Annotated in this window: 757 protein-coding genes, 2 tRNA genes, 27 pseudogenes and 2 riboswitches (1 of these 788 cut by a window edge); of the genes and pseudogenes, 411 read left to right on the top strand and 375 right to left on the bottom strand. The window is 71.2% G+C overall.

All coding sequences use genetic code 11. From position 1 onward, the window contains the following. The 7 genes and pseudogenes from HEP85_RS05150 to HEP85_RS05120 all read left to right on the top strand — a co-directional run. Window positions 1-1229: the 3' portion of a TOMM precursor leader peptide-binding protein gene (locus HEP85_RS05150; protein WP_369658107.1), read on the top strand. It extends 583 nt beyond the left edge of the window; 1229 of the gene's 1812 nt are visible here — the last part of the coding sequence; the start codon falls outside the window, past its left edge; its stop codon occupies window positions 1227-1229. Between the two features lie 83 nt (window positions 1230-1312). After that, window positions 1313-2902 carry a nitroreductase family protein gene (locus HEP85_RS05145; RefSeq protein WP_369657605.1) on the top strand — a complete coding sequence of 530 codons (1590 nt, stop codon included), beginning with the start codon at window positions 1313-1315 and terminating at the stop codon, window positions 2900-2902. Window positions 2903-3008: 106 nt separating this feature from the next. Then, window positions 3009-5789 carry a lantibiotic dehydratase gene (locus tag HEP85_RS05140; protein WP_369657604.1) on the top strand — a complete coding sequence of 927 codons (2781 nt, stop codon included), beginning with the start codon at window positions 3009-3011 and terminating at the stop codon, window positions 5787-5789. Then, on the top strand, window positions 5786-6979 hold the full coding sequence (locus HEP85_RS05135; protein WP_168526583.1) for a lantibiotic dehydratase C-terminal domain-containing protein: 1194 nt from the start codon (window positions 5786-5788) through the stop codon (window positions 6977-6979). Before HEP85_RS05140 ends, HEP85_RS05135 begins: the two co-directional genes overlap by 4 nt. A 1577-nt stretch (window positions 6980-8556) precedes the next feature. Beyond that, window positions 8557-9447, top strand: a complete 891-nt coding sequence (locus HEP85_RS05130) for an ABC transporter ATP-binding protein (RefSeq protein ID WP_168533357.1) — start codon at window positions 8557-8559, stop codon at window positions 9445-9447. Further along, window positions 9444-10196 carry an ABC transporter permease gene (locus HEP85_RS05125; protein ID WP_168526580.1) on the top strand — a complete coding sequence of 251 codons (753 nt, stop codon included), beginning with the start codon at window positions 9444-9446 and terminating at the stop codon, window positions 10194-10196. Before HEP85_RS05130 ends, HEP85_RS05125 begins: the two co-directional genes overlap by 4 nt. Beyond that, window positions 10193-12200 (top strand): annotated as a pseudogene (locus tag HEP85_RS05120) (TOMM precursor leader peptide-binding protein). The gene HEP85_RS05125 and the pseudogene HEP85_RS05120 overlap by 4 nt, the downstream one beginning before the upstream one ends. Before the next feature lie 154 nt (window positions 12201-12354). Here the strand turns inward: HEP85_RS05120 and HEP85_RS05115 are convergent. Then, window positions 12355-12528: a thiazolylpeptide-type bacteriocin gene (locus HEP85_RS05115; protein WP_031179489.1), complete on the bottom strand. Its 174-nt coding sequence runs from the start codon at window positions 12526-12528 to the stop codon at window positions 12355-12357. Between the two features lie 359 nt (window positions 12529-12887). Between HEP85_RS05115 and HEP85_RS05110 the strand changes: the two genes are divergently transcribed. Next, the gene (locus HEP85_RS05110) at window positions 12888-14234 is read left to right on the top strand and encodes an amidohydrolase (RefSeq protein ID WP_329525588.1); all 1347 of its coding nucleotides are present in this window, start codon (window positions 12888-12890) and stop codon (window positions 14232-14234) included. Between the two features lie 188 nt (window positions 14235-14422). Here the strand turns inward: HEP85_RS05110 and HEP85_RS05105 are convergent, their stop codons facing one another. The 3 genes from HEP85_RS05105 to HEP85_RS05095 all read right to left on the bottom strand — a co-directional run bounded on the left by HEP85_RS05105 (window position 14423) and on the right by HEP85_RS05095 (window position 17192). Next, a complete protein-coding gene (locus HEP85_RS05105) occupies window positions 14423-15631 on the bottom strand; it encodes a PP2C family protein-serine/threonine phosphatase (RefSeq protein ID WP_248002451.1) in 1209 nt (402 codons plus the stop codon). Between the two features lie 213 nt (window positions 15632-15844). After that, complete coding sequence (locus HEP85_RS05100) at window positions 15845-16702, bottom strand: MBL fold metallo-hydrolase (RefSeq protein ID WP_168526578.1); 858 nt, start codon at window positions 16700-16702, stop codon at window positions 15845-15847. Window positions 16703-16724: 22 nt separating this feature from the next. Beyond that, complete coding sequence (locus tag HEP85_RS05095) at window positions 16725-17192, bottom strand: helix-turn-helix domain-containing protein (RefSeq protein WP_168526576.1); 468 nt, start codon at window positions 17190-17192, stop codon at window positions 16725-16727. Between the two features lie 307 nt (window positions 17193-17499). Here HEP85_RS05095 and HEP85_RS05090 point away from each other — a divergent pair, with 307 nt between their 5' ends. From HEP85_RS05090 to HEP85_RS05050, 9 genes are all read left to right on the top strand, one after another. Beyond that, window positions 17500-17925 carry a nuclear transport factor 2 family protein gene (locus HEP85_RS05090; RefSeq protein WP_168526574.1) on the top strand — a complete coding sequence of 142 codons (426 nt, stop codon included), beginning with the start codon at window positions 17500-17502 and terminating at the stop codon, window positions 17923-17925. 197 nt (window positions 17926-18122) lie between these two features. Then, window positions 18123-18833: a flavin reductase family protein gene (locus HEP85_RS05085; RefSeq protein ID WP_168526572.1), complete on the top strand. Its 711-nt coding sequence runs from the start codon at window positions 18123-18125 to the stop codon at window positions 18831-18833. A gap of 152 nt (window positions 18834-18985) precedes the next feature. Further along, a complete protein-coding gene (locus tag HEP85_RS05080) occupies window positions 18986-19387 on the top strand; it encodes a tautomerase family protein (RefSeq protein ID WP_168526570.1) in 402 nt (133 codons plus the stop codon). Window positions 19388-19637: 250 nt separating this feature from the next. After that, a complete protein-coding gene (locus HEP85_RS05075) occupies window positions 19638-20462 on the top strand; it encodes an alpha/beta fold hydrolase (RefSeq protein ID WP_168526568.1) in 825 nt (274 codons plus the stop codon). 62 nt (window positions 20463-20524) lie between these two features. Then, the gene (locus HEP85_RS05070; RefSeq protein ID WP_168526567.1) at window positions 20525-21418 is read left to right on the top strand and encodes an alpha/beta hydrolase; all 894 of its coding nucleotides are present in this window, start codon (window positions 20525-20527) and stop codon (window positions 21416-21418) included. Window positions 21419-21653: 235 nt separating this feature from the next. Further along, window positions 21654-21833 (top strand): hypothetical protein, encoded by a 180-nt coding sequence (locus HEP85_RS05065; RefSeq protein ID WP_168526565.1) that lies wholly within the window; start codon window positions 21654-21656, stop codon window positions 21831-21833. A 368-nt stretch (window positions 21834-22201) separates the two neighbouring features. After that, the gene (locus tag HEP85_RS05060) at window positions 22202-23434 is read left to right on the top strand and encodes a hypothetical protein (RefSeq protein ID WP_168526563.1); all 1233 of its coding nucleotides are present in this window, start codon (window positions 22202-22204) and stop codon (window positions 23432-23434) included. 110 nt (window positions 23435-23544) lie between these two features. Then, complete coding sequence (locus tag HEP85_RS05055) at window positions 23545-24441, top strand: cupin domain-containing protein (protein ID WP_168526561.1); 897 nt, start codon at window positions 23545-23547, stop codon at window positions 24439-24441. 239 nt (window positions 24442-24680) lie between these two features. Continuing rightward, entirely contained in the window at window positions 24681-25556 is an 876-nt protein-coding gene (locus HEP85_RS05050; protein ID WP_369657603.1) for a hypothetical protein, read from the top strand. Window positions 25557-25629: 73 nt separating this feature from the next. Here HEP85_RS05050 and HEP85_RS05045 read toward each other — a convergent pair whose 3' ends face one another. The 14 genes from HEP85_RS05045 to HEP85_RS04980 form a co-directional block, all read right to left on the bottom strand. Further along, window positions 25630-26220 (bottom strand): GNAT family N-acetyltransferase, encoded by a 591-nt coding sequence (locus HEP85_RS05045; RefSeq protein ID WP_168526557.1) that lies wholly within the window; start codon window positions 26218-26220, stop codon window positions 25630-25632. 294 nt (window positions 26221-26514) lie between these two features. Continuing rightward, the gene (locus HEP85_RS05040; protein WP_168526555.1) at window positions 26515-27096 is read right to left on the bottom strand and encodes an acyl-CoA thioester hydrolase/BAAT C-terminal domain-containing protein; all 582 of its coding nucleotides are present in this window, start codon (window positions 27094-27096) and stop codon (window positions 26515-26517) included. 224 nt (window positions 27097-27320) lie between these two features. Then, window positions 27321-27983, bottom strand: coding sequence for a hypothetical protein (locus HEP85_RS05035; RefSeq protein WP_168533351.1), 663 nt, complete (start codon window positions 27981-27983; stop codon window positions 27321-27323). Between the two features lie 245 nt (window positions 27984-28228). Then, window positions 28229-29800, bottom strand: a complete 1572-nt coding sequence (locus tag HEP85_RS05030; RefSeq protein ID WP_369657602.1) for a class I tRNA ligase family protein — start codon at window positions 29798-29800, stop codon at window positions 28229-28231. A gap of 9 nt (window positions 29801-29809) precedes the next feature. Continuing rightward, window positions 29810-31138 (bottom strand): HAD-IA family hydrolase, encoded by a 1329-nt coding sequence (locus tag HEP85_RS05025; protein ID WP_168526551.1) that lies wholly within the window; start codon window positions 31136-31138, stop codon window positions 29810-29812. Next, window positions 31135-32388: a hypothetical protein gene (locus HEP85_RS05020; RefSeq protein WP_168526549.1), complete on the bottom strand. Its 1254-nt coding sequence runs from the start codon at window positions 32386-32388 to the stop codon at window positions 31135-31137. Before HEP85_RS05020 ends, HEP85_RS05025 begins: the two co-directional genes overlap by 4 nt. Next, a complete protein-coding gene (locus HEP85_RS05015; RefSeq protein WP_248001840.1) occupies window positions 32385-33713 on the bottom strand; it encodes an aspartate aminotransferase family protein in 1329 nt (442 codons plus the stop codon). The genes HEP85_RS05020 and HEP85_RS05015 overlap by 4 nt, the downstream gene beginning before the upstream one ends. A 212-nt stretch (window positions 33714-33925) precedes the next feature. Beyond that, window positions 33926-34738: a hypothetical protein gene (locus HEP85_RS05010; protein WP_168526547.1), complete on the bottom strand. Its 813-nt coding sequence runs from the start codon at window positions 34736-34738 to the stop codon at window positions 33926-33928. A 32-nt stretch (window positions 34739-34770) separates the two neighbouring features. After that, window positions 34771-35586, bottom strand: coding sequence for an ABC transporter permease (locus HEP85_RS05005; RefSeq protein ID WP_168526545.1), 816 nt, complete (start codon window positions 35584-35586; stop codon window positions 34771-34773). Window positions 35587-35592: 6 nt separating this feature from the next. Continuing rightward, a complete protein-coding gene (locus tag HEP85_RS05000; protein WP_168526543.1) occupies window positions 35593-36366 on the bottom strand; it encodes an ABC transporter permease in 774 nt (257 codons plus the stop codon). Continuing rightward, a complete protein-coding gene (locus tag HEP85_RS04995; protein WP_168526541.1) occupies window positions 36363-37334 on the bottom strand; it encodes an ABC transporter ATP-binding protein in 972 nt (323 codons plus the stop codon). The genes HEP85_RS05000 and HEP85_RS04995 overlap by 4 nt, the downstream gene beginning before the upstream one ends. Then, complete coding sequence (locus tag HEP85_RS04990; RefSeq protein WP_168526539.1) at window positions 37331-38404, bottom strand: hypothetical protein; 1074 nt, start codon at window positions 38402-38404, stop codon at window positions 37331-37333. The genes HEP85_RS04995 and HEP85_RS04990 overlap by 4 nt, the downstream gene beginning before the upstream one ends. Next, complete coding sequence (locus HEP85_RS04985; protein WP_369657601.1) at window positions 38401-39222, bottom strand: hypothetical protein; 822 nt, start codon at window positions 39220-39222, stop codon at window positions 38401-38403. Before HEP85_RS04985 ends, HEP85_RS04990 begins: the two co-directional genes overlap by 4 nt. Then, window positions 39222-40463 carry a pitrilysin family protein gene (locus HEP85_RS04980; RefSeq protein WP_168526533.1) on the bottom strand — a complete coding sequence of 414 codons (1242 nt, stop codon included), beginning with the start codon at window positions 40461-40463 and terminating at the stop codon, window positions 39222-39224. The genes HEP85_RS04985 and HEP85_RS04980 overlap by 1 nt, the downstream gene beginning before the upstream one ends. A 403-nt stretch (window positions 40464-40866) precedes the next feature. Here HEP85_RS04980 and HEP85_RS04975 point away from each other — a divergent pair, with 403 nt between their 5' ends. Beyond that, the gene (locus tag HEP85_RS04975) at window positions 40867-41058 is read left to right on the top strand and encodes a hypothetical protein (RefSeq protein WP_168526531.1); all 192 of its coding nucleotides are present in this window, start codon (window positions 40867-40869) and stop codon (window positions 41056-41058) included. 127 nt (window positions 41059-41185) lie between these two features. Here the strand turns inward: HEP85_RS04975 and HEP85_RS04970 are convergent, their stop codons facing one another. Then, entirely contained in the window at window positions 41186-44314 is a 3129-nt protein-coding gene (locus HEP85_RS04970; RefSeq protein ID WP_168526529.1) for a BTAD domain-containing putative transcriptional regulator, read from the bottom strand. A 263-nt stretch (window positions 44315-44577) separates the two neighbouring features. On the opposite strand from HEP85_RS04970, the gene HEP85_RS04965 reads away from it, so the two are divergent. From HEP85_RS04965 to HEP85_RS04955, 3 genes are all read left to right on the top strand, one after another. Next, window positions 44578-44853, top strand: a complete 276-nt coding sequence (locus HEP85_RS04965) for a hypothetical protein (RefSeq protein ID WP_168526527.1) — start codon at window positions 44578-44580, stop codon at window positions 44851-44853. Window positions 44854-44966: 113 nt separating this feature from the next. Next, entirely contained in the window at window positions 44967-45131 is a 165-nt protein-coding gene (locus HEP85_RS04960; protein WP_168526525.1) for a hypothetical protein, read from the top strand. A gap of 306 nt (window positions 45132-45437) precedes the next feature. Then, the gene (locus HEP85_RS04955; RefSeq protein WP_168526523.1) at window positions 45438-47519 is read left to right on the top strand and encodes a glycosyl hydrolase family 28-related protein; all 2082 of its coding nucleotides are present in this window, start codon (window positions 45438-45440) and stop codon (window positions 47517-47519) included. A 117-nt stretch (window positions 47520-47636) separates the two neighbouring features. On the opposite strand, the gene dhaK (HEP85_RS04950) is transcribed toward HEP85_RS04955, so the two are convergent. The 5 genes from dhaK (HEP85_RS04950) to HEP85_RS04930 form a co-directional block, all read right to left on the bottom strand. Continuing rightward, on the bottom strand, window positions 47637-48632 hold the full coding sequence (gene dhaK / locus HEP85_RS04950) for a dihydroxyacetone kinase subunit DhaK (protein ID WP_168526521.1): 996 nt from the start codon (window positions 48630-48632) through the stop codon (window positions 47637-47639). 72 nt (window positions 48633-48704) lie between these two features. After that, a complete protein-coding gene (gene dhaL, locus HEP85_RS04945) occupies window positions 48705-49361 on the bottom strand; it encodes a dihydroxyacetone kinase subunit DhaL (protein ID WP_168526519.1) in 657 nt (218 codons plus the stop codon). A 28-nt stretch (window positions 49362-49389) separates the two neighbouring features. After that, complete coding sequence (locus HEP85_RS04940) at window positions 49390-50253, bottom strand: HAD-IA family hydrolase (protein WP_168526517.1); 864 nt, start codon at window positions 50251-50253, stop codon at window positions 49390-49392. 4 nt (window positions 50254-50257) lie between these two features. Next, window positions 50258-51112, bottom strand: a complete 855-nt coding sequence (locus tag HEP85_RS04935; protein WP_211117843.1) for a class II fructose-bisphosphate aldolase — start codon at window positions 51110-51112, stop codon at window positions 50258-50260. 221 nt (window positions 51113-51333) lie between these two features. After that, complete coding sequence (locus HEP85_RS04930; protein WP_168526513.1) at window positions 51334-52428, bottom strand: NADH:flavin oxidoreductase/NADH oxidase; 1095 nt, start codon at window positions 52426-52428, stop codon at window positions 51334-51336. A 459-nt stretch (window positions 52429-52887) separates the two neighbouring features. Between HEP85_RS04930 and HEP85_RS04925 the strand changes: the two genes are divergently transcribed. Next, the gene (locus HEP85_RS04925) at window positions 52888-53706 is read left to right on the top strand and encodes a DUF2637 domain-containing protein (RefSeq protein ID WP_168526511.1); all 819 of its coding nucleotides are present in this window, start codon (window positions 52888-52890) and stop codon (window positions 53704-53706) included. Between the two features lie 362 nt (window positions 53707-54068). On the opposite strand, the gene HEP85_RS04920 is transcribed toward HEP85_RS04925, so the two are convergent. Further along, window positions 54069-55520, bottom strand: coding sequence for an aldehyde dehydrogenase (locus tag HEP85_RS04920; protein ID WP_365219305.1), 1452 nt, complete (start codon window positions 55518-55520; stop codon window positions 54069-54071). Between the two features lie 35 nt (window positions 55521-55555). After that, window positions 55556-55795, bottom strand: coding sequence for a hypothetical protein (locus tag HEP85_RS04915; protein ID WP_211117841.1), 240 nt, complete (start codon window positions 55793-55795; stop codon window positions 55556-55558). A gap of 421 nt (window positions 55796-56216) precedes the next feature. Here HEP85_RS04915 and HEP85_RS04910 point away from each other — a divergent pair. After that, window positions 56217-57034, top strand: a pseudogene (locus HEP85_RS04910) (DUF899 domain-containing protein). 48 nt (window positions 57035-57082) lie between these two features. Here HEP85_RS04910 and kdpB (HEP85_RS04905) read toward each other — a convergent pair. From kdpB (HEP85_RS04905) to HEP85_RS04870, 8 genes are all read right to left on the bottom strand, one after another. Then, window positions 57083-59230 carry a potassium-transporting ATPase subunit KdpB gene (kdpB, locus tag HEP85_RS04905; protein ID WP_168526507.1) on the bottom strand — a complete coding sequence of 716 codons (2148 nt, stop codon included), beginning with the start codon at window positions 59228-59230 and terminating at the stop codon, window positions 57083-57085. A 378-nt stretch (window positions 59231-59608) separates the two neighbouring features. After that, window positions 59609-61258 carry a potassium-transporting ATPase subunit KdpA gene (gene kdpA / locus HEP85_RS04900; RefSeq protein ID WP_168526503.1) on the bottom strand — a complete coding sequence of 550 codons (1650 nt, stop codon included), beginning with the start codon at window positions 61256-61258 and terminating at the stop codon, window positions 59609-59611. A 2-nt stretch (window positions 61259-61260) separates the two neighbouring features. Further along, a complete protein-coding gene (locus HEP85_RS04895; protein WP_168526501.1) occupies window positions 61261-62121 on the bottom strand; it encodes a potassium-transporting ATPase subunit C in 861 nt (286 codons plus the stop codon). A 2-nt stretch (window positions 62122-62123) separates the two neighbouring features. Further along, window positions 62124-64202: a potassium-transporting ATPase subunit KdpB gene (kdpB, locus tag HEP85_RS04890; protein ID WP_248002450.1), complete on the bottom strand. Its 2079-nt coding sequence runs from the start codon at window positions 64200-64202 to the stop codon at window positions 62124-62126. A gap of 123 nt (window positions 64203-64325) precedes the next feature. Continuing rightward, window positions 64326-64448, bottom strand: coding sequence for a hypothetical protein (locus tag HEP85_RS04885; protein WP_282189833.1), 123 nt, complete (start codon window positions 64446-64448; stop codon window positions 64326-64328). A gap of 120 nt (window positions 64449-64568) precedes the next feature. Continuing rightward, the gene (gene lysA / locus HEP85_RS04880; RefSeq protein ID WP_369657600.1) at window positions 64569-65984 is read right to left on the bottom strand and encodes a diaminopimelate decarboxylase; all 1416 of its coding nucleotides are present in this window, start codon (window positions 65982-65984) and stop codon (window positions 64569-64571) included. A 9-nt stretch (window positions 65985-65993) separates the two neighbouring features. Further along, window positions 65994-66407 carry an SAV_915 family protein gene (locus HEP85_RS04875; protein WP_168526495.1) on the bottom strand — a complete coding sequence of 138 codons (414 nt, stop codon included), beginning with the start codon at window positions 66405-66407 and terminating at the stop codon, window positions 65994-65996. Between the two features lie 238 nt (window positions 66408-66645). Further along, window positions 66646-67233, bottom strand: coding sequence for a TetR family transcriptional regulator (locus tag HEP85_RS04870; RefSeq protein ID WP_329285426.1), 588 nt, complete (start codon window positions 67231-67233; stop codon window positions 66646-66648). A 345-nt stretch (window positions 67234-67578) separates the two neighbouring features. Between HEP85_RS04870 and HEP85_RS04865 the strand changes: the two genes are divergently transcribed. Further along, a complete protein-coding gene (locus tag HEP85_RS04865) occupies window positions 67579-68250 on the top strand; it encodes a hypothetical protein (protein ID WP_248001839.1) in 672 nt (223 codons plus the stop codon). Window positions 68251-68366: 116 nt separating this feature from the next. On the opposite strand, the gene HEP85_RS04860 is transcribed toward HEP85_RS04865, so the two are convergent. From HEP85_RS04860 to HEP85_RS04850, 3 genes are all read right to left on the bottom strand, one after another. Then, entirely contained in the window at window positions 68367-69407 is a 1041-nt protein-coding gene (locus tag HEP85_RS04860) for an NAD(P)-dependent alcohol dehydrogenase (protein WP_369657599.1), read from the bottom strand. Window positions 69408-69596: 189 nt separating this feature from the next. After that, a complete protein-coding gene (locus HEP85_RS04855; RefSeq protein ID WP_369657598.1) occupies window positions 69597-70709 on the bottom strand; it encodes an aminotransferase class V-fold PLP-dependent enzyme in 1113 nt (370 codons plus the stop codon). Between the two features lie 406 nt (window positions 70710-71115). Then, window positions 71116-72828 carry an MFS transporter gene (locus HEP85_RS04850; RefSeq protein WP_168526491.1) on the bottom strand — a complete coding sequence of 571 codons (1713 nt, stop codon included), beginning with the start codon at window positions 72826-72828 and terminating at the stop codon, window positions 71116-71118. A gap of 272 nt (window positions 72829-73100) precedes the next feature. Here HEP85_RS04850 and HEP85_RS04845 point away from each other — a divergent pair, with 272 nt between their 5' ends. From HEP85_RS04845 to HEP85_RS04825, 5 genes and pseudogenes are all read left to right on the top strand, one after another. Next, the gene (locus HEP85_RS04845; protein ID WP_168526489.1) at window positions 73101-73913 is read left to right on the top strand and encodes a TetR/AcrR family transcriptional regulator; all 813 of its coding nucleotides are present in this window, start codon (window positions 73101-73103) and stop codon (window positions 73911-73913) included. Window positions 73914-74391: 478 nt separating this feature from the next. Next, complete coding sequence (locus HEP85_RS04840; protein ID WP_248001836.1) at window positions 74392-76266, top strand: FHA domain-containing protein; 1875 nt, start codon at window positions 74392-74394, stop codon at window positions 76264-76266. Window positions 76267-76510: 244 nt separating this feature from the next. Then, window positions 76511-77332 carry a L,D-transpeptidase family protein gene (locus tag HEP85_RS04835; RefSeq protein ID WP_248001835.1) on the top strand — a complete coding sequence of 274 codons (822 nt, stop codon included), beginning with the start codon at window positions 76511-76513 and terminating at the stop codon, window positions 77330-77332. 27 nt (window positions 77333-77359) lie between these two features. Then, window positions 77360-77683 (top strand): annotated as a pseudogene (locus tag HEP85_RS04830) (heme-binding protein); the annotation flags it as partial. A 265-nt stretch (window positions 77684-77948) separates the two neighbouring features. Beyond that, window positions 77949-79079: a metallophosphoesterase gene (locus tag HEP85_RS04825; protein WP_248002449.1), complete on the top strand. Its 1131-nt coding sequence runs from the start codon at window positions 77949-77951 to the stop codon at window positions 79077-79079. 99 nt (window positions 79080-79178) lie between these two features. Here the strand turns inward: HEP85_RS04825 and HEP85_RS04820 are convergent, their stop codons facing one another. Beyond that, entirely contained in the window at window positions 79179-81647 is a 2469-nt protein-coding gene (locus tag HEP85_RS04820) for a lamin tail domain-containing protein (protein WP_168526483.1), read from the bottom strand. Between the two features lie 1156 nt (window positions 81648-82803). Between HEP85_RS04820 and lanKC the strand changes: the two genes are divergently transcribed. From lanKC to HEP85_RS04800, 4 genes are all read left to right on the top strand, one after another. After that, the gene (gene lanKC, locus HEP85_RS04815) at window positions 82804-85419 is read left to right on the top strand and encodes a class III lanthionine synthetase LanKC (protein ID WP_369657597.1); all 2616 of its coding nucleotides are present in this window, start codon (window positions 82804-82806) and stop codon (window positions 85417-85419) included. Window positions 85420-85654: 235 nt separating this feature from the next. After that, window positions 85655-85780 (top strand): SapB/AmfS family lanthipeptide, encoded by a 126-nt coding sequence (locus HEP85_RS04810; protein WP_148014162.1) that lies wholly within the window; start codon window positions 85655-85657, stop codon window positions 85778-85780. Window positions 85781-85883: 103 nt separating this feature from the next. After that, window positions 85884-87728 carry an ABC transporter transmembrane domain-containing protein gene (locus HEP85_RS04805; protein ID WP_369657596.1) on the top strand — a complete coding sequence of 615 codons (1845 nt, stop codon included), beginning with the start codon at window positions 85884-85886 and terminating at the stop codon, window positions 87726-87728. Next, on the top strand, window positions 87721-89685 hold the full coding sequence (locus HEP85_RS04800) for an ATP-binding cassette domain-containing protein (protein ID WP_369657595.1): 1965 nt from the start codon (window positions 87721-87723) through the stop codon (window positions 89683-89685). The genes HEP85_RS04805 and HEP85_RS04800 overlap by 8 nt, the downstream gene beginning before the upstream one ends. A gap of 205 nt (window positions 89686-89890) precedes the next feature. On the opposite strand, the gene HEP85_RS04795 is transcribed toward HEP85_RS04800, so the two are convergent. The 4 genes and pseudogenes from HEP85_RS04795 to HEP85_RS04780 all read right to left on the bottom strand — a co-directional run bounded on the left by HEP85_RS04795 (window position 89891) and on the right by HEP85_RS04780 (window position 93785). Further along, window positions 89891-90577 carry an SDR family oxidoreductase gene (locus HEP85_RS04795; protein ID WP_168526477.1) on the bottom strand — a complete coding sequence of 229 codons (687 nt, stop codon included), beginning with the start codon at window positions 90575-90577 and terminating at the stop codon, window positions 89891-89893. A 130-nt stretch (window positions 90578-90707) separates the two neighbouring features. Then, window positions 90708-91589, bottom strand: coding sequence for a glyoxalase III HchA (gene hchA, locus HEP85_RS04790; protein ID WP_168526475.1), 882 nt, complete (start codon window positions 91587-91589; stop codon window positions 90708-90710). Window positions 91590-91851: 262 nt separating this feature from the next. After that, a pseudogene (locus HEP85_RS04785) lies at window positions 91852-92960 on the bottom strand (winged helix DNA-binding domain-containing protein). Window positions 92961-93206: 246 nt separating this feature from the next. Then, window positions 93207-93785, bottom strand: coding sequence for a DinB family protein (locus HEP85_RS04780; RefSeq protein ID WP_168533339.1), 579 nt, complete (start codon window positions 93783-93785; stop codon window positions 93207-93209). Between the two features lie 101 nt (window positions 93786-93886). Between HEP85_RS04780 and HEP85_RS04775 the strand changes: the two are divergent. After that, window positions 93887-94916, top strand: a pseudogene (locus tag HEP85_RS04775) (helix-turn-helix transcriptional regulator). Between the two features lie 96 nt (window positions 94917-95012). Here HEP85_RS04775 and HEP85_RS04770 read toward each other — a convergent pair. After that, on the bottom strand, window positions 95013-97619 hold the full coding sequence (locus HEP85_RS04770; RefSeq protein ID WP_369657594.1) for a SpoIIE family protein phosphatase: 2607 nt from the start codon (window positions 97617-97619) through the stop codon (window positions 95013-95015). Then, window positions 97580-97978, bottom strand: coding sequence for a hypothetical protein (locus HEP85_RS04765; RefSeq protein WP_248001832.1), 399 nt, complete (start codon window positions 97976-97978; stop codon window positions 97580-97582). The genes HEP85_RS04770 and HEP85_RS04765 overlap by 40 nt, the downstream gene beginning before the upstream one ends. A gap of 306 nt (window positions 97979-98284) precedes the next feature. Between HEP85_RS04765 and HEP85_RS04760 the strand changes: the two genes are divergently transcribed. Then, a complete protein-coding gene (locus HEP85_RS04760; RefSeq protein WP_168526471.1) occupies window positions 98285-98542 on the top strand; it encodes a hypothetical protein in 258 nt (85 codons plus the stop codon). A gap of 94 nt (window positions 98543-98636) precedes the next feature. Here the strand turns inward: HEP85_RS04760 and HEP85_RS04755 are convergent, their stop codons facing one another. Beyond that, entirely contained in the window at window positions 98637-99479 is an 843-nt protein-coding gene (locus tag HEP85_RS04755; RefSeq protein ID WP_168526469.1) for an SDR family NAD(P)-dependent oxidoreductase, read from the bottom strand. 137 nt (window positions 99480-99616) lie between these two features. Beyond that, on the bottom strand, window positions 99617-99961 hold the full coding sequence (locus HEP85_RS04750) for a nuclear transport factor 2 family protein (protein ID WP_168526467.1): 345 nt from the start codon (window positions 99959-99961) through the stop codon (window positions 99617-99619). A gap of 154 nt (window positions 99962-100115) precedes the next feature. Between HEP85_RS04750 and HEP85_RS04745 the strand changes: the two genes are divergently transcribed. Further along, on the top strand, window positions 100116-100610 hold the full coding sequence (locus tag HEP85_RS04745; protein ID WP_168526465.1) for a helix-turn-helix domain-containing protein: 495 nt from the start codon (window positions 100116-100118) through the stop codon (window positions 100608-100610). A 42-nt stretch (window positions 100611-100652) separates the two neighbouring features. On the opposite strand, the gene HEP85_RS04740 is transcribed toward HEP85_RS04745, so the two are convergent. Beyond that, on the bottom strand, window positions 100653-101759 hold the full coding sequence (locus HEP85_RS04740; RefSeq protein ID WP_168526463.1) for a DNA alkylation repair protein: 1107 nt from the start codon (window positions 101757-101759) through the stop codon (window positions 100653-100655). A 229-nt stretch (window positions 101760-101988) separates the two neighbouring features. After that, entirely contained in the window at window positions 101989-102342 is a 354-nt protein-coding gene (locus HEP85_RS04735) for a VOC family protein (RefSeq protein ID WP_168526461.1), read from the bottom strand. Between the two features lie 504 nt (window positions 102343-102846). Here HEP85_RS04735 and HEP85_RS04730 point away from each other — a divergent pair. The 5 genes from HEP85_RS04730 to sbnA all read left to right on the top strand — a co-directional run bounded on the left by HEP85_RS04730 (window position 102847) and on the right by sbnA (window position 111974). After that, window positions 102847-105444, top strand: coding sequence for a Pls/PosA family non-ribosomal peptide synthetase (locus HEP85_RS04730; RefSeq protein WP_369657593.1), 2598 nt, complete (start codon window positions 102847-102849; stop codon window positions 105442-105444). Window positions 105445-105457: 13 nt separating this feature from the next. Then, window positions 105458-108736 (top strand): amino acid adenylation domain-containing protein, encoded by a 3279-nt coding sequence (locus HEP85_RS04725; protein WP_369657592.1) that lies wholly within the window; start codon window positions 105458-105460, stop codon window positions 108734-108736. 75 nt (window positions 108737-108811) lie between these two features. Beyond that, the gene (locus tag HEP85_RS04720; RefSeq protein WP_168526459.1) at window positions 108812-109816 is read left to right on the top strand and encodes a TauD/TfdA family dioxygenase; all 1005 of its coding nucleotides are present in this window, start codon (window positions 108812-108814) and stop codon (window positions 109814-109816) included. Further along, entirely contained in the window at window positions 109813-110892 is a 1080-nt protein-coding gene (sbnB, locus tag HEP85_RS04715) for a 2,3-diaminopropionate biosynthesis protein SbnB (protein WP_168526457.1), read from the top strand. Before HEP85_RS04720 ends, sbnB begins: the two co-directional genes overlap by 4 nt. Window positions 110893-110930: 38 nt before the next feature. Next, window positions 110931-111974 (top strand): 2,3-diaminopropionate biosynthesis protein SbnA, encoded by a 1044-nt coding sequence (gene sbnA / locus HEP85_RS04710; protein ID WP_168526455.1) that lies wholly within the window; start codon window positions 110931-110933, stop codon window positions 111972-111974. Between the two features lie 106 nt (window positions 111975-112080). Here the strand turns inward: sbnA and HEP85_RS04705 are convergent, their stop codons facing one another. Next, the gene (locus HEP85_RS04705; protein ID WP_168526453.1) at window positions 112081-112785 is read right to left on the bottom strand and encodes a GAF and ANTAR domain-containing protein; all 705 of its coding nucleotides are present in this window, start codon (window positions 112783-112785) and stop codon (window positions 112081-112083) included. A 244-nt stretch (window positions 112786-113029) separates the two neighbouring features. On the opposite strand from HEP85_RS04705, the gene HEP85_RS04700 reads away from it, so the two are divergent. The 4 genes from HEP85_RS04700 to HEP85_RS04685 all read left to right on the top strand — a co-directional run bounded on the left by HEP85_RS04700 (window position 113030) and on the right by HEP85_RS04685 (window position 114879). After that, entirely contained in the window at window positions 113030-113290 is a 261-nt protein-coding gene (locus HEP85_RS04700; RefSeq protein ID WP_148011700.1) for a WhiB family transcriptional regulator, read from the top strand. Between the two features lie 114 nt (window positions 113291-113404). Beyond that, the gene (locus HEP85_RS04695; RefSeq protein WP_168533337.1) at window positions 113405-113839 is read left to right on the top strand and encodes an ATP-binding protein; all 435 of its coding nucleotides are present in this window, start codon (window positions 113405-113407) and stop codon (window positions 113837-113839) included. A 166-nt stretch (window positions 113840-114005) separates the two neighbouring features. Continuing rightward, window positions 114006-114356 (top strand): hypothetical protein, encoded by a 351-nt coding sequence (locus tag HEP85_RS04690; RefSeq protein WP_168526451.1) that lies wholly within the window; start codon window positions 114006-114008, stop codon window positions 114354-114356. A 184-nt stretch (window positions 114357-114540) separates the two neighbouring features. Then, window positions 114541-114879: a hypothetical protein gene (locus tag HEP85_RS04685; RefSeq protein WP_168526449.1), complete on the top strand. Its 339-nt coding sequence runs from the start codon at window positions 114541-114543 to the stop codon at window positions 114877-114879. Between the two features lie 15 nt (window positions 114880-114894). On the opposite strand, the gene HEP85_RS04680 is transcribed toward HEP85_RS04685, so the two are convergent. The 5 genes from HEP85_RS04680 to HEP85_RS04660 form a co-directional block, all read right to left on the bottom strand. Beyond that, the gene (locus tag HEP85_RS04680) at window positions 114895-115416 is read right to left on the bottom strand and encodes a DUF6328 family protein (protein WP_168526447.1); all 522 of its coding nucleotides are present in this window, start codon (window positions 115414-115416) and stop codon (window positions 114895-114897) included. 120 nt (window positions 115417-115536) lie between these two features. Next, the gene (locus tag HEP85_RS04675) at window positions 115537-115992 is read right to left on the bottom strand and encodes an ATP-binding protein (protein WP_248001831.1); all 456 of its coding nucleotides are present in this window, start codon (window positions 115990-115992) and stop codon (window positions 115537-115539) included. 73 nt (window positions 115993-116065) lie between these two features. Next, window positions 116066-116239, bottom strand: a complete 174-nt coding sequence (locus tag HEP85_RS04670; RefSeq protein WP_168526445.1) for a CsbD family protein — start codon at window positions 116237-116239, stop codon at window positions 116066-116068. A 115-nt stretch (window positions 116240-116354) separates the two neighbouring features. Further along, entirely contained in the window at window positions 116355-119459 is a 3105-nt protein-coding gene (locus HEP85_RS04665; RefSeq protein WP_369657591.1) for a poly(A) polymerase, read from the bottom strand. After that, a complete protein-coding gene (locus tag HEP85_RS04660) occupies window positions 119459-121261 on the bottom strand; it encodes an RNA ligase family protein (RefSeq protein ID WP_369658106.1) in 1803 nt (600 codons plus the stop codon). The genes HEP85_RS04665 and HEP85_RS04660 overlap by 1 nt, the downstream gene beginning before the upstream one ends. A gap of 302 nt (window positions 121262-121563) precedes the next feature. On the opposite strand from HEP85_RS04660, the gene HEP85_RS04655 reads away from it, so the two are divergent. The 3 genes from HEP85_RS04655 to HEP85_RS04645 all read left to right on the top strand — a co-directional run bounded on the left by HEP85_RS04655 (window position 121564) and on the right by HEP85_RS04645 (window position 123798). Beyond that, the gene (locus tag HEP85_RS04655; RefSeq protein WP_168526440.1) at window positions 121564-121929 is read left to right on the top strand and encodes a GtrA family protein; all 366 of its coding nucleotides are present in this window, start codon (window positions 121564-121566) and stop codon (window positions 121927-121929) included. 99 nt (window positions 121930-122028) lie between these two features. After that, window positions 122029-122448 carry an SseB family protein gene (locus HEP85_RS04650; protein WP_168526438.1) on the top strand — a complete coding sequence of 140 codons (420 nt, stop codon included), beginning with the start codon at window positions 122029-122031 and terminating at the stop codon, window positions 122446-122448. A 237-nt stretch (window positions 122449-122685) separates the two neighbouring features. Next, entirely contained in the window at window positions 122686-123798 is a 1113-nt protein-coding gene (locus tag HEP85_RS04645) for a hypothetical protein (protein ID WP_168526436.1), read from the top strand. 56 nt (window positions 123799-123854) lie between these two features. Here the strand turns inward: HEP85_RS04645 and HEP85_RS04640 are convergent, their stop codons facing one another. Both HEP85_RS04640 and HEP85_RS04635 read right to left on the bottom strand, forming a co-directional pair. Next, window positions 123855-124250: a MarR family winged helix-turn-helix transcriptional regulator gene (locus HEP85_RS04640; protein WP_168526434.1), complete on the bottom strand. Its 396-nt coding sequence runs from the start codon at window positions 124248-124250 to the stop codon at window positions 123855-123857. A gap of 83 nt (window positions 124251-124333) precedes the next feature. Beyond that, window positions 124334-124687, bottom strand: a complete 354-nt coding sequence (locus tag HEP85_RS04635; protein ID WP_168526432.1) for a VOC family protein — start codon at window positions 124685-124687, stop codon at window positions 124334-124336. A 243-nt stretch (window positions 124688-124930) separates the two neighbouring features. Between HEP85_RS04635 and HEP85_RS04630 the strand changes: the two genes are divergently transcribed. From HEP85_RS04630 to HEP85_RS04595, 8 genes are all read left to right on the top strand, one after another. Continuing rightward, window positions 124931-125917 (top strand): SMP-30/gluconolactonase/LRE family protein, encoded by a 987-nt coding sequence (locus HEP85_RS04630; RefSeq protein ID WP_168526430.1) that lies wholly within the window; start codon window positions 124931-124933, stop codon window positions 125915-125917. Between the two features lie 178 nt (window positions 125918-126095). After that, on the top strand, window positions 126096-126572 hold the full coding sequence (gene crcB / locus HEP85_RS04625; protein WP_168526428.1) for a fluoride efflux transporter CrcB: 477 nt from the start codon (window positions 126096-126098) through the stop codon (window positions 126570-126572). Next, window positions 126569-126943 (top strand): DUF190 domain-containing protein, encoded by a 375-nt coding sequence (locus HEP85_RS04620; RefSeq protein WP_168526426.1) that lies wholly within the window; start codon window positions 126569-126571, stop codon window positions 126941-126943. Before crcB (HEP85_RS04625) ends, HEP85_RS04620 begins: the two co-directional genes overlap by 4 nt. Window positions 126944-126945: 2 nt before the next feature. Next, on the top strand, window positions 126946-127320 hold the full coding sequence (crcB, locus tag HEP85_RS04615) for a fluoride efflux transporter CrcB (RefSeq protein WP_168526424.1): 375 nt from the start codon (window positions 126946-126948) through the stop codon (window positions 127318-127320). Window positions 127321-127391: 71 nt separating this feature from the next. Beyond that, the gene (locus HEP85_RS04610; RefSeq protein WP_168526422.1) at window positions 127392-128228 is read left to right on the top strand and encodes an undecaprenyl-diphosphate phosphatase; all 837 of its coding nucleotides are present in this window, start codon (window positions 127392-127394) and stop codon (window positions 128226-128228) included. 281 nt (window positions 128229-128509) lie between these two features. Then, window positions 128510-129451, top strand: coding sequence for a glutaminase (locus HEP85_RS04605; protein ID WP_168526420.1), 942 nt, complete (start codon window positions 128510-128512; stop codon window positions 129449-129451). Window positions 129452-129621: 170 nt separating this feature from the next. Further along, entirely contained in the window at window positions 129622-131031 is a 1410-nt protein-coding gene (mptB, locus tag HEP85_RS04600) for a polyprenol phosphomannose-dependent alpha 1,6 mannosyltransferase MptB (protein ID WP_329525520.1), read from the top strand. Further along, on the top strand, window positions 131028-132416 hold the full coding sequence (locus HEP85_RS04595; RefSeq protein WP_369657590.1) for a glycosyltransferase 87 family protein: 1389 nt from the start codon (window positions 131028-131030) through the stop codon (window positions 132414-132416). The genes mptB and HEP85_RS04595 overlap by 4 nt, the downstream gene beginning before the upstream one ends. 11 nt (window positions 132417-132427) lie before the next feature. On the opposite strand, the pseudogene HEP85_RS04590 reads toward HEP85_RS04595, so the two are convergent. The 3 genes and pseudogenes from HEP85_RS04590 to HEP85_RS04580 form a co-directional block, all read right to left on the bottom strand. Continuing rightward, a pseudogene (locus HEP85_RS04590) lies at window positions 132428-133324 on the bottom strand (D-alanyl-D-alanine carboxypeptidase family protein); the annotation flags it as partial. Between the two features lie 99 nt (window positions 133325-133423). Continuing rightward, window positions 133424-134566 (bottom strand): transcription termination factor Rho, encoded by a 1143-nt coding sequence (rho, locus tag HEP85_RS04585; protein ID WP_168526416.1) that lies wholly within the window; start codon window positions 134564-134566, stop codon window positions 133424-133426. 303 nt (window positions 134567-134869) lie between these two features. After that, complete coding sequence (locus HEP85_RS04580; protein ID WP_168533333.1) at window positions 134870-135712, bottom strand: bifunctional 2-polyprenyl-6-hydroxyphenol methylase/3-demethylubiquinol 3-O-methyltransferase UbiG; 843 nt, start codon at window positions 135710-135712, stop codon at window positions 134870-134872. A gap of 270 nt (window positions 135713-135982) precedes the next feature. On the opposite strand from HEP85_RS04580, the gene HEP85_RS04575 reads away from it, so the two are divergent. From HEP85_RS04575 to HEP85_RS04560, 4 genes are all read left to right on the top strand, one after another. Continuing rightward, entirely contained in the window at window positions 135983-137236 is a 1254-nt protein-coding gene (locus tag HEP85_RS04575) for a cytochrome P450 (RefSeq protein ID WP_168526414.1), read from the top strand. A gap of 156 nt (window positions 137237-137392) precedes the next feature. After that, complete coding sequence (locus HEP85_RS04570) at window positions 137393-138142, top strand: nuclear transport factor 2 family protein (protein WP_168526412.1); 750 nt, start codon at window positions 137393-137395, stop codon at window positions 138140-138142. Further along, entirely contained in the window at window positions 138139-138480 is a 342-nt protein-coding gene (locus tag HEP85_RS04565; protein WP_168526410.1) for a YciI family protein, read from the top strand. The genes HEP85_RS04570 and HEP85_RS04565 overlap by 4 nt, the downstream gene beginning before the upstream one ends. Then, window positions 138477-139742 (top strand): RNA polymerase sigma factor, encoded by a 1266-nt coding sequence (locus HEP85_RS04560; RefSeq protein WP_168526408.1) that lies wholly within the window; start codon window positions 138477-138479, stop codon window positions 139740-139742. Before HEP85_RS04565 ends, HEP85_RS04560 begins: the two co-directional genes overlap by 4 nt. Before the next feature lie 71 nt (window positions 139743-139813). Here the strand turns inward: HEP85_RS04560 and HEP85_RS04555 are convergent, their stop codons facing one another. Together HEP85_RS04555 and HEP85_RS04550 are read right to left on the bottom strand one after the other, a co-directional pair. Further along, complete coding sequence (locus HEP85_RS04555) at window positions 139814-141403, bottom strand: alpha-amylase family glycosyl hydrolase (protein WP_168526406.1); 1590 nt, start codon at window positions 141401-141403, stop codon at window positions 139814-139816. A gap of 77 nt (window positions 141404-141480) precedes the next feature. Continuing rightward, window positions 141481-142446, bottom strand: a complete 966-nt coding sequence (locus HEP85_RS04550) for a GlxA family transcriptional regulator (protein ID WP_168526404.1) — start codon at window positions 142444-142446, stop codon at window positions 141481-141483. Between the two features lie 139 nt (window positions 142447-142585). Between HEP85_RS04550 and HEP85_RS04545 the strand changes: the two genes are divergently transcribed. After that, window positions 142586-143224, top strand: coding sequence for an HD domain-containing protein (locus HEP85_RS04545; protein WP_168526402.1), 639 nt, complete (start codon window positions 142586-142588; stop codon window positions 143222-143224). Window positions 143225-143330: 106 nt separating this feature from the next. Beyond that, the gene (locus HEP85_RS04540) at window positions 143331-144251 is read left to right on the top strand and encodes an NADP-dependent oxidoreductase (RefSeq protein ID WP_168526400.1); all 921 of its coding nucleotides are present in this window, start codon (window positions 143331-143333) and stop codon (window positions 144249-144251) included. A 63-nt stretch (window positions 144252-144314) separates the two neighbouring features. Here the strand turns inward: HEP85_RS04540 and HEP85_RS04535 are convergent, their stop codons facing one another. Then, on the bottom strand, window positions 144315-145715 hold the full coding sequence (locus tag HEP85_RS04535) for a HAMP domain-containing sensor histidine kinase (RefSeq protein WP_168526398.1): 1401 nt from the start codon (window positions 145713-145715) through the stop codon (window positions 144315-144317). Further along, complete coding sequence (locus HEP85_RS04530; protein ID WP_168526396.1) at window positions 145712-146398, bottom strand: response regulator transcription factor; 687 nt, start codon at window positions 146396-146398, stop codon at window positions 145712-145714. The genes HEP85_RS04535 and HEP85_RS04530 overlap by 4 nt, the downstream gene beginning before the upstream one ends. A 286-nt stretch (window positions 146399-146684) precedes the next feature. Here HEP85_RS04530 and HEP85_RS04525 point away from each other — a divergent pair, with 286 nt between their 5' ends. Further along, window positions 146685-148928 carry an MMPL family transporter gene (locus HEP85_RS04525; RefSeq protein ID WP_369657589.1) on the top strand — a complete coding sequence of 748 codons (2244 nt, stop codon included), beginning with the start codon at window positions 146685-146687 and terminating at the stop codon, window positions 148926-148928. After that, the gene (locus HEP85_RS04520; RefSeq protein WP_168526392.1) at window positions 148925-149623 is read left to right on the top strand and encodes a DUF2993 domain-containing protein; all 699 of its coding nucleotides are present in this window, start codon (window positions 148925-148927) and stop codon (window positions 149621-149623) included. Before HEP85_RS04525 ends, HEP85_RS04520 begins: the two co-directional genes overlap by 4 nt. Window positions 149624-149762: 139 nt before the next feature. Here the strand turns inward: HEP85_RS04520 and HEP85_RS04515 are convergent, their stop codons facing one another. Together HEP85_RS04515 and HEP85_RS04510 are read right to left on the bottom strand one after the other, a co-directional pair. Beyond that, window positions 149763-150533: a GntR family transcriptional regulator gene (locus HEP85_RS04515; RefSeq protein WP_329285329.1), complete on the bottom strand. Its 771-nt coding sequence runs from the start codon at window positions 150531-150533 to the stop codon at window positions 149763-149765. 144 nt (window positions 150534-150677) lie between these two features. Further along, the gene (locus HEP85_RS04510; protein WP_168526390.1) at window positions 150678-151844 is read right to left on the bottom strand and encodes a serine hydrolase domain-containing protein; all 1167 of its coding nucleotides are present in this window, start codon (window positions 151842-151844) and stop codon (window positions 150678-150680) included. Window positions 151845-152083: 239 nt separating this feature from the next. On the opposite strand from HEP85_RS04510, the gene HEP85_RS04505 reads away from it, so the two are divergent. Further along, a complete protein-coding gene (locus HEP85_RS04505; RefSeq protein ID WP_248002447.1) occupies window positions 152084-153115 on the top strand; it encodes a phosphatidylinositol-specific phospholipase C domain-containing protein in 1032 nt (343 codons plus the stop codon). Between the two features lie 7 nt (window positions 153116-153122). Here the strand turns inward: HEP85_RS04505 and HEP85_RS04500 are convergent, their stop codons facing one another. Then, window positions 153123-154088, bottom strand: a complete 966-nt coding sequence (locus HEP85_RS04500) for an acetylxylan esterase (RefSeq protein ID WP_168526386.1) — start codon at window positions 154086-154088, stop codon at window positions 153123-153125. A gap of 165 nt (window positions 154089-154253) precedes the next feature. After that, entirely contained in the window at window positions 154254-154835 is a 582-nt protein-coding gene (locus tag HEP85_RS04495; RefSeq protein WP_168526384.1) for a hypothetical protein, read from the bottom strand. Between the two features lie 233 nt (window positions 154836-155068). On the opposite strand from HEP85_RS04495, the gene HEP85_RS04490 reads away from it, so the two are divergent. Then, window positions 155069-155962, top strand: a complete 894-nt coding sequence (locus tag HEP85_RS04490; RefSeq protein ID WP_329525509.1) for a universal stress protein — start codon at window positions 155069-155071, stop codon at window positions 155960-155962. A gap of 130 nt (window positions 155963-156092) precedes the next feature. Here the strand turns inward: HEP85_RS04490 and HEP85_RS04485 are convergent, their stop codons facing one another. Beyond that, window positions 156093-156812, bottom strand: coding sequence for a ferredoxin reductase (locus HEP85_RS04485; RefSeq protein ID WP_168533331.1), 720 nt, complete (start codon window positions 156810-156812; stop codon window positions 156093-156095). Window positions 156813-156900: 88 nt separating this feature from the next. After that, window positions 156901-157506 carry a sulfite oxidase-like oxidoreductase gene (locus tag HEP85_RS04480; RefSeq protein WP_168526382.1) on the bottom strand — a complete coding sequence of 202 codons (606 nt, stop codon included), beginning with the start codon at window positions 157504-157506 and terminating at the stop codon, window positions 156901-156903. A gap of 260 nt (window positions 157507-157766) precedes the next feature. Here HEP85_RS04480 and HEP85_RS04475 point away from each other — a divergent pair, with 260 nt between their 5' ends. Both HEP85_RS04475 and HEP85_RS04470 read left to right on the top strand, forming a co-directional pair. Then, window positions 157767-158687, top strand: a complete 921-nt coding sequence (locus HEP85_RS04475) for an NADP-dependent oxidoreductase (RefSeq protein WP_329285313.1) — start codon at window positions 157767-157769, stop codon at window positions 158685-158687. Next, entirely contained in the window at window positions 158684-159415 is a 732-nt protein-coding gene (locus HEP85_RS04470) for a GNAT family N-acetyltransferase (protein ID WP_168526379.1), read from the top strand. Before HEP85_RS04475 ends, HEP85_RS04470 begins: the two co-directional genes overlap by 4 nt. A gap of 97 nt (window positions 159416-159512) precedes the next feature. Here HEP85_RS04470 and HEP85_RS04465 read toward each other — a convergent pair whose 3' ends face one another. Then, the gene (locus HEP85_RS04465; RefSeq protein ID WP_168526377.1) at window positions 159513-159998 is read right to left on the bottom strand and encodes a MarR family winged helix-turn-helix transcriptional regulator; all 486 of its coding nucleotides are present in this window, start codon (window positions 159996-159998) and stop codon (window positions 159513-159515) included. Window positions 159999-160138: 140 nt separating this feature from the next. Between HEP85_RS04465 and HEP85_RS04460 the strand changes: the two genes are divergently transcribed. Together HEP85_RS04460 and HEP85_RS04455 are read left to right on the top strand one after the other, a co-directional pair. Beyond that, complete coding sequence (locus HEP85_RS04460; RefSeq protein WP_248002446.1) at window positions 160139-161179, top strand: hypothetical protein; 1041 nt, start codon at window positions 160139-160141, stop codon at window positions 161177-161179. A gap of 177 nt (window positions 161180-161356) precedes the next feature. Beyond that, the gene (locus HEP85_RS04455) at window positions 161357-162130 is read left to right on the top strand and encodes a putative protein N(5)-glutamine methyltransferase (protein ID WP_168526375.1); all 774 of its coding nucleotides are present in this window, start codon (window positions 161357-161359) and stop codon (window positions 162128-162130) included. 60 nt (window positions 162131-162190) lie between these two features. Here HEP85_RS04455 and HEP85_RS04450 read toward each other — a convergent pair whose 3' ends face one another. Beyond that, window positions 162191-162442 carry a hypothetical protein gene (locus tag HEP85_RS04450; protein ID WP_369657588.1) on the bottom strand — a complete coding sequence of 84 codons (252 nt, stop codon included), beginning with the start codon at window positions 162440-162442 and terminating at the stop codon, window positions 162191-162193. A 71-nt stretch (window positions 162443-162513) separates the two neighbouring features. On the opposite strand from HEP85_RS04450, the gene HEP85_RS04445 reads away from it, so the two are divergent. Continuing rightward, entirely contained in the window at window positions 162514-164529 is a 2016-nt protein-coding gene (locus HEP85_RS04445) for an NADPH-dependent 2,4-dienoyl-CoA reductase (RefSeq protein ID WP_168526373.1), read from the top strand. Between the two features lie 61 nt (window positions 164530-164590). Then, the gene (locus HEP85_RS04440) at window positions 164591-165205 is read left to right on the top strand and encodes a PadR family transcriptional regulator (protein ID WP_168526371.1); all 615 of its coding nucleotides are present in this window, start codon (window positions 164591-164593) and stop codon (window positions 165203-165205) included. 87 nt (window positions 165206-165292) lie between these two features. Here the strand turns inward: HEP85_RS04440 and HEP85_RS04435 are convergent, their stop codons facing one another. Together HEP85_RS04435 and HEP85_RS04430 are read right to left on the bottom strand one after the other, a co-directional pair. After that, window positions 165293-165919: a hypothetical protein gene (locus tag HEP85_RS04435; protein WP_168526369.1), complete on the bottom strand. Its 627-nt coding sequence runs from the start codon at window positions 165917-165919 to the stop codon at window positions 165293-165295. Window positions 165920-166160: 241 nt separating this feature from the next. Next, the gene (locus tag HEP85_RS04430; protein WP_248001829.1) at window positions 166161-167129 is read right to left on the bottom strand and encodes a fibronectin type III domain-containing protein; all 969 of its coding nucleotides are present in this window, start codon (window positions 167127-167129) and stop codon (window positions 166161-166163) included. Between the two features lie 400 nt (window positions 167130-167529). Here HEP85_RS04430 and HEP85_RS04425 point away from each other — a divergent pair, with 400 nt between their 5' ends. Then, a complete protein-coding gene (locus HEP85_RS04425; protein WP_168533325.1) occupies window positions 167530-168219 on the top strand; it encodes a glycoside hydrolase family 75 protein in 690 nt (229 codons plus the stop codon). A gap of 226 nt (window positions 168220-168445) precedes the next feature. Here the strand turns inward: HEP85_RS04425 and HEP85_RS04420 are convergent, their stop codons facing one another. The 3 genes from HEP85_RS04420 to dhaK (HEP85_RS04410) form a co-directional block, all read right to left on the bottom strand. After that, window positions 168446-168871 carry a PTS fructose transporter subunit IIA gene (locus HEP85_RS04420; protein WP_329285297.1) on the bottom strand — a complete coding sequence of 142 codons (426 nt, stop codon included), beginning with the start codon at window positions 168869-168871 and terminating at the stop codon, window positions 168446-168448. Continuing rightward, window positions 168864-169463: a dihydroxyacetone kinase subunit DhaL gene (gene dhaL, locus HEP85_RS04415; protein WP_168526367.1), complete on the bottom strand. Its 600-nt coding sequence runs from the start codon at window positions 169461-169463 to the stop codon at window positions 168864-168866. The genes HEP85_RS04420 and dhaL (HEP85_RS04415) overlap by 8 nt, the downstream gene beginning before the upstream one ends. Before the next feature lie 154 nt (window positions 169464-169617). Next, window positions 169618-170610, bottom strand: coding sequence for a dihydroxyacetone kinase subunit DhaK (gene dhaK / locus HEP85_RS04410; protein ID WP_168526365.1), 993 nt, complete (start codon window positions 170608-170610; stop codon window positions 169618-169620). 250 nt (window positions 170611-170860) lie between these two features. On the opposite strand from dhaK (HEP85_RS04410), the gene HEP85_RS04405 reads away from it, so the two are divergent. Continuing rightward, window positions 170861-171649: a polysaccharide deacetylase family protein gene (locus HEP85_RS04405; RefSeq protein ID WP_168526363.1), complete on the top strand. Its 789-nt coding sequence runs from the start codon at window positions 170861-170863 to the stop codon at window positions 171647-171649. Window positions 171650-171665: 16 nt separating this feature from the next. On the opposite strand, the gene HEP85_RS04400 is transcribed toward HEP85_RS04405, so the two are convergent. After that, window positions 171666-172856 (bottom strand): acyl-CoA dehydrogenase family protein, encoded by a 1191-nt coding sequence (locus tag HEP85_RS04400; protein ID WP_168526361.1) that lies wholly within the window; start codon window positions 172854-172856, stop codon window positions 171666-171668. A gap of 76 nt (window positions 172857-172932) precedes the next feature. Here HEP85_RS04400 and HEP85_RS04395 point away from each other — a divergent pair, with 76 nt between their 5' ends. Further along, window positions 172933-174081, top strand: a complete 1149-nt coding sequence (locus HEP85_RS04395; protein WP_329285287.1) for a CaiB/BaiF CoA-transferase family protein — start codon at window positions 172933-172935, stop codon at window positions 174079-174081. On the opposite strand, the gene HEP85_RS04390 is transcribed toward HEP85_RS04395, so the two are convergent. After that, the gene (locus tag HEP85_RS04390) at window positions 174073-174645 is read right to left on the bottom strand and encodes a TetR/AcrR family transcriptional regulator (protein ID WP_266696681.1); all 573 of its coding nucleotides are present in this window, start codon (window positions 174643-174645) and stop codon (window positions 174073-174075) included. The genes HEP85_RS04395 and HEP85_RS04390 overlap by 9 nt on opposite strands. Window positions 174646-174878: 233 nt before the next feature. Here HEP85_RS04390 and HEP85_RS04385 point away from each other — a divergent pair, with 233 nt between their 5' ends. After that, window positions 174879-175475 carry a GNAT family N-acetyltransferase gene (locus tag HEP85_RS04385; protein WP_168526359.1) on the top strand — a complete coding sequence of 199 codons (597 nt, stop codon included), beginning with the start codon at window positions 174879-174881 and terminating at the stop codon, window positions 175473-175475. Between the two features lie 136 nt (window positions 175476-175611). On the opposite strand, the gene HEP85_RS04380 is transcribed toward HEP85_RS04385, so the two are convergent. Then, complete coding sequence (locus HEP85_RS04380; protein ID WP_168526357.1) at window positions 175612-176178, bottom strand: PadR family transcriptional regulator; 567 nt, start codon at window positions 176176-176178, stop codon at window positions 175612-175614. A gap of 86 nt (window positions 176179-176264) precedes the next feature. Between HEP85_RS04380 and HEP85_RS04375 the strand changes: the two genes are divergently transcribed. Together HEP85_RS04375 and HEP85_RS04370 are read left to right on the top strand one after the other, a co-directional pair. Then, on the top strand, window positions 176265-176666 hold the full coding sequence (locus tag HEP85_RS04375; RefSeq protein WP_168526355.1) for a nuclear transport factor 2 family protein: 402 nt from the start codon (window positions 176265-176267) through the stop codon (window positions 176664-176666). 148 nt (window positions 176667-176814) lie between these two features. Continuing rightward, a complete protein-coding gene (locus HEP85_RS04370) occupies window positions 176815-177165 on the top strand; it encodes a four-helix bundle copper-binding protein (protein WP_168533323.1) in 351 nt (116 codons plus the stop codon). Here HEP85_RS04370 and HEP85_RS04365 read toward each other — a convergent pair. After that, entirely contained in the window at window positions 177154-177753 is a 600-nt protein-coding gene (locus HEP85_RS04365) for a histidine phosphatase family protein (RefSeq protein ID WP_356012284.1), read from the bottom strand. The genes HEP85_RS04370 and HEP85_RS04365 overlap by 12 nt on opposite strands. Before the next feature lie 144 nt (window positions 177754-177897). Beyond that, window positions 177898-178041: riboswitch (cobalamin riboswitch) on the top strand. A 36-nt stretch (window positions 178042-178077) separates the two neighbouring features. Between HEP85_RS04365 and HEP85_RS04360 the strand changes: the two genes are divergently transcribed. Together HEP85_RS04360 and HEP85_RS04355 are read left to right on the top strand one after the other, a co-directional pair. Next, window positions 178078-178299: a CbtB-domain containing protein gene (locus tag HEP85_RS04360; RefSeq protein ID WP_168526353.1), complete on the top strand. Its 222-nt coding sequence runs from the start codon at window positions 178078-178080 to the stop codon at window positions 178297-178299. A 125-nt stretch (window positions 178300-178424) separates the two neighbouring features. Further along, window positions 178425-179615 (top strand): acyl-CoA dehydrogenase family protein, encoded by a 1191-nt coding sequence (locus HEP85_RS04355; protein WP_168526351.1) that lies wholly within the window; start codon window positions 178425-178427, stop codon window positions 179613-179615. Window positions 179616-179640: 25 nt separating this feature from the next. Here HEP85_RS04355 and HEP85_RS04350 read toward each other — a convergent pair whose 3' ends face one another. Next, window positions 179641-180129: a hypothetical protein gene (locus tag HEP85_RS04350; RefSeq protein WP_248001828.1), complete on the bottom strand. Its 489-nt coding sequence runs from the start codon at window positions 180127-180129 to the stop codon at window positions 179641-179643. 425 nt (window positions 180130-180554) lie between these two features. Here HEP85_RS04350 and HEP85_RS04345 point away from each other — a divergent pair, with 425 nt between their 5' ends. The 4 genes from HEP85_RS04345 (at window position 180555) to HEP85_RS04330 (ending at window position 187247) form a co-directional block, all read left to right on the top strand. Next, a complete protein-coding gene (locus HEP85_RS04345) occupies window positions 180555-182867 on the top strand; it encodes a tetratricopeptide repeat protein (protein WP_369657587.1) in 2313 nt (770 codons plus the stop codon). Window positions 182868-182958: 91 nt separating this feature from the next. Further along, on the top strand, window positions 182959-184527 hold the full coding sequence (locus tag HEP85_RS04340) for an NAD(P)/FAD-dependent oxidoreductase (RefSeq protein ID WP_168526349.1): 1569 nt from the start codon (window positions 182959-182961) through the stop codon (window positions 184525-184527). A 54-nt stretch (window positions 184528-184581) separates the two neighbouring features. Further along, the gene (locus HEP85_RS04335) at window positions 184582-185694 is read left to right on the top strand and encodes a nitronate monooxygenase family protein (protein ID WP_168526347.1); all 1113 of its coding nucleotides are present in this window, start codon (window positions 184582-184584) and stop codon (window positions 185692-185694) included. After that, window positions 185691-187247, top strand: coding sequence for an acyl-CoA synthetase (locus HEP85_RS04330; protein ID WP_168526345.1), 1557 nt, complete (start codon window positions 185691-185693; stop codon window positions 187245-187247). Before HEP85_RS04335 ends, HEP85_RS04330 begins: the two co-directional genes overlap by 4 nt. A 236-nt stretch (window positions 187248-187483) precedes the next feature. Here the strand turns inward: HEP85_RS04330 and HEP85_RS04325 are convergent, their stop codons facing one another. Beyond that, the gene (locus HEP85_RS04325; RefSeq protein ID WP_168526344.1) at window positions 187484-188389 is read right to left on the bottom strand and encodes a S41 family peptidase; all 906 of its coding nucleotides are present in this window, start codon (window positions 188387-188389) and stop codon (window positions 187484-187486) included. A gap of 57 nt (window positions 188390-188446) precedes the next feature. On the opposite strand from HEP85_RS04325, the gene HEP85_RS04320 reads away from it, so the two are divergent. Further along, window positions 188447-188989, top strand: coding sequence for a transcriptional regulator (locus HEP85_RS04320; protein WP_168526342.1), 543 nt, complete (start codon window positions 188447-188449; stop codon window positions 188987-188989). Window positions 188990-189016: 27 nt separating this feature from the next. Here HEP85_RS04320 and HEP85_RS04315 read toward each other — a convergent pair. After that, window positions 189017-189463: pseudogene (locus HEP85_RS04315) on the bottom strand (penicillin acylase family protein); the annotation flags it as partial. A 142-nt stretch (window positions 189464-189605) separates the two neighbouring features. Here HEP85_RS04315 and HEP85_RS04310 point away from each other — a divergent pair. Beyond that, window positions 189606-191108 carry an acyl-CoA synthetase gene (locus HEP85_RS04310; protein WP_168526340.1) on the top strand — a complete coding sequence of 501 codons (1503 nt, stop codon included), beginning with the start codon at window positions 189606-189608 and terminating at the stop codon, window positions 191106-191108. Window positions 191109-191192: 84 nt separating this feature from the next. On the opposite strand, the gene paaK is transcribed toward HEP85_RS04310, so the two are convergent. Next, window positions 191193-192497 (bottom strand): phenylacetate--CoA ligase PaaK, encoded by a 1305-nt coding sequence (gene paaK / locus HEP85_RS04305; protein WP_168526338.1) that lies wholly within the window; start codon window positions 192495-192497, stop codon window positions 191193-191195. A 171-nt stretch (window positions 192498-192668) separates the two neighbouring features. Beyond that, window positions 192669-194342 (bottom strand): acyl-CoA synthetase, encoded by a 1674-nt coding sequence (locus HEP85_RS04300; protein ID WP_168526337.1) that lies wholly within the window; start codon window positions 194340-194342, stop codon window positions 192669-192671. Window positions 194343-194519: 177 nt separating this feature from the next. Here HEP85_RS04300 and HEP85_RS04295 point away from each other — a divergent pair, with 177 nt between their 5' ends. From HEP85_RS04295 to HEP85_RS04275, 5 genes are all read left to right on the top strand, one after another. Further along, the gene (locus tag HEP85_RS04295; RefSeq protein ID WP_168526335.1) at window positions 194520-195320 is read left to right on the top strand and encodes a crotonase/enoyl-CoA hydratase family protein; all 801 of its coding nucleotides are present in this window, start codon (window positions 194520-194522) and stop codon (window positions 195318-195320) included. Between the two features lie 50 nt (window positions 195321-195370). After that, window positions 195371-196312: an OB-fold domain-containing protein gene (locus HEP85_RS04290; RefSeq protein ID WP_365768467.1), complete on the top strand. Its 942-nt coding sequence runs from the start codon at window positions 195371-195373 to the stop codon at window positions 196310-196312. After that, entirely contained in the window at window positions 196313-197368 is a 1056-nt protein-coding gene (locus HEP85_RS04285) for a thiolase domain-containing protein (protein ID WP_168526331.1), read from the top strand. Then, window positions 197365-198531 (top strand): thiolase domain-containing protein, encoded by a 1167-nt coding sequence (locus HEP85_RS04280; RefSeq protein WP_168526328.1) that lies wholly within the window; start codon window positions 197365-197367, stop codon window positions 198529-198531. Before HEP85_RS04285 ends, HEP85_RS04280 begins: the two co-directional genes overlap by 4 nt. Window positions 198532-198614: 83 nt before the next feature. Continuing rightward, complete coding sequence (locus HEP85_RS04275; protein ID WP_168526326.1) at window positions 198615-198857, top strand: DUF397 domain-containing protein; 243 nt, start codon at window positions 198615-198617, stop codon at window positions 198855-198857. Window positions 198858-199008: 151 nt separating this feature from the next. Here HEP85_RS04275 and HEP85_RS04270 read toward each other — a convergent pair whose 3' ends face one another. The 8 genes from HEP85_RS04270 to HEP85_RS04235 all read right to left on the bottom strand — a co-directional run bounded on the left by HEP85_RS04270 (window position 199009) and on the right by HEP85_RS04235 (window position 207587). Further along, a complete protein-coding gene (locus HEP85_RS04270; RefSeq protein ID WP_168526324.1) occupies window positions 199009-199899 on the bottom strand; it encodes a DUF6282 family protein in 891 nt (296 codons plus the stop codon). Then, complete coding sequence (locus HEP85_RS04265; RefSeq protein ID WP_168526322.1) at window positions 199886-200584, bottom strand: RraA family protein; 699 nt, start codon at window positions 200582-200584, stop codon at window positions 199886-199888. Before HEP85_RS04265 ends, HEP85_RS04270 begins: the two co-directional genes overlap by 14 nt. Then, complete coding sequence (locus HEP85_RS04260) at window positions 200581-202800, bottom strand: isocitrate/isopropylmalate family dehydrogenase (RefSeq protein ID WP_168526320.1); 2220 nt, start codon at window positions 202798-202800, stop codon at window positions 200581-200583. The genes HEP85_RS04265 and HEP85_RS04260 overlap by 4 nt, the downstream gene beginning before the upstream one ends. Next, window positions 202797-203648, bottom strand: coding sequence for an alpha/beta hydrolase (locus HEP85_RS04255; protein WP_168526318.1), 852 nt, complete (start codon window positions 203646-203648; stop codon window positions 202797-202799). Before HEP85_RS04255 ends, HEP85_RS04260 begins: the two co-directional genes overlap by 4 nt. Then, complete coding sequence (locus HEP85_RS04250) at window positions 203645-204577, bottom strand: 3-hydroxy-3-methylglutaryl-CoA lyase (protein ID WP_168526316.1); 933 nt, start codon at window positions 204575-204577, stop codon at window positions 203645-203647. The genes HEP85_RS04255 and HEP85_RS04250 overlap by 4 nt, the downstream gene beginning before the upstream one ends. 297 nt (window positions 204578-204874) lie before the next feature. Further along, the gene (locus HEP85_RS04245; RefSeq protein ID WP_168526314.1) at window positions 204875-205777 is read right to left on the bottom strand and encodes a LysR family transcriptional regulator; all 903 of its coding nucleotides are present in this window, start codon (window positions 205775-205777) and stop codon (window positions 204875-204877) included. Window positions 205778-205959: 182 nt separating this feature from the next. Further along, entirely contained in the window at window positions 205960-207243 is a 1284-nt protein-coding gene (locus tag HEP85_RS04240; RefSeq protein WP_365219594.1) for a multidrug effflux MFS transporter, read from the bottom strand. A gap of 146 nt (window positions 207244-207389) precedes the next feature. Next, window positions 207390-207587 carry a 4-oxalocrotonate tautomerase family protein gene (locus HEP85_RS04235; RefSeq protein ID WP_168533319.1) on the bottom strand — a complete coding sequence of 66 codons (198 nt, stop codon included), beginning with the start codon at window positions 207585-207587 and terminating at the stop codon, window positions 207390-207392. Between the two features lie 486 nt (window positions 207588-208073). Between HEP85_RS04235 and HEP85_RS04230 the strand changes: the two genes are divergently transcribed. Continuing rightward, entirely contained in the window at window positions 208074-210965 is a 2892-nt protein-coding gene (locus HEP85_RS04230; protein ID WP_369657586.1) for an AAA family ATPase, read from the top strand. A 58-nt stretch (window positions 210966-211023) separates the two neighbouring features. After that, entirely contained in the window at window positions 211024-211521 is a 498-nt protein-coding gene (locus HEP85_RS04225; protein WP_168526312.1) for a hypothetical protein, read from the top strand. A 36-nt stretch (window positions 211522-211557) separates the two neighbouring features. Here HEP85_RS04225 and HEP85_RS04220 read toward each other — a convergent pair whose 3' ends face one another. From HEP85_RS04220 to HEP85_RS04210, 3 genes are all read right to left on the bottom strand, one after another. Beyond that, window positions 211558-212577, bottom strand: coding sequence for an LLM class flavin-dependent oxidoreductase (locus HEP85_RS04220; RefSeq protein WP_168526310.1), 1020 nt, complete (start codon window positions 212575-212577; stop codon window positions 211558-211560). A 181-nt stretch (window positions 212578-212758) separates the two neighbouring features. Further along, window positions 212759-214738: an N-acetylmuramoyl-L-alanine amidase gene (locus tag HEP85_RS04215; RefSeq protein WP_168526308.1), complete on the bottom strand. Its 1980-nt coding sequence runs from the start codon at window positions 214736-214738 to the stop codon at window positions 212759-212761. Between the two features lie 496 nt (window positions 214739-215234). After that, entirely contained in the window at window positions 215235-216374 is a 1140-nt protein-coding gene (locus HEP85_RS04210) for an aminoglycoside phosphotransferase family protein (protein WP_168526306.1), read from the bottom strand. A 232-nt stretch (window positions 216375-216606) separates the two neighbouring features. On the opposite strand from HEP85_RS04210, the gene HEP85_RS04205 reads away from it, so the two are divergent. Continuing rightward, window positions 216607-218106, top strand: a complete 1500-nt coding sequence (locus tag HEP85_RS04205) for a hypothetical protein (protein ID WP_168526304.1) — start codon at window positions 216607-216609, stop codon at window positions 218104-218106. Between the two features lie 99 nt (window positions 218107-218205). Here HEP85_RS04205 and HEP85_RS04200 read toward each other — a convergent pair whose 3' ends face one another. Both HEP85_RS04200 and HEP85_RS04195 read right to left on the bottom strand, forming a co-directional pair. Further along, a complete protein-coding gene (locus HEP85_RS04200) occupies window positions 218206-219618 on the bottom strand; it encodes a PP2C family protein-serine/threonine phosphatase (protein WP_369657585.1) in 1413 nt (470 codons plus the stop codon). Window positions 219619-219912: 294 nt separating this feature from the next. Continuing rightward, the gene (locus HEP85_RS04195; RefSeq protein ID WP_168526300.1) at window positions 219913-220593 is read right to left on the bottom strand and encodes a TetR/AcrR family transcriptional regulator; all 681 of its coding nucleotides are present in this window, start codon (window positions 220591-220593) and stop codon (window positions 219913-219915) included. Between the two features lie 134 nt (window positions 220594-220727). On the opposite strand from HEP85_RS04195, the gene HEP85_RS04190 reads away from it, so the two are divergent. Both HEP85_RS04190 and HEP85_RS04185 read left to right on the top strand, forming a co-directional pair. Next, window positions 220728-221792 (top strand): medium chain dehydrogenase/reductase family protein, encoded by a 1065-nt coding sequence (locus tag HEP85_RS04190; protein WP_369657584.1) that lies wholly within the window; start codon window positions 220728-220730, stop codon window positions 221790-221792. Window positions 221793-221982: 190 nt separating this feature from the next. Further along, window positions 221983-223965, top strand: a complete 1983-nt coding sequence (locus HEP85_RS04185; protein WP_369657583.1) for a phosphocholine-specific phospholipase C — start codon at window positions 221983-221985, stop codon at window positions 223963-223965. Here the strand turns inward: HEP85_RS04185 and HEP85_RS04180 are convergent, their stop codons facing one another. The 3 genes from HEP85_RS04180 to HEP85_RS04170 form a co-directional block, all read right to left on the bottom strand. Then, window positions 223966-224979 carry a Gfo/Idh/MocA family oxidoreductase gene (locus tag HEP85_RS04180; RefSeq protein WP_329285210.1) on the bottom strand — a complete coding sequence of 338 codons (1014 nt, stop codon included), beginning with the start codon at window positions 224977-224979 and terminating at the stop codon, window positions 223966-223968. A gap of 51 nt (window positions 224980-225030) precedes the next feature. Continuing rightward, a complete protein-coding gene (locus tag HEP85_RS04175) occupies window positions 225031-226125 on the bottom strand; it encodes a chemotaxis protein (RefSeq protein ID WP_168526296.1) in 1095 nt (364 codons plus the stop codon). 307 nt (window positions 226126-226432) lie between these two features. Next, window positions 226433-228001, bottom strand: coding sequence for an FMN-binding glutamate synthase family protein (locus HEP85_RS04170; RefSeq protein ID WP_168533317.1), 1569 nt, complete (start codon window positions 227999-228001; stop codon window positions 226433-226435). A 345-nt stretch (window positions 228002-228346) separates the two neighbouring features. Between HEP85_RS04170 and asnB the strand changes: the two genes are divergently transcribed. After that, window positions 228347-230188 (top strand): asparagine synthase (glutamine-hydrolyzing), encoded by a 1842-nt coding sequence (gene asnB / locus HEP85_RS04165; protein WP_168526294.1) that lies wholly within the window; start codon window positions 228347-228349, stop codon window positions 230186-230188. Here asnB and HEP85_RS04160 read toward each other — a convergent pair. After that, the gene (locus HEP85_RS04160; RefSeq protein ID WP_168526292.1) at window positions 230181-230708 is read right to left on the bottom strand and encodes a DUF4232 domain-containing protein; all 528 of its coding nucleotides are present in this window, start codon (window positions 230706-230708) and stop codon (window positions 230181-230183) included. The two genes, asnB and HEP85_RS04160, sit on opposite strands and share 8 nt — an antisense overlap. Window positions 230709-230858: 150 nt before the next feature. Further along, window positions 230859-232439: an alpha/beta hydrolase gene (locus HEP85_RS04155; RefSeq protein ID WP_168526290.1), complete on the bottom strand. Its 1581-nt coding sequence runs from the start codon at window positions 232437-232439 to the stop codon at window positions 230859-230861. Between the two features lie 329 nt (window positions 232440-232768). Here HEP85_RS04155 and HEP85_RS04150 point away from each other — a divergent pair, with 329 nt between their 5' ends. Both HEP85_RS04150 and HEP85_RS04145 read left to right on the top strand, forming a co-directional pair. Next, entirely contained in the window at window positions 232769-233509 is a 741-nt protein-coding gene (locus HEP85_RS04150) for a chaplin (RefSeq protein WP_369657582.1), read from the top strand. 286 nt (window positions 233510-233795) lie between these two features. Further along, window positions 233796-234650: a GNAT family N-acetyltransferase gene (locus tag HEP85_RS04145; protein ID WP_168526288.1), complete on the top strand. Its 855-nt coding sequence runs from the start codon at window positions 233796-233798 to the stop codon at window positions 234648-234650. A 285-nt stretch (window positions 234651-234935) separates the two neighbouring features. On the opposite strand, the gene HEP85_RS04140 is transcribed toward HEP85_RS04145, so the two are convergent. Then, window positions 234936-235685: an MBL fold metallo-hydrolase gene (locus tag HEP85_RS04140; RefSeq protein ID WP_168526286.1), complete on the bottom strand. Its 750-nt coding sequence runs from the start codon at window positions 235683-235685 to the stop codon at window positions 234936-234938. Window positions 235686-236179: 494 nt separating this feature from the next. Here HEP85_RS04140 and HEP85_RS04135 point away from each other — a divergent pair, with 494 nt between their 5' ends. Both HEP85_RS04135 and HEP85_RS04130 read left to right on the top strand, forming a co-directional pair. After that, window positions 236180-236953: a GNAT family N-acetyltransferase gene (locus HEP85_RS04135; protein WP_168526284.1), complete on the top strand. Its 774-nt coding sequence runs from the start codon at window positions 236180-236182 to the stop codon at window positions 236951-236953. A gap of 72 nt (window positions 236954-237025) precedes the next feature. After that, complete coding sequence (locus HEP85_RS04130) at window positions 237026-237172, top strand: hypothetical protein (protein ID WP_168526282.1); 147 nt, start codon at window positions 237026-237028, stop codon at window positions 237170-237172. Window positions 237173-237226: 54 nt separating this feature from the next. Here the strand turns inward: HEP85_RS04130 and HEP85_RS04125 are convergent, their stop codons facing one another. Next, window positions 237227-238108, bottom strand: coding sequence for a GNAT family N-acetyltransferase (locus HEP85_RS04125; RefSeq protein WP_168526280.1), 882 nt, complete (start codon window positions 238106-238108; stop codon window positions 237227-237229). A gap of 129 nt (window positions 238109-238237) precedes the next feature. Beyond that, window positions 238238-238501: a GlsB/YeaQ/YmgE family stress response membrane protein gene (locus HEP85_RS04120; protein ID WP_168526278.1), complete on the bottom strand. Its 264-nt coding sequence runs from the start codon at window positions 238499-238501 to the stop codon at window positions 238238-238240. A gap of 234 nt (window positions 238502-238735) precedes the next feature. Here HEP85_RS04120 and HEP85_RS04115 point away from each other — a divergent pair, with 234 nt between their 5' ends. Continuing rightward, window positions 238736-240181 (top strand): hydrolase, encoded by a 1446-nt coding sequence (locus tag HEP85_RS04115; RefSeq protein WP_168526276.1) that lies wholly within the window; start codon window positions 238736-238738, stop codon window positions 240179-240181. 56 nt (window positions 240182-240237) lie between these two features. Here HEP85_RS04115 and HEP85_RS04110 read toward each other — a convergent pair whose 3' ends face one another. After that, window positions 240238-242967, bottom strand: a complete 2730-nt coding sequence (locus HEP85_RS04110) for an exo-beta-D-glucosaminidase (protein ID WP_211117829.1) — start codon at window positions 242965-242967, stop codon at window positions 240238-240240. 157 nt (window positions 242968-243124) lie between these two features. Then, a complete protein-coding gene (locus HEP85_RS04105) occupies window positions 243125-244324 on the bottom strand; it encodes an ROK family transcriptional regulator (protein ID WP_248001827.1) in 1200 nt (399 codons plus the stop codon). A 183-nt stretch (window positions 244325-244507) separates the two neighbouring features. Between HEP85_RS04105 and HEP85_RS04100 the strand changes: the two genes are divergently transcribed. Further along, on the top strand, window positions 244508-245962 hold the full coding sequence (locus HEP85_RS04100; RefSeq protein ID WP_329525470.1) for an APC family permease: 1455 nt from the start codon (window positions 244508-244510) through the stop codon (window positions 245960-245962). A gap of 74 nt (window positions 245963-246036) precedes the next feature. Here the strand turns inward: HEP85_RS04100 and HEP85_RS04095 are convergent, their stop codons facing one another. Next, window positions 246037-246612 (bottom strand): GNAT family N-acetyltransferase, encoded by a 576-nt coding sequence (locus HEP85_RS04095; protein WP_168533311.1) that lies wholly within the window; start codon window positions 246610-246612, stop codon window positions 246037-246039. Between the two features lie 172 nt (window positions 246613-246784). On the opposite strand from HEP85_RS04095, the gene HEP85_RS04090 reads away from it, so the two are divergent. The 3 genes from HEP85_RS04090 to HEP85_RS04080 all read left to right on the top strand — a co-directional run bounded on the left by HEP85_RS04090 (window position 246785) and on the right by HEP85_RS04080 (window position 248520). Next, window positions 246785-246982 carry a hypothetical protein gene (locus HEP85_RS04090; protein ID WP_168526274.1) on the top strand — a complete coding sequence of 66 codons (198 nt, stop codon included), beginning with the start codon at window positions 246785-246787 and terminating at the stop codon, window positions 246980-246982. Next, window positions 246975-248192 carry a M23 family metallopeptidase gene (locus tag HEP85_RS04085; RefSeq protein ID WP_369657581.1) on the top strand — a complete coding sequence of 406 codons (1218 nt, stop codon included), beginning with the start codon at window positions 246975-246977 and terminating at the stop codon, window positions 248190-248192. The genes HEP85_RS04090 and HEP85_RS04085 overlap by 8 nt, the downstream gene beginning before the upstream one ends. 142 nt (window positions 248193-248334) lie before the next feature. Continuing rightward, complete coding sequence (locus HEP85_RS04080) at window positions 248335-248520, top strand: hypothetical protein (protein WP_168526272.1); 186 nt, start codon at window positions 248335-248337, stop codon at window positions 248518-248520. On the opposite strand, the gene HEP85_RS04075 is transcribed toward HEP85_RS04080, so the two are convergent. The 4 genes from HEP85_RS04075 to HEP85_RS04060 all read right to left on the bottom strand — a co-directional run bounded on the left by HEP85_RS04075 (window position 248511) and on the right by HEP85_RS04060 (window position 254061). After that, window positions 248511-249170 (bottom strand): MSMEG_1061 family FMN-dependent PPOX-type flavoprotein, encoded by a 660-nt coding sequence (locus HEP85_RS04075; protein ID WP_168526270.1) that lies wholly within the window; start codon window positions 249168-249170, stop codon window positions 248511-248513. The genes HEP85_RS04080 and HEP85_RS04075 overlap by 10 nt on opposite strands. Before the next feature lie 215 nt (window positions 249171-249385). Further along, the gene (locus tag HEP85_RS04070) at window positions 249386-250732 is read right to left on the bottom strand and encodes an aminoglycoside phosphotransferase family protein (RefSeq protein ID WP_168526268.1); all 1347 of its coding nucleotides are present in this window, start codon (window positions 250730-250732) and stop codon (window positions 249386-249388) included. 507 nt (window positions 250733-251239) lie between these two features. Continuing rightward, window positions 251240-252238: a hypothetical protein gene (locus HEP85_RS04065; RefSeq protein WP_168526266.1), complete on the bottom strand. Its 999-nt coding sequence runs from the start codon at window positions 252236-252238 to the stop codon at window positions 251240-251242. A gap of 29 nt (window positions 252239-252267) precedes the next feature. Next, entirely contained in the window at window positions 252268-254061 is a 1794-nt protein-coding gene (locus HEP85_RS04060) for an Hsp70 family protein (protein WP_168526264.1), read from the bottom strand. Between the two features lie 149 nt (window positions 254062-254210). Between HEP85_RS04060 and HEP85_RS04055 the strand changes: the two genes are divergently transcribed. From HEP85_RS04055 to HEP85_RS04045, 3 genes are all read left to right on the top strand, one after another. After that, the gene (locus HEP85_RS04055; RefSeq protein ID WP_369657580.1) at window positions 254211-255995 is read left to right on the top strand and encodes a helix-turn-helix domain-containing protein; all 1785 of its coding nucleotides are present in this window, start codon (window positions 254211-254213) and stop codon (window positions 255993-255995) included. Between the two features lie 453 nt (window positions 255996-256448). Continuing rightward, window positions 256449-257009 carry an ATP-binding protein gene (locus HEP85_RS04050; RefSeq protein ID WP_211117827.1) on the top strand — a complete coding sequence of 187 codons (561 nt, stop codon included), beginning with the start codon at window positions 256449-256451 and terminating at the stop codon, window positions 257007-257009. Further along, entirely contained in the window at window positions 256978-257610 is a 633-nt protein-coding gene (locus tag HEP85_RS04045; protein WP_348772369.1) for a hypothetical protein, read from the top strand. The genes HEP85_RS04050 and HEP85_RS04045 overlap by 32 nt, the downstream gene beginning before the upstream one ends. A gap of 136 nt (window positions 257611-257746) precedes the next feature. On the opposite strand, the gene HEP85_RS04040 is transcribed toward HEP85_RS04045, so the two are convergent. Next, window positions 257747-258187, bottom strand: coding sequence for an SPW repeat protein (locus HEP85_RS04040; RefSeq protein ID WP_168526257.1), 441 nt, complete (start codon window positions 258185-258187; stop codon window positions 257747-257749). Window positions 258188-258574: 387 nt separating this feature from the next. Between HEP85_RS04040 and HEP85_RS04035 the strand changes: the two genes are divergently transcribed. From HEP85_RS04035 to HEP85_RS04010, 6 genes and pseudogenes are all read left to right on the top strand, one after another. Then, window positions 258575-259018, top strand: coding sequence for a hydrolase (locus tag HEP85_RS04035; protein WP_248001826.1), 444 nt, complete (start codon window positions 258575-258577; stop codon window positions 259016-259018). 399 nt (window positions 259019-259417) lie between these two features. Continuing rightward, window positions 259418-260657 (top strand): annotated as a pseudogene (locus HEP85_RS04030) (NAD(P)/FAD-dependent oxidoreductase). Beyond that, entirely contained in the window at window positions 260654-261535 is an 882-nt protein-coding gene (locus HEP85_RS04025; protein ID WP_168526253.1) for a DUF1365 domain-containing protein, read from the top strand. The pseudogene HEP85_RS04030 and the gene HEP85_RS04025 overlap by 4 nt, the downstream one beginning before the upstream one ends. After that, window positions 261532-262800 (top strand): cyclopropane-fatty-acyl-phospholipid synthase family protein, encoded by a 1269-nt coding sequence (locus tag HEP85_RS04020; protein ID WP_168526252.1) that lies wholly within the window; start codon window positions 261532-261534, stop codon window positions 262798-262800. The genes HEP85_RS04025 and HEP85_RS04020 overlap by 4 nt, the downstream gene beginning before the upstream one ends. Window positions 262801-262805: 5 nt before the next feature. Next, the gene (locus HEP85_RS04015) at window positions 262806-264116 is read left to right on the top strand and encodes a cyclopropane-fatty-acyl-phospholipid synthase family protein (RefSeq protein ID WP_168533303.1); all 1311 of its coding nucleotides are present in this window, start codon (window positions 262806-262808) and stop codon (window positions 264114-264116) included. Next, on the top strand, window positions 264113-264919 hold the full coding sequence (locus tag HEP85_RS04010; RefSeq protein WP_168526250.1) for a DUF1295 domain-containing protein: 807 nt from the start codon (window positions 264113-264115) through the stop codon (window positions 264917-264919). The genes HEP85_RS04015 and HEP85_RS04010 overlap by 4 nt, the downstream gene beginning before the upstream one ends. Before the next feature lie 116 nt (window positions 264920-265035). Here the strand turns inward: HEP85_RS04010 and HEP85_RS04005 are convergent, their stop codons facing one another. From HEP85_RS04005 to HEP85_RS03995, 3 genes are all read right to left on the bottom strand, one after another. Beyond that, window positions 265036-265833, bottom strand: coding sequence for an anti-sigma factor (locus tag HEP85_RS04005; protein WP_369657579.1), 798 nt, complete (start codon window positions 265831-265833; stop codon window positions 265036-265038). After that, window positions 265830-266414: a sigma-70 family RNA polymerase sigma factor gene (locus tag HEP85_RS04000; protein ID WP_168526248.1), complete on the bottom strand. Its 585-nt coding sequence runs from the start codon at window positions 266412-266414 to the stop codon at window positions 265830-265832. The genes HEP85_RS04005 and HEP85_RS04000 overlap by 4 nt, the downstream gene beginning before the upstream one ends. 157 nt (window positions 266415-266571) lie before the next feature. Further along, on the bottom strand, window positions 266572-267177 hold the full coding sequence (locus tag HEP85_RS03995; RefSeq protein WP_168526246.1) for a sigma-70 family RNA polymerase sigma factor: 606 nt from the start codon (window positions 267175-267177) through the stop codon (window positions 266572-266574). 127 nt (window positions 267178-267304) lie between these two features. Between HEP85_RS03995 and HEP85_RS03990 the strand changes: the two genes are divergently transcribed. Next, window positions 267305-268333 carry a MerR family transcriptional regulator gene (locus tag HEP85_RS03990; protein ID WP_329285150.1) on the top strand — a complete coding sequence of 343 codons (1029 nt, stop codon included), beginning with the start codon at window positions 267305-267307 and terminating at the stop codon, window positions 268331-268333. Between the two features lie 28 nt (window positions 268334-268361). Here HEP85_RS03990 and HEP85_RS03985 read toward each other — a convergent pair whose 3' ends face one another. The 3 genes from HEP85_RS03985 to HEP85_RS03975 form a co-directional block, all read right to left on the bottom strand. After that, window positions 268362-269084 (bottom strand): DUF4142 domain-containing protein, encoded by a 723-nt coding sequence (locus tag HEP85_RS03985; protein ID WP_211117825.1) that lies wholly within the window; start codon window positions 269082-269084, stop codon window positions 268362-268364. A 162-nt stretch (window positions 269085-269246) separates the two neighbouring features. Continuing rightward, entirely contained in the window at window positions 269247-270620 is a 1374-nt protein-coding gene (locus HEP85_RS03980; RefSeq protein WP_168526244.1) for a deoxyribodipyrimidine photo-lyase, read from the bottom strand. A gap of 174 nt (window positions 270621-270794) precedes the next feature. Further along, window positions 270795-272324 (bottom strand): SDR family oxidoreductase, encoded by a 1530-nt coding sequence (locus HEP85_RS03975; protein ID WP_168526242.1) that lies wholly within the window; start codon window positions 272322-272324, stop codon window positions 270795-270797. Between the two features lie 380 nt (window positions 272325-272704). Between HEP85_RS03975 and HEP85_RS03970 the strand changes: the two genes are divergently transcribed. Further along, entirely contained in the window at window positions 272705-272872 is a 168-nt protein-coding gene (locus HEP85_RS03970; protein WP_168526240.1) for a hypothetical protein, read from the top strand. Between the two features lie 94 nt (window positions 272873-272966). On the opposite strand, the gene HEP85_RS03965 is transcribed toward HEP85_RS03970, so the two are convergent. Both HEP85_RS03965 and HEP85_RS03960 read right to left on the bottom strand, forming a co-directional pair. Beyond that, window positions 272967-274949 (bottom strand): hypothetical protein, encoded by a 1983-nt coding sequence (locus HEP85_RS03965; protein WP_369657578.1) that lies wholly within the window; start codon window positions 274947-274949, stop codon window positions 272967-272969. A gap of 123 nt (window positions 274950-275072) precedes the next feature. Beyond that, window positions 275073-275999, bottom strand: a complete 927-nt coding sequence (locus tag HEP85_RS03960; protein ID WP_211117823.1) for a LysR family transcriptional regulator — start codon at window positions 275997-275999, stop codon at window positions 275073-275075. Between the two features lie 137 nt (window positions 276000-276136). On the opposite strand from HEP85_RS03960, the gene HEP85_RS03955 reads away from it, so the two are divergent. The 5 genes from HEP85_RS03955 to HEP85_RS03935 all read left to right on the top strand — a co-directional run bounded on the left by HEP85_RS03955 (window position 276137) and on the right by HEP85_RS03935 (window position 280508). Continuing rightward, window positions 276137-276220 carry a putative leader peptide gene (locus HEP85_RS03955; RefSeq protein WP_356012339.1) on the top strand — a complete coding sequence of 28 codons (84 nt, stop codon included), beginning with the start codon at window positions 276137-276139 and terminating at the stop codon, window positions 276218-276220. Between the two features lie 174 nt (window positions 276221-276394). Continuing rightward, window positions 276395-277519, top strand: a complete 1125-nt coding sequence (gene sfnG / locus HEP85_RS03950; RefSeq protein WP_168526236.1) for a dimethylsulfone monooxygenase SfnG — start codon at window positions 276395-276397, stop codon at window positions 277517-277519. A gap of 34 nt (window positions 277520-277553) precedes the next feature. Next, complete coding sequence (gene ssuE, locus HEP85_RS03945; RefSeq protein ID WP_168526234.1) at window positions 277554-278108, top strand: NADPH-dependent FMN reductase; 555 nt, start codon at window positions 277554-277556, stop codon at window positions 278106-278108. Between the two features lie 70 nt (window positions 278109-278178). After that, a complete protein-coding gene (locus tag HEP85_RS03940; RefSeq protein WP_248002444.1) occupies window positions 278179-279351 on the top strand; it encodes an SfnB family sulfur acquisition oxidoreductase in 1173 nt (390 codons plus the stop codon). A 14-nt stretch (window positions 279352-279365) separates the two neighbouring features. After that, complete coding sequence (locus tag HEP85_RS03935; protein ID WP_168526232.1) at window positions 279366-280508, top strand: LLM class flavin-dependent oxidoreductase; 1143 nt, start codon at window positions 279366-279368, stop codon at window positions 280506-280508. A 376-nt stretch (window positions 280509-280884) separates the two neighbouring features. On the opposite strand, the gene HEP85_RS03930 is transcribed toward HEP85_RS03935, so the two are convergent. Next, window positions 280885-281952 (bottom strand): acyl-CoA dehydrogenase family protein, encoded by a 1068-nt coding sequence (locus HEP85_RS03930; RefSeq protein WP_369657577.1) that lies wholly within the window; start codon window positions 281950-281952, stop codon window positions 280885-280887. Window positions 281953-282064: 112 nt separating this feature from the next. On the opposite strand from HEP85_RS03930, the gene HEP85_RS03925 reads away from it, so the two are divergent. The 6 genes from HEP85_RS03925 to HEP85_RS03900 all read left to right on the top strand — a co-directional run bounded on the left by HEP85_RS03925 (window position 282065) and on the right by HEP85_RS03900 (window position 287466). Further along, a complete protein-coding gene (locus HEP85_RS03925) occupies window positions 282065-282412 on the top strand; it encodes a YciI family protein (protein WP_168526230.1) in 348 nt (115 codons plus the stop codon). Beyond that, on the top strand, window positions 282412-283602 hold the full coding sequence (locus HEP85_RS03920) for an RNA polymerase sigma factor (protein WP_168526229.1): 1191 nt from the start codon (window positions 282412-282414) through the stop codon (window positions 283600-283602). The genes HEP85_RS03925 and HEP85_RS03920 overlap by 1 nt, the downstream gene beginning before the upstream one ends. Before the next feature lie 103 nt (window positions 283603-283705). Next, window positions 283706-284320, top strand: coding sequence for a TetR/AcrR family transcriptional regulator (locus HEP85_RS03915; RefSeq protein WP_211117821.1), 615 nt, complete (start codon window positions 283706-283708; stop codon window positions 284318-284320). Between the two features lie 210 nt (window positions 284321-284530). After that, a complete protein-coding gene (locus HEP85_RS03910) occupies window positions 284531-285853 on the top strand; it encodes an aldehyde dehydrogenase family protein (protein WP_168526227.1) in 1323 nt (440 codons plus the stop codon). 130 nt (window positions 285854-285983) lie between these two features. Continuing rightward, a complete protein-coding gene (locus tag HEP85_RS03905) occupies window positions 285984-286382 on the top strand; it encodes a nuclear transport factor 2 family protein (RefSeq protein WP_168526225.1) in 399 nt (132 codons plus the stop codon). 160 nt (window positions 286383-286542) lie between these two features. Beyond that, the gene (locus HEP85_RS03900; RefSeq protein ID WP_168526223.1) at window positions 286543-287466 is read left to right on the top strand and encodes an aldo/keto reductase; all 924 of its coding nucleotides are present in this window, start codon (window positions 286543-286545) and stop codon (window positions 287464-287466) included. A 105-nt stretch (window positions 287467-287571) separates the two neighbouring features. On the opposite strand, the gene HEP85_RS03895 is transcribed toward HEP85_RS03900, so the two are convergent. The 3 genes from HEP85_RS03895 to HEP85_RS03885 all read right to left on the bottom strand — a co-directional run bounded on the left by HEP85_RS03895 (window position 287572) and on the right by HEP85_RS03885 (window position 290138). Beyond that, complete coding sequence (locus HEP85_RS03895) at window positions 287572-288282, bottom strand: dienelactone hydrolase family protein (RefSeq protein ID WP_168526221.1); 711 nt, start codon at window positions 288280-288282, stop codon at window positions 287572-287574. A 73-nt stretch (window positions 288283-288355) separates the two neighbouring features. Then, window positions 288356-289408 (bottom strand): bile acid:sodium symporter, encoded by a 1053-nt coding sequence (locus HEP85_RS03890; RefSeq protein WP_168526219.1) that lies wholly within the window; start codon window positions 289406-289408, stop codon window positions 288356-288358. Then, the gene (locus tag HEP85_RS03885; RefSeq protein ID WP_348772367.1) at window positions 289362-290138 is read right to left on the bottom strand and encodes a phosphatase PAP2 family protein; all 777 of its coding nucleotides are present in this window, start codon (window positions 290136-290138) and stop codon (window positions 289362-289364) included. The genes HEP85_RS03890 and HEP85_RS03885 overlap by 47 nt, the downstream gene beginning before the upstream one ends. Window positions 290139-290422: 284 nt before the next feature. On the opposite strand from HEP85_RS03885, the gene HEP85_RS03880 reads away from it, so the two are divergent. Both HEP85_RS03880 and HEP85_RS03875 read left to right on the top strand, forming a co-directional pair. Next, a complete protein-coding gene (locus tag HEP85_RS03880) occupies window positions 290423-290815 on the top strand; it encodes a VOC family protein (RefSeq protein ID WP_168526217.1) in 393 nt (130 codons plus the stop codon). Between the two features lie 60 nt (window positions 290816-290875). Beyond that, entirely contained in the window at window positions 290876-291946 is a 1071-nt protein-coding gene (locus tag HEP85_RS03875) for an adenosine deaminase (RefSeq protein WP_168526215.1), read from the top strand. On the opposite strand, the gene HEP85_RS03870 is transcribed toward HEP85_RS03875, so the two are convergent. From HEP85_RS03870 to HEP85_RS03860, 3 genes are all read right to left on the bottom strand, one after another. Then, complete coding sequence (locus tag HEP85_RS03870) at window positions 291928-292443, bottom strand: DinB family protein (protein WP_168526213.1); 516 nt, start codon at window positions 292441-292443, stop codon at window positions 291928-291930. The two genes, HEP85_RS03875 and HEP85_RS03870, sit on opposite strands and share 19 nt — an antisense overlap. Window positions 292444-292609: 166 nt before the next feature. Further along, window positions 292610-293449 carry a DUF1206 domain-containing protein gene (locus HEP85_RS03865; protein WP_168526211.1) on the bottom strand — a complete coding sequence of 280 codons (840 nt, stop codon included), beginning with the start codon at window positions 293447-293449 and terminating at the stop codon, window positions 292610-292612. Window positions 293450-293725: 276 nt separating this feature from the next. Further along, complete coding sequence (locus HEP85_RS03860) at window positions 293726-294619, bottom strand: LysR family transcriptional regulator (protein ID WP_329285117.1); 894 nt, start codon at window positions 294617-294619, stop codon at window positions 293726-293728. A 127-nt stretch (window positions 294620-294746) separates the two neighbouring features. Between HEP85_RS03860 and mgrA the strand changes: the two genes are divergently transcribed. Further along, on the top strand, window positions 294747-295736 hold the full coding sequence (gene mgrA / locus HEP85_RS03855; protein ID WP_168526209.1) for an L-glyceraldehyde 3-phosphate reductase: 990 nt from the start codon (window positions 294747-294749) through the stop codon (window positions 295734-295736). A gap of 33 nt (window positions 295737-295769) precedes the next feature. Here the strand turns inward: mgrA and HEP85_RS03850 are convergent, their stop codons facing one another. Beyond that, window positions 295770-296762, bottom strand: a complete 993-nt coding sequence (locus tag HEP85_RS03850) for an oxidoreductase (RefSeq protein WP_168526207.1) — start codon at window positions 296760-296762, stop codon at window positions 295770-295772. A gap of 100 nt (window positions 296763-296862) precedes the next feature. Between HEP85_RS03850 and HEP85_RS03845 the strand changes: the two genes are divergently transcribed. Next, a complete protein-coding gene (locus HEP85_RS03845) occupies window positions 296863-297792 on the top strand; it encodes an AraC family transcriptional regulator (protein WP_168526205.1) in 930 nt (309 codons plus the stop codon). On the opposite strand, the gene HEP85_RS03840 is transcribed toward HEP85_RS03845, so the two are convergent. Continuing rightward, a complete protein-coding gene (locus HEP85_RS03840; RefSeq protein WP_168526203.1) occupies window positions 297782-298078 on the bottom strand; it encodes a DUF1905 domain-containing protein in 297 nt (98 codons plus the stop codon). The two genes, HEP85_RS03845 and HEP85_RS03840, sit on opposite strands and share 11 nt — an antisense overlap. A gap of 98 nt (window positions 298079-298176) precedes the next feature. Continuing rightward, window positions 298177-298554, bottom strand: a complete 378-nt coding sequence (locus HEP85_RS03835; RefSeq protein ID WP_168526201.1) for a nuclear transport factor 2 family protein — start codon at window positions 298552-298554, stop codon at window positions 298177-298179. 394 nt (window positions 298555-298948) lie between these two features. On the opposite strand from HEP85_RS03835, the gene HEP85_RS03830 reads away from it, so the two are divergent. Further along, window positions 298949-299359 carry a hypothetical protein gene (locus HEP85_RS03830; protein ID WP_168526199.1) on the top strand — a complete coding sequence of 137 codons (411 nt, stop codon included), beginning with the start codon at window positions 298949-298951 and terminating at the stop codon, window positions 299357-299359. A gap of 131 nt (window positions 299360-299490) precedes the next feature. On the opposite strand, the gene HEP85_RS03825 is transcribed toward HEP85_RS03830, so the two are convergent. From HEP85_RS03825 to HEP85_RS03810, 4 genes are all read right to left on the bottom strand, one after another. Then, window positions 299491-299754: a PRC-barrel domain-containing protein gene (locus HEP85_RS03825; RefSeq protein WP_369657576.1), complete on the bottom strand. Its 264-nt coding sequence runs from the start codon at window positions 299752-299754 to the stop codon at window positions 299491-299493. A 193-nt stretch (window positions 299755-299947) separates the two neighbouring features. Next, window positions 299948-300526: a PRC-barrel domain-containing protein gene (locus tag HEP85_RS03820; RefSeq protein ID WP_168526195.1), complete on the bottom strand. Its 579-nt coding sequence runs from the start codon at window positions 300524-300526 to the stop codon at window positions 299948-299950. Further along, on the bottom strand, window positions 300523-300669 hold the full coding sequence (locus tag HEP85_RS03815; RefSeq protein ID WP_168526194.1) for a hypothetical protein: 147 nt from the start codon (window positions 300667-300669) through the stop codon (window positions 300523-300525). The genes HEP85_RS03820 and HEP85_RS03815 overlap by 4 nt, the downstream gene beginning before the upstream one ends. 142 nt (window positions 300670-300811) lie before the next feature. After that, on the bottom strand, window positions 300812-301996 hold the full coding sequence (locus HEP85_RS03810) for a PP2C family protein-serine/threonine phosphatase (RefSeq protein WP_248001825.1): 1185 nt from the start codon (window positions 301994-301996) through the stop codon (window positions 300812-300814). Between the two features lie 148 nt (window positions 301997-302144). On the opposite strand from HEP85_RS03810, the gene HEP85_RS03805 reads away from it, so the two are divergent. Both HEP85_RS03805 and HEP85_RS03800 read left to right on the top strand, forming a co-directional pair. Beyond that, complete coding sequence (locus HEP85_RS03805) at window positions 302145-302657, top strand: MarR family winged helix-turn-helix transcriptional regulator (RefSeq protein ID WP_168526192.1); 513 nt, start codon at window positions 302145-302147, stop codon at window positions 302655-302657. 140 nt (window positions 302658-302797) lie between these two features. Then, complete coding sequence (locus HEP85_RS03800) at window positions 302798-303259, top strand: STAS domain-containing protein (RefSeq protein ID WP_348772366.1); 462 nt, start codon at window positions 302798-302800, stop codon at window positions 303257-303259. A gap of 7 nt (window positions 303260-303266) precedes the next feature. Here HEP85_RS03800 and HEP85_RS03795 read toward each other — a convergent pair whose 3' ends face one another. Then, window positions 303267-303761: a MarR family transcriptional regulator gene (locus tag HEP85_RS03795; RefSeq protein ID WP_329285101.1), complete on the bottom strand. Its 495-nt coding sequence runs from the start codon at window positions 303759-303761 to the stop codon at window positions 303267-303269. A gap of 270 nt (window positions 303762-304031) precedes the next feature. Between HEP85_RS03795 and HEP85_RS03790 the strand changes: the two genes are divergently transcribed. The 6 genes and pseudogenes from HEP85_RS03790 to HEP85_RS03765 all read left to right on the top strand — a co-directional run. Next, a complete protein-coding gene (locus tag HEP85_RS03790; RefSeq protein WP_168526188.1) occupies window positions 304032-304484 on the top strand; it encodes an ATP-binding protein in 453 nt (150 codons plus the stop codon). A gap of 206 nt (window positions 304485-304690) precedes the next feature. Then, the gene (locus HEP85_RS03785; protein WP_348772365.1) at window positions 304691-305878 is read left to right on the top strand and encodes a fused response regulator/phosphatase; all 1188 of its coding nucleotides are present in this window, start codon (window positions 304691-304693) and stop codon (window positions 305876-305878) included. Beyond that, entirely contained in the window at window positions 305875-307521 is a 1647-nt protein-coding gene (locus HEP85_RS03780) for a CHASE3 domain-containing protein (RefSeq protein WP_168526184.1), read from the top strand. The genes HEP85_RS03785 and HEP85_RS03780 overlap by 4 nt, the downstream gene beginning before the upstream one ends. Next, on the top strand, window positions 307518-307961 hold the full coding sequence (locus tag HEP85_RS03775; RefSeq protein WP_168526182.1) for a response regulator: 444 nt from the start codon (window positions 307518-307520) through the stop codon (window positions 307959-307961). The genes HEP85_RS03780 and HEP85_RS03775 overlap by 4 nt, the downstream gene beginning before the upstream one ends. A gap of 113 nt (window positions 307962-308074) precedes the next feature. After that, complete coding sequence (locus HEP85_RS03770) at window positions 308075-309520, top strand: diacylglycerol kinase family protein (protein ID WP_369657575.1); 1446 nt, start codon at window positions 308075-308077, stop codon at window positions 309518-309520. 229 nt (window positions 309521-309749) lie between these two features. Then, window positions 309750-309944, top strand: a pseudogene (locus HEP85_RS03765) (DUF664 domain-containing protein); the annotation flags it as partial. Window positions 309945-309954: 10 nt separating this feature from the next. On the opposite strand, the gene HEP85_RS03760 reads toward HEP85_RS03765, so the two are convergent. Then, window positions 309955-310734 carry a class I SAM-dependent methyltransferase gene (locus HEP85_RS03760; protein ID WP_168526178.1) on the bottom strand — a complete coding sequence of 260 codons (780 nt, stop codon included), beginning with the start codon at window positions 310732-310734 and terminating at the stop codon, window positions 309955-309957. Window positions 310735-310995: 261 nt separating this feature from the next. Here HEP85_RS03760 and HEP85_RS03755 point away from each other — a divergent pair, with 261 nt between their 5' ends. Continuing rightward, window positions 310996-311481, top strand: a complete 486-nt coding sequence (locus tag HEP85_RS03755; protein ID WP_168526176.1) for a RodZ family helix-turn-helix domain-containing protein — start codon at window positions 310996-310998, stop codon at window positions 311479-311481. Window positions 311482-311510: 29 nt separating this feature from the next. On the opposite strand, the gene HEP85_RS03750 is transcribed toward HEP85_RS03755, so the two are convergent. The 3 genes from HEP85_RS03750 to HEP85_RS03740 form a co-directional block, all read right to left on the bottom strand. Next, window positions 311511-312113 carry a ClpP family protease gene (locus HEP85_RS03750; RefSeq protein WP_168526174.1) on the bottom strand — a complete coding sequence of 201 codons (603 nt, stop codon included), beginning with the start codon at window positions 312111-312113 and terminating at the stop codon, window positions 311511-311513. A gap of 1 nt (window position 312114) precedes the next feature. Beyond that, on the bottom strand, window positions 312115-312768 hold the full coding sequence (locus HEP85_RS03745) for an ATP-dependent Clp protease proteolytic subunit (protein WP_168526172.1): 654 nt from the start codon (window positions 312766-312768) through the stop codon (window positions 312115-312117). 69 nt (window positions 312769-312837) lie between these two features. Then, window positions 312838-314064, bottom strand: coding sequence for an epoxide hydrolase family protein (locus HEP85_RS03740; RefSeq protein WP_168526170.1), 1227 nt, complete (start codon window positions 314062-314064; stop codon window positions 312838-312840). Window positions 314065-314306: 242 nt separating this feature from the next. On the opposite strand from HEP85_RS03740, the gene HEP85_RS03735 reads away from it, so the two are divergent. Together HEP85_RS03735 and HEP85_RS03730 are read left to right on the top strand one after the other, a co-directional pair. Then, a complete protein-coding gene (locus tag HEP85_RS03735) occupies window positions 314307-314789 on the top strand; it encodes a VOC family protein (RefSeq protein WP_365219475.1) in 483 nt (160 codons plus the stop codon). Window positions 314790-314949: 160 nt separating this feature from the next. Further along, complete coding sequence (locus tag HEP85_RS03730) at window positions 314950-315345, top strand: nitroreductase/quinone reductase family protein (protein ID WP_168526169.1); 396 nt, start codon at window positions 314950-314952, stop codon at window positions 315343-315345. 83 nt (window positions 315346-315428) lie between these two features. On the opposite strand, the gene HEP85_RS03725 is transcribed toward HEP85_RS03730, so the two are convergent. Then, window positions 315429-316445, bottom strand: coding sequence for a zinc-binding alcohol dehydrogenase family protein (locus tag HEP85_RS03725; RefSeq protein ID WP_369658105.1), 1017 nt, complete (start codon window positions 316443-316445; stop codon window positions 315429-315431). A 164-nt stretch (window positions 316446-316609) separates the two neighbouring features. Between HEP85_RS03725 and HEP85_RS03720 the strand changes: the two genes are divergently transcribed. Next, a complete protein-coding gene (locus tag HEP85_RS03720; protein WP_168526166.1) occupies window positions 316610-317407 on the top strand; it encodes a VOC family protein in 798 nt (265 codons plus the stop codon). A 110-nt stretch (window positions 317408-317517) separates the two neighbouring features. Next, a complete protein-coding gene (locus tag HEP85_RS03715) occupies window positions 317518-317967 on the top strand; it encodes a hypothetical protein (protein WP_211117819.1) in 450 nt (149 codons plus the stop codon). A 44-nt stretch (window positions 317968-318011) separates the two neighbouring features. On the opposite strand, the gene HEP85_RS03710 is transcribed toward HEP85_RS03715, so the two are convergent. Further along, on the bottom strand, window positions 318012-318836 hold the full coding sequence (locus tag HEP85_RS03710) for a LysR family transcriptional regulator (RefSeq protein ID WP_168526164.1): 825 nt from the start codon (window positions 318834-318836) through the stop codon (window positions 318012-318014). Between the two features lie 147 nt (window positions 318837-318983). Between HEP85_RS03710 and HEP85_RS03705 the strand changes: the two genes are divergently transcribed. From HEP85_RS03705 to HEP85_RS03690, 4 genes are all read left to right on the top strand, one after another. Beyond that, complete coding sequence (locus HEP85_RS03705; RefSeq protein ID WP_329285076.1) at window positions 318984-319703, top strand: SDR family oxidoreductase; 720 nt, start codon at window positions 318984-318986, stop codon at window positions 319701-319703. A 756-nt stretch (window positions 319704-320459) separates the two neighbouring features. Then, window positions 320460-321347 (top strand): glycoside hydrolase family 19 protein, encoded by an 888-nt coding sequence (locus tag HEP85_RS03700; RefSeq protein ID WP_168526162.1) that lies wholly within the window; start codon window positions 320460-320462, stop codon window positions 321345-321347. A 368-nt stretch (window positions 321348-321715) separates the two neighbouring features. Then, window positions 321716-322732, top strand: coding sequence for a helix-turn-helix transcriptional regulator (locus HEP85_RS03695; protein ID WP_168526160.1), 1017 nt, complete (start codon window positions 321716-321718; stop codon window positions 322730-322732). A gap of 19 nt (window positions 322733-322751) precedes the next feature. After that, window positions 322752-323480 (top strand): ribonuclease H, encoded by a 729-nt coding sequence (locus tag HEP85_RS03690; protein WP_168526158.1) that lies wholly within the window; start codon window positions 322752-322754, stop codon window positions 323478-323480. Window positions 323481-323756: 276 nt separating this feature from the next. Here the strand turns inward: HEP85_RS03690 and HEP85_RS03685 are convergent, their stop codons facing one another. Further along, complete coding sequence (locus HEP85_RS03685) at window positions 323757-324581, bottom strand: tyrosinase family protein (protein WP_168526156.1); 825 nt, start codon at window positions 324579-324581, stop codon at window positions 323757-323759. Window positions 324582-324665: 84 nt separating this feature from the next. Beyond that, window positions 324666-325037, bottom strand: coding sequence for a tyrosinase family oxidase copper chaperone (locus tag HEP85_RS03680; protein ID WP_168526154.1), 372 nt, complete (start codon window positions 325035-325037; stop codon window positions 324666-324668). Between the two features lie 347 nt (window positions 325038-325384). On the opposite strand from HEP85_RS03680, the gene HEP85_RS03675 reads away from it, so the two are divergent. The 3 genes from HEP85_RS03675 to HEP85_RS03665 all read left to right on the top strand — a co-directional run bounded on the left by HEP85_RS03675 (window position 325385) and on the right by HEP85_RS03665 (window position 328730). Next, entirely contained in the window at window positions 325385-326587 is a 1203-nt protein-coding gene (locus HEP85_RS03675) for an FAD-dependent monooxygenase (RefSeq protein ID WP_211117817.1), read from the top strand. Window positions 326588-326688: 101 nt separating this feature from the next. Next, the gene (locus tag HEP85_RS03670; RefSeq protein ID WP_168526152.1) at window positions 326689-328134 is read left to right on the top strand and encodes an MFS transporter; all 1446 of its coding nucleotides are present in this window, start codon (window positions 326689-326691) and stop codon (window positions 328132-328134) included. Continuing rightward, window positions 328131-328730 (top strand): TetR family transcriptional regulator, encoded by a 600-nt coding sequence (locus HEP85_RS03665; protein WP_168526149.1) that lies wholly within the window; start codon window positions 328131-328133, stop codon window positions 328728-328730. Before HEP85_RS03670 ends, HEP85_RS03665 begins: the two co-directional genes overlap by 4 nt. Window positions 328731-328803: 73 nt before the next feature. Here the strand turns inward: HEP85_RS03665 and HEP85_RS03660 are convergent, their stop codons facing one another. Next, on the bottom strand, window positions 328804-329430 hold the full coding sequence (locus HEP85_RS03660; protein WP_168526147.1) for an alpha-ketoglutarate-dependent dioxygenase AlkB: 627 nt from the start codon (window positions 329428-329430) through the stop codon (window positions 328804-328806). 439 nt (window positions 329431-329869) lie between these two features. On the opposite strand from HEP85_RS03660, the gene HEP85_RS03655 reads away from it, so the two are divergent. From HEP85_RS03655 to HEP85_RS03645, 3 genes are all read left to right on the top strand, one after another. Then, window positions 329870-330943, top strand: a complete 1074-nt coding sequence (locus HEP85_RS03655) for a tetratricopeptide repeat protein (protein ID WP_168533285.1) — start codon at window positions 329870-329872, stop codon at window positions 330941-330943. Beyond that, window positions 330940-331992: a polyprenyl synthetase family protein gene (locus HEP85_RS03650; protein WP_365219458.1), complete on the top strand. Its 1053-nt coding sequence runs from the start codon at window positions 330940-330942 to the stop codon at window positions 331990-331992. The genes HEP85_RS03655 and HEP85_RS03650 overlap by 4 nt, the downstream gene beginning before the upstream one ends. A 333-nt stretch (window positions 331993-332325) precedes the next feature. Further along, window positions 332326-334107 carry a M4 family metallopeptidase gene (locus HEP85_RS03645; RefSeq protein WP_211117815.1) on the top strand — a complete coding sequence of 594 codons (1782 nt, stop codon included), beginning with the start codon at window positions 332326-332328 and terminating at the stop codon, window positions 334105-334107. Window positions 334108-334161: 54 nt separating this feature from the next. Here the strand turns inward: HEP85_RS03645 and HEP85_RS03640 are convergent, their stop codons facing one another. Further along, window positions 334162-334839, bottom strand: coding sequence for an AIM24 family protein (locus HEP85_RS03640; RefSeq protein WP_168526145.1), 678 nt, complete (start codon window positions 334837-334839; stop codon window positions 334162-334164). 114 nt (window positions 334840-334953) lie between these two features. Beyond that, window positions 334954-335517 (bottom strand): NAD(P)H-dependent oxidoreductase, encoded by a 564-nt coding sequence (locus tag HEP85_RS03635; RefSeq protein WP_168526143.1) that lies wholly within the window; start codon window positions 335515-335517, stop codon window positions 334954-334956. Window positions 335518-335645: 128 nt separating this feature from the next. Here HEP85_RS03635 and HEP85_RS03630 point away from each other — a divergent pair, with 128 nt between their 5' ends. After that, on the top strand, window positions 335646-336311 hold the full coding sequence (locus HEP85_RS03630; RefSeq protein WP_168526141.1) for a TetR/AcrR family transcriptional regulator: 666 nt from the start codon (window positions 335646-335648) through the stop codon (window positions 336309-336311). Between the two features lie 92 nt (window positions 336312-336403). Beyond that, window positions 336404-337523 (top strand): annotated as a pseudogene (locus HEP85_RS03625) (sulfite oxidase). A gap of 49 nt (window positions 337524-337572) precedes the next feature. Here the strand turns inward: HEP85_RS03625 and HEP85_RS03620 are convergent. Continuing rightward, window positions 337573-338736: a glycoside hydrolase family 64 protein gene (locus HEP85_RS03620; protein ID WP_248002441.1), complete on the bottom strand. Its 1164-nt coding sequence runs from the start codon at window positions 338734-338736 to the stop codon at window positions 337573-337575. Between the two features lie 311 nt (window positions 338737-339047). On the opposite strand from HEP85_RS03620, the gene HEP85_RS03615 reads away from it, so the two are divergent. After that, a complete protein-coding gene (locus tag HEP85_RS03615; RefSeq protein WP_168526135.1) occupies window positions 339048-339686 on the top strand; it encodes a hypothetical protein in 639 nt (212 codons plus the stop codon). 138 nt (window positions 339687-339824) lie between these two features. Here HEP85_RS03615 and HEP85_RS03610 read toward each other — a convergent pair whose 3' ends face one another. After that, window positions 339825-341933, bottom strand: coding sequence for an alpha-galactosidase (locus tag HEP85_RS03610; RefSeq protein WP_369657574.1), 2109 nt, complete (start codon window positions 341931-341933; stop codon window positions 339825-339827). A 182-nt stretch (window positions 341934-342115) separates the two neighbouring features. Between HEP85_RS03610 and HEP85_RS03605 the strand changes: the two genes are divergently transcribed. From HEP85_RS03605 to HEP85_RS03575, 7 genes are all read left to right on the top strand, one after another. Beyond that, a complete protein-coding gene (locus HEP85_RS03605; protein ID WP_168526133.1) occupies window positions 342116-343294 on the top strand; it encodes an ROK family transcriptional regulator in 1179 nt (392 codons plus the stop codon). Window positions 343295-343463: 169 nt separating this feature from the next. Next, on the top strand, window positions 343464-344777 hold the full coding sequence (locus tag HEP85_RS03600) for an ABC transporter substrate-binding protein (RefSeq protein ID WP_168526131.1): 1314 nt from the start codon (window positions 343464-343466) through the stop codon (window positions 344775-344777). Window positions 344778-344803: 26 nt separating this feature from the next. Continuing rightward, window positions 344804-345778: a carbohydrate ABC transporter permease gene (locus tag HEP85_RS03595; protein WP_168526129.1), complete on the top strand. Its 975-nt coding sequence runs from the start codon at window positions 344804-344806 to the stop codon at window positions 345776-345778. Beyond that, complete coding sequence (locus HEP85_RS03590; protein ID WP_248001822.1) at window positions 345775-346695, top strand: carbohydrate ABC transporter permease; 921 nt, start codon at window positions 345775-345777, stop codon at window positions 346693-346695. The genes HEP85_RS03595 and HEP85_RS03590 overlap by 4 nt, the downstream gene beginning before the upstream one ends. 39 nt (window positions 346696-346734) lie before the next feature. Beyond that, window positions 346735-348558: a carbohydrate-binding protein gene (locus HEP85_RS03585; protein WP_168526127.1), complete on the top strand. Its 1824-nt coding sequence runs from the start codon at window positions 346735-346737 to the stop codon at window positions 348556-348558. 146 nt (window positions 348559-348704) lie between these two features. After that, window positions 348705-351122: a glycoside hydrolase N-terminal domain-containing protein gene (locus HEP85_RS03580; RefSeq protein WP_168526125.1), complete on the top strand. Its 2418-nt coding sequence runs from the start codon at window positions 348705-348707 to the stop codon at window positions 351120-351122. Continuing rightward, on the top strand, window positions 351119-352390 hold the full coding sequence (locus HEP85_RS03575) for an SGNH/GDSL hydrolase family protein (RefSeq protein WP_168526123.1): 1272 nt from the start codon (window positions 351119-351121) through the stop codon (window positions 352388-352390). The genes HEP85_RS03580 and HEP85_RS03575 overlap by 4 nt, the downstream gene beginning before the upstream one ends. A gap of 21 nt (window positions 352391-352411) precedes the next feature. Here the strand turns inward: HEP85_RS03575 and HEP85_RS03570 are convergent, their stop codons facing one another. Continuing rightward, the gene (locus HEP85_RS03570) at window positions 352412-354220 is read right to left on the bottom strand and encodes a coagulation factor 5/8 type domain-containing protein (protein WP_168526122.1); all 1809 of its coding nucleotides are present in this window, start codon (window positions 354218-354220) and stop codon (window positions 352412-352414) included. A 431-nt stretch (window positions 354221-354651) separates the two neighbouring features. Here HEP85_RS03570 and HEP85_RS03565 point away from each other — a divergent pair, with 431 nt between their 5' ends. The 4 genes from HEP85_RS03565 to HEP85_RS03550 all read left to right on the top strand — a co-directional run bounded on the left by HEP85_RS03565 (window position 354652) and on the right by HEP85_RS03550 (window position 359763). Beyond that, entirely contained in the window at window positions 354652-355746 is a 1095-nt protein-coding gene (locus HEP85_RS03565; RefSeq protein ID WP_168526120.1) for a DUF1996 domain-containing protein, read from the top strand. 120 nt (window positions 355747-355866) lie between these two features. Further along, window positions 355867-357615 carry a discoidin domain-containing protein gene (locus tag HEP85_RS03560; protein ID WP_369657573.1) on the top strand — a complete coding sequence of 583 codons (1749 nt, stop codon included), beginning with the start codon at window positions 355867-355869 and terminating at the stop codon, window positions 357613-357615. Window positions 357616-357677: 62 nt separating this feature from the next. Continuing rightward, window positions 357678-358718, top strand: a complete 1041-nt coding sequence (locus HEP85_RS03555; RefSeq protein ID WP_168526118.1) for a LacI family DNA-binding transcriptional regulator — start codon at window positions 357678-357680, stop codon at window positions 358716-358718. A 166-nt stretch (window positions 358719-358884) separates the two neighbouring features. Further along, window positions 358885-359763 carry a universal stress protein gene (locus HEP85_RS03550; RefSeq protein WP_356012333.1) on the top strand — a complete coding sequence of 293 codons (879 nt, stop codon included), beginning with the start codon at window positions 358885-358887 and terminating at the stop codon, window positions 359761-359763. Window positions 359764-359879: 116 nt separating this feature from the next. Here HEP85_RS03550 and HEP85_RS03545 read toward each other — a convergent pair whose 3' ends face one another. Next, window positions 359880-360233 (bottom strand): hypothetical protein, encoded by a 354-nt coding sequence (locus HEP85_RS03545; protein WP_168526116.1) that lies wholly within the window; start codon window positions 360231-360233, stop codon window positions 359880-359882. Window positions 360234-360341: 108 nt separating this feature from the next. Here HEP85_RS03545 and HEP85_RS03540 point away from each other — a divergent pair, with 108 nt between their 5' ends. Next, window positions 360342-361007 (top strand): NUDIX domain-containing protein, encoded by a 666-nt coding sequence (locus HEP85_RS03540; protein WP_168533279.1) that lies wholly within the window; start codon window positions 360342-360344, stop codon window positions 361005-361007. Window positions 361008-361079: 72 nt separating this feature from the next. Beyond that, window positions 361080-362066, top strand: coding sequence for an aldo/keto reductase (locus tag HEP85_RS03535; protein WP_168526114.1), 987 nt, complete (start codon window positions 361080-361082; stop codon window positions 362064-362066). 93 nt (window positions 362067-362159) lie between these two features. On the opposite strand, the gene HEP85_RS03530 is transcribed toward HEP85_RS03535, so the two are convergent. Together HEP85_RS03530 and HEP85_RS03525 are read right to left on the bottom strand one after the other, a co-directional pair. Beyond that, complete coding sequence (locus HEP85_RS03530) at window positions 362160-364706, bottom strand: SpoIIE family protein phosphatase (RefSeq protein ID WP_168526112.1); 2547 nt, start codon at window positions 364704-364706, stop codon at window positions 362160-362162. 294 nt (window positions 364707-365000) lie between these two features. Next, window positions 365001-365918 (bottom strand): LysR family transcriptional regulator ArgP, encoded by a 918-nt coding sequence (locus tag HEP85_RS03525; protein ID WP_168533277.1) that lies wholly within the window; start codon window positions 365916-365918, stop codon window positions 365001-365003. A gap of 69 nt (window positions 365919-365987) precedes the next feature. On the opposite strand from HEP85_RS03525, the gene HEP85_RS03520 reads away from it, so the two are divergent. Together HEP85_RS03520 and HEP85_RS03515 are read left to right on the top strand one after the other, a co-directional pair. After that, window positions 365988-366599, top strand: coding sequence for a LysE/ArgO family amino acid transporter (locus tag HEP85_RS03520; RefSeq protein ID WP_168526110.1), 612 nt, complete (start codon window positions 365988-365990; stop codon window positions 366597-366599). 116 nt (window positions 366600-366715) lie between these two features. Further along, window positions 366716-368068 carry an MFS transporter gene (locus HEP85_RS03515; protein WP_168526108.1) on the top strand — a complete coding sequence of 451 codons (1353 nt, stop codon included), beginning with the start codon at window positions 366716-366718 and terminating at the stop codon, window positions 368066-368068. A gap of 104 nt (window positions 368069-368172) precedes the next feature. On the opposite strand, the gene HEP85_RS03510 is transcribed toward HEP85_RS03515, so the two are convergent. After that, window positions 368173-369078 (bottom strand): Gfo/Idh/MocA family protein, encoded by a 906-nt coding sequence (locus tag HEP85_RS03510; RefSeq protein ID WP_248001821.1) that lies wholly within the window; start codon window positions 369076-369078, stop codon window positions 368173-368175. Between the two features lie 236 nt (window positions 369079-369314). Here HEP85_RS03510 and HEP85_RS03505 point away from each other — a divergent pair, with 236 nt between their 5' ends. The 4 genes from HEP85_RS03505 (at window position 369315) to HEP85_RS03490 (ending at window position 373103) form a co-directional block, all read left to right on the top strand. Next, entirely contained in the window at window positions 369315-369770 is a 456-nt protein-coding gene (locus tag HEP85_RS03505) for a MarR family winged helix-turn-helix transcriptional regulator (protein ID WP_168526107.1), read from the top strand. Further along, complete coding sequence (locus tag HEP85_RS03500) at window positions 369767-370732, top strand: ABC transporter ATP-binding protein (RefSeq protein ID WP_168526105.1); 966 nt, start codon at window positions 369767-369769, stop codon at window positions 370730-370732. The genes HEP85_RS03505 and HEP85_RS03500 overlap by 4 nt, the downstream gene beginning before the upstream one ends. Beyond that, window positions 370692-371552: an ABC transporter permease gene (locus HEP85_RS03495; protein ID WP_168526103.1), complete on the top strand. Its 861-nt coding sequence runs from the start codon at window positions 370692-370694 to the stop codon at window positions 371550-371552. Before HEP85_RS03500 ends, HEP85_RS03495 begins: the two co-directional genes overlap by 41 nt. 126 nt (window positions 371553-371678) lie before the next feature. Beyond that, window positions 371679-373103 carry a M1 family metallopeptidase gene (locus HEP85_RS03490; RefSeq protein WP_369657572.1) on the top strand — a complete coding sequence of 475 codons (1425 nt, stop codon included), beginning with the start codon at window positions 371679-371681 and terminating at the stop codon, window positions 373101-373103. An 86-nt stretch (window positions 373104-373189) separates the two neighbouring features. Here HEP85_RS03490 and glgB read toward each other — a convergent pair. From glgB to HEP85_RS03465, 5 genes and pseudogenes are all read right to left on the bottom strand, one after another. Further along, window positions 373190-375244 (bottom strand): annotated as a pseudogene (glgB, locus tag HEP85_RS03485) (1,4-alpha-glucan branching enzyme). A 188-nt stretch (window positions 375245-375432) separates the two neighbouring features. Beyond that, entirely contained in the window at window positions 375433-376806 is a 1374-nt protein-coding gene (locus HEP85_RS03480; RefSeq protein WP_329525403.1) for a phosphotransferase, read from the bottom strand. A gap of 46 nt (window positions 376807-376852) precedes the next feature. After that, entirely contained in the window at window positions 376853-378574 is a 1722-nt protein-coding gene (treS, locus tag HEP85_RS03475) for a maltose alpha-D-glucosyltransferase (RefSeq protein WP_168526099.1), read from the bottom strand. Beyond that, a complete protein-coding gene (locus HEP85_RS03470) occupies window positions 378571-380589 on the bottom strand; it encodes an alpha-1,4-glucan--maltose-1-phosphate maltosyltransferase (protein ID WP_168526097.1) in 2019 nt (672 codons plus the stop codon). The genes treS and HEP85_RS03470 overlap by 4 nt, the downstream gene beginning before the upstream one ends. A 62-nt stretch (window positions 380590-380651) precedes the next feature. Next, window positions 380652-381020, bottom strand: a complete 369-nt coding sequence (locus tag HEP85_RS03465; RefSeq protein WP_168526095.1) for a DUF5133 domain-containing protein — start codon at window positions 381018-381020, stop codon at window positions 380652-380654. Between the two features lie 316 nt (window positions 381021-381336). Between HEP85_RS03465 and HEP85_RS03460 the strand changes: the two genes are divergently transcribed. The 3 genes from HEP85_RS03460 (at window position 381337) to HEP85_RS03450 (ending at window position 385499) form a co-directional block, all read left to right on the top strand. Next, window positions 381337-381852 (top strand): pep a2, encoded by a 516-nt coding sequence (locus HEP85_RS03460; RefSeq protein ID WP_168526093.1) that lies wholly within the window; start codon window positions 381337-381339, stop codon window positions 381850-381852. 4 nt (window positions 381853-381856) lie between these two features. Further along, window positions 381857-383992 (top strand): glycogen debranching protein GlgX, encoded by a 2136-nt coding sequence (glgX, locus tag HEP85_RS03455; protein WP_168526091.1) that lies wholly within the window; start codon window positions 381857-381859, stop codon window positions 383990-383992. Window positions 383993-384101: 109 nt separating this feature from the next. Next, window positions 384102-385499, top strand: a complete 1398-nt coding sequence (locus HEP85_RS03450; RefSeq protein WP_168526089.1) for an FAD-binding oxidoreductase — start codon at window positions 384102-384104, stop codon at window positions 385497-385499. A gap of 101 nt (window positions 385500-385600) precedes the next feature. Here the strand turns inward: HEP85_RS03450 and HEP85_RS03445 are convergent, their stop codons facing one another. Continuing rightward, window positions 385601-386125: a hypothetical protein gene (locus HEP85_RS03445; protein WP_168526087.1), complete on the bottom strand. Its 525-nt coding sequence runs from the start codon at window positions 386123-386125 to the stop codon at window positions 385601-385603. Window positions 386126-386542: 417 nt separating this feature from the next. Here HEP85_RS03445 and HEP85_RS03440 point away from each other — a divergent pair. Beyond that, window positions 386543-386770, top strand: a pseudogene (locus HEP85_RS03440) (hypothetical protein); the annotation flags it as partial. A 36-nt stretch (window positions 386771-386806) separates the two neighbouring features. Here HEP85_RS03440 and HEP85_RS03435 read toward each other — a convergent pair. Then, on the bottom strand, window positions 386807-388180 hold the full coding sequence (locus HEP85_RS03435) for an FAD-dependent oxidoreductase (RefSeq protein WP_369657571.1): 1374 nt from the start codon (window positions 388178-388180) through the stop codon (window positions 386807-386809). Window positions 388181-388465: 285 nt separating this feature from the next. Between HEP85_RS03435 and HEP85_RS03430 the strand changes: the two genes are divergently transcribed. Further along, entirely contained in the window at window positions 388466-388648 is a 183-nt protein-coding gene (locus tag HEP85_RS03430; protein ID WP_168526083.1) for an ATP-binding protein, read from the top strand. An 828-nt stretch (window positions 388649-389476) separates the two neighbouring features. On the opposite strand, the gene HEP85_RS03425 is transcribed toward HEP85_RS03430, so the two are convergent. From HEP85_RS03425 to HEP85_RS03410, 4 genes are all read right to left on the bottom strand, one after another. Then, window positions 389477-390511 (bottom strand): C40 family peptidase, encoded by a 1035-nt coding sequence (locus HEP85_RS03425; protein WP_168526079.1) that lies wholly within the window; start codon window positions 390509-390511, stop codon window positions 389477-389479. 363 nt (window positions 390512-390874) lie between these two features. Continuing rightward, window positions 390875-391123, bottom strand: coding sequence for a hypothetical protein (locus tag HEP85_RS03420; RefSeq protein ID WP_248001819.1), 249 nt, complete (start codon window positions 391121-391123; stop codon window positions 390875-390877). A gap of 71 nt (window positions 391124-391194) precedes the next feature. Beyond that, window positions 391195-391602, bottom strand: coding sequence for a hypothetical protein (locus tag HEP85_RS03415; RefSeq protein ID WP_168526077.1), 408 nt, complete (start codon window positions 391600-391602; stop codon window positions 391195-391197). A 252-nt stretch (window positions 391603-391854) separates the two neighbouring features. After that, window positions 391855-393222: a PP2C family protein-serine/threonine phosphatase gene (locus HEP85_RS03410; protein ID WP_168526075.1), complete on the bottom strand. Its 1368-nt coding sequence runs from the start codon at window positions 393220-393222 to the stop codon at window positions 391855-391857. Window positions 393223-393990: 768 nt separating this feature from the next. Here HEP85_RS03410 and HEP85_RS03405 point away from each other — a divergent pair. Together HEP85_RS03405 and HEP85_RS03400 are read left to right on the top strand one after the other, a co-directional pair. After that, complete coding sequence (locus HEP85_RS03405; protein WP_168526073.1) at window positions 393991-395499, top strand: CoA-acylating methylmalonate-semialdehyde dehydrogenase; 1509 nt, start codon at window positions 393991-393993, stop codon at window positions 395497-395499. 281 nt (window positions 395500-395780) lie between these two features. After that, the gene (locus tag HEP85_RS03400; protein WP_168526071.1) at window positions 395781-396299 is read left to right on the top strand and encodes a hypothetical protein; all 519 of its coding nucleotides are present in this window, start codon (window positions 395781-395783) and stop codon (window positions 396297-396299) included. Between the two features lie 69 nt (window positions 396300-396368). On the opposite strand, the gene HEP85_RS03395 is transcribed toward HEP85_RS03400, so the two are convergent. The 3 genes from HEP85_RS03395 to HEP85_RS03385 all read right to left on the bottom strand — a co-directional run bounded on the left by HEP85_RS03395 (window position 396369) and on the right by HEP85_RS03385 (window position 399445). Continuing rightward, window positions 396369-397607, bottom strand: a complete 1239-nt coding sequence (locus HEP85_RS03395) for an MFS transporter (protein WP_248001818.1) — start codon at window positions 397605-397607, stop codon at window positions 396369-396371. Between the two features lie 227 nt (window positions 397608-397834). Then, window positions 397835-398704 carry a LysR family transcriptional regulator gene (locus HEP85_RS03390; protein WP_168526069.1) on the bottom strand — a complete coding sequence of 290 codons (870 nt, stop codon included), beginning with the start codon at window positions 398702-398704 and terminating at the stop codon, window positions 397835-397837. 102 nt (window positions 398705-398806) lie between these two features. After that, window positions 398807-399445, bottom strand: a complete 639-nt coding sequence (locus HEP85_RS03385) for a sulfite oxidase-like oxidoreductase (RefSeq protein WP_168526067.1) — start codon at window positions 399443-399445, stop codon at window positions 398807-398809. Window positions 399446-399694: 249 nt separating this feature from the next. On the opposite strand from HEP85_RS03385, the gene HEP85_RS03380 reads away from it, so the two are divergent. After that, window positions 399695-400054 (top strand): DUF6204 family protein, encoded by a 360-nt coding sequence (locus tag HEP85_RS03380; RefSeq protein ID WP_168526065.1) that lies wholly within the window; start codon window positions 399695-399697, stop codon window positions 400052-400054. A gap of 236 nt (window positions 400055-400290) precedes the next feature. Further along, complete coding sequence (locus HEP85_RS03375) at window positions 400291-401283, top strand: aldo/keto reductase family protein (protein ID WP_168526063.1); 993 nt, start codon at window positions 400291-400293, stop codon at window positions 401281-401283. A 69-nt stretch (window positions 401284-401352) separates the two neighbouring features. Here HEP85_RS03375 and HEP85_RS03370 read toward each other — a convergent pair whose 3' ends face one another. Next, window positions 401353-402042: a type 1 glutamine amidotransferase domain-containing protein gene (locus HEP85_RS03370; RefSeq protein ID WP_168526061.1), complete on the bottom strand. Its 690-nt coding sequence runs from the start codon at window positions 402040-402042 to the stop codon at window positions 401353-401355. A 483-nt stretch (window positions 402043-402525) separates the two neighbouring features. Then, window positions 402526-404250, bottom strand: coding sequence for an MOSC domain-containing protein (locus tag HEP85_RS03365; RefSeq protein ID WP_369657570.1), 1725 nt, complete (start codon window positions 404248-404250; stop codon window positions 402526-402528). Window positions 404251-404519: 269 nt separating this feature from the next. On the opposite strand from HEP85_RS03365, the gene HEP85_RS03360 reads away from it, so the two are divergent. Both HEP85_RS03360 and HEP85_RS03355 read left to right on the top strand, forming a co-directional pair. Then, window positions 404520-405389 carry an alpha/beta fold hydrolase gene (locus tag HEP85_RS03360; RefSeq protein WP_168526059.1) on the top strand — a complete coding sequence of 290 codons (870 nt, stop codon included), beginning with the start codon at window positions 404520-404522 and terminating at the stop codon, window positions 405387-405389. 106 nt (window positions 405390-405495) lie between these two features. Beyond that, window positions 405496-406356 carry a DUF427 domain-containing protein gene (locus HEP85_RS03355; RefSeq protein ID WP_168526057.1) on the top strand — a complete coding sequence of 287 codons (861 nt, stop codon included), beginning with the start codon at window positions 405496-405498 and terminating at the stop codon, window positions 406354-406356. Between the two features lie 97 nt (window positions 406357-406453). Here the strand turns inward: HEP85_RS03355 and HEP85_RS03350 are convergent, their stop codons facing one another. From HEP85_RS03350 to argG, 4 genes are all read right to left on the bottom strand, one after another. Beyond that, a complete protein-coding gene (locus HEP85_RS03350) occupies window positions 406454-407794 on the bottom strand; it encodes a VWA-like domain-containing protein (protein WP_168533271.1) in 1341 nt (446 codons plus the stop codon). After that, complete coding sequence (locus tag HEP85_RS03345; RefSeq protein WP_369657569.1) at window positions 407791-408972, bottom strand: AAA family ATPase; 1182 nt, start codon at window positions 408970-408972, stop codon at window positions 407791-407793. The genes HEP85_RS03350 and HEP85_RS03345 overlap by 4 nt, the downstream gene beginning before the upstream one ends. Window positions 408973-409202: 230 nt before the next feature. Further along, window positions 409203-410606 (bottom strand): hypothetical protein, encoded by a 1404-nt coding sequence (locus tag HEP85_RS03340; RefSeq protein ID WP_369657568.1) that lies wholly within the window; start codon window positions 410604-410606, stop codon window positions 409203-409205. Between the two features lie 239 nt (window positions 410607-410845). Further along, on the bottom strand, window positions 410846-412288 hold the full coding sequence (argG, locus tag HEP85_RS03335; protein WP_168526055.1) for an argininosuccinate synthase: 1443 nt from the start codon (window positions 412286-412288) through the stop codon (window positions 410846-410848). A gap of 203 nt (window positions 412289-412491) precedes the next feature. Between argG and HEP85_RS03330 the strand changes: the two genes are divergently transcribed. The 6 genes from HEP85_RS03330 (at window position 412492) to HEP85_RS03305 (ending at window position 418268) form a co-directional block, all read left to right on the top strand. Then, a complete protein-coding gene (locus HEP85_RS03330) occupies window positions 412492-413139 on the top strand; it encodes an HD domain-containing protein (RefSeq protein WP_168526053.1) in 648 nt (215 codons plus the stop codon). Continuing rightward, on the top strand, window positions 413127-414143 hold the full coding sequence (locus HEP85_RS03325; RefSeq protein ID WP_211117811.1) for a GlxA family transcriptional regulator: 1017 nt from the start codon (window positions 413127-413129) through the stop codon (window positions 414141-414143). The genes HEP85_RS03330 and HEP85_RS03325 overlap by 13 nt, the downstream gene beginning before the upstream one ends. 213 nt (window positions 414144-414356) lie before the next feature. Further along, window positions 414357-414767: an ester cyclase gene (locus HEP85_RS03320; RefSeq protein WP_168526051.1), complete on the top strand. Its 411-nt coding sequence runs from the start codon at window positions 414357-414359 to the stop codon at window positions 414765-414767. 149 nt (window positions 414768-414916) lie between these two features. Continuing rightward, entirely contained in the window at window positions 414917-416614 is a 1698-nt protein-coding gene (locus HEP85_RS03315; protein WP_168526049.1) for a SpoIIE family protein phosphatase, read from the top strand. 266 nt (window positions 416615-416880) lie between these two features. Then, window positions 416881-417660 carry a carbonic anhydrase gene (locus HEP85_RS03310; RefSeq protein ID WP_329284949.1) on the top strand — a complete coding sequence of 260 codons (780 nt, stop codon included), beginning with the start codon at window positions 416881-416883 and terminating at the stop codon, window positions 417658-417660. Between the two features lie 404 nt (window positions 417661-418064). Next, window positions 418065-418268 carry a cold-shock protein gene (locus HEP85_RS03305; protein WP_148009846.1) on the top strand — a complete coding sequence of 68 codons (204 nt, stop codon included), beginning with the start codon at window positions 418065-418067 and terminating at the stop codon, window positions 418266-418268. A gap of 571 nt (window positions 418269-418839) precedes the next feature. On the opposite strand, the gene HEP85_RS03300 is transcribed toward HEP85_RS03305, so the two are convergent. Next, window positions 418840-419334: a PaaI family thioesterase gene (locus HEP85_RS03300; protein WP_168526045.1), complete on the bottom strand. Its 495-nt coding sequence runs from the start codon at window positions 419332-419334 to the stop codon at window positions 418840-418842. Window positions 419335-419425: 91 nt separating this feature from the next. Here HEP85_RS03300 and HEP85_RS03295 point away from each other — a divergent pair, with 91 nt between their 5' ends. Beyond that, complete coding sequence (locus HEP85_RS03295) at window positions 419426-419893, top strand: helix-turn-helix domain-containing protein (protein WP_168526043.1); 468 nt, start codon at window positions 419426-419428, stop codon at window positions 419891-419893. 110 nt (window positions 419894-420003) lie between these two features. On the opposite strand, the gene HEP85_RS03290 is transcribed toward HEP85_RS03295, so the two are convergent. Beyond that, the gene (locus HEP85_RS03290; protein WP_168526041.1) at window positions 420004-420432 is read right to left on the bottom strand and encodes an ATP-binding protein; all 429 of its coding nucleotides are present in this window, start codon (window positions 420430-420432) and stop codon (window positions 420004-420006) included. Window positions 420433-420704: 272 nt separating this feature from the next. Beyond that, window positions 420705-420884 (bottom strand): DUF6480 family protein, encoded by a 180-nt coding sequence (locus HEP85_RS03285; RefSeq protein ID WP_168526039.1) that lies wholly within the window; start codon window positions 420882-420884, stop codon window positions 420705-420707. A gap of 117 nt (window positions 420885-421001) precedes the next feature. On the opposite strand from HEP85_RS03285, the gene HEP85_RS03280 reads away from it, so the two are divergent. From HEP85_RS03280 to HEP85_RS03270, 3 genes are read left to right on the top strand one after another with little or no spacing between them, the layout of a single operon-like run. Beyond that, window positions 421002-421448 carry a MarR family winged helix-turn-helix transcriptional regulator gene (locus tag HEP85_RS03280; RefSeq protein ID WP_168526037.1) on the top strand — a complete coding sequence of 149 codons (447 nt, stop codon included), beginning with the start codon at window positions 421002-421004 and terminating at the stop codon, window positions 421446-421448. Then, window positions 421441-422871: an MFS transporter gene (locus HEP85_RS03275; RefSeq protein ID WP_168526035.1), complete on the top strand. Its 1431-nt coding sequence runs from the start codon at window positions 421441-421443 to the stop codon at window positions 422869-422871. Before HEP85_RS03280 ends, HEP85_RS03275 begins: the two co-directional genes overlap by 8 nt. A gap of 43 nt (window positions 422872-422914) precedes the next feature. Next, entirely contained in the window at window positions 422915-423472 is a 558-nt protein-coding gene (locus HEP85_RS03270) for a cysteine hydrolase (protein ID WP_168526033.1), read from the top strand. A gap of 97 nt (window positions 423473-423569) precedes the next feature. Here HEP85_RS03270 and metE read toward each other — a convergent pair whose 3' ends face one another. From metE to HEP85_RS03250, 4 genes are all read right to left on the bottom strand, one after another. After that, window positions 423570-425894, bottom strand: coding sequence for a 5-methyltetrahydropteroyltriglutamate--homocysteine S-methyltransferase (gene metE, locus HEP85_RS03265; RefSeq protein WP_168526031.1), 2325 nt, complete (start codon window positions 425892-425894; stop codon window positions 423570-423572). 162 nt (window positions 425895-426056) lie between these two features. Beyond that, a riboswitch (cobalamin riboswitch) is annotated at window positions 426057-426278 on the bottom strand. A gap of 180 nt (window positions 426279-426458) precedes the next feature. Continuing rightward, on the bottom strand, window positions 426459-427445 hold the full coding sequence (gene meaB / locus HEP85_RS03260; protein ID WP_168526029.1) for a methylmalonyl Co-A mutase-associated GTPase MeaB: 987 nt from the start codon (window positions 427443-427445) through the stop codon (window positions 426459-426461). A gap of 5 nt (window positions 427446-427450) precedes the next feature. Beyond that, window positions 427451-429622: a methylmalonyl-CoA mutase gene (scpA, locus tag HEP85_RS03255; protein ID WP_168526027.1), complete on the bottom strand. Its 2172-nt coding sequence runs from the start codon at window positions 429620-429622 to the stop codon at window positions 427451-427453. Further along, a complete protein-coding gene (locus tag HEP85_RS03250) occupies window positions 429622-431436 on the bottom strand; it encodes a methylmalonyl-CoA mutase subunit beta (protein WP_168526025.1) in 1815 nt (604 codons plus the stop codon). Before HEP85_RS03250 ends, scpA begins: the two co-directional genes overlap by 1 nt. 473 nt (window positions 431437-431909) lie before the next feature. Here HEP85_RS03250 and HEP85_RS03245 point away from each other — a divergent pair, with 473 nt between their 5' ends. From HEP85_RS03245 to HEP85_RS03235, 3 genes are all read left to right on the top strand, one after another. Next, window positions 431910-432224, top strand: coding sequence for a DUF6400 family protein (locus HEP85_RS03245; RefSeq protein WP_168526023.1), 315 nt, complete (start codon window positions 431910-431912; stop codon window positions 432222-432224). Continuing rightward, complete coding sequence (locus HEP85_RS03240; protein WP_168526021.1) at window positions 432211-432468, top strand: hypothetical protein; 258 nt, start codon at window positions 432211-432213, stop codon at window positions 432466-432468. Before HEP85_RS03245 ends, HEP85_RS03240 begins: the two co-directional genes overlap by 14 nt. Before the next feature lie 350 nt (window positions 432469-432818). After that, complete coding sequence (locus HEP85_RS03235; RefSeq protein WP_168526019.1) at window positions 432819-435206, top strand: excinuclease ABC subunit UvrA; 2388 nt, start codon at window positions 432819-432821, stop codon at window positions 435204-435206. Between the two features lie 106 nt (window positions 435207-435312). On the opposite strand, the gene HEP85_RS03230 is transcribed toward HEP85_RS03235, so the two are convergent. Continuing rightward, window positions 435313-436614, bottom strand: a complete 1302-nt coding sequence (locus HEP85_RS03230; protein ID WP_211117809.1) for an LCP family protein — start codon at window positions 436612-436614, stop codon at window positions 435313-435315. A gap of 336 nt (window positions 436615-436950) precedes the next feature. Between HEP85_RS03230 and HEP85_RS03225 the strand changes: the two genes are divergently transcribed. Together HEP85_RS03225 and HEP85_RS03220 are read left to right on the top strand one after the other, a co-directional pair. Next, window positions 436951-437526 (top strand): TerD family protein, encoded by a 576-nt coding sequence (locus tag HEP85_RS03225; protein ID WP_168526017.1) that lies wholly within the window; start codon window positions 436951-436953, stop codon window positions 437524-437526. 362 nt (window positions 437527-437888) lie between these two features. Then, window positions 437889-438569 (top strand): CAP domain-containing protein, encoded by a 681-nt coding sequence (locus tag HEP85_RS03220; protein ID WP_168526015.1) that lies wholly within the window; start codon window positions 437889-437891, stop codon window positions 438567-438569. Between the two features lie 174 nt (window positions 438570-438743). On the opposite strand, the gene HEP85_RS03215 is transcribed toward HEP85_RS03220, so the two are convergent. Together HEP85_RS03215 and HEP85_RS03210 are read right to left on the bottom strand one after the other, a co-directional pair. Further along, window positions 438744-439181 carry a hypothetical protein gene (locus HEP85_RS03215; RefSeq protein WP_369658104.1) on the bottom strand — a complete coding sequence of 146 codons (438 nt, stop codon included), beginning with the start codon at window positions 439179-439181 and terminating at the stop codon, window positions 438744-438746. Window positions 439182-439495: 314 nt separating this feature from the next. Beyond that, complete coding sequence (locus HEP85_RS03210; RefSeq protein WP_168526011.1) at window positions 439496-442702, bottom strand: alpha-L-rhamnosidase; 3207 nt, start codon at window positions 442700-442702, stop codon at window positions 439496-439498. Between the two features lie 300 nt (window positions 442703-443002). On the opposite strand from HEP85_RS03210, the gene HEP85_RS03205 reads away from it, so the two are divergent. Then, window positions 443003-443263: a hypothetical protein gene (locus HEP85_RS03205; RefSeq protein ID WP_168526009.1), complete on the top strand. Its 261-nt coding sequence runs from the start codon at window positions 443003-443005 to the stop codon at window positions 443261-443263. 388 nt (window positions 443264-443651) lie between these two features. Here HEP85_RS03205 and HEP85_RS03200 read toward each other — a convergent pair whose 3' ends face one another. Next, window positions 443652-444149 carry a peptidylprolyl isomerase gene (locus HEP85_RS03200; protein WP_168526007.1) on the bottom strand — a complete coding sequence of 166 codons (498 nt, stop codon included), beginning with the start codon at window positions 444147-444149 and terminating at the stop codon, window positions 443652-443654. 189 nt (window positions 444150-444338) lie between these two features. Between HEP85_RS03200 and HEP85_RS03195 the strand changes: the two genes are divergently transcribed. The 5 genes from HEP85_RS03195 (at window position 444339) to HEP85_RS03175 (ending at window position 448561) form a co-directional block, all read left to right on the top strand. Next, the gene (locus tag HEP85_RS03195) at window positions 444339-444581 is read left to right on the top strand and encodes a DUF5302 domain-containing protein (protein ID WP_168526005.1); all 243 of its coding nucleotides are present in this window, start codon (window positions 444339-444341) and stop codon (window positions 444579-444581) included. Window positions 444582-445378: 797 nt separating this feature from the next. Then, the gene (locus HEP85_RS03190) at window positions 445379-446503 is read left to right on the top strand and encodes a PP2C family protein-serine/threonine phosphatase (RefSeq protein ID WP_168526003.1); all 1125 of its coding nucleotides are present in this window, start codon (window positions 445379-445381) and stop codon (window positions 446501-446503) included. Window positions 446504-446847: 344 nt separating this feature from the next. Continuing rightward, window positions 446848-447717 carry a serine hydrolase gene (locus tag HEP85_RS03185; protein ID WP_168533265.1) on the top strand — a complete coding sequence of 290 codons (870 nt, stop codon included), beginning with the start codon at window positions 446848-446850 and terminating at the stop codon, window positions 447715-447717. Window positions 447718-447911: 194 nt separating this feature from the next. Next, complete coding sequence (locus HEP85_RS03180; protein ID WP_168526001.1) at window positions 447912-448136, top strand: hypothetical protein; 225 nt, start codon at window positions 447912-447914, stop codon at window positions 448134-448136. A 296-nt stretch (window positions 448137-448432) separates the two neighbouring features. Further along, the gene (locus HEP85_RS03175) at window positions 448433-448561 is read left to right on the top strand and encodes a hypothetical protein (protein WP_282189829.1); all 129 of its coding nucleotides are present in this window, start codon (window positions 448433-448435) and stop codon (window positions 448559-448561) included. A 28-nt stretch (window positions 448562-448589) separates the two neighbouring features. Here HEP85_RS03175 and HEP85_RS03170 read toward each other — a convergent pair whose 3' ends face one another. Further along, a complete protein-coding gene (locus tag HEP85_RS03170) occupies window positions 448590-449063 on the bottom strand; it encodes a hypothetical protein (RefSeq protein ID WP_248001815.1) in 474 nt (157 codons plus the stop codon). A gap of 65 nt (window positions 449064-449128) precedes the next feature. After that, window positions 449129-449563, bottom strand: a complete 435-nt coding sequence (locus tag HEP85_RS03165; RefSeq protein WP_248001814.1) for an ATP-binding protein — start codon at window positions 449561-449563, stop codon at window positions 449129-449131. 355 nt (window positions 449564-449918) lie between these two features. On the opposite strand from HEP85_RS03165, the gene HEP85_RS03160 reads away from it, so the two are divergent. Together HEP85_RS03160 and HEP85_RS03155 are read left to right on the top strand one after the other, a co-directional pair. Next, on the top strand, window positions 449919-450149 hold the full coding sequence (locus HEP85_RS03160) for a DUF397 domain-containing protein (protein ID WP_168525996.1): 231 nt from the start codon (window positions 449919-449921) through the stop codon (window positions 450147-450149). 99 nt (window positions 450150-450248) lie between these two features. Next, window positions 450249-451169, top strand: coding sequence for a helix-turn-helix transcriptional regulator (locus tag HEP85_RS03155; RefSeq protein ID WP_168525994.1), 921 nt, complete (start codon window positions 450249-450251; stop codon window positions 451167-451169). Between the two features lie 56 nt (window positions 451170-451225). Here the strand turns inward: HEP85_RS03155 and HEP85_RS03150 are convergent, their stop codons facing one another. Beyond that, window positions 451226-452044: an SAM-dependent methyltransferase gene (locus HEP85_RS03150; protein WP_168525993.1), complete on the bottom strand. Its 819-nt coding sequence runs from the start codon at window positions 452042-452044 to the stop codon at window positions 451226-451228. 469 nt (window positions 452045-452513) lie between these two features. On the opposite strand from HEP85_RS03150, the gene HEP85_RS03145 reads away from it, so the two are divergent. Then, entirely contained in the window at window positions 452514-453125 is a 612-nt protein-coding gene (locus HEP85_RS03145) for a flavin reductase family protein (protein ID WP_168525991.1), read from the top strand. 72 nt (window positions 453126-453197) lie between these two features. Here the strand turns inward: HEP85_RS03145 and HEP85_RS03140 are convergent, their stop codons facing one another. Continuing rightward, window positions 453198-453887, bottom strand: a complete 690-nt coding sequence (locus HEP85_RS03140) for a TetR/AcrR family transcriptional regulator (RefSeq protein ID WP_168525989.1) — start codon at window positions 453885-453887, stop codon at window positions 453198-453200. A 728-nt stretch (window positions 453888-454615) separates the two neighbouring features. On the opposite strand from HEP85_RS03140, the gene HEP85_RS03135 reads away from it, so the two are divergent. Then, entirely contained in the window at window positions 454616-455749 is a 1134-nt protein-coding gene (locus HEP85_RS03135; protein ID WP_168525987.1) for an ABC transporter permease, read from the top strand. A 59-nt stretch (window positions 455750-455808) separates the two neighbouring features. On the opposite strand, the gene HEP85_RS03130 is transcribed toward HEP85_RS03135, so the two are convergent. Together HEP85_RS03130 and HEP85_RS03125 are read right to left on the bottom strand one after the other, a co-directional pair. After that, window positions 455809-456075: a hypothetical protein gene (locus HEP85_RS03130; protein WP_168525985.1), complete on the bottom strand. Its 267-nt coding sequence runs from the start codon at window positions 456073-456075 to the stop codon at window positions 455809-455811. Window positions 456076-456552: 477 nt separating this feature from the next. After that, window positions 456553-457290 carry an acetoacetate decarboxylase gene (locus HEP85_RS03125; RefSeq protein WP_168525983.1) on the bottom strand — a complete coding sequence of 246 codons (738 nt, stop codon included), beginning with the start codon at window positions 457288-457290 and terminating at the stop codon, window positions 456553-456555. Between the two features lie 170 nt (window positions 457291-457460). On the opposite strand from HEP85_RS03125, the gene HEP85_RS03120 reads away from it, so the two are divergent. Next, window positions 457461-458330: a 3-hydroxyacyl-CoA dehydrogenase family protein gene (locus HEP85_RS03120; protein WP_369657567.1), complete on the top strand. Its 870-nt coding sequence runs from the start codon at window positions 457461-457463 to the stop codon at window positions 458328-458330. A gap of 89 nt (window positions 458331-458419) precedes the next feature. Further along, the gene (locus HEP85_RS03115) at window positions 458420-459052 is read left to right on the top strand and encodes a TetR/AcrR family transcriptional regulator (protein WP_168525982.1); all 633 of its coding nucleotides are present in this window, start codon (window positions 458420-458422) and stop codon (window positions 459050-459052) included. 165 nt (window positions 459053-459217) lie between these two features. Here the strand turns inward: HEP85_RS03115 and HEP85_RS03110 are convergent, their stop codons facing one another. Continuing rightward, window positions 459218-460270 (bottom strand): Lrp/AsnC family transcriptional regulator, encoded by a 1053-nt coding sequence (locus HEP85_RS03110; protein WP_168525980.1) that lies wholly within the window; start codon window positions 460268-460270, stop codon window positions 459218-459220. A 184-nt stretch (window positions 460271-460454) separates the two neighbouring features. On the opposite strand from HEP85_RS03110, the gene HEP85_RS03105 reads away from it, so the two are divergent. Next, the gene (locus HEP85_RS03105) at window positions 460455-461930 is read left to right on the top strand and encodes an MFS transporter (RefSeq protein ID WP_369657566.1); all 1476 of its coding nucleotides are present in this window, start codon (window positions 460455-460457) and stop codon (window positions 461928-461930) included. 22 nt (window positions 461931-461952) lie between these two features. On the opposite strand, the gene HEP85_RS03100 is transcribed toward HEP85_RS03105, so the two are convergent. The 5 genes from HEP85_RS03100 to HEP85_RS03080 form a co-directional block, all read right to left on the bottom strand. Then, window positions 461953-462786, bottom strand: coding sequence for a ribonuclease BN (locus tag HEP85_RS03100; protein WP_248001810.1), 834 nt, complete (start codon window positions 462784-462786; stop codon window positions 461953-461955). Window positions 462787-463167: 381 nt separating this feature from the next. Continuing rightward, on the bottom strand, window positions 463168-465441 hold the full coding sequence (gene secD, locus HEP85_RS03095; protein WP_168525978.1) for a protein translocase subunit SecD: 2274 nt from the start codon (window positions 465439-465441) through the stop codon (window positions 463168-463170). 76 nt (window positions 465442-465517) lie between these two features. After that, window positions 465518-466150: a hypothetical protein gene (locus tag HEP85_RS03090; protein WP_369657565.1), complete on the bottom strand. Its 633-nt coding sequence runs from the start codon at window positions 466148-466150 to the stop codon at window positions 465518-465520. A 51-nt stretch (window positions 466151-466201) separates the two neighbouring features. Further along, complete coding sequence (locus tag HEP85_RS03085) at window positions 466202-466861, bottom strand: response regulator transcription factor (RefSeq protein WP_248002440.1); 660 nt, start codon at window positions 466859-466861, stop codon at window positions 466202-466204. 2 nt (window positions 466862-466863) lie between these two features. After that, window positions 466864-467817, bottom strand: coding sequence for a sensor histidine kinase (locus HEP85_RS03080; RefSeq protein WP_168525974.1), 954 nt, complete (start codon window positions 467815-467817; stop codon window positions 466864-466866). Between the two features lie 295 nt (window positions 467818-468112). On the opposite strand from HEP85_RS03080, the gene HEP85_RS03075 reads away from it, so the two are divergent. From HEP85_RS03075 to HEP85_RS03050, 6 genes are all read left to right on the top strand, one after another. Next, entirely contained in the window at window positions 468113-468439 is a 327-nt protein-coding gene (locus tag HEP85_RS03075) for a TraR/DksA C4-type zinc finger protein (RefSeq protein WP_168525972.1), read from the top strand. Between the two features lie 52 nt (window positions 468440-468491). After that, complete coding sequence (locus tag HEP85_RS03070) at window positions 468492-468866, top strand: hypothetical protein (RefSeq protein ID WP_168525970.1); 375 nt, start codon at window positions 468492-468494, stop codon at window positions 468864-468866. 89 nt (window positions 468867-468955) lie between these two features. Next, entirely contained in the window at window positions 468956-469690 is a 735-nt protein-coding gene (locus HEP85_RS03065; RefSeq protein WP_168525968.1) for a rod shape-determining protein, read from the top strand. Window positions 469691-470086: 396 nt separating this feature from the next. Continuing rightward, the gene (locus HEP85_RS03060; protein WP_248002439.1) at window positions 470087-471976 is read left to right on the top strand and encodes an NAD-binding lipoprotein; all 1890 of its coding nucleotides are present in this window, start codon (window positions 470087-470089) and stop codon (window positions 471974-471976) included. A 123-nt stretch (window positions 471977-472099) separates the two neighbouring features. After that, a complete protein-coding gene (locus HEP85_RS03055; RefSeq protein ID WP_168525965.1) occupies window positions 472100-472645 on the top strand; it encodes a TetR/AcrR family transcriptional regulator in 546 nt (181 codons plus the stop codon). Window positions 472646-472843: 198 nt separating this feature from the next. Next, the gene (locus tag HEP85_RS03050; protein ID WP_248001809.1) at window positions 472844-474400 is read left to right on the top strand and encodes a hypothetical protein; all 1557 of its coding nucleotides are present in this window, start codon (window positions 472844-472846) and stop codon (window positions 474398-474400) included. Window positions 474401-474469: 69 nt separating this feature from the next. Here HEP85_RS03050 and HEP85_RS03045 read toward each other — a convergent pair whose 3' ends face one another. From HEP85_RS03045 to HEP85_RS03035, 3 genes are all read right to left on the bottom strand, one after another. Then, window positions 474470-476077 (bottom strand): cation acetate symporter, encoded by a 1608-nt coding sequence (locus HEP85_RS03045; protein ID WP_168525964.1) that lies wholly within the window; start codon window positions 476075-476077, stop codon window positions 474470-474472. Further along, a complete protein-coding gene (locus HEP85_RS03040; RefSeq protein WP_168525962.1) occupies window positions 476074-476514 on the bottom strand; it encodes a DUF485 domain-containing protein in 441 nt (146 codons plus the stop codon). Before HEP85_RS03040 ends, HEP85_RS03045 begins: the two co-directional genes overlap by 4 nt. Before the next feature lie 378 nt (window positions 476515-476892). Beyond that, window positions 476893-477561, bottom strand: a complete 669-nt coding sequence (locus tag HEP85_RS03035) for a hypothetical protein (RefSeq protein ID WP_248001808.1) — start codon at window positions 477559-477561, stop codon at window positions 476893-476895. Window positions 477562-477919: 358 nt separating this feature from the next. Here HEP85_RS03035 and HEP85_RS03030 point away from each other — a divergent pair, with 358 nt between their 5' ends. Together HEP85_RS03030 and HEP85_RS03025 are read left to right on the top strand one after the other, a co-directional pair. Then, window positions 477920-478249 carry a hypothetical protein gene (locus HEP85_RS03030; protein WP_168525960.1) on the top strand — a complete coding sequence of 110 codons (330 nt, stop codon included), beginning with the start codon at window positions 477920-477922 and terminating at the stop codon, window positions 478247-478249. Window positions 478250-478729: 480 nt separating this feature from the next. Beyond that, window positions 478730-479218 carry a hypothetical protein gene (locus HEP85_RS03025; RefSeq protein ID WP_329284877.1) on the top strand — a complete coding sequence of 163 codons (489 nt, stop codon included), beginning with the start codon at window positions 478730-478732 and terminating at the stop codon, window positions 479216-479218. A gap of 17 nt (window positions 479219-479235) precedes the next feature. Here the strand turns inward: HEP85_RS03025 and HEP85_RS03020 are convergent, their stop codons facing one another. Next, window positions 479236-480120: a histidine phosphatase family protein gene (locus HEP85_RS03020; RefSeq protein ID WP_168525958.1), complete on the bottom strand. Its 885-nt coding sequence runs from the start codon at window positions 480118-480120 to the stop codon at window positions 479236-479238. 11 nt (window positions 480121-480131) lie between these two features. After that, window positions 480132-480479, bottom strand: coding sequence for a hypothetical protein (locus tag HEP85_RS03015; protein ID WP_168525956.1), 348 nt, complete (start codon window positions 480477-480479; stop codon window positions 480132-480134). 137 nt (window positions 480480-480616) lie between these two features. On the opposite strand from HEP85_RS03015, the gene HEP85_RS03010 reads away from it, so the two are divergent. The 3 genes from HEP85_RS03010 to HEP85_RS03000 all read left to right on the top strand — a co-directional run bounded on the left by HEP85_RS03010 (window position 480617) and on the right by HEP85_RS03000 (window position 482649). After that, complete coding sequence (locus HEP85_RS03010; protein ID WP_168525954.1) at window positions 480617-481282, top strand: response regulator transcription factor; 666 nt, start codon at window positions 480617-480619, stop codon at window positions 481280-481282. After that, the gene (locus HEP85_RS03005; RefSeq protein WP_168525952.1) at window positions 481279-482382 is read left to right on the top strand and encodes a sensor histidine kinase; all 1104 of its coding nucleotides are present in this window, start codon (window positions 481279-481281) and stop codon (window positions 482380-482382) included. Before HEP85_RS03010 ends, HEP85_RS03005 begins: the two co-directional genes overlap by 4 nt. A gap of 111 nt (window positions 482383-482493) precedes the next feature. Continuing rightward, window positions 482494-482649, top strand: a complete 156-nt coding sequence (locus tag HEP85_RS03000) for a DUF6131 family protein (protein WP_168525950.1) — start codon at window positions 482494-482496, stop codon at window positions 482647-482649. A gap of 88 nt (window positions 482650-482737) precedes the next feature. Here the strand turns inward: HEP85_RS03000 and HEP85_RS02995 are convergent, their stop codons facing one another. The 5 genes from HEP85_RS02995 to HEP85_RS02975 all read right to left on the bottom strand — a co-directional run bounded on the left by HEP85_RS02995 (window position 482738) and on the right by HEP85_RS02975 (window position 488822). Then, entirely contained in the window at window positions 482738-483109 is a 372-nt protein-coding gene (locus tag HEP85_RS02995) for a low affinity iron permease family protein (RefSeq protein ID WP_329525352.1), read from the bottom strand. Between the two features lie 164 nt (window positions 483110-483273). Next, window positions 483274-483450 carry a CsbD family protein gene (locus HEP85_RS02990; RefSeq protein WP_168533253.1) on the bottom strand — a complete coding sequence of 59 codons (177 nt, stop codon included), beginning with the start codon at window positions 483448-483450 and terminating at the stop codon, window positions 483274-483276. A gap of 420 nt (window positions 483451-483870) precedes the next feature. Continuing rightward, a complete protein-coding gene (locus HEP85_RS02985) occupies window positions 483871-485163 on the bottom strand; it encodes an RICIN domain-containing protein (protein WP_168525948.1) in 1293 nt (430 codons plus the stop codon). A gap of 26 nt (window positions 485164-485189) precedes the next feature. Then, window positions 485190-487406: an RICIN domain-containing protein gene (locus HEP85_RS02980; protein ID WP_168525946.1), complete on the bottom strand. Its 2217-nt coding sequence runs from the start codon at window positions 487404-487406 to the stop codon at window positions 485190-485192. 33 nt (window positions 487407-487439) lie between these two features. Further along, window positions 487440-488822 carry a lectin gene (locus tag HEP85_RS02975; RefSeq protein ID WP_168525944.1) on the bottom strand — a complete coding sequence of 461 codons (1383 nt, stop codon included), beginning with the start codon at window positions 488820-488822 and terminating at the stop codon, window positions 487440-487442. A gap of 740 nt (window positions 488823-489562) precedes the next feature. Here HEP85_RS02975 and HEP85_RS02970 point away from each other — a divergent pair. The 6 genes from HEP85_RS02970 (at window position 489563) to HEP85_RS02945 (ending at window position 495303) form a co-directional block, all read left to right on the top strand. Continuing rightward, entirely contained in the window at window positions 489563-490615 is a 1053-nt protein-coding gene (locus HEP85_RS02970; RefSeq protein ID WP_168525942.1) for a beta-ketoacyl-ACP synthase III, read from the top strand. 88 nt (window positions 490616-490703) lie between these two features. After that, window positions 490704-490952, top strand: coding sequence for an acyl carrier protein (locus HEP85_RS02965; RefSeq protein WP_168525940.1), 249 nt, complete (start codon window positions 490704-490706; stop codon window positions 490950-490952). Next, window positions 490949-492181 (top strand): beta-ketoacyl-[acyl-carrier-protein] synthase family protein, encoded by a 1233-nt coding sequence (locus tag HEP85_RS02960; protein WP_365221422.1) that lies wholly within the window; start codon window positions 490949-490951, stop codon window positions 492179-492181. Before HEP85_RS02965 ends, HEP85_RS02960 begins: the two co-directional genes overlap by 4 nt. Before the next feature lie 41 nt (window positions 492182-492222). Beyond that, window positions 492223-493218, top strand: coding sequence for a 3-oxoacyl-ACP synthase III family protein (locus HEP85_RS02955; RefSeq protein ID WP_168525938.1), 996 nt, complete (start codon window positions 492223-492225; stop codon window positions 493216-493218). A gap of 64 nt (window positions 493219-493282) precedes the next feature. After that, window positions 493283-494062 (top strand): ferredoxin, encoded by a 780-nt coding sequence (locus HEP85_RS02950; RefSeq protein ID WP_168525936.1) that lies wholly within the window; start codon window positions 493283-493285, stop codon window positions 494060-494062. A 26-nt stretch (window positions 494063-494088) separates the two neighbouring features. After that, on the top strand, window positions 494089-495303 hold the full coding sequence (locus HEP85_RS02945) for a cytochrome P450 (RefSeq protein ID WP_168525934.1): 1215 nt from the start codon (window positions 494089-494091) through the stop codon (window positions 495301-495303). An 88-nt stretch (window positions 495304-495391) separates the two neighbouring features. On the opposite strand, the gene HEP85_RS02940 is transcribed toward HEP85_RS02945, so the two are convergent. After that, complete coding sequence (locus HEP85_RS02940; protein WP_168533251.1) at window positions 495392-496291, bottom strand: NAD(P)-dependent oxidoreductase; 900 nt, start codon at window positions 496289-496291, stop codon at window positions 495392-495394. A 188-nt stretch (window positions 496292-496479) separates the two neighbouring features. Between HEP85_RS02940 and HEP85_RS02935 the strand changes: the two genes are divergently transcribed. Next, window positions 496480-497076, top strand: coding sequence for a TetR/AcrR family transcriptional regulator (locus HEP85_RS02935; RefSeq protein WP_168525932.1), 597 nt, complete (start codon window positions 496480-496482; stop codon window positions 497074-497076). A gap of 163 nt (window positions 497077-497239) precedes the next feature. Here HEP85_RS02935 and HEP85_RS02930 read toward each other — a convergent pair whose 3' ends face one another. Together HEP85_RS02930 and HEP85_RS02925 are read right to left on the bottom strand one after the other, a co-directional pair. Next, entirely contained in the window at window positions 497240-497668 is a 429-nt protein-coding gene (locus tag HEP85_RS02930; protein WP_168525930.1) for a DUF6086 family protein, read from the bottom strand. Between the two features lie 117 nt (window positions 497669-497785). Next, the gene (locus tag HEP85_RS02925; protein ID WP_168525928.1) at window positions 497786-498691 is read right to left on the bottom strand and encodes an AraC family transcriptional regulator; all 906 of its coding nucleotides are present in this window, start codon (window positions 498689-498691) and stop codon (window positions 497786-497788) included. Between the two features lie 191 nt (window positions 498692-498882). Here HEP85_RS02925 and HEP85_RS02920 point away from each other — a divergent pair, with 191 nt between their 5' ends. The 3 genes from HEP85_RS02920 (at window position 498883) to HEP85_RS02910 (ending at window position 500904) form a co-directional block, all read left to right on the top strand. Then, the gene (locus HEP85_RS02920; protein WP_168525926.1) at window positions 498883-499200 is read left to right on the top strand and encodes a putative quinol monooxygenase; all 318 of its coding nucleotides are present in this window, start codon (window positions 498883-498885) and stop codon (window positions 499198-499200) included. A gap of 138 nt (window positions 499201-499338) precedes the next feature. Next, entirely contained in the window at window positions 499339-500313 is a 975-nt protein-coding gene (locus tag HEP85_RS02915) for an alpha/beta hydrolase (RefSeq protein WP_168525924.1), read from the top strand. A gap of 159 nt (window positions 500314-500472) precedes the next feature. Beyond that, the gene (locus HEP85_RS02910) at window positions 500473-500904 is read left to right on the top strand and encodes a universal stress protein (RefSeq protein ID WP_168525922.1); all 432 of its coding nucleotides are present in this window, start codon (window positions 500473-500475) and stop codon (window positions 500902-500904) included. 198 nt (window positions 500905-501102) lie between these two features. Here HEP85_RS02910 and HEP85_RS02905 read toward each other — a convergent pair whose 3' ends face one another. Next, a complete protein-coding gene (locus tag HEP85_RS02905) occupies window positions 501103-501237 on the bottom strand; it encodes a hypothetical protein (protein ID WP_282189828.1) in 135 nt (44 codons plus the stop codon). Window positions 501238-501303: 66 nt separating this feature from the next. Between HEP85_RS02905 and HEP85_RS02900 the strand changes: the two genes are divergently transcribed. The 5 genes from HEP85_RS02900 (at window position 501304) to HEP85_RS02880 (ending at window position 506558) form a co-directional block, all read left to right on the top strand. Then, window positions 501304-502308: a TIGR03885 family FMN-dependent LLM class oxidoreductase gene (locus HEP85_RS02900; RefSeq protein ID WP_168525920.1), complete on the top strand. Its 1005-nt coding sequence runs from the start codon at window positions 501304-501306 to the stop codon at window positions 502306-502308. Continuing rightward, complete coding sequence (locus tag HEP85_RS02895) at window positions 502299-503999, top strand: alpha-amylase family protein (RefSeq protein ID WP_168525918.1); 1701 nt, start codon at window positions 502299-502301, stop codon at window positions 503997-503999. Before HEP85_RS02900 ends, HEP85_RS02895 begins: the two co-directional genes overlap by 10 nt. A 143-nt stretch (window positions 504000-504142) precedes the next feature. After that, the gene (locus HEP85_RS02890) at window positions 504143-505030 is read left to right on the top strand and encodes an NAD-dependent protein deacetylase (protein WP_168525916.1); all 888 of its coding nucleotides are present in this window, start codon (window positions 504143-504145) and stop codon (window positions 505028-505030) included. A 374-nt stretch (window positions 505031-505404) separates the two neighbouring features. Next, window positions 505405-505899 carry a sigma-70 family RNA polymerase sigma factor gene (locus HEP85_RS02885; RefSeq protein ID WP_211117807.1) on the top strand — a complete coding sequence of 165 codons (495 nt, stop codon included), beginning with the start codon at window positions 505405-505407 and terminating at the stop codon, window positions 505897-505899. Then, window positions 505896-506558, top strand: coding sequence for a hypothetical protein (locus HEP85_RS02880; RefSeq protein ID WP_168525912.1), 663 nt, complete (start codon window positions 505896-505898; stop codon window positions 506556-506558). The genes HEP85_RS02885 and HEP85_RS02880 overlap by 4 nt, the downstream gene beginning before the upstream one ends. Window positions 506559-506639: 81 nt before the next feature. Here the strand turns inward: HEP85_RS02880 and HEP85_RS02875 are convergent, their stop codons facing one another. Together HEP85_RS02875 and HEP85_RS02870 are read right to left on the bottom strand one after the other, a co-directional pair. Then, window positions 506640-511100 (bottom strand): AAA family ATPase, encoded by a 4461-nt coding sequence (locus tag HEP85_RS02875; RefSeq protein ID WP_369657564.1) that lies wholly within the window; start codon window positions 511098-511100, stop codon window positions 506640-506642. Next, window positions 511097-511528 (bottom strand): hypothetical protein, encoded by a 432-nt coding sequence (locus HEP85_RS02870; protein WP_168525906.1) that lies wholly within the window; start codon window positions 511526-511528, stop codon window positions 511097-511099. Before HEP85_RS02870 ends, HEP85_RS02875 begins: the two co-directional genes overlap by 4 nt. A gap of 422 nt (window positions 511529-511950) precedes the next feature. Between HEP85_RS02870 and HEP85_RS02865 the strand changes: the two genes are divergently transcribed. Next, the gene (locus HEP85_RS02865; protein ID WP_369657563.1) at window positions 511951-518949 is read left to right on the top strand and encodes a glycoside hydrolase domain-containing protein; all 6999 of its coding nucleotides are present in this window, start codon (window positions 511951-511953) and stop codon (window positions 518947-518949) included. Between the two features lie 347 nt (window positions 518950-519296). Here HEP85_RS02865 and HEP85_RS02860 read toward each other — a convergent pair whose 3' ends face one another. From HEP85_RS02860 to HEP85_RS02845, 4 genes are all read right to left on the bottom strand, one after another. Next, window positions 519297-520175, bottom strand: a complete 879-nt coding sequence (locus HEP85_RS02860) for an ABC transporter substrate-binding protein (RefSeq protein WP_168525904.1) — start codon at window positions 520173-520175, stop codon at window positions 519297-519299. Between the two features lie 192 nt (window positions 520176-520367). Continuing rightward, complete coding sequence (locus HEP85_RS02855; protein WP_168525902.1) at window positions 520368-521132, bottom strand: SDR family NAD(P)-dependent oxidoreductase; 765 nt, start codon at window positions 521130-521132, stop codon at window positions 520368-520370. Next, window positions 521129-521812, bottom strand: coding sequence for a TetR/AcrR family transcriptional regulator (locus HEP85_RS02850; protein WP_369657562.1), 684 nt, complete (start codon window positions 521810-521812; stop codon window positions 521129-521131). The genes HEP85_RS02855 and HEP85_RS02850 overlap by 4 nt, the downstream gene beginning before the upstream one ends. A gap of 178 nt (window positions 521813-521990) precedes the next feature. Further along, window positions 521991-524165, bottom strand: coding sequence for a SpoIIE family protein phosphatase (locus HEP85_RS02845; protein WP_329284837.1), 2175 nt, complete (start codon window positions 524163-524165; stop codon window positions 521991-521993). Between the two features lie 856 nt (window positions 524166-525021). On the opposite strand from HEP85_RS02845, the gene HEP85_RS02840 reads away from it, so the two are divergent. From HEP85_RS02840 to HEP85_RS02825, 4 genes are all read left to right on the top strand, one after another. Next, a complete protein-coding gene (locus HEP85_RS02840; protein ID WP_168525901.1) occupies window positions 525022-526155 on the top strand; it encodes a maleylacetate reductase in 1134 nt (377 codons plus the stop codon). After that, complete coding sequence (locus HEP85_RS02835; protein ID WP_168525899.1) at window positions 526148-527017, top strand: dioxygenase; 870 nt, start codon at window positions 526148-526150, stop codon at window positions 527015-527017. Before HEP85_RS02840 ends, HEP85_RS02835 begins: the two co-directional genes overlap by 8 nt. A 354-nt stretch (window positions 527018-527371) precedes the next feature. Then, window positions 527372-527842: a flavin reductase family protein gene (locus HEP85_RS02830; RefSeq protein WP_168525897.1), complete on the top strand. Its 471-nt coding sequence runs from the start codon at window positions 527372-527374 to the stop codon at window positions 527840-527842. Window positions 527843-528076: 234 nt separating this feature from the next. Beyond that, on the top strand, window positions 528077-530296 hold the full coding sequence (locus HEP85_RS02825) for a LuxR C-terminal-related transcriptional regulator (RefSeq protein ID WP_329525338.1): 2220 nt from the start codon (window positions 528077-528079) through the stop codon (window positions 530294-530296). Between the two features lie 196 nt (window positions 530297-530492). Here the strand turns inward: HEP85_RS02825 and HEP85_RS02820 are convergent, their stop codons facing one another. Further along, on the bottom strand, window positions 530493-532022 hold the full coding sequence (locus HEP85_RS02820) for a 4-hydroxyphenylacetate 3-hydroxylase family protein (RefSeq protein ID WP_168525893.1): 1530 nt from the start codon (window positions 532020-532022) through the stop codon (window positions 530493-530495). Window positions 532023-532181: 159 nt separating this feature from the next. On the opposite strand from HEP85_RS02820, the gene HEP85_RS02815 reads away from it, so the two are divergent. The 5 genes from HEP85_RS02815 to rph all read left to right on the top strand — a co-directional run bounded on the left by HEP85_RS02815 (window position 532182) and on the right by rph (window position 540251). After that, the gene (locus tag HEP85_RS02815; RefSeq protein ID WP_369657561.1) at window positions 532182-535034 is read left to right on the top strand and encodes an AAA family ATPase; all 2853 of its coding nucleotides are present in this window, start codon (window positions 532182-532184) and stop codon (window positions 535032-535034) included. 331 nt (window positions 535035-535365) lie between these two features. Continuing rightward, window positions 535366-535764: a hypothetical protein gene (locus HEP85_RS02810; RefSeq protein WP_168525889.1), complete on the top strand. Its 399-nt coding sequence runs from the start codon at window positions 535366-535368 to the stop codon at window positions 535762-535764. Window positions 535765-535774: 10 nt separating this feature from the next. Further along, window positions 535775-536365: a malonic semialdehyde reductase gene (locus HEP85_RS02805; RefSeq protein WP_168525887.1), complete on the top strand. Its 591-nt coding sequence runs from the start codon at window positions 535775-535777 to the stop codon at window positions 536363-536365. 198 nt (window positions 536366-536563) lie between these two features. Then, on the top strand, window positions 536564-537208 hold the full coding sequence (locus HEP85_RS02800; protein WP_168525885.1) for a dihydrofolate reductase family protein: 645 nt from the start codon (window positions 536564-536566) through the stop codon (window positions 537206-537208). Window positions 537209-537653: 445 nt separating this feature from the next. Further along, entirely contained in the window at window positions 537654-540251 is a 2598-nt protein-coding gene (gene rph, locus HEP85_RS02795) for a rifamycin-inactivating phosphotransferase (RefSeq protein ID WP_168533245.1), read from the top strand. Between the two features lie 31 nt (window positions 540252-540282). Here the strand turns inward: rph and HEP85_RS02790 are convergent, their stop codons facing one another. The 3 genes from HEP85_RS02790 to HEP85_RS02780 all read right to left on the bottom strand — a co-directional run bounded on the left by HEP85_RS02790 (window position 540283) and on the right by HEP85_RS02780 (window position 543288). Beyond that, window positions 540283-541017, bottom strand: a complete 735-nt coding sequence (locus HEP85_RS02790) for a L,D-transpeptidase family protein (RefSeq protein WP_168533243.1) — start codon at window positions 541015-541017, stop codon at window positions 540283-540285. 416 nt (window positions 541018-541433) lie between these two features. Continuing rightward, window positions 541434-542669, bottom strand: a complete 1236-nt coding sequence (locus tag HEP85_RS02785; RefSeq protein WP_168525883.1) for a CU044_5270 family protein — start codon at window positions 542667-542669, stop codon at window positions 541434-541436. Between the two features lies 1 nt (window position 542670). Continuing rightward, the gene (locus HEP85_RS02780) at window positions 542671-543288 is read right to left on the bottom strand and encodes an RNA polymerase sigma factor (protein ID WP_168525882.1); all 618 of its coding nucleotides are present in this window, start codon (window positions 543286-543288) and stop codon (window positions 542671-542673) included. A 671-nt stretch (window positions 543289-543959) separates the two neighbouring features. Between HEP85_RS02780 and HEP85_RS02775 the strand changes: the two genes are divergently transcribed. Then, a complete protein-coding gene (locus HEP85_RS02775) occupies window positions 543960-547202 on the top strand; it encodes a family 78 glycoside hydrolase catalytic domain (RefSeq protein ID WP_211117800.1) in 3243 nt (1080 codons plus the stop codon). Window positions 547203-547265: 63 nt separating this feature from the next. On the opposite strand, the gene HEP85_RS02770 is transcribed toward HEP85_RS02775, so the two are convergent. The 3 genes from HEP85_RS02770 to HEP85_RS02760 form a co-directional block, all read right to left on the bottom strand. Further along, window positions 547266-548138, bottom strand: a complete 873-nt coding sequence (locus HEP85_RS02770) for a class I SAM-dependent methyltransferase (protein ID WP_168525880.1) — start codon at window positions 548136-548138, stop codon at window positions 547266-547268. Window positions 548139-548276: 138 nt separating this feature from the next. Continuing rightward, complete coding sequence (locus HEP85_RS02765; RefSeq protein ID WP_211117798.1) at window positions 548277-548846, bottom strand: helix-turn-helix domain-containing protein; 570 nt, start codon at window positions 548844-548846, stop codon at window positions 548277-548279. 146 nt (window positions 548847-548992) lie between these two features. Beyond that, window positions 548993-553147, bottom strand: coding sequence for a carboxypeptidase regulatory-like domain-containing protein (locus HEP85_RS02760; protein WP_348772363.1), 4155 nt, complete (start codon window positions 553145-553147; stop codon window positions 548993-548995). A gap of 447 nt (window positions 553148-553594) precedes the next feature. On the opposite strand from HEP85_RS02760, the gene HEP85_RS02755 reads away from it, so the two are divergent. Then, entirely contained in the window at window positions 553595-557854 is a 4260-nt protein-coding gene (locus tag HEP85_RS02755) for a carboxypeptidase regulatory-like domain-containing protein (protein WP_369657560.1), read from the top strand. Window positions 557855-557938: 84 nt separating this feature from the next. Here HEP85_RS02755 and HEP85_RS02750 read toward each other — a convergent pair whose 3' ends face one another. Beyond that, window positions 557939-558979, bottom strand: coding sequence for a LuxR family transcriptional regulator (locus HEP85_RS02750; RefSeq protein WP_168525872.1), 1041 nt, complete (start codon window positions 558977-558979; stop codon window positions 557939-557941). A 30-nt stretch (window positions 558980-559009) separates the two neighbouring features. Between HEP85_RS02750 and HEP85_RS02745 the strand changes: the two genes are divergently transcribed. From HEP85_RS02745 to HEP85_RS02725, 5 genes are all read left to right on the top strand, one after another. Beyond that, window positions 559010-559252: a hypothetical protein gene (locus tag HEP85_RS02745; protein WP_168524940.1), complete on the top strand. Its 243-nt coding sequence runs from the start codon at window positions 559010-559012 to the stop codon at window positions 559250-559252. 48 nt (window positions 559253-559300) lie between these two features. After that, window positions 559301-562072 carry an AAA family ATPase gene (locus tag HEP85_RS02740; protein WP_168525870.1) on the top strand — a complete coding sequence of 924 codons (2772 nt, stop codon included), beginning with the start codon at window positions 559301-559303 and terminating at the stop codon, window positions 562070-562072. Between the two features lie 507 nt (window positions 562073-562579). Continuing rightward, window positions 562580-564262: an acetolactate synthase AlsS gene (alsS, locus tag HEP85_RS02735; RefSeq protein WP_369657559.1), complete on the top strand. Its 1683-nt coding sequence runs from the start codon at window positions 562580-562582 to the stop codon at window positions 564260-564262. A 315-nt stretch (window positions 564263-564577) separates the two neighbouring features. After that, entirely contained in the window at window positions 564578-565831 is a 1254-nt protein-coding gene (locus tag HEP85_RS02730) for a PP2C family protein-serine/threonine phosphatase (RefSeq protein ID WP_168525868.1), read from the top strand. A gap of 656 nt (window positions 565832-566487) precedes the next feature. Then, window positions 566488-569262: a lectin gene (locus HEP85_RS02725; RefSeq protein WP_168525866.1), complete on the top strand. Its 2775-nt coding sequence runs from the start codon at window positions 566488-566490 to the stop codon at window positions 569260-569262. 121 nt (window positions 569263-569383) lie between these two features. On the opposite strand, the gene HEP85_RS02720 is transcribed toward HEP85_RS02725, so the two are convergent. The 3 genes from HEP85_RS02720 to HEP85_RS02710 form a co-directional block, all read right to left on the bottom strand. Further along, window positions 569384-570982, bottom strand: a complete 1599-nt coding sequence (locus HEP85_RS02720; RefSeq protein WP_168525864.1) for an NAD(P)/FAD-dependent oxidoreductase — start codon at window positions 570980-570982, stop codon at window positions 569384-569386. 310 nt (window positions 570983-571292) lie between these two features. After that, entirely contained in the window at window positions 571293-572849 is a 1557-nt protein-coding gene (locus HEP85_RS02715; RefSeq protein WP_365770211.1) for an ATP-binding SpoIIE family protein phosphatase, read from the bottom strand. A 44-nt stretch (window positions 572850-572893) separates the two neighbouring features. Continuing rightward, window positions 572894-574159: a PP2C family protein-serine/threonine phosphatase gene (locus HEP85_RS02710; RefSeq protein WP_168525860.1), complete on the bottom strand. Its 1266-nt coding sequence runs from the start codon at window positions 574157-574159 to the stop codon at window positions 572894-572896. A gap of 225 nt (window positions 574160-574384) precedes the next feature. On the opposite strand from HEP85_RS02710, the gene HEP85_RS02705 reads away from it, so the two are divergent. The 3 genes from HEP85_RS02705 to HEP85_RS02695 all read left to right on the top strand — a co-directional run bounded on the left by HEP85_RS02705 (window position 574385) and on the right by HEP85_RS02695 (window position 577566). Beyond that, on the top strand, window positions 574385-575050 hold the full coding sequence (locus HEP85_RS02705) for a response regulator transcription factor (protein WP_168525858.1): 666 nt from the start codon (window positions 574385-574387) through the stop codon (window positions 575048-575050). Continuing rightward, complete coding sequence (locus HEP85_RS02700; RefSeq protein ID WP_168525856.1) at window positions 575047-576078, top strand: sensor histidine kinase; 1032 nt, start codon at window positions 575047-575049, stop codon at window positions 576076-576078. The genes HEP85_RS02705 and HEP85_RS02700 overlap by 4 nt, the downstream gene beginning before the upstream one ends. Window positions 576079-576360: 282 nt before the next feature. Next, window positions 576361-577566: a beta-propeller fold lactonase family protein gene (locus HEP85_RS02695; protein ID WP_168525854.1), complete on the top strand. Its 1206-nt coding sequence runs from the start codon at window positions 576361-576363 to the stop codon at window positions 577564-577566. Window positions 577567-577629: 63 nt separating this feature from the next. On the opposite strand, the gene HEP85_RS02690 is transcribed toward HEP85_RS02695, so the two are convergent. Further along, window positions 577630-578172, bottom strand: a complete 543-nt coding sequence (locus HEP85_RS02690; protein WP_282189901.1) for a DoxX family protein — start codon at window positions 578170-578172, stop codon at window positions 577630-577632. Between the two features lie 476 nt (window positions 578173-578648). Between HEP85_RS02690 and HEP85_RS02685 the strand changes: the two genes are divergently transcribed. Beyond that, the gene (locus HEP85_RS02685; protein ID WP_168525850.1) at window positions 578649-579362 is read left to right on the top strand and encodes a family 16 glycosylhydrolase; all 714 of its coding nucleotides are present in this window, start codon (window positions 578649-578651) and stop codon (window positions 579360-579362) included. Window positions 579363-579404: 42 nt separating this feature from the next. Here HEP85_RS02685 and HEP85_RS02680 read toward each other — a convergent pair whose 3' ends face one another. Further along, window positions 579405-580928 (bottom strand): SpoIIE family protein phosphatase, encoded by a 1524-nt coding sequence (locus HEP85_RS02680; protein WP_168525848.1) that lies wholly within the window; start codon window positions 580926-580928, stop codon window positions 579405-579407. A 548-nt stretch (window positions 580929-581476) separates the two neighbouring features. On the opposite strand from HEP85_RS02680, the gene HEP85_RS02675 reads away from it, so the two are divergent. After that, on the top strand, window positions 581477-583939 hold the full coding sequence (locus HEP85_RS02675; RefSeq protein ID WP_168525846.1) for a SpoIIE family protein phosphatase: 2463 nt from the start codon (window positions 581477-581479) through the stop codon (window positions 583937-583939). 136 nt (window positions 583940-584075) lie between these two features. Here HEP85_RS02675 and HEP85_RS02670 read toward each other — a convergent pair. Further along, window positions 584076-584929: pseudogene (locus tag HEP85_RS02670) on the bottom strand (LysR family transcriptional regulator). Between the two features lie 95 nt (window positions 584930-585024). Between HEP85_RS02670 and HEP85_RS02665 the strand changes: the two are divergent. From HEP85_RS02665 to HEP85_RS02650, 4 genes are all read left to right on the top strand, one after another. Further along, window positions 585025-585756 carry an SDR family oxidoreductase gene (locus HEP85_RS02665; protein ID WP_168525842.1) on the top strand — a complete coding sequence of 244 codons (732 nt, stop codon included), beginning with the start codon at window positions 585025-585027 and terminating at the stop codon, window positions 585754-585756. A gap of 384 nt (window positions 585757-586140) precedes the next feature. Then, complete coding sequence (locus HEP85_RS02660) at window positions 586141-586938, top strand: SAM-dependent methyltransferase (protein WP_168525840.1); 798 nt, start codon at window positions 586141-586143, stop codon at window positions 586936-586938. Between the two features lie 236 nt (window positions 586939-587174). Continuing rightward, window positions 587175-588824, top strand: a complete 1650-nt coding sequence (locus tag HEP85_RS02655) for a sigma-70 family RNA polymerase sigma factor (RefSeq protein WP_168525838.1) — start codon at window positions 587175-587177, stop codon at window positions 588822-588824. A gap of 605 nt (window positions 588825-589429) precedes the next feature. Continuing rightward, window positions 589430-589918 carry a hypothetical protein gene (locus HEP85_RS02650; protein WP_168525836.1) on the top strand — a complete coding sequence of 163 codons (489 nt, stop codon included), beginning with the start codon at window positions 589430-589432 and terminating at the stop codon, window positions 589916-589918. Window positions 589919-590119: 201 nt separating this feature from the next. Here the strand turns inward: HEP85_RS02650 and HEP85_RS02645 are convergent. From HEP85_RS02645 to HEP85_RS02630, 4 genes and pseudogenes are all read right to left on the bottom strand, one after another. After that, window positions 590120-591443 (bottom strand): annotated as a pseudogene (locus tag HEP85_RS02645) (GAF domain-containing SpoIIE family protein phosphatase). Between the two features lie 114 nt (window positions 591444-591557). Continuing rightward, window positions 591558-591917: an anti-sigma factor antagonist gene (locus HEP85_RS02640; protein ID WP_168525834.1), complete on the bottom strand. Its 360-nt coding sequence runs from the start codon at window positions 591915-591917 to the stop codon at window positions 591558-591560. Window positions 591918-592055: 138 nt separating this feature from the next. Next, window positions 592056-593435, bottom strand: coding sequence for a hypothetical protein (locus HEP85_RS02635; RefSeq protein ID WP_369657558.1), 1380 nt, complete (start codon window positions 593433-593435; stop codon window positions 592056-592058). After that, complete coding sequence (locus HEP85_RS02630; RefSeq protein ID WP_168533235.1) at window positions 593432-594658, bottom strand: bifunctional glycosyltransferase family 2/GtrA family protein; 1227 nt, start codon at window positions 594656-594658, stop codon at window positions 593432-593434. The genes HEP85_RS02635 and HEP85_RS02630 overlap by 4 nt, the downstream gene beginning before the upstream one ends. A gap of 385 nt (window positions 594659-595043) precedes the next feature. Between HEP85_RS02630 and HEP85_RS02625 the strand changes: the two genes are divergently transcribed. Further along, window positions 595044-595430, top strand: a complete 387-nt coding sequence (locus tag HEP85_RS02625) for a hypothetical protein (RefSeq protein WP_369657557.1) — start codon at window positions 595044-595046, stop codon at window positions 595428-595430. Window positions 595431-595443: 13 nt separating this feature from the next. Here the strand turns inward: HEP85_RS02625 and HEP85_RS02620 are convergent, their stop codons facing one another. Continuing rightward, window positions 595444-595950, bottom strand: a complete 507-nt coding sequence (locus tag HEP85_RS02620; RefSeq protein WP_168525830.1) for a SigE family RNA polymerase sigma factor — start codon at window positions 595948-595950, stop codon at window positions 595444-595446. Between the two features lie 204 nt (window positions 595951-596154). Between HEP85_RS02620 and HEP85_RS02615 the strand changes: the two genes are divergently transcribed. After that, window positions 596155-596607 (top strand): Rrf2 family transcriptional regulator, encoded by a 453-nt coding sequence (locus HEP85_RS02615; RefSeq protein WP_168525828.1) that lies wholly within the window; start codon window positions 596155-596157, stop codon window positions 596605-596607. Window positions 596608-596649: 42 nt separating this feature from the next. Here HEP85_RS02615 and HEP85_RS02610 read toward each other — a convergent pair whose 3' ends face one another. Further along, window positions 596650-597258: a TetR/AcrR family transcriptional regulator gene (locus tag HEP85_RS02610; RefSeq protein WP_329525313.1), complete on the bottom strand. Its 609-nt coding sequence runs from the start codon at window positions 597256-597258 to the stop codon at window positions 596650-596652. Between the two features lie 200 nt (window positions 597259-597458). Beyond that, window positions 597459-597908 carry a nuclear transport factor 2 family protein gene (locus HEP85_RS02605; RefSeq protein WP_168525823.1) on the bottom strand — a complete coding sequence of 150 codons (450 nt, stop codon included), beginning with the start codon at window positions 597906-597908 and terminating at the stop codon, window positions 597459-597461. 638 nt (window positions 597909-598546) lie between these two features. On the opposite strand from HEP85_RS02605, the gene HEP85_RS02600 reads away from it, so the two are divergent. The 3 genes from HEP85_RS02600 (at window position 598547) to HEP85_RS02590 (ending at window position 601655) form a co-directional block, all read left to right on the top strand. Then, window positions 598547-599005 (top strand): nuclear transport factor 2 family protein, encoded by a 459-nt coding sequence (locus tag HEP85_RS02600; RefSeq protein ID WP_168525821.1) that lies wholly within the window; start codon window positions 598547-598549, stop codon window positions 599003-599005. Window positions 599006-599288: 283 nt separating this feature from the next. Beyond that, entirely contained in the window at window positions 599289-600359 is a 1071-nt protein-coding gene (locus HEP85_RS02595) for an alkene reductase (RefSeq protein ID WP_168525819.1), read from the top strand. A 150-nt stretch (window positions 600360-600509) separates the two neighbouring features. Next, window positions 600510-601655: an MFS transporter gene (locus tag HEP85_RS02590; RefSeq protein ID WP_168525817.1), complete on the top strand. Its 1146-nt coding sequence runs from the start codon at window positions 600510-600512 to the stop codon at window positions 601653-601655. Between the two features lie 178 nt (window positions 601656-601833). Here HEP85_RS02590 and HEP85_RS02585 read toward each other — a convergent pair whose 3' ends face one another. The 6 genes from HEP85_RS02585 to HEP85_RS02560 form a co-directional block, all read right to left on the bottom strand. Then, window positions 601834-602265 carry an Rrf2 family transcriptional regulator gene (locus tag HEP85_RS02585; RefSeq protein ID WP_168525815.1) on the bottom strand — a complete coding sequence of 144 codons (432 nt, stop codon included), beginning with the start codon at window positions 602263-602265 and terminating at the stop codon, window positions 601834-601836. A gap of 1023 nt (window positions 602266-603288) precedes the next feature. After that, window positions 603289-604038, bottom strand: a complete 750-nt coding sequence (locus tag HEP85_RS02580) for an SDR family NAD(P)-dependent oxidoreductase (RefSeq protein WP_168525813.1) — start codon at window positions 604036-604038, stop codon at window positions 603289-603291. A gap of 130 nt (window positions 604039-604168) precedes the next feature. Further along, on the bottom strand, window positions 604169-605665 hold the full coding sequence (locus HEP85_RS02575) for a monooxygenase (protein ID WP_248001802.1): 1497 nt from the start codon (window positions 605663-605665) through the stop codon (window positions 604169-604171). Between the two features lie 69 nt (window positions 605666-605734). Continuing rightward, window positions 605735-606217 (bottom strand): (2Fe-2S)-binding protein, encoded by a 483-nt coding sequence (locus tag HEP85_RS02570; RefSeq protein ID WP_168525811.1) that lies wholly within the window; start codon window positions 606215-606217, stop codon window positions 605735-605737. After that, entirely contained in the window at window positions 606217-607146 is a 930-nt protein-coding gene (locus tag HEP85_RS02565; RefSeq protein ID WP_168525809.1) for a xanthine dehydrogenase family protein subunit M, read from the bottom strand. Before HEP85_RS02565 ends, HEP85_RS02570 begins: the two co-directional genes overlap by 1 nt. Continuing rightward, a complete protein-coding gene (locus HEP85_RS02560) occupies window positions 607143-609455 on the bottom strand; it encodes a xanthine dehydrogenase family protein molybdopterin-binding subunit (RefSeq protein ID WP_365225092.1) in 2313 nt (770 codons plus the stop codon). Before HEP85_RS02560 ends, HEP85_RS02565 begins: the two co-directional genes overlap by 4 nt. Window positions 609456-609879: 424 nt before the next feature. Here HEP85_RS02560 and HEP85_RS02555 point away from each other — a divergent pair, with 424 nt between their 5' ends. From HEP85_RS02555 to HEP85_RS02530, 6 genes are all read left to right on the top strand, one after another. Beyond that, window positions 609880-610842, top strand: coding sequence for an NAD(P)-dependent oxidoreductase (locus HEP85_RS02555; protein WP_168525805.1), 963 nt, complete (start codon window positions 609880-609882; stop codon window positions 610840-610842). Window positions 610843-611191: 349 nt separating this feature from the next. Further along, entirely contained in the window at window positions 611192-612019 is an 828-nt protein-coding gene (locus HEP85_RS02550; RefSeq protein WP_168525803.1) for an alpha/beta fold hydrolase, read from the top strand. Window positions 612020-612129: 110 nt separating this feature from the next. Further along, the gene (locus HEP85_RS02545) at window positions 612130-612291 is read left to right on the top strand and encodes a hydrophobic protein (RefSeq protein WP_168525801.1); all 162 of its coding nucleotides are present in this window, start codon (window positions 612130-612132) and stop codon (window positions 612289-612291) included. 288 nt (window positions 612292-612579) lie between these two features. Further along, window positions 612580-612951 (top strand): PRC-barrel domain-containing protein, encoded by a 372-nt coding sequence (locus tag HEP85_RS02540; RefSeq protein ID WP_168525799.1) that lies wholly within the window; start codon window positions 612580-612582, stop codon window positions 612949-612951. Window positions 612952-613077: 126 nt separating this feature from the next. After that, complete coding sequence (locus HEP85_RS02535) at window positions 613078-614661, top strand: FMN-binding glutamate synthase family protein (protein ID WP_168525797.1); 1584 nt, start codon at window positions 613078-613080, stop codon at window positions 614659-614661. 75 nt (window positions 614662-614736) lie between these two features. Then, complete coding sequence (locus HEP85_RS02530; protein ID WP_168525796.1) at window positions 614737-616464, top strand: thiamine pyrophosphate-dependent enzyme; 1728 nt, start codon at window positions 614737-614739, stop codon at window positions 616462-616464. 122 nt (window positions 616465-616586) lie between these two features. Here the strand turns inward: HEP85_RS02530 and HEP85_RS02525 are convergent, their stop codons facing one another. After that, a complete protein-coding gene (locus HEP85_RS02525; protein ID WP_329525304.1) occupies window positions 616587-617003 on the bottom strand; it encodes an STAS domain-containing protein in 417 nt (138 codons plus the stop codon). Window positions 617004-617175: 172 nt separating this feature from the next. On the opposite strand from HEP85_RS02525, the gene HEP85_RS02520 reads away from it, so the two are divergent. The 3 genes from HEP85_RS02520 to tkt all read left to right on the top strand — a co-directional run bounded on the left by HEP85_RS02520 (window position 617176) and on the right by tkt (window position 620592). Further along, complete coding sequence (locus HEP85_RS02520) at window positions 617176-617550, top strand: MarR family transcriptional regulator (protein ID WP_168525794.1); 375 nt, start codon at window positions 617176-617178, stop codon at window positions 617548-617550. A 133-nt stretch (window positions 617551-617683) separates the two neighbouring features. Continuing rightward, the gene (locus tag HEP85_RS02515; protein ID WP_329284731.1) at window positions 617684-618025 is read left to right on the top strand and encodes an ANTAR domain-containing protein; all 342 of its coding nucleotides are present in this window, start codon (window positions 617684-617686) and stop codon (window positions 618023-618025) included. 332 nt (window positions 618026-618357) lie between these two features. Beyond that, complete coding sequence (tkt, locus tag HEP85_RS02510; protein WP_168525792.1) at window positions 618358-620592, top strand: transketolase; 2235 nt, start codon at window positions 618358-618360, stop codon at window positions 620590-620592. A 152-nt stretch (window positions 620593-620744) separates the two neighbouring features. On the opposite strand, the gene HEP85_RS02505 is transcribed toward tkt, so the two are convergent. Beyond that, window positions 620745-621689 carry an alpha/beta fold hydrolase gene (locus tag HEP85_RS02505; protein WP_168525790.1) on the bottom strand — a complete coding sequence of 315 codons (945 nt, stop codon included), beginning with the start codon at window positions 621687-621689 and terminating at the stop codon, window positions 620745-620747. Window positions 621690-622014: 325 nt separating this feature from the next. Between HEP85_RS02505 and HEP85_RS02500 the strand changes: the two genes are divergently transcribed. Both HEP85_RS02500 and msrA read left to right on the top strand, forming a co-directional pair. After that, window positions 622015-622623, top strand: a complete 609-nt coding sequence (locus HEP85_RS02500; protein WP_168525788.1) for a TetR/AcrR family transcriptional regulator — start codon at window positions 622015-622017, stop codon at window positions 622621-622623. A gap of 217 nt (window positions 622624-622840) precedes the next feature. Next, window positions 622841-623353 carry a peptide-methionine (S)-S-oxide reductase MsrA gene (gene msrA / locus HEP85_RS02495; protein ID WP_329284725.1) on the top strand — a complete coding sequence of 171 codons (513 nt, stop codon included), beginning with the start codon at window positions 622841-622843 and terminating at the stop codon, window positions 623351-623353. Window positions 623354-623430: 77 nt separating this feature from the next. Here msrA and HEP85_RS02490 read toward each other — a convergent pair whose 3' ends face one another. Together HEP85_RS02490 and HEP85_RS02485 are read right to left on the bottom strand one after the other, a co-directional pair. Next, the gene (locus HEP85_RS02490; protein ID WP_168525786.1) at window positions 623431-624612 is read right to left on the bottom strand and encodes a N(5)-(carboxyethyl)ornithine synthase; all 1182 of its coding nucleotides are present in this window, start codon (window positions 624610-624612) and stop codon (window positions 623431-623433) included. Window positions 624613-624775: 163 nt separating this feature from the next. Next, window positions 624776-625048: a hypothetical protein gene (locus tag HEP85_RS02485; protein ID WP_168525783.1), complete on the bottom strand. Its 273-nt coding sequence runs from the start codon at window positions 625046-625048 to the stop codon at window positions 624776-624778. A 489-nt stretch (window positions 625049-625537) separates the two neighbouring features. On the opposite strand from HEP85_RS02485, the gene HEP85_RS02480 reads away from it, so the two are divergent. Then, window positions 625538-625957: an SRPBCC family protein gene (locus HEP85_RS02480; RefSeq protein WP_168525781.1), complete on the top strand. Its 420-nt coding sequence runs from the start codon at window positions 625538-625540 to the stop codon at window positions 625955-625957. 252 nt (window positions 625958-626209) lie between these two features. Next, window positions 626210-627004: an SDR family NAD(P)-dependent oxidoreductase gene (locus HEP85_RS02475; protein WP_168525779.1), complete on the top strand. Its 795-nt coding sequence runs from the start codon at window positions 626210-626212 to the stop codon at window positions 627002-627004. Between the two features lie 221 nt (window positions 627005-627225). Here the strand turns inward: HEP85_RS02475 and HEP85_RS02470 are convergent, their stop codons facing one another. After that, window positions 627226-628047, bottom strand: a complete 822-nt coding sequence (locus tag HEP85_RS02470; protein ID WP_168525777.1) for an SAM-dependent methyltransferase — start codon at window positions 628045-628047, stop codon at window positions 627226-627228. 74 nt (window positions 628048-628121) lie between these two features. On the opposite strand from HEP85_RS02470, the gene HEP85_RS02465 reads away from it, so the two are divergent. Next, window positions 628122-629543: a PP2C family protein-serine/threonine phosphatase gene (locus tag HEP85_RS02465; protein WP_168525775.1), complete on the top strand. Its 1422-nt coding sequence runs from the start codon at window positions 628122-628124 to the stop codon at window positions 629541-629543. Window positions 629544-630019: 476 nt separating this feature from the next. Here HEP85_RS02465 and HEP85_RS02460 read toward each other — a convergent pair whose 3' ends face one another. Beyond that, complete coding sequence (locus tag HEP85_RS02460) at window positions 630020-632593, bottom strand: SpoIIE family protein phosphatase (RefSeq protein WP_369657556.1); 2574 nt, start codon at window positions 632591-632593, stop codon at window positions 630020-630022. A 182-nt stretch (window positions 632594-632775) separates the two neighbouring features. Here HEP85_RS02460 and HEP85_RS02455 point away from each other — a divergent pair, with 182 nt between their 5' ends. The 3 genes from HEP85_RS02455 (at window position 632776) to HEP85_RS02445 (ending at window position 637376) form a co-directional block, all read left to right on the top strand. After that, on the top strand, window positions 632776-635634 hold the full coding sequence (locus tag HEP85_RS02455) for a SpoIIE family protein phosphatase (protein ID WP_369657555.1): 2859 nt from the start codon (window positions 632776-632778) through the stop codon (window positions 635632-635634). Between the two features lie 147 nt (window positions 635635-635781). After that, entirely contained in the window at window positions 635782-636780 is a 999-nt protein-coding gene (locus HEP85_RS02450) for a nitronate monooxygenase family protein (protein WP_168525769.1), read from the top strand. Window positions 636781-637025: 245 nt separating this feature from the next. Continuing rightward, on the top strand, window positions 637026-637376 hold the full coding sequence (locus HEP85_RS02445) for a VOC family protein (protein ID WP_168525767.1): 351 nt from the start codon (window positions 637026-637028) through the stop codon (window positions 637374-637376). Window positions 637377-637628: 252 nt separating this feature from the next. Here HEP85_RS02445 and HEP85_RS02440 read toward each other — a convergent pair whose 3' ends face one another. From HEP85_RS02440 to HEP85_RS02430, 3 genes are all read right to left on the bottom strand, one after another. Beyond that, window positions 637629-639278, bottom strand: coding sequence for an alkaline phosphatase (locus HEP85_RS02440; RefSeq protein WP_168525765.1), 1650 nt, complete (start codon window positions 639276-639278; stop codon window positions 637629-637631). 518 nt (window positions 639279-639796) lie between these two features. Beyond that, entirely contained in the window at window positions 639797-641440 is a 1644-nt protein-coding gene (locus HEP85_RS02435) for a peptidoglycan-binding protein (RefSeq protein ID WP_168525763.1), read from the bottom strand. Between the two features lie 421 nt (window positions 641441-641861). Continuing rightward, window positions 641862-642308, bottom strand: a complete 447-nt coding sequence (locus HEP85_RS02430; RefSeq protein ID WP_329284700.1) for a peptidoglycan-binding protein — start codon at window positions 642306-642308, stop codon at window positions 641862-641864. A 261-nt stretch (window positions 642309-642569) separates the two neighbouring features. Here HEP85_RS02430 and HEP85_RS02425 point away from each other — a divergent pair, with 261 nt between their 5' ends. Next, window positions 642570-643442: a peptidoglycan-binding protein gene (locus HEP85_RS02425; protein WP_168525754.1), complete on the top strand. Its 873-nt coding sequence runs from the start codon at window positions 642570-642572 to the stop codon at window positions 643440-643442. Further along, on the top strand, window positions 643439-644395 hold the full coding sequence (locus tag HEP85_RS02420; RefSeq protein ID WP_168525752.1) for an XRE family transcriptional regulator: 957 nt from the start codon (window positions 643439-643441) through the stop codon (window positions 644393-644395). The genes HEP85_RS02425 and HEP85_RS02420 overlap by 4 nt, the downstream gene beginning before the upstream one ends. A 221-nt stretch (window positions 644396-644616) precedes the next feature. Here the strand turns inward: HEP85_RS02420 and HEP85_RS02415 are convergent, their stop codons facing one another. The 4 genes from HEP85_RS02415 to HEP85_RS02400 all read right to left on the bottom strand — a co-directional run bounded on the left by HEP85_RS02415 (window position 644617) and on the right by HEP85_RS02400 (window position 649255). Further along, the gene (locus HEP85_RS02415; RefSeq protein ID WP_168525750.1) at window positions 644617-645483 is read right to left on the bottom strand and encodes a carbohydrate ABC transporter permease; all 867 of its coding nucleotides are present in this window, start codon (window positions 645481-645483) and stop codon (window positions 644617-644619) included. Between the two features lie 11 nt (window positions 645484-645494). Then, window positions 645495-646442 (bottom strand): carbohydrate ABC transporter permease, encoded by a 948-nt coding sequence (locus tag HEP85_RS02410; protein WP_168525748.1) that lies wholly within the window; start codon window positions 646440-646442, stop codon window positions 645495-645497. A 12-nt stretch (window positions 646443-646454) separates the two neighbouring features. Then, on the bottom strand, window positions 646455-647798 hold the full coding sequence (locus tag HEP85_RS02405) for an extracellular solute-binding protein (RefSeq protein ID WP_248001801.1): 1344 nt from the start codon (window positions 647796-647798) through the stop codon (window positions 646455-646457). Window positions 647799-648190: 392 nt separating this feature from the next. Beyond that, complete coding sequence (locus tag HEP85_RS02400; protein ID WP_248001800.1) at window positions 648191-649255, bottom strand: LacI family DNA-binding transcriptional regulator; 1065 nt, start codon at window positions 649253-649255, stop codon at window positions 648191-648193. A gap of 215 nt (window positions 649256-649470) precedes the next feature. Between HEP85_RS02400 and HEP85_RS02395 the strand changes: the two genes are divergently transcribed. After that, entirely contained in the window at window positions 649471-651324 is a 1854-nt protein-coding gene (locus HEP85_RS02395) for a glycoside hydrolase family 2 protein (RefSeq protein ID WP_168525746.1), read from the top strand. A 168-nt stretch (window positions 651325-651492) separates the two neighbouring features. Here HEP85_RS02395 and HEP85_RS02390 read toward each other — a convergent pair whose 3' ends face one another. The 5 genes from HEP85_RS02390 to HEP85_RS02370 all read right to left on the bottom strand — a co-directional run bounded on the left by HEP85_RS02390 (window position 651493) and on the right by HEP85_RS02370 (window position 657353). Further along, window positions 651493-652371, bottom strand: coding sequence for a geranyl diphosphate 2-C-methyltransferase (locus HEP85_RS02390; protein ID WP_168525744.1), 879 nt, complete (start codon window positions 652369-652371; stop codon window positions 651493-651495). A 15-nt stretch (window positions 652372-652386) separates the two neighbouring features. After that, window positions 652387-653640, bottom strand: coding sequence for a family 2 encapsulin nanocompartment cargo protein terpene cyclase (locus HEP85_RS02385; RefSeq protein WP_369657554.1), 1254 nt, complete (start codon window positions 653638-653640; stop codon window positions 652387-652389). A 69-nt stretch (window positions 653641-653709) separates the two neighbouring features. Continuing rightward, window positions 653710-655122, bottom strand: coding sequence for a family 2B encapsulin nanocompartment shell protein (locus HEP85_RS02380; protein WP_168525742.1), 1413 nt, complete (start codon window positions 655120-655122; stop codon window positions 653710-653712). A gap of 673 nt (window positions 655123-655795) precedes the next feature. Then, on the bottom strand, window positions 655796-655948 hold the full coding sequence (locus tag HEP85_RS02375; RefSeq protein WP_168525740.1) for a hypothetical protein: 153 nt from the start codon (window positions 655946-655948) through the stop codon (window positions 655796-655798). Window positions 655949-656084: 136 nt separating this feature from the next. Beyond that, window positions 656085-657353: a cytochrome P450 gene (locus HEP85_RS02370; RefSeq protein WP_168525738.1), complete on the bottom strand. Its 1269-nt coding sequence runs from the start codon at window positions 657351-657353 to the stop codon at window positions 656085-656087. A 222-nt stretch (window positions 657354-657575) separates the two neighbouring features. Here HEP85_RS02370 and HEP85_RS02365 point away from each other — a divergent pair, with 222 nt between their 5' ends. The 6 genes and pseudogenes from HEP85_RS02365 to HEP85_RS02340 form a co-directional block, all read left to right on the top strand. After that, window positions 657576-659273, top strand: a complete 1698-nt coding sequence (locus tag HEP85_RS02365) for an FAD-dependent monooxygenase (protein ID WP_168525736.1) — start codon at window positions 657576-657578, stop codon at window positions 659271-659273. Window positions 659274-659318: 45 nt separating this feature from the next. After that, window positions 659319-660302, top strand: coding sequence for an amidohydrolase family protein (locus HEP85_RS02360; protein ID WP_369657553.1), 984 nt, complete (start codon window positions 659319-659321; stop codon window positions 660300-660302). Window positions 660303-661327: 1025 nt separating this feature from the next. Beyond that, complete coding sequence (locus tag HEP85_RS02355) at window positions 661328-662557, top strand: histidine kinase (protein ID WP_168533222.1); 1230 nt, start codon at window positions 661328-661330, stop codon at window positions 662555-662557. 157 nt (window positions 662558-662714) lie between these two features. Then, window positions 662715-663869 (top strand): aromatic acid exporter family protein, encoded by a 1155-nt coding sequence (locus tag HEP85_RS02350; protein WP_168525730.1) that lies wholly within the window; start codon window positions 662715-662717, stop codon window positions 663867-663869. A 359-nt stretch (window positions 663870-664228) separates the two neighbouring features. Beyond that, a complete protein-coding gene (locus tag HEP85_RS02345; RefSeq protein ID WP_168525728.1) occupies window positions 664229-666049 on the top strand; it encodes an ABC transporter ATP-binding protein in 1821 nt (606 codons plus the stop codon). A 340-nt stretch (window positions 666050-666389) separates the two neighbouring features. Then, a pseudogene (locus tag HEP85_RS02340) lies at window positions 666390-666692 on the top strand (alkene reductase); the annotation flags it as partial. Between the two features lie 31 nt (window positions 666693-666723). Here the strand turns inward: HEP85_RS02340 and HEP85_RS02335 are convergent. The 7 genes from HEP85_RS02335 to HEP85_RS02305 form a co-directional block, all read right to left on the bottom strand. After that, complete coding sequence (locus HEP85_RS02335; protein WP_168525726.1) at window positions 666724-667728, bottom strand: MerR family transcriptional regulator; 1005 nt, start codon at window positions 667726-667728, stop codon at window positions 666724-666726. A 3-nt stretch (window positions 667729-667731) separates the two neighbouring features. After that, the gene (locus tag HEP85_RS02330) at window positions 667732-668403 is read right to left on the bottom strand and encodes a HEAT repeat domain-containing protein (protein ID WP_168525724.1); all 672 of its coding nucleotides are present in this window, start codon (window positions 668401-668403) and stop codon (window positions 667732-667734) included. A gap of 239 nt (window positions 668404-668642) precedes the next feature. Continuing rightward, on the bottom strand, window positions 668643-669620 hold the full coding sequence (locus tag HEP85_RS02325; RefSeq protein ID WP_168525722.1) for an aldo/keto reductase: 978 nt from the start codon (window positions 669618-669620) through the stop codon (window positions 668643-668645). A gap of 208 nt (window positions 669621-669828) precedes the next feature. Beyond that, window positions 669829-670719 carry an LLM class F420-dependent oxidoreductase gene (locus HEP85_RS02320; protein WP_168525720.1) on the bottom strand — a complete coding sequence of 297 codons (891 nt, stop codon included), beginning with the start codon at window positions 670717-670719 and terminating at the stop codon, window positions 669829-669831. Window positions 670720-671014: 295 nt separating this feature from the next. Further along, on the bottom strand, window positions 671015-674770 hold the full coding sequence (locus HEP85_RS02315) for a S8 family serine peptidase (RefSeq protein ID WP_365221809.1): 3756 nt from the start codon (window positions 674768-674770) through the stop codon (window positions 671015-671017). A 285-nt stretch (window positions 674771-675055) separates the two neighbouring features. Beyond that, entirely contained in the window at window positions 675056-676054 is a 999-nt protein-coding gene (locus HEP85_RS02310) for a LuxR family transcriptional regulator (protein WP_168525718.1), read from the bottom strand. A gap of 119 nt (window positions 676055-676173) precedes the next feature. Further along, window positions 676174-677130 (bottom strand): RNA polymerase sigma-70 factor, encoded by a 957-nt coding sequence (locus tag HEP85_RS02305; RefSeq protein WP_168525716.1) that lies wholly within the window; start codon window positions 677128-677130, stop codon window positions 676174-676176. Window positions 677131-677305: 175 nt separating this feature from the next. On the opposite strand from HEP85_RS02305, the gene HEP85_RS02300 reads away from it, so the two are divergent. Then, window positions 677306-677791, top strand: a complete 486-nt coding sequence (locus HEP85_RS02300) for a carboxymuconolactone decarboxylase family protein (RefSeq protein ID WP_168525714.1) — start codon at window positions 677306-677308, stop codon at window positions 677789-677791. A 120-nt stretch (window positions 677792-677911) separates the two neighbouring features. On the opposite strand, the gene HEP85_RS02295 is transcribed toward HEP85_RS02300, so the two are convergent. Further along, the gene (locus HEP85_RS02295; RefSeq protein ID WP_168525712.1) at window positions 677912-679267 is read right to left on the bottom strand and encodes a beta-1,3-glucanase family protein; all 1356 of its coding nucleotides are present in this window, start codon (window positions 679265-679267) and stop codon (window positions 677912-677914) included. 648 nt (window positions 679268-679915) lie between these two features. Between HEP85_RS02295 and HEP85_RS02290 the strand changes: the two genes are divergently transcribed. The 8 genes from HEP85_RS02290 to HEP85_RS02255 all read left to right on the top strand — a co-directional run bounded on the left by HEP85_RS02290 (window position 679916) and on the right by HEP85_RS02255 (window position 689379). Further along, window positions 679916-680935, top strand: a complete 1020-nt coding sequence (locus HEP85_RS02290; RefSeq protein WP_168525710.1) for a LacI family DNA-binding transcriptional regulator — start codon at window positions 679916-679918, stop codon at window positions 680933-680935. Window positions 680936-681005: 70 nt separating this feature from the next. Continuing rightward, window positions 681006-682292 (top strand): extracellular solute-binding protein, encoded by a 1287-nt coding sequence (locus HEP85_RS02285; protein WP_168525708.1) that lies wholly within the window; start codon window positions 681006-681008, stop codon window positions 682290-682292. Window positions 682293-682301: 9 nt separating this feature from the next. Beyond that, window positions 682302-683201: a carbohydrate ABC transporter permease gene (locus tag HEP85_RS02280; RefSeq protein WP_168525706.1), complete on the top strand. Its 900-nt coding sequence runs from the start codon at window positions 682302-682304 to the stop codon at window positions 683199-683201. A gap of 4 nt (window positions 683202-683205) precedes the next feature. Then, a complete protein-coding gene (locus HEP85_RS02275) occupies window positions 683206-684114 on the top strand; it encodes a carbohydrate ABC transporter permease (protein ID WP_168525704.1) in 909 nt (302 codons plus the stop codon). A 59-nt stretch (window positions 684115-684173) separates the two neighbouring features. Then, window positions 684174-685199, top strand: a complete 1026-nt coding sequence (locus HEP85_RS02270) for a glycosidase (protein ID WP_211118192.1) — start codon at window positions 684174-684176, stop codon at window positions 685197-685199. Next, window positions 685196-686404 carry a Gfo/Idh/MocA family protein gene (locus HEP85_RS02265; protein WP_168525702.1) on the top strand — a complete coding sequence of 403 codons (1209 nt, stop codon included), beginning with the start codon at window positions 685196-685198 and terminating at the stop codon, window positions 686402-686404. Before HEP85_RS02270 ends, HEP85_RS02265 begins: the two co-directional genes overlap by 4 nt. Further along, entirely contained in the window at window positions 686401-688017 is a 1617-nt protein-coding gene (locus HEP85_RS02260; protein ID WP_168525700.1) for a glycoside hydrolase family 13 protein, read from the top strand. Before HEP85_RS02265 ends, HEP85_RS02260 begins: the two co-directional genes overlap by 4 nt. Before the next feature lie 213 nt (window positions 688018-688230). Further along, a complete protein-coding gene (locus HEP85_RS02255; RefSeq protein WP_168525698.1) occupies window positions 688231-689379 on the top strand; it encodes a chitinase in 1149 nt (382 codons plus the stop codon). Window positions 689380-689466: 87 nt separating this feature from the next. On the opposite strand, the gene HEP85_RS02250 is transcribed toward HEP85_RS02255, so the two are convergent. From HEP85_RS02250 to selD, 3 genes are all read right to left on the bottom strand, one after another. Further along, window positions 689467-690318 carry an alpha/beta fold hydrolase gene (locus HEP85_RS02250; RefSeq protein WP_168525696.1) on the bottom strand — a complete coding sequence of 284 codons (852 nt, stop codon included), beginning with the start codon at window positions 690316-690318 and terminating at the stop codon, window positions 689467-689469. A 279-nt stretch (window positions 690319-690597) separates the two neighbouring features. After that, the gene (locus HEP85_RS02245; protein ID WP_168525694.1) at window positions 690598-691032 is read right to left on the bottom strand and encodes an ASCH domain-containing protein; all 435 of its coding nucleotides are present in this window, start codon (window positions 691030-691032) and stop codon (window positions 690598-690600) included. A 78-nt stretch (window positions 691033-691110) separates the two neighbouring features. After that, entirely contained in the window at window positions 691111-692148 is a 1038-nt protein-coding gene (gene selD, locus HEP85_RS02240; RefSeq protein ID WP_168525692.1) for a selenide, water dikinase SelD, read from the bottom strand. A gap of 115 nt (window positions 692149-692263) precedes the next feature. Here selD and HEP85_RS02235 point away from each other — a divergent pair. Further along, window positions 692264-692356 (top strand) — tRNA-Sec (locus HEP85_RS02235). Between the two features lie 80 nt (window positions 692357-692436). On the opposite strand, the pseudogene HEP85_RS02230 reads toward HEP85_RS02235, so the two are convergent. The 6 genes and pseudogenes from HEP85_RS02230 to HEP85_RS02205 form a co-directional block, all read right to left on the bottom strand. After that, window positions 692437-694161, bottom strand: a pseudogene (locus HEP85_RS02230) (SelB C-terminal domain-containing protein); the annotation flags it as partial. A gap of 2 nt (window positions 694162-694163) precedes the next feature. Next, window positions 694164-695528: an L-seryl-tRNA(Sec) selenium transferase gene (selA, locus tag HEP85_RS02225; protein WP_168525690.1), complete on the bottom strand. Its 1365-nt coding sequence runs from the start codon at window positions 695526-695528 to the stop codon at window positions 694164-694166. A gap of 168 nt (window positions 695529-695696) precedes the next feature. Next, window positions 695697-696731, bottom strand: a complete 1035-nt coding sequence (gene nrfD / locus HEP85_RS02220) for an NrfD/PsrC family molybdoenzyme membrane anchor subunit (protein ID WP_329284650.1) — start codon at window positions 696729-696731, stop codon at window positions 695697-695699. Beyond that, complete coding sequence (locus HEP85_RS02215; RefSeq protein ID WP_168525689.1) at window positions 696728-697747, bottom strand: 4Fe-4S dicluster domain-containing protein; 1020 nt, start codon at window positions 697745-697747, stop codon at window positions 696728-696730. The genes nrfD and HEP85_RS02215 overlap by 4 nt, the downstream gene beginning before the upstream one ends. Further along, window positions 697744-701037, bottom strand: a complete 3294-nt coding sequence (gene fdh, locus HEP85_RS02210; RefSeq protein WP_248001794.1) for a formate dehydrogenase — start codon at window positions 701035-701037, stop codon at window positions 697744-697746. Before fdh ends, HEP85_RS02215 begins: the two co-directional genes overlap by 4 nt. Window positions 701038-701079: 42 nt before the next feature. Further along, window positions 701080-702318 carry a cysteine desulfurase family protein gene (locus HEP85_RS02205; protein ID WP_168525685.1) on the bottom strand — a complete coding sequence of 413 codons (1239 nt, stop codon included), beginning with the start codon at window positions 702316-702318 and terminating at the stop codon, window positions 701080-701082. Window positions 702319-702518: 200 nt separating this feature from the next. Between HEP85_RS02205 and HEP85_RS02200 the strand changes: the two genes are divergently transcribed. Further along, window positions 702519-703322, top strand: a complete 804-nt coding sequence (locus HEP85_RS02200) for a GNAT family N-acetyltransferase (RefSeq protein WP_168525683.1) — start codon at window positions 702519-702521, stop codon at window positions 703320-703322. 228 nt (window positions 703323-703550) lie between these two features. Beyond that, window positions 703551-705200, top strand: coding sequence for a phosphodiester glycosidase family protein (locus HEP85_RS02195; protein ID WP_248001793.1), 1650 nt, complete (start codon window positions 703551-703553; stop codon window positions 705198-705200). A 162-nt stretch (window positions 705201-705362) separates the two neighbouring features. Here the strand turns inward: HEP85_RS02195 and HEP85_RS02190 are convergent, their stop codons facing one another. Next, window positions 705363-705731 carry a DUF488 domain-containing protein gene (locus tag HEP85_RS02190; RefSeq protein WP_168525681.1) on the bottom strand — a complete coding sequence of 123 codons (369 nt, stop codon included), beginning with the start codon at window positions 705729-705731 and terminating at the stop codon, window positions 705363-705365. Between the two features lie 426 nt (window positions 705732-706157). Between HEP85_RS02190 and HEP85_RS02185 the strand changes: the two genes are divergently transcribed. Then, a complete protein-coding gene (locus HEP85_RS02185) occupies window positions 706158-706478 on the top strand; it encodes a WhiB family transcriptional regulator (RefSeq protein ID WP_329284637.1) in 321 nt (106 codons plus the stop codon). A gap of 323 nt (window positions 706479-706801) precedes the next feature. Here the strand turns inward: HEP85_RS02185 and HEP85_RS02180 are convergent, their stop codons facing one another. Then, entirely contained in the window at window positions 706802-707584 is a 783-nt protein-coding gene (locus tag HEP85_RS02180) for an SDR family NAD(P)-dependent oxidoreductase (protein ID WP_168525677.1), read from the bottom strand. Between the two features lie 86 nt (window positions 707585-707670). Between HEP85_RS02180 and HEP85_RS02175 the strand changes: the two genes are divergently transcribed. The 5 genes from HEP85_RS02175 (at window position 707671) to HEP85_RS02155 (ending at window position 712303) form a co-directional block, all read left to right on the top strand. Beyond that, window positions 707671-708528: a helix-turn-helix transcriptional regulator gene (locus HEP85_RS02175; protein WP_168525675.1), complete on the top strand. Its 858-nt coding sequence runs from the start codon at window positions 707671-707673 to the stop codon at window positions 708526-708528. Window positions 708529-708810: 282 nt separating this feature from the next. Beyond that, window positions 708811-709479 (top strand): DUF4097 family beta strand repeat-containing protein, encoded by a 669-nt coding sequence (locus tag HEP85_RS02170; RefSeq protein WP_168525673.1) that lies wholly within the window; start codon window positions 708811-708813, stop codon window positions 709477-709479. A gap of 44 nt (window positions 709480-709523) precedes the next feature. Continuing rightward, window positions 709524-710504 (top strand): ATP-binding cassette domain-containing protein, encoded by a 981-nt coding sequence (locus HEP85_RS02165; RefSeq protein ID WP_168525671.1) that lies wholly within the window; start codon window positions 709524-709526, stop codon window positions 710502-710504. Continuing rightward, complete coding sequence (locus HEP85_RS02160) at window positions 710501-711280, top strand: ABC transporter permease (RefSeq protein WP_168525669.1); 780 nt, start codon at window positions 710501-710503, stop codon at window positions 711278-711280. Before HEP85_RS02165 ends, HEP85_RS02160 begins: the two co-directional genes overlap by 4 nt. A 234-nt stretch (window positions 711281-711514) precedes the next feature. Further along, a complete protein-coding gene (locus HEP85_RS02155) occupies window positions 711515-712303 on the top strand; it encodes an SAM-dependent methyltransferase (RefSeq protein ID WP_168525667.1) in 789 nt (262 codons plus the stop codon). Between the two features lie 248 nt (window positions 712304-712551). Here HEP85_RS02155 and HEP85_RS02150 read toward each other — a convergent pair whose 3' ends face one another. Genes HEP85_RS02150 through HEP85_RS02140 form a run of 3 tightly spaced genes read right to left on the bottom strand, consistent with a single transcriptional unit; the run spans window position 712552 to window position 714834 of the window. Beyond that, entirely contained in the window at window positions 712552-712932 is a 381-nt protein-coding gene (locus HEP85_RS02150) for a RidA family protein (protein WP_168525665.1), read from the bottom strand. After that, window positions 712929-714056 carry a mandelate racemase/muconate lactonizing enzyme family protein gene (locus tag HEP85_RS02145; RefSeq protein WP_168525663.1) on the bottom strand — a complete coding sequence of 376 codons (1128 nt, stop codon included), beginning with the start codon at window positions 714054-714056 and terminating at the stop codon, window positions 712929-712931. Before HEP85_RS02145 ends, HEP85_RS02150 begins: the two co-directional genes overlap by 4 nt. After that, window positions 714043-714834, bottom strand: coding sequence for a creatininase family protein (locus tag HEP85_RS02140; protein WP_369657552.1), 792 nt, complete (start codon window positions 714832-714834; stop codon window positions 714043-714045). The genes HEP85_RS02145 and HEP85_RS02140 overlap by 14 nt, the downstream gene beginning before the upstream one ends. Before the next feature lie 116 nt (window positions 714835-714950). On the opposite strand from HEP85_RS02140, the gene HEP85_RS02135 reads away from it, so the two are divergent. Further along, a complete protein-coding gene (locus HEP85_RS02135; protein WP_168533212.1) occupies window positions 714951-715835 on the top strand; it encodes an ROK family protein in 885 nt (294 codons plus the stop codon). Here the strand turns inward: HEP85_RS02135 and HEP85_RS02130 are convergent. From HEP85_RS02130 to HEP85_RS02110, 5 genes are read right to left on the bottom strand one after another with little or no spacing between them, the layout of a single operon-like run. Then, complete coding sequence (locus tag HEP85_RS02130; protein ID WP_329284623.1) at window positions 715832-716644, bottom strand: ATP-binding cassette domain-containing protein; 813 nt, start codon at window positions 716642-716644, stop codon at window positions 715832-715834. The genes HEP85_RS02135 and HEP85_RS02130 overlap by 4 nt on opposite strands. Continuing rightward, the gene (locus tag HEP85_RS02125) at window positions 716641-717483 is read right to left on the bottom strand and encodes an ABC transporter ATP-binding protein (RefSeq protein WP_168525659.1); all 843 of its coding nucleotides are present in this window, start codon (window positions 717481-717483) and stop codon (window positions 716641-716643) included. The genes HEP85_RS02130 and HEP85_RS02125 overlap by 4 nt, the downstream gene beginning before the upstream one ends. Then, a complete protein-coding gene (locus HEP85_RS02120) occupies window positions 717480-718388 on the bottom strand; it encodes an ABC transporter permease (protein ID WP_168525657.1) in 909 nt (302 codons plus the stop codon). Before HEP85_RS02120 ends, HEP85_RS02125 begins: the two co-directional genes overlap by 4 nt. Then, on the bottom strand, window positions 718385-719395 hold the full coding sequence (locus HEP85_RS02115; RefSeq protein WP_168525655.1) for an ABC transporter permease: 1011 nt from the start codon (window positions 719393-719395) through the stop codon (window positions 718385-718387). Before HEP85_RS02115 ends, HEP85_RS02120 begins: the two co-directional genes overlap by 4 nt. Next, complete coding sequence (locus HEP85_RS02110) at window positions 719392-720963, bottom strand: ABC transporter substrate-binding protein (RefSeq protein WP_168525653.1); 1572 nt, start codon at window positions 720961-720963, stop codon at window positions 719392-719394. Before HEP85_RS02110 ends, HEP85_RS02115 begins: the two co-directional genes overlap by 4 nt. Before the next feature lie 54 nt (window positions 720964-721017). On the opposite strand from HEP85_RS02110, the gene HEP85_RS02105 reads away from it, so the two are divergent. Beyond that, on the top strand, window positions 721018-721851 hold the full coding sequence (locus HEP85_RS02105; protein ID WP_168525651.1) for an IclR family transcriptional regulator: 834 nt from the start codon (window positions 721018-721020) through the stop codon (window positions 721849-721851). Continuing rightward, window positions 721848-722876, top strand: coding sequence for a serine hydrolase (locus tag HEP85_RS02100; RefSeq protein WP_168525649.1), 1029 nt, complete (start codon window positions 721848-721850; stop codon window positions 722874-722876). Before HEP85_RS02105 ends, HEP85_RS02100 begins: the two co-directional genes overlap by 4 nt. Before the next feature lie 203 nt (window positions 722877-723079). Here HEP85_RS02100 and HEP85_RS02095 read toward each other — a convergent pair whose 3' ends face one another. The 4 genes from HEP85_RS02095 to HEP85_RS02080 all read right to left on the bottom strand — a co-directional run bounded on the left by HEP85_RS02095 (window position 723080) and on the right by HEP85_RS02080 (window position 730103). Continuing rightward, window positions 723080-726007, bottom strand: coding sequence for an FAD-binding and (Fe-S)-binding domain-containing protein (locus HEP85_RS02095; RefSeq protein ID WP_168525647.1), 2928 nt, complete (start codon window positions 726005-726007; stop codon window positions 723080-723082). A gap of 147 nt (window positions 726008-726154) precedes the next feature. After that, window positions 726155-727330, bottom strand: a complete 1176-nt coding sequence (locus HEP85_RS02090; RefSeq protein ID WP_329525261.1) for an anhydro-N-acetylmuramic acid kinase — start codon at window positions 727328-727330, stop codon at window positions 726155-726157. Between the two features lie 115 nt (window positions 727331-727445). Further along, a complete protein-coding gene (locus tag HEP85_RS02085) occupies window positions 727446-729014 on the bottom strand; it encodes a sodium:solute symporter (RefSeq protein ID WP_168525645.1) in 1569 nt (522 codons plus the stop codon). Between the two features lie 111 nt (window positions 729015-729125). Further along, window positions 729126-730103 carry a BadF/BadG/BcrA/BcrD ATPase family protein gene (locus tag HEP85_RS02080; RefSeq protein ID WP_365221763.1) on the bottom strand — a complete coding sequence of 326 codons (978 nt, stop codon included), beginning with the start codon at window positions 730101-730103 and terminating at the stop codon, window positions 729126-729128. A gap of 201 nt (window positions 730104-730304) precedes the next feature. Here HEP85_RS02080 and HEP85_RS02075 point away from each other — a divergent pair, with 201 nt between their 5' ends. Both HEP85_RS02075 and murQ read left to right on the top strand, forming a co-directional pair. Further along, entirely contained in the window at window positions 730305-731339 is a 1035-nt protein-coding gene (locus tag HEP85_RS02075; RefSeq protein WP_168525643.1) for a MurR/RpiR family transcriptional regulator, read from the top strand. Window positions 731340-731529: 190 nt separating this feature from the next. Further along, on the top strand, window positions 731530-732423 hold the full coding sequence (gene murQ / locus HEP85_RS02070) for an N-acetylmuramic acid 6-phosphate etherase (protein WP_168525641.1): 894 nt from the start codon (window positions 731530-731532) through the stop codon (window positions 732421-732423). 145 nt (window positions 732424-732568) lie between these two features. Here murQ and HEP85_RS02065 read toward each other — a convergent pair whose 3' ends face one another. Together HEP85_RS02065 and HEP85_RS02060 are read right to left on the bottom strand one after the other, a co-directional pair. After that, on the bottom strand, window positions 732569-733309 hold the full coding sequence (locus HEP85_RS02065; RefSeq protein WP_168525639.1) for an SDR family oxidoreductase: 741 nt from the start codon (window positions 733307-733309) through the stop codon (window positions 732569-732571). 80 nt (window positions 733310-733389) lie between these two features. Beyond that, a complete protein-coding gene (locus tag HEP85_RS02060) occupies window positions 733390-733707 on the bottom strand; it encodes an Atu4866 domain-containing protein (protein ID WP_168525637.1) in 318 nt (105 codons plus the stop codon). 167 nt (window positions 733708-733874) lie between these two features. On the opposite strand from HEP85_RS02060, the gene HEP85_RS02055 reads away from it, so the two are divergent. The 3 genes from HEP85_RS02055 to htpG all read left to right on the top strand — a co-directional run bounded on the left by HEP85_RS02055 (window position 733875) and on the right by htpG (window position 737950). After that, window positions 733875-734774: a helix-turn-helix transcriptional regulator gene (locus HEP85_RS02055; RefSeq protein WP_168525635.1), complete on the top strand. Its 900-nt coding sequence runs from the start codon at window positions 733875-733877 to the stop codon at window positions 734772-734774. Between the two features lie 134 nt (window positions 734775-734908). Then, on the top strand, window positions 734909-735790 hold the full coding sequence (locus HEP85_RS02050; protein WP_168525633.1) for a helix-turn-helix transcriptional regulator: 882 nt from the start codon (window positions 734909-734911) through the stop codon (window positions 735788-735790). A 222-nt stretch (window positions 735791-736012) separates the two neighbouring features. Beyond that, complete coding sequence (htpG, locus tag HEP85_RS02045; protein WP_168525631.1) at window positions 736013-737950, top strand: molecular chaperone HtpG; 1938 nt, start codon at window positions 736013-736015, stop codon at window positions 737948-737950. Window positions 737951-738004: 54 nt separating this feature from the next. Here the strand turns inward: htpG and HEP85_RS02040 are convergent. Further along, a tRNA-Met gene (locus HEP85_RS02040) sits at window positions 738005-738078 on the bottom strand. Between the two features lie 153 nt (window positions 738079-738231). Beyond that, complete coding sequence (locus HEP85_RS02035) at window positions 738232-739731, bottom strand: FAD-dependent monooxygenase (protein ID WP_248001791.1); 1500 nt, start codon at window positions 739729-739731, stop codon at window positions 738232-738234. Window positions 739732-739819: 88 nt separating this feature from the next. Between HEP85_RS02035 and HEP85_RS02030 the strand changes: the two genes are divergently transcribed. Then, on the top strand, window positions 739820-740461 hold the full coding sequence (locus tag HEP85_RS02030; RefSeq protein ID WP_211117788.1) for a TetR/AcrR family transcriptional regulator: 642 nt from the start codon (window positions 739820-739822) through the stop codon (window positions 740459-740461). A gap of 132 nt (window positions 740462-740593) precedes the next feature. Here the strand turns inward: HEP85_RS02030 and HEP85_RS02025 are convergent, their stop codons facing one another. Continuing rightward, window positions 740594-741328 carry a TetR/AcrR family transcriptional regulator gene (locus HEP85_RS02025; RefSeq protein WP_168525625.1) on the bottom strand — a complete coding sequence of 245 codons (735 nt, stop codon included), beginning with the start codon at window positions 741326-741328 and terminating at the stop codon, window positions 740594-740596. Window positions 741329-741473: 145 nt separating this feature from the next. On the opposite strand from HEP85_RS02025, the gene HEP85_RS02020 reads away from it, so the two are divergent. From HEP85_RS02020 to HEP85_RS02010, 3 genes are all read left to right on the top strand, one after another. Beyond that, entirely contained in the window at window positions 741474-742631 is a 1158-nt protein-coding gene (locus tag HEP85_RS02020) for an NAD(P)/FAD-dependent oxidoreductase (RefSeq protein ID WP_168525623.1), read from the top strand. Between the two features lie 205 nt (window positions 742632-742836). Continuing rightward, window positions 742837-744354 (top strand): MFS transporter, encoded by a 1518-nt coding sequence (locus HEP85_RS02015; protein ID WP_168525622.1) that lies wholly within the window; start codon window positions 742837-742839, stop codon window positions 744352-744354. Window positions 744355-744536: 182 nt separating this feature from the next. Further along, window positions 744537-745364, top strand: coding sequence for an aldo/keto reductase (locus tag HEP85_RS02010; RefSeq protein ID WP_168525620.1), 828 nt, complete (start codon window positions 744537-744539; stop codon window positions 745362-745364). Window positions 745365-745486: 122 nt separating this feature from the next. Here HEP85_RS02010 and HEP85_RS02005 read toward each other — a convergent pair whose 3' ends face one another. Together HEP85_RS02005 and HEP85_RS02000 are read right to left on the bottom strand one after the other, a co-directional pair. Continuing rightward, window positions 745487-747160: an esterase-like activity of phytase family protein gene (locus HEP85_RS02005; protein WP_211117786.1), complete on the bottom strand. Its 1674-nt coding sequence runs from the start codon at window positions 747158-747160 to the stop codon at window positions 745487-745489. Window positions 747161-747529: 369 nt separating this feature from the next. Beyond that, window positions 747530-748483 (bottom strand): NADP-dependent oxidoreductase, encoded by a 954-nt coding sequence (locus HEP85_RS02000; protein WP_168525618.1) that lies wholly within the window; start codon window positions 748481-748483, stop codon window positions 747530-747532. Between HEP85_RS02000 and HEP85_RS01995 the strand changes: the two are divergent. Both HEP85_RS01995 and HEP85_RS01990 read left to right on the top strand, forming a co-directional pair. Continuing rightward, window positions 748473-748703 (top strand): annotated as a pseudogene (locus tag HEP85_RS01995) (hypothetical protein); the annotation flags it as partial. The gene HEP85_RS02000 and the pseudogene HEP85_RS01995 sit on opposite strands and share 11 nt — an antisense overlap. 265 nt (window positions 748704-748968) lie before the next feature. After that, window positions 748969-749139 carry a hypothetical protein gene (locus HEP85_RS01990; protein WP_348772498.1) on the top strand — a complete coding sequence of 57 codons (171 nt, stop codon included), beginning with the start codon at window positions 748969-748971 and terminating at the stop codon, window positions 749137-749139. A gap of 202 nt (window positions 749140-749341) precedes the next feature. On the opposite strand, the gene HEP85_RS01985 is transcribed toward HEP85_RS01990, so the two are convergent. Both HEP85_RS01985 and HEP85_RS01980 read right to left on the bottom strand, forming a co-directional pair. After that, window positions 749342-749557, bottom strand: a complete 216-nt coding sequence (locus HEP85_RS01985; protein WP_168525616.1) for a hypothetical protein — start codon at window positions 749555-749557, stop codon at window positions 749342-749344. Between the two features lie 169 nt (window positions 749558-749726). Beyond that, complete coding sequence (locus tag HEP85_RS01980; protein WP_168525614.1) at window positions 749727-750596, bottom strand: UbiA family prenyltransferase; 870 nt, start codon at window positions 750594-750596, stop codon at window positions 749727-749729. A gap of 292 nt (window positions 750597-750888) precedes the next feature. Here HEP85_RS01980 and HEP85_RS01975 point away from each other — a divergent pair, with 292 nt between their 5' ends. From HEP85_RS01975 to HEP85_RS01965, 3 genes are read left to right on the top strand one after another with little or no spacing between them, the layout of a single operon-like run. Further along, window positions 750889-751947: a type III polyketide synthase gene (locus tag HEP85_RS01975; RefSeq protein WP_168525612.1), complete on the top strand. Its 1059-nt coding sequence runs from the start codon at window positions 750889-750891 to the stop codon at window positions 751945-751947. Between the two features lie 42 nt (window positions 751948-751989). Continuing rightward, entirely contained in the window at window positions 751990-752535 is a 546-nt protein-coding gene (locus tag HEP85_RS01970) for an isoprenylcysteine carboxyl methyltransferase family protein (RefSeq protein WP_168525610.1), read from the top strand. Beyond that, window positions 752532-753545, top strand: a complete 1014-nt coding sequence (locus HEP85_RS01965; protein WP_168525608.1) for an NAD(P)/FAD-dependent oxidoreductase — start codon at window positions 752532-752534, stop codon at window positions 753543-753545. Before HEP85_RS01970 ends, HEP85_RS01965 begins: the two co-directional genes overlap by 4 nt. A 74-nt stretch (window positions 753546-753619) precedes the next feature. Here HEP85_RS01965 and HEP85_RS01960 read toward each other — a convergent pair whose 3' ends face one another. Next, window positions 753620-754171 carry an Asp23/Gls24 family envelope stress response protein gene (locus HEP85_RS01960; RefSeq protein ID WP_369658103.1) on the bottom strand — a complete coding sequence of 184 codons (552 nt, stop codon included), beginning with the start codon at window positions 754169-754171 and terminating at the stop codon, window positions 753620-753622. 303 nt (window positions 754172-754474) lie between these two features. On the opposite strand from HEP85_RS01960, the gene HEP85_RS01955 reads away from it, so the two are divergent. Next, window positions 754475-754828: a hypothetical protein gene (locus tag HEP85_RS01955; RefSeq protein WP_168525604.1), complete on the top strand. Its 354-nt coding sequence runs from the start codon at window positions 754475-754477 to the stop codon at window positions 754826-754828. A gap of 106 nt (window positions 754829-754934) precedes the next feature. On the opposite strand, the gene HEP85_RS01950 is transcribed toward HEP85_RS01955, so the two are convergent. Together HEP85_RS01950 and HEP85_RS01945 are read right to left on the bottom strand one after the other, a co-directional pair. Beyond that, a complete protein-coding gene (locus HEP85_RS01950; protein ID WP_168525602.1) occupies window positions 754935-755192 on the bottom strand; it encodes a hypothetical protein in 258 nt (85 codons plus the stop codon). Window positions 755193-755351: 159 nt separating this feature from the next. Further along, window positions 755352-755855 carry an SPW repeat protein gene (locus HEP85_RS01945; RefSeq protein WP_211117784.1) on the bottom strand — a complete coding sequence of 168 codons (504 nt, stop codon included), beginning with the start codon at window positions 755853-755855 and terminating at the stop codon, window positions 755352-755354. A 216-nt stretch (window positions 755856-756071) separates the two neighbouring features. Between HEP85_RS01945 and HEP85_RS01940 the strand changes: the two genes are divergently transcribed. Both HEP85_RS01940 and HEP85_RS01935 read left to right on the top strand, forming a co-directional pair. Further along, window positions 756072-756881 (top strand): alpha/beta fold hydrolase, encoded by an 810-nt coding sequence (locus HEP85_RS01940; RefSeq protein ID WP_168525600.1) that lies wholly within the window; start codon window positions 756072-756074, stop codon window positions 756879-756881. Continuing rightward, window positions 756878-758146 (top strand): PP2C family protein-serine/threonine phosphatase, encoded by a 1269-nt coding sequence (locus tag HEP85_RS01935; protein WP_168525598.1) that lies wholly within the window; start codon window positions 756878-756880, stop codon window positions 758144-758146. The genes HEP85_RS01940 and HEP85_RS01935 overlap by 4 nt, the downstream gene beginning before the upstream one ends. A gap of 87 nt (window positions 758147-758233) precedes the next feature. On the opposite strand, the gene HEP85_RS01930 is transcribed toward HEP85_RS01935, so the two are convergent. From HEP85_RS01930 to HEP85_RS01910, 5 genes are all read right to left on the bottom strand, one after another. Then, window positions 758234-759418, bottom strand: coding sequence for an RNA polymerase sigma factor (locus HEP85_RS01930; RefSeq protein WP_369658102.1), 1185 nt, complete (start codon window positions 759416-759418; stop codon window positions 758234-758236). Between the two features lie 8 nt (window positions 759419-759426). After that, complete coding sequence (locus tag HEP85_RS01925; protein WP_168525596.1) at window positions 759427-759834, bottom strand: YciI family protein; 408 nt, start codon at window positions 759832-759834, stop codon at window positions 759427-759429. A 295-nt stretch (window positions 759835-760129) separates the two neighbouring features. Beyond that, window positions 760130-761035, bottom strand: a complete 906-nt coding sequence (locus HEP85_RS01920) for an alpha/beta fold hydrolase (RefSeq protein WP_168525594.1) — start codon at window positions 761033-761035, stop codon at window positions 760130-760132. Window positions 761036-761120: 85 nt separating this feature from the next. Further along, window positions 761121-762089, bottom strand: coding sequence for an RNA polymerase sigma factor (locus HEP85_RS01915; RefSeq protein WP_168525592.1), 969 nt, complete (start codon window positions 762087-762089; stop codon window positions 761121-761123). A 212-nt stretch (window positions 762090-762301) separates the two neighbouring features. Further along, entirely contained in the window at window positions 762302-762919 is a 618-nt protein-coding gene (locus HEP85_RS01910; RefSeq protein WP_168525590.1) for a TOPRIM nucleotidyl transferase/hydrolase domain-containing protein, read from the bottom strand. 405 nt (window positions 762920-763324) lie between these two features. Here HEP85_RS01910 and HEP85_RS01905 point away from each other — a divergent pair, with 405 nt between their 5' ends. Beyond that, a complete protein-coding gene (locus tag HEP85_RS01905; protein ID WP_168525588.1) occupies window positions 763325-766528 on the top strand; it encodes a TIM-barrel domain-containing protein in 3204 nt (1067 codons plus the stop codon). A gap of 282 nt (window positions 766529-766810) precedes the next feature. Next, the gene (locus HEP85_RS01900) at window positions 766811-767554 is read left to right on the top strand and encodes a phosphotransferase family protein (RefSeq protein ID WP_168525586.1); all 744 of its coding nucleotides are present in this window, start codon (window positions 766811-766813) and stop codon (window positions 767552-767554) included. A 227-nt stretch (window positions 767555-767781) separates the two neighbouring features. Here the strand turns inward: HEP85_RS01900 and HEP85_RS01895 are convergent, their stop codons facing one another. Further along, window positions 767782-768744 (bottom strand): SDR family NAD(P)-dependent oxidoreductase, encoded by a 963-nt coding sequence (locus HEP85_RS01895; protein ID WP_248001789.1) that lies wholly within the window; start codon window positions 768742-768744, stop codon window positions 767782-767784. Between the two features lie 220 nt (window positions 768745-768964). Here HEP85_RS01895 and HEP85_RS01890 point away from each other — a divergent pair, with 220 nt between their 5' ends. Continuing rightward, window positions 768965-769333 carry a hypothetical protein gene (locus tag HEP85_RS01890; RefSeq protein ID WP_168525582.1) on the top strand — a complete coding sequence of 123 codons (369 nt, stop codon included), beginning with the start codon at window positions 768965-768967 and terminating at the stop codon, window positions 769331-769333. A gap of 241 nt (window positions 769334-769574) precedes the next feature. Here the strand turns inward: HEP85_RS01890 and HEP85_RS01885 are convergent, their stop codons facing one another. Continuing rightward, a complete protein-coding gene (locus HEP85_RS01885) occupies window positions 769575-770339 on the bottom strand; it encodes an SDR family NAD(P)-dependent oxidoreductase (RefSeq protein ID WP_168525580.1) in 765 nt (254 codons plus the stop codon). 399 nt (window positions 770340-770738) lie between these two features. Here HEP85_RS01885 and HEP85_RS01880 point away from each other — a divergent pair, with 399 nt between their 5' ends. After that, window positions 770739-771320 carry a TetR/AcrR family transcriptional regulator gene (locus HEP85_RS01880; protein WP_168525578.1) on the top strand — a complete coding sequence of 194 codons (582 nt, stop codon included), beginning with the start codon at window positions 770739-770741 and terminating at the stop codon, window positions 771318-771320. A gap of 235 nt (window positions 771321-771555) precedes the next feature. Here HEP85_RS01880 and HEP85_RS01875 read toward each other — a convergent pair whose 3' ends face one another. Beyond that, complete coding sequence (locus HEP85_RS01875; RefSeq protein WP_168525576.1) at window positions 771556-773727, bottom strand: TerD family protein; 2172 nt, start codon at window positions 773725-773727, stop codon at window positions 771556-771558. A 130-nt stretch (window positions 773728-773857) separates the two neighbouring features. Next, a complete protein-coding gene (locus HEP85_RS01870) occupies window positions 773858-774211 on the bottom strand; it encodes a hypothetical protein (RefSeq protein ID WP_168525574.1) in 354 nt (117 codons plus the stop codon). A 301-nt stretch (window positions 774212-774512) separates the two neighbouring features. Between HEP85_RS01870 and HEP85_RS01865 the strand changes: the two genes are divergently transcribed. Continuing rightward, window positions 774513-774728: a hypothetical protein gene (locus HEP85_RS01865; RefSeq protein ID WP_168525572.1), complete on the top strand. Its 216-nt coding sequence runs from the start codon at window positions 774513-774515 to the stop codon at window positions 774726-774728. 67 nt (window positions 774729-774795) lie between these two features. Here the strand turns inward: HEP85_RS01865 and HEP85_RS01860 are convergent, their stop codons facing one another. From HEP85_RS01860 to HEP85_RS01850, 3 genes are all read right to left on the bottom strand, one after another. Beyond that, window positions 774796-775050, bottom strand: a complete 255-nt coding sequence (locus HEP85_RS01860; protein WP_168525570.1) for a hypothetical protein — start codon at window positions 775048-775050, stop codon at window positions 774796-774798. A 203-nt stretch (window positions 775051-775253) separates the two neighbouring features. Continuing rightward, window positions 775254-777725: a SpoIIE family protein phosphatase gene (locus HEP85_RS01855; RefSeq protein WP_248001788.1), complete on the bottom strand. Its 2472-nt coding sequence runs from the start codon at window positions 777723-777725 to the stop codon at window positions 775254-775256. A 16-nt stretch (window positions 777726-777741) separates the two neighbouring features. Continuing rightward, on the bottom strand, window positions 777742-778467 hold the full coding sequence (locus tag HEP85_RS01850) for a TetR/AcrR family transcriptional regulator (protein ID WP_329284544.1): 726 nt from the start codon (window positions 778465-778467) through the stop codon (window positions 777742-777744). Between the two features lie 175 nt (window positions 778468-778642). On the opposite strand from HEP85_RS01850, the gene HEP85_RS01845 reads away from it, so the two are divergent. Further along, entirely contained in the window at window positions 778643-778879 is a 237-nt protein-coding gene (locus HEP85_RS01845) for a hypothetical protein (RefSeq protein ID WP_168525568.1), read from the top strand. A 77-nt stretch (window positions 778880-778956) separates the two neighbouring features. Beyond that, window positions 778957-780405, top strand: coding sequence for an NAD(P)/FAD-dependent oxidoreductase (locus HEP85_RS01840; protein WP_168525566.1), 1449 nt, complete (start codon window positions 778957-778959; stop codon window positions 780403-780405). On the opposite strand, the gene HEP85_RS01835 is transcribed toward HEP85_RS01840, so the two are convergent. Beyond that, a complete protein-coding gene (locus tag HEP85_RS01835) occupies window positions 780362-780880 on the bottom strand; it encodes an MFS transporter (RefSeq protein ID WP_248001787.1) in 519 nt (172 codons plus the stop codon). The two genes, HEP85_RS01840 and HEP85_RS01835, sit on opposite strands and share 44 nt — an antisense overlap. 331 nt (window positions 780881-781211) lie before the next feature. After that, window positions 781212-781799 (bottom strand): TetR/AcrR family transcriptional regulator, encoded by a 588-nt coding sequence (locus HEP85_RS01830; protein ID WP_168525564.1) that lies wholly within the window; start codon window positions 781797-781799, stop codon window positions 781212-781214. Window positions 781800-782185: 386 nt separating this feature from the next. On the opposite strand from HEP85_RS01830, the gene HEP85_RS01825 reads away from it, so the two are divergent. Next, complete coding sequence (locus tag HEP85_RS01825; protein WP_168525562.1) at window positions 782186-782584, top strand: nuclear transport factor 2 family protein; 399 nt, start codon at window positions 782186-782188, stop codon at window positions 782582-782584. A 118-nt stretch (window positions 782585-782702) separates the two neighbouring features. Continuing rightward, entirely contained in the window at window positions 782703-783152 is a 450-nt protein-coding gene (locus tag HEP85_RS01820; RefSeq protein WP_168525560.1) for a nuclear transport factor 2 family protein, read from the top strand. A 94-nt stretch (window positions 783153-783246) separates the two neighbouring features. On the opposite strand, the gene HEP85_RS01815 is transcribed toward HEP85_RS01820, so the two are convergent. Next, window positions 783247-784122 carry an alpha/beta fold hydrolase gene (locus HEP85_RS01815; protein WP_168525558.1) on the bottom strand — a complete coding sequence of 292 codons (876 nt, stop codon included), beginning with the start codon at window positions 784120-784122 and terminating at the stop codon, window positions 783247-783249. 384 nt (window positions 784123-784506) lie between these two features. Further along, window positions 784507-785136, bottom strand: a complete 630-nt coding sequence (locus HEP85_RS01810) for a TetR/AcrR family transcriptional regulator (protein WP_168525556.1) — start codon at window positions 785134-785136, stop codon at window positions 784507-784509. A gap of 73 nt (window positions 785137-785209) precedes the next feature. Here HEP85_RS01810 and HEP85_RS01805 point away from each other — a divergent pair, with 73 nt between their 5' ends. The 6 genes from HEP85_RS01805 to HEP85_RS01780 all read left to right on the top strand — a co-directional run bounded on the left by HEP85_RS01805 (window position 785210) and on the right by HEP85_RS01780 (window position 790294). Continuing rightward, complete coding sequence (locus HEP85_RS01805) at window positions 785210-785920, top strand: hemerythrin domain-containing protein (protein ID WP_248001785.1); 711 nt, start codon at window positions 785210-785212, stop codon at window positions 785918-785920. 59 nt (window positions 785921-785979) lie between these two features. Next, window positions 785980-786894: a hypothetical protein gene (locus HEP85_RS01800; protein ID WP_369657551.1), complete on the top strand. Its 915-nt coding sequence runs from the start codon at window positions 785980-785982 to the stop codon at window positions 786892-786894. Window positions 786895-786987: 93 nt separating this feature from the next. Further along, entirely contained in the window at window positions 786988-787416 is a 429-nt protein-coding gene (locus tag HEP85_RS01795) for a VOC family protein (protein WP_168525552.1), read from the top strand. Between the two features lie 261 nt (window positions 787417-787677). Continuing rightward, complete coding sequence (locus tag HEP85_RS01790) at window positions 787678-788103, top strand: SRPBCC family protein (RefSeq protein WP_168525550.1); 426 nt, start codon at window positions 787678-787680, stop codon at window positions 788101-788103. A gap of 302 nt (window positions 788104-788405) precedes the next feature. Then, window positions 788406-789269, top strand: a complete 864-nt coding sequence (locus HEP85_RS01785) for a haloalkane dehalogenase (RefSeq protein WP_168525548.1) — start codon at window positions 788406-788408, stop codon at window positions 789267-789269. A gap of 152 nt (window positions 789270-789421) precedes the next feature. Continuing rightward, on the top strand, window positions 789422-790294 hold the full coding sequence (locus HEP85_RS01780) for a hypothetical protein (protein ID WP_248001784.1): 873 nt from the start codon (window positions 789422-789424) through the stop codon (window positions 790292-790294). A gap of 158 nt (window positions 790295-790452) precedes the next feature. Here HEP85_RS01780 and HEP85_RS01775 read toward each other — a convergent pair whose 3' ends face one another. Then, window positions 790453-792183: a RecQ family ATP-dependent DNA helicase gene (locus HEP85_RS01775; RefSeq protein ID WP_168525546.1), complete on the bottom strand. Its 1731-nt coding sequence runs from the start codon at window positions 792181-792183 to the stop codon at window positions 790453-790455. 263 nt (window positions 792184-792446) lie between these two features. On the opposite strand from HEP85_RS01775, the gene HEP85_RS01770 reads away from it, so the two are divergent. Beyond that, window positions 792447-792695 carry a hypothetical protein gene (locus HEP85_RS01770; RefSeq protein ID WP_211117779.1) on the top strand — a complete coding sequence of 83 codons (249 nt, stop codon included), beginning with the start codon at window positions 792447-792449 and terminating at the stop codon, window positions 792693-792695. 25 nt (window positions 792696-792720) lie between these two features. Here the strand turns inward: HEP85_RS01770 and HEP85_RS01765 are convergent, their stop codons facing one another. The 4 genes from HEP85_RS01765 to HEP85_RS01750 all read right to left on the bottom strand — a co-directional run bounded on the left by HEP85_RS01765 (window position 792721) and on the right by HEP85_RS01750 (window position 797142). Further along, on the bottom strand, window positions 792721-794919 hold the full coding sequence (locus HEP85_RS01765) for an acyltransferase family protein (protein ID WP_168525544.1): 2199 nt from the start codon (window positions 794917-794919) through the stop codon (window positions 792721-792723). Window positions 794920-795233: 314 nt separating this feature from the next. Further along, window positions 795234-795827, bottom strand: coding sequence for a TetR family transcriptional regulator (locus HEP85_RS01760; RefSeq protein ID WP_168525542.1), 594 nt, complete (start codon window positions 795825-795827; stop codon window positions 795234-795236). A gap of 86 nt (window positions 795828-795913) precedes the next feature. Continuing rightward, window positions 795914-796204 (bottom strand): hypothetical protein, encoded by a 291-nt coding sequence (locus tag HEP85_RS01755; RefSeq protein ID WP_369657550.1) that lies wholly within the window; start codon window positions 796202-796204, stop codon window positions 795914-795916. Between the two features lie 770 nt (window positions 796205-796974). Next, window positions 796975-797142: an AsnC family protein gene (locus HEP85_RS01750; RefSeq protein WP_168525540.1), complete on the bottom strand. Its 168-nt coding sequence runs from the start codon at window positions 797140-797142 to the stop codon at window positions 796975-796977. Between the two features lie 108 nt (window positions 797143-797250). On the opposite strand from HEP85_RS01750, the gene HEP85_RS01745 reads away from it, so the two are divergent. The 3 genes from HEP85_RS01745 (at window position 797251) to HEP85_RS01735 (ending at window position 801069) form a co-directional block, all read left to right on the top strand. Then, a complete protein-coding gene (locus tag HEP85_RS01745) occupies window positions 797251-798411 on the top strand; it encodes an alpha-hydroxy-acid oxidizing protein (protein WP_168525538.1) in 1161 nt (386 codons plus the stop codon). 247 nt (window positions 798412-798658) lie between these two features. After that, window positions 798659-800269: a benzoylformate decarboxylase gene (mdlC, locus tag HEP85_RS01740; RefSeq protein WP_168525536.1), complete on the top strand. Its 1611-nt coding sequence runs from the start codon at window positions 798659-798661 to the stop codon at window positions 800267-800269. Between the two features lie 38 nt (window positions 800270-800307). Further along, the gene (locus tag HEP85_RS01735) at window positions 800308-801069 is read left to right on the top strand and encodes an SDR family oxidoreductase (RefSeq protein ID WP_168525534.1); all 762 of its coding nucleotides are present in this window, start codon (window positions 800308-800310) and stop codon (window positions 801067-801069) included. A gap of 221 nt (window positions 801070-801290) precedes the next feature. Here HEP85_RS01735 and HEP85_RS01730 read toward each other — a convergent pair whose 3' ends face one another. Then, window positions 801291-801893: a DUF4232 domain-containing protein gene (locus tag HEP85_RS01730; RefSeq protein ID WP_168525532.1), complete on the bottom strand. Its 603-nt coding sequence runs from the start codon at window positions 801891-801893 to the stop codon at window positions 801291-801293. Between the two features lie 1008 nt (window positions 801894-802901). Here HEP85_RS01730 and HEP85_RS01725 point away from each other — a divergent pair. Then, window positions 802902-804467, top strand: a complete 1566-nt coding sequence (locus HEP85_RS01725) for an alpha-L-arabinofuranosidase B (protein ID WP_168525530.1) — start codon at window positions 802902-802904, stop codon at window positions 804465-804467. Window positions 804468-804520: 53 nt separating this feature from the next. On the opposite strand, the gene HEP85_RS01720 is transcribed toward HEP85_RS01725, so the two are convergent. Continuing rightward, on the bottom strand, window positions 804521-806473 hold the full coding sequence (locus HEP85_RS01720; protein WP_168525528.1) for a LamG-like jellyroll fold domain-containing protein: 1953 nt from the start codon (window positions 806471-806473) through the stop codon (window positions 804521-804523). Between the two features lie 328 nt (window positions 806474-806801). Between HEP85_RS01720 and HEP85_RS01715 the strand changes: the two genes are divergently transcribed. The 6 genes from HEP85_RS01715 (at window position 806802) to HEP85_RS01690 (ending at window position 813901) form a co-directional block, all read left to right on the top strand. Then, window positions 806802-807788: an NAD(P)H-dependent flavin oxidoreductase gene (locus HEP85_RS01715; protein WP_369657549.1), complete on the top strand. Its 987-nt coding sequence runs from the start codon at window positions 806802-806804 to the stop codon at window positions 807786-807788. 405 nt (window positions 807789-808193) lie between these two features. Beyond that, entirely contained in the window at window positions 808194-808484 is a 291-nt protein-coding gene (locus tag HEP85_RS01710) for a hypothetical protein (protein WP_168525526.1), read from the top strand. Beyond that, window positions 808481-808828, top strand: coding sequence for a cupin domain-containing protein (locus HEP85_RS01705; protein WP_168525524.1), 348 nt, complete (start codon window positions 808481-808483; stop codon window positions 808826-808828). The genes HEP85_RS01710 and HEP85_RS01705 overlap by 4 nt, the downstream gene beginning before the upstream one ends. A gap of 393 nt (window positions 808829-809221) precedes the next feature. Next, window positions 809222-810115, top strand: a complete 894-nt coding sequence (locus HEP85_RS01700) for an alpha/beta hydrolase (RefSeq protein ID WP_329529276.1) — start codon at window positions 809222-809224, stop codon at window positions 810113-810115. 465 nt (window positions 810116-810580) lie between these two features. After that, window positions 810581-812365, top strand: coding sequence for a LuxR C-terminal-related transcriptional regulator (locus HEP85_RS01695; protein WP_365768823.1), 1785 nt, complete (start codon window positions 810581-810583; stop codon window positions 812363-812365). A gap of 120 nt (window positions 812366-812485) precedes the next feature. Beyond that, the gene (locus HEP85_RS01690; protein WP_329284497.1) at window positions 812486-813901 is read left to right on the top strand and encodes a helix-turn-helix domain-containing protein; all 1416 of its coding nucleotides are present in this window, start codon (window positions 812486-812488) and stop codon (window positions 813899-813901) included. Between the two features lie 77 nt (window positions 813902-813978). Here HEP85_RS01690 and HEP85_RS01685 read toward each other — a convergent pair whose 3' ends face one another. Then, window positions 813979-814323, bottom strand: a complete 345-nt coding sequence (locus HEP85_RS01685) for a cytochrome C oxidase subunit I (protein WP_248001781.1) — start codon at window positions 814321-814323, stop codon at window positions 813979-813981. Between the two features lie 62 nt (window positions 814324-814385). Continuing rightward, window positions 814386-816047 (bottom strand): annotated as a pseudogene (ctaD, locus tag HEP85_RS01680) (cytochrome c oxidase subunit I); the annotation flags it as partial. Window positions 816048-816326: 279 nt separating this feature from the next. Between ctaD and HEP85_RS01675 the strand changes: the two are divergent. The 4 genes from HEP85_RS01675 (at window position 816327) to HEP85_RS01660 (ending at window position 825183) form a co-directional block, all read left to right on the top strand. Beyond that, window positions 816327-816815, top strand: a complete 489-nt coding sequence (locus HEP85_RS01675) for a hypothetical protein (RefSeq protein ID WP_168525520.1) — start codon at window positions 816327-816329, stop codon at window positions 816813-816815. A gap of 627 nt (window positions 816816-817442) precedes the next feature. Then, window positions 817443-819545 (top strand): SpoIIE family protein phosphatase, encoded by a 2103-nt coding sequence (locus HEP85_RS01670; protein WP_168525518.1) that lies wholly within the window; start codon window positions 817443-817445, stop codon window positions 819543-819545. 714 nt (window positions 819546-820259) lie between these two features. Then, window positions 820260-824534 carry a discoidin domain-containing protein gene (locus HEP85_RS01665; RefSeq protein ID WP_168525516.1) on the top strand — a complete coding sequence of 1425 codons (4275 nt, stop codon included), beginning with the start codon at window positions 820260-820262 and terminating at the stop codon, window positions 824532-824534. 259 nt (window positions 824535-824793) lie between these two features. Further along, window positions 824794-825183: a PASTA domain-containing protein gene (locus HEP85_RS01660; protein WP_168525514.1), complete on the top strand. Its 390-nt coding sequence runs from the start codon at window positions 824794-824796 to the stop codon at window positions 825181-825183. A gap of 36 nt (window positions 825184-825219) precedes the next feature. On the opposite strand, the gene HEP85_RS01655 is transcribed toward HEP85_RS01660, so the two are convergent. Together HEP85_RS01655 and HEP85_RS01650 are read right to left on the bottom strand one after the other, a co-directional pair. Continuing rightward, window positions 825220-825459: a hypothetical protein gene (locus tag HEP85_RS01655; RefSeq protein WP_168525512.1), complete on the bottom strand. Its 240-nt coding sequence runs from the start codon at window positions 825457-825459 to the stop codon at window positions 825220-825222. 164 nt (window positions 825460-825623) lie between these two features. After that, window positions 825624-826139: a hypothetical protein gene (locus HEP85_RS01650; protein WP_248002431.1), complete on the bottom strand. Its 516-nt coding sequence runs from the start codon at window positions 826137-826139 to the stop codon at window positions 825624-825626. 114 nt (window positions 826140-826253) lie between these two features. Between HEP85_RS01650 and HEP85_RS01645 the strand changes: the two are divergent. Continuing rightward, window positions 826254-827276: pseudogene (locus tag HEP85_RS01645) on the top strand (aldo/keto reductase). Window positions 827277-827439: 163 nt separating this feature from the next. Here HEP85_RS01645 and HEP85_RS01640 read toward each other — a convergent pair. The 10 genes and pseudogenes from HEP85_RS01640 to dxs all read right to left on the bottom strand — a co-directional run bounded on the left by HEP85_RS01640 (window position 827440) and on the right by dxs (window position 840476). Next, window positions 827440-828720: an MFS transporter gene (locus HEP85_RS01640; RefSeq protein WP_168525507.1), complete on the bottom strand. Its 1281-nt coding sequence runs from the start codon at window positions 828718-828720 to the stop codon at window positions 827440-827442. 290 nt (window positions 828721-829010) lie between these two features. Continuing rightward, window positions 829011-829529 carry a GNAT family N-acetyltransferase gene (locus HEP85_RS01635; RefSeq protein ID WP_168525505.1) on the bottom strand — a complete coding sequence of 173 codons (519 nt, stop codon included), beginning with the start codon at window positions 829527-829529 and terminating at the stop codon, window positions 829011-829013. Then, window positions 829517-829842 (bottom strand): annotated as a pseudogene (locus HEP85_RS01630) (hypothetical protein); the annotation flags it as partial. The gene HEP85_RS01635 and the pseudogene HEP85_RS01630, both read right to left, overlap by 13 nt. Window positions 829843-830167: 325 nt before the next feature. Further along, window positions 830168-831136 carry a non-homologous end-joining DNA ligase gene (ligD, locus tag HEP85_RS01625; RefSeq protein WP_168525503.1) on the bottom strand — a complete coding sequence of 323 codons (969 nt, stop codon included), beginning with the start codon at window positions 831134-831136 and terminating at the stop codon, window positions 830168-830170. 382 nt (window positions 831137-831518) lie between these two features. Further along, window positions 831519-832724, bottom strand: coding sequence for a cytochrome P450 (locus HEP85_RS01620; protein WP_168525501.1), 1206 nt, complete (start codon window positions 832722-832724; stop codon window positions 831519-831521). A 418-nt stretch (window positions 832725-833142) separates the two neighbouring features. Next, a complete protein-coding gene (locus HEP85_RS01615) occupies window positions 833143-834228 on the bottom strand; it encodes a hypothetical protein (RefSeq protein WP_168525499.1) in 1086 nt (361 codons plus the stop codon). Window positions 834229-834613: 385 nt separating this feature from the next. Next, window positions 834614-835612: a type I glyceraldehyde-3-phosphate dehydrogenase gene (gap, locus tag HEP85_RS01610; RefSeq protein WP_369657548.1), complete on the bottom strand. Its 999-nt coding sequence runs from the start codon at window positions 835610-835612 to the stop codon at window positions 834614-834616. A gap of 105 nt (window positions 835613-835717) precedes the next feature. Beyond that, window positions 835718-836674, bottom strand: coding sequence for a GlxA family transcriptional regulator (locus HEP85_RS01605; RefSeq protein WP_168525497.1), 957 nt, complete (start codon window positions 836672-836674; stop codon window positions 835718-835720). Window positions 836675-836778: 104 nt separating this feature from the next. Continuing rightward, on the bottom strand, window positions 836779-838230 hold the full coding sequence (locus HEP85_RS01600) for a DUF488 family protein (RefSeq protein WP_168525495.1): 1452 nt from the start codon (window positions 838228-838230) through the stop codon (window positions 836779-836781). 353 nt (window positions 838231-838583) lie between these two features. Continuing rightward, window positions 838584-840476 (bottom strand): 1-deoxy-D-xylulose-5-phosphate synthase, encoded by a 1893-nt coding sequence (gene dxs, locus HEP85_RS01595; RefSeq protein WP_168525493.1) that lies wholly within the window; start codon window positions 840474-840476, stop codon window positions 838584-838586. Between the two features lie 371 nt (window positions 840477-840847). Between dxs and HEP85_RS01590 the strand changes: the two genes are divergently transcribed. Both HEP85_RS01590 and lexA read left to right on the top strand, forming a co-directional pair. Continuing rightward, the gene (locus HEP85_RS01590) at window positions 840848-841270 is read left to right on the top strand and encodes a MarR family winged helix-turn-helix transcriptional regulator (RefSeq protein ID WP_168525491.1); all 423 of its coding nucleotides are present in this window, start codon (window positions 840848-840850) and stop codon (window positions 841268-841270) included. Window positions 841271-841609: 339 nt separating this feature from the next. Then, the gene (gene lexA, locus HEP85_RS01585; RefSeq protein ID WP_168525489.1) at window positions 841610-842281 is read left to right on the top strand and encodes a transcriptional repressor LexA; all 672 of its coding nucleotides are present in this window, start codon (window positions 841610-841612) and stop codon (window positions 842279-842281) included. Window positions 842282-842524: 243 nt separating this feature from the next. Here the strand turns inward: lexA and HEP85_RS01580 are convergent, their stop codons facing one another. Continuing rightward, complete coding sequence (locus tag HEP85_RS01580) at window positions 842525-843451, bottom strand: AraC family transcriptional regulator (RefSeq protein WP_168525487.1); 927 nt, start codon at window positions 843449-843451, stop codon at window positions 842525-842527. A 140-nt stretch (window positions 843452-843591) separates the two neighbouring features. Between HEP85_RS01580 and HEP85_RS01575 the strand changes: the two genes are divergently transcribed. The 3 genes from HEP85_RS01575 (at window position 843592) to HEP85_RS01565 (ending at window position 845954) form a co-directional block, all read left to right on the top strand. After that, the gene (locus HEP85_RS01575) at window positions 843592-844188 is read left to right on the top strand and encodes a non-oxidative hydroxyarylic acid decarboxylases subunit B (protein ID WP_168525485.1); all 597 of its coding nucleotides are present in this window, start codon (window positions 843592-843594) and stop codon (window positions 844186-844188) included. Window positions 844189-844220: 32 nt separating this feature from the next. Next, entirely contained in the window at window positions 844221-845645 is a 1425-nt protein-coding gene (locus HEP85_RS01570) for a non-oxidative hydroxyarylic acid decarboxylases subunit C (RefSeq protein WP_168525483.1), read from the top strand. Window positions 845646-845711: 66 nt separating this feature from the next. Then, window positions 845712-845954, top strand: coding sequence for a non-oxidative hydroxyarylic acid decarboxylases subunit D (locus HEP85_RS01565; protein ID WP_168525481.1), 243 nt, complete (start codon window positions 845712-845714; stop codon window positions 845952-845954). A 7-nt stretch (window positions 845955-845961) separates the two neighbouring features. Here the strand turns inward: HEP85_RS01565 and HEP85_RS01560 are convergent, their stop codons facing one another. From HEP85_RS01560 to HEP85_RS01550, 3 genes are all read right to left on the bottom strand, one after another. Next, window positions 845962-846927: an NAD(P)-dependent oxidoreductase gene (locus HEP85_RS01560; protein ID WP_348772361.1), complete on the bottom strand. Its 966-nt coding sequence runs from the start codon at window positions 846925-846927 to the stop codon at window positions 845962-845964. A 131-nt stretch (window positions 846928-847058) separates the two neighbouring features. Further along, window positions 847059-847631, bottom strand: a complete 573-nt coding sequence (locus HEP85_RS01555; RefSeq protein ID WP_168525477.1) for a dihydrofolate reductase family protein — start codon at window positions 847629-847631, stop codon at window positions 847059-847061. Window positions 847632-847681: 50 nt separating this feature from the next. Then, window positions 847682-848107, bottom strand: a complete 426-nt coding sequence (locus HEP85_RS01550; RefSeq protein WP_168525475.1) for a hypothetical protein — start codon at window positions 848105-848107, stop codon at window positions 847682-847684. Between HEP85_RS01550 and HEP85_RS01545 the strand changes: the two genes are divergently transcribed. Then, window positions 848106-848651: a hypothetical protein gene (locus tag HEP85_RS01545; RefSeq protein WP_168525473.1), complete on the top strand. Its 546-nt coding sequence runs from the start codon at window positions 848106-848108 to the stop codon at window positions 848649-848651. The genes HEP85_RS01550 and HEP85_RS01545 overlap by 2 nt on opposite strands. A 263-nt stretch (window positions 848652-848914) precedes the next feature. Here the strand turns inward: HEP85_RS01545 and HEP85_RS01540 are convergent, their stop codons facing one another. After that, window positions 848915-849100 (bottom strand): transposase, encoded by a 186-nt coding sequence (locus tag HEP85_RS01540; protein ID WP_369658101.1) that lies wholly within the window; start codon window positions 849098-849100, stop codon window positions 848915-848917. A gap of 126 nt (window positions 849101-849226) precedes the next feature. Here HEP85_RS01540 and HEP85_RS01535 point away from each other — a divergent pair, with 126 nt between their 5' ends. After that, on the top strand, window positions 849227-849634 hold the full coding sequence (locus HEP85_RS01535; protein ID WP_248001780.1) for a contact-dependent growth inhibition system immunity protein: 408 nt from the start codon (window positions 849227-849229) through the stop codon (window positions 849632-849634). A gap of 124 nt (window positions 849635-849758) precedes the next feature. Here HEP85_RS01535 and HEP85_RS01530 read toward each other — a convergent pair. Further along, window positions 849759-850974, bottom strand: a pseudogene (locus tag HEP85_RS01530) (IS701 family transposase). A 148-nt stretch (window positions 850975-851122) separates the two neighbouring features. Between HEP85_RS01530 and HEP85_RS01525 the strand changes: the two are divergent. Continuing rightward, a complete protein-coding gene (locus HEP85_RS01525) occupies window positions 851123-851671 on the top strand; it encodes a hypothetical protein (RefSeq protein ID WP_168525467.1) in 549 nt (182 codons plus the stop codon). Window positions 851672-852012: 341 nt separating this feature from the next. On the opposite strand, the gene HEP85_RS01520 is transcribed toward HEP85_RS01525, so the two are convergent. Continuing rightward, complete coding sequence (locus tag HEP85_RS01520) at window positions 852013-852528, bottom strand: helix-turn-helix domain-containing protein (protein ID WP_168525465.1); 516 nt, start codon at window positions 852526-852528, stop codon at window positions 852013-852015. Between the two features lie 87 nt (window positions 852529-852615). Here HEP85_RS01520 and HEP85_RS01515 point away from each other — a divergent pair, with 87 nt between their 5' ends. Beyond that, window positions 852616-853329, top strand: coding sequence for an SDR family oxidoreductase (locus HEP85_RS01515; protein WP_168525463.1), 714 nt, complete (start codon window positions 852616-852618; stop codon window positions 853327-853329). Between the two features lie 180 nt (window positions 853330-853509). Here the strand turns inward: HEP85_RS01515 and HEP85_RS01510 are convergent, their stop codons facing one another. From HEP85_RS01510 to HEP85_RS01495, 4 genes are all read right to left on the bottom strand, one after another. Further along, window positions 853510-854193 (bottom strand): NADPH-dependent F420 reductase, encoded by a 684-nt coding sequence (locus HEP85_RS01510; protein ID WP_168525461.1) that lies wholly within the window; start codon window positions 854191-854193, stop codon window positions 853510-853512. Window positions 854194-854221: 28 nt separating this feature from the next. Continuing rightward, complete coding sequence (locus HEP85_RS01505) at window positions 854222-855253, bottom strand: LLM class flavin-dependent oxidoreductase (RefSeq protein ID WP_168525459.1); 1032 nt, start codon at window positions 855251-855253, stop codon at window positions 854222-854224. Further along, entirely contained in the window at window positions 855246-855551 is a 306-nt protein-coding gene (locus HEP85_RS01500) for a hypothetical protein (RefSeq protein WP_211117775.1), read from the bottom strand. The genes HEP85_RS01505 and HEP85_RS01500 overlap by 8 nt, the downstream gene beginning before the upstream one ends. A 613-nt stretch (window positions 855552-856164) precedes the next feature. Continuing rightward, the gene (locus HEP85_RS01495) at window positions 856165-856608 is read right to left on the bottom strand and encodes a VOC family protein (RefSeq protein ID WP_168525457.1); all 444 of its coding nucleotides are present in this window, start codon (window positions 856606-856608) and stop codon (window positions 856165-856167) included. A gap of 354 nt (window positions 856609-856962) precedes the next feature. Between HEP85_RS01495 and HEP85_RS01490 the strand changes: the two genes are divergently transcribed. Beyond that, window positions 856963-859248, top strand: a complete 2286-nt coding sequence (locus tag HEP85_RS01490; RefSeq protein ID WP_369657547.1) for a SpoIIE family protein phosphatase — start codon at window positions 856963-856965, stop codon at window positions 859246-859248. Window positions 859249-859496: 248 nt separating this feature from the next. Further along, a complete protein-coding gene (locus HEP85_RS01485; RefSeq protein WP_168525453.1) occupies window positions 859497-862025 on the top strand; it encodes an RICIN domain-containing protein in 2529 nt (842 codons plus the stop codon). A gap of 66 nt (window positions 862026-862091) precedes the next feature. Here the strand turns inward: HEP85_RS01485 and HEP85_RS01480 are convergent, their stop codons facing one another. Both HEP85_RS01480 and HEP85_RS01475 read right to left on the bottom strand, forming a co-directional pair. Next, entirely contained in the window at window positions 862092-862478 is a 387-nt protein-coding gene (locus HEP85_RS01480; RefSeq protein WP_168525451.1) for a nuclear transport factor 2 family protein, read from the bottom strand. Between the two features lie 201 nt (window positions 862479-862679). Continuing rightward, window positions 862680-865040, bottom strand: a complete 2361-nt coding sequence (locus HEP85_RS01475; RefSeq protein ID WP_248001778.1) for a carboxypeptidase regulatory-like domain-containing protein — start codon at window positions 865038-865040, stop codon at window positions 862680-862682. A gap of 749 nt (window positions 865041-865789) precedes the next feature. Here HEP85_RS01475 and HEP85_RS01470 point away from each other — a divergent pair. Both HEP85_RS01470 and HEP85_RS01465 read left to right on the top strand, forming a co-directional pair. Next, window positions 865790-867016 (top strand): acyl-CoA dehydrogenase family protein, encoded by a 1227-nt coding sequence (locus HEP85_RS01470; RefSeq protein WP_168525447.1) that lies wholly within the window; start codon window positions 865790-865792, stop codon window positions 867014-867016. A 5-nt stretch (window positions 867017-867021) separates the two neighbouring features. After that, the gene (locus HEP85_RS01465; protein ID WP_168525445.1) at window positions 867022-868269 is read left to right on the top strand and encodes a CaiB/BaiF CoA-transferase family protein; all 1248 of its coding nucleotides are present in this window, start codon (window positions 867022-867024) and stop codon (window positions 868267-868269) included. Between the two features lie 401 nt (window positions 868270-868670). On the opposite strand, the gene HEP85_RS01460 is transcribed toward HEP85_RS01465, so the two are convergent. The 4 genes from HEP85_RS01460 to HEP85_RS01445 form a co-directional block, all read right to left on the bottom strand. Next, the gene (locus HEP85_RS01460) at window positions 868671-869081 is read right to left on the bottom strand and encodes a hypothetical protein (RefSeq protein WP_248001777.1); all 411 of its coding nucleotides are present in this window, start codon (window positions 869079-869081) and stop codon (window positions 868671-868673) included. Window positions 869082-869091: 10 nt separating this feature from the next. Further along, window positions 869092-869304, bottom strand: a complete 213-nt coding sequence (locus tag HEP85_RS01455; RefSeq protein WP_168525443.1) for a hypothetical protein — start codon at window positions 869302-869304, stop codon at window positions 869092-869094. A gap of 204 nt (window positions 869305-869508) precedes the next feature. Continuing rightward, complete coding sequence (locus HEP85_RS01450) at window positions 869509-870894, bottom strand: MFS transporter (RefSeq protein WP_168525441.1); 1386 nt, start codon at window positions 870892-870894, stop codon at window positions 869509-869511. Window positions 870895-871128: 234 nt separating this feature from the next. Further along, window positions 871129-871776, bottom strand: a complete 648-nt coding sequence (locus tag HEP85_RS01445) for a hypothetical protein (protein WP_168525403.1) — start codon at window positions 871774-871776, stop codon at window positions 871129-871131. Window positions 871777-872020: 244 nt separating this feature from the next. Between HEP85_RS01445 and HEP85_RS01440 the strand changes: the two genes are divergently transcribed. Next, window positions 872021-872515 carry a MarR family winged helix-turn-helix transcriptional regulator gene (locus HEP85_RS01440; RefSeq protein WP_168525401.1) on the top strand — a complete coding sequence of 165 codons (495 nt, stop codon included), beginning with the start codon at window positions 872021-872023 and terminating at the stop codon, window positions 872513-872515. A 53-nt stretch (window positions 872516-872568) separates the two neighbouring features. Here the strand turns inward: HEP85_RS01440 and HEP85_RS01435 are convergent. Continuing rightward, a pseudogene (locus HEP85_RS01435) lies at window positions 872569-872664 on the bottom strand (IS5/IS1182 family transposase); the annotation flags it as partial. 340 nt (window positions 872665-873004) lie between these two features. Between HEP85_RS01435 and HEP85_RS01430 the strand changes: the two are divergent. The 4 genes and pseudogenes from HEP85_RS01430 to HEP85_RS01415 form a co-directional block, all read left to right on the top strand. Further along, window positions 873005-873739 carry an SDR family NAD(P)-dependent oxidoreductase gene (locus HEP85_RS01430; protein WP_168525399.1) on the top strand — a complete coding sequence of 245 codons (735 nt, stop codon included), beginning with the start codon at window positions 873005-873007 and terminating at the stop codon, window positions 873737-873739. Between the two features lie 104 nt (window positions 873740-873843). Beyond that, window positions 873844-874248 (top strand): annotated as a pseudogene (locus HEP85_RS01425) (MFS transporter); the annotation flags it as partial. Between the two features lie 226 nt (window positions 874249-874474). Next, complete coding sequence (locus HEP85_RS01420; protein WP_168525397.1) at window positions 874475-875416, top strand: D-2-hydroxyacid dehydrogenase family protein; 942 nt, start codon at window positions 874475-874477, stop codon at window positions 875414-875416. 273 nt (window positions 875417-875689) lie between these two features. Then, window positions 875690-875974 (top strand): annotated as a pseudogene (locus HEP85_RS01415) (transposase family protein); the annotation flags it as partial. Between the two features lie 23 nt (window positions 875975-875997). Here HEP85_RS01415 and HEP85_RS01410 read toward each other — a convergent pair. Beyond that, a complete protein-coding gene (locus tag HEP85_RS01410) occupies window positions 875998-876348 on the bottom strand; it encodes a hypothetical protein (protein WP_168525395.1) in 351 nt (116 codons plus the stop codon). 451 nt (window positions 876349-876799) lie between these two features. Here HEP85_RS01410 and HEP85_RS01405 point away from each other — a divergent pair, with 451 nt between their 5' ends. Further along, window positions 876800-877846: a copper resistance D family protein gene (locus HEP85_RS01405; RefSeq protein ID WP_369657546.1), complete on the top strand. Its 1047-nt coding sequence runs from the start codon at window positions 876800-876802 to the stop codon at window positions 877844-877846. 186 nt (window positions 877847-878032) lie between these two features. Here the strand turns inward: HEP85_RS01405 and HEP85_RS01400 are convergent, their stop codons facing one another. Further along, on the bottom strand, window positions 878033-878869 hold the full coding sequence (locus HEP85_RS01400; RefSeq protein WP_248001776.1) for an alpha/beta fold hydrolase: 837 nt from the start codon (window positions 878867-878869) through the stop codon (window positions 878033-878035). A gap of 337 nt (window positions 878870-879206) precedes the next feature. On the opposite strand from HEP85_RS01400, the gene HEP85_RS01395 reads away from it, so the two are divergent. Further along, on the top strand, window positions 879207-880052 hold the full coding sequence (locus HEP85_RS01395) for an MOSC domain-containing protein (RefSeq protein ID WP_168525389.1): 846 nt from the start codon (window positions 879207-879209) through the stop codon (window positions 880050-880052). Between the two features lie 101 nt (window positions 880053-880153). Here HEP85_RS01395 and HEP85_RS01390 read toward each other — a convergent pair whose 3' ends face one another. Then, window positions 880154-881080: an alpha/beta hydrolase gene (locus tag HEP85_RS01390; protein WP_168525387.1), complete on the bottom strand. Its 927-nt coding sequence runs from the start codon at window positions 881078-881080 to the stop codon at window positions 880154-880156. A 180-nt stretch (window positions 881081-881260) separates the two neighbouring features. Here HEP85_RS01390 and HEP85_RS01385 point away from each other — a divergent pair, with 180 nt between their 5' ends. Further along, the gene (locus tag HEP85_RS01385; RefSeq protein ID WP_168525385.1) at window positions 881261-882163 is read left to right on the top strand and encodes a helix-turn-helix domain-containing protein; all 903 of its coding nucleotides are present in this window, start codon (window positions 881261-881263) and stop codon (window positions 882161-882163) included. Between the two features lie 124 nt (window positions 882164-882287). Here the strand turns inward: HEP85_RS01385 and HEP85_RS01380 are convergent, their stop codons facing one another. The 3 genes from HEP85_RS01380 to HEP85_RS01370 form a co-directional block, all read right to left on the bottom strand. Then, window positions 882288-882674, bottom strand: a complete 387-nt coding sequence (locus HEP85_RS01380) for a VOC family protein (RefSeq protein WP_168525383.1) — start codon at window positions 882672-882674, stop codon at window positions 882288-882290. Continuing rightward, window positions 882671-882964, bottom strand: coding sequence for a helix-turn-helix transcriptional regulator (locus tag HEP85_RS01375; RefSeq protein ID WP_168525381.1), 294 nt, complete (start codon window positions 882962-882964; stop codon window positions 882671-882673). Before HEP85_RS01375 ends, HEP85_RS01380 begins: the two co-directional genes overlap by 4 nt. 376 nt (window positions 882965-883340) lie before the next feature. After that, the gene (locus tag HEP85_RS01370) at window positions 883341-883796 is read right to left on the bottom strand and encodes a phospholipase (protein WP_168525379.1); all 456 of its coding nucleotides are present in this window, start codon (window positions 883794-883796) and stop codon (window positions 883341-883343) included. Window positions 883797-884147: 351 nt separating this feature from the next. Between HEP85_RS01370 and HEP85_RS01365 the strand changes: the two genes are divergently transcribed. Further along, window positions 884148-885323, top strand: a complete 1176-nt coding sequence (locus HEP85_RS01365; RefSeq protein ID WP_168525377.1) for an epoxide hydrolase family protein — start codon at window positions 884148-884150, stop codon at window positions 885321-885323. A 106-nt stretch (window positions 885324-885429) separates the two neighbouring features. Here HEP85_RS01365 and HEP85_RS01360 read toward each other — a convergent pair whose 3' ends face one another. Then, window positions 885430-886221, bottom strand: coding sequence for a TetR/AcrR family transcriptional regulator (locus HEP85_RS01360; RefSeq protein ID WP_168525375.1), 792 nt, complete (start codon window positions 886219-886221; stop codon window positions 885430-885432). A 233-nt stretch (window positions 886222-886454) separates the two neighbouring features. Here HEP85_RS01360 and HEP85_RS01355 point away from each other — a divergent pair, with 233 nt between their 5' ends. Continuing rightward, window positions 886455-888674 carry an MMPL family transporter gene (locus tag HEP85_RS01355; protein ID WP_168525373.1) on the top strand — a complete coding sequence of 740 codons (2220 nt, stop codon included), beginning with the start codon at window positions 886455-886457 and terminating at the stop codon, window positions 888672-888674. A gap of 150 nt (window positions 888675-888824) precedes the next feature. Here the strand turns inward: HEP85_RS01355 and HEP85_RS01350 are convergent, their stop codons facing one another. Next, window positions 888825-889223, bottom strand: coding sequence for a VOC family protein (locus HEP85_RS01350; protein ID WP_168525371.1), 399 nt, complete (start codon window positions 889221-889223; stop codon window positions 888825-888827). A gap of 91 nt (window positions 889224-889314) precedes the next feature. On the opposite strand from HEP85_RS01350, the gene HEP85_RS01345 reads away from it, so the two are divergent. Further along, entirely contained in the window at window positions 889315-890316 is a 1002-nt protein-coding gene (locus tag HEP85_RS01345) for a YafY family protein (RefSeq protein WP_168525369.1), read from the top strand. Between the two features lie 416 nt (window positions 890317-890732). On the opposite strand, the gene HEP85_RS01340 is transcribed toward HEP85_RS01345, so the two are convergent. The 4 genes and pseudogenes from HEP85_RS01340 to HEP85_RS01325 all read right to left on the bottom strand — a co-directional run bounded on the left by HEP85_RS01340 (window position 890733) and on the right by HEP85_RS01325 (window position 895129). After that, window positions 890733-891452 carry an SDR family oxidoreductase gene (locus HEP85_RS01340; RefSeq protein WP_168525367.1) on the bottom strand — a complete coding sequence of 240 codons (720 nt, stop codon included), beginning with the start codon at window positions 891450-891452 and terminating at the stop codon, window positions 890733-890735. A gap of 921 nt (window positions 891453-892373) precedes the next feature. Further along, window positions 892374-892766 (bottom strand): AfsA-related hotdog domain-containing protein, encoded by a 393-nt coding sequence (locus HEP85_RS01335; RefSeq protein ID WP_369658100.1) that lies wholly within the window; start codon window positions 892764-892766, stop codon window positions 892374-892376. A 268-nt stretch (window positions 892767-893034) separates the two neighbouring features. After that, window positions 893035-893418 (bottom strand): annotated as a pseudogene (locus tag HEP85_RS01330) (AfsA-related hotdog domain-containing protein); the annotation flags it as partial. Between the two features lie 1582 nt (window positions 893419-895000). After that, window positions 895001-895129, bottom strand: a complete 129-nt coding sequence (locus HEP85_RS01325) for a hypothetical protein (RefSeq protein ID WP_369657545.1) — start codon at window positions 895127-895129, stop codon at window positions 895001-895003. Between the two features lie 63 nt (window positions 895130-895192). On the opposite strand from HEP85_RS01325, the gene HEP85_RS01320 reads away from it, so the two are divergent. The 10 genes and pseudogenes from HEP85_RS01320 to HEP85_RS01275 all read left to right on the top strand — a co-directional run bounded on the left by HEP85_RS01320 (window position 895193) and on the right by HEP85_RS01275 (window position 908216). Continuing rightward, window positions 895193-896125, top strand: a complete 933-nt coding sequence (locus HEP85_RS01320; RefSeq protein WP_369657544.1) for a cytochrome P450 — start codon at window positions 895193-895195, stop codon at window positions 896123-896125. A gap of 1726 nt (window positions 896126-897851) precedes the next feature. Then, window positions 897852-898541: a ScbR family autoregulator-binding transcription factor gene (locus HEP85_RS01315; protein WP_168525365.1), complete on the top strand. Its 690-nt coding sequence runs from the start codon at window positions 897852-897854 to the stop codon at window positions 898539-898541. A 555-nt stretch (window positions 898542-899096) separates the two neighbouring features. Beyond that, a pseudogene (locus HEP85_RS01310) lies at window positions 899097-899216 on the top strand (TetR/AcrR family transcriptional regulator); the annotation flags it as partial. Between the two features lie 221 nt (window positions 899217-899437). Next, window positions 899438-899626: a hypothetical protein gene (locus HEP85_RS01305; protein ID WP_369658167.1), complete on the top strand. Its 189-nt coding sequence runs from the start codon at window positions 899438-899440 to the stop codon at window positions 899624-899626. A gap of 819 nt (window positions 899627-900445) precedes the next feature. After that, on the top strand, window positions 900446-901309 hold the full coding sequence (locus HEP85_RS01300; protein ID WP_168525361.1) for a BTAD domain-containing putative transcriptional regulator: 864 nt from the start codon (window positions 900446-900448) through the stop codon (window positions 901307-901309). 755 nt (window positions 901310-902064) lie between these two features. Then, entirely contained in the window at window positions 902065-903003 is a 939-nt protein-coding gene (locus tag HEP85_RS01295; protein ID WP_248001775.1) for an SRPBCC family protein, read from the top strand. Between the two features lie 22 nt (window positions 903004-903025). Continuing rightward, window positions 903026-904210: a hypothetical protein gene (locus HEP85_RS01290; RefSeq protein ID WP_369657543.1), complete on the top strand. Its 1185-nt coding sequence runs from the start codon at window positions 903026-903028 to the stop codon at window positions 904208-904210. Between the two features lie 33 nt (window positions 904211-904243). Beyond that, window positions 904244-904591, top strand: coding sequence for a hypothetical protein (locus HEP85_RS01285; RefSeq protein ID WP_168525355.1), 348 nt, complete (start codon window positions 904244-904246; stop codon window positions 904589-904591). A gap of 181 nt (window positions 904592-904772) precedes the next feature. Continuing rightward, complete coding sequence (locus tag HEP85_RS01280) at window positions 904773-905735, top strand: 4'-phosphopantetheinyl transferase superfamily protein (protein ID WP_369657542.1); 963 nt, start codon at window positions 904773-904775, stop codon at window positions 905733-905735. A 327-nt stretch (window positions 905736-906062) separates the two neighbouring features. Continuing rightward, window positions 906063-908216, top strand: coding sequence for a condensation domain-containing protein (locus HEP85_RS01275; protein ID WP_369657541.1), 2154 nt, complete (start codon window positions 906063-906065; stop codon window positions 908214-908216). A 613-nt stretch (window positions 908217-908829) separates the two neighbouring features. On the opposite strand, the gene HEP85_RS01270 is transcribed toward HEP85_RS01275, so the two are convergent. Next, window positions 908830-909651, bottom strand: coding sequence for an AfsR/SARP family transcriptional regulator (locus HEP85_RS01270; protein ID WP_168525349.1), 822 nt, complete (start codon window positions 909649-909651; stop codon window positions 908830-908832). Between the two features lie 944 nt (window positions 909652-910595). Between HEP85_RS01270 and HEP85_RS01265 the strand changes: the two genes are divergently transcribed. From HEP85_RS01265 to HEP85_RS01230, 8 genes and pseudogenes are all read left to right on the top strand, one after another. Next, entirely contained in the window at window positions 910596-910793 is a 198-nt protein-coding gene (locus HEP85_RS01265) for an acyl-CoA carboxylase subunit epsilon (protein ID WP_168525347.1), read from the top strand. Between the two features lie 33 nt (window positions 910794-910826). Further along, a complete protein-coding gene (locus tag HEP85_RS01260) occupies window positions 910827-912413 on the top strand; it encodes an acyl-CoA carboxylase subunit beta (protein ID WP_329528993.1) in 1587 nt (528 codons plus the stop codon). Between the two features lie 385 nt (window positions 912414-912798). Then, window positions 912799-913623: an AfsR/SARP family transcriptional regulator gene (locus tag HEP85_RS01255; protein WP_168525345.1), complete on the top strand. Its 825-nt coding sequence runs from the start codon at window positions 912799-912801 to the stop codon at window positions 913621-913623. 562 nt (window positions 913624-914185) lie between these two features. Continuing rightward, complete coding sequence (locus HEP85_RS01250; RefSeq protein ID WP_369657540.1) at window positions 914186-915034, top strand: phosphopantetheine-binding protein; 849 nt, start codon at window positions 914186-914188, stop codon at window positions 915032-915034. An 18-nt stretch (window positions 915035-915052) separates the two neighbouring features. Continuing rightward, the gene (locus HEP85_RS01245; RefSeq protein ID WP_369657539.1) at window positions 915053-917320 is read left to right on the top strand and encodes a beta-ketoacyl synthase N-terminal-like domain-containing protein; all 2268 of its coding nucleotides are present in this window, start codon (window positions 915053-915055) and stop codon (window positions 917318-917320) included. Beyond that, window positions 917317-918255, top strand: coding sequence for a 4'-phosphopantetheinyl transferase superfamily protein (locus tag HEP85_RS01240; protein WP_248001773.1), 939 nt, complete (start codon window positions 917317-917319; stop codon window positions 918253-918255). Before HEP85_RS01245 ends, HEP85_RS01240 begins: the two co-directional genes overlap by 4 nt. Window positions 918256-918369: 114 nt before the next feature. Continuing rightward, a complete protein-coding gene (locus tag HEP85_RS01235) occupies window positions 918370-920130 on the top strand; it encodes a class I adenylate-forming enzyme family protein (RefSeq protein WP_369657538.1) in 1761 nt (586 codons plus the stop codon). A 721-nt stretch (window positions 920131-920851) separates the two neighbouring features. Next, window positions 920852-921367: pseudogene (locus HEP85_RS01230) on the top strand (response regulator transcription factor); the annotation flags it as partial. Here HEP85_RS01230 and HEP85_RS01225 read toward each other — a convergent pair. Continuing rightward, entirely contained in the window at window positions 921357-922304 is a 948-nt protein-coding gene (locus tag HEP85_RS01225) for a DUF817 domain-containing protein (RefSeq protein WP_369657537.1), read from the bottom strand. The pseudogene HEP85_RS01230 and the gene HEP85_RS01225 sit on opposite strands and share 11 nt — an antisense overlap. Window positions 922305-922746 lie beyond the last annotated feature (442 nt).

Raw genomic sequence — 922746 nt, 5'->3', positions numbered from 1 at the left:
CCACGGTCGGCGCGTTCACCACCCGCTCGGGCGACTACCTGCGGGAGTGCTACTGGGGCGGCCACACCGGGACCTACGGTGCGAGCGTGCGGGTGGGGCTGCTCGAGGGGCTCGAGCGGTACGCCGGGATGCGGGCCCGCGCCAAGCGGACCGTGGTGACCGCCGCCTTCGACGACCTGGGCGACATGGCGGTCGACCCGCGGGTCACCGGTCTGTACTCCGACGCCTTCCACGCCGCCGAACCGGACGCGCCGCGCTTCGCCACGGACCGGCCCGTGCGCTGGGTGTGGGGCTGGTCGCTGCGTGACGACCGGCCCGTCCTGGTGCCGGAGATCACGGCCTACTACCACGCACCGGGGGGCGTGCGGCGGCGCTTCGTCCAGGAGAGCTCCAACGGCTGCGCCTCCGGGGGCAGTCCCACCGAGGCCGTCTATCACGGGCTGATGGAGACCGTCGAGCGCGACGCGTTCCTGCTGGCCTGGTTCGGCCGGGCCAGGCTGCCCGAGATCGACCCGTCGAGCAGCACCCGGCCGGCGACCCGTGCCATGGTCGACCGGCTGGCGATGTACGGCTACCGGGCACGGTTCTTCGACACCCGCGTCACCTTCCCGGTGCCGGTGGTGACCGCGGTCGCCGAACGCGTCGACGGCGGTCCCGGACTGCTCTGTTTCGGCGCGGGCGCCTCCCTCGATCCGGAGGACGCGCTCGCCGGTGGACTGTGCGAGATCGCCACCGACTCCGTCAACCTCCGGCGGCGCACCGCCCGCGAGGAGCGACGGCTGCGTCGTATGGCGGACGACTTCGGCGAGGTGCGCGTGCTGCACGACCACCCGCTCCTGTACGGGCTGCCCGAGATGGGCCGGTACACCGACTTCCTGCTGCGCGGCCGGGAGGAGTCGGACCGGGTGCCGTTGTCCTCACTGGTCTCCGCGCCCGGCACTCCTCCCGCTTCGGCCGACCTGCGGGAGGACGTGGAGGCGTGCGTAGGTGCCGTGACGGCGCGGGGATTCGACGTGGTGGTGGTCGACCAGACCGCCGCCGAACAACGGTCCCTGGGCTTCCACACGGTCAAGGTCCTGGTGCCCGGTCTGATCCCGATCGACTTCGGCTGGAGCCGGCAGCGCGGCCCCCTGATGCCGAGGGTCCGCACCGCGCTGCGCGAGGCCGGACTTCGCGCCGACGACCTGGCACCGGACGGCCTCAACCCCGCCCCCCACCCCTTCCCCTGACATCCGCACCACCTGCCATCCGTCGCCGGGAGCCTCACCCCGGCGGCCACCCCATGCGAACACGAGCAGAAGAGGGAGTGACCGTGGGATACGCCCATGAGTACGCGACCGCGGTGATGCGGCGGGGCCGGGTCCCCATGGAGCCGGCCGACTTCGTCCCGGACTGGTCCGACCGTCCGCGGAAGGGAAAGTTCTTCCCCGGCGCGACGTCCGTACCCCTGCCGGACGGCGGCTGCGCCGAGGACGCGACCCTCGGCCAGGGCCTGTTCGGCCCGAGCGGAACCGGAGCGTTCACGCTGCCGCTGCTCGGGGCGATGCTCCGGGACTCCTACGGCCTGACCGGGCGCCGCCTCGCCGTCCAGGCCAACACCGACCTGGGCTCCCTGCCGTTCTACTCGCACGCCAACTGGTCCCGGGGGACCGCCTCCGGCGGTGGCCTCTACCCCATCGGGGTCCACTGGATCAGCGGAGCGAGCGGACCCCTGACGCCGGGCGTCTACTACTACGACACTCCGAGCCACCGCGTCACCCGGCTCCTGTCGGGCGACGTGAGCGCGGAGGTCCGCGCGGCCGTCGGCGACCTGGAAGAAGCCGCGGGGACCGACCAGTTCCTCGTCCTCGGCGTGACGTTCTGGCAGAACTCCTTCAAGTACAACAGCTTCTGCTACCACGCCGTGACGATGGACATCGGTGCCCTCGTGCAGACCTGGCGCATGTGGGCCCGCGCACATGGCCTCCACCTCGGCAGCGCCCTGTGGTTCGACGAGCCCCGGCTCGGCCGGCTGCTCGGGCTCACTCCGGAAGACGACGGCGTGTTCGCCGTCGTACCCCTGCGCTGGACCGGCACCGCTCCGGCGGCGCCCGCACCGCCGACGCCCGGCGCCCGCGTGCGGCGGGTGCCCGACGAGAAGTCCCGCCGGCTGCTGGCCTTCCCGACCCTGCGCCGCATCCACGCCGCCACCCTGGCCGGCGCCGACGACCGGCCCGAGCCCGGCGTTCTGGACGGCGCCCTCGCCGCCCCCGCCGGTCCCGGGGACCGGGTGCCGCTTCCGGCGCCCGCGCCGTTGGAGGTCACCGTGCGCCGGGCGCTGCGCGAACGCCGCAGCAGCTTCGGCCGGTTCACGTCCGCCGAACCGCTCGACGCGGCACGGCTCTCCGTCACGCTGCGGGCCGCGGTCGCCGCGGGCACGCTGGACAGCGACACCGAATCGCCCGGCGGCGCGCCCCTGGCCCGGCTGTGCGTCTTCGTCAACCATGTCCGCGACGTGCCCCCAGGCCTCTACGAGTACGACCGGGACACCGGCGAGCTGGTCGTGATGAGAACGGGGGACCACGGCCCCTTTCTCCAGGAGAACTACTTCCTCGCCAACTACAACGTGGAGCAGGCCGCGGCCGTCCTGGTGCCGGTGGCCCGTACACACGCCGTCATGGACGCCGTCGGCGACCGCGGCTTCCGCCTGGTCAACGCCGTCGTCGGCGCCATCGCCCAGGCCGTCTACACCTCCTCCGCCGCAGCCGGAACCGGCTGCGGCGTCGCCCTCGGCTTCGACAGCGTCTCCTTCGAGGAGGAACTCGGGCTCGCCGAGCGGGGCGAGATCCCGCTCCTGATCATGATGATCGGCCACGAGCGTCCCCGCTCCGCCGACTACCGCTACGACATCGTCGCGCCGTGACCCGAAGCCCCGTCCCCGACCGACGCCCCGTTCCGCTCGCGGGCCGTCGGCCGACGCGGCGACCCTCGCGCGGACGGCAGCACACCCCACAGGAAAGGGGGAGGGCGTGAGCCCCACCGCCACCAGCCCGGCCCAGGAATCCACCACCACCGCCGACGGCTCCGCCGGCCTGCACGGCCGCTTCATGTTGCGCGTCGCGGGGTTGCCCGTCGACACCGTCATCGCCCTGCGCACCCCCGAGGCCGCGGCCTGGGCCGTCCGGGCCGCCGCCGAGGAGGACCGCCTCGTCGACCTCGGCGCCGCACTCAGCGATCCGCTGTCCGCCGTGGTCGGCGCCACCGAGGACGCGGCGCAGCGCCGCCGTCTGCTCGCCCTGCGCCGCAACGTCTTCAACAACCGTGTGCCGAACGACCTCGAGGCGGCCCGCACCCTGGCCGCCGACATCGGCGGCGACACCGGCGCAGACCTCACGACCTGGCTCGACGCCCGCGTCCGCTGGGACCGGCTGCACGCCGAGGGCGAGGCCGTCCTCACGGCCGGGCTCGCCCGCACCCGCACCGCCCTGCGCGAACTGGCTCTGGACGACCGGCTGCGCCAAGGGCTGCTGCTCGCCTCGCCCACGCTCGAGGAACGGCTCGACGCGTTCGCCGCCGACCCTGCCGACCCCGCTGGGGTCCCCGGCAAGCGGACGCGCAAGATGGAACGTTCCCTGCTCTCCTACGTCTACCGCACCGCGTGCAAGACCAGCCCCTTCAGCACTCTCACCGGCGTCGCCCTCGGCACCTTCCGGACGCCGGCCGAAGAGGGCGCACCGGCCGCGACCCGCGTCGGCGACGACTGGACCGGGCACTGCCGGCTCAACGTCGTCGTGCTCACCCGGCTCGCCGAACTGGTCGCCGCCGACCCGCGGCGCCGCGCCGACCTGCCGGTGGCCCTCGCCTCCGGATGGAAACTGGACGACGACCGGATCCGCTACGTCCAGCGCGCCGTCACCGCGGGCGACGACAGCGCCCCGGTCAGCTTCGACGCCGCCCAGGACCGGCTCCTCTTCCTCCGCCGCCGGGGCACCCTGGACGCGATGCTCGCCCTGCTGCGGGACCACGACGGCGGCCTCCGCCACGGTGACCTGGCCCGCTGGCTGGCCACCACCACCGATGCCGACGACGAGGCGGCCGGACACTACCTCACGGCCCTGCTCGACCTCGGCATGCTGCAACTGCCCACTCTCTCCCTCGCAGTTCACGACCGCGACCCGATAGCCGCCGTCCAGCGGTCGCTGCGCGCACTCGAACGCCCCTGGGCCGACCAGCTCGCGACCCGCCTGGACGGCCCCGCCGCTGTCCTCGCCAGGTATCCGGCGGCGGACGTCCCCGACCGCCGCGCCCTGCTCGGAACACTCCGCGCCGACCTCCTCACCCTCCAGGCCGACCTCGGCGCCGAACGGCCCGTACTCCCGCAGACCCTCGTCTACGAGGACGTGTCGGCCGGCACCACCACCGCCGGCCTCGCCGAGTGGACCGCGCTCGCCGCCCGCCCCCTCCGCTCGGTCGGCCGTGTGCTGCCCGCCTTCGACGTGGCCCTGCCCCAACGGCTCACTCTCAAAGGCTTCTTCCTCGCCCGCTTCGGACGCGGCGGGCGGTGCGAGGACCTGCTGCGGCTGGTCCACGACTTCCACGAGGACATCTTCCGGCAGTACCTCCAGTTCACCGCGACCAAGGACGACCGCCTCCCGGACGGCAGCCACGCCCCGGAGGAGAACTGGCTCGGCATGCCGGAGATCGCCGCGGTCGACCGGGCACGTGCGGCCCTGACCGCCCGGATGCGCACGAGCTGGGCCGAACTGAGCCCAGACGCCGAGGAGTTCGTGCTCGACGACGACACCGTGAACGAGGTGGCCGAAGCACTGGGCACCGCCGCGCCCGGCTTCCAGCCGCACAGCCACTTCCTCCAACTCGCCCGCCGCGACGGAGATCCACTGGTCGTGCTCAACGACTCCTTCGGCGGCCTGTGCTTCCCCTTCACCCGCTTCACCCACTGTTTCGACCGTACGGACGAGGTCACCGGCCTGACGGACGCGCTGCGCGGGGAACTGCGCGGACTGCTTCCCCCCGGGGCGGTCTTCGCCGAGATCACCGCGGGTGCCGCCACCACCAACCTCAACCTCCACGGCCGGCTGACGGACTACGAGATCGTCTGTCCCGGTGAGCACAGCACCGCCCCCGAAGAGGCCCGGCTCCACCTCGAGGACCTCCACGCCGTGCACGACACCGACACCGACCGGCTCGTCCTGCGCTCGCGCCGCCTGGACCGCGAAGTCGTTCCGCTCTACCTCGGCTACCTCGTCCCCATGGTGCTGCCCGAGATCCCCCGCACCCTGCTGCTGTTCTCGCCGACCGCCCGGTCCGTGCCGGACGTGTGGCGCGGGGTGCCGGCCGGACCGGAGACCGCGGGTGTCACCCGGCGGCCCCGGGTCCGTCACCACTCCCTCGTGCTCCAGCGGCGTTCCTGGACGGCGGCCGACGGCAGCCTCCCGGCGCGCGCACCCGACGCCACCGTCGGCGAGTGGTACCTCGCCTGGCACCGCTGGCGCGTCCGGCACGGACTGCCCGCCCAGGTCTTCGCCACCGTCCACGAGGAGACCTCCGGCGGGAGCGGTGGCTGGTTCGGCGGCTCCAAACCCCAGTACGTCGACTTCGAGAGCCCGCTGTCCCTCACCGCCCTCGAGGGCCTCCTGGCCGGAAAACAGGCCCGCACCGTCTTCGAGGAGATGCTGCCCGGCGAGAGCGAACTCCACGTGACCTCACCGCGCGGACGGCACGTCGCCGAACTCGCCGTAGAAATGCTGCCCGCCCCGGCCGGCCTGCCCGAGGAGGACCGAACCCCATGACCGCACCCACCGCATCCACCGCACCCACAGCCCCCACCGCTTCCTCCGCGGTCACCGGCCCGCACGCCGACGACGTCCCGGGCGACTGGCTCGCCGTGCACGTCTTCTACGCCGCGAGTCCCCGCCCGCTGCTCCTGCAGTGCGTCAAGCCACTGGTGGACGATCTCACCGAAGAAGGCCTGCTCGCCGGGTACTTCTTCATCAACTACTGGCTGGAAGGCCCCCATCTGCGGCTGCGCCTGCGCCCCCGACGGGCCGCCGACGCCCCCGTCGTCCGGGAGCGGGCACACGCCGCCCTCGCCGCCTTCCTGCGTGAACGCCCCGCGCTGTACGAGGTGAAGGCCGGCTTCCTCGCCGAGCTGTACGAGACCCTGTTCACCCTGGAGTACACCGAGGACCAGCGCGCCGAGTTCCTCGGCCCCGACGGGCGGATGCGGCTACGCCCCAACAACAGCTTCGAGGACCGGCCGTACGAACCCGAGTACGGCAAGTACGGCGGGCCCGGCGGTGTCGCACTCGCCGAGTGGCACTTCCAGCACTCCAGCGACCTGGTCGTCGAAGCCGCGCGCGGCATGAACCTCCACCTGCGCACGGTGCTCCTCGGGCTCTCCGCCCAGCTGATGATGGTCATGTCCGGCACGTTCCTGAAGGACGACGAGGCTCTGCTCGCCTTCCTCGACCGCTACCACGCCTTCTGGGACCGGGCGTTCAACGGGACGAACTACACCACGGCCCAGGGGTACGACCGCGCCTACACCGAGATGGGCGCAAGCCTTCCCGAACGCTTCCGCCGCATTCGGGACGCGGTGGCCCAGGGCGGACAGGACCGGCTTCCGGCGTTCCTGCGGGGCTGGGCCGAACACTGCACCGAACTGCGCGACCGGGCCGCGGAGTTGACCCTGCGCGGCGAACTGACCTTCCGCGCGTGGGACGGCAGCCGGGACATACGCCCCACCGATCCCGCCCACGCGCTGCCCATGCTGCTCTCGCCGTACCTGCACATGACCAACAACCGGCTGAGCATGACCATCCGCGACGAGGCGTTCCTCTCCTACGTCCTGGCCCGTGCCCTGCGCGACGAGACGGCGGGGAAGCCGAACCCCGCGGGGGCTCCGGCGGAAGGAAGCGCTGACGGCACCGCCGCCGGGGATACGCCGACCGGCGGCCGGGTGCCGGGCGGCGAAGGGTGAGCGCCGACGCGTTTCTCGCCGCTCGTCCGCGCGTGCGGGATGACGTCGTGTTCGGCCCCAGTCTCGTGCGCGGCACCGGCCGGATCCATCTGCTGATGGACCCGCGCACCGGGCGGCGCCTGGAGATCGGCCCCAAGGAGCACTTCATCATCGCCCGGCTCGACGGCAGCCGCAGCCTCGACGAGATCGGCCACGCCTACGCGGGCGAGTTCGGCGCCCGCCTCGGCGAGGCCCAGTGGGGGCGGATGCTCCGGCTGCTGCACGGCCGCGACCTCCTCGACGGCGCCCCCGGACCGACCGGCGCGCCCGCACCGACCGGCGCAGCCGCGGCACCGCCCGCCGTGCCTGCCGCCGACAAGCCGCCGAACGGCATCCTCGCCGGGCGCACCCGGCTGGTCGCCGACGCTCCCGCGTTCATGGACCGGCTGCACCACGTGACCACCCCCGCCCGGCGGCCCGGCGTGCTGACCGCGCTCGTCACGGCGGCCGCGCTGCTGCTCGCCGCCGTCAGCGTCCAGGCGGGCACCCTGTGGCGGCAGACCGAGGAGACGGCACGGCAGCCCGCGCTGCTGCTCGCCGTCGGCTGCGTCCTGTGGTGCAGCCTCGCCCTCCACGAACTGGCCCACGGTCTGTTCGCACGGGCCTGGGGCGGTCGCGTCACCGAGATCGGGCTGCGCTGGATCCTCGGCGCCACCTACCTCTACTGCACGGTGGAGGACGTCCAGTTCCTCGGCAGCCGCGGCCGCAAGGTCGCCACCGCCTGTGCCGGAGTCCTCGCCAACCTGCTCTTCCTGGTGCCCTTCTATCCGGTGTGGGCACTGCTGCCCGCCCACGCCCAGGCCCGCCCCGCGCTCGGCGCGCTGCTCCTCCTCGGGGTGGTCTCCGCCCTGGCCAACCTGTTTCCGCTGCCTCCCCTCGACGGATACCGGGCCCTCGGCCACGCCCTCGGCGTCACCCAACTGGCCGCCGGCAGCCGCGACTTCACAGGCGTCGCGGTGCGCGCACTCTTCCGTCGCGGCCCCGGCCTCGCCGCGTACCCCGCCCGGCTGCGGATCCTGTACGGCGGCTTCGCCCTGCTGACGGCCGTACAGAGTGCCGCGCTCCTCGCGCTGTGCGGCGCCGCGCTGCGCACCGTCCTGCCGGACGGTCTCGCGACCCTGGCCCGGTGGCTGCCCGTCGCCCTGCTCGCCGCGGTACTGCTCCTGTGGGCGCTCGGCACCTTCGGCCGCTCCCGACGCGCCACACCCGCCCCTTCCCGCGGGCCCACGCCCGTGACCCCACCCGGCGGACGTGCCCCTGCCTCCTCCCCCGAAGGCCTCGGACACGAGCACCGCACCCCCACCGCCACGCCGGGGCACCCCGCCCCGGCGACGGGCACCGGACCGCTCGCGGACGTCCCGAGCCCCTGGAACCACCCGAGGAAAGAAGCGATGAGCACACCCGAAAGCGAGACCGAGGCCGTACCCGGCCCGGCCGTCACCGACACCGTCCCCGGCGAGACCCACACCGGGACGGTTCGCGGCGAGACCCCCACCGGGACGGTTCGCGGCGAGACCCCCACCGGGACGGTCGTCGCCGTGAACGGCGTGACCAAGCGGTACGGAGAGGTAGTGGCTCTGGACGGCGTCAGCCTCGACGTACGGCACGGTGAGTTCTTCGGCATCCTCGGCCCCAACGGCGCCGGCAAGACCACCCTGGTGGAGATCGTCGGGGGCATGCGCGAGGCCGACTCCGGAACCGTGACCGTCCTCGGGCAGACTCCCTGGCCGCGCGACACCGCGCTGCTCGCCCGGATCGGGGTACAGACACAGGCGTCGGCGTTCTTCGCCCGCCTCACCGCCGGCGAACACCTGCGCACGGTCGCCGCGCTCTACGGCACGGACCCGGCCGCCGCGACCACCGCACTGGAGCGCGTCAGCCTCACCGGTAAGGAGAACGCCCGCGTCGACCACCTCTCCGGCGGCCAGCGTCAGCGTCTCGCCGTCGCCACCGCGCTGCTGCACGAACCCGAGCTGATCTTCCTGGACGAACCGACGGCCGCCCTCGACCCGGAGGCCCGGCGCGAACTGTGGGACGTACTGCGCTCGTTGCGCGCGGAGGGCCGCACGATCATCTGCACCACCCACTACTTGGAGGAGGCCGAGGAACTCTGCGACCGGGTGGCGATCATCGCCGACGGCCGGGTCGTCGCGCTCGACACCCCCCGCAACCTCATCCGCTCCCTCGCCGCCCCCGCCCGGCTGCTCGTCCCCGCCACGGGACTCTCCGCCAAGACGGCGCTCGGGCTGGACGGCGTGGACCGGGCGACTGTTCAGGGCGACGACCTCGTCCTGGAGACGACCGTCCCGAACCGCGTCCTCACCGCCCTCGGGGACCTCCTGGACATCGACACGGTCACCGTTCGCACGCCCACCCTCGAAGACGCCTACCTGACGCTGACAGGCACCGGATCGGAGCACCACCGTTGAGCGCCTACGCCGCACTGACCAGGGCCACCTACGCCGCGAGCGTCCGCGACAAGACGACGCTCTTCTTCACCTTCGCCTTCCCGCTCGCCTTCCTGGTCCTCTTCGGCCTGATCTTCCAGGGCCAACACATCGACGGCGGCCTGTCGTCCATCAACTACATCGCCCCGGGAGTGCTCTCCTGGGGTGTGGGAAACGCGGCGGTGTTCTCCGTCGGTTTCGCCCTGATGCAGTGGCGCCGGGACGACCTGCTCCGCCTCATCTGGCGCACCCCGACCCCACTGCGCACCCTGCTCGCCTCGCGCTGGACCGTGGCGCTGTGCGTCGCCCTCGTGCAGACAGTGCTCTTCACCGCCATCGCCCTGCTGCCGTTCTTCGGCCTGCGGCTCGACGGGCCCTGGTGGGCGGCGGCTCCGCTGCTGCTCCTGGGCGTCACCGCCTTCCTCGCCATGGGACTGGTCGTCGGCAGCATCGCCGACACCCCGGAGGCGGTCGCGGCCATCGCCAACCTCGTCATGGTGCCCATGGCCTTCCTCTCCGGCTCGTTCTTCCCCGACGACCTCATGCCGGGCTGGTTGCGCACGGTCGCCAAAGTGCTGCCGCTGCACTACCTCAACGACGGGCTCACCGACGCCTACGGCGGACGCGGTGACCTCGGTGACATCGCCGTGGACTGCGCGGGACTCGCCGTGTTCGCCCTGGTCTTCGGCCTGATCGCCACCCGGATCTTCCGCTGGAGCAACCGGCCATGACCACTGCCCCCACCATCGCGCCGCCGACTGCCTCTCCCCTGGAAGCCGCCCGCGCGGAACTCCAGGCCCGCCTGGCGATCCGTGCCGCAGCGGGTGGCGGTCTGCCCGCACCGGCCGTCTCCCGCATCGGCGACACCGACGTCCTCGGCCGACCGCCCGCCCGGCCCGGGCCCCTGGGAACAGCCGCCGCCCGCCCCGACCCCCCGTCCGTGCACCCCGAGCACGGCCGACATCCACCTCACCGCTCAAGCCGTGCTGTTCGGCCCCTGGGGCGGTGCCCCCGACGCCGGGCCGGCCTGCGGCACCTGCCTGGCCATGCGCCGCCAGCGGCTGCGCACCCGGACCGAACGGGAGGCACTGGAGACGGGTACGGAGACCACCGCGGCCGGTCCCTGGCCCGCCCTGCCGGACCACACCGTGGACGCCGTGTGGTCCCTGCATCGCCTCATCGCCTCCGGCGCCGCCCGGCACAGCGCCGAGGGCGCCGACGCCGCGCTGCCGCGGATCACCGAACTCGACCTGGAGACCCTCCGGGTGCGCACCTTCCCCCTGGTGCCCGAGCCGATGTGCCCGCACTGCCGTCCGTTCACCGAGGAAGCCGCCCGACAGGCCGCCGCGCAGGCCACCGCCGCGGCACCGGCCTCCCGCCCGAAACCGCGTCCGGACGCCTACCGGCTGCGCCGTCCCGCCGACTACCCGCTGCCTGTCAAGGGTCTCGCCAACCCGGTGTGCGGGGTGCTCGGCGGCGGCACCTGGATCGACGTCGCCTCGCCCACGACCGCGCCGGTCGCCGGCAGTGTCTTCATGCGCGGCTACGCCGGACTCACCGACGTCACCTGGAGCGGCCAGGCCAACTCCTACGCGAGCAGCCGCGACCTGGCGTTCCTGGAGGGCCTGGAACGGTACGCCGGCACCCACCGCCGCCACCGTGCCCCTGTCGTCACCGCCTCCTTCGAGGAACTGGGCGACCGAGCCCTCGACCCGCGCCTGTGCGGACTCTACGAACCCCGTACCTACGAGCGGGACCCGATGGTCCAGCCCTTCGACCCGGCCCGGCCGCTGCCGTGGGTCACCGGGTGGTCGCTGCGCGACGCACGTCCGGTGCTCGTCCCGGCCCGGCTCGTCTACTACAGCGCTGGCACCTGTGAGGACAACTTCGTCTTCGAGTGCTCCAACGGCTGTGCCACCGGGGGGACATGGGAGGAAGCCGTGTTCTTCGGCCTCCTGGAACTCGTCGAACGGGACGCCTTCCTGCTCGGCTGGTACGGCGACCTGGCCCTGCCCGAGATCGACCTGGCCTCGGTACACGGCCCCAAGGTGCGGGCCATGGTGGCGCGGGCCGCGCTCCAGGGCTACGACGTCCATGTCTTCGACAACCGCGTCGACCTGCCGGTCCCCGTCGTCACCGGCCTCGCGGTCCGCCGTGACGACGGGCCCGGCACACTGGCGTTCGCGGCGGGCGCGTCCTTCGACCCGGAGACGGCCGTCGAGTCCGCCGTCTCCGAGATCCTCACCTACATCCCGCACCTGCCCGGCCAGGTCGCCGAGCGGCCCGACGAACTCGCCGCCATGGCCCGGGACTTCGACCTCGTCGCACGCCTACCGGACCACGCCGCACTGTTCGGACTGCCCGCGATGCGCCGGCACGCGGCGAACTACCTCGCCCCGCCCCGCGCCGCTTCTCTCGACGAGCTGTTCGCCGGCTGGGAGGAGCGCCGACCGCGCACCGGGGATCTCCGCGACGACCTGCTGCTCCTGCGTGACCTGCTCGCCGGCGCCGGCTGCGACGTCATCGCCGTCGACCAGACCACCCCCGAGCAGCGCCGGATGGGCCTGCGTACCGTGGCCACCCTCGCCCCCGGACTGCTGCCCATCGACTTCGGCTGGCTGCGCCAGCGTGCCCTCCACCTGCCGCGCCTGCGGACCGCGCCGCACCGCGCGGGCCTGGTCCCGGCGCCCCTGCGCGAGGAGGACCTGCGGCGGGTGCCGCACCCGTTCCCGTGACCTTCGAAGTCCGGTCCGTCCCCGGGGTGTTGCGGACGCGTCGTCCAGGTGCCGGCAGGTGCGCCGGGGATCGAACGCCCAACACGCCGCGCGGACGCGGACGGTCCCCGGCGCGCATCCGCGCGCCGGGGACCGTCGATCCCGACGTCGGACGTCAGGCGGTGCAGGAGGTGGTGCTGGTGGTGCTGGAGCACGTGCTGGTGGAGGAACAGCTGGTGGAGGAGCCGAGCATGACCTCACTGGCGTCCGAGTAGTCCGTGATCTCGAAGGTCTCCGACTCGAGGTCCAGGATCTCCTGGGCGAGGGAGGCGAGGGTGTTGTCAGCCATGGTGTCTCCTTGTGAGTCCGCGGACCGGGTACCGGCCGGGACAGCCCCGGCCGGCGACACACTGAACCTGCCGGAGGCCAAGACCCCGGGCTCCACCTTTCTACGCGGCACCGACGTCAGCGCCCTGGCTCCCCGCTGTCACCCCGCTGACACCCCCACGCCGCCGCGCTCCCGGCAGCTCCGCCGACGCGCCCGCCCAACCGCCCCCCACCGACGCGCACTTCGCCGTGGAGCCCTCAGGCCGGAGACCTCCTCCTCCCCGGCCGCCACTCGTCACCTACGCGCCCCGCCGCACGTCACTCCACCGTTTCCGCCCTCCCACCGATGCGCACCCGGCCACCACCTGAGGAGTCCCGCCCGTGACCAGCGACGACGAAAGACCCCGCACTCCTGAAGGCTCCGGCCGCCCCGGGGCAAGGCGCGTACTGCCCGGCCTGGCCACCCTGCTCCCCGCCACCACCGAGCTGTACCTCGACCTGCACAGCCATCCGGAACTCTCCGGCGCGGAACGCCGTACCGCCGCCCGGTTCGCGGACTGGCTGGCGGAGGACGGCTTCCACGTACTGCGCGGCATCGGCGGCCACGGCGTAGCCGCCACACTGTCCAACGGCGAGGGTCCGGCCGTCCTCCTGCGCGCCGAACTCGACGCGCTGCCCGTGGCCGAGCGGACCGGTGTCCCGTACGCGAGCACCGTGACCGTGCCCGGACCGGACGGACGCCCCGTCCCCGTGATGCACGCCTGCGGCCACGACGCCCACCTCGCCTGCGTGGCCGCCGCCGCACGATGGCTCGCGGCCGGCCGCGACAGCTGGCGCGGCACCCTTCTCGTCGTCGGCCAGCCCGCCGAGGAGACCCTCAGCGGTGCCGTCGCGATGCTGGAGGACGGCCTGTACGACCGGATCACGCCGCCCGACGTGGTGCTCGCGCAGCACACGGCGTCCTTCCCGGCGGGGATGGTGGCCCACGCGGACGGCCCGGTCCTGGCAGGCAGCCTCACACTGGAGGTGGGGTTCGAGGGCGAAGGCGGTCACGCCGCCACTCCGCACCTCACCGCCGACCCGCTCCTCGCCGCGGCCGGCACCGTGACGCGTCTCTCCACCATCGTGGCCCGAGAGACCGACCCCGCGGAGCGGCTGGTCGTGTCGGCGTCCTCACTGCGGACGGCTGACGCCGGGCACACCGGGAACATGATCGCCTCACGGGCGGTGCTGCACGTCACCGTCCGTGCCTTCTCCGAGGCGGCCCTCGACCGCGCCGCCCTCGCCGTGGAGCGGATCGCCCTCGCCGAGGCAGGTTCCGCGGCCATGCCGCCGCGGGTCACCGTCGCGCGGTCGTCCCGCTCCGGTGTCACTCTCGCCGACCCGGACGTCACGGCCGCCGTCCGCTCCGCCCACGTGGCCGCCTTCGGCCCCTCCCGCGTCACCGGCTGGCCCGCCACCTCGGCCACCGAGGACTTCCCGCTCCTGACCGGCGCAGGCGCTCACCTGCACGGACGCCCCGGCATCCGCGGCGCCTACTGGATGCTCGGTGCGGTCGGCCCCGCACAGTGGGCGGCCGCCCCCGGCACCGGAGCCGCCGAGAAGTTCCGCAGCCTGCCGGGCAACCACTCGCCCCGCTATCTGCCCAGCGTCCGTCTCACCCTGGAGACCGGAACGACCGCACTCGTGACTGCCGCCCTGGCCCGGTTGGCCGACCGGGCCGAGTGACCGGCCCTTCCGCATGTGCCGTAGGGGAAAGCCGCGAAGCGATGCCGGCCTGATTCCTCTGATCGCGCGTCGGTGGCGGCCTCCGCGCTGCGACGGGCCGGAGCCCGCCCGGCCAGGAGCGTCGGCGACGCGGCCGCGCTTGCGCTGGGCCGGGCACGGCGGCGCGACGAGGTCGGGGGGCTTGCCGGTCACGGCTGCCGTTTCGCGCGGCCGGCCGAGGCTTGTTGGGTGTCCGCGCCGGAGCTGACGTGTCGTTGGGTCTCCTGAGGGCCGTGCCAGTCCAGGCACATCACGGTGGCATCGTCTTCGAGACGGCCCCCGGCGGCGTCCCGGACCGCCGACGTCAGCATGAGCGCGGTCTCACGTGGATGCAGGTCCTGGGTGCGCTCCAACAGGGCGGCCAGGTCGATCTCCTCCCCGTGATGTTCGAGCATGCCGTCGGTCAGCATGAGCAGACGGTCGCCGGGGCGCAGGTCGATGTCCTGGACGCGGTAGGGGTGCGGCAAGCGCACGCTCAGTCCGAAGGGATGGTCCACTTCGCAGGCGATCACCTCCGCGATCCCGTCGCGCATGCGCAGGGGCCAGGGGTGACCGGCGTTGACGAGCTGCGCCTGTCCGGTGTGGAGGCCGATGCGCAGCAGCTGCCCGGTGGCGTGGCCTTGGCCGTGGTCGGCCAGGGCCCGGTCCGCCAGGTGGGCCTGTTCGGCCAGGTCGGCTCCGGCGCGGCGGGCGCCGCGCAGGGCGCCCACCAGGACCGTGGCGGCGAGCGCGGCGCCGATGTCGTGACCCATGGGGTCGGTCACCGACACATGCAGCGCGTCCCGGTCCAGGGTGTAGTCGAAGGTGTCGCCGCTGAGGTCTTCGGAGGGCTCCAGGCTCCCGCACAGCGTGAACTGCGCGGCCTCGCACGACAGCGACGGGGGGAGCAGCTGGTACTGGATCTCCGCCGCGAGGGTGGGCGGTCTGGAGCGTTTGCCCCAGGTGTAGAAGTCGGTGAAGCGCTCGTTGGCGATCACGATGTAGGCCAGGACATGGGCGGCTTCCCCGACCGCGTCGAGGATGTCTTCGCCGGGGGCGGCCGGCAGGAGCAGTTCCAGCAGCCCGATCGCATCCCCCCGGTTGGTGACCGGCACGATCACCCGCTGTCCCCGGCCGGTGACCTCCTGATACAGCCGCTGGGTGCGGATCACCTGCTCATAGACACTGCCGGGCATCGGGATCCGTTCCGCCTCCCGCCCACATCCCACCGTTCCGGCGGTGGACAGCCGTGCCACCGACTTCCCTGTCAGGTCGACGATGAGGAAGGAGACCTTCGTGGCGTTGAATCGCCGCCGTAGGTCGTGCGCGATCACGTCGACGGCGTCTGCCGGAGCCGCTGTCTCCGCGGCCGTCAGCAGCCGGGGGAGTTCACTCTTTCCGCCACTCACCGTCGCGGTCCCTTCCACCAGCCCTGACACCAGCTTGGATGCCGTCACGGTGAGCGTCAATCCGTGACACGTCACGCTGAGTGAAGGGTCGGCACCGGGAGGCATGACCGCGAAGGACGGCCCGTGGGCGGGCTGCCTGAGGTCGCGTGATCCGGGCGACCTCATCGGTACAGAAACGCTCTTTCAGGCTCCGAGCAGGCCGACCGCTCCGTACCACACCGGGCCCGGGTTGAGCCGATCCGGGTAGAGGGCCGTCATCTGGTCGAAGTACTCGCGAGGAGTGGGGTTCCGGTCGAGCAGCCGGATGGCGTCGAGCAGGTACTGGCGCGTCTCCTCGATGGTGGCCGGGTCGTCGGGCAGATCCTTGTTCTTGTGACCGGCCACGACGGAGCGCGGCTGAAGCGCGGCGACGCGGTCGAGGGCCAGGAGCCATTCCTGCAGGCCGCCGCCGCCCCCTTCGAGGATGTACTGGTGCACGCCGTTGTAGACGACGTCGCCGGCGACCACGAGCCCGATCGACGGCACGTGCAGGACCGTGGTGCTGTCGGTGTCGGTGTGGCCGACCTCGACGGCCTCGAGGAGGTTGCCCTCCAGCGGGAAGCCCTCGGGGGGCACGGGCCGGGCCAGCACCGGGGTGTCGGGGATCAGGCCGGGGAAGCGCTTGTCCCACAGCTGCTCGCGTCCCTCGGTGGCCTGCTGGTGCATGATCTCGATGGTTCCGGGGGTCGCGTAGACGGTGGCGCCGGGGAACCGCTTCACGAGATCGGCGGTGCCGAACCAGTGGTCGCCATGCCCGTGGGTGGCGTAGACGCAGGCCAGGCGCTTGCCGGAGCGCTCGATCCAGTCGCCCACCCGCTGGGTCTGCTCGATGGTGAGGGGCGGGTCGACCAGCACGGCGTCCTCGTCCCCGAAGATCAGCGTCGACGTGAGGGGCGAGGAGACGAGCACTTCACCGTTGGGCAGCCGCTCGTCGCCGACCCGGGGCGTCCCGTCCTGGACGAGAACCTCGTAGGCCAGGGGAGTGGATGCGGGTGCGGTCATGTCGGCGCCTCCTTCGGAGGGGTCAGGGGGACGTGCCGGTGGCGCCGGGGCCGGTGATCGGCACCACCTCGGAGCCGGCGACCTCGTGCCCGCAGGAGCAGCGCAGCTCGACGTGCACCTGGCCGCCGCACCCCGCATGGTTCAGCAGCGTCGGCGGGCCCTCCGGGCCGCCGAGATGGGTGTCTCCGTACTGCAGGAGGGCGGCCAGAACCCACTGCAGGTCGTGGGCGGGCGACGTGAGGTGGTACTCGTGGCGTGCGCGCTGACCGGCCTCCTGGTAGCTCCGGCGCTCCAGCAGCCCGGCGTCGACGAGCTGCCCCAGGCGTTCGGTCAGGACCCGACGGGAGACCCCGAGGTGCTCCGCGATCTCGTCGAAGCGGTGCAGCCCGGCGAAGACCTCACGCAGGATGAGCAGGGTCCACCGCTCCCCGATCAGTCCCAGGGTCGCGGCGACGCTGCAATTGCCCAGATCTACTTCACGCCACTCCATGGTGTCAGGATAACCCCAGGGTCGCGATCTGGAACCCAGCCTTGACTTCCTGAGTTCCGAATGGGAACTTAGCTGATATCGGGCCGTCGGCAGACACAACCGCTCCCTCGGCCCGCGAAGCCGCTCGGTGACAGCTCGGTGACCGCCCGAGCACCGTCGGGCCTCCGGCCCGGCACGCGTCTCGCGAGCCGATCGGCCCGCCCCGGTGCCGGTGCCTCCGGTCCCTCCGTGGACGGCCGGACGGAACCCAAGGTGCGTGGACGCCTGTTCACCCAGCACCGCACTCAGCCATGAGCATGGAGGAAGCATGTCGAGCAACCAGGCGATCGTGGATGCCTGCCACCGCGCCTACACCGGATTCGAGAAGAACGACTCGTCCGACCTGGTGACGCTGATGTCGCCGGACGTGGCCTTCCATTTCCCCACCTCACTGCCCTACGGCGGGACGTTCCACGGGCGGGAGGGTTTCGTGGCCTTCTACAAGGATCTCTTCGACCACTACTACGACTACTTCCACTACGACCTCCACACGGTGCTCGACGCCGGGTCACACGTGGTGGTCCCCGTGCGGGCCCGAGCGAGGGCGAAGAACGGCCGCACGATGGAGAACGAGCACCTCCTGCTGTTCGCGGTGACCGACGGACTGATCACGGAGGCGCGGCTGTACGCCGACACCGCCAAGGGGCGCGACGTGCTCGAGGGCCTTGAGTTCTTTGATTCCGCGGCCAACTGATCCCGCGACCATGACCCCCGCGACCGCGACCGCGACCGCGACCGCGACCGCGACGGCGCACCTATCCCCAGGGAAACCCCTGCCCACACACCCTGCCCACACCGTGCCGCTGATCGCGGAGCGGACCCCGGGCGGTTCCGAGAAGGCGGACGGCTCACCGGCGGTAGGCCGCCGTGGACGCCAGAGAGGCTGTCAACGTGATCATCAACAGTGACGAACTGGACGCGAGATCCGCGTACAAGCTGCTCATCGGCGCGGTCACACCGCGTGCGATCGGCTGGGTGAGCACCCTGTCGTCATCCGGTGTCGCCAACCTGGCGCCGATCTCGTTCTTCACCGTGGTGAGCCGGGTCCCCCCGATGGTGTCCCTGACCCTGCAGCCGCGGTCGGACGGGACGCTGAAGGACACGTTCGTCAACATCCGGGACAGCGGCGAGTTCGTCACCAACCTGGTCACGCTTCCACAGGCCCACGAGATGCATCGCAGTGCGATCGAGTTCGACGGCTCCCAGGACGAGTTCGACGAGGTAGGCCTGGCCAAAGAGGCGTGTGAAGTGGTCAGGGTGCCGCGTGTGAAGGACTCCCCGATCGCCATGGAATGCACGCTCGACCGGATCATCAAGGCCGGCGACGTCAACGACCAGGTCGTCTGGGGCAAGGTCGTGCGTTTCCACATCCGGGACGACGTCTACGCCCAGAACGGACGGATCGACACCGGGGCGATTCCGGCGGTCGGCCGCCTCGCCGCCGAGTACACCCTGGCCGACAATGCGTTCGTCACGCCCTTGCCGGCGGACATCCTGAGCGAGCGTCTGGGAAAGCGCAGTCACCGCCTCGACGAGCGCCCGGACGGGTGGTCGCCGGTGGACAGCGCCGACTGGTCCCCCTCCGGAGCCACCAAGGCCTGACGGCACCGACGCCCGCCCCGACCACATCCGCGCCCGGCAGGCTCGTGTCGTGCGCCGTGGACATCCAGGGCAGCAGCGTCGCAACCGGGGCCGTGACCAGGCCCTCCGAACGGTCGGGCAACCCGACACCGCACTCCCCGAAGGAGCCCCCCATGCCGGTCTTCAACGCCCACATCCCCGCCAACCGCTTCTCGTCGCAGCAGAAGCGCGCGCTCGCCGACGCGCTCAACCAGTCGCTGGTACAGGGGCTCGGCATCCCCGAGGGCGACCGCTTCATCGTGATCAGCGAACACGGCGAGGACGAACTGTTCCTCGACCCGACGTTCATGGGCATGCAGCGCACCTCGGACGCCATGATCATCACGGTTCTCCTCGGGGCCCACCGGCCCCTGGACGACAAGCGGGCGGTGTCCGCGGCCATCAACCGACTCGTCGTCGAGGCGCTCGGTGTCTCGCCCGACGACATCTTCATCGCCCTGGTCCCGGTGCCGAACGAGAGCTTCTCGTTCGGAAGGGGCGAACTGCAGCTGGCCGAGGGAAGTCCGCGCTGGTGAACCTTGCGGCCCCTGCCCGTCGGCCGGGGCCCGACCGCGCATGCCCCCCGCGGGAACCGTGTGGCGGGGGCCACCGCAGGACGGGACCACCCACAGGAAACCGGCGCCTGCCCGACAGCGCCCGAGGCGGCCGTCGCAGGCCCGGCGGCAGCCGCCCGCACGAGAACACGCGGCGACCGGCTTCCCCCATCGCAAGCCAGGACCGGCCCCCTTCCGGGGCGACGTCCGCTCCAGGACAGTGAGGACATCCATGAAGACGGAACGCGTCGCCGACACCGACGTACGGTACCGGCGCACCGGCGACGGAGACCTGGCCGTGGTCTTCGTCCACGGCTTCCTCGACGACCAGTACGCCTGGGACCGCCTGATCTCCCGGCTCACCACACCCGGCATCGAGTGCGTCACTCTCGACCTGGCCGGCTGCGGCGACCGCGACGCGGTGGAGGGGCCCTACGACTACGACCGGTTCGCCGACGAGGCGGGCCGGGTCGTCGACGCCCTCGGCAAGCCCTTCGTGCTCGTCGGTCACAGCATGGGCGCTGCCGTGGCCGAACTGGTCGCGGTGCGGCGACCGGAGCGGGCCCGCGGACTCGCACTGGTGACCCCGGTGCCCCTCGCGGGCGTACACCTGCCCGACGAGATGATCGAACCGTTCCGCTCGCTGGGCGGCGACGCGGACGGGCAGCGGGGCATACGCGAACAGTTGTCCGCCGCGTTCCCGGAGGCCGAGCTCGACCGGCTGGTGGCGACCGGGCGGCACATGCGTCCGGAGGCCGTCCGCGCCATCGCCGACTGTTGGAACACCGGCCACCCCCAGGGTGAACGGCCGAGCGCCCACGCCGGCCCGGTGCTCATCCTCCGCGGTGAGCGCGACGGGTTCGTCACCGAGGACATGGTCGACGACGCGATCGTGCCCCGCTTCACCGCCGTGACAGCGGTATCGGTGGCCGAGGCCGGCCACTGGGCGCACATCGAGCAGGCGGCCCACGTCGCCACCCACCTCGACCGCCTCCTCGCCGGGGCCCACCGCACCGACAGCCTCCCCGACGCGAACACCTCCCGCCCGCAGGGGTAGGCAACACCTTCGCGCGGAAGTCCGCGAGGGCTGAAGGCCCTCCCTCTTGAGAAGGTCGTTCCATGATTCAGCGCAAGGATGTCCAGTTCAGGGCCGACGGCGCGGTACAGCTGCGTGGCTGGCTCTTCCTGCCGGACGGCCCGGGGCCGCATCCGGCGATCACCATGGCCCACGGCTACGCCGCGGCCAAGGAGCACGGTCTCGAACCGTTCGCGCGGGCCTTCGCCGAGAGCGGCTTCGTCGTGCTGGTCCATGACCATCGCGGCTTCGGGGCGAGCGACGGCCGGCCGCGTCAGGATGTCGACCCATGGCGCCAGATCGCCGACTGGCGGCGGGCCATCTCCTTCCTGGAGAGCCTCCCCGAGGTCGATCCGGAGCGGATCGGCCTGTGGGGCACCAGCTACGCCGGCGGCCACGCGATCGTGCTGGGCGCGACGGACCGCCGACTGCGGGCCGTGGTCTCCCAGGTGCCGACCATCAGCGGCTTCGAGCAGGGTCGGCGCCGTGTGGTCCCCGAGGCCGTCGCGGCCCTGGAGGAGGGATTCTCCGAGGACGAGCGCGCCCAGTTGCGTGGCGAGGCCCCCCGCACCGTGGCCGTCGTCGGCAGCGACCCGGCGGTGCCCGCGTCGTACCGTACGCAGGAGGCCATCGACTTCTACCTCCAGCCCGTGCCCGACGGTGTGTGGGAGAACGAGGTCACGGTCCGCTCCACCCGGGCCGCGCGCATGTACGAGCCCGGCATCTGGGTCGACAGGGTCTCGCCCACGCCGCTGCTCATGGTGGTCGCGCTCAACGACACCGTCACCGTGACCGACATGGCCCTCGCGGCCTACGAGCGCGCGCTGGAGCCCAAGCGGCTGCGGACGATCCCGGGCGGCCACTTCGACCCGTACACCACGCGGTTCGACACGGCGAGCGGCGCCGCCGTCGACTGGTTCCGCGAGCACCTCGCCTGAGGGTCGCCGACACCCTCGGCGGCGCATGACCAGAAGCGCGGCGCGGGGCGCCGAATCATCCGACGGACCGTCACGAACCATCGACGTCAGTCAGGGATCCGTCAAAGGCTTTCTGGGTGCGACAAGGACGCGACAAGGCGACTACCGAACGGCGGAGACAGGTGCGAAATTGTGTCCGCGGTAAACAACCGCCGCTCGTCCTCCGAGTATCTGCTCGGCTATGCAAGAGGTGAACATGGAACTCCCCGAGTCTCTCAAGAACGTTTCCGCCGCCAAGCGTGTCGCGATCACACTCGCGGCCGCCGTCGTCGTCGGTGGCGCTCTGGTGGCTCCCGCCGCCGCGGCCCAGGGCCCGCAGAAGACCGAGGCCGGCTACTGCTCGGCCGTCGACGGCTGCCAGCTGCACTACATCTGATCGGCGCTTTCCTGATCGGAGGTGCCCGCCGGCCCGGCGGCCGGCGGGCACGGTCCCGGAATGACGAGACCCGTCGGATGACGGCACCGACGGACGGGAGACGTCACAAGGAGCGGGCGGGGACAGGTGCCCGGAGAAGGCTCTCGTGGCGGACTCGGAATCATATGTGACGCGCCCCGCGCAGCCGGCGGAATTCCTCGCGCGAGAGCCGCACAGTGTCCTTGGAATTTCTCGTAACAGCTGGAATTCGTGCGGCCGTTGCCGTTGCCGTTGCCATTGCCATTGCCATTGCCATTGCCGTTGCTGGTGGCGGCGGCGCCGTCGTGCGGTTCAGGGGCGCGGCCGCCGCGTTGAACCGAAGGCGTTGAATGATGGTGGAACTCCCCGCGTACCGAACTGTGGACGACGGTCCCGCGCTCAGCCGAAGACTCCTGGCGCTCACGGAAGCAGGGCGGCCGGTCGCCTGCCCGGTCCATGTCGGCCTCGGTGACCCCGTCGCGCTGTCCAGCAACGACGCGCACATCACCCACACCGTCGCGCGGCACCTGGCCGAGGGAACGGCACACGCGCTTCCCCCCTTCAACAGCGTGCCGCATCCGGCGCTGCGCGTGCTGAACGCGGCCAGTTGGGACCGAGTGGACGCCATGACCGCCGACTTCGCCGGGCTGCCCGCGGATCTGGCGAGCGACCTGTGGACCCGGGTGGACGAGGTCTGCCGCCGAGGCGCGACCCTGTCCTCCGCCGAGCGAGGTGTCGCCGCCGAACTCCTGCTGCGCCTGGGATATCCGCTCGGAGCCGCCGAGATCCTCGGTCTCCTCGACGCGGACGTCACCACCCATACCTTCCGGCCGGACATGGTCCGCGCCGAGTTGCAGGCGTTCATGCGGCTGTACCCGCAAGCCCGGTCCGTTCTGGAGGACCGTGCCCTGCGGGCGGCGGCGGACCCTGGGATGGCGCCCGCCGCCCGCCTGCGGCTCGCCAACTACATCGTCGTGCTCGACGGCAAACGCGGCCACGCGACGCCGGCGTTCCACCGGGCCGTGGAACTCGCCCGCCGTGCCATGGAGGAGACACCGGGGACGGGGATGGCGCGCCACCTGGCCGAACACACCCTTTACCGGGCGATCGCCTTCGAGCCGTACCTGCGAGGGGACGAGGAGGGGACCATGGAGCTCCTCGGCCGGGCCGCCGAGGCCCTGGAGGCGGCCCGGCCCGGCACGGACGCGCTGGACAGCCTGTCGTGGAACGACCACGCCTTCCCCATGTTCGAGACGTTGTCCAAGACCCTTCTGGGATACGGGGAGGTCCGGCAGGCTCTGGACTCCACGGCGAGGCTCGTCGCCATCAACCCCAACGACCACCGGGCCTGGGCCGTGCGCGGCCGTGCGCTGGCCTGCTCCGGCGACCTGGAAGCGGCCGTCCGGGCATGGGAGCGGATCCTCCCGTTGGGCGGCCTCCCCGTCGCGGCCGCCGGGTTCTTCCTCGGCTGGGCCCACGGGGAACTCGGTGACACCGCCCTGGCCCGCGAGTTCTACGAGCTCTCGTACTCGGTCGACCCCACCCCGGAGGCGATCGCCGGGAAGGTGCCCCTGTCCGTGTGACGAACCGGGTCGGCTGGGCGAGCACCGGCCGCAGGCCGTCCGGCACCGGCCGAACAGCGGTACGGCGGAGACCGATGGAAGAATCAGCACCAAAAGGGATGAGAACGGCCATGAACGCGTTTGAGCGCTGTGTCGTCGACCGCGACACCTTCTTCGCCGGACAGTGGAGGAAGGCGCCTGCGGTCATGCGCCCCGCGAACCCTCCGGTCGACCTCCTCACGGTGGCCGACGTGGACCGGCTCCTCGACTCGGGGCTGCTCCACGTCCCGTATGTGGAGGTCACGCACGAGAGCGGCGCCGTGCCGCGTGAACGCTACTGCACCGCCCGGGAGGTGGCGGGCACCATGGCGGCCGGATACGTCGACGCCGGCGCCGTCCGCCACCTGATCCGAGAGGAGCACGCGACCCTGCTGCTGCGTCACGTCGACCAGTGGGTGGCCGGGGTGCGTGCCTTCACCGACGAACTCGCCGAGCACTTCGGGCGCAAGGTGGAGGCGTTCTGCTTCGTCACACCGGCGGGCACCCAGGGACGGCCGGTGCACCGTGACGACGCCGACGTCCTGGCCGTCCAGGTCAGCGCCGTCAAGAGGTGGAAGGTGTACTCCGGACCGGCCGACGGGAACTGGGAGCCGGGCCTTGTCGCCGAAGACCCCGGGGAACCGCTGCTCGACTCCGTGCTGCGGGCCGGGGAGGTCCTGTACGTGCCGCGCGGATTCGCGCACGCCGCCGCGGCCGCCGAGGACGCCTCCTCGGTGCACCTGTCCTTCACCATCCGCGAGGCGGGCACGCCGAACCTGGACGCAGTGCTCCGGGCCCTCGTCGCCGCGGACGCCCGCCTGCCGGTACGGCCGCTCGACGAGGAGTCCCTGGTCCGCGCGGCCTCCGAGGTCATAGCCGGAGCCCGGAAGGTTCTCGAGGACCTCACGCCGGAGGCTCTCGTGCACTACACCCGGACGGTCATGCGGGCCCGGTCGGCGGAGCCGACGCACACCTCGATCGCGGACTGACCGCTCCCGCCTGCTCGACCGATATCTCGAGCGCGGGCTCCACCCACCGCTCACCGGCCGAGGGTCGCGACGGCCGAGAGGGCTTCCTCCCGCGAACGGCTGATCTCGCGCGCCCAACCGCAACGGATCCGAGGTCAATGCGCCGATCCCCACGCCTAGTTGTCCGACCTACGGCGGGTCCCCTCCAGATCGTCAGCGGCACAGCCCGCGTCGGAGGTGTGCAGGGCGGCCCCCCGGCTGTGACCATCGACGACCTCCATCAGGAAGGTGAGGAGAACAGCGGCCCGGGAGAGCCGGTCCGCGACGCCCTCGCGTCCGGCGATGCCGCCCCGGACGACGACGCACCCTCGAACACCCGCCACCTTTCGGGCCGTTGGGCGGCCGCCGTCGCCCTCCTGCTGCTGGCCGCTTGCGGCACCGCGTACGGCGTGACCCGACTCGACCGATCCGATCTGCCCGGTCTCGGCACTGTCCACGACGGCCGGCAGACCTATCCGGAGCTGACCGGAGCACCGCTGCCGCCGGGCAGGCCCCGCCCGTTCGACTCCGTCAATTCCGGCAACGTCCACTACGCCGACCTCCGGGATCTGGTGCTGCCCGTGCCGGAGGGCGACCGTGAGAATCGGGAGCTGGAGGGCGACGACGGCTGGCTCCCGGTTTCCCGGTTGGCGGCCGAGTACGCGTCGGCCGACGAACGGGCCACGGTCACCGGACTCCTCCACGCCCAGGCCTTGCGGCACATCGCCGCCCGCGGCTGGACCACCGCCGGCGGCGGCCGCGTCCGGATCTATCTGCTCCAGTTCAAGTCGGGAGCGGTCGTGAACTCCCTCTACGTCCAGGACTTCGCCGGAACCACACCGGCCCATGCGCTGGCCGGTGCCGCCGATGTCGGCGCGGACCGACCGCTCGACTCCACCGAGTCCACCGACGGCGTCCACGCCGACCTCTACGTGGACGAAGCGCCCTATGGCGCCACCCAGACCCGGGAGGCCTACCTGGCCGCGGGCGACGTCCTCGCGCTGGTCGTCCAGTCCGGCGGGAGCGACGGCGATACGGACAAGGCGGAGACAGCGTTCCGTCAGGCGGTCGCTCTGCAGGGCCGGTTGCTGGGGTGAGGCCGGCGATCCCCTCTCCGTGGGGAGGGCGCCTGTGATCGCCGGATCGGGCCCCTTATCGACTGGCGCGGACTTAGCTTCGGCAGCGTGAGGTTGCCTCCTGCCGATGCCGGTACCAGCATGCGTCGACCTCACGTCCGTCACCCAGGGTGAACCGTGTCTGTCCTGAGGCAGAGGCGAAACCGGCTGCCGTCAGTGCTCCTCGACAAGCGGTGTTCGTCGGCTCCGCGCCGGCTCGTACGACCTCGAGCCCGAGATGACGGTGACCGAGCTGGACGGCCGCGCGGAACAGCTCGACGCCCAGTCCCTGCCGGCGGAAGCCGGGAGCCAGCCAGCCACCGATCTCGCCGGTGTGCAGGTCCACGCTGGTCGCGCCCGCATATCTGCCGTCGTCCACGTGCACGGCGGTCAGCTCGACGAAACGTTCGGAGTGCTGCTCGATCTTCCTCATCATTTTGAAGCGATCGCGAGGCGCGAACCCGGACAGGTCGTCGTCCGCACGCATGTACAAAAAGCACTCTCGCGTGTCTTCGTGCTGCACCAGTTGGTCGTCCCTGAACCCCAGCCAGCGCTGCGCATCGCCGTCGGAACAACCTGCCGCGGGCCCCAGTACGTCCAGGGCGATGAGCGGCGTATAGAGCAGCAGCCGCTCGCTGCGCAACACGTGCCGGCCCGCGCCGCATTTACCACGTACAGGCGGATGAAGGGGTTCCGCCCGACGGCGAAACAGTCCCTGCCACCTCATGCCCCGCCCCCGGAAGAGATTGTTGAAGTGCCGTCCCAGCACCGCGCGATGGCTGAATATAACTTGTCTCCGCAAGTGCCTCGGCCCGGGGATCGGAGACCCGGCCTCGCGCCGCCATGGAGCCCGGCGTGGCGGCGACGCGGTGGCGGCATGGCGGCGCGGTTCCGCGGAGCGAGTTCCGCCGTGCCTTCTGCCGGCGAACTGTTCACCTCTTCAGGGGCCGAGAGAGGCAAGAAGCGCCAGGACTCTGTGCCAGCCCGCCTCTTGAGCGGCTGCGTTGCCCGCCCGGGTGCCACCGAGGTCGATCTCCCGGCCCGTCAGAGGGTAACGGGTTCCGGCTGCGAGGTACGGAAAGGTTCCGACACCGTGCCCGGCGTGAGGATAGATCAGTGCGTGGTGCGGATACCGGTTGCCGCAGGCGTCGAGTTCCTCGACGATCTGCTGCGCCCAAAGAGTCGAAGTCCACAGGTGGTCGTCGCTTCCGGCGATGGCCATGACGGGGCCGCTGACATGGTTGAGCGGGATGAGTCCGTCGGCGACGGGCTCCCCGTCCTTGGTCCAGGCCGCGGTGGAGTAGAGCGGGATCCCGCCGTTGACCTGGGCTGACGGCGAGTAGACGACCGCGCCGTGGACGAGGCCGGGGTAGTCGTCGGCGAGAAGCAGAGCCGCCTCGCTGCCACGTGAGTAGCCCATCACCAGGATGCGGCGCGGATCGACCTTTGCCACGTCCACCGGCCGAGAGGAGCCGACGTGCACCGACTCGACGGCTCCCTTGCCGGTTTCACGCCGGATCATGGCACACGTGCCGCGGACATCGAGGCGACGATCACCCAACAGTTACTGTGGGAGGCCACCGCAGGTGAGGCCGACCGCAGATCGTCGAGGACGTCACATCGGCGCCGTGGTGGCGGGCGGACCCGGACACCATCGACCCACCTGCCACGGATCGCTGAGGTGGAGGCGGAGACGGAGGCGGGGCCGTGGCCGCGTGGCCAGAACGTCCGTGTCCTGCGCCGACCCTACTCACCGCGACGGCGGCCGAGTACACGTGAGAGTTCGCCGACCGGCGCGAGCAGGTGTCCGCCATCGCCCGCGCACCACCACACGGCCGCGCCGCCCCGCTCCGAGCCATGGACGCCGAGGTCATGTCGGGGGCACACCGGCCAGACCCTCCACGTCCGTTCGAGCAAGCTCTCCTGAATCATGGTCGCCAGGCTGGTGAGTGCCATGGCGGGGTCGTCACACATGTTCGGCAGGATGGGGCTGCCCCAGTCGAGCCGTTCGCCGTCGGCGAGGCGGACCCCGGCTCCCACCGGGAACCAGTCCTCCAGGACCTCGATCTCCGGTGCGCCGTCGATCCCACGGGTGTGCAGGTCGCGGGCTACGATCCGCAGTGCCGTGCGCAACACCTCCAGACGCTCGGGGGCGAGGTCGAACCCGGGCTCGAAGCCCGTGTCGTCCAGGATGCGCCGGGCCAGGGCGGTCATCTCCGCAGGCGACACCTCGGCGGGACTCCGCTCGACGACCTCCAGGACGGCGTCGGTGCAGTGGGACCGGTCGAGCAGTTCGCAGGCGAGGGCGACGACGTGCCGCGGGTCGAGGTTGTCCTCGCGCAGGCCGACGTACACCCTTCGCTCCAACTGTTCGGCGTGCGCCTCGTGTTCAGCCATGACGTCGCTCACGAGCCCATTGTTCCCGACACGGCACGGCTGCTCGCCGCATGATGGTCGGCATGACGCGCCCGATGGTGGCCGATGCGCCCTGACTCCCACCGGTCCTCGGAGGAACCGCGCGTGGCCGCTCATGAATCCATGACGGCCGCACGCGCCGCGCCCGCACGTACCTGACCTCCGGCGCGTTCGTCTCTGCCCGCCACCGACGAGAGTGACTCGGCGCCCCTGTCCCCGGGTCACACCCGCTGCTTCCCTCACTCCGGTTCCTGGAGGTGCACGTACTGCCGCAGGCTCGCCGGGGTGAGCGGGCCGGGGAGCGGGCCCGCTGCGGCGGCCGGGGACCGCGGTGGCAGCGGTTCGAGGTGTGCCGCTCGGCGCAGGCCGGGCTCGCCGGGAAGGCCCAGTCGGGCCCAGACGTGGCCGGCCAGTTCCGGAAGCAGCGGCCGGCCGAGCAGGGCCACGCCCACCAGCCACCCCGCGTCCGGTTCGAGGGGACTGCCGATCCATTCGTCGAAAGCCGTCACGGCGCGCGTCAGGTCCGGGGCGTAGGGGGTGAGCAGCGCGTACTGGTCGGCCGCGGCCTTGAGCGCCGGATCGGGCCGCCACACGGGGCGCGGCCGTTCGCGCAGCCGGTCGAGGGCGGGGCGCAGCACCGTGGCCCGCCACGTGCGCAGGGCATCGATGTGGTGGGTGAGCGTCCGGAGGTCGATGTCCGCCGGGCCGTGGTCGAGGGGCGCGTGCAGCAGGGCGTAGCGCAGCTCGTCGGCGGAGACGGACGTGCCCTCCAGCAACTCGGAGAGCCAGATGCCGTGACGCTTGCTGGTGGAGCACTTGTGGCCCTCGAAATGCAGCATGCCATTGACGACGGTGGCGTCGAACGGCGCCAGGGTTCCCTGTGATCCCTGGGCGATCACGTCAGGGACCAGCAGTCCGGGGGTGGAGTTGTCGCTGCCGAACAGGCCGACGGTGGTGACACCGCTGCCGGGTGTGAAGGGATTGACCGCGGCCCCGGTCAGCGCCCGGTGCACCTCGCCGCAGTAGACGCTGTACAGGAAGTAGCCGTTGCTGATCACCTTGCCGGCCGGCAGGGTCGTGCCGCGGATGCCCCAGTCGCCCTGGCCGGTCAGCCGGACGCGGCCGCCGTGCTGGTCCAGGGCGCGCAGCAGCGGCGCGAGGAACACCGGCCGCAGACCCGCGGCGCGGTGCCGGTCGGCGATGGCCCGCGGATCGTCGGCCGTCGCGAACCAGTTCCGCTCGGTACGCCACTCGACCGGGCTGTCACCGACCCGGGAACGGGCGCGGACCAACTGCTCGGGTACGAAGTACTCCCCGCAGTAGGTGCAGGTGCTGCCGCCGCACGGGCGCCCGCAGTGGGGGCACTCGCCCGCGATCCACGGGCCGACCAGTGCTCGGCCGGTGTCCTGCGCGTACGGGATGCGCTCGTCCTCCGTACGGGCGGCTCCGGTCGCCCGCAGCCGGGTCAGGACGTCCTCGTGGAGCTGCCGGTAGGCGTCCCGGTGGGTCTGCCCCGCAGGGTCGATCCAGGCGTCCAGCCCGATGGAGAGGCGGGAGAGATCGCGGGCGATCCCTGTGTGGTGGTCGCGGTACGTCTCCTCGGGAGAACGGCCTTCGCGGTGGGCGGCGGCCACCACCCAGTCCTCGTACACGTCGCTGCCGGTGACGACCGCGACCTCGTGGCCCTGGGCGCGCAGCGCGCGGGCGATGACGTCGGCCCGGAGGTAGGTGCCGCCGCCATGGCCGATGTGCAGTCGGCCGTTGGGAGTCGGCTGCATGGGAACGAGCAGGACCTTGTGGTGGATGTGCATGGCAGCGGGTCACCCCTTGGCGAGGTCGGTGATGAGAAGGTCGGTCAGTTCGGGCAGGGAGGCGATCCGGGGCCCGGTCCAGGAGCGTGGCTCGCCGCACTCGACCAGGACGGCGGTCATGCCGGCCGCGACGGCCCCGTCCAGTTCGCCGTCGGTGCCGTCGCCGACGAAGAGACAGGCCTCCGGCGGCACACCGAGCCGGACGGCGGCCGTGCGGAACAACTCCGGGTCGGGTTTCATCACGCCGGTCTCCGCGGACAGCAGCAGTTCGTCGAAGCGTCCGGCGAACGCGGACCCCCGCACCATCTCCCGTACGTCGGAAGCGCAGTTGGAGACCAGCGCGGTCCGCAGCCCGAGCCGTCCGGCCGCTGCCACCGCCTCGACCGCGCCCGGCAGGGGAGTGGCGAAGGCCTCACCGTGCAGCCGTCGCCGGGTCGCCGCCGCCTCCTCCGCCTGGGCCGGGGACCAGGCGCCCGCCACCTCGTCGCGGAGCCAGTCCAGATACGCCGCGAACGGGCCGGTCTCACGCTTTTCCCTGGTGCGCTTCCACACGTCGGCCAGGTCCCCCGGGTGCTGCCCGAGCGCCGCGGCGGTGGCCTCGAAGGTGCGCCGCTTCAACTCCTCGGGCAGAGGGACCAGCGTCTTCCACAGGTCGAACAGCACGGCTCGGGACCGGCCCGGCCAGACCCGGACGACGGGCTCCTCCCAGCGGGAGTTGTCGATCACGACATGCGCCAGCTCCCGCGGCGGGTGCTCCTCCAGATAGGCCCGCTGGGCGGGCAGGTACTTGTCGGCGTACTTGCGCATGACCTCCGCACCCTGGGTGGGCAGGTCGCGCTGCCGGGCTCTCTCCAGCACCGTGTCCTCGCCGACGTCCAGGTGGACGAAGAGGTCGACATACGGGCGGACCTCCGCGCGGTAGAGGAAGACGCCCTCCAGGATCACCACGGTGCCGGGACCGATGTCGTGACGGACCGTTCGCCACTCGTCGGAGGGGAGGTCGAGGGCGGCGACGGAGCGGTGGAGCACGCCGTCCGTCCGTAAGGGAGCGAGCACTTCGGCGACGAGGCGGGCGAAGTCGATGCTGAGCTCGTAGTACTGACGAGGCGCCGGCAGCGTGGAGTCGTACCGTTCCGCGCGGGGGCGGTGGAAGTCGTCCACGTGCACCACGGCGACGGGCACGCCCCGTGCGTGCAGCACGGTACGCAGCCGTTCGGCCATCCGGGACTTGCCCGCGGTGTCGACTCCGGTGACTCCGACCACGTACGGTCGCCCGTCGGTGGTCCGTCGCCGGACCAGCAAGGCGGCCAGCGCGTCGAGGACGGGTTCGTCGCTCATGCGCCCGCCTCCACGAACTGTGCGGCCAGACGTTCGGCCAGCCGCTGGTAGAGGTCGCTCGCGTAGGCGGTGTTGTCGCGCCGGTCGAGCGGGGTGGGCTCCACCCGGAGCACGGACAGCAGGGGATGCGCGACCCCGTTGACCAGGAGCGCCCCGTCGTCGTCCGCGAGGAGCCGGTCGGGTGAGTCGCCGGGCCGCACCAGCACACCGTCGACGTACAGGTCCGGAGCCTGCCCGTGATAGCCGAGGGCCTGGACGACCAGTGCGGCCTCCTCGAACCGGTCGGCCGCGACGGCGAGGACGGGGGCGTCCACGAGCGTCGCGCCGGGCAGCTCGCCCGCCCACAGAGCGCAGTACAGGGCCCGTGACCGATGGCGCAGACCCGAGTCGCGGTAGACGATGCCGGTCGTCGGGCAGACGTCGGAGGCGGGATCGAACGGCCTCTCCCGGCCCGGTACTTGACCGCACCGGGCGAGGTCCGCGCTGTCGTACATGAGCCGGGCCGGCCCGCGGCGGACGACCTGGACGGAGGGCAGCGGTGCCCCGGGGTGTTCGGCGCGCAGTTCGGCGCGCAGGTCGAGCAGGATCTGCAGGGCGGACATCGCGCTGTGCGAACTGCCCGCCACGACGACCGGACGCCCGCCCGCCGCGAGCAGCCGGTCCTTGGTCTCGGACCGGTGGGCCGTGGAGATCACGGTGCCGGACAGCAGCACCTTCGGCCGCCAGCAGGCGAGTTCCGGGTGCGCGCGCTCGGTCCGGCCGGTGGCGAGTACCGCGTGCCGGCCGGACTCCGTGCTGCCGTCGGCGAGCCGGACGTCCACCCGGTGCCGGTCGCGGTCGGCGTGCACCGCGACGACCGTGCTGCCCAGCCGCACTCCGTCCGCGCCGAGGGCGTCCTGGAGCGTACGTCCGAGCGTGGTCAAAGCGGTGGCCAGCCGGTCCATGGCGACCGGCTGCTCGGCGCGGGCGACGTCCGTCAGCGCGGAGGATCGGCCCCGGGGCACGAAGGGGCCGCTCAGGTCGAGGTGTTTGAAGAAGCGGGAGCCGATCGAGGTGGTGGTGATGCCGTAGCGGGCGAAGCCTCCGGGGCCCATCGTGGTGCCGCGCTCGTACACGCGGACGCGCCGCAGCAGGAGGGCATGGGCCGAGGCGAGGAAGGTGGTGGTGCGGAAGCCGCCGCCGATGAAGGCGATGTCGCTGTCCAGGGTAGGCCGCGTCGCCGCGGCGAGCGTCGGCTGACGGCCCGTCATATTCCCTCCGCCAGCAGCAGTTCGGTGAACCGGTCGCAGATGACGTCGGCCTCTTCGAGGGTCAGGACGAGCGGCGGACGGATCTTGAGGACGTTGCCGTGTCCGTAGCGAGAGGTCCGGATGACCAGCCCGTGGTCCAGGGCGCGTTCGGCCAGCCGGTTGGTCAGCGCGGCACTCGGACGGCGTGCCTCGTCGACGATCTCGACACCGATCATCAGACCCACTCCGCGCACGTCCGCGATGTGCGGATGGGTGCTGCGCAGGGCCTCCAGCCGGCCCAGGATGTGCGCGCCCGTCGCACGGACGTTGGCCAGGAAGTCCGGGTCGTCGATGACGTCCAGGGTCGCCAGCGCCGCGGCGGCGGCCAGCAGGTTGGCGCCGTAGGTGAAGGAGTGGTCGTTGGTCGGCAGACCGGCCAGCTCGTCGCTGGTCAGGATGGCCGCGACCTGGGCGCCGGAGCCGCCGAGCCCCTTGGCGACGGTGATGGCGTCCGGGTCGACACTGAAGTGCTCGGCGGCGAACATGCGCCCGGTGCGGCCGATGCCCGTCTGCACCTCGTCGAAGATCAGCTTCATGCCGTGGGTGTCGCACAGCTCGCGCAGCGCGGCGAAGTACCCGTCCGGCGGCACGATGTTGCCGCCGTTGCCCGAGATGGGTTCCACGAGCACCGCCGCCACGCTGCCGCTGCTGGCGAACTCCAGGAAGTCGTTGATGCGGTCGACGCACATCAGCCCGCACGAGCGCGGGTCCTGGCCGTAGAAGCAGCGCATGCAGTACGGGTCCGGCACCTGGAGGCCACCGTGGTAGAGCTGCGCCAGCGGCTGCTTGCGGAAGGCGTTGCCCGACAGGCTGGCCATCATCACCGTCTGTCCGACATGACTGCGGAACAGGGTGATGACGTCCCTGCGGCCGGTGATCCGCTGCGCCATCTTCACGGCGCCCTCGTTCGCGGCGGAGCCGCCGTCCACCTTCAGATGGGCCTTGCTGATGGTCTTGGGGGCCAGTTGCACCAGGCGGTGGGCGAGGGCGTTGATGGGGGCGGTCTGGAAACCCGACGTCACGTGGATGAGCTGGTCGGCCTGGTCCTTGATGGCCTGGATCACGGCGGGATGGCGGTAGCCGAGACTGAGATTGAACGTCGCGGACGCGCAGTCGATGTAGCCGCGGCCGTCGGAGTCGTACAGGTGGATGCCCTCCCCGGCCACCATCCGGGTGTCGGAGACCGGATAGTAGACGGCACTGGCGTTGTCGGCCTGTTGCTCGGGCACGAGGTCCGGGGCTACGAGATGAGGGGGCAGCGGCATACGGGGGCTCTCCAAGCTCATTTGACGCTCTTCGGCGCGGAAGCGGGCGGCGGTGGGGCGCGGGGCCGCAGGGGCGGCGGCGTGTGGGAACGTGGCGGCAGGGCCGTACGGCAGCCGGGGAGGCCGGCCCGGTTCGTGTCCGACCCTGCGCGGCGAGGCGCCGCACCGGACACCGGCCGCCCGACGGGAGCGGCCGGACACGGTCTAGACGGCGGTCCGGGGCCGGACACGGTCTAGACGGCGGTCCGGGGCCGGACCTCGGTGTACAGGCCCCGTGCCGCCAGGAGCCCGGCGAGGTCCCCGGCCTGTGTCTCGGTACCGGTCAGCAGACAGGACCAGCCCTCCACCTCGGCCTCCACGTAGGCCGAGATCACCTCGCGCGGGGTCGACCCGGGCAAGGCCTCCGCGATCAGCGACATGCCGTGATCGACGGAGTGCGGATCGCCGGGCAGCAGGCACGCGTCGAACGCCCCGCCCGCCTGCCGCGGGCGCCAGGCCGCGCGCCAGCCGTCGTCCCGCGCGGTTCTCCAGAAGGCCCGTGCCTCGCCGAGCAGAACCGCCCGGGGCAGGGCGGCCAGCCGGCCGGTGATCCCCTCGGTGGTGCCCTCGTCCCGGTGCCGGGTGAAAGGCCGCCCCGTGGGCAGGCTGACCAGATACTTCTCCACGTTGGGGGCGATCTCGTGGGGCTCGGTCGGCGTGTGCACGCAGTTGGCGAACGCCGACGTGCCGAACCGTGCGCGCACCTTGCTCCGCACCTCCACGCACCGCCGGACCACATCGGGTCCGCGCACCACGACGACCTCGCACGGTCCGCTGGTGAGGTACAGCCTCAGCAGTTCGGCGGTGATCGGGTACTTGGGCCCGGCGAACTTGGGCCAGGTGTCCATGACGTCCTCGTCCTCCAGGCAGACCTCGTAGCGCAGCTCGACGCTCAACCGTGAGGCCTCCAGGAGCACGTCGACGTACTCACGTACCTGAGGGGAGCGGTAGCCGTCCGGCTTGACGACCAGGACGCTCAGTTCCCCTGGTGCCACCTGGTGGGACATGGGGTGCCCTTTCTCTTCGAACGGCTTGCCGCTCATACGGCGAACTCGTATCCGTCGTGCCGCCGGGCCCGCTCCGCCGACAGACGGAAGGCGGTCAGCGCGGCCGCCAGCCACAGCAGGCCCGCCACCGCGGCGAACGCCGCCGGGCGCGCGACGGCGGCCGGTCCGGCGCCGTCGGCGAGGGCGCGCACCGCGGCCACACCGTGGGTGGCCGGGAGCGTCTGGGCCAGCAGGCGCACACCGAACGGCCAGAAGCCGGTGGGCACCTGCACGCCGCCGATCGCCATGGTGATCAGGAACGCGGCGTTGTACACGATGTTGCGGACGGCCGGCGCCGCGAGCACGAACGCGCCGAGGAACAGGCCGAAGCAGTACGTGCCGAACGCGGTCAGCACCACCAGCGCCACCAGCAGCGGCACTTGGGCCGCGGCGAAGCGCACTCCGAACATCGGGTCCAGCAGCAACAGCGCGACCAGTGAGGTGCCGCAGCCACTGACCGGCCACTGCAGGCTGCGGCCGAGGAAGACCCAGCCCATCTCGCTGGGGGCGGCGGCCAGCAGCGCCAGGGTGCCCTGGGCGCGTTCCCAACTGGTCGACACCACCACGGTCATGGCCTCGATGACACACGTCGCCACCGAGTTGCCGAGGACGAGATAGCGGGTCTGCGCGGGGGAGTCCAGGAAGGAGCCGATCAGCGCGAAGAACGTGACCTGGCACAGCATCCGGCCCAGCCAGCCGAACGTCCAGCTGTACCAGGTGTAGGTCGCGCGGAAGTCGGCCAGGGCGTTGGCGGCGGCCGCGCGGACCACCCGGCCGACTCCGATGACGCGGGAAACGGTGATGTCCATACGGCCTCACATCCGGGCCAGGGTGCCGGTGACCCGGACCCTGCGCAGAATTCGGTCGATCAGCAGCGTCCCGGCGGCGTAGCCCGCCAGCCCCAGCAGCACCACGGCCAGCAGACCGCCGGTCGCGTCGTGGGCCGGACCCGGACTGACGGCGGCCCGCAGCACATCCGCGCTCCAGGACAGGAACACCGCCTTGCTCGCCGGCTGCAGCCAGTGCGGCAGATGGTCGACGGGCACGAGGACGCCACCGAGCAGGAAGAAGGGGAAGCTGAGCGTGTTCTGCAGGATGCGGGCCGAGGGCGCCAGCACGAACAGGGCCGACACACAGCTCGCGGTGCCAGCCATCGCGGCCGCGGTGAGCAGCACCCCGACGAGGAACAGCGCGGGGTGGGCGATCGTCACCAGCACGCCGAAGCCGGCCCAGGCGACGAGCCAGGCCTCCGCGAGACTCAGCGTGCTCAGGACGGTCACGGCGGCGATCCGGGCCGTGATCACCGACGAGTAGCGCGCCGGTGTGGCCACCACGGCCTCCAGCGTGCCCCGTTCACGCTCGTGGCCGATCAGCTCGCCGCCCGCCATCAGCGCCATCGACCACAGCGACATCAGCACCGGTGCCAGCACGGCGAAGCCCGCCAGGTCCCGGCGGTCGGCGTGCTCGGTGATGGCCAGGAAGACGCATGTGTACAGCGGCGCGGTCACGAAGACGTGGAGGGTGTCCGGGGTCCGCAGGGTCATCAGGATCTGGAGGCGGAAGACCTGCCAGAACAGGGTCGGGCTCATCTGGTCACCCGCATTCCGCGGTCCTGCACCAGATGCCGGTAGACCTCGGCCAGTCCGGGTCGGACGGTGGCCAGCGAGGTGACTCCCGACGCGACCAGTCTGCGCAGTACCTCGCCGGTGGTGTCGGCGGCGGAGATCTCGACGCTGACCCGTCCGTCGGGCGTCCGGTCGAGCGAGAAGACGCCGGGCAGGCCGCGCAGGTCCTCGGCGACGGCGGCGGACACGGCGGCGGCCTTCACGCGTTCGTAGGCCGACATCCGGCGGGCCAGTACCTCGGGCCGGTCGGTCGCCAGGACCCGGCCCTGGTCGATGAGCGTGACCCGGTCGCACACCGCCTCGGCTTCCGCCATGTCGTGCGTGGTGATGAGGACCGTACGGCCCTCCGCGCGCAACTCCCGCACCAGCGTGCGGAAGTCGTAGGCGGCCAGCGGGTCCATACCGGTGGTGGGTTCGTCGAGGATGAGGACCTGGGGGTCGCTGACCAGGCCGCGGGCGAGGTGCAGGCGCTGTTTCATGCCCCGGGAGAAGCCGTCCACCCGGTCGTCCGCCCGCTCGCTCAGGCCGACCCGGTCGAGCAACGCGTCCGTACGCCGCCGGAGTTCGCGGCCGTGCAGACCGTAGAGGGCACCCCACAGACCGAGGTTCTGGCGGGGAGTGATCCGGCCGTACAGGCCCCGGTCGCCGCCGAAGACGATGCCGATCAGGGGTTTGACCGCCCGTGGCGAGGCGGCGATGTCGTGGCCGCACACCCGGGCCGTCCCCGAACTGGGCAGCAGCACGGTCGTGAGGATCTTGCACAGGGTCGTCTTGCCTGCGCCGTTCGGTCCGAGCAGGCCGTGCACCTCGCCGGTGCGGACGGTCAGGTCGATGCCGCGCAGCGCGGTGACGACGGCGTCGGGCCGACGACGGGAGCCGAACTCCCGGGTGAGCGCGCGGACTTCGACCGCGTGGTCGTCCGACGTCGTCATGCTCCGGCCTCCTGGTCCGTGGCGGCGGCAAGGGCCGTGGCGTACAGGTCGGGGTCGACCAGTTCGCCGGCCACCAGCAGGAAGTCACCGACCGGAGTGCGGGCCAGCGTCAGGTGGTCCCGGTGGTCGAGCACGCATTTCTCCCCAGGCCGTGCAACGCGGGTCAACGGCATGCCCCAGACCGGCTGACCCGCCTCCAGCCGAGCGTCCACCGAGCGGCCCGGCTCGTGCGGCGGCCGGGGTACGGCGGCACGGCGGGCGGTCTCCGTGGCCGCCGGGACGGTCAGGGCCTGTCGCAGCGGCTCGGCCCCCGGGTGGTCGACGGCCGTGCTCAACAGGTCCAGCAGCTCGACGAGTTCGGGTGCCAGCCGATAGGTGTCGGCGGCTTCGGCCACCACCGTCGGCCGCAGCGCCCCGCTGTCGAGCAGCATCAGCAGATCGACGGCGTCCTTGGCGTGGAACGCGCGCTGGAACCGCTCCTCGGCCACCGACAGCAGATCCGCCAGGACTTGTCGGGCAGGCAGCTCCGGCCGTACGGGTACGGCGGCGAAGTCCCCGGAGAACGCCGCCGTGCAAAGCTCCACCCGAATCTCCTCCTCCATCAGAGGGTCGGGGGAGGGCCAGAGGACGGCGAGCATGACGTGCGGGCGCCCGGCGGCGACGAACAGCGACAGTTCCGCGGGAACGCCGCCCAGCGAGCACAGCGTGACGGCGGCGCGCCACAGCTGTTCCTCGTCGGGTGCGACGAGGTCGAGGTCGCCCACCGGGCGCCGGACGCCGGTCGGATAGTGGCCGGCGAGGGAGGGGCCTTTGACGGTCCGTATTCCCGGGCAGTGCGCGAGCGCTGCCCGCAGCTCGGCATACCGGGCCGCGCGGGAGCGGGCCCGTTCCAGCAAGTCCCTGCTGCCGGTGCCGGCCTCGGTGCCTTCACCGACGGCCAGCGAGACGACCAGCTGGGCGAGCGTGCCGGAGGTCTGCTGGGCGCGGCGTACCAGACGGTACGCCTCCTCGTGCCCGGGGACGTCGAGCAGCCGGTGCAGCAGATTCAGGTCGAGTGGCGCGACGGTCATGGTCGCCGGTCCCCCTTCACGGTCGCGGCCAGTTCCCCGGCACGGGTCGTCCAGTAGCGGTGGTGCACTGCCCAGCCCCGTGCGCACAGGGCTGTCGTGACCCGGTCGCCGTCGCCGTCGAGGCCGTGGACGACATGACCGGTCAACGGGAGCCGCGCTGTCCGGGCGAGGTCCGCGACGGCGGCGACCAGGGCTCCGCGGGCCGCCGGACCGTCGGCGCCGGGTTCGACGAGGACGTCCACCAGCTCCACATGGGTCTCGGCGGTGATCTCGTCCCAGGCCTGGCCGACGACGGTCGCGTGGCCCACCGGGACGTCGTGCTCCCACACCAGCAGCGACTGCCGGGACGGGGTGTCGAGCAGAGCGTCGGCCTCGGCCCTCGCGGCGTCGAGGCCGGCCGGCCGGTCCTGTTCACGCGCGGCGTGCAGGATGGCGCGGACGAGCCAGTCGGTCAGCAGCGGCCGGTGTTCCTCCTGCGCCGGGGTGACCCGGGGTCCGTCGGGAGCGGCCGGCACCGTCGCGTCCTCGGCCAGCCGTACGTAGGTGAGGTCGCGGTGCCACGGCTCCGGCAGGAGGACGGCGGCACCGGCGCGCACGACGAGGGCGGACACCTCGGGATGGTCGGCGAGCAGCGTCCGCCACAGGGTCCGCGAGGCCTCGTCGTCCGACAGCAGCTCCGGGTCGGCGTACTCCACCAGCAGGCGCCGCTCGTCGGACAAGGGGTCGGTGGAGACGCCCGCCACACAGGGCAGGCCGGACACCGTGCGCACCAGCTCCGCGTCCCGCGCGGACTTCAGATAGCTCTCGGCGGCGTACATCAGGAGGCCACCGAGCGGACGGTCAGGAGCAGTTCCCGGCGGACGTGCGCGGCGGCCCGCCGCACGTCGTCGACGCCCACCCGGCGCAACTCGGCGATCTCGTCCTCGAGGGACCAGACCCGTCCGGTGGAGCAGGTGCGTTCGGCGATGAGTTTGGCGTACTCCAGCGGTGTCTCGGACTCCAGGACCAGGCTCATCTCCGCCTGCCGCAGGGCCGCGTCGAAGTCGTCGGGAGCGGGCCCCTGTCCGGCCACGCCGGTCAGCAGTTCGTCCACGAGGGTACGGACTCGGCCGGCCGCGGACGCCTCGGTGCCGATGAGCAGTCGCCAGGCGCCCGATTCGCGGTAGCCGCGGTCCCAGGCGTGGAACGAGTAGGACAGGCCGTGCTCGCTGCGCAGCGTGCGGTAGAGCAGGGAGGAGGGGCTGGAGCCCAGGAGGTGGGCGAGGACGCCGTACGCGCTCCGTCCGGCGACGTCCGCCCTCGGGGAACGCGCGCCGAAGCAGAGCCAGGTGAAGTTCGCTTCCCCGGGGTCCGGCAGCGGATCTTCCGCACCCTTGGCTGCCGGCGGTACCCGGGGCAGCGGGTCCGTCGGCTGCCCGGCCTCGTGGACGGCGGCCTCGGCCAGCACCCGGGGGACCCTCGGGCCCACGACGACCAGCGCACCGGGGGCCCGGACGAACCGGTCGCGATGGACGGCCGTCAGCTCCTGCGCGGTCACGGCGGCCAGCTGACCGGGTTCCCCGCCGACCGGCCGGCCCAACGGGTGTCCGGGGAACAGCCCGGCGAGGACCGCGTCCTGGACGACGTCCGAGGGGTCGGCCGCCGCGGCGGCCAGCTCCTGGAGGACGACGGCACGCTCCCGGTCCAGCGTGTGGCTGTCGAGCACCGGTTCGAACACGGCGCGCAGCAGTGCGGCGGCCACGTCCTCGGCGTCGTCGGCGTGCATCTGTGCGTAGTACAGCATCACTTCAAGGCCGGTCAGGGCATTGGCCTGACCGCCGCGTCGTTCCACGTACTCGCTGAATGACACGGCCGGCCCTTCGCCGCCGAGAGGGCAGGACATCACCAGGTGCTCCAGCAGGTGGGCGATGCCGCCGCGGCCCTCCGGATCGTCGCGCGAACCGTGGGCGAGCGCGAAGCAGATGCTGGTGGTCTTCAGCCGCTCGTCGACGACGGCGAGCAGGGGGACGGAGGTGCCCGCCGGCCCCGGAAGGCGGGCGGTGAGGTCGTAGTCGGTCAAGGGTCACTCTCGCAGGGCCGTACGCGGCGGGGAACGTCGCGATGTGCGGATGAACCGGGGACAGCGGGGCGGCCGGCGGCTGCCGGGGAGACGAACTCCCCGGCAGCCGCGGACCATGCGGTGACTCAGGCCTTGGCGGCCTTGACCTTCACCTTGTCCAGGCGGGGACGCAGGCCGGTGGCGTGGTTGCGAGTCATGTCGTTCTCCTTCGATCTCTTGGCTGTGGTGCGAGGCCGGACGGCCCGACCGCTGAGAACGCTAGGCAGCACGTGTCAACGGAGCGTCTACGGCGGTTCGGTGGCGGGCTCCGATCGTTCGTTGACCGGTTGTTGACGTGGGCGTGCCAGCATCACCGCACGCAGGTACGAAGCGGCCCAACCGCACGAAACGAGAGATACGCGTGATGATCCGTGGCAAGACCCCTCAGCCGATCCGGTGGCGTTCCGCCGTCACCCTCGGCCTCGTCGCCGTTCTGACCGGAATGATCGGCGTCGCCGAACGAGCCGGAGCGCACGACGGGGCACCATCCGGCCGTCACGTCGTCGCCTGGAACAACACCGGTTCGAGCTGCGAGATCTGCAAGCCCACCAGCTAGGGCCGCGGCAGGCGGCGTTCACCCGGCGGGGCGAACGCCGCCTGGTGCGGTACCAGGTGTGTAGAGGACCGCGATGGGGCCGGGCCGGCCGGCCGCACCGGGTGAGGCGACGGCCGGCCGCGGCCCCTCAGGGGCGGTCGGCGTGAGGGGCCGACGCGGTGGCGGCCCCCGCGAGGGCGTCGGCGGCCTGCCGGGCCTCGGGCAGCCCGAGACGGGAGAACGTCTCGTACGCCTCCTCGAGTTGTGCCCGCGCCCGGTCCGGTTCTCCGCGCTCCGCCAGGACGCGGCCGAGGACCAGCCGGGCCGTGGCCAGATCGCGGTCCCCGCCGCTCTCCTCCAGCAGCGTGAGCGCCTCCTCCGCGTACCGGACGGCGCCGTTCAGGTCGCCTGTGTGGCTCAGCGTCTCCGCGAGCCGGTATCCGGCCTGTGCCGCACGGTCCCGAATGCCCGCCGTCCGGCACAGGCGCAGGCACTCCCTGAGTCGCCCGGCCGCCTCCTCCCAACGCCGCTGACCGTGCAGGGCCAGCCCCAGCACGTAGAGCGCGTACGCGGTCATCCCGGCGTCGTCGCCCGAGGACCGCAGGTCGGAGAGCGCCTTCTCGCACGGCGCGACCGCGTCGGCGGCGCGGCCGCCCCGGATGAGGGTGAGCGCCGCGTTGAGCGTGGTGGCCACCTTGCCGGAACGGTGCCCGAGTTTCTCGGCCAGGACCAGGGCGGCGTCGAAATGGACGAGCGCGTCCTCGTACCGGCCGAGGAACTGTGCCGCCAGCCCGAGGTCGTTGAGCGCCTGCCTGAGGATCACCTGGTCCCCGGTGTCACGGCAGGCCGTCACCGCCTGCGTGGCGAGCCGCTCCGCGCGGGCCGGATCACCGGCACGCAGGGCGAGAGAGCCACTGAGCCACCGGGTCTTCCCCAGCGCCCGCCGGTCCGCGTGCGCCTCGGCGGCGGAGGCCAACGCGTCGGCGGCCGTCGTCAGCCTGGACAGTGCCACCTCCTGGCCGAAGGCGGAGAGGGTGATCAGCAGGTCCGTGGCCACCGGCAGCGCGGTGGGGTCGTCCACCGCCTGCCGCAGGGCCGCCAGAATGCCGTCGGCCTCCTCGGCGACCCAGGCGCGGGCCGCGGACGCGTCGGTGAAGTCCAGGCCCGGGGAACGAAGCGGCCCGAGGCAGTCGGTCACGGGGTCGCCCGGCACGACATGGCGAAATGCCTTGCAGGCGCTCGCCAGCAGGAAGTCGAGCAGCCGCCGGACCGCCGCGCCGGCCGGTTCCGCGTCCGGCGGTGCCGGGAGGTTGCGGGCGAACGCCCTGAGCAGGTCGTGGTACCGGTAGCGGCCCGGCGCGGGTGACTCCACCATGGAGGCGTCGACCAGGGACTCCATCACGTCTTCGGCGTCGTCCAGGTCGAGTTCGAGAACCGCCGCCACGGCGGGCAGCCCGAGGTCGGGCTCCGCGGCCGGCGCCAGCAGCCTGAAGGCGCGGGCCTGAAAGGCGGTCAGCTGCCGGTAGCCCAGCTCGAAGGCCGCGTCGATGGCGATGTCGCCGAACCGCAGACGGGTGATCCGGCCGCGTTCGTCGGCGAGCTTGTCGACCAGGGAGATGATCGTCCATCCCGGACGCGCGGCCAGTCGCGCCGCCACGATCCGTATGGCCAGGGGGAGTTGACCGCACGCGGCGACCAGCGCTCGCGCGGCGTCGGGCTCGGCGGCGAGGCGCGCGGTGCCGACCACTTCCCCCAGCAGGGCCAGCGCCTCTTCGGGGGTGAAGACGTCCAGACCGATGTGCACGGTGGCGTCCAGACCCGCCATGCGCGGCTGGCTGGTGGCGATCACCGCGCAGCCGGCGCTGCCGGGCATGAGAGGACGCAGCTGTACCGCGTCACGCGCGTCGTCCAGGACGACCAGGACCCGACGGCGGTCCAGCAAGGACCTGAACAGCGCTCCGCGGTCCTCCAGTTCCCCGGGCAGCTCATCGGCCGGCACGCCCAGCGCGGTGAGGAAACTCCCCAGGACACCGAACGGGTCGGCCGGCGCCACGCTGCTGCCGTCCAGATCGGCGTAGAGCTGGCCGTCCGGATAACGGTGCCGCGCGCGGTGGGCCACATGCAGGGCAAAGGTGGTCTTGCCGACGCCCCCCATGCCGGTCACGGCGACCGTGGTCAACGCGCGTGGATCCGAGGCGGTGAGCAGGTCGTGCAAGCGCTGCGCGATCACCTCGCGACCGATGAAGACCGGTGTGTCGGCGGGGAGTTGAGCCGGGGCGGGCAGAAAGGCCGGACGTGAGCGGTCCCCGGCCGCCCCGTCCGCCGAAGCCTCCGCTCGATCTGAGGCTCGGTCCGCTTCCGGGCCCCGGTCCGCCTCCGGGGTCCGCGCACCCCCCACGGTGCGACGGCTCGCGGCGTGAAGGCTCTCCTCGGCGCCCGGCGGACCGGTGAGTTCGGCGGCCTGATCGGTACGAGTCCGAGGCGCACGGGACGGTGACGGCTCATCGAGTACGGCGGTGCCGTGGAGGATGCGCGTGTATTCCTCGGCGAGTTCCCGCCCGGGGTCGACGCCGAGTTCCTCGGCGAGACGACAGCGCACGCGGTCGTGGACGGCGAGCGCTTCCGACTGCCGTCCCGTCGCGTACAGAGCGCGCATCAGCAGCGCGTGCGGCCGCTCGCGCAGGGGGTGGTCGGCGGTGAGTTCGGCCAGCCCCGGCAGAGCGGACTGGAAGCGGCCCAGCCGGATGGCCAGATCCAGGCGCTCGACCTGGAGGGAGACCTTGAGTTCTTCCAGACCGTCGCGTCGGCGCGCCGCGAAGGGACCGGGGACGCCCGCCAGCGACTCGCCCTGCCACAGGGCGAGAGCCCGGCCGGCCGTCTCCTCGGCCTCCTTCGTACGGCCCTCGGCCTTGAGCCGGGCGGTCTGCTGCGCCAGCGACTCGGCGTGCCAGGCGTCCACCGCGCCGCCGGCCACGGCGAGGCGGTACCCGTCCGCGGCCGACAGCAGGATGTCCGGGGCCGAAGGGTCCGTCTCCAGCAGCCGGCGCAGCCGCCAGACGTAGGTGCGGACCGTCGTCGCCGCGGACTTGGGGAGAGTGTTCTCCCAGAGGGCGTCGACGAGATCGTCGAAGGACACCGCGTGCCCGGCGCGCAGCAGCAGGACCGAGAGTACGGCCGCCTGTTGCGGTGGGCCGACCGCGATCTCGGCCTCGCCGCGGAAAGCCCGCACCGTCCCCAGCACCCGAAAGGTCAGTTCCTCGGTTGCCCGTGCGCTCATACTCTGTCTCCTCGGCCTGGGGCGGACGGCCACTTCTCGGTTACGTGCGACCTCGTGCGTACGGATCGCCGTATTGCACACCGCTGTCACTCTTCAGAGATGATCACTCTTTCTCCCAGGTTGCCCCTGGTCGGGAGGGTCTGCCCACGATTTTCGGACAACCGGACAGGTGCGCACGAGGGCCCCCGGGGTCGTGGCGGCCGTCGGGCGCGGAAAGTCCGTCCCGGTCGGTGGTGCCGGCGAATCGGGGTACACGGCCCGCCATGGCACCGAAGACCGAACGCGTCATGTTCCTGCGGGCCGTGCGGCAACTGCACCGCGTCCGCGCCTTCTACGTGGTGGGCATCCTGCTGTGGAGCGCATCCACGGTCTGGACGGCCTGGCAGTCGCCCGGAAGCCGGCAGATGTGGGTCTCCGCTCTTCTCCTCGCGGTGTTCACCGGCCTCCTCCTCACCGCCACCCTGTCCCTGCGACGTCTTGAGCCTCCCAGGACGGGCCGGCCGGCCCACCACGCCGCGTCGCGCAACGCCCACGCCTGAACTCCCCTCACGAGGAAGGCATCGAGCACGAACCCGCCACTTCGGATCTCCGGGTGGTCCTCTCCCGAGGACCCCCCGGTCCGTTGTCGGCGGCTCCTGGCACGATCACCGGCATGGCATTCATCGACGAGCGCACCCTCACCGGGCTGACCATCGACCACGACTGGTACAGCTCTCCCGCGGCGGAGGCGTTCGAGGCCGGGAACCTGATGGTGGGCACCCGCGAGGACATCGCCGCCGGGCGGTGGGAGAACCTCCTGTGCGTGCAGCAGCGCTGAGCCGCCGACTGGGCGATCTCTTCCGCGACCACCACGCTCGGTGCAAGAAATCGATGAATCAACGCAGGATTCTTACTGGAAGTTGGAAAGACGTGTCCGCCGTCTTGTAAGGGTGCCCGGAGACGCCCTACTGTCACCGCACCGGCACGGCCTGCCCCTCCACACGTCCGCACGCGGAGCGGTCCCGGCGTTGTCGCATGCTCCGCTCGCCCGGCCCTGTTCGACTCGCCGGTGCTCATCCCCTGTCCGCCCTCGTCCGCCCCCCGCCCGTCCTCGTTCGTCCGGTCCGAGAGAAACGAGAAACTGATGTCGCGGTACAGCACGCGCGCGGCGGCGGAACGGGTCCGCAGCCGCGCCCGGAGACCGGCCAGGATCGCCACGGCGGTGACGACGGCGGTCGCCGGACTCGTCCTCACGCTCGGCGCTCCGGCTCTGGCAGCCCCGGCGGCCCCTGGTCACGGCACCGGCGTGGGCACCCCGGTGGTGACCCGCGCCGCGCTCGATCCCGCCCTGGTCGCGGGGCGCGGCGCCGCAGTGGACTTCGCCGAGCAGGAGGCGGAGAACGCGTCGACCAACGGCACCGTGATAGGTCCCGACCGCACCGCCTACACACTGCCCTCCGAGGCCTCCGGCCGGACCGCGGTACGCCTGAAGCCGGGCCAGTACGTCGAGTTCACGCTGCCGCGCGCCGCCAACGCCCTCACCGTGCGCTACAGCATCCCCGACGCGCCCGAAGGCGGCGGCACCACCGCGCCGCTCGACGTCTCGGTCGACGGCAGACACCGCGCCACGATGACGCTCACCTCGCAGTACTCCTGGCTCTACAACCAGTACCCGTTCACCAACGACCCCCAGGCCGACCTGCTGCACCCGGACTGGTGGATCACCGAGTGCGGATGCGTCCCCGCCGCCACCACTCCGACGCCCACCATCGACAAGCCGTTCAGGCCCAGCCACTTCTACGACGAGCAACGCCTGCTGCTCGGCAAGCGGTACGGGGCGGGCGACACCGTCCGCCTCACGGCGCCCAGGGGAAGTGCCGCGGCCTGGACCGTGATCGACGTGCTCGACACGCAACTCGTGTCCGCGCCGCACATCGAGGCACGTGCGGCGAACGTTCTCGCGTTCGGCGCCGACCCCACCGGCCGGCGTGATGCGGGCGCCGCGATCGACCGTGCCATCGCGTACGCCAAGAAGCGTCACCTCGACGTCTACCTGCCCCCGGGCACGTACCAGGTGAACCGGCACATCGTCGTGGACGACGTGACGATCGTCGGAGCGGGCAGCTGGTACACGATCGTCAAGGGTCACCAGGTCACCCTGGACACGCCGGCCCCCGACGGCTCGGTCCACACCGGGGTCGGCTTCTACGGCAAGGACGCGGCGGACGGCGGCAGTCACCACGTCCACCTGTCCGGCTTCGCGATCGAGGGCGATGTCCGTGAACGCGTCGACACCGATCAGGTCAACGCCATCGGCGGCGCGCTCAGCGACTCGACGATCGACGGCCTCTACCTGCACCACACCAAGGTCGGCATGTGGTTCGACGGCCCCATGAAGCGCCTGCGCATCACGCGCAACGTGATCGCCGACCAGATCGCCGACGGCCTCAACTTCCACACCGGCGTGACCGATTCCACCGTCTCGGACACCTTCGTCCGCAACAGCGGTGACGACGGCCTGGCCATGTGGTCGGAGAAGACCGGCAACGCGCGCAACGTCTTCGCCCACAACACCGTGCAGACGCCCGTCCTCGCCAACGGCATCGCGCTCTACGGCGGTACCGACAACACGGTCACCGGCAACCTCGTCGCCGACCCGATCAGAGAGGGAAGCGCCATCCAGGTCGGCTCCCGCTTCGGAGCCGAGCCGTTCACCGGACATCTGTGGATCACGGACAACACCACGGTCCGCTCGGGGCCGTTCGAGCTCAACTGGAAGATCGGGCTCGGGGCCATCTGGTTCTACGCCCTGGAGCGGGACATCGACGCCGACATCGAGGTCACCGGCGACCACTTCCTCGACAGCACCTACAACGCGGTCATGCTGGTCTCCGACTTCCCCGTGAAGGACAAGTACGCGATCCGGGGCGTCCGCTTCAAGGACATCCGCGTGGATGGGACCGGCACGTCCGTACTCAGCGCCCGCTCCGCCGGCTCGGCGTCCTTCGAGAACGTGGACGCCCGCAACGTCGGCGCGGTCGGCATCAACAACTGCGGATCGTTCAACTTCCCGGCCACGGGCTCCGAGTTCGCGGCGCAGGACCTCGGAGGCAACGACGGAGGTGGCACGACAGGCGCCTGGATGGCGTCCTGGGAACTGCCGAACACCATCACCTGCGACGACCGGCCCCCGGTGGTCCCGCCACCCGGCCCGGCGCCCTGGTGACGGGCGTCCGTCCCTGACCGTCACGGTGCGCACAGCCGCCGCAGCCGGCGCCTGTGCGCACCGCCGCGCCGAACAGCGGACCGGGTCGTCGGCGCGGGGAAACGCGGGCGTCGGTCTTCAGAACACACGCATCGGGATCTCGGCGGGGCCGGCGAGCAGATCGGAGATCTCGTCGTCCAGCCGGACCAGGGTGACGGAGACCCCGGCCATGTCGAGCGAGGTGCAGTACTCGCCCACGTAGCTGCGCCCGATCTCGATGCCCTGACCGGCCAGCATCCTGTGAGCCCGCCCGTAGACCAGGTAGAGCTCGCCGATCGGTGTGCCGCCGAGGCCGTTGACCATCAGGGCGACGCGGTCACCGGAGACGTACGGCAGGTCGCCGACGACCGCGTCGACCAGCTCGCCGACCATCGCGTCCGCGGACTGGAGTTTCTCGCGCCTGCGGCCAGGCTCGCCGTGGATGCCCACGCCCATCTCGACCGCGTCCTCGGGCAGTTCGAACAGCGGCGAGCCCTTCGCCGGCGGCGTGCAGGCGGTGAGCGCCATGCCCATGGAGCGGGTGACGGAGTTGACCTTCTCTCCGATCCGGTGCACCTCATCGAGGTCCGCGCCCAACTCGGCGGCCGCGCCGACGGCCTTCATCACGAAGAAGTTGCCGGCCACCCCACGCCGGCCGACGGTGTACGTCGAGTCCTGCACCGCCACATCGTCATCGATGAAGAGAGTCCGTACGGTCACCCCGTCGGCCCGGGACAGCTCCTCGGCCATCTCGAAGGCCATCCGGTCCCCGGTGTAGTTGTTGACGAGCAGCAGCACACCTTTCGGGGAGGCGACCAGCTTGACCGTCTCGTAGACGGAGTCGGCCGGCGGCGCGGAGAACACGTCGCCGGGACAGGCCGCGTCGAGCATTCCCCTGCCGACGGACATCACGTGCGCCGGCTCGTGACCGGACCCGGAACCCTGCACGAGGGAGACCTTGTTCTCCTGTGGGGCGTCGGCGCGCATGATCAGGTTGTACTCAGGGACGTACTTCAGTGTGTCGGGGTTGGCCAGGGCCAGCCCCTCCAGCATCTGCGCCACGTAGTCCTTCGGGTCGTTGACGAACTTCTTCATCCCGCCACTCCTTCGTGGTGCCGGTCCCGGATCCTGGAGGGGCCGTCCGAGAGCCGGGCCCGTTGTCCGCCGTCAGTCGCGTGCGTCCCACTCGGCCGCCACGCGCTCCGCCATGACCGCGACCGCCACCGCACCCGGGTCCGGCGAGCCGATACTGCGCTCACCGGTGTAGCTCTGCCGGCCGCGTCGGGCCCGCATGGGCGTCGTCGCGTCCGCCGCGGTACGGGCCGTCGCGGCGGCCAGCCGGGCGAGTTCCGCCGCGCCGGCCGCCGGTCCGCTGTCGGCCAGCCGCTGTTCCAGCGCGTCGGTCATCGGTATCAAGGCGTCCAGGAGGGTTTTGTCGCCGAGGTCGGACCTGCCCCGCGCCTTGATCCCCTCGGCCGCGGCCCGCAGCATGGCCACCGCGTCCGTGGCCGCCGGCTCCGGCCGGTCCTTCACCGCACCTGAGGCCCTCAGAAAGGCTGTGCCCCAGAGCGGCCCCGACGTGCCGCCGACTCGTCTGGAGATCACCAGAGCGACCTTCTTTAAGAACTCGGCCGGCGAATCCGCCGCGAGGGCGTTCCAGTCGGCGAGCACGATCTCGAAGCCGCGGGCGAGCGAGTACCCGAAGTCCCCGTCACCCGCGACGGCATCGAGGTCACCGAATGCCTTTTCGTTGTCGACGGCCGTCCGGGCCATGGTCCGGACGACGAAGGCGAGGTCGCCGACGGGTGTCGATGGCGATGTCATGACTCTCCTGACTGCCGCGACGTCACGGTCACCGCGGACGAGGATGCGGGCCGGGCGGCGCGGCGCCGGGCGGCCCGGCCGCGGACGGACCCGGTGGGGTGGAGCCCTCGTCGCCGCCGGCGGTGAGCAGGGCGGCCAGGTCCGCGAGCACCACCCACGGCCCCGGGTGGACGCCCAGCGGATCGTTCAGCACCCGGGTGACGGTCCCGTCCGGCGACGGATCGCCGAGCGAAGTGACCACCAGGGAAGCCCCGGTGAAGTCCTCCTCCGCGGTGTAGGCGCTGGTCGTGACGGCGCAGACCAGTCCGGCGCCGAGCGCGGACAGCATCCCGTTGCGGCTGTCCTCGATGGCGACGGCCGGCTCGAGTTCGAGGCCGAGCCGCCGCACGGCGAGAGCGTAGATGTCCGGTGCGGGCTTCTTCCGCCGGACCACGTCACCGGCGAACACGCTGAAGCGAGCGCCCAGTTCGGGACCCATGGCGAGCTCGAGCACGCTGCGGACGGACGCCTCCGCGGAGGTGGAGGCGACCGCGAGCGTCCACCCGGCCTCGTGCGCCTCCGCGGCGACCCGCCGTACACCGGGCCTGGGCGGAACGCGTCCGCTGCGGATGATGCCGGTGTAGATCTCGGTCTTGCGCCGGTGCCAGCCGAGGACCTGTTCCTCGAGTGCGGCCGGGTCGGCAGGCAGACCGGCGGCGGCGACGAAGTCGGGTGTCAGCAGTGTCCTCATCCGCTCCTTGCCGCCGCCGACCTTCACCTTCCGCGCGTACTCCTGGTCGCTCCACCGCACGGGCAGGCCGAATTCCTCGAAGGTCTCGTTGAACGCGGGCAGGTGTCCGTGGCGTTCGGTGTCGGCGAGGACTCCGTCGCAGTCGAAGATGAGCGCGGGCATGGTCTCAGCCCGCCCGCCCGGCGCTGCCGAAGAGTCTCATCAGGGAACCGGTCAACTCGATGACATCCTGGCGGACGGCCCGGAAGAGGGACGGCGGATCCCACTTCTGCCGTTCGGCCGCCGTTTCGAGGAAGGCCAGACCGGACTTCATGAACGTCTCTTTGAGCGCGGTCGAGATGTTGACCTTCGCGCACCCCCGGGAGATCAGGTCACGGAACTGCTCGTCGGACAGTCCGCTGCCGCCGTGCAGCGCGATCGGAACCGGGTGGGCCGCCACAAGATCGGACACGCGCTGGGCATCGAGCACCGGCGCCTGTCTGTACGACCCGTGGGCGTTCCCGATCGCCGGCGCGAAGACGTCGACCCCCGTGGTCCGCAGGAACTCCAGCGCGACCGCCAGGTCCTGCTGCCGAGCGGCGGTGTCGCTCCCGACGCCGTCCTCGACACCAGTGATCGATTCGATCTCGCCCTCGACCGCGGCCCCGTACGCGCGGGCCTCCGCGACGACCTCGACGGTCTGCCGCATGTTCTCCTCGACCGGCAGCCTGGAGGCGTCGAAGAGCACCGAGTTCCACCCCCGCCGCAGGCACTCGGTGATGACCTCGCGTTCCGGACAGTGATCCAGGTGCAGGGAGACGGGAACCTCGATGCCCGCGGTCATCGCGGTCCACAGGGCGTACAGCACATCGCTGCCCATGGACTTGACCGTCTTCACGGACGTCTGGACGATCAGCGGCGACGCGTTCTCCACGGCAGCCGCCAGCACGGCCTCCAACGTGAGGTCGTTGAAAACGTTGATGGCGGGTACGCCGTAGCGCTCGTCGAATGGCCCGGAGAGAATCTCCGTCAGCGGCGTCACACCCACGGCACCTCCACGGTTCCGCCCCCACCCCCTCCATTCGACGCCCGCGCGTCGCGCCCCGCCACTTTTGGCCCGGATGCGTGCGGACCCGGACACCGTCGGTGCACATGAGCGGGGCGGCGCCCGGACCATCGCCTCCTGGCAGGACCTGGCAGATCACGGGCGGTTCGGTCCGGTCACGGGCGGTTCGGTGCAAGACGCCCGCCGGGCGGGGTGCGTCAACGGCCGGTGAACGCACGGGCGTACTGCGGTGGCGCGGGCAGCGCGGCGCCCAGGGAGTGGGCGGCGTGCCGGGGCCAGTACGGGTCGCGCAGCAGTTCGCGGCCGAGGAAGACGGCGTCGGCCTCACCCAGATCGATGATCTTCTCGGCCTGTTCGGGTTCGGTGATGAGTCCTACGGCGGCGGTGGGGATGCCGGTCCGTGCGCGCACCTGCGCCGAGAAGGTCACCTGGTAGCCGGGGCTGACGGGGATGGTGGCGTCGGGCACGATGCCGCCGGTGGAGACGTCCAGCAGATCCACTCCGTGGGCCATGAGTTCCCGGGCGAGGCGCGTGGTGTCGTCGACGGTCCAGCCGGGCCGGGTCTCGGTGCCGTGGCCCGCGAGCCAGTCGGTCGCCGAGGTGCGGAAGAACAGCGGGAGTTCCCGCGGCCATTGGGCACGGACGGCGTCCACCACCTCCAGCGCGAACCGCATGCGCCGTTCCGGACCGCCGCCGTAGGCGTCGGTGCGGTGGTTGGTCTGGGGGGAGAGGAAGGAGTGGACGAGGTAGCCGTGCGCGCCGTGGATCTCCAGGGCGCGGAACCCGGCGAGGTGCGCGCGCCGGGCGGCCTGGGCGAACTCGTCGATGACCGTGGTGATGGCGTGGGTGGTGAGTTCGTGGGGCGCGGGGACCGTTCCGAACGCGATCGGACTGGGACCCACGCGCCGCAGTCCGGGACGTGGGGGGTGGGCGTCGGACCACGGGCGTCCGATGCCCGCCTTGCGGCCGGGGTGGTTGAGCTGGATCGCCGGTACCGCACCGGAATCGCTCAGCGCCTGGACGAGGCGGGCGAAGGCCGGTGGTTGCCGGTCGTTCCACAGCCCGAGGTCGTAGGCGCTGCTGCGGCCCTCCGCGCTGACGGAGGTGGCCTCCACCATGACCAGACCGGCGCCGCCCACCGCGCGCGAGACCAGATGCTGGAGATGCCAGTCGGTCGGTGTGCCGGTCTCCGGTCCCTGGGCAGGGGCGGAGTACTGCATCATCGGCGACATCCAGACCCGGTTGGGGATCGTCACACCACGCAGGGTCAGGGGCTGGGAGAGCTGGCTCACGAAAATCTCCAGGCAGGACGGGACGGCTACGAGACCGGCCGCGACGCCCCGAGGCCCTGTGCGGCGTGCGAGGCCACCAGAAAAGTGTCACCGCGCGGGGCGCGCGGCGCATCTCGGAGGCCCAGCGGGTGCTGGGTCACGGGGCCCTCCCGGACTCCTGTCGGAAGCGCTCGGGAGAACCATCGGCTCCGGCTCGATAAAGACGCTTTCGTGAATTTTTCCGCAAGCTTGCGCTCACTCGTTTGCCACACATCTGCGGGGGCTGACCAGCGTTAATGGAATATGACCCAAGCAAGTCTTTTGGCCCCGTCGTTCCCCGGAGCGGCGGCGGAGCGCCTGTCCGCGGCCCGAGCCGCGGAGTTCCAGCGACACACCCGCACGCCCGCTGCCGCGCACCCCTCGCTCGATGGGGACGTTCCGGCTGTCACCCGGCCCTGATCCGACGGGGCGGAATTTTCTGTGAATGACGACTATCCGGACCTCTCCTTCGCTCGATATGAACAACCTCCCGTGTACCCCGGTGGGACGGGTACCGGCCGGCACGGCGGTCCCGCCGACGCCCTCTACGAACAGGGCTGGGACCCGGTCGAGGAGCTCACCTACCTCCTGCAGGACGCCGCGGCGGCGGAGCAGGAGGCCACCGTGCCGCCACCCCGCGGCGAGCCGTCGTACGGCGACGAATTCATCAGTGAACCGATGGACAACCTGGTTCAGATCACTGCCGAGTTGCCGCCCATCCGACGCTCCTCGACCGGGCATCGGAAGGTGCGAGTCCGCAAACCCCGCTTCACCTGGCTGCAGACCGTCAGCTTCGTGATCGCCGCGGTCGCCGCCGTCATCGTGTCGATGGTGAGTGTCTTCGGCGGCATGGTGGCCTACTCGCCTCTGCGGCACATCGCGTCCAGCACGCAGAGCGGCTCGGGACCCTGGTGGCCGCTTCTCGTCTACGGCCCCTGGATGGTGGCGTCGCTCTCCGTCCTGCGAGCCGCCCTGCACCAACGCCGTGCCGTGCACTCGTGGTACGTCGTTCTGCTGTTCTCCTTTGTCGCCGTGATGTTCTGCGTGGCCGACGCCCACAAGACCATCACGGGTGTGGCCGCGGCGGTCGTACCGGCCCTAGCGTCCCTGACCTGCTTCCAACAACTGGTCCGCCAGATCACCCTGACCCGGCCACCTCGCCAGCGCACGTCCCGCCATCGGCAGCGGTCAGAACCCGCTCCTCCAGGGCGCGTTGAAAGCAAGAGCGGTTCGAGTACCCGGAAACCGCCCCGCACCTGACCCGTTCCGCTCTCCGTCCCCTTCCTCTGCGTCGTCGGTCGCACGCTCGCGCGTCGGACCGGCGACGGCACGAACTACACTGCGCCGGGGGCCTGCTCCGACAGATCCCGTGTCCGCCGGATCAGGCCCGCGTCCCAGCCGGAGATCCGGCCCCCGTGCTGACGGAGGCGTTCCTCCAGCACCTCGCACGGGCCGCCGCACCGGGAGGACGCGGAGGACGGGGGCTCCTGGGCCGAGGTCTTCGCGGTGCGCCCGGGACGTCGCGCACCGCTCCGCGCCGGTCGTCCGTTCGGGGTGTCGGCACCCGAGGCGACGCGCGTACTTGAACGGCCGGCGCGCGGCCGCGCCCGGCCGGCGGGGACTTACCGGTCGCGGGTGATGGTCTTGTGCTCGACGTAGCCGGTGAGGCCGACCTTGCCGTACTCGCGGCCGACACCGCTCGCCTTGTAGCCGCCGAACGGCCCGTCGAAGCTCATCGGCGAGCCGTTCACGGTGACCGTGCCGGTGCGCAGCCGGCGCGCGACGGCCAGGGCCCGTTCGGGGTCCGCGCTCCAGACGCCGCCGGACAGGCCGTACTCGGAGTCGTTCGCGATCCGTACGGCGTCGTCCTCGTCGTCGTAGGCGATGACCGCCAGGACCGGGCCGAAGATCTCCTCCTGGGCGATGCGCATGGAGTTGTCGACGTCGGCGAAGACGGTCGGGGTGACGTAGTTGCCCTTCTCCAGGCCCTCGGGGACCCGCGGGCCGCCGGTGACCAGGCGGGCGCCCTCCTCGACGCCGACGGTGATGTAGTCGATCACGCGCTGCTGCTGGTCACGGCGGATCATCGGACCGATGAACGTGTCCGGGGCGGACGGGTCACCGACCTTCAAGGACTCGACCATCTGCTTGAGCGCGGCGACGACCTCCTCGTACCGGCTGCGGGGGGCGAGGACACGGGTCTGCAGAATGCAGGCCTCGCCGTTGTTGCCGAACGAACCGAAACGCAGGCCCCGCACCGCGGCGTCCAGGTCCGCGTCCTCCATGATCAGTGCCGCGGACTTGCCGCCCAGCTCCAGACCGACCCGCTTGAGGTGCTCACCGGCTATCGAGGCGATACGCCGGCCGGCCCGCGTCGAACCGGTGAAGGAGATCTTGTCCACGCCGGGGTGGGAGACGAGGTGCTCACTGGTCTCCCGGTCCGCCGGAAGGACACTGAGGACGCCCTCGGGGAGCCCGGATTGGTGCCAGAGGTCCGCCAGCAGCATCATGCTCAGGGAGTTCTCCGGGGAGACCTTGAGGACGACGGTGTTGCCGGCCAGCAGGGCCGGAACCAGCTTGGCGGTGGCAGCCGAGAAGGGCGAGTTCCACGGGATGACGGCGGCGACCACCCCGATCGCCTCCCGCCGCACGATGGTGTCGAAGGCCACCGACGCGTCCGAGGGCTCGACCACCTCCTCCCACCCGAACTCCTGGGCCGCCTTGAGGTACGCGTGGACCTGCCGGGTCAGGAACGGCTGGCCGGCCCTGGTGAACCAGCCGGCCGAGCCGTTCTCGACGGAGATGGCCTCGGCGACCTCGTCGGCGCGCGCCGCGCGCAGGGCGTCGTAGCGGCGGATGATCTCCTGGCGCTCCGTGGGGGTGGTGCGTGGCCAGGGACCGTGGTCGAAGGCCTCGCGGGCCGCGGCGACGGCCGCGTCCACGTCGGCGGGCGCGGCCTGTGCCACGGTGCCCAGCACGGACTGGTCGTGCGGCGAGAGGATGTCGAGTCGCAGGTCCGGGTCGCTGGGGTCGACCCAGGAGCCGCCGATGTACAGCTTGTCGCGAACAGTCATGTCTTTTCGTTTCCTTCGAGCGATAGGGGAGGGTGTCAGGCGGTGGCCGGGTCCGTGGGGTAGTCGGTGGAGCGGCTGACCTCGGCCCACTTCCTCGCCTCGGCGAGGCGGCCTTCCTCCGAGCTGATGGCGATCCCCGGCGCGTCGCCGCTGAGCAGGAGCCGGCGCGGGGGCTCCTCGGCGTCCACGGCGCCGATGATCGCGCGGGCCATACGGTCCGGGTCACCGGGCTCGTTCCCGGCGTACCGCGGGAACAGGGCCGGCCACGCGCCCACCGTCGGCTCGTAGTCGGGCGCCCTCCACGGCGAACTTGGCGGCCCGGTAGGCGCTCAGACCGGGCGTGCCGCCCACGCGTCCGCCGATGGAGGAGATCTGCGTGACGTGCCCGTGACATCGCGTACTCCTCATTTCGTCTGGTTTCTTCACTGCCCGTAGCCAGGCCGCGACTCCTCCGTGGATGCTTTGACAATAACTGCAACATGACTGTGGCGGTAGTGCCGAGTGATGTGTCTCATATATGTCTGTTAGGTGCCCAAAGAGGGTCATTCCGTCAGGCGTGCGTGGCCTGTCGACACCCGACGCACGATCCGGAAGTGTTCTGTCGCGATGAGTTCCGGCCGGGGGGCGAGTCTGTCCCGGTGAGCGTCGTGGGGCGTCGTACGACGCTCACCGGCACGAGACACCACGGAGGACACCATGACGATCACGCCCGGCCACGCGAGCACCGACCTCACCGGCAAGCCGCCCGTCGTCGACCTGGCCACCTGGCAGGCGGCGCGCGATGAGCTGCTGGTCCGCGAGAAGGCCCACACCCGCGAGGGTGACGCCCTCGCCGCGGCCCGCCGCCGGCTGCCGATGGTCGAGCTCGACGGGACGGTCGAGGTCGTCGGACCCGACGGCCCGGTCCCTTTCCTGGACCTGTTCCAGGGCCGCGACGAGCTCGTGGTCTACCAGCACATGTGGTACGACGGCGCGCCGCACCAGGGGCAGTGCGAGGGCTGCACCACCACGGCCTGGCACCTGAAGGACGCCGTCTACCTCAACGCCCGCGGTGTCTCGTTGGCCATCCTGACCACGGGCCGCTGGAACGAGGTGGCCTCCTACGTCGCGTTCATGGGCTACACCCAGCCCTGGTACTCGGTGCGCGACGTGGACGCGCCGGTCGGCGGAGAAATGGGGCACCTCGCCTGCTTCCTGCGCGACGGCGACCGCGTGTTCCTCACCTACTCCACTACGGGCCGTGGCAACGAGCCGGTCAACGGGTCCCTCGGACTGCTCGACATGACGTCCTACGGCCGCGGCGAGGCGTGGGAGGACAACCCTGAGGGCCGGCCCGTGATCGGCGACGTCCGCGAGGGACACCCGTCCCAGGGTAGGCAGGCCTGCTGGTACTGGCGCTCGGACGCCGACGGCGCCGCCACCTGGGGCCCGACCAGCCGCCCCGTACCCCAGTGGACCCGCCCCGGCGCGACCCCCGTGGAGACCCTCGGCTTAAGCACGGCCACCACCACTGACCTGCGCCGACCTCTGTTCGACGGGCTCCGCACGCCATGCGGAGCCCGTCATCCCAACCCGGGCACTGTGGAGATCAGCAGGTCGATCAGCTTGATGCCGATGAAGGGCAGGACGAGTCCGCCGACGCCGTACAGCAAGAGGTTGCGCCGCAGCAGGTCGTGCGCCGACGACGGCGTGTAGCGCACACCCCGCAGCGCGAGCGGGATCAGGGCGACGATGATCAGCGCGTTGAAGATGATCGCCGAGGTGATCGCCGACGTCGGGCTGTGCAGGCCCATGATGTTGAGCGACTCCAGGCCCGGGTAGGCCCCCGCGAACATCGCCGGGATGATCGCGAAGTACTTCGCCACGTCGTTGGTGATGGAGAAGGTCGTCAGCGCGCCCCGGGTGATGAGCAGCTGCTTGCCGATCTCGACGATCTCGATGAGCTTGGTGGGGTCGGAGTCCAGGTCGACCATGTTCCCGGCTTCCTTGGCGGCCGAGGTGCCGGTGTTCATGGCCACGCCGACATCGGCCTGGGCCAGCGCGGGCGCGTCGTTCGTGCCGTCCCCGGTCATCGCGACGAGCTTGCCGCCCTCCTGCTCCCGTTCGATCAGCGCGAGCTTGTCCTCGGGGGTCGCCTCGGCCAAGTAGTCGTCCACGCCCGCCTCTTCGGCGATGGCACGGGCGGTGAGCGGGTTGTCGCCAGTGATCATCACTGTGCGGATGCCCATGCGGCGCAGCTCGGCGAAGCGCTCGCGGATGCCGTCCTTGACCACGTCCTTGAGATGGATCAGGCCCAACACCCGTGGGCCTTCCTGGTCGTGCACCGCCACGAGCAGAGGGGTGCCGCCCGAACCGGCCACGGAATCCGCGAACCGCCTCGCCTCGGACGGGACGTGCGCGCCGTACATCTCCACCCACTCGATCACCTGCTGGGCGGCGCCCTTGCGGATCGCGCACACCGCGCCGTCGTCCCGGCGCAGGTCGACGCCGCTCATCCGGGTCTGCGCGCTGAACTTCACCCACCGGGCATGGTTCAACTCCCCCTCCGCGGGCGCCCGCAGTCCGTACCGCTCCTTCGCCAGGACGACGACGGAGCGGCCCTCCGGTGTCTCGTCGGCCAGGGACGACAGCTGGGCGGCGGCCGCGAGCAGCCCTTCGTCGATGCCGGGCAGCGGGACGAACGCGGCGGCCTGGCGGTTGCCGAGGGTGATGGTGCCGGTCTTGTCCAGGAGGAGAGTGCCCACGTCGCCCGCCGCCTCGACCGCGCGGCCGGACATGGCGAGCACGTTGCGCTGGACGAGCCGGTCCATGCCGGCGATACCGATCGCGGACAGCAGCGCGCCGATCGTCGTCGGGATGAGGGTGACGAGAAGCGCGACAAGAACGGTGGTGGACTGGGCGGCGTCGGCGTACCCGGCCATCGGCTGGAGGGTGACGACAACCAGGACGAAGATGATCGTGAGCGCGGCGAGCAGGATGTTCAGCGCGATCTCGTTCGGGGTCTTCTGCCGGGAGGCGCCTTCGACGAGCGCGATCATCCGGTCCAGGAAGGAGTGCCCCGGGCGGGCACTGACACGGACGACGATCCGGTCCGACAGGACCGTCGTACCGCCCGTGACACCACTGCGGTCGCCGCCCGACTCGCGGATGACGGGCGCGGATTCCCCCGTGACGGCGGATTCGTCGACGGCCGCGACGCCGTCGATGACGTCGCCGTCGGCGGGGATGAGTTCGCCGGCTTCCACCAGGACGACGTCGAGGGGTTTCAGGCCGGTGGCGGCCACGGCCTCGGTGTCGGCGTGGCGCGGGTCGGTGCCGTAGTTCCAGTGCCGCAGGCGCAACGCGACCGTGTCCGTACGGGCCCTGCGGAGCGACTCGGCCTGTGCCCTGCCCCGGCCCTCGGCGACGGCCTCCGCGAGGTTCGCGAAGATCACCGTCAGCCACAGCCAGCCGCTGATGACCCAGGTGAAGACGGCGGGGTGGAGCACCGCGGACAGGGTCGTGAGGACGGCCCCCACGGAGACGACGAACAGCACCGGGTTCTTCACCAGGGCCCGCGGGTGCAGCTTGCGCAGCGCCTCGGGGAGGGACCGCACGAGCTGGGCGGGTTCGAACAGTCCGCTCGGCGCCCGGCGCTTCGTCCCTCCCTCCGATCCCGGGACGCGCTGCACGCGGGACGGCGGGACTTGCGGGGGAGCGGCGGGAATCATCGGGACCTTCGCGTCTCGCTGGGAACCGGCCCGCTGCGCTGCGCACGCCGACGGCCGGTCGAACTGATACGGGTGGGGTGGTTGCCGGGCCCCGCGGTGCCGGGGCCCGGCACCGCGGAGCTGTGCGCGGACGTCGGCGGCGGGATGACGTCCCCTCGCCCCGCTGCTCGTGCCGGCAGGGCTCGCCGCCGACGGCACCTGCGACGCCTTCGCGGCACAGGACGCGCCGCGCGGCATCAGCGCCGCCGCCCTGAGGGACCGGGCGGGGCGGAGGGCGGCGAGGGTGCTGTCGACGAACTGGTCGAACTCGCCGCCGAGCACGGTGGGGTGCCGCACCGGCCGAGCCTGTGACGGGCCGGGAGCTCAGCCGGTACGGGGTTACAGGAGTCCGTCGGCGATGGTGCCGAGGGACAGTGCGGGCAGGAAGTTGAGCAGCGCCAGGATGACGGCCGCGGCCGTGGCCAGGACGACGAAGTTGACACCCTGGGCGCGCAGCGTGCCGACGGTGACCACACCCGGCCGCTGCCCTGCGAGCCGCCCGGCCAGGGCCAGTACGGCCACCATCGGGAGATACCGTCCCGCCAGCATCGCGACCACCATCAGGAGGTTGTGGAAGTCGGTGGCGCCGTTGAAGCCCGCCATCGCGCTGCCGTTGCTGTTGGTGTTGCTCGTGTAGGCGTAGATCAGCTCGGTGAGACCGTGCGCCCCCGGGTTGCCCATCGAGGTCCGCCCGTCGTCGAAGGCGAGCGCGACTCCCGTGCAGGCCAGGATGACGGTGGGCGGGATCAGCGCGTACACCACGACCCAGCGCATCTCCCCGAACCCGATCCGCTTGCGCAGGTATTCGGGCGTGCGGCCGACCATCAGACCGCCGATGAAGACGGCCACCAGCACCACCATGATCAGGCCGTACAGTCCGCTGCCCGTGCCGCCGGGCGCGATCTCGCCGAGCATCATCGCGGACAGCAGCACCCCGCCGCCGAGGCTGGAGAAGCTGTCGTACGAGGAGTTGGCCGCGCCGTCCGCCGAGCCGGTGGCCCCCACGCCGAACAGTGTCGAGCCGGGGACGCCGAAGCGGGTCTCGGTGCCCTCGTACGGTCCGCCGACCGCCTGGGTGACCGTGCCGGTGTGCGCGGACTGGGCCAGCGTGCCGGCTGCGAGGAGCAGGCCGAAGAGAATGCCGACGACCGTCAGCAGGGTCCAGCTCTGCTTCAGGCTGCCGATCATCCGGCCGAACATGCGGACGCAGGCCGTCGGGATGAGCAGCATCAGCACGATCTCGAAGACGTTGGTCCAGGCACTCGGATTCTCGAAGGGGTGGGCGCTGTTGGCGTTGAAGACGCCGCCGCCGTCACCGGTGAAGAGCTTGATCGGCTCCCAGGAGCCGACCGGTCCGTCGAGGATGGTCTGCTGGGCGCCCGCGATCGTGGTGACGGTGTGGCCGGCGCCGAGACCCTGGACGACCCCGCCCGCCATCAGGATCAGGCCGCCGACGACCGCCATCGGGAGCAGGACGCGGAAGATCGTGCGCAGCAGGTCGACCCAGAAGTTGCCGAGGCCGTCCGTGGATCGCCGGACGAGCCCCCGTACCAGGGCGAGCGCCACGCAGATACCGACCGCCGCCGACGCGAACGCCTGGACGCCCAGACCCGCCATGACGGCGAGGTGCCCGGTGGTGGACTCGCCGGCGTAGTTCTGCCAGCTGGTGTTGGTCGTGAAGGAGACGGCGGTGTGCAGCGCGAGCCGCCACGGCATGCCTTCGTGGCCCGTCGACCAGGGCAGCCTGCCCTGGAGGGTGAAGAGGGCGAAGAGCGCCGCGATGCTCATGACCGAGAAGGCGAGCAGGGCGGTGAGGTAGTGCCGCCAGGTCTGTTCCCTGTCCGGGTCGATTCCGCACGCGCGGTAGAGGGCTCTCTCCGCGCGCCAGTGCCGGCCGCCGTCGAGCGCTCGGGCCATGTAGTCGCCGAGCGGCACGTGCAGCCCCACCACCACGGCGAGGACGAGCGATGCCTGGATCCAGGCCGCCATGATCAGGCTCCCTGCTGGGGGTAGGTACGGTCGAGCGCGACGTTCAGCTCGAGGACATCGACGCCCGGCTCGCCGAGCACGCCGAGGGTGCGACCGCTGGTGTACGTGGCGATCAATCGGCGTACGTCGGCCACGCTCGCGCCGCGCTCGCGGGCGACGCGGGGCGCCTGGAGCTTCGCGTACGCCGGGCTGATGTGCGGGTCGAGCCCGCTGCCGCTCGCGGTCACCGCGTCGGCGGGGACGACCGGGTCGGCCGGCGCGTCGCCGCGTACGGGGACGGTCACGGCACGGCTGTAGTCCGCGCCGGACTCGGCGCAGGTGACCTCAACTCCCTCGTAGGAGCGGAGGAACGGTCTGGCCGGGCAGGCCTGGTCGAGGCTGACGACCCTGGTGACCCGTCCGCTCGTACCGCCGTCGCGGAAGACGCCGAGTACCGCACCCACACCGTCCGGTGTGCAGAACGGGCGGGAGCCGTCGACGCCTTCGAGCTCGCCGACCGCCTTGCTGCGCCCGCACACCAGGGTGAGCAGGCTCGGCCTGTCCGCGGTGTCGACGACGGACTCGGGGCCCTGGTTCCCGGCTCCGGACGCGGTGGCGTCGTACCCCGTACCGGCGTTGGACGGCCGGGACTGGAAGTACCGCTTCAGCGGCTTGCCCTTGGCGTCCGTGAAGGACTGGCCGATCAGGGAGGATCCGGCGTCCCTGCCGTCGGCGGCGGTGACCTCGGACCTGCTCTCCAGACCGGGGACCTGGGCGAAGGCCGTCATGGCCAGCGGATAGGCGAGCCCGGTCAGGAGGGTCAGTACGAGCACCACCCGGAGCGCCGCGAGGTGCTGGGCGAGCCAGTGCGGGATGCGTGTCATGGTCAGATCCCCGGGATGAACTGGACGAGGGCGAGGTCGATGAACTTGATGGCCAGGAAGGGCGCGACGACGCCGCCGAGCCCGTAGATCCACAGGTTGCGGGTGAGCAGGGCGGACGCGGACGACGGCCGGTAGCGCACACCGCGCAGGGCGAGCGGGATCAGCGCCACGATGACCACCGCGTTGAAGACGACCGCGGAGAGGATCGCGGACAGCGGCGAGTGCAGGGCCATGATGTTGAGCCGGTCGAGCCCCGGATACACGGCGGCGAACATCGCGGGCAGGATCGCGAAGTACTTGGCGATGTCGTTGGCGATCGAGAACGTCGTCAACGCGCCCCGGGTGATCAGGAGTTGCTTGCCGATCTCGACGATCTCGATGATCTTCGTGGGGTCCGAGTCGAGGTCGACCATGTTGCCGGCCTCCTTGGCGGCCGACGTACCCGTGTTCATCGCCACGCCGACGTCGGCCTGCGCGAGCGCCGGGGCGTCGTTCGTGCCGTCACCCGTCATCGCGATGAGGTGACCGCCGGCCTGCTCCCGCTTGATCAGCTCCAGTTTGTCCTCGGGCGTGGCCTCGGCCAGGAAGTCGTCGACGCCCGCCTCCTCGGCGATCGCCTTCGCGGTCACCGGGTTGTCGCCAGTGATCATCACCGTACGGATGCCCATCCGGCGCAGCTCGTCGAAGCGTTCCCGCAGACCCGGCTTGACGACGTCCTTGAGGTGGACGACGCCGAGCACTTCGGCCCGGCCGTCGCTCGTGGACCGCGCCACGGCCAGCGGCGTACCGCCCGACGCGGAGACCTGTCCCACGACCGCCTCCAGCGCGAGCGGAACCTCACCGCCCTGTTCGCGCACCCAGGCCGAGACCGACGCCGCGGCGCCCTTGCGCAACCGCTGCCCGCCGGGGAGGTCGACTCCGGACATGCGGGTGGCGGCGGTGAACGGCACCCACTCCGCGCCGTTCGCGACCTGCTGGGTCAACTCGTGCTTCTCATGGGCGAACTCGACGATGGAACGGCCCTCGGGCGTCTCGTCCGCCACGCTGGATAGCAGCGCGGCCCGCGCCAGCAGCTCCATGGAGACGTCCCCGACCGGGAGGAACGCGCTCGCCCGCCGGTTGCCGAAGGTGATCGTGCCCGTCTTGTCGAGCAGCAGGGTGTTGACGTCACCGGCGGCCTCGACGGCCCTTCCGGACATGGCCAGTACGTTCCGCTGCACCAGCCGGTCCATACCCGCGATACCGATCGCCGAGAGCAGCGCGCCGATCGTGGTCGGGATCAGACAGACGAGCAGCGAGACGAGGACGATGGCTGTGACACCGTTCGCGTTCAGCGCCGCGGTGTCGTGCGCGGCGGCCATCGCGTCCTTGGAGAAGATCGCCATCGGCTGGAGGGTCACGACCGCGACCAGGAAGACGAAGGTCAGCATGACCAGCAGCAGGTTGAGGGCCAACTCGTTGGGGGTCTTCTGCCGGTTGGCCCCCTCGACCAGGGAGATCATCCGGTCCAGGAAGCTGTCCCCGGGCTCCTGGGTGACGCGTACGACGAGGTGGTCGGAGAGCACCCGGGTGCCGCCGGTGACCGCGCTGCGGTCGCCGCCCGACTCACGGATGACCGGCGCCGACTCACCGGTGATCGCCGACTCGTCGACGCTCGCCGCGCCCTCGATGACATCGCCGTCTCCGGGGATGAACTCCCCGGCCGGTACGGAGACGATGTCGCCCCGCCTCAACTCCGAGGCGGCGACGGCTTCTTCGAGGTAGGCGTCCTTGGCGGCCCCGGGCTCCCAGCCCGAGAGCCGCCACGCGGTGGTCTGCTGCCGGGTCCTGCGCAGCGAGTCGGCCTGCGCCTTGCCGCGGCTCTCGGCCACGGCCTCGGCGAGGTTGGCGAAGACCACCGTCAGCCACAACCAGCCGGTGATCAGCCAGGCGAAGACACTCGGGTGGACCATCGCGATGCCCGTGGTCAACGCGGCACCGACCTCGGTCACGAACATGACCGGGTTACGGAACAGGGTCACCGGATTCAGTTTGGTGAACGCCTGCGGGAGCGCGCGCCACAGCTGCGTCGGATCGAGCATGCTTAAGCGCCGACCCGGCGCGGCGGCCTCTCGGCTCCGGGCGGAGGGGAGTCCGGCACCTGTGCGGGCAGGGTCTGGGCGGGGGCGGACATCAGAACTTCTCCGGCTTGATCAGGGCGATGATCAGATAGACGAGCAGGGTGACGGCACGATCAGGCCGACGGCGTTCTCGACGGACATCGAGGCCTCGTTCTCATGGGTGAGGGAGTGGTGCGGCGGGGTAGAGGAGATGGGGGGGATCGTCATGGCCTTTCGGGCACGGGTGCCTGTCGCGGCACCCGTGGTCGCGCCCGTGTGCCCTCGGCGGGCCGGCGCCGCGGCGCGGGACCGGAGCGGCCGGCGCCGCGGGACCGGAGCGGACCGGGACTACAGCCCGATGTCCCGGCGGCTCATGTCGTCCAGTGACTCGCGGCGCACCAGGACGCGGGCGGTACCGTCGGACACCGCCACCACCGGCGGCCGGCCGACCAGGTTGTAGCCGGAGGCCATGGAGAGGTGGTACGCGCCGGCCGCGGGGACGGCGAGGAGGTCACCGGGGTGCACGTCGCCCGGGAGCGCCACGTCCTCCGCGAGGACGTCCCCCGCCTCGCAGTGCCGGCCGACGACGGTGACGAGACGGGGCGGCACCGCCGAGGGCCGGCCGACGAGCCGGGGCGCGTACCGCACCCCGTACAGCGCGGGCCTCGGGTTGTCGCTCATACCGCCGTCGACGGCCACGAAGGTGTGTTCCCCGGTGCGCTTGACCGCGAGGACCCGGTAGACGGCGACTCCCGCGGGGCCGACGATCGCCCGGCCGGGTTCGAGGGTGAGCCTGGGCACGGGCAGCCCGGCGCGAGCGCAGCCGTCCTCGAGTTCGGCGCGGACCCGACCGGCCAGGACTCCGGCGTTCAGGCTCTCCTCGCCGGGCCGGTAGGCGATGGCGTGACCGCCGCCGATGTCCAACTGGGGGAGAGCGACGCCGTGCTGGTCGCGGATCCGGGCCATCAGATCGACCACGCGGCGTACCGCGGTGACGTACGGCTGCACGGAGGCGATCTGCGAGCCGATGTGGCAGTGCAGGCCGACGAGTTCGAGGTGCGGCTGGTCGAGTATCCGGGCGACGGCGTGCTCCGCGGATCCGTCCGTGATCGACAGACCGAACTTCTGGTCGTCGGTCCCGGTGCGCACCTTGGCGTGCCCGCCCGCCGCGATGCCGGGCACCACCCGCACCATGACCTTCTGACGGCCGTCGGCGGGAACGACCGCGGCCAGTCGGGTGATCTCGGAGTCACTGTCCACGACGATGCGGCCGACGCCGAGACCGAGCGCCGCGCGCAGGTCCTCGGGGCTCTTGGCGTTGCCGTGCATCACGATCTTCTCCGGCGGGAAGCCGGTGGCCACGGCGAGTTCGAGTTCCCCGGCGGAGCAGACGTCGAGGCCGAGGCCCTCCTCCCGCACCCAGCGCACCATGGCCCGGGACAGGAACGCCTTGGCCGCGTAGACGACGTCGGCCTCGGGGAACGCCGTGCGGTACGTGCGACAGCGTTCGCGGACCTCCCGCTCGTCGAGTACGTAGACGGGGGTGCCGTAGCGGTCGGCGGTCTCGGTGAGGGAAACGCCGCCGACACGGACGTCGCCGTCGGCGGCGGAGCGGGCGGAGCGGGGCCACACGGACAGGCCGTCGGCGTCTCTGGCGTCCCTGGCGTCACAGTCGTCGGCGGTGCCGGCGGTGCCGGCGGTACCGAGGGCGCGGGACGGTGCCTGAAAGGCCAAGTCCTGAAGGGGGGCGTCCTGGATGGACATGGTGTCTCCTCAGCCGATCAGCAGGTTCAGGCACGCGACGACGGCGGCCGCGCCGGTCACCCGCAGGGCGACGTGTTCGGGATGCCGGCGGCGCCAGGAGTGCCCGCGCTCGCGGACCGGGGCCGCGGTGCGGTCGGCCGCGGGGGCGGAGAACGACGGGTCGACGACGAGGGCCGTGACGCCCAGGGGCGCGGCGAGCGCGCGCAGCGCGGGTTCGGAGAGCCTGATACGGGCCTGGCCGGCGCCCAGCGTGGCGGTGAGCTTCGCCGCCGAGGTGAAACCGACGGCCGTACGGCCGCCCAGGGGGGTGCGGAAGAACCGGGTCGTACAACCCGCGGACCCCGGCCGGACAGGAACGAAGAGAAGTCCGGCCGGGAAGCGTTCGGAGGGTTCGGGGTCCTCGGCATGCTCGACTGGAGACATGGTGCTGCTCCTCGAAGAAGGCGACGTGCGTCGTCCGGCCGGATCGGCCGGACGCTTCGATGAAGCTATGCCTCGCCGGCCCGGGCCGGGGTCCGTCGCTGACGCATGCTTGACGGGAAGCGGCCTACCCATGACGCGTCACTGACGGCCGGAGGACGCCCGGTCGGTGTGCGACGGAGTCGTGGCCACCGAGCGCCCCCGCGTCCCGCGCGAATCCGTGCCTGCCGGCCGGAGCCTCTCAGGGCGCGAAGGCGCGCTGAACGGCGCGTGCGAGCGCCTCGCGGCGTGCCTCGTGAGCGGCCTCCGGCTCGCCCTTGTGGGCGGTGTGCATCGGGCTCGCGGGCGACCACGTCATCGACATGGCGGTGACGAGGGCGAGCACCTCGGCCGCCGGGATGCCGGGGCTGACGAGGCCTTTCGCCTGGGCGTCGGCGATCGACCGGAGCTTCTCGGCGTCGTGCCCGGGCATGAAGTGGTAGAGGTCCCCCGTGGGAGTGCGCTCCAGGCGGGCCCAGGTGGCCAGGCGGACGAGTTCGGGACGGACGAGGTAGGAGTCGTAGAGCCGGACGGCGTATCCGGGCAGGTCGTCTCCGGTGACGGGAACGGTCTCGACGATCATGTCCAGGTGTTCGGCGAACACAGCGTCGAAGAGTTCGTCCTTGCTGCGGTAGTACTTGTAGATCTGCGCCTTGTTGACGTTGGCGTCGGCGGAGATCCGGTCGATGCGTGCGCCCGCGATGCCGTAGGTGGCGAACTCGACCGTCGCCGCGTCGAGCAGACGGCGACGCGACGCCTCGCCCGCGCTGGTGATCTGTCCCGTCCTCATGACTTCATCCTAAACAAACCAGTTCGTTTGCCGCCTGGTGGGACAGCCGTCGGGCGTGTCCGATGACGCCCGTGCATGGCCTGTTTCTCCAGCCACGCCATCGTGGGGTGCGCGGCATAGGGGCTTGGCAGGGCATCGGCAACCTCGGTGCCGGTGCCGGTGTCGGTGTCAGTCGAGGGTTGTACGGACGGAGGGGTCGATTCCGTAACCGTCCGGCGCACGCCGGATCACACCACCTCCCCCGTACGCCGACCGCTCCCCGCGGCAGGGAAGGATGGGCCCACCATCCACCCCGCGGCCTGGGGCATGGCTCTCCCGCCGGGCCGGCTCTGCGAGGATCCATCCTTGATTCACCACCGGACGGCACCCCTGATCCTGGCGCTCTCGGGACTGCTGCTCTCGGCATGTGCCGCAGGCTCACCCGCGCGAGCGAAAACCGGCCGGCAGGTGGTTCTCGACCGGCTGGCCGCGGCCGACGACGCTCCCTACTCGGCCGCGATCAGAGCCGTCACGCAATCCGGAACCAGACGACTGCAGCTCATGACCGGAAGGATCAACCTCAACGCGCCCTTGACGGGGCGTACGACGGACAAGACCGAGCAGTACACCGAAGACGTCGTGATCACCCGGCAGAAGGTGTACCGGCGTGCGAGCGGCTCCGACGGCGAGTGGCAGGAGTTCCCCGCGTCGACGGCCGAGGGCGGCATTCCCACGGACCGGCTTCCGCGGTACGTGCACCTCATACTCGGTCACAGCGGCGCCGTGCACCGGGGGAGCGAACCCGTCCGTGTGTCGGCCCGCCTCACCCCGAAAGACCTCGAAGCGGTCGACAGGACCATCGGGCGCAATCTGCGCCCCGCCACCACGATCGACGCCGCCGTGTGGATCGACAAGGAGGGCCGAGTCGTACGCGTGCGACAGGACATCCACTTCGCTTCCGATCCCGACATTCACAACACGCTCACGCTCAGCGATTTCAGGAGCGCCGTACCGGTGGGCGCGCCGGTCGCGAAGTGAGCATCGGCCAGGGCGCGGTGGGGCTTTGGCCGGAACGTGCCCGACGTCTGATCAATGCCGGACGGTCACAGCCCCTCCGGCCCACCATCGACGCCCGCTGAGACCGTGACGGGGGCTCACTGCCGCTGGGCGGCCATGTCGAGGACGAAGCGGTAGCGGACATCGTTGCGGGCCAGGCGGCCCAGTGCCTCGTTGATCTGGTCGGGGCGCATGAGTTCGATCTCGGCGGTGATGCCGTGTTCGGCGCAGAAGTCGAGCATCTCCCGGGTCTCGACGGTGCCGCCGCTGCCGGCGCCGGCAAGGGTCTTCGCGCCGTGGATCAGGCTGAGCGGGTTCACCTCGATGGCGCCCTCGGGGATGCCGACCACGCAGAGCGTTCCGTCCATGCCGAGCGCGCTCATGTACGGCTCGACGGAGTGCGGCGCGCCGACGGTGTCGAGGATGAAGTCGAAACGGCCGGTCTGGGCGGCCATCTGCTTCTCGTCGGTGGACAGGACCACGTCGTCGGCGCCCAGTGCCCGTGCCTCGTCCGCCTTGTCCTCGCTCCGGGTGAACTGCACGACCTCGGCGCCGAGTGCGTGGGCGAGTTTGAGGGCGATGTGGCCGAGTCCTCCCATGCCGACGATGCCGACCGACTTGCCCGGGCCGACGCCCCAGCGCTTCATGGGCGAGTAGGTGGTGATCCCGGCGCACATGAGGGGTGCGGCACCGGCCGGGTCCAGGCCCTCGGGCAGGTGGTAGGTGAACTTCGCGGGCAGGACGTACTCCGAGGAGTAGCCGCCGCGGGTCACCAGACCGTCCTTCGGGTCGGTGTTCCCGTAGGTCAGGGTCGGGAAGCGCCGGCACCAGTTCTCACGGCCCGCGAGGCAGGGCGGGCAGGTACCGCAGGAGTCGATGATGTTGCCCACGGCCACCTTGTCGCCGATTTCGAACCGGGTCACCGCGATGCCGACAGCGGTGATCTCGCCGGTCATCTCGTGGCCCGGCACGAGGGGGAACACGTCGCCGTGGCGGACGGCGGAGATGTCGCTGGCGCAGACTCCGCAGTACTCGACGCGTACGGCGACATCGTCGGCGAGCAGGTCCCGGCGAGTGAAGTGCCAAGGCTCCAGCGGGCCGCCTCGGTGGTGCGCGGCCCAGCCGCTGACGTTCCTCATGAGGGTTCCTTCAGCGTTCGAAGACACAGTCTGACAAAAACAAACTGGTTTGTTTCTATGTGGGAAGCTACCCCGCCACCCGCCACTGTGGCAACGTCAAACGAACTGGTTTGTTTTCTCGTCGGTGCCGGGACCCACCGCACCCCCCCGAAGACCGGGCCGGGGCTGCCGCGGCCGACCCGGGTTCCGTCAGTCGCGCAGCGACGACAGCGCGGCGGCCACTCGTTCGGACGCCTCCGGCGGCGTCGACGCGTGCGGGGAGAGTCGGAGCGAGTCGGAGCGCACCGTCGGAGTGACACCCTCGGCGTGCAACGACTTCGCGACGACGGAGGGGTCGCGGTCCGGCATCGTGAAGGAGAGGATGCCCGCGCGCCGCGCCGGGTCGGTGGGGGAGAGGACGCGGCCGCCACGCTCCTTGACGACCTCGGTGAGTTCGTCGATCCGCGCGGCGATCGCGGCCTCGATCGCCGCGACGGTGTACCGCTCGACGAGGTCCAGCGCGGCCGCGAGCGCGGCGGCCGTCACCGGGCTGAGATTGGTGATCGACCACCGTTGCGCGTCCGGGGCGGGCGGGTGCTCCGTCCCGTCGAAGAGGCCGACGTCCTCGACGCCCGTCCAGCCGGTGAGGACCGGCTCCAGGGATTCCAGCGCGCGATCCGACAGTGCGGCGAAGCCGGTGGCCCATCCCGCGCGCAGCCATTTCTGACCGCCCGCGACCACCACGTCGGCCGCGTCCCAGGGCATCCCGGCCACGCCGAACGCCTGGATGGCGTCCACGATCAGCAGCCGGTCCGGTCCGATCGCCTCGCGCAGCGCCGCCAGGTCGGCACGGAAGCCGGTGCGGAAGTCCACGGCGCTGACGGACACGGCGACGACGTCGTCGGTCAGCGCGGCACGGACGAGGTCGGGGGTGACCCCGCCACCGGGCGCCGGCGTGAGCCAGCGCGGCGTGGCCCGGCCCAGGTCCGCGGTGCGGCGCCACGGATAGTGGTTGGCGGGGAAGTCGGTGCGCGGCGCGAGGACCACGCCCTCCGGGATGCCGAGAGCGGCGTGGAACATGCCGGTGGACGCGTTCGGCAGCAGCACCGTGTGGCCGCTGTCGGTGCCGGCGAGGCGGGCGGCCGTGTCCCGCGCGGTCCCCTCCGCCCGCATGAGACCGTCCACGGTGGTGTGGTCGGCGCGGGCGGATTCCTCCATGGCTCGCGCCGTGGCGGCCACGGCGTCCCGCGACGGCGGACCGAACCGTGCGAAGTCGAGGTACCCGGCGGGCGTGTCGAAATGGGGTGCGTACGACGTGAGCACGGGGCTCGTCCTTCCAGGAGGCTGCGGTACGGGCGGTACGGGTGCGCCCGGTGGGGAGTGCCGTGTGGCGCGCCGGGTGGCGGCGCCGTCTGTCGGACGGGCCGGTGTCCCGCCGTTCACCGTCGCGAGCGCATCCGTCCCTACCTGCCCGAACGGTACGTGTTTCGTGCCGCGCGGACCCGCCCGGGGTGCCGGTCGCCGTCCGCGACGCGCGCCACCGCGTCTGCGCTCGGGCTCGCGGCCGGGTTCGAGCGGACCGGTGTCCTGAGCAGCGCGGCGGCCCTCATCCGATCCGCCTGCGGCGCGACAGGGGGACCGCTCCGCGCCGCGGGCCGAGACGTGACGGGCGGGCACCTCCTCAGGGGTGCCCGCCCGTCCTGTCCGCCGATGGCTGTGCGGCCGGGGGTCAGTGCCCGGCGGATTCCTCGGGGCGCGCGTGACGCGGCAGGAGGAACGCGAGCAGGAAGGTCAGGGCGAGCATGCCGTCGACGATCCAGAGCACCGTCTTCATGACGGAGCCGAAACCGCTCCGGAAGGCCGACGACGCGGTCTCCTGCAGTACGACGGGTATCCGGGCGCCGGCCTGGGGCGAGGTCAGGGCGGAACGGGTGTCCTTCTCCAGGCGTGCGCAGGACGCCGGGGTCGCGGCGGGGTCCTTTGCGACGGCGCGGTCCGAGGCGCACGTGCGCAGGTCCGCCACGACGCGCTCCTGAGCCGCGGGAGCGACGTGCGCGGCGGCCAACTGACCTCGCAGCCCGTCCGAACGATGGTCGACGGCGGTGGCGATCCCGCCGCCCAGCAGGCCGAAGAAGACGGTGCCGAGGATGGCCACGCCGAAGGCGCCGCCGAGCTGCTGCACCGCGGTCATGGTGCCGGACGCCGAACCCGTCTCGTGCTGCTCGACGCTGGCGAGCACGATGTCGAAGAACGGCGCCATGAGCAGGCCCATCCCGATGCCGGTGACGAGCAGCGAAGGCAGAAGCTGCCAGGGGCCGACGCCTGATCCCACCTGGTCGAGGGTCAGCCACACGCCGAACACACCGAGCGCCATGACCAGCGCGCCCGCCTGAAGGACGGTCCGCCCGAACCGGGCGACACCCTGGGCGAGCCCGAAGCCGACGATCATGCCGCCCGACCAGGGCACCATCACCAGTCCCGCCTTGAGCGGCGAGTAGCCGAGGCCGATCTGCGTGTAGAGGTTGAAGACCAGCATGAACCCCTGCATGGTCGAGAAGAAGACCAGTCCGAGGACCATGCCGCCGCTGAACCCGCGCTTGCGGAAGAGACTGGGCACGACCAACGGGTCCTGGCCGGCCTTGCTGCGGCGCGACTCGTACGTGCCGAAGGCGACGAAGACGACCACCGAGCCGGCCATCATCACGAACGCCCAGACGGGCCAGTCGTACTCGCGGCCCTGGACCAGCGGGAAGATGATGAGCAGCGCGGCCAGCGAGACCAGGAGCATGCCGGGGACGTCGAGGCGCGGCTTGCTGCCGGACAGGCCCCTCGGCAGGTAGCGCATGGCGCCGAGGACGGCCGCGCCACCCAGCGGCAGATTGATCAGGAAGATCATCCGCCAGCCGGTGCCGAAGTAGTCGGCGTCCACGAGCCAGCCCGCCAGGATCGGCCCGCACACCGCGGACAGCCCCATGACCGGGCCGAAGAGGCCGAAGGCCTTCTGCGACTCCTTCGGCGGGAACATCTCCTTGATCATGCCGAGGCCCTGCGGCAGCATCACCGCGCCGAACAGCCCCTGCACGACACGTGCGGCTATCAGCATCTCGGGCGACACCGACACCGCGCAGAGCAGGGAGCCCAGGGTGAAGCCGGCCGCCCCCACCAGGAACATCCGGCGGCGCCCGTGGATGTCCCCGAGCCGCCCTCCGGTGACGAGCCCGACAGCCATCGAGAGGGTGTACGCGGCGGCGAGCCACTGCAGGGTGGAGGCGCCGCCGCCGAGGTCGGCCCGCATGGAGGGGCCGGCGATGTTCGTGACGACGGCGTCGAGGAGGTCCATCACCTCGGCCGCGAGGATCACGAAGAGGGCGGCCCAGCGCCACCGGTAGGGCTCTGGCGAGTCGATGGGCGTCTCGGTGGACGCGACACCGGTGGTGGACATCGGAACTCCTCACGAAAAGGTCGCGCCACGGTGACTCGCGGGCGCGGTGGCGCGGATGGATGGGGCTGCCCGACTCGCCGGTGGAGCCCGGAGAGACGGACGACCGGACGCGGAGAACGGCGTTCACCTTAACAGAACAGCGCTCACCGAGAGAACGGCGTTCATTAAGATATAGCGCAACTTCGCGTCGAGGACAAGATATATCGCGTCTGACCGAGGTGAACGCCGCTCACCGCAGGAGAACGCCGCTCTCCTATGCCTAGACTGACGTCATGACCGACGCGGCCCCCGGCACCCCCGCACCCCCTCCGCCGTCTCCCTGGGAGCGCGAGCGCCCCGCCCGTTCCCGCGTCGCCCCCGCACGCACACCGCTGTCGCGCGAACGCATCGTGGAGGCCGCCTTCACCGTGCTGGACCGCCAGGGACTCGACCGTCTGTCGATGCGCCAGGTGGCGGCCGAACTGGGTGTCACGGTCTCCGCGCTCTACGCCCACGTCAGTTCCAAGGACGACCTCCTGGAGCTCATGTACACCCGCCTCTTCGACGGTTTCGAGCCGCCCGCGGTCGACCCGGAGCGGTGGCAGGAGGAGGTGCGGGACTACGCCCGCTCCGGACGGCGGCGCCTGCTGTCCCACCGGGACATGGCCAGGATCTCCATGGCCCACGTGCCCTTCACCGCCGAACTGCTGCCGCACGTAGAGGCGTTGCTCGCCGTCTTCCGCACCGCCGGACTGCCCGACCGCATCGCGGCGGAGGCCGGTGACCTCATCTCCACCTATATCGACGGGTTCACCCTGGAGGAGGGCATGTGGCGGGACCGGGCCGCTCAGCAGAGCGGAGCGAGCTCGTCGCCGGCCCGCCCCGACTGGCGTGAGATGGCCGGCGAGATGCAGGACTACTTCGCCTCCCTGCCCGCGGCGGACTTCCCCCATCTGCGGGCCCTGGCCGGGGTGATGGTGACGGACTCCTCCGACGAGCGCTTCGACATCGGTCTGGAGATCATCCTGCGTGGCCTGGCGAGCTACCTGCCGGACCCGGCGCCCCGTGCGGGCGCGGACGCCTCCCGGACCTCGGACGCCGGCTGACCCACCGCACATCCGGCAACCCTGTGGCGAGGAGCTCGAGGCGGGCGGCCGGTGGTGAGCGCCGACGGGCGTCGTGGAGTCCGGCCGTCTCCCCGGAGCGTACGAGGGGGAGTTGGCCTTCGGCCGTCCTCGCGGACCGGCACTCCAGTGACCTGGGGTCAGCGGGTGACAGGTCGGGCCCGGAGGGGCCGTGACGTCGCCGGCGCGGTCCGCGCCGGCGACGTCGGGGGGACTCCCGTGCGGCTCCGGAAGAGGGCATGATGGGTCATCGGTACCGGTCAGGCGAGGCTATGCTGTCGTCAAAAGTGAATCATTTACCGTTCAAATACGTCGAGCGAATGTCGCTCCGTCCTACCCGTCACCCGCTGTCCGGTCACACCCGCGCAGAGGTGCGTCCCGGTGGCACCGCGGCAGCAGCATGTCGTCAACCCTGGAAGGAAGTGCCGTGGCGCCGGTGCTTGTTGGACACGAAGGCTTGTTGGCCGGAGAACGGATACCGGTCATCGGCACCCGGGTCACCTTCGGACGCAACCCCGATAACACCGTCGTCATCTCCAGCCTGAGCGTCTCGCGCTTCCACGCGGAAATCGTCCTCGACGAGACTCAGGGCTACGTGCTGCGGGACTGCGGCAGCAGCAACGGAACGCTGGTGAACGGCGAGGAGATCGAGTCCCAACTGCTCAAAGCCGGGGACGACATCACCATCGGCGACCAGGAGTTCCGGTTCGAGGTCGCGGACGCCATGGAGACGATCATGGCGCTCTCGCTGCCGAGGTCCCTGACGCACGGCGGCGAGGAGCTCGCGCACGGGCCGGTGCTGCGGGTCACCGTCGCGGGCGGCGGCCCCGTCGGCCTGTCGCTCGCCCTGCTGCTGGAACACTTCCTCGGCGCCCAGGCGCAGATCACCGTGTACGACGGCCGGTGGCGCAAGCAGGGTCGCAAGATCGTCTGGAAGGACGCGAGCCAGGGCAACATACGGCGCCAGCAGGTGGTGACCGTGCAGAGCCGCCAGTACCTCGGCCTTCCCCAAGAGGTGCGCGACCGGCTCTTCGACGCGGACAACTACACCGAGATGTGGCCCTCGGGACCCGACTCGGTCGGCGATCACCACCCGCGCAACATGCGCATCGCGTACATCGAGGACCGCCTGCTGGAGGTGGCGAACGAGAAGAAGGGCCGGATCCAGCTCGTTCCCGCCCGGTTCAGCATCGAGGACCAGCAGGACGCCCTGGCCACACAGCACGTCCTCGCGATCTGCGACGGCGGGCGGTCGCGCACCCGTGAGCACTTCGCCGCCAAGTTCGGCAAGGCGGACGAGTCCATCTACTCGCTGGACGGCCGTCATCTGCAGGACGTGGTCCTCGGCCTGCGCGTGAAGTCGGGCCTGACCGACCCCATGGCGGTGCTGCTCACCGTCGCGCAGAACCGGTTCCTGCTCAACTCCCTGCGCGGCGAGGGCTTCCTCAACATGCGCCTGACGGACGCGGAGACCGCCGAAGTGGTCGGCATCGACCCCGTGCGCCGTGTCTTCGAGGAGTGCATCGCCTCCCGCCCGTGCCTGATGGGACGCGACGAGCACGGCGACTTCCAGTGCTCCACGCACAGCACCCTGTTCCTGCCGGCCCTGATCAGGGGCTCGGCGCTGTGGAAGCGGGTGCACGAGGGACTGCGCCTGTTCGGCGTCGAGGCGGACGACCTGAGCGCGGTCACCTCCTTCCGTCTGGACATGGTGCAACGGCCGCGATTCACCGCCGAGTTGCTGCCGCCCACGGCCAACTCCACCGGCACGTACGGCTTCCTGCTGGGCGACGCCGCCAACGCCATCCACTTCTGGCCGGGTCGGGGGCTCAACAGCGGCCTGGCGTCCGCGATCTCCCTCGCACGCTCTCTCAACGGGGCCTGGAACGGGAAGCCCTTCCGGGACGCGGACTTCCTGCGCCACGAGGCCGCCATGTCGATGCTCCAGTACCGCCACAAGAGCCGCGCCTGGAAGGCGATGGTGACCACCGACGACCAGGGAGCCACCTGGGCGATCAAGGACATCATCGCGCACGGCATCGACGGGATCGCCGACGAGCCGGACCGCGAGGCGGACACCGCGACGCTGCTGGAGCGGATGCGCGGGATCCGCTCCCGGCTGGCGGCCCGTATGTCCGGTCTGCCGGACGACGAGGCGATCCTGGAGCGGCTGGGGACCTTGGAGAGCAGCACGCTGCGCATGCTGGTGCTCAGCGGGGCCTGGGACACGCTCACGATGGGCGGCGAGGAGGTCGACATCGACATCTTCTACGGCCAGGACTCCGCGGCGGCCGCCGCCGCCGTCGAGGCGCTGGAACCGGTCGCCCAGCTCTGAGGATCCGCGGGGCCGTCAGGACCGCCGGTACGCGTGGCCTTCCGGGCGACCGGCGGGCCGCGCCCCGGCCTCGTCCTGCCTCCCGGAGTCTCCTGGGCGGCCTCGGACCGGACGCCCTCAGCGGGGGGTTCGCGCCTGATCCGCATCCGGAGGGCAGGACGGCACGGCAGCCGGCGAAGCCCTGATAGGCCGGATGCCCGGGTCCGGATGCGGCTGTCGTCCGCACCGCCACAGAATCCTGATCATGTGGAGATCCTCTGGGACCCGGCACTCCCACCGGACCGCGCGCCGTGGCGGAGCGCGGCATCTCGGCGGTGCACGGCAGGCCATGGCCGCGACCGTCGCCTGCGGTGCCCTCCTGAGCGCGGTGACGGCATGCGGTGCCCTGAGCGCGGAGACGAACCCGGCCGGGGCGCCGGGAACCGACGGCCCGGCGGCGTCCGCCCGGCCCCGCCCGGCACCCGCCCCGCGCCCGGCGTCCGTCTCCCGGGTCCCCGGCATCGGAGACATGATGTGGGACCAGGTCCCGGCCGCCACCGGCCAGGTGGTGGCCGTCTACGGCGATCACGAGGACTCGCCCGACGCCCTCGTCGTGCTCTACGAGTGGCGCGGCACGACCTGGGAACGGACCGCCGGCTGGCGCGCGCACAACGGCAGGCTGGGCTGGACGACCGACCACCACATGGACGACGAACACACCCCGGTCGGCGTCTTCACCCTCTCCGACGCGGGCGGGACGCTCGACGACCCGGGGAGCCTGCTGCGCTACCGGCAGGACACCCACGCCTTCGCACCCCCGGAGGACGCGGACGCGTCCCACCGTCACGACTTCGACTACGTCATCGCCATCGACTACAACCGGCTCAGGGGCACCCCGCCGTACGACTGGAACCGGCCCCTGGGCGAGGAGAAGGGCGGCGGCATCTGGCTGCACCTGGACCACGGTGACGGCACGTCGGGCTGCGTCACCGTCCCCGAGTCCGCGATGAGAACCCTGCTGCGCACCCTCGACCCCCTGCGTCATCCCGTCGTGGTGATGGGCGACCGGGAGTACTTGCGGCGCTGAGCACGTGCGTGCCCCGGCCGGGCGGGCCAGAAGGTCACCGTGGCGGTCGTCGAACGTGACGGCAACACCGTCGTCACCCTCCGCGGCGACGGCGCGGGCCCGCAGTCGTACGAGTCCGCGCAGCGCAAGGCGTACACGGCCGTCTCCTGGAACGCGCCCACCTCCGAGCTCGCCGGTCGACCGGCCCGGACGCCGAACCCGAAGGACATCCCGGGCACGCTGTTCCTCGCGGGGGACGCGCCCGTTGCCGTCAAGGGCGCCCCGGTCGCCGGGATCGGCCTCGCGGGTGCTCCCACCGGTGACCTGGACGAGAGGTTCGCCGCCGCGGGCGTGGCGGCGCTGAGCCGCTGACCGGACGGAACAGCAGGGTGTGACGAGGCGCGGTCGGGCAGCGGGGAGCCGCGCCCTTGGCCCGCTCCGGCCCCGGCGGCCGCGGTGCGAGGATGGAACGGTTCACCTTGGCGTCAGCGGATGTGGGGTAGGGACCGTGCTGGACGATCAGTCGGCGGAGGCCGCGGCAGGACAGGAGGGTGATGTCCTCGGCACCTCGGCACCGCCCGTGGAACCCGCCGGGAGGGAATCCGCCGGGAGGGGACGGGCCGCGAGGTGGCGCCGGCTGTTGGGCGGACTCGTCGTCCTCGCCGTGCTGGTGTTCTTGTTCTTCCTGCCGTGGTGGGTGCTGCTGGCCTCGGGCACGGGGTGGCCGTTCCCGGTCGCGCTGGGCGGCGGCGTCCTGTTCGGGGCCGCGCTGGTCGCGTTCCCGGTGATGATGGCCCTGGGCCACGGCCGACGGCAGTCGGACGCGGCGGCTCGTACGGGCGACACGATCCTCGGTGTGATCTGGGTGCTCTTCGCGTGGTCGGCCCTCGGAGGTGTGCTGCGGCTCGGCCTGGTCGCGGCCGGGGCAGGCGGGCAGACCGCCGCCAGAGGCGTCGCGGTCGCCGTCGCGGTCATCGCGGCGCTGTTGCTGGCCTGGGGCTACACCGAGGCCATGCGGCTGCCCCGGGTCCGGCAGGTCGACGTCACCCTCCCGCGGCTGGGCGCCGGACTGGACGGGACCCGTGTGGTCGTGCTGGCCGACACCCACTACGGGCCCATCGACCGGGCCCGCTGGTCGGCGCGGGTCGTGGACGCGGTCAACGCCCTCGAACCCGACATCGTCTGCCACGCGGGCGACATCGCCGACGGCACGATCGCCAAGCGCCGGGAGCAGGCCGCACCCCTGGGGAGGGTCCGCTCGCGCCTGGCCAGGGTCTATGTGACGGGCAACCACGAGTACCTCGGGGAGGCCCAGGGCTGGCTCGACGAGATGGCCCGGCTCGGCTGGGACTCGCTGCACAACCGTCATGTCGTCGTCGAACGCGGCGGCGACCGGCTCGTCCTCGCGGGTGTGGACGACCGTACGGCCGCCTCCTCCGGCCTGGCCGGGCACCGCGCCGACCTCCCCCTCGCCCTCGCGGAGGTCACTCCCGATCTGCCGGTGCTCCTGGTCGCCCACCAGCCCAAGCAGGTGGCCCAGGCAGTGGCGGCCGGGGTCGACCTCCAGGTCTCGGGTCACACCCACGGCGGGCAGATCTGGCCGTTCCACTATCTGGTACGGCTGGACCAGCCCGTGGTGCAGGGCCTCAGCCGGCACGGTGAGCGGACCCAGCTCTACACCAGCCGTGGTGCGGGCTACTGGGGTCCGCCGTTCCGGATCTTCGCGCCGAGCGAGATCAGTCTGCTCGTTCTCCGGTCGCCCGTGTGACCCGCGGCGGCCCGCGGTGGGCCGCACGCGGGCCGGTCCGGGGCGGGCCCTTCACCCGGCGCGACGGCGCCGGGTGAAGGGCCCGGGGGACCGCTCGGGTTACTTCCCCCTGCCCGGCTTGGGGTGGTAGGCCTTCCTGCCGCAGTTGTTCACGTCGATCCGGACGACCTGGGGATCGTGGTCGCTCGCCTGGTCGGCGAACTCCGCGTTGATGTGGACGACGTCGTAGTCGTAGTGCGTGATGGAGGGGCTGGTCAGGATGTGGTCGAGAGTCTGGCTGTTGCCGTCGAAGACGTAGCTGTAACGCTCCTTCACCGGAAGGGTGTTGATGAGGTCGGTGAGGACGTCGCCGTTGTCGGTGAGGGTCTTGACCGCGTCGGAGAACTCGTAGTCGTTGAGGTCACCGAGGGCCACGATCCGCGCCTTGGGGTCGGCGGCGAGGACGGAGTCGACGAAGGCGTTCTCCTCCGCCGCCTGGAGCCCCCGCTGGGTCTCCGAGGAACGGGTCGGCTCCTGGAAGCGGCCGTGCATCGGATCGTCGCCACCCTTGGAGTTGAAGTGGTTCGCGATGACGAACACCGTGTCGCCCTGGAACCTGAACTCGCCGACGAGGGGCTTGCGGCTGTTGGCCCACGCGTCACTCGTGGGGTCGACGCGGCCCGGTGAGGCGGAGAGGTGGGCCTCGCGCTTGTGCTTGTCCCTCACCACGGAGACGGCGGTCGTGGAGGCGTCACCGGCGGACGCCCGGTCCACGAAGGAGACCCGCTTGGGGTTGAAGAGGAACACCTGGCGGATGTTGCCGCCGGGCTCGCCGCCGTCCTGGTCGTTGACCGGGTTGACGTAGCGCCAGGAGTACTTCGGGCCACCCGCCGCGGTGATCGCGGCGGTGAACCTGGTCAGCGTCGCCTCGGCGGAGACGGTGCCGTCGTCGGTGGCGCCGTTGTCGTCCTGGATCTCCTCCAGAGTGACGATGTCGGGGGAGGAGAGGTTGGTGACGACGCCCTTGGCGAGGCGGGCGAACTTGTCGGCGCCGTCCGTCGGGTCGAGGTTCTCCACGTTGTAGGTGGCGAGGGCGAGTTCCTTGCCCTTCTGCTTGCGCGTCACCTCCTGCTTGAGACCGTTGTCGACGGCCGTGCCGGTGGTGGCGGCGGAGGGGGCGAGCAGATAGCCGCCGAACGAGGCGTAGTCGACCGGGCCGGTGGTGGTGCCGGACAGCTCGTCGCCGACGTTGAGGGTCGGGGTGGAGCCGTCGGCCGCGACGATCTCGATGCGGCCGGTGTTCTGCTGGTCGTAGGCGCCGTAGAGGGTGCCGCCGCGCCTGGTGGGCCGCTCGTGGGGCTTGGCGGTCACGAACATCTCGCCGAACGAGTTGGTCGCGCCGGTCACCCGGGCGTCGTGGACCGAGGCGCGCATGCCCTCGATGGACTCGTAGAAGTCCTGGGAGTAGACGCTCGGCCGGAGGGGGAGGCCCTCGATGCTGCCGCCGTTCGCGGTGGGGGTGTACGCGCCCGGGACGGTCGAGTCGTTCAGGGCGACCGCGCCCGGGAGGTCGTTGCCGGTGGAGACGGTGGTGGAGACCGGGCTGCCCAGCTCGGTGACCGACTGGGTGCCGGTGCCCGGGTAGTACTCCGTGACCTTGCCGCTGACCAGGACCGAGTCGCCCACGGAGACGGTGGGCGCGGCGGAGCCGGTGTAGACGAACAGGCCCTCGCTGGTGGCGGGGTCGGTGTCCGGGGCCGGGTCCTGGATCCAGTAGCCCTTGCTGCCCGTGGTGCGGACGGCGGTGACGATGCCGGGGACGCCCGCCACGCTCTGGCCCTTGAGCGGCGAGAGGCGGGTGGTGCCCTGGATGTCGTGGATGCGGAACGCGCCCGGGGCGGTGGGTCCGCCGGGGCCGCCACCGTCGCCGCCGCCGTTCGCGGTCTCCCCCGCGCTGTTGGTGGCGGTGGGTGTACCGGCGGTGAAGTCGGCGGAGTTGTCGTCGGTGTCGGCGAGCGAGGCCGTGCGTGAGACGGAGGTGGTGTTGCTCGCCACCGGGGCGGCGGTGCCCTCGCGGACGACGGCGGTGCCGTAGCCGAGGAGGTCCACGATGTCGGGGTCGCCGGCACAGTCCGCGGCCGTCTTGCAGGTCAGTGCCGTGGTGGACTTGACCAGGGCGACCGTGCCGCTGGCGGCGGCCATCGCGATGTTGCCGGTGGCGTCGGCGGTCGGCAGCGCTGTGCTGCCGCCGCTGCCCGCGCCTTCGGCGACCAGGTAGCCGCCGCCGGGGGCGAGCGCGCCGGTGAGGGGAGTGACCTGCCAGAGGGAGCCGGCGGACGGCGAGGCCGGGAGGTACTGGACGCTGTACCCCTCGAGCGGGTACGCGGCCGTCGAGCGGTTGGCCAGCTCGACGAAGTCGTTCGTGAGCGTGGCGCCGGAGTTGCCGCCGCCGCCGTACGCCTCCGAGATCACGACACTCGTCGACGGCGTGGCAAAGGCGGCGGGCAGCGGCGCCATGACGACGGCCGCCGTGGCGGTCGCGGCCACGAACGCGGCGCCGGCTACGCGCACTGCGCTGGGTCTGTGCATCGGCACGGGGTGACTCCTTCAACGTCCGCCGGACGAACGGCGCATGAGGTGCGGTCAGACAGGCTGGAACCCTGCGATCGGCTGAGGTTACGCGCGTAGAAATGGGCGTATCAAGGGGTGTGTCGTTAAATCTGTGGGTCGAGTGGCTGACTTTCCGTCCCCTGTAGCACCCCGGTGGCCGTTCCGGCGGGCCGCCGGCCCAGGGACGCACGGCCACGGACGCACGGCCATGGGTGATGGCGGCGGGTGTGAGCCCAAGTGCCGCTCACGGACTGTGGTGTTGGGCGGCACTCGCCTCGGCAGGCCTTGCCCCGCCTCTGGCCCGGCGTCGCGGAGCGGTTGCCGTGCGGCGCCATTGAACGGACCGGCGTGGGGGCGCAGTTGTGCGCGGGGTGGCGCTGCTGTCCTGGAGAGGAGGCCGTTCCCTGTCCGTCATGGCCGTCATGGCCGAGTTGTGGTGGCGGGCGGCGCGAGCATGTCCGGGAAAAGCCCGACCGCGGATGTGAAGCGCGCGAGTGCGTGGCGGCGTTCGAACCGGGACGGTGCGGCGCCGTGAAGGGCGTGACGTCCGACGGGTGGAATCCGCCGGCGGTCGGATTCCTGTGCGGCCTTGGAGGGCCGCTGAAAAAAGGAGGTCAGAGCCGCCCGGGTGCCGCGAGAACGGCAATGGCCGCGTGCCTGCCGACCTCCGATTCCGATGGAGTCACCCGCCGAGCGGTTACTCCATTCGTGTCAGCGGTCGTCGAACACTTCGCGACGCGCGTACCGAAGAATCGGAAAGTCGGCTGGAATTATGAGCTGCCATGCGCGTGCTGTGAAGAGCGTGAGTATGACGTGCGGGTGTGTTTCTTTTTGCTGCATGGGTGAAGGGCGCGTGTAGGCCGGCTGGGCGTGCGCTGTTCGGCAGGCGGCGGCGTTCTGTACGTGGATGCGCCGTGAACGCGCTCTGATGTGAGGTGGCGGCCGGACCCTACCTTGATGGCGTCGGGGTCATGACATCCCCGACAAGCGCAAGGGCCCTATTCTCCAAGGGTTGTTGGGGGAAATGTGGCCCGTCGGGGGATCGGCCTTCCTGTGCGGTCGTCCGTCGTTGCGTACCGGTTTCGCCGGGACACGTGTTGCCGCTGTATTCCGCCGTGACTTTGGGAGGGTTCGAATGGACATGCGTTACGAGGCGTATTCCTACGCCGACCGGCTGTTCTATGACTCGCCCGTGCAGTGGGCCGTGCGGGAGGAATTCCCGGCCGCCACCGAGGCCGCGCCCCCCGGTTGGGTGCGCAGCACCCGGGAGGTGTGGGTGGGCTTCCAGCCCGTGACGCCCGAACTGCCCGAACAGGGCTGGAAGATTCATGTCGCGGCCCGCCTCGACAACGCCCCGCACGTCCTCGAAGTGGTCCGGCGGTACTGCTTCGACAACGGCGTCGCCTACAAGTTCCTGCGCAGCCCCGGACTCGTGCAGACGCAGAACGCCAAGTACGCGGCCCGCGCCTCCAGCGGGAAGTTCCTCACGCTCTACCCTCGCGACGACGCGGCGCTGGAACACTGTCTGAGCAACCTGGACGCCGCGCTCGACGGCGCGCCCGGACCGTACATCCTGAGCGATCTGCGCTGGCGCAAGGGACCTCTGTACTTACGCTACGGCGGTTTCGTCGAACAGTTCTGCCGCTCCGAGACCGGTGAGCTCGTTCTCGCCTTCCGTGAGCCGTCGGGGAAGCTGCGCCCGGACGTCCGCGCCGCCGTCTTCGAGGTCCCGCCCTGGGCCCCGGTTCCGGCGGTACTCGCCGACACGCTCGCCGCCGCGTCCCGGACGAGCGTCGACGACTTTCCCTACACGGTCCAAAGCGCCCTGCACTTCTCCAACGGCGGCGGGATCTACCTGGCCCGCCGGACGGCGGACGGTCAGCAGGTGGTGCTGAAGGAGGCCAGACCGCATGCCGGCCTCGACCAGCGGGGCGACGACGCGGTCACCCGACTGGACCTCGAGCACGAGACGCTCGGCCGGCTGGCCGGACTGGACGCCGTGCCGGCGGTGCTGGGCCGATTCACCGCCTGGGAACACCACTTCCTGGTGCAGGAGTACATCGAGGGCGAGCCGTTGCACCGCTGGTTCGGCCGTAACTACCCCTTGGTCCACCCCGAGGTGACCGACGAGGACACGGCCGAGTACCGGGTGAAGGCGCTGCGCATCCTCGACAGCATCGAAGAGGGCCTGCGCTCGATCCACGCCCGAGGCATCGTCTTCGGCGATCTGCACCCCCGGAACCTGATCGTGCGGCCGGACGGCCGGGTGGCGTTCGTGGACTTCGAACTCTCCTCGCCCGCCGACGCGTTCGTCCGCCCCGCACTGGGTGCGGCGGGTTTCGCCGCGCCGCCGGAGCTGACCGGGTTCGCCGTCGACGACCACGCGCTGGCCGCCCTGCGACTGTGGATCTTCATGCCGCTGCTGCCCCTGACGGTACTGAGCCCGCACAAGGCGGAAACGCTCCGGGCCGCCGCGCGGGAGAGGTTCGCGCTGCCCTCCGCGGAGCCGCCGGGGCGCGACCGCCGGCCCGCGACCCGCCCGCGCGAGGTTCCGGCGGAGCAGTTCGACGAGCTGTTCAGCGGTGAGCCGGCCGCGTGGCCCCGGCTGCGCGACGAACTGGCGGCGGCGACAGCGGCCAGCGCCACCCCGCACCGAACCGACAGACTGTTCCCCGGCGATCCGAGCCAGTTCACCCACGACGGCCTGGGACTGGCGTACGGCGCGGCGGGTGTGCTGTGGGCCTGCCACGCGACCGGTGCCCGGGTGGATCCCGCCCATGTGGGCTGGCTGCTCAAGGCGGTCGACCGCCGGCCGCTGCGGCCCGGTCTGCTGGTCGGCGGCCACGGCGTGGCCTACGTCCTCGACCTGCTCGGACACCGGCAACAGGCCATGGACCTGCTGGACCGTCTGATGAAGGACGATTCCGAGGGATACGGCCCGGATCTGCTGGGCGGTCTGGCCGGCATCGGGCTGTGCCTGCTCAACTTCGCCCGGACGACCGGGGACCGGACGCTCTACGACGCCGCGGTCGAGGCCGCCGAGCGGGCCGTCGCCGGACTGCACCTCGACCGGGCAGCGCCCCCGGACGGATCGAGGGCCGGCCTCGTGCACGGTGCCAGCGGAACCGCGCTGCTGTTGCTGCACCTGCACCAGGTCGCGGCCGACAGCAACCTGCTCGATCTCGCGGGCCGCGCCCTGGAGCACGACCTCGCGCGATGCGTGGTGGCCGAGGACGGCACCCTCCAGGTCGACGACGGCATCCGCGTCCTGCCCTATCTGGAGTCCGGCAGCGCGGGCATCGCCGCGGTGCTGCAGGCCCACCTGAACCACCGGCCCGACGCCGGGCTCGCGGAACAGCTGGAACGCATCGGCCGCGCCGCCGTACCGGAGTTCATCGTCCAGCCAGGGCTGTTCAACGGCCGTGCCGGACTGATCGGACTTCAGGCGCTGCTGGATCCCGACGCGACGGAGCGCGCCGGCGTGATCCGGCGGCACGTACGCCGACTGCTGTGGCACGTCGTTCCGTACGAGGGCCATCCGGCCTTTCCCGGGGAGCAGTTGCTGCGTCTGTCCATGGACCTGGCCACGGGGAACGCGGGTGTCATGACCGCCCTCGGTTCGGTGTACGCGGGCACCCCGACGCTGCCCTTCCTGACCGTTCCCACCGAGCCGGCCGAACCCGTCGCTCCCAAGGCCGACGCCGCCCGGCAGCGCCCACCGTCCGGTGCACTCCCGACACCGACCGGCTGACATCGACCGGCTGGTACCGGACGACCGGCTCCGACCGGCTGGTACCGGACGACCGGCTCCGGCCGACTGGCACCGGACCACTGACGTCGACCGACTGGCACCGGACGACCGACACGGCACCGACCGTCCGACAGTGCGCCGGCGCATCCCGCCCGCGGCCCGGGAAACAGGCCGCCCACAGAGTTCCGGCAGACCGCCGGAAGCACCCACCACCACCACCCGGAAGGGGACCATCATGTCCATCCTCAGCCTGCAGGCCCTGGAGACCCCCGAGGAAATCCTCGAGTACCGCTCCGTTCTCAGCTCCCTGAGCGCCGTCAACTGCACCAACAGCACCGTGAGCACGCTGCTCTGCCTCTGATCCACCCGCCGGCCGCGCCACCTCGGCGCGGCCGGCACCCCCCGACGAACCGGTCCGGGCGGCTTCGGCCGCCCGGACCGGCCACTTTCCCCCGGAGGGCTTCATGCACAGCGACCGAACCGACGCCGCTCCGCCACAGCCCGCCCCGACCGGCTCGCCGGACCGGCCCTCCACACGACGGGCTCCCCCCACCGCCGACGACACCCGGCCGGACGACGGTGACCGGCCCGAAGTGACCCGGCCGCCACGCCTGTTGCTGCCGGCCGCGGGCGGACGCTGGGCGCTGGTCCTGGCCCTGGCCGTGGCCGCGAGCACCACCGCGACCCTGCTGCTGCCCGCCCTGCTGGCCCGCGCCGTCAACCAGGCGCTGGGCGGAGCCGGAACGGCCACCGGCCACCGACTCATCGCCCTTCTGTCCCTGTTGACCGTCGCCGAGGCCACCGCCCAGTACGCCGCCCCGCGCTCCGGCGCCGACGCGGCGGCCCGTATCCGCACCATGGCGATCCGCCGCACACTGGCCGCCGGCCCCGCCGCCGTCGCCCGCATGCCGGTCGGTGACCTCGTCGCCCGTCTGACCGCCAGCGCCCCGCAGGCCGCACTGGCCGCACCCGCCCTGGTCTATTCGGCCGCGCAACTGCTCATGGCCGTCGTCGCCGTCGTCGCCCTGACCCTGCTCTCCCCCCTGCTGTCCCTGGCGTTCCTGGCCACCGCGCCCACCGGCTACGCGGTCATCCGCCGCCAACTGCGCCGCACGACCCACGCGGGTGACGGATACCAGCGGACCCAGGCCCAACTGGCGTCCGGACTGCTCGACGCACTGAGCGGCAGCCGCAGCATCGCCGCCTCGGCCACCCTCACCCGGGAGATCGAACGCGTCCTGCGCCCCCTGCCGCACCTGTCGAGACTGGGACACGAACTGTGGGACACCCAGCGCCGCACCGCCTGGTGCACCGGCCTGCTCGCCCCGGCAACCCAGCTCACGGTCCTCGCCGTGGCGGGGACCCAGGTCGCCGCGGGCCGGCTCGGCGTCGGTGATCTGCTGGCCGCCCTCGGCTACACCGGAATCGGCCTCAGCGGCCTCGGCACCGCACAGAGCCTCCTCGACGTCGCCCAGGCCCGGGCGGGCGCCGCCCGGCTCACCGACGTACTCACCCTGCCGGTCCGCGGTGGCATCTCCCGTCCACTGCCCGCCGGTCCGGGCCGTCTGGAACTGCGGGGCGTCGTCGTACGCCGTCAGGGAGACGTCGCCCTGGACGGCCTGGACCTGACGGTGCCCGACGGCTCCTGGACCGCCCTCGTGGGCGCCCCCGACTCGGTGACCTCGCTGGTGGCCGCGCTCGCCGTGGGCCTCACCGAACCCGACGAGGGCACCGTCACGCTCGACGGCGTCCCGCTGACGACGATCCACCCCGACGAACTGCCCACCGCGATCTCCTGCGCCTTCGCCGACCCGGTGCTGACCGGCGCCACGGTCCAGGACGCGCTCGGCCTCGGCCCGGCCCCCCCGCCGCCGTGGCGGCTGCGCGGGGCGGCACGGGCCGCGCAGGCCGACACCTTCATCCGCCGGCTGCCGGACGGCTACCGCACGCCGATGTCCTCCCTCGTCCTGTCCGGCGGAGAACGCCAGCGCCTCGGCCTGGCCAGAGCGTTCGCCCGCGACAGCCGGCTGATCGTGCTGGACGACGCGACCTGCGGCCTGGACGGCGCCACCGAAGCCGCGGCGCTGCGCGCCCTGCGCGAGGAGACGGCCGGGCGGACCGTCCTGTACATCACCCGGCGCGCCACCGTGGCCGCCGCGGCCGACCGGGTCGCCTGGCTCCACGAGGGCCGCGTCCGCGCCGTCGCCGCCCACGACGAACTCTGGCCACTCGCCGCGTACCGTGACGTGCTCGACGGCGGAACGCCCGGTCCCCGGCCGGCTCCTGTGAAGGCCTCCGCCGGTGACTGACGACACGACACCGGCGGTCCGTGCCGCGGACCCTCCCGCCCGCCGCCCGTCACCGGGGAGCACACCCGCACGCGCCCCCGTAACTCCCGTCACCCGCACGGCCCCTGCGGCCCATGAAGACGCTGCCCCGGCCGCCGACCCCGTCCCGCGGCGGCCCGCCCGTGCCGCCACCGAGGTGCTGCGCTCGGCCTTCACCGAAAGCCGGCCGGCGATTCTGCGGCTGCTCGCGTGGACCTTGCTGTCGGCCCTGCCGGCCCTGGTGTCCGGCAAGGCGATGGCCCTGGCCGTCGACCGCGGGTTCCTCGAGCACCGGCCGGGCCAGGCCATGTGCTGGCTCGCCGTGTTCGCGACGGCGGCGCTGATCGGCGCGTGGGCGACCCGCCAGACCTACCCCCAACTCGCGCACGTCGTCGAGCCGATGCGCGACCGGCTGGTACGCCGACTGGTGTCGGGCCTGCTGCACCGGGCTGTCGCGGCCCGCGGCCGCCCGGACGCGTCCGCCGCCACGGCCGTGGCCCAACTGACCCGCCAGGTCGAGGCGGTTCGCGACGCCACCGCCGGACAGCTGCTCATCGTCTCCCACTTCGCCCTCACGGCGGTGGCCGTGCTGGGCGGCACCGCGATGCTCGCCCCGGCGGCCACCCCGCTGATCGCCGTACCGCTGCTGCTCGCGCTGACGGGGTTCGCGGCGACCACTCCGGTCACGATGCGGCGCCAGCGAGAGGCGTTCGCCGCCGACGAGGACCTGGCGCGCCTGTGCGCCGACACCCTGACCGCGCTGCGTGACATCGTCACCTGCGGAGCCCGCCGGCCCACGGAACAGGATCTGCTCGCCGCCATCGCCGCCGGCGTCCGCGCGAACCGCGCGCTGGCGGTCACGGCAGCCGTCCGACGGCTCCTCGTCGCGCTGGGGGCACACCTGCCGCTCCTGCTCGTCGTCCTGGCGGCCCCGGCCCTGGTACGCCGAGGGCTGACCCCCGGCGAGGTCATGGGTGTACTGGCCTACCTCACCGGGACGCTGGAACCGGCCCTGCGGCTGCTCGTCCAGGGCGTGGGATCGTCCTGGCTGCGCCTCGCCGTCGCCGCCGAGCGCCTCGCCGCCGCCTCCCAGCCACCGCCCACCTCCGTCGACGCGTACGGTCCACGGACCGGTGTGGACGGCGTGGACGGCGCGGACATCATGGACGGGGAGCACGGCGTGGACGGCAACCGTGGGCACCGCCCCGTCGACGGGTCCGTCCGCCTCCGCGGCATCTCCTACTCCTACGGAGCCGCCGCGGATCCCGTCTTCGACGCCCTGGACCTCACCCTGCACGACGGGGAGCACCTTGCCGTGGTCGGCCCCTCGGGGGTCGGCAAGTCCACCCTCGCGGACGTACTCGCGGGCGACGTCCCGCCGGACCGGGGGAACGTCGTGCTCGGCGGCGCCGCGGCGGGCCCGCTCACCGCCCGGGAACTGGCGCGTGTCCGGGTCCTGTTGCCGCAGGACGCCTATGTGTTCGCGGGCGAGCTCCAGGAGAACCTGCGTTGGCTGTGTCCCCGCGCGCCGGAGCGGGACGTGATGTCCGCCGTACGCGCCCTCGGCGCGGGTCCTTTGGTGGAACGCCTCGGCGGACTGGAGGCCACGGTCGATCCGGCCGCGCTGTCCGCGGGCGAGCGTCAGATCATCGCCCTCGTCCGCGCCCATCTCTCGCCGGCCCGGCTGGTCATCCTCGACGAGGCCACCCGCCACCTGGACGCGCAGGCGGAGTTGCACGTGGAAGAAGCCTTTCGCACCCGTCCCGGCACGGTCGTCACCATCACTCACCGGCCCGGTCCCGCGCGTCGCGCCGACCGTGTCCTGTTCCTCGACGGAGACCGTGCCCTGGTGGGGACCCACAGCGAACTGCTGGCCACCGCCCCCGGATACCGGGCGCTGGTCGGCGGCCACGGAGGGGACCTCGACTCCACGGACTGACCCCACCGCCGACGACCGCCCGGCGGACGCGGCAGACATGGCAGACACGGCGGACGCGGCAGACACGGCGGACGCGGCAGACACGGCGGGTGCAGCAGACACAGCAGACGCGGCCGGCGCGACCGGTGTGGCGGGTGCGGCCGGCGTGGCGGGTGTGGAGTGTGCGCCGGGAGGACCGGAATCCGGCCCGCCCGCTTCCGTCCGCTCAGCCGGGGCGGAGCATCAGATCGCTCACCGTCCCGTCCCGCGACAGGTCCAACGCGCCCGCCACCACCCGGGCGACGGAATCCACGGTGAGACAGGTGGCGGGGTCGTAGGCGATGCCGAGCCGGGCGTGCAGTTCGGCCTGCATCGGTGTGTCGACCTCTCCGGGGTAGACGGACGTCACGCGGACACCGTGCTGGTACTCCTCCGCGCGGAGCGACTCGGCGAGTGCCTTGAGGGCGAACTTCGACGCCGCGTACGCGGCCAGTCCCGGTGGAGCGTGCAGGCCCGCACCGGAGTTGAGGAACACGACGTGCCCCCGCCGGGTGCGCAGCGCCGGGAGCAACAGCCGGGTCAGCTCTGCGGGTGCCAGCAGGTTCACCGCGCAGATCTCCTGCCACGGTCCGGCTCCCAACTGTGCCACCGCACCGGGCTCCAGGACACCGGCCACGTGCAGCAGCGAGTCCAACTGCTCAGGCAATCCCTGGAGTTCGAGTGCGGCCGCCAGTTCCCCGGGCACGGCTAGGTCGGCCACCAGCGTGCGGCTGCCGGGGAATGCGGCACGCAGGGCCTTCGCCCGACCCGTATCCCTGGCCAGCAGCCACAGTTCCTCCCCGCGCGCCGCAAGCAGCCGAGCCACCGCCGCCCCGATACCCGAATTCGCACCGGTAATGAAATGAACGCTCATAAAGTCATGTTTCCCATAAGTCTCCTATTTAAGGAACGATTTCATGCCATGCTGAGAGGCGATCCGGCCGTGGTCCGATACCTGGACGCTCCGCGGCGACCACGCGCGCGACGATCCGCGAACCCAGGGGTCAGCCGGCGGACCGGGCCGCTTCGACGAGAGCGTCCGCCGCGAGTAGACCGAGGCTGTGGGAGGCGAGAGGGCTGTCGCCCGTGAGGAGCCTCCGGTCCCGGTGGGTCCGGCCGGTCATGTCGTCATTGACGATCTTCAGACCCTGCTCGCTCAGGAGGTCGGCGACGAGCCAGGGCAGGCGCCCCGGGAGATAGCCGATCTCGAGGTTCGGCCCCTCGTCGAGTGCGTCGGGGAAGACGCAGACCGAGTACCCCTTGAACGGCGACTCGTCCTTACCCAGTGTGGCGGCGAGAAGAGCGGCCGGTCCGTGGCACAAGGTGATGACGAACCTGTCGTTGTCCAGGGCCCAGTCGAGCGTCCGCCCCACCGTCTCGCTCGTCGGCAGGCCGACCACCGCTCCGTGCCCGCCCGGGATGAACACCGCCAGGTAGTCCGAGTCGTCCCCAAGTCCGTGCGCGATGACCTCGGAGAGCCTCCTGGGCTGCTTGAGCTGCGGTTTCAGTGCCTCGTACGTGGACATCACCGCTTCGTCCTCGCGCGGCATGGCCCACAGTTCGAGTTTCGCGGGGTAGCCCTGCAGGGTGGCGACATCGACGTCGAAGCCCGCTTCCATCATGTGGTGAAGCGGGAGAAGCATCTCGACCGGGTGGTTTCCGGTGGAGAACATCTTCCCGTTCTCCACCAGTACGTAGCGTTCCCCGGCCGCGATCACGAGCACCTTCCACTTTCCCTCGGTGTAGGCGCCCTTGTGCTGCACTCCGTCGAAATTCGTCTTCGGTGAGGTGTACTTGCTCAGTGAATAAGGTGAAGGGAAGAACGCGTTCTCCTCCGCCGGATCCGGCGTGGGATCCTTGCTCAGACCGCCTACGGCGTGAGACATGCGAACACCTTCTTTCCTGCCCGGCTCGTCGGTGGCTACGAATGGGGTGCGCGACCGGAGGAATTGGTGTGACTGTGACGTCGAGTTGAATCACCCCATGCTACTGCGACCGGACCGTCCCGGCAGGTTGTGGCTGAAGCCGAAGGTGCATGCCGGAGGTGAATGTCGAAGGTGAATGCCGGAGGTGAATGTCCAAGGTGAATGTCGAAAACAGGAATTCGGGTGCCCCTTTCCCCGAACCGCCGCCCGGCCGCCCGGCCGCTCAGCCAGGCGACGCGGCGACCCGTACGCGATCGCTGTCGTTCTCGGAGAGGAACAGGGCCAGTTCCCTTCCCTCCTCGGCGACGCCGGCGAGCTCGGCACGGGAGAGACGGCGCAGCGGGGTGACGACCACGGCGCCGATGCCGGCGCCGACGTTCCAGATCGCGGCGACCCGCCCGTCGACCAGCACGACACGTTCACCGGCGACCGACAGACCGCGGTGGGCGTCGTCGATGATCCGGCCGCGGACGTGGTAACCGAGGATCGCGTTGTCGAACGCTCTAAGCAGGAACCGTACCGGGGCGGGTGTGTCGGGGTCGGGGCGGGGCGCACCCGGGAGGTCCAGCAGCTCCCGGCCGCGCTCGTCGCGGAAGACGACCAGTTCCTCGCGGACCGCGGTCACGCGGTAAGCAGCCCGGCCAGACCGCACCAGGCGCGCAGATCGGCCGAGGCCGCGGGACCGAAGGCGGCCAGGTAGCGGCGTACCAGTGCCTGGCCGACCGGATCGGCGCCGTCACCGGCGGGCCGGTCGATCTCCCGGCCCAGCCAGGAGGAGAGCGGGACGTTGCGCACCCCCGCCTTGGTCCGCCACAGCCCGCGGGGCGGCAACTGCGCCATCGGGACGAGCGCGGCGACCAGCATTTCGCCCAGCGCCCGCGGCCCCGGTTCCGGCCAGCGTCCGGCGAGCGCCCGCGCGAGTTCCGCCATCGACCGGGGCTCGCCGTCGGCCATCACCGACCGCCCCGCCGCGGCGAGTTCGTCGAGGTCCGTGCCCCCGAGCTCGCGACGGTAGTTCCCGAGCACCCGCTGCCGCAGCATGGCGTCGTGGCGGCCCCGCCATGCCAGGGCGTCGTCGGCGGTGACGAGGTGGACGGTGCGGCGCATGAGGTGGGTCCGCACCACGCTCCGCCGGACCAGCAGGTCCGACAGCACCGCAGGGTCGAACGCCCGCAACCGCGACCAGAGCCCGACGAAGGGTTCCTGCGGCTCCTGCGCCTGAAGACCGCAGAGGTGCGCGACGGCGTCGAGGACCGGCACGCCGGCACGATCGAGCAGCAACTGCCGGGCGAGCGTGGCCCGGTTGAGCGCCCGGCTGTCGAGCACGGTCATCGCCACTCCTTTCGGTTCCGTGTGTGTTCCGTGCGCGGGCGGGTCCCCCGGACACCACCGGTCTGTGCAGGTTCTGCCGGCCGGTGCGGGCACTACCCGTGGGCCCAGGCACTGCCGGTCGGTCCGGACGCCCCGCGACCGCGCCGGTGACGACTGCCACCGGCGCGGACGTGACCCCTACCGGGTCGACCGACCCGCGGCGTCCGGTGAGGCCGACGGTCCCGTCCGGCGGGGATCCCGCGCCGGTCAGGTCGACTTCTGTCCGTCGAGCGTCTCGCGCAGGATGTCCGCGTGCCCGGCGTGCTGGGCGGTCTCTGCGATGACGTGCACCAGCACCCGGCGCACACTCCACACCGCTCCCGGCTCGTTCCAGGGCGCCTCCGGCAGCGGATGTGTCACCGACAGGTCGGGTACGGAGGCGATGGTCCTCTCGGTGCGGGCGGCGACCCCCTCGTAGCCCTGGACGATCCCGGCCAGCGTCTCGCCGGGCAGCATCACGAAGTTGTTCTGGTGGTCGATCGCCCAGCGCGGGAACTCACGGGCGGTTCCGGCCGCGAAGTCGGCCCAGGTGACACCCTCGGGCAGGTCGAAACGCATCGCCGAGGGGCCCTCGACCGCGAACCGCATCCACGCGTCCTCGATGGACGCGACGTGCTTGATCAGGCCGGCCAGGCACAGCGCGCTGACCGTCGGCCGTTCGCCGGCCTGCCCGTCGTCGAGACCGCGCGCCGTGTTCGTCAGGGCGGAGCGCACGCTCGCGAGTTCGGCGAGCAGGTCGGCCCGCTCGCCGTCGAGGGTCGTGGAGGGGGTGGTCGTGACAGTCACGGTGATCGGGTCCTTCTGGTCGTTCTCGTCGTCCGGCACAGGACCACGGTCCCAGGAGAAGCGGTCAGGTAGTGTCCGCTGCTCGGGGCAACATGGGCGTCATGCCGAAGACCTCAGCGCGACTGCTGACCCTGCTGTCCCTGCTTCAGGCGCGCCGCGACTGGCCGGGGCAGTCGCTGGCCGAACGGCTGGAGGTCAGCCCGCGCACCGTGCGCCGCGACGTCGACCGCCTGCGCGGGCTCGGCTACCCCGTGGCGGCCACGAAAGGTCCTGACGGGGGCTACCGCCTCGACGCCGGTACGGAGCTGCCGCCGCTGCTGTTCGACGACGACCAGGCCGTCGCCCTCGCCGTCGCGCTCCAGACCGTCGGCACGACCGGTGCCGGCGTCGAGGAGGCCGCGGTGCGCGCGCTGAACACCGTCCGGCAGGTCATGCTTAAGACGGCTGCGCCACCGCGTCGACGCCCTCCGGGTCACCGCCGTCGAGCGCGCGGGGACCGGCCCGGACACGGCTGCCGACGCCCGGCTGCTCGCGACGCTCGGCGCGGCCGTCCAGACCCGCGAGGTGCTGCGCTTCGACTACCCCCTCGCCGCCGCGCGGGAAATCGCCGGAGCCGACCCCGGCGCGGCCCGCCCCCGCCGGGCGGAACCCCACCACCTCGTCACCTGGGGCGGACGCTGGTACCTCGTCGCCTGGGACCTCGACCGGGACGACTGGCGTACCTTCCGCGTCGACCGGATCACCCCGCGCACCCCGACCGGGCCCCGGTTCACCCCGCGTGAACTGCCCGGAGGGGAGGTGGCGGCCTTCGTCGCGAGCAGGTTCCAGGGCTCCGACGGCTCCGCGGGCCGGCCCTGCACCGGCGAGGTGATCCTCGACCTGCCCGCGTCCGTCGTGTCCACGTACACCCGCGACGGAGTCGTCGAGGAACTCGGCCCGGAACGCTGCCGACTCGTCCTGGGCGCGTGGTCATGGCCCGGACTGGCCGCCGCCCTCTGCCGGTTCGACACCGACATCCAGGTCGTGGAGCCGGCCGAGCTCAGGGACGCCTTCGCGCTCCTGGCCCGCCGCTGTGCCGCCGCCGCGACGAACGCGTCCGCCGGGCCCGCCACACCGCCGACGAACCGGTGACCGATGCGCACAACGACCGACGGGAACAAGACGCGGCGCGACGCAGGTGTACGGCACGACGGGCCAGGCGGAGCGCACGGCCCCGGCCCGGTGCCGCTACTCGTCGGGCTCCTCCCGCAGGAGTGTTTCCAGGTCCACGTCGAATCCCTCGGCGCCCGGGAACATCCGGTCCAGGGCCTCGGGCGGCACGTCCTTGTGGCCGTCGGCGCCGAGCAGCGGCTGTTCGGTCCAGATGCACTTGCCCGTCGTGGTGTAGCGCGTGCCCCAGCGCTGGGAGAGCGCGGTGATCAGTTGCAGGCCGCGCCCTCCTTCGTCGGTGTCGGTCGCGCGGCGGATGCGGGGCATCGTCAGACTGCCGTCGAAGACCTCGCAGATCAGCCCGGCGCTGCGGAGCAGACGCAGACGGAGCGGGCCCTTGGCGTGGCGTACGACGTTGCCCACCAGCTCGCTGGCGAGGAGCTCCGTGGTGGGTGTGAGGCTGTCCAGCCCCCAGCGGGTGAGCTGCTCCCGGACGTGCCGGCGGGCCTGGCCGGCCGCCCGCGGGTCCTCGGGGAGGGGCCAGGAGGCCATCCGGTCGCCGGTCAGGGCGTGCAGGCGGGCCACGAGCACCGCCGCGTCGTCGGCCGCCTGGTGCTCGGCGGGCAGCAGACCGGCCGTCAGGATGTCGCAGAGATGGTCGAGGTCCGTGTCGGTGCCGTTCTTGCGGACCGTGCGGAGCAGTTCGGCGAGCTCCGCCATGCCCTCGTCGATGTCCCGCTTCGCCGACTCGACCAGACCGTCGGTGTACAGCACGAGCAGGCTCCCCTCGGGCACCGGCAGCTCGACCGTCTCGAAGGGCGGCTCCGCCGCGCCCAGCGGCGGGTCGGTGGAGAGCTCCGGGAAGTGCACGGTGCCGTCGGGGTGGACCAGCGCGGGCGGCGGGTGCCCGGCACGGGCGATGGAGCAGATCTGGGTGGTGGAGTCGTAGAGCGCGTACAGGCAGGTGACGTACGAGCCCTCGCCCATGCCGCCGACGATGTCGTTGAGGCGGCTCATGATCTCGTCGGGGGGCAGTTCGAGGTCGGCCAGGGTGTGCACGGCGGTGCGCAGCCGTCCCATGGTGGCCGCCTCGGGAAGGCCGTGCCCCATCACGTCGCCGACGACGAGGGCGACCTGGCCGCCGGAGAGCGGGATGACGTCGTACCAGTCGCCGCCCACGTCCATGCCCTGTCCGGCGGGGAGGTAGCGGGCGGCGGCCGTGCACGCGGGCAGATTGGGGAGGACCTGGGGGAGGAGGCTGCGCTGGAGTTCGCGGGAGCGGGTGTGCTCGGCGTCGTAGAGCCTGGCCCGCTCCAGGGCCTGGGCGACGAGCGCGCTGATGGTCGCCAGGAGGGTGCGTTCCTCGTCGGTGAGGCGCCGTGGACGGTCGAAGGACAGGACACACACCCCGAAGGTGTGGCCGGACGCCGTCAGCGGCAGGAACGCCCACGCCTGCTTGTCGGTGCGGTCGGTCCGGTGGGCCAGCGAGGGCGCGTGCGCGGTCATCTCCTGTACCGAGGCCAGGAACAGGGGCCGGCCGGACGCGATCGCGTCCCAGGACGGGTCGCCGGGAGTCCGGGGGCGGTTGTCGAGGAGGTCGAGGAGGTCGGCCGGGTACCCGACGGCTCCGACGTTGCGGAGCAGGTCGTTCTCGACGGCCTGGACCAGCAGGCCGGCGGCCGCGAAGGGGGGCAGCACCCGCCGGGCGACGGCGTCCACCACATCGCGTGAGGTCGTCGCCTTGGCGAGTGCGGTGGTCAGCTCGCTGATCCGGGCCGATCGTGCGGACGCGGCGAGCTCGGCGGCCAGGCGTTCCTCCTCCATGCGCCGTCTCTCGGTGACATCGGTGAAGTAGAGGGTGCGGCCGTCGGGCCCCGGGACGAGGCGCACCTGGTAACGGCGCCCGCTGTCCCGCATGTGCACATCGAAGCTGGCGGGTTTCTCCTTCGCGGCGGCCGTGCGGCACTGGCTCTCCAGCCCGGGAACCTGCTGGGCGGCGGGCAGGTCCCACAGGACGCGTCCGAACAGCTCCTCCTCGGAGAAACCCAGCGTGCGTTCGGCTTCCAGGTTGGCGAAGGTGATCCGCCATTCGTCGTCCACCGAGAGGAAGCCGTCGCTCATGTGGCGCAGGGCCCGGCTGAGCGCGTCACGGGCGGAGCGGGACTCGTCGCTGGTCCATCCCAGGCCGCCCATCCGGAGCGGTTCGCCGTTCTCGTCGTACGTGGCGCCGGCGCGGGTCTGGGTCCAGCCCCAGGTGCCGTCCCGTTTGCGCACCCGGTACTCGGCCTCGAACACGCCGTGGTCCCGGATGGCCCGCTCCGCCGCCGCGAGAGTCGGTGCCAGATCGTCGGGGTGGACGATCCGCATCCAGTTCTCGATCCTGCCGGTGAAGTCCGCGGGCAGGGTGCCGTAGAGCTCCAGGGCCGCCGCGTCCCAGATCAGCTCGCCGGTCCGGATGTCCCAGTCCCACGATCCGACGCTGACCTCCTTCAGCGCCTCCCGCAGATGCTCCCTGTTCAGCTCCGCGTGCGAGGGCCCGGACGGCGGCGGTGCCTCGACCATGCGCTCCTCGGCCCAGGTGACGACGGCCCGCAGGAAGTCCCACTGCTCAGGGCTGGGCTCCCCGGCGTCACCCATGAGCACGGTCAGCGCACCGATGCCGCGGTCCCTGCCGAACAGCGGCACGGCGGCCAGGCCGGTGCCGGGCCAGACGGCCTCGGCGGGCTCCGCCGGGGGCTACCGGGCCCGGCGGGACCGGCGGGCGGCAGGGTGGCGGGCAGGGGCACCCACACGCCGCTGCCCCGCTGCAGGGCACGGGCCGGGGCGAGCGGACCCTCCTGGTCGACGATCTCCCAGGCCTGGGTGAGGGCGGGCGGGAGACCGGCTGACGACACCATGCGCAGCATGGACATGGGGCCACGAAGATGGATCGTTCCGCCCAGGGCGCCCAGCTCTCCCAGCGCGTGCTGCAGCGCCAACCGGAAGATGTCACTCTCCGTGACTCCGGGGGCCACTGTACGCAGCAGAGCCAGCCGTGCGTTCATGGTGGAAACCCTATCGTCCACGTTTCGCCCGAAACCGCGCCTCGCAGGATTCTCACGCCGCGCCGCCGTACGCGCCACCCGAGCCTCAACGGCGCCGCAACCGGAACCACTTCGTTCCGGTTGCCGACTGCCCCGTAACGCTGTACGCGGGTGGCGTACCGGACCCGCGTCCCCGCCCGGTTCCCCCTGGGGCAGGGCCCGGGCGCGGAACGTCGGAACGGGGCGGCCGGGGAAACGGGGCGGCGGGGGAGCGCTCCTCCTCGGCGGACAGTGGCATGATCGCGCGCGGCATGCGACGGTGGCGCGATGACGACGAACGACTACGACCGCGTACGCCTCGGTATCGAGGCCATGACCGCCTACGTCTCCGGCGACAACCTCATGACGAAGTACATGATGGAGCGCGCGGAGTCGGACGGGAACCTCGACCAGGTCGCGGACGGTGTGACGGGACTGTGCGCTCTGCTTCTGCGTCAACTCGCGGAGATGACGGGGAAACAGGAACTGGAGATCCTCCAGGAGATCGCCCGGGGCCTCAATCGCACCGAGCAGCGCGAGCAGTAGCCACCCGCCGGCCCGCTCAGGGGCTGGCGCCGGACGCGGTCCGGCGGCAGCCCCTGAGCGCTGCGCGCCGGTCCGTCCCGGGACGGTCCTCGGCTCATCCGGAGGCCGGGAAGTCCACGCCGCGGGAGACGGCCTCGCGTGCGCGAATGCCGGCGAGAGTCGCGTCGAGCCGCTCGACCACGGCGTCGTATCCGGCGCCGCCCAGGACGAGGTTGGGCGGAGGCTCCTCCTCGTCGAGGGCCTCGATCACGGCGCGGACGGCGCGGACGGGATCGCCCGGCTGGTTGCCGTCCTGCGTGATCATGAAGTCCCGTACGGACTCCACCAGCGGCCGGTAGGCGTCCACGGTCTCGGCCACCGGCTCGTCCGCGAAACCGGCGTAGGCCCGGGTGCGGAAGGCGCCGGGCTCCACGGCGAGGACCCGGATGCCCAGCGGCGCCACTTCCTCGCGCAGCACCTCGGTGAGCCCCTCGAGCGCGAACTTGGTGGCGGAGTAGTAGCCGAAGCCGGTGACTCCCCTCAGGCCGGCCACGGAGGACATGTTGACGATCCATCCGCTCTGCCGGGCGCGCATGCCGGGCAGAACGGCGCGCAGGACGGCCACGACGGCGAAGAAGTTCAGTTCGAAGGTGCGCCGGACGGCGTCGTCGGGCATGCCCTCGACGGACCCGTACCAGCCCCGTCCGGCGTTGTTGACCAGGACGTCGATGCCGCCGAAGCGTGCCTCCGCCGCTGTGACGGCGTCCTCGATCCGCTGGGTGTCGGTGACGTCGAGTGGCAGGACCAGCACCCTGTCGCCGTGAGGTACGGCCCACTCCCTGAGCAGTTCCGGCCTGCGTGCCGTGAGGACGACGTTGTCGCCGCGTTCCAGGGCCGCGTCCGCGTAGGCCGAACCGAATCCGCCAGGGGTTCCCCCGGTGATGAACCACGTCTTCATGGCCTGCTTCCCTCGGCTTCCTTCTCGTTCCTTCTGCTTCGTTCTGCTTCGTTCTGCTTCGTTCTGGCTCGTTCGTCCTGGTGCGTTCCGCGCGGTGAGCGCGACCTTGCGCGCGGGTCGGCGGCGGACGTGGGGGCTCAGCCCTCGATGACGAGCCGCTCGATGAGTCCGTCGCGCAGGGTGAACCGGAAGCGCAGGTCGACGACCCCGCCGGGGAAGTCGCCTTCGAGCCGCTGGGTGACCGTGTACTCCCGGTCGGAGGTCTCGTGGACCGCGATGGGTTCGATCGTGTAGCTGTACTCGCCGGCGGTGCGGTTCATCCACCGCTCGATGGCGTCGATGCCGCTGTGGGCCGTCCCGTCGTCGGTCACCGTGGCGTCCGGGGTGAAGTTCGCGAGCTCCGCCGCGGTCTCGTGCAGACGATGGGCGGCCAGATAACGGGTGACGGCCTGGGGGAGTGTGTCGAGTGTGACGGGTGACATGGGATGTTCCTCGGAGCTCGGGTGGGCGTGGCTGCCGTGTGGACAGGGCGCATCGCGCCGAGTCACTGCTAAATCAGAAGTGACTGACTTCGACTGTAGCAGTTACTACTGCTAAGGTAGAGCCCTGTAGGCGACGGAACGGAAGGGGGCGCGCGTGCCGGCCCGAATTCGCCTGGAAGACCGCGAGTGCCCGCTGTCCCGGACCGTCCAGCACGTGGGCGAGTGGTGGACGCTGCTGATCCTGCACGACGCGTTCGACGGCTTCACCAGGTTCGATCAGTTCCAGGAGAACCTCGGTATCTCGTCCAGCATGCTGACGAGCAGGCTCAAGTCCCTGGTGGCCGAAGGACTCTTCGAGCGTCGCCTGTACCAGACCCACCCGGACCGCTACGAGTACGTCCTCACGGAGTACGGCCGTTCCCTGCGCTCGGTCATCGTCGCCCTCGCCGCCTGGGGCAACTCCCGGCTCGACGCGGGCGAGCGGGCCATGATCCTGGTCGACGCGCGGACGGGCGCCGAGGCGGATCCCGTGGTCGTCGACCGGACGACGGGGCGGCGTGTCGACACGGACGAGTTCGTCTTCACGGCCGGCCCGGCCGCGAGCGAGGCCATGCGGACCCGGTACGCGGACCCGGCGAACGGCGCCTGACCGTCCCCGCCGGTCACCGTCACATCTCCGGTGAAGCCCTGGTCAGGCCGGTGCGAGCAGGGTGAACTCCGCGCGGCCACGGACTTCACCGTTGACCTGGAGCTCCAGGGCGTGCGCCCCCGGATGGAAGACCCGGGTGGTGATCCTCCTGAACGAGTGCCGACGGCTGATGGAGACGCGTTCGCCCGCCTCCAGCGTCCTGGTGGTGAGCTTGAAGACCTTGGGTGCGGTGCTGCCGTTCGCCTTCTGGTAGTGGATCACGTAGTCGATCACCAGCTTGGCGGGTGCCGCCCCCTCGTTGGCGACGTCGAACGCGAAAGTGATCTCGTCGCCCATGGTCACCCGGTCCTCGCCCAGCTGCGGGCCGGAGACGGCGACCTCCGTCGCGGGCTCGAAGCCCATCAGGGCCAGTGCCCCGGGGTGCCCCTTCTTCACCGCCGTGCGCAGCGCGTGTCGTACGACTCGGGGCGTGTGTTCGTCCGGCGCCGCGCTCCACCCGGCCGCGACCTCGACGGCCAGGTCGGGGACGGCGTGACTGATGTCGTTCACGTGGTTGGCCACGGAGCGCCGCACGTACTCGGACGGATCGCGGTAGAGCGCGTCCAGGAGGGGACGGGTGACTTCGGGGCTGTCCAGGAGTGCGGGGACGCGGACCGCCCACGGCAGCCGGGGCCGTGTTCCCTCGCTCGCCAGGCGCCGCACGTGCTCGTCCGGATGGTCGGTCCACCGCCGGACGACGCGCAGGCTCCGCTCGAGATCGGCTCTGAGCATCCGCCGGATCGCGAACTCCGCGGTCAGCCGGGGGGTCAGGTCCGCCAGCAGGTGCAGTGCCGCCTCGAAGGCGTCGTGATCGTCGTCCTCGAGGGCGCGCGTGACGACCGCCTCCGTCACCGGCCAGATCATCCACCCGGTGAACCCGGGATCCGCGAGCGCCGTGCGAACGACGGTCTGGGTCGCGGTGTAACCCTCGGGGAGGTGCGCCGTCAGGACATCCCGCAGCAGATCGCTGCGTTCACGCAGGGCCAGTCCGTCGAGCCTCTCCCCGCACGCGCGTACGGCCTGCCCGTCGCGCGGCCGGCCGGCCCTGTCGAGGCAGTCGGCGAGACCGGCCACCGCCGCCGATCCCAGCAGTTCCTCGGCCAGCGGCACGTGACGCTCCTTGTCTCCGCGCACGCGGAACTCAGGGGGACGGTTCGGAAGAAGCTCCTGGTGCGGGGTGTGGACCGCAGTGGGGCGCGCTCCCCGAACCCGTTACTTCTAGATTAGCAGTAACTGGTTACGGGGGCCGGACCAAAGCTCGCACCACGGCGGCCCGGTGGGCCGTCGGCACCTCACCACCCGCGTGGAGCAGCACGTCAACGCCCGCGGCGGGACCCGGTCAGGCAGGCTGCCACAGCTCGACCCGATTGCCCTCGGGATCGGTGACCCAGCCGAATCGGCCGACCCCTTCCATGTCCTGCGTCTCGTCGGCCACGTCCGCTCCCTTGGCCCGCAACTGCGCGAGCATCGCGTCCAGGTCGCGGACGCGGAAGTTGAGCATGGCCTGCTGGGCGGGGGACCCGAAGTAGTCGGTGCCGGACTCGAACGTCGCGAACACCGTCGGCCCGTCTCCCTGACGCCACAGACCGTGCTCGTCGGCGTCGAGGCCCAGGCAGTCGCGGTACCAGGCGCTCAGGGCCGCCGGGTCCGCGGCCCTCATGAAGTACCCACCGATTCCCAGCACACGTTCCATGCCGCCATCTTGCCAGGGCGCCGACCGGACGGGCCGGCCACCACACCCATGTCCCCCTTCACCCCTCTCCCGACGGGAGAGGAACTCGTCTGCGGTGTCGTCACGGCGTGCCGAGCGGGCTCTCTCCGGAGGCGGGATCGAAGGTGCCGGGAGCCGGTCGCCGGCGGCTCCCCTTTTATCGGGGTTTCCTCGGGGTTTCACCGCGGTTTTCCCCGGGGCTTGACGCAATTGACCGCCATTCGGGTGAAGCGCGCGTTACTCCAACGGTGCGGGGGGCCAACGAGCAGAGGCTTGTCGTACGGTGCCGTGGTATCCAAGCGGTCGATTCGGAGTGGCAGCCTGACGGTGGACGAATGAGACTGAAGTCCACGGTTTCGCGATCACGTAAGAGAGTACGGTCTCGTGGCTCGGAAACGGCTCGGTCGGGCCATTCGCCGGAGCGTGAGGACACCGGACCGGCCGCCCGTGGCAATCGGGAGCCGAAATGTCTTCTCAGGAGGTCGAATGGTGGAGCAGTCCTCCGAGGTCTTCATAGTCGGACCGGACGAAGCAGCCGCGGCCAGGCCGAGCAGTGCCGACCCGACGACGGCCGAGACCGAGCGGAAACTCGCTGAAGTACTGGCGGGCGTCGTCTCCGCGGAGCACGTGCCGGTCGACAGCCACTTCTTCGACGACCTCGGGGCCAACTCGCTGGTCATGGCCCAGTTCTGCGCGCGGGTCAGGAAGCGGGCGGATCTGCCGTCCGCGTCGATGAAGGACATCTACCGGTACCCCACGATCCGAAGCCTGGCGACGGCTCTCGCGGAGGTCGTCCCCGCCCCGGTCGACGGGTCGCTCCCCGTGGCGCCGTCCGTGCCGGCACCGTCGCCGACCCCGGCGCCGCGGCCGAGCACGTGGCGCTACGTCCTGTGCGGAACCGCGCAATTGCTGATTTTCCTCGGGTACTCCTTCTTCAGTGGCCTGGTCGCCGCCCGCGGCTACGAATGGATCGCCGCCGGTTCGGGCCTGGCCGGCGTCTACGCGCGGTCGTTCCTGTTCGGCGGCCTCGGATTCATCGCGCTGTGCGGATTCCCGATCGTCGCCAAATGGATTCTCATCGGCCGCTGGAAGCCGCGTGAATTCCCCGTCTGGAGTCTGACCTATCTGCGTTTCTGGCTCGTCAAGGCACTGCTCCATGCCAATCCGATGATCTTCTTTGTCGGTAATCCGCTGTACGTGCTGTATCTGCGCGCGCTCGGCGCGCGCATCGGCAGTGGAGTAACGATCCTCTCCCGCTCGGTCCCCGTCTGCACCGACCTGCTCACGATCGGCTCCGGGACGGTGATCCGCAAGGACTCGTTCTTCCTCTGCTACCGGGCGCACTCGGGGCGGATCGAGACCGGCCGGGTCACCCTCGGCCGGGACGTGTTCGTCGGCGAGAAGACCGTCCTCGACATCGACACGGCGATGGGGGACGGAGCCCAGCTCGGCCACTCGTCCGCTCTGTACCGCGGCCAGGTCGTCCCGGACGGCGAGCGGCGGCACGGCTCCCCGGCGGAACCCACCCGGATCGACCACGTGCGGGTCGCGCCGGCGGCCTGCGGCAACCCCCGCCGGGCCTGGTTCGCGATCGCCGGCCTGCTCCAGCTGTTCTTCCTGTACCTCCCGCTGGCCGTCGGCGGGATGTACATGCTGTTCACCCAGATCCCGGCGCTCGGCGAGCGGCTGGACGCGGCCACGCCCGCGATCACGTCGCCGGGCTTCCTCGTCGACGCCCTGGTGCTGTCCCTCGCGCTGTTCTTCGGCTTCGTGGTCCTGGGTCTCGTCGCCCTGTTCACCCTGCCGCGCCTGCTGAGTCTCGCCATCGAGCCCGACAGGGTCTATCCGCTGTACGGCTTCCAGTACGCGCTGCACCGGGCGACGACGACCATGACGAACATCCGGTTCTTCGCCTGGCTCTTCGGTGACAGCTCCTACATCGTCCCCTACCTGCGCGGCCTCGGGTACGACCTGTCGGAGGTCGAGCAGACCGGGTCGAACTTCGGGTCGGAGATGCAGCACGAGACCCCGCTCCTGGCGACCGTCGGCAGCGGGACGATGATCGCGGACGGCCTCTCGCTCATCAACGCGGACTTCTCGAGCACGTCCTTCCGGGTGTCCCGGGCGACGATCGGGCCGCGCAACTTCCTCGGCAACAACATCGCCTATCCCGCCGGCGGCCGGACGGGAGAGAACTGTCTGCTCGCGACGAAGGTGATGGTTCCCCTGGACGGCGAGGTCCGTACGGGTGTCGGGCTGCTCGGATCACCGTGCTTCGAGATCCCCCGCTCGGTGGAGCGCGACTCCCGGTTCGACCACCTCAGGACCGGTGGGGAACTGCGCCGCAACCTCGCCGCGAAGAACCGCTACAACCTCCGCTCGATGGCGCTCTTCCTGTTCCTGCGCTGGCTGCACACCCTGGCGCTCACGGCGTTCGCCCTCGCCTCCGTCAGCCTCTACGGAGTCCTCGGGCACATCGTGATCGGCGCGTACGTGGCGATCACCCTGACGTTCACCGCCCTGTACTTCGTCCTGGTGGAACGTTGCGTCGCCTGGTTCGGCAGGCTGAGCCCGCGACTGTGCTCCATCTACGACCCGTACTTCTGGTGGCACGAGCGCCTGTGGAAGGTGCCGGACCACTACCTCAACATCTTCAACGGGACCCCCTTCAAGAACGTGATCTGGCGGCTGCTGGGCGTGCGTATCGGACGCCGGGTCTTCGACGACGGCTGCTATCTGACGGAGCGGACACTCGCCGCCATCGGGGACGACTGCACGCTCAGCGCCGGAAGCAAGATCCAGTGCCACTCGCAGGAGGACGGCACGTTCAAGTCGGACCGCACCACCCTCGGTGCGGGCTGCACCCTCGGGGTCGGCTCCCATGTGCACTACGGCGTGACGATGGGTGACGGCGCCGTGCTGGCACCCGACTCCTTCCTCATGAAGGGCGAGGAGGTCCCCTCGTTCGCGCACTGGGGAGGAAACCCCGCCGTGGAGACCACGACCGCCCCGGCGCACCCCGACGGCGTCGGCGCGGCGGCGGGAACGTACTCGGCCGGCAGCAACGCGGCTACGGCGAGTTGAGGAAGGCCATTCGATGGGAGCGAACGTGGAGGCGGACCGGGAGTACTGGAGCCGTGTACTGGCCGCCGGGGGATTCACCCCGGCCCCACGGTGGTCGCGGGAGCCGGTCGCCGGTGTGGCCGAGTACGAGGCGCTGGTGCCGGGCGACGTGATGGAGGCGGTGCGCGCCCTGGCGCGCGATGTGGGCGCGCCGGTGAGTTCGGTGCTGCTGGCCGCGCACGCGAAGGTACTGGCCGTGCTGTCCGGCGAGCGGGACGTGGTGACGGGATACACCGCCGCGGGGACGGACGCCGGTCCGCTGCCCTGCCGGCTGACCGTCGCCCAGCAGTCGTGGCGCCGGCTCCTGGTGAGCGTCCGTGGGGCCGAGGCAGACCTGCTGGCACACCGGGACTTCGCCGTGGACGCGCTGTGCCGGGAGTCGGGGACGACCGGGCCGTCGTACGAGATCACGTTCGACCCCGCCGGGACGGCGGGCGTCCTGCCCGCGGACGTGGTGCTGGATGTCGGCTGGTGCGATCGCGGCGCGGATCCGGTGCTGCGGCTGCGGTACCGCACCGAGGTGCTGGACGCCGAGTGCGCGGCCCGGATCGCCGGCCACCACCTCGCCGCGCTCACGCTGATGGCCGCCGACGCGGACGCCGATCACGCACGGCAGAGTCTGCTGTCGCCCGAGGAGGTGCGGTACCAGCTCCAGGCACTGGCCGGACCGCGCCGACCGCTGCCCGAAGGACGGGTGCACGAGCTGTTCGAGCAGCGGGCGCGCAGGCACCCGGAGACGGTGGCGGCGGTCCACGGCGAGCGGGCCTGGACGTACGGGGAGCTCAACGCGCGCGCGAACCGGCTCGCGCGGGCCCTGCTGGCGCGCGGACTGGGCCGCGAGGAAGCGGTCGCCGTCGTCACCGAACGCAACCTCGACTGGCTGGCCGCCGTGCTGGCGGTGTTCAAGGCCGGCGGCGTCTATCTGCCGATCGAGCCCCACTTCCCCGCGGGACGCATCGAGGCGACCCTGGCGCGTGCCGGCTGCCGGCTCGTGCTGACCGAGTCCGGCAGCACCGGCACGCTCGACCGGGCGCTGGGCGCGCTTCCGGGCGTCGAGAGGCTGCTGGCGGGGACGGCGTACGAGGAACAGCACGACGACAGTGACCTCGGGGTGAAGGTGACGGCCGGTCAACTGGCCTACATCTACTTCACCTCCGGCTCCACCGGCGAGCCCAAGGGCGCGATGTGCGAGCACGCGGGCATGCTCAACCACCTCTACGCCAAGATCGACGACCTCGGGATCGACCAGGACCGGGTGGTGGCGCAGACGGCCCCCCAGTGCTTCGACATCTCGCTGTGGCAGCTGCTGGCCGCGCTGCTGGTGGGCGGCCGGACGCTGCTCGTCGGACAGCAGGTGATCGTCGACGTGGAGCGGTTCGTCGACACGCTGGTCCAGGGCCGGGTGGGGGTGGCGCAGGTCGTGCCCTCCTACCTGGAGGTGGTGGTGTCGTACCTGGAGCAGCACCCCCGTGAACTGCCCGACCTGACCCGGGTGTCGGTGACCGGAGAGGCACTGAAGCGGGAGCTGGTCCAGCGCTGGTTCGCGATCCAGCCGGCGATCGGGCTCGTCAACGCCTACGGGCTGACCGAGACCTCGGACGACACCAACCACGAGATCATGGACGGCGTCCCGGACCGTGTGCTGCTCGGGCGCCCGGTCAACAACGTGCACGTCTACGTCGTCGACGAACACCTGGCGCTGGTGCCGCTCGGCGCCCCGGGACTGATCGCGTTCTCCGGGGTCTGCGTGGGCCGGGGATACGTCAACGACCCCGAGCGGACCCGCGAGGCGTACCGGAAGGATCCCTACCGGTCGGGGGAGCGGCTCTATCTGGGCGGCGACCGGGGACGCTGGCATCCGGGCGGTTCGCTGGAGTTCCTCGGCCGCCGGGACAACCAGGTCAAGATCCGAGGCTTCCGCATCGAGATCGGCGAGATCGAGAACACCCTGCTGCGGGTGCCCGGTGTCCGGGACGGCGCGGTGGTGGTCGCCGAGTCGGCCGGCGGCACGCACCTGATCGCCTACTACTGCGGCCGGTCCCTTCCCACGGACGTGCTGCGCGAGGCGCTGGGCGCCGTACTGCCCGCCTACATGATCCCCTCCGCCTTCCACCGGCAGGAGAGCCTGCCCCTGACCGCCAACGGGAAGATCGACACAAAGGCCCTGACCGCGCTGGCCGAACAGACCGCGACGGGTGCCGCCGACGACCGCGAGGCAGAGAGCGGGAGCGCTCCGCACACCCCTGCCGAGCGGAAACTGGCCGGCGTGTGGGCCGACTTGCTGGGCCTACCCGAGCACAGCGTCGGCCGGCGGGACCACTTCTTCGACTCCGGCGGCACCTCGCTGACGGCCGTGAAACTCACCGTCGCCCTGGACCGCGCGGTGTCCCTCAAGGACATCACCGCCCACCCCGTGCTCGCCGACCTCGCCGCGCTCCTCGACGGCGCCGTACGCCGGCGCCACGAACTGCTGCAGCCGCTCGCGGAACCGGACGGCCCCTCGGAGTGCGCCCTGGTGTGCTTCCCCCACGCGGGCGGCAACGCCGTCAACTTCCGGCCGATGGCCGACGCCCTCGCGGCCACGGGCCACGGACCCTCGGTCTACGCCGTCGAGCCGCCCGGTCACGACCTGGCCGCCGACGCAGAGCCGTTCGCGCCGCTGGCACAGGTGGCCCGGCAGGTCGTCAGCGAGATCGTCGGGCGCGGGCTGACCCGGGTCGTGCTCTGGGGGCATTCCTCGGGCGCCGCCCCGGCGCTGGAGACGGCGAGGCTGCTGCGGGAGCGGGGAGTGGACGTGCCCCGGGTGTTCCTGGGCGCCCAGCTCCTGGGCACCGCCGGCGACCGGCGTGCGGCGCTCATCGAACTGGCGGGGCGGAGCAACGCCGAGATCGCCGCCGGGCTGAGTTCGGACAGCGGGTACACCGAGCTCGGTGAGCTGAACGCGCTCCACGCCGAACACATCGGTGCCGCCTACCGGAACGACTGCGTGGCCGCCCACCGCTATCTGACCGACGCCCTGGAGAGCCCTCCAGCGGTCAGGCTCTCCGTGCCGGTCACCGTGGTCGTCGCCGCCGACGACGACCACACGGCGGGGTTCGCCGACCGCTACCGCGACTGGCAGCTCCTGGCCGAACAGGTGGAACTGCGCGAACTCGCCGACGGCGGCCACTACTTCCCGCGCACCCGCCCGGACGCGGCCGCACAGGCGGTCCTGGACGCCGCCGAACTGCTCGCCTCCCCCTCACCCACGTGAGCGGACCTCACCCCTGAGCGGACCCCACCCCTGAGCGGCCTCACCCCTCGTGAGCGGCAACCGAAAGGAATCCCGATGTCGTCCTCGTTCCTGGCAGCCCTGCCGGAGGCGGATCTGCACCCCGGCAAGCCCCCGATCCTGCGTGTCGACGCCCCCGGTGACGCGCCCGCCTGGGCGGCCGAGAACCGCGAGGCGCTGCGCGGCCAGGTCGCGGAGCACGGCGCACTGCTCGTCCGGGGCCTGGGACTGCGGGCGGCGGAGCAGGTCGGTGCCGTCTTCAGGGGACTGGGCGGCGACCCGATGGAGGACAGGGAGGCGTTCGCCCCCCGGCAGGTCCGCGGGCCAGGGCTGTACTCCTCCTCCACCTGGCCTGCCAATCAGCCGATGTGCATGCACCACGAGCTGAGCTACCGGCTGGAGTTCCCCGGCCTGATGCTGTTCGCCTGCCTGAGCGCGCCCGGCCAGGGCGGGGCGACCGCGGTGGCCGACGCCGAGCGGGTGCTCGAGGCGCTGCCCGCCGCGCTGACCGAGCGGTTCGAGCGCGAGGGCTGGCTGCTCACGCGCAGTTACAACGACGAGATCGGCGCCTCCCTGACCGAGTCGTTCGGTACCGAGGACCACGCCGCCATCGAGCGCTACTGCCGCGACCACGCCATCGACTTCACCTGGGAGCCCGACGGGTCCCTGCGCACGCGGCAGCGCCGCGACGCGGTCGTGCGGCACCCGCTCACCGGCAGGCGCTGCTGGTTCAACCAGATCGCGTTCCTCAACGAGTGGACGCTGGCCCCCGAGGTGCGCGAGTACCTGGTGGACGTCTACGGCGAGGACGGGCTGCCGTTCAACACCCGCTTCGGAGACGGTTCCCCGATCGGCGAGGACGTCGTCCAGCTCATCAACGCCACCTACGAGGACCACACCCGACGTGAGCCCTGGCAGGCAGGCGACATGCTGCTGGTCGACAACGTACGGACCGCACACAGCCGGGAGGCCTTCACCGGGGACCGCGAAGTGCTGGTCGCCATGGCCGAGCCCCAGCGGGCCGCCGACCGCCGCCCCACCCCCGAGGGGGGCCGGCGATGACCGTCCTGCCCTCTCCTCTCACCGAGGCCGCCACTCCCCGTTCCACCCCGGCGCCCACCTTCGCGGTGATCTCCGGCGCGCAGGTGCAGCAAGCACTCGGTGGACGCGAGCGACAGATCGTGGAACTCGTCGAGGCCGCCTACCGGCTGCACGGCGCGGGGGACTCGGTCAATCCGCCCTCGTACTTCCTGCGCTTCCCCGACCGCCCGGCGGACCGGATCATCGCGCTGCCCGCGTCCATCGGCGGGCCGATCCGGGTGGACGGCATGAAGTGGATCTCCAGCTTCCCGGGCAACGTCCAGGCGGGCATCCCCCGGGCCTCCGCGGTCCTCGTCCTCAACGACCACGACACGGGCTACCCCTTCGCCTGCCTGGAGAGCTCCGTCATCAGCGCCACCAGGACAGCGGCGTCCGCCGCGCTGGCGGCCGACGCGCTCAGCCGCGGCCGCCCCCGCCCGACCCGGGTCGGATTCGTCGGCACCGGTCTCATCGCCCGCTACATCCACACGTTCCTGGCCCGCACCGGCTGGGACTTCGACACCGTGGGTGTGCACGATCTGTCGGCCGACAGCGCCGCGGGTTTCTCCGGATACCTGCGGGAGGCCGGAACCGCCGGACACGCCCCTCGGATCACGGTCCACGACAGCGCCGAGGAGCTGATCCGCGCCAGCGATCTGGTGGTCTTCGCGACCGTCGCCGGCGAACCCCATGTCACGGACCCGGACTGGTTCTCCCACCACCCCCTGGTGCTGAACGTGTCGCTGCGCGATCTCGCCCCCGAGATCCTGCTCGCCGCCGCCAACATCGTCGACGACGTCGAGCACTGCCTGAAGGCCGACACCTCACCCCACCTGGCCGAACAGCTCACCGGCGGCCGCGACTTCCTGGACGGCACCCTCGACGACGTCCTGACCGGACGGGTGACCCCGCCGGCCGACCGGACCGTGATCTTCTCGCCCTTCGGGCTCGGTGTCCTCGACCTCGCCGTCGGCAAGTACGTCTACGACGAAGTGGCCCGCAAGGGGGACCTCCGACTCGTCGACGACTTCTTCCACGACCTGCGTCGGTACGGCTGAAGCGGAACCACCTCAGCTCTGGCATCAGGAGGCCCACCGTGCCCGTCATCTCCGCTCCCCACGCCTTCAACGAAAGCCAGCTCTACGTCGACCTCCAGTCGATCTTCGGGCGCTCGCTGTATCTGAAGTGCGAAGGCTTCAACTTCGCCGGCTCCATCAAGTTGAAGGCCGCGAACGAGATGGTGGAGAGCGCCGAGCGCGAAGGGATCCTGAAGCCGGACTCGATCCTGGTGGAGTCGTCGTCCGGGAACCTGGGCGTGGCGCTGAGCATGATCGCCGCGAGCAAGGGCTACCAGTTCCTGTGCGTCACGGACTCCCGGTGCAACCTCTCGACCCGACTGCTGATGGAGGCGCTCGGCAGCGAGGTGCACGTCATCTCCGAACTGGACGCCAACGCGGGTTTCCTCGGCGCGCGGATCGACTACGTCCGCGCGCTGTGCGCGTCGGACGACCGTTACGTGTGGCTCAGCCAGTACACCAACCCGGGCAACTGGCAGGCGCACTACCGCACGACGGCGCCCGAGATCGCCAGCCACTTCCCGGGCCTGGACGTCCTGTTCGTCGGGGCGGGCACCACCGGAACCCTGATGGGCTGCGCGCGCTACTTCCGGAAGTGGCACCGGCCGGTGCGGATCGTCGCCGTCGACAGCGTCGGCTCGGTGGCCTTCGGCGGCGAACCGGGCCGCCGGATGATCCCGGGGCTGGGCATGAGCATGCGGCCGCCGCTGCTCGACGAGTCCTTCGTGGACGAGGTGATCCGGGTCGAGGAGGCGGACACCATCCGTACGTGCCACCGGCTGGCCCGTCGCGGCTTCCTGTTCGGCGGCTCCACCGGGACGGTGGTCAGCGGCGCCATGGACTGGCTGAACCGGCGGGACACGCCCGGCATCACCGCGGTGGCCATCGCCCCCGACCTCGGCGAGCGCTACCTCGACACCATCTACCAGACCAACTGGCTGCAGGATCTCTACGGCGAGAACATTCTCGACCCCGAACAGGTGGCCGTCGGCCACCGCAGGGAACGGCCGACGCCGGACCCACCCGACACGCCGGACACGCCGCCCCGGCACCGGAGCCGCTGAACCGAGCCGCTGAACCCCGCGTCCGTCCCCGGTCCGCGCCCGCGTGAACCGTCGGGTGCCGGGCCGGGGAGCGAAACCCGGGCGCCCCGTACCGCTTTTGCGGCGGTCAGCCCGGCTTCTCGCCCGTCTCGCAGACCTGGCGGGCGATCTCGCGCAGTTTGACATTGCGGTCCTGTGACGCCTTCTTGAGCACCTTGAAGGCCGCGTTCTCGGGCAGCCCGTAGCGCTCCATGAGGATGCCCATCGCCTCGCCGATCTCGTGACGGGTCTCCAGGGCGTCGCCGAGCTGCTGGTGCGTGCGGGCCGCCGAGAAGGCCACGGCCGCGTGCGAGGCGAGGATCCAGCCGGCCTGCCGGGCGGTCTCGTCGAAGGCGCGCGGCCGGTGGGAGTACAGGTTGAGGGCGCCCAGTTCGTCGTCCTCGGTGAAGAGGAGGAAGCCCATCACGCTCCCCATGCCCAGTTTCCTCAGCTCGGGGGCGAAGCGGGACCAGCGTTCGTGCGGCCGGCTCAAGTCCTCGATGGCGTAGATCTGCTGACGGTCGGTCACGGCGTCGAAGCAGGGGCCCTCCCGCAGGTCCTGCTGGACCCGGTCCGCGCGGCGCACCACGTCGCTCGTCGCCGCCAGAGCGTGCACCTCGCCCCGTCGCACAGTGAGGATGCCCGCGTCGTCGCAGCCGTTGATCAGTACCGTGGCGTGCTCCACGATGCGGTCCAGGGTGTCCTGGACCGAGTCCTGGGCCAGCAGGTCGCGCGCCATTTCCGCCAGGGCGACGGCGAACTGTTCCCAGACCTCGCCGGGCTCATGTGACATGTGCCACCTGCTCTGCTGTTGAAGCCGCGTCGTCGCCCGCCAGGGATCCCATTTTGCCACCCGCGCTTCCTCGTCGCGCCCCACGGGTGCCCCCGGAGGGCGTGCCCGCGCACGGCCGCCGGTGTCATTTCGCGTTCAATCAATGCTGTCCCGGCAAGACCCTGTGTTTCACCCGTGGATCAACGGTGACCCGAAGGGGGACCGAAGTCCGACGAAGGCACCACCGTGATCGCAGGAGGTTCCCATGGACAACTGGCGCGAATCGGCGGCATGCCGCACCGTCGACCCCGACCTCTTCTTCCCCATCGGCAGCACGGGCCCCGCGCTGCCGCAGGTCGAGGAGGCGAAGGCCGTCTGCCGGCGGTGTCCCGTCCGTGACGAGTGCCTGCGCTGGGCGCTCGACACGGGCCAGACCATCGGTGTCTGGGGCGGGACGAGCGAGAACGAACGGCGCGCGCTGAGGCGGCGCACGGTCGGCCGTGCCGCCAGGGACGCCGGAACCTAGCGCCGCCGTACTGAACGAGTGGGGCCGGCGCGTGGGCAGGAGCGCACGAAAGGTGGCGTCCGCGTGATGTGGAGCAAGAGCAGAGATCCCGCCGACGAGTCCGGGGCAGACGTGATGGAAAGTGATCCGAGCGGGGACAAGCGGCCGTCGGACGAGGAGTTGGAGAGCCTCGCCGTGGTCTTTCCCGGTCAGTTGCGCGACGTGACCGACGCCCGCCTCTCGGCGGAGGGATATCTGCGCGTCCTCGCACGAGCGTCACCGCCCGCGTCGCCCGAGTACTGGGACGACGTCCTGTTGGTGGTGACGGAGCTGGCCGCCAACACGATCCAGTACGCTCCCGGCCCCTTCGAACTGCGGGTACGCCCCACCGGCGACGGCGTGCAGGTGACCCTGCGCGACAGCAGCACCACGCCGCCCACGCCCCGCCGCATGAACCCGTCCCGGGGCGCGGGCGGCATCGGCTGGCACCTCGTCCGCGCGCTCTGTCATCGGGTGAGCGTCGTGGTGCGCCCCGACGGGAAGGACGTGCACGCCCTGCTGCCCTGGTGACCGCCCGGTCCCAGGGTTGTCGAGGGGCGGGCGGCCACCTCCGGGCGTACCGCGGGCTGCTCCCCGTACGGTCCCGTCGCTCCCGGCAGGTGTCGGTTCTCCAGGCGGGGGCACACGGGACTGCTGTAGGACACATCAGTTCCGTACACCTGAACGAGGTGGAGCAGTGAGCCTGGAGCAGGACCGAGCGTCAGCACGCGGCGACGTGACGGACGACGAGGTGCGTGAGCCCTCCGAGGAGGAACGTGCCGCCTGGGCACGCGTGTGCCGTACGGCCACCGGAATGCGGCACCACGAGGCGAAGGCCGCGTTGGAGGCAGCCCGGGAGACGGCCCGGAGCGACACGCTCACCGGCCAGGAGGCGCTGATCGCGGGAGCGGAGGTCGAGGAGTGGGAGCGGATCACCGAGGCGCTCGCCGATCACGCGGGGGCGTACGACCCCGACCACGACCCCTTCGTCCAGGGCGAGCTGACCGCTCGAGCGCATCGGACGGAGACGGCGGTCCGCCGTCGGTGAACCGGCTCCGCGAGCGCCGCCTTCGCGTTGTCAGTGCCGTCCGCAACAATGCCGATCAGCAACGAAGATCGTTTCCGCTCCCCGCGGTACGTGATCGCACCCGTCCGTCGAGAGGCCGCCCGCACATGACGCCCGCCCCCCATCGCCGCGCCGTGCCGCGAGCCCTGAACGGAGACCGCTGACGATGCTCCGAGCCCTCCCGCGCCCATCCGCTCCGCTCGGCCCCGACGGTGCCGAGGTGCTGCGTCTCATCACCGTGCAGCGTGCTCCCGTCTGCCTCACCGTGCAGGCCAGCGGGCGACGCCGGTACGGCTACTGGCAGCCCATGGATGCCGGCGCCGGGCGGGGAGGGTGTTACGTCGCCCTGCCCACCGACGAGTGCGACGCGCTGCACGCGGCGGGCCGGATCGTGCTGGGGGACCCGGTGGTGGACCCGGGCAAGACCACCTATCCGGTACGCCCCGCCGTGCGGGGCGCATCCCCCTCTTCGCCCGGTGTGCCCCGGCAGGCCCTCACCGCGTGAGGGCCCGCGGAAGGGTCACGACGTCGTGTGGCGGCTGCGGACCCACATCGGTACGGCGAACCAGCAGAACAGGTACCAGGCGACGATCCCCGTGACGAGCCAGGGCACATAGGCGTCGTGGGTGGCGACCCGCAGGATCAGCAGGAGCGACGCCGTCATCGTCGCGAGCAGCAGCACGAGCCCCGCGAGCGTCAGCCGTGACGCCCATACGACCGCCCGCTCCTTCACCCGTCTGCCGGCGACGATCCGGTGCAGGGACACCGGGCCGATCAGTGCCCCGGTGGCGGAGGCCCCGAGAACGACCGTGACGATGTAGATCGTTCTGTCCATCTGTTCCAATTGCGTGTACCGGGGTGTGAAGACGACCGTGAGCAGAAATCCGAACAGGATCTGCACTCCGGTCTGGGCGACCCGGATCTCCTGGAGGAGGTCACCCCATTTGCGGTCGGCCCTCTCCTCCTCGGTCTCCTCACGCCCCGTGTCGCCCCGTGCGCGCTCCGCACCGCGACGGGCCTCGTCATGTGCCGACTCCGACAATTTTCCTCCCGGCTGACCCCGGACGACCGGGTGATGGTTTCGGTGGCTCTCATGTCCTCGAATACCCGGAAGAAAGGTGTGTGCCTCCGTGTCCGGCTCATCCGGGCCGCGACCGGTTCATTACCGGGGAGAAAGCGGTACGACGGCCGTGATGCGCTTTCCTCCCGCACGGAGATACGAGATCATGATGTCGCAGGCCAGCAGGCATATGATCGGCCAGCCATGGCCGCCGATCTGCAAGGTGCCGGGACCGCCGGCGCGTCGCACGGGTGTCGGCATGTCGTCGCTGCGGTCGCTCACCGACAGGCGCACCTCACGCTCGCCCGGTATCACCTCGAACGCCGTGACCCCGCCGCCGTGCAGCATCGCGTTGGTGGTGAGTTCGGAGGCGACGAGCAGGACGTCACCGACGGCTGTCGCATCGGTCGTCGCCCCGGGGCCGCGCGACCGTCGCGCGCTGTCGAGCGCCTGCCGTACGGCCTCACGCACCTCGGCCGGGCTGCGCGGTCCGGGGGAGTGCGACTCGGGCGGATCAGGCATCGTGTCGTTGGCGTGCGCCCGGTACTCTCCGCACATTTCCTCACTCCTTGCTCAAAAGAAGCGGGCCCGCCGCATGCGCGTGCGGCGGGCCCGATGCAGCGCGTGACCCTCAGTGCCGGAAAATGTCCTTCATCTTCTCCTTGGCCTGACGGGTGTCACCCTTTGCCTTCTCCGCCCGGCCTTCGGCGGTCATACGCTCGTTGCCGACGGTGCGGCCGACGGTTTCCTTGGCCTTGCCCTTGGCCTGTTCCGTCTTCGCCTGTGACTTCTGGTGCTTGGTCACTGCAGATCACGTCCTTACCGCATTGACTGTGCGATCCACTATTACGGCTGACCTGTGAGGGCCGTCCCAAACCCGCCCGACGAGAAATGAGAGGTGTTTCCCGCGAAGAGCCCGCTTATTCCCGGTGTGCCGGAAAAACGTGGCCGGGGGAGCGGAGGGTGGGCACGTCACCGCACTCCGCCCTCTCGGTGACGACCCCGGGCAGCCCCTTGCCCCATCTCCGGGTGATCCCGGTGAGCCGGGCCGTGCCGAGGGGGTCGCGGCCGAGCCCGATGGCGTACGCCGCCGACGCCGGGCCCTCCTCGAACGGGTGGGGCCACGCGTGCGCGTCGGGCGTCCCGGCGTCCTCCAGAGCGGTGAGCAGGGCCCGTACGCGCCCGCGCACGCGCCCCCGGGTCTCCTCGAACTCCTCCGTCCCCGCCGCACGCAGGCCCACCACCAGCCACGCGGCGTGCCGGCGGTGCAGCGGCGGGGGTGACAGCAGCTCGGGCAGGGGATCGGCGCCGGTCCGCGCGGCGGTCTCCAGGATGTCCCAGGCGCGGTACAGCTCGTCCGCCAGGAGGTCGCGGAAGCCGGGACCGACCTGGGCCGTGCAGAGGCGGACCGGGGCGGTCGGGGTCATGACCGACACCGCGGAAGACGGCTGGTCGACGGGACCGAGGCCGACGTGACTGAGCCCGACGGGACCGCCGCGCCCCACCGAACCGCGCCCGACCGGGTCGAGCCCGACCGGGTCGCGCCAGTCCCATGCGGCCCAGGTCCCGAAGAAGTCCCGCAGCAGTCCGGCCGGGGACAGGACGTCCGCCTCGCGGGTCGTACGGGCGGCGAGGACGGACCAGGCGAGGCCCGGCAGCCCGCCGAACGGTGCCGAGTCGAGACCCCGCGCCTTCGCCCAGGCCTTGACCTCCGCGGCCAGCCGGGCGAACGCGGCGTGCCGGCCGCCGACCGCGCTCCGTACGGCGTCCGCGTCGCTGACCGCGCTGAGGGCGGTCGCGGCCGGCGCGCCAAGCCCGGCGCGCTGGTCCACCGCCTCGGCGGGAGTCAGGGGGCCGGTGGCGACCACGCTCAGGTCGACACCGAGTCCGCCGACGCTCAGCCGCAGCCCCGGCACCCGGGCGCCGGTCACCTGCCGTACCCGGGTGGCGCCCGGAAGGGCCCTGGTCACCCGTGCCTGGACGTCCGCCATGTCGACGACGCCGGGCAGGGCCGCGACCAGGTCCAGATCGGCTCCGGGCAGCGCGCCGCCCATGCGCCGGGACCCCACGACGTGCACGGTTCCTTCGCCGAGTGCGTCCCAGAGGCACCGCGCGGTGTGCTCGGCACCACGGTCGTCCGGCGGCACGGCGGTGGCGGTGGCGGCCGTGCCGCCGACGGCGACCGCGGTCCCCGTCGCAGCCGTGGTGGCCGTGGCGGTGGCCGGGTCGGGCAGCCATCGCACCTCACCGGTGCCCAGTGCGACCGTCGCCCGCGGACGCATCGGTTCCGCGCCCCGACGGGAGAGCAGGACGAGGTGCCCGACCCGGGCCGGGACGGCGGAGCCGAGCCGCGCGGCGCAGTCGGCGACGACGGGCCGCGTGTCCCGTACCCGGCCCAGGGTCAGATGCGGGGTGAATCCCTCGGCACGGCCCCGGCACCGCGGGAACCGCTGTTCCAGCGCGGCACGCAACCGCGCCCACGGCTCCGGGCCGGCCCCCGCCGGGTCGAGCCACACCGTGGCGGCGTCCCGGTGTCCGAAGGCGTACACACCGCCGAGCCGGATGTCGAACGGCGGTGACGCGGCCGCGACCCGGGACAGCAGCGGGACGGCCCGCTCGAACGCGGATTCCGGGACGAAGCCGAAGAGCAGGTTGACGTGCGGCGGCCAGCGACGGGCCTGCGGGTCGTACGCCCGCCGGAGTTCCTGGATCACCGGCCACAGATCCTCGGAAGGCAGCCACGCCACCGCCGTCCGGGCGGTCGGACCGGGGTCGAGGGCCTCGCGGGCTGCGAAGTCGCCAACCGCGTGTTCGGCGCCTTCGGAGCCGAGGCCGGAAGGGGGGCCGAGGCCGGAAGCGGAGCCGGGATCCGGCGTGGATCCGGCGCCGTCGCGGGCCGTGGCGACATCGGCCCCGCCCAGGCCCACCACCGCCTCCACACCGAAGTGGTCGGAGACGTACAGCCCGCCGGGACCGGGGGAGTCGCCCCGCAGGGCCACGTCCGTCGGGCGGAGCGCGCGGCCCCGCAGCAGGATCCGGTCGAGCCGGGAGGAACGGCCGGAGAGCGAGGAGACCGCGGCCAGCGGATTGACGGCGGGGTCGAAGGTGGGGCTCTGGTCGGCGGGCCCGCGCACCTCGGTCCAGGCGTCCCGCAGTTGGAGGGCGGCGGCGGGTCCGGCCGGGCCGTCGTCGCCGTCGTTGAAGTCGCCCAGCAGCATCAGCGGACCGACTACGTCGGCAAGTCCCTCGGCGATGCGCGCGAGTTCGGCCTCACGGCGGGCCGGGCCGTTGTCGGAGTGGTTGCTGCTGAGGTGGGTGGCGGCCACCACGAGCGGGCCGGACGCCGTCTCCAGGGTGAGGGCGGTGACGCCCTTGTGCGGCCCGAGCGCATGATGGCCGGCCTCCCGCACGGGCAGCCGGCTGAGCAGCAGCAGTCCGGTGTCGTCGACCCGTTTCCCTCGGGGGTCGCTGCCCACCGTGTAGGCGGCGCGGATCCAAGGGGCCCGCAGCAGCAGGTCGAGCAGGCCGGCCTCGACCTCCTGGAGTGCGATGACGTCGGCGTCGGCGTCCTCCAGGGCCGCGAGCAGCAGGGGCCGGCGGTGGTCGGTGTCGATGCGGTCGCTGTCGTAGCGGTCCCACAGCGTGTTCCAGGTCAGCACCCGCAGACGGGTCGCGTCCGCGGTCGCCTCCGTACGGCCGGGGGCACGCCACCGCGCCGCCGCGTCGTCCCACACGTGCGGCGTGTCGGCCGTGAAGAACGGGGCCCGCAGAAGGCGCGGGGTCCGCACCCGCCCGGCGGTCGACATGTCGATGCGGTCGGTACCGGTGGCCCGGTCCCACACCACCTCGCCGTCGGCCTCGACGAACAGCACCCGGTGCCAGGGGATGTCACCCCCGGGCACGAAGGCGGGCAGCGGGACCCGCTTGGGGGCTGCCCCGCGCTGGTGGACACCCAGCACGAACCGGGCCGGGTCGAAGCGCGGGTCCCAGCGGACCCGGTGGTAGATCTCGTCGCTGGTACGCATCACCGCTCGCTTCCGTCCAGTGTGCCGTCGGCGTCGTCCACGGTTCCGCCCGCGCCGACGTACCACGTTCGGTGGGCCTGACCCGGGTAGGGCGGGTCGAACCGGCGCAGTTGTGCGGCGAGCACCTCGGGTGGCACCGGGTGCGTCCGCTCGGCGTTGCGCCCGGTCAGCTCGTCGTCCGTGGCCAGCACGACCACCTGGGTGATCAGCGCGTCACGGCGGTGCGCCACGGCGTCCACCAGGGAACGCTGGTGCCGGCCGAGCGACGTGGCGTCCCACACCACGGTCGCGGGACCGGCGGCGAGCGCGGAGTCCAGCCGTCGCAGGCCCTCGCGGAGGACGTCCGCGTTGGCCCGCTGGTCGGAGCGTGAGCCGCGCGCCGAGCGCAGGTCGTCCAGGGAGACACGGGCGTCGATCCCGGGCAGTCCGGCGGCGAACGTGCTCTTGCCGCTGCCCGACGGGCCCACCAAATGGATCAGCCGGGGGAAGGCGCCGCTCCGCAGCCGCCAGGTCGCCGCCACGGCCGCCTCCGCGCCGGCCAGGTGGCCCGCGGCGTAGGACGCCCGTGCCTGTGCCCAGCAGCGGTCGGCCGCGTCCGCGTCGCCGAGGCCGGTGAGGGCACGGTGCAGGCTCGCGCGCAGCCGCTCGAACGGTTCCTCCCCGAGGAGCCCCGCCTCCTCCGCGTGCAGTGCCGACCAGTCGACCTGTTCGCGCGCCGCGGCGCCCTCGGTGACGGCGACGGCCCCGGCGACCGCGTGCAGTACGCCCAGGTCGGCCGCGACGGCCATGCGCCCCAGTCCGGCACGCCGTTCCTCGTCGGGGTAGGGGCGGCGCAGCAGGGACTGCAGCCCGACCAGGTCCGCGACCCGCCGTGCCGACGGCATGCCGAGCGGTCCGGCCAGCCGGGGAGCCAGCCCGGCACGGCGCCGGCCGTGCAGCAGGGCGGCGAGGACGCCCGTCAGCCGGGTGTCCCCGGTCCGCCCCAGCACATCGAGCCTGGCGGACACCTCCGCGACGACGGCATCGTCGGCGGATGCCTCCTCGGTCGTCCCCGAACCTGTTGCCGGTCCCGTCTCCGACCCCGTTGCCGGTTCCGTCTCCGACCCTGTTCCCGTCGCCGCCGCGAGTGCCCGGGCGTCGGGGGCCGCGCCCGACCGTACGTCCCACAGCGCGGCGGCAGTGCCCCGCCCGTTGGCCACCACTTCGGCGTGCATCCAGTGCGTGTCGGTCCGCACATGTCCGGGCCGCACCCACTTGGCCACCCGGCGGCCGAACTCCTCGTGTCCGAAGCCCTCGACGGTCCGTACGACGTACCCCTCCTGCCGGGCGGGATCCAGCCGCAGGACGCGCAGGGCCCGTACGGCCCGCTCGTCGAGGACGCCCCGCCACAGCACCCGCGGCACCGGAACGCCCAGCCGCCGCAGGAACCGCACCGTCCGGTCCCAGCCCAGGCACCGCTCACCGTCCCAGACGGAGAACCCGTAGAACCAGCTGTCGAGTTCGGTGTACGCGATCGAGTGCCGCGCGTACAGGTTCTCACCGCACACCCGCCACCCGGGCGGAAGGGCCGCGCCGATGCGTCCCTGCAGAGCCTTCACCCACGCCCGCGACGGATGGTGCGCCGAGTCGAGCGACCGGGCGTGCAGTCCGTCGGCGTACAGGGTGGTGTTCTCCCCGTCGAGCTTTTCGGTGACCACCACCTCCAGGTCCCGCAGACCCGCCAGGTCCGCTACCCGTACGTCGTCCGAGGTCGCCCCCGGTGACCAGGGCAGATGCGGGGTACGCGGGTAGTGCACACGCACACCCCCGCCGGGCAGGCCTGAACGGTCGGACCCCATGGTGCTCTGTCCCCCAGTGAAAAACGGCGCGGCCCCGGTCACGGCACGGTTCCGGAAATGAGAGCGCCGACTGTAATCGTCCGGTCCGGCGACGGCGCCTGGTTTTCCGGGCCGTGCCGTCACGGCGGGGCAGGGCAAGGGAGGGGAGTGGACCGGGAGCCCTCCCGGCTCTGCTTCAATGATGAGGACATGATCGGACTTTTCTCTCGACGTCTCGACCGGCGGCCACCGTCCGCGCGGCCCCGGCGTTGCTCCGGCAGCGGCTGATGGGCGGCCAGTTCCTCAGGTTCGCCGTGGTCGGCGTGGCCAACACCGCGGTGTACTACGGCTTCTACCTCACGTTGCTGACGGTCCTTCCCTACCTGGTCGCCCATCTCGTGGCGTTCGCCGGGGCGACGGTCGTCTCGTTCTTCCTCAACGCGCGTTTCACCTACCGGACGCGTCCCACCCTGCGGAAGTTCGTGCGCTTCCCGCTCGCCACCGCCACGAACCTGGTCGTCTCCACGCTCGCCCTGCACTTCCTGGTCGAGGTGGGCCACTGCGAGTCCCGGACCGCGGCGCTGCTCGCCTCGGCGGTGGCCGTGCCGTTCACGTTCCTCGCCAGCCGGGCGATCATGATTCCGTCGTCCTGACGCGGAATGTCCCGGCCGTGGATGGGTACGCGCGACGGGAACCGCGCCCGGGACGGATCACGTGCCGGGCGGTCCGACCGCTACTCATGGGGATCTGCCATGGACACACCCTCGAACGACCACCACCGGCCGACGCCCGCGACCCCGGCCCAGCGGGCCCTGGACACCCTCGCGGAGAACACCCGCGACGTGGTGGCACTGGACACGCTGGCCGGCAGCGAGGTGCTGGTTCCCGTACCGGACGACGCGAGCGAGCAGGACGCCACCGATCCCGCGGCCGTGGCGCTGCCGGTCCTCGACCAGCCGGGCGGGGAGCAGGTGGTGCCGGTGTTCACCTCGGAGCTGGAGATGGCCGGGCTGCTGCCCTTCGTCTCCCGCTACCGGATGGTTCCCCTGGGCGCGCTGGCCTCGCAGTGGCCGTCCGGCGATCTGGCGCTCACCATCGACGCGAGTTCGCCGCACGGTCTGACGCTCACCTCCGAGGGCGTCCGCACCCTCCTGGCCCGCCCGGGCGTCTGATCCGGAGCGACGCGGCGACGGGCCCTCGACAAAAATCCGGTCGAGGGGCGCCCGCCGTCGCCATGAGCACCGCCGGCCCGCGCGCGGACGCACCCGGCATCCGTAGGCACCGGCAACTGTAGGTACCGGCATCCGTAGGCACCGGCAACTGTAGGTACCGGCAACTGTAGGTACCGCCATCCGCAGGTACCGGATCCGTCGCGCCGTCCGGCCCGTGCCGGGCGTGACAATGGCCGCATGAACTGGATCTCGGGCGTCGCCGGCGGGCTGCTTCTCGTCCTGGTGCTCGCCAGCATCCTGCGCACCCTCGTGGTGCCGCGGGGGCTCTACTCCTCGCTGGTGATCCGCTGGTGGCGCGGGCTGCGTCGGCTCCTGCGCCTGGCGGCCCCCGGCGGCGGCTACGACGCCATCGACCGCGCGCAGACCTGGCTGGCCCCGCTCATGCTGGTCGGCATGCTCGCGAGCTGGCTCGGCGGTGCCCTGCTCGGCTTCGGACTGCTGCTGCACGCCCTCTCCGCGCTCACCTGGAGCCAGTCCGTGCGAGAGGCCGGATCGAGCCTGTTCACGCTCGGTTTCGCCAGCGGTGACCGTCTGCACCTGTCCGTCGTCGACTTCCTCGCGGCGGCCACGGGACCGGTCGTGATCGCCCTCCAGATCGCCTACCTGCCCACCCTTTACGCGGCCTACAACCGCCGCGAACTGGAGGTGACCCTGCTCCAGTCGCGCGCCGGCGAACCCGCCTGGGGGCCGGAGATCCTGGCCCGGCAGTGGCTGGTCGACACCGAGATCGCGCTCCCCGAGCTGTACCGCTCCTGGGAACGGCTCGCCTCGGACATCGGCGAGAGCCACTCCACGTATCCGGTCCTGCTGGCGTTCCGTTCCCCGCGGCCGTACCGCAGCTGGATCGTCGGTCTGGTCTCCGTCATGGACGCGGCCGCCCTGCACCTGGCCCTCACCCCGGGCAGCGCCCCGCCCGAAGCCCGGCTGGTCCTGCGCGCGGGCTTCACCGCACTGCGCGACATCGCGCGCTCCCTGCGCTTCGCGTACGACGCCGACCCCGCCCCGGACACTCCGATCCAGCTGTCCTTCGCGGAGTTCGACGCGGCGGTGTCCATGGTGCGCGCGGCGGGCTTCCCCGCCGAGCGGACGGCGCGGGAGGCGTGGCCCCACTTCAACGGCTGGCGGGTCAACTACGAGGCGATCGCGTACGAGTTGTGCCGCCGCGGCGACGCGGTCCCCGCGCTGTGGACCGGACCGCGGGACTTCGCCGCCACGCCCATCCCGCCGGCCCGGCCGATGGACCGCCGCCCGGGCGCCGGAGACGCGGCGCCGCCCCGGGCCACCCCGTAGTCCGGGTGGTCCGGGTAGTCCGGGCCGTGTACGGGGGAGTCCGCGAAGAGCGGCCCTCAGCCGGCCAGCATGCGGGCGAGGACGGCGCGCTGCAGCGGGCGCACCTCGGCGTGCAGGTCACGGCCCTTGCGGGTGAGCGCGACCCACACTCCGCGCCGGTCCTCCGCACACACCGTGCGCTGGACCAGTCCGTCCTTCTCCAGCCGCCCGATCAGGCGGGACAGGGCGCTCTGGCTCAGATGGACACGGTCGGCGATGTTCTGCACCCGGCACTGTTCGCCCGCGTGCGAGAGCTCCCCGGAGGCGAGGATGTCCAGCACCTCGAAGTCGCTGGCGCCCAGACCGTGCGGATGCAGCGCGCGGTCGATCTCGCACATCGTGCGCGCGTGCACCGACAGGATGTCCCGCCACCGGTCCTCGAGCCGGACCTCATCCGCCGTGTTCGCTGCCATGTCTGCACGGTAACAGAGCCGCCACTGTTCGTTGAGCGTGCAACCAGTGCGGTTGCATCTTTACGGGCGGGGCCCGCCCGGTGCTATGCGCCGGGGGCGTCCTGGAGGAGCCCGACGAGGTTGCCGTCCGGGTCCTTGACCGAGGCGATCAGCCTGCCGCCGCCCACGTCCTGGACGTCCTGCAGCGTCTCGGCCCCGGCCTCCAGAAGCCCGGCGAGGGTGGCCCGGATGTCGTCGACGTGCCAGAACGGAACCGGTCCGGTCATTCCCTTGGCGTGACCGTTGGGGTCGAGCCCCACGTCCTGGCCGGCGTCCTTGAACCCGACGTAGTACGCGGTGTCCGCGTAAGGTTCCACCCCGAGCAGTCCGCTGAACAGGGCCTTCGCCCGTGCGAGGTCCTTGACGGGGTAGACGATGGTCTTCAGGCCGGCGGTCATGGCGACTCCCTGGTGATGTGTCTCGTTGCTGTTCGGCCGACGGACCGCGCCGGCTCCTCCACGCTAGGACGGGGGACCGCCCGACGGCTTCTCGAATCCTGACCACCTCGGTCCCCCTCGCGGCGATCCGTCCGCTCCGGGCCGCACCGCGCGGACCGCGCACGGTGCGGTGACGCGCCGAGTACCGCGCCGCCGAGGTCCGGCGTCTGTTGGAGAAGGGCCGGCGGGGGTACGGAGGCGGACATGACGCACTCTCCGAAGTCCGCCCGCCCCACGGCCCTCGTACCGCGCCACTGCGTGTCCCTCGGCGGCCACGGCCCCGAGGACGTGGTCGCCGACCCGCACGGCCGGATCCTCACCGCCGTCGAGGACGGCCGCGTCCTGCGTGTCGAGGGACTCGCCGACCCCGCTCGCACCAGGGTCCAGGTGATCGCGCGGACCGGAGGCCGGCCCCTCGGGCTCGAACTTCTCCCGGACGGTGACCTGCTGGTCTGCGACGCCCGCCGGGGGCTGCTCGGCGTCCGTGTCCACGACGGCGCCGTCCGGGTCCTCGCGGACACGGTGGCCGGCACACCCCTGCGCTTCTGCAGCAACGTGATCGCGCTCTCGGACGGCACCGTCTACTTCACCGTCTCCAGCCGCAGGTACCCGCTCGACCGGTGGATCGGGGATCTGGTCGAACACACCGGCACGGGCATGCTGCTGCGTCTGGCGCCCGGCGCCACGGAACCCGAGGTGGTCCTGGAGGGCCTGCAGTTCGCCAACGGTCTCGCGCCGGCCGCCGACGAGTCCTTTCTCGTCGTCGCGGAGACCGGCGCCCGGCGTCTGACCCGGGTCCGGCTCACCGGACCGGCCGCGGGCCGTGCCGACACCCTCGCCGAGGATCTGCCGGGACAGCCGGACAACCTCTGGCGCGAGCCCGGCGGCCCGATCTGGGTGGCCCTGGCCGGGCCCCGCGTCCCCGCCCTGGAACTCCTGCACCGCCGCGGTCCCGCCCTGCGGCACGCGGCGGCCCGTGTCGCGGTGCGCGCGCCGTTCCGGCCGCCGAGCACCACCGGGGTCCTCGCGGTTGACGACGAGGGCCGCGTCGTCCACCGTCTGGAGCGCCGCCACGCACGGTTCCGCATGGTCACCAGCGTGTGCGTGGCGGACGGCCGCCTGGTCCTGGGAAGCATCTGGGAGCGGGGGATCGCGGTCTGCGACCTGCCGCCGGACGCCGGCCATCCGTGACCGATCCGGGTGTGCGGGGCCACCGTCACCGGCGGTACGCTGTTCACCGGCCGCGATCTTGCGTCGCGGCGCGGCGGTGGGGCCCGCCGTACCCGAACCGCGGCTCGGCCGCCGCCAACGGTCCCTACTTGCGATGACGTGTGCCCCCTGAGGCCCGGCGAGTAGGAGAAGTACGTCCATGACAGTCCCGCACCCCGAGCGAGTCGGCACCCCCGACGCTCCCGTAGGTCCGCCCGCCCGTCGCGCGTCCTCCTGGGACGGCCAGGGGCCGGTGGTGGCGATGGTCGCGCTCGGCGGAGCGCTCGGCGCCACCGCCCGGTACGGGGCGGCCCGGCTGTGGCCGGTGGAGACCGGCGGCTTCCCCTGGACCACGTTCTGGGTGAACGTCGCCGGCTGCGCCCTGATCGGCGTCTTCATGGTCGTCATCACCGACGTGTGGGCGGCCCACCGCCTGGTGCGGCCCTTCTTCGGCACCGGGGTGCTCGGCGGATTCACCACCTTCTCGACCTACGCCGTCGACATCCGGGGACTTCTCGACGAGGGTCACCCCGTGACCGGGTTCGCCTATCTCGCGGCGACCCTGATCGCGGCGCTCACGGCGGTATGGCTCGCGGTCACGGTGACCCGCCGCGCGCTGGCGGGGAGGCGGCGATGACCCGGCTGACCGGCAGCGCCCTACGTGTGACGATCTTCATCGGCGAGAACGACGTCTGGCACCACAGGCCGCTCTACACGGAGATCGTGCACCGCGCCCGCGCGGCGGGCCTGGCAGGCGCCAGCGTCTTCCGTGGGATCGAGGGCTTCGGCGCCTCCTCGCTGATCCACACCTCGCGGCTGCTGTCGCTGAGCGAGGATCTTCCGGTGGCGATCGTCATCGTGGACACCGAGGAACGCGTCCGCGCCTTCCTCCCGCAGCTCGACGAACTCGTCGGGGAGGGGCTGGTGATCCTCGACGACTGTGAGGTCGTCCGGTACACGGGCCGCGACGCCGAGTCCGGCGAAACGGGCAGGGAGGGTAAGAAGTAGTTGTGAACTGGCTGCTGGTGATCGTCGGCGGAATGCTCGGCGCACCCCTGCGCTACCTGACCGACCGTGCGGTGCAGACCCGGCACGACACCGTCTTCCCGTGGGGCACCTTCACGGTCAACGTGGTCGGCTGCCTGGTTCTCGGCCTGCTGACCGGCGCGGTCACGGCGGGCGCGGCGGGCCAACACCTTCAGCTGTTCCTCGGTACCGGTCTGTGCGGGGCACTGACCACGTACTCCACGTTCTCGTACGAGACACTACGGCTGACCGAGACCGGAGCGGGGTTCTACGCTGCGGCGAACGTGATCGTGAGCGTGGCGGCCGGGCTCGGCGCGGCATTCGCGGGGGTTTCGTTCGCGCAAGCCGTGTGGGCCTAGACCTTGCGTGTGACCCGGGCATAGTAAGACTGTCTACAGCACTGTCGACCAACTCCTCAGAACTGGATTCCATGAGCGTCATCAACGTCGGTCAGGCCGTCGTCCTCGGAGTCGTCGAGGGAGTGACCGAGTTCCTCCCCGTCTCCTCCACCGGCCATCTCAAGATCACCGAGGGGCTGATGAACATCCCCGTCGACGACGACGCCGTCGTCGGGTTCTCCGCGGTCATCCAGGTCGGCGCCATCGCCGCCGTGCTCGTGTACTTCTTCAAGGACATCGTGCGGATCGTCTCCGCCTGGGGGCTCGGACTGCGCGACAAGGAGGAGCGTCACCATCACGACTACAAGTTCGCCTGGTGGGTGATCTACGCGACCATCCCGATCGTGGTCGTCGGCCTCGCCGCGAAGCCGCTCATCGAGGGGCCGCTGGCCTCGCTGTGGGTGGTCGCGGCCTCACTGATCGTCGGCAGTGGTGTGATGTGGGCGGCCGACCAGATGGGCCGGCACAAGCGCGGCGAGGACGACACCTCGTTCAAGGACGCGATGCTGGTGGGCAGTTCGCAGATCCTGGCGCTGCTCTTCCCGGGCTTCTCGCGCTCCGGCGCCACGATGTCGACCGCGCTCATCCTCGACCTGGACCGGGTGGCCGCGACCCGGCTCTCCTTCTTCCTCGGCATCCCGGCGCTGACCGGCGCCGGGATCTACGAGCTGAAGGACGCCCTGGGCACCGGGGTCGGAGCCGCGCCGCTGGCCGTCGGCACGATCGTGTCGTTCGTGGTCGCCTACGGCTCGATCGCCTGGCTGCTGAAGTTCGTCGCCAAGCACTCCTTCAACGCCTTCGTGATCTACCGCATCGTGATCGGGGTGGCGCTGCTCGGACTGCTCGCGACGGGCACCCTCAGCAGCTGACCACCGCGGGGCGTGAGGTCGCGCCGTCATCTCCGTGACCTCATGCCCCGAAGGCGGTGCCGCGAAGGCGGCGCCACGAAGGCGGCGCCACGGAGGCCTCGCCACCGGACAGGGCGCCACCGGACAGAGCGCCACCGGACAGAGCGCCACCGGACTCGGCCCGGGAAAGGGCCGTTGCCCGCCGCTCGGCCGGCGGCCACGCCAGGCCGGAGCCGGTCGCGGGCCGCGCCCGTCGCGGGCGGCCCGAGCCGGATGAGCATCCGGACCGGCGGGGCGGCACAATGGTGATCATGTCCGCGTCGCTGTCGTCCCCGACGTTCCTGCCGGTCCTGGAACGCATCGCCACCGAGATCGAACAGACACCCGGCCGCGGACGGCCCGCCGACTACATCCCGGCGCTGGCCGCCTGCGACCCCCGGCGCTTCGGCATGGCCGTGGCGGAGCTCGACGGCACGGTGTACGGGGTCGGGGACTGGCGGCAGCCGTTCTCCACCCAGTCCATCACCAAGGTCTTCACCCTCGCCCTCGACCTGGCCCGCGAGGGCGACGAGCTGTGGGAGCACGTGGGCCGCGAGCCCTCGGGCAACCCCTTCAACTCGCTGGTGCAGCTGGAATACGAGAACGGCATCCCGCGCAACCCCTTCATCAACGCCGGTGCCCTCGTCGTCACCGACCGGCTGCAGACCCGGACCGGCGACGCGGCGGGCGCCCTGCTCGGGTTCCTGCGCGCCGAGAGCGGCAACGCCGCCCTCACCTTCGACAAGGACGTGGCCGCCTCGGAGGCCCGGCACGGCGACCGCAACGCGGCCCTCGGCCACTTCATGGCGTCGTACGGCAACATCGACAACCCGGTGCCCGTCCTCCTCGACCAGTACTTCCGGCAGTGCTCGATCGAGGCGTCCTGCGCCGACCTCGCGCTCGCCACCGGCTTCCTGGCCCGGCACGGCATCCGGGCGGACGGCTCCCGGCTGCTCACCCGCAGCCAGGCCAAACAGGTCAACGCGGTGATGCTCACCTGCGGCACCTACGACGCGGCCGGCGAGTTCGCCTACCGGGTCGGCCTGCCCGGCAAGAGCGGCGTCGGCGGCGGCATCATCGCGGTGGTCCCGGGCCGCTGCACCCTGTGCGTCTGGGGACCGGGCCTGGACGAGCGGGGGAACTCGGTCGCCGGGGTGGCGGCCCTGGACCGCTTCACCACACTGACCGGACTGTCGGTGTTCTGAGTACCGGCGGCGCGGCCCGCGAGAACGGCACCCCCGCCCGCTCCGGAAAGAGACGGGAAACCCCGCGACGGCCCCGGCGCACCCGCACGCCACGCGGAGGTAACTCGACCGCCCCCGCCCGGAGGGCATCACGTCGCTTTCCGGCCACCCGCCCTTGACACGCTTCCCAAGTGTTGGCCAAGGCTTACCCCGTCGATCTCCGCCGCTGCCAGGCTCTGGGCCTGGCCGGCACCGCCTTCCTCGCCCTGGGCGGTGAGACGGCCGGCGCCCTGCCCGCGCACGACCTCCTCGCCCCCGGCTCCAGCCGCGCGGTACTCGGGCTGGTCGGGGTGTATTTCGGCGTCGTCCTGCTGATCGCCGCGTGGGCACTGCTCGGCACGGTCGTGCGCGGCCCCGAACCGCCCACCCCGCGCGCCCTGCTGCTCGTGCTGGCCGCGTGGGCGGCCCCGCTGCTGCTCGCCCCGCCGCTGTTCAGCAGGGACGTGTACAGCTATCTCGCCCAGGGCGCCATGGTCGACGCGCACATCGACGTCTACGCGCACGGGCCCGCACAACTCGGCGGCCCGCTCGCCGACGAGGTGGCACCGGTGTGGCAGCAGACCACCACGCCGTACGGCCCGGTGTTCCTCGCCGTCGCCTCCGCGCTGTCCGGCCTGACCCGCGGCGAGATACCGGCCGGACTGCTCGGCATGCGCCTGGTCGCCCTGCTCGGTGTCGCGCTGATGGCGGCGGCGCTGCCCCGGCTGGCCCGGCACAGCGGTGCCGATCCGGCCGCGGCGCTGTGGCTCGGCGCGCTCAACCCGCTCGTCCTGCTGCACCTGGTCGCCGGCGCGCACAACGACGCCATCATGCTCGGGCTGCTCGGGGTCGGCCTGGTCGCCGCACGCGGCCGGTGGCACGTCGTGGGCGTCGTCCTCATCACCCTCGCCGCCCTGGTCAAGGCACCCGCCGTGCTCGGCCTGCTGGCGGTCGTGGCACTGCGCGGGCGGCACGGCGCGGTGCGGACCGTCCTGACCACCGCGGGCGTCGCGCTCGCCACCACCGTCGCGGCCACCGCGGCCGCCGGGACCGGATACGGCTGGATAGCCGCCCTGAAGACCCCGGTCTCCCCGCACAACTGGTCGCTCACCAGCCTGCTCGGCCGGGGCACCGCCGCCGTGCTGGGGGACCTCGGCAGCGGCCTCGCACCGCTCGCCATGCCCGCCTGGCACGCGACCGGACTGGTCGTGACCGTGCTCGTCGTCCTGTTCATCTGGCTGCGCCTGCGGCCGGGCCCCATCTACGCGCTGGGGCTCAGCCTGGGCGCGGTCGCCGTGTTCGGACCGGCGATCCGCCCCTGGTACGCCCTGTGGGGCCTGTTCCTCATCGCCGCGGCGGCACCGAGCGGTACGGTGCGCCACCGCGTCGCGGCCGCCAGCGGAGTGCTCGCGCTCGCCGTGCTGCCGAGCGGAGCGCCCGCGGACGTCGGCCAGGTGGTACTGGCCGTCTCCGGCGGAGCGCTCGCCCTCGTCGTCCTCTGGCAGGCCCGTCAGGCGGCTGTGACCGGGCCGCGGCCCCCGATGCTGGGAGGGACCGCGTGAGGGCGCCGGAGACCGGCGGCCGGCGGCTGCTCCTCGTCTGCGTACTGGCCACCGCCGTGGCCGTGTTCACCGCCACCGTGCCGCTGCTGCGCGACTGGTTCGACCTGCGCGTGTACTACGGCACCGTCGACGCCTGGACCCATCAGGGCGGCGGCATCTACGACTACCTGCTGCCGGGGACGACGTACGGCTTCACCTATCCGCCGTTCGCGGCCCTCACCATGCTGCCGATGGCACTGGTGGGAGAGCGCACGGCGATCGCGCTCGCGCTGCTCCTCAACCTCGTGGCGCTGGCCGCCGTGGTGTGGATCCTCGTCGGGCCGGCGCTGCGCCGCTACGGCTGGTTCGGCTTCGCCCTCGCCGGCTGCGCGCTCGCCCTGTTCGAGCCCGTCCGCGACACCTTCAGCTTCGGACAGGTGAACCTGCTGCTGCTGGCCCTCGTGCTGAGCGACGCCTGGCTGCTGTCCACCGGCCGGGGCCGCCGGGCGGGCGTCGGCATCGGACTGGCCGCGGCCGTCAAACTCACCCCCGCGATCTTCATCGGCCTGCTGCTGCTCGCGCGGCGCTGGCGGGCGGCCGGGGTCGCGACGGCCGTCACCGCGGGCGCCACCGCCCTGGCGGCGTGGGTGGCGCCGGGCCCGTCGCGTGTGTACTGGACCGAGGCGCTGTGGGACACCGGCCGCATCGGACGTCTCGACTACGTCTCCAACCAGTCGCTCCAGGGCGTCCTGGCCCGGCTCGCGGCACCGGGCGAACCGAGCCGGGCCGCCTGGGCGACGGCGGTCCTGCTGGCCCTGAGCGTGTGGGCGTGGCGGACCTCGCGGGCCGTCTCGGACGAGGACTGGACGGCCGCGTTCGCCCTCACCGGGCTCGCCGCCTGCCTGGTCAGTCCGATCACCTGGGTGCACCACCTGGTCTGGCTGCTGCCGTCCTTCGCCGTGCTGCTGCACCGGCGCCGTACGCGGGTCGCGGCCGTGCTGTACGCGGTCCTGTGCAGCAGCGTGGTGTGGCTGTGGTTCGACGACGCCTCCGGCCTCGACGGATTCCTGGGCAGCAACGCCTATACGTGGATCACGCTGGGCCTGCTGCTGTGGCTGCCGGTGGGTCAGCCGCGGCCGGCCCGCCCGTTCTTGAGCCGCAGGGCGAAGGCCACTCCGCCCGCGCCGAGTCCGGCCGCGCCCATGATCCCGGCCGTCTCCGGCCAGCCGACGTCGGCGCCGTCGTTCTCCGGGAGCGTGGGAGGCGCGGGCGCGGCCGGCCTCGGCAGCGCGGGGGTCCGGGCCTCGAGGATCGACCCGACGGGATCGACGTGCCCGGCGGACGCGAAGCCCCAGTCGAGCAGCGCCCGCGCCTCCTCGTACACCGTCAACCCGCCGCCCGCCTGAGGGTTCATCACCGTGACCACGAGGGTGCGGCCGCCCTGTCGCGCGGCCGCGACGAGCGTGTTGCCCGCCTTGGTGGTGTAGCCGTTCTTGACCCCGAGCAGGCCCGGGTACGGCTCCACCCCGTCGGCTCCGGTCAGCAGCCGGTTGGTGTTCTCGATCCGGTACGGGAAGTCGGCGCCCGGGAAGGTGGCCTGGGCGGTGGAGCAGTACCGCGCGAACTCCGGGTTGAGCAGTCCGGCCCGTCCGAAGACGGCGAGGTCGTACGCCGACGAGACCTGACCGGGTGTGTCGTAGCCGTCGGGCGAGACGACTTCGGTGTCGCGGGCGCCCAGCTCGCGGGCCTTGGCCTGCATCTGGTCGGCGGTCTTCTGCCAGCCGCCGTTCATCGCGGCCAGCACGTGCACGGCGTCGCTGCCGGAGTTGAGGAAGACGCCGCGCCACAGGTCGGCGACCCGGTAGGTGCGCCCCGCGGCGACGCCCACCAGGCTGCTGCCTTCCCCGATGCCCTGCAACTCGGCCCCCTTGACGGTGTGCCGGACGGTGCCGGGCAGCGTCGGGAGCACGGTCAGCGCGAACAGGGTCTTGAGGGTGCTGGCGGGCGCGAGTCGGCGGTGCGCGTTGTGCGCCGCGAGCACGTCACCGGTCCGGGCGTCGGCCACCAGCCACGAGAGCGCGGAGACGTCGGGGACCGTGGGCGCCCCGGCCCGTGGCAGTACCCGGGTTCCGGGTGCCTGGAGTGACGGCGGTTCGGAGGGTTTGGGGCTCGACAGGCCCGGAGCGGGACTCCGGCCGGAGCCCGAGTGCGCCAGGGCCGGGCCCGGGGCGAGGGCCAGCGCGCCGACCACGCAGACGACGGAGCAGGAGACGGCGCGAGAGACAGCAGCCCAGGGTGCGAATCCGATAGTCATACCGAAAACGTAGGAACGGAGTCGCTCTGCGCGGGGATGCCGGGCCCGAGCGAGCGGATCGAGCACCCGGATGCCGCACGCGAACGCGTCCGGGAGGGGTCAGGCGGTGGGAAGGGTGGGCTGGACCTGGCGCAGGAAGGCCGCGTTGTCCGGGGTGGCGCGCATCCGCTCCAGGAGGGTCTCCAGGGCGGCCTGGCTGTCCCGGGTCTGCAGGGCGCGTCGCAGCCCGCGCACGGCCGACAACTCGTTCGGGGCCAGCAGGAGTTCCTCGCGCCGGGTGCCGGACGGAGTGACGTCGACGGCCGGGAAGATCCGCCGGGAGGCGGTCAGGCGGTCGAGGCGCAGCTCCATGTTGCCGGTGCCCTTGAGCTCCTCGAAGAAGAAGTCGTCGGCGCGGGAGCCGGTCTCGACCAGGGCGGTGGCCAGGATGGTGAGCGAGCCGCCCTCCTCGGCGAGACGCGCGGCGCCGAAGAGCTTCTTGGGGCCGTGCAGCGCGGCCGCGTCGACGCCGCCGCTGAGGGTGCGGCCACCGGCGGCGGCCGCGTTGTTGTGGGCCCGGCACAGCCGGGTGAGGGAGTCCATCAGGATGACGACGTCCTCGCCCTGTTCGACGAGGCGCTTGGCACGTTCGACGACGAGTTCCGCGAGCGCGATGTGCTGCTTCGGCGTCTGGTCGAAGGTCGAGGCGTAGACCTCGCCCCGGACGGAGCGCCGCATGTCGGTCACTTCTTCGGGCCGCTCGTCGAGCAGGACCACCATCAGACGGCATTGGGGATGGTTGCCCGCGACGGCGGCGGCGATCTGCTGGAGCAGTACCGTCTTGCCGGTCTTGGGCGGGGCGACGATCAGTCCGCGCTGGCCCTTTCCGACGGGCGAGACGAGGTCCATGACGCGTCCGGCCATACCGCTCGCCGGGTGTTCCAGGCGGAGGCGTTCGCGGGGGTGCAGCGGGGTGAGGTCGCGGAAGTGGGGGCGGCGCCGCAGTTCCTCCGGTGCCCGGCCGTTGATCCGTTCGACCTCGGTGAGGGCGCGGGGGCCGCCGCGTACGCCTTCGACGGTGTCGCCCTTGCGCAGGCCGTGACGGCGGATCAGCGCGGCGGACACCTGGACGTCGGCCGATGTGGGCAGGCAGGTGCCGGTGCCGCGCAGGTATCCCTGGCCGCCCGGGGCGATGTCGAGGACACCGGCGGTGCGGGCCGGGAGGTGCTGTCGTACGGGAGGGTGTTCGAGTGTGGTGGTCATGAGAGGGGGTCCTTTCGAGGACGGGTTCATGAGGTCATGAGGAAGGGAAGGGGAGGTGCCGGGGGGAGGCGGTGTGCTCACGCCTCCGTACGGCGGGGAGACCACCTGAGGAGCCACGCCTGGGCGTGCTCGGAAGGTGGTACGAGGAAGCTGACGGCCGGTCGGACACGACGGGCGGGTCAGCGAGAAGAAGGAAGATCGGCACCGGCGCCCGGGACGGGGCGTACACAAGTGCTGTACGCACTGTACCACCTGACGGCCAGATGTCGCTGTGAGGTGTGCCTCAGTGCGCTTCGGCGTACATCAGTCCGCGGTGCGGTGTCCGGCGAGCAGGCCGTAGAGCAGCGGGATGCGTGGCTCGCTCTCCGGCAGCCGCCACCAGCCGGACGGTGTACGGGTCATCTGCGGCCAGCGCGGCCAGGGCAGTTCGTCGCTCTCCCGCAGCCGCCGGATGTCGAACCCCGCTCCGATCAGCGCGTTGACGACGTCGCCCAGCCCGTGCATCCACTCGTAGCTGTCGGTCGAACCCCGCACGGCGGGTCCGTCCGTGTACGTGTACGTGGCGTCCCGGTGCACGGCGTCGCGGCCGCCCAGGTAGTCGTGGCGCAGCAGCAGTCGGCCGTCGTCGCCCGGCGCCGGTTTGGGGCCCAGCGAGTTGAGCAGGGGGTGGAACTCGGCGATGTACAACCGCCCCTCCGGGCGCAGCAGGTGGGAGATGACCGCCGCCCAGCGGTCCAGGTCGGGCAGATAGCACAGGGCGCCCTTGCCGGTGTAGATCACGTCGAACCGGCGCCCCTCCAGGGCCTCGACGGCGTCGTACACGTTGGCCCGTACGTAGGTGACGTCCGCGCCCGCCCGTGCGGCGATGCCGGCCGCGGCCGTCACGGAGGCCTCGGAGATGTCGAGCCCCACGGCGTGTGCGCCCCGCTCGGCCAGGGCGATCGTCTCGGTGCCCAGGTGGCACTGGAGATGGAGCAGATCGCGGCCGGACAGCTCGCCGAGGTCCTCCCACTCGAAGGCGGCGAACCAGCGGGCGGGGTCGAGTCTCTGGTGCAGCCCGTAGAAGTGGCTGGCGAGGTGAACGGGGGTCCGCGCGTCCCAGTTGGCCTGGTTGGCCCGCATCATCCGCGTGTGCTCGTCGGTCATGGGCTCTTCGGTCATGGCTCCATCCAACCGTGCGCGGAGGGCGGTCGGTGGGAGGAACGCCCGCGTCGCCGGAACCGGCCGTGCGCCAAGGACGAGCCGCGCGCCGGAGACCCCCGCCCGGCGGGAACCGCCCGGACTCCAGGTGAGCCCGCCACGACGGCCGGAAGATGTGGCCCAACCAGTCGTCGAGCGCCTCTCGTTGACCGTACGATCTGCGCGGAACCGCACGTCGTACGACATCCGTCCCTCCCGTCGTGGTCAGGAGAACCGGTGGACACCTCGCCCCGCACGCCGCACCGTATGGACCCGGCCGGCGGCTGCCCGCACGCCGACAACGCGCGGCTCCTGGAGCGGGGCGCCGTCGCCGCGGTCGTGCTGCCCGGCGAGGTGGACGGCATGGCCGTGCTCGGCCACGCGGCCTTGAGGGATTTCCTCGCGCACCCCGAAGTCGCCAAGGGAGCCACGCACTTCACCGCGCTGCGGGAGGACCGGATCGCGCCGGGCTGGCCGCTCGCGACCTTCGCCACCGTGCGGGGGATGACGACCGCGGACGGCGACGACCACCGGCGGCTGCGGTCACTGGTGAGCAAGGCGTTCACCGCACGCCGGGTGGAAGAACTACGGCCCCGGATCGAGGAGTTGACGGCCGAGCTGCTGGACGACCTGGCCCGGGCGGCCGGTCGGGACGGCGGTGTGGCCGATCTGCGGCGGCACTTCGCGATGCCGCTGCCGATGGGGGTCATCGGCGAACTGCTCGGGGTCGACGCCGAGCACCGCGAACGGCTGCACCGGCTGTCGAACCAGGTGGTCGCCACGGACATCGGACCCGAGAAGGCGCTCGCGGCCAACCGCGAACTGGTGGCCGTGCTGACGGCCGTGGCCGCCGCTCGGGGCGAGCGGCCGGGCGACGATCTCACCAGTGCGCTGATCGCGGCCCGCGACGAGGACGGCGACCGGCTCAGCCAGGAGGAACTCATCGGCACCCTGGTGCTGATGATCATCGCCGGGCACGAGACCACGCTCAACCTCCTCACCAACGCCGTACGGGCGCTGTGCGGCCACCGGGATCAGCTGCGGATGGTCCTCGAGGGCGAGGTGAGCTGGGCGGACGTGGTCGAGGAGACACTGCGCTGGGACGCGCCCGTCAGCTATTTCCCCTTCCGCTATCCGGTCCGGGACCTCACGATCGACGGCACGGTGATCCCCCGGGGCACCCCGGTGCTCGCCGGGTACTCGGCGGCGGGACGGGACCCGGCGGTGCACGGTCCGGACGCCGCGCGTTTCGACGTCACCCGGCCGGGCCGGCCCGACGCCGTCCGTCATCTCTCCCTCGGGCACGGCGCCCACTACTGCCTGGGCGCCCCGCTCGCGCGCATGGAGGCGACGATCGCGCTGGAGCGGCTGTTCGCCCGCTTCCCCGATCTCGAACCGGCCCTGCCCGAGGCCGGGCTCGTCCGCCACTCCAGCTTCGTCGGCAACAGCGTGCGGGCGCTTCCGGTGCGGCTCGGCGCCCCTCGCGGCTGATCGGGCGTTCCTCCCGCCGCGGATCGGGCGCCTCCCCCCCCGTAGGACGCAGGCCGTGTGCGCCCCCCGTCCGCGAAAGATGTGCGAGGCGTGTCGATTCGGCGCGCTGCCGTTCGTCGGTGGGGTGTAAGAAGCTCTTGAGCACCGGGAGGAACCATGAAGTACATGCTGCTGGTCTGCGGTGACGACACCGCCGACGCCTCCGGCATGGCCCCCGTCGAACCCTGGGTCGAGGAGCTGAGCGCCGAACGAAGCGTACGGCTGCACGGCCACCGCCTGCGTCTGCCCGCCGACGCGGTCACCGTACGGGTGCGCGGCGGCGAGGTGCTGCGCACCGACGGACCGTTCGCGGAGACGAAGGAGTACGTCGCCGGGTACGACATCCTGGAGTGCGCCACCCTGGAGGAGGCCGTCGAGGCGGCCGCGAAGCACCCCGTCGCGTCCGTCGGCGCCATGGAGGTCCGCGCGTTCTGGGAGGACGAGGACGCCGAAGGGGAGATCCGCCGGCTCGACGCGGAAGTGACCGCCGCCGTCCGCGACCACGACGTCGACCGGGCGATGGCCTGCTACGCGCCGGACGTCGAGGTCTTCCATCCCGTCAGCGCTGGGGAACAGAGCGGGGCCGGAGCCCTGCGCAAGGCGGTGGAGCTCTGGTTCTCCGGGGTGGCCGGACCGGTCGAGCGCGAGGTGCTCGACCTCCGGATCCGGGTCGACGAGAGCATCGCGTTCGGCCACGCGCTCGTACGGACGCGCGCCGCGCTCGCCGACGGCGGGAAACTGGACACCACGGAGCGGGTGACCACCGGCTACCGGCTGGCCGGCGACCGCTGGCAGATCGTCCACCAGCACATGTCGGTCCCGGGCGACGCATCCGCCGTCACACGGAACGAGGAGGGCCGGTCATGAAGTACGTCCTGTTCATCTGCACCCCTGTCGGCGGTGAGGAGCTGAGCCCCGAGGAGATCGCCGACGACCCCCGCTTCACCTCCTACATCGAGGAGGTGCGCAGCCGCGACCTGGTCAAGGGCGGCGCGCGGCTGCGGCCGTCCACCGACGCCACGACCGTCCGTGTCCAGGGCGACGAGGTCCTGCTCAGCGACGGGCCGTTCCTGGAGTCGAAGGAGTACGTCGCGGGCATCGACATCATCGAAGTGGCCGACCTCGACGAGGCCATCGCGCTCGCGTCCCGGCACCCGGCGGCGCTGGCCGGCGGCTCGGTGGAGGTACGGCCGGTCTGGGAGTGAACGGGAATCCGGGAGCGGGGGACGTCGAGGGCGCGGTCGCCTCGGCCTTCCGCGAGGAATGGGGCCAGGTCGTCGCCACCCTGATCCGGGTGACCGGCGACTGGGACCTCGCCGAGGAGTGCGCGCAGGACGCCTTCGCCCAGGCCCTGGACCGGTGGCGGCGCGACGGGGTTCCGCGCCGCCCCGGAGCCTGGCTGACCACGACCGCGCGCCATCGCGCCCTGGACGTGCTGCGCCGGGAGGCGGTGGGTGCGGAGAAACTGCGGGAGGTGGCGGTGCTGGCGCGGCACGAGGGACCGTACGACCCGGAACACGAAGACGGCGGCGGAGTGGTGGACGACCGGCTGCGGCTGATCTTCACCTGCTGTCACCCCGCGCTGCCCATCGAGGCCCGGGTGGCCCTCACCCTCCGGACGCTGGCCGGGCTGACCACGTCCGAGATCGCCCGCGCCTTCCTCGTCCCCGAGGCGACGATGGCACAGCGGCTGGTGCGGGCCAAGCGGAAGATCCGCAACGCGGGGATCCCCTACCGTGTTCCGCCCGCGCATCTGCTGCCCGAGCGCACCACCGGCGTCCTCGGCGTGGTCTACCTGCTCTTCAACGAGGGGTACGCCGCCACGTCCGGAGCGGATCTGGTGCGGGCGAGCCTGTGCGCGGAGGCGGTCCGTCTCGCCCGTGTGCTGGCCCTGCTCATGCCCGACGAACCCGAAGTGCTCGGCCTGCTGGCGCTGTTGCTGCTGCACGACTCCCGCCGGGCCACCCGGGTGGACGCGGCCGGTGAACTGGTGACGCTGGAGGACCAGGACCGTACGGCGTGGGACCGGGCCGCGATCGACGAGGGCGCCGCCCTGTTGGAGACCGCCCTGCGCCGTGGGCGTCCGGGGCCGTACCAGATCCAGGCCGCCATCGCCGCCTGCCACACCACCGCCGCGACGGCCGGGGAGACGGACTGGGCCGACATCGCCGCGCTGTACGGGGAGTTGGCGCGTCTCGTGCCCTCCGCGGTGGTGCGGCTCAACCGTGCGGTGGCGGTGGGCATGGCCGAGGGCCCGGCGGCGGGGCTGGCGCTGGTGGCGGAACTGGAGCGGACGGGCGAGCTGGACGGATACCACCTGCTGGCCGCCACCCGGGCGGACCTGCTGCGCAGGACGGGGCGTACGGCGGAGGCGGCCGAGGCGTACGCCAGGGCGCTGGAACTGGTCGAGAACGAGGCCGAGCGGCGCTTTCTGGAGAGGCGCCTCGCGGAGTGCCGATCCGGGTAGCCCGGGTTCGACGGCGCTCCGCCCCGACCGCGGGTCCCCTCGCGACCGGGGCCCGGCCGGGGGCCCACGGCTCACCTGTCGAGTTCGAAGACCCCGTACGCGAAACCGTCGGCGGTGACGGAGGAGCCGTCGAGGCGGACACCGGCGGTCTCCAGCGGCCGGGCGCCACGGACCCCGTCGAGCGTGCAACTCACACCGTTCCGCGCCGGGTTGAGGACCACGAGATAGCGGCCGCCCCGCAGGTGGACGAAGGGATATCCGGAGTGCAGCACCTGCACCGAGCCGTCCGGGCCGAGCTCCGGTGCGGCGGAGCGCAGGGCGATGAGGCGGCGGACGAGGTGCAGGAGCGAGTTCTCGTCGGCGCGCTGCGCGGCGACGCTGGGACGGGTCGGTGACGGGTCGAGGGGAAGGTAGAGGCGGTCCGCCGGAGCGGTGGAGAAGCCGGCGTTCGGGCCGTCGTCCCACTGCATCGGGGTACGCGAACCCGCGCGGTTGTAGCGCGGGCCGAGCACACTGCCCTCCTTGTCGGGCAGGTCAGGGACGTAGCGCATACCGATCTCGTCGCCGTAGTAGATCGCCGGGAGTGTCGGCCAGGTGAGCTGGAAGGCGAAGGCGACCGGCAGTTGTTCCGCCGTGCGGGGACCGCAGTTGAGGCGGGAGAAGTCGTGGTTGGCGGTGGGCAGGGAGATGAAGCCGCTCGCGCCGAGTGTGCCGGACGCCCGGCGCCAGGCCTCGACGAAGGGCTCGGGCGAGCCCAGGCCGCTCGGGTCGAAGAAGCAGTCGAGCGGGTCCCAGGCCTCGTTGACCGTCCCCGTGCCGTTGCTCCACAGCGACCGCAGCGCGAGCCCGTCGGTGTCGCCGCCGAACTGCAGGAAGAAGTCGGCGTGGAAGCCCGCGGGAACGGAGACCTCCGGCTCGCCCCACTCCGAGAGCAGCACCGCGTCCGGATGCGCGTCGTCCAGCCAGTGGCGCAACTCGCCCCAGACTGCGGCTGTTTCGCGCCGCCCGGGGTCGTCCTTGACGAGCGACGCGGCCATGTCGACACGGAAGCCGGACAGGCCGAGGCCCAGCCAGTGATCCATGATCGTACGCAGCGCCGCCCGGTTGGCGCGCGGGCCCTCGGCGTCCACCGGGCCGCGCCATGGCTCCGCCGGATTCCCGCGCGCGTAGCCGAAGTTGAGGGCGGGCTGGAAGGCGAAGAAGTTGGGGAGATACGCGCCCGGCCGCGTGCCGGGGGAGGGGACGAAGCCGTCCGGGCGGCCCTCGGGCGCCCAGATGTAGCGGTCGTCGGCCGGGTCGTCGGCGGCGGCCGTGAACCACGGGTGCTCGTCGGAGGTGTGCCCGGCGACCAGGTCCAGCAGAACCCGGATGCCGCGCCGGCCCGCCTGGTCCACCAGCTCGGCGAGGTCGTCGGCGGAGCCGTGGCGGGGGGCCACGGCCAGGTGGTCGGAGACGTCGTATCCGGCGTCGCGGAACGGCGACACGAAGCAGGGGTTGAGCCACACGGTGTTGACGCCCAGCCACGCGAGGTGGTCGAGGCGCTCGGTGATCCCGTGGAAGTCACCGATGCCGTCGCCGTTCGAGTCGGCGAAGGACTGCGGGTAGATCTGGTAGAAGACGGCGTCGGCCAGCCAGCCGGGGGCGGGACGGAACGAAGTCATGAAAGGGACCTTAGGCCAGCGCACCGGGCAGGCGCTGCCCCTGAGCGGCCGGCCCGGAGAGATCGTCTCGTGGGGTTCTATGCGCGGCGGGCGGTGCCGAAGCGGCGCTGGTAGGCCGCGGGGCTGATGGACAACTCCCGGGCGAAGACCCGCCGGAGACTCTCGTATCCGGGAAATCCGGCCAGGGCCGCCGCCCGCGTCGCGGTGTGGCCCTGGTCGAGCAGAGCCTTCGCGATGTCGAACCGGATCGACTCGACGTACCGGGCCGGTGTCGTGGACATCTCCTCCCGGAACAGCCGTGTCAGATGGCGTGAGCTGAGGTTGAGGTGCCGGGCGAGTTCATCGAGGGAGTGGTTGCCGCCAGGATCACCCCTCACCAGGTCGACAACGCTGCGCAGGGCCGGGGACCGGGGCGGGGGGCCCTGAAGGGGCGCGGAGAACTGTGACTGGCCACCCGCCCGTTGCAGATAGACCACCAGGGCGCGGGCGACGTCCCGGCTCAGGTCGGGGCCGTGGTCCTCCTCGACGAGTGCCAGCGCCAGATCGATGCCGGCGCTGACGCCCGCCGAGGTGTACGTGGTGCCGTCGCGAACGTAGATGGAGTCGGGTTCGACGCGGGTCTTCGGGCACCGGGCGGCGAGTTCCCCCGCGACCTTCCAGTGGGTGGTCGCACGCTTGCCGTCCAGGAGGCCCGCGGCACCGAGGACGAACGCCCCTGAGCAGACGGACGCCACCCGGCCGGAACGGACCGCCAGAGCCCCCGCGGCCTCGACCAGATCGCGTGTCACGGGCGTTCTCGGGTAGATGTCCCCGCCTGGCATCACGAACGTGTCGGGGGCAGGCTCGGAGGTGGGGTCGCCGTCGACGGCGACCCGTATGCCGATCGACGAGGCGACGTCGGCACCGGTCGTCGACACCAGGGCGACGCGGTAGTCGGCACCCAGTCTATTTGCTTCCGCGAATACTTCGGCGGGGCCGGCGACGTCCAGCAGTTTGACCCCGTCGTAGACGAGGATCACGACGCGGTGCGGGGCGAGGGTCACGGTCCCGTTCCTCCGGTGTCTGGATTCAAGTGGTTCATGGCCGTTCCGATGCGGCGGCCCCGGTCATGTGGTCGGCATCGTAGAAGGCGGAAGAAGAACCGGTCACTCGTCACACACCACATCGGAAAGCGTGGACATCATGAACGACATCATCGCAGAGGTGGAAATTCCCGAGACAGCGGCAGTGGCGGAAGCCACCGATTTCCTCAGGGAAACGACAGGGCCGCTCATCTTCCATCACTCCCGGCGTGTTTTCCTCTTCGCCAGCCTTCACGCTCGGAAGCTCGGCCTCCAGCCCGATCCGGAACTGCTCTACATCTCCGCCATGTTTCACGACACGGGCCTTGCGACCCCGTTCTCGGGCGAGGAGCAGCGCTTCGAACTCGACGGCGCCGACCACGCGCGCAAGTTCCTGCTCGATCGCGGGTTTCCCGCCGACGCCGCCGAGGTCGTCTGGACGACGATCGCGCTCCACACGACGCCGGGGATTCCCGGCCGGATGGGCCCGGAGACGGCGGCCATGAACTACGGCGTTCTCACCGACGTGGTGGGCTTCGGGCTGGACGGGCTGGACGGCGGCCAGGTGGAGGAGATCGTCGCCGCCCATCCGCGCGGAGAATTCAAGACGGAATTCCTCCAGGCATTTGTCGACGGGCTCAGGAACCGTCCCGACACCACATACGGGACCGTCAACTCGGACGTGCTCGAACACTTCGTACCCGGTTTCCGCCGCACGACCATGGTCGAGCGCATCATGGACGCGCCCTGGTCGAAGTGAATTCGAAGAAGCCGGGAGCAGGCCGATGGTCTTCTCCGCCGTCCACGTCGTCAGTTACGCCGCGCTCAGCCTGCCCGGCCGGCACCGAAACGAGAGAGGAACGTTGATGAAAGCCATCGTCGTCCGAGACCGCGACGCGGCCACCAGTGGCCTGACCTTGACGGACCTGCCCCATCCCCACGCCGCCGAGAACGACGTCATCGTGCGGGTGCATGCCGCGGGATTCACCCGCGGAGAGCTCGACTGGCCCGCGACCTGGTCCGATCGCGCCGGCCGCGACCGCACTCCGAGCGTGCCCGGACACGAGGTCTCGGGCGTCGTGGCGGAGCTCGGATACGGCACCACCGGTCTCACCGTCGGCCAGCGGGTCTACGGACTGACCGACTGGACCCGCAACGGCTCGCTGGCCGAGTACGTCGCCGTCGAGGCCCGCAACCTCGCCCCGCTGCCTGCCGACGTCGACCACACCTCGGCGGCCGCGCTGCCGATCTCCGGACTGACCGCCTGGCAGGGGCTGTTCGACCACGCGCGCGTCACGACCGGCCAGACCGTCCTGATCCACGGCGCGGCCGGCGGCGTCGGGTCGCTCGCGGTGCAGCTCGCACGCGAGGCGGGAGCCCGCGTGATCGGCACCGGCCGGTCCGCCGACCGGGAGACGGTCCTCGCGCTGGGCGCGCACGCGTTCCTGGACCTGGGGACCGATCGACTGGAGGAGGCCGACCAGGTCGACGTGGTGTTCGACGTGATCGGCGGTGACATCCTCGACCGCTCGGCCGCACTCGTACGCGCCGGCGGCACGCTCGTCACGATCACCCAGCCTCCTTCCGTCCGGCCCGAGGACGGGCGGGCGATCTTCTTCGTCGTGGAACCCGACCGCGCGCGCCTCACGGACCTCGCCCAGCGGCTCCGCGACGGAAGACTCGACGTACGGATCGGCGAGGTGCGGCCACTGACCGAGGCAGCCGCCGTCTTCGCCCCCGGGAGGCGCGTCCCGGGCCGGAGCATCATCCGGGTCACCGAGGGCTGAGGAGGGCCGAGGAGACACACGCGAGCCTCGGCACGGGTGCGGAAGCCGAAGGCGGTCAGTGGGTCAACCCGTCGCCCCCGGCCGCCCCGGCACCCGTACGGTGAAACACGCGCCGCCCTCAGGGCCGTGCCCCCGTGCCGTCACCGTACCGCCCAGACGCTGGGCGAGCCGGTGCACGATGGCCAGGCCGAGGCCGGTTCCGACCGGCCGGACGCCCTGATAGCGGGCGTGCAGGGTGCCGCGTTCGAAGGCGACCGCGGCGTCCTCGGGTGTCAGCCCGGGACCGCCGTCGCGGACCTGGAGCCGGGCACCGTCGCCGTCCGGGGTGAGGGCCAGCACCAGGGGCGCGCCCGCCGGGGTCACCCGCAGCGCGTTCTCCGCGAGGCCGTCGATCATCTGGCGCACCCGTACGCCGTCCGTCTCGACGGTCAGGGCACGGCCGGGCCGCTCGACCCGGAAGACCACACCGTGCCGCGCGCAGCGATCCGCCCAGACGGTGCCGGCTTTCCCGACCAGCGCGTCCAGATCCACCGGCCGGGTCTCGACACGGAAGTCGTCGGTCTCCAGATGGGCGAGGTCCAGCAGGTCCTGCACGAAGCGTTCGAGCCGCCGGGTCTCGCTGAGCAGGGTCTCGCCCACCATGGGGAGTTCCTGGGGTCCGACCACACCGTCGGCGAGCGCCTCCGCGTAGCCCAGGGTCGCGGTGAGCGGGGTGCGCAGCTCGTGCGAGACGGAGAGCAGGAACTCCCGCTGCCGGTTCTCGCTGTGCGCCAGCGCCTTGTCGAGGACGTTCAACGCGCCGGTGAGGTCCGTCAGTTCACGGGGTCCGCCCGGCGCGGCACGCAGCCCGCGCTCGCCTTCGGCCAGCCGCCGGGCGGTGGTCGCGGCCGCGGTGAGCGGCCGCGACAGACGCCGGGCCAGCAGCAGCCCGGCGAGGCCGCCGCCCACCAGACCGACCGCGAGCGGGAGCGGAAGCGCCCTGCGCATCCGGGCCACGCTGTCGTGGACGACGACGTACGGCTGGGTCAGCACGACGGCGCCGCCCCCGGGCGCGGGACGCCCCTCGACCAGGACGTGCGTGCCGTTCAGGGACGCCTCCGTGGACACCGCCTCGCCGCCGAGCAGCCTCGTCCGCGTCCGGTCGTCCACGGCCGCGGTCGCCGGACCCACCGTCTCCCCGCCGGGGACGACGACCGCGACCTGCTGTCCGTTGGAGCCCGCGAGCCGCTGCTCACGGTCGAGCAGGAGCTCCGAGAGGGCGGGCGTCCGGCTCAGCACCTCTGCCTGGCGGCCCAGTTGGTCGCGCTGCTGGGCCTCCGCGCCCGTGCGGACGAGATACCAGGCGGTGACGCCCGTGAGCACCACCGCGACCAGCGCTACCGCCGTCGTGACCAGGGTGATGCCGCGGGTGATCGGACCCGGCCGCCGCCACAGCCGGCCGCCGCCGTACCGGGGGACCCTCACCGCGCCGGATCCGCCGCGCTGTAGCCGACGCCCCGCACGGTCCGGATCGGGCTGGCGTCACCGAGCTTGGCGCGCAGTTGCGCGACATGGACGTCCACGGTCCGGCTGCCCCGGTAGTCGGCCTGCCCCCACACCTGGGCGAGGAGCTGCTCGCGGGGGAAGACCCGGCCGGGATGGCGCAGCAGATGGGCGAGCAGGTCGAACTCGGTGGCCGTCAGTTCCACGGGCCGTCCGTCGGCCTCGGCCGTGCGGCGCACGGGGTCGACCGCGACCCGGCCCACGCGCCGGGCCGCGGCTTCGGGTGGTCCGGCAGCGCGGCGCAGCACCGTCTTGACCCGGGCGACCAGTTCCCGGGGCGAGAAGGGTTTGGTGACGTAGTCGTCCGCGCCGAGTTCCAGACCGAGCACGCGGTCGGCCTCGTCGTCGCGTGCCGTGACCAGCAGCACCGGCGTCCAGTCGCCGTCCTCGCGCAGCCTGCGGCACACCTCGATCCCGTCCAGCCCTGGCAGCGCGATGTCGAGGACGACCGCCACGGGACGCAGTCGGCGCGCCGCCGCCAGTCCCGCCCTGCCGTCCGTCTCGACGTGCACACCGAAGCCCTCACGGGTCAGATAGAGCCGCTGGAGGTCGGCGATGTGCCGCTCGTCCTCGACGACCAGCACGAGGCCCTTGCTGTCCGGCATGCGGTGCTCCTCGTCCCCGCGCACCGGGAGCCGTGAGGGACTCGTGCGCGGGGGGATGCGTACGGGGGCCGTACGCGGGGGCGTACGGGACTGGCTGGACGACCGTGGGGCCGCAGGGGACTGGCAGTACGACCGTGGGGCCGTACGGGACTCGCCGTACGAGGGGTCGTACGGGAATTCGATGCTAGCCCGGCGGCGCCGGTACGCGGGCCCGTGGCCGCGCGCCCTGACATTCCTCGAACATTCCGCTGATGCACCGCTCACCTGGGGCTTCCATGATCCCGTCATGACTGCCTCCGCAGCTCCCGACACCGCACCTCCCGATCCGCCCCCCACCACGCCGTCCGGCGGGCTGCACCGCCTGGGCCGGTGGTGCGCCCGTCACGCCCGCCGGGTGATCGTCGCCTGGCTGCTCGTCCTGGTCGCCGCCTTCGCCGCCGACCGGGCCTGGGGCGGCACCTACGAGGACGAGTTCTCGCTGCCGGGCACGACCGCGCAGCGGGGCGCCGATCTGCTGGAGGAACACGGCAGCGATCTGCGGGGCGTCGGCGCGCAGATCGTCGTGAAGGCGGACGACGGGCTCGCCGCTCACCGGACGTCCCTCGACGCCGCGATGGCCGGGCTCGGCCGGCTGCCCGAGGTGCTCACGGTCGCCGGTCCGCTGACCACGCCGGGCGCGGTCTCCGCGGACGGCACGAGCGGCTACGCCACGGTCCGCTTCGCCGACAACCCGGCGACCTTCGACCGTTCGTACCTGGACGGGGTCGACCGGGCCGTCGCCGGCCTGCGCGCCGATCACGTGAGCGTGGACTACGGCGGGCCCCTCGGCCAGCTGGCCCGGCCCAAGGCCGCCGACGGACTGTCGGAGGCGATCGGCCTGGTGACCGCCGTGGTCGTGCTGCTGTTCGGCTTCGGCAGTGTCGCGGCGGCGGGCCTGCCCCTGGTCACCGCGGTCGCCGGACTCGCGGGCGGGGTGGCCGTCCTCGGACTCGTGGCCGCGGCCGTCACCTTCGGCGCCACCGCGCCCACCCTCGCCACGATGATGGGACTGGGCGTCGGTCTCGACTACGCGCTGTTCCTCACCACGCGCCACCGCGGACTGCTCGCGTCCGGGGCCGGCCCCCAGGAGGCGGCGGGGCGCGCCCTCGCCACCAGCGGGCGGGCCGTCCTGGTCGCGGCGGCGACGGTCGCCATGGCGCTCGCCGGCCTTTACGCCTCGGGTGTCTCGTTCATCGGCAGCCTGGGCGCCGCCGCCGGGATCACCGTGCTGGTCGCCGCGCTCGCCTCGCTCACCCTGACACCGGCGCTGCTCGGGCTGACGGGCGCGCGCGTCGACCGCTGGAGCGTGCGCCGGCCGGTGGCCGAGTCCGAGGGCGACGACGACACCTGGCGCCGCTGGGCCGCGACCGTCGGACGCAGGCCCTGGCTCTTCCTCGTCGTGGGCCTGCTGGTTCTCGGAGTCCTCGCGCTTCCCGTCGCCTCCATGCGGCTCGGTCACATCGACGCGGGCGCGAGCCCGACGGACTACACCGAGCGCCGGGCGTACGACGTGATCTCGGACGGGTTCGGCGCGGGCACCAACGGCCCGCTCACGGTGGTCGTCGCACTGGACGGGACCGGCGTGGACCGGGACGCGGTCGCCGCCGACGTGCGCGCCGCGCTCTCCGGCACCCCCGACGTCGTCACCGTCACCGGGCCGGTCGCCGCTGCGGACGGCGGCCTGCTCACCGCCACGGTCGTGCCCCGCCGGGGACCGGAGGACGCGACCACCACCGCCCTGGTGCACCGGCTGGAGGACCAGGTGCTGCCGCGGGCACTCGACGGCACCGGGGCGCACGCCTACGTCACCGGCACCACCGCCGTCCAGATCGCGTTCCGCGACACCCTGGTGGAGCGGCTGCCGTGGGTCGTGGGGGTGGTCGTCGCCGCGGCGTTCGTCCTGCTGCTCTGCGTATTCCGCAGTCTCCTCGTGGCCCTCAAGGCCGCCGTGCTCAACCTGCTGTCGATCGGCGCGGCCTACGGTGTGGTGGTCGCCGTCTTCCCATGGGGCTGGGGCGGTGCCCTGTTCGGTGTGACCGAGCCCGTGCCCGTCGAGTCGTTCGTCCCGATGATGATGTTCGCCATCGTCTTCGGGCTCTCGATGGACTACGAGATCTTCCTGCTCTCGCGCATCCGTGAGATGTGGCTCGAGACCGGTGACAACGACGCGAGCGTGGCCGGCGGACTGGCCGCCACCGCGCGGGTCATCAGCTGCGCGGCGATCGTCATGACCAGCGTGTTCCTCGCCTTCCTGCTCTCCACCGACGTGGTGATCAAGATGATGGCGCTCGGGCTCGGCGTGAGCGTGGTCATCGACGCCACGATCGTGCGGCTGCTGCTCGTCCCGGCCACCATGTACCTGTTCGGCAGGGCCAATTGGTGGCTCCCGCGTCCCCTGGACCGCATCCTGCCGCGCCTGGACCCCGAGGGGACGGCTGTGGTCCGGCGGCCGGAATCCGCCGCGGTCCGTGGGACGGAGACGACCGTATGAGGCGCCGTACCGTGACCGCCCTGGCCTGCGTGGGCGTCCTGGTCGCCCTTCCGGTGGGCGGTGAACTGCTCGCCCGCGCCGAGCTTCAGCACCGCATCCGTTCCGCGATGGCGTCCCGGGTGCCGGACGGAGATCTCGAGATCGGGCTCTCGTCCCGGCCCGCGCTCCTCCAACTCGTCGACAAAAGGCTGCCGTTCGTCGAGGTGGACGGAGCGCACGCGCGGATCGGCCGGATTCAAGACGCCTCGTTCCACGCCCGGCTGGAGGGCGTACGGCTGACCGGCGGCGGTGCCGAACGCGCCGAGGTGGCCTCGGCGCGGGTGACGGTGCTGGTCCCGTCGAGTGCCGTGGCCGGCCTGGCCGGGGACTCCGGCGGCCTGCCGGTCACCGGAGTGCGTACCGACCCCGACCGGGACACCCTGACGCTGCTGATCGGGCAGGGCGGCCTGGGAAGCGTGACCGTCCGGCCCGAGACCGTGGGCGGACGCGTCGGGATGACGGTGACCTCGGTCGAGATCATGGGCAGGCCCGCCCCCGACGCCATGGCGCGACGGATCCGCGACGCGGTCGCACAGCGGGCCGACCCCGAGGAGTATCCGCTGGGGCTGCGCGCCACCTCGGCGCGGGTCGAGGAGGACGGTATCCACGTCCGCCTCAAGTCGGACGGGCCCGCCACGCCGAGCCGTGCCGGCTGAGCGGCCACCCGGGAACACCGGCCCCGAACGGGGTGACCGACCGGCACGCGACGCCGAGCCGGCCACCCCGTACGGCCCGGGACGCGGCTGTCCGACCGCCAGGGGTACCCGGCGCGGGACCCGTTGGCGCCGGGCTGGGTCAGCCGGCCGCCGGCAGCGTGAACTCGTAGACGAGCGCGTCCTGTTGCGCCTCCACGACGAGGTCGGTGATCTCCAGGGGCCGGTCGTACTGGTCGTGCACGCGCCGGGTCACCAGCACGGACTGGGGGAGCCGGGTGATCGCGTCCCGGTGATGCAGGGTCAGCCCGGCCCGGCGCATCCAGTCGTAGGCCCGCCGCAGTTGCGCAGAGGCGGTGCCGTCCGCGCGGTCGCGGTAGCGGGCGAGTTCCTCCACCTCCGTCACCGCGACCGCTGAGAAGGAGGTGACGGCCGTACGCAGCCCGCTGCCGTCCGCCGCGGCCGACTCGTAGCGGTGCACGAGGGTCGGGCGGCGCGGCGCGAGCCCCAGGGCCAGGGCGTGCTCGGGCGAAGGCGCCTCCCAGGTCACCCGCGCGTGCCGGACGCCGCATGGTTCCCGGGTGTGCGCGCCGACCGGGAAGTCCAGCGAGGGGATGTGCTCGGCGTGACTGCCGGGGAGTGTCGCGTGGCTGCCTCGGCGGTCGGTGGAGACCAGCCCGGCCAGCCGCAACTGCTGGAGTGCCTGGCGTACGGTCTCCCGGCTGACCCCGAACCTGGTCGCCAACTCCCGCTCACCCGGCAGGCGTTCGCCGGGCGGAACGGTGCCGTCGCGCAGTTCACCGAGGAGCTGGGTGGCGATCCGCGAGTACCGGGTCTCCTGGCCGGAGGGGTGGATGTCCTGCGCGGGCCGGTCGGACGGACGGATGTCGGACGGGTGGCTGGTGCGGGCCATGTCCGCGCCTCCTGCGTGGTGACTAGACGTAGCCGTGCGGGCTCATTGCGCGACCAGATCTAGCATTGGTCTAAACCACGAGGGAAGGGCGGCCGGGAGGTTCGGCCGATTTCAGACCGCGCGCTCGTGGCGGTTCCGGCGTGCTCACAGGGCGCCGTAGAGGGCGTCCACGAGCGCCATCTTCCTTGGGTCGTCGGCGATGTGCGGCCCCATGCGGTTCATGACGTACCCCAGGGAGAGCGCCGCCTCGGGGTCGGCGAGACCGCAGGAGCCGCCGAAGCCGTCATGTCCGAAAGCCCTCGGGTTGGGTCCGTACGAGGCGTTGGCCCCGCTCAGCCACAGCCCGAGCCCGGCCTGCGTCTCGTGCTCGAACCCGGCACCCAGGACCAGGTCCCGGCAGCTTCCCTGTCCCTCGCGCACCCGCTCGGCGGCCTCCGGCGAGAGCACCTGCCGGGAGCCGTGCGCCCCGCGCCCGGCGAAGATCCCGTACAGCGCGGCGATCGCCCGAGCCGTGCCGTGACCGTTCGCGGCCGGGATCTCGGCCGCCCGCCAGCGCGCGGTGTTGGCCTCGGCGGCGCCGACCAGCGGATTGGTCAGTGCGGCCACCGCCGCGGGCGCCAACTGGGCGAAGACCGCCGCCTGTTCACTGCTCGACGCGGCCGGCGGATGCACCAGCTCGGCCACTCGCCCGACCTCCTTCTCGGGCAGTCCGACGGTGAAGTCGATCCCGAGCGGGCCGGTCACCTCCCGCTCCAGGAAGGCGCCCGGCAGCAGCCCGGACACCCGCCGCACCACCTCGCCGACCAGATGGCCGAATGTGAGCGCGTGATAGCCGGACCGCGTCCCCGGCTCCCACCAGGGCTGCTGGGCCGCGAGCCGGCCGACGGTCAGCTCCCAGTCGCAGAGCTGCTCGAACGTGTGCGGCTCGCGCAACCCCGCCAGCCCCGCCCGGTGCGACAGCAGATGCCGTACGAGAACGGCCTCCTTGCCCGCCGCCGCGAACTCCGGCCAGTACGCGGCCACCGGCGCGTCGAGGTCGAGCAGCCCGCGATCGGCCAGGATGTGCGCGCACAGTGCGGTCGGGCCCTTCGACGTCGACCACACGTTGACGAGCGTCTCGCGCTCCCAGGGGCGGGTGCCTCCCGCATCGGCCCAGCCGCCCCACAGATCCACCACCGTCTCGCCACCGAGAATGACGGTCACCGCCGCGCCCAGTTCGCCGCGGTCCCGGAAGTTCTCCTCGAACGCCGTGCGAACCGCCGTGAAGCGTGCGTCGCAGTGGCCCCGGACATCGGGCGCGGGCTGGGACATGGAGACCTCCGTCATCCGTAGGGACACCGGACCCGAACATACCGACTGGTCGGACCGGGTGGAAGTGGCCGCACCGCATCCGTCCTCCGCCAGGCCGCGGCGAACCTCCCGCCGCGTGGTGCGGTGTCCGCCCTCCCGTCATCACGGGCTCTTCCGGATGTTACCCAACACCCCTACGCTGCACGTCGGTTGACCACCGATGCGGGAGAGGCAGGGGGAACATGCGCAGACATGTGAGGGTGTTGACACGTACGGGGATCGCGGTGGCGACGGCGGGAGCCATCGCCCTGACCACGTCCCCCGGGGCGAGCGCCGCGGATCTCTCGTACTCCTCCAGCACCTCGGTGGGTGTCCACAACTCCTACGACAAGGCGAAGTACCCCTACTTCGCCGACGCGCTGGACTCCGGCGCCGGGATGCTCGAACTCGACGTGTGGACCAACGTGTTCGGGGCCTCCTGGCGCGTCTCGCACAGCAACCCGATCGGCAACGACAACAACTGCGAGAACGCGGCGAACGCCTCCGAGCTGCGCAACAAGTCCGTCAACCGCGATCTCCCCGGCTGCCTCTCCGACATCCGTGCGTGGCACGACGCGCACCCGGGGCACCGGCCGATCCAGCTGAAGATCGAGATGAAGGACGGCTTCGCGGCCAACATCGGCCGCGGACCCACCCAGTTGGACGCCCTGCTGACGGCGAAACTCGGCGACGCGCTGCTGCGCCCCGCCGACGTCGTGGGCTCCCATCCCGACCTCGACTCGGCCGTCCAGGCGGACGGCTGGCCCGCCCGTTCGGCGCTCGCGGGCAAGTTCGTCGTCGAACTCATTCCCGGCACCGTCGAGGAGAGCAACCCCCTCGACTCGCTCTGGACGGACCGCGAGTACGCCACCCACCTCCGTGACCTCGCCGCCGCCGGCCGGCTGCGCGAGGCGTCCGCCTTCCCCGCCGTCCACGGCGCGACCGCGGGCGACCCGCGCACCCGCTACACCGACACGACCATCCGCCCCTGGTTCGTGATGTACGACGGCGACGCCGCCGCCTACGCGGGCGGCACGATCGACACGGCCTGGTACGACGAGCGCCACTACCTCGTCGTCATGACCGACGCCCAGAACGTGCCGCCCGCCATCGACGGCACCAACCCCACCCAGGCCCAGGCGCAGGAACGCGTCGCCCTCCTCGCCGCGCGGCACGCCAGCGTGGTGTCGGCGGACTGGTACCCCCTGCCCGCCGTGCTCGCGACGGTCGTACCGCGCGGAACGGCGGGATGAACTCCCGCTAGAGGTGCGAGGGGAGCCACTCGAGCTGGGCCGCCTCCTGGTAAGGACCCCCGCCCTCGTGGTCGTTGAAGTCGTAGACCTCGATCGTCTTCTCCTCGTGGCCCCAGGCGTTGAACGCGGCGAAGACCGTGGACGGCGGGCAGGTCTGGTCCTCCAGACCTGCCGAGAAGAGCGCCGGGGCGCTGCCGCGCGCCGCGAAGTGCACGCCGTCGAAGTAGGAGAGGGTGCGCCGGACGTCGTCGGCACGGCCGCGGTGGGTCTTGAGGTAGCTGCCGATCTCCCGGTAGGGATGCCGGTCGGTCAGTGTCGTCGCGCGCGGGAAGTCGCACAGGAACGGCACATCGGGAGCGATCGCGGCCAGGTCGGGGACGAGACCGCCCACCGCGATCGTGATGCCGCCGCCCTGGCTCGCGCCGACGGCCGCCGTGCGCGCCGGGTCGACCAGCGGGTGCGAGCGGACCGCCTCCACCGCGCGCACCCCGTCGGTGAACACCCGGCGGTAGTAGTAGTTCTCGGGCGCGTCGATACCGCGGGTCATGTAGCCGGGGTAGGCGGGCGCGCTGCCCACCGGGTCCGGGGTCTCTCCGCCGCCCCAGGCGCTGCCCTGGCCCCGCGTGTCCATCACGAAGTGCGCGAAGCCCGCCGAGGCCCACAGCAGATGCGTGTGGGGGAGGCCGCGGCCGCCGCCGTACCCGACGAACTCGACGACCGCGGGCAGCGGCGCGTCGGCCCCGGCCGGCAGGGTGAGCCAGCCCTTGACCGGGTGCCCGCCGAACCCGGCGTACGTGACGTCGTACACCTCGACGGTCCTGAGGCGGGTCTCGACGGGCTCGAACCGGGCGTCCAGGCCGTGTTCACGCGTCTCCTGGAGGGTCTTGGCCCAGAAGTCGTCGAAGTCCTCGGGCTCGGCCGAGGCGCTGCGGTACTCGCGGAGCTCGTCGAGGGGGAGGTCGAACAGGGCCATGAAGGACCACCTTTGAAGACGTCGCGGCTGCGGATGATCACACCGTACGTGGGCCGCCGGAAGGCCGCCATGCCTGGTTCCGCGTCCGCCCACGCCCCGGTGGCGCGGGCCACCGGCCCTTCTGCCCCGCGTCCGGTCGCCCATGCCCGGAAGGGGCCGCGCACGTCAGGGCGTGTATCGCCGCCATTCCGGCCCGGTGCGTTCCCAGTCCCGCTCCCACTCGGCGAGGCGGCGGCTTGCCGAGGCCCGCCGTCCGGCGAAGTGGACGCCCATGACGACGGTCCCGGCGGCCCCGGCGGTGAACAGGCCCGCCATCAGGGTGTGTTGCCAGACCGTGGACGCGTTCATCGGTGGGCCGACCCGGCGGCCGCCGGAGTCCAGCCAGATGCGGGTGTGCTCACCCCGCCGGGCTCCCGCGGGGACCTGGGCCAGGCCGGTGCGCGAGTCCCCGCCCGGCTCGGTCCAGCGCACCCTCACCGGGCACGAGGGCTGTCGTCCGGTCGGTGAGGGCACGGCGGGGGGCGCGTCCTCGACGACCATGGCGGTCACCAGGTGCCGCTCGGCCCGCTGCGTGGCGGCCCGCGCCCGCGCGTCGTCGTACACCCGCCATCCCACGGCCACCCCGGCCAGCGGCGCGCCGACGACCAGCAGCACGACGACGGCCAGCAGCGCCCACGCCTCCAAGACGTCACAACGGCGGCGCAACGGACTGCGGCGCCAGCGCCAGCCGCGTACCCGCGTACGCATCGTCACCTCCCTGCCCCGCTCCACCCTTTTCACGGCGCACCGCGTACGGCCGCGAGCGTCCACGGAGAATCCGTACGGTGATTCTGCCGCCGTACGAATGATCCGCACCCCCTGTGGAACCCGCGAACCACTTCGTGCGGCCAAACAGGAGCCACCATGACGCATTCCCGCCCAGCAGCACTCGACGCCCAGTGGCGCGCCACCAACTCCGGCCCGCGGCAAGGGAGGAGGCGATGAGTACCGGCACACGCTCCATCACCGTCGGTATCGACGGCTCGCCGACCAGTCTCGACGCGGCCGACTGGGCCGCCAGGGAGGCACGTCGCCGTCGGCTCCCCCTGCGGTTGTTGCACGCGGGGACCGGGTCGGCCGTCTCCGGCCGGGTCCCGGACGTCGACGTCCCCGCGGGGCGCACCCGCACCGCACTCGACCGGGCGGCCATCCAGCTCTCCTACGCGCACCCGGCGTTGGACATCATCGCCCGGCGCACCGGGACACCCGCGGTGCAGGCCCTGCTGGCCGCCGCCGCGGACACGGAGACCCTGGTCGTCGGTTCACGCGGCTCCACCGGGTTCGCGGGCTTCGAAGTCGGTTCGGTCGCCCTCGCCGTCACGGCCCGTGCCGCACGTCCGGTCGTGGTGGTGCGCGCGGGTGAACTCCCCGAGGACGAAAGGACACCCGTCACCGACGGTTCACCGCCCGACTCGGCTCCCTACCTGCCGGTGGTGCTGGGACTCGACGTGGACCGGCCGGCCGACGACCTGATCCGCTACGCCTTCGACACGGCCGCCTTCCGTTCGGCGCCGCTGCACGTGGTGCACGCGTGGACCCGGTGCGACCCGTACGCCCGCGCGGCCCGTGGGCCCCGGCCCGAGGACACGGCCGAGCGCGGGGACGGCGAGGGCCGGGGGCTGGCCGGCACCCTCCAGCCGTGGCGCCGCAGGTTCCCCGGGACGACGGTCCGCGAGCATGTCGTCCAAGGGCACCCCGGACCGCACCTCCTGAGGGCGTCCGCACGGGCCGGCCTGCTGGTCGTGGGGCGCGAGGCGGGCACCGGCCCGGGCCGCTCCGTGCGCTCGCTGATCCGGCACGCCCCGTGCGCGGTGGCGGTGGTTCCGCACGGCTGACAGGGCACCCGGGCGTCGGACCGGCGGCCGGACCGCGGCACGTGATGCGCCTGGACCCCCGATGCGCCTGGACCCCCGATGCCCCTGGACCGCTTGACGCGCCCTGACCTCGCTGGGCGACGTGCCCGGTTCAGCCGAAGCGCTCGATGCGGATCCGGTCCACGGGCTGCCCCGCCTCCACCAGCAGCCGCGACGCGTGTTCGGCGAACCCGTTGGAGCCGCACACATAGGCCTCCCACCCACCAGGAGGCTGTGCTGCCAGGAGTGGTGCCACATGCGCGGCCGCCAGACGTCCGACGGCCACACCCTCCGGGGCGCCACGGGTGAAGACGGCCGTCGTCTCCGCGCCGTACTCCCGCGCGTAGATCAGCTCCTCGGGGCTGCGCGTGGAGACGAGCAGCCGCAACGGCACGTCCAGTCCCCGCAGCCGGTGGTGGCGCAGCATCGACATCAGCGGTACGACACCGGAGCCGGCGCCGACGAGCAGCGCCGGCCGGTCGCCGGGCCAGGCGAAGAACCCGCTGAGCGGGCCCCGGACCTCGACCGTGTCCCCCGGCGCGGCCACGGTGTGGAACCAGCCGGAGACCTCACCCCCCTCGACATGGTCGAGGGTGAGCTCGATGTGCCCGGTGTCGTCGGGCGGCGACGCGATGGAGTAGTGGCGCTGCGCCACATAGCCGTCCGCGGCGGTCAGCCGCAGCATCAGGTGCTGGCCGGGCAGGTGCCCCGGCCAGCCCGGTACCGCGAACCGGAAGGTGGTGGCGTGCGGTGTCTCCCGGCGGATGTCGGTGATCGTGGCCTCGCGCCAGGTGGCGGCGGTCTGGCCGCTCACGGCGATCCGCCCCGGCACGGCGAAGCTCGTGACGGGGACGAAGGCGCCCGTGGCCGGGGGCTCGAGGGGCTTCGCGGGTACGAGGCCGCTCGGCGAGGCGGTCGTGTCAGTCACCGGAGTAGCGCTGCTCCTCCCAGGGATTGCCGCGTGCGTGGTAGCCGTTCTGCTCCCAGAAGCCCGGCTCGTCGTGGTCCAGGAGCCGCAGGCCCGCGATCCACTTGGCGCTCTTCCAGAAGTACAGGTGCGGCACGATCAGCCGCGCCGGGCCACCGTGCTCGGCGGGCAGCGGCTTCCCCTCGTACTCCCAGGCGATCCAGGCACGGCCGCCGGTGAGGTCGGTGAGCGGGAGGTTCGTGGTGTACCCGGTGTGCGAGTAGGCGACCACATGGGTGGCGCCTCCATGGGGGCGCACCCGCTCCAGGAACGCGTCGAGGGAGACGCCGCCGAAGCGCACCCCGAACTTCGACCAGCTCGTCACACAGTGGATGTCGCCCTCGTACGCCGAGGCGGGCAACGCGTGCGCCTGCTCCCAGTCCCAGGTGCGCGGCTCGGCCACCAGACCGTCGATCCGGAAGGTCCAGTCGGTGGCCGCGAGCGCGGGCGTGACCTCGGCGGACAGCACGGGCCAGTCGTCGCCCGCGTCGTACTGGCCGGGTGGCAGCCCGGTGTGGTGGACGCGCGGGCGTCCGGCGAAACCTCGGGTGACGTTCATGGGACTGGTTGCCTCCAGGCCGCCCGGTGCGACGGCCCGCAGATCGAGCGGGATCGGTGCGCACGCGTTCCCCGGCGCGTGCGCCTTCCACCGTACGTGGCCCGCGGCCGTGCTCCGTCCCCGGGCGAGGCCGCGAATCATTGCGGACGGATGAACGCTGCCGAGGTCGGGGAATAGCCGCGGCGTGATCGTCCTTGCCCCCATGCCGACCCCGGTGCGCCCCCGCCACCGGTGACAGCGAGGGAGAGCGAGGAAGCAGGATGCCCAAGGCGTACGTCTTCACCCGGTACGGCGGCCCCGAGGCCGAGGCCCTGGTGGAACAGGACCGGCCGAGCCCGGGAGCCGGCCAGGTACTCGTCGCCGTCCGCGCGGCGGGTGTGAACCCCGTCGACTGGAAGCAGCGGACGGGCTACCGGCGCCCCGGCGCCGCGGCCCGCGAGCTTCCGGCCGTCTTCGGCAACGAGGTCGCGGGAGTGGTCGAGGAGACCGGCCCCGACGTGACCGGGTTCGCGGTGGGGGACGAGGTCTTCGGCAACCCGGTGACCGGCGGATACGCCGACTACGCCCTGCTGCCCACGACGGTGACCGCCCACAAGCCCGCCGCGCTGTCGTTCACGGACGCGGCGACGCTGCCCGTCGCGGCGGCGACGGCGTACGACGCGATCCACCAGCTCGGCCTGCCCTCCGGCGCGACCGTGCTGATCACCGGCGCGGGCGGCGGTGTGGGCGTCGCGGCCGCGCAGATCGCGCACGTGCTCGGACTGCGCGTGGTGGGGGTCGCGAGCGACGGCAAGAAGGACTTCGTCGAGTCGCTCGGCGCCGTGCACGTCCCGTCCGGACCCGGCCTGGCCGAGCGGGTGGCGGCGGCGGCGCCGGACGGTGTGGACGGTGTCCTCGACCTCGTCGGCGGCGAGGTGCTGGAGGCCGCGGCGACCCTGCTGGCCGACCGGACGAAGCTGATCACCGGCGCCGACCGGGAGACGGTCGCGCGGCTCGGCGGAGCGGGCGTCGAGCGGGCCCGCACGGCCGCCGTCCTCGACGAGGTGGCGCGGCTCGTGGTCGACGGCCGGCTCCGGCCCTTCGTGACCGGGACCTTCCCGCTGGACCGGGCCGCCGAGGCGCTGCGCACGGTCGAGGACGGCCATGCGCGCGGCAAGATCGTGATCGAGGTCGCCCGATGAACGACGCCCGTACCGCGGCCGCGCACCCGCTGGACAACCCCGCCCTCGGTTCGCTGACCGGCCCGCACGCCCACTTCGCCGAACGCCGCGGCCGCGTCCTGCGCTACGCCGTCGACGTATCCCCGTGGCTGGCCCTGCCCGACGTCCCCGACGCGGACGACTGGGCGGACCTCGCGGCCCTCGTGGGTCCGGGCGGCGAGGCTCCGCTGGCCGGGTTCAACGGGTCGACGCCGGACGGCTGGGAGCTGACCTTCAGCATCGACGGCGTCCAGCTCGTCGACGCCGGGCTCGCCGCGGCGCCGGACGCCGAAGCGGTACGGCTCGGCTCCGCCGACGTACCGGAGATGCTCGACCTGGTGGAGCGCACCAGGCCCGGCCCCTTCCTGGCGCGCACCGTCGAACTCGGCACCTACCTCGGGATCCGCCGGGGCGGTGCGCTGATCGCCATGGCGGGGGAGCGGTTGCACCCGCCGGGCTGGACCGAGATCAGCGCGGTCTGCACCGACCCGGACTTCCGCGGCCAGGGCCTGGCCTCCCGGCTGATCCTCGCCGTCGCGCACGGGATACGCGAGCGGGGCGAGACGCCGTTCCTGCACACCGCGGCCGAGAACACCGGCGCGATCCGTCTCTACGAGTCCCTGGGCTTCGAACTGCGGCGCACGACCCGCTTCCTGGCCGCGCGGGTACCCGAACACCTGGCGGACGGGCAGACCGTGGGAGCCCGCTGACGACCGGGGCCGTGGGCGTCGGGCGGCGCACGGGGGTCGCCCGGCGCCCGGACGGCGGCGGGAGGCGCCTTGAGGGCACCTCCCGCCGGAGGACTCGTCAGCTCTCCCGCGCCTTCCTGGCGGACGCCCCGGACGTGGTGTTGTACCGCACCAGATACGCGGCGAACCGCTCCAGGTCCTCTGCCGGCCAGTCCGCGAGCCGCTCGCGGAAGGCGATCCGCCGGCTCTCCGTGACCTGGGCGAGGATCCGGGTGCCCGCCTCCGTCAGCTGCAGTACCTGTACCCGGTGGTCGTCCGGGTCGAGCCGCCGCTCGACGAGCCCGGCCCGTTCCAGCACCGCCACCTGACGGCTCACCGTGGACTTGTCCAGCGCGTAGTGCGCGGCCAGGTCGGTCGCACGGCAGCCGCCGCTCTCCTCCAGGTGGCCGAGCAGGGTGTACGAGACGAGCGACAGCTCCGGGTGCATGCGCCCGGCCGAGGCCCTGGCGCGCCGGGCGAAGGCCGTCATCTCGCGCTGGATGGTCTCGACGGCCGCCGCACCGGTGGTGACGACGGTCTCATCGGGCCCTTCGGCTGCCTTCATGGGACCTCCCTCGCTCTTCTGGTTGTATAGTACAACTTGATGGATGGTTGTATATGCCAATCAAAGGAGGTTCCGTGGTCACCGGACTGCGCTCACCGGCCCTGCGCCATGTGCTCACGCACCTGGTCACCCCGCTGCTGATGTGTCTCGGCATGGGGCTGGCCTATATGGGTGCGTTCGTCACGCCCGAGCCGCACCATCTCCCGGTGGCCGTCGTGGGCTCCGGTGCCGAGACGAAGGTGTTCGCCCAGACCGTCAAGGACGCGGCGGGGGGCAAGCTCGACGTACGGACCGTGGCGACGCGCGCCGAGGCGGTCGGTCTGCTCAGGTCCCGTGACATCACGGGCGCCTATGTGCCGGGGGCCGGGTCACCCGAACTCGTGGTCGCCACCGCCGCGTCCGACATGGGCGCCACGGCTGTCGAGAGGGTCTTCACACCGGTCGCCGCCCGGCAGGGCGAGGTGCTGAAGGTCACCGACGTCGCCCCGACCGTCGCCGACGACCCCACGGGCCAGGGCCTGTTCTTCCTCCTGATCGCGCTGAGCATCGGGTCCTACGCGTCCGTCGCCGCGCTCGGCGCCGCCGGCGCGGAGCTGCCGCTGCGCATACGGGCCCTGCTGGCCGTCGGGGTCTCGGCGGTGGTGGGCGCCATCGGCGCGTTGCTCGCCGGACCCGTGTTCCATCTCGCGCACCACGACCTCGCGAGCCTGTGGGGCGTGGCCTGGCTCTACTCGGCGGGCATCCTCTTCATCGGCGTCGGCCTCCACACGTTCCTCAAGCGGTGGACCACCCTCGCCATGATGGTGCTCTTCGTGATGCTCAACTTCACCAGCTCCGGGGGTCTGTTCCGGCCCGAGCTGCAGAACGGCTTCTTCGGCGCGCTGCACTCCTTCTGGAACGGTGCCGGCTTCGTCGAGGGCATCCGCAGCCTCCTCTACTTCGGCCGGGACGGACTGTCCGGCGACATCGGGACGTTGGTCGTCTGGCTGGTCGTCGGTCTGCTGGTCACGGCCGTCGCCGGTGCCGTCGAGCGCGGGCGCGCCCGGAAAGCCGTACGGGAGGAGCCGGCGCTCGTTCCGCCGGAGGAGCCAGAACGGCCCGGCGGCTCGCGGGAGCGGGAGCGGGAGGCGGCACGGGAACGGGAGGCCGCGGAGGAGCTGGAGGAGTCGGTCGTCGTCTGACGGTTCCTGTAAAGTGACCGTCCCGGCTGTGGAACGCCCCAGCCCAGGAGTTGCCGAGGAGGTGGGACCCATTACCGCCAGTTCAGGTCGGGTGCTCTCACCTCGGGTCGACGCGGCTCAGCGCCGGTAGGCGACCGCGAGAGCGCCCTTCGGCTCACCGAAAGGCTCTCGGCTTCGATGCCTTCCCCATCCGATCCCGTTGTCTCCGCTCTCCGTGCCGCGGGCTGTGTCTTCGCCGAGGACGAGGCGGAGTTGATACGCTCCACCGCCCGCACCCCGGACGAGGTCACCGCCATGGTGGACCGGCGCGTCTCGGGCCTTCCCCTCGAACACGTCCTCGGCTGGGCCGGGTTCCACGGTCTGCGCATCGCAGTGGAACCGGGCGTGTTCGTGCCGCGCCGCCGTACCGAGTTCCTCGTGGACCAGGCTGTCGCCCTGGCGCGGAACGTCTCCGTGGTCGTGGATCTGTGCTGCGGCTCGGGCGCGGTCGGCGCCGCGCTGGCCGCGTCCCTCGGCGGACCCGAACTGCACGCCGCCGACATCGACCCGGCCGCGGTCCGCTGCGCCCGCCGTAACGTCGCGCCCTTCGGGGGCCGGGTCCACCAGGGTGACCTGTACGCGGCTCTGCCCGACATCCTGCGCGGTCGCGTCGACGTCCTCGCCGCCAACGTGCCGTACGTGCCCACGGACGAGGTCGGTCTGCTGCCGCCGGAGGCCCGCGACCACGAGCCGCTCACCGCCCTCGACGGTGGCGCGGACGGCCTCGACATCCTGCGCCGGGTGGCCGACGAGGCGCCCCGCTGGCTCGCCCCCGGCGGCAGCCTCCTGGTCGAGACGAGCGAACCCCAGGCGCCCCTGGCCGTGGAGGCCTTCGCGCGCAGCGGTCTGATCGCCGGACTGGCCGTCTCCGACGAGCTGTACGCCAACGTCGTGATCGGCACCATGCCCTGAGCGGCAGGCGCCGGGCGGCCGACCCCGGCCGTCCGGCATGCCGCTTTCGGCCCTGGATCGTCATCCTGCCCCGGGCGCGCCACCCCACTGTGGCCGACCGGAGGCGGGAGACGGAGGCCCGGCCGTGACGTTCGGACCGGCCTCGAGCCCCGCCCGCTCCTCGGCGGTCAGTCCGATCCCGTCCCGGTCCAAGTGGGCGAAGCGGTGCCGGATCTCCCGGCGGCCGAACGCCGGGCCGTTCTTCCCGAACTCCGCGCCGAACTCGTCGCCCGGGTGGCCCTCGGCTGACCGGCCCGGAGTGACCCTCCTCATTATGCAACTAGTTGCACAAGGCGCGTTCCGTCGTCTACAACAGACGTACGACACCGCGTACGGAGGGCCCGATGAGCCGTTACCCGCACCTGCTGAACCCGCTCGACCTGGGATTCACCACGCTGCCCAACCGCGTCCTCATGGGCTCCATGCACGTGGGGCTCGAGGAGGCCGAGCGAGGCTTCGAGCGGATGGCGGAGTTCTACGCCACCCGGGCCCGCGGCGGTGTCGGTCTCATGGTCACCGGTGGCATCGCGCCCAACGACGCGGGACGGCCCTACGAGGGCGGCGCGAAGCTGACCACCGAGGCCGAGGCCGACGAGCACGCCGGGATCACCGCCGCGGTGCACCGCGAGGGCGGGAAGATCGCGATGCAGATCCTGCATTTCGGGCGGTACGCATACCACCAGGACCTGGTCGCGCCCAGCGCCCTGCAGGCACCGATCAGTCCCTTCACGCCGCACGCGCTCACCGACGCCGAGGTCGAGCAGACGATCGACGACTACGCGCGCGCCGCCCGGCTCGCGCAGCGGGCCGGCTACGACGGCGTCGAGATCATGGGCTCCGAGGGCTACCTGATCAACGAGTTCATCGCCGTCCAGACCAACCGTCGTGAGGACCGCTGGGGCGGCTCCTACGAGAACCGGATGCGCTTCCCCGTCGAGATCGTCCGCCGGGTGCGCGAGGCCGTCGGCGAGAACTTCATCATCATCTACCGCCTTTCGATGCTGGACCTGGTGCCGGGCGGCTCCTCACTGGACGAGGTGATCGCACTCGCCCGGGCCGTGGAGGCCGCCGGAGCCACGATCATCAACACCGGCATCGGCTGGCACGAGGCCCGTATCCCCACCATCGCCACCTCCGTGCCGCGCGGCGCGTACGCCTGGGTGACCAAGAAGGTGATGGGCTCCGTCTCCGTCCCGCTCGTGACCACCAACCGCATCAACACCCCAGAGATCGCCGAGCAGTTGCTCGCGGACGGCCACGCCGACATGGTGTCGCTCGCCCGGCCGATGCTCGCCGACCCCGACTTCGTCGCCAAGGCGGCGGCCGGGCAGCCGGAGGCCATCAACACCTGCATCGGCTGCAACCAGGCCTGTCTCGACCACACCTTCAGCGGCCGGATCACCTCGTGCCTGGTCAACCCGCGGGCCTGCCACGAGACCGAACTGGTCCTCGCCCCGACCCGGCTGCGCAAGCGGGTGGCCGTGGTGGGCGCGGGCCCCGCCGGACTGGCCTGCGCGGTCTCCGCGGCCGAGCGCGGCCACGACGTCACGCTCTACGACGCCGCCGGCGAGATCGGCGGCCAGCTGAAGGTGGCCCGCAAGGTCCCCGGCAAGCAGGAGTTCGACGAGACGATCCGGTACTTCCGCACCCAACTCGAACGGCACGGCGTGGACGTGCGGTTGAACACCCGCGTCGCCTCCGGGGACGTGTCCGGCTACGACGAGGTGGTGGTCGCCACCGGCGTACGTCCGCGTACGCCCGAGATACCCGGCGTCGACCACCCCAGTGTCGTCGGCTACCTCGACGTCCTGCGGGGCGAGGCCCCCGTCGGCGACCGCGTCGCGATCCTCGGTGCCGGCGGCATCGGCTTCGACGTCGCCGAGTACCTGACCGACGGCGGCGACAAGGCGAGCGAGGACCCGGCGACGTACTTCCGCAACTGGGGTGTCGACATGGACTACCGCGCCCCCGGCGGCCTCGGCACGCCCGAGCGGTCCGCACCGCCGCGTACCGTCCACCTGTTGCAGCGCAAGGCCTCCAAGGTCGGCGCCGGACTCGGCAAGACCACGGGCTGGATCCACCGCACCGAGCTCAAGCACCGAGGCGTCACCATGGTTCCCGGTGTCCGGTACGACCGTATCGACGACGCCGGGCTGCACGTCACCGTCGACGGCGCGGGCCAGGTGCTGGAGGTCGACACCATCGTGCTGTGCACCGGGCAGGAGCCCCGCCGTGACCTGTACGAGGAGCTGTCCGCCGCGGGGCACAGCGTGCATCTGATCGGCGGTGCCGACGTGGCCGCCGAGCTGGACGCCAAGCGGGCCATCAAGCAGGGCACGGAGCTGGCGGCGGCGCTGTAGACCCCGGGCACCGACGACAGCGAGGGCCGTCCCCGTGGGCGGCCCTCCCTAGGATGAACCCATGTCACTCCCGCACGCGATCCTCACCGCCCTGCTCGAAAGGCCCTCGTCGGGACTCGAACTCACCAGGCGGTTCGACAAGTCGATCGGCTACTTCTGGTCGGCGACGCATCAGCAGATCTATCGCGAGCTGGGAAAGCTGGAGTCCGAGGGGTACATCCGCGCCCTGCCGTCCGCGCAGCCGGCCCGGGGACAGAAGAAGAGCTACGAAGTGCTGCCGGCGGGCCGCGACGAGCTGGCCCGCTGGACCGCCGTCACCCAGGACCCCAAGCCCCTGCGGGACACGATGCTGCTGCGGCTGCGGGCCTCGGCCGTCGTCGGCACGGCGGGCATCGAGACCGACCTGCGTCGCCATCTCGCGCTTCACCAGCGGCAGTTGGTGGAGTACGAGGAGATCGAGGAGCGGGACTTCCCACCCGGCAGGAACGCTCCCCAGGACCGGCTGCGGCATTTGGTGCTGCGGGCCGGTATCGACCTGGAGACCTTCTGGACGCAGTGGCTGAGCCATGCGCTGGAGGAGTTCGGGCACCTGGGTGACCCGTCCGCGCCGCGGGAGGAGACGAGCCCGGGGCCCGCATCGGACGCGCCCGAGGAGGAGCGGTCCGCGTCGGACTGACGTGAGGTGGAGCGGTCCGCGTCGGGTTGACGTGAGGTGGAGCGGTCCGCGTCGGACGGGTGGCCGTGGGGGTGACGGACCGGAGTGTCAGCGCCGGTGGGGCTCGGACCTGCGGCGCAGGAACCAGGCCGTCGCCACGACACCCGTGGTCACCAGGACCCCGCCGGCCACCGTGGTCGCCGTGCTGTGGTCCGTGGCCGCCCCGCCGAGACCACCCAGTACCCCGCGCGTCGGCGCGGCCGAATGCGGGACGGTGGGTGCCGACGACGCAAGGGGCGCAGAAGACGCAGGGGACGCCGCGGACGGCGCGGACGGCGAAGTCGCCGAGGGTGCGGCGGACGCCGACGGCGCCGATGGCGAGGGGACGACCACGGCCCGGGTGCCCGCCGTCCGGCCGTCCTGGCAGAGCACGATGACGGTGTACGTGCCGGCACCGACGTTCGACCACACCGCCGACTGACCCGCGCTCGTCCCGGACAGCGACATCTGTCGCCCCTGGGAGAAGTTCGACTGCCCGCTGGAGAGCAGGGAGGCGCTGCCGAAACCGCCGTCCACGCTCCGGCAGGCACTGGTGGTGACCGTGACCTTGGAACCGCTGGTGCTCACGGAGATGCCCGAAGCCGCGGCGACGGTGGTCGCCGTGGCCAGGGTCAGCGGAAGCGCGGCGACGGCCAGGGCCGCCCCTGAGCGGCGGAAATCCCGAGTAGTGCGCATTGGACTGTCCTCCGGCGGCACGGTTGGCGGGACGTCCGATGCGCCGCCGGGGAAGGGAAAGGCCCGTGCTGCCCCGGGACGAGCCAACGTGCCTCCGGGCGGGCCCGCATGCGGACGGGACCGGGCAGGTGACGAATTCCTTCGTCCGGCGGACGGGCGCCCTCGTCAGCGGCCGTCCCGAACGAGCGGCCGCCCGTCGTCCACCCGTCTCCGCCACCTGTCACCCGTCACGCCCCGCACGTCAGCCCCCGTCCGTCGTCACGGACCGTTCCACCGAGAACCCGCCCCAGGTCCCGTCCGGCAGTTTCGCCCGCAGCCGCACCCGGTAGGCGACCCCGGCGTCCCGGCCGACGTAGAAGCTGTACGTGGACCTGCCACGGGGAGGCGTGCCGCCCCAGACGAGCGAGGTCGCCTGGTGGCCGTCCAGATCGATCCGGTACTCCGTGATCACCCCGTCCGTGCGGGGCGGGATCCAGGACAGGTCCAGGTAGTAGGCGCCGTCCGTGCGGTGGGCGCTGACGCGGAAGCCGGTCGGCGCGGTGCCCCGGCCGTCGCCCGCGCCCGGTTCGGTGGCCAGCCGTACGGCGGCGCTCGCGGGGGAGAGGTTGTCGGCCGCGTCACGTGCCCTGACGGTGAAGGAGTAGTCGGTGCCGGGGCGCAGCCCGGTCACCACCGTCGCGGTCTGTGCGCCGCCGACGCTGTGGACCTTCGAGCCGCCCTGGTAGATGTCGTACGAGGCCACGCCCCGGGCGTCCGTGGACGGCGACCACTCCAACTGCGCCGCCCGGCTCCCGATCGCCTTGCCGCGCGGCCGTCCGGGGCGGCTCGGCGCAACGCGGTCGGCGGCGACCGCGGCCGGTGTGGTGGCGTGGACCTCGGCGCTCGGCGGTCCGGGGTTCCCGTCGGAGTCCAGGGCCCGGACGGTGAAGGCATAGGTCGTGGACGGAGCGAGTCTGGTGACGTCCACCATGTGCTCCGCGCCGGGCACCCGGTCGACCTTGGTGGTGCCGCGATATACCTCATAGGCGGTGACCTCCGGTTTTCCGGAGACCCGGTTCCACATCACGTGCACGCTGGTCGAACTGCCCGCCGCCGCCGTGACCCCCATCGGGGCCGGGGGCAGTGGTACGCCGGGGCTGTCCGCACCCCCGGCGCACGAGGTCAGGACGAACAGTGAGCCGCACACCAACGCCGGGAAAACGCGTCGCACGGGTCTGCCTTCCCTCGACGGGATTGGTCTGTACCTATAAGACACGGCTGACGCGGCCACATCAAGAGGACGGGCGGGCGTTCGTCGGACCGCCGTCGGCTACGTATGCTGATCCTGATGCGGTGCGAACTCGCCCACCCGCCAGGGGAGTTCGCACCCACGGCGCGGACCGCTGTCGTCGCTGTTTCCGCGCCGGCGAGGGCGGTCGAGCGGCCCGAGCCGACCGAGGCTCGGGCCCTCGGCCGCGGTACGCGCCCGCCGGGCCCGCCGTGCTCCTTCCGGCCCTCCCAGGTGGACGCGCTGTCGGACGCGCACCAGATTTGGTGAAAGCCCGTCAACGTCTCCGGGGAGAGGGTCCTTCATCGTGCGTGCCCTGCGTACCCAGCGTGCCCTGCGTGCCCTGCGTGTCCGGTCGCTCACCCTGGCCGCGGCCGGCGCCGTCGTGCTCGTACCCGCGCTGTGCGCCGCCGCCGACCCGGACCCCACTGCGCCGGCGGTGGGGGAGGGAACCGTACGGGCCGCCGACCTCCTCGCGAAGGTGCGGGACTGCGTTCCTGTGTCGAAGGGGCGCTATCGCACCGACGAAGGCACCCGCGCCGAGATCCCCGTCTGCGGGGCGCCGGGCGTCGTCTTCTGGAAGGCCGACATGGACATCGACTGCGACGGGCGTCCCGGGGCCCTGTGCAATCGTCGGACCGACCCGCTCTTCTCCGCGGCCACCGCCTACCGGCAGTCGGACGGGCGCTACTTGAGCGCCGAGACCCTTCCCTACGTCGTCGTGCCCGCCCCCAGCAGCCTGTGGAACCACCGCGACCACGGGATCCGCGGCGGGTCGGTGGTCGCCGTGATCTACCGGGACCGGGTCCAGTACGCGGTCGTCGGAGACACCGGCCCGCGCCACATCATCGGCGAGGCCTCGTACGCCACCGCCAAGGCGCTCGGCATCGGCGCCGACCCGCGTCACGGCGGGACGGCCTCAGGGGTCACCTACATCGCCTTCAAGGACTCCCGCGTGCAGCCCATCGAGGACCACGCGGCCGCCCTCGCGGAGGGCGAGCGGCTGGCCAGGCTGTTCCTGCGGGACGGATGAGCGGGGTCCTGTGCTCGGCCCGGGTGGGCTGCCCGAGGTGACGTCGCCGTCGCGGCGGAGGGAGGCCGGTCCCACGGAGGGCGCGCCGGACGGGGAGCCCCCGGGCGTGAACCCGGGGGCTCCGGATCGGGGACTTCGGCCCCGGCTCCGGCTCCGGTCGTGGAACGGCGGGCCCCGGCCCTTCGCCCGTGTGCCCCTTCGCGCGCCTGCCTCACGTCTTGCGGGTTCAAGCCTTCCGGTACGTGTACGCCTCCGCGGCCGCCGCCTCGACGGCCGCGAGGTCCGCTCCCGCCGAGGCCGTGACGACCGCGGCCACCGCGCCTTCGACGAAGGGCGCGTCCACCAGGCGGGTGTTGCCGGGCAGTTCGTCGCCCTCCGCGAGGAGGGCCTTCACCGTGAGCACCGCGCTGCCCAGATCCATGAGGACGGCCACCCCGGCGCCACGGTCCACGGAGGCGGCCGCCGCCGAGATCAGTTCGGCGCTGGTGCCGAGGCCGCCGTCCGCCGTGCCGCCGGCCGGGGCGACGGGTGCGGTGACGCCGCCGCCCGCGAGCCCCGTCGCCAGTTCGGCGACCGAGGCGGCGACGGCGGCGCTGTGCGAGACGAGCACGATGCCGACGAGCTTGTCCGCGGTGTTGTCGGAGTCACTCACCGGACGCCTCCACCAGTGCGGCGATCAGCAAGGACGACGAGGTGGCGCCGGGATCCTGGTGCCCGATGCTCCGCTCGCCCAGATAACTCGCCCTGCCCTTGCGGGCCTGCAGCGGGATCGTGGCCGCGGCGCCCTCCTCCGCGGCCGTGGCCGCGGCGGCGAAGGAGTCGGTGAGCGCGTCCACCGCGGGCACCAGTGCGTCGATCATCGTCTTGTCGCCGGGTGCGGCCCCGCCCAGCGCCATGACCGCGTCGACGCCCGCCCGCAGCGCGTCGGTGAACTGGTCCTCGGAGACCTCGGCGGCGTCCCCGAGGGCCTTTCCGGTACGGCGCAGCAGGGTGCCGTACAAGGGCCCCGACGCGCCGCCGACCGTGGAGATCAGCTGTCGTCCGGCGAGTGTGAGGACGGCGCCGGGGGTCTCCGGCGCGTCCTTCTCCAGCACGTTCACCACGGCGGTGAACCCGCGCTGCAGATTGCTGCCGTGGTCGGCGTCGCCGATCGGCGAGTCCAGCTCCGTGAGCCGCTGGGCCTCACGGTCCACCGACGCGGCGGTCGCCGTCATCCAGCGGCGGAAGAAATCGGCGTCGAGCACAGAATCTCCTTGCGTGGTACCAACGTTGGGCCGATGAGATGAGTCGTGGGCCTGCCCGCGGTTGTGACCGTGACCGAGACCGTGACCCTGGCTGTGGCTGTGGCTGTGGCTGTGGCTGTGGCTGTGGCTGTGGCCTGCCGGGCGGCGGGCCGGCTCACACGCCCCAGCGCAGCCCCGGTGTCTTCACCGGCGCGTCCCACAGACGCAGCAGTTCCTCGTCCACCTGACACAGCGTCACCGAGGCACCGGCCATGTCCAGCGAGGTGACGTAGTTCCCGACCAGCGTGCGCGCGACGGGGACACCGCGCTCGCCGAGCACCCGCTGCACCTCCGCGTTGAACCCGTACAGCTCCAGGAGCGGGGTCGCGCCCATACCGTTGACCAGGACGAGGACGGGATTGCGCGGGTTCATGTCCTCCAGGATCGCGTGCACCGAGAAGTCGGCGATCTCGCGCGAGGTCATCATCGCGCGCCGCTCCCGGCCGGGCTCGCCGTGGATGCCGACGCCCAGCTCCAGTTCCCCGGGCGGCAGGTCGAAGGTGGGGCTGCCCTTGGCCGGAGTGGTACAGGCGGCGAGCGCGACACCGAAACTCCGGGAGTTCTCGTTGACCTGACGGGCCAGCGACTCCACCCGCTCCAGCGGGGCGCCCTCCTCGGCCGCGGCGCCCGCGATCTTCTCCACGAACAGCGTCGCGCCCGTGCCGCGCCGGCCGGCCGTGAAAAGACTGTCGGTGACGGCGACGTCGTCGTTGACCAGCACCTTGGCGATCTGGATGCCCTCGTCCTCGGCGAGTTCGGCCGCCATGTCGAAGTTCAGCACGTCACCGGTGTAGTTCTTCACGATGAACAACACGCCCGCGCCGCTGTTCACGGCGGCGGCGGCCCGCACCATCTGGTCCGGCACCGGAGAGGTGAAGACCTCGCCCGGACAGGCCGCCGACAGCATGCCGGGACCGACGAATCCGCCGTGCAGGGGCTCGTGGCCCGATCCGCCGCCGGAGACGAGACCCACCTTTCCGGCCACCGGGGCGTCACGCCGTACGATCACGCGGTTCTCGACATCCACCGTGAGGTCCGGGTGTGCGGCCGCCATACCCCGCAGCGCGTCCGCGACCACCGTCTCCGCCACGTTGATCAGCATCTTCATGGGTGCCTCCTGGTGAGCGTAAGAGTGGAGCCCGTGACCTGCGTTCTCGCCCGTTCGTTGGGTACGGAGGGTGCCCGGTTCCGGCGTTCGTCGGTGCTGAGGGCTCGTCACTGCGAAGTATCGGTCTTGGAAGGGCGATGGTCACGTGTACCGACACGCTCGGGTCGGTTCGGGTCGCGGACCGGCCGGTTCGGACGGTCCGCGGCCGCTTTCGCCGTCCGGGACGCGGGCCCCTGAAGGGCATGCCGACGTGGCGCGGCGTGGCGGGCGGGGATGGTACGGCCGGGTGCTCGCGGCGGCGGTCGGCGTGACGGCGGTGGCCGCCGCGACTTCCGTGTGGAGCGCGCAGGCCGGACCCGTGGAGAGCAGGCCCGGACGAGTGGAAGCCGCGGCCCGGCCCTTCCGGCCGCACGCCCGGGGACCCGCGAGAGTGCCGGTGTCGGTGGCCATCGCCCATGCCTCCGACCGCGGCGCCCGGGGTGTCGACATCACCGTCGACGACGGACCGGACCCGGTCTGGACACCGCGGGTGCTGAAGGCGCTTCGGGAGTACGGCGTGAAGGCCACGTTCTGCATGGTGGGCACCCAGGCCCAGGCGCACCCGGACCTGGTCAGGGAGATCGTGGCGGCCGGGCACCGGCTGTGCGACCACACGGTGTCGCACGACACCACCATGGACACCAAGTCCGAGTCGTACCAGGCGCGGCAGATCCTGGACGCCGAACGCATGATCACCAAGGCGTCAGGGGGCGTCCGGCCGCAGTACTACCGGGCCCCGGGCGGCGCCTTCACGCCGTACAGCCGCGAACTGGCCGCCTCGCACGGGATGCGGCCGCTGGGCTGGAACGTCGACACCAAGGACTTCGAGCGGCCCGGCACCGACGTGCTGGTCGCCACCGTCAAGCAGGAGATCTCCAACGGCCCGACCGTCCTCTTCCACGACGGGGGCGGCGACCGCTCCCAGACCGTCCGCGCCCTGCGTGAGATCCTGCCGTGGCTGAAGCGGCAGGGGTACTCCTTCGGCTTCCCCGTGCGCTGACCCGCGAGGCGTGTGGTCAGGGCCGGGGCGTCTCCTGGTCGTGGACCCTGAGGGTGCCCCGGTCGTTCTCCCGCAGCGCCCGGCCGATGATCAGGCGCTGGATCTGGTTGGTGCCCTCGAAGATCTGCATGACCTTGGCCTCGCGCATGTAGCGCTCGACCGGGAAGTCGCGGGTGTATCCGGCGCCACCCAGTACCTGGACGGCGTCGGTGGTGACCTTCATGGCGTTGTCGGTGGCGATCAGCTTGGCGATGGACGCCTCGCAGCTGAAGGGGAGTCCCTGGTCCTTGAGCCGCGCGGCGGCGAGCGTGGTGGCGCGGGAGGCCTGCACGGCCGCGGCCATGTCCGCGAGGACGAAGGCCAGCCCCTGGTGTTCGATGATCGGGCGGCCGAAGGTCTCCCGCTCGCGGGAGTACCGCAGCGCGTGGTCCAGCGCTCCCTGGGCCAGGCCCGTGGCCACCGCCGCGATCCCGAGGCGGCCGCAGTCCAGTCCGGCGAAGGCGATCGCGAGGCCCTGCCCCTCCTCGCCGATCCGGTACTCCACGGGAACGCGGACGTTCTCCAGGCGCACGGTGGCGGTGGCCGACCCGGTCAGACCCATCTTGTGCTCGGGCGGATCGGCGATGACGCCAGGGGTGTCGGCCGGGACGAGGAAGCAGGAAATGGCCCGCGAGCCCGTGTCGGACGTCCGCGCCATGACCGTGTAGAAGTCCGCGTGCCCGCCGTGCGTGGTCCACGCCTTGGCACCGTCGAGCACGTAGTGGTCGCCGTCCCTGACGGCCCGCGTGCGCATCGCCGCGGGGTCGGATCCGGCATGGGCCTCGGACAGGCAGTAGGCACCGAGCAGCTCCCCGCCGAGCATGCCGGGCAGCCACTTGTCCTTCTGCTCCTCGGTGCCGAACGCGGCGAGGGCGAAGCAGGACAGCGCGTGCACCGAGACGCCGACCGCGACGCTGGCCCACACGGCCGCGATCTCCTCGACGACCTGGAGATAGACCTCGTACGGCTGGCCGCCACCGCCGTACTGCTCGGCGTACGGCAGGCTCAGCAGACCGGCCCGGCCGAGGGTGCGGAAGACCTCGCGGGGGAACTTCTCCTCGGCTTCGGCCTCGGCGACGCGAGGGGCGAGCTCCTTCTCGGCGAGCTCGCGGGTGAGGCCGATCAGGTCGACGGCTTCCTGGGCGGGCAGCGTTCGGGTGGCTGGCATGGTGATTCCTCGGTCGCTCGGGGAAATAATGATACGGCGATCGATACAACAGTATCGTTTTTGGTACCGTATAGCCATGCAGTCCAGAGAGGGATCCGTCGGCCCACTCGCGGGCCTGCGCGTCCTGGAACTCGCGGGACTCGGGCCGGCTCCGCACGCGGCCATGGTGCTGGCCGACCTGGGCGCCGACGTGGTGCGGGTCGAGCGGCCGTCCGGCCGGGCGCTCAGCCTGGGGCCGGCCGGCGCGGCCGACGCCGTGCAGCGTGGCCGCCGGTCGGTCTTCGCCGACCTCAAGAATCCCGCGGGGCGGGCGCTCGTGCGAGGCCTGGCGGCGCGGGCCGACGTACTCATCGAGGGCCTGCGGCCAGGGGTCGCCGAGCGGCTCGGGGTCGGTCCGGACGACTGCCGCGGCGCGAACCCGCGGCTCGTCTACGCCCGGATCACCGGCTGGGGGCAGGACGGGCCGCTCGCCGGGGATCCCGGGCACGACCTGAACTACATCGGTCTCACCGGCGTCCTGCACGCGATGGGCCGGGACGACGGGCCGCCGGCCCCGCCGCTGAACCTCGTGGGGGACTTCGGCGGCGGATCCATGCTGTTGGTCGTGGGTGTCCTGGCCGCACTCTGGGAGCGCGCCCGATCGGGCGCCGGGCAGGTCGTCGACGCCGCCATGGTCGACGGGACCGCACTGCTGGGCCAGATGGCGTACGCGCTGCGCGGCATGGGGGAGTGGTCGGACGAACGGAGTTCGAACCTGCTCGACGGGGCGGCCCCCTTCTACGACACCTACGCGTGCGGCGACGGCAAGTACGTGGCCGTCGCCGCACTCGAAGCGCAGTTCTTCGCGGCCCTGCTCGACGGGCTCGGTCTCGTCCCCGCCGAACTGCCCGCCCAGGACGACCGTGACGGGTGGCCGGTGCTGCGGTCCCGGTTCGCGGGCAGGTTCGCCTCCCGCACGCGGGACGAGTGGGCGGAGCACTTCGCCGGAACCGACGCGTGTGTCACGCCCGTGCTCACCTTCGCCGAGGCGGGCGCGCACCCGCACATGGTGGCCCGGCGCACCCTGGTCGAGGTGGACGGCATCCTGCAGGCCGCACCCGCGCCGCGTTTCTCGCGCACCCCCAGCAGACCGCCCTCGGCACCCCGCGCGGCGGGCGCGGACACCGAGTCGGTGCTCCGCGACTGGGGCGTCGGGTCCTCGACCCCGGTGGTCCGGTCAGGGTGAGACGGCGTGCACGATGAGCGAGGCCAGCTCCGCGTATGCCTCCGCGTCGCTCAGCCCGGTGCGCGCGGCCACCTCGCCCCGCTGGATCTCCTGCATGGTGGCGGCCACGACCTCGCCCACGAACGCGGCATGGACGTCACGGAACGCGCCCGCGGCGACGCCGTCCGCGATCAGCTGTCTGATCCGGGCGGCGGCGAGGCGGGTGTTGGCCTCGTACACCTCACGGGCCGGTTCGAACTGGGCCATGTCGTCGAGGAATCGCCGGGACAGCGGGCGCAACCGCTCCGCGACCGCGTTCAGGTAGACCACCACGCGGTCGGCCGGCGCGGAGGTGTCCGCCACCTGCTTCTCGATGGCGCCGGCCGCCTCCCGGAAGTAGTGCTTCACCGCCTCGCGGACCAACTCCTGCTTGCTTCCCGCGAGTTGGTACAGCGTCGTCTTCGAGCAGCGCAGCCGCTCGGTCAGCTCGTCGAGCGTGAACGATGCGAATCCCTCCGCCGCCAGCAAGGCGACGAGCCGTTCGAGGAGGTCTGTCTGGCGCGCTGTTCGACGTGTGGACGGCATGACCTCAGCCTAACCGCTCACCTTCGCGGGGCCGGATCCCGTCGGGAAGCCCGAGCCGTTCCGCTGCGCGCGGGGCCGGACCTCCGGCGGCCCGTCGGCTCGCGCCGCTCCCCACGGCCGGCCTGATCCGCACGGCACCCCTTGACCCGGATCATTCGGGTCCCGCCCGCGGCAGGCCGGCCGGGGGCGGAAATGACTGGTCCACCGGTCCAGGCGGTCGATAGCCTCCGTCCATGATCGAGGAAAGGGAGGCGGCGACGCCTCGGGAGGTCTGCTGGCGGGGCAGGGGCGTCGCCTTCGCGCCGCTCGACGTCGACGACGCGGAGCTGATCCATGGCTGGCGTTCCGACCCCGTGGCCGCCCACGAGATCGGCATGTGGCCGCGTTCCCTTTCCGCCGTGCGCGAGCGCGTCGAGCGTGACCGCGACGAGCACGACCGCGACGACTTCCTCGTCCTGCTCCCGGACGGCACGCCGATCGGCCACATCGCCCTGACGGACCAGGACATGGTCGACGGCACGGCCGAGATCATGCTGGTTCTGGACCCCGCCCACCGGGGCCGGGGCCATGGCACGGACGCCGTCGACGCGCTCGTCGACCTCGCCTTCGGTGAACTGCCCATGCACCGCGTCCAGGCGGTCACCCACACCACCAATACCGGGGCCCTCGGCGTCCTGGCCGGGGCGGGGTTCGTTCAGGAGGGGGTGCGCCGCTCCGCCTGCCTGCACCGGGGCCGCCGGTACGACGTCGCGGTGCTGGCCCTGCTCCGGGAGGAGTGGCAGGGGCTCACCCGACCCCGGTCCTGGGACGTGCCGGTCACCGGCCGGTGACCTGGGCCCGGGATTCCCCGGTGGTTCGCTCCCGGACGGCGTGGTCTTCGCTGCTCGCCCCTCGCGTCGCGCGGTCCCGGACCTGCCGGACGGATCTCCGGCGATCCCCGGTCCGGCGAACAACCTCCTGCCCGGGTCAGGAGGGGCGCACCGCGGCCCGCCGCTCCAGGATGTCCAGGGCCCGTTCCGCCCACCGGATGTTCTCCTCCTCGAAGGAGCGCCCGCGCATCAAGGTGAGATAGGGGCCCACACGCTCCGCGCGGGCCAGGAACTCGTCCTCGGTGCGGCCGTCCAGCAGGCGCGCGCGCAGCCGCTCGTAGCGGGCCAGCTTGGCACGCGCCCACTCCAGCCGCTCGGCGATCGCCGCCCGTACGGCCGCGTCGTCGCCCGCGTCGACGGACTGCACCTTGACCAGCAGTTCGTCGCGGATGGCGGTGGGTTTCGGAGGGGCCGCCGTGAACGCGCGCAGGGCGCCGCGGCCCGCCGCGGTGAGGGAGAAGACCCGCTTGTTCGGACGCCGGTCCTGCCGCACCAGCCGGGCCTCGATGAGTCCCTCGGACGTCATCCGCTCGAGCTCCCGGTAGAGCTGCTGCGGGGTCGCCATCCAGAAGTTGGCCACCGAGGCGTCGAACTCCTTGGCCAGGTCGTATCCCGACGCCTCACCCTCCAGGAGCGCGGCGAGAACCGCGTTGCGCAATGCCATGGGCCAAGGCTAGACGGCACACACCCCCCCCGACTAATCTCTTACGCACCTATTCAATTAGTTGACTATGAGAGCGGGGACCACCGATGCACCCCTTCCGCAAGGCCGTGGAGGCCGGCGACCTCGCCGCGGTCGAGGAGCTGCTGGCCGACGACGTCGTGTTCACCAGCCCCGTCGCCTTCAAGCCCTACCCGGGCAAGGCGATCACCGCGGCCATCCTGCGCGGCGTCACCCGCGTCTTCACCGACTTCCGCTACGTACGGGAGATCGCGGGTGCCGACGGCCGTGACCACGCGCTGGTCTTCACGGCGAAGGTGGGCGACAAGGAGATCAACGGCTGCGACTTCCTGCACTTCGACGAGGACGGCAGGATCGACGACCTGATGGTCATGGTCCGCCCGCTCTCGGCGGCCCATGCGCTCTCCGAGGCCATGGGCGCGCAGTTCGAGCGGATCTCGCGGGAGGCGGCGGAGGCCCAGGGCCGGTGAGCCGCGCCCCCGAGGGCTGGTCGCCCACGCGGTGTTTGGCGCGACCCCCGGGGGCTACCCGCGCCGGGTGACCACGACGACGAGGCCGAAGCCGAAGCCGAAGACGAAGACGAAGCAGACGTCCGCACCGGCGTCCGAGCAGGAACCGATCCGCTTCCTGGAGGACCGCTTCGACTGCGCGCAGGCCTGCGTCGAGTGCGCCCGCGCCTGTGCGCTGCGGGCGAGCTGCATGGATCCGGACGGACCCAAGGTGCGGCAACTCGCGCGCCGTATGGGCCTCATGTGCGCCGAGGTGTGCGACGCGACCTGCCTCGTCCTGGACGGGCAGCACCACCGTGGCGAGGCGGGCATCCGTGTCCAGGTCGAGTGGTGCCGGTCCGTCTGCCGTGAGTGCGCGGACGTCTTCGACCGGTGTCCGGGCGCACAAGTGAGCGCGCGGGCCTGCCGCGCGTGCGCCCAGGCGTGCACGGACTTCCTCGCGACGCTGCTACCCGCCTGAGCCTCCCGCTTGCGCCGACGGGGCGAGCGGCCGGCCGGCCCGTACGTTCCAGCGCCCGGAGCGGCCGCTGAACTCGGTGGCGGTCAGGGGCGGTACGTCGACCCGCCAGAACGCCGACTCCGGTGCGTCCAACACCCGTACCACCAGCGCCCGTACCACCTCCGGCTCCACCACGGCGACGGTCCGGCCCGTCAACCGCGCGGCCGTGTCGAGGCAGCCCGCCACCCGGTCGCAGAAGGCCCGCACCGACTCCCCGCCGTGCGGTGCCGCGCCGGGATCGGCCAGCCACTGGGCCACCGCCTCCGGTTCCTTCGAGCTGACCTCCTCCAGGGTCGCGCCACGCCATCGGCCGACGTCCAGACCGGCCAGCTCCGGGACGTCCAGCACCGCGTCGAGGCCCAGCGCGTCGGCGGTCTCGCGGCACCGCACGGTGGGGGAGACCCACAGCCGCTCCGCGCCGGGGACCGCGCCCGCGGCGGCCCGAGCGAGCCGCAGGCCCGCGGCCTCCACCCGGCCCCCTTCGTCGAAGCGGGCCTCCCGCAGCGCCGCGCTGAGCGCGGCTGAGATCAAGATCACTCGGCTCGTCATACGTTCACTCTCGTGCGCTGTCGTGTTCGCCCGTGCCCGAAACCCCCTGCCGGAACAGGGAATCCGCCGACGTCTCCGCGGTCCCGGGGCGCAACGGCGGTGCTGTCACGCGCCCTTGGCCGGGCCCCGGCTTCGCGGTACGGTCTGGATGATATTGACGACGGTTCGGCGGAAGTCCGGTGGGAGTCCGGCACGGTCGCGCCACTGTAAGCCCAGCGCACGTCACCCCTCCCAGGGGCGGCGGAGGTCGAGCAAGTCAGACCCGCGGCCGTCGTCCTGTGCACCACCGAGACGGGACGCGAGTTCCCCAGGAGGTACCGCCCCATGGCGCAGTCCGTCGCCCAGCCGACCGCCACCCCCACCGCCGTTCCCGCCAAGCTGCCGATCGGCGCGATCGTCCCGTGGGCGGTCTTCTTCGGCGTCCTGATGCTGGTCCTGCTCTACTTCGTCGGCGCCGAACAGGGCGCCACCTCCCTCGTGTCCGGCGAGAACGTCCACGAGTGGGTGCACGACGCCCGCCACCTCCTCGGATTCCCCTGCCACTGACGGCCCGGACAGAAGGGGGCGCCCGCCGGGGCGCCCCCTTACGCATGTCACCGCCATTCCCTATTTCTGGAACACGTTCTACGGTGTGCGCCGTCAGGTCCCGCCTTGGGGAGCCAGGAGGCGCCGTGCATCTCGAATACACGCCGGAGCAGCAGCGGTTGCGGACCGAACTGCGTGAGTACTTCGCCGAGCTGGTGCCCGACAACGCCTATGCCCGGTACGGCGATCCGGCGGCGCAGAAGCGGTTCTACCGTGAGACGATCCGCCGCCTCGGCACGGACGGCCGGCTCGGTGCGGGCTGGCCCAAGGAGTACGGCGGCAGCGGGCTCACGCCCATGGAGCAGTTCATCTTCTTCGACGAGGCCGCCCAGGCGGGCGTACCGCTGCCCCTGATGGCGCTGAACACCGTCGGCCCGACGATCATGCAGTTCGGCACCGAGGAGCAGAAGGGGTACTTCCTGCCGAGGATCCTCTCCGGCGAGATCGACTTCGCGATCGGCTACAGCGAGCCCGACGCGGGCACCGATCTGGCCGCGCTGAAGACCCGGGCCGTACGCGAGGGCGACGAGACCACCGGGCACTACACGGTCGACGGGCAGAAGATCTGGACGACGAACGGCGACACCGCCGACTGGGTGTGGCTCGCCGTCCGCACCGACCCGGACGCCCCGCCCCACAAGGGCATCACCATGCTCCTCGTACCGACCTCCGACCCGGGTTACTCCTGCACCCTCATCAACACCCTCGCCTCGCACGACACCACCGCCAGCTACTACGAGAACATCCGCGTCCCCGTCTCCCGCCGGGTCGGTGAGGAGAACAAGGGCTGGCGGCTGATCACGAACCAGCTCAACCACGAGCGCGTCACCCTCGCCGCCCACGGCACGATGGCGATCCGCGCCCTGCACGACGTCCAGCGCTGGGCCATGGAGACCAAGCTCGCCGACGGCCGCCGGGTCGTCGACCTCCCCTGGGTGCGCCGCCGGCTCGCGCAGACCCACACCCGGCTCGACGCCATGAAGCTCCTGAACTGGCAGATGGTGAACGCCGTCCAGCAGGGCACCCTCACTCCGCAGGACGCCTCCGCGGTCAAGGTGTACGGCTCCGAGGCGCGCCGGGACGCGTACGCCTGGCTCATGGAGATCGTCGCCATGCCGGGTGTCCTGAAGGAGGGCTCGGCGGGTGCCGTCCTGCACGGCGAGCTGGAACGCGGCTACCGGTCGGCGGTGATCTTCACCTTCGGCGGCGGCAACAACGAGATCCAGCGCGAGATCATCTCGTGGATCGGGCTGGGGATGCCGCGGGTGCGGCGTTGACCTGGCGTCGTGGAGGCCTGGCCTGTCACAGCGCCCACCAGCAGTACAGGCGAAGGCCGGCCGGCTGAGCGCGTCGGGCCAGGCCGGCCAGGGCTTCCAGGGCGCCCCCGGCCGTCTCGGCGTCGACCTGGTTGTGCCGCAGTTCGGCGGTCATGGACCACGACTCCGCGAAGCGCCGGAAATCGCCTCGGGTCGCGGTGACGAGGGCGGTCACCAGCGTGTCCGACAGGCTGAACACGAGCGGGCCTTGGCCGTCCGCCTCGGACAACAGCTGCCCGGACCGAGGGCGTCGACCGGCCTCCTCGTAGCTGCAGTCGGTCGCGATCGCCTCGAGCCGGGCGATGGCGACCACCGGGTCGATGCCCTTCAGGGAGACCACATCGAACCCTGCCGGGCCCGGCCCCGCGGGCGATCCGCCCACGGCGACGGCGGCTCGATCGTCAGCGGCGGAGAAGTAGTCGCACAGCGTCATGCCGCAGATTCTGGCACCCGCGACCGACGTCGCCGCGGTCACGACCGGAACGCTCGGCGGGCGATCGCACGGGTGCCGGGACCCGCAGAGCGTCGACGAGTGCGAGGCAGGCCGGGCGGACAGCTCCCGCCGGTCGGCCGCGACGCACGTCGGCCCGGCGCGCGTCGCGCTGTCCCGGCGCGTGGTGCGGCCGGCGTACGCCGCTCCGCCGCCGTACGCCCACGTGCCGTACGGCGGACCGGCCCCGCCGCCCGCCGCGGTGACCCGGCGGCCGAGTGTCGCGGGCACCGCACCGCGCCGCGTTCCCGCACGTCTTCGCCGGGGAAGCCCGCCCCAACGCGTGCTGCGCGCATGGCGTGGCTCGGCCCCGGCTCGCGTCGGGTGCCGTACAAAGTCGGCAGATAACTCGCCATACTGGACGGGCCAGGGGAGGGCGCGGCGAGCAGCGACGGGGGCGATCGCACGAGATGGCGCAGACCAGGCTGATCCAGGGCCGGTACCGACTGCTCGATCTGATCGGGAGTGGCGGCATGGGCGAGGTGTGGCGCGCCCGCGACGAGTCGCTGGGTCGGCAGGTCGCCGTGAAGTGCCTCAAGCCTCTCGGCCCGCACCACGACCCGTCCTTCACCGGTGTCCTGCGGGAGAGGTTCCGGCGCGAGGCCCGGGTGGCCGCCGCGCTGCAGCACCGCGGGGTGACCGTCGTGCACGACTTCGGTGAGTCCGACGGCGTGCTTTACCTGGTCATGGAGCTCCTGGAGGGGCACAACCTCGGTCAGTTGCTGGGGGAGAACGAGCAGCGTCCGCTGCCGGTCGCCGATGTCGTGGACATCGCCGACCAGGTGTCGGCCGCGCTCGCGTACACCCATCAGCAGGGCATCGTGCACCGGGACCTGAAACCGGCGAACATCATGCGGCTCGCCGACGGCACCGTGAAGATCTGCGACTTCGGCATCGCCAGGCTCGGCCACGACGTCGGCTTCACGGCCCGGCTGACCGGCACCGGTATCGCGATGGGCACCCCGCACTACATGTCGCCGGAGCAGATCAGCGGTGTCGAGGTCGACCGGCGCAGCGATCTGTACTCCTTCGGATGTGTGCTCTACGAGATCGCCACCGGGGCACCGCCGTTCGATCTCGACGACGCGTGGGCGGTCCTCATCAGCCACCGCGACACCTCTCCCGAGCCGCCGCGCGGGCGCCGGGCCGAGCTCCCCGAGTACGTCGAGCGGATCATCCTGGACCTGCTGGCCAAGGAGCCGGACCGGCGGCCGCAGGACGCCCGTGAGCTCGGCCGCCGGCTCAGCGAGGGCCGTACGACGCCGGTGCACGTGCCGACGGCCGTGTCCCCGGTCCTCCGCCGGCCGGACCTCGGCCGGCGGATCGTGACGTCCTCGGCGCAACCGCAACCGCAACCGCAACCGCAACCGCAACCGCAACCGCAACCGCAACCGCCGTCCCGTGACCCGGTGCTGCCCTCCTGGACGCGCGGCATGACCACCGGCCACAAGGCGACCGGCGCCGGGCTGCGGGTCACACCGCCGGACGCGGCGGCCGGACTGACCGGAGAGTGGACCGTGGGCCCGTCGACGACGGACTCCGGACCGCCGGACCGCGCCGAACTCCCCACGCCGTCACCGGAGGTGCTCACCGCCCTGGCGGGGCGGCACAATGCGGGACTCAGCCTGGGCCGGCTCGGCCGGTGGACCGAGGCGGGCGAGGTGCACCGCGCGGTCGCCGCCGAACGGGAGCACGTCCTGGGCCCAGACCACCCCGACACGCTCGCCAGCCGGTACGAGGTCGGCTTCACGCTCAGCCGCACCGGCCGGCCCGCGGACGCGCTGCACGCCTACGCGCACGTCGCCCGGGCCAGGGAACGGGTGCTCGGCCCCGACCACCCCGACACCCTGGCCGCCCGGCAGGAAACGGCCTATGTCCTGGGTCGGTTGGGCCGTCACTTCGAGGCGCACCAGGCCTATACGACCGTGCTCGCCGCCCGGGAACGCGCCATGGGCCCCGACCATCCGGACACCTTGCGCTGCCGCCACAACCTCGCCTTCAACCTGAGCAGACTGGGCCGGCTGGAGGACTCCCACCGAATGGCGAGCGAGGTCGCGGACGCCCGCGCGCGGGTGCTCGGTCCTGACCACCCCGACACCCTGCTCACCCGTTACGAAGTCGCCTACGCGTTGGGTCAGTTGGGAAGCTGGCCGGAGGCGCTGCGCACCTACCGGGAGGTGGCCGAGGCGCGGGCGCGGGTGCTCGGCCCCGACCACCCGGACACGCTCTCCGCCCGTTACGAGGTGTGCATCAGCCTGGGCCGGCTCGGTCGCAGCGCGCAGGCCCTGGAGCTGTACCGCGACCTGATCGACGACCGCACCAGAATGCACGGCCCGGCCCACCCCGAGACCTTGCGCGCCCGGCACGGACTCGGCGTCAACCTCGGGCGCATGGGGCGCTGGGAGGAGGCGCTCGCGGAGTCCCGCGACGTGTGCGCGATCCGCGAACGCGTCCTCGGCCCCGGCCATCCGGACACCCTCGTCAGCCGCCGCGAGGTCGCCGTCGGCCTCGGCTGGCTCGGCCGCTGGGCCGACGCCCTCACCGAGTACCGTGCCGTCGCCGTCGCCCGCGAGCACGTCCTCGGCGAGACCCACCCCGACGCCCTGGCCAGCCGCAACGACGAGGCGCACTGTCTGGAGCAGCTCGGGCGCGCCCAGGAGGCGGTGGAGCTGTACCGACGGGTCGCGGTGTTGCGACAGCAGCGGGCGGCCGAGGGGCTCTGAGTCTCCCGTCCCGTCCCGAGCAGCCATCCGGGCGCCCGCCGGCTGCCGCGTACCTCTGGCAGACCTAGATCATCGCGTGCTACCAAGAACCATGCCTGTACACGAGGGATATGACGCCGTGATCGTCGGTGGGGGCCACAACGGTCTCGTCGCCGCCGCCTATCTGGCCCGTGCCGGACGCTCCGTCCTGGTGCTGGAGCGCCTGGGGAACACCGGCGGCGCCGCCGTGTCCACCCGGCCGTTCGCCGGGGTCGACGCGCGACTGTCGCGCTACTCGTACCTGGTCAGCCTGCTGCCCCGGAAGATCGTGCGCGATCTGAGCCTCGACTTCCGGGTCCGCGGGCGCACGGTGTCCTCGTACACGCCCGTCGAACGCGACGGCCGGCCCACCGGACTGCTGGTCGGCGGCGGCGAGCGGCGCACCCGCGAGGCGTTCCGGCGGCTGACCGGATCGGACCGCGAGTACGAGGCCTGGCAGCGCTTCTACGGCATGACCGGCCGGGTCGCCCAGCGAGTGTTCCCGACCCTCACCGAACCGCTGCCCACCCGCGACGAACTCCGTGGCCGGATCGACGACGAGGAGGCCTGGCGGGTGCTCTTCGAGGAGCCGGTGGGCGTCGCTGTCGAGGAGAACTTCAGCGACGACCTGGTGCGCGGCGTCGTCCTCACCGACGCCCTCATCGGCACCTTCGCCGACGCCCACGACCCCTCGCTGCGGCAGAACCGCTGCTTCCTCTACCACGTGATCGGTGGCGGCACCGGCGCCTGGGACGTGCCGGTCGGCGGCATGGGCGCCCTCACGGACGCCATCGCCGGCGCGGCGCGTGGCGCGGGCGCCGTGATCGCCACCGGTCACGAGGCGATCCGCGTCGGGACCGACGGGCGGACCGCGGAGGTCACCTACCGGACCGCGGACGGCGAGGGCGTCGTCGCGGCCCGGCACGTCCTGGTGAACGCCTCGCCGCAGGAGCTGGCGACCCTCACGGGCGAGGCGGCGCCGACCCCGGCCGAAGGCGCGCAGCTCAAGGTGAACATGCTGCTCAAGCGACTGCCGAAGCTGCGCGACAGCTCCGTCGACCCGCGCGAGGCGTTCTCGGGGACCTTCCATGTGGCCGAGGGGTACGAGCAGTTGGCGACCGCTCACGCGCAGGCCGCCGCCGGCCGGCTGCCCGACGCCCCGCCCTCCGAGATCTACTGCCACTCACTCACCGACCCCAGCATCCTCGGCCCGGAGCTGGTCGAGCAGGGCTATCAGACGCTCACGCTCTTCGGCCTGCACACGCCCGCCCGGCTCTTCGCGCACGACAACGACGCGGTGCGCGCTGAGCTGTTGAAGTCGACCCTGGCGCAGCTGGACGCCCAGCTCGCCGAGCCGCTCGCGGACTGTCTGGCCACCGACGCGGACGGCCGCCCGTGCATCGAGGCGAAGACCCCACTCGACCTGGAACGGGACCTGCGCCTGCCGGGCGGCAACATCTTCCACCGCGACCTGGCCTTCCCCTACGCCCAGGAGGGCACGGGCCGTTGGGGCGTCGAGACGGCGCACGCCAACGTCCTGCTGTGCGGGGCGGGCGCGGTACGCGGCGGCGGGGTGAGCGGGGTGCCGGGGCACAACGCCGCCATGGCCGTACTGGAGGAGGACGGCCGCCGAGAAAACTGACGGAGCATCAGAAAAGGCCTTCCCTCGGCCGGGCGACTGCGGCATCCTGCGGCCATGCAGACGGAGCTGAGCAAGCAACTGGGGATCGAGCACGCCATCTTCGGCTTCACGCCGTTTCCCGCCGTCGCCGCGGCCATCAGTCGCGCGGGCGGTCTCGGCGTGCTCGGCGCGGTCCGCTACACCGCCCCCGACGACCTCAGGCGCGACCTCGACTGGATCGAGGCGAACGTCGACGGCAGGCCCTACGGCCTCGACGTGGTGATGCCGGCCAAGAAGGTCGAGGGAGTCTCCGAGGCGGACGTCGAGGCGATGATCCCCGAAGGGCACCGGCAGTTCGTCGCGGACACCCTCGCCAAGTACGGCGTCCCCGGCCTCGCCGAGGGGGAGGCCGCGGGCTGGCGCATCACGGGCTGGATGGAAGAGGTCGCGCGCACCCAGCTCGACGTCGCCTTCGGCTATCCGATCAGACTGCTGGCCAACGCGCTGGGCTCACCGCCCGCCGACGTCGTACGGCGCGCCCATGAACAAGGGGTGCTCGTCGCGGCCCTCGCGGGCAGCGCCCGGCACGCCCGCAAACACGCCGCGGCGGGTATCGACGTCGTCGTCGCGCAGGGCTACGAGGCGGGCGGCCACACCGGGGAGATCGCCTCGATGGTGCTCACGCCGGAGGTCGTCGACGCCGTCGACCCGCTGCCCGTCCTCGCGGCGGGCGGCGTCGGCAGCGGACAGCAGGTGGCCGCCGCGCTCAGCCTCGGCGCCCAGGGCGTATGGCTCGGCTCGCTGTGGCTGACCGTCACCGAGGCCGACCTGCACTCGACGGCCGTGACCCGCAAGCTGCTGGCCGCCGGGTCCGGCGACACCGTCCGCTCGCGCGCGCTGACCGGGAAGCCGGCCCGCCAGCTGCGCACCGAGTGGACCGACGCCTGGGACGATCCGCACGGTCCCGGCACCCTGCCCATGCCCCTGCAGGGGCTGCTGGTGGCCGAGGCAGTCTCCCGCATCCAGAAGTACGAGGTGGAGCCGCTGCTCGGGACGCCGGTCGGGCAGATCGTCGGCCGGATGAACAGCGAACGGAGCGTCCAGGCCGTCTTCGACGACCTGACCCGCGGTTTCGAGCACGCCGTCGACCGCATCAACCGGATCGCCGGAAGGAGCGCCCGACCGTGACCACCTCGACCTCACCGAACGGCTTCTGGGCCCAGGCCGCCGCCGACCCCGGGCGGACGGTCCTCGTCACCCCGGACGGGGACGACTGGACCGCCGGCCGACTGCACACCGCGGCCAACCAACTGGTGCACGGGCTGCGCGCCGCCGGTCTGGAACGGGGAGACGCCTTCGCCGTCGTCCTGCCCAACGGCGTCGAGTTCCTCGTCGCCTACCTCGCCGCCTCACAGGCCGGCCTCTACCTCGTCCCCGTCAACCACCACCTCGTCGGACCCGAGATCGCCTGGATCGTCTCGGACTCGGGCGCCAAGGTGCTCATCGCCCACGAACGGTTCGCCGACGCCGCCCGCCACGCCGCCGACGAGGCGGGACTGCCCCCCACGAACCGCTACGCCGTCGGCCCGGCCGAGGGCTTCCGGCCGTACGCCGAACTCCTCGCCGGGCAGGACGGATCGGCGCCCGCCGACCGCACCCTCGGCTGGGTCATGAACTACACCTCGGGCACCACGGGCCGTCCCCGCGGCATCCGCCGACCGCTGCCCGGCAAGCTCCCCGAGGAGACCTACCTCGGCGGCTTCCTCGGCATCTTCGGCATCAAGCCCTTCGACGACAACGTCCACCTCGTCTGCTCACCGCTGTACCACACGGCCGTCCTCCAGTTCGCGGGCGCCTCCCTGCACATCGGCCACCGTCTGGTGCTGATGGACAAGTGGACACCCGAGGAGATGCTCCGGGTCATCGACTCCCACCGGTGCACCCACACCCACATGGTCCCGACCCAGTTCCACCGGCTGCTGGCGCTCCCCGAGGGGGTCCGGTCCCGCTACGACGTGTCGTCGATGCGGCATGCCATCCACGGCGCCGCCCCCTGCCCCGACCATGTGAAGCGGGCCATGATCGAGTGGTGGGGCCACAGCGTCGAGGAGTACTACGCGGCCAGCGAGGGCGGGGGCGCCTTCGCGACGGCCGAGGACTGGCTGAAGAAGCCCGGCACCGTCGGCAAGGCCTGGCCGATCAGCGAGCTCGCCGTCTTCGACGACGACGGCAGGCGGCTGCCGCCCGGTGAACTCGGCACCGTCTACATGAAGATGAGCACCGGCGGATTCTCGTACCACAAGGACGAGACCAAGACGCGGAAGAACCGCATCGGCGACTTCTTCACCGTCGGCGACCTCGGCTGCCTCGACGAGGAAGGCTATCTCTTCCTCCGCGACCGCAAGATCGACATGATCATCTCCGGTGGCGTCAACATCTACCCGGCCGAGATCGAGGCCGCCCTGCTCGCCCACCCCGCCGTCGCCGACGCGGCGGCCTTCGGCATCCCGCACGACGACTGGGGCGAGGAGGTCAAGGCCGTCGTCGAGCCCGCGCCCGGACACACACCGGGAGCGGCCCTCGCCGCGGACGTCCTGCGGCACTGCGCGGAGCGGCTCGCGGGGTACAAGCGCCCCAAGAGCGTCGACTTCATCGAGTCGATGCCCCGCGACCCGAACGGGAAACTGTACAAACGGCGGTTGCGCGACCCGTACTGGGAGGGCCGTACCCGAGCCGTGTGACACGGCTTGCTCGGTCCCCGCCCCGGTCGGACGGGGACCACAGGGCCGCTGCTGTCCCGTCTCACTCAATCGATTCGTCTTCTCGACGAACCGAGTCGTTCGGGCCTCTGTATCGGCGAACCCGGTCGTGCGGGGCGAGCGCGCCGGGGCCCCGGAGACAGGGCCTCTACGAAGTCGGTCGCCGGGGTGGGTGGGGTGAGGCGCCGCGCGCAGTGCTGTCGAGGGGCTGGACCGGGTCAGCCTGCCAGTCGGGCGAGGGCCAGGGCGTGAGCGTGGTCGAGGGAGTCGGCGGCGGCGCAAGGGATGTCCGGCTGCACACCGGTGCCCTCCCAGTTCGTGCTGGAGACGGGATTGATGGCGCGGCCGAAGGGAACGGTGGCTTCCAGGTGTGGATGCAGGGTCCAGCCCTGGCACGGGTGCGCCCCGCCGCGGGTGGGCTCGCCGACGACTACGGCGCGGCCGAGCTGCTGGAGGTCGTACGCCAGCTCCTCGGCGGCGGAGAAGGTGCTGTCGCTGGACAGCACGTACAACGGCTTGCTGCCGCCGAAGCGCGCGCCGGGAACGTGCGGCAGGCTCCAGGACTGCTCGTTGCGCTCGCCGCCGCGCCAGTACATGGTGTTGAGGTGGGTGCGCTCGTCGAGCAGGTAGCTGCAGACGAAGGCGACCGTGTCCGGGTCGCCGCCCCGGTTGGCGCGCAGGTCCACGATCAGCGCCTGGGCGCGGGAGGCCAGGGTGAGCGCGGCGCTCAGCGGTTCGGCGGCCCACTCCAGCGGAAACAGCATCGGTGCCAGCTCCACCACGGCGACCCCTCCGTCGAGCAACTGCACCCGGGGCGCACCGCCCAGGGAGGAGTCGAAGTCCCGGCGCATGGCGTCCAGGGTGGCCGCCCCCTGCTTCGGGGGGACCGGGGTGGCGTGGTGCTTCAGTCTCAGGTGCCGGTCGCCGTTGACGGACTGCAGGTCCGCGGTGACCAGGCGGGCGAGCTCCTCGGCGTCGTCGACGTCGTAGGCGCCCTCGGTGAGGCGTCGTCGCAGCAGGCCGGCCAGCTGCTCGGCTATCTCGGGGAAAACGTAGTGCTCGGTCAGCAGCCGGGCCGTCTCGTCGATGACAGGGGCCGGCGCAAGTTTCGTCGGAGTCGTCATGGCAGGGAGTAGAGCACTGCCCTTGCGAAAGCGTCAAAGGGTTTGGACACTTTCGGTATGCGTGATCAGCCTCCCTGTCCGCCGCCTCCCGAGGATGTCCTGGAGATCGGTGCGCCTGAGCAGTTCGCGGCGCTCTCTCACCCCTTGCGCCAGCGGTTGCTCTTCGCCCTGGGCCACCGGCCTGCCACCACCAGCCAGCTCGCGGCGCGGCTCGACGCGAAGAAGGGCAACGTGGCCCACCACCTCAAGGTGCTCCGCGAGGCCGGGCTGGTCCACATCGCCGAGACGCGCCAGGTCCGCGGCGGCACCGAGCAGTACTACCAGCGCACGGCCCGCCGGATGGTCGTCGCCGAACCCCGGGCGTCGGGCACCGCCGCGATGCTCGCCGCGGTCGCCCAGGAGCTGGACCGCTCTCCCGTCGAGACCCACCTGACGCTACGCCACCTGCGTCTGAGCCCCGCGAAGGCAAGAGAACTCGGCGAGGCCCTCGCCCAACTGGTCGATGAGGCCGAGGAGGATGCGGAGGGCCGGCCCGTGCACGGTGTGTTGGTGGCGCTCTATCAGCAGGCCCTGCCGACCAGCACCACTGGTTCCGGCTGAGGGCACGTCGATGAGGCAGGACAGCTGTCAGCGGCGCCCGCCCACGCGGATCACCCGCAGACCCGGCGAGGACAGGATGTCCCTCTCGCAGAACCGGGAGGTGACCCACCGCTCGCCGGAGAACAGCCGCGTCTGGTCGCTGTAGTGCGGCGAGGTCGGGTCGGACGACTGGGAGTACGTCAGGAGCGTACGGGCGACCGGGCAGCGGCCCCCGTCCCAGCCGACCGCCTGGATGTACGAGGACCCGGTGGTGACCTCGGTGTAGCCGCCGGCCACGGGATCCCACACCGGCTCGACCTTGTCCCACACTCCCAGCGCCTCCGTGCCGCCCGGCACCGGGATGCGCCGGCCGTCCCGCACGACGAACTGGTGCGCGCCGAGCGGGGAGTCGAGCGGGATGCCCGCCGTACGCAGCTCGGTCACCGTGTCGGCGAGGGCGGTGGCGAACCCGAGGGAAGGGGCGGTTGAGCGTAACAACGGCCACAGACGTTTGACCGGGTGTCACCGCGTCCCACGCAACGGTGGAGCGTCTTCGCGTCAAACGCGCCGGACGCTTGACCGCGCTCGGGGACCGGAACGAGGATCACGCCAGGGCGGACGGACGAAGGAGCAGGTCATGACGGCGGGACGAAGCGTCACGGTCGACGGGGTACTGCGACGCAGCGCCCGGCGGACCCCGGAGCGCGTCGCGGTCCACTACCGCGACCGCTCGTGGACCTACGCCGAACTCGACGAGGCCGTCTCCCGTGCGGCCCAGGCCCTGCGGTCCGCGGGACTCGCACCCGGCGATCGCGTCGGCGCCTACGGCCACAACTCGGACGCGTACCTGATCGGCTTCCTCGCCTGCGCCCGGGCCGGACTGGTACACGTGCCGGTCAACCAGAACCTGGCCGGCGACGACCTGGCGTACATCGTCGGCCAGGCCGGCTGCGGACTCGTCCTGGCCGATCCGGACTTGGCCGGAAACCTGCCCGAGGGGACACCCGTCCTGCCCCTGCGCGACGCCGGCGACTCGCTGCTCGCGCGGCTGGCCGAGACCCCGCCGTACGACGGTCCGGAGCCGCGCGGTGAGGATCTGACGCAGCTGCTGTACACGTCGGGCACCACCGCGCTGCCCAAGGGCGCGATGATGACGCACCGCGCGCTGGTGCACGAGTACCTGAGCGCGATCACCGCCCTCGACCTGCAGGCCGGCGACCTGCCCGTGCACGCGCTGCCGCTCTACCACTCGGCGCAGATGCATGTGTTCCTGTTGCCGTATCTCGCCGTCGGCGCCGTGAACGTGATCCTCGACGCGCCGGACGCCGGCGAGATCCTCGACCTGGTCGAGGCCGGCCGCGCGGACAGCCTGTTCGCCCCGCCCACCGTGTGGATCGGCCTGTCCAACCGGCCCGACTTCGCGACCCGCGACCTGAGCGGGCTGCGCAAGGCGTACTACGGGGCGTCGATCATGCCGGTTCCCGTCCTGGAGCGGCTGCGGGAACGGCTGCCGAAGCTGGCGTTCTACAACTGCTTCGGCCAGAGCGAGATCGGCCCCCTGGCCATGGTCCTCGGCCCCCACGAGCACAAGGGCCGGATGGACTCCTGCGGACGGCCGGTGCTGTTCGTGGAGGCGCGGGTCGTCGACGAGTCCGGCAAGGACGTGGCCGACGGGGAGCGGGGCGAGATCGTCTACCGCTCACCGCAGTTGTGCGAGGGCTACTGGGACAGGCCGGAGGAGACGGCCGAGGCCTTCCGCGACGGCTGGTTCCACTCCGGTGACCTCGCGGTCCAGGACGGGGACGGGTTCTTCACCGTCGTGGACCGGGTGAAGGACGTCATCAACTCCGGTGGTGTGCTGGTCGCTTCGCGGCAGGTGGAGGACGCGCTCTACACCCACGAGGCGGTCGCGGAGGTGGCGGTGATCGGCCTGCCCGACGAACGGTGGATCGAGGCGGTCACGGCGGTCGTCGTCGCGCGCGGTGAGATCAGCGGGGACGAACTCGTCGCGCACGCACGCGAGAAGCTCGCCCACTTCAAGGCGCCCAAGCGGGTCCTGTTCGTGGACGAGCTGCCGCGCAACGCGAGCGGGAAGATCCTCAAGCGCGAGCTGAGGGACCGGTTCGCGGCGGACTCGTAGGCCGCGCCGTACGCCGTACTCCCTGGCACCGTCCGCCTGTCCGCCTGTCCGCCTGTCCGCCGTCCGCGCGGCGGCGGACAGGATTCAGCGCTCCCGCAGGTCGACGATCCGCCTGATCTTCCCCACGGACCGCTCCAGCGACTCCGGCTCGACGACCTCGACGGTGACCGACACACCGATCCCGTCCTTCACGGCGGCCGTGATGGAGTGCGCGGCCGCTTCGCGGATCTCGGGTGTGGCGCCGGGCCGCGCCTCGGCCCGCACGGTGAGAGCGTCGAGACGGCCCTCGCGGGTCAGCCGGAGCTGGAAGTGCGGCGCGACGCCCGGCGTGCGCAGCACGATCTCCTCGATCTGTGTCGGGAAGAGATTGACCCCCCGCAGGATCACCATGTCGTCGCTGCGGCCGGTGATCTTCTCCATCCGGCGGAAGACACGGGCGGTGCCCGGCAGCAGCCGGGTCAGGTCCCGCGTCCGGTAACGGATCACGGGCATGGCCTCCTTGGTGAGCGAGGTGAACACCAGCTCGCCCTCGGCGCCGTCCGGCAGCACCTCGCCGGTGATGGGGTCGACGACCTCCGGATAGAAGTGGTCCTCCCAGATGTGCAGCCCGTCCTTGGTCTCCACGCACTCCTGGGCGACACCCGGGCCGATCACCTCCGACAGGCCGTAGATGTCCACGGCGTCGATGGCGAACCGCTCCTCGATCTCGCGCCGCATCTCCTCCGTCCACGGCTCCGCGCCGAAGACACCCACCCGCAGCGAGGTGCCGCGCGGGTCGACACCCTGCCGCTCGAACTCGTCGAGCAGCGTGAGCATGTACGAGGGGGTCACCATGATGACCTGGGGGCGCAGGTCCTGGATGAGCTGCACCTGACGTGATGTCATGCCGCCGGACGCGGGGATCACCGTACAACCGAGCCGTTCGGCGCCGTAGTGAGCGCCGAGACCCCCGGTGAACAGCCCGTAGCCGTACGCCACATGCACCTTGTCGCCCGGACGGCCGCCCGCCGCCCGGATCGAACGGGCCACCATGTCGGACCACATGGAGAGGTCGTTGTCCGTGTAGCCGACGACCGTGGGGCGCCCGGTGGTCCCGCTCGACGCGTGGAGGCGGCGGATTCGCTCCTGGGGCACGGCGAACATCCCGTACGGATAGTTCTCGCGCAGGTCCGCCTTGGTCGTGAACGGGAAACGCGCCAGGTCGGAGAGGGTGCGGCAGTCGTCCGGCCGTACGCCCGCCTTGTCGAAGGACTCCCGGTAGAAGGGCACGTTCTCGTACGCGTGCCGCAACGACGCCCGCAGCCGCTCCTCCTGCAACGCCCGCAGCGCGTCGGCGTCCAGCCGCTCGCCCGCGTCCAGCAGGTCCTTCGACACCGTGGAATCCACCATGGGGACTCCTCCCTCACCAACCGTACCAATCCGGGCGACCGATCATTCGGTCGTGCTGTTCGGGATCAGTAATTCAGGCCGGTCCGTCTCGTGCAAGGGGTCGGCGTCCAGTTTCTTCGCGATCCCGTGCGCGATGTCCGCGATGCGCGGGACGGGAGGGCGGCGCGGGGCTCAGCCGCCGGCCTCCGCCGCCACCGAGCGTGCCCAGCGGTAGTCGGCCTTGCCGCTCGGCGACCGCTGGATGGTGTCCGTGATGACCAGCTGGCGGGGGATCTTGTAGCCGGCGAGGTGGTCCCGGACGTGGGCCTGGATGTCCTCCAGGGACGGCCGGCGCGCACCCTCGCGCAGTTGCACGACCGCCGCCACGTGGTTGCCCCACTTGTCGTCCGGCACCCCGGCGACCAGGGCGTCGTACACGTCCGGATGGGACTTGAGGGCCTGCTCGACCTCCTCCGGGTAGACCTTCTCGCCACCGGTGTTGATGCACTGGGAGCCGCGGCCGAGGACGATGACGATGCCCTCCTCGTCGACGGTCGCCATGTCGCCGAGCAGGACCCACCGCTCGCCGTCCTTCTGGAAGAAGGTCTCGGCGGTCTTCGCGGGGTCGTTGTAGTAGCCGAGGGGTACGTGGCCGCGCTGTGCGATGCGTCCGGGTTCACCGACGGCGACCGGTTCGTGGGTCGCCGGATCCACCACCTGGGTGCGGGAGTTGACGCGCACCCGGAAGCCTCTGCCGGGGCCCGAGTCGGCGGTGGCGGTGCCGTTGAACCCGGACTCCGACGAGCCGAAGTTGTTGAGCAGCATCACGTTCGGGACCAGCGCCTGGAACTGCGCGCGGACCGTTTCCGACATGATGGCGCCGGACGACGACAGGCTGAACATGGAGGAGCAGTCCGTGCCCTTCATGGACCCCTTCAGGGCGTCGATCAGCGGTCGCAGCATCGCGTCGCCGACCAGCGACACGCTGGTGACCCGCTCCCGTTCGATCGTCCGAAGAACCTCCTCGGGCACGAACTTGCGGTGGATCACCACCCGTTGCCCGAAGTTGAACCCGATGAAGGCCGTCAGCGTCGAGGTGCCGTGCATCAGCGGGGGAGTGGGGAAGAACGTGATGCCCTCACCGCCCGCCGCGACCCGCTCGGCGAGCTCCTCCGGCTTCGCCACCGCCTCACCCGTCGGGGCGCCGCCGCCGAGGCCCGCGAAGAACAGGTCCTCCTGCCGCCACATGACGCCTTTGGGCATACCGGTCGTGCCGCCCGTGTAGATGATGAACTGGTCGTCCGCCGAGCGTGCCGGGAAACCCCGCCCGGGAGAGCCGGCGGCCTCGGCGTCCGCGAAGTCCACGAGGGCCGGAGCGGGAGCCGGATCGGGAGCGGGAGCGGAGGCGGAGGCGGTGGTGACCGGCGTGCCGGCCGTCCCGGAGCCGGAGGCCCCCACGCGCAGGAGGTGGCGCAGAGCGCGGGTTCGCGGGAGTGCCGCCGTCACCCGGTCGGTGAACTCCGCGTCGAAGACCAGGGCCACCAGATCCGCGTCCTGGTAGAGGTAGACCAACTCCTCTTCCACATAACGGTAGTTGACGTTGACCGGTACGATCCGCGCCTTCAGGCAGGCCAGCACCGTCTGCACGTACTCGATCCCGTTGTACAGGTGCAGCCCCAGGTGTTCGCCGGGGCGTATGCCGCTGTCGATCAGGTGGTGGGCGATACGGTTCGCCGCCGAGTCCAGTTGCGCGTACGTCAGCCGGCGCTCCGCACCCGTGCCGGGATGGTCGAGGTAGACCAGCGCCTCGCGGTCGGGGACCACGTCGACGACCGACTCGAACAGGTCGGCAAGGTTGTACTCCACCGCTCCTCCTGACGCCGAACGTCCGGGGCCGCCCCTCGGCTCGACGGTCATCAGAGCAAAGCCCGCCACAACTGGGAAGGGCCCGCGCAGAAGAAATCTGACTGCCTGTCAGAAAACCCTTGTACTGACTCCGCGCCTCCTGCAACCTGTTCTCGTTCCTGCGACGGGAGGACGGCAATGGGTGGGACGGAACACCTCACCGTGCGGCGCGAAGGCGCCACGCTGGTGCTCACGCTCAACAGGCCCGAGGCCAAGAACGCGCTTTCGCTGCCGATGCTGGTCGGCCTGTACGACGGCTGGACCGAGGCCGACGCGGACGACGGGATCCGCTCGATCGTGCTCACCGGCGCGGGCGGCGCGTTCTGTGCCGGCATGGACCTCAAGGCACTGGCCGGAAAGGGCATGGAGGGCGAGCGGTACCGGGACCGGCTGAAGGCCGACCCGGATCTGCACTGGAAGGCGATGCTGCGCCACCACCGCCCCCGCAAACCGGTGATCGCCGCCGTCGAGGGACCCTGCGTCGCGGGCGGTACCGAGATCCTCCAGGGCACCGACATCCGGGTCGCCGGCGAGTCGGCGCTCTTCGGCCTCTTCGAGGTCAGACGCGGACTGTTCCCGATCGGCGGCTCCACCGTCCGTCTGCCGCGCCAGATCCCGCGCACGCACGCCCTCGAGATGCTCCTGACCGGGCGCTCCTACCCGGCCGCGGAAGCCGCCCGCATCGGTCTCGTCGGCCGGGTCGTGCCGGACGGAACGGCGCTCGCCGAGGCCCTCGAGATCGCCGAGCGGGTCAACGCCTGCGGCCCGCTCGCCGTCGAGGCCGTCAAGGCGTCCGTGTACGAGACCGCCGGGATGACCGAGACCGAGGGCCTCGCCGCCGAACTCACCCGCGGTTGGCCGATCTTCGACACCGCCGACGCCAAGGAGGGTTCCCGGGCCTTCGCCGAGAAGCGCCCGCCCGTCTACCGGCGCGCCTGACCCCCGAGCTCCCGCCCGGGCGCGCCTGACCTCCGAAGGAGACATCCGGGATGCCCGAAGTCCTCAAAGCCCCCCTCGTCGTCGAGTTCCCCTTCACCCGCTCGCTCGGCCCCGTCCAGAGCGCGTTCCTCACCGGTCTGCGCGAGCGGGTGGTCCTCGGCGTACGGACCACCGACGGCAGGACGCTCGTCCCGCCCGTCGAGTACGACCCCGTCACCGCCGACGAGCTCCGCGACCTCGTCGAGGTCGCCCCCACCGGCACCGTCACCACCTGGGCCTGGAACCACGCCCCGCGCCGGGGCCAGCCCCTCGACACGCCCTTCGCCTGGGTCCTGGTCAGACTCGACGGTGCCGACACCGCCCTGCTGCACGCCCTCGACGCTCCCGGCCCCGACACCGTGCGCACCGGCATGCGGGTGCGCGTGCGCTGGGCCCACGAACGCTCCGGGGCCGTCACGGACATCGCCTGTTTCGAACCCTACGACGGCGAACCGGACGAACCCGGTGCTCACGACGGCCGGTTCGCCGACATGGTGACCGGCATCGTCACCCCCGCCCGCCTCGACTACGTGTACTCACCCGGCCGCGCCCAGAGCGCCTACATCGAGGCCCTCTCCGAGCGGCGCACCGTGGGGGAGCGCTGCCCGCTGTGCCGCAAGGTGTACGTCCCGCCCCGGGGCGCGTGCCCCACCTGCGGGGTCGCCACCGCGGAACAGGTCGAGGTGGGACCGCGCGGCACGGTCACCACGTACTGCATCGTCAACATCAAGGCCAGGAACCTCGACATCGAAGTGCCCTACGTCTACGCCCACATCGCCCTCGACGGCGCCGACCTCGCGCTGCACGGCCGGATCGGCGGCATCCCCTACGACCAGGTACGGATGGGGCTGCGGGTGGAGCCGGTGTGGACACGGGACAGCCGTCACCCGGACCACTACCGGCCGGCCGGCGAACCCGACGCGGACTACGAGACGTACAAGGAGCTGTTGTAGATGCGGCCCACCAGGGACGTCGCCGTGGTCGCCTTCGGGCAGACCGACCACCGGCGCACCAGCGACGAACTCTCCGAGGTGGAGATGCTCATGCCGGTCCTGCACGAGGTCCTGGACCGGACCGGCCTGAAGACCAGCGACATCGACTTCACCTGCTCCGGCTCGACGGACTACCTCGCCGGCCGCGCCTTCTCGTTCACCATGGCGCTCGACGGGGTGGGCGCCTGGCCGCCGATCTCCGAGTCGCACGTCGAGATGGACGGGGCGTGGGCGCTGTACGAGGCCTGGACGAAGCTCCTGACCGGTGACGCCGACACCGCGCTCGTGTACGCGTACGGGAAGTCGTCGCCCGGCTCCGTACGGGACGTCCTGACCCGGCAGCTCGACCCGTACTACGTCGCGCCGCTGTGGCCCGACTCGGTCGCGCTCGCCGCACTCCAGGCGCGGGCGCTCATCGACGCGGGCGACACCGACGAACCCGCGCTCGCCGCTGTCGCGTCCCGCAGCCGTACCTCGGCGGCCGCCAACCCCCACGCACAGCTCCGGGGTTCGGTGGACCAGGGCGACTACGTCGTACGTCCGCTGCGGACCGGAGACTGCCCGCCGGTCGGGGACGGCGCCGCCGCGGTGATCCTCGCGGCGGGCGAGCGGGCCCGCGAGCTGTGCGAGCGGCCCGCCTGGATCCGTGGCATCGACCACCGCATCGAGGCCCACAGTCTCGGCGTGCGCGACCTGACGGACTCACCGTCCACCCGCCTCGCCGCCGAGCGCGCCGGGGCCTTCGAACGGCCCGTCGACACGGCGGAACTGCACGCCCCCTTCACCTCGCAGGAGGTCGTCCTGCGCAAGTCGCTGCGGCTCGCCGACGACGTGGACGTCAACCCCTCCGGCGGAGCGCTCGCGGCCAACCCGGTCATGGTCGCCGGGCTCGTCCGCGTCGGAGAGGCCGCCGCGCGCATCCACCGGGGCACCTCCGACCGGGCGCTCGCCCACGCCACCTCGGGGCCCTGCCTGCAACAGAACCTGGTCGCCGTACTCGAAGGGGATCCGCGATGAGCAAGGAGCCCGTGGCCGTCGTAGGCGTCGGCCAGACCAAGCACGTGGCGGCCCGGCGGGACGTGTCGATCGCCGGCCTGGTCCGCGAGGCGGCCCGGCGGGCCCTGGAGGACGCGGAGCTGACGTGGTCCGACGTCGACGCCGTCGTCATCGGCAAGGCGCCGGACTTCTTCGAGGGCGTCATGATGCCGGAGCTGTACCTCGCCGACGCGCTCGGCGCCGTCGGCAAACCGATGCTGCGCGTGCACACGGCGGGCTCCGTCGGCGGCTCGACCGCGCTGGTCGCCACCAACCTCGTCGCCGGCCGCGTCCACGGCACCGTCCTGACCCTGGCCTACGAGAAGCAGTCCGAGTCGAACGCCATGTGGGGCCTGTCCCTGCCGATCCCCTTCCAGCAGCCGCTGCTGGCCGGGGCGGGCGGATTCTTCGCACCGCACGTACGCGCGTACATGCGGCGTACGGGTGCGCCCGACACCGTCGGCTCCCTGGTCGCCTACAAGGACCGCCGCAACGCGCTCAAGAACCCCTACGCGCACCTCCACGAACACGACATCACCCTGGAGAAGGTCCAGGCCTCCCCGATGCTCTGGGACCCGATCCGCTACTCGGAGACCTGCCCGTCCTCGGACGGCGCCTGCGCCATGATCCTCACCGACCGCGCCGGAGCGGCCCGTTCACCCCGTCCGCCCGCGTGGCTGCACGGCGGCGCGATGCGCAGCGAGCCCACCCTGTTCGCCGGCAAGGACTGCGTGTCCCCGCGGGCGGGCAAGGACTGCGCGGCCGACGTCTACCGGCAGGCCGGCATCGCGGACCCGCGCCGGGACATCGACGCCGTGGAAATGTACGTACCTTTCTCCTGGTACGAACCCATGTGGCTGGAGAACCTCGGCTTCGCCGACGAGGGCGAGGGCTGGAAACTCACCGAATCCGGGGTGACCGAGCTCGACGGGGACCTGCCCGTCAACATGTCGGGCGGCGTACTCTCCACCAATCCGATCGGCGCCTCCGGGATGATCCGCTTCGCGGAAGCGGCGCTCCAGGTACGCGGACAGGCGGGAGAACACCAGGTGGAAGGGGCCCGCAGGGTACTGGGGCACGCCTACGGAGGCGGCTCCCAGTTCTTCTCGATGTGGCTGGTCGGGTCCGAACCGCCCAGCTCCTGAAACCGTCCCCCTCACGTGGCCTGTCCGCCACCGGAACCGATCGCTAGGCTGGCGGCGGACGACGAACCGGGAGGAGCACGGACGTGGCCGAGAGCACCATCGAGCAACACCCGCTCGCGGGCTGGGACAAGCCTGAGCTGGACCTGAGCAAGGCGGAATGGCAGTCCAGCAGCCGGGGGCGAGGTGACGTCCAGATCGCCTTTGTCGAGGGCTTCATCGCGATGCGCAACAGCGGCCGCGCCGAGAGCCCTTCTTTGATCTTCACGCCCGCCGAGTGGGGCGCGTTCGTGTCGGGTGCCCGCGAGGGCGAGTTCGACCTGACCTGACCTGACCTGACCTGACCTGACCCGACCCGACGCCTCGCACGAGGAGAAGGAATCGCGAGCGGTGACCCGTTCCCGGGCCGGTGCCCGAGCGGCACCGGACCCGGAGACGGCCGGCCTCCCGGCTGTACGTCCGGCAGGACCGGGAGCGCGGTCACAGGCTCAGCATCTTCAGGGGTTCGGTGCGGGTGATCTCCACGATCCGTTCAGGAGTCAACTCGGCCTGGCGGAAGGACGACCGGCTCCACTCCAGCCACGGCCCGATGTCCATCTGGGACGGCTGGCCGAGGTCGGAGCTGTAGACGACCCTCGGCAGGAGGGACAGGACGTCGGCGAAGTCGGTCAGGTCCTGGTAGTCGAGGAGCCGGGTGAGCGCGGTCTGCTCCGTCCATACCTGCTCAGCGGCGGCCACCTCCACGAGGTCCTTGCAGGTCAGCCCGGTCATCGGATTGGCGGGCTGGTTGAGCATCAGGCGTGGCAGGTCCAGCCGTACGGCCTCGTCGACCAGGAGTCGCACCTCGTGGGCGTCGGCGTGGCCGGTGGAGACGACCACCGGCAGATCCCGTGCGGCGCGCAGGATCTCGCGGACCTCCGTGCGCAGCACCCGGCTGTCGTCGGCGACGGTGAGCGGGCGCAGGCCCCCGGCGAGGAGCGGATGGGAGGGGGTGCGGGTCAGCCGGCTGCGGTGAGTGCGGCCGGTGACCGTGGGCAGATGGACGATCAGGCGCAGTCCGCTGTCCTCGCCGTGCTGGATGACGGCCTGCTCCACGGCCCGCGCGTCGAATCCTCCCGCCAGGGCGTTGAGGACGATCGAGCCGGAGACGGGCAACCCCTGTTGGCGGGCCTCCCATGCCTGGGCCGCGGTCGAGCCGAGGTGGTTCTTGAGGACGACCCAACCCCCGTGCCCGGCGTAGAGCGCACCGGCGGTGGCGGCGGTGTGGCGGCGCAGATACGCGTCCGGACCTACGTGGTAGTGGACGTCGACGAAGCCGGCGTGCTGCAAGGCCGAGGGGCTGGGCCGCCCGGTGACCTCAGTGGTCGTCATGGTCGCCCTTGTCCTCCCACGGACGGGCGTAGCCGAAGCGGGCGCGTGCCTCGTCCAGCCTGTCGCCGCCTAGCGCCGCCGCCCGGATACGGGACTCCGTACGCTCCACGGCCTCGGCGCGGCGGACGACCTCCTCGACGAGGTCGGCCGGGATGCGTAGCGCGCCGTTGTCGTCGGCCAAGATCCAGTCGCCCGGACGGACGGGCGTACCCGCGATGTCGACCTCGGCGCCGGTACGGTCCAGCACCACCCGGTTCTTGCCGCTGACCATCGTCACACCGGTGCTGAACAGCGGGTACCCGGCGGTGCGGCTCTCCTTCACATCGCGTACCGAGCCGTGCACGACCGTTCCGCGGACGCCGCGGTGCAGCGCGACGGAACTGAGGAGGGAACCCCAGTTGGTGCACATGAGGCTGCCGCCGTTGTCCACGACGACGACCGAACCGGATGGCACGTCGTCGATGTAGTCGGCGGCGTTGCGAAAGCCGGTGTCGTCGTCGACGGCGCGGTAGCGGACGGTGAAGGCGGGTCCGCAGGCGATGCTGCCGGGGGTGCGCGCCGCGATGCCGGGCAGCACGCCGGGCGGGGTGCGCAGGCTGTCCATGGCGTCCGAGAGGGCGGCCGTGTCGAGCCCGGCCATGCGTTCGCGCAGGGCTTCGGTCCCCACGGGAGCGGCGGTGGTCATGCGGATTCCTCCGTGAGGGGGTGGGAGCGGCCGATGAGGTGCCGGGTGAGGGACCATGCCGCGAACTCGGTGAAGTAGGTGGTGACTTCGGCCCCGCGATGGGGGACGGTCGACGTGTAGGCGCGCTCGCCGGTCTCGTCGCGGACGACGCAGGTGACGGCGACCGTTCCGGTGTAGGTCGTACGGTCCCCGCCGTGCCAGACGCCGGAGAGGGAGACGCCGAGTGAGGCCGAGCCTTCGCCGCTTCGGTGCGCGCGGGTCAGTTCGGCCGCGAGGACGCCCCCGGTGAGCTGGTCGTCGATGTCCGGGACGAGGCCGCGCTCGTCGAGCAGAAGCGCCAGCTCCTGGACTGCGGTGCGGTCCCGGTCGGTGACGATGTGGTCGGCGAGCGCCGTGTCCAGGCGCTTGCCCATGACGTCGGCGGATTCGGGCGGGCAGCCGAGTCGGATGTCGACGTACGGGTAGTGCCAGCGGTACGCGGGTTTGACCGGTACACCGCTGTCCCGTACGAGTTCGTCGACGAGGGCCGCCGCGTCCGCTTCGATGAGGCCGAGCGTGCGGCGGAAGACGGCGGTCACCTCGGGGGGGTCGGGGAGGTGCGCGAGGCCGTCGCGCAGCACGGACTCCAGCATCGGAAGGCATTCGCGCGGCGGTCCGGGGAGCATGATCACGGTGCTTTCCTGCGCCTGGGTCCGGCAGCCCCAGGCAGAACCGTTGAGGTTGGGCAGCAGGTCGGCGCCCTCGGTGAACAGTGCCTGACGGCGGTTGTCGTCGTGGATGGCGACGCCGAATCGGGTGAGGCGGTCCACGACCCCCTGCCACGCCTCCTCGCGGTGTTCGAGCGGGCGTCCCAGCGCGCGGGCGACGGCACCGCGGGTCACGTCGTCCGAGGTGGGGCCGAGCCCGCCCATCACCACGATCACGTCGTCGCGGCCGAGGGAGGGACGGATGGCGTCGGCGATGCCGGCCTCGTCGTCGCCGATGGTGTGGCGGACGCGGACCGGGATGCCGCGCTCGGCGAGCATCCGCGAGGCGACACGGGCGTTGGAGTCCTCCAGATCACCGCGGAGCAGCTCGTCCCCGATGGTGACGACGGCAGAGGTCGGGGCGTGCGGGACCTCGCGGCAGGCGTCCATGACCGCCTGGGCCGCCTCGGTGGTGGTGGCGCCGCCGCCCAGGTCGTAAGTGACCCGGTCGCGCCGGCGGGTGACATGGCGTACGGCGTCCCGGACACCACGCGCCTCGTGCTCGAAGCCGAGGTGCTCCAGCAACAGGCCGATGGTGAGGAACGCCGCGGCGGGATTGGCGCGCCCGTGTCCGGCCATCGCCGGGGCGCTGCCGTGCACCGGCTCGAAGTAGTTGCCGGTCTCACCGATGTTGGCGCTGGGCGCCAGGCCGAGTCCGCCCATCACGCCGCCGCCGAGGTCGGAGAGGATGTCGCCGAACATGTTCTCGGCGACGATCACGCCGAAGCGCTCCGGGCGGCGTGCCATCCACAGGGCGACCGCGTCCACGTTGAGGACCTCGAAGGGGATCTCCGGGTAGTCGGCGGCGATCGCCTCCAGCCGTTCCAGGACGTACGCGCTGCTGTGCCGCAGGACGTTGGGCTTGTCGGCGAGGGTGACCCGTTCGTGGCCGTGTCCGCGGGCGGTCTCGAAGGCGAAGCGCAGGATGCGGTCCAGGCCGTGCGAGGTCTGCAGCCGAACGCTGGCCGTGGCGCCCTGGCGGCCGCTGCGGCGGACGTTGGGGTGGTCGGCGACCAGCGGCCACATCTCGTCCGGTACGTGGTTCCAGTCCAGGCCCGCGTACAGGCCCTCGGTGTTCTCCCGGACCACGCAGAAGCGGTACGGGGTGCCGCCGCCGAGGTAGTTCTCCACCGGTCGCAGATTGGCGAACAGGTCGAGACGCTGCCGGAGTTGGATGATGGGCGAGATGTACTGCGGGGCGGACGCACGCAGTTCGGGAGCCAGCTCCGCGAGGGCCTCGCGGCGTGGCTTGCTGGTGGTGGCGCCGAGCAGCACGGCGTCGCTGCGGCCGATCAGGTCCCAGGTGCGGTCGGGGACGGGGTTGCCCTCGGTCCGCCAGTACTCCCAGCCGATGTCACCGAACTCGAGGTCGACGGGCAGGCCGAGTGTCTCGATCACCGGCAGCGCGGCGTCCAGGACCTCCGGTCCGATTCCGTCGCCGGGCAGGACTGCGACGGTCTTGCGGTTCATGAGTGTTCAGCTCCCAGGAAGCGGGTGATGGTGTCGCGGGTGAGGGCGGGCCGGTCGGCGTGGGGGCGCATTCCGGCCTGCGGCACGCCCGTCAGGTGGTGCCGCGGGCGGGGTCCGGTGGCCAGGTGCTTGCGCTGGACGAGCAGGGACCGTTCGCCGTACACGTGCAGGAGGGCGCCCGGGAAGTCCCGTACAGGGTCGCGGACATCGGCCGCGTGCAGCAGCCGCAGGCCGGCGGACAGCCGTCGGCCTGCCAACTCCTCTTCGGGATCGGTGGGTTGACCGGCGTCGGGCTCGGTGCGCGGAAGGGTGGTGGCGCCGGGTTGCCGGCCGGGGCCGCGGACGGCCTCTTCGAGGAGTCGCAGCGCCGAGGGAAGGCCCTGGGCTTGGACGGCGGCGGCGATACGTTCCAGTTTCGTGTCCAGCTCGTCGTCGGCGACGGTGGGGCCGGAAAGCAGCAGCACTTTGGCGTGATGGGTCCACTCGTGCGTGAGCAGGGCCTGGACGACGGCGCCGCCCAGGGCATTGCCGACCAGCAGGTCGGGGGCCACGGCCGCGGACGGACCGTACGCACCGTCGGCGTGCGGTGCGAGGTGGCGCCCCCAGCGGTCCACGAGGGCCTTGAGGTCGTCACCGTCGCGCAATAAGGACAGGGTGTCGTAGACCGTGATCCGGTGTCCTGAGGTGAGCAGCGGTTCGGCGACCTGGTGGAAGAACGAGCCGTGGTCCCAGCGGGGCATGACGGGCGAGAGAACGACCGCGTGGCGCGGTGCGTCGGCGTCGCCCAGCACGGCGAGGGCCGGGGCCGGCGCGGCAGTGAGCGCCGGCCCCGGGGGACGCGACGTCACCGGGCGCCCGCCGCGGTCAGTTCGCGGGCCGCCGAGAACGCGTCGCCGATCCGGTCCACGGGGAGCTTGGCGCGTTCCTCGACGGAGAGGTCGAAGTGCCCCAGGACCAGGTCGGGCAGTGGCAGCGAGGGCGTGGCTTCCGCGATTTGGGACTCCATGCGGTGGGCGAGGCTGAGGATCCGGCCGAGGTCGTACGCGTCGGTGTCGGCGCGCCGGCCGAGGTAGGCCAGCCACTGCTCGGTCACCAGGTTGCCCGGACCCTTGCCCATGCCCAGGATGGAGGAGTCGATCCAGGTGGCTCCCGCGTCGACGGCCGCGATGGCGTTGGCCAGCGCCAGGCCGAGGTTGTTGTGTGCGTGCAGACCGATGGCCGCGTCGGTCACCGAGCGGACCAGGGTGACCAGTTGGGTCACTTCGCGGGGCAGCATGCTGCCGTTGGAGTCGGCCAGATAGACCACGTCGGCGCCGGCGTCGCCGGACAGCGCGGCGAGTTCGACCAGTCGGCGCCGGTCCAGCTGACTGACGCGGGTGATGTTGACGGTGGTGGTGAAGCCCAGACCGCCGGCCTGGGAGAGCAGGGCGAGCCCGTGCTCCGGCGCGCCGGAGGGCAGGCAGAACCGGATGAGGCGGACGCCGGCGTCGTACATGCGCGGCAGGTCGTCCTCGGTGATGTTCTTCGGGTGCAGGATCATGCAGAGACGGTCGGGGGAGACGACCTCGGCGACCGCGCGTATGTAGTCGTCGGCGCCCACGCCGGTACGGCCGATCCCTGGCTTGGGTTTGAACGAGCCGTTGCGGTAGCCGATCTCGACCCACTCCATGCCGGCGGCGACGCTCTCACGTGCGTGGTGCAGTGCGTAGTCCAGCGGGAAGTCGAAGTTGTTGCGGTAGCCCCCGTCGCGCAGCGTCACATCAAGATTGACGATCATTACCCCTCCATGTATGGCGCATGCAGTTGGCGGGGTGACAGCCGCGTGTGAATCCGTCGCGACATGACGCGACGGATTGCCTGGGATTCAACACGCTGTTATTCCGGTGGGATTTTCCGCAAGCGGCATCCCACATCACATCACCCCGTTGGCGAACTTCACGGTTCAACTGCCCATACTTTTCAGCCGGAAAGCACATCGGCGAGGCGTAAGCCGGAAGTTCGTCTGTTCATAACGTATCGCATGTCCTCAAGTGAAGATCAACGAGAGGGTAAAGAGTTCGCCATGTCCGCTCACTCAGTTCTCCTCCGCGACTTTCCGCCGAACCCGTGCACTTGCTGCCGTCAGCAACTCCAGGCGTACCGGGTCGGCGTTTTCCCGTACGGCGAGCGACATGCGGATGGTGAGGGGATCCCCGATGAGTGGAAGCAGGGAGATTCGGCGGGAGGACACCGTGTTGGCCGCTGTCGGGTACACCAGGGTCCAGCCGGCCGCGCCCGCGCCGATCTCGGCGAGGGTGTCCTGGAGCCGGGTGGAGGGCGGGCCGAAGGTCGGCTCGAAACCCGCTGCGCGGCAGGCGGCGACGACGGTGTCGAAGAGCACCGCGTTCTCCCCGCGGGAGGCGATGCGCAAGGGCAGCCCGGCCAGATCGGCCAGCTCCAGGCGGTGGCGTGCGGCCAGCGCGTGCGCGGCGGGCAGCGCGACCAGCAGCGGATCGTGCCAGAGGCCGAGAAGTCGCAGGCCAGGAGCGTGTTCGAGGCCGCGGACGAAGGCCGCGTCCAGCCGTCCGGCACCTACTTCTTCCAGGCGCGTGCGGGCGTCGAGGGTCTGGAACTCGAAGCGGGTGCCGGCGCCGCGGTCGGGCAGCGCGTCCAGGAAGTCGTCCAGCCGGGGCCCCAGGGCGGAGCTGATGCCGACGCGGAAGGCGGCGGCGCTCCGCGTGGTGAGCCGTTGCGCCGTGGCGGCGAAGGAGTCCCGCGCCTTCAGTAGTTCGCGGCCCTCGGGCAGCAGGGCGTGGCCGGCCGGGGTGAGGGTCACGGTGCGACCGGAACGGTCGAAGAGCTGGGTGCCCAGCTCCCGCTCCAGTCGGCGCACCTGCTGGCTGACCGCGGGCTGGCCGATGTGCAGCCGCTCGGCCGCCCTGCCGAAATGCAGCTCCTCGGCAACGGTGACGAAGTACTGAATCTGACGCAGTTCCACGGGATCCCCCCACCGATCAGGGCGATCCTTATTATTGAACGGTGAAACATTCATGCTCGCGGGATCGCCGCGGGAGAATCCTCGCACACCGGTCGACGGCACCCGCCACCGGGCGGGCCCGCTCTCGCAGTTGTGCGGTTTCATTCATCGGCGCAGGTATTTATTCACTGCCCTGATTACCTTCAGTCGGCGGTAACTCCCTGCAGATCACCGGCCTCCGCACCGGCGCCGCGGAATTCGCCGTCATGCCTTTGCGGAGTGGAGGGCCGCCGCGCCGCCAGGGAAAGGAAGAAAGCGAAGGCGACCGTTCCCAGAACCGCGGCGGCCACGACGAACCAGCCCAGGGCGGAGAGGTCGCCCGCCGGCAGTCGGCTGGAGAGGAAGATTCCCAGTGAGGCGGCCAGCAACTGGAGGGCGCCCATCAGGCCGGACGCCGATCCCGCCGTCGAGCGGAAAGTCGTCACCCCCGCACTCATCGACAACGGCAGCAGGAAGCCGTTGCCGAAGGTCATCACCGGCATGAACACCAGGACCAGCAGACCCCAGGGCCGGCCGGCCCCGCTCAGCCCCAGACCGAGCATCATCAGCGCACCGGCGAGAAAGAATCCGTGGCCCATCCACAGCAGTCGGTCGACAGGCCGCGCGCGGACCAGGGTGCGCGAGGTCAGGTTGCCCGCGACGTACGCGATCGAGACGGTGATGTAGCAGTAACTGGTGGTCTGGGTGGCCAGGCCCATCTTCTCGAAGACGAGCGGGGAGGCGGCCAGGTAGCCGAAGTAACCGCCGTACGCCACCGCCAGGTTGATCGTGTACGCCCAGAACAGCGGACGGGTCAGCAGCTTCGGATAGCCCCTCAGCGTGGTGCCGAGGTGCTTGCTGCGCCGCTCCGGCGGCAGGCTCTCGGGGATCGAGGTGATCATCACGACCAGCGTCACCAGGCCGAGCAGGGCGGTCACCACAAACGCCGCGCGCCAGGAGACGTACGTGGTCAGATAGCCGCCCACCAGGGGAGCGACGGACGGGGAGACACCCACGATCGGCATGACCGTGGCGAACATCCGGGCCGCGTCCCTCTCCTCGTACAGGTCGCTGATCACGGCCCGGCCGAGGACCATGCCCGACCCGGCGCCCAGTGCCTGGAGGAGCCGGCCGGCGCCGAACACCTCGACCGTGGGCGCCACCGCGCACACCAGCGAGGCCACGACGAACAGTCCGAGCCCGGAGACGATGACGCCCTTGCGTCCGTACGCGTCCGAAACCGGCCCGTAGACCGCCTGGGAGACCGCGATGCCGATCATGAACGCGCTGAACGTCCATTGCACGGACGCGACCGGGGTGTGAAAGGCGTGCGCGGTGGCCGGCACACCCGGCAGATTGATGTCGGAGGCAAACAGCCCACCGGCGTTCAACGAGCACAGAACGGCGAGCAGGAGCGCGTAGGGCGTGCGTGTCGATGCGGTCTTCATGACGGACGACTTCCTTGGTCAAGAGTGGGCCGGGGGCGGACCCGCCCGGAGGGGGCCGGCGTCCGGGCGATCTCCGCCCCGGCCGTCCGGCCCGATCGGGGAGTCCGGGCGCCGTCCTGCCGAGGACGTCCGGCGGGTCCGTGGGGTCAGCGCCTGGCGGCTCGGGCCGCGAGCGTCTCGCCGGCGATCGACCAGCTGTCGGTACCGATCTCCTGCACCGTCACCCACACACTCTCCGGCTTGCTGCCGGTGGCCCGCACATACGCGTCGGTCAGGTCACGGACCAGCTGGGCCTTCTGCTCGGCGGTCTTGCCGGGGGTCTGCTGCACGTGGATGAGAGGCATGGTCTTCTCCGGTGGATCGAGGTTGAACTGATGCCGTACGGTCCCGGGCCTCAGGGCCGGGGAACCGCCGCGGATCCAGTCCAACACCGGGCCGGGGACTGTCCAAGACGCAATCCGATCTGGCACCGATCACGAATCGTGATGCGTCCCGGATCGCCGAAACGCCCGGACCCCGTGCCGTCCTCGGGGACGGGGGATCCGTGATCGAGGACGGCGATCAAGCGGGGATCAGAGGTCCCCGTGTCGGCACGTGAACATGCCGCTCGCCGAAGTGTTCGCCGGCCCGCCGGAACGGCGTGCGCGGGGTCCGTCAACCCCACGGGAAGGGAAGTCCGCGTCCGCCGCACGGAATTGACGAAAGATCCGCTCGTCAGCGGCCGGAAGGGCTCCCTGGAAGGCGCTATCGGCGTACGCTGAGGTGCCTGGAGGTCACGGTGCGCACCCGCTCCCCGCGCAGGACGCACCACCGTGGCCAGGGGGTGGAGGATGGCACAGCGCAGCGTACGCAGCAGAAGGACTCTCTTCGAACGGGAGAGTGAACTCGCCGCTGTCGAGGAGGCGTTGAGCGAGCTCACCGGTCTGCGCAGGGACGGGTCGGAAGCGCCCGAGCGGCCCCGCGGCGCGCTCCTCGCCTTCGCCGGACGCGCCGGGATCGGCAAGACGACCCTCCTCGCCGAGGTGCGGCGGCGCGCCGCCGCCAAGGGATGCACCGTACTGTCCGCACGCGGCGGCGAGCAGGAGCAGCGCGTCGCCTTCCACGTCGCCCGCCAGCTCCTGCAGCCGCACCTCGCCGGATTCTCGGAGGCCGAGCTCCGCGCCTCGCTCGGCAGTTGGTACGCCATCGTCGGACCCGCGCTCGGCCTGTGCGCCGCCTCGGAGGGTGCTCCGCCCGACCAGCAGGGCCTGCGCGCCGGCCTCGACTGGGTCCTCACCCACCTCGCCGTGCAGCGCGCCCCGATGGTGCTCGTCCTCGACGACGCGCACTGGGCCGACCCCGAGTCGCTGAGCTGGCTCGCCGCCTTCGCACCCCGCGCCGAGGAACTCCCGCTGCTCCTCGTCGTCGGCTACCGGCCCGACGAACTCCCGGACCATGCCGAGTCGTTCAGGGTCCTGCCGGGGCGCGCGGGCCAGCGGCCCGTCGACCTCGAACCGCTCAGCGCCGCCGCCGTCGCACGGCTGGTGCGCGAGGACCTCGGCGCCCAGGCCGACGACGCGTTCTGCCGGGAGTGCTGGGCGGTCACGGCGGGCAACCCCTTCGAGGCGGTGGAACTGACCGCGAAGGTGCGCGACCGCGGGCTGGTCCCGACGGAGGCCGGCGCCCACCTGCTGCGCGACCTCGCCGCCGCCGTCAAGGGCAGCGGCCTGATCGCCCGCCTCGAACGCCTGGGCACCTCCACCGTCCGCTTCGCCTGGGCCTGTGCCGTGCTCGGCACGGAGATCCCCCCGCCCCTGGCCGCGGCCGTCGCCGGACTCGGATCCGAGGAGGCCGCCGACGCGGCGGACGCCCTGCGCGGCGCCCGGATCCTCACCGGCGCCGACACCCTGGAGTTCGTGCACCCACTGGTCGCCACCGCCGTCTACCGCGCCATCCCCGGCGGCGTCCGCGTGGCCCTGCACGGCCAGGCCGCGTGGTGTGTGATCAACGAGGGACTCGGCCCCTCAGCCGCCGCCCGCCACCTCATGGAGAGCCACCCCGACGGCGACGTCTGGGTCGTCCAGCAACTGCGCGCCGCCGCCCGTGAGACCCAGCGCGCCGGCGCCCCCGACGCGGCCCGCCGCTACCTCGCCCGCGCGCTGCGCGAACCCCCGCCCTTCGAGGAGCGCGCGGCCGTCCTGTACGAACTGGGCTGCGCCTCCCTGCTCACCGAACCCGCGACCACCGTCAACCACCTCCGGGCCGCCCTCGAGGAACCCATCACCGACCCCGAGCTGCGCCACAACGTCGTCTACCGGCTCTCCCAGGTCCTCGCCCACAGCGACCGGCTCGCCGAGGCCTCCGAGACGCTCGCCCGGGAGAGCCGGATGACCGCGGACGCCCGGGTAAGGCTGCGCATGCAGTCCGAGCAGTTCATGTGGGACGCCTTCCGGGCCGACGAGCCCGACTCGCCCGCCCGTTCGCGCCGGCTGACCCGCCTCGCCGACCGCCTGACCGGCCGCGACCTCACCGAGCGGTATGTCATCGGCCTGCGCGCCTGGGACGCCACGCTGCGCGGCGAGCCCGCCCACGTCGCACTGGAGCACGCCGAGCGCGCCCTCGCCGGCGGCCTGGGCTGGGCCGAGGCCGACCGCGGCTTCGAAGTGCCCATCCTCGTCGCCCTCACCTTCATGTACGCGGACCGCCCGGGCCGCACCGAGGAACTGTTCGCCGCCGGCATCGCCGACTTCGAGAGCCAGGGCTGGCACGGCGCCCACCTCTCCTTCGGCTACACGATCCTCGCGTACGTCCGCTACCGCCGCGGCCGGCTCGCCGAGGCCGAGGACTTCGTCCGCGCCGGCCTCCGGCTCGCCGAGCGCGTCGGGCCCGGCACCCCCGTCCACTGGTACGCGGTCGCCACCCTCGTCGAGATCCTGCTGGCCCGCCGCCGGGTCGCCGAGGCGGCGCGGACCGCCGAGGAGTACGCGTTCGGGGCGCCCTTCCCCGCCGCCGTGACCTTCCCCGACGCCCAGATCGTGTACGGCCAACTGCTGCTCGCCCGCGGGCTCACCAAGGACGCGGCCGCCGAGCTGGCGGCGGCCGGCCGCCGCCTCGACCCGCGCGGCATCCGCAACCCCTCCTGGTGCCCGTGGCAGCTCCACCTGGCCCGCGCCGAGAGCCACGACGCACCGGACCGCGCCGTCGCCACGGCGCTCGAAGCGGTACAGCGCGCCCGCCAGTACGGTGCCCCCTCGGCCGTCGGCCAGGCACTGCGAGCCGCCGCCGAGGTCTCCTCCGGCTCGACCCGCGTCAAACTCCTCGAAGAGTCCGTGAGCCACCTCGAACGCTCCCCGGCCGCGTACGAACTCGCGTGCGCCCTGGTCGCCCTGGGCACCGAGCTGCGCCGCTCGGGCCGCCCCAAGGAAGCCGCCGAACATCTCTACCGAGGGCTCGACGCGGCCGTGCAGTGCGGCGCGGACGGGCTCGTCGAAGAGGCCCGTGACGAGCTGGCGGCCGCCGGGCTGCGCCCACGCAGACTGCACAGCACCGAGACGGACACGCTCACCGCCCGGGAACGCACGGCGGCCGTGCTCACCGCCCGGGGCCGCACCGCGGACCAGGTCGCCGGGGAACTGCACACCGACGAGCAGTCCGTCGTCCGGCTCCTGTCGGCGGTCTACCGGAAGGTGGGCACGGACCGTACGGGACTGGCGGCGGCGCTGGGCGAACAGCCGCCCGCCTAGCCCCGCGCGGGAGGCGCCCCCGGGCCCCGGCCGGCGGCCGGACACGTACCATTGCGGCATGTCCTTCCTCCGCCGCCGCAGCGCCACGCCCGCCGGTCCCGACTTCGACGTTCTGGCCATGGATCCGGGCGACTGGCCGGGCAATCTCGGCGCGGGCCTGCTGCCCGCTCCCGACGGCAGCTGTCAGGGTGTCTTCCTGCGCTACGACCTCTTCGGCGGGCGCGGCCCGGCGATGATCATCGGCAATATGCCCGAGGGTTCGCCGGCCCGGGAGGTCGAGGAGGCGGAGATCCCGTTCGAGGTGGCCCAGCTGCTCCTGGCGCTGGAGAACGACGAGGAGGTCACCGTCACCGGGGTCGAGGACATGCCGGTGATGCAGGGTGACAACCTCCTCATCGTGCGCCGTCTCAAGCTCTCCGAGACCCGGATCTCCTGCGTGCAGTTCGACCGCAGTGACAACGTGCTGGTGACCATCGCCGCCTGGGACCGTCCCATCACCGACGACCTGTACGCGCTGCTCAAGCCGCTGCCGCCGGAGCTCTTCCAGCAGGGCTGAGCCGCCGGCTCCCGCAGCGGGGCCGGACCACCGCGTTCAGTCGGCCGGCCGCCAGCCCAGTGCGGGGCCGAGCCTGTGGGCCATGTCCGTGAGGATCTGGACGTAGTCCTCGTGCGCGAAGGTGAAGGGCAGCGCGAACGCCACCTCGTCGACCTCCTGGAACGCGGCGTGGGCGTAGAGACGTTCGGCGATCTCGTCCGAGGTGCCGACCAGGTCGGGCGCGAACATCATCCGGGCCGGACCCTGCGGCGTCGCGGTACGCGGTGTGCGCCCCCGCGCGTACTCCTCGTACTTCTTGCGCTGCTCGGGCGTGGCGCTGTCCGTGGGGATCACGACGAGGCCCTGCGAGACGCGGGCCCGGTCGCGGTCGGGGTGGTGGGCACGGAAGGTCCGGATGTGGGACAGCTGCACCTCGGCGAAGTCCTCCGACTCCTCCGCCTTGACGACACTGCTGGTCAGAAGGTTCATGCCGTGCTCTCCCGCCCACCGCGCGGACCGCAGGCTGCCGCCGCCGTACCACATGCGGTCGCCGAGGCCGGGCGCCTGCGGCTGGACGCGGTCGGAGAAGACCTCGATGCCCTCGACACCGCTGAAGTCGGTGGCCGGAGTGCCGCGCACGAAGTCCAGCAGCCGCTCCACGCGGCTGTAGCCGAAGTCCTCCGCCTCCGCGGTGTCGGGATAGAGCGCGTGCCTGACCTGGTCGAAATGCATCGGCGGCCCGACGCTGACACCCGGATTCAGGCGGCCCCCTGACAGCAGGTCGACGGTCGCCAGGTCCTCGGCCAGCCGCAGAGGGTTCTCCCAGCCCACCGGGATGACCGCGGTCCCGAGCTCGATCCGGCTGGTGCGCTGCGAGGCCGCGGCCAGGACGGCGACGGGGGAGGAGATGCCGTACTGCAGATGCCGGTGACGCACCCACGCGCTGTCGAAGCCCAGCCGCTCACCCAGCGCGATGATCTCCAGCGTCGACTCGTGGCCCCGCCGGGGGTCGGCCTCGTCGAACAACCCGATGGTCAGGAAGCCCAGCTTCCGCAAGGGGGTCGAGGTCTGTGGCACGGGGCTCCTCCATCGTTGACGACATCTCTGTCGAACGCCAGTTCCCAACCGGAACGGCCGGCGATCATCAGAGCAACACGCCGGTCATGGCGAGGAATTCCGCCGCCGGACGGAGAGACGGCGCGGGGGCCGGATCCGCAGTACGCGGATCCGGCCCCCGGGGCGGTCGGGTGTGCCGCCGCTAGGAGTGCGAGCGCGTCACCTCCACATCCGCCGCCCTCACGAACTCGACTCGGTGCCCGAACTGGATCTCGTAGTACATGTCCTTGCCGGTCACGACCTTGTGCGACGTCGTGTCGAAGGTCGGCGAGTAGAAGTACTCACCCGGCACCTTGTCACCGGCCACGTACTTCTGCCCCGCGAGGAGCTTGTACGACAGCGGGGACACCGTCTGGACGGGGATGCCCGCCGGGTACGCCCCCTTCTCCGGGTAGGCACGTCCGTACACCGGGATGTCCGTGAGACCCGACTTGGGCGTGATGACCTGCCCCGACGTGCTCACCGCCGTCGGGTGGGCCTTGGGGTTCTTGAACCAGGCCTTCTGACCCAGGTACCAGATCGCCGTCCAGTCCCCGTCACTGTCGGCGACCGCGTACTGCTGGCCGGTGGAGACACGCGAGGCCACGTCGTTGACGTCGATGGTCGAGTCGGCGCCGTTCGGCCGCAGCCCGATGTCCTTGATCAGCGGTGAGCTGTCGGACGGCAGGGTGTGCAGGCGCACCTCGCTGGAGCCGTGGGCGGCGCAGGCCTGGCCGCTGGTGACGCATCCGGTGTACTGCGGCTTGTTCGACGCGAAGTCCGGCAGCACCATGACCAGGCCGCCGCCCGCCTTCGTCCGGTGGTACAGGGGGTGGTCGAGCAGCGCGAAGTAGTGCTCCCAGTCCCAGTAGGGACCCGGGTCCGTGTGCATCCCGGGGATCGTGGACGTCGTCGGACCGGGAACGTTGTCGTGCCCCAGGATGTGCTGCCGGTCCAGGGGCACGTTGTACTTCTTCGCGAGGTACTGCACCAGCCGTGCCGAGGCCCGGTACATCTCCTCCGTGTACCAGGCGTCCGGCGAGGCGAGGAAGCCCTCGTGCTCCAGGCCGATCGACTTGGCGTTGACGTACCAGTTGCCCGCGTGCCAGGCCACGTCCTTGGCCTTCACGTGCTGGGCGATGTGCCCGTCGGTCGAGCGCAGGGTGTAGTTCCACGACACGTAGGTCGGGTCCTGGACGAGGTTGAGCACGCCGTCCCAGGCGCCCTCCGTGTCGTGGATGACGATGTACCTGATGCTCTGCGACGAGGGCCGGTTGCCGAGGTCGTGGTTTCCGTAGTCGCCGTCGCCGAACTCCGAGTAGGGAGCCGGGATCCACTCGCAGGACACGGTCGTGGGGCACTCCGTGCCGGCGGTGGAGAGCGTCCGCAGCCCGGCCCGCCGCAGCTGCGCCGTGTCGGGGCCGATGGCGGGCTGGGCGGCGAGCTTGATCTGCTGGCCGGAGTCCGTGGTGCGCTCGGCGCCCGCCCGGATCACTCCGTAGACGTCGTTGGCGTATGCCGCCGCGGTCGCGCTGTCGTCCGCACCGGAGAAGCGTGCCACCGCGGCGTACCAGTCGGCCGCGTTCTCGCTCAGCGGTTCGCCGAGGTCCTTCTGCGCGGCGGCCAGCAGTGCGGCGCCGCCCTCGACGTTCGCGGCCGCGTCCGTGCGCAGGCGCTCGGCCGGCAGCCTGGTGAGTTCGGCCGCCCTCGTCAAGGTCTTCAGCCGTGCGGGCAGTTGGGAGTTCTCCGGGACCTTCGTCGTGGGGACGACGGGCGCGCGGGAGCTGTCGCCGCGGGCGTCCTCGGTGCCCTCGCTGTGGTGGGGTGCCCCGGCGATCGCCGTCCGGGCGTCGGTGAGGTGCATGGGGCCGTAGCCGCCGCCGACGCTGGGCGCACCGGCGTGCGCGTCCCAGCGGGACTGCAGATAGGAGACGCCCAGGAGGACGCTCAACGGCACGTGGTACTCGGCGGCCGCGCCGGTGAAGGCCCGTTGCAGCCCCCCGGCGGAGGTCTGGTCGACGCCGGCCGCCGGGGCCGCGCCGAGGAGCGGGAACATCAGTGCCGCCGAGACGAGGGCGCCCGCGGTTCTGCGCGCGCGTCTGTGCCCGGCGGTGGCCTCGGGGTCGATGAGAGATCCTCGCAATGCAGCCTCCTGGAACGGTCGGGCGCGGTGGGGCGTGCGGGGCCGAACGAGGTCAGTCGTATCGGGTCTCCGACGATCCGTCAATCATGCCCAGGAACAGCTGATTTCCCATGTCAGCGCGGGACCAAAGGGTTTTCGTGGCGGCGGCACGGGGGCCTGCGAGGCGTCAGTGGAGTGGACCAGTGGCTCGATCGGGTGAAGATTTCGACGCAAACGCGTGGGCCGGTTCGGACGCGGGTGACATGGCGGCCGTACGGCAGCCACGCACGGGTCCCTCCCGTGCGCGTCACGGCGGTGCACAGGTCTCTCCGGTGCGCGTTCCGCCGGTGTACGGGTCCCTCCCGTGCGCGCCCCGGCGGTGCAGGAGTCTCGCCCGATCGCGTCCTGACGGTGTACGGGGAGTTCGGTGTCCACGGCGAAGGCCCGCGGCGCGCCGATGACCCTGGCGCACCGCGGACCTTCGTCCCCCTCTCGGCCCCTCCCCGGCCGCCGCCCCTCAGCGAGTGCCGACCGCCGCCCGTACGGCCCGGCGGGCCATCTGGCAGTCGTCGTGCAGCCGTCGCAGCAGCAGCCGTTGTTCCTCGCCGGACGGCACGGTGCCCGGGTGGGCCGGTCCCGGTGTCGCCGGGGCCGCGTCGTGCATCGAGCGCTGCACCGCTGTCTCGTAGGTACGGATCTCACGGGTCAGTACGAGCATCAGGTTCACCAGGAAGGCGTCACGTGCCGCCGGTCCCGCGGACTGCGCGAGCTGACTGATCTGACGGCGCGCCACGGGAGCGTCACCGAGGACCGCCCACAGGGTCGCCAGGTCGTAGCCCGGCAGGTACCAGCCCGCGTGCTCCCAGTCCACCAGCACTGGACCGGCCGGTGAGAGCAGGATGTTCGACAGCAGCGCGTCCCCGTGACAGAACTGGCCCATGCCCTGACGGCCGGACGAGTGGGCGATGCCGTGCAGCAGCTTCTGCAGATCGCCCATGTCCCGGTCCGTGAGCAGACCCAGCTCATGGAAGCGGGAGATCCGCTCCGCGTAGTCCAGCGGGGCGTCGAACGTCCCCGCCGGGGGCCGCCACGCGTTCAGCCGGCAGACCGCGCCGAGCGCCGCGCGGATGTCGGCGCGGGGCGGAGCCTCGGCCGGGTGCCGCTGGAGCGCGGCCACCCTGCCCGGCATCCGCTCGATCACCAGAGTGCAGTTGTCCGGGTCTGCCGCGATCAGCCGGGGCACCCGGACCGGAGGCCGGTGCCGCACGAACGACCGGTATGCCGCTATTTCGTGCCTGACCCGCTCGGCCCAGATGGGGGAGTGGTCCAGTAAGCACTTGGCGACGGCCGTACTGCGCCCGGTCGTACCGACCAGGAGCACGGAGCGCCCGCTGCGGCGCAGGACCTGGACCGGGGCGAACTCGGGACAGATCCGGTGCACCGACGCGATCGCCGTGCGCAGCTGCGCGCCCTGAGGGCCGGACAAGTCGATTCTCCCGCTGAGCGGTTGGGTGCCGATCCCCGGAACGCGCCGTGTCCTGGCGGCTCCGAGCACGGGGGCCGCCGGTCGCGCGGGGTCGAGGTAGGGGCCGCTGCCCGCCGGACGGGGATGCAGCGGCCGGGGCGGGGCGGACACGGAGGACGATGCTGTGTACATGGGCGAAACAGATCCCTTCGTGTGCCTGCAAGTTGCCGCGCCGCCCGTCCCGGCCGCCCGGGAACACCCTGGGGGAATGTCCCTGGCAACCGGGTCGGGGTGGCGCATTCCTACCTGACACCGGGTGCCCAGTGGCACACCATCTGGCGCACCCTGGCGAACCCTGGCGAATAGTCGCTCAGCAACTGACAGAGGGTTACTGTCAACTCAGCCGAGAACCTGGGGGCTTGATGTGAACGGACAACCCAACGCTCGTCTGTCGGACCTGTTCGGCCTGGCCGGCTGGTCCAAGGGCGAACTCGCGAGGCTGGTCAACAGGCAGGCGGCGGCCATGGGCCACCCCCAGCTGGCGACCGACACCTCTCGGGTGCGGCGCTGGATCGACGTGGGAGAGATTCCGCGCGATCCGGTTCCCCGAGTGCTGGCGGCTCTGTTCACCGAGCGTCTCGGCCGTGTCGTGACCATCGAGGACCTCGGTCTGGTCCGGCACGGGCGTGTGGGGAAACGGCCGGGCGGCGGGAATGTGGAACATCCCGACGGAGTGCCGTGGGCGCCCGAGCGGACTGCTGCGGTCCTCACCGAATTCACGGGAATGGACCTCATGCTCAACCGACGCGGCTTGGTGGGCGCGGGTGCCGCGCTCGCCGCGGGATCCGCACTCAGCAGTGCCATGCACGAGTGGCTGCACACCGATCCGGCCCTGGTGGCCGACGCACCTGACCACGACAATCCCCTGCACGCCGACCCCGCCGGGTTCGACCGCTACGAGGCCGCCCCCATCGGGTCGCAGGAGATCGAGGAACTGGAGCGCTCGGTCGAGGTGTTCCGGGCCTGGGACGCGGCCCGCGGCGGCGGGCTGCAACGCAAGGCCGTGGTGGGCCAGCTCAACGAGGTGGGAGGCATCCTCTCCTACCGGCATCCCGACCATCTGCAGCGGCGCCTGTGGGGCGTCGCCGCCAATCTCGCCGTCCTCGCGGGCTGGATGTCGCACGACGTCGGCCTGGAGCCCACGGCTCAGAAGTACTTCATCATCGCCGCCCACGCGGCCAGGGAAGGCGGTGACCGGCCCCGTGCCGGGGAGGCGCTCTCCCGCGCCGCGCGCCAGATGGTGCACCTGGGCCGGCCGGACGACGCCCTGGACCTGATGAAGCTCGCCAAGTCGGGCTCGGGTTCGCAGATGCTGCCGCGCACCCGGGCCATGCTCTACACCATCGAGGCCTGGGCACAGGCGTCGATGGGCAAGGGGCAGGCCATGCGGCGCACCCTGGGCGAGGCGGAGGACCTCTTCGTCTCCGACCGGGGTGACGTACCGCCGCCGAGCTGGATGCAGATGTTCGACGAGGCGGACATGCACGGCATGCAGGCCCTGGCCTACCGGACGCTCGCGGAGCACGACGCGGCCGCGGCGGCCACGGCGCAGCGCCACGCCAAGGAGGCACTGCATCTGCGGGAGAACGGACGGCAGCGGTCGCAGATCTTCGACTGGCTGTCACTGGCCTCGGCGTGCTTCATCGCCGACGATCCCGAACAGGCGGACCGCTATGCCCGGCTGGCGCTGGTGTCGATGGGGGCGAACTCCTCCCACCGCACCTGGGACCGGCTGCGCGAGATGTACCGGCTCACCGGCCAGTACTCCGGCTACCCGAAGATCCACGAACTGCGTGAGGAGATCCAACTCGCCCTTCCCAAGCCGGTCCTGAAGCCGAGGCGCGGGGGAGACGCACAGGTCTGAAGCCACCTGTGCGAGGAGACCCGGTGGGACGCCCCCGTGGGCCGAGCCCGGTGTTCGGCGTGGCCGACCGACCGCCAAGCCGACTGTCCAGCCGACCGCTCAGCCGCCGACCCTGGCGACGAGCACGCAGGCGTCGTCCTCGCGTCGGGTCTCGCCGAACTCCTCGACAACCATCCGTACGCAGTCCTGGGCCGTGCGGGCTCCGTCGAAGCGCGGGGCCAGGTCGAGCAGCCTCTGGACGGCCGCCGCTCCGTGACACCGAGGGACCAGTCCGTCGGTGTGCAGGAGCAGCAGGTCGCCGTCCTCCAGGGTCTCTTCGGCCTGCCCGTAGGCGGCACCCGAGGTCGCGCCCAGCAGCACGCCGTGCGGTGGCGTGAGGATGCGCCCTGTCCCGTTGCGGAACAGCAGGGGGGCGGGGTGTCCCGCCTGCGCCCAGGTGAGGGTGCGGGTCCCGGGCCGGTAGCGGCAGCAGACGGCGCTGCCGAGAACCGGCTGCACCGAGGCGTCCACCAATCGGTTCAGCCAGGAGAGGAGTTGACCCGGCTGGGTGCCCGCCATGGCCATGCCGCGCAGGGCGCCCAGCAGCATCGCCATGCCGGAGGCGACGGTGACGCCATGTCCGGTCAGGTCTCCGACGCTCAACAGGGTCTCGCCGTCCGGCAGTTCCAGGGCGTCGTACCAGTCGCCGCCCATGAGGGCGGTGGCCGAAGAGGGGAGATAGTGGGCGGCCAGGTCCAGTGCCTCCCGGCCCCGCCGGGTGGACCGCAGGCTGCCGTGCCAAGGCGGCAGGACGGCCTCCTGCAGCTCGACCGCGAGCCGGTGCTCGTTCTGTGCGAAGTTTCGGTCGTGCCGCAGCGAGTCGCGTGTCTCGCTCACCGTCCGCTGGCTGCGCCGCAGTTCGCTGACATCGCGCAGCACCGCCCACATCGCGGCGGTACTGCCGTCGGTGTCGAGCACGGGCTCACCCATGATGTGCACGGTCCGCACTCCGCCGTCCGGGCGCACGACGCGGAACTCTCCGTCGATCGGCTTCGCGTCGATGAGGCAGTCGGTGACCATCGCCGTCAGCATCGGCCGGTCCTCGTCGAGCACCAGCGACGGCAGCTCGTCGAGGGTGAGCGGGGGTGCGCCGGGGTCGCGGCCCAGGATCTGGTAGAGCTCCCCGGACCAACTGGCCTCGTCCGTCAGCAGGTTCCACTCGGCGCTGCCGACCCGGCTGAGCAGGGACCCCTCGCCGGGTGCGGCGGGCGCGGGGCTGGTTCCACGGGGGTACGGCGGGGGCCCGTCCCGCAGTTGCGCCAGGTGCTGGTCCAGGTCGTTGAGCTGGTGCATCGCGAGATCGCACAGTGCGCGCTGCCAGCGTCCCTGGGCGTCCGCGCCGTCGACGGGTGCGTCACGTCGTACGGCGTCCATCTCGCCGCGCAGTTGCCGCGTCTGCGAGATCAGCGCATCGACCGCGCCGCGCCGGGGCGGCTGCGCGGCGGGGCGGTCCGCGGAGAGGTGGGGCGGCATGACGCACTCCGATGAGGGGACGGTACGACCAGAGCTGGACGGAAGGACCGTTACGACTGTGGCACAGCCCGCGACGCCCTGTAAGGGATTTGGCAACACACGATCCGGTGGTGCTTCTGACATATGCCGCAGTCCATTCGGAGGGGTCGACCGGGACCGATGAGGTACGCCCGTCGCCTGTCCAAGTCGTAGTCGGAGTACGTGACTTGATGGTTCGGTGGGCTGGCTGGGGCTGTTCCTCAGTCGTGTGTTCGAGGGTCACCTGTGCGGGTCATGTCCAGGGCATGTTCGGATTCAGGGGCCGTGGGTGAACTCTCCTGCCTCCGCTTCGTAGAAGGGGTCCGGATCGATGCCCATGGAGGCGAAGTTGTCCTCGATCTCCAGGCTCACCAGACCGTGCAGATGGGCCCAGAGCCTCATGGTCCGTGAGGCGACCGCCGGCGGGACGTCGTCGACTCCGCGGCGCTCCATCCACTCCTGGACCTGGTTCCGCGCATTCTCCGGAACGGCCACGCCCGGCGCCGCCAGCGCGTTCGCCACGTTCAGTACGACGTTCATCGCCCGCTGGGCCGCCTCGACCAGGCGGGCGGAGTGGGCGTCGTAGCCCTTGAAGGGGGCCCGGAACAGTAGCCGGTAGCGGTGCGGTTCCGTCCGCGCCCAGTCGCGGTAGGCCCGCACGACCGCGGCCAGACGTTCGGCCCCGTCCCGCGCGGGGGCGCCGGCGGCGCGGGCGAGGGCGGACGCCAGTGCCTCGTAGGCGTCGACGACCAGCTCGGTGAGCAGGCTGTCCCGGTTGGCGAAGTAGCGGTAGAGCGCCGGTCCCGTCATGCCCAGCTGTTTGGCGACGGCGTTGAGCGACAGTGCCTCCGGGCCGCCCTCGGCCAGCTGGCGCAGTGCCGCCGCCTTCACCTCCTCCCGGACCTGTGCGCGGAACCGATCGCGCGGGCCCGGTCCCGTCCGGCTCTCCGTGGTCACGTCATCGCCTCTTCTGTCGCTCGTCGGAATGGGACTTGACGTACCCAGTGTAGAGGGGCAAGCTTTCGTTAGAACCTATAACGCATGCGTGACTCTCTAACGAAAATTTCCACCGAGCAGAGGAGCCGACCGTCATGGACACCCACACCACCGCGAACCTGGTGACCGAAGTCGTCCTCCCGGGTGTCGTGGAGCCCGCCGGACTGCAGATCCGGACGCGCCCCGCGCCCGAGCCGGCGGCCGGCGAGGTCCTCCTCGCGCTGGAGGCCTCCGGGGTCTCCTTCGCCGAGCAGCAGATGCGCCGTGGCAAGTACTACGACCAGCCTCCCTTCCCCTTCGTGCCCGGCTACGACCTCGTCGGCGTCGTGCTCCGGGTCGGCCCGGGGGTCGACGCGTCCTTGGCCGGCCGCCGCTTCGCGGCGCTGACCAAGGTGGGCGGCTGGGCCAGCCTGGTCGTGCTGCCCGTCACCGACCTGGTCGAGGTGCCCGGCGGGCTCGACCCCGCCGGCGCCGAGACGGTCGTCGTCAACGGCATCACCGCCTGGCAGATCCTGCACCGCGTCGCCGGCGTCCGGGCCGGCGGAACCGTGCTCGTGCACGGGGCGAACGGCGGAGTGGGCTCGACCCTCGTCCAGCTCGCCGCCCACGCCGGAATCCGCGTCATCGGCACCGCCTCGCCCCGCCACCACGACGCGGTCCGCGCGCTCGGCGCCACGCCGCTCGACTACCGTTCCGCCGATCTGTCCGCCCAGGTACGGGAGTTGGCGCCCGGTGGTGTCGACGCGGTCTTCGACCACGTCGGCGGTGACGGCATCGTCGACTCCTTCCGTCTGCTGGCCCGCGGCGGCATGCTCGTGTCGTACGGCACCGCGTCGACGCGGGACGTCGCAGGATCCTCCAAACTGCCGGTGCTCAAGCTCGTCGGCCGGCTCCTCCTCTGGAAGGCGCTGCCCAACGGCCGGCGCACGCACTTCTACAACATCTGGGCGGGCAAGCGCCGCGCCGCGGCCTTCCAGGACCGGCTGCGCACCGACCTCGGGCAGGTGTTCGCGCTGCTCGCCGACGGCGCCATCACCGCGCAGGTCGCGGCCCGCGTCCCGCTCGGCCGGGCCGCGGAGGCCGTCCGCCTGGCGGAATCCGGCACCGTCACCGGCAAGGTCGTCCTCGTCCCGGACCCCCGGACCCGCCCGGAGGCGTGAGGCGACCACGGCCCGTCGTCCGTCCGGGCACTCGCCGTCCGTGAACAGCCCACCGGAGACCGGCCCCGACCGTCACGGTTCGGCCGCTGTTCACCCGCAACTCACCACGCGGGTATGGATCTCGGCGATCTCCGCGTGCACGCTGGCGCGCGGTGTGCCGCAGGGGCACGCCAGTGACGAGGGCGGGCGAATGACACCGATCAGCCGAAGAGGTTTCGTGGGGCTCGGGGCATCCGTGGCGGCCGGCACCGCGCTGGGCCTCGGCTCACGTCCGGCGGCGGCCGCCGGCACGGCGAGCGGCACGATCACGGACGTACGGCACGTCGTCATCCTCATGCAGGAGAACCGCAGTTTCGACCACTACTTCGGCCGCCTCAAGGGCGTCCGCGGATTCGGCGACCGCAGCGGCATCACGCTGTCCGGCGGGTATCCCGTCTTCAACCAGCCGGGCGGCGGCGGCCGGCAGTACCCGTGGAAACTGAGCTCCACACCCGCCGCGGGCGGCAAGGACGGTGAGACCCTCGCGCAGTGCAACGGCGACCTCCCGCACTCCTGGTCCTCGCAGCACTCCGCCTGGAACAAGGGGCGCCTCGACAACTGGGTCTCGGGCGTCGGCAACATCCGTTCGCTCGGCTACCTGGACCGCTCCGACATCCCGTTCCACTACGCGCTCGCCGACGCCTACACGATCTGTGACGCCTACTTCTGCTCCACGCTCAGCGCCACCGGGCCCAACCGCACCTACCTCTGGTCCGGCAAGGTCGACGGATCCAGCTACGACGGCGGTGACGAGTCGGGCCTGACCTGGCAGAACTACGCGGAGGCGCTCCAGACGGCCGGAGTGACCTGGAAGGTCTACCAGAACGCGCAGGACAACTACGGCGACAACGCCTGCGCCTACTTCAAGAAGTTCGCCGCGGCCAAGGCCGGCGACCCGCTGTACGACCGGGGCATGGCCTCCGTGCCGAAGGCCACCGGCTCCACCCCCGACGACATCGCCGCCGCCATCAGGGCGGACGTCGTCGCGGGCACCCTGCCCCAGGTGTCCTGGGTGGTCGCCAACCAGGCCTTCTCCGAGCACCCGTACGCCCCGCCCGGGGACGGCGCCCACTTCGTCGACCTGGTGTACAAGGCCCTCGCGGCCGACCCCGACGTCTTCGACTCCACCGTCCTGTTCCTCAACTACGACGAGAACGACGGCTTCTTCGACCACGTGCCGCCGCCGGTCCCGCCCGCGAACACGGCGGGGGAGTTCCTCGGGGGCACTCCGTACGGTCTCGGATTCCGCGTCCCGATGGTGGTCGTCTCGCCCTGGACGCGCGGCGGATGGGTGTCGTCGGAGGTCTTCGACCACACGTCCGTGCTGCGCTTCCTGGAGACCTGGACGACCTCGCTGGGCAGACCCGCCGCCTGCCCGAACATCAGCGCCTGGCGCCGCAAGGTCACCGGCGACCTGACCGGCGTCTTCGACTTCGCCCACCCGGTGTACGGCGCCGTCGCGCTGCCCGCCACGAGCGTCATCGGCATCGCCACCTGCGGTCCCCTGCCCAACCCGGTCCCCACCACCAACGCCCTGCCCTACCAGCCGAACGGCTACCTGGACCACCTGGAGTTCGGTTCGAGCGGCAAGATCCTGGCCTGGTTCACCATGGCCAACCAGGGCACCCCGGCCAGGAGCGCCGCGCACTTCTCGATCCACCCGAACGCCTACCGCGACACCACGCCCTGGCAGTACACGGTCGACGCGGGCGGCACCGCCTCCGACTACTTCAACATCGGTTCGGGGTACGGCGACGGGAAGTACGACCTCACCATGACCGGGCCCAACCGCTTCCTGCGCCGGTTCAGGGGTGACGCGACGCAGGCGGGCAAGTCGGCCGAGGTGAGCACCCGTTACGCCACCGAGCCCGGGACCGGGAAGACGGCCGTCTACTTCAGGATGGCCAACTCCTCCGCCTCGGCGGTGCGGTTCACCATCACCGCGAACCAGTACCGCGGCGACGGGCCGTGGACGTACACCGTCGCCGCGGGCGGCTGGGCCGAGGACTACTTCAACGCCGTCGCGTACCAGGACGGCTGGTACGACTTCACGGTCGCCGTCGACTCGGACGCGAGCTGGTCACGCCGGTTCACCGGGCACATCGAGACGGGCGCCGCGAGCGTCAGCGGCTGATCACGCGTAGAGGTCCGGGCGCGCGGCGAGTTCCACGGCCACCCGGCCGCCGCTCTCCAGCGCCCGGACACCCGCCTCGGCCACCGCGGACGCGGCGTACCCGTCCCAGACGCTGGGCCCGGTGACCCGGCCCTCACGGGTGGCGTCCACCCAGGCCTGCACCTCGCGGTCGTAGGCGTCGGCGAAGCGTACGAGGTAGTCCTGCGCCACCTCCTGACGGGCGCCGTCCGCCGTCGTCACCCGCATCGCGTTCTCGTCCCCGATCCGCGCGCTCCCGGACTCGCAGACCGCCTCGCAGCGCACCTGGTAGCCGAAGCCGGTGTTGACGAAGACCTCCACGTCGACGAGGGCGCCCTCCGCGGTCTCGAACAGCACGAGCTGGGGGTCGAGGAGGTCCGCGGGCGCGTGCGACGACGGTCGCGGACGCAGCACCGTCACGGCCGTGAGCTCCTGGCCCAGCAGCCAGCGCGCCGCGTCGATCTCGTGCGAGACGGAGCTGTTCACCAGCATCGCCGAGGTGAAGCCGGCCGGCGAGGAGACATTGCGGTGCGTGCAGTGGAGCATCAGCGGACGGCCCAGCCGCCCACTGTCCAGCAGGGACTTCAGGCGCACGTACTCGGCGTCGTACCGGCGCATGAAGCCGACCTGCGCCAGCCGCCGCCCGAGCCGTGCCTCGGCCTCCACCACCCGCAGCGCCCCGGCCGACTCCGGCACCATCGGCTTCTCGCACAGGACCGGCAGCCCGCGTTCGAAGGCCGCCAGCAGCGCTTCCTCGTGCGCGGGGCCGGGGGAGGCGATCAGCACGGCCCGCACGCCGGGCGCGTCCAGGGCGGCCGACACCTCGGTGTGCACCGAGACGCCGTCGATCCCGGCGACGGCGTCCTTGGCCCGTCCGGTGTCGGGATCGGCCACCGCCGCGACCCGAGCACCGTTCACCACTCGGTCGATCCGTCGTATGTGGTCGGCTCCCATGTGGCCCGCCCCAAGGACCGCCACACCCAACAACTCGCTCACGTGTTCACCTCTCGGACCGACAGTTCTCCAGGAGATTGTCGGCCGGAAAGATCAGTAACGCAGCACCCCGGCGATGCCTTTCGCGTCACCCAGACTGCCGTCGGGGACGAAACGGACCTCGGCGCCGGTCTCCAGACACTGTTCGACGATCTCGTCGACGATGTCCTCGCGGGCGTCCAGATCACCGCTGTCGGCCGGTACGAGGTGTTCGCCGCCGTCGCGGACCGTCTCGCGGTAGTTCTCCTCCACGGCGAGCAGCCGGACCCGGCCCTGCGACGCGTTCTGCCACAGCTCGTCGACCCCGGCGGCGAACTCCTTGCGGCCGCGGGCCGATTCGAGCTCGCGGGTCACCACGTCGGCGTTCCTCCGCTCCTCCGCGCCGACCAGCGGGCGGACCGCCTGCCAGACGGCCTCGGGCGTGCCGTGCGCGAGGCCGCCGTGCTGGAGGTGCCACGCGTCCTTCGTGACCGTGCCGACCTCGTCCAGGAGGGAGAGCGCGGCGGTGTCACCGGTGACGTACAACGGCCGGCTCTGCTCACGGAGCACGGCGCTCATCGCGGTGTCGGCCTCACGCAGGAAGTTCCGGGTCCGCTCGGCGCGGAAGGTGCTGGCCAGGTCACCGACGCGCTCCTGGCGCTCGGCGTCCGGGTCCTCCAGGCTGCGGGCCAGCGGGAAGCTGTCGGTGCGCTCCTCGGTGACCCGGTCGCCGCCGCCGTTCCACAGCGTCACCCGGTCGGCCGAGACCGAGAGCACCCAGAACGGCCGCTCGGAGGACTGGGCGGCGACCAGGTTGCGGGTCAGGAAGGTGTCCGAGAGCACGACGCGCTCGGGGACCCGCCGGGCCAGCGACCACACCTGGTGCTCGCCGGGCGCCGCGAAGATCGCCAGACCGTCCTCGGCGTGGGCCAGGTCGACCTCGGCCAGGGCCAGGTCGAGCTGCTGGACCAGTTCGGCGCGCCGCTGACGGGTGACCGCCGGATCGGACTCGATCTGCTTCTTGGCCTCGGCCACGACATTGCGCAGCCGGACCGGATCCTGGGCGTTGTCCGGTTCGCGCCGGTGCGTCGGCGTCAGCACGGACACCGCGGGATAGGGCCGCGGCCGACGCAGTTCGGAGAGGGTTGCGGGACTCAGCGCATGCTCCATATGAGCACCATAGGACTGATTCACCTCTCGGGCATTTGGGGTAATCGATCGCCGGTGGCGACCGGGTCGTCCGGCCTGATCCCGGCACGGTCGCAGGACCCCCATGACGTTGTCGCGGACGCCCGGGAACACGGGCGGCACTGACACCCGGGCGCCCGGCGCCGCCGGACCGACACCGCTGATTCCCACCACCAGGGCCGCCGGCTTCGCCGGCGTCGGCCTGACCGGCTCCGTGCCGGGCGCCCACCTCGCCCGGACCCTGGTCCGCGGGACCCGGTGGAGTTCCGATGTCAGAACGAGTCGGGTGTCAGAACGAGTCGGGATCCGCCGCCGCCCAGTCCCGCTCCCAGGACGCGGGCGCCTCGGCGAGCAGCACCCCGGGCTCCAGCCACTCGTAGAGCTCCGCGTACGACCGTACGGTCGTCGGATCCGTACGCCTCAGCAGCTGGCCGGGTGTGAGCTCGCCGGGATGCCGTACCCCCATCGCGGCCATGATCCGGGTGGCGCTGCGGACCGTGGCCCGCTGATACCGGTGGACGCGTACGGACTTGTCGGCCACGTCCAGGACGCGGACGCGGCGCGGATCCTGGGTCGTGATGCCGGCCGGGCAGGTGTTGGTGTGACAGCGCTGCGCCTGGCGGCAGCCGAGGGCGAACAGCATCGCGCGGGCCGCGTTCGTGTAGTCGGCGCCCTGGAGCAGGCGGGTGACGAGGTCCGCGCCGGTCGCGATCCTGCCACTCGCGCCGACGCGCACGCGGTCGCGCAGACCGGTGCCGACCAGGGCGTTGTGCACCGTGATCAGCCCCTCGGTGAGCGGCGTTCCGAGCCGGCCGGAGAACTCCGGGGGCGCGGCGCCGCTGCCGCCCTCCGCACCGTCGACCACGATGAAGTCGGGTGCGACTCCCTCCGCGAGCATCGCCTTGCACACGGCGAGGAACTGGCGGCGCGACCCGACGCAGAGTTTGAGACCGGTCGGCTTGCCGCCCGCCGCCCGCCGCATCCGGGCGACGAACCCCACGAGCTCACGGGGGGTCGAGAAGACCTGGTGGGAGGGCGGCGAGAGCACGGTGCGCCCCGCCGTGACGCCCCGGACCCGGGCGATCTCGGCGCTCACCTTCGCCCCGGGCAGCACCCCGCCGACGCCCGGGTGCGCGCCCTGGGACAGCTTGAGCGACACGCACCGGACCTCCGGAAGAGCCGCCTTGTCCGCGAACTCCCTTTCCTCGAAGCCTCCTTCGGCCGTCCGGCAGCCGAAGTACCCGGTGCCGATCTCCCAGACCAGATCGCCGCCGCCGCGCAGGTGATGGTCCGACAGGCCGCCCTCGCCGGTGTCGTGCGCGAAACCCCCCAGCGCCGCGGCCCTGTTGAGCGCCAGGACCGCGTTCGCGGACAGCGCTCCGAAGCTCATGGCCGAGACGTTCAGCAGCGCCATGTCGTACGGCTGGGTGCAGTCGGGGCCGCCGACCCGGATCACGGGCGGTTTGTCCGGCGCCTCGACCGGGCTCATCGACGGCACCAGGAACTCGTACCCCGCGCCGTACACGTCCCGCTCGGTGCCGAACGGCTCCTCCCGCTCGGCGCCGTCGGCCCGCGCGTACACCAAGCCGCGCACCGCACGGTCGTACGGACGACCGTCGTGGTTCCGCTCGACGACATGGCGCTGCACGTGTGGCCGCAGGGCTTTCGCGAAGAAGCGCAGATGGCCGAGCAGGGGGAGATTCCGCAGCTCCGAGTGGCGGGTCTGGGTCAGGTCCCGCGCTCCGACCGCCGTCAGCGCCAGCAGGACGCCCGCCGCGCACCACCACCAGGCCGAGACGGCGCACGCCAGGACCAGGGCCACGGCCAGGCCGAGGACCACGAGCAGCAGCGAGAGCATCCGGCGCACATCATGAGTGAAGCGCACGGGACGGAAAGGGGCGAAAGGGGGCAAGGGTGCCGAGGGCTTCCCCTGCTTGTTGGGTAATTCTTTACTTATGGCCGATTTCGGCCGAGAAGGGCCCGGCGGTGAGCGGGCCGGCGGGTCCGCCGCGGGCAAAACGCGGCCGGAACCGACGGGGTCACTGTGCCGGCCGGGTTACGTCCGTGTTGACGGCCCCTTCCCGCGGGGAACAGCCTCAAGGTGTAGATGCTGGATACAACTGGTTTTGTGGAAGCGAACGCGCGACCCTGTAGGTGCAGGTGAGCCCGGTGCTCCCGGCGAACCGGACGCAGGAGGTAACACATGTGCGGCATCACCGGATGGGTCTCCTTCGATCGCGATCTGCGTGCCGAGGGCGAGACATTGGATGCGATGACGGAGACGATGTCCTGCCGCGGCCCCGACGACCGCGGCACCTGGGCCGAGGGCCCCGCGGCCCTCGGTCACCGCCGGCTGGCGATCATCGACCTGCCCGGTGGACGGCAGCCCATGACCGCCGAGACCCCCGAGGGCACGGTCGCACTGGTCTACTCGGGCGAGGCCTACAACTTCACCGAGCTGCGCCGTGAGCTGACCGGGCGCGGTCACCGCTTCTCGACCGACTCCGACACAGAGGTCGTGCTGCGCGGCTACCTGGAGTGGGGCGCGGAGCTCGCCGGACGGCTCAACGGCATGTACGCGTTCGCCCTCTGGGACGGCCGCCACGACAAGCTCGTGATGATCCGCGACCGCATGGGCATCAAGCCCTTCTACTACTACCCGACCTCCGACGGCGTCCTGTTCGGCTCCGAACCCAAGGCGATCCTGGCCAACCCCCTGGCCCGCGCGAGGGTCCGCCTCGACGGTCTGCGGGAGCTCTTCACCTTCGTCAAGACGCCCGGCCACGCGATCTGGGACGGCATGCACGAGGTCGAGCCCGGCACCGTCGTCACCGTCGACCGCTCCGGCCTGCGCCGGCACGTCTACTGGCAGCTGGAGACCCGGCCGCACACCGACGACCGCGACACCTCCATCGGCACCGTGCGCACCCTCCTCGACGACATCGTACGCCGCCAGCTCGTCGCGGACGTGCCGCGCTGCACCCTGCTCTCCGGCGGTCTCGACTCCTCCGCCATGACCGCACTCGCGGCCCGGCAGCTCGCCGAGCACGGAGAGCGGGTCCGCAGCTTCGCCGTCGACTTCGTCGGCCAGACCGACCACTTCGTCGCCGACGAACTGCGCGCCACCCCGGACACCCCCTTCGTGCACGACGTGGCCCGCGCCTCCGGCACCGACCACCGCGACATCGTCCTGGACACGCAGGCCCTGGCCGACCCGGACGTCCGCGCCAAGGTGATCAGGGCCAGGGACCTGCCGACGGGCTTCGGCGACATGGACGCCTCGCTGTATCTGCTGTTCCAGGCCGTCCGTGAGCACTCCACCGTCGCGCTCTCCGGGGAGTCGGCCGACGAGGTCTTCGGTGGCTATCTGCAGTTCTTCGACGAGGAGGCCCGCAACGCCGACACCTTCCCGTGGCTCGTCCGCTTCCAGCGCGACTTCGGGGACGACGCCGACGTCCTGCGCCCCGACCTCACCGCGGCGATGGACCTGGAGTCGTACGTCGCGGACGGCTACCGCACAGCCGTCGCCGGAATCCGGCGCCTGGACGGCGAGAGCGACTTCGAGTACCGGATGCGACGGATCTGCCACCTCCACCTGACCCGCTTCGTACGCGTCCTGCTCGACCGCAAGGACCGTACGAGCATGGCGGTCGGCCTGGAGGTGCGGGTGCCGTACTGCGACCACCGGCTCGTCGAGTACGTGTACAACGCGCCGTGGTCCCTGAAGTCCTTCGACGGCCGGGAGAAGAGCCTGCTGCGGGAGGCGACCGCGGACGTGATCCCGAAGTCCGTCTACGACAGGGTCAAGAGTCCCTACCCGTCCACCCAGGACCCCAAGTACGCGATCGCCCTCCAGGACCACGCGAAGGACCTGCTGGCCCAGCCGACGCACCCGGTGTTCGACCTCGTCGACCCGGACCGGCTCCGCCGGGCCGCCCACAGCGACACCCCGCAGATCACGCAGGCGTCGCGGCGGGGCCTGGAACGGACCCTGGACCTCGCGCTGTGGCTGGACCTCTACGCCCCGGAGGTGTCCTTCAGCTGAGCTGCCGGTCGGCGGCGGCCTGCGAGGACTGCCACCACGTGGTGACCGGCTCCCACACGAGAACGGAGTCCCCCGCACCCAGCTCCCGCGAGGTGAAGGAACGCCCGAACCGCGCGGGGTCCGCCGAGACGCTGATCGACCCCACCCGGCGGGCCTGGGGGTCGGCCGGGTCGGCGATGGTCCGCACGGCCGCGTACGCCGTCCGGCCCGCGCCGATCGGATACGGCCCGCTGTCACCGGCGGGTACCGGCAGGGCCGCGCCGTCGAGATCTCCGAAGACGACCGTGGGGATCCGGTCGACGGCGCAGGTCCGCGCGGACCTGTTGGTGACGCTGATGTGCAGCACCCGGGGGTCGGCGGCCCGGTGGGCGCGTACGACGACGGACCTGTCGGCGCACTTGGCGGGCTGGGCCGCGACGGCCGGCCGGGCGGACCCGGTGGCGGCCGAACCGCTGTGCGGCACGGCGAGGAGCAGTGCCGCGGCGGCGGCCGGAAGGGCGAGGACGGAGCGGATGCGCATCGGTGGGTTCCCCTGTTTCGGTCACGACGGTCGGTCACTCACGGTGCGGCGCGCGCGGGGCGACGCCTGCCCAGTGTGACGGCCCGGGAGCACAAGGGGTTGTATCCGACGTGTCGGTGACACCGGGTCACGCCGGTTGCGTGACGTGCGTCAGGGGTTGTCCCTTCCGCTCTCCGGACCGCAGGAACTGCCGTTGTCCGGCAGTGAGCCGTACAGCAGGAAGTCGTCGACCTTCTGGTGCACGCACTTGGAGGAGGTGTATCCGGTGTGGCCCTCGCCCCTGTTGTCGAGCACGACGGCGGAGGAGCCGAGCCGGGCGGCGGTCTCCTCGGTCCAGCGGTACGGGGTCGCGGGGTCCCCGCGGGTGCCCACGAGCAGCATCTTCGGGGTCCGCACGTCGCGCACGTCGTCGCGGATGTAGTCGGTGCCCTTGGGACGCCCGTGGCACAGCAGTACCTGGGTGAGCCGGTACCGCCCGAAGACCGGCGACGCCTGCTCGTAGGCGGCGCGCAGCGCGTCGACGTCCTTGGCGGCCCGCTCGGCGCTGGGCCGGTCCGGGTCGTCCGCGCAGTTGATCGCCATGAAGGCGGCGGGGAGGTTGTCGACGGGGATGTCCGCGGGGTCGACGAGTCCGGCCCGCGGGGTGCCCGCCGCGCGCGAGCTGGGCAGGGAGGCGCCGACCGACAGCTGCATGAGTCCCTGGGTGTCACCGTCCTGGACGAGCGCGGCGAGGGCCCGCTCCAGCATGGGCCACATCCGCCGGCTGTACAGCGCCTGGCCGACCGCACCCGCGAGATCCTGACCCGTGAACGTCTGTCCGAGGCTGGTCGGCACCGGATCCCGGTCCAGCGAGTCGACCAGGCGGACGACCTGCTGCCGGGCCTCGCGCGGATCCTCCCCGAAGGGGCAGGAGATGTCCTGGGTGCACCAGGTGAGGAAGTCGTCCAGGGCGGTCTGCTGTCCCTCGGCGCCCGCCAGCCCCTGCTCGGCCATCGACTCGGTGAGCGTGTCCACGCCGTCGAGCACCATCCGGCCCGTCTTCTTCGGGAACTGGGCCGCGTACACCGCGCCCAGGCGGGTTCCGTACGAGAAGCCCAGGTAGTTGAGCTTCTTGTCGCCGAGCGCCTGTCGCATCACGTCGAGGTCCCGGGAGGCGTTCACCGTGCCTATGTGGGCCAGCACCGGGCCGGAGTGCGCGGCGCACTCGCCGGCGACCTTCCGCAGTGCCTTGAGGACGGCCTGCGGATTGCTGTCGTCGGTGACGGAGCCGGCCGCGTCGGATGCCTGGGCGGCCCCGTCTCCGCAGCTGACGGGCGAGGACCGGCCGACGCCCCGGGGGTCGAAGGTCACCACGTCGTAGCCGTTGGTGAGGTCCATGAAGTCCTTGCCGCCGTCCACGGCGAGCTCCGGGATTCCCGCCCCGCCGGGACCGCCGAAGTTCAGCAGCACGGACCCCCGCGAGGTGCCCGTCGCGCGGTACCGCGCCAGCGCGAGGTCCAGGGTCCCGTTCCGCGGGTGCGCGTAGTCCAGCGGGACGGTCACCTTCCCGCACTGGAGGTCGGCGGGCATCCCGTCGCCCGCGCAGGCGCCCCACGTGATCCTCTGGTGGTAGAAGCGGGAGAGGTCGGGGGCATCGGCGGCCACGGCCGACGACGGCAGTCCCGCCGTCAGCAGAGCGAGTGTCGCCGCGCCGGCTCCGACGCACGTCCAGCGTTGGTGCACGGACAGCATGCGGGCCTCCAGGGACAGCGGGAGCCGGACCGGGATGCCCTCCCGGCCACGACACGAATCACGATAGGCGGGGGTCCGGGAGCGCGCCTCCGGGCGCGTCGGTCCGCACCGTCCGGCCACAGTCGTCCGGGTCTCGCGAAGGAAGCCCCGGTGCCCGAGGACTCCGGTGCTCGGGTGGCGACGCTCCGGCTGGGCGCGCCCCGGGTCAGTTCGATAAGCGTGACGCTCGATGGAGTGAAAGCCCGATAAGCCATAACTCGGATGGTTCTCTCGCGTTTTACGCGGTGCGGGTGAGTGCCCGCGACCAAGTCTGGAAGGTGAGGGAACCTATGAAACGGGTTACCCGGAATGGATTGATCGCCGCGGCCGCCGCATCAGGCGCGCTGGCCGTGACGATGCCGGCGTACGCCGACTCGGCGGCGCACGGCGGTACGGCGGGTTCACCCGGACTGATCTCCGGCGACACCATCCAGCTCCCGGTGCACGTCCCCGTGAACGCGTGCGGGAACACCGTGAATGTGGCCGGTCTCCTCAACCCCGCGGCGGGCAACAGCTGCGCCAATGTGAGCGACGGCGGCACCGTCCGCGGCGCGGGCGGCCGCAGCCGTGCCGGCGGCCACGGCCCGGGGACGGCCGGCTCGCGCTCCGGCAATGTCGGCGCGCACACCGACAGGGTCTCGGGCGCGGCGGCGGGCGGGGCGCTCGCACAGGGAAGCGGAAAGGATTCTCCCGGTCTGCTCTCCGGTAACGGTCTGCAGTTGCCGATCGACCTTCCGGTGAACGTCAGCGGCAACTCCGTGAACGTGGTCGGCCTCGGCAACGCGTCGGTCGGCAACACGTCCACGAACACCTCGGGCGGTGTGCCCCACCAGCCCGCGGCGCCCGCCCCGGAGCCCCCGACGAAGGCGGTCGTACCCGAGAAGGCGCCGTACCGGGAAGCGGAACAGCCCATGGCGTCCCTCGCGCACACGGGCGCGGACCAGACGGTACCCGCCATCGCCGCGAGTGCGGCACTGCTGCTGGGCGGGGCGGTGCTCTACCGGCGGTTCAGGCCCGCCGCGCGCCGCTGACCCGGCGGTCCAGCGGCGACGGAAGGCCCCACCGGGCGCGTGACCGGTGGGGCCTCGTACGTGTCCGGTCGTGCCCGGTCCCGTGTCCGCCCGGCGTGTTTCCGTTCCGTCGTCGGTGAGCCGGGCCGAGCCGTTCCGGCCGACCGGGCGCCCGCCGGACCGGCGGGCACTGAAATCCCCGCGGAGATCCGGAAGGATGGCGGGGGCCCCGCCGAGGCCGCGCGTACCCCGGTGACCGGCATTCCGCGGCCGGCACCCGGCACCCCCCAGCGAATGGAGCGCACAGATGACCTTCCCGGGTTCCGAGGATCTCGTCGTCACCCAGGCCTCGCTCGAAGACTGGTCGGTGGTCGCCGGGTGGGCGGGGGACGAGGGATGGAATCCGGGGCTGTCCGACGCCCCGAGCTTCTTCGCCCAGGATCCCGAGGGCTTCTTCATCGGCAGGATCGGGGCGGAACCGGTCTCGGCCGTCTCGGTCGTCACCTACGACGCCGACTACGCCTTCCTGGGCTTCTATCTCGTACGACCGGACCTGCGCGGCCGCGGTTACGGCCTCACCACGTGGAAGACGGCTCTGGCGCACGCGGGCGGCCGGACCGTGGGACTCGACGGAGTGGTCGCGCAGCAGGACAACTACCGCCGGTCCGGGTTCGAACCCGTCCACCGGACCGTCCGGTTCACCGGAACCGTACCTACGGCGCCGGCGCCCGCGGGAGTGCGGCCCGCCGAGGCGGCCGACCTCGCGGACATCGCGGCCTACGACAGCGCCTGCTGCCCGGCCGACCGCGCCCGTTTCCTCACACGGTGGCTGGCCGGACCGGGCCACCGCACCTTCGTCCGTGTCGCGGACGGAAGGCTCACCGGCTACGCGGTCGTCCGGCCCGCCCTCGACCGTCCGCGCGTCGGCCCGCTGTTCGCCGACACCCCCGAGGACGCACGGGCCCTGCTGCTCGCGCTGGCGGCGGAGACCCCAGGGCGTGCGATCACCGTCGACGTGCCGCAGACGAACACGGCGGGCGTGGCCCTGGCCGAGGAGTTCGGCCTCACCCCCTCCTTCGAGACGGCCCGCATGTACACCGGACCGGTCAGGCCGTTCGCCCGGGAGCGGGTCTACGGCATCACCACGCTCGAACTCGGCTGACCGCACGCGCCGGACCGACGCGGCGGCACAGCGGCCGGCGTCGGCGCGCCGCGTTGGAAACGACCGTCGGTGACCCGCTGCCACGATTCCCGGTGCGGCCACGAGCGCCGCGAGCGGGGCCCAGGTGATCAGCGCTCCTGCGCGGCGGGATCGCCCCTGTCCAGAGGCGGGATCGGCCGTATCGAGACCCGTATCCAGAGCCGTATCGACCGTCCGGCCCGCGACCGGGACGCGTCGGGCGCCCGTCTCGCGGCCGTGCGGCCGGGAGCGGTGGCACCGCCGGTGTCAGTTGGCGAGCTCCAGGGCGCGGCGCGCCGCGTCGCCCACGGAGCCGTGGTGGACCGGACCGTGGCCGGGCAGCAGGACGTCCGCCGCGAGGGTCTCGATGCGGGCGAGCGAGGTGATGGCCATCGCACGCTCGGCGTGGAACATGTTCGGCAGCAGCTGCGGGCCGCGGGTCCGCGAGGTGGGATGCCCGCTGACCAGCGCGTCGCCGGAGATCACGACACCGGCGTCCGGCAGGTGGTAGACGCAGTGTCCGGCGGTGTGCCCGGGTGTGTGCACCGGCACCGGACGGCCGGGCAGGTCCAGCGGCCCCTCTCCGGGGAACGACTCGGGCCGGGTCATCCGGACGTCCGCCGTGCCGCCGGAGCGGATGGCGTGCACGGCCCACGGCAGTACGCCGGGGCGCCACGCCTGGCGGATCACCGACCCCACGCTGACCTGCTGGAGGAACTCGCGCCGGGCGTGCGGGAGTTCCTCCTCGTGCAGATGGACCGGGACCCCGAAGGCGCTGCTCAGGTACTCGGCCGATCCGAGGTGGTCGTTGTGCGCGTGCGTGATGAGGACGGCGCCGATCGCCTTGGGGGAGTGGCCGAGCGCGTCGAGGGAGGCGAGGACGTCCAGGCGGTCGCCGGGGTACCCCGTGTCGATCAGGGTGACGGCGTCCCCCTCGCTCAGGATCACCCAGTTGGTGTTGCTGCCGTGCACCAGATGAACTCCGGCCGCTACCTCGACGATCGCGTCCTCGCGCATGACCATCCCGATGCTTGAGATCCCATCCCGGCCGGGCTGCGCCGGACCGGGCCATGTCAGGGCGAAGGTATCGCGCGCGAGCCGGCGTGCGATCGGCGCCCCGGGCGGTCGTACGTCACACACGGACGCCGGCGGGCTCGCCCACGGAGTCGGCGAGCACCTGCCGGCCCCTCGCCGGCCCGGCCTCTCCCGCGCATGGCTCGGACACCCTGGCCGGCGCGGCGTCCGGTACCGCGGTCGACGTCGACGTCGTGACCGTGCGGGCCGTCCCGGGCGCCCCCGGCACGCCGATACGGCGCCGGCTTCCGGCGCCGCGTGGACCTGGCCGATCGATCTCCGGTCGTGCGGCGGTGGATCCGACCAGCGACGCCACCCCAACCGGACGTCGTCGCACCAGCCTTGACCTGCGATGATGCCCTGAGGCGGGGACGAGCGACCGGCACCCTCGGAGGAATGCCATTGCCGTATGCGCCGCAGGGTGCTGGAGTGAGCCCATGGATCACGTTGCGGTACTGGCCCTGTTCGACCGGGACATGCGGGAGGACGCGCGCCCCGACGGCCCGGGGGCCCGGGTCGAGCGCGTCGACAAGGTGGTACGCCAGGTCGGTGCGGAGCACGACTGGAACGGGGTGATCTGGTCGGATCTGGACGGACCGGGCGCCGACGCGGCCATCGCCGACCAGGTGCGGTACTTCGGCAAGCTCGGCCGGGAGTTCGAGTGGAAGCTGTACGGCCACGACAAGCCGGAGAACCTCGGACAGCGCCTGCGGGACGCGGGGTTCGTCGCGCAGCCCGAGGAGACGCTGATGATCGCAGAGCTGGGCGATCTGGCGCTCGACGCCCAACCGCCCGAGGGCGTACGGCTCCTGCCCGTCACCGACCGGGAGGGCGTGAACCTCGTCGCGGACGTCCACGAACAGGCCTTCGGTACCGACAGCACCCGTATGCGCCACCAGCTGCTGGCCCAACTCACCGGTGACGAGGACAACGTCGTGGCGGTCGTCGCCCTGGCCGGAGACGAGCCGGTCAGCGCGGCCCGCATGGAAATGGTGCCCGGTGCCCGGTTCGCCGGTCTGTGGGGCGGGGGCACCGTCGAGTCCTGGCGCGGCCGGGGCATCTACCGCGCGCTCGTCGCCCACCGTGCCCGGGTGGCCGCCGACCGAGGCTACCGCTACGTCCAGGTCGACGCCTCCAGCCAGAGCCGCCCCGTCCTCGCCCGCCTCGGATTCCAGCCGCTGACCACGACGACGCCGTACGTCCACGGGTAGTGCCGCCGGCCGGGCGACGGTCTCTCGCGGGCCGCCGAAGCCGGTGGCCGTACCGCGTGGGGAGCGAGCCCGATGACGTACGCGCACGTCGGGATGGCGACGACGATGCGGGTGTACTCGACGAAGGCGACGAAGGCGAAGGCGACGAAGGCGGAGCCGGCACTCGGCCGGGCCCCGGCCTACCCGTCCACGTACGGCAGGCCCGGGGCGACCGGCTGAGGGGTCGCACGCCTCACCCGGCGCCACCCGGCCGTACCCGGCGCCACCGGGCCGTCACAGATCGAACTGGTACTCCACCGCCCGGTGTGTCGGCAGATAGCCCAGCGCGTCGTTGATACCGCGCATCGGCGCGTTGCTGTCGGCGGTGTCGGTGAGCAGGCCTTCGAGTTCGGGGTGACGCCGGCGAGCGGCGCGGATCGACTCGGCCTTCATCCAGAGCCCCAGTCCGTGGCCCCGGTGCTCGGGCAGCACCCCGGTGCCGTAGTGCTGGGCGTCGCCCCGGCCGTCGCCGGGCACCACGAGCTCGCTGAAGCCGACGATCGAGCCGTCCGCGCGGTCCACCGCGGCGACGGTGTGGAGCGACTCCCCACGTTTCGCCACGGCTTCGGCGGCCGCGACGACCCGCGCCACGTCCCACACGACGGTCCCGTGGTCCGTCTCCTCCATCGGCATGTCGTCCATGGCCCGCCGCGAGTCGGCGTAGGTCCGCGCCAGGTGGGGCGGCACGGTCCCGTCCCAGTGCGTCAACGCGTACCCCGGATGCGGCCGTTCGGCGATCCCGTCGATCCGTACGAGGTCCGCGCCGGCGAGCGGCAGCCGTGCGTACGTCAGTGCCAGCACCCGGCGGAAGCCGCGGGCCGCCAGGAACAGGTCGCCGGGTGAGCCGTGCGCGGCCTGTGCGACGAGCGAGCGCCGTCCCTCGGCACGCGCCGCCGAGACGGCCGCGTCCAGGAGACGGCCGCCCGCCCCCCGACGCCGTTCGGCCGGATGGACCGTCACCTCCAGCTCGGCGAGGTGCTCCTGGCCCTCCTTGGTGAACAGCCGCAGAAACGCGGCGCCCACGGGCACGCCCGCCGAGTCGGCGGCCAGCCAGGCCAGGCGGCGACTCGACGGTGCGGGCTCGGGGTCGGTGAGCGGTGTGATGAGCAGGGACAAGGTCTCTCCGTGGCGTCCGCGGTGCGGGGGTGAAGTCCGCAGAACCTATGCGCCACGCTCCGGGACCCGCAAGGGAATTGATCGGCTACGGAACCGGGGCAGTGCGCGGGCGTGTGCCCGCCCCGCGCGTCAGCGGCGTACCTTCACCCGGTCGAGCGCCGCGACGCCGACCGCCGCGACGGCGATCTGTATGAACCACTCGATCCAGTCCGGGCCCTTGGTGTCGGCCACGCCGAACGCGGAGGCGATCCCCGCGCCGATGAACGCGGCGACGATGCCGACGACGATCGTCCACAGGATGCCGATGTGCTGGCGTCCTGGGACGACGAGCCGACCCAGTACGCCGATGATGATGCCGATGACGATGGCACTGATGATGCCTGAGATCTCCATGTCCGCCCCTTCAATTCTGGACCCGTGCATCTAGGGGTGTTCCCCCTGCGGGCGGAGACAGTCCGCTCGACTTGCCGGCCGTCCTCCGATCCGACCCGACGGGCTTCTGTGCACCCGGAAGATTGCCATGTACCGTTCAATAATCTGTCGCGCGGAAGACGGCTGATCACCGTTCTACGCGCGGAGACTTGGGCGCCCGCACCGCCTCTCCCCACACCCATGGAGGTTCGCCGGATGCTTGGATTCAGAAAGTCCCGCCACAGACTCGCCTCGGGGCTGGCCGTGTTCGCACTGGTCGTCACGGGCGCGGCCGTCCAGGCGTCCGCTCCGGCCGCCGCGGCGACCCAGCACCGCGTCCTGTTCGACAACGGTCACGCCGAGACGGCGGGCAACGCCGACTGGGTCATCTCCACCAGCCAGCCCGACCCGTTGGGCCAGGACTCCTCGCCGTCGTCCGAGACCGACTGGACCGGGGCCCTCTCCTCCTGGGGCGTCGCCCTGCAGAAGACCGGCGACTACAGCCTCAGGACACTGCCCTCGGGCTCCAGCCTCACCTACGGCGGTTCGGCCGCGAACGACCTGTCGAACTTCGACGAACTGGTGCTTCCGGAGCCCAACACGCTCTTCACCACCGCCGAGAAGACCGCGATCATGACGTTCGTGAAGAACGGTGGCGGCCTCTTCATGGTCTCCGACCACACCGGCGCCGACCGCAACAACGACGGCTACGACGCGGTCGAGATCTTCAACGACCTGATGACCAACAACAGCGTCGACTCCACGGACCCGTTCGGCTTCTCGATCGACACGCTCGATGTCGGCTCCGGATACCCGGCGGCCGTCAGCGACAGCACCAACCCGGTCCTGCATGGTTCGTTCGGCACCGTCACCAAGAGCCTGATCGCCGACGGCACCACGGCCACCCTCAAGCCGTCCGACAACTCCGCCGTCAAGGGGCTCGTCTACCGCAGCGGTTACTCCGGCAACACCGGCGCGTTCTTCGCCACCAGTACCTTCGGCAGCGGCAAGGTCGCCTTCTGGGGCGACAGTTCGCCGATCGACGACGGCACCGGTTCGTCAGGCAACACGCTGTACGACGGCTGGAACGACACCGGTGCCACGAACGCCGCCCTCGCCCTGAACGCCACCGAGTGGCTCGCGGGTGCCGGCAGCACCGGTGGTGGCGGAGGCGGTGGTGGCGGGGGCACCTGCACCGCCGCCCAGCTGCTGGCCAACCCCGGCTTCGAGTCCGGCACCGGCTCCTGGACCGCCACCAGCGGTGTGATCACCAACAGCAGCGGCGAGGCCGCCCGCACCGGCTCGTACAAGGCCTGGATGGACGGCTACGGCTCGGCCCGCACCGACACGCTCGCCCAGACGGTCACCATCCCGTCGGGCTGTGCGGCCACCCTGAACTTCTATCTCCACGTGGACACGGCCGAGACGACCACCAGCACCGCGTACGACACCCTCAAGACCCAGGTCCTGAACAGCGGTGGCACGGTGCTGTCGACGCTCGCCACGTACTCGAACCTGAACGCCGCGTCCGGGTACACGCTGCGCAGTCTCAACCTGTCCGCCTACGCCGGGCAGACGGTCACGGTCAAGTTCACCGGCACCGAGGGCTCCATGCTGCAGACGTCGTTCGTCCTCGACGACACGGCGCTCAACGTCAGCTGACACGCGTCGGGTGAGCGAGGGGCGGGCCCGGGAACGGGCCCGCCCCTTCGCCGGTTCTAGGCCGCCGGAACCGTCGTCTGCGGCGTGTTCCACCCCGAGATCCGGATCCTGGGGGCGGAGCCGTGCAGGTCCGCGGTCCGGTAGGTGGCGGTCAGCGTCGCCGACTCCCCCGGCCACAGGCTGACCTGGTTGTCGGACCACCGGACCGGCAGCACGGGCCGGCCCTTCGAGTCCACCAGATGCGCGTCGGTGAGCAGCGACGGCGTCCTCCCCGACCCGGGGCCGCGTACCGTGACCGTCGTCGTGGAGGTGCCGCCGGGACCGGCCGTGGTCGAAGCCGTCGCGGAGACCGGCACCCGCGCCATGGAACCGAGCCCCTTGAGGTCGGCGTAGCTCGTCGTCGGCGTGTGGTACCAGTCCGTGTGGGCCCAGTCGAGGGTGTCGGCCCGGGTCGAGAGCCAGTACACGTTGCGGCTGACCGTCCTGCCCCGGGAGTCGGTGAGGACCAGTCGTGCGAGGTACGTCGCCGACAGGCCGCCGACCGAGGCCGGCACGGTGAGCGCGGTGCTGTGCGCGCCGTCCCCGTCCACCTTCACTCCGGTCGCCGTCCGGTCGTACTTCCGGGTGCCGTCGGTGTTGAAGAGCGTGACCCGGGCGGTGAGCCCGGAGGCGGGCGTGTGCCGTTTGTTCACGACCACGACCGAGCGGTCGTCGTAGGAGTACTGGACGTGCAGCGGCTCGTTCGCCTTCTTCGCGCCGAAGTAGGCCCCGCCCTGGTCGAGGTAGCGGTCCAGCAACTGCCAGTGCAGCGAGGTCCATCCGCTGTTGAACATCCAGTAGACGACTCCGGTCGAGGGCTTCGCGGAGTCGGTGGCGTTGCGTCCGTAGGCCTCGAACTGGGCGCGGGTGTTCTCGTACTGGGCGAGCTGCGCCTTGCGTACGTAGTCCGCGAGGCCGGTCGGCGGGCCGTAGCGGCCGGCCAGGGCGGCGTCGTAGATCTTCAGGGTGCCGAAGGTCGCCGACGGTGAGCGGTGGTACTGCGGGGCGCCGGGGTTCTTCCAGAGGGTGTCGAGCTCGGCGGGGGACATCATGCGGCGCAGGGTGTCGAGGGTGGGGACGTCGGGGCCCGCGCTGGTCTCGGAGTTGAAGCCGGTGGCGCCGCCCTCGCGCTTCGCGTACCAGTAGTCCGGCGGGACCCAGTCGTAGGGGCCGGTCATCTTCATGCCCGAACGGCCGCTGACAGGCGCTGAGTTGTCGGAGGCGGCCGCGACCACGGGGGTTGCCCAGTCAGCGGCCCTCAGGGCGTCGAGGTAGTCCTTCTCGATCGTCGCGTCCGGCGCGAAGTCGCTGCCGATCAGGAAGGAGACGACGCTCGGGTGGTCGCGCAGCCGGGCGGCCTCCGCGGCCATCGACGCCTTGGCGACCGGATGGTCGGCGGCGGTCCACGGGTCGCCCGACTCGCTGTCGTTGACGTTCCCCTCCCACTTGTCGCAGCACTCCCAGCCGGGCAGCGTGAGGATGCCGTACCGGTCGGCGAGGTCGAAGAACTCGTCCGGTTCGAGGTGCCCCTCGAGGCGGATGGTGTTGAGGCCCAGGTCGAGCGCGTACTTCAGCCGGTCCGCCACGTACGTCCGGTCCCAGCGCAGGAACTCGTCGGGGGACCAGCCGCCGCCCCTGATCAGCAGCTTGCGGCCGTTGATGAGGTACTGCCGCGCGCCGTCGGCGTCGAGCGGCGCCTTCACGTCGCGGATGCCGAAGTCCTCGTGCGCGGTGTCGGAGACGGCGCCGGCGACGGTGGCGGTCAGGCCGAGGCCGTACAGCGGCTGGCCGCCCATGCCCGCGGGCCACCACACCTTCGGCGCGTCCAGACGCAGGCCGGGGGAGTCCGCGGGGGTGAACGTCACGGTCTTCGTCTCGTGCGCGCGGAGCGGCACGGCTCTGCTGAAGGCCGCCGTCGAGCCGACGGTGCCGGAGACCGTCGTGGTGACCGCGGTGTTCGAGTCGTTGCGCACCCGCGCTTTCACGGTCAGGTCCGCGGAGGCGAGCGAGGGGACGGCGAGTCTGCTCACGACGTGCGCGTCACGGAGCGCGACCGGGCCCCCGCGACGGACGAGGACGTCACGCACGATGCCCATGTTCTCGTCGGGCGGTGGTTGGATCCAGTCGATCCAGCCCATGGTGAGGTTCTGATCGGGCTGGTTGGGCCGGATGCGGAACGCGACCGTGTTCGTACCCGCCCGTACCAGTGAGGTGATGTCGAGTTCGTGGTGGGTGTAGGCCCCCGCCACCTCCGTGGCGCCCGCGACGCGCTCGCCGTTGACGTAGACGTCGGCGGCCGAGATCACCCCGCTGAAGTCCAGATAGCTGCGCTCGGTGGTGTCGCCGACCGTGAAGTCCGAGCGGTACCACCAGGGCACGGTGAAGTCGGCCTTGGGGATCCGCTGTTGGTTGGTCGAGTAGAACGGATCCGCGTACACGCCGTCCGCGAGCAGCGCCGCGAGAACCGTGGACCGCGAGCCCGCCGGATACCATCCGGTGGCCGGATAGCCGGGGCTGGAGACGGCGGCCGCCGAGTCCGTGACCTTGGCCGTCGACTGGATCGCGTAGCCGGATAGCGCGGTGGTGCCACCTGCCGCGGACGGTACCGGCGTGGCACGGGCGGGGGCGGCGGTGGCCGGTCCGGCGTCACGGGACCCCGCCCAGGCGCCCGTCGCGAGGGTGCCCAGGAGGCTCAGGGCGACGGCGGCCGTGGTCAGGCGCCGACGTGGGGCAGAGCGGTCCGACACGGTGGTCTCCTTTGGGGGTGGGGGATCATCCGCGCTACGGCACTGCAAGTTAGGAAACTTTACTAACTGGGCCCACAAGCTAGGTCGCCCGTGTCGGTGGGGTCAATCACCGGGCACCGCGGACCTGTTGATCAGGAGGCCGCCGCGGACCCGGTGATCAGGAGGCCGACCGCCGGTCGAACACCACGTCCCTGGCCGTGCCCAGCGCCGTGGCCACCGCGCCGAGCAGCACCGCGTCCTCGCCCAGCCGACTGGGCACTATCTTCGGGCGCAGCGGTGTGAGCGTGCGCAGGGTCTCGCGTACGGGCCGCAGCAGCAGGTCGATGCTGTGACCCACCCCGCCGCCCAGCACCACCAGATCGGGATCGAGCACCGCCGCCGCTGCCGCGACCGTGTGCGCGATCCGCTCGCCCTCCAGGTGGACGGCGCGCACGGCCGCGGGATGACCCTCGCGCGCCGCGTCGAAGACGGCCTTCGCGGTGAGCTGTCCGGTCATGCCGAAGTGCCGCGCCGCCTCGACCACGGCCACGCCCGACACCGCGTCCTCGAGTGTCTCCGGCTTCTGCTGCCCCGGCCAGGGCAGGAACCCGATCTCCCCGGCACCGCCGTGCGCCCCGGTGAACAGCCGCCCCTCGCTGACCACACCCATGCCGAGACCGGTGCCGATCATGATGTACGCGAAGAGCCGGCTGCCCGCGCCGACGCCGTAGGTGTACTCGCCGAGGGCCGCGAGATTGGCGTCGTTGTGCACCTCCAGCGGGATGCCCAGCTTCTCGCGCATCCGGTCGAACAGGCCCGCCCGGCCCCAGCCCGGAAGATGCATCGCGTACCGCACCCGGCGCTGCTTCTCGTCGTACACGCCCGGTGTGCCCACCACCGCGTGGGCCACCTCGTCGGTGCCGAGGCCGGAGTTGGCGACGACCTGGCGGGCGGTGGCGACCACCAGGTCGGCCATCGCCCCCGAACTGCGCGCCCGGTTGCGTACGTCGGCGCGTGCGACCACCGCGCCGTCCAGATCCGCGAGCGCCACCCGCAGCCAGCCACGGCCGATGTCGATGCCGAGCGCGTGGCCGGCCGCGGGGTCCGGAGCGTAGAGGACGGCCACCCGGCCGCGTTCCGGAGCGTGCGTGCCGACCTCGTGGACGAGTCCGGCCTCCTCCAGCGCGGCGAGCGCGCTGGAGACCGTCGGCTTCGACAGGCCTGTCTCGCGGGCGAGTTGGGCTCGCGACGCGGGACCGCCGGCGCGCAACCGGTCGAGGAGCAGTCGCTCGTTGGTGCTGCGCAGCCGTCGGCGGTTCCAGGGCTGTTCGGGCTGCTCGTTGGCGTCGCGGGCGGGCATCGCTCCATTCTCACGCATTCATGACACCCCCTTGACGCATCTAGTAAGGCTCCTTAACTTTATCGCCCAGTCAGCCTCGCCGGGCGAGCCGAGGAGAGCCCAGCGCCGGCCGGTCACCCGCCGCCCCTGATCCGTCGGCCGCCATCCGGGCCGTTCCCGTACGCCGTCCCTCTCCCGCTCGTCCCGATCACAGGAGGCCCCATGTCCGGCAGTCCGCCACCCACCGGCGGTTTCGTCCGCCGCGTCGGCCTGTTCCAGGCCACCGCCATCAACATGAGCCAGATGTGCGGGATCGGTCCGTTCGTGACGATCCCGCTGATGGTCGCCGCGTTCGGTGGCCCGCAGGCGATCATGGGCTTCGTCGCGGGTGCGGTACTGGCCCTCGCGGACGGCCTGATCTGGGCCGAACTCGGTGCCGCCATGCCCGGTTCCGGCGGCAGTTACGTGTATCTCCGCCAGGCCTTCCAGTACCGCTCCGGACGCCTGATGCCGTTCCTGTTCGTCTGGACGGCCATGCTCTTCATTCCGCTGATCATGTCCACCGGCGTGGTCGGCTTCGTCCAGTACCTGGGATATCTGGCTCCCGACATGGGAAGGACCACCGGGGACCTGGTCGGCCTCGGTGTCATCCTCCTCGTCGTCGTGCTCCTGTGGCGCGGCGTCGAGCACATCGCGCGCATCACGGCCGTCATGTGGGCCGTCATGATCACTTCGGTGTTGCTGGTGATCGTCGCCGCGGCCACCGACTTCAGCGCCCATCTGGCCTTCACCTACCCGGCGCACGCCTTCGAGCTGACCAGCAGTCACTTCTGGATCGGGTTCGCCGCGGGTCTGACCATCGGCATCTACGACTACCTGGGTTACAACACCACCGCGTACATGGGCGCCGAGATCAAGGACCCGGGCCGCACCCTGCCCCGTTCCATCATCTTCTCCATCCTCGGCATCATGGCGATCTACCTCCTGCTCCAGATCGGCACGCTCGGCGTCGTCGACTGGCACCGGATGACCGATCCCGGTGACATCGCCTCCACCTCCGTGGCCTCGGCCGTCCTGGAGGAGACCTGGGGCAAGGGCGCCGCCGACACGGTCACCGTGCTCATCCTCATCACCGCGTTCGCCTCCGTCTTCACCGGACTGCTGGGCGGCTCGCGTGTCCCGTACGACGCGGCCCGCGAACGCGTCTTCTTCCGCCCGTACGCGAAACTGCACCCCAGGCACCGCTTCCCGATGCTGGGCCTGGCGACCATGGGCGTCATCACCGCGATCGGCTTCCTCATCGGCCGCCACACCGACCTGGCCACCCTGATCCAGCTCCTCACCACGGTCATGGTGATCGTCCAGGCGCTGGCGCAGATCGTCGCCCTCTCGGTGCTGCGCCGACGTCAACCGGCGCTGCGGCGCCCGTACAAGATGTGGCTCTACCCGCTCCCGAGTCTCATCGCGCTGATCGGCTGGCTCACCATCTACGGCTACGCGGACAAGAACTCCCCGGGCCGCCACCCCATCGAGTGGTCCCTGGCCTGGGTCGCTCTCGGTTGCGTCGCCTTCGTGGTGTGGGCGCGGCTGGAGAAGGTGTGGCCCTTCGGGCCGAAGGAGATCTCGGAGGAGTACCTGACCGGGCCGGCACCGGAGGTGGAGCCGGCCGCCACCTGAGCGGGTGCTCCGTCCCGCCGCCGTCCCGTGGCCGTCCACCGGTCGGACGACGCGACCGCGGCGGGGGCCGGGCGCTACCGTCCGGTCGGCCGTCCGCCGTCGCCGAGGTGGCACCACGTGCGCAGGACGACCTCCCGCCCCTTCGCGGTCCGGACCACCGGGTCGTCGTCCGTGAGTACGAACCCGGTGGCCCCGGCCACCCCCTCGCTCGCCGTGTTGCCGTCCTCGATGCGCAGTACCGCACGGCGTGCGCGGGTGTTCCGCAGGGCGTGGTCCACCATGAGCCGCACCGCCCCGGCGGCCAGTCCCCGCCGGCGGTGGGCGGCCCCGATCCCGTAGGCGAGTTCGACGTCGCGTCCGTCGACGGCGCTGTGGAACAGCAGGATCTCACCGAGCGCCGTGCGGCCGTCGGTGGTGATGGCCAGCTGCACCGCGTGCCCGTCCGCCCGCTTCGTACGGGCCGCCGCGAGATAGTCCCGCGCGTCCCCGGTGCCGAACGGCGACGCGACCGGCGTCCACCGGTCGATCTCGGGGTCGTCGTACAGCGCGACCAGATCCGGCACATCCTCGTCGGTCCACTCGCGCAGCTGTATCCCGAACCCGGCCAGCCGCAGGGGGGCGGGGAGAGCGAGACTCGTCCGGTCGTCCATGGGCCGATCCTCCCCCTTGGACGCCGGGCGGCCAAGAGGCCGTCGGAGCAGGCCGCCCGGTCCACGTGGCTGTCCTGCCCGGCTCCCGAGCCGTGCTGCCACGGAGGATGAAGCTCTCCGGAAGGCCGACCCCCTGGCCCTGGAGGGCATGCACCTGGGCATCATGACGTGCATGGGACTCGTGTGCTTCGGGCTGTTGATGATCGGCGCGGACTGCGCATGTCTGCGCGACGACGACTACCGGTCGATCGAGCGCCGTTTCGGGTCCGTCAAAGACCGCGTCGCACCGTGGAGTTGGCCGCTGCCCCCGGAGCGCGGCATGACACCCGTGGCGATGGCGGCGGGGAGGGACGGTGCGGTCGATGCGTGAGGAGGCGGGGAATCCGACAGGCCCCGGCCGAATGGGGCGGCCGGCGGCGGACATCCTGTACAGGTTCCTCACCGTCGAGGGCGTCCACCGGGAGTCTCTCGCGCCGCGCGTGGTCGCCGCCGTGGGGCGTGAGCGGCTCGACGAGATCATGGACGGTACCCGCGAACGGGTCGGCGAGATCACCGGCGTACGGGACAGCCCCGACGGGCTGGTGATCGAGGGCACCAAGGGGCGGGCGCTCGCCTTCGCCACCACCGGCGACGGTCAGGTGCTCGACGGGCTCCTGATCGCCCCGGGTGCGTACCGCGCACCGCGCGTGCGCATCCCCCACGGAGCGCGCGCCGCCCTGGTGTGGGCCGTGTGGGCGCTGCTCCTGGCCGCGCGTATCGACGCGTGCTGGCAGGCCCCCTCCCGCATCGCCTGGTGTGGCCGTCTGCTCATCGTGGCGGCCGGGTACCTCCTCCTGGAGGGCTGGCGCACTCCGGCCCGGCTGCCGTGGTGGATACGCCGGCCCGTGGAGGCCGGCGCGCTGGTGGGCCTCGCCTCCGCCTGCCGGCTGCCGGGGCTGCCCCTGGCGGGTGGCGGTGAGGGTGAACTGGCCGTGGGCGTCGTCCTGACCGCCGTCTTCGGAGGGTTCCTGCTCCGGGCGCGGCGTCATCGCTGGGGGACGGCCGTGTCGCGTCCCCTCACCTTCCCTCTGCAGGGCGGGAATTGGTACGTGGCACAAGGCGGCGGGCCCGGCCTGAACCATCACGCGCCCTTCCCCGAGCAGCGCGGCGCCCTGGACGTGATCCAGGTCGGCCCCGGCGGTGCGCGGGCACGCGACGGAGGCACGCGCGCGGGGAACGAGAGCTATCTCGTGTACGGGCAGATCCTGCACGCACCGTGCGACGGCACGGTGATCTCCGCCGCGGGTCACGTCGACGACCAGGAACCCGGCATCATCCGGTACCAACCCCCGTACGGCAACCATGTGTTCATCGACACGGGTGCCGAGGTCGTCAAGCTCGCCCACCTGCGCCGCGGCACCGTGACGGTGGCGGCGGGCGACCCCGTGCGCGCCGGGCAGGTGCTCGGCGAGGTCGGCAACTCCGGCAACACCACGGAGCCCCACCTGCACATCCATGCCGAACGCGACGGCCTCGGACTCGACTTGGAGTTCACGGGGATCACGGGGCCACTGTGCCGGGGCCGGACCGTCCGCACGTAAGCCCCGGCCTCCCTCATCAGGCCGGTCGGCCGGCGCGTACGACGAGCCGCGGCGCGTGCCGCCCTGCCTTGCCCTGCGCGCCGTCCGGCGCCCCAGAACCGAAGGTGCCTCTCTTGGCAGCGGTTCCCCGTGGGTGACCTCGGTGGGCGGCACCACTGCCGACGCCCACCTCTTCCACGACATCACCGACCGGGCCGCGACGGCGGGAACACAACCTCTCACCGTGGTGCGCGACGAAGGCCCCGACACCTCCACCGGTGAACAGCGCTGCTTGCCCGGACCGGCCTCACCGCCACCGTCCTGGCGCAGGTCTGCCCGCTACTCGTAGCGGTACTTCAGCGAGTCCGCTTCCGCCTGCTCGATGTCGGCGATCGTCAGCTCCGGCATCCGCAGCTGGGCCAGCGTCACCTCGGCCGAGGTCGGCTGGGCGTCCGCAGGCAGCCACTGATCCGGCTTCCAGGCCCCGCTGCGCAGGAGCGACTTGGGGCAGTGCGGGTAGACCTCCTCGATCCCCAGCACCAGCGCACTGGCCGGCGGCCTGCCCACGGCGGTCAGCTGCGACAGCAGCTCCGGGCGGGTGGAGACGCAGGCCCGGCCGTTCACCCTGAGCGTCGTGGTGCGCCCCGGGATGAGGAACAACAGCCCGGCCCGTCCGGTCGCCACGACGTTCCGCAGGGTGTCCAGACGCTTGTTGCCGGTCGCGTCCGGTATCGCCACCGTCCGAGCGTCCAGCACGGCCACGAACCCGGCGGGGCCGCCGCGCGGGGAGACGTCACAGTTGCCCTCGGCGTCCGCGCTGGCGATCAGGACCAGCGATGAGCAGCCGATCAACCGCTGGGTCTGCTCGGTGAGTTCGGTCATCTGCTTCTGCACGGCCGCGTCGCTGGGGAGTCCGTAGGCCCGGCGCAGCGCCTCCTGGTCGGCCACGGCGTCGAGGCGGAGCGAGTCGAAAGCACTGCCGGTAAGGGGTGACGTCATGCCTCCGACCCTATGGGGCCGAGCTGCGACCGATCTTGCTCGGTGCGTGCGGGGACACACGGAAGGCCGCGCGAGCCGTCCGGTGTGTGAAGATCAAACAGGTCCGTGCGACTATGTCCGGCCCCTGACCACAACGATCAGCGACCGTCAGGGCCGCACCCCTTGGCGTGTTCGCGTGACTCCCCCCGTCGCCCGACCACGGGGCCAGGCCGGGATCACTTCGTCCGGGTGGGAGTCCCCGCGGCCGCCAGGTAAGGGCTCGGATTCCGTGCGGACCGCAGCGCCGCGCGGATCGCGTCCGCCGGATCCCCCTCGTGGTAGACCCGCTCGGACGGCTCGATGCCGTCCAGGAACTCCTGGTACCGGACGGCGTACGTGAGCAGGGCGAGCGGTTCGGCGAGGACGAGGGCGCGCGCCGGGTCACTCGCGGGCACCCGGGCCTTCCAGGCGTCGGCCCAGGCGCGGGCGGCCGCCGCGCGGCCGGCCTCGGGGAGGAAGTGGTGGACGCGCAGGCCGTCCAGGACGGGATGGCCCCAGTGCGCGTCGGCGAAGTCCACGACGACCGGCGGCCCGCCGTCGCTGCGCCAGTTGCCCGGGTGGAAGTCGCCGTGCACCAGGGTGTCGGGCAGACCGCAGTCGGCGAGCGGCTCCCAGCGCCGCGTCAACTCCCTTGCCTCGAACAGTTCCTGCCGGGTCAGCTCTGCGGCGGCGGGTCCGTCGAGCAGTGCGTGGACCGCGCTGACCAGCCCCGGGATGCGCCGGTCCGGGACGCCGGACGGAGACGACCACTCGCTCCCGGCACCGGAGGGGGACAGGCCGTGGCCGGAACGGGGCCGGGCCGGGCCGTCCGCGTGGTGCGACGGCGACGAGTCGTCCCCGAGACACGCGGGACCCTGGTCCGCGAGCGCCGCCTGCGCGGCCACGAAGCGCTCCACCGCCGCGCCGACCGTCTCCGTGGAAGGCCCCCAGCAGTCCACACCCGGGATGTGCTCCATCAGGATGCGCCGCTCGCCGGAGCCGAGAAGCACCGGGACCAGGCCGGTGCCGACCCGCGCGAACGCGGTGATGACGGCCGCTTCGTCGGCGGCGAAGCGCGGTGTCGCCTTGAGCCAGACCGGGCCCCGCGCGGTGGGCAGCCGGAAGAGGCCGGCCAGGTTCCACGTACGACGCTGCTCCACCGGACCGGTCACGGGCCGTCCCGCGGAGGCCAGCGTCTCCTCGGCCCAGCCGAGCAGCTCGCGCAGACCCTCCGTGCGGGCCCAGGGCGACCGGAAGACCTCGTGGCCGTCCAACAGATCCGGACCGACGGCCCGTTGCTCCAGGGTACCGGGGGCCGGGCGCCCCAACGCCTCGACGTGATAGGTCGCATGACCGTCCCGGCCGCCTTCGCCCCCGTCGACGTCCACCAGACGCAGCACCAGCACGGGCACGCCGAGCAGCTTCTCCAGCCGGTCGACCACCGGTGCCGCCTCGGACCACCAGGGGATGTCCACGGGGAACGGCCCTACGCCCCCGAGCACCTCGTCACCCGCGCTGACCCACGCACTCACCGTTCTCGTCACGGCGACAGTGTGGGCGAGCCGGGCGGCCCCGGCGAGTGAATATCGGGCCGGGTCCGCGCATGCCGGAGGGGGAGCGGAGCCGATGGCCGCGGCCCGTCACCGCAGGTCCGACCTTCCCTCGTCGGACGTACATCGGGCACTCCGCTCCCCCTCCTTCCCCCGTCCCCCTCGGGCCCGGTGGTCCGTGCCGGCCTCCGGCGCGGCCCGCCGCGGGTTCTGTCCACGGCCGCACGCGTCCGGAGGCCGTGCGTCACCCGCCGCCGCGCGAGCGGGTCACGGCCGGTGACCGGCACGTCGCCGACCGGCCGGCCCACCCGCGCGCGTACGGGCTTCCGGGCCGGAGCGCCCCCCGCGCGCCCCGGACCGAAACCTTCCTGTGCCGGGTCCGAACCCCGGTCGCACAGGACGTCATCCGGGCGCCGATCCCCGCGAGGGAGCGCCTGGCGGATGTCAACTCGTGGACAACTGACCGATGTTCCGGCGAGCCGAAGGGTTCCCGCACGGCCCTCAGCCCTCCCCGCCGGACTCGGTGAAGACGAACGGTTCCAGGAGCCGCCGGTCCGCCGCCCGGTAGCCCGGACACACCACGAAGGCGACGGGGCGGCCCGCCTCGCAGGAGAGCCAGAGAGCGTGCTCCCGGGGGTCCGCCGCGATGCCGGGCTCCACCGAGAAGTCGAAACGGCTCGCATAGCCGCTCTCGTTCATGGCCCGGGACAGGTTCGAGGCCTCCGCGCCCACCCGCTCCAACAGCCTCTGGTGCTGCTGGTCGAGCCCCACCCGCCCGGCGTCGGTGGTGATGCGGGCCAGCTCGTCGAGGTCGGGGTCCCCGACCCCGTCGTGTTCCTCCGGGCCGAAGAGCGCCAGGCACAGCCGGCGGATCAACTCGGCCTGACGGCGCACGACATCACGGGGCCGCTCCGCCGTCAGCCGGGGCTGGATCAGATCTGGCATGCGCTGCGTGTACAGCGCCTTGAGCCGTCCGGCGAGGTCGTAGTGGACGAGGAAGTCCTCCCGGGTGAGGTCGGTGCGCTCCTCCACCTGGGCCACGCGCACCAGGTCCAGCACCTCACCCAACTCGTCGAGGAGACGGCGGGTGTCGGCGACGGTGCTCTCCAGCGCCAGAGTCCGCTCGCCCATGTGCTCATGACGCACGGTCAGCTCCGTGAGCCGGTCACCGAGCGGGCCGATTCCGGCGAGCGTGTCCCGCAGCCTGGTGTCGAAGCCCCGCATCCGGCGCTCCACCCGGTCGGCCCACTCGCCCCTCTCGGACCGTGTCCGCGAACGCGGCGCGGCCCACCGCGCGTCCGCGTCCGCCTCCAGTTTCCGGACCCGCGCCTCCAGCGCCTCCAGGCCGTCCAGCCTGACGGCCAGTTGCTTCCACTCGGACTGCGGGATCAGGAAGGCCGTCTCCTCCTCCACGAGGCGCGGGCCGCCGACGGAGGGGCGTTCGCCGGACCCGCCCCCGGCGTCCTGTGGGGGTTCGGCCTTGTGGCGGTTGAAGAACACGATTCCTCCCTCGGGGTGTCCGGCCATGGCTACATCCGGTCGAAGTCGACGGAGACCCGACTGGTCTCCTCGGTGGCCGGGTCGAACACCTCGACCCGGAGTTCACTGGCGCCGAAGTAGAACAGCAGCATCACGGCGCGCTCTCGCAGCGGCCTGCCGACCGTGCTGCTCAGGTCGACGGTCAGCCGGCCGATCTCCTCGCACCCGTCCTCGTCGACGTACCGGGGATCGGGCTCGGCCGTGCGGTACAGACGTACATCCAACTCGAGCTGCTTCTCGCGGACCGGCGCGATGCGGAAGGGATAGGCGTCCTTCACGCGCACGCCGTCCGTACGGCGAACGGCGATGCCGAAACGGCCGACGCACAGCACATCGCCCTCGTCGTCGCGGTACATGCGCATCGTGGAGTCCACACCCTCCTCGAATGGCTTGGCCGTCTCGAACCCGTAGGTGTACTTGGCCTGCCGGGAGACGAACACGTCCGGCCGGTAGGCGAAGTGGACGGCGCCCTCCAGGACCGCGAGGGCCGGATCGGGCGGGACCAGGACGCGATGGCGCCCGCCGAAGCGGGCGCGCATCCGTTCGCGCAGCCACTCGGACCGGGCGAACCCGCCCACCAGGACCAGGGTCTCGGGCTCGGGACCCGTCCCTCCGGTCCGCGCGATGGTGGCCAGCTGCTCCGCGACCTTGTCCAGGATGCCGTCCACCGTCTCGTCGAGCAGTCCCTCCACCTCGTCCGGCGGGAGGACGATCTGCCGGGGCAGGCCGCCCGCGTCCCGGATCAGCCGCGCCCGCACCGGCTCGTCGAGGAGGGTCCACACGACGGCCGGAACCTCGATGCGCACCGGATCCAGCACGTGCGCGACCGAGTAGGCGTCCCGCTCGACCTCGACCGTGCGCTTGGCGAGCTCCCACTGCCGGGACATCCCCAACAACTCACCCGGGTGGTCCCGTTCGATGCGCTTCAGGACCGCCGGCCCGAACCGCTCGCCGAGCGTCGTGTCCCGGAACGCCTGGTTGACGTACTCGGAGCCGAGATGTCCACCGGTGGCGAGGCCGATCTCGCGCAGCGCGATCGACGGTCCGGCCCCGCTGTCCGACTCATAGGCCGTGATGTCGACGGTTCCGCCGCCGCAGTCGATCACCACGAACCGGAACCCGTCGAGATGCAGGGGCAGCCGGGCAGGCTCGGAGGGAGCCGCGTCCGCGTCCGCCATCCGCAAGTAGCAGTACAGCGCGGCGGCCTCCGGCTCGATGGCCAGCAACAGGCGCTCCGGATCGTCGGGGAACCCCGCGTCGACCGCGGCCCGGCGCATCACCGCCTTGCCCTCGTCGTCCCAGATCGCGGGGACCGTGATGCACCAACGGACCTCCCGCTCCGTGTACTTCATCCCCCTGATCTCCGCCATCGCCAGCTCGCGGATCTCCTTGAGGTACGCGGTGGTCAGTTCCCGGACCCGGCCCCGGTCGCCGAGGTCGACGAAACCACCCACCGTCGGCATGCCCGACATCGTGCCGCCGCTCTTCCACGCCGTCTTGAAGGCGTAGGCGTAGCCGAGCCCGTCGGCCTCCCCCTTGGCGAGGGCCTCGGCCCACAGGCCGTGGGCCCGGTGGCCCCAGGCGACCGTCCCGCCCCCGGCGGACAGCAGGATCGCGGTCAGGTTCTTCGGGTAGTCCAGCTGGCGGCCGGGGAAGCGCGTGAAGAACTGCACCCTCCTGGTGCGCGGATCATCGTTCGGCGGAGTCCTCACCGCCCAGGCGAAGCCGGTGCCATGGGTGCCGAAGTCGACCGCCGCCACCACTTTGGGACCGTCCGCACCCATGCCCGAGGCTCCTGTCTGCCGGTGTCCGCGCGCTTGCTCCCTGTAAGCTCGCTCACACACAGACTGGTGGGTTTCCGCGCCAACGCGGAGCGGTCGGCTGTTGCCAACGATTTCTGGCAACAGGTGCCAGGGCGCGAGCCGTTGGAGGGATGACGATCGAAGAGAACGCGTTCGGCGCGGAACTGCGCCGGCGTCGGACGGCGGCCGGGAAGTCGTTGGGCGAACTGGCCGAAGAGGTGCACTGCAGCCGCAGTTTCCTGAGCCGGATCGAGACGGGCCAGCGGCGTGTGACCAGCGAACTCGCGCAGCTCTGCGACGAGCGGCTGGACGCCAGGGGCGCGCTGCTCGCCCTGGTTCCCGATCCCTCCTTCGAGCGCATCTCGAAGACGGTCGGCGCCGGTCCGCGGGAGCGGACCGGAAAGCTGGTGAAGTCGTCGCCGGGTCAGGACGGTTCGGACGGCGCCCGGCGGCGCGACGAGTTCGACCGGCTGCTCAGGCGCGGCGACCTCAGCCATGCCACCGGGGACATGCGGGAGGCGGAGCGTCTCTATCGGGCGGCGTACGCGCGCGCAGACGGCGATCCGTCGGCCCAGGCGGAGGCCGTGATCAGGATGGCCCGCCGTTGGTCGGATCCCGGACAGGTCGACCACGAACTACTGCAATGGATCAGGGAGAGTCTGGCCGCGCTGGGGCAGAACGGGGGAGTGGAGGCCGCCGGACTGCGTCTGCGGCTCAACGCGCACCTGGCGAAGAAGCTGGCCATGGCCGTCAGTGAGGACACCGCGGCGGGCCGGGCGGGGCCTGAGCAGGGAGCGCGGCTGGCGCGTGGCACGCTGCGTCGGCTGGCCGTGGACGGCAAGGACGACGAGGTGCGCTGCGAGGTGCTCACCGAATGCCGTTGGGGCCTGTACGACTTCGTCCCCACCGCCGAGTCCCTGTTGCTCTCCGAACGGCTGCGTGACGCGGCGGCGGGGCACGACTCCGCGTACTTCCGCGGTGAGGCACTGATGGCGCTCGCCATCGACCAGCTGCGTGTCGGCAAGGTCTACAGCGCGCTGGCCACGGCGAACCAGTACCGCAAGCACGCCGCCGACACCCGCAGTGTCCTCGCCGTCTGGCAGCAGCGGACCCTGGACGCCCTGCTCGACCTCTGGCACGGCCGGTTCGAGCAGGCGGCGGCCTGGATCTTCGGCGAGTCGGTGACGTTCGTCGAGCGATTATCCGCCGATCTGGCCGTCCCCGCCGACAACCTTGAGCAGACCCGCCTCGGACAGGCCTACTGGCTGCTGCGGGAACAGGGCCGGATGGCGGACCTGTTCGCCTCGGGTCTGGCCGACACCGTCGAGCGGCACGGCTACTTCCCGGTCTGGCGGGCCGGTCTGGCGCTCGCGCTGTGCGAGACGGGCCAGTACGCCGAAGGGGCGGACCGGCTCGTGGGATTCGCGCACGACACCGCCGACTTCACCCGGTTCCCGCCCTCCGGGTGGGCGGTGCCCACGCTGGTCCTGCTCGCCGAGGTGAGCGCCGCACTCGACGCGCGGGGCGGATTCGAGACCGAACTGCGCGAGGTCGTGCCGGGACTGCGCGACCGTCTGGCCGCCCACGACGGGGAGGAGATCGCCCTCGCGGGCTGGCCCACCGTGCTGGTCGGCCCGACCGCTCGGGCCCGTGGGCTGCTCGCGCTGGCCGCGGGGGAGCCGGACACCGCGCTCGCCGAATTCCACGTGGCAGCCGAGCCGGTGCGCTCCTCCCAGCCCCAACTGGCCCGTCTGCGACTGGCCCGCGCCCGCGCGTTGCGCAGGACGGGCCGCCCCGGCACCGCCGCCCACGCCTCCCGGCTCCTGCGGGAGGCGCTGCGCGTGGCACGGGCCTACGGGATGGCGGCCCTCGCGGCGGAGTGCGCGGCCCTGCTGGACTCGACGGCAGACGCGTGAGGGCCGCCGCCGCGGTTCCCGCCGGCCGGGAGCCACGGACGCGGAGCCGTCGGGTGGCTGGAGCGCCGCCCAGGTGTCTTAGGTAGGTGGCGCCGGACCGACGGGCGCTGTCCGGGGCGGCGCGCCACCCCAGTCGGATTCAAGGGGACACGCCTTACCCCCTGACAGCGGGCTTCGAGGGCGCGGCCGGCACGGTCATCCGTCGACGAGGGAAGCGTGCACCTGGCACTCTGCAAATTTCAGCTTGTCGGTTGCGGGGTGCTGTCGGCAGCTGCGACAGTGGTCCTGTCGTCCTTGGAACGGTCAAGGGAGAGGCCACACAGCCCAGTTGGGGGAGACGGGGCTGTGGCACGACGCCTTGCGCGACGAGATGGACGCATCTCGTGGCGGCACCGGGCCTCCGGAGCGGCACTGGCACCGCCTGTGGTGCAGGCAGACGAAAGGCGAACGGCGATGACCCCGCCCTCCCTCCCCCAGCCTTTGGACCGACTGCCGGGGGACGAATACCCCCACCGGGCCGGAGTGTTCGCCCTGCGCGCGGCCCCCGCGTCAGTAGGTGTGGCCCGAAGACATGTGGGTGACCTTCTGAGTGAGTGGGACATCGATCCTGAGACGCATGACAACGCTGTCCTCATCACCTCCGAACTCGTCACCAACGCTCTGACGCACACGGCGAGCGAGTGGATCGTGTGCAGACTCCATATCGCCCGGGGTCCGCTCCACATCGAGGTCGAGGACCAGCACCGTGGCTGGACCCTCCCGGCGCCGCGTCAGCCGGGACCAGAGGACCAGCGCGGTCGCGGACTCCAGCTGGTCAGCGCCCTGAGCAGCGACTGGGGCGTCAGGGACACCGCCGACGGGTCCGGCCGCATCGTCTGGGCCGTCCTGCCGTCGCGGAGCGGCAGTCCTGCCTCGATCAGCCGTCCGCCGACCACTAATAACGCCCGGCCCATCCCCCACTCGGCCGAAGGATCTCCGTCTGATGGAACGACAGCACACTCCCGACCTGTGTGAACACACCTCGGCCCGCGACCCCCGCGACCACGTCACCGCCGTCGATCCGCACGAGTTCGGCGCCACCCTCGATCCCCGCGAGTTCGGCGCCCTCGGCCCACGCGAGTGCGGCACCGCCCTCGGCCCCCGTGCGCATACCCCGTCCGCAGACCCGCGGGGGCACGCCTTCGTCCCCGAACCGCGCACGCAACCGCCCGCGGCGCCGTCGCCCGAGCACCCGTCACGCCTGGTGATACCCGCCGAACTGTCCCCGAGCCTGGGGTGCGACGCCGTGGGCACCTCCCGGGAACACGGTGAACGGATCATGGACTGCCTGCCCCGTGTCGGCTGCGTCTTCGCCGACGACGAGCGGTGGTGGTGGATCGTCCCGTCCGGATCCCACCTGGGTGTCACCTGGCCGTCCTCCACGCGCTACGTGATCGGCGCCCGGCTGGCCGACCCGTCCTGGACGCGGGTCCTGCGGCGCGCGCGCTCCGGCCGACCGCGTCTGATCCACCGTCCCGAGGGCGAGTCGCCCTACACACCCCCGATTCCGCTGTACTTCCTCACCTGCCGTCTCGCGGGAAGTGCCCCGAGATGGTCACTCGGCACGGGACTCTGACGCCGAGCCGGGCGATGGTCGCGGGCGGTTCACGGCGGCGCGCGGTGAGGCCGGCCCGCACGGGCGGGACCGGCCTCAGGCTGCCGTCCGCTTCCTTTCCCGCGAACGCGTCGGTGTCCGGGAGCGACGGCCGGGCCTACGTCCGGGAAGTGCTCTTCGTCGCGGTGAACGCGCACACCGCCCCCAGCACCACGGCCAGCGCGCCGATGATGATGTTGTTGAGCACCACGCCGGTGTCCGGGCTGGTGCCGACCACCCACGGCGAGATGATCATCCACACGCCCATCGCGCAGATGGCCCAGCTCAGGCCGTACATCCTCTCAGGCGTGACGGTGAATCCGAGTGCCAGCACGGCGATCGCGATACCCATGACGAGGTTGTGGGTCATGAGGGCGGGCTGACTCGTCGTGTAGTGGAGGATCCAAGGGGACACGGCGCAGTACAGACCGAGCAGGAACACGGGTCCGTCGACGAGCGCCACATCGCGGCCGCCCATCACTCGGGCGTACCGGTCCCGCATTTCGGAGGCGTCCGGGTGGGTCGTGATGTCGTTTCTGGGGTGCGAGACGTTGGCCATGAGTCGACTCCTTCGATCTCGGCAGGCCTGACCGCTTCTGGTGTGGTGTGCGGTAAGAGCCGTTTGTACCTATTGTGCGCTTATTTCTTCTTTATGTGTAGAGTCGGCTCTCCTTCACCCGAGCCGGCGAGAAGGGCGGGAGAGGGACGACGGATTCGGGGCGGGGCCCGCGCGTCGCGGTGGACCTGTGGCCCGGTTCGGGTTCGACGCGGTCGGTAAGTACGGCGGGGCGGGACGTCCTCCGGCGGGTCCCCGAGGTGGACAGGCCGCTGCGGCTCGGCAACCACGCCGGGCTGAGGGAACCGGCGCGCCCGCGCGGCGACATGGTGGACGTCTCCGGCGCGCACGACCCCTCGGAACCGGCCCGCTGCACGGACGGAGGCGCGAGTGCGGGAACCGAGTGAGAGCGAACTGACAGCGCGCCTCCCCGAGCGGATCTGGTCCACTCCGTACGTGGGCCGGCGCTTTCCGGGTTCGCGGTCCGTCACCGAGAGGCCGGGCCTCGCCGACGGCGCCAACTGCCAGTACTTCGCCTACGAGGTGCTGCGCCACTTCGGCCCGCGCCTGCCCGCCTGGCGTTCGAGCGATCTGTGGGACGACACCGTACTCACCGAGCGGGTACGGGAGTCCCGGCCGCTGGACCTGGCCCTCTTCAGCCCCGGCGACCAGGCGTGGGGTGCCCATGTCGGGGTCGTCGTGGGGGAGGGCCGGGTCCTTCATCTCTGTGCCGAGGTGGGGCGGCCGGTGATCTGGACTCTGCGGGAGTTCACGACGCGCGAGCGCTACCGCGCGCTGCTCGGCTTCAAGCGGCCGCGGCCCGGGGGCGGATGACGGACCGGACCCGTCCCGCCGCCCGGCGAAGTCTGCGTGCCGAGCCGGGGAGCGTCCCGTGGGGGCGCCCCCGGCCATGGCCCACGGTAGCCGCGCGGAAACGCTCCGTACGACCGTCTCGCGCTGTCCCTCTCCTCGCCGACCAGGCATTTCGCCCTTGCGCGCACCGGCCTCTCACCCGATCGGAGGAAGAGCCCGTTCCGGCCAATCCATCACCGCCGCAGCTTCGGAATAGGGCCGAGAGCTCTGAAGCCGAAACAGGCGAGCCCGGTGGGAGGAGACATGGTGCGGCAAGCGTCAGGGGACGCCTCGGGTGCGGACGAGGAGACCGCAGACCGCAGACAGTACGGACAGTACGGACGGCGTGCGCAGCGGGATTCGGGGCGGCGGACGGCCGTCATCGGCGGGGGGCGTGGCGGGACTCACCGCCGCCCACGTGCTGGGCCGCGCACGCCAGGTGGTCCTGTACGAGGCGGACGACCGGCTCGGCGGCCACGCGCACACCCATGACCTCGCCTCCTCCGACGGCAGGGTGCACCGCGTCGACTCCGGCTTCATCGTGCACAACCGCCGTACCTACCCGAACCTCCTGAGACTGTTCGACGAACTCGGCGTCGCCACCCAGGAGTCGGAGATGAGCATGTCGGTGCGCTGCGAGGGCTGCGGCCTCGAATACGCGGGCGCGCGCGGACCGGCAGGCCTGTTCGCACGACCGCGAAGCGCCCTTCGCGGCTCCTACCTCCGGATGCTCACCGAAGTGCCGGCCTTCCACCGCGCGGCCCGGCGACTGCTCTCGGCGGGCGGCGAAGAGAGCCTGACACTGGGCGAGTTCCTGACCCGGGAGCGCTTCTCGCCGTACTTCGTACAGCACTTCGCGACCCCACTGGTATCGGCGGTCTGGTCCTGCGACCCCGCCACGGCCGGCCGCTATCCGGCCGCCTATCTGTTCCGCTTCCTGGAGCACCACGGCATGCTCTCGGTGAGCGACTCCCCGGTCTGGCGCACGGTGAGCGGGGGCTCCCGCTCCTACGTCGACCGCGTGGCCGAACAGCTCGACGCCGTGCACACCTCCGCCCCCGTCCGGGCCGTGCGACGGCACCCCGACGCCGTGGACGTCACCACGGCGGACGGCGCCATCGCGTCGTACGACTCCGTGGTGATCGCGGTCCATCCCGACCAGGCCCTGAAGCTGCTGGCCGACCCCACCGAGCGCGAGCGAGAGGTGCTCGGCGCCTTCCGCTACTCCCGCAACGCCACCCTCCTGCACACCGACACCGCGCTGTTGCCGCGCGCCCGGTCGGCGAGGGCCTCCTGGAACTACCTGATGCCCTCGTGCGACGCCGACGCGGACCGGGTCCGCGTCAGCTACGACATGAACCGGCTCCAGCGCCTCGACGCACCCGAGAACTACGTGGTCACCCTCGGCGGCGAGGACCGCGTCGACCCGGACCGTGTCCTGGCCCGCATGGTGTACGAACACCCCGTCTACACACCGGAGTCCGTGGCCGCGCAGGCCCGGCTCCCGGGACTGAACAGCGCGGTGACCGCCTACGCGGGCGCCTACCACGGCTGGGGATTCCACGAGGACGGCTGCCGCTCCGGCGTGGCGGCCGCCGCGGCCCTGGGGGTGACGTGGTGAGCGGCACCCCCGCGCTCTACCCCTGCACGGTCTCGCACGTACGGACCGCGCCGACCCGGTACGCGCTGCGCCACCGCACGTACATGTGGCTGACGGACCCCGACCATCCGCCCCGACTGCCCCTTCCGCTGCGCCCGTTGGCCGGCTTCGACCCCCGTGACCACTTCGACGGGGACCAGCCGACCATCCGCGCCGGGCTCGACCGCTTCCTCGCCGGGCACGGCATCGATCTGCGTGGCGGCCCGGTCACGATGCTCGCCCACGCGCGGGTCCTCGGTCACGTCTTCAACCCGCTCACCCTCTACTGGTGCCACGACCCCGGCGGCGCACCGCGCTGCGTGGTCGCCGAGGTGCACAACACGTACGGCGAACGGCACTGCTATCTGCTGCTCCCGGACGACGCCGGGACGACGGGGGACCAGCGGGACGACCACCACGCCGTCGCGGCCCACGAGCCTTCGGAGCCCTCCTCGTCGTCGGAGCCCTCCTCGTCGTCGGAGCCGACGAGCCGCCCGGCTGAGCCGCCCGGGAGGGAGACCCACCGGGCCGAGAAGCGGCTCTACCGCACGGAGAAGCAGTTCTACGTCTCGCCCTTCTTCCCCGTCGACGGCGAGTACCGCATGCGCCTTCCCCTCCCCGACGACCGCCTCGACCTCATGGTGCGCCTGGAGCGCGAGGGCACCCGGCCCTTCACCGCGACCGTGCGCGGGACCCGCCGTGAGGCGACCGTCGGGACGCTGCTGCGTGCCGCGCTGCGCCACCCGTGGTCCACCGCCGCCGTCTCGGCCGCCATCCGCGTCCATGGCATCCGCCTCTACCTGCGGGGACTGCCCGTCCAGCCCCGCCCACGCCACCGAAGCCAGGAGAGTGACACATGAGGACAGCCGAGCCCCGCTCCGCCACCGCGCAGCGCCGGGACGTGGATCCCGCCCGCTGGCCGGACGTGGTGACGCCGCCGGAGGCCTCGCGCACCCGGACCGCCGTCACCCGCGCCGTGCTGAGCAGAGCGCTGGGACGCCTGCCCCTTCAGACGCGGTTCGCCGACGGAACCCGTCTGGGCACCGGCGGCCCGGTGATCGAGATCCACGATCCGGAGGCCTTCCACCGCCGTATCGGCACCGAGGGACTGGTCGGCTTCGGCGAGTCCTACATGGCGGGCGAATGGGACGCGCCGGACCTGGTCGCCGCGCTCACCGTGCTCGCCGACCACGCGGCGCGGCTGATCCCGGAACCGCTCCAGCGGCTGCGCGGCCTGTGGGCGCCGCGCCGCCCGGACGCGCAGCGCAACACACCCACCGGCGCCCGCGACAACATCAGCCGCCACTACGACCTCTCCAACGACCTGTTCGCGCTCTTCCTCGACGAGACCCTCAGCTACTCGGCGGCCCTCTTCCGCGGATTCCCCGCCTCGTGGCCCCTGCTGGCCGCCGCCCAACACCGCAAGATCGACCGGCTGCTGGACCTCGCCGAGGTCGGACCTGGCACCCGGCTGCTCGAAATCGGCACCGGATGGGGCGAGTTGGCGATACGTGCCGCCGCCCGCGGCGCCCAGGTCACCTCGCTGACCCTCTCGCACGAGCAGCGGGATCTGGCTCGTCGGCGGGTGCGCGAGGCAGGTCTGGCAGACCGGGTCTCCCTCCAGCTCCGCGACTACCGCGAGGCCGAGGGCACGTACGACGCCGTGGTGAGCGTCGAGATGGTGGAGGCGGTCGGGGCGGAGTTCTGGCCGGTCTACTTCGCGACTCTCGACGCGCGGCTCGCCCCCGGTGGTCGCGCGGCACTGCAGGCGATCACGATGCCGCACGACCGGATGGTGGCGAGCCGCGACACCTTCACCTGGATCCAGAAGTACGTCTTCCCCGGCGGCCTGCTGCCCTCGGTGGAGGCCGTGGAGCAGGTGACCCGCGAGCACACCCGGCTGCGGATCACCCGCAGGGACCCGTTCGGCGCGCATTACGCGGAGACCCTGCGGCTGTGGCGCGAACGCTTCACCGAGCGTGCCGACGAGGTCGGCGGGCTCGGTTTCGACGCGACCTTCCGCCGGATGTGGACCTTCTATCTGGCCTACTCCGAAGCGGGATTCCGCGCCGGCTACCTCGACGTCCAGCAGTACCTGTTCACGAAGGAGGGCTCCACCCCGTGACCACCGTGACCACCGCCCGTCCCGACCGTCCCGGTGCCGCCCACCGGCTCGCCGCGCTGGCCGAGGACGCCCTCGGCGGTCCGCTGCCGCTGCGGCTGCGCGCGTGGGACGGCAGCGAGACCGGCCCCCAGGACGCCCCCGTGGTCGTCGTCCGCACCCGACGCGCCCTTCGGCGGCTGCTCTGGCAGCCCGGCGAACTCGGCCTGGCCCAGGCGTACATCACCGGGGAGATCGATGTCGAGGGCGACCTGGCGGCGGGCCTGCGCGCCATGTGGGGTGCCGTACGGGAGCGCACTCTGCACGCGCCCCGGCTCACGGCCGCCGACCGGGTCCGCGCCGCCGGCACCGCCTTGCGCCTGGGGGCCGTGGGCCCGCGGCCCCCGACGCCCGCCTCGCAGGCGCGACTGCGCGGCGGCCTGCACAGCAGGTCCAGGGACCGGGCGGCCATCAGCCACCACTACGACCTTTCGAACGCGTTCTACCGCCTGCTCCTCGACGAGACCATGGCCTACTCGTGCGGCTACTGGACCGGCGAGGAACCGGACTTCGGCCCCGCCGACGCCCAGCGTGCCAAGCTGGAGCTGATCTGCCGCAAGCTCGCCCTCGTCCCGGGTGCCCGCCTGCTGGACATCGGCTGCGGCTGGGGCTCCCTCACGCTGTACGCGGCGGAGCGGTACAAGGCCCAGGTCACCGCGGTCACGCTGGCCCGGGAACAGGCCGCGTACGTACGGGAGCAGGTGCGCGAGCGAGGTCTCGAACACCAGGTCGACGTGGTCTGTCAGGACTACCGGGACATCGCGGGCGGCGCGTACGAGGCCGTCACCGCGATCGAGATGGGCGAACACGTGGGGGTCGCCGAGTACCCGGCGTTCGCCGCCGCCCTGCACCGCTTCGTCCGCCCGCGGGGGCGCGTCCTCGTACAGCAGATGTCGCGGGGTTCGGCGGCCCCGGGCGGCGGCGCGTTCATCGAGGCGTACATCGCCCCGGACATGCACATGAGGCCGCTCGGCGACACCGTCGGCATGCTGGAGACCGCGGGCCTGGAGGTGCGGTCCGTGGAGTCGCTGCGGGAGCACTACGTACGTACGGTCGCGGCCTGGCACCGCACCCTGGAGGAACGCTGGGACGACTTCGTACGACTCGTGGGGACGGAGACGGCCAGGGTGTGGCGGCTCTACCTGGTCGGCGGGGCCCTCGCCTTCCAGGAGCGGCGCATGGGAGTCGACCAGATCCTGAGCGTGCGGCCCGCTCCCGGAGGAAGCAGCGGCATGCCCGCCGTGCCGGGGGACTGGTACACGCAGGCGGAGGAGCGATGAGCGGCTTCCCCTGGGGAGCGTTCGCCCAGAACCTCGGTCTCGCGGCGGCCGCGGCGTTCGCCGTCATGCTCGTCACCTTCGCGGTCGCCGTACGCAAGGGCGTGCACCGGATCGTCGACGTCGCCTGGGGCATCGGGTTCACCGCGGTGGCGGTGGTGTCCTTCCTGGCCTCCGCGGGCGAGGGCGACGAGGGGCGACGGATCCTGGTGACCGTCCTGACCTCGGTGTGGGGGCTGCGGCTGGCCCTGCACATCGCATGGCGGGGCCGTGGTCACGGCGAGGACCCGAGATACGAGGCGATGCTCGCCAAGGCGCCCGGCAACCGCCACGTCCACGCCCTGCGCATGGTGTACCTCCTGCAGGGAGCCCTGGTCTGGCTGGTGTCGCTGCCCGTCCAGGCGGCGCAGTACGTCTCCACCGGCCTGACCGGACTCACCCTGGCCGGCGCCGTGCTGTGGGCGGTCGGGCTGTTCTTCGAGGCGGTGGGCGACGCCCAGCTGGCCCGGTTCAAGGCCGATCCCGCCCACCGCGGCCGGGTGATGGACCGGGGCCTGTGGAGCTGGACCCGGCACCCCAACTACTTCGGCGACTTCTGCGTGTGGTGGGGCCTGTTCCTGCTCGCCTGCGACTCGGGCGCGGCGGCCGCGGTGTCGGTGCTCTCGCCGCTGGTGATGAGCTACCTGCTGATCAACGGCAGCGGGAAGGCGCTGCTCGAGAGGCACCTGGCGGGGCGCGCGGGGTTCGCCGAGTACACCGCGAGGACCAGCGGCTTCTTTCCGTTGCCGCCGAAGTCGCGCGGCTGACGGGGCCGCGTCCGGGCGTCGCCCGCCGGGGGAGGACCGGTGGGCGACGCCGGGAGGACCGGCTCGTCCCGGGAGAGGGACGGGCCGGTCCGACCCCCGGGGACCGGCCGGTCCCGTCAGGTGGGGAAGTGCAGCAGCGCCAGCGGGGCCGAGGTCGGCCGGGCCGAGCCGCCGGCCGGTTCCACGGTGATACCCACGCCCGAGGCCTTGGCCAGGTTCCCGTCCAGCAGGACCGCCTCGCTGGTCCGGTGCGGGTCCATCAGACCGGCGGAGCGCATGGTGCCCGCGTCGTCGAACCACAGCTGGTAGACCTTGCCGCTCGGCGGCTTCGGCATCCTCGATGAGATGAAGACGGCCTTGTCACGGCCGGCGGAGACGACCACCGTGCCCCCGGCCCCGCCCGCCAGTCGCGCGGTACGGCTCTTCGCGTCCGGGGCGGCCAGCACCGCGGTCAGGTCGGCGGTCCGGCGCTCGGCGTCCCGTGCCTGGTGCTGGGCCTCCCGCGCACGGTCGTGCTGCCACACCGCCGTGCCGCCGAACGCCGCGGCGGCGGCCACACAGGCGGCCAGGGCCCAGCGTGACAGGCCGCGGGCATGGCGCAGGCGCCGGAGAGCCGGCTCGGGGGGCGCGGCGGGTGCGGCGACCGTGACCGGTGTGGAGGGCTTGGCGGGCGCCGTCCGGGGTGCTTCCTGCCGGACCGTGGAGATGTGCCGCATGACCCGGGTCTTGAGCTCGGGGGCCGCGACGGCGGTTTCGGCGAGGCCGAGGCGCGCCGCCGTGGCGGTCAGCTCGCGGACCTCCTGGGCGCAGGCCTCGCAGTCGGCCGCGTGCCGCTCGAACCGGCCGCGCTCGTCCGCGTCGAGGGCGTGCAGCGCGTACGCACCCGTCAGGGTGTGCAGGTCGGACGTGGTCATGCGGTGACCCCCAGGCAGTCACGGAGGCGGATGAGACCGTCGCGCAGCCGCGTCTTGACCGTGCCCAGCGGAAGTGTCAGCAGCTCCGCCACCTCCCGGTAGGTCAGGCCGCGGTAGTACGCGAGGGTCACGGACTGGCGCTGGAGTTCCGTCAGCGTCCGCAGACAGCGCCGCACCTGTTCCCGCTCCAGCCGCGCCTCGACCTGCTCGGTCACCTCGTCGAACTCGGGCGTCCGGTCGAGGAGGGCCGCCTTGTGCTCACGTGCCGCCGAGGCCTCGGCCGAGCGCACCCGGTCGACGGCCCGCTGATGGGCGAGGGTGAGCACCCAGTTCATCACCGACCCTCGCTCCGGCCGGTAGCGGGCGGCGGTCCGCCACACCTCGACCAGTACCTCCTGGGCCACCTCCTCGGACTGGGCCAGGTCGCGCAGCACCCTGCGCACGATGCCGAGCACCGGCCCCGCCACGACGTCGTACACCGCGGCGAAAGCCTCGTGGTCGCCGCGGGCGACGTCGGCCATCAGGTCCGGCAGACCGGGTTGCGCCGCCGGGTTTCTCCCGATCTCCACGGCTTCCTTCACGGGGTGGTCCTCCAAGCAGGGCGAAAGGTACGGGACTGATCCGGAGCAGGTCCGGCCGCGGATTGGCCCAGGGCGGGAGAATTCCGGGTACGGGGGCCGGGCGCCGGCGCGGGACGCGGGAGAGCCGGTCCCGGTGCCGGGCGGTCGCCGCCGGTCCTCACCCGTCGACCCGCGCGGGCAGACAGCGTCGCAGTTGGCGCAGACCCCGCCGGCAGTGGCTCTTGACCGTCCCCAGCGGCCAGCCGGTGCGCTGCGCGATCTGCGTCTGGGTCAGGTCCTCGTAGAACGCGAGATGCAGCACCTGACGCTGGGGCGAGGGCAGTCCGGCGAGCTCGTGCCGGACGAGGACGCGGTCGAGCACGGCGGCCTCGGGGCGGCCGCGCGATTCGTCGGCGGGACCCAGCAGGGCTGCGGCGGCCGCGACCAGCTCGGTGCGGCGGGTGCGCGCGGACAGCGCGTCGGCGATCTTGCGGCGGCCGATGCCCACGAGCCAGCCGGCCAGGGCGCCGCGCTCGGGGCGATAGCCGTGAGCGCCCTGCCAGGCGGCCAGGAACACCTGCTGGGTGACGTCCTCGGCCTCCCGGGCGTCGCCCAGTGAACGCAGGGCCAGCGTGTGCACCAGTTTTCCCCAGCGGTGGTACGCGGCGGTCAGACAGCGCTCGTCACCGTCCGCGAGCCCCCGGGCGATCTCCGCGTCGGTGAACGTCGCGGTCAGGGGCGTCCACTGCGCGGGACGCCCCGCGGTGATCGGATCTGCGGCCATGACCACGGTTCCTCCGTTCGGACGGGGCTCACGGGGCGCCTTCCGTGCGACGCGCTGTGGGCTCCATCGTGTGAACCACAGGACATCCGGGACAACTTGCATCGTTTCTGCGTCGTATAGTCGCCACATGGGCGAGGACCGACCGACAGAGGTGTCAGAACCGGCCGCGGAGCCCGCCGAGGCGGGCGTCACCACGGGCGCGCTGGCCCGCCGGCTCGGGGTTTCGCCCACCACGCTGCGCTCCTGGGACCGGCGGTACGGGGTGGGCCCCGCGGTCCGCTCCGACGGGCGGCACCGCCGCTGGACGCCGCAGGACGTGGCGATGCTCGAGGAGATGTGCCGGCTGACCTCCGCGGGGGTGCCGCCCGCCGAGGCGGCCAGGACCGCGCGGAAGGGCGTCGAGCGGATCCCCTACGGCCCCGATCCGGCCGAGGGGGCCGGCGGTCTCGGCCCGCAGCGGTCACAGGCGGCCGGCGCACTGCCGCTCGGTGACGTCCGGCAGGAGTGCAGGGGCCTCGCGCGCGCCGCGGTGCGCCTCGACGCGCCCGCGATGGACGATCAGCTGGCCTCGCTCGTGGAACGGCACGGCCTGGTCGTCGCCTGGGACGAGGTGATGGTGCCCACCTTGCACGCCGTGGGACGCAAGTGGGAGTCCTCGGGGGACCGTTACGTGGAGGTGGAGCACCTGCTGTCCTGGCACATCTCCCGGATCCTCCACCGGGCGACCGAGCCGGCCCGGCCCGACGCCCCCGCCACCGGTCCGGGGCCCGTGGTGCTGGCGTGCGTCCCCGGCGAGCAGCACAGCCTGCCGTTGCAGGCGCTGCACGCCGGACTCGCCGAACTCGGGCTGCCCACGAGGATGTTCGGTGCGGCCGTGCCCACCGAGGCGCTGACCGCGGCGGTACGGCGGCTGGGCCCGACGGCCGTCGTGCTGTGGGCCCAGACCCGTTCGACGGCCGACGTCCCACTCGCCCGGCACGTCGCCGGCACGCACTGGGGTGTCAAGGGCGCCCGCAACCATCCGGCCGTCGTGCTGGGCGGTCCCGGCTGGGCCGGTCGCCCGCTGCGCGGGATGCTCCGGCCGCCGGGACTGCGGGACGCCCTCGGGTCCCTGAGGGGCCTCTACGACAGCGTCGCCCCGGTCCCGGGAGGCTGAGGTCCCGGGCCGGGGTGACGTTCCCGGCTCACCGCACCGTCGGTGAGGGTGACGCGGAGCTTCCCGCGGGCGGGGTGAGGACGACGGTCGGCTCGCCCGGCGCGGGAGCGGGCGGCGTGACGTTCTGGGAGGGCAGCTTCGGCGGGGTGGTCTCCTGGAACAACACCTGATCGAAGTTGACCAGCCCGGTCTTCTCCATCACCGTGATGTGGTCCAGCACGGTGTCGTTGGCCTGGTCGGCGAGCTGGCGCACCAGGGAGTTCTCGGTGGTGGACCTGATCTTCGCGACGGTGAGGAAGATCGTCCCGTGGGTCAGCCGCAGGATGTTGGCGAAGTCCGTGTCGAACTGCTTGCCGCTGTCACCGGTCAGGGTCGTGACGAAGCCCTGCTGCTGCGGAGACGGCTTGTTGGGGATGGTGATGCCGAGCGTGGCGGCGACCTTGCGGTCGGTGTCGTCCAGCGCGGCGTGGCCCCTGATCAAGTGGTCACCGGCGGTTCTGACCGCCGGGATGGTGCCCTTCTGGAGCGCCAGCTGTCCGACCGGGTACTCCCAGAGTCCCGCCGCCCGCACCTTGACGACGAAGTCTCGGTCGGCCTCGGTCAGCGGGCCCGTCGGAGTGTTGGCGATCACGCGGTTCGGGGCGCTGGATGTGGTCTGCACGCCGATCACGGCAGGGTACGCGAGCGCGGCGAGCGTCATGGTCAACGCACCTGCCACGAAGAGCGTTCCTGCGTTCCGTGCAATGCGCATCGAGCCTCCTGGCGGAGCGGCAGCGCGGAGCGGGAGCCCCGTCGTGCCGCATGGTGAATCCGGTGCGAGTGGATCCGGTTGACGACTGATTCTGACGCCCACCAGTACGCACGCGTTCGACGAAAAAATCTCTACGAATAGTAAATTCCCTGGTGACTTCCTTCAGCCACGGCCCCGGGCGTTCTTGAAGCGGGCCAGACCGTCCGGAAGTTCGACCACGGGGTCCGGGTAATCGTAGTCCGCGCGGTCCAGGCCCCGCAGCTTCCACGGCTCGTGCACGGCGGCGCCCTCGATCCCCTCCAGTTCGGGTACCCACCGCCGGACGTACACCCCGTCCGGGTCGTAACGCTTCGCCTGGATCACCGGGTTGAGGACCCGGTTGGGCCGGGTGTCCGTGCCCGTCCCGGCCATCCACTGCCAGTTGAGCTGGTTGTTGGCGACATCGCCGTCCACCAGCAGGTCCAGGAAGTGCCGGGCCCCGACCCGCCAGTCCACGTACAGCGTCTTGGTGAGGAAGCTCGCCGTCAGGAGGCGCCCCCGGTTGTGCATCCAGCCCTCGTGGCGTAGTTGGCGCATCGCCGCGTCGATCACCGGATAGCCGGTGAGCCCCTCCTTCCACGCGGCGATGTCCTCCCGGGCGTCGGTCTCCGAGCGCCAGCGGTCGTGGCGGGTGCGGTAGTCGGCCACGGCCGCGTCCGGCCGCGCGGCGAGCACCTGGTGGTGGAAGTCCCGCCAGGCCAGCTGCCGTACGAAGGCCTCGGCGCCCGCCCCGCCCGCGCCACGGGCCCGGTGCACCAGCTCGACCGGCGAGAGCGAGCCGAAGTGCAGGTACGGGGAGAACCGGGAGGTGGCGTCGCCGGGCAGGTCGTCGTGCCGGTCCTCGTACGACGCGATCCCGCTCCGCAGCCAGGAGGCGAGTCTCCTGCGGGCCTCCGTCTCGCCGCCCCGCGCCAGTCCTGCGGAGACCCCGGACAGGCCCGCACGGGAGGGGACCGTCTCCGAGCCGACCCCGTCCGGCACCCGGATCGTGCGCGGGGCGGTGACCGCGCCGCGCAGCGACTGCCGCGACCAGTGCCGGAAGTACGGGGTGAAGACCGCGAAGTGGTCCGACGAGACCGGGGTGACGGCACCGGGCGCGAGTGCGGTGATCACGGTGTCGTGGACGTGCAGCCGGCACCCCTCGGCCTCCAGGGCCGTGCGCAGCCCGTCCTCGCGGCGGCGCGCGTAGGCGCTGACGCCCGCCGCCATGTGCACCTCGTCGGCGTCCGCCTCGGAGACCACCTTGCACACCTGGGCGATCACGTCGCCGGAACGCACCACCAGCCGGCCGCCCCGCTCGCGCAGTCCGGCGTCGAGGTCCGCCAGACAGTCCGCGAGGAACGCCATGCGGTTGGGAGCCGTGAACCCGGCCGCGGCGACGGCGTCGTCGCGCACGAAGAGGGGGACCAGCGCGGCCGAACCGTCGTGGGCCGCCCGCAGCGCCGGATGGTCGTGCAGACGCAGGTCCGAGGTGAACAGGACAACCGAGACGTTCATGGTGTGGCTCCGGGGTCGGCTGGGCTGACGGGTGTGGGTACGAGGGTCACCGTCGCGGGAGCGACGACGCTTCCCGCTTCGGTCCGACGGGCTCCCGCGGATGCGGACACCGCGGGAGCGACGGGAACCGGACCCGGGCGGGGCCGGGGGCGGTCGGCGGACGCGGGTCGGCGGTCAGGGAGTGGGCGCGGATCCCGGCTTCGCCGTCGGGGTGCTCTCGGCCTTGGCGGCGGCCTTCGCGATGTTGCGGGCCATGCCGCCGAACACGGCGGCGTGGAACGGCGACACGCTCCACCAGTAGGCGTGCCCCAGCAGCCCGTGCGGATGGAACATGGCCCGCTGCCGGTAGCGCGACCCGCCGTTGTCGCCCGTCTCGGCGTACATCTCCAGCCAGGCCAGCCCCGGCAGCCGCATCTCGGCGCGCAGCCGCAGCAGATGACCGGGCTCGATCTCCTCGACCCGCCAGAAGTCGAGGGAGTCGCCCGCCCGCAGCCGCGTGGCGTCGCGCCGCCCGCGCCGCAGACCGACACCGCCCACCAGACGGTCCAGCCAGCCGCGGACGGCCCAGGCGAGGGGGAAGGAGTACCAGCCGTTGTCGCCGCCGATGCCCTCGATCACCCTCCACAACGCCTCGCGCGGCGCGTCCACGGCCAGCTCGCGACGGTCGGTGTAGAGGCTGCCGCCCGCCCAGTCGGGGTCGGTGGGGAGCGGATCGCTGGGCGCGCCGGGCACCGAGGCCGACGACCACCTCGTGGTGACCTGCGCGTCCCGCACGCGTTGCAGCGCCAGCGACACCGCCTCGTCGAAGCCGATCGGACGCCCCGGCGGATCGGGCACGTACCGGACGATGTCGTGCTCGTGGCACACGACCTCGTGCCGCAGCGACTCGGTGAGCGGGCGCGCGATGGACGCGGGCACCGGAGTGACCAGGCCGACCCAGTGACTGGACAGCCGGGGGGTGAGCACCGGCACGGGGAAGATGAGCCTGCGGGGCAGCCCGGCGATGGCCGCGTAGCGCCGCATCATCTCCAGGTACGTCAGGATCTCGGGGCCGCCGATGTCGAAGGTGCGGTTGACGTCCGAGGGCATCCGGGCGCTGCCGACGAGGGTGCGCAGCACGTCCCGCACCCCCATCGGCTGGATGCGGGTGTGCACCCAGCTCGGTGTCACCATCACGGGCAGTCGCTCCGTCAGATAGCGGAGCATCTCGAAGGACGCCGAGCCGGAGCCGATGATCACCGCGGCCCGCAGCACCGTGGTCGGCACGCCGGAGTGCAGCAGGATGCGGCCGACCTCGGTGCGGGACCTGAGGTGCGGCGACAGTTCCGTCTCAGGTACGCCCTGCGGGGTGAGCCCGCCCAGGTACACGATCCGCCGGACGCCGGCCGCGCGGGCCCGCTCACCGAAGATCCGCGCCGCCTCGCGGTCGGTCGCCTCGAAGTCGTGGCCCGTGCCGAGGGCGTGGACGAGGTAGTACGCGACATCCGTGTCCCGCATCGCCTCGGCCACCGAGTCGGCGTCCAGGACATCGCCCCGTACGACGTCCGCCTCGCCCGCCCACGGGAAGTCGCGCAGTTTGGCGGGGGAGCGGGCGAGACAGCGCACCCGGTGTCCCTCCGCCAGCAGCTCGGGGACCAGCCGCCCGCCGATGTAGCCCGTGGCACCGGTCACCAGACATCTCAGGCCGGTGTCGTCCTCGCTCATGGGTCCCTCCGTCGTTCGCCGCGTCGCCCCCTTTCCGTACTCCCCTCGTCATGCCTTCCACGCGGGCGGTGACGGCGGATGCGCGGAAGGGGTCTTTCCGGCGACCGGGGATGCCCGAGGGAGCGGACGGCGGACTGCTATGGGCTGATCGCGTGGACGGACGGGACGACGGTGAGGACCGAGCGGGTGACCCGGCCCCCGAGGGCGGTCCGGGGCGGGAGCGTGCCGAGGCGACCCGTCTCCCGGCCTTCACGGTGCGGCTGCGCCGGATGAACGGGGAGCCCGGCCCGCCTGGACATGTCCACGGAAAACTCGGGCAAGTGAATTCAAGGCGACTCGGCCGTCCGAGTCGGAAGCCGGAGTTGGAGGTGCCCGTCGTCATGAGCGCGAAGGTGCTGGAACGATTTCCCGCAGGGTCCCCGCGCGGATCCTGGACGGCGGAGGAGTACGCCGCCCGACGCCGTACCGAGGGTCAGCCGGCCACCGTGGTGATGGACCTCAAGTCGGATGCCTTCCTGGTGGTCGTCCCGACCGGGGACGAGGACTGAGCGACGCGGCACGCCCGGTCCGTGGGCCGCACCCCGTCCGTGGGCCGCGTCGCGGGCACGGTGTCACCCCCGTCATCGACCGGGGTCACCCCCGTCATCGACCGGGGTCACCGACCGGGTCCAGTGAAGTGCCGTTGCCTAGACGGGCCGACACCCGGACACGGGAGTCCCTCGGCGCGAGGACCGCGAGCGTCCGGCCCCGCTGCCGGGCCGTCACCTCACCGGTGACGTCGATACGGGTGACCGCCCGGCTGCCGGCCGCCAGCAGATACCAGTGACCGGAGCGCGTCCGCCAGTGGACGTCGGCCACCACGTGCTGGCCGAATCTGCTGCAGGCCGCGGTGGCCCGGGCCCGGCCGACCACCTCGGCCGGAGCGGACGCCGAGGAGGCCGGGGCACGCAGCACCAGCTCCACGTCACCGGGCCCGCGCCAGGTCGAGGCCCGCGCGCAGGTCCACACCGCGTGCCCGCCCCGCTCCGGCAGTTCCTGCTCGGCGAAGTCCCAGGCGTTGACCGCCCGGACGCCCGTGCCCCGCAACTCCTCGAGCCCGCACGCCAGGTGCGCCCAGGCGAGCAGGGCAGGACCGCCCGTCGCCTCACGGGGCTGGCGCGCCGGAGGGCTCCCGTGTCCCGGCAGCGGGGTGTAGGTGAGGTGCACCGGGGACAGCTCGCCCAGGTCGGTCAGCAGGAACGCGTGCTTCTCCACGATGCGTGCGGAGGAGCGCAGTTGCAGCACGGGCCGGCTGTCGCAGGCCGCTTTCCTGGTGGGAGCGGGGACGGGCACGGTGACCCCGTCCCCGGCGACGCCGACCGGCCGCGCGGGGGAGTCGGGGCGCAACAGGTCGCGGCTGCGCGCCTCCGCGATCCAGGGGGCGAGGAGATACCGCGCGCCACGGGCACCGCGGTGGACGACCAGCGCGGCGGCGGTCGTCACGTCCGCGTCGTCGGCACGCGCCAGGGCGAGGGCACCGTGCCCGGGGGCGCCGAGCGGCTCGCTGTAGCGCACCACCCGCCGGCCGTCGTACAGGAGCACCACGGCGTCGCCGTCGACGTTCCCGGCGTAGAGCAGCTGGGGCGAGTGCGGCGGAGGATCCGTCGGGGTGCCGGGCGTCGTGGTGACCCGCAGCGCACCCGCGGGCCGGTCCCACGTGGACAGAGCCCTGGCCAGCAGGGACCGGTCGTTCACGCGGCCGCCCCGCGCGGGCCACGCGGTGAGGTCGACGCGGGAGGTGTCGGCCCAGAGGTCCCCGGCGGTGCGTACCAGGTCATCGGGTCCGGGAAGTCCCACGCCCGTACGGGAGCCGGGCGCCGGCCGGGACGGCGCGGACCCCTGGCCGGCGACCGCAAGCACCAACCCGGTGAGCACGGCGGCGGTCAGCGCCGCCCACAGGAACCGCACACGGCGTCTGCGGCGCAGCAGATCGGTGGGACGGGTCTGCACCGAGCAGGCGTCGAACTCCCTCGACGTGAGCAGGGCCCTCGCCGCTGCCCCCGCCGACTCGTCGAGACGGTTCGCCGACCGCAGGGCGCCCTCGGGGTCGGGGACGCCCGCCGCGCGCAGCAGAGCCTCGACCACCGCGTCGGCGAGCCCGTCCACCCGGCGCAGCACGAACGCCGCGCGCCCCGCGGCCGTCGCACCCGCCAGGGCCTGGCCCAGGGCGATCTCCTCGGCCCCGCCCGCGCGCGGGAACAGCTGCAGCCCCCAGACGACGGGCAGCGTGGGCAGCACCGTACGGGGCGGCGGCAGCCGGCGGGGCCAGCCGCGCGGGGACCGGCCGTGCGCCAGGGCGGAGCGCACGACCTGACCGCGCAGGCGGTCCTTCTCCGCGACGGGCCGGCGCACGGTCCCGCGCGGGGCCGGCACCAGGGGGTCCGGCCGTCCGCTCCGGGCGCCCGGCAGCGACCGCTGCACCAGGGAATGCGCCACGAGAATGCGTCGGTGCCTGCTCAGCGACGACGGCAGCGTCAGATACGCCAGCCGCACCAGGTCGCTGTACTCCTCGACCAGGGCTGCCTCGGCCCGGTCGAGTCCGGTCCTGCCGCGGCGGACGGCGCGGGCGAACGGAGGGAGGGGCATGGAACGAATGCCTTCCGAAGGAGCTGGCGTCCTGTCACGCCGATCCGTCAAACGAGTAACTCTTCGGATGGTCACAGCACGGCGCCCCCGAGCGCTCCGAGCGTCCGGGCCGGCGCGGTCGGCTCAGGCCCTCGTCGCCAGGCTGCCGCCGAGCTCCGCGGACCTGCGCACGAACGCGTCGTGCAGGTCGCCCGCGGCGCGGGGGAGGGAGTCCGTCCTGCGGCGCCGGAGCATCAGCAGGACCCGTGTCGCGGCGTCGGTGAGCGGCCTGTACGTGAGGGCGCCGCACCGCTCCAGGGGATCGCCGATGACGCTGAAGTCGGGCAGTACGGTGGCGCCCAGGCCCTCGGCGACCATGAGCTTTCCCATCTCGGCGCCATCGGTCGAGTACGACAGGGACGGCCCCCGGCCCTCCAGGAACCGATGCAGGTAGCGGTGCATGACATAGCCGGAGCGCATCGCGATCAGGGGCTCGCGTCCGTCGAGGAGGTCGGACGGCGACACGGCGGACGACGCGGCCAGCGGGCTGTCCGGGCGTACGCACACCACCGGCCGCCCGCGCAGCAGCTCGGTGGACTCGAAGTCGGCGGGCATGTCGTCGCCGTCCAGGTGGTTCACCAGCCCCAGATCGAAACCGCCCTCCGAGAGGCCCCGGTGGATCTCCGGCTGCTGGGCGCCGACCACTTCGACCTGTGTCTGCGGGTGCGTCGCGCGAAAACCCCGGACGACCGGGATGAGCAGCGGCACCGTCGCCGCGTTCACCGTGCCGACCCGGACCATCCGGCTGATGCGGTGCTGCTCGCCGGCCGCGCCGCGCAGCCGGTCGACCGCGTCGAGCACGTTGATGATGTGCGGCAGCAGTTCGCGTCCCTCGGCGCTCATCCGGGCGCCGGACCGCTTGCGCTCCAGCAGGTCGACACCGAGTTCCCGCTCCAGATTCCGTACGGTCTCGCTCAGCGCCGGCTGCGAGAGGTGGAGTTCCTCGGCGGCCCGGCGCAACGAGCCGAGCCGGGTGACCGCCGCGATGTATTCCAGCTGCTCTGTGCGCACGGCAGCAGAATGCGGCCACGGTCGCGGGCGGTTCAAGGTCTGCCCTGTCACGCCTTCGTGAAATTCGCCGGTCCGGGATGCGAGACCGGCCCGGCGTTCCTTGACGGTCCGGACCGGTGGCTGCCACGATCGGCCACATGAAGACGCAGCCGGACCTCACGCGACGACGCCATGTCGACCTCGCGCGTGTCTCCAGCGCCTTCTGTTGTCGCGAAGCCTGACGATCCCGACGGTAGGGTCCCCTTCGCACAGGCCGCCCGCCCGCAGGTGAATTCTCCCCGCGGGGCACCTCGCCGCCTTCTCCGCTCCCTGCCGCATGCCGCTGTCCGCCCGCTGTCGCCGTGACACGCCGGGCCCCCGTTCGTCATGCCCTCTCCGTACACCGGGAGTTCTCCGTGTCCGCAACCGAACCCGTCCGCTTCGCCTACTGGGTCCCCAACGTCAGCGGCGGCCTGGTCACCAGCACGATCGAGCAGCGCACCGACTGGGGCTACGACTACAACCGCGAACTGGCCGTCCTCGCCGAGAACAACGGCTTCGACTACGCGCTCAGCCAGGTCCGCTACATGGCCGGCTACGGTGCCGAGTTCCAGCACGAGTCGACCGGCTTCAGCCTCGCCCTGCTCCTGGCGACCGAGCGGCTGAAGGTCATCGCCGCCGTCCACCCGGGCCTGTGGCACCCGGGTGTCCTGGCCAAGTTCGGCGCCACCGCCGACCATCTGTCGAACGGCCGCTTCGCCGTCAACGTGGTCAGCGGCTGGTTCAAGGCAGAGTTCACCGCGCTCGGCGAACCGTGGCTGGAGCACGACGAGCGCTATCGCCGCTCGGAGGAGTTCATCCGCGCGCTGCGCCGGATCTGGACCGAGGACCACGCCGAACTCGCCGGTGACTTCTACCGGTTGCGCGACTTCACCCTGAAGCCCAAGCCCCTCGACGTCCCCGGGCGTCCGCACCCGGAGATCTTCCAGGGCGGCAACTCCACCGCCGCCCGCGCCATGGCGGGCCGGGTCTCCGACTGGTACTTCTCCAACGGCAAGGACTTCGGCGGAGTCGTCGAACAGATCGCGGACGTGCGGGCGTCGGCGGAGCAGGCCGGCCGCAGGCCACCCCGGTTCGGTCTCAACGGTTTCCTGATCGCCCGGGACACCGAGGCCGAGGCCCGCGACACCCTGCGCGAGATCGTCGCCCGGGCCGACACCGAGGCAGTCGAGGGCTTCGGCGCCGCGGTGAAGCAGGCCGGACAGTCCACCGCCGACGGCAAGGGCATGTGGCAGGACTCCCGCTTCGAGGACCTGGTCCAGTACAACGACGGCTTCCGGACGGGGCTGATCGGCACCCCGGAGCAGATCGCCGAACGGATCGTCGCCTACAAGCGCCTCGGCGTCGACCTCCTCCTGCTCGGCTTCCTGCACTACCACGAGGAGGTCGAGTACTTCGGCCGCCGTGTGCTGCCCCTGGTACGCGAGTTGGAGGCCGGGCTGCCCGACACCGAGCCCGAGTCCGTCCCCGCGCACGTCTGACACCCGTCCGTACGCCGCTCACGAAAGAGGGCCCATGGCCACCGTCCTGTCCGTCTCCGGCAGTCCCTCCGTCTCCTCCCGTACCGCGAAACTCCTGCGCCACCTGGACGGCCGGCTGGTCGCGCAGGGGCACCGGGTCATCCCGCTCGACGTCCGTACGATCCCCGCGGAGGCGCTGCTCGGCGCGGACTTCGAGCATCCCGCCATCGTCGAGGCGACCGAACTCTTCGCCCGCGCCGACGGTGTGGTCATCGGCACCCCCGTCTACAAGGCGGCCTACTCCGGTGTCCTCAAGGCGCTGCTCGACCTGCTCCCGCAGTACGCGCTCACCGGGAAGACCGTCCTGCCGCTCGTCACCGGCGGCAGCACCGCGCATGTCCTCGCCCTCGACTACGCCCTGCGGCCGGTGCTCAACTCCATGGGCGCCGCGCACATCGTCCAGGGCTGGTTCACCCTGGACAAGGACATCACCACCGGGGAGGACGGCGGCGTCACCCTGGCACCGGGCACGGCCGAGGCCCTGGCCCAGGTGGTCGACCAGTTCTCGGCGGCCCTGGGCCGCACACCGCTGCTGGCCGCGGCGGGCTGACCCCGTGACCGCGCAGACGACGCCTGAGGACGTGTCGGCCCGGACGGCGTCCGACCACACATCCGCCGAAGTGATCGCCGACGACGCCGAGGCCCTGGCCGTCGCCGCCGCGCTCGCCACGGAGTTCCGCACCGGGGCCTCCACGCGGGACTCCGAACGGCGGCTGCCCCGCGCCGAGTTGGATCGCCTCTCGGCCTCCGGGCTGCTCGCCGTCACCGTGCCCGCGGAGTACGGCGGGGCGGATGTCCGCCAGGAGACCCTCGCGGAGATCTTCCGGCTGCTGGCATCCGCCGACGCCAGCCTCGCCCAGATCCCGCAGAACCATTTCGTGTACGTGAACGTGATCCGCCGTCAGGGAACGGACGAGCAGCGGGCGTTCTTCTTCGGCGAGGTGCTGGCGGGACGGCGTTTCGGCAACGCCCAGTCGGAGGCGGGCACCCGGCACGTCCAGGACATCCGCACCCGTCTGGACCCGCGGCCCGACGGCTCGTACCTCCTGACCGGCGTCAAGCACTACTCCACGGGCGCGCTCTTCGCCGACTGGATCCCCGTACTGGCCCGCACCGAGGACGACGACCTGCACGTCGCGTACGTTCCCCGGGACGCGGACGGGGTCACGGTCGTCGACGACTGGGACGGCATGGGGCAGCGCACGACGGCGAGCGGCACCGTCCGCCTGGACGCCGTCCCCGTCCCCGCCGACCGGGTCGTCCCGCACCACCTCACCTTCCGCGGACCCCAGCTCCACGGGGCGGTGGCCCAGTTGCTGCACGCCGCCATCGACGCGGGGATCGCGGCCGGCGCGTTCGCCGAGGCCGCCGAGTTCGTCCGTACCAAGAGCCGGCCGTGGTTCGAGAGCGGCGTGGACAGCGCGGCCGAGGATCCGCTCCTCATCCAGCGCTTCGGTGAACTCGCCGTCCAGGTACGGGCGTCCGGGGCGTTGCTCGGCGCCGCGGCCCGCGCGGTCGACGCGGCCCGCGACGACCTCACCGAGGACTCGGCGGCCGAGGCGTCGATCGCCGTGGCCGCCGCGAAGGTGCACACCTCCGCCACCGCCGTGGAGGTGGCGGGCGCCCTCTTCGAACTGGCCGGTACCCGCTCGGCACTCGACTCCCTGAATCTGCACCGCCATTGGCGGGACGCCCGCACCCACACCCTGCACGACCCGTCCCGCTGGAAGATCCAGCACATCGGCCGCCACGCGCTCAACGGCACCAAGCCACCCCGCCACGGCCTGCTCTGAACGGAGACCGTCACGTGTCCCTCACCTTCCACTGGTTCCTGCCCACCAACGGAGACAGCCGGCACGTCGTCGGCGGCGGCCACGGCACCCCCGCCACCGGCTCCGGCCGCGACCGGCCGCCGACGGTCGGGTATCTGAGCCAGATCGCCCGCGCCGCCGAGGATCTGGGCTTCGTCGGCGCGCTCACCCCCACGGGCGCCTGGTGCGAGGACGCCTGGCTGACCACCGCGATGGTCAGCCAGAACACCGAGCGTCTGAAGTTCCTGGTCGCCTTCCGGCCCGGCTTCGTCTCGCCGACGCTCGCCGCGCAGATGGCGTCCACCTATCAGCGGCAGACCGGGGGCCGGCTCCTGCTCAACGTGGTCACCGGCGGCGAGAGCCACGAGCAGCGCGCCTACGGTGACTTCCTCGACAAGGACGCCCGGTATCGCCGTACCGGTGAGTTCCTCCAGATCGTCCGGGACCTGTGGGACGGCAAGACCGTCGACCTGGCGGGCGAGCACCTGCGGGTCGAGGAGGCCAGGCTGGCCCACCTCCCCGACCCGGTGCCCGAGATCTACTTCGGCGGTTCCTCGCCGATCGCGGGCGAGGTCGCCGCCCGGCACGCGGACGTGTACCTGACCTGGGGGGAACCGCCGGCCCAGGTGGCCGAGAAGATCGCGTGGGCACGCCGGCTCGCGGAGCGCGAAGGACGAGCTCTGCGCTTCGGCATCCGGCTGCACGTCATCACCCGTGACACCTCCGAGCAGGCCTGGGCCGAGGCCCATCGGCTCCTCGACGGCTTCGACCCGGAGACCGTGAAGTCCGTGCAGGCCGGTCTCGCCCGCAGCGAGTCGGAGGGGCAGCGACGCATGCGCGCACTCCACGGCGGCAGCCGCGAGAGCCTGGAGATCCACCCCAACCTGTGGGCCGGGATCGGCCTGGTCCGTGGCGGCGCGGGCACCGCCCTGGTCGGCAGCCACGACGAGGTCGCCGAGCGTGTCGCCGAGTACCACGCCCTCGGCATCGACGAGTTCGTCCTCTCCGGCTACCCCCACCTCGAGGAGGCCTACTGGTTCGGCGAAGGCGTCCTGCCGCGCCTCGCCGCGCGGGGCCTGTGGCGACACCCGTTCGCGACGGCACCCGTGCCCGCGGCGCGGGTGCCCTTCACGAGCTGAACGGACCGGACCCGTCCGGACGGTCCAGCGGGTCTGACGGTCCGGACGGTCCGGACGGACCAGTGGGTCGGGCGATCCGGACGGTCCGGACGGACCAGTGGGTCGGACGGTCCTGGCGGACTTGGCAGGTCCGGCGGTCCTGGCGGAGCTGGTGGGCCGGGCGGACCTGGCGTTTCGGGTGCACCCGACAAGACGGGTGCACCCGGCGCATCGGCGTCGCCCCGCGCGTCCCGGCATCCGCCGCACCTGACACACCGGCCGGACTCGGGGCACCGGTTGCGCCCGGCGCCTCCGTCACAGCGGCCGGGCCTGGCGCACCCGCCAGACCGGTCGGGCCCGGCACATCCGTCGCAGAGGCGGGGCCGGCGCGCCCCCGTCACACGGCCGGACCCGGCGCACGCAGCGCTCCGAGGTGCGCCGTGCGCACCGCCGCCGTCTGCCCCTGGATCAGCAGGAACATCCCCTCTCGGGCCAGCCGCTGCGCCGCGCTGCCCAGGCCCATGGCCCGGCCGCCACCGGCCACGACCGCCGCGGTCGTTGCCGCCCGCATCAGGTCGTAGGCCAGCGTCTTGGCCGTCAGCCGCTCCTCGATCCGCTCGCTCGGCACGGGATGGTCGGCCAGCTCGTACGCCCGTCGTCGTACCTCGCCGAGGCGGGCGCGCAGCACCCGCGCGGTCTCCTTCGCCGGCGGATCGGTGTCCAGCAGGTCGAGGGCCGCCGCCGTGACCCCGAAGACCGCGGGGGAGGCGTTGGTGTTGTTCGGACGGTCGGTCGCCGCCCAGGTCTCGTACGGCGTGCGCAGGGCCACCGCGTCGTCGGGCAGCCACAGACCGTCCAGCTCCAGCGAGACCGTCCGGGAGGCCGTCAGCGCGGCGAGCCGCATCGGCGGCGACGGCCGCAGACCGGGCTGCTCACGCGCCTCGGTGAAGGCGAACAGCGCCTCCGCGTCGTCCGTCACCCCCGCCAGCAGCATCACGTCGTTGAGTCCCCAGCCGGTGTACCAGGGCACCGTCCCGTCGAAGCGCCAGCCGCCCCGCTCGCGCGAGACCCGCACGGGGACGCGCGGATACGCGCGCAGCTGGGCGTAGGCGACCCCGGACAGCAGCTCGCCGCGCGCCAGCGGACCCAACAGGCGCTCCCGCACCGGGAGCCCGGCATCGGCCTGGGCCAGGGTCAGGACCGGAGTGTGGTGCTGGGCCTGCACGAACCAGGTCGAGCAGCAGGCCCCGGCGAGGATCTCGGCCGTCTCTCGGACGACCGCGGCGGGCGCGGCCGATCCGCCGTACGCGACCGGCGCGCTCACCCCGAGCAGCCCCGAGCGCTTGAGCGCCTCGATGCTGCTCGCCGGCACGCCCTCCTGGTCGACACGCTCCGCCTGCGGGGCGAGTACCTCGGCGGCCAGCCGTCCGGCCCGGGAGACGAGCGGGTGCGGTGGGGCGGTCATCGAAGGAATCTCCCTCGGTCGTCGGGGCGTGTGTCGATCCGGGGTTCTCCCGTTCGTGTAGTCAGTGAAGACCACCAGGAGCGAGAGACCTCCGAGGAGCAAGGAGCACACCATGAAGTACTACCTGCTGAGCGTGATGCAGCCGCAGGGAGAGCCGCCCGCGCCCGAGGTGCTCGAAGAGATCATGCACAGTCTCGACGTCTTCCACGCGGAGCTGCGGGAGGCCGGGGCCTGGGTGTTCGCCGGGGGACTGCACGGGCCCGAGACGGCCACGGTGGTGAGGGCCGAGGCCGGAGACGTCCTGGTCACGGACGGCCCGTACACCGAGAGCAAGGAGTACCTGGGCGGTATCTGCCTGATCAAGGCCCCCGACCTGGACGCGGCGCTGGACTGGGGCCGCAAGGCGACGCTGGCGACGACGCTCCCCATCGAGGTGCGGCCCTTCATGGGCGAGGCCTGATGCCCCTGGACGTCGAGGGAGTCTTCCGCGCCGAGTACGGCCGCGCGGTCGCCGTCCTCGTCCGCCTCCTCGGCGACATCGACCTCGCCGAGGAGGCGGTCCAGGACGCCTTCACGACCGCGCTGCGGAAGTGGCCGGGGTCCGGCACACCGCCGAGCCCGGCCGGCTGGATCATCACCACCGCCCGCAACGGTGCCATCGACCGACTGCGCCGTGAATCGACGCGCGAAGCCCGGCACGCCGAGGCCGAACGGCTCCACGCGCGGGACGAACCGGACGAGGAGGGCCCCGTGCGCGACGACCGGCTCCGTCTGATCTTCACCTGCTGCCACCCGGCGCTCGCCACCCGGGCCCAGGTCGCCCTGACCCTGCGTCTTCTCGGCGGTCTGACGACTCCGCAGATCGCCCGTGCCTTCCTCGTCCCCGAGCCGACCATGGCCCAGCGGATCGTCCGCGCCAAAGCCAAGATCCGCGACGCCCGTATCCCGTACCGCATCCCGCGCGACGCGGACCTCCCGGACCGCGTCAGGGGCGTGCTGGCCGTCGTGTACCTCATCTTCAACGAGGGGTACGGCGGCCGGGAGGACCTCTGCGCCGAGGGCGTGCGCCTCGGCCGTCTGCTCGCCGAGCTCATGCCGGACGAACCCGAGACCCTCGGGCTGCTCGCGCTGATGCTCCTCGTCGAGTCGCGCCGGCCCGCCCGCACCGCACCGGACGGCGCCCTCGTCCTGCTCCCGGACCAGGACCGCTCCCTGTGGGACCGTGACCTGATCGCCGAGGGGCAGGACCTGGTGCGCCGCTGCCTGCGCCGCGGCCGGCCGGGCCCGTACCAGATCCAGGCCGCCGTCAACGCCGTGCACAGCGACGCCCCGACCGCGGCCGGCACCGACTGGGACCAGATCCTCCGGCTCTACGACCAGTTGACGGCGCTCACCCCGAGCCCCGTGGTCGCCCTCAACCGGGCCGTCGCCGTCGGCGAGGTCGAAGGCCCCGAGCCGGCGCTCGCCCTGGTCGACGCGCTCGAACTCGGCGGCTATCACGCCTTCCACGCCGTACGGGCCGATCTGCTGCGCCGCCTCGGCCGGACCGCCGAGGCCGTACGGGCGTACGAGGCGGCCATCGCGCTGACCGCGAGCCCGGCGGAGCGCGCCCACCTGGAACGGTGCCGGGCGGTGCTCGCGAGCGAGTGACCGGCGGCGGTACGGGGTGCGAAGCTGGCACGGTGGAAATGGACCGGCAGGTTCAGAAAACTGGCAGGTCCGGAGACCGACAGGTGCGGACGAGGGAGAGATCGTGAAGCTCACCGCCAAGGGTGCGGCCACGCGCGGGCGGATCATCGAGGGAGCGGCCGCCGAGATGCGGGAGCGGGGCGTCGCCGTCACGACACTGGACGACGTGCGGGCGCGGACCGGCACGAGCAAGAGCCAGCTGTTCCACTACTTCCCCGGCGGCAAGGAGGAACTGCTGCTCGCGGTGGCGCGTTTCGAGGCCGACCAGGTGCTGGCCGACCAGCGGCCCGAACTGGGCGACCTCACGTCGTGGGACGCCTGGCTGGCCTGGCGCGACACCGTGGTCGCCCGCTACCGGGGGCAGGGTCCGCAGTGTCCGCTGAACATGCTGATGTCTCAGCTGGGACGCAGCACCCCGGGTGCCCAGGCGGTCGTCGCCGAGCTGCTGGGAAAGTGGCAGGGCGAGATCGCCGAAGGAGTCCGGGCGATGCAGCGGCAGGGGGAGATCGGTCAGGGCGTCGACCCCGACCGTTCGGCGGCCGCGCTGCTGGCCGGCATTCAGGGCGGTGTCGTGGTGCTGCTCTCCACCGGGCGGACGACCCACCTGGAAGCCGCACTCGATCTGGGCATCCAGCAGTTGCGCGACAGCGCGACGCGCAGCCCGACGCGGCAGGGGTGAGACGGACGCGACAGGGGATGGGGAACCGTGCGCGAGGGGTGACACACGGTGACCTTCGTGTCGTCGGAATGTACTTGGGTACCTGAAAGGTTGGCAATTACATCGAGCCCGTAGTCTCGATGAAGGCCAGTGCGCGCGCCGAGAGGCCGTGCGACTCCAGTGCGCGGATCATCCGGTCCGTTCCGATCAGCTTCGACCAGCGAGGGCACCGTGACCCACCCCACCCCCGAGCAGCCCGCCGACCTCGTGACCCGGCTGCGCGCCACCTACCGCTCCGGCCGTACCAAGCCCGTCGAGTGGCGCAAGGCCCAGCTGCGCGGACTGCGCGAGATGCTCACCGCGCACGGCGAAGACCTCGCTGAAGCACTCCACGCCGACCTCGGCAAGAGCTCCACCGAGGCCCACCGCACCGAGATCGACTTCACGGTCCGGGAGATCGACCACATGCTGGAGCACCTCGACGAGTGGCTGCGCCCCCAGGCCGCTCCGGTCCCGGCACACCTCGGCGCGGACGCGACCGCGTGGACGCGGTTCGACCCGCTGGGCGTCGTCCTGGTCATCGCTCCCTGGAACTACCCCGTCCAGCTCCTGCTGACGCCGATGCTCGGCGCGCTGGCCGCGGGCAACACGGTCGTCGTCAAGCCCAGCGAGCTCGCCCCCGCCACCTCGGCCGTCATCGCGCGGCTGCTGCCCCGGTACCTGGACACCGACGCCGTCGCGGTCGTCGAGGGCGCCGTCGAGGAGACCACCGCGCTGCTGGCAGAGCGCTTCGACCACATCTTCTACACCGGCAACGGCACCGTCGGCCGCATCGTGATGCGGGCCGCCGCCGAACACCTCACCCCGGTCGCGCTCGAACTGGGCGGGAAATCCCCGGCGTTCGTCGACCGCGGGACCGACCTGGCCGTCGTCGCCGACCGGCTCGCCCGCGGCAAGTTCCTCAACGCCGGTCAGACCTGCGTCGCGCCCGACTACGTCCTCACCGACCCGGAGACCGCCCGCGCCCTGGAGCCCGAACTCGTCCGTGCCGTCGAGGATCTCTTCGGCAGCGAACCGCGGCAGTCCACCGAGTACGGGCGGATCGTCAACGAGCGCCACTACGACCGGCTCAGCTCCCTGCTCGACTCCGGCCGCACCGTCACGGGCGGCACCGGCGACCGTGCCACCAAGTACCTCGCGCCGACCGTTCTGGCCGACGTCGACCCCGAGGCGCCCGTCATGCGCGAGGAGATCTTCGGCCCGATCCTGCCGATCGTGACGGTGTCCGGACTCGACGAGGCCGTCGACTTCATCAACGACCGCGACAAGCCGCTGGCCCTGTACGCCTTCACCGAGTCGGACACCACCCGGGAGCGGCTGGCCGCCGAGACCTCGTCCGGAGGGCTCGGCCTCGGACTGCCGCTCGCCCATCTGACCGTCTCCGACCTGCCGTTCGGCGGGGTCGGCGAGAGCGGCATGGGCAGTTACCACGGCCGCTACTCCCTCGAGACGTTCAGCCACCGCAAGGCCGTACTGGAGAAGCCGCTGAGCTGAGACGGGACGAGCACGGTTCCATCCGGTCGGCGGCCGCGGTGGCCCCGGCGGACCGGGCCGACTCCGTACCCGGGAAGGGGGCTTGCGCGCGACCCTGCGGAGTCACGCGGGCCCGTGTTACGGTCGCGCGGTGTCCCAGAGCGAGATCGACTTGGTGACCGCCGAGTTCTTCGGCGCCTTCGACAACCGGGGCGGCAGGACAGCCGACCTGGAACGCCTTCGTCGACTGGTGGTGCCCGGTGGTGTGATCGTCAAGACGGGCCCGGACTTCACCGTCTACACGGTGGAGGAGTTCATCGCGCCTCGCCGGACGCTGCTGGGCGACGGCCGGCTGGTCGAGTTCTCCGAGTGGGAGACCTCCGAACGGACCGACATCGCAGGCGACGTCGCCTCGCGGTTCGGCGAGTACCGCAAGTCCGGGATCCTGGACGGTGAGCCGTTCGAGGGCGCGGGGGTCAAGACCATCCAGTTCGTCCGCACCGCCGAGGGCTGGCGGATCTCGGCCTTCGCCTGGTACGACCACGACTGACCGCCGCGGCGTGGGGACTTGGGACGGACCCCATGGCCGACCGGGCGCCGGTCCGGTTCCTGGCGACGGGGCGTCCTCGGGCGCCCGGCCGCCTCATGGGACGCCGCCGCCTCACCGAACGCCGACGTGGCCTCGTACGTCCGTATGCGAAACTGCCACGATGACCTCAGAGATGATCACCGCGGCGGCCGCGGGTGCCTGGAGACTCGGAGATCTCGACGTCAACCGCATCGGGTTCGGTGCCATGCGGCTCACGGGCAGCGCGGCCTTCCACCTGGGTACGCCGAGCGACCGCGACCGGTCGATCGCCGTGCTGCGGCGCGCGATCGAGCTCGGTGTCGATCACATCGACACCGCGGCCTTCTACTTCTCGTCGCTGCGCTCGGCGAACGAGCTGATCAACAGCGCGTTGGCCCCGTACGCCGACGAGTTGGTGATCGTCACGAAGGTGGGGCCGTACCGCGACTACGCGGGGGAGTGGGGCACCCCCGCCCGGCCGGACCAACTGCGTTCCCACGTCGAGGAGAACCTGCGCCAGCTCGGACGCGACCACCTCGACGTGGTGAACCTGCGGCGGATGGGGCAGGACTCGATCGCCGAGCACTTCGGCGCGCTCGCCGAACTGCGCGACGCGGGGCTGATCCGGCACCTCGGAGTCTCCGGCGTCGAACCCCGGCACCTGGCCGAGGCACGGGCCATCGCGCCCGTCGTGTGCGTGCAGAACCGGTACGGCCTCGGCTCCACGGATCCCGGGACGGACGAGCTGCTGCGGATCTGCGGGGACCTGGGCATCGCGTTCGTGCCCTTCTTCGCGATCGCCGGCACGGGCGGTGCGCGGGGCCCCGGCGGCACGGACGGTTCGGCCGGTGACGCGGACGACGAGGTGCTCGCCGTGGCGCGAGCCCATGGCGCCACCCCCGCGCAGATCCGTCTGGCGTGGACCCTGCGGCAGGGTCCGCACGTACTGGCCATCCCCGGCACCGGAAACCCGGACCATCTCACCGAGAACGTCGCCGCGGGCGCGCTCCGGCTCACCGACGACGAGGTGGCCCGGCTGGACGCGGTCCATCGGCCGGGGGAGTGAGACCGCGGCCCGCCGTCGTGCCGGGCGTCACGCGGCACGGGCGGGCCGGCCGGACCCGGACCGGGTCTTCCCGGTCCCCGGCCCGTGGCGTCGCGACCGGAGGGCTCAGCCCAGCCGCGCGTGCAGGAACGGCACCGTGCTCTCCCACGCGCGCTCGGCCGAATCGGCGTCGTACGCCTCGGGGCGGCCGTCGTTGAAGAAGGCGTGGTTGGCGGGGTAGAGACGGAGGTCCGGGGTGACGCCGGACTGCCCGTGGACCGCCTCGCTCAGCTGCTCCAGGCTCTCCTTGGGGATGCTCGTGTCGAGCTCCCCGTAGTGGCCGAGGATCTCCGCCTTCAGGCCGGAGAAGTCGGGCATCTCGCCCTGGATGACGCCGTAGAACGGCACCGCCGCGGTGACCCGCGGGTCCGCCGCGGCCAGGTAGAGGACGAAGCCGCCGCCCATGCAGAAGCCGACCGCGCCCACCGTGTCCGAGGTGACCTCGGGCAGGCCGAGCAGGTGGTCGACCGCGCCGGAGAGCAGTTCGACACCTCGCGCGACAGGCAGTTCCTGCATCATCCTGAAGGCTTCCCCGCTGTCATGGGCGACGTTGCCGCCGTACAGGTCGGGCGCGAGGGCCACGAAGCCCTCCGCGGCCAGCCGGTCGGCGACCTGCGCGATGTGATCGGTCAGGCCCCACCACTCCTGGATGACGATCACACCCGGCCCCCGACCGGACGGCGGCAACGCCAGATAGCCGTGGGCGGTGGTTCCGGCACTGGGGAAGGTCACGTTCTGATGGGCCGGGGCTCCGGTCGGCTTCGGCAGCTCGGACATGGCACTCAACTCCTGTGGGGACAGCGCTTGTCAGGGGGCCGGCGGTACCGGTCCCGGATCACTGCCAACGATGTCATGCGCGGGCACGCTTCCCGGCCCCGGCCCGCACGACGTGGCTCGCGGCCACCTTCTGCAGCAGGCTGTAGGCCAGCACCGGCAGCAGGACGTGGGGCCGGTCGGGCAGGGCCGTGCTGATGAGGACCGCACTCGCGCTGCTGTTGTTCATCCCGCAGGCCAGCGTCACCGAGGCACCCGAGGAACGGTCCAGGCGCAGCACCCGGGCGGTGATCCGGCCCAGGCCGAACGACAGCCCGCACACGAGGGCGGCGACGGCCAGCGCGGCCGCCATCAGTACCGGCTCCGGACGGGCGAGGAAGGGACCGAGGACGCCGCTGGCGTTGATGTACGTCAGCAGCAGCGAGCCGAGCAGGGAGGCGGGGGGTGCGGCGCTGAGCAGCAGGCGCAGGGGGCGGCCGGGCAGAACGAGCCGGGCCAGGATGCCGGCACCGCACGGGAGCAGGACTCCGGTCAGCGCGAAGTCGTGCCCGGCGGTCCGGGCGGCCCCCGAGAGCGCTTCCGCGTAGCCACCGTGCAGCAGAGGGCACAGGGCCGTCATGGTGACCGGGATGGTGAGCGGGCCGGCGATCGTGGACGCCAGCACGAGGCCGACGGTGGTCGGCTGGTCGCCCTCGCCTCTGCTCGTCCACACGGTGGCGCCGGCCGCCACGGGCATCGCGACGATCAGGATCATCGCCGCGATCAGTCCGCTGCCGCCGTCGCTGTCCGGGGTCCGGTGCAGGGCGAAGGCCACGCCGGGGATGATCAGCAGGGGTGCGACCAGATGGAGGACGAAGCCGGTCAGCAGCGCGGTGGGCCGGGTCAGCAGAGCCCGCAGTTCGTGGAGCGGCACCTGGAGGCCGGCGGTGAACAGCACCAGGGACAGCAGGAAGTGCGGGGTCCGTAAGGCGACCTCGAGGAGTCCGCCGTCGCCGATCGTGTGCGGGCGGCGCAGCCACAGACCCGGCGCCGAGACCGTCGCGGCGGCGAGATAGGCCGCGCCGACGGCCCAGCCGAGGTGGTCACGGAGGAGACTGAGGGGGGATTTCTCGGCGGGGGTGGGGATCATCGCGGCGCTCTTCCGTCGTCAGGGCATCGGGGCGGGGACGGAGCGCCGATATGGAGGACCACGAGGGCGGAAGGAAGCGGGCGAGGGCGTAGACGGTGAGGCTCAGCCAGCACAGGCTGAACAGCCAGCCGCCGAGGACGTCGGAGAACCAGTGGACGCCCAGATAGACCCGGCTCAGCCCGACGAGGACGGACCAGCAGCCGACGACCAGGGCGAGGGGCCGGCCGCCGCGCGGGGCCCGCGCGAGCAGCGCGAGGGCCAGCAGCCCGCCGCTGACGGCGGACGTGGTGGTGTGACCCGAGGGGAAGGACCAGCCGGACGCGTGCGTGGCCCACTCCGCGACCGCGGGCCGGGGGCGGGCGACCAGGGTCATCACGGCGTACCGCACGGTCTGGGCGACGGCGAGGCAGCCGAGACAGCCGAGGGCGCGGAGGATCCGCTCCCGCGCCGTGCGCCCCACGACCACACCGGCCAGCGCGACCAGGGCGTACGGCACGACGCCCGTCCCGGTGTACGTGACCGCGCGGGCCAGGGCCAGGGCTACGGGCGGACGGTGGCCGGCCGACCAGGTGTTGAGGGCGCCGTCGCCGAAGAGCGTGGCGCCGTTCCGGCCGGTCACGACCAGGGTGAGCAGCACGAAGGCGACGAGGCTCCCCAAGGCGGTCGATCCCGCGAGGTCGGCCGTGTCCGCGCGCTTCACGACGGCGCCCCGGGAGCGTCGACCGCCCACGCGGACACGGTGCGCAGCGCTGCGGACATCGCGGGAGGTCCCTTCCCTGGCGGGGCGCGGACACGCGGCAACACGCCGTCCGCGCCGACCGCACACCCATGGATGGTCTACATAACTGTAGACGTAAGCGCGGCGGGGATCGTTCCCGAGGGGGCCGAAAGGGCCGGAGTGCCCTCCCCACCTTGCGCCGCCGACGGCCCGCGCGCTCGTGGGGGCCGAGGACGGGACGGGATGTCGTACCCTACGTGTTACGTATAACCCACGCCCTTCCCGGAGAGGCCCTGATGAGACGCATCGCCCTGGTCACCCTCGTCGTCGACGACTACGACGAGGCGATCCGCTTCTACACCGAGGCACTCGGGTTCCGGCTGGCCGAGGACGAGCCCCGGCCGGACGGTTCCCGCTGGGTCGTCGTCGAGCCGGGCACGGAGGGCGCCGGCAGCGGACTGCTCCTGGCCCGGGGCAAGAACGAGTCACAGCGCGCCCGGGTCGGCGACCAGACCGGCGGGCGCGTGGGCTTCTTCCTCCACACCGACGACTTCGCCCGCGACCACGCGCGCATGCGTGCCGCCGGCGTGACCTTCCTGGAGGAGCCGCGCCACGAACCGTACGGCTCGGTCGTCGTCTTCGAGGACCTGTACGGAAACCGCTGGGACCTTCTCCAGCCCGCCGCGTAGCCCCACCGCCTTCGCACCGCCCCACCACCCAGAACCCACCTGCCGAGGAAACAGACACGCATGACCGCGCCCCGCATCGACACCGACACCGTCCGCCGTCTCCCCAAGGCCGTACTGCACGACCACCTCGACGGCGGTCTGCGCCCGGACACCCTCGTGGAACTCGCCGCGACCGTCGGACACACGCTGCCCACCACCGACCCGCGCGCGCTCGCCGCCTGGTACTACGAGGCCGCCAACTCCGGTGACCTGGTGCGCTACATAGCCACCTTCGAGCACACCCTCGCCGTGATGCAGACCCGCGAGGGCCTGCTGCGCACCGCTGAGGAGTACGTGCTCGACCTGGCCGAGGACGGCGTCGTCTACGGCGAGGTCCGGTACGCGCCCGAGCTGATGGTGAACGGCGGACTGACCCTGCCCGAGGTCGTCGAGACCGTGCAGGAGGGCCTGGCGGCCGGTATGGCCAAGGCCGCCGCCGCGGGCACCCCGGTCCGGGTCGGCACGCTGCTGTGCGGGATGCGCATGTTCGACCGCACCCGGGAGATCGCCGATCTCGCGGTGGCGTTCCGGGACGCCGGGGTCGTCGGCTTCGACATCGCCGGCGCCGAGGACGGCTTCCCGCCCGCCGACCACCTGGCCGCGTTCGAGCACCTGCGGCGCGAGAGCGTGCCCTTCACCATCCACGCCGGCGAGGCCCACGGGCTGCCCAGCATCCACCAGGCCCTCCAGGTCTGCGGTGCCCAGCGCATCGGCCACGGCGTCCGCATCACCGAGGACATCGTCGACGGCAAGCTCGGCCGCCTCGCGGGCTGGGTACGCGACCGCCGCATCGCCCTGGAGATGTGCCCCACCTCCAATCTCCAGACGGGTGCGGCCACCTCGATCGCCGACCACCCCATCACCGCCCTGCGGGACCTCGGCTTCCGGGTCACCCTCAACACCGACAACCGGCTGGTCTCGGGCACGACGATGACCCGCGAGATGTCGCTGCTGGTCGAGGAGGCGGGCTGGACCGTCGAGGACCTGCGCACCGTCACGGTGAACGCCCTCAAGAGCGCGTTCATCCCGTTCGACGAGCGCGCGGCGCTCATCCGGGACGTCGTCCTGCCCGGTTACGAGGCCGCGCTCTGAAGGAGCCCGCGGACGTAGGCGGCCTGGCCGACATGCTGCAGATCGTCGGCCAGGACGCTCACCAGCCGTACGCCGAGGGTGACCGCCGGGGTCCAGCGTTCGTCCACGACACGGTCGAGATCCGCGGCGGTCAGCCCGCGCAGGAAGGCCAGGGTCTGATCGTGCACGGCGTCGTAGTACCCGAGCAGCAACTCGTCCGACTCCACCCGGACCTCGGCCACCTTGCGGGGGCTGTGACCGTAACCCGTGTCCTGGCGGGGCAGGTCGAGGCCGAACCGCTTCTCCCAGCCCTGCGTCAGCCAGACCTGGTCGAGGCCGGCGGCCGCGGCGATGTGGTCGTCCTGGACGCGGGTGAGATGCCATACCAGCCACGACAGGGAGTTGGCGTCCTGCGCGGGACGCGCGTTGAGGGTCTCCGGGGGGAGTCCCTCGACGGCGGCATGGACGTCTTCCTGGATACGGCCGAACGCGTCGATGAGGATGTCCTTTGCATGCATGCGTCCACCTTGGCGCATCCCGCCGTCCCCTGCGCCCGGAAACCGGTTCCCGCGCGGTCCCGCGACCCCCGGGCCCGTGACGCGGGAAGGGACACCCCGGGCCAGTGACGCACAAAGGGTAGGTGCGCGAGGCCCGCGCACCTACCCGTACCGTGGGATGTCGCGCTCAGACCCTGCGCCAGCGGGCCATGGCGAAGGAGAACAGGCCGAAGAGGACGAGTCCGGCCGCGACGCACACCAGCAGCCACGGTCCCGCGGGGGTTTCGGCGAACGAGCGGATCGTGTTGTCAAGGCCCTTGGCCTTGTCGGGTTCGAACTCGACCGCCGCGCGGATGGCGAAGCCACCCGCCACGGCGAACACCAGCCCGCGCGCCGCGCCGCCGCCCACGCCGGTGACGTCCACCAGCTTTCGGGTCCGCGCCGACATCTCACCGAGCTTCAGCTTCTTGTGGAACTTGCGCAGGACGGCCCGGGTGCCGATCCACACGCCCGCCACCACGATGCCGGCCCCGGCCGCTCCCACGATCCACTGCCCCGCGGGCAGGCCGAGGACCTTCGCCGTCACGTCCTGGGACTGCCGGTCGCTGGATCCGCTCCCGCTGCCGCGCGAGCCCGCCGCGAACGACAGCACGGAGTAGGCGGTGAAGGAGTAGAAGACGCACCGGCCGGCCGACAGCAGCCGCTTCTTGGCCTTGCCGCCGTCCTGCCCCGCGGAACCGAAGACCGCCTCGGACAGCCGCCACAGCGCCATGCCCACCAGTCCGAGGCCCAGCGCCCACAGCAGTACGGCACCGAAGGGCTTCTGCGCGATCTCCGCGAGCGCGCCGCCGCGGTCCGCCTGTTTGCCGCTGTCGCCGAAGGCGATCTGCAGCGCCAGTACACCGACCAGCAGGTAGATCACGCCCCGCGCGGTCAGACCGGCCCTGGCGGCGTACTCCGTCACCGGGCCCCGCGCCGTGCGCCGGGCCCCGATCCGTCCGGTCCGTGTCGTCGTACTCGCGTTCATGTAGACCTCCCGGAGTCCGGTTGCCCCCGCTTCGGGATGCCACACGCGGCCGACCGCGTGCCGGAGGCCGAGAGGGGGGCGCCGCGGTGCCTGACAGAGCCGCGCCGGCTCCGCCCGTGCCCGGTCGGCGCCAGTCTGTCAGCGTTCGTCCGTCAGCGCTGATCCGTCGGCGCCCGTCGTTGTGCGTCTGCGTTCGTCAGAGCCCGTCGATGTTTGGCAGCGTTCGTCAGTGTCCGTCAGGGCCCGTCAGTTTTCGTCGGTGTTCGTCGGTGTTCGTCAGTGTCCGTCCTCGGACGTGTCGAGCAGGGCCATCAGGGCGCGGGCCGCCGGGCTGGTGGCATCCGGCGGCGGAAGCATGGCGACGGTCTCGTACGGTGCGTCGCCCGCGCCCTTCAACGGCAGCGAGGTGAGGCCGCCGGCCTCGCGCTTGAGACCGAAGTGCCGTGGCACCACGGCGATGCCGAGGCCCTCGTCGACCAGCTCCAGGAGACTGTGCACGTCGCTGACCTCGAGGGTCACGGTCCGCCGGACGCCCGCCGCGGCGAAGGCCGCGTCCGTGATGCGGCGCGGCCCCCAGTCGGGATGGAAGTCGACGAAGGCCTCGCCGCCCAGTTCCTCCGGCGTGACCACGGCGGAGGTCGCGAGGTGGTGCGTCGGATGGCAGAGCACCGTCATCGGCTCGCTCGTCAGCGGGACGGACCGCAGCTGGTCGCTGTCCGGCTGCGTCTTCACCGCGAAGGCCAGGTCGAGCCGCCCGGCCGCGACCTCCTCGGCGAGCGCGCCGGAGCCCGCCTGCCGCAACCGGATCTCGACATCGGGATGACGCCGCCGGAACGCGGTGAGGAGCTTGGCCACGCGCACTCCGGCGATGCACTGCTCGGTACCGAGGGAGAGCGTGCCGCGCAGCAGGCCCTGCACGGCGGCCACGGCGTCGTGGGCGGCGCGGACCTGGGCCAGCACCCGCTCCGCCTCGCCGAGCAGGGCACGGCCGGCCTCCGTGAGCGTGACCCGCCGGGTGGTGCGTACGAACAACGGGGCCTGGAGCTCCCGCTCCAGGGCACGGATCGAGGACGACAGACCCGACTGCGACACCATCAGACGTTCGGCCGCCCGGGTGAAGTGCTGGTCCTCCGCGACGGCGACGAAGTGCTGGAGGTGGCGCAGTTCCATGAGGCACAAGCGTACTGGTCGATTGAGAGTCCCTGTCGCTGAATCCGATCCGATTCTCCCGTTGGACCTCTGCACCGTGCGCGCGCGAGAGTGGAGACCTGTTTTCCCGGCCTTCCAGGAGCACGCGTTGTACACCGCACACCCCGACCGCTACGCGGACATGCCCTACCGGCGCACCGGACGCAGCGGCCTGAAACTTCCCGCGCTGTCCCTCGGTCTGTGGCACAACTTCGGCCCCGACCGGCCGGTGGAGACACAGCGCGCGATCCTGCGCCGCGCGTTCGACCTCGGTGTCACCCACTTCGACCTGGCCAACAACTACGGTCCGCCGCCCGGTGCCGCCGAGTCGGCCCTCGGTGACGCGCTGAAGGCCGACTTCGCGCCCTACCGCGACGAACTGGTCATCTCGACCAAGGCCGGATACCTGATGTGGCCGGGCCCGTACGGCGAATGGGGCTCGCGCAAGTACCTGCTGTCCTCGCTCGACCAGAGCCTGGCCCGGATGGGCCTGGACTACGTGGACATCTTCTACTCGCACCGCCCCGACCCCGAGACCCCCTTCGAGGAGACGATGGGGGCCCTGCACTCGGCGGTCCAGCAGGGCAAGGCCCTCTACGTCGGCGTGTCCAACTACTCGCCCGAGGAGACCCGGGAGGCCGCCCGCATCCTCGGAGAGCTGGGCACCCCGCTCCTCATCCACCAGCCGCGCTACTCGATGCTCGACCGCCGGCCCGAGGACGGCCTCCTGGACACGCTGGACGAGCTGCGGGTCGGCTCCATCGCCTACTCCCCGCTGGAGCAGGGACTGCTCACCAGCCGTTACCTCGACGGCATCCCGGAGGGGTCGCGCGCCGCGAGCGACAGCCCCTTCCTGAGCGCGGACACGGTCACCGAGGACCTGGTGGGGCAGCTGCGCGCCCTCGCCGAGATCGCCGAGGCGCGTGGTCAGTCCCTGGCACAGATGGCCCTGGCCTGGGTCCTGCGCGGTGGCCGGGTGACCTCCGCCCTCATCGGCGCGAGCAGCACCCAGCAGCTGGAGGACAGCGTGACGGCCACCCACGCGCTGGACTTCGACGAGGAGGAGCTGGCCCGGATCGACGCGGTCATCAAGGCGTGACGCACGCCGGCCGGGCCTTCTGGGCCCCGCTGGTCAGGCCGTGAGGCGCTCGCTGAGTTCCCAGAGGCGGTCGGCCGCCACCGGGTCGACGGCGTAGGACAGCACGCCGGGCTTCGGCGTCCTGCTCCTGAGCGTCCACTCACGGCCCTCCTCCGCCGACATCGGGGGCGCGATGTCACTGTTCTCGCAGTAGACACCGCCCCTGTCCGCCAGCAGGGGGCTGGTCGCGCACCACACGCTGGTGGCCGCCCCCTGCTCGACGGTCTTGAGCTGCCGCTCCGGGTCCAGGACCGTCCGGCCGTCCGCGTCGAGGACACCGGCCGCCTTCAGGTCCTCCTCGGCGAGGTACTTCTTCAGGTTGGTGTCGACGATGCTGCCCGGGTGCAGGGAGTAGGCGCGGATGCCGTCCTGCCTGCCCCGCTCGTCGAGCGCGAGCGCGAAGAGGATGTTGGCCGTCTTCGACTGTCCGTAGGCGATCCAGCGGTCGTACGAGCCGTGCTCGAAGTGCGGGTCGTCGAAGAGGACGGGCGAGAACCGGTGTCCCCAGGAGGACACCGACACGACCCGGGCCCCGTGCGCCTCGCGCAGCGCGGGCCGCAGACGTGCCACCAGCTGGAAGTGGCCGAGGTGGTTCGTGGCGAACTGCACCTCGTACCCCCGGGCGTCCCGGGTCAGCGGGGTCGCCATGACGCCCGCGCTGTTCACGAGGATGTGCAGCGGGCGGCCGGAGGCGAGGAACCGCTCGGCGAAGGCGTCGATCGAGGCGGGGTCCAGCAGATCCATGGTCTCGACCTCGACGCCGTCGATCCCCTTCAGCGCGGCCTCGGCCCTCGCGGTGTCCCGGGCCGGCACGACGACCTCGGCGCCCGCGGCACGCAGGACGCGCGCGGTCTCCAGGCCGATGCCGGAATAGCCTCCGGTGACGACGGCGACCTTGCCGGTCAGGTCGATTCCCTTGATGACGTCCTCGGCGGTGGAGGCGGCGTCGAAGCCGGAGTGCAGGGGTTCTTGGACGGTGGTGGTCATGGCTCGGGTCTCCTTGTGTGTGCCTTCCCGACCACCGTAGGACCGGCCGTCCGTACGATGAATGCTTGAGAGTCCGCATAACTTGCGCGATAGTACGGATATGCCTGTCGACCCGCTCTCCGACACCCTCGGTCTGATGGACGCCCGCTGTGTCATCTCCGGCGGTTTCACCGCCGGCGGTGACTGGGCCCTGCGCTTCCCCCGGCCCGACCGGCTCAAGATCACCGCGGTGGTGAAGGGAAGCATGTGGGTGGCCGTCGAGGGCATGCCGGACGCCGTCCGCCTCGAGCGCGGCGACGTGGCCGTGTTCGACGGCAGCCGGGCGTTCGTGGTCGCGAGCGATCCCACGCCGGACCCGGTGGACGCGACGAGGCTCTTCGCCGACACACCCGGGCCGATGATCCGCTACGGCGGTGGCGAGGACGTCGTCTTCGTCGGCGGCCATGTCGAACTGGGCCGGGCGGGCGAGGAGTTGCTGCTGCACGCCCTGCCGGCGCTGCTGCATGTGCGGGCCGCCGCGGAGGAGGCCCCCGTGCTGCGCTGGCTGCTCGACCAGTTGCTGCGTGAACTCACGGCCGGCCGGGCGGGCGCCGATTTCGCGGCCGACCAGCTCGCCCAGCTGATGTTCGTGCAGGTGCTGCGCGCCTATCTCGCGGACGCCGACGCCCTGCCCGCCGGAAGGCTGCGGGCCCTCGCCGACGAGCGCATCTCGCCGGCGCTGCGTCTCATGCACGCCGATCCGGGCCGCCCCTGGCAGCTGGAGGAGCTGGCCAGGGCGGCGGCCATGTCCCGCACCAGCTTCGCCCAGCGTTTCCGGGCGGTGGCCGGCGTACCGCCCCTGACCTATCTGCTGGACTGGCGCATGAGTCTGGCCAGGCGTGCGCTGCGGGACGGCGAGACGTCCGTGTCGGCCCTCGCGCAGAAGGTGGGCTACACCTCCGAGAGCGCGTTCAGCAACGCCTTCAAGCGGACGACCGGCGTGGCTCCCAGGCGCTACCGGGATGTCGCGCGGGCCGCCCTCACGGGCTGAGCCGCTCCTCCGGGCGGACCGTGACGGTGTCGCCCTCCTCCTTGCCGATCGCCCTGCGGATCTCGGCCTTCACGGGCAGTTTGTGCGTGGCGTCGCCCAGGGCCATGAAGGAGCCGTGGAAGGGGTGGCCGTCGATCGTGCCGCGGACCTTGACGAGTCCGCGGGTACCGAAGAAGGCCACCGACTCCGGCCGGACCACGTAGGTCCAGCCGCCCTCGGCGGAGCTCCTGCGCAACACCTCGGTGAAGTGCCGGTCCGGGCCGCCCGCCCTGCCGACCGTGTTCATGTGATCCTCCGCTTCCGGTGGGTGTCCTGTTCAGGAGACCACCGGAAGCGGCGGAACCCGTCGCCGGCCCGCGAGGCCGGCGGAGGGAGCCCTCGGTCCTACGTCGGCACGCGGTCCAGGAATCCGTGCACGCCGCGGATCCGGCCGTCGTCGTCCAGGGTGATCACGTCGAATCCGGCGACGGGAGCCGAGCCGTCCGCCCCGTCGACCAGTTCCCAGCCGAACCGGGCGATGTCGTGGTGCCCGTCGACCGTCCCCGCGAGCCGGAAGGAGAACCCCGGGAACTGCTCCTGCGCCGCCGAGATCACGGCGGCGATCCCGTCGTGCCCGCGCACATCGGCCAGCGGGTCGGTGTAGCCGCCGTCGGCGCTCCAGGCGGCGGCGACCGCCTTGGCGAGCGCGTCCGGCTCACGCGCGTTCCACGCCTCCAGGTAGCGGGCGACGGCGGACTCGTAACGGACGGTGTTCTCGGACATGGCTGATCAGCCTCCGGCGAAAGGGAGAAGGGGGATTCGGACTGGTCGTGGGCCGGATGCGAAGGTGCGGTGGCGCGTGCCGTCATCCGGTACCGCAACGATGCCCGGCGGCCCCCGAAGGCGTCGATTACCTCCCGGGTAAGGGCGGTCGGTCGCGTTTCGGCCAAAGAGGTACGTGAATATGCCAAGAGACTGGCTGGAATGGCATGGTGACAGAGTGTCAGGAGTGGCGATACTCGATAAGCAGGGCGATTCAGCCACGCCCGAGCGCAGCACCACTGTGTACCACGGATGCCCGGTACGACCGTCGACCGCGGACGAGCCGCGTGCAGTGAACGAGCCGCAAGGAAAGTGAGGCCGGCCCGGCAGCGAGCGTTGCAATGGGGGAGCGATCGTGCACGACGAATTCCTGTGCCACGTCACCGCGTACGGAGTGTGCGGAGGGAGACGCGTCGGCGTCCCCCTGGGAACCTACCGCGCTCCGACCCTGGCGCTTGCCCTGTGGTGGATGCGGGACCGCGCTTCGTGGATGGCCGAACGGCTCGACCCGCAGCCCGAGGACCCCACCTTCCCCCCGAACTCGATCGCCCCGGTGTCGGACACCGTCCCTGACGTGCCCAGCATGCTGCGCGCGTGGTGCGGTGACAGCGGTCAGCAGGAGCTTGTCGCTGAGGAGTTGGCCGCCGGGAAGCTCGTCCGCATCGCCACGAGCGACGACACCACCGAGTACGAACTGCTCGCCGAATCCGTGGACGCGCTGCGCATGCAGCGGACCGCCGCCGTACTCGGCACCTCCGCCGCCTGACCACCCCCGGCTCGCCGTCCACGGCGCACAGCCCACGGACACGCCACGGCGGGAGCGGTCGATCCGCCGCCCGGCACGACACCGGTGCCGTGCCGGGCGGTTCCGGTGCCAGGTCGGTTCGGGGCGGCGCCTCAGCCCGTCCGTACCACGAGTGCGTAGTCCCCGAGGCCGATCAGCAGCTCACCGGGAAACTCGCCGGACGTCGTGCGGATCTCCTCGATCCGCCCGGTGGCGGGGTCGAAGGCGATGTCCCGTACGGTCCCGCGTTCGTCTCCGCTCTCGGTCAGGACCCGCGCGCCGAGGGCTTCGTGATGCGGCGGAACCGGGGGCGGGAGGGTGTCGAGGACGGTGTCCGAACGGACCAGGACGGCGTCGGGACCCACCGCGTGCAACACGTCCCAGGGGAGCGAGGTCTCCTTGCGCCCGCGCGCCCGCGCGCCCGCGCGCCCGCGCGCCCGCGCGCCCGCGCGACGCGCAGCCGGCTGACCAGGCCGGCCTCGGCGTCGATCGTGAGCGACTTGACCACGCCGATCTGGGTCGCCTCGCCGAGGGTGACGACCGGCAGACCGTTGATCCGGGAGAACAGCGTCACGGTGTCTCCCCCGTCGCGTGGAACGCGTCGACCTGCGCGGCGAAACCCGCCAGGTCGTCAGCGACGAACCGGGTCGCGTCCGCGGGGATGACGAGCGCCTGCCCGGACGCGGCCAGGGTCTCGCCCCGGGGGACGAACACCTTGCGGCGACGCCGTCCCGGACCGGACCTCGGCGTCTCGCGGGCGGCGATCCGGAACCCCACCACACGTCCGCTGGTGCCCGCCTCCACGACGAGGTCCAGTACGGTGCCGACCTCCGTGCCCGCGTCCGTGAGCACCTTGGCGCCCACCACCCGGCCGTGCGCCGCCTCGCCCCGCGCGACCACCGCGGCCGGTTCGGCGAGAACCTCGCGGCTCCGGATCATGACGGCGTCGTGGCCGACCGAGTGCACGGCGCTCCAGGGCAGGCTCTGCTTCAGCGGTCCCGAGAGCAGCCCCCGGCCACTGAGCGTGAAACCGGTGACGCGTCCAGCCGGTCCGTCGAAAACGGTGTCCTTGATCTGCGCGACCGCGTCACCCCCGAGGGTGACCACCGGTCGTCCGCCCAGGCTGCGCGCGGCGGTCAGCTCGCTCATCGCACGTCCCGCTTCCCGGACCGCCGCCCGCGCTGGACGGCGATGACGGTCCCCGACCGCCTTCTCGTCTGCACCCAGACCATCGTCGCGCCCAGCAGCGCCAGGGCCGCGACCACGACGACCGGCCACATCCACCAGACCATCGTCCACCTCCGGACTTCCAGGCCCGGCCACGGTCGACCGGATTCGGCTCCGTCCGGGTTCCCCGGGAGCACCGGACAATGCCCCGTCAGGGGATGCCGTCCCGGACGACGTGCGCACCGCCGGCCGCGGGGCACGCCCCGCTCAGTCGGTCCGCGGCCCGCTCCCTTCGCGGCGCCGCCTGCCGGACCAGTCCAGGCAGACGATCAACGCGTCGTCCAGCGGCTCGGTGACGCGGTAGCCGGCCAGCTCGTCGAGGACGGCCCGCGGCACATCGGCCGCGGGCAGCAGGGCCGTGGCGGCCACCGCCCGGGCCAGCGCCCGTTCCCCGAAGGCCTCTCCGAGCGGGGACAGGGCGTCGTAGACACCGTCACTGACCACCAGGAGCCGGTCGCCGGGCAGGACGGCGAACTCCTGCGGCAGGTAGTCGGACTCCTCGAACATGCCGAGCGGCAGCTGTGCTTCGAGTTCGATCCGTTCGACGGCCGTCCCCCGTCTGCGCCACAGCCGGGGCGAGCCGGCGTCCACGGCGAGCACCCTGCCGGTGGCCAGGTCGAACGACAGGAGCAGCGCCGAGACGTGCTGGTCGCCCTGGTGCTGGGCGTAGATCGCCTGGTCGGCGAGCCTGGCCTGGTCGGCGACCGGGAGGTCGGCGCGGCGGGCGTTGCGCAGGGCGCCGACGGCCAGCTGGGTCAGCAGGGAGGCGTTGATGCCGTCCCCCATGCCGTTGAGGATCGACAGCGAGAGCCGGTCCGCGTCCGAGGACCAGTCGAAGTTGTCCCCGCGCACCGCGTACGCGGGCTCCAGCTGCGCGCCGATGGAGAACTCCTCGCGGGCGCTGGCCCGGCCGGGGAGGAGCTCCCACTGCATCTCGGCGGCCAGGGTCAGCCGGCCGACCCGGCGCGCCAACCGGTAGACGTCGGTGTCGCGTTCGGCCACGACGATCTCGTGGCCGAGCAGTTCGGCCACCTGAGCGAGCCCGTCGGTCACCTCGACGCCCACGGACCCGGGCGGCAGCCGCACCGTGAGCACGCCGAGGCGCTCGCCGCGGGCCGTGACCGGCAGGTGGAGACGTACGTACTCTCCGTGCCGGGGGTGTTCCACGTGCGGTTCCTGGCTGCCGAACGCGCGGCCCTCGGCGCTGTTGTGCAGGGAGACGGCACGCGAGGGGTCCCCGGGTGCCTCGACCGGCTGGAGCACGGTCAGTCCGTAGTCCGCCATGAGCAGATCGGCGCCGGTCGCTCCCCAGATGTCCGTCAGGAGAGTGCGCAGGGTGTCGAGCAGCGCGTGCGGAGGGGTCGCGCGCAGGGCTCGGTCGACGTCGTTCACAGAGGTCACGGTCGTGGTGGCTTTCTCGTGCGGTTCGCGTGCGGTTCTCGTGCGGGTGGTGTGGTCGGTCAGGCGGGCCGGGTGAGGAGTCCGGCCGGGCGGGCCGTCATGGCTGGCGAAGCCCTTCAGGAGATGACAAGGTGGTTCGGTGCCGCGCTCGATCCGTCCACCCGTGTCCCGAGACGATGCCGCGCAAACGCTGGACGCCGTCGCGGAACTTCTCGAACTTCTGTGGGGCCGAGGGCAGGAGGCCGCGCCGTCCGGCCCGGTGCCGCCCTCACAGCTAAGGGCCCTGATCGTGATCGAGCAGGGCGGTTCGATGAATCTTCGCTCGCTCGGCGACGCCCTGGCCTCGCGTCCCTCCTCGGTCAGCCGTCTGTGCGACCGGATGGAGGCCGTCGGGCTGATCCGCAGGGCGCCGAGCACGACGAGCCGGCGCGAGGTCGAGGTCGTGCTGAGCCCGCTCGGGGAGCAGGTGCTGCGCGAACTCCGTGAGCACCGCGCGCGCGAGGTGCGGGCCGTCCTGGAGCAGATGTCGTCGGCGGACGTCGCCCGGCTCACCGAGGGACTCGAAGCGTTCCGGGCGACCGCGCTGGACCAGCTCGACGAGCGGGCCGGCGGCTCCGGCCGGGAGCCGGGGCGCGCGACCGGCACCGGTTAGGTGCCCTTGCGTACCGGTTAGCTCCATGAGAGGTCCCTCCACCGCGACAACCAGGCCCCAGGGACACCTGACTCGGGGTCACAGGGGGACCAGATTGTTGCCTGACAGCAATTGTTGTCAAATGACAACGATCGGATACGGTGGGACCTGGCGCGGCTCCCTCGCGGCGCCGCGGTGTACCGCCCCGTGCGCGTACTCCTCTATACCCGTACGTTCCGACGACATCCCGAAGGATCGCTGTGCATTCAGGCCGGAGTCCAGGTCAGGCGGCCCTTTCGCTGTCCACGCGCGAGGCCGGTCCGGCAACCGTGATCGCGGTCGGCGGTGAAGCCGATCTCGACAACGTGGGCGGCCTCGGCGCCGCCCTCGACGCGGCGGCACGGTCCCCCGAGGGGCCGGTGGTCCTGGACCTGGCCGAGTTGACCTTCGCGGACTCGACCACGATCAACGTCCTCCTGCGGGCCTACGGCGTCCTCGGTCCCCGGCTCAGACTCGCCGCGCTCACGCCGTTCCTGGAACGGGTGCTGGGCGTGACCGGAGTCTCGGAGGTCGTGCCGGTCTTCCGCACCGTGGCGGAGGCGCTGGAGAACGATGCGGTCTGAGAGCGGGTCACGGGGACCGGTCGGGCGGCGGCCGAAGAACCCGGGGTGCGTGGGCGAGCGACGGACCGAGCGAGCGCAACGCGGTCAGCAGACCGTTCCGGTCGGCATCCGGCATCCGCAGCAGGGCGTCCCTGATCCAGTCACCGCGTTGCGCTCGTACGCGGTCGAGCACGGAACGGCCGTGCCGCGTCAGGCTCAGACCGACACCCCTGCGGTCCGCGGCGAGTGGTGCGCGGGCCAGCAGCCCCGCCCCCTCCAGGGTGTCGCACACGCGGCTCGCCCGGGAGCGGCTGATCCGCGCCCGGTCGGCGAGCGCGGCGAGGCTCAGACCGGGCGACGTACCGACCAGGGTCAGCGCACGCAGCAGCGGCGGCGACAGCCGGCTGTCGACGGCGACCGCCGTGCGGGCCGAGACGGAGACCAGGATCTCGGCCACGGCCGCCAGCTGGTCGGCCGCGCGGAGCAGGGCGTCGTCCCGTCCTTCGGGGGTCTGTCCATCCATCCGTCCGCACCCTTTGCTCGTACCGGGGATTCGGTGACCCGTCAGGCCCCCCGACTGGTGGCCCTGCCCCTCCGCGCCGGGATGACACCGGTACGGTGTGGGGATCGTGTGCCGAAGGGGGTGAGGGCCGCTCGCGGCGCCGGCCACGGATCCGGTGCGAGTCGAGTGGACATCGGGGTGAATGTGGAGGGCGTCACCGGGTATGCGCTCCTGTGCAGCGGCGTCCGGACGCGCGGTCTGCGGACGTATCGGCATCCGAGAGAGAACCACATGATCGAGCACTTGGACGGAGCAGTGATACCGCCTGGCTTCGACGTGCCCGTGGACCCGCTTCGGCGGGCGGCGCACTACACCGGCGAGCCGGGGTGCATCGCCGACGCACGCGCCTTCGCGGAACTGTTCCTCGAACAGCTCCGGTCGGAGTGGTGTGCGGAGATCGACGCACGGGCCGACGGCGACCTCCTGCTGGTCGTGAGCGAACTGGTCACCAACGCGGACCGGCACAGCCACGGGCCCTACATCCTGGAGCTGGAGGGGACCGACGTCTTCGTGACCGTCGCGGTCTACGACAGCAGCGCCACCCTGCCCCGACGCTATCCGCGGGATCCGCAGCGCATCGGGCGGCACGGACTGGAGATCGTCCACGCGCTGGCGACGGAGGTGACCGTCGGGCGCGTTCCGGTCGGCAAGTGCGTCAAGGCACAGCTCGACCTGCGCCGTTGACCCGGCCGCCCGCGCAGCGGGGACGGACCGGGTGCGACGGCACGGCGGGGGGCGGCGGGGCCGTCGAGCCGACCGCGCCGGGCATGGACCGGGGCGGAATACCAGTAGGCTCGCCACAGTCGATGGTCGGCGTCGGTCACTCAAGGGGGACGAACGTGGCGGAGGGCCTGCCGCGGACCGGTGAACGTACCGCGGTACCGCGCCAGGTGAGTTCCGACCCCCGCTGGGGCCTGGACGCCACCGCGGCGCTGCTGCTCGTCGAGGACGATGCCGGTGACGCGCTGCTGGTGCGCGAGGTACTGGCCGACAGCGGTCTGCCGATGGATGTCACCTGGTGCAAGTCCCTGGCCGAGGCGCGGGCGTTCCTGCGGGCCTCGAAGAACGCGGTGTGCGTGCTGCTGGACCTGCATCTGCCCGACACCCACGGACTGAGCGCCGTGCGGCTGGTGCGCGACGCCTCACCGGACGCGGCCGTGGTGGTCCTCACCGGACTCGCCGAGAACGAGGCGGGTCTCGCCGCGGTGGCGGAGGGAGCCCAGGACTTCCTCTCCAAGGACGGTCTGAACGCGGAGGAGCTGAGCCGGGCGGTCCGGTACGCCCTCCAGCGCAAGCAGGTGGAGCGGTCGAGCGCCGAACTCCAGGCGAGCAGGCTGCTGGCCCAGGAGAACGCCCGGCTGGAGCGCGGGCTGCTGCCCACGCCCCTGCTGCGCGGCGACCGGTGCCAGGTCGCCTCCCGCTACAGCCCGGGACGCGACCACGCGCTGCTGGGCGGCGACTTCTTCGACGTCGTCGAGAGCGAGGACGGCACGGTGCACGCGGTGATCGGGGACGTCTCCGGACACGGTGCCGCCGAGGCGGCCCTCGGCGTGTGTCTGCGGGTGGCCTGGCGGGCCGCGGTGCTCTCCGGCTGCGTCGGCCCGGCGCAGGTCCGTCTCCTGGAGGAGATCCTCGAGGCCGAGCGCGCCGAGGACTACATCTTCGCCACCCTCACCATCCTGCGACTGTCCAGGGACCACAGCCGGCTGACCGTGATCCGCGCCGGACACCCGGGGCTGCTCGTCCGCACCTCCCAGGGCATCGAACTGTTCGAACCACCGGTGGGACCCGCGCTGGGACTGGTCCCGGGCGGGGCGCACTGGCCCGAGACCGAGCTGCCCGCGCACGACATCAGCGCGGTGACGCTGTTCACCGACGGTCTCTTCGAGGGCGTCGTGGGCCCGGACCGGCGGCTGGGCGAGGAAGGACTGCTCGCCGTGGCGAGGAAACACATGGACCTGCACGGCCGTCCGTTCGTCGACGCGGTGGTCGAGGACGTGGCGGCACAGAGCACGTTCCACGGAGGACTCGCCGACGACGTGGCGGTCCTCCACCTGGCGACGGACGGCAGGTCGTGACCCGTACCCCAGGCACCCCGGAGCCCGCGGACGACGCCGCGGCGGGCAGGCCCAGCAGAGTCGCCCGGCTGACCGTGCAGGGCTGGATCCACCTCGTCCTGGCCGTCAACGTCCTGCTGGTGATCGTCTTCGCGGTGTCCGGCGGAGTCCTCCAGTCCCGCGCCGACGACCGCACCGACCTCCTCACCGACCTCATCCAGCCCGCCCGTTCCACCGCCTTCCAACTGGAGACCTCGCTGGTCGACCAGGAGACGGGCGTACGGGGCTACGTCCTGAGCAAGGACACCAGCTTCCTCGAGCCCTACGAGTCCGGGGTGCGGGACGAGGCGACACTGAGCGCCCGTCTGAGCACACTGCTCACCGGCCAGCCCCGGGTCGCGGCCGACCTGCGCGCGGTGCGGGGGGCCGGCGACGCCTGGCGCCGTGACTACGCCAGGCCCCTGATCGAGTCGGTCCGTACGGGCGGTCGCGGCACGCCCGGACTGGAGGCGAGCAAGACCCAGTTCGACGAGACCCGGAAGCTGCTGTCCACCATGGAGACGCACCTCGGGCAGTTGCGCGACCGGACCCGCGCGTCGGCGGAGGAGAGCCGGCAGTCCCGCAACCTCTTCTTCGGCGGCACGCTCGCCGCCTTCCTGGCGAGCGGACTGGCACTGACCCTGTTGCTGCACCGCATCGTCGGACGGCCGCTGAGGACCCTGGAAGCGGCCTCGGTCGACGTCAGCGGCGGAGCGTTCGAGCGTACGATCCGGCTCGACGGGCCACGGGACCTGGAGGCGGTGGCACGCGCCGTCGAGGAGATGCGCCACCGCATCGTCGAGGAGCTCTCCGCCTCCATGGCGCGGGAGACGCTCCTGGAGCAGCGGACCGCGGAACTCGACGCACAGGCGCTGGAGCTGAAGCGCTCCAACGGGGAACTGGAGCAGTTCGCCTACGTCGCCTCCCACGACCTGCAGGAACCCCTGCGCAAGGTCGCGTCCTTCTGCCAGCTGCTGGAGAAACGCTACGGCGACCAACTGGACGACCGGGCCAAGCAGTACATCGACTTCGCCGTCGACGGGGCCAAGCGCATGCAGACCCTCATCAACGACCTGCTGACCTTCTCCCGGGTCGGCCGCGTGGGCGAGAAGCTGGTGCCGGTCGCGCTCGACGACGTACTGGACAGGGCGCTGGGCAACCTCAGCGTGGCCCTGGACGAGACCGACGCCCGCGTGGTGCGCGAGGGGCCGCTGCCCACCGTGACGGGCGACGCGACCACCCTGACGATGCTCTGGCAGAACCTGATCGGCAACGCCGTGAAGTTCCGCGACCCCGGGCGGACACCCGAGATCGTCGTCCACTGCGAGGGGGCTGAGGGGGAGTGGCGGCTGGGGGTGCGTGACAACGGGATAGGCATCGACTCCGAGTTCAGGGAGAAGGTCTTCGTCATCTTCCAGCGGCTGCACGGCCGTGACGAGTACGACGGTACCGGGATCGGGCTTGCCGTCTGCCGGAAGATCGTCGAGCATCACGGTGGCACCATCACCCTGGACGGCGCCGCGGGCGAGGGCACGGACGTGTCGTTCACCCTGCCCATGGCGCGCCCCGAACCCGATCCTCGGGTCGACGAAACAGCGCGCCCACCCGAAGGAGCACGTACGTGACCACCCGCGTCGAACCCATCCAGGTCCTGCTCGTCGAGGACGATCCCGGCGACGAGCTCATGACCCGTGAGGCGTTCGAGGACAACAAGATCCGCAACGCCCTGCACGTCGTACGGGACGGCGAGGAGGCCCTCGACTTCCTGTACCGCGTCAACCAGTACGTGGACGCGCCGCGGCCCGACCTGATCCTGCTCGACCTCAACCTGCCCAAGTACGACGGGCGTCAGGTGCTGGAGCGCATCAAGTCGGACAGTGAACTGGCGCACATTCCCGTCGTCGTCCTCACCACCTCCTCCGCCGAGGAGGACATCCTGCGCAGTTACAAGCTGCACGCCAACGCCTATGTCACCAAGCCGGTCGACCTCGACCAGTTCATCGCGGCCGTCCGGCAGATCGACGACTTCTTCGTGTCCGTGGTGAAGCTGCCGAAGAGCTCCTGACCACCGCCGCACCCGCCCGTCCATGAACGGGCGAAGTCGGGGAACAGGGACAGGGGCGGCACCAACCTTGCCGACCAGCAGATCAGTTGTCGAGACGCGAGGGTGGGCTTCCCATGAGAAGGCGCAGGACAGGGCGACGAACGGGCGCCGGGACGGCCCGGCTGCCGAACCTGGAGTCCGTGCTGCGGGCCGGTCCCTCCGGGTGGCGGCGGACCGTGGCGGGCGGTCTTCTGTGGGGCGGCGCGGCCGCGGCCCTCGGCGCGTCCGGGGACCGGACCGCGCGGCGGGCGGCCCTGCGGGGCATCGGCACCGTCGCGATCGCCTCGGCCGTGACCCGCGCCGTCGCCCGGCCCGCGGTGCGCAGGGCGCAGCCGCTGGACGCGGCCGGCCGGATCGCCTCCGCGGCCGCCTTCGCGGCGGGAGTGCTCCTGGAAGCACCTCGGTACGGCCTCTTCGTCGTGCCGGGCGCCGCCGCACTGACCGCCGCGCGGATGCGCTCCGAGGTCCGTCACCCGGGCGACGTGGCCGTGGGCGTCGCGATAGGAGCAGGCGCCGCCGCGCTGACCGCCCGCTGGTGGCCGGTCAAACCGGAGGCCGCCGCGGCCGCGGCGCCGCCCCGCCGCCCCGCGCCCGCGCTGCCCGGCGGCGCCGGCCTGCACATCGTGGTCAACTCGTCCTCGGGCCTGTCGTGGAGCGCCGACGGCCCCGACGCGAGCGAGTATCTGCGCGCGGTGCTGCCCAAGGCCGACATCACGGTGGCCCAGCAGGGACAGGGCCTCACGGAACTCCTGGAGGAGGCCGCCCGCCGCGCGAAGGAGCGGGGCGGCGCGCTCGGTGCCTGCGGCGGCGACGGGACGATCAACGCAGCGACCGAGGTCGCCGCCCGGCTCGGCGTGCCGCTCGCGGTGTTCCCCGGCGGCACCTTCAACCACTTCGCCGTGGACCTGGGCAACCAGTCCCTGGAGGACGTCGTGGGCGCCGTGCAGGCCGGCGAGGCGGTCGTCGCGGACCTCGGGCGGGCCCGCGTGCCGGGCGGACCGGAGCAGGTGTTCCTCAACACCTTCAGCCTCGGTGTCTACTCGGAGCTGGTCGGCGCCCGCGAGAAGCTGGAGGAACGGATCGGGAAATGGCCGGCGCTCGTGGTCGGCCTGGCCGGTGTCCTCGCCAAGGGCAGCCCCGTGAACGTCTCGGTCAACGGCCGCCCCAAGCGTCTGTGGCTGCTCTTCGCGGGCAACGGCATCTACCACCCCGCCGGGTTCGCGCCCACCTACCGGACCCAGCTGGACGACGGCCTGCTGGACGTCCGCGCCGTCGACGCGGGGACCCCGCTGGCCAGGACACGACTGCTGCTGGCGGTGCTGACCGGCACCCTGCACAACAGCCGGGTCCTCACCACCGCACAGGTGCGCAGCCTGCGTCTCGAAGCACTGCACGGCGACCCGCAGTTCTCGTACGACGGCGAGGTCACCCGGGTCGCGTCCGGCCGACTGGTGCTGGACAAGCTGACCCGGGCCGTGACGCTGTACCGGCCCGCGGAGAAGGACCAGTGGCTGCGCTGAGGCGCGCCCGGGGTATGAGGACCTCCGTGTGAGGGACCGGGACGGGTGGGAGTCGACGCCCTCGGGACGGAGGGCATCAACTCCTGTCTGCCCTGCTCGCGTTGCCGAGTGAGTGCTGGTCAGCCGGTCAGTACGGAGTCGTCGGCCGCGAGGGCCGGGAATCCGGTGGCGGACGCCTGGTCGGCGGGGCGATGCTCTCGGGTATGGCAGACACCTCCTCCGCCGGGTGATGGCCGGTCAGGACGTGCCCCGGCACTACCGGTCCGAGCACGACCCGAACGGCGACTTCGACGTCACCGGGGCGAACGGCGACGAACCGATCCCGCTCCGCGAGGTGCTGGTGCACATGATCGAGGAGTACGCCCGGCACAACGGCCACGCGGACTTCCTGCGCGAGCGGATCGACGGCAGGGTCGGCCAGTGAGCGCCCCCGGTCAGCGGTCGCCGTCCGACGCCCGCCGCGTCAGCAGGAGTTCGTGCAGGTATCGCTTGGTGACCGATCCCGCGTGGCGCGTCTCGATCAGTTCCTCCACGCACCCCAGCAGACCCCGGCGCGCGGGCGCGTCCAGCGCGCGGTGCCCGGAGTAGGTCAGCAGGACGTCGATGTACTCCCGCGTCGAGTAGGTGATCTCCTGTGCGAAGCGGTACGAGGTGACCCGGCCCCACCGCTCCAGCTCACCCGTGTCCGTGGCGACGTCCGCCTCGTCCGACGCCCGCAGTCCGGGCGGGGTGGCCGGGTCCCAGCGCTCGTAGCACGCCTGGACCCGGGCGAAGAAGTCGGTGCTGCCGCCCGCGACATGGTGCGTGGTGACCAGGGCGAGGACTCCGTCCGGGCCGAGCGCCCGCGCCGCCTTGACCACCCGCACCGCCGGGTCGATCCAGTGGAACGCGGTGGCACACACCACGACGTCGAACGGATCGCGCGGCAGCGGCCACCGCTCGAACTCCGCCACCTCCACCCGCGCCCGGGGGAAGCCGCGCAGGTTGCGCCGGGCCACCGCCGCCAGCGCGGGTCCCAGCTCCACGGCCGTCACATCGCAACCCAGCCGCGCCAGCGGAACGGTGAGCTGCCCCGTGCCCGGCCCGATCTCCAGGACGCGGACACCCGGCCCGAGGCCCACCCGCCCGGCCAGCTCGTCCACCAGCGCCGTGGGATAGCGGGGGCGGGCCCGGTCGTACAGCTCCGCCGCCTCGTCGAACGTGTCCCGCAGCACCGTCGCCCACCTCCACCGGTCCGGCGTCCAGCCTAAGGCGCGTCCCCGTCCTCCCCGGTGGGCGGACGGCGACGGCTACGGCACGCCCACGAGCTCTTCGAGCAGGGGGACCCCCACGCCCCGCCGTCGGATCGGTCGCATCCGACGCCGCGCGCTGATCCACCGGGGACCACGGGACGGCCCTTGACCACAGGGTCCGATTCCCCCGAGAGCGGAATGCCGATCCCTTCCCCCGCGGCCAGGTGCTCCTACGCTGAAAGGGTGAGCAACCAAGCGCCGAACCAAGCACGCAACGACGCCCGTGTCATCCCGTTGCGCCCGGCCGCCGCGCCGGATCCGGCCATCCGTCGGCCGCCGGGGTCCGCGGTCCCCGCGGGCCACACGCCGCGGCGGACCCTCCCGGACCTCGCGCCCCGGCGGACGCCACCCGCCTCCGGGCGCGGGGAGCCGCTCTGGCGCGACCTCGTGGGTGACGTCCTGCGCCGGGAGCGGCTGGCGCAGGAGCGCACGCTCAAGGACGTGGCCGACGCGGCCCGGATCTCGATGCCGTACCTCTCCGAGCTGGAGCGCGGCCGCAAGGAGGCTTCGTCGGAAGTCCTCGCGGCCGCCGCGCGCGCCCTCGGCCTCGGCCTCACCGACCTGCTCTCGCTGGCGCAGGACGAACTGACCCGTCTCGCCCAGGTGCGCTCGGACCGCCGCCGCACCCCGTCCTCCCCGCGTCACGACGGCATGTGCCTGGCCGCCTGACACGCGACAGCCGCTCGCGGCGGGCCGGTTCAGACCGTCGCGAGCCGTCGGCTCAGCACCTCGTCGGCCATTCCGTACGCCACCGCCTCCCGCGCCGTGAGGACCTTGTCGCGGTCCATGTCCGCGCGCAGCACCGTGACGTCGTGGTGCGTGTGCCGGGACAGGACCTCCTCGACCTGGGAGCGGATCCGGAGCATCTCCTTGGCCTGGAGGGCGAGATCGGAGACGGTGCCCTGGCGGCCACCGCTCGCGGGCTGGCCGAGCAGCACCCGCGCGTGCTCCAGTACGAACCGCCGCCCCGGATCGCCTCCGGCCAGCAGCACCGCCGCCGTCGACGCCGCCTGCCCGACGCAGAAGGTCGAGATGGGCGCCTGGACGAATGTCATCGTGTCGTAGATCGCCATGAGCGAAGTGACCGAACCACCCGGCGAGTTGATGTAGAGGGCGATCTCGCTCTCCGGGCTCGACGACTCCAGATGGAGGAGCTGGGCGATGACGACATTGGCGACCCCGTCGTCGATCTCGGTGCCGAGGAAGATGATCCGCTCCGAGAGCAGCCGGCTGAAGACGTCGTAGGACCGCTCGCCCTGCGGGGTGCGCTCGACGACGTTCGGAATCGTGTACGTACCCATGTCAGAGCCCCATCCGTCGTCGTGACGCGGCCGGGCGGACGTCGTCGAGCGACTCCACGACCCGGTCCACCATGCCGTACTCCCGGGCCTGTTCGGCCGTGAACCAGCGGTCACGGTCACCGTCCCGGGAGATCGTCTCCTCGCTCTGGCCGGTGTGTGCCGCGGTGATCCGCTCGATCGCGCTCTTCGTGAACTCCAGGTTCTGTGCCTGGATCTCGATGTCGGCGGTGCTGCCCCCGATGCCCGCCGAGGGCTGGTGCATCATGATCCGCGCGTTGGGGAGCGCGTAGCGCTTGCCGTGCGTGCCCACACTGAGCAGGAACTGCCCCATGCTCGCGGCGAACCCCATGACAAGCGTCGACACGTCGTTCGGGACCAGCCGCATGGTGTCGTAGATCGCGAGGCCCGCGGTCACCGACCCGCCCGGACTGTTGATGTACAGGCTGATGTCGGTGCGCGGGTCCTCCGCGGACAGGACGAGCAACTGGGCGCAGACCCGGTTCGCGGAGACCTCGTCGACCTGGGTGCCGAGGAGGACGATCCGCTGGGCGAGCAGTTGCGCGGCCAGATGGTCGTCGAAGCGTGTCGGCGGGGTCTCGCCCTCCTCGGCGCGCGGCCGGTGGGACGGGCCCCAGCCGTTGACGAATGCGGTCATCGGTCCTCCTCGTGGTGGTGCGGCGGGCAGTGCCGCGATCTCCACCATCGGACCGAAGTCCCGCCCGGGTCAGCTTTCTCGGCCCCTGGCAGATTCGCTGTGGGCAGAGGCGCGCAGCGACCTGAAGAAGGCCCGTACGTCGTCGGCCAGGAGCCCCGGCTGCTCGGCCGCGGCGAAATGGCCGCCCCGGTCGAACTCCGTCCACCGCACGATGTTGTTCGTGCGCTCCGCGATGTGCCGCAGCGGTACGAAGGGTTCGTGCGGGAAGACCGCCAGCGCGGTCGGCGCGGTCGAGACGCCGGGCTGGGCACCCTGGTAGTCCGCGTGCGCCCGCTCGTAGTAGATGCGGGCCGAGGACCCGGCCGTGCCGGTGAGCCAGTACAGCATCACGTTCGTCAGCATCAGGTCCCGGTCGACGGCTTCCTCCGGGCGGTCCTCGGCATCCGTCCACTGCCTGAACTTCTCGACGATCCACGCGAGTTGACCGACCGGGGAGTCCGTGAGCGCGTAGCCGAGGGTCTGCGGCCGGGTCGACTGGAGCTCGGCGTACCCGGCTTCGTCCCGCCGCCACTCCTGGGTCCGCCGCCACGAGGTCAGGGCGCGCTCGCGCTCCTCGGGGCTCAGCGCGGCCAGTTCACCGTCGCTCGGTTCGGTCTGCGCGGACGAACCGGGCAGCAGATTCAGGTGGACGCCGATGAGCCGCTCGGGGAAGGCCCGGCCCAGCTCACGGGAGATGGCGCCGCCCCAGTCCCCGCCCTGGGCACCGAAACGCGGGTGGCCGAGCCGCGTCATCAGCTCGGCGAACGCGGCGGCCACCCGCCGGAACTCCCAGCCGGTGTCCCGGGTCGGCCCGGAGAGTCCGAAACCGGGAATGCTCGGCACGACCAGATGGAACGCGTCGGCCGGATCGCCGCCGTGCGCGCGCGGATCGGTCAACGGGCCGACGACGTCGGTGAACTCGACGATCGAGCCCGGCCAGCCGTGCGTCATGATCAGCGGGGTCGCCGAGGGTTCCGGCGAGCGGATGTACGCGAAGTGGACCCGCGCACCGTCGATCTCCGTCGTGAACTGCGGCCATGTGTTCAGCCGGTCCTGCGCCGCCCGCCAGTCATAGGTGTGCCGCCAGTACCGTACGAGCTCCCGCAGGTACTCCCGGGGCACGCCGTACGCCCAGCCGACCCCCGGCAGTTCGTCGGGCCAGCGGATGTGGTCGAGGCGTCGGTGCAGGTCGTCGAGGTCGCTCTGCGGGAAGTCGACGGTGAACGGTTCGATGCGGGGGGCGTCCGAAGAGGTCATGTCCGCGCATGCTAACGCCGGGCCGCCCGCCCACGCCGCTGGATTTCGCCCGGCGTGGCGCGGCTCCCGAGACCGCGACCGAGACCGCGGCGGCGACCGTGACGCCACCGTACGGGCGACACGGTCGGTGCGTGTCCGACGGGTTCTCGGCCCGGTGGCCGGTAGGTGCGTGCCACCGATGAGTTTTGCGGCGACGATCGGTCTGCACAGGTGACCGATGTTCCCCGTCCGAGGAGGTACGCATGTCCGCCGAGGGTTTCACCACCTGTCTGTGGTTCGACGGCCAGGCCGAGGAGGCCGCCCACTACTACGTATCGATCTTCAAGAACTCCCGGCTCGGCAGGGTCGGCCGCTACACGGAGGCCGGCCCCGGGCCGGCCGGCACCGTGCTGGCGGCCGAGTTCGTGGCCAACGGGCAGCGGTTCGTCGCGCTGAACGGGGGCCCGCAGTTCACGTTCGACGAGGCGATCTCGTTCCAGATCCACTGCGACGACCAGGAGGAGGTCGACCACTACTGGAAGAAGTTCGCCGACGACGGCGGCGAGGCCGGACCCTGTGGCTGGATCAAGGACAAGTACGGCCTGTCCTGGCAGGTCGTCCCGTCCCGGCTCATCGACCTGATCAGCGATCCGGACCCGGAGAAGGCCGCCCGCACGACCCAGGCGATGCTGCGGATGTCCAAGCTGGACATCGTCGCCCTGGAGAAGGCGTACGCGGGGGAGTAGCGCCTCGTGCTCCAACGACCTTGCCGGGCCCCCCCGTTGAGCACCGTGGACGCGCGCGGCCTCGTCGACCGCCTGGTCGGCACCGAACTCGCCGAGCGGTCGTGAGACGGTTGCCCGACCACCCGGACCGGTGACGGGTACCGAACGGAAGAGGTCTCGCATGTCCCGCTACCCCGAGCTGAAGTACCGGACGGTCACGGCGTTCCAGCGGCGGATCGGCAATCCGCTGCTGCGGCGGCTGCCCGTCCAGACCCTGCTGGAGACCACGGGGCGCGCCTCGGGGCTGCCGCGCCGGACACCGGTCGGCGGCCGCCTGACGGGGCGGGAGTTCTGGTTCGTCAGCGAGTACGGCGAGCGGTCGCAGTACGTGCGGAACATCAAGGCGGACCCACGGGTGCGGATCCGGGTCAGGGGCCGGTGGTACGCCGGCATCGCCCACCTGATGCCGCAGGACGACGCCCGTGCGCGCCTCAGGAGTCTGCCCCGGTTCAACAGCGTGGCGGTGCGCGCGATGGGCGCGGGACTGATGACGGTACGGGTCGACGTCACCGGCTGAGGCCGGGTGGACGCGTCCGGGGGAGGGCGCCGGAACGCGGCCGGCCCGCATGTCCGGTGGCGGAATGCGGCCGGCGCGCATGCTCAGTGGCGCGGCGGCAGGTCGTTCACCAGTACGGCCGCCCCGTCGAAGCGGCCCGCCTTGAGGTCCCGCAGGGCCCGCTGTGCCTCGGACAGCGGGTAGGTGTGCGTCGTGGCACGGACCCGGTGCCGGACCGCGAGCTCAAGGAAGCCGCGCCCGTCCTCGCGCGTGTTGGAGGTGACGCTGCGCAGCTCCTTCTCGTAGAACAGCTCGCTCTCGTAGCGCAGCGGCGGGGTGTCGCTCAGATGGATCCCGGCGACCGCCAGGACCCCGCCCCGGTCGAGCGCGCGCAGGGCGACCGGGACCAGGCCGCCGACCGGCGCGAACAGGATCGCGCCGTCCAGCGGCTCGGGCGGCTCGTCGTACGCGCCCCGGGCGGAGGCGGCCCCGAGTGCGAGGGCGAGCCGCCGGGCTGCGGGGTCACGGGTCAGCACGTGCACGGTGGCGCCCTGCGCGAGGGCCACCTGAGCGCACAGGTGGGCGCTCCCGCCGAAGCCGTAGAGTCCGAGCCGCCCGCCCGGCGGCAGCGCGGTCCGCAGCAGAGCGCGGTGGCCGATGATGCCCGCGCACAGCAGCGGTGCCGACGCGACGTCGTCCAGGCCGTCGGGCAGCCGGTACGCGAAGGCCGCCGGCACGGTCGTGTACTCCGCGTAGCCGCCGTCGGCGTCCCAGCCGGTGTACTCCGAGGCCGGGCAGAGATTCTCGGCCCCTCGCGCGCAGTACGCGCAGATGCCGTCCGTACGGCGCAGCCAGGCGACGCCCACCCGGTCGCCGGCCGCGAAGCCGCGTACGTCCTCGCCCGCCGTCGCGACCACGCCCACGACCTCGTGGCCCGGTGTCACGTGCGGCCGGCGCACCGGCAGGTCGCCCTCGCTGACGTGCAGGTCCGTGCGGCACACCCCGCAGGCCCGGACGTGCACGAGGAGCTCGTCGGACCGGGGCACCGGCACCGGCCGTTCCACGAAGCGCAGCGGTTCCCGCTCGATCGGCCCGGGGCGGGCCACTTCCCACGCGTGCATCATCCCGTGTTCCGTCCCCTCGACGACCACCCGAGCGCCCTCTCCAGTGTGGTCCACGCGGCGTCGGCCGGCGCGCGGCGGGCCCGGAGCCTGGCTAGCGTGGCAGGGCGACAGAGTGCGAAACGCGACCCCGGAACCCGCCGCACGAGGAAGAGTGGAACACCATGGCCGTAGAGCCCGAGGGAACGCCCTGCTGGGCGGACGCGATGTTCAGTGACGTCGAGGCAGCGAAGGTTTTCTACGGTGACGTGCTCGGCTGGACGTTCGGCGAGTCGTCCTCGGAGTACGGCAACTACACGCAGGCCTACGTGAACGGCAAGGCGGTGGCCGCCGTCGTCCCGCCGATGCCCGGCCAGGAGGGTCAGTCCGCCTGGTGCCTCTACCTCGCGTCGCCGGACGCGGACGCCACCGCCGCGAAGATCCGCTCGCACGGCGGCGAGGTCCTGATGGACCCGATGACGGTCGGCGACTTCGGTTCGATGCTGATCGCCCGTGACCCGGCCGGCGCGGTCTTCGGAGTGTGGCAGGCCGGCCGTCACGAGGGCTTCGAGGCGCGTGCCGTGCCCGGCGCCTACTGCTGGGCGGAGATCTTCACCCGCGAGCCGGAGCGGACGGACGCCTTCTTCCCGGCCGTCTTCGGCTACCACGCCAAGCAACTGGAGGATTCCGCGATCGACTTCAGGCTCTACGACCTCGGTCAGGACGCGGTCCTGGGCCGGATGAGGATGACGGACGACTTCCCGCCCGAGGTTCCGTCGTACGTCAACGTCTACTTCACGGTCGACGACTGCGACGCGGCGGTCGCGAAGGCGACCGAGCGCGGCGCGATCCTCCGCTTCGGTCCGATGACCAGCCCGTTCGGCCGGTTCGCCGCGCTGAGCGACCCACAGGGGGCGGCGTTCTCCGTGATCGACGTCAAGACGACCGAGGGCACGATGCCGACGGCGACCGAGGTGACCTGAGCCCGGACGGGCGCGGGAACCGGGGACGAGCCGCGCACGGGGTCGCCTCGTACGTCACCCTCGTACGTGACCGGCGGAACCGAAAATCCGCCTGCGCTGTCTGGGCAGGCATGGCAAGCCTTGTGTTCCTGTTCCTGGCCTTCGCGCCGATGCTGGCGCCCTGCGTGTTCGTGGCCGCCGCCGTGGCACTCGCCCGACGGGCCCACCAGCGGCTACCGGGCAGCGGGTGGCACCTGCCGAGCGCCTCGACGTGCGCGCTGGTCGCGCTGATGGCCGGCGCGGCGGTGTGCGGCGCGTACGCGTGGGGCGTGATGTCGGGCTTCTACATCCTGGACCCGGACCAGATGTGTGCGGCGAAGGGCGTACCGGGCGATCACGTCGTGACGCGGGAAGCGCTGCCGGTCAGTGCGCAGTGCGTGACGTCGGACGGCGTGGGGACCGAGCTGGTGCCGGGCTGGGTGAATCCCGTGATCTTCCTGGGGCTCACGCTGATACTGCTCGCCCTCGTGGCGGGAACCCTCGGGGGAGCGCGCCGGCGCCTCACTCCCGCGGTGAAGTGATCCATCGCGCGCATCGGCCCTCCCGAAGTACGGGATCCGCGCGCTCAGTCACCGGACGGAGAGGCCGCCGCGACCTCGGCGAACGCCGCGATCAGGGTTGAGCGGCGGCCGGACCTCCAGGCCAGCAGCACCTCGTCGGGCTCGGCGTCCGGTACGGGTACGTAGGTGATGTCCGGCCGTGAGTACTGCTCGGCGACCGAGTGCGGGACCAGCGTGATGCCGGTCCCCGCGGCGACGGACTCGAACTTCTCCTCGATGGTGCGGATCGGTACGTCCCCGGGCCGAGGGTCGGAGTAGCGCAGCCAGGTCTCGTCGTCGAGGTCGGCGAGGGCGAGTTCCTGCTTGCCGGCGAGCCGGTGGCCCTCCGGCAGCATCGCCACCCTGGGCTCGGCGTACAGCGGCAGCAGCGTCAGGCCCTCGTCCCGGATCGGCCGGCGGACGTAGGCCAGATCGACCGAACCCTCCAGGATCAGCTGTTCCTGGTCGTCCCATTCCACTCGGCGTGCCTTGACCTCCACCTCCGGGTGCCGGGCACCGAACGCACGCAGCGCCCGGGTGACGACGATCCCCGCGCGGAAGCCGACGACGAGACGGCGGGGGCCGCGGGAGGCCTGCTGGACGCGCTGCCGGGCGGCATCCGCGGACGCGAGCAACAGTCGCGCGTCATCGAGGAGTTGGGCTCCCGCCCGGGTCAACGACACCGCGTGGCTGTCCCGGACGAACAACTCGGTGCCCAAGTCCTTCTCCAGCGCCCGGATCTGACGGCTGAGCACGGGCTGGGAGATGTGCAGCCGCTCAGCGGCGCGTCCGAAGTGCAGCAGCTCCGCGACCGTCACGAAGTAGCGGACCTTGCGCAGGTCCAGGTCCATGGCCGTCCCTTCCGTCGTTCCCTTCGTCGTACGAGCCCGCCGACGGCGATGCCTCCAGGGTATCGCCGACACCGAAAGAGGTCTTGGACGGCCGCGGGGAGGTGGGCGCAGGCTGGAACACATCGGATCAACGTGAAGGGAAACGTCATGGACCTGCGAGGACAGCGCGTCGTCGTCATCGGCGGTACGGCCGGCATCGGGTTCGCGGTCGCCGCGGCGAGCGCGCGGGAAGGCGCCGCGGTGGTCGTCGCCTCGCGGCGGCAGGAGGGCGTGGACGCGGCACTGGAGCGGCTGCCGGACGGCGCCGAGGGGCACACCCTCGACGCCACCGACGAGGACGCGCTGCGCGCCTTCTTCGGGCGGGTCGGGGAGTTCGACCACCTCGTCTACACGGCCGGCGAATCCCTGCTGATGGGGAGCCTCGCGGAGGCGGACCTCGGGCGGGCCCGGCGCTTTCTGGACACGCGTCTGTGGGGCGCGTACGCGGCGGTGAAGTACGGCGCCGCCTCCGTCCGGCCCGGCGGTTCGGTGGTGCTGACCACGGGGACCGCGGGTCGGCGCCCCCTGCCTGGCACGAGCGTGGCGGCAAGTCTGTGCGGCGCGATGGAGTCGCTGACGCGGGCTCTCGCCCTGGAGCTGGCGCCGGTCCGGGTGAACGCGGTCTCGCCCGGAGTGGTCCGCACCGAGCTCTGGCGTGACCTCGCCGAAGAGGAACGGGACGGACTGTTCCGGTCCTCCGCCGAGTCCCTTCCGGTGGGCCGGGTGGGCACTCCGGAGGATGTCTCGGAGGCGTACCTGTACCTGATGCGCGGCGGCTACAGCACGGGGTCCGTCGTGGTCGTGGACGGGGGTGGCGTCCTGGTCTGAACCCTGCGCGGCCCGGCCGGGGACGGTCGGGCCGCGGGTGTGTGCCGCGGGTGTGGCTGCGGCTTCGTCCGGGGTGGCGACGGGGTGGGAAGGCGCTCGCTTCAGCACTATCCGGTGCGGAGGAAGCCCCGCTGGGACGGGCGGCCCAGGTCCAACGGGATGTCGGTACGACGGGGAAGACGGTCGAACGACATGGTCGGGACGCCGGCACCTCGGCCCGGACGCCGGCCGGGAGGGTGAAGACCTCCAGCGGCCGGCTCGCGGACGTGCGCGACGCATGGGCGCTCCCTGGAGCTCGACTGGGCGGTCCGTGCGAGCCGGCCACGCACGGATCGGTTCGCCGGTGATCAGTCCGGCCAGGCGCGTGGTGCCGGGCGATCCGATTGCTCCGCACGGCGGGGCGGGCGGCGTGCGCCGTGGATCCGGAGGGCGCGGCCGGAGCGGACCGCGGACGCGGATCGACGGCGCTCCGTGGCGGGCCCTTCCCGGAGACCGTGACGCCGCGCCCCGAAGGACTCGCACGCGGCACTTCGCGGACCTCCGCGCCAACTTCCGCGCAGCTCATGGCACTTCAGCGCCAACGTTGTCAGATCCGACTGGTCTACACCCTTGACTGGTACAGACCAAAGCGGTTGAGTGTGGCCCCACACCCCCACCGTGGCCGCCCCCGGATGCCGTGACCGACCCCCCTCGGCGCGCGCACAAGGCTCTGACCTTGCCTCCGGTGCGGCCTGGCACCGCAAAGGAACTGATCCTGTGTCGAAGCGCCGCCTCTCCGCCCTCCTGGCCGCGATCGTGGTCGGAACAGCCGCACCGGTACTGCTGCCCGCAGCCGGTGCCTCCGCCGCGTCCTGTTCGAGCTATCCGAACTGGGTGGCCGGCAAGTCGTACGTCACCGGCAACATCGTCCGCTACACCGACGGCAAGGCCTACATCGCCGAGCACGACAACCCGGGCTACGACCCCGTCATCAGCACCTGGTACTGGGAGCCCTACGCGTGTGACGGCGGCTCCACGAACCCCTCCGGCTTCGTCGTGAGCGAGGCGCAGTTCAACCAGATGTTCCCGAACCGGAACTCCTTCTACAGCTACAACGGCCTCAAGGCCGCCCTGAGCTCCTACCCGGGCTTCGCGAACAGCGGGAGCGACACGGTCAAGAAGCAGGAGGCCGCGGCCTTCCTCGCCAACGTCAACCACGAGACCGGCGGACTGGTCTACGTGGTGGAGCAGAACACCGCCAACTACCCGCACTACTGCGACTGGAGCCAGCCCTACGGCTGCCCGGCCGGCCAGTCCGCCTACTACGGCCGGGGGCCGATCCAGCTCAGCTGGAACTTCAACTACAAGGCGGCGGGCGATGCGTTGGGCATCGATCTGCTCAACAACCCCAACCTCGTCCAGACCGACTCCTCCGTCGCCTGGAAGACGGGACTCTGGTACTGGAACACGCAGTCGGGACCCGGCACGATGACGCCGCACAACGCGATGGTCAACAGTGCCGGATTCGGCCAGACCATCCGGAGCATCAACGGTTCCCTGGAGTGCGACGGCAGGAACCCCGCGCAGGTACAGAGCCGCGTGGACGCCTACCAGCGGTTCGTACAGATCCTGGGCACCTCGGCGGGCGCCAACCTCTACTGCTGACCGACACCCGCGGGACCGGCCGGCCGCCCTCGTTGACCACGTCGTCGCGGGCGCGGCCGGCCCACGGCATTCCGAGGTGACACCGCAGGTCAGCGACCGGGGTCACCTCTGGCGCGGCGCCGCCCGAACGGTTTCGAGGTCCGCCTCGCCCCCGCGCGGCCGTGACACTCGCTCACGCGCCGCGCGCTGGACGGCCGGCGTCGCGAGCCCCCCGGCCCGCCGCGGAGAGAATGACGCGTTCTCTCCGCGGCGGGCCGGTCCTCTTCGCCCCGGGGCAACCATGCGCATGCGGTATTCGTCCCCTCTTGTGGCTGTGGCACGTCCGGGCGGCCGAACCCCCCACAGGCATGGCGAGCGAGAGAGACCGCATGCTCCGTATTCACTTCACGTCGTACGACCTCCAGAACATCCGAGTGGCCCGTCAGCCCGACCCCCTCTGGGAACTGATGTGCAGCGTGTGCCGGCTGGAGACCGGCCAGGGATCACTCGAATTCGGACACTGGCGCCGCTCCGTCTCCCAGCGGTTCGCGGGTGACTCGGCCCTCGTCCGCGCGCTGCGCCCCTTACGGGCCCTGATTCCCTCGACCGGCTACATTCCGGACTTCCTCACCCCTCCGGTCACCGGTGGCGGACTGACCGCCGGCCTCGACCAACTGCTGCGCACCCCGCGCACGCAACTGGTCCGCGAGATGTCCCGGCTGGCCGAGTCCCGCCCGGTCCCGACCTGGGCCGGCTCACTGGGCCGCCCGGGCGGCGACGCGCTCAAGTCGCTCGCGAACGCCCTGGGCGTCTACTTCCGCGGGCTGCTGGAACCGCACTGGCCGCACATCCGCTCGGCGGTGGGCAACGATGTCGGGGTGCGCTCCCGTGCCCTGCTCGACGGCGGCACCCAGGCGCTGCTCGAGGGTCTGCGCCCCATGGCGCGCTGGAACGCGCCGGTGCTCGAGGTGAACTACCCCGTCGAGCGCGACCTGTATCTGGACGGCCGCGGACTGCTTCTCGTCCCCTCCTACTTCTGCTGGCGCCGGCCCACCGCCCTGGCGGACCCGGGTCTCGATCCCGTACTCGTCTACCCGGTGGCGAAGACACCCCTCGCCGTCGCGGACGGCACGGACGACGGGGTCGAACGCCTGCTGGGCCGCACCCGCGCCGCCGTCCTGACCGAGGTCGCCGGGCAGAGCGCCCGCACCACCTCCGAGGTGGCCGAGGCCGTGGGCATCGCGCTGCCCAGCGCCAGCTACCAGATCGGCGTACTGCGCGACGGGGGCCTCGTGGCCAGTCACCGCGACGGCAAGTACGTCCTGCACACGGCCACCCTGCTGGGCCTGCGGGTGCTCGGCACCAGCCCGCGGAGCCGGGCCCGGGAGCCGCGCCCCGTGCGGTGAGCGGCCCCCGGGGCGTGGCATGATCGGGGCCATGCTTGAACGCGTTGTGGCCGCCTGTGACGGGGCTTCGAAGGGAAACCCGGGACCGGCCGGATGGGCGTGGGTCGTCGCCGACGGCGAGGAGACGCCGACCCGCTGGGAGGCCGGTCCGCTGGGCAAGGCGACGAACAACGTCGCCGAACTCACCGCGCTGGAGCGCCTGTTGACGGCTGTGTCGCCGGAGGTCCCGCTCGAGATCCGGATGGACTCGCAGTACGCGATGAAGGCTGTCACCACATGGCTGCCCGGCTGGAAGCGCAAGGGATGGAAGACGGCCTCCGGCAAGCCGGTCGCCAACCAGGAACTCGTCGCGCGCATCGACGAACTCCTCGACGGCCGCACCGTGGAGTTCCGCTACGTCCCCGCCCACCAGGTCGACGGTGACCGGCTCAACGACTTCGCCGACCGTGCGGCGAGCCAGGCCGCGGTGGTCCAGCAGCCCGCGGGCAGCGACCTCGGCTCCCCGGAGCCTCCGGCGTCTCCCGACACCCCCGCCGCCTCGGGCGCCGTCCGCCGCAGCGCCACGGCCAAGACGCCCCGGCAGGGCACGGCGGCCGCGCGGCAGGGCGCGTCGGCCCGCACGATCAAGGCCAAGTTCCCCGGCCGCTGTGTCTGCGGCCGCTCGTACGCGGCGGGTGAGTCCATCGCCAAGAACGGTCAGGGCTGGGGACATCCCGAGTGCCGCACGTCCGAGACGAGCGACGTCTGATGCGCCCGTAGTACTCCAGGGCGCACGGCGACGCACCGACTGCCGAACCGGGCTGAAGCAGCCGAAAGCGGACTGAAACGGGTCAGGACGAAACGAATCGGTCAGGAATGAGCGGTGGTTGCGCGGCGCGCGAGACGGTCGTTGCGCCGGACGGCTGACGCGCGCGACGGGCGATGCGCGAGACGGGCGATGCGGTGGCCCCGCTGTGCGAGGGCCACCGCACCGTGCCCGGCGTCGGCAGGGGAGTGCCTCGGCCGGGAGTGCCGGTGTCTCGGTTCAGGCGACGTCGAACGTGTAGAACGCGGTGTGATCCAGCAGGTCCGAGGGCCGCACGTCGTTCCAGGGCTTCATCGTCTCGCCGAGGTCGACCACGTCGGCGGTACCGGAGAGCGGCAGGTATCCGGAGTCGGGGTGGCGGCGCTGCCAGTCGGCCCAGAGCTTGTCTATGTAGGCGTGGTGGAGCCAGAACACCGGGTCGTTGGGGGAGACGCCGGTGGCCATCTGCCCGCCGACCCAGACGTGCACCCGGTTGTGGAGGTTGACGCCGCGCCAGCCTTCGAGGTGGTTGCGGAAGCCGTCCGAGGAACTGTTCCACGGCGCCATGTCGTACGTGGCCATCCCGAGCACGGACTCCACCTCCGCACGGGTCGGCAGCTCCCGGACGCCGCTGCCGAGCGAGCGCCTCAGATACGTACGGCTGTCGACGCGCACGTTGATCGTCCAGTTGCCGGCGGCGGCCGCGAAGGGGCCGTCCATCACCCGGCCGTCCAGGCTGCGACCGGTGCCGCCGAGGAGGTCCGGGGCCCACAGGGAGGAGCGGGGCGAACGGTCGGTGCTCCAGTCCCAGTACGGCAGGGCGACCGAGGAGTCCACGGACTGCAGGGCGCGTTCGAACTCCAGCAGGAATCTGCGGTGCCAGGGCAGGAACGACGGCGAACGGTGGCCCGTCCGTTCACCGTTGTCCGTGTCGCCCATGATGAAGGCGTTGTGCGTGGTGACGAAGGCGTCGTACCGGCCACTGCGCTTGAGCTGGAGGAGCGCGTCGACGAAACGCCGCTTCTCGTCGGCGGAGAGGTTCGCCTGGTTCTTGCGTACGGTCATGTGCGGGACTCCACGGTCTGCTGTGCGGTGCTGACGTGCTGTTGGCGTCGCTGTTCGCGGGTGCGGGTGCGGGTGAGGGGGCGGTCAGTCGAGGGGGACGAGGGGTGCCCCTTGCAGCTCCACGACCGCGGCGCGGGCGGCGGCGCGCGGGGTGGCCACCGGGTCGTAGTGGCTGACGACGCTGATCCAGCTGCCGTCCGCGTTCTGCATCACGTGCAGTTCCATCCCGTCGACGAACACGCCGTAGCCGGCGCCGTGATGGTGACCGCCGCCACCGGCACGGCCTTCGATCCGGCGGCCCCGGTAGACCTCGTCGAAGGGTTCGGGTCCGTCGTGGTGGTGTCCGGCGGCAGGCACGGCGGCCGAGGCCGAAGTGGTGGTGAGCGCCTGGGCGCCGGTCGCGGCGGCGAGGGCGGCCGCGGCCCCGAGCGCACGGCGACGAGTGAGTTCCGGCATGCGGATTCCTCCTGGGGTCGGCTCTGTTGATGACCCGACATGCCTATCGGTTCGTAGGAGAGGGGGAGAAATCGCCGGATGTCGGTTGGCTGCGATCAGGACAATTGATGAGATGTCGTCCAAGGTTGAACGAAGATGATCTTGCTGTCGAGGCCTCCGGGATCGACCGGGAGCCGGAAATCCTCCTGCCGGTCCGTGCGCCGTCGGTGATCTTCCGGGACCGGTGCGTGCCGAGTGGTGCGGCTCACCCCCTCAAGCTGGCGTGAACCGTGAGGCCCGTGACTCCCGTCGACCCCTGCTACTCTTCGTGCCCAATTGACCGCTCTGTGTGACATTTGGGAGTACGCGTGAAGATCGCGTGCGTCGGCGGTGGACCGGCCGGCCTCTACTTCTCGATCCTGATGAAACGCCAGGACCCGTCCCACGACATCACCGTCCACGAACGCAACCCGGCCGGATCGACCTACGGCTGGGGGGTGACGTACTGGGCGGCCCTGCTCGACAAGCTCCACGAGGGCGACCCCGAGTCCGCGCGCGCCGTCCGGGCGAACTCGGTCCGCTGGAGCGACGGGGTCGCCCACATCGGCGGCGAGACGACGGTGCACCACGGCGACGAGGGGTTCGGCATCGGCCGCAGGCTGCTGCTCGACCTCCTCGCGGAACGCGCGCGATCCCTGGGGGTGCGCATCGAGTACGAGCACGGGATCACCGCGGACCGGATGCCCGAGGCCGATCTCGTCGTCGCCTGCGACGGAGTCAACAGCGCGCTGCGCGAGGCCCACGCCGGCCACTTCGGCAGCGACGTCACCCTCGGCCGCAACACCTACATCTGGCTCGGCACCACCAAGGTCTTCGACTCCTTCACCTTCGCCTTCGTGGAGACGGAGCACGGCTGGATCTGGTGCTACGCCTACCGGTTCGGCGAGGCCCTGAGCACCTGCGTCGTCGAGTGCTCACCGGAGACCTGGACCGGTCTCGGTCTCGACCGGACCGGCGAGGCCGACGGTCTCGCCCTGCTGGAGAAGATCTTCGCCGACCTCCTCGACGGACACGGCCTGATCGGGCGGGAGCACGCCGACGGCGGTGCGCAGTGGCTGAACTTCCGAACCCTGACGAACCGCACCTGGCATCGCGGCAACCTCGTCCTGCTCGGCGACGCCGCCCACACCACGCACTACTCGATCGGCGCAGGCACCACGCTCGCGCTGGAGGACGCCATCGCCCTGGCCGGAGCCCTGGGCGAGGAACGGGAACTGTCCACCGCCCTGACCCGGTACGAACAGGAACGCAAGTCCGCGCTCCTGTCGGTCCAGAGCGCCGCCCGGCACAGCGCCCAGTGGTACGAGAACCTGCCGCGGTACGTCCGCCTTCCGGCGGCCCAGATGTTCGCCCTGCTCGGCCAACGGCACTCCCCGCTGCTCCCGTACGTACCGCCGCAGCTGTACTACCGGATCGACCGGGCGGCCGGGCGACTGGAGGCGCTGCGCCGTTTCAAACGCTGGCTGGGACCGCGCGTGGCGCGCACGGTCCAGGCACGCGCGCGCCGGTAGCCGCCCGCGGGGAGGCGGGCGCGCGTTGAGTGAATAGTGATTCACCCATTAAGGTGAATTCCTATTCACCTCTTTTTCGCGCGTCTACTCCTGGAGTGTTCATGGCGGCACTGCGTGACCGGCTGACCGTGCCGGTCCTCGCGCTCGGCGGGAGCCTCATGGCCGTCATGCAGGTGGTCGTGGTGCCGCTGCTCCCCGACCTGCCGCGGCTGACGGGCGCGTCGGCGGGCGCGGTGTCCTGGATGGTGACGGCGACGCTGCTGACCGGAGCCGTCCTGAACCCCGTTCTGGGACGGGCCGGCGACATGTACGGCAAGAAGCGCGTCCTGCTGATCGCCCTCGCGATGATGACGGTCGGGTCGCTGATGTGCGCTCTGACGTCCGACATCCGGGTGCTCATCGTGGCGCGCGCCCTGCAGGGTGCCGCGGCCGCCGTCGTGCCGTTGTCGATCAGCCTCCTGAGGGACGAACTGCCGCCCGAGCGCACGGGTTCCGCGGTGGCGCTGATGAGCTCGACCGTGGGGATCGGCGCCGCCCTCGGGCTGCCGCTCGCCGCGATGGTGGTCCAGTACGCCAACTGGCATGTCATGTTCTGGGGGACGACCGTGATCGGCGCCCTCGGGACCGTGCTGGCCTGGTGGGCGGTGCGCGAGTCGCCCGTCCGTGAACCGGGCCGCTTCGACAGTCTCGGCGCGCTGGGTCTGGCCGTCGGGCTCACCTGCCTGCTGATGGGCGTGTCGCAGGGCGGCCAGTGGGGCTGGACCAGCCCCACGATCCTGGGCCTGTTCGCCGGCAGCGTCGGTGTCCTCGGCCTGTGGTGGACGCAGCAGCTGCGCGCCGAACGGCCGCTGGTCGACCTGAAGCTGGCCACCAGTCCCAAGGTCGCCCTGCCGCACATAGCGGCGCTCCTCACCGGATTCGCCTTCTACGCCAACTCCCTGGTGACGGCGCAGCTGGTGCAGGCGCCCAAGGCGACCGGTTACGGACTCGGTCTGTCCATCGTCGCGACGGGCGTGTGCCTGCTGCCCGGTGGGGTGACCATGCTGCTGCTCTCCCCGGTGTCCGCGCGCGTGTCGGCGGCCCGAGGCGCCCGGGTGACGCTGGCGATAGGGGCCGCGATCATCGCCTTCGGCTACGGCATCCGGATCCTCGACAGCCGCGACCTGTGGGTGGTCGTCCTCGGCTCCGCGGTCTGCGCGACGGGCACGACCTTCGCCTACTCCGCGCTGCCCACCCTGATCCTGCGGGCCGTCCCCGCTGCGCAGACCGCCTCCGCCAACGGCGTCAACGTGCTCATGCGCACCATCGGCCAGGCTGTGAGCAGTGCCGCGGTGGCCGCGATCCTCGTCCATCACACGAGCCTGATCGGCGGCGCCCCGATCCCGACCCTGCACGGCTATCTGCTGGCCTTCGCCATGGCCGGTACGGTCGCCCTGGTGGCCTGCGCCGCCTCCCTCGCCATCCCCGCGGACCCCCCGTCCCGGGGCACCCGGCGTGCCTCGGGCACCACGGAGGCGCCCCGGGACGGAGCACTGGAAGGAGCGTGAGCACCGTGTCCGTCCCGCCTCCCGGACCGGCGGCGGCCCCGAACGGCCTCCAGCGCCGTGACGCCGAGGCCACGAAGGCGGCGATCCTGCGCGCGGCCCGTCACCTCATGGCACGTCACGCGCACACGGACATCACGCTCAAGACGGTCGCGGACCGGGCCGGTGTGAGCGCGCCGTTGATCCTCAAGTACTTCGGGAACAAGGACGCGCTGTTCGCACGGGTGATGTCGTTCGAGACGGACGCGGCCGCCCTGCTGGACGCGCCGCTGGAGGACCTCGGCCCGCACATGGTCCGCCATCTGCTGGTCGGCCAGACCGAGCGGGGCGCCGACCCCGTCCTGCGGATCGTCTTCGCCCCGCTCCAGGGCGAACAGGGCGACATACTGCGCGCCAACTTCCGTACGCAGGTCAGCGATCGGCTGGCCGTACGTCTCGAGGGCCCCGACGCGGGCCTGCGCGCCGAACTCGCCGTCGCCACCCTGCTGGGACTCGGCGTGATGTACGGCATCGCGCGCGGTTCCCGGCTGCGGGCGACCGCGATCGAGGACATCGTCGAGCGGTACGGCCCGACGGTGCAGGCACTGCTGACGCCGTAAGCCTGTTGCCGGTCCGCCCGGCGCGCGCGGGACGCCACCGGTTGGGTGCGGGAGCGGGAGTGGACGCGCGGTCTCAGTTCACCCCGTGCGGGCGGAACTGGACGCTGATCCGTGGTCCGGCCGCGCGTGCCGTCTTGGGCACGGCGTGCTCCCAGGTCCGCTGGCAGGAGCCGCCCATCACGATGAGGTCGCCGTGGCCGAGGGGGCGGCGCACGGTGTCCCCGCCGCGGCGCGGGCGCAGCAGCAGGTCACGCGGGGCGCCCACGGAGAGGATCGCGACCATGGTGTCCTCCCGTGCGCCCCGGCCGATCCGGTCCCCGTGCCAGGCGACGCTGTCCCGGCCGTCCCGGTAGTAGCACAGGCCCGCGGTGGTGAACGGCTCGCCGAGCTCGTCGGCGTAGTGGGCCGACAGTGCGGCCCGCGCCTCGTCGAGGATCGGGTGGGGCAGCGCGTCGCCCGCCCCGTAGTACGAGAGCAGCCGCGGTACGTCCACCACGTGCTCGTACATCTGTCTCCGCTCCGCCCGCCACGGCACCTCGGCGACGAGCCGCTCGAAGAGCGCGTCGGCCCCGCCGAGCCACCCGGGCAGCAGGTCGATCCAGGCCCCGGCGCCCAGCGCGGTGCGGCGCGTCGCGTTCAGCGGAGCGAGGTGGAGCTCGTCGGTCTGGTCGAAGAGCGAGCCCTGGAGATGCGTGGACATGCGTCCAGCGTACTCCGTAATCGAATGTGCGTTCCATTCTGTCGGACCTGCGGCGGCGGCCGGGTCCTGACCTCGGTCCCGGTGGGGGCCGCGAGGACGGCTCACCCTGTGCCGCTCCTGTCGTCCCGCGCCGTCCGGGGAGGGCGCCGACCGTGCCCGCGCCGGGTCCGGTTCGCTCTTCTTGGCGGTGGCAGGCAACCTCGCCCGCGCCGACGTCGTCTTGATCGACGACGGGTAGGCGGCGCGCCGACCGTGGCGGGCCGGGGATTCACGGGTGGAGATCCGGCCCACTATGCGCTCCATGTATACATCGCGTGTATAGAGCGTGTGCATATGCGATGAGTGGAGTCGAGGCACCGCGCGCCGTCGCCCCCCACACTCCGTCCCACCGGGCGGCCGGACAGGCGCCGGCCCGCCGGTGGCAGACCGAAAGGCATCCATGTACGGCAAGGCCTTCGCCCCCGAGTACCAGGGCGCTCTGACCACCCTGTCCGTGAACTCCTCGCTGACCGATGTGCTGGCCGCGGGTACCGAGCAGTTGCGTGCGGCGGAGCGCGCGGGCGCCCGCGCCGAAGCGGCCCGCTCGGGTCTGGCGGTCGCCGAGGCGCATCGCCGCCTCGGGCAGGTCGCGGACGCCGACCGGGCGTGGAAGGCGAGTTACCGCACCGCCCGCACGGCCGGGGACACCGGCGCCATGGCGTGGGCGCTGTGGAGCGGCGGCACCCTGGCCCGGCAGCGCGGTGCCTTCCCGCTCGCGTGGCGGCTGCTGCGGCTGGCCGCCGAACTCGGCGGCCGGGCGGGGGATGTGGTCGTGCGTGGCTACTCCCTGGCGGGGCTGGCCGAGACGGGGCGCATCCAGGGTGACTACGCCGCCGTGACCGCCCTGCACGAACAGCTCCTGGCCGAGGCCCGGGTGCGCGGCGAGGCCCGCCACACCGTGTGGGCGCTGGAGGGTATCGCGCAGATACACCGCAACACCGGCGCCTACGACACCGCGTACGCGTTGTTCGAGGAGGCGGCCGGGATCGCCGCCGGCGCCGAGGACAGGCGCGGCCATGCCTGGGCCCTGCGCGGTCTCGCGGACATCGTCTCCGTGCGCGACCGGGACCCGGACCGCGCGCTGGAACTGCTGGGCGAGGCGGAGGTCTCCTGCCGCGCGATGAACCTGTCCGGCGCTCTCGCCTACAACCACAAGATGCGCGGCAACGTGCTCTACCGGGCGGGGCGTTATGAGGAGGCCCGGGACGTCTACACCCAGGCCCTGGCGGAGTTCGAGGAGATGAGCGAGCCGCGCGGCCGGGCCCTCTCCCGGCTCGGACTGGCCAAGTCGCTGGCCCGCCTCGGCCGCGACCGCGTCGAGACGGAGGCGGAACTCACCGACCTCGCACGGGTGTTGGAGCGCATCGGACTGCGGCACGCCCGGGAGATGGTCGAGCGGGCACGGACGGAACTCGGCTGTACGCCCGGCCCGGCGGCGGGCGAGGCGGGCACGGACGAGGCGGCCGCCCGATGATGCCCTCCACGGCCCTGCACGCGCCGCCCGCCGCCCCGGAGATCCTCGACCGCTGCCGGCAACTGGTCGCCCCGGCCCTCGCGGAGGCGATCGGCGGACTGCATCCCTGGGTGGGCGAGATGGCCGGCTACGCGCTGGGCCGCTGCGAGGTCGGCGGCGCCCCCGTGGCCCACCGTCAGGGCAAGGGTGTACGGCAGGCGCTCGCCGTACTCGGGGCGGAGGCGGTCAGGGGCTCCGCCGAGGAGGGCGTGCCGGGGGCGGTCGCCGTGGAACTGGTGCACACCTTCTCGCTGTTGCACGACGACATCATGGACGGCGACGCGCTGCGCCGCGGGCGCCCCGCGGTGTGGAAGGCGTACGGCACCGGTCCCGCCGTCCTCGCGGGTGACGCGCTGTTCGCGCTGGCCGTGGACACCCTCACGGCGGCGCCCTCGACCTCGCGTTCCGGGGCGGCTGTGCGGCAGTTGACCACCGCACTGCGCGACCTGGTCCGGGGGCAGGCGGACGACCTGCTGTTCGCCCGGCGTCCGTGGACGGGGCCCGACGCGGTGGGGGTGCGGGAGTACGAGGTGATGGCCGAGCACAAGACCGGCGCCCTGCTCGGGTGCGCGCTGGCGGTCGGGGCCCGACTAGCCGGAGCGCGGGGGGAGACGGCCGCCGCGCTCGACCGCGCCGGGCGCCATCTCGGGGTGGCCTTCCAGATCGCCGACGACCTGCTGGGCATCTGGGGCGACCCGGTCGTCACCGGCAAACCGGTCCACGGCGATCTGCGGCAGGGCAAGAAGACCCTGCCGGTCCTAGCCGCCCTCGCGGCTCCGGGGCATCGCGCGCTCGCCGAACTCCTCGCCTCCCCAGGGGTCCTCGACGACACCGCCGTGCGCCGGGCCGCGGCCCTCGTCGAACAGGCCGGCGGCCGTTCGGCGGCGCTGCGCGAGGCGCGTCGGCACCTCGCCGCGGCGGACACCCTCCTGGCGGGCGCTTCGCTGGCTCCGCGCCCCGCCGGGGACCTGCGCACCGTGCTCTCCTCGCTCGCCCACCGCACGATCTGACACCTCGCCGTCTCCGGCTCCGCCCGCAGCGGGTGGAGCCGGAGGCGCTGCGACGTCGGTCACATGTGCCGGTCGGCGCCCCTCGCGAGGCAACCGTTCCCGGCTCTCACTCATCTGTTCGGGAGACGCACAGCAGGTCACACCTTGGTCACCGAAAAGCGAACATTCGTAAAGAGATCGCCTCGAAGTTCGTAAAAGGGATCTTCTTCCTTTACATGGACATGGTGAATCGGTGAGGCTTTCGCCTCGGGGCCCGACAGTCCCCACGGCGTTCAACTCCGCCGTGTGTCAAGGCGGTTGGCGATGCCCGCCGCCTCTGTTCGAAGGAACTCAGTGCGTAGACCCCACATACGCCGGATGGCGATCGCCGTCGTGGTGACGACGGCCGCCACGCTCCCGGTGGGCCCCGCCTTCGCCGCGGCCCCCGACTCGCCCGCCCGCCAGGCGACTTCGGCCACTTCTCCGGTCGACGTGGCCAAGGCCGCCGCCTTCGCCCACGCGTCGGCCACCGGGGTCGGCCCCGGCGACACCCTGCGGGCGACGGACGTCATGACGGACCCGGACGGCAAGCGGCACGTCCGTTTCGTCCGCAGTCATCAGGGACTTCCGGTGCTCGGCGGCGACCTCGTGATCCATCTCGGCGGGCAGTCGGCCTATCTCGGCGTGACCCGGGCCGCCGGCCACAGCGTCAAGCCGTCCACCACCGAGGCGAAGCTGACGACCGATCAGGCCGAGCGGAAGGCCGCCGCGGCCGCCGAGGGCGACGCGGGCACCGCTCAACTCGTCGTGGACGCCCGGGACGGCGCGGCCGCCCTCGCCTATCAGGTGCGGGTGACGGACAGCGCGACCACGTCGGCCGGCGGTTCCCGCACGGTCGTCGTGGACGCGCGGACCGGGCGGATCCGCAGCAACAACCCCGACAGCGACGAGTTCATCTCGCCGTCCCTGCGGGACAAGCTGCGCGAGCGGGGCGAGACGGCGAACCCCGCGACGGGCACGGCCGCGCGACCGGCCAGTCTCTTCGCGGCGACGGCGGCAGCGGTCCACTACCCGGTCACAGCCACCGGCAGCGGCGCGTCCCTCTTCGTCGGAAAGGTGACGCTGACCACCACCCGTACCGCGCGCACCAGTTACCTCCTCAAGGACCCGACTCGGTGGAACACCGAGACCCGGGACGCCGGGGGCCGGGAGCTGGAATCCTTCACGCGCGGCAAGAAGTTCACCAGCACCAACGACAAGTGGGGCACGGGCACGACCGCCAACCGGGCCACCGTCGCGGTCGACGCGCAGTACGGCGTGACCAAGACACTGGACTTCTACAAGAAGACCTTCGGCCGCAAGGGCATCAAGAACAACGGCACCGGTGCTCGCGCGATGGTCCACTTCGGCAAGAAGGTCGGCAACGCCTTCTGGGACTCGACGTGCGGCTGCATGCTGTACGGCGACGGTGACGGCGACATGTTCAAGAAGCCGCTCGTCGTCCTCGACGTCACCGGGCACGAACTGACCCACGGCGTCGTCGACGCCACCGCCGCCCTCGAGCCCACCCGGGTGGACCGGGACGGCAACCAGTACGGCGAACCGGGCGCCCTCAACGAGTCGCTCGCCGACATCTTCGGTTCGAACGTCGAGTTCACCGCGAACAACCCGAAGAACCCGCCGAACTACCTCATGGGCGAGAAACTGGGTCTCGCCCAGAAGTTCCTGCGCCGTCTCGACCACCCCTCCCTGGACAAGCTGGAGGGCACGATCGACTACTGGTCACCGGCGGCCTACGACACCGAGGTCCACGCGGGCTCCGGTGTCTCCTCGCACGCCTACTACCTGCTCGCCGAGGGCAGCGGCCGCAAGACGATCGGCACCGTGAAGTACGAGTCGCCGACGTACGACGGTTCGCCGGTGACCGGAATCGGCCGGGCCAAGGCCACCGCGATCTTCTATCGCGCGCTGACCCGTTACATGGTCTCCACGACCGACTTCCACGACGCGCGGACCGCCACGCTCAAGGCCGCCGCCGACATGTACGGCGCGACCGGTGCCGAGTACCGGGCCGTGGACAGGGCGTGGGCCGCCGTCAACGTGACGACCGCCAACACCCCCGCCGTCGGGCGCTGACGGAGCACGCGAAGGGGCCCCGCCGTGCGGCGGGGCCCCTTCACCGTCCTGGTGTCAGTGCTGCTGCGTCTTCTGCGGTGTCACCTCGCTGGGGCGCACCACCACCACGCCCTCGCCCTCCAGCTTCAGCTGTACGGCCTCGCCGGAGCCGCCGCGGATCATCGAGCCGATGGACTGCGACCGGTGCAGGGAGGTGTGCAGATGGGCGGTCCAGCCGACGACCGCGTCCGTGTCGACGAACACCGGCTGCTGCGGGGACACGGGAATCACCAACGGGTTCCCGTCGCAGATCAGTCCCAGTCGGCCGTGCCCGGTGAACACGCTGTTGAACAGACCGCCGCCGGTGATGCCCGCACCCTTCACGGTCTTTATCTCGTACGACAGCGTGGAGTCGAAGCACAGGACGTTGCGGCCGTTGACGGTGAAGACGTCGCCCGGCTCGACGTCGACGATGAAGCAATTCTGCGCCTCGTGGGCGAACCAGGCCTCGCCCTGCCCCCGCACGGTCATCAGCGGAAGTCCCTCGCCGGTGACCGCCCGCTTGAGCATGCCACCCACGCCCTGGCCCTTGCGCTCGAACTGCAGGTTGCCCCGGTAGGCGATCATCGCCCCCTGGCGCGCGAGCATGTCGCCGTTGACGGCGTACTTGATCGACTTGGCGTTCTGGACGGTCATGCCCGGCGTGACGGCGGGCTGCACCATGTGCTCACTGGAGAAAAGATCACCCTTCATGCGGGCATCTTGGCCCGGAGGGTTCCGTTCCGCCAAGATCGTGGACCGGGCCGCCGGCCGCGGACGCGCGAAGGACCGGCCCGGCGCTGCCGGACCGGTCCTTCGCGCGGATCGTCAGGCGGCGTCGACGGTGCCGACCGCGGCGGTGACGTGGTTGATGACCTCGGCCAGCTGGCCGGCGACCTCGGTGTCGTCGACCGGGTGCGTCTCGGCGAAGCGGATCACGGAGCCGGGAACCGAGAGCTTGACGTCCTCCAGGACGGTGGCGCCGGCGATGCCCAGGGCCTTGCGGGCCTCGTCCTGCGCCCACACGCCGCCGAACTGGCCGTAGGCGGTGCCGACCACGGCGACCGGCTTACCGGTGAAGGCGCTGGCACCGTAGGGGCGGGACAGCCAGTCGATGGCGTTCTTCAGGACGGCCGTGATCGTGCCGTTGTACTCCGGCGAGAAGAGCAGGAAGGCGTCGGCGCGGCCCGCGGCCTCGCGCAGTGCCACGGCGGCGGCCGGGACACCGCCTTCGACGTCGAGGTCCTCGTTGTAGAAGGGGACCTCGGCGAGGCCCTCGAACAGCTCGATCTCCGTGCCCTCGGGGGCCAGCTTGACGGCCGCCTCCGCGAGCTGACGGTTGTGGGAGCCGGCGCGCAGGCTGCCGACGAGCGCGAGGATACGTACGGACATGGGGAACTCCCGGGGACGAAATAATGCCGTAATAAACCGGACCGAGGTCCGTTTGTTGGTCTGTTCAAGGTTGTATCACTCAAGCGGACCAGGGTCCAGTTGTCCCCGGTTGCCGTTACGCTGTGTTCATGTCCACCCCGCTGCCGCCCTTCCCGAAGGGACCGGAACCGGCCACCCAGCCCGTGCTGCTGGAGCTGACCTCCGGGCCCGAGGGCCCGCAGCTGCGCGCCGACGCGGCGCGCAACCGCGCCCGGCTGCTGGAGGCGGCGACCCGCCTCGTGGAGGAGCGCGGCGTCGCCAACGTGACGATGGAGGCCGTCGCCGCCGCCGCGTCCGTGGGCAAGGGGACCGTCTTCCGGCGCTTCGGCGACCGCACCGGCCTCCTGATGGCGCTGCTCGACCACACGGAGCGGCAGTTCCAGGCCGCCTTCTTCCAGGGCCCCCCGCCGCTGGGCCCGGGAGCCTCACCGGCGGACCGGCTGCACGCCTTCGGCTGCGGGGCGCTGCGCCAGACCTGCGACCGGCTGGATCTGTACATCGCCGCCGAACCGGACGCCTCCCGCCGCTTCAACTCCGCCCCGTACCGCGTCCGCTTCACCCACGTCGCCATGCTGCTGCGCGAGGCCGTCCCCGCCGCGGACGGCGAACTGCTCGCGCAGACGCTCATGGGCTATCTCGAACCCGCGCTGATCCTCCATCTGACCCGGCAGCGCGGGATGACGGTGGAGCGGCTGGAGTCGGGCTGGCACGACCTGGTGGAGCGGAGCACCTGCCCGGTGCCGTTCCGGGCCTGAGGACTGTCCCGTAATACGTCACTTCGCGTCCACCGGAGGGAGGAGGCGGTCATGACCTGGCCCCACCCGCCGTCCGGGCGGAGAATACGGGCATGGGACATCACCTTGACGAGGTGAGCGGACCCGCGAGGGTGGCCGGCCCCGGCGAGGACATCAGCCGGCAGGAGCTGGCTCTCGCCGCCCGGAACCACGGGCTGCCCCTGGAGGCCCTGCGCTACGACGTCACCCCGCCCGGCCTGCACTACGTGCAGACGCACTACGACATCCCGTACGCCGAAGGCTCCCCCTGGACGCTCTCGATCGGCGGGCGGGTACGGAGGCCGCGGGTGCTCGGGACGGCCGAGCTGACCTCGTATCCCGCCGTCACCCGACGGGTGACCATGGAGTGCGCGGGCAACGGGCGGGCCCTGCTGACCCCCCGGCCGGTGAGCCAGCCGTGGCTGGTCGAGGCGGTGTCCACGGCCGAGTGGACGGGCGTGCCGCTGCGGGTGCTGCTCACCGAGGCCGGGGTGGGAGCCGGCGCCGTGGACGTGGTGTTCACCGGCGCCGACCACGGGGTCGAGCGCGGGGTGGAGCAGGACTACCAGCGGGCGCTGCCCGTGGCCGCGGCCCTGGGGGAGGACCCCGAGGCGCTGGTGGCGTACGCGATGAACGGCGGCCCGCTGCCGCCGCAGCACGGGTTCCCGCTGCGGCTGGTCGTCCCCGGCTGGTACGGGATGGCCCAGGTGAAGTGGCTGCGCGGGATCACGGTGATCGACATACCGTTCGAGGGCTTCCAGCAGGTGGCGGCCTATCGGCTGCGCCAGGACGCCGGTGAGGTGGGGGAGCCGGTCACCCGGATCGCCCCGCGGGCCCTGCTGGTGCCGCCCGGCTTTCCCGACTTCATGTCCCGGGCCCGGGTGGTCCGGGAGGGAGCCGTGCCCCTGGAGGGGCGAGCCTGGTCGGGGTGGGCGCCGGTGGCTTGGCGTGGAGGTGAGCACGGACGGGGGCCGGGAGTGGCGGGAGGCGGAGCTGGAACCCGTCGGCGGCCACAGCTGGGCCTGGCGGCGCTGGCGGTTCGCCTGGACGGCCGCGCCCGGGCAGCACACGCTGAGCGTGCGGGCCACCGACGCCGAGGGCAACACCCAGCCGTTGCGACAGCCCTGGAACCGCGGCGGGTTCGCCAACAACCTCGTCCAGAACGTTCCCGTCCTGTGCGTGGAGCAGGACTGAACTCCCGGACGGCCGGGGGCTGGTGTGCCACCGGCCGACCGGAGCACGGTCAGTTGAACGGATCCAGTGTGAGGTAGGCCTGTTGGGGGTTGCCGTCGTGGACGAGCGACTCGTAGTTGCCGACGTCGTCGAAGGCGAACGCGTAGGCCTTGCCGTCGGCCATCTGCGCATGGATCTTGCGGGCGTACTGGTTGGTCACCGTGTCCTGGTAGAAGCCGGCCGAACCGGTGTCCGGCTGGTTGGGATTGGTCAGCAGCGTGGAACGGTTGAAGCCCGCGCACAGGGTGCGTGAGATCGGTCCGCGCACCAGGTCGTTGGGGGCGTCGAGCCGCTTGTAGCAGCCGAAGATGCTGTCGGAGTCGGGCTTCTGGAAGCTGGTGACGACCGCTCCGGCACTGTTGGTGAAGTTCATGACGCCGCCGGAGACGCGCCCGAAGTACTTCGTGTTCGGCTGGTCGCCGAACGGGGTCACCGTCAGCGTCGACGAACTGTACTTCTGCCACACACGGTTGACGTAGTCGTCCATGACGGTCGCCGGGAGCGCGCCCGACTCGATGCCGTGGCCCGGGGCGAGAGCCCGCAGGACCGTGCCGTCGGACCGGGTCTGGATCAGGTTCGCCCAGCCGCCCGGCTGCCCCCGGAGGGCGTTGAAGAACCCGGTGTAGCCGCCGGCCTTGAGGTGACCGGTGTTCTTCGTGCTCCCGTCGGCGAGCTGGACCCCCACGGCGTAGGGGGACGAGAACATGTCGACCTGGGTGCTGTTGATCCACAGCCCTGAGTCGTTGAGCGTGTACTCGGACCAGTTGAAGAGGATGTTGCGGTTGGGGTCGCTCGGGTTCTGCACGGCCGGCTGGACCAGGCCGCCGGTCGTCAGCCGGAAGTCGAGCTTCTGGCCGTAGGAGAAGTAGATCCGGCCGGAGAACTTGGGGATGCGGATCGTCTTCGTCTGGCCGTTCGCCGGTCCGGGGATCGACGCGTCCGGAGCCGGTGTCGGCGGATTGCCTCCGGCGGGCCAGGCGTGGAACGTGCCGTTCGCGTCGGCCCAGCCCTGCTGTCCCGTCGACAGCAGGGTGCCGAGGTCGTAGAGGTAGACCGGGTCGCCGCGGCCGGAGTTGTTGGTGACCTTGAGCGGGATCGTCTCCGGGACGGCTGCTTCGGCCCCGGACGGCGCTCCGAAGGTCAGCAGCGCCGCGGTGAGGGTGGCCGCGGCCACCGCCAAGGCTCGCCATGTGCGTTTTCTCTGCACTCTCTTCCTCCTTGACGTGGGGGTTCCAACGAGGTGGATCACTGCGGACGGAAGCCGTCCGGATTCTCTGAGAGCGCTCTCAGAATTGCGGCGGGTGGAGTACATGTCAACGATTCACGCAGAACTGGTCTGGTCCAACCGCGGGCGGCCAGGACCCGGACCTCCGCTGGGCGGAGCACCCCAACGGGTCAGCACCGATCGCGGACGCGGAGGCGGGCACGGAGCATGGAACAGGCCCGTGGACCGGGTTCCGGACCGGCAGGAAGAGGACGAGCTTCATGAGCAGACGCACCTACGGTGACCCCCGACGGGGCAGCCGAACCCGTACGGGCGCGGCCTTCCTGGCCACTTTGACCTGCGGCGCCGCGCTCGTCTCGTGCGGCACGGGCAGCGGCAACGACAACGGCACGGCCTCGGCGAGCGCCCGCCCCTCGGCGCCGGTCACGGGGTCGTTCTCCGGCAGCGCGCCGTCCGCCATGGCGTCGGCCGCCTCGTCGGCCGTGGCCTCCGCCCAGTCCTCGGCGTCGGCGGCGGCCTCGTCCCTGTCCGCCGCGGCGTCGGAGTTCGCGGCGTCCGTCTCGGCCGACACCGCCCGTGCGAGCGCGGCGGCGGAGGCCGAGCTGAAGAAGGTTCACGGCGGCGGGAACGCGAGGTCCGAGGTCGCGATGACCGGTCTGCCCAGGGGACAGACCGGCGGGCTGCTCGCGGTGCTCGTGAGCATCACCAACAAGACGGACAAGAAGGCGTCGTACGCCGTGCAGGTCGACTTCGAGGACGCGAAGGGCAAGGTCGTCGAGACCCGGTTCGTGGGTGCGGAGAACCTCGAACCGGGCAAGCGAGCCCAGCCCGTCGCCATCAGCAGGCAGCCCACCACACCCCAGCTGACCCCGCGTCTGACGAAGGCCCAGCGCTACTGACCGGGTAGCCGACCCGCAGCCCGCAGCCCGCAGCCCGCAGCCCGCAGCCGGTTCCGCGGTTCCGGCCCCGCGGGTGATCCCCGCCCGGGTCCGTTTCCGACCCGGGCGGGGACCGGCTCAGAGCTGCCCGCTCCCGGCTCAGGCCTCCCGGACCAGGTGCACCGTCGTGCTCGACCAGTCGCCCGGCGGCAGATCGAGGACGATCCCGTACTCCCCGAGCACGGTCGAGTGGTGCACGGCGCCGGTGTGCGTGTCGCGGTAGCGGGCCGACGGGGTCAGGCCGCGCAGCCGGACCGGCGGATGCGGGCTGCCGTGCCGGGCCACCCGCCGGTACGCCAGCAGCAGCGTCTCCGAGGCGTCCCCGGCGGTGTACTGCAGCACGGCGTCGGAGTCCGCGGGCGGCGCGAGCCGGTCCAGCCGGCCGTGCTGCACCAGGTGGCGCACCGCCTTGTAGTCGGCCACCAGGGCGGCACCGTCCCGCAGTTCGTCCTCGGACCAGCGGGTGAGGTCACCTCCGATGCCCAGCGCTCCGGCCATCGCGACATGGAAACGGAATCGCAGCGGGACCGTACGTCCGGTGAGCTGGTTGGGCACGTCCGTCACCCACGCGCCCATGGTGCGCGCGGGGTAGACCTGGCCGTAGCCGTGCTGGATCCACATCCGGTCGGCGGCGTCGGTGTTGTCCGAGGCCCACGCCTGGTCCGTACGGGCGAGAATGCCCAGGTCGACCCGCCCGCCCCCGCCGCTGCACGACTCGATCCGCAGCGCCGGATGATCCGCGCGCAGACGGTCGAGAACACCGTAGAGATTGCGCACGTACTGCGGTCCGAGGCGGTCCGTGCCGTCCTGCTGCCCGGGCCAGCCCGCCTCGCTGAACGCGCGGTTCATGTCCCACTTGAGGAAGTCGATGCCGTGGTCGCCGACCAGCCGCGTCAGCCACTCGTAGGCCCAGTCGGCGACCTCGCGGCGGGCGAAGTTGAGGACCAGTTGGTTGCGCAGCTCGGAGCGGGGCCGGCCGGGGAAGTGCAGGACCCAGTCGGGGTGTTGGCGGTACAGGTCGCTGTCCGGATTCACCATCTCGGGCTCCACCCAGAGGCCGAAGCGCATCCCGAGACCGTGCACCGCGCGGACCAGGGGGGCGAGCCCGTCCGGGAACCGGTCGGCCGACGGCGTCCAGTCGCCCAGTCCCGCGTGGTCGCTGCGGCGCGCCCCGAACCACCCGTCGTCGACGACGTACAGCTCCACCCCGAGCGCGGCGGCCCGTTCCGCCAGTCCCTTCTGCCCGACCTCGTCGACGTCGAAGCCGGTCGCCTCCCAGGAGTTGTAGAGCACCGGCGCGTCCTCCCGCGCGTGTGGCAGCACATGGGACAGGACGTACGCGTGCCAGGCGCGGCTGGCCGCGCCGAAGCCGCCGTCGGTGCACAGGCCCGCGAACGGGGGAGCGGTGAACTCCTCGCCCGGCGCCAGCGGCACGGTCGTACCGTCGTGGCCGATCCCGCCGGTGAACCCGGCCCGCCCGTCGGGGGTGCGCTGCACGGTGACGCGCCAACTCCCGCTCCACGCGAGGGCGGCGCTCCACACCCGGCCGTGGTCCTCCGTCGCCTCGCCCGAGTCGAGCATCACCCAAGGATTCGCGTGATGGCTGGTGATCCCGCGGCGGCTGGTCAACACCGTTTCGCCGTGGGCCAGTCGGTCCCGGTGGAGCCGGCTCTCCGCGGACCACTGGCCCGTGACATGGCCGAGCCGGTAGTCCCGCAGCAGCGGCAGGGTCCACGCGGCTGAGTCGGCGCGCAGCAGGGTGACCGGCTCGTCGCCCAGGTTGCGCACGACCGTCCAGCGCTCGATGACGTCCGTGTTGTCGCGCACCTGGTAGTGGAGCTCCACCCGCAGGGGGTAGCGGCGGTCACGGAACGACAGGGTCAGCTCGCCCTCGCGCACGTCGTGGCCGGCCGGCTGCCACTCGAAGGCGCGGGACCCGTCCTCGAACCTGACCTGCAGGGACGGCGGTCCGTAACGGGTCCCGCCGTCGACGGGGAGTTCCTCCCCGACCCCGGGCCTGCCCTCGAAGCTGCTGGCCGCGACGGCCGGGGGGACGGCGGCGATCCGCTCGGCCTCTTCGAGGGTCAGCCGCGGGCCCCACGCGACGTGGCACGGCGCCCCGGTCTCGTCGACCCGCAGCGCGTACGAGGTGCGCGGGGTGGACAGCAGCCAGAGCCCGGTGTCCGGGGCGAAGGAGATCGGCGACATGGGTCCTCACGTTCAGACGGTGCCACGTACGAGACGAGCGAAAGCCAACCCCGACCATGGATCACGTGTCAATGCCCCATCCAGGTTTTGCATTCGCAGGTCACAGGCATCTCCTCAAGCATCCTCAGACGAATCCTGTTTCTTTCATTGACAGCAGAAAATAATGACCCTAGGTTCCGGCCATGCGCTCGACCTCTCCCCCCGAGGCGTTCCCGGCCCATACGCCGGCCGCTTCCCAGATCTTCACCACCGTGCTGTCCCACGGTCCGCTCACGCGGTCGGAGATAGCGGGGCGGACCCGGCTGTCGGCCGCGGCGGTCACCAAGGCGGTCCGTCCCCTCATCGAGGCGGGCTACCTCCTGGAGGACGTCGCCGAGGACGGGCGGCAGCCCGCTCTCGGGCGGCCCGCCAACCCGGTGCGGGTCGACGGAGGCAGGGCCCTGTTCATCGGGATCAAGATGACGGGCGACGAACTCATCGCCGTTCTCACGGACCTGTGCTGCCGCATCAGGGTCGCCCGGCACGTGTCGCTCACGTCCCGGGCGCCCAGGTCGGTGCTGGCCTCGACCGCGGCGCTCGTCCAGGAGTTGCTGACGGAGGCGGACGGCTTCGGGGTCCGGGTCCAGGGCATCGGCATCGCCGTCTCCGGCGACGTGGACCGCTCGGCCGGAGTGGTGCGCTACTCGCCGTTCCTGGAATGGCGCGACGTGCCGCTCGCCGAACTGGCCGGGATGACCACCGGACTTCCGGTCACCGTGGACAACGACGTACGGGCCCTGACCGTGGCCGAGCAGTGGTTCGGCGCCGGAGTGGGGCTGTCCGACTTCGCCCTGGTGACGGTCGGCGCGGGCATCGGCTGCGGTCTGGTCGTGCACGGCCAGGTGGTCGCGGGAGCCCACGGCGTGGCCGGTGAGATCGGGCATGTCGCCATCGACCCGGCCGGTCCGCTCTGCCACTGCGGCAACCGCGGCTGCGTCGAGGCGATCGCCTCGGACTCGGCGATCGTCGCCCAGGTCCGGGAGGTGACGGGTGTACGGGTGGCCGACGCCGCAGCGGCGCTGGACCTGGCCCACGACGGCGACCCCGGAGCGCGCGAGGTGTACGCCCGCGCGGGCGAGGCGATCGGCCGGGGCATCGCCACCGTGGCCAACCTCCTCGGCCCCGAGCGGGTGATCATCTCCGGCGAAGGGCTCGCCGCCTACGACCTGTTCGCCGAACAGATCCGCGACGCGTTCGGCGCGGCCGCCTTCGGGTCGGCCGCGATGTGCGACGTACAGACCCGCCCGCTGCCCTTCGAGGAGTGGGCGCGCGGGGCCGCGGCCACCGCGATCCAGTCCTTCATCACATCGGAAGCGCACTGAGGACGGAGCGCGCACCGAGGACCACCCGCGCACGTGCCGTCCCCGCATCAGCCACGCACCCGCATCGACCACGGACTCGCATCGACCACCGACTCGTACCAGGTCCCGACCGTACGACAGCAGACACGCACCGAAGATCACCACGTACTGACACGCATGAGGAGCGACGATGACGCAGCAGAGCCGCAATCCCCTGGCTGCGCGTGACCCCGGCCGGCGCAGAGTCGTCGGCGGGCTGTTCGGACTCGGCGCCGCCGCACTGGCCGCGCCCGTACTGACCGCGTGCGGCGGGGGAGCGGGGGCCGACCCGAAGACGGTCACCTTCGGCTCCAACGGCGCCGACGCCACCCCCAAATCCGCCTACGCCGGCCTGACCAAGGCGTTCGGCAAGGACAGCGGTCTCACGGTGAAGACGAACACCGTCGACCACGACACCTTCCAGAAGAGCATCTCCACCTATCTGCAGGGCACCCCGGACGACGTCTTCACCTGGTTCGCCGGATACCGCATGCAGTACTTCGCCAAGAAGAAGCTCTGCACGCCGCTCGACGACGTGTGGGACAAGATAGGCGCCGGCTTCAGCGACGCCACCAAGCAGCTCTCCCGCGGCGAGGACGGAAAGTTCTACTTCGTTCCGCTGTACAACTACCCGTGGGCCGTCTTCTACCGAAAGAGCCTCTTCAAGGAACGCGGCTACCAAGTCCCGCAGAAGTGGAGCGAGTTCGTCGCTCTCGCCAAGCGCATGAAGCGGGACGGCCTGTCCCCGATCGCCTCCGGATACGGCGGCGGCGACAGCTGGAGCATCCTCGGCGCCTTCGACTACCTCAACCTGCGCACCAACGGCTACGACTTCCACATGTCGCTGATGCGCGGCAAGGTCTCCTGGACCGACCCGCGCGCCGTCGCCACCCTCGACCACTGGCGCGAACTCACGCCCTACTACCAGCAGGGCGCGGGCGGCCGGTCCTGGCAGGACGCCGCGCAGTCGCTGCTCGACAAGAAGTCGGGCATGGCCGTCATCGGTCTCTTCCTCGGCCAGCAGATCACCGACGAGGCGATCCGGGCCGACATCGACTTCTTCCCCTTCCCCGAGATCGACTCCGCCCACGGCCAGGACGCCGTCGAGGCCCCCACCGACGGCTTCATGCTCAGCCGCAGGCCCAAGAACGCGGACGGGGCCAAGAAGTTCCTGGAGTTCCTCGGGGGTGCCCACGCCGAGGAGCTGTACATGGGGGTCGACCCGAGCAACCTCGCCGTCAACGAGCAGGCGAACACCGGCTCTTACAACGCGCTGCAGAAGAAGTCCGCGGAGCTCATCGCCTCCGCCAAGCACATCAGCCAGTTCGCGGACCGTGACAGCGATCCCGGTTTCATCTCCACCGTCGTGCTCCCCGGACTGACCCAGTGGCTCGGCCACCCCGACGACGGCACGGGAACGCTGAAGAAGATCGAATCGCAGCGCTCGCGATTCTTCACGGCCTGACCAGGACCGGAAAGGTCTCCCGCACCGTGTCCTCCACCCCTGTCACGCCCGCCGCACCCGTCACCCCCGACGTGCCGCACCGTCCCCGTACGCGTCCCCCCACGCGTCCCCGCCGTCTCGGCCCCGGCGACCGGATCTTCCTGACCGTCGCCATCGGCATCCCGCTCGCCGCCCTGCTCTTCTTCGTCTGGCTGCCCGCGCTGGCCTCCCTGGGGCTGTCCTTCACCACCTGGGACGGCATCGACCTGGCCGACATCCACTGGATCGGCCTGGACAACTACCAGCAGATCTTCACCAACTACCCGCCGTTCTGGCCCGCGGTGCGGCACAACGTGATCTGGCTGCTGTTCACGGCCCTGCTGCCCACACCGTTCGGCATCTTCCTCGCCTATCAGCTCGACCGGAAGATCCGTTTCACCCGGATCTACCAGACCGCGATCTTCCTGCCGATGGTGCTCTCCCTGGCCGTCGTCGGCTTCATCTGGGAGATCATCTACAACCCCGACACCGGACTCCTCAACGGCCTTCTGAGCGCGGCCGGTTCGAGTCACCACATCGACTGGCTCGGTAACGCCGACCTCAACCTGTGGGCCGTCCTCGTCGCTTCGGGCTGGCGGCACACCGGCTACATCATGATCCTGTACCTGGCCGGCCTGAAGGGCTTCGACCCGGCGCTCAAGGAGGCCGCCGCACTCGACGGCGCCAACGGCCGCCAGACCTTCCTGCGCGTGGTGTTCCCCGCCATGAAACCGGTCAACATCATCATCCTGGTCGTCACGGTCATGGAGTCCCTGCGGGCCTTCGACATCGTCTACGTCCTCGGCGGCGGCGTCGGCAGCAAACCCGGCATGGAGCTGCTCTCGCTGCTCATCACCGACAACATCATCGGCGAGTCCAGCCACATCGGTTACGGCTCCGCCCTCGCGGTCGTCCTGCTCCTGGTCTCCCTCGCCGCCATCGGGACCTTCCTCGTCCAGACCTTCCGCAAGGAGGACCAGTGACCACGACCATGACGCGGCCGGGCGCTGGGACCACGGCCCGGCACGAGCCGCCGAGGACCGGCAAGGGGCCCCGCCGCCAGACCGGCCGCCACGTGATGCTCGCCGGCATCGCCCTGCTCTGGCTCGTCCCGCTGCTCTGGGCCGTGTACACCTCGCTGCGGCCCTACTCGGACACCGCGAAGCACGGCTACCTGTCCTGGCCCCGCAGTTTGAGCCTCGGCAACTTCACGGACGCCTGGCAGCAGTCCGGGATGCCGCACTTCTTCTGGAACTCCGTCCTCATCACCGTCCCCGCGGTCCTGGGCACGCTGCTGTTCTCGGCGGCGGTCGCCTTCTTCGTCTCCCGCTTCGACTTCCGCTGGAACATCGTCCTGCTCATGCTGTTCACCGCGGGCAACCTGCTCCCGGCGCAGGTCCTCATCACCCCCCTGTACCGCCTCTACCTCCTGGTCCCGCTGCCGCAGTGGATGAGCGACTCGCTGCTGCTCTACAACTCGGTGTGGGGCATCATCGCCATCCACATCGCCTACCAGTCGGGTTTCTGCACCTTCGTCCTCAGCAACTACATGAAGACGATCCCCAAGGAGATCTCCGAGGCGGCGCTCGTGGACGGCGCCCCGGTCTGGCGACAGTTCTTCCAGATCGTCCTGCCGCTGTGCCGCCCCGCGTTCGCGGCCCTGGCGACCCTCGAATCGATCTGGATCTACAACGACTTCTTCTGGCCGCTCGCGCTGATCGAGACCGGCGACAAGCGCCCCGTCACCTCCGCCCTGGCCAACCTGCAGGGCCAGTACTTCACCAATCCCAACCTCATCGCGGCCGGCGCCCTGATGACCGCGATCCCCACGCTGCTGGTGTACTTCGCGCTCCAGCGCCAGTTCATCAGCGGACTCACCATCGGCTCGGGCAAGGGCTGAGCCGCCCCACCCTGAACCCACTCCCAGGAGGCACGACCCATGCGGTCATCCTCGTACCCCGTCCTGCCCACCCGCGCTCTGAGAGCCATGGTCGTCCTCGCGCTCACCGCGGGCATCGCGACCACCGCCCCGGCCGCGCACGCCGGTCCGGCAGCAGCCGGCCCGGCCCCCGCCAAGGCAGCCCCCGCCGTGGCCGCCAAGCCCTACATGGGCTGGTCGAGTTGGAGCATGCAGTCGTCGAAGTACCCGGGCCTCAACCCGGACGGCGACTACAGCTACCTCACCGAGGCGAACGTCCTGAAGCAGACGGACGCCCTCGCCGCCAAGCTCAAGAAGTACGGCTACGACCACGTCAACATCGACGCCGGCTGGTGGATGGACAAGAGCTGGAAGACCGGCTTCGACCAGTACGGCCGGCAGACCCCCGACCCCGTCCGTTTTCCGCACGGCATGAAGTCGGTCGCCGACCACATCCACTCCAAGGGCCTCAAGGCCGGCATCTACCTGCCGGTCGGCCTGGAGAAGGGGGCCTACGGCGACGGCAAGGTCCCGGTCTGGAACGCCCCGGGCTGCACGACCGCCGACGTCGTCTACTCGGACCTGCGCACCACCAACGGCTGGGACAACGCCTACAAGCTGGACTTCGACAACCCGTGTGCGCAGAAGTACATCGACTCGCAGGCCCAGCAGTTCGCCGACTGGGGCTACGACTTCCTCAAGCTGGACGGAGTCGGTCCGGGCTCGTTCAAGTCCGGTGACAACTACAACAACGTCGCCGACGTCGCCGCCTGGCAGAAGGCCATCGCCACCGCCGGGCGCCCGATCCACCTCGAACTCTCCTGGTCGCTCGACATCGGCCACGCCGCCGACTGGAAGCAGTACTCCAACGGCTGGCGCATCGACACCGATGTCGAGTGCTACTGCAACACCCTGGTCACCTGGGAGAACTCGGTCAACGACCGGTGGGACGACGCGCCGGCGTGGAGCCGCAAGGCGGCCCCGGGCGGTTGGAACGACCTGGACGCCATCGACGTCGGCAACGGCGAGATGGACGGCCTCACCAAGGCCGAGCGGCAGAGCTACATGACCCTGTGGGCCATCAACAAGTCGCCGCTGTTCACCGGTGACGACATCACCAAGCTGGACAGCTACGGCGTCTCCCTGCTGACCAACAAGGAGGTCATCGCCGTCGACCAGAACGACTCGCCCGTCGCGCGTCCGGTCACCCCGGTCGGCGACCAGCAGGTCTGGGGCACCAAGAACCCCGACGGCAGTTACACCGTCGCCCTGTTCAACCTCGGCGACTCGCCGGCCTCCGTCACCGCGGACTGGGCGTCCTTCGGATTCAGCGGGAACGCCTCCGTGCGCGACTTGTGGAACAAGGCGGACCTCGGGACCCACAAGAACAAGATCACCGAGGCGCTCCCGGCCCACGGCTCGCGGCTGTTCACCGTCAAGCCCGGTGGCGGCGCGCTCACGACCACGAGCTACGAGGCCGAGGCGACCGCCAACACCCTGTCGGGCAACGCCTCCGTCGCCGGATGCGACGCCTGCTCCGGCGGCAAGAAGGTCGGCAACCTGTACACCGGCGGCAAGGTGCGGATCAACGACGTCACGGTGAAGAAGGACGGGATCTACACCGTCCAGGTGGCCTACGTCAGCGGCGACCCCCGCTCGGTGACCGTCCTGTCCAACAGCGGCAACGGCACCAGTCTGAAGTTCCCGTCCACGGGTGACTGGGGCACGGCCGAGACCGTCAGTGTGCAGCTGGCACTGAAGGCGGGCTCCAACACCATCACCTTCGACAGCGGCAGCGGGTACGCACCCGACATCGACAGGATCGTCGTTCCGCAGTCCGTCTGACCTGCTTCCCGCGGGGCCCGGTGACACGCCCCGGGCCCCGCGGGGACCAGCCCGACGCCGACGGTCCGCAGCCGTCGTTCCCGCACGAGCCGTTCCCGCACGAGCCGTTCCCGCATGAGCCGTTCTCGGATTTGGAGTGCACCACCGTGGACATCCAGCACACCGAACCACGCGACAACACGCCCAGTCGCAGGGGCTTCCTCGCCCTCGCCGCCGCTGCCGGCGCGGCCACCGCTCTCGGAGCGCTGCCCGCCTTCACCGCGTCGGCGGCTCCCCGGCGTCCCACCGAGTCACCTTTGTTGTCCCCGGCCGACGCCGCGCGGAACCAGCTGTGGTGGCAGGCTCCCGGCTCCGCCCACTCGATGATCGAGCAGGGGCTGCCGGTGGGGAACGGACGTCTCGGGGCGCTCGTGAGCAACGACCCCGCCGACGAACTCCTGATGATCACCGACGCCACGCTGTGGACCGGCCATCTCAACGACAAGCTGCAGAGCGACGGCCAGTTCCCCTACGGGCGCGACGACTTCGGGTCACTCACCCTGCTGGCCAGGCTCGACGTGACCATCCCGGACCACGACCTGGGCGGCGTCGACAACTACCGTCGCACCCTCGACCTGGCCCAGGGCCTGGTCACCACCTCGTACGACGTCGCGGGCGTGACCTACCGGCGGGAGATCTTCGCCAGCCGCCCCGACGACGCCATCGTCCTGTACTTCTCCCAGCGGGGCGGCGGCTCCTACACCGGTACCGTCTCCCTCGCCGGCACCCATGGCGAGTCCACCACCGCCAACAGCGCCGGACGCTACGCGTCGTTCGGCGCCTCCCTCGCCAACGGCCTCAAGTACGGCGCCGCCGTCACCGCGTACAGCAGCACGGGCCGGGTCCGCGTCGACGGTACGTCGATCGCCTTCAACGGCTGCAAGGACCTCACGGTCGTCGTCAGCGGCGGCACCGACTACGCGCCCGATGCGGCGAAGAAGTTCCGCGACCCGTCCCTGGCCCCGGAGCGTCTCGCCAGGACCAAGGTCCTGAACGCGGCGGGCCACTCGGCGAGCACCCTGCTCCACACCCATGTCGCGGACTTCCGGAACGTGTTCGGACAGCTGGACATCAACCTCGGTACGTCGTCAGCCGCGCAGCGCGAACTGGACACCTGGGAGCGGATACAGGCACGCCACCGGGACGACGTCCCGGACCCGGAACTGGAGGCCGCCTACCTGCAGTTCGGCCGCTACCTGATGATCTCCGGATCGCGGGGCAGTCTGCCGATGGGCCTTCAGGGTCCCTGGCTGGACGGCAACGACCCGGACTGGATGGCCGATTACCACACCGACATCAACATCCAGATGAACTACTGGATGGCCGACCGGGCGGGTCTGTCCGACTGCTTCGACGCCCTCACGGACTACTGCCTCGCGCAGCTGTCCTCGTGGACGGACGTCACCCAGCGGCTGTTCAACGACCCGTCCAACCGCTACCGGAACTCCAGCGGGAAGATCGCCGGCTGGACCGTGGCGATCTCCACCAACCCGTACGGCGGGGGCGGCTGGTGGTGGCATCCGGCGGGCAACGCCTGGCTCTGCCAGAGCCTGTTCGAGCACTACGAGTATACTCAGGACCGTACCTACCTGAAGAAGATCTACCCGCTCCTCAAGGGCGCCGTGGAGTTCTGGGAGGCCCGTCTCGTCACCACGACCGTCACCGACGCGTCCGGCGCGTCGCGTGAGGTCCTGGTCGCGGACAGCGACTGGTCGCCCGAGCAGGGTCCACTGGACGCCAAGGGCATCACCTACGCCCAGGAACTCGTGTGGAACCTCTTCGGCAACTTCCGCACCGCGACCGAGGTACTCGCCAGGGACGCCGCCTACAGCAAGGCCGTCGACGGTCTCCGTAAGCGCCTGTACCTGCCCGTGGTCAGTCCCAAGACCGGCTGGCTGGAGGAGTGGATGTCGCCCGACAACCTCGGCGAGACCACGCACCGGCACCTCTCCCCGCTCATCGGGCTCTTCCCCGGCGACCGGATCCGTCCGGACGACTCCACGCCGAAGGACATCGTCGCCGGCGCGACGGCTCTCCTCACCGCGCGCGGTATGAACAGCTTCGGCTGGGCCAACGCCTGGCGCAGTCTGTGCTGGGCGCGGCTCAAGGACGCGGAGAAGGCCTACCAGCTCGTCGTCAACAACCTCAAGCCGTCGTCGGACGGCAGCAACGGCAGCGCGATGAACCTCTTCGACATCTACGAGGTCGAGCAGGGCCGCGGCATCTTCCAGATCGAGGCGAACTTCGGCACCCCGGCCGCGATCGTGGAGATGCTGGTCTACTCGCGCCCCGGCCACGTCGAACTGCTGCCCGCGCTGCCCGCCGCCTGGTCGGCATCCGGCTCGGTGGCCGGTGTGGGTGTCCGCGGAGGCTTCGTCGTCGACCTCAGCTGGAAGAACGGCAAGGTCACCCGGGCGACGGTGAAGAGCGTCGGCGGCCGTGCCACCACGGTCGTCGCGGGCGGCACCGCACGGAAGATCACGCTTACGCCGGGTGAGTCCGTCACGCTCCGGAACCTCGGATGAGCGCCGTCTCGTACCGCCGCCGTGCGGTGGGCGTCTTCTCGGCCCTCGTCATGGCCCTGTGCGGACCCCTGGCCGCCTCGTCGACGGCGCAGGCGCAGCAGGTGACCCAGCCGCCGGCGAAGGTTCCGAGCACGGTGGCGAACCCTGCCGCCGCCAAGGGCAGACACTCCGTCGTCACCTGGGGTGCCGGCGCCGACCGGCAGGGCGCCGGGCCCGCCGACCGCAGCTACCGCCTGATCGTGCGCACCAGCGTCGGCGGCACCGGCCTGCGGATCCGGCTGTCCAACGCCTTCGGCGAGCACCCGGTGACCTTCGCCAGCGCGTACGCCGGGTTGCGCAGACAGGGTGCGGAGCTGGTCCACGGCTCCAACCGGCGGCTCTCCTTCAACGGTGGAGCCCCGTCCGTGACCGTCCCCGCCGGACAGGTGGTGCTGAGCGATCCGCTGCCCGGGAAGCTGGCCGCCCGGAGCGATCTGGTGATCAGCCTGTACGTGACGGGCGCCGAGGGACCCACGACCGGTCACGGCATGGCCATGCAGACCAACTACGCGACCGCGGGCGACCACGCCGCCGAGGAGGGCGCGGCCAACTGGACCGATCCGATGGGCTCCTGGTACTGGCTGGACGCCGTCGACGTGGAGACGCCCACGGCGGTCGGCTCGGTGGTGACCCTCGGTGACTCCATCACCGACGGATGGGCCTCGACCACGGACGGCAACCGTCGCTGGCCCGACTACCTGTCCCAGCGGCTGCAGGCGGCGCCCGGCATCCCCGTGAAGGGAGTGGCGAACGAGGGGATCTCGGGCAACAAGGTGCTCGCGGACGGTGCCGGACAGGCCGCGCTGAACCGGCTGGACCGCGATGTGCTCTCCCAGCCCGGGGTGCGGACGGTGTTCCTGTTCGAAGGGATCAACGACATCAAGGCCCACACCGGCGTCACGGTGGACGACATGATCGCCGGCTACCGCCAGATCATCGACCGGGCGCACGCGGCGGGCAAGTGTGTCGTCGGAGCGACCGTCATGCCGTTCAAGGACTGGTCCGAGTACGACGCCGCCTCCGAGGCGGTGCGGCAGGGCGTCAACGAGTGGATCAGGACCAGCGGCGCGCTCGACGGCGTGACGGACTTCGACAGGATCACCCGCAGTCCCTACGACCCGCAGCGCATCCTGCCCTTCTTCGACGGCGGCGACCACCTGCACCCCAACGACAAGGGGATGCAGGCGATGGCCGACGCGGTCGACCTCGGGAGCCTGACCGCCTGCTGAGAGCCGGCCCCCGGGGCACGGTCAGGGGTAGGAGACCACCGTGGACGGCACGGTGGAGGTCCCTGAGGTGGGTGCCCCGGTGTCGTTGACGACCCGCTCGTACTGCCCGTTGCCGCCCAGTGAGACGACCAGGAGGTTGTGGAACTTCACCCCCGGTTTGTTCGGTGCCGCGAACCCGTGGTGCTGGACGATCGTCGGATCGACGTTGTAGTAGCAGTAGCTGCCCAGGCCCCATCCCTCGTGCGTGGTCACGGAGTCGGCGACCTTGTAGGCCGCGTACCCCTTGATCCCGCCGTTCTGGATGGCGGCCTGGTTCGGCGCGTCGTACGCCTTCTCGTTCTGGAAGAAGATCGTGCGCCCGCGCTCGCCGTACCACTGGACGTCGTACTTGTTGAAGTGCTCGACGAACAGGCCGGTGGCCAGGACGTCGGAGCCGTTGACGCGGATCCCGTAGTCGGCCCGGTTGGTCTCCCAGCCGACGCCGGTGCCGTGGTCGGCGCGCCAGACCCAGGTGTGGTCGATGATCGTGTGACGGCTGTTGATGACCATGCTGGTGGTGGCCTTGCCGGCGCCCGCGCCGCCGATCCGGACGAAGACGTCCTGCACGGTGGTCGGGTTGGCGGAGTGGTCCGCGGAGGCCCCGGCCGGCCCGACCTCCAGGAGGGTGGAGGAGTTGACGGGACCGGCGTCGATCAGGAAGCCGGCCAGCCGTACCCCGTCGACGTCCGCCGTCCTGAGCGCGGTGACGCCGTTGTCCGGGATCAGGGTGGCGTAACCGAGGCCCAGGACCACGGTGCCCGCGCGATTGACCTGGATCGGCTGGTCGAGGTGGTAGATGCCCGGCGTCAGCAGCAGATGGAGGCCCTGAGTGAGCGCGGCGTTCAGGGTGGCGGCGGAGACGCCCGGTTTGGCCACGTAGAACTGGCTGAGCGGCAGCGACGTTCCGCGCGGGGTGCCGCTGCCCCAGGTGGTGCCGCGCGCGTTGGTCCGCTTCTCCGGCAGGAAGACGCGGTACTCGCTGCCGCTCAGGTAGAGGAACGGCTTCTCCCGCGAGACCGGTGTGGTGTCGAGCGTGGTGTAGGGCGGGTTCGGGAAGGACTGCGCGGGTGCGCCCTGGACACCGGAGAACACCATGTTCCAGACGGCGTTGGTCCAGCCGCCCACCGAACTGTCGCGGGTGTACCACTGCTGCTGCGAGTACGGTCCGACCGAGCCGTCGACGCGGCTGTCGGCGATGTAGCCGCCGCTGGCCCAGCCGTAGCCGCTGGGCGCCAGATTGAGGCCGCCCTTGATGTGCATCCGACGGAAGGGGGCGGCCTGCGCGACCGCCCACCGGTTGGTGCCGTTGACCGGGCTGAGGGCGAGGTTCTCCGCCGAGCGCCAGAAGTTCTGGGTCGCGTTGCCGTTGAACCACCCCGCGTCGACGGTCACGTCGCCGTTGATGGTGGTGTCGTCAGGGGACAGCCCGAGGCCCGCGATCGAGGTGTAGAAGCCGAGCTGGGCATTGAGCCCGTTGTAGGTGCCCGGCTTGAACAGCAGCGCGAAGCGTCCCGTGCCGAACTGGGCCGACTCCTGCTGCCGGAAGACCTGGTCCAGCCTGGACTGGATACCGGCGGTGGATGGGTCGAAGACGATGACGTTGGGGCCGAGGTCGCCGCCGCCCGGCAGGGCCTGCGGCTGTTTCACGGGCGCGGCGGGGGCGGCGGATGCCGGCGAGGACAGTCCGAGCAGCCCGGGAGCGGCGGCAGCGGCGGCCATCGCGCCGAGTACGGAACGCCGTGCCACCGGCGACCGGCCCGAGTCCTGGGCCTCTGTGGGGGTTGAAGGCATGGGGGCGACTCTCCTGGTTCAGGAAGTGAACGGTGGGAGGTACGGGGAGCGCTCTCTTGCCGATGCATGCTTCATCCAGGTGAACGACGCGTCAAGAGTTGTGACCGGAGTCCCGGATGTTGTTGCGGAGTGAACAGTCAACTCGGCCTGTCGATGCGGTAGTTCGCGAGCATATGGACCCCATTCGGCGGGCGTTCCGAGTCGTGCCTGCGTTCAAGAGGTGCGCGAAGGGCCGGGAGTGATCCTCCGTCCATTTCCCTTGACACTCCTGTGTCACCGCCACAACACTCCTGGCTGGGAGAGCGCTCTCCCATGCATCCCGGCACATGTGATGGTCCGTCACGCGGGCGACCGCGGCAGCACCGTGCACCCCACGCCGCTCACGGCCGCCCGACCCCCACCGCCCCCATCGACGTGGCAGGAGGGTCTCCATGGCACGGAGATCGAAGATCGTCTCAGGAATCCTGATGTCCAGCGCGCTGGTTCTGACCTCGCTAGGCCTGGCCGGAGTGGCGATGAGCGCCGACCCGGCGGCCGGCCCGGCATCGTCCGTGGCCGTGTCGACGACCGTGCACACGGGTCACGCGATGCCGGCCTCGACGCTCGCCTCGCCCGAGGACCCGGACGGCGACGGCTACATCCCGGCGAACCCGCCGGTGACCGGGGTCGTCCCTTCCAAGGCGGAGCCGGCGCACCGCTACTTCCACGAGTTCCAGGCGAACTGTTCGGTGTCCCACACCCGGCCCGACGACCCGATCGTCTACCCGGGCCAGCCCGGCAAGTCGCACGACCACACCTTCATGGGCAACACCACGACGAACGCGGCCAGCACCACCGCCTCGCTCGACGCCGGTGGCACCACCTGCAAGGCGCCCGGCGACAGGTCGGCCTACTGGATGCCGACCCTGCTCAAGGGCAGCACGCCGGTGCTTCCGGTGGGTCCGCAGGTCATCTACTACAAGGCCGGCGTCACCGACTACACCAGCGTGCGGCCCTTCCCGAAGGGGCTGCGCTTCGTCGTCGGCAATCCCATGCAGTCGGCGGCCGACTTCCGCAACCACCGTGGTTTCGTGGAGGGGTGGGAGTGCGGCGACAGCTTCTTCAACATCGACTTCCCGCAGCAGTGCCCGGACAGGCAGGACGTCCAGCTCAACATCCGTTTCCAGGCCCCCAGTTGCTGGGACGGAAAATACCTGGACACCCCCAACCACCAGAGCCACATGGCGTATCCGGTCGTCAACCCCGGCACCAACAACAACATCTGCCCGGACGACCACCCGGTCGCCCTGCCGATGATCGAGTTCAAGATGGCCTTCCCGGTCAACGGTGACATGTCCCAGGTCAGGCTGGCGAGCGGCGCCGGCTACTCGTTCCACTACGACTTCTTCAACGCGTGGGACGCGCCGACCCTCAAGGCGCTCGTCGACCACTGTGTCGTCGGCGGACTCCAGTGCGACGCCCGCGGCTACGACCAGACGCACCCCGAGGCGGGCGCGGCGCTGGACGCGAACTACCGGCTCCCCTGACGCGGTCGCGTCCCGCCGGTCCGGAACACGGCCCGGTAGGCGGGACGCCCTCGCCCTTCGCCCCGCCTCCTCTGACTTCCCCTCGCCCCGCCCCCTCACCCGCACACCGGACGGACACCCATGACCGGATCCCGAACCACCCGGCGCCGTATCGCGGCGCCCGTCACCGCGGCCCTGCTCGCCGCGGGGGCCCTCGCCCTGCCGTCCCACCCCGCACAGGCGGTAAGCAGCGTCGTCAAGGTCACCGGCTCGCAGGGCAACTGGCAACTGACCGTCGACGGAAGCCCGTACCAGATCAAGGGCCTCACCTGGGGGCCGTCCACCGCCGACGCCGGGCGCTACATGCCCGACCTGAAGTCGATGGGTGTCAACACCGTCCGCACCTGGGGCACCGACGCCTCCAGCAAGCCGCTCTTCGACGCGGCGGCCGCTCAGGGCATCAAGGTGATCGCCGGCTTCTGGCTGCAGCCCGGCGGCGGCCCCGGCAGCGGCGGCTGCGTGAACTACCTGACGGACACCGCCTACAAGAACCAGGTGCTCGACGAGTTCCCCCAATGGGCAGCCACCTACAAGGACAACCCCGGTGTCCTGATGTGGAACGTCGGCAACGAGTCCGTGCTCGGACTGCAGAACTGCTACAGCGGCGACGAACTGGAGCGCCAGCGCGACGCCTACACCACGCTCGTCAACGACATCACCAAGAAGATCCACGTCGTCGACCCCAACCACCCGGTCACCTCGACCGACGCGTGGACCGGCGCGTGGCCCTACTACAAGAAGAACGCGCCCGACCTCGACCTGTACGCCGTGAACGCCTACAACGCCGTCTGCGACGTGAAGTCGGCCTGGCAACAGGGCGGTTACACCAAGCCCTACATCATCACCGAGACCGGCCCGGCGGGCGAGTGGGAGGTACCGGACGACGCCAACGGCATCCCCGCCGAACCCACCGACCCGGCCAAGGCCGACGGATACACCCGGGCGTGGAACTGCGTCACCGGGCACCGGGGTGTCGCGCTCGGAGCCACGATGTTCCACTACGGAACCGAGTACGACTTCGGCGGCATCTGGTTCAACCTGCTGCCCGCGGGCGAGAAGAGGCTGTCGTACTACGCCGTGAAGAGGGCGTACGGCGCGGACACCTCCCACGACAACACCCCGCCCGTCATCTCCGCCCTGACCGTCGAGGGCGACGCGGCCAAGGTGCCCGCCGGGGGTGACCTCACCCTCTCGGTCAAGGCCACGGACCCCAACGGCGATCCGATCACGTACGAGGTCCTGGACAACAGCAATTACCTCGACCAGAGCAAGCAGTTGATCCCGCTGCCCTCCACCGACCTCGGCGGCGGCCGCCTCAGGGTGACCGCACCGGACCGGCCCGGCGTCTGGAAGATCTACGTCAAGGCCAAGGACGGCAAGGGCAACGTCGGTGTCGAGTCCCACTCCGTGCGGGTGGTGCCGCCCGTGCCGAGCGGTACGAACGTCGCTCTCGGAAAGCCTGCCACGGCGTCCTCGTCCCAGGCGGGCGGCGGTGACTGCCCCTGCACCGCCGCGGGCGCCGTCGACGGCAACCTCACCACCCGCTGGGCCGGCGACTGGAGCGACCCCCAGTGGCTCCGCGTCGACCTCGGCACCCGCACCTCGTTCCGGCACGTGCAACTGGTGTGGGAGACCTCGTACGCGAAGGCCTACACCGTGCAGACGTCGGACGACGGACAGAACTGGACGACCGTCCGCTCGGTCACCGACGGCAACGGCGGCGTCGACGACCTCGACGTCTCGGGCACCGGCCGCTATGTGCGCGTCAACGGCACCGCCCGCGGGACCGGATGGGGCTACTCGCTCTACGAGTTCGGTGTCTACCGCTGATTCGGAGCTCGATGGGAGAGCGCTCTATCCCGGCGCAGTACGCGGCGGTTAGGGTGCGGGGCATGAGCAGACAGGCCCCCACGCTGGAGGATGTCGCGCGGGAGGCCGGTGTCTCCCGCGCGACGGTTTCCCGGGTCATCAACGGTGTCCGCAACGTCGATCCCGGTATTCAGGAAGTGGTGCGCCAGGCGGTCGAGCGGACCGGATACGCCCCCAACCGGGCCGCCAGATCACTGGTGACCCGACGGACCCAGACGGTCGCGCTGATCGTCTCCGGCGCGGGCGACACCTCGGACGGCGAGCAGAACGCCTTCACGGCACGGGTGTTCGCGGACCCGTTCTTCGGACGGGTCGTCGCCGGCGTGGTGGGCTATCTGCGGCCCCGCTCGATGCATCCGCTGCTGATGTTCGCCGAATCCCCCGAAGCCAGACAGCAAGTGCTGTCGGACCTGCGGCAGGGCAGCGCGGACGGCGCTCTCGTCGTCTCCACCCACGCCGACGACCCGATGCCGGCGCTGCTCGCCGACGCCGGCGTGCCCGCCGTCCTCTTCGCCCGGCCGTCGCGGCCCGTCCCCCTGAGCTACGTCGACCTCGCGCACCGGGACGGCGCGCGACAGGCCGCCGAGCATCTGCTGAAGCGGGGCTGCCGACGGATCGTCACGGTCACGGGACCGCTACGGTTGGGCGCGAGTCAGGACCGGCTCGCCGGGTTCCGCGACACGATGGCGCGCAGCGGGCATCCGTACGTGCCGGTCGCCGAGGGCGGGTTCACCCTGGACAGCGGAATGGCCGCCATGTCCGGACTGCTGGCCGAACACCCGGACGTGGACGGGGTGTTCGCCGCCAACGACCTGATGGCCCAGGGCGCCTGCCAGGTGCTGCGGGAGCGCGGCAGACGGGTGCCGGACGATGTCGCGGTCGTCGGCTTCGACGACTCCAGCGTGGCGGCGACCTGCAGGCCCGCGCTGACCACCGTGCGTCAGCCGGTCGAGGAGATGGCCTCGACGATGGCCGGTCTCCTCGACGAGCACATCCAGGGCCTGCGCACCGAGCCCACCTCGGTGATCTTCGACCCGGAACTCGTGGTGAGAGAGTCCGCGTAGGGACCCCTACGTGCCCGCTCGCACGACGCGCGACGACGCATGGCTGTGCCCGACGGAGGGGTCCGGCCCCGCCCGCGCCGTGCGTCGCCGATGATGACGGACACTGGAGCGTCAGGTTGCGGAGCGAGCCGGCAGGACGACCGGCCGGCGGCGGGAAGGCAGGCGAATGACCCACCCGATCACCGTGGGCGTGGACGGATCACCCGAGAGCAGGGCCGCGGCGGCGTGGGCGGGCAGGGAAGCCGTCCGCCGCGGCGTGCCCCTGCGCGTGATGTCCGCGTGGCACTGGCCGCCCCACGGCATGCTGGACGGCGCCGGCCCCGACCGGGACGATCAGGCCCGCTGGGCCCGGGAGATGGTCCGCGACGTCGCCCGTAAGGTCGCCGACGCGCACCCGGACCTGCCGGTCTCCGACGAGGTGGTGGTGGGCCCGGCCGTGGACACCCTGGTCGCCGAGGCGGCCGGTGCCCGCGCGCTGGTGCTCGGTTCGCGCGGCCACGGCGCCGTCGTGGGGTTCCTGCTCGGTTCGGTCGGGCAGCAGGTGATCGCCGAGGCCGGCTGCCCCGTCGTGCTGGTGCGCGCCGACGACCGGGCGGCGCCCGAGGCGGCGGGCCGGGAGATCGTCGTGGGTCAGCAGGGCGAGCCCGAGGACAGCGCGGCCGCCCTGGAGTTCGCGTTCGAGACGGCGGCGGTCCGTGGCGCCGGGGTACGCGCGGTACGTGCCTGGAGTCTGCCGCCGGTGTTCGCCTACAGCCCGGGTTCACTGAGACTGCTGGACGAGGCCGGCGGTCTGGAACCGTACGAGACGAAGGCGCTCGCCGAGGCGTTGCGGCCGTGGCGTGAGCGGTTTCCCGGCGTACCCGTCACCCCGCACGTCGAGATGGGGAGCGCAGGCCAGGTCCTCCTCGAGCAGACCGCCGGCGCTCAGTTGATCGTCGTCGGACGCCGGGCGCACCGCTCCGCGCTGGGTTCACGGATCGGTTCGGTCGCGCACGCGGTGATCCACCATGCTCCGTGTCCGGTGGCGGTGGTCCCGCACTCCTGAGCCCCGGGCGGGCGCGAAGACCCACTGCCGCCCGGCCGTGCCGCCCGGCCGTGCCGCCTGGCCGTGCTGCCTCGCCGTGCCGACGGCCGGTGCCACGGCGAGGCGGTCGGCGGCGGCTACTCGTTCTCGGCCCTGGACATCCGCAGAGCGAGGTCCTGGAGCAGATCGGCGGTCTTGATGTCGGTCTGTCCGGAGTCGTGGACGTCGGCGAGCTCCGAGAAGAGGAAGGCGAAGGCACCCACGAGGGAGATCGTGGCGGGCAGATAGGCGTCCGCGACGGCCTGTCCGGCCTCCGCGGGCCCGGCGTCGGCGGGCACCTCGACACGGGGGAAGACCTCGGTGACGAGCGCACCGAGTTGCGTCTCGGTCGATTCGGCCTCGGCGTCCTCGTCCTGGGCGATCCTGCGGACCATCGCGTTGGTCTCGGTGAGCACGCCGATGGCGCGCAGGATGATCTCCGTCTGTTCCATGCCGAGAGCCTAGACGGGCGAAGCCCCGCTGTGGCCTCGATGTTCGTGCCGCGATGATAGACAGTGGCCATGAACGACCACTCCCGTGCGGAGCGCGCACAGCGCTCGATGACCGCCGGCATCGACACCCCGGACCGCCGGGGCCGCACCGGGCTCGACCGGACGGGCCTGGGCCTGACCGGCAACCCCCGGGTCAGGGTCCGGGACGTGAAACTCCTGTCCAGCCACTGGTACGTGGAGCGCACCACCACCTTCGACTTCCGGCACGCCGACGGTACCTGGAGCACCCAGGAGCGCGAGACGCACGACCGCGGCAACGGAGCCACCCTCCTGCTGTACGACACCGAGCGCCGAACCGTCTTGCTGACCAGGCAGTTCCGCTACCCGGTGTACACCAACGGGCACCCGGACGGGATGCTCGTCGAGACACCGGGCGGACTGCTCGACGAGGCGGACGAGCACCCCGAGGTCGCCGTGCGCCGTGAGGTCGTCGAGGAGACCGGGCACACCGTCGGCGAGGTCCAGCATGTCTTCGACGTCTACATGAGCCCGGGCTCGGTCACCGAGCGGGTGAGTTTCTACGCCGCCCACTACGGGCCGTCCACCCGCACTCACGAGGGTGGCGGGCTGGAGGAGGAGGGCGAGGACATCGAGGTCGTCGAACTGCCCTTCCGTGACGCCCTGGCCATGATCCGCGGCGGGCAGATCGCCGACGCCAAGACGATCATGCTGTTGCAGTGGGCCGCTCTGGAGGGCCCGTTCGCAGGCACTTGACCTGAAGTGCTCTTCAAGTCGCAGACTCCCGTTCGGGCCCGCGGATGCCGGGCCCGAACAGGAGGGACCAGCATGAAGTACCGTTCCATCGGCGCCGATCCGGACAACCGCCGTGAGGTGAGCGTGCTCGCGCTCGGCGCGATGCTGTTCGGCTCGGTGACGGACGAGAAGACCTCCTTCGCCGTACTCGACCGCTATGTCGAGGCCGGCGGCAACTTCATCGACACGTCCGACAACTACGCCTTCTGGGTCGACGGCGGCCAGGGCGGCCAGAGCGAGGAACTGCTCGGACGCTGGCGCCGCAGCCGGGGCGTCGGCGACGAGATCGTCTTCGCGACCAAGCTCGGTGCCCGGCCGCTGGCCGTCGGCACCGGGTACACCGACAACCCGGAGGGGCTGTCGGCCAAGACGATCCGCGAAGCCTCCGAGCGCAGCCGGGAACGGCTCGGACTGGAGCGGATCGACCTGCTCTACGCGCACATCGAGGACCGGACCGTCGACATACGGGAGACCGTCGAGGGGTTCGGCGAGCTGGTCGCGGAGGGGGCCGTGGGTCTGCTCGGCGCGAGCAACCACGCCGTCTGGCGGGTCGAGCGGGCCCGCGCCGTCGCCGCCGCCGCGGGGCTTCCCGGCTACGAGGTGCTGCAATACCAGCACAGCCTGCTGCGGCCCCGTACCGACATACCCGACGCGCTCTTCCGGGACGGCAGCCTCGGCGGCACGACCGGCGAACTCCTCGGCTATCTGCGCGCCGAGCCCACCTTGACCCTGGTCGCCTACTCGCCCCTGCTGCGCGGCGCCTACGTCCGCGCGGACAAGCCGCTGCCCGCGGACTACGACCACCCGGGGACACCGCCCCGGCTCGCCGCGCTGCGAGCGGTCGCGCGGGAGACCGGAGCGAGTCCGAACCAGGTGGTGCTCGCCTGGCAGCTGGGTGCCGACCTTCCGGTGATCCCGCTGGTCGGGATGTCGTCCGTGGCACAACTGGAGGAGAACCTGGCGGCCGTGGACCTGGAACTGACGCCGGATCAGCGGGAGCGCCTCGACAGCGCGCACTGAGGTGACCGGTCGCCCCGGCCGTGTCGGGGGCGGCAGGGCGGCCACCCCCCTGGTTGGGTCAAGGGAGACAGCGCGGCCGCCGCCCCGGTGGAGTCAGGGGCGAGGGTCGCGCAGGGACCGGCGGGTGGTGAGCAGCAGGGCGATGTCGTCGGGGCGTTCGGCGGCCTGCCGGGCCTCCTCGGTCAGCAGATCGGCCGCGCGGGACAGCGAGGAGGCGCCGGGGCGGGCGTGCGGGGTGCCCGCCCCGGACAGCTTCGCGCGCACCCTCTCGATACCGTCGTCGATGTCGGTACCGGGCTTCTCGACCAGGCCGTCCGTGTAGAGGGCCAGGACGGCGCCCGGCTCCAGGCGCAGATCCGTCACCGGGTAGCGGGCGTGCGGGTCCACGCCGAGCACCACACCGCCGGGCAGGTTCAGGACCTCGGCGCGGCCGTCGGGGTGGCGCAACAGGGGCTGCGGATGTCCGGCGCGCGCGGCACGGGCGATGCCGGTCACCGGGTCGAGCCGGATGTAGCAGCAACTGGCGAACTGACCGGGATCGAGGTCGATGAGCAGCCGGTTGGTGCCGCTCATCACCTCGTCCGGAGCGTGGTCGCCGAGAGCGAACGCCCGGACGGCACTGCGCAGTTGGCCCATGGTGGCGGCCGCCTGGACGCCGTGTCCCTGGACGTCGCCGATGACCAGGGCGAGTCCGTCGCCCGCCTCCACCACGTCGTACCAGTCGCCGCCCACGTCCATGCCCTCGGTGCCGGGCAGATAGCGTCCGGCCGTTTCCACCTGGGGGTGTGCCGACAGCCGGTGGGGGAGCAGTGCCTCCTGCAGGCCACGGGCGAGGGCGGCCTCGGAGTCGTAGCGCCGCGCTCGTTCCAGGGCCTGTGCGATGAGTCCGGCGAGTGCCGTCAGCACCGCACGCTCCTCGGTGCCGAAGTCGCGCGGACGGTCGAAGCCGAGGATGCAGGAACCGACCGGCCGGCCCGAGGCGATCAGCGGCAGGAAGACCCGCGCGCCCACCTTGGCGTCCAGGGCGATCCCGGGATAGGCGGACTCGAGCCGGGGCATCGACTCGAAGAACAGGGCCCGCCCGGAGGTGAGGGTCTCCACTCCGGGCAGCTCGGCGTCCAGCCCCACCCCGTCGAAGGGGGCGAGGAAGCCTTGAGGGAAGCCGGTCTCCCACGCGAGGTACAGCCGCTGCTCCTGCAACAGGTAGATGGCGAGCTGCCGTCCGCCGAACGCGGGCAGCAGCTCCCGCATGACCACCTCGGACACCTGACGGGCGGTCACGGCCTCGGACAGGGCGATGGCGAGGACGATGGGGTGGTAGAGCCCGGCCGTGGTGACGCTCGACACGGATGCTCCGGGGCCGGGTGCCGTCTCCGCCCGCCGGCCCTCGTCGAGCGGCGCGGCCTCCGCGGCCCTGGTGGTGTCGGCGAGACGCCCCATCGGGATCAGCTTGCACGTCAGGCCGCGGGGGCCGGGATACACCGAGAGGGTCAGCCAGGTGTCGCCGCGGCCCGCCAGGGCGGTCCGGCGTCCTTCGCGCGGGCGGGCGACCTGGAAGTGCACCGGCTCAGGCGACAGCAGCGCGCCGCGCAGATGGTCCTCGTAGGACGGCTGGTCCAGCCAGGGCACGGCCTGCCACAGCGGTCGCCCGAGCAGTTCCCCGTGCGGCCGGCCGAGGAGCTCGGCGGCGCGCGGATTGACGTAGGTGATCAGTCCGAGCCGGTCCAGTGCGAACACGCCCTCCGGGAGGAGGTCGGCCGCATCGGCCGCGGCCGGTCCCGGTCCCGGGTCGACGACCGTCCCACAGACCCGGAACGGCGGGGCGGGCGCGTCGTGTCCGGGGGACAGGTGCAGCAGGCACAGGCCGCCGCTCGACGTGCGCAGGGGCAGCGGATGGGCGGGCGGGTGACCGGCGGCCGTCTCGTGCAGCGCGGCCAGCAGGGCGTGCGGATCCCGCGGGGACAGCCTTCTAGCGAGCGCCTCCGGTGTCCCGGGGAAGGCCCCCGCACCGGTACCGAGCAGGGACCACAACGCGTCGTCCGCGGTGACCGTGCCGCCGACCGGATCCCAGGCGAACCGTCCGGCGCACCGCGGGGAAGGACCGTCGGCGGGCGGGCGCACGCACAACGGTTCGCTGTCCCACGTGACTTCGGACCCGTCCTTCTCCCGGGCCGAGAGCGCGGCGCCCAGACTCTCCGCCACCGCCGTCATCCGGTCGCGGTCCGGCAGCACGTCGGTGGCGTCCGAGGCCGAGGGGCGCAGCACCGTCAGGACGCCGAAGGAGGCCGAGGAGCCCGTCACGGGTACGTACAGTGAGCCGAACTGGAACGGCAGACCGGCCGCGAGCTGCGGATAGCGGCGCATCGTCTCCGTGGCGTCGGCGAGCAGCACCTCCCTGCCCTGCCGGTAGCAGTCGGCGGCGGGGAAGGGCCGGTCCAGGGGCAGTCGCCACCAGGAACGGAACAACTGGTGGGGCAGGCCCGCGAGTACGGCCAGTCTCAGCAGGCCGGGCGTGGACGTGCGCAGGTACACGCCCCCCGCGAAGCCGCGGGCCGCGCGGATCGCGTCCGCCACGGCCCCGTTGAGCAGGACGGCCAGGCCATCCAGCGCGTGGTCCGCCGGCTCGGCGCTCCCAGTCATCGGTCTGTCCTCGTCCGCCTGCCGTCAGGTGACCAGAGCGAATGCGCCGCACCGGCACCAGCCCGCACCTCGACGCCTCCCGCGCCGATCGCCTTTCGTTGGCCTTGGTTTCACTCAGCCGTATCGGCTTCACCCAGCGCGAAAGATACCGCGCCCGCGCCCCGGCGAGGAGTCCCGGGACGATGTCGTCGGCCCGCTCCCGGCCGATGTGCCCCGTGTCCTCGGTCGGAAGCGGCGCTTTTTCGGACCGTGGCGGTCAGGCGGCCGACTCGGTGGGGGCGATCGGGCGGCGGGTCAGGAGGGCGGCGCGGGCCCCAGCGCGTCCGCGGCGGCGGACGCCACGGCCTCGGCGACCACGGCGAGCGCCGGGAAGTCGAGCTTCCACTGCTGCCAGTACAGGGGGACGTCGACGGCCCGGTCCGGGGCGAGGCCGACCAGCCGCCCGGCGCGCAGCAGCGGCCCGGCCTGCGCCTCGGGCACCATGCCCCAGCCGAGCCCGGCGGCGACAGCGTCGACGAACCCCTCCGACGTGGGCACGGAGTGCCGCAGCGGGCTCGCGCCGCGGCCACCGAGCATTCGCGCGGCGAAGCCGTCCTGGAAGTCGTCGTTCCGGTCGAAGACGACCACCGGAGCGTCGGCGAGCAGGTCGTGCAGCGCCGTGTCCGTCCCGGCGCCGAGCCATCGCCCGGCGAAGGCGGGACTCGCAGCCGCCAAGTAGCGCATCCGGCCCAGCGGCCGGACGGAGCAGCCCGCCACCGGGTCGGGCGACGAGGTCACCGCCGCCATCACCGCCCCCTCGCGCAGCAGGGTGGCCGTGTGGTCCTCGTCCTCGCGGCGCAGTTCGAAGCAGAGCCGCAGCTCGCGCGGGACGCGGGTGAGCGCGGGCAGGAACCAGGTGGCGAGCGAGTCGGCGTTCACCGCGATCGACAGCCGTGTCGGCTCCCCGGAGTCGCTCATGCCGAGCTCGGCCCGGGCGTCGCGCTCCAGCCGGGCCAGCCGGCGCGCGAACCGCACGACGATCTCGCCGGACTCGGTCGGGCGCACCGGTTTCGTCCGCGTCAGAAGGACCCGTCCGGTGCGCTGTTCGAGGGCCTTGACGCGTTGGCTGACCGCCGAGGGCGTCACATGCAGGGCGGTGGCCGCCGCGTCGAAGGTGCCCTCGTCGACCACCGCCAGCAGGGTGCGCACCTGGTCGAGGGGGAGTTCCGTCATCACGAGCGCTAATGATACGTAAGAATCTTTAGCTGTACTCTTGACAGTCGTCTTCTTAACGTCGTCGCCATGACCAACGCCCTCACCGCCGCGGCCGCCGGGTTCGGCACCGGCCTCTCGCTCATCGTCGCCATCGGCGCGCAGAACGCCTTCGTGCTGCGCCAGGGCATCCGCCGCGACGCGGTGTTCGCGGTGGTGGGCATCTGCGCGGTCTCCGACGCGGCGCTCATCGCGCTGGGCGTGGGCGGCGTCGGCGCGCTGGTCGTGGCCCGGCCGGAGGCACTCACGGTCGTCGGCCTGGTCGGCGGTGGATTCCTCCTGGTCTACGGAGTCCTCGCCGCCCGTAGGGTGCTGCGTCCCGCGGCGCTGGAGGCGGCGGGCGGTTCCACGGGTTCGTGGCGGCGGACCGTGCTCACCTGCCTGGCGCTGACCTGGCTCAACCCGCACGTCTATCTCGACACCGTCTTCCTGCTCGGCTCCCTCGCGGCCGACCGCGGCCCGTTCCGCTGGACCTTCGGACTCGGGGCGGCGCTGGCGAGCCTGTGCTGGTTCGCCGCGCTGGGCTTCGGCGCCAGGCTGCTCGGCCGCTTCCTGGCCCGGCCCTCGTCGTGGCGGGTGCTGGACGCCCTGGTCGCCGCGACGATGATCGGCATGGGGACCCTGCTGATCGCCGGAGCCTGAGCGACGTACGTCACGCGCCCGTGACGGACCCCGGGGAACGGGCGTGACGGGCCGCACGGGACCCATGGGGACTCCGCACGCTCCTGTTCAGCGATAGTGAACCCTGACACCGAAAGATGTATCGAGCAGCCAGGACGGTCGTGGACACGAGCAAGAGCAGTACGGACGGCACGGACGGCGCACCGGCACCGGTGGACGGGCCGGCCGGTGCGGTGGACCGCGGCCAGCCGGACCGGAGTGGCTGGCGCCGCTGGACGATGGACACCCGCCCGTTGCGGCGTCCGGCGTACCGGAGGCTCTGGTCCTCCACCATCGTCACGTCGGTGGGCAGCCAGCTCACCGCCGTCGCCGTCCCCAAGCAGATCTACGACATCACCGGGTCCTCGGCCTGGGTCGGCTACGCGAGCCTCGCCGGCCTGCTGCCGCTCGTGGTCTTCGCTCTCTGGGGCGGCGCCGTCGCCGACAGCATGGACCGGCGCAAGCTGCTCCTCGTCACCAACACCGGGATAGCCGTCACCTCGCTGCTCTTCTGGATACAGGCCGTCACCGGACTCGGCTCCGTCCTGGTCCTGATGGTCCTGCTCGCCCTCCAGCAGGCCTTCTTCGGCCTGAACGCACCGGCCCGCAACGCGTCGATCGCCCGGCTGGTCCCCGAGGAGGAACTTCCCGCGGCGAACGCGCTCGGCTCGACCGTCATGCAGACGGGCCTGGTGGCCGGACCCCTGCTCGCCGGTGCCCTGATTCCGGTGATCGGCCTGAGCGAGCTGTATCTGATCGACGCGCTCGCGCTGTGCGTCACCGTGTGGGCGGTCGTACAGCTGCCCTCGCTGCCGCCTCTGACGGGAGCGGCGGGCCGCCGCGCGGGCTGGCGCGAGGTCGTCGCGGGGTTCCGCTACATCGCCCTGCACAAGGTGCTGCTGCTGTCCTTCCTCGCCGACATCATCGCCATGGTCTTCGGCATGCCCCGGGCGCTGTTCCCGCAACTCGCCGCCGAGACGTACGCGCCCTACGGTGAAGGTCTCGCGCTCGGGCTGCTGTTCGCGGCGATCCCCATCGGCGCGGTGATCGGCGGACTGATGTCGGGCACGTTCTCCCGTGCGCGCCGGCACGGCCTCATGGTGATCGTCGCGGTCCTGGCCTGGGGCGCCGCCATCACCGGGTTCGGCCTCAGCGACAGCCTGTGGGTGGCCGTGGCGTTCCTCGCGGCCGCCGGAGTCGCCGACATGGTCTCCATGGTCTTCCGCGGGGCGATCCTGCTGTCGGCCGCCACCGACGAGATGCGCGGCCGGATGCAGGGAGTGTTCACCGTGGTGGTCGCGGGCGGCCCGCGCCTCGCCGACGTCCTGCACGGAACGGCCGGTTCCCTCCTGGGGGCCCGCACGGCCGTCGCGGGCGGCGGTCTGCTGGTGATCGCCGCCACGCTGGGCCTGGCCGCCGCGACGCCGGCACTGCGCCGGTACACGGCCTGACCGACGAGCGCCCCGGGGTACCTGGGCCGGTCCTCCGGCCGGGGACCCGGCGGGACACCCGGTCGGTCCGCTCGGCGCCCGCCCCGGGTCCGCGCCGAGCGACGTCAGCCCGATGTCGCCTGGTCCATCAGTTTCTGCAGGTGCAGACCCCGGCGAGCGTCCAGCGGTCCGGACACCCCCGTACGTACGGCCGTCGCGAACTCCCGGCGCAGTACCGGCCAGATCTCCTCGCCGTCGAGTCCCGCGGCGTCGAACACCAGCGGCGGCTGCGGCCCGAAGAGCTCGATACGGGTGCTGCCGGGTTCCAGGTCGACCGACCCCGACAACGACGCCTGACTGACGGCCCCGTTGGCGTGCTCGCAGGTCAGCTCGATCCACCGGCGGGGGTCGCCGGTACCGCGGACGCGGACGATCGTGCCGACGGCCGCGTCCAGGAGATCCAGCAGGTGGGGACCGAGGTCGAGCAGGGCGCCGTGCTCCAGCCGCCAGGGCGTGGCGAACTCGCCGCCCAGGAAGGCTCCGTGCAGGAGACACGAACGCGCTCCGGTGATCTCGATCGCCCGCGCCGCGCTCAGGAACTCCCGGGTGGCCGGGTGGTAGCGGTTGCTCAGGACGAGCTGGGAGACGACGCCCGCCTCGGCGACGGCGTCGGCGACCCGCCGCGCCGACGCCAGATCCACCCCGAGCGGCTTCTCGAGCAGCAGAGCCTTGCCCGCCTTCGCGGCCAGGGGCGCGAGTTCCGCCTGCACCGCGGGCGGAACGGCGAACGCGACAGCCTCGCAGCCGTCGAGCAGCTCTTCGAAACGGGCAGCCGTGGCCGCTCCGTGGGGCGACGCCGTCTCACGGGCTGCTTCGGCGCGCCGCGCCCACACCGCCGTCAGTCGCGTCTCGGGTCCGGCGGCGAGGACGCGGGCGTGCACGGCCCGCGCCCAGGGCCCGGCGCCGACCAGACTGACCCTGACGGGTTCATGGGGCCACGGAAGCGAGGTGCCGGTAGCTGTCGCGGTCACTGAGGTTCTCCTTCGGCTGGTGCCCGGCGTCGGGTGGGGAAACTCCATCACGAGGCGGCCCTGTCGACCAGGGGGAACGGCCACCGGGTTGGCCGGGAGGCGGCTGCGCGCGGAATCAGGACGTGGCGCACCTCCGCAAGGATGAGGCGCACCTCCGCAAGGACGAGGCGCTCCCGCGCTTCTTCTTGACCCTCCCTTTCCCGAATTACCTCTGACACAGAGCTATTCTCGTCTCTGTGGAACCGGAGAGCTTTCCCGAGGCACTCGCCGACACCCTGGCCGGGGTGCAGCGGCTGATCCGGCGACGGCTGCGCGGCGGCATGACCGCCCCGCGGCTGCGCGGCGCCGAGGTCGACCTGTTGCGCCTGGTCATGGCACGCCCGGGCATCGGCGTGTCCGAGGCCGCCAAGGAGCTCTACCTGGCGGGCAATTCGGTCTCGACGCTGGTCAACCAACTGGCGCGGGACGGCTATCTGATCCGGGAGACGGACCCGGCCGACCGGCGTGCCGCGCGGCTCATGCCCACACCGGCGGCGGACGCACGGCTGCGCGACTGGCGAGAGCGGCGCGCGGCCCTCGTACGGAACCAGGTCGCCCGTCTCGACGAAGCCGACCGCGCGGCCCTGGAGGCCGCTCTTCCGGCCCTGCGCGAGCTGGCGGCGAACCTGCACGAGGAGGCGGAGGAGACATGACGCGCCACACGACCGGTGACAAGGGCCCGGGGGGCGACGGGGAATCGACCGCCGCCGGACCGGACGCCGGGAGCGCCCCGGCCGTGCCGGGCGGGCCCGGGACGCAGGCCGCCGTGACGGACACCGGGGCGGCCTCCCGGACGGACGCGGTGACCTGCACGGGGCTCGCCTACGCCTTCGGTGACACGACCGCGGTGGACGGACTCGAACTCTCCGTCCGCGACGGCGAGGTGTTCGGACTGCTCGGGCCCAACGGCGCCGGCAAGACGACGGCGATCCGCTGCATCACCACACTGCTGCCCGTTCCGGCCGGCACGGTCCGTGTCTTCGGACACGACGCCGCCCGTGAACGCATGGCGGTGCGCCGCCTGTTGGGCTACGTACCGCAACAGCTCTCCGCCGACTCCGGGCTCACCGGCCGGGAGAACGTGGAGCTGTTCGCGCGCGTCTTCGACGTCTCCCGCCGGGAGCGCGCGGCACGCGTCGGCCAGGCGCTCGCGGCGGTCGACCTCGTCGACGCGGCCGACCGGCTGGCCAAGACGTACTCGGGAGGCATGGTCCGCCGCCTCGAACTCGCCCAGGCACTGGTCAGCGCGCCCCGCCTGCTCATCCTCGACGAGCCGACCATCGGCCTCGACCCGATCGCCCGGACGAGCGTGTGGGAGCACATCAACGCCGTACGCGCCGCCACCGGGATGACCGTCCTCGTGACGACCCACTACATGGACGAGGCCGACCAGTACTGCGACCGGGTCGCGCTGATGCACCGCGGCCGGGTCCGCGCCCTCGGCACCCCCGACGAACTGAGGACGGGCCTCGCCGAACGGCGCGGCGCCGGGAGCGGTGAACGGCCCACGCTGGAGGACGTCTTCCGTGACATCGCCGGCAGCGGCCTCGACGACAAGTCAGGAGACTTCAGCGATGTCCGAAGCACCCGCCGTACCGCGTCCCGCGTCGGCTGACCTCGCGCACCCGGGCGGCCTCGACCTGCTCGTGGTCCCGCCCCGGGCCCGTACCGGCTGGCGGGTGCTGCCCGCCCGGGTCGGCGCGATGTGCGCGGTCGAGCTGCAGAAACTCCGGCACGACCGCACCGAGTTGTACACCCGGGCGGTGCAGCCCGCGCTGTGGCTGCTGATCTTCGGCGAGACCTTCACCCGGATCAAGGCCATACCGACCGGGGGCATCCCCTACCTCGACTATCTGGCGCCCGGCATCATCGCCCAGTCCGCGATGTTCATCGCCATCTTCTACGGCATCATGATCATCTGGGAACGGGACGCCGGAATCCTCACCAAACTCCTCGTCACACCGACCCCGCGGTCGGCGCTCATCACGGGCAAGGCCTTCGCCGCCGGGGTGAAGGCACTGATCCAGGCGCTCGTGGTCGTCGTCATCGCCGCGCTGCTCGGGGTCGCGATGACGTGGAATCCGCTGCGGCTGCTCGGCGTCGCGGTGGCCGTCGTCCTCGGTTCCGCCTTCTTCTCCTGCCTCTCGATGACCATCGCCGGCATCGTGCTCACCCGGGACCGGCTGATGGGGATCGGCCAGGCCATCACGATGCCGCTGTTCTTCGGCTCCAACGCCCTCTATCCGGTGGCCGTCATGCCCGGCTGGCTTCAGGCCGTCAGCAAGGTCAACCCCCTGAGTTACCAGGTGGACGCGTTGCGGGGCCTTCTGCTCGGCACCCACGCGCACCTGGCCCTCGACTACGGCGTCCTCGTCGTCGCCGCGGCCCTCGGCATCCTGTCCGCCTCGTCGCTGCTGGGCCGCCTGGCCCGCTGACCGCCGGGGAACCGGAACCTCCAACGGTCGGCCACGCCACGTAACTTGACCGGATGGAGAGGGTATCCGGCCGGGCGGCCTCATAGGCTGTGCGCCAGTGATCACCGTCGCCCAGGAGGAGTCAACGTGACGTCACGCCCGCAGCAGGTCACCAGACGCAGCAGCGTCCTTCGCCGGGAGGCCGTCGTGGCCGCGATCCCGGCCGCCGTCGCGGCCCTGCTCGTCGCGGCCGGTCCGGCGGCGGCCGGTCCCGTGGGCACCTCCGGCGCGGGGGACCCGTACTTCCCGCTCGCGGGCAACGGCGGTTACGACGTCGGACACTACGGCCTGACCCTCGGCTACGACCCTCGAAGCGGCCACCTCGACGGCACAGCGGTGGTCACCGCCCGGGCCACCGAGCGGCTGACCCGCTTCGACCTCGACCTCTCGGGGCTGAAGGTCACCGGTGTCACCGTCGACCACGTCAAGGCGTCCTACCGCCGGGCCGGACAGGAACTGGTGATCACCCCCCGTCACTCCCTGCGCAGGAACCAGGAGTTCCGGGTCGCCGTCACCTACTCGGGCACCCCCAAGCCGGTCACCGACCCGGACGGCTCCCCGGACGGCTGGATCCCCACCGACGACGGCGCGTTCGTGGCCGGTGAACCGCAGGGGGCCATGACGTGGTTCCCCGCCGACAACCACCCCAAGGACAAGGCCTCCTACGACTTCACGATCACCGTTCCCGACGGAACCACCGCCGTGGCCAACGGCGTTCTGCGCGGGCGGACGACCAGCCACGGCCGTACCACCTTCCGTTGGCGGCAGTCCGAGCCGATGGCCTCCTACCTCGCGACGGCGACGATCGGCAAGTTCAAGGTCGAGGAGTACACCACCGCCGACGGTCTCAAGGTCTACAACGCCGTCGACCCCCGCGAGGCGAGTGCCGCGGCACCCGTACTGAAAAAACTGCCCTCCGTGCTCGCCTGGGAGAGCGGCGTCTTCGGCCCCTACCCGTTCCGCGCCGCGGGTGCCATCGTCGACCGGGCTCCGCAGGTCGGGTACGCGCTGGAGACCCAGACGCGGCCCCTGTACGACTCGGCGCCGGACCTGAGCACTCTCGTCCACGAAAGCGCGCACCAGTGGTTCGGGGACTCCGTCGCCCTCACCACCTGGAAGGACATCTGGCTCAACGAGGGCTTCGCGACGTACGCCGAGTGGCTGTACACCGAGCAGCACGGTGGCAGGAGTGCCCAGCAGGCCTTCGACGCCCTGTACGCCAAGCCGGCCGGCAACGACCTGTGGGCGTTCGCACCGGCCGATCCCGGCAGCGGCGCGCACATCTTCGAGACGCCCGTCTACTCGCGTGGTGCCATGGCCCTGCAGAAGCTGCGCACGGCCGTCGGCGACAGGACCTTCCTGCGCATCCTGCGCACCTGGGCCACCGAGCACCGTGCCGGGCACGGCACCACCGCCGAGTTCGTCCGGCTCTCCGAGCGGTTGTCCGGCAAGGACCTCCACCCGCTGTTCCACACCTGGATCGGCACGGCGGGCAAGCCGTCCTCTCCCTGAACCACGCTTTCCCCCACCCCCCGAGGGCTTCCGTCGCGTCCGGTGCACGGCGACGAGCCCTTCGGGCGGGCGGGTCGCGGCCGGGGTCAGGCGGGGCGCAGCCAGACCGTGCTGAGCGGGGGAGCGTCAGCCGGATGCTCGCTTCACGGCCGTGCGCGGGCCGGGATTCGGCCTTGACGACGTCGGGGTTGGTGACGTCGCTTCCGCCGTACCGGGCGCTGTCGGTGTTGAGGGTCTCACGCCAACCGGGGACGGAATCGGGGACGCCGAGGCGGTAGGCGTGGCGGACGACCGGGGAGAAGTTGCTCACGGCGAGGAGAGGGTTGCCGTCGCCGTCGTGACGCAGGAAGGCGAAGACGTTGTCGTCGGCGGCGTCACCGGTGATCCAGGCGAAGCCGGCGGGGTCCGTGTCGCGCTGCCAGAGCGCGGGCGTGTGGCGGTAGACGGTGTTGAGGTCGCGGACCAGGTCCTTGACCCCGCGGTGGTCGGCCTCGGCCCCGTACCCGGGGTCCAGGAGCCACCAGTCGGGCCCCTGGGCTTCGGACCATTCGGCGCCCTGGGCGAACTCCTGTCCCATGAAGAGGAGTTGTTTGCCGGGGTGGGCCCACATGAAGCCGAGGTAGGCCCGACTGGTGGCGCGTTGCTGCCACCAGTCGCCGGGCGCCTTGGAAGCGAGTGACTTCTTGCCGTGGACGACCTCGTCGTGGGAGATGGGCAGGACGTAGTTCTCGCTGTAGGCGTAGACCATCGAGAACGTCATCTCGTGGTGGTGGTATTTGCGGTGGACGGGCTCGTGCTGGAGATACTCCAGTGAGTCGTGCATCCACCCCATGTTCCACTTCAGCCCGAATCCCAGCCCCCCGTCCGAGGTCGCCCGGGTGACGCCGTCCCAGGCGGTGGATTCCTCGGCGATGGTGACGACGCCGGGGTTGCGGCGGTAGACGGTGGCGTTCATCTCCTGGAGGAAGGCGACGGCGTCGAGGTTCTCCCGGCCGCCGTGTTCGTTGGGTGTCCACTGGCCGGGTTCGCGGGAGTAGTCGAGGTAGAGCATGGAGGCGACGGCGTCGACGCGGAGTCCGTCGATGTGGAATTCCTGGCACCAGTAGACGGCGTTGGCGACGAGGAAGTTGCGGACCTCGCGGCGTCCGAAGTCGAATTCGAGGGTGCCCCAGTCGGGGTGGGCGGCGCGTTGGGGGTCGGCGTGTTCGTAGAGGGGCGTCCGTCGAATGCGGCGAGGCCCATTCGTCGCGGGGGAAGTGGGCGGGGACCCAGTCCATGAGGACGCCGATGCTTACCTGGTGGAGGGCGTCGACGAGGTGTTTGAAGTCGTCGGGGGTGCCGAGGCGGGCGGTGGGGGCGTAGAAGCCGGTGACCTGGTATCCCCAGGAGCCGCCGAAGGGGTGTTCGGCGACGGGCATGAGTTCGACGTGGGTGAAGCCGAGGTCGGCGACGTAGGCGGGGAGCTGCTGGGCCAATTGACGGTACGTCAGGCCGGGTCGCCAGGACGCCAGATGCACCTCGTAGACGGAGAACGGCGCCTCGTGGGCGGGGCGCTCGCCCCGGCCCGCCATCCACTCCTCGTCGTGCCAGGTGTGGTGCGAGGTGTGCACGATCGACGATGTGCGCGGCGGGACCTCGGTGCGGCGGGCCATCGGGTCGGCGCGCAGGGTGCGGGTGCCGTCGGGGCGGGTGATCTCGAACTTGTAGAGCTCGCCCTCGCCGATGCCGGGCACGAACAGCTCCCAGACGCCCGTGGAGCCGAGCGACCGCATCGGATACCCCGTGCCGTCCCAGTGCGAGAACGGTCCGCAGACCCTGACCCCCTGGGCGTTCGGGGCCCACACGGTGAAGCGGGTGCCGGTCACGCCCTGATGGGTCATGGGGTGAGCGCCCAGCGCCCGCCAGAGTTCCTCGTGTCGGCCCTCGCCGATCAGATGCAGGTCCGTCTCACCCAACGCGGGCAGGAATCGGTACGGGTCATGCACCTCGGACTCGCGGCCCGCGTACGTCACCGACACCCCGTACTCGGGGATCGTGTCGAGAGGCAGCACGGCGGCGAAGAGGCCGTCGCCGATGTCCGTCAGCGCGGTACGCCGCCCGCCGACCACCACGGCCACGGCCTCGGCGTACGGACGCAGCACGCGGAACACGACACCGCCCGGCACCTCGTGGGCTCCGAGCACTGCGTGCGGATCGTGGTGGGTGCCCGACAACAGACGCGCGCGGTCCGCCGCCTCCAACGGGGCCACCGGCCCCGCGCCGACAGTGGTGGTGGAAACGGCCACGGCTTCATCCTCCTCGAGAGCGAACACGGAACAGGGCTGGGTCATCAGAGACCCTCGGAGAGACGAGCGACCGCCGCCATCGGAACAGGCAGCCAGTCGGGCCGGTGGCGGGCCTCGTACAGCACTTCGTACACGGCCCGGTCCGTCTCGTACGCGCGCAGCAGCTCGGGCTCCTCGTGCGGATCCCAGGCAGCCGCGGCGGCGTAGCCGGCCCCGTACGCCTCCCGGCAGCGGTGCGCCCACTCCGGGCGCCAGGGACGGCGGGAACGCGCGGCGTAGTCGAAGGAGCGCAGCATGCCCGCGACATCGCGGACGGGCGACTGCAGGCGCCGTCGCTCGAGGACCGGACGGGCCGGCTCGCCCTCGAAGTCGATGACGGACCACTGGCGCCCGGCCCTCAGTACCTGGCCGAGGTGGAGGTCGCCGTGGATCCGCTGAGACGGCCGCGCCGCGACGTCGAGTGACGCGAGGGCGTCGAAGGCGGAACGCAATCCCGGTACATATCGGCAGAGTTGGGGTACCGCCTGGGCCGTGGCCTCGAGGCGCTCACTCATCGCGGCGGCGAGCCGTTCGTGCTGGAGCGGGCTCGGCGCGTCGACGGGGAAGGCTGTCGCCAGTGCCAGATGCACCTCGGCGGTGGCTCGTCCCAGTTCGTACGCCTCCTCGGTGAACTCCCGGTCCGAGGCGAGTGACTTCAGCGCCAGGGTCCAGCCGTCGGCGGCGCCCGGCAGGAACGGCTGGAGCACCCCCAGCGTCGCCTCCCGGGGCTGCGAGGTGCCGAACCACGCCGCGGGGGCGGGTACCCGGGTACAGCCCTGCCGGGCCAGTGCCCACGGCAGTTCCAGGTCCGGGTTGATGCCCGGCTGGACGCGGCGGAAGAACTTCAGGATGAAGGAGTCCCCGTACACGAGCGAGGAGTTCGACTGCTCGGCGTCGAGCAGCCGCGGAGCGAGGCCGGCCGGGACCGTCACGCGCGCGTCGCGCTCGAAGAGCAGCGGCCCCGCTGCCCCCGGAGTACGCAGCCGTTCCAGGAGCAGCCCCGTCGCCCGCGGGTCGTGGAGCGCGTCGTAGACACTCATGTCGGCCAGCGGTCCCGCGCTCGCGCGGCCGATGAAGGCATGGGCGAGCCGGGGCGGCAGGACCTTCCGCGCGCCGAGGAGGAGCTGATAGCAGTCGTCGGCCGGGGGAGTGCCGGATCCGCTGTGGGTGGTCCGGCCCAGGTGTTCGGTGTGTACCAGGAGATGCAGACATCCCGGATACAGCTCGGTCGACGACGCCACGCTCAGGCCGGTGACCGGGCGTCCCTTGCCCGCGAACCAGCGTTGCCGCGGCAGCCACTCCCGCAGCAGATCACCGAGGGAGGTGAGCAGCGCGGCGGGGGCGTGGCGGCCCGGACGGTGCAACGCGGTCTTCGGCATGGCGACACGTCCTTTCAGAGGCAGGCGATCTTTGCCGGGCGATGGCTCAGGGCCGATTGACGGCGCCCGGGGCGACCGCGCGGCGAAGCCGGAACCAGTAGAAGCCGTGGCCTGCGAGGGTGAGCAGGTAGGGGAGTTCACCGATGGCGGGGAAGCGGACCCCGCCGATGAGCTCGACGGGGTGCCGGCCGTTGAACGTCCCCAGGTCGAGTTCGGTGGGCTGGGCGAAGCGGGAGAAGTTGTGCACGCACAGCACCAGGTCGTCCTTGTACTCCCGCAGGAAGGCGAGGACTGCGGGGTTGGAGGAGGGGAGTTCGGTGTAGGAGCCGAGGCCGAAGGCCTTGTTCTGTTTGCGGATCTCGATCATGCGGCGGGTCCAGTGCAGGAGCGACGAGGGTGAGGACATCGACGCTTCGACGTTGGTGACCTGGTAGCCGTAGACGGGGTCCATGATCGTGGGCAGGAAGAGGCGGCCGGGGTCGCTGGAGGAGAATCCGGCGTTGCGGTCGGGGGTCCACTGCATGGGGGTGCGGACGGCGTCGCGGTCGCCGAGCCAGATGTTGTCGCCCATGCCGATCTCGTCCCCGTAGTAGAGGATCGGGCTGCCCGGGAGGGACAGGAGCAGGGCGGTGAAGAGTTCGATCTGGTTGCGGTCGTTGTCGAGCAGGGGGGCCAGCCGACGGCGGATGCCGATGTTGGCGCGCATGCGCGGGTCCTTGGCGTACTCCGCGTACATGTAGTCGCGTTCCTCGTCGGTGACCATTTCGAGGGTGAGCTCGTCGTGGTTGCGCAGGAAGATGCCCCACTGGCAGTTGTTGGGGATCGCGGGGGTCTTGGCGAGGATCTCCGAGACGGGGTAGCGGGATTCGCGGCGGACGGCCATGAAGATGCGGGGCATGACGGGGAAGTGGAAGGCCATGTGGCACTCGTCGCCGCCGGAGGGGAAGTCGCCGAAGTAGTCGACGACGTCCTCGGGCCACTGGTTCGCCTCGGCCAGCAGCACCGTGTCCGGGTAGTGCGTGTCGATCTCCTTGCGCACCCGCTTCAGGAACTCGTGCGTTGGCGGAAGGTTCTCGCAGTTGGTTCCCTCGACCTGGTACAGGTACGGCACGGCGTCGAGGCGGAACCCGTCGATGCCGAGATCCAGCCAGAAGCGGAGGGCCGCGAGAATCTCCTCCTGGACGGCGGGGTTCTCGTAGTTGAGGTCGGGCTGGTGGGAGAAGAAGCGGTGCCAGTAGTACTGCTTGCGGACCGGGTCGAAGGTCCAGTTGGAGGCCTCGGTGTCGACGAAGATGATCCGGGCGTCCTGGTACTGCTTGTCGTCGTCGGCCCAGACGTAGTAGTCGCCGTAGGGTCCGTCGGGGTTGGCGCGGGACTCCTGGAACCACGGGTGCTGGTCGCTGGTGTGGTTCATGACGAAGTCGATGACGATGCGCATGCCGCGCTGGTGGGCGGCGTCGACGAATTCGACGAAGTCGGCGAGGTCGCCGAATTCGGGGAGTACGGCGGTGTAGTCGGAGACGTCGTAACCGCCGTCCCGCAGGGGGGACTTGAAGAACGGGGGCAGCCAGAGGCAGTCGACGCCGAGCCATTGGAGGTAGTCGAGTTTCGCGGTGAGGCCCTTGAGGTCACCGACGCCGTCGCCGTTGCTGTCCTGGAAGGAGCGGACCAGGACCTCGTAGAAGACGGCGCGTTTGAACCATTCGGGGTCGCGGTCCTTGGCCGGGGTGTCCTCGAAGGTGTCCGGTACGGGCTCGTTGACGATCATATGGTGGGTGACCCTCCGATGTGCGGTGCCGGTCCGACGGCGAGCACATGCGCACGGCCCGGCTCCAGTCGGACGAAGTTGGTCCTGCCCCAGTGGTACGTCTCGCCGGTCAGCTCGTCATGCACCGGCACGCGCTCGTCCCGGTCCAGGCCGATGCGCGGCATGTCCAACGAGACCGTGGCCTCCTGGGTGTGGTGGGGGTCGAGGTTGACCACCACCACAACCGTGTTCGAGCCCGTGCGCTTGCTGTACGCGATCAGGGCATCGTTGTCGGCTTGGTGGAAGTGAAGGTTGCGCAGTGCGCGCAGGGCGTCGTGGCGCCTTCGGATCCGGTTCAGGCTGGTGATCAGCGGGGCGATCGTCCTGCCCTCGCGCGCGGCCGACTCCCAGTCACGCGGCCGCAGTTGGTACTTCTCCGAGTCGAGGTACTCCTCGCTGTCCGGCCCGGCCGCGGTGTTCTCGCACAGCTCGTACCCCGCGTAGACGCCCCAGGCGGGTGACAGGGTGGCGGCCAGCACGGCCCGTGCCTCGAAAGCGGGCCGTCCGCCGCGCCGGAGGTAGCCGGGCAGGATGTCGGGGGTGTTGACGAAGAAGTTGGGCCGCATGAAGGCGGCGCTCTCGCCCGACAGCTCGGTGAGGTAGTCGGTCAGCTCCTGCTTGGTGTTGCGCCAGGTGAAGTACGTGTACGACTGCTGGAAACCGACCGTCGCCAGCCTCTCCATGATCGCGGGCCGGGTGAACGCCTCGGCCAGGAAGATCACGTCCGGGTCCCTGCGGTTGATCTCGGCGATGACCCGCTCCCAGAAGACCACCGGCTTGGTGTGCGGGTTGTCCACGCGGAAGATCCGGACACCGTGATCCATCCAGAAGCGCAGCAGCCGCACGCACTCGGCGATCAGCCCCGGCATGTCCTGGTCGAAGGCGATCGGGTAGATGTCCTGGTACTTCTTCGGCGGGTTCTCCGCGTACGCGATCGTGCCGTCGGCGCGGTGCTGGAACCACTCCGGATGCTTCTCCACCCACGGGTGGTCGGGGGAGCACTGGAGCGCGAAATCGAGGGCGACCTCGAGACGCAGATCCGCCGCCCGGCGGACGAACGCGTCGAAGTCGTCGATGGTGCCGAGAGCCGGGTGGATCGCGTCGTGGCCGCCCTCCGGAGAGCCGATCGCCCACGGCACACCGACGTCCCGACGGCTCGCCGACAGGCTGTTGTTGGGGCCCTTGCGGAAGGTCGTGCCGATGGGGTGGACCGGCGGGAGGTAGACGACGTCGAAGCCCATCTCCGCGATGGCGGGCAGGCGTTCGGCGGCGGTGCGGAACGTGCCGTGGGCGGACGGGTCCAGCTGTCCGCTCTCCGAACGCGGGAAGAACTCGTACCAGGAGCCGTACAGCGCCCGCTCGCGCTCCACGAGCAGAGGCAGCGGCAGCGAGCGGGAGACCCGTTCGCGCAGTGGGTGGGCGGACAGAACGGAGGTCACCTCAGGGGTCAGGGCGGCCGCGAGACGGGTGGCCGGTGGCTGCGACGCGTCGCGCAGGCCTTCGGCCGAGGCCCGTACCGCCGACCGTCCGTCCGGGTCCGGTACACCGGCCGCGGCGCGCTCGAACAGCGCGGCGCCCTCTTCCAGGATCAGCTCCGTGTCGATGCCGGCCGGGACCTTGATGCCGGCGGCCAGGCGCCAGGCGGCCACCGGGTCGCTCCAGGACTCCACCAGGTACGTCCAGTGGCCCACGGAATCCGGCGTGACCTCGGCGCCCCACCGGTCGGTACCGGGAGCGAGCTCGCGCATCGGGGTCCAGGGGCCGGCCAGCCCCGTCGGATCGCGCAGGACGACATTGGCGCCGACCACGTCGTGGCCCTCACCGAAGACGGTCGCGGTGACCTGGAAGCTCTCCCCGCAGACCGCCTTGGCGGGGCGACGCCCGCACTCGACCACCGGGTGGACGTCGACGACCGGGATCCGGTCGACCGGAGTGGGGTCGACCGGGTCACGGCCGTCGGCCGGGTGTGCGTCCATGTCGTTCGCCTCCGCCGTTCTCGATCGCGCCTGCCGTTCACAGCTGTCCGGGAACGTCCCGATCACTGCCCCGTCTCAGGGACACCCCCCGGCCGTACGGCCCGTTCAGCCGGCCTGAAGGCCGTGACCGTCCCGGGAGTCCGCGGACGGCGTGCTCCCGTCCCGTACGTGGTGGCCGAAGCCGACGCCGCCGAGGGGGCGGCCTGCGCCTTCGAAGTGCCCAAAGCCCGCGCACCGCCGCGCAGATACTGCTCGGCGGCGTCCACGGCCTCCCGCGCGCAGCGCTTCCCCATCAGGACGCACAGGGTGTACCCCGAGTTCTCGAAGTCGTCCCGCACCGCGTGGTCCATGGGGGCCACGAGCAGCAGACGTTCCCAGGCCCGGTATTCCTCCAGGTGCCTGGCGACCTCGGCTTTGGCAGGCAGCAGCATGGCGCTGGTCACCTTTCCACTCTCCAGGACTGCGCACGGGCCCGTCCGGCTGGTGCGGGGCGGGCGTGTACAGAGGGGCACCGGCCTGTCATCGAGGCCGGCGCCCTCACTCATGGTGCCTGTGTCACCACGAAGCGTCTTGTTGGCTGTTCAACTACACCAGGAGCGGTCAGGAGTGCTCTCGTGTTGCACGAACGGAGTAGCACTCGCATCCTTGGACTTACTCAGGAGCGACCAACACTCACGCTTCGTATTCGGGGCTCGTCCGGAAAGGACGAGAGGGAGCAGGAGCTTCGCCGGTGAGGAGCCAACGAAGATGAAATCTGCAGTTCCCTGCTACTACCACCTCGACGTCGAGGTCAATCCGGACCGAGTGGGACAGGTCAGACGCATTATGGCCGCCCATCTCCGGTACTGGAACCTCGAGTTCCTCGTCGAGTCCGTCTGCCACTGCGCCGAATCGCTGCTGGACACCATCGCCCAGCACTCGGCCGACAAGAACACGACCGTCGAGATGTGGTGGAACGGCAAACACCTCATCACCGCCGTCTCGGACAACGACCAGGACATCCGCCCGCACAACGCACCCCAGGGCTGTCTCGCACGAATCGCCGCCCTGAGTGACAACTGGGGCTGCTGTGCCACGGGCGCGGGCGGAAAGATCATCTGGTTCTCCTGGCGGGCCCGTTCCGCCGAACGCGCCCCCCTGGTCCCGGTCGGCCCCGTGCCGAGCCTGCGGGAGGCGTGCCGGACACCCCGGGCGCTGTCGTTGCCCGTGCCCGCCTTCGCGGCGGCACGAAACGACACGGAGGCCGCGATCACCGTACGGTGATCAGGTGCGCACCTGGACCGGACGCCCGTACCCGCTGGGGGCGTCATACGACGGCGAAGGCACCAACTTCGCCCTGTTCACCGAAGCCGCCGAACGGGTCGACCTCGTTCTGGTCGATGACGACGGTGCCTCGCGCACCGTCACGATGACCGAGGTCGACGGATACGTGTGGCACTGCCGACTGCCCGATGTCGGGCCGGGCCGCCGCTACGGCTACCGGGTCCACGGACCGTGGGACCCGGACGCCGGACACCGTTGCAACCCGGCCAAGCTGCTCCTCGACCCGTACGCGAAAGCGGTCGACGGACAGATCGACAACGACGCCTCGCTCTACGAGCGGGCGGCCGACGGGCCCGATCCCGCGGACAGCGCCGGGCACACCATGCTCGGCGTGGTGACCGATCCGGCCTTCGACTGGGGCGAGGACCGTCCACCGCTGCGGCCGTACGCCGAGACGGTGATCTACGAGGCCCATGTGCGCGGTCTGACCCGAACCCACCCGGACATCCCCGCCGAACTGCGCGGTACCTACGCGGGCCTGGCCCATCCGGCCGTCGTCGGGCATCTGACCTCGCTCGGCGTGACCGCGGTCGAGCTGATGCCGGTGCACCAGTTCACCCAGGACGGCTTCCTGCGGGACAGGGGCCTGTCCAACTACTGGGGCTACAACACCATCGGCTTCTTCGCCCCGCACCACGCCTACGCGGCGCACGGCACCCGCGGAGAGCAGGTCACCGAGTTCAAGTCGATGGTCAAGGCGCTGCACGCGGCGGGCCTGGAGGTGATCCTCGACGTCGTCTACAACCACACCGCCGAGGGCAACGAGAACGGCCCCACGCTCTCCTTCCGCGGCATCGACAACGCCTCCTACTACCGTCTGGTGGAGGGGGACGCCGCGCACTACTACGACACCACCGGCACCGGGAACAGCCTGCTGACGCGGCACCCGAACGTACTGCAGCTGATCATGGACTCGCTGCGGTACTGGGTGACGGAGATGCACGTCGACGGATTCCGCTTCGATCTGGCGGCCACGCTCGCGCGGCAGTTCCACGACGTGGACCGGATCTCGGCGTTCTTCGACCTGATCCAGCAGGATCCGGTCGTCGGACGTGTGAAGCTGATCGCCGAGCCATGGGACCTCGGCGACGGCGGCTACCAGGTCGGCAACTTCCCGCCCCTGTGGTCGGAGTGGAACGGCAAGTACCGGGACACGGTAAGGGACTTCTGGCGCTCCGGCGAACACACGCTCGGTGAGTTCGCCTCCCGCCTGACCGGATCCGCCGACCTCTACCAGCACGACCGGCGCCGGCCGCGCGCGGGAATCAACTTCGTCACCGCGCACGACGGATTCACCCTGCGCGACCTCGTCTCGTACGACGACAAGCACAACGAGGCCAACGGCGAGGGCGACCGGGACGGCGAGAGCGTCAACCGTTCCTGGAACTGCGGTGCCGAGGGCCCCACCGACGACGAGGCGATCCTCGAACTCCGCGCCCGCCAGCAGCGCAACCTGCTCACCACCCTGCTGCTCTCCCAGGGCATCCCGATGCTCGCGCACGGCGACGAACTGGGCCGCACGCAGCAGGGCAACAACAACGCCTACTGCCAGGACAACGAACTGTCCTGGATCGACTGGCGACTGGACGACGAGCAGCGCGAACTCATCGAGTTCACCCGGCGTGCAGTGGCGCTGCGCGCCGCTCACCCCGTGCTGCGTCGCCGCCGCTTCTTCCTCGGCGACACGGCCACGCACGAGCGTCAACCGCTGCCCGACCTGGTGTGGCTGCGGCCGGACGCGCGCGAGATGACGGACGCGGACTGGCGGCGCGCCGACGCGCACGCCGTCGCCGTGTTCCTCAACGGCGACGCGATCGCCGAGCCCGACCCGTACGGCGGCGCGGTGGTCGACGACTCCTTCCTGCTGCTCCTGAACAGCTACTGGGAGCCGGTCGTCTTCCGCCTTCCGGGTGCCGAATACGGTGAACGATGGACGGCACGGATCGACACCGCCGACCCCGCGGTCCTCCCCGACGAGCGGGAGCGCAAGGCCGATACCGACGTCCACCTCGAAGCACGCAGTCTGCTGCTGCTGTCCAGGTCCCCGCGGGCCGCCGAAGGCGACACCACCGGCAGCTGAGCCGGGTGCGCCGAGCAGAACGGGCGCCGTGCACCCATCGGAGTGACACTGGAGCGAGGACCCCGGCCACCGGGGTCCCCGCAACCGGCCCCGGACCCGGGGGATGCGCATGTCCATCACGCCGGCACAGGCAGCGCGACAGGAGCTGACCGGATTCGAGGGTCGGCTGACCGGACCCGACGACCCCGGGTACGACCGGGCGCGCACGGTCTACAACGCGATGATCGACCGGCGGCCCGCCCTGGTGGCGCGCTGCACCGCACCCGAGGACGTCTCGTCGGTCGTCGGCTTCGCCCGCGACCACGGGCTGCCCCTCGCCGTGCGCGGCGGGGGGCATCACGGCGCGGGCCTGGGAGTCTGCGACGACGGCGTGGTGCTCGACCTCGCACCGCTGAAGGACGTCGAGGTGGACCCGAAGGCCCGCACGGCACGCGTCGGCGGCGGCTGTGTGTGGAGCGAGGTCGACCGTGCCACCCACGAGCACGGCCTGGCCACGCCCGCCGGCATCGTCTCCACGACGGGAGTCGGCGGTCTCACGCTGGGCGGAGGCCTCGGGCACCTCACCCGCGCCCACGGGCTGACCGTCGACAACCTCCTGGAGGCCGACCTCGTCCTGGCGAGCGGTGATCAGGTGCGGGCGAGCGCCACCGAGAATCCCGATCTGTACTGGGCGATCCGCGGGGGCGGCGGCAACTTCGGAGTCGTCACCTCGTTCCTCTTCCGGCTGCACGAGGTGAGCACGGTCGTCGCCGGACCCACCTTCTGGCCCGCCGAACTCGGCGCCGACGTCCTGGCCGCCTACCGCGACTTCATCCCGCACGCGCCCCGCGAGCTGAACGGCTTCTTCATGTTCGGATCCGTCCCGCCCGCCCCGCCGTTCCCCGAGGAGCTCCGTCTACGCGGTGTCTGCGGCGTCATGTGGTGCCGCGTCGGGGACGACACGGAGCTCGCGGCCACGGAGATGGCGCCCCTCCTCTCCGCGCTGCCCGCACCGCTGCTGCACGCACCGGCGCCGATGCCCCACCCCGTACTGCAGTCGGCCTTCGACGCGGTCTATCCCCCCGGTGACCAGTGGTACTGGCGCGCGGACTTCGTCGACGAGATCCCCGACGAGGCCGTCGCACTGCACGCCAGGTTCGGTGCCGAACCGCCGACCTGGAAATCGGGGATGCACCTGTACCCGATCGACGGCGCTGTCCACGACGTCGCGCCGACGGACACCGCCTGGGGCTACCGCGACACGGGCTGGGCCTCCGTCTTCGCGGGCGTCGACTCCGACCCGGCCAACGCGGAACTCGTGAAGAACTGGAGCGTCGAGTACTCCGACGCACTGCACCCGTACTCCGCGGGCGGGGCCTATGTGAACATGATGATGGACGAAGGACAGGAGAGGGTGCGGGCCGGCTACCGCGGGAACCACCCCCGCCTCGCCCGGACCAAGGCCGCCTACGACCCGGCCAATCTCTTCCGCGTCAACCAGAACATCCAGCCGGTGCAAGGGGCCTGAGGCAGGGCCTGCGGACCACACCGTCCTGGCCGGGGTACGGCCGATTGTCCGCCACTCGGTGTCTCCCGCCGTTCGGCAGGCGATCGGCCGCCGACCGGCCGTCAGTTCACCTGTGGGCGCGCCTGGTTGCTGGTGGGCGCGGGCGCGGGTTCGCGGACCGGGAGGCCACTGTCACGGGCGTCGAGGGTGATGACGGGGACGTGCCGGCCGAGGGTGCGCAGAGCGCGCCCGAATCCCTCCACGGCCTCGGCGTCGTCCGTCTCGCCCGTCACATGGAGGAGGGCGCCGTCGCGTTCCGCCACCGCCTCGGCGAAATCGAGGGCCTGGATCCAGGTCACCCGGGAACGCCCGCGGCGCAGCGGACCGTAGACCAGTTCATGGACGAGACTTCCGTCGACGGCCAACCGGCCCGGTGCGGCGAGGAGTTCACGGTACGGCTGGGTGGGGTCCACATGGTGCAGCGGTCCGCGGGCACGCCGGACGAGGAACCCCTGGCGGGCCAGTCCGGCGATCAGGGCGCCCCGGCCGATGCCGTCGGGGCCTTCGACGACGAGGGTCCGGCACTGCGCGAGGGCGTGGCGGAGAGTGTGGTGGAGGGCCTGGTGCGGAACCTGGTGGAAGGTCATTCCCGCACCTCGGAACAAGGGCCGGTGCGCATGCCGCTCCCTCCAGGAGGACCGATCCCCCCAGTGTCGCCGGACAGCCCGCGCGGCGGGAGTGTGCGGGCGGGATGTCCGGTTGTGCGGACGTAGTGGTGCGGCCCCGGCGGACGCGCTCCAGCGCGTTGACGTACTCGTAGGTCGGCAACAGGTACGGCCCACAGGGGGGTTCACGGAGGCGGGCCCAGCCCGCCTCGCGGACCGGACGAATACATCGGATCGCCGGTTGCGTGCCGAGCCCGGCGGACACCATAGTGATCGAGTGACCGCCGCACAGGCAGCAGCGAAGACCGCACAACTGCGCTTCCTCGTAAGGGAATTGACCTGCCGACAGACGGGGCGCGGCACCGCAGGCGACCGTGATGCGAGACCTGCACCGTCACCGTGACCGACGGACGACCGAGCGGCGCGGCCAAGGGCCCCGCCGGGGCCAACACGGCACTGGCGGCCGCCCTGAAGGACGCGGGCTGCTCCTACGCCTCCCTCGCCCTGCGGGTCAACGAACTGGGCCGCCGCCAGGGCAGCGACTCCCACTACGACAAGGCGTCGGTCACCCGCTGGTTACAGGGCCAGCAACCGCGCGGCACCACACCGGGGTTGATCGCCGCCGTACACCGGAGCGCCGGGGACGGGATGCCGGGCAAGCGCTCAGCCCGGGATGAGCGCATCCCACTGATCACGGGTCGGACCGTCGTGCTTCGGCGAGAAGTCGGGGTGGGCGGCCAGCCAGGCGGAGACGTGCCGCTCCACTTCGTCGGTGCCGTAGGCGTCCTGGGCCGGCCGCAGGAGATGGCGTACCTGGGCCCGGGCTCTCATGACGACGGGATCGTCGAAGGCGCAGGCCGCCCGGGCGGCGGCCCGCCGATCCGAGAGCGGCGAGCTCTCGGCGAGGCGTTGCCCGTCGGCCCGGTCGGCCGCCACCTGCGCGTCGAACCACGGGCGGAGGGCCTGTGCTGTCCAGGTGTGGTACCCGAGGGGGTCCGCGGCTATCCGGTCGGCATGGGTGGCGAGGTGCTGGGCGGCGCGCAGGCCGAGGGCCACGCCATGGCCGAAGGTGGGGTTGGTGTGGATGAGGCTGTCCCCGGCGTTGACCAGGCCGGTGACGACAGGTCCTTCATCGTCGGCGAGGCCGGTCCAGCGGTTGTCCAGGCCGGCCATCGGCAGGACCGCCGACCGTGGTTCGGGGGCCAGGTCGAGCCACGCGGCGGTGGCGGGGAAGCGGCGGGCGACGGCCTCGAACACGGCGGGGTCGGTGAGCGCGCCGCGGGTCGGATCACCCGTGGAGAGCACCAGGCTCACCGCGAAGGTGTCGTTGTCGGAAGGGAAGACACCGGCGAGCGCGAACGGTGCCGCCGAGCCGGTCTTCACCCGCCCGGGGTCATGGGGGCCCTCGGCACGCAGGCGGTACCAGCGGCACAGGTAGGCGATCCCGGTGCGATGGCTGTCGACCACCGGCGGGCGGCAACCGGCCGCGATCAGCCACCCTGGCACCGGTGAGCGGCGCCCGGACGCATCGACGACGAGGTCCGCCCGGTGCGTTTCCGCTCCCACCCGCACGCCGGTCACCCGGGCCGGCCGGCCCTCCCTCATGAGGAGACCGCGCACCCGGCGGCCTCCTCGCACCACAACGGTGCGCTCCCTCCGCACGGCCGCGGTCAAGGCGGCCTCCAGCACGATGCGACGGGTGCGCAGGGTCACCAAGTCCTCGTCGCCGGCCCGATGCGGCGGATGCGCGCCGAACCAGTCGAACTCGTGGTACTCCCGGGCTCCACGTGCCAGCAGGTCCGCGTAGACATCCGGGGTCTCGGCGCGCAGGACGGTGCGCACGGGCGCGAGGAGCGAGTGGGGCTGGACGGCCTGCGGGCATCGAGGCCTGTCCCAGTGGAAGAAGTCCTGGTTCAGGTCCTCTCCGGCCTGCCTCGCGTCCTGCTCGAACAACGTGACCGCGTGGCCGCGCCGACCGAGCATGAGCGCCGTCCCCAGCCCGCTGATACCCCCACCGATCACCGCAACCCGCGCCACTGAACTCCCCTTCGCGTCGTGTTGCGCAACGAGCCTACTGTTTGGCGATCTTGGCGTCGGTGTCGGGGAGTCGTGCGGGCGCGCGGGGAGGCGGAGGGGGCCGCACGGGATCGGCCGTATCGGGCGCACGGCCGGGTTCCCCGCTCGCGGCGCCGAAGCTGAGCCGCCGCACGACGCCCCGTGCGGTCCGGCCGGTGAACTGTTCGCCAACGCGGTCGGACACGGCAGTTCGGGCCCCGCCGACAAGATCACCGTCACCTCGAGCGCACCGGGCACGAACTGCGCGTGACGGTCGCCGACGCCTCCGCCGCCCTGCCGCGGCCATGGACGACGGACCCGGCCACGGAGCCGGGACGCGGTCTGGCCATCGTGGCCGCGCTGTCCGACGACTGGGGCATCGCACCGTCCGACCCCGGCACCACGGGCAAGAAGGTGTGGTTCACGCTGGTGCTCCACGGTATGCCGTGAGGGGATCGCCGACCGAGTCACGGCGGTGGGCTGGCCGAAGTGCCCAGGCGAAAGGCCCTGTTCAGTGTCTCCGCCGGCAGCATGCACCGCGTACCAGCTTCACCTGGTCGCGGGGACAACCGCGATCCGAGTGGCCGGTCCCGAGCGGGGGAGCGTGAACGCCGCACCGGTGTACGCGACAGTCATATCAACGGCTACCCGTGCCCATTAGGGTGAAAAGCTCGACGAAACCGCTCACCGTGCCCCCGCGCGAGCCATGGTCCTTGCAAGGAAGAAGGCCTGACGGAGGGAACGGGGCATTGCGGTTGAGGCGTATCGGAACGATTCTGGGCACAGTCGCACTCACCGTGCCGGCAACCACCGTCGGCGCTCACGCCGCGGCGGTCGCCTGCGGCGGAGGAGTGTCGACCGGCCGTGTGGCCATCAATGGCTGTATCAGCGCACAGCGGGGATCTGTCGGCAGAATCCCCACCCGGGAGATCACGGCACACATCAAGGCGCGTAACACGGGAACGAAAGGACTGAACGTCTCCTACGAGGCATTCTTCCGCGTTGTCGACGGTGGCCACTGGGTGAAGCTGGGCAGCGGTCGCGCCTATGTCGGGGCAGGCGAAGCCATCGGCCCTGCCGAAGTGGGAAGCACGACCCGGGTCTGCGGCCCCGTGAAGGTCGAGATCCGTGTACACGCTCGGGCGGACGGTGCCGCCTGGAGCAACTGGTCTCCCGCGTCCACGAGGCAATGCCAGACCTGAGCGGCCGAACTCCCCTGGGCGGCCTGACAGCCCCGAAGAGGGTCATCGACGCCACCCGCTCGAGCAGCGGCACCGCTCAGATGCGGACGCCGAACTGGAAAGGCATGTTGCCGATCGACTCGTAGCGGACGAGCGCGCCGCTGTGCGGGGCGTGCAGCACCTGGCCGCCGCCCGCGTACAGCCCGACGTGGTGGTGGTCCCCGTAGAAGATGACCAGGTCACCGACCCGGAGATCGCTCTGCGAGTAGATGCGGGTGCCCGCGTTGGCCTGGACCTCCGAGGTGCGCGGGATGGAGACATCGGCCTGGGCGTAGGCCCAGGAGGTGAGGCCCGAGCAGTCGAAGGTGCTGGGGCCGGCGTGGCCGTAGTCGTACGGGGCGCCGATCACGCTCTCCGCGGCGGCGAACGCGGCGGCCGCGCGTCCGGAGGCGGCCTTGGTGTTGCCGAGGTCGACACGCTCGCTGGCGCGGGTGGCGCGCTCCTGGTCCTGGGCCGCGAGAGCCGCCTTCTCCTTCGCCGTCAGGGAGTTGAGGAGCTTCTGCGCCGAGGCGAGCTTGCCCTGGACTTCCTGCTTCTTCTTCTTGAGCTCGGCGCGGGTGTCGGAGAGGTCCTTGAGCTTCGCGGACGCTTCCTGGCGCTGCTGGGCGAGCTCGCGCTGCTTCTCCTGGACCTTCTTCAGCGCCTCGACCTGCTGACCGCTCAGCTGGTCCATCGCGGACGCCTTGTCCAGGTAGTCGTCCGGGTTCGAGGAGAGGAACAGTGCCACGGAGGGGTCGATGCCGCCGGTGCGGTACTGGGCACTGGCCATCGAACCGAGGGCGTCGCGCAGCTGGTTGAGGTCTTCCTGGCCGCGGGCGACGTTGTCCTGCAGGGCGCTGATCTGCTTCTCCAGCTTGTCCTGCTTCTCCTTGGCCCCGTCGAGCTTCTCGGTGGCCTGCTCCGCCTCCTGGTAGAGGGCGTCGACCTTCGACTTGACCTCGTCCTTGCTCGGCTTCTCGCTGGGCGCGGCGTTGGCGGCGTTGGCGCTGAGGGCCACGGCGGCCGCCGCGACGGTGGTGAGCACGGTCACACGGGTGCGGCTCGGCTGCTTGGGTCGACGGTGGGACGCCACGAAGGCGAGCTCCTTCTTCCTCCGGCCGCCTGCCGATACGTCAACAAGCGGTGTCCCTCCGCCGTCACTCCCAACGAGCGAACACCCGAGCAAAGGTTCGGATGTGAACTCTAGTGACCCGGTCGTGATCAGAGCAAGTGGCGTTGTGACAACTGTCGTTCGATGTGAGGGACAAGTAACGGTGTCTGAGGAGGGTCTCCCCCTCAAGAGCCGACGTCCGCGAAAGGGCCGAACATCCCGCTGCGCACGCGGACGCAGGTGTCCGCATCCGCTGCGCCCGACGGCCCCCGTGACAGCACGTGCTCCCAGGCGAGCGCCGCCGCCTCCACGGCGCCACCTCGCGCTCCACGGCGTCACCTCGGGCTACTGAGCGGTCCGGTGCAGGTGAAGGTGAGCTCGTAGCGCGAGGGCCAGGTGATCCGCCTGTTCAGCCGTCACCCGCTCCTGCTCCGGCCCCCGAAGCAACTCGAAAATGCCCGGCCCGCGGTGCTCCGGTCGCAGATCCGCCATGCGCGGCACGATGTGGAAGTGCACGTGCGCGAAACCCTCCGCCTCGGCGAACTGGTCGAACCCTGCTTCCATGCCGCACGCGTAGCAGTCGGGAGTCGTCATGGACCGGGATCGTAGATCTGACCGTGCCGTCACGGAATCGAGCGCTCCCGCGCGGGAATCCTGTGCCGAGGCTACGGGGAGTGACTCGGCACGCCGGTGACGGCCGGCCGACGCCGAATCCTGAGGAACAGGGCGACTCCAGCAGCGAGGACGAGCAGGCCGACGGCCAGCAGGATCCATGGGTCGAGCAGACCCTCGGTGCAGCTCCCGCCGCCGGCGGAGGCGGTGCAGTGGGTACCGGGACCCTCTCGATTGAGGTAGGTGAGAAGGAACAGCGGCAGGCTCGCACTCGATATCAGACCGGGCAGGCAGCGAAGGGCCCCGCGCCGCGTCGCCAGCGCCACGGTGGCGATCAGGGGGATCGGCAGGATGAAGACCCCGATCGACAGCACGGTCAGCAGGGCGAGCAAGTAGCCGGACCCGGTCAGGAGCCATCCGGTGAAGAACAGCCAGTCACGTTGGTCGCCGGTGATTCTCACGGCACCTCCCCCTACAGATCATGCCACCACGACTGCCGCTCCAACCTGTCCAGTTCGCGTTCTGCCCAGGAGTCGAACCCCGAACCCGAGGGGCTCGGGTTCGGTGACCACGGCCACGTGGACGTGGGTGTGCGGGGCGCTGTCCGGTCCGTCGACCTCACACACGACGACCTGGCCCACCGCGGTCATCAAGGGCTGCAGTCGAGCTCTCGGCATGATCTCAGCATCGCAGGGTCCCCACGCCGCGCCGAGTCAGCCGCATCCCACCCGGGCGGGGTCCTCCAGGGTGGCCAGGCCGTCGTCCCCGCCGGCACGTTGCCGCCGAACCCTGCTGTCGCTCAGGCGCTGGACCGTGACCATGGCGGCGTCGTCGTTGAACCGCATGTTCCCGCCCACATGAGCGGTCAGACCGTCGAGAATGTACGGGAGCAGCTCATCCAGGTCCCTGTGCGGCCATGCGGTGATCCGGTCCTCGAGGTCGAAGAAGTGGCCTTTCGGGTCACGGGCTTCGATGACGCCGTCGGTGTAGAGAAGCAACAGCGCTTCCTCGGCCAGGGGCAGCACGGTCATGGTGTAACTCTGCGTGCCGGTGCTGTTCAGTCCGAGGGGCGGCGCGGGCCACCGGGCCGGCACGGGCCGGACCGTGTCTCCCTCGACGAGATAGGGGGGAGGGTGGCCGCAGTTGATCATCCTGACGCACGAACCGTCCGCGGGTATCTCCAGCAGGAGCGCGGTGATGAAGCGCTCCGCGACATCGGGGTCGGTGGCGGCCACTTCTTCGAAATGGGCCTGCACGGCTTCTTCGAGGAGGGCCATGAGGTCGGCCAGTGAGGGTGTCCGGCGGGCTGAACTGCGGAATGCCCCGAGAAGCGCGGCCGCATCGTCCACCGCCGCGAGGCCCTTTCCCTTGACGTCTCCGATGAGGAAGCGGACAGCGTCGTCGGAGGAGGCGACGGCGTACAGGTCGCCCCCCACGCGTGCCTGGGGGTGGGAGGCCCGGTACTCCGCCCGAATGCGCAGCGAACCGATGGACGGGGGCATCGGGCGTATCAGGACTCGCTGAACGGCCTCGGCGACGGCCCGTACTCCGAGCAGTTCACGGGTGGACCGTTCCCGCAGGGTGCGGAAGGTGATGACGCACAACGAGACGAGAGCGATCGCCACGAGGTGCACGACGAACGTGGAGGTACCGAAGAGCCCGTCGTGCCCGTCGAGCGCGACGCACGCCGCACAGGAGAGACCGGCGATGGTCGCCGTGACCCGTGCTCCGGCGAGTGCGGCCGTGGCCGCGGGAACCGTGGCCATGAGTGAGCCGAGGTGTTCCGACGTGGGCAGCATGAAGCCGAAGCCCAGGATCGTCGCGATCATGGCGATCGCGAAAAGGAACGGCCCGTAGCGGCTGGCGGTCACCCTGTGCCCCGCCGCCCTGATCCGCGCCGATCGCGCCGTGCGGGGCGGAGCCGTACGGCGCAGCGTGCGGCCGAGGCGCAGGAACCAGGCGGTCGGTGTGGCGAACCGCGGAGTGTCGTCGAAGGGCGCGGTCCCGGTGCGGCTCTGGCGGTGCTCAGAGCGGCTCTCGCGGGCCCTGAGCACACGACGCGGCCCGGACTGGTCCACCATCTGCATCTCCGCTACGGCGATCCTCGGGACGACTGGCCTGCGCAGACAACCGTGTGCACATGGCCTTGCGTCTGGGCGACCGGAGGAGCGGCAGCGTTTCCTGTGCGCTGCTGCCCGACCGCGGCCGCTGCGTTCGTCCCGCACGACCACTGACGAAACGGCCCTCGGACCGCTCCGGTGTGGGGGCGAGCGCCCTTGCGAGGCACGCGTACACCAGGAACCACAGGGTGAGCCCGCGCTGTCCGGGCCGCCGGGTTGCAGGCGGCTCGGGACGCCCTGGCGTGCGGAGCCTCATTCCGGCCAAGGGTAGAACCGGAGGGCGGAATTGCGCAAGAAAGTCTGCTTTTGTCCGTCGGGATCGGGCCGTACGGCACCCCTCTGCGACACCCCCAGGACACCCCGTTCTGGCTTCCTCGCGGCTGTAGCCGTCGTACGCGCACGCTGCCGGGCGGGCAGCGTCCCGTCCAGGACACCGCCGCGGCCGCCCTTCATGTCCTTCGTGCTGACGGGGAGAGGAGGCGGCGCCCGGCGTACGAGTGATCCGCGCCACGACGGAACGGGACCTGGGTGAGGCACTTCGGGCCGGGAGGGACTCCGAGGCCGCATCCTGCCTCTGCGCGGAGGATGCTGAACCAGCGGTCCCGCCCGCAGACGTGGTGGGACGTGCCCGTGGCCGAGACCGTGGGGCCGTCCGGCCGCGATCGAGGCCCGCGAGGCCCGACGACGTGAGCCTCGCAGTCCGCCGCCATCATTGAAGGAGTTCCGCCGATGAAGACCGTCACCCACTGGATCGGTGGCAAGCCCTACGGGGATGGTTCGAGGGCCTTCGGTGCCTGGGGCCCGGTGACCGATCCGGCGAGCGGAGAGGTCACCACACGGGTCGCGATGGCGGGCACCGACGAGGTCGACACAGCGGTCGCCGCGGCGAAGGAGGCCTACGCCACCTGGCGCACGTCCTCGCTCGCGCAGCGGACCGCGATCCTCTTCCGCTACCGCGAACTGCTGAACGCGCGCCGCGACGACCTCGCCGCGCTGATCACCGCCGAGCAGGGCAAGGTCCACGCGGACGCGCTGGGCGAGGTGGCCCGGGGCCTGGAGATCGTCGAACTGGCCTGCGGACTCGGCACGGCGCTCAAGGGCGACATGTCCACGGAGGTGTCGAGCAGCGTCGACGTGACGTCGGTCCGCCAGCCGCTCGGTGTGATCGTCGGCATCTCACCGTTCAACTTCCCCGCCATGATCAGCATGTGGATGTTCCCCATGGCGATCGCCTGCGGGAACACCTTCGTCCACAAGCCGAGCAGCAAGGCCCCGTCCGCGTCCATGCTCCTCGCGCAACTCGCGGCCGAGGCCGGTGTGCCCGACGGTGTGCTCAACATCGTGCACGGCGACGAGGTCGCGGTGAACGCGCTGCTGGACCACCCTGACGTGGCGGCCGTGTCGTTCGTGGGCTCCACACCGGTCGCCCGTCACGTCTACGGCAGGGCGTCCGCCAGCGGCAAGCGTGTCCAGGCCCTCGGCGGCGCGAAGAACCACATGCTGGTCCTGCCCGACGCCGACCTCGACGCGGCCGCCGACGCCGCGGTGACCGCCGCCTACGGGTCCGCGGGCCAGCGCTGCATGGCCGTCTCCGTGGTGGTCGCGGTCGGCTCGGCGGGAGACGCGCTGGTGCCCCGGATCGCCGAGCGGGCCGCGAAGGTCAGGATCGGCCCGGGCGACGACCCGGCGTCCGAGATGGGCCCGCTCGTCACCAGGGCGCACCGCGACGAGGTCGCGGACTACGTCGCGGGCGCGGCCGCCCAGGGAGCCGACGTGGTGCTCGACGGCAGGGACTTCACCGTCGAGGGCTTCGAGAACGGGCACTGGATGGGCATATCGCTCCTCGACAAGGTCAGCACCGACTCGGACGCCTACCGGAACGAGATCTTCGGCCCCGTCCTGTGCGTGCTGCGCGCGGAGACCTACGAGGAGGCCATGGACATCATCAACGGCTCTCCGTTCGGCAACGCGAGCTCGGTCTTCACCCGCGACGGCGGCGCGGCCCGCCGCTTCCAGCTGGAGGTCGAGACCGGCATGGTCGGCGTGAACGTGCCGATGCCGGTGCCGGTGGGCTACCACTCCTTCGGCGGCTGGAAGGACTCGGCCTTCGGCGACCACCGCATGTACGGCGGCGAAGCCGTGCACTTCTACACGCGTGGCAAGGTCATCACGAGCCGCTGGCCCGACCCGGCCGAGACCGCGACCGGGCCGGACCTGGGATTCCCCACGTCCCGCTGACCGTCACAAGGCGGCACCCACCGGCCCCGGCGATCGACACCGTCACGGCGGTCCGGCGCCGGTGGAGGAGCGGACACGGGCGGTGCGCCGCGACCCCTGAGAAACGTGATGTGCAGCACGCGCGGAATTGTCCCGCGAAGGCGCGGGCGCGGGTTCTGGCTGGGCACGGCTTGATCGCCGATCAACGAGGGCAAAAACGCTGGCCACGGCATGTTCCACTCATTTGACACCCAGTTGAGGGCACAGATAGGAAACAGCTCTCTGAGGTGGAGAGGTGGACTGTGCACGAGCCGAACGTGGTCGGGGACTGGCAGGAGTACGACGAGCATGCCGGCCTGCGTGTCCGCGTCCACGGCGTGGAGACGGCGGAGCCGCCGCGGGGACGCGACGACGCCGCCGAAGGCCTGGCCTACTTCCGCTGCCGTGTGACCGTCGAGAACCGCGCCGGTGAACACTTCGGTATCCACCTGGAGGACGGCCAGATCGACATCCGTATCGGCCCCGACGGCGAGAGCGCCTTCCTGGACTGGCGCAACTCCCAGTTCATCGAGGGCTATGACGTCTACCCGCTGCGCCGGGCCACCGCGGTCCTCTACGCCGCGGGTCCGGAGGCCTCGCTGCCCCGGGTGGACATCCAGATCCAGCTGAAGGTCGACGACGAGTGGACCGACCGGTACCTCTGGGCGGGCGGTATCGATCTTTCCGAGCGCCTGGCCGACGCCGACACCCGCGCCGATCTCGGCGGGGACACCCTCGCCTGCCAGGTGAGCAACTTCCTCAGGAAGGAAGCCGGTTCCTGAGAGGCGGTGCGAACGGCGTCGCCGGGTTCTCCGGTCGGCCGGCCCGTCCGGTCGGCCGTGACATGGCGGTCAGGCGGTGCGGGCGGCGGTACGGCGGGCGGCACGGCGCTCCGTCGTCCAGTAGAGGAGAGCCAGCACGGGCAGGACGGCGCCGAGGACACTGACGGCGGTCCAGCCCGCCGCGTGGTACGCGATCGAGCCGAACTGGGACCCGAGCGCCCCTCCGACGAAGAACGTCGCGATGAAGGCGCTGTTGAGCCGGGCACGGGCGTTCGCGTCGAGCTGATAGATGGTGTGCTGGCCGAGGATCAGGGTGGTCTGGACGGCCATGTCGATCAGGATCGCGGCCACCGCGAGCAGGGCCACGTGCTCCTGGCCGAAGCCCGCCGCCGCGAAGGCCACGGCCGCGACGACGAACGCGACGCCGGTCACGGGACGCACGTGTCCCCGGTCCGCCCAGTGCCCGGCGAACGGGGCGATGGCCGCACCGGCGGCACCCACCAGGGCGAACAGGCCCACTCCGACGGGGGAGTAGTGGAAGTGAGGGCCCGTCAGGACGTATGACACGGTCGTCCAGAACGCGCTGAACGCACCGAACATCGCCGCCTGGTAGAGACCGCGGCGCAGCAACACGGGGTGGGTGCGCACCAGTTGCAGCGTGGAGCGCAGTACACGGGTGTACGGGATGGTCGTGGTCGGCGCGTGCTGCGGCAGGGCGGCGCGCAGCGCGAGGGCCAGCAGCGCCATCAGGACGGCGGAGCCGAGGTAGACCACGCGCCAGCCGGCCACGTCGGAGACCAGACTGCTCAGGGTGCGGGAGAGCAGTATGCCGGTGAGCAGACCGCTCATCACCCGGCCGACGATCCGGCCGCGGGCGTGATCGGGGGCGAGGCTCGCCGCGAAGGGGATCAGTATCTGGGCGACGACCGAGGTGCCTCCGCTGATCAGGGACGCGATCAGCAGCATCGGGAAGTTCGTGGCGAGGCCTGCCGCGACCAGGGCGAGGGTGGTCACCGTCAGCAGCACGGTGATCAGCTTGCGCTTCTCCAGCCGGTCGCCGAGCGGCACCAGGAAGAGCATGCCCAGGACGTAGCCGACCTGGGTGAGGGTGATGAGTCCGCCGGCGGCCGCCGTGCCGACGTGGAAGACGTCGCGCAGCGAGGACAGCAGCGGCTGGGCGTAGTACAGGTTGGCCACCGTCATACCGGAGGCGACCGCGAAGAGCGCGACCAGCCATCCCGGGACGCCGTGCGCGGCCGTGCCGGTGGCGGTCGGGTCCGAGCGCTTCAGTTCGGGGGATACGGACACGGGCACCTTCTCGGGCAGGGGAACCGGTTGGACGGTTCGGGGACGGACCGGCGGGCGGCGGAACGGCTTCCTTGTCGCTCGCATGGTTGCCTCAGCGCCGTGGCAGCCCCTTTGCTTCCCCCGCCAAGACGATGATCGAAGATGTCTGTCATCTCCGACTGAGATGGGTGCGTCCACGGCGCGCGCGGGACGGGTGCGCGCGGCGGGACGAGCGGCTCGGTCTTCGCTCAGGTCATGTGCCGCAGCAGCGCGGCGACGGCCGGCGGCGCCTCGCCCCGCGGCCGGACCACCATCACCTTCCAGCTCGGCGCGTGCCGGTCGAACCGGTGCGTCCGCAGGTCGGGGAAACGGGTGGCGATCGAGCCGGGCATGACGCAGACGCCCAGGTCGTTGCGGACCAGCTCGGACGCCGCCACGATGTCGTTGACCTCGAAGGTCGGCTCGCGCTCGACGGCGGCGGCACGGAACGCCCGGTCGACGGAGAGCCGGATCGCCCAGCCGGGCGTGAAGTCGACCAGCGGCAGCCGGGCGGCCTCGGCGAGCGTGACCGTCCCCTCCGCGCCGGACCCGGCCAGCGCCCGCTCCGGCGCGGACACCAGCACCATCTCCTCGTGGGACAGCAGCCTGGTGACCAGCCCGCGCTGCTGCTGGCGGTCGAGGGCGACCACGGCCAGATCCACCGTCCCCTCCCGCAGCGCCTGGCGGATGTCGGTCACCGCCGCCTGCCGCAGCCGCACCGACACCTCCGGATGCTCCGCCCGCAGCGCGGCCAGCGGCAGGTGAAGATCGGCCCACACACCCTGCATCGTGCCGACCGTCACCCGTCCCCGCAGCCGTCCCTGGACGACGTCGACCGCCGACCGGGCCTGTTCGGCGGCCCGCAGGGTCGCGCGCGCCGCCGGTACGAAGGCCTCACCGGCCGGGGTCAGCGACACCCGGTGCGTGGTGCGGTCGAACAGCGCCGTGCCCAGCTCACGCTCCAGCGCGCGCACCGTGCTCGACACGGCGGACTGCACCACGTGCAGCCGCTGCGCCGCCGCGGTGAAGCCGCCCTCCTCGGCCACCGCGACCACGACCTCCATCTGCCGCAGATCCATGTGCTCTCCCGATGCCGCGGATCATCTCCCCATGATGATGACCTCCCGCCGACGGCGCCCCGCGCTCCGGACGCCGCCGGGCCGGTCACGTGGTCGGGCCGGTCACGTGGTCGGGCCGTCGCCCTCCCGCTCCTGGTGGGAGTAGCGCTGTTCCTTCCAGGGGTCCGCGAGGTTGTGGTAGCCGCGCTCCTCCCAGAATCCGCGTCGGTCCGCGGTCATGTACTCGATGCCGCGCAGCCATTTGGCGCTCTTGTAGCCGTAGAGGTGCGGTACGACCAGGCGCAGCGGGAAACCGTGCTCGGCGGTGAGCGGCTCACCGTTGTGGTGGGTGGCCAACAGGGTCTGCGCGGTCGTGAAGTCCGCGAGGCGGAGGTTGGCCCCGTAGCCGTACTCGGCCCAGGCCATCACATGGGTGACCTCAGGGGCCGGAGGCGCCAGGTCCAGCAGGGTCGTGGCGGCGATGCCGAACCACTCGTGATCCGTCGACGTGGGGCCCGTCGCGCAGTGCAGATCGGCGACGACGGTGATGTGCGGCAGCGCGGTGAGGTCGTCGAAGGACCACGAACGCTCCTCGCCCACGGCGGTCGCGCCGAAGACCCGCAGGTCCCAGCGCTCCGGGCGGAACCTGGGAACCGGGCCGTAGTGCGAGACGGGCCAGCCCTGCACCCTGCGCTGGCCCGGAGGGATGGGGTGGGGCGCACTCGGTGCGCCGCCGATCGCGCCCGGTCGGTCGCCTGTCATGCTCCGGCTCCCCCTCTCCTGCGGCCGCCTCTCTGCCTGTGCAGGGTAAGCGTTCACTCCGGGTGACGCCGAGGCAGGGGTTCGGCCTGTCCCGACGTGGGCGCCGCGGCAGTTCACGGGCGTCCACGAGACCCGTGACGCGCCCGGCCGGTGCCCCGCCCCGACGCCGCGCGTGAGTGTCGGGCCCGCGGGGTGCGGCGGACGGAAATGGGGTGGAGCCGCCGGGGAGTCGCTGGTTAGGGTCGCGGAATGAGTACTCGCAGCTTCCGTATCACCGTGCGCGGTGTCTTCGACGGGCTCGGCACCGATCAGCGATCCGAGCTCCTGGCGCGGGCGGCGGAGCACGACGTGCTGCGCGCGGCGTTCACCGCGGAGGGGCACCTCAGCTACGACCTGGCCGCACGGTCCGCCTTCACCTTCCGCTTCCTGGACTCGGGCGAAGAGGAGGAGGACATCCTGGAGGCGACCGAGCGCGCCGAGGAGGCGGCGAAGGCGTGGCTGACCCAGCGCGGGTATCACTACAAGAACCTCAGGTCCAGCGCCGAGGATCTCTCCCAGGCGCCCCTGGGGAAGCGGCAGCGCCGCGCCGCAGCGGCGAAGTACTCCTGATTCCGCATTCCGCACGGGTGCCGCCGAAGTACTCCTGATCCGCCATTGCGCGCCGGTGCCGGGACGTACTCCTGATCGCACGCCGCCACCGGGGTGTCCCGGGCCGGGGCCGACCCTGGGCGGCGGGCAACCCTGGTACGACGTCGCCGAGTGCACGACGGGCTCCCACGCCAGGACTTTTACCGGTTACATGGTGATCGTCCACCGCGTCGCAGGACCCATGGAAGGGAACCGTCATGCGTTTTCGGAAACTCGGCAGCTCGGACCTGGAGGTCTCGGAGATCTCCCTCGGTTCCTGGCTCACCTACTCCGGAGGCATCCAGGCCGAGCAGACGCGCGCCTGTACCGAGGCCGCGTTCGACGCGGGCATCAACTTCTTCGACACGGCCAACGTCTATGGTCGGGGCGCGGCCGAGTCGGCCTGGGGCGAGATCCTCTCCCAGCACCCCCGTGACTCGTACATCCTGGCGACCAAGGTATGGGGGCAGATGTCGGACACCGACCAGGGCCTGTCGGCCGACCAGATCGGCCGGCAGATCGACGCCTCGCTGCGGCGGTTGCGGACGGACCACGTCGATCTGTACCAGGCCCACCGCTTCGACGTGACCGTGCCGATCGAGGAGACGGTCGAGGCACTCCAGAAGGTCGTGCGGCAGGGCAAGGCCCGCTACCTCGGTTTCAGCGAGTGGACCCCCGAGCAGATCCAGGCGGCCGTCGACATCGCGGGCCCCGAGCTGTTCGTCTCGTCGCAGCCGCAGTACTCGATGCTCTGGCAGGCGCCCGAGGCGGAGGTGTTCCCGGTGTGCGCGGCCAACGGCGTCTCGCACATCGTCTGGTCGCCGTTGGCGCAGGGCGTGCTCACGGGCAAGTACAAGCCGGGACAGCCGCTCCCCGCCGACAGCCGTTTCGCCAACGACGCGATGAGCGGCTCCAAGGACCTCGTCCTCAACGACGCCGCACTGGAGGCCGTGCAGCGGCTCGTTCCCGTGGCCGAGGGCGCGGGTGTGAGTCTGCCGACCCTGGCGCTGGCCTGGGCGCTGCGTCGCGGTGAGGTCGCCTCGGCGATCACCGGAGCCTCGCGACCGGAGCAGGTGCACGCCAACGCCGCGGCCGCGGGCGTGCACCTCACGGACGACGTGCTGGCCGCGGTGGACGCGGCGCTCGGCGACGTACCGGTCCGGCGTCCGACCCTCGCACCGTTCGCGGCCGAGGGTGTCCTGCGCCGCTGAGCCCCCGGCCTTCGCCTGCCGCCCGCCGTCCGAGTGCGGCGACGCCACAAGGGGCGCACTCGGGCGCTGTCAGAGGGCCTTGAGGAGCCGCTCCGCCAGGACGGCGGCCGAAGCGGGGTTCTGCCCGGTGAACAGGTTGCGGTCCACCACCGTGTACGGCTTCCACATCTCGCCGCGGGTGAACTCGACCCCCAGGTCGTTGAGTTCGTCCTCCAACAGCCACCTGGCCCTGGAGGCGAGCCCGACGGCGTTCTCCTCGTCGTTGGTGAACGCCGAGACCCGGTAACCGGCGAAGGGGGAGACGCCGCGGATCCTGGTGGCCAGCATGGCGGCCGGGGCGTGGCAGACCACGGCGAGGGGTTTGCCGGAGGCGAGCGCCGCGGTCAGCAGCCGCCCCGCGTCGGCGTCGACACACAGGTCCTCCATCGGACCGTGACCGCCGGGGAAGTAGACGGCGTCGTAGTCCTCCGGACGGGCGTCGGCCAGCTGGATGGGCCGCCGCATCTCCTCGGCGGAGCGGATGATCGCTTCCAGATCGAGGGCGGTCTGCGCGCCGCCCGCCATCTCGGGACGCAGGCTCATCATGTCCACGTTCGGAACCACCGCGCCGGGGGTGGCGACGACGACCTGATGTCCCGCTTCGGTGAGGGCCTTGTACGGGGCCGCGAACTCCTCGGCCCAGTAACCGGTCGCGTGCCGGGTGCCGTCCTTGAGCGTCCAGTACGTCGCTCCCGTCATCACGAACAGAAGTTTCGCCATGGTGGGACCGCCTCCTCGTCTCTGCCCGAGACCGCCACGGGAAACGTGCGGCCCCACGGCTGGTGGCGCCGGTGCGGTGGGACCGTGACCCGCGCGGTCTCCGGGCTCGTGGGCCCGTACCTGCGAGGGGTGCCGTCAGGGCGAGGGCGGTGGCACATCGTCCGGGACCGGGGCGCCGTCGCCGTCGTCGCTCGGGACCGGCCGCGGGATGAGCCGATCTTCGAGGGCGTCCATCCCGAAGAGAAACGCCATCATGAGACCCGGCGCTAGCAAAGCAAGCATGATCACAGGACCTCCCCAGGGGGTAGTCAAGCTGTGGGCCGCCGTGGTGCCGCTATTCGAGTATGGGCCCGTATGGCGTAGCACGCATGTCGTGCCCGGTGACCGAGGGTGACCTGGTCAGGGCCCCTCCCGCAGCGGATACCTCGCCCGGGACCCGGCGGCGTGCCGCATCCCGCGCACCGACCGGACCGCGTCCAAGTCCTAGAGATCGAGGACGACTTCGCCGGCCGGCCGGCTGCAGCAGATCAGGACGGTGCCGGCCTCGGGAGGTTCGAGGGGCTGGGCGGTGTAGGTGATGTCGCCCGAGACGACGGGGGTGACGCAGGTGTGACACACGCCGGTGCGGCAGGACCAGCGGGTGGGGACGTCGCAGGCCTCGGCGAGGTCGAGGAGGGACGCGCGGTCCGGTGACCAGGGGGTGGTGATGCCGCTGCGGGCGAAGGTGACGAGCGGACCGGTCGCCACGGGACCGGCCGGCTGGTGCGGCCGCACCGCCGGCGTGGCCGTGATGCCGGGGTTGAGGGCGGGCAGGGCGCTGAACACCTCGGTGTGGATCCGCTCGGGCTTCAGCCCCTGCGCGCGCAGATGGCCGCCAAGAGTGTCCATGAAGGCGGGCGGGCCGCAGAGGTAGGCGTGGGCGTCGGCGGGAATGGCCATGTCGGCCAGCGATCGGGCGGTCAGACGCCCTTGGCGGATGTGGGCCTCGTCGTCACGCGGGGTGATGACGTCGCCGGGCGCGGTGTAGGAGATGTACGCGCGGCCGTGGGGGAGCCGGGCCGGCAGCGCCCGGGTCTCGGCCGCGAAGACATGCTGCGTGTGGTCCCGGGCTGTGTGGATCCACCACACCGGGCGGGGGTCCCGGGCCGCGGCGAGCCGGTGGAGCATCGCCAGTACGGGGGTGGCGCCGATCCCCGCGGAGACGAGGACGACCGGGTCGGTGCCCTCCTCGAGGACGAACGTCCCGCGGGGGCTCGCGATGTCCACGAGGTCACCGGGGCGCAGGCAGGCGTGGAGGTAGCCGCTGACCCGGCCGTGGGGCTCGCGTTTCACGCTGATGCGGTAGGTCCCGGCGCCCGGCGCCGAGGACAGCGAGTAGCTCCGTACGGCGGGGGCGTCCTCCCCCGGGGTGACCCGGAGGGACAGATACTGACCGGGCCGGGCCTCGGGCAGCGGTGTGCCGTCGGTGGCGTCGAGGTGGATCGACGTGACGGTGGGGGTTTCGGGGACCAGGTGGGCCACGCGCAAGGGTCTGAAGCCGGGCCATCCCGGTTCCTGTTTCGGTGGCTCGCCCTGCGCGAGTTCACGGAACGACTGCTGCCACCCGGGGCTCAGGGCGGGGATGCTCAGCGCCTTGCGCAGCGTCGCGGGGTCACGGCCGGGGAGGTAGAGCAGCGCGTCGGTGTCGGCGACGCTGAGTGCTTCCGGGCCCTGCCGGGTGCGCGTGATGGCATCGCCGGCCCGCACATGTCCCTCGGTGATGACGCGCAGGTAGAAGCCGGGACTGTGGTGGGCGACCAGGAGGGAGGCCATGGCGGGTTCGCCCAGGCGCATCCCCACGCGGTAGCAGGTGACGCGGGGCTGGGTGACCTCGAACTCCGCCTCGCCGATGCGGTAGCGGTCGCCGATGCACACCTCGTCGTCGGGGAGGCCGTCGACGGTGAAGTTCTCCCCGAAGCTGCCGGGGGTGAGGTCCCGGCGGCTCAGCTCGTTCTCCCAGTACCGGTAGGACTGCAGCTGGTAGACGAGGACCGCCCGGTTCTCGCCCCCGTGTCCCGCCAGATCTCCCTGACCGTCTCCGTCGATGTTCAGGTGCCGCACCATCCGGCGGCCGTGCACGGGTGCCTTCCACGCGCCCGTGTGGACGGTCCTTCCCTGCCACGGGACGTCCTTGGGTTTCCCTACGTTCACGGACAGCAGCGTCGCCATTGCGGTACTCCTGCGTGGATGGCCGGCCGGGAGCAACTCCCCTGTGGCTCTTCATGTGCCATGGCCGATTTTAGTTCGTCGGCCGCGGTCGTACCGGCTCGGTGGCCCGGGGCCGCTCGCGGGCGGACGCTTGAGGTGAGTGCCCGGCTCGCTCCAGGCCCGGAGGGCGGACCCGCGTCGATCTAACCGGTAAAAGTGTATTGACAGGTTAGATCGAGCGTGGTCGACTGATCGCGTAACCCTTAAAGGTGAAGTGAGAGGTTAGAGAGATGACTTCCGTAGTCCATCACCGCACCGCCACCGTCAGTGGCCTCGAGGTCTTCTACCGGGAAGCCGGCGATCCGCAGGCGCCGACCGTGGTCCTGTTGCACGGCTTCCCGACCAGCTCGCACATGTTCCGCCACCTGATTCCGGCGCTCGCCGACCGCTACCACGTCATCGCCCCCGACCACATCGGCTTCGGCCAGTCGGCGATGCCCTCCCCGCAGGACTTCCCCTACACCTTCGAGGCCCTCACCCAGGTCACCTCCGACCTGCTCGAACAGCTGGGTGTCGACCGCTTCGCGATGTACGTGCAGGACTACGGGGCCCCCATCGGCTGGCGGCTGGCGCTGCAGGCCCCGGACCGCGTCACGGCGATCGTCACCCAGAACGGCAACGCCTACGTCGAGGGCTTCGTCAAACCCTTCTGGGACGGCGTGTTCGCCTACGCCGAGGCGCCCGGACCGGAGACCGAGGCCCCGATGCGCGGCGCCCTGACCCCCGAGATCACCCGCTGGCAGTACGTGAACGGAGTCGCCGACCCCAGCCTCGTCAGTCCCGACAACTGGGTCCACGACCAGGCCCTGCTGGACCGGCCGGGCAACGACGAGATCCAGCTCAGGCTCTTCCGCGACTACCCCACCAACGTGGACCTCTACCCGAAGGTCCATCAGTACTTCCGCGACTCCCAGGTGCCGGTGCTCGCTGTCTGGGGTGCCAACGACGAGATCTTCGGTCCCGCGGGCGCGGAGGCGTTCCGCCAGGACCTGCCCCAGGCAGAGATCCACCTGCTCGAATCGGGGCACTTCGCGCTGGAGAGCCACCTGGAGAACATCACCCAGTACATCCGCGACTTCCTCGGCCGCGTCGTCGCCTGACGCGCCAGGGCCCGGGTGGCCGGAGCGGACCCCGACAACACCCCCTCGGGGCACGGGTGTCCACCGCGCCCGGTGCCCGTCACTCCGTACCCGGAAGGAACAAGCCATGGGACTGTCCTGGCAACAAGGGCCCCTCTCGGCGAGCGCGATCGGACACTTCCTCACCCCCGAACCCCTGCCGCAGCGCCTGCTGTTCGCCGAGCGGCTGCGCCGCCGTATGCGCGTGCGGTTCAACGGGACCTGGATCGCCGACAGCGAGAACGTGCTGCTCCTGCACGAGCCGGGCCGCTACCCCGTCGCCTACTACCCCCGCGCGGACGTGGATCCGCAGGCCCTGGTCGCGGGTGACAAGGTCACCCGGCATCAGGATCTCGGTGAAACCGCCTGGTACGCCGTGCACGCGGGTGACCGGACCACCGAACGAGCCGCCTGGGAATTCACCGCTCCGCCCGAGCACGCCGCCGCGTTCGAGGACCGCATCGCCTTCGCCTGGCGGGCGATGGACGCCTTCTACGAGGAGGACGAACGCATCCTGGGACACGCGGCGGACCCGTACCACCGTATCGACATCCGTGACACCTCCCGCACGCTGGAAGTCCGCCTGGAGGACACCGTGGTGGCCCGCTCCGAGCACCCGGTCGTGCTCTACGAGTCCGGCTTCGCCCCGCGCTGGTACGTCCCGCGCGCGGACATCGACGAGAGCCGGCTGACCCCCGCCGAAGGGCAGACCTTCTGTCCGTACAAGGGGCTGTGCGACTACTACGACATCGGCACCGCACACCGCGCCGCCTGGTCGTACCGCGACGCCTACACCGAGGTCGGCCGGATAGACGACATGGTCTCCTTCGAGCCGGACCGGGTCGAGGTCCGTCTCGACGGCAGGCGGCTGGAGACCGAGCAGGGCCAGCAGGTCGTCCCGCACGGCGTCGACCGGGGTCTGGACGCCGACGAGATCAGGTCCCGCTGACCCCTCGCGGCCCTCGAACGCACTCCGCGCGCACCCCCGTCAGGCCGCATCGGCACGCGCGTCCGGCCTGGTCCCGTCCTGAGAGGCCTCGAAGGACTCACCGTGCGGCGGGAGCCGATTCGATGACGACCACCCGCGCCCACTCGGGCGGCGAGTCGGGGACGTAGTCGGGATCGTCCTCGTCCCACGAGGCGGACGAGCGCTGTCGGGGGAACAGGCCGACCACCGTCCGGCACGGCGGCCGGTTGCTCGGCCAGGGCGTCTGACCGTCGGTCAGGACCACGATGACATCCGGTCGGGGCCCCCTTCGCAGGGCTCGGGCGAAGCCCGTACGCAGGTCGGTGCCCCCACCGCCCACCAGCGGTATTCCCTCGGCCTGGCAGAGGGAGTGCACGATCCTGGCGGACGCGTCGCAGGGCAGTACGGTGACGAGGTCGCGGCGGCCCCCCACGGCACGGGAGATCGCGACGACCTCGCGCAGCGCGCTGCCCAGTTCGGCGTCACTGACCGACCCGGAGGTGTCGATGACCACGGAGACCCGAGGCGGTCTGCGCCTCAGGCTCGGCAGTACGGCGCCGGGTACCCCGGCCGAGCGCCGCGACGGCCGGCCGTAGGTGTAGTCCTCGCCCGCGCCGGAGCCGGAGGCCGCGGAACGGACGGCCGCTCCCAGCAGGTCCCGCCACGGCTGCGGTGGCTGGAACGCTTCCTCCGCCCATCGCCGCCATCCCTTGGGGGTGTTCCCCGGACGTGCGGTGATGCCCTGCGCCACGCGGAACCGCACGGCGTCCCGTTCCTGGTCGCTGAGGCCGTACGCCCCGTCCGGGCCCAACTCCCATTCCCTGTCCAGTCCGTCGGCGCCGCTGCCGCAGTCCAGCCAGACCAGGCTCTGCGTGCGCGGGCCGAGCCGGAACCGACGAAGGTAGTCCTCCATCAACTCGCCCTCGGGCAACGCCAGGGTCTCCGGGGTGACAGCGCCTTCGGGCCGGAGGAGCCCCTCGCCGAACACGTCGTCGTTGATCTCGCAGTCCGCCGCGATGTTCATCCGCAGCCGTTCACCCGGGCCGGTCAGCCCACGCTCCCGCGCGACCCGGTCACTGCGCCCATGATGGTCGCGCAGCAGGTGCGACACCTCGTGCACCCATACTCCGGCCAGCTCCTCCACCGACGTCCGGTCCACGAACGGCGCTGACACGTAGCACCGCCAGTGCCGGTCGACGGCCATCGTCGGCACCTGCCGCGACTCCACGGTGTGCAGGGCGAAGAGCGCCGTCGCCAGGTAGGGCCGGACCCGGGCGGCATGCAGCCGGGCGGCGAAGAGCTTGTCCCGGTCCAGCGCCCCGGGTGTGTCCGGCGCGTCCGGAGCCTCGGGTGTGTCCGGCGCCCGGGGTACGTCCGGCGTCCCTGGTGTGTCAGGCGTGCCCGGCGCGTTTGTGTTCATCGGCCGGCCGGCGCGGCGACCGCGGTCCGGGCCGCCGCGCGGTCGGCCCGCCGGGACAGGGAGACCGCTCCGGCGAGCTTCTCGATCGACGCCGGAACGTCCCAGTCCTCCTGGCGCAACGAGGCGAGTGTGTTCGCGGGTACGACCACCAGGTCCGGTGCACCGGTCTCCACCGCCCGGACGAGAAGCGCCCACGCCGCTTCCCAGCGGGACCGCTCCGGTCGCTTGCGGACGGCCTCCACCACACCGTCGAGCACGGCCTGTCGCAGATCCCCCCGTTCCGGCAGGGCGGCACTCTCCGGGTCGGCGAGCAACACCTCGGGGTCCGGGAGGTCCATCCGGTCCAGACCGGCCAGCAACTCCAGCCCCGGACCGTCCCCCACGGTGCCCCTGACCAGCAGGGAAAGCACTTCGCGGGAGGAGCGGGCCGCGGTCGCGAAGGCGATCAGGCACAGTGTCATCTCCCAGCTCCGGGGAGACGGCCAGGGGCCGCCCCTGCGCGTTTCGTTGCTGGGCAGCCGGTGTACGAGCCCGGGGCGGGCGGCGAGGAGTCCGCACACCGCCCGGCGGGCGAAGTCCACGGCTCCCGGCAACCGCTCGGGGTCGAGCCGCGGCAGCGTGGCCCGGGGCCAGGTCCCGCCGAGCCCGCGGACCACGACCTCGTGGTCATGGGTCCACTGGAGGTGGACGAACCGGTTGGCCAGCGGCGGGCTCAGCTCCCAGCCGTCGGCGGCCGAGGCCCGCGGGTTCGCCGCGGCCACGATCCTCACCCCGGGCGGCAGTCGCAGCGCGCCGATCCGCCGTTCGAGGACCAGACGGAGCAGAGCGGCCTGAACGGCCGGCGGCGCGGTGGACAGCTCGTCCAGGAACAGCAGTCCCCGGCCGGCCCGGACCAGCCGCACCGCCCAGTCCGGCGGGGCCATGGGTACCCCTTGTTCCGCCGGATCGTCTCCGATGACGGGCAGCCCCGAGAAGTCGGACGGCTCGTGCACGCTGGCGATCACCGTGGTCAACGGCAGGTCGAGGGCCGCCGCGAGCTGTGTCAGCGCCGCGGTCTTGCCGATCCCCGGTTCACCCCAGAGCAGTACGGGCAGGTCGGCGGCCACCGCCAGGGTCAGGGCCTCCAGTTGGATGTCGGGGCGCGGTTCGGTGGCCGTGTCCCGCAGCAGGGCCAGCAACGCGCCTTAAGCGACGTCGAGTTGGGCGGGGTGGGGCGGGACGGTGCGGATGCCGGTCGCGGGGGAACGGGTGTCTGTGGACATGTGCGATCACCTTTGGGATGTGTGGCGGCCCGAAGAGGGCGCGGAGGACGGAGGCCGTGGCGGTGAATGGGCGCGGGAGGGGGTCCGCGGGGAGGGTCCCCGGGTCAGCGGAAGGTCGCGCGGCGCGGGTGCGGGCGGCCGGGGGCTTAAGCACGGCGACGGCCGGAGCGGATAGGACCAGGTCCGGTGCCGGGCCCGGGGTCCGTGTCCGGTTCGGCGCCGAGCAGGCCGGCTCTGTAGAGCCCGTACGTGATCCGCCGCCGCGCGGCCGACTCCAGTTCGTCCCGCAGGGCGCCCTCGCGCAGCAGTGCGTCGGGGCCGAGCAGGCCTTCGACGACGGCCAGCGCGCCGGCGGTGTCGCCGTGGTCCAGCCGCTCACGGACGCCGGTGAGGCAGTCCGGCCGGCGGTGGGCCACATCGATGGCGCGCAGGCAGGGGAGTGGGGTACCGGTCAGCGCGGCCAGCAGTTCTTCGCGGCGGATCTCGTCCGGGTCGTGGTCCAGTGGGGCCAGGGCCCCGTCGACCAGGCCGATCCGGTGCCGCGCTCCCCGGCACTCGACGAGGTGCGGTCGTCCTGGTCGGTCCACGGTCGGTGACGGGCGTACCGCGGAACGGTCCGGCGTTCCTGGTGCCAGTGCCGAGGCGACCAGCGGGTGCAGCCGGTCCCACTCGATCGCGCCGGCGCGGATCAGATCCAGGTCGGGCAGCACCCAGGTCGCCGCGTCCGGCAGGACCGGCAGCGTGGAGGTGTCGGCCCGCGTGGATGCCGGTGTGATCCGCAGCGCGGGCTGCCCGTCCCCGTCCCCGTCCGAGACCAGGTTCAGCACCATTCGGTGCCGGGCCCCGATCCGCACGGCGACGGCGTCGGCCGATCGCCCCTCGGCGCGGACCACGATCCCCGCCTCGGCCGCCCATCGGTCGACGGCGCACCGGTGCCCCTGCGGCACCCTCGCCAACGCCTCCGGAGGCACCGCGGGTGGGACGTCGGCGGGCAGTCGCTCGGCACCGGAACGGATCCGCAGTTCGTCCGTCCTGCGCGCGTCCCACAGATGGCGGTGGAGGTCGAGACGGAACCGCCGGTCGGGATGGGGGTGAGGGTGGCGACGGGCGCTGACGTCGGAGCAGGAGCCGTCCCAGAGCGCGAGGCTGATCCGCTGCCCGGCGTCCGCCCAGGCCGGCGGTGTCCGTGCGACAAGGTGCACCGGGCCCGTACCGTACCGCCCCGCCTCGTCGTACCGGGCCAGAGCGATGGTCAGCCCCGGACGCAGCAGGCCGTCGGGGGCGATCCTCGGCATGTGCCAGCGCAGCAGGTCGGGAGCGAGATGGCGGAGATCGGCCCGGATCCGGGCGGCGAGGTCCCGGCCGTGGGTGCGTGCCAGCGCACGCGGGCTGAAGTCGACGTCGATCCGCGCGGCGGCGCAGGCCCCCGCCCAGTCGCCCGCACAGCGGCGGGCGGTCGACGTCTCGATCATGGAGGGCGGCACGGCGAACTCGCGCACGCGCAGCCAGAGGGAAAGCCGGGGATCCCGGTTCGCGGTCCGAGTGAGCATCAGCACTCACCTTGCGCGGACGGGGCCCCCAATCTGTGAACAGAATGAGTCGTCATCGGCGGGATCGTAGCGTTCCTCGCCGTCGACGTGCCAGGGGATTTCGATGAGATCGCCAACCGGCGTGGTGGGCACCGTCGTTGTGCCGTCCCGCTGTGCGCGTCGGGAGGGACGGGGGGTGGCCCGTCCCTCCCGACGCGTCGCCTCCCAGGGGATGCTGAGGCCACGTCAGGCCGGGCAGGTCAGTCCGTGCCGAACTCCATCGCGGCGCGGTCCAGCATCTCGTCGTCCTCGGAGACCTCGCCGCGGGAGGCGATGGCCTCCGCGCCGCCTTCCGGCATGGTGCCGATCAGTCCGGTGGCGGCCGCCTGCGCGGCGCCGATGGCGGGGGAGGTGCCGATCAGGCCGAGCCCGGCGTACTGCTCCAGCTTGGCGCGAGAGTCGGCGATGTCGAGGTTGCGCATGGTGAGCTGGCCGATCCGGTCCACCGGGCCGAAGGCCGAGTCCTCGGTGCGCTCCATGGACAGCTTGTCCGGGTGATAGCTGAACGCGGGGCCTGTCGTGTCGAGGATCGAGTAGTCCTCGCCGCGCCGCAGTCGCAGGGTCACCTCGCCGGTGACGGCCGCGCCGACCCAGCGCTGCAGCGACTCACGCACCATCAGCGCCTGCGGGTCCAGCCAGCGGCCCTCGTACATCAGCCGGCCGAGGCGTCGACCCTCGTTGTGGTACTGGGCGACGGTGTCCTCGTTGTGGATCGCGTTGACCAGGCGCTCGTACGCCGCGTGCAGCAGGGCCATGCCGGGCGCCTCGTAGATGCCGCGGCTCTTGGCCTCGATGATCCGGTTCTCGATCTGGTCCGACATGCCGATGCCGTGCCGGCCGCCGATCGCGTTGGCCGCGATCACCAGTTCCACGGCGGAGGCGAACTTCTCGCCGTTGATCGTCACCGGGCGGCCCTGGTCGAAGCCGATCGTGACGTCCTCGGTGGCGATCTCGACCGAGGGGTCCCAGAACCGGACGCCCATGATCGGCTCCACGCTCTCCACACCGGTGTCGAGGTGCTCCAGGGTCTTGGCCTCGTGGGTGGCGCCCCAGATGTTGGCGTCGGTGGAGTACGCCTTCTCCGTGCTGTCGCGGTAGGGCAGGTCGTGGGCGAGGAGCCACTCCGACATTTCCTTGCGGCCGCCGAGCTCGGTCACGAAGTCCGCGTCCAGCCAGGGCTTGTAGATCCGCAGGTGCGGGTTGGCGAGCAGGCCGTACCGGTAGAAACGTTCGATGTCGTTGCCCTTGAACGTCGAGCCGTCGCCCCAGATCTGTACGTCGTCCTCGAGCATCGCCCGGACCAGAAGGGTGCCGGTGACGGCACGTCCGAGCGGGGTGGTGTTGAAGTAGGCGCGCCCGCCCGAGCGGATGTGGAACGCCCCGCTGGTGAGCGCCGCCAGGCCCTCCTCGACCAGTGCCGCGCGGCAGTCGACCAGGCGCGCGATCTCGGCACCGTAGGTCTTCGCGCGGCCGGGCACCGAGGCGATGTCGGGTTCGTCGTACTGGCCGATGTCGGCGGTGTAGGTGCACGGGATGGCTCCCTTGTCGCGCATCCACGCGACCGCGACCGAGGTGTCGAGACCGCCCGAGAAGGCGATGCCGACGCGCTCGTCGGCGGGAAGGGAGGTGAGGACCTTAGACATAGAAAGAGTATGCATTGAAACGCATGATCATGCAAAGCCCTCGGGGTAGGACCGGTGGTGGTGTCCCGGACACCGGTGTCCGGATCTGTGGGGCATATGGCTCCAGCGTCATGGCGGCTCCCTCGATCCGAGCGGAACCTTGAGGAGGAACACGGAAGATCCCCCGGCCAGGACCGGTGGACGGCAACAAGGAGGCGGATGTGATGTCGAGTCGTACAGACACAGCGGCAGGGGTGACGGTGCCCGACACGCGCCTGGCGCGCGAAGCCACCGCGCTGGTGCGCGACACCTCGACCGAACTCCTCTTCCACCACTCGCGCCGGGTGTTCTGGTTCGGGAGCCTTCAGGGGCGCAACCGGGATCTGAGCTTCGATCCCGAGCTGCTGTACATCGGGGCCATGTTCCACGACCTGGGACTCGGCGAGCGCTTCCACCACAGCGGCCGCCGGTTCGAGGTGGACAGCGCCGACGAGGCCCGCCGGTTCCTGCGCGCGCACGACGTACCCGAGGACAGCATCCGCAGGGTCTGGACCGCCATCGCCCTGCACACCACCCCCGGAGTGCCGCAGTTCATGGAACCCGAGGTCGCCCTGGTGACCGCGGGGGTCGAGTACGACGTCCTCGGCATCGGCTACGACGACGTCTCCGACGAGGACCGCGCGGCGATCACCGCCCTGCATCCCCGGCCCGACTTCAAGCGCCGCATCCTCGAGTCCTTCACCGAAGGCGTCCGGGACAAGCCGGAGACCACCTTCGGCAACGTCAAGGCCGACGTCCTCGCCCACTACGTCCCCGGGTTCGAGCGCGGAGACTTCGTCACCACCATCCTGGATTCGCCATGGCCCGAGTGAGGGCCGATCACCGTACGAGCAAGCGGAGTTCGCCCCACACGGTGGCGGTGCTCGCCTTCGACGGAGTGCAGCTGCTCGATGTAGCCGGTCCCGCCGAGGTGTTCACCAGCGCCAACGAGGACGGTGCCGACTACGACGTACGCATCGTGTCCGAGACCGGGGCGGGCATCCGTACCTCGTCCGGGGTGCGGCTCAGTGCCGACACGTCGGCGGCGGAACTGCCCGGGCGGCTCGGGACCCTCGTGGTGCCCGGCCGCCCGGACTGGCGGCGAGCGGTCGACGACCATCGTCTGGTGGACCTGGTCGCGGCGCTCTCCACGCGTTCGTCCCGCACGGCCTCGGTCTGCGCGGGCGCCTTCCTGCTGGCCGAGGCCGGGATTCTGGAGGGCCGCCGCGCCGCGACCCACTGGCGGCTCGCGGACGAACTCGCCGCGCGCTACCCCCGCGTGCGCGTCGAGGCCGATCCCGTGTTCGTCCAGGACGGTCCGGTCCTGACCTCGGCGGGCGTCACGACCGGCATCGATCTGGCGCTCGCGCTCGTCGAGGCGGATCACGGGGCGGACCTCGCACGCGCCGTCGCCCGGCAACTCGTGGTCTTCATGGCCCGGCCGGCCGGTCAGTCCCAGTTCAGTGCCCGGATGACGCCGCGCGGCTCCGGACATCCCGTGCTGCGCGGGGTCATGGACGCCATCGCGGCCGACCCGGCTCAGGCCCACCACATGGACGCCCTCGCGCTGCAGGCGGGCGTCAGCTCCCGGCATCTGAGCCGGCTCTTCCGCACGGAGGTCGGCATGACACCGGGGCGGTACGTGGAGTTGGTGCGCGTCGAAGCCGCGCAGGCGCTGCTCACGAGCGGCAACGATTCGGTGGACGCCGTCGCCGAGCGGTCCGGCTTCGGTTCCGCCGAATCCATGCGGCGCAGCTTCCAGCACATCATCGGTGTCGCACCCACCGTCTACCGCGCCCGTTTCCGGAGCACGGCGGAGCAGGGGACCCGCGGGTGAGTACGCCGCCGCCGTGTCCGCGCGGGGGCGGCGACGGACTCACGCCCCGGGGTTCTTCACGTCCGTGCCGCCCGAGGTGCGGAACGAGGTCCTCACCTCCGGCTCCAGCAGGCCACGCCAGTCCGCCAGACCTATCGTGGAGGGGAGGACCATGCGACCGCACACCCCGCACGTGTGCGCGCCCGAGACCACACCGACCTCAGGGAGCGCGTCATGCCGCGCAGCAGCAACTTCGCCGTCCTGGAGAACTTCGGATCAGCGGTGAACAGTGACCACCTCGGCGAGCTGGACGAGTACGTCGCGCCCGGCTCCGTGGACCACGACCCGGCCCCGGGCCAGGGCTCCGGACCCGAGGGCTACGAGGAGATGTTCGCCACGATGAGACAAGCCTTCCCCGATCTGCACATCGAGGTCGAGCACGTCATGGCCACCGACGACGAGATCGCCTTCGCGTACACCATCACGGGCACACACCTCGGTGAACTGATGGGGCACAGCGCGACGGGCAGGACGGTGAGTTACCGGGGCATGCAGATCAGCCGGTTCGCCGACGGGAAAATGGTCGAGCGCTGGGGCAGCAGCGACGAGCTCGGCATGCTGCGCCAGCTCGGTCTCACCCCGTGAGCACCGCGGGCGCTCCATGAGCGCACCTGCCTCAGGAGCGGGTGCACGGCGCCGAGTTCGGCTTCACGGTCCCCGCGTCCCGGTGATCACGGCAGTTGCTGGTTCGGCACCGTCGGGGCAGTGACCGGTCCGCTCACCGGGAGACAGCCATGACCACCGACGAGGGAGCCGCGGCCGGCCGCCCGGACGGGCTGTGGGGCGGGCGTGTCGAGACGGAGGGCATGGCGGCGGCGGTCATCGACGCGGACGGGTGCGTGGCGGGCTGGACGCTGGGCGCCCAACGACTGCTCGGTTACGCGGCCGAGGAGGTGATCGGCCGGCCGTTCGCGGACTTGCTGGCACCCACCGCCGCCGCCCAGCTGCGTCACCGCCGCGGGCACCGGCTGGAAGGGGAACTGCGCATCTCCCGTCTGGCCGCACGGGACGGCGCACCCCGATGGCTGGCCGCGTTCGACCCTCATCCCGACGCGCGCCGACGGCTCGCGAGCGACCGCCTCGCCCTGCTGAGCGAGGCCAGCACCCGGATCGGCACCACCCTCGACGTCATGCAGACCGGGCAGGAACTGGCCGACTTCGCCGTCCCGCGGCTGGCCGACTACGTCACCGTGGATCTGGCGGAGTCCGTCCCCCTCGGTGAGGAGCCCTTGGCGCGGCTGGGAAGGGACGCCGGACGCATCCCCGTCTTCCGCCGGGCGGGGGTGGCGTCGATCCACGAAGGCATCCCGGAGGCGTTGTGGGACCGCGGTGAGCCCGTCTTCGTCCCGCCGGCCTCGCCGTTCACCGAGGTGCTGACCACGGGGAGGTCCTACATCGAGCCGATGCTGCGGAAGTCCCTCGGCACCTGGCTGCGGTGCGATCCGCAGCGGTCGCGGGTCATCCGCAGGACCGACATGCACACGGTCATGATGGTGCCGATCCAGGCGAGGGGCGCCGCACTCGGTATCGCCGTCTTCGTGCGGACGGACAATCCCGCCCCGTTCGAGCAGGACGATCTGGTCCTCGCGGAGGAACTCGTCGAGCGTGCCGCGCTGAGCCTCGACAACGCCCACCGTTACACCCGCGAACACACCGCCGCCCTGGCCCTGCAGCGCAACCTCCTCCCGGCCCGCCTGTCCGGCGGACCAGCCCTGGAGGTGACCTCCCGCTATCTCCCCGCCGACCTCGACCACGGTGTGGGAGGCGACTGGTACGACGTGATAGCGCTGCCCCGCGACCGGGTGGCCCTGGTCGTCGGCGACGTGGTCGGGCACGGCATCCAGGCGGCGGCCGCGATGGGCAGGCTCCGCACCGCGTTGCGCACGCTCGCGGACCTGGATCTGCCGCCCGTCGAGCTTCTGACGAGCCTGGACCGCACGGTCGGCCGCCTGACGCAGGAGGACGCGGACTCCCCGGGCGCCACCGTCTCCGGCGTCGGCGCCACCTGTCTGTACGTCGTCTACGACCCGGCCGAACGGCACGTCGACATCGCCGCAGCCGGACACCTTCCACCCGTCGTCGTCGGCCCCACCGGCGTGGCGACCGTCACCGAGATTCCCCCCGGAGTCCCGATCGGCCTGGGTCTGGGGCACTTCGAATCCGTTCGCATCGAGATCCCCGACGGCAGTCTGATCGCCCTGTACACCGACGGACTGGTCGAATTCCCGACCGAGGACATCGAGTTGGGGATACGTCGCCTCGCCGCCGCCCTGGCCCACCCGAGGCTGCCCCTGGAAGAACTGTGCGACAGGGCTTTCGCCGCCCGCCGCACCCCCTCGCTGTCCGACGACACCACCTTGCTGCTGGCCCGGACAGGTCCCGCCGGCGCGCACCGACACCCTGATGACCGGGCCGCGCCGGACGACGCCTGATCGCGCGTTGCCGGTTGACGCTCGGAACCAGCCGGTCGGGCCGGCGACGAGCCGGATCGCGTCGGCGTGGCGGTGCGGTGCGTTCCGTGCGATCCGCGACATCGGCAGGGGGTGTCCGAGCCGCGGTCCGGCCCGGATGTGTGGGCCGTTGGTGGCAATGAGGTCATCGCCCGCTTGCGCCTGTCGCCGGGGTACGCGCGCCGCGCTGAACAATCGCCCTGGTCAAGACGCGCAGACGTGTCCGAGTGGCGGCGAGGGGAAAGACGATGGACAGAACAGGACGTCCGGAACGACCGGCACGCAGGGTGCTGCTGGCCGGCGGATTCGCGGTTGCGGCGGCCGCGGTCGCCGGGTGCTCCACCACGGAAGCCGTGGTGTCGGCGCCCGGGACTTCGCCGGCGGCCGGCACCGCGTCGGCGAGCGGCACGTCGCCGGCACCGCGGCCGAAGACGCCCGCCGCGGCCTTCGCGAGACTCATGGACGGGAACAAGCGCTGGGTGAGCGGACACCTCGAGCACCCCGACCGGGACCCCGACCGGCGAGAACTCGTCGCCCAGGAGCAGGTGCCCTTCGGGTCGGTGCTCTCGTGCATCGACTCCCGGGTGCCGCCCGAACTGCTCTTCGACACCGGACTGGGCGACCTCTACGTGATGCGCACGGGCGGGGAGGCGATCGGCCCGGTGGTCACCGGCTCGGTCGAATACGGACCCATGACGAGCGGCACTCCGCTCATCGTGGTCCTCGGACATCAGAGGTGCGGAGCGGTCGAGGCGGCGTACAAGTCGATTCGCGACAGCAAACCACTGCCGGGCAATCTGCAGGCGATCGTCGAGGCTCTGCGTCCGGCGTACGACCGGACGGCCCGGGAAGGCGGTTCCGACCCGGTCGAGACCATGGCCCGCGCCCAGGTGAAGCTGACCGCGGACGACCTGCGCACCAACAAGGACCTCGCGCCGCTCGTGGAGAAGGGTTCCCTCGCTGTGGTCGGCGCCTACTACTCGCTCGACACAGGCAAGGTGGAGGTCCTGACCGGCGCGCCCTCCTGAACCGCTCGGGCGGCGGTCGACCCGACGTGGATCGCCAGCAGAACGCGAACGCGCGCGGCCCGGCCCGGCCCGCTCACCCGGCCGGGCGTGCGGGAAGGGTGCCGGGTGGCCCGTGGCGCCCCGTGTGGACGCTCGTGCCCCCATCGTTCGGCCGTCACTCCCCGGTGTGAAACGGCCCGAACTGCGGGCTTTTGCTGCGCCGAGGTGGGGCGGCTCTCTTTCCTGATGGCCGTTGCTCTCTGGTGGTACGCGGATTCGCCGTGTAGCGTCGCTCGCAGATGTCGTGGTTCGCAGTACCTGCCCGCGCTCCGGTGCGGGCTTTTTGCTGTGCAGTGCCTGAGGACCAGGGCGATCACCTCCGGATCCGCGCGGTGCGGATCCGAAATCGACTGAGAGGCATTGACATGGCCACCGGAACCGTGAAGTGGTTCAACTCGGAAAAGGGCTTCGGCTTCATCGCGCAGGACGGCGGCGGCCCCGACGTCTTCGCGCACTACTCGAACATCAACTCGAGTGGCTTCCGTGAGCTTCAGGAAGGCCAGGCCGTCACGTTCGACGTGACCCAGGGCCAGAAGGGCCCGCAGGCCGAGAACATCACCCCCGCCTGACCTACGGCAGGGTGGCAAGCCCGTGCCTGCGGAGCGCAGACTCCGCAGGCACGGGCGGTCCCGGCGACGGGAGCTCGCGGGCGACGGCAGGACGAACGGCGCGACATGCGCCAGATCCGCTACAGAGCCCGGCCTGCCCGCTTGCGCACCGATTTCCGGGCGGGGCGAGCCGACTTCCGGGACATGGCGAAAGCGACCTCCTGGCCGCGGTGAACCGGCCACCGAGCCGCCGTCAACCGACCCGCGCGCCGCGGTGAACCGACCCGCGCGCCGTGATGAACCGGCCTCAGAGCCGCGGTGAACCGGCCTTCGAGCCGCACCAAAGCGACCTCCCGCGCGCTGGAGCGACGGCCGAAGCCGTGAACGAAACGACTCGCGCCAGATCTTGATGGCGTGGCCCGCGGCCACCCTGCACCTGGTCGCCCCCGGGTCGCGGGCATGGCGCGTCTCGCGCCCTGAGCGGAACCCCACGGCCGGGCGGTGCCGAGACCGCCCGCGAGGACCTCAGGACGACGACCTCGCCGTTTGTGGGGGCGCTACGGCGGCGACAGCCCCCGACGCGCCGTACGGTTCAGGCCGTCGGCGCCGGGAACAGCAGGCAGCTGCTGGTGGCGTGGGCGAGCAGCCGGTCGGCGGAGTCGTACAGCTCGGCCTGGGCCAGTGCCGTGCGGCGGCCGCCGTTCAGGACGGTGCCCACGGCGCGGACCTTGCCGGTGTCCACCGTGATCGGGCGCAGGAACTTCACGGTCAGGTCGAGCGAGGTGTAGGCCATGCCCTGCGGAAGCGTCGTCTGGACGGCGCACCCCGCCGCGGAGTCCAGCAGGGTCGCGTAGACCCCGCCGTGGACGCTGCCGATGGGGTTGTAGTGCTCCTCGCCGGGCTCCAGCGAGAAGACCGCATGCCCGTGTTCGACCTCTTCGAGCACGATTCCGATCGTGGCACCGATGGGAGGACCGGGCAGCCGGCCGGCGATCATCGCGCGCAGGAACTCGAGCCCGCTGGTCCGTCCGACCTCGGAGGCCGAGACCGAGGGGTCTTCCCACTCGTACGTACGTGACCGGCCCATGCCTGCGCTCCTCATCTGACTGCGTAAATCGAAGCTAGCCGGGGCCGCAGCTGACTGTCAATGGCGAAGCCAGCTCGCCTATGATGCGGGTATGGAGTGGCTCGAAGTGAGCACGGAGAACTGCACGGTCCAGCGCACACTCGACGTGGTGGGCGAGAAGTGGACACTGCTGATCCTGCGCGACGCCTTCAACGGCGTCCGACGATTCGACGACTTCCGCCGTCATGTGGGCCTTTCGGAGGCGGTGTTGGCCGGCCGACTCCGCAAGCTGATGGCGGCCGGGATCCTGCGGACCGAGCCGTACCGGGAAGCGGGCAGCCGTACGCGGTACGAATACCGCCTGACCCGCAAGGGCCGGGACCTGTGGCCCGTCCTGGTGGCGCTCAGGCAGTGGGGCGAGGCGTACGTCGCGGACCCAGAGGGCCCGGTTCTCGACATCCGGCACAGTGAGTGCGCGGCACCGGTGCGGGTCGTGGTGGAGTGCGCCGACGAACACGTCGCGCTCACCCCGGCGGACGTCACGGTCCTGCCCGGCCCGAGCGCGCGACCCCGTGCCTGAGTGAGGGATGTCGGTGCCGGGCGTGACCGAGGTCCGCCCGTCCCGACGACCCGTCACGCGCCGCCGTCCTTCGCGACCCTGGCGACGAGGAGAGCGGTACCTCCACAGGATCACGTGGCTCTCCCGGCGTCGCAGGCGAGATCGGCCCAGACCGTGTGCCCCTGCGGTGTCGGTTCGTCACCCCAGCGGCTGGAGAGCGCGTCGACGAGACACAGGCCCCTGCCGTTCTCGTCCATCGTGCAGGTGGGGTGTCCCCAACGAGAGCCTGAGACGCCACAGTTGAGGGTGTGGCCCGCGTCGGCGACCTCGATGTGCACGGTGGGGCCGTCATGGCGCGTACGCCGAAGGGTCACGGACACCCGGACGGGCGGCGCGCCGTGGCGCAGGGCGTTGGACAGCAGTTCGCTGAGCACGAGCACGGCGTCGTCGGCGAGCCCTTCGACGTGCCACTGACTGAGACAGCTGCGCACGTTCTGGCGTGCGGCGCTCGTGCCGAGGGCCGGGTCGCAGACGAAACCATCAGGTTCATCAGATGTCATGATGCGCATCCCTTGTGGGCCTCCAGCGGTTCTTCGCGCCAAGGGAGGAGCGGATGCCTCAGGGAGCGGCGTCACCCACGTGCGGCCGAGCCTCGCGAAGCCGGCCGCACCCGAGAACAACGGCAACACCCGAGATCGACCCGGGTGAGGGAATGGGCGGCGGAGCGGAAGCGAGGACGCCGTGTGCCCCGCGGGCCGGACGCGCGCACTCCGGAACCTGGAGCGCCCGCACCGCACGGAGCGCGCTCCACACGGAGCGGGTCCCGGTGACCTCAGTAGCCGATGATGCGAGCGGCGAAATAGGCCGCCACGATGATCGCCCCGATGACGATCAGGCCGAGCCACCACAGGGGGTGCTCCCAGATCCCGCCGTCCGGCCGTTCCTGATGTGCCTCGGCGATCGAACCCTCGACCGGAGGGGTTTCGCCCGGTGGCACCAATGGCTGTGACATGTTCCCACTCTCCACCTCCGGGGACGCCGCCGCATCTCAGCGCCCCGAGATGTGCAGCTGAAACTGTACAACTCAAGCTGCGGGTTCTACTGTGGAGCGCATGAAACGGTGCAACGCATGACGGAGACCCCGCGCCCGTCGCCCTCCGCGGTTCAGGCCTCGCGACAGGTCCGTACGGTCATCAGCCGCCTGCGCCGCCGCATCCTGAACGCCGCCGAAGCCGAGGACATCACTCTGGGACAGGCGTCCGTTCTCACGCACCTGTCCGGCAGGCCCGGCGTCACGGCCAGTGAGCTCGCCGCGGCCGAGGGCGTACGCCACCAGTCGATGACGACGACGATCGCGTCGCTGACCGCCTTGGGACTGGTGGAACGGCATCCCGACCCCGACGACCGGCGCCGTCTGCTGATCGCGCTGACCGAGGAGGGGCACCGACGGGTGGAGGAGGGGCGACAGGTCCGGCAGGAATGGCTTGCCGGCCGGCTGCAGGAGAGGTGCACGGAGGAGGAGCGACGGACCGTGATGGCCGCCATGACGGTACTGGAGCGCCTCACCCATGACTGAACAGAAGACAGGGGAACGGGGCACGACGGCGACGGCGGGCTTCGACCGGCGGCTGCTGCCGCCGATGATGCTGGGCTCCGTCCTGAACCCGGTCAACTCGACGATCATCGCCGTCTCGCTCATACCCATCGGCGACGCCTTGGGCGCACCACCCTCGCAGACCGCGTGGCTGGTCTCCGCCCTCTACCTGGCCACCGCTCTCGGGCAGCCCGTCGTCGGCCGGCTCATCGATGTCTTCGGGCCGCGCCGGCTCTTCCTCGTCAGCACGAGTCTTGTCGGGGTCGCCGGTGTCGTCGGCACCCTGGCACCGAACCTGGGGGTGCTGATCGCCTCGCGGGTCCTGCTCGGGTTCGGCACGTGTGCCGGGTATCCCGCCGCTATGGCTCTGCTGCGCAGCGAGGCCAGGCGCACCGGGCGGAACAGCCCCGGCGGGGTACTGACCGCCCTGGCCGTCACCAACCAGACCATCGCCGTGATCGGCCCGCTGCTGGGCGGCCTCCTGATCGGTCTGGGCGGCTGGCGCGCCACCTTCGCGCTCAACGTGCCGCTGGCCGTCGCGGCCGTGCTGCTGGGGCTGCTCCGGCTGCCCAAGGAGCCCGCTACTGAGGACTCCCCGCAGCGCGGGCACCTCGCGGCCCGGCTCGACCTGCCCGGCATGGCACTGTTCGCCGTGACGCTCATCGCGCTGCTGCTCTTCCTGATGAACCTGCACCTGCGCGACTGGTACCTGCTGGTGACCGCCATCGCCGCTAGCGCGGCGTTCGCAGCGCGGGAGCTACGGGCCCCCACCCCGTTCATCGACCTGCGGGTGCTGGGCGGCAACACCCCACTACTGGCGACCTACGGACGCGCGCTGGTCGCCTACATCGTCTCCTACGCCTTCCTCTACGGGTTCACCCAGTGGACGGAGGAGGGCTTCGGGCTCTCGCCCGTCCATGCCGGGCTGGCGCAGATCCCCATGTTCCTGGTGGCCATCGGTGTATCGATCGTCTCCGGACGGCGCACGGGCGTGCGCGGCAAGCTGCTCGTCGGCGGGCTGGGACAGGTCGTCGCCTGTCTGGTGATGCTGACACTCAGCGGGGACAGCCCCGTGTGGACGCTGATTCTCGTCGCCCTGATCTTCGGCGTCCCGCAGGGGCTGAACAGCCTGGCCCTGCAGAACTCCGTCTACTTCCAGGCCGATCCCGAGCGGACCGCCTCCTCGGCCGGCCTGCTGCGCACCTTCGCCTACGTCGGCTCGATGGTCGCGTCCTCCACGGCGGCCGCGTCCTTCGGGCGGCGCGCGGACACCGGCGGCATGCACCACCTCGCCTGGGTCATGCTCGGCGCGGGCGTGCTCTACCTCCTCCTGACGCTCTTCGACCGCACACTCGGCAGCGCCACGGACAGGGACACCTCGGCCGACGTGCCGCAGGCGTCATAGACCACCCCGCGACTTCCCGCACACCCGAACGAAAGCGCAGTCCATGCCCCGCACCGCCCTCCTCGCGATGGACCTCCAGCTCAACCACCTCGCCCAACTGCCCGCCGACTACCTCCCGCACGCCGTGGAGGCACTCGACACGGCGCGCGCCGCGGGCGTCCCCGTCATCCACGTGGCGCTCCGACTGCGCCCCGGCCACATCGACGCCCACCCCCGCAACAAGGTCTTCGGCTCCCTCCCGTCCCACGTCTTCACCGCCGACGACCCCGGTGCCGCCATCCACCCCGATGTGGCCCCCGCGGAGGGCGAGATCGTCGTCCACAAGAACCGCGTCAGCGCCTTCGCCGGGAACAACCTCCAGCAGATCCTGGCCGCCCAGGGCATCGAGCACCTGGTCCTGGCCGGCATCGGCACCGGCGGCGTCGTCCTGTCCACCGCCCTGCAGGCAGCCGACCTCGACTACAGGATCACCGTCCTGTCCGACGCCTGCGCCGACCTCAACACCGCACTGCACCACACCCTCGTGAACGACGTCCTCACCCGGCGGGGCGAGGTCACCACCGTCGAGGAGTGGGCCCACGCCCTCAACGCCGGTTCGTGAACGGGCTGGTGAGCCCAGCGCGCACCGGCGAAGGACCGCGGGCGCGGCGGACGGCCGGGGCGGACCGAGTGGGTGGTCCGCCCCGGCCACGCCGGTGTCAGGAGGCCGTCGGCTCCAGGCCGCTTCGGACTTCGCGGGCCGCCGTCACCAGGTTCTTCAATGCGGACCGCACTTCAGGCCAGCCGCGGGTCTTCAGGCCGCAGTCGGGGTTGACCCACAGCCGCTCGGCGGGAATGGCCTCGAGCCCCTCGCGCAGCAGTTCCGCGGCTTCATGGGCACTCGGTACGCGGGGTGAGTGGATGTCGTACACACCGGGTCCGGCCTCGCGCGGGTAGCCGTGGGCGGCGAGTTCGCGGGCGACCTGCATGTGGGAGCGGGCGGCCTCCAGGCTGATGACGTCGGCGTCGAGGTCGTCGATGGCCTGCACGATGTCACCGAACTCGGCGTAGCACATGTGGGTGTGGATCTGGGTGTCCGGGCGTACGCCGCTGGTGCTGAGCCGGAACGCCTCGGTGGCCCACTCCAGGTAGGCGGGTCGGTCGGCGGCGCGCAGGGGCAGTGTCTCGCGCAGTGCGGGTTCGTCGACCTGGATGACCGATGTACCCGCGCTCTCCAGGTCGTCGACCTCGTCGCGGAGGGCGAGTGCGACCTGGCGGGCGGTGTCGCCGAGGGGCTGGTCGTCGCGGACGAAGGACCAGGCGAGCATGGTGACCGGTCCCGTGAGCATGCCCTTGACCGGCTTGGTGGTGAGCGACTGGGCGTACGTGGTCCAGCGCACCGTCATCGGTTCGGGCCGTGAGATGTCGCCGGCCAGGATCGGCGGGCGGACGTAGCGGGTGCCGTACGACTGGACCCACCCGTGCTGTGTGGTGAGGTAACCCGTGAGCTGTTCGGCGAAGTACTGCACCATGTCGTTGCGTTCGGCCTCGCCGTGCACCAGGACGTCGATGCCGGCCTTCTCCTGGAAGGAGATCACCTCGCCGATCTCGGCCCTGATGAGTTCCTCGTACCCGGCGACGTCGATCCGGCCGGTCCGCAGATCGGCCCGTGCGGTGCGCAGTTCGGCGGTCTGCGGGAAGGACCCGATGGTGGTGGTCGGCAGGAGGGGGAGGCCCAGGTGCGCGCGCTGGGCGGTGGCCCGCTCGGCGTACGGCTGGGAGCGACGGGCATCGGTGTCCGTGACGGCGGTGGTGCGGCCGCGGACCGCCGGGTCGTGGGTGATCGCGGAGGCCGCCCGGGAGGCGAGGTCGGCCCGGTTCGCGGCCAGTTCGGCGGCGATGGTGTCGGTGCCCCGGGCGAGGCCCTCGGCGAGGGTGGCGATCTCGGTCGTCTTCTGGCGGGCGAAGGCGAGCCAGTGCAGGATCTGCGGGTCGATGTCCCGTTCGGCGGACGCGTCGAGCGGTACGTGCAGGAGCGAGCAGGAGGCGGAGACGTCCACCCGGTCGGCGAGCCCGAGCAGGGTGCCGAGTGTGCCGAGGGACCTCTCCAGGTTGTTGACCCAGATGTTGCGGCCGTCGACCACGCCGGCCACCAGACGCTTTCCGGGCAGTCCGCCGACAGCGGCCAGGGCGTCGAGGTTGGCGGCGGCCGCGCCGGTGAAGTCCAGCGCGAGGCCGTCCACCGGGGCCTTGGCCAGTACGGGCAGGGCGTCGCCGAGGCGGTCGAAGTACGAGGCGAGCAGCAGCTTCGGCCGGTCGGTCAGCGCGCCGAGGCCGCGGTAGGCGCGCGCGGCGGCGTTGAGTTCGGCGGGGGTGCGGTCCTGGACCAGAGCGGGCTCGTCGAGCTGCACCCAGTCGGCTCCCGCCGCGCGGAGGTCGGCGAGCACCTCGGCGTAGACGGGCAGCAGCCGGTCCAGCAGGGTCAGCGGTTCGAAGTCCGCGGCGACACCGGGCGCCGGCTTGGCCAGCAGGAGATAGGTGACCGGACCGACGAGGACGGGCCGGGCCGCGTGACCGAGGGCGATCGCCTCCCTGAGCTGCCCGACCTGGTGTGCGGAGTCGGTCCTGAACACCGTGTCCGGACCCAACTCCGGTACCAGGTAGTGGTAGTTGGTGTCGAACCACTTGGTCATCTCCAGCGGCGCCACGTCCTGGGTGCCGCGCGCCATCGCGAAGTACCCGTCGAGCGGGTCGGCTTCGACGGCCTTGCGGTGCCGCTCGGGGACGGCGCCGACCATGACACTGGTGTCGAGGACGTGGTCGTAGTACGAGAAGTCGCCGGTCGGCACCTCGTGGATGCCGGATTCCGCCAGGTGCCGCCAGTTCGACCGGCGCAGACCGGCGGCGGTCTCCCGGAGGGCGTCGGCGGTGGTCCGGCCCTTCCAGTAGCCCTCGATCGCCTTCTTCAGCTCACGGTCGGGACCTTGGCGGGGGTAGCCGTACACGGTGGCTCGTGCTGCCGCGGCTGCGGGCTTGGCTGTCACGGAAATCTCCTTCGCGAGATGTCTCGTCGGGATCCCGACGACGGGACGCGAACGCGAAGGGGTGACGAACCGGGCGGAATCCGCCCGCGCCACGAGGCGCGGTCGACCGCCGGTATGTACGCCGACCCGCCCACGAGGTCACCGGGATGTCCGCGCGCGAACGGTCGCGTGCGGGCAACGGGCAGGTCTTCGGACTCGCGGGCGCGGCTTCCCCGAAGGGCATCCACCTACTGGCCGTCGCTTCCCGGACCCGGTCGGGCCCAGTGCGTATGACGGCGTTCGTTCCCACTCACCGCTGCGGGGCAGTCCCGGATTCCCACCGGGTTCCCTCTTACGACGCATCCCGCCTGGCGGACGGGGCGAACCAGCTGCACAGGCCACCCTAGGGGGCGACACGGTCCCGTGGCGTGAGCGGCTCACATCGCGGACGGTGACATGGGACACCGTCCGCGGTCGCCCACGGCTCGGCGGCGCGTGTTCCAGGGGCGGCGCGGGCAGGCACCGTGTCCGTCGCGCCAACACGGTGCCGCGTCCCGTCGTGGACGGGCGGAGTGCCCTGACGCGTCAGCCTTCCGCGCCGCCGAACACGCCCAGGATGCGTTCCGCCGCCAGCGTGGCCGTCAACTCCCCGTCCCGCACCTGCTGTTCGAGGGCGGGCGTGAGGGCTCGTACCGCCGGATCCGCGTGCAGCCGGCCGAGGAGCTCGTCGCGGACCATCGTCCAGGTCCAGTCGACCTGCTGGTCGCGGCGCTTGGCGGCGAGGCGGCCGGTCGAGTCGAGCAGGACGCGGTGCTGTTCGAGGCGCTCCCAGACGGCTTCCAGGCCGGTCGACTCGCGGGCGCTGCAACTCAGCACGGGGGGAGTCCAGGCCGCGTCCACCGGATGCATCAGACGAAGGGCGCCCGCCAACTCCCGTGCCGCGGAACGCGCGTCCCGCTCGTGCGGGCCGTCCGCCTTGTTGACGGTGATCACGTCCGCGAGCTCCAGGACCCCCTTCTTGATGCCTTGCAACTGGTCGCCGGTGCGGGCCAGCGTGAGCAGCAGGAAGGAGTCGACCATGTTCGCCACCGCGGTCTCCGACTGGCCGACACCCACCGTCTCCACCAGGATCACGTCGTAGCCCGCCGCCTCCATCACCACCATCGACTCCCGTGTCGCCTTCGCCACGCCGCCGAGGGTGCCGGCGGTGGGGGAGGGGCGTACGAAAGCGGCGGGGTCCACCGCCAGGCGCTCCATACGGGTCTTGTCACCCAGGATCGAACCGCCCGTACGGGTCGACGAGGGGTCGACGGCGAGCACCGCGACCCGGTGCCCGAGCGAGGTGAGCATTGTGCCGAGCGCGTCGATGAAGGTCGACTTGCCCACACCCGGCACCCCGGTGATGCCGATGCGCCGGGCGTTGCCGCCGTGGGGCAGCAACTGGGTCAGCAGCGCCTGCCCGAGGGACCGGTGATCGGCCCGGGTGGACTCGACGAGAGTGATGGCCCGCGCGATGTACGCACGCTTCCCGTCGAGTACGCCCTTCACATAGGAGTCGAGGTCGATCGCCATGGGCCTCAGCCGTGTCCGAGACCGGTGGCCAGCCGTTCCACCAGGTCGTGCGCCGCGTCCGGGATCACCGTTCCCGGCGGGAAGACGGCCGCCGCGCCCATCTCCAGCAGGGTCGGCACGTCCTGCGGCGGAATCACCCCGCCCACCACGATCATGATGTCCTCGCGTCCCTCCTCCGCCAGTTGCTCCCGCAGCGCCGGGACCAGGGTGAGGTGCCCGGCGGCCAGCGAGGACACCCCGACGATGTGCACGTCGGCCTCGACGGCCTGCCGTGCCACCTCGGCCGGGGTCTGGAACAGCGGGCCGACGTCCACGTCGAAGCCGAGGTCGGCGAAGGCCGTGGCGATGACCTTCTGCCCGCGGTCATGGCCGTCCTGGCCCATCTTGGCCACCAGGATGCGCGGCCGGCGGCCCTCGGACTCCTCGAAGGCGTCCACCCGGGTGCGGGTGCGCTCGACGGACGGCGACTCGCCTGCTTCGTTGCGGTACACACCCGAGATCGTACGGATCTGGCTCGCGTGCCGCCCGTACACCTTCTCCAGAGCGTCGGAGATCTCACCGACGGTGGCCTTGGCGCGGGCCGCGTTCACCGCCAGCTCCAGCAGGTTGCCGGTGCCCCCGGCGGCCGCCGTCAGCGCACGCAGCGACTCCTGGCACGCGGACTCGTCGCGCTCCGCGCGCAGCCGGCGCAGCTTCTCGATCTGCTGGGTCCGTACGGAGGAGTTGTCGACCTTGAGGACATCGATCTGTTCGTCGGTGTCGACCCGGTACTTGTTGACGCCGATGACCGGCTGACGGCCCGAGTCGATCCGGGCCTGGGTGCGGGCCGCGGCCTCCTCCACGCGCAGCTTCGGGATGCCCGCGTCGATGGCCTGCGCCATGCCGCCGGCCGCCTCGACCTCCTCGATGTGCTGCCAGGCCCGGCGTGCCAGGTCGTACGTCAGCTTCTCCACGTAGGCGCTGCCGCCCCACGGGTCGATCACCCGCGTCGTGCCCGACTCCTGCTGGATCAGCAACTGGGTATTGCGGGCGATCCGCGCCGAGAAGTCGGTGGGCAGGGCGAGCGCCTCGTCCAGGGCGTTGGTGTGCAGCGACTGCGTGTGGCCCTGGGTGGCGGCCATCGCCTCCACACACGTACGCGTCACGTTGTTGAACACGTCCTGCGCGGTCAGCGACCACCCCGAGGTCTGCGAATGCGTGCGCAGGGAGAGGGACTTGGCGTTCTTCGGGTCGAACTGCTTGACCAGCCTGGCCCACAGCAGCCGGGCGGCCCGCATCTTGGCGATCTCCATGAAGAAGTTCATGCCGATCGCCCAGAAGAACGACAGCCGGGGAGCGAACGCGTCCACGTCCAGCCCGGCCTCCTGCCCGGCCCGCAGGTACTCCACGCCGTCCGCGAGGGTGTAGGCCAGCTCCAGGTCGGCCGTCGCACCCGCCTCCTGGATGTGGTACCCGGAGATGGAGATGGAGTTGTACCGCGGCATCCGCTGGGAGGTGAAGGCGAAGATGTCGGAGATGATCCGCATCGACGGCTTCGGCGGATAGATGTAGGTGTTGCGGACCATGAACTCCTTGAGGATGTCGTTCTGGATGGTCCCGGCCAGCTTCTCGGGCGGAACGCCCTGCTCCTCGGCGGCCACGATGTACAGCGCGAGCACGGGCAGCACCGCGCCGTTCATCGTCATCGACACCGTCATCTTGTCCAGCGGGATGCCGTCGAAGAGCTGCCGCATGTCGTAGATCGAGTCGATGGCGACGCCCGCCATGCCGACGTCACCGGTCACCCGGGGATGGTCGCTGTCGTAACCGCGGTGGGTCGGCAGGTCGAAGGCGACGGACAGACCCTTCTGACCGGCCGCCAGATTGCGCCGGTAGAAGGCGTTGGACTCCTCGGCGGTGGAGAAGCCGGCGTACTGGCGGATCGTCCAGGGCTGGTTGACGTACATCGTCGGGTACGGGCCGCGCAGATACGGCGCGATGCCCGGGTAGGTGCCCAGGAAGTCCAGGCCCTCCAGGTCACGGCCCGTGTACAAGGGCTTGACGGCGATGGCCTCGGGCGTCTCCCAGAGCAGGTCGTCGCCTCCGGACGCCCCCTTGACGGCGGCGCGCCACTCGTCGGCGCCGCCCTCGGCGGTGGGCGTCCCCAGTTCGATCCCGGAGAAGTCGGGGATTCCCATCAGGACACTCCCATGCGGTCGAGGGTGGTGGAGAGGACGTCGACGGCGTCGCAGCCCGCGAACACGTACGCGTCGACATCGGTGTACTGCCCGGGGCGCCCGGCGAGGAACACATGCCGTGCGCCCGCGGACCTGAGCATCTCGACCGCCGCTTCGGCCTGCTCCTCGTACAGCGTGTCGCTGGAACACAGGCAGACCTCGGTGGCACCGCCGGCGCGGAACGCCTCGGCGGTGGCCTCCCCGGTGACCGGCTCGATGCCGCCCGCCTGGAAGAGGTTCGAGGCGAAGGTCGCCCGAGCGGTGTGGGCGGCGGCGGGGCCCAGGGTGGCCAGGAAGATCCGCGGCCGGGCGCCGCTGGCCGCGAGATGGGCGTCGGAGCGGGCGCGCAGCGTCTCGTACGCCTCGTCGCGCCGTACGCGTGGGAGGCCTCCGGACGGCGGCTCGGGCGTGGGTGCGCGCTCCACCAGACGCTCCGCGAGGTGCGGGAACTCGCTGACACCGGTGATGGGTTCGCGCCGCTTGGCGAGCTTCGCGCTGCGCGCGGCCCAGGTCTTCGCCAGGTCCTCGCCGACCCGGCCGGAGCGCAGCGCGGCCGCCTGGCCGCCCGACCGCTCGATCTGCTGGAAGAACTCCCAGCCCGCGTGGGCGAGTTCGTCGGTGAGCCGCTCCACGTACCAGGAACCGCCCGCCGGGTCGATCACCCGGGCCAGATGCGACTCCTCGACCAGGATCGTCGAGGTGTTGCGGGCGATGCGCCGCGCGAACGCGTCCGGCACACCGAGCGCGTCGTCGAAGGGGAGCACGGTGACCGCGTCTGCGCCGCCGACTCCGGCGGCCAGCGTGGCGACCGTCGTGCGCAGCATGTTCACCCACGGGTCGCGGCGCGACATCATCACCGGTGAGGTCACCGCGTGCTGGAGCTGCGCGCCGGGGGCCCCGCAGACCTCGGCGACCCGCGCCCAGAGCCTGCGTGCGGCCCGCAGCTTGGCGATGGTCAGGAACTGGTCGGCGGTGGCCGCGTAGCGGAACTCCAGCTGGCCGGAGGCGAGTTCGACGGGTACCCCCGCCGCGGTCAGCTCCCGCAGATAGGCGACGCCGGTGGCGAGTGAGCAGCCCAGTTCCTGCGCGGCGGAGCCGCCGGCCTCGTGGTACGGCAGCGCGTCCACGGTGAGCGCCCGCAGGCCCGGGTACTCCGCGGCACAGCGCCGCGCGAGTTCCGTCACCGGCGCGAAGCCGGCCGCCTTCCCCGTACGGGCCTCATGACCCAACGGGTCGGCGCCGAGATTGCCGCGTACGTCCCCCGCCGCCACGCCGCGCTTCTCGTACAGCGCCAGCAACTCCTGTGCCGCGGACTCGGTTTCGTGCCCCGCGTCCAGGACCACCGGCGCCAGGTCGAGGTAGACGCCGTCCAGCACGCGCGGGAGCGACGACACCGGAATGCCGCTCTCGCCGACGAGCAGCCAGAGCGAGGTGACGCCGTTCTCCAGATCGGCGAGTACCGCGCCGTCCAAGACCGCCCCGTGCCGCTGCCGTACGTCCCAGCCGCCGGTGGTGTTCCCCTCGGCACGGCCTCCGCGTACGAAGGGAGCGAAGCCGGGGAAGCCGGGATCGGGTGCGGAATCGAGCGCGGTGTACAGGGGGCGGGTCGTGAGCCCGTCCTCCACCGTGGTGGACAGGGCGTCTTCGGCCGCTGAGCCCGAGACTTCCTTCCCCGACTTGCGCAGTACGCCTTCGACGAGGCGCTGCCACTGCTCATGAGTCGCGTCAGGAAACTCGGCGGCCAGCGAAAACTCGTCGTCAGGCAGGACCGTCATGCTCGGATGCTAGGGCAGACCCACAAACGGGCAGCAGAGGGCGCGGCTGTGACCTAGCACTCTTCTCATATCTTTTGGTCGTTCGGCCGGTTCCTTATCACGAGAGCACGTCCGCGTCGGACAATGCCGGGTGCCGCAGGGCCTGGAGGACGCCGGGTACCGTGCGGCCCGCCCGCCGGAACGCGGTCCGCGTCCGGCCCCGGGATAGGAAGAAGGCGAGCCCCGCGGCGTTCTGACGGCCGGTCAGCGGGGGTCCCGGTCCACGACGACGCCGGGTCACAGTGCGTCGAGCGGCCCGGTCCCGGCGGCGCCACGGGGGAGCGGGCGGCGACCGCCGCCGTTCCGGGCGCCGCGCTGCTCGCCGGCGGACCGTCGCCGTGGGTGACGAGGAGTGCCGCCGGCGTCGCTGACCTGCTGTGACATCCCCCACCCCCTCTTGCCGCAGGAAGGAAGGCAATCCTAAGTTCTGTGTCATGGCTTCACATAACCCCCCACTTCCGCACGGCCCGGACGAGGCCGCCGGCCGGCCCACGCCCGAAGCCGGACGATCCCAGAACCCCGAGCTGGTGGACTTCGCCGTCGACCTCACTTCGCAGGAGGTGCTCCGGCAGGCACACGTCCTGGACGCGCTCGGCGCCGACTGGAGCCCGGTGGAGGCGCTGCGCGGCGAGGAGGCGGCGTACGACCTCCTGTACTCCGGTCTCGACGAGGAGCAGCGACGGGTCTACGACGAACTCGTCGCTGCCGGTGTGCTGCCCCGGCGAGGCGACGGCCATGCTGCCGCTTGACCCGCAGGCGGACCCCGGGCGCCGCGCCTGGGTGGCCTGTCCGAACTGCGACGACAGCCGCGGGTGCGAGCCGTGCGAGCAGCGGCGCACCTGCTCCGAGCACTGGCGCTATTTGCTGACCAACACCGGCAGCCTGCTGCACCTGCAGTGCCCGTCGTGCACGCATGTCTGGGTGCACGAGAGCGGCTTCGGCGCCACGCGGTCCCTGTGGAACCGCGTCACCGGCGGCGGCCCGCGGGACTGACCGCCGGCCCCGGTGTACCGGTCGGCCGCCCGCACGGTCCGTCGCAGGACCCGCCGGGCAGCGCGTGCTTCCCCCCGGCAACCGGATCGATCAGGAATCGAGAAGCCCGGACCCGCGAGCCACGGCTAGCGTGACGGTCATGGGCGCCACCCCGCGCACGGGCTTCCTCCGGCACGACGCATCGGCCGAGGGCGGCCCGGACGCCCCGGCGACACCCCGCGCGGCCGGGATCCGGGGCCCACGGGCCGGAGCGGAAGCGAACCGGACGTAGCAGCCGAAGGTGGTTAGATCGAGCCGGGCGACGCCGACCGGGACCGTGAGCGCGGCCCCGCGCGACAGATGGAGACACGATGAGCAAGGTCACGAGGACGGGCACGCAGCCGCCTGCGCCGCACGGTGCCGACAGCCACGACCTGATCCGCGTGCTCGGCGCGCGCGTGAACAACCTCAAGGACGTCAGCGTCGAGATCCCCAAGCGGCGCCTGACCGTGTTCACCGGGGTCTCCGGCTCGGGCAAGAGCTCTCTGGTGTTCGGCACGATCGCCGCGGAGTCGCAGCGGCTGATCAACGAGACCTACAGCTCCTTCGTGCAGGGCTTCATGCCCACGCTGGCGCGGCCCGAGGTCGACGTACTCGAGGGCCTGACCACCGCGATCATCGTGGACCAGCAGCGCATGGGTGCCGACCCGCGCTCCACGGTCGGCACCGCCACCGACGCCAACGCGATGCTGCGCATCCTCTTCAGCCGGCTCGGGCAGCCCCACATCGGCTCGCCGGGCGCGTTCGCGTTCAACGTGCCCTCGGTCCGGGCGAGCGGCGCGATCACCGTGGAGCGGGGTGCGAAGAAGGCGGTGAAGGCGACCTTCAACCGGCTCGGCGGCATGTGCCCACGCTGCGAGGGCCGGGGCACGGTCACCGACATCGACCTGTCCCAGCTGTACGACGACAGCAAGTCGCTCGACGAGGGCGCCCTCACGATCCCCGGCTACAGCATGGACGGCTGGTACGGCCGCATCTTCAAGGGCTGCGGCTTCTTCGACCCGGACAAGCCGATCCGCAAGTACACCAAGAAGGAGCTCCACGACCTCCTCCACAAGGAACCGACCAAGATCAAGGTCGACGGGATCAACCTGACGTACGAGGGACTGATCCCGAAGATCCAGAAGTCGATGCTCTCCAAGGACGTCGACGCCCTCCAGCCGCACGTCCGCGCGTTCGTGGAGCGCGCGATGACGTTCACCGTCTGCCCCGAGTGCGACGGCACCCGGCTCAGCGAGGCGGCCCGCTCGTCGAAGATCGCCGGGATCAGCATCGCCGACGCCTGCGCGATGCAGATCAGCGACCTGGCCGAGTGGGTACGAGGTGTGGACGAACCGTCCGTCGCGCCGCTGCTGGCGGCGCTGGGGCACACCCTCGACTCGTTCGCCGAGATCGGCCTCGGCTACCTCTCGCTGGAACGGCCCTCGGGCACCCTGTCGGGCGGCGAGGCACAGCGCGTCAAGATGATCCGCCACCTCGGCTCCTCGCTCACCGACGTCACGTACGTCTTCGACGAGCCCACCACAGGCCTGCATCCGCATGACATCCAGCGCATGAACGGCCTGCTGCTGCGCCTGCGGGACAAGGGCAACACGGTGCTCGTCGTGGAGCACAAGCCGGAGGTGATCGCGATCGCCGACCACGTCGTCGACCTCGGCCCCGGCGCCGGCACGGCGGGCGGCACCCTCTGCTTCGAGGGCACCGTCGAGGGCCTGCGGTCGGGCGGCACCATCACCGGCCGCCATTTCGACGACCGGGCCTCGGTCAAGGAGACGGTGCGCAAGCCCACCGGGACGCTCGAGATCCGTGGCGCGACGACGCACAACCTGCGGGACGTCGACGTCGACATCCCGCTCGGGGTGCTCACCGTCGTCACGGGCGTCGCTGGCTCCGGCAAGAGCTCGCTCGTGCACGGATCGATCCCCGCCGGCGAGGGTGTGGTGTCGGTCGACCAGAGCGCGATCCGCGGCTCGCGACGCAGCAACCCGGCGACGTACACCGGACTGCTCGACCCGATCCGCAAGGCGTTCGCCAAGGCCAACGGCGTGAAGCCGGCCCTGTTCAGCGCCAACTCCGAGGGCGCCTGCCCCACTTGCAACGGGGCCGGCGTCATCTACACCGACCTGGCGATGATGGCCGGTGTCACCTCCACCTGCGAGGAGTGCGAGGGCAAGCGGTTCGACATGTCGGTGCTGGAGTACCACCTCGGTGGCCGGGACATCAGCGAGGTCCTCGCGATGTCGGTGACCGAGGCACAGGAGTTCTTCGGCTCCGGCGAGGCGAGCACGCCGGCCGCGCACCGCGTCCTCGGCCGCCTCGCCGACGTCGGGCTCGGCTATCTCAGCCTGGGCCAGCCCCTCACCACCCTGTCCGGCGGTGAACGGCAGCGGCTCAAACTGGCCACGCACATGGCCGACAAGGGCGGTGTGTACGTCCTCGACGAGCCGACCGCAGGCCTTCACCTCGCCGACGTCGAGCAGTTGCTCGGCCTGCTCGACCGACTCGTGGACTCCGGCAAGTCGGTCATCGTCGTCGAGCACCACCAGGCGGTCATGGCGCACGCCGACTGGATCATCGACCTCGGTCCCGGCGCCGGTCACGACGGCGGCCTCGTCGTCTTCGAGGGCACCCCCGCCGATCTGATCGCCGCCCGCTCCACCGTCACGGGCGAGCACCTCGCGGCCTACGTCGGCAGCTGACCGAGGCCCCGGACGCGCGACCGGCCGGCCCCGCGGGACGAGCTGTCTCCTCCGGCACGGCTCGTCCCGCGCGGCTGATCCGGCGCGTCCCACACGGTTCGGCCCGCTAGCGGACGGCGTCGAGCTTGAAGTCCGGGCCGACCACCAGGGTCACCGCGCCGCCCGTCGCCGTGCTGTTCCGCTCCGCGGAGACCCCGGGGAGCCGGGAGACGAGCACGGCGGCCTGCCGGTCGAGTCCCCGCGGGTGGCTGACCGTCGTCGTGCGGACGGGAGAGGGCGCGTTTCCGGTGGCGACGACGGTGAAGCCCACCTCGCGGAGCTGCTCCGCGACGGCCGCGGCTCGCCCACCGACACCCGTTCCGTTGAGGACCTGGACGCGTACGGACGACGCGTACACCAAGTCCTCGGTGTCCGCCTGGAGTTGCTTCTTGCTGACTTCGTGGTCCTTGGCCAGTGCGGTGAACAGGTCGGTGGCCTGCGGGTATTGCCACACGACGTTGGCCCGGTCGGTGGGCGCGTCGGCCTCGCGCGGGTAGTTCGGCACGGTCAGGAAGGCGAGGCGGTCGCTGGGGATGCCCTTGACCTGGGAGGCCAGGCCGTAGAGAGGCTTGATGCCGGCCAGGTCCCCGTCCGTGGTGAGCGACTTGGTCGCCGACTGCAGGAAGCCGTACAGGGAACTGGGACTGGTGAGTTTCGACTGCGCCTTCTCGGCGAGGGCCTGCATGAACTCCTGCTGGCGGCCGATGCGTCCGAGATCGGAGCCGTCACCGACGCTGTAGCGGGCGCGTACGTAACCGAGTGCCTTCTCGTCCTTGATGGTCTGGCAGCCGGCCTTCAGGTCGAGACGGGCCTTGGTGTCGTGGATGGCCTCCTTGGGGCAGACCTCGATACCGCCCAGCGCGTTGACCATGCCCTTGAAGCCCTGGAAGTCGATGGACATGAAGTGGTCGATGCGCAGCCCGGTGTTCCGCTCGACCGTCTTGATGGTGCAGGCGGCGGCGTCGGCGACCTTCCCGTTGCTCCCGCCGATCGCGAACGCCTCGTTGATCTTGAAGCGGTGGACGGTGGACGTGCTGCCGTCGCCCTTGTCGCAGGCCGGGATCCGGACCCAGGAGTCGCGGGGGAAGGACACGGCGGTGGCCCATTTCCGGCTGGCGGCGATGTGCAGCACCATCAGGGTGTCCGACTGCATGGTCGTCAGCCCCTTGCCGTACTTGGCGTTGCCGCCCGCGCGGGTGTCCGAACCGACGAGCAGGATGTTCTTGGAGCCCGGACTGAGGTTGGCGGGCCGGCCCTCACCGAGCTTGTTGTCGAGGTCCGCCGCCTGGATGTTGTCGTTGAGATCCTTGTAGACCCACGCGCCGACACCGGCGACGGCGAGGAGTATCGCCGACAGAACTCCCGCCATCCACAACAGTGTTCGGCGTCGCCCCGTGCGCGTACCCCCCGATCGCTGTACGCCCCGCTGCCCCACCCGACCACCTCCGGCCCGATCGTCCGCTCCGCGGCCACCCTGTTCACGACCGTCCGGCCACGTGAGCCTTGAACTCTACGCAGTTGTCGAGGGAGTTACGCTCCCGGCCGGCGCGGCGTTCAACACCCCACCGCCACCTCGGGTCTCTCGAGTGCCGCACCGTCGGCGCGGTGGTGTGCGCCGCCTCCGCTGTGATTTCTACATTGTTGTAGATTCTGACGGGGTTCGTTCGGCGGACCCGAACCGACCGACTACGTGGAGGGATCGACCATGGGTGTTTCCCTGGGCAAGGGCGGCAACGTCTCGCTGAGCAAGGAGGCGCCGGGTCTGACCGCGGTGCTGGTGGGGCTGGGCTGGGACGTGCGGACCACCACCGGCGCCGACTTCGACCTGGACGCCTCCGCGCTCCTGTTGAACGCGTCGGGCAAGGTCGTCTCGGACCAGCACTTCGTCTTCTACAACAACCTGAAGAGCCCGGACGGTTCCGTCGAGCACACCGGCGACAACCTGACCGGTGAGGGCGAGGGCGACGACGAGAGCGTCAAGGTGAACCTCGCCGCCGTACCCGCCGACGTCGACAGGATCGTCTTCCCCGTGTCGATCCACGACGCCGAGTCCCGTGGACAGAGCTTCGGACAGATCCGTAACGCCTTCATCCGGGTGGTCAACCAGGCCGGCGGCACCGAACTCGCCCGCTACGACCTGTCCGAGGACGCTTCGACGGAGACCGCGATGGTCTTCGGGGAGCTGTACCGCAACGGCACGGAGTGGAAGTTCCGCGCGGTGGGCCAGGGGTACGCCTCCGGCCTGGCCGGGATAGCCGCCGACTTCGGCGTCAACGTCTGACGAGCGTCGTGCCAGGGCGGGGGTCGGGACCGTGAGGTGGTCCTCACCCCCGCCCCCGGCGAGCCCCCGAGGGGGGCCGCCTTTCCCATGTGTCGTGCCTCCGCCCGGCGGACCGGGCGGACTTCGCCGCGACCGCGCTCAGTCCCACGCTGCCAGGGACGCGGTGACCACGCGTCCTCCTCGGTGTGAATCAACATCGCTGTAGAAGTCGCCCGGCGTCGTCATCCCTCAACAAGTGCGCGTTCGCGCCCGGTTGGCCGGCCGCACCGGATCACGACTCCCGTCGCCTGTACAGGGCGTCCTGAGGACGCACAGGCCGGCGTCACGCTCCCGCGAGCCGGGCCCGCGCCCCCGCGCACCCGATGCGGGCGTCGTCGTGTGCCACGGGGGCGGGTAGGAGTGATGCTCGTTGCCCTCACTCACACAGGCTCCGGCCATCACGTGCCCACCGGAGAGTTCCGCGACCATCCAGCGAGGTTCGTTTGAGGAAGCACGGCAGGAAGATCCGCCATGGGACGGCGGCCGTCGCCGCGGTCGCGCTGGGCGCGTTGGCGATACCGTCCGCCGCCATGGCATACCCGGAGGGGCGGGGGCCCGGGAGTGCGGTACCCGTGAGCGCCCCTCACGCGGCGGCCCCCGTATCCATGGCCGTGGCTCATGTCGTGGTCCTGGTCAACAGGGCCCGTGACAGGGCCGGTTGCTCCCCGGTGACCCTGAACACGAAACTTTCGAAGGCCGCTCGTCGCCACAGTGCGGACATGGCGCGCCACCGGAACATGTCGCACTGGGGATCCGACGGTTCCGGTCCGGGCCGGCGGATCGCGCGTGCCGGCTTCGACTGGAGTGCGTACGGCGAGAACGTCGCGTACGGATACTCCACTTCCGCCGCGGTCATGGCGGCCTGGATGTCCAGCCCCGGCCACAGACACAACATCCTGACGTGCGAGTTCAGGGAGATCGGCGTCGGCCTCGCACAGCCCGGCAGCTACTGGACCCAGGACTTCGGCACGGCCCGCCGACCGGCTCCTCGCGGCGCCCTGTGACCCACTGACACGATCGGCGCCGATGCGGTCAGGCGGGGGTGAGCGGTTCGACGGCCGAGTCGGCCCGGAGTGCGGCGCCCCGCCTGACCCGCTTCTCGCGGGCGGCGTGCACCGTGGCAGCGCGGCAGCGGAATCGGCGCCTCGGATCATGGTCAGCGGCGTGACCGGGCCGGGCTACTTCACGGTGACGGTGACGGTCGGTGAGGCGGTCTTGTCCGCCATGACGCGCAGCTGTTCCTTGCCCTTGGTGTTGAGTTTGGCGTTCAGGGTGTAGCCGCTGCCGTTCTTGACGGTGGTGCTCGCCTTCAGCGAGTTCCACTTGCCGTCCTTCTTGTGCTGGAGCGTCACCTTGGTGTGGATCTTCAGGCCCTTGGAGCGTCCGGTGAACGTGACCGACTCTCCCGCCTTCACCTGTGTCTTGTCGGCCTTGATGGTGATCGAGCCCTTGTCGGACGGTACGGCCTTCGTGGTGTCGGCCCTGGTGAGACGGGGGTTCGAGACGGCGGTCTGCCCGTCGGCGGCGAAGGCGCCGGCTGTGCCGGCGGACAGCAGGGCGGCGGACAGGGCACCCGCGGCGAGCGCGCGGGCGGTGTGAGAGCGGAGCGTGGACATCACGTTGGACTCCTCACGAGAAGGCATCCCCCAGGGGGCGCCCGGCGTCCTGACCGGTCGGATCGCCTGGTACCAGGCTATTTGTGTGTGCGAGGGACGGCTACTCGACCCCCGTGTGTTCCCCCGGGCAGCAGATCCGGCGAGTTCGCCAGGGCACCCTCCAGGAGGGCGCGGAAGGCCAGCCGCGCAGGGGGAGGGCCCCGGATCTTGACGACCCGGAGCCCTCTCCCTACCGCTTCACTCCGCGGTCGCGCGAACCGGGAAGTGAGGGCCGGAGCCGGGCTTGCCCCGAGGGCGCGGCCGGGCCCCGCGCGTCACGCGCTGAAGCGGTGGGTGCCGGAGCCGACCCGGTACACCGCGCAGCCGTCCTCCTCGCGCAGGAAGGTGCCGTGGTCGTGGGTGACCGCCCTCCGGTCGGCAGCGGGGATCCACACCTCCGCGGTCGTGTTGGGAGGCACGCTGCAGGTCAGGGCGAAGTGGCCGGACCGCGTACGCCACTGTGTGGACACCGGGCCGTAGACCGAGGTGAACGTGGCGCGGGCGGAGGTGACGTCGCCGCCCGGCCGGGGCCGTACGACGATCTCGCGGTACCCGGGGCGGCCCGCCGCGATGCCCGCGATGTTCGTGTACATCCACTCGCCGACCGAGCCGTAGGCGTAGTGGTTGAAGGAGTTCATGTCCGGTGTCTGGAAGGTCCCGTCGGGCTTGATGGAGTCCCAGCGTTCCCACATCGTGGTGGATCCCTTGTCGATCTGGTAGCCCCAACTGGGGAAGGAGCGCTGCTGCAGCAGCCGGTAGGCGACGTCGGTGTGCCCCGTGTCGGTGAGGACGGGAAGCAGCCGGGGCGTACCGAGGAAGCCCGTCGACAGATGCCAGTCCTTGGCCTCGATCAGGGCGACGAGACGGTCGGCCGCGGCCTTTCTCAGCGAGTCCGGCAGCAGGTTCATCGACAGGGCGAGGACATACGCCGTCTGCGTGTCACCCTTCACCCTGCCGTCGTCGGTGACATAGGCCTTCCGGAACGCCTCCCTTGTCCGACCGTAGAGATCGAGCCAGGGGGCGGCGTCCTCGTCGATCTCCCGGGCGATCCGGGACGCGAGGTCGGCACTGTGCGCGAAGTACGCGGTGGCGATGACGTCCTTCGGCGTCTCGTCGTCGACGTTCAGCCAGTCGCCGTATCCATTGGCCGGCCGCAAGAGGTCGTCACTGTTCTTCTCCAGGTACTTCAGCCAGGACCGGACGGACGGCCAGGCATCCTCGAGCACCTGACGGTCCCCGTACGCCTGGTACAGGGACCAGGGAACCGTGACGCCCGCGTCGCCCCAGCCCGCGACGCCGTTGCCGACCGTGCCGACCATGGGCGCCACGTCCGTGAACGCGCCGTCCGCCGTCTGCCCGTCGCGCAGGTCGACGAGCCACTTGCTGAGGAAGCGGGCCGACTCCATCGTGTAGGCCGCGGTCGGCGCGAAGACGTTGATGTCACCGGTCCAGCCCAGCCGTTCGTCGCGCGCGGGTGTGTCCGTCGGGACGGAGAGGAAGTTGCCGCGCTGACCCCAAGTGATGTTGCTGTGCAGCTGGTTGAGCATCGGGACGTTCGTCTCGAACTCGAAGGTGAAGGGCGCGGACGTGTGCATGACGCGGCCGGTCACGGCCTTCGCCGAGGGAGTCCCGGGGAATCCGGTCAGCTCGACGTAGCGGAAGCCGTGGAAGGTGAAGCGGGGCTCGTACGTCTCCTCGCCGCCGCCCTTGAGGGTGTACGTGTCGGTCGCCGCTGCGGTACGCAGGTTCGCGGTGTAGAGGGTGCCGTCCGGGTTGAGGACCTCGGCGTGCCGCAGACGTACGGTCTCTCCCGCCTTGCCGGAGACCCGCAGGCGCACGGAGCCGACCATGTTCTGGCCCAGGTCGAGGACGAAGACGCCCGGCTCGGGTTCGGTCACCTTCTTGACCGCGAGTTCCTCGGCCACCCGGACCGGGCCGTCCACCTGAGCGACGATCCGGGCGGGAGCGGCGTCGCCCGCGCCGCGGACGGCGAGCCACGTCCGGTCGTCGAAGCCGGGAGAGGTCCAGCCGGCGGTCTCCTTGCGCGCGTCGTACGTCTCACCGCCCAGCAGGTCGGCGGCGACGATCGGCCCGGAGGTGGCCCGCCAGTCCGGCCCCGAGGTGATCCGCTCGCTCGTCCCGTCCGCGTACTCGACCTCCAACTGCGCCAGCAGCGCGGGACGTTCACCGTACTGGTGGGGCCCGAACATGCCGACGTTGCCCGCGTACCAGCCCGGCGCCACGTACACACCGAGGGCGTTGCCGCCCGACCGCAGCAGCGTGGTGACGTCGTACGTCTGGTACTGGACGCGTTCGCGGTAGTCGGTCCAGCCGGGAGCGAGATGGTCGCGGCCCACGCGGCGGCCGTTGAGGTGGGCTTCGTACAGGCCGAGAGCCGTGGCGTACAGGCGCGCGCGGGAGACCTTCTTACGGGGCAGCCTGAACTCGTGCCGCAGCTGGTTGGCGGCGTACGACGCGGGGACGACCCTGCCCCACGGCCCGGCTCCCCACGCGGCGGCCTCCTTCGCCGCGGGCCAGGCGCTGTCGTCGAAACCGGCTTCGCGCCAGGTGCCGGAGGGTTCCTGGTCCGTCGACTTCCAGGAGGCGTCGGTCAGGATCCGCTGCTCGCCGGAGGCGGTGTGGAGAGTGAGGACGGCCACCAGGCCGGCGGGTCCCTCGCTCGCGTTGGTCGCCGAGATCGCGAGGACGTTCTGGCCGGAACGCACCTGGGCGAGAACGTCGACGACGGCCGGACGGCGCCAGCCCTCGTTGTCCGTCGCGAGGTCGGTGCGGGCCACTTCGGTGCCGTTCACCGAGACCGCGTAGACGTTGTCCGCGGTGATGGCCAGTGTCGCCGCGGTGATCCCGGACGGGAGACCGACGGTGCGACGGAACCAACGGGTCGCCGCCGGGGCGCTGTTGGCCGGGTCGCCCTCGGGGAACCAGATCCAGGCGCTGCCTTCGAGGGACGGCGCGTCGGTGAGGGCCGGGGGCGCGGAGATCCATTCCGCGGACCACCGCGCGGTGTCCATGAGACCGGTCTCCCACCACGACGGCTCGCTCCAGCCGGAGGCCCGGCCGTCGGCGCCCCACACCCGAACGGTCCAGAAGTAGCGTGTCCGCGGCTCCAGTTGGGGGCCGGCGTAGGGGACGAGGACGGAATCGCCGGAGGTGACCTTCCCGCTGTCCCAGACGTCCGGGTGCGACAGGCCCGAGGCGCTGGAGGCGACGCGGATCTGATACGCGCTCTGGCGCGTGCCCGGCTCGTCCGAGGCCACCGGCCAGCTCAGCCGGGGGCGTTGCGCGTCGATGCCCAAGGGGTGCTGAACGTACTCGACGGTCGGCACCGTCACGCGCGGGGCGCCGTGCCGGGCCCCCGCCGGAGCGGATGCGGACGGTGCGGCCCCGGCTGGTCCGGCTCCGGCGGCCACGGCACCCACCGTGGCCGCCGCGCCCGCCAGGATGTTCCTCCTACTGATCACTACGGCCCCTCACGTAGGAATGATGAATCGATTCACATCGGTGGACTTAGGTGAACGTAGGGGCGCACGGGGTGAGGGTCAATGAGTGTGCAGGGACTTTCTTGACGGGCCCTCAGCGCGGAACGCGCTTTCGGTGGTTCCCCAGGTGCTCCCGAGTCGACCGATTGAACGGTTTCAATTCCTGAGCCCCCGAGCGCGGACCGCGCAGGTGCCTTCGTAGTCGCCGGTGTCCGCCATGAGCGGCGGTCCACGGTGCGGCGCGGGCTGTTTCGGATGCGAGGAGGCGGGCAACCGGCCGCTATGAACAACGGCGAAGATCAGGCGGAAGCGATCGAAACCCGGGGGGACGAACACCATGTCGTCCTCAGTGCCGACACCAATGGTGACGGGAAGCCCGATGTGTGGATGACCGACACCACGGGCGACGGCAAGGCCGACCTCTACCAGTTCGACACGACGGGCGACGGGCAGGTGGACGTCACGATGGTCGAACGAGCCGAGGAGCCGGGCGAGGACCGTATCGTCGTCGACGGCGACGGCGGTCATCCCGTCGAGCCCTGAAACCCGCCGTCCCGCGCCCGCGAGCCCCACCGGGCGCGGACGTCGTTGTCGTTCGCGCCGGCGAAGTCGGTTGACCGCGCGAGCTGTTGGAGCGGGAGGCGCGCGGCGAGTCCGCCGCGGGTGTTCTCGTGCCGGCGGGGGCGTCGGACTTTCTCGGTCGTCGTCGGCACGCGCCCGGCTGTCGGACCGGCCGGACCACGACCGGCACCACCGCCCGCTCGCCGTGATGGTGCCGGGCGGAAGTCCTCTCCTGCGGCTCGCACACTCTGTCCTGTGCCTTGCCGGGCCGGGGCGTCCCGGGATGTGCGGCCGCCCCCGAGCCCGGCGCCTGCGTGTGACAGACGGACTGTCCGGGGCCTGGCTCGGGGGAGACGACGAACGGTGGTTGTCAGGCGCCGACGATGCCGGACTTCGCGATGGTGATCTTCGCCTTGGTGGAACCGTTGCGGGAGCCGAGAGCCTCGACCTGCTTGACGATGTCCATGCCCTCGACGACCTCGCCGAAGACGACGTGCTTGTTGTCCAGCCAGTCGGTCACGATGGTGGTGATGAAGAACTGCGAGCCGTTGGTGTTCGCCCCCGCGTTCGCCATCGACAGCTGACCGGGCTTGGTGTGCTTGAGCTGGAAGTTCTCGTCGGCGAACTTCTCGCCGTAGATGCTCTTGCCGCCCGTGCCGTCGCCCCGGGTGAAGTCGCCGCCCTGCAGCATGAAGTCCGGGATGACCCGGTGGAAGCCCGAACCCTCGTAGCCGAAGCCGTGCTCGCCGGTGGCCAGCTCGCGGAAGTTCCTCGCGGTCTTGGGGACCACTTCGTCGAACAGCTCGAAGACGATACGGCCCGCGGGCTCGTCGTTGATGGTGATGTCGAAGTAGACGTTGTCGCTCATGAAGACATCCTCACATCTCTTCGTTCCGCGATGGCACACACCTCCCCGGGTGACGCGCTGGGACCCGACGTGCTAGCCCGGAGGGCGGGCGCACGCTCGGCCGGCCGGGGTCCGGTATCGGTGGCGGCGGTCCGTGCGGTGGCGGCATGACAAGCTGTACCTTTAAGCGCCCGAACCCAGGAGGTCAGCATGACTGCCGAGTCACAGCCACAAGAAGGTTCGGAGCCCACCGAGGCCGAGAGCCCCGCCCTGACGCCCGACGACGACGGTCAGTACGACCTGAAGCGCAAGTTCCGGGAGGCTCTGGCGCGTAAGCGCGGGATGCAGACGGACGGGACCGGCGGCAACGGCAAACCGGACGCGTCGAAGGTCCGCGGAGCACACGGACCGGCGTCGAGCCAGCGGTCGTTCCGCCGCAAGAGCGGCGGCTGAGCCGGACCGCACCGCGCGCACCTTCCGTGTGCGCGCCTGCCCGGAGCCCTGAGAGTCGGGAATCGGTCGTACGTGGGTGCGTCGGCACCGGTGACGACATGGCCCGCCCATGCGAAGGCGTACGTCGAGGGCCCGCGGCTCCCCGGCGGGCGCGGGCCATCCGGGGCGCGCGTTCCGACGGGGGCTGGAGCGGGGCGAGCCGTACGTTCCGCCCGACGGGCGGCGCGGCCGTGTCGTGGCAGCACGGCCGCCGCGCCGGTCGGAGGTCTCGCCCCACGCCGCGCCCCGTCGCGCGGCAACTGCCCGGCCGGTCCCGCTCCCGCAGCAACGGCCCTTGCAACACCCTTGCGGGAGCGGTGGGTTGACGCCGCCGCGGGGACGTCGACGCTCACGCCGAGTCGATGCGCATGCGTACGCCCCCGCCGCCTTTCCTGGACGCGGAGATCGCGCTCGTCGGGGTCCGGGGCCGTCCGAATGGGGGAGCAGCCCGGACCGGTGACCCGGTGATCCGGTGCGCCCGACCGGAGCGGTGAACCAGGGGTCGGCCCGCAGAGGGCCGGCCCGGCTGCCGACGGCGTCCCTCACCCGACTCTTACCTTCGGGCCCGGATGGACAGGACCCGAGCCGACCGCGTCGGGTGTGCGCCGTGTTCCTGGCGCGGGGCGGGCGGCGGCGACCGCCGGCGGTCGTGTCCGGTGACGGGCGGGTCACGTCAGGTAAGAAGTCAGGAAGACATCGTCGGCCTCGAATGATCCGCGGGTTCGCGACCCCGCCCGCCGCGGTGCACTGTGGAAACCATGACGGCGTGGAATCGGGGCTTTGCGCAGGCGGGCCGGACCAGCCGTCTGCTGCTGCTGATTCCGGTGGCGCTCATCGTCCTCATCACGGTCGCCGACATCGTCGCCCCGTCCGACATCGTGCTCGGGCCCCTGCTGGTCATCGCGCCCGCGATCACCGCATGGGGCGAGGGCCCCCTGGTCACAGGCAGCGTCGGGGCCGCGGCGATGGCGGCTCAGGCGTTCATCGGCTGGCGCTCGGGCCTGCTCCTGTCACGGAACGTGCTGGTGCAGCTGTTCGCCCTGGCCGCGCTTTCCGCACTGATCGTCATCCTGTCCGTGGTCCGCGACCGGCACAGCCGTGAACTCGCCCGGGTACGGTCGGTCGCCGAGGCGGCACAACGGGTACTGCTCTGGCCGCTGCCGAGCCGGATCGGCACCCTGCGGCTCTCCTGCGTCTACCTGGCCGCCGAAGAGGAGGCCGAGATCGGCGGTGACCTCTACGCGGCCGCCCGCAGCCCGCAAGGCACCCGTGTCGTGATCGGCGACGTGCGCGGCAAGGGCCTGCCCGCCATCGGTGAGGCGGCCTTCCTGCTCGGCGCGTTCCGCGAGGCCGTCCACCAGAACGCCGGGCTGCCCGCGCTGGCCGGCTCCCTGGAGCGGAGCCTCAGCAGATACCTCGACGACTTCGAACCCACGGACGAGGCGGGGGAACGATTCGTCACGGCGCTGCTGCTGGAGATCCCGGACGACGACCCCGTCGTCCGGATGGTCAGCTGCGGCCATCTCGCGCCGCTGCTGCTGCGGTCGGGCCGCGCGGTGAGCGCCCCGGATCTGGCCCCCGCGCCTCCGCTCGGCGTCGGTCTCACCGATCCCGGCGAGGTCACGGTGGCCGTGCTGCCCTTCGCCGTGGACGACACACTGCTCCTGTTCACCGACGGTGTCGTCGAAGCCCGTGACCGCGACGGTGTCTTCTACCCGCTCGCGGACCGCGTCGCCCAGTGGGTCGGTCAACTGCCGGAGGCCCTGCTGCGGCGTGTGCAGCGCGATCTGCTCGATCACGCCGGCGGACGCTTCGGCGATGACGCCGCCCTCATCGCCATCCGCCGCACGGGGGAGCAGGCGCCGCCGGCGCGAGTGCGTTAGGCGTCGGCCCGAGCGTGGTAGGCGTCGCCCCTCGGGGCTGAGAGGGACGGGAGCCGCGACGCCTTCCACAGGCGCCAGGGCGAGGTGGCGTGAGCAGGTCACGACGGTCCGCACACGGGCGCCGGACGTCCAGGATCTCGGGCGGGGAACTCGGTCCTGATGATCGTCCGAGGCGAGGGCACCGTCTATGGCTCTTTTCACATTCCGGCCGGGAAGAGGCCCGTCGTGACCCCGGTCACCCCGCGTGGCGCGCGATTTGTTTATGTTCGCTCCCCAGTGACCCTTCCACACCACTTGTCGAGGCTCGCTTGAACATGCCGAACCGACCGCGCCCCCCGCAGCACATGGAGATCCCGGCGAGACACCGAGGCAGGCGCGCCTTCGCCGGTGCCGGTGTACTCCTGGCGCTGGCGACGGCGCTCCTCGCGGGCGGCACGGCGCACGCGGCACCCGCGGCCGTCGACAGGACCGCCGAACGGTCCGGAGCCGACACCGGACCGCCGGCCGCCGAACCCCGCGACCGGACACGTGTGACGGCGGCGGTGCTCGACCTCGACGGCACGGGCCGGGAGCCCACGGTGTACGGCGACGACGTCACGTACGACACCGCGAGCATCATCAAGGTCGACATCCTCGCGACACTGCTGCTGCAGGCGCAGGACGCGGGACGCCATCTCACCGCGAAGGAACGCGCACACGCCGAACCGATGATCCGGCGCAGCGACAACGCGGCGGCGAACGCGCTGTGGCGCGAGATCGGCCGGGCGCCGGGTCTGGAGGCAGCGAACAAGCGGCTGGGCCTGACCGAGACCAAGGGCGGATCCGGCACTCGCTGGGGGCTGACCCGGACGACGGCGAGTGACCAGATCCGCCTGCTGCGCGCGGTGTTCGCTACGGGCGGGACGTCGGACGCGAGCGCCGGCGGGCTGAACAAGGAGTCCCGGACCTACGTCCGGACCCTGATGGCCGACGTCGCGAGCGAGCAGGCGTGGGGTGTCTCGGCGGCCGCGGGCTCCGGGTGGGCGCTGAAGAACGGCTGGCTGCAGCGGAGTACGTCCGGACTCTGGGACGTCAACAGCGTGGGACGGATCGTGGTGGACGGACACCGCTACCTCGTCGCGGTCCTCTCGGACGGCAGCACCTCGATGAAGGACGGTGTCGCGCTGGTGGAGGGAGCCGCTCGGGCAGCCCTCACCTCGGCGTCCGGGCAGTGACCCGCGCCGGCGGCGGGGCGCGCCGCCGGCCATGACGTGGTGCACCGGGTACCGACGACCCGGTGCACCACGCCGACCGCGGGGCTGGGCCCCGGTCAGCCGCTCCACGCGCTCCGACACTAGGGAATTCCTCGTGACGAGTGCCGCAGGCTGTCTCCTGCCGAAATACGGATCTTCAGGAGAAGGAGACAGACATGCGCTCTCGCTTTGCTGCCGTGGTCACGGCCGCGACTCTCGGGGCTCTCGGCCTCATCCTCGCCACGGGGGCCGCCGCCGACGCCGCCTCCCGGCCCGCGGTCACCAAGGCCGAGTGTGTGGCGACAGGGGGCGTGGTCTTCGACATCCCCATGAAGACGACCTTCTGTCTCTATGACAACCACGACGGGACGATCGACATCGCCCCCATCGTCCTGCGCTGAGGCATCGAGCGACCGAAGTCCGTGACCCGGCGCGGGAAAGCCTGGTGGGTCCGGGTCCGGGCCTACCGGGCGATGGCCAGGCGGAATCACCACGTGGTCGACTGTGGCCTGATGGCGCCGGTCGCGGACCGGCACAGATGGGCACGGGCCGGTCGGGGGTGGACGGTGACCGTCACGACGCCGCCGAGTACGGCCCGCCCGGGGTCCGGGGCGAGCATGAGTCCGCGGGGTTGCCGGACCTGTGGCGGCGGCAGGACCGTGCCTGATGCCTGATGCCTGATGCCTGATGCCTGGGCGTGGATCTGGTGAGCACCCGCGTCGGTGGCTCGGAGGCGCTGATCACGCGGCTGCCGGCCGCCTCGGAGCCGGCGGTGTACCGGGTGGCGTCGGGTGACAGGGTCGGCCGGGTCCGGGCCGTGGAGTGATCCGCGGGGTCGTCCCGCAGACGGCGTGTCAGTCGGTCAGGGCGGAGGCGAGCTCCCTCGTCGCCTGGACGACCTCCTTGTCCGGCTCCGCGAGCAGGCGCTGGAGGGTCCCGTGATGGTCCCGTACGGCTCGGCGCGCCTCGCGCTCCCAACCCACGTAGTTCTCACGGCGGTTGAGCAGCTTGGGGTAGGCCATGGCCGTGCTCTCCCACTGCCGGGCGTCGGCGATGTTCTTCAGCAGCCGGAGGATCTGCACGCGGCAGGCGACCTGGGGAAGCTGGGCGAGCTCCCACAGGAAGGGGACCGTGGCGGCGGTCGCCTGGTCCACGACGAAGCCGTACTGGCAGATGCGCTGCCTCAGACGCGCGAGCGCGTCGACGGCGGTCTCCTCGTCGCCCGATGTGATGGCGGTGAGCAGCGAGGGGATGGCCGTGGCCGCTCCGGTGGAGTCCTGGAGCTCGCGCCAGGGGACGCGTTCGAGGTCTTTCAGGGCTGTCTCCATGTCCGCTCCCGCGCGAGGAGTTCCGTGATGAGGTGCGACGGGACGCTCCGCCGCCGTGGTGTGCGTCATGTCAGGCCGTGCCAGGCCGAGGGCGTGGGCCGAGGAAGCGCCGGCAGCATGGCCCAGACGGTCTTGCCCGCAGGCGAGAGGGTCCAGCCCCAGTGCTCGGACAGCGCTTCGACGATGCGCAGTCCGCGACCGTGGACCTCCAGAGCGCCGTCCGTACGGGGGCACACGGGCGGACTGTCGCTCTGATCGGTGACCGCGCAGACGAGGTGGGCGCGGCGAAGGGTCAGCTTCAGCCACACTCCCGTCTGGTCGGCACCTGGCCGCGCAACCGCGTGCAGTACCGCGTTGGTGGCCAGCTCGGTGACGACGAGGGCGGCGTCGTCACCGCGGTCGCCCAGCGCCCAGCGGCCGAGAGTGCGGCGGGTGAAGTCGCGTGCCTGGGCGAACCCCTGGGGGGATTCGGTGATGCGCAGGCTCGCGGATCTGGGCACGTTGCCCGCGGACTCGCTCCTCCCGGGCCGCTCCGGTCCGGGGACACAGGCGGGCGCTCCGTCCGAGGGCGATGCGGCCAGAGGTGTCCGACCTGCCCACGGCGCGGTCTTTCCGCCTGCGGGACTTGGTGCTTGGCGTGCGGATAACGACACGACATCTCCCTGATGCGACGTCAGGTCCGGTGCGTCAACGGTGCGGTTGACGCCCGAGCTATTATCCATCCTGTCGACGCCCGTCGTGCAATTTCACGGGAAATTGCACAGCTTCTGGCTGGAACAGGACCGCGCGGTATCGGTCCGACCCGGCGGGCGGCCGACGTGTACACCGTGGTGGAACGTGAGCAAGGAGAGTCCGGTGTCATCAGTGCGAAACGGAACGCGGGCCAGTTCGCTGGGTGTCCGCTGGGTGAAGAGCCGGCACAGCAACGCCGAGGGCAACTGCGTCGAGGTGGCACCCCTGGACGAGGGAGGGGTGGCGTTGCGCAACTCACGCGACCCCGACGGCCCGGCACTCGTCTACACGGCCGCCGAACTGGCCGCCTTCCTTGCCGGGGCGAAGGACGGGGAGTTCGATCACCTGGTGTGAAGCGGAGCCGTACGGTTCCACTTCTGCCGGAATATGCGAGACAGGGCCGAGAGATGCGAGGATGGGTTCTTCTCGTCTGCCGGTCCACAGGGAGTAAGGATGTCCGCCGAGTCACCTCGTATCTCCCGCCTCGAACCGTATCTGAAGCGGACCGAGCCGGCTCCGACCCTGCTGAAGATGCTGGTCGGCGTCCAACTCGCGGGTATCCGCGAGGATGTCGGCCTCTCGCAGGAACAGGCCGCCCGTGCCATCGGGTTCAGTCCGGCGAAGCTGTCGCGCATCGAGGCGGGCAAGGGCCGTCGGCCTCCGACGGAGGGGGACGTCCGCGCGCTGTTGGATCTCTACGACACCGACGGCCATGAGGCGTCGGTCCTGCTCCAGTTGTTGCAGCGGGCCGGCGAGCCTGGATGGTGGCAGCGCTACGACAAGCGGTTGATGCCCGAGTGGTTCGACCGGCTGGTAGGGCTGCAGGAGGCCGCTGCCGCCATCCGCACCTTCGAGATCCAGTACGTCCCCGGGCTGCTCCAGACTCCGGCCTATACCAAGGCAGTTGTGGAACGAGGTCTGCCCACGGCACCGGCCGGTGAGGTGCAGCGGCGCGTCGAGCTGCGCACGCGCCGCCGTGAACTGCTGCGTCGTGACGACGCCCCACAACTGTGGGCGGTCATCGACGAGTCGGTCCTGTGGCGGGTGCTGGGCAGCCGCGACGTGATGCGCGAGCAACTGCAGTACCTCGTGGACATGGCTCAGCGGCCCCACGTGACGCTGCAGATCGTTCCCCTGGACGTGACGAACGCGTCCGCGCCCGCCATCCCCATCACCTACCTGCGCTTCGGCGGTCTCGACCTGCCCGACATCGTCTACCTGGAGCACATCAGGAGCGCGAACTTCCTGGAGGACCGGGACGAGACCGAGGAGTACCGCCTGGCCCTGGACCGGCTGGGAGACGAGGCTCTCACCCCGCGGGAAACGCTGACGCTGCTTCAGAAGACGGCCGACGAGCGGTATTCCGCCTCGTGAAAGCGCTTCGGCTCCACCGGCCGGAGCCGGTGGAGCCGAAGCGCTGACGACATCTCCTACCTGAGCCGTCCGACCCCGCCGAACTCAACCCACTCCTGGGTCAGTTGACGAGGCGCCACCTCGGTGTCGGGCCGCCAGGTGGACACCTCCACCAGACCCGGCTCCAGGACGTCGAGGTCCTCGAACCACTCGGCGACGTCCTTCTCCTCACGGACCCTGCCCCAATGCCCCTGGGTCGCCTGGTCCATGAAATCGGTGACGAACTCCCGGACCTTCGCGTCCTCGCTGACCAGCTGACACATCACCATGCAACTGCCGGACACCAGCCGTTCGGCCACCCGGCGTGACACGGCGACAGGGCCGTCGGTCTCGCTGTCCGGAATGCAGTGGAAGACCGAGTTGAACAGCACGGCCACCGGCTGCGAGAAGTCGATCAGGCGCTGGGTGTCCGGGTGGGAGAAGATCTTCTCCGTCTCGCGCAGGTCCGCGTGGATGACCGTGGTGCGGTCGTTCTGGTCCAGCAACGCGCGGCCGTGCACCAGCACCATCGGGTCGTTGTCGACGTACACGACCCGCGACCCGGGATCGACACGCTGGGCGACCTGGTGGACGTTGTCCTGGGTGGGCAGGCCTGACCCGTGGTCGAGGAACTGCCGGATGCCGTAGTCGGCCGCCAGCGTCCTGACGACCCGCTGCAGGAAGCGCCGGTTGTTCAGCGCCAGAGCGCGGGTGCTCGGTACGACCTTGTCCAGTTCGGCGCAGGCCGTCCGGTCCGCAGCGTAGTTGTCCTTGCCGCCCAGATAGTGGTCGTACATGCGAGCGGCGGTGGGTACCGTGGCGTCGATCTTCGTGGACAACTGCTTTCCAGCCTGCATCGTTCCCCCAGCTCCAAGCTGCTTCAGGTGGCTTGGCTTGACAGACAATACATCCTAGGCAAAGGGCATTTGGGGATGCCAGCCCGTTGACCAAGGATCTCGGAACAGAGTCGTCCGGCCTCCTTCCGCGCTCCGGTCCACCGCGCGGCCCGTCAGTCGGTGAGACCCGGCGTCCCCGCCGCCCGGATCGACGGCCGGACCTCGGCCAAGGACGTCAAACGGGCTACGGCGAGGACCTGTCCGCCTACGGCTTCGAGGACTACACCCGCGTCAAGCACGTCATGACCTCGCTCTGACCTCGTAGGGCCTCCGCCGGCGTGGCGCCGGAACGCGCACCCGTCCGGCGTCACGGGAACCCGGGGGCGACGGACGCGCCGCCCGGACGGCTGCCGCCGGACGCCGGTGTGACGCTCCGGGCCCGCGCGTGTCGGACGCGTCGACCGCCGCGCCGTCCGGGGAAGGTGAGGCCATGCGCGTCGACTTCGATCCAGAGGCCATGGACAGCACGTCCTTCTACGGGCTCATGACCTCCGTCGTGGTGCCCCGTCCGATCGCGTGGATCTCCACCGTCACACCGGACGGGGCCACCGAGAACCTCGCTCCCCACTCCTTCTTCACCATCGCCAGCACCGATCCGGCGATCGTGCAGTTCACCTCGATCGGCCGCAAGGACTCGCTGCGCAACGTCGAGGACACGGGGGAGTTCGTCGTCAACTTCGCCTCCGAATCCCTTCTCCACCAGGTCAACGCCACCGCCACGGACTTCCCGCGGAGTGTGAGCGAGTTCGGCTACGCGGGCATCGAACGGGAACCCAGCCTGCATGTGCGACCGGCCAGGGTGGCCGCCTCGCCCGTCGTCCTGGAATGCCGGTCGCACACGACGCTGCGTCTGGGGAACTCCACGGTGGTCTTCGGGCGGGTGCTCCACATGGCGGTCCACGAGGAGTTCATGGCCGGCCGACGGCCGAGTTCCGCACGCCTGCGTCCGTTGACCAAACTGGGCGGTGACGAGTGGGGGACGCTCGGGGAGGTCCTCCATCTCTCGCGCATCCCCTACGAGGAACTGCGCGGGACGGACTGAGGGCCCTGGGCCGTCGCCGCGCGGGGAGTGGGCCGGTCCCGCTCCCCGTACGGGAGGTGAGGCCGGTCCCGGTCACACCCCCGAGGGACCGTTCCCGCGGTCGCCGCCCTTGACGGGGTGCAGGTGGACGGTGAGGTCCTCGTTCGTGGGAGCGGGGGGGAGCGGCCGGGCACCGTCCGGGCGCAGGCCGTCCAGGAAGATGCGCACGTGACGGGCGGCGAGCGCGCTGGCCTGCTCGACGGGGAGGTGGGGGAGCGGGCGGCAGGAAAGCGCTCCGGTGGCGATCAGATCCACCGCTGTCGCGTCCGGACGGACCACGCCCTGGGCGCGGGCCGTGGCCAGGAGCTCCTCCAGGGCGGCCACGATCTCACGCTGCAGGGTCGCGGCCTCGGGATCGTCGGTGACAGGCCCGCCGATCAGGGGCAGGACGAGCATCTCCCGCTCGTCCACCAGGGTGAGCAGGAATTCCCCGATGGCGGACAGCGGGTCGCGGGCCGAGGTGTCGAGCGCCCGGCGCACGGTGCGGAGCACCAGGGTGAAACCGTCGACGACGACCTGCCGGATGAGTGCGTCACGGTCGGCGAAACGCCGGTAGAGCGTGGCGATGTTGACCCCGGCACGGCGGGCGATCTCGTCCAGGGGGGCAGCGGTGCCCAGCTCCCGGAAGGCGGAGCGTGCCGCCGCGAGGATCTGGTCACGGTTGCGCGCGGCGTCCGCCCGCAACCGCGGTCGGCCGTCTTCTCGCGATGCGCTGGGAGTCACCGGGGGCCCGTCGCCTTCTGTTCTGTGCGGTCTGTACTGGCGGACGTGTCGAGATTACGGCAGTGGCGGTCCCCACAACACAACAAGTGCAGGATTTTCTGCGTTTAGTGTACCGTCGACGAGGTCGGTCCGGGCGGCACGCCGTGAGTGCGCCCTGTGGCGCGGGGTGCTCCCCGCTCCGTGGGCCGGCGTTCGTCGCGGGCGCCGACGGTGTCTCTCGCGGCACTCCTCATCTGTCGCGAGAGAAGAGAAGCGGTGACGGCCGTGCAGTTGGCACAGTGCAAGGGCAGGGCGGCGGCGATCGGCCGACGTGGCGCCACGGAGGTGGCCGGCACGCCGGTCGTCGAGTGCGCGCTTCAGGGCACCGGGCGGTCGCCGTGCGGGCCGGCGCCGTCGCTCCAGGGCTGACACCGGCGGCGATCGAACCGTCCGCCGATGGCCGTCAGACGCCACCCGTCAGACGCCACCCGTCAGATGTGGCCGTCGGCCCGTTCGTGAGGTCGAAGCCCTCCTGGCGCGGGGGTGAGAGGGCCGCCCGAGGCGCACTTGACCGGCCGGAGGGGTCATCCCCGCCAGCCCGGACGCGTCGACCCTGGAACGGCAGCCGCGCCGCGACCCACTCCCCTCGCATCGGCATCACCACCCCGCGCACCTCCTGACCACCGGTCGCGTCCTCGACCGAGATCACCTCCCGCGCACGTCGCGGGCACCCAGAGAGCCCCTCCTTCATGCAGAGCAGTTCGGAACTCCCCGCCATCGCCTCACCCGACGGCACCCTGTACGACCCGAACGCGCATCCGGCGGGCCATCGCCCCGCGCACGCCCGCCCCGCGCTGGCCGACACCGAGCCGGGCATCCCGGCCCCGGTGCTCGACGCGGCCGCCGGAGTCCGCAAGGCGATGCTCGTGCCGGTCGTCACCGCGCTGGCGATCGGGACGATATTCGTCGCCGTCTATCTGGCGGCCTTCCACGCGCCCAGCGCGCGTCATCAGCCGCTCGGCATCGCCGCGTCCGACACGGTGGCCGCCCGCACGGAACTCGCTCTCAACAGCGCGGCACCGGACGCCTACACCTTCCACCGCTACGCGGACGCGGACGCCGCCCGCCGGGCCATCGTCCACGACGAGGTTCCGGCCGCCCTGGTCGGCGACGCCCGCGGCATGCGTCTGCTGGCCGCCGGCGCGCAGGGCCCCTCCGTGGTCTCCAGCCTCGCCACGGCCGCCACCCAGGCGGTCGGCCACCCCGTCCCCGTACGGGATGTGCGGCCACTGGCCGCCGGGGACGCCCGCGGACTGTCGGCCTTCTATGCCGCGTTCGGCGTCGTGCTCGCCGGGTTCCTCTTCGCGGTGTCCTCGTACCAGATCGCCCCGCGCCTGCCGCTCTCGGCCCGCGCGGCGTCGATGCTGGTCTTCGCCGCCGCCTCCGGTGCGACGGTGGCGCTCATCGCACACTCCGGGTTCGGCGCGCTCCCCGCGTCCTTCCTCACCGTCGCCGTCGTGGTGGGACTGCTCGCCTGGGCCACCGCCGCCGCGACCGGAGTGCTGCTGCGGCTGTTCGGCCCGCTCGGCATGCCGGTCGCCTCCGTGCTGCTGCTGATCCTGGGCAACGCCACCTCCGGCGGCATCCTGCCGGCCACCTTCCTGCCCGCCTGGCTCTCCCCGCTGGCCGAGCTCCTGGCGCCGGCGGCCGCGATCCAGGCCCTGCGCGACGCCGCCTACTTCGACAACGCGCACCTCACCGGATCGCTGCTCGCCCTGGTCGCCTGGGTCGTGGGCTGCCTGGCTCTCCAGTACCTCCTGGACCGGATCGCCGCACGCCGGGACGCGACCGCGCTCTCCGCCACCGCCGTGCTCGGCCACTGAACCACCAGTCCCCCTTCGCCGGTGGAGGAGCCGGGCGTCGTCGAGGCCGGGGGCACGGATCATCCGTACCCCCGGCCACGGTGCTCCGGCGGACTGAACAGGCTGTGCAAGGAGAGCGCCGCGGCGATCGCGGTGCGGTACCGGAGAGCGGCGACCACCTCGGCCGTCGCCGTTCCTGACGCGGCCCGGACGCTGTTCCCGCGGGCGACCGATGTGGCGGTTGCGGCGTTGAGCGCCGGCGGGCTGCTGGTGGGGACCGCGGGGAGCGCCTCCGCGACCGCGTCGATCGCATCGCCCTGAGCGGGACGTTCTCGTTGGGCGTCCACCGCAACCACTCCGTGGCCTCGGGCAAGGTCGGAGTCCAGGACCTCGCTCCCGGTGATGCGGTCATCGGCGTTTGCTGGGACCGAGGCGACAACCTCGGTATCGGAAACGTGTGGTAGCGCGTCATCGGGGAGCGCTACTCCGGCAACGGAGTCGAGCTGTTCATCGCCGGACGGACGTACGGGGGGCACGTGGACGGCAACGTGGTGTTCCACGCCGGAGCCGTGCCGATCTGCTAGAACCTGGGCCGATCCTCCACCTGAGCTCAGAGAAGGGGAAGGTCGCCGGGAGATCGAGCGCATGCCCCACCGCGTCTGGGTGGAGGCCTCCAACGAGGGGCGGCTCTCGTCGGAGGCGGCCCCGGAGGATGCGCCCGGTCCCCCAGGTCCGCCAGGTCTGGCAGGTCCGCCCGGTCGGCGCGGTCGGCCTGTCCGGGCTTCTGCGCCGGCGAGGGGTGGGGCAGAAGGGGCACGAGCTCGTCAGGCGGCGAGGTAGTCGTGCACGGGTGTCATCGGAGCGAGGGTGAGATCCGTGACGATGTGGCTGGCCGAGACGATCTCCAGGACGGGCAGATCGGCCAGCGGGGCCATGGCGTGGGCGAACAGCTGGAGGCGGGCGGGGCCGGTGTAGGCCTGCTTGACCGTGACGTCGCTGATCTCGGTGCGGACCAGATCGCAGGCCCGCAGGCGGCCGTCGAGGCCCGGGACGATCTTGACCGCGAAGGTGGGTGCGGTGATCTGGTTCCGGGCCTCCGCCGTGTCCAGCGGCTCCCACTTGTAGGGCATCGTCGCGGTCGCCACGCGCTGGGTGCCGTAGTCGAGGGTGCCCACCAGGGCGCCGTTGTCGGCGAACAGGGCCGGGGTGCCGATGGTCTTGGGATAGGCGCTCAGCTCCCGGCCGGCGGCGGTGGCCGCGAAGTTGTTCAGGTGCATGACGTGCAGATACTCGCCGTGCTCGGCGCCGAGACGGACCGGGATCGCCTGGCCGGACTCCAGATAGGGACCGTAACCCTCCACGTCCCCCATCTTCATGACCTCGAAGCGCACCAGCGGCTCGCCGATCTCCAGCGGTTCGGGGACGATCGCGCGCAGCGCCTCGGGGTCGGTCCGATAGACGACGTTGAAGTACTCGCGGTCGGTGAAGCGGGTGCGGCGGAGCGGGTAGACGGGGGTGGTCAGCGGGGTGACGGCGTGACGTCGGACTTCTTCGGCGCGCATGGAACCTTCTCCTGGGACTGAGGTGATGTCGAGCTGCGGGGCGGTTGCCCTCCTCATATCGGATACACTCTGTATCGGATACAGGGTGTACCCGATTGAGCCCGGCAGGCAAATCGGTCCCCGTCCGCGCTGATCGCGGTACACCTCCGCCGAAGCGAAAGAAGACGGCCATGACGTTCGCCCTCCCCACGGACACAGCCACCCGCCCGGTCGCCGTGCTGGGCGCCGGCACCCTCGGGCGTCGTATCGCCCTGATGTTCGCCACCCGTGGCGGACAGGTACGCGTCTACGACCCCGCGGTCCAGGCCGGGCAGGACGCCCGCGCCTACGTCGAGCAGCAGGTGGCCGAGGTCGCCGCCGGCATCGAAGGCGGCACACCCGGCACGGTGACCGCCACCACCGACCTGGCCGAGGCGCTGGCAGGGGCCTGGCTCGTGGTCGAGTCGGTGCCCGAGCGTCTGGAACTGAAGAAGCGGGTCTTCGCCGACCTGGACAGGACGGTGGACCCCGACGCGATCCTGGCGAGCAACTCCTCGTCGTATCCGACCAGCGAGTTCATCGACCACGTCACCCGGCCCGAGCGCGTGCTCAACATGCACTTCTACATGCCGCCCCAGCAGCCGGCGGTCGATCTCATGTCGAGCGGCCACACCGACCGTGCCGTCCTCGACCTGCTCCTGCGGGAACTGCCGCAGTACGGTGTCCTCCCCTTCGAGGCCCGCCGTGAGAGCACGGGTTTCATCTTCAACCGCATCTGGGCGGCCATCAAGCGCGAGGCCCTCTCCGTGGTCGCCGAAGGTGTCTCCACCCCCGAGGACATCGACGCGATGTGGGCGAGCACCATGGGAACGCGGGGGCCGTTCCGCACCATGGACCAGGTCGGTCTGGACGTCGTGCTGGACATCGAGAACCACTACGCGGCGAAGAACCCGAACCTGCCGGCCGGCCCCCGCGAGTTGCTGCGCCGCTACATCGACGCCGGGCACCTGGGTGTCAAGACCGGCCACGGCTTCTACGACGACTACCACCAGGCGGACTGATCACCACCGGTTCCCGGACGTGACCGTCGGTCGCCTACCCTGGCCGTGCGGCCACTCCCGCCCCTCCGGACCACGAAAGGGCCCTCGACGTGCCGAAGTCACCGACCAAGCGCCGGCCTCTGACCCGCGCCGCCCTCACCGAGAGCGCTTGGGCCCTGTTCACCGAGAAGGGCTTCCACGCCACCTCGATCAGCGACATCGTCGAACGCGCGGGCCTGACCCGGGGCGCCTTCTACTCCAACTACCGGGACAAGGAGGAGCTCTTCCTCGCCCTCTACGACATCCACACCGACCGACTGCTGGCCGACCTCGACACGGCCGCCGTCGAACCGGAGCCGGGGGAGCACCCGATCGTCCAGTTGCGCGAACGCGTAGCCGGACGTACCCCGCAGGAACGCCAATGGTTCCTGGTGTCCATGGAGTTCACCCTGCACGCGGCCCGCAACCCCGCGGTCGCCGAGCAACTGGCCGTCCACGAGGACCGGCTCACCCAGGGCCTGACCGACGTGCTGACCCGGACACTCGCCCGAGCCGGCGCCCAGCCCGTCGTCCCGGCCGGCGATCTGGCCCGGCTGCTCATCGCCCTGTTCGAGGGCCTCACCGCCCACCAGCTGATCCACGGCCCCACCCGCGGCTTGGAACACCTCACGCCCCACCTCGTCCACGCCCTGACCACCCCGGCCCCGCCCGGCACCCTGCGGCCGGGGCCCGACCACGCGTGAGTACGGCGTTCCGATCCCCACGCCCCTGATCCCCTACGCCGCTGATCCCCCGTGTGGTCGATCTCCGATGCGGGGGCCGTGCGGTCGGGAGTGACTGCCGAAGCACACGAAGAACGACGCTCCCCGGGGGCGCCGTCGACTGACGTCGGGACCGGGTCCGGTCCCTCAGTTCGTGCGCAGCGTCGCGGCGGCCTTGTAGGTGCGCAGGACCGGCGCGGTCTCGATCCGGGCGATCGCCCGCAACGCCACCTTGCGCGTCAGGTACTGGTGCAGTTCCTCGGCGTCCCGGCACAGCGCGTGCGCGACCAGGTTCGTCGGTCCCGTCGTCGCCGCGACCACCGCCAGCTCCTGGTGTCCGGCCAGCTCGGTGGCGACCGCGTCCAGGTGCGCGGGCGCCACCTGCATCCACAGCAGCGCCGACACGGTCACCCCCAGCACGGACGGCTCGATGTCCACGTCGAAGAACAGCGCGTCGCGCGCCCTTAGCGTGGTGAGCCTGCGGGCCACGGTGGACGCCGTCGAACCGGTCGTGGCGGCGAGTTCGGCGTAGCTGAGGCGGGCGTCGTCGCGCAACGCGGTCAGCAGGAGCCGGTCGGCGTCGGTGAGCTGGTAGGCGGAGCCGCGCGGGTCGGGTTCCGTCGCGCCCGAGCCTGTGCCCATTCCTTTGCCCATGTTCGTGCCGGTGTCTTTTCCCGGTGAGGGGCCTGGCGTACTTTCCGCCCGCAGCCGAGCCTGCTGGGCGGCATCGAGGGTGGCGACGCGTCCGCGCCACGCGGTCGGGCCGCCGAGATAGGTGTGCAGGAGGTAGTGCGCGGACACCGCGGTGATCCCGGCGGTACGCGGGATGTCACGCAGCAGCAGTGCGTGCGCGTCTGGGCCCGACGGCGTGGTGTGGATGATCGCGACGATCTCGGTACCGCCGGAGGTCAGCCGTACCCACGAGGTGTCGGGGCGGCGGGCGAGCGCGACCGCGATGTCGTGCGCGGTCCGCGTCGCGGCGGTCAGTCGTACGAACCACTGGTGGGCGCCGGAGCTGCGCGGCGACGGCAGAGCGACCACGCGAAGTCCCGCCTGCGCGTACAGACGGCGGTAGCGGCGCACGACCGTCTGGGTGGAGGAGCCGAGGATCTCGGCGACGAGCGTGAACGGCGCCCGACCGTCCACCTGCAGGGCATGGATCAAGCCGCGGTCCAGCTCGTCCAGTGTGAACCCATCCATCGACCTGACCCCCGTTCGTGGAAGTAATCGCCGTGTTCTGTCCAGGACATGGAACCACGCGCCTGATCGACGGGACGGTGGTCGTCGGTCGCGGACCGCCCGCTCGGCGGCCCGCCAACCAGGACACACCGCGCACGACACCGCGTACGACAAGCCACGTATCGCCACACCCAGGGGGAGACGCATGTCCCACAGCACCGGTCATGACACGCCGATCGGCACCGGCTCGAAGGGCGAGGACGAGGGCGGGCCGCCGGCCCGGAGCGCGTACCGGTGGCGGTGGCCCGCGCTGGCCGCGGTGCTGGTCGCCGAGGCGATGAACCTGCTGGACACCACGATCGTCCAGGTCGCGGGCCCGGTCATCCACACCGATCTCGGGGGCGCGGACGCCGCCGTCCCGTGGTTCAGCGCCTCCTACACCCTCGTGTTCGCGCTCGGGCTGCTCACCGGCGCGAGGCTCGGCGACATCGCGGGCCGCCGCCGTGTCTTCCGCATCGGCGTCGCGACGTTCGCCGCCCTGTCCCTGGCGTGCGCGCTGGCGCCGAACACCGAGGTGCTGATCGGGCTGCGCGCGCTGCAGGGCGGTGCCGCGGCGCTGGTCATCCCGCAGACGTTCGGCCTGATCCGGGCGATGTTCGACGGCGACGAACTGTCCAGGGCGCTGGGCACGATAGGCCCGGTCATGGGTCTGTCGGCGGTCCTGGGTCCGGTACTCGGAGGGGTCCTGACACACGCCGACCTGTTCGGCACGTCATGGCGCGCCTGTCTGTTGGTCAACCTCCCTCTCGCCGGCGTCGTCCTGTTCGTCGCGCGGCGACTGCGTGAGGACCGCGCGCCGGTCCGGCCCCGGCTCGACCCGGTGGGGACGCTGCTGGCGATGGCCGGCATCGCGCTGGTGGTGTGCCCGGCGACGACCGGCACACCGGGACCGGCCGGATGGACGGCGGTGTCCCTGGGCGCGGCCGTCCTGGTGCTGTTCGTCGCCCACCAGCGTCGCGCCGCGCGCCGCGGCCGGGCTCCGCTGATCGAACCGGCTCTGCTGCGCGGTCGTGCGTTTCCCGCCGCGCTGGCCACCTCCACGCTCTTTTTCGCCGTCATGAACGGCGTCATGATCACCGTGGTGCTCCACCTGGAGCTGGGCCTGCACCGGGGCCCGCTCACCGCGGGCCTGACCCTGCTGCCGTGGTCCGCCGGGCTGGCCGTCGCGTCGTGGGCCGCGGGCGCGTACCTGGTCCCGCGGTACGGGACCCGTGTCATGCACGCGGGGGTCGCCACCCTCGCCGGCGGGCTCGCCGGCGCGGTTCTCGCCTACCGGTCCGCCCCGCTCGACACGTACCCGGCGGCGCTGCCTTTCGCGCTCGCCGTCGCGGGCCTTGGCACCGGTCTGTTCACGCCGCCGTTCTTCACCGCCGCGCTGAGCGGTGTCGGCGCGCAGGAGACCGGTTCGGCGGCCGGGCTTCTCAACGCCGTCCAGCAACTGGGCGGCACGCTCGGTGTCGCTGTGGTCGGCGGTGTGTACCTGGCGGGCGACGGCACCCCGCGCGGCGCCGCGCAGGCGGCGCTCGGCACGGCCGGGGCCGTCCTCGCGGCGACCGCGGTCGCCGCGGCCACGATGACGGCGCGGCCGCGGAACGGGGTCCGGGACCGCGGCCGGGCGTGAAACCCCCGTGGACGCACGGCCTTCACAGGGCGGCGTGCCGCTCCACGGCGTCGTGGATGTGGCGGCCCAGCAGGGCTCCGCCGAAGACGACGAAACCGACGCCGATGAGCCACGACTGCACGACGAGGACGGTGCCGACGGTTCCGTAGCTGATCGCGTTGTTGACGATCAGCGGCGAGAACACGACATACGAGAACCCGCGCAGGCCGACCAGCCCCGCCATCGTGGCCACCGCGCCCGGCAACAGCGCCGACCACCTCACCCGCTCGCCGAGCAGGAAGTGCTGCCCCCACCAGAAGAAGAGGATGCCGAAGAACACGGTGAGGGCGACGCGCACGATGGTCTCCGTGAGGCCGCCGACCAGCACCGCGCCGCTCTCCGCCTCGCTGAACAGATACGCCGTCAGGGCGGCGAGCCACACCACGCGGCGCCACGCGTGGTGCCACGGGCCCGCGGGGATCTCCCAGATCCGCTCGTAGCCGTTCTGCACGCTCGAGGCGAAGCTGAGACCGAACAGCGCGACGGCGAGCACACTGAAGGCGCTGGTCGTGCTCAGCACCCTCCGCGGTGCCGAGAACAACTTTTCGACGGCGTCCGCCGGATGCCCTGACAGGCTCATGCCGTCGATCACCCACAGAGCGAAGCCCCGGTGTTCGAAGGGGGCCGCCGCCGCGACGACGATCAGCAGCGGCGTCAGGGTGACCATGCTCAGTGCCGCGAACCCCATGGCCCGGTGCAGCAGCTCCAGTTCGCCGCCGTGCTGCCAGAGGCGTCCGAGGGCCGAGTCGTGCCAGACGGCTCGCGGGGTCCGGCGCCGGCGCCGTCCGTCGGGTGGCACGTCGGAGGAGCCCGTCATGTGCACCTCGCTTCCCGGTGCCTCCGAGGCCTGTGGCTGTCTCCCGCGCGCCGAAAGGCTCCCGGCATCTGGCGCTCCTTCCCTGAGCCGGCACCCACGGACAGCGGTACCGGGGGTCCGGCCCAGCCGCCTGGGGGAACGTTGACGGTTTCCCGCCCCGCTCCCGGACCAAACACGCCCCGGCGGTCGATCACCCTTCCGGCCGGGCGGCCCCCTCCGGCGCGGCGCGGCGCGGCGCGGAAGGCCAGGCCGGCGCGTTCGTGCCACGACGGAGCCGAGTGCCCCGCGGCGTCGGGACCCGAGCCCGCCAGTGGAGTGGCGCCGACGTACCCGGCCTCATCGGCGCCCTCCGTGAACTCACCTTCGTCCGCGGTGCGTTGGTCAGGGGATTCCTTCATGGCCGACCTCGCGCTCCCGGCGTGCGGGACGCCGGGGACGGCCCACACCCTGGAGTTCGATCGCGACGGGGACGGCCGTGAAGACGGAGGAGTACGTGCCGACGGCGAGGCCGATGAGCAGGGCGAGTGCGAAGTCGGTCAGCGAGTCCCCGCCGAGGACGGCCAGCGCGGTGAGGATGAGCGCCGCGCCCATACCCGTGTTGACGGTACGGGGCAGCGTCTGCAGGATCGCGTGATCGGCGAGGTCCGGCAGCGGTTTGGCGGCGTCGCGCCGGCGCAGCTCCCTGATCCGGTCGAAGACGACGACCGAGTCGTTGACCGAGTAGCCGACGACGGTGAGAAGGGCGGCGAGGAAGACGCCGTCGACGGGCTTGCCCAGCCAGGCGAAGACGCCGACGAGGATGAGAACGTCGTGGGCGAGCGCCGCGACCGCCGCGGTGCCGAACAGCCAGCGGAAGCGGGCCGCGAGGTAGAGCAGCTGGGCGCCGAGGGCCACGGCGAGCGCGATGAGGGCGTTGCGGCGCAGTTCGTCGCCCAGGCTGGGGCCGATCAGCTCGTCGCGGACCTTGTCCGCACCACCGCCGAGCGCCCCGACGGTCCGTGTGACCGTGGCCGCCTCGGTGTCGGTCAACTCCTCGGTGCGTACCGTGAGTCCGGTGTCGCCGGAGGACTGGACGACCGCTCGGGAGACTCCCGCGGCGGCGAGGTCGGCGCGGGCGCGTTCCGGGTCCACGGGGACGCCGGTGGCGTATTCCATCAGGCGGCCGCCGGTGAAGTCGATGCCGAACTGAAGGCCGCGCACCGCGATGCCCGACGAGGCGAGGACGAGGACGGCGGCCGAGACGGCCAGCCAGCGGCGCGGTCGGCGCATCAGGGCCGGACCGCGGCGCATGAGACGGTCGCGGACCCGGCCGGGCGTCGCGATTCCGGTGAGACCGGGCCGACGGCGCACCCACGGGCGGGACGCGGCGTGGTCGGCGAGCACGCGCGTGACCACCAACGCGCTGACCATGGAGGCGACGACGCCGAGGCCGAGGGTGACACCGAATCCGCGTACGGGCCCGGAGGCGAGGAGGAACAGCAGCGCGGCCGCGATCAGTGTGGTGACGTTGGAGTCGGCGATCGCGCTGAAGGCGTTGCGGAATCCGGCGGTGAGGGCCGAGCGCGTACTGGGGCGGTGCCCGGTGGTGTACTCCTCGCGGGCGCGTTCGAAGACGAGCACGTTGGCGTCCACGGCCATGCCGATCGCCAGCACGAAGCCGGCCAGGCCGGGCAGGGTCAGCGTGGCGCCGACGACGGCCAGGGCGGCGTAGGAGATCAGCGCGTGGCAGAGCAGGGCCACGACGGCCAAGAAGCCCATCAGCCGGTAGACGGCGATGATGAACAGCGAGGTCAGGGCGGTGCCGATGGCCGCGGCCCTGGCGCTGGCCGTGATGGCGCGCGCGCCCAGGGTGGGCCCGACGGTGTGCTGTTCGACGGTCTCGACCGGTACCGGCAGGGCGCCGCCGTTGATGAGCAGGGCCAGCTCCCGGGCCTCGGTGTCGTCGAAGGAGCCGGTGATCCGCGTGGAGCCGCCGGGGATGCCCGTCCCGCAGGACACCGACGGGTTGATCCGCGGAGCGGAGATGATCCTGTCGTCGAGGACGATGGCGACGCGGCGTGTGGGGTCGTCCGCGGGCCGGCAGGCGGCCTCTCCGGTCAGCCGGGCCCACCGGTCACGGCCCGCGTGGTCGATGTCCAGGGTCACATGCCAGCCGGCTCCCGTCTCCTGGTCGAAGCGTGCGGCGGCGCCCTTGACGTCCTTTCCGGTCAGGGCACTGTTCTCGGCGAGACGCAGAGGGTGGCCCGACTCGTCGGGCAGGACGAGGTCCCGGGCGTCCTCGCGCCGGTCCACGGGTCCGTCCGCCGTGCCGAGCACCGGGTGGAAGGTGAGCTGAGCGGTACGGCCCAGTACGTCGGCCGCCTCTTCGGGATCCCGGACGCCCGGCAGTTCGACGATGATCCGGTCGCTGCCCGAGCGGACGAGGGTGGGTTCCGCGACGCCGAGGGCGTCGACGCGCCCGCGCAGCACCTCCAGAGTGCGGTCGGTGGCCTCCCGGCCGGCCTCGGTCGTCGGCGTGGAGCGGGTTTCCAGCACGATCTGGGTGCCGCCGCGCAGGTCGAGTCCGAGACGGACCGGCACGGTGCGGGCGACGTACAGCGATACGGCGATCACGGCGAGGGCGAGCAGTGCCCTCACCCGGGCGGAGCGGATCAACGGTGGCCTCCGGCGGGCACACCGCGACCGTGTTCAGTGCGGTCGCGGCGGAAAGAACGGGGAACGGAACGGGGCGTCAGATGCCGGAGGACGCGGGAGGTGCCCGCCCACGGTCGTGGACCGCGGGGCCGGGGGAGCGGGGCGCGGGTTCGGAAACGGGCGGTGTCCGTACGAGGGCGGCCGGGGGGACGGCCGTGGCGTCGGCGGTGGTGGCGGGGTGAGAGGGCGGCGTCGGCCACTCGCCGTTGAGCTGGTTGCGTCCGGCCGCCCGGATGGAGCAGAGGGCGGCGCACTCCTCGTGGGCGCGCGGGACGACGCCGGGACGGTGATCGGCGGCGTCCGGGCCGTGAGAGGGGCCGGCCATGTCGGTGTCGGTAGAGAGGGCGGGCCCGTCCGTGCGGAGGGTGCGAGCGGCAGTGTCCGTCCCGGGACGGTGTTCGGTCGCGTCCGTCCCGGGACGGTGTTCGGTCGCGTCCGTGCCGGGACGGTGTTCGGTCGCGTCCGTGCCGGGACGGTCCCCGGTCGCGGCCATGGGGATGTGGAGGCCGGCCGACGCCGCACCGCCGCGTACCCGGTCGGCCCGCCCCGCCGGTGGACCGTCCACGGCGAACGTGGTGAACAGTGCCAGCAGGACGGCCACCAGTACGGCGCGGGCCGTGGGGCGCCGGGCACCGGTCACGCGACGAGCGGTGCGCGAAGCGTCGAGCATGCACCGTCCTCGTTTCGTGTGGGGTGCGTCCGGCGGCGCGGCCAAGGCCGGTCAGGGTTCGACGGAGCCGGCCCGGATGGCGTAACGGGTGAGCTCCAGACGGTCGCGCAGACCGAGCTTGTGCAGCAGGTTGGCGCGGTGCCGCTGGACGGTCTTGACGCTGATGAAGAGGAGGTCGGCGATCTCCTTGGACGAGTGCCCCTCCGCGACGAGTTTGAGGACCTCCTCCTCGCGGGGCGTCACAGCCTGGTCGGAGAGCTCCTCGCCGTGACGGACCCGGTCGAGGTAGTTGCGGATGAGGGCGGCGACCGCGCCGGGATAGAGAAACGGCTCGTCGCGCATCGCGCTCCGGCAGGCGGCCACCAGGTCCCGGTCCGCGACCGATTTCAGCACGTAGCCGCAGGCCCCGGCCTTGAGGGCCTGGAAGAAGTACTGCTCGTTGTCGTGCATCGTGAGCATCAGGACGCGCAGATCCGGCTTCAGCGACGCCAGTTCGCGGGTTGCCTGAAGTCCGGTCAGACGGGGCATCGCGATGTCCAGGACGGCGAGGTCGATGTCGTGAGCGCGGGCCATCCCGATCGCCTCCGCGCCGTCCCCGGCCTCGGCGACCACTTCCAGGTCCGGTTCCCGGTCGAGGATCAGCCGCACCCCGCGTCGTACCAGCGCGTGGTCGTCGGCGAGCAGGATACGGATCCTGGTGGGTTCGGTCATCGTCACGGCCGTCTCCCGGGGACCGGCGCGGTCAGCCGGATCCGGGTACCGGTGCGGGCCGCGGGGGTGATGTCGAGGGCGGCCCCGATGAGCAGGGCACGCTCGCGCATGCCGCGGATCCCGGCACCCTCGCAGGCGGCCTCGATACCGCGGCCGTCGTCGACGACGGCCAGCACCACGGCGCCGTCCGTGTGACGCAGGCTGACCTCGGCCCGTTCGGCGTCGGCGTGGCGGGCCACGTTGGTCAGGCTCTCCTGCGCGACACGGTAGAGAACCAGCTCCGTCTCCGGCTCCAGGGCGGGCAGATCGGCGTCGAAGTGACGCAGTACGCGCAGCCCGGTGTGGGTGGCGAAGTCGTGGGTGAGCGAGGTCATGGCACTGACGAGACCGAGATCGTCCAGCACACCGGGGCGCAGCCGGCGCACCAGACGGCGGACCTCGTCCAGGCTTCCCCGGGTGATCTCCTGAGCCTGGTGCAGCTCGTCGCGCAGCGGCCCGTCCGCGTCGTCCGCGGCGCGCTTGAGGGCCAGCAGGATCGCGGTCATGCTCTGACCCACCTCGTCGTGCAGCTCATGCGCGATACGGCGCCGCTCGGCCTCCTGGGCGAGCAGGACGCGGGCGCTGCTCGTGGCCCGTTCCTGTTCGAGCCGGTCGAGCATGGCGTTGAACGCGCGGATCAGCTCGGCGACCTCACCGCCACCCCGCGCGGGCAGCCGTTGACCGGGGCGCAACAGGTCGACGGTGGTCATCAGTCCGGTCAGCCGGACCAGTGGCGCCAGGCCCCAGCTCAGCAGCGCGGCGTTGGCGACCAGCATGACCACCAGACCGCCCACCAGGATGACGGCCTCCGTCAGTACCACCGGTACGGAGACGGTCACCGGAGCCCAGAGCAGCAGCCCGGTGGCCGTACCCAGCACCACCGCGTTGAGCCCGAAGATCCGCCAGAACAGGGACATCGGGGTTGAGCCTCCTTCTGTGACGCGGCCCGTACGGCGGGCATCGCGCACCCCGGACGAGGCGCGGCCCCTGATCCCGAACCGGCCTGCCGCCAGCCTGCGTGTCCCCGGGCGGCCGGGTCCATGGGGTCCAACGCCCATTTCCCAGGGCCCGGCCCACCCATGCCCGTACGGCGTGGATGCCTCGACCCCGTACGAATGGAGCCTGGACCCTATGGGGTTCCGCGGCCCGGACGGCCAGGCTCGAGGCATGCCGCAGCCCGTTGCTCACCAGGCCCCGCGAAAGGAACGCACCATGTCGCTCGACGTCACCCGAACCGAACCGCGCCGCGACCGTCCGACAGCTCAGGAGGCCCGCCGGCGTCTCGAGCACGCCCGGGGGACCAGGCTGATCCAGTTGCGGGCGCTCACCGACACCGGGCCGGCCGCCGACGACCATCTGACGTCCGCGCAGAAGTACTCCATCGAACGCGTGCTCAAAGAGATCGACGCGGCCTTCGTCCGTATCGAGGACGGCACCTACGGAACCTGCCTGGGCTGCGCCAGGTCCGTCCCGGCGGAGCGGCTGGAGATCCTCCCGTACACGGGACACTGTGTCGCCTGCCGGCGCCGGGCCGGCTGAAAGCTGACCGTCCCCCTCCGACACCCGTCAACTGGCCTGCCCAAGGGATGAAGTGGTGAACAACCAGATCATCGGCGCCCGCGACACACATCTCCCGCCCGAGGACCTCGACCTCGTGGCACTCCGCGACAACCTGCTCGAACAGCGTCTGTTCCGACAGGAGCAATTGCGGCAGATCGCCGCCACGGCCCGCGCGGACGCGCCGCCCGGACAGCGGGCCGTCTCGCAGGCAGAGGTCCGCGTCCAACTCGCCGCCTCCGCCCGCATGGTCCTCGCCGACGTCGACGCCGCCCTCATCCGCATGGACGAGGGCGGGTACGGCGTCTGCGGGCTGTGCCGGCGCCCGATCGAGAGCGAGCGGCTGGCGATCGTGCCGCAGGCCCGCCACTGCACCCGCTGCCGGCAGGTCAGGGAGGCCGGCCGGTGAACACGGCACGCCGCCTACGCGTCGGAGCCCGTCCCGCCCGGCACCGGCCGTGGCCCCTCTGCCGGAAGTGCTGAGGGATCGCGCTCGACATGGGCAGCGCCCGCACGCGCGCCTGGATCGCGGGCCGGGGCCTGGTCCTCGACGTCCCTACGGTCACCTTTCCGGGAGCCGGTGTCGTGTACCCGATCCGGCGCGGCACCATCGTCGACACCGCGGGAGCGGCCCGGATGCTGGACCGTCTGCTCGGCCACCGGCTTCCCGGCGGCACCCGCCCGCTGATCGTCGTGACCGCCCCCGTCCTGGACGGCGTCGCCTACCGGGCGGCGGCTCGCACGGCCGTGGAGGTGCTGCGGCCGCGCGGTGTGATCACCGTCCCCGGCGCCCGCGCCATCGCGCTGGGCGCGGGCGCCGACCTGTCCCGGCCGCTGCTGGTCATGGACATCGGCGCCCACCTCACCGAAGTGGTGCTCCTGGCCGACGGAGCCGTCGTCGACGCGCACCGCACCGCTCTGGGCACCGGTGACCTCGACACCGTCCCGGCGTCCCGCATCAGTGAGGCGGTGGCCGCCATGGTGACCACGATGCTGCGGCAGGACCGTACGTCACTCACCCTCGACGCCCTGGACAGGGGCGCGCTGCTGGCCGGCGGAGGCGCCCTGCGCCCGGAGATCACCTATCGCCTCACCCGCAGGTCGCGTACGCCCCTGCGCACCGTCGCGGCGCCGCACACCGCCGCCGTCCGCGGGGCCGCGGCCCTCCTGCAGGCCGCCCACGCCCACCCCTCGGTGACCGGATCCGTCGCCTCGGCGGCGGACCGGCCGTGATCCGCGCCCCGTCCCCACCTCGCTGGACGGTCTTCACCCGACCCGGACGGGGGTCACGACCGGAGGCGGATCGGGACGGACAACGGGTGGACGGCGCACTCCGAGCCGCTCGCCCACCGCCCGTCTCCTCGCCACGGCGCCCGTCCCCTCGTCACGGCGTCTGCCCGAAAGAATGAATCGGCTCCCGATTCCCGCGTGTCCCGGTGCCGGAGACCGCACTGTGAGGCGGCGGCACGGCGGACATCCGTCCGGCACGGGCCGTCGCCGCGGTGACGCGGTGCGAGGACTAGGGGTGGGGTGGGATTGGAACGGCTGGAGGAGCCGCGGCCGGTTTCGTTACCGGACCGGGCGCGTTACCGCTTCGACCGTACGCTGGCCCGCAGTACGGGCACCCTGATGGGCTGGCTGGTGATCACTTGCCTGGCCGTCGTGGTCCCGGTCAGCGCGCTGCTGGTGTGGACGGACCCCGGTTCCCCGCGCTCGCTGCCGGGGCGGCTGACCGCGGTGTGGCGGACCAGCGCGGAGACGCTGCGCCTCGGCGCGGTGACGGGCACCCCGTTGCGCATGCTGCTCTCGGCCCTGCTCGGGCTGGTCGCCCTGCTGTGCGTGTCGACTCTTGTCGGGGTCATCACCACGGGCCTCGCCGACCGGCTGGCGGAGTTGAGCCGCGGCAGATCGACGGTGATCGAGGAGGGCCATGCCGTCGTACTCGGCTGGTCGGACCAAGTGGCCACGGTGGTCGGCGAACTGATCGCCGCCCAGGCCGCGCACCGGCCGCGGGCCATCGTCCTGCTCGCCGACCGGGACAAGACCGAGATGGAGCGGGCGCTGGCCCTCCAGACCGGTCCGCCGGGCCGCGCCCGGATCATCTGCCGCAGCGGCCCGGCCAGCGACCCCGACGTACTCGCGCTGGTCAGCCCGCGCACGGCGAGCACCGTGCTGGTGCTGCCGTCCGGGGAGCCCACGGCCGACGCCGAGGTCCTGCGCGTCCTGCTGGCATTGCGAGCGGTCCTGGGCGAGGGGACGGACGGGCCACCGGTGCTGGCCGCCGTGCGGGACGACCGCTACCGCGCGCCGGCCCGGCTGGCCGCCGGTGCGCGGGGCACGGTCCTGGAGACCGACACGGTCACGGCGAGGCTGATCGCGCAGTGCGTCGGCCGCCCCGGCCTCTCCGTGGTCCTGCGTGACCTGCTGGACTTCGCGGGCGACGAGTTCCACCTCGCCGACAGCTCCGCGTTCCACGGGAGCCCCTTCGGCACGGTCCTGCTCGGCCACGCCACCTCCTGCCTGGTCGGGCTGCTCACCCCGGAGGGACGTACGCTGCTGAATCCGCCCGCCGACACCGTCGTCGCGCCGGGCAGCCTCCTGATCGTCCTCACCGGTGACGACGACACGACGCGGCCGGAGGACTGCGGGCGCCTCGTCGACCAGGCGGTGATCGTCACCGACCCGCCACCCCCGGACGCCGCCGCCCACTTGTTGCTGCTCGGCTGGAACCGGCGGGCGCCTCTCATCGTGGACCAGTTGCGGCGCACGGCCCACCCGGGTTCGGTGCTGCACGTGGTCACGGACCGGGCCGTGCCGGGACCGGCGCGGGAACCGGAGACCGCGGCCGCCGCCCGGCTGACCGTACGGTTCCAGTCCGCCGATCTGTCGCGCCCCGAGACGCTTCTCGGGCTCGACCTCGCCCCGTACGACGGGATGGTCGTCCTCGGACCCGATCCGGGCGACGGTCCCGACCGGCCCGACGACCGGACTCTGGTCACCCTGCTGGCCGTGCGGCTGCTGGAGGACCGGACGGGACGGGAGATGCGCGTGGTCACCGAACTCATCGACGACCGCAACCGGCCGCTGGCACCCCTCAACCCCGGCTCCGACGTCATCGTCAGTGGCGAGCTCACCGGACTGCTCATGGCACAGATCGCGCAGAACCGGCACCTCGCGGCCGTCTTCGACGAGTTGTTCTCCGCCGACGGCAGCACCATCTGCCTGCGGCCTGCCGTGTACTACGTCCGTCCGGGCAGCGAGGCGAGCTTCGCCACCGTGGTGGCCGCGGCGCGCGACCGCGGTGAGTGCGCCATCGGATACCGCCGTCACGACCGGCGCGCCACGCTCCCGGACCTCGGGGTCCGGCTCAATCCCCACAAGGGGGAGCGGCGCGAGTGGAGCGCCGAGGACCAGGTGGTCGTCGTGGCGTCCGAACCGGCCGCTCCCGCCGGCCCTTGCGAACGGGACACGGAAGAGCTCCGAGTCGAGCGGCGGGACGCCAGGCCGCAGCAACAGTGACAGGAGACGAACTGCGGAGAAAGTGGCCTAAGTGCATCAGTTATATTGCGCTAAGAGGGACTGATGCCCGTGGACCGGTGAGGATCGGAGCTCAATTGCGACTGATTGATACACTGGCCGGTCATGAGAGCTGACGCCGCACGCAACCTGGCCGCGGTCCTGCGCACCGGGGCCCGCCTTCTCGCCGACGACCCGGGCACCTCGATCTCGGCCATCGCCGCCGCGGCGGGCGTGGACCGCACCACCGTCCACCGTCGTTTCGCCACCCGTGAGGCCCTGCTCGACGCCGTGTTCCAGGCGAAGCTCGACTCCGCCGCACGAGTCCTCGACGAGGCCCGGCTGACCGAGGCGCCGGTGGCCGTGGCTCTGCACCGCTACGTCGAGGGGATCATTCCGGTCAGCCGGGAGTGGCCCGTCGACACACGCCGCATGATGATGGCGGACCCGAAGGCCCGCGGCCGACGTGAGGAACAGAGCCGGCGGCTGGACGACTTCCTCCAGCGCGCAGCCGACGAAGGCTTTCTGCGCACCGACATCCCGGAGGCGTGGGTGAGGGGCGTCCTCGACGACCTGGTGGACAGCGCCGCGCACCGATTCCCCGACGTCGAAGCTCCGCAGGCGGCGGACCTGGTCGTGGACATGTTCCTCAACGGCCTCGGCAGGCCCTGACCTCGCACCGGCCCGCGGCCACCACCGCGTGTCGCACAGCCGTCACGCCCGCCACCCCACCCCGTCGATCCGCACCGCTCCATGAGGCACACTTGACGATCCATCAAGTCCCGAACCTCATCCTCTGTCGCTCCTCCGTGACTGAACGTACACTGACAAGTCATAGAACTTCGGGCGTGATTGACTGGGGGAGCCGTCATGTCCTGGGATCACAACGACATGCCTGGCACGTTCGCCGTACCGCCGATGCCCACCGCGCCGCCGCGCGCTCCGGCGGACGCCTTGCGCGCGGTCGCGGTGGCGCTGCTGAACCTGTCCGGGCTGGGCCTGGGTTACGCGCTGACGCGCCGTTGGGGCCTGATGGCCGTGTGCTGGGTCGCGACCGCGGCTTTGCTGCTGGTGGCCCTTCCCGCGGACCCCGACGGCGTGCCCGGCGCGGCCGTCGTCCTCTACCTGGTTCTGCTCGGCCTGGCAGGCGTACACGGAGCGTTCCTGGGTCTGCGCACCCGTCTCGTGTGGCCGCCGCGCGCCTGGCTCGCGATCGTGCTCGGGGTCGTCCTCCTGGCCGTACCGGCGGGAGGCGTCGCCCTGTACGGCAACGCGCGGGACAGGGCGACCGAGGCGATGCTCATGGACCGGCTGGAGCGGGCGGACAAACTCGTCCGGGCCTCCGGACAGCAGTCGTTCACCACGGCGGAGTCCGACTACCGCCGGGCACTGGCCGCCTACCGGGGTCTGCGCAGCGACCATCCCGGCTCGAAAGCGGCCGATCGTGTGCCCGGCCGGCTCAAGACCTTCTACACCACGGTCGGTTCGCCCTACGCCCAGAAGAACTACTGCGACGCCATAGCGCCCTTGAAGTACCTCCGTACGGTCCCGGGAACCATGGGCAAGAAGGAACTCGGAGCGCTGTCCACCTGGCCCGACGACCGGCTCGCCACCTCGCTCTACGAGTGCGCGTCACAGGCACTCGGGCACGGGGACGCGGACTGGACGACTCACTTCGGCGACCTCCTGTCGACCTTCCCGCGGTCCGCGCCGGCCGGGAAGGTGGAGCCCGCGGTGAGCGCCGAGGTCGACAGGGCCGTGAAGCAGGTGGGCGGAAGCGACCCCTGCGCGGCCGTCGAACACCTCAGGAGCCTCGGCACCCAGGTCACCGCACTCCCCGGAGAGCAGGCGGGATTGACCGCGGCCCTCGGCAAGGACGCCGACCGAGCGGCGACGAACGCGGACTCGGGTACGTACGACTGTGGCGTGAGCCAGTACAAGGGCGGACGGTTCGTCGAGGCCGTCACCACGATGAACGAGTTCGTCAAGAACAACCAGCATGCCAGGAACCGGGCCCGCGCACAGAAGATCGCCATCGCGGCGGAGATCGCCCAGACGGTGCCCGCGGCGGGCAGGCGGCTGCCGACGACGGCGTCCGGCGGCAGCATCGCCGTCACCGTCAAGAACGACAGCCCCGACGACATCACGGTGATGTACACCGGGCCCGTGACGGGCAGCTTCTCCCTCAAGGCCTGCGGGAGTTGCACCACCTACTCCCTCACCAGCACGGTGCTGGCGGGGTTCACCCCCTGCCACGACAGCGGGAAGAACTACCCGCAGCGGACCATCCGGCTGCCCATCGGCACTACGTACTTCGTCCACAAGTCCCGGACCGGCACGGGGAAGTCGCCCGCGTCGGACACCGCCAAACTGAGGCCCGGCTACATCTACACCGAGTGCGCCTATATGACGAGTCTCGACTACTGACAACGGGCGCACCGCTCGTACGCGGGCGGCGCTCCGTCGGACCGGCGGGTCCGCGAGAGCCCCCGCCCGTCACCGTTTCGGTCTCGGCCCCGCCAGGATCAGACTTTCGATGGCCTCGTAACGACGGCGTTCGCGGGCGGCTCTGCGGCGTCCGGAGAGCACGCTGCCGAGCCATCCGAAGGCGAATCCCAGGGGGACGGAGACCAGCCCCGTGGTGGTGAACGGGAACCAGTTGAAGTCCGCGTGGGGAAACGCGGACGTCGGTGAGCCGGACACGAGTCTGGTGCCCGGCATCAGCAGAAGCACCGAGAGGGTGCCGCCGATGAGCGTGCTCAACAGGCCGGCGCGCGTGAAGTTGCGCCAGAAGAGGCTGTAGATCAGTGCCGGGGCGATCGCCGAGGCTCCCAGACAGAAGGAGAGGGTCGCGAGCGGCTGGAGGCTGCGGTGCTGGACCAGGGCGGCGAGTACGACGATCGGAGCCCCCACGACCACGGCGGAGACGCGGGCCAGCATCGTCTCGTGGTGCGGCGCCATGCCGGAGCCCCGGGTGGCGAACACGTCGTGGGCGAGGGAGTTGGCGCAGGCCAGTGTCATACCGGCCACCGAGGCGAGCAGCGTCAGGAAGATCGCCGTGGTGACCGTGGTGAACACGAGGGTCTCCGCCCGCGACATGTCCGCACCGAACGCAGCCCGGGAGCTGAGCAGGTACGCGGTGTGACCCCACGGGTCGGCTTTCGCGATGCCCGCCCGGCCGATCAGCGCCGTCGCGCCGATACCGATGACCGTGGCCACCGCGACGAACAGGGCCACCGACGACACCGCCCACGACATCGAACGCCGCACCTGACGTGCGCTCTTCGCGGTGTACATGCGCATGGTCACATGAGGGAGGCAGGCACCGCCAAGCACGATGGCCAACTGGGTGCTGAGCATGTCGAGGTGCGGATGCGGACCGCCGGCGAACTCCAGCCCGCCGTGCAGGAACTGGTCCCGCGCACCACTGTGGTCGGCGGCCGCGCCGAACAGGGTCCCCGGGTTCCAGTGAAAGGTCCGCAGGATCAGTACCGCGACGGTCACTCCGGAGCCGAGCAGCACGACCATCTTCAGGGTCTGGATCAGCGCGGTGCCCCGCATCCCGCCGATGGCCGCGTAGGTGATCATCAGCGCGCCGACCCCGACGATGCAGCCGGTCTTCATGGCGCTGTCGGAGAAGCCGAGGATGAAGGCCAGGAGCTGTCCGGTGCTGGCGAGTTGGACGAGCATCATCGGTACCAGCGCCACGATGGTGACCGCGCACGCCGTGATGCGCACCGCACGCCCGGGCATCCGCCGGGCGAGGGCGTCACCCATGGTGAACTTGCCCGTGTTCCGCAGGGGTTCGGCCAGCAGGAACATCAACAACAGGAGGGAGAGCAGGGTGCTGAGGGCCAGGACGACCCCGTCGTATCCGCAGAGTGCGATGACCCCGCCGATGGTGAACACGGTCGCGGCCGAGATGTAGTCGCCGGCGATGGCGAGGCCGTTGCGGACGGGGGACAGCGAACGGTAACCGGTGTAGAACTCCTCGAGGTCGTCGCTGTCGGGACCGGTCAGTACGCACAGCAGGAGGGTCACGGAGACGGCGATGCAGAAGGCGACGAGGGACCAGGACCGTGCGGAGTCGCTGAAGTCCGTCATCGCTCGCTCTCCTGGTCGCCGCCGGCCCAGGGCGCCTGCCGGTTCACCCGGCGCGCCAGCGGGTCGACGTAGCGGCGGGCCGTGCGCTCGTACAGCGCCACGGCGAGCCAGGTGACGGGGAGTTGGGCGAGGGCGAGGACCAGGCCCGTCGGCAGACCGCCCGTCACGGGCCGCGCCATGATGTCGGGGCGGCCGACGGAGAGAGCGAGGAAGAGGGAGAAGTAACCGAGCGCCGCCAGTGTGGTGAGCCATCGCTGTCGGCGGTAGGCGCGGCGGAGGATACGTAGGTCGCGGTGGTGTCCGGTCCAGGGGCGAGGCGGGGTGCCGCCGTGTAACGGTTCCCCGGAGGGAGCCGGGGGCGCGGGGTCGCGGGCGGGGGAGGAGTGCTGTCCGTGGTGCGGTCGGGCGGAGTTCGAAGCGGAGCTGTCGTAGGACATTCCGGGTCTCCTGGCGGGTTCGGGACCGACGGACATGGACCGCGCGAAGAGGTGGGGGAGTTGCTCGGGTCCTCGCACGCTATTCGGCGGGCCGGGCAGTGCAAAGGGTTTTTCCTCAAGTGCCTGGTCGGGCCCTGTCCGGGCCTCTGACCTCCTGTGTTACTGCTGTCATGGCTGTGACGGGCGGGGTGCGAGCTTCGAGTGAGGCACATGTGATCGGTGGCTTCCCGGTGCGGGGGATGGTCGGTCGCGGGGATGACGGCGGTGTCCTCGACGGGACACCGGTCGGCGGGGTCGGCGGTACGGAAGGGACATGTCGTGGCACGCGGGGTATCGGCCGGCTCGGCCCGCCGCGCGGTCTCGGGAGGCAGCGGCCGCTCAGGAGGCATCGGTCAGCCGGTGCAGAGGTGTGCCGTGCGCCCAGCTCCTGAGGCGCGGGCCGTCGATGAGGTGGATGTCGCCCTGCCGTCGCGCCCATTGGACGTCACGGTGGCTGAAGGTCCCGCGGTGCACCACGAGTCGCAGGGGAACGCTCGCCCGGCGCCCGGACCGCGCGGGTGCGTCCTCGTCGGGCAGGGGCTCGGCCACCGGACGGAACGCCACCTCGATGCGGTGTCCCTGACCGTTGCGCGCGCGCACGTGCGGCCGGTCCCGCACCCTGGACGGCGGGAGTACGAACCAGCCGTCCCGGCGCAGCATCCGGGACACGGCCAGGGCGAGCCCCTCCGTGTCCAGTTCCGCGAGTTCCTCGGGTGTGTAGTGCCCCAGCCGCCGACGGGCCAGCGGACGGTGATGCCGGACCGCGAACGGGGTGGCGACGGCGAGGAGCCCCAGCGCCGCGACGAGTACGCCGGCACCCAGGGCGCGGAAGGCCACGGCGCATCCCGCCACCACCCCGCACACGACGAGCACGACCACCACGAGCGCGGGCAGCACCTCACGGAGGCCGGGCCCGTAACGCCCCTGGTCGCGCAGTGCACGGATCGCCAGTCGCCGCCGCGTACGGCGTGACGGAATCTTCTCGGGCCTTGGTCCCCTCCACGCCACCCGGGTCGGCTCCTCCCACCCCGCGTGCACCGATGTGCCGGCGGTATGGCTACCCAGCTGAGACGGGCCGGTCGTACGGAGGGCGGGATCCGGCCACGAATCCGGCTGAAGTCTTTCGCCGCACGCCACCCGCGGGCCACGACGGGCCCTGGGTACGTGAGGGGTCGGGCGTGCCTCGTCAACTCGACCCCGCGGTCCCGGTAAGCCGGACGGGTGAGCTCACGGGGGCCGGTCGTGCGGTGACCGGTGTTCTCGGCCCGAGGAGGGGAAGACGCACCGCATGCAACTCGGGAACCCCCATGATGCCGGTGATTCGGCGGGCGAGGGGGCGCCCCGGTCGTTCTCGTAAGGAGTTCCCGTGACCACATACGTCATCACTGTCCCCGGCACCTTCGTCCACGGCATGTCCGACGGCGCCCGCTCCGACATCGAGCGCAGGCTTCGGCCCCAGGACCCGAAGAACACCGATCTGGGCGAGAACGAGGAGTTGAGCCTGCTCACGGTGGAGGAGGACGGGAGGTTCGCCGCCCGCGTCGAGGTCGAGGCCGCGGACCGCTCCAGCGCCGAGCACGAGGCCGTACGGCTGGTGTCCGGGGCGCTGCGCGACAGCGGGCTCGCCGAGGACGACGCGATGCTGGGGGCGGCGGTCGTGACCGGCATCGACACCGGTATCGACCGCGAACTCTGAGGCGCGGGCGCCCGGGAGGGCGGCCATCGTTCCTCCCCGGCCGCCTTCACCGCACCGGGTCCCCACGACATCTACGCCGAGGGCCAAGGAGGTTGCCCCGGGGCGGCCCGCGAAACCGCGCGGGCCCTCCGGGGCGGTGAACGCCGCGGACGTCCGGCATGCCGTGCCGCGCTTTCCACGTCCGCGTGCGCCCATGGCATGATCACAGTCGCTTTTGCCAGAAGTCGCTGTGCCGTGCGGGGAGTCGCGTCCCAAGGACCACGGCGCAACTGGTAAATGACCCGCCCGAGAACGGGGTACAGGTATACGTGGTGCCCAGCACCGACGTGCACCCCGCCTCCCCATACCGAAGGACTGCCGGTCTTGGACCTCGCGTACCCCGAAACACCCGCTGCACGCCGCCCGGGACGGACGTGGATCATCCGGGTCTCCGGCCACAGCGACCGTACCGCCTCCGTGTCGTGCTCGTCGTCGTGCGCAATGCCGCCCCGATCCCGCGACCTGACGGCACTTCGCCGTTTCGCCGAAGCCCACGCGGCGGCACACGCCCGCGCCGCCACCGTGCATCCCGACGCCGCCTGCGCCTGCCGCCAGACACAGTGCGCGGCCCACGAGGGTACGCACACGCACTGCGCGGGCGGCGTGGTCCTGGTTCTGCGTCACGACCCCGCGGTCGGACAGGTCTGGACCCTGCTCGAGGTCTGCACCGCGTGCGCCCCTCTGATGACACTCTCCCGCGTCGTCGGCCGCGCGCTGCCGCGCACCCGCGAGGCCCCCGTGCCGGCCGCCGCGCCGGCGCACGCCGAGCCGGCGACGTCACCAGCGGTGCCCGGCGGCTTCAGCGCCCCCTCCGGACCGGGCTTCAACAGCGCGGACGCCCCTCCCGCGCCGTCGCGTCGCCGCTCCGGCGTCCGCGGTCGTCCGCAGCCACGACAGGGCCGACGGGACCAGGGCGGGTTTCCGGGCTGAGACAGCGGGCCGGAGCCTCACCGCTCCGGTTCGGTACGCGGGTGCAGGCGCACCCGGCATCGCCCGCACACCCGGTGGCCACCCGTGGTCAGCGGCTCCCGGCCCCGAGCGGCCAGAGCCCGGCCCACCGGCCCCGGGCCCGCCGGGGCGGCACCGTCGGCCCTGTTCTCCAGGCCGTGCAGCCTGCTCGGTTTCACGGTCCGGCCGGTGCGGTCGGAGGGTGTCACCCGGGCGACGAGGTCGTACCACTCGTCGCTCACCGCGTCGCCCCACAAAGGGGCCGTGCGGTCCTGCGGGGCGTCACACGGCATGGGCACGGTGCGACTCGTGCCGGCTCGTTCAGCGATGAGCCGACCGGGCCGGACGTTCCAGCGGCCCTCGCGCAGGGTCAGCGAGACCGTGGACAGGGGTGGCACCTCGAAGTGCCAGAAAGCCGTCGCAGGCGCGGACAGCGCGTGGACGAGTGCGGCCCGGACGACGGCCGGTTCGGTGATGACCAGAGCCTGGTCCATGAACGGCGGCACGCTGCTCATCCAGTGCGCGACACGGCGGCACAGCTGTCGTACGGACTCGCCTCCGTGCGGTGTCGCATCCGGGTCCGTGAGCCGGCTCGCGTAACCGTAGGGGTTGTCCTCGACGACCTCACGGACGGTGCGGCCACGCCAGGCGCCGTAGTCGAAGTCGCGCAGTGCGGGCTCGGGCGTGGCGTCCAGGCCGAGCGCGTCGGCGGTCAGCGCGCAGCGGACCGACGGCGCCCGGACGACCGAGGAGTACGGAGGGAGCGTCGCGCCGACGGCACGCGCCTCACCCAGACCGTGCTCGCTCAGGGGGCCGTCACCGAAGACCGCGCTCCCGCTGGTGTCCCCGGCTGTCGCGCACATGAACGTCAGGCGGACCGACATCGGCGTACCTCCTAACTGGCCCGGCTCGGGTGCCGGATGGTGTGAGTTCGCCGCCGACCGCGGGTGCCGTCGGGAGGCCGTGCCGCGTCAGGGGGCTTCCGGCCGTCCACCGAGGGATCGGCGTCGGGACCGATGTGGACCGCGAACATGCCGAGCACCACCGGGCAGCGGGCCAGTCCGGCCGCCCGGTCGACGAGGGGCCGAAGGGGGATGGCGACGCGGGGCCCGAAGGGGACGGTGACGGCGTACGAGAGGGAGAGGCGGATGCCCGCACTGCGGGCGCCGCCCCGGGCGGTACGGCCTCCGCCACGTCGTGCGTCATACGCTCCAGGGTCGAAGACGCCGCTCGCGGCAGACATCCGGCAGGTGTCCGGAACCGCCCCGCCGACTGGCTGGCGCACTCCCCGCCGCCTGGCCGTATCCGGTGTCGGACAGCCGCGGGGCGTGCCCGGCATGGTACGAATCGGACAGTGGTCCGACGGCGAGTGGAGCACCTGTGATCCGGGTATTGGTGGTCGACGACGAGGCCATGATCCGTACGGGTTTTCAGCACATCCTCGACGCGGCACACGACATCGAGGTCGCGGCCGCGGTCCCCGGCGGCCAGGCCCTCCAGACGGCCCAGGACATACGCCCTGACGTGGTACTCCTCGACATCCGGATGCCTGACGTCGACGGCCTCACCGTCCTCGCCGGCCTCCGTCGGCTGCCGCACCCCCCGGTGGTGGCCATGCTCACGACGTTCGACATGGACGAATACGTGGCGACGGCGCTGCGCTCGGGCGCGGCGGGCTTCCTGCTCAAGGACACCGACCCCGAGGAGCTCCCGTTCCTGGTGCGGACGCTGGCCGACGGCGGCACCGTCCTGTCCTCCAAGGTCACCCGGACGGTCGTGGACGGCTACCTGAACGCCGGCCCCCGGGAAAGCGCCGCCCACAGCCTCGCCCGGCTGACCGACCGCGAACGGGCCGTGCTCGTCCTCATCGCCGAGGGACTGTCCAACGCCGACATCGGCACGCGGATGCACCTCAGCACCGGCACGGTCAAGGACCACGTGAGTGCGATCCTCGGCAAGCTCGAGGTGGACGGCCGGGTCCAGGCCGCCCTGCTCGCCGAACGGGCCGGCCTTCTCAAGGAGCCGCGGGGCGAGGAGGGGGGATGAACCTCCGCCGGCTGCGCGCACCGCTGCTGGACGCCGCCCTCGTCGCCGCGTCGCTCCTCGACGTCTGGGTCAAGGTCCACATCGACGAGCCACTCCGGCTGTCCTGTGCCCTGGTCGCCGCCTTCTCCCTCTTTCTGCGACGTCGCCGGCCGCTGCTCACCTTTCTGCTCACGCTGCCCGCGGTCCTGGTCTCCGACGCCGTCTTCGCCGCGCTGGCCGCGCTGTACACCCTCGCCTCGTTCACCCGTCACCGCACCATGCTCGCCGTCTGTGTCACGGTGTTCACGATCTGTGACATGACCAATTGGCCGTCACTGAGCTACGACTTCGCCAAGACGGCGACCGTGATCACCCTGGGGTACACCGCGGCGACGGCGGCCGCTCCCGTCTTCCTCGGCCAGCTCGTCCAGGCCCGGCGGGATCTGTCGCGGCAGCTCGCCGAGATCTCCGAGGCGCGCGACCACAAGCGGCTGCTGACCGCGCAGAGCGTGCTGGCCAAGGAACGCGCACAGCTCGCCCGGGAGATGCACGACGTGGTCTCCCACCAGGTCAGTCTGATCGCGGTGCGGGCCGGAGCGCTCCAGGTCGGTGCCCAGGACGCCGACGTGAAGGAGGCGGCCGCCACGATCCGGCGGCTGAGCGTCCAGACACTGGACGAGCTGCGGCACATGGTCAGCGTTCTGCGTGCCTCCGGGGGACGGCCCACGGAGCTGACACCGCAGCCGTCCCTGGCGGACCTCCACCGGCTGGTCGACAACAGCGGTATCGAGACCGAGCTGCGGACCGACGTGCCCGACGACCTGCCGCCCACCGTGCAGCGGGCCATCTACCGCACCGTCCAGGAAGCGCTGACCAACGCACGCAAGCACGCCCCCGGAACCACCGCGACGGTTCACATCCGCCACCACGACGGCGCCGTCCGCGCCACGGTGACCAACACCGCACCGACCCACCCCCCGCTCCCGCTCCCGAGCGCGCACCACGGACTGGTCGGCCTGCGCCAGCGCGCGGCACTCCTCGGCGGCACCGTCACCGCCGGCCCCACCGCGGACGGCGGCTACGAACTGTGCCTGGAGCTCCCGGCCGAGGGCAGGCCATGACGGGCCCCGGCGGTCCGGGGGCCCGCCGACCGTACTCTCCCCGTGTTTGCGGCTGAATATTTGCGGGGACTCGGCGCTTAGGGGGTCAAGCTTCCCCGACCGGAGGAAAAGATGATCATCCTCGGAGTTATTCTGCTCGTCATCGGCCTCGTGGCAGGCATCGGCATTCTATGGACCATCGGGGTCATCCTGGTGATCATCGGAGTCGTTCTGTGGATTCTGGGAGGCATCGGACACGCGGTCGGCGGCCGACGGCACTACTGGTGACGGCGCGCTCCTGCGCGGCGCGTCACCAAGCGGCTCGACACTTTTGGTGAAGGGCGAGGACGAGATCTGAGAGGCGCGGGCGCGCCTCTCAGATCTCGTCCTCCAGCCGAATGACGTTCCTGAGGTCTTCGTGCGCCTTTCCGGGGGTGCCTTCCTGCGCCTCGAGCAGGGCGGCGGCGATGGCGTCCAGCTTGCGCTGGATCGCTCGGTCCGCCCGGAGTTCCGAGTTCTTCAGCAGGGCGAGGAGCATGAGGGTCACGGCCGTCATGGATTCGCCGGCGAAGAGCAGCCAGGTCACTTCGACGCCCACGATGTGGAGCACGACGGTAAGGGAGACCAGCGCGAGGCAGAACACGAAGAAGACCGGTGAGCTGGTGAATTTCGACGCAGACTCGGCGAACCTTTCGAATCTTCCACGTTCGTCGCCGCCGCGGTCCGCGGGGTGCTCGATGGTCATCATCCTCTGTGCTCTCCGTCGCGGGGTTTCGATCCTCCATCCTCCCAGGACCGACCGTTCCAGGCAGGGGGCGTCATGTCCTCGGCGGGGCGGGGTGTCGTGCGCAGTCCCGCACGACAGCCCTGACGCCCGCCGGACGCAGCGGTGGCCTTACCGGCCACTCGCTTTCAGTGCTTGGTCCGCTTGCGAATCCGGTCCGCGGCCTTTCCGGTCATCTCATGGGCCTTGCCCCGCAACTGTTCGTTGCGGCCCTTGCGCTGCATGGATTTGTCTCCCAGGGCCTTGCCCAGGGTCTCCCGCATCCTGCCCGTGATCTGTTTCGTCCTGGCGTTTCCCTTGATCATCACGATCGCCCTCTTCCCGAATCGCCGGCGCGCGCCTTCCCCGTAGGGACGACGCACCTTTCTTCACCGTGTGGCCGCTGGGCGGGTGACGCAAACCGGCACCGCGCCAGCGGTTCAGCGAGGCCAGGCGGGTCCGGCTTCGCTGCTGCATACCACGCTTCGCGGGCTGCCGCGCCCCGCTGTGGAGCCTCGCCGCCACGGGGATGGGGGCGACGAGGCTCCCCTGGCCGTGTGCCCCGGCCGGCGCCGTCCATTCCGCCTGCTCCCCGCCCCGACGCACGGACCGGCCGGCCGGCTGACCCGCCACCGACCGACTGACGGCCCTGTGCGCCCACGTCCGCCGGAACCGGATCGGACGCGGCGGTGCCCCTGTCCCGCCGCCGGCGTGCGGTGGGACAGGGGCACCCTTGTACTGGTCGGTCAGGGCTGCGCGGTGAGGGTGAAGCTCTGCGCGGACGAGCCGTCGCAGGTGCGCTGGGTGAGCTGCACGCTGTTCGTCGCGGCGCTCGCCGCCGTCAGGCACTTGCCGCTGTGCCGGGCGCTGAAGTGGTAGCGCCCGGTGCTCTCCTTGACGGGCAGCCATTGCTGGTTCTGCCCGCCCCCGTAACTCCACAGCTGTAGTGGGGCGTTGTCGGCGGTCGAGACGCCGGTCACGTCGATGACCTGCTGCGGGTTGCCGCGGATGCCTGCCTGCCGGTAGCCGCTGTCGGTCGAGCGGAACTGGAACTGCTGTGCCTGCGTGCCGTTGCAGGCGTACTGCTGGATCGCGGTCCCGTTCGCCGTGGCGGCCGCGCGTGCGTCCACACACGTGCCGTTCCCGGCGTTGGTCAGCGAGTACCAGGCGGTCTCGGAGATCGAGTCCGCCGGCGGGGTCGTGTTGTCGGCCCCGCCCAGCCACTTCAGGCCGTCCAGCACGAACCGGTTCTGTGTCTCACTCGCGAACGTCGACGACAGACGGGTGTTGGTCGAGTAGTCCATCGCGTTGTGACCGAAGTTCGCGTACAGCATCTTGTACTTGGTGTTGGTCCACAGAATCGGGTAGTAGCCGCTGTACCAGCTCTGGTTGGGATCCGTGCCCAGCGGGAAGCTGCTGGGGTCGACGGACGCCAGGATCTTGATGTCCGGGTTCTGCCGCAGGTCGTTGGACCAGCTGTACCACTCGCTGACCGCCGAGGTGAACGTGGCGGGCAGGTTCTTGGTGGCCGGGTGCGTACGGTCCTCGACCTTGAGGACCGCCGTGGTCGGGCCCCAGGTGTTCGACTGGAAGTTCCCGCTGCCGAGGAACTGGTTGTGGTACCAGGGCCAGTCCGAGGCACTGGTGGTGAAGGCCGAGACATGGAAGCCCATCCATGCGCCGCCATTGCGCATGTACTGCTCGAAACCGGTCCGTTGGGCCGACGTCTGCGGCAGGTCGTCCAGGAACAGCACGACTTGATAGGCGTTGACGCCGCCGTTGCCGAGCAGGTCCCAGTTGGTGCTGGCCGTGTAGGTGAAGCCGTTGGCCGCGGCCTGTTTGGGGAACCAGTCGTTCGCTTCCTTCTCGAAGTCGATGTGCGCCGCGTCCCAGGTGCCGCTGTAGAGCGCCAGCACCTTGAACGGGGTGGCCGTCGTGCTCGCCCGCGCGGCGGGCGGTGCCGCCACGGCGAGCAGCGTCGCCAGCAGCAGCAGGACCCGCAGGACCGCGCGTGTCGGTCCGGATCTGGTGGTGTGCATCGGCTGATCAGTCCCCTCTGAGCGGGTCACGGGTAGCTGACGAGGTTGGCGACGTTGGTGGCGGAGTTGGACGGGCCGCCCCGGTCGTTGATGACATGCCGGATGGTGCCCGTGCCGCCCAGGGAGACCGTCACCATGTCCTTGAACTTCACGTTCGCGTTGTTCGGCGCCTCGATGGCGTGCTCGGCGGCGACGGACGAGTTGACGTTGAAGTAGCAGTAGCTGCCGAATCCGTACACCTGGTGACTCGTCACCGAGTTCGCCACCTTGTAGGCGGCGTAGCCCTGGGTGGAGCCGTTCATCCAGGCGGCCTGGTTGGGCGGGTCGTACGGCATCTCGTTCTGGTAGAAGTACGTGCGGCCGCCGTTGCCGTTCCAGAGGGTCTGGTACTTCTGGTAGTGCTCGACGAACAGGCCGTACATCGTCACGTCGTCGCCGTTGACGACGAGGCCGGTGTCGGCGGTGTTGCTGGTCCAGCCCACACCGCTGCCGTGGTCGGCGCGCCACAGCCACAGGTGGTCGCCGATGACGTCGTCACTGTTGATGGTCAGGCTGGTGGTGGCCTTTCCGACGCCCGCGCCGCCGATGCGGAAGAAGACGTCGTGCAGAGAACTGGGGTCCGCGCTGTGGTCGGCGGAGGAGCCGCTCGGACCCATCTCCACGAGCTGGGCGGAGTTGGTGGTCCCGGCGTCGATCAGCAGACCCGCGAGCTGGATCCCGTCCACGTCCGCGACCGTCATCGCCGTGATGCCGTTGTCGGGGATGAGCGTGGCCAGGCCGAGGCCGAGGACGACGGTGTCGGGCCGGGTCACCTTCAGCGTCTGGTCGAGGTGATAGACCCCGGGCGTCACCAGCAGGTTCTTGCCCTGGGCGAGCGCGTCGTTCATCTGGGCGGCCGTCGCGCCCGGCTTCACGATGAAGAAGTCGGAGAGGGGCAGCGACGCGCCCGCCGGGGTACCTGCGCTCCACGTGGTGCCGCTGGTGTTGGTGCGTACGGAGGGCACGAACACCTTCCAGGCGCCCGCGGAGTCGACGTAGAGGAAGGGCTTCTCACGGGTGACCGGCGCCTGGGCGACCGTGGTGTACGGCGGGTTGGGGAAGCTGTTGGCGGGGGCGTTCTTGGAGCCGACGAAGACCATGTTCCAGTTGGAGCCGGTCCAGCTGCCCCACTCGGTGTTCCGTGACAGCCACTGCTGCTGCGAGCCGGAGTTGACCTGGCCGTCGATCTTCGTGTCGGCCATGTAGCCGCCGCTGGACCAACCGCCGTCGTCCAGGGCGAGGTTTCCGCGCAGATGCATCCGCCGGTACGGAGCGGCCTGCGACACCGCCCAGCGGTCCGAGCCGCCCGTCGGGGTCACCGACAGGTTCTCCGCCGACCGCCAGAAGTTCTGGGTGGCGTTGCCCTGGAACCAGTCGGCCTCGGCGTGCACCGCGCCGCGGATATTGACGTCGTCGGGGGAGAGGCCGAGGCCGGCGACCTGGGTGTAGAAGCCGACGTTGGCGTTGGCGTCGTAGGTGCCCGGCTTGAAGAGGAAGGCCTTGCGGGCGGTGCCGAACTGGTTGGTCTCCTGTTGCGAGAAAGCCGAGTTGAGGCTGCTCTGGATCGTGGCCGCGGGCGTCGACGGATCGAAGACGGTGACGTTCGGGCCGAGGTCCGGGGTCCCGGGCGGCGGTGTCGCGTCGACGGGATTGACGAAGAACGACTGGGCCGCGGTGCCGTTGCACGTGTACTGCTGGAGCTGCACGCTGTCCGCGGTGGACGCGCTGGGTACGTCCAGGCACTTGCCGCTGTTGCGGTTGACGAAGTGGTAGGAGCCGCCGGAGTCCGCCACGGCCTGCCACTGCTGGTTGTTGCCGCCGCTGTACGTCCACAGCTGCACCAGCGCGCTGTCCGCCGTCGAGACATCGGTGACGTCCCACGCCTTGGTGGCGTCGGCGCGGTTGTCGACCTGGGAGTAACCGCCGGACGTGGCCGCGATCTGCCACTGCTGGGCCTGGCTGCTGTTGCACGCGTACTGCTGGACGGCGGTGCCGTTCGCCGTCGCGGCCGCGCGCGCGTCGACGCACTTGCCGCTGGCCGCGTTGACGACCGTGGCCCAGCCGGTGGGCAGGGCGGCGGCCGCGGCGGTCGCCTCGTTCTGCGTGGCGGCCGCCAGGCCCGAGACGGTGGTCGCCACGAGGGCGACCGCGGTGAGCGCTTTCGGTATCCGGCGGCGGCCGGAAGGTCTTGTTGATCGGAACACGGGGTTCTCCTGCGCTGGTGGGGGTGGGGAAGGTCAGCCGGTGTACTTCGCGAGGACGCGTGTGTAGTCCCAGTCCTGCTGGCCCACCCCGGAGCAGCTGTCGGCGACGCCGCTCGTGCAGGGGCGGTCGCGGTTGACCGACCAGAAGGTCAGCCGCGCCAGGTGGTGCTGCTGGGCGTAGCCGAGGATGGTCTGGAAGTCGGCGACGGTGACCGTCTCGTTCTGGTCGGTGATCCCGTTCATGGAGGAGATGCCCATGTCCCGGTACGCCTGGTCGTCGCTGTAGCCGTAGGCGTTCTTGAGTGCCGTCTTGAGGCCCTCGGCCGCGCGCAGGGTGAGCGTGCCCATGTTCTGGCCGGCGCCACCGAAGTCGAACGGCATGATCGTCCAGCTGTCCACGGTCAGGCCGGACGAGGCGGCCCGGTTGATGAGTCCCGTGTCGGGGCCGTTCTGCCCGGTTCCGATGGTGACGTACACCTTGATGCCCGGGTTGTTGGCCTTGACGGTCTTGAGCGCGTCCACGGTGCGCTGTTGGACCGTCGTGTTGCTGTAGGCGTCGGCCTCGATGTCGATGTCGATGGCCTTGAGCCCGTAGGCGTTGATGACCTTCTGGTACGCGGACGCCAGCTCCCCGGCACTCGAGCAGGAACTCTCCAGCTTGTTGCCGCTGTAGCCGCCGAACGACGGGATGATGTCACCGCCGCCCGCCCGTACGGTGTTGACCGTCTGCTGGTCGACGCCGCCGGTCAGGGCGCGGCCGCCGTCCCACTGCGGGTTGCAGTAGCCGTTGCTGAGCACGAAGGCCAGCGTGAACCACTTGACGCCGGTGGCGTTCATGACGGTGGTGGGGTTCGGCGGGCTGCCCCAGCCGTTGTAGAGGTACGGGGCGACGGCCATCGGCGCGTTGGGATTCGTGCCGCCGCCGTCCGCGGCGGGCACGGTCCACTTCTGGTTGGCGCTGCCCGTACAGGTCCAGATCTGTATCGGGGCGCCGTTCGCCGAGGTGTTGCCCGTGACGTCGGCGCACTTGTTGGCCTGCGGATTGACGATGTCGCGGGCCGCGGAGACCGTCCACCTCTGGTTCGCGCCGCCCGAGCAGTCCCACAGCTGGAGCCTGGCACCGTCCGCGGTCGAGTTGCCGGTGATGTCAAGGCACTTGCCGAGGGCCCGTATCGTTCCGTCGGAGCCGACCGTCCACTGCTGGGCGGTGGTCCCGTTGCAGTCGTAGAGCTGTACGGCCGTTCCGTTCGCGGAGTTCGCCCCGGCCACGTCGAGGCACTTGCCCGCGAGACCCGTGATCGTACCGGTGGCTGCGGAGGCGGGTGCCGCGGTCAGGGCACCGGCCGAGAGCGCGAGCAGCGAGGTGGTGAGCGCGGCGCGCAACACGGTTGAGCGCGTGAGGCGTTGGCTGGTCATCAGGGGGGATCACAGCCCTTCAGGTGAGGCTGATGGTGGGGGAGTGTTCACGTTCATGAACGATGGGTGCATTCATGGAGCCGTGGTGATCGGGAACCTAAAGGTCTGAACCAAAGTCGTCAAGAGATGAAGCAAAGGAGTCTGTGAATTGGGCTCGGAGCACAAGGAGTTGAACGTGGCGGAGCCCGCTGCCGGAGTCGAAGTTCCGACCGCGCGACACCCGGTTCGGTCACGTTTCCGAACGTCAGTCGGTCGTCAGTGCGTTCGGACGTGGAATTGCTGCCCGAATCTCCCGGTGCTTCGTTCGGGACGCCGTGATCGGGGGCGGAGTGGGTAAGCCGTGCCTGCCGGTGCCGGGAGTCGGGAGCTCGCAGGTGGGGGCGGGGTGGCGCCGCTGATCGGGTCCGACGGGACGCGGTGGGAGCGTTTGCGCGCTGTTCATGTGTGCGGCGCGTTCTCGAACGGTCGTCCCTTTTTGCCGCCTTTCGGGTGGCGCACGACTGGCCCAATGGCCGTAACGATTCTGCGGTCCCGTTGCTGAGCTGGCCTTTTCCGGTCATTCGGCTTCAATGGTTCTTTCGTTCGAATCTCGTCGCGTGGCGAGGTGATCTTGATCCGATCTACAGTCATGCCGCTCGTTCAAGATCACTCCCCACCGAGGCGTGTGTGACTCACCAATTTCCTTGCCCCGACGCTCTTTTGGCGATCCCACTGTCGGCCCCGCGCACCGAGGTCGCCCGGTGACGACGGCCGTCCTCGAGGGCATCGCCGGATTCGTTCCGCCGCGTACGGTGGCCAACGGCGAGCTGCCCGTCGGCTGGTGTGTCGACGACGCCTGGGTGCGCAGACGCAGTGGCATCGGTGAGCGGCGTTGGGTCGCACCCGGTGTCGCCACGGGCCATCTCGCCCTGGAGGCCGCTCGCAAGGCGCTGTCCGTCGCGGGCCTTCCGCTGGTCGACGCCGTCATCGTCGCCACGTCCACTCCCGACCGGCCCATGCCGGCCATGGCGCCCTGGCTGGCCACCCGGCTCGGGCTGGGCGGGGCGGCCGCGTGGGACGTGTCCGCCGCGTGCACCGGATTCGTCTACGGTCTCGCGACGGCCTCCGGTGTCCTGGCGTCCGGGTGTGCCGACCGGGTCCTCCTGGTGGCCGCCGAGGTGTACTCGACCTTGATCGATCCGCAGGACCGTTCCGCCGGAATCGTGTTCGCGGACGGTGCGGCGGCGGCCGTACTACGGAGGGGCGGCAAGGGCGAGCCGGGCAGCGTCGTCGCGTTCGACCTCGGCAGCGACGGCTCGCAGGACACCCTGATCCAGGTGCCCGGCGGCGGAGCGCTGGAGCGTGCCCGCCCCGACGACTACCGGCCGGAGGACCGCTACTTCCGTATGCGCGGACGTGAGGTGTTCCAGCACGCGGTCACCCGGATGGCACAGTCCGCGCGGACCGTGCTCAAACACGCGGGCTGGTCGGCCGAGGACGTGGACCGGTTCTGCGCCCATCAGGCCAACGCCCGCATCCTGTCCGCCGTCGGAGCCCGCATCCCCGTGCCGGCTCACCGGCACGTCACCAACATCGAGCGGGTCGGGAACACGGGCTCAGCCTCCATTCCACTGGCCCTGGCCGACGCCGCGGCCCGGGGTGAACTGCGCAGCGGACAGCGCGTACTGCTGACCGCCTTCGGAGCCGGACTGACCTGGGGATCGGCCGCGCTGCTGTGGCCGGAGCTCCCGTCCGTGCCACAACTCGACGGTGTCGTCCCGCCGGTGGCGGTCCCCGCCGCTCCGGCCGTCTGACCCTCGGTCCTCCCCGGGGCCCGCCGTCCACCGTCTCCCCTCGTCACCTTCCCTGCCACCGCTGTCAGTTGTGTCGAAAGGACCGTCCATGTCCCCCGTCCGGACCGCCGTCACCACCGTACTGACCGAGAAGTTCGAGGTCAGTCCCGAGAGCATCCGCCCCGAGGCCACCCTGGAGAGCCTCGACCTCGACTCGCTCGCGCTCGCCGAACTCGCCCTGGCGCTCCAGGAGCAACTGGGCGTCCCCGTGGAGGAGGACGAGGCGGCCAAGCACAGCACTGTCGGTGAACTTGTCGCCGCGCTGAACGCCAAGCGAGCCCAGTGGGGCACCTCGTGACGTCACGTCAGTCCGCTGTCTCGATCACCGGCCTGGGGTTGATCACCCCGGCCGGTGTCGGCCGGGAGCCGACCTGGGAGGGGATCCTGCGCGGCCGTTCCGCCGCGGCGACGGACCCCGAACTCAAGGACTGCCCTGTCGATTTATCCTGCCGCATCCCGGCCATGACTCCGGAGCAGGCCCGAATCGGCGGCGGCAAGGCCTGGCGCATGGGTCACTTCAGCCGGCTCGCCGTGCTCGCCGCGCGCGAGGCGGTCGCCGACGCCGGCCTCGACCCCGCCCGGTGGGACGGTACCCGCGTCGCCGTCGTGATCGGTTCCGGGCTCGCCGGAGCGGCGCACCTGGAGGAGCAGACCCTCCGCCATCACCAAGGCGGTCCCGAGCTGGTCTCCCCCGCGCTGGTACCCATGCTGATCCCCAACATGGCAGCGGGAGAGGTGCTGTTGGACCTCGGCGCCCATGGGCCCTCCCTGGCGACGGAGACGGCGTGCGCGTCCGGCGCCAGCGCGCTGGCCACGGCGCGCCACCTGCTCCTGGCCGGCCTGTGCGACATCGCGGTCGCGGGGGGCGCGGAGGCGGCCGTCACTCCCGTGATCACCTCCGGCTTCCAACGGATGGGCGCGCTCTCGGCCCGTACCGGCGACCCAGGGGCGGCGTCGCGGCCCTTCGCGGCGGACCGGGACGGCTTCGTGATCGCCGAGGGCGCCGCCGTACTCGTACTGGAACGGGAGGCGGACGCGCGGGCCCGAGGCCGGCGCGCCTACGCGCGGCTCGCGGGGGTCGGCCTCTCCTCCGACGCCCACCATCCAACCGCCCCGGCTCCCGGCGGAGTTCACGCCGAGGTGGCGCTGCGGGCGGCGCTCGCCGAAGCGGACCTGCGCGCGGCCGACGTCGATCATGTCAACGCGCACGGCACCTCCACGCCCCTCAACGACCTGACCGAGGCCGAACTGATCGGCCGGGTACTTCCCCACCGGCCCAGCGTGACCGCGCCCAAGGGAGTGCTCGGGCACAGCCTCGGCGCCGCCGGCGCGATCGAGGCGGCGCTCACGGCCCTGACCATCCACCGGTCCACCGTGCCGCCGATCGCCAACCTCACGGCCGACAACCTCGCCTTCGACCTGGACTGCGTGACGGAACGGCCGCGTACCCAGCGCGTCCGCGCCGCCGTGAGCCAGTCCTTCGGGTTCGGCGGGCACAACGTCGTGCTGCTCCTCACCGAGGACTGACCTGCCGCCCTTCAGTGAGGACCGAACCGAGGACTGAATCAATGACCGTTCACAGCAGCATCGTTCACGCGACCGTCCACATCCCCGAGGGGCGACAGAGCGTGGCCGCGGTGGAGGACCGCTTCCGCGAGGGCAGCCCCGCCGTCACACTGTCCCGCGGAGTGCTCCAGCGCATGTACGGGCTGGCCGAGCGCACCGTGGCCCCCGACCACGACCAGCCCTCCGACCTGGCCGTCCACGCGGCGCGGCGCCTGCTCGCGGACACGGACACCGATCCGGCCGATGTCGACCTGCTCCTCTACGCGGGCATCCTCGCCGACATGGAGGAGCCCGCCACGGCCCATGTCGTCGCCGACAAGCTGGGCCTCGGGTGTCCCGTGCTCGACCTCAAGAACGCCTGCAACGGCGTCCTCAACGCCCTGGAGGTCGCCGACGCGTTCATCCGGGGCGGCCGGTACCGCAGAGTGCTGGTGACCACCGCCGAGGTCAGCACCCGCGAGAGCCGCTGGGAGGTCGACGACCCGGCGGACATCCTGAGCGCGCTGCCCAGCCTCAGCACCGGCGACATGGGCTCCGCCCTGCTGGTGGAGGCGAGCGCCCTGCCCGGCATTGTCGGTTCGCGCTTCTTCGCCAACTCCTGGGGCTGGCGCGCGGCGACGCTGCCCAACCCCTACGCGCAGCACCGAAGGCTCGGCCATCTCCGCATCGACTCCCAGCAGTTGGTGGACTCGTTCGAGGGACTGCCCGACAAGGTACGCGGAGCGCTGAAGGAGATCGGCGTCGAGAGCGACGACCTGGACCTCGTCTGTGTGCACCAGCCGTCGGTGCCGTTCACCCGGGTCGTCTGCGACTGGGTGGGCGTGGACCCGGCACGGATCCTGGCCACCTTTCCGGCCCACGGCAACGTGGCGACCAACACCATCCCGCTCCAGCTGGCCACCGCCCTGGAGATCGGGCGACTGCGGCGCGGGGATCTGGTGGGCATGTTCGGCTTCGCGAGCGGGGCCAGCGCGGGAGTCGTCGTCTGCAGGTGGTGAGCCGCTGTCACCCCCGGGAACCCCCTGCCTCATCCGACTCCGTACGCATCCGAAAGGCACCCCCATGACCTCATCACCCGCATCCGTCCGGGTGCCCGGCACTCCCCGCATTGCACCCCTCCCACCGTCCGAGTGGCCCGCGTCGCTTCGGTCCCTCCTGGCGGACTCCCACAAGGACGGTGCCGGGCGGGTCAACCTCTTCGGCACCCTCGCCCATCACCCCGTCCTCGCCCACGCCTGGCTCTCCCTCGCGCGTGTGCTCACCCACGAAGGAACGCTCGGTGACCGCCGACGCGAGCTGGTCGTCCTGCGCACCGCCCACCGGCTCGGCGGGACCTTCGTCCACGAGCGCCACCGCACGCCGGCGACGGAGGCCGGACTGACGGCGGAGGAGATCCGTGCCACGGCAGCGGCCCCGGACGCCCACCCCTGGACGGACGAGGAGCGCACACTTCTGGAGACCTGCGACCTGCTCGCCGCCCACTCCACGCTGCCCGACGGACTGTGGCAGCGGCTTGCGCGTGAACTGGACCCGGAGCAACTGATCGAACTGCTGGTCCTGGCCGGCCAGACCGCGGCCATGTCCACCACTCTCGGCGTCCTGCGCACCCCCTCCGACGACGCCGGGGCGGTACGCCCGCACCTCACCGTGCGCGTGGACAGGCAGCGCTGCCGCAGCGCGGGGCGGTGCGCCGGGGCCGCGCCGGAGGTGTTCGAGCAGAGCGACACGGACGGACGCGTCACCCTGCTCGTACCGGAGCCCGATCAGAAGTACGCCCACGATGTGCGCCTGGCCGCGGACCTGTGCCCCAGCGGTGCCATCACCCTCATGGACGCCACGTGACCCCCCACCAGGAGACGACCCGGCTCATGACTGCCACCGCGCCCGCCCCTTCGCTCAACCTCCCCGGCTCCTACGGAACGTGTCCGTTCGATCCGCCCCCCGCGTACACGGCCGCCGCCCATGACGCCGCCGTCACCCGAGCCGTACTGCCGGACGGCACCGCGTGCTGGCTCGTCACCGGCTACGAGGAGGTACGCGCCGTGCTGGCCGACCCCCGCTTCAGTGCCGACGCGCGCAACCCCGGCTTCCCGTTCCTCTCGGCGGGTCAGCGGGAACTGGCGACCGCGAAGCCCAGCTTCATCCGCATGGACGACCCCGAACACGCTCGGCTGCGCCGTATGGTCACCAAGGACTTCCTGGTCAAGCGCATCGAGGAACTCCGGCCCGGAATCCAGGACATCGTCGACAGGGCCGTGGACCGAATGACGGACGGACGCACCTCGGCCGACCTCGTGGCCGACTTCGCCCTTCCGATCCCGTCGCTGGCCATCTGCCTGATGCTGGGAGTTCCCTACGAGGACCACGACCTGTTCCAGTCGCTCAGCCGCACCCTGCTCGACAACGGCACGACCCTCCAGCGGGCCGAACGGGCGCATGCCCAACTCATGGACTATCTGACGGAGTTGGCCGAGCACAAGCGTCGCCACCCGGCGGACGACATTCTCAGCCGGCTGGTGGCACGCGACGACCTCACTCCTCAGGAGACGGCGTCACTCGGGTTCCTGCTGCTGGTCACCGGTCACGAGAGCACCGCGAACATGGCGGCCATCAGTGTACTCGCGCTGCTGCGCGACCCCGCGCAGACGGCGCTCCTGCGCGACGATCCGGAACTCGTCCGCGGAGCCGTCGAGGAACTCCTGCGCCACCTCACCATCATCCACCTCGGCCTGGGCCGTGTGGCGACGCGCTCCGTCGAGGTCGGCGGGGTCACCGTCGCGACGGGCGACGGGGTGATCTGCATGCTGTCCACCGCCAACCGCGACCCGTCGCTGTTCGCGACGGAGGGCGGCACCTGCCCCTCCGAGCTCGACGTCACCCGGGACGCGCGGCGCCATGTGGCCTTCGGCCACGGAATCCACCAGTGTCTGGGCCAGACCCTGGCCAGGGTCGAGCTTCAGATCATCCTCGCCACCTTGCTTCGGCGCCTGCCCGGACTGCGCCTGGCGACACCACCGGACCAACTCGTCTACCACCAGGACGCCATCGTCTACGGCCTTCGCGCCCTGCCGGTGACCTGGTAGCCGCGAGCGGACCGTGCCGGGCAAGGAGCCCTGCCCGGCGTCTGGTTCGTGCCGCGCGCATCGCCCGGGGCGCGGCATCCCGTCCGCGTCAGTCGCCCGGCGAGCCGGGGCGGCGCGCGCTGCCGGTCCGCGCCTCCAGTGCGTGCAGTACGGCCACCATGTCCTCACCACCGTGGCCCTGGGCCACCGTCTCGTCGAAGAGCGCGTGGCAGATGTCGAGGAGCGGGGAGGCGAGGCCGGCCTTTCGGGCGGCCTCCGCGATCAGGCGGTTGTTCTTGAGGACGTCCGTGGTCGCCGCCTGGACGGTGAAGTCGCGCGCGAGCAGTTTCGGCGCCTTCACGCGGGACACGGCGCTGGTCATCGGGCCCGCGTCCAGGACGTTCTGGAGCAGGCGTTGGTCCAGCCCGTGCCCGTCGGCGAAGTGGAAAGCCTCGGTCAGACCGGTGACCAGCGTGATCAGGAACAGGTTCACCGAGAACTTCATCAGCAACGCGCAGGGGACGGGACCGCAGTCGAACTCCTCACGGCACAGGGGGGCGAGCAGCGGGCGCACGGCCTTCACCGACTCGGCGTCACCGGCCAGCATCGCCACCAACTGCCCCTGCTCCGCCGGGACTCGGGAACCGGAGACCGGCGCCTCGACGTACCTTCCGCCCGCGGACCTGATGTCGTCCCTCAGGCCGACGGAGTACTCAGGCGAGACCGTGCCCATGTGGACGACGGTGTGTCCGGCGACGCGGGCGGCGAAGTCCGGGGTCCCCCGCCCGAGGACGGTGTCGACGGCGCTCTCGTCGGCCAGCATGAGAATGACGGAGTCCGCCCGGTCGAACACCTCACCCGGGTTCGAAGCGACCTCGGCTCCGGCGGAGCGCAGGGGGTCGCATCTGGCCCGGGTGCGGTTCCAGACGACGAGGGGGGTGCCCGCGCGGGCGAGGTTGAGCGCCATGGGCTGTCCCATGACCCCGAGGCCGACGAACCCCACGTACACCATGCGCCACCGCTTCCGCTCCACGCCGAGGAAGCCGAGGACGCCGAGCCGTCGCCGGCGTCGACCGGCAGACGTGTCGGCGCGCCGTCGCCCTTCGCGATTATGACAGCGGTCATAGTAGTCGGTTCTATGACGGCGGTCATAGGCTGGACTCCGGACAGTTCACGGAACGGTGGTGGAGGTCAGGGATGGCGGTGTCCGAACGGGGGCCACGGGAGCGGATGGTCTTCAGCGCGGCCCAGCTCATCCGGCGTGACGGGGTTGCCGCCGCGGGCATGCGGGAGGTCGCCGCGCACGCCGGAGCGCCGCGCGGTTCGCTCCAGCACTACTTCCCCGGTGGCAAGGAACAGCTCGTCAACGAGGCCGTCGGTTGGGCGGGTCGGTACGCGGGCAATCGTGTCGCCCGCTTCCTCGCCGCGCTGCCCGAGCCCACGCCCAGCGCTCTCTTCGCCGAGATGGTCCGCCAGTGGACCGAGGAGTACCGGACGGCCGGCTTCGCGGGAGGTTGCCCGGTGGCCGCCGCCACGGTGGACTGCGCGGAGTCCACCGTCTCCACACGGGAGGCCGCGTCCGCCGCCTTCACCACCTGGACCGGCGCGGTGTCCCGGGCCCTGGCGGACATGGGCGTGCCCGAGGGGCGCGCCGACGCCCTCGCCACGCTCATGATCAGCGCCCTGGAGGGGGCGATCCTCATGGCCAGAGCCGAACGTGACCTCCGCGCTCTGACGACCGTGTGCCAGGAACTCGGCCCTCTTCTCGACGCCGCGGCCGGCAAGGCGGAGTGACCGCCGTCTTCATCTGGGGCGTCACGGGAGAGCGAAGGGGGAGTGATGGGGGGCTGGTCGGGACGTGGTGAGGTGCGGCGCTTGCGTAACCGGACGCGCGGTGCGCGGTGTTGGCCCCGTGCGGCGGCGTGCTTCCTGGCCCCTGTCGGCGGGAGAGTGTGGCTCAGCGGGCCATGAAGCGGCCGAGCTCGAGCGACCTCTGGTGCAGGGAGGCCGCCCATGTCTCCTGGTCGGGAGCCGGAGTCGCCGGGACCTGGATGTCCGTGAGTTCCTCGCTTGCGGCGCTCTCGCCCGTGTTCCAGGCGACCTCGATGTCGGCCCTCCGTGCGAGAACCAGCACCGTGGAGACGAACCCTTCGGACAGGGCGATCATGACGGCATGAGTGGTTCGGCGATGCCGCGCCAGCAGCGCGTCGACGAACGCCTCGAATTCGCCGGGGGCGATCTGGCACTCGTCGGCCTCCATGGGCCCGATACCCGACGGCAGTCCCAATTCGGCTTCGAAGAGGGTGACTTGGCGCAGGAACAGCCGTGAGGCGCCGTTCGACGGGTTCCACAGCGTCCGGCCGCCCATGGCGTAGTACTGGCTCAACGGGGCACCTCTCCGGTCGTCACGCGGACAGCGTAGTCATTCGGGCGGCGATCGCCGCGGGAAGCCGGGACGGGCCGGCACGGGACGGGACGCGTCGTGACGGGGCCTCGGTGGCGGTCAGGGGAGAACAGCCGCGGTGGTCCCCGCGGTGAGACGCAGGCGGGCGGCGTCCTGGCTGGGAGGCGCCCCGAACTGGCGGCGGTATTCCCGGCTGAACTGTGACGGGCTGTCGTACCCGACGCGATGGCCGACCCCCGTGACGTCATGGGGATGGACGGCGAGCAGCAGCCGGGCCTCCTGAAGCCGGATCTGCTTCTGGAAGCGGATGGGGCTCATCGCGGTCACCGCCTGGAAGTTGCGGTAGAAGGCGGAGACGCTCATGCCCGACAGCTGCGCCACGTCCTCGACCCGGAACGGCTGCGCATAGTGTTCGCGGATCCAGCGCACGGCCCGTGCGACGTGGCTGAGGCTGCTGTCGGCGAGGCCGAGCTGGCGCACGATGCCGCCCTGCTCGCCGGTGATCAGCCGCCACAGGATCTCGCGCTTGACCATCGGAGCGAGCACCGTCCGGTCACGCGGCTCGTCGAGCAGACGCAGCAGCCGGACCACCGCGTCGAGCAGCCGGTCCGAAGCGTCGCTGACGGCGATGCCCGGCAACGCACCCCCGCCGGTGCGGGGAGAGTCCGCGGATCCTGCCTGCAGCAGCAGTTCGGCGACGGCCGACGGTTCCAGCGTCAGACCGAATCCCAGTGCCGGACGCTCCGGGGAGGCTCCGACGAACTGGCCGGTCACGGGCAGGTCCACCGACGCGACGAGGTACTGCCCAGCTCGGTACTCGAACATCCGGTCGCCCAGTGCGAGACGTTTGGCGCCCTGGGCGATGACCGCCAGCACCGTGCCGGACATCGAGGGTGCCGGCGGGTCGGACCGCTCCACCTTCGAGATGAGGACACCGTCGATGGCCGTGGTCCAGTCGGGCCGCACATGCCGGTCCAGCAGGGTGCGGAGCTCTTCGAGATACATGCCCTCATTGCAGCACACGCCGCGTTCCTCGCTCCCGTACACGAGAGGATCGTGCAAGTGTCAGGCAGCATCGTTCTACCTTTTACGCAGGTCAGGCGGGTTCAATGGAGTCACTGGAATCCCGGGGAGGGCAGAAATGCTCCACCTCAGGACAACAGTCCGTCGACCCTCGCCCACGGAAGAAGGCAGTCATGACCGCCCGCTACGGATTCAACGCCACCCTGACCGCAAAGCCCGGAACGGGTGCGCGACTGACGGACCTCCTGCTGACCGGTCTGAGCGACGGCAACCCCGGCGCGAGCGAGTACTGCGTCGTCTATCTCGTCTGCCGATCGGCGTCCGACCCCGACGTCGTGCACGTCACCGAGGGCTGGACCAGCGAGGAGGACCACCACCGGATCTTCGCCGGTGACGCCGCGCAGGCGATCGTGAAGCGGATCGACGGGATGCTGGCCAAGGAGCCCGAGTACACGGACTACGTACCGGTCCGCGGCAAGGCCACTTTCTGAGAGGCCGCCGCTCGATCCCGCCCCGGCCCTCGCTCGCCCGCCCCGGCCCTCGCTCGCCCGGCCCGGCGCCCCGGCTTAAGCGCCCCCGCCCGTTGGTCCTGAACATCCCTCCGGCGCAACCCGACGAAAGGTGATCCCGTGACGTCCGTACGACCCGACATGGACCCCGAACTGCGCGCGCTGCTCGCCGACATGCCGCTCATGACGCGGCTCGACCCCGAAGTGCTCGCCCAACTGCGCCGGTTGCCGTCGGCTCCGGTCGAATCCCTCCTCGAAGGCCGCCAGGTCGACCGGCGCGAGGTCACCGTGCCCGGTGAGGGCGGTGCGCGGATTCCCCTGTCGGTCTTCAGCCCGTCCGGTGCCACCCGCGTCACCGGGGCGCCGTGCGTCCTGTGGATGCACGGCGGCGGGATGGTCATGGGAGACCGTTTCTCCCAGATCGACATACCTCTGGAGTGGCTCGACCTGTTCGGTGCCGTGATCATCTCCGTGGACTACCGGCTGGCGCCGGAAGCAGCTGGCATGACACCGGTCGACGACTGCTACCGGAGTCTCCTCTGGGTCGACGAGCACGCCGACGAACTGGGCATCGATCCCGCCCGTATCGTCGTGGCGGGAGTCAGTGCCGGCGGCGGCCTCGCCGCGGGAGTCACGCTGATGGCGCGCGACCGGGGTACACCGCCGATCGCGGCACAGATGCTCGTCTGTCCCATGCTCGACCATCGCAACGTCACCACGTCGAGTCGGCAGTACTCCGGCGGCCCCGGTGTCTGGACCCGTGAGATGAACGATTTCGGCTGGCGCTCGGTTCTCGGCGGCCTCCGCGACGACGAGGTGCCCGGCTACGTCTCACCCGCGGTGGCCGAGGACCTCTCCGGGCTGCCGACCACGTACATCGACGCCGGGTCGGCCGAGGTGTTCCGCGACGAGGACGTCACCTACGCCACCCGGATCTGGGCGGCCGGCGGCCAGGCGGAACTGCACATCTGGGCGGGAGGATTCCACGGATTCGACGCGCTGTACCCGCAGGCTCGCATCTCGGCCGGTGCCCGCCGGACGCGCAACGACTGGCTGGCTCGAGTGCTGTCGCCGACGGATAGAGCCTCGTCGTGATCGACCGGATCGTCGCCTCCAGCGCCCGGGACGATCAAGGGGTCGAAATCGGGAAGGCTCGCGCCGCGCCGGACGTTGCTCCTGGTGACACCGGCCCTTCGGCGTCACTGCTCACCGCGAAGATCCTCCGTATCTTCCAGAAAATGGAAAGAAGATTCCATGTTCCAGCGCATCCTGGTCGCCGTCGATCCCAGCCCCAGCCGGCTCTCCGCGGTACGCCTGGCGGGTGACCTGGCCCGGCTGTCGGACGCCCAGGTCCGGGTCGTGCACGTCGTGGCCTCCACCGCGACCCTCGCGGCCGTCGTCCCGCTCGAGGACGACGCCCAGGCGAAGGTCATCGTCGACGAGGCCCTGGCCGCCCTGCGCGACAAGGGCGTCAAGGCCGACGCGGCCCTCGCCCACGGACTGACCACCCAGATCGCCACGGCCATCTCCGAGGCGGCGGCGGAGTTCGACGCCGACCTCATCGTGCTGAGCCCCCATCACCGCGGATCCGTCGAGGCGTTGTTCAACCCCCGGATCAGCGACGCCGTCGCGCACGCGAGCCGCACCGCCGTCCTGCTGGCCCCGGAGGACGGCACGGCGGCCTGATCACACCGAGGACCACGCCACGCCGCTGTGAGGCGGCGGACACCGACCGCGAGGCCACGGCCCGCCCCGGAAGCGATCTCCGGGGCGGCCCGGCATCGGTCACCCGGGCACGGGCGGACCGGGACGGATGACCACGCCGCGCAGCCGGTCAGTGGCGGCGGCCGGGCCCCTGGTTTCGGCCGCCTCGGGAGGCGTTCCTCAGACGGGCGGGGTGCCGAGCTCGCCGCCGTCGGCGAACAGGATCGAGCCGCCGACGGTCATCGGGGCAGGTCCGCCGACGTACACCGGGGCAGGTCCGCCGACGTACACCGGGGCAGGTCCGCCGACGTACACCGGGGTTTCGAGGCTCTTCCGGCCAGGTCTCCGCTGAGGAGCGGCCGGGAGGGTACCCGCCCCGGCATGACTGTCTACGGATTACATGCCTCGCACGAACAGGTCCCGCCCGCGGATCTGCTCGACGCCGTGGTGCGAGCGGAACACGCGGGATTCGCCGCCGCCATGTGCTCGGACCACTTCTCCCCGTGGAGCGTCCGCCAGGGGGAGTCCGGATTCGCCTGGTCATGGCTCGGCGCCGCGCTCCAGGCCACCGACCAGATGCCGTTCGGCGTGGTGAACGCACCAGGCCAGCGCTACCATCCCGCGATCATCGCCCAGGCGGTCGCCAGCCTCGCGTCCATGTACCCGGGCCGGTTCTGGGTCGCGCTCGGCAGCGGCGAGGCCTCCAACGAGCACATCACCGGGGCACGTTGGCCCCGCAAGGACATGCGCAACGCACGACTGCGGGAGTGCGTCGACGTCATCCGGGCGCTGCTGCAAGGGGAGGAGGTCAGCCACGACGGGCTGGTGACCGTGGACCGGGCCCGGCTGTGGACGCTGCCGCCCGCCGTGCCACCGCTCATCGGAGCCGCGTGCAGCACGGCCACCGCGGCCTGGTGCGCCGAGTGGGCGGACGGCCTCATCACGGTCAACGCCCCGCGGGAACGGCTGCGCGAGATCGCCGACGCGTACCGGGACGCGGGCGGCCGGGGCCCCCTGCACCTCCAGGTGCACCTGAGCTGGGCACCCGACGAGAACGAGGCCCTGGCCCTGGCGCACGACCAGTGGCGCACCAACGTGCACTCGCCCCCGGCCAGTTGGGACCTCGACTCCGCCGAACTGTTCGACCTCGTCAGCGAACACGTCACGCCCGAGCACGTGGCGGAGACGGTCAACGTCTCGTCCGACCTCGGCCGGCACACCGCCTGGCTTCAGGAGTACGCGGCACTCGGCTTCGACACGGTGATGCTGCACCACGTGGGCCGTGAACAGAGCCCGTTCATCGAGGCGTTCGGGGCCGAGGTACTGCCACGGCTCGACGTCAGCCGCCCCCTTCCCGCCACGGCGAAGGAGTACCGATGCGTCTGACCCGCACGTCCGACCTGTGGTGGAAGAACGCGGTGGTGTACTGCCTGGACGTCGAGACGTACCAGGACGGCAACGGCGACGGGATCGGCGACTTCGCGGGCCTCACACAGCGCATCGACCATCTGGTGCGCCTCGGCGTGACCTGTGTGTGGCTCATGCCCTTCTACCCGACCCGGGAACGCGACGACGGATACGACATCACGGACTTCTACGGCGTCGACCCCCGCCTGGGCACCCTCGGCGACTTCACCGAGTTCGTCCGCACCGCCAAGGACCGCGGCATCCGCGTGATCGCCGACCTCGTCGTCAACCACACCTCCGAGGACCACCCCTGGTTCCAGGACGCCCGCTCCGGACGGGACTCTGCCCACCGCGACTGGTACGTCTGGCAGGACGCACCCCCCGAGGACGGCCCCGAAGGCGTGGTCTTCCCCGACGCGGAGGACAGTCTGTGGGAGTACGACGGGGGCAGCGGCCAGTACTACCTGCACCGCTTCTACAAACAACAGCCCGACCTCAACGTCGCCAACCCCGAAGTGCGCGACGAGATAGCCCGCGTCATGGGCTTCTGGACACAGCTCGGGCTGTCCGGTTTCCGGGTCGACGCCGTGCCCTTCCTGCTGGAGACGGCCGGGCAGGACGACGCCGGGGCACTGCCGAACCCGCACGACTACCTCGCCGACCTGCGCGCCTTCCTCGGCCGCCGCAACGGCGAGGCGGTGCTGCTCGGCGAGGTCAATCTGCCCTACGACGGCCTCGCCCGGTTCTTCGGCGACCCCGACTCGGACCGCGGCGACGAACTCACCATGTGCTTCGACTTCATCGGCATGCAGCGGATGTACCTGTCGATGGCGCGCGAGGACGCGGGGCCGCTGGCCGCCGCACTGCGGGACCGACCCGCCGCCCCGCGCGACGCCCACTGGGCCACGTTCGTACGCAACCACGACGAGCTCACCCTCGACAAGCTGAACGACGACGAACGCGCCGAGGTCTTCGCGGTCTTCGGCCCGGACAAGGACATGCAGCTGTACGACCGAGGGCTGCGCCGCAGGCTGCCCCCCATGGTCGACGGCGACCGCCGCCGCGTCGAACTCGCCTACAGCCTGCTCTTCACCCTGCCCGGCACCCCCGTCCTCTTCTACGGTGAGGAGATCGGCATGGGGGAGAACCTGGCCGCCGAGGGCCGTCAGGCCGTACGCACCCCCATGCAGTGGACCCCGGAGGCGGGTGCCGGCTACTCCACCGCCGAACCCGGAACCTTCCCCAACCCGCTGGCGGACGGCGCGTTCGCACCCCGGAAGGTCAACGTGTGCGAGCAGAGCCGCGACCCCGGCTCGCTGCTGAGCCGCATCCGGCTGTTCGCCGAGCGCTACCGCGAGGCTCCCGAGCTGGCCTGGGGCGAGTACCGCGTGGTCGAGGCGGGGGAGCGCGCCGTGCTCGCACACATCGGGTGCACCACCGACGGGACGATCCTGGCCGTCCACAACTTCGCGGACCGGCCGGTCACCGCACGGCTGCGGCTGCCCGAGGCCGGACCCGGCGGAAGGCTCACGGATCTGCTCGACGAGGGACATGCCGGGCTCACGGTGCCGGACGACGGCCTGCTCCCCATCGAACTGCCCGCCTACGGGTACCGGTGGCTGCGCGTCGGTACACCGGCGGACGACCCCGAAAGGGTCGCGTCCGACTGACCCCGTGCCCGCCGGGAAGAGCTCCCGAAGAGATCGACGACCCCGCGGCACGCAGGAAGGGACCGGCGCCCGCACGGAGCTCTCCCGGCGGGGGCGACCGCGCGGGCCGGTGCGCCGTGTCGTCGTGCCCGTACCCTGGCAGCATGCGCATGCGCCCCACTCTGAGCTGGACCCCTACGAAGGATCTGCCGCCCGGCACCACCGATCTGGAGCCGATCACGGACACGCTGAACACGGGGGGTGTGCTGGTGCTCAGCGGAGCCGGCATCTCGACAGAGTCGGGCATCCCTGATTATCGGGGCGAGAACGGCAGCCTGAGCCGGCACACCCCGATGACCTACCAGGACTTCACCGCGAGCGCCCAGGCCCGGCGGCGGTACTGGGCTCGCAGCCACCTCGGCTGGCGCACTTTCGGCCGTGCCCGCCCCAACGACGGACACCGGGCGGTCGCCGCGTTCGGGCGGCACGGCCTGCTCTCTGGGGTGATCACTCAGAACGTCGACGGACTGCACCAGCTGGCCGGCAGTGAGGGCGTCGTGGAACTCCACGGAAGCCTGGACCGAGTGGTCTGCCTCTCCTGCCGCGCATCGAGCTCGCGCCGTGAACTCGCCCAGCGGCTGGAGGAAGCCAATCCGGGCTTCGAGCCGGTGGCGGCCGCGATCAACCCGGACGGTGACGCCGACCTCGCCGACGAACAGGTCGGAGACTTCCGGGTGGTGCCCTGCACGGTCTGCGGCGGCATCCTCAAGCCGGACGTGGTCTTCTTCGGGGAGACCGTGCCACCGTCGCGGGTGGAGCACTGCCGCCGGCTGGTCCGCGAGGCCACTTCGCTTCTGGTGCTGGGCTCGTCGCTGACGGTGATGTCCGGGTTCCGGTTCGTCCGCGAGGCGGCCCACGCCGGGAAGCCGGTACTGATCGTCAACCGGGACCCGACCCGGGGCGACCAGCACGCCCTCACCCGGGTCGCGGTTCCTCTGGGAGCAGCCCTCACCACCGTGGCCGGACGACTGGACATCACCCTGGTGGACTGAGCCTGAGGTGCGGCGGCAGTGGGTGGTGCATACCGACAGGAGAAACCCCGCCGCCGCGACAAGGTGAAGTACGGTACGGCCGACCCCGCGGGCCCCTGTCTTTCGGACCCGGAGATCTCGGCACTCGCCGTAGGGCTCACAGCCTGCGCGCCAGTTCCTCCGCCGCCTGCCCGCCCGCCGCGGCCACCACCACCCCACGGCCGCCACCGCCCCTCCGCCCCTTCGCGATGTCCGCTCGCCGGTCTTGCAGAAGGCCTTGATCAGAAGGCCCTGACCGCGAGCACGGACAGAGTCGTCATGGATCTCCCTCGCGGAGGACGGCATCTTTGCGTCCCGTAGGTAAGCGGTTCGGGGCCCCAAAGCGTAGGAGGGGTGTGAAGCACCTGGATTTCAAGGAGTTCTACCAAGCCGACCGGGACGTATGCCTGCGGGCCGTCCTGGCGAGCGTCGGTGACCGGCAACTGGCCGAGGACCTGGTGGCCGAGGCCTTCACCCGCGCGTGGACGTCTTGGACGAAAGTGAGTCGGCATCCGTCACCGCGGGCGTGGGTCGTACGGACCGCGCTCAACACCCGTGTGTCCTGGTGGCGGCGCCGACGGCGGGAGGTGGCGCTGGCCGAGGACCACGAGGTCGCGGGTTCCACGGCCACCGACGCCGGCCTTGACCCCACGTTGCTGAACGCGCTGCGCCGACTACCGCGGCGGCAGAGGGAGGTGGTCGCCTTCCGGGTCTTCCTCGATCAGGACACCGCGGCCACCGCCCACGCCCTCGGGATCGCTCCGGGGACCGTGACCGCCCATCTCGCGCGGGCCGTCGCTGCGTTGCGCAGGGAACTCGTATCCGTACCGCAACAGGAGAACCTGGCATGAACGACACGGAAACCACCCGGCTGCTGGACGCACTGAGGCATTCACTGGACGACGTCCGTCTCTCCACGCCGGTCGAGGAGATCGTCGCTGAGGGGCACGCACGCAAGCGGCGCCGCCGGGTCATGGGGGTCACCGCGGTCGCCCTCACCGCCGGCCTGGCTGTCGGCGCGTCGGTCCTCTCCCGCCCGTCGACCGCGCCACCGGCCGTCGCCACGTCGGGTGCGGACGTGCACATCCACACCGTCGCGTACACCGTGGACACCCAGAAGGACGGCACCATCCATGCCACCTTCGACAAGCAGCGGTACTTCACCGACCACGCCGGCCTGGAGGCGGCCCTGCGTAAGGCAGGGTTCCCCGTCCTCATCAAGACCGGTGTCTTCTGCAAGGGACCTGACGATGACGGGAAGCTGACTCCGTCGGGCGAGGGCGCCGGGGTGGATCGCGTACGGGAAGGAGTACGCGAGGACGACGGGAGAGTCACCTTCATCTTCAGGCCGGAGCACATGCCGCCGAACACCCAGCTGTTCATCGGCTACCTCGACAAGGCACAACTGGCCGCCGTGCACGGCAATCCCGGGTCGGTCGAGCGCCTCGTGCCCAGGAACACGAAGCTGACCTGCGACGCGGTCGCGCCCCCGGAGCACGTGTATCGGTAGGGCTACGACCCCTTGAAGAGGTCGCCCGGTGCTTCCGCCCGGGTGATCCTCCCTGGGTGGCACCCGGCCCGGATCGCCACTTCACCGTCCTGCCGGGCACGGCGCGTGGAAGGGCAAGTCCGGGACGTACCGCGCCCATTGCGCCCGGCTGACGGGCTCGCCGGCGCTCAGGCATACATGCCTGACGACGGAGCTCGGTTCGACGTTCCACACGGCCACGACGCTGCTGGTCACCGCGAGGTAGGGGGTGGGACTCTGCGGGCTGAAGGAGATGCTCTCACCCCCGAGGTCCACCTGGTTGAAGCCGAACGAGGCGCGCCAGACCGGGATCGCGGGGTCGGTCACGTCCCACAGTTCGATGTGGCCCAGGGCGGTCCCGGCGAAGCCGGTGAGCGAGCCGGTGCTGGTCATGGCGAGAGTGCGGCCGTCCGGGGTGAACGCGATTGATCCGCCGGTGCCGAGAGCACGTATCGCGCCCACTGGTTCCGCCGCGATCCGATTGTGCTCGACGGACCACAGGCGGACGGTGTCACCTGTGTCCGTGACGGCGAGCAGGCGTCCGTCTCCGCGGAACGCGGGTACGGCGTCGAGCGAGCCCGGGGTGAGCCGTCGTGGCGTCCCCGCGACCGGGTGCCGGGCGTCGGTGGTGTCCCACAGCAGCAGCCGACCGTCAAAAGTGCCGACGAGCAGACGGCCGCGGGGGGAGAAGACCAAGTGGAAGGCCCTGGCATGGATGACGGCGAGCCGCCGGGGATGCGCCGGCCGACTCACATCGAACAAGTGAACCGTCGACGGTGCGGCCTGATGGGTGGCGTCTCCGGTGTCCGAGACGGCCAGGACGTGGCCGTCCGCGCTGTACGCGAGGGCTCCGACACCGTTGGCGAGACCGGGGAGGGTCGTGAGCACCGCTTTCGGATGAGCGGTGTCGCGCAGCCGGACGACGGGGGCACCGCCCGCCCTTTCGGCGTCGGCCAGGACGCTGCCGTCGGGACTGAACGCGGCCGCGCCCGAGGCGGGGTCCCCGCTGCCGGGCAGATCGGCCAGCTTGCGGTGGGGAGGCGGTCCGGACATGTCCCACAGGGCGGCATGGTCGGCGCCGTGGACGATGAGCAGCCGCCGGCTGCCGCCGCTGAACTGCGCGGTGAGATCGAAGCCCGAAGGGGAGGTGCCGAGGCTGGAAGCCGCGCCCAGGCGTGGTGCGTTGGTGACGTCCCACACGTGGACGCCCGTGGTCGTGGCGTGCAGGAGAAGCACCGGAGCGCGGCTCGGGGCGAAGAGCGCGGGGACGGCACCGCTTTGGTAGGTGTCGGGTTCGGTGAGCTCGTTGACCTGGACGGTGTGCGCCGGGTCGGTCGTGTCCCACAGGTACACCTCGGTGCCGCAGGGCGTGGCGAGCAGGTCACCGGCAGGGCTGAAGGCGGTGGAGATCAGCTGGTCGGTGCAGTCCTGCAAGGTGTTGTTGAGCTTCGCCAGCAGCTTCGGATGTCGTGGGTCGGCGAGACCCCACAGGCGCACACCATCGGAGTGACCGTCCCCGGGCGCGGCCAGTACGGTGCCGTCGGCACGGAAGGAGACGCGGTGCGGTATCCCGTGCGGCTTCGTGGTGGGGGGTGGCGAGCCGGTCATCGTCGACACCGGGGCGGTGCGATCCGGGTCGGTGGTGTCCCACAGCCGGACCCTGCCGTCGGCGTCGGACGCGGCCAGCAGGTGGCTGCCGGGCGTGAAAGCGAGGGAGTCCACCTGGGCGCTGGGCCCGGTGAGTTCCGCCAGGGCTCTTGGTGACTCGGGATCAGTGAGATTCCATCTGCGGACGGCGCCGGCGGCGGTGCCCAAGGCGAGCAGGTGGCCGTCGGGGGCGAAAGCGAGAGCGGTGACCGCCTGGGACGGGGCCCGCGGCAGGGGGAGTCGGGACGGGTGCGCGGGATCGGCGATGGACCAGAGGTGCACTGTCGCCGCGTTCTCGCCGGTACTGGGCCGGGGTGTTGGGGCCGAGGGTGGGGCGAGCGCCGCGAGCAGCCGCCCATCGGGACTGAGCGCGACGGCTCCGGCGCCGGGCAGGTCGATGGTGGCCGCCCGTCCCCCCGACGTCCTCCACAGGACGACGGACAGACCGGTCGACAAGGCCATCGTGCGGCCGTCGCCGGTGCGGGCGATGTCGACGACGGAGTCCTGGCTGTCGTAGGAACCAGGGGTCTCGAGCATCGAGATGAGCGGGGCGACGCTGATTCCCGGATCCATCCGGTAGGCCGCGACGCTGAGTTGCTTGGCGAGGCCCGGCTGGGTGTCACGCAGGCCGGCGGCCTCGGTCGCCACCAGGCGGGCCACGGCATGGCGACGCTGAGCATCGGCCTGATGCTGGTAGACGGTTGCGGTGACGCCGCCGGCCGTCGCGAGCAGGAAGAGCACGACCAGTACCGTGAGTGCGGCGGTACGCACCCGCGCCGAGCGCCGTTCCTGGCGCAAGGACGCGTCGAGGAACTCCGTCAGCCGTGGTTCGTAGGCCTTGGCGCGTCCCGCGTTCGCGGCGCCTTCCCGAGCCGCGGCCAGCTTGCTCCCCCGGTACAGCAGGGCCGGGTCGTGATCGGACCGCCACCACACGTCGGCGTCGGCGGCCAACTGCTGCCGGATACGCAGCCAGTCGCGGTCCGCGTCGATCCAGCCGTGCAGTCGCGGCCACGCCCGGAGCAGCGCGTCATGACTGAGCCGTACGGTTCGCTCGTGGAGGACCAGCAGCCGCTCCCGGGCCAAGCGGTGCAGCGCGTCCTCGGCCGCCCGACGGTTCGACGTGCCGTCGAGAAGCGCATCGCGGTCGGCAGGGCGCCCGGTGTCCACGGTGCCGTCGCCGATCCGCACCAGGCGGGGCAGCATGTGACGCAGCGCATCCTGGCCCCCGGCGTCGAGTTCGCCGTAGACGCGGTCGGCGGTGGTCGCCAGCGCGGCGACGACTCCGCCGCTCGCGCGGTAACCGGCGACGGTCAGGCGGCCGCCGCCGCCCTGGGACCAGGTCGCCCGCAAGGCGTGGGAGAGCAACGGCAGACTGCCGGCCTGCGGTCCTGGTGGATTCACGGCGTCGAGTTCGTGCAACACCAGGTCTGCCAGGCCCTCGTCCAGCCGGACCCCGACCGTGGCGGCGGGCTCCTCGATCGCGGCCCGCAGCTCTTCCAACCGCATGGGCGCGGCCTGTACCTGGTGCTCCCGCAGGACCGCGGCCAGGACAGGCAGCGCCTGGGCCTGGCCGTAGAAGTCGGCGCGCAGCGCCATGACGACGAGGGTGCGCCCGCCGTCCGCGGCCAGCGCCGCCAGCGCGGCGCAGAACGCCGTACGTTCCCGCTCGCCGGCGGTGAACAACTCCTCCAGCCGGTCGACCACCAGCACCAGCCGGTCGTGACCGCGGTCCTCCAAGAACCGTCGGGCCAGCGGTACGGCCGATCCGGGGTCCTCGATCAGGGCGTCGGCCCCGGCGGGGCCGTCCGGATACAGCACGGCGGCCAGCGCGTGCACCGGATCGTCGCCGGGCGTGAGCACTGTCCATGGCCACCCGGTGGACCCCGGTAGCTGTGGGGCGCCCCGGCGCAACGCGGCCAGCAGCCCGGCGTGCAGCAGCGACGTCTTGCCCACACCCGACGGCCCGACGACGATCACCGGCCGTCCGGCGCTCATCGCTCCGGCGGCCGCCTCCAGGAGCTCCTCGACGAGTCGCTCCCGTCCGTGGAACAGTTCGGCGTCGTCGACGGCGAATGCTTCGAGGCCGAGGTAGGGGCAGCGCCCCGGTACGGTTCCGGCCTCGTCCTCCGGATCGGTCGCCGGCTCCGGCTGGGCGGCGTTCACCGCGATCACCAGGTCCCCCGAGCGGTCACCCGCCTGGCGGCGCGGCAGCGGTCCGCCCTTGGCCCGCAAGGTGCGGAACAGGAAGTCGTAGACGGCGTCGAGAGTCAGCAGCCGGGGCCCGCGGGGGTCGCCACGGTCGAGCAGGTTGATCAGTTCGCCGGTGAAAGCGGTGTAGTCGGCGTCCTCCGGGGCCAGCGCCAACTGCTCGGCCGAGGCCAGGAGGTGGATTCCATGCGCTCCGGGCAGCGTGATCGCCGGGGGCGGGGCGCCGGCGCCGAGCTTGGCGCGCCCGGAGAAACAGCAGTCGAGCACGACGACGACGGACGAGGCCCGGCAGACAGTGAGGGCCTGCTGGAGCGCGGACAACGGCAGTGCCTGGTGGGCGGCGAGGCCGGGGGTCAGCCGGTCGGTGCTGGTCGCGGCCAGGTACAGCTCGTCCCCGGGCCCGATCAGGCCATGGCCCACGTAGTAGATCAGCAGTACGGCCTGGGCGCGCTGTGCCTCCTCCGCGATGGCGGCGGCCATCATCCATGCGTCGGGAGGATCAAGGACCGTTCGTATCGATGCGGGCCGTACCCGGCATACCGTCAGGAGCTTGCGGTGCAGCTCTTCGACCGTGCGGGACACGGCGGGCACGGACGTCAGTGTCGGCCCCGCATGGGTCTGCGTGCCGATCAGCAGGATCCGGACACCGTCCCCCGTCAGATCCGTCATGACGGACCGGCGTCCGCATCCGGCCGGGCCGCTGTTTCATCCGAGGCCAGTTGTGCGGCCAACTCGCCCACGAATCCGCGCAGTTCGGCGGCGCTCAGCAACTGGACCCGCTTCGCCGACACCTCGAAGGACGCGCCGTCGCCGCGGGTCACCTTGAGGGTCACCTCACTGCGCCGGTGCCGGATCCAGGCGACCAGCGCGGTCGCCAGCGCGGTGACGGCGCCGCCCGGCCCGAGAGTCACGAGCAGTCCGTCGACGACCGGTCCCAGCGTGCCGGGGACCGGCGGGCCCTCCCTCAGCTCAGCACGGCCCCGGACCTCATCGACATCGTTCAACCACGTCTGTAAGGAACGCAGTTCGTTCGCGCTCGCGTCGTCGCCCGCGGTCAGCAGTACGGTGGCGCTCGCATCCTCCGTGTCGTCCGTCACGCCCATCACTTTCTCATCCCCTGGCCGCTCGCGGGAGGCCCACGCCTGTTCCGGGCGGCGGGCTTGTCCTGCACCGAGGTGTGCCGGGTACGAGGCGTAGGAGAAGCATCGGCTGACGGCGCTTCACCCTTGGGGCTCCATGACCGCTTTGCCTGCGCGTCGTCTTCGTGGCGTCCGGTACGCGCGTGCTGTACGAATATTGTTCGCCCGTTGTACGCCTTCTCCGTGTCTCATGGCGGAGGTTGTGAACGCGGCGGGGTGCAATCCGGTGTTCGGGTGCCATCCTGTGTGTTCACTTCCGTCTCACCCTGGGTTGCGCGCCCGGTGCCCCGGGCTGACAACGTTGTCTTCTGGTGGGGCCGAACCGTGCGTGCGTATGACGACGCTGGAGAGGTTACGTGCCCATCAGATCCCATCCACCCATGCCCGTCGGGGTCCTGCCGAGAACCGGCCGGCACCGCCGGCCACTGCGCGCGGCGGTCGCCGCGCTGCTCACCGGGGCGCTCGGCGTCGCCGCGCTGGCGGGTGGTGGCGCGGCCGCGGCCTTGCCCGCCGCGACCACGTCCGCGGGGAACTCAGGCGGCACGGACTACACGAAACTCGTCGACCCGTTCGTGTCGACCGCCGGTGACGACGGCAACGACCTGCCGGGCGCCCAGGCACCGCACAGTCTGGCCAAGGTCAACCCGATGACCACGCCGGACCGCAACCACTCCGGGTACGACCACAACGAGGACCACATCGCCGGGTTCACCGCGACGGACCTCGACGGCGTCGGCGGCTCGGGAGGCGGTGGCGACCTGTTGGTCGTCCCGACGTCCGTGCGGTACGACAAGCGCCCCGCCCCGAGCACGTACGCCCACACGTACAGCCACGACGACGAGACCGCGACGCCCGGCTACTACCAGGTGGGGCTCGGGTCGGTCTCCGGAACCGCGTCGTCGGTGACGCAGGACCCCGGCAGCATCAAGGCCGAGATGACCGCGACGACGCGCACGGCGCTCGAACGGTACAGCTTCCCCGCCGGGTCGGACCCCGAGCTCGTCCTCGACCTGGCGAACAACTTCACCAGCCGCACCCGCTCGACCATGAAGGCGACGACGCTCCCGGACGGGACCAGCTCGATCAGCGGGCTCATCGCCGGGTCGTTCAACGGCGCCTCGTACCAGCTGTATTACGACGCCACCACGAACGTACCCGTGACCTCCCTGAAGAGTTGGGGCGGCGACGGCAAGCTGAGCGACGCGAGCACGCAGGACGGCGCCGACACCGGCGCCGTCCTCGGGTTCGACAAGTCCGCCGGTCAGGACATCGAGCTGCGCGTCACGCTGTCGCCGATCAGCGCCGAACAGGCCGCGACCGACCAGCGGAACGAGGTGGGCCACCTCACCTTCGACCAGGCGCGTGCGCAGTCGAAGGCGGACTGGAACCGTGCGCTCGGGGCCGTCGACGTGCGCGCCTCCGCGAAGTCCGACCCCGGGTCGACGCTGACCAAGGAGTTCTACACGCACCTGTACCGCATGTACGCGCTGCCGGTGAACGCCACCAGCACCAGCGGGACGTACCGCGGCGCCGACGGAGCGGTGCACAAGGCGAACGGCTTCACGTACTACGACGGTTGGTCCACCTGGGACGACTTCCGCAAGTACTCCGTCGAGGCCTACATCGACCCGGCCACCTACCGGGACATGGTGCAGTCGCTCGTCGAGCTCTTCGCCGACGCGCGCGCCTCGGGCAAGAGTCTCAGCAGCCTCACCCACTCGGTTCCGACCGTGCGCTGGGAGCGTTCGGCCGTGCTGGTCGCCGACGCGCTGTCGAAGGGCTTCAAGAACTTCGACCGGCTCGACGAGGCGTACCCGGCGCTGCTGTCGTACTCCGGGTACTACACAGGGGCGCAGCTGCGGCAGGGGTACGTCACCGGGGATCCCGGTACGACTGTCCAGCGTGGCTACGACCAGTGGGCTCTCTCCGTCATCGCCGACGCGCTCGGCAAGAAGGCGGACGCGAAGAAGCTGCGTACCCAGTCGACCATGGCGATCGACAACCTCGTGAAGTCCGACGCCTGGACCGCGGCCGACGGCACCAAGGTCGGTCTGCTCACCCCGCGGGCGTCCGGCGGCGACTGGCAGAGCGCGGACTACGAGAAGTTCGAGGCGGCCGGCCTCTACCAGGGCACGCTCTGGCAGTACCACTGGTACGACGCGTACGACATGGGCGGCCTCATCAAGGCCATGGGCGGCGACAAGGCCGGCAAGGCCGCGGTCAAGCACATGTTCGGCGAGGACTCCAGCGTCGACGACGGCTCGACCATGCTGCACTCCAACGCGAACGAGATCGACCTGCAGGCCCCGTACCTGTTCAACTACGTCGGTGAGCCGAGCCTGACGCAGAAGTGGGTGCGCGCCATCTACACCGGCACGACCTGGAACCGCTACATCGCGACGGGCTCCACGAACGAAGCCCCCAGCTCCGGCGGCCAGTTCACCCCGCCGGTCAAGACCCAGGTCTACAAGCTCTCCCCGAACGGCTTCCTGCCGACCATGGACAACGACGCCGGCACCATGTCGACCATGTTCGTCGGTGCCGCCCTGGGTCTGTTCCCGGTGACCGCCGGTTCCAGCCAGTTCCAGATCGGCAGCCCGTTCTTCGACTCCACGACGATCAGCTACGCCAACGGCAGCCGGTTCACGGTGAAGGCCGACGGCGTGTCGCCGAGCAACTACTACGTGCAGAGCGCGACCCTCAACGGCAAGCGGTTCGACAACACGTGGCTCGACTACTCGCAGATCATCTCCGGCGGAACGCTGGACTTCACCATGGGCTCCAAGCCGTCCCAGTGGGGCGCCCACACGAAGCCCGCGTACTCGCTGAACACCGACTCGGGCGACACGGGTGACGGCGGCGCGGGAACGGGCAAGGGCGACACCGTCGTCTCCGCCCGTCCGGGCACCGTCGACACGGCCGCGAACGGCAGCGTCGACGGCGGCGTGCAGCTCACCCTGTCCGGACCGGCGTCCTTCGCCGCCCGCAAGGGAACCAGCCTCACCAAGACGGGGGCGGCGACCGTGACCGGCCTGCCGGGCGGTGTCACGGCGGACCTCCGCGTCACCGGCTCGCGCACGGCGACGCTGTCGCTCACCGGCACCACGCAGGTCGACGCGCACTTCGGCATCACGTTCGCCGACGCGGCCTTCGCCCACGGCGTGCGGGCCTCGACGGTGCACGGGACCGGGATATCCCCGACCGACCCGCTCGTCATCTCCGCCGCCGCGGTGCACCGCAAGGCCCTCGGCGCACTCGTCGACCAGGCGTCCCTGGTGCGCAGCGGCAACTACTCCGACGGCTCCTGGACCCTGTTCCGGTCGGCGCTCGAACGCGCGCGGACCGTCCTCGCGGACACCACCTCCGCGACGGGCACCGTCATGGCCGCGGACGCCGCGCTGCGGTCCGCCGTCGACACGCTCACCATCGACGAGGGCGGCTACGCCGTCCTGCAGGCCGAGTCCCCCGACCAGAAGGAGGGCCCGAGCCTCGTCAGCGAGCGGAACAACTCGGACGGCAACCTCGGTGGCGTCACCGAGGGTTCGTGGGAGCGGTACACGAAGCTGGACTTCGGCGGGGTCGCCCCGCGGACCATCTCGGTCCGTTACGCCAACTCGCAGGCGACGAACGCGAAGCCGAGCAGCGTCGACATCCACGCCGGCGCCGCCGACGGTCCCGTCGTCGCCACCGTCCAGCTCCCCGGAACCGGCGGCTGGCAGTACTACAGCACGGTGCAGGCGGCCGTCACCGACCCGGCCGCCCTGCTGAACGCGTCGAGCGCGACGTTCGTGTTCCACGCGCCGGCCGGCCAGCAGTGGGTGTCGAACTTCGACTGGCACCAGTTCTCGCCGTACGAGGTCTCCACGTCCCCGACGACCACGCTCGCCACGCTGACCGCGGTCAACAGCACCACGACCGGCGGCGGTTCGGCCCCGCTCAACCTCTCGAACGGCATCTTCGAGAACGTGACGAACGGCGCGTGGGCCGAATGGAAGGACACCGACCTGCGCGACGGCGCCGACACCGTCACCGTCCGCTATGACAAGCCCCAGTCGCGCGCGGCCTCGGACTCGCACATCGAACTGCACCTGGGTTCGAAGGACGGCCCGAAGACCGTGTCCGTCCCGCTCGACTACAGCGGTTCGGGCTGGGGAACCATCGCCACCACGAGCGTGCATCTCGACCCGAGCGTCTTCACCGGCGTCCAGGACGTGTACGCCGACTTCGTCTCCAGCACGCAGTCCGCGTCCCAGCCCTACGTGGGCAACGTCTACTCGCTGGCGCTGACGCAGGACACCAACGCCCCCGTCGGCTTCGACGCCACCGCGTTCCGCGCGAACAGCGGCGGCGGGCTCAAGAGCGAGCCGGTCGGCTGGACGGGGTCGGGCTCCACCACCGACCTCGGCGGCACCTACGACGGAGCCTGGCTCAACTACGGGGACGTCGACTTCGGCGCCTCCCCGAAGAGCACCGTCACGATCACCTACGTCAACAACTCCGCCCGCTGCGGCACCGGTTCCGCGGCCCAGCTCTACCTGGACTCCTTCGACGCGGCCAACCCCGGCACGCCGTACGCGACCGTACCGCTGCCGGTCACGGGAGCCGCGTGGTCGTCCGGAGGGACGACGAGTCTGACGCTGCCCAAGGCGATCAGCGGCACGCACACCGTCTACCTGCGGCTGACGACGACCCCGGACTCCTCGCACCCGTACGTCGCGAACCTGGGCCGGATCACCTTCAACCACGTCGAGACGCCCGCCGTCACGGACAAGTCCGCCCTGCGGAAGGCGATCGAGCAGTACGAGGGGCTCTCCGCCGACGCGGCGCGCTACGACACGATCGACTTCGGTGTGTACCGGCGCGAACTCGCCGCCGCCCGCACCCTCGTCGACGCCGACGGCGTGACCCAGCTCGAGGCCGACACCCAGACCCGTAGCCTCACCCTCGCCGCCAAGCAGTTGATCCCGGTGCCGAGACTGCGACTGGAGGACCTGGTCACGACCGCGTCGGCCCTCCAGGACGCGCGCTACACGGACGCGTCGTGGAAGGCGTTCACCAAGGCACTCGCCGAGGCGAAGACCGCGGTCGCGAGCGACACGGCCACGGACGCCACCCTGGCCGCACGGTACGACGCGCTCCAGCGCGCCATGTCCGCGCTCACCACGAAGCCCAGGACGGTGCCCGCCGCGCCTGACAGGGTGTCGGCGACGTCGTCCGGTACGAGCGTGACCGTCGCCTGGGCCCCGCCCAAGGACACCGGCGGCTCACCGGTCACCGGCTACAAGGTCACTCTGGACGACGGCCACCAGATCGAGATCCGCGATCCGGACAGCCGGAGCACGACGTTCACCTGGCTGCGGGCCGGCAAGTCGTACACGGCACGCGTCCGCGCGGTGAACACCGTCGGCACCTCGAGCCCGAGCGCGGCCACCGCACCCGTGGTGACCGCCGGCGGCAAGCCGCAGAAGCCGACCGTCACGGGCGTGGTCACCGACGGCAAGCAGGTCCGGGTGACCTGGCGGCCGGCCGGCGACGGCGGGTTCCCGGTCATCGGCTACACCGTGGCCCTCGGCGACGGAACCACCGCGCACCTCTCCGCCACGACGGACACGGCGCTGCTCACCACCGCGGGCAAGGCGAAGGCGCACACGGCCACCGTCACCGCGATCACCCTGGCCGGGACCTCGGACGACTCCGTCACGACCGGCTCGGCGGACAACTCCGTCGCGACCGCCTCGGCGGACGCCTCCGACCCGACGTACGTGGCGTCCCCCTTCCCGGACGAGACGCTGAACGCGACCTACACGTCGGACAAGTGGCCGGGGACCGGCGACGGGACCGACTACTTCTACGACCTGCTCAACGGCATCGATGACCTCGGCTCCGGCATCCTCGGCGCCGACACCAAGGTGTCCCAGGGCACCCGGCTGACCGCTGAGAACGACAAGATCGCCGTGCGGATCAACAACGCGGCGACACAGAAGGAGGTGGACCGGGCCGAGGTCGACGCGACGAACAGCTCCACCGTCACGATGGCCGACAGCCTCGGATCCCGGCTCGGCCAGATCTACAGCGACGCCCTGAAGGGCGGCCAACTGCCGAAGACCAACGCCCTGTTCTCCCGCGTCACGCAGAACCTGGACAAGGTCGACGCGGCGAAGAACCACTACGGCTACCTGCGCCCGTACGTGCGGCTCGGGTTCGTCGGCGACGGCGGTTCCATCTACGAGTCGCAGGACGGCTCGTACGGCAGCCTCGCCACCAGCGGCTCCTACCCGAGCGGCCACACCTACGGCGGCTACGAGGCCGGCACCGTCCTGGCCACGCTCCTGCCGGAGCTGGCACCGTCGATCCTCGCGCGCACCTCCGAGTACGGGGACAACCGCATCGTGCTCGGGTTCCACTACCCGCTGGACGTCATGGGCGGCCGGATCTCCGGTCAGGCCACCGTGGCGCACCGGTGGGCGGACCCCGACTTCGCGAAGCTGCTGACACAGGCCCACACGGAGATGGAGAACGTGCTGCTCGCGCAGTGCGAGAAGGAGGGATACGGCGACACGCTCGCGGCCTGCGAGGGCGACTCGTACGCCGGTCTGAGCAAGGCGCAGGACGTCGACCTGTACACGCGGCGCCTGACCTACGGGTTCTCCCAGGTGGGCAAGGCCGGGCAGGCTCTCAAGACGCCGTCCGACGCGGCGGCGCTGCTGATCACGGCCTTCCCGGACCTCACCGCCGAGCAGCGCACCCAGATCCTGGAGCAGACCGCGACGGACTCCGGTTACCCGCTCGACCTCACCGCCGACGGCGGAGCGAGCTGGCAGCGGATCAACCTCGCGGCGGCGATGGCGGCGAAGGTGGTCGTGGGCGCCGACGGGTCGGTCACGGTGAAGAACTTCGCGGACGCCACCAAGGCCAGTGTCGCCGACGCGAAGGCGCTCACCGTCGGAGGTGCCGCGATCGACGGGTTCGACCCGAACGTGTCCACGTACGTCGTCGACTGGCCGAAGAACGCCAGGATCCCGGCCGTCTCCGCCGTACCGGCCCAGTCCGGCGCGCGGGTGAAGGTCACCGACGGCAGTTCGGTCCTCTCGTCGAGCGGGCACAAGTTCACCGCCCGCACCATCAAGGTGACCTCGGCCAACGGTTCGGTCACCCGGACCTACACGATCGGGTTCCAGCTCACGGACCGGGACGACCGGCCGGTCGCGGCCGGCGGCACCAGCGGTTACCGCGACGCCGGAGGGTCGAGCCTGTGGTCCCTTTCCGGTCTGTCGGGCCCCGGTGGCATCGGGACGGGCCTGATCGGCGGCACCGGACTCCGGTCGGGCGCGGAGTGGGCGCGGCCCATGGGTGTCCGCGGGGCGAAGGGCACGATGTGACCGCCTGACGCGCCGTGAGTCGCGAAGCCGGGGCAGGATCCTGCCGCGCTTCGGGTGTCACGACCGTACGGCCGGCCCCTCCGGAAGAACCTCAGTGGTTCTTCCGGAGGGGCCGTTGTCGTGACGGCAGGGCCGTGCACGCCCGGGTCGTCGGTCCCGGAGGGTTCAGGCCTTGGCCGAGGGCTCGGTGAAGGAGAAGAGGCCGATGTCGGCGATCTCCGCGGAGGTGCCCAGGGCGACGAGTTCGGCGAGCAAGGGAGCGGCGCCGTCACTGACTTGGGTCACGGTGGCCGACCTCGGGGCCGACGGCATGCGGGTCGAGGCGGTCGACCCCGGGGCCGTTGACCCTACGGAGTGATGGCCGCGGTGCGGTAGAACTCGGCCGCGGTGACGGTGGCGGGGACGCCGAGTTCGGCGGCGACCGCGGTGATCGCGGCGGCGCCGACGGTGAGGTCGGCTTGGCCGTCTGTCGTGAAATGCGGGGCGATGAACGTGTCGTAGTGGGCCCGGACCTCGGCCGCGGTGTGTCCGCCCAGGAACGTCTGCATGTGCCGCACCGTGGTGTCGGGGTCGTTGCGGATCACCTCCAGAGCGCGCCGGTGGGCTCGTAGGACGGCCTGGACCGCGGGGCCGTCCGGGTCCGTGTACGTGGGGTCGACGGCCAGGCCCACGGTGGGGATGTGGAAGTGGTCGCCGACCCATGCCAGGACGTGCCAGCCGTGTTCGGCGGCCACGGCCTCCGGTGCGATGGTGCTGCCGACCAGGGCGGCGTCGATCTTGCCCTCGTGCAGCAGGCGCAGGTCCATGCCGTAGTCGCCGGGCGGGCGGACGACGGTGTGGATGTCGCGGTCCGGGTCGAGACCGGCCCGGCGCAGCACGATCCGGGTGAAACAACCGGGTGCGGTGTGCGGGGCGTGGACCGCCAGGCGCCGGCCGGCCAGGTCGGCCAGGGAGGTCAGGCCGGGGCGGGCGAGGAACCAGAACAGCGGGCGGGTCGTGTTGACGTTGAGCCCGACCCAGGGGGTGCCGTCGGTCAGGCGGGACAGCAGTGCCCGGCCGAGTCCGATGGTGGCGCCGCGGCGCAGCCGCTCGTCGTCCCAGGTGCAGCCGTCGCGCAGTGCGACGTGGACGCCTTCGTCGGCGTAGTAGTCCTGCTGGTCGGCGATGTAGGCGGCCAGTTCCTCGTGCAGGCCCCGCCCGACGTAGGCGAGATCGATCGTGTGCATGAACGCCTTTCCTTGATCGTGTAGCCGCGCTGTGCCCGCGCGTGCCGCAGGCGGAGGGTGCCGCGGCCCATGGTGCTGGGGTGACGGTGTGCTGGAAGAGGCGCGGCCGAATGCCGAATGCCGAATGCCGAATGCCGCAGGACGGATGACGGATCCGGGCGTACGGCGCCGTGCGTGCAGGACGGCCGGGTGTCAGTACATGGCCATCCCGCCGTTGACCGCGGCCGTGGTTCCGGTCATGAAGGAGTTGTCCTCGGCGGCGTAGAAGGCGATCGCCTGGGCGACGTCGTCCGGGTGGGCCAGGCGGCCCAGAGGAGTGGCGGCGATCTGCCGCTGCTTGTGCGCGTCGTCGAACACGTCCGTCATGCGGGCCATGCGGGTGTCCTCCACCGGGCCGGCCGCGACGATGTTGACCGTGATGCCCTGCGGGCCCAGTTCCTGGGCGACGTACCGGGCGAACTGCTCCAGTGCGGCCTTGGCCGTGCCCAGGGCGATCATGTTCTCCCGCGGCCGGCGGCTGAGGCCGGTACTGATGTAGATGAGGCGTCCCCAGCCCTGTTCGGCCATGGCGGGCAGGACCGCTTTCGTGACCGCGAACGCCGCGTGCATCTCCGCGTCGAGTTTGTCGCGCAGTTCGTCCCAGGTCATGTCCCGGAACGACTTGACCGCGAACGGGATCAACGCGTTGTGCACGAGCACGTCTACGTCGCCCCACGCCGCCCGGACCTGCTCGACCATGCTGTCGATCGCCGCCACCTCGCGCACGTCCGCCTGCACGGCCATGGCCTGGCCGCCCGCGGCCTCGATGCCGGCCACGACCTCCTCGGCCGCCGTGGCATTGCGGAGGTAGTTGACCACCACGCGCATCCCCCGTGCGGCCAGAAGGCTCGCGGTGGCCGCACCGATTCCGCTGCTGGCCCCTGTCACCAATGCCACCCTGCCGGTAGCCCCGGTCATGAGCTCACCTCCTGTTCGTCATCGCGGGCTGTCGGAATGACCGCCTCGCGTCGTTCGTCGTCGGGGTGTGCCGGGCGTATCGCCCCGTGGAGCACGGTGTTGACGGTCGCCCGCAGCAGATCGGCCGCGGTCCAGTCGAGTTCGCGCGGCAACTGTGAGCTGAGCAGCCGCTCCACCGCGCCGCGGGTGATCTCGCTGAGCAACTCGGGCGGCGTCGCCAGCAGTCCCTGTCGGTGCCCTTCCCGGAAGAGTTCGTCGAGCCGTCCGTAGACCACCGCGTCCACACGCTGCTCCACGTACTGGCGGAGCATCACATCGCCTCTTCCCGAGGCGAGTTGGGCCGCGCCGATGCGTCCGAGCTCACTGCCCGCCGCGAGCAGGAACCCCTGTACCCGCACACCGAACGGCCGGCCTTCCGTCTCCTCGGCAGCCGCCACCATCGTGGCCTCCACCGCCGCGAACTGCCGGTCGAGCACCGCGGTCAGCAGGCTGCGCTTGTCCGGGAAGTGACGGTAGATCGTCTTCTTGCTCATCCCGAGCTCACGGGCGAGATCGTCCATGCTCACGCGGGCGAAACCCGGTGCGAAGAACAGCCGGCCGGCAGCCTCCACGATCACGTCGGCACGCCGCTCGCCCTTCTCGGAAACTTGCGAAACTGATTTAGTTTCCATGGTTTCCATGCTTGCTTTCCGTTCCTCCGCTGTCAAGGCATGAGAAACAGACCGAGGAGAAGGAGGTCCTGGCGGCACCGCGGACGCCGGACGTCCTTCCGGCGCGGCCGCACGCGCCGGACCGAGGAGGCGCGCCGCGCACGGGGACCGGTCCGGCCGCCGGCCGTCGGCCGGAGCTGCGGGTGTCCTATCCGGCGGTGGCGAGCCCGATGAGCAGCAGGGCGATGTCGTCCGTCCGGGTCGCGGTCCGTCGCGCATGGTCGATCAGGGCTGTGGCGAGGCGGTCCATGGGCTGGGGCCGGTCGGCCTGGGCGAGTTGGGCGGCGAGCCCGCTCATGGCGTCGTCCAGGTCGACTCCGGGCGTCTCGACGAGCCCGTCGGTGTACAGGGCGAGGACGGTGCCGGGCGGCAGCGGGATCTCGGTGGAGGGAAAGTCCGCGTCGGGGTCGATGCCGAGAAGCAGCCCGGGCGGCAGGGCGAGGACCTCGGCGTGTCCGTCCGGGTGGCGCACGACCGGCGGGGGATGCCCGGCAGTGGCCAGGACGGCCCGATGGCGTGCGAGGTCGAGATGGGCGTACAGGCAGCTGACGAACCGGCCCGGGTCCATGTCGACCAGCAGGCGGTTGGCCTGCGTGAGTGCGTGCGCCGGTGTGGCCCCGGCGAGGGCCTGGGAGCGGATCGCGGGGCGGACGCGGCCCACGAGCGCGGCGGCGGTGGCGTTGTGGCCCTGGACGTCGCCGATGACCGCGGCCGCGGTGGTGTCGTCCACCCGGACCAGGTCGTAGAAGTCGCCGCCGATGTCCATGCCGCGGACGCTGGGGAGATAGCGGGCGGCGGCATCCAGTCCGGGAAGGTCGGGCAGCGAGTCGGGGAGCAGGGCCGCCTGCAGGGTCTGCGCGAGCTCCTTGCTGGTGTCGTAGAGGCGGGCCCTCTCCAGCGCCTGCGCGATCAGCCCCGCGAGTGCGGTGAAGACGACCCGCTGCCGGGCGGGGAACGAGCGGGGACTGTCGAAGGCGAACACGCACGAACCCACCGGGCGCCCGGAGGCGATCAGTGGCAGAAAGGCCCAGGCGTGCAGACCGTCCTGGGGGAGGACGGCCGGATAGGCCCGGGACAGCTCCTCGAAGGTGGTGAAGAAACTGGGCACGCCGGTGGCGAGGACCCGGACCGCGGGTACCGGGAAGGTCAGCGGCGCTCCGTCGAACTGCTGCAGGAGCCGGGCCTGGTATCCGCGGCAGCCGATGACCCGCATGCGGCCGTCCTCGGCCGCGAGCAGGGCCACGGTCCGGGCCCCGAAGGCCGGCAGCATCTCTTCGGTGATCAGATCGATCACGTCGCACACACCCACGGCTTCGGAGAGGGCGGCGGCCAGGTGCAGCACCCGGTAGACCTCGCCCAGCCGGATCGGCTCGCCCTGGAGGGTCCCCGTCCTGGCGGGCGCACCCGGCGAGGCCCGGTCCGGATCGGTGGGTGAGATACGGATGCTCACCCCGGATCCGTCCGGATAGAGCTCGAACGCGAGCCACCGGTCCGGCGGGGCCATGGCGGTGTAGTAGCCCGGCTCCCGGCTGACCACGGCGGCGCGGTAGTGGTCCTCGAAGGCGGGGTCGGCGCACCAGGACAACGACTGCCAGGGGTGCGTGCCGATCAGATCGGGGACGCTGCCGCCGAGGAGGGCGGCGGCGGTGGCGCTGACATAGGTGAATCTGCCCTCGAGGTCGAGGGAGCAGCTTCCCTCCGGCAGACGTTCGACGAAGTCCGCCGCGGCCAGTGCCTCGGCCGGCCCCCGGCTGCGGGCGGGCGGCTGCGGCAGGCTGCGTGGTGCCGGTCCGGGACGGACGGCGTGGCCGGTGCCGGCGGCGTCACGCAGGAACCGCCCCAGGCGCCGACCGGCGGCACGGACCCGCTCGGGGCTCGGACCGGCGGGCCCGGCGGTGTCCGAGCCGGGCCAGATCAGCAGCAGCGCGCCCCAGGCTGTGGTCCCGGTGAGGATCGGCGCCGCTGCCACCGCGTGGTGGTACGGCAGGGCGATCGCCGCGCGCGGGTACCGCCGGGCGATCTCCTGGGGATCGCCGAGCCAGACCAGCCTCCGTTCGCGCAGCGCGTCGGCCACCGGAACGGGACTGGACAGCGCCACCCCGAACCAGGGAGCGAGGTACTCCGCCGGGATGCCTGCGGTCACCTCCAGTCGCAGTGCCTGCCGGTCGGACGCCAGCAGGAAGACCGCTCCCGCGTGCACGCCCGTGTCGCGCACGGCGAGTTCCAGCAGCCTGTCCAGCTCGGCGCGGTGTGCCGACTCGGTGGGCGCAGGGGGGTGGGACCCGTGGGGCTGTGCGGCACCGTCTTCCCGTATGGCGCACATACCAGCACCCTACGTCCGCATCGGTACGGCCCCCCGCGCGGGAGGCCGGGCGGCGCCGTCCGGGAGGTCCGGCTACGCCGCACGGGAGGTCCGGCCGTCGGACTCGTCACCTCTTTCGCCCGCCCCGCCCCGCGCTGCCCTACCCCGCCTTGCCCTGCCACGACCCGGCCTGCCACGACCCGCCCCAAGGGTCAGCGGCCCCGGCTTCGGCATGGCTTCCCCCGCTCAGGCCGTGATCCAGGTGGTGGCCCCGTGCGCGTGCTGTCACACGGGCACACGGGCACACGGAACCGATCCCCGGGGGGCCAACGCGGTTGTAATGAAGAGGAGTTGACCAAGGGCGCGTGCGGCCGGTCGGCGTGCTCCGGGGGATCGGCTCCAGCCCGAACCCGCTCACCGCCGACGGCGCACCCTCCGGCGGCACATCCGACACCGCCTTCAAGCCCTTGGCGACCAATTCAGCCACCCTTTTTTCACTCCGAGTCTCGCCAATGCGGACCCGTCGGACGCTCTTTTCGCGCAATGTCAAGAATGCGGCCAGGTTCTGTAATCTTTCTGTGGGTGTCCCAGGAATTGCGGGAGCGGCGGAGTGGATCCGCCGCGGACATGTCCGTCTCACCCGCATCTCACCTGGATGACACCTGGGCCCACGGCCCAGCGCCCTGGCGTCCCGCCGGCATCCCGCAGATGAGTGATATCGCCCGTGATCCCCGGGCCGCTCCCTCGATGAGCGTTGCGCGAACAAGGTATTCCCCCACCGATTCCCGCTATCACTCGCGGATTCCGTTGACGCGCACCATCCGAGTGCCGACGCTTTCCCCATGAACACGGGATCGTCGGGACCGAGGAAATTCTCATGAAGACGTTCGTGCATCAGGGACAGATAACCAAGGTGGTCTTCGGCAGCGGTACGCGCAGCCGTGTCCCCGAAGAGGCCGACGCTCTCGGATGCCGTCGGGTGCTCATCCTGTGCACACCTGGTCAGGAGGACCAGGCGGCGGAGATGCGGGACCTCCTGGGTGCGGCAGCCGTGGGAACCTTCGCCGAAGCGGCGCCGCACACTCCTGTCGAGGTCACACGGAAGGCGGTCACGTACGCCGGATCCGTGGAAGCGGACTGTGTCCTCGCCCTCGGCGGTGGATCGACCATCGGCCTCGGCAAGGCGATCGCCGTCCGGACCGGCCTCCCGCAGCTGGCCCTGCCCACCACCTACGCCGGCTCCGAGATGACGCCGATCCTCGGAGAGACCGAAGGCCGCAGGAAGACCACCCGGCGGCTGCCGGAGGCGTTGCTCAACACGGTGGTCTACGACGTCGACCTGACGCTCACGTTTCCCGCGGCGGCATCGGTGGTCAGCGGCGTCAACGCGATGGCGCACGCCGTGGAGGCCCTCTACGCACAGGACCGGGACCCGGTCGCCCTCCTGATGGCCGGTGAAGCGCTCGACTCTCTCGCCCGGTCCCTTCCGGCCGTCGCGCGACGGCCGGACGACCACGAGGCACGGACCGATGCGCTGTACGGGGCGTGGCTTGCGGGCACCTGCCTGGGCACGGTGGGCATGGCCCTGCACCACAAGGTGTGCCACGTGCTGGGCGGCACCTTCGGACTCCCGCACGCCGAAACCCACACGGTCGTCCTGCCCCACGTCGTCGCCTACAACGGGCCGGCGGCACCCGAAGCCATGGCACGCATCACGCAGGCGCTGCCGGCGGCCGACGCCGCGAGCGGCCTCTTCGACTTCGCCGGAAGGCTCGGCGCCCCAAGGGCACTGCGAGATCTCGGCATGCCCGAACCGGGGATCGAGGAGGCGGTCGAACTGATCGTGCGGGACGGCTACTGGAATCCGCGTCCGGTGGACCGGACAGCCGTCCGTGCCTTCCTGACCCGCGCCTGGGCCGGGGAGACGCCGTGGACGCCACCGGACGACGAACATCCCCGGACCGACTCCGTCACCGAACCCTCCGACACCACGGGAGCGCGCCATGCGTGATCTGACCAGCGACACCATCACCGATGCCGTCATCGCGACCATGCGGGACACCAAGGACGCCCGCCTCGCGGAGATCCTGGAATCACTGGTGCGGCATCTTCACGACTTCGTCCGGGACGTCGAACCGACGGAGGAGGAGTGGGCCCGGGGAATCGACTTCCTGACGTGCACCGGGCAGATGTGCACACCCACGCGCCAGGAATTCATCCTGCTGTCCGACGTGTTGGGCGTCACCATGCTGGTCGACGCCCTGAGCAACCGACGCCCCGCGGAAGCCACCCAGAACAGCGTCCTGGGCCCCTTCTTCAGGGAGGACAGGCCGCAGCTCGCCGACGCCGCCGACATCTCCGCAGGCCTGCCCGGCACCCCGCTGTTCTTCGAGGGACGGGTCGTGAACCGCGAGGGAACGCCGGTGACCGGCGCCGCGGTGGACGTCTGGCACAGCGACTCCGACGGCCACTACGACGTGGATGTGCCGGGCCAGGTCGACACGGCCATGCGCGCCCTGTTCCGTACCGACGAGACGGGCCACTTCAGCTTCCGTTCCATCCGACCGTCCAGCTACCCGATACCGGCTGACGGCCCGGTCGGCGAACTCCTGAACGCGACCAGCAGGTCGCCCATGCGTCCCGCCCACGTGCACCTGCTGATCGAGGCTCCGGGATTCCAGCGCGTGACCAGCATGCTGTTCCCCTCTGACGACCCGTACCTGGACAGCGATCCGGTGTTCGGGGTCAAGGAGTCGCTGCTCGAGTCCTACGACACGTACGCGGCCGACGCCGGGCCCTGCCGTGGACTGACCGACGTGGCCTACACCCTGCTGCGCCACACCTTCGTCCTCGAACCCCTCCCCGCGGCCTGAGGACCAAGCGGCTCGGAGTGCCGCCACCAGCCACCCGCTGCCCGCCACCCGCCACCCGCCACCCGCCGACTTCCGACGCCTGGCCGACCGGCTGCGCCGACGGGACGGCAGACCGTGGCGACCCTCGATACCGCCCCGGCCCGCAACTCCGCCTGGAACTCGGCGAAGCGCGATCCCCGCCACGTACGGGACGACCCCGCGCACGTCACAGGGCAGCCGCCCCCGCTCCTGCCCGCCCTCACGACATACCCGCCAACCCGCCTGGTGGTGCGGTGGGTTCACCCACTGACCTGTGCAGCAGGCCGACGCTCTTCCGACGTTCACGGAGGTCCCACGATGTCCGAAACCCTTGACATGACAGTCGAATTCCGAGCCACGATGAGCCGGCTCGCCACGGGTGTCAGCGTGATCACCACGTGCTCCGGAAGCACACCCATCGGTATGACGGCGAGCGCCGTTTCCGCCCTCTCGCTGGACCCGCTCCAACTGCTCGTATGCATCGGCAACCACCTCTACACGCGGACCGCGATCGCGGCGCACGGCCGCTTCGCCGTCAATGTGCTCGGCGAGGACAGCGAGCACCTGGCACGGAACTTCGCCGCTTCCAAAGCGGACAAGTTCGCCGGCGTCGAGACCGTCGACGACTACGGCGTGCCGGTGCTGAAGGACGCCATCGCGGCCGTCGTGTGCGACGTCGCCGAGGCGCTCCCCGGCGGAGACCACACCATCTTCGTGGGCGACGTCCGCCAGTGGGCACACAAGGCGGAGTGCCGACCACTGCTCCACTTCGCGGGCGGCTTCGGCACGCTCAGGGCCGCGTACTAGGGCGTGTTGCGTAAGTCCCGTCGTCCGCCGGAGGCAGGCGGGACCTACGCAACACGCCCCGGTGCCGCGGCACTGGTCCTGGAGGCAGCGGTCCTGGAGGCAGCGGTTCGAAGCAGGTCGCTGCCGGGCCCATGACCGGCCCGCCGGGACCACCGCCCCCGATGTCGGGCTCCCGCGAGGCGAGCCATGGCCGTCGGGGGCTCCGCCCGTCCCGACGACTCCACGGAAAGTGCCATGACCAGCTCCGTCGCGACCTTCAAGCTGCATCCCCCGGTCCAGCCCCCGCATCTGCTGACACGCCCGCGCCTGCTGCGCCGGCTCGACGCGGCGACCGAGCCCGTCGTGGTGCTCTCCGCGCCGGCTGGTGCCGGGAAAACGGTGCTCCTGACCGAATGGGCGCAGGGCCTGGCGGCCCGTGGAGAGTGCGCCTGGCTCAGCCTGGACGCGTACGACAACGCCCCGGGCCGGCTGTGGTCCTGCATCCTGCGAGCGGTGCACCACGTACGACCGAACCTGCCCGGCCGCCTCGACAGCGACGGGTGGACGGTCGACGCGTGGATCGAGGAGATCCTGCCGGGCCTGGTGACCGGACTGGGCGGGGAGGAACCGCTCACGCTGATCCTCGACGGACTGGAATCCATCACGGACGCCGACGCGGTGCGCAGCCTCGCCGACTTCCTGACCAGGCTTCCCCCCGGTTTCCGTGTCGTCCTGTCGACCCGGCACATTCCCGGAAGTCCTCTACCGACCCTGCGCGCCCGGGGTCTGATCGCCGAACTCACCCTGCACGAACTGGCCTTCACCCCTGAGGAAACACAGGCCGTACTCACCGGTCTCCTCGGGTCCGCTCCGACGGAGGACGCTTCGCGCTCGCTGTACGAGGCCACGGAGGGATGGGCCGCGGGGCTCTGCATCATGGGGCGTACCCTCGCCCGCCCGGCGAACGAGGCCGCCACGGAAGGGAATCTGGCCCGCGGTGGCCAAGCCGTCACCGAGTATCTGGCCACCGAGGTGCTCGACCGGCTCACCGCCGAACAGCGCCGGTTCCTGCTGCGCACCAGTGTGCTCGACGAGTTGAGTGCAGGGCCGTGCCAGGCCCTGGCCGGGGACCGGGCGGGCGTACTGCTGCGCGAGCTCGCACGGACCGTGCAACTGCTCGTGCCCGTCGCCGCCGATCCGTCGGTGTACCGGCACCACCCAGGACTGTCCGCGCTGCTGTCCGACGTCCTCGGGTCCGAAGGGTCCGACACCGTCGTGTCCCTGCACCGTTCGGCGGCCCAGTGGTACTCCCGGCGCGGGGAGACGACCGCGGCCGTACGGCACTGGACGCTGGGCGGCGCCGAGTCCGCGGCCGTCGCGTCGGTTCTCGACGGCTGGGAGAAGGCGGTCTCGGCAGGCCGTGGTGCGCAGGTCTCGCAGTGGCTGGACCTCCTGCCGCCCCGCACGGTCGCCGCCGACGCGAGACTGTGCGTCGTGGCGGCGATGGCGGCTCTCTCGGGAGACGCCCCGGAAACGGCCCGGCGCTGGCTGGATGTGGCCCGGCTGAGGCAGACGGGATCGGAGACGGTCGGTGAAGGCGGCACGGTGTCCGACGCCGCGGCCGTCGCTCAGGTCGTCGCCTGCTGTCTCAAGGGGGAGATGCTGACCGCCGGCCGTCTCGGCGAAGCCGCCGTCGCCGGCACCCTGCCGCTGACCGCCTGGCGTGCCCTCGCCTGCACGGCACGCGGTGCCGCGCTGCTGTGGACCCGCCGGTACGAGGAGGCGGAGGCGCTGCTCGCCGAGGCGACCCGGGACGCGCATGCCGCCGGGCACGGACTGGCGCTCGTCCGCGCGCTGGGGCTGCGGACGCTGTGCGCGCTCCTGGCCGGGCGGCACGAACTGGCGCGCGTCCTCAGTGACGAGGCCCTCGAGGCGGTCGAGTCGGTCGGGCTGGGCCGGCACTTCGTCTCCGTGGCCGCCTACATCGGCCGGGCCGTCCTGCTCCTGGAGGAGGGAGAGACCGAGGAGGCCGAACGGGTCCTGGCCGGCGCGGAAGCGGTGCTGGCGGGCTCCCCCCGTACGGGAGGCGAACCCCACGTACGCGCCCTCTGCCACTTCACGCGGTCGCGGCTCGAGAGCGCGCGGCGCAACACGGACGCGGCGCGAGAGGCCCGCGAGGCGGCCGAGCGGGCGGCGGCCCGGTGCGAGGCGCCCGGGGTACTGACGGACCTGCTCGGCCGAACAGGCGGGGACACGGTGAGGGCACCCGCCGCCCCCCGCCCCCAGGACCTGTCGGTGGGGGAGCGGAGGGTGCTCCGTGCCCTGTGCGGGCCGCTGACGCTGCGTGAGATCGCGTCCGAGCTCTACGTGTCCCACAACACCGTCAAGACACAGGTACGGGCGATCTTCCGCAAGCTCGACGCGCACGACAGGGGCGGAGCGGTCGCCAGGGCCCGGGAGTGCGGTGTGCTCTGATCCGGGCCCTGGCATCCCGCTAGGGCGTGTTGCGAAAGTCCCGCCTGCCTCGCGACGCCTGGCACGCACTCTCGCCGCACCGGGCGAAAACCCGAGTACGTCCAGTACGCGGGCTTCCGCCCGGCCCACCGAGAGCACGCACCAGACGCCGCGAGGCCCGCCCTCCGGGCGGACGACGGGACTTTCGCAACACGCCCTAGGAGGCGTCCGGACGTGAGGCGTCCTGGCGCCGGGCGTAGTTCGCCTGAGCCGTGTACACGGTCTCCTGCTCGTCGCTCACGCTCTCGATGCCGCAGACCTTGCGCGCGAGGTCGGCCATGCTGCCGCTCGGGGACATCTCGGCACGCTTCATGGTGAGACTCCGGATGGCGAGCAGAGGCGTGCCGTTGAAGTTCTCGAAGGTGCTGATGCGGCCGCCCCAGTCGGACAGGAACATGTCGCGGATCACTCGGCTGATCTTCAGCCGGTCGTAGGGCCTGCCGACCGGCCCGGTCTGCAACGCCTCCAGCCACGGCCGCAGTTCAGGCTGCTGCCACTGTCCCTCGGTCGGGTAGATGAGCGCGGAACGACCGGCCAGGTCGAGGAGCTCGTGGACCATGTCGGTGATGTGCTCGATGTAGTACGCGCGCCCGAAGTCGAACATCAGGACGTTCGGCTTGAAGATGCCGCCGGGAGTGAAGAACCCCTCGTCCTCGGAACCGACCGTATGCGCCTTGAGCGTCTGGTGGAAGCCGGCGAACCGGGCGACCCGGGCCTGGACCGGCGGCAGCTGGTACGTGCCGATGTGCTCGGTGATCAGCAGGGCCAGGCCGAGCATCAGCTCGGCCTTCACCATCGCACGCACCAGCGAGTGGTAGTGCAGCCAGTCGAAGACACGTTGCGGGTACAGCGCCGCGTGCTGGGGGTTGCCGATGTGGAAGACGCGGTTCCAGGGGATGAACACGTCCTCGAACACGATGACGCTGTCCAGTTCGTCACCTTGCGAGGCGAGCGGGTGCTCGATCTCCTCACCGTCGTGGACGTTGCTCTCCCGGCAGATGATGGTGACCCCGGGGGTGTCGGGCTTCACCGCCCCGTAGATGATCTGTTCCGCGACGATTCCGGGTCGGTAGAAGACGCCGATGTGGATCCAGTCGCCGAAAGCCGCGCCGGTGCTGATCGCCTTCACACCCCGCACGGTGATGCCCTCGTCCGACGTGGCGACCACCCGCAGGGCGGGCGACTCGGCCTGGGCGGAATCGCGCGAGCGGTCCGCCTGGGGGTCGACGAAGGCCGGGGTCGCGTTGAGGTCTCCGTCCCGCACCACGTTCCAGAAGTCGAGGATCCCCTCGGTGAGGTCCCTCCCGCCGGTCCCGACGGACTGGCTGCTCCACGGCTCCGGGTCGTCGACGTAGGTCAGCAGGACGTAGTTGTTGACGTCCGGCGTACGCGGGATCGCCCCGCCGCCGAGTTCCCGCTGCACCGTCTCCAGGTAGTGGCGCTTACGCCGCAGGTCCTCCTTGGAACGGTGCTCGAACCACGTCATGGACCGCCGGACGCCATCCTCGTCCACGAACGTCATGGCGTCCTGGAGATCCGGGCGGTGGTGCAGGTCGTAGAAGGCCGCGAGGCTCTGGGCGTACGCCCTGGTCTTCGGGTGCGTGGCCACGTTGTCGACGAGCTCGTCACCCACCCACACCTTGCGGCCGTCGTTCAGCGCTGCCAGGTATTCCTTGCCTGTACGCACGTCGTGCTCCTCTCCAGGGGCAAGAGATCCGGATGCCACGGAGCGTGCGTCGCGACAGGGTGACAGGACGGCGCGCAGCCGACGATCACCCGGGTGAAACCGGCGATAACCGGGAAACCGGCGTTGAGGGCGGACGCGGCCGTGAGCGATGCTTGCCCCATGAGCAGCACAGACGCCGGCGACCAGGCAGGTGGGCGCGGGAAATACGCCCTGACCGGTCCGCGCCTGCGAGGACGGGACCGCGAGATCACTGCTGTCCGCGAAGCCCTGGACACGGTGCGTGGCGGACGAGGGGCCTGCGTCGTGGTGGAAGGCGCGCCAGGCGTCGGCAAGAGCCGGCTGCTCAGGGAACTGGACGGGATGGGGCGGCGGTCCGGGTTCGACGTGGTGTCGGTACGGGCCGACGAACTCGACCAGTACGCGGCGGGAGCCGCGCTGCAGTCCGCGCTGCAGTCCTCCGACGGTTCCCACCGAGCCGCCGCGGCCACCGACGACCAGCGGCTCTGGCTGCTGGACAGCATCACGGACGCTCTGGAGGACCGGGCTCAGCACGCCCCGGTGGCGGTCCTCGTGGACGACGCGCAATGGGCGGACCCCGCCACGCTCTTCGTCCTGCGCACCCTGCCCGGACGCCTGGACGCCTCACGGATCCTGTGGGTGCTGGCGGTACGGTCGGACACCGAGCGACCGACCGTGGCCAGAGTGCGGGACGACCTCGAACGCCTCGGAGCCCGCTGGCTGACCCTCGGCCCCCTGCCACTGGGGGACCTGCAGGACATCGCGGCAGACGTCCTCGGAGCGAGGCCGTCACCCGGTCTGGCCAGGCTTCTGCGAGCCGTCGCGGGCAATCCTTTCCTCGCCATCGAACTGGTACGCGCGTTCGCCGACACGGATGCCGCCAGAACGGAGGCGGGCGAGGCGAGCCTCCTGCACGACGGCATACCCGTCAGTTTCCGGCGGAGTATCGCCGCGCGTCTGGACCGACTTCCGGAGGACGCCGTACGCCTGCTCCAGATCGGGTCCGTCCTCGGCCGCGAATTCGACCTCGGCACGGCCGCCCGCATGCTCGGCAGACAGGTCGGCAGCCTGCTGTCGGGCGTCGAGGCCGCCCTGCGTGCCGGTCTGCTCTCGGCCGACGGCCCGCGACTCGCCTTCCGCCACGACCTCATCCGGCAGGCCGTCCACGAGAACCTGCCCTTGGCCGTACGCATGGCTCTGCACCGGGAAGCGGCCGACAGCCTGCGCGGCATCGGAGCACGATCGGCGGAGGTGGCCTGGCACGTCGTCATGTCGGGCGGCCCGGTCGACGACGATGCCGTGACCACGCTGACCACGGCCGTACGGGAACTGTCGTCGTCGGCCCCCGACGCGGCCGCGGACCTGGCCCAGCGGGTCGCCGGACTGCTGCCCGCGCACGACCCCCGCCGCATCACCCTGCTGACCGACGCCGCCGAGTATCTGGGCAGGACCCGCCGGGTCCACGAGGCGCTCGACCTGGTCGACGCCACTCTGCCGGAAGGCCTCGAACCGCTCCAGGAGGCGAACCTGCGCCTGGTGGCCGCCGAGATCCACCAGGCCGCCGGCGACGACGCCGCCGCGATGACCCACCTCCAGCAGGCCCTGGACCTTCCCGCGCTGCCGTCCGACCTGCGCGTCCGGCTGCTGAAGACCAAGGCCACGGGCCATGTGTACCTCGGAGACATCACCGCCGCCGAGCAGACCGGTCCCTGGCTGGTCGAGGCCTCGTATCGCAGCCATGACCCGGCCGTCGTCGTCAGCGCCATGGTGTTCCAGTCGCAGACGTCCTTCTACCGAGGGCGCCTGGCCCGCGCCCTCGAGCTCGCCGAGGAAGCCACCCGACGCGCCGGCACCCAGTCCGCCGCGCTCTACCTGCGCCCCCCACGGATCCCGGCGTTGTGGCTGGCGACCGTACTCACCGCCACCGACCGGCTCGCGGACACCGAGCGGATTCTGCGGGAGGGACAGCGCGAAGCGGAGGCGCTGGGCCTGGGCTGGTCACTACCCCTCTGGCATGCCGCCCGTGCCTGCGCACTCCTCGAACAGGGAGCGCTGGACGACGCGGCCGTGGAGGCCGAGGCCAGCCTGATGGTGGCGGCCGAACTCGAGATCACGCTGCCGAACCCGCAGGCCCGCTCCGTACTGGCGTTGGTGGAGATCAGACGCGGTGACCTCACCAAGGCCAGGGACCACCTACGCGCCGCCGACACCGTTTTCGGCACGAACACGACGCAGCGGTACGGCCCTTGGGTGTCTCTCGCGCGCGCCGGAGTGGCGGACGCGGAGGGCGAGAACGGCGCGGCGGCGGCGGCAGTCACGGCAGGCTTCCAGAGCCCTGAGCCGGCGCGGCTGCTGGCGGTACCCCCGTCCCACTGGCCGGGGATCGTGCGCATCGCGCTCCGCGGCGAGGACCCGTCGCTCGCGCGGGCCGTGTCCGGCGCGCTGCGCGGTCTGGTCGCACAGGACGAGAGCCGGCAGATCATCGGGGCGGTCCGCGCCCATGTGGACGGCCTGCTCCACGGCGACCCCCGTGCGCTGGAGTCCGCCATCACCGGCTACCGGAGCGCGGGCAGGCCGTTGGCCCTGGCAGCGGCCTGCGAGGACCTCGGCGAACTCCTGGCGGGATCGGCCGGCACGACACCGGCGATCCCGTACTTCGAGGAAGCCGGCCGGCTGGCAGCGGCCTCGGGAGCCGGGCGCGACCAGGAACGGATCAGGGGGCGCCTGCGCCGGCTCGGCGTGCGCACCGCCCCCGTGCGGATCCACACAGCCGGCCCCCCGGGCCTGGGAAGCCTGACCGAATCCGAGCGGAAACTGATCCCGCTCGTCGTCGAGGGCCTCACCAACCGGGCGATGGCCGACAAGTTGTACGTGTCCGTGCACACCGTCAACACGCATATGAAGCACATCTTCACCAAGCTCGGCATCAACTCGCGGGTCGAACTGACCCGACTGGCGATCGAGGGGGCCATCAGCCCCGACGGAGCCGACTGAAGCGGTGCACCGACCGTCGGACGCGACGGCAAGGATCCCTTGAATGGGTGACGCCGGGCTCCCGCACCACCCGTGATGCTGGCAGCAACGGCGTGGCCTCCAGGACGGCACCGTCGCTCATCGGGAGGTGACCGCCTCATGAACACGACGCACCGCGACCCACCCCACTCCATCCGGGCCCGCCCCGCGTACGGGGCGCCCGGGACGGAGCACGCGCTTGGCAAGGCCGTCATCCATGTCGCGAACGGATAGCCAACCGCGGCCCAGGACGGCCGGACCCGGTGCCCGTAATGGCCCGCAGCGCGGATACCGGGGCCAACTCCGGGACGCCGTGAGCGCGAGCGCGGCCCCGCACGGCTACACCCTGGCGCTGTGGACCGCCACCGCGGTGACGTCGTCCGATCGTGGCGCCCCGGGGAAAGCCGACGTCCTGGCGCTCCTTGCCGACGCGACGTGCGCCTTCGTCGCGCCGGCCGCTGTCGCACACGGCGGCGCACCCATGATGCCGCGCAGGTCCGCCCCGGCCGGCACGCGGATCTGGGCGGCTTTCCATCTGCCCATGGCGGCCTGTGCCGCACTGGCCGGTCTGTTGCTGGCCCGGTGCTGTTCAGGGCCCCTCCTGCGGGGGCTCGTCGGGACGACGACCGCCGTGTACCTGCTGGGTGTCAGCGCCCAGTTCCTCTGCTTCACAGTTCGCCGGCACCGAGAAACCACAGACACTCGACCCTGAGAGGTTCACCATGTCCCTCGCCCTCGATTCCACCGCCCAGGACCTCCTGTTCAGGGAGGCACGGACCGCCAACGCCTTCACCGACGAGCCGGTGACGGACGACCAGGTCGAGGCCGTCTACGACCTGGTCAAGTACGGCCCCACCTCCATGAACCAGCAGCCACTGCGTATGGTGCTGGTCCGTTCCGCCGAGGCGCGCGAGCGTCTGGTCGGGTACCTGTCCGAAGGCAACCGCAAGAAGACGGCGGCCGCCCCGCTCGTCGTCATCCTCGCCGCGGACCTCGAGTTCCACGAGGAACTGCCCACCCAGTTCCCGCACTTCCCCCAGGCCAAGAGTCTCTTCGCCGAGCGAGCGGTCCGCGAGCCGTCCGCGAGGCTCAACGCGTCCCTGCAGGTGGGCTACTTCGTCATCGGCGTCCGCGCCGCCGGCCTGGCCGCGGGGCCGATGACCGGATTCGACGCGGAGGGCATCGACAAGGAGTTCTTCAGCGACGGCGAGCACTCGGTCCTCGCCGTCGTCAACATCGGCAGACCGGGGGAGAACGCGTGGTTCGCACGCTCCCCACGGCTGGCCTACGAGCAGGTGGTCACCACCGTCTGACCGCGGGATGACGCCCGGCCGGCGACAGACGCCCCCTCGGTGACATCACAGGGCACTGAACCGTGGGACGGGACGGTGACCGAGCCACCGAGCGAGGCGGTCGACGACCGCGAAGGTGGCTGCCGGCGCGCCGATGAGTCCGACGGAGTCCACAGGTCTACCTCCCGACCAGGACAACCGACTCATCGGGAGCAAGGCATGGGCCTCATCCACATCGAGCTGTTCGCGACCCTCGACCTCGTCGGGCAGGCGCCGGGCGGCCCTGAAGAGGACCCGGTGGGGTTCCCGTTCGGCGGCTGGCAGGCGCCACTGGTGGACGAGGTCTCCGGGGCGCAGATCGGTGCCGCGTACGAGGGCACGGACGCCCTCCTGCTCGGCCGGCGGACGTACGACATCTTCGCCGCCTACTGGCCGTACCAGGAGGGCGGCGAGGACAACGAGATCGCCACGCTCTTCAACAGCGTCCCGAAGTACGTGGCCTCCCGCGGCAGGCCCGACCTCTCGTGGGCCGGGTCCACGCAGCTCGGCCCGGATCTGGCCGGTGCGGTGCGCGAGATCCGTGACCGGCACGAGCACGTGAAGGTCGTCGGGAGCCTGGACCTGGTGCAGACCCTCCTGCGCGAGAAGCTCTTCGACCGTCTCGACCTCTGGGTGCACCCGGTCGTGCTCGGCGTCGGGAAGAAGGTGTTCGACGGTGGCGCGGTGCCCACGAACATCACACTCCTCGAACCGCCGGCAGCCGGTCCGAAGGGCACCGTGTACCTGCGTTACGGGCTCGCCGACGGCACGCCCGGGACGGGGGACATGAGCGCACCCGATCGCGGTGCCGGGCGCGACGACTGAAGCCGCCCCGAGGAACATCACCCACATCCTCGGCACCGGCCTCCCGCGTGCCGCCGCTTCGCGAGAACCGTGTCGGTCCCTCCACGGGACGACAAAAAAACGAAGGCAAGGAGAACTGCCTCTCCTTGCCACTCTCAACATATAGCGCACCGGGGGGCTTGCCACAAGCCCCCCGGTGCGGCGCAGAATCGTCGGCCGATGCCACAACCAGCGGAAACGGGGAGCACGACGTGCGTGTGTGTTGTCGACGTAGCGGGGACGCGGTGACGTCGAACCGATGGCGGGACCGGCCGGCGCGGCCGCGAGCGCTCGGGGCGGCGAGGCCGGGGACGTGCTCGGCGAGAGGGAGGACGTGCTCGGCAAGAGGTTCGACGGAGTGGGAGGCGCCGGTGATCCGATCGGTCACCGCGGTGCGACGGAACACGGCCGCCTCGGAGGTGTCGCGATGATCGAGCAGTACGTGTGGGATCTTCAAGAGGTCGACGGTATGCCGGTCGCGGCCGTCGGCGGCAAGGGCGCCCACCTGGGCGGGCTGTCGCGGATCGAAGGCATCCGCGTACCGGCCGGCTTCTGCGTGACGACGGACGCCTTCCGGCGGATCATGGCGGACGTGCCGTCGATCGACGAGCGGCTCGACCGGTTGTCGCGCTCGGACCCGGACGACCGGGAGGCGATCCGCACGCTCAGCGCGCAGATCCGCCGGACCATCGAAGAGATCGCCGTCCCGGACGATCTCGCGGCCGCGATCACCCGTGCGCTCGCCCGGCTCGGCGAGCAGGCCGCCTGCGCCGTCCGGTCCAGCGCGACGGCGGAGGACCTGCCGACGGCCTCCTTCGCCGGCCAGCAGGACACGTACCTGAACGTCGTGGGGCCGACGGCGATCCTCCAGCACGTCAGCCGGTGCTGGGCCTCGCTGTTCACCGAGCGGGCGGTGACCTACCGCCGGCGGAACGGTATCGACCACCGCGCGGTCCACATGGCCGTGGTCGTGCAGCAGATGGTCTTCCCACGGGCGGCCGGCATCCTGTTCACGGCCGACCCCGTCACGGGCAACCGGAAGGTCGCCACCGTGGACGCCGGCTTCGGCCTCGGCGAGGCCCTGGTCTCCGGCCTGGTGAACCCGGACGTCTTCAAGGTGCGACACGGCGAAGTCGTCGCCAGGGCGATCGCCGCCAAACAGCGTGCTGTTCACGCCCTGCCGTCCGGCGGTACGGAGGAAGTGGCGATCGACTCGCGGCTCCAGGAGCAGCCGGCGCTGACGGATGCGCAGGCCGTACGGCTCGTGCGGCTCGGGCGGCGGATCGAAGCGCACTTCGGCCGCCCGCAGGACATCGAATGGTGCCTGGTCGGGGACGAATTCGAGATCGTTCAGAGCCGCCCGATCACGACGCTGTTCCCCATCCCCGAGAGCGACGACCAGGCGAATCACGTCTACGTCTCGGTCGGTCATCAGCAGATGATGACCGATCCCATGAAGCCTCTGGGCGTCTCCATGTGGCAGCTGACGGCCATGGCGCCGATGCACGAGGCCGGCGGGAGACTGTTCGTCGACGTCGCCGGGCGCCTGGCCTCGCCCGCGAGCCGCGCCGCTCTCCTGGACGTCATGGGGAGAGGCGATCCGCTGGTCAGGGACGCTCTGGAGACCGTCCTCGAGCGCGACGGTTTCGTCCCGACGCTCCCGGAGGCGGGTCCCGGCGGGCCGCCGGCCGCCCGTGCCTCCGCCTCGATCGATACCGATCCGGCCATCGTCACCGAGCTGATCGAGCGTAGCCGGACGTCCACCGCGGCCCTGGAGCGCGACATCCGGACGAAGACCGGACCGGCGTTGTTCGACTTCCTGCTGGAGTCCTTCCAGGAGCACAAGCGAGTCCTCAGCGATCCGCTGAGCATGCAGGCGATCATGGCGGGGATGGAAGCCACATGGTGGCTCAACGACAAGCTGGGGGAGTGGCTGGGCGAGAAGAACGCGGCCGACACGCTCACGCTGTCCGCGCCCGGCAACGTCACGTCGGAGATGGGACTGGCACTGCTCGACGTCGCCGACGTGATCCGCCCGCGGCCGGAGGTGGTGGCGTTCCTGCGGGGCGTCGAGGACGAGGGCTTCCTGGACGAACTGCCGAAGCTCGCGGGCGGGACCGAGGCGCGCGACGCCATCGAGTCCTACCTCGACCGGTACGGCATGCGCTGCGTCGGCGAGATCGACATCACGAGGCCACGGTGGAGCGAGCGTCCCACCACGCTCGTGCCCGTGATCCTCGACAACGTCAGGAACTTCGAGCCGGGCGCCGCCGGGCGGCGCTTCGAACAAGGGCGGCAGAAGGCGCGGGAGAAGGAACAGGACGTGCTGTCACGCTTGCGGGCCCTGCCGGACGGGGACCGGAAAGCCGACGAGGCCCAGCGGATGATTGACCGGGTCAGGACCTTCATCGGGTACCGGGAGTACCCGAAGTACGGCATCATCAGCCGCTACTTCGTCTACAAGCGGGCCCTGTTGGCGGAGGCCGAGCGCCTCGTGCGGGCGGACGTTCTTCCCGAGCAGGAGGACGTCTTCTACCTCACGTTCCAGGAACTCCACGACGTCGTGCGCTCGAACCAGGTGGATGGCCGGCTCATCCAGCAGCGCAAGGACGCGTTCCGCTCCTACCACGCGCTCACACCGCCCCGGGTGCTCACATCGGATGGTGAGGCCGTCACCGGGGCGTACCGGCGCGACGACGTGCCGGTCGGCGCCCTGACCGGCCTGCCGGTCTCCGCCGGGACCATCGAGGGAAGGGCCCGCGTCATCCTCGACATGGCGGAGGCCGACCTCGAGGCGGGCGACATCCTGGTCACGACCTTCACGGACCCGAGCTGGTCGCCGTTGTTCGTCGGAATCGCGGGCCTGGTGACGGAGGTGGGCGGCCTGATGACCCATGGCGCGGTGATCGCCCGGGAGTACGGCTTGCCGGCCGTCGTGGGCGTGGATCAGGCCACCCGGCTGATCCGGGACGGGCAGCGGATCCGTGTGCACGGCACCGACGGGTACGTCGAGTTCCTGCCTTGACCGACCCCATCGAGAAGCCTCATCCGTCTCCTCAGGCGGTGAGCGAGGGCGCGTCTCCCATGACGATCACCGGGTGCTGAGCGGGGTCGAGGTTGCGCAGCAGTTCCTTCATGTGGCCCTCGCCAAGGCTGACGCATCCGTGCGTGGGGCCGCCGTGGTCGACGTGCAGCCAGATGCCTCCCCCCTTGCCGGCACCCATCGGGCGGGTCCAGTCCAGCGGGGAGGTACCGGGCCGGTGGTTGTAGTTGATCGCGATGACGTAGTCGAAGGATCCTGCGAGTGGCTCACCCTCGAATCCCGTACCGCGCACGGTGAAGCCTCCCGAGCGGTCGTAGGGCAACCCGCTCCCTGGGTCGGCGAGTCGGCCGCCCGCGTCCGTGAGCGTGAAGACGCCGACCGGGGAGCGGAGATCGCCGGCGTGGTGATCATGCGTCCAGCCCTTGAAGGCGTTGTGAGCCTGCCAGACAGGGCCGGGCTCCCAGCCCGCGCCGGTGCGGCGGTACAGCACCGCACGGGACCTCGAGGAGTTCCTGCCGTCGCCTGTGACCAGCAATACCTGGCGGGTCCGACGGGGTATGTGGGCCAGCGTGCCGGGCCCCACGCCGGGGAGCTTCCTCGGGACCGGCGTCACCGGTGGACTGGTGGTGGCGGAAGCGGACGGCTCCCGAGTACGTGTCTCCTGTCCCGCGTTCGTGTCGTCCGCCCGCACGGACAACCGCTCACCGTGGCCGGTTCTTGTCACGAGGGCTACGCACCCGCTCACCATGGCGGAGAGGACAACGGTCGCGGCCACAACCCGCTTCGGGCGGTGTGGGGCTCTGTGACCGCCGCGGAGCCGTTGCTCGGGACGCCTGGCCGCCGGGACCGGACGGCGCTCTTGTGTAGTCATGGTTCCCAACGTGGTTGCTGTCCGACAGAACTTGGTGAGCGATCCGCGCGGACCTTCTGGCACGGAAGCGCGCCCCGTCGGCCGGCCGCAAGGTGGCCGTGATGCGGCAGCGACGTGCCCGTGCGGGCGTCGCCCTTGACCAGGCTGCCTTTCCGGGGCACCGGCACGCGTCGGCGGGGCGCGCGTCAGGAGTCCTGCCAGGTCAGCCCCGAAGGGCTGTTGCGTGGGGTTCTCGCTCCGCGCCTGCCTCCCTGGGGGGCCCGCGGATGGGGCCGCGGAGGCAGGTTCGAGGCTCAGTGGTGGGCGTTCTCCGGCACCGTGATCTGGTGCTCGCCCCAGCTCATCCGGGTCGTCGCCTGGTAGTTCAGCGTCGCGCCCGCCTTGAGGCCCGCTTCCCGGGCCCGCGCCGACGGTTCGACCAACACCTGCTGCTCGCTGAGCATCGCGCCGGTGGACCGGTCCACGACCAGCCACTGTTCCGTGATCCCCAGTGGGGTCCGGTCCGTACCGGGGAACACCACACCGACGCCTGTACGACCCAGCGGGTCGGAGACCCGCCCCCGCAGTCCGACGCCGGGCAGATCCGCCATCACCCGATACGCGGCGGCCCGTACAGCGGGTTTCACCGGCATCGTGATGAGGTTGGCCGCCTGGCGCAGTTCCCAGGCCGTGCGCCCGGCACCGGTCCCGTCACCGCTGTCCGCCGCGTACAGCCGCTCCAAGTAGTGACGCAACTCTCCGCTCCTGGAGGGAAGTTCAGCCAGGTCCTGATACGAGACGTTGCGTGGGCCGAGGGCGTAGATCTTGTCGTCCACGTTCGTCCGCATGACCATGGGCCGACTGGTGCCCATCGTGAGGCCCAGCGTGTTCGTTCCGACCGAGTTCTTGACCTCGAACTTCACCGTGTGAGGTGAGCCCGCGGCCCGCCAGCGCGCCTCGTCCGCCTTGGTGCGCGGCTCGGTCACGGAGTCCAGACCGGAGACCATGAGGCTCTGGGCCCCGGCGCGCACCCCCACGGACCACTGTTCGGTCGACGTGGTGCGCACGGCGAAGAATCCCCCCTTCTCACCGGCGACCTCGACGTTCTCCGACCGCGTGGTGGTCTGCCAGTACGTTCCCCCCGTGGCCGACGTCTCCGCCTTCTTCGCCGCGCTGAGCAGTTCGAGGCGGCCGTCGACGTGGAGGTCCGGCGCCGACGAACTCGACCCCGCCGTGGCGGTGGAGGACCGCGGATGTGCGGACGGACGTCCGGACGGCTCCCGTTGGTCGACCGTGCTCACGACCACCACGGACGCGGCGACGGCCGCGAGAGCCGTGGCAGCTCCGAGCGGCCTGATCCCGCCGCGCAGGCGCACCCGTACCTGGGAGCGGGTCGCGCCAATCTCCGCCGCCCCGGCCATGATGCGGTCCAGGTCCTCGCGCTGACGCGGGGAGTTGGCGAGGCGGGACGGATCCAGTTCGTCGGGCCGGGCCCCCGCGAGCACCTGCATGACGTCGGGCCGCCCAGACCGTCCGTTGCTGTTCTTCACGTCAGTGCTCCTTTGCGATCAGTGGGGTGCGGGACGGGACGGTCGGCGCGGAATTCGCCGTCTTGGCCAAGGACGGCCGCTCCGGCCGGGACACCGCGACCGGTACGGGTGCCCTGTCCAGGACGGAGGACGGTTCCAGGGCGCTTTCCAGACGACGGCGCGCCCGGTACAGCCGGACGGTCAGCGTCGCGGTGGTGCAGCCCAGGACCTGTGCGGCCTGTCTGGCACTCAGCCCCTGCCAGGCGATCAGTGTCAGCAGCTCCCGGTCGGCCTCGGGCAGGCCGGCCAGGGCCTGCAGTGCGGCTTCCCGTTCGGTCACGACCGCCGCGACGTCATCACCGACGTCCACCCGGGCGCCACTGGTGATGCGCTGGGCCTCCGCGGCGGCGAGGGCGTACTGATGGCTGTCCCGGCGTCGGAGCTCGCGCACCAGGTTGCGGGCCACGCCCAGGAGCCATGGCAGCGCGGGGTCCGGCAGATCTCGTACCCGCCTCCAGGCGATGGTGAAGGTCTCGCTGGTGATGTCCTCCCCCACCTGCCGTCCCACCAGGCTCGTGGCGTAGGCGAGGACGCGCGGACAGCACTCCTCGTAGACGTCCCGGAAATGTTGCGCTGTCACGCGCCGTCCCCTCGTATCGGTTGTCTCACCCAGCAATGCGCGCGGCAGCCCCTTTCTTACAGGGCGAGCCGAAATTCGTGCGATGTGGTCTGCGACACACCCCCACCCGGCCACAGGACGTGGGGAAGGCGCCGAGCGCTCGGGGCCTTCCTGGCGGCGATGGACGACTACCGGTGACATGACCCGGGACACTTGGCGATGCTGCAATGTCCCGGCCGGGAAGGGTAGCGAGCCCGCGGAGCGACTTGGCCGTCCTCGCCGGGAGGCAGCGAGGACGGCGGTTCGGCTGAACGTCTTCCGGCGACTGCATCGCCCTTACGAGCGCCTGACAGACCGCTGCTTCGGGAACACGGGTCCACCCACGGACACGGCATGCGCCACAGCCACCGGGGACAGCCGAAGGTCCACCCGCGGCACGTGTTCAAGGCCGTCGCCGTGAACACCTGGCGCCTCAGGGGCGGTTGGTCGCGGGCGTGGGATGCCTCGCATGAGGCGTACGCGCCATGCGGATGGTGGTCGGAGGCGCCCGCGAACCGGGCGGCCGACGACATCTTGTCGCCGTCGTGACGCCTGTGGTTGAGTGACATACGAGGGATTTGAAACGTTTCAACCACTCGGTGAAGCGGCGTTCGCACCGCGTGCCGATCCGTTCGCCGTCGAGGGAGGCAAGCGTGAGGAAGCGCAGGATGGCTGTCGGGCTGATGCTGTCGTTCATAGCGGCCGCGTCAGGACTTGGGGCCACGCCCGGGGCGGCGGCGGTGGCCGTTCCGGATCTCCAGCAGGGCCTGGCGGCAGGCGGATCGGCGCTCGTGGTGGGCGACCTCGAAGTCGAGCACCAGGTCCAGCCACTGGGTGTCGACGTCCCCCGGCCGAGGCTGAGCTGGCAGGCGGGCCCGGGTCGTGGCGCGGCCGGTCGGACCGCTGTCGAGCAAGTGGCTTACGAGGTCGAGCTGTCGACGTCGCGCGGCGGCCGGGGAGAGGTGTGGGACAGCGGGCGCGTGCGCTCCTCCCGGTCCTTCGACGTGACGTACGGCGGTCCCGCTCTCGCGTCCCGCACGCGCTACTACTGGCGCGTACGGGCCTGGGACCGCGCAGGGAAGGCGTCCCCGTGGAGTGGTGAAGCGCGGTTCGAGACGGCTTTCGTCGACCCCGGCGACTTCCGCGGGGCGTGGATCGGAGCGCACGCCAAGGCGCCCGCACTGCGCCTCGACGACGCGCACTGGATCTGGTACCCCGAAGGCAACCCGTCCGACTCGGCTCCCGCCGGCACGCGATACCTGCGCCGGAGCTTCGACCTGCCCGCCGGGGCGCAGATCAGCACGGCGGAGATGCAACTGACCGCCGATGACCACTTCGCGCTGTTCGTCAACGGCGCCGAGGTGACCAGCTCCGCGCGCGTCGCGGACTCCTGGAGGACAGCGAGCGTCATCGACATCGCCCCGTACCTGCACGCGGGCACCAACGTGCTGGCGGTGGAGGCGACGAACACCGATCAGGGGCCGGCGGGTGTGCTCGGAAGTCTGCACTTCGAGGGGGCGGGATCACCGGCCGACCTCGTCACCGACAGCAGTTGGAAGGCCTCGAACGCCGCGGACGACGGCTGGAAGCAGCCCGGGTACGACGACGCGGCGTGGCCGAACGCCCTCGACGCCGCCCACTACGGCTCAGGCCCCTGGGGCCGTTCGGTGTCGGCCCCGCCCCCACCGGAGACGCTGTTGCGGGACGAGTTCACCGCGGGCAAGCCCGTCGCCTCGGCGCGGGCCCATGTCGCGGGTCTGGGCTACAACAAGCTCTACCTGAACGGCCGACGCATCGGTGACCGGGAACTCGAACCCGGATTCACGGTGTACGACAAGACCGTCCTGTACTCGACGTACGACGTCACGGACGCGCTGCGCACCGGCGGCAACGCCATCGGGGTCAGCCTGGGCCGTGGCTTCTACGCCATGACCAACCCGGACGAGTGGCAGGCGTCCTCCTGGTGGGGCGAGCCCAAGCTGAAGCTGGAACTCGACATCACCTACACCGACGGCACGCACCGACAAGTGGTCAGCGACAGCGGATGGAAGGTGTCCGACGGGCCGACGACCACGCAGTCGCTCTGGTTCGGGGAGACCTACGACGCCCGTGCGGAGCAGCCCGGCTGGAACCGTCCCGGCTTCGACGACAACGCCTGGCGCCCCGCGCTGGGCGTGGACGGACCGAAGGGCACGCTTCGCTCGGAAAGCTTCCCGCCCGTCAAGGTGACCGATCACCTGAAGGCCGAACACACCACCGATCCGGCTGAGGGCACACACGTCTACGACTACGGCAGCCCCACGGCCGGCTGGGCGCGCATCGGGGTCCAGGGCCCTGCCGGAGCGACGGTCACGGTCACCTACGGCGAGAAGCTGCGCGCCGATGGCACCGTCGACAACACCGGCGCCTTCGGGATGGCTCTGCAGACCTACTCGTACACCCTCAAGGGCGACGGGGTGGAGCAGTACCGGCCGAGCTACAGCTACGCCGGTTTCCGCTATGCCCAGGTCGTCGTCCCCCAGGGGGTCACCCTCCGGTCGGTCGACGGGATGAGGGTCCACACGGCGGTGGCGTCCACCGGCGACTTCACCAGCTCGAGCGAACTGCTGAACCGCTACCAGGACGCGCAGGCCGACACGATCCTCAACAACCTGCACTCGATCCCGACCGACACACCCATGTACGAGAAGCGTCCTTACACGGCCGACGGCTTCCTGTACGCGGACTCGGCGATCGCGAACTTCGACATGCGGAACTTCTACGAGAGCTGGATGCGCTCCCACCGCGATGACCAGAACGACGACGGATCGATCGGCCCGACCGTGCCCACCACCGAGTCGGGCAAACAGGTCAAGGATCCCATCTGGTCGGCCAGTTTCGTGCTCGGCACCTGGGACCTGTACTGGTACTACGGCGACACCAAGGCGGTAGCCGAGAACTACGACGGGATGAAGGCCTGGCTGGCGTACTACGAGCACGACATCACCGGCACCGGCGGCATCTACACCGGCTTCAGCTACGGCGACTGGCTCTCCCCGGAAGGCGCCAACGCGCCGGAGGGTACCCGGCTTTCAGGAACCGCGTACATCTACCTCACCGCGACACGGCTCGCGACGATGGCGAAGGCGCTGGGCCACGATGCCGACGCGCGGCACTTCGACGGGTTCGCCGCCAAGGTCAAGGACACCTTCAACGCCACCTTCTACAGCCGGGACAAGGAGGCCTACTACGACGACGAGGCCGCCGGCTACCGGCAGACGTCGAACCTGCTCCCGCTGAGCTTCGGCCTGGTTCCTGAGGAGCACCGCCGAGCCGTGATCGACAACCTCGTCGCCGACATCCACGCCCGCGCCGACCACCTGGACACCGGAGCGCTCGGTACCAAGGTGCTCCTTCCGGTCCTCACCGATGCCGGACACGCGGATCTGGCCTACACGGTGGCCACCAACCCGACCTACCCCGGCTGGGGATACTGGTTCGAGGGCCTGGGAGCCACGACCATGTGGGAGGAGTGGAACGCGAACTCGCGCTCCCACGACCACGCTTTCCTCGGAACGGTGGACGACTGGCTCTACCAGGATGTCGCCGGCATCGAAGCCACCGCGCCCGGCTACACGAAGGTGACGATTCACCCCCGTGTCGTCGGCGATCTGACGCACGCCTCCGCCCATGTCGAGTCACCGCTCGGCCGGATCACCTCGTCGTGGACGCGGACGCCGGGACACCTCACCCTGCGCGTCGACGTGCCGGTGGGGTCGACCGCCGATGTCCTCGTACCGGTCAGCGGACGCCAGAGAGTACACGCACCCGCGGCCGCGACGGCCGGCGAACGCGGGGGCGGCTACGCCCACTTCACGGTTGGCGCGGGGAGCTGGCTGTTCCGCGTGACGGACTAGTGCCGCGGCACTGGGTTCCGTCTTGTGCCGGCGCCGCCCGCTCGCAACCGGGGCTGCTGGGGATCAGGTGCGGCGTGCCGCCCAGACGGTGCGTTCGGTGCGCACCGTCAGGTCGTCGCGGCGCAGGATGCTGTGCGGGCCGCCGGTGTCGAGGAGCTGATCGAGTGCGGTGAGGTCATCGGGGGAGAGCGTTGCGGCGGCGGCGCCGCGGATGCGTCGCAGGCTGCCGAGGGCGTAGCGGCCGATCGCTTCGCTGCGGGAACCGTCGATGTTCACGGTGATGGTGCGTTCGCCCTCGACCGTGAATCCGGCGGCGGTCAGCATCGGCCCCCAGTCGGCGCCGCGGTGGGGTACGTGCTCGGCGTGGAAGCGGTCGCTCGCGGTGTGGCAGCGCTCTTCCAGGCCGGGACGGCCCGCCGGGGCGCTTTCGGGCAGGAAGCGGGGGAAGCCGGCCAGCTCGACGACGGCGAACAGGCCGCCGGGCGCGAGCGCGTCGTGGACGCTGCGCAGTGCGCGATCCGGGTGGGCCATATGGTGCATGGAGGCCGACGCCCACACCAGGTCCGGTGATCCGAGGTCGGGCCATGCGGGGTCGTCGAGGTCGGCCCGCACGGTGCGTACGTGCTTCTCCACACCGCGGGCGCATGCCTTTTCGCGCAGGTGCTGGAGGTGTCCGGCGGATGTGTCGACGGCGGTGACGTGCGCGTCGGGGAAGCGGTCGAGGAGGGCGAAGGTGCCCGCGCCCGTGCCGCAGCCCAGATCCACGATCTGGCCCGGGCCGGTCCTGAGGGGCAGCCACGCGGTGATGGAGGCCATGTGCTCGGCGAGGACCTCGGCGTCGAGGTCGAGAATCTCCGCCTGACCGTCGGCTCCGTGTTCCTGGTGGCGGTCGTGCGGAGCGCCGTGGTGGGGCGTGTGCGGGTGAGCTTGGTTCATGCGTGCACGCTAGGACGGCTATGCGTTTGGGGCACGGCGTCTTGCCGTTTGCGCAAGGAGATGGTCGGCTGTGCTGCCCGACGCGCAAGATTGCCACCGCTCCGGGACCCGCGCCGTCGTTCGCGAGCGCCCCGAGCGTCAGTCGCTGTCCTCGCGCAGATGGCCGCGGCGGGCGTCGCGGTCGAAGATGCCCAGGATCTCGCAGGGTCCGCCCTCGGCGCCGATCGCGTGCGGCATCATCGTGGGGAACTCGGCGGCCTGGTTGGTCTCGATGCGGAAGCGGCGGTGGCCGAGCATGAGGATCGCCGTGCCCGAGAGGACGACGAGCCATTCGCGCCCCGGGTGGGCACGCATGCGCGCCGGGCTCTCGGGTGGTGGTTCGGTCATGCGCTGGCGCACCACGCTCATGCCGGGATCGCCCTTCACGGGCCAGCGCATCAGGCTGTGCGTGCTGTCGATCATCGGGCTGGTGACCACGTCGTCGGCGGCGGTCTCCACGAGTTGGTCCAACGTGGTGTCCAGGGCGCGGGCGAGGGTGACCAACTGATCCAGTGCGAGGCGGCGCCGGCCGTTCTCGATCCGGCTCAGTGAGGACTGGCTGAGGCGGGCACGGGTGGCCAGCTCCTCCAGGGACCAGCCCTGCGCCACACGCAGCGCGCGGATGCGTTTGCGTACGAGGCTGTCCAGCTCCCCATCTTCTTGCGTCACGGGCAATATCGTATGCCTTACACGCAATGCGGGGACGGGTGGGCCGGTCCGCGAGGACCGGCCCACCCTTCATGCCCAGCGTGCGCCGACAGCGCGACGGCGGTGCGGTTCCAGGCGCTGTCGGCGCCTTGTCGTGGCCTTCCGCGCTACTTGCGCTTCAGGGTGAAGTTGCTGGTGACCGTCGCTCCCTTCTGGATCTTCACCGTCGTCACGGTCGGCTGGTAGCCGTCCTTGGCGACGATGACGGTCAGCGGATTGTTGCGGGCGTCGAGCCACAGGGCGTACGTGCCGTCGGCCGCGGTGGTGAGGGTGTAGGTCGAGGCCCAGCTGTCGATCTGGACGGTCGCCCCGGCCAGCGGCGCGGTGCCGCCGGACGACGTGGCCCCCAGGACGGTTCCGGTGATCTTGCCCCAGGTCTTGGGCGGGTTGACGTGCAGGCTGACCGGTACGCGCGGCACGGAGTACGGCGTGTCGGTGCCCACGGTGAGGGCGGCGGTCAGGTCACCGGGCTGGGTCACCTCGGGGACCGAGGCGTCCAGGGAGACGGTGACGGTCGCCTTCGCGCCGGGCTCCAGGGTGAGCTGCTGGGTGCTTTCGCCCAGCCAGGTGATGTCGCCCGATCCGGTCTGGTCGTAGCCGGGCAGCAGCTCGGCCTTCGACGTCGGGGTGCTGGGCGCGGTGCCGCCGCCGATCTTGTAGAAGCCGGGGGCGCCGCCGCCCCGGTACGTGGGCACGGTGGGATTGGGAAGCGCGCTCCAGGTGCCCGCCTTCGGGTCGAAGGCCTGGCTGCGGTTGGTGAGCGCGTTGTTGCCGACACCGCCGGCCAGCAGCAGCTGTCCGTTGGCCGCGGTGGACGCCGAACCCCACTGCGCGGAGGGCATGTCGGCGAGCTGGGACCAGCTGTCGGCCCCCGGGTCGTAGACGTAGGTGTGGGTCACGTCGTTGTTGTCGGAGCCCAGACCGCCCGCGCAGTAGAGCAGGTCGTCGATGGCGCCGCAGGCCTGCCACGAGATCGGCTCGGGGTAGGCGGCGATCTTGGACCAGGTGTCGGTCTTGGGGTCGTAGACACTTGCGTCGGTGGTGCCGCAGGAGTCGGCGCCGCATCCGCCGATCATGTAGAGCTTGCCGTCGAGGACGGTGCTTCCGGAGCCGGCGTACGGCTTGGGCGCGGACGCGCCGGTGGTCCAGCTGTCCGAACTCGGGTCGTAGATCTCCAGTTTCGCGTCGGGGTTGCCGGACGAGGCCCAGCCGCCGACGGCATAGAACTTGCCGTCGATGAAGCCGTGCGCGGGGTCCTCGCGGGTGTCGGACGCGCTCGCCAGCTTCGTCCAGCTGCCGGCGACCGGGTCGAGGACGTACATGTCCTTGCTGTCGGCCGATCCCGTGTACCCGAAGGCCGAGTAGACCTTGCCGTCATGCGCGCCGACAGCGTTGTCCATGATGGCGCCAGGGAAGTCGGGGACCGTCTGCCACGGGCCGTCGGAAGGGACGGCAGCGGGCTTGGCCGTGCCGCTCTTGGCGTGGGCCTTGCTGGACAGTGGGGTGAAGTCGCCCTTGACGGTCCGCAGGGCGGCGCCCTTGCCCTGCTGGGTGAAGGCGCCGGACTGCTCGCCGAGCTTGACCGTCGCGGGCGCGCCGCCGGTGTTCTTCACCGTCAGGTTCTGTGACTTGGATCCGCCCCAGGCGACGGTGGCGGCGACGGAGGCGGGGGTGATGGTGATGTTCCCGGCCTTGAGTCTGAAGTCGGCCGTGACCGTGCTGTCCGCGCCGACCTTCGCCGCCTTGGACAGGGAGGTGTACTTGGACTTGGCCGCGGTGAAGGGGTGACTGCCGAAGGTGGTCGAGAGGAGTGAGTAGAAGCCGTCGGGGAGGTTGGGGTCGTCGGGGGTGGCGACCGTGGTGGCCTGTTCGGCGGGCTTGTCCTGGCTCGTGACGGTGGCACCCACCACGCCGGTGGCGGTGTTCGCGTCGGTCACGGTGCCGACGACGAGGGCGCCCGGTGTGGGTGTGACCTCGCGGTCACCGATGAGGACGTTGTCGACGGACCACCACCAGCCGAAGTGGGAGGTGAAGTGGAAGCGCAACCGCACCGCGGACTTGCCCGCGAAGTCGGTGAGCGGGACGGTGATCCGCTGGCCGGGGAAGATCGATGAACCCGCGGTCCAGACCTTGGTCCAGGTCTTGCCGCCGTCCTCGGTGGCCTCGACCTCGGCGGTCTGGTTGGTGAACTGCTGGTACTGGGTGTTGAAGGCCAGTTCGGGATTGTCCTTGCCGCTGAAGTCGTAGACAGGGGTCACCAGCGAGGTGTCCTGGGAGGCCGCGCCGCCGAAGTGGTCGCTGTCGACGACGGCGAACGCGCCGTCACCGCCGGTGCCGTTGCCGCGGTTGCCGGGGTCGTCGAACTGCCAACCGCCCTCTGTCCCATCCGCGTTGACCACGCTCCAGCCCGCCGGCGGGGCGTCGGTGGCGTCGAAGGGCTCGGTGCTGCCGGTGTCGTGGACCTGATATCCGGGCGTGCTGGTGGCCCAGGAGTCGACGGGGACCGAGAAGCCGACGGTCTGGTCGGAGCCACCGACGTCGATCTTCTTGGTGACGGCGCGGTAGCCGGTGGAGGCCGTGGCGACGTGCAGGGTGTAAGTGTGCCCCTCGGGCAGGTCGAGGCTGTAGGAGCCGGTGGCCGGGTCGGTCCACACGGAGCCGGGCACGCCGTCCGCGGTGATCTTGGCGTAGAGCGGCCATCCGTGGCCGGAGCCGTCGACGACCTTGCCTGCGACGGTCCGGCTGGGTACCGGGGTGAGGGAGAAGCTCTTGGTGAGCGTGGCGCCGTCGTCGACCACGACCTTGTCGGCCGAGCCGTCGGCGTATCCGAACGCCTGGACGGTGACGTCGTAGGTGCCGGTCGGCACCGCGAGGGAGTACGCGCCGGAGGCGTCGGTGTGGGCGACGTTGGTGCCCGCGCTGACGGTGGCTCCGCTGACGGCCTTGCCGGTGGTGCCGTCGGTCACGCTGCCGGCGATCACGCCGTGCGGGCCGCTGCGGAACGCGGACAGACCGGCGGGGGTGCCGAGGCCGGTGGGACCGTCGTAGCCGTCGGTACCGTTGCACAGGTACGACGGGGAGCAACTGCCGTTGCTGCCGGTGGTGATGTCGTTGATCCCGGCATGCGTCGCGTACGGGTAGGAGTTCGGGTAGGTGCCGCTCACGGGGGTTCCGGCGTCGGCGTACACCGACGCGATGATGGGAGCGGAGACGCTGGTGCCGCCGTACACGGCCCAGCCGCCGTTGCCGTAGGTCTGGTAGACCGCCACGTCCTCCGCGACGGCGGAGACGTCGGCGAGCGCCCGGTTGTCACAGCCGGTGTCGTGCTGGAACGCCGGCTTGGGTTCGTACAGTGAGCAGCCGGAGCCGGCGAGGTTCCAGGCGGACTCGGTCCAGCCGCGCGGTGTGGAGGGGGCCCGGGTCAGCGTGGTGCCGCCCACGGAGGTCACGTACTGGGAGGCCGCCGGGTAGCCGACGCCGTAGGCGTAGTCGCCCGTGGACGCGGTGATCGCGACACCCGGGTGGTTGTAGTGGGCGTCCAGCGTGGTGGTCTCGGACGGGTCCTCACCGTTGCCGCCGCGGTAGTCGCTGCCGTAGGAGTTGGAGACGAACTTCGCGCCGAGCGCGACGGCTTCGTCGACCGCCGAGGACAGACTCTCGAAGCTGTTGTCGTCCGCCTCGACCAGCAGGATGTGGGCGTTGGGCGCGACCGCGGAGACCATGTCGAGGTCGAGAGAGATCTCGCCGGCCCAGCCGGGGTCGGGATCGGGATAGTCGGTCCCGCCCCGCTGGCTGACCTTGTGGAAGCAGCCGTTGTCCGTGGTGCAGGCCGGCAGTCCGTACTGCTCGCGGTAGACGGCGAGGTCCGCCTCGGCGCTGGGGTCGTCGAAGGCGTCGACGATGGCGACGGTCTGCCCGCCACCGCCGTCGGCGGCCAGGTTGTAGGCACTCTGCAGATCGGCGGCGCCGTAGCCGTTGGGTGTGTCGGCCGACCGCATCACGCCCTTGACCGACTTCACGTCGGAGCGGCGCAGGGCGAAGCAGGAGAAGTGGCTGCGCTTGGGTACGGCGCACGTCGGCTCGAAGAGCGGGCGTGCGCCGTCCGAGGCGGCAGAGGCGGAGGCTGGCGCGGCGTCCGAGGCGGACGCCGGTGCCTGCAGGCCGAGCAGCGCCATCGCGGTGGCGCCGAGGACGGCCAGGCCGGTGGATATCGTTCGTCTGAGAGGGGATCTGGTTCGCGTTGTCGTGCCTGTGGTGCGCAACGTGTGACTCCCATGCGTGGTTGCTGGGGTCGACCCGTACACGGCTCTCGGGCGACGGTGAATGTCTCGGTATTCACCGGGGGCTAATTAGCGGGGCCGGTAATTCGTGTGTCAATCATTTGCTTTCCGTGACCATGGTGACTGACCGTCAATATTGAGGTGTCGTCTCGGTATCTCCCGGTCGTGATTCAGGGGCGTTTCGCAGAGAATGCGCGATTCCGTCTGTCCGTTGAGCGGACACAAAACGCCTGCTGCGGACCCGCGTTCACCGGAATGTGTCGAAGGCGTGAATACGACACGGCGTCAAACCGCCAGCTGTCCGCGTTGACCAGCCGATGCGAATGGATGGACTTTTGTGCTGGTCAACACGTCTCTTCCGCTGAACGCCCGTGTGTCGAACGAAGCCGGGCCCACGGGCCCCCGCCCCGTCACCTCCTGGAGCCGTCCTTGCTGCACAGATCGCCCGCCGGACCCGGGCGGCGCAGACCGTCTCGCCCTCCGTCCGTCGCGGCCGCGGTGGCCGCCGCCGTCCTCGCCGTCCTGGTGGCACTGCTGCCAGGACAGGCCCTCGCCGCGCACTCCACGTCCGAACCGTCCGCCTCCTCGGCGACCACCGTCGCCGCCGAGCCCGCCTGCGGCACACCGCGACCCGGCTCCTTCACGTGTTTCGCCCTGCGCCGCACCGACGTCCCCGCCACGCTCGGCCTGCGCCGCGCCGCGGCCGGCCAGGCGGACCCCGACGGCTACTCCCCGGCCGACCTGCGCGCGGCCTACGGGCTGCCGGCCGACGGCGGGGCCGGGGCCACGATCGCCATCGTCGACGCCTACGACAACCCCGGCGCCGAGGCCGATCTCGCCGTCTACCGCAGGCAGTACGGGCTGCCCGCCTGCACCTCGGACAACGGCTGCTTCCGGAAGGTGGACGAACACGGCGCCGCCGCCTACCCGGCCGCAGACGACGGCTGGGCGGGCGAGATCTCCCTCGACCTCGACATGGTCTCCGCGATCGCACCCGACGCGCACCTCCTGCTCGTCGAGGCCGACAGCGCGTCCTCCGACGACCTGGGCACGGCCGAGAACACCGCCGTGTCCCTGGGCGCGCGCTACGTCTCCAACTCCTGGGGCGGCTACAGCGACGACAGCGGCCAACTTGCCTACGACGAGGCGTACTTCAACCACCCAGGAGTCGCGGTCGTCTTCAGCTCCGGTGACGACGGCTACGGCGCCAGCTACCCGGCGTCCTCGCCGTACGTGACGGCGGTGGGCGGCACCTCGCTGGCGCGCGACGGCAGTACCCGCGGCTGGAACGAGTCGGTGTGGAACGCGACCACCGTCGACGGCAACGGTCAGCAGCACTGGGGCGCGCCCGGATCGGGCTGCTCGGACGTCGAGCCCAAACCCGCCTTCCAGTCGGCCGTCGACTGCGCGGGCCGCTCGGTCGCGGATGTCAGCGCCGTCGCGGACCCGGCCACCGGCGTGGCGGTCTACAACTCCTTCTCCGACGGCGGCTGGAACGTCTACGGGGGCACCAGCGCCTCCGCGCCGATCATCGCCGGCGTGTACGCGCTGGCCGGCACCCCCGTCTCCGGAACATACCCGGCCGCCTACCCGTACCAGGCGCCCGGCGCCCTCCACGACGTGACCCAGGGCGACGACGCCAGTTGCGCCGACCGCTCGGTGTGCGGCCACGGCCCGACACCCGACTGCACCCCCGCCTTCACCTGCTCCGCGCAGCCCGGCTACGACGGACCGAGCGGGCTGGGCACACCGGACGGCACCACCGCCTTCCGCCCCGGTCCGCACGGCACCGTCTCCGGCTCGGTCACCGACGCGGGCACCGGCCGGCCGGCGCCCGGCGCCACGGTCGCGCTCGGCGACCACCGGGCGACCACCGACGCGCGGGGCGCCTACCGGCTGGACATACCGGCGGGCTCGTACGCGCTGACGATCAGCGCCTTCGGCTACCGGGACACCGACCTCGGCACGGTCCGCGTGGACGACGGTGCCACACTGACCAAGAACGTGGCGCTGACCGCGCTGCCCTCACAGACCCTGTCCGGCACCGTCCGCGACGGCGGGCAGCACGGCTGGGGCGTCTACGCCCGGCTCACGGTCGACGGTGTGCCCGGCACGTTCTTCACCGACCCGGCGACCGGCCGGTACGCGGTCCGCGTGCCCGAGAACCACACCTACACGCTGCACGCCACGGCGCTCTATCCCGGCTACCGCGCCGCCGACACCACTGCCCCGGTGAGGTCCGCCCCGCGCACCGCCGACCTGACACTGCCGCTCGACACCACGGGCACACTGGCTCCCGGCTACGAAATGACCTACCACGGTGGCGAGTCGCAGTCCTTCCCGACCGCGGCCAGGCCCGACGGATGGACGGTCCGCGACAACACCGCGGCCGGCGGCTGGCAGTTCGACGACCCGCTCAACCGGGGCAACCAGACCGGCGGCACCGGCCGATTCGCCGAAGTGGACGACTTCGCCCTGGGCTGGGCACCCGCCGACACCGAACTCATCAGCCCCAGCTACGACTTCAGCGCCGAGCGGGCCCCAGAGCTGCAGTTCGACACGGCGTTGCCCTCGCTCTACCGGGTCGGCGACCTGACCGCGGACGTGGACGCGAGCACCGACGGCGGCGCGACCTGGACCACCCTGTGGCACCACACCGACATCGTCGCCGGTCCGGCTCACGAAGCGGTGCCGCTGGCCTCGTACGCCGGCAAGAAGTCGGTACGCGTCAGATTCCACTTCACGGGCTCCCTGACCGGCATCTGGCAGATCGACGACGTGAGAGTCGGAACCCCGGCCCTGGTCACCCGTCCCGGTGGGCTGCTGGTCGGCCGGATCGACGACGCCAACTCCGGCCACGGCGTCCTCGGCGCGACCGTCGCCGCCGCGGCGGTGGCCGCCGACAGCGGCCGTATGGTGGCCGCGCCGGGCGACCTGGCACGCGGCGACGGCCTGTACTGGCTGTTCTCGTCGCGCACGGGCCCGCAGAAATTCACCGCGGGCCTGCCCGGCTTCGGATACCCGCCCGTCACCGACACGGTCAGGGTACGGGCCGACACCGTCACCACGGCCGACTTCACCCTGCACCCGGCTCAACTGCGCTACGACGTCCAGGCGGTGACGGCCGACGTGCCGTGGGGTGCCAGGAAGAACGTCACGGTCACGGTTCACAACACCGGCGGTACGCCCGCCACCGTCTCGCTCGGCGAGCAGAGCCTCGGTGGCACTCCGGCGGCATCGGCCGGTGCCCCCGCCCGGCACGCCAGAGCGGCACTCACCCCGAACACCCTGCCGCGCACCGCCGCCGCACCGGCGTCCGCAGCCCGCACCCCGGCCGGGCAGGAATGGTCCGCGCTGACCGACCTGCCGACCGGGACCTTCGCGGGGATCGCCGCGGTCGACGACGGCACGCTGTACGCCGGCCTCGGTGAGGCTCCGGGTGGCCAGTGGAGCGGTGCCTTCTCCGCCTACGATCCGGGTACCGCGACCTGGCGCGCACTCACGGCGCCGGCCACCAAGCGACTCGGTCCGGCCTACGGCTTCATCCGCGGCAAGCTGTACGTCACCGGCGGCCGCGACGCCTCGGGCGCGCCCATCGCGGGCGGCGAGGTCTACGACCCGGTCACCGACACCTGGTCGCAGATCGCGGACGCGCCCAAGGCGTACGGTGCCGCCGGCTCGGTCGTCCTCGGTGACCGGCTGTACGTGATCGGCGGCTGCGACCGGATCAACTGCGGCAGCGCCGACGTCCAGGTCTACGACCCGGCGACCGACACCTGGTCGGCGGGCAAGCCCTACCCGGAGCCGATCTCGTACCCGGTGTGCGGCGTCGCGGACGGCGTGGCCCACTGCGCGGGCGGTGCCTACGAGCCCGACGGTCACTCCCCACAGGCCACCGACCACGCCTACGCGCTGGACCGGGCGAGCGGGACCTGGCACCGGGTGGCCGACGCCCCGGCCGACGTCTGGGGTGCCACGGGGACGGCGGCCGACGGCCAACTGCTGGTCGCCGGTGGCTTCGAGGTGAGCGCCGGTGCGCTGACCAACGAGGCGCACGCCTATGACCCGGCCACCGACACCTGGTCGGCGCTGCCCAACCTGGCCGAACCCGTGCTCGGTGCCCAGTCGGCGCCCGGCTGGTTCGCGATCGGGGGCATGGACGCCTACAGCGTGCCGCAGCAGGCCGTGCGCGAACTGCCGGGCTGGGACCAGGCACATGGCGACGTACCGTGGCTCGCGGAATCGGCCGGGAAGCTCACGGTCGAAGCGCACGGGTCGGCCCGGATACGGCTGACCCTCGACGCCGGGGCGATGACCGCCGCCGACGCCGGTGCGCACCGGGCCGCGCTCGTCGTCGACACGGACACCCCATACGGCGCGGTGTCACTGCCGGTGGCCATGACGGTGGTACCGCCGGCCGGCTGGGGCCGGCTGACCGGGACCGTCTCCGGTACGACGCCCGCGGGTGAGGTGGCGCCCCTCGAGGGTGCCACGATCGACATCGACGGCCCGACCGGCGCTCTGACCGCGACGACGGCTCAGGACGGCACGTACTCCGCCTGGTTGCCGGTGAAGGGCGGTCCCGTGCGGGTGGTCGTGCGGGCCGACGGCTACCGGCCCACGACCCGGTCGATCCGGCTGGTGAAGGGGGGAGTGGTCACGTCGGACTTCCGTCTGCGGGCGAGGTGAGACGGGGCCGGCCGGTTCATGGCCGGCCCGGCCCGGCGGTGCGCCTCGCGCACCGCCGGGCCACGGCTGTTCGCGCACCGCGGCTCACGGACCGGCGCGACCGGGCTCGCCGCTCAACGCCAGGGGTGCGGCGTGCTGTTCATGATCCGGCCGCCACCAGCCGCGGCTGGCGGCGAGCACTCCGGCCTGGAACCGGCTAGCCGCCCCCAACCGGCCTAGCAGTGCCTGTACCCGGCGCTGCACCGTGCGGTGGCCGATTCCCAGTTGTCGGGCGATGGCCTCGTCCGACATACCCATGGCTAACAGGGAGATGATCCGCCGCTCCTCGTCGTTGACGAACTCGTTCGGGCCGACCGACGCCGGTCTTCCCGGCAGGTACGGCTGCGCCTGCTCCCACAGTGACTCGAAGAGGGTGGACAGCGCGTCGAGCAGGGCGGAGGGATGGACCAGGATGCACGCGTCCAGCACCTGAGGTGTGGCCAGCAGCGGAATCAGCGCTGCCTGGTCGTCCGCGATGATCAGCTTCATCGGGGCCTCGGGCAGGAACCGGACCTCTTCGCCCGCCGAGATGTCGACCTCCACCCGCGCCACGACACCGGGCATGCTGAGGGTGTCCCGGGCATGGATGAAGCGGCTGCGAACGCTGCGTCCGGCCACGGCGGTGGCGGAGTTGACGCGTTCGCCGTCACTCGCCTGGGCATAGGGAGGCGCGTCGATGCCGCGGATCTCCCGCTCGGCCCGTTTGAACAACTGCTGCCCGCAGCGGGCGACGCCGTCGCGGCCCGTGACCACCTGGATCAGCGACGTCGAGTCCCGGCTGCGACGAGCCTCGCGGTGCCGCTGTGTCAGCCGCTCGCTCAGCGCACGCACCCGGTGGATGTCACGTTCGCGAGCGAGCAGAAGCACTTCCAGGGCGTGGTCGGGTGGCATCGCGGTGTACATGGGCGGACTGCCGGGCAGCCGGGATATCAAGCCGCCGTCCTCCAGCCGCACCAGAGCGGCGATGGCGGTGTCGGGCTCGATGCCGGTACGGCGGCACAACTGCTCGACGGACATGGGCGGGTTGTCGACCAGGATGATGTACAACGCCTCGGCAGGCTGGTCCAGCCCGAGAACTTCCAGCATGGTCACCTCCGACCACAACCTAGCGCCCTCATGATCACACCGCTGACGATCACTGATCCTGGTCGTTGTTCCGCTCGAAAGGTGAAAGCGCCGGCCACCGGTGACCTCGTGCTACATCTGCTGGAGGGGCTGTTCTTCCCTCTCAAGAACATTCAGCCGGTGGCCGGCCGACGCGAGCGGGTGCTCGCGCTCGGCTCGCCGGCGGCGGGGTTCACGCACGCACGAGCTCAACAACCCGGCCGCGGCCATTCCGGCGGTGCCGGACGGGCATAAGCCCAGGTAGCAGAGGTGCGGACTGGATGCCGCGGGTAGATTGGGAACATGGTGCTGCCGGGGCGTCCCGCGGATTTGCTGGGCCGGCGTGCCGAGTGCGCGTTGTTCGACCGCTGGCAGGACGCCGTCAAGGCCGGACGGGGTGGCGCTCTCGTGGTCGTCGGTGAGCCCGGTATCGGCAAGTCCGCGCTGCTCGACCACATGGCCTGGACCGCGGTCGGCTTCCACGTGGTGCGAGCCGCCGGTGTGGAAGCGGAGGCGGAACTGCCCTTCGGGGGGCTGCATCAGGTCTGCGCGCCGTTCCTGGCCACGCTGGAGCACCTGCCCGGACCGCAGCAGGACGCGCTGGCCGCGGCCTTCGGGCTGCGGACCGGAACGGCGCCCGACCGCCTCATGCTGAGCCTGGCCGTACTCGGGTTGTTGTCCGAGGCGGCGGCCCGCCAACCGCTGATCTGTGTGATCGACGACGCCCAGTGGCTCGATCCCGGTTCGGCCCAGGCGCTCACGTTCGTGGCGCACCGCGTCGGTGCGGAGCCCCTAGGTCTCGTGTTCGCCACTCGCCGCGCCGGTGGCGGTCTACGCGGGTTGCAGGAGGTGGTGCTGACCGGGCTCGGCCCCGGGGACGCCCGCGCCTTGCTGCACTCGGCCCTGCACGTGCCGTTGGACGAGGTGGTCGTGGAGCGGATCGCGGCGGAGGCCCGGGGCAGTCCGCTGGCCCTGCTCGAACTGCCCCGGACCATGACGGCCGCGGGGTTCGCGGGCGGTTTCGGTCCGACCGACACCGCAGCCGTGCCGGGGCGCATCGAGGAAAGCTTCCGTAGCAGGGTCCTCCGCCTTCCGGCGGCCACTCGCATGCTGCTCCTGGTGGCCGCGGCGGAACCGACGGGAGACGCCGCATTGCTGTGGCGCGCGGCCGCCCGTCTGGGAATCGGGGGCTCGGCCGCGGCGGCGGCCGAGGCCGACGGGCTGCTGTCCATCGGCACGCGGGTGGTCTTCCGCCATCCCCTGGTGCGGTCGGCTGTCTACCAGGCGGTGCCGCCGTCGCAGCGGCGGGCCGCGCACCGGGCTCTGGCGGACGTCACCGGTCCTTCGGAACCGGACCGGCGTGCCTGGCACCGCGCGCAGGCTGCCGTCGGCTTCGACGAGGAAGCCGCGGCGGAGCTCGAGGGGTCGGCACACCGGGCCCTGGCACGTGGTGGTATCGCTGCCGCCGGGGCATTCCTGGAGCGGTCGGTCGCGCTCACCGCCGACCCCGCCGCCAGGGCGGAACGGGCGCTGCGTGCGGCACGCGCCAAGCAGCAGGCCGGCGCGTACGACAGCGCTCTCGGCCTCCTCACGCTGGCCGACCGGGGGCCCGAGAACGAGCTGCGGGCCGCCAACAGCGAGCTGCTGCGAGGACAGATCGCCTTCGCCCGCAGTTTCGGCGGTGGAGCCGCCCCCGTGCTGCTGCGCGCGGCCCGCCGATTCGAGTCCATCGACGCCTCCCGTGCGAGGGATGTCTATCTGCAAGCCCTGGCCGCTGCGCTGCTCGCCGGCCGGCTCGGTGACGAGTGCCGGATCGCGGAGATCGCCCGCAGCGCTCGCCGGGTGCCCGCGGCGCCGGTGCCACGCGCCTCGGACCTCCTGCTGGACGGACTGACGCTCCTCATCGTCGAAGGCCGCGGCGCCGCGGTTCCGGTATTGCGCAGGGCGGTATCGGCTTTCACCACGGAGGAACTGGCCCCGGAGGAGGAACTGTATTGGCTGTGGCTGGCCGGCCATGGCGCTGGACTGTTGTGGGACGACGAGGCCTGGCGACTGCTGGCCACGCGGCTGCTGCGATCGTGCGAGGTACGAGGGGCGATCAGCATCCTCCCGGTCGCCGCGGCCACCCGTGCGGGACTGCACCTGCTGGGCGGTGAACTCCTGCAGGCCGCGTCGTTGGCCGAGACGGCTGCCGACGTCACCTGCATGACCGGTGCCGGCCCGGTCGCCTACGCCGAGGTGGGGCTCGCCGTCTTCCGCGGCCGGGACGACGAGGCCCTTGCCGCGATCCGCACCGCGACCCGGGACTCGATGGCGCGGGGCGAAGGCATGGCGCTGACCTACCTCCAGTGGGCCGGCGCCGTCCTCCACAACGGTGCGTGCCGATACGAGCAGGCGCTGGAATCCGCGCGCCTGGCCTGCTCCGATTCCAGCATCCAGCGCATCCGCAACTGGGCGCTGGCCGAGCTCGTCGAGGCGGCCGTACGTACCGGACACCAGGACCAGGCCGACGAGGCCCTGGGGGAGCTGTGCGGGACGACCGGGCCCTGCTCCAGCCACTGGGCGGCGGGCGTCGAGGCACACTGCCGGGCTCTGCTCGCCGTCGGCCCGGATGCCGAGGACCTGTACCGCACGGCGTTGGGCCGGCTCGAGCGCACCGGCCTGCGTGCCGCGGTGGCCCGTGTCCATCTTCTGTACGGGGAGTGGCTGCGGCGCGAGCGCCGCCACCTTGAGGCACGGGACCAACTACGGCGGGCGCACGAGATGTTCGTGCGGTTCGGCATGGACGGTTTCGCCGAACGGGCCCGCAGCGAACTGTCGGCGGCCGGCGAGCCCACCCTCAGACGCAGGTCCCGCTTCGGTGACCAGCTCACCCCCCAGGAGAGACGGGTCGCGATGCTGGCGGCCGAGGGAGCCACCAACCCCGAGATCGCGTCGCGGCTGTTCATCAGCGCCAGCACGGTCGACTACCATCTGCGCAAAGTCTTCCGCAAGCTCAAGGTCACCACGCGTACACAGCTTGCCCGGCTGCTGCGAGACGGCCGGCCGGTTCCCGGAGTCGCAGAGCGTCCCTGACGCCGCTACCGGACATGACTACGCATTCACGTGATGCCCCCGGGCGGGGGTGCGTGCCTACCGTTGCCAGTGATGCGGCTACAAGTGATGCGGCACCAGCGCGTGCCGGCGGCACACCGTCGGGCGTGCCCCGCGTGCTAACCGCGGAAAGCGAGCGGACCGCCATGATCACGCCCATGACCACACCTGATTCCCCCCTGTCCCGCCACAGCGCGTTCAGCCCGTGGGCACGCCCACCGCTTGCCCGCGCACCGCCCGGACATCGTCCTGAGTCGACTCCGACGGAGCGCCCGTCCCACACGATCGCCACATCGCCCGACGGCATGAGGCGGCGAGGTGGCGGTCCGCGAACTCCCTTGCGACGGCGACGACTTCAGCTCGGACGCCTTCAAACGCCTCGACAGTGCGAAGCCGGTCCTGCGACAGCACCCCCTGCGACAACACCCCCTGTGCGGCGATGGCCACCACCGTTGCGCGAACACAAGGACGAAGAAAGGCGGCGGGCACATGCCCACCCCACCCATCGGCGCGGCCCAGCGCATGGTCGAGACCCTCTCCCAGTACGGCGTGCCGTACGTCTTCGGTGTCCCGGGAAGCGCGAGCGACGCCGTTCACGATGCCCTGGCCGTCGCAGGCCCCGAACTTGTGATGTGCCACCACGAACAGAACGCGGCCGTGATGGCCGCCGCCGTCGGGCTGCTGACCGGCACCCCCGGAGCGGTCCTGGCCACCTCAGGAGCCGGCACCGCCAACCTGATGACCGGCCTCCTCCTGGCGACGACTGAGCAGCACCCCATGATTGCGGTGTGCGCAGCGGTGACCGGCCGGGACCGGTTCAAGCGAACCCAGCGGTCGATGGACGCCATCGCCGCACTGAGACTGGTCACCACCCACACCTGCGAGGTCCGCGACCCCGACCATGTCCCCGAAGCCATCGCCAACGCCCTGCGTGCAGCGGTCACCCCACCCCGCGGCGCGGCCGCGGTGATGATACCGGACGACGTCGCGGGAGCGCCCACCGCCGCAAGCGTCGTCCAGCCGCACAGGCACCCGGCTCACGGTCCCGCTCCCGCCGAGTGCATCCACCGTGCCGCACAGATCATCCGCGCCGCGCGGCAGCCCCTCCTCCTCGTCGGGCTGCGGGGTGCGGACACCGAGGCCTGCACCGCGCTGCGTGAACTGATCCGCGTCACCGGCCTGCCCGTGGTGGAGACCTTCCAGGCCGCGGGCATCGTCCCGCGCGCACTGGAGGAGCAGTACGCCGGCCGGGTCGGCCTCTTCCGTGACCAGCCGGGGGACGCCATGGTGACGCACGCCGACGCGCTGATCACCGTCGGCTACGACCCCGTGGAGTACGACCCGGGCCTCTGGAACACCGACCCGGCCCGAACGATCGTCCACATCGACGCGCTGCCCGCCGAGATCGGCAGCCACTACCAGCCCGCTCTGGAACTGCGGGGCGATGTGGCCGCGACGGTCGACGAGCTGTCGGGGGAGCTCTCCGGACTGCCGATCAGCGACCGGACCCGAGCTGCCCTGGCCGAACAACACACCGCGCTGGCCCGCATCGAGGAGGAGGCCAGGGCGGCACCGGCCACCGCCGCCGGCCTCGATCCAGGCGCGGTGATCCAGAAGATCTCCGAGGTCGTGGACGACGATGCCACCGTGGTGTCCGACACCGGCTCGCACATCTACCTGGCCCGTCACTTCCGCGGACACCAGCCGCGCCGCCTCCTGCTCTCCAACGGCCCGCAGACACCGGGAGTCGGCCTGCCACGGGCGATGACCGCCGCGCTGCTGCGGCCGGGGACACAGGTGGTGTCGGTCTCCGGGGACGGCGGGTTTCTGGCCGGCGCACAGGAAATGGAGACCGCCACCCGTCTGGGCCTCCACGCCACACATGTGATCATGCGGGACAACGCCTACGACACGGTGGCCTTCCAGGAGCATCGCAGATACGGCAGAGCCTCCGGCGTCCGGTCCGGCGCCTGCGACATCACCCTGTACGCCTGCGCGTTCGGCGCCAGAGGGATTCGGACCGAGACCATGGACGCCTTCGAGACCGAACTGCGCGGGTCTCTCGACCCGGTCGGGCTCTGCGACCCCGGCATCACGGTCATCGACGTCCCGGTCGACTACACGCACAACGCGGAACTCTTCGCGCAACTCCAGGACAGCGTTCCGCGATGACGCGCCGACGACCGCGGCTCGGGCGCAGCGCGACTTCCCGCCGGTGCCCGTGCGGCCACGGCGCCGCGAGCGCCCGCGGTGCGGCCGTCACACGGCGGGAAACAGCCGACCCCCGGCCTGAGTGGAGGCCCGCGGTCCGCGGTCGCGACTGCCGACCAGTGGGCCAACCGGCCCCGGCCGAACTCGCGTTGCCCGATCAGCCACGGTGAGGCGACGCGCATGACACGACGTACGACCGAGGCTTCCCACCGGCGCCGGCGGACACCTGTCGTGTCGGCCGGACCAGCCAGATGTCGTACGTGGCAGGAGGTTCTCATGACGAAGCAGACACACATCGTGACAGGCACGCACCGCGTCGCGACTGCCGGGGGAGTTGCCGTCAGCTTCCCGGCGGTACGGCCACGAACGCTCATCGCGGTCGTGGTCGCCTCGGCCGTACTGCTCGGCGTCACCCTGTGGGGCGTGATCGTCCCGGCGGACGTCCACCTGGAAGTGTTGTTGGTGGCGGTGCCGGCGCTCACCGCCGCGGCGGACAACACGCGTACCACCGTCAGCATGACCGCCCTCGCCTGTCTCGGCGTGGTGGCGGTCGACGCCGACGACGGACTGCCCAGCTCACCGATCCTCCCGATCGACGTCCTGGGCCTGCTGGTCGTCGGCGTCCTGGTCCTCGTGTTCCGGCGCATGCGCGACGTGGACCACCGAACGCTCTGTGCGGTGCGCTCCGTCTCGGAGACAGCGCAGAAGGCGCTGCTCCCCCCGTTGCCCTGCCGTATGGCAGGGCTGGAGATCGCCACGGCCTACCGCTCGGCAGCCGCCCACGCACATATCGGCGGTGACGTGTACGCCGCCGAACGCGTCGAACATACGGTCCGCATGTTGATCGGCGACGTGCGGGGCAACGGCTTGGCGGCAGTCGACGACGCGGCAGCGGTCATCGGCGCGTTCCGCGAAGCCGCGCACCGCGACGTACAACTGGAGCATGTCGCCCTCTCCTTGGACGCCGGCGTGCGCCGCCGTGTCGACCAGGTCAGCGAGACGGACAGCAATGCGGCGGAGCGGTTCATCACCGCTCTCGTCCTGGAGATACCCGACGACTTGCACGTCGTCCGCGTGATCAGCTGCGGCCACCCCGACTCGATGCGCTCCCACGGCGCGGACGTGGACTTCCTCGAAGTGCCGCAGCCGGCACCACCGCTCGGCCTGGGCGGCGACCGGGCGGCCTATCAGGTCAACACCTTCCGATTCGAGCCGGAGGACACGCTGCTCCTGCACACCGACGGCCTCCTGGAGACCCGCGACGGGGCGGGTGCGTTCTACCCGGCACTGGACCGTTTCGCGCTCCTCGCCGAGGACGAACCGCACTACCTGATCGAACGCCTCATGAGTGACCTGACCGTCCATGCGGGCGGGGAGGTGCAGGACGACGTGGCCATGGTCGCGGTGCGCCGCCGGCCCGCGACGGCCACGGAGAGTGCCGGCGAGGGCGGCCACCCCGCGAGCCCCGTCACCGGCCCCGAAGGCCGGACGCTCCGTTGCGGAGCGGCGAAAAGGGCAATGAGGCACTGAACCACACGGGTTGCGACTGTTGTTCCGCCAGCATTCGCGTCCGCTGTTGCGACACGTGTTGGCGCGAGCCCTCAGGGCTTCCCGGAGTGCGCCCCAGGTCACCAGGAGTGCGCGGGTGCGGTTGAGAGTCCGTCATCTCCCTCGCGGTTGCCCTTGCCCTTGCCCGTGCTCCTGGCCGGAGTTGGGGTGAGCTGCGGGATGGGCGGCGCGGACGCCCCGGGGGTCGGGGCGCGCCCGGCGATGTCGCACATCGCCGGCGCCGCCGCGCCGGACCACCGTCGAGACCCAGAGGCGCGGAACAGCTGTCCGGATCATGGCCGTTGCGCCGCTCCACGGACGCCCCGCCGAGGTCCGGGGAAGTGTGCGGCGCCCCGTGGCCATGCGGCGCGGTCCGAGGATGCGCGGGCTGGAGGCGACCGCTTGCGCGAATCGTTGACATGACCCTGCCTTGTGGCTAACTTCGCGAACAGTTCCCGTCTGTGCCCCCAGGCGCTCGTGACCCCGGGGCTCCGTCACCGCGTTCGCATCGCCAGGCGCCCCGTCCCAGTGATGGGACAACGTTGTCAGTCTCGGCCGTGACCCGAGCGTCGCGTTTTTGACCGGAAGGCAACGTTGTCAAGTGCCGCTTCCTGCTTCCGAGTAGAGGAGAGACCGTGATGAAACGACTGCCGAGACCACCCGGAACCACCGCGATCGGCTTACTTGCCGCTGCCGCGCTGGCCGCGGCCGGCCTGTGCGCACCCGCGTCGGCGGCCGAGAAGGCCGCGCTCGTCACGTCGCCCGCCACCGTGGTCAACCCGTTCATCGGGACGTCGAACCAGGCGGACGACTTCCCCGGGGCCGACGTGCCGTTCGGCATGGTGCAGTGGAGCCCGGACACGCCGTCGCGTCCCTCCGGCGGCGGATACGAGTACAACGACTCGTCCATCACCGGCTTCAGCCTCACGCACATCGCCGGGCCCGGCTGCGGCGCCGTCGGCGACATACCGGTGCTGCCTACGGTCGGCACCGTCAACACCGGTGCGACGGACGCGTTCTCGCACGCCAACGAGTCGGCGTCGGCCGGCTCCTACAAGGTCGCCCTCAACAATCAGGTGACCACCGAGCTGACCACGACGACACGCAGCGGCATGGCGCGCTTCACCTTCCCCTCGAGCAGCCAGGCCAACCTGATCTTCAAACTCACCGGAAGCCAGAACGGCGCCACCTCGACGCAGTTCACCAAGGTCTCGAACACCGAGGTGAGCGGCCAGGTCACCAGCGGCCACTTCTGCGGCGCGGGGAACACCTACAGCGTGTACTTCGACATGGTCTTCGACCAGCCGTTCACCTCGCAGGGCGCCTCGGTCGCGAAGACGTCGGCCACCATCCCGGCGAAGCCCGGCACGGCGTCCACGAACGCCGCCGAGAAGCCCAACAAGCCGGTACTTCACGGCAAGGCCCCCACCGCGACGGCCCCGAAGGCGGCCAAGGCCGGCGCCACCCCGAACGCCGCCGCCTCCAACGGCTACGTCACCTTCAACACGACCGCCAACCCGGTGGTGCAGGCCAAGGTCGGCATCTCCTACGTCTCGGTCGCCAACGCGACGGCCAACCGGGCCGCGGAGAACACCGGGTGGGACTTCAACGCGACGCGCACCGCCGCGCAGAACGCCTGGAACAGCGCACTCGGCAAGATACAGATCGCCGGCGGGACGGCCGCACAGCAACAGAGCTTCTACACGGCGCTCTACCACTCGCTGCTGCACCCGAACGTCATCAGCGACACCAACGGCCAGTACTACGGTTTCGACGGCAGAACGCACACCGTGGACACCGGCCACCGAGCGGCGTACGCCAACTACTCCGGCTGGGACATCTACCGCTCGCAAGCCCAACTCGAAGCCCTGGTCGCTCCCCAGGTCGCCTCGGACACCGCGCAGTCGATGGTCGACGACTACGCCCAGACCGGAGTCTTCCCCAAGTGGTCGGAGAACAACGGGGAGTCCTACGTCATGGTGGGCGACCCCGCGGACGCCATCCTCGCCGACTACTACGCCTTCGGCGCCAGGGACTTCGACACCTCGGCCGCCCTGGCCGATATGGTCAAACAGGCGAGCACGGCCAACAACGACCGGCCGGGCCTGAACTACCTGAACTCACCCGGATACATGCCGCACGACGGCAGCTACGGCTGCTGCAACTTCTACGGCCCGGTGGCCACCACGCTGGAGTACAACACCGCGGACTTCGCCATCTCCGCGATGGCCGGGGCGCTCGGCGACACAGGTAACCAGAGGACGTACGCCAACCGTGCCCAAGGCTGGCGCAACGTACTCAACCCGGCCTCCGGCTTCGTCGAACCGCGCAACGCCGGCGGTTCCTGGACCGGCGGCTTCGACCCCACCAGCGGCACCGACATGGTCGAGGCCGACTCCTGGATCTACACCGGGATGGTGCCGTTCGACATCGGCGGCCTGGCGCGTGCCAAGGGCGGCAACACGGCGATGAACCACTACCTGGACACCGTGCTGCGCAGCTACACCGGCGACAAGGGCTACGCGTGGGTCGGCAACGAACCCAGCATCGAACTGCCGTGGGAGTACGACTACACCGGACAGCCCTACAAGACGCAGGGCACCGTCCGGGCGATCCAGGACCAGATCTGGGCGAACACCCCCGGTGGCCTGGCCGACGGCAATGACGATCTCGGCGCGATGAGCGCCTGGTACGTGTGGTCCGCACTCGGCATGTACCCCGAGACCCCGGGCACTTCCGACCTCGCCCTGGGCTCCCCCCTGTTCACCCAAGCCGTGGTCACACTCCCGTCGGGCAAGACGCTGACGGTCAATGGCAACGGCGCCGCCGACAACGCTCCCTACGTGCAGTCCGCGGCATGGAACGGCACCGCCTGGAACAACGCCTACGCCCCCACCACGGCGATCACCGCCGGCGGCACGCTGGACTACACGCTCGGCACCACCGCCAACACCTCCTGGGCGACGGCCGCTTCCGCGGCCCCGCCCTCCTACGCCGGTGACACCGCGGCCCCGGCCACGCCCCGCATCGGCACCATCTCCTCCGCGGTGGCCGCCAACCTGTGTGTGGACGACGCGAGTTCCTCCACCACCGACGGCACCCACGTCCAGATCTGGAGCTGCAACAACACCTACGCCCAGGACTGGATCGTCGCAGGCGACGGAACGGTCCGGACCCTCGGCAAATGCCTGGACGCCGACCACAGCGGAACCACCAACGGCACACTGGTCCAACTGTGGACGTGCAACGGCAGCGGAGCTCAGCAATGGACCTCGAGCGCCAACGGATCACTGGTCAATCCCCAGTCCAAGCTGTGCCTGGACGACCCCAACTCCACCACCACGAACGGCACCCAACTCCAGCTCTACGGCTGCAACGGCTCGAATGCCCAGAACTGGAAGCTGCCGAGCTGAGTCACGGCCACCGATAGTCCCAGCGCCGCCAGGCAGCTTCAGCGCATCGCCCCCGTGTGTCCCGACCGCCCGGCCGGGACACACGGGGGCGCGCTCCGGGGTGACGTCCGGGCTGGTCAGGTCAGTGGGTGACTCGCCGACGGGCATCCTTGAGCACACGCCGGGCCGCGAGCCGGCCCGACGTGGCGTTGTTGCCCGCACCGGGCCAGGTCGCCGCACCGGTCAGGTACAGGCCGGGTATCGCCGTGCGGTAGCCGTGGTGCCCGCACATGGGCCGGAAGACGAAGTTCTGGGCCAGGTGGTGGCTCCCCGCGATGCTGTCGCCGCCGACGAGGTTCGGGTCAGCCGTTTCGAGATCCTGGGGGGAGTACGCGGTGACGCGGGCGATCCGCGCCCGGCCACCGGGTGCGTAGCGCTCCAGCTTGTTCAGGACCCGGTCGGTCATCGCGTCGACGACTTCGGGCCAGTCGGTGCCGTGAATCGTTCCCGCCGCGTCACCTCGTACGACCGAGGGCATGGTGCGGACCTGGATCCATACGACGTGTCGGCCCGCGGGAGCCCGAGTCGGGTCCACCGCGGAGGTCTGCCCCACGATCAGCAGGGGTTCCACGGGCAGGAGCCCGGCCTGGGATTCCGCGTAGGTGCGCGCCAGGTCATCGACGTACGGCGCCACATGGACGTACGCGAAACGAGACAGTTCGTCCCCTGCCGCCCAGGGCAGTGGGCCGTCGAGGGCGAGATGCAGCATCAAGGTGCCCGGGCCGTACCGGTAATGGGACGCCTCGCCGCGCACCTGCGTGGGTACCCGCTCGAATTCCAGCAGCCGCTGGTACAGCATCGCAGGGCCTACGTTCGCGATCACCGCGCGGCGGGCTGTCAGGGTGCTCCCGTCGGTGCCGCGCACGCCCACGGCCCGCCCGTTCCGGCACACCACGCGGTCCACCTCGACACCGGTGCGGACCTCGCCACCGTATTCGGTCAGTACGTCGGCGAGCGCTCGCGGGAGATGCCGTGCACCCCCTTCGACCACGGACATACCGTTCTCCATGTCCGCGAACAGTTCCAGGAGCGGGAACATCGCCCCGCCTGCGATGTCAGGGGCGAAGTCCAGGTGCATGCCCCAGCAGGCTGCCATGGCCCGCGCCTCCGGCGTGGCGAACCAGACCTCTCCCAGTTCCCGGGTGCTCATCAGCAGCGTGTGCGCGAGTTCGGCCGCACCACGCACGCCGTGATGACGAAGCAGGCTCACCACCTGGCGGACGGCAGCGGCGGAGGGCACCGCGGATCCGTAGAGCCCGAACAGGTACGGCGAGAACGTGCGGTACTCCTCGTAGAGTCCGGCGAAGCCTTCGGCGTCCTCGGCGTTGTGTTCCGCCAACTGCCCAAGGGTCTGGGCGTAGTCGTGGTGGACCCGCATGCTTCGGCCGCCCGGGAACACGTTGGCATAGGGATGGTCACTTGTTCGGAAGCGGAGCCCGTGGCGTGTCAGATCGTCGGCGAAGTCGGCGTACGCCCGCGAACCGAGGAAGAGGTTCTGATTGGTGGAGTACAGGTCGTGCACGAACCCGGGCAGTGTGACCTCACCGCTCGCGATGGCACCACCCACCGCGGCGCTACGCTCCAGTACAGCCACCGACCACCCCGCCCGCGCCAGGTAGAGGGCGGCCACCAGGCCATTGTGGCCGCCACCGACAACGACCGCGTCGTAGGAATGTGTCATCGTCCTGACCTCCCGCCGCCCGGCCTCTCCGCGTTCGTCCGTGTCCGGAAGCTCTCCGCGGGAGGGGCGCCGCCGCTACGACAGAGGGCCGACTCACCCCGCACCCGGCCGAGGCCGACGGCTCCGCGTTCACACGGCCGTATCCCCTGGCCCCGTAGCCTTCGGAATGACTCCGCCACCCGAAAGGTCGGCGTCTTTCGTCGGAGATGTCCGTAACCCATACTGGTTACTCGCTGACGGGGCACTTCCGGTGCGTGAAGCACCTTCGAATGCGTATGCCATTGAAGCGTCCCGTGAGAAACCGCCTGCCTCACACCGCGGCAGTGGTTCGGTCGGGTGCGTGACTGTGTTCGGCCCAGATGGTCTTGCCGTGGTGGCTGTGGCGGGTTCCCCAGCGTTCGGCGAGTTGCGCGACGATGAACAGTCCGCGCCCGTTCTCGTCGAAGGTGCGGGCCCGGCGCAGGTGCGGCGAGGTGCTGCTGCCGTCGGCGACCTCGCAGACCAGGCTGCCCGCGTGGTCGATCAGGCGCAGCTGGATGGGCGGTTGTGCGTGGCGGATCGCGTTGGTGACCAGTTCACTGACGATGAGTTCGGTGGTGGGGGCGGCGTCCGTGAGGCCCCAGGAGGCCAGTTTCTCCGCGATGTGGGCGCGGGCGTAGGACACGGCAGCCGGGTCGGCCGGCAGGTCCCAGGTGGCCACGGTACGTGTGTCCAGGGCGTGGGTGCGGACGGCGAGGACCGCGACCTGGGCGTGAGGCGCGTGGAGCAGGGACTTGACGGCGGATTGGCAGATGGCGTCCAGGCAGGGCTGGGGCCGGGCGAGTGCGCTGAGCAACGCCTCGTTGCCGGAGTCCTGCGCACCCGTGCCTCCGGTGTGGGTGTGCAGCAGGAGCAGGCTTCCCTCAGGGAGGTCTATCTCGGTGGATTCGAAGGGCAGGTCCGTCTGTCCCAGGGGCGGGCCCTGGGGCAGGTCGAGGGAGGTGACCGTGCCATCGGGGGTGATGACGGTGGGCGGAGGGCTGCCGGCGCCGGCGAGCGTGCAGCGGCAGGAGGCGGGATCGTAGACCGCGTACAGGCATTGGGCGCTGACGGTGCCGGCGCTGCTGCCCCTGGTCTCGGTGTCGGGACTGGGGCGGACGTCGGGCCGGAGCCGGGCGAGGACGTCGGCGAGATGGGTGAGCAGTTCGTCCGGCTGCAGATCGACGTCGGCCAGGGTGCGTACCGCGGCGCGGAGTTCGGAGGCGGTGGCGTCCGCGTCCGGTCCGGCGACGGCACCGGCGACGAGTCCGACCCGGGCGCCGGACAGCGGGATGGCGTCGAGCCACTGGGCGCGCGTCCCGAGCCGGCCGGACCCGGTCCGGTAGTGGCCGGCCAGCTCCACCACCGCGGGTTGCGGCAGTGCGCCGGGCAGGGCGGACACCATGCGGGCCGGTGGGGCCGGGACGGCATACGGTGCTTCGGGGACGCGACCGGCCTGGCCATCGGCCGGGTCAGGCGCATCGGACCGGTTCCGGGTGGCTGCGACGGGCGTGTTCAGCAGAAGCGGCCGTACCCGGCAGACGACGAGGCTCAAGGCGAAGGACAGGGCGACCGCGGTGATGACGACCGTCCGGCCGCCGGCCGACACTCCGTGAATGGCGAAGCCGTAGGTGGCGACGCTGGCGGCCAGGGTGGAGACGCCGATGATCAGGGAGCGCCGCATGGGCAGGAGCGCGGCGGCGGTGACGGGGACGAGCACGGAGAATCCCGACCAGCGGACCAGGCCGCCCGCGGAATCCTGGAGCTGTACTGCGCACGACGCGATGACATAGACGACGAGGAGCACACTCAACCACCTTTTCAGTCGCGTGGCAGTCATCGTCGTCATCGCCTCTCCATGGATGATGCGTCGTTTCGGGAGCACCGGACGAGTCACGGGTCGACCTCCGTCGGATGGTGTGGCTGGGAGGGGCGTGGACCCTGGCCGCTGCCCATGGCGGGCGTGCGCCGGATGGCCACCAGGGCGAGGTCGTCCTCCAGGTGTCCCTCGGCATGGAGGTCCACGTCGTCGTTGACGCGCCGCAGCAGGCTGTGCGGGCAGTCCCACGGCCAGCCCGAGGCCCGCTCGAGGATCGGATAGAAAATGCCGGCGGTGGAGCGGGCTTCGACGACGCCGTCCGTGTAGAGCAGCAGGGTGTCCGCGGGCCCGAACGCGAAGGTGTCGACGTGGTAGGAGTCGGGAGAGATGCCGGCCAGCCCGAGGGGTGGCGCGGGACGGGGGATCGGCAGGGCCGCCACCTTGCCGCGGCGGCCCCGCAGGGGTGAGGGGTGCCCGCAGCTGATGACCTGGACGAGAGCCGCCTCGTCGGGGATCTCCACCAGCAACGCGGTGATGAAGCGCTCGCCGCTCTCTGGGTCGCTCTCGGTGAGCTGCGTCAGATGCCTGCGGACACTGACCTCCAGGGCGGCGGCCAGTTCGGGCAGGGCGGCGTGCTGATACGCGGCCTCTCGGAAGGCGCCCAGAAGCGCCGACGCGTCCTCGACGGCGGGCAGGCCCTTGCCGCGGACGTCGCCGATGAGGAAGCGGGTCGCGCGACCGGTCCGGGCGGCGGCGTACAGGTCGCCGCCCACCAGGGCGTGGGCCGCGGCCGCCCGGTACGTACAGGCGACGAGCAGCGGACCGAGCCGCCGGGGCAGGGGGCGCAGCAGGACCCGCTGGGCCACCTCCGCCACCGCCCGTACCTGGGTCAGCTCCCGCAGGTCGCGGTCGTGCAGGGACCGGGCGGCGACGACGAAGACCGACACCACCAGCAGGGCCGCGATGTGGAGCGGCAGGAGCGGCGAATGCAGCAGGCCGTCATGGCGGTCGATGACGAACATGGCCCCGCTGGCCGCCAGGGCGGTGCCCGCGGTGAAACGGGAGCCGGCGAACGCCGCCGTGGAGGTGGGGGCGGCGACGAGGAGCGGGGACAGGTGGACGGCCACGGGAGCGAAGGTGGCGGCCAGCGTGATGACGGTGATCAGCGTGACCGGGACCGCCGACCGGGCGAGGACGCCGCCGCCCGCCCACGGGCCACCACGCGCGAAGGAGAGGTGCCATGCATCGCGCGCACGGCCGCCGCCGGTACCCCACTCGGCGACCGGGCGCTTCGGCCTGCCCGCGCCGGCTCGGAAGAGCGGGAGGGGTGAACGGGTCATGGGGGCCGCCTCGAGAGGGGTTGTACGTGGGGTCTCTTCGAGCATCCGCCCGCACGGCGGCCGGCACATCGGTGCGGGCCCGCACCTCGCATCCGTAGGACCCGGCACCCCGCACCGCAGATCCTCCGGCCCCCGCTGCGTCATCCCCGCGCACCTTCCTGCGGGTTTCCCGCACACGCGCCACAGCGGCTGCCCGACAGCCGGAGGGGATCTACCGTTGCAGCTATGGACGACCCCAGCTCCACCCCGTCCGGGCGAGCGCCCCGGGAGGTGACCGTCGTACTGGCCGACGATCATCTGGTGGTGCGGGCCGGAATGCGGCTGCTGCTGGCCCAGGACCCGGCGTTCCGGATCGTCGCCGAGAGCGCCACGGTCCCCGACACCCTCGAGGCCGTGCGCCGGACCCGTCCGCGGGTGCTGGTCCTGGACCTGACCATGGCCGGCAAGTCGAGTCTGCCCATGATTCCGGCGCTGCTCACCGCTTCGCCCGGCACGCGGATCCTGGTCCTCACGATGCAGGAGGATCCGGCGTTCGCCCGGGAGGCGCTACGTACCGGAGCGGCCGGCTACCTGCTCAAGGAAGCGGCCGCCGAGGAGCTGCGGGCCGCCGCACACCAGGTCGCCGAGGGCGCGACGTACGTCCAGCCGGTGCTGGGAGCCAGGCTTGCCGTCGAGATGCCGGGACCTGCCGACCAGGAGTCGCTGACCATCCGCGAGGCCGAGGTCCTTTCGCTGCTGGCGCTGGGCCACACCAACCAGGAGATCGCGCGGCATCTCTACGTCTCGGTCCGGACGGTGGAAACCCATCGCGCCCGCATTCGGGACAAGCTCGGCAAGGACAGCCGGGCGGAGCTCATCGCCGCGGCCCGCGAGCGCGGCCTGGTGGCATGAGCGGACCACGTCAGGCCCGCTGGGGCCTCGCCCTGCAGGCGGCGGGGACCTGTCTGCTCACGGTCGCGGTGGTTCTGGAGGTCACCGACCAGCCGCTCCCCTCCGAGCTGGCGCTTTCCCTTGCCGCGGCAACCCCGTTTCTCGGGGCGGCGCCGCTCTACACCGCGGGACGCCGGACCTGGATGGTGGTGGCCGGCGCCATCGCGCTCATGCTCGCGGTGGCCAGCCTGGTCCGCATCACCGAGCAACCGCTGTTGAACGCCCTGCACGTGGTCCCGCTTCTCCTGGTCGTGTACACGGCCTCCACCATGCGCAGTGCGACCCACCGCGACCGGGGCCTCCAGCGGGAACGTGTCCGGGCCCGCCACGACGGAGCGGAGCGCGAACGCCGCCGCTGGGCCCGTGAACTGCACGACGACACGCTTCAGGAACTCGGCGCCGTACAGGTGGTGCTCTCCTCCGCCGCCGCCGACGGCCGACCCGAGGCCATGCGGGGCGCGATCGAACAGGCACGCGCCCTGGTCGGTAACCAGATCACCTCGCTGCGCCACCTGATCACGGATCTGCGTCCCTTGGTCCTGGACGAGCTGGGACTGCGCGCGGCACTGGAAGCGCTGTGCCGGCGCACTTCCGAGACTTTCGGCATCCCTGTCGATCTCCGGATCGATCCGCAGCAGGCCGACTTCAGCGACCGGCTGACCTCAGACGCACAGGCCCACGTGTACCGCATCGTGCAGGAGGCCCTGACCAACGCGGTGAAACACGCCCAGCCCACGCGGATCACCGTCGGTGTGGAGGCCGACGGCCATGAGATGACGCTGACCGTTGCCGACGACGGGCACGGAATGCCCCAGCCCCCGGACTCCAGGCGCTGGCCGACCCTGCGCGCCGCCGCGCCCCCGGCCTCCACCGTGCGGGGAGTGGGGCTCGCTGCCATGCACGAGCGTGCGGACCTCATCGACGCGCAGCTCACGATCCGCAGCGTTCCTGGGAAGGGAACCTCCGTCATCCTGAGCCTGCCGGAGTGAACGTGAGCCTTCCGTCGCGTCGAGGGCCGCGCGACCGGGCACTCGCGGCCGCGTCGGCGCCGACCGGCGGGCTGTGCCACGTCCGGGTGTACCGGATGCGTCCGCCATCGCCCGCCGGGGGCGGGACAGTTGGCGTGTGACCGCTGCGCGATGAGTGGTTCACCGGAGTTCTTACGAGAGGCTGACGCGGCGGCCGAACCTCTCCTGTCCCACCCTCCGCATGGGCAACTCTGGCTCTGCCCGCCCCCGACGGCGGTGGCGGCCGAGTCCGAGGAGCAACGCATGAGCAGGCACAACAGGCGCTGGTCGTCGCGGCGGCGTCGGCTGACCATCGGCGCGGCCGGCGTCCTCGCCGCCGCGGCGGCCGCCACGTCGGTGACCGTCGCCTCGGCGCGGGAGACCCATCCACGCGGGGACACGGCCAAGGCCGACCACGCCGTCTTCGTCCAGGGCGACGAACTCGACGGCAACACCATCCATGTCTTCAAGCGAGGCGGGGGTGGCGAGTTGACGGCCGCGGGCCGCTACGCGACCGGGGGCAGGGGCGGCGACCAGGTCGACGCCCCCACCGACTCGCTCGCCTCCCAGGGCCCGCTCGTCTACGACGACCGGTCGGGTCGGCTCCTGGCGGTGAACGCGGGAAGCGGCACCGTGACGTCGTTCCGGGTGCGCGGACAGAAGTTGACCGACCGTCAGACAGTGCGCTCGGGCGGAGACTTCCCCTCCTCGATCGCGGTGTCGGGCCGGCTCGCCTACGTCATGAACGCGGGGGGCGCGGGCAGCGTTCAGGGTTTCCGGATCACGGCCAAGGGTCTTGAGCCGCTGCGTGGTTCGCACCGCTCCCTCGGGCTGGACAACAAGAAGGTGCCGCTGTTCTCCAGTTCGCCGGGCCAGCTCGCGTTCACCCCGGGCGGCAGGCAGCTGGTTGTCACCACCAAGTCCGCGAACACCATCGAGGTCTTTCCGGTACGGCATGACGGGCGCCCCTCGCGCCGCGCGGTGGTCAACGACTCGGCCGGAGGCGTGCCGTTCGCCATCACCTTCGACCGGGCCGGCCGCATGCTGGTGGCCGAGGCCAAGGACTCCACGGTCAGTACGTACAAGGTGCGTGCCGACGGCACTGTGGACGTAGTCCAGAAGCCTCTGCCGAACGGCCAGAAGACGCTGTGCTGGCTGGAACGCGCGGGTGATTTCTTCTACGGGGGCAACACCGGCAGCTCGACCGTCACCGGTTACCGCACCGACCGCCACGGCAGGCTGGCGCTCACCACCGGTGGCGGCGTCGCCACGCCGCCGTCGGCCACGTCCCAGGGTGTCATCGACCTGGCGGTGACGGAGGACGAGAGGTTCCTCTACGTACAGAACGCCACCTCAGGCACGGTTGACGGGTTCCGCGTCGGCGGGAACGGCTCCCTGACCAAGGTCACCACCGTCACCGGACTTCCCTCCTTCGCCGGATCCGGCATGGAGGGCATCGCCGCGGTGTAGGAAAGCGGCCACCGCGGCGATGGGCGCCCCGGGCACCTTTGTCCGGGGCGCCATGCCGGTCCGCTAGAGCAGCAGCACGACGGCGGCACCGATGCCTCCGAGGAACAGGGCGACGACGGCATCGGGCCAGCCGCCCCGGCCCCAGCGGAACGGGTGGTCCAGAGCCAGCCTTCCCGGACCGGTGGCCGCGACGCCGAGTGCGACGACCGCGATACTCAGGTTGTATTCCAGGCCCCCGTTGGTCACCCACACTCCGTGGGCCGCGGTGACGGTCACCATGGCGTTGATCATCACGCCGATCAGGGCGCCCGCCGCCAGGGGGGTGAACAGTCCCACCGCGAAGCCGAGGCCCCCGAGGAGTTCGGAGACACCGCCGATCACGGCGTAGACCTTTCCCGGCCGGTAGTCCAGCGCGGCGAGCTCCCTAGCGGTGGCGGTCAGACCGTCGCCACCGAAGATTCCGAAGAGTTTCTGGGCGCCGTGTCCCGCCATCAGCAGGCCGAACGTGAGCCTGATGAGCAGCAGACCGCAGTCGCCGGCCGAGACCGCCGTCCGTGCCGGGGCGTCCGCCGGGGGATCGGGAGAAGCGCGTAGTCGCCGGGGGATGGAGTTCACGAGGGCTCTTCTCCGCTCCGCGTTCCCATGCGGGGGCGGCTGACCTTCGAGGAACAGCGGAACTCGTTGTCGGGTCGTCATGACGCCGTGAAAGCGGCGCGCGAGAAAGACCGCGCCACTGCCACGCACATGCCGCGCACAGTCACCACTGTCTGGCGTCCGTCCGGGGCAGGCCGCCGGCTGCATTCGTTGTGCGTTCGTGGCCGTGTCCTTCCATCCTTACTCCGGTCCGCCGCTTCATGTCGGCCGTCCGGCAGGGGAGCCGTGCACCCGATCCCGGACGGTGACGTCCGGTCGCGCAGCGGCACCGTGCGGCGACGCCTCAAGGCCCCGATTTCCCGAGGTCCCGACGTCCCGAGGCCCGAGTCCGCGGAGGCCGAGGGGGCGTCTCACCCGGACGTGTAGTTTGCGCGGCGGTGCGGGGGTGTGCGGGCATGGCGGCGTCGCCCAGCGGAGAGAACCAGAGCATGCACGAACCGGTGTCCGACGAACCGCTCCCCGCCTCCGGAATCCCGCCCGCGACCGATGTGGTCTTCACAGCGGACTTCGCATCCACCCGGCAGTGGGTTGTCGGCCGTTCCTGGGCCTATCCCGACGGCGGTCCGGTCAATCCGGGCGACGACAAGCTCGATCACCTGGTTGAGGACGGTACCTACTGCCGCACCGGCGTCTTCCGGGCCACACGAAGACGGGACGGCAGATGGAACACGGGACTGCTGACGACCGAAGGCAGTGAGGAGGAGTTCGCCGTCCGCGCGGGCGACGTACTGGAAGCGCGCGTGCGGTTGCCCCGCGAGATCGGGGCATGGCCGGCGATCTGGACCTGGCGGGACGGCGGCCAGGAGATCGACGTCTTCGAGTACCACCCCGACAACGCCGATCTGTTGGAGTTCTCCAACCATGTCCGCGGTAGTGGTCACTACTACACGGACGAGTCGGTAAGTCCGGGTGCGTGGGTCGATCTGTGCGTCGAGTTCGGCGTCCGTTCCGTGGTGTGGTGGGTGAACGGCACCCAGGTGTTCGCGGACCGGCGCGGGGTGGGGCGCGCCTGGCATGCCTACCTGATCGTCAACCTCTCGGTGTGCGCCGGGCGTTACCATCCGTCTCCCACCCGTGGGACCAGTGCGATGTCGTACGAGGTGGAGAGCCTGGTGGTGCGACGTGCGGTGCCGACTCACTGAACGGTGACACCCTCGGAACAGCGACTGCGGTGGAGAGGTCGTTCAGGACAGTGGCGTCCGCTCAGAGGCGTGGGCTTGCAGTACCCGGACGATGAGCAGTGCCACGTCGTCGTGGCCGCCCGGATCGCGGAGGGCGTGCAGGAGCACCTCGCAGGTTTCGTCGAGGGAGCGGTGCGGATCGTCCAGGAGGACGAGCAGGCTGTCCATGCACGCGTCGATCGGAAAGCCGCGTTTCTCGACCAGGCCATCGGTGTACAGCACGAGTTGATCGCCACGGCCCAGCGCGAGCACACTGGTGTGGAAGTCGCCGTTGCCCACGCCCAGCGGGGTTCCGGTGGGCAGGTCGAGCAGTTCGTGTTTCCCGTCCATGCGGAGGAGCGCGGGCGGCAGATGGCCGGCCAGCGAGATGAGGCATCGCGCGCTGTGCGGGTCGTAGACGGCGTAGACACATGTGGCGATGATGTCCTGCTCCAGGTCCTCGGTGATGCGGTCGAGGTGCTGGAGGACCTGGGAGGGGTCGAGGTCGAGGCCGGCCAGGGTGCGGGTGGCGGTGCGGAGCTGGCCCATGGTGGCGGCGGCGCTGACGCCGCTGCCCATGACGTCCCCGACGACCAGGGCGGTCTTGTCGCCACCGAGAGCGATGACGTCGAACCAGTCACCACCGATCCCGCTGGCGGCCCTGGCCGGCTGGTACCGGGAGGCGACGGCCAGCCCCGGCCGCTGCGGCGGAGGGTGGGGGAGGAGGCTGCGCTGGAGAGTGAGGACGGTACGTCGTTGTTCTTCGAAGGCGCGGTAACGTTCGGTGACGTCCACGCTGGAGGTCACCACGCCCAGCGCCTTCCCGTTGGGCGCTTCGAGCCGGTGGAACGAGATCGACCAGGCGTGCTCGTTGTCCGGGTCGGCCGGGGTGCGGGCGGAGGTGTACTGGTCCAGGACCGGGGCGCCGGTGGCCAGCACCTCGTGGATGGTCGTTTCGAAGGACTCGTCCAGGAGCGGAAGCACGTCATGCACGTGCCGGCCCAGGTGTTCGGCGACGGGGACGCCGCTCATCCGTTCCTCCGCCGCGTTGACCGACACGTAGCGGAGGTCGGTGTCCAGTACACCGAGCCCGATGGGTGACTGGGAGACCAGTCGCGCGGCCAGTGCCAGTTCGCGTTCGACCTGCCGCAGCGTGGCCTGATCCGCCGCGAGCCCCAGGGCGTAGTGGTCACCCTGCTCGTCCTGGAGCCGCATGTTACGGAACTCCACGCGCCGCGTACTGCCGTCCTTGTGCTTGATGGGGAAGACTCCGGCCCAGCTGCCGCCGCCCTCCATGACCTGCGCGAACAGGCCGAGGACGATGTCCCGGTGCTTCTCGTGGATCAGGAGGCGGCCGGCGAACTCGCCGAGCGCCTCATCGGCGCTGTAGCCGAAGAGATCCTCGCCCTGAGGGCTCCACAGAACGATTTTGCCGTGGTCGTCGAGAAGGATGGCTGCCACGCTCAGCAGGTCGAGGAGGCCGCCGGACGCGGTCGGGGCGACGTCCGCCGTGTCGTAGTCGCGCTCCAACGACTCGGCTGCACCCATCCCCATCCCTCCTCACTGCATGCGGCCACCGGGTGGCTTCAGGACGCCGAGGTACCCCAGGGCTCGGCAGCAGGCGTCATGCTCCTCCTCATCGTCTCCCTCCACGCCGAGTCCCGCAGCTATACCCGCCGCAAACCCGAAACTGGCGTATCGCGTCGGATCCGGTCGGCTACCGCCCAAAATACGCGTGCGCGCGCCGCCGCGGGGCCTGGTCAGGAGGGGCGGCGGGAGCCGGGCGGGCACGCACCGGTCCGCCGTGCGGCACGGCGGACGCGCGGTGATGTGTTCTCCGGGGCCACCCGGAAGGCCCACGAGGACGGCGAAGGTGCCAGGGCCGTTTCGCACACCGGCGACGGCGGAGGGCCGCGGGTGCGGAAGCGCTGGGGCCACCGACCGCAGCCGGGCGGTCACCAGCGAGTGAAGGCCCCGGCGTGCCCGTGGGCCGCCGCGCGGAAGCGCCGACGGGCGGCGATCGCGACATGGCCGCGGTTGTACACCCTGGGCCGCCGACAGATGCTGTAGACATCGCCACGGGTTGGGGTGGTGCCATGAATGTCTGGAATGCGAAGGACAGCGTCTACTTCCGTGGTCCCCTCGACGTCACGCGGGCCGCCACGGCGGTCCTGGATGCCGAGGGCTGGGTCGTGGGATGGAGTCCGGCGGCCGAGGAGATGCTCGGCTACCGGTCGGACGAGATCGTGGGCCACCCCGTGGACGTGCTGTTCGCGGGCGGGCGTTCCTGGCAGCCCGGACTGGCCGAGTGGCGCGACGCCCCCAACGTGCGCAGCAACGCGGTCGACCTCAAACACCGCGACGGCCACATCGTACGGTCGGCGACGATGATGTCCCGCCTGTCCGACGGGAGCGACGGACCTGCCTGGATCGTCGTCGCGGCCGAGCTGGACGAGGTCCACGACTGGGAGGCGGGCCAGGCCATGCTGCGCGGCCTGGCCACCCAGTCACCCATCAGCCTGACCATCTACGACACCGGCCTCCGGCTGACCTGGGCCAACACCGCGTCGGGACGGGAGTTCACCGAACCGGTCGAGAACGTCATCGGGACACTCTCGCAGGACCTGTACCCGGGCGGCGAGGTACTGACCGAAGGGGCACCGTCGACGCTGGAACAGGTCATGCGCAACGTGCTCACCACCGGTGAGCCGGTCGTCGACCTGCGCTATCGCGGGCGGCCGCCGGCCGACCGGGAGCAGGACCACGTCTGGTCCTGCTCCTACTACCGTCTGCAGGACGCCCGTGGGCAGACGCTGGGCGTGTGCGAGGACGCCTTCGACGTGACCGACCGGTACCTCGCCCAGCGGCGGCTGGCACTCCTGGTACGGGCCGGATCCCACATCGGCCGCACTCTCGATGTCGCGCGCACGGTCACGGAGTGCACCGAGGTCACCGTCCCGGACTTCGCCGACGCCGTCGTGGTGGACGTCGTGGAAGGTGTCACGGAAGGGGAGGAACCCGGTCAGGTGTGCCCGGATCCCCTGCTGCGCATGGCCCGCCGTTCGGCCGACGGTGTACCCGAGGGAGACCCCTCGGGTACACCGTCGGCCGAACGGCGGATCGCCTACGCGGCGGATTCGCCCCAGGCGCGCAGCCTGTCCTCGGGCCGGCAGGTCCTGGAGGAGACCGGATCAGGTGAGGCCGGGCCGCTGCCCGACGCCGAACCGTGGGCCCATTCCGTACTCGTCGTACCTCTCCGCGCCCGTGGCACGACGCTGGGGCTCGTCACGTTCCTGCGCGGCAGGACCTCCGCCCGTTTCGACAGCGACGACCTGTCGCTCGCCGAGGAGCTGGCCACCCGCACCGCCGTCTGCATCGACAACGCGCGCCGCTACACCCGGGAGCGCACGGCCGCCCTCGCACTCCAGCGCGACCTGCTGCCCCGGCACATCCCGCCGCAGACGGCCGTCGAAGTGGCCCACCGCTATCTCCCCGCTCACCTGGCCGATGTCGGCGGCGACTGGTTCGACGTCGTACCGCTCTCCGGAGCGCGGGTCGGGCTGGTCGTCGGCGACGTGGTGGGCCACGGTCTGCGCGCCGCCGCCACGATGGGGCGTCTGCGCACCACTGTGCGCGCCCTGGCACGGCTGGACTACACCCCCGACGAACTGCTCACCCGCCTCGACGACCTGGCCGAGCAGACCTCCGAGGAACAGACGGCGGCGCGGCGCGTGAGCGGTCCGGCCACCGATTCCGGGACGTACGACGACCCTGCCCTCGGCGTGACCTGCCTGTACGCCGTGTACGACCCGGTCGCCGGGCGGTGCGCCCTGGCCCGAGCGGGGCACCTGCCGCCGGCGGTCGTCACCCCCGACGGCATGCTCACCTTCCCCGAGCTGCCCTCCGGCCCACCACTTGGTCTGGGCGGTCTGCCGTTCGAGAGCGCGGAACTCGAGCTGCCTCGGGGCAGCCTCGTGGCCCTCTTCACCGACGGTCTGGTCAGGGGCCAGGATCATGACGTCGAGCTCGGACTCGAGCGGCTGGGCCGTGTGCTGTCCGAACACGAGAAGCCTCTCGAGGAGTTGTGCGACCAGATCATCGCCGAACTCCTCCCCGAGGGGCCGGCCGCCGACGACGCGGCCCTGCTGCTCGTACGCACCCGGGTGCTGGACTCGCACGAGGTGGCCGTGTGGGAGCTGTCCCTGGACCCCGAGGCGGTCGGACGCGCCCGCAACCTCGCCAGTCGGCAGCTGAGGAGTTGGGGGCTGGGGGAACTGTCCTTCACCACCGAGCTGGTCGTCAGCGAGCTGGTCACCAACGCGATCCACTACGCCTCCGGACCGATCCAGCTCAGGCTGATCCGCGACCGCAGCCTGCTGTGCGAGGTCTCGGACACCGGGCACACCACGCCCCACCTCCGGCGCGCCGCCAGTGACGACGAAGGCGGGCGCGGCCTGTTCATCGTCGCGCACATGGTCCAGCGGTGGGGCACGCGCTATTCGGCGGCCGGCAAGACCATCTGGACCGAACAGCCCCTCCCGCCCACGGACGCGCTCTAGATGAATGATGCGAAGGTGTGAGTGGTCGAGATAGATGTCACCTGGTCGCGCGGACTGACACCAGCCGCGTGCACCCACCGCGATCTGCCGCCTGAGCCCGGCCGCGATGGGTGGATCCTGGCGGGGCGTGTGGGAGCTACTGGAGACGTGTCGCAGTCCGGATGAGGTCGGCGACGGCTCTGGACCGGCTGTGCGGTGGCCAGGCGATCACGGTGGTGACCGTCGGCGCGTCCAGCACGGGTACGGCGGCGAGGTCACTGTGCAGTTGGGCTCGGCACGACTCCGGTGAGACCGCACAGGCACGGCCGAGCGCGACGAGCTGCAACAACTGCGCATGGTCGCGGACCTGTGGGCCGGGGCCGGGCGGGTAGCTGCCGTCGGGGTCGGGCCAGCGTGGGAGGGGCAGGCCCGGCAGCCCGGTGATGTCGGCCATGTGCACATGGGCCCGGGCGGTGAGCGGATGCCCGGCTTAAGCAGGACCGCAACCTGCCTCTCCGTGCTGAGCTCTTCGGTGTGGAATCCGGCCGTCGAGTCGAACGGCCGGTGCAGCAGCGCCACGTCGGCCCGGCCCTCGCGCAGGAGTCGTTCCTGCTCGGCCGGACCGCACAGGATGACGTCGACGGGGACCGCGCCGGGTTCGGCGGCGTACGCGTCGAGCAGTCTCGCCAGCAGTTCCCTGGACGCGCTGGCCTTCGTGACCAGGACCAGGCCGGGGCGGCCGGTCACGGAAGGGGCGGCGCGGCGGGTCCGACGCTCGGCGGCCTCGACCGCGTCGAGAGCCGCCCGGCCCTCGACCAACAGCACCGAGCCGGCCTCGGTCAGCGTGACAGTGCGACTGGTTCTGTCCAACAGCGCTGCCCCGAGCCGGCGTTCGAGCCGCTGGATCGCCCGTGACAACGGTGGCTGCGCGATCCCGAGCCGCTGCGCGGCACGCCCGAAGTGCAGTTCTTCAGCGACAGCGACGAAATACCGCAGTTCCCGGGTCTCCATCCGGCCACGCTATCCCGGATCAATACCCTGACGGTATCGTTGTGCATCCGATCGGTCTTGGACCCCGGCCGAGGCCCGAAGGCAGCATCGTCCCTATGACTGAACGGACGATCGCGCTGGTCACCGGCGCGAACAAGGGAATCGGCTACCAGATCGCCGCGGGCCTGGGCACCCTCGGCTGGAGTGTCGGCGTCGGCGCCCGCGACGACCAGCGCCGAAGCGCCGCGGTGGAGAAACTGCGCGCCGCCGGCATCGACGCGTTCGCCGTACCGCTGGACGTGACCGACGACGCGAGCGCGACCGCCGCTGCACGGCTGATCGACGAACGGGCCGGACGCCTCGACGTGCTCGTCAACAATGCCGCCATCACAGGCGACATGCCACAGGAGCCCACCCGGATCGACCCCGCCACCATCCACACGGTCGTGGACACCAACGTGATCGGCGTCATCCGCGTCACCAACGCGATGCTGCCGCTGCTGCACCGTTCCGCCGCACCACGGATCGTGAACATGTCCAGCAGCGTCGGTTCCCTCACCCTGCAGTCAGGACCCGCCGCCGAGCAGACGGCAGGTCCGGTGTCCGCGGCGTACGCGCCGTCGAAGACGTTCCTGAACTCCGTCACCCTCCAATACGCCCGGGAGCTGAGCGGCACGAACATCCTGATCAACACCGGCTGCCCCGGCTACGTCGCCACCGACCTCAACGGCTTCCGCGGCGTGCGCACCCCCGAACAGGGCGCGGCGATCGCCATCAGACTCGCGACCCTGCCCGACGACGGCCCCACCGGACAGTTCTTCGACGACGCCGGCGTAGTTCCCTGGTGATGTGCACGGCGGCCGTCACCCGCCAGGCTGATGCCGCTGCGCCCACGCATCTCGAACAGATCCGTGGTGGTCGTCCCTGCCGACGCTCCGGTGCCGGGGCAACGCCCCGCACCGCTACCGGCTCCAACAATCGTGACCCGGGGATCCGAATCGTTGTCGGGATCCCGCCCCGGCCCACGGATGCCGAGCCGGTCACCCTCGCGGTGATGCGGGCCACCGGTGGCGTCCGGCCACTTCATCGGTACGACGGTCAGTGGCCCGCCGCCGTTTCCCACAGGCCCACCTGGGGGCGAACTGCGCTCATGTGCAGGCAAGTTGATGTGACAGGCTGTCCTGAGCCGTTCGCGCGCGGGGAGCCGGGACGGTCGTCGAGAGGAGCGCAGCGTGACGCAGTACGGGTTCCGTACCGAGGAGATCGACACCAGCAGGCCGCACCCGGCCCGGATCTACGACTACCTGCTGGGCGGCAAGGACAACTACGAGGTGGACCAGCGGGCCGGCGACGAACTCGCCGCCGCGGCCCCCGAGGCGCGGATCGGCCTGCGGGCCAACCGCGCCTTCCTGCAGCGCGCTGTCCGGTACGTGGTGGGCAGCGGCGTCCGCCAGATCCTCGACGTCGGCACCGGACTGCCCACTTCGCCGAACGTGCACGAGACGGCCGAGGCGGTGGCGTCCGACGTGCGCATCGCGTACGTCGACAACGACCCGATCGTGAACGCCCACGCCAACGCGCTGATCAGCCGTTCCGGTCCGACCAGTGTCGTACTCGCCGACCTGCGCGATCCGCTCGCCATCGTGAACCACCCCGACGTGCGCCGCGTCATCGACTTCGACGAACCCGTCGCCCTTCTCCTGGTCGCCGTCGTCCACTTCCTCACCAATGCGGACAATCCCAGGCAAGTGGTCGCCACGCTGCGCGACGCGCTGCCCGTGGGCAGCTTCCTGGTGCTCTCCCACGCCACGGGCGACTTCGCCGACCGTCGTGACGCGCAGGCCGTCTACAACAAGGCCAGCGCCACCCTGAACCTGCGCGCTCGCGCGGAGGTCGAGCGATTCTTCGACGGCTTCGAACTGGTCGAACCGGGCCTGGCCCAGGTTCCGTTCTGGCGCCCGGACGGCCCGCCGCCGGCGAGGTCCGGCGAGATCGGTTTCTATGGCGGCGTGGGGCGCAGGAACGGCTGAGCCGCGCTCCCGGCCGCCCCTTCCACCGGTTTCCCGAGGTGCCGTGCCCGACCCGGTCGGGCACGGCACTCATGCGTACTGCCCTTCCCCGATGTGACGTCCTCCATTGCGTTTCCCTGGCGCAGCGGTGAGTCTCTCCCGGAACGATTCTCCGAAGAACTGTTATCCGAGGCTCACCGAGCGGTCTCCCAGGTATCGGACAGCATCGTTCGGCGTCGAGGACAGGGAAGCGTTTGATGAGCACACGGAACACGGCGGACGAGGCGGCACTGGTGACCGCTGCCCGAGGCGGCGACCCGCAGGCTCAGGACGCCCTGGTCAGTGCGTACCTCCCGCTCGTCTACAACATCGTGGGCCGGGCTCTGAACGGCTCCGTCGACGTGGACGACGTGGTGCAGGAGACCATGCTCCGTGCCCTGGACGCGCTGGGAAGTCTGCGGAGCCCCGAAAGCTTCCGCTCCTGGCTCGTGGCGATCGCGATGAACCAGGTCCGGACCCACTGGCAGGACCGGCAGTTCACCCCGGGAGCCGTGGAGGACACGAAGGACTTCGCCGATCCGGGCGCCGACTTCGTGGACCTGACGATGGTGCGGCTGCAGTTGTCCGGCCAGCGTCAGGAGACCGCGCGCGCCACCCGCTGGCTGGAGCCGGACGACCGGGCGCTGCTGTCGCTGTGGTGGCTGGAGTGCGCCGGCGAACTCACCCGGACCGAGGTCGCCGCTGCCCTGGAGGTGTCACCTCAGCAGACGGCGGTCCGGGTGCAGCGGATGAAGGCACAACTGGAGGCGGCGCGTGTGGTCGTGCGGGCACTCGACGCGCGGCCGCCGTGTGAGGAACTGCGTGGGGTACTGGCCTCCTGGGACGCTCGGCCCTCGGCGCTGTGGCGCAAGCGAATAGCACGGCACGCCCGCGGGTGCGCACGCTGCTCAGGCCTGTGGAGCGGGCTGATGCCCGCGGAGGGGCTGCTGGCCGGGCTGGCACTCGTGTCGGCGTCGCCCGCGCTGCTGGACAGGGTGCGCTCCGCCCACGGCGGCATGGCTCCGGCCGGTTCGGCGTCGGCGCTCGACGCTTCCGGTGTCACCGCCGGACCGGGTGCGAGGGCCCGCCACCGTGCCGCCGGCCGCGCGGGAACCTCCCGTGGCGAGGCCCGTCGCCGTCGGCGCGTCCGGCGCCGCGCGGTCGGCGGTGCCGTCGTGGCGGCCTGTGTGGCCGGCGGCGGTCTCTGGTACTTCGGTGCGGATCCCGGGAACGGGGGTGGGGGAGGGAACGCCGCGCAGACCACCGACGACCACGTCGTGGGCCTCTCGGCGTCCAGCGCCTCCGAGGCCACGCCGTCGGTCTCCCCGCCCGCCTCGGCGTCCGTGTCACCGTCCGCGTCGGCAAAGAAGAAGGCGAGCCCGTCCAGGACGCCGTCCGCCACGAAGAAGAGTGTGCCGACGCCCCCGAGATCCGCGCCGCCCGCCAAGGCTTCGGCCAGTGCGTCGAAGGTGGCGGCGGCTCCGGCGACCACCGTCGCGCAGGTGGTCGCGCTGGTGAACAAGGAGCGTGCGACGGCCGGCTGCGGCCCGCTCACCGAGGACGCGCAGCTGGAGAAGGCCGCGCAGGCACACTCCGACGACATGGCCGCCCGTAACTTCTTCGAACACACCAACCCGGACGGTGCCGACCCCGGGCAGCGCATCACCGCCGCGGGCTACCGCTGGTCCACGTACGGCGAGAACATCGCCCAGGGTCAGCAGACACCGGAGGCGGTGATGGAGTCGTGGATGAACAGCCCCGGCCACCGCGCCAACATCCTCAACTGCGCGTTCAAGAACATCGGTGTGGGTGTCCACAAGGGGTCGGGCGGCCCGTGGTGGACACAGGACTTCGGCGCCAAGCAGTGAGGGAACCCGCATCCGTGCGGGGAGGAGTCCGGCACACGCGCTCCGCCGTCCCGCGCCTGTCATTGGCGGTGCCGGAGATCCGGTAGGTACCGGGCCGGGTCTCGGAGATCCGGCCCATGTAGGCGGAATCCTTTAGCGGTTGGAGGCATCGAAGGCACCGCTGTGCGGGCGCGCTCGACCTCCCGGTAGTCAACTTCCCCGCCGCAGAGACGAGTTCGGCATCAGACGTCCGAGGTGCCACCGACCTCGACGAGGTCCTGGAGATGCTTCGCGCGCGGGAGGCGGCCGGCCGGGCTTCCTGTCGGCCCCTGTCCTCAACTCCGCCCGGGTCGGTCTCACCGGCGCGTCGGCGACGGCGCGGCTTCCCGCGCGGCAGGTGTCACCGGCTCCGTCGGCCGGCCACCACGAAGCGTCAGATTCCCACGTCAGAGGCCCCTCTGGGGGTGCGTCAGGTGGGGTCCGAGCGTGCGACGGCCGAGTACCTGCGTCCATTCGGGTGTTGCTGTGAAAGTCCCGCGTGTCCGATATGGCAGATAAAGGGATTATCTGTAAGTTCTCTCATAGATCGGCTGCTTGGCCGACGTCTCAGAGATTGGGAAAGTGACATGACCACGCGCAACATTGCCGTGACGGCCGCCGCTGCGGCTGCTACGGCCCTCGTCGCCACGGGCGTCACCTACGCCTCGGCCGCCGCGGCTCCTGAGGCCGCCCCCGTCGTCAAGCAGGTTGCTCCCATGGGTGGCGACAGCGGGCAGTCGAAGGGCAACGAAGGAGGAGGAGGCGGCGACCGCGGTGGCCGGGGCCACTACGAGGGCCACATCGACTTCAACGAGCGCACCTACTCCGCCCAGAGCTGGGGCTGCATCACCGTGGTGAGCGGTCTCGGTTCGCGTAGCTTCAACGTCCGCAACGACAGCCACCGGACCGTCGAGGTCTTCCGTGGCGCCACCTGTGACAACGGTTCGCCCGTCGCCACGGTCGGCCCGTGGAGCACCAGCAACGGTGTCATGCCCTTCCGCGTCCACGGTGGCGTGAAGGTCAAGAACGGCGTCGTGGGCAGCTTCCGCGTCGTCGAGGACCACCACCGCTGGTAGTCACGGCGTCACCGCACCATCCGCACCGCATGGAGAACCCGGCCCGCTGCAATCGGGCCGGGTTCTCCGGCATGTGGTGTCGCTGCCCCACCCATGCCCACCACGCGGAGACTTGAACATTCCGGGCACAGGCCGGTTCCGCCGCGCTCGCCGGGCTCGGCCGGACCTCGGGCCGGACCGGGTGCCGCGGGTGGCTGGAGTTCAGCCGGTGGGCGGGACGCGAAGGGCGAGCAGAGCGGTGTCGTCGCTGGCCCAGCCGCCGGTGTGGTCGGCGAGGACCTGGCCGAGATGGCGGACGGTCTCGGTGGCGTCGGCACCGTGGGTGGCGGCCAGGGCGGTGGCCAGGTCGGCCTCGTCGAAGAGGGGGCGCTTCCCGCCGGGGGTGGCGGCGCGTGGACGGGCCTCGGTGGCGCCGTCGGTGTAGAGCAGCAGAGTGTCTCCCGCTGCGAGGCGGAAACGGACGTCGGTGAGACGGACCTCGGGCAGGATGCCCAGGAGTGTTCCCGGCCGGCCGACCGACTGGATGCGTCCGTCGTCGCGGCGGATGAGAGCGGGCGGATGCCCGGCCGTGCACAGGCGTCCGGCGAGGCCGCCGGCGGTGAGGCGGAAGGTGGCGTACACGGCGGTGAGGAATCGGCCGCCGCCGACCCGCTGGTCGAGCAGCGCGGAGTTCAGGTGCGTGAGCACGGTGGCCGGGGAGAGCTGCTGGGTGGCCTCCGCGCGCAGGGTGTAGCGGGCCAGGGCGGTGACCTTGGCCGCCTCGGTGCCCTTCCCGCAGACGTCTCCCATGACGGTGGACCACCAGGAACCCTTGGCGCGGAAGAGGTCGTAGAAGTCGCCGACGACCTCCGTGCCGCCGGCGGCGGGGAGGTACGACGCGGCGGTGTCCAGGCCGGGAACGGGCCGGAGCACGGGCGGCAGCAGACTGTCCTGCAGGCTGCGGGCCAGTTCGCTGGAAGCGGCCAACGCCTGCTGGGCGGTGGCCAGGGACAGACGCAGGTTCATCTCGTTGCTGACCGAACGGGCCATCGTCTCGAGCACGGCGAGTTCCTGCGGCTGCCAGACGCGCGGGTTCTCGTCCATCACGCACATGCTTCCCAGAACCTCCCCGCCAGGTCCCAGAATCGGATGGCCGGCCCAGGCGCCGATCTTCATCGGCGCCACCGAGGGATGGTCGCGGGTGCGCGGGTCCAGGGCCGGCGTCCTCCACCGCGAACGAGTCACCCTCCAGGCCGACCAGGAAGTAGCAGAAGCTCTCCCTCACGCGGTTCTGCCGCTCGTCGGTCCGCGTGGCGTCGACGCCGACGCACGACTTCCAGAACGAGCGCCGGTCGTCGACCAGGGTGATGAAAGCGCGGCCGCAGCCGGTCACGCTCGCCGCCAGCCGCGCCAGGCTCTCGAACTCCGGCTCCGGGCCGGTATCCAGCAAACCCGTCGCGGCCACCGCCGCCAGCCGAGCCGGATCCGACAACGCCGTCGGCAGCCCGTCGGCGCGCACTCCGCCCGGGAACGTCACACCCGGCATCCCCGCACGCCTCCAGATTTTCCGTGGTCCTGCGGCAAACATAGCGGGCATCGTCGGTGCGGTGGTTGCGGTGCAGGTCGTCCCGGTGGGCAGAGCCCGCCGCGGGCCGTGAGGTCAGCCCGGCAGATGCGCCAGGGCGGTGGTCAGGTCGGGCTGGACATCGAAGCATTCGACCGTACCCGTGACGTCCATACGCTGGTGGAACTGCCTGCTCAGGGGGCCGACAAGCGTCAGGTCGCCCTTCTCACGGGCAGCGAGCAGGTGCCCCAGCAGATGTTCGTCGCCGAAGGCGAGACCGGCCAGATCCACGATCACCGGGCAGCCGGACCCGGCGGCCTCACCGAAGATCTCCTCCAGCTTTCCGGAGCTCGTCAGGTCGGCACATCCCCGCAGGAGCATCACGAACGCCCTGGGCATCTCGTACCGGGTGGTGATCGCCACCAGTTCATCCGAGGCCGCGGGGGAGGTGTCCATCCGTCCAGCATCTCACCCCCGGCTCCCGACCGGTCGTACGGGACTTGCCGGCACACCCCGCGGTCCTCGCTCCCGCACCGGCGTCCGGTCCGGCGTCGGCCGGACCGGGCCGGGGAGGCGGCACCTCCGCAACGCCGCCTACGGAACGCCGAGTTCGAAGAGGACGTACCCCGCGTACGAGCCGGAGGCGAACGCGGCGATGCCGAGGACGGCGCACAGCGCCGGCGTACTGAGCCGGCGCATGCCGACGGCGCACGGGATGAACAGGGGGAAGGCAGGGAGCAGGTAGCGCGAGACGTTGCCGAAGATCTGTTGGCTTCCCAGGACGAGCGCGATCGTCAGGAGGGTGTGGACGACGAGGACCGGTGGCGGGCGGAGCCGTAGCAGCAGCGGGAGGACGATCAGGGCCAGCAGGACCGTGCCGACGCCGACGAGGTCTTCGAAGGGAGAGGCGAAGAGGTAGTCGAAGTGGCCCACCGGCAGGGAGGTGAACACGTCGAGGGTCTGCCTGCCGTAGTCGAACGTGTGGGCCCAGGCGCCCTCCTGGAGCTTGAAGTACCCGTCGTAGTCGCCCATCCGGTACCCCACCCAGCCGAGGTACCCGACCAGCCCGAGGGGGGCGATCGCCACGGCTGCCAGGGGGCGCGGGGCGATGCGTCGGCGTCTCTTCCCGTCCGGACCGGGGGCGTCGCCCCAGCGGCGGACCTCCCGCCACCGCCGGTGCACGGCCAGCAGGGCGGCGACGGCGAGCGCCGCGATCAGCGCGGTGGCCGTCGGGCGGGTGAGACCCGCGGCGCAGGTCAGAAGGCCGGCGGTGAGCCAGTGGTGGCGCATGACGGCGTAGCAGGCCCAGGCCGCGAGGGCCACATAGAGCGACTCCGAATAGGCCGACCACTCCATGCCGGAACCGGGCCACACGGCCCAGAGCCCGGCGGCGGCGAGCCCGGCCCGGCGACCGCCGATCCGCGCGGTGACGGCGTGGATCGCCAGGGCGGCGGCGAACGAGGCGACGACCGAGACCAGCAGGCCGGCACCGAACAGGCCCAGGCCGGTGCACGAGGAGAACAGTCGCATGAGAGCCGGGTACAGCGGGAAGAACGCCGCCGAATTGCCCTCGACGGTGATCAGACCGGTGGCACCGGGCACCGGGACGAGCGCCGGGTGGTACCCGTGTGCGGCGATCTGCTGGTACCACCAGCCGTCCCAGGTGCCCAGGACGTCCCAGACGTGGGCGCCGCCGCCGAAGCGGGGGTGTTTCCGGCGGAAATCCCCGGCGGAGTCGAGCAGGTACATGAAGACGCAGAAGCCGACGAGCTTCAGCGCACCGTACAGCGCGAGCACCGGACCGTGCCGCTCCGCCACCCGGCGCAGCCGCGGCCACCGGTGCGGAACGACAGCGGGGGAGGGGACGAAGGCCGGTGCGGTGCCGTGCGACGGTGGTGTGGCGGTCGAACGGCCCTCGGTGTGAGGCCTGTTGTCCTCGTACGGCGGAGAGTCCGCGAGGCGCGGGTCGTTCATCGGACCTCGGCTCCCTTCTCGCCGTTGCCGGGGACGGCGGCGAACACCCAGGCCCGCAGGAGCAGGAAACGCAGGAGCGTCGCGACCAGATTGGCGACGACGAGCACCACGGCCTCCGTGGGCCGCCCGGGACCCGGGGCCCAGCGGTGCAGCGCGGCGAGCGACCCGCTGGTGAGCGCCAGGCCGAGGCCGAACACCACGAGCCCCTTGGCCTGTTGGCGCAGCGCGCCGCCGCGCCCGCGCGGCCCGAAGGTGAGCCGCCGGTTCGCGGTCGTGTTCGCGACGGCGCAGAGCAGGAGCGCCCACGCGTTGGCTCCCTGCGGACCCGTGACCGGACGCAGGGCCACATAGAGCAGGACGTACCCGATCGTGCTTGCCACGCCCACGGCACCGAACCGCAGCGACTGGGCGACCAGTGAGGTCGGAGGATCACCTCCGGCGGCGCGCCGCAGCCCAGCGGTCGGAAGCGTGCCACGGGCCAGCGCGCCGCCGATCCTGGCGATACCGCGCAGGTCCGCCACGGCCGTGGGGATCAGATCGACCCGGCTGTCGGGGTCGTCCACCCAGTCGACGGGTACCTCGTGGATGCGCAGCCCGGCCCGCTCGGCGATCACCAGCAGTTCCGTGTCGAAGAACCATTCCGAGTCCTCCACCAGGGGAAGCAGCCGTTCGGCGACATCGCGCCTGACCGCTTTGAAACCGCACTGCGCGTCGGAGAAGCCGACCGCGAGGGTGGACCTCAACAGGGCGTTGTAGCAACGGGAGATGATCTCCCGCTTGGGGCCGCGCACCACCCGGGAGCCGCGGGCCAGCCGGGTGCCGATGGCCATGTCGGAGTGGCCGGAGATCAGCGGCGCGACCAGCGGGAGCAGCGCCGTCAGTTCGGTGGACAGGTCCACGTCCAGGTAGGCCAGGACCGGCGCCCGTGACCGCGACCAGGCGACGCGCAGAGCCCGTCCGCGACCCTTCTCGGCCAGCCGTATCCACTCGGCCTCCGGGAGCTCGGCGGCCAGCCGGGCCGCGATCCGCGGCGTGGCGTCGGTACTGGCGTTGTCGGCGACGGTGATGCGGAAGGGGTACGGGAACGTCTCGCGCAGGTGCGTGTGCAGCCGCCGCACGCTCGGCTCCAGGTCCCTCTCCTCGTTGAACACGGGGACGACCACGTCGAGGACGGGTTCCGGGTGGTCCGCGGGCAGCGGCAGACGGAGCGGCAGTCTGTCCATGGCCAGTCCTGTCGAGGGGTTCGTCGGGGCGGGCCGCGTGGCGTTGGTCATGGTTCGTCCTGGTCTGTGCGTCGGCGCAGGGCATCCCGAAGACGCTCACGGCGGAGCTGTGGTCACGGAGTGCGGCTGCGGGCGGAGCAGGGAAAGGGGCGCGGGACGGAAGGTTTTGCGGCAGGGGGTTCGGGGCGGAAGTCTCCGCGGCCGAGGGGTCGGTACGGCGTACGGCCCGGCGGTGGGCGAGCGGCGGCTACCCGGTGTCGGTCGCGTCGGCGGACGAGGACGAGGACGACTCGACGGGCGTCGTCGGCGGGGGCGGCGTGATGCTCCCGCTCGGCGTCGACGAGGCCCGGGGCGGCGGGCTGGTGGTCGCGCTCCGCGAGGATCGGTGCCGACCGAGGTCGAACCGCCCGTCGAGGCCGGTGCCGTGGGTGGGGTGGTGGTGCTCGCGGTGTCGTCGGGAGTGGTGGTGCCCGGTCCGGTGGGAGTCGCGCTGGAGGACTGGGGCGGGGTCGGGGTCGGCGAGACGTCCGGGGAGGGGCGGCCGGTCATGGGCAGCGGGGCCTGGGGCCGGTCGCCCTCCGGGGTGTGCGGCAGCAGGAACAGACCGACGCTGAGCCCGGCGACCGCGACCACGGAGCCCACGGCCTTCCGCGCGGAGCGGACCCGGCGGCGGGCGCGGATCCCGGTCGTGAGGCGGTCCTGCTGTGCCGGCTCGAAGGGGGTGTGCTCCTCGGTGTCGCGCATCATCCGCGCCAACTCCCGCTCGAAGTGATCCATGTTTCCCTTCACTCCACCGGTTCGACGACGACGGCCAGGATCTGGCGCAGGCGCGCCACACCGCGTGACGCGTGGGACCGGGCGGTGCCCAGCGGGCATCCCAGGACCTCCGCGACCTGTTTCTCCGGCAGGTCCTGGTAGTAGCGCAGCACCACGGCGGCCCTTTGCCGGGGCGGCAGTTGGGCGAGGGCCGCCTCCAGCCGCGACCGCTCCACCACGGTGGCGGACTCGTCCCCGACCTGTGCCAGGTCGGGGAGTTCGTCCACGGGGCGCTCGCCCCACCACCGCCTGCGGGCCGAGCGGGCGGCGGCGCGGGCCAGGACCTTGCGTACGTACGCCTCGGGCGCCTCGTCCGCGATCCTCGGCCAGACGAACCAGAGCTTGACCAGGGCCTCCTGGAGCAGGTCCTCGGCGCGGTGCCGGTCACCTCCGCAGAGCAGGCGCGCGAGGTGGATCAACGCCGACCACCGGGCCGCGACGAACCCGTCGAAACCCTCGGCTCCAGCCTGTCGCATCCGCACCGTCCCCGCCCTTGCCAGCTTCGTACACCTGGTGAAAGACGTCGGTGAGCACCTCACTATGCACTGCCGGCACGTGATGCCGGTCACGTCGGGCGAGGAGACGGCGCTGCGGCCGGGAGAGGGGCGAACCCCGTAGAGGATTCCGGCCCCGACGCGATGTAACATTGTGAGTTACATGGATGGAGGAGTGATCCGAGGGTGAGTGCGAACAGCAGGCTGACGGTCGCGGTGCACGTACTGACGTGGATGGTGCTCGACCGGCAGGGCGGGAACGAGGTCGCCACGTCCGAGCGCATCGCGAGCAGCGTCAACACCAACCCCGTCGTGATCCGGCGCTGCCTCGGTGATCTGCGGAAGGCGGGGCTGGTGGAGGCCCGGCGGGGCACCGGTGCCGGCTGGCTCGTCACGCGGGAGCCGGAGACGGTCACCCTGCTCGATGTGTACGAGGCCCTGGACGAGGGCGGTGTCTTCGGGATGCACAACAGCGAACCGAACCAGTCCTGTCCGGTCGGCTTCGGGATCCGGCCCACCCTGCGGCACGTGTACGACGGCGTGGAGGACACCATGCGGAAGCAACTGGCCGGCACCACCATCGCCGACGTACTGCGGGATGTACTGGCCCAGGAGCGGGCTAAGGGTCAAGCGGAGTAGCGATGGGTTCATCCACAGGGGTTCGTCAGCTGTTCGGGCGGGTCAGTCGGACATCGGGCCTCTGCCGTCCGGGAAGACTCGCAGGGCGATTTCTGCGGTCTCTTCGAGCTGCCGACGGTCGGCACCCGCCGCGGCGTGTACGGCTTGGCCCTCGGTGAAGGCGATGATGTAGCGGGCGAGTGCGGCCGGATCTGTACCGGCGGGCAGGTCGCCGTCCGTCACCGCCGTACGGAACCGGTCGGCGAGTGCCTGCTCGCCCTCCAACCGGCTCGCGGCGAGGAAAGCGCAGACCGAGGCGTTGTCGGGACTGCTGGACAGGCCGCCCTGGATGGACAGGCAGCCGGCCGGCCGGTCCTTCCGCGTGAGCGCCTTGGCGTTCTCCAGCAACAGGGTCCGGGCGACAGCGGCGGCCGTCGGTTCGGCGAGCGCTGCGGTCTTGTAGCCCATGTCCCGCTCCGCGTAGCGCGCGACGACCAGCCGAAACAGCTTCTCCTTCGACCCGAACACCGTGTACAGGCTGGGCTTGTTCATGCCCATCGCGGTGGTGAGGTCGGTGATGGAGGTGCCCTCGTACCCCTGGCGCCAGAAGACCTCGACCGCGAGGTCGAGCGCTTGCGCTTCGTCGAAGGTTCGGGGTCGGCCGACAGCCATGGGCACTTCCTGCTTCTTGTTCCGGTTCAACGTCTCTCTCCGCCAACGTACGACCTTTAGAACCGAGCGGTCAATAATCCGGCGTCAGGCCCACGTGGTGCGGTCCCGCGATGGACCGACTGCTCGGCAACCGTACGGCGCGAGGGAGTGCGCACGGCGCTGCCCTCCCCGGCCGCCTGGCCGGGCCGGTACTCCCGCTCCTACAGGCTTTCGCGTACCGAGTCGCCCCAGTTCACTCCGTCGGTGTGGGTGCGGGCGAAGTCCGGGTCTTCGTAGATGTGGAGGCGCTTGATGTGTTCGCCCTCGAACTCGAACACATTGCAGAACATCCCGCTGGTGGGATCGTCGTCAGGGAATGTTGCCCCTGACGTCAGGGTGCCTTTGCCTGCTCCCTCGACCACCACATGGTTCCCGGACGCCATTACGTGAAGGCCGGACTCGTCGTGCTGAATCGATGCGATCGCACCGGCGAAACCCTGCGCGAACGCTGCGATCTGCGCTTTCCCGGTGGCGATGCCGAATTTTGGGAAGAACATCTGAGCGTCGTCCGTGAAGAGGTCGAAAATGGCCGGGTCGCCTTGGTCCACCAGGCGGAAATAGCTGAGGGCTATCTCTTCGTACTTCTTCTGGAGGTCGCTGTTGCTGTTCACTCTGGCTCCCGGTGGGTGTCGTGTTCTCTGGGTGCTGAATTTTCGTGCGGCGCCTTGCGCTCGCGGGATCGGTCGGCGCTTGCAGTGGCCGTGTCGCGACGTCGAATCGCCGCCCCCTCTGACGGGAGTGGTGCGACGTGGACAATATTTAACCGATCGGTTAGAAATGTAACCGAGGCGGATCCGCTCCGTCAAGAAGGTCGGCGGCGGGCTTCGGTCGCCGGGTGCGCTTCAGGATCGTCCGCGGGAGTCCATGACGGTTGCCCCAGCCCGCCGATCGGCGGTCCTGTGGTGGCCGCCCGCCTCGCTTGCCCCTGGCAGGGGATGCGGGTCGATCCGGAGGCTCCTTGACAGGGCCACTCATCTCGCTTAAATTTTTAACCGATCGGTTAAAAATCAACCGTGGCGCGCAACCCGGACGTCAGCACGAGGCAACGGGAGGAGCGCGCAGGGTCATGATCGGACCGAGTCCCACTGGCCACCCCGGGGCTGATGCGACGACTCTGTGGACCTGGTCGGATCGGCCCACGATCCACGGCTGGGTACGCGGAAGCAGTTCTCCGCCGGGACGGCGTGGCGTACATGTGCACCCGCGGAAGAAATCACGCGAAAACGCAGAACATCCAACAGGAGGAAAAGTGAACGGCAACAGCGATCTCCAGAAGCGCCGCGAAGAGATTGTCATCAACTACTTCCGTATGGTCGACGCCGGAAACCCCGCGGTGATCGACATCTTCACGGACGACGCCCAGATGTTCTACCCGAAGTTCGGTTTCGCGGTCGGCAAGGCGCAGATCGGTGCGTTCGCCCAGGGTCTCGGCCGGGGAATCGCGTCGCTCGAGCATGAGATCGACGGTTTCACCGTGCTGTCGTCCGGAAATTACGTGATCGTCGAGGGTGCCGAGAACGGAACGACGACATCGGGTGTGGACTTCCCCGACGGCGTCTCCTCTTTCGGACTGTTCTGCAACGTTTTCGAGTTCGAGGGCGAACTCATCAAGCGGACCCACATCTACGTGGACCCGGACTTCGCCAACACGCACGCTGAAGGTGTGGCGTGGGGCAAGTCGGTGCAGGACAGCATCGCCGGCCTGTAGGGCCGGGGCGGCCCGGGCCACCCCGAGGTCTCGGCCGTAACTTCCTTGATTGCAACTCCTGTTGCCGCCTCGGTGCGGCGACAGCGCAGTCGTACTCCTCGATGTAACCAAAAAAGTTGCTTCAATTTCGTGCCGGACGGAGTCCCGAAGCCGTCCGACCGATGGGCGTCGGCTGCTGCCTGGCGCTGCCCGGCCTCCGGCCAGGGCCTGCGCACCACGCGGTGACGTCCGCCCTGCCCCTGCCGGATGCCTCCCCGAGCAGTACTCGTAGAAGGAGATATCGATGACCAACCTGTTCGAGCCGGTGACCGTTGGGAAATGGGTCCTGAGCAATCGCATCGCCATGGCGCCCATGACCCTGAACCGGGCCGGCGAGGGGCAGGTGCCGCAGGAGATCAGTGCCCAGTACTACGGGCAGCGGGCCGGTGCCGGCCTGATCATCGCCGAGGGGACGCAGCCCAGCCCGCGCGGCCAGGGGTACCTCGACAGCCCGGGGATCCACAGCTCCGAGCAGATCGAGGGGTGGCGCCTGATCGCGGAGGCCGTCCACGCGCGGAACGGTCACATCGTCGTGCAGCTGATGCACGCGGGCCGCATCGCGCACCCTGAGAACAAGCCCGGCCAGGAGACGGTGGCGCCCAGCGCCGTTGCGGCCCCGGACGAGATCTTCACCGCGAAGGGCATGCAGCCCTACCCGGTGCCCAGGGCGCTGGAGACACACGAACTGCCCGAGCTGGTCGAGGAGTTCGTGCACGCGGCCCGATCCGCCGTCGAGGCCGGCCTGGACGGTGTGGAGCTGCACGCGGCGAACGGCTACCTGCTGCACCAGTTCCTCGCTCCTTCCACGAACCTGCGCACCGACGAGTACGGAGGGTCTCCGGCAGCTCGGGCGCGGCTGGTCGTGGAGGTCGCCCGGGCTGTCGCCGGCGCGATAGGGCCGGAGCGGGTGGGGATCCGAATCTCTCCCGCGCACAACATCCACGGCGCCATCGAGGACGACACCGCCGAGACGGCTGCCACGTACCGGGAGCTCCTCGACGGCATCGCCCCCTTGGGCCTGGCCTACCTCCACGCGCTCGCCGACCCGGCCGACGCGTTGATCCAGGAGCTGCGCACGCGCTTCTCGGGACCTTTCATCGCCAGCGACGGCTTCGCGCAGGTCACGACGGAGTCCGCGCAGGGGATCCTCGACGCGGGCCTGGCCGATGTCGTTGCCGTGGGCCGTCCGTACATCGCCAACCCTGATCTCGTGCGCCGCTGGAGCACCGGCGCGGAGCTCAACGAGGCCGACCCGGCGACCTTCTACGGCGGTGGCGCGAGCGGATACATCGACTACCCCGACCTCAAGGACTGAGAGCCCACCTCCCCCCACCACCGGGCCCCGCCCCCTTCCCGAAAGACGAACATGAACTCCTCAACAACCTCTGAGCTGACCGCTGAACCGGCTCTCGGTGAACGCGCCCGAGCGGATGTGCCGTCCACGACCTCCGGTGGGACCGACTGGGTGGCTGTGTGGGCCGTCGCGGCGGGCGCGTTCGCCCTGGTCATGTCCGAGTTCCTCGCGATCGGCCTGCTGCCCGACGTGGCGAAGAGTCTCGGTGTGTCGGAGGGGACGGCGGGGCTCATGGTGACCGCCCCGGGCCTGATGGCCGCACTCTCCGCGCCGTTGCTGACCGTGGCCGCGGCCCGGGTGGACAGAAGGGCCATCCTGCTGTCACTGAGCGTTTTGCTCGTGGCGTCCGATCTGCTGGCAGCGCTGGCCCCGACCTTCTCCGTGCTGATGGTCGCGCGACTGCTGCTGGGCGTGGCGGTCGGAGGGTTCTGGACGATCGGGGTCAGCGTCGCCCCCCGGCTGGTTCCCGCACAGGTCGTTCCCCGGGCCGCTTCGGTGATCACGTCGGGTATTACCCTGGCGACCGTGGCCAGCCTTCCGCTGGGTTCCCTGGCCGGTGACCTATTGGGGTGGCGCGCGGGGTTCCTGATCATCGCCGGTCTTGCTCTGGCCACCCTCGTCCTGCAGTTCTTCGCCCTCCCGCGGATGCCGGCACAGCACGCTGTCACGTTCGGGTCGCTGCTGACTCTCTTCAAGTTGCCCAGGGCCCGGGCCGGCGTGATCGCCTCGGTGCTGGTCTTCTTCGGGCACTTCGCGGGATACACCTACCTGTCGCCCGCGCTGCACGACCTCGCCCACATCGACAGCACGTGGACGACACCCGTCCTGTTGCTGTTCGGAGTGACGGGGATCGTGGGGAACTTCGCCGCGGGCATGACGGCGGCCCGCAGCATCAGGGGGACGCTCACCGCAGGGGTGATCCTGCTGGTCGCATCGCTGGCCCTGCTCCCGCTGATCGGCACGACGGCCCCGGGCGCGGTCGTGCTGGTCGGACTGTGGGGCCTGGCTTGGGGTGCGATGCCGCTCGGATTGCAGCTGTGGATCCTGGACGCGATGGGTGAGAAGGCCGACAGCGGACTGGCCCTCTTCATCTCCGCCAGCCAACTCGCCCTCGCCGCGGGAGCTTTCCTGGGAGGCGTCACCGTCGACAGCGCCGGCGTCAGCCCCGACCTGCTAATAGCGGCGGCGGTCTCAGCCGGCGCCCTCATCGCACTGTGGACAGCTCCACGGCTGTCAGCGGCACGCAACAACCGCTAGGGAACGAGACCTCCGGTGGGACCGATGCAGAATCGGTCCCACCGGACGTCTTCTTTCAGCGCGTTCACCGTCGCGAGCGGGCGCTGTCGGGGCGGCGGAGGCGGTCGGGGCGGCAGGTGGAGCGGCCGGCGGATGCCTGCTCGTCGGCACGAGGGTGATGCCCTCGGGTCTGTCGCATTCACGGCGCCGCGATGACGTCGCGGAGTACGTCGGCGAGAGTCCGGGAAGCCAGCTCGCGCCGCAGCACTTCTTCGATCCCGTCGTAGACGATCTGCATGGCAGGTCGGATGCCGTAGCCGACGGGGCAGTCCTGATTGGGGGTGGCTCGATGCATGCCGAAGAGCGGACCGGCTTCCAGTGCGTTCTGGACGTCCAGGAGCGTGATGTCCTCCAGCGGCCGCGCCAGTTGCCAGCCGGCTCCCGCGCCTCTGCGCGACTCGACCAGCTGTGCGTTGCGCAGCTCACTCAGCAATCGCCGGACGACCACCGGGTTGGTGTTGACACTTCCGGCGATCTGCTCGGAGGTGGCCACCTCGTAGCGCTGGCGTCGGTGCATGTCGATCCACAGCAGTGCGTGTGTGGCAATGGTCAGCCTGCTGTTGGCACTCATACCGCCCCACCTCCCTGACGTCACAATAATAGTTACGGTTCTTTTGTGGAACTCTGCCCTTAATCACTCAACCCGGACCCATCGGCAGCGGGCCGGCTTCCGTCTATCACCCGGGCTGAGGGGCGGCGGGCGCACGCTGAGCCCCGGCCTGATGGGTCAGAGGCGTTCCAGGCGGCTCGGGATGGAGCAGGGTGCTGCGCCGACAGTGAGCCGCCCAGCTGCATCAGCCGCCCGCCGCTGCCCAGGCCGCCCACATCAAGGGGAATGGACCCGAAATGCTCGGCGAGCGATGCGACTGCCGCCTTCGCCGCCACGTCATCCCCCGCGTGGAAGAGGACGACACATCCCGCCGCACGCCGTCAACGCCTGACGGGCAAAGGCCGCCGCGGCCGTGCCGGCTCCGATGGTTCCCCTCTTCATGCGATCGCTCCTTGGGGTGCGTGGCACGGCGAGCGGGCCGACATGCCGCTGCTCCCGGCTTCCCCTGGAGGGAAGTCGGGAGCAGCGGACTCGTCGCTCAGGCGGCGGGGGACGTGAGGGGAGCCGTGCCCGTCCTGCCCGGGTGCTCCTGTGCTGGACCGCGTCCGTGACGGGAGCGAGGTCGTACTCGCCTGTGGCGTCGAAGAGGTCGGGCCGCTCTTGCGCGGGCTGCAGGGCGCCGTCGATGTCCTGCGCGGGAGGCGCCGATCAGCCACCGCCCGATTGGTCACACCGCGTACCGTCGGTCCGCGCGAGGTCAGGGCCACCGCGTCCAGGCCCATGGGCTCGCCCTCGGCGAGTCCACCGTAGGTCAGCAGGGTGCCCCCGTCGGTCGGCAGGCCGGTCGGTTCGGCGGGGATCGCACCGCCGATCGGCTCCGCGGCCACCTGGACGGGCCTGCCGCCCGCCGCCTCGCGCAGCTGACGCCGGGAGGAGACGGGCGGCCCGACACCGGGGACGGCCGGTCCCCGTGCCGTCCCCGGTGTCGGGCCGCCCGTGTCGTGGAGGGGACTCCGTGCCGGTCCTCCACCGCCGTCGCGGAACTCAGACCTGGTTCAGGCCGCCGTCGACGTGCAGCTCGGAACCGGTGGTGAAGCTGCTCTGGTCGGAGGCGAGGAACAGTACGGCGCCGGCCACCTCCTCGGAACGGCCCATGCGGCCCAGCGGCACCCGGCTCGCCAGGAAGCCCTTGAGCTGTCCGGCCTGCTCCTCGTCGGGGACGAGGCCGGCGATTCCAGGGGTGTCGATCGGTCCCGGCACGATGACGTTGACCCGGATTCCCCGGCCCTTGAGCTCGTTCGCCCAGGTGCGGGCGAGGGAGCGGACGGCGGCCTTGGTCGCGGCGTACACGCCGAACGCCTCCGCTCCGGACATCGCGGTCGAGGAGCCCGGGACGATCACCGAGGCGCCCTCGTTGAGCAGCGGCAGGGCCTTCTGGACGGTGAACAGGAGACCGCGGACGTTGACGCCGATGGTCTGGTCGAAGTGTTCCTCCGTGACCTCCTCCAGCCGGGCGAACTCGCCGCCGCCCGCGTTGGCGAAGAGAACGTCGATCCGGCGGCCGTCCTGCTCGACGGCCGCGTAGAGCCGGTCCAGGTCGGCGAGGTCGGAGATGTCCCCCTGGATTCCCACGGCGCCCGAGCCGATGTCCTGGACGGCCGCGTCCAGCTCCGGCTTGCGGCGACCGGTGACGTACACCTGTGCGCCCTCGGCGGCGAAACGCTTGGCGGTGGCGAGGCCGATGCCGGTGGTGCCTCCCGTGACGATCGCGACCTTGCCGGTGAGCTGGCCCATGACATCCTCCACTGATTCGACGTAACAAGATGTGTTACGACCACGGGTGTAACCGTAAAAGTTTCAATCAGTCGCGTCAAGTCCGGCCCTCGACGAGGCCGGTCCCCGGCGAGCCGTGTGGCCGCCAGGGTCAGTCGGAACCGAAGAACCGGCTCCCTCTCTGGGCACCCAACGTGGATCTCACCGCCAGGTCGAACCCGGCCTCGGACAACGTGAGGAAGCGGTCGAGGCGCCGTAGCTCCCAGTGCTCGAGCTCGGAGGCGGGCAGCGGCCGCGTCGGGGTCCACCCGCGCAGGGCGGCCGCCAGGCCCGCGGCGTCACCGAACGCCTTGGAGGTTCCCGAGGCGGTGTGGGGCCTGACCGTGCCCGCCGCGTCGCCGATCAGCGCCGCGTGGTCGGCCACCATGCGCCCTGGCGCGAGGTCGAACACGGGTTGCATGAAGACGTCCGACAAGTGCACCAGTTCGGCGAAGGGCGGCGGAAGCGAGACCTCGGCCTGCCGGGCGACCTGTTCGACGGTCTCGGGGAGCAACTCGCCCGGCGGCAGGAAGTGCGCGAAGTGTTTTCCGGAGCGGCTGGTGAGCAGCCTCGGCAGATCCGGCTCGGCGACGTTCACGTACCAGACCCAATTGACGCGCCGTGAGCCCTCCTCCCGCTCACCGTCGGCCCCCGGAACCAGGTAGCACAGCATCTGCATTCCGCTCGACGTGAAGAACGTGAAGCGGCCCGCGAGAAGGTCCAGCAGCTCACTCGGCAGCGCGGATTCGGGCTCCAGGCCACGCCAGGCCACGTAACCGGCGTACTCGGGGCGGGAGACGGAGTCGAGCAGCATGCGGGTGGCCGACCCGATCCCGTCGGCGCCCACCAGAAAGTTTCCGCGTGCGGTGTAGCCGTCCGAGAACTCGGCCGTGATGTCGTGACCGCTCACCTGTACCCGTCTGAGCGTGCTGTCCAGGCGGTAGCACACCCCGGAAAGCGGTTCTCGCAGCGCGCGGTAGAGGGTGTCCCACGCGGTCATGAGCTGCGGAGCCCCATGACGCGCGGTTCTGCCGCGCGCGTCCAGCTGCTGCCGCTCGTGCAGTTCGACACTCACGGACGACGCCGGTCTGCCGAGGCGGTTCAGCAGCGCGTCGACCTCCGGCTGCATGACGATGCCGGCGCCGCGTGCCGACGTCTGGCCCGCCGACCGTTCGTAGACGGCGACCCCGGCTCCCACATCCCGCAGTTCGTGCGCGGCCGCCAGACCGCCCACCGATCCACCGATGACCAGTGCTGTGAAGTCGTTCGTCTCGGACATGGCACACCTCTGCTGTGGCGGATGCGGGGACACCTCGGATGCGGAAGCCTCGGATGCGGGACCGGGGCGACCGAGGCCACGGCGGTCGTGGTCTCCACCGGGTTGCCGATCAGGTTCACCAGGTAGTGGTCCTTCCACCGTGTCGGCGATCACCACGTCGATGTCGGTCATCGCCGTGCCGGCGAAGAACAGCGGACGGTCCCCCAGGTACAGCTCCCCGTCGCGGTCGCTCATGCCACCCAGGGGGAAGCCCGGCGGGAGGGAGAGCAGTTCCCGGGGCAGCCAGTGCGCGTGGACGTCGACGACTCCGGCGCGGACATCTCCCCTCACGGCCATCTCCACTCTCCCCTCACGGTCATCGCCACTCCTCAGCACCGCCGGGACCGGCACGGGACGGGGTCAGGTCACGGGCTCCCGCTGTTCCCGCGCCGCGCGCAGGATCGCGCGGCGGATGGGTTCGTAGCCGGTGCACCGGCAGACGTTGGATCCGACGATGTGATCCACGCGCTCGGGGTGATCGGCGAGGGCGGGGTCGGTTTCCAGCGCCCCGGCGGCCACCATCAGGAATCCGGGAGTGCAGAAGCCGCACTGCAGCGCGTGTTCCGCGGAAAAGGCCCGCTGCAGCGCGCTGGGCTCGCCGTCCGGACCGGCCAGCCCCTCCACGGTCCGGACCGACCTGCCGTCGCACTGCACGGCGAGCATCAGACAGGAGCGCACCGCCTCGCCGTCCACGAGCACGGTGCAGGCGCCGCACACGCCGTGCTCGCAGCCCAGGTGGGTGCCGGTCAGCCGGCAGTCCTCGCGCAGGACGTCCGCCAGGATGCGCCGGGGCTCCACGTCGAGCGGGAACTCCTCGCCGTTCACCGTGAGCGTGATCTTCATCAGCTGTCTCCCTTGGTCCCGCCGGCGCGGGACCGGTGGTCGTCGGCGGCCTGGCACAGGGCCCTGGCGGTCACGACGGCGATGGCGTGCCGGCGGTATTCGAGGTCCGCGTACGGCTCCGCGAGGGGTGCGGCGTCACGCTCCGCCGCGACGCGGCCCGCGCGGGCGAACGGATGGTCCTCGGGCAGCCGGTAGCCGTCTGCCGGAGCGCCGATCTCGACGCCGGTCAGGGCCCGCTCCGCGGCGTGCGCCCGCAGCGGCCGGTCGGCGCAGTTGACCAGCCCGATGCGTGCTTCCCTGATCACTCCGTCGTCCATGGTGAGGACGGCCGCGACGGCGACCTGGGCGAAGCAGAAGTGTGTGCGCCGGTGCTCGACGAAGCCGACGCCGGTCTGCTCGGCCAGTAGCGGATACCGCACGGAGGTGATCAGTTCGCCGGGGCGGCGGTCCGTCCTGAGCGGACCGTGGAAGTAGTCGCGGGCCGCGACGGTACGGACGCCCTGGGGTCCTCGCAGGTCGATGTCGGCGTCCAGGGCCATGGCGATGGCGCACCACTCGGAGGCGGGGTGGCCCCAGCCGAAGCTGCCCACCATGGTGCCCCGGGACCGGATCGGCGGATGCGCGATGTTGACGACGGCGAGCGAGAACAACGAGCCGAGGGGACCCGGTACGGCCTCCGCGGACTCGAAGACGCGGTGCCTGACCAGCGCGCCGACCCGCAGTGAGCCGTCGACGACCCGCAGGGTGTCGAGTTCCGGGATGCGGTTGATGTCGACGACCAGGTCGGGACGGACGCGCTCCAGGTGCATCTCCAGGAGCAGGCTCTGGCCGCCGGCCAGCACCTGGGCCTTGCGGCCTCCGTTCTCCAGGGCGTCGACGGCCTCGGGCACCGTGCGGGGTGCGACGTAGTCGAAGGCGGCGGGTTTCACCGGTCCTCCTCCAGCCTCGGGGCGCGGGCCGCGCGCCAGATCACGTCAGGGGTGAGCGGCATCTGCAACAGGTCGGCGTCGGCCGGACGGAGCGCGTCGACCACGGCGTTGACGATCGCGGCCGGCAGCCCGATGCAGCCCGACTCCCCGGCGCCCTTGGCACCGAGGGGCGAGCTGGGGCTCGGCGTGCAGGTGTCCTTGACCTCGATGGGCGGCACTTCGGTGTAGGTCGGCAGCAGGTAGTCCAACAGGCCGTTCGCGAGCAGCGGTGTGCCGTTGTCGTCGTAGGGGATGGCCTCGTACAGCGCCTGGCCGATGCCCTGTATCGCGGACCCGAAGGCCTGGGCGCGGACGATCGCGGGGTCGAGCACCACCCCGCAGTCGTCGACCGTCACCACCTTCAGCAGTTCCACGGTGCCGAGTTCCGGGTCGACTTCGGCCACCGCCACATGCGAGCCGAAGGGGAACGCCATCCCCGTCTCGAAGCGGTCCTCCACGCGCAGCGGCCCGGTGGCCTTGACCAGTTCACTGACGTCCATGGCGGCCGAGCCGTCGTGGGCGGCGTGGACGGTGCCGTCGGCCCATTCCACCTCCTCCAGGGGCAGATCCCACAGGGTCGCGGCCCGCTGCCGGGCTTCCGCGATGACCAGTCGGGAGGCGTGCTGCAGCATCGCTCCGGCGACCTGCGCGGTCCGGCTGGCGAAGGAGCCCAGGCCCTCGGGCTGTTCGTCGGTGTCGCCCTCGACCAGCCGGACACGCCGCTCGTCCACGCCCAGGGTCTTGGCGACCAGCGCGGGGAACACGGTCTCGTGACCCTGGCCGCTGGAAGCGGCCCCGCAGCGCGCGGTGATGACGCCGTCCGCGCCGACCTCGATGCTGCCGAACTCGTGCAGCCCGCCCGGTTCTCCGCCGGATCGCTCGACGTAGCAGGACAGGCCGATTCCCAGTGGCTTGGCGGTCGGATCGCTCCGGCGCCGGGCCTGCTCGGCGCGCCAGGTGCCGTACTCGACGGTCTCCAGCGCCAGGTCGAGCGCGCGGGCGTATTCACCGCTGTCGTACGTCCGGCCGGTGGGGGTCGTGTACGGGAAGGCCCCGGGCGGGATGAAGTTGCGGCGGCGCAACTCCGCCGGGTCGATCCCCAACTTCCTTGCCATCATGTCCATACAGCGCTCGAGCGCGATGACCGCCTCGGGCCGGCCGGCACCCCTATAGGGATACGTGATCATGGTGTTGGTGAGGATCGAGCGAACCGTCGCATGCACCCGGGGAGTGCGGTAGGCGCCGGTCGCCATCCAGGCGGTCTGCATCGGCAGCCCGACTCCGAGGTGAGGGTAGGCGCCGACGTCGGCGTCGATGTGCAACTCGTAGGCGAGAAGCCGCCCGTCGGCGTCGGCGGCCAGCCGGGCCCGCTGGTCCTGCCCCCGGCCGCGCGTGGCGACCGTCATCGACTCCAGACGGTCCTCGATCCACCGGACGGGCCGCCGTAGTCCGACCGCGAGGAAGGCGACCACGACGAACTCCGGGAAGGTGGCGCTCTTGCCGCCGAACGCCCCACCGGTGTCCGGCACCACCACGCGGATCCGATCCTCCGACCAGCCCAGCAGCGCGGCCATCTCACGGCGCAGCCGGTGCGGCATCTGGTGCCCCGACCAGATCGTCAGCCGGTCCTCCTCGGGCACGGCGAGGATCGTCCTGCACTCCATCGGTGTGGGCATCAGCAGGTTCTGCCGGTAGCGGCCCTCCACCACGGCGGCCGCTTCCCGCCACACCTCGTCCTCGACGGGCGTGCCCGTCTCTCCCCGCAGGGCGATGTTGCTCAGTCCCTCGAAGAGCAGGGTCTCGTCCGCCGCGGCGGCGGCCGGCGTGACCATCGCGGGCAGTGGGTCAACGTGGAAGGTGACCTCGGCCGCCCCGTCCTCGGCCCGGTAGCGGTCCTCGCCCAGGACGACCGCGACGGCCTCGCCCGCGTACCGCACGCGCTCCTTGACCAGCGCCGGCCACTCACGGCCGGCGACCACCTCGTCCGAGGAGAGTCTGGCCAGCACGGTGTGCGGTACCGGAGGCAGGTCCTGCAGGGCGGCCGCCGAGTTCGCGCACGAGGGCATGTCCGTCAGGTCGGCGGCGGACCAGGCACCCACCACACCGGGCACCTCACGGGCCGCACGGCAATCGACCGCGCGCAGCACACCGTGACCGGTACCGCTCCTGACGAACACGGCATCGAGGCAGTCCGGCACTTCGATGTCGGCGACGTAGCGGCCGTTTCCCGTGAGCAGCCTTTCGTCCTCGCGCCGTGTCCACTGATGCACCACACCGCACCTCTTGCTGAGTCGAGTCGGGAGGGGACCGCGGGGGATTCCCCTACGTGGCGATCTACCCGGGGGCGTGGGGCAGGACGGATCGGCGGCACGAGGACACCCGTTCCGTAAATCTAGGCATATACCCGGCATACCTGCATGTCCGGCAGGGTCGGCGCAGCGGTCCGGGCCAAGATGCGTCCGGCACGCGATGCGGACACACTGTTCGGGTCCGGCGCGCGGAGAATCGGCCGTGCGACCGGCCCCATCGCGAGTCCCCGGCCACGCCGGACGTGACGATCACGGACGTCCGCGCCCGCCACACCCACCACACCGATCTGTTCGCCCAACTGCCCGACGGCGTACGGGAGCAGAGGCCTCCGCGGAGCGGGACCTCATCCAGCGAGCGGTCTTCCTCCGGCAACGAGGTACGGAAATGGCGCATGTCACCCAGGACCCGCCGCGCGTCGGCTGGATCGGTACCGGCCGGATGGGCTTCCAGCTCGCCGCGCGGCTCCTCGACGCGGGCTACGACGTGGCCGTCCACAACAGGACGCGCGCCAAGGCCGAACCGCTCACGGAGAGAGGCGCGACGGTCGTCGACCGGCCGGTCGATCTCGCCGACCGGGACGTCGTCTTCACGATGGTCTCCGCCTCGCCCGACCTTCAGGCGGTCACCACGGGTCCCGGCGGGTTGCTGACCTCACCGGACGCCGCTCCGGGTGTTCTGATCGACAGTTCCACGGTGTCCACCGGGACGTCCGCGCTCGTCCGGGAGGAAGCCGCCCGGCGCGGGACGGACTTCCTGGCCGCCCCGGTGAGCGGGAACCCGAAGGTGATCGCCGCGGGCGGCCTGACGATCGCGGTGTCCGGCTCACGCGAAGTGTTCGGCCGGATCGAGCCGTTGCTGGCGGCGCTGGGGCGGGGCGTGACCTACGTCGGCGAGGACGAGGCCGCCCGGCTGGTCAAGATCGCGCACAACGTCTTCCTCGGCGTCGTCACCCAGTCGCTCGCCGAGATCACCGTCCTCGCGGAGAAGGGCGGTGTCAGCCGTGCCGCCTTCCTGGAATTCCTGAACGACTCCGTCATGGGCTCGGCCTACACCCGGTACAAGTCGCCCGCGCTGGTCAACCTGGACTTCAAGCCGACGTTCACTATGCCGCTGCTGCGCAAGGACCTGGAGCTGGGGCTTTCCGCGGCCCGCGAGCTGGAGGTCCCGATGCCGCTGGCCGCCGCCACCGCCCAGCTCGTCGCGAGTGCCGTCGGCGCGGGACATGCCGACGAGGACTTCGCCGCCCTGATCCTGGAGCAGGCCAGGAACTCCGGCATCACGCTCGTGGCGGAGGACGTGTCCGTCGACGACGGTCTGTCACCGCGGGATCGAGCCGTCGGCCGATAACGGCGGACGAGCACGACCGTGGGCGGCAGCCCGCGGGGAATTCCCCGTGGGCCTGCGGGAAATGGGCCGGGACGGGATTGTGGACGGGATGCGTATGCGGGATTCGTGAGGAGGTTTCTTCAGAAGGAGCCGCGAAGGGGAGCAGGCAGCGCACAGAGAGCACAGGAGCGTTTTCGACCCGGGTCGGCGGCGGGAATCCGCGGCGCGCCGACGCGGTGCTTGTCGGGTAGCGTGGGTGAGTCGACGTGCACCATCCGGTCGTTTCCCGCCGCGGGATCATCCGCCGAAGAGAGGCCGTCCTTCGCGGGTTCGACCGGATTCCCCGGTGACCATGGGAAGGAACCGCGCCGTGCCATTCATCACGACGAAAGACGGAACCGAGATCTTCTACAAGGACTGGGGATCCGGTCAGCCGATCGTGTTCAGCCACGGCTGGCCGCTCACCGCCGACGCGTGGGACCCCCAGGTGAATTTCGTAGCGGACAACGGATTCCGGGGCATCGCCCACGACCGGCGCGGGGGTGGGCGCTCAGGGCAGACCTGGGAGGGGAACAACCTCGACACGTACGCCGACGACCTGGCCTCGCTGATCGAGGCGCTGGATCTGCGCGACGTCATCCTCGTCGGCCATTCCACCGGTGGCGGTGAGGTGGCCCGATATATCGGCCGCCACGGCACCGGACGGGTCGCGAAGGCCGTCCTGCTCAGCGCGATCCCGCCACTGATGCTCAAGACCGAGGCGAACCCCGAGGGACTGCCCATCGAGGTCTTCGACGAGATCCGGGCGGGCGTGGCGAAGGACCGCTCCCAGTTCTACCAGGACCTCAGCGAGACCTTCTACGGCGCCAACCGCGAGGGTTCGACGGTCTCGCAGGGCACGCGTGACGCGTTCTGGCTGTGGTCGATGCAGGTGGGCATCAAGAGCGCGTACGACTGCATCAAGGCGTTCTCCGAGACCGACCTGACCGAGGACCTCAAGCGGTTCGACATCCCGACCCTGATCGTGCACGGCGACGACGACCAGATCGTGCCGATCGTCGCCGCGGGCGAGAAGTCCTCGAAGCTGGTCAAGGACTCCACGTTCAAGGTCTACCCGGGCGCCCCGCACGGCTTGGCGATGGTCCCCGTGTTCGCCGACCGGTTCAACGCGGACCTCCTGGAGTTCGCCCGCGGTTGAGAATTTCCTGGGCCGGACGGGTAATAGGTGCGCGGCATGCGGGTGACCCGTGAAGATTGTATGCATGGGCGAGAAGGTCCGGGGAACAGGGGTATTCGGAGGTCGATCATATGGTTCCCCTGCTTCTCGTTCTTCTGCTGGTTCTGCTTCTCTTCGGCGCGGGCTTCGCGTTGAAGATTCTCTGGTGGGTCGCAATCGTCGTACTGGTGCTGTGGCTGGTCGGATTCGTCGCCCGTCCCAAGAGCGGCAGCGGTCGCTGGTACCGCTGGTAGCGGAGCCGGACACCGGTCGCGTTCGGGCCTGCCATGGTGCTGGCCGCCCTCCCGTCGGGGGAGGGCGGCCACCACCATGTCGTCGTGCGCGAGGGCGGATTCCCTGCTCGTCACCACCGAACGGCGGCTATTGCGGCGTCCTTTCCCGCATCGGAGGAATGAAGCGCCGCGGCAGGGGCACCCGGAGTGCGGACGGAACCCGAGAACCGTCCCGCACCGCGTACGGAAAAAGGAAGAGCGGAAGGGAACCCCTCGCCGCTCTCTGTTCACCGGAGGAGCTGTTTTCGCGTGACTGAGCATGTGTGGAGTTACAAGTCGACCTCGGGTCATCTGGCCGGCGCCGATCTGACCGGCTACAAGGTCGAGGCGAGCGACGGCGGAATCGGCAAGGTCGACAAGCACTCCGACGAGGTCGGTGACGCCTACCTGGTCGTGGACACCGGGGTCTGGATCTTCGGCAAGGAGGTCCTCCTCCCGGCGAGCACCGTGATCCAGATCGATCCGGAGGACAGGAAGATCTTCGTCGACCGGTCCAGGGAGCAGATCAAGAACGCCCCTGAGTTCCTTCGCGACAAGCACCTCGGCGACTCCGGCTACCGGGACGCACTGGGCGCCTACTACCGCCCCAACGCCCCCTTCGGCGCGCAGCCCATGGTCTGACCCTCGCACGTGAGTGGGCCCGAACTCGACGAGTTCGGGCCCGTTCCCGGTTCCGGACACCGCACGTGTGACGGGACGAACGGAGACGAACGGATTGGAGTCCGGGCTTCGGGACACAAGCATCAGGTGCTGAAGATACTTCTGGTGGTCCTGCTCGGCTCGCTGGCGACGGGCGTCTCGGTCATCGCCGTCCTCGTCCCACCCTGGTGGTGGGCCGCGGCCGTCCCCCTGCTCCTGCTCGCGCTGGTGGCCGTCCACGACCTCGTGCAGCGCCGGCATTCCGTCCTGCGCAACTACCCACTGCTCGGGCACCTCCGCTTCGCGCTGGAGGCGCTGCGGCCGGAGCTTCAGCAGTATTTCATCGAGCGCAACTTCGACGGCCGTCCCTTCGACCGTGACACCCGCAGCATCGTCTACGAGCGCGCCAAGGGCACCGATGCCGAGGAGCCGTTCGGCACCGAACTCGACCTGTACCGGACGGGCAGTGAGTTCCTCACCCCGTCCATGGCCCCCCGGTCGGTGCCCACCGACGCGCCGCGTGTCCGGATCGGCGGACCCGAGTGCACCCGGCCCTACGACATGGCGCTGCTCAACGTCTCGGCGATGAGCTTCGGCTCGCTGTCCGCCAACGCCGTGCTCGCCCTCAACACCGGTGCGCAACTGGGTGGTTTCGCCCACGACACCGGCGAGGGCGGTCTCTCCGAGTACCACCTGAGGCCCGGTGGAGATCTCGTCTGGGAGATCGGCACCGGGTACTTCGGCTGCCGCACGGACGACGGGGACTTCGACCCGCGGCAGTTCGCCGAGAAGGCGGCGCACGAGCAGGTCAAGTGCGTGTCGCTGAAGATCAGTCAGGGAGCCAAGCCCGGAATCGGCGGAGTGCTGCCGGGTGCCAAGGTGAACGCGGAGATCGCCGGGGTCCGCGGCGTGCCGCAGGGGGAGACCGTCATCTCGCCGCCCTACCACCGCGTCTACTCCACGCCGCGCGAACTGGTGCGCTTCCTGGCCCGGATGCGGGAACTGGCCGACGGCAAGCCCGTCGGGTTCAAGCTGTGCGTCGGCTCGCGCCGCGAGTTCCTCGCCGTGTGCAAGGCGATGCTGGAGGAGGACAGCACGCCGGACTTCATCGTCGTCGACGGCGCGGAGGGCGGAACGGGTGCGGCGCCCCTCGAGTTCGCGGACAACGTCGGACTGCCCCTGGGCGAGGGTCTGATGACCGTGCACAACGCCCTTGTGGGAGCCGGGCTTCGCGACCGGATCCGGATCGGTGCCAGCGGCAAGGTCGCCACCGGCAGCGACCTCGTCAAGCGCCTCCTGCAGGGAGCCGACTACACCAACGCCGCCCGCGCCATGATGTTCGCGATCGGATGCATACAGGCCCAGCGCTGCCACACCAACACCTGTCCCGTCGGGGTCGCCACCCAGGACGAACGGCGCGCCCGCGCCGTCGACGTACCCGACAAGTCCCAGCGCGTACGGCGCTATCAGCGCGCGACGGTCAAGAGCGCGCTCCAGATCATGGCCTCGATGGGCGTCGAGGAGCCGCGCGGTCTGCGGCCCCACATGCTGCTGCAGCGGGTGAATCCGCACACCGTCCGCTCGTATGCGGAACTCCACGACTGGCTCACCCCCGGAGAGCTGATCGCATCGGCGCCCTCCGGCTGGGCATCCGACTGGGAGGCGGCCGACCCGGACCGCTTCGCCCGCTGAACCCGGTACTCATCGCTTCACCCGTCGAACCCGGCACCCGTTCCGAGGGGCCGCACCGAACCGAAGGGCACTCCCGTGGCACGAACCGTCGCCCGTGTGATCGTCGACGCACTCAAGGATCTGGGCGTCCAGCACGTCTTCGGCGTGGTCGGAGACGCCCTGAACCCGCTGACCGACGCGATCCGTACCACCGACGACCTGGACTGGGTCGGCTGCCGGCACGAAGAGGCCGCGGCCTTCGCCGCCGGAGCCCAATCCCAGCTCTCGGGAACGCTGGGGGTGTGCATGGGGACGGTGGGACCCGGCTCCGTACACCTTCTCAACGGGCTCTACGACGCGGCGAAGAGCCGGACCCCCGTACTCGCGATCTGTGGTCAGGTGCCCCTCGCCGAGGTCGGCAGCGACTACTTCCAGGAGGTCGACAACGACCTGCTCTTCCGTGACGTGGCCGTCTACCGTGCCACCGTCTCCTCCCCGGACCAGATGCCGCGGATGCTGGAGTCCGCCGTGCGCGCGGCCGTGAGCCAGGGGGGAGTGGCGGTGCTCACCGTGCCCGGTGACCTGGGCGACCAGGAACTGAGCGACGACCGGGCCGCCCGCTTCCCTCTCGACCGTCCCGTCACCCGCCCGGACGACCCCGCGCTCGCGCGGGCCGCCGAACTCCTCAACGCCGCCGACCGGGTCACCCTGCTCGTCGGCCGCGGAGCCCGCGAGGCCCGCGCCGAGGTCCTGCGGACCGCCGAGGCGCTCGCGGCGCCGATGGTGCTCACCCTCAAGGCGAAGGAGGGGTTCGAGGGGGACAACGAGTTCCAGGTCGGCCAGACCGGTCTGATAGGCAACCCGGCCGCCGCCCACGCGCTCGACAGCGGCGGCGCGCTCCTGATGCTGGGCACCGATTTCCCGTACCGGGACTGGTATCCGAAGGGGTGCAAGGTCGTCCAGGTCGACACCCGTGAGGAGCACTTGGGCCGCCGGGTTCCCGTGGACGTGGGTCTGACGGGCGACGTGGGCGCGACGCTACGGGCCCTGCTCCCGCTGGTGCGGACGGCGACGGACCGGGGCCACCTGGACGCCGCGCGGGAACGGTTCGCCCACTGGCAGGAAGGGCAGCGGCGGCTGGCCGACCCGGGTCACGAGCACCGCTGGACCGGGAAGCTGAGGGCCGCCCTGGACAACCGCGACCACGAGATCCGCCCCGAGGCGCTGGCCGCCGCGGTGGACGCCCACGCCGCCGAGGACGCCGTCTTCACCTCCGACACCGGAATGGCCACCGTCTGGCTCTCCCGCTTCGTCAGCATGCGCGGGAGCAGGCGCCTGATCGGCTCGTACAACCTTGGTTCGATGGCCAACGCCATGCCCCAGGCCCTCGGGGCCCAACTCTGGGCACCCGACCGTCAGATCGTCGCCTTCTGCGGCGACGGCGGACTGAGCATGCTGCTGGGCGACCTCGTGACGATCAAGACGTACCGGCTGCCGGTGAAACTCGTGGTCTTCGACAACCGCCGCCTGGGGATGGTCAAACTCGAACAGGAGCAGGCCGGACTGCCCGAGTTCGGTACGGAACTCGACAACCCCGACTTCGCCGCGGTGGCCACCGCGCTCGGTCTCACGGGCATCCGCGTCACCGACCCGGCCGATCTCGACGACAGCGTCCGCCGGGCCCTCGACACCCCCGGGCCGGTGCTGTTGGACGTCCTGACCAATCCGCAGGAGGTGGCCGTGCCGGGCAAACCGACCGTGTCGCAGGGGTGGGGCTTCGCCATCGCCAAGGTCAAGGAGATCCTCCCGAGCCACGAAGGCTGACCGGGACCCGCCGCGGGCTCTCGCCGGGCCGGACCCGGGCTGCGGGCGGCCCACGCGGATGGTGACCGTCCTCGGCCGGTGTCCGGCGGCCTCATGGCGCGAAGTCGCCGTACGCCCTCACCTCAGTCACCCGCTGGACCATCGGGCCGGTCACGGTCGGCGCGGGCCCGGCCGCCCCGGGCCCCCACGCCCAACGCCTGCTGGAGCGTGGGATAGCAGGTGATGACGGTGTCGAGGCCGACGATCTGCAGGACGCGCAGTATCGAGGGGGAGGGGGCCGCCAGGCGCACCCAGCCCTGCTGGGCGGTGGCGGCGTGGTGGGCCCCGATGAGCGCGTTGATGCCGCTGGAGTCCATGAAAGTGACCTGACTCAGCTCCACCACGGTGCGGGCGGCCGCCTCGCCGTCGGGACCGAGGAGCGCACGCTGGACCTCGGTGCCGGTGGTGAAGTCGATCTCGCCGCGCAGGGCCAGCACAGCGATGCCCTCGGCGGTGGTGGAGCGGGTTACCGACAGCCGTGGGGACTCCATCTCGGTCATCCCTTCCGTGGGACAGGGCTCGGTGGGGCGTGCCAGGGCCGAAGCCCACGGCGGTGGGTCGCCGTGGGCGGGAACCCCTCAAGGGTCCGTGCCCCGCTCTTCACCCGTCAAGAGATACAGGAAAAGATTTTCGCCCTTTCTTATACGTGAATACTGCGTCTACTCTGGGATGATGCACGGAGTACCCGAGTCCCACACAGGCTGGACGTTCCTCACGAACCATGCGCGCGTGCTGGCCGCCATCGCCGAGGACCGCACCACGCGCATCCGCGACATCGCCGCGCGCTGCCAGCTCACCGAGCGGGCTGTCCAGAAGATCATTTCTGACCTGGAGGAGGGCGGCTACCTCACCCACACCCGGCAGGGGCGCTCGAACGAGTACCAGATCGAGGAGGGCACCCTCCTGCGGCACCCGGCGGACTCCGGACCGACGGTGGCGGACCTGCTGGCCCTTCTCGCCCGGCACGACGCCGAACACGGCGGCGCCGGCAACCGGCAGCCGCGAAGTGCGTCCCCGCGCGCACGTGCCACGGAAGGTGACGGATGACGTCGCCGGCTCGCTCCCCGGGCACCCCGGGCGGCGGCGCGGGCCGGCTCCCGACGACCGTGTGACGGCGCCGGATTCGAGGGCATGAGATGAGACGAAGTAGCGCCGGACTCCCCGGAACACGGAGGCGACGTTGACGTCCGAAGCGGACATGACGCAGCAGTTTCCCCCGGCCTTCGAGGCCTCGGCGGACGAGGTGCTGCGCCTGGAGGACGAGAATCTCCAGCTCAAGCAGGCAGTGCGGTCGCACGCCGTTGTCGATCAGGCCATCGGTGTCATCCTGGCGGTCGGCCGGCTGACTCCGGACCAGGGCTGGGACACGCTGCGGAGCATCTCCCAGAACACCAACGTCAAGCTGCGGCATGTGGCCGAGCTGATCGTCGAGTGGGCACGAACGGGACAGCTGCCCACCGAGATTCGCAGCCGGTTGGAGCACGAGCTCGGACTCGGCGACCCCTCGGGCGAAGCGGAGTAGAACCCCGGGCCCCGTCCCTCGGCGGCCCGGGACGGATCGTGCGGGTGTGATCGCGCGGGTGTGATCGCGCGGGTCCGCGTGCGGGGTGAAGGTCGCGAAGCCGCCGTGGACGCGGTGACGGCCCCTCGGCGGCGTACAGGCCCGGTCGTGGGGCGTGTGGCGACAAGGCCCGGGTACGCGTTCCACCGAGCCGGTTTCGCCGGGTCCCTGTACGCGGCCGGCACCGACCCTCCGGGGAGTTCCGGCACGCCGGTGCGGGCGGCGGCCGGCACAGCGCGGCCGGCGAGGAAGTCGCCTGCTTGGTGAATCCACGATGTGCTGAGGAGAACCGCATGGTGAGCGAGCCGTCGAACACCGCGAGCGTGATCGCCGGACGTGATCGAGGCCTGGGTCTGCCGGTGGCCGACCGGGTGGGCTGGGACCCGGTGGACGTGCGGGCGGTGGACACCGTCCGACTGCTGGCCGCGGACGCGGTGCAGAAGGTCGGGAACGGCCATCCCGGGACCGCGATGAGCCTCGCACCCCTGGCGTATCTGCTCTTCCAGAAGGTGATGAGGCACGACCCGGGTGACGACCGGTGGCTCGGCCGGGACCGGTTCGTGCTGTCCTGCGGGCATTCGAGCCTGACCCTGTACATCCAGCTCTACCTGGCCGGATACGGGCTTGAGCTGTCCGACCTCCAGGCCTACCGCACCTGGGGCTCGGCCACCCCCGGACATCCGGAACACCGCCACACGGCCGGTGTGGAGATCACCACCGGCCCCCTGGGCCAGGGCCTGGCCGCCGCGGTGGGCATGGCGATGGCCGCGCGCCGCGAGCGTGGCCTGCTCGACCCGGACGCCGCACCGGGTACCTCGCCCTTCGACCACCACGTGTACGTGATCGCCTCGGACGGCGACATGATGGAGGGCGTCACCGCCGAGGCCGGGTCGCTGGCCGGCCATCAGGAGCTGGGGAACCTGGTGGTGTTCTACGACGCCAACCACATCTCCATCGAGGACGACACCGACGTCTCCTTCAGCGAGGACGTCCCCGCCCGATACGCCGCGTACGGCTGGCACGTGCGGACGGTGGACTGGACTCGCACCGGCGACTACGTGGAGGACGTCGATGCGCTCCTGGCGGCGATCGAGGCGGCCAGAAAGGAGACGGGGCGCCCCTCGCTGATCATGCTGCGTACCCTGATCGGCTGGCCGGCTCCGACCAGGCAGAACACCGGGAAGGCCCACGGCTCGGCGCTCGGCGACGAGGAGGTCGCCGCGACCAAGGAGTTGCTGGGCTTCGATCCCGAGCGCACGTTCGTCGTCGAGGACGAGGTCCTGGCGCGGACCCGCTCCGCCTCCGATCGCGGCCGTGAGGCGCACGCCCAGTGGCAGGAGGCGTTCAGCGCCTGGCGGGAGGCGAACCCGGACCGCGGGACGCTGCTGGACCGGCTGCAGGCACAGGAACTGCCCAAGGGATGGACCGAGGCGCTGCCCGAGTTCCCGGCCGACCCGAAGGGAATGGCCACCCGGAAGGCGTCCGGCGAGGTCCTCACCGCGCTCGCGGGCGTACTGCCGGAACTGTGGGGAGGCTCGGCCGACCTGGCCGAGAGCAACAACACCACGATGGACGGCGAACCGTCCTTCGTACCGGCCGACCGGCAGACCAAGGAGTGGAAGGGCGGACCGTACGGGCGCACTCTGCACTTCGGGATCCGAGAGCACGCCATGGGTGCGGTGCTCAACGGCATCGCCCTGCAGAGCCTGACCCGCCCGTACGGCGGCACCTTTCTCACCTTCTCCGACTACATGCGTCCCGCTGTGCGTCTGGCGGCGCTGATGCGGTTGCCCACCACCTACGTGTGGACCCACGACTCGATCGGCCTCGGCGAGGACGGGCCCACCCACCAGCCCGTCGAACACCTCGCCGCGCTGCGCGCCGTCCCGGGTCTGGACGTGGTGCGTCCCGCCGACGCGAACGAGACCGCCGCCTGCTGGCGCGCCGTCCTGGAACACACCGACCGCCCCGCCGGGATGATCCTGACCCGTCAGAACCTTCCGGTCCTGGACCGCGACAGCGGGGAGTTCGCCGCGGCCTCCGGTGCGGCGCACGGTGGTTACGTCCTCGCCGAGGGCACCGAGGGCGGCGACGGTGCGTCGCCGGACGTCATCCTCGTCGCGACCGGCTCGGAGGTGCGGATCGCCCTCGACGCCCGCGCCCTCCTGGCCCGTGACGGTCTGAGGGCACGCGTGGTGTCCATGCCGTGCCGGGAGTGGTTCGCCGCCCAGCCCCGGGACTACCAGGACGAGGTGCTGCCGCCGGAGGTACGGGCACGGGTCAGCGTCGAGGCCGCCGTGGGACAGGGCTGGCGCGACGTGGTCGGAGACGCAGGACGCATCGTCAGCCTGGAGCACTACGGCGCCTCGGCGGACTACCAGCGCCTCTACACCGAGTTCGGCATCACGGCCGAAGCGGTGGCGGCCGCCGCCCACGACAGCGTCCACGACGCGGCCGGCGTGCCCCGTCCGGGAGGCCGTCAGCGGACCTCCGCGCCCACCGGCGGCGGCACCGGCGACCGCCCGTGACTCGGGGCGGAGCGCCGAGGACACGGCGCTCCGCCCCGATCGCCGTATGTTCCGGGGGCGCTCGGCGGGACCGCGCCGCGGGACCGCGGGGCCGGACAGCCGCGGGCACAGGCCGCGGTGCCCGCTTCGGGCCGACGGCATGGCCTACTTCCCTACTTGCTCTGAACCTGACCCAGCGGCTTGGGATCCTCCTCCAGCGCGGAGCACGCCGCCCGCCAGCCGGTGTCCTCGGGGTCGAGCGCGCTGCGAAGGAATGCCCATGTGAACTGCTGTATCAGAGCGACCCGTTCGGGACTTTCGTCCGTCGTCTCCGCGACGCCGTACCCGGGGATCCCGCCGAGCGAGTGTTCCGCGCCGAACAGGGTCAGCAGGCTCTTGTCGGCCGGGCTCAGGAAGTACGGGTCGGTGAACCAGTCCGGTCCCCGGACGGACAGCGCGGACTGGTCCTGATCCCCGGCGACGACGAGGACCGGTGCCGTCATGTCGTCGAAGGACGGGTTCATGAAGGGGAAGTGCTCGGCCGCGAACGGGGACAGGTCGTCCCCGCCCCGGCCGGGCAGGGCGAGCAGCACACCCGCCGATACCCGCGGATCGGACAGGTCCTCTCCCGGGACGCCTTCGGAATCGAGCACGCGCGCACCCAGCAGCATGCTTGCCGTCTGGGCCCCCCAGGAGTGACCGGCCACGGCGACGCGACTCCGGTCCAGACGCCCTGCGAGGCCGGGCACGGAAGCTTCCAGCAGGTCGAGTTGGTCGATGACGCGCTTCATGTCCTCGACCCGGAAACGCCAGATCAGTGGCGTACGGGGGTCGTCCGCGGGCAGATCGAGTGTCCTCGAGTCGAGATGGGTGGGTTGCAGGACCACGAAGCCGCGCGCGGCCCAGAAGTCCGCGAGTGGGGCGTAGCCGTCCATCGACCAGCTGTAGCCGTGCGAGAAGACGATGACGGGCAGGTCGTGCCCGGTCGTGGGCGCGGACACCCGGACCCGCAGGTCCTCACCGCGGCCAGGGGCCGACAGGACGACCGGCTTCACGGAGACGACAGGAGTGGGCGTGAGCGTGGTGGCGGGGGCGGTCGCCGTGCGTGATTCGGGCATGGAGGTGCCTTCCGTTCAGGTTCTTCGCGCGGTTGGTGTGGTGGGGTCGGGGTGGGGGTTGTGGTGTGTGGCGGGGGTCTGCGCCGGGTCGGGCGCGGGCCGGACAGGTGCCGTGCCGACGTCTGTCGCCACCGCGTTCGCGTTCACCCGTGCCGGGCTTCCCGTGCGCCCGTCGCCCGGCCTCTTCGACGGGTCAGCGGCTGACCACGCACGGTTTGGCCTGTCGGCCCTGGCTCTGGGATGATGGGCAAACGGAACCTTGTCCCGTTTGAAGATACGGAACGCCGTTCCGGATAGCAAGCCCGGTGGTGGAGAGGATGGCGCGATGAGTGACGGCGGCACGGTCGGTGGCGGTGATGGGGAGTCGGGGCGAGCGGCCCGGCCCAAGCGGGCGGACGCCCGGCGCAACGAGGAGACCCTGCTCGACGCGGCCGCCGCGATCTTCGTGACCGCGGGCGTGGAGGCTCCGGTGCGTGACATCGCCGCCAAGGCCGGCGTCGGGACGGGCACGATCTACCGCCACTTCCCGACGCGGGCGGATCTCATCATCGCCGTCTACCGGCACCAGGTCGAAGCCTGCGCCGAGGCCGGCCCTGCCCTGCTGGCGAGCTCCCCGACCCCGCATGCCGCACTGGGGCAGTGGATCAACCTCTTCGTCGACTTCCTGGTCACCAAGCACGGACTGGCCGCTGTGCTGCAGTCCGACGCCGCCGGCTTCGACACGCTGCACGCCTACTTCCTCGACCGTCTGGTGCCCGTGTGCGGCCGACTGCTCGAAGCCGCGGCCGACGCCGGCGAGATCCGCTCCGACATGGACGCGATCGTGCTCATGCGCGGCGTCGGGAACCTCTGCATCGGCGCGGACGCCGATCCCCGCTATGACGCGCGGCGACTGGTCGAACTCCTCATCGCGGGGCTGCGCCGGTCAGCCTGACGGGGAGCCCGCGACGCGGCGCGGGCCCCGTGATTCACTACGGGTGCGGGTTCCGGGCGGCCGCCGGACGGCGTACTGCCGGGCTGCGCGGGCCGACGGGAATTTTCGGGCACGCCCTGGACGTCTGTCCGTGGGGGAACGGCCGACGGCCGCGCCGTTGAGTTTGCGCGGCCCGCAGGCGGACCGCGCAAAGAGAAGAAAAGGGATGTGAAGAGCTATGAGCGCCACTGAGGAAAAGGCGTTGCTGGCGGGTGGCTGCTTCTGGGGGATGCAGGAACTGATCCGGACGCTCCCGGGTGTCCTGGACACGCGGGTGGGATACAGCGGCGGCGACGTGCCTCACGCGACCTACCGCAATCACGGAACCCACGCCGAATCGATCGAGATCACCTTCGACCCCGCCGCGACCGACTACCGCGCCATCCTGGAGTACTTCTTCCAGATCCATGACCCGAGTACGCAGAACCGGCAGGGGAACGACATCGGCCTCAGCTACCGCTCCGCGATCTTCTACTTCGACGACGAGCAGCGACGCGTCGCCGAGGACACGATCGCCGATGTCGAGGCCTCGGGACTGTGGCCGGGGAAGGTCGTGACCGAGGTCGTGCCGGCCGGCGCCTTCTGGGAGGCCGAACCGGAGCACCAGGACTACCTGCGGAAGTACCCCGAGGGCTACACGTGCCACTTCCCGCGGCCGAACTGGCGGTTGCCGAAGCGCGCGGAAGCCTGATTCCGGGAAGGGCCGGCCGCCGAGCGCGCCGCGTCCGTCACCGACCGTACGGTCGGTGACGAGCACCTTGGGCGTTGTCAGGCCGGCTGCACGGCGGGTCGAGGCGCCGGGGCCGGGATCTCGGGAGCGTGGGGGTACGCGGCCGTACGGTGCTGGAACGAGAGGATCTTCGGGTTCTGTACGACGCCGTCGCGGATCTCGATGGCGTTCCTGACCGTGGCGTCGGCCTCCCAGGCGGCGGGGCCGCTCATGACCTTGCGCAGGTAGGGGAGGAGCGCCTCGCTGATTTCCCAGGTGGCCGAGTTCCACAGGTGGGACGGGCTGTGGTCGACCCCGTAGTAGTGGCAGTCCGCTCCCACCGTGGGCATGGGGTCGCCGAAGGTGGTCGGCCGGGCCCATGCGAAGCCCATGCCCTCGTCGCAGGCGACGTCGATGAAGAAGGTGCCCGGGCGGAACAGGGCGAGTTCCTCGTCGGTGACGAACATCAAGGGCGCGTCGGTGTCCTGCCGGATGCAGTTGACGATGATGTCGAACCCGGCCAGATACTCGGCGAGCGGCACCGGACCTGTCGCGGTGAGCGCCCGGAGCCGCGACGGATCGTCCTCCTGCTCCTCGAAGTGGCCCATCACGACCGACGGCATGGGCGAGGCCACCGCCGCGGCGGCGCGCTGGGTGAGCACCGTGACGTCGGAGACCCCCATGGCGCCCAGACCGGTCACCGCTCCGCGTGCCGTGGCGCCGAAGCTGAGGACCACCGCGCGCAGCCGGCGTCCGTAGCTACCGGTCATGCCGCCGAGCTGCAGGGCGTGCAGCACCGAGCAGTAGCCCGCCAGCTCGTTGTTCTTGTGGAACACGTGGACGCTGAAGGCACCCGTGGACGTCCAGTGGTTCATCGCCTCCCAGGCGACGAGGGTCAGCCGTCGGTCGATGGCGATCTGGGTCATCTTCTCGTCCTGCACACAGTGCGGCCATCCCCACAGCACCTGGCCCCCGCGCAGCTCGGCGATGTCGTCGTGCGTGGGTTTGGGCAGCAGCAGCACCTCGCACTCGGCGAGGAGCTGCTCGCGGGAGCGCAGGCCTGCCACCAGCGGCAGCAGGGCATCGTCGTCGATGCCGAACCGCCGGCCGTAGCCGTGTTCCAGGAAGATCCTTGCGCGGACGTCCGGGGCGATCCGGTCGAAGTGAGCGGGGTGCAACGGGAGCCGGAACTCGTTCTCCTTGCGGGAGGAGGCCAGGACTCCGAGGCTCATGAGGGTCATGCGTTTCCTTGTCATGTAATTGTCATGCAATGGTGTTCGATGTCTCGCGCGTAGGGCGCCTGCGGGCGTGCGTGTGCGCCGACCGCAGCCGGGGGAGGCCGGGCCCGCGTCGGTCGTGGTCACCGCCGGACGGAGTGTCCGGGATGCCACCTGTCTCAGCGTCTCAGTGCTGGTCGGCCCGGTGTCTGCGCAGGCGCTCGGCCAGGGGGAGGGGCGTCTCCTCCAGCCCCGTGACCGACCCGCTCGCCAGCCGCGCGCACGTTCCATGGCAGGCGAGGAGTTGCTTGTCGTCGCGGTGCGAGACCACCACGGCGTCCGCGTCCGGCGCGTTCCGGTAGTCCGTGCCGCAGATGAGGCAGGCCAGTCCGGAGACCATCTCGGCGGTCGGTTCGGGGCGGCCTCGGCGGTGGCCGGAGATCGCGTCCTGTGAGTACATGAGTGCCGCATCCTCTTCGTCGGTCGTCGGCTCAAGGGGAGCGAGGTGCCGGAACGCCTCGGGAACCAGGAAGTCCGCTACCGCGGGGCGCCGCAGGGAATGCGCGAGACGGCGCGAGAGTACGAGCCAGAAGTCATGGGGCGGCTCATTTCCGGCCGGAGCGCTTAGGCACCGGCGTCTGCCGTTCCCCGAGGGCGACGCCGAAACGGATAACGGCATGCGAGGTGCGCTCGGTGACGCCACCGTACTCTGTCCGGGCCCTCGTTGCCTCCACCGCGCGTGCTCAGGGGCACCGGGCGGCCCGCGGAGGAGACGTGGTGGGCCGCTGTCGTGGCGGTCGCACCTGCCCGACGCCGTGGCGTGACGGGCTCCGCGTGCCTCTCACCATATATCCCTTTTATGATGATCCGTGGAAGGCGTGAAGCCGACCGGCCCGACTGTCGCGAGCACTCCCGCCCCCGCAGACCGACGAGTCCTGGAGCAGAAGCAATGGCATCGACCTCGGTGAGCAGGGTCGTCCCCGCATCCCCCGGCCGTGTATGGGAGGTGATCGGCGGCTTCGGTTCCCTCCCCGACTGGGTTCCGCAGATCGCCGAGAGCACGCCACTGGAGGGGGGCCGCGTCCGCCGGCTGGTCATGGGGGACGGTGAGGTCGTCGTCGAACGGCTGACAGGGTTCAGCGAGGGGGGTCGGCACTACACCTACACCATCGTGGAGGCGCCGTTCCCCGTCGCCGGCTATCTCGCGACGATCCGGGTGCACTCCGTGCCCGGCGAGCCCGACAGCGCGGAAGTGGAGTGGTCCGGGCGTTTCCACCCGCTGGGGACGAGCGACGACGAGATGGTGGCCCTTTTCACCGGCATCTACCGCGACGGTCTCGACGCGCTGCACACGGAGCTGGCGGACTGAACGCCCGCGGACGGACGGCGTATTGGGGCGAGGCCGCGTGATCGCGTGACCGCCTGACCTCGGGCCTGGGCGGCGGCTTACCCCCGGGCTGGGCGGGCGAGGGGCGTCGGCGTCGTTCAGGACCGGCGTCGTCACGACGCACGACCCGTCGCGTCATGTGAAGGCGAGGCGGCCCACGCACGGGTGACCGCCGTGCTCCATGGCGCGGACCCCGGACCGGCACCTCGGCCGGCCACAGCAAGGGAGTCGTACATGCGTATCGATCTCACGGGACGGACCGCCCTGGTGACAGGGTCGACGCAGGGCATCGGGGCCGCCATCGCGGCGGGCCTCGCGGACGCGGGGGCGCGGGTGGGCGTCAACGGCCGCGACAAGGAGAAGGTCGACGCGGCGGTCAGGCAACTGCGGGAGGAGGTGCCGGACGGTGACTTCGTCGCCATCGGCGCGGACGTCTCCTCCGAGGAGGGGGCGGCGACCGCCCTCGACGCGTTGCCGGACGTCGACGTCCTCATCAACAACCTGGGCGTCTTCGGCTCCCAGGACCCGCTGGACATCACCGATGAGGAATGGCGCCGGTACTTCGAGGTGAACGTGCTCGCCGCGGTCCGCCTCACCCGTGCCTACCTGCCGCGGATGATCGAGAGCGACTGGGGCCGCGTTCAGTACATCGCCAGTGAATCGGCGGTGGCCATCCCCGAAGAGATGATCCACTACGGCATGACGAAGACCGCCCTCCTGGCCGTCGGCCGCGGCTTCGCGAAGAAGGCCGCCGGAACGGGCGTCACCGTCAACTCGGTTCTCGCCGGCCCCACCCACACCGCCGGCGTCGAGGAGTTCGTGTACGAACTGGTCGGCCGTGACCTGCCCTGGGAGGAGGCGGAGCGGATCTTCATGCGCGAGCACCGACCGCAGTCGCTGCTACGGCGTCTGATCGCCCCCGAGGAGATCGCCAACATGGTGGTGTACCTGAGTTCGGACCAGGCCTCCGCCACCACGGGCGGCGCGCTGCGGGTCGACGGAGGCTGCATCGACGCCGTGATTCCCTGACCGCCGCGCCGGACGGGCCGCCCGTCCGGGACGGCCCTCCACGGAGGGTGCGGGAGCTCCGCACACCGGTGAGCGCGCCTCGGGGCCCGGCGCGCATCAGGTCCGGCACGCTGTCAGAGCGGGTACGCACGGATCAGGTCCGGCACACAGGCAGAGCCGGTGCGCGTGGATCAGGTCCGGCACACAGTCGGAGCCGAGGCGCGGCTCGCCGGGTGACCGGCTCAGCCGCCCGCCGGACGCTTGCGGCCGACGCCCGAGTACACCCAGTACTCCGACGGGTTCTCCGGGATGTGGTCGTCCGCGTCCGGGCGCCACAAGGGTACGTAGACCAGGCCGGGCTCCACGAGGTCGAAGCCGTCGAAGAGCCCGAGGATCTCGCCGTGGGACCGGGCGGTGACCGGCGAGGTGGCCCGGGAACGGTACAACTTCCCCACGGCGGCGGCGGTGTCCGGGCGGTCCTGGTTCGTCGCGTGCGTCAGCGCGAGCCAGCTCTCCTCGGGCAGGGCGTCCCGGAACGCGGCCACGATGCCGGCGGGGTCCTCCTCGGGCGCGATGAAGTGCAGGATCGTGATCATCAGCACCGCGACGGGCTGATCGAAGTCGATCAGTTTCTGCACCTGCGGCGAGGACAGCACCTCGGCCGGGCGACGGATGTCGGCGTCCACGATGTCCGTGTCCGGATTGTCGGCGAGCAACGAGGCGCTGTGCGCCACGGCGACCGGATCACTGTCCACGTACACCACCCGGGCTCCCGGGCAAGCCGCCTGTGCCACCTCGTGGACGTTGCCCTGGGTCGGGATGCCCGACCCGAGGTCGATGAACTGCCGCACCCCGGCGTCCACCAGGAAACGTACGGCCCGCCCCAGAAAGGCGCGGTTGGCCCGCGCCAGGGTGCGCACCTGCGGGTCGATGGCCGTGAACGCCGCCAACGCCTCCCGGTCTATGGCGAAATTGTGCCGGCCGCCCAGCATTGCGTCGTACATCCGGGCAACGCTCGCCTTGTCCGGGTCGACACCCTGAGGCAGACCTTCGCTACCTGACACCACAACTCCCCGTCCTGGAAGTGATCTTGACGCACCATCATATAGTTGCCGCCCAGGCACGGCGAGGTGTGTCCATGCCACGCGATTCGACCCCTCCAGTGGAAGGCACCACCCTGCGGAACGAAGCACACAGCCACGCGGATGATGCGGCCGCCGCGTTCGCGCGCCTTCGGCCGGTCTTCTCGGGTGCGGCCGACGCCATCGGCTCGGAACTCAACCTGCACCTGACCGGCAGCCATGTCGTCCAGGCGCTGGTTCCCGGGTTCTGCGACGCGGCATCGGTCTACCTGCTGGAGCGGTGGCTGCTGGAGGAGAACGCGTACCACTCCGCGGACCCGGCCCAGATCGAGGCCCGGCGACTGGCCCTGCGCATCGGGACGGACGCGCCCGAGGACTGGGAGGGGACGCTGCCCGTCGGCGAGGTGATCGTCTTTCCCCGCCAGACCCCGTACACGCGCTGTATCGCCACCCGTACGACGCAGTTGCTCGACTCGGTCGACGCCCACACGTCCGAACGGCTCAGCACCGCCGGGGGCGACGACGTCCGCATGGACGCCCTGCTGCGGACCGCGTCCTTCCTCGTCGTCCCGCTGCATCTGCGGGGCATCGCGGTCGGGTTCATCGCGTGCACGCGCGGTCCGGACCGGGCGCCCTTCGTGACCGAGGACGCCGCGTCCGTGGAATCGCTGGCCGCGCGGGCCTGCGTGGCACTGGACAACGCGCGACGCTACGAACGCGAACGCCGCATGGCGCTGGCCATCCGGCAGAGCCTGCTGCCCGCGACCTCACAGACGTTCGAGGGGTGTCGTATCGCCCATGGCTATCTCCCGGCCGGGCAGGACAACATCATCGGCGGTGACTGGTTCGACGTACTGCCGCGGTCCGACGGCCGCGTCAGTCTGATCGTCGGGGACGCCATGGGGCACGGGCCGGAATCGGCCGTCGCCATGATCCAGCTGCGCACGGCCGTGCGAACCCTCGCGGGGCTGGACATCACGCCGGCCGAGCTGATGCGCCGGCTGGACGCGCTGGCCTGTGACACGCCGGGCGCCTCCTTCGCCACCTGCGTGTACGCCGAGTGGGACGCGCAGAAACAGCTCTGCACCTTCGTCGGAGCCGGTCATCCCCCACCACTGATCCGCACCGCGGACGGACGTGCCAGGCCCCTCACGCTCACCAGCGCGGGCCTGCCCCTCGGACTGGGCATGGGCAGCTATGAACCCACCGTCGTCCGGGTGCCCGAACCGATCCTGCTGCTGCTCTACAGCGATGGACTGGTCGAGTCCCGCGACACCGACATAGAGCAGGGCATCGCGCGCCTCGCCGGTCTCCTCGGCACGGACGGCGCGGAACCCGCGGGCACCGAGGGCCCGGACGCGTTGGAGTCACTCTGCCAGCGGCTGTTGCACAAGACGCCGCCCGCCGGTGGCGGCGCGGACGACCGGACGCTCCTTCTGGCCGAACTGACGCCCGCGAAGCGCCCGGCACCGTCATGAACGGCACGGGGCCTTCCGGCCCGTCGCGCCAGGGCTCCTTGCTCGGACGGGCGAGGCGGCGGGCGCGGGTGTCGGGCTCGCGGTGACCTGTGGGCATCGTGGCGGCCGCCGGCTCGTGGACATGGTGCGGACCGCCGACCTGTGGACGTCGTGCCGGTAGTCGATCCGTGGGCTCGTGCCGGTCGGTCACGATCGGGCGCAGGGCCCGCCGCCCGGCCTGCCGCGGGCCCCGGTACGCGGCTCCACCCGGATCCCGGTCCGTTCTGGAGCCGCCTCGCCCCGCGCCCACCCCGCGCCGCCGCCCGGCGGGCGAGCGCGGCAGGGGCGGGTGTGGCACCGTGGACGCAGGCCCGGTCCGTCGCTCCCCGAGGCGGCGGACCGGGCCTCACCACGTGCTGGAGCGACGGCGCCCCTCCGGAGGACCGCGATGCATCGCGGGCGACGGCCCGTTCGGCGGCCGACGGCGGCTTCGCCCGTCAGGTCCCCTCCGTCGCGCGAAGCAGGAGCAGGGCCACGTCGTCACTGCGCGGGTCGGTGTGGCGGGTGTGCCGGATGAGGGCGTCCGCGAGGGTGCCGACGGGCTGGTCCGCGGCACGGTCGAGGTGATCCGCGAGGTCGGCGGCGGCCTCGCCGATGTCGCCGCCGGGGGTCTCGATCAGGCCGTCGGTGTACAGGGCCAGCAGCGCGTGGGGCGGCAGGGGGATCTCGGTGGTCCGGTAGTCGGCGGCGGGGTCGATACCGAGCAGGAGTCCGGGCGGCAGATCGAGGACCTCGGTGCGTCCGTCGGCATCGCGCAGGAGCGGTGGCGGGTGACCCGCGGTGGCGAGTCGGGCGCGGTGGTGTGCGAGATCGATATGGGCGTACAGACAGCTGGCGAAGAGGCCCGGGTCGAAGTCGGTGAGCAGACGGTTCGCACGGGCGAGGACTTCGTCGGGTGATGCCCCCGCGGTGACGTGGACGGCCGTGCGGATCTGTCCCATCAGAGCGGCGGCGTGCACGTTGTGCCCCTGGACGTCACCGATGGCGGCGGCGACGGTGGTGGCGTCCAGACGGATGAGGTCGTAGAAGTCGCCTCCGACATCCATGCCGCGGGCCGCGGGCAGATACCGGGCTGCCACCTCCAGGCCGGGTACCGCGGGCAGGGTGGTGGGGAGCAGGCCACTTTGCAGGTCGTGGGCGAGCTGGTGCTTGGCGTCGTAGAGGCGGGCGCGGTCGAGGGCCTGGGCGATCAGCCCGGCCAGCGAGGTCAGAACGGCACGCTCGTCGGGGCCGAAGGGGCGGGGACGGTCGAAGGACAGCACCCAACAGCCGACCGGGCGGCGCGAGACGACCAGGGGCAGGAAGGCCCACGCCGCCCTTACGGTCAGCCGCGGGATGGCGGGGTGGAACCGCTCCATGTCCTGCGGGGAACCGAAGAAGAGAGGGACTCCGGTGGCGAGGGCGTGCACGGTGGGAGCCGACCTGTCGGTGAGCGATGGTCCGTCGAAGGGCCTGAGGACCTCGTCCCGGTACCCACGGGACCCGACGATCTGCAGCCGGCCGTCCTCGGCCACGGACAGCACGAAACCCTGCGCGTCGAAGGTGGGCATGATCTGGTCGGCCGCCAGCTCCACCACGTCCTGCACGCTGACGGCCTCGGTGAGTGAGGCGGCCAGGTGCATCAGGTCGTACAGCACGCGTGCCCGCGTAGGGACGAGGGCGCTGTCCCTGCCGCCCCGCCGCGCGTGGTCCGCCGGACCCGCGTCCTCGGCGGGAGTGACTCGGACGGTGGTGCCCGAGACGTCGGGGTGCAGTTCGAAGTCCAGCCACCGGCCCCGCGGGCACAGGGCCGTGAAGACGGCGGGCCGGCGGCTGATCGTCGCGGCTCGCTGGTGGTCCTGGAGGACCGGCTCGTCCAGCCACGGCAGGGCCTCGCACAGCGATGTCCCGAGCAGGTCCGGAGCGCTCCCGCCGACCAGATCACGGGCGGTGGCGTCGATGAAGGTGATCCGGTTGTCCAGGTCGAGCGCCAGACAGCCCTCGGGAAGGCGGTCGACGAGATCGACGGCGGCCAGCGCCTCCGCCGGTCCGGGCGTACGGGCCCGGGGCGGGTCCGGAACGTGCGGACGTTCCGCGGGGAGGACCGGGCGCCCGTCGGCGGCTGCCTGCCGCAGGAACGCGCCCACACGGTCGCAGGCGATGGCGACCGCGTCGCGTTCGCGGGTGCTCAGCAGTCGCGGATGCGTACCGGGCCACAGGAACGCCAGCGCGCCCCATGTGGTGGCGCCGGTGGTCACCGGTGCGGCCGCCACCGCCACGGGGTAGGGCAGGGTGAGCGCGGTCCGGGGGTAGCGGCGGGCCAGCTCCGCGTGGCCGGCGACCCACACCAGCCGCCGTTCGCGTACCGCCTCGGCCACGGGTCCCTCGCCCCCCGGGTCGACCCTTTCCCACAGCGCGACCGTCGTGCCGCCGGTCGTCACCGCCAGCTGCAGCACCGGCCGGTCGGGCGGGAACAGGTAGATCCCGCTCACGGAAGCACCGGTGTCCCGGGCCGCCGGAAGGAGCAGCGAGCCGAGCGTTTCCGGCCCGATGGAACAGGTCGAGCGCGCGGGCGGCGACGGGCCACGCGCCCCCTGCCCGTGCTGCCCGCGGGCGCACATCCGTCCGAAGCGGTGCCGGGCCGCCGCGCCGCTCATCCCCAGGCCGGCGCCGATCCGTGTCCAGCCGGCCCCGGCCTGCCGGTCGGCCATGACCGCGGACCGCACCAGCTGCTCGGCCAGCCCCAGGATCTCCGCGGCCGCGGCACTGTGAGCGCCGGCCGAGGCACCGTCGCCCGTCGTCTCGGCCATCCGCTCAGGATCCTGGGTGGCCGCCTCCTGGGACATCGTCCGTGCCCGGGACAGCAGCTCCGCGTCGGCCAGGACGAGCGCGTGGCGCGCCTGGGCCGCGGCCTCCCAGCGGCGCCGGGCCCGCCAGGCAGCCTGCCGATGGGCCGGACCGCAGTACCGCCGGTTGGGTCCGGCCTCATCCGGCAGCGGCTTGTCGCACCAGCCGCACCGAACATCACCCATATGAGCACGATAAGCCGGATTCGCGTGACGGCGCGGGTCCACTGGGCCGCGACGTACACCGGCCCCCTTCGATGTCTCGATGTCCGACCGTGTCCTGCTTGACCGACGTCCGTGACATGAAGGATCCGTATGAAAGGTCATATATTTGGACCTTTGCCCGTGATGCGTACGACCATGGCTGTATGCCTCGGGCAGTCAACAGGTCCCGGACGCCGCTCAGCCTGATCGGACGCAGGTTTCCCGGGCGGCGCGAACGTCTGGACCAGGGCGCTGATCCCGACCCGGACCCGGCCGCTCCCCGGCGAGGCCGCCTCAGCCTGCTCCCGCACAGCATCGCCGGACAGATGCTCGCGCTGGCCGTGACCATCGCGGTGCTGCTGATAGCCGCCGCGACCACGGTCCTGGTGCTGCAGGACCGGAAGGAGGCCACGCAGGAGGCCCGTACGCGCGCGCTCGCGGTCGCCGAGACCTTCGCCCACTCCCCGGCCGTACTGGACGCGCTGAAGTCCGCCAGTCCGAGCACCACTCTGCAACCGCTGGCCGAGGCCACCCGCCGCGACGCCCGGGTCGCCTACATCGTGGTGACCAACCCCAAGGGCATCCGGTACAGCCACCCGGACCCCCGCGCGATCGGCCTGCCCTCCAACGCCACCGTGTGGCCCGCCACTGCGGGCCACACCTTCACCGACAAGGTCATCGGCAGGAGCCTTCACTCGCCGTCGATCCGCGCGGTGGTTCCCGTCTTCGACGCGGGCCACAGCGTAGTGGGCACCGTCATGACCGGCGTGCCGGTCGCCAGCGTGGTTCACCAGGTCAACGGCCAGCTGCCGCCCCTGCTCGGGTCCGCCGGCGTCGCGCTCGCCCTGTCCATGGGAGGGATCGCCTGGCTGAGCAAGCGGCTGCGCCGGCAGACCCACGGCCTCGGGCCCACCGAGATCACACGCATGTACGAGCACCACGACGCGGTGCTGCACGCGGTCCGCGAAGGTGTCCTCATCGCCGACCACGAGCGCCGCCTGCTGCTGGCCAACGACGAGGCGCACCGGCTGCTCGGTCTGCCGCCCGACGTCCAGGGGCGTCACGCGGGCGATCTCGCCCTCGGCCCCGCACTCACCCGGATGCTCACCTCCGGCCGGGTCGCCACCGACGAGGTCCACCCCGCCGGGGACCGCCTGCTGGCCGTGAACCAGCAGCCCACCGTGTGGAACGGCCGCGTGCTGGGCACGGTCACCACCCTGCGCGACACCACCGAACTGCGCTCCCTGGCCGGTCAGGCCGACGTCGCCCGCGAGCGCCTGCGACTGCTCTACGACGCCGGCATGACCATCGGTACGACCCTCGACGTGGGCCGGATCGCCGAGGAACTGGTCGCCGCCGTCGTGCCGCGGTTCGCCGACCACGCGGTCGTGGACCTCTCGGACGCGGTGCTGCACGGGGAGGAACCACCCGGCGACGGCACCGGGCCGCTGTGCCGCGCGGCACAGGCGCCCCTCCCCGGCACTCCCTCGTCACGCGCCGTGGGGGACCTCGTCCGCTTCCCTCCCTCCTCGCCGCAGGCCCGAAGCCTCAAGGCCCAAAGACCCGTGGCCGAACCGGACCCGGCCGGGGAGCCCGTCGCCTACCCCCACCGCACCCCGGGCCCGCTCACGTCCCCCGACCTCCCCGACCACGCGATGATCGCCGTACCGCTGCGCGCGCGAGGCGCGGTGCTCGGCTTGGTGAGTCTCTTCCGCGCGACGACGTCCGGATCCGGCGGTCACAGCCCCTTCGACACCGAGGACCTGTCACTCGCCGAGGAGCTGGTCAACCACACGGCCGTCTGCATCGACAACGCCCGGCGCTACGCCCGCGAACACGCCACCGCCGTCTCGCTCCAGCGCAGCCTGCTGCCGCACGGGCTGCCCGAACAGAACGCCGTCGACGCGGCGTCCCGCTATCTGCCCGGGCAGGCGACGACGGCCGGCGGCTGGTTCGACGTCATCCCGCTCTCCAGCGCGCGCGTCGCGCTCGTCGCGGGTGACGTGACCGGGCACGGCCTGCACGCCGCCGTCGCCATGGGCCGCCTGCGCACCGCCGTCCACAATTTCTCGGACCTGGATCTGGTACCCGAGGAACTCATGGCCCGCCTCGACGATCTGGTCATCCGCCTCGACCGCGACGAGGGGCGTCCGGCCGGTGGCGAGCAGCGGCCCGGCCCCGCCGGGGACGCGGACGGTTCCGTGCTCACCGGGGCCACCTGCCTGTACGTGGTCTACGACCCGGTCCGCAGGCAGTGCGTCATGGCCAGGGCCGGTCATCCCCTGCCCGTCCTGATCCTCCCGGACGGCACCGCCGACTTCCCTCGCGTACGGGACTGCCCGGCCCTGGGCCTGGGGGGTCAGCCCTTCGAGAGCCTCACCGTCGACGTCCCGGAGAACAGCCGGCTCGTCCTGTACACGGACGGCCTGCTCAAGCACCACAACCCGGAGCCGGCCACCGGGCAGGAGTGGCTGCGGCAGGTACTCGCCCGTCCAGGCCGGTCACCGCAGGAGACCTGCGACGCCGTGCTCGACGCCCTGGTGCCCGACCGGCTCGGCCACCCCGGGGACGACATCGCCCTCCTGGTGGCACGTACACGCGCCCTGGACGACGAACACCTCGCCCGCTGGGACGTCCCCGCGGACCCCGCGACGGTCGCCGGGACACGCGCGGCGGTCGAACGCCGGCTCACCGATTGGGGGCTGGACGACACGGTGTTCACCACGGAACTGATCCTCAGCGAACTGATCACCAACGCCATCCGGTACGCCTCGCCGCCCATCGAGCTGCGCCTGCTGCGGGACCGCACCCTCATCTGCGAGGTCTCCGACGCCGGCAGCACCTCACCCCACGTGCGGCGCGCGGCCACCACGGACGAGGGCGGCCGCGGCCTCTTCCTCATCTCCCAGCTCACCCAGCGCTGGGGCACCCGTTACACCCCACGCGGCAAGGTGGTCTGGACGGAACAGAGCCTGCCGACCGGGGAGGAGCAAGAAGGCCTCGGGCGCGCGGCGAACCCGTAGTCGCGTGACGCGCCCGCCCATCCGCGGGCTGGTGTGGGCCCGTTGACGACTCCGGCGTCCTGGGGGGCGGAATCAGAAGGAAGGGGAAAAGGAAGGGGAAGGGGAAGGGGATGGCCCGCACGCGGGCAGCGGACCGATGATGCGGGTATGGCGTTGTCGACGGATTTCACGCGGTTGTGCGGAGTGCGGCACCCGATCGCGCTGGCACCGATGGGCGGGACGGCCGGTGGCGAACTGGCCTCGGCCGTCTCCCGCGGCGGTGGCCTCGGGCTGCTGGGCGCCGGGAGCGGGGACCTGACGTGGCTGCGGCGCGAGCTGCCGATCGTCGCGTCGGGAAGCCACGAACCCTGGGGTGTCGGGTTCCTGGCCTGGGCGGCCGAGGCGGGAGCGGTGGAGTGCGCGCTGGAGTATGGCCCCAGCGCGGTCATGCTGTCCTTCGGGGATCCGAGCCCGTTCGTGGAGAGGATCCGGCGGGCGGGCGCGGTGCTGATCATCCAGGCCACCGATCTGGAGGAGGCGAGGCGCGCCGTGGACCTGGGCGCCGATGTCGTCGTGGCGCAGGGGACCGAGAGCGGTGGTCACGGCGCCCGGCGCGGGCGGTCCACGATGGCGTTCGTCCCGGTCGTGGTGGATCTCGCGGGACCGGTGCCGGTGCTGGCGGCGGGCGGGATCGCCGACGGCAGGGGAGTGGCCGCGGCTCTGGCCCTCGGGGCGGCCGGAGCGCTCATCGGTACCCGGTTCCAGGCCGCCGCGGAATCCCTGGCCGATCCCTCGGTCACCAGGGCGATCGTCGAAGGACGCGGGCAGGACACCGAGCGCAGCGGCGTGCTGGACATCGTCCGTGGCTCTCGCTGGCCGTCGAAGTACACCGCACGCACGCTGGCCCATCCCTGGCTGGGCCGGTGGCGCGGCCGTGAAGCCGAGCTCGCCGCCGACGCCCGGGCCGCTCAGGACTACCGTGACGACGTGGCCCGAGGTGCCGTGCCGCCGTTGCCCGTCTGGGCCGGCGAGGGTGTCGACCTGATCACCGACCTGCCCTCCGCGGCCGGTCTCGTCCACACCCTGGCCGTGCAGGCCGAAGACGCGCTGACGCGGGCGGGACGGGGTGCGGCCGGCCAGGAGCCGCCGGTTCCTCGGCATACGTGACGACGGCTGCCGGTTCCGCGCCCGCTGCGGTTCCGGGGTGAGCAAGGGCTTGTGACACCCGAGCGCATGACGTCCTCGCGAGCGCGTCGCCACGGGGCCGAAGGACGCACATGAAACGCTCCGGCGAGCCCGCCTGGAACTCTGTGGTCGTGTCGTCGAATTCAGTCGAAGGTGTCCTTGGAACCGAGTGTGCCAGGATGCCGGGGGGACACGACCGCCGGCAAGTTGACGGGCAGGAGCCAACCGTGATCAACGGTGCACATGTCATCCTCTACAGCCAGGACGCCGAGGCGGACCGCGCCTTCATCCGTGACGTCCTCGGCTTTCCCGGCGTCGACGCGGGCGGCGGCTGGCTCGTCTTCAAGCTGCCCCCGGCCGAGGTGGCCGTGCACCCGACCGACGGCCCGCCCCAGCACGAGTTGTTCCTGATGTGCGACGACCTGGATTCTCAGCTCGGCGAGTTCCGCGCGCGGGGCATCGAGATCACCCGCCCGGTCAGCGAACAGCGCTGGGGCAGACTCACTGCGATCCGGCTGCCCAGCGGCGCCGAACTCCCTCTGTACGAACCGCTGCACCCCGTCGCCCACAGTCTGTGACCGCACAGCACTCGGTTCACGTGACGAACCGGGATCGACCTGACCGCGGGAGAGGGCGTAGGGGGCGGCGCAGGTCGGGTGGTGGTCGGCGGGTGCGGGTGCGGGGCGTCGGCGCCGTCGTCGACCAGGTCCCCGGCGGTGGGCCGCTGATCGTCACGGAGACGGGCACCGAGGTGGGCGGCCGGGCCGAACGGCACGAGACCCCGGGGACACCCCCCGGGGTCTCGCCGCGTACAGCGACCTGTCAGAGGATCAGGCGGGCGTGAGCCCTGGGTTGCCGGCCTCTGTGACGAAGGAGGCGGCCGTGGTGATGGGGGCGCCCGGCGTGGTCACCGCGGACACCGTCTTGAAGTCGGCGCGCGCCGCGTCCTTGCCGAGGGTCACCAAGGCATAGCCGCGGCGGCCGTTGTAGAACTTCAGGTGCGGGTTGGCCTGCATGTAGGTGGCCCAGTTGGACGGCTTGTCGGAACCGTCCTTGCCGCTGGTGATCGAGCTGGTGACGATCTCGGTGCCGAGGGTCTTCGAGGCCGGGTCGTCGAAGTCCTTCTTGATGTCGAAGCCGTAGTGGACGTGGACGTCACCCGTGAGGACGACGAGGTTGTCCCGGCCGGCGGACTCCCAGCCGTCGAGGAGGCGCTGCCGGGAAGCGGAGTAGCCGTCCCAGGAGTCCATGGAGACCTTGAAGCCCGGTGTCGTGCGGTCCTTGCGCTGGGCGAAGGTGACCTGCTGGGGAACGACGTTCCAGGTCGCCTTCGAGCTGCGCCAGCCGTCGATGAGCCAGCGCTCCTGGGTGGCGCCCGTCAGCGTGCGGGCCGGATCCTGCGACTCCGGTCCCGGGACCTGCCAGCCGTCGCCGTACGCCTGGTCGGAGCGGTACTGGCGGGTGTCGAGGATGTCGAACTGGGCGAGCCGCCCGAACTGCAGACGCCGGTAGAGCTGAGCGTCAGGGCCGTGCGGGAGCTGTCGGCGCCGCAGGGGCTGGTTCTCCCAGTACGCGCGGTAGGCGGAGGCCCGCCGAAGCAGGAACTCCTCCGGGGGCACATCGTTCTCGGGGGTGTCGTCCGCGTAGTTGTTCTCCGTCTCGTGGTCGTCCCAGGTGACCACGAACGGGTGTGCCGCGTGGGCCGCCATCAGATCGGGGTCGGACTTGTAGAGGGCGTACCGGAGCCGGTAGTCCTCCAGCGTGAGGGTCTCCCGGTTGAAGATCTCGGGCAGAACGCGGTCGGTGTAGGCGCGGGCGCCTCCGGCCGCGGTCACCGCGTACTCGTAAAGGTAGTCACCGAGGTGGAAGACCGCGTCGAGGTCCTCGTCGGCCAGGTGGCGGTAGGCGGTGAAGTAGCCGTCGTGGTAAGCCTGGCAGGACACCGCCGCCAGGCGCAGTTCGGTCAGCCGGGCGCCCTTCGACGGGGCGGTGCGGGTTCGGCCCACGGGGCTGACCCACTGGCCCACGCGGAACCGGTAGTAGAGGACGCGGTCGGCGTCCAGGCCGCCCACCTCGACGTGCACGGCGTGGTTGTACTCCGGGTGCGCGTCGACGGTGCCGCGCTTGGTGATGCGGGTGAAGCGCTCGTCGTGGGCGAGTTCCCAGCGGACCTTGAAACGCTTCGGGGGCAGGCCGCTGCCGCTCTCGTAAGGGCGGGGGGCGAGCCGGGTCCACAGCAGCACCGAATCGGGCATCGGGTCGCCCGAGGCCACACCCAGCGTGAAGGGGTTCTCGGTGATCTGCACAGAGCTTGCCTCGGCCGCCGCGGCGGTGCCGCCGAGGGGGATGTTCGCGGCGAAGGCCAGTGTCGCCGCCGCCCCGGTGACGGTCAGGAAGCGGCGTCGGTCCAAGCGGCGTACGGCGTCGCGCAGTTCGGGGGAGTGGTGCCCGGACGGAGAAGCTGATGCGGAAGGCTGCATGTGCGTGCGCAATCCCTGACGTGCGAAGTACGGCCGTGAGGCCCGGTTGGTGGTGCCAGGGCATTGCAGTGGTGCGGGACGGCGTGCAGTTGCCGGATGGTTGGCGCGCCCATGTATGGCGGGTAACTGTTGATCTTCTCCGTCCTCCAGGGACCCGCCTTCACGGTTCGCGCACGAATCCGCCATGCCCGGGAGGGGGTTTGTTCGGCGCGGTGTACCCCGTCGTCGACGGCATCGGCCACACCAACTGGCGCTCCATCCTTGGGCCGGCCGCGCTCCACTCCTGCCGGCGCGGCCGGAACAAGTCCGCCAGGGGAAGGTGATGAGGCGCCCCTCGCAGCCGTCGGTCGGGCTGGAGAGGCCGCGGAGGTGAGCCGCATTGCCGACGATACGGCGGTCCGGGCGCCGATCCGTCGCATCTCCGGGGCGTTCGACGCCCGCGGAAGCAGCTCCCGCGTCCGGAGTCCTGGGGAGTCCGGACCCGGGAGCTGCCTGCCGGGAACCTCCGGCGGGGCCGCTCAGCGGACCCGGATGAAGACCACGTCGTAACCGCTGTTCGTGGCACGGGACTTGACGTACACCCCGTCGCTGCCGCCGTTGGGGTTGCCCGTGTTGCCCTCGACCGTGGTGAAGGACGACCCGGACACCGTCCGCACGATGCCTATGTGCTCGTTGCCGCCGGTGAAGTCGCTTCCGCCGTCCCAGTCGAAGGCCACGATGTCACCCGGCTGCGGGCTGGTCGTCACCGACAGGTGGTAGTTGCCGGCCCGCGCCTGCTTGACCCAGCCCGAGACATAGGAGTTGCGGTAGGAGCTGGCCCCGGTCTGCTTGGCCACCCAGCTCACGAAGGTCGCGCACCAGGCGTAGTTGCTGGTGGACAGCGAAAGACCCACGGCCGAGCCGTAACTGTTCGCGCGGGCACTGCCCTCGACCGTGCCCACCTCGGCCGCGGCCACGTCGAGGATCTTGCCGTAGCCGCCGCCGGGCGGGGGCGACGACGGCGGGGTGACCGCCCCGTACAGTGCGGCCTTGGTGTTCGGCCCCGCATGGCCGTCGACCGAGAGACCCTTCTCGGCCTGGAAGTCCCTGACGGCGCTGTCGGTGAGCGCACCGAAGTCGCCGTCGACGGCGAGGTCGGCACCGTGGTGGTTGAGCAGGCTCTGCAGTTCGGTGACGCAGCCGCTGCGCTGCCCCTTGACGATCTCGTTCGGGCACGAGGCGGAGTTCAGGTTGATCGGCGCCGGCGCGCCGTTGCCGCCACCGCCGCCGATGTTCGAGTACAGGGCGGCTTTGGTGTTCGGGCCGACCTCGCCGTCGGCGGTGAGGCCGCTCGCGGACTGGAACGCCTTCACGGCCGTCAGGGTCAGGGGGCCGAAGCTGCCGTCGACGCCGACGCTCTGGCCCTTGCCGTTCAGCAGGGACTGGAGCGTGGCGACGCAACCGCCGCTCTGCCCCTCCACGATGTTCTCCGGGCAGGAACTCGACCTCAGGTCCAGGCCCGTCGACGGTGACTCGTCGGTGTCGTACAGCGCCCGCTTGGTGTTGGTGCCGACCTGGCCGTCCGCCGTGAGGCCGTAGGACGACTGAAAGCTGCGGACGGCACTCGCGGTTCCGGCGCCGAAGTCGCCGTCCACGTCCACCGCGTAGCCGTGGTGACGCAGCAGCCGCTGGAGCTCGGTGACGCATCCGCCCTTGTCGCCCTGGACGATGTTCGCGGGGCACGAGGAGGACTGGAGGTTGATCGGGGCGGGCGCCGAACCTCCGGTCGCGTACAGCTTGCTCTTGGTCGCGGGTCCCACCCGCCCGTCCACGGCGATCGCGGTGGCGGCCTGGTACTCACGGACCGCGTAGAGCGTGCTCGGCCCGAACTGACCGTCCACCACCAGACCGGCGCCGTGCGCGTTGAGCAGGTTCTGCAACTCCGTGACGCAGCCGCCCTCCTGGCCCTGCACGATCTCGTTGGGGCAGGACGTGGAGGTCAGCTTGATCGCGGGCGGCGCGGCCGCCGCCGGACCGGCACCGAGCACGATGCCGGCCGAGACCATCGCCGCGGTGGCGGCGAAAGTCCCGATTCTGATCCGCCACCCCGGCCCGGTGCGGTGCGCGTCCCGTTGGCGTGAGCCTTCGTCTTCGGCGCGAACGAGGAATGCGAGTCTTCCCATGGCGGCGAGGTTCTCCTTCGGTTTCCGGAGCGTCGTCCGACGCATCGTCGGGTGACGGACCGTCGTGCTCGTCCGGCGCGGGTGACGGGACGAGAGTGCTGCGTGGCGGGGGACGTCACCGTTACAGCCGCAATGCGGTCATGACGGGATGTCTCCCGCGCCGACCTGCTGGGACGTCGATTTGGGTGACCGCACGGCGGGACGACGGCGGCGGTCTGGCGGTCGATGTGGTCGCGAGAAGGAACCGCGCCTCCCGACGCGGTAGTTGTCCCCGGGCGTGATGGACCCGGTCCGGACGGGGAGCGAGAACACGCATCCGCGGCCCGTCCTTGCCGGGCAAGGACGGGCCGGGTCGGTCGCTCAACGGCTGGACCAGTCGGACCCGTCGGGCGGGTCGGACCGGTCGGGCGGGTCGGACCGGTCAGGCGGCGAAGCGCTTGAACGCCGCCCGCGTGCCCGCACCGGCGACGCCGTCGATCGCGCCCGTGTAGCCGTAGTCGTCAGCCAGCAGACGCTGGAGCGCCTTGATGGTGTTGGTGCCGGGGTCCCCGTCGATGGCGCCCGTGTATCCCCAGTACCTCGCGAGGCAGCGCTGGAAAGCCTTCCAACTGTTGGTGCCCAGCTGACCGTCGATGGAGTCCGTGTATCCCCAGTAGTCCGCGAGGAACTCCTGGACGTTCTTGGCCTCGGCCGTGGTCAGACCGAAGTTCTGCGTCGCGGCCGCCGAGGCGGGCTGTGCGGCCGCCGCCGTCCGCGCGGTGGTCGCGGTTGCCGCGTAACCGGTGCCCGCGGTCGCCACACTGCCGGCGGCGAGGCCGGCAACGGCGATGAGGCCGGCGATGGTCCTGCCCAGAGCGTTCGGTCGCATGCGTTCCTCTTTCGGTCGTGGGTCGGCACCTGTCCCGCCTGGCAGGCAGGTGGCGAGACCAAAGGTGAGGGCACTGGGGCGTGGCGGCTACGGCTGTGGCACAAGTGGCGGCCTTACGGGATGACCGCCCTGCTGACCTGCGACGACGGCGTTCGCTGGGACGGCTGTGTGGGACACCTGTGACAGATGTGATGGGCTCATGCAGAATGCGCAGCAGCGGAGGGGGCCGCTGTTCACGCCGATGACCGCATTGGGGGAAACATGCCGCGCTCCAAGCCGCTGCCCGCTGAACTCGATTCCTGCGCAAGGCAGTTGGTGGAACGGTTACGCCGGCTGAAGGACCACGGTGAGCTGACGATGCGGCAGCTCGCGGCCAAGACCGGCTACAGCGCCAAGTCGTGGGAGCGGTACTTGGGAGGTACGGCGCTGCCGCCCCAGGAGGCGGTGGAGGAACTGGCCCGGATCGCCGGCGCCGACCCCGTCCCCCTGCTGGCGTTGCACGAGATCGCCGCCGACACCTGGGACAGCCGCCGCGCCAGGCCCGTCCCACAGCCGCGGCCCGCCGCGCGAACGCAGCAAGGGCAGCGGCAGCAGGAGGGGGAAGAAAGACGGGTGCAGGAGCTGGAGCAGCCGGCAACGCAGACGGGGCCGCGTCCCGGGGCGCCGGACACGCCGCTCCAGCTCATGGCACCGCCCGGCCCCGGACCGGCCCCCGGCCGCTTTCCGCACATCGCTCTCACGGCAGGCGTCGTCGCCCTGGCCGTCGCCCTCTTGGCGGCGCTGCTGGTCATTCTGCGCCTCGACGAGGACGGCACCCCGGCGGACGTCGCCGCCCCGCCCCGCACCACCGCGGCCTCGCCGCCACCCTCGTACGCATGCCACATCGCCCGCGTCGACGGCCGCTGGTCGGCAGGCGTCAACAACGGCCGAGACACCGAGATCTCCTACGGGGCCACGGGCGCCGACGTCGCCGAGGCGCAGTGTCTGCTGCGCCGGGCAGGCATCTCACCCGGCGGGATCGACGGCATGTTCGGCCCGCTGACGCTGCGGGCGGTCAAAGCGTTCCAGCATCGCGCGGGCCTGGTCGCCGACGGCATGCTGGGGCCGCGCTCCTGGAAGGCGTTACGCGGATGACCTCAAGCGCACCTTCACCGCCGGGCGCCCGACTGGCCGCCGTGCTCAAGGAGTTGAAGCGGCGCACCGGTCTGAGCCTGGCACAGCTCGCGAACGCGACCACCTTCAGCAAGTCGTCCTGGGAGCGTTATCTCAACGGCAAGAGCCTGCCGCCCCGCAGCGCGGTCAAGGAGCTGTGCCGTCTGGCCGGCGAACCCGCCGACCACTCGTTGGCGCTCTTGGACATCGCCCGGACGGACCGGACGGACCACGCGGACCACGACGCCCACGCGGACCAGGCGGAGGACAGTGGAACGACGCGGGGAGCGCCGGCTGCTCGACAGCGCACCGGCACGCGAGCGGACACACCGACTTCGGCCCTCGCCACTGCCCCGCCCGACACCGGCCGAAGCGAGACGGTCCCGAGCGACGCCGGCCACATCCGCACCGGCCCGGCCGGGTACCGGCGCGCAACCGTCCTCACCGCCCTCGCGTCGGTCTGTGCGGTGGTTCTGGGAACGCTCGCGCTCATTCACCTTCCCTCACCGCAACGCAAGCAGGCATCACCGTCCCCCGCGGCCCCTCCGGCCACCCGGGCGCTCTGCCAGCACAGCGCCTGTGGGAACAAGGACCCGCTCACGATGAAATGCGCCGCCGACCCGTTGACCCTCGCCGAGCACGAGACCGCGACGGGCGCCTGGATCCAGATCCGCTACAGCCAGGAATGCGGCGCGAGTTGGGCCCGGATGTGGGGCGCGTCCGTGGACGACCGTGTCGAGATCCGGACGGGCGGCCGGGACGGCACCTTCCGCGGCGCCCGGGTCACCAGCCGAGGCGAGGCCGACACCTACGTCCACACCCCCATGAGCGTGGTGAGCCCGGGGACGTCCGTGCAAGCTTGCTTCAGCCCCGCGGCGGGCGGCGGGAAAGAATGCTTCGAGACCCGCGCGGACCAGGCCGTCTTCGCCCCTTGAGGCGTCAGGCGCCAGGCGTCCTGTCCGGCTCCACGACGTTGCACGGACACCGCCCGGCCGGGCATCCCGGAATCTCCGGACGGTCGACTCGGAGCGGTGCCAGGACAGTTGCGCCGCGACCGTTGAGTTCTTCGGCCGCGAACGCCGCCGCGGCGATGCCGTATCCCGGCCCGGTCTCCCGGGGTGGGACGTGGCACCGCCGCGGCGGCGGGTCGGGACCGTCACTTGATGCCCGTCGTGGCGATCCCCTGGACGATCTGCCGCTGGAAGACCAGGAAGACCGCGATGAGCGGGATGAAGCCGAGGACCGAGGAGGCCATGACCTCGGCGTACTGGGGACTACTGGGGTCCACCAGTGAGGCGAGGCCCACAGGGATGGTCTGGGACTTGGTCTGGCTGAGGACCAGCAGCGGCCACAGGAACGAGTTCCAGGAGCTGATGAAGGTGAGAATCGCGACCGTGGACACCGCCGGGCGGCAGATCGGCATGCAGACGTTGGCGTAGACGCGCCACCAGCTCGCGCCGTCGATGCGGGCCGCCTCGATCAGCGCCGTGGGGATGCCGCGGAAGAAGGAGTGGAAGACGAACACCGAGATCGGTGCCGCGACCGACGGCAGGACCAGCGCCCAGAACGTGCCGAGCAGGTGGAACGACCGGTACTCGATGAACTGCGGCAGCACCAGCGCCTCGGTCGGCAGCATCAGGCCGGCCGTGGCGACGGCCATGACCAGGCCACGGCCGCGGAAGCGCAGGAAGGCCAGCGCGAATCCCGCCATGGAGCAGAAGGCCACGGTGAAGATCACGGCGAGCACCGAGATCACCAGGCTGTTGAGGTACCAGGTGCCGATCGGATGGTTGTCCCAGGCGGTCGAGTACGCGTCCAGCGACCATCCGCCGGCGAAGATCGACGTGGGGCTCTGGGTGATGGACGCGTCGTCGCGCAGCGAGGTGATCAGTGCCCAGACGAAGGGCACCAGCCAGATCAGGGCGAACAGGGTCAGGCACACGGCGCAGAGCCGGTTGAAGAGCTTGGCGCCGTTGACCGCGCCCTTCGGTTCGGCGGGCCGCGGCTGGGTGATGGTGGTCATGGGTCCTCCGCTCAGGCCGCGCTGCTGGTCGCGCGACGGCGCCGCAGCCCGTACCAGGCCGCCGAGATCGCGACGATGATGACGAAATACACCATGGTGGCGGCAGCGCCGTAGCCACCCCGGTAGGCGGTGAAGCCGGTGTCGTAGATGTACTCGATGACCGGTCGGGTGGATTGGTTCGGTCCGCCGCCGAGCAGCTGGTAGATCTGGTCGAACACCTTCAGCGAGGCGAGGATCTGAAGGATCAGCACCAGGCTGGTGGTCCGGCCGAGCAGCGGCACCGTGATGTGGCGGATCTGCTGCCAGGGGCTCGCGCCGTCGATGGCCGCCGCCTCGTAGACGTCCGCGGGGACGTCCTGGATCGCTGCGGTGTAGAGGACGAAGTTGAAGCCGAACGTCCACCACACGGTCATCAGGACGACGGCGGTCCAGCCGCCCGAGGTGCTGCCGATGAAGTCCGGCACCGGCAGTCCGACGGCGCCGAACACCTTTGGTATGAGGCCGATCTGCGGGGTGTACATCCACAGGAAGACCAGGGTGACCACGGAGGACGGCACGACGTACGGCAGGAAGAAGGCGATGCGGTAGAAGAGCCGGCCGCGGCGGATGCGCGAGGCCAGGATGGCGACGCCCAGGGCGAGGATCACCAGCGGGGGAGTGGTCAGCAGCGTGAAGAGCACCGAGTGCCACATGCTCTCCCAGAAGAGGGAATCCCCGAGGACTTCGCGGTAGTTCGACAGGCCGACGAAGTCCCCGAGGCCGCTCTTGACGGTGGTGGTGTTGAAGAAGCTCAGCACCACGCCGACGAGCACCGGGCCGACCAGGAAGAGCAGGTAGACCACGAGGAAGGGGGCGGTGAGCAGCCTGCCCGCCCGGCGTTCGGAACGGGTGGGCCGGTCGGCGGCGAGGCCCGTCGGGGCTGCGGTGGGTGCCGGTCGCGTCGAGACGACGGTCGTCATGGTGACTGCCTCCTACTTCATCGTGACCGGCGGTCGGGACGTGGTGTACCGCTTCAGGGCGGAGCGCATCGCGGACGCCATGCCCTTGGGCGTGATCCGCCCGGTGAGGGCCTCGATGACGGTGCCGCCGATCACGCCCTGGAAGTCCGAGCCGGCGCCGGTGTACCAGGCCACCGGGTCGTACTGGGCGTTGAACGCGGCCTCGACGTAGTTGCGCTGCGGTGACTGGTCGAGGAACGCCTTGCTGTGCTGCGTCGGCAGCCAGGCCGGGATGTGCCCGCCCTCGGCCCACACCGCGCTGCTGTCGAGCAGGCTCTTGACGAACTTCGACGCGTTGCGGGTGCGGGTCTCGTCGCCGCGGTCGTTGCGCGGCAGGATCAGCGCGTGCGAGTCGGCGTACGCCACCGGCTTCGAGCCGAGCAGCGCCGGGAACGGCACCACGTTGAACTTCAGGTCCTTGACCGCCCGGTACGACGGGATCTGCCACTCGCCGTCGAAGAGGAAGCCGGACTTGCCCGTACTGAAGAGGGCGTTGGCACCGGCGCCGGTGAGGTTCTTCGGCATCAGGTTCGGGCCGGTCAGGCTCTGCATGAAGGCGACCGTCTCCTGCATCGCCTCGTCATCGATGTCGATCTTCGTCCCGGAGTCGGTGACGATCGGGCCGGCGAGGCCGGAGTAGATCATGCTGAAGAAGCGCCAGGCGGTGGACGGGTCGGCGGTGATCGACATGACCGCGCCGAACTGGGCGCCGCCCGCGTCCTTCATCGCCTTCACCGCGTCGACGAAGTCCTCCTTGCCCTTGAGAGGCACGAGACCGTCGCCTGCGGAGTTCAGCAGGCCCGCCTTGCGGGCGATGTCCACGTTGTAATAGAGGACGAAGGGGTGCGTGTCCAGCGGGACCGCGTACACCGTGCCGTCCACGGTGGCCTTCTTCCAGGCCGCCGGGGTGAACTTGTCCTGGGTGACACCCAGTTCCCCCAGGGGGGTCCGCTCGATCGGTTCCAGCAGGCCGGAGGCGGCCAGCAGCGGAAGTCGCGAGAGGTGGGTGATGCCGACGTCCGGCGGCGTGCCGCTCGCGGTGGCCAGTGCCAGCTTCGTGTAGTACGGATTGCCCCAGCCCAGGATGGTCGCCTCGACCGTCGTTCCCGGGTTGGCCTTCCGGAACGCCTTCTCCATCAGCACCATGTTGGCGCCGTCACCACCGGTGAAGAGGTTCCAGAAGATGACATCCGCCGTGTTCGGCTGCGAGCCCGTCAGGCCGGACGCGAGCGGGGAGGAGCACGCCGCGAGCCCTCCGGTCAGGGCAAGGCCACCGCTGAGGGCAAGAAACCGTCGGCGAGCCATCGCTCCGCTCATAGGGGTATTCACCTCGTTAATTCGATGTGAACTCGATGGCGCAGACCCTCGCACACGTTTTGCAACGATGCAATAGATCGATGGGAAGGAGTCCACCTGGCCACTGCCGCGCCCCCGCCGCCCTTCTCCCGTGACGCCGCCGAGCCCGGCTCCAGACCCCTGCGAGGCAGGTTCCGTGACGGCGCAGGGCGTGGTTCCGGGGCGGCGCACGCGCCTCGCCATGCCGGTCAGGGCTCGGATCACACTGCCTCACACCCTCACAAATCGGGCACCGTCGGGACGTGTGCGCGCCGCGCCCGACGCGCCGGAACCACCCTGCATCCGCCGGGCCGTCGTCCACCGCGACGGGGGTCACACAGCGACAGGCGTCACATCGCGCGCCGGGCGCCGGCTCACTCCGGCAGGGGCTCGCGGCGCGAGGACTCCCGGACGACCAGCCGGTACGGCGTGGTCTCCTGAGGGGCCGCCACGACCGCTCCCGCCTGCGCGTCCTCGCCCGACGCGGCGTCCTCGGGTCCTGTGGGGGGCCGCATCTGCTCCTCCAGCAGGGCCAGCGAGCGCTCCGCGATGGCGTCGAGGTCGGGGGCGACGGAGGTGAGCGGCGGGTGGGTGTAGGCCGACTCCTGGATGGCGTCGATGCCGACGACGGCGACGTCCTCGGGCACCCGCACCCCGGAGGCGTCCAGGGCCCGTAGCGCGCCGACGGCGAGCGCGTCGTTGAAGGCGAAGATGGCGTCGGGCAGCGGGCCGTCGCCCTCCAGCAGATCCCGAACGGCCGCGTAGCCCTGGTCCCTGGTCCAGTCCTCGACCGGTACGACCAGCCAGTTCACCCGCCGCACCCGGGCCGCCGACATCGCCTGCTCGTACCCCTCGGTGCGCTGGCGGCCGTTCTCGCTGCCGTTGCGGCCGAGCGCGACGATCCAGCGGCAGCCCTGCTCCAGCAGGTGCTCGACCGCGGTGCGGGCGGCCGCCACGTTGTCGATGCCGACCCGCGGGAACTGGTCGCCGACACTGTGCTCACCCAGCATGACCAGCGGAAAGTCCGGCCTCTTGGCGGCGATGTCGCTCGCCGGGAGGGTCAGGGCGCTCAGCAGCACACCGTCGGCGACGTTGGTCAGGCCGCCCTCGAGGATCCGCCGCTCCACCTCGCTGTCGCCCGCGGTCGACTCGACGAGCACCGTGATGTCGCGCCGGCCCGCGGCCCGGATGACGGCCTGGGCCAGCTCGGCGAAGTAGGGCTCGGCGAGGAACGGCACCGCGAGGGCGATGAAGCCCGTGCGGCCCGAGCGCAGGCCGCGGGCCAGGTAGTCCATGCGGTAGCCCAGCTCGTCGAGCGACCGCTGCACCTTGGCGCGCATGTCGGGGCTCACGTGCGAGTAGCCGTTGACCACGTTCGACACCGTCCGCACCGACACCCCGGCGTGCTCGGCCACGTCCCGCATCCGCACTCTGGCCACTGGGGCCTCCTTCCCGTCGTGCCGGCACTCGGAGCCTGCCGGTGGCCTGGATCGGGCGCCCGGCAGACTCCCAGAGTCTGCCGCACCGGGGAGCTCCGACTCACCGTCGCATCCCACCAGGCCTTGCATCGATGCAAACGATCACTCATGATGACAGGACTTCGATCGTGGAAACGCCTATGCCGGGAATTCCGGAAAAGGCAGGAGGAGGATCCGTGAGGGCGAGCGAGCAGGACGGGACGTATCCGAGGCCGATCCTGCGGCGGGAGCGGTGGCACAGTCTCGACGGCGTCTGGGAGTTCGGCTACGACGACGCCGGCGAGGGCGAGCGCGACGGGTGGTTCTCCGAGGAGGCGACGGGTGCGTTCGACCGGGACATCACCGTCCCGTTCCCGCCCGAGGCCCCCGCCTCCGGCATCGGCGAGACCGCCCCGCACGCGGTGGTCTGGTACCGCCGCCGCATACCCCACGAGGTTCTCGCCGTCAGCGGCGGCGACCGGGCGCTGGTGCACTTCGGAGCCGTCGACCACCGGGCCAAGGTCTGGCTGGACGGCAGGCTGGTGGCCGAGCACGTGGGCGGTCAGACGCCGTTCACCGCCGACGTGACCGACGCGCTGAGCCCCGGCGCCGCCGAGCACGTGCTCGTCGTCCGCGCCGAGGACGACCCGGCCGACCTGGCACAACCGCGCGGCAAGCAGGACTGGCAGGACCGGCCGCACGCGGTCTGGTACGAGCGGACCACCGGCATCTGGCAGACCGTGTGGACCGAGACCGTCGCGGGTCTGCACGTCACCGACCTGGCCTGGATCCCCGACCCGGCGCGCGGCGTCGAGGCCGAGGTCACCCTGGCCTCGGTGCCGGCCGCCCCGGTGAGCGTGGAGATCGTGCTGAGCCACGACGGCGAGGTGCTCGCTGAGTCCACCTCCGTGGTACGCACCCCACGCAGCCGCATCGACCTCGTCGTCCCCGCCCTGCGCAACGGCATCGACCGCGAGGACCTGCTGTGGAGCCCCGAGCGGCCCACGCTGATCGACGCGCGGCTGACCGTTCGCGACGCCACCACCTCCGAGGTGCTCGACACCGTCGACAGCTATGTCGGCCTGCGCAGCGCCGGCGTGGGCCGGGGCGCCTTCCTGCTCAACGACCGCCCCTACTACGTGCGTTCGGTGCTCAACCAGGGCTACCGCCCCGACACCCTGATCGCGAACTCCGGCACCGCCGAACTGCGCCGCGAGGTCGAGCTGATCAAGGCGATGGGCTTCAATGCGGTCCGTATCCACCAGAAGGCCGAGGACCCGCGCTTCCTGTACTGGGCCGACCGGCTCGGCCTGCTGGTGTGGGGCGAGACCGGGGCCGCGTACGAGTACGGCGCCGAGGCCGTGGAACTGCTCACCCGTGAGTGGCTGGACATGGTGCGGCGCGACCGGAGCCACCCCTCCATCGTCACCTGGGTGCCGGTCAACGAGAGCTGGGGCTGCTCCGACATCGCGAACGACCCGGCGCAGCGGGCCTACACGGTCGCGCTCGCGAATCTCACCCGCGCCCTGGACCCGACCCGCCCGGTCATGTCCAACGAGGGCTGGGAGCACACCGACAGCGACATCATGGGTGTGCACGACTACTCCTCCGACCCGGAGCTGCTCACCCGCCGCTACGGCGACGCCGCAGGGTTCGAGGCGCTGCTGGCCTCGCCGGGCCCGGCCGGACGGACCCTCTCGCTCGACGCGCGGCAGACGGAGCGCTACCGCCGCGGTGAAGTCCCCCTGATGGTCACCGAGTTCGGCGGTCTGTCCGTGGGCGCCGAGGAGGACGAGTTCTCCTACACGCGGACCAGCTCCGATACGCAGTACGCCGCCCTGCTCGGTGACATCTTCGGGGTGCTGCACACGAGCCCGATCGTCGCGGGCTTCTGCTACACGCAGTTCATGGACACCGCCCAGGAGACCAACGGCCTCCTCTACACGGACGGTTCGCCGAAGCTGCCGCTGGAGACGATCCGCCGCATCGTCACCGGCACCGAGACCGCCCCCGAGGAGAAGCCAGGGTCCCCGGCCCTGGCCGACCAGTAGTGCTTCGGCAGGCCCTTCCCCTCGGTGGTGATCGGAGCAAACGGCGGCGGGCCACGACCCAAAGGGCCGGGCGTCGGCCTGACCCTCTACCGAGTCCTGGACGTCCTGCAGGGCCCGCCGCGGTTCCGGGCACGTCACGTGACGTGCCCGGACCTGTCATGTGGTGGGTCAGACGCGGTCGGCCGCGATCAGGAGGTACTGGAAGGAGCCGTCCTGGTAGGAGTTGATGAACGCCGTCTCGATACCGGTGACCAGTGAGGACGTGGCACGCAGCTCCCAGTAGGGCAGCGTCTCGGGGGTCAGGTCGATGACGGCCTGCGGTACAAGTCGGTTGTTGGCCATGGCGCGGAGGTACTCCCGGCGGGAGTGGATGTTGCACTCGAAGTGGGCGTTGATCTGGGAGACCCACTTCGACGGCTGGCCGTAACGCGGGTTCCAGCAGCCGGTGATGGTCACGTAGCGGCCACCGACCGACAGGACGCGGGAGTGCTCGGCGAAGAGGTCCTCCAGGTCGACGTACATGCTCGACTCGTTGTTCCACGAGGCGGCGGCCTGTCCACTGTCGAGCGGAGTGTCGAGCATGTTGCACACGCGGGCACGGACGCGGTCCTCGATGCCGAGTTCCAGGGCGCGGCGGTTGGCGAACTCCGCCTGCTTGGCCGACAGGGTGACGCCCTCGACGTTGCACCCGAACCGCTGGTGGGCCATGACCATCGAGCCGCCGCGGCCGCAGCCGGCGTCCAGGAGGGTGTCGTCACGCCCGATGGGACCGAGGTGGTCCAAGAGGACTTCGGCCTGCGCCGACTCCAGGCGGTGCAGCTCGGAGACCAGCCTGCTCTCGTACCCGGCGTCATTGGTGTCCCCGAGGGCGGCGTGGTCGATGGCGCCGATGCCGTAGTGGTGGTGGTAGAGCCCGTCCACGTCGCCGAGACGCAGGTTGACGGGCCTCGCCTCGCCGTCCCAGTAGCGGGCGATGTCCCCTTGGTAGGGCGAGGCGGGGCCGGGGATGAACGTGGCTGTGCTGGTCGTGAGTTCGGTGCTGGTCATGGTGAATTCCGCTCCTTACCAAAAGTCGGGCAGGCTGTATCGATAGGTGTTGGACTGGTGCCAGTAGTGGTTGCCGTCGACCCACACGGCCACGCCTCGCAGGAAGCGCAGCACGCTCGGTACAGGGCAGGCGGCCGCCAGGGTGGCGGCTTCGGCTTCGAATGTGTGCATGAGGTCGTTGTGGATCTCGACTGCTTTCAGATAGCCGTCCCGGTCCGGGAGGCCCTCACGTTCGGCGATCACCACGGGCAGGTTCAGATGTCTGCCCGGGCTGTCGAGCTCCTTGGTGTAGGAGTAGAGGTCGTTCACGATGGTGGTGGCGTTCGAGGCGAGCGCGATGACCCGCTGCATGTCCGGCTGGGCATGCAGGTCCGCCGGCAGTTCGTAGCCGCCGATGGTGTCGGTGATCGTCGGGCAGGGACGGAAGTTGTTGAACTGGCGCATCGCCAGGTACTCCCAGACCTCGGGCACGTGATCCGCCTCGGACCACGCGGCCTCCGCGAGGTAGCCCAGGTGCAGACGTGCCATGTCGTGCCGGTACCGGTCGGCCTGCGAGGGAGTGGCCTGCTGGACGAAGTACGCCATGGCGGAGCGGTAGGCGCGCCGCGGCGCGTCCGACCGGAGCGACTCCGCCCACGGGTGCTCGTACTCCTGTGTCGTGAGCAGGGGGTCGAGAGCCGTGTGTGCCAGCAGCAGGCGACTGCCGAGCCCGACCGGTGAGCCGCCATGGTCCTCGCAGTAACAGTCGTCGAGCACGTTCTCCGCGACCATCAGCCGCGTAGCGATCATCAGGTGGTCGACCGTGGGAGCGTCGGGATGGCAGGCCACCATGTAGCGTCCGACGGAGAAGCCGTCGAACTGGTCCTCCCACTCCGGGGGGTAGGCCTGGACCTCGTCGACCGCCCACCTCTTGATCCTGCGGCTGACCTCCTCCACCCGAACCGGGTCCGGCTGCGTCACCGGGTGGTGGTAGAGGCCGGGGACCGGCGTGCCCTCCGCCGGCGCCTCGGGCTCCCCAGGTGTCGGTGGTCCCTCTCGCCGCGTCAGATACAGGCCGGCTGTGCCCAGCCCGCTGGGACCCCGCAGAATCCGTTCCAGGGCGGGGGCCGTCGGACCGACCACGGCATCGCCCTCCTCCCTGCTCCGCGGGACGAAGTCGCTGGGGGTGTCGCCGTCGGATTCGGAGTGGGTGAGGCGGGTGCGGGCCCCGACGAGGGCCATGGCGTCAGCCAGGCACGACTGCGCGGGGGAAGGCCCGGGCTCGGGCATCCTTAGCTCCTTGGTGAAAGGGGAGGGCCTCGCCAGGCCGGGAGACCACGGCAGGTGAACGCGAGCCTTCTAATGGCGGCTACGGGCGATCTGCACGTCCTCCAGCACGCCCAGCGCGTCGGGCAGCAGGATCGCGGCGGAGAAGTACGTGGTGACCAGGTACGAGAGGATCGCCTGCTCGTTGATGCCCATGAAGCGCACCGACAGCCCCGGCTCGTACTCCTCCGCCAGGCCGGTCTGACGCAGGCCGATGACGCCCTGGTTGTCCTCCCCGGTCCGCAGGGCGAGGATCGAGCTGGTGTTGTCCTCGCTGATGGGGATCTTGTTGCAGGGCAGGATGGGGACCCCGCGCCACCCCGGGACCTGCTGGCCGCCGAGGTCGACATGCTCCGGGTAGAGCCCGTAGGCGTTGAACTCGCGGCCGATCGCCGCGATCGTCCTGGGGTGGGCGAGGAAGAACTTGGTGCCGCGGCGCCGGCAGAGCAGATTGTCGAGGTCGTCCGGCGTGGGCGGCCCGGAGTGGCTCCGGATCCGCTGCTTGAAGGCGGCGTTGTGGAGCAGGCCGAACTCGCGGTTGTTGATCAGCTCGTGCTCCTGGCGCTCCCGCAACGCTTCGACGGTGAGCCGGAGTTGTTCCTCCGTCTGGTTCATCGGACCGTTGTAGAGATCGGCGATCCTTGAGTGGACACGCAGGATCGTCTGCACGACGGAGAGTTCGTACTCCCGCGGATGGAGTTCGTAGTCGACGAAGGTACTCGGCACCTCGGCTTCGCCGGTGTGACCGGCGGACATGGCGATCTCGGCCTCGCCGTGGTGGTTCTGCCGCCGGAGGGCCAGCGCGTCGAGATGCTGCAGATGGTTCCGCAGGCCGGGGGCCGAGGACAACACGGCCGCGAAGTCGGAGCGGGACAGGGTCAGCAGGGTACCCGCGGTCTGAGCGGTGACGGTGGAGTCCCACCTCGCGTCGGTGTCCACGAGGGCGTTCTCGCCGAAGTGGCCGCCGTCGGCGAGCACGGCGACCGTCACCTCGTCCCCGTACTTGCCGACGGACGTCTGACTCATCCGGCCGCGGGCGATCAGGTGGATCTGCTCGGCGGGGGTGCCACGACGGACCAGTACCTCGCCCGCTCGGAAGTCGCGTTGGACGCACCGGTCGGCGATCGCCGTCAGCACCTCGACGTCTTCGAAGCCGCGGAACAGGGCCAGCTCACCGAGTTGGCGGGGAATCACATGGACGTGGGCACCGTCCTGGACGAACTCGACGTGTCCGTCGCCGACGTGGTAGCTCAGCCGGCGGTTCACCCGGTAGGTGCCGCCCTTGGTCTCCACCCAGGGGAGCATCCGCAACAGCCACCGCGAGGTGATCTCCTGCATCTGCGGGGCGGACTTGGTCGTGGTGGCGAGGTTGCGGGCGGCCGCGGTGCCCAGGCTGGACTGCCGACGCGGCTCCAGCCCTGCTTCCGGGCTGGTCTCAACGGTCATCGAGCGAGATCTCCTTTGCGACGGCGTCGACCGGCGGATGAGCGCCGACCACTGCGTGCGGGAACAGGTGGATGAACCGCGGGGAATCCATCCAGATCCACCGGAACCGTAACGGCCGGTGCGCCCGACTTGCCCGTCGTGGCAATCGAGTTACCTCGATGCAGCGATCTTGCTCCGTGCCGGGTTTATCGGATATCCAGCGATATTCGGACAGCGCGCGCAAGATCCGGCCGCACTTGGCAGCGGCCCGCGCCCTTGTCGCCGCCGGCGCTCGACGACTGGTCATGGCGGGGAGCTCGGGGCAGGGGCCGAACCGGCGACCGGCGACGCGGACCGATCTCCATCGGGCCGCGGCCGTAGGCGCCGACCGGAGCGCGGCCTGAAACCGACAACAACTCGCGGACCACTCTGCGACGCAGGGCCCCATTGATGAACGGCCTGCTCGAATGGCACGCCCTGCAAAGCGAGTTGCCCGCCAGAGGCGAATCCACGGGCCCGCCGGTGGATTCGGGTGATCGTCGCAACGTTGCCAGCTCATGGTGGCAGGGTCGCGGCGCATGCTTGAGCTGATCACCCCCCCCCACGTGAGGGGACCACCGCGCGCGCAGCGCCGTAACCGCCGGCGGGGTCGCGGACCGGCCGCTGTCCGGCAGGGTCCCGGCCGGCAGGACGATCACCGGCGGACAGCCGCCCTCGCGTACGTGCGGCCCCAGTCCGGCACGCATCCGGCGAGCCACTCGGCCTCGGCCTCGGCCGCGGCGTCCAGGAGCCCGGCGGCATCCTGGACGACGGCCGGTCGATCGAACGGCGCGGTGGCCGCGCGCACCAGTGGAGCGCTGCCTGAGATGTTCGCCGTCGCCCGGCGCTGCGTGCGATGCGTGGCCCGGTGGTCGCACCCGGCCACGAGCCGGACCGCGACAGGTGGGCGTGAAGTTCGGCGACGCGCCCGGTCAGCGATGCGTTCAGTCGGCGATGCGCTCCGGGTCGAGGACCACGGGCAGCTCGGTGAGTCCGCGGAACGCCGGGAAGGGCACGGTCAGCCAGCGCACCTCGTGCGGGGGCACGGCCAGGGTGACCTCGGGATACCGGCGGAACAGCGTGGTGAGCGCGATCTGCATCTCCAGGCGGGCCAGCGGCGCCCCGATGCAGTAGTGGGGGCCGTGACCGAAGGACAGGTGGGCCTGGCCAGCGGTGCGCGTGACGTCGAGCCGGTCGGGCTCGGCGTACACCTCCGGGTCGCGGTTCGCGGAGGTGATGGCGATCTGGACGAGGGCCCCCTTGGGGATCACCACTCCGCGCATCGGGATGTCCTCGGTGGCGTGGCGGAAGGTGGAGCTCTCCACCGACCCCTCGAACCGCAGCATCTCCTCGATGGCCAGCTTCAGGGACTCGGGGCTCGCGAGGGCCGCGCGCTGCTGGTCCGGCTTCGAGAGCAGGTGGTACACGGCGTTGCCGATGAGGTACGCGCTGGTCTTGTGACCCGCGAAGAACAGGACCCACGCCGTCGAGACCAGCTCATGGTCCGTCAGAGCGCCGTCCTGGTCCTGAGCCGTGATGAGCGCGCTCATCAGGTCGTCGCCGGGCGTGCTGCGCTTGCGCGCCACGAGGTCGACCAGGAAGTCGCGCAGCTTTCCCTCGGCCTCCGCCAGCGCCTTCTTCCCCTCCGGGCCGAATCCGGTCTTGGCCACGGTCGTCGCCCACTGGTGGGCACGCTCGCGCTCGCCCTCCGGCACGCCGAGGAGTTCGCAGATGACCTGGAGCGGCAGCGGGAACGCGAAGTTCGTGAGCAGGTCGATGGACGCGTCGGTCGGACAGCGGTCCAACAGCTCTTCGGCGACCTGCTGCAGACGAGGGCGCAGCAACTCCACGCGGCGCGTGGTGAAGGCGCCCTGCACGATCCTCCGGAGCCGGGTGTGCTTCGGCGGGTCGGAGAACAGCATGTTGTCGTCGAGCGCGATGGAGGAGTCGCCGAAGATGCGGTGGTACGCGTCGAGGGCCCCGTACATGTCCTTGCTCAGCCGGGGGTCGGCCAGCGCCGCGCGCGCGTCGTCGTAACGGGTGATCAGATAGGTTTCCACGCCGTGCGGCGGCTGCAGCGGGCACACCGGGGCGGTCTTCCTCAACTCCGCGTACACGGGGTGCGGATTGGCCCGGAATTCGGGGGTGCATCGGGAGGCGGCGGCGGCGGGGTCCGCGGATCCGGCTTCGGTCTGCAGGGGTGTTTGCGTCATGGCCTCGACGGTTCCCGGTGGGCAGCCGCCAGCAAACGTCCTTAGCCCATCCGGTGCGGCGACGGGCCGCGGCGTCGCGATCGGAGCAACAAGAGGTGCGGGACCCGGGAAGCGGGCGAAGAGTTGATGCCGAATGGAAAGTCCCCGAGTCGCCGTTTCCCATGGTTGGGGCGTTCGGCTTCGGACGACCGACGATGACGACAGACGATAGGGGATCAGCCGATGAGCAGACGAGCCGTGGAATCGGTACCAGTTCTGGTGGTGGGCGGCTCACTGGTGGGCCTGTCCACGTCAGTCTTTCTCGGTCGCCTCGGCGTCGAGCACCTTCTCGTCGAGCGTCGCGCTGCGACGTCCACCCACCCCCGCGGCCGTGGGAACAACCTGCGCACCATGGAGCTGTTCCGGACCGCCGGCGTCGAGCCGGACATCCGCGCCGCGGCGGGCGCCCTGGCCGGAAACGACGGCGTCCTCCAGGTGAGCACGCTCTCCGGCGGCGACGGCCGGTGGATCGTCAAGGCCATCGACAAGGGTCCGTCCCTGTCGCGGATCACCTCCTCCGGCTGGTGCCTCTGCAGTCAGAACGACCTCGAGCCCGTCCTCCTGCGCCACGCCCGCTCCCTCGGCGGCGACATCCGCTTCGGCACCGAGCTGGTCGACTTCACCCAGGACGCCGAAGGGGTGCACGCGGAGGTAAGGGACCGTGACAGCGGCGAGACACGCATCGTGCACGCCCGGTACCTCGTGGCCGCCGACGGTCCCCGCAGCCCGGTGCGCGAGCGGCTGGGCATCACCCAGTCGGGACCGGGCGCGCTGTTCCACAACGTGAGCGTCACGTTCCGCAGCAAGAAGCTGCAGGACGTCGTCGGCGGCAGGCGCTTCGTCGTCTGCTATCTCACCGATTCCGCCGGAGAGGGTGCCCTGCTGCCGGTGGACAACCGCGAGCAGTGGGTCTTCCACGCCCCCTGGGCCCCGGACCGGGGCGAGACGCTGGACGACTTCACCGACGAGCGCATCCTCGCCCACATCCGCGCCGCGGCCGGCGTCCCCGACATCGACGTCGAGGTCACCGGCAAGGCTCCCTGGCACGCGGCGAACCGGGTGGCCGACAGCTATGGGGAGGGCCGGGTCTTCCTGGCCGGTGACTCGGCGCACGAGATGCCCCCCACCGGGGCTTTCGGCTCCAACACCGGTATCCAGGACGCCCACAACCTCGCCTGGAAGATCGCGGCCGCCCTGCGCGGCTGGGCCGGACCGGGGCTGCTCGACACCTACCAGACGGAACGTCGGCCGGTCGCGTTCGCGACGACCGCCCGCGCACTGTTCCAGGCCCGCGAGGAACAGCACCCGGGCTACACCCCGGAGAAGAAGCGCCCGGACGATCCGGCCGACGCGTTGACGGTGGCCCTGTGCTATCGCTACCCGTCGGGCGCCGTGGTCGGCGCCGAACCGGACGCCCCGATCGTGCCCGAGCTGTTCCAGTTGGGCGGCGCCCCCGGGAGCCGTGCCCCCCACCTGTGGGTGACCACCCGGGAGGGCCGGCGGATCTCCACCCTGGACCTCTACGAACGGTCCTTCGTCGTCCTCACGGGCCCCGGAGGCGAGGCCTGGCTCACTGCGGCCCGTGCTGTCACCGCAAGCCTGGGCATCCCCGTGGAGGGCTACGTCGTCGGCGCGGACCACGACCTGGTCCCCGAGGACGGGGCCGACTGGGCGGCGCTGCACGGCACCGCAGAGTCCGGTGCCGTCCTGGTCCGCCCCGACGGCTTCGTGGCCTGGCGGGCACCCAGGCTCGTACCGGACCCGGAACGGGCCCTCACGGACACCCTGATGACGGTGCTTCGCCGTGAGGCGCCCTCGAACACCGCGACTGAGACCGTGGCGGAGCAGCCGCTGGCGACGGCATCCGACGTGCGCGTCTGAGCGCCTCCACCTGAACGCCGATTCTGAACGAGGAAAGAGCCTGCGATGATATCTCCCGACCTTTCGACGTCCGCTTCGGCCGACGACGACGCCCGCACCTCCCGCGTGGACGTCCACCACCACTTCACCGCGCCCGCCTGGCTCGACTGGGCCGAGGCGCAGGGCCTGGTCCGGCGCGACAGGCTGCCCTGGTGGACCCGCTGGGACCTCGACTCCGCGCTCGCCCTCATGGACCGTACGGGGATCCGCACCACCGTCATGACCGTCGCCATGCTCGGCCGCATCCAGGAGCGCGGCAAGCGCGAGGAGAGCGCACGGGTCGCGCTGCAGGCGGCGGCGAAAATCGCCGCGGACCATCCCACCCGCTTCTCCTTCTTCACACCGGTCTTCCTCGACGACCTCGACCTGTCGAGCTGGTCGGTGAAGTACGGCCTCGACGACCTCGGCGCCGTCGGAGTGAGCACCCGCACCAGCGCGGACGGTGTCTATCTCGGCGCCCCGTCCCACGACCGTCTCCTCGCCGAGCTGAACGACCGCTCCGCGGTCATCAGCACGCACCCGATGGACGTACCCGGTGGCCACGCCGACGGGGCGGGTGTCCCGGGCCTGCCGCCGTTCATGTGCGACTTCCTCATGGACACGACTCGCGCGGCGATCAACCTCATCCTCAACGGCACCCTGGACCGCTACCCCAACCTCACCTTCGTCCTCCCGCACGGCGGCGGCTTCCTCCCCCATGTGGCGACCCGCCTGGAGCTCTTCAGCAACCACCTCACCCCCGAGATCGAACCGTCCCGGGTACGCGACTACCTGCACCGCTTCTACTACGACACGGCGGGCCCCATGTCGCCGTCCTGGACCCCCACCCTCATGGCCACGGTCGACCCCGCCCGGATCCTCTACGGCACAGACTGGCCCCCACCCCCGCCCACATCGTCTCCGACATCGCGGCACCGGCCCTTGACAGCGACCCGGCCATCGCCGGCCACCAGCTCCGCGGCATCAACCGGGACAACGCGCTGCGCCTGATGCCGAGGCTCGAGTGGGCCTGAGCCGGTCAGGCTCGCGTCTGCGTCACATCCGGCGCGGTCTACTCGGCCGCGCCGGCGGACGCCTCGACGACGACGCGACGACGCCGCGCTGATCGCGATCCGCCGCACGACCACCGCGCATCCGAGCCGCCGCCACGGGACGATCGTCCCGTGGCGGCGGCTCGCGACCGAGACCGTGGACGGGGGCGCTGACGGGTGAGGACCCGCGCCACCTGCCCCAGGCTCTCGCTCACGCCCGCCGCGCCCGCCGCGCCCGCCGCGCCCGCCGCGGAACATCGGCCTGTCCCTGGCCGTCATCGTCGGCCCGGCCGCTGTGGCCGGCGTGATCACCGTGCACGAGGTCGCCGGGGGGATCGTCATCGTCGCCATCGGCGTACGCGCAGGCCGCCGCGCCCCCCCCGCGGGGCCCCAGACCGCACCGGAACCGGCCGGGGCCGTCACCTGACCGGTGAGCCGACGACCGCCCGCATCGCATCCTCGGCCGCCGGGCCGGGCCGGGGGCACCGCCTCGGTCTGCTGTGGGCAGCGACCGCATGCGCGGGCACCGACCTCGACATTCAAGGGCGCGGGCCGAAACATGCCCTCGCTGACAGCCCGGTCAAGGGCGTCCCACTCGATCTGCGACCCAGGAACATCGTCCTGCACGGCTGAGTCAGCCAGGGCGCGGCGCTGGAGGCCTCGCCTGCGCACCGTCGCGCCGTTCGCCGGCGGGGGGCCTGGACCGCATCGTGTACGCCGTTTCGCCGAAGACCTCGGTCCGCTCGACCTCACCGCCCGCGCACAGTGGTGCGCGGCAGCCCCCGTGTGCCGACCTCGGAGCCCCTGTCGCGTGGCCCGACGGGAACGACGCTCAATGCCGCAGAACGGTCTCGCGGCCCCCGCTCATCACTCGAAGAGGTCAACTCCCGCCGGGGTGGTGCGGGGCTGTCGGGGCTGGGAAATCCGACTGCGGACCGCTTTCGCCGGCGAGCAGCGCGCGGGCGGTATCCCTACGGTGGTGCCATGGCGGTGAGCATCGGTAGCAGGCCAGGTCATGGCCTCCGCAGCAGGTCCTTCGACGTGGCAGTGGCGTTGGGGCTGTTCGTGCTGTCCGTCGTGGCCGCCTCCATCATTCCGCGCGAGCACCGCTTCGACCTGAGATGGCCCGCTGTCCTGCTCGCGGCGGTGGGCTGCTTCGCGCTGCCGTGGCGCCGCCGGTACCCCTTTGGCGTAGCGGCTTTGGCGGTCAGCTGCGGGGCGGCGTTCCAGGTGCTCGGGTTCCGCGAGAGTCCGCTGGTGACGAGCCCGGTCATCGTGTCGGTCTACTCGGTGGCCGCGTTGACCGACCGTCGTACCGCCTGGGGCGTTGCGGCGGCTTCGGCTGCCGTACTGGTCGGGGCCGAGGTGGTGTACGAGCCGGGTTCCTGGCTGCAGCCGGGCAACGTCGCGATGCTGGCATGGACGGCGCTGCCGGCGGCGGTGGGGGACGGGGTGCGCTCGCGCCGTGCCCATATCGCGGCCGTGGAGGAACGCGCGGCACACGCGGAGCGGACCCGTGAACAGGAGGCACGGCAGCGAGTGGCGGCCGAGCGCGTCCGGATCGCCCGTGAGCTGCACGACATCGTCGCCCACAACATTGCCTTGATCAACGCTCAGGCCGGCGTCGCGGCCCATGTGGGGAAGGATCGGCCCGACCAGATCCTCGCCGCTCTCACGGACATCCAGAAAGCGAGCCGGTCTGCGCTGGACGAGCTGCGCGCGACCGTGAGCCTGCTACGCCAGTGCGACGATGCCGATGCACCGCGCGATCCGATTCCGGGCCTGGCGCAGCTGCCGGCTCTCCTGGCCTCGTTCGAACGCGTCGGGCTCTACGTCCTGTGCACCCGGAACGGATCCGCCCATCCGCTGACGCCCGCGGTCGATCTGGCCGCCTACCGCATCGTCCAGGAGGCCCTGACCAATGTGCGCAAGCACGGCAGTGCGGACAAGGCCCGGCTGCACCTGGGCTTCGGACGGCTCTGCCTGACGATCACTGTCGAGGACGACGGCTGCGCGATCCCCCCGCACGGGCCGCAGCAGGGAACCGGCCATGGACTGATCGGCATGCGGGAGCGGACGGCCAGCGTGGGCGGGAACCTCAGCGCGCAACCGCGGCCTGAGGGCGGATTCACCGTGATCGCTGAACTTCCCCTGCGTTCTGCCACGGTCGAGGGCGGTGCGACGGCGGACGCACTGCCGGAGGGCCGGACATGACGATCGGCGTTCCGCGCGCTGGTGGCCGGGCCTTCCGGATCGCCTCCCAGATGCCGTGTCCTCGCTGGTTCCCGGGCGTTCCACGCCGGGCCGGGTCCCGTCGACCGTGGCGGACATCATGCTGTAAATAACGACAAAAGCTGTCACTCTCGAGGCCATGCAGGATTCCATTGTCTTGCCGGGGTACCCCCTGGCCAAGGCGGCGGGGTCGGCACGTCACCTCACGGACCGGTTGCGCGGTAAGCGAAGCAGCCAGGCGGTGTACGGCGTCAAGACCCTGGCCGCGACCATACTCACCTGGGGTGCGGTAGCGCCGTGGTCCCCCGGGGGGCATCCCTACCTGGCCGTCACGACCGCTCTGCTCGCGGTGAACGCCTCCACGGTGTACCGATCCGTGACGCAGGCGGCTCAGAACATGGTCGCGAGGGTCGCCGGGCTCGTCCTCGCCCTGGTGACCGCCCGGCTGCTGGGACCGACCGCGGGCGGCGTCGTGGCCATCGTCGTCGTCGCGGTCCTGGCGGGCCCCCGCCGTTCCACGGACGACCGTGTGCAGATCGCCTCCACCGCGCTCATCGCACTCGCCGCCAGTGCGGCCGACCCAGTGGGCAGCCTCGTGTCCCCTGTGCTCCAGACCCTCGTCGGCGCGGCCGTCGGCGTCGCCGTGAACGCCCTCGTCCTGCCTCCGCTCTACCTGGACGAGTCCGACGCCGCCGTGCGCGGCTTGGCCCACGACATGGGAAGCCTGCTGCGTGACATGGGTTCCGGTCTGGCCCAGCGACACCTCACCGTCAAGGCCCACACCTGGCTGCACGAAGCGCGCCACCTGGAGGAACGCTTCACCAGCGCGGAGGAGGAGGTGCAGCGGGCGGACGAGAGTCTGCGCTGGAACACTCGGTGCGCCGCGCATGCCCGATGCGAGGACCTGACGTACGCCGAGGCGTTCGGTGCCCTGCGCGGGGTGTCGCTCCAGGTCCGGGGGATCGCGCGGACCCTGGCGGACAATGCCCACAACGATCACGCCGACCACCACCTGGGGCAGCAGTTCCTCGACCGGTACGCGGAGACCCTGCGGTTGGCCGGAGACGCCGTCCAGGGATTCGCCGGGCCGCGTGCGGCCGCCGGCGCGCCGGACACGGCTCCCCGCGGGGAGCTCCGCGAGGCGATCGACGAAGCGCAGGACTGGCACGACGCCATGACCGACCTGATCGGCCGGGGCACCCTCGTCAAGCCGGGTGCGTGGTACGTCTACGGCTCCCTCATGACCGACGTGGAACGGCTGCTCGCCGACCTGGACCACGTCGGCGCGCACTGAACTCCGGGCACTCACCCTCGATACTCGGGGCCCTCGCCGACCTCGGCGAGGGCCCCGAGTCGGCAGGGTCGTCCGTGCCGGTGAGCCGAGCCGGGGTGGCTCGGGCCGTCGAATCGGCCGAGAAATGCTTGGACCGGGCGGCCGCCCGCGCGGGACACTGCAGTCGGTGACGGAGCGTGTGAACGCGATCGCCTGCGGTCATCGAGTGCGGGCCGCCCGTCCGGCACGGCGCGTGGCGCGCCCGAGGGCGACGTCCCCATGCGCAGCTCCGTACGACCGTCCGACGACGCGACAGTGCCCCGCCGCCGCGGCCTCAGCGGTAGGAGAGGGGGGATGTCGTACGACACCACGGGGGTGGAATGGGATCGACCGCACCACGCAAGTCCCCACCGGGCAAGGGCCCGGTCGTACTCGCACTGCGCTATTACACCCGGGAACTGACCCGGCGGCGCCGGCTGACGGCGCCCGCGCTGCTGCTTCCCGCCGTCGGCAACATCGGTATCAACTACGTCGCTCCACTCATTGTCGCCAAACTCGTCGGCCGGATCGCCGAGCACCCCGCAACCACCGTCGACTCCACGCTGCCGTACGTCCTCGGCTTCGCCGGTGTCCTGTTGCTCTCGGAGGCGTTCTGGCGCATCGGGCTGCACTGTCTCAACCGGCTCGACGCCCGCGGCATCGAGCACCTGTACGTGATCGGCTTGGACGAACTCTTCGCCAAGGACGCCGCCTTCTTCCACGACAACTTCGCCGGATCGCTGACCAAGCGGACCCTCAGCTTCGCCTCTCGCTTCGAGGAGTTCGTCGACACACTGACCTTCTCGGTCGTGGGACGGTTCGTCCCGCTCGCCTTCGGCGCGGTGGTGCTGTGGCGCTACGCACCCCTTCTCGTCGTCGGGCTCCTCACGATGATCGCCTTGACCGCGGTGTGCGTCGTCCCCTTGATCCGTCGCCGTCAATCGCTCGTCCGCCGGCGCGAGGAGGCGATCGCCCGGGTGTCGGGGCACGTATCCGACAGTCTGATGAACATGGACACGGTCAGGGCGTTCGCCGCCGAGGAGCGGGAGGCCGCCGAACACCGGTCCCGCGTCGCGGAGTCACGGCGCCTCACCCTGAGATCGTGGGACTACGGCAACCTGCGCATCGACACCCTGGTCGCGCCGATGTCCGTGCTGACCAACGTCCTGGGCCTGCTGCTGGCTGTGGCACTGGGCGGAGGTGAACTCGGCGTGGAGGCGGTCGTCGTCGCCTTCACGTACTACACCAACGCCACGCGGATCATGTTCGAGTTCAATCAGATCTACCGGCGCCTGGAGAGTTCGATGACCGAGGCCGCGCAGTTCACCGAACTGCTGCTCACCTCGCCGACCGTGCTCGACCCGCCCTCGCCGGAACCCCTCCGCACCCATGCCGCTGACGTCCGCTTCGAGCGGGTCTGCTTCGCCCACGCGGGCGCGCGCCCCCTCTTCGAGGGACTGGATCTTGCGGTGGCCAACGGATCGAAGATCGGACTCGTCGGCCGGTCCGGCGGCGGCAAGACCACGCTCACCCGTCTGCTGCTGCGGATGACGGACGTCGACGCCGGCCGCATCCTGATCGGCGGGCAGGACATCAGCAGACTCCGCCAGGCCGACCTGCGCAGCACCATCGCCTATGTGCCGCAGGATCCGGCCATGTTCCACCGCACACTGCGGGACAACATCGCCTTCGCCCGGCCGGACGCCACCGACACCGAGATCCGGCGCGCGGCCGAGGCGGCACACGTCACCGAGTTCAGCGACTCGCTGCCGGACGGATTCGACACCATCGTCGGCGAGCGCGGAGTCAAGCTGTCCGGCGGGCAGCGCCAGCGGGTGGCTCTCGCCCGCGCGATCCTGCGTGACGCGCCGATCCTGCTGCTCGATGAGGCGACCAGCGCCCTGGACTCGGAGAGTGAACTCCTCGTCCAGGAGGCCTTGTGGCGGCTGATGGACGGCAGGACGGCGCTCGTGGTGGCGCACCGGCTGAGTACGGTCGCCAAGATGGACAGGCTCGTCGTCATCGACCATGGACGGGTCGTCGAACAGGGCACCCACCGGGAACTGCTCGCTACGGACGGCGCCTACGCGAAGTTGTGGCAGCACCAGTCCGGCGGCTTCCTCGACGACAGCCCGCCCCCGAGTGCCAGGTGGTCCGGCTGACCCTTGACCGAAAGCACCCTGCCGGCCTGGCCGACCGGTCCGCCGGGCGGCCGCCGACGGGGACGATCCCGCGCTCGAAGCCGCCGCACGCGGCGGTGGCCGCGGCCCGCCCGCGGGAGCGGGCCGCGAAGGTGAGCAACCTCGGGCGGCTCATGGACGGCCGAGACCGGAGTGCGTGCGCGGCGTCGGCCGACGGCGGAACGGGGGTGGCAGGCCAGGCCTGACACCCCCGCGACCGCTGTACCGTTCCGCGTGTCGTCTACGCCTCGGCCCTGCGGCCCAGAGTGCGGTGGGAGCGGGTGATCAGGGCGGCGAGCAGGGTCGCGCCCAGCGGTACCAGGAGCTGTACGCGGCCCTGCTCGCCGAGCTCGCCCGCTTCGACCTCGCCCACGTGCACCTGAAGGCGACCGCCGAGGAGGAGGTGCTGATCCGGCCGCGCCGTGCAGGGCCGGGCGGTCGGGTCATGAACCCGGTGATCCCGATGGGTCCGAAGCAGGCCGACCGGGGCGCCGCCGACCACCGGCTCGGCCCCGGTGCGGACCTGATCAGCTTCGGCCGCGCCTTCATCGCCAACCCCGACCTCGTGGAACGGCCCCGCACCGGCCTGCCGCTCGCGCCAGCCGACCCGGGCACGTACGTTCGTCATCGTTCCGTGGTGCCCTTGGAGAGAACCCTCACCGTGCGTCGCGTAGGTGAAGCAGGTACGCCGCGGTCAGCGCGACGGCACGGTCCCCGTCCTGCGACAGCTCCACGAGGGCATGCGACGCCCTTGTCCCCGGGACGTCCGCCAGCGCCTGGGTCAGCCGCCCGCGTGCGGGCGCTTCGGTGGTGTCTTGGGCGAGGCGGTCGACGAGCCTGCTCGCGATCTGATCCGCCGTCGCGGTGTCGCTCGCCAGCATGCTCAGCGCATCGGCCGCGTCGGTGTCGTTCCTTCCCTCCACGATCATGTCGATGAGTGTCGGGGCCGCTTCGGCCACACCCCGTGTCCCGAGCGCCAGAGCCGCGTACCCGCGGACCACGACGTCGGCGTTCGCGAGGGCATCCCGCAGCCACTCGGTGGCTTCACCACCCGGCATCTCGGCGAGGGACCGAACGGCACGTTCCCGCACCGCGGCCACGGGCGAGCCGAGGCCCTCCGCCAGCAGCGCCGTGCCGTCGTCGCCCGATCGTGCCAGCGCCCATCGAAGGGCCCCGGCGACGTTCGGTTCCGTCTCGCTCAGTGCTGCCTCGACCAGGGCCTCTACCGGCACCGAGACCTCGCCGACCGACGAGAGGGCCGCGCGCTGGCGCGCGTCGGCGCTTTTCGACTCCAGCGCCTGGAGGAGTGCGACGACCTGGAGGACGTCCTCCCAGCCGACGGGGTCCGCGGCATGGATCCTGCGCAGCCGCGTGAGCAACTCGGTCTCCGCCGCGATGCGTTCGCGCGTCTGACCGATGAGGTCGTCGACGAGCGACGAGGGCTCGAAACCAGGATCGTCGAGCGCCCGTCCGATCTCGCGCAGCGAAAGCCCCAGCGACCGCAGGCTCTCGATATGGAAGATCCGGCGGATGTCGTCCCCGGAGTACTCCCGATATCCGGAGCCGGTGCGACCCGAAGGACGCACCAGACCGAGCGACTCATAATGCCGGAGCATACGGGCACTGACTCCGGACCGTCGCGCCACCTCACCGATCAACACGTCCTAGCATCCCTCCTGACCGGACACGCCGAGAGCCAGGACGCGCTTCGCCTCCTCGATCGCGAACTCGAACCCGGCGTCCGGGTCGCGCAGCATCCGCCCCGTGGCGAGCGCGTGCGCGCGCACGCACGGGTCAGGGGCCGTCGTCGCGGCACCCAGAGCCGGCAGAACGGCCTCACCGAGCGCGACCAGCGCCCGGCTGAGACTCAGTTGCGTCTCCCGCCCACCGCGCCCGAGCTGGCTCGCCAACACCGTGGCCAACGCGGCCTCCTCGCCTTCCGGGACGAGCACGACCGCCGCCCGCCAGGCGCTCCGCGCCACCTCGTCGTCGACGTCGGCGAGGAGCGTCCGGGTGATCGCCGGCCACGCCTGCCGGTTCCCGATCTTGGACAGCGTGTGGAGTGCCTGGCTCCGTGCCTGCGTACGCTCCGAGCGGACTTCGCGGAGCAGTCCGGGAAGCGTCATGGACACCGGGTGGCGGGTGAGTGCCCAGGTCAGCATGTCGCGGACGAAGAACTCGGGCTCGAGCGCGCATCGTTCGACGAGTTTGTCGACGAAGCGCGGGTCAGGCGTCGTGCCGACCGCCAGGGCAGCTCGCAGTCGCACCGACGAGCGGCCGTCCTCCAGCCCCCGCAGCGCTCGTGCCACATCCGTGTCCTGTCTCGTGACCGTCATCGAGACCACCTCCTCGGCAAGCAGTGAAGGCCTTGTCACTGTGTCAAGGTCAAACCAGGAGTCCAGCACGGGCGGAGGCGGGGGTACGCGCACGGGCCGCTGCGGACGGCATCGGTGTCCGCTGCTCTGAGCTCCGCTGCTCGGACGCCCTGAAGGGGGGCCGCCGTTCGCGGTGGCCGGGGCGTCCTGCTGTGAGAGGTCCGGATCCGGCACGTCCGGCCGGGATCATGGTGGGCCGCTCAGCGTTCGAGCATCTGGGCCTGCGCCTCCGTGTGGGTCTCGCCCGCGGCGGGCGGCAGGCTGGAGAGCTTGTCGATCTGCTCGGCGGTCAGCGTGATGCCGTCGGCGGCGCTGTTCTCCTCGACCCGGGTCACACGCTTGGTGCCGGGGATGGGGGCGATGTCGTCGCCCTGGGCGAGCAGCCAGGCCAGCGCGACCTGGGCGGGGGTGGCGCCGACCTCGGCGGCGACGGCCTGGACCTCGTCGGCGATCGCCAGATTGCGCCGGAAGTTCTCGCCGGTGAAGCGCGGGTTGTCGCGCCGGAAGTCGTCCTCGTCGAACTGGTCGGTGGAGCGGATCGTGCCCGTCAGGAAGCCGCGCCCGAGCGGTGAGAAGGGCACCAGGCCGATGTTCAACTCGCGCAGTACCGGCAGCACCCGCTGTTCCAGGCCCCGGGTCCACAGGGAGTACTCGGACTGCACCGCCGTGACCGGGTGGACGGCGTGCGCGCGGCGGATGGTGTCCGGGCCGGCCTCGGACAGGCCGAACGCGCGGACCTTGCCCTCGGCGATCAGCTCGCCGACCGCGCCGGCGGTCTCCTCGATCGGGGTGTTCGGGTCGACCCGGTGCTGGTAGTACAGGTCGATGTGGTCGGTTCCCAGCCGCTTCAGCGAGCCCTCGACGGCGGTGCGGACGTTGGCCGGGCCGCTGTCGAGGTTCCACGGACCCTCGCCGGCGTGCGAGACCAGGCCGAACTTCGTGGCCAGCACCGCCTGGTCACGGTGGCCTCGCAGCGCCCGGCCGACGAGCTCCTCGTTGGTGTAGGGACCGTAGATCTCGGCGGTGTCGATCAGCGTGACGCCCAGTTCCAGCGCCCGGTGCAGGGTCCGGACGGACTCGGCCTCATCGGTGCCGGAGCCGGTGTAGCCGTGGGACATCCCCATCGCACCCAGACCGATCCGGGAAACCTCCAGGTCACGCAATTTGATGTACCGCATCCGCTCTCTCCGCTCCGTCGTTTCGATCGTGCGCCTGGAGCGCGGCAAGGAGACCCGCCCCAGCCCCTCTGTTCTCGACGCCCTCGCCCGCGCCATGCACCTCGATGACCGGGGGACTGGCCGGCCGGACACCGCAACCTTGCCCGCTACCCCGAGCGGACGCGAGCCGAAGGCTGAGGGCCCTGCCGGGCTGTGCGCGAACCGCTCTCTACAGCTCGTCGGCGAACGCCGCGGCAAGCTCGCGCCATTCGGCCCGCGGCAGACCGGCTCCGCTCTCGTCGGCAGTCAGCACCTGGAGAGCGATGTGGTCGGCGCCGGCGTCGAAGTACTCCCGGGTCCGGGCACGCACGTGCTCGGTGTCGCCCAGGGCGAAGAGGGCGTCCAGGAGACGTGCGCTTCCGCCGTCCGCGAAGTCGCTCTCCGTGAACCCCAGGCGCAGCAGATTGTTGGTGTAGTTGGGCAGTTGGAGGTACATGTCCAACATGTTCCGCGCGGTGGTACGAGCCCGGTCGCGGTCGGTGTCGAGCACGACGGACAGCTCGGGAGCGAGCAGCGCGTCGGGACCGAGGGCCTCGCGTGCCTCCGCCGTGTGCTCGGTGGTGACGAGGTAGGGGTGCGCGCCCAGGGCCCGGTCGGTCGCGAGCTTCAGCATCTTCGGGCCGAGCGCCGCCAGGACCCGACGACCACGATCCACGGGCGGGGCGGCGGCGTCGAGGGCGTCAAGGTAGGCCACCATCGCGCTGTACGGCTTCGCGTACCGCGGCGCCAACTGACCGTGGCTGACACCCAGGCCGAGGACGAATCGGCCACGCGCGCTCGCGTCGAGCGCCGCGATCCGCGCCGTCACCTCCTCAGCCGTGTGCTCCCAGATACTCAGGATGCCGGTGGCCACGGTGACTGTACGGGTGGCGTCGACGACCGCCGCGGCGTCGTCGGGTGAGGGGCTGCCCCCGAGCCAGAGAGTGCCGTATCCCAGATCTTCGAGCTCGGCGACCGCTTCCTCGATCGCCCCCCTGCCCGCGTCGTCGACCCGCGACCGGTGCAGCGCACCGCTCCAGATACCGATCCGCCCGAATTCCTCGCGTGTCTCAGAAGCCATGCTGTGATCAACCGCGATTCCGTCCCTGATGTTCCCGGCCGGCCGGCGGTTCATTCGTATGGGCGCACCATGCTCGGACGCCGTTTCGGATCCGCCGGCCTTCATTCCATCGCTCGGTCGCCGGATGACCGAGGTGCGGGTGGCCATCGAGCTGGATCGGGGCGTAGGCGTCGCCCCGGTCGATCACGCGGTCGATCGTCGCACCCGTGGCGTTCCGCCCCCACCGAACACCAAGGAGCCCCTGTTCGCGAGGGTGCGAACAGGGGCCCACAGGTCATGCCGACGCCCGACTCGCCTACTTGAGGCCGAAGGCGCGGATCACGGTCTGGCTGACGCTGTTGCCGTTGGCGTCCCGCGCGGTCGTACGCAGGCTGGTGAACCTCGCCTTGGAGGGTGCGTCGAGCGACGCCTTCCAGTCCGTGCCCGAGTGACGCAGTGTCGTCCGGTGCCAGGTGGCGCCGTCGTCGTAGGAAACCTCCAGGGCCACGGTGCGGACCGAGGCGGCGCCCGTCGCGCCCTTGAAGTGCGAGGGAGTGACGGTCAGCGCGCCGCGCCGGTTCGCCCGGCCGGAGAGGTCGGTGGCCACCGCGTAGTCCAGCTGGATGAGCGGCAGAGGGCTGAGGACCCTGTAGTCCGTGGTGCCGGAGGTGAATCCCCATTCGGTACGGGTCCGGGTCGAGTACGGCCGGCCCGGCAGATCACGCTTCCCCTCCACCACGATCCGGTACGGCAGCGGATCCGTCGGTACGCCTTCGACGGTGACGATCCGTTCGTTGGCTTCTTCGCCGAGCAGCTGGTCACCCTGATAGAGGGAGATCTTCGAGGTGTCCCCGTCGGCCCAGGCGACGCCCGCGTGGCCGGCGGAGTCCCCCCACGCGGTGATCGAGGACGTGCTGATGACGTCGCCGATCCTGAAGGGGGCGCGGTGGGCGCTGTCGTCGAGGAGCCGCGGATGCTGCACGGGAGAGAACCAGACGTCGCGGGCAGTGCCGCGCCCCTTGTACGAGCGTGGAGAGTCCTGCTGACTGAGGTCGCTGACCGCGGCCTGCGTCACCCATGAGACGCCGGGATCCGCTGTCACCCACGAGGTGAGGGTGCCCTGGGCCGGGACGGGGGTGGCGTTGCTGTTCAGCGGCAGACCGGAGTCGACGGTCAGGTCGTACCGTACCTGTACGGCCTTGCCCTGCTTGGTGTCGCGGAACGACTCGTCGATCCTGGCGAGTTCGCCCGGACCGGGCCGGTACGTCAGACTCCGGGGGATCGCGCCGTCGTAATGCCGGACCAGGTCGTACAGATAGTGCGGCTGAGGGTGCGAGACCACCTTCAGCATTCCAACTCCGGGCCACTGAAGGCCGCTTCGCAGACGGATGCTGTCATCGGTGCCGAGCGAGGCCACCGGCAGCGGTGCGGCGTCGGGCAGGTCGGCCCATGGATCCAGCTTTCCGTAGCCGTCGTTGAGGATCAGCAGCAGCTTGGCGCCGGCCTTCGCCGCGGCCGCCGCCTGGTCCGGGGCGGACACCGAGTCGCTGCGGCGGACGACCGCCACCTGGCCGCGGACCTTGAGCCTGCCGAAGTCCGCGGTCGAACCGTTTCCGGCCCAGACGGCCCGGTACCGGTTGCTGCCCTCGGGCAACATGGGGGACAGGCTCTGCACGACGGCGCTCTCGTACGTCTGGGAGCCCAGCGAGAGGGTCAGTGGCCGCTCGATCTGCCGCCAGCGCGTCGCGAAGGTGTACGAGCCCTGCGTCACCTTGGGCGTCGCGGCCGCCCAGAGGCTGTCATAGCGCCAGTACTCGGGCATGTAGCTGTCCATGAACGGGAACATGTCGCCGTTCGACCGGTACTGGTCCACCCGCATGAAGCTGTTGGCGGTCGGCTGCGGCGTGAGGGCCGCGGCCCGGTGGAGGTCGGCGGCGTCGAAGTGGAGCGACCGGTCGTTGCCGAGGTCGACCTCCGGTGCGGAGAACAGGCCCAGGCCCAGTGTGTGCGTGCCGTCGATGCCGGGGACGTCGGCGTACATCCAGGCCGTGTAGGTGCTCGGCACCAGGCTGAGGTCGAGGGTGCCGGAGGAGTCGACGGTGTACACCTTGGGAACGGTGTTCCGGTCGATGTCCTTGAGCACGAGGGTGCCGGGCAGCCCCTCGCCCTTGCGGTCCTTCGCGGTGACCGACAGCTTGACGCGTCGGCCCTCCTTGTTCACGCCGACCGGGGTACGGGCACGAACCGTGCCGTCGGGGCCGGTGGCGGTGAGCTGACTGGTGTAGGCGGCGTTGTCCGCGGCCCGGTCGAGGTGGGTGATCACACCGACGGTCGCGGTGCCGTGCGCGGGGACGGTCGGACGGGGGTCGGTGAGGGTGAACAGCCCGTCGGGGATGTTGTCCGCGACGAGCCCCAGGTCCAGGGTGACCGGCTCGGCCGCGAAGTTGCTGTAGGTGACGTCCCTGCGAACCGTCTGCCCGGGTGTGTACGGGTAGTGGACCTGGGCGAACGCGGAACCGGAGGCGACCACGGTGGCCTTCACGGCCGCGGCGATGTCGAGCCGCCCGCTGCCACCCTGGTAGGGGCTGGACTGCCGCGTACTGGCGGTGGTGCCGACCAGCGCGTCCTTGAGCTGCCGTCCGTTCCAGTCCGGGTGCTTCTCCGCCAACAGAGCCGCGGCGCCCGCGACATGGGGCGTCGCCATGGAGGTGCCGCTCATGGTCTGGTACGCGCCCTCACCCTCGGGCGCGTACTGCGACCGGGCCGCGAGAATGTCGACGCCGGGGGCGGTCAGGTCGGGCTTGACGGCGTTGTCGCCGACGCGCGGCCCGCGGCTGGAGAACTCCGCCAGCTGGTCCACGCCCTTGCCCGGACCGTTCACCGCGCCGACCGTCAGCGCGGCGTCCGCCGCACCCGGCGCGCCGATGCTGTACGCCTCCGGGCCGGAGTTGCCCGCGGCGATGACGAACAGCGCCCCGGTCTCCTCGCTGAGCCGGTTGACGGCCTGGCTCAGTGGGTCGGTGCCGTCGGTGGGATCACCGCCCAGGCTCATGCTGACGACCTTCGCGTGCTGGTCGCGGGCGGCCCACTCCATGCCGGCCAGGATCCAGGAGTCCTGGCCGCTGCCATCGTTGTCCAGGACCTTGCCGATGTGCAGCGAGGCGCCCGGAGCCACTCCCTTCTCCTTGCCGTCGGACGCGGCGCCCGTGCCGGCGACGGTCGAGGCGACATGCGTGCCGTGGCCGTGCCGGTCGGTGACGTCCTGCCCCGGCACGAAGCTCTCCGACGCGGCGATCCGCCCCGCGAAGTCCGGGTGCGCCGCGTCGATTCCCGTGTCCAGCACTGCGACGTCCACGCCTTGGCCGGTGTCCCCGCCCGCCCAGACCTGGGGCGCGCCGATCTGCGCGGTGGTGTCGGACAGCGTCGCCTTGGCCTTGCCGTCCAGCCACACCTTGGCGATCCCGCCCGTCAGCCGCCCGGACGGTCGCGCGTCCGCGGCCGAGCGCGCTCCCGCCCCGGTCTCCGCGTTGCCGGTGAGGGAGGCCCAGAAGTCCGTGGTCCGCGTGTGTTCGGCGGATATCGCGGCGCCCTGGATGCTGCTGAGGGTCAGGGTCCTGCGCGCACCGTCCGGGGTCTTCGCGCTGCGGGCACGGGCGGCAGCGTCGGTGTAGGTGACGATCAGCGGCAGTCGGTCGCTGTGGCTGTCGTCGTAGCCGTCCTCGAGCAGTTCGTTGACGTTGAACAGCCGCTCGTCGAGTGCTCCTGACGCGATGTAGGGCAGCGCCGCGTCGGGGTACACGTAGGTGTCGGGGCCGACCGTCATGACATGGGCGCCGGTCGGCCTGCCCTGCGGATCCGTGACGGTGGCGCTGGTACGGCCGTTGCTGACGGTCACCGCGACCTTGTCACCGGTGATCAGCGTGACGGTACCCGTGGCCTGCGGACGTCCGGCGGCGGATGTGGTGGAGGAGCGGGGAGTCTCGGCCGACACGGCCGGACCGGTGGTCGTCAGTGCCACGAGCACGGCGACCGCGACAGTCAGCCCGCGTCTGGGCGAGGGAGGTATGCGCAAGGGAACCTCAAGAGCTAGGCGTGCGAAAGATGTCCGTAGTCAGCCAGTCTTTTGCTTCGCTGTAAAGAACTCGCCATGTCCCTTGAGTGCCATTGTCCTCAAGTGGACAAGTGGCCGTGCAATCAGTGGAATTCCCCGGGTGGACACCGTCGGCCACCCACCCCACGTGGGCGGAAGTCTCTCCCTTTACCTTGATTGACGTGTCGTCAATTTCCTTTGAATTCGCGTCGGTTGAGTTATCACGCGGATGTCGCACCTGGGTGCGGTGCGAAGCCGGCCGTGTGCTCAGACCCAGTCGCGGCGCGCCGCCGCGACGCCGGCGCCGAACCGACTGGTCGTCCCCAGTTCCGCGTAGAGGTCCTGGATGCGCCTTCGCAGCGTCCGTGACGAAATCCCGAACTGGCGGGCGATCGCCTCGTCCTTGACACCGGCCGCGAACAGAGCCAGGAGGTTCCGTTCCTCGTCCGTGGGCTTGCGGTCCTCCTCCGGGAGACCGGCCGGCGGCGGCACCTGAGCATCGGGACCGTGGTCGCGTGCCAGCGGGGACGCGACCGCCCAGTAGCGCTCGAAGAGTTCCGCGAGAGCCTCCAGCAGCGGAGGCGCCTCGGTGTAGAGGCACTCGGTGTTCCCGGCGGCAAGACTCAGTGACACCATCGCGGCCGAGCGGTCGGCCATGGAGAGCTTGATCGGCAGCGTCGGTGTGATCCTGGCTTCTTCTCCTCTCGACACCAGACTGCCCAGTTCCGGCCACCCGCCGTCGGCGACAAAGCTGGAGGCCGCGTAGACGGCGCGGACCCGGACACCTCGGCCCACCACCGCCTCGTCGAGCGGCGCGTTCGGGGCCAGCAGGAACGGGGGACGGTCGAGGGAACAGATCTCGGCGCGCGCGGCCTGCTTCAACCGGTAGTAGCGGTCGCCGACCGCTTCCGGCCCGCTGATCACGAGGGTTCCGTGGCCTCCGTTCCTGGCCCGTTTCGCGGTGTCGAAGATCGCCCCGAGGGAGCCCGCCGCATCCCGCACGGAGGCGAGTTGGCGTTCGCGTGACTCCACCAGAGCCCGCAGTGCGTGCCGCGGATCCACGGTGAGGAACTCTCCCGAGGTGCGCCGGGTGACCAGTCCGAAGCGGTGCAGCCGTTCGAGCAGCGCCAGCCCTTCCTGGTACGTCACGCCGAGCGCCGCCATCACGTCGTCGACGGTCCCGCCACCGCACGCCAGCAGATGGCGATAGGCCTTCTCCGCCTCGGCGTCCACCCCGACCAGATCCAACGGCGCAGCATCCTCCATCGAAACCCTCCAAGTCACCGACCGCCGCCTGCGCAAGCCGATCAAGAACGTAGCAAGCCTGTGTGTCGGCCAGTGACCGATTCCCGCCCCTCGGACGCTCGTGCGTCGGACACCGCCTCTCAGCGGCGCAGGACCGTCTCCCGCTGCATGTGCGACAGCTTCTCGGGGTTGCGGACGGCGTAGAGCCCGGTGATGAGGCCGTCGTCGATGCGTACCGCCAAGACCGTGTCGATCGCGCCGTCGAGCCGGAGGATCAGCGCCGGGTAGGCGTTGACCTGCGCGGGTCGCAGCGAGGCCGCGGTGGTCCTGCCCCCTGCGGCGGTCAGGAGGCGGGCCACCTTCTCGGCCCCGACGACGGGTCGCAGGACGGCCTGCTTGATTCCGCCGCCGTCGCCGAGGAAGACCACGTCCGGCGCGAGGATGTCGAGCAGTTTCCCCAGATCGCCCGTCTCCGTCGCGCGTCGGAAGGCGTCGAGCGCGTCCCTGGTCTCGGCCGGGGAGACGATCTCCCGCGGCCTGCGCTCCGCGACGTGTGCCCGTGCCCGGTGCGCGACCTGACGCACCGCGGCCGGGCTCTTGTCGACGGCCTCGGCGATCTCGTCGTATCCGAGGTCGAAGACCTCGCGCAGCACGAACACCGCCCGCTCGGTCGGCGTGAGCGTCTCCATCACCAGCAGCATCGCCATCGAGACGCTGTCGGCCAGTTCGACGTCGTCGGCCACGTCGGGTGCGGTGAGCAGCGGCTCGGGCAGCCATGGGCCGACGTAGGACTCCTTGCGCCGGCCCAGCGTACGCAGCCGGCTCAGTGCCTGCCGCGTGGTGATCCGGACCAGGTACGCACGCTGTTCACGCACCGTGTCGAGATCGACGCCCGCCCACCGCAGCCAGGTTTCCTGCAGGACGTCCTCCGCGTCGGCGGCCGACCCGAGCATCTCGTAGGCGACGGTGAACAGCAGGTTGCGATGGGCGACGAACGCCTCGGTGGCGACGTCCGCCCGTCCGCCTCCGGCCGGCTGTCCGGCCGTGCCCTCCGTGCCCTCCGCGCCCTCTGGGGGTTCGCTCCGCTCGCTCCGCACCGGCTGCTCCCGTCTGCTGGCCCTCGTGTTGGTGCCGCGCACACAAGACACCGGACCCCGCGGCTTTGTGACAACCCGGAATGGTGGCGCACGTCACACGACCGCCCCGTCACAGGGATCGGGTCGCAGGCATCTCGTGTTCGTTCAGTGCATCACCACGAGTGAGGACGACATCATGGACTCCCGATTCAACATGTTCGAGAACGAGATCGCCGCCAAGTTCGGCAAGCGGTTCGCCAACGCCGCCCTGGTGATCCACCAGTCGCCCCTGGCGAAGTCCACGCAGGAACTGGTCTCGTTGCGCGCCAGCCAGATCAACGGCTGCGGCTGGTGCGTCGACCTGCACACCAAGGAGGCCGCGGCCGCCGGTGAAAGCGCGGTACGGCTCCATCTGGTCGCCGCCTGGCGCGAGTCCACCGTGTTCACCGAGGCCGAACGGGCCGCGCTGGCGCTCACCGAGGAGGGCACCCGGCTCGGCGACGCCCACCACGGCGTGTCCGACGAGACCTGGGCCAGGGCGCGAGAGCACTACGACGACGACCAACTCGCCGCGCTGGTCTCCTTGGTCGCCCTGATCAACGCGGCCAACCGGCTCGCCGTGATCGTGCATCAGCGGGGAGGTTCCTACGAACCCGGCATGTTCGCGGCCGCGTTCAACTGACCGGGGAACGAATCCGGCCCGGCCCGGGACCACATGGTCCCGGGCCGGGCCGCTCCGTCGGAGCCGGGCGCGGGTCATCCCGTCAGGCGGGTGAGGACGCCTGACATGCCACCTGGACGCCTACCAGCCGACGGCGACCAGGAGCCACTGCGGGTTCCCGTGGGAGACGAAGGAGGACTGGCCCGCCACGTCGTCGTACGGGAAACCGTAGGCGAGGTGGTTGATGGCGTTGTCGTGCCAGAACTTGGCGTAGTAGTTCGCGGGTGCCGCTTTGTAGTACTGGGCCGGGTCGGACTGCTGGGAGGCCGGGAGGGTGGCCACGTGACGGTTGAGGGCGGCGCACATGTCGGGATTCGCGGCGAGGGAGGCGGCGCAGCCGAAGATGTCGGAGGTGGCCGCGTTGACGCCGACGGACTGGGCGTAGGAAGTGAAGTAGTTGGCGTTGACGCCGCCCGTGCGGAAGCTCGGGTCGCTGCCGGGCGCGATGATCCGGTACGGAGCCTGGGTCCGCGCAAGCACCTTGAACTGGTCCGGAACCGCGTCCGTGAAGCGCTGGATGGTCGTGGCGCGGTCCTCCGCGAACGTCTGCCGGTTCTCACCGACTTCGACGTCGTAGCCGTCCTTGGCGTGCAGACGCATGGCCAGCTTGAGGCCGAAGGCGTCGACCCGGGTGGTGTTCCCGTTGAAGACGTTGTTGCCGACCGTGAACTCGATGAAGTCGTAGTAGGGGCCGTTGGGTGAGCCGAGGTAGAAGTACATGCGGCCCGCCGAGTTCGCCGGCATGTCGAGGTACGGCTGTTCGGCGATGGAGTGGACCTGCCCGTTGAAGCTCCAGTACACCTGGCTGTCGGGGTACTTGCCGTTGGTGCGGTTGAGGATCTTCACCTCGACGGCGTTGCTCGCCGGGGGTATGTCGCTGGTGCTGCCCCAGAAACTGTCCGGCGGGGTGGTGCTGCCGGGCCCGTAGACCTGGAACTCCCACAGGGAGTAGCCGTACGGGGTGGCTCGCACGGTTCCGGAGACGCGCACATAGCGGCCGCTGCCGGTGACGCCGAGATTCTGGGTGCCGCCGGTTGCGGTGGTGGTGGAGTAGACGGTGGTCCAGTTGTTCGCGTCCGTGGAGGTCTGGATCTGGTAGGCCTTGGCGTAGGCGGCCTCCCAGTTGAGAGTGACGCGGGTGATCTGCTGGACGGAGCCGAGGTCGACTTGGACCCATTGCGGATCCGCGAACGCCGAGGACCAGCGCGTGTCGGGGTTGCCGTCGACCGCGGCCGTCGCGGGGAAGGAACCGTTCTCCGTCGAGGAGGCCGTGGCCGGGCGCCCCTGGGAAAGGAGCTGGTCGGCGGCGTGCGCGGACGTCGGCGTCAGGGCGGCGACGCAGGCGACGAGCAGGGCGATGACCAGGCCGAGGGCCGTACGGGTACGTAGGACACCGGTGGGTGGTCTGGTGGCGGGTGCGCTGGGGGAAGTCTGCATGGGTTCTCCTCAGGCCGAGCCGGCGTGCGTGGGGGTTGGAGCAACTGCAGGCGTGAGAGCGCTCTCTCGGGTTGTATCCCCGCCCCTGCCCGGCGTCAACAACTGAAGCCGAAATCAACGGAGTTCATGGTTCGAGAGCAGTGCGGCGCCGACAGGGGCGACAGTGTCACGTACCGTGCGCTCCCACCGTTCGGGCTCCGACGGTTCAGGCGATCTCAAGTCCCCCGGTTCCTTCATCACTTGACGTGTTCGGTGCGGCTTCATCGGCTACCGGTAACCCGGTGTGCCGCACCCGTGACATTCGGGTACCGGCGTTCGACCCTCGAGCCGGGCCCTGCCGACGCTCGCCCCGGTGGTCGGTGGTCGGTGGTCGGCGGACCGCGGCCCGGTGAGCGCGGTGACCCCGGCGACCTTGACGGCTCCGGCGACCCCAGTGACCCCGGGTGTTCGGCGACCCGTGCGCTCGGGACCCGGAACCGGGGCCGCCCCGCACGCCGGGCACCCGCCGCCCTGCTCCGGCGAGGCCGTCCGTGGCCTCCCGCGCGCCGCTCTGAGACCTGCGGCACAGATCTCTTGACCTGCCACCTAAACCGGTTTAGTTTCGCCGCACAGCAGATTAAATCGGTTTAGACGCTGTCTGGAGGAGCCATGGCACACCGTCCGACCATCGCCGACGTCGCTCGGCGGGCCGGTGTCTCCCGCAGTGCCGTGTCGTTCGTGCTCAACGACCGCCCCGGACTCTCGGCGGAAACCACCGCGAGGATCCGCGCGGCGATCGACGAGCTCGGCTGGCGGCCGAGCCGGCCCGCCCAGGCGCTCTCGCGTGGCAAGGCGGGTGCGCTGGGGCTGGTCGTGACCCGCGAGCCGGGGCTGCTCGGCGCCGACCCGTTCTTCCCGGCCTTCATCGCGGGAATCGAGTCCGTGCTGTCGGAACGCGGTGACGGGCTCGTCCTGCACGTCACCGACCTGGGCCGCGAGCAGGCCGTGTACGAGAGGCTGGCCGCCGACCGCAGGGTCGACGGCGTGTTCGTCACCGACCTGCGGGTCGGCGATCCCCGGCCCGCCCTGGTGCGGGCCGTCGGCCTCCCCGCCGTGGTGCTCGGGCGTCCCGAATGGGCCGAGGGTCTGTGCGCGGTCGAACTGGACGACCTTCCGGCGTTCGAGACGGCCGTGGGGCACCTCGCCGCGTTGGGGCACAGCCGTATCGCCCATGTGGAGGGACCGACGGAGTTCCGTCACGCCCAGCGGCGCCGCCGCGCATGGCAGGACGCGATGTCCGCGCGCGGGTTGGCGACCGACCTGGTGCTCCCCGGCGGTTTCACGGCGCAGGGCGGTGCCACGGCCACGCGCGAGCTGCTAGCCCTGCCCGAGCCTCCGACGGCGATCGTCTTCGCCAACGACCTGGCGGCCACGGCCGGTCTCGCCGTGGCCCAGGAGCTGGGGGTGTCCGTGCCCGGCGACCTGTCGGTTGTCGGCTACGACGACACACCGCTGGCCCGGTTCACGCACCCGCCGCTGTCCTCCGCCCGGGCGAACGCCGAGGGCTGGGGCATCGCGGCGGCCAGGGCGCTCGATCTGGTGGTCAAGGACGGCAGCGCGCCCGATGTGGTGCTGCCGCCCGCCGAGTTCCTCCCCCGGGGATCTGTGGGCCCGGCCCCGACCGCGTAGCGGAGGAGCGGGGCGCCCTTCGGGGACCGCGTCCGGCAACGGGGCCGGACGCGAAGAGTACGGAGAAATCATGTTCAGGAGAACGGCGTCCGCGCTGCTCGCGCTGGCGATGGCGGGCGCACTCGCGGCCTGCGCCCGGTCCGGTCCCGACGCCGTGGCGGCGGCCAAGGCACATGGACCCATCACCGTCTGGCTGTCCAACAACGCCCAGGAGGCGGCCTGGGGCAAACAGATGGTCGCGGACTGGAACAAGCTGCACCCCGGCCAGCACGTCACCGCGCAGAACATTCCCGCGGGCAAGACGTCCGAGGAGGCCATCAGCGCCTCGGTGATCGCGGGCAACACGGCCTGCCTGGTCTTCAACACCTCGCCGGCGTCCGTCCCGCAGTTCCAGAAACAGGCCGGGCTCGTCGATCTCGACGACTTCCCCGGCGCGGAGCGCTACATCGAGGCGCGCAGCGGCTCGCTGGCCGATCAGTACCGGTCCGAGGACGGCGCCTTCCGCCAACTGCCGTGGAAGAGCAACCCGGTGATGATCCTCTACAACAAGAAGGTCTTCAAGAAGGCCGGGCTCGACCCCGAGCACCCGAAGCTGGCGACCTACGACCAGTTCCTGGCCACCTCCCGCACCCTGGTCCACAGCGGGGCGGCGAAGGCGGCCATCTGGCCGGCGCCGAGCAGCGAGTTCTTCCAGTCGTGGTTCGACTTCTACCCCGCCTTCATCGCCGAGAGCGGCGGCAAGGCGCTCGTCGAGAACGGCAAGCCGCAGTTCGACTCCCCGGCGGGCCGCAAGGCCGCCGCGTTCTGGCGCAGCCTCTACGCGCAGAAGCTGGCGCCGCAGGAGGCCTACCCCGGCGACGCGTTCGGTGACGGGAAGGCGGCGATGGCCACCGTCGGGCCGTGGGCGATCGCCGCGTACAAGGACAGCGTCGACTGGGGCGTCGTCCCCGTACCCACCTCCGACGGCCGTCCCCCCTCCGCGGTGCACACCTTCAGCGACCTGAAGTCCGTCGCGATGTTCAGTGCCTGCAAGAACCGCGCGACCGCCTGGGACGTGATGAAGTTCGCCACCTCGCGGGCCCAGGACGGCAAGTTCCTCGCCGCGACCGGCCAGATGCCGCTGCGACCGGACCTGACCGGCACCTACGCGGGTTGGTTCGCCAAGAATCCTGGCTACAAGGTGTTCGCCGACCAGACGCGTCGCGTCGTCGACGTGCCCAACGTCGCCGGTTCCATCGACATGTGGCAGGCGTTCCGCGACGCCTGGACGAAGTCCGTCGTCTTCGGCCGCCAGCCCGTCGACTCCGCGCTGCGTGACGCCGCGGGCAAGATCTCCGAAATCCTCGCCGAGTACTGAGGTCCCGTCATGACACTCTCACACACCAACGGGCCCGGCCGGCGCGGTACTTCGCGGATCGGTGCCCTGTTCGCCGCACCCTACGTCCTGTTCGTTCTGGCCGTGTTCGCCGTGCCCCTGGGCTACACGGTGTGGATCTCCTTCCACCGGTTCTATTTCACCGCGCCCGGCGCGGGCGTGGACTCGCCCTGGGTCGGCCTGAGCAACTACCGGGACGTCTTCACCGACCCCGTCGTGGGCCGGGCCTTCCTCAACATCCTGATCTTCCTCGTGATCAACGTCCCGTTGACCGTGGGCCTTTCGCTGGTCCTGGCCGCCGCGCTCAACGCCAAGCTGCCGTTCCGCTCCTTCTTCCGGGCCGCCTACTACGTGCCCTACGTCACCGCCAGTGTCGCGCTCGTCGCCGTGTGGGCCTTCCTCTTCGGCTCGGACGGGCTGGTCAACCACGCACTCGGTGGCCTGGCGCCCGACCCGTCCTGGTTGGTCAACACACATCTGGCGATGCCGATGATCGCCTTCTTCGTCACCTGGAAGCAGCTCGGCTTCTTCGTGATGCTCTACCTGGCCGCGCTCCAGAACGTCAGCCGGGAACTGTACGAGGCGGCCGCCGTGGACGGCGCGGGAAGCGTGCGCCGGTTCTTCTCGATCACCGTTCCCGGTGTGCGCCCCGCCACCACGCTGGTCCTGATCTACGCGATCATCACGGGCGCCAACCTGTTCAGCGAGCCCTATCTGCTCACCGGAGGCGGCGGCCCGGACCACGCCTCGGTCTCGCCCGTGCTGGTCATGTACCAGAAGGGCATCGAGCAGGGGCACCCCGACTTCGCGGCCGCCCTCGGCATCGTCCTCATGGTGTTCGTGCTCGCCATCTCCCTGCTGGCCCGAAAGATCTCCGAGAGGGGCGAGTGACGCCATGAGCACCCCCACCGACCACACCCGGACCGCGACCGCCCCTTCAACGGCCGCCCCGGAGACATCGAGCCCCGCGACCCGCGGAGCCCGGACCGGCCGCATACTGCAGCTGACCGGCCTGTCGCTCGGAGCGGTCGCCTTCCTCTTCCCCTTCTACTACATGGTCGTCGGCTCGCTCAAGAAGACGACCACCGGCGACGTGTCGGGCGCCCTGCCCGGTGGCTTCACCACCGCCAACTACCGGGCCATCAACGGCGCCATCTCGCTGGGCCGCTCGCTGCTGAACTCCGGCATCGTCACCGGCGGCGTACTGCTGTGCACACTGGTCTTCGGAGTGCTCGCCGGATACGCCCTCGCCCGACTCACCTTCCGCGGCCGCGGCACGGTGTTCGCCACCCTGCTGCTCGTCCAGACCATCCCGTTCCAACTGCTGATGCTGCCGCTGTACGCGCTGGTCGTCCGCAACTACGGCCTGGGCGACAGCTATCTCGGCATGATGCTGCCCTTCGCGATCAACTCGACCGCGGTGTTCCTCTTCCGTCAGTTCTTCCTGCAGCTGCCGGCCTCGCTCTTCGAGGCGGCGCGCATCGACGGCGCGAGCGAACTGCGCATCCTGTGGACGATCGCACTGCCCATGGCCCGTCCCGCGCTGCTCACCGGCGTCCTGCTGACGTTCATCGGCCCGTGGAACGAGTTCCTGTGGCCCTTCCTCGTCACCAAGAACACCGACATGCAGCCGCTGGCCGTCTCGCTCGCGGGATTCCTGTCCAACCTGCAGGGCACCGTCGCCAATCCGACCGGCGCGCTGCTGGCCGGGGCCTGCGTCCTGGCCCTCCCCGTGGTGGCGCTGTTCCTCGTGTTCCAGCGTCATTTCACCCACACCAACATCGACTCCGGAGTAAAGGGCTGAACGCCGTGAACCACCCCGCCCCGCAGAACCCCATCCCGTACCGCCTCGTCCGCAAGGGCATGGTGATGTCCCCCCTGGCCGGTCAGCCGTACGAGACGGAAGGTGTCCTCAACCCCGCCTCCGGCCGCACCCCCGACGGCACACTGCACCTGCTGCCCCGCCTGGTCGCGGAGGGCAACGTCTCACGCGTCGGCCTGGCGAAGGTCCTCTTCGACGAAGAGGGCGTTCCCTGCGGCGTCGAGCGGCGCGGTGTCGTCCTGGCCCCCGACGAGGGCTGGGAGCGGGGCAAGAACAACGCCGGCGTCGAGGACCCGCGCGTCACCTGGATCCCGAGCCTGGGCCGCCACGTCATGTCGTACGTCGCCTACGGACCGCTCGGCCCGAAGCCGGCCCTCGCCGTCTCCACCGACCTCACCGAATGGACCCGCCTGGGCCCCGTTCAGTTCGCCTACCAGCCCGATCTCGACACCGACCTCAACCTCTTCCCCAACAAGGACGTCGTCCACTTCCCCGAACCGGTCCCCGGACCGGGCGGCGAGCCGTCGTACGCCATGCTGCACCGTCCGATGTGGGACCTGGGCTGGTTCCGTCCCGGCGAGGGCGTCCACCTGCCGGCGGGCCTGACGGACGAACGGCCGGGCATCTGGATCTCCTACGTGCCCGTGGCCGAGGTGGAAAAGGACATCAGCGCACTGGCCCGTCCGCGCCACCACAAGCTCGTCGCGCTCTCCGCCCACCCGTGGGAGGACCTGAAGATCGGGGGCGGCCCGGCGCCGATCCGCGTCGAAGAGGGCTGGCTCCTCATCCACCACGGTGTCTCCGGCACCATCGACGACCCCTGGGTACAGAACCAGAACGTCTCCTACGCGGCGGGCGCCATGATTCTCGACCCGGCCGACCCCTCGCGGGTCCTGGCCCGCTCGACGGTGCCGCTGATGGCGCCGGAGACCGAGGAGGAGCGCTCCGGCACGGTGCCGAACGTCGTCTTCCCCACCGCGATCGAAGAGGTCGACGGCAAGCTGTTCGTCTTCTACGGCATGGCCGACGCGCACATCGGCGTCGCCCTGCTGGAACGCACGGCGTGACGGCGGAGCTGGGGCTCGGGCTGGTCGGCTGCGGCGCGTTCGGGGCGTATGTCCTGGACGCCGTGGCCGGCCTGCCGGGGCTGCGTGTCACGGCCGTGGCCGACGCCGACCCGGCGCGCGCGAACGCCCTTGCCCAGAGACACGGTGCCACGCCCTGCCCGGATCAGGACGCACTCCTGCGCCGCCCGGACGTCGACATCGTGGCCGTGGCCACTCCGCCCGCCACACACGCCGAGTTGTCGATCGCCGCCTTGCGCGCGGGCCGGCACGTCTTCTGCGAGAAGCCCCTGGCGACCACCGCACGGGACGCCGAGCGGGTGGGGGAGGAGGCGTCGCGCGCGGTCGGCACCCTCGTGGTGGACCACGTCCTGCGCTACAACCCGCTGCTGCGCGCTGTTCAACAGCTCATATCCGAGGGCCTGTTGGACAGCCCGCGGCGCTTCCTGTTCGAGAACGACGCCGCCGACGAGGATCTCGACGTCGACCACTGGTTCTGGGACCCGGAGCACAGCGGCGGCATCTTCGTCGAGCACGGCGTCCACTTCTTCGACGCGGCCCGGGCTCTGCTCGGGAGCGAGCCGCAGGAGGTGAGGGCGACAGCGGTACGACGTCCCGGCGGCCCGGTCGACATGGTCGTGGCGGACGTGGTGCACCCGGGCGGCGTCCTCGCCACACATCTGCACTCCTTCACCCATGCGCATCGCTGCGAGCGTCAACTGATGCGCCTGGACCACGGCTTCGCCGAGTCGCGCATCACCGGCTGGATCCCGACACACGCCGTCATCACGGCCTGGACGGACGATGCCGGTGTTCGGTCCTGGGAACGACTCCCCGTCAGATCGACCGAATTGCTGCATGTTCCCGGCTTCAGACCGCATGCGGACGACAGTGTGTCCGTCACGGTGCACCGGGACGCCGGGGGAGCGGCACCCGCCCGGGGCAGGGGCGTCACCCGGGCGGTCCCGCACCGCGTCGACGTGGCCTTGGACCTGGGCGGCGAGGAACGCAAGCCCTACGTCTACGCCGAGAGCGTGCGCGCGGCCATGGCGGACCTGGTGCGGTGTGCCGGGACCGGCGGCACACCGGTCGCCGACGCGCGTGCGGGAGTGAGCGCCGTCGCGGTCGCCGAGGCCGCCACGAGGGCGACGGTGAGCGGGCACACACAACAGGTGCTCACGGTGGGAGAACGGAGTCGTACGGCATGATCTGGTGGCGCGACGCCGTCTGTTACGAGATATACCCCCGCTCGTTCGCCGACACCGACGGCGACGGGACCGGGGATCTGCCGGGCATCACCCGGCACCTGGACCACATCAGGGACCTCGGGGCGGACGCGATCTGGATCACGCCCTGCTATCCGTCGCCGCTGGCCGACGGCGGCTACGACATCGCCGACCACACCGCCATCGCCGACGACCTCGGTACCCTCGAGGACTTCACGACCCTCACGGTCGGTGCCCACGCCATGGGCCTCAAGGTCATCGTCGACGTGGTACCCAATCACAGTTCGGACGCCCATCCCTGGTTCCGTGCGGCACTGGCGGCCGGCCCCGGATCCGCGGCGCGCGAACGCTACCTCTTCCGGACCGGCCGGGGACCAGGCGGTGCCCAGCCGCCCAACGACTGGGAGTCGGCCTTCGGCGGCCCGGCCTGGACCCGGGTCCCCGACGGCGAGTGGTACCTCCATCTCCACGCGCCGGAGCAGCCCGACTTCAACTGGCGCGACCCCCACGTGCGTGCCGAGTTCTCCAGAGTCCTGCGCTTCTGGCTCGACCAGGGTGTCGACGGCTTCCGCATCGACGTGGCCCACGCCCTGTTCAAGGCCGAGGGCCTGCCCGACGCCGGGCCCGGACAGCATCAGGACCCCGCGCGCAACCACCTGATGCCGTACTACGACCAGGAGGAACTGCACCCCCTGTACCGGGAGTGGCGCACCCTGCTCGACACCCACCCCGCCCCGCCGGGCGCGGTGGCTCCCGGGGAGCGCGTGCTCGTCGCGGAGTCCGCGGTCTTCGAACCCGATCGTCTGGCCCGGTACGTTCGCGCGGACGAGATGCAGCAGGCCTTCAACTTCGCGTTTCTGGAGGCACCTTGGCGCGCACCGGAACTGCGCCGGGTGATCGACGAGTCGCTCGCCGCGACCGCGGCCGTCGACGCCCCCGTGACCTGGGTGATGTCGAGCCACGACGCGCCGCGGCCCGCGACGCGCCTGGGCAGTGAACTGCGCGCCGGATCGGCCGCCTTGCTGATGCTCGCCCTCCCCGGAGCCGTCTATCTCTATCAGGGGGAGGAGTTGGGCCTGCCGCAGGCGCACGTGCCCGATGACCGCATCAGGGACCCGCTGTGGCGCCGCTCCAACGGCACGGACCGAGGGCGCGACGGCGCACGCGTGCCGATCCCCTGGAGTGGAGACCGACCGCCGTACGGGTTCACCACGGCCCCGCCCGAGGCCTGCTGGCTTCCCCAGCCCGAGGGCTGGGGCCGGTACACCGTCGCCGCCCAGCGTGAGGACCCGGACTCCATGCTGTCCCTCTATCGGCGAGCCCTGCGGCTGCGACGGGACCACCCGGTCGCCGCTCACGGCACCCTGCGCTGGCACTCGCCGGCCGATGCGCCCTATCTCGCTTTCTCCCGGGGTGGGTTGACCTGTGTGGTGAACCTCGGCTGCGCCGCGCTGGACTTGGACCGGCTGGGATTCTCCGGGCGGCCGGTGCTGGCGAGCACGGCACTGCCGCACCTCGGGGAATTGCCGGTGGACGCGTGTGTGTGGTTCTCGACCGCCTCGGACGGCGAGGATCGCCACACGGACCGACCGTGACGATCTGATGGGCCGCCACCCGGTGTGCCCCGAGACGTCGTCGAAGGTGCCTTCGGCGGGGCCGCGCACGATTGGTTGACGTGGCCCCGTCAGCCTGTCATGGTCTAGACCTGATGGGGTGTCGCGTCCGGAGTCCGCTCCGGGCGCGGCGCCTTCCCGCACAGCTCCCTCCCCACCGCCGCGGCCGCCGGCCGTATTAGGAGCGATGCCCCCATGCTCATCAGTCTTGCCGGACGCTTCTCCTTCAGATGGGTCACCCTGGGACGTTCCCTGGTGACAGCCGCCCTCACGGTGATCCTCTCCGCGCTGTTCCTCGCCGCGCCGCCCGCGCACGCCGCCAGTGGCCAGATCTCGGGGCTGGCCGGCAAATGCGTCGACGTGGCCGCCGCGAACAGCGCCAACGGCACCGCGATACAGCTCTACGACTGCAACGGGACCGGCGCGCAGAGCTGGTCCAACTCCGGAGACGGGACCCTGAGGGCGCTCGGGAAGTGCCTCGACATCGTCGACCGCGGCACCGCGGACGGAGCGGCGGTCCAGCTGTGGGACTGCTCCGGCGGCGCCAACCAGCAGTGGGTGGTCACCGCGGCCCACGACATCGTCAACCCCGCGGCCAACAAGTGTCTGGACGTCCGCGACAACAGCTCCGCGAACGGCAGCCGGCTGCAGATCTGGACCTGCACGGGCGCGGCCAACCAGAAGTGGAACGCCCCCGCGAGCGGCGGCGGCGGCACCAACCCGTCCGGGTTCGTCGTCAGTGAGGCGCAGTTCAACCAGATGTTCCCGGGCCGGAACGGCTTCTACACGTACAGCGGTCTCGTGCAGGCGCTGAGCTCCTACCCGGGGTTCGCGAACAGCGGGAGCGACACGGTCAAGAAGCAGGAGGCCGCGGCCTTCCTCGCCAACGTCAACCACGAGACCGGCGGACTGGTCTACGTGGTGGAGCAGAACACCGCCAACTACCCGCACTACTGCGACCCCGGTCAGTCCTACGGCTGCCCGGCGGGGCAGGCCGCGTACTACGGCAGGGGCCCGATCCAGCTCAGCTGGAACTTCAACTACAAGGCCGCCGGTGACGCCCTCGGCATCGACCTGCTGGGCAACCCGTGGCGGGTCGAGCAGGACGCGGCCGTCGCGTGGAAGACGGGGCTCTGGTACTGGAACACGCAGTCGGGCCCCGGCTCGATGACGCCGCACAACGCCATGGTCAACCAGGCCGGCTTCGGCCAGACGATCCGCTCCATCAACGGCTCGCTGGAGTGCGACGGACGCAACCCCGCGCAGGTGCAGAGCCGGGTGAGCGCGTACCAGCAGTTCACGGCGATCCTCGGGGTCGCCCCGGGCGACAACCTCTACTGCTGATCGGCATCCTTCTGCTCCTGTGGGCGACCCGGTTCTGCCGGGTCGCCCACAGGCGTGTCGGGTCGTGGTGTGCGACCCCGGACGGGCTCAGCGGGAGGTGGCCTGAGCGGCCTGCTCTATCAGGCGGGTGACGGCGCCCGGGTGGGAGACCGAGACCGCGTGGGACGCCTTGATCTCGACGGTGTGCGCGTGGGCGCGCTGGGCCATGAAGCGCTGCGCTGCCGGCGGGATGTTGTAGTCCTGCGTGGTGATGAGGTCCCACGAGGGGATGGTCTTCCAGGCGGCCGTGGTGGCCTTCTCGTCCAGGGCGGAGGCGGCGACCGGGCGCTGGGTGGCGGCCATCAGGTCGGTGACCGGCTTGGGCACGTCGGCGGCGAACTGGTGGTGGAACTTGTCGGCCTTGATGTAGAGGTCGGTGCCGGTGCCGCCGCCGGGGAGCGGGAAGGGTACGGGGTTGAGGGCGGTGCCGAGGGTACTGCCGGGGAACTTGTTGGACAGCCCCAGCGCGCTCTCGCCCTTCTCGGGGGCGAAGGCGGCCACGTAGACCAGCGCCTTGACCTGGGGGGAATCGGCGGCGGCCTCGCTGATCACCGCGCCACCGTAGGAGTGGCCGACGAGGACGACCGGCCCCTTCACGCTCTTGAGCACGCTGTGCACGTACTCGGCGTCACTGGCCAGCCCGCGCAGCGGGTTCGCGGGAGCGATCACCGGATATCCCTCGCGCCGCAGACGCTCGATCACGCCGTTCCAGCTGGAGGAGTCCGCGAAGGCTCCGTGCACCAGCACGACCGTGGGCTTCGCCTTGGACGCGTGATGCTCGTCCCTGGCCGCGCTCGCCGGACCCGTGGCGGCGGTCAGGGTGAGTGCCGCCACACCGGCGACGGCTCCCAGCACGGCGGCGTGCCTGCGGGTGGGACGGATCGCGGTCTTGAGGTTCATGGTGACTTCCCCTTCGGGACGTGGCGGCTTGCATCGGTGGGTCGTCCTGGGTGTTGCGGCCCGGTGCGACAAGAAAAACATAGCGGGCAATAATCTTGTACGCAAGTCAGTTGTGCACAACATAAATGCTCGCGCCCGGACGATCGCGTCCGGCGTATCCGGTCTGTCATCGCTCCGTACGCCCGCGTAGCCGCAGGAGCTGAGCTCGTAGAAGTAGGGCGTAGAAGTAGGGCCCGTAGGACCAGGGCGCGGGGAACCGGAGCCCGCGCAAGCGGGGCCTCAGGAAGCCGGGCCCGCGGTGTCCGACATGCCGGTGTCGGAGCCCCCGACCAGCCGGAACCCCACGCACACGACCATCGTGTGGTCGTCGACGGGGGTCCCCATGCGGTCCCAGTACCGACGATGCCCCGCACGCCATTCCTCCACCGAGGCATGCCCCTCACCCTCGGCCTCCACGTGTTCCCACGTCACCTCACCGAAGGGCTTCAACGCCACGCGGGTCACCTCGATCAGTGCGGCGCCGGCGCCGTCCTTGTCCAGCAGGGCCAGCGTCTCACCGGGATATTCGACGCCCTCGGCCTCTTCCGCGTAGACCGCCAGCAGCCCGGTGGACGCGGTCTTCCTGCCCGACAGGACCAACTGGTTGAGCCTGGTGCGCATCTCGTCGGCCGTGCCGAGTTCGAAGGACCGCCTGCCGTCCACACGTGCCCACATGATCAACCGCCCCGTCGTCGTCAGCGGCCGGCCGACCCGGATCGCTCGGAGAAGTACCGGTTCGCACGGCAATTCCTGTCAGCGCACGACCAACCGGTACGGCCCAGCCGGCACCAGTTCCCCGATCACCGGGGCGCCCGGCACCTCGCCCGCGACGAGGAGGCCCCCGGAGGTCTGGGCGTCGGCGAGGAGAAGTCGCGTCATTTCGTCGGTGCGGCCGAAATCCGTGGACGGCGCGACCCATTCGAGGTTGCGGCGGGTGCCGCCGCTGATGTGTCCGGCGCGGGCGGCGTCCCGGGCGCCGTCCAGGAACGGGACCGCGGCGGAGTCGACCACGGCGGTGACCCCGGAGGCGCGCGCCAGCTTGTACAGATGGCCCAGCAGTCCGAAGCCGGTGACGTCGGTGGCGCAGACCGCTCCCGCGGCCAGTGCGGCCAGGGCGGCGTCGCGGTTGAGCGCGACCATCGTCTCCACCGCCTGGGGGAAGACCTCGCCCGTCGTCTTGTGCCGGTTGTTGAGCACTCCGAGGCCCAGCGGTTTGGTGAGCGACAGCGGCATCCCCGGCCGCCCCGCGTCGTTGCGCAGCAGACGGGCCGGATCGACGGTGCCGGTCACCGCCATGCCGTATTTGGGTTCCGGGTCGTCGACGCTGTGGCCGCCCGCCACCACACAGCCCGCCGTCGCCGCGACGTCCCGTCCGCCGCGCAGTACCTCCCTCGCCAGATCGAACGGCAGCACGTCGCGGGGCCAGCACAGCAGGTTGACCGCCACGAGCGGGGTGCCGCCCATGGCGTAGACGTCGGAGAGCGCGTTCGCGGCGGCGATACGGCCCCAGTCGTAGGGGTCGTCGACCACCGGCGTGAAGAAGTCCGCGGTGGCGACGGCGGCGAGCGAGCCGGTGCCGCCCGGCAGCCGGACGACCGCGGCATCGTCACCGTGGTCCAGGCCCACGATCAGGCCGCCGCCGACCGCTCCCGGGGATGTCAGCCCGGCCACGATCTCCTCGAGTTCGCCCGGGGGAATCTTGCAGGCACAGCCGCCGCCGTGCGCGTACCGCGTGAGCCGCACGCTCTCCTGCCGCTGTGCCTGCTGGACGCCGGTCCGCGTGCTCGTCATCGCTGCATCGGTCCTTGCATGTGAGGGGGAGCGCCGTGTGGCGCGTTGACTTGCGGGGTGGGGCGCCGGTTCGATGACCGGAGGGTCGGCGCATCGAACCGATGACGGCCCGCGGGGAGACGTACGGGTGCCTGGTGGCCCTCCCGGTCTTCAAAACCGAGGTGTCCGAGCAACTCGGGCAGGCGGGTTCGATTCCCGTCCGTCTCCGCCGAACGGCGCGTCGCGCCCGCCTCGTTCGGGGTCCGGGCCCCCGGCCCGGCAGCGGCGGAGCGAACCGTCCACGCGAACGGTCCGCCCGTGCTCGTCCAGGTACTCGAGCAGCGGGACGGCGACCCGCCGCGTGGTGTCCAGCGCCTGACGCGCCTGGCTCGTGGTGAAGGGCTGTTCCAGCCGCGCGAGGACGGCCGCGGCCCGCACGTCCGCCCCCGGCATCAGCACGATGCCCCCGCTGATCCGCAACAGCGCCCCCGCGGCCTCGGCGGCCGCCAACAGCTTTGGTGTGAGGCCGAGTTCGCGCAGCCTTTCGGCCTCGGGGGCGCGGAACGGTGCACGGGCGAGGTCCGCGCGCACGGCCTCGACGGCGGCCACGGCCTGGGGCGGGAGCGCCGGACGGGCCTGGCTGCCGTACACCCGGCCGTCGACGTGCCGCAACTCCGGCGACTGTGCCAACAGCGCGTCGACGAGGCCGCGTTCAGGCAGGCCGAGCACCTGGCGTGCCGTCTCCAGGGGCATGCCGGGCTCCAGGGGGTTGCGGGCGGCGTGTTCCTCCACCGCGTCGCCGAGGCGCTCGCGCAGAGCCGACCAGTGGGCCGGGTCCGCCAGCCACTCCCCGGTGACCGGGTCGGTCGGCGGCCGTACACCCATGGCGAGCAGCTCCGAGCGGCGGATCAGACCGCGACGGCGTACTTCCTCGGCTCCGTCGGTCCGTCCCGGCGTCGCCCGCAGCTCCCGGTCGCGGGCGGCCGCCGCGCCCCGCCGGGTCAGTCGCGGCGGGCGGACGTCGAGCACGCTGAGCCCCGCAGGGACGCGGTGCCGGCCGGGGTCGCGCAGCAGCGCGGCATCGCCGACGCGCAGCGGCAGCGGTGCGGCAAGACGCAGGCGTGCGGAGCTCTCGCCGAGCGGGCGGACCGTCACCGGCACCGCCGCGGAGCCCGCGTGCAGCGTGAGTTCGCGCGGCAGATCACGGGCCCCGGCGCCCCGCAGCCGTACGTCCACGGTGTCGGTGGTCAGCCACCGGCCGGGGGTGAGCAACGCGTCGCCGCGGCGCAGGCTCCCGGCGCCCGGCCCGGTCACGTTGACCGCCACCCGGGCGACCGCGCCGGCCTCCCGCCGCGGCTCCTTGAGACATTCCAGCCCGCGTACCCGCACCAGCTGCTCGCCACAGGCGAGTTGGAGCCGATCGCCGACGCGTACGGTGCCCGCGCCGAGGGTGCCGGTCACGACCGTGCCATGGCCTCGCACCGTGAACGCGCGGTCCACCCACAGTCGTACGTCCGCGGCACGGTCCGGGGCGGGCAGCTCGCCGGCCAGCCGGACCAGACAGGTGCGCAGCGCGTCGAGGCCGGTGCCCGTCACCGCGCTGACGGCCACGCTCGGCAGTTCGCCGAGAGAGGTCTCGGCGATCCGGGTGAGCGCCTGCGCGCGGGCCGCGTCCGGTTCGGCGAGGTCGCAGCGGGAGACGGCGAGCACGCCATGGCGTACGCCGAGCGCGTCGAGGACGGACAGATGTTCCTCGGACTGCGGTTGCCAGCCCTGGTCCGCCGCGACGACGAAGAGGACGGCGGGGACGGGGCCGACCCCGGCCAGCATGTTGCCCACGAGGCGCTCGTGTCCCGGCACGTCCACGAACGCGACGTCACCCGCTCCGGGCAGCCGCGTCCACACGAAGCCCAGGTCCAGCGTCATACCCCGACGCCGCTCCTCCGCCCAGCGGTCGGGCTCCATTCCGGTCAGGGCGCGCAGCAGCGCGGACTTGCCGTGGTCGACGTGGCCCGCGGTGGCGATGACGTGCATGGTCAGGTTCCCGTTCCCCGCCCGGCCGTCCCTCGGGAGGCTCCGGCCCGGCGTACCGCCTCCGCCAGCCGTGCGTCGACGTCCACCGGCACCGCCCGCAGGTCGAGCAGGCAGCGGCCGTCCCCGACTCGGGCCAGCACGGCGGGGTCCGTGCCGCGCAGCAGGGCCGCGTACTCGACGGGCAGGGACACGGCGGCGCTCGGCAGCGTCACTCCGGGCGCGCCGCCCCCGCCGACCACCGCCTCGGTGTCGACGGCCCGGCTGTCGACCCCGTCCGCCCGCAGCTCCTCCGCGAGACGTTCGGCGCGCCGCCGCAGCTCCACGGGGTCGGCGCGCAACGCGGTCAGAGTCGGGGGCTCCGGGCCGCGCACCGTCGCCTCCAGGGCCGCCAGCGTCAGCTTGTCCACGCGCAGCGCGCGGGCCAGGGGATGCCGGGCCAACCGTCGTACCAGCTCGGCGTCGCCCAGCAGCAGCCCGCACTGTGGTCCGCCGAGCAGCTTGTCGCCGCTGGCGGTGACCAGGGACGCCCCGGCGCGCAGCCAACCCGTGGCGTCGGGTTCCCCGGGCAGCACCGGTTCCGGGGTGAGCAGGCCCGAGCCGATGTCCGCGACCACGGGCACGCCGAGCGGGGCCAGCTCGGCCACGGACGTCTCCCGGGTGAAGCCGGTGACACGGAAGTTGGAGGGGTGGACCTTGAGGATGAAGCCGGTGTCCGGTCCCACGGCCGCGGCATAGTCGGCGGGCGTCGTGCGGTTGGTCGTGCCGACCTCGCGCAGCCGGGCGCCGGTGGACTCCAGCAGGTCGGGCAGGCGGAAACCGTCCCCGATCTCCACCATCTCGCCGCGACTGACGATGATCTCCCGCCCCTGGGCGAGCGCGGTGGCGGCGAGTGCCAGCGCGGCCGCGCCGTTGTTGACCACGTGTGCGGCCTCGGCGGCCGGCACCGAACGCAGCAGGGCGTCGAGCGTGGACGAGCCCCGCCGGGCACGGGCTCCGGTGGTGAGGTCGAGTTCCACGTCCGTCGTACCGGAGACGGCCAGTACGGCGTCGCGTGCCGCCTGCGAGAGCGCGGCGCGGCCCAGGTTGGTGTGGAGCAGCACACCGGTGGCGTTGATGACCGGGCGCAGGGCGGACGCGGTGGCCGGCAGGGCAGCGACGGCATGATCGGCGATCTCACCGATGGGCACCTCGCCCGCCCTCGCCCGTGTCTGCACCCTGGCGACCACGTCCTTGACCAGCTCCCGTCCCAGCCGTCGCGCCGCCGCGGTCAGCCGGGGATCGGCCAGCAACACGTCGGTACGGGGCAGCCGACGCGGCTCGTCGACGGGCGGGGCGGCGTCCGTGGCGCAGGCGTGGTCGCGGTCCATCTCGTGCACTTTCGCTGTGGCCCTGCCGACTGAGACGCTGTCAGGCTATGGCGGCCGGTGCCCCCGGCGTCCGCGCCACACCGGAGGGACCCGGAGAGGCCCGGAGAGGCGGCGGGCCGGACCCGATCGCGGGACCACGACGGTGCCCGTGTCCACGGTGGGACGAGATCACTCCCCGTCCCGCTCCTCGCGGCGAGCGTCGAGACGTTCGCGTTGCGGCTTCACCACGTAGGCGGGGTCCTTGGTGGATGTCACACCCGCCTCGAAGGTGCCGAAGCGCTGCAGGACGCTGCCCGCCATCAGGGCCAGTCCGCCCACGGCGGCGGCCGCGCGGCTGCGCCGGGCGAGGGTGAGCGCGGTGACCGCGCCGGCCAGGGTGAGGAACTCGGACGCTCTGCGCAGGTGGTGCGGGTGGCCGGTGGTGTACGCCCGGGTCACGAAGCCGGGGCGCCGGTCGATGAGCCGCGCGGCGACGATCTCCGCCGCCGCACCCACCGCGGCGAACCGTCGTGCGGGGCCCGCCTCCGTCACCGGAACCAGCACCATGCCGAGGCCCCCGGCACTGGCCGCCGCGGAACCGGTGAACACGAAGGGCAGCTCGCTACGGGCGTCGTGCCACGCGGGCACCGCCGTCTGCGAGAGCAGGACCGCCGTGTACGAGGCGACGCCGGGGGCGAACAGGGCCGCGGAGAGGCCGGCCGGACGGGCCGCCAGACGCAGCAGCCGCCCCGGCGTCGTGGCGCGCCAGGTTGCGGGCAGCATCTCGGCCGTGGCCGCCAGCGCGCTGCCGGGCCCGTAGGCGATGAGGATCCAGGTGCCCACGGACATCGGTGAGCTCGGCTTGGCGACCCTCATCATGTGGTGGAACCGCGCGGGCCGGCCGAGGTCCGCCACCAGCAGGTACATGCTGACCAGCAGGGCGGCGAAGCCCCCGACGCGGCCCGCCCGCCGCAGCCGGGGACGCGCCGTCAGGTCCGCGCCGGCCGCGAGCAGCGCGGCGCCCGCCGACAGTCCGCCGGTGAACAGGTACGCGGGGATCTTCCACTCCCACACCGGCGGCTTGAGCACCGGACGCCCGTAGTAGGAGCGGAACTCCGCGCGCGGCACCATGGACTGCTCGCGGCTCCCGTCGTCGTCCCTTCCCCGGCCCTTTCGCCGGCCGGGGCGATGCCCGCCGCGCCTGGTCGTCCCGTCCTCGCTCATCGCCGTCCCCCGCCCAGGAACACGGCCGCCGAGACGGCCAGCAGAGCGGACGCCGCCGCGCCCGCGTGCTTCCACATCGACATCAGATCGCGGGTCGGCACGACCGGGTCCGGTGGCAGCCCGTACACCTCGGGTTCGTCCAGCAGCAGGAAGAACGCGCCGTCGCCGCCGACGCCGTCCTCGGGGTCGCGGCCGTAGAGCTGGGCCTCGGGCACTCCTGCCTCGTGCAGCGTCGCGAGGCGTCGGTCGGCGCGCTCGCGCAGTTCGTCCAGGGGGCCGAACTGGATGGACTCGGTGGGGCACGCTTTGGCGCACGCCGGTTCCAGCCCGTCGCGCAGCCGGTCGTAGCACATGGTGCACTTCCAGGCGCGCCCGTCGTCGGGCCGCCGGTCGATGACACCGTAGGGGCAGCCGGACACGCAGTAGCCGCAGCCGTTGCAGATGTCGGGCTGCACCACCACGGTGCCGAACTCGGTGCGGAACAGGGCGCCGGTGGGACACACGTCGAGGCAGCCTGCGTGGGTGCAGTGCTTGCACACGTCCGAGGACATCAGCCAGCGGAACTGGGTGCGGTTCTCCGCGCCCGTCCCGGCGCCGGGCAGGCCGAAGGAGGGGAAGCCCAGGTCCACGGGTGCGGTGCCGAGGTCGCCGCCACCGCGCTTGGCGACCTCCAGGGCGTCCGCCACGATCTCGGGCGTGCCCTCGGTGCTGGACGGACCGACGGGCAGGTCGGTGAGCCCGGCGTCCTGTTCGCCCAGTGGCCGCTCCTGCTCGATGAAGGCGACGTGCCGCCACGAACTGGCGCCCAGCATGCCGGTGTTGTCGAAGGACATGCCCAGCAGGTCGATGCCGTCCTCCGGGATGCCGTTCCACTCCTTGCAGGCCACCTCGCAGGCCTTGCAGCCGATGCAGACGGACGTGTCGGTGAAGAAGCCCACCCGCGGCGGGTGGTCGCGGTGGCCGGCGTCCCCGGCCGGGTCCGCGAGCGGACCGTGGAAGCTGTTCTCGCTCGTCATGACGGTTCCTCCGGCCGGTCGTCCGGTTCGGTGTGGGCACGCTCGGTATGGCCGCCCGCCGTCGCGATACGGGTGCCGGTCTCCGTGGTGATGCCGGCCCGACGGCGGTACTCCCGCACGTAGGCGAGCAGGGCCGGCCCCCGCGGACGCCGCCCCGGCCGTACGTCGCAGGTCAGCACCTTGCTCTCCTGGATGAACACGTTCGGGTCGGCCACCACGCCGATCAGGTCGTTGACCACGTCGCCCGTGGTGAGGCCCGTCGAGCCCCAGTGGTACGGCATCCAGACCTGGTGGACGACGCGGCCGTCGATCCGCAGTGGCGCCATGCGGTCCGTGACGACCACGCGCGCGTCGACGGCCGTCCGGCTGGTGATGACGTGGGCCCAGTCCAGGTGGTGCAGGCCGCGTTCCCGCGCCAGTTCCGGTGACACCTCGACGAACAGCGCCGGCTGGAGTTCCGCCAGGTAGGGGAGTTGGCGGCTCATGGCCCCGGCCGTGTGGTGCTCCGTCAGCCGGGCCGCGGTGAACACGTAGGGGAACACCTGGGTGTGCGCCTCCGGCGGTGCCGGGTTGGACGGGTTGTCGGGGCGTCCGTACACCTTGCGCACCGGGTTGCCCTGCTGCCCGTAGAGCAGGTTGCGCATCGGCGACTCGTGCGGTTCGTAGTGCGTCGGCAGTGGTCCGTCGGCGAGCCCGGCCGGGGCGAAGAGCCATGCCTTGCCGTCGCGCATCATGATGAACGCGTCGCTGCCGCTGAGTGCTTCCGGGCCCGACGCTCCCGCGGGCGGCCGGTAGTGCGGCGGTTTGGTGCGCTCGAAGTCCGGCGTGTCGTTGCCGGTCCACTCGCCGGCTTCCTCGTCCCACCAGATCAGCTTCTTCCGCTCGCTCCAGGGACGCCCGTCCGGGTCGGCCGAGGCGCGGTTGTAGAGCACGCGGCGGTTGAGCGGCCAGGTCCAGCCCCACTCCGCGTCGTACGGCCCCGACTCGAGGCGGGAGGTGCGCCGGCGGGACTGGTTGGTCTCCCCGGCGTACACGCCGCTGTAGATCCAGCAGCCGCAGGCGGTGCTGCCGTCGGCCCTGAGGTCGGGGTAGCCGTCGACGGTGCGGCCGGTGCGCAGGTCGATGCCGTTGATGTGGCGCAGCACGTCCGCGGGAGAGGGCTCGCCGCCCTCGACCTCGTAGTCCCACGCGAGGTCGAGGACCGGGCGGTCGCGTTCGTCGGTCGAGCCGGCCAGCCGCTGCTTGATGCGTACGGCGAGCTGGTGGAAGAACCACAGCTCGGAGCGCCGGTCCCCGGAGGGTTCCACGGCCTGGTCGCGCCACTGCAGCATCCGCTGTGTCTGGGTGAAGGTGCCGGCCTTCTCGACGTGCGAGGACGCGGGGAAGAAGAACACCTCCGTGCGGCAGCGCTCGGTGACGATCTCGCCGGTCTCGATCTCCGGCGCGTCCTTCCAGAACGAGGCGCTCTCGATCATGACGAGGTCGCGGACGACCAGCCAGTCGAGGTTCGCCATGCCGAGGCGCTGCAGACGGCCGTGGGCCGAGCCCACCGCCGGGTTCTGGCCGAGCAGGAAGTAGCCGAACACCTTCCCGTCGACCATGTCCATCACGGTGCGGTACGTGCCGTGGTCGCCGTTGATCCGGGGCAGGTAGTCGAAGCAGTAGTCGTTCTCCGCCGTCGCGGCGTCGCCCCAGTACTCCTTGAGCAGCGACACCATGTAGGCGTCGGCGTCGCCCCAGAACCCCTTCTGCTGCCGGCCGCGGACGACGTCCAGGTAGCCGGCCAGGTTCTCGTGGCTGGTGTCGGCCATCGGCAGGTAGCCCGGCAGCAGGTTGAACAGGGTGGGGATGTCCGTGGAGCCCTGGATGCTGGCGTGACCGCGCAGCGCGAAGATCCCACTTCCCGGCCGGCCGATGTTGCCCAGCAGGAGCTGCACGATCGACCCCGCCCGGATGTACTGGGCGCCCACCGAGTGCTGGGTCCAGCCGACGCTGTAGACCAGGGCGGTGGTCCGCTCCCGGCCGGAGTTCTCCGTCCAGGCCCGGCACACGTCGAGGAACAGCTCCCGCGGTACCCCGCAGACGCGTTCCACCATCTCCGGCGTGTACCGCGCGAAGTGCCGTTTGAGCACCTGGAACACACAGCGGGGATGCTCCAGGGTGGGGTCGGCCTCGATGTCCCCCTCGGCGTCCTCGACGAACGGGCCCTTGGCACCGTGCTGGTACGGCTCGGACGTCTCCTTCGCGTGCCTGCCCGGCCGCTCCTGCGCCGTGACGCTCGCGTACGACCAGCTCGACGCGTCGTACGCCGCGCTGTGCGGGTCGTAGCCGCTGAACAGTCCGTCCAGGTCCTCGGTGTCCCGGAACCGCTCGTTCACCAGGAAGGGGGCGTTGGTGTACGCCCGTACGTACTCACGGAAGTCCAGGTCGTGGCCGAGGATGTGGTTGATCACGCCGCCCAGGAACGCGATGTCGGTCCCCGCCCTGATGGTGACGTGCTGGTCGGCGTGCGCGCTGGTGCGGGTGAAGCGGGGATCGATGTGGATGACCCTGGCGCCGCGTGCCTTGGCCTCGGTCACCCACTGGAACCCGACGGGATGGGCCTCGGCCATGTTCGAGCCCATGATGATGATGCAGTCGGTGTTGACGAGGTCCTGCAGGTAGTCCGTGGCGCCGCCACGTCCGAGCGAGGCTCCCAGACCGGGAACCGTGGCGGAGTGTCAAATACGGGCCTGGTTCTCGATCTGCAACGCGCCGAGGGCCGTGAACAGCTTCTTGATGAGGTAGTTCTCCTCGTTGTCCAGCGCCGCGCCGCCGAGGCTGGCCAGGCCCATGGTGCGGCGGAGCGTCCTGCCGTTCTCGTCGGTGTCCTGCCAGCCCTTGCGGCGGGCGTCGAGCACCCGGTCGGCCACCATGTCCACGGCGGTCTCCAGGTCGAGGCGCTGCCACTCGGTGCCGTACGGCGGCCGGTAGAGGACGTGCTGTTCGCGCTGCGGTCCCGTGACGAGCTGCTTGCTGGCGGAGCCCTTGGGGCACAGGCGGCCGCGGGAGATAGGGCTGTCGGGGTCGCCCTCGATCTGGATGACGCGCTCGTCCTTCACGTAGACGCGCTGGGCGCAGCCCACCGCGCAGAACGGGCACACCGAGTTCACCACCCGGTCCGCGGTCTCCGTGCGGGCACCGAGACCGGCGGAGCGGGCCGACTGCGCCGCCTTGCCGCGGCCCAGCGGGTCCGTGCCGGTGAGCTGCCGGTACACCGGCCACGCCTCCAGCCACCGCTTCACGCCCATCCGCCCGCTCCTTCGCGCAAGGGCCTCCACCTCCGTTCGACGCTACCGGCCGGAGGCCGGGCCGCAAGTCCGGGGCGCCGGGGAGTCGCGGCCCGGCCTCCGGCCGGGGTCCTTGGAGGCGAACGAGCGCACGGCACCGACCAGCAGCTCAACCGCCTGGTCGACGTCCGACGGGGTCGTCCAGCGGCCGAGCGACAGCCGTACGGCGGCCAGTGCCCGGGCTTCGCCCAGGCCCATCGCGCGCAGCACGGGGGAGGCGGTGCCGGTCCCGCTGTGGCACGCCGAGCCGGTGGAGGCCGCGAGCCGCGGCACGGCGGCCAGCAGTTCGTGCCCCGTGGTGCCGTCGATGCTGACGTTCAGGGTGCCGGGCAGACGGCGGGCGCACCCGTTCACGTGCACCTGCCCGGGAAGCGCCTCGTCGAGCCCCTGGTGCAAGCGGTCGCGCAACACCTCGGTGCGCCGGGCGCCGCCGTCCGCGAGCTCCGCGGCGGCGAGTTCGGCGGCGGTGCCCAGCGCCACGGCGAGGGCGGCGCTCTCGGTGCCGGCGCGGAGCCCACCCTCTTGTCCGCCGCCGTACACCAGGGGTTCGAGGCGGACACCGGCGCGCACCCGAAGGGCGCCGACGCCCTTCGGGGCGTACATCTTGTGGCCCGCCACGGTCAGCAGGTCCGCGCCGATCGCCCGCACGTCCACGGGGATCTTGCCGGCCGCCTGGGCCGCGTCGCAGTGGAACAGCGCGCCGTGGTCATGGGCGAGTCGGGCCAGTTCGGCGACCGGCTGCACGGTTCCGGTCTCGTTGTTGGCGGCCATGACGGAGACCACGGCCGTCCGCTCGTCCAGCGTCGCGGCCAGGTCGGCGGGATCGACCAGCCCTCTCCCGTCGACCGGCAGACACGTCACGTCCGCCCCGTACAGACGGTGCAGCGCGCGGCATGTCTCCAGCACCGCGGGGTGCTCGGTGACCTGGGTGATCACCCGGCGCCTGCCGTCGCCGGCGGCGAGTACGGCGCCCCGCAGCGCGAGGTTGTTCGCCTCGGAGCCGGAGCCGGTGAAGACGATCTCGTCCGTGGACGCCCCGACGAGCGCGGCGACCTGCCGGCGGGCCCGGACCAGCGCCGCCCGCGGTGCCGCGCCGTAGGCGTGTCCACTGGACGGATTGCCGAACTCGCTCGCCAGGAGGGGCAGCATCGCCTCCACCACCCGAGGGTCGACCGGAGTGGTGGCGTTGTGGTCCAGGTACACCGGACCGCCGTCCTGGCCCGGACTCAGCGGCACGTTCATAGGGGCCTGCGCAATCGTTCGCGGACGGACGGAAGTCGGGGACCAACGGCGGCGCACGGGCGTGCCGAGCGGGACCCCGGACGCATTGTGTCGCATTTGGGATGGATTCAACTCCTGCGCCCCTTCGGGTCTGACGGGCCGTATCTGTACTTCCGCCTGGCCCCCACACCGCCTCCACCTGCGGAGATTAGACTCCGCTCATGAGTTCGAACCTCCTGCCCGGTGCCCGGATCGACGCCGCCGCCCATGCCTGGGGAGCCGCTCTGCGACGTATCGCCGCCGCCGAGCCGCGCATGCGTCAGGAAGCCGCGGAGAACGAGACGTACATGGTCGTCACCGGGAGCCCGGCCGACAGCGTGAACGGTGTCTTCACCTCCGCCCTCAGGCCGGACGCCGGGCAGATCGAGCGTCTCGCGGCCCGGACGGCCGCCACGGCGGATTCCTTCCCAGGACCGGTGTCCTGGTGCGTGCAGGTGCGCTCGGACCCGGACGACCGCGTGCGTGAGGTGGCCCGGAGGTACGGCCTGACGAAGCGGGCACGGGAACCGTTCATGCTCAGGGATCTGAAAAGCGCCCCTCCGGTCCCCGGCGACACCGGAGCGATGAAGGTGCGCGCCGTCACGGGGGCGGAGCACGATCTCTACGCCCGTGCCCTCGCCGACGGCTTCGGAGTCCCGAAGGAGGTCTTCGCGCCACTGTTCACCCCTGCTGTCCTCGACGCCGCACCGGACATCACCGCGTATGTGGGGGAGGTGCGGGGGCAGGTGGTCAGCACCGCGATGACCATCCTCATGGACGGGCATGTCGGGATCTTCAACATCTCCACCGGTCCGGACCACCGGGGGTGCGGCCACGGACGGCGGATCACGGAGGAGGCGGTGGCCCGCGGGCGGGACGCGGGAGCCGAAACCGCCTACCTGCGCTCCTCCGACATGGCTCTCCCGCTCTACCTCTCACTCGGTTTCAGCGTGGCGGAACACTGGACCTACTTCACCGAGGGGTGACCTTCGTACGGCTGGGGCGCCGTGCGGTACGAACACGGACCGGCGGAGATACCGGCCGAGCGGTGCGGGGTGTCATCCGGCGCGGAAGGAATCGGTGAGTCGTTGTCATCGAGGCTTTTCCCAGCCGCCCTTGGCGTGTGGCCTGCCCGTACCACCACGGGTCTGGGATGTGGAACGCGGCAACCGGGAGACCTCCGGCCGCAGGCCGTTCCGAACGTCAGGAGACGTATGTCCCACGCAGTCGAGAAAGCACGCCGCGGATTCGGCCGGATGAAGCAGCCCCTCCGGAGCGGCGTGGCGTGTGCCGCGGCCCTCACGTTCGTCGCCCTCGCCCCGCCGGCGGCCGCGAGCACGCCGACCGCCGACTCCGGTCCGTCCGCCTCCTCCGCGCTCCACGGGATCTCCTGGTCGACGCTGAGCGTCGCCCCCGGTGTCCAGGTCCGGACCGGAGCGCTGCGGGATTCCGCAGCCGCCCCGGTGTGGTCGGTCACCGTGCAGGCCCCCGCGGTCAACCGCCTGACCGGCGCCGCTACTTGGGCCCCCCTCGGCGACCGCGCGTGGGCGGACGCGACCGCCGCGCGCCTGCGCGGCGCCGGGTTCGAACCGCGGCTGGAGCAGGTGACCTGGGACGACTACTCCGACACCCCCCGCGGCACGATGGGTTGGCAGGTCCGGGTCGGGCGGTACGCCACGCAGGCCGAGGCGGGCACCACCAACACAGCGGTCGTGGCGGCAGGTTTCCGCACCGCGGTCGACTGGACCGGATACGACGGCCGGCAGCGCCCCGACGGTGAGAACATCCACGTCGCCGTGGTGGACCCCACGCGCTTCGCCGGGACGATCGGGGCGAGCGACGGCGGCAACGTCGCCGACCGGGAGAACACCTCCACCGTGGCCACACGCCTGGGTTCGCTGATCGGGGTCAACGGCGGCTTCTTCATCACCTCCGACGCCGACGGTGTGCAGGGCACGCTCGCCGGTCTCTCCGCGCGGCACGGCAGACTCGAGTCGATGGCCGCCGGCTCCCGCGCCGCGCTGATCCTGGGCGACGGCGGCCGGCGGCCGCGTATCGCCGACCTCTCCACCACCGTCACGGTGCGGGACGGATCCGCCGAGTACGGCGTACAGGGCATCAACCGTGTTCCGGGCAAGGTACGCAACTGCGGTCGACCCGGCGCCGTCCCCACCGCCGAGCCCCGCCACGACACCACCTGCACCATCGCGGACGACCTCGTCGAGTTCACCCCCGAGTTCCGCGCGTCACTCCCCACGGGGGCGGGTGTCCAGGTGGTCCTCGACGAGCGCGGTGTCGTCACCTCCGTGGGCGACCGAGGGGGTGCGGTGCCCGATCACGGCGCGGTCCTCCAGGGCATCGGCGGGGCGGCGGGATGGCTCACCGGCCACGCGCGTGTCGGCAAGCGCCTGTCGCTCCGCGAGGTGATCCGGGACTCCTCGGATCGGGAGATCAGGCTCGGGCCCGACGACAGCATCGTCAGCGCGGCTCCCACTCTGGTCGAGGACGGCCGTGTGCACATCGACGCCGCCACCGAGGGGACACTCGACCCGCGCGACCTCTCGTTCGGTTTCGCCTGGTCCAACGTGCGCCAGCCGCGGACACTGGCCGGCATCGACCGGCGGGGCCGGCTGCTCCTGGTGACCGTGGACGGGCGGCAGCCCGGGGTGAGTGAGGGATTCACCCTGGCGGAAGCCGCCCGTTTCATGCGGTCGCTCGGCGCCGTACGGGCGCTGAACCTCGACGGGGGCGGCTCCACGGCGATGGCGGTCAACGGCACACTGGTGAATGTCACCTCGGACGCGACGGGCGAACGCGCCGTCGGCGACACGATCCAGGTCCTTCCGAGGCGCCGTAGCAGCTGACCCCCGACGGTCCCGCGCGGGCGGGGACGGTTCCGGTCCCACCACGCTCGGAGCGCGCACGTTCGCTCCTGGGCGCGGCAGACGACCGGAGTGTCCGTCCCCGCCCGCGGAAGGGATCTCCGGCGTCGGATCCCGCGCCGGCCGGTTCACGCTCTGCCGCGGTCAGCTCCGGAGCAGCTCGGCGAGAACTTCGGCCTCGCTGATTTCCGGTTGCTTCGTCGCGGTGACAAGCGTCAGGGTCCGCTCCCCGGCAAGGTCGCGCAAGTGCGCCAACGCCTGGGCGCGCTCCGGATCCAGCAGCTCCTCGCGGTAGCGACGCCCGAACTCCTCGAAAAGGTCCGGGTCATGGTGGTACCACTGCCGCAACTCCGTGGAGGGCGCGACCTGCTTGCACCATTCGTCCAGGTGCGCCTTCGCCTTGGCCAGCCCACGGGGCCAGAGGCGGTCCACCAGCACCCGCGCGCCGTCCGCCCGCCCGGGCACTTCGTACGCCCTGCGCACCCGTACCTGAACCTTGTGATCCGCTGTCATCAGCGACCTCGTAACCGAGTTCTCGTTCAACGCTTTGGACCAACACCCCACGTCACTCCGGCCGGACACGGCTACGCCAGGCGCCGCCGCACGTGATCCGAACGCGCGCATCACTACCCAGCGTCCCTCCACACGTCCGCCGGCGCCACTTCAGACCAGCGTCACGGCGGGCGGCGGAGGCGGTCGCGAGTGAGCCGCGCGGCTTTCGGGGCTCGGGCCGGAGATCACGGCCGAGGCAGAATTGAAGGGCGTAGTTGACGGGCCGTCAGATTCCTTCCGAGGGCTGTTGGCAAGGGCTGTTCACTCGAAGGGATTGCTGCCGGGCAACGCTGTTCCGTGCCTGGTGCGATTGCCGTACGTTCTCCGAACTGCCACACGCATAGGGTGGTGTACGGCGGGCCGGATCGGGGAGAGGGCGGCAACGGGGTGGACGCGGACGACAAGTGGGGCGCGCATGCGGTATGCCGGACCGCCGATCCGGAGGAGCTGTTCGTCGAAGGCGCTACGCAGAACAGCGCGAAAGCCCTCTGTACCGGATGCCCGGTGCGGACCGAATGTCTCGCTCATGCCCTCGATCGCAGGATCGAGCACGGTGTGTGGGGCGGCATGACAGAGAGGGAACGGCGCGCGTTGCTGCGACGCCGGCCGACGGTGACCTCCTGGCGGCGGTTGCTCGAAGCGGCGCGCACGGCGTACGACCGGCAGGCTCGGCCGTTTGATGACGGACGCGGGGCCGCCGCGGGTTGAGCCCGCGCACCCGGCGCCCTGGCAACTCCCGTCCGGAGCGCCGGGTGCGCATCTCCACTCAACGCTCGAAGCGCACGGCGCGCCACACGGGAAGACCGAGCCGAGCCGCACCGGCTCCGGCCTCGGCGGGGCCCGCCTCACAGCGCGGAAGGCGCGACCACGGAGCGCACACCGGCAGGCGTTCCCCCTCCGTATCCCGACTGGGTCGGGGTCGCTACCGAGCGTCACCGCGCGGGGTCATGGATCGGCAGTGGGTACGGCAGCGGTCAGGGCGGCTCCGTCTCGGAATGATCAGGAATCGCCTGCCGGGGCGTGGGCGCCCTTCAGGCGCCGGCACCGCCGTCCACCGGGACGATCGCGCCCGTCACCATCGAGGCCCGGTCGCTGAGCAGCCACGCGGCCACCTCGGCGACCTCGCGAGGCTCGGCCATCCGGCCGAGCGGGATGCTCGCGTTGATCCGCTCGACGACGCCCGGGGACGCCGCCTCCCACGCGTCGATCATCTCCGTCGCGGTGCCGCCGGGGGTGATGCCGTTCACGCGGACCCCCTGCGGCCCCCAGGTCACGGCGGCCGTCTCGGTGATGCTGTTCAGCGCGCGCTTCATCGCGCCGTAGGCGGGGAGCTCCGGGTTCGCGCGGCGGCTGCCGATGCTCGAGGTGTTGACGATCGCTCCGCCACCGCCGCGGCGCATGAGCGCGGCCTCGGCCGTCATCGCGGTCCAGTGCCCACGGAAGTTCACCGCGAACTGCTCCTCGACGTCCTCGTCGCTCGTCGTGTCGAGCGGGCCGGGCCGCTGAATCGCCGCGCCGTTGTTGAACGCGCCGTCGAGCCGTCCGTGCAGCTCCTCGACACGGTCGACCGCCCCGCGGATGCTCGCACGGTCGGCGAGATCCACTGTCACGGCGTCCGCGACTCCGCCCTCGGCGTGGATCTCGGCGACGATCCGCTGGAGGGCGTCGGTGCCGCGGGCGGCGAGGACGACGGCGGCGCCCTCACGTGCGAAGAGGCGGGCGGCGGCCGCCCCGATGCCGCGGCTGGCGCCGGTGATGAACACGACCTTGCCGGTGAGCAGGCCGATGGGTGCGATGTCGATGTCGTTCGTCATGGCGCCAGTGTCGGGCCGGCCGCCGGACCGGATGCAGGCACAGGCGGTACCAGGATCCGCCGCCGCGCAGCGTGCAGACTTGGGGTATGGACAAGCAGGAGCTCGGGGCGTTCCTCCGCAGCCGTCGCGAGCGGCTCCGGCCGGAGGACGTCGGCCTCCCCTCCGGCTCGCGACGGCGCACACCGGGTCTTCGCCGCGAGGAGGTCGCGGTTCTCGCGCACATCTCCACGGAGTACTACGTCCGGCTCGAGCAGGCCAGGGCGCCGCGGCCGTCGGGTGAGGTCCTCGCCGGGATCGCGGGCGCGCTGCGGCTCACGGACACCGAGTCCGACCACCTGCACGTCCTCGCGGGCACCGCCCCGAGCCGTGGCGGACTGCACCGGCGCGACGTCCGCCCCAGCATCCTCGCGCTCCTCGAACGGCTGCCGCAGACGGCCGCTTTCGTGACATCCGCCGTGTTCGAGGTGCTCGCGTGGAACGACCTCGCGGCCGCGCTCATGGAGGACTTCGCCGCGCTCGCTCCGGAGGACCGCAACCTCGCGCGCCGGGCCTTCCTGGGGGCGGCCCGCTCCGGAGCGACGCTGTACGGGGTCTCCGACGCCGCGGAGTTCCGGCATCACGTCGTCATGCGGCTCCGGCTCGCCCTCGCCCGGTACCCGTCCGACCCCGCGGTGACCGAACTCGTCGACGAACTCCGCGATGGCAGCCCCGAGTTCGCCCGGCTCTGGGACCGGCACGACGTGCAGGCCGCGCCGATGCTCACGAAGACCTTCCGCCACCCGGTCGTCGGTGAACTCACCGTCGACTGCGACTCGCTCACGCTCCCGGACAGCGACCAGTACCTCGTGCTGTACACCGCACCGCCTGGATCCCATGGCGCCGAGGCGCTGGCTCTTCTGAACGTCCTTGGAGCCGAGGGCGTCGACGCGAGCAGGCCGCTCTGACGCAGGCGGACACGCCGGACCGCGGTGTGCTCCGTCCGGGGAGCGGACTGTGCCGCGTCCGCGATGTCCCGGCTTAGCGTTCACTGTCAATCCATTGCAATGGCCTGCGTGCGAGGCGTTGCATTCCTTGCAGGACTATTGCAACGAACTTCGCGCATCTACCTGCGGCTACAGTGATTTCGCGCAACAAGGCTGTTGTCGCATCTATGAATGCAACGTAGCGTTTCCTTCATCGGAAAACGCGGGCCGCAAGGGCGCGCGATGCAGGAGAAGGAGAGCACGATGCAGAAGTTCGACACCCCCGCCCCCGTCTCGGCCGTCCTCGACATCCCCGCGGGACGCATCCAGTTCATCGCCGCCGACCGCTCCGACACCACCGTTGAGGTCCTGCCCGCGAACCCCTCGAAGAGCCGCGACGTGAAGGCCGCGGACCAGATCCAGGTCGCCTACGACGACGGCGTCCTGCGCATCGAGGCACCGGAGGTGAAGAACCGGATCCTGGGCAACTCCGGTTCTGTCGAGGTGACCGTCCAGCTTCCCGTCGGCTCACGCGTCGAGGCGAAGGCGGCCGCCGGCGAGTTCCGGGGCGTCGGACGCCTGGGCGACGTCGCCTTCGAGGGGGCCCAGGGCACGGTCAAACTCGACGAGACCGCAGGTGCCCGCCTCACCCTCATGGCCGGCGACATCTCCGTCGGCCGGCTCGGCGGCCCCGCGGAGATCAGCACTCAGAAGGGTGACCTGAACATCGCCGAGGCCACACGCGGCACCGTCACCCTGCGCACCGAGTCGGGTGACATCACGGTCGGCGCCGCCCGCGGCGTCTCCGCCTCCCTGGACGCCGGCACCGGCTACGGCCGGATCAACAACACGCTCCAGAACGCCGACGGCACCCCGGGTCTGACCATCCAGGCGACCACCGCCCAGGGCGACATCACCGCTCGCAGCATCTGACCCACGGCAGATCACCGCTCGCAGCTTCCGAAGGAGTCCCATTCATGACTGACCTGGCCATCGCGGCGTACGGGTTGCGCAAGTCCTACGGTGACAAGGTCGTGCTCGACGGCGTCGACCTGACGGTCCCCGAGGGCAGCGTCTTCGCCCTGCTCGGCCCCAACGGTGCCGGCAAGACCACCGCCGTCAAGATTCTCTCCACGCTCATCAGCCCCGACGCCGGCTCCGGCCAGATCCACGTCGGCGGCCACGACCTCGCCTCCCGGGCGCAGGCCGCACGCGCCGTGATCGGTGTCACCGGCCAGTTCTCCGCCGTCGACGGTCTGATCACCGGCGAGGAGAACATGCTCCTCATGGCGGACCTGCACCACCTGTCCAAGGCCGAGGGCCGGCGCACCGCCGCCGAACTCCTGGAGCGCTTCGACCTGGTGGAGGCGGCGAAGAAGCCCGCCTCCACCTACTCCGGCGGCATGAAGCGCCGCCTGGACATCGCGATGACGCTGGTCGGCGGCCCGCGCATCATCTTCCTCGACGAGCCGACCACCGGACTCGACCCGCGCTCGCGGCACACCATGTGGCAGATCATCCGCGAACTCGTCACCGGCGGTACCACGGTCTTCCTCACCACCCAGTACCTGGAGGAGGCCGACGAACTCGCCGACCGCATCGCGGTGCTCCACGACGGGAAGACCGCCGCGGAGGGCACAGCCGAGGAACTCAAGCGGCTGATCCCCGGCGGACACGTCCGGCTCCGCTTCACCGATCCGGCCGCCTACCAGTCCGCCGCCCTCGCACTGCGCGAGGCGTCCCGGGACGACGAAGCCCTCGCCCTGCAGATCCCCAGCGACGGCACCCAGCGCGCACTGCGCTCCCTCCTCGACCGGCTCGACTCCACCGGCATCGAGGCCGACGAACTGACCGTGCACACCCCCGACCTCGACGACGTCTTCTTCGCCCTGACCGACACCACCACGGTGCCCAACCAGCCCAACCAGCCGGCTCAGGCCAAGGAGGCCCTGCGATGAGCTCTTCCCTCTCCCTCGCCGTGCGCGACTCGTCGACGATGCTGCGCCGCAACCTGCTCCATGCCCGCCGCTACCCCTCCCTCACCCTCAACCTGCTGCTCACCCCCGTCATGCTGCTGCTGCTCTTCGTCTACATCTTCGGCGACACCATGAGCGGCGGCGCGGGCCGCTCCGCCTATATCGCCTACATCGTGCCGGGCATCCTGCTGATGACGATCGGGTCCACGGTGGTCGGCACCGCCGTGTCCGTGGCCACCGACATGAACGAGGGCATCATCGCCCGCTTCCGCACGATGGCCATCCACCGCGGGTCCGTGCTGTTCGGACACGTCGTCGGCAGCGTGCTGCAGGCGATCATCAGCGTCGTCCTCGTCGGCGCCGTCGGCGTCGCCATGGGCTTCCGCTCCACCGACGCCACCGTGGTGGAATGGCTGGCGGCATTCGGGTTGCTGGTGCTCTTCGCGCTGGCGTTCACCTGGATCGCGGTCGGCATGGGCATGGGCAGCCCCAATGCCGAAGCGGCCAGCAACAACGCCATGCCGCTGATCCTCCTGCCCCTCATCTCCAGCGCCTTCGTCCCCCTGGACTCCATGCCCGGCTGGTTCCAGCCCATCGCCGAGTACCAGCCCTTCACCCCCGCCATCGAAACCCTCCGCGGACTCCTCCTCGGCACCGGGATCGGAAACAACTGGTGGATCGCCCTCGCCTGGTGCCTGGGCCTGAGCGTCCTCGGCCACCGCTGGTCGAAGGCACAGTTCGACCGCGACCCCAAGTAGACGCCGTGGCACCGCGGACCCCACCCGCGAACCCGCTCCACCTCGAGGCGCCGTACTCCGACATCCCGTCGGAAGACGGCGCCTCGTGCCTTCCCCACCGCCCGACGGCATCACTCTCCGAGACCGCCGCGCGTCCACCGTGACACCAACTCCGGTCAGGACAAGGGGTGATGCCACGCTCCGAGTACGATGCTGCGGAATACCCATGATCCCCCTCGTGCGCCGGAGCCCGTCATGACGACCGACACCCCCCAGCCACCGCAGATCGACACCGCCAACGCGCATCCCGCGCGCGTCTACGACTGGCTTCTCGGCGGTAAGGACAACTACCCCGTCGACGAGGCAGTGGGCGAGAAGCTGCCGCCCGAGGCACGCGACGCGGCCAGGCAGAACCGGCAGTTCATGCAGCGCGCCGCCGCGTGGCTCGCCACGCAGGGCGTCGGCCAGTTCCTCGACATCGGCACCGGCATACCCACCGAGCCGAATCTGCACCAGATAGTCCAGCGGATCACGCCTACGGCGAAGATCGTCTACACCGACAACGACCCGATCGTGCTGCGACACGCGCAAGCCCTGCTGACCAGTGGTCCCGAAGGGGCCACGGACTACATCCAGGCCGATGTACGCCAGCCGGCGGCGATCCTCGAACGTGCCCGCGCCGTACTGGACTTCGAGCGCCCGATCGCGTTGTCGTTGATCGCCCTGATGCACTTCGTCCCCGACGAGCAGGACGCCCACGGCATCGTCCGCGACCTGGTCGCCACCCTGCCGACCGGCAGCTACCTCGTGATGTCGCACGCATCGTCCGACCTGTACCCGGAGCTGGCGGAGCTGGTGACCGCCGAGTACGCCAAGGGCGGCATCCGCCTCGGCTTCCGCACCCGCGCGGAGGTCGCCCGGTTCTTCGACGACCTCGACCTGGTCGATCCCGGACTGGTCACGGCGACGGAGTGGTTCAGGACGGACCCGGCGCCCGTCGCGGAGGGCAGCGGTATCTACAGCGCGGTGGCCCGCGTCCGCTGACGTCACGGCTTCCACGAGCCTTGGCGACCGACCGTGCCAGGACTCGGGCTGTGCGGTGGCGGGACGCTCACCGGCCGGACGGCGAGGACGCCTCCACGAGGTCGGTGAGCCGCGGTAGTTCGTCCGTCATGGCGACGGGACGGCCCGGGTCTTCGGCCGATCTGACGCTCCGTCCACGGGTGGCCGGGCCGCTCATGCGGTCCCGGCCACCCGTCCCCACGCCATACCCCACCCCGCGGGACTGCCCGTCAGTCGGGGAGGACGGCGACCACGTCGATCTCCACGAGAATGTTCATCAGGTCCGAGCCGACCGTCGTACGGACCGGGTGGGGCTCGGCGAAGAACGGCCGGTAGGCGGCGTCGAACTCGGCGAAGTCACGCCGCAGTTCCTGCAGATGAACGGTCACCTTGACGACGTCGGCCAGGCTCAGCCCCCGCTCCGCCAGTACCGCCCGAATGTTCCGGAGCACCTGCCGGGTCTGGTCCGCCACGCCCTCGGGCGCCGTCCCGGTACGCGGGTCCTGGGGACCGAAGCCGGCGGTGTGGAGGAAACCGCCGGCGACCACGCCCTGGCTGTACGCTCCGGCCGGCCGGGGCGCGGCGCCCGTGTGTACCGCTTCCTTCCTCATCCGGTCAGATCGCCTTCCCGCTCGTTGACCCCGGCGAAGTGGCGCAGTTTCTCCTCGTCCACGTTCACTCCCAGACCGGGGCCTGTCGGCACCCGCAGGCGGCCGCCCTCGAGATGCAGGGGTTCGATGATGTCGTCGGCGTGCAGGTAGTACATGCTGTCGATCGCGCGGGAGAGCACGGGTGTGCTGGCGACGACGGCGAGATGCGCGGCCGTCGCGATGCCCAACTCACCGCCGCTGTGCAGATTCATGCCGAGCCCGAACGTCTCGCAGTGGGCCGCGAGTGCCTTGGTTGCGGCGATGCCGCCCCACTTGTAGACGTCACCGTGGATGACGTCGACCGCGTTCAGCCGCATGGCGGGGGCGAAGTCCTCGAACCGTACGACACACATGTTGGTGCACAGCGGTATCCGCACCTTCGCCCGCACCTGGCTCATGCCGTCGATACCGACACAAGGGTCCTCCAGGTATTCGAGGTCCAGCTCCTCGAGGGCGATCCCGGCGCGTATCGAATCGGGCACGGACCAGGCCGCGTTGGGGTCCACCCGAAGGTTCACCTCGGGCAGCGCGGAGCGCAGTGCCCGCATGACGGCGACGTCGCCCGCCACGTCGGTGCTGCCCTTCAATTTGACAGCGCCGAACCCGCCTTCGCCGACCACCCGCGCCGCGTGGTCGGCGAGTTGTCCAGGAAGCGTGTCGGCACGCGCGCCGGGTGCGTCGGCGCGGGTCACCAGGGCCGTGATGGGGACCTCGTCCCGGACGGGCCCGCCCAGCAGGTCGGTGACGGACTGTCCGGTCGCCTTGCCCATGGCGTCCCAACAGGCCACGTCGAGCGCGGCGATCGCCGCGTATCCGAGGTAGCCGTGGAAGAAGGGCACCATGTGCTGCTTGCGGTGGAAGCTCTCCAGGGCGAACGGGCTGGTGCCGATCAGATCGTCGGCGATCGCCCGGACGATCGCCGCGACGGGCCGGCCCCACATCGTCTCGCCCCAGCCCTCGACACCGTCGTCGGTACGGATGCGCACGACCGTGCGGGTCTCCCCGGTCTTGGTCTCGAACGAGCTGGTGAACGGATTGACCAGGGGCAGGTTGACCACCCATACGTCGACGTCAGTGATCTTCATTCTTCTCCTCGGTTCGGATGGTGGCCGCGTCGAACGCACGGATCGCCAGGGCGAGTCCCCGGGCCCTGTCGCCCAGTAGCCGGCGCCCCGACGGGGCGTCGGCGCCGGAGGCGTCGTCCGTCGATCCGCCGACCCGCGCCCACTCGCCGTGGCGCTCCACGGTCAGGCCTGGATACGGCGGGTTGTCGAAAAGGGGTGGGGGCTCGACCGGGGCCCGGGGCGCGACCGGGGTGCGGACGAGGCCGGGGTGGGCCGCGAGCATCAGGGAGGTCTCGAACCAGTAAGCGTGTCCCGGGGTGACCTCGGGCCTGCCGTCGTCGGCTCCGCCGTCCCCTGCCGTGATCGTCCAGTACGAGCAGGCGGCGACGGTGACGTCGGCGCGCAGCGCGAAGCGCTTCACGGCGAGCCGCATGATCTCGTCGTTGCCGCCGTGGCCGTTGACGACCATGATCCGCCGGTATCCGCTGGTGACCAGGGAGTCGAGGACATCGTCGAGCACGGCGCCCAGCGTCGCGGCGGACAGCGAGACGGCGGCTGCGAACAGGTGGTGCGGGCTGTGTCCGAAGGGCAGTGCGGGCAGCCGGATCAGCTCGGACCCGGCCGGGTCCTCGGCGAGCAGCGCGGCCGCACGGTCGAGTACGGCCTCCGCGAGGAGGGTGTCGGTGCCCATGGGCAGGTGGGCGGCGTGCTGTTCCTGCGATCCGATGGGCAGCAGCGCGATCGCGCGCGTGCCCGCTTCGCGTACTTCGTGCCAGGTCAGCTCGGTCAGATCTCTCACAGCGCTATCTCCCTGAAACCCTGCCGTGGCAGAGTCGGCGCATGGTCCATGAACGTTTTCCGTTGCGGTTGGTTCCCGAGCCGGCGCCGGGGCCGGTCGCGCCCCGCTCGCCACGGATGCTCGGTGGGGTGGAACTGGTGCCCGGACGGGTCAGGGCGGCCGTGCTGAGCATGTCCGGCACAGTGGTGCGGCGGGCCGAGGCGTCGTACGACGCGACGACGGCTCGGCCCGCCGACATCGACGCGGCGCTCGCGCTGGCCGCCGGAGCCTTCGACGGACACGACCTGGTCGGGGTGGGTGTGGCGGCCGCCGGGCTCGTCGACCCCGGCACCGGCCTGATCAACGAGGTCAACGACGTGCCGGCGCTGCACGGTTATCCCGTGACCGCGCGGCTCGGCGCGCTGACAGGTGTGCCGGTGCGCGTCGAACACCGGGCCAGGCTGCAGGTGCTCGGCGACCGCTGGTTCGGGGCCGGGCGCGGACGCCGGACGTTCGCGTCGGTGTCGACCGGTGAGGTGCTGGGGGTCGGCATCCTGTACGACGGTGAGGTGCTCGCCCCGGCCGGGGGCCGCAGCGGCGCCCATATGACGGTGGCGGCCAGTGGCGACGCGTGCACCTGCGGCGGCCGTGGATGCTGGAAGACGGTGGCCACCACCCGTTGGCTGCGGGCCCGCGCGTGTGCCGCGGGCCTCGGCGACGGCGTCTCGCTCGCCGCGCTGGTGGAGCGCGACGACGAAGCGGCACGCCGGACGGTCGCGGAGTACGCCGAGAACGTGGCCCTGGGCCTGGTCAACATCCAGCAGTTGTTCGCGCCCGGGTTGTTCGTCCTGCACGGTGAGGCACGCGAGGGCGGTGAACGGTTCCGCACCCTCATCGAGGAGCGGCTGCGCTCCGATGTCGCTTCGGCGGGGGCCGAGTTGCCGCAGGTGTCGGTGAGCGGGGCGGCCGTGGACGACGTCGCCCTGTTGGGCGGCGCCGGTCTGGTGCTGTCCCACCTCTAGACCGCCTCCGTACGGGCGCGGCGGGCGCGGCGCGGGTCGGGCAGGGGAACGGCGTCCAGCAACTGCCGGGTGTAAGGGTGCTGCGGATCGCGGAAGACGTCGGCCGCGTCGCCCACCTCCACCAGTCGGCCCTGCCGCATCACGGCGACCCGGTCGGCCACCTGCCGGACGACGGCGAGGTTGTGCGAGACGAGGACGTAGGTGAGCCCGAGGCGCCGTTGCAGGTCCGCCAGCAGGTCGAGAACCTGGGCCTGGACGGAGACGTCGAGTGCGCTGGTGGGTTCGTCGAGCACGACGAGGCGGGGTTCGAGGGCGAGGGCGCGGGCGATGGAGACGCGCTGGCGCTGGCCGCCGGAGAACTCGTGCGGGTAGCGGTCCTGGATCCCGGCCGGCAGCCCCACCGACTCCAGCAGCTCGCCGACGCGTTCGCGGGTGCGGGCCCTGCCGCGCCGGCCACGGGCCTGAGGGTCATGGGTGACCAGCGGCTCGGCGACGATGTCGGTGATCCGCATGCGCGGGTTCATGCTGGAGTACGGGTCCTGCAGCACGACCTGCATCTGACGCCGCACGGAGCGAAGCCGGGCCGGAGAGAGGGCCCCGAGATCCTGTCCGTCGAACCGCACACTCCCGGCGGTCGGCTCCAGCAGCCGCAGGAGCAGCCGGGTCAGGGTGGTCTTGCCGCAGCCCGATTCCCCGACCAGGGCCAGGGTCTGCCCCTCGGCAACGGTCAGGGACACGTCGTCGACGGCCACATGCGGGGGCTTGCCACCGAACTCCTTGCGCAGGTGGTCCAGTTCGAGCAGCGTCATGCCGACTCCAATCGTGGGGTCGCGTCCAGGAGCCGACGCGTGTAGTCCTCGGCGGGGTGGTCGAAGACGTCCATGACGTCACCGCTCTCCACGACCCGGCCCGCGTTCATGACCACGACCCGGTCGGCCGTCTCGGCGACCACTCCGAGGTCGTGGGTGATCAGTACGACGGCCATGCCGTGCCGTTTCTGGAGTGCGACGAGCAGATCCAGGATCTGGCGTTGCACGGTGACGTCGAGCGCGGTGGTCGGCTCGTCGGCGATGAGGACGCGGGGCCGCCCCACCAGTGCCGTCGCGATCATCACGCGCTGGCGCAGTCCGCCCGAGAGTTCGTGCGGGTACTGCCGGTAGCGGCGTTCGGGGTCGGGGATGCCGACCTCGTCCAGTGCGGCGAGCGCCGCTGCCGCGGCCTCGGCGCGGGAGACACCGCGATGGTGTCGCAGTACCTCGGCGACCTGGGTGCCGACCCGCTGGAGAGGGTCGAGGCTGGTCATCGGATCCTGGAAGACCATGGCGATGTCGTGGCCGCGGATCGCGCACAGTTCCTTCTCGCTCACGGCGAGCAGGTCGCGGCCCTCGAAGCGGATCTCACCGCCCGTGTAGACGCACGGTGGTGCGGGGTTGAGGCGCAGCACGGACAGCGCGGTGGCCGTCTTGCCGCTGCCGGACTCGCCCACGACGGCGAGCGTCTCGCCGGCGCCGACCTGGAGGCTGACGCTCTGGACGGCGTGCACGGTGGAGGCGTCGAGGCGGAAGTCGACGCTCAGGCCGTCGATTTCGAGGACGGGTGTGGTGCGGGTGGGTGTGGTGCGGGCGGGTGTGACGCGGTCGGTTGTCATGGGCGGTACGCCTTCGGGTCCGCGACGTCGCGCAGGGCGTCGCCGGTGATGTTGACGGCGAGTGAGGTGATCATCAGGGCGATGCCGGGGAACACCGCGACCCACCAGGAGGTGCCGAGGTAGAGCTGGCCGTCGGCGAGCATCGAGCCCCAGGTGACCGTTTCCCTGGGCACACCGAGTCCGAGGTAGCTCAGGGACGCCTCGGCCACGATGGCGGCGGCGACGTGCAGGGTGGCGATGGTGGCGAGGGGGGCCATGACGTTGGGCAGCAGGTGGCGCCGCATGATGACGCTGTCGGTGACACCGATGGCGCGTGCCTCGGTGACGAAGTCACGTGAGCGCAGCGACATCACCTCGGAGCGCACGACGCGGGCGTAGGACACCCAGCCGGTGAAGCCGAGGACGAGGATCACGTACCAGAGTCCGGAACCGAGGAAGCCCACGATGGCCAGAGCCAACAGGATGGCGGGGAAGGCGAGTTGGACGTCGGCGAGCCGCATGAGGACCCGGTCGGGCCAGCCGCCGAAGTAGCCGGAGGCGAGGCCGACCGCGGTGCCGATCACTCCGGCGAGCAGCGCGGCGCCCGCACCGACCAGGAGAGAGACACGCGTGCCGTAGACGACGCGGGAGAGCAGGTCGCGGCCGAGCTGGTCGGTCCCGAGCGGGTGGGCGCCGCTGCCGCCGGACTGCCAGGCGGGAGGCCGCAACCGCATGAGCAGGTCCTGCGCGTTGGGGTCGTACGGGGCGATCAGCGGTGCGAAGAGCGCGAAGACCAGCATGATCGCGAGGACGGCGAGCGCGGCGACGGCGAGCCTGTTGCGGAGCAGGGTCCGCAGGGCGGCGGCGCGTGGGCCGCGTCCCGCCATGGCCGCCGGTGCGGCGACGGACGGTGGTGTGACGGTCATCGGGACGTCCTCACCCTCGGGTCGAGGAAGCTGTAGGAGAGGTCGACCAGCAGGTTCACCACGACGAAGGTCGCGGCGAACAGCAGCACGGTGGCCTGGACGAGCGGGAAGTCGCGGTGCGAGATGGCCTCGATCGTCAGCTGTCCGACGCCGGGCCAGGAGAAGACCTGTTCGGTCAGGATCGCGCCGCCCAGCAGGCTGCCGACCTCCAGACCGACCACGGTCACCACCGGCAGGGACGCGTTGCGCAGGCCGTGGGTGAGCACCACCTTGAGCGGTCCGAAGCCCTTGGCGCGCGCGGTACGGATGTGATCGGAGGACAGCACGTCGATCAGCGAGGAGCGCAGCAGCCGCGCGACGACGGCGACGGAGTAGACCGCGAGGGTGATCGCCGGCAGGACGAGATGCGCGAACGTGCCGTAGCCGGAGGCGGGAAGGGCGTGCAGGCCGACGGCGAAGACCAGGATCAGCAGGATGCCGACCCAGAACGGCGGGGTGGACTGCCCGAGCAGCACCATGGTCATCACGCCCCGGTCGGAGGGCCGGCCGCGTCGCATCGCGGCGAAGATGCCCGCGGGGATCGCGATGACGAGGGTCACCACCAGCGCGGCCGCGGCGAGTTGGAGGGTGGCGGGGAGCCGGTCGGCGAGCACGGTGCGCACGGGCTCGTTGTAGAAGAGGGAGTTGCCGAAGTCGAGGCGGGGCAGCCCCCAGAGGAAATCGACGTACTGGGTGAACAGCGGCCGGTCGAGTCCCAGCGAGCCCCGCAGTACGGCTTCCTGCTGGGCGGTCGCGTCCGGCGGGAGCAGCAGTTTGACGGGGTCCCCGGAGAGCCGGACCAGGAAGAAGGACACGGTCGCCGCGCAGAGCAGGACGAGCAGGGCGGTGCCGAGCCGGACGAGGACGGTGCGCAGCAGCCGTACCGCGTCCCGGTCGCGGGTCCGGGGGCGTGGTGGCCCGCCGTCGTGGGTGGCGTGCGGCGGCTGCCGGAGGGAGAGTTCGGTCATCGGGAGACCTCCGCGCTCGCCATGGCCAGGACGCCGGCGGGGCCCGGTTTCCAGCGGGGGCTCCGGTTGCGGGCGTAGATGTTGTCGAGCTGGTAGAGGAAGACGAAGGGCGCCTCCCGTTGCATCAGCCGTTGCAGGTCGGAGAAGGCCTTCGTGCGCTCCGCCGGGTCCACGGACAGTTCCTCGATGTCTACGAGCCGGTCCGCCTCCTTGGAGTGCCAGCGGCTCTGCCGGCGGTCGCTGCGCACGTTCGACTGGATCATGCTCTCGCCGTCCAGCGTCCAGATGGTGCTCGCGGCGAGATACATCGGGCCGAGCGCCGCGTGGTTGGCGGAGGTGAGCCGGCTGGAGTACGTACCGGGGTCGAGGAGGTCGACCCGTGCGCGCACGCCCGCCTTGGCGAGGAGTCCGGACAGCGCCTCGGCGACATTGGAGTCGATGTTGGAGGCGGTGAGCGTGGTGCTGAAGCCGTCGGGGTAGCCGGCCGCGGCGAGCAGTTCGCGTGCCGTCCGCACCGAGCGCGTGAACGGCTTGACGGACGGGTCGAAGCCGAAGGCGCCGCGCGGGATCATCGCGGGCACCTCGCGTGCCTTGCCGCCGAGGACCGCTTTGATCAACAGCGGTACGTCGACGGCGTGGTTGAGCGCCTGCCTCACGCGTCGGTCGCTGAGCGGTCCCTTGTCCAGCGTGTTGAGGGAGAGGTACGAGGTGCGGATCCCGCTGAACCCGTCCAGGGTGACGCCCGTGTAGCCCTGGAGTTGCTGGGCCGCGTCGGGGGTGAGTCCCGCCACGAGATCGACCCCGCCGCTCTGCAGGGCGGCCAGCGAGGACGAGGCGTTGGGCGCCGGGCTGAAGACCAGTTCGTCGACATGCGGGCGGCCGGCCCAGTGATCAGGGTAGGCGCGCATACGCAGTTCGTGGTCACGCTGCCAGCGGACGAAGGTGAAAGGCCCGGTGCCGACCGGGTGAGAGGCGAACCCCTGGTCCCCGGCCTCGGCCAGATAGCGCGGCGGGACGACCACCCCGCCGAAGAGGGAGAGCTTGTCCGGCAGGATCGGGTCGTGCAGCGTGGTGTGGACGTCCACGGTGAGCCGGTCGACGACGGAGACGCTCTTCACGTAACGCAGTTCGACGATCGGTGACTTGGTCCTGGGATCGAGCAGCCGCTCGATGGAGAACTTCACCGCCGCGGCATCGCAGACCTCACCGTTGTGGAACCTCACACCGGGGCGCAGGGTGAAGCGCCAGGTGCGCTCGTCACGTGCGGTCCAGGACAGCGCGAGCCGCGGGTGCAGCTTGTTGTCGCGGCCCCGGGTGGTCAGGGTGTCGAACATGTTGATCAGGGCGTTCATCGACACCATGTCGCCCTGCTTCTGCGGGTCCATGGTCACGGGGTCCCCGGGCTGCGACACCCGCAGGACGTTGCCCGCGCCGCTCGCGGGATCGGCTCCGCATCCCGCCAGCAACGGGGGCGCGGTGAGAGCCGGCAGGACCAGGCCGGCCAGGCGCAGGACGTCGCGGCGCGGGCGGCTGCGGTCCAGGGCCCGCTCCTGACGTATACGTTCCATTGAGCAACACATCCGTTCCGTCAGATGGAATGCGGTTGCGTTAAGCTAAGCGACATGTCGAAAGCGGTCAACACCCGTGCCAGCGAGCCAGAGCCCGCGAAGGGCCCCGTCGACAAGGCAATGGAGGTGCTCGAAGCACTCGTCGAGACAGGCGGCCCGCACCGGCTGGGGGAGATCGCGCGGCGCACGGGGCTCACCAAACCGACGGTCCACCGCCATCTGCGGACCCTCGCCGAGTACGGCTTCGCGCAGCCGGCCGAGGGCGGCAGCTACCGTGCGGGCCCCCGACTGCTCGGCCTGGCCGCCGCCGCCCTGCACGACAGCCGGGATCTGGCACTCGCCCGCCCGGTGCTGGCCGATCTGCGCCGGCGGACCGGCCTGCTCGCGCAGTACGCCGTGCGCCACGCCGACGACACGGTGCTGTTGGCACAGTCCGAGCCGGTCAGGGAGTACCGGATGTACGCCCGACCCGGTAGCCGCGTCCCCCTCCACTGCAGCGGGATGGGACTGGCGATGCTCTCCGTCCTGCCGCCCCCCGAGACGGACACCCTGCTGGAGGCGGGTCCGCTCGCCGCCCGCACACCGCAGACGCCCACCGACCCGGCAGCGATCCGCACCTTGCTGCGGGAGGCGGCCGGGGTCGGTTACGCCGTGGACGACGAGTACGAGGAGCTGGACGTACGGTCGGTGGCGGCGCCCGTGGTCGACGGCGAGGGACGGATCGTGGGCGCCATCGGCATCTCGGGTCTCACCTTCACGCTGGACGAGCAGAGCGTGGAGATGTTCGGCCCGATGGTGCGCGCGGCCGCCCGCACCGTGTCGGCCGGCCTGGGCGGCACCCCACCCGTGTTCCGGGTCGTGGACGCCGAGGACGGGGGACTCGCGTGAGCGCGCTCGAAGACATCCTCGTCTCGGGGCGAGCCCGCCGGGTGTACTCCGGCGCCGCCTGGTCCGTAGGCGCCGCGGCGGGCCCGCTGGACCGGGGCTGGACCGGCACCCGCGCCTGGGACGGCCCACCGCTCGAAGGCGACGAACGGTGGGACCTGGCGTCGGTGACGAAACCGATCGTCGGACTGGCCGTGATGGCCCTCGTCGAGCGCGGCGCACTGGATCTCACCGGCGTCGTCGGCACCTACCTGCCGGACTACCGGGGCGGTGACAAGGCGGACCTCACGGTCGCGCAGTTGCTCACCCACACCTCGGGCCTGCCGGGTCAGGTACCGCTCTACCGCGAACACCCCACCCGCGGTGGCCTGTTGGAAGCACTGCGGTCGCTGCCGCTGCGAACGGCGCCCGGTTCCCGGGTCGAATACTCCTCGCAGGGCTTCATCCTGCTCGGACTGATCGCCGAGAGCGCGGCCGGAGCGCCGTTGGACGAACTGGTGGACCGGCTGGTGTGCGCACCACTCGGCATGAAGGAGACCGGTTTCACCCCGGACATCGCGCTCCGGACGAGGGCCGTGGCCACCGAGGACTGCCCGTGGCGGGGACAGGTGGTAGTGGGCGAGGTGCACGACGAGAACGCCGTGGTCCTGGGCGGAATCGCCGGGCACGCCGGGCTGTTCGCGCCACTCGCCGACATGGAACGACTCGGACGCTCCCTGGCGGGCGGGGCGTCCGAGCTCCTGCGCCCGGAGACCTTCGCCCTGATGACGGCCGCCCACACGGACGCCCACGCACTGCGGCGCGGCCTCGCCTGGCAGGGGCAGGATCCGGTCGGATCACCCGTGGGACCGTCGTGCGGCCCCGAGTCGTTCGGCCACACCGGCTTCACCGGCACGAGTATCTGGGTCGACCCCGCGGCCGGCCGCTACGCCGTGCTGCTGACGAACCGGGTGCACCCGTCACGGGAGGGCGACGGCATCGTGGCTGTCCGACGTGCCTTCCACACGGCGGCGGACGCCCTGCGCTAGGGGGCTGGTCGGTCGGATCACGTGGCCGGACGCCGGGCAGGGCACGCGCACCTGAGGCCTTGCCATCGGCTGCCGACTCCCGTGCTCCCGGCTTCGTTCGAGCGGGGGAGCCCCGTCGCGTCGATGGCCTCCTCCGCCCTGCGCCGATGGCCCGGCCGGCCCGCCGTGTGCCCGACGGCCCGCGCCGGGCGACGGCCGCGGGCTCAGCCGGCGGTCGCCTCGGACGCGTCGAGGGCGTCGGCCAGGAGTTCCAGGACGTGGCGGTACGGGCGGCCGGTGGCGCGGGTCATGCCCATCTCGCAGGTGCGGTTGCACGACGCGTACCCGTCGTGCTCGCGCTCGTTGACCTCGGCGGCCTGGGCGGCCGTCGCGCCGGCGGTCACCTCGGGGTGGAGGAGCCCGCGGTCGCCCGCGAAGGCGCAGCAACCCCAGGAGTCGGGGACCGTCACCGTGCCGGCCACCGCCTCCGCCACGGTGCGCAGGTCACCGGTGATGTCCAGGTGCACGGTCGAACAGGTCGGGTGCAGCGCGAGGGAGTCGAGCCGTGGCGCCTGGGGCAGCAGCGGCAGCAGCGTCTCGGCGGTGAAGGTCACGCTGTCCACGAAGCGCAGTTCGGTGTACCGGTCGCGCTCGGCCTCGGGCAGCGCCGCGGCGAGTTCGCCCAGGCCGTGGGTGCAGGAGGAGGCGTCGCAGACGACGGGCAGCCGTCCGTGGTCGCTGGCCGTCCACAAGGCGTCGAGCGTCCGGGCGGCCATCGCCCGGTGGCCCTCGGTGTAGCCCTTGGACTGCCAGGGAGTGCCGCAGCACAGCCCCGCCAGTTCGGGGACGTCGACGGCGACGCCGGCTCGCTCGCACAGACTGAGGAACGCACCCGCGGAGCCGCTCGCCCGTCCGCCGGAGCCGCCACGGCCGGAGGTGCCACGGTCGGGGCCGTCTCCTTCCTCGGAGGCGAAGACGCTGCCGATGCACGCCGCGAAGAAGACCGCCCGCGCGGCGGGCACGTGCCGGGCCGCCGGACGGGGGCCGCCACCACGGGGGATGTCCGGGCTCCAGGCCGGTACGAGATCGGTGGCCCCGAGTCGCCGCATCATCTTGGTGGCCGCGCCGGTCAGCGGGGCGGGCACCGCGTGGGCGGCGCCGAGGCCGATCCGTACGCCCTTGACGGCCGTAGCCCAGCGGCGGGCCGCGACACGTCCGGCGTGCTGCGCGAGCGGGCTGTGGCGTTCGCCGCGCAGCCGCTTCATCACCGCTCCGGTGTCGATGGTCACCGGGCAGGCGGTCACGCAGAGGCTGTCGGCCGCGCAGCTGTCCACGGCCGCGTAGGCGTAGTCGCCCTCCAGCTCCCGGCGCCGTTCGTCGTCACCTGCCGCCGCGGCCAGCGCGATCTCCCGCTGGAGGGCGATGCGCTGACGGGGCGTGGTGGTGACGTCCGCGGTCGGACAGACCGGCTCGCAGTAGCCGCACTCGACGCAGGCGTCCAACGCCGGGTCGACCGAGGGCACACTCTTGAGCCGGCGCAGATGCCCGGCCGGGTCGTCGTCCAGCAGCACCCCGGGGTTCAGCACGCCCGCCGGATCGCACAACCGCTTCAATTCCCGCATGACGTCGTACAGTTCGTCGCCGTACTGGCGGCGGACGAACGGTGCCATGGCCCGTCCGGTGCCGTGCTCCGCCTTCAGCGTGCCCTCGGCGGCCAGCACCAGATCGACCATGTCGTCGGTGAACCGCGCGTACCGGTCGGTCTCCGCCTGCGAGTCGAAGTCCTGGGTCAGCATGAAGTGCACGTTGCCGTCCCGGGCGTGCCCGAAGATCACCGCGTCCTCGTACCCGTGCCGGTCGAACAGGCCGATGAGGCCCTCGCAGGTGCGGGTGAGCCGGTCCATCGGGACCGCGATGTCCTCCAGCAGGGCGGTGGTGCCGGGCCGGCGGGCGCCGGCGACCGCGGTGTAGAGGCCCTTGCGCAGATGCCACAGCCGCGCCCGCTCCTTCGGGTCGCGGGTCAGGGCGGTGCCGGTCACCGCGGGCAGGCGTTCCAGCACCGGACGGGCCGCGGCCGCCACCTCCTCCAGCCGCTCCGGGGTGTCCTCGGCGAACTCGACCAGCAGCGCCGCGTGGTGTTCGACCCGCAGGCCGCGCAGTGCCGTTCCGGAGCCGGGGTCGAGCTGGGCCACCCGCAGCGAGGAGGCGTCGAGGAGCTCCGCCGTACGGGCGCCCGCCGCGAGCAGCGCGGGCAGTGCGTCGGTGGCCTCGGCGAGTCCCGGGAGGATCAGCAGGCCGGTGGCGGCGTGGGGGAGGACCGGGACCGTACGGAAGACGGCCTCGCCGACGAAGCCCAGCGTGCCTTCGCTGCCGATCATCAGGTGGGCCAGCAGTTCGGCCGGAGTGGTGTGGTCCAGGAAGGAGTTGAGCCCGTAGCCCATGGTGTTCTTCATCGCGAAGAGCCGCTCGACGGTGGCGCGGGCCCGCGGTGAGGTCCGGACCCGGTCACGCAACCGGAGCAGACCGGCGTGGAGTTCGGGTTCCTTGGCACGCAGCCGCTCGTCGGCGTCCGGTGCCCCGGAGTCGATCACCGTGCCCGAGGGCAGCACGAACTGCAGGGACTCCATGGTGTGGTACGCGTTGTCCTGGGTGCCGCAGTTCATGCCGCTGGAGTTGTTGGCAACCAGCCCGCCGATCGTGCAGGCCGACTCGCTGGCCGGGTCCGGACCGAGCCGCCTGCCGTACCGCGCGAGCCGCGCATTGGCCTGACGCACCGTCAGGCCGGGCTGCAGACGGACGCGGAGACCGTCGTCGAGCACCTCGGCCTTGCGCCAGTGGCTGCGCACGTCCACCAGGACCCCGTCACCGCCTGCCTGTCCCGCCAGACTCGTCCCACCGGAGCGCAGGGTCAGCGGAAGCCCCGCCGCTCTGGCGCCCGCCATCAGCGCACCCACCTCGGCCGCCGACGCGGCGCGGACCACGGCCTGCGGAGCGAAGAGATACGGCGACGCGTCGTGCGCCGCCGCGACCCGGCGGGGAAGGTCGGTCGACACCCGCCGGGGGTCGTCCACACAGGACCGCAGCAACGCGGCCAGGTCCGAAGGGCGTTCACCGGGGTTCGCCGGAGTCGGGGCGGAAGGGGTGCGGCTCATGGATGCTCCGGGAGGTGTGCGGGTCCGGGACGGCCGGTCGCCCGGACGGTGGGGGAGGGGAGGGACGCCGGGGATTGGTCGTGGGAGGCGGCGGACCGGCCGGGAGCGCCGTGCCGGCGGCCGGGCGCCGCCTTCGGGGGTGCGGTCCTACGACGGGGTCTCGACCAGCAGCCGACGGGGGGCCGTCGCCGCCGGTTCCGGCAGCCGCAGCGGCAGGCGGCCCGGCGTGATGCTGCCCAGCAGCGACGGGTGGCGCGCGCCGGTGCCCGACGGCAGGGTGCCCGGCAGGCCGTGCACCGTCAGGAAACCCAGGACGGCGAAGGCCAGTGCTTCCTTCGCGTCGGAGGGGACACCCAGGTCGTCGCTGGGCAGCAGCCGAACGCCGGGCAGCTCCTCGGCGATCATTCCGGTCAGGACGGGGTTGTGCGCCCCGCCGCCGGACACCACCAACTGGGTGACACCGTGGGCGCGGACCGCGTCCGCCACCGTCACCGCGGTCAGCCGGGTGAGAGTGGCCAGCACGTCGTTCGGCTCGGCGACCGGTACGGCATCCAGCGCCCGCAACAGGTAGGGAAGGTGGAAGAGCTCCTTGCCGGTGCTCTTCGGCGCGGGCAGGCGGTAGTACGGCTCGTCGAGCAGCAGCCGCAGCAGCTCCGGTGCCTCCCGGCCCGCGGCGGCGCCGCGCCCCGACTCGTCGTACTCACGGGCGCCATCCGTGAAGTGGCGTACCGCCGCGTCCAGCAGGGCGTTGGCGGGACCGGTGTCGAAGGCGACCGGGTCGGTGTCCGGAGCCGCGACGGTGATGTTGGCGATGCCGCCCAGGTTCAGCGCGGCCGGGACGCCCGGCAGGCCCCGCAGCAACAGGGTGTCGGTCATACCGACGAGGGGTGCGCCCTGGCCGCCCGCGGCGATGTCGCGTGCCCGCAGGTCCGACACGACGGGCAGGCCGGTCGCCTCCGCGATCCAGGCGGGCTGGCCGAGCTGGAGGGTGCCGAGCACGGCGCCGTCGCGTACCCAGTGGTGCATCGTCTGCCCGTGCGAGACGACCAGATCGGCGTCGCCGCCGCACAGTTCGGCCAGGGCGCGGACGGCCGCGCCGGCGAACGCCTGGCCGATACCGGTGTCCAGGGCGCAGACGGCTTCGGTGCTGGTCGCGGCCGGGGGCAGAGCGGCGCCGATCGCGGCACGCAGGTCATCGGGGTAGGCGACACTGATCCGGCCGAGCGGACGCATCCGCAGCGTCTCGCCCTCCAGGGTGAGATCGGCCGCGGCGGCTTCGATGGCGTCGTACGAGGTGCCGGACATCAGACCGATCACACGCATGGGGAGCTCCGAGTCTTCGGGTCGGACCGGCCGGGCGCGCCGTGCGCGGGCGGCCGGTCCGAAGTGACCGGGCCGGGGGCCGCCGGATCGCGGCGCCCCCCGGCCCGGGGTTCGGTCAGGACTGGCCGGCGGTCGCGGTGACCTCCGTGCCGTGTCCGTCGGGTTCCACCGGCGCGACCGCGGGGGCGGCGGCCGGGGCCTTGTGGAACAGGCTCATCACACCGCCCACCACGATCGTGACCAGCACACCGATCGGCACCAGCCACTGAGCGGCGATCGCCGTGGGCACGGTCGTCCCCGCGGTGGTCACGTCGATCTTCACGCCGCGGACGATGTACGTCATCACGCCGATGGTCACGAGGAAGGCCACGACGGCGTCCACCTCCGTGGCCCGCTTGATCAGCCGGCCGAGCAGGAACGCGCCGAGCAGCGCGCCGTAGGTGTAGCCCGCGATCGTCAGACCGGTCAGGTAGACGTTGCCCGAGCTGGTGCTGAACGCGCAGGCGAAGACCGCCATCAGCGCCGCCCAGACCAGCGTCATCACCCGGGCCAGTTTCAGCAGCGCCTGGTCGGAGGGGGCCTTCTTCCGGAAGCTGTGGATGATGTCGGACACCGTGGAGTTCGACATGGAGTTCAGCGCGGAGGACAGCGAGCCCATCGCGGCGCCCAGGATGCCGGCCACCAGAAGACCCGAGATGCCCACCGGCAGGCCGTGCAGGATGAAGTTCGGGTAGAGGTTGTCGGAGCTGCTCAGCCCCATCTCCTTGAAGCTGCGGCCCTTGTTGTACGACCAGAGCAGAGCACCGGCCAGGGAGAACGCTGCGAACTGCACGGTGACGAAGACTCCGGAGGCGATCATCGCCTTCTGGCCGTCGCGCAGGGTGCGGGTGGTCAGCACACGCTGCACGATCAGCTGGTCCGAGCCGTGGCTCGCCATCGCGAAGATGGCGCCGCCGATGATGGCGGTCGGCAGGGCGAAGGAGCTGGTGAGGACGTGGTCGAGGCCGAAGTCGGTGTCGAAGAGCCTGAACTCGCCGCCGTGCAGGGCCTGCGAGAAGCCGGTGGCGCCGACGTGCCCGGTGAGCACCGCGATGGCCAGGATCACGCCGCCGAGGTAGAGGCCCATCTGGATGGCGTCCGTCCAGATGACCGCCTTGATGCCCCCGAGGTAGGTGTACACGACGGTGATGACGGTCAGCACGACGATGATGGCCTTGTAGCCGGTGTGCACGCCGAGTTCGTCGAGCAGCAGCTTGATCGGGATCGCCGACGCGAACAGCCGGACGCCTTCGGCGAGCAGCCGGGTGAAGACGAACGACACCGACGCCAGGCCCTGGAGCTTCAGTCCGAAGCGCTCGCCGAGGTACTGGTAGGCGCTGACGAAGCCGCCGCGCTTGTACAGCGGGATGAGTACGGTGGCGACGACGACCCGCCCGATCACGTAACCCAGCGCCAGTTCGACGTTGCCGAAGCCCTGCCCGCTGTACGTCCCGCCGGGCACGCTGATGACGGTCAGCACGCTGGTCTCGGTGGCCACTATCGAGAACGACACCGTCCACCAGGGCATGTGGCTCTCGCCGACGAAGTACTCCTTCGCCGTCTTCTGCCGCCCGGACAGGCGCAGTCCGATCACGGCGATGGCGACCAGATAGACGGCGATCACCGCCAGGTCGAGTTGGCGCACGTGCACTCCTTAGAACGGATCGGTGGTGTCACCGGGGAAGGGGGTCGGTGGGGGAGGGGCGGTGCCCCGTCTCGTCGGTGCGACGCGCGCCCGGCGGTCCGGCGCACATGCTCATGGCGGCGGGGCCGTCGTCCGGTGGATGCGGATGACGAGGGGTTCGTGCGGTCCGGCGGAATCCAGGGCCAGCAGGCGCGCCCCGTGCAGGGGATCGCCGAGCGCGGGGGTCACCTGCAGCGGCAGCCCCGACGCACGGAGCAGGGCGGCGAACGGGTCCATCAGCGGCGCGCCGATGCCGGTGAGGCCGCCGGTGACGGCGACGGGCAGGGGGCGCGTGCCGCCGGCCCTGCGGGCCGCGGCGACGACCGCCTCGGCCAGCGCGGCGGCGGCGTCCCGCATGATCTCGGTCGCCACCGCGTCTCCGTCGGCGGCCGCACCGGCCACCAGCGGGGCGAAGGCCGCGGTCAGCCGGGCCGGATTGGCGGAGTGGCCCACGGTCGCGGGCAGTCGGTCGAGGTCGCCGTAGCGTTCGGCCGCGGCCGCCGTCAGGGCGGTCGCGGGACCGCGCCCGTCGTGGGAGCGCAGAGCGGCCCGCAGACCGGCACGGCCGATCCAGGCGCCGCTGCCCTCGTCTCCGAGCCAGGGGCCCCAGCCGTCGACGCGGGCGAACGTTCCGTCTTCGCCGATTCCGACGGTGACGGCGCCGGTGCCCGCGGCCAGCACGACACCGGCTCCGCCGCCGAGGGCGCCGGCGTGTGCGGTGACCGCGTCACTGGTGACCGCGACCTCGTCGGTCGGCAGTGCGTCCAGCAGCAGTTCGGCCAGGGAGCGGGCCGCGGCCGGGTCGGCGGCGGCGCCGGCGGCACCCACGCAGACCGCGTCCAGCCGTCCGGAGGGCAGTTCAGAGGCGATCTCATGGACGAGTGCCGCGGCGGCCGTCACGGCGGCGACCGCGGCGGTGACGCCGTCGGACTCCGCCAGACCGGGGGCCCCGGGAACCTCGCGAACGGGGTGTTCGGGGCCGTCCGGGCCGGTCCAGAGCACGGCGCGGCAACCCGTCTTTCCCAGGTCCACCGCCAGTACGGCCGTCATGTGTGAACGCCTTCTCCGTTGAAAGGGACGATCCGCGGCTTCGCTGCGCCGAGAGCGTCCGGCGAGCGGACCGCGGTGCTGCGAGTTTGGAAGCCTGTCCTCCGCATGTCAATAAATACCGCTAGGAAAATTTGTCACGTAACTTTTTGCCATCCCTGGTGGGCGTGGCTACGCTGGCGTCCACACCACCCAGGAGGACCCATGGCTCGTGAGGTCGCGCACCGTGAAGCTGCGGAGTCACCGCACGGCGGCGGCTCGGTCGACGTGCTGACGAGGATCCGCGGCGCGCTGCCGTCCCTGGCCCCGTCGGAACGGCGCGTGGCCGACACCGTCCTCGCGGCGCCGTCCGAGGCGGCCGGACTGTCCATCAGCGCCCTCGCCGGCCGGGCGAGCACCTCCGTGGCCACCGTGATGAGGTTCTGCCGCGCGATCGGCCTGACCAACTATCCCCATCTGCGCGTCGGCCTCGCCGCGGCGGCGGCGCACGAGAACGCGCTCGGTGCCGAGCGGCCCGCGCTGGGCACCGACATCGGCGCGACGGACTCGCTGGAACAGATCATCAGCAAGATCATCTACAACGAGGTCCGCGCCCTGGAGGAGTCCCGCGACGGCTTCGACGTGGCCCAGCTCGGACAAGCGGTCGACGCCGTCGCGGACGCCCGCCGGATAGACATCTTCGGTGTGGGCGCCAGCGGATTCGTCGGCCAGGACCTGCACCAGAAGCTCCACCGCATCGGCCGGATGGCCTTCATCTGGACCGACGTGCACGCCGCGCTCACCGCCGCGGCACTGCTCGGGCCCGCGGACGTGGCCATCGCGATCTCCCACTCCGGCGAGACGACGGACACGATCGAGCCCCTGCAGGCCGCCGCCGAGAACGGCGCCACCACGATCGCCCTGACCAACTTCGCCCGCTCGCCGCTGGCCGAGTCCGCCGACCTCGTGCTCACCACCTGCGCGCGAGAGATGCCGTTCCGCTCCGGCGCGACCGTCAGCCGCATCGCCCAACTGGCGCTCATCGACTGCCTGTTCGTCGGAGTCGCCCAACGCTCCTACGACGCCACCACCGCCGCGCTGCATCGCACCTACGGCGCGGTGCAGCGCCACCGGAGCACCCCCGCGGTACGCCGGCCGACCTCCGACGAGGCCCTCGCCACCCCGGCCCCCGGCGTCGCGCCGGAACCGGCCGCCACACCGACGGCCGAACTCCCGCCCGTGGCGGCGCCCCCGGGATGACACCGGACCGGCGTGCCGACCTCCGACGCGCAGGTGACCGGCGTACCGACAGCCGACGCGCAGGTGACCGGCGTACCACCGCCGACGCCCGGACCACCGGCCGACGCCGCCGCGCCCCCTCCGTCACCACCGAACGACAGCGCTTCACCCGAAGGGAACGACAGCGCCTCCCCGAAAGGAACGACCGCACGTGGACCTCAGCACCCTCGGCACCGAAACCCGCAACCGGCGGACCGCCGAACTGGACCGCATGCCGGTCACCGAACTGCTCGCCACCATGAACGACGAGGACCAGACCGTGGCCCTGGCGGTGCGCACCGCCCTGCCACAGATCGCCGCGGCCGTGGAGAAGATCACCGCCTCGCTGCGCGCGGGCGGCAGGCTCGTCTATCTCGGCGCCGGTACCAGCGGACGGATCGGCCTGCTCGACGCCGTCGAATGCCCGCCGACCTTCGGCATCTCGCCCGACCGGGTCGTCGGCCTGCTGTCCGGCGGTCCCGGCGCGTTCGTCCTCGCGGTCGAAGGCGCCGAGGACAACCCCGATCTCGCCGTCTCGGACCTCGACGCCATCGGCCTGACCGCCCACGACACCGTGGTCGGGCTCGCCGCCAGCGGCCGCACCCCCTACGTCGTCGGCGGTCTGGAGCACGCCCGCGCGATCGGCGCGGCGACCGTCTCCGTCGCCTGCAACAGCGACGCCGTCATCAGCCGCCACGCGGACGTCGCCATCGAGGTCCCCACCGGCCCCGAGGTCCTCACCGGCTCCACCCGCCTCAAGGGCGGCACCGCCGAGAAGCTGGTCTGCAACATGCTCTCGACCGCCACGATGGTTCAGCTCGGCAAGGTGTACGGCAACCTCATGGTCGACCTGCGCGCGACCAACGAGAAGCTCGTCGACCGGGCGCGGCGCATGGTCGCGCAGGCCACCGGCACCGACCTCGACGCCGCCGCGGCCGCACTCCAGGAGGCCGACGGACACGCGAAGACCGCGATCGTCATGCTGCTCGCCGGCTGTTCCCGTGCCGAGGCGGCCGCCCGTCTCGAAGCCGCGCACGACGACGTACGGGCCGCCGCGGCCGCCTGACGGCTGGCCACGACGCCCCGCACCCCGTGCCGTCCCTTCTGCTTTCCGGGCCTGTGCGCGACGGTGATCACCTGCTGGCACAGGGCGGACGCGGCTGCTCCGGCGCACGGTCCACGGAGGGCTCGACCCACGACGAGTCCTGGGCTCAGGCCAGACTCGCGGTCGGACGGACGACGATCTCGTTGACGTCGACCTCCGGCGGCTGGCCGACGGCGTAGGCGATGGCTTCGGCGACCGCGGAAGCGGGGATGGCGACCTCACGGTAGGTACGCATCTCCTCGCGGCCCACCGGGTCGGAGATGGAATCCGCCAGTTCGGATTCGGTGACGCCCGGCGAGATGGTGGTGACGCGGATGTCGCCGCCGACCTCTTGGCGCAGTCCCTCGGAGATGGCCCAGGCGGCGTACTTCGTGGCGCAGTACACGGCGGCGGTCGGGGAGACGGCGTGGGCGCCGATCGAGGCGACGTTGACGAACTGACCGTGCCGCTGCCCCCGCATGAGCGGCAGTGCCGCGGCGATTCCGTGCAGAAGGCCGCGGACATTGACGTCGATCATGCGATTCCACTCGTCGACCTTGAGAGCCTCGAGCTTCGACAGGGGCATCACCCCGGCGTTGTTGACCATGACGTCGACGCGGCCGTGCACGCGGTGGGCGCTGTCGACGAAGGCCCGCACGTCCTCGGCCTCCGTGACGTCGAGGCCGTGGCACTCGGCGTCGCCGCCGGCCGCCCGGATGTCCTGGACCAGCGCTTCGAGCCGGTCCGTACGGCGGGCGCCGAGCACGACGTGGTGACCACGAGCGGCCAGGAGCCGGGCGGTCGCCTCGCCGATCCCGCTGCTGGCACCGGTGATGAGGATGATCTTGCGGTCGGGGGAGAGAGGCATGTCAGTGTTGCTCCGGGTCGGGTGTCGAAGGGGGAGGCTGTGCCGGTCCGGCGGCATGGACCGGACCGCACCGGCACCGGTCATGAGGTGTGCGGGCGGGTCGGGTCCAGGGCGGGCTGTGCCGGACGGTCGGGATGTTCGCCCTCGCGGTACAGGACCAGGTGCTCGTGGTGGAGCACCCCGTCGCGGACGTCACCCGTGGCGGTGAAGCCGGTGTCGTCGACGTAGTCGATGTGGCTGCCGTCGACTGTGTATCCGCCCGTGTAGGCGCTCGTCCGGCTGCCCCGGGCCTCGTCGTAACGCCCGTTCGGCAGCAGCTCCTGCCGGATGAAGCCGTCCGCGGTCACCCACATGCCGACGTACGGGTGAGGTGCCGGGGAGGTGTCGTTCGTGCTCATGTCTCCACGGTCCGCCTCCAGCAGCGGGGCAACCAGGCCGCGGTCCACCCAGGGTGAGGCGGTCCTGGGAGCCGGACACCCATCTCAGGAAGGCCCTTCCCTTCCTGGGTGCAGCACGGCCACCCTCGTGCCTCCCCATGCCGGTAGGTGTCTTGGAGAATGACGGTATGAACCAGATCGTGGAGCTGGGAGAGTTCCTCCGTTCGTGCCGGGCCCGGCTCGATCCCGCGGACGCGGGCAGGCCGGCGACCACTCGGCGTCGCGTCCCGGGACTGCGCCGAGAGGAGCTCGCCCAGGTGGCCGGCGTCAGCGTCGACTACTACACGCGCCTGGAACAAGGGCGAAGCCGTACCGCGTCGCCGGAGATCCTCGAGTCCCTGGCGACAGCGTTGCGGCTGGACGATACCGAGCGCGCACACCTGTTCGATCTCGCGCGGAGGCGTCCCGTCCAGCCTCGGCGGTCCGCGTCCTCACCGGCCGAGCGGGTCAGCCCGGCCGTCCACCGGTTGCTGACCACCCTGGACGCCGCGTACTGCCCGGCATTCGTCCTGGGCCGGCGCACCGACGTGGTGGCCTCCAACCCGCTCTCCCGTGCGTTGATCGCCGACTTCGACGCCATGCCCGCGAGCGAACGCAACCAGGCCAGGTTCGTCTTCCTCGCGCCCGCCGCGCGCGAGCTGTACGCGGACTGGGAGACCGTCGCCGCGGACACCGCCGCCATGCTGCGCCTGGACGCCGGCCGTCACCCCGACGATTCTCGGCTGGGCGTTCTGGTCGGTGAACTCGCCGTGCGCGGCGAGCACTTCCGCGCGTACTGGGCGGAGCGCAGGGTCCACGAGCGAACCGAGGGGACCAAGGACTACCACCATCCCGTCGTCGGGGACCTCGCCGTCACCTACCAAGCCCTCGCCCTGCCCGGGGACAGCGATCAGACCCTGTTCATCTACAGCACCGAACCCGGGTCCTCTTCCGAAACCGCCCTGCGGTTCCTGGCGACGTGGTCGACCGAACCCCTCACGGACGGACCCCGCACCGCCACACCCAACGAACCGGACACCGCCGCCTGACCCCCCGGCCGTATTGCCCCCGGCCGTATCGCCCCCCAGCCGTATTGACCCGCACTCTCCCGCCGGAGCGGGCGCAGCCGGATGATCAGTTCACCGCCCGCCCCGGCCGAAACGGAAGCACTAGCCTGGGGGGCATGAGTGACAGCACCCCATTGGGAGAGTTCCTCAGGGCCCGGCGGGAAGGCCTCAAGCCGCAGGACGTGGGCCTTCCCGAACACGGCCGTCGACGGGTTCCCGGGCTGCGCCGCGAGGAAGTCGCGATGCTCGCCGGTGTGAGTCCCGACTACTACATGCGCTTGGAGCAGGGACGCGAGTCCAGCCCTTCGGCCCAGGTCGTCGACGCGGTCGCGGACGCCCTCCGTCTTGATGACGAAGCCATCGGCCACCTGCGCAGACTCACCCGGGCACCCGCGGAGCGCCGCACCCACGCCGCAGGCCACGACCAGGTCGACCCGCAGCTGCTGCAACTGCTCGACAGCTGGCCCGACACCCCTGCCTTCGTGGTGGGTCCGGCGCTCGACATCCTGGCCCACAACGCACTCGCGGCCGCACTGCACAGCGGCTTCGAGCGGTTCGACAACCTGGCACGCATGGTCTTCGTCGACCCGGCAGGCCGCGACTTCTACCAGGACTGGGAAAAGGCCGCCCAGTCATGTGTCGCCGAGATCCGCGCCGCCTACGGATACGACCCGCGATCGCCACGGATCATCGAAGTCGTGGAAACCCTCTCCGCCAAGAGCCCGGAATTCGCCGAGCTGTGGGCACGACACCACGTGAAGGGCAAGACCCGCCAGACGAAGAACCTCAGACACGCTCAAGTAGGCGACCTGCAGATCCAGTTCTCCGCCTTCACGGTCAACGGAGCCCCGCACCAGCAACTGGTCGTCTACCAGGCCGAACCCGGCAGCCCCACCGCAGCCGCGTTCACCGGACTCCGCTCACGGACCGACAACCGCCGGCCCGAACCGGAGCAGCGCGACGCGGAGTCGATGCCGGAACCGACCCGACACGCATGACGCGCCGGAGCGCGCTTCACGATGCGTCCCGCCGGGCCGGGTTCGGCGGCCGGGCGTGGTCGAGGGCGGCGTGGCCGCGCCGGGAGCCTGTCCTGTCGGGAGCGGAATCGCCCTGCCCGCACGACAGTTGGCGATCAGGACATCTCGTCGCGTCGGCGGAAACAGCGAGGTTAGAGTGCACTGGCCGTACTGCCGTCAATGACCTTGGAGGATTCGCACGCTATGTCGGCCGAGACCCACGAGTTCCAGGTGGAAGCCCGTCAACTGCTGCAGTTGATGATCCATTCGATCTACTCGAACAAGGACGTGTTTCTGCGGGAGCTGATCTCCAACGCCTCGGACGCGCTGGACAAGCTGCGCCTCACGGCCCTGCGTGACGACGCGCTGGGGGCGGACGTGTCCGATCTGCACATCAGCGTCGAGACCGATGCGCGGGCGAGGACGCTGACGGTGCGGGACAACGGTATCGGCATGTCGCACCAGGAGGTCGTTCAGCTCATCGGCACGATTGCCAGTTCTGGTACCGCGAGGCTGTTGCGGGAGCTGAAGGAGACCGACGACGCGGACGCCGCGGCGGGCCTCATCGGCCAGTTCGGTGTCGGTTTCTACTCGGCCTTCATGGTGGCCGACGAGGTCACCGTGCTGACCCGGCATGCGGGCGAGAGCCAGGGCACCCGCTGGGTCTCCCGTGGTGAAGGCACGTACACGGTCGAGGCCCTTGACGAGGCGCCCCAGGGCACAACGGTCACCCTTCACCTCAAGCCCGTGGACGTCGAGAACCAGCTCAACGACTACGCGCAGGACGGGAAGATCCGCGAGATCATCAAGCGGTACTCGGACTTCATCACCTGGCCGATCCGTATGGCCGCCCGGACCGCCGCGGCCGCCGAACAGGCCGACGAAAGCGCCGACGCCGAGCCGGCCTCGGACGATTTCGAGACCGTGAACTCGATGAAGGCGCTGTGGGCCCGAGCGCGAGAGGACGTGTCCGACGAGGAATACCACGAGCTGTACAAGCGCATCAGTCACGACTGGCTCGCCCCGCTGGAGACCATTCGCCTGCAGGCGGAAGGGACCTTCGAGTACCAGGCGTTGCTTTTCATCCCCTCGCGCGCTCCGCAGGACCTGTTCACGCAAGGCCACAGCCGCGGTCTCCAACTGTTCGTCAAGCGCGTGCACATCATGGACGACTGCGAGCAACTCCTGCCGTCCTACCTCCGCTTCGTCAAGGGCATCGTCGATGCGCAGGACCTCTCGCTCAATGTCTCCCGCGAGATCCTGCAGCAGGACCGGCACATCCAGAGGATGCACCGGCGTCTCACCAAGAAGGTCCTGTCCACGATCAAGGACCTGAGGACCAAGGCCCCGGAGAACTACGCGACCATCTGGCGGGAGTTCGGCAAAGCCTTGAAGGAGGGCCTGCTCGACGACCACGAGAACCGCGACACCATCCTCGCTCTGTGCTCGTTCTCCTCGACCCACGCCACGGACGAACCGACCACGCTGGCGCAGTACGCCGAACGCATGAAGGACGGCCAGGAAGAGATCTTCTACCTGACCGGTGACTCCAGGGAAGCCATCGAGAACTCCCCTCACATGGAGGCCTTCCGCGCCAAGGGAGTCGAGGTACTGCTTCTGACCGACCCGATCGACGAGGTCTGGGTCACCGCCGTGCCCGAATTCGACGGCAAGCGGCTGCGGTCCATCACCAAGGGCGAGGTCGACCTCGGCAGCGGGGAACCGGACACGGACGAGACCGAGCATGAGCGCGAGAACCAGCGGAGGGAGTACTCGGGGCTCCTGTCCTGGATGACCGAACAGCTCGGCGAGGACGTCAAGGAGGTTCGACTGTCCACTCGCCTGACGGTGTCGCCGGCTTGTCTCGTCTCGGACACGCACGACATCACCCCGGCCCTGGAGAACATCTACCGTGCGATGGGACAGGACGTCCCGCACACCAAGCGCATCCTCGAGCTCAATCCCGGCCACTCCCTGGTCAACGGCCTCAACAAGGCCCACACCGAGCGAGAGGACGGGGCGAACGCCGGCCTCGCCGACATTGCGGAACTCCTCTACGGCATGGCACTTCTCGCTGAGGGCGGTGCGCTGAGGGACCCGGCCCGCTTCACCAGACTGATGGCGGACCGTCTCTCCTTCTAGGCGGTTGGACGCGCGTGAGGGGCCGGCACCATGTGCCGGCCCCTCACGATTCAGTAGCGGGGACAGGATTTGAACCTGCGACCTCTGGGTTATGAGCCCAGCGAGCTACCGAGCTGCTCCACCCCGCGTCGTTGAGACCAGTCTACGGCAAGTCCGCCGACGCTGAGACCATGATTGTTTCCTGGGGGGAACGAGGTGCGTCGGAGGACCTGAGCGGCGCGCGTCCGCACGAGAGAGTCCGGCGTGACCTGCCCGTGGCGGGTCAGGACGGGAACCGGGGCTCAGTTCACCTTCGCAAGGTTGCCGGCGATCTCGGCGAGGAGAGCGGAGCCGTGGACGGCGGAGTTGTCCGTAGCCCAGCAGGCGTAGCCGTCGGGACGGATGAGCAGGGCGGCAGCGCCAAGATCTTCTGTGCAGGTGGCGCGGACGAGATCGACCCGCGGCGGGAGGCCGAGGCCGGCCGGTACGATACCGGCCAGATCGAGCAGGACGGCATGCCCCGCGCCGAACAGCGTCGACAGCCGAATGGGGCCGGCGTCGGTGACCAGGTCGGCATCCGGCACGCGGTGCCCGGTGAGCGGATGCCCGCCGGACAGCTCGTAACGCAGCGAGAGGCCGGACATCAGTCCGGCGACGTGACGGTTGGCGTCCGGCAGTCTCAGCAGGTCGACGAAGATGTCCCGCAGGGCGGCGACGTCCTCGCTCGGGTTCGGATCCGCCAGGACGCGCTGCGCCGAGGTGTGATGCAGGACCTGGGCTCCGACCGGATGCCGTTCGGCGTGGTAGCTGTCCAGAAGGCTGCTCGGCGCCCGGCCCTGGACGGCTGCGGCCAGTTTCCAGCCGAGGTTGAACGAATCCTGCATGCCGAGGTTGAGTCCCTGGCCGCCCAGTGGGGGATGGATGTGCGCCGCGTCGCCGGCGAACAGGACGCGGCCGGCCCGGTAGTGCTCCAACTGCCGTGTGGCGTCGGTGAACCGGGACGAGTTGTCCACGGCGCCGAGGGTGGTCCCGGAGCCGTACACGGTCTGCAGCGCGACGGTGATCTCCTCCTGGGTGACGCCGGAGGTGTCGCGTGAGGTGTCCGGCTGGTCCGCGCGCCCGAAGGTGAACCGGTACCGGTCACCACCGAGGGGCGCGAGCATGGCCCAGTAATCGCCCGCGCGGCGCATCAGGGCGCTCATGTGCTCCAACTGCTGGGGCACCGACGGCGAAACGGTGGCGAGCCGGATGTCGGCCAACACCGCCTGATGCGTCCCCGGCCTGCCGGGAAACGGCAGTCCGAGCAGCTTGCGCACCGTGCTGTGTCCGCCGTCGCACGCCACCAGATGGCGGGCCCGCACCCGCAGACCGTCCGCCGTCACGACCACCCCCTCGTCGTCGGGCTCCACCCCTGAGACGGCTGTGCCGCGCAGGACCCGCGCGCCGGCCGCGACCGCCCGCTCTTCGAGCAGTTCCTCGATCTCCCATTGAGGGACCGCGACCGGGAAGGGATGCCTGGTGTTCCAAGGGGTGCAGTCCAGGGGCACGGGCAGGGCGGCGAAGTGGCCGCCGACCGGATCACGCGGCGTGGCCCGCTTCAGCAACGGCTCCAACAGCCCGCGTGAGTCCAGCAGTTCAGCGGTACGGGGCTGAATCCCGCCGCCCTTCACCTGCTCGATGCGCCGGGGCAGCTTCTCCAGCACCAGCGTCTCGACCCCTGCCAGGGTCAGTTCGTACGCCAGCGTCAGTCCGGTCGGGCCCGCGCCCACGACGACGACCTCGGTCTCGCTCACCGTCAACACCCTCACTCCATCCCATTTCCCGCCTCGGAGTAAATGTATACCAGGTGCAGAAATCGTCTCGGGGCAGCAATCTGTTACGGTGGGCATCGTGGACGACAAGCCAGGGCTCAGGGAACGGAAGAAGCAGCGGACCCACGCGGCGATCTCCGATGCGGCGATCGCGCTGTTCCTGGAGCATGGCTTCAACCAGGTCTCGGTCGCCCAGGTGGCCGAGGCGGCCGAGGTGTCCAAACGCACGGTCTTCGCCTACTTCCCGGCGAAGGAGGACCTCGTGGTGCACCGTCTGGCCGACCACGAGACCGAGATCGCGCGCGTCGTGAGGGGCCGCCCGCCCCACACCGCCCCGCTGACCGCGCTGCGCGAGCATTTCGTCCAGGGTCTGCGTGAGCGGGATCCGATCACCGGACTCAACGATCATCCCCAGGTGCGGAGGGTTCATCGGATGATCCTCGACGCGCCCTCGCTGGTGGCCCGGATGGAACGCTTCAAGACCGGCTCCGAGCGAGCACTCGCTCAGGCGCTGCGGGAAACGGCGGACACATCGGAACTCACCGCGCGGTTGGCCGCCGTCCAGATCGTCGCCGTCCACTGGACGCTGGCGCAGGACAACGCGGAACGCCTGGCGCACGGAGAGTCGGCCGACGCGCGCCATCCGGGTGCTGTGGCCGACGCCGACCATGCGTTCGCGCTGCTGGAGAACGGGTTGCGGGACCTGGGCCGGGCCCGGTGATTCCGCACGGCCATGGGCCGTGGACAGCCGCGGGAGCTCGATCGGGCCGACCGGTTCGGGCCGAACCGGCGGTGCCGGCGGCGGTGTCGTCCGGCCATGTTCCGACTGCCGGAGCCGAGGTCCTCACATGGCTCAGGTGGTGGGCGGGGTGGGTGCCTGTTCGCCGGGCGGGTGGGGAGCGGTGATGCCGGTGAGGGCGAGATCGATTCCGGCGAGGAACTGCTCGCGGTCGTCGTGCTCGCGCAGCCGGCTTGCGACGGCCCGGGTGAACGGATAGTCGTCGGGGTCGAGTTCTTCCCAAGCACTCGATACGGCGTCGAGGAACTCGGCGCGGTTCGCGCCCGGCCCGAGAGTGCGGGCGTGCGCGGTGTTCGCGGCGTTCTGCCCGGCGGCGCCGAGGGTGTAGTGCACCAGCACCGAGGTCGCCGTGAACCAGCTGTCCTCGGGCACCCCCAGCGAACGGACGCGTCGGCCGATGCTCTCGAAGATCCGCGGCGCCACCGACCCCCAGGGACTCCGGGAGAGCTGCGTCGAGAGCTGCGCGGCGAGCCAAGGGTGTGCGTCGATGGCGTGGAACAGGCCGAGCGCGACGGCGCGGATCTCGTCCTGCGGCGAGGTCGGGGACCCGGCGGGCTCGACGGCCAGCGCGGCGGCGACGACCGCGTCGGTCGCGGCACCGAGCAGCTCGCCCTTGTTCGCGACATGCCAATAGATCGCGCCGGGTCCGGTGGCGAGGCGCTCGCCCAGCGCGCGGAACGTGAGGCCGCCCTCGCCCGTCGCGTCGAGAAGCTCGATCGCGACCTCGACGATGCCCTCCCGGGAGAGCGGTTCCTCTCGTCGCTCTGGGCGACGCGTCCTGGTTGCCATACGCGCATCCTGACACACGCCTGGAACGCTGTTCCAGCTTGACATCGCTGGAACGCTGTTCCAAGGTGCTTTGGAACGGCATTCCAATCCAACGACGACCCGACGGGTGACCGTCCGGCAGGCGTGCGACAGGCAAGGAACCACCATGACCACTGATGTCACGATCATCGGCGCCGGGCTCGGAGGACTGACCCTCGCCCGCGTCCTCCACGTCCACGGCATCCCGGCGACGGTCTATGAGGCCGAGACCTCGCCGGCCGCCCGCACTCAGGGCGGCATGCTCGACATCCACGACCACAACGGCCAACCGGCCCTGCGGGCGGCGGGCCTGCTCGAAGAGTTCCGCGGCCTCATCCTGGAGGGCCGCCAGGCGACACGGGTGCTCGACCGGGACGGGACCGTTCTGCTCGACGAACCCGACGACGGCACGGCCGGGCGCCCCGAGGTGCAGCGCGGCGAGCTTCGTCGGATCCTGCTCGACTCACTCCCGGCCGGCACCGTCCAGTGGGGACGCAAGGTCAGCGGTGTCCGCGCCCTCGGCGACAGCCGCCGCGAGGTGACCTTCGCCGACGGCGGTACCGTCGTCGCGAGTCTGCTGGTCGGCGCGGACGGCGCGTGGTCACGGGTCCGGCCGATGGTTTCCGACGCGGCACCCGAGTACATCGGCAGGTCGTTCGTCGAGACCTGCCTGTTCGACGCCGACACCCGGCACCCGGCCGCCGCGAAAGCGGTCGGCGGCGGGTCGCTGTTCGCGCTCGCGCCGGGCAAGGGGATCCAGGCTCACCGGGAGAGCGGCGGGACCCTGCACACCTACGTGGCGCTCTCGCGGTCGCAGGACTGGTTCGCCCGTATCGATTTCAGCGATTCCGTCGCGGCCGGCGCCCGGATCGCCGAGGAGTTCGACGGGTGGGCGCCGGAGCTCACCGCGCTGATCACCGACAGTGACACCGCGCCGATCCTGCGCCCCCTCAACGCCCTGCCCATCGAGCACCAGTGGGATCGGGTGCCGGGGGTGACCCTGCTCGGCGACGCCGCCCACCTCTCGGCCCCGAACGGCGAAGGCGCCAACCTGGCCATGTACGACGGCGCGGAACTCGGCAAGGCCATCGCCGCGCGTCCCGACGACGTCGAAGCCGCGCTCACCGCGTACGAGCAGGCCCTGTTCCCGCGCAGCGCCGAGGCCGCCGCCGATGGTGTCGAGCTGCACGAGCTCCTCTTCGGCGACAACGCACCCCATGGGCTGATCGACATGTTCACCGGACACGAGGAGACCGGGGACCGCGCCGGTCTCGGGGCCGAGTGACGGCGAGGCCGGCGTCACTCCTGACACGGTCACGTCGGACATGGACGCCCCGTGTGCGGTGGAGAGGGTGCGACGAGTCCCGGAAGAGGGTGCGACGTACGACCGGACGGGCCCAAGGCCTACACGCGAGCGGCTCGGGTTGGACACTGGGTGTGTGCTCGTACGCCGCTGGGGGAACTCGATTCCCCAGGTGAGAGGAGCCCATGTGACGCCGTCGACGTCAGCGGCCGGTGGCCGGGAACCGGCCGCTCAGGAGGCCGGGTCCGAGCCGGATCCACGGCGGTGGCGGGCCCTGTGGGTCACGTTGGTGGCCGGCTTCATGAGTCTGCTGGACGTGACGATCGTGGCCGTCGCCCTGCCGACCATCCAACGGGATCTGCACGCCTCACCCGCGCAGGTGCAGTGGGTGGTGTCCGGGTACGCCCTCACGTTCGCCCTCGCCCTGGTCACCGCTGGGCGCCTCGGTGACGCCCTGGACCGGCGTCGCATCTTCCTGCTGGCGCTCAGTGGCTTCGTGGTCTGCAGCGCCGCCTGCGGTGTGGCCCCCGACATCATGCTGCTGGTGGTGGCCCGCCTTGCCCAGGGCCTGGCGGCCGGTTTCATGGCCCCCCAGAACTCCGCGCTCATCCAGCAGATGTTCCGGGGCGCCGAACGCGGTCGGGCCTTCGGCTTCTTCGGCGCGACCGTCGGCATCTCCTCCGCCGCCGGTCCCATCACCGGCGGCGCCATCCTCGCGCTGGCGTCCGGGCCCGCGGGCTGGCGGTGGATCTTCTACGTCAACGTCCCCATCGGAATTCTCGCCGTCCTGCTCGGCCGTCGTCTCTTGCCGCGCATCCGGCGTTCCGGGCGTGGGCGCGTGGACGTGGCCGGCGTCCTGCTCCTCGGACTCGGCGTCCTCGCGTTCATGTATCCGCTGGTCCAGGCGGACTCCGGCGGCCTCGGCCGGCTGTGGTGGCTGTTCCCGGTCGGCGGCGTGCTCCTCGTCGGCTTCGTCCAGTGGCAGCGCCACCTCGTCGCCTCCGGCAACCAGCCACTGCTCGATCTGCGCCTGTTCAGCACCGTGCGCGGCTACGCCGTGGGCGCCGGCGTGGGCACGCTCTACTTCATGGGCTTCAGTGGCGTCTGGTTGGTCTTCGCTCTCTTCTACCAGCACGGTCTCCACTTCTCACCGCTCCGTTCGGGCCTCGCCGTGACCCCTTTCGCCCTCGGCTCGGCGGCCGCGGCGGTGGTCGCCGGCCGCATGGTGGAACGGTTCGGCCGCCTCCTCACCGTGGCCGGCCTGACGGGCGTGATCGCCGGCCTCGGGACCACGGCGCTGCTCCTTCGCTTCGTCTCCCTGGACATCGCGCCCTGGGTCGCGGCCCCGGCCCTGTTCCTCGGTGGCATCGGCAGTGGCTTCGTGGTCTCTCCCAACATCACCATGACCTTGCGGGACGTACCCGTGCGCATGGCGGGCGCCGCCGGCGGTGCCCTGCAGACCGGTCAGCGGCTCGGCGCCGCGGTGGGCACCGCGGCCCTGCCCGGCCTCTTCTACCTGACGCTGAACAGGAGCGGCGACTATCGCGGCGCCCTTGTCACCGCGCTGGTCGTCGCCCTCGTCGGCATGGTGGCGTGCTGGGCCCTCGCCACGTTCGACTGGCAGCGGGACCGGCATCATCACCACCGGCACCGCAAGTGCCCGGACGAGGTCGCGAACAATCCCGTGCACGCCCGGCAGGACTGACTCGCCCCGGCGCAGCCGATTCCCGTCGGCCGCGCCCGCGCTTCACCTGGCCCGCCACCGCGTGCCGCGGCATGCACACGGGGGCAAAGCCGACCATGCGTATGTTTTGCGGCGGAGGTGGAAGGGGAGCAGCGTGGGCGTGCACGCCCCGGTCCGTGAAACCAGCGATATCAGGAGTCGACGTGACAGCAGTCCCCGCCATCACCCTCAACAACGCGGTGCGGATCCCCCAGCTCGGCTTCGGCACCTTCCAGATCCCGCCGGAGGAGACCCGCGAGACGACGCTGGCCGCGCTGGAAGCCGGCTACCGGCACATCGACACGGCGGAAATGTACGGCAACGAGAAGGAGGTCGGCCAAGCGGTCCGCGACTCCGGTCTCGACCGTGGCGACGTCTTCGTGACCAGCAAGCTCGACAACGGCGCCCATGCGCACGACGACGCCCTCCAGGCGTTCGACCGCACGATGGAGGAGCTGGCCCTCGACTACCTGGACCTCTTCCTCATCCACTGGCCGCTGCCCGGCAAGGGCGACTTCGTGGAGACCTGGAAGGCTCTGGAGGAGATCTACCGCTCCGGCCGGGTCAAGGCCATCGGCGTCTCCAACTTCCAGCCCCAGCACCTGCGTCGGCTGCTGGAGGACAGCGAGGTGGTGCCCGCGGTCAACCAGATCGAGGTTCACCCCTACCTCACGCAGGCCGACGCCAGGGCCTTCGGCGCCGAACACGACATCGCCACCGAGGCCTGGTCGCCCATCGCGCAGGGCAAGGTCCTCGACGACCCGACCATCAAGCGCATCGCCGAGCGGGTGGGCAAGACGCCCGCCCAGGTGACCCTCCGCTGGCACCTCCAGCGAGGGGACATCGTCTTCCCCAAGTCGGTGACCCAGAAGCGTATCGAGGAGAATTTCGACCTGTTCGACTTCGAACTCGGCGAAGGCGACATCGGTGAGATCTCGGCGCTGAACCGCGACGAGCGGACCGGCCCCGACCCGGACCGCTTCAACGGCTGAGAACAACCGTCTTCGGCAGGCCTGAGCGTCACACTCCGGGCGGTGTCCGGGCGTGTGAGGACCCCAGGTCATGGGACGGGCTCGTCCACCGGAGTGGACGAGCCCGACGGCTGTGAAGTGCGTCAGCGCACGTGGACCGTCACCGTGACGGTCTTGAGGACCGCCGGCAGCTTGGTGGTGTCCACCTTCAGGATCTCGCCGCTGTCCTCCTGCCCCGTGGGCGGCAGCACCTTCTGGTGCACCGTCCACTTCCCGTCGGGGTCGACCGCGATGGTGTCGATGCCGAAGTCGTCGTCGTTGGACAGGTACACGGTCTTGCCGGAGTTCGCGGTGGCCACGCCCTCGACCTTGTCGTGGCCGAAGAACGCACCGCTGGGGTCGAGTTGACTCACCAGCGTGCCGACGTTGAGGTACGGCTGCTTCTGCGCGACGTGGACACCGGCGCCGGTGAGCGAGGTGAGAGCGGCGTTGGTGCCGGCCGTCCCGACCAGGGCCTCGGGCGACTTGCCGCCGATCGTCAGGCCGCTGACGTCGGTCGCGCCGTTGATGTCGACCTCGTAGAGGGTCTTCTGGGCGAACGGCTCGAAGTTGCCGTCACGCTCGTCCACCAGGAACCTCGTGCTGGACAGCGCGGTGATCTCGCTGTTCGCGGCGCCCGTGGTGGCCGGGTTGTCCAGCAGGTACAGGTACTGCTTGGACTGGAACGTGCGCAGGTTGACCGTGACGATACGAGTGGCCGCGACATTGCCGGCCTTGGTGCTGCCGAGATCCGGCTGCTGCAACGCGGCCTGCATGACGCCCACCAGGGTCGAGCCGTCCGGCGTGACCGTCAGGCCTTCCATGCCCTTGTTCTTCGACCGGTTGGCGAGCTCGGCAGGCAGGTACCCGAGGATCTTGTGGTGCGCGTTGTCAGGGCTGTTCCTGTACGGGGTCAGCCGGCCCAACTCGTAGCCGTGCGCGTCGAAGTGCGTGATGTACGGGCCGTACTCGTCCGACACCCAGAACGTGCCGTCCGGCAGCGCCACCAGGCCCTCGGAGTCGTAGCCGTACGGGTCCCTGGTCACGGGAGTGGGGGTACCGCCGTTGGCGTTCGTCGCGGCGAGGTCGTCGATCGTCTCGCTCGTGTCGTGCGGCGGACGGCCGCTGTACGACACACCGCCGAGGCTCTTCGGCCCCTTCAGGGTGACCGTCTTGATGAGCCGGGCCTTGCCGTCGACGAGCTTGAACTCGCCGATCTCAGGCGTGAAGTCGAGGACCATCTCGGACTTGTTGCCGTCCGGAGCGTCGGCGTTGGGGCCGCGGTCGGTGAGGCCGTAGAAGTGGCCCGACCTGCCCGGCACCGGCGTGAGCGACGAGCCGAAGCCCTCACCGGAGATCTTGGTGCTGGTGCCGCCCGGACCCGCGACCTGCGTCAGCGGCGGGATGGGGGTCCCGTTCGCCTGAGCGTCCTTGAACAGCTGAACCGCGTCGGTGGCCGTGTAGGTGAAGGTGTCCGTGCCCTTGAAGCCGGACTCGGGGATGTACGAGAACGTGCCGTCCGCGTTGACCGTCACCTTGCCGTTGGACGGGTCGGTGTGGCGCACGACAGCGGTCGCGCCGTTGTCGTTCCGCAGAACGTTGCCGGTCAGCGTGCCGTGACCGGAGAAGGAGTCGGAGACCGTGCCGAAGTCGTGGGACGGGGCCGAGAGCCAGCCACCGGCCTGGGCCGCGACCGTGCCTGCGCCCACGGCTGCGACGGTGGCGCCGATCGCGATGGCGATGCGGGTGGGCTTGCGGGAGAAGGGTCTTGAAGTCACACCGCAGAACTTGTCGGTCAATGATGAACTCTGAGGGGGTATTTGGTGAAGCCTCGATACAGAGAGCCCCGGTTCTTCGCAATCCTCGACCGGTACGGGGCGCGAGGGTGCGTGGCGCCCCCTCGCGCAGGAACCGTCCGGCGGCGGCGCGTTGTCGCCTCCAAGGACACTGGGCTGTCGGCCGGTCCACGGTGTCGGGCGTCGGCCGGGGGAGTGGTGCAGGGCCTCAGCCCGGGGACTGGTGCCGGGCGTAGGCCGTGCGGATGGTGTCAGGCGTAGGCGGTGCGGATGGTGTCAGGCGTAGGCCGTGCGACTGGTGTCAGGCGTAGGCGGTGCGACTGGTGTCGGACGCCGGACCGGGGACCGGTGTCAGACGTCGGCCGTGAGTCCGGCGAGATCGAGCACGGTCTTGCCGCGGCGCGGGCCCGTCGCCGCGGCAGCGTGCGCCTCGGCCGCGCGGTCGGCGGGGAAGACGGCCTGGACGGGTACGCGGAATCGTCCCCGCTCGGCGAGGTCCGCGGCGAGCGCGAGCCCGTGGCACCCGTCCGGCCCGCCTCCGTAGCGACCGAGCGAGAGGCGTACTCCGCGGCCCGGACCCGTGAAGTCCGCGAGCGTGACCACCGGCTCCGCGCCGCCCGTGAGGGCGATGAGTTCGTCGAGCGAGCCGGCCCCGGCGACGTCGAGCGCGCGGTCGATCCGTGGGATGCCGAGCGCGCGGACCCGTTCGGCCAGACCGGGTCCGTACGCGACCGGGATCGCGCCGAGACCGGCGAGAAAATCGTGGCTGCCGGGGCGACCGGTCCCGATCACGCGCGCCCCGCGTGCCGCCGCCAACTGCACGGCGATGCTTCCGACACCGCCCGTCGCGCCGTCGATCAGCAGCGTCGTGCCCCGCCCGTCGCCCACGCCCAGCAGATCCAGCGCCCGGGTCGCCGTCTCGACGCCTGTCGCCGCTGCGCCTGCCTGCTCCCAGGGCAGGGCGGCAGGCTTCGCCGCCCAGAACGCCAGCACGGCGAACTCCGCGCTCGCCCCGCCCAGCCGGGTGACGTCGACCGCCCCGAACACCTCGTCGCCGACCGCGAAGCCCTGGACGCCCGCGCCGACCTCGTCGATCACCCCGGCCGCGTCCACGCCGGGGATGTGCGGAAGGTCGAGGCCGTCGCGCGAGGGCGAGTCACCGGCACGCAGTGCGAGGTCGACCGGCGACACCCCGCTGGTCCGGACCGCGATCCGCACCTCACCCGGACCCGCGTGCGGCTCGGGCGCGGATCCGACGCCGAGCACCTCCGGGGGACCGAACTTGCCGAACTGTATGGCGCGCATGATGACCTCTCCGGCCCGGACCTCCCGGGCGCCGCCCCACGGTAGACATGGATGTGGAGCAGGTGTTCCGGATCAGTGCGAAGTGAGAGGTGCGGGAACCACGGTGACTCGGAAAACACGGGCGGACGCGGCACACAACCGCCGGCACATCGTCGCCGTCGCGCGCGCCGCGTTCGCCGGCGAAGGGCTCGACCTGCCGATGCGGGAGATCGCCCGCCGCGCCGGTCTGGGCGTCGCCACGGTCCACCGGCACTTCCCGACCCGCGCCGACCTGGTCGCGGTGGCACTCGCCGAGCATGTGGCGGCGTGCCGCGCGGACATGCGGGCCGCCCTCGACGAGCCGGACCCCTGGCGCGCGCTCAGCGGCACCGTCCGCGGCTTCGCCGAGCACCGGCTGCGGGACCGCGGGCTGAACGAGGCCCTGTTCGGCTCCCCACCCGGCGGCGGCCGCCTTCGCCGCCGACCGCCGCGAGCAGGCGCGGGCGCTGCGGCAGCTCGTCGATCGCGCCCGTGCCGCCGGTGCCGTCCGCCCCGATGTCTCCGTGGACGACGTACGCGTCTGCCTCGCCGCCATCGCCTCCTTCCAGCCGACGCGCCCCGAGACGGCCCTCCACCGACTCGTCGACCTCCTCCTGACCGCCCTCCGCCGGGCCTAGGGCGTGCTGCGAAAGTCCCGTCTGCTCGCGACGCCTGGCACGCACTCTCGCCGCACCGGGCGAAAACCCGAGCACGTCCAGTACGCGGGCTTCCGCCCGGCACTCCCCCAGCCTCCGGCCGGGGGGACCCCCAGAGCACGCACCAGACGCCGCGAGGCCCGCCCTCCGGGCGGACGACGGGACTTTCGCAACACGCCCCAGGTCAGTGCTCCCACACGTCCGGGCCGCCACCCCGCCACTCGATCAGCCCGGAGGTCGCGACCTGTTGCCTGTCCGCTTCCTCCAGGCCCGCTCGCCGCAGAAAGTCCGCAACGTCGAGCAGCCCGTACGCCATGCCGAGAAAATGCTCGCCCACGCGGACACGTCGACCGCCGTCGTCTGCGGGCGGATACACGATCACGGGCTGGGGTGGGGCCATGCCTCCCAGCGTGTGGGGCGCGGGCCCGGGGCGCACGCCGGGCTGCTCCTGGAACGGCCGGCGAACACCCCGGTACAGTCCGCGGTCAGACGCCCGCACCGGAAGCCGGGAACCCTTCCGCCGCTCGTGGACGTCGCGAGGCGCGAGGCCGGTGGCCGCCGTCGACCGGTCACGTGATCCCGGTGCCGCGCAGAAGCAGCAATGCCACGTCCACCACCGCCACGGCCACCGCGGCCGCGAACGCCGCCCGCGCCCGACGGCGTCCGAGCGCCGTCCCGGCCACCGCGACCAGGCCCGCCACCGCGAGAGCCGCCACTCCCCACCTGCCGGGCGGTCCGGCGGGTCCCAGCGCCAGGACCGCGGACGCGGTCACCAGCGGCACCGGCAGCAGCAGCCGTGCGCCGTCCGGACCCAGCCGCTGCGGCCACCCCCGTACACCCGTCGCCAGGTCTCCGCGGATGTCCGGCAGCACATCGCCCAGGTGGGCTCCGACCCCCAGTAACGCCCCGGCGGTGACGAGCCACCAGGCCGGCCACGGCTGCCCTGGCAGCCCCAGCGTCACGAACGCCGGGAGCGCGGCGAAACCCACCGCGTACGGCGCCCAGGACCACACCGTCGACTTGAGCCGCAGGTCGTACGCCCAGGCCGCCGCCACTCCGGCCAGGTGCGCGACGCCCGCCCGCAGGCCGCAGCCGAACGACAACGGCACGCACAGCGCCAGCGCCGCATACGCGGCCACCCACACCTGCGTCACGCCCACCGTGCCGTCGACGACAGGTTTGCCCCGGCGCCCTGTGGCGATGTCCCGGCGTGCGTCGAACGCGTCGTTGCACCAGCCGACGGACAACTGCCCGGTCACCACCGCGGCGGTGGTCAGGGCACAGCGCGCGGCACCCTGACCCGTGGTCAGGGCCAGGGCGGCCATCAGGGCGGTGACCGCCACTACGGGACCGGGGTGGCAGGCCCCGGCCAGGCCACCCACTCGGACGGTCCAACTCGCGGTCGTGCGGCAGGCCGTCGGCTCCTCGTAAGTGCCCATTCCCCCGATCGTAGGCGTCCCCGACCCTCTGCTTCGGTGTCCTTGTCGTGGTCGTGTCCATGAACCGGGCCCGAGCACGTCCTGGTGACGAAGTGGCGCCGACTGGAGCAGGATTCGCGGAGGAACCCCGACGTCATCCGGTGACCCATCCAGGGCGGCCGGACCGTCATCTCGTCCGGCTTCCGCGCGCTCCAGGACGGACGGCCGGACGGGCGATCCGTGGTGTCGGAACACCGGACCGGGGAACACGTGCAGAGCAGACCACCCCAGTCGGCAACCGGACGGGAAGCAAATGACGCGGATCGCCGCCGTTCACGGTGCCCTGGCACCGCACCGTCGCACGCAGTCCGAGATCACCGACATGGTGGCCCGTACCTGTCTGCCCACGGGCACCGACCGCCGGGTCCTGGACCGGCTGCACCGCAGTGCCAAGGTCCGCTCGCGCCACATGACGTTGCCGCTCGAACAGTACGGGGAACTCGACGGATTCGGCGCCGCCAACGACGTCTTCATCGCCGCCGCCACCGATCTGGGCGCCAAGGCCGTGCGAGACGCGCTGCACATGGCCGGCCTGTCCGCAGCCGACGTCGACCTGCTGGTCTTCACCTCCGTCACCGGCATCGCCACCCCCTCGATCGACGCACGGCTGGCCGGCCGCCTCGGACTGCGGCCGGACGTCAAGAGACTGCCCCTGTTCGGTCTGGGCTGCGCCGGTGGCGCCGCGGGCCTGGCCCGCATGCACGACCACCTGCTGGGCCGCCCCGACGACGTGGGCGTACTGCTGTCGGTCGAGCTGTGTTCGCTCACCTTCCAGCGCGACGACGCCTCCATGGCCAACATGGTCGCCACCGGGCTGTTCGGCGACGGAGCCGCCGCTGTCGTCGCCCACGGCGCGAACCGCCCGGCCGGGACCGACGGCCCCACGATCGTGGACACACGCAGCCACCTGTATCCGGACACCGGGCGCGTCATGGGGTGGGACATCAAGGACTCCGGCTTCCAGGTGGTCCTCGACCCGCAGGTCCCCGACGTGGTGCGCCGATACCTCGCCGACGACGTCGAGGGGTTCCTGGGTGACCACGGTCTGAAGCCCAAGGACGTGACCGCCTGGGTGTGCCACCCCGGCGGCCCCAAGGTCCTGGAGGCCGTCACCGAGGCCCTCGATCTTCCCGACGACGCGCTCGATGTGACCTGGCGTCATCTGGCGGACGTGGGCAACCTGTCCTCGTCCTCGGTGCTCCACGTACTGCGCGACACCCTGGCCGAACGCCGCCCGCCGCCGGGCACCGCAGGTGTGCTGCTGGCGATGGGGCCCGGCTTCGCCTGTGAACTCGTCCTGTTGCGCTGGTAGGCCCGACCCGTCGAACCCACAGGACAGGAGGACACGGGACACATGATCTGGTACGGGCTACTGGTGGCCGCCGTCGCCGCCGAACGTGTCGCGGAACTCGTCGTCGCCCGCCGCAACGAACGGTGGAGCACCGCCCGCGGCGCGACGGTGACCGGGCAGGGCCACTACCCGGCGATGGTCGCCCTCCACACCGGCCTGCTGGGCGGCTGTCTGGCCGAGGTGTGGCTGGCCGGTCGGCCCTTCCTGCCCGTCCTGGCCTGGCCGATGCTGACCGTGCTGGTGGCCGCCCAGGGCCTGCGGTGGTGGTGCATCAACACCCTGGGGCCCCGCTGGAACACCCGGGTGATCGTCGTCCCCGGCCTGCCACTGGTGAGGAGCGGCCCCTACCGCTGGCGGTGGCTGCGCCATCCGAACTACGTGGCCGTCGTCGCCGAGGGCGTGGCGCTGCCCCTGGTGCACACCGCCTGGGTCACCGCGGCCGTGTTCACCGTGCTCGACGCCGTGCTGCTCACCGTGCGCATCCGCTGCGAGAACCGGGCGCTGGCCACCGCTACCGCTCCTCCTTCGGCCACCCCGTCGCCCGCGTGATCGACGTACTCGTGAGCGGCGGAGGTCCGGCCGGTCTTGCCGCCGCCATCCACGCCGCGCTCGCCGGTCTGGAGGCAGTCGTGGTCGAACCACGGACAGCGCCCGTGGACAAGGCCTGCGGAGAAGGTGTCATGCCCGGCGGTGTCGCCGCGCTGCGAGGACTGGGTGTCGAGGTCACCGGCCGCGAACTGCGCGGCATCCGGTACCTGGACGGCGCCGTCCGGGCCGAAGCGTCCTTCCGCGGCCCCGGCGGCCTGGGGATCCGCCGTACCGCGCTGCATTCCGCACTGCACGAGCGGGCCCTCGGCCTCGGCGTGCGGATGCTGCCCGGCAAGGTCGGCGAGGTTCACCAGAGCGCGGATACGATCACCGCCGCCGGGATCACGGCCCGTTGGCTGATCGCCGCCGACGGCCTGCACTCCCCGCTGCGCCGAAGCCTGGGGCTGGAACTGCCGGGCCGTCCCCACGGCCGGTACGGGCTGCGCCGGCACTACCGCGCCGAGCCCTGGACGGACTTCGTGGAGGTCCACTGGTCGCGGCACGGCGAGGCCTACGTGACACCGGTCGAAGACGACCTGGTGGGCGTGGCGGTCCTCAGCGACAGCCGCCGCGGCTACGACGATCACCTGGCCGACTTCCCGGCTCTCACCGCGTCGCTGCGCGGGCCGGCCGCGACGGAGGTACGTGGCGCCGGACCGTTGTTGCAACGGGTGCGGCGCAGAGTCGCCGGCCGCGTCCTGCTCGTCGGCGATGCCGCGGGATACCTGGACGCCCTGACCGGTGAGGGCATCGCCCTCGCGTTGGCGTCGGCCGGGGCCGCCGTCCGCTGTCTTGCCGCCGGGCGGCCGGGCGCGTACGAACGTGCCTGGGTACGGCTGACCCGGCGTCACAGGCTGCTGACCGGTGCCCTGCTGGCCGCGAGCCGCCGTCCCGGCACCGCCCGACTCATCGTCCCCGCGGCGTCTCGGATGCCCCCGCTGTTCTCAGCGGCGATCCACGCACTCCAATAGGAGCGTGTACGCCGCGACCGGGGCTTCCTGCGCTGCTCGTGCCGCGGGTGCTGCCGTTCGGCCACCGGCACCGGCTACCGCAGCGGCGACGGCTCCTCCTCGTCTTCTTCATCGGGTTCATCGGGTTCATCGCGTTCATCGGGAAGCTTCACGTCGCTGACCGCGATGTTGACCTCGACGGTCTCCAAGCCGGTCATCCATTCGACGGCGGAGATCACGTCCTCCCGCACGGCGCCCGTGACGTCCTTGATGGAGACGCCGTAGTCGACGACGAGCTCCAGATCGATGGCCGTCTGCGTCGCGCCGACCTCGACCTTGACCCCACGTGAGACGGACTTTGCGGTGCCGGGTACGCGTTCCCGCGCGGCGCCGAAGGCCCGCGCGATTCCGCTGCCCAACGCATGGACGCCGATCACCTCACGGGCTGCCGTTCCAGCGATCTTCTCGACCACCCCATCGGCGATGGTGGTCCGGCCCTGGGCGCAGCGGTCGCGGTCGTCGTCGCGCGTCGCGTGGACGTCCTTGTTGATGGCGTTCCCCGTGAATATGCCGCGCGAGGCCTCGGGCTCTCCGGTACCGGTCATAGCGGGTCGGCCCTTTCCGGGAGAGGAACCTGCCGTCCGGATTTCCACATTAAGCCGGTTTCTCTGATGCTGCCGCCACGGTGGAAGCCGGTGGGGTCCGGCCGGCCACGCCTCATCGGCGGGGCGAAGCTCCGCGTGCCCCTGGAGCTCCGGCGGAGGACGCTGGGAGGGACGGTGACGACTGTGGACGCGAGTCCGTCGGTTCGGCCTGTCCGTGCCGGCCGTACCGCCCTTGCCGCGCGGTCGGCTGTGGCCGGCGGATCGGATCACCTCGCGAAGGCCCGAGTTCACCGCCGTACCTCAGCAGAACACCGTCGTACCTCGGCAAGAAGGAGTGTGAATCCGATGGTCACCGTGTCTCTCACCGGAGCGTCCAAGGAGGACGCCGCCACCGTCTTCGATGTCCTGCGGACGGCCTTTCCCACCGACCGGGGCGCCGCCGACGTGCCCCAGGAACAGGAGCTCGGCCACCCTCTCGTGCGGACCGCCGAGTTCGAGCCGACGCGGGAGCGGCTGAGCATGCCCGCCGCGCCGAGCCCGCTCGAGGGTTCGTTCACCGCCACGCTGCAGGGCGGGTACGTCGCCGTGGACCGGCTCTGTGAAGCCCTGAGCGCCGCGTTCGCCGTCCACGAGCAGGGCACGGCGTCGGGTGACCAGGAGAAGGAGGTGGATCTGCAGCTCCGGACGAAGCGGTCATGAGGACGAAGCGGTCATGAGACGGAGTCCGACCTTGCGGTGAACCGCAACGAGCTTGGGGTGGGAGGCGGATGGCCGGCCGCGGGGAGCATCGACGGAACAGGACCGATCAGGAAGCGACCCTGGCGTTCAACCCGTAGTCCAGCTCCGAACCGTCGACCAGTACCGCCTCGACCGTACGTGTTCGGGGGTCGATGTCGGCCACGATCCCGTCCCCGGCGTAGCGGGGGTAGCCCGTGGCGCCGGTCTCGCCAGTCGCCTCGACGACCGCCGAGCGCACGGCCGAGTCCTCCACCGAGGCACCGCCGCTGTTTTCGACGTGTTCGGGGACCAACAGGATGTGGAAGCGTTGCGGCTCTGTAGTCATGTTCCGGTATTTAATGTCTTGTCCCGCCAACTGTGAACAAGGCGCACGACGGTCTCGCGCAAATGGCTCGTTGTCCTCTCAGGGGTCCGACGGCATCCCTGGCCGCCAGGAGGCGGAGGACGTGCGGTCCTCCTGGCGGCGTCGCGGGGATCGAGGGAGTCAGCGGTCGTCGCGGCCGAGTGGCATGGCGCGGCGGTCGTCCTGGTCGCGGATGCCGCGTCGGCCCTCGGTGTGGCCGCGGGCGGCGGAGGTGGCGGCGACGGCCGCGGCGATGGCGAGAAGGGTCGCGATGGCGCCGGTGATCAGGTTGCTGGTGATGGAGCGGGTGTGGGCGACGTCGCCCGCGACCACCCAGGGGGCGACACAGGTCCAGATGCCGATGACGGCAGCGGCCCACGCCATGGAATGAGTGCGCTCGTAGGAACTGCCGAGGCCTCCCAGGAGCAGCATGTAGGCGATGCCCGCGATGAGGTTGGTGATGGCGAGCGTGGTGGCGCCGTTGAAGCCGGCTATCCACGGGGACGCTGCGAGGTACAGGCCGGTGATGAGGGCCAGAGCCTCGATCATCTGGGCGCGTGGGGTGGTGGCGGCGCGGTCGTGCCGTGCGCGCAGCTCCATCAGGTCGGGGTGTTCTTCGATGGGTGCGTGATGGGTTGACGCCATGATGGCCTCCATGGGAGAGGGGATACATCCACCCTTTACCCATAAGATCCACGTAAATACTTAAATCGGGCATATCTCTCGCTTTGGGGAGAGGTGTCGTGATCGTCGGTATGGGTACTGTCACTCCTCGTGTCAATGTGTGGCCTCGACTTCCGCCGGACCGAGCGGAGGCGCTGGGCGCTTGAGGCCCCAGGCCGGTCTGCGAGGATGTCCCGCATGGACGTGCGGAGCAGGAACCATGTGACGGTGACCGGCCGCCCCGATGCCCCGGTGGTGATGCTCGCGCACGGGTTCGGGTGCGACCAGAACATGTGGCGGCTCGTGGTGCCGCTGCTGGCCCCCGATTTCACCGTGGTGCTCTTCGATCACGTCGGAGCGGGACGATCGGACCTGTCTTCGTGGAGCGAGCAGCGCTACTCGACGATGAGCGGCTACGCCGAGGACGTACTGGACATCTGCCGTGAGCTGGCGCTCGGGCCCGTGACGTTCGTGGGCCATTCCGTGAGCGCGATGATGGGTGTTCTCGCCGCGGCGCGGGAGCCGGACGTGTTCGCCGGACTCGTCCTCCTCGCCCCGTCTCCGTGTTTCATCGACGACCCGGCCTCGGGATACACGGGCGGCTTCAGCGCCCAGGACATCGAGGAACTGCTCGAGTCGCTGGATGCGAACTACCTGGGCTGGTCGGGTGCCATGGCGCCGGTGATCGCAGGCAATCCCGACCGCCCCGAACTGGGCGAGGAGTTGACCAACAGCTTCTGCCGCACCGACCCGGACATCGCCCGCGTCTTCGCCCGGGTGACGTTCCTGTCCGACAATCGCGAGGACCTCGCCGGGGTACGGGTTCCGACCCTGGTCGCGCAGTGTTCCAGCGACGCGATCGCGCCGCCGGAGGTGGGCGCCTTCGTGCGGTCGCGGATTGCGGGCAGTCGCCTGATCACGCTGAACGCCACCGGGCACTGCCCGCAACTCGCTGCCCCCGAGGAGACCGCCGCGGCCATCGCGGACTTCGCCGGAACCGGCCGATGACCGGCAGGCCCGACGGTGACGGGAGGAGTGACGGTTCGGTCCCGCCAGGCCGGCCGGGCGACGACCACGCGATGTTCTCGGCGCTGCTCGAGGACAGCGCGGAGGATCTGTACGAACACGCGCCGTGCGGCTACCTCTCCACCACGTTGGACGGCCTCATCGCGAAGATCAACACCACTCTGCTGGAGTGGCTCGGCTACACGAGCGGTGACCTGGTGGGCCGCAGGAAGTTCTCCGACCTGCTCACCGTCGGCGGCCGCCTCTACCACGAGACCCACTTCGCGCCGCTGCTGCGCATGCAGGGCGAGATCAGCGGAGTCGCGCTGGAACTCAGAGCCGCCGACGGCACCCGTCTGCCGGTCCTGGTGACCTCCACCGTCCGTACGGGCACCGGCGGGGAGCCACTGCTCATCCGCACCACTGTCTTCGACGCCCGCGACCGCCGTGCGTACGAGACCGAGCTGCTGCGCGCCCGCCAGGAATCGGACCGGGAACGCGAACGCCTCAAGCGCCTCAACGCCACACTGCAGAAGACGCTTCTGCCGCCCACCTTGGTCGACGTGCCCGGCCTCGACGTCGCCGCGCACTACCATGTCGCCTCCGCCGACGAGGTCGGCGGCGACTTCTACGACCTGTTCCCCCTTTCCGCCGGTACCTGGGGGTTCTTCCTGGGCGACGTCTGCGGCAAAGGCGCGGCAGCCGCAGCGGTCACCTCCCTGGCCCGCTACACACTCCGCGCGGCCGCCGTGTACAACCCCGACCCCGCTGCCGTGCTCACCAACCTCAACACCGTCCTGAATCACGAGTATCACGACCAGGACCCGCGGTTCTGTACCGTCATCTTCGGCCTGCTCACCCCCGACGGCGACGAACGCGGCTTCACGGTCGGCCTGGCGAGCGGGGGCCATCCTCCGGCCCTGCTGTTGCGCGCGGACGGCCGCGCCGACTATCTGCCCACGCCCGGCGGCCAGTTGATCGGCGTGCTGCCCGACGCCCACATCACCACCACCACGGTCCGCCTCGATCCCGGCGACACGCTGCTCCTGTACACCGACGGCCTCACGGAAGCCCACTCCGCGAGCGCTGGGCGCCGCTACGGCGACGAGGCCCTCCTGGAGTTCACCCAGGAGCTGGCACCCACCACGGCCCATGACGCCGTGGCCGCGATCCGGGACCTGCTCGACACCTTCGGTACCGGTGTGGACGACGACACGGCCGTACTGGCCCTCAACGTGCCCCGATCGACCGGCGACGAGCGGAAGTGACCCGCGGACCGGCCGTCCCTCGCGGTGACATGGCTGCCGCGCCATGGGTACCTCCGCCCCGCATCACGGGCGCGTACGAGCGGTCCGTCAGCGACCCCCGCGAGTGTTGAGCCGGGCGGCCTGGCGCGTCAGGTGATCGCGTTCGGCGAGGTTGGGGGCCTTTCGGGCCGCCTCGACGTACAGCCGTGCCGCGGTCTCCTGGTCGCCGACCCGCTCGTGGAGATAGGCCGCCACCGCCGTGTACCGGGGGAGCGCGTCGTCCAGCTCCGCGAGCGCCGCCAGACCGGCGCGCGGTCCGTCGGCCTCGCCGATGGCCACCGCTCGGTTGAGCCGGACGACCGGGCTGTCGGTCAGCCGCGCGAGTTCGTCGTACCACTCGACGATCTGCACCCAGTCGGTCTCCTCGGCGGTGGGCGCGTCGGCGTGGAGTGCCGCGACGGCCGCCTGGGCCTGGAACTCGCCCAGCCGGTCGCGGGCGAGGGCCGCCTGGAGGATCGCGATGCCTTCGGCGATCGCCCCGGTGTCCCACCGGCCGCGGTCCTGCTCGGCGAGCGGCACCAGGCCCCCGTCGGGCGCGGTCCGGGCGGCGCGCCGCGCGTGGTGCAGCAGCATGAGGGCGAGCAGCCCCGCCACCTCGGGGTGGTCGATCGCGGCCGCGAGCTGCCGGGTGAGCCGGATGGCCTCGGCGGCGAGGTCGACGTCGCCCGAGTAGCCCTCGTTGAAGACCAGATAGAGGACGCGGAGCACGGTGGCGACGTCGCCGGGCCGGTCGAACCTTCCCCGAGCTCCCGGCTTCGCTCGAGCAGGGGAGACCCCAACGCCGGAGACGGTGCGCTTGGCCCGGCTGATGCGCTGCGCCATGGTCGCCTCGGGCACCAGGTAGGCCTGGGCGATCTGGCGGGTGGTCAGCCCGCCGACGGCGCGCAGGGTGAGCGCGACGGCGGACGACGGCGTCAGCGACGGGTGGGCGCACAGGAAGTAAAGCTGGAGCGTGTCGTCCACCGCGGGAGCCGGCCCGGGCGCCGGCTCCTCGTCGACGGATTCCTCGCGCCGGCGGCGGGCGGCGTCCGCCCGGGTCGCGTCGAGGAACCGGCGCCAGGCCACGGTGACCAGCCACCCCTTCGGGTCCCGGGGCGGGGTGGCCGGCCAGACGCGGACCGCCTCCACCAGCGCGTCCTGCACGGCGTCCTCGGCCGTCGCGAAGTCGGCTCCGCGGCGGACGAGAATCCCGAGCACGCTCGGCGTGAGGCTACGGAGCAGAGCCTCGTTCACCTGAGAGGTCACTCCGTGACGGTGGTGTGCACGCCCAGGAACGGACGGAGTTCGAGCCACTCGTGGATCGGCTTGCCGCCGGCCCCGGGTGCGGCCGACAGCTCGCCTGCCAGCTCGACGGCGCGCTCGAAGCTGTCGACATCGATGACCATCCAGCCGGCGATGAGGTCCTTGGTCTCGGCGAAGGGGCCGTCGGTGACCGGCGGGCGCCCCTCACCGTCGTACCGGACGAAGGTGCCCTCGGGGGCGAGCGCCTGGCTGTCGACGAATTCGCCGGTCTCCTCCAGACGGTCCGCGAAGTCGCGCATGTACTGCATGTGGGCCGAGATCTCCTCCGGCGTCCACTGGTCCATGGGCACGTCGTTGGCCGGGGCCGGGGCGCCGCGGTAGTGCTTGAGCAGGAGGTACTTGGCCATCGTGGTTCTCCTCGGTGCTGGTGCGACCCATTGTGGACGCGTTCGGTGCTGGGACGGAGCAGGCCATGGATTCTCGACATCGGCGGGGCCGACCGGGAGAATTTTCTTCCCGAGGAGACCGTGGTCCGGTCCGGTCCGGTCCGTACGGCCACACTGGCGGCCGGGCGCGGTGCGCACCCACGACAGGTGCGCACCGCGCCGGCACCGACTCGGCCGCCGGTCGCCAGTGACGAGGAGGTTCGCCGTCAACAGCCGCAGCCGCCCAGGTCCGCGACGAGCGTGCCCGACGCGAAGGTCAGGCCGAGCTCGGCGCTGAGGCGGTCACAAAACGTGTCACCGCCCGCGCGAAGGCCTCCGGTTCCTCGAGGTGCCCGAAGTGCCCGCTGTTCTCCAGGATCAACAGGTCCGATCCGGGAATCAGACGGTGCAGTGCCTCGGCCCACCGCACCCCGCAGATGACGTCATGCCGGCCGACGACGACGAGAGCCGGCACGGTGAGCGAGCCGAGGCCCGCACGGTCGTCGATGACGTCGGGAGAGAGGTTCTCGTCCAGCCCGGAGATGTGGGAGGCCCGCACGGAGGCACGGAAGGGGGCGAACTCCTCCTCCCGGCCCCAGTAGTCGGCGAAGTACGAGGGGAGCAGACCCTTGGCGACGGCGGTCATCCGTACGTCGTCGGAGATGGTCGGGATCGCCTGGAAAGCGGCCAGGACCTCGGGGAGTCCGGGATGGTCGGCGTGCCGCGCCGCGAACGACTGCACCAGGCGCATGGCCTCGGCGACGTGTTCGGGACCGGTCAGTGGCGCGCTCTCGTAGAGGATCACCCCGGCGACGCGCTCCGGGTGGTGCAGGGCGTGGTACTGGGCGACGAAGCCGCCGTGCGAGTGACCCAGGAGGTGTACCTCGGGGACGCCGAGGTGTTCGATCAGCGCGCCGAGGAACCGGCTGTAGCGGGCCCGGGTGTAGCCGTGGGGGTGGGAGGGCAGACGGGCGGAGGCGCCACTCCCGATCGGCTCCGGGTACACCATCGTCAGGGCGCGCTCCAACGCGGGCATGCGCAGGTACTCCCAGTCGATGCCCGGCCCGCCGGAGTGCGCGACGCACACCGGTCCCGTGCCGTGGACGTGATAGCGCTGCGCCACTCCGTCGATCTCGACGATGTGCGTTCCCGCGGCCAGAGGGTCGGCCTCGAAGGCGGTCATGGGATCTCCGTGTCCACTAGGTGTCGATGACACCGGCAGGACGCGGGGGCGAGGACGAAGTTCGATCCGATTCGCGTGAGGCCCGTCACATCGGGGTGAGCGACTGGAGGGCCCGCACCGGCGCGGGGTGCAGGAGGCGCAGCCGGTGCGGACGGCCGACGTCGTCCAGGGTCATCAGCCAGGCCACCGAGGGTGGGCAGTGGCCGGGGTCGTCCGCGGGATTGAGGAGGTCCATCTCCCAGACGACAAGGGAGCGGCCGGCCACGGCATGCACGAGGCGCTGGCGTACACCGGCCTCGAGGTCGCCGTCCATGCCGCGTGCCAGGACGCCGCTCCCACCCACTGGCTGGTTCCCCCTGAGCAGGGTGATCCCGGGCGACCAGCGCTCCGCCATCAGCGCGCCGAAGCGTCCGCTCTCGGCGGCGGCCAGCGTCTCGTGCGCCTCGGCACGGCTGGCGCGGACACGCTGTGCGGTGTCACCGTGCGCGGCGTCCGCCGTGGCGGCGAGGGCGGTCGCGAGCCTGGCCCGTCCTTGGCTGAGCCGGCTGCGGACCGTACCGACCGGGACCCCGCAGGCGTCGGCTATCCGCTCGTAGGAGGTGACGGTGGTGCTGAAGTGGCGCAGCACCAAGGGCAGGCGCAGCGTGGGAGAGAGCTCCTCCATGGCCTCCCAGATCCAGTTGCGCATCGTGTGGTGCTCCAGCCACCGTTCCGGAGCGGCGTCAGTGGACGGCAGCTGCAGATCGTCGATCGGCTGGGAGGGAACGGAGGAGCGCAACAGGGATCGGCTGGCGTTGCGCACGATCATCCGTAGCCATGCGCCCACGGCCGCCGGGTCGCGGACGTCGCGCACGCGGCGCAGCGCGGTCACGGCCGCGTCCTGGACCACGTCGTCGACGTCGGGCCCCGGCCCGAGGATGCTCAACGCCACCGCGCGCATACCTGCCCGGTGCCGTTCCAGCAGCAGCCCCAGGGCGCTGACCTCGCCGGCCTGTGCGGCGCGCGTGAGCACCGCGTCCTCGAGGCGTGCGGCTTCGCCTGAGTCCTGGTTCATGGGTTCCTCTTCCCGCGCCCGCCGTCGTGCGTGACGGTACTACGGGATCGTCGTTTTCTCCCCCGGGACCGACGCCGGGACGGACGCCGGGACCGACGCCGGGACCGGTGTCGGCGTGCGGGCCGGAGCCGACCGGACGGCGTGACCCGCTCAGCTCACCGACGACCCGCGCCCACTCACCGTCGTCGCCACAGCCTTCCTCATCCACCGACTCACAGGCTCGTGAGGAGGTCGTCGAGCGGGGTCGGTACCTGTTCGGGGTCGAGGGCCTCGACGAGGAGGCGGCCGTAACGGATCTTGCGGCCTCTCTTCGTGCCGAGAAAGCGCCGCAACTGCTGCCGCCGGGGCCGGCTGTGCTGTGCGGGCTGGCACAGGAAGGTCCGCCAGGCACGGAAGTCGCCCTCGGCCCGGATGATCTCCTCGACCCTTGCCGGGCCCAGCGCGCGGATCAGTTCGTCCTCCAGATCCGTCACGCACACGTAGAAGCCCCAATATGGTACCCGCGCCCGCTCCAGGCCGCGTTCGTAGAAGCCCAGCTCGCCCTCGTCGCACAGTCCCGCCAGGCGCAGGCCGAGGCCGGGCGGTCCGAGGAGCCCGGCGTAGCGGCCGACGCTCATCGCCCCGCCCATCGGTACGACGCACACCCCCTCGGCGTCCAGGTCCCGGCCACGCCGGGCGGCCAGCGCCTCTACGGCCGCGAGGTCACTCAGGCCTTCCAGCAGTACGGCCGTCCGTACCCCCAGTCGTACGGCCAGATCGGCCGCCGGCTCGCCGGGACCGCCGGCCGCCCAGACACCGACCGCGTCACGGAACGCCCGCATCTCCGCCATGCTGCGAGTCTGCACCTCCACGGAAAGCACGGCACGTGATTTTTCGGCGGCACGCTCGCCATCCCGGCACTCTCGCGGGTGTCCGTCAGCCCGTCAGCGGTCCGTACGGCGAACGGTGTTGGCGGGCCGCTCGACCCGCGCCAGGCCATCTGGCGCGACCGCGGCCTCATCGTGCATGTTCTCTTCAACGATGTAAATCATCCTTAGGGACACCGCACGACGGCCGTGCGCTCAGGGCGACTTGGGAGATTTCCGACGACTCCGAGAGCGACCGGCGTGGGGTGGACGTGCCAATCGGTAGACGTGTGAAGGGAGCCGCATATGAGACCCCGGTCAGCGAGGCGATGGCTGAGATCCCTGCGAGGGTGGACCGGTCTCGCCGTAGTCCTGTGCACCACCGCCGCCATGACAGTGACCGGTACCGGTCCTGCATCCGCGGGCGGATCGCACGATCACCCCCGGATACCGACCGTTTCGGCAGGAGACGCCCGCTTCCAGATCCTCTCACCGACCCTCATACGTACCGAGTACGCCGGTGACGGGAAGTTCACCGACGACCCGACGTTCAACGCGATCGGGCGCGACGGGTTCACCCCGGCCGCGTACACCGCCAAGACCTCCGGCGGCTGGCTCACCGTCAGGACGAGTGCCGTGGTCCTGCGGTACAAAATCGGCTCGGGGCAGTTCGACACGGGGAATCTCTCGGTGCGACTGACGGCCGGCGGCACGCCGGTGACCGCCACCCCGTGGCGCCACTTGACCTGCGCACTCGGGGCCCTGTGCGAGGCCGAGAACCTGCGGACCAACGGCGTCTCCGTCGCGTCCGACCACAAGGGCTATACCGGGAGCGGCTTCACCGCCGGATTCGAAGGCACCGGCAGCTCACTGTCCGCTGACATCGATGTCAAGAGTGCGGACGCCTACGAGTTCGACCTGCGGTACGCCAACTCCCGCGGCGGTGACGGCCAGGCCCAGACCCGTACCCTGACCCTCTCCGTGGACGGCGGAGCCCCGCAACAGGTGAGCCTGCCGGCGACGGCGAACTGGGACACCTGGGACCTCGTCCCCGCAGGCGTCCAACTCGACGCGGGACACCACACGTTGACGCTGACCCGCACCGCGTCGGACTCGGGCAATGTCAACATCGACAGTGTCGCCCTGGTCCAGCCGGGCGACGCGTACCCGCCCGCATCCAGCACCGCGATCGTGGACTGCCGATTCGGCGTGAGCTGCGAGGCGGAGGCCGGCCGCATCGGCGGCACCGCGGTCGGCGCCACCGACCACCAGGGATACGCCGGCAACGGTTTCGTCGCCGAGCTCACCCAAGGCGCGAGCCTCACGACCCACCTGGTGGACGTTCCCGCGGACGGCACCTACACCCTGCGGGTCCGCTACGCCAACGGAGTGGGCGCCGACGGCCGTCACGAGACGCGGACCGGCTCCGTGTCCGCAGGCGGGGCCACGGGCACCCTGTCCTTCCCGGCGACGGAGAACTGGGACACGTGGGCGACCGCCTCCGCGCCTGTCACGTTGAAGGCGGGGGCCAACGACATCGTCCTGAGCTGCCCCGACGCGGCGAGCTGCCACGTGAACGCGGACACCGTCTCGGTGGCCGCGCCCACATCCGCCGCGCCGCCGCCGCACCTGGCGCTCGGCGGATACCGCCGCGGCCTGGACGGCGTCACCGGCAACGGGGCCGCCCCCGTGACCACACCCGGGCTGCTCAGCCAGGACGGTTGGTACCTCCTGGACGACACTCCGTCGGCGCTGTACGACACCGCCTCGCGGAAGGTCACCCAGCGTCCGGGTCACGGTGGTGAGCCCTACCAGGACGGCTACGTCTTCGGGTACGGCCACGACTACAAGCGGGGGCTCACCGACCTGGCCACCCTCACCGGGCCGCCCGCGCTGCTGCCTCCCTGGGCGTACGGCGTCTGGTACTCGGAGTACATCGACCGCACCGCGGCGGACTACGAGAACACGATCCTGCCGAAGTTCCGGTCCGAGGGCGTCCCGCTCGACGTTCTGGTCACGGACACCGACTTCAAAGCCGTGAACTCCTGGAGCGGTTGGGAAATCGACACCGCCAAGTTCCCCGACCCGAAAGGCTTCTTCGACTGGTCCGCCTCACAAGGCCTGCACAACACGCTCAACGTCCATCCGAGCATCCTCGCCTCGGATCCTCAGTTCGGCCAGGCCATGGCGACGGCCAAGGGCAAGCTGCAGAAGGGCGGTTGTGCCGCGGACGCCGACGTCACCCACGACTGCTACATATTCGACTTCGCGGATCCCGACCAGCTCAAGGCGTACATGGACCTGCACCGGACCATGGACCAGCAGGGCAACGACTTCTGGTGGCTCGACTGGTGCTGTGACGCGACGCAGTCCTCGCTGCCCGGGGTGACCCCGGACGCGTGGATCAACCAGCAGTACGCCACCGCCACGGCCAAGACCCTGGGCCGCGGGTTCGTCCTCTCGCGCGCCTACGGATCCCTTCAGGCCGGCGGATACAGCGGTCAGCAGGCGCTGCCCACCGGTCCCTGGGCGGACAAGCGCACCACGGTGCACTTCACCGGCGACACCTCCTCCACCTGGGGAACGCTGAAGCTCGAAGTGGGCTACACCCCGGGCGAGTCGGCCGCAACGGGGATGGCCGCCATCACTCATGACATCGGCGGCCACAACGACACCACCGGACTGACGGGATCCGAGCCGTACACCGTCGGCGGGCAGACCCGCACCACGTACAAGCTGCCCGACGACCTGTACGCACGCTGGGTGCAGTTCGGTACCTTCCAGCCCGTCGACCGCCTGCACAGCAACCACAGCGACCGGCTGCCCTGGCAGTACGGCACGAAGGCCAAGGAGTCGGCGGAGGAATTCCTCAACCTGCGCGAGAACCTCGTGCCGTACACGTACACGCTCGCCGAGGAGGCGAACCGGACCGGCATACCGATCGTCAGGCCCACCTACCTGGAGTATCCGGACGAGGAGCAGGCGTACGCGAGGGCCGACAGCGAGTATTTCTACGGCTCCGACGTACTCGTCGCCCCCGCCACCACCCCGGGGACCTCGACCACGACCTCGGTCTGGTTCCCGCCCGGCCGGTGGACCGACTACTTCACCGGCAAGACGTACACCGGTGGGACCACCCAGGAAGTCACCACCGACCTGGGCACCATGCCGGTGTTCATCAAGGCCGGTGGCATCATGCCCACCCGGACGCACGACGTCGCCCACAACGACCAGAACGCGCTGACTGACGTCACGCTCACCATCGGCGCGGGCGGCTCCGGGTCCTCCCGCCTCTACGAGGACGATGCGACCGCCACAGGCGGGGGCCGGAGCGCCACGACAGAGATCCGGTACAAGGAATCAGGCGGCCGCCACACGGTGTCGATCGGCCCCGCGAAGGGCTCCTTCCGCGGTCAGGTCACACACCGTCGGTGGACCCTTTCGATCATGGGGGCGAGCAAGCCCACCCGCGTCACCGCCGCGGGCGTACACCTGTCCCCGGACGCGTACCACTGGGACGCAGCCACCAGGATCCTGACCGTCACCGTTCCGCGGCACACCGTCCACGCCCCGATCACCGTGACCTACCAGTAGGAGCCGGGAACCACCTCCGAGCAACACCACCGCGGCCGCGGCGGACCGACGCAACGCGCGTCACGCCGCGGCCGCCATGCCTGCGGACGTGCTTTCCCCGGACATCGCAGAGCAGCCGGGACAGCCCTGGGGACTCCCGACAAAAGTGGTGGACTTGACCTGGTCGGAGTTCAGAGGTCGGTGTTGTGCACGAGGCCGCCGGGTGGCGGGACGCGGTCAGCCGCGTCATCGCACGCGAAAACCCGGCGACGTCGGCGGTCATCCCCGGGATACTGGTCGCCCATGGATGAGGTCGAAGTCGTCGTCGCCCATTCCGAGCGCGCGACTCTGCGCGTCGGCGACGTGTTCCTGAAGGTGGACGGCGATCAGGCGCGCGTCGACGTCGAGGTCGAGGCGATGGCCCTGGCGCCGGTGCCGACCCCGGAGGTCCTGTGGCGCAAGCCGCCCGTGCTCGCGACGGCTGCGCTCCCGGGGACGACGCTCGGGCGCCTCGGCGGGCCGTCGACCGGGTCGCCGGCGGCGTGGGCCGCGGCGGGCGCCGCCATCCGGGAACTGCACGACGCGCCGTTGCCGCCCTGGCCCGGCCGAGGAAAGAGCCTCGACGAGTTGGCGGCGGAACTCGACGACGAGTGCGAGTTGCTCGTGACGAACGGCGTCCTGCCCGCCGACCTGGTCACCCGCAACCGCCAGGTCGCCGAGGCCGCGCTCCGGCCGTGGACTCCGGCGTTCACGCACGGCGACCTGCAGATCGCGCACGTCTTCGTGGACGGCGACGAGGTCACCGGCATCATCGACTGGTCCGAGGCGGGCCCTGGTGATGCCCTGTACGACCTCGCCACCTTCACGCTCGGACACGAGGAGCACCTCGACGACGTCATCGCCGGCTATGGCACCGAGGTCGACCTCGACGTGATCCACGCGTGGTGGTCGTTGCGAAGCCTGCTGGTGGTTCGCTGGCTGGTCGAGCACGGCTTCGACCCGTCCGCGCCGGGCTGTGAGGTCGACGTGCTGAGATCCCGTATGTGAGGCTGCGCGGGCCCGACCGCCACGGATGCGTTCTGACGCATGGAGCGGGCCATCCCCTGGGGCGCGAACTCCCAGCGGATCGCGGTGTACAGCACGACCAGGAGCCCGTACAGAACCCTGCGACTGTCCAGACGCTCACGACCTGGACGCCGGGCATTGCCAGAGGTCCAGAAGCCTCCTTTTGTTGGGAGCCGTCAGGCGCGCCCGGCCCCCGCAGTCCGCGCACATCAGAGCTGAAGCGCGGCGGAAGCGTACTGCCACAGACGATCAGCCGCCCCGGGGTCGAGGGCGTGGGCGGCCACGCCGCCCGGAGTGGCACTGCCGTCCGCTGCGAGTGACGCTTCCTGGTTGTCTTCGAAGTAGCGGCCGGTCACCCCGTCGAGCAGTGGCGACGCCGCGAGCAGCACGGAGGTCGCCGCGCCCTGGGCCGGAGTCTTGTAGTAGGGCAGCGGAGTGAGGTTGCCTTCGGCGTCCATGACCCCGAACGCACGCATGGTGTCGTCGTCGAGGTGCCGCTGCAGGTTGGTGAGGATGTATCCGGGATTGAGCGCGTTGACCGTGATGCCGTCTCCGGTCCATCTCCGCGCGCCCACGGCGAAGAGAACCTCTGCGGATTTCGACTGACCGTAGGCCGTCCACGGGTCGTACGGACGCCGCTCGAAGTGAGGGTCGCCGAAGTCGAAGGGAGCGTCACGGTGCGCGCCGGAGCTGACGACCACGACGCGAGCGGAGCCGCTCGCCGTCAAAGCGTCATGCAGGGCCGTGACGAGAGCGAAGTGGCCCAGGAAGTTCGTGGCGAGCTGGAGTTCCCATCCCTGGGGAGTGACCTCTCTTCGGGGAACGGCCATGATTCCGGCATTCGCCACGAGCACATCGAGCGGCCCCCTCCAGCTCTCCGCGAAGGCCCTGACCGAGGCCAGGTCGGACAGATCGAGTGGCGCAATCCGCACGGAACCGGCCCCTGGGACAGCGACAGGTCGGCGGACAAGCTGTTCCGCAACCTCCGGGCGACGGGTCGCGATCGTGACGTCGGCTCCCGCCGCGGCGAGAGCCCTGACGGTCTCCGTGCCGATGCCGGACGCGCCGCCGGTGACGATCGCACGCCGACCGGTGAGATCGATGCCCGCGATCACCTCGGCGGCCGTGGACCGCGCCGTGAAAGGGGTGAGCAGACGTTGTTCAGTGTTCACAGGGGTGCCTTTTCGGAATGCGTGGAGGGACATTTCCCGAGCCTAATTCGAGCCAACTGGACGCACCATCATCAGAAGTCCGAGAAACTTTATCGATCGTCCAGGAGGATAGGGATCGGGCGGAGACGTGTTGAAGCCGCCGTCGCGCCCTGGGCGTGGAAGGCCGCAGGGCGTGGGAAAGCCCGTGGAGCGGGGCTTCACAGTGGGGCATGATCCGTCCATGGAACGCGTCATCGATCTCGATCAGGCAGCCGCGGTAATCGCCGAGCGGGCTGGTCGATGGCTGGCAGCCGGCCTTACGGCCGGGCAGCTGACGTGGCGAGACGAAGCCGCGCCGTGGCCTCAGGGGCTTGAGACCGACAGAAGTCTTGTGCGTGATCCCGACTCGGTCGGCGTACGTGTCCTTGGCCCGGCGGACGCCGAGTTGTCCGTGGTGTTGTTCAGGGGCGGTTGGGCTGATGTGGATCACTTCGACGGCCTTGACCACGTACGACCACTCTCGGCGTTCGGCATCGATTCAGCAGCGGCGTTCGGCACCCGACTCGATGAGTGGGTGCCGCACGTTTTTGAAGACCTCCGCGGGAAGTAGCGCCGGGGGCAGGGCGGGGCCTGGCCGTTCAGCCGCCCGTGGCCTCTTTTCCGCGTGGGAACTCGGAGGTTGAGGACGACTCCTCCGCGTACGCCGCCTGCTTCGAGACGCCGATGTGCGTCGGCTGCCCGGCCGGCCGGGAACTCCCGGGCGACCCGCCGCAAGATCCGGCCTTGCCCCGCGCGTACGCGGAGGGCGTCGAGCTCGTCGTCGGCACAGCGACGGATGTGCCGGGCGAGGCTCAGTAGCCGGCGGTCAGCGCGCCGTCGATCGCCAGAGCCGCACCGTTGATGAACGGACTCTCGTCACTGAGCAGGAACGCGGCGAACGCGGCGATCTCCGCCTCGTCGGCGGCCCGTCCGGTCGGCTGCCGGCCGAGCAGGGTGCTCGCGGCTTCCGGGTTGTCCGCGGAGAAGCCGCGCCAGAGCGGGGTGTTCACCAGGCCGGTCACCAGGGCGTTGACCCGCACGTTCTCCTTGGCCGCGTCGAGCGCCGCCGAGCGCGTGAGGCCCACGACGCCGTGCTTGGCGGCCGAGTAGGCGACGGCCGTCGGGTCGCCCGCCACGCCGACCACGGAGGCGTTGTTGACGACGGAGCCGCCGCCACTGGCGATGATCGCCGGGATCTCATGCTTGAGGCTGTAGAAGACGCTGGTCAGGTTGAGGGCGATGACGCGGTCCCAGAACGACGCCTCCGTGCTCCGGATCGTTCCCTGGATGTTGCCGCCGCCCGCGTTGTTGAAGGCGCCGTGCAGACCACCGAACTCCGTGACCGCGACGTCGACCAGGTGGGCGATCTCCTCCTCGACGGTGACGTCCGTCGGGACGAAGAGGGCTTTCCCGCCGTCCCTGGCGATCTCCGCCGCGGTCGACTCGCCGCGCTCCTTGTCGCGTGCCCCGATGAGGACGGTCGCGCCCTCGGACGCGGCCCGCCTCGCGAAGGCCGAACCCATGCCGGAGGTGCCTCCGGTGACGATGATGACCTTGGATTCCAGACGGTTGGACATGTCGCTCCGTTCCTTGCCCGGCGAGGCCGAGGCCATGGCCTGCCGGGAATGTGTGATTGCGTGGGCCGGCGGTCGGATCGGTCGGATCGTCGTGTGATCCGTACGGTCGATCCGTACGGGCCGGTCGGCTCTCCGACCTGGCCGTTCCGGACCCTACCAGTATCAGGAACGACCAGTCATTAAAGAATCTGTTGCGATGATGACGCGTGTCGTGGATCCCGGCAGGATGACGGACTCCACGTCGGCAGGGTTGGCGTGCGCCCCGGCTCAAGACGGTGGCGGCGGTCGTGCGTCACCTCGACCGAGTGACGACGGCCGCGTCGCGGGGGCGGGCAACATCCCCCTGCACCGCCCAAAAAATCTGTACCGATCGTTCTGACCTGTGTATACTCCGCCGTTATGGCGCGTCTGAGGGAGTTCGACACAGAAAGGGCTGTGGAGGCGGCCATGGGCGCCTTCCAGTGCAACGGCTACGACGGCACATCGATCCAGGACCTGGTCGAGGCCACCGGTGTGGGCCGCGGTTCGCTGTACGCGGCCTTCGGCAGCAAGGAGGGCCTCTACCTCGCGGCGATGGACCGCTACCGGGAGCGCTACGCCCTGCCGCTGGTCGAGATCCTTCGCCAGGGAGCCCCGGGCCGTGAGCTGCTGCACAACGTCCTGGTCGGGGCGATCGACGACATCGTGCGGGACGGCAGTCGACGAGCATGCCTGATCGTCGGCGCCGTCGTGGGCCGGATCGCCGACGATCCGCAGGTCACCTCTCATGTGCGGTCGACGACGGAGCTGCTGGAGAACGCGCTGTACCAGGTCGTCGCTGAAGCGCAGGCGGACGGTCAGCTGTCCGGCAAGCGTGATGCGCGGGACCTGGCCCGGTACCTCGTCATGACGATGCACGGGCTGAGGGTCATGGGTGCCGTGAACCCCGACCGCGCGTCACTCATGGCGATCGCCGAGGCCGCCCTCGACGCCCTCGACTGACTCCCGTTCGCCAAGAACACGAACGCGGCCGCCTGTTCCGGTAGAGACGCTTCCGAGGAGTCGGCGTCGAGCCCGCGCCAGTCACCTCGCGCGCGGCTTCGGCCGTCGAAAACGGGAGGCGCCGTGTGGGCGCCTCCCGGTCGAAGTCGGCGGCGAGGAAAGCGAAAGAACTTGTTTCTGGAGAGGAGTTGAGAAGGAAGCCCCTTCATGGCCTCGCCGAGGGCAACGCTAGCACTCAGCCCGGGATCAAGTCGCGCAGATTTTCGAGGGTGATGACCCGGGAGTCCGGGTGCAGCCCCTCCGGGCGTTCGAGACCGATGTACGTCACGGGCTCCTCCGGGACCGGCCCGTCGTCCAGCAGCTCCACGGTCGTGGTGTCGCCGGACATCAGGTCGATCAGGTACCGCACCGTCAGATACTCGCGCTCCACGATGGCGCGCACGACTGTGGACACCGACACCTGGTTCTCCTCGACCCGGTTGGCCGACGAGATGCCCTTCAGGTACAGGTGCAGCCACTTCGCCCGCCACCGGCCGTCGTCCTCGCGCCGGAACACCAGCGGCAGCGCCACTCGGCCCACCCCGCGAAGCTCCGACTTCATCCGCACCGTGCGCGCCTCGAACGGCCGTCCCTTCTGCTCACCGTCGCGGAGCATGAAACCGAAGAACGACTCCTCGACCTCCTCGAAGCCCTCGCCCGCGAAGATGTTGACCTGCGGAACGATGAATGCGCCGCGTACCCGATCGAGGGACAGGTTGATGAATTCCGAGGCCCCGTCGGGCGCCTCGGTGACATCGCCCGAGTGCTCGCCCCCGACGGCCTTGAGTGAGGTGTAGGAGAGCCAGGAGTCGGTGCTGTAGTCGGTGTGGAGAAGCAGCGCCGAGAGGTCGAAATCGGTCCGCTTCTCGGTCTCCTTCCAGTACACGAAGAAGCGCAGCTGTTCGCCGTCGACCGCCGAGAGCGAACCCCGCGGCAGTACACCGAGCCCGGCCGCGGTCGCCCTGCCGCTGAGCGGGAGCGCCACGTCGAGGACGTCGGGGTCGAGCAACAGCCGGCCCGGCGCCGGGAGCCTACGGCGCAGCTCGGCGTCGAGAGCGGCGATCAGACGGTCGCGGTCGGCGGCCGGGACCGTCGGCCGGTGGTCGGGAGTCACCCATGCGCGGCCCCGGCGGTTGACGAAGACGCGCGGTTCGTCGGTCTCCCGCTCCCGGTTGTGGAAGTGCTCGCGGACCGAGAGCACCACCCGGCCGGAGACCTCGGAGGAGACCCCTGCCGCGGCGGCCACCACCGCGTCCCGCTCCTCCTGGTCGGCGGCGACGCGCAGCAGGAGGTCCAAGGAGCGGAACAGCTTGCCGGGAGCGGACTTCAGCAGGTGCGCCGCACCCACGACATCGAAGTCATCGAGCAGCTTCTCGACACGGCTGTCGAAGGACCGCGCCTCCTTCTCGCCCCGCGCCACGGCGAACACATCGGCGGCGTGCGGCCACCGCGGGTACTCGTGCGGGTGGAGACGCTCACCGAGCCGCTTGAAGGGCTCGCGGTGCGCGTGCACGTCGGCCAGCTTGGCGGGGTTCGCCGCGACCACGGCGTCGAGGCCCGTCAGCAACGCGCGGCGGGCAGGCCGGGAGAGCGCCCGAAACCGGGTCGGCTCCTGCAGCGTCACGTCACCGCCCGACAGCGCGCAGGCCAGCCGCAGCACATCGGTGACGGTGTCCAGAAGGAGGTCCGCGCCGACGGCGAGACGGGCCTCGTTGACGACCGCCCGGTTCTCCCGGACCGGGATCGACTCCGGCTGGGGGCCGAGCGCGCACCGTTCGGCGAGGGTCTTGAGGTCACGGAGGTGGTCCTCGCCCAGTGGCGTGGTGCTGCCAGCCAAGGCCAGGTACAGGTCGGTGAGTTCGTCGTCCAGGTCCCGCCCGAGGTGCAGGACGGTCACCCGGTCGCCCGCCGAGGCGATCAGCTCGTCCTGCGCCGCGAGCATCTCCTCGTAGGTGTGCTGATAGCGGCCGTACGCCGGGAGGCTGAGCAGGTCCAGCACCCCGTGGGCCAGCTGCGTGAGCACGTTGTCGCGCGACGTGTCGTCACCGAGCGCCTTCGTCACGCACCGCATCCAGAACTCTTCGGTGTCGGGCACGTTCGCTGGGAAGTCGATGAAGTAGGCGTTGTGCTGTACGTGATCGCCCACCATCTCGCTCACGGTGGCCAGCGTTCGCCTGGCGGTGTGCACGACCGCGGCCTCGGACAGCCCCGACAGCCGCTCCAGCAGATCCGCCGAGAGTTTGAAGCCCACGGATGCCAGCGCCGCGTCGAACTGCCGTGCGGCGGTGGCTCCTTCCCCGGCGGAGCCCTTGGGGGAGGAGACGCGGCGAGTGTGCCGGATGACCAGCGATTCGAGACTGTGCGCCATTCGGGGATGATCGCAGAAGTGTGCGAGTCGGTGCACAGGAGTTTTTTGGTACGCGCTCCGACGCCGTGATCACACCGGCCACGCCCGGGTCATCGCACCGGAGCGGGCCCCGCCGACCGTCCTCCCCGCCTCAGCGGAACTCGTGGACCACCTGGATCTCGCCGACCATGTGGGCGTTGAAGTCGTCCAGCTCCTCGGCCGGAACCCAGAGCTCGAGGATCGTCTGCCCGCCGGCCTGCTGGATGGGATACCGGCTCAAGAACTCCGACTCGACCTCAAAACGAGTGACGAAGCCGGCGCCGTCGTGCTTCACGTTCCAGTCCCGCGCGATCCGCACCGCGTAGTCCTCGTTGAGGACCGGGTAGAAGATCGGCTGCTCGGGCAGCCGGGGCGGCCAGGCACGCCAGTTCAGCTCCCGCACCAGATCCAGCTCCTTGGGGCCGGTGGGGCGCCACAGGGTCGTCGCCGCTTGCCGGCTGGTCATCTGTATCGCTCTCTGAACGCAGGCCGCCGGTAAGGCGGGTCGGGAGACCGGACGATACCGGCACCCGAACTCACCAGCTACACAGTTTCCGCACCCTCGCCGGTTCCGCGACCAGCAGTACGGGCGCAACTCTTGGCCGCGGGCCGGTCGCAAGCGCCCGGCGGCCGGGGAATGAGGGACCAACTCGCCCATGCAGCGGGCGCCTGGTCGGCCAGGGGAGCAGGGACGGCTAACGGGTCCGGATCATGTGGGGGAGGGGTATCGCGCCCCAGGAAATCGAACACGTGCTCTAATTAAGAGTATGGCGCGTGATTCCTTCCCTCCCGACCTGGTCGAGCTGCACCTGGCCTACACCCGCACCTATCGGGCTCTGGCCGGTGCGTCTCCTGGGCAGGGCGCGCGGCTGCGGCGCGACGTGGTCCGGCTGCACCCGAGCAGCTCCACTGGGGACCTTCGGGCCGGAGTGGAGCTGAGTGTCACCCGCCCTCAGCGCACGGCGGACGGGCTCCGGGTGTGAACCCGCCGGGCGTTCTCCTGGTCTCGCCGGACGTTTCTGCCCGGTGAGACCAGGAGTGATACCGGGCTTACGACTCCGAGTAGTGCGAGAGCTGCTCCCTGAGCGCTTTCGCGTTGACGCCTCCCTCGATGTGCTCCTTCAGGTTGTCGGCCAGAGTGACCAGCATGTCGTGGACGCCCTCCTCCTCGTCGACCTTCCTGAGGAGGTCTTGGGCCTCCCTCCCGTTGTCCTCGCGGAGGAAGCCGCGCACCGTCTCCAGGGTGATCTCGCCCCGGAAGTCGATGAGCATGTTGTCCTGCAGGTACTTGATCAGCTCGTTCACAAGGGGCCCATTTCGACAGAAGGTCACGTTGAGTACTTGTCTATTAACTTAACGCAACCATTTGTGCTGCGTCCGTCACCCGCGCTGGTAGCCGTTGGGGTCGCCCTCTTCCCGGGTCCCGCTGTCGCTGTTCGGGGTCCCGGAGGCGGGCCTGCGGGTGTGGCCCGCGCCGGTCGTCGCGGACACGACGCCGACACCTACGGCTACGCCTCCAGCGTCCTCAAGGGCCCGGGCATGTTGATTTCCTGCTCGGCCCAGACGGTTTTACCGGTGGAGGAGTGGCGGGTGCCTCGCCGACTGGACAGTTGCGCGACGAGGAAGAGGCCGCGGCCGCCCTCGTCCGTCGGACGGGCATGGCGCAGCCGTGGGACGGAATCACTGGCGTCGGTCACCTCGCAGACCAGCACCTCGTGGCGGATGAGGCGAAGGGTGATGGAGCCGGCACCGTGTCGTACGGCGTTGGTGACCAGCTCGCTGACGATGAGTTCCGTCGTGGCGGTGAGAGCCTCCAGCCCCCATCCGGTCAACTGGGCGGTGGCCAGGGCCCGGGCGTGCGCGACGACGACGGGATCGTGCGGCAGGTCCCAGGTGGCGATCTGTGACGGCATGAGCGAACGCGTCCGCGCCAGCAGCAGAGTGGCGTCGTCCTCGAGGGCTCTGGTCGGCAGGGTGTCGAACGCGGCGGTGCAGAGTTCGTCCAAAGGGCGGTCCGGTCGTGCCAGGACGGTGCCCAGCCGACGTATCCCGGCGTCGATGTCCTGATCCCGGGTCTCCACGAGCCCGTCGCTGTAGAAGGCGATCACACAACCCTCGGGCAGCTCCAGGTCCACCGCCTCGAAGGAGGCCGGCCCGACACCGAGCGGCAGACCGGCCGGAAGGTCGGGGACCCAGACCCGGCCCTGCGGCGAGATCACGACGGGCGGCGGGTGACCCGCACGAGCCATCGTGCAGCGCCGGGTGGCCGGGTCGTAAACGGCGTACAGGCAGGTGGTGCCGGCCTCCGCGCCCACGCGTCCCGGAGTGCCGCTGTCCTCCGCGTCGAGGCGCGAGATGGTGTCGTCGAGGTGTGCCAGCAACTCGTCCGGGCACAGGTCCATGTTGGCGAGCGTGTGCACCGAGGCCCTGAGCCGGCCCATGGTCGCCGCGGCGTTGATGCCGTGCCCGACCACGTCGCCTACGACCAGGGCGACCCGGGCGCCGGACAGCGGGATGACGTCGAACCAGTCGCCGCCCACGCCACTTTGTGTGTCGGCGGGAACGTAGTGGGATGCCACTTCCACGGCCACTCCGCCGTCGAGCCGTCCTGGCAGCAGGTTGCGCTGAAGGGCGAGGGCCGCGGCATGCTCGCGCACATAGCGGCGGGCGCTGTCCAGGGACAGGGCGGCGCGAGCGACGAGTTCTTCGGCCAACCGCAGGTCGTCCGCCTCGAAGGGCACGGAGTCGCCCATGCGGAAGAAGACCGCCACGCCCAGCACCGCACCGCGCGCGTGGATCGGGACGATCATCAGCGAGTGCATCGCGTGCGTGCGCATCCTGTCCGACCGTCCCTGATCCCGGTCGAGCCAGGTGCCTCGAGAGGCGTTGACCACCGGTTCGAGATGTGATTCACCCGAGGCCAGGACCTCCGTGAAGGGGGAAGGGGCCGGTACGGACACGACGTCGCCGCGCGACCAGAGCGACTCCGGATTGCCCGCGTGAATCGATGCCACCCCCGCCCGGCGAAAGGCGGGCACATAACCGTTCGTCGAGCCGAGCCGCGCCAGCGAGTCCTCGCCCAGCGCGACGGACTCCGCCAGGTCCACGGCGACGAAGTCCGCGATACGGGCCACGGCCAGGTCGGCGAGTTCCTGCCCGGTTCTCATCACCTCCAACGTGGTGCCGATCCGGGTACTGGCCTCGCTGAGCACGGCCAGGCGCTCGCGGGCCCGCTGCCGGTCCGTCACATCGACGCTCATGGCGCACACCCCCAAGGTGCGCCCGTCGGCGTCGTCGAGACGGAAGAACGAGGTCGAGAACGAGTGTTCCTGCTGTGGATTCGTCGACATCCACGTGCGGTATTCGTGATCGACCAGCGGCTCCCCACTCTTCAGGACCAGCCGCATCACCGCCTCGACCGACTCGGCCTCGGGTCCCGGCAGCACCTCCGTCAGCCGGCGCCCGAGCCTCTTCTCACGGGGGATGCCGTCCTGGAGTGCCAGCGCGTCGTTGACCCAGGTGCAACGCAGGTCGGTGTCGCGCACGGCGATGCCGATGGGCGCCCCGGTGAGAAGTGCCTGCACGCCGGCCCCGTTCATCGGCCAGGAGGGAACAGTGGTCATCTCGGTCGCGGTGACCAGCCACCGCACCCCACCGTCCCGCTCGGTGAGGGGGCAGACCCGCAGGTACACATCCAGCAGGCTGCCGTCGGCGCGGCGGAGCCCGGCTGTCCCGGACCAACCGTCCCCCCGGCGGCTCCGATCCGTGAAGGCGGGCGCCCTCAGGATCACCTCCGGGTCCGCCAGCAGCCGCCCGGCGCACCGTCCGATCACGTCAGTGGCCGAAAGGCCGCTGAGCCGCTCGGCCTCCCGGCCCCACGCGACCACCACTCCGTGTGCGTCCACCGCGGCCATGGCCGTGCCGGCCGTGTGCCCGGCTCCTTGCCCGGCGTCCGGCATCGTGTCCCTGGCTCTGGCCATCGGCGCCGTCCTTCCTTCAGGGTGTCGATCGGGCGGCGGGACTCCCGTCGGCGAGACGGTCGAGCCAATCCGCCAGGAGTGCGCGCTCGGACGATGTCATCGGGGTGATGTCGCCCTGGCACAACGCCTCGCGCAGGGCCGCGGCTCGGCGTGCCACGTCCGCGTTCTGCTCCTCGACGGTGCCTGCGGTCGTGATCATGCGCAGTGCGTGTTCGCGGGCTGCTGTCGGCAGGTTCTGATCCCGCTCGGAAGGGGGTGTCGCGATGAGTGACAGCACGACACCCAGGCCCATGGCGTGGACGAGCTGGGTGGCCCGCTCCACACTCATGCGCAGCCGGCCGGCTGCGGCCACCCGGGCAAGAATCCGGCGGAGGATCGCGATGGTCTCGAGTCCCTCCGGTATGCCGCCGCGATAACGGCCTTCGCCGTACATCAGTACGTAGAAACCCGGCCGCGAGAGACCGAACTCGACGTGCAGGTCCCAGGACCGGCGCAGATCGGCGACGGGGTCGTCGGTCTGCTCGAGGGCCTGCTTCTCACGCAGATACCGCTGGAAGCCGTATGCCGCGAGGGCGTCGAGCAGTCCGTCCTTGTCTCCGAACAGCCGGTACAGGGTCGGCGGCTGCACGCCGGCCGCCGCGCTCACGGCGCGCGTCGAAATGCCCGCACGTCCCTGAGAGCCCAGGAGCTCCGCGGCGGCGCGCAGAACCCGCTGTCGGGTACGTACGGCCCGTTCTTGCATCTGTCCAATTTATCACCGTTATAGTACTTTTACATACCATTGATATGGCTGCCCCGAGAAGCGTGCCCCGCTATCCGCATTTCGGGCGAATCCGGCGCCGCTCATGCCGGGCCGGTGGTCCTCGACGACGGGGTGTTGGCTCGTTGGACGGGCCTTTCCAGGGCAAGCTGGGGTGATGATCAGCGCGCCGGTCGTTGTGAGTGAGCCGCCCCTGGCCGCGGGCCGGACTGTGACGATGCGCCGGTGTGGCCGTGACGAGATCCTCGGTACCGCTCGTAGCGACCGCGACCTGATGGTGTTTCTGGAAGCCGTGAGGGGTCTCCTGGTGACCCGGATCCGCCGCGACACGCTCGTACTCGAAGCTCTGCTGAACGGGACGACCGACCGCGTCCGCTGCCATGCGGTCCCTTGAGCGTCGTGACCGGTGCCTGCCGGTTGCGCGGTGAGAGCAGCACCCAACACCCCCTTACAGACGAATGAGGATGTGTCATGGAAACGACGCCGCATGACAACGCCGATGTCCACGACGTCATCGTGGTGGGTGCCGGCCCCGTGGGCCAGACCGTGCTCGAGCGGGCGCGGGCCGCCGGCCTCTCGGTCGCCCTGGTCGAGCGCGAACTCGTGGGCGGCGAGTGCTCGTACTGGGCCTGCATCCCGAGCAAGGCGCTGCTGCGACCCGTCGTCGCCGTCGCCGACGCACGCCGGGTCGAGGGGGCGAGCGCCGCGGTCACCGGCACGGTGGACCCGCGCGGTGCCTTCGCGCGCCGGGACCGTGTCGTAGCGGACTGGAACGACAGTGGGCAGGCCGACAACATGACGGCGCTGGGGGCCACGCTGGTCCGCGGCCACGGGCGGCTCGTGGGGGAACGACGCGTGGCCGTGGAGGGCCCGGACGGTGCACAGCACATGACGGAGGCGCGGCACGCGGTCGTGGTGTGCACGGGCAGCGGCGCCTTCGTCCCCGACCTTCCCGGCATCGAGGAGGCGCGCCCGTGGAACAACCGCAGAGCCACCGACTCCGAGCAGGTGCCCGGCAGCCTCGTCGTGATCGGCGGGGGCGGTGTCGCCGTCGAGATGGCGAGCGCGTGGCAGGGCCTCGGCGCACGGGTCACCCTCCTGGCCCGAGGATCCGCTCTGCTGTCGCGTATGGAGCCCTTCGTCGGGGAAGAGGTGGCGCACGGCCTGGCGGAGTCGGGTGTGGACGTGCGCACGAACACCGACGTGGTGTCACTGAGCAGGCCCGACCCCGACGGGCCCGTCACCGTGCGCCTGGCCGGCGGCGCCGAACTCGAAGCGGACGAGGTCCTCTTCGCCACCGGACGCACCCCGCACACCGACGACATCGGCCTGGACACGGTCGGGCTCGCCCCCGGAACCTGGCTGGACATCGACGACGCCTGCCGCGTCCGCGGGGTCGACGGCGGGTGGCTGTACGCGGCGGGTGACGTCAACCACCACGCCCTCCTCACCCACCAGGGCAAGTACCAGGCCCGCATCGCCGGAGAGGCCATCGGAGCCCTCGCCCGCGGAGAGAGCCTCGACACGGCAGTGTGGGGAGCCCATGCCACGACCGCCGATTTTCAGGCGGTCCCCCAGGTCTTCTTCTGCGACCCCGAAGCCGCCTCCGTCGGACTCACCGCGGCCGAGGCGGAACGGGCGGGCCACCGGACCAAGGTCGTCGACGTCGACATGGGCGCGGTTCCGGGGGCGTACCTGTACGCGGACGGCTACCGGGGACGGGCCAGGATGGTGGTCGACCTGGACGGTCACCACCTCCTCGGCGTCACCTTCGTGGGCCCCGGGGTGGCAGAGCTCCTCCACTCGGCGACCGTCGCCGTGGCCGGAGGCATCACCATGGACCGTCTCTGGCACGCCGTGCCCTGCTTTCCGACGATCAGCGAGGTGTGGCTCCACCTGATGAAGGCGTACCGCGACTGAACCCGGCGACCCTCCGGTCGCGTCGCGCCACCGACGCACGCGACCGGCCCCCGCTGACCGGGTGTGGACGCCGATGGGGCGTTCCGGCCGTAACCGGTGCGCCTCCGCGGTGGTCGACGGGTTGGGGCGTCATCCGACCTGCAGACGGAGGCGAAGTTGGGTGGCCGCGCTGAGCAGGGCTAGCGTGCCGCCCAGGGCGAAGCCGGCCGCCGAGAATTCCGGCGGTGATCAGCGAGGTGGCCCGGTGGACGGCCTCGGCGGGCACCAGTCGAGCGGCGACGCCCGCGCCCATCGCCCAGAATCCGCCGACGCCGATGCCGAGCAGGACCCTGGCCGCTGCTATCACGGCCATGCTGGGGGCCGGCGCTGCCAGGACGTCGGAGGCGGCACTGAACAGCGCGAGAGCGATCAGGACCTTACGCCGGTCGAGCCGTCCCGAGGCGATGGTGACCAGGGGAGCAGTGACCGCAGCCATCAGGCCGGGTACGACGACGACCAGGCCGACGGCGGGTTCTCGGACGCGCCGTCCACTTGGTTGTAACACAATAAGTTATAACGGAAGAGGTGGGTGTCGGTGGCGAGATGATGGCCACACCTGCCGCTGTACGATCCGGTCGGTGCGGGGAGTTGACTGCTCCCGACACTCCTCCAGCCCGCTTTTCAGGGCGAGTTGACCACGAACTTCGTTCCGGTGCGACGAGTGTGAGCCGAGTCGGGCCGGGCGGCAACGGCAGTCTGATCCGCTGCGAGCGATGGGTGAGAGGCGCGCCCTCGTCCGGATGAAGAGTTGAACAACTGCCGTGAGATCAAGGGCGAGGCAGGTTCGACAGTGCGGAGTGGCCGATCTGTACGAGGGCGGAGGCGTCCATGTCGGTCTTCGCGAGGAACTCGATGCCCTGCAGGACCGCCAGTAGCAGGGTGGCCATCTCCTGCGGACTGGCGTCCGCGGCCAGATCACCCTCCCGTTGGGCATCCTCGACGCAGGCGGTCAGGAGATCCTGGATCTCTTGATAGGTCACGCGGGCGCGAGAGACCACTTCGGACTCCCGCCCGTGCAGTTCAGAGGTGCTGCCGGCCAGGAAGCAGCCACGGCGACTTGCGTCATCGCCGTAACCGTGGGCAGCGCCATCGAGGAGGAGCTCCAGGCGCTCCAGCCCCGTCCCCGGGCCGGTGAGAATCTGCCGGACGCTGTCGAGCTGTTCGTTTCGATAGTCGTCCAGTGTGCGCAGGAAGAGTTGGCGCTTGTCGCCGAACGCCCCGTACAGACTGCCCTTGCCCAGCCCGGTGGCGGCCATGAGGTCGTCCATGGAGGTGGCCGTATAGCCCCGATTCCAGAACTGCTCACGGGCGTTGTGCAGAACCTGTGCTTCGTCGAAACGTCGAGGGCGACCCATGCGGCCTAACGTATCAGTTCTTGACTCTTCAGTCCATATATGACGCGTGCGGGCTGTATGCCACCCTCCGTGCGAGTGTGCACCACCCCCGGCGCTGCCCGGGGAAGGCGGGTCCGGGCGTGAGATTTCGCCGGGCGCCCGCACCGAACGGCCCATGTGACCCCATGGTGATGCGCACGGCAACACTTGGCTCTTCTTGTCTCTTCTTGACCGCTCGGTCCATATGTGTTTGACTCGATCGTGACGACACGGGGCCTATGCGCTGGTATGTCCACCCCATATGTTCCACGGACCGTCGATCCCTCCGCTCCGGAACCTGTCAGTGCGAAAGCCGACTGGTGCCAGACGCGACGCAGCCAATCCCCCCAACGAAAGGTTCCCTGACCATGACCACACGTGAGGTTGTCGAGCAGTTCCTCGGCCTGCTGGCCGCCGGAGACCCGGACGCTGTCGCGCAGATCTTCGCCGACGAGATCGACTGGTACGTTCCCGGATCCGACCGACTTCCCTGGACGGGGCGGCGTACGACGCCCGCCGAAGTCGCCGACTATCTCAGGGTGCTGGGCGAAAACATCGTGCCGGAGGAGAACATCGACAAGGTCGAGGCGTTGGTCGTGGAAGGCCGGCACGCTGTACTGCTGGGTGAGTTCACCCGAACCGCGCGAAGCACGGGCCGCATCTACCGGATGCCCATAGCCATGCACTTCCAGGTCGCCGACGGCAGGATCACCAAGCTGTACCTGTACGAAGACACGGCCAAGGTCGCAGAGGCGTACGCACAGTAGAGAGCCGAGACCGGTCTCCACCGTTCCCATCGACCAGGCCTACTGCGGGTGTTCACGGTCCCTGCTCGTCATGGACGGTACGCGAGCAACACCTATCAGGACCTATAAGGAGTGAAGAATGACCAAGAGTAATGACCTCCAGGAAGCGCGCGAAGAAGTAGCCGCCAGATACTTCCGTCTGGTGGATTCATCGGACCCAGCGATTCTGGACCTCTTCACGGATGACGCTCAGATGTTCTTCCCGAAGTTCGGGATTGCCACCGGGAAGGCTCAGATCGCGTCATTCGCCCAGGGTTTCGCTGGAAAGATCGCTTCGATTCAGCACGACATTCCCGGTCTCACGGTAGTGTCCTCCGGAAACTACGTGGTCACGGAGGGATCAGTCAGGGGGACCACGACGTCGGGTACCGCCTTCCCCGATGGCTCTTCCTCCTATGGATTGTTCTGCAATGTGTTCGAGTTCGAGGGCGAACGGATCAAGAGACTTCACATCTACGAGGACCCGGACTTCGCAAGCACGCACATGGACGGCGTGGAGTGGGGAAAATCCGTCCGCGCCGGCATGTAGAGGGCTGCTCGAGAGGGAGGACGCCGGTCGGCGTGCAACGGCCGGCGGTCACCCGGCTCGGAGTGCCGATGAATGAGGCCTCTGCACTCTGACGTTATTCGGACGGAGTGAGAACGCGCCCGAGGAAGCCGTGAATGTAACCGTTGATGGCGTCAAGATGCGTTTCGAGCGCAAAATGTCCAGCCGGGAGGAGATGAATCTCGGCATCCGGCAGATCGCGGGCAAACGCTCGTGCTCCGTCCGGCCCGAATATTTCATCGTTTTCGCCCCACACCGCGAGGAGCGGCACCTGGCTCGTGCGGAAGTACTCCTGCAGTCTCGGGTACCCCTCGATGTTGGACGGGTAGTTTCGGAACAAGGCCAACTGGACCTCATCGTTGCCCGGCCGGTCCAGCAGCACCTGATCGTGGAGCCAGTTGTCCGGGCTGACCAGGTTCTTGTCCGCGGCGCCGTTCTCGTACTGCCAACGGGTCGTCTCCGGAGCGAACTTTCGTCGCGCTCCGGGCTCGGTGGCCGGTCCCGGGTCGGAGGCGTAGGCGAAAAGGTCTTCCCAAAAGGGCTGGACGAAACCTTCCATGTACGCGTTGCCGCTCTGCGTGATGATGGCGGTGACTTCGTACGAGGGATTCAAGGCCAAACGCCATCCGATGGGCGCCCCATAGTCGTGGACGTAGATCGAGAAGCGACTGATGCCCAGTCTGTCGAGCAGCCCGCCGGTTGCCTCGGCGAGATGGTCGAAAGTGTAGTCGAAATCATTGATCCCAGGCATTGAGGATTGGCCGTAACCGATGTGATCAGTGGCGATCACGTGATATTGGTCCGCCAGCACGGGAATGAGATTCCGGAACATGTGTGAACTGGTGGGAAACCCGTGCAGCAACAGCACCACTGGGGCTTCGGCAGGGCCGGCTTCACGATAGAAGACCCGCTGGCCGTCGATCGTCGCCGTACGGTGATACGTGGGAAGCATCTCACCCTCCGAAGGGTTCAATGACCGAGGCCAGGAATCACTGACCACCAAACTCAAGTTCGGGGTCGTTGATGGGATTTGACCGGCTCGCCCCCGCGCTGTCAGATCAGACCTCGAAGTCAGGATAGGCGTGAGTTGCAGAACCGGCGACTCGGGGTTCCACAGACTGCAAGATCCGTTCCCGCGCGACGTGCAGCCGTGGGCGGCGGCCCGGCCAGGCAGCCGTTTACCGATTCCTCTCCCGTCGTCAGCATCGCCGAGCGACCGACTACGGCAGCGGGAACACTCCCGTGGCCCCCCTACCCGTGGCCGGACGGCTTTTCCGCAGCCGTCTGCTGGGATGAGATCCGATGGCGACCTGTGCACTCCGAACGTAGCGCTCGTTCACGCGGACTTGTCTCTCAGGAGTGCCCGGCAGGCGGAGCGGGCGGTCCAGGCTTGGGCTCGGTCGAATGACCAAGCGCGCTCACCGACGAGCGTGATCCAGGCGTGCGGCCCCAGATGAAACCAGAGCAGGTCGACAGCCTCCGCGTGACTCACCTCGGTGGGGAGTGCGTCGAGCGTGACAAGGCGGTTGGCCACGCGGGTCAGGGCTTGGACGTAGTCATCTGCGCCCCTGTCCAGCACTGCCTTCACCGCGGGCTCACCCGGTGGATTCCGATAGAAGAGTTCGTACACGAGCTCCCAATGGCGTTCGTGTGTGAGCCGGGTGCCCTCGGCGGTCAACGCGATCACGGTGCGGGGGTCGTCGCTGGCCTCGACCGCGGCCAGGGTGTCGGCGATGGCCGGGTCCGTCAGAGCCGGCTCCAGCAGGGCCGTCAGGATGCTGGGCTTGCTCCCCACGCTGCTGTACACGGTCGGCACGGCGACGTTCCCTGCCTCTGCGATCTCCCCAATGGTGACCCCGGCATACCCGCGGGCCAGAAAGAGCGCATGCGCGCTGCTCAGGATGGCCTCGCGGGTGGCGGCCGCCGAGTTGACGCGTCGAGTCGAGGTGTATTTGCGGGTCGTCACCGGCGCAGTATACCGCGCACACCATAGGTCACTATATTGACAATAGAGTCATCTAATGAATATGTTGCGCTACATGACACTGCACCCCCCCACGGAATCGACGGCGGTCATCGAAACCCGACTGGCCCACGAGGTCCACCGAGCGGCCACCACCCTGTTGGCCGAAGCGGCCCTCAACGCCTCGGTGCCCCTCAGTGCGACCGCGCAACTGCGCGACTTCCTGGTGGCCAACCTGCGGCACCACCATCAGACCGAGGACGACGACCTCTGGCCCCGGATCGTCGCCACTGCGCCGACCGCAGCACACGCGCTGGAATCACTCACTGACGAGCATGACCAACTGGACGCGGCGCTCAACCGATTGGCCGGCATCGTCGTGCACGTCGACGAATCAGGCGGCGATCCGCTTGAGACGGCCAGGCCCGGCGCCGGCGACCGTGCGGCCATCGGGAGTGAGGCAGTGGTTCGTGCCACGCTGCACGACGCGGCGGCGACGGTCCGCGACATCGTGCACGACCACCTGACCCACGAAGAGCCCGTCCTCTTCCCGGCACTTCGCGAGCACGTCAGCCCCGCAGAGTGGGAGGACTTCGCGCGGCGCGTGATCGCGACCACGCCACCCGTGGCCGGCCACCTCATGGTTGGCTTCCTCGACGAGGTGGGATCGCCCGCGGAAGTCGAGATGGTGCTCGCGGGCCTGCCGGAGCCGGTGCGCCCGCTCGTCCCCGCGATGCGTCTCCAGGCAGCGGCCGATCTCGGCATCCTGCGCGGGATCGGCGCATGACCTCCGCACCGGTCAGGTGGCCTGACGCCGCGGACGCCGCGATCAGGGGCGACCTCACCGTGGCGGTCGCCTATGTCACTCCGGCCGGCGGCGCCGTGGTCACCAGCGTCTCGCCGTTGGGACTCGGGGAACGGGAGAACGGCCTGGTCGGATTCACCACTTCACTCGGCTTCCCGAAGAAACTGGAACGGATCCTGCGCAACCCGGACGTCGCCCTTGCGTATCACACGCGGGAGCACGGCTTTGCCGCGAGTGACTCGTACGTGCTTGCCCAAGGCGCCGCATCGGTCGACCTGCGTCCATCGCCGGAGCGTCTGGCCGAGCTGATGCGGGCCTCCGGGCCGTTCCTCGGAGAAGTCAAGCGTGGGCCGTTGTGGGACTGGCTGCTGCGTGAATACCACCAGGAGCGCGTCTTCGTCGACGTCGAACTCAAGCGTGTCGCCGTGTGGGAGAACCTCGCAGCCCGAGGGGCAAAAGCGGTCACAGGCGCCGCCTGGCCGCACCATCCGGCGGAACAGGAAGCACCGAGAAACGGCACCGGCCCGCGCGTCGAACTCGCAGCGGTCGCACGTCAGATCCACCGACTGCCGCATCGGCTCCTGGCCTACCGCGGCGCGGACGGTTTGCCCGTCATCGTCCCCGTGAAAGTCACCAGCCACGACGAGGCGGGGCTGTACCTCGACCTACCCGCAGGGCTGCTCCCACCGGGCGGCCGTAGAGCCGGCTTCCTCGCCCACGGCTTCCAGCCGCAATGCGTCGGGCTGGGAATGCGAACGCTCACCGGTTGGCTCACGGTCACCGAAAAGGACGCCATCTACGCGCCTCACACGTCCAAGGGCTTGGCCGCACCGCCGTACAGGACTCTGCTGACCGTCTCGAACGGACTCCTGGCCAAATACGGTGTGTGGCGTGCACAGCGTGACGGCACGTCAGCCCGCCTCCAGGCCCTCGCCGCGCGCCGCCCGACGGACTGACCCGGGTCCGAGAACGAGGACGACCGCTGCGGGGGTTGCGGGCCGATCCATCTGGGGAACCGAGCGGCGGAGCCCCCCTGTTACGGTACGCCGATGTCAGCGATCAAGAAGTTCCAAGTCACCTTCGACTGCGCAGAACCTGAGCGCCTCGCACGATTCTGGTGCGAGGTCTTGGGATACGTCGTACCACCGCCCCCGAAGGGGTTCGCCACTTGGGACGATTTCAAGCGCTCGCTGCCATCTGACCAGCAGGACGCATGGTTCGCCTGCATTGATCCCTCAGGCGTGGGCCCGCGGCTGTACTTCCAGCGCGTCCCCGAAGGAAAGGCTGCCAAGAACCGGCTGCACCTCGACGTGCGGGTCGGCACCGGACTCGTGGGTGAAGAGCGCCTCGCCGCCCTCGAGGCCGAATGCGCACGACTGGTCCCGCTCGGCGCGGTGCACGTGCGCACGCTGTACGACGGCAATGATTCGTGCATCCCGATGCAGGACATCGAGGGCAACGAGTTCTGTATCGACTGAGCAGCTTCGGGCCGCAGACATGGGGAGCCGCTCCACCCTTGGGCCTCTGTACCCGAAAAGGGGTGGACCTGTGGTGGGCCGGCCGTGTGCTGCACGGCCTTCGTCTTGACGGCCACGCGGATCAAGGCGAGGAGGCAACACCGGTTGGGGCCGGTCTGGAGGGGCTCCGGTGCGTTGGCGTGAGTGCGTATACAGCCCCATGACGGGTACCGGGTACGCACTGAACCAGCCGATGTCCGGAACTCTCTGAGGAGTCATCAATTGTCCGCCTCTCTGGTCGAAACCGTCGACGTCCAAGCTCCTGTTTCCCTCGCGTGGGCGCTCTGGAGCGATGTCACCCGGTGGCCGAGCTTCCTGAGCCACGTACGCCGAGTCGACAGGTTGGACGGACAACGTTTCGCCTGGCAATTGCAAGTTGTCGGAGCTGACAAGAACTTCGTCGCGGAGCTCACCGAGGTGATCCCGGAAGATCGGATCGCATGGCACACCGTGGAGGGTGTGGACCATGCCGGAGTGGTCACGTTCCACCGGCTGAGCGATACGACCAGTCGGGTCACTTTGCAGATTGAGTACGACCCGAAGGGATTCATCGAGCGCCTTGGTGCTCTCACCAATCTGGATTCGACGCTCGCCAACTACGACCTCGGTGAATTCCAGAAGCTGGCTGAAACCGCCGCGGCGTCCTGATGGGTCCGGGCGCGCCGAGCCCGTACATCCGGCGGCGGGGGCGGTGAGCAGCCCGACCACGGGCGGCTCCGCAGATGCGCGGTACGACGGCGAGAATCGCGGTCAGTGGTGGTCGTGCCAGAACAGCGAGGTGCCCCGTACCGGAGCGGGTGCGGGGCGCCCGCGACGCGCGATGCGGACCACCGTGATGTTCTCGCCCTGGCCCTCGCTATGACGAAATGCAAGATATGGGTCATAGATGCGCCATTCTTGTCGTAACGGTAGAGCGAGCGGCGCTGACAGGTGGCCGGGACGGAGTCGAGATGAGCCCTGTGACCGGCGCGAAGCGGCGTATTGACCTGGAGGGCACCGGGATCGCGTTCGTCGAAGCGGGGCATGGTGATCCGATCGTCTTCCTCCATGGCAATCCGACCTCGTCGTACCTGTGGCGCAACGTGATGCCGCACCTCACCCAGTTCGGTCGCTGCCTGGCGCCTGACCTGGCCGGCATGGGCGACTCCGACCCGCTTCCCGAGCGGGGCATGCGACTGGCGGATCACGCCGCGTTCTTGGAGCGCCTGTTGGAGCGGCTCGACGTCCGCGAGCGCGTCGTGCTCGTCGTCCATGACTGGGGCTCTGTCCTCGGCTTCGACTGGGCGCGCCGTCACCCCGACGCCGTGCGCGGCATCGCCTATATGGAAGCGATCGTGGCGCCGCTGACGCCGGCGCATTTCGCCGACGGCGGCGAGTTCATCGGACGCATCCGCGGCCCCGAAGGTGAATGCCTCGTCCTCGACGAGAATGTGTTCATCGAAGAGTTCCTTCCTGGTGGCGTGCTGCGCGACCTCACCTCGCAGGAGCTCGACGTCTACCGCCGCCCATGGCGCGAGCCCGGCGAAGCGCGCCGTCAGCTGCTGGTCTGGCCGCGTGAGCTGCCCCTTGACGGGGAGCCCGCCGATGTCGTCGATATCGTCGAGGCCAACGCCGCGTGGCTTGGCACCACCCAGTTGCCGAAGCTGTTCGTCAACGCCGAGCCGGGCATGTTCCTCACCGGCGCACCCCGCGAGCTGTGCCGCACCTGGCCCAACCAGCGCGAACTCACCGTTCCCGGCCTGCACTTCGTCCAGGAAGACGCCCCTGACCAGATCGGCACCGCCATCGCGGCATGGCTGCGCGACCTGCCCTGAAGATCTCCTCGGCCACGGACCGACCCTGCCCGGACGCTTCACGACCGTGGAGACATGCTCGCTCCGACTGGACCATCGTGTGGACGGCAGGGAAGGCGGTGGTGGGGGCCACCCGAACCACGGACCGAGGCGTACCCGTATGGTCCCACCGAGTGGAGTTCATACAGAGGAACATCGGCTGGTTCGGGCGGGCTACGGGTGTGCTCTCCCCTGCGCAGGCGACAGGCTTCCGCCCTCTCCTGGAACAACTGGCGGCGGGCGAGTTCGAAGAGGCCGAGGCGCGGGCGATGGCTCTCGCGGGCCGGCCACGGCGCGTCTGGGACCGGCGTCCCGAGCCGGTGTGGCTGGCGAGGGCGTTCGCCCTCACGGCCGCGGTACTGCACGGGCGCAGGGAGCACGTACTGCCCGAACTGGATTCGCTGGCAGTCGAGTTGCAGCACACGAGCCGAGGCGCTCGGACCATTCTGCTGGTGGTGCGGGTCAATCGCGCCGTCGTTCTCCTCGGCGAGGAGCAGTATGCGAAGGCGGAGTCCGAGGCCGCTGACATCCTGCGCGAGGTGACGCGTCTGGCACATCTCACGCAGGTGGCGGACATCGAGCTGTCCGCTCTGGCGTGCCTGGCCGAAGCCCTGTGCGGACAGGGCCGGTTCGAGGAGGCGGAATCGGTCGCGCGCGGCAATCTGTCCCGCGCGACAGGGAACAGGGCCGCCTCCTTGCGCTGTCTAGTGGTGGGTAGCCTGAACGGGCAGGGCCGGTACGAGGAGGCGCTCGCCGAGTCCGGGCAGCCCACGCCACCCGCGTTCCGCGCCGGGAGCGGGCAGTTGGCCATGGCCATCGCCGCGGCTCTGCACGGTCTCGGCCGCAACGACGAAGCCGTGATGACCGTGCGTCAGGCACTGCGCGAATGCGAGCAGTTCCTGCATCCCACCCATCCACGCATGCGCGAGGCTCGGGAATCGCTGGCCCGCATCACCGCTGGAAACCCCCCGTCCGAAGCCCCGGACGAGGGCACCGGATCCCCGTAGGTCTTGGTCAGGCTCACTGGTGCGCGGCGTGTCCTGGGACCGCTGCTCCGGTCGACCACGGACCCCGATGGCCGATCCAGGCACCGCCGCTGCGAGCACGATCCCAGGGCTGCGGCCGGAAGCGGAGCATCACACGTGTCGCGGACGCCGACGTGGCGTCAGTTCCTCGTCGCGGTGGATGACACCGGCGTCAGCAGGCCCCGGGCCCGGATGGCGGGGAGGGACAGCGTGCGATAGCCCACGCTCTCGAACAGGACCGTGATCCTGTTCCCCTCTTCGCTCATCACCTCGCCCTCGCCCCACGTCGTGTGCCCCACCCGCATGCCGGGCGGGAAGGAGCCGTCGGCCGTCACGGGTTCCAGTGGGGCAGGACCCGTACCGGAAAGGATGTCTTTTGTCCGGGCGGGGGCCTCCTTCAGCTCCTGTGTACGGGTGCATGTGTCGCAGCCCGCGCAGTCGCCTTCCGTCAGACTCTCACCGAAGTACCCGAGCATGTGGCGTCGGCGACAACCGTTCGTCTCCGCGTACGCCCGCATCATCTCCACCCGGGAACGCTCCAGGTCGACGCGGGCGGAAGCGATCCGCATCGCCTCGCGGACGCAGGCGTCCCGCCGCGCCCCCGGCACGGCCCGAACACCGCCGCGTTTCTCCGTTGTCACCGCTCCGGCCTCCTCCAGCAGGTGCAGCATCGACGTCAGCGGCGGCTGGGACAGCCCGGTGCGTTTGCGCAGACTGGTCACCGTGACGGGCCCCGGCTGCTCGCGCACCGCGTCGACCAGCCCGCCCAGCACCTCAGGGTCGGGGTGCGCGCCCGTCCGGAACCGCTGCACGCCGAGGTCCTCGGGCCGGTACGCGAGGATCGCGGTCGACGGTTCTCCGTCGCGGCCCGCCCGGCCGATCTCCTGGTAGTAGGTGTCGAGGGAGCCCGGCACCGATGCGTGCAGCACGAAGCGGATGTTCGGCTTGTCGATGCCCATTCCGAACGCGGAGGTGGCGACGACCACGTCGAGTGCGCCGTCCCGGAAGCGGTCGTGCGTCCGGGAGCGCTCAGCCGCCGACAGCCCCGCGTGGTAAGCGGCGCTGTCGAATCCGAGCGCCGACAGCTCCTGCGCGTACTCCTCGGCCTCCCGCCGCGTTCCCGCGTAGACGATGCCCGGTTTGGCCTCGGCCGCGGCCCGCTCCACCACCCACCGGCGCTTCCCCGCGTTCTCCCGGTGCCGTACGACCTCCAGCGTGATGTTGCGGCGGTCGAACCCGGCGACCACCTCGTGCGCCTCCCGCATGCCGAGCCGCTCCACGATGTCGGCCCGTACGGGAGCCGCCGCGCTGGCGGTGAGGGCGAGGAGCGGCGGCCGGCCGATGCGTTCGCGCACATGGCACAGGGACAGGTAGTCGGGCCGGAAGTCGTATCCCCACGAGGACACGCAGTGTGCCTCGTCGACCACCATCAGCGCGGGAGCGGCCGCGGCGATCTGCTCCACCACCTCGTCCTTCGCGAGCTGCTCGGGCGAGACGAACAGGAAGTCCAGGCTGCCTTCGCGTACGCGCTCCCACACGGCCTCGTTGTCCCGTGGGCGCTGCGCGGAGTTGACGGCCGAGGCGCCGGATCCCTTGATGCGGGCGAGATGGGCGACCTGGTCCCGCTGGAGCGCTATCAGGGGCGAGACCACGACGGTGGGACCGTCCAGCAGCACACCCGGCACCTGGTACACAGCGGACTTCCCCGCACCCGTCGGCATCACCACGATGGTGTCGCGCCCCGCCATCACGGCTGTCATGGCGGCGAGTTGGGACGGTCGGAGTACCTCCCAGCCGAACACCTCACGGGCACAGCGGCGCAGTCGTCTCCTGAGTGACCTGGTCTTGAAGTATCCGACCTTGACGCGCATGGCACTCCTGACGCCGCTCTCCAGTGGGGTTCGGCGCTCGTGTACCCCCGAGCGGACGAAAAACGGTCCGTTCGCCGGGAGTTGTCGATTCGTGTTCTCGCAGTGCGTGATACGGCGTTCCCCGGCGACGCGGTCGGCCGCAACGGGGAGGGTTCCCCGGCGCCGGGGACGACCTCGGCGCGGCCTCCGTTCCCACTGGCTACCAGGGCACTTCCCCGTTTTCGTCCTGGAAGGTTCCTGTCGGACCGTCCGCGCCGAGGGTCGTGAGACGCACGACGACATGGAGTGCCGACCATGTCCCCTTCGACAGCGTGATGGGCAACGGCCACCGCGAGCGGACGCTGTCCATGCTCGACAGCCCGTACCTGGTCGAGGAATGGGGTCTGCCCACGGCAGTGGTCCTGCTTTCGGGGGACGGTCACTACTGGATCGGGCTCGGCTACCGGGCCTGCGGCCGACACGGGGAACCGTCCGTCACCTGGTTCGACAGGGATCGCTCTTGTCCGCCATGAGTCCTACTACGGCGACCACCCGATGTCAGCGGCCGGCCGGTGATTCGGTGACCCGGCCGGGGTGACGAGTCAGGTCGGCGCCGTAGAGGGCGGTCATCTCACGGCCGAGAACGGGTGCGAGGGCCTCGGCGTAGGACTCGGTGAGATGGCTGTCGTCCCGGTAGACGAACGTGTCACCCACCACCACGGGGCAGCCACCGGTGCCGCAGAGCCAGGGGAGCGGGTCGATCACCGAGACACCGGTGGCCGCCGCCGCGTCGGTGATCTCCCGCTTCTTGCCCGGATCCTTGACAGCGTCCCCGACATCGGACGCGCACCGCTCCAGCTCCCGCGGATGGGTCCCGGCGCAGTCGACCGCGTCCCCCTTCGGCCAGGGGGTGTCCACGATGGCCAGCACCTCGGCGCCGCTCCTCACCAGTTCCCGAAAGGTCCGCTTGAATCCGTCGGTCCACTGCCGGCGCGGATCGCCGGACGGTCGGGCCAGGTCGGCCGCGTCCGAGGAGGAGGCGATCACCAGAGCGGGATGCAGGGACCTGATCCTGGCCAGCTGCTTGGTCCGCCACTGGTCGCAGGACACGTACGGCTTCCCCTGGTAGACGGTGGTGACGGCGGAGACCTTGCACGACGACTTGGTCATCGAAACCAGCTTCCAGTGGTGCTCCTTGGCCAGCCGGTCGACCGCAGGGAACCACTGGGCCGCGTGCGAGTCCCCGAAGAGCACGACCACCTTCGACGCGGACCGGTCGCCGTAGACACAGGGTGGGGTCGCCGTGCTCAGATAGCCGATGTGGCAGTCGTCCCGATAGAGCTGGGACAACGTCCCCTTGATCCTGGTGAGTCCGGGCGTCAGATTGCTCGGCAGACTGTGATGGGGTCCTTCCAACAGCTCGGTCAGCCTCGCCCGCGGATCGGCCGCCCCGGTGAGCGCGCTCCGCAGGCCCGGCGCCGCCACGTCCGAGGCTATGGGCGGCGGGAAACCCGTCGCGACCAGCGCCGCCGCCGCGGCGCACGCCGTCAGTGCGGCGCCCAGCCCCAGCGCCCGTACCGGACGGCCGCGGAACACCCGGTGGAACCGCACCGGATTCTCCACCAGGTGCAGCGTGACCCAGGCCAGCAGCAGGGCGATCGCCGCGCAGACCAGCCCGAACGGGGCGGTCGCCGGCCTGTCCGACGCCATCGGCAGGATCACCAGCACCGGCCAGTGCCACAGATACCAGCCGTACGAGAGACCGCCGACCCACACAGCCGGCCGGAGCGACAGCAGCCTGCCCGCGCCGTACCGCGCGGGTGAACATCCGCCCGCCAGCACCAGCGCGACGCCGAGCACCGGCACGAGAGCGTAGTACCCGGGAAACGGCGTGTTGTCGTCGAACCGGACCGCCGCGACCAGCAGCGAGACCAGCCCGATCCAGCTCATCGGCCCGGACGCCCACGTCGGCAACCGCTCCAGCCTGCGGGCGAAGAGGGCGAGCAGCGCACCGACGCCGAGTTCCCAGAAGCGGGTGTGCGAGCCGAAGTAGGCCCAGGAGGCCGAGGTGGCCGTCACCCGCACGTTCAGCGCGAAGGAGATCACGCACAGCATCGCGAACGGCACCGCCACCAGACCGGTCCGACGCCGCGCGAGCTTCCAGCCGGCCCACAGCAGCAAGGGCCAGACCAGGTAGAACTGCTCCTCGACCGCCAGCGACCAGAAGTGCTGGAAAGGCGACGGCGGGCTGTCCGCGTTGAGGTAGTCGGTGCCGGCGTTCGCCAGCCGGAAGTTCACCACGTAGAGGGTGCTGCTGAGCGCGTCCCCCACGTACTCCTCGAAGCGGATCCTCGACAGACAGAGCCAGGCGCCGCAGAGCGTGGCGAGCCCGACGACGGTCGACGCGGGCAGCAGCCGCAGCGCCCGGCGGGCGTAGAACCTCCGCACCGAGATACGGCCGTCCCGCACCAGTTCGCGCAGGAGCAGCGAGGTGATGAGGAAGCCCGATATCACGAAGAAGACGTCGACCCCGATGTAGCCGCCCGCGACATGGCGGACGCCGGCGTGCGCGAGTACCACCAGCGAGACCGCGAGCGCGCGCAGGCCCTGGATGTCGAGGCGAAGCGGCGCTGCGGCTGCTGACCGGGCCGGCGTTCCGGTGCCCGATCCGCCCGCCGTTTCGCCGCCGCCCGGGTCGTGCGGTGGGGATGTCGGCGCCTGCGTCGCACTCTCTGCGGGCCAGGCAGCACGAACCACGGGAATCTCCTCTGCGGGATGGCGGATGAGCGCCGAACCGCACGGCGCCGCTGATCAGACCGACCATCAACAGGAAGGGTTGCGGTAAATCGGCCCGGCTCACACGCCCCGTCACCATTCTTCGTCGAAGCCCTACCCGCCGTTTCCGAACCGTTCATCGGATCGCGTCGACGGGAGCTTGGCCGCGACGCCTCGCAGGCGCGCGCAGGGGATGCGACCCGAGGATTCCCGCGGTCGCGTGGGCAGGGGGCAGTCCTCAGGTCACCTCAGCGATGAAAAGTGGGTGCCTGTGGCTGCTTCATCGCCTGATGCCCTCATGGATGTGGGACAGCGGACTTCGGCGCGCTGATCCGGCGTGCGGCCTCGACGACCGCCGAACGGTGCAGGGCGAGACGCTCGGGTGACCAGGACTGGTCGATCTCCCCGGGGTCGACATCCTCGGCGGCCGAGAACCACGCCTGGGCCACGGCCAGGACCATGGTCAGAAGGTCGTCCGGCGGCATCTCGGGGGAGAGGCCGCCACGCTCCTGGGCGTCGGCCACTTCGGCGGTCTTGCGCCGGAAGGCGTCCGCTTCGAGTCCGGTGGTGGCGGGGCGCTCCAGCAGCTTCCACAGTCGCAGGCGCATGAGGTCCGGCCGGGTGACCAGGTGGTCGAAGACCGCTCCGGCGTAACCGGGAAGATCCTCGACGTCGAACGGCACGGACTCGGCTCCCGCCGTCATCGCCCGGCGCAGCACCTCGTCGAACAACTGCTCCTTGTTACCGAAGTAGACGTAGATCAGCCGCTTGTTCGCTCCCGCAGCTTCGGCGATCCGGTCCACTCGGGCTCCGGCGATGCCGTGGGCGGCGAATTCGGTGAAGGCGGCGTCGAGCAGCCGGGCTTTGGTGGCGCTGGAATCCCGTGGCATACGCCGCACCCTAGCAAGTAACTATCTGGTTATAGACATTCGCGGGTCATTCGGCGCCGCGACGCGGGACTGGCGGCTGCCTTGCGTCACACGGCCGGTTCCGCCCAGAGGTCGGGCGGGATGACACCGACGGAGCGGCCCTGGGGATCCAGTAGATGGCCGAGCAGCTTGTCCTGGCGCAGGGTGATGACGCGGTCGACGATGTCGAGGCTCGGGTGAGCTGTCGCGAGGTGGGTCTCGAGGCGCAGGACGTCGCTGACGGAGTGCAGGCTGGCCTGAAGAACGAGGTTGTGCGGCCCCGTGAGGGCGGCGCAATTGCGGGTTTCGGGCAGTTGGATGAGGGCGTGACCGATTTCGGGGAGGTCCGCGGGTGGCACTCTGGCCCAGAGGGTGACCGAGACGGGCCAGCCGCCCAGGGGGCGGGCGAAGTCGCAGCGGAACCGCAGGAGGCCGCGTCGGGTGAGCTGCTCGAGGCGGCGTTTGGCCGTGGAGAGGCTGACGCCGAGGTCGTGGGCCAGGGCCTGGTAAGGAGCGCGGCCGTTGTGCGCGAGCCGGGTGACGAGGGCCCGGTCGAGGGGGTGATCTCACCGGGGGCGACGGGGGTTTGGGCCGGGGGTCGGCCGGTCAGTCGGGCACGCTGGTCGGGGGCCAGGGCGGCGATACGCCACCGGCCGCCCTCGGTGAACATGTGCGTGACGACGCGGGCCTGCACCGCGGTGATGCCGGGAACGCACGGGAGCAGGTCGAGGGTGTAGCGGGAGAGGGCCGGCAGGTCGCGGGTGGCGGCGATGGAGAGGATGTCGTGGTCGGCGGCCGCCCGCTCGATCGTGATCATGTGGGGGTGGGTGGTGAGTGACTGGGCGACCTGGGCAGTGGCTCCAGGGGCGCAGTCGATCACCATGAAGGCCAGACAGATCTGCTCGAACAGGCGCGGACCCGGCGAGAAGGCCACCCAAGGGCTGTCCCGTAATCCCCGGTGGATCAGCGCGCGGCGTCAGATGCGGTGCATCGCAAGGCGGAGGGTCGTCCTCATACTGGGCGTATCAGGGCGATCCGACAACGCGGCGTGGGGGTCCCCCCTGCTCGAAGAGCTCGGGGGAGTGCCGTAGCTGTCGTCGTGCGCCCGCCGGGGATTACGGGACAGCCCTCAGGCAGCCCCTTGGTCGGACAAACGGCCGAAGCGGCGGGCGACGGTGACCGGGTCCACCTCGAGTGCGCGGCCGAGTTCGGCCCATGAGGCCCGCGGTCGCAGTTGCAGGCCGTTGATCAGTGCCAGTTCGTCTTCGGTCAGCAGTGGCGGAGCGACATCCTGCATTTTCACGGCTCGTGAGCGAGAATCCTGCGTTCGGCGGCTTTTGTCCCGCATTATCCCATTGTGGACTTCACGAGCCGGTACCGGGCGGGCGTGGAGAAGGGTTGGAGCATGACTTTCGCCGACTATCAGGACGAGATCTATCTCGACGGACTGCGTGGGGTGGTGCCGCCCTTCCCGATGACGTTCGACGAGCTGGAGCCGCCGGCTCAGGCCGCGATGCCCCCCTCGATCCGCTCGTACGTCGCGGGTGGCGCCGGCGACGAGCGCACCCAGCGGGCCAACGTCAGCGCGTTCGAACGCTGGGGCCTCGTCCCGCGCATGATGGTGGGCGCCACGGACCGGGATCTGTCCGTCGACCTGTTCGGGATGCGTCTGCCCTCGCCGCTGTTCATGGCCCCGGTCGGCGTGATCGGCCTGTGCGCGCAGGACGGCCACGGCGATCTCGCCACTGCCCGCGCCGCCGGCCGCACGGGCGTGCCGATGATCGCCTCCACGCTGACCGTCGATCCGCTCGAGAAGGTCGCCGAGGAACTGGGCGACACCCCGGGCTTCTTCCAGCTCTACACCCCTACCGACCGGGAACTGGCCGAGAACCTGGTCCACCGTGTCGAGACGGCGGGATTCAAGGGCATCGTGGTCACCCTGGACACCTGGATCACCGGCTGGCGCCCACGCGACCTGGCCACCAGCAACTTTCCTCAGCTGCGCGGGAACTGTCTGGCCAACTACACCAGTGACCCCGTCTTCCGCTCCGGACTCGCCCGCAGCCCGGAGGACGATCCGAAGGCGGCGGTCGCTCTGTGGGCGCGGACCTTCGGTAATCCGCTCACCTGGGACGATCTGCCCTGGCTGCGCTCCCTCACCGACCTGCCACTGATCCTCAAGGGCCTCTGCCACCCCGATGACGTCCGTCGCGCCAAGGACGGCGGCGTGGACGGGATCTACTGTTCCAACCACGGCGGCCGGCAGGCCAATGGCGGTCTGCCCGCCCTCGACGTCCTGCCGGCCGTGGTCGGGGCAGCCGACGGTACGCCCGTCCTGTTCGACTCCGGTGTCCGCACGGGGGCCGACATCATCAAGGCCGTCGCCCTGGGTGCGACCGCGGTCGGCGTCGGCCGCCCCTACGCGTACGGGCTCGCCCACGGAGGCGAAGCCGGCATCGTCCACGTCCTGCGGGCCCTGCTCGCCGAAGCGGACCTGCTCATGGCCGTCGACGGCTACCCCGCCCTCGCCGACCTCACCCCCGACTCCCTCCGTCGCCTCACCTGACACCTGACACCTGACACCTGGCGGCCAAGCCCGGGGCGGATCCCCACGCCCGCGGTACGGACCCGTCACCGAACAGGTCACACCTTTCGCGACAGGCTCCCCTTCCTCCAGCGGGATCGGACGGGCGCACCGGTTCTGGTTCGCACCGCACCCGGGAAGCGATTCGAGCCTTCACCGAGAAGTACTCACCCCAGGGCAGGGACCCGCCGACCCGAAGCCCGACCCAGGAAGAAAGCCGACAACGACCATGACCGAGCACTCCACCGTTCATAGCGTGACCTACGACCTGCTGCGCACCCTCGAACTCACCACCGTCTTCGGCAATCCCGGCTCCACCGAGCAGCCGTTCCTGCAGGAATTCCCCGAGGATTTCACCTACGTCCTTGGACTGCAGGAGGGGTCCGTCGTCGCGATGGCCGACGCCTTCGCCCAGGTGACCGGCCGCCCCGCGCTGGTCAACCTGCACTCATCGGCCGGGGTGGGAAACGCGATGGGCAACCTGGTGGCGGCCTACCACGGAAACACGCCGCTCATCATCACGTCGGGACAGCAGCATCGGGAACTGGTGATCGGGGATCCGTATCTCGGTAACCGTGAGGCCGTCACGATGCCGAAACCGTGGGTGAAATGGTCGTATGAACCCGCGCGCGCCGAAGACGTCCCCGAGGCTTTCATGCGGGCCTATGCGGAGGCGTTGCAGCCACCGACGGGACCGGTCTACCTGTCGATTCCCATGGACGACTGGAGGAAGCCGCTTTCCGGTTTCACCCGGGTGCGGACCGTGAGCGACTGCGTCGCCCCCGACACCGGGCGGCTGCGCGCGTTCGCCGACCGCATCTCCGCCAGCCGTCGTCCCGCACTGGTCTTCGGGCCGGAGGTCGACCGCAGCGGCGGCTGGGACGCGGCCGTCTCCCTCGCGGAGAAGCTGCGCGCTTCCGTCTACGGCGCCCCACTGCTGGACCGTGTGTCGTTCCCCGAGGACCACCCCCAGTTCCGCGGTCCGCTGGGGATGTCGGTGAAGACCATCAGCGACCGGCTGACCGGGCACGACCTGGTGGTCGTCATCGGGGCTGAGGTGTTCCGCTACTACCCCTACGTACCCGGCGACTACCTGCCCCCGGACACGGAACTCCTGCAGATCACCGGCAATCCGGCGGTTGCCGCGGCGGCACGCGTGGGCGACAGCCTGCTGGGCGATCCCACGCTGGCGGTCGAACTGCTCCTGGACATGGTGACGGAAGGCTCGGCGCGGACCGCTCCGGAACCGATGCCACGACCCCGTGAACTGCCGCGGACGCCGAACAGCCCGCTCACCCCGCCCGAGGTCTACGCCGCCCTGAGCCGAGTCCGGCCGCCCGACGCGGTCATCGTCAACGAGTCGACCTCCACGATGGCGCAGCAGATCGAGTGGCTCCCCACCACCCGGACCGGATCGTTCTTCGCCACCGCCAGCGGGGGCATCGGCTGGGGTACCCCGGCCGCCGTCGGCGTCGCGCTCGCCGACCGGGAGAGGGGCGTGGAGCGGCCGGTGATCGGTCTGATCGGCGACGGTTCCTTCCAGTACTCCGTGCAGGCCATCTATACGGCGGCCCAGCACGACCTCCCGGTCGTCTACGTGGTCATGCGCAATCACGAGTACTCGATCCTCAAGTCGTTCGCGGTGCTGGAGGAGACCCCCGGAGTGCCCGGACTCGACCTGCCGGGGCTCGACATCGCGTCGCTGGCCCGCGGCTTCGGGTGCCGTGCGGTCGATGTGGAGACCACCGACGACCTGGAACGGGAGTTCACGGCGGCCCTGAGCGCCGGCACCACCACGGTCATCGTCGTACCCACCCAGCCCCAGAAAGCGATGCTGTAGGCCGTTCGGCCCGCGCGATCGGACGAAGGAAGGCAATCATGGATCTTGGACTGAAGGACCGGGCGTACATCGTCACCGGTGGCACCCGCGGTCTGGGCAGGGCAGCCGCACGCGAACTGGTGGCGGACGGAGCGAGGGTGGTCATCAGCGGCCGCGACGAGAAGTCGGTCGCCGCCGCCGAGGCCGAGCTCGGCGGGGAGGGACGGGCGGTCGGGATCGTGGCGGACAACGCCGACACAGGGACCCCGGACCGGCTGATCAGCGCGGCCCGCGACGCCTTCGGCCGGCTGGACGGGGTGCTCGTCAGTGTCGGGGGACCGCCCGTGGGCACGTCGGACACCATCGACGACGACCAGTGGCGCACCGCCTTCGAGTCGGTCTTCCTCGGCGCGGTGCGGCTGTCCCGCGCGGTCGCGGAGGAGCTGGACGAGGGAGGCGTCATCGGCCTCGTCCTCTCCAGCTCCGTGTACGAGCCGATTCCAGGTCTCGCGCTCTCCAACGCCCTCCGGCCGGGCCTGGCCGGCTACGCGAAGAACCTCGCGAACGAGCTGGGCCCGAGGGGCATCCGCGTGGTCGGCCTCGTACCCGCCTACATCGAAACCGACCGGGCACGCGAACTCGACGCGCGGTACGGCGACTCCGATGCCGCCCGCGAGCGTGCCACCGCGGGTGTTCCGCTGCGGCGCTACGGAACCCCGGACGAGTTCGGCCGCACCGCGGCCTACCTGATGTCACCCGCCGCGTCGTACCTGACGGGGGTGATGCTGTCGGTCGACGGTGGCGTGCGCAGAGGCTTCTGACCGGGACCAGTTCATGGGGCGCCCACGCCCCTAGCGGTACGGGGAGTGACAGGAAGCCGGACAGTGAGCAGCGAGGCCTTCTCGATCCCCGACCCGGGTGCGGTCTTGGATGAAGTGCGGAGTTCTCCCGCGACCGTCCCCCGAACAGCCCGCGAGACCGGACCGTTCGATCCGGGCTCGCGGGTGTGTCCGCGGGGACGGGCGTCCCCCTGTGCGACGCGTTACTCGTTCACGTCGATGTGCCTGGCCAGTGCGGTGACCTTCAGGTCACCGTTGTCGACCCACTGGGGAAAGGCCAGTGTCTTGTGCTGTGTGGCGGCGGGCGGGGTGACCTGGAGGTACGAGGCGTGCACCGCGCCGGAGGTGCCAGTGTTGGCGTGGCTCCAGGAGATGACCGCCTCGGCGCTCTCGCCGTCCTTGAGGATGAGGGTCTTCTTTGCGGGGCTGGCGGCGTACCAGGTGTCACCCCAGTGGGTGTGCGAGGCGAGCGTCTTGTGTGCGGAGTTCTCCAGGCCCAGCCCGGGGTAGCCGCGCAGCGCGCACGTCCTGCCGCTGAGGTTGCGGAGATTTATGACCACGCCCTGGTGGTTCATGCCGCCGGCCAGTTTCTGACCGAAGGTCGCCTTCAGAGCGGAGGCGGAACAGGTGGGCGTCGCCTTCGCGCTGGTCGCACTGGCGGGTGCGGCCTGTGCGACAGCGGTACCCGCGAGACCCAGCCCGGCGACGGCGGCCCCCGCGAGCACCGCACGGCTGATTCGGCGGTTGCCGCGAGCACCGGCCGCTGGGCGGACCGCGGTCTGGTCCGTGTTCCGGTAAGCGTTCATCACAACGATCACACTCCATTCGGGTCCGGCAGCACGGCCGCCGTGGGCAGCCGCGAGCCATCTTCTTGCCCTGTACACGAGTCCGATGCGCCGCACGGCGACAAAGTTCGCGGCAGACGGGAAAAACTTCTCGGCACTGGTGCTCGACCTGGCGGCCCGCTGAGCCGGGCCGACACCACAGGCCACCTGAGGCCGTATCGCCGGGCCCGACAGGACGCGGCGGCCGTCCCCCTCGCCGGACGCGCAAGGAGCGTTCTCTCCCACAGTCATTGCGGGTTGTTCGAGATTTCGTTCGCGGTCGCGTATTCGCCGGGATGTTGTGCGAAGTATTGACTGCGCCAGAGGTGACCCCTAAATTCCACGTTCGAAAAGAGGAACTGTATTCGAAATATCGAACTTATGCGGTGAGGGAGGCTGCGGGACCTGCGAGTAAGACCGGTGCCTCCCCACGGGGTGACATATCGCGGGCTTTCGTCATGCGGTCCCAGTACGCGACCTGGTTCGGGACAGCCCTGGTCGTAGCTCACGCAAATCCTCCTTCCTTTCATGTAAAGGAGCGCACCGTGCCATCTGCAGACGGAATGCACCGGAGGGCCGGCATCACCATGCGCAGGGCCGTGCCTCTCGCTCCACCGTCCTGATCACTGCCGGGGTCCTCCTCGGCGAGGGCTGCGGCCATGCCCTCGTCGGCCAGCCCAGATCGGAGGGTCCGGCCGGACCGGACGCCGGCGCCCGATCATCCGGCAGAACGCTCTGACCCCACGTTCCTCGTGGTGAGCACCACCCATTCGATCGGCTCCGCGATCCGTGGCGAGCGGGACAACCAAGTCTCCTGTCCTCACCGCTCCTCACGTGCTCCGGCGGTGCGCGGTGCATCACGCGCCGGTGTCGCGAAGCAGATGCATTTCCCCCGCACACGTGCCGGGCCCGTCATGTCGACCCCGGCCGGAATCCGTCATGTCCCGAGCCGTCGACTCGGGACCTACCTCCACACCACAGGAGAGCTCGATGTCCTTACTCCGATCGATTCGGTTGTCGGATCGATTCCGACGGTGGGCGCTGTCCACAGGCGCCGCCGGCGCACTCGTCGCCGGAATGCTCACCCTCGGCACGCAGCCCTCGCAGGCGGCAGGCTCACAGCCCTGTGACCTCTACGCGTCCGGTGGCACCGCCTGCGTGGCCGCCCACAGCACCACCCGCGCCCTGTACTCCGCCTACAACGGGCGGCTCTACCAGGTCAGACGCGCCTCGGACAACACCACCAAGGACATCGGCGTGCTGAGTGCGGGCGGATACGCCAACGCAGCCACCCAGGATTCCTTCTGCGCCGGCACGAGCTGCGTCATCACCGTCATCTACGACCAGTCCGGCAGAGGCAACAACCTCACCCAGGCGCCCCCCGGCGGGTTCAACGGTCCGGCCGCGGGCGGCTACGACAACCTGGCCGACGCGACCGCGGCGCCCGTCACCATCGCGGGCCACAAGGCGTACGGCGTCTTGGTCGCCCCCGGCACCGGCTACCGCGACAACCACACCTCCGGCATCGCCACCGGCGACCAGGCCGAGGGGATGTACGCGATCCTCGACGGCACGCACTACAACGGCGGTTGCTGCTTCGACTACGGCAACGCCGAGACCAGCGGCCTCGACACCGGCAACGGCCACATGGAGGCCATCTACTTCGGCAACAACAAGGTCTGGGGCTCGGGGGCCGGCAACGGCCCCTGGGTCATGGCCGACCTGGAGAACGGCCTCTTCTCCGGGGCCAACCCGCATCTCAACACGAACGACCCGACGGTCAACAACCGATTCCTGACCGCCGTCGTCAAGGGTGAGCCGGGCCGCTGGGCCATCCGGGGCGGCAACGCCCAGTCCGGCGGGCTGTCGACCTACTACAACGGCGCCCGTCCCAGCGTCGCGGGTTACAACCCGATGAGCAAGGAAGGCGCCATCATCCTCGGCATCGGCGGAGACAACAGCAACGGGGCCGCCGGCACGTTCTACGAAGGTGTCATGACCTCCGGCTACCCGTCGGACGCCACCGAGAACGCTGTCCAGGCCAACATCACCTCGGTCGGATACGGTTCGGGAGTGAGCGGACTCGCCCCCGGCTCGCGGATATCGTTGCGAGCCACGACAGCGTGCTGCACCAACGACTACCTCCGCCATGACGACGCCGACACCAACGTGGTGATCTCCGCCGTCTCCTCGTCCAGTTCGGCCACGGACAAGGCGGACGCCACCTGGGTCGTCCGCGCGGGGTTGGCCAACAGCGCCTGTGTGTCCTTCGAGTCAGCCAACGACACCGGCCAGTATCTGCGGCACTCGGCCTTCCAGATGCATCTCGACGCCAGTGACGGCAGCGCCACGTTCGCGCAGGACGCGACGTTCTGCCCTCAGCCCGGCAACAACGGCCAGGGAGTCGCCTTTCCCTCCGTGAACTATCCGGAGAGGTATCTGCGCCACTACAACTTCACCGCCTACATCGCCGGCAACGGTGGGTCGAACGCCTGGGACAACGCGAACGCATGGGCCGACGACACCAGTTGGCTCGTGGCCACCCCCTGGGCGTAGCGCAGAGAGTCGTCCCGTCTCCGGCGTGTGGGCCGGAGACGGGAGGGACCGCCCTACTTGGCGGTCAGGAACTCGTCCATGGACAGAGGACGGTTCACGATACGGATGTCACCGACGTTGCCGTGGAAGACGACGTCGACGGCGCCCGCGTACTCGTGGCCGCCCACCAGCCAGGGCAACCCGAGCGAAGTGAGGCCGACCGACAGCCGGTTCGGGTTGTCGACGACCGGAGCGCCCTCGACGTACAACTTCGTGAGACGGCCGTCGTTGACCACCGCCAGGTGCCACCACTTGAGTTCCACCATGCCGTGACCCCAGTTGGTCGTCGGGTAGGTGTCGTTCAGGGGGTAGTGGTTGAACTGTGCCTCGCGGCCGTTGTTCGTGATGGCGAACTGCGCCAGCGGCTCGTTCGGGTCGGTGTTCTTGCCGTGCTTGCCGGCCGCCCTGGCGGAACCCCGGCGGCTGAGAATCGACGCGTTGCCGTTCTTCCCGGAGTCCCAGTCCAGCGGCAGCATCACGAAGGTCTCGATCGTGTACCCGGATGTGAACGTCTCGGAGTTCAGCGGTGCCTTCGGGCCGGTGCTCAGGTACGAGCCGTGGACCGGGTTCCTGCCGCCGACGAACTTCAGGCTGGCGTGCCCGGGCTGGTCGGGGTGGTGGTCGGCGGACCAGGTCAGCGCGTCGGAGGCCGCGCCCGGCACCGTCACCACCGTCAGGTCGTTGCCCTTGCCGGAGAGGTCGTGGATCGTCTGGCCCGCGGAGAGCGAGGTGCCGGCCGCGCCCTGTCCGTCGAAGCGCCAGTACGCCAGCGTGCCCTTCACCAGTTCACGGGCGGCCGGGCGGGCCGGCCGGACCGGAACCGGGATGAAGCCGGCGAACCGCTTCTCGAAGTCGATCGGGATGGAGAAGTTGTCGACCGGGCCGGTGATCCGCGCGTGCTCGGCCGCCAGTTCGTTGCGCGACTCCGGGTCCTGAGCCAGGATCCACGGGTTGATCGTCTCGACGTCGATCGTGTTGCGGGCCAGGTCGAAGTGGTACAGCCGGATCATGCCGCCACCGCCGAAGTAGCGGTTCTGGTAGTTCGTGATGTGCATGGCCACGTCGTGGCCGGCGGCGTTCTTCCTGGTCGTACGCCCGGGCGGCCAGTAGTGGCCGTTGAGGGTCAGGAAGATCTGGTCGTTGTCGTTGATCAGCTTGTCCCAGACCGTCTGGCCGTAGCCGGAGAGTACGGCGTTGTCCTCCGGGTCGCCGGACTCGTAAGGGAAAACGTTGTCATCGTACGGCGAAGCGACGATGTCGTGCGACGTGAGGATCACCGGCATCTTCGGATGGGCCTTGATGACGTCGTTGGCCCACGCGAAGCCCTGGTCGGTGGTCCGCCAGTCCAGGGCCAGCACCAGCCACGAGCGGCCCGCGGCCTGGAAGATGTGCGCCGTGTTGTAACCGGTCGGGTCCGCGCCGGCGAACGTCTTCGCGCGCTTGAACCGGTGCGGGCCCATGGTCTGCAGGTACGGCGTGTCACCGCGGCTGTCGTCGCCGGTCACGTCATGGTTGCCGGCCAGCACGCTGTACGCGGCACCGTGCGAGTCCAGCACGGCGAACGCCTTGTCGACCTGCTGGAACGACGACGGATCGGCGTCCTGCGTCAGGTCGCCGAGGTGCGCCATGAACACGATGTTGTCGGTGGCGATTCCGCTGTTGTCGATGATGTAGCGGAACGACTCCTCCTGCGGCGTCCGGTTGACGCTGTCCTGGCTGCCCCAGTACAGGAACTGGGTGTCCGGCATGACCGCAAGGGTGAACTGGAGGGCGGTCTGATCCGGTCTCCACGTGCCGGTCCTGCCGCTCTTGGCGGAGTCCGCGGCGAACGCGGGCGTTCCGCCGACCACGGTCCCGCCGACTCCTACGGTTGCCGCTCCCGCGCCGGCCAGTGCCGCGGTGCGCAGAAAACCTCGCCGACTCCGCTCGGTCGGCTCTTGTGACGGGTTGTCATCGATATTGGACATAGGAGCTCTTCCCGGGTCGATAGTGCAAACAGCAACGACGCTAGCCAGCAGCGGTCCGAGCCGGGCAGACGTGAGATGACAAACGACGATCAAGCATCTGTCCAGGACTGAAAGCGCCCGTCACATCACGGCCGGCCGCTGATTTCCCGGAGGGCGGACGGTGAACAGAAGGAGTCGGGGCCCGGCCACCCCGTTCCCTCGCCGCTGTCGTGGGCCACGACTGGAGGGCGGCGGGGTACGGCATCGGGCGGCCGAGTGCCGCGGACGGAGCTGGTGGCCCACCGCGTTGCTGGTAGGCCAGGTTCGTCGATTTCGCTAGCGTCGAACCATGTTGCACACGAGATTCACCGAAATGTTCGGTATCACTCACCCGGTGATGTCCGCCCCCATGGGCCTGCACAGTGGCGGGACGCTCGCTGCCGCGGTTTCCGCGGCCGGCGGGCTCGGTTCCTTCGGGGGAACGCACCCCTGGAAGGGGCCCGAGTGGATCCGCGCGGAGATCGCGACCATCCGCGCCACGACGGACCGTCCGTTCGGAGTCGGCTACATCACGCCTTTCCTGCCGTTCACCGAGGCGCACTTCGAGGCCGCACTGGAGGAGCGCACCGATGTCATCGCGCTGTCCTTCGCCGACCCGCAGCCGTGGGTTGCTCGAGCCAAGGACGCGGGCGCGCGGGTGATGTGCCAGGTCCAGAACTACGACGACGCGGACATGGCGGTCGCCGCGGGTGCCGATGTGCTCGTGGCACAGGGCACGGAGGCCGGCGGCCATACCGGGACGATGGGTCTGCTGCCCTTCCTGGCCGGATTGGTGAGGCGATATCCCGATGTTCCGGTGCTGGCCGCCGGGGGCATCGGCGACGGTCGCACGCTGGCGGCGGTCCTCACCGCCGGTGCGGACGGCGCTTGGCTGGGCACGGCGTTTCTCGCCACGCCCGAAGCGGTCGAGGTGCACGATCTCCACAAGCGCCTGATCGTCGAGAGCGATGGCAGCGACACCGTGTGGACGCGGGCCTACGACATCGTGTCGGACCTGCCGTGGCCGGAGACCATCGGCCAACGCGTCCGCCGCAATCGGTTCACCGACGAGTGGGCGGAGTGTGAGGCGACGCTGCGGAACCGCAAGGGCGAATTCGCACCTCCGGAAGACGTCAACCCCCTTGAGGGCACGCCCGACCCGGACACCAGCGCGATTCTCTACGGGCAGTCGGCGGCCTTCGTCGATGCCGTCCGTCCCGCTGCCGAGGTGGTCCGGGGGATCAGTGACGAGGCCGAGGCGATCCTGGCCTCGCGACCCCGCGCGCTGCTGAACTGACCCGTAGGCAAGCGAAGCAGCTGCCATGGCGCACGGCGCGACGCCGGCGGTCGTCCGTGCCGGCTCCTCGCCCCGGCCCTTCGCCGTCCACCGCCTTTCCCGGCGGGCCGGAGGCCCTTTCCCTTGCCGAGCGGTTCTCACCTCCGCCGGGCTGCGCCGACACCTCGCTCGCGGATAGCCTGGCCGCCATCATCGGCGGCGCGGTGACTCCGGTGCCGCTCACCGCCCAAATCGTCGTCCGCGGCGGCCGGAATCCGCCTGCGCCGTACACCGCCGTGGCTGTCACCGTGACCGGCCTGTCCCGCGGCCGCGATCCCGTCCCGGCCGCGGGCGAGTACGAGAGGCTCGCCGCCAGGGTCACCGTGCCCACCACCGACGTCCACCGAACCGTCAAGGAGGCCCGCCGTGCCCATCGCGCCGCGCCAGTTCACCGCTGGCCCCGACCCCGAGAAGAACCTGTGGCTGACCGAGGAACGGACTCACCGCGCCGCCTGCCGGACCGGCCCCGGTGTTCCCACGGGCGCGGGGCCGACCGGCATCGGGCACAACCGGATCGTGGGCCCGAAGGGGAGCGTGCGCCATCGGCCCGCCGGCGATCCGGAGCCGTTCGCGGCCAAGGTGGAGGTCGATGAGGTCCTGGCCGTCCGCGAGCGGACCCTCGTACTGGCCGGCCGGTGCCCGGAGGTGTGGCGATGAGCAAGCCCGAGCTGGAGTTCCACCGGCCCGACGGGCGCTGGAGCACACCCGTGGGAGCCGCTCCCGGCATTCAGGAACAGGTCTTGGCCGAGGATTCCGCCACCGGCGCCCGCACCGCGCTCGTGCGCTGGGAGCCGGGCACCGACACCTCCGTCCAGGGCGTGTCACAGCACGCCTTCTGGGAAGAGGTCCATCTCCTGGAGGGCGCCCTGCATGACCTCACGCTCGGCGCGACCTTCACCGCCGGGATGTACGCATGCCGTCCGCCCGGCATGCCGCACGGGCCCTGGACCTCGGCGGAAGGGGTCACGATGCTCGTCGTCACCTACCCCGGGGCCGGTTGACCGGCGAGCGGCGCCCTGAGCGCTTCGGCCAGGTGCGACCGCCGGGCACGCTGACTCCGGCGGACGCGGGAGTGCGCCGCGGCGGGGGCGGGGCGATTCGGCTGTGGGTCAAGGCCGGTGATTCTGCCGATGTGCGGGGCCGGGGTGGGCCGGACAGTTGCCACCGCAACCACCGAGACGGACCCCGCCGCTTCGCAGCGTGCGCCTTCCGACACCCACGCCCTGGCAGCGCCGCGGGCGCGGCGCGGGTCCGTCGCCCCTCACCGAGAGGACGCCCCCACCGTGCAGCAGCCGAACCGAGCATTCCCCGACGCACCCGACGCACCCGACGCACCCGACGCATCCGCCGGCCCCGTCCCGTCCGCGCGCCGCCCGCACCGGCTCACGAGCCGTCTGGCGCGCGCCGGCCTCGCGGCGCTCCTCGCCGCGGGTGGCCTTGTCGCCGCGCAGGCCACCGGAGCGCAGGCGATCGGAGCACCGGTCGCCTCGGCGCGGGCCGCCGCGAACCCCTACGAGCGTGGCCCCGCCCCCACGACGGCCAGCATCGAGGCGACCCGCGGGTCGTACGCCGTCTCGCAGACCACGGTCTCCTCGGTCTCGGTGACCGGCTTCGGTGGCGGCACCGTCTACTACCCGACCTCGACCAGTGACGGCACCTTCGGCGCGGTCGTCATCTCACCCGGGTACACCGCGTACCAGTCGTCCATCGCCTGGCTCGGGCCCCGGCTCGCCTCCCAGGGCTTCGTGGTGTTCACCATCGACACCCTCACCACCCTCGATCAACCGGACAGCCGTGGAAGGCAGTTGCTCGCCGCGCTCGACTACCTGACCCAGCGCAGCTCCGTGCGGACCAGGATCGACGGCACCCGGCTCGGTGTCATGGGCCACTCGATGGGCGGCGGCGGCACACTGGAGGCGGCGAAGAGCCGTCCGTCGCTCCAGGCCGCCATCCCGCTCACCGGCTGGAACCTGGACACCACCTGGCCGGAGATCCAGACGCCGACGCTGATCGTGGGCGCCGACGGGGACACGATCGCACCGGTGGCCACGCACTCCGAGCCCTTCTACCGGAGCCTGCCGAGCACGCTCGACAAGGCGTACCTGGAGCTGAGGGGCGCCACCCACTTCACGCCCAACAGCGCGAACACCACGATCGCGAAGTACAGCATTTCGTGGCTGAAGCGGTTCATCGACAACGACACCCGCTACGAGCAGTTCCTCTGCCCGCTGCCGCAGCCGTCGCTGTCGATCGCCGAGTACCGCGGCAACTGCCCGCACACCTCCTGACCCCGCCCCGCACCGCACGACCGAGCAAGCGGGTGACGTCCGCCGGAACCGGTATCCGGCGGACGTCACCCGTGTACGCGTGCCGCCGCGGGCCGGTGGTCCCTGTGCGGGCTCACAAGGCTTGCCTGCCGGGCCTGGGAGCCCGCCCATCCGACGCTCCGCCTGGACCACGTTCACCCTGGTCACACGGGGTTTCGGTGAGGGTGGGGGCAAATGAACGCGGGCTTCCGCCTTCGTTTACGCGGAAGTAACGTGACGGTCGTGACGGGAAACGCGACTGCGCGAAGTCCACTCCGGACGGCAGGCCGGAGCTCCTTACCGACGGCCCCGCGGGGGACGGCGAACGAGGCGGGCCGAAGTGGAGGCGACCCGGTGCCGACGCCCTCTCCCGGGTGTACCTCGGCACCGCTCCCCGTGCCGCGCGCGCCGGGTTCCACGGCATCCGCGCCCACCCCGACGGATCGGGTGTCGTCTCTTCCAGCCGACGACCCCGCCGCCGGGCCGGCCGTCCGCCGCTCGCCGGCTACGAGGCGTCCGGATCGTCAGGAGCCCCTGGACGGCCGAGGCGGAGGGGAGGCCGTATACGACCTCCGCGGACAGTCGGGCTCACGGCCCGGACACGGCGGACCACCGCCCGCCATCGGTCGGGGCCCGGTCTCCCCGCAGCCGGCCGCGCAACTCGCCACGGAGGCCGCCTCGTTCGCCGTCCGGCTGATCGACGCCGCCGATCAGGCCAGGCTGGCGGGGCTGCCGGAGCGAGCGCGGGAACTGCTCGCGCGGGCCGGGCACGAGGGCACGCCCGACGCCGTGCGCGGGGCGGCCCAACTGGTGATCGGACACCTCGCCCTCCAGGACGGTCCGGCCGCCGACGCCCTCGAAGTGCTGCTCCTCGCCGCCGAGTTGCTGGGACCGGCGGACGGACACCGCGCCCTCGCCGCCAGGCTCGCCGCCATGGAGGCTGCCTGGGCGATGGGTGACGCGGCGGCGTGCCGGGAGGCCCTGGACCCTGCTCCGGGGCAGCCGGAACCCGACCTGCGGGTCGCGGCGTTCCGGGCGGGGATGTCCGCGGTCCTGCACGGCCGCCTGGACACAGGACGGCACCGGCTGCGGGAAGCGGTCGCCGGGGCCGGGGTGGCGGGCACCCCCGATGGCCCCGAGGCTCTCCTGCGGGCCGGGGGAGCGGCGCTCGTCGCCGGTGACCTCCCCGCCGCTTCCCGGGCCAACTCCCGTGCGCTCGCCGTCGCCAGGGCCCGCGGCCCACGCATCCTGGTCGCCCAGGCGCTGGAGCGCCTCGCGTACGGAGAACTGCGCGCCGGCAGGCACGCCCGCGCCCGCGCCCATGCCGAGGACGGTCTGCGCACGGCTCTCGGCGCCGGTCAGCGCAACCTGGCCGCGCACCACCACGCGATCCTCGCGCTGGTGGCGTCGGTCGAGGGGTCCCAGGAAGCCGTCACGGAGCACGCGTCCGCCGCCGAGTGCGTCGCCGCACCGCACGGTCTCGCTCAGGCGGCCACGCTGTCCCAGTGGGCCAGGGCCCGCGCCGACCTGGCCCGCGGACGACTTCCCGAGGCCGCCGCACGGCTCGGCCCGCTGGTCGGAGCGGGCCCGCGCCGCGGTCATTTCGCGGTACGGATGCTCGCCGTTCCCTGCTTCGTGGAGGCCGCGGCCCGCACCGGGCAGGCGGACGCAGCCCGTTCGGCGGTGGCGGAGTTCGCCCACTGGGCGGCTCAGGGCGCCGATCCGCAGGCTCCGGCCCAACTGGCCCGCTGCCGCGCACTGCTGACCGAACCCGATGAGTGCGAACCGCTGTTCACCGCCGCGCTCGCCCACCACGACCAGCTCACAGGCGACTTCGAACGGGGCCGTACCCAACTCCTCTACGGAGCCTGGCTGCGACGGCAGCGCAGGCCGGGGGAGGCGCGTGGCCGTCTCCGCGACGCGCTGGTGTCCTTCGAGCGCGGTGGAGCACAGGGCTGGGCCGCGCAGACCAGGGGCGAACTGCGGGCGACCGGGGACGCGGGACAGAGCGAACCAACCGGCCCACTGGCCCTGCTGACGCCCCAACAGCTGCGGATCGCCCGCTGCGTGGCCGAGGGCGCCACCAACCGCGAAGTGGCGCTGCGCCTGTCCGTGAGCCCCCGCACCGTGGACCATCACCTGCGCAATGTCTTCGCCGCCCTGGGGGTCCGCTCCCGGGTCGAGCTCTCCCGCTGGCTGGACCGCGCCGAGAAGACCACCGCACACCCCTAGGTACCGACCAGGCGGTATGTCATCCTGCGGGATCAGGAGGTCCGGATCCGGAGTACCCGTGCGGCCGCGCGTCGGCCGACCGGGCCGGCCGGACCGAGCCGACTCCGGTGGAGGACAGCGATGCAGCACCTCGTACCCGCCCACGGCCGGCCCCTGCCGGGATCCCGGACTCCGGCACCAGCCGTCCGTACGGCCGTCGACGCCGAGGCACTCTCAGTACTGCACCGGGCCGCCCGGGCACTGATGGCGGGACTGCCCGAGCTCACCGAACGACTGATGACGTTGCTGCGGGAGCGTGAGCCCGCGTATCGCACCGCCATGGACGCCGACGCGGACAGCGTGCGCGACGAGGTGCGGCGTTCGCTGCGGCTCAACGTCGAATCGCTGATCCGGCCCGGTGAACTGCGCGAGGCCGCCCATCGCTGCTCCTGGGCCATCGGCAGGGCACGGGCAGACCGCGGGCTCCCGCTGGACGCCCTGCTGCGCGCATTCCGGCTCGGCGGCGGCATGGTCTGGCAGGAACTCGTCGACGAGACGACCCGCCGTCAGCCCTCCGACGCGCATCTGCTCATCCATGTCGCCGCCGACGTGTGGAACTTCGTCGACGAGCACTGTGCCGTCGTGGCCGAGGCCTACCGTCAGACGGAACGCGAGCTGATGTGGCGCCGGGAGAACCGGCTGCGGCTGATGACGGCCGCACTGCTCGACGGCACCGCGCGGATCGCCGACCTGCCCGCCACCGCGGCCGCGCTGGGCCTTCCCGAGCAGGGGCGGTACGCGGTCGTGCTGGCCCGCCTGCCCTCCGGCCGGACGTTCGCCGACGCGTGGGGGCAGGTGCACCTGTCGGGCCTGCGGGTCCTCTGGTACCGCGACCGGGACCGCGACGGCGGTGGAAGCTACGGCATCGTCCTGCTCGCCGGCCACCCCCACGACGAGGGCGAACCCGGTCACGGTCACGAGAGCGGTCTCCTCGACACGGGCCCAGGGCCGATGGCCGCGGTGGAAGGGGCCAGTCCCGGGGACGACGGCCGCCGGGACGGCGAGTGCCCTTGGGCGTACGGGCTCGACGTGGACGCCGGGGAGATCGCCCGCCGGCTGACCGCCCCGCCCGTGGCCCGGATCGGGGTGAGCCCGGTGGTGGAGGGTCTCGCGGCGATCGGTGATGCCCGGCGCCTGGCGGACACGGCTCTGCGGGCCTGTCCACGGTCCGGGGGGACGGTCGTGCTGGAGGAGCACCTGCCCGCCGCGCTCGTCGTCTCCGCCCCGGTCCTCGGGGCGGCACTCGCCGAGCGGGTGCTCGGGCCGCTGCTGCGCTTAGACCCGTCCGACCGGGACGTCATGCTGGAGACCCTCACGGCCTGGCTCGCCTGTGACGGCTCCGCCCAGCGGGCCGCCGGCCGGCTCTACTGCCACCGCAACACGGTCCTGAACCGGCTGCGCCGTTGCGAGCAGCTCACCGGCCGCTCGCTGAGCCGGCCGTCCGACGTCGTGGAGCTGTCACTCGCTCTCGCCGCCCACTGCCTCCTCGACCCCTGACATCCCGCACCGTCACACCGACGCCACCGAACGACAGGAGCCGGACCGAGTCGGGGCCGAGCGTGTGTTGTCGAGGGTCACAGAAGCAGCAACAGGGCGACGGCCGCGGTGGACGCCGCGCAGACGGTCAGGGCGAGCCCTACGCAGCGCCTGCGCAGCCCTTGGTATCGGTGTTCGTACTCGGCCCGTAGGTCGAGGCATCGGGCCGCGATCCGTTCCAGGTCCTTGCGAGCACGTTTCAGGCTGTCGGCGACGTAGCACCGCTCGATCTCCGCCTGCTGCGATGTGGTCAGCCAGTCCATGGCCTCGACGAACTCACGTGCGCGCTGCTCCGCCTCCGTGACGGTGGCGTGCCAGAGCAGGTAGCCCTCCACCGCGTTACCGAGTTCGCCGTCAGGTCCAGGCCGCAGCAGATCGCTCACCTGGGTCCTCGCTCGGTCAGGAGTGGGCCTCCTGTGCCGTGGCTTCGGTCGTCGGCCATCGCGATGTCCGGGTGGTGGAGATCGAAGGCGGGAGATTCACTGCGGATCCGCGGCAGGGTGTGGAAGTTGTGGCGCGGCGGCGGGCAGGAGGTGGCCCACTCGAGCGAACGGCCGTAGCCCCACGGGTCGTCGACCTCGACCTTCTTGCCGTACTTGGCGGTCTTCCACACGTTGTAGAGGAACGGCAGCATGGACAGACCGAGCAGGAACGAGGAGATCGTCGAAATCGTGTTCAGGGCGGTGAAGCCGTCGACCGCGAGGTAGTCCGCGTAACGACGCGGCATGCCCTCGGCGCCCAGCCAGTGCTGGACCAGGAACGTGCCGTGGAAGCCCACGAACAGCGTCCAGAAGGTGATCTTGCCGAGCCGCTCGTCGAGCATCTTGCCCGTGAACTTCGGCCACCAGAAGTGGAAGCCGGAGAACATCGCGAACACCACGGTGCCGAACACGACGTAGTGGAAGTGCGCCACCACGAAGTACGAGTCGGAGACGTGGAAGTCCATCGGCGGCGAGGCCAGGATGACGCCCGTCAGACCGCCGAAGAGGAACGTGACGAGAAATCCCGTGGCCCAGAGCATCGGTGTCTCGAAGGACAGTGAGCCCTTCCACATCGTTCCGATCCAGTTGAAGAACTTCACGCCTGTCGGTACGGCGATGAGGAACGTCATGAAGGAGAAGAACGGGAGCAGTACGCCACCGGTGACGTACATGTGGTGCGCCCACACGGTCACGGACAGACCCGCGATCGCGATGGTCGCGCCGATCAGGCCCATGTAACCGAACATCGGCTTGCGCGAGAACACCGGGAAGACCTCGGAGACGATGCCGAAGAACGGCAGCGCGATGATGTACACCTCCGGATGGCCGAAGAACCAGAAGAGGTGTTGCCAGAGCAAGGCTCCGCCATTTGCCGCGTCGAAGACATGTGCCCCGAATTTTCGATCCGCCTCCAGGGCCAGCAGCGCGGCCGCGAGCACCGGGAAGGCGAGCAGCACCAGAACCGCGGTGAGCAGCACGTTCCACACGAAGATGGGCATGCGGAACATCGTCATGCCGGGAGCGCGCATGCAGATGATCGTGGTGATGAAGTTGACCGCACCGAGGATCGTGCCGAAGCCGGAGAAGGCCAGACCCATGATCCACATGTCGCCGCCGACACCCGGCGAACGGACCGCGTCCGACAGCGGCGAGTACGCGAACCAGCCGAAGTCGGCCGCGCCCTGCGGGGTGAGGAAGCCGCCGACCGCGATTGTCGAGCCGAAGAGGTACAGCCAGTAGGCGAACATGTTCAGCCGCGGGAACGCCACGTCGGGCGCGCCGATCTGCAGCGGCATGATCCAGTTCGTGAAACCGGCGAACAGCGGCGTCGCGAACATCAGCAGCATGATCGTGCCGTGCATCGTGAACGCCTGGTTGTATTGCTCGTTGGAGATGATCTGAATCCCCGGCCGGGCGAGTTCGGCGCGCATCAGCAGCGCCATGACACCGCCGATCAGGAAGAACGCGAACGAGGTGGTCAGATAAAGGGTGCCGATGGTCTTGTGGTCGGTGGTCGTCAGCCACTTCACCACGACATTGCCGGGTTGCTCGCGCCTGACCGGCAGCTCGCTCTCGTAAGAGTCCTCGGATGCCGTGGCACCACGAGGTTCGTTGCGCATGCTCAAGGCGGTTTGCTCCCCAGCTGACAGTGGTCCGACGGCTCTCGTCTGCCGGCCATCCTCGCTGTTCGGAGCAAGGACCTACGCCCTGAGCGGCAACTATTCAACCGATCGCTTCAGTATCCAACTCGAATACAGTAAGCACCGGACAGCAGCCCGAACGCCCAGGGCCGATCTTTCGGAATCCAGTTCGGTGGTGGTGACGGGCTGTCAGTCGTCCGACGCGCGGTGATCGGATTCCGATCGTGGTCCACGACGGGGACTGTCCGGCGGAGAATGGTGCCCATGCGTAATCTGTTCGACCGCCCCGCGCCCCGCCGCGTCTCGCCGGCCGAGTACCCCCTGTGGGGCCGGGCTCTCGGCCTCCTCAACAGGGACCTGGCGGCGACCCTTCCCGACCAGGAGCCCCTGCAACTGCTGGCCCTTCCGCCCTACGACGCGAACGAGCCGGAGAACGTCCACATCGCTCTCGCCAACGGCGAATGGCACGGCAATCACCTGTATCCGGAATCGGCGGACGATCCCGCCGTCGCGCTGGCGGTCGTCGCCGATGCCGCCCAGGAAACCGTCACCGAGCGTCTGTGGCAGGCCTGGCCGCTGTGCGCGGAGCACGGCCTGGGGATGCATCCGCGGGACGCGGACGGGCAGCTGTCCTGGTGGTGCGCGGGGGAGCGGTCCCGTCGCGGCCCGGCCCATGTCCGTGCGGCCGTGGGCGCGCTCGACACCCTCGTCCGCCCACATCGCCCCAACCGTGAGAACAGTCGGGCGAGTTGATGGCCCACGGCGCCGAAGCCGCTGAACGCGCCGCGCGGTGAAGAGGACCGTGCGTATCGGAATGCCGTGGGACGGGACCGAGCCGCCAGTCGGGGTCCTTAGCGGGGCATCGCCACGTCGGTCGCCCGGCGGTTCCGACTCCGCCACGCGGCCCTGGCCGTGCTCCACGGGGTGAACCGTTTCACCCTCACCCGGGCCCCGTGTGGCCGGAGGTCCGTGGCTTCGCGGGTACCAGGTCATCCCAGCCTCCGGCTGACGAGACGGGCGAGTCGGTGCCGGGGGACGGCTGGCGCGCCGCGACGGCTGGGGGCAGGCTGGAGAGGTGTGGTGCGCCTACGGCGCGGGAAGCGGCCGTGCCGCGTCCGCGACTGGTGCGGGCCCGTGTGGTGGGGGAGCCGGGCATCTGCGGAGGTGATCGGCCCATGAGGCGGCGAGAACCCCTCCCCGTCATGAGCGCGAACAACGACGTGTTCGAGCGGAGCCGGGAAGCCGGAAGCCTGCTCGGGACGCCTGCCGCCGGCGCTGTGGGACGTACTGACGCGGCCCGCCGGGGACTACGGGACAGCCCTTGGCGAGCGGGCCGGACAGGTGACCCCGGGAAACGGCGGCTGACCCGGGGAGGTGTGGGTGGCCGGGAACCGCGGCGGTGAACTCGGCGGCGGGTTCGGCTCGGCGCTGTTGGAGGCTCTGTTCACGCAGGCGCCGGTCGGGCTGTTGATCGTGGACGCCGACCTCCGTGTCCAACGCGTCAACACCCTCTCCCGCGGCGACCGCGGTACCGCGGTCGCCGGTCTGCTCGGCCGACCGGTGACCGAGGCCCTCAACACCACCAGCCCCGAAGGCGTGGAGACGATGGCGCGCGCCGTGCTGAGCACCGGCGTACCGGTCCTCGACCGGCTCGTGGTGGGCCGTCCGACGGCCGAGCCCGGCCCTGAGCATGTCTACTCGGTCTCCGTGTTCCGCCTCCAGGACAGCAACGGCCTCGTACTGGGCGCTGTGATTTCCCTGACCGACGTCACCGAACACGAGCGCGAGCGGGCACGTGCGGCCGTGCGCGACGCGGCCCGGAAGAAGATCGGCAGTTCTCTCGATGCGATCACGACCTGCCGCGAACTGGCGGACGTGGCCGTACCCGAGTTCGCCGACGCGGTGGTGCTGGATGTGCTCGACACGGTGGTCCGTGGGAACGAACCCCCGCTCGGGCCGCTCTTCGGTGACGAGCCGATGCAGCGCGCCGCCTTCAAATCGGCAACGGGCCGGCCGGGGGCGTTCGCGGCGGGCGGCACCAGCAGCTTTCCGTACCCCACGCCGTACACACAGAGTCTTGGCGACCTCGAACCCCGCCTGGTCACGCTGGACGAGACCACCTCGTGGCCGGCCGCGGATCCGGAACGGGGCCGGGCGCTGCGTGAGGCCGGGGTCCATTGCATGATCGTCACCCCCATCGTGCTGCGCGGAGCTGTGCTCGGCATCGTCGGCTTCTACCGCTCCGCGCGACCCGACCCCTTCACCGCGGACGACGTGGTTCTCGCTGGTGAACTGGTGGCCTTCACCGCCGTATGTCTGGACAACGCCCGCAGGTTCACCCGCGAGCACACCATCGCCCTCACGCTGCAGCGCCACCTCCTGCCGCAGGGCAACGTCTCCCGGGCGGCCGCAGAGGTCGCCCACTTTCACCGGCCGGCGGAGGTGAGCGGGGGCTGGTTCGACGCCATTCCACTGTCCAGTGCCCGGCTGGCCCTCACGGTGGGAGAGGTGGCCGGACACAGCATCCACACGGCCACCACCATGGGACAGCTGCGCACCGCGATCAACGCGCTCGCCGCACTGGATCTGGATCCTGACGAGCTCCTCGCCCGCCTCAACGACACGGTGATGCGTCTGGCCGCGGAACGCTCCGCCCTGCCGCCCGCGGACCCGGTGCACGACGAACCGCTGAGAGCCACCTGCACGTACGTGGTGTACGACCCGCTCGACGGCGAGTGCACGATGGCATGCGCCGACCATCCCCCGCCGGTACTCGTCCGCCCGGACGGCACCAGCGCGATTCCCGACGTCCCCCGTGGCCCGTCCCTGGGCGACGAGGAGGAGCCCTTCGCCGCAGCCCGGACACGGCTTGCCGAAGGCAGCATCCTCGCGCTGTACAACCACGGGTTTCTCGAGGGCTACCGCGCCACCTCACACGAAACGGCCCGCGACCGCCTGCGCCAGGTGCTCTCCGGCAACGAGCGCCCTCTGAACGAACTGCGCGACGACGCCGTCTACTCCCTCCGGGCCGCCGATCGCCCCGAGGACGACGCGGTCCTGCTGCTGGCCCGCACCCGGATTCTCGGTGAGAACCAAGTCGCCACCTGGACCGTCCTCCCACACCCCGAAGAGGTGGCCCTGGCCCGGGAGCGAGCGATACGGCAACTCGCCGACTGGGATCTCACCGACAGTTCCCTCGCCACCGAGATCATCGTCAGCGAGCTGGTCACCAACGCCATCCGCCACGGTGCCCCACCCGTACAACTGCGTCTCATCAAAGACCGGTTCCTCACCTGCGAGGTCTCGGACGCCAGCCCCGCCGCGCCCCACCTCCGGCATGCCCGAACCCTCGACGAAGGCGGCCGCGGCCTGTTCATCGTCGCTCAGCTCGCCCAGCACTGGGGCACCCGGTACAGCGGATCCGGCAAGATCATCTGGACTGAACAAACCCTCCCACAACACACCGTGCGGCAGCCCGAGTGACGCACATGACCGCGGAGACATCGCCGGCTCAGCGACCGAAGAGCGTCCGACTGTCTCCGTCGACGAACTGACGGGTTCCCTCCCAGGATCGTGCCGCGCCTCACCGGCCAGGCAAGCGACACATTCGGGAGGTCATGACGCACCTGGCGCACCACATCCGCAGCCGACTGCTGCGTGGGCCGCACGGTGGAGGCCCTGGGGGCGGCGCATGTGTACGCAAGAAATTGCGGTTTTTGCGTTCGCTTGCAGTGTCGGACGCAAGGTCCCCGACCGGCGTGGTCCGGCGCCGCGGGCGGGCGTCGCGGGCTTGGGTGCGGGTCGGCTTCAGGGGGACGTTCGAGACGCTCCCGCTCTATCAAGTGCGCTGCCTCCAAAGGAAGTAGTGCGCGGGGCGCGTCTCGCCGTCGGGTCCCCCCGGGACGCGCTCATTGCCCTGCTCATCGGCCTGGAGGCTGCCCGCGCCGCGCCTCCACCACTGAGGCGCGGGTGCGGTCGGTGAAACTTGTGGCGTCCTGACAGTAGACGGACTCACAGCGCTCTGCAATATTGCGATGAAAGAGCGCAAGAAGCTGCGCACTCCATCCGTGTAGAGATCATGCATCTCTGCGCGGGCAGCTCCTGCCGTCCTGCCGTACCGCGCCACCGCTCTGCCCAGGAACGAGCCGACCTCGCCGCCCCCTCCGGCGCGCGAACCTCCGCAGGGAGTGACCCCGCATGACTCGACACAAGCCCAGATCCTGGAGACGGCGCGCAGCCACCGCTGCGCTCGCCTCCACCGTCATGGTGCTAGGCATGCCCGCCATCGGCGCCCACGCGGCCGGCGGCCCCAACGCCGCCGCGGACGCCGCGACCAAGGCCGGCAGCGCCCTCGGCGCTCACGCGGCCGCCAGCGTCACCGACGGCGACGCCGACACGTACTGGCAAGCCGGAAAGAAGTCGGCCCAGTGGGTGCAGACCGACCTCGGCCGGACGAAGCGCGTCCGCCAGGTCGTGTTCCGGCTGCCCGAAGCCTGGCAGTCCCGCAAGCAGACGCTGGCCCTTCAAGGCAGCGCCGACGGAAAGAGCTTCGCCACGCTCAAGTCGTCGGCGCAGTACGCCTTCAGTCCCGGCAACGGCAACACGGTGAAGGTCTCCTTCCCCGCGACCCTCGCCCGTTACGTACGGGCCGACTTCAGCAAGAACTCGGTGGCCTCCACCGCCCAGCTCTCCGAGATGCAGGTCCTCACGACCGCCGCCTCGACCCCCAACCTCGCCCAGGGCAAGCCCTTCAGCGAAAGCGGGCACGCCGACGTCTACGGCGCGGCCAACGCCGGCGACGGCAACCGGGCCACCTACTGGGAGAGTACGAACAACGCCTTCCCGCAGTGGCTCCAGGTCGACCTCGGGTCCTCGGTCAAGGTGAACCAGGTGGCCCTGCGGCTGCCCAGCGGATGGCCGAGCCGCAGTCAGACGCTCAAGGTCCAGGGTTCCACCGACAACCAGAACTTCACCGATCTGACGGCATCGAAGGCATACACCTTCGACAGCGCCGGCGACCAGTCGGCGACCATCAGCTTCGACACCACCACGACGCGGTACGTGCGCGTGCTCATCACCGCCAACACCGGCTGGCCGGCAGGGCAGTTGTCCGAACTCGAGGTCTACGGGCCGGCGACGGGCGACACCCAGGCGCCCACCGCGCCGTCGAACCTGAGCTACACCGAACCGGCCACCGGGCAGATCAAGCTGACGTGGGGCGCCGCGAGCGACGACACGGGCGTCAGCGGCTACGACATCTACGCCAACGGCCAGTTGCGGGCGACCGTCGCCGGGAACGTCCTGACGTACACCGACACGCAGTCGGCCGCCGACGACATCACGTACTTCGTGCGGGCCAAGGACGCCGCGGGCAACGTCTCCTCCAACAGCAACAGCGTCACCCGCAAGGGGTCGGGCGGCGACACCCAGGCCCCCACGGCGCCCGGCAACCTCGCCTACACACAGTCCGGCAGCGACGTGAAGCTCACCTGGCAGACGTCGAGCGACAACGTCAAGGTCACCGGCTACGACGTGTACGCCAACGACCAGCTCGTCAAATCCGTCGCGGGCGACGTCCTGACGTACACCGACACCCCGTCGGCGGCGGCCACGGTCACCTATTACGTGAAGGCGAAGGACGCCGCCGGGAACGTGTCGGTGGCGAGCAACAGCGTCACCAGGCCCGGCTCGGGTGGCGGCTCCAACCTGGCCCAGGGCAAGCCCATCGAGGCTTCCTCGTCCACCTTCACCTTCGTCGCGACCAACGCCAACGACGGTCTGACCAGCACCTATTGGGAGAGCGGGGGTGGCGCCTACCCGGCCACTCTCACCACCAAGCTGGGCGCCAACGCCGATCTCAGCCAGATCGTCGTCAAGCTCAACCCGGACGCGGCCTGGTCTACGCGCACACAGAACATCCAGGTGCTCGGCCGCGACCAGGACGCGACGACCTTCACCAGCCTCGCGGCGGCGAAGGACTACACGTTCTCGCCGGCGAGCGGCAACACGGTGACCATCCCGGTCTCCGGCTCCGCCGCCGACATCCAGCTCAAGTTCACCTCCAACACCGGCGCTCCGGGCGGGCAGGTCGCCGAGTTCCAGGTCATCGGCACGCCGGCCGCCAACCCGGACCTGAAGGTCACCGGCATCACGAACACGCCGTCGGCTCCCGTCGAGTCGGACGCCATCAGCCTCACGGCGACCGTGACCAACAGTGGCACCAAGGCGGCCAAAGCCACCGACCTGAACTTCACCCTCGGGGGAACGAAGGTCGCCACGGCGGACGTTCCCGCCCTCGCCACAGGCGAGACGAAGACGGTCACCGCGAGCATCGGCGCCCGGGACGCGGGCAGTTACCCGGTCGGCGCCGAGGTGGACCCGTCGAACAAGGTCATCGAGCAGAACGACGCGAACAACGTCTTCACCCGCTCGGACGCCCTCGTCGTCAAGCCCGTCTCCAGCTCCGACCTGGTGGCGGCGCCGGTCTCCTGGACTCCCTCCAGCGCCTCGGCGGGTGACGACGTCAAGTTCACCGTCGCGATCAAGAACCAGGGCACGACGGACTCGGCCTCCGGTGCCCACGGCGTCACCCTGACGATCCAGGACTCCAAGGGCGCCACCGTCAAGACACTCAGCGGCTCCTACAACGGCGTCATCGCCTCGGGCCAGACGACCGCTCCGGTCAGCCTCGGTTCGTGGACGGGCGTCAACGGCAAGTACACCGTGAAGACGGTCATCGCCGACGACGCCAACGAACTGCCGGTCAAGCGGACCAACAACACCACCACGCAGTCCCTGTTCGTCGGCCGCGGCGCGGACATGCCGTACGACATGTACGAGGCCGAGGACGGCACGGTCGGCGGCGGCGCCAAGGTCGTCGGCCCGAACCGGACCATCGGCGACGCGGCCGGCGAGGCGAGCGGCCGCAAGGCGGTGACCCTCACCGGGACCGGCCAGTACGTCGAGTGGACCACCCGCGCGGCGACCAACAGCCTGGTGACCCGCTTCTCGATCCCGGACGGCACCGACAGCACGCTCAACGTCTACGTGGACGGCCAGTTCCTCAAGGCGATCGACCTCACCTCGAAGTACGCCTGGCTGTACGGCAACGAGACCGCGCCCGGCAACTCGCCCGGCTCCGGTGCTCCGCGCCACATCTACGACGAGGCGAACCTGCTGCTCGGCAAGACCGTGCCGGCCGGTTCCAAGATCCGGCTCCAGAAGGACGCCGCCAACAGCTCCACCTACTACGACATCGACTTCATCAACACGGAGCAGGCGACCGCCGCCGCGAACCCGGACCCGGCCGCCTACACGGTCCCGGCAGGCTTCGCGCACCAGGACGTGCAGAACGCGCTCGACAAGGTCCGCATGGACACCACGGGCAAGCTCGTCGGCGTCTACCTGCCCGCCGGTGACTACGAGACCTCCAGCAAGTTCCAGGTCTACGGCAAGGCGGTCCAGGTCGTCGGCGCCGGACCGTGGTTCACCCGCTTCCACGCTCCCTCCTCGCAGGAGAACACCGACGTCGGCTTCCGGGCCGAAGCGAGCGCCAAGGGTTCGACGTTCGCCGGCTTCTCCTACTTCGGCAACTACACGTCCCGGATCGACGGCCCGGGCAAGGTGTTCGACTTCTCCAACGTCTCCGACATCACCATCGACAACATCTGGGTCGAGCACATGGTCTGCCTCTACTGGGGCGCCAACACCGACAACATGACCATCAAGAACTCCCGAATCCGTGACACGTTCGCCGACGGCATCAACATGACGAACGGTTCGACGGACAACCACGTGGTGAACAACGACGCCCGAGCCACGGGCGACGACAGCTTCGCGCTCTTCTCGGCGATCGACTCCGGCGGCGCCGACGAGAAGAACAACCTCTACGAGAACCTGACGTCGACGCTCACCTGGAGAGCGGCCGGTATCGCCGTCTACGGAGGCTACGCCAACACCTTCCGCAACATCCGTGTCGCCGACACCCTGGTCTACTCCGGCATCACGATCTCCTCGCTCGACTTCGGCTACCCGATGAACGGCTTCGGGACCGACCCCACGACGATCGAGAACGTGTCCCTGGACAGGACGGGCGGCCATTTCTGGGGCTCGCAGGTCTTCCCCGCCATCTGGGCGTTCTCCGCCTCCAAGGTCTTCCAGGGGATACGGGTCAACGACGTAGACATCGACGACTCCACTTACGGAGGCGTGATGTTCCAGACCAACTACGTCGGTGGCCAGCCGCAGTTCCCGGTGAAGGACACGATCTTCACCGACATCTCCATCACCAACTCCAAGAAGAGCGGAGACGCGTTCGACGCCAAGTCCGGATTCGGCATCTGGGCCAACGAGCTGCCGGAGCCCGGTCAGGGTCCCGCCGTCGGCGAGGCCACCTTCCGCAACCTGCGGATGAGCGGCAACGCCCAGGACATCCGCAACACGACCAGCACGTTCAAGATCAATACCGAGTGAGTTCCGGACAGTGACGAACGGTACGGGGCCTCCCTCCGCGAGGGCGGCCCCGTACTGCCGTGTCCGAGGAGACGGAACTCGCCGGCACCACCACCGGACGCGTCGGCAGGTGCCGCTGTTGCCGTTCTGGCCCAGGAGCCGGGCCATCGCGGCGCGGTTCGATCAGGTGTTCTCCTGGTCGCGGGGCTACGCCGCTCTGCGTATGGCGCCGGGTGACGGCGGGCCGCCACCCTGAGATCCGGCACGCCACGGAACGTCCATGGGCGTCATTCACGGGGAGTCCTTCATGCGCCACGTCCGTCCTCGTCCTGTCCGCCTCGTCGCCCTGTCCGTCGCCACGCTGCTGCTCGCACTCGCCTCACTGGTCGCCTGTGAGGACACCGACGGCGGCTCACCCGCACCGGCCACCGTCTCCCCGACGTCCCACGGCAAGCCGAGCTCCACCGCCGCGAAAGGTGTCGTCCCCGACCTCACCGGACTCACCGTCGCCGACGCGCGCAACCGACTCGCCGAACTGGACTACGGCATGGCCTTCACCGACGACTCCGAAATCGGCGACGACTCCCTCAAGGTGACCGCCCAGTCCCCGGCCCCCAGCTCCGCGCTGAAGACCGGTGCCACGGTGACGATCACCGTCCCTGGCCACTGAGCCACCAAGTCCATGGGGCGAAGCCGGGTTGCCTGATCACACGTGGAGGTCCGTGATCTGCGCCGAGTCCGCGTCGACCCAGCCATTGGGACCGAGCCAGACGCAGACGGCTCCGACCAGGCCCAGCGGGATGACCAGGCCGCCGGTCGCACTGCACTCCGCCGCGGTGACCGGAGTTCGGGTGGCCGCCTGGGCAGTTCCCCCGAGCCCGAACGTCAGCACCAGGCCCGCGAGGGTGGCTGCCGTGGCAGCCGATGCCACAAGACGAGATCGCATGTCTTTGTCCTCCTCTGCGGCGGTCCGCCCACCGCAAGTGGAGGCTAGCCCGGCCAACTCCAGGAAATTGCTAGAAGCAGACCGCGTAATGGCCTTGGAGCGTAAAGGCTGTTACCTATCGAGGCTGGGGGCGCCGGCGGATTCGGCGGATTCGGCGGAGCGGTTCAGCCACGGGTCAGATTCTGGAGTCCGATCACGCGCAGCAGTTCCAGCCGCTCGTAGGATCTGCTGCCCGGACGGGCGGTGTGGACGATCAGCCGTTGGTCGTGTTCCGGATTCAGCAGCGCCTCGCAGTCCAGCTCCATGAGGCCGACGACCGGGTGCAGGAAGCGTTTGACGTCGGTGCGGCGTACGGCGACGTGGCGGGCGTCCCACAGCGCCGAGAACTCCTCGCTGCGGGCGCGGAGCCGGCGTACGAGGGCTGCCAAGCGCACGTGCATCCGGTCGAGGACGAGAAGCAGGGCGGGGCGTACGTGCTCCGAGGTCGGCCGGTTGCGCGGGGGCTCCTCGCCGGCCAGATGGAAGAGGTGGTCCCGTTCGTCGCCGGTCGGTCGCAGCGCGCGGGCGACGGCAGCGAGCATCCGGCGGGACGGGTGTGAGCCTCTCGCCTGTTCCAGCCGCGTGGGCTCGAGACCGGCTCGGCTGACCGGCGCGTCCCGCAGGTGCGAGGAGACGTGCACCGGAGAGGCGTCGCGTGCCACCTGCCGTATCCACACGACGGCTACATCCGGCCCCGTGCATTCATCGGCGCCGCCGAAGACGCATTTCTTCCTATGGCGAGCGGGATAATTCCCATGCGATATCGCACGTTCGGCCGGACCGGAATCAAGGTCAGCCCCTATGCGCTCGGCGCATTGATGTTCGCCACGTCCGTCGGTAATCCGTACCCCCGACGACTCGGCTCGCATCATCCATAAAGCGCTGGATGCGGGAATCAACCTCATCGACACCGCCGACGCCTACGGCGACTCCGAGGAGGTTGTCGGCAAGGCGCTCAAGGGGCGACGGGACAACGTCGTCCTCGCGACCAAGGTGAGCCGCCCGATGGGTGACGATCCCAATCAACAGGGCGCCTCGCGGCGCTGGATCGTGACAGCGGTCGAGAACTCGCTGCGCCGCCTGCGGACCGATCACATCGACCTTTACCAGATTCAGCGACCGGACCCCACCACGGACATCGAGGAGATGCTCTCCGCTCTTTCCGGTCTGATCCAGAGCGGGAAGGTTCGTGCGATAGGAACGTCCACGATGCCGGCGTCCGACATCGTCGAAGCCCAGTGGTTCGCCGAGCGGCGTGGTCTGGAGCGCTTCCGCGCCGAGCAGCCGCCGTACTCGCTTCTCAACCGCGGCATCGAACGCGAGGTGCTGCCGGTCGCCCAGCGCTGGGGGATGGGCACGCTGGTCTCGGGCCCGCTCGGGCAGGGACTGCTCACCGGGCGCGTCCGCAAGGGCCGGCCGAACCAACTCCGGCGCGCCGACTTCTTCAAGCACCTCAACGACGAGCGCCGCCTCGACGCCGTCGAGCAGTTCATCTCGCTGGCCGACGAGGCGGGCCTGCCGCTGACCCACCTCGCCACCGCGTTCGCGATCGCCCATCTCGGCGTGACCAGCGCGATCGTCGGGCCGCGCACGATGAGCCACCTGGACGACCTGCTCGCCGGTATCGACGTGGCCCTCACCGACGACCTCCTCGACCGGATCGACGGATCGTTCCACCGGGCACGGACGTCGGGACGCTCGACCAGGCGAACGTGCCTCCGGCTCTCCAGCAGGCGAACCTTCGCCGGCGCGCCGTCGGCGAGCGCACCGCCGCCTGACGCGTGAGGGCTCTCAGTGAGACGGAACGGCTCCGACGGTCAGGGGCAGTAACTGGAACTCTGCCCGAGAACGGGCGCGTCGGCGTTGTCCGCCGGCTTCACCCAGGCCGGTCCTGACGGAATCAGGTGATCACATGACTTCGACTTTCGTGGCGGGCGCGTCCTACGGGACCGGGAGTGCACGTCCCAAGCGGGCGAGCGGGGACAAGGCCATCAACACCGGGGAGAGCAGCATTCCTGCGGCCGTCACCAGGAGGCTGGTGCGCACATCCCACTCCTGCGAGAGATATCCGCCGAGTAGCGAGCCGAGTGGGGTCAGTCCCGTGCCGACGAACGCGATCGTCGCGGCCGCGCGGCCTTGCATACCGTCCGGGGTGACGGCCTGCCGGACAGCCATGACCGTGACGGACACCAATTGGTTGGAGGTCCCGAACACGAAGTTGATCGCGAGCAGTGCGGGAACCGTGACCGCGGAGGAGTCGTGCACCGCGGGTACGCACAGAAACACGCTGTCGCCGAGTGCCGCCGCTGACACAAGCACCGCGCCATGGCCGAACCGGCTCGGGAGGCGGGCGGCCAGCACGGACCCCAGGAGGGCGCCCGGTCCCATCGCCGCGAGCGCCAGACCGACAGCGGTACCCGACAGGTGCAGTTCCCGCGGCAGGAAGAGCAGATAGACGGTCATCATGGCCGCCAAGGAGAACTGGAAGGCGGCCGAGGCGAGGCACACGGTCCGCAGCGAGCTGTCGCCGGCGACGAAACGGAGGCCCTCATGGATCCGTCGCCAGACGCGTGGGGGGCGTTCCGAGCTCGTCGGGATCGATTCGATCCGGCGGATCCGTCGGATCGACAGGAACGACAGCGCGAAGAACAGCGCGCTGGAGGCGGCAGCGATCGGTGCCGACAGAAGTGACACCAGCGCACCACCGAGGGCGGGACCGCCGATCTGCGCCGCGGACCGGCTGCCCTCGAGCGCGCTGTTGCCCCGCACCAACTGATCGCGTTCCACCAGCCGTACGAGAGACGCCTGGTAGGCCACGTCGAAGAACACGGACAGGGCCCCGACGGCAAAGGCGACCACGAACAGCGCGGGCAGGCCGAACCAACCGAGGTAGCCGGCCACGGCGGCGGCGCCCAGTGTCAGGGTTCGGCCGACGTCCGTCAGTACCATCACCGTGCGGGTCCGCCACCTGTCCACCCACGCGCCGACGAAGAGCGAGAGCAACAGGATCGGCGCCTGCCCCACCGCGCGGAGGACGCCCAGCTGGCCGGCACCGGCGTTGAGCGTCAGGACGGCGAAGAGCGGCAGGACCAACAGACTTGCGTGTTCGCCGAGTTGGGAGGCCGTCTGACCCACCCAGAGTCTGCGGAAGTCGCCGTCCCGCCACAGAGCCGACGGGACAGGCAGGCCGGAATCGGATACAGCGGAGGAAGCGGACGGCACGAGGATTCCTTGGATCGCCGACAACGAGGCCCGTCACGCGGCGCACAAGAGGCGCGCCGACGATTCGGGCGGAAGCAGGCTCGCTGTGCCGCAACATGAAGGGCAGCACGCGATGACAGGCCGATCAAGGCCAACGACGTCAACGCGCGCTCGGACGACCGACCATGTCTTGGCTCCTCGTGGGTCTCTTACGGCACCCGAACACTAGCCCTAGGGAAGCCCGGCGTGAAAGGCGATTAACACCCGCGGGCGGACAGCCAGGCCCCCCGTTCCGGCTTCCCGTCACACCTTCAGCTCGGCGGGACTTTGCACGGCTGGGCTTCCAGGTCACGCTGATACCAGGTGCCTGGCTTACCGCCGAGGTCGGCCGGGTCGGCCGGGCCAACCGGGGTGAACCCGGCCTTGGTCAGCACGTTCTGGGACGCGGCATTGTCACGGGCGGTGGCCGCCCGCAGTGTGCGCAGCCCATGCCGCGCCGCCGCCAGCACGCACAGTTCCCGGACGGTCGCGGTCGCCAGGCCTCGGCCGGCGACGTGCTGCGCGACCCGGTAGCCGAGTACGGCAGTGCCGTCTTCGAAGTCGTACAGGTTGAACCGGCCCAGAACCGAGCCGTCCTCGGCGACCAGCACGTAGAAGGCGCAGATGCCGGCCTCTTGCTCAGCCAGCAAGGCGCTGTGCCGGTCGGTGAACTGGGCGAAGTACTCGTCGCCGCGGTCGGAGATCGAGGCAGCGAAGTAAGCGCGGTTCGCCAGCTCGAACGCCAGGACCGCCGGGGCATGGCCGGCATGAAGCCGTTTCAACTCGGGCACCGCCTGACTGTACCCAGATGGTGCGCTGAGGCCACCTGAGTTTCCGCCGGCGACGGACAGCCCCGAGGCCAGGGCACATAACGATCTACGACTGGAATGCTCAGGGAGTGAACGCCGTCTCCCCGCAAGGGTGGTAGTCACGGAGGATCTTCCAGGCCTTCATACGGGCGAAGACATGCCGGGCGCGGACCTGTCTGTGGGTGCGATTGTGTTCCCGCTTCCACTCGGGGAGTTGCCCGCCGGCCGGGCGGCGGTGCGGGATGCGCAGACCGGTGGCGAGGTAGCCGACGTCGGCGATGGTGGTGGTCCGGCCTGCCGGGTCGTCTACGCTGCATCGGCCTTTCGGTATGCGGTCATGAACGTCATCATGCCGGAAACCCTGAGTGACGGGGCAACCCGGACGTCGGCCAGGACTGGCACAGCCAGTCGAGATCCATGACCGCCGGAACTCCGCTGCGCACGACCGGTTCTCGAATGGGGCGGACTGTCCGCGCTCGGCCCCTTGGCCGCCTTCACCCGTTGCGGGGCGGTAGGTGACCGCCGCGTTTGTGTGAGTCATGTCGTGCACCTGGGGTTGCGGTGGCCAAGAGGGTCTCGCCGGTCATGTGTCGACCCGCCGTTCTATCGACGCGTACGGCTCACCCCAGCCGGGTCAGATCCGGGCGGAGCCGTTGCCAGACCGGATGGCGCAGACGGCCGGCCGCGGTCCACTCCGCGGCGGTGACCTCCGCGACCAGTCTCGGCTCGACCCAGTGCGCGTCGGCCACGTCGGCCTGGTCGACGAACGGGGACGTCGAGCGCGTGATGACCGTGAGATACGCGCTGAGTTCGCCGATTTCGTGCTCCGACATTCCCGACCCCACCGATCCCGCGTACCGCAGCCCGGCAGGCCCGTCCAACCCCACCAGTACCGCCCCCGGCACCCCTTCGGCCGCGCCTCTTCGCTGCGTCCAGCCGCCGATGATCACGTCCAGGGTCTCCATCCGCCTGGTCTTGCGCCAATGAGCCGATCGGACCCCCGGCGTGTACGGGGAGGCGATCTTCTTGGCGACGACCCCCTCCAGGCCTTCACGAACCACGGCGTCCCACACCTGCGATCCGTTCCCGTGCACGTAGGGCGGTGCCGACCAGTGCGGGCCGTCCAGCCCCAGCAAGGACAGGGCCCCGCGGCGCTCGCCGTAGGAGGCGTCGAGCAGGGTGCGGCCGTCGAGGAACATGACATCGAAGATCATCAAATGGGCGGGGGAGTCCAGTGCCAGTCGCGCGGCGCGGCGGGCGTTGACCACGCCCATCCGGCGTTGGAGCCGCCCGAAGTCGGACCGTCCGGACCCGTCCAGGACCACGACCTCACCGTCCAGGATCACACCGCGCCCCTGCAGAACACCGCCCAGAGCCTGCAGCTCGGGGTAGGTCACGGTGACGTCGTTGCCCGCCCGTGAGGTCAGCCGCACCGTTCCGTCGCCCTTCGTGGTCAGGATGCAGCGCGCACCGTCCCACTTGGCCTCGAACGCCCAGTCGGCGTCGGGCACGGGCAGCGGGCCCGGCACGGCCAGCATCGGTGCGATCGAAGGAGGCGACCAGGGGGCGCCGGAGGAATTCGGGGCCATAGTCAGAATGATCGAACGGCGAGCGGATCTCCGCAGACCGAGGCGCGCGTCCTGCCGTTCGGGGGCGGGCGGTGACTGCGGCGAGAGGAGACCGGCCTGCTTGCGAGACCGTGGGGGAGCCGTAGTACGCGACCGTGGGGGAGCCGCAGTAGGGGGTGCCCCGGAGGAGGCCCTACCGCCGTTCGTAGCCGAGTTCCGCCGTCATCTCCTTGGCATCGTTCCGTACATACAGTTCCTTCGGCCCTCGGATGCGACACAGAGGAGTGGCGCGAGTGCGCAGGGCGGATACGTCCGGGTGTGCCGAGGCGCGGTGGATCCGCCGGGTGGCCACGGTCCTCGGTGGCCGCCCGCGTCTGCGAAGGGTGCTTGACCGTCTGCGGTCCTACCAGGTCACGGGCAGCTCGATGGGGAAGCGTCGGATCGTCTCCGTGTCCCAGCGAAGCTCCTCGGGCGGTACCGCCAGCCGCAGCTCCGGGAACCGCTCCAGCAGCCGTCCGATGGCCACTTCCAGTTCCGCCATGGCCAGCGGAACGGCGACACACAGGTGTCCGCCCCAGCCGAAGGTCATGTGCGGCAGGGAAGGCCGGTCCGGGTCGATGGTGTCCGGGTTCGGATAGCGCTCCGGGTCACGGTTCGCGGTCAGGTAGGAGACATGGACGAAGTCACCCGCCCGGATCCGTACCCCGTCCATCTCCACGTCTTCCAGTGCCACCCGCGGAATGCCGACCCCCTTGCGGAAGGGAATGAAGCGGAGCAGCTCGTTCACTACGGCGGTCAGGTTCTCCGGACGGCTCCTGAGGTGCTTCAGCAGCTCGGGACGGGTCAGGAGGAGGTAGGAGATGTTGCTGATCTGGCCGGTGGCCGTGTCGTGCCCGCTGAGCATCAGCGTCAGGGCCATGACCGCCAGTTCGCGGTCGTCGAGTGCGTCCTCGCCGTCCTTGGCGGTGGCCAGCACACTGATCAGGTCGTCCCCGGGGGAGCGCCGCCGTTCCTCGACCAGGCCCCCGAAATAGGCCCGCAGCTCGGACTTGGCGGTCGCGGCGCTCTGGCGGCTGTCGGGGCCGGTGGAGAGCAGCTGGTGCACGTACCGGTCCATCCGGGGCCAGTCGTCCTGGACGATCCCGAGAACGTCGCAGATGGTGTGCTGGGGGAGCCGGTTCGACAGATGGTGCGCGAGATCCGCGGGCGGTCCCTGCGCGGCCATCTCATCGAGCAAGGTGTCCGCGAGGCGAGTGATCCGCTCGCGCATCCGCTCGACGTGCCCCTTGGTGAAGGCCTGCGATGCCAGGCGGCGCAGACGGCTGCTGTGCGGCGGATCCATCACGTTGATCGACTCCGGGGAGACGATCGGCTCCGGCGTCAGCCGCGGATAGTCGAAGCCCATGATCCCCGCCCGGCTGAACCGCTGGTCGGTGGTCACCTGCCGCACCGCGTCGAACCCGGTGACCAGCCAGGCGTCGGCATCGCCGTACGGCAGCCGGATCCGGGTGATGGAATCGCGGGCCATGAGGTCCGCGAGGGAGGGGTCGAATTCCAAGCCCGTACTAAAATCAAACGGACATACGATTGCTTTGCTGTTCGGGGGCATGACGCGGTTCTCCAGTTCCAGCTGCTCTCGCTATTCCATCGCTCCCCCATGCATATGCCATTTCCTGGTTAAGCAGTCGTCCAGACACCTCGGCATGCGCTATTTGGCCCCCGCCTCCACCCCGTGCCGGAGGGCGACGGGCGGTACTCGCGGGGTTTGGATATTTCTGGCCTGATGACCCGAGCGGGTGGATATGGTCGGCGATCGGCAGAGGACCACGTAATCCGAGGGGGCTCCTCGTACGCGGGGAGATGATGACCTGATGCCGCATGCCCTCGGGCAACAGGGGTCAGGCGTGCGGGTGCCTATCGGCGTCCTGCGGATCCGCCGGAAACCGCGGTAGCCCAGTCGTCCCCCACGGGCAGACGCAGACGGAGGAACCCTGCGGGCCGGCTCGGAGCCGTGAGGGAAGTCGTGCTCATCGCGAGACGTCGAGCCCCGCCCGCTCCAGTTCCCGCACGAGCAGGAGCAGGTCGGCGGGGGCTGCGGCGAGGCGGACCGGGGTTCCGGAGTCGAGGAGCTCGGCGACGTACCAGTGCGCGGGCACGTTCTGCTCCGTGAAGCGTTTCGGCCGCCGCAGCCCTCGTACGTCGAAACGCCCCACGGGTATCGCCTTGCCGGCGAGGCGGCCGGGACCGCCGTGGGACAGTACCGCCATCGGCCCGGCGCCGACGGCGATGTGGCTGCCCTGCAGACCCGGGTCGGGTGGCGTGTCCTGCAGGAAGCGCGCCTGCACGATGACGTCCTCCCCCTCGGGGAGCGCACGCGGTTCGAGGGGCGGGGTCCGGCCGCTGACCCGCCAGGCCCGGGCCAGGAGGACGAGCACCACGAGCAGGCCGGCGGCCGCCACCGGTATCGCGACGACACGGCCCGGTCGGGCTCCGGCGAGCGGTACCGCCCACACGGCGGCGACGGCGAGCGGCATCAGGAAATTGAACACGCTTGGCGACGTCGGTTCGTCCGCGGCGACGGGACGGCCGTCGCGGCGCCGGCGTACCAGCGTGAAGACGGCGAGGGCGCCGGCCGCGAGAACGCAGAAGACGACACCGCCGGCGATGCCTCCGGGACGCGGCACGCCCTCGTTCGCGGTGTGCCGCTCGCTCGCGACCTTCATCAGTTCGCCGCGCCACCATGTCAGTGTGACGTGGTCGCCCGCCTCGAAGGCGGCGGCCGTGTCGTAGGAGACGTTCAGCCGGTCCACGGGCCTTCCGCCGGAAAAGTACAGCCAGCTGTCTCTGTGGGACCTGTTCAGCTTGGCCTTGGTGCGCTCGATCACCCCGGGCAGCGTCGTCACACAGTCGGCGCGCACATCGACCGGTGCCGCGGCCGCGCACGGCGTGGCCGCCCGCCACTCCCGGTCCCGCCGCTCCTCGGAGGACACTCCGACCACGGCGAAACAGGCGGCCCCCACGACTGTCACCACGCACAGCAGCAGCGGCAGCAGCCGCGCCCCTACGAAGTGTCCCACCCCTCGGCGCGGGCCCGACTCGCTCATTTCCGGCATGCGCCCGATGCTGCCACTTCCCGCATCCGCAGACAATGATCTAGAGCGAACCCCTGCCCCTCTCGGCAACTGCCGCGCGCACATGTGCGTTTGGGTGCCGAGCCGGCAGTGGAACCACGTTGCGCGCCATCCTGTCGACCGCCCTCGCGGCGGCCCGTGTGCTCACCCTCGCGATCGGACCGGAGTGGCACCGATGCGGTCCCGGCGGGGACACACAGGACCGGGACAGGGCCGACCGTCGCGCCGTGTGACCCAGTGAACACCTGGGCCCGACAGTTGCGTTGAGGGCGTGATCCCACAGAGGGAAGGACAAGGGCCACCAGGCCACCGCGTCCCCGCTCACCCTGGAAAGGTGACACGCTCGCGGTGGCGGGCCGGCGAACGGTCAGCCGGCGGCGAGCAGTTCGAGTGTGTCGATCACGCGGTTCGAGAAGCCCCACTCGTTGTCGTACCAGGCGACCACCTTGATGTGGCGGCCGTCCACCCGTGTGAGGGCCGAATCGAAGATCGACGAGGCGGGGTTCCCCGTGATGTCGGAGGAGACGAGCGGGTCGTCCGAGTACTCGAGGATACCGGCGAGACGTCCCTCCGCCGCGTCGCGGTACGCGGCCAGCACCTCGTCACGCGTGACATCGCGGCTGACGGTCGTGTTGAGTTCCACGATCGAGCCCACAGGCACCGGAACCCGGATCGAGTCACCCGACAGCCTGCCTTCCAGGTTCGGCAGGACGTGGCCGATCGCCTTGGCGGCGCCCGTCGTTGTCGGGACGATGTTGACGGCGGCGGCACGGGCGCGTCGGGCGTCACGGTGCGGACCGTCCTGCAGGTTCTGCTCCTGGGTGTAGGCGTGCACAGTCGTCATGAAGCCGTGCTCGATGCCGGCGAGCTCGTCGAGGACCGCCGCCAGCGGCGCCAGCGCGTTGGTCGTGCACGAGGCGTTGGAGACGATGGTGTGGGTGGCCGGGTCGTAGGCGTCGGTGTTCACCCCGAACGCGAGCGTGACGTCCGCTCCCTCCGACGGTGCGCTGACGAGCACCTTCCTCGCGCCCGCGTCGAGGTGTGCGCGGGCGGCCGTGGCCGACGTGAAACGGCCCGTCGCCTCGAGCACGATGTCCACGTCGAGCTTGGCCCACGGCAGCTGAGCGGGTTCGCGCTCGGCAAGCACCGCGATACGACGGCCGTCCACGACGAGGGTGTCCCCGTCCGCGGTCACCGGGCGCCCGAGTCGACCGGAAGTCGAGTCGAAGGCGAGCAGCCGCGCGAGACCAGCGGGTTCCGTAAGGTCGTTGACGGCGACGACCTCGAGGTCGCTGTCGCGCTCGAGCAGTGCGCGCAGCACATTGCGCCCGATGCGGCCGAATCCGTTGATGGCGATGCGAGTCATGTGTGGGGTGTCCTCTCTGTTCACCACCACGATCGCGCGTACGGCCTGCTCATGGCATCGGCGAGAGCGCCATGGTCCGCAAGGATCGCGCCATCAGGTGACGAGCTACTCACCCCGGGCAAAGGTGCGTCGGTACTCGCTCGGAGTGGTGCCGAGGATGCGCTGAAAATGCATCCGGAGATTCGCCCCCGTGCCGAGGCCGACCTCGGTGGCGATCTGCTCGACGCTCCGCTCCGAGCGCTCCAGCAGCTCACGGGCCACGTCGATGCGCGCCCGCCTGACCCACTCCATCGGGGTGTATCCCGTGTCCTCGCTGAAGCGCCGCAGGAAGGTGCGCGGCGAGACCGCGGCATGTCGGGCCAGGACTTCGAGAGTGAGGGGTTCGCCGAGTCTGTGCAGGGCCCACTCGCGGGTCGCGGCGAACCGTTCGCCGAGCGGCTCGGGCACGCTGCGCGGCACATACTGAGCCTGGCCGCCGCTGCGGTAGGGGGCCGCGACCAGGCGCCGGGCCGCGTGGTTCGACGCTGCCACGCCGAGGTCGCCGCGCAGAATGTGGAGGCAGAGGTCGATGCCCGAAGCGGCGCCCGCCGACGTCAGCACGTTTCCCTCGTCGACGAAAAGGACGTTCTCGTCGACCTGAACGAGGGGATGCTTCGCCGCGAGAGCCCGCGTGTAGTGCCAGTGGGTCGTCGCGCGCTTGCCGTCGAGCAGGCCCGTGGCCGCGAGCGCGAAGGCCCCCGTGGAGATGGCGGCGAGCCGTGCTCCCCGGTCACTGGCGGCGATCAGCGCCTCGACGACGGCCCGGGGCGGATCATCGTCGTCCGGGAACCGGTAGCCGGGAATGAAGACGATGTCGGCCCACGTGAGCGCGTCAAGCCCGTCGGCGACGTGGTACGACAGGCCGTCGCCGCCGGTGACGAGCCCGGGTGCGGCGCCGCACACCCGTACCTCGTACGGCATGCTCGCGCGCGTCGTGAACACCTGTGCGGGGATGCCGACGTCAAGCGGTTTCGCACCACTGAGCACGAGGACGGCGACGCGGCGCAGACGAGGGGTGGGCACGAGTGTCAGCGTACGCGGAGCACCCGAGGCGGACGGTGGTGAAATGACGGTGGTGAAATGCCCGCCCAGCTGGGCGTGGGTCCGAGCAGCGAGTGGGTGTGCGGCTACGCGGTACGTCGGTTCGAACCGGCCGCACGCCTGGCCGTGAGGTGGGGCCGGACCGCGGCGGCCACCATGGCGGCGATCACCACCACCCAGACCACGCCGCCCACCCAGATCTCCCAGCGGCCCAGTGTGGTCAGCCACGACGTCCCGGTCGTGCGGCCCAGTTCGTGGGTGGTGACCCCGTACATACCGATCGGAAAGACCAGGTTCCACCAGCCGAGCTCGTAGCGGAAAGGGACCTTGCGCAGGACGTGCCGCCATACCCCCAGAGCCAGCAGCAGCGGAATCAGCCAAGTGGAGAACGACCACAGGACGACGGCCGATCCGGCGACGACCGAGCGTGACAACAGCATGCCTTCCGGCGGCAGTTCGAGCAGCCTCGTGCCGGCGAGCACGCTGATCGCCGCCGCGCCCATGCAGATCCACGACGATGTCATGAGGTTTCCCGGTGCCACCGGCCGCGCCAGTAGCCTGGCCAGGACGATCGTGGCGGTCAGCAGATACTGCATCAGTCCGATGCCCCAGCAGACCAGGGCCAGCACCTGCAGCAGGTGGCTCGACGTCAACCTGGCCAGACCGGCGGCCGCGACCGCCACCGACTGGGATCCGACCGCCCAGAGGAACCAGGTGCCGTTGACCTGGTCGAATGACGCGTCGCGCCGGGTGCTGGCGATCAGACCGAGCGGAATCCCGTAGCCCAGCAGCAGCCACCCCACCGCTCCGAACGCCAGGAACGCCCCGGCCACCGCGGTATCGCCGTCCGCCACCAGGCGGGCGGCGATCACATTGGCAGCGATGCTGATGGTGAGGAAGGCGAATGCGCGCGGCCCGACGAGATCCGCGACGAAACGCTGCCGCCAGCGCAGCAATCGCCAGACGTAGGCGGGCAACAGCACCGCGCATCCCGCCAGGCCCACCACCAGCAGCGCGAGGGAGGCGGTGTGGGCACCGTTGATGTTCAGGGCGGTGGACACGATGCCTGTGCCCATGACGAACGCGAAGGCTCCCGCATTGAGGTTGGCGACCTTGGCGGAAACAGCCGCCCGGTATCCAGGCGGAGGCGGAGGTGCGGGTCGGTCGGGCTCGGAACGGTCGGCGCCGGTGAGCCGTTCCGCGAGGACGGCGGCATGACTGTGGTCCGCATCCGGGGCGGCGGTCAGCAGGATGAGCTTGCCGTCGTCGGTGAGGTGACGCAGCCGGCTCAGGGCCGATCGGTGTTCGGGATCCGCGAGCTCGGCGAGATAGCGGCGGCGGAACTCCGCGAAACGAAAGGGCTCATGGCTGTACCAGTGCTGTAGTCCGGTGGATGGCGCGACGTCACCCAGCCACTCGTCGAGACGCGCGTCGTCCCTGCTGATGTCCGGCGGCCAGACACGATCGACGAGCACCCGCTTGCCGTCCTCGAACGACGTCTGCTCGTAGACTCTGCGACAGGTCACCTGCTTGCCCATGACGTACCTTTCGCGGGTCGGTAACCCGGGCCGTCGAGGCGATCGGCGCCACCTACCCGCGCGGCGGGGCGCTCGCCCTGGGTTCGGCCCGCTCTCAGGAACACTGATGCCGGTGGGCCACAGTTCCGAGCGTCAACGGGGTGCGTCCCCGCACATCCGCCCTTCCGGTATGTCCATTCTATAAGGCTTTGATCGAATGGCCCCGGCAGAGGGCGGGCAGGACGCACCGGGCACGCAGGGCACGCGGGCCACACAGCGCACACACCCCGGGGCACTGGGACCCCCCGAGCCGCCGGAGAGGGTGCGGGGCGGCTACCCAGTGTTCCTGCTCGGTCGCGGTGCGGGCGCCATGACTACGTACGTCCCGGCCGCGAGGAGCCGACCGGCACCGCGGTGACAAGGGCCTCGGCGACGGACCGCGCGGTCAGTCCCGCTTCGGCGAGTACTTCGGCGCGGGTCCCCTGCTCGGGAAACCCGTCGGACACTCCGAAGGCGCGCACGGGTACCTGGAGGTCGGCTTCGTGCAGGGCCTGGGCCACCGTGGCCCCGACGCCACCCGTACGAAGGCCGTCCTCGACCGTGGCGACCAGCACGTGATCGGCGGCCAGCCCGACCAGCTCGCCCGGCAGCGGCTTGACCCACCGCGGATCCACCACGGTGACCTCCACACCCTGCGCGGCGCAGAGCTCCGCCGCTTCAAGGGCAACACTCGCCATGGTGCCGACCGCGATCAGCAGGACGCCCGCGCCTTGGGCCTCGCGCAGCACGTCCACCCCGCCGACCCGGCGGACCGCGGGGAGCGTCGGTGCGACCGCGCCTCGGGGGTACCGAAGGACCGTCGGCGCATCGGTGATCGAGACGGCCTCTCCCAACTCCTCGTGGAGCGTGCGGACATCGCGGGGAGCAGCGATGCGCAGGCCCGGGACGGCCTGGAGCATCGCCAGGTCCCACAGCCCGTTGTGGCTGGGGCCGTCGTCGCCGGTGACACCGGACCGGTCGAGGACGAGGGTCGCACCGAGCCGGTGCAGCGCCAGGTCCATCAGCACCTGGTCGAGCGCGCGGTTGAGAAACGTGCCGTAGACGGCGACCACCGGATGCAACCCCGCCATGGCCAGTCCTGCGGCCGAGGCGACCGCGTGCTGCTCGGCGATCCCGACGTCGAAGAACCGTTCCGGATACCGGGCGGCGAAATCCCTGAGACCCACTGAGCCGGGCATGGCCGCGGTGATCGCCACGATCTCCCGGTGCTGTGCCGCCAGCGACACGAGTTCCCGGCCGAACGCCGCCGACCAGCTCGTACCACCGGGGCGGAGGGGGCGGCCGGTCCGCGGGTCGATGGCGCCCACGCCGTGCAGATGATCCTCGTCGTCCTGCTCGGCAGGTGCGTAGCCCAGCCCCTTGCGCGTGATGCAGTGGACGATGACGGATTCGCCGTGATCCTTGGCGCGTTCGAAGGCCGCCTCCAAGGCCGGGACGTCATGCCCGTCGATGGGGCCCAAGTACTTCAGCCCCAGATCCGCGAAGAGCGGCTGCGGTGCGAGGGCGTCCTTGAGGCCTTCCTTGGCCGCGTGCAGAGTCCGGTAGACGGCCCGCCCCGGCGTTCCCGCGCCGCCCAAGGTCTGTTTGCCCCAGCCGAGCAGTCGCTCGTAGCCGGCGTGCGTGCGCAGGGCGGCCAAGTGCTGTGCGAGTCCGCCCACGGTCGGTGCGTACGAGCGTCCGTTGTCGTTGACGACGATCACCACGGGCCGTCCGGGCGCCGCGGCGATGTTGTTGAGCGCCTCCCAGGCCAGCCCCCCGGTGAGTGCGCCGTCGCCGACGACGGCGACGATGTGCCGGTCCGTTTCCCCCGCGAGCTCTCTGGCCTTGGCCATGCCGTCGGCGTAGGACAGTGCCACCGAAGCGTGGGAGTGCTCGATGTGATCGTGCGCGGACTCCTCCCGGCTGGGGTAGCCGGACATTCCGCCGCGCCGGCGCAGGCCCGGAAACCGGTCGGCCCGACCGGTGACGATCTTGTGGACGTAGGCCTGATGCCCGACGTCCCACAGCAGTGTGTCGCGCGGTGAGTCGAAGACCCGGTGCAGTGCCAGGGTCAGCTCCACCGCGCCCAGGTTGGGCCCCAGATGGCCACCCGTCACCGACACGTTGCGGATCAGGAACTCGCGGATCTCCCCGGCGAGCCGGATCAGCTGCGCATGGCTCAAAGTCCGCAGATCCCCAGGCTGGTTGATGCGTGCCAGCAGCGTCATGCCACTGCCCCCCTTACCGTCGGTGCCGGACCCGCCAGGATTCTCATCCGTCCACGTGAACCAGACCTCTTGCGTTCGTCGTAGTGGTCAACCCGTTCGACCACGTCGCGCTCGGTGACGACGGTAGGGCGTCAGGAGAGCCGGGAGAGGTGGCCGGACGTGCCACAACTGCCTCACATCTGGACGTCGGGCCGGGCGACCGGTGTCCGTGTGGAGTGCTCCCGTCGCACAGCCGAGGCGCGGACGAGTCGGACCGTGTCCTGATCCGAGGGCTTCAGGTCCCATGGGCACGCCATGGCCGCCGTGCGGAACCTGGTTGTGAATCTTCGGTCGCGGACTCGTGGCCGAAGAGCCGACCCCGGGGAACGAACATGACCGACCGCACTTCGCGCGACACCGATCAGCGGCAGGCTCCGGGGCTCCTCAGGACCTTGGGCCGCCTGCACGGCGAGTTGCGGGCACGGCATGGTCTGTCACTCCTCGACTACCTCATCCTCGGCGCCCTCGCCGAAGCCGCGAGCGGATCCGCGCCGGTCGCCGAACTGACGGCGTTCCTCGGGGAATCGGGAGGCCGGATGTCCTACGTCCTGCGAGACATGCAGGCGTCCGGTCTGATCGAGCGCGATCGAGATGAGCGCGACCGAAGGGCTGTGAAGGTCACGCTGACCGATACCGGACGTGGCCTGTCCGCCGACGCCGAAAAGACCGCGCAGGCGATCGTACGGCGACACCTCGTGCCCGGCTCGGTCGCCGCCTTCGGCGAACCCCCCGCTCCGGCGTCCCCCACCCCCTGACCGGCAGGCGCGCAGGACCTGCTCCGGCCGGGACGCGTACCAGGTGCCCGCGCGGCGCCCATGGCCGACGCCACCCGCGAGCAGCCGGAACAGCGGGCAGGACCGCACACGACCGCGCGGCACCGGGGAGAAGGCCGCGGGCGGCTTCGACCCGCCCTCGAAGGCGCTGCCGCCGGCCGTCAACGCCGAATGGATCGTCCCGGCTGTCCTGCGCCCGGACACGGTCGACGTGGCGATCCGCCGTCGTTCCGCGGGACCACGATGACACCGGTGTTCCGGTTGCACCGGATGGCGGGATAAGGTCACGTTCTGCGAAGATCTTGTACGGAGGTACCCGGGATGGAGAACAGCGCGCCCGCACGCCGAGGCCGTCCGCCGGGCACCCGGAACGCCGGGGGCGAGCTGACGAGCCGCCAGTCGGCCATCGTCGGCTACATCACCGAGACGGTCCGGCGCCAGGGCTACCCGCCGTCGATGCGGGAGATCGGCCAGGCCGTCAACCTCTCCAGCACCTCCTCGGTCGCCCACCAGCTGATGGCTCTCGAACGCAAGGGCGTCCTCTACCGCGACCCGCACCGTCCCCGCGCCTACCGCGTGCGGCCCTCGTGGGCGCCCGACCTGGGCAGTCTGAGCCAGGCGCCGGTGGAGGTGCCCCTCGTAGGGCGGATCGCCGCGGGAGCACCCCTGCTCGCGGAGGAGATGGTCGAGGACGTCTACTCGCTGCCCCGCCAGATCGTCGGCGACGGTGACCTGTTCGCCCTGACGGTCTCCGGTGACTCCATGATCGACGCGGCGATCTGCGACGGTGACATCGTGACCGTCAGACGCCAGGACAGCGCCGACCACGGAGACATCGTCGCCGCGCTCCTCGGGGACGAGGCCACCATCAAGGTGCTGCTCCGCCAGGACGGCCGGGTGTGGCTCATGCCCCGAAACCCGTCCTACGAGCCGATCCCCGGCGATGAAGCGCAGATCCTCGGCAAGGTCGTCGGCGTCCTGCGCCTGCTCTGAGAAGTCGGAACGACGGCGCGTAGGCGGACACGCCCAGCACCCACGGGACAGGGCAGCGGCCCGCGACATCGGGATCTCCGTGGCCCTGACGAGGGCGCACGATGCCGGCCGCCGTGCCGAGCTCGGGCGACCGGCGACCGGCGAACGGCGAGCGTGTGCGGCGAGCGTGTGCGGCAACGCCGTTGCCGCTCGCCGGGCGCTTGCGTCGCCGGTCGCCGGGCGCCTTCGCCGGGCGGTACGCGGCTACTGGCCGGCGCTTCGCGCCCGCCGGACGCGGCCGTGTGTCGTCGAGGAGTCACGGAAGGCGGTCGGCGTCTCGCCGGCCAGCTTGCGGAAGAACTTGGTGAAGACCGTGGCCTCCGGGAAGCCGACCCGTTCGGCGATCACCCCTGCCGACAGGTCGGTGTGCACGAGCAGGCGTTTGGCCTCCAGCAGGACCCGGTTGTCGATGAAGCGCTTGGCCCCGCATCCGGCGGCGTCACGGGTCGCCCGGGTCAGCGTGCGGACGCTGTAGCCCAGGTCCCTGGCGTAGTCGTCCACCCGGTGGCTGCGGGCGTAACCGCGCTCCACGGCCTGCTGGAAGCGGCGGAACGCCTCGGTGCCCGTTCCGTCGTCCGACTCGTCGCCCGCGGCGGCCTGCTGGTGGGCGAGATGCAGGACGAGGGCCGCCAGCAGGTGGCGCAGCACCTCGACGTGCGCCTCCAACGGCAGGCCGCCGAGCCCGTGGTACTCGCTGTCCAGGAGACCCAGAGTGTTCCTCAGCGCGTCTCCCGCGGCGCCCGAGGGGGTCAGCGGACGGTAGGGGAAGTACTGGTCGACACGGGCGACCTCGGCGGTGGTGGTGTCCAGGAAGCCCGGCTGGAAGAGGACGACGGTTCCTTCGGCCGAGGTCAGATCGGAGCGGAACTGGTGGATCTGGCCGGGGCGCGCCCACAACCAGTCGCCCTCGGTCAGCTCGTGATCGGTGAAATCCAGCGAGCAGCACAACGTTCCGGTCCGCACGGTGATCAACTCGTGGAACGCGACCCGGACCGGTGAATAGGGATCGACTCCGTGACCACGAGCCCGGGCGACCAGGTCGGCGAAGGCGAGGACCTCGACCCCCGGCGGGGCCCCCGCGGAAGACCGGTAGGGGACTTCGGTGACGTCAGCGTGTCCGTTTTTGTCCATGGCTTGTCTTCATCCTACGGCTTTGACCAGGCAGGTCGAACCTAGTGTGAAGCGCGGGAGTGGAGTGGTGACCGAGGTGGTCCGTCCTCTCCGTGCCGTCCTCTCCGTACCCACTCACATCTACTGAGGAGCTGAGCCGTGTGCGACTGATCGTGGGAATGACGGGTGCGACCGGCTCGGTGCTCGGTGTCCGCCTGCTGGAGAATCTCAGCCGGCTGCCCGAGGTGGAGACCCATCTGGTGCTCAGCCGCTGGGCGCGCGCCACCATCGAGCTGGAGACCGGACTGTCCGCCCGCGACATCGGTGCCCTCGCCGACGAGGTGCACGCCCCCGAGGACCAGGGCGCCAAGATCTCCTCCGGATCGTTCAGGACCGACGGGATGGTGATCGTCCCGTGCTCGATGAAGACGCTCGCCGGGATCCGCGCGGGCTACGCCGACGGTCTGATCGGCCGGGCGGCGGACGTGGTGCTGAAGGAGCGCCGCAAGCTGGTGCTCGTTCCGCGTGAGACGCCGCTGAGCGATGTCCATCTGGAGAACATGCTGGCGCTGTCGCGCATGGGCGTGCGGATGGTGCCTCCCATGCCCGCCTTCTACAACCACCCCGCTTCCGTCGACGACATCGTCGACCACATCACGGCCCGGATCCTCGACCAGTTCGACCTCCCCGCGCCCGCCGCCAAACGCTGGGGCGGCATGCGAGCCGCCCATGCCCAGGAGTTCAAGGCAGCGCTCTGACTCCCCACCACGACTGTCATCAAGGGGTTCACATGGCCTATGACGACCTACGCAGTTTCCTCGAAGTCCTCAACCGGGAAGGGCAGTTGCTTCGGATCACCGAGGAGGTGCGGCCGGAGCCGGACATCGCCGCGGCCGCCAACGCGGCACCACGCCTCGGGGATGCGGCGCCGGCCCTCTACTTCGACAACATCAGCGGTTTCACGGACGCCCGGATAGCCATGAACGTGCACGGCTCCTGGGCCAACCACGCGCTGGCCCTGGAGTTGCCGAAGGAGACCGGGACCAAGCAGCAGGTGGAGGAGTTCATCCGCCGCTGGGCGGAGTTCCCGGTCCGGCCCGAGTGGCGGGAGCACCCCCTGTGGGCCGAGAACACCCAGGACGGGGACGACGTCGACATCTTCCAGGTGCTTCCGCTGATCCGCCTCAACGACGGCGACGGCGGCTTCTACATCGACAAGGCCGCGGTCGTGTCCAAGGACCCGGAGGACCCGGAGAACAGCGGTAAGCAGAACGTCGGCATCTACCGCATCGAGGTGAAGGGCAAACGCCGGCTCGCCCTCCAGCCGGTACCGGTGCACGACATCGCCCAGCACCTGCGGAAGGCCGAGGAGTCCGGCGAGGACCTCCCCATCGCCATCGCCGTGGGCAATGACCCGGTGATCTCGATCGTCGCCTCCACCCCGATGAGGTACGACGAGAACGAGTACGAACTGGCCGGCGCCCTGCGTGGCGCCCCGGCGCCGATCGCGCCGGCGCCCCTGACCGGGCTGCCGGTGCCGTGGGGCAGCGAGGTCGTGATCGAGGGCGTGATCGAAGGCCGCAAGCGGGAGGTGGAAGGACCCTTCGGCGAGTTCACCGGCCACTACTCGGGCGGTCGCAGCATGCCGGTGATCCGGATCGACAAGATCTCCTACCGCAGCAACCCGGTCTTCGAACATCTCTACTTGGGCATGCCGTGGACCGAGATCGACTACCTGATGGCCGCCAACACCTGCGCCCCGCTGTACGAACAGCTCACGAAGGACTTCCCCGAGGTCCAGGCGGTCAACGCCACGTACACACACGGCCTGGTCGTCATCGTCTCGACCAGGAAGAGGTACGGGGGCTTCGCCAAGGCGGTCGGGATGCGTGTCCTGACCACGCCGCACGGCATGGGATACGCAGCCACCGTGATCGTGGTGGACGAGGACGTCGACCCCTTCAACCTTCCACAGGTGATGTGGGCGCTGTCGACCAAGATGAACCCCGCCGGCGACCTGATCACGATTCCGAACCTGTCCGTGATGGAGCTGGGTCCACAGGCGGACACACCCGGCATCGTCGACAAGCTCATCATCGACGCCACCACTCCCGTCAGGCCCGATCACCGCGGCAACTACGGCAACCCGGTCCAAGACCTGCCCGAGATGGGCGAATGGCTCAGCAGGCTCCGGCAACTCGCCGCGGAACGCTGACGAGTGACGACAACCGCCGACAAGCGCTGAACTCCCGTCCCCCACAAGCGAAAAGGAACCACCGGCATGGATGGCACCGGCATCTGCCCGCGTTGCGCCCACGAGACCATCGAACAGCTCTTCACCTCTCCCGTCCCCGGGGTATGGCTCGTGCTGCAGTGCCGGCAGTGCCTCTACTGCTGGCGTACCAGCGAACCCGCCCGCCGCACCGAGCGTGACGTCTATCCCGACGGATTCAGGATGACCGTCGACGACATCGCCAACGCCGTCGAGGTGCCACCCGTCCCCCCGCTCCTTCGGCGCGGCTGAGGCAGACTCACGGGTTGTTCTCGGTCGGCCTTTCGGCCGCGCCTGTGCGGCTGTTTGCGACGGGCGCAACCGGATGGCGCAGGAGGATCCCGGCCTTCTCTTCCAGCAGGGCCACCCCGAGCAGCTCGCCGTCCGCGGGCCCGTAGCGCTCGAGTGCCTCCCCGTGGAGACGACGCACGGTGTCCGTGATGCCGTGGGGCGTGTCGAGTCGTTCCGCCAATGCGGTCACTGCCGTCAGTTGGTCGTGGATGCGGTCGAGGCCGAAGTCGGTGAGGTAGTCGCCGGCCAGGAGGGCGGGCAGGTCGTGGCGGATGAACGCGGTCGAGGCGGGACCGGCGGCCAGGGTCTCGGTGAGCACGCCCAGGTCGATGCCGGCACGTCGGCCCAGGAGAAGAGCCTCCGCGGTGGCAGCGGCCTGGCCGAACCAGAGGAGGTTGACCAGCAGTTTGGCGACGTAGCCGGTGCCGGGTCCACCGACGTGCGTGATGCGGTCGGACACCGCGGACAGCAACGGGCGGTGGCGCTCCAGGAGGGCGTCCTCCCCGCCGACGTAGAGCCGCAGCCGCCCCGCGGCGGCGTCCGCGGGCGAACCTCCGATGGGCGCCTCCAGCACACCGACTCCGTGGGCGGCAGCCCGCTTCCAGCAGGGTTCGGCGTCGGCCGGCGTGTTACTGCTCATGTCGATCCAGGTGGCCCGGGGCGCCAGCGCCCCGAGAACGGCGTCATCGACTGCCGCCGCCACCTCGGTGGGCCCGGGAAGGACGGTGAGGAGCACGTCCGCCCCCGCCGCGGCGGCTGCCGCTGAATCCGGGGCCCGCGCGCCGCGTGACAGGGCCGCTTCCCTGCGCTCGGCCAGGACGTCGTAAGCCCTCACCCGGTATCCCGCGCGGACGAGACCGGCGCACAGCGGCTCGCCCATGCGGCCCACACCGATCAGGCAGATCGTCGACATCGGTGGATGATATCCGGGCACGGCCCCGGCCCACCGGGCTTCTGGTGCGGGGGCTGGGTGTGCGTCCTGGTGAGGCCCACGGGCTCACGGGCCCACGGGCAGGTGGGTTGCCGGTAGGTGGGAGCGGCGGCAGGGCGGCTGCCCGGACTTGGTCAGCGCACGACGTCGAGGACGTTCATCTGGAGGCCGTTGGCGTACACGGCGTGCTCGACCAGCTTCAGCTTCCGGGTGTCCTGGTCCGTCGCGGGGAACAGACGCTTGCCCGCGCCGAGAAGCAGGGGGAAGACCAGCAGGTGGTAGCGGTCGATCAGGCCGGCGTCCGCGAGGCCGTGGTTCAGCGCGACGCTGCCGTGGACGATGATCGGACCGCCCTCGGTCTCCTTCAGAGCGGCGACCTCGTCGAGGGTGCGCAGGATGGTGGTCTCGCCCCAGTTCGAGACGAGCTTGTCCTCGGTGAGGGTGGTGGAGACGACGTACTTCGGCATGGTCTTGTACTGGGCGAACTCGGCCATGTCCGGCCACACCGGGCTGAACGCCTCGTAGCTGGCCCGTCCCATCAGGACCGCGGTGGATTCCTCCTGCTCCCGCCCTTTGACGGCGAACGCCTCGGGAACGAACGCGACGTCCTTGAAGGTCCATCCGGAGTTGCGGTAGCCGGGTTCGCCGCCGGGGCCCTCCATGACGCCGTCGAGCGAGATGAAGGCGGAGCTGATCAGGGTACGCATGCTGGTTTCCTTCGGTGTCGGCGGGCCGCCCTGCGGTGTGCGGACTGCGATCACGGGACTGCGATCACGGCAAGGTCCAACACCGCTCCAGGATGCAACCGACAAAAATAATTGTCAAGACAGTTCGAATTGTCGGCAGGCTCGCGGTGATCAGAGAGCGAGGCTGCTGTGTTGAGGAAGGCGCCGTCGAACGGCTGGCCGGCGGTGCCTGATGGGTATGGCCGCGTGACGTCCTGCCTGCCTACGCGGACACTGACGACGGCGACCTGATGCTGCGACGCGACTACGGCCTCGGTACGTTCGAGCGCTTTGGTCGCGGGGCTCCATGAGACCGATGCGGCGCGTCCGGCAACGTTGCCCATGATGATCAGGCGTGAGAAGGTGCCGCAGCCGGAGTCGCCGAGGGTCACCCCCGTCTCACCGCACTCAAAGGTGACCTCCACCTCGCACGGCGGAAGGACAAGCTCGCTCACCATGGCCGAAACCCCCGATGACGTCCCCGGGATAGCCAGCGAGGGTCACTTCGCGGCATTCGTTCACAGATACCAGTCCCTCGACCTGTTCGCCCGATTCCTCGGCAACCCGTTCGAGCTTCTGTGCGGCCAGGCCCAGTGCGCCCTCGAAGCGCACGATCCCGGGACCGTGCTGGAACGACTGGCGATCACCGGCCCGCCGTATCCCCTCGCGGATACCCACCTCGACTGGGACGACCCCGTGCCGGAGAGCCGGTACGTCATCACCCGGGTCGCCCTGTTCGCCCCCATCACTCTCAGGGTGTGGACCCCCGCCGCCGGCACTCACGTCCTGCAGGGCGCACTGACCTGCGTCATCGCCAACCTCAACCAGTCCGAAGACGACCGCATGGTGCGGTCGTGGCTCGATCTGGACGAGCACACCCCGAGCCGCCTTCTGAAGCCCGACGGCGACCTGCTCCGCAGTCGCCTGTTCAGCGTCGGCGAATGGCTCCCCACCGACTACCCGCACGGATCCCCCGAACGCGAGGGCCGGGGCACGACCTGACGTGCCTTTCCGAAGTCAGGCTCGCGGCTCGGTCTGGAGCGGCCGACTGTGTCCGTGACGATGAACCGCTTACGACCTTTGACTTTCTTGCCGGCGTCAAGCCCCTGGAGGCGGCCGGGGCGGCGTCGGCGGTGGGGATCGACTGCGAGTCGATCAGCCCGGCACTCGGCTCGGCTTGGCGGCCGTCAGCCTCACGAACCGTGCTCCGCAGGGGCGTCGTGGATCCGTCCAACCGTGCCTCCGTCATGCCACCAGGTGAAGTATCAGTACACGGTCTGCCAGAGAGCGAAGTCCCTCGGCAACTGCCGCCAGGCGCACCCGGTACGGACGACATAGAAGATCGCATCGACGATCCGCCGCCGCGGATGCTTGTCCCGCCGGCCGCCCTCTGGCCCGACGCGCGCAGCGGGCAACAACGGCTCGGTCGAAGCCCACTGATTGTTCGTCAGATCGGATGGATCCCCCCGCCAGTCACATCAGGCCCAACAATGGCCCAGATCCCAGGACACGGAAGATCTCCAACGCGGTCTGATGAGACCGCGTTTGAGATCTCGCATCTACGAGAGAATCGCCTGGTGACTGTATCTGTCGACCGTAGTCGGTCCCTCGAGGAGCTTGAACGTGATCGCTGGCCGGCACCCCCACCTGACGCCACTCGTCTCATTGCGACGGCGCACGCCCTGCGGAGCCGGCCGGTCGGGACTCTGACCGTTGAAGACCTGCGTCTGCTGATCGGGCAGGACATCGGGCTGGCGGTGCTTCTTCCGCTCGCGGTGGAGGTGCTTCGAGACAACCCGCTGGCCGAAGGCCACATGGGCGAGGGCGACCTGTTGCGCGCAGTCCTGGCCAGGACCTCGGCGGTCTGGAGCGTTTATCCGGACCTTGCAAGGCAGCTGACCTTCATCGTCGGCAGCCTCTCGGACCTCTCGCCAGACCTGCGAAGCGAGGTCGAGCGGTTCGTAGGTCTCGCCCAGAATCCCTGACGCGTTGCAGGTTGCCTGGCGTTCCACTACAGGGCTGTCCACCGAAGACGCCGTGGTCCTCGCCGTTCTGCCGGGCAACCCCGGGTGATCCGGCGGACCATGATGCCGATCATCGCCCACCGGATCATGGTCTCGGACCGGGCGGGATCGGTCCCGTAGTCGGGCTCCAGTGGGACCAGCGAAGCCAGTGGCCAGCCTCGTGGACGGGTCCGGCGACGAGAGCTATAAAGAGTCGCTGGATCTCGTTGCACGTCAGCGGTATCAGGTCGTCAGGCCTGGGACGGAGTCGGTGCTCGTCGGTGCGGACCACGGCCAAGAAGGCATGGGCGAGCATGACGAGGGTGACCCAGCGGGACCAGGACGTATAGCGGCGGAGCTGGTGCTCGTCCAGGCCGGCCAGGCCCTTTCCGGACTGGAACGTCTCTTCGACCCTCCATCTGGATCCCGCGCCCCGCACCAGGGCTGCCAGGGGTACCGGTTGGGGTGAGTGGCAGCGGTAGTAGGCGAGTTCGCCGGTGGTGCGGTTGCGGCTGATCAGGAGATGGCGGTGGCCGGATGTGGTGCTGGGCAGGTCAATGTGGGCCCAGTCGTAGAAGCGGTGCCCCTTGGCTCCGGCTCCGGCGGACAGCTTCTGCCAGGCCCGCTTGGGGAGCTTCTTGGCCAGGATGTCCGCGCGGAATTTGCCGGCCTCGGTGATGACCTCGTGAGTGCGGGCCACTGCCAGGACGTATCCGGTGGCGCGGTCCTCCAGGGCGGCGCAGCGTGTGGGGTTGCCGCCGTAGACCTCATCTCCGGCCACCCAGGGGGCGCGGTGTCCGGAGTCCCGGAAACGGGTGATCATGCGGGCGGCCAGTTCGGGCTTGGTGACGAACGCGGTGTCCGGGTCGAGTCCGGCCGCCTGGCACCGGTCGCACTGGTCGGTCCACGAGCGTGGGATGTAGAACTCTCGGTCCAGTGCGGCGTGTCCGTGCTGGCCTGCGTAGGCGAGGTAGACGACGACTTGGGCGTTTTCGATTCTGCCCGCAGTGCCGGTGTATCGGCGCTTGACGCCGACTGCGTGGATACCCTTTCTTCACGTCACCAGTCTCGTCGACCACGAGTACTGCCTGGTCGTCGTGCAGGTGCTCGACCACGTACTCGCGCAGGTCGTCACGGACGGCGTCGGCGTCCCACTTGGCGCGACTCAGCAGCTGCTGCATGGCGTCCGGAGTCGCCTCCCCGGCCCATTCGGCGATGGTCCAGCAGTTCTTCCGCGGCAGGTCCGCGAGCAGTCCCAGCACCAGGTGCCGTATTCGGCGACGGGGTTCGACCCGGGCAAACCGGCCTGCAATGAGGTCCATCAGGCCCTCGAACGCTTCCTGCCAGCGGGCAGCGTCTACGCTGTGACCTGCGGCCGCCGCGTGATCGTTTGTCTTCACACGCCGATGGTCAACGGTGGCCGCGTCTACGAGTGCCAGCGGGATGGAAAGGCTCGTCGAAGGAGACGCAGTGCTGGGATTGCTGGGCTTCTACGACGAATTCGACACCCGCTCCAGCCAGCCGAACGGATCGATACACGATGTCGTCCGGCCCGTCGGTGAGCGGGATGAGACGGACCTGGTGGCCTACCTGGACGCAGGCTACGACTTGATCGACGTCATGGAAGGCGGACCGGACGTCATCACCGGCAGCCCCCACCGGCACTCTCCGGGATGCTCATCCCTGTTGACCGACGGCGCGTGGCTGTGGCGCCAGGACTTCCCGCACTATGTGGAAACCCACCACGTCTCGCTGCCCGACGCCTTCCTCGAACACGTCCGCAGCCAGAACTATCAGATGCCCACCATCATCGTCGCGCAGTTCGCTCCGCACTACGACGAGACCATGCCCCTGGTCGGCTGGGCCTCGGCTGTCCCGTGGCGATCGACTGCAACCACGCTCGTACCTGAACCACGAGCAGTGACCAGCAAGACCCAGTTCGATGCAGCGACGCTGGCCCAGGAACGAAACCGGCCGCACGGCAGCTGGGCCAGGCCACGCAAACCGCGGAGAACATAGCCGTCACCAGCCAAGAGCGACCTACAGCTGGAGTACTAGGTTCGACGCTGCGGCCGTCGGGCACTCGGACCCGGTCACGCAGCGCGTCGTGCAGCCGCTCCTCGATCCCGTCATCGTGCCACCGCGTGAGCGATGATCAGAATTCGATGACCTGACCCGACACATCCGCGAGGGTGCTCGTGCTCGAGCCCGCGGTCCCGCAGCAGGCGGTCCCGCCGGTCGGCCGGTCCCCGGTTCGACCTCCCGTCGGCCGTGGGCCGGCTCGAGTGGTCGGACGGACGTGCCGCCGCCGGTGGTGAGAGCACCGGGCCGCCTGAGAGCGGCCGCCCAGTGGTGGACGGTCAGGACTTGGGCGTCAACCCTGGTTCCTCCCGCCCCCGCGTGGGACGGGGGACCGTCATCAGGAAGTTCACGTTGCCCGCGGGGACGACGGCGTCGGTGTCGTCGACGAAGGCCACACGCACAGGGCGGTCGCCGTCGGCGGAGCGCCGCAGCGTGCTGGGTCCGGTCGAGGGCGGCCGGTTCTCGTCGCCCCACTGTTGGAGGGCGGCCAGGACCAGGCGCAGCTGCTCACCGGCGGGCGTCAGGTGGTAGCTGAACCGGGTGCGCGCACCGGGCTCCCGGTAGGGCCGCTTCTCCATGACGCCCCCCTCCACCAGGGTGGCCAGGCGCAACGTGAGGACGTCGGGGGCTATGCCGAGGCGGTCACGGAAGTCGGCGAAGCGCGTCACGCCCTGGAGCGCCGCCTCGCGGAGGACCAGCATGGTCCAGCGGTCCCCGACGATCTCAAGGGAGCGGGCGATCGAGCAGGCCTCTTCGCGGTCGCGGTCCTTCCGTGCGGTCTTGGCGTGTGTCATGCGACTCAGCTTACCCCTGAGTTGCGTTTCCTCATCCAGCTATCTATGTTGGAAATACCTATTCAGCCCCTCAGGGATGAGAAACTCATGGACATCAGGAACGCAGTGGCGGTCGTGACCGGAGCCAACCGCGGCCTGGGCCGGCACTTCGCCGCCCAGCTGCTCGAGCGCGGCGCCGCCAAGGTCTACGCGGGCGCACGCAATCCGGCGTCGGTCGACCTGCCCGGGGCCGTGCCGCTCGCGGTGGACATCACGGACCCCGACTCCGTGGCACGGGCGGCCGAGGTCGCCGGGGACGCGACACTTCTCATCAACAACGCCGGCATCAGCACGCACGTCGGACTCGCCGCGGGCGACATGGGTGACATCCGCCTGGAGATGGAAACGCACTTCTTCGGTTCCCTCAATGTCACCAGGGCCTTCGCCCCGGTGATCGCCGCGAACGGCGGCGGGACCATCGTCAATGTGCTCTCGTTGCTCAGCTGGGCGCACTATCCGAACTACGGCGGCTACAGCGCGGCCAAGGCCGCCGAGTTGGCCATGACCAACGTGACTCGGCAGGAGCTGGCACCGTCCGGTATCGACGTCATGGCCCTGCACGTGGGCTACATGGACACCGACATGGCGGATTACGTGGACGGCTCCGACAAGGTCGACCCAGCATGGGTGGCCGGGCTCGCACTCGACGGCATCCAGGACCGCGCGCTCGAAGTGGTGGCCGACGACAAGAGCCGTACCGTACGCGCCGCACTCTCCGGAGATCTGGCAAACCTCTATCCGGGCCTGCCCTTGACGCGCTGAGGGCGCGAACCGCTCTCGAAGCTGACCCCGTCGACGAGAGGGCGCGGCTCGCCGCCGGTACGTGGCGTCAGCGGGCTGACCGGGGCCCGTACTGCCGGGAGACCTGGTGGCGTCCCCGGGTGTCGGGGCACTGGTCCCGAGGACCGGAGACCGGGTGAACATGCCGGGCCGCCTCGCGGCTCAGCGGGCCCTGCCGACCGTCACGCCGCGTTCCGAGGCTGGGAAGCGGTCGGTCATGGCGCGCAACTCGTCCGCGCTGACGTTGGCGCCGAAGGGCTCGGTGCCCGGTTCCAGGCGCACCCCTTCGGCAAGCGGGCCGACGTCGACGGGATCGAAGCCGAGGGCGCTCACGAGGTGGGCGGTCGTGGCCCGGTCGGCAGGGTCCTTCCCGGCGAGGGCGATCGCCTTGCGGCCGGACGTTCCGACGGGTCGGGCCTCGTCCTCGAGGTCGTGGTAGCCCATGTGGTTGAACGCTTTGATCACACGGGAGTCCGGCAGGAAGGCCTGGACGATCTCGCTGGTGGAGGTACGGGGATCGGTGAACTCGTGGCGTACGCCGTCGACCTCCCACCAGTAGTTCATCGCGTCGATGACCAGCTTGCCCCGCAGCGCGTCGACCGGAATGCCGCGGTGTTTGCCCAGGGGGAGTGCCAGAATCACGACGTCCGCCTGGGCCGCCACCTCGGCCGCGGTGACGGCGACGGCGCCGGGGGTGAGGACCTCGATGGTGAGCGCGATCTTCTCGGCCGCGCCCGACCCGGCGATCAGCACGCGAAACCCTGCCGCGAGGGCCAGCCGCGCCAGTACGGTTCCCACTTTCCCGGCCCCCAGGATGCCGACGCTGCGGACGCCCTCGATGTTCATGCCGTCTCCGTTTCCGCTTTTGCGTGAGTCAGCCGGCGAGGATGTCGCGGACCATGGGAATGACCTTCGTGCCGTACAGCTCGACCGCCCGCAGGCGGGCACTGATCGGCTGTGCGCCCGCGGTGTAGATGAGGTCGAACCTGCCGACGCCGAGTTGGCGGACGGCGCCGGCGATCTTGCGGGCGACCGTCTCGGGTGAGCCGATGTACAGGGAGCCGTGCTCGATCTCCGCGTCGTACTCCTCGCGGCGCAGCGGCGGCCAGCCTCGCAGGGCGCCGATGCGGTCGCGGATGACCCGGTAGCTCGGCCAGTGCACCTCTCGGGCCTCTTCGTCGGTGTCGGCGATGAAGCCGGGGGAGTGCATTCCCACCGGATGAGCGGTGGTGCCGAACTGGTCGGCCGCGCGCCGGTAGAGGTCGATGTAGGCCGCGAAGCGCTCGGGCGAACCGCCGATGATGGCGAGCATGAGGGGAAGTCCGTAGTGGGCGGTGCGAATGACCGATTGGGGTGAGCCACCGACACCGACCCAGGTGCTCAGGTGCCCCGACTCGGTGGGGGGAAAGACCTCTGCGTCCTCCAGGGGAGCCCGCACGGTGCCCTTCCATGTGACGGGCTTCTCCTCCAGCAGCCTCGAGAACAGCTCGATCTTCTCCTCGAACAGCGTGTCGTAGTCGGCGAGGTCGTATCCGAACAAGGGGAACGATTCCGTGAAGGACCCGCGGCCGAGGATCACCTCGGCCCGGCCGCCCGAGAGGGCGTCGACGGTTGCGAAGCGCTGGAACACCCGGACGGGGTCGTCGGAGCTCAGCACCGTCACGCCGGAGGAGAGCCGAATGCGTGTGGTGCGCGTGGCGATGCCGGCGAGCACGGTCTCCGGGGACGAGATCGAGTATTCCGGCCGGTGGTGTTCGCCGAGCGCGATGACGTCGACGCCCAAGTCGTCGGCGAGGACGGCTTCGTCGAGGACCTGCCGGATCGCCCTCGCGTGGGAGACCGTCGCACCGGAGTCGTCCGCGGGTACGTCGCCGAACGTGTCGAGGCCGAAAGTGAGATCAGACATGGGTGGACTCCTTGGTGAGCAGTTCCCTTACCAGCGGGGCGACTTCGCGGCCCAGCAACTCGATCGTGCGGGAACGGGCCTGACGCGGCAGGCGCATGATGTCGTACGTGAGGTCGAAACGGCTCAGGTGCAGGTCGTGGGCCGGCCGAGATCGACCACGGCGCGCTCTTCGTCGGCTCCCCGGAAGCCGTCGCCCGAGGAGCAGGCGGACGGTCTCGGCGTCGCTCAGCGTCCGGCCGTCATCCGTGGCGACCTCCCCGAGCGAGTCGAGGCCGATCTCGAAGGTCAGCGGCGTCATGGTCTCCTCCTCCGGTGGCCCGCATGGGGTTGACCGTCCAGAAGCAAATAATTGACACGTCAAGTATATTCCTAGGATACATGCTTGATGCGTCAATCGAGAGGGTGAGGGTGTGCGGCGATGCGGGCCTGTCCCGTGCCGCCGTGAATCGGGTGAGCGGCCGCGCGGCTCGTGCGTGAAGCGGGTCGGTTCGCTGCCTGCTCGCCGGGTCCATCGTAAGGCATGTAGTTTATGTGTCAACTAAATGCCTGCGGGGCGTGCGGTGCCTGCGGGGCATGCGTGCCTGCGGTGTCGGCGGCGTCGAGGTTCCGGCTGAGGCCCTCGACCCGTCCGCCCACGCGGGGCTGCGCTCGGCCTTGCCGTCGTGGCTTCGCCCCCCGAGCGGTGATTTGTGCGGCTCGCCTCGGTGCCCCGGCGCACTCGGTCGTCCGAGGCCGGTGGCGAACAGGGTCCCGCCCGTGGGGAGTTGCTACCCGGCGGCGCGGGCCAGGTCGGCCACGTTCTCGCCGACCCGTCCGGCGCCTGTGACGACCATGGCGTAGGTGCGCGAGGCCTCGTCCACCACTGGTCCTGTCACCTTGCGGGAGGCGCGGGTGGCGGAAGGAGGTGTTCGTCACCGGCCGGGGAGCCGGGTGGTCACTTCCTGCAGCACCCATCCGTTGCCGTCCGGGTCATTGAAGGCGGTGAACGAGCCGTAGCTGGCGCGCAGTGGATCGGGGCCATTGACCCGGCCATCTTCCGTGTCGCGGTGGAACACCCCGCCGGCGTCGTGGAAGATCTCGGTCATCTCGACACCTCGGCCGACGAGCTCGGCATGGGCCGCCGCGATGTCCGACACCACGAGGTGCAGGCCCTGCGTCGAACCCGGCGCGGCCGTGGTGACCCCGGTACCGAAGAGGATCGAGCACGGTGAGCCGGGCGGCGTCAGGTGGACCACGCGGTAGTCGTCGTCGGCGACGTAGTCGACGTCCAGACGGAAACCGGCCTTCTCGTAGAAGGCCTTGGCCCGGTCGACATCGGAGACGGGCAGCACGACGACTTCGAGTTTCAGATCCATTTTCGCCTTCTCTTTCGCGGACGGAGGCGCGGAGGCCTCGGCGCGTCACCGTTTTGACCGGTGAGATCATGACATCCCTGCTCGTCACCGGTCAAGCAGGTGACGCACACGCCGGGCGTCCGGTCGGCGGCGGGCCGGCGGCAGTCCCCCGGGCGCAGGGCATCTGCGGGCGCGCTCGCGCCCCAGGCCGCGCGAAGCGGTTCCGGCTGCGCGAGACTGGAGGCACGGCCGAGCCGAGGGAGCCCAGAACGGCGGAAGGTCATGGACGGATCGGAAGTCGGCAGCACGCGGACAGCGGGAAGCGCGCCTGACGGGGTCAGTCAGGCATCGTTGCTGGTGGATGGCGTAGGCGTAGTGGTCCGGTGGAGCCCGGCAGCCGAAGAACTCCTCGGTTATGCGGCACCGTGCGGTATCGGCCGGACGATCACGGAACTGCTCGCCGCGGGGCCGCCCGGGCACTTCGGGGTAACCGAGACGGCGTTCAGACACCAGGACGGCCATGCGGTCGGCTGCCGGATCCGTGTGTGGGCCGAGCGGGACCCGCAGTTCGGGGCGTGCTGGCGGGTGGAGCTGTCAGCGGCGTCGTCCGAGACGGTCCCCGCAGTCGACCAGGCACTGCTGGAAGCCCTGTTCACCCGTTCCCCCATCGGCCTGTTCGTCCTGGATCCGGAACTCCGTCTGACGCGGTACAACGCGGCAGCGGAGGGGATGCAAGGCACGCGGGTGACCGAGGCCCTCGGCCTGCGTCCCACCGAGGCGTGGCCCGGCTTCAGTTCCGAGATGGCGGAGCAGGTGATGGCCAAGGTGCTGGAGACCGGTGAGCCGGCGATCGCCTTCGAGAAGCGGGGGCGGCCGCCCGGCGACCCCGAGCACGAGCACGTCTATTCGGCGTCCGTGTTCCGCCTGCAGGACTCCGCCGGACGCATCATCGGCATCGCCGATACCGTGGTCGACGTCAGTGACCAGCACCGGGCACAGCAGCGCCTCGCCCTGGTGGCCGAGGCGGGCGCCCGTATCGGGACCACCCTCGACGTGCTGCGCACCGCGCAGGAACTGGCCGAGGTGGTGGTTCCCCGGCTGGCCGACAGCGTGGCCGTGGACCTCCTTGAACCGGTGCTCGCCGGACACGAGGTGCCGTACGGGCCGGGGGAAGCCGGATGGGCCCTCCAACGTGCGGCGTGCAGGTCGGACCGCGCGGGTATCACACCGGGGGTGTACGCGGTCGGTGAGCCGAGCAACTATCCCGGTGCCGCGGCCGCCCTGCGGGTCCTGGCCGACCGCAAGGCGTGTCTGGTGCGTTCGGTCGACGAGGACAGCACCTGGATACGCGATGACATGGTCCGTGGCCGGCGGATCCTCGAGGAGCGGATCCACTCGTTGATGATGGTGCCCCTGGTCGCGCGGGAGAGCGTTCTGGGGCTGGTCGCCTTCTACCGCTGGGGCGCGCGCGGCGCCTTCGACGACGAAGACCTCACCTTGGCCCAGGACCTCGCCGGCCGCACCGCCGTCGCCCTGGACAACGCCCGCCGCTTCGTCCGCGAGCGAAACGCCGTGCTCTCCCTGCAGCGAGGCATGCTGCCACAGGATTCTCCCGCTCCGCATTCGGTTCGTACCGCGCACCATGTGGTGTACTCCGGCGCGGGCGGCGACTGGGCCGACGTGATCGCTCTCCCCGGCGCGCGCGTGGGCCTCGTGACGGGCAGCGCCCCCGGGCGCGGCATGCGTACGGCGGCCACCATGGGCCGGCTGCGGACCGCCGTGCACATCCTTGCGGCCCTGGATCTGGCGCCGGACGAGGTCATGGCTCGCCTCGACGACGTCGTTCACCAGATGGACGCGGAGAACGGTGACCCGGCGGCCGGCAGCGAGGCCGCCGGGGCCACCTGCCTGTACCTGGTCTACAACCCCGTCACCCGGCAGTGCGTCATGGCCACGGCCGGACGGCCCGGCCTTGCCGTGGCCCGGCCGGACGGCACGGTCACCTTCCCCGATCTTCCGGTGGGGGCACCCCTGGGCCGGCCCGGACCGGCGTTCACCAAATTCGAGCTGACGGTGCCCGACCAGACCCGCCTGGTGCTGTACACGGCCGGACTGGTGCAGGCCTTCGGCCACGACGGCGGACACGTCGAGGTCACGCGACTGCTCGCCGCTTCCCGTCAGGCCCCGCAGGACCTGTGCCTGAGCCTCGCCGAGAACCTCATCCCCGTCGACCCTCCGCAGGATGCGGCGGTCCTGGTGGCGTGCACCCGGGCCCTGGACCCCTCCCACGTCGCCACCTGGAGCCTGCCCGCCGTCCCGGCGGCCGTGGCCACCGCCCGCACCCTTGCCTCGGGCCAACTGAGCGCGTGGGCCCTGGACGACGAGGTCTTCGCCACCGAACTCATCGTCAGCGAACTGGTCACCAACGCCATCCGGTACGCCGAACCGCCCGTACGACTGCGGCTGATCTACGATCGCACCCTGACCTGTGAGGTCTCCGACAGCAGCAGCGCCGCCCCCCACCTGCGGCACGCCCGAACCACCGACGAAGGCGGCCGCGGTCTGCTGCTGGTCTCCGAGTTCGCACAGCGGTGGGGGACCCGTTACGAGGACCGGGGCAAGACCATCTGGGCCGAGCAGCAACTCACCTCAGCCGTATGACCACTTGAGGCGGCCGCATGACCGCGTGAGCGTCCACCGGCCGGTGCGCGCGGATGCGGAGCGCCTTGTTCGCAGCCTCTGGACACCCCCGCTTCGCCTATGTTGTCATGTTCACACGGTCGTTCATTTACAACGTTGTAAGGGGAGTTCGGAAGAGACAAGGAGCTGCTCTCCGTGGTGGGCGGCCGTCGCGCGACGTCGGTGAGCGGACCGTGTCAGGCCACCGTTGAGGCTCGGAGGGGAACGCCATGGTGAGGTTGGGCAGATGGTGGGGCGGGGCCGCCGCCGTGGCGGTGCTCAGCAGTCTGCTCGGTGGGCCGGGCACCTCGCCCGCCGCGGCCGGAGTGCCCGCCGCGGTCGCCTCCCCCGCTCCGGCGGGCACGTCGTTCCTCGATCACGACGCGTTGTTGAAGGGCGTTCAGGACCCGGCCTGGTACAAGGCCAACATCCCCTTCCTGGACGTGCCCGACCAGCAGATCCGGGACGTGTACTACTACCGCTGGCAGACCTACAAGGAACATCTGGTCTACACCGGGCCGGAGTACGGCTGGCTGTCGAGCGAGTTCCTCCAACCCGTCGGCTACGGCGCTCCGTACGGGGGGATCTCGGCCGCGGCCGGACACCAGATCACCGAGGGGCGGTGGCTGCGCGACCAGACGTACGCCAAGGACGTCGTCGACTACTGGCTCGGTGGCCCGGGACAGTTCCCCAAACCGCAGACCGACGGTGTGAACGCCGACACGTCTGACTGGGCCCACGAGTACAGCTTCTGGGCGGCCGACGCGGTGTGGCAGCAGATGCTGGCCACCGGGGACCGCGGCTTCGCCAAGTCCCAATTGGCGTCGCTCGTCAAGCAGTACGACGGCTGGGGCAACCACTTCAACCGGACTCTGGGCCTGTACTGGCAGGCGCCGGTGTGGGACGCGACGGAGTACTCCGCCTCGTCGTATGAGTCCTCCGAGCCGTATCACGGGGGCCATGGCTACCGGCCGACGATCAACGCCTACCAGTACGGTGACGCGCGGGCGATCGCCGCGATCGCCGCGCTGGCGGGTGACACCGGCACGGCCGACGACTTCCAGGCCCGCGCCGGTGCTCTGCGCAGCGCGGTGCAGACACACCTGTGGGACGCGGGACGGCAGTTCTACTACGGCGTGGCCCGGGACAACAACCCCTCCCTGGGCAAGACCGGCAGCCGCGAGCTGATGGGCTATCTGCCCTGGATGTTCGACATGGCGCCGGCCGCGAACGCCGGAGCGTTCGCCCAACTCAAGGACTCCAACGGCTTCGCCGCCCCCTACGGGCCGACGACGGTGGAACGGCGCAGCCCCTGGTTCATGTACCAGGCCGGCGGTTGCTGCCGCTGGGACGGCCCCTCCTGGCCGTTCGCCACGTCCCAGACGCTGACAGCGGCGGCGAACCTGCTGGAGGACTACCCGGCCCAGTCGGTGTTCTCCAGCAGCGACTACGTCCAACTGCTGCACACCTATGCCGCCACCCAGTACCGGGGCGGCGTCCCCTACGTCGCCGAGGCCCATGACCCGGACAGCGACAACTGGCTGTACGACGGGAACAACCACAGCGAGGACTACAACCACTCCACCTACGACGACAACGTCATCTCCGGACTCATCGGCCTGCGGGGCCAGAGCGACGACACCCTGGTCGTCAAGCCGCTCGCACCGGCCGACTGGGACCACTTCGCGCTGGAGAACACCCCGTACCACGGGCACAACGTGACCGTACTGTGGGACCGCACCGGAGGCCGCTACGGCCAGGGAGCCGGGTTGCACGTCTACGTCGACGGCAGCCAGGTCGCCGCCAGGACGGACCTCGGCCCGGTCACGGTCGACGTCGGTGCGCCGAACACCCGGCCGAGCACGGACGCAACCGCGGACATAGCCGCCAACGGGCAGCGCTTCGCGTCCGGTCCGCAGCCCTTCGCCTCCTACACCTCCAGCTACGACAACGTCTGGAACGCCGTCGACGGCATCGTCTACCGGCAGGGGATTCCCGAGAACAGCCGCTGGACCTCGTACGCCACCGGCCACCCCAGCGACTACTACGGCGTCGACTTCGGCCGCGACCAGAAGACCGGTGACGTGCGGCTGTACTTCTACGACGACGGCGGCGGCGTGCGCACCCCGGCCACGTACGACCTGCAGTACTGGACCGGCACGGCGTGGGCCACCGTACCCGGACAGACCCGCTCTCCCGGCGCTCCCACCGCGAACGCCGAGAACGAGATCACCTTCCCGCCCCTGACGACCAGTCGGCTGCGCGTCGTGGCACCCAACGCCGGTGGCGGCACCGGGTGGGGGCTGTCGGAATTCCAGGTCTGGGCCCCGCCCGTCTTCCAGATCGCCAACGTCAACAGCGGCAAACTCCTCGCCGTCGACCACGCCTCGCTTGCCGACAGTGCCGATGTGCAGCAGTACGCGGACAGCGGTACTCCGGACCACCTGTGGAAACTCGTCAAAGCCGGCAGTGGCTGGTACAAGATCGTCAATGTCAACAGCGGTCTGCTCCTCGCCGTGCAGGGCGCCTCTACCGCCTTGAGCGCCCAGATTCAGCAGTACCACGACAACGGGACCAGCGATCACTTGTGGCGGCTGATCGACGCCGGCGGCGGTCAGTACAAGATCGTCAACAAGAACAGCGGCCTGCTGCTCGGCGTCGCCGGCATGTCCACCAGCGACAGCGCCAACGTCGTCCAGTACTCCGACAACGGCACCGCGGACCATCTGTGGACCCTGCGATCGGCGGCGACCCCGTAGACCGACGTCCCGTCGCTTGGGGCGTGGCGTGGGGGCGCGGCAAGCCGAGCGGATCGGAGGCGGGCGTCAGACGTGCGGCATCGACTCCACCCATTGGGCTCGCCAGGCGGGTGGAGCGAAGGGATCCGCGAAGTACTGGGTCTCGTGGGCGACCTTGCCGTCGCGGAATTCCATGATGCTGATGGTGGACGCCGGTTTCCCGTCGTAGTCGATCACGTATTCAGTGATCCAGAGATCTCCACTGCCGAGAATCCGGCGGATGGTGAACGTGAGCTTGGCCGGATGGTGTGAGCGCAAGGCCTGAAGGTTGCGGCGACCGTGGATGCGCTCTCCCGACTGGGGGTAATCAGTGATGACGTCGTCGTGGTAGATCTCGTGCTCGGTGTCCTGGTCCCCGGCCGCGGACGCCTCCCAGTGCCGGTCCAGCGCCGCGCGAATCTCCTGGTCGCCCATCGTGTTTCCTCCGACCACAGAAGGTATCGGACGAGATCCGTCTCCGATGTCCCGGCTTCCTGGGAACCAGCGTAACCCTGGCGGCGATGACCGACACGTGCGCTGTTTCGCCGTCCGGCGCGCGGCGCCCCCGACTCGAGGGTGCCCCCGGCTACGGACCACGGTGGGGCCGGGGCCGGGGACACCCAACTGCGACGAGGGTCAGCCGGAGGTCGCCGGGGCGGCCTTCAGGCGGAGGTTCGCGCGGACTGTCCGGTCCGCACGCACTCTGGTCGCCGGGTACGCGGTGACGTGGCCGGGAGCGCTCACGCGCAGCGTGTGCTTGCCCGGGCCGGCGAGGAACAGGGTGTAGAAGCCGTCGCCGACCGCCGCGTCGTCCGGTGTCGCGACGGTGACCGTCGTGGCGTCCGAATGCCCGGAGTCGGCCACGGTGGCGCCGACCAGGCCCGCGCCGGTGCGGCCGTCGCGGACGGTGCCGACGGTCAGGCCGCCGGACACCGGTAGGAGGTCGCGCGTCCCGACGTACACGTCGTCGACGGACCAGTAGTAGCCCCAGTTGGCCACGAAGTGGAAGCGCAACTGGACTGCCTTGTCACCCGCGTACGCCCGCAGCGGGACGTGAACGGTCCGGTGGTCCCTGCCGTCCCCGCTCGTGGAGGAGGTGGCCCAGGCCGTCTGCCAGGTGGTGCCGCCGTCGGTGGTGACGTCCACGCTCATCTGCTGGTTGTTCGGGTTGTACAGATAGGCCGTCTTGAAGTCGAGCTCGGCCGACTCGCTGCCGGAGAAGTCGTACACCGGGCTGATCAACTGGCTGTCCTGGTGCGGGCCGATCGGCCAGTTGTCGCTCTCGACGACGGCGAAGGAGCCACTGCCTCCGGTCGCGTTGCCACGCTGGATCGGGTCGTCGAACTCCCAGCCGTTGTCGGTCCCGGAGGCATTGGACACCGTCCAGCCCTGTGGGGCCGAGGTGTTGGAGTCGAACGTCTCCGTCGTGCCCTCGCGTCGCAGGGTGTAGCCGACGGCCGTGGCCGAGTCGGGGTCCGCGTCCAGGGTGAAGTTCCTGCCGACCGGATGCCTGCCGACGGTGACGGACTGTTCCGCGGGCTCGTATCCGGGCAGCGCCGCGGTGACTTCCAGGCCGTAGTCCGCTCCCTTGGGCAGGGAGAGCTCGTAGGCGCCGGTGGCGGGGTCGCTCCAGACGGGGGCTTCGGGGGAACCGTCCACCGTGACCTTCGCGTAGAGCGGCCAGCCGTGGCCGGAGCCGTCCTTGACGGTGCCGTGGACCTTCGCACGCGGAATGGCGGCGAGGCGGAAGTCGCGGGAGAGGGACTGGCCGTCCGCGATGGTGAGGGTGGCGGGGGTCGAAGTGGTGTAGCCGAAGGCGCGGACCGTGAGGTCCTTGACGGTGCCCGCGGGCAGGTCCAGCTGGTACGCGCCCCGGCTGTCGGTCGTCGCGACGTCGAGACCCGAACCCACGGTCGCGTGGGCGACCGGCTTGCCGGACGCCGCGTCCTTGACCGTTCCGGACAGCGTGCCGTGCGGCCCGCTGCGGAACGCGGCCAGGCCTGCGGGGGTGCCGAGGCCGGTCGGGCCGTCGTAGCCGGGACCGGCGTTGCACAGGTAGTCGCTGGTGCAGCTGCCGTTGGTGCCGCTGGTGACGTCGTTGAGCCCGGCGCCGCCGGCCGCGTACGGGTAGGCGGCGGGGGAGGTGCCAGGGCGAGGGGTGCCCGCGAGCGCGTACACCGAGGCGATCAGCGGAGTGGCGGCGCTGGTGCCCCCGTAGCGCTGCCAGCCGACGCCGCCCGCACCGTAGGTGAGGTAGACGGCAACGTTGTCAGCGACGGCGGAGACATCCGACACGCTGCGGCCGGTGCACCCGGTGTCCTTCTGGTAGTCGGGCTTGACCTGGTACTGCGCGCACCCGGAGCCGGGTCCGTAGGGGTCACGGGCCCAGACCGTCTCCGTCCAGCCGCGGGCGGTGTCCGGGGCGGGAGTGAGCGCGGTTCCGCCGACGGCGGTCACGAAGGGCAGCGTCGAGGGGAACGAGACTCCGTACCGGTTGTCGCCGGTGGCCGCGACCACGGCGACGCCGGGGTGGTCGTAGGAGGCGCCGTAGGTGGACAGGTCGGAGGCGAAGTCGCCAGGCCGGCCATAGGAGTTGGACACGTACTTGGCGCCGAGGGCGACCGCGCGGTCGACACCGGCGGCGAGATTCTCCAGACCGTCGTTGTCCGTCTCGACGAGGAGGATGTGTGCGCCCGGGGCCGATGCCGAGACCATGTCCAGGTCGAGAGCGATCTCGCCGGCCCACGATTCACTGGGCTGCGGGTAGGAGGTGCCGCCGCGCTGGTCGACCTTGGTGAAGCAGCCGTTGGCGGTCGTACAGGCGGGGAGGCCGTACTGCGCGCGGTAGACGGCCAGATCGGCCTCGGCGTCGGGGTTGTCGTACGCGTCGACGATCGCGATCGTCTGGCCGGCGCCGCCGTCCGCGGGCAGGCTGTAGGCGCTCTGGATGTCCCTGGGGCCCAGCCCGGCGGGGGTGGCCGCGGCACTGAGCCGCATCACGGGAGTCTCGTCCGCGGCGCGCATCGCGTAGCAGGTCGCCCGATCCTTGCCGGGCGTTCCGCAGACGGGCTCAAGCCGGGTCGGGGCGTTCGGTCCGGTCGGGCCGGTCGCGTCCGACGTTGTCGCTGCTGCCGACGTCCCCGTGTGGACGTGTGCGGAGTCGGAGCTCTGGGCCGCCTGTGCGGAAGGCAGGCCCCCCATCAGTACGAGGGTCGCGGCGGCACCCAGGGCCACGACGCCTCGGCCAAGTATGCGGAAGCCTGTGGCGGCACTTCTCGCGGGTGGCGATATCGACACTGTTCACCAATCCATGAAAGGGCCCAACTCGGGCCCAACGATGGCGGATTCACATCCGTCGATGATCAATTACTGGTCCAGAACGAGGGTGTGTCAATGGATCACTTGTGAGAACCGCATTTCGTAGACGCTCAAATCGGCGACAACCCCGACAAGGGGGCTCGCTGTGAGGGCACCGGGCATCGCAGGTCATGGTGAGCGCTTGCTGCCGACGGTCGGCCGGCAGTGCTTCGTGCCCGGCCGTGGCTCTCGTACGGGACCTCACACCAGCTGATGGCAGGCCACTGGAGTGGTCTGCGGCGAGAACGGCACCCCCGCACGGCGCGGGTCCGGGGGATCGGTCCGGGATCCGCGTTGAATCGCGCCGGAGAACCGAAACGCCAGGCGCCCAGAGCACCGACGGGCTCGGATCTCCGTGCCATGTCCCACAGCGCTTGAGGGAGATTGCCATGAGCGGCACCACGCAGTTGCCGACCCCGTCAGGTCCCTACCTGGACAAAGGACCGCTGCCCGCCGATTTCTACGCCTTCGAGGACCTGCTCACGGACAGCGAGCGGGAGAAGATCGAGTCCGTCCGCGAGTTCCTCCGCGCGCAGGCCGCTCCGATCGTCGACGACTACTGGGCCCGGGCCGAGTTCCCCTTCCAGTTGGTCGAGGGCTTCGGGAGTCTCGGGCTGGTGGACTGGGCCGACCCGGACTCCACGGAACCCAGGCCGAGCAACCTCTTCTCAGGCTTCCTCGCACTCGAATTCGCGCATGCCGACGCCTCGTTGGCGACGTTCTGCGGCGTGCACACGGGTCTGGCCATGGGCACCGTCCTCGCCTGTGGCTCCGACGAACAGAAGAGGCGTTGGCTGCCGTCGATGAGCCGCTTCGAGAAGATCGGCGCCTTCGCCCTGACCGAGCCGCACGGCGGTTCCGACGTGGCGGGCGGCCTGCGCACCACCGCGCGCAGGGACGGCGACGAGTGGATCCTCGACGGAGCCAAGCGCTGGATCGGAAACGCGACGTTCGCCGACATGGTGGTCGTCTGGGCCCGTGACGTCGAGACGCAGCACGTACTGGGCTTCGTCGTGGAGAAGGACACCCCCGGGTTCACCGCGACGAAGATCGAGAACAAGATGGCGCTGCGCATCGTGCAGAACGCCGACATCGTGCTCGAAGGCTGCCGTGTTCCGGAGGCCAACCGGCTGCAGAACGCGAACACCTTCAAGGACACCGCCGGCATTCTGCGCCAGACGCGCAGCGGTGTGGCGTGGCAGGCGGTGGGGGTGATGTTCGGCGCCTACGAGATCGCCCTGCAGTACGCGAAGGAGCGCGAGCAGTTCGGGCGCCCGATCGGAGGCTTCCAGCTCGTGCAGGATCTGCTGGTGAAGATGCTCGGCAACGCCACGGCCTCGTGCGGGATGGTGACGCGCCTGGCCCAGTTGCAGGACGCCGGGATCTTCAGGGACGAACAGTCGGCCCTGGCCAAGGCCTACTGCACCGTGCGGATGCGCGAGAGCGTCGGGTGGGCCCGGGAACTGCTCGCCGGCAACGGCATCGTCCTCGACTACAAGGTCGGCCGCTTCGTGGCCGACGCGGAGGCCCTCTACTCGTACGAGGGCACGCGGGAGATCCAGACCCTGATCGTCGGACGCGCCGTCACCGGCGGCCTCAGCGCCTTCGTGAAGTGATGACGATGACCACTGAATCCACCACTGAATCCGTCTTCACCGGTCTGAAGGTCCTCGACGCGTCCTCGTTCATCGCGGGACCGGCCGCGGCCACCATGCTCTCCGACTTCGGAGCGGACGTCATCAAGATCGAGCCGCCGGGGGCGGGCGATCCCCAGCGAAGGCTGAGTTCCGTGCCGCCCAGTCCCCGGGCTCAGGCCAACTACGGCTGGCACCTCGCCAACCGCAACAAGCGTGGCATGGTGATCGACCTGAAGTCACCGGCCGCTGTCGGGGTCCTCAAGCGACTCGTCGAGTGGGCCGACGTGGTGATCACCAACTTCCCGCACGGCACGCGCGAGAAGCTGCACCTCGGCTACGAGGAGATCGCGGGCTGGAACCCGCGCGTCGTCTACGCCGACATCACCGGCTTCGGTGACGCGGGTCCCGACGCCCGGCAGCCGGGCTTCGACCTGACCGCCTACTGGTCGCGCAGCGGCCTCCTGGCCTCCACCCGCGACGCGGGAGCCCCGCCGACCGTCCCGGTGTGGGGCAGCGGCGACTACACGACGGCGATCGCCATCTACGCCGCGATCACGACCGCCCTCTACCATCGCGAACGCACCGGACAAGGGGCCGACGTCGGAACGTCGCTGCTCGCCACGGGCGTCTGGGCCACGGGAACACTCGTGGCCGGCGCACTCGCCGGCGGCACACCGTTCGAGCTGCACGACCGGAAGGCGCCGGCGAACCCGCTGATCAATCCGTACCGGACCGCGGACGGCGAGTGGTTCATGCTGGTCGCCTCGCCCCCGCACTGGCCGGGGCTGACGCGGGCCGTCGGACACCCCGAGCTGCTCGAGGATCCCCGGTTCGCCGACCTCGAGGGCTTCGTCCGGAACGCCGGCGCGCTGAGCGAACTGCTCGACACCGAGTTCCGCTCGCGGCCCTTCGCCTACTGGCAGGACACACTGGGCCGGGAACGTATCACCTACAGCCTCATCCAGACGCCCGAGGAGACCGCCCAGGACCCGCAGTTGCGCGCCAACGACATCGTCGTGCCCCTGGAGGGGGTCGAGGGGCTGACGGAAACCATCAGCAGCCCGGTCAACCTCCGCGGCGTACCGAAGGTGCCTGCGAAACGGGCACCGGACCTGGGCGAGCACAACGACGAGATCCTCGGCGAGCTGGGATTCGGCCCCGTCGAGATCGCCGAACTGCGCACGCAGGGAGCGATTCCCGCGACCATCGACGCGGAGGGGTCGTCGCCGTGAGCGGGGCGTTCCGCCGTTTCCCGACCGGGGATGCGGTGGCTTACCCCGCATGATGGCGCACAAGTCGGTGATCCCCGCGGCCGAGGGTCGGTCCTCGGCCGCGGTCACGAGAGACGGCGACCTCCCGCGAGCGGATCGTCGCCACCGCGGACGCGCACTGCGACCGGCGGACACGGGCGTCACCTCCGCGTCGACCTCCGCCGACAAGCGGGCCGAGCGGGCCCTGAGAGGGCGACCCCGTCTTCCTCGTCTTCCTCGGCGTCGTGGTGGCGACGGGCAAGCCGTTCGGTCCCAACTCCCGGCCGATCCGATGGCGTTCCTGGATGCCTGCGCACCACAGGTGGTGGTACCCCGGCAGGCGGACAGCCGTACCGGGTGCGCAGCCGCGCGGCACGTGCCGTTCAACGGGGGTTGTGGCGAGCGCGGTTCAGGTAGTCGGAGAGCTCGCACCAGTCGTCGACCGGAGCACTCGAGTCCCCGGACATGGCCGCTGGATCGTCATGCCAGGCAGCCCGTACACCGGCGGAGACACCGGCGTCACCGCTGGAGAACAACGCGCTCAGCTCATCCATGCGGGCCACCAGCCGACGTACCTCCCCATCCGTGGCAGGAATTCCGGCCGTACGGAGCCGTTCGGCCCTGCGGTACAGCTGGGGCCACTCGACCTCAAGCAGGTAATGCCTCGCGGGTCCCAGGGCAGCGGCGCGACTTCGCAGCACCTGAATCTGACCGGCGTCCAGGTGGCGGCCCAGTGTGTGCTCGCCCCCGCGCCCCGTACCGCCGATGGCCCGCAGCGCGTCGAGCAGAGACAACGATGCACCCTCACATCGCGTGAGGTTCAAGGCGTGACACCGACCGATACCGCTTCATGAGACCGGGCCCGAGCGCTTCGGCCGGCAAAGCCTCGGCATGCCCGCCGGGATCGTCCTCGTCGGCCTGCCGATCGACCGTGCCGAGGCCGAGGAATCGTCGGGAGCAGAGTTCGAGCTCGATGGTGAGGTCACCGGTGCGGGAAGCGGCACGCGGCGATGCCATCGTGACCAGGACATCGCCGCGGGTTCGGACGCGACCGCAGCCCTGGCGCGGCTCGACGCCTGCTGTCCGAACCGGGGGTCGCGGAGTGCGCCGTCCTGAACGTCAGCGCTTGATCGGGTGGCCGTCGGCGTGCGTCCGCTCGAGCCGATGTCCGCCGGGCGCCGCGGCAGTGGGCTGAACCCGGTTCACGTCTTCGCGACCGGATCACGGAGGGGTGATGCGTGGGGAGACGGCGGCCGCTTCGAGGCCGGAGAGGTCGTCCAGTGAACGGCCCCGGGTCTCGATGCGGAGTGTCCAGGTGACGAGGAAGGCGAGGGCGCTCGTGACTGCTGCTCCGTAGAGAAGCGGGGAGGCGCCGGCGGAGTCGAGCAGGATCGGGAAGAGGAAGGTGCCCAGCGCCGCGCCCAGCTTTCCGAATCCGGCGGCGAAGCCGTGCCCGGCGGCCCGTACGTCGGCTGGGAAGACCTCGGCGGGCAGGGTGAACGTCGTGGAGTTCGGCCCCAGGTTCATGAACGTGTTGAAGAGCGCGAACCCGACGAAGACCAGCGGCAGATGGGTGTTGCCGCCCCCGGGCAGTTGATCGGCGACGGCCAGCAGGCACAAGGCGATGGTCATCACGGCGAATCCCACGAGTTGCAGTCGGATCCGCCCCACCCGGTCCACGAGGACGATGGCCAGCACGAAGCCGACGACGAGGAAGACATCCAGGAACGCGGTGCCCTCGGTCGAGGAGATGTCGTCGGCCAGGAACGTCGCGTTCGGGCCGGCCAGGGCCAGCCCGGCGAGCAGGGTCGGCGTGAAGATACCGACCCCGTAGGTGGCGATGTCCATCAGGAACCAGGGAACCGAGGTGAACACCGTCAGCCTCAGCAAGGGGCGTTTGAACAGCTGGGGCTGCACGAGTGCGTTCCAGCCTTCCCGCGGCGCCTGTGGGTGTGCCCGGTCCCTGTCGGTGACCCGGCAGGCGACGCCGGTCATCTTCTCGGCGATCGCCGTGGCTTCCTCTTCTCGGCCGTGCTGAGCCAGCCAGCGTGGGCTCTCGGGCATGGTGCGGCGCAGCCAGATGATCACAAGCGCGAGCAGCGCACCGAAGCCGAGCATGATCCGCCAGGAGCCGATCTCGGGCCACGCCGTGAGGATGACGACGCCGACGACTGCGCCGATCATGATTCCCGCTGCCTGGAGACTGAAGGCGCTCACCAGCCACCTGCCCCGTTGGCGTGCCGGCAGGATCTCCGCCAGATAGCTGGCCGCGATGGGATAGTCGAGCCCGACCGCGATGCCGAGCAGGAAACGGAAGGCGATCAGCGACCACAGATCCCAGGCGAACGTACAGGCCAGGGAGAAGATCACGAACAGCCACAGATCGACCCGGAAGATCTTGCTGCGCCCCACACGGTCGCCCAGCGGTCCCAGCAGAGCCGCTCCGAACATGGCGCCCACGATGGCCGCGGCCGAGAGCAGACCCCGATCGGTCGTGCTGCCGCCCAGGTCCTTGGCGATGAGCGGATTGGCCACGCCGATGATGAAGAAATCGAACCCGTCCAGTATCACCCCCAGGGCCGCCACCAGCCAGAATCGCCGGTGCACCGGCGTAATGGACGCCTGGTCGAGTGCTACGCCCAGAGGCAGCGGCGTGCGGGAATCACCGTTGGTCACCACATGCGCCGAGTGAACGCGACCGCACGCCCGCGATCAACAAGCCACGCCACACTCCCGGTGCCGCCGCCTGAGCGTGGGCGTCGACCGTCGGGACCGGTGTGGAGACGAGCGCGACATGGCCGCCGATCTCGCAGGGCGCCCTGGACGAGACGGCGAAGGGACTCAGCCTGGACGGCTGCGCGGAGATTCGTTGCGTAGCGTCCAGATGTCCTTCCACTGGCGGTCTTGGCGGGCCGCCGGCATCGGGTCGGGCGCGTCGGCTCGCTGCACGCCGAGACTGACCCCGCAGTTCCTGCACAACTGATGGAGCTGGTAGGCGCCGTCATGCCAGGCGATGGTGTTGTCGTGGCGGCCGCATACTCGGCACGTCGACGCGGGAGCTTCGCCGGGCGGGACCGATGAGGAGAGCACCCGCTCGACCACGACGGGCAGCGGTTCGCTGGGATGGAATGTCGGATGGGGACAGTAGGCGACGTGCCCCGTACCCGACTGAGTGTCCCGCCAGGATCCGCTTGATTCCGCCTGCCTCATGCCACGGGCCTTCTCCGCCCGGCGACGGTTGGCGTAGTCGCGCTCGTCGGCGAGCCGGAGTTCTCGGGCGTGATGCAACTCCTGGACGGCACGGACGAGCGAACTCGGGTCTCTTTCGAGGTCCTTGGGAATTCGCGCGCTGAGGCAGAGGTGGTGATACGTGGCTCGGAATCCGTAGGGCGCGAAGTGCACGAGGCAAGACCGTAGATTCGTATGCCGGACGGGGGCGGGCAGGCTCTCGTCGCGGACTCGTCTCTGGTGCGTGTTGAAGCTGCTCATTCGAGGACGCTACGGTCCAACGGCCACAGCTCGCACCCGACTTCGGCGGCCTCGCGGGGCGCGACGCGGGTGGAGGGAGACGGCGGCCGTCGGGTGGAACCGCCACCTGCTCGACAGATCTCGTTGAGCAAGGCGCCTGGTGTGCCGGCGTCAGTGTCGGCGCGGCCTGGTTCGACGCAGGTTCCTCCATTCGTGAAGCGTTATGATTTAGTGAACGGCTCCAGGAGAGGCAGGCGCGGCAGCGATGCCACAGTCGAAGAAGATCCGCGAACCGGCCGCCGCCCAGTCCGCGCCGGTGGTTCCCTCGCACACGCTCGGCTTTCACCTCAAGCGGGCCGAACAGTCCATCGTGGCGCGCAAGGCCCACGGCGTGCGGAACCTGGACCTGACGGAGTCGCAGTGCAAGGTGCTGGGCTGTCTGACCGGCGGTGTGGCGAAGTCGTGCACCCAGCTGTCCCGTGAGGGCCTGGTCACCTCGCAGACGATGACCGGCATCGTCAAGAACCTGGAAGCCAAGGGACTGGTTGAGCGCCATGCCTCGCCGGACCACGGCCGCGTCATGCTCGTGTCCCTCACACCGGCAGGCGTGGAGCGGGCCGCCGCCGCGAAGTCCCTCTCCGAGCGTGTCGAACACGGCCTGCGTGAGGCCCTGTCCGAGGACGATTACCGTCAACTGGTGAAGCTTCTCGACAGGGTGGCCGACCTGGCTCCCGGGGTCGACGTCAGCACGTCGGAGTAGCGTCGGACGCTGCCCGAGCGGCGACGACGCCGAGGGTGTCGTGCCTGCGGTGAGTACACCAGGGCGACCAGGGCTCGCTCTGTGGTCCGGAGCCTGCAGCGGCGGTCGCCTTCCAGGATGACGGTCAGCACGGTCACCCACTCGACCAGCGCGGCACAACCTGGTCTCCCTGCCCGACGGCCGACTCGACGGCAACCAACCGCAGGTCGACACCGGGGGCGATTTCGCTCAGCGATGGATCTCGGCGGGTTTTCAATGCGGCCTGGCCCTCGCCTCCACTGCTCAGGAATGGGAGTCGGCTGGTGCATGTTAACGTCGACGACACTGATGAAGGGAACTTCAAAGATGAAGGGAACTTTAAAGTATAGGCATCCTGATCTTCGACTCCGCGTAAGTCACCAGCGCCGCCCCTCCCCGTCTCAGTGGCACCGCCTCCACCGCGGCGGCTCACCGACAGCGACACGCTCACAGCACGCGAAGGAATGAACCATGGGAATGTCCGGACTCACCGCTCTCGTCACCGGCGCCACCGCCGGTATCGGCCGCGCCGTGGCCCTCCAGCTCGCGGACGAAGGCGCGGAAATCGTCGTCCACGGTCGCGACCAGGACCGCGGAGCCGACGTCGTCGCCGAGATCGAGAAAGCCGGAGGGAGCGCCCGCTTCGTCCAGGCAGACCTCGGCGACCCCGCCGACGTCGAGCGCCTGGCCCGCGAGGCCGGAGACGTCGACGTACTGGTCAACAACGCAGGCGTCTACAAGTTTTTGCCGACATCGGAGATGACCACGGAACTCTTCGACCTGCACATGGATCTGAACACCAAGGCCCCCTACGTGCTCGTCCGCGCCCTGGCCCCGGGCATGGCTCAGCGCGGCCGCGGATCCATCGTGAACATCAGCACCCTCGCCGCCACGGTCCCCGCCAAGGGCGCCGGCATGTATGCCGCGTCCAAGGCCGCACTCGAGCAGCTCACCGCCGTGTGGGCCGCCGAGTTCGCCGAGCGGGGCATCCGCGTCAACGCGGTCGCCCCCGGACCCACCCGCACCCCGGGAACCGACGCCATGGACGCCGCCTCGCTGCAGGCCATCGCCAACACGACCGCCCTGCGCCGCATCGCCGAGCCCGAGGAGGTCGCCGAGGCAGTCGTCTTCCTGGCCTCCCGGCGCGCCAGTTACATCACCGGCGTCGTCCTCGAAGTCGCCGGTGGACGCCCCGCGATCGGCTGACCCCCGTCGGCCCCCCGATGCGGGTGGCATGCATCCCCGTCGGTCCCCTGGTCCGGGCGGCACGCATCCCCGGCGCGCCCGCCGCCCGGACCAGGGCGAGCGCCGGTGTCTGGGTGGACCGGTCGCGGCGCAGGCCGATCATGGTGGCCGCCGCCACGGTCTCCCTCCTGCTCTTCGCCGGCGTGCCGGTCGCCGCGTGGTGCGGCTGGTTGAGTGCCGGACTGCTGCTGGCCGTCGCACTGTTCACGGGCACGGCAGCGGTGTTCTTCCAGACCGCCTACAGCGCTTATCTCCCCAGCATTCTGGAACCTGATGACCAGTCCGAGGGCAACGCCGAACTGCACGGCAGCGCGTCCGCCGCGCAGATCGCCGGGCTCGGCTCCGGCGGCCTGATCGCACAACTGGCGGGTGCCGTGAACGGGATGTTCGCCAACGCCGCGACCTTCCTCGTCTCCCTGCTCTGCCTCGCAGGCATCCGGCATCGTGAGCCGACCTCGCGGCGGCCAACGGGTGGTTCCCCGCCGTCGCCCCGCTGCCGGGCGGGCTCACGCGCCGCACATGACGGCAAGGTCCGGTGAGCACGGGCCGGTTTGGCCACGGACGGGCACGGCGTCGTCGGCCTGGGTCTGTGAGGACGCGGACATCAGGTCCGAACACCTGACGAGACCGGCGTGTCGGTCGTGGGGATGCGCACCTTGCGGCCAGATCCTGACCCGCGGCATTAGCATCGCTCGCATGAAGATCGCAGTGCTTGACGATTACCAGAACGTCGCACTCGACTGCGCCGACTGGAGCGGTCTGAACGCCGAGGTGGAGGTGTTCAGCAGCCATATCCCGGACGTCGACGAACTGGTCAGCAGGCTCGCCGGTTTCGAGGCAGTCGTCGCGATGCGCGAGCGGACGCCCTTCACAGCCGACGTTCTGGGTCGGTTGCCCGATCTGAAACTGCTGGTCACCACCGGTCCACGCAACGCCGCCATCGACTTGGCGGCCGCTGCCCGGCACGGAGTTGTCGTCTGCGGCACCGGGTACTACCCCGAGCCCACGGTCGAACTCACCTGGGCGCTGATCCTCGCCGCGGTACGCAACCTGCCGACGGAGGAGCGATCGATGCGGGACGAGGGCTGGCAGCGCACGCTGGGCACCGAGCTGCGCGGAAGGACCCTCGGCCTCCTCGGGCTGGGAAACCTGGGAAGCCGGGTGGCGAGGATCGGCCAGGCCTTCGGCATGGACACCATCGCCTGGAGCGAGAACCTCACACCCGGACGCGCGGCCGAGCACGGGGTGAGGGCAGTGACCAAAGAGGAGCTCTTCGCCGGCGCGGACGTGTTGTCGGTGCATCTGGTGCTGAGTTCCCGCACCCGAGGGCTGGTCGGCCGTGCGGAACTCGCCGCGATGAAGCCGTCCGCGATCCTGGTGAACACCTCGCGCGGCCCCCTCGTCGACCAGGACGCACTGCTGGATGCCTTGCGCCGCGAAGCGATCAGGTGCGCGGCACTCGACGTCTACGACACCGAGCCACTGCCTCCTGACCACCCCTTCCGCACGCTGACGAACACCGTACTCACCCCGCACATCGGTTATGTGACCCGCGAACTGTACGAGGTGTTCTACCGCGACGCCGTGGAAGACATCGCCGCATTCCTGGCGGGGCAGCCGATCCGCGTCATCGGTTAGTGCCGTGCCGGACGTCCCGAGGATCAGCGTATGTGCCGGACCCGGGCGGCGTGACGGCCCTCGACCACTGCGGGCGGGACAGCGCCGGACCGGTGCGCCACACGCCTGCCCGTCCGGCGAGCCGCGAAGGGGGATCATCGTGACCCAGTAGAACGTGACGGTCACGGTCACGGGCGGCACCGGCGTGGCCAAGGTTTTGCTCGCATCGAGTGGCAGGTCACCTTCAGCTGCTACAGCGTGGCTGAACAGGGGCCTGCCCCTGGGTCGGCACAGCGGCCAGCCGCCGAACGGCCGTACTTCTCCGGCAAGTACAAGAAACACGGCATGAACGTGCAGGTCACGCCGATCCGTTCGGTCGGCTGCTGTGGGCCTCACCCGCACTGCCAGGGGCCGTCCACGACATTCGCTCAACCCGCGAACAGGTCATCATCGACGCCCTCGACCAGGCCCGCATCCCCTGCTGGGCGGACGAGGGGTTACCAGGGTGCCCGTGGCGTCGTCTGGGTTCCGTTCCGCGGCCGATGGGAGACCAACTCCGCCGGCCGGCAAGCCGTGAACGCTTGGTCAGCGGACGGCCGGAATCAGAGCCACCGCTGTGCCGCTTCGACGCTGTCTCCGCCACTGGTGTTGAACGCGACGGCGGCCTGGGGCGCATGACGGCGGATCAGGTTCACGATCGTCTCGAAGAGCGGAAGCAATTGTTCGGCCTTGCGGATCCCACCGCCGATGACCACGACATCCCACGGGTGCTCGGCCAGCGACGCGGCGAGGGTGGGCTCGGCCGATTCGTCGAACGCGACCAGTGTCATGGCGGCGTTGATGCCGTGCTCACCGAAACGGGCCAGCTCCGCGTCGAGAGCCGCGCGAAGTGCCTGCCCGTCGATGCCGGGTATCGCTTGTGGGTCGTAACCGACGACAAGTGCGGAAGACATGAGGGCAATTTATCGGGCGACGCGTTCGCAGGTGGGTGCCGCCCCCCGATCCTGCTGCTCCCTGAGATCCCCCTCCCACCTTCCTGCTGACCGTGACGACGGCGCGGGTTGCCGGAGCGCTGCGCTGGATCTGCGCGGTGATTCTCGGGCCTGTCCTCAGGCGAACGTGCACATGTTGACGTTTCAAGTAAGGAGTGCCTAACCTAAGTCGCTTTCGTCTTCTTCCCCGTTCTCAAGAGGGTGGTCAGTCATGCCCCTGCCCGATCCAACGTCCGGCTTGCTGCAGTTCTCCGCGGCGCCGGCGCCGTCGACGCCGCTCGGTCCCTTCGAGGACAGTGCGGTGGCGTGGGCAACATGGGTGACCCTGATGGGATTTGTCGGGGTGACGGCCCTTGCCCTGACGGCCGCGGGGCCCGTGGCGCTCCGGATCGGCGCTGACACCCTCGCTGCGGTGACGGCCAGACTCGCCCGCGCGGCGGTCGTCCTGGCGGTGCTGGCCTGCGCCGCCGTGCTCACCGACCTGGCCCACGCCGGGGACAGCGGCGGATTCCACTACAAGGCCGCCTGGAACACCCTCTACGACGGCACCAACGCCGGACGGCTGTCGGGGCTGGAGGTGACCTTGCTGCTGGTCGGTGCGGCGTTGATCGCCCCGCTCGCCTTCCGCGCGGTCGCGAACGGCCCGGCGCGGAAGGGGCTGCTCATAGCGGGCCTCGGCGCGGGGGTGATCGCCCTGGGTACCACCAGGTTCCCGGACGCGATGCCCGAGGAGTGGGGCCGCACCCTCTTCGAGACGGCGATGTGGATGCTGCATCTGTGCGGCGGAGCCGTCTGGTTGGGCGGGCTGGCCGGACTGGCACTGCTGGCCGTTCCCGGCGCCGTCCCACCCGCCGAACGCGCCGCCTTCTGGTCTCCCACGATCCGCCGCTTCTCCGTCGCCGCCATGAGCTGTGTCACCGCGATCACCCTGTCCGGGCTGTTCCTGTACTGGGAGCATGTCGACGGCCCCTCGCAGCTGTTCACGACGATGTACGGCCGCGTGCTGGGCGTGAAGATCCTCATCTTCGGAACCCTGCTCCTGCTCGGTGTCTTCAACCAGTTCTGGCTGCACCCGCGGATCGACGCCCTGCGGGCCGCCGGCGACGAGCGCCCGCTGCGCACCATCCTCGTGCGTCAGTTCCCCGCGGTGGTCGCCGTCGAGACCCTGCTCGGAATGTCACTGCTCTTCGTCGCCCCCTTCCTGCACGGCTCCGCTCGCAACCAGGCGTTCCAGGCCGAAACGGCCAAGCACTCCGCGACCGCGATCTCCCCGGAGAACCTGCCCAGACTGCCCGACAAGGTGGTCAGCGCCTCCACTTGGGTACTCGGCAGCACCGAGACCATCGTCCTCATCGCTTTGATGATCGGCGGATACTGGTACTCCGGAGTGCTGGCCCGCCGCCGCACCGCCGCGGTTCCTGGACGGAATCCCGCGACGGGCGATCTCGTCGAGGCGTGACCACCGGCGGTTCGTCGGATCAAGTGGGGCCGGATGAGGCCCCCACGGTGGCGGGGTGGGGACTGTCCATCCGGGCTTCCTGCCCAGGAGGTCCCTCGACCGGCGGCGTACCCGGCCCGGGTGCGCAGCCGGCCCCGGGATCACGCTGACGGCCCGTCCGACGGGCGGGGTGTCCGCCGTGGCGCCCTATTCGCCGTGCGCTCGCAGATGTTCGAGCAGGAGGCCGTTCAGCGTCCCGGGCGCTTCTTCGGGGATCCAGCGGCTGACGTCGTGGAGTGTCTCGAACCGGTACGGTCCGCTGACCCACTGTCCGGTCGCCCGGGAGGCCGCCGGGCCGAACGCGGTGTCCTTCGTGCTCCAGACATACATCGTGGGCACATCGATGAGACCGATCGTTCCGTCGGGCCGGCCCGCCCGGTACCAGTTCAGCGCAGCGGTGAGCGCGCCCGGCTGCGAGAGGTGCCGCACGTAGGCGTCGACACTGTCCTGCGGGACCTTTCCGGCGTAGATGGTACGAAGCTGCCGGGCGTCGTCGGCGAGCATGTGATCCTCGGTCGAGGGCGTCTCACGCCAGTCGATCATGTAGTGGGATCGTGCGCGCTGGTCCTGGTCGGTGCGCAAGGCGTCTGCCAGGGCGCCGGGGTGCGGGGTGGAGACAACGCTGAGGGTACGGACGCGCCCGGGGTGGGCGTCCGCGGTCCACCATGCCACCGCGCCTCCCCAGTCGTGGCCGACCAGGTCGAACGATGCCCAGCCCAGTTCCTCCGTGATCGCGACGACATCGTCGACCAGGGTGCCGACGCGGTAGTCCTCGGGCCGGTCGGGGCGGACACCGGGGGAGTAGCCACGCTGGTCGGGTGCCACGACACGGTAGCCTCGCGCGGCCAACGCGGCGATCTGTTGGTGCCACGCCAACCCTGTCTGGGGGAAACCGTGCAGCAGCAGTACCGGGCGGCCCCCGGACGGTCCCGCCGCGATGGCGTCGAACACGCCCGCAGCAGTGGAGACACTCAGCTTGGTCACAGTCCATTCCTCCATACCGACTGGTTGGTCAGCCTTCAGGTCGCGGCAGCGGATTGTCAAGATCGAAGGCGAATGGCCCGCACGCGAGGACCGCCTGGCGCCGCCCCTCCTCGCCTCCTGCCGGCTCCCAGGGGCGGTGCTGCGAGCGGTCGTCGTGGGAGTGACGCCCGTTCGCGGATTCAGACGCCGGACGGGGAGGGCGGTGCTCGCCACAGGCGGGGGAGAGAGCAACTGGCGGGAACGCCCGAGTGGTTGGTGTCGAGTCGAGTTCGGGCGTGATCGCAGTCGTGTGGGCGATCTGGCCGAGGAGCCGTGGCCCGTGCCATGATTGATCTCCATGGGGACTGTGGCCGCGTTGTGCCGGTATCCGGTGAAGTCCATGCTCGGAGAGTCGTTGCTGTCCGCGGCCGTCACCCACGCGGGCCTCGCCGGGGACAGGACGTATGCCGTCCTCGACGACACCGGCGCGATCGGGAGCGTCAAGCACCCGCGTAAATGGGGGCAACTGCTGCAGTGCCGTGGCCGGTCGACCGATGACGGCGCCGTCGAGGTCGAACTGCCCGACGGCGTGAGCCTCCCCGTCGGAGACCCCGAACTGGACGTTCGGCTGTCCAAGTTGCTGGGCCGCCAGGTGTTCGTCTCGGCCGGCGCTCCGGCGGACAGCACGCTGGAGCGAGCTGTGCCCCCGTACGAAGGCGGCGTCCCGGACGTGGTGCGGGCGACGGCTCGCGTGGACGGTACGGGGGAGGAGATCACCGTCGGGAACGTGGCTGCGGGGACGTTCTTCGACTTCGGCAGGGTGCACCTCGTCACGACGTCCGCCTTGGCGGGGCTCCGAGCCAGGTATCCCGACAGCGATTTCGATCCGCGCCGCTTCCGGCCGAACCTGGTTGTCGACACGGGCGGAGGCCAGGATTTCGTGGAGGACACCTGGGTGGACCAGCGAGTACGCGTGGGCGAGGCACTGTTGCGCGTGGTGGTGCCCACGCCCCGCTGTGTGGTTCCCACCCTCGGCCATGACGAACTGGCGGCCGACCCTGGTGTCATGCGTGCGATCGCCCGTGAACACCGGATACCCGTCTTCGGTCTGGGCCGGCTGGCGTGCCTCGGGGTGTACCTGGACGTCCTGGAACCAGGCACGGTCCGGCTGGGTGACACGATCGCGCGGCAGGACGGTCCGTGACGAAAGCCCCCGGCGCCTCGTTCCGGGCTCTCGCCCCGGGCCCGGTGGTGCCGGCCAGCAGATCCGCCCGGAAGCGATGACGCGGGTGCCGATTTGTGGGTTCAGGCAGCCCGACTCAGGGAGTCGGCGAAGAAGTCGGCGAGTTTGTCGACGGCGGGGTCCACGTACTGCTTCCTGTCGTAGAGGTCCACGTGGCCGGCGCCGTCGATCCAGTGAATCTCCTTGGGCCCGGTAGCCCGCTGGAACGCTTCGACGCTCATCCACGCGGTGACGGCGCGGGTGCCGACGATCATGAGCAGGGGACGTCGGCCGATCAGCGGCACCGGGGCGAAGGCATCGAACGCGGCCATCCGGTCGATGCTCGACCAGGTGAGGAAGCTCGCGGAGCGGACATGCCGGGCTCGAGGGGTGCGGTAGTACTCGAAACCCTCGGCGCCGTGTTCTCCGCCGAGCGTCCGGGCTTGTTCGGCGGTGTCGGGGAAGAGGGCCAGGACGGGCGGCTCCTCACCGCGGGCCTCGGTGGTGCGTGCCCGTGCGGCCGTGTCGAGCATGCCCTGGAACACGGCCGGATGCTGGGCTCCGTCGGCGCCCAGGCGGAACTGGCGGGCTATGTCGACGGCGCTGACCGTCCCGACGGCCTTGATGCGGTGATCACTCGCGGCGGCGGGGAGTACGTAGCCGCCGGAGGCGCAGATGCCAAGAGCACCGATACGTTCGGTGTCGACCTCGCCGCGTGTGGTGAGGAAGGAGACGGCGGCCTTCAGATCCTCGACGCGGTGGGACGGGTCCTCCAGACCGCGGGGCTCGCCGCCGCTCTCACCCTGGTAGGCCGCGTCGAAGGCGATCGTGACGAAGCCCTTCTCCGCCAGACGCTGCGCGTAGAGGCCTGCGGTCTGCTCCTTCACGCCACTGCCGGGGTGGCCCACGACGATCGCGGGACGGGGACTCTCCGCCGGGGAGTCGGGGGTGTAGTGATCGCCGACGAGCGGAATGCCGGCGCTGTCGAAGGCAACGGTGGTCTTGGCCACGGGAATCTCCGTTTGGCTGTCTCAGGAGAGCCGCGCTCATGTGGTCGGCTCCCAGCCCGGCTTCGTCCCGGGCACGCCTCCACCTTGGGCTCAGCCCCAGGCGCGCAAAAGAGACAAGTCCTTGCCCGGGAAAAAACCTGCCCCCTCACCCCGGGCGGCGCCCGCGTGACAATGGAGAGCATGACTTCGGTGTCTGATCCCCGTGGACTCGGTGCCTTCCTCAAAGCCCGCCGGGCGCAGCTGGCACCGCACGCATGCGGCCTGCCCACCACGGACTCCCCTCGCAAGGTCGCAGGACTGCGCCGTGAGGAGGTCGCCCAGCTCGCGGCGATCAGTGTCGACTACTACACGCGATTGGAGCAGGGCCGTGTCCGGGCGTCCGCATCGGTGCTCGCCACCCTGACCCGGGCGCTGCGCCTCGACGACGACCAGCAGAGGTACCTGTACGAACTCGCCGGCAGGACCGACGCACGGCCGCGTCGACGGCGGTCCGCGCAGTACGTGCGGCCCGCCGTGCAACGTCTGCTCGACCAGCTCACCGGAGCCCCAGCCGTCGTCCTCGGCAAACGCCTGGACATCCTGGCCTGGAACCCCGCCGCCGCGGCCTTGTACACGGACTTCTCGTCGATGCCGTCAGCCCGACGCAACTACGTATATCTGCTGTTCATGGACCCGATCGTCCGTGGCATGCACCGGGAGTGGGACCATGACGCCCGCGACGCCGTCGCCGCGCTGCGCATGGAAGCCGCGGGAGACCCCGACGATCCGGAACTCGCCCGACTCGTGGGCGAGTTGTCCGCCCAGGACGCCGACTTCCGTTCCTGGTGGGCCGAGCATCGTGTGATCAGCTCCAGTTACGGCACCAAGTACTACCGGCATGCGCTGGTGGGAGATCTCAGGCTGGACTGCGACACGTGGAGCAGCCCCGACGGCTCCGGACAGCGCCTCATGGTCCTGACCGCCGAGCCCGGCAGCCCGTCGTACGACGCACTGCGCATCCTCGCCTCATGGACGGCCGAACAGCCGAGCCGGCACCAGGGGGAGGGCCGGACCGCGGACGGAGCCGGCCCGCGCGCCGTGTGACGGGTCTCGTACGACGTGTCGGCCGTGTCGGCCGTGTCGCGCGGCTCGAGGCTCCGTGCGGGTGAGGGACCCGGCGATCGACTGCGGAGCTCCGAGCCTCACCGCCTCATTCTGAAGCGTTCAGCTACTTGCTGTGCACGATCTGGATCAGGTTGCCGCAGGTGTCGTCCAGAACCGCGGTGGTGACCGGGCCCATCTCCAGAGGTTCCTGGGTGAAGTACACACCGAGTTCGCGCAGCCGGTTGAACTCGGCCTGGACGTCGTCCACGGCGAAGGAGGTGGCCGGGATGCCGTCCTGGACCAGCGCCGTCTTGTACGGCCGCACCGCGGGATGACCGGAGGGCTCAAGCAGCAGTTGCGTCCCGTCCGGGTCTTCCGGCGAGACCACGGTCAGCCACCGGTCCTCGCCCAGCGGGACGTCGTGCTTCTTCACGAACCCCAGTACGTCGGTATAGAAACGCAGGGCCTCCTCCTGGTCATCGACGAAGACACTGGACAGGTGGATCTTCATGGGTTGCTCTCCGGTGCGTCGGGCCTGAGCCATCGTGTCACGATGCGCTCGAGGGGTTCGGTGTTCAGATCGTGGAACTTGTAGCGGCCCTGGCGCCGTGAAACGACCAGGCCCGCGGATTCGAGTACGGCCAGGTGGTGGCTGATCGCCTGGCGGGACATCCCCAGGCCGTGCTTCGTCACCAGTCGAGTGCATATCTCGAACAGGGTCTGCCCGTCCCGTTCCACCAGCTCGTCGAGGATGCGCCGACGGGTGGGGTCGGCGAGTGCCTTGAACACATCGTCCGCCATGGCCGACACCATAGGCAAGTGTTCCCTTGCCTATCAAGTCGGGTGCCATGACGTCGCCTGCTCGAAGAGACACGGCCATGGCCCCGTCCGTCCGATGACCGGGTCGGCCGGCATGCGCCGGGCCTGATGGTTGCGACACGCGCCCGTGAGCCGCGCCCGGCTGTGACTGTCGCGTCAGCGTCGGGGGCCAGGGCCGCGTCGCTCGGCAACACCGCGACGAACACCTCGGGCGGCGTGCCCCATCAGCCCGCGACGCCCACCCGGGCGCCGCCGAAAGTGCGCTCGGACACTCGGGTTCGCCGCCCGGTAGCCCCGGCGGAGCGGGTCACGAGAGGTCCGCAGTGCCTCGTGACCCGCTGCGTTCTGCGCGGGTCGGTCAGCCGAAGGCCTTGACCGCCTGGTAGTAGGTCCACGCGGTGCCGTCGCATGCCGTCTTCGTGGCACCGCCGTAGTTGACGCACACACGCTTGAGGTCCTCGTAAAGGGCGCTGTCGAGGCGGGACTTGTTGGTGGAGAAGGTGCCCGCGGCCTTGTAGTTGCGGTATCCGAAGTCGTGCCGTGCGCAGGAGGTGGCGAACGGGAAGCCGAAGGGGTTGTCGGGGGAGGTGGAGCAGTAGTCCGTCGACCAGTCGAACTGGTAGGCCGCGTAGGCGGCTTGGTTCGATCGGGCCGCCGCCCAGGTGTTGTAGCTGGACGCGCTGGTCTGGGTCCAGTTCGACAGGACCTGCGCCTTGTCGGCGGGGACGGCGGCTTGTGCGGTGCTCGCGGTGCCGATGAGGGCGACCAGGGACAGGCTGGACGCGGTGAGAGCGGTGGCGAGTCTTCGGCGCATTCCACACCTCCATGAATCTGCCGCCCGCCAGTCGGGCCGCAGGTGCATGACAACAAGGATCGGTACGGTGGGCGCGCTTGCATAGATCTTGGTGGTTCAACGTGAAATGAATTCTGGTGCGAGTGGGGGGAGTTGTGTCGCGTCGTCCGGGTGGGTGGGGCACGGCGTCGGAATGGGGCAGCCGCAGTTCGAGGCGGGAGTGTCCGACGTGGCTGCGACCGGGTCGGGCCGGGGAGTCCGCGGACGTCGTCGCCTGTGGTGCCGTGCTGTCGCGCACGTGTCTGCCGCGCGTGTGCGACGGCGCGCGGGTCCTGATCCGGCGGTCGTCTCCGGAGCGTTAGCATGCGTGCCATGTCGGACGCACTGCCTGGCCTGGAGCCGTTCACCCCGCAGACCGAGCCCGCGGCGCTCGAGGATCTCCGCGCGCGGCTGCGTGCGACACGCTGGCCGGACGCGCCCGAGGACGCCGGGTGGGGTCTCGGGACCGACATCGCCTACCTCCGTGAACTCGTCGCCTACTGGGCGGACGGGTTCGACTGGGCGGCGCAGGAGGCGGGGCTCGCACGGCTGCCCCGCCACCGCATCCGGCTCGGCGGCCTGGGGATCCACCTCGTGCACGCCCGTGCCGTCGCGCCGACCGGCCCCGTCCTGCCCCTTGTCCTCAGCCACGGCTGGCCGGACTCGTTCTGGCGCTACACGAAGGTCATCCCACTCCTGACCGACCCCGGCGCGCACGGCGGCGACCCGGCCGACGCGTTCGACGTGGTCGTGCCCGACATGCCCGGCTACGGCTACTCCGACCGGCCCACCGGCCCGCCGCTCAACTCCATCGCCGTAGCCGGACTGTGGGCCGAACTCATGAGCGTCCTCGGCTACGCGCGGTTCGGCGCGGCGGGCGGGGACGTCGGCAGCCATGTGAGCCGCTACCTCGCGCTCGACCACCCGGACCGGGTCGTCGCCGTCCACCGGATGGACGGGGGCCTGCCCGTCTTCACCGGCGACCAGGCCGAGCTCGCCCCCGAGGAGCGCGCATGGTTCGACGACGTCGCGGCCTGGGGCGCGAGCGAGGGTGCCTACGGTGCCATGCACCGCACGAAGCCCCAGACCGCCGCCGTCGGGCTCACCGACTCACCGGCCGGGCTCGCCGCATGGATCGTCGAGAAGCTCCGGGCATGGAGCGACTGCGACGGCGACATCGAACGGAGCTTCACGAAGGACGAGATCCTCACGAACGCCACGCTCTACTGGCTTACGGGGACGATCGGTTCGTCGATGCGCATGTACCACGCGAACGCCGCGATCCCGCCCGGGCAGCTCGCCCGCCGGGTCGACGTGCCGTCCGGCTTCTCGCTGTTCCGCGGCGACATCGTCCGCCCGCCGCGGGCCTGGCTCGAGCGCACGGCGAACGTCGCGTACTTCAACGAACCCGCGCGCGGCGGGCACTTCGCACCGTTCGAGGAACCCGAACTGTACGCGGAGGAACTGCGGGCGTTCTTCCGCCCCTACCGTGCGGCAGCGCTGAGCTGAGGGCGCCGTCGCCCTGGCGCGGCGGCCGACCGGAACGACGCAACGCCCGGACGAGCAGGTCGAGTCGGCGGACGGTATGAGTGTCCCGGGCCTTCGGCCACGCGGGTCATCGACCGGCTGAAGAGGCTTGTTCCCGCGGGTGCGGATCCGTTGCCGTGGTGCCCGGTCCGGCGACGGGAATCCGGCTGTGGATGTCCTGGAACAGGTTCCGCATCGCCATGCGGAAGATCTCGGCCTGGTGGTCACCGAGGAACGAGGTGTGCCCGAACACCTCGAGGACGACGAGGCCGTGCAGGTGTCCCCACGCGCTCAGGACCAGAGCGGTCGCGGGGGGCGGGAGGTCCCGCTGACCGGTCGGCGGCAACTGGTCCAGGTATGCCAGCAGCTCGGCCGAGAGACCAGGGGTGTCGGCGGCGGCGAGCTGTGCGGTGGTGAACCCGTCGAACAGCTCCCGCTCGAAGATCGCGCTCATCCGCCGCACGGCCTGCGTCGTCGGGCCCTCGACGGGGGCCGCGTAGTACCGCAGCGGGGTTCCGTAGAGGAGTTGGAACCGCTCGGGATGGGTGATGGCCCACTGGCGGTACCCCTCGGCCGCGACGAGCACCCGCCCCTGGGGCGAGTCGTCCGTGGCGGCGTCGACAGCGGCCTGCACGGCTTCGGTCAAGGCGTCGTAGGCCTTGGCGATGAGCGCCGTGACCAGGTCGTCCCGGCTCGGAAAGTAGTGGTAGAGCGCCTGCACGGTCATTCCCAGGCTACGGGCGATCGCGCGCAGGGACAGGGCCGCGGGACCGTGTTCGGCGATATGGCGCTCAGCCGCGTCCAGGATCTCCTGGACGGCCGCCGCCCGCCGCCGCCGGCGCAGGGAGAGCGGGGCGGCCGCGTGTTCGTCAGTGGGCATGCGACGACCGTACGACGGTAACTCCACCCGCACACCGCGAAGTTGCGGACTGTGAGAAAAATCTGACACTGCCAAATCTTCCGCCGGCTCACTAGCGTCGTGTCGGCGACGAGGTGCGTCATCGCATCCGCCCCCGTCGGGACGAACAGGACCGTTGGAGGCCCGAGTTGGGGTCCCCCCGTACATCCGTCGCTTGATCTTGTTGTCACGCGAGGACGCAAAGGAGATCGTGCGTGTTTGAACGCATAGCCGAACTGGTGATTCGCCGGTCCCGGCTGGTACTGGTCGTCGCCGTAGTGGCCGTGGCCCTCATGGGTGCCGCGGGCGCCGGCGCCTTCGGCAAGTTACTCGGGGGCGGCTACGACGATCCGGCATCCTCGTCCAGCCGTGCCGCGGAGGTCATCGACAAGAAGTTCGGCGGGGAGACGAACCTGGTCCTGCTGGTCCGGGCGTCCGAGGGTCGTGTCGACGCCCCGGCGGCCCGGCGCAGCGGCCTGGCCCTGGTGGCCGACCTCAAGAAGGAACGGAACCTGGGGAACGTGGTCGCGTACTGGGACACGGCCAGTGCCGACCTCCGTTCCGAGGACGGCCGCGAGGCCCTGGTGCTCGCCCATGTGAGGGGCGACGGCACGGAGCGGGACGAGAACGCCAAGAGCGTCATCGACGCCTACGCCGGATCGTACGAAGGCGCACTCACGGTCCGGGCCGGTTGCGGCGCCGCCGTGACGAGCGAGATGGGGAAGCAGTCCGGCGAGGATCTTGTCCTGGCCGAGTCCATCGCCGTACCGCTCACCCTCGTACTGCTCCTGGTCGTCTTCGGCAGCGTGGTCGCGGCGCTGCTGCCGCTGGCCATCGGAACCATCGCCATCACGGGCACGTTCGCGGAGCTCTTCGTCCTCGGCAGCGTCACCGATGTCTCCGTCTTCGCGGTCAACCTGACCACGGCACTGGGCCTCGGCCTCGGCATCGACTTCGCCCTGCTGATGGTCAGCCGATTCCGGGAACAGCTCGCGGCAGGGGCGAGCGTGGACGACGCCGTCCGGCGCACAGTGACCACCGCGGGACGAACGATCGCGTTCTCCGCCGCGACCGTCGCCGCCGCGCTCGGGGCGCTCCTGGTGTTCCCGCAGTACTTCCTGCGCTCGTTCGGCTATGCCGGGGTCGGTGTCGTCGCCATCGCGGCCGTCAGCACCCTGTTCGTCATGCCGGCCCTGTTCGTCGTCCTGGGTCACCGCGTCAACAGCGGGCGGCTGCCGTGGGCGAAGCCCCGGCGCACCGACACCCGTGTGCCGTTGTGGGGACAGTTGGCCCGCACCGTCATGCGGCGACCGGCGCTCACCGCGCTGCCGGTCCTCGCGGTACTGCTGCTGGCGGCGAGCCCGCTGCTGGGGATCTCCTTCGGCACGCCCGACGAACGCGTGCTGCCCGAGGCCGCCCACAGTCGCCAGGTCGCGTCGGCACTACGGCAGGACTTCAACGGCACCGACGACGCCGCTCTCCACGTCGTCATCGACAAGCCCCTGGGCATGGCCCCCCTGCGGTCGTACGCGGTCGCACTGTCCGAACTCGAAGGCGTCGTCCACGTCGAGACCAGCACAGGCACCTACGCCGACGGACGCTCCACAGCGACCGGCTCCGGCAGCGCCGCGCTCGGCCGCCCCGGCGCGCAGCAGATCGACGTGGTGAGCACCCTGGCACCGAAGTCGGCGGAGGCACAGCGCCTGGTCGACGAGGTGCGGGCGGTCACCCCGCCCGCCGGGTCGCGACCCCTGGTCGGTGGAACCGACGCCGTACTGGTCGACGCCAAGGACTCCATCGCCGGCAGGCTCCCGCTCGCGGTGACCCTGGTCGTCCTCACCACCTTCCTCCTGCTGTTCCTGTTCACCGGCAGCATCGTGCAACCGCTGCGCGCGCTCGTCCTCAACATGGTCAGCCTGGGGGCGACCCTCGGCGTCATGACCTGGATCTTCCAGGACGGCCACCTCTCCTCGCTGCTGGGCTTCACCGCGCAGCCGATGGAGGTGTCGATGACGGTGCTGATGTTCTGCATCGCCTTCGGCCTCTCGATGGACTACGAGGTGTTCGTCACCAGCCGGATCAAGGAACTCCACGAGTCGGGCGAGGACAACGAGTCCGCCGTGGCCAACGGCCTCGGGCACACGGGACGCATCGTCAGCGCCGCGGCCTGCCTGCTCGCGGTGAGCTTCTTCGCGTTCGGGACGGCCAAGCTCAGCTTCATGCAGATGTTCGGACTGGGCAGCGGGCTGGCCGTCCTCATCGACGCCGTCGCCGTACGCGGCATCCTCGTACCGGCCGCGATGCGCCTGCTCGGCCGCTCGGCGTGGTACGCGCCCCGTTTCCTGCGGAAGCTCCACGGACGGTACGGCCTCAGCGAAGGCGGCACCGAGCCCGCGGTCGTGAGGGAACCCGCGGCCAAGGCTCCGTACGCGTAGAGATCGCCAGAGGTCCGATCACGCCGGACCACGCCTCACTGTGTGCCCGCCTCCCCACCGGAGGCGGGCACGGTCGCGAGGGGGAGACCGAGACGCGGGCCCAACCGACGCCTGAGGCAAGGGGGTTGGCAGCTTGTCGCCCTGAGGTGTTCAGCGAGCGAACTTCTCGATGGCGTCCGGCGTGACGGGGGTGAAGAAGTTGATCAGGTTCCCGTCGGGGTCACGGAACAGGAGCGCGCGGTTTCCCCAGGGCATCGTGGTGGGCTCGTTGACGAAGTCCGTCACGAAGTCGGTCAGGTTCTTGTGCGTACGGTCCACGTCGTCGACGAGGAATTCGATGATGACGCTGTGGTTGTCGGCCGGGCGGGCCGAGCCGGGCGCGAACAGGGGGACGGTGCGGGTGCTGCCGATCGCGAGAGTGGCGGAGGCCGTCCTGATCTCGGCGAAATCCTCGTTGGACCAGCTGGCGGGTACTCCGGTGGCGCGCTCGTAGAAGTCGACGAGGCGGGCGACGTCGCCCGTGATGATGCGGACAGAGACGAAGTTCATGGACGTACTCCTGGTCGGTGGGTGCTCCTGATCGCAGGCTACGACCTGTACCGGGCGGAACCCGCCCGGTATGAATGGGAGACTTCTGAGCATGCCCCGACCCATTGCCCGTGTACTCACCCTGTTGGAGCTCCTGCAGTCGGGCGGTATCCGGACGGCGGCCGAACTCGCCGATCGGGTCGGCGTCGACGAACGGACCGTACGGCGCTACGTCGACCACCTCGTCGACCTCGACGTACCTGTCGAGTCGGTGCGCGGCCGCTACGGTGGCTACCGGCTGGCCACCGGTTACCGCATGCCTCCGCTCATGCTGAGCGACGACGAAGCGCTCGCGGTGCTCCTTGGACTGGTCGCGGGCCGTCGAGCCGGCCTGACGACGGCCACGGGTACGGCGAGTGAGACAGCGGCGGCCAAGATCCGGCGGGTACTGCCGGAGCGGCTGAGCCGCAGACTCGATGCCGTATCCGGATCCCTTACCTTCACCGTCCCGCCCGGCGAGGCGGTCGCCGCGGAATCCACGGTCCTGCTCTCGATCACCGACGCGGTGCGTCATCACCGGCCGATCGCCATTCGGTACACCGCCGCCGACGGGCGGCGCAGCGAACGCACGCTGCACCCGTACGGAGTTGTCTCCCATTCGGGCAAGTGGTATCTGACGGCCGCGGATCTCACGGCGGAGGACGACCGGACCTTCCGGCTGGACCGCATCACCGATGTCAGGGCTCTGCCCGGCACGTTCGAACCGCCCGCCGGACTCGACCCGGCGAAGCGCGTCCTGACAGGGCTCGCCACGGCTCCGTACCAGCATGAGGTGACGCTGCGAGTCCAGGGAACGGCCGAGGAGATCCACGCCCGCCTTCCCGCCGGCGTCGCGATCGTGCAGGAGCAGCCGTCCCCGGGCGGCGCAGAGCCGGTGACCGAGTGCTGGTCCCGCGTCGACCTGCGTGTGGACAGGCTCGACTGGCTTCCCGCGGTGCTCGCGTCGCTGGACAGACCGTTCGTCATCGACCGCCCGGACGAACTCCGCGGCCTCGTCGAGGCGTTCGCGGAACGCCTCACGAACTCGGCCCGACGGACCTCGGCGCGGGCATGACGGATGGGTAGGTCGTGCGGCCTGGCTGCGGTGGTCCGGTTCACGGGTCTGTCTCGCCGGTCCGTCTCTCACCGGTCCCTTCCCGGGCGGGCGGCACGTGTTGCTGCATCTGGAGGGAGAAGGTGCTGACCGAATTGCGTGCTGCGACGACCGCGACGGCCGCGACGGTCTCACCTTCCCGAACACTTCACGGCGCGGCAGGTCGGCCGGCCCATCGGTCTTGAGGTTGTTGAGGCCGTTGAGGCCGGCGGGCATGCCGGGTACACCGGGTACGTCGGTACGTCGGGTACGCCAAGACGGTCCGCGATCAGTTGGTGTGGCGGGCGGCCGTGTTCCGGTCGGCTCGCGGCACCACTCCTTACCCGGCGGGACAGGCCGCGGTCCGGCACCGGGCTCTGTGTCGTGCGCGGCCGGGGTCAGCTGAGCGGCTCGCCGCCGTCGATGTGCACCGTCTCGCCAGTCAGAAAAGTACTGGTCATCGCGAACAGCACCGCGCTGGCGACGTCGTCGGTGGTACCGATGCGCCGGGCCGGGTTACGGGCGCGGATGCCGGCGAAGTACTCCGCCTTGCCTTCTTCCCCGAAACCGTCCCAGGCGCCGGTGTCGATCACCCCGGGCGAAATGGCGTTCACACGGATCGGGGCCAGCTCCAAGGCGAGGGAACGGGCCAGGACTTCGGCGGCGCCGTTGGTGATGGCCACGGCCAGGGTGCCTACCGCGATCTTCGCTGCGGCGACGCCGGAAAAGAGGGTGAACGACCCGGACGCGGGGATGCGGGGGGCCAGGTGCTTGGCCAGCATGAGCGGGCCGATGACCTTGGTGTCGAAGGAGAGCCTCACCGCGTCGCGGTCCAGATCGGCGACGCGGCCGCGTGCCCGAGCGGAGGCGGTGGAGACCACGTGGTCGACGGTGCCGAGTCTCTCGCCGAGGGCGGCGACGGAAGCTTCGTCGGTGAGGTCGACGGATTCTGTCGTGATTCCGGGTTCGCCTGCGTAGGCGTCGGCGAGAGTCTTTTGATCACGGCCGGCGGCTACGACGTCGGCTCCCGCGTCGCGAGCCGCGATGACGATGGCGCGGGCGATACCCCCGGCCCGCCCGACCACCAGCGCGGTTGTTCCCTTGAGGGGTCCGGTCATGGCGGTGTCCTTTCGAGGTGGGGGCGGATGTCGGTGGGGACGGTCTTGTGGGCGGCGGTCTTGAGATGGCATCCGGACGGACGCTTCCTTTCCGGAAGTTAGTGTCTTCGGGGAGCCATCCGTGCCGGCGACGGCACTCCATGGGCGAAGGCAGGCGTGCTGCCGCGGGAATTTGGCGGCCACTTCCTTCTGGAGCCGGACACCAAGTATATAACCTTCCATGAGTGAGTGAGGGGTTAGGTTGCGTGGTGTTGTGCTGTGCTCGCCGCTGTCGGCCGGGCGGCTCGACTGAGTCTCACGGCTCCACTCCAGCCTGCAGTCGGCAGCCCATGGCCGCATCCGCCAACGGGTGGCGGTCGTCGTTGTCGTTCGTGAGTGGGGGTGGATGTGGAGATTCCTGTAGGTCCCACGACTGAGCTCGGTGTCGCGGCGGCGAGCGTTAGCAGGGTGAGGGGAAGCGGGGGGAGCGCGTTCAGGCCGGTGCTTGTATGGCGCTCGCTCTCATGGCCCCGGCGGTTGGCGGTCAGGGGCGGTGGCTTGAGCGGTGCTGTGGGGCGAAGCGGGTGTGGGCCACTGGGCTGACTGCGGGTTCCTCGAACGGGCCACTGTTTCGCTGATGCGCGCCAGGGTGTCCTGGGTGGGCTGGTTTCGCTGGTGAGGCGGTTGGCCGCGGTTGCTGCGCAGGCGATGAGAAGGGGCTGGCGGTTGGTGAAACGCCGGTTGAGCGCCGCGCTGTTGGCTTCCGTGCGTTGTGCTACCTCGACGACCGAGGGTGCGCCGAGGCCTTGATCGGGCGGTAGGTCGAGTGCATTGGTCGGCAAGGTTGTTGGGGCTTTGCGGGGTGGGTGCCGGTGTCGGGTTCTGGGGGGTCGGGGTGCGGGGTGCCCGGGTGGTGCGGGGTGGTGCCCGGGTGGTTGTGGGTTAGGGGTGGTGGTGGGTGGGGGTGGTGGTGATGTGGGCGGTGAAGACGGTGGTGTTGTTTTGGTGTGCGGTGATGTGGGTGGTGCGGGTGCCGGGGGTGGTGTTTGTGCTGTCTTCGTTGTGTGTGCCGTTGCCGTTGCCGTTGCCGTTGTCGTCAATGTTGTTGTTGTCGGCGTGGTTGCTGTTGTCGTTGGTGTTTGTGGTGTTGGTGTCTGTGTTGTCGTCGACGTTGGTGTTGGTGTTGGGGTGGGTGTGGGTGGTGATGTAGGTGGGGGTGTGGTGTTCGGTGTAGCGGTGGAAGGTGGCGTGGAGGGTGGTGAGGTGGGTGGGGGTGGGGTGGGTGTGGGTGTGGGTGGCTTGGCGGGCGGCTTCGAGGAGGACCATGCCGGGGATGTGGTCGGTGGTGTGGTCGAAGAGGATGGGGTGGTGGGGGTTGGGGGTGAGTTGCCAGGTGTGGGGGGTGGGGGTGGGGGTGAGGACGAGGTCGAGGGGGAGGGTGCGTCCGTAGGGGGTGGGGTCGGTGGGGGTGTGGGGGGTGGGGGTTGGGGGTGGGGTGGGTGGTGTGGGGTTGGCGGAGGCGTTGGTAGGTGGTGGGGGTGAGGCAGGTGAATTGGCCGCCGCCGGTGGCGGTGGTGTGGCCGTCGCGGGTGATGTGGATGTGCATGGTGAAGTCGGCGAGGCGTTTGCCTTTGTAGCGGAGGGTGGTGCAGGTGGCGGTGAGGGTGAGGTCGGTGGGGGTGGGGCCGATGTGGAGGTGTTGGGGGTGGGTGGTGAGGTGGATGTTCCACATGAGGAAGTGGTGGTCGAGGGGGACGCCGAGTTCGGCGTGGGCGAGGTAGAGGCCGGTTTGGCGGATGGTTTCTGCGGCTTGGAGGGGGTCGTGGTGGGTGCCGTCGGGGGTGGTGTAGAAGGTGTGGGCGCGGGGCCATTGGGCGGTGAGGGTGTAGTGGTTGTCGCCGGTTTTTTCGCTGCCGGTGAGGAAGACCTCGGCGAGGCTTGAGCGGTGGACGTATTCGCGGGGGACGGTGGTGGTGAGGCGGGGCATGGGGGTGGGGTGTGGGGGTGGGGTGGTGGCGGGCCCGGGGGTGGCGGGTGTGGGGGTGGGGTGGTTGTCCTGGTGGACGGTGAGCAGGGTCATGGGTGTCTCCGTTGCGCCGTTGGGTGGGCTGGGATCGACCGTGCAGGGTCATAAGATACGAACCTACCGGTTTTCTTTTCAAGGGTGGGCGGGGAATTTCGCGGTCGGTGGTCGGGTGTGCGGGGTGGGCGGGCGGGGTGCCGGGGGTTCGGGGCGGGGTGGGGATCTTCCCGGGTAAACGGGGGTTGTATTCCGTTCTGGTGGTGTCTTCCGTGGGTGCGGGGTGCTGTGCGAGGCTCGGTGGCGGGGGTGGTGGTGGGGGTTCGGCTCTCGTGGGTGGCGGGTCCGGGGGCTATGGTGAAACCGGCTGAGCGGTTTGGTTTTGGTGCTGTTTTGGGCAGGTCCGGACCTGCCCGGCTTAAGCACCGGCACCGGCACGGATGCGGGTGCGGGTGCGGGTGCGGGTGGTGTGAGGGTTCGGGCCGGTGCTGTGGGTGGTGGTGCTGGTGGGGGGTGCCGGGCTGGTCCGGTGCTGGGGGGTGTGGGGGTGGGCAAGCCGGGGGGGCGTGCGGGGGTCGGGGGTGCGGGTTGGGGGGTGGTGCGGGGCTTTGGTGCGGGTGGGCGGGGGCCGGTGTGGGTGTGGTGTCTGCGTCGTTCCTGGTGGGGGTGCGGGGGTGGTGTGCTTACGGTGTTCTCGTGGCGTGGTGCCGGGTGGTTGCGGCTGGTGCGGTTGCGGGAGTTGCGGGAGTTGCGGGAGTTGCGGGAGTTGCGGGTGGTGGGGCGGCGGGGGTGCTGGTGTGGGGCGGGGTGGGCCGTGTGGTGCTGTGGGTTGGCGTTTTGTGACGGTTTTTTGTTGTTGGTGCTTGTTCGTATTGCTGTGTTGGTTCGTGTCGTTGTGGTTTTTCCGGTGTTTTCGCTGTCTGCGGGGAGGGTCTGATGGTGCGTCGGCTGGATGGGCGTGAGCAGGGTCGCGGTGAGCTGGACGGGCTGGACGGGCTGGGCGGGGGCGAGGCGGCTGTGAGCGGGGCGGCTTACCTGGCGGGGAGTGAGACGGCCGGGCTTACCGGGAGTGAGGCCGTTGTGGCCGGGCCGGTTGGGCTGGAGGCGGTCGGGCCGGTGGGGAGTGAGGCGGTCGGGCTGGCCGGGGCTTACCGGGAGCGGGGCGGTTGTGGCTGGGCCGTCGGGTCCGGTGGGGCCGGTCGGGCTGGCGGGGAGTGGGGCGGTTGTGGCCGGGCCGTCGGGTCCGGTGGGGTCGGTCGGGCTGGCGGGGAGTGGGGCGGTTGTGGCTGGGCCGTCGGGTCCGGTGGGGCCGTCGGGTCCGGTGGGGCCGGTGGGGGTGGTTGGTTCGGTTGGGGGTGGGGGTGTCCGTTTGTGTTGGATGGGTTGGGGCGGGATGTGCAGGGGGAGGCGGCGGTGTTGCGGGGGCGGGGTGCGGTGTCGCGGGTGGTGTTGCCGGGTGGGGTGGGGGCGTGGGTGGTGACGGATGCGGGGGTGATGCGGGGGTTGTTGACGGATGGGCGGGTGTCGAAGGATGCGTATCGGCATTGGCTTAAGCGTGGCGGCGGGGGGAGGTGTCGGGGAGTTGGCCGTTGGCGGTGTGGGTGTCGGTGGAGAATTTGGTGACGTCGTACGGGGCGGAGCATCGGCGGTTGCGGGGGTTGATGGCGTCGGCGTTCACGGCGCGGCGGGTGGCGTTGCTGGGGCCGCGGGTGGAGGAGATCGCGGGGGTCTGCTGGATGGGGTGGAGGAGGCGGCGGGGCGGGCTGTGGGTGGGGTGGTGGATGTGCGGGAGTTGTTCGCGTTGCCGTTGCCGGGGCGGGTGATGCTGGAGTTGTTCGGGATTCCGGAGGAGTTCCGGGGGCCGTTGCGGGAGATCATCGACGGGTTTTTCGACACGGCGGTGTCGTCGGTGGAGGCGCAGCGGAATTACCGGGCGTTGTATTCGACGATGGGGGAGCTGGTCGCGTTCAAGCGGCGTTGTCCGGGTGAGGATCTGACGAGTGCGCTGATCGCGGCGGGTGGTGCGGGTACGGCCGCGGCAGGTGCGGGTGCGGGTGCGGGTGCGGGTGCGGGTGGCGTGGGGGCTGTGGAGGGTGGGGGTGGGGGGTTGAGTGAGAAGGAGTTGGTCGACAACTTGATCATGTTGTTGAGTGCGGGGTGTGAGCCGACGGTGAATCTGCTGGGCAATGCGGTGGCGTTGTTGCTGGGGGATCCGGGTCAGTTGGAGTTGGTGCGGTCGGGGCGGGTGTCGTGGGGGGATGTGGTGGAGGAGGCGGTGCGGGTGGAGGCGCCGGGGGCGAACGCGATTTTGCGGTATGCGGTGGAGGATGTGCGGGTGGGGGAGACGGTGATCGAGCGGGGGGATGCGCTGGTGATGTCGTTCGCGGCGGCGGGGCGGGATCGGGGGGTGCACGGGGAGGATGCGGATGTGTTCGATGTGACGCGGGAGACGCGGCGGGAGCATCTGTCGTTCGGTCATGGGGTGCATTACTGCCTGGGGGCGCCGTTGGCGCGGTTGGAGGCGGAGATCGCGTTGCGGGCGTTGTTCGGGCGTTTCCCGCGGATGCGGGCGGCGTTCGGGCCGGGGGAGCTGCCGCGTACGGAGTCGTTCATTTCGAATGGGCCGCGTGTGCTGCCGGTGGTGCCGGGTCCGGCGGCCGCTGCGGCTGTGTGAGCCGTCGGGTCCGCGGGACTGCGCCGTACTGAGGGCCTGCCCTGCCGGACGGGCGGGCGGGCCCGGCGGGCGGGATGGGCCCGGCGGGCGTGCCGGGCCGGATGGGCGTGCCGGGCGGGATAGGCCGGGCGGGCCTGGTGGAGTTTGCCGGGCCGGGTGTGTGTGGTGGGTTGGCCGGGGTTCGGGTTGTGAGTGGGGCCGTTGTGTGTGGTGGGGGCCTGGCGGGACAGCGTGTGGTCTGTCTGTCCGGGTCGGTGTGCGGTGTGCGTGGGGGTGTTGCCGGTGTGTTGGGCCTACTGTGTTTCGTTTCGGGTGCTGGTTCGGTGCCCGGGTGGTGGGGTGGTGGCGGCCTGGGTGTGAAGGGTGCGGGCCGTGGCCGGGTGGTGGTCCGGGGCGGGGTCCGTCCTGGTCTGGGGGCGGCTGCGGACGGCTGGGGGCCGTGGGGGTGCTGACCGGCGTGGTCAGGGGTCAAGCACGGGCCGCTTACTGCTGTCGTCGCTCTCGCCGGGAGCCGCGTTGCGCGCGCTCTGTGGGTCTTGTGGTGCCCCGGCTGTCCTTGGGCGGCGGACCGGCGTGTGCCGGGCAGGGCGCTTACCGGGGCGCCGGCTGCAACCAGGCCTCACCTCACCTCACTTCGTCTCGCCTCGCCTCGTCCCGTGTCGTCCGGGGTTGTCTTGCCTCGGGTTGTCTTGCTTCCTGGCTGTGGTGGCCGGTTGTGTATTGCGGGTGGGGGAGTCCTGGGCCGGTGGGTGCTCGGGCGGAGTGGGTGGGGGTGGGGGCGGGCGTGGTGGTGCCGGGGGCCTGGGGGTTTTCGTTGCCGGGGTGGCCGGTCCGGTGGGCTGGTGAGGGGTACGTGAACCGGGGAGAGGTGTCTTTCGGTCCTGGTGGTGTACGGCCGTGTCCGGGTGTCTGGAGGCCTGCTGCCGGGGGGACTTGGTGACGTCGCCTTCGTGACGTCGCGGCCGTCGTGCCCGTCGTGGTCGTGTGGGGTTTCCTCTGCTGTGCGTGCCGGGGCGGTATTGGGCGGTGGGCCGAAGGGCCGGGTTCGGGCGCGGCCTGGCGGGCTGTGCCTGCCGCTCCCCCTTGTGCCGGGAAGGGGGTTCGGCGCTGTGTGTGGTCTGTGTGGTTTCCCGTTGGGGGTGGCCTTGCCGGACATCGCTCCGGCAGGGCGGTGCGGTGTCGGGGAAACGGTCTGTCCGGTGGCGTCCGCCGGGACTTGTTCGCGTCACCCCGGCAGCGGCAGCGGCAGCGGCAGCGGGTGCGGGGGTGTGGGTGTGGGTGTGGGTGTGGGTGTGGGTGTGGGTCGCGGTGTGTGGTGGGGGTGGTGTCCGGCTGTTGTGGGGTTGTGTCGTTGTCTTGCTGTGTTTGCGGGGGGTTCTGCTGTGTCGGCTGCTGGGTGTGGGTGGTTGGGTGGGGGTGGTGTGCGGTGGGGTGTGCGGGTGTGGTGGTTTGAGGGTGGGGCGGGGTGGGCGGGGACCGGTTGAATCCGGACTTCCGGTTGGGTGGGTGCGGGGGGTGGCGGGTGGGGGGTGGAGGTGTTGTCCGTCCCGGTGGGGGGCGGGTCGGGGCGGGGTGGTGCGGGGGTGGGCGGGGGCGGGGTTTTGAGCCGGGGCGGGGTGGTGGCGGGGGTGCCGCCCTTGTGAAAATACGGACTACCTGGTTTGGTTTGGAGTGGTTGCAAGGAAAACATCTTGCGATGGAGTGAGGAACGACCACTGGAGGGTTCGTGGTGCGGCAGGAGCGTGCGATTCGCACCCGGCGGGCGATTTTGAATGCGGCGGCGTCGGTTTTCGACGAGCGCGGGTATGAGGCCGCCACGATCGGTGAGGTGCTGACCCGGGCGGGAGTGACCAAGGGGGCCCTGTACTTCCATTTCCCCTCGAAGCAGGCGCTGGCGGAGGGGGTGCTGGCGGAGCAGTTCTCGGGTTTCACGCTGGCGCCCCGGGCGAGCAAGCTGCAGGAGCTGGTGGACATGGGGCTGTCGCTGGCGTACCGGATGCGCCGCAACCCGGTGGTGAGTGCCTCGGCGAGACTTTCGCTGGGCCAGGAGATGGGGGCCATCTTCGGCACCTGGACGATCACGACCTGGCTGGATGCGACGGAGAAGGTGCTGCGTGAGGCGCGGGAGCAGGGTGAACTGCTGCCGCATGTGGACCCGGCGGAGAGTGCGTGGGTGTTCTCGGCCGCGTGGACGGGTGTGCAGGTCTACTCCCACACGCTGGCGGGCCGGGAGGATCTGGAACGGCGGGTCTCCGCGCTGTTCGAGCATCTGCTGCCGAGCATCGCGGTGCCCGCGGTGCTCGGCAAGCTGGTCACCGACCCGGCCCGGGCCGCCGAGGTCGCCGCCGAGGGCGAGCGGCTGGCCGCCGAGGCGGGGGAGCTGGGGGACCTGGACGAGGTCGCCGCTCCCGCCTGACACCGCACCCGCCCCCCGGCAGTCCACTCACTCGCCGCCCGCCCGCCCGCGGCCGTGGACGCGCAGGTCGGGGGGGCCGGCGGGTGGGCGGGGTTCGGCTCCGGGCGGGTGCGAGCGGGCGTCGAGTGCCGCCGCGGAGTGTGGCGGCAGGCTTAAGCGCCCCGGTCCCTACGGCCCCTTCGCGGCCGTCGCCCGGCCCACGGCCCGTGCACCGGTTCGCGTACCGGTTCGTGCGTGCGGGGCGGCTCGGGCGGAGCGGCTCCGCGGGGTGGGCCGGGCGTCCGTCCGCGCGGTGTGCGGGGGCGGGGGGTGGTGGGGACTGTGGCTTACTTTTTGTTCCGTGCGGCCGGTGTCCGGTGGTCGGGCGGCCGTGGTGGGGGCCGGTGGGCTGGGGTGCCGGGGCTGGTGGCGGGCCGAGCCGGTGTCTGCGGGCCGGGTGCTGGGAGGCTCCCGGCAGTGAAACATACCGCGCGTGCGGTTTGGTAGGGTGTGGCCTCGGAGTGCCCGGGGGTGTCCGCCGTGGCGGCGGCCGGTGCGGGCCCGGGAGGAGGCGGGATGGTCAAGCAGGTTCGGGCGGCACGGACGCGCCAGGCCCTGGTCCGGGCGGCGGCCGAGGTGTTCGCCGATGACGGGTATGCCCTCGCCTCGCTGCTTACGATCAGTAAGCGGGCCGGGGTGAGTACCGGGGCGCTGCATTTCCATTTCCCGAGCAAGGATCTGCTGGCCCGTGAGGTGGAGGCGGCGGCGACCGTCTCCCTGCAGCGGCTGGCCGCGCGGCGGGACGCTCCGCCGGGCAGGGCGGCGGGCGGTCCCGCCGGGACGGGCGGGGCGGGCGCGGGGCTGCAGTTGCTGGTGGATGTCAGCCGTGAACTGGTGCTGGTCTGTCGTCCGACCCGGTGCTGCGGGCCGGGTTCGGGCTGGGCGGGGATCCCTCGCGCAAGAGCGGTGAGGGGCCGGGCCGGTGGTGGAGCGAGTGGGTGCACGCACTGCTGCGCGAGGCCCACGGCGCGGGCGAGCTGGCGGAGGGGGTCTCCCCGGAGGCGGCCGCGGTGGCCGTGATCGCCGCCACCCTCGGGCTGGCTTAAGCCTCGCCTCCCGCCACCGCTTCCACCTCTCCCCGCATCTGGTGGAACAGTTCTGGGCCCTGCTGCTGCCCGGCCTCGCCGCACCCCCGCCCCGCCGGCTTACCCGGCCGGGCATACCCGCCGCCGAGACCGGCCCCGCCCCCCGGTAGCAGCCCGCCCCTCCCCGTAGCCCGGTTCCGCCGTCCGGCAGCGGCCCGGTTCCGCCTTCCGGCAGCGGTCCGGCCTCCCGGCGGCAGAACCGGACCGCCGCCGGAGGGCCGGACCGCTGCCGGGGATCCGGCTTTGCTCCGGGCGGGGGCTGCGCCCGCGCCTCGGGTAAACAGACCGCATGGTCGGGCAATGGAGAGGTCAAGTCGCGCGGGGCATGGTTCCGGAGGGCCGCTGTTCCGCCTGGCCGGGGCGTTGTGTGGCAAAAGTCGGGTTCCCTGGAGGGGGTCTCGAGTACCGGCGGAGAGAAAACACGACGACCGGTTTGAGATTGACATACCGTCCATGCTGTTTTTTACTCGGGTGTGCCGGGAAGCACGGGGACGGCGGTCAGTCCGCGGCCCGGTGGCAAGTCCCGGCAGAACGGGGCCGGCTGACGGACCGGCAGAACGGCCCGCGGGCACACCTGAAGACCGGCAGACCGGCAGACCTGCGGGCCTGCGGGCCTGCGGGCCTGAAGATCCGGCGGCCTGGAGCCGGCGGGCTGGTACGGGGTCCGGGTCCGGGTCCGGGTTCGGGTCGGATGGTTTTGCGGCAGGGCGACGGGGGCGCGGTGGCTGGTGCGTGGTCCCGGGGTCTGGCAGATGGCAGCGAACGGACAGGGGAGACGGCGTGGACACCGACATACTCGGCACACTTGCTGTGCGGGAGAAGGGCATCTCGATCACCCCGACCGCTCCCAAGCCGCGGCAGGTGCTGGCGCTGCTGGTCCTGCATGCCGACCAGATGGTGCCGGTGGGCATGCTGAGCGAGGAGCTGTGGGGCGCGCAGCCGCCGCGCAGTGCACGGCCCACCCTGCAGACGTACATCCTGCAGCTGCGTGAGCTGATCACCGCGGCGCTGGAGGGGGACCCGGGCGGGCACCGCAGTGCCAAGGACGTGCTGCTGACCGCGCCGGGCGGGTATCTCCTCAAGAGCGGTGAGGGCAGCAGTGACGTGCGGGAGTTCGAGCGGCTGGCCGGGCTCGGCTACCGGGCGATGGACGGGGCGGACTTCCCCGGGGCGGCCCGGCACCTGCGGGCCGCGCTCGCGCTGTGGAGCGGGCCGCCGCTGGCCGACGTACAGGCCGGCCCGCATCTGGCCACCCAGGTCAAACGGCTGGAGGAGAGCCGGCTGTGCGCGCTGGACCAGCGCATCGAGGCCGATCTGCGCCTGGGCCGCCACCGTGAATTGCTCGCCGAGCTGACCGTGCTGGTCAGCCGGTATCCCACCCACGAGAGCCTGTGCGGGCAGTACATGCTGGCCCTGTACCGCTCCGGGCGCCGCGGCGAGGCCCTGGACGCCTACCAGCGGCTGCGGGCCACCCTGGTACGCGGTCTGGGCCTGGAACCGTCGGCGGCGCTGGGCAAGCTGCAGCGTTCCATCCTGATGGCCCGTCCGGACGGCTCACCCGCCACCACAACGGCCGGGGCCGCTCCCGCCGCTCCCGGTACGGGCCCTGCCGGGAGCGGACGGCTCGCCGCGCCGGTCGGCTGACCCGCCCCACTCCCACCCCGTCGTCCCCGCCCCGACACCGTTCCCGCCCCGCTTTCATGGCCCCCAACCCCCAACCCCGGCCCCCGACTTCCGGGTCGTAACTCTCGGGTCCCGGCTCTCGGGCCACCGGCCCCCAACTCCCCGGGTCCGGGTCCTGGTTCCTCCCCGCGGGGCCCCGGGTGCCGACGGGTGCGGACCAAACCGTCCGGACCGAGCGGACCGAGCGGACTGCCCGGTGCGCCAGGCCGCGCCGGGCGGTCCGGGCGGTTCGGCACCTGGCGCGGCCCCCGGGGCAGGGGCACTTGGCCGGGGCCCGTCGGGCTCGGCGCCGTGGCGCAGGCTGCCGCCGGGCGGTTTGGGTATGCCGGGCCGCGCCGGGCGTGCCGTGCGAAACCCGGGTGGTGCCGTGCGAAACCCGGGCCGGACCGCGCGAAGCCGCTCCCCGCCACTCGCCGCCAGTGCCCGCCAGTCGCCGTCGTGCCGTGCACGCCGGTGCACGCCGTGCGGGTCGTCAGGATCGGCCGGGCCGGCCGAGTCGGTGAGGTCGGCCGAGTCGGCGGGGTCGCCCGGGTAGGCCGGGCCGGCCGGGTTGGTGGGGTTGTCCGGGTCGGTGAGGGTGGGTGGGGGTGTTCGGGGTTCGGGGCGGTGTGCCGGTCGGGGTGGCGGGGAGTGGGGGGTCGGTGCGGGCGCGAGGCGGGCTCGAGTGGGGGGGTGGGGCAGGGTGGGGGCATCCGCGCTGGCACGACGCCGTGGAGGTGGCCGCTCCGGCCGGTGTGGTCTACGGGCTGCTGGCCGATGCCGTGCGCTGGCCGGTGTTCCTGCCCTCGCATGTGCACGTCGAGCGGCTGGACTTCGACGGGACACAGGAACGGCTGCTGGTGTGGGAGGTGGCCGAGGAGGCCGGTGCCCCGGGCGGCCATGTCCGGTCCTGGCACACCCGGCGGGTGCTGCGGCCGCAGGACCGCAGTGTCGTCTTCGAGGAGGAGGACCAGGCCCGTCCGGGCATGGTGACCTCGGGGGTGTGGACGGTACGCCCGGCGGGTGAGACCCGGTGCGTGCTGAGCCTGCGTCAGGAACGGGTGCTGCCCGTGCTGCTCGCCGCGGGCGACAGCCGCCTGCGCGGCGACGCCGCCGCCGACGTGCAGCGCCGGCTCGGCCAGGTCCGTGGGGCGGCCGAGCAGTGGGAGGAACTCGACGAGCTGCTGCTGTCCTTCGAGGACCGGATCCGTGTCGAGGGCCCCGCCGAGCTGGTCTACGACTTCCTCTACCGCGTCGAGGACTGGCCGGAGCGGCTGCCGCACGTCGAGGGGACCCGGGTGCGCGAGGACGCGCCGGGCATCCAGGTGGTGCTGGTGGACACCTGCGCCGCGGAGGGCGCGGGGACCGTCACCACCCGCGCGGTACGGCTGTGTTTCCCGCACGCCGGGCGGATCGTCTTCAAGGAGACGCGTCCGCCCCGCCTGCTCGCCGCCCACAGCGGCGAGTGGTCGCTGCTGCCGGACGCCTCCGGAGTGACGGTCGTGGCCGCCCACCGGGTGATGCTCCGGCAGGACGCCGTCGCCGGGGAACTCGGCGAGAACACCAGCCTCCTGGAGGCCCGCCGGCATGTGCACGGCTGGCTGTCCCGGGCCGACAGACAGGCACTGGGCCTGGCCAAGTGGCATGCGGAGAGCACCGTCCGCCGTCTGCGATGAACAGATGAACAGGAGGCCGCCCGTGGCCGTCACCCGTCCCGCCCCCCGCCCCGTCCCCGCCGCCCTCCCCACCGGCCCCGCCCCCGCCCCCGGCCCCGGCCCCGGCCCCGGCCCCGGCCGTGGCAGTGGCAGTGGCAGTGGTGCGGTGGTACCCAAGCCCCGCCGGGCCGTCGCGCACCGTTATGCCGCACTGCCGCCGCCCCTGGAGGTGGCACTCGCCGCGCTGCGTCTGGAGGCCCTGCTCGGCGACCCCCGGGACGCCGCCAACCCCTACGGCCTGCCCGCCCTCACCACCTCCCGCACCACCACCGGCAGCATCACCGGGAGGGCGGGCGGCGTGGGCGGTGCGGGGGAGGACCGGGCCGGGCTCCTGGCGGCGGCGGGACTCGGCCGGATACGGGCCGCCGACCAGCTGGTCCGTGCCCTGCGGCCGGTCCTGCGCCGGGACGTGGCCCTGGGACACGCGTGCGCCGCGGCCGCGGGGCCATGCCCGGTGCCCGCCGCGCTGCTGGGCCCTGCGGCACTGCTGGCCGCCACCGGTACGGTGCTGCGCCAGGCCGCGCGGATCGTGGCCGGCCGCTGCCACGGCGAGCCGGCCCTGCGGCAGTGGCGGCCGGTGCTCGCCACCGTCTTCGCCGACCTGCTGGCCTGCGAGAGCCTGACCAGCGTGGCGCTGCGCCGCCCGGCTGGTCCCGCGTCCGGCGCGCTGCTGCCCGCGGTGGCCGGCTATGTGGTGCCGACGGTAGTGGCCGACGTACTGGCCCAGCTCGACCTGGTCCTGACCGAATGCGGCCACGGGCCCGCCGGCCTTGAGGGCCGCATGCTGGCGAAACTGGCCGGCGACCTCCCCGCGGCCGGCGTGGACGCGGCAGCCGCCGGATCCTGGCAGACACACCTGGTACGGGCCCTGCTTAAGACTGGCCCAAAGCCCCGGCCCGCAACACACCGCCCTCCCGGCCCTGTTCCGGCTCGCCGCCCCCGACCCCGACCCCGACCCCGCCCCCGATCCTGCCGCCGATCCCGTCTCCGGTACCGGCCCCCGTCCCGCCTCCGGTTCCGGCCCCGGGTCCGCCGTCACGCGGCCGCCCCCGGCGCGAACCGGCAGCACGGGCAGCACGGGCTGGACGGGCTGGACGGGGACGGGGAGAGCGGGGCGGGGACGGTGTGGTGCTGTCGGGGCTGTCGCGTGCCGCCGTCCGTCCGGTAAGCCGGTGATCCGGACCGTGCCGCGCTGGCCGGTGTGGCCCGGCGGCTGCTGAGCGAGCAGCGCGCGCTGCGCCGTCCGTGCCGCGCGGCGGGCCTGGACGGTCCTGACGGTCCGGCCGTACGGGCGCTGGCGGACCGTCAGGCGCTGCTGTGGCTGGCCGCCGCCGTGCTCGGGGTCCAGGAGGCCGCCGACGAGGGGCGGGGTCTGTTCCTGGGCGGTCCGCACTGGGCGCTGCTGGCTCTGTCGGGTATCACCGAACGGCTCGGGGTGCCGCTTCCCGCCCCGGCCGCCGACCCGCGTGAACAGGTCTGGGCGGAACTCGCCGGCCGGGTCCGGCATGGCGTGGACTGCGACATCTACGCCACCCGGGTGCTGTGGTGAACGGAGACGGCCCGGCCGCCCCGGGCAGCAGCGGCCCCGCCCGCCCGCACCCCGCCCGCCCGGACGTCCCCGCCTCGCACGGCCCGGACTCCGCCCCGGACAGGCCCGCCGCGCCCGGCCTGGACGGGCCTGCCCGCGGGGGCCGGTCCCGGGCGGCCCGGAGGGGGCCGCTCTGCCCGGTGTGCCGGGTGCCGGCGGCCCGGATCTGCCGGATCTGCCGGATCTGCCGGAGCTGCCGGAGCTGCCGGATCTGCCAGGCCGGGCGGGCCGGGCGGGTGCGGGGGGCGGGCAGGGGCGGGGGAGCGGGGTGCTGCTCGGGCCGCCGCTGCACGTGGCCGGTCCCGAGGGTCCCTGGGAGGAGGTTCATGACCAGCTGGCCGGCCGCGGTCACGTCCTGGTGCACACCACCTGGGGGCAGTGGCTGGCGGCCGCGCTGCTGGATCCGGGACTGCGGGACCTGCTCGGCCGTGACTGGCCGCGTTACCGGCAGACGGCCGCGCCGGCCGGCCGGCTGCGTTTCGCCGCCTCGCGGATGGTCCTCAAGCACACCGCGGCCGCCGCCCTGCACCTGCCCGCGGACGCCCTCGACCTCGCCTACCGGCCCGGCGGCCGCCCCCATCTGCGGGGCCTGGCCGGCACCGAGGTGAGCCTGGCCCACACCGACGAGCTGATCGTGGTCGCCGTCAGCCGCACCGGGCCGATCGGGGTGGACGCCGAGCCCGTCACCCGCCGGCCGTCCTTCGACCTGCTGCATTCCTACGTGTGCACCCCCGCCGAGGCCGCCGAACTCGCCGCGCTGCCCGAGGACGAGCGCACGGCGCGGCTGCTGCACCTGTGGACGCTCAAGGAGGCCTACACCAAGGCGCTCGGGCACGGCATGCGGCGCCGTTTCGCCGCGTTCGGCTTCAGCCGGGACGAGCAGGGCCGTACGGTCCTGGCCGACGAGCCGGCCGGCGCGCCGCGGTGGACTCTCGCCACCCACCTCGTCCACGACCGCTATCTGGTCAGCGCCGCCCACCGGCCGCTGCTCCCGGTCGAGACCGCTTCGCGGCCCGCTCCACACCCGCTCGAGGAAACAGGCCTCCCACCTGCGGCGACGCTAGGCTGGCCGCTGCCGGGCAGCTCCGGCGCACAGCCGACATGACGAGAGGCGGGCGTCGTGAACCACCGTGCAGCCACCCCACCGCACACCGCCCCGCCCGCCCCCGCGCGGTCTTCTGCCGGCGGCAGGCCAGGCGGCAGCTTTCGCCGCCGCCCGGCCGGACGCGGGCCGGGCACCACGACCCCGGGTGTCCCCACGATCCCTTCAGCCCGCCCAGCCCGTCCAGCCCGCCCAGCCCGCCCAGGCGGTTCTGCCGGGTGTGTCGGGTGTGCTGGGCGGGCTGGGGTGGTCCGGCCGGTGCGGTAGGGGGAGCGGGGAGCCGGTCCGCTGGTGTGCCGCGGGTGTGGTCCCTGGTTCCCGGGAGGGCGGATGAGCAGCCGGTACGCGCCGCGGGGCGCCGTTCTTGCCGTGGTCCACGAGCCGGGTACGCCCGCGCCGGGGGGACCGCTCGTGCTGGAACTGTGCGGCCCGCTGGGTCCGGCGGACGCCGAGACCGTCGCCGCCCGTCTCGCGCAGCGCCACCGTGCCTTCGACGTCGCGCTGGACAGTCACCGGCCCGGCCGTCACATCCTGCGCCTGACCCCGCCCGCCGCCGCGCCGGACGGCGTCCCGCTGCCCGCGGAACTGCTGGCCGACGTGCTGGCCCCGCCCCCGCCGGGCGGTGAGGTCCTCCCGGTCACCGGACACCAGCAGACCCTGCTGACCGCGGCCCTCGCCCCCGCCGGCGACCCCGACGACCACACGGACAGCACCGGCGGCGCGGACGGCACCGGCGGTATGGACAGCACCGGCGGTATGGACGGCACCGGCGGCGCGGACAGCGCGGACGGCGCGGGTGGTGCTGGTGGCGGGGGCGGGACGGGTGGTGCGGGTGGCGGGGGCGGTCATCTGGAGCAGCTGTACTGGGACTGGTCCGGGCCGCTGGACGTGGCCCGGTTCGCGGCGGCCTGGCAGTCGGTCGTCGACCGGGAGTCGGTGCTGCGGGCCTGTTTCGACTGGGTCGCCTCGCCCCGTCTGGTGCTGCACGCCCGCGCCGATGCCGACATCGCCGTCCACTCCCGTACCGCCGTCACCTGGGCGCAGTTGCTGCGCCGCGACCGGGCGCGGGGTTTCGCACTGCACCGGCCGGGCCTGCTGCGCCTGACTCTTTTGCGGGGGGCGTCCTCGGCCACCGCGCCGGCCCCGCCCCCGCGGGTGCTGCTGACCTACCATCCGGCGCTGCTGGACGAGCGGGGTGTGCACCTGCTGCTGCGGGAGTTCTACCGCGCCTATGCCGCGGGCGGTGTGCTGCCCGGCGGGGAACGCCGTCCCGACCTGCGTGATCACGCCCGCTGGCTGGCCGGCCAGAACACCGATGCCGCACGGCAGTTCTGGGCGCGGGCCGCGCCGCCGCGGCACGCCGCGACCCGTCCGGGCCGGCCGGGCGGGAAGACCGGGCAGCACGGGCCCGGACTCCTGCACACCCGGCTGCGGGCGGCCCAGACCTTCCGGCTGCGTTCCTGGGCGGCACTGCGCGGCGTGGCGGAGAGCAGCGCCCTGCACCTGGTGTGGGCGCTGCTGCTGTACCGGGCGGCGGACGCGCGGGGCCCGCTGCCGGTGAGTTTCGGGGTGCAGCTGTCCGGCCGGGACATCGCGCTGCCGGGCGCCGCGGGTATCCCCGGCCCGCTGGACGGTCCGCTGCCGATGACCGTGACCGTCGACCCCGACGCGTCCCTCACCGGTCTGCTGCACCAGGTCCGTGACACGCTCCTGGACCTGGCCGCCTATCCGTGGGCCGGCGCCGAGTCGATCCGCGCGTGGAGCGGCGGGGCCCCCTCCCCGTCCGCGTCCCGGTCCGGTCTGTTCACCGACACGTTCACCGACCCCTGCGCCGACACCCTGGTGCGGTTCGAGGGCCCGTTCTTGCTGCCGCAGGCGCTGCGCGGTGAACTCGCCGCCCAGGGCATCGACGTGCAGAGCCCGCGCACCGCGGCCGGCGCCGGCGGCCGGCCCCTGACCCTCACCGCCCGCCACGACACCGAGGGCGGTCTGGCCCTCAGCGCCGTCCACGACCGGGCCCGCCTGGCCGACGAGGACGCCGCCGCCCTGCACGCCCAGTGCGTGCGCCTGCTGCGCGCGCTGCCCGGATACCGGGATGCCGCGGCCACCGCCGGGCAGCTGCTGGACGTGCTGGCGAGGGCCGCGGTCCCGCGCATGGCCCGCCCCGCCCCGCCCCCGCCGCGTCCCGCGCTGAGCGTGCTGCGGCCCGGACACCCCCACGCGGACGTGATCTGCCTGGTCGTCGTCCCCGGTGTGCCCGGGGGCAGTTACGACCTGTTCGTCCGCGGCCACCGGGGCCCGGAGCGGATCGTGGCCGTGCACGCCGAGGGTGCGCCCGGCGCGCCGCAGGCCGTGCTGCACCAGGCCCGGGGGCCGGGTAGAGCGGCTGGTGCTGTGCGGGTGCGGTCCCGGCGGGCGGGCGGCCTACGAACTCGCCCAGCACCTGCCGTATGCCGCCGTACCCCGCTCCGGCCGTGGTCATGACCGGTATCGGCGACGCCGCCGCCAGCGCGTCCGCCCTCGCCCGCGGCGTCCGCTCCGTCCTCACCCCGCCCCGCTGAATCCCGCCCCCGAGTCCCGCCCCGAGTCCCGGCCCGCTGAATCCCGCCCCGGAGTCCCGCCGAATCCTGCGCCGGGCCGCTTGGCACCCGCACCCGCCCCCTGTTCCCGTCGGGGGAGTTGAAGAGGCACGGGGTGAGCGCAGTAAGCGGTGCCGCTCGGCGGTGCCGCTCCCGCGGCGGCCTCCGGACACGCGGACGGCCCGGCCCGGGTCTGAGGCCGGGCCGGGTCCGGTGCGGGCCGGGTCCGGTGCCGGGCGGGGCTGGGTCGGGGCGGGTCTGGTGCCGGGCGGGGCCGGGTCGGGGCGGGAGGCAGGCGGCCCTGCCCCGGGCCGCCCCGGGCCCGGTGCCGGGCGGGAATGCAGGCGCCCCCGGCGTCCCGCGCTGGGCCCGGCACCGGGCCGGGCCCAGCGGGGGACGCGGGGGGCAGGTCCGGGCCGGTTTCCTGTCGTGCCGTCACCGGCCGGGCCTTCGGGGGCCGGAGACCCGGCGGTGGCCGCCGCCGCGTCCGTCTTCGGCTCGCGTGGCCCGGCTCGGTCTCAGGCCGTGAACAGGTCGTAGGTGGAGCTGTGGCGCGGTCCGGCCAGTACGTCCAGCTGGGGGTCGACGGTGAGGACGGCCTGGTGCAGCCGTTGCAGCTGGGGGGAGGGTTCCACGCCCAGGTCCTCGATCAGCCGGACCCGCAGCCTGCGGTAGACCTCCAGGGCGGAGGCCTGCCGGCCGGAGCGGTAGAGCGCCACCATGGCCTGTGAGTGCAGCCCCTCGTGCTGGGGGTGACGGGCGGTCAGTTCGATGAGCTCGGCGATGAGTTCGGCGTGCCGGCCCAGCCGCAGGTCGGCGTCGATGCGCCGCTCCACGGTGACCAGCCGGCTCTCCTCCAGCCGGACCACCTCGATCTCCAGGACCGGCCCCAGGCGTACGTCGACCAGGGCGGGGCCCTCCCACAGTCCCAGGGCCTCGCGGAAGCGGGCGGCGGAGACCTCGTCGTCGCCGCTCTCGAACGCGGTCTGTCCCTCCCGCGTCAGACGGTCGTACTGGTGCACGTCGACGCTGTCGGGCGGGATCTGCAGCAGATAGCCGCCGTGCCGGGTGGCCAGTACCTCCTTGGCGCCGCCCGGTGCGCCGGGCCCCATCGCGGTGCCCAGCCGCCGGCGCAGCTGCAGGATGTAGGTCTGCAGGGTCGTCAGTGCGCTCTGCGGGGGCTGCGTCGCCCAGATCTCCTCCATGAGGGTCGGGACGGGCATCACCCGTCCGGGATACAACGCCAGCAGCGACAGGATCTGCCGCGGCTTGCCTGCGCTCGGAACGATGGATCCCCCGTTGACCTCGGCACTCAACGGACCCAGAACCTGAATCCTCACCGGTCTCCTCCGTATGTCGTCGAGCTCCTTGTCCCGTTCCTTTTGTGGCCAGAAATCCGCGCCGCCGCTCACGCTAGCCGCGGCCGTCCCTCCCCAGCGATTTCCTGGAGCCGTTCTCGAGCGGACTTCCAAGTCCGGTGTCACACACGCTGTCCGGGGCACTGGAGGACGCTCGCAGCGCGGCTCGAATCGAACTCCTGATTCCGCCGTCACCGCACTCCAGACGGTTACCGTCGACCATTTCCGCGCGCCCCCGCCACGGCCGGCGGCATCCGTAATCACCGCCGCGGACGCCGTCAAGCCACCACGTCCCCGCCCCGCCCCGCGCCCGCCGCGCACCGGACCGCACGCCCCGCGCCCGCCCTCCCGGCCCGGCCCGCCGGACACCTCCCGCCCTCCCCGCACCCACGGCAACTGGCCGAAGCGTTTCCCCCACCCCAACCGCGCCGCGCCCGGCCACCCCCACCCCAACCGCGCCGCGCCCGGCCACCCCCACCCCAACCGCGCCGCGCCCGGCCACCCCCACCCCACCGCCCGCCACCGTCTTCCGCCCGGCCCCAGCCCCCAGCCGCCCCGACTCCCGCCGTCCCGGAGCCCCGCAGGCACGCCCCGACTCCCGCCGCCGTCTCCCGCCCGACCCCAGCCCCCGCCGCCCCGACTCCCGCCGCCCCGGAGCCCGCAGGCACGCCCCGGCCGCCCGGCCCCTCCCTTCTCCTCTCCCGGCCCGGCCCGGCCCGGCGCATCGCATCGCATCGCGCGGGTCGCACCGCCGTCCGGCGCCATGCGCTGTCCCCCGTACCGGCCCCGGCCCCGGCCCCGGCGCTGTGTGCCTGGCGTCGTGGCGTCGTGGGCGGCGGCGTGGAGCGCTCTTCGAGTGCAGTGAGAGCGGTTCTTGAGCGTGGTGACCGATGGTGTCCCCAAGGCTGAAGGAGGAGGGAGGAGGTATGGGCACCCCGGACCAGTACGAGCCCGTCCTGCGCGTGGAACGCGGGCGGGCCAGCGAAGAGGAACTGGCCGCACTCACCGTGGTGCTGCTCGCGCTCGGCGCGGGCGGCGCACCCGCCCGCCGGGGCAGGCCGGTCAACGGCTCCCGCTGGTGGAGGAGGCCCCGGGCCTACCGCGGCCCGCGCGGCTGGCAGTGACGGACCTCGCCCAGAAAGGGACCTGACATGGCAATGACCACTGCCCCCGCACCCGTCGAGCCGGGGCCGACCGACATCCGCGGACGTGTGGCGGAACTGCACGCGATCCGTGAGGCGGCCCGGCTGGGCCCCAGCGAGAAGGCGACCGCCGCCCAGCACGCCAAGGGCAAGCTGACCGCCCGCGAACGCATCGCCCTGCTGCTGGACGAGAACAGCTTCCAGGAGGTCGAGCAGCTGCGCCGGCACCGGGCGACCGGGTTCGGCCTGGAGGCCAAGAAGCCGTACACGGACGGTGTGATCACCGGCTGGGGCACGGTGGAGGGCCGTACGGTCTTCGTCTACGCGCACGACTTCCGTATCTTCGGCGGTGCGCTCGGCGAGGCCCACGCCACGAAGATCCACAAGATCATGGACATGGCCATCGCGGCCGGTGCGCCGCTGGTCTCCCTCAACGACGGTGCGGGCGCCCGGATCCAGGAGGGTGTCTCCGCGCTGGCCGGCTACGGCGGCATCTTCCAGCGCAACACCAAGGCCTCCGGTGTCATCCCGCAGATCTCCGTGATGCTCGGCCCGTGCGCGGGCGGTGCGGCCTACAGCCCGGCCCTGACGGACTTCGTGTTCATGGTCCGTGAGACCTCGCAGATGTTCATCACCGGCCCGGACGTGGTCAAGGCCGTCACCGGTGAGGAGATCAGCCAGAACGGGCTCGGCGGCGCCGACGTGCACGCCGAGACCAGCGGCGTTGCCCACTTCGCCTACGACGACGAGGAGACCTGCCTCGCCGAGGTCCGCTACCTCCTGTCGATGCTCCCGCAGAACAACCGCGAGAACCCCCCGCACACCACCGCCCACGACCCGGCCGGCCGGCGCAGCGAGATCCTCCTCGACCTGGTGCCCGCCGACGGCAACCGGCCCTACGACATGACGAAGGTCATCGAGGAACTCGTCGACGACGGCGACCACCTCGAGGTCCACGAGCGCTGGGCCCGCAACATCATCTGCGCGCTGGCCCGCCTGGACGGCCAGGTGGTGGGCATCGTCGCCAACCAGCCGCAGACCCTCGCCGGCGTCCTGGACATCGAGGCCTCCGAGAAAGCCGCCCGGTTCGTGCAGATGTGCGACGCCTTCAACATCCCCATCCTCACCCTGCTGGACGTGCCCGGCTTCCTGCCCGGCGTGGACCAGGAACACGGCGGGATCATCCGGCACGGCGCGAAGCTCCTGTACGCGTACTGCAACGCGACGGTGCCGAGGATCTCGCTGATCCTGCGCAAGGCGTACGGCGGTGCCTACATCGTGATGGACTCCCAGTCCATCGGCGCGGACCTCACGTACGCGTGGCCCACGAACGAGATCGCCGTGATGGGCGCCGAGGGCGCCGCCAACGTCATCTTCCGCCGCCAGATCGCCGACGCCGCCGACCCCGAGGCCATGCGCGCCCGCATGGTCAAGGAGTACAAGGCCGAACTCATGCACCCCTACTACGCGGCCGAACGCGGCCTGGTCGACGACGTCATCGACCCCGCCGAGACCCGCGAGGTCCTCATCCGCTCACTGGCGATGCTGCACGCCAAACACGCGGACCTGCCCTCCCGCAAACACGGCAACCCCCCGCAATAGTCCCCCCCGGCACCCGCACCCGTACCCGCCACCCGCACCCATGCCCTGCGCTTCCCGGCCCCCCTGCACCCTGCCGCCGCTCCGCTTTCCGCCCGGCCTTCCGCACCAGAGCAGACCCGGCGGTCTGCTTTACGGGATATGGCCGGTCCCGCCCGCCGCCTTTCCGCCCCGCCGGAGCGGGCCGGAGGGGGCCGGAACGGGACCGGAACAGAACGGAGTTGCACGGAAAGCCTGGCAGCCGCCCCTCCCCGGCGGCGCGCGGACCGCGGACGGACGGTCTCCTCTCACCCCCACAGAAACAGCACGAACGGTCGGGTATTGACAGACCGGATGCGCTGTTTTGTAATCGGGGGTGCGGCACGGGACACCGAGCAGGGGAGACGGCGTGGACATCGACGTACTGGGCGCACTGGCAGTGCGGGAGAACGGGGTGTCCATCACCCCGACGGCGCCGAAACCGCGGCAGGTCCTGGCGCTGCTCGCGCTCCGGGCCGACCAGGTGGTGCCCGTCGCGGCCCTCATCGAGGAACTGTGGGGCAACTCCCCGCCGCGCAGCGCCCGTACCACCCTGCAGACGTACGTGCTGCAGTTGCGCGAGCTGATCGCGCAGGCGCTCGAGCACGGCCGCAGCGGCGCCAAGGACGTCCTGATGACCCTGCCGGGCGGCTATCTGCTCGTCTCCGGCGGCGGCAGCAGTGACGTGCGCGAGTTCGAGCGGCTCGCGGGGGAGGGCTACCGGGCCATGGACCAGGGCGCCTTCGCCGAGGCGGCCCGCACCCTGGCCGGGGCGCTGCAGCTGTGGACGGGGGCCGCGTTCGCCGACGTACAGGCCGGGGCGCAGCTGGCGATGGAGACCCGGCGGCTGGAGGAGAGCCGGCTGTGCGCGCTGGACCAGCGCATCGAGGCCGATCTGCGGCTGGGCCGCCACCGTGAACTGCTGCCCGAACTGACCGTGCTGACCAGCCGGTACCGCACCCACGAGAACCTGCACGCACAGTTCATGCTGGCCCTGCACCGCTCCGGCCGGCGCAGCGAGTCGCTGAGCGTCTACCACCAGCTGCGGGCCACCCTCGTCAACGACCTGGGCCTGGAGCCCTCGCCGCGGCTGCGGCGGCTGCAGCACTCCATCCAGACGGCGGCGCCGGAGACGGCGGCGATGCCCGCACCGTTCGACGGCGCGGGACCTGCCGCGCCCGCACGGGCCCGGTGAAAGCGCACCGCCCGCACGGCAGCGGCACGGGCCACTGCCGTGCGGGCGGCAGCAACCGCACCTGACCGAACGGCGCTTCGGGCGGCCCGAGAGGTCCGGGCGATCCGAGAGGCCCAGGCGGTCCGGGCGGTCCGGGCGATCCGAGGGCGGTCCGGGCGGTCCGGGCGGTCCGGGCGGTCCGGGCGATCCGAGGGCGGTCCGGGCGGTCCGGGCGGCCCCGACGGGCCGCGTGGTGCGGGCGGTCCGGATGGCCCTGACGGCCCGAGGAGTGCGGGCGGTCCGGATGGCCGTGGCGCGGTCGGGCCGGGTGGTGCGGTCGGGCCGGGTGGGTGTGCGGGCCGGCCGCCGATGCGTGAGCCGGGTGAACACGCCGTATCCGCGCGGCGGATGGACCTGGCGGGCGGGCGGCTCATTCTTTGGGCGGAGGGTCCGGGCGCCGGCTGGCTCCCGGGAGCCAGCCGCCTTCGGCGGGGATCACCACGGCCGGGGATGTGGCGCGGTGGCGGCGGCGCCCACAATGCCAGGACGGCCACCCGGGATCCGACCCTTGGAGACGCCCACCATGACCTCCGCCCCTCACCCGCACACGGCCTCGCCGACGCCGGCGGCCGACGTGCTCGCCGAGCTCACCGCGGTACTGGCGGGCATGATGCGTGTCGAGCCGCAGACCCTCGACACACAGGAGTCCTTCCGGCTGCTGGGCCTGGACTCGATGCTGTCCCTCGAGTTCGTCGCGGCGCTCAACGCCCGCTACGGCACCCAGGTCGCGGCCACCGCCCTGTACGACCACCCCACCCCGGCGGCACTGGCCCGGCACGTCGCGGCCGAACTCGCCGCACCCGGGCCCCCGCCGCGCCCCACCCCCACCCTGGTCCCGGCCCCGGTGCGCGGTGCGGGAGCGTGGCCCGTCGCGGGGCCGGACACGGTCACCGACACCCTGCGCACGCAGCTCGCCGGGATCCTGCACTGCGCCGCGCAGGACATCGACGTGAGCGCGCCGTTCGCCGCACTGGGACTGGACTCCATCCTGGCCGCGGAGTTCCTGGCCGGCATCAACCGCACCTACGGCCTCAGCGAGCAGACCGACCTGCTCTACGACCACCCCGACCTCGCGGCCATGGCCGCGCACGTCACCGCGCAGGTGACAGACACCCGCACCACCGGCCCCGCACCCGCACCCGCACCCGCACCCGGTCCCGTGCCCGCACCCGGCCCCGCACTCGCACCCGGTCCCGTGCCTGTGGCCGAGTCCGTGCCGGCCGCGGCGGCCGGGCGGGCCGACGCGGCGCCGCGCCCCGCCCGGCCGACGCGGGCCGTGGAGATCGACCTGAACGCCCTGCTGGACGCGGTGCGCGACGAGGTGCTCAGCATCGACGAGGCGGCTGCCCTGCTTGCGGCCCGCTCCGCCTGACACGAAGGGCACACGGTGATGGACACCCGCGAGATCCTGACGCGGTTCAAAGGCGGCACCCTGCAGCGCGAGCACGCCGTGGCCCTGCTGGGCGGCGCCCCCGCACCACCGGCCGCGGCGCCGGCGAGGCCCGGCCCCGCGGCGCCGCCCGCGGCGGCGGACCGCGAACCGCCGTCCGGCCCCGGTTCCGGCGGCGCCGAGCCGTGCGCCGTCGTGGGGATGCAGGGCTGTTTCCCGTACGCCGGCGATCTGGAGGCCTTCTGGCGCCACGCCCTGCAACAGCACGCCCCCACGGCCTCGCCCCCGCGGGGAGGGGACCGTTTCACGGACGGCACACGGGAGTTCGACGCCGGCCTGCTCGCCCTGTTCGGCCTCGACGCCGCGGGCGCGGCCGCCCTGGACTGCCGTGAACGGCTGCTGGCGCGCAGCGCGTGGCAGACCCTGGAGAGCGCCGGATACGCCGGAGCGCGGACCGACCGGCTCACCGGCCCCGACCGCACAGGGCGCAGCGTCGGTGTCTACATCGCCGCCGGCCCGCCCCGCGGCACGCCGGGCGGACACCTGATGGGCGAGCACCTGCCGGGCGGGGCGGGACCGGCCGGGCGGCTGTCGCGACTGCTCGACCTGCGCGGGCCCAGCCTGAGCGTCGACACCGGCGCGTCCTCCTTCCTCACCGCGCTGCACCTCGCGCTCGGCGCGCTGCGCGCGGGGGAGTGCGAGGCGGCGCTGGCCGCCGCCGTCGAACTGCCACCGAGTCCGGCACACCAAGCCCCCACCCCCACCCCCACCCCCACCCCCACCGGCACCGCCACGGATGCCGGTGGTGTCGGGGACGGCGGCGGGGGAGTGGTGGTCGTTCTGCTCAGGCCGCTGGCCGCGGCCCGCGCCGCCGGGGACCGTGTGTACGCGGTGATCCGTGCCGGCGCGGCCGGTCACCCGGGCCGCCTGGGAGCCGTACCGCACCACGCCCGGCTGGTCGGCCGGGCCCTGGCCGCGGCCGGGCTGCCGGCCCCGGCCGCCGGTCCGCACGGGCCGGACAGCGGCCCGCGGCCGCCGCGGACCGCATCGCCGCCGTCCCCGGCCGCCGTCCCCGGCCCCGACGGCCCAGGTGCGGACCCGGTGGTACCGGAGGCCGGACCGGAGGCCGGACTGGAGGCCGGGCTGGAGGCCGGGCTGGAGGCGCTGGGCATCGCGGTGCGGGAGAGCGCGCGGACGGCGGCCGCCCCGGCGGCTGATACGGGAGTGGTCGCCGGGGCGGCCGCCCTGGCCCGTGCCGTGGGGCAGCTGCGCCACGCCACGCTGCTGCCCGGACCAGGCCGGGCGGCGCCCGCCGTCTGGGAGCCGGCCCGCGGCGGCGACGGCACCGCGGTGCCCCGCAGGGCCCTGGTCGGCGTGTCCGGGCCGCCGGCCGCGGACGCCGTGCTGGTCGTGGAGGAGGCACCCGCCGCGCACCGTCCCCCCGTACGGCCCCCGCCACGGCCCACCCGCCACCCCGCACACGCGGAACTGGTGCTGCTGTCCGCCGCCACACCCCGTCAACTGGCCGCCACCGCTGGGCAGTTCGCCCGCTGGCTGGCCGGCGCCGCCCAGCACGGCGGGCCGGCCGGAGCGGACCTCGCCGCGGTCGCACACGAACTGCGCCTGGGACGGGCGGCTTTGCGCTGCCGCCTGGCGGTGGTCGCCCACACGGTCACCGGCCTGGCCGCACAGCTGGCCGCCTTCGCCGAGCCCGCCGGCCCCGGCCGGCACCCGGCGGGCGTACGCAGCGCCGACCTGCGCGACGCCGGTGAACCGCTACTGCTCGACGGGCTCGCGGAGACCCGCGCCTACGTGGCCGCCCTGTGGCAGGGCGGCCGCCTCGAACAGCTGACGCGGCTGTGGCTGGCCGGCGCCGACGTCTGCGCCGTACTGCCCGCGCACCCCGGCCCCGCGGGCATCGAACTGCCCCCCACCGTGCTGCAACCCGAGCCCCACTCCCAGCCGGAGCCGGAGCCCCATCCCGAGCCCGAGCCGGAGCCGGAGCCGGAGCCGGAGCCGGAGCCGGAGCCGGAGCCGGAGCCAGAGCCAGAGCCCCATCCCGAGCCGGAGCCGGAGCCGGAGCCGGAGTCCGAGCCCCACACCCAGTCCCAGTCCCAGTCCCGGTCCCAGGTCCGCTCCCCGTCTCCGGTGCGGTTCCGGTCTCCACACGGGCCTGGGGCACGGCCGGTGGAGTCCGGTCCGGGCAGGACGGCGTCCGGCGCGGGTGTGCCCGCACCCGACGGCGGCACGGACGGAGCACAGCGGTGACCGCACCTCTGACGCCCCCGCCCCCGCCCCCGTCACCGTCGCTGTCCGCGGTCGCGTCCCCGTTCCCGGTCCGGGCTCTGGCCCCGGTCCCGGCGTCCGCCGCGGTTCCCGTCGCGGGTGCGGACGCGGGCACGGACGAGCCGGTCAAGCTGTGGCTGTGTCCCAACGACGGCCTGCCGCCCGCGGTCGCCGGTCTGCTCGCCGCGCACTGGCTGGACGCGCAGGAGCAGAAGACCGCGAGCCGTTTCCTGTTCGAACGCGACCGGCGCCAGTACCTGCTCGCCCACACCCTGGTGCGGCGCGCACTGGCGCTGGAGGCGGGCCTGGCCGAGGCCGAGCTGGTCATCTGGCGTTCCGCGCGGGGCCGTCCCTTCCTGCGGCCCGCTCCGGGCGAACTGCCGCGCGGCGGGGCCCAGCTGGACTTCAACCTCTCCCACGCGGGCGGCTACAGCCTGCTGGGCATCGTGCGCCGCCACCGCATCGGTGTGGACGTGGAACGGCTGGAGGACCGCGACGAGCGGGCCATCACCACCATCGTGCGCACCTTCGCCGCCCCGGAGCGGGAGTGGGTCGAACGGGCGGCGCCCGGCCCGGACCGCGACCGGCGGGCACTGCGGGTGTGGACGCTCAAGGAGGCCTATTCCAAGGCCCGCGGGCTCGGTCTCGGACTGCCCTTCGACGCGTTCGTCTTCACGCTCGACGACGAGCGCGGCGTACGCGCCTTCACGCCGCCCGCCGACGACACGGCCCGCCCGTGGCGGTTCGTCGAACTGGAGCCGGTGCCCGGTGTGCTGGTCGCCGTCGCCGTGCCCGCCGACGCGGCCCAGGACCCGGTGCTCCACCTCGGCTACGGCTTCCCCTGGAGCCGCTCGGAGCTTCGCAGCTTCCCGCTGCCCCGGCCGGTGGGGGGCCACCTGGCCGCGGTCCCCGCGTAACGGCCGGCGCGGCGGCGCCCGGGGGCATCTCCAGCGGGCTTCGAAGACCTCTTGAGCCGGGACACCTACTGTGAGGCATCCGCTGTTCCTGCTGTCTGCAGCCAGGAGGCCACCGTGTCCGTCCTCAGGTATCCGCAGAGCCCGCTGGACGACCTGCTGCGGCGGGCCGCGGACCGGGACGGCGACGCCCCGGCCGTGGTCACGGCCAAGGACGCGGTGACGTTCGCCGCCCTGGACCGGGACGCGGACCGCATCGCCCACTACGTACGGCGCACCGTCCGCCGGGCCGACGCCGTCGTCGCCGCGGCCACCACCCTCGACACCGCCTTCCCCGCCGTGTACTACGGCACCGTCCGCAGCGGCCGGCTGCTGGCCCTGCTCGATCCGCTGATGGGGCCGGCCGCGCTGCACGAGGTGTGCGCGACGGCCGGGGCCGAGATCGCCTTCGTACCCGGCCCGCTGGCCGCGCTGCTCGCCGCGCTCGCGGACCGGCTGCCCCGGCTGCACACCATCGTGGTGACGGACCCCACCGGCCGTCCCGCATCCGGCCGTCCCGCATCCGGCCGTCCCGCATCCGGTGGCTTGGTGTCCGGCGGTTTGGTGCCGGGCCGTCAGGCGTCCGGTGGTCAGGGGGCCTGTGCGGTGGTGGCGCTGTCCGCGGCTCTGGCCGGGGTGCCCGCCGCCGGGTCCGTACGCACGGTGCGGCCCGGTGTGGACGCGGTGGCGTGCCTGCAGTTCGCGCCGGACGGCGGCGGCCGGCTGAGAGGTGTGCGGCTGACGCACCGCAATCTCGTCGCGGGCGCCGCCCAGACCGCGCTGGCCCACCGGCTCGGTGCCGCCTCCGTCGTCCTCAACCATCTGCCGCAGTACCACGCCGTGCACCTCAACTCGGCCGTGCACGCCGGGGCCCGGCAGGTGCTGTGCACGGACCCGGACCCCTTCGGGGCGCTGGAGGAGGCCGCGCGGGCACAGGCCACCCACTACTACGGGCTGCCCGCCCGGCTGCACCGGCTGGCGGGCGATCCCCGGCTGGCGGGCGACTCCCGGCCGGCGGGTGACTCCGGGCCGGCGGGTGACTCCGGGCCGGCGGGTGACGCCCGTCCGGCCACGGGCCGGGCGTATCTGCCGGGCCGGCACCTGAGCGCCATTCATGTCAGCGGCGGTGTACTGGCGCCGGAACGGGCCCGTGCGCTGCGCGACGCGCTGCGTGTGTCCGTTCTGCAGGGCTACGGCCTGACCGAGGTCTTCACTCTCTCCCACCACCAGCCGCCCGGCTCGCGGCCCGGTCTCGGCGCGGTCGGGGTACCGCTGCCGGGCACCGAGTGCCGGGTCGTCCTGCCCGGCGGCACCCGGCCCGCCCCGGTGTGGTCGACCGGCGAGGTGCAGATCCGGGGACCGCAGCTGAGCCCCGGCCCGGCGGACGGGGGCGGAGCGGCACCGCGGGACGCGGACGGCTGGCTGTCCACCGGTGACACGGGCTACCTCGACGCGGACGGCGGACTGCACCTCGTGGACGCGCACCGCTCCGTGTTCACCTGCGACGACGCGCTGGTGGCGCCCAGCGTGGTGGAGCGGGTCATCGGCCAGGACCCGCGGGTGGCCGACTGCATCGTCGCGGACTGGCCCGACCCGGCGCGCGGCGCCCTGGTCTGGGCCGGCGTGGTGCTGCGCGAGACGCCCGACGGCGATGCTCCCGGCCTCCTCGACGTCCTCGACTCCGTCGCCGAACAGGCCAACGCCCGGCTCGGTCCGGGCGAGCAGATCCGCCGGCTGGAAGCCCTCGACGCCGTCCCCCGCCGGCCGGGCGGCCGGCCCGCCCGCCGCGAACTGCGCCTGCGGCTGCACGCCCTGGCCGCCGGGGAAGCCGCCGCCTGACCCGCCCCGGCCGCCCCCCCGACACAGACCGCGGGACAACCGGCCCCGGGACAACCGGCCCAGGGACAAGAAGACAAGGAGACTTGCAGACAAGGGGACTTGAGAGCAGCGGCCCCCCGGACCCCTGGACCTCCGGACCCCTGGACCTCCGGACCTCCGGACCTCCGGACCTCCGGACAGGAAACCTGGGGGACGGCAAACCGGCGGCATCGGCCCGGAGGACAAGTGGCCGATGCCGGCGGCCCGCCAAGCCGACGGTCTGGAGCCGGTGGCCCGCAAGCCAACGGGCCGGGGACACAGGGCCGCAGGCCGAAGGGGCCTGAGACAGAGGCCTGAGCCGGGAGCCTGAGACGGGGGCCTGGGAGCAGGAGCCTGAGACGAGGCCCGGAACCGGGCCCGGAACCGGGCCCGGAACCGGGTTTGGAACCGGGTCTGGAACCGGGCCTGGGGACGGGGGCTTGGGGACGGGCCCGGGGACGGCGGGGTGAGAGGTGGTAGCGGACCGGTCGTGGTCCGCTGGAGCGCACCGGACACGATGCTTAAGCCCCGCCGCCTACGGTGACCTGGCGGGACATCCCGGGATCCGGCGGGACATCCCCGGACAGAGGGAGGAGGCCGTCATGGACGAGCGGCACGCCGCACTGCGGGTGCTCCTTGGCCCCCCGCACACGACGAACACGCCGGCCGTGCCCCGGCCCCCCGGCCCGGCGCGCCGGCCGCGGTGCGGGTGCACGTGGTCGGCGAGGACCCGCTCGCCCGCCGCGGCATCACGGCACTGCTCGAGGGCCACCCCGGTATCCGTGTCACCGGCGAGAGCGAACCGGGGCCGGAGCTGCTGCGCGCGCTGGCCGCCCGGCCGCCGCATGTCCTGGTCGCCCACGGCGCGTTCGCCGACGGGCAGCGCGAGCCCGTGGCCTTCGGCGGCGGGGACCTGCCGCTGCTGGTCCTGGGCGGTCCGGCCCGCACCGACCGCGGCCGACTGTTTACCACCGCCACCGTAAGCCAGCTGGCCTCCGCCGTGGTGCTGGCCGCGGTAAGCTACACCCTCGCGCACGGCCCCGCCCCGGCCCCGGCCGGGCGCCGTTCCACCGGCCCGCCCGTCCCGCCGATCTCACCGGTCAGCCCCGACCGGCTGACCGACCGCGAGTGCCAGGTCCTCGACCTGCTGGCCCGCGGCCTGTCCAACGGCGAGATAGCCCAGGCCCTGACCCTGTCCGAGCACACCGTCAAGACCCACGTGCAGAACCTGCTGCACAAGCTGCGCCTGCGCAACCGCGTCCACGCGGCGATCTACGCCTTCGAGTCCGGCCTGCGCCCCCGGCCGCCCGCCCCCTGGCCTGACCCGCCCTCAAGCCCGGCCCCGGAGTAAGCTTCGAGGTCTGGTTCTGCGCGGGATCGCCGGGCCGGGCGGGGTGACGGGCCCGGCAGATGACGAAGGTGACGCTGATCAGCAGGGCCCAGGAGATCCATTTGGAAGCGGAGACGGGTTCCCAGCCGTGGAGCTGGTAGGGGTATCTCCAGGCTCCGAAGTAGGTGGCGATGTTCTCGGCCAGCCACAGGAAGAACCCGATCAGGACGAACGACAGCGCCAGCGGCATCCGGTGGCGGTGCGCACCGACGGTGAAGTGGACCCGTACCCCGGCGGTCGCGGCCAGCAGCAGACCGCCCAGCAGCCAGCGCACGTCCAAAAGCCAGTGCCGGGTCAGGAAGTTGAGATACAGACCGCCGGCCAGGACGGCGGTGACACGCGCCCGGTAGCCGGTCAGGGCCAGGTCCAGCAGCCGCCAGGACCGGCAGACGTAACTGCCCACCGCGGCGTACATGAACCCCCCGTACAGCGGCACACCGGCGACCTTGGTCAGCGCCGGTTGTGGGTAACTCCACGAACCGGCCCGCACTTTCACCAGCTCGAAGGCGAGTCCCAGGACATGGCACACCGCGACGACCGCCACCTCCCGGGAGGTCTCCCACCCCAGCGCGAAACCCACGCCGGTCAGCACCACCCCGTACGCCAGCAGCAGGTCGTAGCGCGCCACCGGCAGCGGCGGCAGCAGCACCGAGATCGCCAGAGCGCCCAGCAGCGCGCACGAGAACGCGCAGCAGCGCGCCTGCACCCACGCGAACCCTGCCAGCTGCCGTAGGTGCGTCCCGCTGCGGTACCCGATCCTGTCCATGCCCCGAAGACCCGTGTGCGGCACCGATGGTTGCGATCTTCCCGGACCTGTACCCGCCCGATCCCGTTCCCGGCCCGGTCCGCGTCCTTGGACCTGCCGCTGCTCCGGACCCGGTGCGGGCCGTGGACCCGGGCGCTCGGTGGGGGAGGGCGGAGGGGATGCGGGCGCGTGGCGGGGGCCGGTGCTACGCGGCGGGCGGGGCGCACCGTCTGGGCCAGCCGATGTCCTCGTCGGAGGGGGCCCGGGCCCGGTACCGGGCCCGGCCGCCGTGTCCCGCGGCGGCCGTCCGCGCCGCCCGGTGCGCGCACACCGATGGCCTCATCGTCGACTCCCTGACGTTTGACATGCGCAAGGACTCCACGCCGGCCGGGTGCGCCGGCCGGATGATGCCGAGCCTGCCCGGCCGCGCCGGAGGAACGCTGGAGAAGCGCACGAGACCGAC

Source organism: Streptomyces sp. RPA4-2, from assembly GCF_012273515.2.
Classification (GTDB): Bacteria; Actinomycetota; Actinomycetes; order Streptomycetales; family Streptomycetaceae; genus Streptomyces; species Streptomyces kaempferi.
This window is presented reverse-complemented; position numbering and strand designations above follow the sequence as displayed.

Excerpts from the sequence above, each read along its gene's own strand:
- HEP85_RS05135 (WP_168526583.1), top strand. The coding sequence starts at position 5,786 with ATGACCGCACCCACCGCATCCACCGCACCCACAGCCCCCACCGCTTCC.
- HEP85_RS05115 (WP_031179489.1), bottom strand. The coding sequence starts at position 12,528 with ATGGCTGACAACACCCTCGCCTCCCTCGCCCAGGAGATCCTGGACCTC.
- HEP85_RS05100 (WP_168526578.1), bottom strand. The coding sequence starts at position 16,702 with ATGACCGCACCCGCATCCACTCCCCTGGCCTACGAGGTTCTCGTCCAG.
- HEP85_RS05095 (WP_168526576.1), bottom strand. The coding sequence starts at position 17,192 with ATGGAGTGGCGTGAAGTAGATCTGGGCAATTGCAGCGTCGCCGCGACC.
- HEP85_RS05090 (WP_168526574.1), top strand. The coding sequence starts at position 17,500 with ATGTCGAGCAACCAGGCGATCGTGGATGCCTGCCACCGCGCCTACACC.
- HEP85_RS05080 (WP_168526570.1), top strand. The coding sequence starts at position 18,986 with ATGCCGGTCTTCAACGCCCACATCCCCGCCAACCGCTTCTCGTCGCAG.
- HEP85_RS05075 (WP_168526568.1), top strand. The coding sequence starts at position 19,638 with ATGAAGACGGAACGCGTCGCCGACACCGACGTACGGTACCGGCGCACC.
- HEP85_RS05070 (WP_168526567.1), top strand. The coding sequence starts at position 20,525 with ATGATTCAGCGCAAGGATGTCCAGTTCAGGGCCGACGGCGCGGTACAG.
- HEP85_RS05065 (WP_168526565.1), top strand. The coding sequence starts at position 21,654 with ATGGAACTCCCCGAGTCTCTCAAGAACGTTTCCGCCGCCAAGCGTGTC.
- HEP85_RS05060 (WP_168526563.1), top strand. The coding sequence starts at position 22,202 with ATGATGGTGGAACTCCCCGCGTACCGAACTGTGGACGACGGTCCCGCG.
- HEP85_RS05055 (WP_168526561.1), top strand. The coding sequence starts at position 23,545 with ATGAACGCGTTTGAGCGCTGTGTCGTCGACCGCGACACCTTCTTCGCC.
- HEP85_RS05040 (WP_168526555.1), bottom strand. The coding sequence starts at position 27,096 with ATGATCCGGCGTGAAACCGGCAAGGGAGCCGTCGAGTCGGTGCACGTC.
- HEP85_RS05030 (WP_369657602.1), bottom strand. The coding sequence starts at position 29,800 with ATGCACATCCACCACAAGGTCCTGCTCGTTCCCATGCAGCCGACTCCC.
- HEP85_RS05025 (WP_168526551.1), bottom strand. The coding sequence starts at position 31,138 with ATGAGCGACGAACCCGTCCTCGACGCGCTGGCCGCCTTGCTGGTCCGG.
- HEP85_RS05020 (WP_168526549.1), bottom strand. The coding sequence starts at position 32,388 with ATGACGGGCCGTCAGCCGACGCTCGCCGCGGCGACGCGGCCTACCCTG.
- HEP85_RS05015 (WP_248001840.1), bottom strand. The coding sequence starts at position 33,713 with ATGAGCTTGGAGAGCCCCCGTATGCCGCTGCCCCCTCATCTCGTAGCC.
- HEP85_RS05010 (WP_168526547.1), bottom strand. The coding sequence starts at position 34,738 with ATGTCCCACCAGGTGGCACCAGGGGAACTGAGCGTCCTGGTCGTCAAG.
- HEP85_RS05005 (WP_168526545.1), bottom strand. The coding sequence starts at position 35,586 with ATGGACATCACCGTTTCCCGCGTCATCGGAGTCGGCCGGGTGGTCCGC.
- HEP85_RS05000 (WP_168526543.1), bottom strand. The coding sequence starts at position 36,366 with ATGAGCCCGACCCTGTTCTGGCAGGTCTTCCGCCTCCAGATCCTGATG.
- HEP85_RS04995 (WP_168526541.1), bottom strand. The coding sequence starts at position 37,334 with ATGACGACGTCGGACGACCACGCGGTCGAAGTCCGCGCGCTCACCCGG.
- HEP85_RS04990 (WP_168526539.1), bottom strand. The coding sequence starts at position 38,404 with ATGACCGTCGCGCCACTCGACCTGAATCTGCTGCACCGGCTGCTCGAC.
- HEP85_RS04985 (WP_369657601.1), bottom strand. The coding sequence starts at position 39,222 with ATGTACGCCGCCGAGAGCTATCTGAAGTCCGCGCGGGACGCGGAGCTG.
- HEP85_RS04975 (WP_168526531.1), top strand. The coding sequence starts at position 40,867 with ATGATCCGTGGCAAGACCCCTCAGCCGATCCGGTGGCGTTCCGCCGTC.
- HEP85_RS04970 (WP_168526529.1), bottom strand. The coding sequence starts at position 44,314 with ATGAGCGCACGGGCAACCGAGGAACTGACCTTTCGGGTGCTGGGGACG.
- HEP85_RS04965 (WP_168526527.1), top strand. The coding sequence starts at position 44,578 with ATGGCACCGAAGACCGAACGCGTCATGTTCCTGCGGGCCGTGCGGCAA.
- HEP85_RS04960 (WP_168526525.1), top strand. The coding sequence starts at position 44,967 with ATGGCATTCATCGACGAGCGCACCCTCACCGGGCTGACCATCGACCAC.
- HEP85_RS04955 (WP_168526523.1), top strand. The coding sequence starts at position 45,438 with ATGTCGCGGTACAGCACGCGCGCGGCGGCGGAACGGGTCCGCAGCCGC.
- dhaK (WP_168526521.1), bottom strand. The coding sequence starts at position 48,632 with ATGAAGAAGTTCGTCAACGACCCGAAGGACTACGTGGCGCAGATGCTG.
- dhaL (WP_168526519.1), bottom strand. The coding sequence starts at position 49,361 with ATGACATCGCCATCGACACCCGTCGGCGACCTCGCCTTCGTCGTCCGG.
- HEP85_RS04940 (WP_168526517.1), bottom strand. The coding sequence starts at position 50,253 with ATGCCCGCGCTCATCTTCGACTGCGACGGAGTCCTCGCCGACACCGAA.
- HEP85_RS04920 (WP_365219305.1), bottom strand. The coding sequence starts at position 55,520 with ATGACTGTTCGCGACAAGCTGTACATCGGCGGCTCCTGGGTCGACCCC.
- kdpB (WP_168526507.1), bottom strand. The coding sequence starts at position 59,230 with ATGATTCCCGCCGCTCCCCCGCAAGTCCCGCCGTCCCGCGTGCAGCGC.
- kdpA (WP_168526503.1), bottom strand. The coding sequence starts at position 61,258 with ATGGCGGCCTGGATCCAGGCATCGCTCGTCCTCGCCGTGGTGGTGGGG.
- HEP85_RS04895 (WP_168526501.1), bottom strand. The coding sequence starts at position 62,121 with ATGACACGCATCCCGCACTGGCTCGCCCAGCACCTCGCGGCGCTCCGG.
- kdpB (WP_248002450.1), bottom strand. The coding sequence starts at position 64,202 with ATGCTCGATCCGACGCAGCTGTGGCGCGCGCTCCCGCAGGCGTTCACC.
- HEP85_RS04885 (WP_282189833.1), bottom strand. The coding sequence starts at position 64,448 with ATGACGATCCCCCCCATCTCCTCTACCCCGCCGCACCACTCCCTCACC.
- lysA (WP_369657600.1), bottom strand. The coding sequence starts at position 65,984 with ATGTCCATCCAGGACGCCCCCCTTCAGGACTTGGCCTTTCAGGCACCG.
- HEP85_RS04875 (WP_168526495.1), bottom strand. The coding sequence starts at position 66,407 with ATGTCTCCAGTCGAGCATGCCGAGGACCCCGAACCCTCCGAACGCTTC.
- HEP85_RS04870 (WP_329285426.1), bottom strand. The coding sequence starts at position 67,233 with ATGAGGACGGGACAGATCACCAGCGCGGGCGAGGCGTCGCGTCGCCGT.
- HEP85_RS04860 (WP_369657599.1), bottom strand. The coding sequence starts at position 69,407 with ATGAGGAACGTCAGCGGCTGGGCCGCGCACCACCGAGGCGGCCCGCTG.
- HEP85_RS04850 (WP_168526491.1), bottom strand. The coding sequence starts at position 72,828 with ATGTCCACCACCGGTGTCGCGTCCACCGAGACGCCCATCGACTCGCCA.
- HEP85_RS04845 (WP_168526489.1), top strand. The coding sequence starts at position 73,101 with ATGACCGACGCGGCCCCCGGCACCCCCGCACCCCCTCCGCCGTCTCCC.
- HEP85_RS04835 (WP_248001835.1), top strand. The coding sequence starts at position 76,511 with ATGTGGAGATCCTCTGGGACCCGGCACTCCCACCGGACCGCGCGCCGT.
- HEP85_RS04820 (WP_168526483.1), bottom strand. The coding sequence starts at position 81,647 with ATGCACAGACCCAGCGCAGTGCGCGTAGCCGGCGCCGCGTTCGTGGCC.
- lanKC (WP_369657597.1), top strand. The coding sequence starts at position 82,804 with ATGGACATGCGTTACGAGGCGTATTCCTACGCCGACCGGCTGTTCTAT.
- HEP85_RS04810 (WP_148014162.1), top strand. The coding sequence starts at position 85,655 with ATGTCCATCCTCAGCCTGCAGGCCCTGGAGACCCCCGAGGAAATCCTC.
- HEP85_RS04805 (WP_369657596.1), top strand. The coding sequence starts at position 85,884 with ATGCACAGCGACCGAACCGACGCCGCTCCGCCACAGCCCGCCCCGACC.
- HEP85_RS04795 (WP_168526477.1), bottom strand. The coding sequence starts at position 90,577 with ATGAGCGTTCATTTCATTACCGGTGCGAATTCGGGTATCGGGGCGGCG.
- hchA (WP_168526475.1), bottom strand. The coding sequence starts at position 91,589 with ATGTCTCACGCCGTAGGCGGTCTGAGCAAGGATCCCACGCCGGATCCG.
- HEP85_RS04765 (WP_248001832.1), bottom strand. The coding sequence starts at position 97,978 with ATGAACGCACGGCTGGCTCTGCTGCGTACAGTGGCCCCCGGAGTCACG.
- HEP85_RS04760 (WP_168526471.1), top strand. The coding sequence starts at position 98,285 with ATGACGACGAACGACTACGACCGCGTACGCCTCGGTATCGAGGCCATG.
- HEP85_RS04755 (WP_168526469.1), bottom strand. The coding sequence starts at position 99,479 with ATGAAGACGTGGTTCATCACCGGGGGAACCCCTGGCGGATTCGGTTCG.
- HEP85_RS04750 (WP_168526467.1), bottom strand. The coding sequence starts at position 99,961 with ATGTCACCCGTCACACTCGACACACTCCCCCAGGCCGTCACCCGTTAT.
- HEP85_RS04735 (WP_168526461.1), bottom strand. The coding sequence starts at position 102,342 with ATGGAACGTGTGCTGGGAATCGGTGGGTACTTCATGAGGGCCGCGGAC.
- HEP85_RS04730 (WP_369657593.1), top strand. The coding sequence starts at position 102,847 with ATGGTGGAGCAGTCCTCCGAGGTCTTCATAGTCGGACCGGACGAAGCA.
- HEP85_RS04725 (WP_369657592.1), top strand. The coding sequence starts at position 105,458 with ATGGGAGCGAACGTGGAGGCGGACCGGGAGTACTGGAGCCGTGTACTG.
- HEP85_RS04720 (WP_168526459.1), top strand. The coding sequence starts at position 108,812 with ATGTCGTCCTCGTTCCTGGCAGCCCTGCCGGAGGCGGATCTGCACCCC.
- sbnB (WP_168526457.1), top strand. The coding sequence starts at position 109,813 with ATGACCGTCCTGCCCTCTCCTCTCACCGAGGCCGCCACTCCCCGTTCC.
- HEP85_RS04705 (WP_168526453.1), bottom strand. The coding sequence starts at position 112,785 with ATGTCACATGAGCCCGGCGAGGTCTGGGAACAGTTCGCCGTCGCCCTG.
- HEP85_RS04700 (WP_148011700.1), top strand. The coding sequence starts at position 113,030 with ATGGACAACTGGCGCGAATCGGCGGCATGCCGCACCGTCGACCCCGAC.
- HEP85_RS04695 (WP_168533337.1), top strand. The coding sequence starts at position 113,405 with ATGGAAAGTGATCCGAGCGGGGACAAGCGGCCGTCGGACGAGGAGTTG.
- HEP85_RS04685 (WP_168526449.1), top strand. The coding sequence starts at position 114,541 with ATGCTCCGAGCCCTCCCGCGCCCATCCGCTCCGCTCGGCCCCGACGGT.
- HEP85_RS04675 (WP_248001831.1), bottom strand. The coding sequence starts at position 115,992 with ATGTGCGGAGAGTACCGGGCGCACGCCAACGACACGATGCCTGATCCG.
- HEP85_RS04665 (WP_369657591.1), bottom strand. The coding sequence starts at position 119,459 with ATGCGTACCAGCGACGAGATCTACCACCGGGTCCGCTGGGACCCGCGC.
- HEP85_RS04655 (WP_168526440.1), top strand. The coding sequence starts at position 121,564 with ATGGGCGGCCAGTTCCTCAGGTTCGCCGTGGTCGGCGTGGCCAACACC.
- HEP85_RS04650 (WP_168526438.1), top strand. The coding sequence starts at position 122,029 with ATGGACACACCCTCGAACGACCACCACCGGCCGACGCCCGCGACCCCG.
- HEP85_RS04645 (WP_168526436.1), top strand. The coding sequence starts at position 122,686 with ATGAACTGGATCTCGGGCGTCGCCGGCGGGCTGCTTCTCGTCCTGGTG.
- HEP85_RS04640 (WP_168526434.1), bottom strand. The coding sequence starts at position 124,250 with ATGGCAGCGAACACGGCGGATGAGGTCCGGCTCGAGGACCGGTGGCGG.
- HEP85_RS04635 (WP_168526432.1), bottom strand. The coding sequence starts at position 124,687 with ATGACCGCCGGCCTGAAGACCATCGTCTACCCCGTCAAGGACCTCGCA.
- HEP85_RS04630 (WP_168526430.1), top strand. The coding sequence starts at position 124,931 with ATGACGCACTCTCCGAAGTCCGCCCGCCCCACGGCCCTCGTACCGCGC.
- crcB (WP_168526428.1), top strand. The coding sequence starts at position 126,096 with ATGACAGTCCCGCACCCCGAGCGAGTCGGCACCCCCGACGCTCCCGTA.
- HEP85_RS04620 (WP_168526426.1), top strand. The coding sequence starts at position 126,569 with ATGACCCGGCTGACCGGCAGCGCCCTACGTGTGACGATCTTCATCGGC.
- HEP85_RS04610 (WP_168526422.1), top strand. The coding sequence starts at position 127,392 with ATGAGCGTCATCAACGTCGGTCAGGCCGTCGTCCTCGGAGTCGTCGAG.
- HEP85_RS04605 (WP_168526420.1), top strand. The coding sequence starts at position 128,510 with ATGGTGATCATGTCCGCGTCGCTGTCGTCCCCGACGTTCCTGCCGGTC.
- rho (WP_168526416.1), bottom strand. The coding sequence starts at position 134,566 with ATGACCACCACACTCGAACACCCTCCCGTACGACAGCACCTCCCGGCC.
- HEP85_RS04580 (WP_168533333.1), bottom strand. The coding sequence starts at position 135,712 with ATGACCGACGAGCACACGCGGATGATGCGGGCCAACCAGGCCAACTGG.
- HEP85_RS04570 (WP_168526412.1), top strand. The coding sequence starts at position 137,393 with ATGAAGTACATGCTGCTGGTCTGCGGTGACGACACCGCCGACGCCTCC.
- HEP85_RS04565 (WP_168526410.1), top strand. The coding sequence starts at position 138,139 with ATGAAGTACGTCCTGTTCATCTGCACCCCTGTCGGCGGTGAGGAGCTG.
- HEP85_RS04555 (WP_168526406.1), bottom strand. The coding sequence starts at position 141,403 with ATGACTTCGTTCCGTCCCGCCCCCGGCTGGCTGGCCGACGCCGTCTTC.
- HEP85_RS04545 (WP_168526402.1), top strand. The coding sequence starts at position 142,586 with ATGAACGACATCATCGCAGAGGTGGAAATTCCCGAGACAGCGGCAGTG.
- HEP85_RS04540 (WP_168526400.1), top strand. The coding sequence starts at position 143,331 with ATGAAAGCCATCGTCGTCCGAGACCGCGACGCGGCCACCAGTGGCCTG.
- HEP85_RS04530 (WP_168526396.1), bottom strand. The coding sequence starts at position 146,398 with ATGCCGGACAGCAAGGGCCTCGTGCTGGTCGTCGAGGACGAGCGGCAC.
- HEP85_RS04525 (WP_369657589.1), top strand. The coding sequence starts at position 146,685 with ATGACTGCCTCCGCAGCTCCCGACACCGCACCTCCCGATCCGCCCCCC.
- HEP85_RS04520 (WP_168526392.1), top strand. The coding sequence starts at position 148,925 with ATGAGGCGCCGTACCGTGACCGCCCTGGCCTGCGTGGGCGTCCTGGTC.
- HEP85_RS04515 (WP_329285329.1), bottom strand. The coding sequence starts at position 150,533 with ATGGCCCGCACCAGCCACCCGTCCGACATCCGTCCGTCCGACCGGCCC.
- HEP85_RS04510 (WP_168526390.1), bottom strand. The coding sequence starts at position 151,844 with ATGTCCCAGCCCGCGCCCGATGTCCGGGGCCACTGCGACGCACGCTTC.
- HEP85_RS04500 (WP_168526386.1), bottom strand. The coding sequence starts at position 154,088 with ATGGCCCTGTTCGACCTCCCCCTCGACGAGCTCCGCGAGTACCGCAGC.
- HEP85_RS04495 (WP_168526384.1), bottom strand. The coding sequence starts at position 154,835 with ATGCGTACGCGGGTACGCGGCTGGCGCTGGCGCCGCAGTCCGTTGCGC.
- HEP85_RS04490 (WP_329525509.1), top strand. The coding sequence starts at position 155,069 with ATGAGTACCGGCACACGCTCCATCACCGTCGGTATCGACGGCTCGCCG.
- HEP85_RS04480 (WP_168526382.1), bottom strand. The coding sequence starts at position 157,506 with ATGAACGTCACCCGAGGTTTCGCCGGACGCCCGCGCGTCCACCACACC.
- HEP85_RS04475 (WP_329285313.1), top strand. The coding sequence starts at position 157,767 with ATGCCCAAGGCGTACGTCTTCACCCGGTACGGCGGCCCCGAGGCCGAG.
- HEP85_RS04470 (WP_168526379.1), top strand. The coding sequence starts at position 158,684 with ATGAACGACGCCCGTACCGCGGCCGCGCACCCGCTGGACAACCCCGCC.
- HEP85_RS04465 (WP_168526377.1), bottom strand. The coding sequence starts at position 159,998 with ATGAAGGCAGCCGAAGGGCCCGATGAGACCGTCGTCACCACCGGTGCG.
- HEP85_RS04460 (WP_248002446.1), top strand. The coding sequence starts at position 160,139 with ATGTGTCTCGGCATGGGGCTGGCCTATATGGGTGCGTTCGTCACGCCC.
- HEP85_RS04455 (WP_168526375.1), top strand. The coding sequence starts at position 161,357 with ATGCCTTCCCCATCCGATCCCGTTGTCTCCGCTCTCCGTGCCGCGGGC.
- HEP85_RS04450 (WP_369657588.1), bottom strand. The coding sequence starts at position 162,442 with ATGAGGAGGGTCACTCCGGGCCGGTCAGCCGAGGGCCACCCGGGCGAC.
- HEP85_RS04445 (WP_168526373.1), top strand. The coding sequence starts at position 162,514 with ATGAGCCGTTACCCGCACCTGCTGAACCCGCTCGACCTGGGATTCACC.
- HEP85_RS04440 (WP_168526371.1), top strand. The coding sequence starts at position 164,591 with ATGTCACTCCCGCACGCGATCCTCACCGCCCTGCTCGAAAGGCCCTCG.
- HEP85_RS04435 (WP_168526369.1), bottom strand. The coding sequence starts at position 165,919 with ATGCGCACTACTCGGGATTTCCGCCGCTCAGGGGCGGCCCTGGCCGTC.
- dhaK (WP_168526365.1), bottom strand. The coding sequence starts at position 170,610 with ATGAAGATGCTGATCAACGTGGCGGAGACGGTGGTCGCGGACGCGCTG.
- HEP85_RS04400 (WP_168526361.1), bottom strand. The coding sequence starts at position 172,856 with ATGCCAGCCACCCGAACGCTGCCCGCCCAGGAAGCCGTCGACCTGATC.
- HEP85_RS04395 (WP_329285287.1), top strand. The coding sequence starts at position 172,933 with ATGCAGTCCAGAGAGGGATCCGTCGGCCCACTCGCGGGCCTGCGCGTC.
- HEP85_RS04390 (WP_266696681.1), bottom strand. The coding sequence starts at position 174,645 with ATGCCGTCCACACGTCGAACAGCGCGCCAGACAGACCTCCTCGAACGG.
- HEP85_RS04385 (WP_168526359.1), top strand. The coding sequence starts at position 174,879 with ATGATCGAGGAAAGGGAGGCGGCGACGCCTCGGGAGGTCTGCTGGCGG.
- HEP85_RS04380 (WP_168526357.1), bottom strand. The coding sequence starts at position 176,178 with ATGGCATTGCGCAACGCGGTTCTCGCCGCGCTCCTGGAGGGTGAGGCG.
- HEP85_RS04375 (WP_168526355.1), top strand. The coding sequence starts at position 176,265 with ATGCACCCCTTCCGCAAGGCCGTGGAGGCCGGCGACCTCGCCGCGGTC.
- HEP85_RS04365 (WP_356012284.1), bottom strand. The coding sequence starts at position 177,753 with ATGACGAGCCGAGTGATCTTGATCTCAGCCGCGCTCAGCGCGGCGCTG.
- HEP85_RS04360 (WP_168526353.1), top strand. The coding sequence starts at position 178,078 with ATGGCGCAGTCCGTCGCCCAGCCGACCGCCACCCCCACCGCCGTTCCC.
- HEP85_RS04345 (WP_369657587.1), top strand. The coding sequence starts at position 180,555 with ATGGCGCAGACCAGGCTGATCCAGGGCCGGTACCGACTGCTCGATCTG.
- HEP85_RS04340 (WP_168526349.1), top strand. The coding sequence starts at position 182,959 with ATGCCTGTACACGAGGGATATGACGCCGTGATCGTCGGTGGGGGCCAC.
- HEP85_RS04335 (WP_168526347.1), top strand. The coding sequence starts at position 184,582 with ATGCAGACGGAGCTGAGCAAGCAACTGGGGATCGAGCACGCCATCTTC.
- HEP85_RS04325 (WP_168526344.1), bottom strand. The coding sequence starts at position 188,389 with ATGACGACTCCGACGAAACTTGCGCCGGCCCCTGTCATCGACGAGACG.
- HEP85_RS04320 (WP_168526342.1), top strand. The coding sequence starts at position 188,447 with ATGCGTGATCAGCCTCCCTGTCCGCCGCCTCCCGAGGATGTCCTGGAG.
- HEP85_RS04310 (WP_168526340.1), top strand. The coding sequence starts at position 189,606 with ATGACGGCGGGACGAAGCGTCACGGTCGACGGGGTACTGCGACGCAGC.
- paaK (WP_168526338.1), bottom strand. The coding sequence starts at position 192,497 with ATGGTGGATTCCACGGTGTCGAAGGACCTGCTGGACGCGGGCGAGCGG.
- HEP85_RS04295 (WP_168526335.1), top strand. The coding sequence starts at position 194,520 with ATGGGTGGGACGGAACACCTCACCGTGCGGCGCGAAGGCGCCACGCTG.
- HEP85_RS04290 (WP_365768467.1), top strand. The coding sequence starts at position 195,371 with ATGCCCGAAGTCCTCAAAGCCCCCCTCGTCGTCGAGTTCCCCTTCACC.
- HEP85_RS04285 (WP_168526331.1), top strand. The coding sequence starts at position 196,313 with ATGCGGCCCACCAGGGACGTCGCCGTGGTCGCCTTCGGGCAGACCGAC.
- HEP85_RS04280 (WP_168526328.1), top strand. The coding sequence starts at position 197,365 with ATGAGCAAGGAGCCCGTGGCCGTCGTAGGCGTCGGCCAGACCAAGCAC.
- HEP85_RS04270 (WP_168526324.1), bottom strand. The coding sequence starts at position 199,899 with ATGACGACCACTGAGGTCACCGGGCGGCCCAGCCCCTCGGCCTTGCAG.
- HEP85_RS04265 (WP_168526322.1), bottom strand. The coding sequence starts at position 200,584 with ATGACCACCGCCGCTCCCGTGGGGACCGAAGCCCTGCGCGAACGCATG.
- HEP85_RS04260 (WP_168526320.1), bottom strand. The coding sequence starts at position 202,800 with ATGAACCGCAAGACCGTCGCAGTCCTGCCCGGCGACGGAATCGGACCG.
- HEP85_RS04250 (WP_168526316.1), bottom strand. The coding sequence starts at position 204,577 with ATGATCGTCAATCTTGATGTGACGCTGCGCGACGGGGGCTACCGCAAC.
- HEP85_RS04240 (WP_365219594.1), bottom strand. The coding sequence starts at position 207,243 with ATGAAGACCGCATCGACACGCACGCCCTACGCGCTCCTGCTCGCCGTT.
- HEP85_RS04235 (WP_168533319.1), bottom strand. The coding sequence starts at position 207,587 with ATGCCTCTCATCCACGTGCAGCAGACCCCCGGCAAGACCGCCGAGCAG.
- HEP85_RS04230 (WP_369657586.1), top strand. The coding sequence starts at position 208,074 with ATGGCACAGCGCAGCGTACGCAGCAGAAGGACTCTCTTCGAACGGGAG.
- HEP85_RS04225 (WP_168526312.1), top strand. The coding sequence starts at position 211,024 with ATGTCCTTCCTCCGCCGCCGCAGCGCCACGCCCGCCGGTCCCGACTTC.
- HEP85_RS04210 (WP_168526306.1), bottom strand. The coding sequence starts at position 216,374 with ATGTACACAGCATCGTCCTCCGTGTCCGCCCCGCCCCGGCCGCTGCAT.
- HEP85_RS04200 (WP_369657585.1), bottom strand. The coding sequence starts at position 219,618 with ATGCCGCCCCACCTCTCCGCGGACCGCCCCGCCGCGCAGCCGCCCCGG.
- HEP85_RS04190 (WP_369657584.1), top strand. The coding sequence starts at position 220,728 with ATGGACACCCACACCACCGCGAACCTGGTGACCGAAGTCGTCCTCCCG.
- HEP85_RS04185 (WP_369657583.1), top strand. The coding sequence starts at position 221,983 with ATGACACCGATCAGCCGAAGAGGTTTCGTGGGGCTCGGGGCATCCGTG.
- HEP85_RS04175 (WP_168526296.1), bottom strand. The coding sequence starts at position 226,125 with ATGGAGCATGCGCTGAGTCCCGCAACCCTCTCCGAACTGCGTCGGCCG.
- HEP85_RS04170 (WP_168533317.1), bottom strand. The coding sequence starts at position 228,001 with ATGCTCTCGCTGCTGCTCGTGGTCCTCGGCCTGGCCGTGGCCCTGGTC.
- asnB (WP_168526294.1), top strand. The coding sequence starts at position 228,347 with ATGTGCGGCATCACCGGATGGGTCTCCTTCGATCGCGATCTGCGTGCC.
- HEP85_RS04160 (WP_168526292.1), bottom strand. The coding sequence starts at position 230,708 with ATGCGCATCCGCTCCGTCCTCGCCCTTCCGGCCGCCGCCGCGGCACTG.
- HEP85_RS04155 (WP_168526290.1), bottom strand. The coding sequence starts at position 232,439 with ATGCTGTCCGTGCACCAACGCTGGACGTGCGTCGGAGCCGGCGCGGCG.
- HEP85_RS04150 (WP_369657582.1), top strand. The coding sequence starts at position 232,769 with ATGAAACGGGTTACCCGGAATGGATTGATCGCCGCGGCCGCCGCATCA.
- HEP85_RS04145 (WP_168526288.1), top strand. The coding sequence starts at position 233,796 with ATGACCTTCCCGGGTTCCGAGGATCTCGTCGTCACCCAGGCCTCGCTC.
- HEP85_RS04140 (WP_168526286.1), bottom strand. The coding sequence starts at position 235,685 with ATGCGCGAGGACGCGATCGTCGAGGTAGCGGCCGGAGTTCATCTGGTG.
- HEP85_RS04135 (WP_168526284.1), top strand. The coding sequence starts at position 236,180 with ATGGATCACGTTGCGGTACTGGCCCTGTTCGACCGGGACATGCGGGAG.
- HEP85_RS04130 (WP_168526282.1), top strand. The coding sequence starts at position 237,026 with ATGACGTACGCGCACGTCGGGATGGCGACGACGATGCGGGTGTACTCG.
- HEP85_RS04120 (WP_168526278.1), bottom strand. The coding sequence starts at position 238,501 with ATGGAGATCTCAGGCATCATCAGTGCCATCGTCATCGGCATCATCATC.
- HEP85_RS04115 (WP_168526276.1), top strand. The coding sequence starts at position 238,736 with ATGCTTGGATTCAGAAAGTCCCGCCACAGACTCGCCTCGGGGCTGGCC.
- HEP85_RS04105 (WP_248001827.1), bottom strand. The coding sequence starts at position 244,324 with ATGCGTGAGAATGGAGCGATGCCCGCCCGCGACGCCAACGAGCAGCCC.
- HEP85_RS04100 (WP_329525470.1), top strand. The coding sequence starts at position 244,508 with ATGTCCGGCAGTCCGCCACCCACCGGCGGTTTCGTCCGCCGCGTCGGC.
- HEP85_RS04095 (WP_168533311.1), bottom strand. The coding sequence starts at position 246,612 with ATGGACGACCGGACGAGTCTCGCTCTCCCCGCCCCCCTGCGGCTGGCC.
- HEP85_RS04090 (WP_168526274.1), top strand. The coding sequence starts at position 246,785 with ATGGGACTCGTGTGCTTCGGGCTGTTGATGATCGGCGCGGACTGCGCA.
- HEP85_RS04085 (WP_369657581.1), top strand. The coding sequence starts at position 246,975 with ATGCGTGAGGAGGCGGGGAATCCGACAGGCCCCGGCCGAATGGGGCGG.
- HEP85_RS04075 (WP_168526270.1), bottom strand. The coding sequence starts at position 249,170 with ATGACGTCACCCCTTACCGGCAGTGCTTTCGACTCGCTCCGCCTCGAC.
- HEP85_RS04060 (WP_168526264.1), bottom strand. The coding sequence starts at position 254,061 with ATGGGTGCGGACGGTCCCAAAGTGGTGGCGGCGGTCGACTTCGGCACC.
- HEP85_RS04055 (WP_369657580.1), top strand. The coding sequence starts at position 254,211 with ATGACGATCGAAGAGAACGCGTTCGGCGCGGAACTGCGCCGGCGTCGG.
- HEP85_RS04050 (WP_211117827.1), top strand. The coding sequence starts at position 256,449 with ATGACCCCGCCCTCCCTCCCCCAGCCTTTGGACCGACTGCCGGGGGAC.
- HEP85_RS04045 (WP_348772369.1), top strand. The coding sequence starts at position 256,978 with ATGGAACGACAGCACACTCCCGACCTGTGTGAACACACCTCGGCCCGC.
- HEP85_RS04040 (WP_168526257.1), bottom strand. The coding sequence starts at position 258,187 with ATGGCCAACGTCTCGCACCCCAGAAACGACATCACGACCCACCCGGAC.
- HEP85_RS04020 (WP_168526252.1), top strand. The coding sequence starts at position 261,532 with ATGAGGACAGCCGAGCCCCGCTCCGCCACCGCGCAGCGCCGGGACGTG.
- HEP85_RS04010 (WP_168526250.1), top strand. The coding sequence starts at position 264,113 with ATGAGCGGCTTCCCCTGGGGAGCGTTCGCCCAGAACCTCGGTCTCGCG.
- HEP85_RS04005 (WP_369657579.1), bottom strand. The coding sequence starts at position 265,833 with ATGACCACGTCCGACCTGCACACCCTGACGGGTGCGTACGCGCTGCAC.
- HEP85_RS03995 (WP_168526246.1), bottom strand. The coding sequence starts at position 267,177 with ATGGCCGCAGATCCGATCACCGCGGGGCGTCCCGCGCAGTGGACGCCC.
- HEP85_RS03990 (WP_329285150.1), top strand. The coding sequence starts at position 267,305 with ATGGGCGAGGACCGACCGACAGAGGTGTCAGAACCGGCCGCGGAGCCC.
- HEP85_RS03985 (WP_211117825.1), bottom strand. The coding sequence starts at position 269,084 with ATGCGCATTGCACGGAACGCAGGAACGCTCTTCGTGGCAGGTGCGTTG.
- HEP85_RS03980 (WP_168526244.1), bottom strand. The coding sequence starts at position 270,620 with ATGAACGTCTCGGTTGTCCTGTTCACCTCGGACCTGCGTCTGCACGAC.
- HEP85_RS03975 (WP_168526242.1), bottom strand. The coding sequence starts at position 272,324 with ATGAGCGAGGACGACACCGGCCTGAGATGTCTGGTGACCGGTGCCACG.
- HEP85_RS03970 (WP_168526240.1), top strand. The coding sequence starts at position 272,705 with ATGAGCGCGAAGGTGCTGGAACGATTTCCCGCAGGGTCCCCGCGCGGA.
- HEP85_RS03965 (WP_369657578.1), bottom strand. The coding sequence starts at position 274,949 with ATGCCCCTCCCTCCGTTCGCCCGCGCCGTCCGCCGCGGCAGGACCGGA.
- HEP85_RS03955 (WP_356012339.1), top strand. The coding sequence starts at position 276,137 with ATGAAGACGCAGCCGGACCTCACGCGACGACGCCATGTCGACCTCGCG.
- ssuE (WP_168526234.1), top strand. The coding sequence starts at position 277,554 with ATGGCCACCGTCCTGTCCGTCTCCGGCAGTCCCTCCGTCTCCTCCCGT.
- HEP85_RS03930 (WP_369657577.1), bottom strand. The coding sequence starts at position 281,952 with ATGACCGCCCCACCGCACCCGCTCGTCTCCCGGGCCGGACGGCTGGCC.
- HEP85_RS03925 (WP_168526230.1), top strand. The coding sequence starts at position 282,065 with ATGAAGTACTACCTGCTGAGCGTGATGCAGCCGCAGGGAGAGCCGCCC.
- HEP85_RS03920 (WP_168526229.1), top strand. The coding sequence starts at position 282,412 with ATGCCCCTGGACGTCGAGGGAGTCTTCCGCGCCGAGTACGGCCGCGCG.
- HEP85_RS03900 (WP_168526223.1), top strand. The coding sequence starts at position 286,543 with ATGACCTCAGAGATGATCACCGCGGCGGCCGCGGGTGCCTGGAGACTC.
- HEP85_RS03895 (WP_168526221.1), bottom strand. The coding sequence starts at position 288,282 with ATGTCCGAGCTGCCGAAGCCGACCGGAGCCCCGGCCCATCAGAACGTG.
- HEP85_RS03890 (WP_168526219.1), bottom strand. The coding sequence starts at position 289,408 with ATGATCCCCACCCCCGCCGAGAAATCCCCCCTCAGTCTCCTCCGTGAC.
- HEP85_RS03880 (WP_168526217.1), top strand. The coding sequence starts at position 290,423 with ATGAGACGCATCGCCCTGGTCACCCTCGTCGTCGACGACTACGACGAG.
- HEP85_RS03875 (WP_168526215.1), top strand. The coding sequence starts at position 290,876 with ATGACCGCGCCCCGCATCGACACCGACACCGTCCGCCGTCTCCCCAAG.
- HEP85_RS03870 (WP_168526213.1), bottom strand. The coding sequence starts at position 292,443 with ATGCATGCAAAGGACATCCTCATCGACGCGTTCGGCCGTATCCAGGAA.
- HEP85_RS03865 (WP_168526211.1), bottom strand. The coding sequence starts at position 293,449 with ATGAACGCGAGTACGACGACACGGACCGGACGGATCGGGGCCCGGCGC.
- HEP85_RS03860 (WP_329285117.1), bottom strand. The coding sequence starts at position 294,619 with ATGGAACTGCGCCACCTCCAGCACTTCGTCGCCGTCGCGGAGGACCAG.
- HEP85_RS03850 (WP_168526207.1), bottom strand. The coding sequence starts at position 296,762 with ATGACCACCACCGTCCAAGAACCCCTGCACTCCGGCTTCGACGCCGCC.
- HEP85_RS03845 (WP_168526205.1), top strand. The coding sequence starts at position 296,863 with ATGCCTGTCGACCCGCTCTCCGACACCCTCGGTCTGATGGACGCCCGC.
- HEP85_RS03840 (WP_168526203.1), bottom strand. The coding sequence starts at position 298,078 with ATGAACACGGTCGGCAGGGCGGGCGGCCCGGACCGGCACTTCACCGAG.
- HEP85_RS03835 (WP_168526201.1), bottom strand. The coding sequence starts at position 298,554 with ATGTCCGAGAACACCGTCCGTTACGAGTCCGCCGTCGCCCGCTACCTG.
- HEP85_RS03820 (WP_168526195.1), bottom strand. The coding sequence starts at position 300,526 with ATGAGCGAGCTGACCGCCGCGCGCAGCCTGGGCGGACGACCGGTGGTC.
- HEP85_RS03815 (WP_168526194.1), bottom strand. The coding sequence starts at position 300,669 with ATGGTCTGGTGGATGTGGCCGGTCGTCGTGGTCGCGGCCCTGGCGCTG.
- HEP85_RS03795 (WP_329285101.1), bottom strand. The coding sequence starts at position 303,761 with ATGGATGGACAGACCCCCGAAGGACGGGACGACGCCCTGCTCCGCGCG.
- HEP85_RS03790 (WP_168526188.1), top strand. The coding sequence starts at position 304,032 with ATGATCGAGCACTTGGACGGAGCAGTGATACCGCCTGGCTTCGACGTG.
- HEP85_RS03770 (WP_369657575.1), top strand. The coding sequence starts at position 308,075 with ATGAGAAGGCGCAGGACAGGGCGACGAACGGGCGCCGGGACGGCCCGG.
- HEP85_RS03750 (WP_168526174.1), bottom strand. The coding sequence starts at position 312,113 with ATGGGTACGTACACGATTCCGAACGTCGTCGAGCGCACCCCGCAGGGC.
- HEP85_RS03745 (WP_168526172.1), bottom strand. The coding sequence starts at position 312,768 with ATGACCGCATTCGTCAACGGCTGGGGCCCGTCCCACCGGCCGCGCGCC.
- HEP85_RS03740 (WP_168526170.1), bottom strand. The coding sequence starts at position 314,064 with ATGACCTCTTCGGACGCCCCCCGCATCGAACCGTTCACCGTCGACTTC.
- HEP85_RS03735 (WP_365219475.1), top strand. The coding sequence starts at position 314,307 with ATGTCCGCCGAGGGTTTCACCACCTGTCTGTGGTTCGACGGCCAGGCC.
- HEP85_RS03730 (WP_168526169.1), top strand. The coding sequence starts at position 314,950 with ATGTCCCGCTACCCCGAGCTGAAGTACCGGACGGTCACGGCGTTCCAG.
- HEP85_RS03725 (WP_369658105.1), bottom strand. The coding sequence starts at position 316,445 with ATGCACGCGTGGGAAGTGGCCCGCCCCGGGCCGATCGAGCGGGAACCG.
- HEP85_RS03720 (WP_168526166.1), top strand. The coding sequence starts at position 316,610 with ATGGCCGTAGAGCCCGAGGGAACGCCCTGCTGGGCGGACGCGATGTTC.
- HEP85_RS03715 (WP_211117819.1), top strand. The coding sequence starts at position 317,518 with ATGGCAAGCCTTGTGTTCCTGTTCCTGGCCTTCGCGCCGATGCTGGCG.
- HEP85_RS03710 (WP_168526164.1), bottom strand. The coding sequence starts at position 318,836 with ATGGACCTGGACCTGCGCAAGGTCCGCTACTTCGTGACGGTCGCGGAG.
- HEP85_RS03705 (WP_329285076.1), top strand. The coding sequence starts at position 318,984 with ATGGACCTGCGAGGACAGCGCGTCGTCGTCATCGGCGGTACGGCCGGC.
- HEP85_RS03695 (WP_168526160.1), top strand. The coding sequence starts at position 321,716 with ATGCTCCGTATTCACTTCACGTCGTACGACCTCCAGAACATCCGAGTG.
- HEP85_RS03690 (WP_168526158.1), top strand. The coding sequence starts at position 322,752 with ATGATCGGGGCCATGCTTGAACGCGTTGTGGCCGCCTGTGACGGGGCT.
- HEP85_RS03685 (WP_168526156.1), bottom strand. The coding sequence starts at position 324,581 with ATGACCGTACGCAAGAACCAGGCGAACCTCTCCGCCGACGAGAAGCGG.
- HEP85_RS03680 (WP_168526154.1), bottom strand. The coding sequence starts at position 325,037 with ATGCCGGAACTCACTCGTCGCCGTGCGCTCGGGGCCGCGGCCGCCCTC.
- HEP85_RS03670 (WP_168526152.1), top strand. The coding sequence starts at position 326,689 with ATGGCGGCACTGCGTGACCGGCTGACCGTGCCGGTCCTCGCGCTCGGC.
- HEP85_RS03660 (WP_168526147.1), bottom strand. The coding sequence starts at position 329,430 with ATGTCCACGCATCTCCAGGGCTCGCTCTTCGACCAGACCGACGAGCTC.
- HEP85_RS03655 (WP_168533285.1), top strand. The coding sequence starts at position 329,870 with ATGTACGGCAAGGCCTTCGCCCCCGAGTACCAGGGCGCTCTGACCACC.
- HEP85_RS03650 (WP_365219458.1), top strand. The coding sequence starts at position 330,940 with ATGATGCCCTCCACGGCCCTGCACGCGCCGCCCGCCGCCCCGGAGATC.
- HEP85_RS03640 (WP_168526145.1), bottom strand. The coding sequence starts at position 334,839 with ATGAAGGGTGATCTTTTCTCCAGTGAGCACATGGTGCAGCCCGCCGTC.
- HEP85_RS03635 (WP_168526143.1), bottom strand. The coding sequence starts at position 335,517 with ATGTCCGTACGTATCCTCGCGCTCGTCGGCAGCCTGCGCGCCGGCTCC.
- HEP85_RS03630 (WP_168526141.1), top strand. The coding sequence starts at position 335,646 with ATGTCCACCCCGCTGCCGCCCTTCCCGAAGGGACCGGAACCGGCCACC.
- HEP85_RS03615 (WP_168526135.1), top strand. The coding sequence starts at position 339,048 with ATGAGCAGACGCACCTACGGTGACCCCCGACGGGGCAGCCGAACCCGT.
- HEP85_RS03610 (WP_369657574.1), bottom strand. The coding sequence starts at position 341,933 with ATGTCGCCGATCTCCTTCGCCCCGGACACCGGGCTCTGGCTGCTGTCC.
- HEP85_RS03605 (WP_168526133.1), top strand. The coding sequence starts at position 342,116 with ATGCGCTCGACCTCTCCCCCCGAGGCGTTCCCGGCCCATACGCCGGCC.
- HEP85_RS03600 (WP_168526131.1), top strand. The coding sequence starts at position 343,464 with ATGACGCAGCAGAGCCGCAATCCCCTGGCTGCGCGTGACCCCGGCCGG.
- HEP85_RS03585 (WP_168526127.1), top strand. The coding sequence starts at position 346,735 with ATGCGGTCATCCTCGTACCCCGTCCTGCCCACCCGCGCTCTGAGAGCC.
- HEP85_RS03575 (WP_168526123.1), top strand. The coding sequence starts at position 351,119 with ATGAGCGCCGTCTCGTACCGCCGCCGTGCGGTGGGCGTCTTCTCGGCC.
- HEP85_RS03570 (WP_168526122.1), bottom strand. The coding sequence starts at position 354,220 with ATGCCTTCAACCCCCACAGAGGCCCAGGACTCGGGCCGGTCGCCGGTG.
- HEP85_RS03565 (WP_168526120.1), top strand. The coding sequence starts at position 354,652 with ATGGCACGGAGATCGAAGATCGTCTCAGGAATCCTGATGTCCAGCGCG.
- HEP85_RS03560 (WP_369657573.1), top strand. The coding sequence starts at position 355,867 with ATGACCGGATCCCGAACCACCCGGCGCCGTATCGCGGCGCCCGTCACC.
- HEP85_RS03555 (WP_168526118.1), top strand. The coding sequence starts at position 357,678 with ATGAGCAGACAGGCCCCCACGCTGGAGGATGTCGCGCGGGAGGCCGGT.
- HEP85_RS03550 (WP_356012333.1), top strand. The coding sequence starts at position 358,885 with ATGACCCACCCGATCACCGTGGGCGTGGACGGATCACCCGAGAGCAGG.
- HEP85_RS03545 (WP_168526116.1), bottom strand. The coding sequence starts at position 360,233 with ATGGAACAGACGGAGATCATCCTGCGCGCCATCGGCGTGCTCACCGAG.
- HEP85_RS03540 (WP_168533279.1), top strand. The coding sequence starts at position 360,342 with ATGACCGCCGGCATCGACACCCCGGACCGCCGGGGCCGCACCGGGCTC.
- HEP85_RS03535 (WP_168526114.1), top strand. The coding sequence starts at position 361,080 with ATGAAGTACCGTTCCATCGGCGCCGATCCGGACAACCGCCGTGAGGTG.
- HEP85_RS03530 (WP_168526112.1), bottom strand. The coding sequence starts at position 364,706 with ATGACTGGGAGCGCCGAGCCGGCGGACCACGCGCTGGATGGCCTGGCC.
- HEP85_RS03525 (WP_168533277.1), bottom strand. The coding sequence starts at position 365,918 with ATGACGGAACTCCCCCTCGACCAGGTGCGCACCCTGCTGGCGGTGGTC.
- HEP85_RS03520 (WP_168526110.1), top strand. The coding sequence starts at position 365,988 with ATGACCAACGCCCTCACCGCCGCGGCCGCCGGGTTCGGCACCGGCCTC.
- HEP85_RS03515 (WP_168526108.1), top strand. The coding sequence starts at position 366,716 with ATGTATCGAGCAGCCAGGACGGTCGTGGACACGAGCAAGAGCAGTACG.
- HEP85_RS03500 (WP_168526105.1), top strand. The coding sequence starts at position 369,767 with ATGACGCGCCACACGACCGGTGACAAGGGCCCGGGGGGCGACGGGGAA.
- HEP85_RS03495 (WP_168526103.1), top strand. The coding sequence starts at position 370,692 with ATGTCCGAAGCACCCGCCGTACCGCGTCCCGCGTCGGCTGACCTCGCG.
- HEP85_RS03480 (WP_329525403.1), bottom strand. The coding sequence starts at position 376,806 with ATGCCGAAGACCGCGTTGCACCGTCCGGGCCGCCACGCCCCCGCCGCG.
- treS (WP_168526099.1), bottom strand. The coding sequence starts at position 378,574 with ATGATCGTCAACGAGCCCGTACCGGACACCTTCGAGGACACCCCGGCC.
- HEP85_RS03470 (WP_168526097.1), bottom strand. The coding sequence starts at position 380,589 with ATGGACGCACACCCGGCCGACGGCCGTGACCCGGTCGACCCCACTCCG.
- HEP85_RS03465 (WP_168526095.1), bottom strand. The coding sequence starts at position 381,020 with ATGCTGCTGCCTGCCAAAGCCGAGGTCGCCAGGCACCTGGAGGAATAC.
- HEP85_RS03460 (WP_168526093.1), top strand. The coding sequence starts at position 381,337 with ATGAAATCTGCAGTTCCCTGCTACTACCACCTCGACGTCGAGGTCAAT.
- HEP85_RS03450 (WP_168526089.1), top strand. The coding sequence starts at position 384,102 with ATGTCCATCACGCCGGCACAGGCAGCGCGACAGGAGCTGACCGGATTC.
- HEP85_RS03445 (WP_168526087.1), bottom strand. The coding sequence starts at position 386,125 with ATGACCTTCCACCAGGTTCCGCACCAGGCCCTCCACCACACTCTCCGC.
- HEP85_RS03420 (WP_248001819.1), bottom strand. The coding sequence starts at position 391,123 with ATGACGACTCCCGACTGCTACGCGTGCGGCATGGAAGCAGGGTTCGAC.
- HEP85_RS03410 (WP_168526075.1), bottom strand. The coding sequence starts at position 393,222 with ATGGTGGACCAGTCCGGGCCGCGTCGTGTGCTCAGGGCCCGCGAGAGC.
- HEP85_RS03405 (WP_168526073.1), top strand. The coding sequence starts at position 393,991 with ATGAAGACCGTCACCCACTGGATCGGTGGCAAGCCCTACGGGGATGGT.
- HEP85_RS03390 (WP_168526069.1), bottom strand. The coding sequence starts at position 398,704 with ATGGATCTGCGGCAGATGGAGGTCGTGGTCGCGGTGGCCGAGGAGGGC.
- HEP85_RS03385 (WP_168526067.1), bottom strand. The coding sequence starts at position 399,445 with ATGACAGGCGACCGACCGGGCGCGATCGGCGGCGCACCGAGTGCGCCC.
- HEP85_RS03380 (WP_168526065.1), top strand. The coding sequence starts at position 399,695 with ATGAGTACTCGCAGCTTCCGTATCACCGTGCGCGGTGTCTTCGACGGG.
- HEP85_RS03375 (WP_168526063.1), top strand. The coding sequence starts at position 400,291 with ATGCGTTTTCGGAAACTCGGCAGCTCGGACCTGGAGGTCTCGGAGATC.
- HEP85_RS03370 (WP_168526061.1), bottom strand. The coding sequence starts at position 402,042 with ATGGCGAAACTTCTGTTCGTGATGACGGGAGCGACGTACTGGACGCTC.
- HEP85_RS03365 (WP_369657570.1), bottom strand. The coding sequence starts at position 404,250 with ATGGCGACGCTGCTGTCCGTGAACGTAGGGAAACCCAAGGACGTCCCG.
- HEP85_RS03360 (WP_168526059.1), top strand. The coding sequence starts at position 404,520 with ATGACTTCCGTAGTCCATCACCGCACCGCCACCGTCAGTGGCCTCGAG.
- HEP85_RS03355 (WP_168526057.1), top strand. The coding sequence starts at position 405,496 with ATGGGACTGTCCTGGCAACAAGGGCCCCTCTCGGCGAGCGCGATCGGA.
- HEP85_RS03350 (WP_168533271.1), bottom strand. The coding sequence starts at position 407,794 with ATGAACACAAACGCGCCGGGCACGCCTGACACACCAGGGACGCCGGAC.
- HEP85_RS03340 (WP_369657568.1), bottom strand. The coding sequence starts at position 410,606 with ATGCTCACTCGGACCGCGAACCGGGATCCCCGGCTTTCCCTCTGGCTG.
- argG (WP_168526055.1), bottom strand. The coding sequence starts at position 412,288 with ATGTCTAAGGTCCTCACCTCCCTTCCCGCCGACGAGCGCGTCGGCATC.
- HEP85_RS03330 (WP_168526053.1), top strand. The coding sequence starts at position 412,492 with ATGTCGAGTCGTACAGACACAGCGGCAGGGGTGACGGTGCCCGACACG.
- HEP85_RS03325 (WP_211117811.1), top strand. The coding sequence starts at position 413,127 with ATGGCCCGAGTGAGGGCCGATCACCGTACGAGCAAGCGGAGTTCGCCC.
- HEP85_RS03320 (WP_168526051.1), top strand. The coding sequence starts at position 414,357 with ATGCCGCGCAGCAGCAACTTCGCCGTCCTGGAGAACTTCGGATCAGCG.
- HEP85_RS03315 (WP_168526049.1), top strand. The coding sequence starts at position 414,917 with ATGACCACCGACGAGGGAGCCGCGGCCGGCCGCCCGGACGGGCTGTGG.
- HEP85_RS03310 (WP_329284949.1), top strand. The coding sequence starts at position 416,881 with ATGGACAGAACAGGACGTCCGGAACGACCGGCACGCAGGGTGCTGCTG.
- HEP85_RS03305 (WP_148009846.1), top strand. The coding sequence starts at position 418,065 with ATGGCCACCGGAACCGTGAAGTGGTTCAACTCGGAAAAGGGCTTCGGC.
- HEP85_RS03300 (WP_168526045.1), bottom strand. The coding sequence starts at position 419,334 with ATGGGCCGGTCACGTACGTACGAGTGGGAAGACCCCTCGGTCTCGGCC.
- HEP85_RS03295 (WP_168526043.1), top strand. The coding sequence starts at position 419,426 with ATGGAGTGGCTCGAAGTGAGCACGGAGAACTGCACGGTCCAGCGCACA.
- HEP85_RS03290 (WP_168526041.1), bottom strand. The coding sequence starts at position 420,432 with ATGACATCTGATGAACCTGATGGTTTCGTCTGCGACCCGGCCCTCGGC.
- HEP85_RS03285 (WP_168526039.1), bottom strand. The coding sequence starts at position 420,884 with ATGTCACAGCCATTGGTGCCACCGGGCGAAACCCCTCCGGTCGAGGGT.
- HEP85_RS03280 (WP_168526037.1), top strand. The coding sequence starts at position 421,002 with ATGACGGAGACCCCGCGCCCGTCGCCCTCCGCGGTTCAGGCCTCGCGA.
- HEP85_RS03275 (WP_168526035.1), top strand. The coding sequence starts at position 421,441 with ATGACTGAACAGAAGACAGGGGAACGGGGCACGACGGCGACGGCGGGC.
- HEP85_RS03270 (WP_168526033.1), top strand. The coding sequence starts at position 422,915 with ATGCCCCGCACCGCCCTCCTCGCGATGGACCTCCAGCTCAACCACCTC.
- meaB (WP_168526029.1), bottom strand. The coding sequence starts at position 427,445 with ATGGCGATCGACCTCGACTCCTATGTGAAGGGCGTACTCGACGGGAAG.
- scpA (WP_168526027.1), bottom strand. The coding sequence starts at position 429,622 with ATGGGAATCCCCGACTTCTCCGGGATCGAACTGGGGACGCCCACCGCC.
- HEP85_RS03250 (WP_168526025.1), bottom strand. The coding sequence starts at position 431,436 with ATGACGGTCCTGCCTGACGACGAGTTTTCGCTGGCCGCCGAGTTTCCT.
- HEP85_RS03245 (WP_168526023.1), top strand. The coding sequence starts at position 431,910 with ATGGCTTCACATAACCCCCCACTTCCGCACGGCCCGGACGAGGCCGCC.
- HEP85_RS03240 (WP_168526021.1), top strand. The coding sequence starts at position 432,211 with ATGCTGCCGCTTGACCCGCAGGCGGACCCCGGGCGCCGCGCCTGGGTG.
- HEP85_RS03235 (WP_168526019.1), top strand. The coding sequence starts at position 432,819 with ATGAGCAAGGTCACGAGGACGGGCACGCAGCCGCCTGCGCCGCACGGT.
- HEP85_RS03230 (WP_211117809.1), bottom strand. The coding sequence starts at position 436,614 with ATGGCGGGAGTTCTGTCGGCGATACTCCTCGCCGTCGCCGGTGTCGGC.
- HEP85_RS03225 (WP_168526017.1), top strand. The coding sequence starts at position 436,951 with ATGGGTGTTTCCCTGGGCAAGGGCGGCAACGTCTCGCTGAGCAAGGAG.
- HEP85_RS03220 (WP_168526015.1), top strand. The coding sequence starts at position 437,889 with ATGCGGGCGTCGTCGTGTGCCACGGGGGCGGGTAGGAGTGATGCTCGT.
- HEP85_RS03215 (WP_369658104.1), bottom strand. The coding sequence starts at position 439,181 with ATGTCCACGCTCCGCTCTCACACCGCCCGCGCGCTCGCCGCGGGTGCC.
- HEP85_RS03205 (WP_168526009.1), top strand. The coding sequence starts at position 443,003 with ATGAACAACGGCGAAGATCAGGCGGAAGCGATCGAAACCCGGGGGGAC.
- HEP85_RS03200 (WP_168526007.1), bottom strand. The coding sequence starts at position 444,149 with ATGAGCGACAACGTCTACTTCGACATCACCATCAACGACGAGCCCGCG.
- HEP85_RS03195 (WP_168526005.1), top strand. The coding sequence starts at position 444,339 with ATGACTGCCGAGTCACAGCCACAAGAAGGTTCGGAGCCCACCGAGGCC.
- HEP85_RS03190 (WP_168526003.1), top strand. The coding sequence starts at position 445,379 with ATGACGGCGTGGAATCGGGGCTTTGCGCAGGCGGGCCGGACCAGCCGT.
- HEP85_RS03185 (WP_168533265.1), top strand. The coding sequence starts at position 446,848 with ATGGAGATCCCGGCGAGACACCGAGGCAGGCGCGCCTTCGCCGGTGCC.
- HEP85_RS03180 (WP_168526001.1), top strand. The coding sequence starts at position 447,912 with ATGCGCTCTCGCTTTGCTGCCGTGGTCACGGCCGCGACTCTCGGGGCT.
- HEP85_RS03170 (WP_248001815.1), bottom strand. The coding sequence starts at position 449,063 with ATGGAGACAGCCCTGAAAGACCTCGAACGCGTCCCCTGGCGCGAGCTC.
- HEP85_RS03155 (WP_168525994.1), top strand. The coding sequence starts at position 450,249 with ATGTCCGCCGAGTCACCTCGTATCTCCCGCCTCGAACCGTATCTGAAG.
- HEP85_RS03150 (WP_168525993.1), bottom strand. The coding sequence starts at position 452,044 with ATGCAGGCTGGAAAGCAGTTGTCCACGAAGATCGACGCCACGGTACCC.
- HEP85_RS03145 (WP_168525991.1), top strand. The coding sequence starts at position 452,514 with ATGCGCGTCGACTTCGATCCAGAGGCCATGGACAGCACGTCCTTCTAC.
- HEP85_RS03135 (WP_168525987.1), top strand. The coding sequence starts at position 454,616 with ATGCAGAGCAGTTCGGAACTCCCCGCCATCGCCTCACCCGACGGCACC.
- HEP85_RS03125 (WP_168525983.1), bottom strand. The coding sequence starts at position 457,290 with ATGCGCGCCGAAGAAGTCCGACGTCACGCCGTCACCCCGCTGACCACC.
- HEP85_RS03120 (WP_369657567.1), top strand. The coding sequence starts at position 457,461 with ATGACGTTCGCCCTCCCCACGGACACAGCCACCCGCCCGGTCGCCGTG.
- HEP85_RS03110 (WP_168525980.1), bottom strand. The coding sequence starts at position 460,270 with ATGGATGGGTTCACACTGGACGAGCTGGACCGCGGCTTGATCCATGCC.
- HEP85_RS03105 (WP_369657566.1), top strand. The coding sequence starts at position 460,455 with ATGTCCCACAGCACCGGTCATGACACGCCGATCGGCACCGGCTCGAAG.
- HEP85_RS03100 (WP_248001810.1), bottom strand. The coding sequence starts at position 462,786 with ATGACGGGCTCCTCCGACGTGCCACCCGACGGACGGCGCCGGCGCCGG.
- HEP85_RS03090 (WP_369657565.1), bottom strand. The coding sequence starts at position 466,150 with ATGCTCGACGCTTCGCGCACCGCTCGTCGCGTGACCGGTGCCCGGCGC.
- HEP85_RS03085 (WP_248002440.1), bottom strand. The coding sequence starts at position 466,861 with ATGACCGAACCCACCAGGATCCGTATCCTGCTCGCCGACGACCACGCG.
- HEP85_RS03080 (WP_168525974.1), bottom strand. The coding sequence starts at position 467,817 with ATGTCCCTGTTCTGGCGGATCTTCGGGCTCAACGCGGTGGTGCTGGGT.
- HEP85_RS03075 (WP_168525972.1), top strand. The coding sequence starts at position 468,113 with ATGTCGCTCGACGTCACCCGAACCGAACCGCGCCGCGACCGTCCGACA.
- HEP85_RS03065 (WP_168525968.1), top strand. The coding sequence starts at position 468,956 with ATGGGCAGCGCCCGCACGCGCGCCTGGATCGCGGGCCGGGGCCTGGTC.
- HEP85_RS03060 (WP_248002439.1), top strand. The coding sequence starts at position 470,087 with ATGGGCTGGCTGGTGATCACTTGCCTGGCCGTCGTGGTCCCGGTCAGC.
- HEP85_RS03055 (WP_168525965.1), top strand. The coding sequence starts at position 472,100 with ATGAGAGCTGACGCCGCACGCAACCTGGCCGCGGTCCTGCGCACCGGG.
- HEP85_RS03050 (WP_248001809.1), top strand. The coding sequence starts at position 472,844 with ATGTCCTGGGATCACAACGACATGCCTGGCACGTTCGCCGTACCGCCG.
- HEP85_RS03045 (WP_168525964.1), bottom strand. The coding sequence starts at position 476,077 with ATGACGGACTTCAGCGACTCCGCACGGTCCTGGTCCCTCGTCGCCTTC.
- HEP85_RS03040 (WP_168525962.1), bottom strand. The coding sequence starts at position 476,514 with ATGTCCTACGACAGCTCCGCTTCGAACTCCGCCCGACCGCACCACGGA.
- HEP85_RS03025 (WP_329284877.1), top strand. The coding sequence starts at position 478,730 with ATGCCGCCCCGATCCCGCGACCTGACGGCACTTCGCCGTTTCGCCGAA.
- HEP85_RS03020 (WP_168525958.1), bottom strand. The coding sequence starts at position 480,120 with ATGTCGGTCCGCCTGACGTTCATGTGCGCGACAGCCGGGGACACCAGC.
- HEP85_RS03015 (WP_168525956.1), bottom strand. The coding sequence starts at position 480,479 with ATGTCTGCCGCGAGCGGCGTCTTCGACCCTGGAGCGTATGACGCACGA.
- HEP85_RS03005 (WP_168525952.1), top strand. The coding sequence starts at position 481,279 with ATGAACCTCCGCCGGCTGCGCGCACCGCTGCTGGACGCCGCCCTCGTC.
- HEP85_RS03000 (WP_168525950.1), top strand. The coding sequence starts at position 482,494 with ATGATCATCCTCGGAGTTATTCTGCTCGTCATCGGCCTCGTGGCAGGC.
- HEP85_RS02995 (WP_329525352.1), bottom strand. The coding sequence starts at position 483,109 with ATGATGACCATCGAGCACCCCGCGGACCGCGGCGGCGACGAACGTGGA.
- HEP85_RS02990 (WP_168533253.1), bottom strand. The coding sequence starts at position 483,450 with ATGATCAAGGGAAACGCCAGGACGAAACAGATCACGGGCAGGATGCGG.
- HEP85_RS02985 (WP_168525948.1), bottom strand. The coding sequence starts at position 485,163 with ATGCACACCACCAGATCCGGACCGACACGCGCGGTCCTGCGGGTCCTG.
- HEP85_RS02975 (WP_168525944.1), bottom strand. The coding sequence starts at position 488,822 with ATGACCAGCCAACGCCTCACGCGCTCAACCGTGTTGCGCGCCGCGCTC.
- HEP85_RS02965 (WP_168525940.1), top strand. The coding sequence starts at position 490,704 with ATGTCCCCCGTCCGGACCGCCGTCACCACCGTACTGACCGAGAAGTTC.
- HEP85_RS02955 (WP_168525938.1), top strand. The coding sequence starts at position 492,223 with ATGACCGTTCACAGCAGCATCGTTCACGCGACCGTCCACATCCCCGAG.
- HEP85_RS02950 (WP_168525936.1), top strand. The coding sequence starts at position 493,283 with ATGACCTCATCACCCGCATCCGTCCGGGTGCCCGGCACTCCCCGCATT.
- HEP85_RS02945 (WP_168525934.1), top strand. The coding sequence starts at position 494,089 with ATGACTGCCACCGCGCCCGCCCCTTCGCTCAACCTCCCCGGCTCCTAC.
- HEP85_RS02935 (WP_168525932.1), top strand. The coding sequence starts at position 496,480 with ATGGCGGTGTCCGAACGGGGGCCACGGGAGCGGATGGTCTTCAGCGCG.
- HEP85_RS02925 (WP_168525928.1), bottom strand. The coding sequence starts at position 498,691 with ATGTATCTCGAAGAGCTCCGCACCCTGCTGGACCGGCATGTGCGGCCC.
- HEP85_RS02920 (WP_168525926.1), top strand. The coding sequence starts at position 498,883 with ATGACCGCCCGCTACGGATTCAACGCCACCCTGACCGCAAAGCCCGGA.
- HEP85_RS02910 (WP_168525922.1), top strand. The coding sequence starts at position 500,473 with ATGTTCCAGCGCATCCTGGTCGCCGTCGATCCCAGCCCCAGCCGGCTC.
- HEP85_RS02900 (WP_168525920.1), top strand. The coding sequence starts at position 501,304 with ATGACTGTCTACGGATTACATGCCTCGCACGAACAGGTCCCGCCCGCG.
- HEP85_RS02895 (WP_168525918.1), top strand. The coding sequence starts at position 502,299 with ATGCGTCTGACCCGCACGTCCGACCTGTGGTGGAAGAACGCGGTGGTG.
- HEP85_RS02890 (WP_168525916.1), top strand. The coding sequence starts at position 504,143 with ATGCGCATGCGCCCCACTCTGAGCTGGACCCCTACGAAGGATCTGCCG.
- HEP85_RS02880 (WP_168525912.1), top strand. The coding sequence starts at position 505,896 with ATGAACGACACGGAAACCACCCGGCTGCTGGACGCACTGAGGCATTCA.
- HEP85_RS02875 (WP_369657564.1), bottom strand. The coding sequence starts at position 511,100 with ATGACGGATCTGACGGGGGACGGTGTCCGGATCCTGCTGATCGGCACG.
- HEP85_RS02865 (WP_369657563.1), top strand. The coding sequence starts at position 511,951 with ATGCCCGTCGGGGTCCTGCCGAGAACCGGCCGGCACCGCCGGCCACTG.
- HEP85_RS02860 (WP_168525904.1), bottom strand. The coding sequence starts at position 520,175 with ATGCACACGATCGATCTCGCCTACGTCGGGCGGGGCCTGCACGAGGAA.
- HEP85_RS02855 (WP_168525902.1), bottom strand. The coding sequence starts at position 521,132 with ATGACCGGGGCTACCGGCAGGGTGGCATTGGTGACAGGGGCCAGCAGC.
- HEP85_RS02850 (WP_369657562.1), bottom strand. The coding sequence starts at position 521,812 with ATGGAAACCATGGAAACTAAATCAGTTTCGCAAGTTTCCGAGAAGGGC.
- HEP85_RS02845 (WP_329284837.1), bottom strand. The coding sequence starts at position 524,165 with ATGTGCGCCATACGGGAAGACGGTGCCGCACAGCCCCACGGGTCCCAC.
- HEP85_RS02840 (WP_168525901.1), top strand. The coding sequence starts at position 525,022 with ATGAAGACGTTCGTGCATCAGGGACAGATAACCAAGGTGGTCTTCGGC.
- HEP85_RS02835 (WP_168525899.1), top strand. The coding sequence starts at position 526,148 with ATGCGTGATCTGACCAGCGACACCATCACCGATGCCGTCATCGCGACC.
- HEP85_RS02830 (WP_168525897.1), top strand. The coding sequence starts at position 527,372 with ATGACAGTCGAATTCCGAGCCACGATGAGCCGGCTCGCCACGGGTGTC.
- HEP85_RS02825 (WP_329525338.1), top strand. The coding sequence starts at position 528,077 with ATGACCAGCTCCGTCGCGACCTTCAAGCTGCATCCCCCGGTCCAGCCC.
- HEP85_RS02815 (WP_369657561.1), top strand. The coding sequence starts at position 532,182 with ATGAGCAGCACAGACGCCGGCGACCAGGCAGGTGGGCGCGGGAAATAC.
- HEP85_RS02805 (WP_168525887.1), top strand. The coding sequence starts at position 535,775 with ATGTCCCTCGCCCTCGATTCCACCGCCCAGGACCTCCTGTTCAGGGAG.
- HEP85_RS02800 (WP_168525885.1), top strand. The coding sequence starts at position 536,564 with ATGGGCCTCATCCACATCGAGCTGTTCGCGACCCTCGACCTCGTCGGG.
- rph (WP_168533245.1), top strand. The coding sequence starts at position 537,654 with ATGATCGAGCAGTACGTGTGGGATCTTCAAGAGGTCGACGGTATGCCG.
- HEP85_RS02790 (WP_168533243.1), bottom strand. The coding sequence starts at position 541,017 with ATGGTGAGCGGGTGCGTAGCCCTCGTGACAAGAACCGGCCACGGTGAG.
- HEP85_RS02770 (WP_168525880.1), bottom strand. The coding sequence starts at position 548,138 with ATGAACCAAGCTCACCCGCACACGCCCCACCACGGCGCTCCGCACGAC.
- HEP85_RS02750 (WP_168525872.1), bottom strand. The coding sequence starts at position 558,979 with ATGCTGGAAGTTCTCGGGCTGGACCAGCCTGCCGAGGCGTTGTACATC.
- HEP85_RS02745 (WP_168524940.1), top strand. The coding sequence starts at position 559,010 with ATGATCACACCGCTGACGATCACTGATCCTGGTCGTTGTTCCGCTCGA.
- HEP85_RS02740 (WP_168525870.1), top strand. The coding sequence starts at position 559,301 with ATGGTGCTGCCGGGGCGTCCCGCGGATTTGCTGGGCCGGCGTGCCGAG.
- alsS (WP_369657559.1), top strand. The coding sequence starts at position 562,580 with ATGCCCACCCCACCCATCGGCGCGGCCCAGCGCATGGTCGAGACCCTC.
- HEP85_RS02730 (WP_168525868.1), top strand. The coding sequence starts at position 564,578 with ATGACGAAGCAGACACACATCGTGACAGGCACGCACCGCGTCGCGACT.
- HEP85_RS02725 (WP_168525866.1), top strand. The coding sequence starts at position 566,488 with ATGAAACGACTGCCGAGACCACCCGGAACCACCGCGATCGGCTTACTT.
- HEP85_RS02720 (WP_168525864.1), bottom strand. The coding sequence starts at position 570,982 with ATGACACATTCCTACGACGCGGTCGTTGTCGGTGGCGGCCACAATGGC.
- HEP85_RS02715 (WP_365770211.1), bottom strand. The coding sequence starts at position 572,849 with ATGACGACGATGACTGCCACGCGACTGAAAAGGTGGTTGAGTGTGCTC.
- HEP85_RS02710 (WP_168525860.1), bottom strand. The coding sequence starts at position 574,159 with ATGACCCGTTCACCCCTCCCGCTCTTCCGAGCCGGCGCGGGCAGGCCG.
- HEP85_RS02705 (WP_168525858.1), top strand. The coding sequence starts at position 574,385 with ATGGACGACCCCAGCTCCACCCCGTCCGGGCGAGCGCCCCGGGAGGTG.
- HEP85_RS02700 (WP_168525856.1), top strand. The coding sequence starts at position 575,047 with ATGAGCGGACCACGTCAGGCCCGCTGGGGCCTCGCCCTGCAGGCGGCG.
- HEP85_RS02695 (WP_168525854.1), top strand. The coding sequence starts at position 576,361 with ATGAGCAGGCACAACAGGCGCTGGTCGTCGCGGCGGCGTCGGCTGACC.
- HEP85_RS02685 (WP_168525850.1), top strand. The coding sequence starts at position 578,649 with ATGCACGAACCGGTGTCCGACGAACCGCTCCCCGCCTCCGGAATCCCG.
- HEP85_RS02680 (WP_168525848.1), bottom strand. The coding sequence starts at position 580,928 with ATGGGTGCAGCCGAGTCGTTGGAGCGCGACTACGACACGGCGGACGTC.
- HEP85_RS02675 (WP_168525846.1), top strand. The coding sequence starts at position 581,477 with ATGAATGTCTGGAATGCGAAGGACAGCGTCTACTTCCGTGGTCCCCTC.
- HEP85_RS02665 (WP_168525842.1), top strand. The coding sequence starts at position 585,025 with ATGACTGAACGGACGATCGCGCTGGTCACCGGCGCGAACAAGGGAATC.
- HEP85_RS02655 (WP_168525838.1), top strand. The coding sequence starts at position 587,175 with ATGAGCACACGGAACACGGCGGACGAGGCGGCACTGGTGACCGCTGCC.
- HEP85_RS02650 (WP_168525836.1), top strand. The coding sequence starts at position 589,430 with ATGACCACGCGCAACATTGCCGTGACGGCCGCCGCTGCGGCTGCTACG.
- HEP85_RS02640 (WP_168525834.1), bottom strand. The coding sequence starts at position 591,917 with ATGGACACCTCCCCCGCGGCCTCGGATGAACTGGTGGCGATCACCACC.
- HEP85_RS02635 (WP_369657558.1), bottom strand. The coding sequence starts at position 593,435 with ATGAACGACCCGCGCCTCGCGGACTCTCCGCCGTACGAGGACAACAGG.
- HEP85_RS02630 (WP_168533235.1), bottom strand. The coding sequence starts at position 594,658 with ATGGACAGACTGCCGCTCCGTCTGCCGCTGCCCGCGGACCACCCGGAA.
- HEP85_RS02620 (WP_168525830.1), bottom strand. The coding sequence starts at position 595,950 with ATGCGACAGGCTGGAGCCGAGGGTTTCGACGGGTTCGTCGCGGCCCGG.
- HEP85_RS02610 (WP_329525313.1), bottom strand. The coding sequence starts at position 597,258 with ATGGCTGTCGGCCGACCCCGAACCTTCGACGAAGCGCAAGCGCTCGAC.
- HEP85_RS02595 (WP_168525819.1), top strand. The coding sequence starts at position 599,289 with ATGACCAACCTGTTCGAGCCGGTGACCGTTGGGAAATGGGTCCTGAGC.
- HEP85_RS02585 (WP_168525815.1), bottom strand. The coding sequence starts at position 602,265 with ATGAGTGCCAACAGCAGGCTGACCATTGCCACACACGCACTGCTGTGG.
- HEP85_RS02580 (WP_168525813.1), bottom strand. The coding sequence starts at position 604,038 with ATGGGCCAGCTCACCGGCAAGGTCGCGATCGTCACGGGAGGCACCACC.
- HEP85_RS02570 (WP_168525811.1), bottom strand. The coding sequence starts at position 606,217 with ATGAAGATCACGCTCACGGTGAACGGCGAGGAGTTCCCGCTCGACGTG.
- HEP85_RS02555 (WP_168525805.1), top strand. The coding sequence starts at position 609,880 with ATGGCGCATGTCACCCAGGACCCGCCGCGCGTCGGCTGGATCGGTACC.
- HEP85_RS02545 (WP_168525801.1), top strand. The coding sequence starts at position 612,130 with ATGGTTCCCCTGCTTCTCGTTCTTCTGCTGGTTCTGCTTCTCTTCGGC.
- HEP85_RS02525 (WP_329525304.1), bottom strand. The coding sequence starts at position 617,003 with ATGACCGAGATGGAGTCCCCACGGCTGTCGGTAACCCGCTCCACCACC.
- HEP85_RS02520 (WP_168525794.1), top strand. The coding sequence starts at position 617,176 with ATGCACGGAGTACCCGAGTCCCACACAGGCTGGACGTTCCTCACGAAC.
- tkt (WP_168525792.1), top strand. The coding sequence starts at position 618,358 with ATGGTGAGCGAGCCGTCGAACACCGCGAGCGTGATCGCCGGACGTGAT.
- HEP85_RS02505 (WP_168525790.1), bottom strand. The coding sequence starts at position 621,689 with ATGCCCGAATCACGCACGGCGACCGCCCCCGCCACCACGCTCACGCCC.
- HEP85_RS02500 (WP_168525788.1), top strand. The coding sequence starts at position 622,015 with ATGAGTGACGGCGGCACGGTCGGTGGCGGTGATGGGGAGTCGGGGCGA.
- msrA (WP_329284725.1), top strand. The coding sequence starts at position 622,841 with ATGAGCGCCACTGAGGAAAAGGCGTTGCTGGCGGGTGGCTGCTTCTGG.
- HEP85_RS02490 (WP_168525786.1), bottom strand. The coding sequence starts at position 624,612 with ATGACCCTCATGAGCCTCGGAGTCCTGGCCTCCTCCCGCAAGGAGAAC.
- HEP85_RS02485 (WP_168525783.1), bottom strand. The coding sequence starts at position 625,048 with ATGTACTCACAGGACGCGATCTCCGGCCACCGCCGAGGCCGCCCCGAA.
- HEP85_RS02480 (WP_168525781.1), top strand. The coding sequence starts at position 625,538 with ATGGCATCGACCTCGGTGAGCAGGGTCGTCCCCGCATCCCCCGGCCGT.
- HEP85_RS02475 (WP_168525779.1), top strand. The coding sequence starts at position 626,210 with ATGCGTATCGATCTCACGGGACGGACCGCCCTGGTGACAGGGTCGACG.
- HEP85_RS02465 (WP_168525775.1), top strand. The coding sequence starts at position 628,122 with ATGCCACGCGATTCGACCCCTCCAGTGGAAGGCACCACCCTGCGGAAC.
- HEP85_RS02460 (WP_369657556.1), bottom strand. The coding sequence starts at position 632,593 with ATGGGTGATGTTCGGTGCGGCTGGTGCGACAAGCCGCTGCCGGATGAG.
- HEP85_RS02455 (WP_369657555.1), top strand. The coding sequence starts at position 632,776 with ATGCCTCGGGCAGTCAACAGGTCCCGGACGCCGCTCAGCCTGATCGGA.
- HEP85_RS02450 (WP_168525769.1), top strand. The coding sequence starts at position 635,782 with ATGGCGTTGTCGACGGATTTCACGCGGTTGTGCGGAGTGCGGCACCCG.
- HEP85_RS02440 (WP_168525765.1), bottom strand. The coding sequence starts at position 639,278 with ATGCAGCCTTCCGCATCAGCTTCTCCGTCCGGGCACCACTCCCCCGAA.
- HEP85_RS02435 (WP_168525763.1), bottom strand. The coding sequence starts at position 641,440 with ATGGGAAGACTCGCATTCCTCGTTCGCGCCGAAGACGAAGGCTCACGC.
- HEP85_RS02430 (WP_329284700.1), bottom strand. The coding sequence starts at position 642,308 with ATGCGACCGAACGCTCTGGGCAGGACCATCGCCGGCCTCATCGCCGTT.
- HEP85_RS02425 (WP_168525754.1), top strand. The coding sequence starts at position 642,570 with ATGCCGCGCTCCAAGCCGCTGCCCGCTGAACTCGATTCCTGCGCAAGG.
- HEP85_RS02420 (WP_168525752.1), top strand. The coding sequence starts at position 643,439 with ATGACCTCAAGCGCACCTTCACCGCCGGGCGCCCGACTGGCCGCCGTG.
- HEP85_RS02415 (WP_168525750.1), bottom strand. The coding sequence starts at position 645,483 with ATGACCACCATCACCCAGCCGCGGCCCGCCGAACCGAAGGGCGCGGTC.
- HEP85_RS02410 (WP_168525748.1), bottom strand. The coding sequence starts at position 646,442 with ATGACGACCGTCGTCTCGACGCGACCGGCACCCACCGCAGCCCCGACG.
- HEP85_RS02405 (WP_248001801.1), bottom strand. The coding sequence starts at position 647,798 with ATGAGCGGAGCGATGGCTCGCCGACGGTTTCTTGCCCTCAGCGGTGGC.
- HEP85_RS02390 (WP_168525744.1), bottom strand. The coding sequence starts at position 652,371 with ATGACCAGCACCGAACTCACGACCAGCACAGCCACGTTCATCCCCGGC.
- HEP85_RS02385 (WP_369657554.1), bottom strand. The coding sequence starts at position 653,640 with ATGCCCGAGCCCGGGCCTTCCCCCGCGCAGTCGTGCCTGGCTGACGCC.
- HEP85_RS02380 (WP_168525742.1), bottom strand. The coding sequence starts at position 655,122 with ATGACCGTTGAGACCAGCCCGGAAGCAGGGCTGGAGCCGCGTCGGCAG.
- HEP85_RS02370 (WP_168525738.1), bottom strand. The coding sequence starts at position 657,353 with ATGACGCAAACACCCCTGCAGACCGAAGCCGGATCCGCGGACCCCGCC.
- HEP85_RS02365 (WP_168525736.1), top strand. The coding sequence starts at position 657,576 with ATGAGCAGACGAGCCGTGGAATCGGTACCAGTTCTGGTGGTGGGCGGC.
- HEP85_RS02360 (WP_369657553.1), top strand. The coding sequence starts at position 659,319 with ATGATATCTCCCGACCTTTCGACGTCCGCTTCGGCCGACGACGACGCC.
- HEP85_RS02355 (WP_168533222.1), top strand. The coding sequence starts at position 661,328 with ATGGCGGTGAGCATCGGTAGCAGGCCAGGTCATGGCCTCCGCAGCAGG.
- HEP85_RS02350 (WP_168525730.1), top strand. The coding sequence starts at position 662,715 with ATGCAGGATTCCATTGTCTTGCCGGGGTACCCCCTGGCCAAGGCGGCG.
- HEP85_RS02345 (WP_168525728.1), top strand. The coding sequence starts at position 664,229 with ATGGGATCGACCGCACCACGCAAGTCCCCACCGGGCAAGGGCCCGGTC.
- HEP85_RS02330 (WP_168525724.1), bottom strand. The coding sequence starts at position 668,403 with ATGACGGTCACGAGACAGGACACGGATGTGGCACGAGCGCTGCGGGGG.
- HEP85_RS02325 (WP_168525722.1), bottom strand. The coding sequence starts at position 669,620 with ATGCGGTACATCAAATTGCGTGACCTGGAGGTTTCCCGGATCGGTCTG.
- HEP85_RS02320 (WP_168525720.1), bottom strand. The coding sequence starts at position 670,719 with ATGGCTTCTGAGACACGCGAGGAATTCGGGCGGATCGGTATCTGGAGC.
- HEP85_RS02310 (WP_168525718.1), bottom strand. The coding sequence starts at position 676,054 with ATGGAGGATGCTGCGCCGTTGGATCTGGTCGGGGTGGACGCCGAGGCG.
- HEP85_RS02300 (WP_168525714.1), top strand. The coding sequence starts at position 677,306 with ATGGACTCCCGATTCAACATGTTCGAGAACGAGATCGCCGCCAAGTTC.
- HEP85_RS02295 (WP_168525712.1), bottom strand. The coding sequence starts at position 679,267 with ATGCAGACTTCCCCCAGCGCACCCGCCACCAGACCACCCACCGGTGTC.
- HEP85_RS02290 (WP_168525710.1), top strand. The coding sequence starts at position 679,916 with ATGGCACACCGTCCGACCATCGCCGACGTCGCTCGGCGGGCCGGTGTC.
- HEP85_RS02285 (WP_168525708.1), top strand. The coding sequence starts at position 681,006 with ATGTTCAGGAGAACGGCGTCCGCGCTGCTCGCGCTGGCGATGGCGGGC.
- HEP85_RS02280 (WP_168525706.1), top strand. The coding sequence starts at position 682,302 with ATGACACTCTCACACACCAACGGGCCCGGCCGGCGCGGTACTTCGCGG.
- HEP85_RS02275 (WP_168525704.1), top strand. The coding sequence starts at position 683,206 with ATGAGCACCCCCACCGACCACACCCGGACCGCGACCGCCCCTTCAACG.
- HEP85_RS02270 (WP_211118192.1), top strand. The coding sequence starts at position 684,174 with ATGGTGATGTCCCCCCTGGCCGGTCAGCCGTACGAGACGGAAGGTGTC.
- HEP85_RS02260 (WP_168525700.1), top strand. The coding sequence starts at position 686,401 with ATGATCTGGTGGCGCGACGCCGTCTGTTACGAGATATACCCCCGCTCG.
- HEP85_RS02255 (WP_168525698.1), top strand. The coding sequence starts at position 688,231 with ATGCTCATCAGTCTTGCCGGACGCTTCTCCTTCAGATGGGTCACCCTG.
- HEP85_RS02250 (WP_168525696.1), bottom strand. The coding sequence starts at position 690,318 with ATGAACCTCAAGACCGCGATCCGTCCCACCCGCAGGCACGCCGCCGTG.
- HEP85_RS02245 (WP_168525694.1), bottom strand. The coding sequence starts at position 691,032 with ATGTGGGCACGTGTGGACGGCAGGCGGTCCTTCGAACTCGGCACGGCC.
- selD (WP_168525692.1), bottom strand. The coding sequence starts at position 692,148 with ATGACGAGCACGCGGACCGGCGTCCAGCAGGCACAGCGGCAGGAGAGC.
- selA (WP_168525690.1), bottom strand. The coding sequence starts at position 695,528 with ATGGACCGCGACCACGCCTGCGCCACGGACGCCGCCCCGCCCGTCGAC.
- nrfD (WP_329284650.1), bottom strand. The coding sequence starts at position 696,731 with ATGAGCGAGGACGGGACGACCAGGCGCGGCGGGCATCGCCCCGGCCGG.
- HEP85_RS02215 (WP_168525689.1), bottom strand. The coding sequence starts at position 697,747 with ATGACGAGCGAGAACAGCTTCCACGGTCCGCTCGCGGACCCGGCCGGG.
- HEP85_RS02205 (WP_168525685.1), bottom strand. The coding sequence starts at position 702,318 with ATGAACGTGCCGCTGAGTCCGGGCCAGGACGGCGGTCCGGTGTACCTG.
- HEP85_RS02200 (WP_168525683.1), top strand. The coding sequence starts at position 702,519 with ATGAGTTCGAACCTCCTGCCCGGTGCCCGGATCGACGCCGCCGCCCAT.
- HEP85_RS02195 (WP_248001793.1), top strand. The coding sequence starts at position 703,551 with ATGTCCCACGCAGTCGAGAAAGCACGCCGCGGATTCGGCCGGATGAAG.
- HEP85_RS02190 (WP_168525681.1), bottom strand. The coding sequence starts at position 705,731 with ATGACAGCGGATCACAAGGTTCAGGTACGGGTGCGCAGGGCGTACGAA.
- HEP85_RS02180 (WP_168525677.1), bottom strand. The coding sequence starts at position 707,584 with ATGACGAACGACATCGACATCGCACCCATCGGCCTGCTCACCGGCAAG.
- HEP85_RS02175 (WP_168525675.1), top strand. The coding sequence starts at position 707,671 with ATGGACAAGCAGGAGCTCGGGGCGTTCCTCCGCAGCCGTCGCGAGCGG.
- HEP85_RS02170 (WP_168525673.1), top strand. The coding sequence starts at position 708,811 with ATGCAGAAGTTCGACACCCCCGCCCCCGTCTCGGCCGTCCTCGACATC.
- HEP85_RS02165 (WP_168525671.1), top strand. The coding sequence starts at position 709,524 with ATGACTGACCTGGCCATCGCGGCGTACGGGTTGCGCAAGTCCTACGGT.
- HEP85_RS02160 (WP_168525669.1), top strand. The coding sequence starts at position 710,501 with ATGAGCTCTTCCCTCTCCCTCGCCGTGCGCGACTCGTCGACGATGCTG.
- HEP85_RS02155 (WP_168525667.1), top strand. The coding sequence starts at position 711,515 with ATGACGACCGACACCCCCCAGCCACCGCAGATCGACACCGCCAACGCG.
- HEP85_RS02150 (WP_168525665.1), bottom strand. The coding sequence starts at position 712,932 with ATGAGGAAGGAAGCGGTACACACGGGCGCCGCGCCCCGGCCGGCCGGA.
- HEP85_RS02145 (WP_168525663.1), bottom strand. The coding sequence starts at position 714,056 with ATGAAGATCACTGACGTCGACGTATGGGTGGTCAACCTGCCCCTGGTC.
- HEP85_RS02135 (WP_168533212.1), top strand. The coding sequence starts at position 714,951 with ATGCTCGGTGGGGTGGAACTGGTGCCCGGACGGGTCAGGGCGGCCGTG.
- HEP85_RS02130 (WP_329284623.1), bottom strand. The coding sequence starts at position 716,644 with ATGACGCTGCTCGAACTGGACCACCTGCGCAAGGAGTTCGGTGGCAAG.
- HEP85_RS02125 (WP_168525659.1), bottom strand. The coding sequence starts at position 717,483 with ATGACAACCGACCGCGTCACACCCGCCCGCACCACACCCACCCGCACC.
- HEP85_RS02120 (WP_168525657.1), bottom strand. The coding sequence starts at position 718,388 with ATGACCGTCACACCACCGTCCGTCGCCGCACCGGCGGCCATGGCGGGA.
- HEP85_RS02115 (WP_168525655.1), bottom strand. The coding sequence starts at position 719,395 with ATGACCGAACTCTCCCTCCGGCAGCCGCCGCACGCCACCCACGACGGC.
- HEP85_RS02110 (WP_168525653.1), bottom strand. The coding sequence starts at position 720,963 with ATGGAACGTATACGTCAGGAGCGGGCCCTGGACCGCAGCCGCCCGCGC.
- HEP85_RS02105 (WP_168525651.1), top strand. The coding sequence starts at position 721,018 with ATGTCGAAAGCGGTCAACACCCGTGCCAGCGAGCCAGAGCCCGCGAAG.
- HEP85_RS02095 (WP_168525647.1), bottom strand. The coding sequence starts at position 726,007 with ATGAGCCGCACCCCTTCCGCCCCGACTCCGGCGAACCCCGGTGAACGC.
- HEP85_RS02090 (WP_329525261.1), bottom strand. The coding sequence starts at position 727,330 with ATGCGTGTGATCGGTCTGATGTCCGGCACCTCGTACGACGCCATCGAA.
- HEP85_RS02080 (WP_365221763.1), bottom strand. The coding sequence starts at position 730,103 with ATGACGGCCGTACTGGCGGTGGACCTGGGAAAGACGGGTTGCCGCGCC.
- HEP85_RS02075 (WP_168525643.1), top strand. The coding sequence starts at position 730,305 with ATGGCTCGTGAGGTCGCGCACCGTGAAGCTGCGGAGTCACCGCACGGC.
- HEP85_RS02065 (WP_168525639.1), bottom strand. The coding sequence starts at position 733,309 with ATGCCTCTCTCCCCCGACCGCAAGATCATCCTCATCACCGGTGCCAGC.
- HEP85_RS02060 (WP_168525637.1), bottom strand. The coding sequence starts at position 733,707 with ATGAGCACGAACGACACCTCCCCGGCACCTCACCCGTACGTCGGCATG.
- HEP85_RS02055 (WP_168525635.1), top strand. The coding sequence starts at position 733,875 with ATGAACCAGATCGTGGAGCTGGGAGAGTTCCTCCGTTCGTGCCGGGCC.
- HEP85_RS02050 (WP_168525633.1), top strand. The coding sequence starts at position 734,909 with ATGAGTGACAGCACCCCATTGGGAGAGTTCCTCAGGGCCCGGCGGGAA.
- htpG (WP_168525631.1), top strand. The coding sequence starts at position 736,013 with ATGTCGGCCGAGACCCACGAGTTCCAGGTGGAAGCCCGTCAACTGCTG.
- HEP85_RS02025 (WP_168525625.1), bottom strand. The coding sequence starts at position 741,328 with ATGGCAACCAGGACGCGTCGCCCAGAGCGACGAGAGGAACCGCTCTCC.
- HEP85_RS02020 (WP_168525623.1), top strand. The coding sequence starts at position 741,474 with ATGACCACTGATGTCACGATCATCGGCGCCGGGCTCGGAGGACTGACC.
- HEP85_RS02000 (WP_168525618.1), bottom strand. The coding sequence starts at position 748,483 with ATGCGCGCCATACAGTTCGGCAAGTTCGGTCCCCCGGAGGTGCTCGGC.
- HEP85_RS01985 (WP_168525616.1), bottom strand. The coding sequence starts at position 749,557 with ATGGCCCCACCCCAGCCCGTGATCGTGTATCCGCCCGCAGACGACGGC.
- HEP85_RS01980 (WP_168525614.1), bottom strand. The coding sequence starts at position 750,596 with ATGGGCACTTACGAGGAGCCGACGGCCTGCCGCACGACCGCGAGTTGG.
- HEP85_RS01975 (WP_168525612.1), top strand. The coding sequence starts at position 750,889 with ATGACGCGGATCGCCGCCGTTCACGGTGCCCTGGCACCGCACCGTCGC.
- HEP85_RS01970 (WP_168525610.1), top strand. The coding sequence starts at position 751,990 with ATGATCTGGTACGGGCTACTGGTGGCCGCCGTCGCCGCCGAACGTGTC.
- HEP85_RS01955 (WP_168525604.1), top strand. The coding sequence starts at position 754,475 with ATGGTCACCGTGTCTCTCACCGGAGCGTCCAAGGAGGACGCCGCCACC.
- HEP85_RS01950 (WP_168525602.1), bottom strand. The coding sequence starts at position 755,192 with ATGACTACAGAGCCGCAACGCTTCCACATCCTGTTGGTCCCCGAACAC.
- HEP85_RS01945 (WP_211117784.1), bottom strand. The coding sequence starts at position 755,855 with ATGGCGTCAACCCATCACGCACCCATCGAAGAACACCCCGACCTGATG.
- HEP85_RS01940 (WP_168525600.1), top strand. The coding sequence starts at position 756,072 with ATGGACGTGCGGAGCAGGAACCATGTGACGGTGACCGGCCGCCCCGAT.
- HEP85_RS01935 (WP_168525598.1), top strand. The coding sequence starts at position 756,878 with ATGACCGGCAGGCCCGACGGTGACGGGAGGAGTGACGGTTCGGTCCCG.
- HEP85_RS01925 (WP_168525596.1), bottom strand. The coding sequence starts at position 759,834 with ATGGCCAAGTACCTCCTGCTCAAGCACTACCGCGGCGCCCCGGCCCCG.
- HEP85_RS01920 (WP_168525594.1), bottom strand. The coding sequence starts at position 761,035 with ATGACCGCCTTCGAGGCCGACCCTCTGGCCGCGGGAACGCACATCGTC.
- HEP85_RS01915 (WP_168525592.1), bottom strand. The coding sequence starts at position 762,089 with ATGAACCAGGACTCAGGCGAAGCCGCACGCCTCGAGGACGCGGTGCTC.
- HEP85_RS01910 (WP_168525590.1), bottom strand. The coding sequence starts at position 762,919 with ATGGCGGAGATGCGGGCGTTCCGTGACGCGGTCGGTGTCTGGGCGGCC.
- HEP85_RS01905 (WP_168525588.1), top strand. The coding sequence starts at position 763,325 with ATGACAGTGACCGGTACCGGTCCTGCATCCGCGGGCGGATCGCACGAT.
- HEP85_RS01900 (WP_168525586.1), top strand. The coding sequence starts at position 766,811 with ATGGATGAGGTCGAAGTCGTCGTCGCCCATTCCGAGCGCGCGACTCTG.
- HEP85_RS01890 (WP_168525582.1), top strand. The coding sequence starts at position 768,965 with ATGGAACGCGTCATCGATCTCGATCAGGCAGCCGCGGTAATCGCCGAG.
- HEP85_RS01885 (WP_168525580.1), bottom strand. The coding sequence starts at position 770,339 with ATGTCCAACCGTCTGGAATCCAAGGTCATCATCGTCACCGGAGGCACC.
- HEP85_RS01880 (WP_168525578.1), top strand. The coding sequence starts at position 770,739 with ATGGCGCGTCTGAGGGAGTTCGACACAGAAAGGGCTGTGGAGGCGGCC.
- HEP85_RS01875 (WP_168525576.1), bottom strand. The coding sequence starts at position 773,727 with ATGGCGCACAGTCTCGAATCGCTGGTCATCCGGCACACTCGCCGCGTC.
- HEP85_RS01870 (WP_168525574.1), bottom strand. The coding sequence starts at position 774,211 with ATGACCAGCCGGCAAGCGGCGACGACCCTGTGGCGCCCCACCGGCCCC.
- HEP85_RS01865 (WP_168525572.1), top strand. The coding sequence starts at position 774,513 with ATGGCGCGTGATTCCTTCCCTCCCGACCTGGTCGAGCTGCACCTGGCC.
- HEP85_RS01855 (WP_248001788.1), bottom strand. The coding sequence starts at position 777,725 with ATGGCCAGAGCCAGGGACACGATGCCGGACGCCGGGCAAGGAGCCGGG.
- HEP85_RS01850 (WP_329284544.1), bottom strand. The coding sequence starts at position 778,467 with ATGCAAGAACGGGCCGTACGTACCCGACAGCGGGTTCTGCGCGCCGCC.
- HEP85_RS01845 (WP_168525568.1), top strand. The coding sequence starts at position 778,643 with ATGATCAGCGCGCCGGTCGTTGTGAGTGAGCCGCCCCTGGCCGCGGGC.
- HEP85_RS01840 (WP_168525566.1), top strand. The coding sequence starts at position 778,957 with ATGGAAACGACGCCGCATGACAACGCCGATGTCCACGACGTCATCGTG.
- HEP85_RS01835 (WP_248001787.1), bottom strand. The coding sequence starts at position 780,880 with ATGGCTGCGGTCACTGCTCCCCTGGTCACCATCGCCTCGGGACGGCTC.
- HEP85_RS01830 (WP_168525564.1), bottom strand. The coding sequence starts at position 781,799 with ATGGGTCGCCCTCGACGTTTCGACGAAGCACAGGTTCTGCACAACGCC.
- HEP85_RS01825 (WP_168525562.1), top strand. The coding sequence starts at position 782,186 with ATGACCACACGTGAGGTTGTCGAGCAGTTCCTCGGCCTGCTGGCCGCC.
- HEP85_RS01820 (WP_168525560.1), top strand. The coding sequence starts at position 782,703 with ATGACCAAGAGTAATGACCTCCAGGAAGCGCGCGAAGAAGTAGCCGCC.
- HEP85_RS01815 (WP_168525558.1), bottom strand. The coding sequence starts at position 784,122 with ATGCTTCCCACGTATCACCGTACGGCGACGATCGACGGCCAGCGGGTC.
- HEP85_RS01805 (WP_248001785.1), top strand. The coding sequence starts at position 785,210 with ATGACACTGCACCCCCCCACGGAATCGACGGCGGTCATCGAAACCCGA.
- HEP85_RS01795 (WP_168525552.1), top strand. The coding sequence starts at position 786,988 with ATGTCAGCGATCAAGAAGTTCCAAGTCACCTTCGACTGCGCAGAACCT.
- HEP85_RS01785 (WP_168525548.1), top strand. The coding sequence starts at position 788,406 with ATGAGCCCTGTGACCGGCGCGAAGCGGCGTATTGACCTGGAGGGCACC.
- HEP85_RS01775 (WP_168525546.1), bottom strand. The coding sequence starts at position 792,183 with ATGCGCGTCAAGGTCGGATACTTCAAGACCAGGTCACTCAGGAGACGA.
- HEP85_RS01760 (WP_168525542.1), bottom strand. The coding sequence starts at position 795,827 with ATGCCACGGGATTCCAGCGCCACCAAAGCCCGGCTGCTCGACGCCGCC.
- HEP85_RS01750 (WP_168525540.1), bottom strand. The coding sequence starts at position 797,142 with ATGCAGGATGTCGCTCCGCCACTGCTGACCGAAGACGAACTGGCACTG.
- HEP85_RS01745 (WP_168525538.1), top strand. The coding sequence starts at position 797,251 with ATGACTTTCGCCGACTATCAGGACGAGATCTATCTCGACGGACTGCGT.
- mdlC (WP_168525536.1), top strand. The coding sequence starts at position 798,659 with ATGACCGAGCACTCCACCGTTCATAGCGTGACCTACGACCTGCTGCGC.
- HEP85_RS01735 (WP_168525534.1), top strand. The coding sequence starts at position 800,308 with ATGGATCTTGGACTGAAGGACCGGGCGTACATCGTCACCGGTGGCACC.
- HEP85_RS01730 (WP_168525532.1), bottom strand. The coding sequence starts at position 801,893 with ATGAACGCTTACCGGAACACGGACCAGACCGCGGTCCGCCCAGCGGCC.
- HEP85_RS01725 (WP_168525530.1), top strand. The coding sequence starts at position 802,902 with ATGTCCTTACTCCGATCGATTCGGTTGTCGGATCGATTCCGACGGTGG.
- HEP85_RS01720 (WP_168525528.1), bottom strand. The coding sequence starts at position 806,473 with ATGTCCAATATCGATGACAACCCGTCACAAGAGCCGACCGAGCGGAGT.
- HEP85_RS01715 (WP_369657549.1), top strand. The coding sequence starts at position 806,802 with ATGTTGCACACGAGATTCACCGAAATGTTCGGTATCACTCACCCGGTG.
- HEP85_RS01705 (WP_168525524.1), top strand. The coding sequence starts at position 808,481 with ATGAGCAAGCCCGAGCTGGAGTTCCACCGGCCCGACGGGCGCTGGAGC.
- HEP85_RS01690 (WP_329284497.1), top strand. The coding sequence starts at position 812,486 with ATGCAGCACCTCGTACCCGCCCACGGCCGGCCCCTGCCGGGATCCCGG.
- HEP85_RS01675 (WP_168525520.1), top strand. The coding sequence starts at position 816,327 with ATGCGTAATCTGTTCGACCGCCCCGCGCCCCGCCGCGTCTCGCCGGCC.
- HEP85_RS01665 (WP_168525516.1), top strand. The coding sequence starts at position 820,260 with ATGACTCGACACAAGCCCAGATCCTGGAGACGGCGCGCAGCCACCGCT.
- HEP85_RS01660 (WP_168525514.1), top strand. The coding sequence starts at position 824,794 with ATGGGCGTCATTCACGGGGAGTCCTTCATGCGCCACGTCCGTCCTCGT.
- HEP85_RS01655 (WP_168525512.1), bottom strand. The coding sequence starts at position 825,459 with ATGCGATCTCGTCTTGTGGCATCGGCTGCCACGGCAGCCACCCTCGCG.
- ligD (WP_168525503.1), bottom strand. The coding sequence starts at position 831,136 with ATGGCCCCGAATTCCTCCGGCGCCCCCTGGTCGCCTCCTTCGATCGCA.
- HEP85_RS01620 (WP_168525501.1), bottom strand. The coding sequence starts at position 832,724 with ATGCCCCCGAACAGCAAAGCAATCGTATGTCCGTTTGATTTTAGTACG.
- HEP85_RS01615 (WP_168525499.1), bottom strand. The coding sequence starts at position 834,228 with ATGCCGGAAATGAGCGAGTCGGGCCCGCGCCGAGGGGTGGGACACTTC.
- gap (WP_369657548.1), bottom strand. The coding sequence starts at position 835,612 with ATGACTCGCATCGCCATCAACGGATTCGGCCGCATCGGGCGCAATGTG.
- HEP85_RS01600 (WP_168525495.1), bottom strand. The coding sequence starts at position 838,230 with ATGGGCAAGCAGGTGACCTGTCGCAGAGTCTACGAGCAGACGTCGTTC.
- dxs (WP_168525493.1), bottom strand. The coding sequence starts at position 840,476 with ATGACGCTGCTGGCACGCATCAACCAGCCTGGGGATCTGCGGACTTTG.
- HEP85_RS01590 (WP_168525491.1), top strand. The coding sequence starts at position 840,848 with ATGACCGACCGCACTTCGCGCGACACCGATCAGCGGCAGGCTCCGGGG.
- lexA (WP_168525489.1), top strand. The coding sequence starts at position 841,610 with ATGGAGAACAGCGCGCCCGCACGCCGAGGCCGTCCGCCGGGCACCCGG.
- HEP85_RS01580 (WP_168525487.1), bottom strand. The coding sequence starts at position 843,451 with ATGGACAAAAACGGACACGCTGACGTCACCGAAGTCCCCTACCGGTCT.
- HEP85_RS01570 (WP_168525483.1), top strand. The coding sequence starts at position 844,221 with ATGGCCTATGACGACCTACGCAGTTTCCTCGAAGTCCTCAACCGGGAA.
- HEP85_RS01565 (WP_168525481.1), top strand. The coding sequence starts at position 845,712 with ATGGATGGCACCGGCATCTGCCCGCGTTGCGCCCACGAGACCATCGAA.
- HEP85_RS01555 (WP_168525477.1), bottom strand. The coding sequence starts at position 847,631 with ATGCGTACCCTGATCAGCTCCGCCTTCATCTCGCTCGACGGCGTCATG.
- HEP85_RS01545 (WP_168525473.1), top strand. The coding sequence starts at position 848,106 with ATGGCCGAAACCCCCGATGACGTCCCCGGGATAGCCAGCGAGGGTCAC.
- HEP85_RS01550 (WP_168525475.1), bottom strand. The coding sequence starts at position 848,107 with ATGGTGAGCGAGCTTGTCCTTCCGCCGTGCGAGGTGGAGGTCACCTTT.
- HEP85_RS01520 (WP_168525465.1), bottom strand. The coding sequence starts at position 852,528 with ATGACACACGCCAAGACCGCACGGAAGGACCGCGACCGCGAAGAGGCC.
- HEP85_RS01515 (WP_168525463.1), top strand. The coding sequence starts at position 852,616 with ATGGACATCAGGAACGCAGTGGCGGTCGTGACCGGAGCCAACCGCGGC.
- HEP85_RS01510 (WP_168525461.1), bottom strand. The coding sequence starts at position 854,193 with ATGAACATCGAGGGCGTCCGCAGCGTCGGCATCCTGGGGGCCGGGAAA.
- HEP85_RS01505 (WP_168525459.1), bottom strand. The coding sequence starts at position 855,253 with ATGTCTGATCTCACTTTCGGCCTCGACACGTTCGGCGACGTACCCGCG.
- HEP85_RS01500 (WP_211117775.1), bottom strand. The coding sequence starts at position 855,551 with ATGACGCCGCTGACCTTCGAGATCGGCCTCGACTCGCTCGGGGAGGTC.
- HEP85_RS01495 (WP_168525457.1), bottom strand. The coding sequence starts at position 856,608 with ATGGATCTGAAACTCGAAGTCGTCGTGCTGCCCGTCTCCGATGTCGAC.
- HEP85_RS01485 (WP_168525453.1), top strand. The coding sequence starts at position 859,497 with ATGGTGAGGTTGGGCAGATGGTGGGGCGGGGCCGCCGCCGTGGCGGTG.
- HEP85_RS01480 (WP_168525451.1), bottom strand. The coding sequence starts at position 862,478 with ATGGGCGACCAGGAGATTCGCGCGGCGCTGGACCGGCACTGGGAGGCG.
- HEP85_RS01475 (WP_248001778.1), bottom strand. The coding sequence starts at position 865,040 with ATGCGGCTCAGTGCCGCGGCCACCCCCGCCGGGCTGGGCCCCAGGGAC.
- HEP85_RS01470 (WP_168525447.1), top strand. The coding sequence starts at position 865,790 with ATGAGCGGCACCACGCAGTTGCCGACCCCGTCAGGTCCCTACCTGGAC.
- HEP85_RS01465 (WP_168525445.1), top strand. The coding sequence starts at position 867,022 with ATGACCACTGAATCCACCACTGAATCCGTCTTCACCGGTCTGAAGGTC.
- HEP85_RS01455 (WP_168525443.1), bottom strand. The coding sequence starts at position 869,304 with ATGGCATCGCCGCGTGCCGCTTCCCGCACCGGTGACCTCACCATCGAG.
- HEP85_RS01445 (WP_168525403.1), bottom strand. The coding sequence starts at position 871,776 with ATGAGCAGCTTCAACACGCACCAGAGACGAGTCCGCGACGAGAGCCTG.
- HEP85_RS01440 (WP_168525401.1), top strand. The coding sequence starts at position 872,021 with ATGCCACAGTCGAAGAAGATCCGCGAACCGGCCGCCGCCCAGTCCGCG.
- HEP85_RS01430 (WP_168525399.1), top strand. The coding sequence starts at position 873,005 with ATGGGAATGTCCGGACTCACCGCTCTCGTCACCGGCGCCACCGCCGGT.
- HEP85_RS01420 (WP_168525397.1), top strand. The coding sequence starts at position 874,475 with ATGAAGATCGCAGTGCTTGACGATTACCAGAACGTCGCACTCGACTGC.
- HEP85_RS01410 (WP_168525395.1), bottom strand. The coding sequence starts at position 876,348 with ATGTCTTCCGCACTTGTCGTCGGTTACGACCCACAAGCGATACCCGGC.
- HEP85_RS01395 (WP_168525389.1), top strand. The coding sequence starts at position 879,207 with ATGGGGACTGTGGCCGCGTTGTGCCGGTATCCGGTGAAGTCCATGCTC.
- HEP85_RS01385 (WP_168525385.1), top strand. The coding sequence starts at position 881,261 with ATGACTTCGGTGTCTGATCCCCGTGGACTCGGTGCCTTCCTCAAAGCC.
- HEP85_RS01380 (WP_168525383.1), bottom strand. The coding sequence starts at position 882,674 with ATGAAGATCCACCTGTCCAGTGTCTTCGTCGATGACCAGGAGGAGGCC.
- HEP85_RS01375 (WP_168525381.1), bottom strand. The coding sequence starts at position 882,964 with ATGGCGGACGATGTGTTCAAGGCACTCGCCGACCCCACCCGTCGGCGC.
- HEP85_RS01370 (WP_168525379.1), bottom strand. The coding sequence starts at position 883,796 with ATGCGCCGAAGACTCGCCACCGCTCTCACCGCGTCCAGCCTGTCCCTG.
- HEP85_RS01365 (WP_168525377.1), top strand. The coding sequence starts at position 884,148 with ATGTCGGACGCACTGCCTGGCCTGGAGCCGTTCACCCCGCAGACCGAG.
- HEP85_RS01360 (WP_168525375.1), bottom strand. The coding sequence starts at position 886,221 with ATGCCCACTGACGAACACGCGGCCGCCCCGCTCTCCCTGCGCCGGCGG.
- HEP85_RS01350 (WP_168525371.1), bottom strand. The coding sequence starts at position 889,223 with ATGAACTTCGTCTCTGTCCGCATCATCACGGGCGACGTCGCCCGCCTC.
- HEP85_RS01345 (WP_168525369.1), top strand. The coding sequence starts at position 889,315 with ATGCCCCGACCCATTGCCCGTGTACTCACCCTGTTGGAGCTCCTGCAG.
- HEP85_RS01340 (WP_168525367.1), bottom strand. The coding sequence starts at position 891,452 with ATGACCGGACCCCTCAAGGGAACAACCGCGCTGGTGGTCGGGCGGGCC.
- HEP85_RS01275 (WP_369657541.1), top strand. The coding sequence starts at position 906,063 with ATGAGCAGCCGGTACGCGCCGCGGGGCGCCGTTCTTGCCGTGGTCCAC.
- HEP85_RS01265 (WP_168525347.1), top strand. The coding sequence starts at position 910,596 with ATGGGCACCCCGGACCAGTACGAGCCCGTCCTGCGCGTGGAACGCGGG.
- HEP85_RS01260 (WP_329528993.1), top strand. The coding sequence starts at position 910,827 with ATGACCACTGCCCCCGCACCCGTCGAGCCGGGGCCGACCGACATCCGC.
- HEP85_RS01250 (WP_369657540.1), top strand. The coding sequence starts at position 914,186 with ATGACCTCCGCCCCTCACCCGCACACGGCCTCGCCGACGCCGGCGGCC.
- HEP85_RS01245 (WP_369657539.1), top strand. The coding sequence starts at position 915,053 with ATGGACACCCGCGAGATCCTGACGCGGTTCAAAGGCGGCACCCTGCAG.
- HEP85_RS01225 (WP_369657537.1), bottom strand. The coding sequence starts at position 922,304 with ATGGACAGGATCGGGTACCGCAGCGGGACGCACCTACGGCAGCTGGCA.